This is a genomic window from Devosia sp. GW821-FHT12F11 (genome assembly GCF_058806655.1).
The window spans coordinates 53269-949546 of sequence record NZ_JBXAPX010000001.1 but is presented as its reverse complement, the minus strand read 5'-3'; the positions used below and the strand labels follow the sequence as shown (position 1 = coordinate 949546).

Genomic DNA, 896278 nt, shown 5'->3' with positions numbered 1-896278 from the left:
GGCGATATCCTGATCGTCGAGATGCACGCAATGAACAGCCAGCACGTCACTTTCAAAGCCGCCAAGGCTCTGCACAAGTTCGATGGGTGAAAGGCCGCCGCTGCGTGCCCTGCATTCGCGCACTTCGCGCGCGGTCTCGCTCAGGTGGATATGGAACGGGAGGTTGACTCGCTGCGCATCGGCAATGGCGCGGCGCAGGAAAGCGTCGCCACCGCTGTAGACGGCATGAACCGAAACCTGCATGCGGATGCGTCCGCCGGCGGCGCCGTCCCAGCGGGTGGCCATGTCCAGAGCCTCTTCGGGCGTCTGCGGCACGCGGCCGCTGATCGCATCGGGCGTGAACAGGGCGTCGGACCGCTCGACAAGCGTGGTCGACAACGCGCCCTTCATGCCGGACGCCGCAAAGGTCTCCAGCAGGGTGTCGTTATACATGTAGGTATCGATGACCGTGGTGATGCCGCCGGCGATCATCTCGGCATAGGCGAGGCGATTGGCCATCACCATGTCTTCCAGACTCAGGCGCTTCTCGATGCTCCAGACGGCTTCAAGCCATTCGAACAGGGGCAGGCCGTCACCCACGCCACGTTCGGGCACCATAACAGCGTGGCAATGCGCATTGACCAGACCGGGCGCCGCCAGACGACCCAAGCCGTCGATTACCTCGGTCTCGGCGTCACGCGACCGCGCCTGCCATTGCTGCCGGGGCTCGATGGCGGTGATGATGCCCTGTTCGTCCCAAGTGACGACGACGTCCCTGGCAAGGCCGGCGGGGGTGATGGCGTCTACGCCGACAAGGGCGTGATACTTGCTCATTGAAGTTCACCGTAAGAGAGGACCGTAGCCTCGATCAGGGGCACGGCGAGAGAAAGGTCGGAGGCAAGGAGCCATTCATGCGGCCTATGCGCAGCGGCCAGCGTGCCGGGCCCGAACGCCGGCAACGACGGGATTCCCGCTTCACTTAGAAAGCCCGCATCGGTCGAGGCCGGGAACACCGCAAGGGGCGGTACGCGGCCCAATACTTGATCCATTGCCCTTGCAGCAGCACGCATCACACGCGTGTCTTGGGCATCACCAGAAGGCGGGAGCCAAGTCTCACTGCCGGCAGCCGGCAACAAGCTTACGCGACCTTTCACGCGCGGGTCGTCCAGCGCCGCATTGAGCGCCAAAACGACCTCGGCCTCCGTCTGACCCGGCAGGGTCCGGACTTCGACTGACGCGCGAGCGGTGGGGCTATAGAGCGTTGGGACGACACCCGCGCCGAGACAGGCGCCGATACTGACCAGTGCGGGAGTACCGTCGATAGCTGAAACCGCATTGTTGAGGGTGCAGCGTTGGTCGATCAGGTCCATGGCGAGGCGCAGGGCATCGACCGCCCGCGCTCCAGTCGGAACCGGCAGCGAACTGTGGCCGGCGGCACCGGTCGCCTCAATCCAGTAGGCCACGGTGCCACACTGGGCCACGTAGAGACGCTCCCAACTGTTCCTGCCGATGCTGGCGGGCCCTAGGACAATAGCTGCCTGTCCGTTGACTTTCTGCTCGCGCACCAATCGCTTTATCCCTAGCGTCGAGCCCATCTCCTTGTCAGCGCACAGGACGAGATCAACACGGCCCGATGCCCGGCCCTTGAGGTTGCGCATCGCCAGGAGGGCGGCTGCCAGCGCGCCCTTCATGCCGGTCACGCCCAGGCCAATTAACAGATCGCCGCTGACTTGCAGTTCGAGTGGCCGTTTTGAGTCCCAGGCCGCCTCGTCGGTCGGGGCCGTGTCCATATGCCCGACCAGAAGCAGGTCCGGCGGCCCTGCTCCGATGGTAACAGCAACATTGGCTCGGGGACCGGAGGCGAGTACGCTGAACTCCAGTCCCGCCGTCGCGCAGAAAGCGGCAACGACGCCTGCGACAAGCTGCTCACTGGCCCCCGGATTGCGGCTGTCGCTGCCGACCAGCGCGCGCAGCAGCTGAATCAGCTCGATGTTAGACGCCGCGGTCATTGCCCTGCCCAATCGTGCGCACCAGGAATTCGCGGGTACGCGCCTCTTTGGGCGCACGGAATATCTGATCGGGAGGTCCGATCTCGACCACGCGCCCACCATCCAGAAACGCAACGCGATGCGCCACGTCAGCGGCAAAGCGCATCTCATGGGTCGCCAGGATCATGGTCATGCCGTCGTGGGCCAGCTCGGTAAGCAGCGACAGGACTTCGCCAACCAGTTGGGGATCGAGAGCGCTCGTCACTTCGTCCAGCAGCAGTGCGCGTGGCTTCATGGCCAGCGATCGGACAATCGCCACGCGCTGCTGCTGTCCGCCGGATGGGCGATCGGGATATTCTGAGGCCTTGGGGCCCAGGTTGAAGCGGTCGAGCAGCGCCTGCGCCTGCTGCATGGCCTGGGCCCGCGGCATGCCGAGGCATTTCATCGGCGCCAGGGCGACATTTTCCATCGCGGTCAGATGGGGAAACAGGTTGTAGGCCTGGAACACCATGCCGACCCGCTGGCGCAGGCGATTCACGTCGACACGATCCTCGCGGATCGAATAGCCCCACAGCTTGATGTCGCCACCCTCAAACGTATCGAGATGGTTGATGAGGCGGAGCAGCGTGCTCTTGCCGGAGCCCGACGGCCCGATCAGGCACATGACTTCTCCCGGATTGACGGCGAGCGTCACGCCGTCGAGCACGCGCAGAGCGCTGTAGCTCTTGGTAACATCGACAATATCGATCGCCGGCACGACCTGGTCGCTCCGACTCATTTGTCGGCTCCCGACGCAGGATTGTGGCCCTGGTTGCGCACCAGCGTGTCAGCCCAGCGCGAAAGCGGCACCGTCAGGATCAGGAAGATGATCGCGGTCATCACGTAGCTCGAATAATTGAAGGTGGATGCCGCGTAGATCTGGGCGGCACGTGCTGCCTCGACCGCGCCGAGGAACGACACCACGGAGGTGTCCTTCTGCAAGGCGATGAAGTCATTGAGCAGGGGTGGAAACACCCGGCGCACGGCCTGTGGCAGCACGACGTAGCGCATGCCCTGCATATGCGTCATGCCGAGCGAACGGGCGCTGGCCAACTGGCTGGGATGCACCGACTGGATGCCGGCGCGGAAGACTTCTGACACGAAGGCGGAATACGTCAGGGTCAGGGCGACGACACCATAGACCCACGGTGGCTGATGGGAAAGGACGCCCAGGTTCAGTGCGGGAATGCCGAAGCCGAGGATGAAGATGACCAGGAGGCCCGGCACGCCCCGAAAGATGTCCGTGTAGATATTGGACAGCACCCGCAGAGGTAGCGTCACGGGGCTGGTGGTCAGCCGACAGAGCGCCAGGCCGAGACCCACGATCAGGATCAGCACTTCGGCCACAACGAACATCTGGATGTTGAGTACCAGACCACCCAGTATGCCGGGACGGCCCCGAGCTTCGTCGCCGATGAGGGCTGCCCACATATGGGACGGATCGAAAAAGCTGCGCCGCACTGCTTCCGAACCCGGCGCGAGCCAGAACACGGCAAAGAGCCCACCGAACACCGCTAGCGTGCTGATGACTGCAACGGCGGTCGGGTGAATGCCATCGAGCAGACGAGCACGCCTCGGCCGACCGAGAGCCTCCTCGAAGGTGAGAGGTGTATATGCGTTTTCCAAGGGATCACCCAGTTCTGCTCGCTGATTTCCAGGCCTTCGTAGACATGGGCGGCCTGTGAAGGGCGCGGCGGCTACTCGATCACCGGGATCTGGTTGTAGTCGTTCAGCCACTTGGCCGCGGCAGCGTTGAGCGTGCCATCCTGCTTCATGCCGTCGAGTACGGCGTCGATGCAGGGCGCCAAAGGCGATCCGCCCTCGAACACCAGGCCGAACTCGGCACCACCCGAAGCGAAGCGACCAACTACCGTTGAATTGGGGATCTGCAGCGCGCTCATGTAGGCAGCTATGGTGACATCCGTGACAAAGCCGTCGATCTGCCCGGCGATGAGAGCGGCAGCAGCGTCGTTAAGGCTGTTGAAGATTTTGGTCTGCTGTGCCGGCTTGACCTGACTGGCGATGAACTCGACCTGCGTGTTGCCAATCACGGCGCCAAGTTGCAGAGGCTGCACGTCGGCAACGGTCTTGACCTCAGACGCCGGCGTACCGTTGAGCACCACGATCGCCGGATAGGCCTCGAAGTACCCGAAGCTGAAGGTGACGTTCTTGGCACGCTCCTCCGTGATTGAAATCTGCCCGACGAAGAAATCCCAAGCCTTGGCGCCTGGAGCGTAGGAGGTTGGGTAGGGTGTCACCACCCACTTAACCTGATCGGCTTTCAGGCCGAGGCGCTTGGCGATCTCATAGACCATCGAGCCTTCATAGCCCTCGCCCGAGGTCAGATTGTTGCCGATGAACCACGGCGGATACACAGGCTGCTCGGTTGCGACGGTCAAGGTGCCCGGCGCTTCCCAGGCTGCATCTAGCCCTTGGCAGGCGTTTGGCAATTCCTGGGCTGTCGCAGCGGTAGCACACATCAGCAATGCGCTGACAAAACTCAGTCTCATCATTCTCTTCTCCCTCTCTGTGTAACTTTGTCTTACAATCTTACACCGGAGTCAAGAACGATCCTTTTTGGCGTCGAAAATGACCTGGCGGTAGGTCGGGATGCGAGGAGGTCGCCTCAGAAAGGCATGGCGTCCTGCGCGCCGGGGGCTTTACGGGTATGTAGCCGCTGACTTGTGTCCATAACCCGTTGGCGCCGGTTCAGCTTGGCCGCAAAGTGGGATGTCAGGGATCGCCAGTTCATCACCGCACCGAGCGCTGATGAGGGGGTGGCCAACGACATCATGGCCCAGGCCACAGCGGAGGCATCGTGAGTATGCGCTTTCGCTCGAGCGACGCACCCGGCCGGCATCGAGGACGTCGAGGGCGAAGCCGGCGCGTTCCAGCACCGTAGCGCAGGGCAACTTGGCCTTCAGCTCTTCAAGCTCTGCCTTTTTCATCTTCGTGCGCGGGAGCTTGGCAGCGCTTCCCTTCTACTCGATCCTGCCCAGGATTCAGGCAGCCCGGGCCGCGAAGAGCAAGGCGGCAGAGCGCGGCCCTGGCCCAGCGATAGAACTCGGCTCGATCACCACAGACGCGTGCGGGCGGACCCGGCCTTTGCCGGGGTGACGGCCCGGGGGTGTGGCGGGAAGGAGAGTAGGCACCTCTTGCCTTCTCCCTTTGCGGGAGAAGGCGGGTCGGCGCACATCGCAACCAGCGGCCGCTCAAACGCTCAGCTTGCCGATGTCGTACTTGTCGGCCGAGCCGGTGGGGCGCCAGCCGATGACCTGTTTGGCGTGCGAGGTGTCGCGCCAGCGGCGCTGGTTCTCGGAGATGGCGTCGAAGATGTCGAAGCGGACGCTGTCGGGCGCATCGAGGCACTTGTCGACCATCTGCACCGCGTCGGCCTGGGAGAGATAGCCGGGATAGTGGCGGATCAGCTCGGGCTGGTCGCTCGGCAGCACGGCGCCGAGCCGGATGCAGATCACCGACATGCCGTAGCGATCGGAGAACAGCCGGCCGGTATTCTCGCCGAACAACTTGCCGACGCCATAGAAGCTGTCGGGGCGCGGCGGGTCGCGGTAATCGAGCAGCTTCTCGCCCGGCGGCAGGGCTTGCAGCTGGTTGGCGGCGAGTTTGCCGTAGGGCGAGCCCTCGTACCACTCATAGCCGCACATGGTGCTGCCGGTGCTCATGAACACCACGCGTTTCACGCCAGCCTCCTCTGCAGCGCGGAACATGTTGAGCGTGCCACCGATGGTGTTCTGCATCACCTTGTCCCAGTCGTCGTATTCGTGCGTCTCGGCGGCGAGGTGCAGCACCATGTCCATGCCCTGAGACGCCTTGCGAATGGCGACTGGATCGCTGATTTCAGCCTGGGTGTGGACGATCCCCGGCACCGGCCGGCGGCTCAACCCACTGAACTCATATTTGTCGGAGAGATCGCGGATCACCAGCCCGCCGATAAGGCCGCTGGCGCCGGTCACGAGAACCTTTGGTCTGGTAGCCATTCGAATGCATCCCCCTGCATTGATCGAATAAATATACCGTTAGCATGATAACATGCCTTTACTGGAGTCAAGCGAGTAGAACGGTACGTTCGACTGCGGTTCGTCTGGCGGAACCGGCGCATGGCAGATCATGATGCGGCGTCAACGGCTTTCGACTTTTTGCGCAGCCGATCGCGCGCAGCTCCGATTGACAGCATCAAATATGCCGTTAGCATAACAACATACTTGGTTTTCATGTGAGGGGGCGTCGTCGGGTGAAGCGGGTGCTTATCGTGGGGAGCGGCGGCATCGGCCGGCGTCACCTCAAGGGCTACAGCCTGACCGGGCGCGTGCAACTCGCCATTGTCGAACCGGATGCCGGGCGCCGCGACGAAGCCAAGGCGCTGTTCGGCATTACCGAGACCTATAGCGATATCGGCGAAGCAGATCTCAAGAGTTTTGACCTCGCAGTGATCTGCGCGCCGGCCAATTTTCACGTGGCGCTGATGCGGCGCTGCGCCGAAGCAGGGCTCAATTTCCTCGTCGAGAAACCGCTCTCGGTGACCATGGACGAGGTCGACGAGACGCTGGCGCTGGTCCACTCCAAGAATCTCGTGGCGCGGGTCGGCTATGTGCGGCGGGTCGCTGACGAAGTGGTGACGCTGCGCCAGCAGATCCTCGACGGCAAGATCGGCACGCTGCGGCTCGCCTATCTCAACTCCTCGCAGGAGTTCCCGAAATACCGGCCGGATTTCCAGCGCACCTACTACGCGCGGCCGGAAATGGGTGGCGGCGCCATTCTCGATGCGGCGAGCCACCTGTTCGACATGCTGATCTGGCTGATGGGCAAGCCCACCGATGTCAGCTGCCTCTATGACCGGCTGGTGCTCGAGGGCACCAATACCGAGGACACCTGCCTCGTTTCCATCCGCTTTCAGAGCGGGGCAATGGCCAACGTCACCATCAACCAGTTCCAGAAGCCCAATATCGCGCGCTTCGAGTTCATCGGCACCAAGGGCAACCTGATGCTCGAGCACTCGACGCTGAAATTCGCCGACGACGACAGCGGCAAGTGGCAGGACGAGCGCGACTTCATGCATGGACTGGTGCCGACCGAAGCGCACCAGGCCCGCTTCCGCATGCAGGCCGACGCCATGCTCGATGCGATCGAGGGCAAGCCCTGCTGGCTGGCAACGCTCGACGACGCGCGTGACAACCTGCGGGTGGCGCTGGCCGCCAAGCAATCCTGGCTCGAAAAGCGGATCGTGAGTCTCTGATGCTGAGTTTTGGCGGCAAAACGATTCTGATGGCCGGCGGCGCGGGCTACCTGGCGCTGCCGGTGAGCAAGCTCCTCGCCGCTGAGGGCGCCAATGTGGTGCTGGCCGATATCAACCCGGAGCGACTGGCGGCAGCCGAGGCCGAGCTCAAGGCGATCGGCGGCGGGGTGCTGGCGCTGCCGCTCGACATCGGCGACGAGGACTCGATCCTTGCCGCGGTGCGTGGCGCGGCACAAGAATTCGGCGGGCTGCATGGCGTGGTGAACGCCACTTTCGGCTCCACCGGCAAGCGCTTCGAGGATCTGACGGCGGCGGATTTTGACCGCACCAACCGGCTGAACCTCACCGGCAGCTTCATCCTCGCCCGCGAGGCGGCGAAGCACATGGGGCCCGGTGGTGCGATGGTGCTTTATGCCTCGATGTACGGCGTGGTGGCGCCGAACCCCGCGAACTACCCGGGCGACATGGCGCCCAACCCGATCGAGTACGGCGCCGGCAAGGCCGGGTTGATCCAGATGGTGCGCTATATGGCCGGGCATTTCGGCCCGGCCGGTATCCGCGTCAATGCCGTGGCGCCCGGCCCCTACCCGCACCAGGCGACGCAGGACAATGCCGAGTTCATGAACCGGCTGGCGCGCTCGACCATGCTGGGCCGCATCGGCCGGCAGGACGAAATGGCCGGGCCGACGGCGTTCCTGCTCAGCGATGCCGCAAGCTACATCACCGGGCACTGTCTCAATGTCGATGGCGGCTGGACCGCCTGGTAGGGATTTTCAATGAGCGTTCGACCGATCACCCGGGATGAAATCCGTCTCGCCATGCTGGGCATGGTGGAGGGCAACGGGCACCCCTATTCCTGGAGCATCATCATTAACGGCAGCTACGACGCCAAGGCGCTCGCGGCCTGCCCATACCCGGTGATCAAGGACTATATCGCCAAGCAACCTGCGGGAACGCTCGGCATTCCCGGCGCCAAGGTGACGCATGTGTGGACGGACGATCCCGCCGATGCGCAGCAGGTCGCGGCGGTGGCGCATATTCCCAACATCGCCAGCCGCGCCGAGGACGTAATCGGCGAGGTCGATGCGGTGCTGGTCGCCACCGACAAGGGCTTCGAGCATGTCGAGCGGGCCCGGCCGTTCATCGAGGCCGGCATCCCGGTGTTCATCGACAAGCCGCTCTGCGACAACCGGCTGGACCTCGCGACCTTCTCGAAATGGGTGGCCGAGGGCAAGCCGCTGATCAGCTCGTCGGCCATGCGCTTTGCCAAGGAATACGTGCCCTACCACCGCGCCACGCACGCGCTCGGGCAGTTGCGCCATGTCAGCGCCACCATGGCGAAGTCGTGGGAGGCCTACGGCATCCATGCGCTGGAGACGGTCTACCCGATCACCGGGCCGGGCTACGTGTCGGTGCAGAATATCGGCGATGCGAACTCCAATATCGTCCACCTGCGCCACCGCGACGGCATCGACGTGCTGCTGCAGGTGACCAAGGATATGGGCGGCGGCTTCGGCATGGTGACGCTGGCCGGCACCGCCGCCGGGCTGCAGCTCAAGTTCACCGACACCTACCACGCGTTCCGCACCCAGCTCGTCGGCTTCGTCGATTACCTGCGCACCGGCAAGCCGCCGGTGCCGTGGGAGGAGACCCGAGAGCTGATGCAACTGGTGATCGCCGGCATCGAGAGCCGCGAACAGGGCGGGCGCCGCGTTTTCCTCAGCGAGATGGACTGAACCATGCAGGTACTCGAGAGCTTCTCGCTCAAAGGCAAGGTCGCCGTGGTCACCGGCGGCGCCGGGCTCTATGGCCGGCAGATCGTCGCGGCGTTGGCCGAGGCCGGGGCGCAGACCTTCATCGCGGCGCGCGACGTCAACAAGCTCGAAGCGGTGGCCGCCGAAGAGCGGGCCCGCGGCTTCGACGTCACGGCGCTGCAGCTTGACCTGTCGTCGGACGCCTCGATCGAAGCGCTGCACCGCGAGGTGATCGCACGGGCCGGCCGGTGCGATGTCCTCGTCAACAACGCAGTGACCCGCTCGGCGCTGGATGGCTGGGCGCATGACCTCGATGCCTTCGACAGGAGCCTGCGCGTCAACGCCTCGGCGCTGTTCAAGATCACCGAGCTGTTCGGCCGCAACATGCGGGCGCAGAAATCCGGCTCGATCATCAATATCGGCTCGATGATGGGCATGGTGGGCGTCGAGATGGCGAACTACGAGGGTACCGACATGACGCCCAACCCCTCGCCGATCTACCACTATGAAAAGGGCGGCATGCTCAACTTCACCCGTTGGGCGGCGAGCATCCTGGGCGCCGACAATGTGCGCGTGAACTGCCTGTCGCCGGGCGGCTTTTTCAACAACCAGCCGGCGCCATTCGTCAAAGCCTACAGCGCCCGCACCCAGCTGGGCCGCATGGCCAACGATACCGACCTCAAAGGCGTCATCGTCTTTCTCGCATCGGACGCCTCGGCCTACGTCACCGGCACCAACATCCCGATCGATGGCGGCTACACCGCCAAATAACCCCTCCGGAGGAGCATAACTTGTCCCAGACGCAGCCCTACGCCGCGACGCCCCCGACGCGCTTCCGCATGCGGCCGAGCCGTGTGCTGCGCACCATCCGCGAGGGCAAGGTGGCCCGGGTGCTGAAGCTCAACATCGCCGACGCCAAGATCGCCGAGATCTTCGCCGCGGCGCAGCCCGATGCGCTGTGGCTATGCATGGAGCACACCTCGGCGACCTGGGAGCAGGTGGAAAACCAGATCCGCGCCGCCAAGCTCTATGACGTCGACACCCTGCTGCGCGTATCGCGCGGCAGCTACAGCGATTATATCCGCGGCTATGAGATGGATGCGACCGGCCTGATCGTGCCGCACATCATGAATGCCGACGATGCGCGCAAGGTGCGCGACATCACCAAGTTCGCGCCGCTCGGCAAGCGCGCCGTCGATGGCGGCAATAACGACGCGCAGTTCACCCGCGTCGGCTTCCTCGACTACCTGAAAACCGCCAACGAAGAGCGCTTCGCCTGCTACCAGATCGAGGATCCGGAGGCGCTGGAACACCTCGAGGCGATCGCCGAGATGGATGGGGTGGATTGCCTGTTCTTCGGCCCCGGCGACTATTCGGTGGCGAGCGGCATTCCCGGCCAGATCCAGCACGACGAGATCAAGGCGGTGCGCAAGCGCGTCGCCGAAGTCGCCCGCAAATACGGCAAGATCGCCGCCACGGTCACCAACCGCGAGCTGATCGGCGAGTATGTCGACATGGGCTACAACCTCTTGTCGGTCGGCGCCGATGTGATCGCGCTGGCGAACTATGCCGATGAGTCGATGGCGGCGTTTGACAAGGCGCTGGGCTGACCGATCGCCGAACTCGAAGTGGTGGCCTTCTCCCGTAACGGGAGAAGGCACTGACTGAGAGATCAGTGCGGCCCTACGGATGAAACGTCGCCGGCATGCTCATGACCTGCTTGCCGGGTTTGCGCTCTTCGAGGTTGGCGTAGATATCGGCCAGCACCTGCTGCATCCAGGCAGCGGAATCGACGTTGAAGCTCGGGCCGTCATTGTCGAGCGAATAGCGATAGGCCCGGGTGGGCTTGGTCGCCTTGGCAGCGATCACCGGCACCCAGCTATGGTGCATGTAGCCACAGACGATGTCGGGTTTGTAGCTCTTGAGCACCGCCTCGAGCTCGGCCGTGTCGTTCTGGCCGGTCTCCTGGTTCACCGAAATGATGCGCAGCTCCTGCTCGGTCTTGGTCGAGGCATGGGCGCGCTTGATGCTGGCGAGACGAGAGGCCTGTTCGCTCGAGGTGATGGTGGTGTTGAGGTAGAGATACTTGAGCTTCTTGCCGTCGTTGAGCCGGAACATCTCCATGAAGGCCGGCTCGAAATCGATGCGGTAGGCGTGGTAGGGCAGATCCTCGATCACGAGGTCGATGATCGCCACCTGCGCCGAGGTCTCGGGCAGCTTGTCGATCTCGGTCTCCGGCGTAATGCCGGCGAGCACCACCACATCGAGTGCGTCCCACACATGGGTCGGCATCGACTTGTGGGTGAAGCTGCCCAGGATGAACTCGTGACCATCGGAGACCACGGCCTTTTCCAGCGCCACCACCAGCTTGGTGTAGAACTCGTTGTTGAAGATGCCGCCGCCGACGATGTCGCGGTTGTAGAAGAAGCCGATGCGATGATGCGCTTCGGTCCATGGCGTTTCGACGAGGAAGGAGCCCTTGCCCACCTGACGACGGATGACCCCCTCGGCCTCGAGGTCCTTCAGCGTCTTGATGACGGTGATCAGCGAGAATTCGCAGAACTTCACGATCTCGTTCTGCGACTCGATCTTGTCCCCGGCTTTCAGGCCGTTGGTTTTCCAACGCCGGAACAGCATATCCCTGAGCTGCAAGTGGCGTGGCGACAGGTCGATACTCAAGCCAGGACTTCCCGTGACAAGTGATTGCCGAAGATTGCTCCGGCGACATATAGCACCGCGCCCGCCCTGCCGATCACAGAGGCGCTTCAAGGCGCCATGTTTCCCCTTGAATTCGCATGTTAGGTGGTTATCATGACAATATACTACGAGCATGGATTCTGCAAGTGAAGCAAAGATGGCGTAACGCCACGCTGGTGACCCCGGGCGGAGAAATCGGGCAGGATCTGTTGATCGAGGATGGCCGGTTCACCGGCATCGTAGGGCGAGACGCTGCCACCGGCACGGATTGGCAGGATGTCGACGCCAACGGCAAGCTGCTGTTCCCCGGCATCATCGACCTCCTCCAGCACGGCATGGACGTCTACCTCTACAACGACACCCTGCCCGGCTGCGTTTCCGACAACTCGACGCTGCTGCTGTCGCGCGGCGTTACCGGGTTCCTGCCCTCGATCAGCTGCCTGCCGCCCGAGAACCTGGAGCGGACGCTTACCCGCCTCGCCGCCGAGACCGTAAAGGCCACTGGCGCGCGCGCTTTGGGTATTCACAGCGAGGGCCCGTGCTTTGCCTCGCCCGGCGCCCACAACCCGCGCAATCTGCAGCAGCCGAGCGTCGAGCTCGCCGAGCGGATGCTGGCGGCCAGCGACGGCCGGCTGAAGGCGGTGACGCTGGCGCCGGAGCTGCCAGGCGCCGAAGCCTTCATCAAGCGGCTGAAGGCCAACGGGGTCAGCATTCATCTCGGCCACAGCCAGGCCGTTCCGGACGACGTGGCGCGCTACGTCTCGTGGGGCATCGACGCGGTGACCCACATGTACAACGTGATGCGCCAGCCGGAGCCCGGCAATATGGGGCTGCACGTGCTGTCGCTCACCGATGCGCTGCTGGCGGAATCCGATCTCAAGCTGGGGCTGATCTGCGATGGCATCCATGTGTCGCCCAAGCTGATGAAGATCCTCGCGCAACTGCCGGTCGACCGGGTGTTCCTCGAGACCGACGCCAACAAATACGCCGGCGCCGAGGACATGGAGTTCGAGTTCTATCCGGGCCAATGGGTGCGCAGCGCCCGCGGCAAGGCGGTGGTCGACAGCAATGGCGGGCTGTGCGGTTCGTCGCTGACTCCGGACGAGGCGATGCGCAACTATGTCACCATGGTCGGCGCCGACCTCGTTCGCACCGCCCACGCCACCAGTCTGGTGCCGGCAAGAGTGCTGGGCATGGACAAGGACATCGGGTCGATCGAGGTCGGCAAGCTCGCCGATTTCACGGTGCTCGAGCCTGACACCCTCGAGATCGAGGCGACGGTGGTGGGCGGCGAGACGCTGTTCAGGCGCTCCGCATAGCCGGCTTGGCGCAACGGCTTGTGGGGGGACAGCCAATGCAGATCGTCGCATCGGGAATACTGGCACAGGCCGAGCCGGGGACGGCTCGCGCCAACCTGACCTTTCCCTCGGTGACGGTGCTCGCCGATGGTTCGCTCCTCGCAACCCTCAGGGCCGGCGACGAGAAGGATTCGCCCAAGGAGCGGATCGCCTTCTACCGCTCGTCCGATAACGGGCTCACCTGGTCGGCGCCGAGCTATCCGTTCGAGCCGCCTCAGGTGCGCGGCACCGGCGGCACGCTGAAGCTCTGCTACGTCACCGAACTCGCCCCCAACCGGCTGCTCGCCGCCGCCATGTGGGTCGATCGCACCAGCTACCCCGGCAAGCCTTTGTTCAACGCCGAGACCGAGGGCTGCCTGCCAATGGTGATCCTCCTCGCCGACTCCGACGACAATGGCGCGAGCTGGACGGCCTGGCGCGAAGTGCCGATGCCCGCGGAGATCGGTCCCGCCAGCCTCACCAGCCCGCTGCTGCGGTTGGCCGACGGCCGGCTGGCGATGAGCATCGAGACCAACAAGACCTACCTCGATCGTTCGAAATGGCTGCAGCGGGCAGTGTTCTTCCATTCCGCCGACGAGGGCCGGAGCTGGAGCGGACCGGTGACGGTGGCCGAGGACCCGACCGGCCGCATCTTCAACTGGGACCTCCGCTGTGCGGTGGCGCCGGATGGCCGCGTCGGCTCGTTCGCCTGGACCTACGACACCACGACGGCGGGCTACCTCAACATCCACCGCCGGATCAGCACCGATGGCGGAGCGAGCTGGAGCGCGGCCGAGGATCTCGGCTTTGCCGACCAGGCAGCGCGGCCGGCCGTGTTCCGCGATGGCCGGGTGGTACTGGCCTGGGTCGACCGCTTCGGGTCGCAGTCGATCCGCGCTCGGGTGGCGGCGAGGATCGACGCGCCATTCGCTGCCGACAGCGAAGTCGAAGTCTACGCGCATGCCAAGGCGCAGGCGGCGAGCAGCGATACCGGCGACATGCTGGCCAGCATGGACGTGTGGAGTTTCGGCCTGCCCTCGGCGACAGCGCTGCCGGATGGGGATGTGCTGGTGGTGTATTACGCGGGGGAGCCCAGGGCACTCGACGTGCGGTGGGCGAAGCTGAGGGTCTAGCTGCCCTACTGAAGCGCTGGTGCGGGCTGACCCACCCCTGTCCCCTCCCCGCACGGGGGAGGGAGACCAAAACACTGGGCCGGTGTAGGCGTCTCCCTCCCTTTTGCGGGGAGGGATCAAGGGTGGGGGTCAGCCCGCGCCGGGCGTAGAAGCTACCCTGCCAGCACCGGCCGCATCGCCAGCGCCAGGAGGATCAGCAGCGCGCGGTGCGGTTGTTCGATATCGCGGGTGCCGTCCATCAGCTTGAGCACGATGCCCGCTTCGGGGTGGCCGCTGCGCTCGATGTACGGGCGGAGGTCCTGCAGCGCCCGGAAGGCGGTGCCGGTGCTGCCCGAGCTCAGCGCCGCTGCCGCCTGCAGCAACAGGCGGGAATGCTCCGCATTGGAGCGCTTGCGGAGGTCGTCGCTCAAGCGGCCGAACAGGCCGGGCAGGCGGTAGCCCAGCACCTTCTCCTCGTGCCGCCACTCGCGCGAAAAGCTCTCTTCCCAGTCGAGGATCTTGGCCAAGGCCAGCAGCACCACCTTGCTGCGCGGCTCGCCTGCCATGCTCACCGCATCGCCGGCCAGTTCGCGATAGACCTGCAGCAGGCCATCGACGCTCTGGCTGTCACGGAATTTGCCGAGCGCCGAAACCGCTGCCAGCCGGGCGTCGATCTCGGGATCGTCGGCCAGCATGCGGCGGATACGCGGTAGCTGCCTCGTATCCCGGATATCGCCGAGGGCGCGGGCAGCGCGAGCCCGCAGCAGCGGGTTCGGGCTATCGAGGAAGCGGGCGATGGCCTCGCCGCTCTGGGTCGCCTTGATCCGGCCGAGCGAGTTGAGTGCCGCATATTGCAGCTCGACCAGCCCATCATAGGCCAGCATGGATTCGAGCGCCCGCACCACCGCCGGGCTCGGCGGCAGGTGGCCGAGCGACTGGATCGCTTCGTGGCGGACATCGAAGCTCGGGTCGCTCAGCGCGGCGATCAGCTCTTCCTTGACCAGCGCGCTGCGGGTCTTGCCGAAGCCATAGGCCAGGTCGCGGCGGCGTTCCTCTGAGGTCAGTGCGCCATAGCGATGAATCCCCCACAGGGCACTGAGCGGCCGGCCGCGGCCGAACTGGCCGAGGAAATCGCGCACCCCGGTCGCGCCCTCCTCCTTCAGCATGGCGAAAGTGATGGCGGAGACCACGACCATCGCGGCGCTGAGCGCGAACAGCGTCTCGAAATTGCCCAGCGTCACGCCGGCGATGACGATGGTGTTGCTCGCCAGCAGTTCGAGCAGCCAGCCGGCAAGGAAGGCGGCGCCGCCGCCGATCAGACCGTCGGTCATATAGGCGAGCGTCATGTAGCTCTCCTTTTTGGCCGGCGGCACATAGTTCAGCATGTAGATGCCGCCCACCGAGATGGCGCTCTGGAACAGCATGCCGAAGACGAAGAAGATCAGCCCGACGATGAAGATGGTGCCGGGCGTATCCCTGGTGACGAACATCAGTGCGATCAGCGTCGCCACCTGCAGCCCCTGCAGCGTGATGCGGATGGCCCGAGTGCCGTAGCGATCGACGAACCAGCCCGAGGCAACGCTGCCGACCGCAGCACCGACCGGGATGAACGCCGCCATCAGCACGATCTGGCCCGACGAGATGCCGAGCCGCTCGCGGAAGAATAAGAGGATGAAGAGGTTGATGACGGTATAGACGAGGAACTGCGTGCCCGAGGACACCAGGTAGAGCAGGAAGTTGCCGTCGCGCAGCGGCACCCCCATGGCGCGGATGGCGTCGAAGCCGCGCGCCGAGCCAGGGCGCGGCTTGCCGCCGCCGAGCCCGAACAGCGTCGACGCGGCGATGACGCCCAACAGCAACCCGATGGCAAAGACCGGAAAGAAGCGCTCGATGCCGTGCTGACCGTCGAGCCAGAGCTGCACCAGGACCGAACCGACCAGCGCCACCGGCAGATAGGCGACGGCGATGCCACCGGTCAGCCGGCCGCGGATGAAGCTCGGCATATACTCCTGCGACCATGGCCAGATCGCGGTTTCGGCCAGGGTGCGGAAGATCGAGAAGCCGAGCATGGCCGCGAACAGCACCCAGAACACCATGTCCGGATTACCCTGGAACATCGGCGCCACGAGGATCAGCGACAGACACAGATAGCGGGTGAGCGAGGCATAGCCGGCCACCCGGCGATGGCCGAAGGCCATGACGATGGGCAGGAACACCACCGCGATCACCTGCACGAACGGCATGATACCACCGATCAGCCCGATGCGGTCCTTGGGCACGCCCAACTCGGCGGCGAACAGCGCCAAGGGCGAGGTGACGGTGCAGAGCAGCGCCGCAGCGGTGATGATGTTGAAGGCGTAGAGATAGGGGATGCGCCGGATCTTGTCGAAATCCGACTGCTCCTCGTACTCGGCAACGCCGACGCCTTCTACCCGCGACACGTCAAAATCCCCCCTCACGGACTCGCCTTGGTTCATGCGGCGATCCGGTATCCCTTGATCACATACTGGCCGTTCTCGAAACTCCAGCAGGCGGCGTAGATTTCCCCGTTCTGCAGACGTAGCAGCGAGGGCTGGCCGAACTTCAGGCTGCCGAACTGCTTCTTGATGTCGGCCGAGTCGCTGCCCATCGCCGCGTCGGCGAAGAGGTTCAGCTCCTCCTCGACCGTCAGGCCGCCATTGAGGTCGACGCGGCGGACGATCAGTCCGACCGGCGCCTCCCGGTGCGAATGGATGGTCAGCGCCTTGCCGCCGCCAAGCGATAAGAGGTTCGAGGCCTGGCCGCGAATGCCGGTGTCGATCGCCGGCTCGAACGTCTCGCCACCATCGTTCGAGAGGACGATATGGTTGCTGAGGTTGGCGCCGGCGGCATTGTCATAGGCCCAGAAGATCACCGCGACGCGGCCGCCGCCGAGATCGGCGATGCGGCTCTCCCAGGTCGAGACGTTGCCGGCGGGCGAGCGATAGAACTCCGAGAGCTTGTTCCAGCTTTTGCCATTGTCGTCGCTGGCGATGATCCAGCCCGCATGGCCATCCTTGCCGAGGTGAAACGGCGCGGTGGCCGCGATGATGCGGCCCGAGGCGAGCTGGATGGCTGGGCCGGAGAGCTCGAGCGGCTGGCCCTCGACATCAAAATAGACAGGGACGCTCCAGTTGCGCCCGCCGTCGGTCGACGTGCTGGTCTTGTTGCGCAGGGTCAGCAGCTTGAAGGTTTCGGGGTCGACCACCGGGGTCAGCGGGGTCGGCCTGACGAAGACGTAGCCGGTGGCGAGGAGCGAGCCATCGGCCAGCAGCAGCGGCTTGAAGCTCTCGGATTCTTCGGGACGCACTTCGTGGTCGGTGAGGCGGACAGGGGCAGACCAGGTGCGGCCGTTGTCGGAACTGCGGCTCACATGGGCGCGGGCATCGGCGGCGTCGAAGGCCTGGCCGATGGTGAAGATGGCAACCAGCTCGCCCGAGGCCAGTTGCACGATGCCCGGGAACGTTGCCTGGCGGCTGACCAGCAGCGGGTCGGGGTTGGCGTAGATGGTGATCTCTTCAAGGCGCCGCATCGAAAACTCCGGTCAGGCGAAAGGGTTGGACCAGTGGCGGTACTGGCCGGGGGTCTTGCCGCGCCGCTTGCGGAACGCGGCGGCGAGGGTGGCGGCATGGCCGTAACCGACCTCGGCGGCGATGGTGGCCAGCGACTTGTCGGTCGAAACCAGCAGTTCCTCGCTGCGGGTGAGGCGCAACTCCCGCAAGTGCTCGCCGGCCGAGGTGTGCCGCGCCTTGCGGTGCATGGCGCGCAACGCACTCTCGGAAATCCCCAGCAACGCCGCGACATCGGCGAGGGTACGCATGCGGTGGAGGTTTTGCCCGGCCTGGGTCCAGGCGATGGTCAGCCGGTCTTCGTCGATGGTCGGCGCTTCGGGTATGCCCGGGCGCGCGAAGCCGTCGAGCAGGCTCAGCAGCAGGCGCTTGCGGCGCGGCAGCTCGTCGGAGCGATTGCGCCGGGCGAGGTGCATGGCGAGGCGAATGAGATTCTGCAGATGCAGCGCCTCGTCCGGGTTGGGCAGTGCGTAGCCGGGCCCCGCCGGCTCGCCGGCCATCGTAAAATGGCAGATCGAAGCGGTGGCGAAGGCGCCGAGCGTCGCGCCCTGGAACTGGGTGCCCGGCAGGATCAGCACGCCGGCGGGCGCCACCAGTTCGAGCCGCACGCCAAGCTCGGGAAAACCGATGGCGACGCGCCCCTCGTGCACCCAGAACAGATCGTGGAACGGCCATCGTACGGGTCCGATCGGCATGCGGCGATTGATCCGACCGAAGCGGTGGTCGCGCAGCTCGAGCTGATCGGTGTCACAGGACATGACGCCTCGCCAGTGCCGGTTGGCGGCGGCAATCGGATTTCCTAACGTGATGCCGATCCTCGGCAATGACGGGAGGGCGGCGTTGGCCTTTCATCTGACACGGCCGCATTGGCCCTGAGGAGAGGAGCGCAGGATGAGTGCTGCAATGAGCATTCCGCATAGCCAGCTGAAGGCGGATTTCGACCGGGACGGCTTCATCGCCTTCCGGCCGCTGTTCGATGCGGCCAGGATGGCCGAGATCAACCGCGAGCTCGACCGGTTCCTGATCGAGTGCGTGCCGAAAATGTCCGAGACCGAGGTCTATTACGAGGACAAGGCGAACCGCTCGACGGTCAAGCAGATGATGTACCTCGAAAAATACGACAGCTATTTCAAGACGCTGCTCAGCGACGGGGTGATCAAGCAGTTGGCCGAGACGGTGCTGGGCGAGGAAGCGGTCGCCCAGAACATGGAATATTTCAACAAGCCGCCGGGCATCGGCAAGCAGACGCCGCCGCACCAGGATGGTTATTATTTCAAGATCGCGCCGCCCAAGGCGATCACCGGCTGGCTGGCGCTGGAGCCGGTCGACGACGAGAACGGGTGCCTGCAATATGTCCGTGGCTCGCACGCCTTCGAGGGCTGGCGTCCACATGGGCGCTCCGAGATTCTCGGTTTTTCGCAGGGGATCATCGATTTCGGCACCGAGCACGATGTCGCCAACACCGTGGCGCAGCCGGGTCCGGCCGGCATGCTGCTGATGCACGATTGCAAGACGGTGCACTGGGCCAGCCCCAACCGCTCGCCGACCCGCTCGCGCCGGGCGCTGGGCTTTGTGTATTTCGGGGCGAGCGCCAAAACCGACGAGGAAATGAAGCGGGCCTACCAGGCCAAGCTCGACGCCGAACTCAAGGCCGCCAATCAGATCTGACGGTTCGCCCGGATGGTGCGGCTCAAACCGCGCCATCCGCTCCGTCCTCCCGGCGCGCTCCTCGATCGTCAACGTCCGCCCGGTCGCGCGTTGCACGCCACCGCCCCTCCGCACCGCATCGGCGCAGAGTATGTTACTATAATAACATGGTTGGACGGTCAAACGCGGTGGATCAATCTGGCGAAAGCTCACGCGCCAAGTTGAACGAGAGGCTCTGTCACTGGTATTTCCCCACCCACGGTGTCACCCCGGCGCAGGCCGGGGCCCATCCCGAGATGGTGACGGACTCGTGCAAGAGCCGCCACATCTCAGGATGGGTCCCGGCCTTCGCCGGGATGACATCGCGTTTGGGGCGCTGCCGGTGACAAGCTCCCGTTACGGAGGTCACATGTCGAAGGCCGCAGCGAATTTGAGCTCGCCGCGCGGCGGCGGACCGGACAGCACCAGCCGCTGCACCAGCCGCCGATCGAGATCGCCATAGGCCAGGAGACCATCGCTCTCGAAGCCGGCGCGTCCATAGATATCGGGGTTGCCGATCAGCGCCACGCCGGCAGCGCCCTGTTCGCGCAACAGCGCCAATCCGCGCGCAATGAGTGCCTTGCCGATGCCCTGGCGCTGCCGGTCGGCGCGAACGGAGATCGGCCCGAGCCCGAACCAGCCGGCATGCACGCCATCGATGGTGACCGGCGAGAAGGCGATGTGCCCGACGATCACGCCATCGTCTTCGGCTACCAGCGACAGCGTCAGGTCGCCGGAGGCGCGCAGGGCCCGGATGATCGGTGCTTCAGTGCCGCTGCTGAACGGCATCGGCTCGAACGCCACGCGGGTCAGCGCATGGATCGCCGCATCGTCCGCAGGCAGTTCGCCTCGAATCTCCACGTGCACCTCAAGAAGTTGGGGAGACCGATATTTCTCACTGCGCGCCAGTCGTCAAATTTGTCGCGCCATCGAGCCGGAATAGTCTGCAACTTTTCCCGAATGCGCTCCGATGACGCAATCCCCATCCGTTCGGACGGGGTACCTCCCCCACGCAGCTATGGTACGCATACCGGTCCACCGGCTCGCCCGGCGGTTCATTGCTTGAAAGGACAAAAAGTGAAGCTCGAATCCATCGCGCTCCATCATGGCTACAAGTCGGAGGAAACCACCAAGGCGGCAGCGGTCCCGATCTATCAGACCACGTCATACACGTTCGACAACACCCAGCACGGCGCGGACCTGTTCAACCTCGCGGTCCCCGGCAACATCTATACCCGCATCATGAATCCGACGACGGCGGTGCTCGAGCAGCGCGTCGCCGAGATGGAAGGCGGCATTGCCGGCCTCTGCGTCGCCTCGGGTATGGCGGCCATCACCTATTCGATCCAGGCGATCGCCGGCGTCGGCGACAACATCGTCTCGATCAGCCAGCTCTATGGCGGCACCTACAACCTGTTCATGCACTCGTTCCCGCGCCAGGGCATCGAGGTGCGGATGGCCGACCAGGGCGATTTCGAAGGGCTGGAAAAGCTCATCGACAAGAACACCAAGGCAGTGTTCTGCGAGTCGATCGGCAACCCGGCCGGCAACGTCGTCGATATCCAGCGGCTGGCAGAGATCGCGCATCGCCACGGCGTGCCGGTGATCGTCGACAACACGGTGGCGACGCCGTACCTGTGCAAGCCGTTCGAGTTCGGCGCCGATATCGTGGTGCACGCGCTCACCAAATACATCGGCGGGCACGGCAACTCGATCGGCGGCATCATCGTCGACTCGGGCAAGTTCGACTGGGTGAAGAACAAGGATCGCTTCCCGATCCTCAACGAGCCCGACCCCTCCTATCACGGCGTGGTCTATACCGAGGCGCTGGGGCCGGCGGCCTATATCGGGCGCTGCCGCGTGGTGCCGCTGCGCAATACCGGCGCTGCCTTGTCGCCGCATAACGCCTTCCTGTTCCTGCAAGGGCTCGAGACGCTCGGGCTCCGGATGGAGCGCCATTGCGAGAACGCCGAAAAGCTCGCGGCCTGGCTGAAAAAGCACCCCAAGATCAACTGGGTGAACTACGCCCAGCTGCCGGACAGCAAGTACAATGCGACGGCCAGGAAGATCACCAAGGGCAAGGCCTCGGGCATCATCAGCTTCGGCATCAAGGGCGGCGCCGTCGCCGGCTCGCAGTTCATCGATGCGCTGCAGATGATCCTTCGGCTGGTCAATATCGGCGACGCCAAGTCACTGGCCTGTCATCCGGCCTCGACCACGCACCGCCAGCTCGGCCCCGAGGAGCTGGCCAAGGCCGGCGTCTCTGAGGACCTGGTCCGCATCTCGGTCGGTATCGAGCACATCGACGACATCATCGCCGACGTCGAGCAGGCGCTGGCAAAGGTCGCCTAGGCTAACTACATGTCCGTCGGCGCGCTCGACGCGCCGGCGGCTCCGAAAGGCCTGTATCCGTGACTGCTCCCGAAGGCCCGCGCCTCCACCCGACCGGCCGATTGATCCCGCCCGAACTCGACGACGCCATGGTGACCGCGGTGGTCGAACAGTTCTACGGGCGAGCGCGGCGCGACGAGGTGATCGGGCCGGTGTTCAACCGGGTGATCCCGGAGGCCGAATGGCCGGCGCATCTGAAGACCATCGCCGATTTCTGGAGCTCGATGCTGCTGGGCAGCGGCCGCTACTATGGCCGTCCGATGCCCAAGCATATCGCCATCCCCGAACTCTCCGACCGGCATTTTGCGCGCTGGCTGAAGCTGTTCCGCGAGACGGTGGAAGAGCTCTGCCCGCCTGATGTGGCGGCGCTGTTCGTCGAGCGCGCCGAACGCATCGGCACCAATTTCCGCCTGCGCATCGCGCAGTTCCGCGGGCAGAACCTCGACGAGGTCAGGCCGATCCGGGCCGGCGACGAGTCTCCCGAACAGGCCTGACGACATCAAACAAAAAGCCCCGCGCCAGTGGCGCGGGGCTCGACTGAGGCGACCGATAACGGCTCAGGCGCCGAAGAAGGTCGAGGGCAGGATGCCGATCAGGGTAGCGAAGGACCGGACCACTTCGAGCGGCACGTTGGTGCCGGTGAGGCTACCGGAGGCCTCCACCTTCATCGGCGTGGTGATCTTCTCGCCGTCGACGGTGACAGTGACGTTGTTGGAGTTCTTCATGATGATGCTGCCGGTGATGCCGTCGACCGAGGCGAAGAGGTCGGCGTTCTCGTCGGTCGTGGCGAACAGCGCGTCGTCACCCACCAGTTCGGTGGAAGGCAGCGTCAGCGTCAGGTCGTACTGGGTCTGGCCTTCTACGCCGGGGGTGTCGGTGAACGGCATGTTGCCCTTCAGCTCATAGACCTTGCCGCCGCAGTCGGCCGACAGCGACATGAACCAGGAATAGGTCTGGTAGGCGAACACCATGTTGCCCGACCAGGTGCAGCCCTTGTCGGACGGCAGGCCGGCCGAGGGGATGAACAGCCGGTTGAGATCGACGGTGTCGACGGCACTGTTGATCGGACCGGAATTGTCGCCGGTGATCTTCTTGAGCACCGACTGGGTGAGACCGGCGGCGCCGCTCGAGGAGAGTTCTGGCTTCAAGTTCAGCGAGCCGGCAAACTGCTTGGTGTCCGGCGCCACCTTGCCGACCGCGAGGTAGTTGATCGACAGCGTCCGTGCGTCGGTGCTGCCGTCAGCGGTAACGGTGTATTGGCCGAGATACTGGGTGCGCGGCAGCGCCTGCTTGTTGGACGGATTGATGATCGAGCCGTTGCCGCCGATGGCGCAAGCCTTGTCGTTGCGCACGATCAGGAGCTCGGTGCGGCCGGCGGTGCAATCGACGGTGATGTTGCTCACCACCTGCGCGTCGGAAAGCGTGACGGCGAAATGATCCTGCTTGGAGGTATCCTTCAGGGTCGGCATGTCGGCGATGGTCGCGAAGTTGACCACCGCCGGAGGCGGTGTCTGCGCGGCAGCGCCGGCGACGAGGCCGAGCATCGCAAAGCCGGCGAGTGCAATTCGTTTCATGGCAATTCTCCCTAGGAGTCACAGGGGCTTGGAGCCGAATGCGGGTGCCGGCGGAGCCCCAAGCCCACCGTCCACGCTGATCAGCGATAAGTGATCAGCCGCGCTTGAATGCCTGATGAATGGCGCAGTCAGCTGCCGCTCAAGTGGCGCTCAGAAGAACGGCAGCGGACCGGCGCCGGGGTCGATCGGGACGTGATGGGTGACCATTCCCACCCCCGCACGCCAATGATGCAGCAGCAAGGCCGACGGCTCGACGAACGAGGCGGGTTCGGCGGCAGGCGCGAGGCGCAGGGCGATAGCCGTGGTGGTGCTCGGGGCGGTCTGCAGCAGGCTGCCGCCGAAGCGCAGCGACATATGACGGTGAACATGGCCGCAGAGCAGGCGCTCCACCGCCGGGTAGCGCGCAATGATCGCCGCCAGCCGCTCACCGTTGAAACAGCGGTAGGCGTCGATGAAGCCGATGCCGGTTTCGACCGGCGGCTGGTGCAGCATGATCAGCGTCGGCCGCTCCGGCTCAACCGCCAGCGCCGCCTCCAGCCACATCGCCGTCGCTGCATCGAAATCGCCGTGATGCTGGCCCGGCACACTGATATCGAGGCCGATGACGCGGACCGGCCCGTGGCCGCCGGCGGCAAAATGCAGCGGGCCGGTGGCGGGCAGGTAACCCCTGTCGGCGAAGGCGGCGCGGAAGGCTTCGCGCTCGTCGTGATTGCCGGGGATGGCCAGCACCGGCTGCCGAATGGCGGCCAGCAGGCTCCGGGCCAGACGGTACTCCTCGGGTGCCGCGTGCTCGGTGACGTCGCCGGTCAGCAGCACCAGGTCGGGGGCCGGATCGAGCGTCGCCAGCCGGTCGATCGCGGCCTCGAACATGGCGTTGGAATCGACCAGCCCCTGGTACAGCGTGCCGGGCGCGCAAAGGTGCGGATCGGAGAGCTGGGCGATCAGCATCGCCGGCTCAGGCCCTCACGTAGTCGAACAGCACCCGACGCAGCTCGGCTTCGTCCTCGGCCTCGAGCGCGGCGGTGAGCGCCGCGAGGGCCGGCAGCAGGTCGGCGGTCTGGCGGGCGGTCGGCGGTGAGCGCAGGATTTTAGGCTGCGTGGTGCGCAGCGCATTGGCCGGATCGAAGAACAGTTCCTCGGTCAGCTTCTCGCCTGGCCGGGCGCCGGTTTCGTGGATGGCGATGTCGCCCTTGGGGTTGTCGTCGGATTTCACCGACAGGCCGGCCAGCCGGATCATGTTTTCGGCCAGATCGCGGATGCGCACCGGCTCACCCATCTCGAGCAGGAAGATGTCGCCGCCCTCGGCCATGGCGCCGGCCTGGACGATCAGCTCGGCCGCCTCGTGGATCGACATGAAATAGCGGGTCATGCGGTTGTCGGTGAGGGTCACCGGACCGCCGGCGGCGATCTGCTCGCGGAACAGCGGCACCACGGAGCCGTTGGAGCCGAGCACATTGCCGAAGCGCACCGAGCAGTAGCGCATGCCGCTGCCCTTGCCGTAGTGGCGAACAATCAGCTCGGCCCAGCGCTTGGTCGCCCCCATGACGCTCGACGGCCGCACCGCCTTGTCGGACGAGATCAGGACGAAGCGCTTGACCCCTGCAGCAACCGCGGCCTCGACCAGGATGCGGGTGCCCAGAACGTTGTTGCGGACGCCCTCGAGCGCATTGGCCTCGACCAGCGGCACGTGCTTATGCGCCGCGGCGTGGAAGATCACTTCGACGCCCTGCCCCTCGAGCGTGCGGCGGACCAGCGCAGCATCGGCGATCGAGCCGAGGACCGGGACGATCTCCACCTGGGCCAGGGTGCGCAGGTGTCGGTCGATCTCGTAGAGAGCGAACTCGTTGGCCTCGAGCAGCACCAGTTTCCTCGGCGCGCGCTGAACAATCTGCCGGGTGAGCTCGGAGCCGATCGAGCCGCCCGCGCCGGTGACGAGGATCACCCGGCCGGTGAGGATTTCCCCCATCAGCTCGGGATCGGCCGGCACGGCGGACCGGCCGAGCAGGTCATCGATATCGATCTCGCGCAGCTGGCTGATCAGGTACTTGCCGGAGACCAGGTCGGCGATCGCCGGCAGCGCACGGATCTTGACCGGGTGGTGGCTGAGTTCGGTGACGATCTGCGCCCGGCGCGTGGCGTCGGCTGACGGGATCGAGAGGATCACCTCGCTGACGCCGCGATTGCGGATCAGCTCACCAAGCTTCGTCGGTGGGTCGACGCGGATGCCGGCGACGTCGCGGCCCCACAGGCTTTGGTCGTCATCGACGAAGGCCACGACATAGCTGGCGCGATGCGCCCTGAGCGCCTCGGCGAGCTGCGTGCCGGCCGAACCGGCGCCATAGATCACCACCCCGCCGGCATGGCCGAGGTTACGCTCAGGCAGCCAGAGCAGCGCCTTGGCGAGGAAGCGCGAGCCGGCGACGATGACGGTGCCGAAGATGAAATAGAACAGCGGCACGGTGCGCGGAAAGATCGCCAGCCGCGTCGCCTCGGCGAGGAACAGGGCGAACACCCAGAGCAGGGTTGCCAGCATCATCGCCTGGATGATGGTCCACAGCGCCCGCTCCGGCAGGTAGCGGATCACGGCGCGATAGAGCCCGAGCCGGATGAACACCGGCACGGCGAGGAGCGGCGCCAGCAGCATCAGCAGGATGTGCGACATGCTGGGCGTGAAGGCGCCACCCAGCCGAATGGCGAAGCTCAGCCACAGCACGCCGAGTAAAGCGAGGGTGTCGAAGCCGATCAGAATGGCTTGCTTCCAGCGACGCGGCAGTCCGCTCAGTCCGTCGCGGACTTTGTTCAACGTCATAGAAAACCCACCCGCCGCGAGCCGCGTGGCCTGCGACCCCGGGTTTTGTAACGATGCCGGCCGGTCTTTCCAACGCCTTTATGCTATGGCATCACAGCCCAAATCGCCGAACCAGGAATTCGACATGACGATCAGACTGCACCGGGGCGACCTGCCCGACCTCTCGCGCTATGGCCGGGAGGTGGCGATCGACACCGAAACGATGGGCCTCGATCCGCGCCGCGACCGGCTCTGCGTGGTGCAGCTCTCCCCCGGCGACGGCAGCGCCGACGTGGTGCAGATCCCGCAGGATCTGAAGGAAGCGCCGAATCTGGTGAAGCTCCTCAGCGACCCCGGCGTCACCAAGATCTTCCACTACGCGCGCTTCGACATGGCGGTGCTGAAGCACCGCTTCGGCATCGTCACCGGCCCGGTCTACTGCACCAAGATCGCCTCCAAGCTGGTGCGCACCTATACCGACCGGCACGGCCTCAAGGACCTGGCGCGCGAGCTGCTCAATATCGACATGTCCAAGCAGCAGCAGAGCTCGGACTGGGGCGCCGAGAAGATTTCCGAAGCGCAGCTCGACTATGCCGCCTCGGATGTCCTTTACCTGCACGACCTGAAGCGCCACCTCGACCGGATGCTCAGGCGCGAAGGCCGGACCGAGCTTGCCCAGGCCTGCTTCGAGTTCCTCAAGCACCGGATCGACCTCGACCTGATGGGCTGGGACGAGACCGACATCTTCGCGCATAGCTGATGGCGTCGCTGGTCGCCCCGCAGGACCGCGTCGCCCTGTACGGGCGGCTGATGCGCCGCAACCGGCTGGTCGGCCTGCTGCGCTGGCTGGTGCCGGCCGGCGGCGCACTGATCTTCGTGGTGCTGCTGGCGATGATGGTCATCGATACGCTCGGGCAGCGCTTCGGCTATTCCAACATCAGGATCGACCGCGACAACCTGGTGGTGGAAACGCCGCGCCTCACCTCCACCGGCGACGACGGCACGCTCTACGCGCTGTCGGCGCGGGCGGCGAAGGTGGCGCCGACGCAGAACGACCTGATCGACATGGAGGACGCGGTGTTCACCATGACCCCGCCGGAAGGCGCGGCGATGCAGGCGGAAGCAGCGGCGGCGCAGTTCCAGACCAACGACCAGTTGCTGAACGTGCCGGGCATCGCCCACGTCACCAGTTCGGAGGGCCTGGACGGCACGCTCGAAGCCGTGTTCGCCGATCTGATGAACTGGAAAATGGTGGCGAGCGGCAATGTCGACATCACCATGCCGAGCGGTTCGCACATCGTCTCCGACGGCATGACCTATGATCGCGAAACCGGCATCTACACCTTCAAGAACGCCAAAGTGACGCTGGTCTCGACTCCGGGGGAAACCGAATGAAGCTGCTCGCCGCCCTCGTCATCCTCTTCGCCACGGCGCTGGCGCTGCCGGCGAGCGCCGCCGAGCCGGTGAACGTCTCGGCCGACGATTTCACCATCGACCAGAACAACAACAACGCCACCTTCAGCGGCAATGTGGTGATCACCCGGACCGGGCTGAAGCTATGGGCCGACAAGGTCGTGGTGGTCTATGGCAGTGGCGGGCAGAGCGATATCGACAGCCTCACCGCCACCGGCAACGTGCGGATCAAGACCGACAGCCAGGACGCCACCGGCGCCAAGGCGACGTTCGATCCCGACACCCTGATCCTCAGGCTCAGCGGCAACGTCACGGTGGTCAACGCGCAGGGCAAGCTGAACGGACCGGAGCTGACCATCAACCTCGCGACCAACAGCTCGGTGTTCAAGGGCAATGCGGGAGGCCGGGTGACCGGCGTCTTCACCCCGCAATGAACGAAGCGGCGACAATGACGGCCAAGACCCCGGTCGACCAGACCGGCTGGCTGGTGGCGCACGGGCTCAACAAGAGTTTCGGCAAGCGCACGGTGGTCGAAAATGTCAGCCTCGCGGTACGGCGCGGCGAGGCGGTTGGCCTGCTCGGCCCGAACGGCGCCGGCAAGACCACCGTCTTCACCATGATCATGGGGCTGGTGAAGCCGGACAAGGGCAAGATCCTGATCGACGGACGGCCGATCACCAACCTGCCGCTGTTCCAGCGCGGCCGGCTCGGCATCGGCTACCTGCCGCAGGAAAGCTCGATCTTTCGCGGTCTCAGCGTCGAAGGCAACATTCTCGCGGTGCTCGAGGGGCACGTACCGCGCAAAGCCGACAGGATGGCGCGGCTCGCCGAACTGCTGGCCGAGTTCGGCATCGCCCATATCGCCAAGTCCAATGCCCTGGCACTGTCGGGTGGGGAGCGGCGGCGCGTCGAAATCGCCCGGGCGGTCGCCACCGATCCCTTGTTCATGCTGCTCGACGAGCCCTTCGCCGGTGTCGACCCGATCGCGGTCAGCGAGGTGAAGATGCTGGTCAGGCATCTCACCCGACGCGGCATCGGCGTCCTGATCACCGACCATTCGGTACGCGAAACCCTGTCGCTGGTCGACCGCGCCTACGTGATCCACGAGGGCCATGTGATGATCCAGGGCAAGCCCGATGTCATCGCCGCCGACCCCGAGGCGCGACGGGTCTACCTGGGCGACACGTTCGAGGTTTGAGGCGACCCCGCTATTCGCCGCTCGCCATTCGCCCACTGGCCAAATTCTGGCACGGTTCTTGCCCTGAGCGCTCCAATCATGCATGGATGGCGTGGGAAGCCTCACTTAGTTGCCTCAGGGGAAACGCGCGTATGGCCTTGTCGCCACGGCTTGAGGTTCGTCAGAGCCAGGGCCTGACGCTCACGCCGCAACTGATGCAGTCGATCCGGCTGCTGCAACTCAGCCACCTCGAGCTCAACAGCTTCGTCGAGGCCGAATTGCTGCGCAATCCGCTGCTCGAGCGCGAGGACGGGGCGGAGCCGACCGACGAGACGGCGGAAGCGCCGGAGCGCCCGGCCGAACTCAACGCAGCCGAGGACACGGTCGACTATTCCGAGCGGATCCAGTCGGCGGACTCGATCGCCAATGGCTATGACACCGAGGTCGAGAACGTCTTCCCCGACCAGTCGGCGCCGGAGCGGCAAACCGACTCGACGCAGTGGAACGAGCGAAGCGGCGGTGATGGCGAAGCCGCCGATATCGACCAGTTCGTCGCGGCGCGGCCGACGCTTGCCGATCATCTCGCGGCGCAGGCGGGCCTGATCATCGCCGACCCGGCGGAGCGGCTGATCGCGCAGTTCCTGATCGACAGCCTCAGCGAGGCGGGCTACCTCGCGGTCGAGCTCGAAACGGTGGCCGAGCAGCTCGGCGCACCGGTCGAGACGATCGAAGCAGTGCTCAAGCAGCTGCAGGGCTGCGACCCGGTCGGGGTGTTCGCGCGGGATGTGCGCGAGTGCCTGGCGTTGCAGCTCAGGGAGAAGGACCGGCTCGATCCCATGATGCTGCGGCTGCTCGACAATCTCGAGCTGGTCGCCCAGCACGACCTCGCCGCGCTCGCTCGCGCCGTGGGCGCCGACCGCGAGGACCTCAGCGACATGCTGGCTGAACTGCGCCAGCTCGACCCCCGGCCGGGACGCGCCTTCGAGGCGGGCCCGGTGGAATCTGTGGTGCCCGACGTGTTCGTGCGGCCAGGGCCCGGCGGCGAATGGCAGATCGAGCTCAATGCCGACGTATTGCCGCGCGTGCTGGTCAACCGCACCTATTATGCCTCGGTGACCAAGAAGACCCGCGACACCACGGAGAAGAGCTTCCTCACCGATTGCCTTGCCACCGCCAACTGGCTGGCCAAGAGCCTCGACCAACGGGCGCAGACCATCCTCAAGGTCACTGCCGAGATCGTGAAGCAGCAGGATGGCTTTCTCGTCCACGGCATCACGCATCTGAGGCCAATGACGCTGAAGGCCGTTGCCGATGCCATCGAAATGCACGAGTCGACGGTGAGCCGCGTCACCTCGAACAAATACGTCTCGACGCCGCGTGGGCTGTTCGAGATGAAGTATTTCTTCACCACGGCGCTCGGCTCATCGACCGGCGAGGGCGACCATTCCGCCGAGGCGGTGCGCCATCGGATCAAGCAGATCATCGACGCCGAGCAGCCGGCTGACATCCTCTCCGACGACACCATCGCCGAGATGCTGCAGAAGGAGCGCGGCATCGAGGTCGCGCGCCGCACCGTGGCGAAATATCGCGAGGGAATGAACATCCCCTCCTCGGTGATCCGGCGTCGCCAGAAGCGCGCCTTGGTCGCGGCGGGACGATAGCGCGTCGGCAACGCCGCTGTCGACACCCGGCATTTGAACCCAATGCCGATCCGCGCATTGCTCCCTGGGTAGGGGCGGACTAGACTCCCCTTACCGGGGTGACCACATCTCATGGTGGCGGCCACTCTGGCTGGCTGTACTAATGAGAAAGAAGGACCTCCATGACACTGCGCGTCTCAGGAAAAAACATGGATGTCGGCGATGCCCTTCGCGTGAAGGCGCAGGGCCATTTCGACACGGTGGTGAAGAAGTATTTCGACGGCAACTACACCGGCCACCTCACCCTCGAGCCCGAGGGCTCGGGCTTCAACGCCCAGTGCATGGTGCACCTCGATTCCGGCGCCGTGCTGCAGTCGAGCTCCTATGGCGGGGATGCGCTCTCGGCATACCAGGGCATGGCGGACACCATCGAGAAGCGGCTGCGCCGCTACAACCGCAAGCTCAAAGCCCACCGGCGCGGCGCCAATGGCAGCGCCGAAGAGGCGCCGTCCTACGTGCTGGCCGCGCCCGGCGAGGACGACGAACTGATGGAGGATTACTCGCCACCGGTGATCGCCGAAGCCACCTCGAGCCTCAGGCAGATGTCTGTGGGCGAAGCGGTGATGCAGCTTGATTTGACCCAGGCGGAAGTGGTCGTATTCCGCCATGCTGGACATGGTGGCCTAAATGTGGTCTACCGCCGCGCCGACGGCAATATTGGCTGGATCGATCCAGCCCTCAGGCCGAACTAGGGCTCCGGAAAAGCTTGCTCTTTCCGCATCCACGATAGGAACTTCTTGATGGAATTGGCTGACATCCTCTCGGAGGAGTCCGTGATTGTTTGCTCTGAGATCAAGACCAAGCTGGACGTGCTGCACAGGCTCTCCGAGCGGGCCGCAGAGATCACCGGGCAGGACGCAGCGACCATCTTCGAAGCGGTCAACGATCGCGAACAGCTGGGCTCGACCGGGCTGGGCAACGGCATCGCTATCCCGCATGGCAAGTTTGCCGGGCTGGGGGCGGTGACGGCCGTGTTCGCCAAGCTGGAAGAGCCGGTGGAATTCGAGTCGGTCGACGACCAGCCGGTCGACCTCGTGATGCTGCTGCTCGCGCCGATGGGCGCGGGCGCCGACCACCTCAAGGCGCTGGCCCGGGTGGCGCGCATCCTGCGCACCGACTCCGTCATCGCGCGGCTGCGGCGCTCGGACGACGCCGGCGAGCTCTACGGTATTCTCACCCAGCCGCTGGAAGCCACCCGCGCGGCGTAAGCGCAGCGAGGCTATTGCGGCTCCCAACGGGCCAAACGTTGGGTCCATCGGTGATTGTCGCCCCCCTCAATTCCCTCGAGGGGAGGATTGCCGCAGCCGCTGGATGTGGGATGTCCGGGTGGCTCCTCACGACCCCCTCTCTTGCGAAAACTGAGGACTTAGCAGCGCTAAGCCCAAGTTTTCGCTTTCTCCCCCGTCAAGGGGGAGAGTCCCGACTGATGCTCAGGCGCAAGTGGAAGGCACGGATCATCTCCCCCTTGGCGGGAGAGAAAGCAAAATCTTAGGTTTAGCCGTTTGGCTAAGCCTTAGATTTTGCAAGAGAGGGGGTCTTGGATGGCACAATGGCTCGACCGCCCCTTCACCGCCATGCGGGGGGCCATGGCGCAAAATCATCAGCGGTGGCCAGCCCCGCCCGCCCCGTCACATCACCTTCACCGAGCGCGCCTAGCGTCTCCAATGGTCGCGCCGCCTAAGCGCGCCACCCCGAGCCGTTCAGGAGAATGTGATGTTTGCCAGATTGTCGCTGGCGACAACGCTTGTTGTCGCCCTCAATTGCGTTGCCCCCAACGTTGTTTCGCTCAGCCTGGCCGCCGAGCCGGTGGCGATGACCTCGAGCGTGCTCGACAGCTTCGAAATCCCCGAGATCAACCAGGCGATCGGCGTCGATGCCGAGCACTTCTACGCCATAGACAACACTTCGATCGCTAAATACGCCAAGGACAGCAAGCAGTTGGTGCTGAGCCGCGATTACGAGGACATCGGCGCCATCCATTTCGACAGCGCCGCGGTGATCGACGGCAAGATCTATGTCGCCCACTCCAACTACCCGGTGTGGCCGATGACCTCGTCGCTGGAGATCTTCGACGCGGCAACGCTCGATCACCTCGAGAGCCACAGCTTCGGGATCCAGATCGGCTCGTTCACCTGGGTTGACCGCGCTGCAGACGGCACCTGGTGGGGCGGCTTCGCCAACTACAACCGGGTGTTCGACAAGAGCCCTGTCGCCTACGGCAACAAGTACAACACGCAGGTCGTGCGCTTCACCCCGGACTGGCAGGTGGCCTCGGCCTACGTGATTCCCGATGAGGTGGTGGAGAAGTTCGACGACATGTCGAACTCAGGTGGCTCGTGGGGACCGGATGGCAACCTCTATCTGAGCGGCCACGATCCAGCCGAAGCCTATGTGATGCAGCTGCCCAAGGTCGGCTCGACGTTCAACTGGGTCGGCACCGTGCCGCTTGCCATTGCCGGGCAAGGCATTGCCTGGGATCGCTCCGAGCCTGACGTGCTCTACGGCTTCGTGCGTAAAACCAAGACGGTCAACGTCAACAAGGTCGACCTCGACAGCCTCGGCGACTGACGGGTTCCGGGCGTGGGCGCCGGTGCGCTCACGCCACCCCCCGTTCAGTGCAGCGTCACGATGCCGAACGACTTGTCGCTCAGCCATTCCTCGACGGCTTCCTCGCTGTCGCCGACCATCAACGGCGAGCCGTCGGCCGAGACCACGATGTGGAAGTCGGAGTCCTCGCTGAATTCGCTGTTGGGCAGGATCGGACCCATGTCTGCGCCCTTGACGTGCTTGACGTAGACCACTGCATTGCCGCCGAGCGCCATGAACTGGGCCGGGGTCAGGTTCCGCAGGGGATTGTCGATGGGGTGTTCTCTGTTCTCTTGCACTTCATGTTCCCCTTTCTAGGCAGAACGGATCTCGATACGGCGGGCGATCTTTTCGGCTCTCGGACGAACAACTGCGATCATCAGCATGCCGTTCCGTAACATCGCGTCTTTGACCACCATGCCGTCGGCGAGGAGGAAGTTTCGCTGGAACTGCCGCGCGGCGATGCCGCGATGCAGGTACTGCCGGCTGGCGTCATCTTTCTGCCGGCCACGGACCAGCAGCTGATTGTCTTCCACCGTCACCTCGAGGTCGGGCTGGCCGAACCCCGCGACGGCGATGGAAATCAGAAAGGTCTCCGCGCCCTCTGCATCGAGCGAGCGCTCGATGTTGTAGGGCGGGTAGCCATCGGCGGCTTTGCTCATCCGATCGATGCGTTCCTCGAACGCGTCGAAGCCGAGCAGGAAGGGCGCCGAAAACATGGAGACGCGCGACATCCGTATCGTCCTTGTTCCAAGCAACGGTGTGGAGCGGCCCGAGTTTCAGTGGCGCCGTTCCATGCCCGTGATATGGGTCTGGGACCCTTCCCAATCAAGACCGCCGCCCGGCGGGGAGCATTGACTTTGACCGACAGCACGGTGGCGGTGGTGATCCCCGCCTTCAAGGCCGAAAGCTTCATCGAGGAGGCGGTTCGCAGTGTCCTCCAGCAGACCCACGCCGACTGGGAAGCGTGGATCGTCACCGATGACGGCGAGGACTATGAGGAGTTGCTCGGCCGCGCCGGTCTCGTCGACGAGCGCTTCCATTTCCTCAGCTCCGGCCGGGTCGGCGCCGGCGCGTCGCGGGCCCGCAACCTGGCGCTCGACCGCATCACCGCCCCCTATGTGGCCATCCTCGATGCCGACGACCGACTGAAACCGCGCAAGCTCGAACTGGCTGTCGCGGCGCTGGCCGAACACCCGATCGTTGCGTCGGCCCTCGACGTGATGGACGACGGCTACAGCCATCTGCGCTTCGTCGGCGATGGCGAGGACCGGGTGCTGCCCCCCGGCGCCTACAAGTTCGTCAACCTGTCGATGGATTCGATGATCGTCTGGGACCGCCGTCGCTGCGATGCGCGCTACGATCTCGAACTCACCAACATGACCGACCTCGAGCTGTTGATGCAGCTCTGGCGCACCGCCGGCACGGTCTACCACCTCGGCACGCCGCAGCATGACTACATCAAGCTCCCGAGTTCGATGAGCAACGGCATCGGCGTCACCGAGAAGATGATCGCTTCGAAAAAGGCCCTGCTGCAGCGACTGGAAACCGGCCACTACCGCTTCGCCACCTCCGGCGCCGCCGAAGGTCTGATCGCGTTCCTCGGCCTGTCGCTGGCCGCCGAAGCCGCCTACCCCATGGCACTGAAGGAAACCCCGGCCCTGCTGTTCGAGGATCACCTCGAGCCGATGCTCAGGGCCTACGAACAGCGGGTGAAGCTGGGCTAGAGCATTTCACCGTTTCGTTGAATCGATGAATGCTCCAGGTCTTTGACTTGGCCGCGCTTGAAATCGCTCTAAGGACGCGTCACCCGGCGCCACAGCGTTCCCAGCCGCGCCAGGTTCAGCCCGATATAGGCGGCGAGGACGGCGCGGCGTGGCAGGTCGAGGTGGCTGTTCCACACCTCGCGCATGCCGGCCTGGCGCAGGGCACGGCGCTGCGCTGGGCTGAAGGCCCAGTTCCGGCTGAGGCTGGTTTTCTGGAAGTATTTTCGGCAGAGCGTTTCGGGCACGCGGACGAAATCGCCGAGCAGCGACAGATGCAGGAGCCAGGTCCAGTCGGCCGAGAACTCACCCTCGGCATTGGGTTTGATCCCACCGGCCCGTGCGAAGCCCCAGGAGCGGAACAGGCCGCGGTTGGGCAGCCACCAGTCGGTCACCAGGCCGCCCATCACCAGGCCCCGCTCCAGTGGAGTCCGGCAGTCGGACAGGGCCTCGAACACCTTCGTCTCCCCCTGCCCGTCCGGCTGAAACAGCTGCATGTCGCTGTAGGCGAGCACCGCGTTGGGATTGTCGCACAGCGCCACGACGAGCTTTTCGACATAGGTCGGCTCGGCCGCATCGTCGTGGAAGGCGAAGAACATCAGCTCGCCGGTGGCGTTGGCCATCAGGTCGTTGGCGTTGCGCAGCCAGCCGAGATTTTCGCTTCGCCGCAGCACACGCACGTTGCCGCGGGTCGCGGCAAAGGCAGTGACGATCTCGAGGGTATTGTCGGTCGAGCAATCCTCGCCGATCAGGATCTCGAGATCAGGCCAGGTCTGGGCGGCGAGACTATCGAGAGTACGGTTGATGAAGGCGGCCGAGTTGTAGCAGGGGACAAGTGCCGTCACCTTCGGCCGCCAAGGCGCGGCTGGCGGCAGGGATTGATCCAGCATTGCCGCTAACCTCCCGAAATCTCGGCGGCCAGTAGCTCGGCCATCCAAGGTGCGGTCGAGTACTTGCCGGTATCGACCGAATAGTAGCTGCCTTGGCGCTGCACGCCGAAGCGGTCGCGCCGGTGGATGCTCGCCGCGGGATCATCGACCGATCCGCGGGCTTGGGCGAAGACGAAGCCGCCCCGAACCTTGATGTCCTCGGCCGCGTCGAAAACCGCGTTGATTCCGGGCAGCAGGGTGCTCAGTTGAGCTCGCACGGCGCCAACGAACTGTTGAGTAGCGGCAGCGTCCAGTGGTTCGGGCCGCCCGAGGGTGATACCGCCGCCTTGCCTGACCATGCCAACTGGGTACCAGGACATGTAGAAGTCCCGTCCATTGTAGTTTTTGACATCGCCAAAACCTCCGACGGTGATGAGGGCACTTCGCAGCGCAACCGGCCGTTTCGTTCGAACGAAGAGGCAATAGCGAAAGCGGTGCGACCATCCCGGCTCAGGCGTGAGACCCGCAGTCAGGTCCACGGCGAGGCGACCTTCCCACAACGCATTGACGACCACGTCGAACTGCTCGCGCGTGCCATCGTCGGTAGTTACCTGCCACTTCCCATCGACGTCGGCCACCGGCTTTGCCTCGGTGATCGTCGTCTCCAGCCGCAACGTGACTCCGGCCTGACTGCGCAGTGCTGCGGCGAGGCTCTCAGCGACCCACTGCGTGTTGATCGAGCGTTCGGGAACTTCGAGTGCGGCGACCACCTCTGCGGCGCCACTGATCTGGCTGCATTCGGAGGGAGAGAGCCTCCGGGTCCGGGCGGCTGAGACGTCGACCAGGTAATCCCGCGCTGCCGGGTGTTCGTGCAGCAGGTCATCGATGCGGCCGAATGTCTGCTCCAGCGTGACCGGATCGACCACCGAGTTGCGATGCACGAGATAGATGTCATCTCCCGTGGTGGTGTGCGGCCTGAGGTCGGTCTCCAGCAGCGCCGACAGTACGCGCCCGAAGCTCAGGCTGCCGGGGAGGATGTGCCGGGCAGTCCTGAGACTATCGTCTGCCCCGTAGAGATATCCCAGGTGGATTTTGCCTTCATTCCAGCGGCTGGCGCAGGCAACGGGTTCGCTCTCCTTATCGAACACGCTCACGTCGTGGCCTCGCCGGGCGAGCAACAGCGCCAGGCACGAGCCAAGGATGCCGGCGCCAAGTACGGCGATGCGTTTGACAGGCACTAGACGGGATCCTCGGAGTAGTCGCCTGCATCGTAAGGGGTGTCGCACAGAACCAGCAGGCTCGCCCGCGCGCCCCGATAGGTCTGGCTAGCCCAGACCGGTGGCTCGACAAGAATAGCACGGAGCTCAGCATCGAGGGTTAGTCGTTCGATGCCTCCGCCGTAACGAAGCTCGAGATCGATGCTGCCGGACAACCGCATCAGCAGTTGCCGTCCCCGATGGTGCCCGTGCCCGCCGCGGATGGCCCCATCCGGCGCCTCGACGATGAAGCTCCTGACCGCGGCAAAGCCATACTGGTCGAACGCCAGGGCGGTGAGAAGGCCGCGTTCATCTGCATGCGAGCTGGGGATCAACTCAGTGACCTTACCCCCAAACCAGACCCGCTCCATCCCGCCTACTTCAATACCGCTTCGACATCGCGCAGGTACGGCACCGACGGCTGGGCGCCCGGCTTCAGCACCGCAAGGCTGGCGGCCACGGCGGCCCGGCGCATGGCGGCTTCAAGATCGAGGCCACCATCGAGACCGGCGGCTAGGTAACCGCAGAAGGTGTCGCCGGCGCCGACGGTGTCGACCGGATCGACCTTCATGGCGGGAACGGCAAAGCTGCCGGTCGGGGTGGCGGCGCGCGCGCCATCGGGGCCGAGGGTGACGATCACCGTCTGGTTCTGCGATCTGGCCCAGTCGGTCATCGCGGCATCGAGCCTGTCGACGCCGGCGCCGGTCAGCAGTTCAAACTCGGTTTCGTTGGCGATGACGATCGAGGCCTGTTCGGCGACGGCCTTGGTGGTCTTCAGGAACGGCGCGGTATTGAGGATCGAGACGACACCCTGGGCTTTGGCCAGCTCCAGCGCCCGCTCGGTGGCGGGCTGCGGAATTTCCTGCTGCAGCATCAGCACCGAGCCGATGCCGAGCCCTTCCAGCGCCGCATCGGCGTCGGCCGGGCCCATGGTGCCGTTGGCGCCCGGGAGAATGGCGATGACGTTCTCGCCCGCCTCGTCAACGAAGATCATGGCGATGCCGGTGGCGCCCTCGACGATGCGCACGTGGCTGAGGTCCACGCCATCGGCGCGCAGCAGTTTCAGCGCCTCATCGGCAAAGCTGTCGGTGCCGGCCGCGGCGAACATCCGAACCTCGGCCCCGGCGCGGCGGGCGGCCAGCGCCTGATTGGCGCCCTTGCCGCCGGCGGCCATCGAGAACTGGTCCCCGGGCACGGTCTCGCCGGGCTTCGGGATGCGGCTGACGGTGCCGATCAGGTCGAGATTGGTGGAGCCGAGGACAGTGATCAATTGAGGACCTTGGGGATGGTGTTCCAGTTGCGCATCGTAGCGACTGCGCCCTTCTCCAACTGCCGGTCGAACTTGTCCAGCCCCGGACCGTGCCGACCGTCGGGCTGGCGGTAGCCGACGAGGTAGATTTCGCGCGCCTCAACCCGCACCACGTCGTAGTTGTCAGGGACACCGGTGTAGTTCGCGCCCTTGGGCAAAGGCTTTTCGAACAGCATGACGTAGCGGTGAAAATTGCCTTCGTCGGGATATCCAGCAAAGGGTTTTGCCGCCAGCATCGCCTCGATCTCGGGGCCCGAGCGCATCACCGCCTCGGAGAAGTAGCCCCAGCGCTTCTCGATTGCCGCTTCCAGCTCCGCCTTGGGGTCGTGCGGGCACTCGAAGCGCACATTGCCGCTGGCGAGGATGGTCTTTGTACCGGTGTAGCCGAGCTCGTCGCAAAGCGCCTTGAGATCGGCCATCTTCATCTGGCGCTTGCCGACATTGACGGCGCGCAGGAACGCCACCCAGACGGTCACTTCCGCTTGCCTTGCGGATAGATGGTCTCGCCACGCTTCAGCATGTCGACGAAGCTCTCGATCTTCTTCTTGCGGCCGGCCTCGGTCTTCATGTTGTGGGTGCGAAAAGCGATGGCGAAGCGGTTCTGCTCGCTGAGCCTGCCGAGCATTTCCCTGGCCGCCGGTTCGGCGTCGATCGCCGCCTGGAGGTCGTCCGGAATCTTCAGGTCCTTGCCGGCGCCATAGGCCTTGTCCCAGCGGCCATCGGCCTTGGCGGCCTCGACATGCTTCAGGCCATGCTCGGTCATGCGGCCCGACTTGGTCAGCCGGGCGACGTTGTCGACGTTGATCTTGCTCCAGATGCTCTTCCTGCCACGGCGGGTGTAGCGCTGCAGGAAACTCTTGTCGTCAAAGCCCTTGCGCACGGCGTCGATCCAGCCCCAGCACAGGATGACGTCGATAGCTTCCTTCGCAGTGATCGAGGGCAGGCCGGAACCGACCTTGTGGATCTTGATCCAGACCTCGTCCCAGCTGTCGTGGTGCTTCGACAGCCAGTCGTAGAAGGCCTGCTCGTCCTTGAACTCGAGCACCTTGTCGGGATCGACATAGACCGGCGCCATCAATCGGGCTCGCGATCGATGATCTTCTGCAGCGCCGGCTCGAGCCGCTCGTCGTTGGGCAGTTGCAGGCCGAAGGTGCCGGTGAGCAGTTCGCGCAGTTCGGCGACCGAATTGATCAACCGGCCCTCGCTCGGCGCGCCGACGGTGTGGATGTTGAGCTTGCGATTGAACAAGGCGACGCGCCTGGTCTTCTCCACCTTGGCGACCAGCAGGTTCTGGGTGAAGAACGGCGACGAGTCGGCTTCGTCGTTCAGCCTCGCCAGTTCGTCCATGCTGCGCTCGGTGCGCTCGAAGCTGTAGAGCGCGTGCCACTCGCCCTCGATCTCGATCTCCACCGTCCAGGTGCCGTCGGCTTCGAGCAGGCGGAAGGTATCGAGCGGCGTGGCTTGCGGCACGTCGGCCCGCAGCCGAAGTGGCGCCGTGGCAGTCTGACCGCCGAAGCCGACATCGGCAAGATAGGTGACGCCGGCGACTTCGACGGTCAGCACCAGATGGCGCAATGGCGGCTCCTCGCCCTCGGCCAGGCCCCAGAGCACACGGGCGCCGTGCATCTTCACCTCGAAGTCGAGTTCCTCGAGCATCGCCTTGAACAGCAGGTTGTGCTCGAAGCAATAGCCGCCGCGGCGATCGAACAGCAGCTTCTGCTGCAGGTTGGCCAGGTCGAGCCGGACCGGCGCGCCCATCAGCGGATCGAGGTTCTCGTAAGGGATCGCCGCCGGATGCAGTTGATGCAGTTGGCTCAGCGTCTCCAGCGAGGGAGCGATCGAGCCGGCAAAGCCGAGACGCTCGAACCAGGCATCGATATTGGCCTTTGATGCCACGGACATCCCCACCGCTGATTCCGGGAGGGCCATAATGATGAGCGGAACGGGATTTGTCACCCCGCCCCGCAACACCCTGCCCGGACGGGCAGGTGGGGCGCCTCAGATGCTCCACCCAGCGGTTCATTCCCGCGAAAGCGCATGGGCGCTATGTTATGGTCGCGCCCACCCACCGGCTGTCATCCCTGCGAAGGCAGGGACCCATCTCACCGCCAGCACCAGCTGATAGTTGGGTCCCAGCTTTCGCTGGGATGACACCGAGTTTGGGGGACTTGCACAGCGTCGGTTCGCTTACCCGGCGCCCCCCCTCACTAGGCCCAGCGCGGCGCGTCCGGAGCAGGCCCGCAGCTCAGCCGGTGACAATCACCCGGGTGCCGGTGGGGACGCGGCTGTAGAGATCGATGATGTCCTGGTTGATCAGGCGGATGCAGCCCGAGGAAACCGATTGCCCGATGGTATAGGGCTCGAGCGTGCCGTGCAGGCGGAAATGCGTGTCCTTGCCGTTGCGATAAAGATAGAGCGCACGCGGGCCGAGCGGGTTCTTCAGCCCCGGCTCGAGACCGGCGGCGACGGGACCGTACTTTTCCGGCTGAGTCTTGATCATGTTGGCAGTCGGGGTCCAGCGCGGCCACTCGGCCTTGCGGGCGATCACCGCCGAGCCGCGGAAGTTGAGCCCCTCCTCGCGCCCGACGCCGACACCGTAGCGCATGGCGCGGCCGCCCGGCTGCACCAGGTAGAGGAAGCGCTCGGAGGTGTTGACGACGATGGTGCCCGGCTTCTCGTTGCCGGCATAATCGACTTCCTGACGCCAGAACTGCTGCGGGATCTTGCGGATATCGATGCCCGGAACCGGGAACGGCTCGTTGGTCTTCATCGAATAGTAGCTGGCCCACGGCTCATCGACCTGGATCACGTTGGTCCGCGCGGTGAGGTCGCGCTTGCCGGTGGAGGAACAGGCACTGAGCGCCAGGGCGGCGCTCCCGATCAGAAACAGGCGGCGGGTGGTCAAAACGGGTCTCGCAACAAGAGTGGCAATATCGAGGTGTCTACCAGCAAAAAGCGATGGCACTTGTCGAGTGCATTGCGGTCACACTTGTCAGCCAATGCCGATCACGGCGGCGTGTGTGCGGTCCCGCACGGGCCGACGCATGCCGGATGGGTCTCGGACCCCGCTTGACATTGCCGAACTGTCACATAAAGTGAAACCGGTTTCACTCGGCGGGAGGGCACGTGCGGCTCGATCTCACCATTCTCATTCCCCATCTCGGCTTTCTGGCCGAGGGGGCGCTATTGACGCTCGAGGCCTGCGCCCTGGCGCTCCTGGGCAGCGTCATTCTCGGCATGCTGGTCGCCATCGCGCGCACCTCGTCGAGCAAGTGGATCAGCCGGCTGGCCTTCCTCTATGTCGACCTGTTCCGCAACATCCCGTTCATCGTGCAGCTGTTCTTCTTTTATTACGGCCTGCCCGAGATCGGCATCTATATCGACGCCTTCACCACCGGGGTGATCGCGCTCTCCATCGCCGGCGGCGCCTATGCCTCCGATGCGATCCGCGCCGGCATCCTCGCCATCGACAACGGCATCCTCGAAGCGGCGGAGGTCAGTGGGCTTTCGAAGCGTGTGACCTTCACCCGCATCGTGCTGCCGATCGCGCTCAGGACCTCGGTGCGGCCGCTCGGCTCGGTGCTGATCAACATGATCCTCACCTCGTCGATCCTTTCGACCATCACGCTCAACGAACTCACCGGGCAGGCCAAGATCGTCGCGTCCGATACCTTCCGGCCGTTCGAAGTCTATGTCGTGCTGCTGGTGGTCTATGCGGCGCTGACTTACCTCGTGTCGCTCGGCATCACGCTGCTGCACCGCCGCCTCAACCGCGACCTCCAGGAACAGGTGAGCTGATGCGTTTCGCCGAGTTCACCCCTTACGACATCGTGCTGCTGCTGCAGGGCCTCGGGGTCACGGTGGGGCTTTTCCTCATCACCTCGCTGATCGGACTGGTGGTCGGCGTGCTGTGGGGCGTCGTGCGCTTCTACCGCATCCCCGTGCTGATGCAGGTGATCACCTTCGTCTCCGAGATCCTCAAGAACTCACCGGTGCTGGTGCAGCTGTTCCTGGTGTTCTTCGGCTTTCCGGCGTTCTTCCACGTCAACGTGACGCCGGTGCAGGCGGCGATCGTGACGCTCTCGGCCAATACCGCGGCTTTCGTCTACGTCATCGCCGTGTCGTCGATCGAATCCATCGGCCGCGACCAGGTCGAGGCGGCGCGGGTGTTCGGGCTCAGCCGCTGGCAGGTGCTGCGCCATGTGATTGCGCCGCAGGCCGCCGCCTTCTCGATCGGGCCGCTGACGGCGTTGCTGGTCAACCAGCTGCAGGTCACCTCGCTGATCTCGGTGATCGGCGTGCTCGACCTCGCCAAGATCGGCGCCACGCTCAACTTGAGGACGCTGAAGCCGTTCATCGTGTGGACCGCGGTCGGCATCCTCTACTATCTCGCCGCCAAGGCGGTCGCCTCGCTGGGCGCCTGGGCCGAAAAACGTCTGCGGGCGCACAGCGCCTTCCGGGGCCTCTGAAGCATGCTGAAAGTCGAAAACGTCAAGAAGGCCTTTGGCCCGGTCACCGTCCTCGACGGGGTGAACCTCACGGTGAACCCCGGTGAAGTGGTGTCGATCCTGGGCTCGTCCGGCTCGGGCAAGTCGACGCTGATCCGCTGCATCAACGGGCTCGAAAAGCTCAATGCCGGCAAGATCACCGTCGACGATTTCGATGTCAGTAAGCCCAAGGAACTGGCCGAGGCGCGCAAGCGCTCGGGCACAGTGTTCCAGCTGTTCAACCTCTACCCGCATATGACGGCGCTGCAGAACATCACGCTGGCGCCGATCGAGGTGCTGAAGCGACCCAAGGCGGAGGCCGAGGCCGAGGGCCGGGCGCTGCTTGCCCAGGTGGGCCTGGGCGATCGCGCCGATGCCTATCCGGCGCAGCTCTCGGGCGGGCAGCGGCAGCGCGTCGGCATCTGCCGGGCGCTGGCGATGAAGCCGCGCTACCTGCTGCTCGACGAAGTCACCAGCGCGCTCGACCCCGAGATGACCTCGGAAGTGCTCGACATCCTCGCCAAGCTCGCGCGGGACGGCACCACGATGGTGTTCGTCACGCACGAGATCGAGTTCGCGCGGCAGATCTCGAACCGCATCGTCTTTCTCGAGAAGGGCGTGCTGCTGGTCGACCTGCCGACCGAAAAGTTCTTCGCTAGCGATGGCGGCCTCGCACAGCCGCGCGTCGCGCAGTTTCTCTCCAAGATGCGGAAAGACTGACACCATGTTGTTCATCGCCAATGCGGAAGGCTGGCCAGGCATCCCGACGACCGTCGAGATGCTGCGCTCGGGCACCGATAGCCTGACGGCCATGGTCGCCGGCATTTCGAAGGTCGAAGCCGAGACCAAGGTGCGCAGCGTCGGCCATGGCGGCTGGCCCAACATGCTGGGCGTGATGGAGTGCGATGCCGCGGTGATGGACGGCACCACCCGCGAGGTCGGCAGCGTCGGCGCCGTGCCTGACACCATCCCGGTGGCCCGGCTCGCCCACGAAGTGATGAAGAAGCTGCCGCATGTCATGCTGACCGGCGCCGGGGCGCGTCGCTTTGCTACTGAAACCGGTTTCTCGGTTGACGATGTGCTGCTCGAGGATTCCAAACGCGTCTGGTGGGAGCGGCTCGAAAAGGAAATGACGCCGGAGCAGAAGGCGGCTTTCCCGAACACGCCACTGGCGCCGCTGCTCAAGACCATCACCGACCCGGAGCGGGTGCGCGACACCACGGTTTACCTCAGCGCCGACCCCCAGCGCGGCATCCACGCCGCGACCTCGACCTCCGGCTGGGCCTGGAAATATCCGGGCCGGCTCGGCGACAGCCCGATCCCCGGCGCCGGCTTTTACGCCGACAGCCGTTACGGCGCCGCGGCCTGCACCCATACCGGCGAGATGACGATGCGCTGTTCGACCAGCCGCACGATCGTGCTCGCCATGAAGCTCGGCTACTCGCTCAGCGATGCGGTGAAGCTGGCGGTCGACGAGCTCAATGAACTCACCGAGGGGTTCCTTGGCGGGGTGGTGATCCACGCCGTCGACGCCAAGGGCAACCACGAAGTGTTCAATTTCAGATGCCAGGGCGAGATCCGCTACTGGCTCTGGGACGACTCGATGCCGGAAGCAGAACTCCGCGCAGCGAAGACTATCTGACAAGGAGAGGAACCAACCCATGAAGCGTATCCTGACTACTATCGCCGCGCTGGCGCTCGTCGCCACCACGGCCGTCCCGGCCTTTGCCGGCATGATCGACGACATCCGTGGCCGCAACGTCGTGCGCATCGGCGTGTCGCTCGGCGGCGAGCCGATCGGCTTCCGCGACGACCAGAACAACCCGGTCGGCTACGACGTCGATGTCGCCAACATGATCGCTGCCAAGCTCGGCGTGCCGGTGGAATTCACCGACGTGTCGGGTGACGCCCGTATCTCGATGCTGGTCTCGGGCCAGCTCGACATCGTGGTCGCCAACACCTCGGCGACGCTCGAGCGCGCCAAGTCGGTGAACTTCACCATCCCGTACAACCGGGCGGGCCTGCGCATCATCGTCCAGGCCGACTCGGGCATCACCTCGCTCGAAGGCCTTGCCGGCAAGAAGATCGTCGTCGGCCGTGGCACCACCGGTGAAACCTTCATCAAGACCGCCGTGCCGACTGCCGAGCTCGTTTATGTCGACCAGTTTGCGCCCGATGGCGTGCTGCAGCTGCAGCAGAAGCGCGTCGACGCGGCGATCGAAGATTCATCGCTGCTCGACTACCTCGCCACCAAGAACCCGAGCCTCGTGACCCTGCCGGGCCTCTATTCCAACGACCCGATCGGCATTGCCGTCGCCAAGGGCGATCCGGAATTCGTGCGCTGGCTCGACATGTTCGTGTCCGATTACATCCAGTCGGGCGCCTACGCGGCGAACTACAAGAAGTGGTGGGGCGAGACCGCCAACCCGCCTGAGCTGATCGCGCTCTGGTAAGAACTGGCCGGAGCGGCGCCCTTCTCCCTTTGCCGCCGCCCCGCGCCGACTGCCGGGCCGTCCCCCAAGGCGGCCCGGAACATTTTGTGGGGGTGGTGGTGGCAGCCGCCGCCTCCACTGCTGCTCAGCACGCAGGAGTGATCACGGACGTCGCCTCCACCACGGATGTCATCCCTGCGAAAGCAGGGACCCAACTGTCAGCTGGCGCGGGCGGCGAAATGGGTCCCTGCTTTCGCAGGGATGACACCGAGTGGGAGGAGAGAGCGGAGACTCCGAATCCAACTTCCTCAGCTGGTCTTCCGCGGCACGAACCGCGTCGGGATCAGCACCGGTGGCTGACCCGGAGTGAACGCGGTGGGGTCGGCGAGGAAACGCACCATCTGGCGCACGTAATCGGCCTTGTCGTAGCCGATGGACGAGATCGGGTAGGCATCGAAATCTGTCAGCGACAGGTTATCGAAGCCATAGAGACGGAAGCGGGTCGGACGGTTGCCCGGAAAATCCTCGCGGCAGACATCGAGGATGCCCATCGCCATGGCGTCCGAGGTGCAGAACACGGCGTCGGGGCAATCGAAGCCGACCACTGCGGGCGCTGCCGCGTGCCCGCTCTGATAGGAATAGTCGCCCTGGACGGTCTGAATGAGCTCGATCCCATGCTGCCTGAACGCGCTGAGATAGGATGCGATGCGCGCCTGTTCGACCAGCGAGGAGGCGCGGCCGGTGACCAGCGCCGCGGTCTTCACCCCGTGCTGCGCCGCATCGGCGACAGCCTGGTGGATGCCCATCGCCTCGTCGGGGATCACCGTGGGCGACAGCCGGTCGTGGCGACCGTTGAGCATCACCACGAGGTCGGAACGGAACATCTTCCGCACCGTCTCGGCATCGGCGAAATCGGAGAACACCAGCGCCGCGTCGACGTGGTAGGCGACGCCCTGGCGCAGGAACTCCTCGACCTTGTCGACCGAGCCGACGCGGATCAGGATCACCTGCTTGCCGATCGCCTGGGTCTCGGCCAAGAGCCTATCGAACAGATCGAGGTCGCTCAGGTCGTGGATGTGGTTGACCACCACGGCGATCAGATTGACCGTCTTGGTGGTGAGGCTCTGCGCGAGGAGGTTGACGCGATAGCCGAGCTCGGCCGCCGCCAGCAGCACCCGCTCGCGCTTTTCCGCCGAAACCGGGCGCTTTTCGGTCGACAGCGCGCGCGACGCCACCGCACGAGACACGCCGGCGAGCGCCGCGACATCATCGATCGTGGGGGTCGCCTGCTGCCGGGCCTGTTCAACCATTATCCGTCATCGCACCTTTCGCGCGGCCCGAGTCGGCCGCGTTCGCCGAAGGTAGATGCCTGCTCGTTAGAAAGCACTCAACAGTGATGATTATCTGCTTCGATATTGGCGGTTCCGGGATCAAGGCGGCGCTGGCCCAAAACCCCTCCGAGCTGACACCGCTGGGCCGGGTGCCGACGCCGCTCGCCGATTTCGGCGCGTTCGTCGCCGCCATCCGTGCGGTCGCCGACGCGGCCGGCGCACCGACGGCAACGCCGATCGCCATCTCGATCACCGGCGTGGTCGACCCGGCCACCGACATCATCACCTGTGCCAATATCCCCTGTATCGACGGCCGCCGACTGTCGGCCGAACTCGCGGCAGAGCTGGGTCGCCCGGTGTTCGTCGCCAACGATGCCGACTGCTTCGCCCTCGCCGAAGCGATCGAGGGCGCCGGGCGCGGACACCGCATCGTCTTCGGCGCCATCCTCGGCACCGGGGTCGGCGGCGGCATCGTCATCGATGGCCGCATCGTCAACGGCGCCGGCGGCTTTGCCGGCGAGTGGGGGCATGGCCCGGTCGCCGCCACCTCGGCGGGCAACCCGCCGGTCGCCATTCCACGCTTTGCCTGCGGCTGCGGCCAGGTGGGCTGCGTCGACACCATCGGCGCGGCACGCGGCATGGAGCGGCTGCACAAGCACCTCTGCGGCATCGACCTGCCGAGCACCGCCATTGTCGAGGCCTGGCAGGCCGGCGACATCAGGGCCGCCCGCACCATCGAGGTGCAGATCGACCTGCTCGCCGGACCGCTGGCGCTGGTCATCAACGTCGTCGGGGCGAGCATCGTGCCGGTGGGCGGTGGGCTCGGCAAAGCCCCGGAATTCATCGCGCTGCTCGACACCGCCGTGCGCCAGCGCATCCTGCGCCGGCTCAGCGCGCCGCTGGTGGTACCCTCGCGACTCACGCTAGAGCCCGGCCTCGTCGGGGCCGCCATCCTCGGTTTTACGGAGAACGCCGCGTGACCAGCCGCCTGCTTGAAGTCTGCGTCGCCGATCCGCAAAGCCTGGTGGCCGCCATTGCCGGTGGCGGCGACCGGATCGAGCTCTGCTCGGGGCTCGAACTGGGCGGCCTGACACCCTCCGCTGGCCTGATGCGGCTGGCCGCAGCCGCGCCGATCCCGGTCTACGCCATCGTCCGGCCGCGCAGCGGCGATTTCGTCTGCGACGACGCTGACCTCGACGCCATGCTCGGGGATATCGATGCCATCCGCGCGGCGGGCCTTGCCGGCGTGGTGTTGGGGGCGTCGCTGCCGAATGGCGAACTCGATCTCAAGGTGCTGGCCCGGCTGCTGGACCAGGCCCAGGGGCTCGGCTCGACCCTGCATCGCGCCATCGACCTGGTGCCGGATTTCGCCGAGGCGACGGAGGCGGCAATCGCGCTGAAGTTCGAGCGCATCCTTACCTCGGGCGGCGTGCACGTGGCGCTCGATGGGGTCGACAACATCGCCACAGCACTTGCCACCGCCCGCGGCCGGATCAAGATCATGGCCGGCTCGGGGCTGACGCCCGCCAATGTCGGCGCACTGCTGGCGGCGGTGCCGGTCGACGAAGTGCACAGTTCCTGCGCCTCACCCGGCCCGGCAAGCAGCGCCCCGGCGGTGCGGCTGGGCTTTGCGGCGGAGACCCGCCGGCGCACCGACGCGCACGTGGTGCGGGCGTTCAAGGCGGCGATGGCGGGTTAGGACCGGCGCGCTCTCGCTACAACCACCGGGTCATTCCCGCGAAAGCGGGAACCTCTGTTTTGGTGCCACCTGCAAGATCGCAACCGGAGGTCCCCGCTTTCGCGGGGATGACACCGAGATTGCGTCACGGTTGGCGAGCATTCTCACCTTCAGCGCCCACTCACCCGAACAGCAAAATCCCCCACAGCCCGATGGCGCCGACGAAGATGCGCCAGTAGGCGAAGATGGCGAAGCCGTGGCGCGAGATATAGTCGAGCAGGTAGCGCACCACGAAGAAGGCGGTGACGAAGGCGGCGGCGAAGCCGATGATCACCGCGGCGCCGAGTTCGGCGGTGATGAACTCGCGGCTCTTGTAGAGGTCGTAGAGGAACGCTCCCCCCATGATCGGCATGGCGATGAAGAAGGTGAACTCGGCCGCCGAGCGCTTGTCGGTGCCCAAGAGCAGCGCGCCGACGATGGTCGAGCCGGAGCGCGACACGCCGGGGATCAGCGCCAGCATCTGGAACAGCCCGATATAGAGGCAGAGCAGCGGCGGGTAGTTGTAGATATCTGTGTACTTCGGGGTGAGCTTCAGCTGGTCGACATAGAGCAGCACGATGCCGCCGACGATCAGCGACACGCAGAACACCACCGGCGTTTCGTAGATCACCGTCTTGATGAAATCGTGCAGCAGCACGCCGGCGATCGCCGCCGGGAACGAGGCGAGAATAACCCCGAGGATGAAGCGCAGAGCCCCGGGTTTCCTCGCGATCGCGTCCTTGGCGATGCCGAGCAAGCGCTGGAAATACACCACCAGGATAGCGAGGATGGCGCCCAGTTGAATCAGCACCTCGAACACCCGGCCCGGGCTGTTGAAGCCGAGGAAGTGCCCGGCGAGCAGGATATGGGCGGTCGAGGAGACCGGTAGGAATTCGGTAAGCCCCTCGATAATCCCTAGGATCAGCGGCACAAAAAGACCTTGATCGGCGTTCATCTGATCCCCTAACTCATCCCACCGGTTGGGCGGCAAGCGTCGCATCTAGCGCGATTTGCCCGGGCCCGCCAAGGATCGGCAAGGATCGTTTCACCGCATGCCACGGTTGCTGCAGCACAGGCTCGACCCCTCCTCCCGCCTCGCCCGTCTGATGTTCGCCGAATACGGCGTCGGCATCGACCTCGAGGACATCAAGCCCTGGCGGCGTGAGCCGGGGCTGCTTGAGATCAATCCGGCGGCGACGGTGCCGATCCTCGCCGAGGACGGCGAACCGCCGGTGGTGGGGACGCTGGCGGTGATCCACGCCATCGAGGACCGCTATGTGCCGGCCGCCGTCGCCGGGCTGTTTCCGTCGCATGCGGCGCTGCGCAACGAGATGTGGCGGCTGCTGGAATGGGTGCTGGTCAAGCTCAATGACGAAGTGACGCGCTATGTGCTCGAGGAAAAGATCGTCAAGCGCGACCAGCGCGGCATGACGCCCGAGCCGGGCGTGCTGCGCGTCGCCAAGGCGAACCTCGGGGAGCACCTGCACTATTTCAACTGGCTGTTCGCCACCCGGCACTGGATTGCTGGCGACACCATGACGCTGGCCGATTTCGCGCTGGCGGCGCACCTGTCGAGCCTCGACTATCTGGGCGACGTGCAGTGGGACACCTCGCCCGAAACCCGGCAGTGGTATGCCCGGATCAAATCCCGCCCGGCCTTCCGCACCCTGCTCAACGATCGCGTCGCCGGGATGCCCGCCGCGGCCGGCTATGCAGACTTGGACTTCTAGCCTCCCCGCTGTGCTAGCCTTGTTGCACGGTGTCATTCCCGCGAAGGCGGGAACCTCGGTCTTCTTTGCGACACCGCAAACGGAGGTCCCCGCTTTCGCGGGGATGACCCTGTGAAAGCAACGCCAGATCCGGTCACTCTCCTCGCTGAACTGCGCGACCGCACCAAGACCCTCGGCTTCGAGGCGTTCGGCGTGGCGCGAGCCGATGCGCGGCCGGACCTGCCGGAAAAGCTCGGTATCGCCCTCGCCCGGGACTGGCATGGCGAGATGGCGTGGATGGCCGAGACCGCCGAGCGGCGCGGGGCGCCCGAGGCGTTATGGCCCGAGGTCAGGTCAGTGATCGTGGTCGGGATGAACTACGGGCCCGACAGCGACCCGCTGGCCGACCTCGAGCACCGCTCGCTCGGCAACATCTCGGTCTATGCCCGCAATCGGGACTATCACGACATCATCAAGGGCAAGCTCAAGGAACTGGCGGGGCTGTTGAGCCGACGCACCGGGGCCGAGGTGAAGGTGTTCGTCGACACCGCGCCGGTGATGGAAAAGCCGCTGGGCGAAGTGGCCGGCATCGGCTGGCAGGGCAAGCACACCGTGCTGGTGAGCCGCGAGTACGGTTCGTGGCTGTTCCTCGGCGCCATCTTCACCTCGGCCGAACTGCCGGCCAGCGAACCGCATGCCGAGAGCTGCGGCAATTGCCGGCGCTGTCTCGATGTCTGCCCCACCAACGCCTTCCCGGCGCCGTTCCAGCTCGATGCGCGGCGCTGCCTGAGCTACCTCAATATCGAGCATCCCGGTCCGATCCCGCTGGAGTTCCGCGCTCCGATGGGCAACCGCATCTATGGCTGCGACGATTGCCTAGCCGTCTGCCCCTGGAACAAGTTCGCCTCTGAGACGCACGAGATGAAGCTCAGGGCCCGCGACGAGCTCAAGTCCCCTGCGCTGGGCGATCTGGTGCAGCTCGACGATGCCGGTTTCCGCACGCTGTTCGCCGGCTCGCCGATCAAGCGCATCGGCCATGCGCGGTTCCTCAGGAACGTGCTGATCGCCGTCGGCAATTCCTCCGACCCGACGCTTGTCGCGCTGGCCGAAGCGCGCCTCAGCGACCCCGACCCGCTGATCCGCGGCGCAGCGGTCTGGGCGGTGCGCCGGCTTGTGACGAAAGAGCGCGCGGATGCGCTGGCGCTTGCGTTTTTGCCCGATGAAGGCGACATCAGCGTCCAGGCAGAGTGGAGCGCGGTCGTCCAGCCGGCGCGCGCAAACTAGAGTTCTATCTGAGATGCGCCTGTTCTTCTTCGGTATGGGTTATTCCTCGCGCGCCACCGCTCGCGCCCTGCACCTGTTGGCCGACCCGCAAATTCCCGTCGCCGGCACCACCCGCAGCGCCGAAGCCGCCGAGTCGGAGGCCGACTCGGCCTATCGCATCCACGTGTTCGACGGCGAGGTGCCCGGCGCGACGCTCAGCGAAGACCTGCGCCAGGCGACGCACGTGATCCTCTCGATCCCGCCCGACGAGCGCGGCGATCCGGCGCTGAACCTGCACCGTGCCGATCTCGATGCAGCGCCGAACCTCGAGTGGATCGGCTATTTCTCCACCGTCGGGGTCTATGGCGATTTCGGCGGCGAATGGATCGACGAGGACGCGCCGACCCGGCCGCTGAACATTCGCTCCAAGCAACGGGTCGAGGCCGAGCAGGCCTGGCGTGACTATGCCAGGGAGCGCGGCGTGCCGCTGTTCATCGTGCGGCTGGCCGGTATCTACGGCCCCGGCCGCTCCGCCTTCGACAAGCTGCGCGAGGGTACGGCCCGCCGCATCGTCAAACCGAACCAGGTGTTCAACCGCATCCATGTCGCCGATATCGGCCGGATCACGGCGCGCGCCGCGCTCAGCGATCTCGAGGGCACCTACAACCTTGCCGATACCGAGCCGGCGCCGCCGCAGGATCTCGTCACCTATGCCGCCCATGTGATGGGCATCGAGCCGCCGGCCGAGATCCCGTTCGAGACCGCCGAGATGACGCCGATGGCGCGGAGCTTTTACTCGGACAACAAACGCGTTTCGTCGAAGAAAGTGCTGGCGGCGCTCGGCGCGGACCTGCTCTATCCGACCTATCGCGAAGGTCTCGACGCGATCTGGAAAGGCCGGCAATGAGCGCTCCCAGGCCCGCCACCCCGCCGCAGCGCGTGGTGCTCGATGGCCGCTATGTGCGGCTCGAACCCCTGACCCTGGCGCACGCCGCCGACCTGTTCGAAGCCTCGAACGTTCCCGACGGCGACGAGCGCTTCGCCTATCTCGGCGATTATGCGCCCAAGGCACAGGCCGACACCGAGGCGTTCATCAAGAGCGCCCTCGGCAAGGCCGACCCAATGCTGTTTGCCGTTATCGACAAGTCGATCGGCAAGGCCGGCGGCCGGCAGGCGCTGATGCGCATCGTGCCGGAGCACGGCGTCATCGAAATCGGCTCGATCTACTGGGGCCCGGCGATCGCGCGCACGCCGCGCGCCACCGAGGCCCTGTACCTGTTCGCCCGCCACATCTTCGAGGACCTCGGCTATCGCCGCTTCGAGTGGAAGTGCAACGACCGGAACGAGCCGAGCAAGCGCGCCGCCAAACGCTTCGGCTTCAGCTACGAAGGGCTGTTCCGGCAACACATGATCATGAAAGGCGAGAACCGCGACACCGCCTGGTTCTCGATGCTCGACGGCGAGTGGCCGGCGAGGAAAGCCGCGTTCGAGCGCTGGCTCGATCCGGGCAATTTTGGTGCGGATGGGCAGCAGAAGACGCCGCTGCGGTTCGGCTAGTTCGACCGTTACCGACTCCCACCGGCGTCATTCCCGCGAAGGCGGGAACCTAGTGGGATGCCGCAACCATCATCGGCGCTGAGATATCCCACTGGGTCCCCGCCTTCGCGGGGATGACATCATGGGGGTGGCGATGATTGAGCGCCACGACCGGCCCGGGTGGGCCGCCCCTAAAGCCCCAACTCCAGTTGCTCGGGCGGCACGGTGATTTCGCGTTCCACCGCAGCCTTCAGCAGCTCGAGATCCTCGGGCCGGCTCAGCCGATGGTCGCCATCGGGAATGAGGGTGAAGGTCACCGGGTCGGTGAGCAGGTGCTGCACCAGCCGCATGGCGTGCTCGCGCGGCACATCGGGATCCTTGCCGCCCTGCAGGATGGTGACCGGCGCGCCGACATCGATGCCGCGACCGAACATCAGGTGATGCTGGTTGCCGTCCTCGATCAGCTTGGCCGTATAGGGATAGGGCTCGTCGGAATATTGCGACGGCCGCTGCACGACGCCGTCGCGCTGCAGCGCCGCCAGTTGCGCCTTGGTCATGCGCTTGGTCATCAGTTCGGCCGTCGCATCCACGGCGGGGGCGATCAGCACCAGCGCCTTCACCCGGTCGCCCTCGCCCCGCCGGCGCAGTTCGCGCGCCATCAGCAGCGCCAGCCAGCCGCCGAGCGAGGAGCCGACAATCACCTGCGGGCCGGAAGTGGTGGCGAACACCGCGAGCGACTCCTCGAGCCAGCGACTCACCGTGCCATCGAGGAAATCGCCGCCCGACAGGCCGTTGCCGGAATGATCGAAGCGGGTGACGGCAAGGCCCTGCTCGGCGCCGAAGGCGTCGAGCGCCGAGGCCTTGGTGCCACCCATGTCGGAGCGGTAACCGTTGAGCCAGAAGATGCCGGGAGATTTGCCCGGCCGGCGCAGCATGGCGATGCGGCGCGCCTCAAGACCCTCACCCACCTCCAGATAGTCAACCGCAGGTTCCACGCGTCCCCGACTCCATCTGCCTGTGCCGGCCTTTTGCCTCGCGTTAGCCTTCACGGCAACAGTTTGTCATCAAACCGCGCCTCACTGCTGTTTCTTGTCTGTTCCGGTGTTGACTTATGGTCGTCGCAGCACGATTTTAGCCGCGATTTCCCGCCGCTCCGGTAACAATCGAAGGATCGCCTCCCATTCGTCGTCCCATGAGACCCGTCGCGCCCCAGAAAGATGGGCCGCAATCTAACGAAGATATCTCCTCCCCCGATGTCCAGCTGATTGATGCCGAAGGCGCCAACCGTGGCGTCGTGCGGACGCGCGAGGCGTTGTCCGAGGCGCAGGAGCAGGGACTCGATCTCGTCATCATTTCCCCGAACTCGGTGCCGCCCGTCGCCAAGATGCTCGATCTTGGGCGCTTCAAATACGCTGCCCAGAAGAAGGCCGCCGAAGCGCGCAAGAAGCAGAAGGTCATCGAGGTCAAGGAAATCCAGCTGCGTCCGAACATCGACACGCACGATTACGAGACCAAGATGAAAGCGGTGCACCGCTTCCTCGAAGACGGGGACCGGGTGAAGGTGACGATGCGCTTCCGCGGCCGCGAGATGGCGCACCAGGAACTGGGCATGCAACTGCTGATCAAGGTGCAGGCCGAGCTCGAAGCCAAGGCGAAGGTCGAATCCTCGCCGCGCTCCGAAGGCCGCCAGATGGTGATGGTGCTGGCGCCGAAGTAAGGGCGACAGCGACATGAGGTTAGCAAGGGCGGCCCGCGGGTCGCCCTTTGTTTTTGGTGCTGTGCTTGTTGCCCACCCCCTCCCGGCCTCCCCCATCAAAGGGGAGGTGAAGGGTCGAGCGTGTGTCTTCGCTGGTACCCATGCACCGCCCACACCTCCCCTTTGATGGGGGAGGCCGGGAGGGGGTGGGGCAGGAAACTACGGTGCTCCCCGCCGCCCCACCGCCCCAGCCAGCGCCACCAGCAGCCAGCCGACGATCAGCCCGCCACCACCGAGCGGAGCGGCCAGCGGGAACAGCGCCCCGCCGAGCAGCGAGCGCGCCACGAGATCGCCGGCGAACAGCACCAGCCCGAGCAGCAGCACGATGCCCGCGGCCAGGGTTACCCGGCTCGCCGCCATGAGACTCAGCCCGATCAGCGCGGGCGCGTGGAGCAGCAGGAAGTTCGCAGCGATGCCGAGAGTGTCATCGCCGGCATGGCTGGCGCGGGCCGCGGCGGCGACGCCGAGCGCCCCGCAAAGGCCGGCTGCCACCAGCAGCAGGCGAGACGCGAGGGCGGGGTTCGACATTGGATGCTCCAGGCTGACCACAGAATCTCGGCGCGCGCGCGCCGATGCCGAAGATTCTACTTGCACTCGGGCGCCGGAGGGAACATGTCCTCGCCTGACCGTACCCACAGGTACGGAGCCCATTGCGGCGCTCGCTTCGAACTCCTCCCGACTCCTGCCCGGCCGTGCGTTCGATCCCGATCGAGCCACCGCGCCTGTCTGGAGTTCCTTTGATGACTACCGTCGCCGTGTCGTCCGGCACCGTGCCTGCCAATCCGCGTTCCCGCGTGATCCTGGCGAGCCTCGTCGGCACGACCATCGAGTTCTACGATTTCTACATCTATGCCACCGCCGCCGTGCTGGTGTTCCCGCATCTGTTCTTCCCCGCCGGCAACGAGACCACGGCGCTGCTCGCCTCGTTCGCGGTGTTCGGCGCCGCCATGGTGGCGCGGCCGCTCGGGGCGATCTTCTTCGGTCACCTGGGCGACCGGGCCGGCCGCAAAGTGACGCTGGTGGGCTCGCTTCTCACCATGGGTATCGCCACCTTCCTGATCGGCGTACTGCCGACCTACGAGATGACCGGCTGGATCGCCACAGCACTGCTGGTGCTGCTGCGCGTGGCGCAGGGTTTTGCGCTGGGCGGCGAATGGAGCGGTGCGGCGCTGGTTGCCACCGAAAATGCCCCCAAGGGCAAGCGCGCGATTTTTGGCACCTTCCCGCAACTGGGTGCGCCGATCGGCTTCATCATCGCCAACGGGCTGTTCCTGATCATCGCCGCCTTGCTGCCGTCCGACGATCCGTCGCGCCCCTCCACCGCCTTCCTCGACTGGGGCTGGCGCATCCCGTTCCTGTTCAGCGTGGTGATGGTGGCAGTGGGTCTGTGGGTCCGGCTCAACCTCGTCGAGAGCGCCGCGTTCGAGAAGACCAGGACTGCCGGCAAGCTGCAGAAGCTGCCGCTGGCTGCGGCGTTCCGCACGCACTGGAAGGCGCTGATCCTGGGCACCTTCTACATGCTCGCCACCTATGTGCTGTTCTATCTGATGACGACGTTCTCGTTGAGCTTCGGCCGCGCCGCCGTCGACGCTGCGGTTCCCGGCCTCGGCTACAGCTACAACACGTTCGTTCTGATGATGATCGTCGGCGTGGTGTTCTTCGGCATCTTCACCCTGGTCTCCGGCCCCTGGGCCGATCGCTGGGGACGCCGCAGGACGCTGATCGGGGTGACGCTCGGCATCGTGGTGTTCGGGCTCTGCTGGGTGCCGCTGCTGTCGGCCGGCTTCGTCGGCGTGATGGCCTGGCTGATCCTCGGCTTTACCCTGATGGGGATGACCTTCGGCCCGATGGGGGCGCTGCTGCCCGAGCTGTTTCCGGCCAACGTGCGCTACACCGGCTCGGGCATCTCCTACAACGTCTCGTCGATTCTCGGCGCCGCGGTCGCGCCGTTCATCGCGGTGGCGCTGTGGAGTCTCGGCGCCGGCAGCCCGTTCTGGGTCGGCGTCTATCTCAGCGCCATGGCGGTGCTGACGCTGATCGCGCTGCTGCTCGGCAAGGAGACCAAGGACGTCGACATCGACGCCTAGAAAACTGGGGCAACCGTCCCTCCATCGCCCAGTCGCCGCAACAACGACGCGCAGCAGAAAGGCCGGGGATCGCTCCCCGGCCTTTGTCATGTTTGGTGCGAAGGGCTCACGCCGCCAGCTTCAGCCAGGTCGGGGCGATGGCAGTGCCCTGGCCGAGGCCGTAGCCGAAGCGGATGTTGAGCATGCCGACCGGCTCGACCAGGCGGGCGCCATCGAGGCCGCCGACCCTTTCGACTGCAAAGCCCGAAGCGGTGACCAGCTCGGCAACGGCATCGACCGCGGCGGCGTCATTGCCGGCGAGGAAGACCGGGACGTTCTGGGTGGCGCTGACCGGGGTGTCGAACAGGCTGGCGAAGATGGTGTTGTAGCCCTTGACCACCTTGGCCGAGGGGGCGGCCGCCTGCAGCTCTTCAGCGGCGGACGTGGTGTGGCCGATAGCGAGACCGGAGAAGTCCGCCTTCACCGGGTTGGAGATGTCGACGACGATCTTGCCGCTCAGCGGCAGCTTGCCGGCGAGTTCCAGCGCCGCGCCATAAGGCAGCGCCAGGACGACGATGTCGGCGGCGAGCACAGCGTTCTTGTAGTCGGTTACCGAGGCGCCGACCGAGGTGGCGAACTCGGCGGCAGCGGCCGGGTTGGAGGCCCCGAGCACCAGCTGCGTCTTGCCAGCGAGACGCTTGGCGAGACCCTTGCCCATGTTGCCGAGGCCGAGAATTGCGGTGGTGGTCATTTCGAAAGCTCCATCCTGCGATTGCGATGACCTCTATCTACGCGTCGACAGAGAGGTATAGAATTGCCGCCGATTGCGCTTCACTGTTGCGCTGGAGTATCGAATGGCAGAGCTCACCAACCTCGAAACCTTCGTCGCGGCGGTCAAATCCGGCAGCTTTGCCGGGGCGGCGCGGCTCCTCGGCATCTCGCCGGCGATGGTCGGTCGCCGCATCCAGGCGCTGGAGGAGGATCACGGCGCCCGGCTGATCGAGCGCACGACGCGGGCGCAGCGGCTGACCGAGCTGGGCGAGAGTTTCTTTGCCCAGGCGGAGACCGTGCTCGAGGCGGTGGCCGAGCTCGACGATCTCACCCGCACCGAGCCGGGGAAGCTTTCGGGCCGCATCCGCGCCACCGGGCCGGCGACGCTCGGCATCCACCGATTGGCCGGCATCGTCGCGCGGTTCTGCGAGGACAATCCTGCCGTGACGGTGGAGCTCAGCCTCAACGACCGCCGCGCCGACCTGATCGCCGAAGGTTTTGACGTCGCCATCCGGGTGGGCGAACTGCAAGCCTCGACGATGATCGCGCGCCGGATCGGCACCTACCGCTTCCGCTGCGTCGCCTCACCCGGTTACGAAGCGGCGTTCGGGTTGCCGGCGACCCCGGACGAGCTGAGGCAGCACCGCTGCATCCTCAATCTCAATATGAGCCCGCGCAACCGCTGGCCATTCATCGGCCCGGGCGGCGCCTCGGTGATTGCCGAGGTCGAGGGTGGACTGCAGATCGACAATGGCGAGGCGCAACTGGCGGCGGCGCTGGAAGGCGCGGGCATCGTCTACCTGCCGGTCGACCTCGTCACCGAGCCGCTGCGCTCCGGCCAGCTGGTCGAGGTGCTGCCGCACTGGCAACGCATGACGCTGCCGATCCACCTGGTCTATCCGTCGCGGCGGCTGGTGCCGCGCCGGTTGAGCGCCTTCATGGAAGCCATCGCCGGCGGCCTCAAGGACACCGCGGCCTGAGCCAATATTGTTCTCCTCGGCAGATTAACTGTCTTCGGTAACCACATCGGCATCTAACCGGGCGCAATACTGGTTAGACCCGGAGCATTATCGTAAAATGCGACAATGCAAGTGGCAGTCAGTACCGTGTCGGCGTCCGACTACCTTCGGGACATCCTCGATCGCGAGATGATCACGCGCGAAGCGATGGCCGAACTGACGCGCGTCGAGAGCAAGATCACCGCACTCTGCCGGGCCTGGGGCAGCCACCACATCGTTGACATCACGCCGGGCGGCGGCTTCGAGAAATCGATGGCTAACTGCAGCGGTGTCAGCATCGATTACGTGGTGTGGATCCACGCCCAGTCGGAGCGCCGCATCCCCGACATCTACGAGTCGATGTTCTCCGCATTCCAGCGGCTGGGCCTCGCACCGGTCCGCCGGGACGTGACGCTGGCGCTCAACCTCGGGCCCATGGTCGTCGACCTGCTGCCGGCCAAACGGCTGTCGATGATCTCGGACATCCACGAGATCTACTCAACCCGCCGGGCCGCTGCGATCACCACGAACCTGCACCAGCACGTGCTCGACAGCCACGACGCCGGCTGGCACGACGAGGTCCGGATCCTCAAACTCTGGCGCGACCAGAACGGGCTGGACTTCCCATCCTACTATCTTGAGCTCGCGACGCTTGCTGCGCTGCGCCGTCGTCCGGCCGGAGCGCTGGCGGACAATGTCTGGGCGGCGCTCGGCTTTTTCGAGCGCCTGCTGGTGCCGCGAGCCATGCTCGATCCGGCAAACGCCGCCAACATCGTCTCGGACGAACTGACCGCCGCGCAGAAGCGCTCCATCGCACTCGCCGCCGCCGCCGCCCGCAGCGGCCGGCCGTGGTCGGAGATCGTGCGGTAAGGCTGGCAACGCTGCCTTAAGTCACAACACGCTATGATGGCCTCTCACCTCTCGGGAGGAGGCCGTGTTCGACCACAAGGAAACCCTGTTTCACGTCGCGAGCCAGTTGGCCCGCCGGCTTGCGAACCATCTGCGCGAGACGCTGGAGCCGTTCGGGCTGCACCCGGCGCAGTTTACCGCACTCAGCGAAATCGCCGAGCGCGAAGGCCTGACGCAGGCTGAGCTCGTCACCCGCCTCGACCTCGAACAGCCCGGCGTCGCCCGCACCCTTAGCGGCCTCGAAGCCGATGGCTGGATCGAGAAGGCGTCGATCGGCAAAGGCCGCGCGCAGGGGCTCTATCTCAGCCCCAAGGCCAAGACCGTGCTGCCCGAGGCTACTGCAGCTGCCGCGCGTGCCGATCGCCAGGCCCTCGCCAGTCTTTCCAAGACCGAGGCGGCGCACCTCATCGACGGGCTCAGCGAGCTCGCCGCCGCCAACCGCAGCTAGTGGTCGGCCGCCAGTTGGGCCGCCGCCGGCTCGACATCGGCAAAGGGCTTGGGCAGCAGCACGAAGACCGCCAGCGCCATGAGCCAGATGGCGCCACGCAATTGCGCCTTGCTGGGCCTCGGCAGCGGGCGGTTCGCCGGCTTGGACGCAAACAGATCAGTCATCGAACGCTTCCCGGATGGTGCGCCCTCGACGGGGCGCTTGCCGGGATCACGGCAGAGCGATATTGCAGGCCGATGACAACGGCGCCCGCGCCCTCTTGCGTCTCCCCAGCTTTCCCCCTATACACCCGCCTTCTCGACGGGCCGCCCGGCCAAAAGGCATGCCGTGGCGATCCCGAATGCAGGCTTTAGCGAGCCGCCTCTAACCAGGACAGCAAAATGCCAAAGATGAAGACTAAATCGGGCGCCAAGAAGCGCTTCAAGATGACCGCGACCGGCCGCGTCAAGGCTGGCGTCGCGGGCAAGCGGCACCGTCTCCTTAGCCACGACGCCGACTACATCCGCTCGCATCGGGGGACCAAGATCCTCAAGAAGGGCGATGAAAGTCTGGTCAAGTGGTACATGCCGTATAACCGTTAAGGAGCGCCGATAGATGTCACGCGTTAAAAGAGGCGTTACCGCCCACGCCCGTCACAAGAAGGTTCTTAAGGCCGCTTCCGGTTTTTACGGTCGCCGCAAGAACACCATCCGCACCGCCAAGGCCGCCGTCGACAAGGCCGGCCAGTACGCGTACCGCGATCGCCGGGTCAAGAAGCGCAACTTCCGCGCCCTGTGGATCCAGCGCATCAACGCCGCCGTGCGCGACCACGGCCTGACCTACGGTCGATTTATCGACGGCCTCAGCAAGGCTGAGATTGCCGTCGACCGCAAGGTGCTCTCCGATCTCGCGATCACCGAGCCCGCAGCGTTCGCCGTGCTGGTTGAGCAGGCCAAGAAGGCTCTGGGGTATCTCGGCAAGATCGAGACGACCACCCACGAGCGCATCAGCGCCTAACCAGCCCTCGCCTTTTCTGAGGCCCTAAGCTAAGCCTTGCGCCGCCCCGTAACCGGGGATGGCGCGGGGCTTTTTCATTTGGCCCTGAAACACAATCTCGGAACACTCAAATGTCTCTCGACGCTCAGATCGCCACCCTTCGCGCGGACCTCGCCGCCGCCGTCGCGTCCGCCAGCGATGAAGGCGCCATCGAAGCGGTGCGCGTCGCGGCACTGGGGAAGAAGGGCTCCGTCTCAGCCCTCCTCGCCACCCTCGGCAGCATCGCGCCGGAGGAGCGCAAATCCGCCGGCGCCGCCATCAACGGGCTGAAGACCGAAGTCACCGCGCTGATCGAAGCCCGCGCCACTGAACTGGGCAAGGCGGCGCTCGATGCCCGCCTCGCCTCCGAGCGGGTCGACGTGACCCTGCCCGTCCGCCCCTCGCCGACCGCCGAGGGCCGCATCCATCCGGTCAGCCAGGTGATCGACGAGATCACCGCAATCTTCTCCGACATGGGCTTCTCGATCGCCGAAGGGCCCGATATCGAAACCGACTGGTACAACTTCACCGCGCTCAACTTCCCCGAGGGACACCCGGCGCGCGAGATGCATGACACCTTCTTCATGGCGCCTTCGCCGGATGGGGTGAAGCGCGTGCTGCGCACTCACACCTCGCCGGTGCAGATCCGCACCATGCTCAAGGGCAACGAGAAGCCGGCGGCGCCCTACCTGACGCCGGCCATCGATCCGCCGATCCGCGTGGTGATGCCCGGCCGTACCTACCGGCACGACTCAGACCAGACGCACACGCCGATGTTCCACCAGGTCGAGGGCCTGGTCATCGACAAGAGCTCGCATATCGGCCAGCTGCGCTGGGTGCTGGAAGAGTTCCTCAAGGCCTTCTTCGAGGTCGACAACGTGACGCTCAGGTTCCGGCCGAGCTTCTTCCCGTTCACCGAGCCGTCGATGGAAGTCGACGTGCAGTGCGACCGCTCGGGCGCCGAGGTGAAGATCGGCGAAGGCACCGATTGGCTGGAAATCCTCGGCTGCGGCATGGTGCACCCGAACGTGCTGCGCAATTGCGGGCTCGATCCCGATGTCTACCAGGGCTTTGCCTGGGGCATGGGCATCGATCGCATCGCCATGCTCAAGTACGGCATGAATGACCTGCGCGCCTTCTTCGACGCCGACAAGCGCTGGCTCGATCACTACGGCTTCCGCCCGCTCGACCTGCCGACGCTGTTCGGGGGGCTCAGCAGCTGATGCGATCGCTGCTCGCCGCCCTCGCGGTCCTGACGCTCATCTCCCCGGCCCTGGCCGAGGAGATGGTCGCCTGCACGCCGGAGCACTATTACAATTCGAGCGAGACCCCACCGCTGATCATCACCATCGACAAGGCGCGCGGCGCCGGGTCGCGAGTGACGCGCATCGACCTCGAGACCGGTGCCTATCGCGAGCATTTCATCGGCTCGGACAATGACACGATCGCGTCAGGCAGCCTCAAGGTGGTCAACCCAGGCTCGCTGCGCGAGCGGATCGATTTCGTCGCGCTCGATAGCAGCACCGGGTTCTTGCTGCGCATCAGCCTGATCGACCAGGACCTGCCGTTCGTCCGGGTCGACACCGAAGGCACCGTCGCCTCGGGCCACTGTACCTATGTGTCCGAGTTGCCGCGATGAGCCTGCAACCCCGATATGCCGATGCCGTTCGCTTCTCGTTCGGCGACAGCCCAGCGCTGGCCGATGAGTTGCTGGCCCTGGTGCTTGCCGGAGCCAAGACGGCAACCTGTGGCGCGGTTCGTGACTACGTCCTAGGCAAGGACGCCATGCCCGAGGTGGGACGCCGCGATGTGGTGCTCGATGGCGCCGGCAGGCCCGCTGCCGTGATCGAGACGGTCTCCCTGGATGTGCGTCGTTTCGCCGACGTGCCCGAAGCCTTCGCGCTCGCCGAAGGCGAGGGGGACTTCGCCGCCTGGCGTGCGGGCCACGTGGCCTATTTCGAGCGCAACGGCGGTTGGTCGGAAGACCTCGAACTGGTCTGTGAACGTTTCAAGCTGGTCGAGGTGCTGCCCCGATGAGCCTGCAGCCGCCCATCGCGCCGGGCCAATCCGAGCTCTGCACCTTCGTTGTCACCGACATCGAGTCCGACGGGCATAACCCGCTCGAATCCTCGATGCTGAGCTTTGCCTCGGTGGCGGTCGATATTTCCGGCACCGTGCTCTCCGAGTTCGAGGCGGTGCTGACGCCGCGCAGCGACAGGACGCCCGACCCCAACACCATGGCGTGGTGGGAAACCCAGCCCGAGGCGTGGAAGCACGCCACCGAGAACCCGGAAGACCCGGCGTCGGTGATGCCGCGCTATGCCGACTGGGTGGAGACGCTCCCCGGCTTCCGCGTTTTTGCCGCGGCGCCGATGATCTTCGATGGGTTGTGGATGGACCATTACCTGTCGGTGTTCGCCGGCACCCGGGTGTTGGGTGGGCCGTACAAGAGCCGGCAGATTTTCCGCGGCGGCGGCGTCTGCCTTTATACCATGGCCGGCACGCTGCGCGGGGCCGAGTATACCAAGTGGGGCATGCAGCGTGTGCCGCCCGCCTGGTACGGCCATATCGAGCACACCCATCGCGCCATCGACGATGCGCGCGGCTTTGCCAACGTCCTCGCCAAACTTTTCGAGATCAGCGGGCAGCTGCCCAGGATCGAAGCGACCGAAAGCATCTACAAATGAAGTTCACTCTCGACTGGCTGAAAGAACATCTCGACACCACCGCCTCGGCCGAGGACATCGGCAAGGCGCTGACCATGGTCGGACTCGAGGTCGAAGAGATCGTCGACCCCGCCGAAAAGCTCAGGCCGTTCGTCGTCGCCCATGTGGTGGAAGCCAAGCCGCATCCGAACTCGGATCACCTCAACCTCTGCAAGGTCGATGCCGGCACGGGCACGCTGATCGATGTGGTGTGCGGCGCGCCGAACGCGCGCACCGGGATGAAGTCGGTATTCGCCTTCCCCGACACCTATATCCCGGGCAAGGATTTTACGCTGAAGGCCGGCGTGGTGATCCGCGGCGAGCCGTCGAACGGCATGCTCTGCTCGGCCGCCGAACTCGAGCTATCGAACGATCATGACGGCATCATCGAGCTGCCTCAGGATGCACCGATCGGCATGGCTTATGTCGACTACGCCAAGCTCGGCAACACGGTGATCGACATCTCGATCACTCCCAACCGTGGCGACGCCACCGGCGTCTACGGCGTGGCGCGCGACCTTGCAGCGTTCGGCATCGGCACGCTGAAGTCGACCGACATGTCGCCGGTGCCGTCGAACGGCCCGAGCCCGATCCCGCCGCTGCCGCATCAGTTCGCGGCGGGCGAGCCCAAGGCGATCCGCAAATTCGCCGGGCGCTATTTCAAGGGCATCAAGAACGGCCCGTCGCCCGATTGGCTGCAGCAGCGGCTGCGCGCCGTCGGGCTCCGGCCGATCAATGCGGTGGTCGACATCACTAACCTCGTGTCGCTCGGCTGGGGCCGGCCGCTCCACGCCTATGACGCCGACAGGATCGTCGGCAAGGCCGTGCTGCGTAACGCTCGGACCGGCGAGGAATTCGACGCGCTCGACAACAAGATCTACACGCTCGACAACACCATGACCGTGATCGCCGACGATCTCGGTCCGCTCTGCCTCGGCGGCGTGATGGGCGGCATCCGCTCGGGCACCACCGATGCGACAGTGAACGTCCTGATGGAATGCGCCAGCTGGGACCCCGACCTCATCGCGCAGACCGGCCGCAAGACCGGCATCGTCTCGGATGCCCGTTATCGGCTGGAGCGTTCGGTCGATCCGGCGCTCACCGAACCCGGCCTCGAACTCGCCACCCGGCTGATGCTGGAGCTGGTGGGCGGCGAGGCGATGGAGCCGGTGATTTCGGGCGAGGACGTGTTCCCCAATACCGTGGTCGAGTTCCCGCTGAGCGAAGTCGAGCGCCTCACCGGCCTCGAAACCTCGGCCAGCGAAATCGAAGCCATCCTCGGCCGCCTCGGCTTCAAGCTCGAAGGCGCGGGCGCGACCCGCAAGGTGCATGTCCCGTCGTGGCGTCCTGATGTGACGATGAAGGCCGACCTCGCCGAGGAGGTGATGCGCATGGTGGGGGTCGACAACGTCCCCATCGATCCGCTGCCGCGGCTCAACCATGTGGCGCCGCGCATGCTGACGGTGCTGCAGAACCGCCGCCGTCTCGCCCGCCGTACCCTCGCGGCGCGTGGGCTCGACGAGGCGGTGACCTGGTCGTTCATCCCGGAAGCGGAAGCACAGCGCTTCGGCGGCGGCGCGGCCGAGCTGAAGCTCGCCAACCCGATCGCCTCCGAGCTCACCGACATGCGTCCCTCGCTGCTGCCGGGCCTGCTCGGCGCAGCCAGCCGCAACACCAACCGCGGGTTGAGCGAGCTGAAACTGTTCGAAGTCGGCCAGGTGTTCCATTCGGTGCAGCCCGAGGGCCAGCGCACCTACGCCTCGGGCCTCCGGCTGGGCGGGTCGCGCCATTGGCAATCGGCCAATGGCAAGGTCTCGGTATTCGACGCCAAGTCCGATATCGCGGCCCTGCTCGACGCCATGGGCCATGACATCGACAAGCTGCAGCTGGTGGCCGAACCCGCAGCCTGGAGCCATCCGGGCCGCGGCGGGCGCATCCAGCTCGGCCCCAAGCTCACCATCGGCTGGTTCGGCGAAGTTCACCCGAGCGAGCTCGAAAAGTTCGACCTCACCGGGCCGGTCGCGGCGTTCGAGCTCGATCTCGACGCCATCCCCGAACCGCGGAAGAAACCCACCCGCTCGAAGCCGGCGCTGAAGCTCAGCGACCTGATGCCCTTGAGCCGCGACTTCGCCTTCCTCGTCGACCGGTCGGTGCCGGCGGCGACGATCCTCCGCGCCGCCAAGAACGCCGACAAAACGCTGATTACGGAAGTGTCGGTGTTCGATGTGTTCGAAGGCAAGGGTATCGCCGAGGACAAGAAATCGGTCGGTATCGCCGTGACGCTGCAGCCCAGCGACAAGACGCTGACCGACGAGGAGATCGAAAAGGTCGCAGCCAGCGTCGTCGCGGCGGTGAGCAAGGCGACGGGCGGCGTGCTGAGGACCTGAGGCGGCCATGACGGCTGACGGCAAACGCGAGGCGATCGGCGAAGCGGCCCCAGAGGGCCTGCCGGTCGCCGAGCTGCCGCTGGCGCCGCTCAGCCCGGCCGCTGCCAGCGAGGCGCTGCTGCGCCGCGCCATGCTGGTAGTGGCAATCGGCCTCTCGTGCATCCTCGGCTATCTCACCACCTACGCGCTGCTCGCCATTTCGCTGGCGGTGTTCGCCTTCTTCGCGGTACGGCGGGCGACGGTGAAAATCGGCTTCGACCTGCCGGCGAAGCTGTTTCTCGGCGCCTTTACGCTGTTGTTCATCAGCGCCGTGGTGACGATGCGGCAGCCCTCCGACCTGCTGCAGACGCTCAACTTCTCGGCCATGCTGCTCTATGCGCCGCTGGCGCTGTTGTTCCGGCGCGCTGCGGGGCCGACCAACAGCCGCAAGCTCGCCGATTTCGCCCTGTTCGGCAGCGCCGCGGGGCTGTTGATGGCGCTCTACTTCAACTACGTCGAAGGCATGCAGCGCGCCGGGCTCGGCTCGCCGATCACCGATCCGATCCGGCTCTCCAACACCGCGCTGCTGCTCGGCTTCTTCGCCATGATCGGCGCTGCCGCCGCCACCGGCCGGCAGCGCTTCATCTACCTGCTCGGCCCGTTGATGGCGCTGGCGGTGATCTTCGCTTCCGGCTCGCGCGCCGCGCTGGTGGCGTTCCCGGTGCTGCTGTTCGTCGCGGCCCTGCTGCTGGTGCGCCACAAGCTGCTGGCGGCGCTGGTGAGCGTCGCGGTGCTGGCCGCCTTCGGCATCATCGCCTATGTCGCCGATCTCGCCGGCGCCCGCTCATCGTCGATGTTCGATATCCTCAGCCGGCTGGCCGGCGGCGACAACCCGGCCGACCTCGGCACCACCATCCGCTTCATCCTCTATCGCGCCGGCGCCCAGGCCTTTACCGACGCGCCGCTGTTCGGGCATGGCTGGGGGCAGCTGATGACGGCGATCGTCCCCTATCTGGCGGTCTACGAGCTGGTGCATGCGCAACTGCCGCACCTCCACAACGACGCGTTGAACTTCGCGGTCGCCTCGGGCCTGTTCGGCCTCGTGGTTTACCTGCTGCTGCTGGCGCTGCCGATCGTCAGCTGCCTGTTCAGCCCGCGCGACAGCCAGTACCGCACCCGCCTCTACGGCTGCAGCCTGCTCTCGGTCAGCTACCTAGTGCTGGGCCTGCCCGACACCATGCTGAGCTTTCCGCTGCACAACACGCTTTACGTGGTGCTGACCGCTGTGCTGCTGAACTATTGCCGCGACGAGCGGGCGTGAGAGAAGGCCGATAGAGACGACCCCCTCCTGTCTCAGTACGGCGCTTAGCGCCCCGGCCGGCTGTCGATCAGGCCGCCCTTGGCGGCGGCATCGATCGCCGCGATCTCCTCGGCCGAGAGTTCGAGGTTGTCGAGCACGCCGAGGCAATCCTTGAGCTGCTCGAGCGTGCGGATGCCGATCAGCGCCGAAGTCACTTCCTTCTTCCGCAGCACCCAGGCGAGGGCCAGTTGCACCATGGTCTGCTTCCGCGCCCGGGCGATCTCGCCGAGCTTGTCGACGGCCTCGAGGATGCGCGGCTCCAGCCGGTTGGCGGAGAGCGAGTAGTTTTCCGAGGCGCGGGTGCCGCTCAGGTCGCCCTTCAGGGTGTTGTACTTGCCCGAGAGGATGCCCTGCTGCAGCGGCGAGAAGGCGATGATGCCGACGCCCAGTTCGTCGCAGGCGGCCATGGTGCCGTCTTCCTCGATCCAGCGGTTGAGGATCGAGTAGTTCGGCTGGTGGATCAGGCAGGGCACGCCCATATCCTTCAGGATCCGCACCGCCTCGCGGGTCTGCTTTTCGGGATACATCGAGATGCCGACATAGAGCGCCTTGCCCTGCCGGTGCAGGTGGGCCAGCGCGCCCATCGTCTCCTCGAGCGGGGTCTCGGAGTCGTAGCGATGCGAGTAGAAGATGTCGAAATACTCGATCCCCATGCGTTTGAGGCTCTGGTCGGCCGAGGCGAGGATGTATTTGCGCGAACCGCGGTCGCCATAGGGGCCGTCCCACATGGTCCAGCCGGCCTTGGACGAGATGATCATCTCGTCGCGATAGGGACGGAAATCGCGTGCCATCACATCGCCGAACAGCTCTTCGGCAGCGCCCGGCGGGGGGCCGTAATTGTTGGCGAGGTCGAAATGGGTGACGCCCTTGTCGAAGGCGTAGCTCAGCATCTCGAAGGCGCTGGGATAGTCGCGCGTGCCACCGAAATTCTGCCACAGCCCCAGGCTGATCACCGGCAGCTTCAGCCCGGAACGTCCGGTGTAGCGATACTGCATGCCGCCGCCATAGCGAGCGTCGCTGGCCCGATAGGTCATCTCATCCTCCCGAATATATGTCCGATTTGCTCGTTGCAGCCGCTGGATGCTACACCCGCCGCGATGTCCGAGCTTTTAGAAACCGTCGCCAATCTGTCCGAACGCCTGAACCGTTTCAAGGTGCTGGCGCTCTACAAGTTTGCGGATTTCAAAGATTGTGCCGTGCTGAAGCATGAGCTGGCGCTGTTCTGCTGCGCCCGCGGTATCCGCGGCACCTTCATCCTCGCGCCCGAAGGGATCAACGGCACCGTCGCCGGTACGCCCGCGGCGATCGACGAACTGATGGCCTGGTTCGAAACGGCGCCGCTCTGGGCCGGCCGGCTGGCCGGCGCCGAGGCCAAGTTCTCCAGCGCGACCGAGATGCCCTTCCTTCGCATGAAGGTACGGCTCAAGCCCGAGATCGTGACGCTGCGCGCCCCCGAGGCCGATCCGAACAAGCTGGTCGGCAGCTATGTCGAAGCACGCGACTGGAACCGGCTGATCAGCCGCAACGACGTGACATTGATCGACACCCGAAACGACTACGAAGTGAAGCTCGGCACGTTCGCCAACGCCCGCGATCCGGCGACGCAGAGCTTTACCGAGTTCAAGGATTACGTGGCGAAGCTCGATCCCGCCCAGCATCCGAAAGTCGCGATGTTCTGCACTGGCGGCATCCGCTGCGAGAAGGCCTCGGCCTATATGCTGTCGCAGGGCTTCAAGGAAGTGTTCCACCTGAAGGGCGGCATCCTCAAGTATCTCGAGACCGTGCCCGAGAGCGAAAGCCGCTTCAACGGCGAATGCTTCGTATTCGACGAGCGCGTCTCGGTGGTGCATGGCCTGGCTGAAGGCGAAGCCGTGCTGTGCCGCGGCTGTCGCAACCCGATGCTGCCGCACGAGGCGGTCGGCTCGCTGTGCCGGGAATGTGCTGAAGCGGCGCCGGCCGGCGCGAGCGAACGCGAACGGCAGATGGAACTGGCGCGGGCGCGGGGCGAGGCGCATCTCGGCGATGACGCGGCAGCGGCGGCGGCGCGCAACAAAGCGGCGAAGTTAGCTCGGCGGAAGCAGCAGTCGGTCGACTGAGAGAGACGGCCCCCTCCCATCCTCCCCCACAAGGGGAGAGGTGCCCCGCTGGTTCGTTGGGCACGATCGTGGACAGAGCCTCGACTCTTCACCTCCCCCTTCATGGGGGAGGCAGGGAGGGGGCCGTCCGCTTCAGTCAGCGACTATTGGTCAGCCTTGCTGACATATTTATATTGACATTCCGCGATGACCGTTATCAGCATGTCCAATGCAAAGGCCTCGCCCGAGGCCTCAGGGTGCAACCTCGATAAGCGTCGCCTATCATGGACCTCGACCAGATCAGAACCTTCGACCGGATCGCGCAGGATCTGAGTTTCACCAAAGCCGCGGCCAAGCTCAATGTCACGCAGGCGACGGTATCGATGCGGATGCGGGCGCTCGAGGATCTGCTCGGGGTGCCGCTGTTCCATCGCGGCCGAAATATCGCGCTCACCGACCAGGGCATGACATTCCTGCCCTATGCGCGCCGCATCCTGCAGGCGGCGCAGGAGGCCAAGGAAGCGCTGCGCCGGGTGGAGCGCGGCCGCGTTTCCATTGGCTCGCTGCGCAGCCTCGTCTCGCCGCTGGTCACCGAGTCGCTACTGCGGTTCCAGCAGAAGTATCCGTCGGTCGACGTAGTGATCCACGAGGGGCGGCAGAGCCAGATCGCCGCCATGCTGCGCGAGCGCGACATCGAGCTGGGGATCCTGTGCTGGCCCAACCTCGATCCGCTGGTGACCGACCTCGTGCCGCTATTGGTACTGCGCGAGCGGGTGCCAATGGTGACGACGCCGCAGATTGCCGCCGAACTGGGGCTCGAGCCGAGGATCGAGGATGTGCTGAGGCGCGTGCCGCGGCTGATCTCGATCAACTGGTGGCAGGTCTATCCCGATGCCGCGCTGGCGCTGTTCCGCCGCGCCCCGGTTTCCGTCGAGCTGCCCACCGGCCCGGCCCGCCGCATCGCCATCCGCGGTGAAGGCGTCGGCTTCTTCGTCTATTCGGCCGTCGCCGACGACATCGCCGCCGGCCGCCTCACCGAGATCACCCCGGTCGACGTCGACCCCGTGCACCGCGACATCGCCATGGTGGTGCGTAACGCCGCGGTGCTCGACCGCGAAATGCTGCGCGACTTCGCCACCGAGATCGCCGAGGAATGCCGGAAGAACGGCACCATCCTCGAAACCACGCTGCTGCCACCGACGGCGGCGAACGCGGCTTAGTCTGGCCCGGAGTGCTTGGCACTCCGGCGGTAGCCGGACCACGCTTGCCCCCAGCGCCCGGCTCGGCTTTAGTTCACCGATGGCCCAGCCGCGCGACTTGCAGCACGAGTTCTACGACATGCTGATGGAGAGCCAATATTGGCTCCCCGAAACCATGCTCAATTACCAGCGGAGCCAGCTGGCGCAGTTGCTGCGGCACGCACGCGCCAACGTGCCGTTCTACGAGAAACGGCTCGACCCGGTGTTCACCGGCAGCGGCGACATCGACTGGGAGCGGTGGGAGGAAATTCCCATCGTCACCCGCCACGATATGAGCGCTCATCGCGCCGCTATGCTGGCGCTTGAAGTGCCGCCTGGACACGGTCAGTCCAGCACGGTTGCCAGCTCCGGCTCGACCGGCGAGCCGGTGCAAATCACCAGCAACCGGCTTACTTTTCTCACCAGCAACGCCAATCGGTGGCGAGCCCAGCGATGGCACGATCTCGATTGGTCGGCGGCATACACCGCGCGCATTGGCTCCGACCCCCGCTCAGTCTACCCGCACGGTCTCATCCGCGGGCGCTGGGGCCCCTCATGGGACGCGGCAGCGCAACTTGGGCAGGCGCTCGAATTGCACAGCGATGCCACCATGCGGGAGAACCTGGAGTTCATCAGGCGCACGGGCTCGCGCTATTACTCCACCGGACCCAAGACCCTGCATGTACTCGCCCTCGAAGCTGAGCGGCTCGGCCTCGAGCTCAAGCTGCACTATGTGCTCGCCCAAGGCGGCCACATGGACGACGAGGACAAGGCTGCGTGCCTACGGGTGTTCGGAGCCAGGTCGCTGGAGCTTTACAGCTCCAAGGAAGGCGGTCCGATCGCCTATCCCTGCGCCCAGGGTACGGGCATGCACGTCAACGCCGAGAGTGTGTTGGTGGAGATTGTCGACGAAGCGGGCCACGCAGTAGCCCCCGGTGCAAGTGGCCGCGTCATCATCACTCCCTTCGTAAGTACCGCCCAGCCGCTCATCCGTTATGAGCAAGGCGACATTGCCCGCTTCGGCCCGCCCTGTGCATGCGGACGCCACCTGCCAGTGCTGGCAGCAATCGAAGGGCGGTCCATCGCCATTTTCAGCCATCCCGACGGTCGGCAGGTGGCGACCATGTTGGGCAGTGGTGCGCGCACAGCATTGAACTGCAGTCTCTGGCAGATTGCCCAGGTCGGGCCGCTGCAATTCGAGGTCCGCTATGTGCCGCGCGACGGGTCGGTGGTAGCGGACGAAGGCTCGGCCAGGGCGGAATTCCACGCCGCCTTCTTCCCGGATGCGGAAGTCCGATTTGTACCCGTCCGCGAGATCCCGCTTACCGCCGCAGGCAAGTATGTCGAGTACATAAACGAATGGGCGCGGTCATCGCCGCGCCCATAGTCTTCCCCAAGGCTTGCCAGCCGCTAGTGCAGCTGAATCAATCCCGACTGTTGTACTCGCAGACCCACTCCCCTTTGACGAGCTGCCATGACTCGTTCTCGGAAGGGCACGGCTCATCTGGCGGCCCATCCGGCTCCGCCGTGAGCAGATCCCCTGCCGCGCTGAACAGGTCCAGCGCGCGGTTCGGCGGGTCGTCCTGGCGGTGGCGGTCGATGAGGCTCTTGTCGGGATCGCCCAGGTAACCCTTGATGCCGACGCGGAAGCTGTAGGCGCCAGTGTCGTAGGCGCGCACTTCGCCAACGCCCGAGAGCGGGAAGCCGAGGCCGCTGAACTGGTACTCGGTGGCGAGCTTGAGCGATTCACGCCCAAGGATAGAGGCGCCGCCGATGCTGAGGCGCCAGTCGTCGGTGGGGTACCAGGCCACATCGCCGATGGCGAAGAAGCCGCTCTCGTCCGTCATCAGGGCGTCTTCATAGTCGATCGCCGCCCAGCCGGCCCAGCCCTCGAGGCTGATCCGGTCGAGGTAAAGTTCTGCTTCGGGACCGATGGCGGCGAGCCGCGCGCCATCGGCGACGACCACGCCGGCGGTGACACCGAGGAGGTAGGACGAGGGATCGCGGGTGAAGGCATGCAGCGCCCCACCGAACGACCAGGTGTCATCGATGTTGCCGATGGCGACATCGCCCTGCACCCCGAAGCGTTCGCCGATCGGCACCGACAGCGAGCCGGCAGCGCGGAAGGTGGCGCTCTCGGGATCGGTGATGCCGCCGAAATCCAGCTCCAGCTTGCCGTTGATGGCAGAGACGGCCGGCAGCACCAGGTCGACATACTGATCTTCGACCGGCTCGGGCGAGGTGAGTATCAGGTCCGCGGCAGACGCCGCGAAGCCGAACGGAATCGAAAACACGCTGGCCAGCAGCGCTGCTTTAGTCACGCGTAAAACTGACATGGTCCGCCCTCAACAACTGGGCGAAAGACTTGCATCGCAACAGAAATCTGGCAAGGCGGCTGTCCTGTTTACTGGAAGATTTGAACAGCAGCGTTGCCGAATTGCTGCAGCGCGGCAAGGGGATGGCGGCCTATCCAACGCCCCGGCGGACGGCTAAAACGGGCGCCTTGCAAGGGAATCCACATGGCCGAACGGAGCTTCGATTTCATCATCTGCGGCGGCGGCTCGGCGGCGTCGGTGGCGGCGATGCGGCTGGTCCGGGATTTCGGCTATTCGGTGCTGATCATCGAGCGCGGGCCGCGTTCCACCAACCGGATCATGGCGATGCCGGCCGGCTACATGAAGTACCTGGCGCAGGATACCTTTCTCGAAATGCACAAGACCGTGCCGCAGCCGCAACTGGGCGGCCGGGCGCCGATCGTGCCGGTGGCGAAGGCCCTGGGCGGCGGCAGCGCGGTCAACGCCATGGTCTACATGCGCGGCCAGAAGGAAGATTATGACGGCTGGGCTGCGGAGCTCGGCAACACCGAGGAGTGGAGCTATGCGGATATGCTGGGGCATTTCCGCGGGCTCGAGCGCAACACCCGTTTCAACGACCAGTTCCACGGCATTGCGGGGAACCTGCGCGTCTCCGATCCCGGTCATATCTCCGGCACCACCGAGGATTTCCTGCTCGCGGCGCAGGGGCTCGGCCACCGCTACAACCCCGATTTCAACGGCGAGCGGCAGAACGGGGCGGGCATCATGCAGCACACCTACGGGCAGTGGGGCCGCCACAAGGAACGCTCGGACGGCAAGAAGGCCTTCCTCGATCCGCTGCGGCGCGACCGGCGGCTGACCATCGTCACCGAGGCGCGGGTCGACCGCATCATCATCGAGAATGGCCGTGCGGTCGGCGTCGCCTATACCCGCGATGGCGATCCGCACGAGGCACGGGCCGGGCGCGAAGTGCTGGTCGGGGCCGGCACCTACAATTCAGCCAAGCTCCTGATGCTCAGCGGCATCGGGCCGGCCGACCATCTCGACGATTTCCAGATCCCGGTGCTGGCCGATCTCCCCGGCGTCGGCTCGAACCTCATGGACCACCACGAAGTCCCGGTTATTGCCACCACCAAGGGCAAGTCGGGCTATTTCGGCCAGGACAAGGGCTGGCCGATGCTCCGCAACGGGTTGCAATACCTGCTGTTCAACTCCGGCCCGGTCACCACCACCGGCATCGAAGCCTGCCTGTTCTACGATCCCGATGGCGGCGAGCGGCCGACCATCCAGCTCTATTGCGCGCCGATCGTCTACCAAGACCGCGATGTGTCGAAGGCCAAGCCCACCTGGGGCGTCACCCTGACCTCATGCCTGTTGCGCCCCAAGGCGCGCGGCACGGTGCGGCTGCGTTCGGCCGACCCCGCGGCACAGCCTTTGGTCGACTGCAACTTCTTCGGCGACTCGGACGATCTGCGGCTCACCCTCGCCTCGATGCGCCACGCCCGCCGGCTGCTCGAGACCGAGCCGTTCCTATCGAAGATCAAGGACGAGATCCTGCCGGGCAAGGACGTCACCGACCTCGCCGGCATGACCCGCTTCGCGCAGGAGACGGTGAAGACCAACTACCACCCATCGGGCTCGCTGAAGATGGGGCGCGACGACGATCCGATGGCGGTGGTCGATGCACGGCTGCGCGTCCGCGGCGTCGACGGCCTGAGGGTCATCGACTGCTCGATCATTCCGGCCATCCCGTCGGCCAATACCAATGCCGCCGCCATGGCCATCGGAAGCAAGGCGGCGAGCCTGATCGCTGAGGACCATCGATGATCGAGACCGTCGAACTGCCGGAAATGATCGCCATCGGCGTCTTGGTCGAGGCGCATTGGAACGACTTGCCCAAGGCGATACCCGCTGCCTGGACCCGGCTGTTCGAGAGCGATACCGGCGCCACCTCGTTCCTCGAGGTGTCGATGTCGCGCGAGGGCGGCATCTACCGCGAGCTGGTCGGCTATCTCGCGGCGAAGAAGACCGAGGTGCCCGAGGGCATGGTGCGGATCGTCATCCCGGCGCAGCGCTACCTCAGGATCGTCCATGATGGCCCGCTGGTCGACATCGCCGCCGGGTTCGAAAAGCTCTATGCGCATGCGGCGGTAGCAGGACTAAAGGCCACCGACTACAAGCTCGACTTCGGCTATTCGCCCGGCCTGCCGGCGGGGCGGCACGAACTGCACGTGGCGCTGGAGCCGGAGCCGCTGCGCATCGGCTAAGCGGCCGTTCACCGCGAGTTCAGGGCCGCTCCGCCAAGAGCCCTGCCGACCTGAAGAGGGATGCCCATGTACCAGCCACCAGCCTTTCGCGAGACCGATCTCGAAACGCAGCAGGCATTCATCGCGGCGCATCCGCTCGGACTGTTGATCTCGTCCGGCGAGGGGCTGCTCGCCAACCCGATCCCGTTCCTGCTCTACGCCGGGGAAGGGACGCTGGGGACGCTGCGCTGCCACATGTCGCGCGCCAACCCGCAGTGGAAGGCACTGAATCAAAGCCCTGACGCGCTCGTGGTGTTCCAGGGCACCGAACACTACATCACCCCCAGCTGGTATCCGCAGAAGGCGGTCGACGGCAAAGTGGTGCCGACCTGGAACTATGCGATCGTCCAGGCCCGCGGCAGCGCTCGGATCATCGAGGATGCCGCGTGGCTGCATGCAAACGTCTCGGCCCTCACCGACCAGCACGAAGGCAGCCGGCAGAAGCCATGGGCGGTGTCGGACGCGCCGGACGCCTTCATCGCCAGCCAGCTCAAGGGCATTGTCGGCATCGAGATCGAGATCGCCGGCATCGACGCCAAGTTCAAGGCTAGCCAGAACCGTCCGGAGTTCGACCGAGTCGGGGTTGCGCATGGCCTTGCATCGGAAACCGATGCCGAGGCGCAGGCGATGCGCGAACTGGTGAAGGCGCGCGGCGGCATCTAGCCGCCCTTGCGGATCACTGCGCCACTCTCCACCTAGGGCGGTCGCAACGTGAGCCCTGCCCCCATGAGCCTTCCCGCGCGCCGCCGGGCGCTGATGCTGGTCAATCCCAATGCGCGGCGCGGTACCGAAAGCCTCGATCCGATCGTTAACCGGCTGGAAGCCGGCGGCATTGACGTCGCGATCGAGCGGTTCAGTTCGCCGGGCGAAGTGGCGGCCGATATCGTCAGGCGGCGGCATGAGGCCGACCTCGCCATCGTCTGCGGCGGCGACGGCACCATCAACGCAGCGGCCAATGGCGTGGTCGCGGCGGGGCTGCCGATGGGCATCCTGCCGATGGGGACGGCCAATGATCTCGCCCGCACGCTCGAGATCCCGACCCAGCTCGAACTCGCCGCCGACATCATCATTGCCGGCAACCAGCGCAAGGTCGACCTCGGCGACGTCAATGGCCACCCGTTCTTCAATGTCGCGACCATCGGGCTCGGCGCCGACCTCGCCATGGGACTGACGGCTGAGACCAAGCGGCGCTGGGGCCGGCTCGGCTATGCCATCGGAGCGCTCAAGGTGCTGATGCAGGCGCGGCCGTTCAGCGCCACGATCATCAACCGCGAAGGCACCTCGCACGTCAAAACCTACCAGATCGCCGTGGGCAATGGCCGGCACTATGGCGGCGGCACGGTGATCGAGCAGGATGCCAGCATCGAGGACGGTACGCTCGACCTCTACAGCCTCGAGATCGACAATGTCTGGAAGCTGGCGCTGATGCTCAGCGCCTTCCGCTCCGGCACGCATGGCGCCTGGGAAGAGGTGCGCACCGCCCGCTGTGTCGAGTTCGACATCCGCACCAGGAAGCCGCGGCCGGTCAATCTCGACGGCGACATCGTTACCCAGACTCCGGCGCATTTCCGCATCCGCCCGGGCGCCATCACGGTGTTCGCGCCACCGGCACTGCCCACGGCGTGAGCGGTTCCGCCTCACGGCGGAGAGTGCTATGATCTGAGGGCCGGTGCGCGACTGGCGCCGGCGTTCATGACCGGAGGCTGCCTATGCAGGGTATCCGCCACGAAAACGTCGATCACGGACTAGAAACCCAGCACGAACTGCATCTGTTGCCATGGCCATTCCTGGTCGGGCTGTTCGCGGTATTGGTGCTCGTGGTGTTCTTCGTCGTCGCCAACTAGAGCGACAGCCATAGCCGGCGGCCCGGGATGAGAGGCTGTCGCTGAGTCTGCTCCACCGCCTTAGGTCGGCACGGTGTATGTTGGTCGGCCTTCTCCCCTTGTGGGAGAAGGTGGCCGAAGGCCGGATGAGGGGTTCGCGAAACGAAGTGTAGCGCGATCGGAGCGTAAGCGACGAGCGACACGGTACGCGGAGAGATACCCCTCATCCGCCCTTCGGGCACCTCGCGGCGAGGGCTTCGCCCTCGTCCGCTGACCACAAGGGGAGAAGGCACTACGTCCACTGTCAGTGGCTCCTCATGCGCGATGTCGGCTGGTCAGCTAAGCACTGCCGATCAAAATCCCCGCAGCAAACACCAACGCCCCGCCGACCACCACCTGTAAGGCGGCGCGCCAGAACGGGGTCTGCATGTAGCGGTTCTGGATATAGGCGATGGCCCAGAGCTCGATCACCACCACCAGCGCCGCGACGCCGGTGGCGGTCCAGAAATGCGGGATGAGGAAGGGCAGCGCATGCCCCAGCCCGCCCAGCGTGGTCATCGCACCGGTGACCACGCCGCGGGTCATCGGCGAGCCGCGTCCGGTCAGCTTGCCGTCATCGGCCGCCGCCTCGGTAAACCCCATCGAGATGCCGGCGCCCACTGCCGCGGCGAGCCCGACGAGGAAGGTCGACCAGGTATTGCCGGTAGCGAAGGCGGCCGCGAACACCGGCGCCAGCGTCGACACCGAGCCATCCATCAGCCCGGCGAGACCGGGCTGCACATAGGTCAAAAGGAACTGCCGGTGCTCTTCGCTCTTTTCGGACGCCCGCTCTTCGGCGCCGAGCACCTGTTCTTCGAGCTTGCCCGCAAGGTTCGCGTGCTCGCGCTCCTCCACCGCGAGATCGCCGAGGAGTTTGCGCACCTCGACATCGGTGGTCCGCCCGGCCGCCTCGGTATAGAAGCGCGACGCCGCCGTCTCCATCTCGAAGGCCAGCTGGCGCACCGACTCAAGGCTCATGGTTTCCATCAGCCAGACGGGCTTGCGCTCGATGAAACCGCGCACATGCTCGCGCCGGATCGGCACCAGGCGCGCGCCGAACTTTTCGACATAGAGATCGAGCAGCCGGCGACGGTGCCCGTCCTCCTCGGCCGCCATGCCCTCGAACACCTTTGCCGTCGCCGGATAGCGCGAGGCGAAGCGCTCGGCGATCTCGGCATAGATCGCGCCATCCTCTTCTTCGGCGGCAACCGCCAAGGATAGGATCTCGCGTTCGTTCAGCGAGACGAAATCCCGCCGATTTGGGTGAAGAAGTCGTGCAAACATAGCGCTCTAGCCATTCAGTTTAGAATTATTCTAAACGTCTGAGGCGGCGCGGGCAACCCCCGGTCATGCCTTTCGCTGATATCGAGCAAAGGCCGAACCTTGCCCGAGTGGGCATAGTCTCGCGCCGCCGGAACGCACGCGGCGGAACCCGGCCAAAATCCACAAGCGGAGGAAGACCCATGTTTTTGCGATTGAGCCTCGCCATCGGCCTCGTGGCCGCCACCACAATCGGCGCCTCGGCGCAAACCGCCACCGAAAGCTGGCGGCTGGGCGGGCTGAAGATGCCGGAATCGGTGATTTTCGATAAAGCCAACAACCGGCTGATCGTCACCAACATGGTGACCTTCGGGCCCGATGGCGGCGCCGACGGCTACCTGTCGATCATCTCGCCGGACGGCAAGCTGGTGACCGAGCAATGGACGACTGGCCTCACCGACCCCAAGGGTATGGCGATCGTCGGCGACAGCCTGTTCGTCGCCGACAGCAATGGCCTGGTCGAGATCAAGCTGAGCGACGGCAGCATCATCACCACCCACGCGCTCGAAGGGGCGATGTTCCCCAATGACGTCACCACCGACGGCACCGACGTCTATGTCAGCGACCTCATGGGTTCGGCGATCTACAAGCTCGCGGGCGGCACGGTGGAGAAATGGCTGGCCGACGAGAAACTCGCCACCCCGAATGGGTTGTTCATCGACGGCAAGACCTTGATCGTCGGCTCGATGGGCACCGGCATGAAGCCCGATTTCACCTTCGACACCAAAGGCGGGCTGCAGGCAGTGGACCTCGGCACCAAAGCCATCACCCCACTGACTGGCGCTATGCAGATCGCCCTCACCGACGGCGTCGCCCGGCTCGGCGACAGCCTGGTGTTCGACGACAACCCGGCCGGCACGGTGCTCACTTATGCCGATGACAAGGTGACGACGCTGACCACGCTGGCCCCGGGTGCGGCGGACCTGTGGGTTGAAGGGAAGATGATCTATGTGCCGCTGACGCAGACCGGGGAGCTGGTGGCGCTTACGGTGGAGTAGACTGCACGCTTCGTGTTCGCTGCTCCCCCCTCCCCTGTCCCGGCCATTCGAGCGTAGCTCTCATGGCCTTCTCCCCTAAAATCGCTCCACTGGAGCGATTTTGCCTTCGGCCGGCTCGAAGCCCGCAAGGGGGAGGGTGCCCGCCGGTGGGTTGGGCGCGATCGAGCCCGGAACTGGATGCCCACCTCCCCCTGGACGGGAGGCAAGCGAAGCTGGTCGCGAAGCGACTTAGCGTAGCTCGGAGGGGGTGCGCGGAGGCACGGTGTCGCCCCCCTACCCCTCCCGCCGCTTCACCTGCGCCACATAGCCCTCGGCTGAATCCGGCACTTCGGCCCGCAGCCACTCGCGGAACAGACGGACCTTTTTCGGCTCGCGCCGGCCTTCGGCGACGATCAGCCAGTAGCCGAGGTCGCTCTCGACCGAGGTGGCGAAGGGGCGGACCAGCCGGCCGTCGCTGACCGCGTCGGCCGACATCATATCCACCGCCATCAGCACGCCCTGCTCAGAGATCGCCGCGTCGAAGGCGAGGGCCGGGTCGTCGTAGCGCGGGCCGGTGAGCTCGATCGGCTCAGCCCCGGCTGCGGCGAACCAAGGTTCCCAGGGCAGCATCGAGGCGGTGTCGCGGATAAGCGGCACCTGGGCGAGATCATCCGGCGAATGCAGTCGTTTCGCTATTGGTGGCGCCGCCACCGGGCTGTAGCGCGAGCCGCCGACCAGTTCGGCCTTCAGCCCCGGCCAGTTGCCGCGGCCGAAGCGGATGCCGAAGTCGATGTCGGAATGGACGAGATCGATCATCGTGCCGGTCACCACCAGCCGCACCTCGATTTCGGGGTGCAGCTTGTTGAACTTGGCGATGCGCCAGATCAGCCAGCGCGAGGCAAAGACGCTGCCCACGGTGAGGGTCAGCACCTTCTCGTCGCCCGGCTTGAGATTGCCCACCGCATCGGCCAGTGCGGTGAAGCCACTGGTCAGCTGCGGCAGGATCTGACGCAAGGCGGCGGTCGGCCGCAGACCCTGCGGGGTGCGCTCGAACAGCTCGAGCCCCAGCCGCTCCTCGGCCCGCCGCAGATGCTGGCTGACGGCACCCGGCGTCACCCCGAGTTCCTCGGCGGCCGGAGCGAGCGCACCGCGGCGCGCCACGATCTCGATGGCGCGGATGGCATTGAGCGGGATGGGGAACGGGCTTGGCATATAGATTTTCTATATCGATGTGGAATTCTTGTCGATTGGCGCGACCAGCCCGGCAGCACATATTGGGGCATACCCGGCACCCAAGGAGGGCTTCAAAATGTACAAACTGTTCAGCGAGTTGCGCCTCTGGCTGGCGCGGCTGTTCGAGATCGACGGCGATGAGACGGGCAACGACCCGCTCAGCAGCATGAGCTCACGCGAGCTGGCGGATCTGCCGGTGTATCACCCGCGGTTCGATGGCTGCATCGGGGCGTAATCACCCACCGGCTGTGCCGCCCCGCCCCTCGCCCCTGAGGGGAGAGGGTAGTGCAGCTAGGACCGTAGGTCCGTAGCGGAACTTGGGTGAGGGGTTCAGCTTCTCAGCGAGCGCGAGTTGCGCCGCTTCACCCCTCAACCGGCCTTCGGCCACCTTCTCCCTCGGGAGGCGCTATTGCGCCCCCTTGGAGGGGAGAAGGGAACGGCTGCGCAGCCGGTGTGCTTTGCTACCCCTCACCCTAGCCCTCTCCCCAAAGGGGCGAGGGGACGCACTTTGCGCTGCCCGTGCCACACGTCACCTAAGCCAGCACACCCGTGCGATACAGCGTCACCCGCAACCCGCCATGCAGCACCGGGGCGCCGTTGGGCAGGAACGGCAGTGCCGTGGCCCGCGCCAGCCCCACCTCAGTGGTGATCAGCCCGACACGCCAGCCGGAAAAACGTTCGCGCAGCACGCTGCCGAGGCTGCGATAGAGCGGGCCGAGCGAAGCGCTTTCGCCGATGCGGGCGCCGAAGGGCGGGTTGACGATCACCAGACCCGGTGGGCCCGGCGGGCGCTCGAGCTCGCCAACCGGCAGTTGCCGGAACTCGGTGAGCCCGGCGACACCGGCGCGCTCGGCATTGGCCCTGCTCATCTCGATGGCGCCGGCATCGCGATCGCTGCCATAGAACCGCACCGTGGGCTCGCCGCGCGCCGTCGAGCGCAGCGCTTCCCAGCGGGCGCGATCGAAGCTTGCCAACTGCTCGAAGGCGAAGCTGCGCGAGCGGCCCGCCTGCAGGCCGGCGGCAATCTCGGCCGCTTCGATCACGAAGGTGCCCGAGCCGCACATCGGGTCGAGCACCGGCTCATTGCCGGTAAAGCCGCACTGGCTGAGGAACAAAGCCGCCATGGTCTCGCGCATCGGCGCGCGGTTCACCGCTTCCTTGTGGCCGCGCTTGTGCAGCAATTCGCCCGAGGTATCGACGCTGATGGTGACCAGATCATCTTCGATCCGCGCCATGACGGTTAGCGGCGCCTTATCGACGACGGGCGCGCCCAGTTCCTCGCGGATGGCGGTGGCGACGCGCTGCGCGGCGGCCCCGGCATGATAGATTTTCGATTTGCGGCAGCTGGCCTCGACCGCCACCGCCACGTCGGGCCTCAGGATCGCCGCCCAAGGCAGTTTTCGCGCCCGCTTGTCGAGCTGCGCCAGATGCATGGCGCGGAAACTGGCGAAGCGGGCCAGCACGCGGCTCGCACCACGCAGCTCGAGATTGGCGCGCCAGACCTCGGGCCAGCCGCCGGTGATAGTGACGCCGCCCTCCACCTGCCTGGGGTTCGCGAACCCCAGCCCCGCCGCTTCGGCGCGCAAGGCCGCCTCGAGCCCGGGAGTGGCGACGAGGAAGATCTCGAACGGCGCGTTCGGATCGAACTCACGCGGCTGGGCATCGGGGAGGTGCGACATGCGGCTGCTGTAGTGCATTTCCGCCTGACAGGCCAGTTCATGGGCCGTTCAGCGGGTGCCGACTAGATCGGCCGCCCATGGCGCTTGGCGCCTTCCCTCCTCGGGAGAAGAAAGATGAAGATGAAACACCTGTTCTCCAAGCTCCGTAACCGTTCGCCCAAGCCGAAGGCACGCGACTGGTCCACCAGTTGGACGCCGCGCGACTGGGCCGACCTGCCGACGCACCATCCGCGCCGCGAAGACGACGCGCTCTGAGATCCCGATGAACGCCGCCGCTCCCATGGTGATCCGCCCGGCGCGGCTGGGTGATGCGCTGGCGATTGCCGCGCTGCACCATGTCGCCGTGCATCAGCTGGCGGCGCCGTTCTATCCGCGCGAGGTGCTGACACACTGGAGCCCGCCGGTGACGCTCTCGAGCGCCGAGCGGCGCTATCGCGAAACCCAGGAAGATGGTGGGCTGACGCTGGTGGCCGAACAGAACGGCACGCTGGTCGGCTTCGGCATCGTGGTGCCGGAAGCGGGCGAGATTTCCGCCTGCTACGTGGCGCCCGAAGCGGCGCGCCGCGGCATTGGTCGCGCCCTGCTCGCCGCCATGGAAGCGGCGGTCAGCGCGCATGGCGTGCACGAGATCAACGTCCGCGCCTCGCTCAACGCCAAGAGTTTTTACTCGGCCTTCGGCTACCACGTCAGCGGCCGCGGCGAATACCGCTTCGAGGACGGCACGGTGATGGTGGTGGCCTTCATGCGCAAGGACAACTCGCCGGTGGTGTGAGGGTATATTGGCCCCACCCACGGAGTCATTCCCGCGCAGGCGGGAACCTATGTTTTCGCGCAACCCTCACCATCGCCAACGGAGATCCCCGCTTTCGCGGGGATGACACCGGTGGGGTGTTGGCAACGGATCGGCTGAAGCACTCCGAGGGCGGTTCTTGCCCTCGAGCTTGCCCACCCGCTGGCTGTCATCCCTGCGAAAGCAGGGACCCATCCACCCACTTGCGTTGTGGCGAGTTGGGTCCCCGCTTTCGCGGGGATGACACCGAGTTTGGGGGTGCTTGCGGAGCGTCGTTCGCGTGCCGGCGCTACCGCTTTGCGGCTGGATGGGCCTTTTCCTGAACGCGCTCAGGGCAGCAGCAGCTGGCCCAGCGTGTGCTCGAGCCAGGCGGCGTACTGCTCCGGCGTAAGGCCCTCGATCCGGGTCAGCATCAGAAACAGTTCGGGGCTGGCGAGGCGCCAGATTTGGGCCAGGGCCGCGGCCTCACTCATGCCGTCGCGCAACGGCCCCTTGGCGGCCAGGGCCTTCGCCACCAGCGCCAGGTTCTCGCGCCGCCCGGCATGGATGGCGTCATAGACCTTCGCCACCTCCGGGTCGGCTTCCGCCGCGACGCGCAGCACCGCCACGACATCGGCCACCGCCGAGAGTACCTGCGCGATATCGCGGGCGAACAGCCTGAGCATCTCGGCCTGGTCGCGGGCAGCCGCCACGGCCCGCGGCCCCTCCTGTTCGACCAGCGGCGTCGCCGGATCGCCACGCCGCACTGCGCTCTGCACCACCCCGAGCAGCAGCGCGGACTTGCTGCCGAACACGGCGTAAACGCTCTCCGCCGATACCCCTGCGGCGCGGGCCACCGCGGCGATGGTCGTCCCCTGCCAGCCATTGGCAACGAATAGCTGGCGCGCCGCCGCGACAATGGCGCCACGCGTGTCGGCGGCCTGCTGCTGGCGCAGGCGGGACTGATATTTTCGGCGGGGTTCGGGCTGCTCGGTCAATTCGCTATGCCATTACCATATTGACTACAGTGACACTGTATTGTAATTACAGCTCCAGCGTCGAGAGGAGCCCTATCCTATGCCTGGCCTCGGCTACCTATCCACCACCGGACAAGCACTTTCCCTCCTGCTCGTGGGCCTGTTGGCCGGCAGCATGTACGGAATCTGGTTCGGTTACGACATTACCCGCTATTCGCCCGCCGGCTTTGTCGAGGTGCATCAGGGCGCGGTGCGCGGCCTCAACACGCTGCTGCCGCTGATGGGCCTTGCCGCGATCGTCGTTGTGGTGGTGCTCGCCGTGCTGGCCCGGCAGCGGCCTACAGTGCTGATGCTCTATGGCGCCGCGGCGCTCGGCCTCGTCGCTGCCGGGCTGATCACCCGCCTCTGCAACCAGCCGATCAACGACGTGGTGATGGGCTGGTCCGCCGATGCTCTTCCGGCCGATTGGGAGACGCTGCGCAACAGCTGGTGGAGCTGGCATGCGGCGCGGCTCGGGGCCACGATCCTGGCGCTGCTGCTGCTGATCGCGGCGGTGTTCACCGACCGCAGCGCCTGACGCTACTCACACAGCCGCGCCGTACAGGTCTTGCCGTGGCAGCCGAGATCGACATGCAGGTGGTCGCGATGCTCGGCATTGGCCTCGGGGCCCAGCACGGTGGTGAAATGCGCGCAGGCGGAATCATGGGCGAAGCGCAAGAGCCGCCCCTCGGGTGACAGCGCGTCGGTCCAACCGCCTTCGACGGTGACGAAGCGGCCGTCCTCGAGCTTGAAGCCGACCACGTCGAGCGCGTCGGCGAAGGCGTGGAAGCTGAGATTGCCACCACTGCCATTGTTGACGTTGCGGCACATGTAGGAGGTGCCGACCACCACTTCGGCGATCCGCGTGTTGTCTCGCGCCAGCAGGTAGCTGTCGATGGATTCGATCCAGGCCGGCAGGGCCGAGGCGATGCCGCAATCGGTCTCGACACCGCCCGCCACCGGCACCATCCGGCCATTGGCCAGCACCCCGGTGACCGAGAGCGGCGATTGCGTGCCGCACTGCTTCTCCTCGATCGGCGGCAACGCCTTGGCCTCGACCTTGCCGAGCAGCACGGCCGGACAGGCGGTCTGGTAGATGCGCGGCGGGGCGGTCGGCTCCGCCGGTTCGACCACCTGCTCGCCGGGAGGTAGCGGCGGGCCGATCGGGTCAGGGGCGGGCGGGGTCGGCGCGGGCGGTTCAGCGGGCGTTTCCGGCGTTGCTGCCGGGCGATGCCGGGGCAACTTTACCGCTGGCTCGGTGGAGAGTTCTGCCGGCCGGGGCTTGGGCAGGGGCACGGTCGCGTCACCTGCCTGTTGCGCCAGGGCGGCAAAGCTCATGCTGGCGAAAAGGCAGGCGAAAACAAAGCGCATGAACCCCGAACGCGGCGACCCTGCATCAGGTTGCGCGATCGATCCGGAGGGTGAAGCAGTTATTGGTGGCCGAGCGCATATGCACGTAGGCGACGTCCGCTCGCTCGAGGATCGCCTCGGCCGCTGCCTCGATGCCATCATTTCCAACCACGATCCCGGTGCCGTAGACGATCCTGTCGTCGGCGCCGTAACCGCGCAAGATGCGGCCGCTCCTGCCGCGCTGTTCGCGCTCCGGCAGGCCGGCGGCGGGCTCGTAGGCCGGACACGCCTCGGCATGCAGGAAGATCGGCCCGAGCTCGGCATAGGGCTGCGGCGCCGGGAACGGACGATAGGCGAGGACGAGGTAAGCCTCGCCCGCCGCGACGTTCTCGAGGCAGTGCCGGCACGGCACCCCGTCCCCATCGGAAATGCGCCGCTCCGGCGCCTGGCCATTGGCGTCGGGGGCGCCGGCGCGATAGGCAGCGGCGAGATCAGAGGGCATTCCGGAATAGCGTAGCGTCATGGGGGTCTCCTGTGCTGGGGAGACGTTTGCCGAAGGTGGTGGGGGGAAGCGACCCGGTTTTGGCGAGTGGGTGATTGTCGATTGCTTGGCACGATTGCCCCTCCAACTCGATGTCATCCCGGCGAAGGCCGGGACCCATCCTGAGATGCTTCGGCTCGTCTCTCATAACCGCACCACCTCAGGATGGGCCCCGGCCTGCGCCGGGGTGACACCGTGGTTGGGGGGAGACCGGAGACGATGACACCGGTGGGGAGGTGAGATGGTGCCCACCCTTTTCTCCACGGACCCTACTCCGGCCGCCTAAACTCCATGATCCAGTTGGTCTCCCACGTTTCCCCGCCATCGTAGGAAAAGGCCTGGCTCCAGCGTGGGGTTTCGGTGTCGGTGCCGCTCCAGTCGAACAGCACTTTGACCGGCCTCTCGCCATCCATGTCGTCGCCGGCAAAGCTGCCGCGGCCACCCTCGAAGCGGCCGAACACCGGCGGCTCCAGTACGCCCTTCTCCGAATTGATCCAGTAGATCGCCCACTCGTCGCGCTCGGGGTTGTAGATCCTGAGCGTCATGCCCCTAAAACCCTTGGTCGGGAAGTCGCTCTCATCCACCGACACCATGCCGCCCAGCATCAGTTGCGCCGTCTCGTAGGAAGTGAACACTTCCCACTCGGTCGAGCCGACACCGCGCGCCTTGAGCCGCCGGTTGCTGACCACCCAGTCGCCGTGGTTGAACGCAAAGCCGCGCCGTGTCTCCGAATCCATCTCGCCCTCCAGTGACGCTGCCGGCCGGCCAAGTCCGGCTCGGCCCAGCGCTCCGGAAGTCGTGTAGCGCACATACCCTGCCAGTGCGTGTCAGGCTTTCAATCCCCTCGCTAGCGCAGGCTGAACGGCGGGTAGTCATCGGTGACGAGGAGGAACGCATAGGCCCAGACCCGGGCGGACCACCGGCCGACGCCGACGACGAAATCGAACATGCCGCGGGGGTAATTGCCGGTGATGAGGATGGCGAACCACGCCACGATCGTCGCCAGCACCGCGACGATGCCGAGCACCGCCAGCACGATGTAGTGTGGGATCGCCAGCAGCCATTTTACCAGCGGCAGCCAGCGGTTGAGCTCTGCCGCCTCGGGATAATCGACCTCGAGGTGCACGGATTGTGCGTCGACGGTCGAGGGATACTTGTCGGTGAGGAGGAACAGATAGGCGCCGACCCGGGCGCTGAAGCGCGCCAGCTCGACGCCGAAATCGAACCACCAGCGCGGATAAAGCTGCCGGAACACCAGCATCAGCACGGTGGCGAAGAACAGCCCGGCGGTGATGCCGCCGCCCGCCGATCTCATCGCGTTGCCGGCCGCATCGTAATAATAGTAGCCGCCGGCGTCGGAGAGGAGGCTCAGGACGATCAGGATCGGGATCGCCCAGATCAACCGGAAGAATGTCGTCAGCCGGTCCATCTGCCCGGGATAATCGACTTCGAAACGCGCCGCGTAGTCGCTGCTGCCTGCCATTGTCCGCCCCTCGTTTGACATGAACCTGCCGTGCACCGACGGCGACCCATTGCATGGTCCGAACCGTCCATCGCACCCCGCCGGGAGCCTAGCACGCCCGGGCGCGGCGTGGTCACGTCATCGCAGCGCCGAGATGGCTACGCATCTGCCGCTGTTAACCGCCGATAAACCATCTTTGCCCCGCCACACGGCTCTGGTATCAGCGGCCCATGTCCGTACCGCTCGACCATATTCGCAACTTCTCCATCGTCGCCCATATCGACCATGGCAAATCGACGCTCGCCGATCGGCTGATCCAGCTCACCGGTGGGCTGGAGCAGCGCGAGATGAAGGAGCAGGTGCTCGACTCGATGGATATCGAGCGCGAGCGCGGCATCACCATCAAGGCGCAGACCGTCCGGCTGACCTACAAGCACACCGACGGCGAGACCTACATCCTCAACCTGATCGATACGCCTGGCCATGTCGACTTCGCCTATGAAGTCAGCCGGTCGCTGGCCGCCGTCGAAGGCTCGCTGCTGGTCGTCGATGCCAGCCAGGGCGTCGAGGCGCAGACCCTCGCCAATGTCTACCACGCCATGGATGCCAACCATGAGCTGGTGACCGTGCTCAACAAGATCGACCTGCCCGCAGCGGACATCCCGCGCGTAAAACAGCAGATCGAGGACGTGATCGGTATCGATGCCACGGACGCGGTGGAGATTTCCGCCAAGTCGGGCCTCAACATCGACAAGGTGCTGGAAGCCATCGTCGAGCGCCTGCCGGCGCCGAAGGGCGATATCAACGCGCCGCTGAAGGCGCTGCTGGTCGACAGCTGGTACGACACCTATCTCGGCGTCGTGGTGCTGATCCGCGTCATCGATGGCACGGTGAAGAAGGGCCAGAAGATCCGGATGATGAACGCCAACGCGGCGTACGAACTCGACCGCGTCGGCGTGTTCACCCCAAAACTCGTCGATATCGGCGAACTCGGGCCCGGCGAGATCGGCTTTTTCACCGCCTCGATCAAGGAAGTGGCCGATACCAATGTCGGCGACACCATCACCGACGATCGCCGCCCGACCGCCAGCGCCTTCCCCGGCTTCCGCCCGGCGCAGCCGGTGGTGTTCTGCGGTTTGTTCCCGGTCGATGCCTCGGATTTCGAGGAGCTGCGCGCCGCCATGGGCAAGCTGAGGCTCAACGACGCGAGCTTCAGCTACGAGATGGAAACCTCAGCGGCGCTCGGCTTCGGCTTCCGCTGCGGCTTCCTCGGGCTCTTGCACCTCGAAATCATCCAGGAACGGCTGAGCCGCGAGTTCAACCTCGATCTGATCGCCACCGCGCCATCGGTGGTGTACGAGGTGCACCTCACCAATGGCGAGACGCTGCTGCTGCACAACCCGGCCGACCTGCCGGACGTGGTGCGCATCGACCACATCAGCGAGCCGTGGATCAAGGCCACCATCCTCACCCCCGACGAGTATCTCGGCTCGATCCTGAAACTCTGCCAGGATCGGCGCGGCATCCAGCGCAACATGACCTATGTCGGCAACCGCGCCATGGTCGAGTACGACCTGCCGCTCAACGAGGTGGTGTTCGATTTCTATGATCGGCTGAAGTCGATCTCGAAGGGCTATGCCAGCTTCGACTATACGCTCGCCGATTACCGCGAGGGCGACCTGGTGAAGCTGTCGATCCTGGTCAATGCCGAGCCGGTCGACGCGCTCTCGATGCTGGTGCACCGCAATGTCGCCGAAACGCGCGGCCGCATCATGTGCGAAAAGCTCAAGGACCTGATCCCGCCGCACCTGTTCGTGATCCCGATCCAGGCCGCCATTGGCGGCAAGATCATCGCCCGCGAAACTGTGCGCGCCATGCGCAAGGACGTGACGGCGAAGTGCTATGGCGGCGACGCGACGCGTAAGCGGAAGCTGCTCGAGAAGCAGAAGGCGGGTAAGAAAAAGATGCGCCAGTTCGGCAGCGTCGAGATCCCGCAGGAGGCGTTCATCAAGGCGCTGAAGATGGGGGATGAGTGAGGGTCGGCACCTTCTCAAACCATTCCAGAACCACCCTCAATAGCGCTCCGGCGTGCAAATCCCGCCGGAGATGCGCTACCTGGCCGCAGAAGTGGGGTTGTCAAAGCCCTCCGTTGGGCAGGGTTGCGTCTAACGCGTCATGAGGCCTAGTTCTTACGGGGAACAGCGACTCCGCCCTTGCGCTTGATGCCCGCTTCTACCCGGAAGATGTCCGGCACATTTATCTTGCCGTTTGCCCGCTCTTCCATGACCGCGATACTGATTAGTGCGGCAAGAAGAGCTGCCGGCCCATCGGTGTCCAGTTCCAGCTCTACTGGAGCGAGCCACCTGCCATTGCGTGCCGCGTGGATAATTTCTTGCACCACCCTTGAGCCGACCCATATTGAGAACAGCTCTAGCCGGTCAATTGGCACGAACTGACCGCGCAAGGCACCCAAGGCCGCGTCCATCCATCGATAGTCCTCTCGCAACTCCTCGAGGCGAGCCTCCGATGCCCTGCGAACTCCCTCGATTAGGCCAAGATGATCGACTGCTCGACCGGTAGGAACCGGCTGGTGCTCAGCGGCCTTCTGCCAAGCCGTGAGAAAGGTTCGGGGAGAGCAAGTGTTCTTAGCATCGCTCAGGTGAAGAGGAACCCACGTATACACCCTCCCTCGGCGGGCATCGGAACCCATATATTGCCCCGCGAGGGCATTCACCAAAAGCACCTGATCATCTGCGGCTGGCCGGTTGTACGTTCCGAATACCCGAAGCGCGCCAGTAGCAGAAACCGCCTCAGCAATTCTTACTAGCGCACTGCGACCAATGGAGCTCCGGCTAATCTCGAAAAAAAGCAATCCAAACAGCTCCGACGGCTGCCAACTTAGATTCACGTGATCATTCTTTAGTTTCGAACCGTCCGGAAACTGAAATAGTAACGGATCCGAATACTGATCAGGCCTAATGAATATCTTTACGCGAAACGACCTAAAGGACTTGAGACCGAGGGCCCGCTTCAGTAACGCCGACGTAAGCAGTCTAATCGTCTGCCAATCTGCAGCCAATCTATCTAGCGCGTCGAAGATGATTAGGACAATCCTGTTCTCGCCCGACATCTTGATGTCGGCAAGCGTCAGTGCTGTATCAAAGAGACTCGGTGACGACTTCAGCAGGTTGAGTGTGAGCCCGAGATCAAGGTCTTCAGGCTGTTGCAATGCGCTTTGCATCGCGCGATAGATCACGGCGCGCCAAATGTCGTCGGCCGAAAACCCATCAAGCAGAGCTCTGCTTATTGCATCTCGGGTGGGTGCCACCGGCGAAGCTCGGTCTGATCCATTGAAGCCGATGACTACGTCGGCTTTTGCAAGTGCTGGCTGACCGTACACCTTTGCGACCTCGGCCCGCACCGTAGGGTCGAGCAAGGCATGAGTCCAAAGACTCTTCCCCATTCCCCGGTTCCCAACGACTAGCTGCCTGCCCGGGTCAAGAACTGATCTGTGGCTGTCGGGCGTAAACACTCTGTCGAGCATAACTTGCTCGTTCGGTTCCACGCGGGATGCGGGACTAAGAGCCGCCAGGGCTGACCGCACATCTCGGAAATCCGGATCGCTAGGTTCGATTGAGAAGAGATCACTCACGGTCATGAACTGTAGCATGCCTTAGGTTGGCAATGGACCGCTCTAGTCCATCCAGAAACGGCCGAAACGTTTGTTCATAGAACGGCCGCGAGAGGTGGCTGTTCTCGCGAACAGGGTCGAACCCCACGAAACGCGTGTCGAACGGAATAACGAAAGGCGCATGTGGAGCATCAGGATCGTCTACCGCGAAATTTATCGCGACCCCTTGCCCCTCTTCGCCTCCCCCCTCTGTATCGTCAAAAGCGTCGTATAGGTTGTCAGCGAAAAGGTCATACAGGTTCGCGATGTACGCGCTGGCCGCGGGGTCACTCAAATCTGCTTTGGAGTATACCGGCTTCAACAGCAATCTCCAGTCGGCCGACCTCCCTGAGGTGAGGTCGCTCACTGCGAGCAATCGGAGCGCGGCGAACAAAGAGCGATAGCCTGAAATGGTCTGGTGCTGAGCAGTGCCGAACAACAAAACCAATGCACCCAGACTTAGGACGGCGGGAGCTGTGAGTTCCGCCAAACCGGCGCGGCTATCAATCAGGATGACGTCGTAGGATTCTCGACTGGCAAAGCGATCGATCATGGCAGCAATCTGCTGGCCAACTGTTACTGTGTCTCCCGCGGGAGTTACGTCCTCCACCATCGCCCTCGAAAGCTTTGGGAGCACGTTCTCTGGATGGCCGATAGATTCGCGTCCGAATGCAGGAATGACATCGACGCGACCAGTGCCCCCCCTGGTCATAGGACTAAGGCCAACGAAGTCCGCCAGGTCATCGTCGCTGATTGCACGGATGCCGTCCTCGACTAGGTAGTCAAGCACCCCAAATCGAGGAGTGCGCTCGGCTCCGAGAACGATGTCAGTAAGCCCCGGCGCCTCAAGGTCAAGGTCTATCAAGAGTACATTCTTGCCTCGCTCGGCCATGTCCATCGCTGAAACACTAAGCGCGGTAGAACGCCCGACACCTCCCTTGAGGCTGGCAAAGACGACACGCGGCGGGGAAGCGGGTTCGTTAAGAGGCGGTGTCATCCATCCCGACCCTACGATCCGCCTGTCAACGACCCAACAAGTTTTGTCGTCACCACCGAACGGTAAGCGCGATGCATCCTCAAGAATTAAGCTCGCTCCGGGATCGTCCAAAAATATGAGGGTGTCGCTACCTCGAGAGTAACCCTCTAACGCTGAAACGAAAATTTGGGTAAGCCGCGCTCGCTCTTCGGCCGTCGGCGATACAAGTCTCGCGACAAACGATAGCTTACCGGCACCATCGCGAAGTGCCACGCCGCTCTGAAGCGCTTCGACACCGAGTTCGCTCTCAACTAGATCGATCAGAACATTAAGCGATTCATCAAAGCCAACGCTCATCGTCACAACCCGATTTGGGCTACAAGCTTTTCGGCTTGTGCCTGCCACTTGTCGACCCATCCACCCTCGATCTCAGCGGTTGGAGCATAGCGCATGTCCGTATCCCAATTCTGAAACAGCGAACCATCGTTTGCGTACTTGAGAAGGTCTCCTTGTCGACGGCCACGTGCGCTTCGGCCTAGCATGGCTTTCAGGGCGGGGAAGTGCGCGTAAAATGGATCGTCACGCCTTTTGTCCTGTTCAAGCGGTTGCATTCCGCTTTCTCGCATGAGCTCTTTCAGCGCCAATTCGCCCGACAGGCCAAATAGGTAGCCCGCTACGGCCTTGCCAGCGGCACCAACTTTGGCGCAATCCCCCTCAACCAGAGCCTGTGCTACACGCAAATGTCGTCTGGCCGCTCCGGCCAAGTCTTGCCCGTAGGCCATGTTGCCCCCCCAAAAAACCTTTGTCGCAGACTGGGTTGAGTGTCGTCAATTGCAGGTAGCTCCGACGTTCAATTGGCAGCGGACTGTGCTTCTCGCATCGTTGCTGAGGATAGCGCGACCTACCCAGGTCCGCGCGTCGTACGCCGTCAGTCCGACCATCATCGGCAGGGGTGCGATCGTTGGCTTCATACCCTGCGGCGCTGGCCAGCAGCTGTTCGCGGTCGTCTCAGCGAGCCTCCCCACTGACGGCGTCACCCCCCGCCCGCCCCCAACGCAATCCCCATCGCCGCCCGCGCCGTCGCCTCATCGCACACCAGCGCACTCCCGAGCCCCGAACGCAGCACCGCCGCGATCGCGTGGGTCTTGTTGGCGCCGCCTGAGGCGAAGACCACGTTGGGCACCTTGCGCAACGCTTCGAGCGGCAGGGCGATGGCGCGGCGGTTGATCGGGTGGTCGATGGGCTGGCCGGCGGCATCGACGAATTGCGCCATGACGTCGCCCACCGCGCCCGCCGCCACCAGCTCGTCGATGCTCACGTCGCGGGGCAGGCCATAGCGCATCAGCAGCGAGCGCTCGGTCATATCGCCGATGGTCAACAGGATCAGGTCGTTGCGGCCGATCCGCTCGAACGCCTCCTGGAACACATCCTGCGTCATGATCGCGTCGTGCGATTGCGGGCTGCCAGCATAGATCGGGGCGGCGAGATAAGCGCAATCGGCGCCGAGGTGCCGCGCCAGATCGCCGGCGATGTCGAAGGTGTTGATCTCGATGCCGCGCGTCAGCCCGCCCATCACCGAGTTGACCAGCAGCTCGGGGCGCTTCAGCGACGGCATGTGCCGCACCGTCTCACGCAGGGTCGTGCCCCAGCCGACGCCCACCCCGGTCATGGTGCCATCGGCCAGCAGCTGGCCGACATAATCGGCGGTCGCCTGCCCCAGCAGCACCGGCACCAGCGCCGCATCCTCGGGGGTGGGCACGATGATGGCGCGTTTGAGCCCAAAAGCCTTGATCAGCTGCTGCTCGAGCTCGACGCATGAGGCGAGTTTCGAGTTGAGCGTGATGGTGACGAGGCCGGTGCGTCGGGCCTCGCTGATGATGCGGTTGACGCGCAGGCGGTTGGTGGAGAGCGCATCGGCGATCTCGCCCTGCGTGCGTCCCTCCATGAAATAGAGCCAGACGACGCGCACCGACATCTGCTCGTCCGACATGCCCTGCGGCGCTGGTATTGCCACGCTGATGTGCCCTCGCCCTCAGGTCCGGCTCAGCATGGACATGACTCCCGGGTCGGCTGTCAATCGCATCTCCATGGCAGTGTCATACATTTGTAACAGACGCTTGACATTTGTAAACGGTGACCACTAGCCTTCGTCTCCTCGCCGCCATGAAGCGGGTCACGCCGGAGCAACCGGCCAAGGAAAGACGGCGAGGCTCGAGAGGAGAGAAAAATGACAGGCAACAAACGCGGCCATGGTGCCGTGATCGGCCGGCTGCTGGCCGGCGCTGCCGTGGCGGCGCTGGTCTTGCAGGCCGGCGGGGCAATGGCGCAGGAACGCACCAAGATCGAATGGTGGCATGCGCTGGGTGGCCGGCTGGCCGAAATCGTCGACAAGCTGATCGTCGATTTCAACGCCAGCCAGGACAAGTACGAGCTGGTCGGCATCAACAAGGGCAATTACGAAGAGACCATGGCGGCGATGGTGGCCGCCTATCGCGTCGGCCAGCAGCCGACCCTGGTGCAGGCGGCCGAACGCGGCTTTCTCACCATGCTCAATTCCGGCGCCGTGGTGCCGGTGCCCGAGCTGATGCAGAACCAGGGCTATGACATCAAGTGGGACGACTTCGTCGCCCCGGTCGCTGGCTTCTTCCTCGTCGACGGCAAGCCGGCCGCAATGCCGTTCAACAGCTCGACGCCGATCTTCTGGTACAACGCCGACCACTTCAAGGCGGCCGGCTTCGACAAGCCCGGCGAGACCTGGCAGGAGATCGACACCCAGCTGCGCGCCATCAAGGAAAAGGGCGTGTCCGACTGCTCGATGGTGCTGGCCAACGATTTCTTCTGGAGCATGCTCGAGAACTACGCCGCCATCCAGGATCAGCCCTGGGGCACCAAGGCCAACGGCTTTGGCGGGCTCGATACCGAGTTCATCTTCAACCAGAGCCCGATGGTGGTGGGCCAGCTGGAACGGCTGCAGAGCTGGATGAACGATGGCGTGCTGCAGCTGGCCGGACAGGGCCTTGCCCCCGACCAGCTGTTCACCTCGGGGCAGTGCTCGACCTTTGTTGCCTCGACCGCGGCGCATGCCGGCGTCGAGTCGACGGCCAAGTTCAACTGGAGCGCCACCTTCCTGCCGCACGAGGCAGGGGTCGAGCCCAAGAACAGCACCATCGGTGGTGGCGCCCTGTGGGTGATGAAGGGCGAGACGGACGCCGAATATGCCGGCGCCGCGGCGTTCCTCGATTTCGTCGCCTCGCCGGCCACCCAGGCCTGGTGGAGCAAGGAAACCGGCTATGTGCCGGTGACCATGACCGCCTACGAGGCGATCAAGGCGGATGGCTATTATGACGAGCACCCGACCCGGGAAATCGCCATCCTGCAGTTGAGCCGCGGCACGCCGACCGACAACTCGCGCGGCTTCCGCTTCGGCAACCACAACCAGTCGATGCAGCTGCTGGTCAAGGAAGTGCAGAGCGTGTGGACCGGCGAGAAGACGGCGCAGCAGGCGCTCGACGCGGCGGTCGAGCAGGGCAATCAGATCCTCCGCCAGTATGAGAAGCTCCATGCCGGCGGCTGAGGGCAGCATCGAGATCGGGGGCGGCGCCAGCCGTCGCCCCCGGACGTCGGGCGGGCTGGCGCTCGGCCGGCTGTTCCCGCGCGCCTCGCGCGCCGGGCTGAAGACCGCGCATTTCCACCAGCCGTGGCTGGCCGCGGGGCTGCTGACGCCACAGCTGCTGATCCTCGTCTTCTTCTTTTTCATTCCGTCCTACAAGGCGCTGTCGCTGGCCTTCGTGCAGGTCGATCCGTTCGGCGGCATCCAGATCTTCGTCGGGCTCGACAATTTCCTCGCGCTGTTCGCCAGCGCCGATTACCGCGACAGCGCGGTGTTCACGCTGTGGTTCTCGGTGGTGCAGAATGTGCTGACGCTCGGGCTCGCGGGGCTGTTCGCCTTCGCGACCGACTATGTCATTCGCGGGCGCGGCCTCTATCGCAGCATCATCCTGATGCCCTATGCCATCGCGCCGGTGATCTCCGGGGTGATCTGGGCGTTCCTGTTCAACCCGGCGGTCGGGCCGATTGCCGAGATGCTGCAATCGCTCGGCATTCCGTGGGACCCGAACCGGCGGCCGTTCGATGCGCAGCTGCTGGTGATCATCGCCTCGGTCTGGAAGCATGTCTGCTACGACTACATCTTCCTCGTCGCGGCGCTCCTCGCGGTGCCCGCCTCGCTGCTCGAAGCGGCGACGCTCGACGGCGCCGGGCATATCCGCCGGTTCTTCGCCATCTCGGTGCCGCTGATCACGCCGACCATCTTCTTCCTCATCGTCATGAACTTCGTCTACGGCCTGTTCGAGACCTTTGGCGTCATCGACGCGATGACGCGGGGCGGGCCGGCCGGGGCGACCAACAGCCTCGTCTACAAGGTCTACCAGGATGGCTTCGTGCAGCTCGACCTCGGCTCGTCCGCCGCCCAGTCGGTGGTGCTGATGATCGTCGCCGTGGTGTTCACGGTGCTGCAGTTCCGCGCCCTCGAGCGCAAAGTCAATTACGGGGTGTAGCGATGGTGGGCCGTAGCCTGACGCTCTCGATCTTCTGCCATGCGGTGCTGCTGGTCGGCGCCGCGGCGGTGTGCGTGCCGCTCTATTTCGCCCTGGTGGCAGGCTCGCTGACGCTGCAGGAAGTGCAGCAGACGCCGTTCCCGCTGCTGCCGGGGGCGCACCTGATCGACAACCTCGCCACCGCCTGGAACGAGGGCAATTTCTCGCGCGCCTTCCTCAATTCGATCATCGTGACGCTGGGGATCGTGGTGGGCAAGCTCGTCGTGTCGCTGCTCGCCGCCTTCGCCATCACCTATTTCCGCTTCCCGTTCCGGATGACGGCGTTCTGGCTGATCTTCGTGTCGCTGATGCTGCCGGTCGAGGTGCGGATCATTCCGACCTATGAGGCAGTGGCCGATGCCGGCGGGCCGCTGCGCTGGGTGGTCGGCACGATCGGGCTGTCGGGGCTGGTCGAAAGCCTCACCGGCTACCGGCTCGAGGCGGCGCTGCAGTGGAACCTCGTCAACTCCTATGCCGGGTTGATCCTGCCGCTGATCGCCTCGGCCTCGGCGACCTTCCTGTTCCGCCAGTTCTTCCTGACAGTGCCGGACGAGCTGTGCGAAGCGGCCAAGCTCGACGGGGCGGGGCCGCTGCGCTTCTTCTGGCATGTGCTGCTGCCGCTGTCGCGCGCCAATATCGCGGCGCTCGGCATCATCCTCTTCCTGTTCGGCTGGAACCAGTACCTGTGGCCGCTGCTGTTCACCACCGGCCCGGAGATGCAGACGGCGATCCTGGGGCTGAAGGAGCTGGTCCCCGTTTCCGACGCGGCGCCGGCCTGGAACATCGCAATGAGCGCGGCTTTGTTCGTCATGCTGCCGCCGGCCCTGGTGATCCTCGTCATGCAGCGCTGGTTCACCCGCGGGTTGGTCGATGCGGGGAAGTGAGGTGGCAGGGGCTGTTGCTTTTTTTGGAGAGCCATGGCGGTGCAGCACCGCCACCGGCTCCTCTTATGCGCTTGCCCTCTCCCGCAAGGGGGGAGGAGACGCCAACACTGACGCCGGTGTTCTGGTCTCCCTCCCCCTTGCGGGGAGGGGACAGGGGTGGGGGTACGTTTCCCGCGTAGGCTCGTCAGTCCTCTGGGTCCGTCCAGGGCCAAGAGCGGTGCGGCGATCGCCTTCTCCCCTTGTGGGAGAAGGTGCCCGAAGGGCGGATGAGGGGTCCGCGGAACGAAGTGTAGCGCGATCCGAGCGAAGCGAGGAGCGATCCAGTACGCGGAGAGATACCCCTCATCCGGCCTCCGGCCACCTTCTCCCACAAGGGGAGAAGGCACTCCAACCACTGTCTGTGCTCCAGCTACTGCCCTTTCACGTATTCCCCTGAAGGAACTCTACGATGGTAATGATCATCGGCCACCGCGGTGGCCGGAACCTGTGGCCGGAGAATTCGCTCTCCGGCTTTCGAAAGCTGAGGGCAATGCCGGTCGAGGGCGTCGAGTTCGACGTGCACCTCACCACCGATGGCGAGCTGCTGGTGATCCATGACCCGACGCTCGACCGCACCACCGACCACAGCGGCCCGGTCGCAGCGCTCCCGGCAGGAGAGCACCGCAACGTCCGGCTCAAGGACAGCAACGGCGAGGCGATCCCGACGCTCGAGGAGGTGCTCGAGATCTTCCGTGATGGCACGATGGAGCTGCATGTGGAGCTGAAGGCCGGCGTCGGCCACGTCGCTTATCCCGGGCTCGAAGCGCAAGCTGCGGCATTGATCGACCGGTTCGGGCTGGCCGAGCGCAGCATCCTCACCAGCTTTCACGAAGAGATCCTCATCGAGATCGGCCGGGTCGCGCCGCATATCCGCCGGCTCTCGTCGTTCGACCGCAACTCGGCCGAGCGCCTGGGGCTCAAAGCGGGGCTCGACACCATGCTGGAGCTCTCGCACATCGTCGCGGTGGAAAAGAGCCTGCTGCTCGCCGAATGGGACGCCATCACGGCCCAAGTGCCGCTCGAGCGGCTGGGCGCCTGGGTGCCGAACGAAGAGGCGGACCTGAAACTCTGGCTCGACAAGCCGATCCGCCAGATCACCACCGACCGCCCCGATCGGGCCGTCAGCATCCGGGGCGCTGAGGCGTGATGATTTCCGATTTGAGGCCGCCCCGCGCGGCGGCCACGCTCGACCATATCGGGCTTGTGATCTTCGACTGCGACGGTGTGCTGATCGACAGCGAGCCGATCGCCAGCCGCACGCTGGCCGAAGCGCTGGCGGCGGCCGGTGTCGCCATCACGCCACAGGAGGCGCATCGACGCTTCACCGGCAATTCCGAGCGGGATATCCGCGCCATGTGCGCCAGGGATTATGGGCTAGAGGATCTTGAGGGCCTGTTCACCGGCTGGCACCAGCGGCTCTATGCCGAGTTCGCCACGACGCTCACCGCCATGCCGGGAATTGCCGAAGTCGTCGCGGCGCTCGAGCGGCCGAAATGCGTCGCCTCCAACAGCACGCTCGAGCGGCTGGGTGCGAGCCTCGGTAAGCTGCCGCTGTGGCAGAGCTTTGCGCCGTTCGTGTTCAGCGCCGAACAGGTGAAACGGCCGAAGCCCGCGCCCGACCTGCTGCTTTACTGCGCGAGAGAGCTCGAGGTGGATCCGTCGCGCTGCGTCATGGTGGATGACAGCCCGCACGGCATCAGCTCGGCGGTTGCCGCCGGCATGGTGCCGATCGGCTTTGTCGATCCGGCCGATCCGCGCCCGGGACGGCGCGCCCTGCTCAAGGCGGCGGGGGCGTTCCGTGTCGCCATGGGCGCCGAGGAACTGCCGGCCGCGCTTGCCGCCGCCGACGACGCACTGGCATCAAGGACGCAGAGAGCGGGGGAAATGCAGTGAGCGCCAACCTCAACGGAAAAGTCGCGGCGATCACCGGCGCCGCCTCAGGGATCGGGCTCGAATGTGCGCGGACGCTGCTCGCGGCCGGGGCGCGCGTCGTGCTGGTCGACCGCGCCGCCGACAGACTGCAGCAGCTCTGCACTGAGCTCGGCCCGAACGCCATGCCGCTGGTGATCGACCTCACTGAGCCAAAGAGCGTGGCGCAGATGCCGCAAGGGATCCTCACGCAGGCGGGGCAACTCGACATTTTCCACGCCAATGCCGGCGCCTATGTCGGGGGCGATTTCGCCGCTGGCGACCCGGACCAGTGGGACCGCATGCTCAACCTCAACATCAATGCGGTGTTCCGCTCGGTGCACGCGGTGCTGCCGCACATGATCGAGCGAAAGACCGGCGACATCATCGTCACGAGCTCGGTGGCCGGCGTGGTGCCGGTGGTCGGCGAGCCGATCTACACCGCCTCCAAGCACGCCATGCAGGCGTTCGTGCACACCCTGCGCCGGCAGCTGAAACAGCACGGCATCCGGGTGGGCGCCGTGCAGCCGGGGCCAGTGGTCACGGCGCTGCTGAGCGACTGGCCCAAGGAAAAGCTCGAGGCGGCATTGGCGGCCGGCGACCTGATGGAGCCGACCGAGGTGGCGGAAGCGGTGCTGTTCATGCTGACCCGATCGCGCAAGGTGACGATCCGCGACCTCGTCATCCTGCCGCAGAGCAATGATCTCTGAGATGGCGCAGCAGCATTTCATCGGCGTGGATGTCGGCACCGGCAGCGCCCGCGCCGGCGTGTTCGACGCAAACGGCCGGCAGCTCGGCGTCGGCAAGCACGACATCAAACTGTTCCAGGCGGCTGGCGACATCGCCGAGCAATCGAGCGCGGACATCTGGGCCGCGGTCTGCCGCAGTGTCCGCCAGGCGGTAAGCGCCGCGGGCGTCGTGCCCGAGAGCATTGCCGGCATCGGCTTTGATGCGACCTGCTCGCTGGTGGTGCTGGGGGAAGGTGGCCGGCCAGTCTCGGTCAGCGCCTCGGGGGACAGCGACCGCAACATCGTCGTCTGGATGGATCACCGGGCTCGCGAACAGGCGGCGCGGATCAACCGCGGCGGGCACGCAGTGTTGCGCTATGTCGGCGGTTCCATCTCGCCCGAGATGCAGACGCCGAAGCTGCTCTGGCTCAAGGAGCAGATGCCGAAGAGCTTCGAGAGCGCCTGGCAGTTCTTCGACCTGCCGGATTTCCTCAGCTGGCGCGCCACCGGCAGCCTCGCGCGCTCGATCTGCACGGTGACCTGCAAATGGACGTACCTCGCGCATGAGCAGCGCTGGGACGCCGACTATTTCCGCGCCATCGGCCTCGGGGTGCTGGCCGATGAAGGCTTTGCCCGCATCGGCACCGAAATCGTCGCGGCCGGCACGCCGCTGGCGGACGGGCTGCTGCCGGAGGCCGCCGCGGACCTCGGCCTCGTGCCCGGTGTGCCGGTGGCCGCCGGGCTGATCGATGCACATGCGGGCGGGCTCGGCACGGTCGGCGCGCAGGATGGCAGCGGCAGCGTCGAACGGCGCATGGCCTATGTGTTCGGCACCTCGGCCTGCACGATGACCTCGACGGCAGAGCCGGCATTCGTCGATGGCGTCTGGGGGCCGTACTTCTCGGCCATGGTGCCCGGGTTCTGGCTCAGCGAAGGCGGCCAGTCGGCCGCCGGGGCGGCGATCGAGCAACTGGTGCGCTTCCACCCCGCCGCAGCCGAGGCCGAGGCGAAAGCCAAAGCCGGGGGCCTCGGGCTGGTCGCCTGGCTGAGCCGCACAGCCGCGGAGCGGCTGAGGCAGACTGACGTGCCGGCGCTGGTCGGCGGCCTGCACGTGGTGCCCGAATTCCTCGGCAATCGCGCCCCGTTCGCCGATCCGGAGGCCCGGGCAATGGTCGCCGGGCTCGGCATGGAGCGCGGGCTGGACAGCCTTGTCGGGCTATATGTCGCCGGCGTCGCAAGCCTCGGCTATGGCGTGCGGCAGATCCTTGCCGCCTCGCGCCGGCAGGGCATCGCCATCGACGAGATCGTGGTCAGCGGTGGCGCGGCCCAATCGCCGCTGGTGCGGCAGCTGCTCGCCGACTCGACCGGGGTCGGGGTGTCAGCGCCCGAGGCTGAAGAGCCGGTGCTGCTGGGCTCGGCCATACTCGGCGCAGTGGCTTCGGCCCGCTATGCCGACGCGGCGGCCGCCATGGCGGCCATGTCGCACATCGCCGAACGCTACCAGCCTTCGGCCGCGACGCGCACCTGGCACGACAAGCGCTTCGCCGCGTTCGAGACCTTGCAGGGCGCCGGCCGCCAGATCCGCTGAGCGGCCGCCGACTGATGACCCGACGCAGCACTCCCCGCGACTTTCATCGAGCGTTCACCTAAGCTCGGCCAGTCTTCCGTCCCCGAACTGCCGGAAACCTGCCGATGTCCACCCTCGCCGCGCTCGCCGTCTCGCTACCGCTCGAAACGCTCAGGCCGGGCGACCGGCTCACCACCGAGGGCAGCTATTCGGGCCGGCTCTACCTGCTCGAATCCGGCCGGCTGACCGTGTCGCGCGATGGCGTCGACATCGCCCATATCGACGAGCCCTGGGCGATCATCGGCGAGATGGCGGTGCTGCTCGCCACGCCCCACAGCGCCACCGTCACCGCCGAGACCACGGTGCGCGTGCGGGTCATCGAGGAAGCACTCGACGTCCTGTCACAGAACCCGGATTTCGCCCTCCACATCGCCACCCTCGCCTGCGCCCGCCTCAACGCCACCTCCGCCCTCCTCGTCGACCTGCGCCGCGGCGCCGAAGGCAAGAAGCAGGAGCAGGCGCTGATGAGCCGGATCCTGACTGCGATGCTGGCGACGCCGAAAGTGACGGGGCGTGGGGGCAAGTGGGCGGATCACGAGTAGCCGAGCCGAGCGCGCTCCTCGTCCGGCGGCGATGACTAGCCCTTGCGCCGTCCCCAACCGAAGAAGCTGAATCCGCGGCGCGGCGCAGGGGGTGGGTCTCGCGGCGCAAGCAGCATAGCTCCGGCCGCTGCCAACTGGCGGAGATCGTCATCCGGCGCCATTCGTGCCGCGGCAACTTCGCGATCAGTGACGAGCTCGAGGGCTGCGGGTGAGATGTTGCCGTCGGGTTGGACGCACTCGCTGATGAGCATGAGATTGTACTCTTCGCGGCGCGAGGTTTGGAACAGTTCGCGGTCCTCAGCGCTCAGACTACCGCTGCGCTCAACCATGTTCATCACCGCCATATAGGCTTGCAGCAGGGCGCCGCGTCGGCTTCCGGCGCAGTTTGGTACGCCGTGACGATCTCAGCCCGAGCGGCGTTCCAATCGAACTTAGCACCAGCGGCCGCACTGCTTAGCCGCTCCAGGAGTTCGACGGTGCTCATTCGGATGCTCCCTTAGCCCTCGGTGGCCATCATATCCAGCGCTTGCCGCCCGACAAGCTGCGACGGAGGTTACCCCCTCCCCCATTGACTCACCTCCGCATCCTCCGCTAATACGCATTAGCAGCTAATACGCATTAGCAGCGCGAGAGACGTCGAGGAGGACGGCTTGGCCAAGGCGGGACGGCTCACACAGCGGGATATTGCGCGCATCGCCGGCGTGAGCCAGGCGACGGTGTCGCTGGTGCTGAATGATGCCAAGGCAGCGGCAGGGCGCATTCCCGACGAGACGCGCGAGCGGGTGCAGAAGGCGATCCGCGAGACCGGCTATGTCGCCGACCCGATCGCCCGCCGCATGGCCAAGGGACTGAACCGCATTCTCGGGGTGTTCACCTACGAGCCGGCTTTCCCCAGCGCGCAGGCGGATTTCTTCGCCCCGTTCCTGTTCGGCATCGAGGAGACGGCGCAGACGCTGGGCTATGACCTGCTGCTGCTCACCGGCGCGCCGGCCAATCGCGGCAAACGCAAAATCTTTGACGAGAACAACCGGCTGCGGCTGGCCGATGGCTGCGTGATCCTCGGGCGTGAGTTCGACCGGGCCGAGCTGAAGCGGCTGGTCGCCGGCGACTATCCGTTCGTCGCCGTCGGTCGCCGTGATCCCATTGGCGGCCCGACCGGCGCGCCGGTGCCCTATGTCGGCGCCGATTATGTCGAGGCGACCGCCGAGATGGTGCGGCGCGCCAAGGCCAAGGGGCATACCAAGCTTGCCTATGTCGGGCCCAGCCAGGGCGCCGAATCCTCGGTCGACCGCTGGGCCGGCTTTGCCTCCGCGCTCGATGGAGCGGAGCTGGTGCTGCATATCCCTGAGGTCGGCGGCAGGGCGTTGCCGATGCTCGAGGCGATCCGTGCGTCAGGCGCGACCGTGGTGTTCTTCACCGAAATGGCCGACGCGGTGATCGTCGATGCCGCGGCGCGCTCGCAGAACCTCGCGGTGCCGGGTGACCTCTCCATCGTCGTGCTCGGCAGCCACCTGAGGCCCATGCAGTCGGGCACCCGTTTCACCACCTTCTCGGTGCCGCGCGAGGAAATGGCGCGGCGCGCTACGCAGATGCTGTGCGAGCGGATCGAGGCCGGCTCGGCAGGCGAGCAGGTGGTGCTGCCATGCGAGCCGGTCGAGGGCGACACCCTCGGCGCCATCCACCCCAGCGACGGAGTGAAGAGTTGACCGGCTCTTCCCACCCCATCGCGACCAACCAGACGGATTTGAAGTGAAAGAATATTCGGCAGATATCGCGATCATCGGTGGCGGCCTCGGCGGCGTGGCGGCGGCGCTCGGCGCGCTGCGCTCGGGCCGCAGTGTGGTGATGACGGAAGAGTTCGACTGGCTGGGCGGGCAGATGACCAGCCAGGCGGTGCCGCCCGACGAGCACAGCTGGGTCGAGCAGTTCGGCATCACCCGCTCCTACCGAGCGCTGCGCAACGGCATCCGGCAATACTATCGCGACCACTATCCGCTCACCGAGAAGAGTCGCGCCTGGGGCGACCTCAACCCCGGCGCCGGGTTCGTGTCGCGGCTCTGCCACGAGCCGCGCGTCGGGCTGGCGGTAATGGAAGCGATGCTGATGCCCTATCGCGGCGGCGGCAAGCTCACCGTGCTGCAGCCCTACAAGCCGATCTCGGCGGAAGTCGATGGCGACCGGGTGCGGGCGGTGACGCTGAGGCATCGCGACAGCGGCGACACCATCGTCGTCACCGGCAAATACATCATCGAGGCCACCGAGCTCGGCGACCTGTTGCCGATGACCGGCACCGAATATGTCACCGGCTTCGAGAGCCAGCGCGACACCGGCGAGCCTTCGGCACCGGGCGAGGCGCAGCCGACCAACTCGCAGGCGGTGTCGATCTGCTTTGCCATCGACCATGTCGATGGCAACCAGGTGGGCGACAAGCCGCGCAACTACGACAAGTGGCGCGCCTATACCCCGAGCTTCTGGGGCGCCCCGCTGATCGGCTTCGTCGCGCCGCATCCGCGCACGCTCGAAACCACGGTGCGGAGTTTTACCCCGAACCCGGATGACGACCCGACCCTGGTCGATGCCGACCAGCGCAAGAACCCCGGCGACGGGAACCTGTGGACCTTCCGGCGCATCGCGGCGCGGCGCAATTTCGTCGACGGTGCTTACGCCTCCGACATCTGCCTCGTGAACTGGCCGATGCTCGACTATTTCGAGCACCCAATCATCGATGTGCCAGAGGCGGTGTACAACGAGCGCATCCGCGATGCCGCCGACCTCGCCTATTCGGTATTCTACTGGCTGCAGACCGAGGCGCCGCGCGAGGATGGCGGCCAAGGTTTCCCGGGCCTGCGGCTGCGCGGGGACATCACCGGCACCAACCATGGCCTCGCCATGGCGCCCTATATCCGCGAGAGCCGCCGCATCAAGGCGGTGACCACCATCGTCGAGCAAGACCTGTCGTACGACGTGCGTGGCGAGCGCGGCGCGGTGAACTATCGCGACAGCGTCGGCATCGGCATGTACCGGATCGATCTCCACCCCTCGACCGGCGGCGACAACTATATCGACGTGGCCTCCTGCCCGTTCGAGATCCCGCTCGGGGCGCTGCTGCCGGAGCGCACCACCAACCTGATCCCCGCCGGCAAGACCATCGGCACCACCCACATCACCAATGGCTGCTACCGGCTGCACCCGGTGGAGTGGAACATCGGCGAGGTCGCCGGGCTACTGGCTGCCTACTGCCTCAACCATGGCGTCACGCCGCACCAGGTGCAGGCCGACGACGCACTGCTGACCGACTTCCAGGCCCGGCTCTACGCTGAAGGCATCGAAACCCGCTGGCCCGACGTCAGGGGCTACTGACCCCTAGGCGGCCCGGTACGGGCCGCTTCAACCCACCGGGCACTCAGAAGACAACGACCAGACCAACGACGACCAGAAGACGACGACAAAGGAGGAAACCATGAAACTGTTCGACCTGAGACTGGCGGCTCTCGCCGCCGGCATCGCCATCCCGATGGCGGCTGTCCCTACCCTCGCCCAGGATATCCGCATGGCGATCTGGAGCGCCAACGAGGCGCACCTCCAGCTCTTCAACGAGATCGCCGCCGCCTACACGGCGCAGCATCCGGACGTGAAGGTCAGCTTCGACTCGCTGCCCTTCGACGGCTACACCACGACGCTGACCACGCAGATCGCCGGCGGCAACGCCCCGGACCTCGCCTGGATCCTCGAGACCACGGCGAGCGATTTCGTCAGCTCAGGCGCGCTGGCGCCGCTCAAGGCGACGTTCGAAGCGGCTCCCGACTACAACCTTGCCGACGTGACCGAGAGCGCGCTGGCACTGTGGACGGCCGACGGCGAGATCTACGCCTATCCGTTCTCGACCTCGCCGTTCGGCATGTTCGTCAACAACGACCTGATCAAGGCCGCTGGGCTGGAGACCCCGGCAGAGCTGATCGCCAAGGGCGAATGGACCTGGGACAAGGCCGAGGCGATCAACACCGCCGTCGCCGCGTCGGGCAAGCAGGGCCTCATCGTCCGCGATTTCGACTACAAGGTGTGGGACAACCTCGCCGCGATCTGGAATGGCTGGGGCGCTTCGCCGTGGAGCGCCGACGGCAAGACCTGCACGTTTACAGAGCAGCCGATGGTCGATGCGATGAGCTTCATCCACAAGGCGATCTTCACCGACAAGGCGATCCCCGGCCCCGGCGTCACCGCCGATTTCTTCGCCGGCGATGCAGCGATGACCATCACGCAGATTTCCCGCGCTTCGCTCCTGCCCAAGGAGAACCCGTTCAGCTGGGACCTGGTGCCGCTGCCGTCCGGCCCGACTGGTGAGTATGCGGTGATCGGCCAGGCCGGCATCGGCGTCTTCGCCTCGGGCAAGAACCCTGCGGTTGCCGCCGACTTCCTCGCCTTCTTCACCAACCCGGACAATGCCAAGAAGCTGGCAAAGTTCTTCCCGCCGCCGCGCTCGAGCCTGCTCAATGCCGAAGTGCTCGGCGCCGCCAACCCGCTGCTCTCGGCCACCCAGATCGAGAACGTGGTGATCAAGGGCATCTCGACCGGCAAGGTGAAGCCCGGTCATGCCGGCTTCGCCGAAATCCAGCAGACGGCCCGCGCCGCGCTCGACGCGCTGTGGGTCGCCGATGCCGACGTGCCGGCGGTGCTGAAATCGGTGTGTGACCGGATCCAGCCGATGCTGTGATGACGTGGGTGGGCGTGGGCCGCTGCGTGTGGCTCACCCCTCACCCGTCTCGCGCTATCCACCCTCTCCCCGACGGGGAGAGGAACAGAGGTGACCACGGCGCTGTCCGAATGCTTCTCCCCGTCGGGGAGAAGGTGGCCCGCAGGACCGGATGAGGGGCGCGAGCCCGTGTCTTCGAGGAAACTATTCAATGCCCATTGCCGCCCCCAGCATTGACCGATCGCGCCAGCGGCCGTTCTGGACCATGGAGCGGCGCGACAGCCTCGCGGGTTATCTGTTCATCGCGCCGCAGTTGATTGGCATCGTCTTGTTCGTGCTGATCCCGCTCGGGCTGGTGGTCTGGTACTCGCTGCATGAGTGGAACGTCTTGGCCGGGACATTCCGCTTCGTCGGCGATGCCAACTACCAGAAACTCGCGGCCGATCCGGCGCTGCCGGAAGTGCTCGGCGCCACGGCGATCTTTTCGGCCGGGCTGGTGGTGTTCAACCTCTCCCTCGCCCTGCTGCTGGCGATCCTCGTGAACCAGAAGCTCAAGGGCATCACGGTGTTCCGCACCATCTTCTTTTCGCCGGTGGTGGTGTCGCTGGTGGCCTGGACCATCGTCTGGAGTTTTTTGCTGCAGGCCAATGGCGGCATCAACGGGCTGCTGCAGGTGATCGGCATTAGCGGGCCCAACTGGCTCCGCTCGCCGCCCACCGCCATGGCTTCAGTCATCGTGGTGCAGGTGTTCAAGAATGTCGGGCTCAACATGGTGCTGTTCCTCGCGGCGCTGCAGGGCGTGCCGCGCGAGCTCTACGAAGCAGCGCGGGTCGATGGCGCTAGCCGCTGGACGCAGTTCCACTCGATCACCGTGCCGCTGATCTCGCCGACCATCCTCCTCACCATGATCATCACCATTGTCGGCTCACTGCAGGTGTTCGCGCAAATCGCGGTGCTGACGCAGGGCGGGCCGGGGATGTCGACCACGGTGCTGGTCTACTACCTCTATCAGCAGGCCTTCCAGTTCCACCGCTTTGGCTACGGCGCCACCATCTCGATCCTGCTGTTCGTGATCGTCGCGGTGCTGACCTTCGCGCAGTGGCAGATGCGCAAACGGATCGTCTTCTATGAAAACTGAGCTCTCCCCTAACGACATGTCGCCGCGCGCCCGCGTCGCGCTCTATGGCCTCTTGTGCGTGCTGGCCATCCCCTTCGTCTTTCCGACCTGGTGGATGGTGACGAGCTCGGTAAAGCCGATCTCGGACATCTTCGCCTTCCCGCCCGAACTGATCCCGTCGCGTTTCGACTGGTCGACCTACGCGCAAGTGTTCAAGCTGCAGCCGTTCGCGCAGCAATACTGGAACTCCTGCTACATCGCGGCGATCGTCACGGTGGGGACGATGGCGGTCTCGTCGATGGCCGGCTATGCCTTCGCGCGCATCAAGTTCCCCGGCGCCAACCTGATCTTCATGGTCGTGCTGCTGGGGCTCCTGATCCCCTCGGAAGTCACCATCGTGCCGCTGTTCCAGATGTTCCTCAAATGGGGGCTGGTGAACACCCACTGGCCGCTGATCCTCGTGCCGATCTTCGGCGCGCCCAGCGTCTTTGCCACCTTCGTGATGCGGCAGTTCTTCATCGCGCTGCCGGTGGAGCTCGAGGAAGCGGCGCGGGTCGATGGGCTGAGCCGCTTCGGCATCTTCTGGCAGATCGCCCTGCCGCTGGCGAAGCCGGCGCTGGCGGCGGTCGCCATCTTCACCTTCCTCCACTCGTGGAACCTCTATCTCGAGCCGATCGTCTTCCTCACCACCCCGGGTAATTTCACCCTGCCGCAGGCGCTGACCCAGTATGTCGACGTCTACCAGGGACCGATGTGGAACACCCAGCTCGCCGCTGCGACGCTCACCGCCCTGCCGGTGCTGGTGGTGTTCATTTTTGCGCAGCGCCAGTTCATCGAAGGGCTGGCTCATACTGGACTCAAGGGTTGACCGATGCGAGGCGCATCGGGAGCTGGCTCATACTGGACTGAAGGGCTGACGGATGATCGAAGCTGCAATGCGCGCCGGGCAATTGCCGGTGCTGGTATCCCTCGGCCGACATGATCTCGACCTCGCCAAGGCGGCGGTCGATGCCGGGGTGTTCGGGCTGAAGTTCCACCTCAACGCCTATCACCGGGCCAGCGGCACCACGTTCGGCAGTTTTGCGGAGGAACGGAGCTTCATCGAGGCGCTGGCGAAACTGGGTAAACCCATGCTGGTGATGAGCGGGCAGGAAACCCAGCCAAGCCTCGATGAGTTGGAGGCACTTGCCGATTACGGCGTCGAGGGCTGGAACATCTATCTGAAGCACGTGCAGCCGCAGCTGCTGCAGTCACGGCTGAAGCCGATCCTGGCGCTCGACAGCGACAGCGGTGAGGCCGATATCGACGCCATCCGCGCCATTCCCCGCGCGATGGTCGAGGCCTCGATCGGGCGCTTTGCCGAGTATGGTCAGCCGCTCAACGACGCCGACCTCGCGCGCTTTGCCGAGATCGTCACGATGTCGGATCGCCCGGTGATCGCGCCGAGCCAGAAGAAGTTCACCGCAGCGGATGCACCGCGGCTCAAGGCGGCGGGGATCGGGGCGATACTGGTTGGCGCCGTGGTGACGGGGCTGGAGCCGGACGGGCTGCGGCGGGCAGTGGCGCCGATCGTGGAGGCGGCGCGGGTGGCAACGGTCCGAACCAGCACTGGTGCGCGCTGACCCCCACCCTGTCCCCTCCCCGCAAGGGGGAGGGATCAAGGGTGGGGGTCCACAGCCACCGGGGTGGAGGAAGTGCGCGAGTGCCCCTCACCCCGGCGTCGGTCCCGTGACCACCGGCCGGGCCGGGTCGGCGCTCCAGGCGCTCCACGAGCCGACGAACAGCGCCGCGGGCTGGCCGAGGCTGGCGAGGGCGACGATGTCGTGTGCCGCCGAAACACCGGCGCCGCAGGAGACGCCGACGTCCGCGCCCAGCGCGCCAAGTGCTGCGAAGCGCAGGCGCAGGTCTTCGGCCGAGGCGAAAGTGCCTGCGGCCGAGAGGTTGCCCCTGGCCGGGGCGTTCAGCGCGCCGGGAATGTGGCCACTGGTCTCATAGGCATTGGCGTCGCGGGCATCGAGCAGCACGCCGCGGTGCGGCTGCAGGGCGGCGGCATCGGCATCGAGCACCGGCAGGTGGCCGGGGCTGAGCCTGATATTGCCGAGGTCCGGGACGCGGGTCAGCTCGGCCGTGGCGTAACCGGCCGCGAGCCAGCTGCCGAGCCCGCCATCGAGCAGACGCACGTTTTCAATGCCGGCCCAACGCAGTACCCACCAGGCGCGCGCCGCCTGCAGCCCGTTCTTGTCGTCATAGACGACCACCGGTGCGCCCTCGCGAATGCCCCAGCGGCGGGCATTCGCCTCGAGCTCGGCGATATCGGGCAGCGGCCGGTTGCCGAGCGTGCCGCCACCGGGCCCGGCAAGCTCGGTAGCGAGATCCACCGGCACGGCGCCGGGCAGACCGGTGCTGCGCGCGTCGGTCGTGCCCGGGCGAACACCGCCGATATCGAGCAGCACCGGTGCCCGGCCGGCAGCTAAGAGGGCGTCGAGTTCCCTCGCGGTAATCAGCACCCTGGCGCGATGGTCGATGGTCATCCGATTACTCCGCGGCGTCGGCATGCTTGATCAGGGTGTTGGCCGGGACCTCGAGGCCGAGGTGGTCGCGGAAGGTCGGGCCGGAATAGTCCTTGCGGTAGATGCCGCGGGCCTGCAGCAGCGGCACCACCAGATCGGCGAAGGCGGAAACCGCGTCGGGCACATAGGCGGGGAAGATGTTGAAACCATCCGCCGCCCTCTCGTTGAACCAGTGCTCGATGTAATCGGCGATTTCGGTGGGGTTGCCGACCACCACCGCGCCCATGCCGGTGATCCCGAGGATCAGGTCGCGATAGGTGATCGGCCGTTCGCCGCCGACGGTACGGCGGGTCAGCCGGGTGATCGCGGCGAAGATCTTGCGGCCATCGGCATTGGCTTCGTCGAAGACGCGCTGCGGCACTGCATCGTCGATGCCGGAACCGCGGACATCGACGCCAATGACGTCGGAAACCGAGCCGAGATTGCGCAGCCGCGCGCCGCGGCCGAGCGCGCCATAGTGCTTCTCGCCGCTCGCCTCGCCTTCAGGATCCAGCGCGATGAAGCTGTTCAGCTGGTCGTAGATGGCGACCGCCTCTTCCGTGGTCGGGGCGACGATCGGGGTGAGGCCGGGGAGGATGGCGATCTCGTCGGGGCCGCGGCCATATTTGGCGGCGCGGGTCTTGATGTCGTCGTAATACGCCTTGGCGCTCTCGATGGTCGGCTGACCGGCAAAGATCACATCGGCGTCGCGCGCTCCCAGTTCGCGCGAGCGGTCCGAGGTGCCGGCATGGAGGATCACCGGGTGGCCCTGCGGCGGGCGACGCACGGTCAGCGGCCCCTCGATATCGAAGAAACGGCCATGGTGCCCGGCGGGTCGGATCTCGTCGTCCCAGCTGTCCCAGAGGCTCTTGGTTGCCGCGACGAACTCGTCGGCCCAGTCATAGCGCTGCTCGGTGTCCCAGTGCGCGTCACGCGAGAAGTTCGCGGCAGCAATCGCATCGGCGCCGGTGACGAGGTTCCACGAGGCGCGCCCCTCACTCAGATGATCGAGCGAGGCGAACAGCCGCGCCACGTTGTAGGGGTCGTAATAGGTCGGGTTGGCGGTGACGACGATGCCGATATGGCTGGTCGCCGCGGCGAGGCTGGCGCCCGAGACGAACGGCTCGAGCCGCGACATCTGCGAGGGGTTGGTGGTCTGCAGGCTCGGGTCGCTCGCCAGCCGGTCCCCCAAAAACAGGAAGTCGAACTTCGCCCGCTCGGCGATCTGCGTCACCTGCTGCAAGAACTCGATGTCGAAGGCCGCCGCGGCGTGCGAGCTGGGCATGCGCCAGCCCGATGGATGCGTGCCGCCGGCCCAGAACATCAGGCCGAAATGCAGTTCGCGCTGGCGCTTGCCCATAGGTCTGCTCCTCAAACAGCGGTTTTCTGGGCGGCCACCGCGCGAGCGCGGGCGACCAGCCGGTTCTCCGGCCGTTCGAGGCCGAGATGGTGACGGAAGGTCGGGCCGGCATATTCCGTGCGGTAGATGCCGCGCGCCTGCAGCACCGGCACCACCAGGTCGACGAAGGCCTCGACGGCGCCTGCGACATAGGCGGGGAAGATGTTGAAGCCGTCGGCGGCGCCTTCGGTGAACCAGGTCTCGATGTAGTCGGCTACCTCTTCGGGATTGCCGACCACGGTGCTGGTGCCGCGGCTCGCGCCGATGATCAGGTCGCGATAGGTGATGCGCTGCGGGCCTTCGACGGTGCGGCGGGTCAGCCGGGTGATCTCGGCGAACAGGCGCTTGCCCTCCTCGCTCGCCGCGGCGAGCACACTCGGCGGCACCGGCGCATCGTGGTCGTTGCCGAGGAGATCGACGCCGAAGGCTTTCGAGGCCGTGGTCAGGTTGCGGTTCTTCGCCCCGCCTCGGCCGCCGAAGGCGCCCGGGCCCTCGGGTTTGTCCTCGGGATCAAGGGTCAGGTAGCTGTTGAGCTGATCGTAGATCGCCACCGCCTCGGCGGTGGTCGGCGCGACGATCGGGGTAAGGCTGGGCAGGATGGCGATATCGGCATCGCTGCGGCCATACTTCTTCGCCCGATCCTTGATGTCGCGGTAATAGGCCTGCGCACTGTCAATGGTGGCGTGGCTGGTGAAAATCGCATCGGCATCGCGGGCGCCCAGTTCGCGCGAGCGATCCGAAGTGCCGGCGTGGAGGATGATCGGGTGCCCCTGCGGCGGGCGCGGCGCATCGAGCGGCCCGGCGACGGTGAAATGCTGGCCCTTGTGGTTGAGCGCATGCACCTTCTGCGGGTCGAGCGCTCTGCCGCTTTGCGCATCGGGGTTCCAGGCGCCGTCTTCCCAGCTGTCCCACAGGTCCTTGACGATGCCGACGAACTCGTCGGCCCAGTCATAGCGCTGCTCGGCATCCCAGTGGGCGTCGCGCGAGAAGTTGGCGGCGGCATGCGGATCGGCGCCGGTGACGATGTTCCACGAGGCGCGACCCTGGCTCAGGTGGTCGAGCGAGGCGAACAGCCGGGCCAGCGTGAAGGGGTCGTAATAGGTCGGGTTGGCGGTCACCACGATGCCGATCTCGGAGGTCGCGGCGGCAAGACTGGCGCCGGCAGCAAACGGCTCGAGGCGCGACATCTGCGCCGGGTTGGTGGTCTGCAACCCAGGCTCGCTCGCCAGCTTGTCGCCCAGGAACAGGAAGTCGAACTTGGCCTTTTCGACCAGTTGCGTCACCTGCTGCAGGTACTCGATGTCATAGGCGGCATCGGCCTTGGCGGTGGGCCAGCGCCAGCCGGACGGATGGGTGCCGGTGCCCCAGAACATCAGGCCCAGATGTAGTTCGCGTTTCGGTTCGGTCATGATCGAGAACTCCTCAGGCAACGAGACGGTTGGGGACCGCGGGCAGGCCGAGATTTTCGCGCAAGGTCGCGGCGGGGTATTCGGTGCGGGCGAGGCCGCGCCGCTGCAGCTCCGGGATGACGCGTTCGACGAACTGGGCGAGCTGATCGGGCACGGTCGCCGAGCGCACGACGAAGCCGTCGGCAGCACCGGCCGAAACCCAGGCTGTTAGTTGGTCAGCGATGCGCTCGGGGCCGCCGACGATCACCGCGCCGGAGATAGCGCCGCCGAGGCCGTTGAGTTCGGCGAGCAGGGCTTCTGCCGCCGCATCGCTCTCGGCCACAACAGGGGTGATCTCGACCAGCACGGAGAGCGCATCAGCCTCCCTGCCCAGCGTCACGGCCGCCTGGCGGACCGCATCGCGCACCGCCTTGCCGGCAGCGAGGTCGGCGGGGCGGGCCAGCACGATATCGGCTTCGCGCGCCGCCAGTTCGTTGGCCAGCGGCGTGCCGGCCTCGTGCGCCAGCACCAGTTGGCCCTGCGGCGGGCGGGCGACGTTGAGCGGGCCTTTGATGCTGAACAGCTGGCCCTGGTGGTTGATCGGGTGGATCTTGTCACCGTCGACGAAGGCGCCGGTTGCCTTGTCGCGGATGAAGGCGCCATCCTCCCAGCTGTCCCAGAGCTCGCGGATCACGTCGACCGCTTCACCGGCGCGGCCGTAGTGCGCCGCAGCGTCGGCCTCGGACTGGCTGTAGTTCTTCGCCGCCGGCGCAGTGGCGCCGGTCGCGACGTTCCACGCCGCCCGGCCATGGGTGACATGATCGAGCGAGGCGGTCAGCCGGGCGAGGTTGTAGGGCTCGTAATAGCTGGCGTTCGCGGTGACCAGCAGACCGATGCGGCTGGTCCTGGTGGCGAGGAACGAGGCCGTAGTAAACGGCTCGGTGCGCGCCGCCAGCGAGGGGTTGGCCGCGTCCGTAGCATCAGCGGTCAGCCGGTCGCCGATGGCGAAGAAATCGAACTTGCCGGCCTCGGCGAGGCGGGCCAGCGCCACGATCTGAGCGGCAGCGAAGGGGTCGTGCCGACCGCCGGCGTGACGCCAGCCGGAGGGGTGGCTGCCATGCGGCTCGTAGAGGTAGCCGAGACGGATCTGCTTTGGCGTGGTCATGACCGAAGTTCCTTCAATGCAATGGGGTTACGCGGCAGCGTGGGTCTGGGCCTCTGCCTCGAGCGCGTGCAGCGCTTCGTAGACGCGGGCTTCCTGCTTCAAGAGCTCGATATCGCCACGCCGGCGCGGTCGCGGCAGGTCGAGGGCAAAAGTCTCGGCGATGCGACCGGGACGCGGCGACAGCAGCACGATGCGATCGGCGAGGAACACCGCCTCGCCGACATCGTGGGTGACGAAGACGATGGTCTTGTTGTGCTGCTGCCAGATCGAGATCAGGTCTTCCTGCAGCTTGATCCGGGTGATGTAGTCGACGGCGCCGAACGGCTCGTCCATCAGCAGCACTTCGGGATCGTTGACCAGCGCCCGCGCAATGCCGGCGCGCTGCTTCATGCCGCCCGAGATCTGGTGCGGGTACTTGTTGCCGAAGCCGGTGAGGCCGACCTGCTCGAGGTGCCGATCGATAGTACGCTGCGAGCTCTCCTTGCTCTCGCCGCGGATCTCGAGCCCGAGCCCGACATTGGCGGCGATGGTGCGCCACGGCATCAGCGAGGCATCCTGGAACACCACGCCGAGCCCGCGACCACCCGGCCCGGTGATTGGCTGGTCGTGGAAGCGCGCCTCGCCTGCCGTGGGAAGTTGCAGCCCGGCGAGGATCTCGAGCAGCGTGCTCTTGCCGCACCCGGAGGGGCCGAGGAGGACGACGAATTCGCCCGCCTCGATCGTGAGGTCGATCTTGTCGAGAGCGCGGACCGGCGAGGTGCCGGGGAACACCTTGTCGAGCGCGGTGACGGTGAACACGGACATGATCGACCTCCTGGTTGGGCGTAGTGGGCTCAGCCCTGGGACTTGTCGGCCGGGTAGGAGAAGGCCTTGACGTAGTCCTTGGGGATGAAGCGCAGGTCGATGTACTTGCTGGCGTCGTAAGGGGCGTCCTGGTTGCCCTGCTCGATCTCGATCTGCTGGGTGTCGGCGATGGCGACCGGATCGACATCGGGGTTGTCTTCCCAAATATCGTCTTCCTGCTCGACGGCCTGGCGCACGGCGTCGGGGTTCAGCTTCAGCCGGGCCTGCAGCCACGGGATGTACTCGTCGTAATGCGCCTTGGCGTACTCGTAGGACTTGAAGTAGGCGCGCAGCCCGCGCTCCAAGAGCTCCGGATCGTTGGCGATGACGTCGTCGCCGGCGATCAGCACACCGGTGTGATAGGTCGGCAGGAATTCCCAACCGCGGGCCAGCACATGCGCCTTGCCCTCGAGCTCACCCAAGGCGGCGAACGGCTGGTGGATAATGGTGGCGTCGACCTGCCCCTCGGTCAGCGTGCCATAGGCCTGGGCCTGGGTGCCGTTGGCGAACAGCGTCACGTCCTTATCTGGATCGATGCCGCTCTTTTGCAGGATGACCCGGGCGTAGACGGCCATGCCGCTGCCTTCCTGGGCGATGCCGACGGTCTTGCCCTTGAGATCGGCGATGGTCTTGATCTCGGGCTTGGCGATGAGCCAGAAGGCGCCCTTGTTGCGGAAGGCCGAGGCGATGATCTTGATCGGCGCGCCGAGCGCCGCGGCGCGCAGGAACGTGCTGGTCGGGCCAAAGGCGAAGGTCAGCTCGTTGGTTGCCACGGCACCGACGGTGTCCTGGGCGGCGACGAATTCGACATCCAGCCCCTCTTCATCGAAGAAGCCCTTCTCGATGCCGAAATTGATCGGCTGCTGGGTGTAGCTCAGCGTATCGAGCAGCTTGATGGTCTTGCGAACCGGCGCGTCCTGCGCCGTGGCGATGCCACCGAAGCCCAGCGCCAGCGCGGCGGCTGCAAGCATGGTGGCGACAAAATGCGGTCTCGTCCTGCGCATGGCAGTTCCTTTTCGTCAGTCGGTTCAGTGTGGGGAGTGAAAGGGGAGCGCGCCGGTCAGGCGTACTTCCATTTGAGCAGCACCCGCTTCTCCAGCCATTCGACCAGGAAGATGATGATGAGCGAGATGGTGGTGATGAGGATCACCAGGGCAAAGGTGCCGGCGGTGTCGTAGATGCCGGTGAGCTTGTTCAGGAGGTTGCCGAGGCCGGCCTTCGAGGCGACCATTTCGGCGAACAGGGCCGCTACCAGGCAGGTCGCCGCCTCGATGCGCACGGCCGCCATGATCGAGGGGATGGCGCTGGGCAAGATCACCTTCCAGACGATCTGCCGGTGCGAGGCGCCGAGGGTCTTGGCCACCTTCACGTGGTTTTCCTGCACCTGCCGGATGCCGGCTATGGTGTTGAAAACGAACATGAAATACGAAAACAGGAAGATGATGAAGACCTTGTGGCCATAGCCGATGCCCAGATAGAGCGTCAGCAGCGGGATGATGGTCACCTTGGGCACCGCCATGGCCCAGACGAGGAACGGGTTGAGGAACTGGTTCACCCGCGGGAACAGCCCCATGTAGATACCGGTGGCGACGCCGAGGACGCCGCCGATCAGGACGCCGACCGCCGCTTCCGACAGCGTCACGTAGAGGTGGTAGAAGAGGTTCTGCTCCTCGACCAGCTTGGGGAAGGCTGCGAGCACCTGGGTCGGCGACGCGAGGTAGATGGTCTTGACCGCGCCGCTATCGACTGCGTGCTGCACGGCGAAGAGCACCACGGCGAGCACGACGACCTGCGCCACGAGGATGACCGGCAGTTTCAGCCGCGGCAGCGACAGGATTTGATCTGGTCGCGCTTTCGAACCGGAAAAGTCTGCAACTTTTCCTGAAAGCGCTCTGGGAGCCCCGCGCTGCAGGTCTGACGGATCGGCTGTCGGTTGTTGCAGCGACATCTCATGCCTCGTTCAACTAAGGAAACTGGTCCCTGAGCGGCGCATGAAATCGGCTGGGCGGCGAGGAAGGTCGACGGCCGAGCCGGCTTCACAAGCCTCTCAGGGTGTTCAAAACCTAAAGTCTACTAATTCCATAGACAAGATAATCCGTGCTCATTATCGGTGCTGTCGCGAAGTATGCGTCTAGGCCGGGCCCGGCCGCCGCGAACGATATTCGCCGCCCCCCATCGCGGCGGCAGAGGAGATGAGAATGCAGTATGTGCCCCTCGGAACCACCGGCATCCAGGTGTCCCGCCTCGCCTTCGGCTGCTCGAGCTATGGTTCCAAGGACTGGATGCCCTGGGCACTCAGCGAGGAGGACGCGCAGGGGCACTACCGGGCCGCATTCGAAGCCGGCTTCAACTTCTTCGATACCGCCGACTCCTATTCGAGCGGGTTGAGCGAGGAGATTCTCGGCCGCGCCATAACGCGCTTCGGCACGGGCCGCGACCGCGTCGTCATCGCGACGAAAGTGTTCGGCGCCATGGGCCCCGATCTCAACCAGAAGGGGTTATCGAAAAAGCACATCCGGCACGCCATCGATGACAGCCTGCGTCGTCTCGGCACCGACTATGTCGACCTCTACCAGATCCACCGGCTCGACCCGCTGACGCCGTTCGAAGAGGTGATGGAGGCGCTCGATGGGTTGGTGCGGGCCGGCAAGGTGCTGCATATCGGCGCCTCCAGCATGCATGCCTGGCAGTTCATGAAACTGCAGGGCATCGCCGAGCGCAACGGGCTCGCCCGGTTCGTCTCGATGCAGAACAAGTACAACCTGCTCTATCGCGAGGAGGAGCGTGAAATGCTGCCGCTCTGCCTCGACCAGGGCGTGGCGGTGATCCCTTATAGCCCGCTGGCGCGCGGCCTCCTCGCCGGCAGCCGCCGGGCCGGGTCGGAGCGCTCCAAGGTGGTGCAGGATTTTCTCGGCGCCGCCGACGAAGCGGTGGTCGACCGGGTGGTGGAGCTGGCCGAGCGGCGTGGCGTGAAGCCGGCGCAGCTTGCTCTCGCCTGGTTGCTCGACAATCCGGCTGTCACCGCGCCGATCGTCGGCGCCACCAAGCCGCATCATATCGCCGACGCGGTTGCGGCGCTGGATATCGCGCTCTCGCCGGCCGAGCGCGCCGAGCTCGAGGAGGTGTACCAGCCGCAGCAGGTGAACTTCCACCGCAACGAAGCGCCGACGCCGGGCCAGACCGCCAGCGGCGACGTGCTTGCGCTGTTGCGACGGGGCTAGGTTGGTCACGGAAGCCACCAGGCGAGGCTCTGCAAGTTCACCAAACTCGGTGTCATCCCCGCGAAAGCGGGGAACTCCGTTTGCGATCGTGCAGCAGGCACCAAAACAGAGGTTCCCGCTTTCGCGGGAATGACCCGGCGGGTGGGCGTGGACCGGGCCCAATCGCGAAACGCTCTGGCAGACACCCAGTAAGAGTTGCAGACTTCAGACGCCCTCGGAGAACTAAGCATGGTTGACTATCGCTACCTTGGCCGCAGCGCCCTCAAGGTATCCCCGCTGTCGCTCGGCACGATGATGTTCGGCCAGCAGACCCCCGATCCCGAAGCGTTTCGGATCATCGACAAGGCGCGCGAGCAGGGGATCAACTTCATCGATACCGCCGACGTCTATGGCGACGGCGCCAGCGAGCGGGTGGTGGGGGAAGGCATCAAAGCCAGTCGCGACCAATGGGTGCTGGCGACCAAGTTCGTCAACTCCGCCAGGAAGGGTCCCAATATCGGCGGCTACTCGCGCAAGTGGGTGATCGAGACGGTCGAGAACTCGCTGAAGCGGCTCGGCACCGACTATATCGACCTGATCTACTTCCATCGCGCGGTGTTCGACGCGCCGCTCGATGAACCGGTGCGCGCCATCGCCGACCTGATCCGCGCCGGCAAGCTGCGCTATTTCGGCGTCTCGAACTTCCGCGGCTGGCGCATCGCCGAGGTGGCACACCTCGCCGACCAGCTCGGCATCGATCGGCCGATCGCCAGCCAGCCGCTCTACAATATCGTCAACCGCACCGCCGAGGCCGAGCAGTTGCCGGCCGCGCAGCACTACGGCCTTGGCGTCGTCTCCTATTCACCGCTGGCGCGCGGCGTCTTGACCGGCAAGTACCAGCCGGGCCAGGAACCGGCGGCCGATACCCGCGCCGGCCGTGGCGACAAACGCATCCTCGAAACCGAGTGGCGGCCGGAATCGCTCGCTATCGCGCAGGAAATCGCGGCGCATGCGCGGCGCAAGGGGATCGACGCCGCCGACTTCGCGCTGGCCTGGGTGCTCAACAACCGGCTGGTGAGCGCGGCGATCACCGGACCCCGCACCGAGGCGCACTGGGACAGCTACATCCGGGCGCTCGACGTCAAACTCGATGCCGAGGACGAGGCGCTGGTCGACCGGCTGGTCACCCCCGGCCACGCCTCGACCCACGGCTTCACCGACCCGGGCCACCCGGTCGAGGGCCGCGTCCCGCGCTAGAGCGCTACGTCGCGGCCTGCAGCTTCAGGATGAAATCCCTGAGGATCGTGTCGCGGCGGACGTGGGTGACATAGCGCATCGGGTGGCGGGCGCGATCCGTGCTGTAGGTGATCTCGGTGGTGAGGATCGGGGTGGGCACCAGGACGCTCGGGGTCCAGCTGGCATCGAGCAGCCAGGCGACCGCGGCCATGTCCCAGATCTCCTTGGACCAGCCGAGATGATCGTCGGAATACTCCTTGAACCGCATGGCGAGGAACTTGCCGATGTCACCGCAAGGTTCGACGTAGCGCTCGATCTCGGCCACCGTGCTGTGCAGGTGCGAGGTGACGCCCATGCAGGGCACCAGCACCAGCGGCACGCCGCTGTCGAACAGCACCTGGGCGCCGCCGACATCCTGCTTCAGATTGAACTCGCGCTGGTGCGGCCAATCGAGGGCATGGCCGCCGAGCCAGACGACGACGGTGCGGTCGATGATATCGGGGGCCTTGAGCAAAGCCGAGGCGACATTGCTGATGGCGCCGATGGCGATGACGTAGAGCGGGTTATCGATCGAACCGGCGCGGGCGCGGGCAATCAGATCGTCGACCGCGTCTGCCGGCCGGGCAACTTTGCCTGCGCCGACATAGTCGCTGACGCCTCGGAACACGAAGCCCTCGGGCGAGACGTCGAGCCGCTGCAACAGCTCCAGTATCTCGCCATAGCTCAGTTCCATCCCATGGCCGGGACCATCGGAACGCGAGTTGTGGAACGGCGCGGCGTAGATCGCCTCGAGGCCGATCCGCTCGGGCGACAGCACGGCCTGGACCAGCGCGTACTGGTCGTCGATCTCGTTATAGGTGTCGGTATCGAGCACCGCCCGCAGCCGGCCGGCGCGCGGGGTCAACAGCTTCAGCCGGGGCATCGGACGGCGACACGTCATTCTCCTCGTTGATTGTCAGACGGCTCAAGCCGTGACGGCGTCAGCCTGGCTTTCGATCCAGCCATAGGTCTTTTCGAGCCCGGCCCGGAGCGGCATGCTGGGGCGCCAGCCGAGGCTCTGCTCGATGAAGCGGTTGTCGGAGGAGCGGCCGCGCACTCCGGTGGGGCCGGAGATATGGCGTTTCGACAGTCGCTTGCCGGCGATCGCTGCCACCATGTCGACCAGTTGGTTGATGCTGACCATCTCGTCCGAGCCGACATTGACCGGGCTCGCGACATCGGAGCGGGTGAGGCGGATAGAGCCCTCGAGACACTCATCGACATAGAGAAACGACCGGGTCTGTTCGCCGTCGCCCCAGACCTCGATCTCATCGCCATCACGGGCCTCCGCCACCTTGCGGCAGATGGCGGCCGGCGCCTTCTCGCGGCCGCCGCGCCAGGCGCCTTCCGGCCCGAATACGTTGTGAAAGCGGGCAATCCGCGCCAGCATGCCGTGGTTCCGCGCCTGGGCAAGATAGAGCCGCTCCGAGAACAGCTTCTCCCAGCCGTACTCGCTGTCGGGGGCGGCGGGATAGGCCGAGTCCTCGCTGCAATCGGGGTGATCAGGATCGACCTGGTTGCGTGCCGGATAGATGCAGGCTGAAGAGGAATAGAACAGCCGGCCGGCCCGCGTGCGTTCGCAGGCGGCGACGACGTTGAGGTTGATCGCTGCCGAGTTGCGCATGATCTGCGCGTCGTTCTCGCCGGTGAAGATGTAGCCGGCGCCCCCCATATCGGCAGCCAGCTGGTAGACCTCGTCATAGCCCCGATCGAACACCTCGGCACAGGCAAGCGGATCGCGGAGGTCGGCGATCGTGAAGCGATGGGCGGCTGAAGCGGAGAACTCCGACCGCTTCAGATCGGCGCCGTGGACCTCATTGCCTTCGTTCGCCAGCCGGCGAACCAGATGAGAGCCGATAAAGCCCCCCGCTCCCAGAACCAGGATCTTTCGCGTCACGATGCCCCTCGCGTTGTGAAGATCGGGGCCATCAAGCCATCGATCCGCCGGAAGGCGACTATATCGCAATCCGCGCCGGGGTGACGTCGATTGTCGTCTTCCTGGTGCTCGACCAGACGTTGCCAGCTCATTGGGATGATCCGGGGTCGTATCCGATCGACGAGGGCAGCCACGAAGCCGAGCTCGTCGAGAAGCGCCGCGAGCTCGGCGGTGCGCCGCCCACCCACCGCGAGAGCCGTCGGCGACACCTCGCAGAACAGCACCACTTCATGTGGGTAGCTGGTCAGCAGTGTCCGCGCTCCGGTCAACACATCGATCTCGCTGCCCTGTACATCGAGCTTGGCGATCAGCGGACGCTCGCGGCTCAACCCGCTGTAGTCGTCGAGCCGCTGCAGCCGAACTGGCGTCGAGCCCGACCTCTCGGCGCTCGGCAGCAAGCTATTGTCGCCGCGGTTGACGGCGTTCAGGTAAAGGCGGGCGTCGTCGTTCCTGTCCGAAAGGGCAGAGCCATTGATGGTGACGTTTTCGAGGTGATTGGCAGCGACGTTGGCCCGGAGCTTTGCGAGATGGGCGGGGTCGGGCTCGAAGCTGTGAACCTGCCCGCGTCCGCTGAGGGCGTGTGCCGCAACCAGGGTGAACCAGCCGATATTGGCGCCGATATCGACGAAGTCGGCCGGCTGGCTGAGCATCTGCAGCAGCAGCGCGGTATTGCTGGCTTCCCAACTGCCCCAATCTTCGATCGCCCTCGAGACGAAGATATCCCCTCTGCCGTGTGTTGCGACCCGGAAGCGCGGCAGGCCGATCATGTTGATCGTGACCGGAGGCGCCTCTCCTCGAAACTGTCTATTCATTGGCGTGGATGATCTCGAGGTCCGGCAGGCCCCAGCACTGGATCCCCATATCGGCCGCCATGGCGCCAAGCCCTTCGGTCTCAATCTCGCCCTTGCCCCAGACCGGGTGGCGGCTGCGGATGCGCGTGCTGGCAACGCCGTAGGGGTAAGAAGGAAATACCAGTCCATCCCGGTGCAGATCGGCCCGGACCAGCAGCATGGTGCCGCCCACAGCATCGAGGCGCATGGCGCCGCTGCCCCGGCGGTCCGACAGCGTCACGGTCCCTTCCGCGGTCCAATTGTTCTCGTCAAAGGTCTTGCCGCCCGGTCGTTTCACGCAGTTGGGCACCACGATATCGAACCCGGTCGCCAGCAACTGACGCAGCACGTCAGCGGGGTAGTCGATCACGTCGACATCGATCCACAACACCCAATCCTCGTCGTCGAGGGCCCGAAACAGCAGCTGATTGCGGGCCCGCGCCAGCACGGCGCGTCGCATCAGCTGGAAGGCAGGGGCCCAGCGCGGTACGCCATCGGGGATGTTGAAGCCGAAATCGCGCTGGAACAGTTCGGCCCTGCGGGTGCGCTGGCGCAGTCGCGGCAGCAGCGTCTCGGCGACGGCAAAGGTGCCGTCCTGACTGTCGCCCTCCAGCAGGGCGACTGAAAGTCGATCTTTAGGCCAATCCAGTTGCTCGACGAGTTCGGTGTAGCGCGGCAGGTGCCGGGCGGCCCCCTTGACTGGCGTGAGGATGAGGACTTTGGGAAGCATTCGATTCCAGCGCAGACATTATTGCCCCTTGCGACGCGATAAAATCTAATGAAGGCAGAAGGCGCAAGCGGCCGTCGGCAGGTTGTCGGTGCCAGTTGCAGGGGGACGCCATGACCGATCAAGCAGCAGCAGCGGAGCGCATCCGCCGTCTGGCCGCTGACATCAGAGCGTCGTCGCCGGGCCCGCTCCAGGGGCACGGGCGCGGCCTGGTGATCGTCGCGGGCGGCGCCAGGATCTTCACCAATGCCTATGTGCTGATTCACATGCTGCGCCACGCGCTGAGATCCGAGCTTGCGGTGGAGCTGTGGTATTTCGGCCAGGCCGAGGTCTCCCCGGCCATGGCAGCGCTGATCGAACCCCTCGGCGTGCGGCTGGTCGATGCTAATCCGGTTATTGCCGCGACCGGGGCCAATATCCGGGACGGCTGGCAGCTCAAATCGTTTGCCTTGCTGCATAGCGGTTTTGCCGAAGCGTTGCTGCTCGATGCCGATCAGGTGCCGGTTTCGGACCCGGCGGCGTGTTTCGATTGGCCGGAATATGCCGAGGCCGGTGCGGTGTTCTGGCCCGACATCGTCGACCTCAGGAGCGACAACAGCGTTTGGCCGCTGCTCGGGCTGGAGGCTCGACGTACCGTCTCGCTCGAGAGTGGGCAGGTGCTGGTCGATCGCCGGCGGCACGCAGCGGCGCTCCGGGCGGCGGTTCGACTCAATGAAGCGGCCGAGGACCTGTATCGGCTCGTCTATGGCGACAAGGATACTTACCTCCTCGCCTGGGAAATGCTGGGCGCGCCATATGCGCTGGCGCCACATCGCCCCTATACCGATGAGTTCATGCTGGTGCAGCGGGACTTTTCCGGCAACGCCCTGTTCCAGCACCGGACCAATGCGAAATGGCAATATGGTGGTGAACAGCGGAAGCTGTTCGGCTTCCAGCATGAGGCCGCCTGCCTCGCAGCGATGGCCGAGCTGGAGCAGCGCTGGAGCGGGCATGCGTTCACCGCTCCCGACCGCAGCCTCAGTGCACGCGCCGTGGAACAGGAACTGATCGCAGCCGGCGAGTTCGTGCTCGAGTCTGCGGACGAGCCGGCGTTCACCATCCGGCTGGCAGAGCATGCCGAGGTCGGCACCGGCCGCGCTGCCGACCGTCGGCACTGGTGGGTCGAAGAGAGCGGGGGCAGCCACAAGCTCATTCTCGCCGGCAGTGATCGGCCCGGCTACGTGCTTGAGCGCGGCGACGATCGAATCTGGCGCGGGCGGCGCCACCGCGTCCCGATCGTCGACGTCAGTCTTTACGGCGTTGCCGGAGCGCAGCCTGCCGCCCTGCCCGCGCCGGGCCTCATCGATGAGTTGCTGCACGCCGGCGGCGTGTTCGGCGGCCCGGCCGGCGTGTCGCAACAGCTGGTGGATGCGCTCGGGCTGGTTGCCGCGGTACTGCCCGGGGTCAGGGAGCGGATCGCGGCGCTCTCCGGCCTGGAGGCCGATCCGACTATCGCGGGCCGGCTGCGGGAACTGGCGGAGCGGGTCACACCGCCGCCCTCCCTCAGCGCGGTCGACCGAACCCTGAAATTCGACATCGGCTATGTCAGGGCCGAGATCCCGGAATGAGCGAGCGACCACGGGCGCTGCACATCGCGCCCATCATGCCGGCACGATCGGGTAACGGCCTCGCCATGCGGCAGGGGATGTTTCTCGAGGCGCTGAGCAGGAGCTTCGAGACGCGCCTGATCGTCCTGCCGGTGGTCGGGCGGCACGATGCTCCGGCTGCCTTGCCCGAGGAGCTCGGCGTCGCCACCACGGTCATTCCGGTCGCGGGGCGGCAGGATACCCACTTCACTCTCCTCGCGCGCCTCGCCGATCCGGCGGCGCGCCTCTCGGCCTTCCGCTCCTACGGTCGCAGTTCGTTCGCCAGCCATCTGTCTTCGCTGGTCCTCGCGGAGCTGCGCGCAGCGGCCGGAGCGGAGCGCTATGACCTCGTTCACCTCGGGCGCTCCTATCTGGGCGACGCGCTTCCGGTCCTCGACGCCGCACGAGCAACCGTCGATCTCGATGAGGACGAGTGGACCTCCTACCGTGAGATCGCAGCGACTTTAGAGCCGAGCGATCCAGTCGGTTCGGCCTGGGCTGCGGCGGAGGCCGACGCCATGGCCGCACTCATCGGGCGGCAAGCCCCGATCTTTGCAGTCCGGTTCATCTCGAGCCGGCTTGATGCCGCTCTCATCGAGGAACGCCATCCGACCGCCGGGCTCGAGGTCATCGAAAACGCGGTGAGTGTGCCGCTCGCACCCCACCGGCGAGATGATGGCGCAACGCTGCTGTTTCTCGGCTCATTCGGCTACGCGCCGAACGTCGATGCGGCCAACTGGCTCGTTGAGGAGATCTGGCCCCTCGTCCAACGCCGTACGGCTCGCCCGCTGCGCCTGCTGATCGTCGGGCGCGATGCCGGCCGGCTTGCCCGGCTTGGGCAGCGGGACGGGGTCGAGGTTCAGCCCGACATCGAAGACGTCGCCGAAGCCTATGGTCGAGCCACGGTGTTTCTTGCGCCGCTCCGCGCCGGCGCCGGTACGCGGTTGAAACTGCTCGAAGCTGCGGCGCATCGGGTGCCGGTGGTCACAACGACCCTCGGCGCCAGGGGGCTGCCGTTCGAAAGCGGCAAGCACCTGCTGCTCGCCGACAGTGTCGCCGGGTTCGCCGAGGCGACGCTCGATACCATCGCCGATGCCCGCGCCAGCGCGACCCGGGTGGAGGCCGCATGGTCTATCGTCCGCTCTCATTACCAGCGGGGTGGCGTCATCGAACGGCTCGCTTGCCGCCTTTCGGAAATTGCAGCTACATGACCAGCGGGCCAAAGGAGACCAGATGCGATGACTGAGATCGCACCCGATACGAAGTTCAGTTCCGTCGATGGCATCGAGGTCAATCGCGTACCCGATGGCGCCATGGTCTATCAGAACGAACGCGAGCGCGTGCACTTCCTCAATCCGACGGCGCTGATCGTGTTCGAACTGTGCGGACTCGACAAGACGGCCGGCGAGATCGAGGCCTTCATCGCCGATGCATTCGGCCTCGACGTGGCGCCGACCGACGCGGTCAAGGAGTGCCTTGCGTCGCTGCTCGACGAAGGGCTGGTGGTTTGCGCCCCATCGTCTGCCGCACCCTGAGGCGAGAGTATCGCCTGCATTCCCCCTCCGACGAGGTCGCGCCGCTGCTGCGCTTCGTTGAAGCGGCACCCGATCTGCCGGCCCCGCCGCTCGAGGTCATCGATATTCCGGTGCGCTTCCGCGATGGTTTTCTGGTCGCCACCCTGCCCTCGGGTGAACTGGTGGAGGGCACGCCGAACCATGTGCTGAGCGCGATGCACCGGATCATCCTTGCCGACCTCGTCGAAGGTGAGCCGGGCGCTCCGTTCCTGCATGGGGCCACGGTGATGATCGCTGGACGCCGTGTGCTGCTGGTCGGCCACAAGGGGTCGGGCAAGAGCACCCTGTCGCTGCATCTGGTCCTCGCCGGCCATGAGGTCGAGGGCGACGAGCACTTGGTGATCCGGGACAGCGAGGTTGTGGCGCGTCCCCGAACCCTGCGCGTGAAGGAGGGGAGCCTGCGCCTGGTTTCCGGCCTTCCCGATCAGGTCTGGGAGGCGCCCTACATCCACAATTGGGACGGCGCGGTCATCCGCTCGATCAGTCCCGCGGTCGGCGGCCGGCCGTGGGTGATTCGCCCGGGTAAGCTCGACGCCATGGTGTTTCTGGTCGCCAACCACGGCGGCCGATCGGCGGCGCGGCCGATCCCCGGCAAGGATGCCTTCGGGCGGTTGATGGGGGAGGTGATGTTGCCGCGAACCGGCGTGGCCACCGCTGCCGGCCGGCTCCGTCGCGTGGCGATGGAGGTGCCGGCTTACCAGCTGTTGCTTGGAGACCTCGCTACCGCGGAATGGCACCTGTCCTCCCTCGCATCCCAGTTGACGTAAGCCGCATTAGCGGCCAACAATTCGACATCTGGTAGTGGCGAAAGGGGTTGCGATGTCGAAGAAGAACGAGCACGAGCGGCTCGAACAAGCGCTCGAAACTGTTGACCAGGGTCGCCGCGACGCGCTGCGCAAGCTGGTAACCACCTCGGCATTTGCCGCTCCGGTCGTGGTGTCGTTTGCCATCGACGGCCTGATGGTAAGCCCGGCGTTCGCTGCGAACTCCACCGGTTCGTGAGCCAAACACCGCGCGTTGATCGAGGGATCAGCGCGTGCATGATCGTCAAGAACGAGCAGCCGTTTCTCGACGGCTGCTTGAAGTCGTTGCGGGGGCTGGTCGACGAGATCGTGATCGTCGACACCGGCTCGACCGATGCCTCCGTCGACATCGCCAGGGCGCATGGGGCACGCATCCTCCGGTATGCGTGGAACGATGATTTCGCGGCCGCCCGTAACTTCGGCCTCGACGCGGCCGGCTCGGAGTGGATCCTCTACATCGATGCGGACGAACGCCTGGTCGAAACCACACGCGATGACCTGCGCGCCGGGCTCGATGCCCCCGATGTCTATGCCGCCCGGCTGCTGTTCCGGGTGACCAGCAACAGCACGTACTACCGCGAGTTTCGGCTGTTCCGGAACGACCCTCGGCTCCGGTTCAAAGGCGCCATGCATGAGACGATCCTCCCCGACCTGTCGATGCTGCAGCGCGAAGCCGGAGCACGGGTGATGGAGACTACCGCCAGGCTCATCCACCTGGGCTATGACGGCGACATGCTGGCGAAGTACCGCCGCAACCTGCCCCTGTTGCGCGCATCGGTCGAGCGGCATCCCGATCGCAGCTACTACTGGCAGGATCTGGCCCACACGCTGGCCGGACTGGACCAGCTGGACGAGGCAATTGCGACCTCGGGGCAAGGGCTGGGGCGCCCTGAGCCCACCGACCGGCCGGGTCGCATCATGCGCAGCATGCTGATCCACACACACGCGCGCCTTCGCATGCAGCGCGGCGAAGACATGCGCGAGCTGATCGCAGCGGGATTGGCGTTTCACCCCGAAAACTGGTCGCTGCTGTTCCTCAGAGCCCGCGCCAGCGTGAACGCCGGAGCATTTGGTGCGGCGATCGACGACCTGCGGCTGCTCCTCGCGCAGGATGCCGATGCCATCATCGACGACATCCTGGCGCACGATCGGCGGATTTTCGGAGCCCATGCCCACGATTTGATGGGGATCGCGCTGTTGCGCATGGGCGACCGCCCAGGTGCGGCGGAGGCGTTCGGGCGTGCTGCCCGAGCCGCTCCGGAGGTTCCGGAATACCGCGTCAAGGCGATGGCTTTGGGTGCCGGTGCGACAATGGCATGAGCATCGGCCGCTTGACGAAGGTCAGCGGCATGGTCAGCCGCCAGTAGATCCGGCGCATGGCGCTGTCGCCGCCCACCGCCCGCTGCAGCCGTTCCGGCGACGTGGCCGCGCGCAGTTCGGGCCCTATTCCCGGCGACGGCGTGTTCGGCGTCGCCCGGCACATGCTCGCCCACCAGGCGACCGCATCGGTCGGCACCCGAAGCGGCGCCACCACCGGCATGCCCAGCAAATCGCTGGCCGCCGCCGTCCAGAGTTCGAGGATTGCGAGCAGGCGCGGATGGCGCGCGGCGCGCTCGACCAGCCGGCGCCGCCCACCCTCGTCCATGTCGATGACCGCGGCGGCGAACTCGTAGAGCGCCTTGAGCTCGATGGTGGCGTGCTTCACGGCGCGGTGGCCGACGTGGTGATGGATGATGCCGTGCAGGATGTGCAGATGATCTGGCAGGACCACAGCGCCCGCATTGCCCGGCGAGGCGTCAATGGCCGCAGCCAGCAGCTCGGCTGAGGGGAGGAACTGCTCGACGCGCGAGGGGCCGCCGCGCCGGTGAATTTCGATCCAGCCGGGCATGTCGGCGCGGAACAGCTCATGCAGGTGGTGATGAACGAGGCGCGGTCGCGGCTCGCCGGCCGGACGGTAGCCAAGCCGAAGGACGATGTCCTGGGCCCGTTGCGCCTCAGCCGGTGCGACCAGCAGGTCGAGGTCGCGCAGGTGCCGCCAGTCCGGCGCTCCGGTGACGATCGATCGGCCACCTTTCAGCGCCAGCGGTACGATGGCCTCGCGCCGCAGGGCTGAGGCGATCTCGTCAAGGCGCTGCCGCATGACAGCCCGACGCGCCAGGTGATCGGTCTGGCGTTGCTGCAGCGCCTTGGTGATGGTCATGCGACCGTCCGGCAGGGTCAGCGGCGGCACGGGTGGCGCGAGACGGCGACGCATCACCGCCCTGATCAGCACCGAACCAAGGCGTAGCTCGTCGGCATGGTCGAGAAGCTGCTCCCACCCTGCTGCCGCGATGCGGCCAGCCAGGGCCTGATCGCCCTCAGCGCCATCGAACCGCAGACAGGCGACGAGCAGCTCCTGCAAGTTGGCGGTCGGGCGCTCCGTCATTGGAACTGTACCGGCGGCGACTGCCGGCCGCCAAGCCGGCGCAGCAGCCGCGTGGTGCGGGCCGAAAGTGCAGCTCGAAAACCGAAGGGCAGCGCCGGCCGCCCGCTCCGCCGGCCGGTACGGGCGGTGTCGACGCGCTCGAGCAGGCGGAGCCAGCATGAGGTCGCCGAGGCCGCGAGCTTGCTCTGCAGCCAGTCAGGCAGTGGCCGCTGCCGCCAGGCAAAATAGGCGGCGTACTCGGCCGGACTCTGCAGCAGGTGACGCAGATAGTCGGCGAGGCCCTTGGGCCCGCCATAGGCCTCGGCGTCGATATAGGAATGCTCGGGGGCGAACTCGGCAGCGTTGGGGGCGCCGCGATAAACTGGCACGGTCCCAACCAGCAGCGGGTCGAACAGCTTCTCGGTCACATAGTCCGGCAACAGCGAGTTCTCGAGTGACAGGCAGAAGGGATAGCGCGAGATCGCATCGAGCTTGCTCTGCCGCCCCAGATCCTCGGTCAGGGTGCGATTGCGATAGACCCTGCCGTAGGAGTCGACCGGGATCTGCCGCATCAGCGCGCCGGAGAAGGCGTTGCGGCCGCAGCCATCGATGAGCGCCGATTGGAACATGACCAGCGGCGCGGCCTCGGTCTTGGGCGGTTGCGCCATGGCCAGAGCAGCCTGCCACTGGGCCATGCCAGGGAGGTACGATGACCAGATATCGGCGCTCCGCTCGTAGGTGACGAGCAGATCGAAATGGCGGAGAAAAGCCGGATCGGCCATGCGCGGATAGTTCACCGCGCTCTCCATCGACCAGAGCACCCAGAGCTGGCCCGGATATTTCGGCGTGTCGTCAAGCTGTGTGGGGCGCCAGTCCGGGATGTGGAACACCACCGCATCTGCCTCGCTGAGCCGCGCCTGATCGGCGGTGAAGTGGTCCCGCAACGCGCCCGGCACGCCCGCCAGCGGCACCGGCCCGCGAAAATACGGCGTTCGGAACAGGATAAGGGGGCCGGCCACGACGCTGCTCCACTCAAGCGTACATGCCTGAGGTAACGGGCAAAACGCCAGGCCGCAACCGGCCTCGCCTCAGCGGTGGATGCTGGGCGCCTACCTGCGGCTGAACTCGAGCATGCGGATCAGGCCCTGCATGTAGCCGATGGCATGGGCGCGGCCGCGGTGGTTCCAGTCGGTGTCGCCGTCCATCTTGGGCACGTGATCGTCGAGCAGGAAGCCATCGAAGCCGTTCTCGGCGAGCAGCGCGATGACCTCGGCCGGGTCGTAATTGCCGTCGCCGATGAAGCACTCGGTGAAGTTCGGCACGGTGCCCTGCACATCGCGGAAATGGATATAAGCAATGCGCCCTTTGGGAGCGAAGAACTCGATCATCTCGGTGACGTTCTGCTTGCCGCCGATCATTTCCGAGCAGCAGCCGAGGCAGAGATCGAGCGCCCAGCTCGGCGATTTGCCGAACAGTTCGTAGGCCTTCTTGAAGTTGTCGGGCTTGTAGAACAGCCGCGCCACGCCGCCCAGCATCGGCACCGGCGGATCGTCGGGATGGAGCGCCAACCGCAGCCCCTCCTCTTCGGCCACCGGCAGTACGGCGCTCATGAAGTAGCTGTAGTTGCTCCACATCTGCGCTTCGGAAATGAAGGGACCATCCTGGCCGAACAGCGGCATGCCCGAGAGGCTGCCGAGCCCGGTTGGCATGAAGCTGCGCAGCAGTTCCATGTTCTCGCTGTTGGCTTCGACCACCGCCATCTCGAACTTGCGGGCCGTGGCGCCGCCGCGGGTCACCCCGACATAGTCAGTGGTCCACACCGAGTTGGGCATGAAATGCAGCCCCAGCACCGGGATGCCGGCGCGGGCCACGGCGCGGATGGTCGCCTGATAGTTCTCGATCTCTTCGTCGCGGCCGTCGAGCCCCATCATGGCTTTCATGTAGAACTGCGACGGCACGTTCTCGATCGCCTCGAAGGTCAGCCCGGCCTCGCGGACCTTGTCTGCCAGGTCACGGACGTCCTCTTCCGCCCATTTGCCGTCGCCGGGCAGCGCCGGGTTGTTCATCTGCAACCCGGTAACGCCGATCTGTCTGGCGAAGCGCAGCCGCTCCTCGGTCAGGTCGTGAAACTGACCCACCGCTGCCCTGATACCCATTATCTCTTTCTCCAAATTCAGGTCGTTGAAACCGTCATCATCCGTTCTCTTGGCTACCAAGCGCGCGGACCGTTCAGTGGTGCGCGCCCATCGGATCAGTACTTGTCGTAAATCGCCTGGGTCGAGGCCTGGCCTTCGGCGATGGCCTTGTCGAAATCCCAACCGTCGACCACCACGCGCTGCACCAGCTTGGGGATGATGAAATTGGCCGACATGTCGGCATAGGCGGCGTTGAACACATCCGGGTAGGCGGGCGGCGTGCCGGTCTTGGCGAGGTCGAGCAAGCCATTGAGGATGGTGTTGGAGCCGTCGAAGGCCGGGAGCTTTTCCTGATCTTTCAACACCGGCCCCCAGATGGCGTACTGGAAGTACTCGTTCATGAACGCGGAGTTGGCGAGGTGCTCGAGCAGCGACTTGCCCTCTTCGACCAACGGGCTTTTGGCATTGATGACGCGGCTCTGTGGGCTGACCGGTGAGATGGTGCCGATCGGGCCGGCGGGCAGAGCCGAGAAGCCGGTCTGCTCGAACAGCTCCGGGTCATCCTTGCGCGCCGCCACAGCCACCGAACCGGTATTGGCAATGAAGCCGACCTGGCCCGACAGGTAAGCCTGGTTGTCGCCAGAGCCATCCCAGACAGTGTTGCCCGGAGCAAACAACCCCTTGTCCCAGGCGCCCTTCAGCCAGGTGAGCCACAGGCGGGTCGCGGGAGTGTCGAGCGTCACAATCTTCCCCGCATCGTCGGCGATGCGGCCGCCGAACGACTGCAGCACGCTGGTCTGCAGGTTTCCGTCACCGACGTTGGAGAGTGCTAGCCCCAGCCCCGAGAGCGGTGATTTGTTGATGGCTTCGGCCTGCGTCACCAGTTCGTCCCAGGTCTTGGGCGCCGCTGTGAAACCGGCGGGCTCCAGCAGGTCTTTGCGTCGCATCAACAGGTTGCCGCTGACACCGAACGGAATGGCGGTGCGGCCGCCGGCCACGGCGGTCATGTCGCTGGCCTTGGCCGGGCCTTCGAACCAGCCTCCATGGGCGCTGCCGATCCGCTCATAGACATCGTCGACCTTGGCGAAGACGTCCTGCCGCGACAGCAGCGTCAAGAGCTCGAGCCCGACATCGAACACATCAGGGAGCGTGCCCGAGGCGATCGCAGCGGAGACCTTCTGGGTGATCTCGTTGACGTTGATCAAGACGACCTCGGTCTCGACATTGTTCGCCGCGCCCCACGCCGTGACGGCGTCGATCAGCAGCTTGTGGGCGGTGTCACTCAGCACCAGGCCGCCCCAGTAGGTGAGCTTCTTCGACTGCGCGATGGCGGGCATCGGGAACGCTCCGGCCGCCGCTAGGGCCACGCCGCCCGCCGCGCTCGCCAGCACGCGCCGGCGCGTCCAGCCGGCTCTGTTCAATGTCTCACTCACTGCTCTGTCCCTCCCAGGTGAACGGCGGCGGCGGCACGCACAGCATCTGCGTACAGGCTGTCGCCTCCGCGCCAAACTGGCCTGACAGGTAACAGCATGACGGCATGACATCAAGTCTTGTGGGCTAATCCGTTTTGGTTATGCTGGCGGCAACGAAGCGAAGGACATCCAATGAGCGAAGGCGATTCCAGCCAAGGTCTCGGACTGGCGCCAATCTCCCGGCCGAAACTCTACGAGGTGGTGGCGGCCCGCCTCGAGGCGGCGATCCGCGATGGACGGCTGAAACCGGGGGACCGGCTGCCGTCGGAGCGAGACCTGATGGAGACCTTCGAGACCGGCCGCCCGTCAGTCCGCGAAGCCTTCCTGTTCCTCGAGAAGAAGGGCCTGATCGAAACCGAGAACGGCCGGAGGGCGCGGGTGCGCAAGCCCGATGTGGGGAGCGTGCTGGAATCGCTCGACAGCGTCATTCACCTGTCGTTGCAGGACGGCGAGACGTTCAAGGACCTGTTCGCCGCGCGCTCATTCCTCGAACAGGCGATGGCGCGGAACGCGGCGAAAAACATCACCGACGCACAGCTGGCGTTGCTGCGCGAGCGGCTCGATGGCAATGGCCGTGCCATCGGCGATCGGCACGAGTTTGTCCGCACCGACGCGCTGTTCCACCGCACCCTGTTCGAGGTAGCAGACAACCGCATCTTCGAGGCGGTGCACGATGCCTTTGCCGGCTGGGTCGAAGAACGGCGTTCCAAGCTGCAGCGGCAATCGTTCACCGAGCAGCATGCGCATCGCCAGCATACCGACATCTTCAACGCCATTGCCGCCCGCGACCCCGATGCGGCGGAGACGGCCATGCGCGACCATCTCAAGGGTTGGTGGGCGGCCTGGGTGACGCAGAAAGAGCTGCCGCAGGACGCGTACGCCGAACCGCCGACTGCTTGAATCGCAGTTCGTTTCACTGATCGACCAAACATCTCCGGTGTCATCCCAGCGAAAGCTGGGACCCAACTCGCCACCTGTGCCAGCGGATAAATGGGTCCCAGCTTTCGCTGGGATGACAGCCGGTGGGTGGGGCCAGACTTGAGCCCTACCGCCGTATCGCGCAGCTGAATCGTAACGTTAGGAGAGCTACGGCTCGCGGTGGCTGACCCAGGGCATCTGGGTGGCGAACTTGCCGCCCGAGACGTCGATCATCGTGCCGGTGATGTAGGACGCCAGGTCCGAGGCGAGGAAGCAGATGAGGTTGGCGACATCCTTGGGGCTGCCCCAGCGGCGGAGCGTCAGGGTGTCGAGCAGCCGGCTCTTTTCGGCATCGGTGCGGTCGGCGAAGCGGTTCATCGCCGTGGGGATCATGCCCGGCGCGTAGCAGTTCACGGTGATCTCATGCGCCCCGAGCTCCCCCGCCAGCACGCGAGTCAGGCCCTCGACGCCGGATTTCGAGGCGGCATAGGCGGCGCCACCGACCGACGGGATTATGGCAGCGAAGGACGAGGCATTGAGGATGCGGCCGGAACGCTGGCGCTTCATCACCGGGATGACCGCCTGGCACATCAGGAAGGTGCCCTTGAGGTTGACGTCGAGGTTGAGATCCCAGGTCTCCTCGGAGAGCTCTTCAACCCGGGCACCGCCGGCGACGCCGGCATTGTTGACGAGGATATCGATGCGGCCAAAGGCCTGCTCGACCGCCGCGACGGCGGCACGGTTGTCCTCGGGCTTGCGCACATCGCAGAGCAGTTGCAGGCCGTTCCAGCCATGACGCTGCCACTCCTCGGCAACCTCATCGAGCAGCTCCTGGCGGATATCGGTGACGACGACGATGGCGCCCTCGCTGGCCAGGGTCTTGGCGATTTCGTTGCCGATGCCGCGGCCGGCACCGGTGACGATGGCCACCTTGTTCTTGAGATCGATCAGCATGTTCAGACCACCGTGTTGGGGAGGGGGGTGCCGGCGAGGCCGGCCTCGAGAGGTTGAAGCCGGAGTTCAGGGAGGCCGGGAGCGGTGAGGCGCAGCGACGTGCTTTCGCCGGCGCGGATGAAGACCACTGCCCGCCCGCCGAAGGTGTGCCGCTCGGGCACCGCGTATGGCGTGTTATCGCTAAGGTCGCCGCTCTCGATGCCGAGCAGAACCCCGTTAGCGACCTGCACTGTCAGCAGCAGCTCGTTGCGCGCCACTTCGCCGTGTGTGTCGCGCAGTGTGCACTCGACCTGGACGACGCCCTCGCCGAGCAAGCCGGCGTCGGTGCAGCGGCGGATGGCTTCGTCTGGCGCCTGCCACACCACTGCGTCGATCCGCACCGCGTCGCCGCGCGGCCCGAATGTGTCCTGCGCGACCTCGCCGTTGCGGCGTGTCTCGAGGAGCAGCGGCCCGGCCGATGGTAGGGCGGCGGCAACCCAATAGCCCTGCTCTTCATCGCGCGTCAGCGCGACATCCGCGCCAGCGCAGGTGAGCCGCGGCTCGCCGTTGGAAAAGCAGACGACCTCTACCTCGCCGCCGGCGATGTCGTCCCAGGACCGGGCGATCGGGTGCGACCAGAGGTTCTTCTTTTCGTCGCCGCGCTTGCGCGTGGCGAGGTAGGCGACCGGCTCGTCGGACCACCAGCTGCGGCGCAGTTGAGCGCTGTGCTTCATAAAACCGGCCAGCGTCAGCAGCCCGGCGCGCGAGCCGTGATGGGGCCAGCGATCGGTCTCGCCGAGATAGTCGATGCCGGTCCACAGGTACTGGCCGGAGATGTAGTCGTTGTCGACCACGGCGCGCCATTCCGGATAGCCGTGGCCGTTCTCGCTGCCGATGATCGGCTGGCCCGGGAACTTCTGGTGATCGGCCGGATACAGGTGTTCCTTGTAGTTGTAGCCGACGAGATCGAGTGGTTCGAGAAAGCCGGTGTAGCGCGAGAGCTCGGGGAAGGCAGCGCCCACCGTGACCGGCCGGGTCGGGTCCTTGCCTTTGACGATGGCAGCGAGGCGCCGCGAGATGGTGGCGAGGCGCCGCGCATCGGGGCGGTTCGGATCGTAGGCGCGCTGCTTGGCCGACTTGTTGGCGTCGTTGTTGCCGGTCATCGCCTCGAACATGGCGCTGGCATAGGGATCGTTGGGGTAGTCGATCTCGTTGCCGGTGCTCCAGGCGATGACCGAGGCGTGGTTGCGGTGCGCGTCGATCATGTTGACGAGGTCGCGCTCGCCCCACTCGTGGAAGTCCTGGGCATAGCCCTGATGGCGCGGCGGGTAGACATTGTGCCCCTGCCACCACTTGTTCTTGGAGTTCTCCCACTCGTCGAAGGCCTCGTCGATGACGTAGAAGCCGAGCGCATCGCAGAGGCGATAGAGCTCCGGCGCATGCGGATTGTGCGCCATGCGGACGCCGTTGCAGCCGAGCTGCTTGAGCTTGAGCAGCCGGCGCAGCCACACCTCCGATGGCACCGCGGTGCCGAACGGGCCGGCATCCTCATGCAGGCAGACGCCCTTCAGGGTGCGCGGCTCGCCATTGATGAAGAAGCCCCGCTCCACATCGAAGCGGAAGGTGCGGATGCCGACGGTCTCGTCGTAGACGGCGCGCTGATTTGCACCCCAGCTCAGCGTGGTGGTGAGCCGATAGAGGTTCGGGCTGGTATCGGACCACAGCTCGGGCTGCGGAACGATCGCCCTGATGACGGTCTCGGCCGAGCCCCCGGCGGCAAGTTCTGCGGCAGTTTCGAACGCCTGGACGCGACTCGACGAGAGCGAGCGCAACTCGTGCCGTACCGCGACCGTCAGCGGTTCCGAAGTGTCGTTCACCAGCCGCTGCGTGACCTGGACAGTCGCCTCGTTGACGTCGGCGGCCACGGTCTCGAACACCGTGCCATACTCGGCAACGCGTACCGGCTCGTGCAGCTCGAGCGTGACGTGCCGGTTGATGCCGCTGCCGTTGTACCAGCGGCTGTCGGAGATGTCGGTATGCTCGACCCTGACGCTGATCACCAGGTCGTCGCCATTGGCGTAGGAGAGGATCTCGGTCAAATCGAACGAGAACTCGGCATAGCCGGAGGGACGGCCGCCGACATGGTAGCCGTTCACCCAGACCCGGGCGTTCTTGTAGACGCCGCCGAATTTGAGACGCGCGTGCTTGCCGGCGACATCGCCAACGATGTCGCTGAGCTGGCGCAGCGAGACATGCGCCCGATACCAGCCGATGCCACCGGGGAGGTACCCGGTGCCGCTCGAATGGTTCTCGGCGAACTCCTGTTCGATGCTCCAGTCATGCGGCACGCTAACCGGCCGCCACGCGGTATCGTCAAAGCCCTTGGCCCAGGCCTCCGGCGTGTCCGTGAGGCTGAAGGCCCACTGGCGGATGTCGTAGCTATGCATGAGCCCTCGGCCCTTATCTCTCAGGTGGATGCCGATACTGCGGCAGCGAGGTATTTGCGGAAGACGCCGGCAAACAGGCGTCCGTTGACGGTGGCGATGCCGGCAAAGCCGACGAAGAACCAGAACAGCCCATAGCCGGTGAGCTGCGGGTAGAAGATTGTGATGATCACCGAGAGCGCGATCAGCCCCAGCGCGGCGAGCCCGGTGAACGGGTGCTTCCACGACAGCAGCCGCGCGTTGCGCAACACGTCGCGGGTGCGGCCCTCGAAGCGGGCGAGATAGGGGAAGACGAACAAGGCCGCGGCGGCGAAATTGAAGGCCAGCACGTACCAGGCAGCGAGGAGGAGCAGTTCGGCCAGCGGCCCGAAGGTCAGGTTGGTGACCACGACGTACCAGGCGGCCAGCACGCCAACCAAGGCGAGCAGCAGCAGCCAGATCACCGTGGCCTGGCGGAAGTTGCGCTGAAACGAGCGGAAATAGTCTGCGGTCACCGAGTTGCACTCCCCGGTTGCAAGTCGCATCGCGGAAAAATTCAGCGCCGTCAGCGAAGCGCCGAGGGTGAAGACCGGGATCGAGGTCGCGACGAACAGCAGGTTGAGGACGATCACATCGGCAACGAGGCTCAGGCCGCGCATCAGCGCCGAGTCCGCCGAAAACAGGGTTGCCATGCTGGGTCCTCCGGGGAGACCGGGCGGTGCGACCACCACCCGGTCCGTGGGTCAGGTGACTAGAGGCCGCGGGCGGCCTTCCAGGCGTCCATATCGGCCTGGATCGAGGCGCGTGCGTCCTCGTAGCCGACATCCTTCAGCTTCTGGCGCATCTCGGCGACAGCAGCGGCCGGGTCCTCGAACTTGCCGTATTGCAGCTGCGGGATGTACTCCGACAGCACGCCGGCCATCGCTGCGAGGGTCGAGTCGATGTTCTGCTTGTTGATGATCAGCGTCGAGTACGGATAGTCCTTGGCCACCGCGTCGAGCTTGGCGATGATCTCGGCCCGGTTCGAAGCCTGCGTGGTACGCGGCAGCTCGAACTCGTCCATGCGGCCCCACCAGTAGTCGGTGCCCAGCGACATGGTCGAGGAATCATAGCCCTCGGGGTAGCCCAGCTTGCCATCGGCGGTGATGATGTAGTCGACATCCTTGATGCCGAAATTGAACAGGTCGTAGATTTCCTTGTCGTTGCGGATCAGGTCATAGACCTGCAGCGCCTTCTCCGGGTGCTTTGAATAGGCACTGACCGCCATGGCGCCGTGCGTGAAAATGTCCTTGAAGAAGTTGCCGTTTTCCTGGCCCCAGTAGAAGAACTTGGGGTCGGAGCCGGGCTGCTTGGTATTCATGTTGTTGACGATGTCGTTGACGAAGGTCTGCGTGTGGTGCTGGTCGGCGCCGGACAGGCCGGCATAGAGCTCCTCACGCGTATCGCCATCATAGTTCAGCGCGTCCTCGCGCCAGACCCCGATATCGTTCCATTGCTTGGCGAGCTTGGCCGCTTCGACCAGCGCATCGCCTTCCATGTACCAGGAGGTGACGGTGTAGGGGTTGGCCGCCGTGGTCTGGAACGGGAAGTAGTTGCCGGCGCTGATGCCCTGGATGGTCTGGAAGTCGGTGTGCCCCTGCATGTAGCCGGTGAGCGCCGCCTCGTTGGCGCCCGCGACATCCCACGGATAGGCGTCGGGCTTGTTGGCCTTCACCCACTCGAAATACTTGGTGAAATCCTCGAACTTGGTGATCTCGCCGTTCGGAAAGCCGGCCTCCTTGGCCCAGTCGCCGCGGTAGAAGAAGCCGTGGTTGGTGTACTGGGTGTAGTTGTCCTCGGGCATGAAATAGATCTTGCCGTCGGCGAGCTTGGTCAGATCCCAGTGACCATCGGCCTCGACCTGGGCCCAGGTCTTGGGCGCATTGGCCTTGAGCATTTCTTCCGACAGCGGCAGGAAGGCGCCCTTCTCGGCATTCTCCCAGGCGTAGAGCCAGTCGGTGGCGGTGGCGACGAGATCGACATTGTCGTCGCCCGACAGCAGCTGCACGTTGTACTGGGTCTGCCAGTCGGCCCACTCGATATAGAACAGGTCGAGCTTGGCGTTGACCTTCTGGACCAGCAGCTCGTTGAGCTTTTCCAGCATCGCCTCGAGGCGGCCATTAGTGGGCTTGTTGCCCATGGTCAGCATGGTGATCTCGGTCGGCGCATCCTGGGCCAAGGCCCCCGCCGTCAGTGCCGGCATGCTGATGCCGATGGCCAGCAGCGCCGCCCCGACCCGCACGACATTCCTTCTCTTCATCTCAGACTCCTCCTCTGATTTTGACGTACTTGCCGAGATTTCCCTCAACTCGAATTGGCTTCGAGGGTGCGGCCGGTCATCGGCGCCGGCCGCGTAGTTTGCCGTCGCGCTAGCCCTTCACCGCGCCGATAGTGATGCCGCTGACGAAGTATTTCTGCACGAACGGGTAGAGCAGCAGGATCGGGCCGGTCGCGACGATGGCGCTCGCCATCTTCAGCGTATTGCTCGGCAGCGCCGTCACGCTGACGTTCGAACCGGCGACGGAATTGCGCAGCGCGTTCGCCGTGTTGATGATGTTGTAGAGGTGGTACTGCAGCGGTTTGAACTCGACCGTGCTGCCCAGGTACAGCGACGACAGGTACCACTCGTTCCAGTAGCCGAGCGCCAGGAACAGCCCGATCGTCGCCAGCGCCGGCTTCATCATCGGCAGGCAGAGCTGGGCGAAGATGCGGAAATCGCCGGCGCCATCGACCTTGCCGGATTCGATGATCTCGTAGGGCACGGTGCGCATGAAGTTCTTCATCAGGATGATGAGCCACGGCGTCATCAGCAGCTGCAGGAACACCGCGAGGTAATTGCCCCTGAGGCCCAGGTCGCGCGCCACCCACAGGAAGGTCGGGGCGAGGCCGGCCGAGAACAGCGTGGTGAAGTAGATGAGGAACGAGATGTGGTTGCGGAAGGGAAAGTCCTTCCGGTGCAGCGCGTAGCCGGTCATCGAAATGATGAACAGGCCGATCGCCGTGCCGAACACCGTCATCACGATGGTGACGACATAGGAGCCGATGATCTGCTTGGGCGCCTTGAAGATCCACTCGTAGGCGGCGAACGAAAAATCCTTGGGCAGGATGCCGAAGCCGGATTTCATGATAGCCTGCTCGCTCGACAGCGAGGCCGACAGCATCATGACGAAGGGCAAGAGGCAGAACAGCGCGAACAGCGTGATCGTGACGTAGGAAATCGAGCGGATCACGATGTCGCTGGCGTCGAGCTTGATCGCCCGCGGCTTGGCCGGCCCGAGGCCGACGCCTTCTGTCTCGAATGGGCGGGCCAGCTCAGAAGAGTGCATAGTCTTTGTTGATCCTGCGCACGATCCAGTTCGCCGTCATCACGAGGGCGAAGCCGAACAGCGACTGGTAAAGGCCGACTGCGGTGGAGGTGGTGAAGTTGTTCTGCGACAGCACCATCCGGTAGACCGAGGTCTCGATGATGTCAGTGGTCTGGAATAGCGCGGCATTGTTGCCGACGAGGTTCCAGAACAGCCCGAAATTGCCGTGCATGATGCCGCCCAGCGCGAACAGCACCAGGATGATGAAGGTCGGCTTGAGGCTCGGCAGCGTGACGAAACGGATGCGCTGCCAGGCGGAGGCGCCATCCACCGTCGCTGCTTCGTAGAGGCTGCGGTCGATGCCCATGATGGCGGCGAAGTAGACGATCGAGCCGTAGCCGGTCGATTGCCACAGGTGCACCAGGATGATGATCAGCGGCCAGGCGCCGGCGCTCGAGTAAATCTTTATCGGGTCGCCGCCGGTCTGCTTGATCAGCGCATTGAGCGCGCCGGTGTCGTAGTTGAGGAGGTTGAAGGCGATAACCCCGACCAGCACCGACGAGATGAAGAACGGCAGGAACATCGCCGCCTGGCTGAGCTTCTTGAACCAGGCCAGCCGCACCTCGTTGAGCATGATCGCGATGGCGATCTGCAGGATGTTGCCCAAAACGATGAAGGCGAGATTGTAGAGGATGGTATTGCGCGTCAGCGTCCAGAGCTGACCGGATTTGATCAGGAACTCGAAGTTCTTGAAGCCGACGAACGGGCTGCCGAAGATCCCGTCCCGGTAATTGAAATTGGTGAAGGCGATCCACGCGCCCGGCAGCGGCATGTAGTTGAAAACGATGAAGAAAATGATCGCCGGGACGCACATCAGCAAGAGGACCTTGCTGTCCGCCAGCTGCCGCCAAATGGACTTACGTCCCCGGGACGAATCCGTTCCTGACATCTTCCCCCTCTCTGCCGTCGGCCGCGGCGTCCCTCCAGACGCTGCCCCGATGAGCGGCCGACGGATCGGCTCTCACGTGGCGTCGCAACCAACCGGGCCCGAGCTTTTTGCTCATGGTCGGCTCAGTGAAGTCGTGCAGGTCTCCCTCCCGCCGGCATAGTGTTAGCCGGGGGATGCGCTCTGCGCAAGATTTTCAGTAAATATTTAGTTCGGGGTCTGCGACGCCCGGATTTTGGTACTGCCGCGCCAGCGAATGCTGGTCGCCAGGGTCACACGCTTGGGCAGTTCGCGCCCGCCCATCCGCTCGAGCAGCAGCTCGACGGCGCCCTCGCCGATCTCCTCGGCCGGGAGGTGCACGGTGGTCAGCGGCGGGTTGAGGAACTGCGCCACCGAGATGTCGTTGAAGCTCGCCACTGCGATGTCGTCGGGGATGCGCAACCCCATCTCGTGGATGGCGCGGTAGGCGCCGACCGCCATGTTGTCATTGGCGGTGACCAGCGCGTCGGGCCGGTCGGGCTGCGACAGGATCTGGCGGGTCAGCTTGTAGCCGCTGTCTTCGGTCTTGCCGTCGGTGAGGCAGATGCGTTCGTCGAACACGCCGGCTTCCTTGGCCCATTCGATATAGGCGCGGCAGCGCCGTTCGACCCGGGTCGGCTGCACCCCGTCGTAGACATCGACCCAGCCGGCAAAAGCGATCCGCCGATAGCCGGCCTCACGCAGCGACTGCAGGAGCTTGCGCGTCGCCAGCATCAGGTCCGCCTCGACCGAATCGATCTCGTCGGTCGGCGGGGCGAAATCGGCGAACACCAGGTTGCGGTTGTGCCGCTTGAGCCAGGCGATCTCGTTCTCGTCGTGTCGCCCGATGGCGATGATCCCCGAGGCGCCGCGCAGCAGCGAGGCCTCGGGCAGACTGTCGGTGTGGTAGACCTTGATGGTCTCGATCTTCAGGGCCTGGCAGCGGCTCTCGATGCCCAGCCGCAACCCGACATAGTAGGGATCGACGAATTCCTGGTCGGGGCGCAGGTAGTGCACCAGCGCCACCTTGCCGAGCCCTTGCTGATAGGCGCGGTTGCGCGCCCGCGGCGTCTCGTACTTCAGCGCCTCGGCGGTTTCGATGATCGCCTGCCGGGTCTTGGGCGTCACCGACAGGGTCTGGTCGAAGTTGAGCACCCGCGACACCGTCGCGGACGAGACGCCCACTGCCTTGGCGATTTCCTTGATCGTGACCACGACGCTTCCCCAATCGGGAGACCTGCTTAGGCAAGAAGGCAGGACCTATGCAAGCGGCAATCACATCCGCCTTGGCGTGGCGGCGATGAACGCGTCGAGTTCGGACCGCGTCCCGGCGCCTTCCATCGGCCCCCGAACCGTGACGTTGCGGGCCCCGGCGGCCGAGGCATAGAGCAGGGCCTGCTCGGGCCCCATCCCCAACCGTCGGCCGGCGACATAGGCGCCGCCGAAGCAGTCGCCGGCGCCGGTAGCATCGAGTTCGGTCACGGCGAAGGCCGCGGCGTCGATGCGGGATCCGTCGCGGCTGAACCAACTGGCGCCGGCCGCCCCGCGCTTCAGCACGATCTCACCGACGCCAAGCTCGAACAGGCGCCGGAGCGCTGCCGCTTCGCCGTCGACGCCGGCGGCGCGCTCGAGCTCGTCACCGCTGGGGAGGAGGAGATCGGCCTTGGCCACCAGCTCGGCGAATTGCCGCTCGATCGGCGCGCTCAGTTGCAGCTCCTTGCGCAGATTGGGATCGACCGACAGCGTGCCGCCGCGCGCCTTGATTATCTCGACGGCGCGCGCAATGACCTCGCGGGCGCTCGGCATCGACAGCGCCGTGCCCATGACATGCAGGTGGCCGGCACGGTGGACGAGCGCCTCGACCTTGTCGTCCCAGCCGAACCGCGACGCGGCGGACGTGGCGATGTTGTAGACGAAATCCCTGGCGCCGCTGGCGCGGTAGCGCACAAAGGCGCTGCCGGTCGGGAACTCACGATCGATGGCAACGGCCGACACATCGACGCCATCCGCCCGCAGCCGATCAAGGTTGACCCGGCCAAAATCATCATCGCCGACCGCGCCGATCATTGCGGCGCTGCCACCGAAGCGGCTGCACTGGTCGATAAAGATCGCCGGCGCGCCGCTCGGGTACGGCCCGACCAGCGGCTGCGCGGAGCGGAACCCGTCACCGGTGGTGGTCGCAACGATCTCGACCAGGATCTCGCCGACGCAAATGGTCGGCCCCAGTTCGTCGGGGGACAAAACGGCATTCGGCATGCGGCGACGTTCCCACTTCTGGCACCGACAGGGCGGTCAGGCACCGATCAGATAGCACGCGCCGACGCCCTCGGAGCAGCCCCGATTCCAGGGCAGGCTGCTGGCTGAAACCTTGGTCATGCTGCGGAAGGGGGGCCGGTCGTTCCGATCAGCCCCCCTTCCGCGATCTGCGTGGATCCGGTTTGCGCAGTCCGCTAGACCGCCTCGATCAGCAACAGCTCGGAACGGAGTGCCGAGCCGATGCGGATGCGCAGGCCTTCGTCGAGCAGGTAGCCTCCATCGACCACCCGATCGTAGCCGGCGCTGTCGTAGCGAACGCGGTATTGCCGGCCGACATCGAGGCCGCGGGGACGGACGAGATAATCGTCGGCCTCGGCGCCCTGCAGCCGGAACACTCCGATAAAGGCCTTGTCCCGCTCCGGTGTCGCGCTTTCCAGCACTACCCACTCCCCCAGATCGCGCTGGTTCTGGATTGGCGTGTGGTGGAACAGGCGGGACCGCGACAGCATCGGCCGGCAGAAGTCGCGATAGATGCTGAAACCGTGCTGCCAGCGCTCCCAGGTCGCCTGGTTTCGCTCCGCGAGGGTCGCCGCCACGCCCGTCACCTTGAAGTGGGTGAAGAGGTTGGTGCGGATCAGGAAGTCGATGTCCGAAACGCCGGCCGAAATGCCACCCATCACCGACTCGCACAGCTCCGGCGGCAGGGCGAGCGTGCCGCCATTAAAGATGCGAAGCGACGGGCTGGGGGACCAGCGATCGGTCAGTTGGGTCCAATGGAAGCGCGACAGCATGCCGAGGTCCATGCGCCCGCCGCCGCTGGAGCAGTTCTCGAGCAGCAAGTTGGGGAAGCGCCGGGCAATGTTGTCAAAGATGCCGTGCAGCGCGTCGTAGTACCGCCACACCACGCTCTCGGTGTAGCCCAGATGGTCGCGCGTGCCGCCCTCGCCGAAATTGCCGTTGAAGTCGATGCGGAAGCAGTCGAGGGCGTATTTCTCGATCTTTTCGACGATCAGCTCCTCAGTGTAGCGGGCGACCTCGGGCTTGGACAGATCGAGGAACAGCATCGACTGGCCGCGCCGCTGCATCAGCCAATCGGGTCGTTCGCGCGCCAGTCGGCTGTCGACGCCGACCCGCTCGGGCTCCATCCATAGGCCCGCCAGCATCCCCCGATCGCGGACCCGATCGAAGACGGCCCGCACCCCATCGGGCAGCAGCGGGCTCTCGTCCCAGTTGCCGACGGTTGCCGCCCAATGCTGATCGCCGCCGCCGAACCAGCCGGCATCGAGCATGTAGAGTTCGAACCCGAGTTCGCCGGCGAGGTCGATATCGTCGTAGAGCTGCGCCTGGGTGATCTGGTCGTTGCGGGTGAAGCCGGTGCTGTTTACCTCGATGCGGTGTTCGCGACCGGCCGGCTGTGCCGGCGTTACGCTGGTGCGGATGTGGCTGTGCATCGCCTGCACGGCGTCGTCGAGATCTCCGAACAGGGTGGCGATATGGACCGCCGGGGTGGTCGTCGACTCCCCCGGGGCAAGGACGCGCAGCGGCGCCGGACCGGCGATGCCGACTTCGGCATAGAGACGGGCGCTTTGTGAGCCCTTCTTGTCCATGCCCGGCTCGAAATCGTTGAACAGCTCGATCTTCCAGTTGCCGGACCAGGCGAAGTTGAGGATGAACATCTCGCCGGTGGCGTCGTTGCGAGCATAGATCATCGGCACGCCCCAGCCGGAGCGCCCGTGCATGGTTTCCATGCCCCAGCGCCCCTGCGGCACGGTCTTCCACTCGAAATTACCCTCCTGCCCGGCCGAGCTATCGACGGTGTGCGCCACGCTGAACGGGCCGGCCGGAAAATTGGCGAGATCGACATTGTCCCAGAACGCCGGGACACTGGGGATCTTCTGCTCCGGCGAGCCGTTGAGCTGCCACACCAGGCCGCTCCACGGGCTCACATGCGACAGCGCCGCCTGGACGTCGCCGACATTGGTGATGACCAGATGTCGTGCGAAGAACGGCGTATCGTCGAGCCTGGTGTGAACCTCGACCTGCAGCTGGCGCTGGCGGTGCAGCAGCGTCAGCGTAGCGTGCCGCTCGTCGCCGGCCGAACCGAGTAGTTCCCAGCCTTCGACCAGGCGCTGTCCGTTGACCTCGAGCTGGAAGGCATGCTGGCGCGAATGCAGTGGCCGCACGTTGGTGAGACCGTCGCGCATCTCGTCCCAGACCCAGCGGCGCGGCTTGGCCCGCCCCATGGCCGAGAAATGGGCGCCGAGGAACTGCCCATCGACCAGGGTCTCCTGGTAGATGCTGCTGCCGGAGTCGTAGCGGACGACCGGGAATTCCGGAAACGTCTCGCCCGTCGGCTGAATGCCGCGGTCGTGCAAGCCCCAACCGACGCGGCCCAGAACCTTTGGATCGGAACTCATCCCTTAACCCCACCCATAAATGTCATTCCCTTGATGAATTGCTTTTGCATCGAAGCGTAGAGCAGCATCACCGGCACCACGGTCACCATGGCGCCGGCGCAGTAGAGCTCGTAGCGTTCCCAGAACAGGCTCTTGAGCGAAGCGAGCGCCAGCGGCAGCGTCTTGACCGAGGGTTCGGTGAGGACGATGGCCGGGAACATGTACTCGTCCCAGCTGGTCAGGAACGTGTAGACGGCGAGCGCTGCCAAGGGTGGCGCCGACATCGGTCCGATGATGGTGAAAATGATCCTGAGCTCGCCTGCCCCATCGAGCCGGGCGGCTTCGATCAGCTCGTTGGGCAGCCGCGAGATCCATTGCCGGAGCAGCAGCGTGCCGATCGTCGAGTAGAGGGCGATGACGATCATACTGTGAACCTGGTTCAGCAGGCTCAGGTCCGACAGGGTCAGATAGAGCGCCACCATGATCGCCGGGAACGGCACCAGCATGGTGGAGAGCAGCGCGATGAACAGCAGATCGCGGCCGAAGAAGCGGTACTTCGAGAAGATGTAGCCGAGCACCAGCGCCGTGCCGCAGCCGGTAATGGTGCGGGCCAGCGCAATGAGGCAGCTGTTGATGAAGGCGTTGAGAAAGCCCGGGATCGCGAGAATCTGTGTGTAGTTGTCGAGCGTCCAGGGCGAAGGCAGGTCGCTCGGGCGGTTGATCAGATCCGAGTAGGTCTTGAACGAACCCAGCAGCATCCACAGGAACGGCAACAGCACCGCAACCGAGGCCGCGATCAGCACCAGGTGGAGCGGCACCTGCAGCCAGCCGCGCCTGAACCTGACCGGGGTGGCCCTGGATACAGTGGTGACATCTGAGATGGCCATTAGGGCTGATCTCCCTTGGTGCGCAGCAGGAACAGCTGCACGAGCGTGATCAGCAGCATCAGCAGAAAGACGAATACCGAGACGGCGGCGGCACTGCTGAACAGGAACGAGGCGAAGGCTTCATCGACGATGAACTCGTTGATCATCAGGGTCGACAATCCAGGCCCGGGACCGAGCACGGTTGGGGTGACGTAGACCAGCATGCCGTTGACCACCGTCAGGATCGAAACCGCCGCAACGGTCGGCATGATCGAGGGCAGCGTCACATTGAAGAAGCTCTGCCACGGGTTGGCCCCGTCGATGACGGCGGCATCGCTGAGTTCGGTCGGCACAGCGACAATCGCTGCCGTCAGCAGCACGACGTAGAAGCCGACCGATTTCCAGACCTCGACCAGGACCAGCGCTCCGAGAGCCGAGTCCGAGCCGAAGATCCAGTTGCTGGGCGGCAAGCCGACCAACGCCAGGAGCTGGTTAAGCGTGCCGGTATCTGGATTCATGATCATCCGGAACAGCATTGAGATGGCGATGATCGACACCACCACCGGCAGGAAGATGATGAACTGATAGCCCTGCCGGCCGCGCGTCACTTTGGCGAGGCACCAGGCGAGGAACAGCGAGATCGGCAGCGAGAAGGCGTAGAGCAGCACGGTGTAGACCAGCGTGTTCCACACCGCGACCCAGAAGCGGTCATAGCCGAACAGCTCGATGAAGTTATCGAGCCCGACGAACGGGCTCGATGCCGGATTGAGCACCCGATAGTTCTGCATCGACATGACGAAGGTTTTGATGACCGGCCCGAATACGAACATGCCGTACCAGGAGAAGGTCGCGGCGAGGGCAATGGCGCCGATCCAGAATTGCGGTCGATTGAGCACCTTCCGCCAGCCCTTCGGCCAGCGGTCGACAGCTGTCAGCACGGACATGGTCATCCTCCCCGAAAGGTGGGCTGGAGCGTTTCACCGTCTCGATGAACGGCGAAACGCCCGGCACCTTCCCCTGAAAGCGCTCTAGCTGCGGGCGAAGCGTTGCTGCTGGGCGGTCAACTGCCGCTGCAATTCGGCTGCCGTATCCTTGGGCGTGGACTTGCCCTCGCGCAGCAGATCGACGATGGGCTGGACCATCTCGTTGATCTGCGGATCCCACCCATGGCCCATGAAGCGGGTATTGGGCCCTGCCGTGTGCAGGCGACGCTGTCCCTGGCTCAAGGGTCCGTCGCCGGAATAGATCGACGACTTGGCCACCGGCCGGCAGGCCGGCGTCATGCCGCCATAGATGCCCGACCAGATGAACTGGGCATCATAGGTGGTCATGAACTTGAGGAACTCGACGGCGCCGGCCTCGTTCTTGGCGCCGACCGGGATTTCGAAGCCCCAGCCGCCTTCGCCGACGAATTTCGGCGCCTGACCGGCGACCAGCGACGGCAGCACCACGTTGGTGGCGCTGAGCCCCACTGCCGTGGCCTCGCCGGCAGCGGCATCGTTGCCGATGCCAAGCGCCGACTGGCCGGCGGCAAAGACGTTGACGACGTGCCCGAGGCCAAGCTTGCTCTCGATCCCCAGCTCGTAGGGCTTGGTGACGAGGTAGTTGAGCGCCTCAACGCAGGCATCGGAATCGAAGGCGAACTGGCCGCTCTGCTCATCGAACCAGTTGGTGCCGAGCTGCTCCATCATCGTTGCGATGTTCAACAGCTCCCAGCCCTGCCGGTTCTGGCCCCAGACGACCGGCGAGCTGTCCTTGTTCTGCAACCGCGCCGCGAACTCGAACATCTGATCGTAGCTCTCGAACGCCGCGCTCAGTTCGTTCCGCTCACCATCTGCCACGGCGCCCGGCCAGGCCAGGTCAGCACCGGCTGCTGCCACCAGATCGAGCCGCACGCTGACGCCGGAGTGAGCGTTTCCTTCCACCGGAACCCCGTGGATGGCTTCACCCCAGCTGTAGGCGCCGAGCGCCTCGGGGAACCACCAGGCAGCGTTGTCGATGCCCAGATCGCCATACACCGACTGCCGGACATCGATCAGGCCGCCCTGCTTGACCAGGCCATCGGACATGCGCCCCATGAGGCAGAGAACATCCGGCGGATTGCGGCTGGCCAGCGACGTCAGGGCCGAACTGACGATCGACGAGCCGTCCTGGGGCTCTAAGGTAACGGTACCATTAGTGAGCTCCTGAAACTTCGAAATGAGCATTTGGTAGCGTTCGACGTGCGGTGCGTAGTTGAGACCCCACATCCGCACGGTCTGTCCGCTGAGGTCCGGCGGGGTCCAGTTCGGACCACCGACAAGGTCGGCGGCGGCAGGCTCCTGCTGTGCCAGGGCCCGGCCACCGAGCATGAAACCGCCCGCTAATGCGCTGGAACCCAAAAGAAAATTACGACGTGATAGGTGAAAGCCAGTCATTGTCCCCTCCTCAAGAATTCGACGACCTCTGCAATGAAGAGGCCAGGCCGCGCCGCGGTCTCACGAGACGACCGTACGGCTCCTCCACCGCACTGCTGATCGCTCAGAACAGCTTCAATGTTACCGGTAACATTCGGGTTGTCAATCCTGCCGAGGTGAGTCGGGCGGTATCCATGGTGGCGGAATTGGCAGCGTGATGCGCCGGCAGCTCGGTCTGATAGCCGCAAGAACGCGGACAGCCCGAGACGACAGCTCAGCGCGGCGTGCGGCCTTTGCCGAGGTCGGACAGCGTCAACTCGCGGCGGACCGCTTCGACGCCGAACAGTTCGGCGTGCAGGCGATGCAGCGCCTCGCCGAGCGCGCCCACCAGAGTGGCGCGGTCGGCCAACGCGCTGGCCTCGACTTTCGGGGGCTCGCGCATCAGCCGTGGGAGCAGGCCGCGCACCCGTTCGACGATCTCGGGCCTGAGCCCGATGCTGCCGCCGAAGACGATCAGGTCGGCGTCGATCACCGCGTGCACCGCGCCGATGGCGAGGGCCAGCAGCCGGGCGGTCTCGTCGATGGCGGCGACGGCGGCCGCCTCGCCTCGGCCATAGGCGGCGAGGATCTCGGTCACCGAGAAGCCGGCACTGCCGCCATAGCCCTCGTAGCGCCGCTGGAGCGCATCGACATTGGCCGCCGTCTCGAAGGTGCCCGAAGCGAAGCCCGAGGGATCGAACGGGTTGCCGCCGAGCGGCAGGTAGGCGATTTCGCCGGCCGCCCCGCGCCCGCCGCGCAGCAGCTTGCCATCGGCGACGATGCCCATGCCGACGCCGCGGCCGACGCCGAAATAGGCGAAGTTGCGCGCCCCGCGGGCGACGCCCTGCCACAGCTCGCCGAGCGCCGAGAGCTTGACGCCGTTCTCGATGGTCAAGGGCACGCCGATCTCGGAGCGCAGCTCTTCGACCACGTTGATATCGCCGAGGTGCGGAATGGAGGGGGCGATGTCGATATGGCCGGTGACCGGGTCGACCACGCCGGGGCTGCCGACCACCACCAGCTTCACCCGATCGCGCGGCACCCCGAGCTTATCGGTCAGTTCCCGGTAGAGGAGACCGATCTGGCGCACCACATTGGTGCCGCCGCGCGGGTCGGTGGCGGCGGCGATCTCGCCCACCACCTCGCCGCGGATATTGGCCAAGGCGATCTGCGCGATTTCGCCTTCGAGCCGGATGCCCAGCACATAGGCTGAGCCGGCGGTGAGCTCGTAGGTCGGGGCGCTGCGGCCGAGCTTGCCCTGCATCTTGCCCGACACTTCGAGCCAGCCGTCGCGCTCGAGCTCCAGCACCACCTGCGTGGTGGTCTGGCGCGACAGCCCGGTGAGCTTGGCCAGCATGGCCCGCGAGGTCGGGCCATTGAGGAGGATAGTTTCCATGATGGCGCGAACCGACAGCTGCCGCGCCACCGGCGGCAGCTGCGAGGGTCGAACCGGAGCCTGGTCGCTCTCCGCGCTCACGATGCCGGTCAGCGCTCCAGCCGCGCGAGGAGGCTCGAGGTATCCCAGCGCTTGCCACCCATCGCCTGCACTTCGGCATAGAACTGGTCGACCAGCGCGGTGAGCGGGAGCTTCGCCCCATTGGCGCGACCCTCATCGAGCACGATGCCCAGATCCTTGCGCATCCAGTCGACGGCAAAGCCGAAGTCGAACTTGCCGGCATTCATGGTCTTGTAGCGGTTCTCCATCTGCCAGGACTGCGCCGCGCCCTTCGAAATCACGTCGATCACTGCCTCGATATCCATGCCCGACTGCTTGCCGAAATGAATGGCTTCGGCCAGCCCCTGCACCACCCCGGCGATGCAGATCTGGTTCATCATCTTGGCGAGCTGGCCGGCGCCGGGATCACCCAGCAGCCGGGCCGCTTTGGCAAAGCTCATGATCACCGGCTGGGCGATCTCGAAGGTCGCCTGGTCGCCGCCGACCATCACCGTCAGCTGGCCGTTCTCGGCGCCGGCCTGGCCGCCCGAGACCGGCGCATCGAGGAAGCCGAAGCCGGCGGCGGTCGCGGCGGCATGGAGTTCGCGCGCGATGCCGGCCGAGGCGGTGGTGTGGTCGACGAACACTGCGCCCTTGGCCATCGCCTTGAAGGCGCCGACCTCGCCGAGCGTCACCTCACGCAGATCATCGTCATTGCCGACGCAGGCGAAGACGATGTCCTGCCCTGCCGCCGCTTCGGCCGGCGTCTTCGCCAGCCGGCCGCCTTGCTCCGACACCCATTTTTCGGCCTTTGCCGTGGTGCGGTTGTAGACGGTGACCTCGTGCCCTTTGGCCTTCAGATGCCGGGCCATCGGGTAGCCCATGACGCCGAGCCCCAGGAAAGCTGCCTTGACCATGATATTCCTCTCTAGATGGTAGTTTCGGTGTAGCGGGCGCGCTGCTGCATGCGCGGGCGACGCGGATCGGGATAGGGCACGGCGGAGATCAGTGCCTGCGTATACGGATGGCTGGGCGACGTACAGATGGTCTGCGCGTCGCCGACCTCGACCACCCGGCCGCGCCGCATCACGGCTACCCGGTCGCAGAAATAGCGGATAACGCCGATATCGTGGCTGATGAAGATGAAGCTCAGCCCCAGCCGTTGCCTGAGTTCGATCAACAGATCGAGGATCTGGCTGCGGATCGAGACGTCGAGCGCCGAAGTCGGTTCGTCGGCGATCAGCACCTTGGGGTCGAGCGCCAGTGCGCGGGCGATGCCGATGCGCTGGCGCTGGCCGCCGGAAAAGGCGTGCGGGTAACGATCCATCATCCCGGCATCAAGCCCGACCAGCTCGAGCAGCTGGCTGACCCGGGCATTGATCTCGGCCGACGAACCGCGCCGGTTGATCAGCAACGGCTCGCCGACGATCTGGCGCACGGTCATCCGCGGGTTCAGCGAAGCGAACGGATCCTGGAAGATGAAGCGGATCTCGCTGTAGAGGTTGCGCAGCCCCGCCTTGTCGAGCGTCCGCACCACAACCGGCGCCGCGCCCGGCGGCGAATAGACCACCTCGCCATCGGTCGGTTCGACGGTGCGGAGGATCAGCCGCCCCAGGGTGGTCTTGCCCGAGCCGCTTTCCCCGACGATCCCCAGCGTTTCGCCGGCCTGGAGCTCGAGGCTCACGTCGTCGACGGCGCGCAAGGTGCCCTTGGCCCGACCGCCGAAGGCGCCGATGCCGAGCTGATAGGTCTTGCCCAGGTTGCGCAGCGAGAGGATCGGCGACGATATGGCAGGGGGCGCCGGCCGCGCTGCCGGCTGTTCGAGCTTCAGCGTCGCCGCGAGCAGCCGCTGCGTATAGGGATGGGTCGCGCCGTGGAAGATCCGGTCCACCGGCCCGGCCTCGACCAATTGCCCGCGATACATCACCGCCACATCGTCGACCGTCTCGGCCACCACGCCCATGTCGTGGGTGATGAGGATCATCGCCATGCCGCGCTCGCGCTGGATGCGGCGGATCAGGTCGAGCACCTCGGCCTGGGTGGTCACATCGAGCGCCGTGGTCGGCTCATCGGCGATCAGGACGCGCGGGTTGCAGGCCAGCGCCATGGCGATCATCGCCCGCTGCCGCATGCCGCCGGAGAACTCGTAGGCGTAACGATCGATCGCCTGTTCGGGGTTGGGGATTTCTACCTGGCCGAGCAGCTCGACGGTGCGGGCGCGGGCCGCCTTGCGGTCGAGCTTCAAATGCAGCTCGAGCACCTCCATCACCTGGGCGCCGATGGTATGCACCGGCGACAGCGAGCTCATCGGCTCCTGGAAGATCATCGAGATGTCGGCGCCGCGAATGGCGCGAATGGCTTCGCCGCGCCGCGGCAGCTGCGCGATGTCGATCTCGCCGAGCCGGATCGAACCGCCAGTGATCCGCCCAGGCGGATCGACCAGTTGCATCAGGGCGCGCGCGGTGACCGATTTGCCCGAGCCGCTTTCGCCGACAATGCCCAGCGTGCGACCGGCGCGCAGATCGAAGCTGACGCCGTCGACAGCGCGGAAGCTGCCCTGGCGCTGGGTGAAATCCACCGTCAGGCCCTCAACCGAGAGGACGATTTCGGGTTCAGTTGTCATAGGGATCCGCCGCGTCTCGAAGCCCATCGCCGAGGAAGTTGAAACTCAGCACCGCGATCATCACGAACAAAGCCGGCCAGAACAGCAGCCACGGGGCGCTGGTGATGGCGCGGAGGTTCTGTGCGTCCTGCAGCAGCACGCCCCAACTCACCACCGGCGGCTTAAGCCCGATGCCGAGGAAGGACAATGAGGTCTCGGCGATGATCATCGCCGGCACGGCCAGCGTCACCATGGCGAGGATGTGGCTGGTCATCGAGGGCAACATCTGGCGGAAGATGATCCGCATCTCGCCTGCCCCGTCGAGCCGGGCAGCGGTGACGAAATCCTCGTTGCGCAGCGAGAAGAAGCGGCCGCGCACTTCGCGCGCCAGGGAGGTCCAGCCGAGCAGCGAGACGATGGCGGTGACGGTGAAATAGACCTCGATCGGCCCCCAGGTGAGCGGGATCGCTGCTGCCAGCCCCATCCATAAGGGGATGGTGGGCATGGCGCTGATCACCTCGATCAGCCGCTGGATGACGCTGTCGAGCGCCCCGCCGTAATAGCCGGAGATGCCGCCGAAGAACACGCCGAGCAGCAGCGAGATCACCACCCCGACCAGCCCGATCGACATCGAGATGCGGGTACCGTGGATCAGCCGGCTCAGCACGTCCCGCCCCAGCCGGTCGCTGCCGAAGAGATACACAACTTCCTTGGGATCGGTGGCGCCGATCAGGTGGATACTGGTCTCGATCAGCCCCAACAGCCGATAGGGCTGGCCTTCAACGAACAGCCCGAGCGGAATGAGCTTGTCGGGATTGGCGGTGAAGGTGCGCCGCATCGCCTCGGTATCGACGGTAATGTCGTAGCCCGAGGCGTGGAAGTTGAAGGTCCAGCCGCCATCGGCCGATGGCGCGAACAGGTTGATGCCCTGGGGTGGCGCGTAGGTATATTGCGGCCGCGTGGTCTCGGGGCTGTAGGGGGCGAGGAACTCGGCGAAGATGCCGGTGAGGTAGAGCAGCACCACGACCACCAGCGACACCACCGCCAGCTTGTGACGGCCAAAGCGCCAGGCCATCAGCTGCCACTGGCTGGCGGTGGCGGCCGAGCTGCCCGCCCGCGCGATGATCGGCGGCGGCAGGGCCAAATCTTCTTCAGGCATCACGCCTTCTTCGGACACGCCACTCATCGCTGGTACCTGACGCGCGGATCGAGCACGGCGAGGAGGATGTCGGAGAGCAGCATGCCGATCAGCGTCAACACACTCATGATCAGGATGAAGGCGCCGGCGAGATACATGTCCTGGCTGACCAGGGCGCGCAGCAACAGCGGGCCGGCCATCGGCAGGTTGAGGACGATCGCCGTGATGGTGACGCCGGAAATCAGCGAGGGCAGCACCCAGCCGATGGTCGAAACGAACGGGTTGAGCGCAAGGCGCACCGGGTAGCGCATGATCAGGGTGAACTCGGACAGGCCCTTGGCGCGGGCAGTGACGACATAGGGTTTACTGAGCTCGTCGGAGAGATTGGCGCGCATCACCCGGATCAGCGCCGCGGTGGACGAGATGGCGATCACCACCACCGGGATCCAGAGGTGCTGCAGCAGGTCGAGGAGCTTGGCGAAGCTCCACGGCGCCTGCTCGTACTCGGGCGAGAACAGCCCGCCGACATTGAGGCCGAACCAGGTGAAGCTGATATACATGAGCCCCAGCGCCAGGATGAAGGTCGGCACCGCGAGCCCGACAAAGCCGAGGAAAGTGAAGACATAGTCGCCGATCGAATAGCGGCGCACCGCGGAGTAGATGCCGATCGGAATGGCCAGCGCCCAGATCAGCATCAGGCTCAGCGCCGAGACGAAAATCGTCACCCCCATGCGATCCCACAGCAGCCGGCTCACCGGCTGCCCCCAATCGAACGACCAGCCGAAATCGCCGCGGAAGATGATGCCGGAGATCCAGTTCCAGTACTGCACGTAGAACGGCTGATCGAGCCCGTAGAGGGCGGTCAGCCGGTCGATCGAGGCCTGGTCGAGCGACTGCCCGGAATCGGCGATCGCCGAGGTCAGCGAGGTCAGGAAATCACCCGGCGGCAGCTGGATGATCAGGAAGGACACCAGCGACATGCCGAACAGCGTCGGCACCATGTAGAGCAGGCGCTTGAGGATATAGAGCAGCATCCGTCAGGGTCCGAACTCGACCAGCACCACCTCGTTGGTGTGGATCTCGGGCAGGTCGACATGCAGCCGCCCGGCCTGAAGGCTGGTGGCCGGCACCTGCCCCGAAACCAGCAGCCGCGCCGTAGCCGTCGTGGCGCCAGGCGGCAATGCGACGGACACCGACTGGCCCCGCAACGGGATGGTTTCGCGGATCGGGCCCTTCATCATCATCGGGTTGGTGAGGTTGACGAGATGCACTGAAATCTGGCCTGCGCAGTCGCGTGTGGCAATGTCGACGATGCCAGGGCCGGCCGACTGCACCCGCGCCGGGGCGCCCAGCGCCCAGCGGAAGGCATTGTCGAGCAGGCGCGAATGATCGGCATTGGTCACTTCCCAGAAGATCTCGCCGATGTTCCAGGGGAAGTAGACCACCCGGCCCTTGCCGACCCGGCGCGCCAGCACCGCAGGTTCAAGGGCCGGCTCCCGCGCATAAATTTCCTCCATCGGCAGATCGGGGAAATGCGGCACGAAGCGGAACGGCACGTCCACCGGACCATGAACGTCGAGCGGGATGCGGCGGGTGCCGCCCATGATGCGCGAGGCGCCGTCGAAACCGCGGAGGATCGGGTGGTCGGCACCGTCGAGCGCGATGTAGGTGTTCTTGACCGGCCCTTCAGTCGGCCCGGCGACGCTGGCGCCGAACAGGCGGGAGAGACCGAAATCCGGCCGCTGCACCCCATGCTCGTCATAGAGCGAGGTCTCGAAGCTGGTGACCAGCGCACCGCCGCGTTCGACATAGCGGGTGAGCATGTCGCACTGCGCTCCGGAGAGGAATGCCGCGTTGGCGACGGCGATCAGCCGGTAGCGGTCGAGCGCCGCGTCGGTCATCACCAGGTCGGAGAGCAGGTCGAACGGCATCCGGGCTTCGACCAGCGCGTGGTAGAAGCCGAGTTCGTGGCCCTCGGCATTGTCGCGGTCGTCGGAATGCCAGGTGCGGAGCGTGGTGCTCGGGTCGAGCAGGGCGATCTCGGCGGTCGGCGCGAGCTTTGACAGCACCGGTTCGAGCTCGGCATGCAGGCCATAGGTTTCGACGATCGGCGGCAGCCAGCGATTGTCGTGCACCTTGGCGTTGAACTTGGTGAACCAGGGCCTCAGCCCATGCGCCATGCCGTCGATCATCCACATGCGGATTTCCTCGGGCGACTGCACCGAGTCCTTCCAGCGCCACTTCTCTTCCACCGAAGTGGAGGTGACCAGGCCGATCGGCTTGTCGCCCATGACGCCGCGCATGCGCTTGCCGTCGCGGCCGGCCGACCAGATCGGCACCACGCCGGTGCGGCCCTGGTGGTCGACGAACAGGATCGGGCAATAGCGCTTCACCTCGTCGAGGGCGAAGTCGAGCATCGAGGAGTTGCCGATATTGGGAATGAAGCGGCCATGCGGACGCTCGGACGCGACGATGCCGTTCCAGTGCCCGACGAGTTCGGTGAGCACATCGCGTGACCAGCCCAGCCAGGCTTGCCAGGTCGGATCGAACGGATCGCGCCGGCGCGGCAGCTCGCGCCCGGTCTTCTCCCGGAAATCGGTGCTGCAATGGGCGCAGTAGCAGACGCCATGGCCGGACCAACGGTTGGCGAAGATGGCGTCGATATCGTAGCCGGCGGCGATCTCGCGGATCACCTCGCTCATGAACTCGCGGTTATAGCCGCCCCAGGCGCAGGTGACGTAGGCCTCGGGGAACGACCAGTGCTTCCTGAGTTCGCCCTCGGCGGTCACCGAAATCCATTCCGGATGCGCCGCCGCGACGTCAGCATGCACCGCGTGCGGATCGACGCGAGCGACGACATGCATGTTGCGCTGCCTGGCCCCGGCCACCAGGTCGCCGAACGGGTCGTCGTCGCCGATATAGCGGCTGACATAGTGCAGCGGGATCTTGCTCGGATAGTAGGCGACATAGCCGCCGGCCGAGAGGCAGGTGGCGTTCGACTGGGTTTCGTCGAACACGCCGAGCCAGAAATCGAGGTCGTAGCTCCCGGGGTCGTCTTCGACCAAAGTGAGCTGCGTCCAGCGCGTCGCGCCTTCATACCAGTTGGGGGACCTGAGGCCGCTCAGGGCCTCGGCTGTGCTGTTCATCGTCAGTTCCGATAGGATCGTTTTGCATTGGGCTGCATCGGCATAGTGGTCAGGCTCGGTCTGGACCTACCCACCGGCTGTCATCCCTGCGAAAGCAGGGACCCAACGCGCAGCCAGCGCTGGCGGATAGATGGGTCCCTGCTTTCGCAGGGATGACATCGGGGTGGTTCAGGTCATCGGTGAAAGGCTCTAACGCGTCTGAGAGAAGAGGACCGGGAAGCCCTGGGGGGCTTCCCGGCCAGGCCGGGTCAGGCCTTGAAGTACTGCTCGGGATTGGTCGGCGCCGGAGTGGGGTAGCCGAAGGAGTTCGGCATCTTGTCGGGCACGTTGTGGAAGTCGTTGCGCACGATGCCATAGGCGTCGTTGGGCACCTTGATACCGATGCAGTAGAACTGGTCGGCGGCGATCTCGAGGATCTGCTTGAACGCCTCGACGCGCTTCAAATCGTCGACCGTGCTCTTCATCTCGTCATAGAGCTTGAGCGCCTCCTGCACCTGGGCCGGCGGCTCGACGGCATTGGCGGCCGTCTTGTCGTTGTACCAGATCTGCCAGCCCATGGCGTAGAAGGCGTTGCCGCTATAAGGCACGAAGTAGCGCGGGTCGAGCATGGCGGCGAGACCGATGCCGCCGCCGAAGCGGTTGGTGGTGGCGTCGTAATCCATGTTCTGGCGGATGCGCACTTCCCACAGCGAGCGGTCGATCAGCTTGAGCTGGCCGTCAATGCCGACCGCCTTCAGCATCGGCATCATCAGCTGCATCATGTCGACCATTTCGAGCCGGTTCTGATCCTGCTCGACGATGATGGTGATGCGGCGACCGGAGCTGTCGAGGCGATAACCATCGGCATCCTTGTTGGGCGCGGCCTTGTCGAGGAACTCGTTGGCCTTGGCGAGATCGAACTCGGTGAACTGCTTGGCCAGCCGCTCGTTGTAGAGCGGATCGCCCTCGGCGATGGCCGGCTGCGAGGCCGAGCCGATGCCGACGAACACCGAGTCGATCAGCGCTTGCCGGTCGATGGCATGCGAGAGCCCGATGCGGAAATCCTTGTTCGAATAGAGCTCCGCCTTGACCTTGTCCGGATGGGTCATGTTGAGGCAGATCGCCATCTCGTTGGGCTGGGTCGAGAGCGTCGTATAGAAGTCGTAGCCGCCGCGCTCCTTGCCATCGAACAGCACCGACTTGTTGGTCGGCGTGCCGATATACTGGTCGAGCAGGTCGATCTCGCCCTGCAGGCACTTGAGCAGCAGCACCTGGGCGTCGGCGACCAGCACGTAGTCGATGCTGTCGAGATAGGGCAGCTGGTTGCCCGCCGTATCGACCTTGAAATAGTAGGGGTTGCGTTCGGCAATGGCATGCTCGGTGCTCTCGCCCGGCGCCACCTTCATCTTCCAGGGATGGAGGACGGGGATTTCGCTGTTGGTGAAGAAGTCGTCCTCGAGCGCCGCGCCGGATTTCTTCTGGAACAGCTGCACCCAGCCCGACAGGCCCTGGTCGGTCGCCAGCTTGTCGGCATCCGGATTGTACTTGGGCAGGAACTGGCTGAGGTAGTGCTTGGGGAAACGCGTCGTCTGGTCGCTGTCGGCCCAGGCGAGCAGCAAGAGGAACAGGCCGTTCGAGCTCTTGAAGCTGACCTTGAAGGTCAGTTCGTCGACCTTGGTGAACACCGCCTTGTCTTCACCGACGATCAGGTGGTCCTGGTTGGTGACCTCGATGTCGGGGTTGGAGAACACGTCCTCGTACCAGAACATCACGTCATCGGTGGTGTAGGGCTGACCGTCGGACCACTTGTGGCCCTCGCGCAGCTTGAAGGTGAACTCGGTGGCGGCGTCGTTGGCGACGACCGACTCGGCAACGTTCGGGATCACCCCGGTCCATTCCGGGTTGTAGCGCATCAGCGGCTCATAGGCCTGATAGCGGAACAGCATCGACAGCGAGCCGCCGCCTACGATGGTCGAGCGCCAGGTGCCGCCATACTTGCCCACTTCCCTGAGCGGCGTCACCACCATCGGGTTCTTGGGCAGGCGGTCCGCCAGCGGCGGGAGCGTCCCGGCATCGGCCAGCGCCTTCAGCATCGGCGCCTCGCCGATCGCGGCGGCGAGCGCCGGGCCGAGACCGGTCGCGGCGGCGGCGAGCGTCGCCAAGGACGACGTGACGAACAGTCTCCTGGATAGCTTGATCATCTCACATGTTCCCCTGATTGCTGCGCGGAGAGCCCCTTGCTCCCGCCGCGTACCAGCGTCCCGCCGGCCGCGATTGCCTCAACACCCCCGAGGCAATGCTGACCTGAACGGTAGCGCCAACGCTTACTTTGTCAAGGCCCATGACAAATATGCAGCATAATCTGCATAAGTTGGCCGGAAGTGAGCCTGCCAGGCGCTATGATAGCGGGTTATGGTCATCGACGCTGACAAACAGTGAGCCTGGGTCAGGCGTGGAGCCTGCGAGGGGCAGCTGAGGGCTGCGATGACGCCGCGCACCGGCTTGCCTTCACAGGCGCAGGTTCGGGACAAGGGCGTAGCACTCGCCTGGAGATGCCGTGCCGCGCCGCATGAGGTGGCAGCGCAGCAAAAAGGTGGCGTGCTCGAGCGGGAAGCGACGATGCGGGTAGCCGTCCTCCTCCACCAGCTTCGCCGGTCCCCAGCGGTAAGCGTCCAGGCGCTCATCCGCGCCCCCGCTGCACGGGAGAATGACCACCGAGAACCCGGCGGCCATTCATATGCAGTCGCCCTGGCCAACCGGAGGAGATCGCCGAGCGGCTGGAGCCTCGCTCCTAGGCCCGTTTCAAGTCCGCGATCGTCTTCCTGATCACCGCCTCGACCCGCGCCCGTTCCTCGCCTTCCAGCGGCAGTCGCGGTGGGCGGACATGCTCCGGCGCGCCGTAGACCAGATGCTCGGCGAGCTTGATGTATTGCACCAGCTTGACATCGGTATCGAGGTGAAAGGCCGGCGTCATCAGGCGGTAGAGCGGCAGCGCCGCCTTGAAGTCGCCGGCCCTCGCGGCGTTGAACAGGTTTACGCATTCGGACGGCCAGGCGTTGGTCATGCCCGAGACCCAGCCGACGACGCCGAGCGCCAGGCTTTCTAGGATCAGGTCGTCGACGCCGCAGAAGATGTCGAAGCGGTCGCCGAAGGCATTGTAGAGGTCGGTGACGCGGCGGATATCGCCGGTCTCTTCCTTCACCGCGACGATCTCCGGCACCCCGGCCAATCCTTCGAGCGTCGGCACGTCGACATCGACCTTATAGGCGATGGGGTTGTTGTAGATCATGATCGGCAGCCCGCCGGTGGCCACCGCCTTGTACCAGGCGATGGTCTCGCGCCGGTCGGTGCGGTAGGCGAGGCTGGGGAACACCATCAGCCCCTCGGCTCCGAGCTGGCGATAGTTCTTCGCCGCGGCTATGGCGTCGTCGGTGGAGAGCTCGGCGAGGCCCGAGAGCAGCGGCACCCGTCCGGCCACCGCCTCTTTCGCCGCCGGCACTACCTTGTCCTTCTCGGCCTGGGTCAGCGCGGCGTTCTCACCCAGCATCGGCAGCACGATAACGCCGCTGACGCCGCCCTTCACCAGGCGCTCGATGCTCAACTGCATGGCGCTGAGGTCGAGCCCGCCGCTCGCCGTCATCTTGGTGGTGGCCGCAGGGAATACGCCGCTCCAGGTCATCTCTTGCCTCAACTTCTCTCGGGAAGGTCGAACTGCCCGCCCACTATATGTCGAATGTATACATTCCTCATTTCGACGTTGCAAGGCGGGGCAAGGCTCGGTAACAGCGAGTCATGCCTTCGGGACGTGCAAAGCGCCCCGCCCCCCGGAGACGGCACATGCCACAGGGCCTGCTCGACAAGACGACCATCAGCATCCAGGTGGCGCAGGAACTGCGCCGCCGCATCCTTGCCGGCCATTACCCACAAGGGGCGAAGCTGCAGCAGGAGCAGATCGCCGCCGAACTGGGCGTCAGCCGGAGCCCGGTACGCGAGGCGCTCGGCCAGCTCGAGGCCGAGGGGCTGGTGGTGCTGACGCCGCAGAAGGGCGCCCAGGTCTCGCCGATCTCGCGCGCTGAAATCGCCGAACTGTTCGAGCTGCGGCTGCTGGTCGAGCCGCACCTCATCGCGCTCGCCATCCCCGAGATGACCGAGGCTGACCTCAACAGGGCCACATCAATCATCTCGGAAATGGGCGATATCCGCCTCGACGGCTGGAGCGACGCCAACTGGCGGTTGCACGAGGTGCTCTACGCCCCGGCCGGCCGGCCGGGCATGCTGAAGCTCCTGCGCCGCACCCACGAGACCATCGGCCGGTATATCCGCATGCAGGTGATGGCCACCAATGGCCGCGCCGACGCACATCGCGAGCACCAGCTGATCCTCGATGCCTGCCGGAAGCGCGATGTGGGCAAGGCCGTGGCGCTGCTGCGCAAGCACATCGAGGATGCGGGGCAGATGCTGCATCCGGAGGGGTAGCGCCCCCCTCTTGGTGCAGGCGGCCGCGGTTCGGCGCCGAAGGCGCCAGCCAACTAGCCGACAGCAAGCATGGCGGCAAGGGTGCGGCCTTTGCGGCCCGGGCAAAACAAGAGCACCTCACCGCTTCGTTGAAGTGGTGAGGTGCCTGGGTCTCTTGACCTGGCCGAGCGCTCGTTCAGGAGCCTCCGGCGGTTCTGGACTAGAACTGGAAGTTCAGACCAGCGCGGACGGTGTGAAACGCTACGGCGCTGTCCATGGTGAAGCTGCCACCATCAAACTCCTCGTTGATGATCTCAGCCGAGCCCAGGTCGGTGTAGAGATACTCGGTCTTGAAGGTGATGTTGTCGGCGAGGGCATATTCGATACCGGCGCCGACGGTCCAGCCGAACCGGTCGTTGGTGATGCTGGGATCAAACAGCGGGGTGTCGTTGATGCTGACATTGATCGACGAGGTCGTCTGCCCGTAGGCAAGACCGCCGGTGGCGTAGACGACGAACCGGTCACTCACAAAACCGAGCCTCGGCCGCAGCGTCGCGAGCCAATCGAGGCTGGTGCCGGCATCGATGTCCACGGTGTCGATGCCAAGGATGCCCACGTCGTCGATCGCCAGGGACACCCGTCCATCGATGGTCGAGCCCTGGATGTCGGCCTCGATGCCCAACAGGATATTGTCCATCTGGACGTTGAAGCCGCCCTGCACGCCATAGAGGAAGCCACCGGCGGTCACGTCGATGGTGCCCGGAATACTATCAGGAGGGTCGTCAAGGGAGAACGGGTGGGCGAAGAGCCCCCCGCCATAGCCGGCGTTCACGCCGACGTAGAAGCCGTTCCAGTCATACGCCGACGGCGCGTATGCGACGGGCTCGTCGACAATCAAATCCGCCGCGAAAGACGTGCCGGTCATCAGCACGGCAGCGGCAATGGCAGTCATTGCGATCTTCATTCAGAAATCCCCAGCTCAATGAACACCATTACACGCCATACCCCCGCCACAGTCTACAATATTGACGCGCCTTTGCCGCAAAAATGGATGTTGTGTGCCGAGTCTGCAACACAGTTACTTCGACTCTACTTCACGTTACTGGGCAATATATTCCCGAAATGCCTACGTGTTTGCGCGTAGTCGACGGATCGTCTCGGGTATTTGACGGCGATCACGAAACGCCTGATCCGGCTGCTGCATCAAGACGTTGACGGCGCTCGTCGCAGCCCGGCAAAGGCGCTGATCAATGGGCGAGAGGCGCGGCCGAGCTCGAGCGGATGGCACTCGAACGCTAGGCCGCCGTGGGTGGGGTGCCCGTATTCGTGCTTGCGGCATCGTCGGCTGCGTATTGCGCCAGCTTGTTTCTCAGAGTGCGGACGCTGAGGCCCAGCACCGTCGCGGCATGGGTGCGGTTGCCGCCCAGCCTGTCGAGCGTTGCGAGGATGAGTGCCCTTTCCACCGTCGCCGTTGTGAGGCCGACGAGCCGGGTCACCGCGAGCGCATCGGATTCATCTTGCCCAACCATGGCGCGCTAGAAAGGCTCGAGCGGCAGTTGCTGGCTGACCCAAACTGTCACGGCATAAACAAGTATCCCTATGGCGATCAGCGCAACCAGAACGGACATCTGCCGAGGCGCATCCACTGGCCTAAGTCTGTGGCGCATCCCCACCTCCAGCTCAAACGTCACGGAAGCTTGACGTATTCAAGCTGACGATTGACTGACAATCGGATGCTTCGCGCCAGCAACAGGAGCGATTATCCCGCCGGTTATTGAGGCGACTACCGGTACTACATGGTTATGCTTAGCCTGATCCTCGCAGGTCATAACCATGCGGCGATCGGCGCAGTATTCATCCCGTACGCAGACGACAGCCGTCGACTTACCCTTGGGGCTGCGCCCGGTGGCGGCCTCAAGCCGCGTGACTTCTGCTTCATGCCGCTGCGCGTATCGGGACGGCGGCGCAACTGCCCCCAACAGGTCAGCCCCTATGACCAAAGGTGAATTGCGCTCCGCCCCGAGACGCCGTTTCAATGGCATTTGCACGGATAATTACGTGCATTTTCAATAACATGGACAGCCCCCTCGGGAGTCTATAGTCCAGTCAGTCCCATAGCGTCAGGGGACCTGTTTGTCTGATCCTTCCCAACGGCCGGCTCAACACCGGAGCCGGCTCGTCTACTTCACCCATCCCGATGCAGCTGTCGGCAGGGTGATCTGCGACAGCTTCATCGAGCGCCGCTTCCATCTCGCCATGCTGCCCGATGCGGCCGCCATGGCTCGGCTGGTCAGCATCCGTCGGCCCGATCTCGTGCTGATGCCGCTCGGTGACACAGCGGCTGACCTCGACGAGACGTTCAGGCTCCTCGACACCATCCGCGGGCTGCATCTGGGCATCGCGACATTCCTGCTCGCGCCAGAACGGACGCGAGCCCAGGTCGTCACCGCGGCGGTGAAGCGTGGAGCCGGCGAGGTGTTCTCGCCGCCCTATTCTGCGCTCGACATTGTCACTACGGCCGAGAAGGTCCTCGGAGCCGACGGCGCGGCAACCGCCGGGCGGGACCTCGAAGCGCCCGCAGCGCTCAAGGGCTTCGGCGTGCTCACCTATCGCGAGCAGCAGATCTTGCAGTTGATCGTCGAGGGCCGCACGAACAAGGAGATCGCCATCGAATTCGGGCTATCGCATCGCACGGTTGAGGTCCACCGTCGGAATGTCCTTAAGAAGACCGGCGCGCGAAACACCGCCGAACTCGTGCGGATGGCTCTCGAACGCTAGATCGGCGAGGGCGCGGGGTCACGCTGCGATGCACTGCAGCGGAAAGGCGGAAACCGAACCGCAAAATCTGTCCGTGGCCAGCCGGGTCGGTTGACCGCGATGCGGCCCTATCGCTTGCGCACGAACTCAGTGCGCAGGACGAGGCCCTTGATCGCGTCGTGCCGGCAGTCGATCTCTTCGGGGTTGTCGGTCAGCCGGATCGACTTGATGACCGTACCCTGTTTCAGGGTCTGCCCGGCGCCCTTGACCTTGAGATCCTTGATCAGGACCACCGAATCCCCATCGACCAGCACGTTGCCGGAGGCGTCGCGCACGACCACATCGGCCGCCTGCGTCGCCGTGGCCACCTGGGAGGCCGGGCGCCACTCGCCGGTCGCGTCGTCATAGATGTAGTCGTCATCGGGATTCGTCATGGGGTCCCTATCGCAGGCAAAGCGCACGTTGCCAACCCACGGATGCGGCAATGGCGGTCGCGATGCCGGCAACCGATGGCGGGTGCGCGAAATCCGGGCCGAAGCCGGCTGCTGTTGCGTGGGTCGCCGCAATCAGACTGGCAGGCTATGCCGTCGAGCGCGGATCAAGATATCGACCAGGTGGACGATCGGCATACTGCGTCAGTGATTGAGCGCCCATCCGCGTCCAGGGTGGAGACAGGTCACACCTGCAGTTCATGCAGGTTGATCAACTGATTCCGAGAACTTCGCGGCGAATGGCGGTCCAGCTGTCCTTATCGGGAGCGCATAGCAGCCCGCCTTCGATAGCGCCGGGCCGATAGGGGGAGCCGTCGAAATGGGCGTTATGCCCACCGGCTTCGGCGTGTATCAACGTACCGGCGAGATGATCCCATGGCATCATCCGGTGACCGACCAGGAAATGAGCGCGGCCGGTGTTCAACATCCAGTATTCGTGGGCCGAACAGCCATAGGCCAGACTCATGCGCACCTTGGCCAGGGCGGTCCCGGCATTGCTGCGCATCGGCTCCGGCAGGTAATGCAACACGGCTACCGATACCATTTGTGCAAGAGGTACCGGCGCTGCAACCCGAACCGGAACGTCGCTTCCGTCGGGTCGGAGCATACGTGCACCTGCTCCCTTTTCTGCGAGCAATGCATGTCCATGCAACGGATCATAGATAATGCCCGCGACGGTTTCGCCCCGTCGCACCACCGCCAGCAAGGTGCCAAACAAGGCATTGCCGGCAGCGAAATTGAACGTGCCGTCGACTGGGTCGATGACAAAGGCCAGTTCGGCCTCGCTCAAGCCGTTCATGGAGTGAGGATCAGCGGCATAGGCTTCCTCTCCAAGAATCATTGCGGTTGGGAACCGCTGGCGCAAGGCCGCCGTGATCATTGCTTCAGCGCCGAGATCGGCAGCGGTCACGAGATCGATGCTCGAGCTCTTCTCGGCGATATCGGCAGGTGCAAGGGCACGAAAACGCGGGATGATTTCCTGTTGGGCGGCGTCGCGGAGCACGCCGAACAGTTCGGTTGTGTCGAAAGGCAAGTCGGTGTCCTTCTTATCCCTCAGAACGATGACGTCGGAAAATGCGCGGGTCGGGCAGGTGCGCCAGATTTGACCTTGCCTAATGCGCGGATCATGACGCCTTCATGACTGGAGCGGATCCGACGGTGGGAGTCCATGCGATGGACCGGCGATCATGGCGTCGGCTTCGCAGCGGGCCATGCCAAGCAGCCCTCGCGGCTGTCGCTGTCACATTGAGAATGCATGTCTGGCGGCAATGGCGGAGGTTGCAGTCCCCTGCGAACCAGCCTGAGGGGCAGCCTCGCATGTTTGCCAGCCCCGCAGCGATCCGCCCGCCAGATGCTTTGTAACCATTCGTATTCGCAAAATGATCGATGCAGCGCGAACTACGACCCTGTCCAGCTTACTTCCTTGGCCGTGCCTGCACCTATCGTTCTGAGATGACGACGATGAGCGCGCAGACCTCTATTCGATGATCGTGTCGGGGGAGACTGAGGCTCCGTTGACCTGCAGAACGCCGTCGAAGTCCGGGGACAGAAACGCGCCGGAAACCGCCTGTTCGTAGCGCTCGACGCGTCCGAGACCGTCCTTCAGGAAGCAATTCGGGCCTGACTTGAGCGCGGGATCCAGGTTCATCGTCATCGCCACACACTGCGCGTTCTCCATGCATGCCTTGAAGCACTGCATCAGATCGTCCGCACGAAGCTTTGCGAGGTCGGCCCCATAGAAGTCGACACCCTCGTAGATCGCAAAGCGCTCGCCTGAACTGGCGCTCGTGCCGGTGGAGGCTTCGGATTGGGGCGGGGTGGGTGCCCCGGCTGCAGCAAGCGGAAGGCCATTTGAAACCCAAGCCTCGAGACCGCCTCTGTACCATGACGCATCCCAGCCGAGAGCGCCGGCGCGTAGCGCCGCATTGTAGGAAGATCGATCCTGTAACCCCTCGCCAAAGAAGACGATGGACGTTTGCCGGTTGCCTCCGGTCACGTCGTTCAGCCAGCTGTCGACTACCGATTGGAAGCGATCCGTGAGGCTGCCGTCCTTGCCGGCATCAACAACCGAAACAGCGCCGGGGATGCTTTGCGTGGTCCCGCTCGTATCAACGAGCAGCGGGGCCCCGCCCTTGTTCACAATCGCCGCGAGTTCCTCGGTCGTAATCAGTCGTGCCTTGGCATGCCCAGCTGGTGTGGGACCCTTGTATGGCGCCGGGAAGAGTACCGTCGTCACGGGCACACCAAGATCGACGGTTTCATCGATCGCGCTGGTGCTTGTCGCTGCGCCGGACGTATCCGCGACGCTGGTTCCTGGGTTCTGCTGCGATTGTTGGCTGCCGTCGCTCGCCGCTGTTTCGATGTTGGCGATCATTACCGCCAGATGCTCGATCAGATCATAGCACATGGTGATGCTGCCTTGATCGGGGTCGTACCAGGCATTGAGCTCGCCGCAGTCGCGGTAGGTGACAGCGAGCGTACGAGGCAGCGCATATGACTTCATGAGGTTGTCGGCAAAACCTTTGATGCCGTCACCAAAGGTCGTCCGCAAAAACTCGCCGACCCGACTGTTGGACGGTTCGAACGTCACCTCGATGGCGGCTCCCGGCGCGTCGGCGGGCAACAGCCCCTCGGGATGCCAGGCATCGACGCGCGTATGCGGAGCGAGGATCGTCCGCCAGGCACGGTTCTGCTTGCTGAACTCCTCTTCGCACCGGGCGAGCGTACGCTCATCCAGCCCGATCTGGCTGGCGATCTCAGAGAAGATGCCCGGATTGCCGCCATGCATGATGCAGAACACGTTGCGAAAGCGCTTGAGGTCGGGGGTGTGCTCGTCCTGCCACGGAGCCTGGGAGCCCTGCTGCTCGGCAAGCTTGCCGCTATAATACCATTGCAGCGCAGAATAGGTCGCCACCTCCCGACCTATGGCATCGACCTCCGGATCGCCTGACGGATACATTGTCGGCTCAACCACCCGCAGAGCCGAAAAGATGTCGACGGCATCCTCCTCCGGGCCGGTCGAGGGGATGAGCAACTCGCCGATCAGAGCATGGCCGAACTCGTGCATGAATATGCTGTTGGTCAAGCCGAGGTAGACGCCGATCAGGCGTGCGCTGTCGCTTCCAAGCATTGGCACGTCCGTGCCTGCCGTCGCTGGGGTGGGGGACGTACCATCGCCATCAGACACGGAAAAGCCGCCGACGTAGAACTCGCCTCGTTCATATGCGAGGACGCCGACTTCTCCGCCAAGGGCCGGATGATTCTCGACATGCCCTATCACCTGCCCATTGAGCAGAAAATCGCCATGACCGGGGCTCTCCACAAACTGCAGGAGGTCTTGCCCGCCACCCTTGGCGGCCCCCGGGAGGCGTCCGATCTCCTGTGGCTTGCCGTCTTTGCCAAAGCAAAGAGCAAGGCCGTCCCCGGATCCCGTGATCTCCCCCACGCAGGATGTGCCGTGGTCGCTGCTCTCGATCAGGATACCGACTGCCGACAGGGCTATGTCTGTCCCTCCGGCTTGCGGCGGCCGAATCCCGACGTTGAGGCTGGTCGTGCGCTTGCCCGATTCAACAGGCCCAACCGGCACGGTATAATACAGCTCGCTCGATGCCTCAGCAGCATTCACAAGGACGAGCCAGTTGTCCTCGAAGAACAGGTCCCACCCGACCTTGGCGCTGCTGCCGTCGATCGCCGCAGCCAGAGGGCCCATGATGTCGGCCATGCGATTTGCACTGCCGTTTGCGCCGCCGACCGCACCCTGCGCCAGGGCCGCCGGGCACAGCCCAAGTAGAGTCAGTCCGGCGACCAGCGCTATGAAACGGTCTTTCATACTGAACCTCGGGGGAGTGGATGGTCGAAGGTGGCACGTTTTGAGCACCACGTTATGCGAGGAACTGTCAAGCTGCTTTCGGCTCAGTGCCTTGCGTCCGGCGCAGCACTCACGGTCCGCGAGATACTCGTCCGATACGGCGTCTGCGGCTATCGCCACGAGGAACTCTGGACGATGCGCGACGTCGGTGACGTCCTCAGTACCATCACCCTCGTCTACCGCCTTCAACCGACGAGCAATGCGCAGCAGAGCTACCTGCGAGAGGTGCGAGCGATGTTCGCGCAGGAGGACCGCCAAGCAGGGCCGCGCGTGCTAGCCGAGGCCTGCACCTGATCAACAACTAGTTTGGGGCACGAACCTGGGGCACCAGCCATAGGGGGCAACTCTTCCGGGCGAATGGTTGGCCACGCTACCGTGTCCCGACGCCCGTTATCGTCTCCGGCAGCGACTGGATGCGCTACGATCTGTAACGAGGCTCAGCTAAGGTGTGACCCGAGCGAACCGCGGCTGAGTACGCATTAGTCAGCGCCTCTGCCATAACTCTTGCGCGTTAGTGAGGTGGCAGGTGGTTATTCGCCCGAAAGGTATTTCCGGTTCACCCACCCCTCGTACCCGCCGCCGGCGCGCACTTTCTGCCAGCTGCTGACCGCGTATGGCAGGAAAGCGATGTCGCACTGGCGTCGATGTAGCACGGTGACTATGCGTGAGCTTGGGGACGGGAACGCTCTGACGTTCAATCCGTCGCCGGCACCGACGCCCGTCACACAGTAGATGGCAGGCGACACCATCGAGATGAAATTGCTCTTGACCCACCCCGTGTCATGACCGTCCTCCACCGGGCACCAAGAGCCTTTGCAGGGGCCAGTTACGACAATTCCGCACTCACCGTAGCGGAGCGTGGTGACGACCTTGCTGGCGGCACTGTTTTTGGCGCGGACGTTGAGAGCGTCCGAGGTCTTCACGTTGATTACGCAGTGTTCCTCGCCTTCGACCACTTGCGCGGCCGCGACATTGATGCCTCCGATCGATGACAGCGCGAACGCGACAGCAAACATGAAAATGCGCAAGTCTCCCATTCCGTCTCTCCTCCTCGCATCCGATGCGAAATCACTGTGGCGTTCTCTCTGTCACATTTCTTAATCCGACGATTGAATCTCCTCGGTCAGTACTTCGAATTGAGCTAGTAGCGCCGGACCAAACTGCGTCGAAAGAGCGACGTCGGTGGCATCGCGTCCAGTCGCCATCAGAATGCGCCCTATCCGCGGGGTATTGTGCCGAGCGTCGGCCGTATACCAGTGCCCCCCGAGGTACACCTCGAACCAAGCGGAGAAATCCATTGGCGCGTCGGATGGCGGTACCCCGATGTCCCCGAGGTAGCCGGTGCAGTACCGGGCGGGGATGTTCATGCACCGACATAACGCTACGGCGAGATGGGTGAAGTCGCGGCAGACCCCGACCTTCTGCAGATAAGCTCCGTAGGCAGAACGGGTCTTGTCGGCCTTCTGATAGTCGAAGCGAATGTGATTATGCACGAAATCCAGGATCGCTTGCACTCGTGGCCACCCTGGCTGGGTCTTATCAAACAGTTGCCAGGCGATGTCCGAAAGAAGGTCCGTCTCGCAGTAGCGGGATCCCAGAACGTACACCAAGGTCTCATCGGGCAAATCGCGGATGTTGTGCTGCGCCGCATCCTGAGGAACAAAGTCGGGTAGTCCGCCGTCGTAAATCTCAAACGCGGTCGAGATGGTAAGCCGGCCAGCGGGTGCGGTCAGTCTGGTGCAGACGTTGCCAAAGCCATCAAGGTAGTCCCACGTCTCGACAGGTGGCGAAAATGTCAGTGACTCCGGCGTCAGTAAGTCAGAGCGCCGCGTCGGGTGCACCTTGAGCGTCAAGAGCATCGGCGTAGGTCTTGGACATTCGTACGCGATAGTGAATCCAGCCTTGATCTGCATCATCGTTTCCCAGTGTCGACAGATAACGAAAAGCAGACCCCGGGGTTCAGGGTGATCCGATGAAGTTTCATAGCGGGAGAAACTTGACCGCTTTTCCTAGAGCCGGAAACGGTGCCAAGGGCCGGTCAAGAACTTGCGCTAACGCATTCGCTCATTGGCACTGAGAAGCACAGCCGAACCACCTGGGCGGCCGCGTTAAGTTCGGAACCGGACGTTGCTACGCAAGTTGTCTGCGCCGAGGGCAAAAAGAGGAGAAGAACACGATGAAAATCATTGCCACTATTATGATCGCGGCAGCCTTGGTGAGCGCCCCGTTTGTCGCAGTGGCTCAGGATGCCAGCACAGCGACCACGGCGGCTACCGAGGCGGGCGTATCGGCGAAGACCAACTATGGATCGCTCATTTCCAGCCTCAACTCTGGCAAGATGGCGGACGTCAAGACGTTCACGTCCGCCTCAACGGTGAAGTGCGTGAACGTCTCGACGCTCAAGGGTGACGCTGCTGGTGATGCTGCGGCCCTGGACAATGCGCTGACCAAGAGCGCCACGCTGGTGATCGAACTTAAGACCGCAATCAAAGCGAACGCCGATCTTAAGGCCAAGCTCGATACGGCCACCTGTCCGATCGAAAAGATCGTCGCAGTGACGACGGAGGCTGATGGCTCCTATACGGTCTACGTCGACGACCGAACCTGATCACGTTACCCGCTGCCCCGGCCTCTTCTGTAGAGGTCGGGGGTTTTTGCGTTTCGGGTGGGGCTGCCGGTAGCGCCCTTTAGATCAACCGCAACTGGCTCGTATTAGTCTACCCGCCGAGTCGGTTTCCAAGTTCAACCGATCTTCGCTGTAGTTCTGTATTACGGCCTGCCCGGGCGCAATTACGCGAACCTCCCCCTTGGACCGCACGGGATTGTTGCTGATCCTAACATCGGAGGTTGACTTGCCGGTGACCGGGTGGCCGATGAGCTTCTTCACCTCGGAAGCGCCGCAGTCGGCCACCGGTAGCGAGTTGACAGGCGGGCGACTGGTGCTCGCGCACCCACCCAGAATGAGGACGGCGGCTAGACCGACGGAAGCAAGAGGGCGGTGCGACAAAGCAACTCTCGGACAGGAAACGGGTCGCCGATCTCGCGCATCCCAATCCGCCGGAATTAAGCCGATGAGCGGCGCTCAGTGGTCGCTCCACAGGTGAACGGTGGCGCGGCCGCCGGTCTCATTGTGATGTTTTTCGGCAGCTTCGATCCCGGTGGCAACTGCATCGGTCTGCTGCGCGGCTGGGTGGGGGTGGCGGCACCGCCGTGGGGCAAGGATGTGCATGGGATGCGGTGCCGCCTAGTCGGGCGAGGGTTGATCAGCCGACGAGCGGTTGTACCCCACGAGGGGTGACAGGGTCCTGACTCCAGTTTCAGCGAAATTGCAGGTGCGACCAGGACCACAGCGATCGCAGCGGGCGACCCGGCCACAAGGCGCCCGCTGCTAGGGTCGCGTCGAAAGAAGGCTGGATAGCGACCCGATCGATACAGCACCATCACGTCAGCGAGCACTCGGAACAAAAGCTACTCGTGCTGGTTGTCTAGCTGCTGAGACCCCAAGCCTCGGCGATAGAGGACTGCTCTACGGACCCCGGTGCCGCCATGCGCCGGGGTCTAGTATTTATCAGGCCGTTCCAGCAATTTTGCTGACAGACAAGCGCTTTCCCCGCTCCTCAAGGAACCGAGGCTTTTTGCGTTTCAGGAATCTGTTGCGCCACGGCCATGCAGGACTATGACCTTCCCCAAATCGCGATCGACGAGCTCATCCGGTTGTCCGAGGAGGTCGGCACGCCGATCAAGGATCGGCCGGAGTTTCAGTTCCTGTGGGACGAACGCCTGGTGATGGGAGGGGACAAGAAGCGCTGCCACATCACGCAGCGCGGCAAGAGCTGGCTGCAGCGGAGTGGCCTTATTCCCGCAGGAAGTGAACCGGCACTCTGAGCGTCATCGACCAAGGCTAGGCGTAGCGGTTTGCCCGATGGCACACATAGTGAAGGTAGACGGCGGCACCGCGTGAGGCGGAGATGGACTTTGCGGTGCCGCCAATCGGGCGAGGGTTTAGAGCCCGAGTAGCATCGAAGCTAACAGGCTCATGCTGATACCCCCTTGATGCCTGGTTTCAGGGAAACTGCAGGAGGCAGATTCCAGCTGCCACGAGGAGCAAGGTCCTATTCATTCAGCAACAGTTCAGCGTCGTCGCCGTACCGGGCCACCCCATGACCCCAACCGCCGAACAACGTCACAGAATCGCCGAGCAGCTAGCGCGCAAAAACCGTGGCCTGCTTACTTGGCTAGGCTTTGGCTTCGTGGCGATACTCGCCATCACCTTCATGGCCTTTGAGCGAACGACAGTTCCCTCGGGTGATGCCGCCAATGCGGCATTCGAACAGCTGCTACAGCCAGCCGGAGAGAACAGGGTCTACAACCTTGACGGTAAGGCGCGGATGGAGCGGAATATAGCGCCGACGGGCGATGTCAAATGTCGAGTACACACCGACCGGCAAGGTGACCGCGCCTATGACTACGACTGCGTTGCCACGGTGACGGACGCCAAGGGCTGCCGGGGCTTCGTCCCCTTTTACATCGAGACATCCTCTATCGGGCGCATCAGCCGCCCTGTATCGGACTCCTCGGCCGCTGCAATCCTGCAAAGCACCCAGCTCCCTACCGTTACCGACTGCAGTACTTGAGCGAGTCATTGCATGCAATTTCGGTGAGTTCGGTGATCGGCTGAGGCGGCAAGCGGAAGTAGAGCGCCGCTGGCGTTCGCACATGCTTCGCCGCGCCCTCAATGCGGGGCCTCCAGGACCGTGGGGTCGGTAAGCGCCGGACCGGATGAAGTCTCGAAGGCCAGCTTAACCGAAAATGCGAGCTCGTCCTGCAGCCCTGATGACAAGCTCCTTGGTGGACCCGTCGTAGGGCAGCAACTCGCTAGCCAGTTCGGTCAGTGCCAGCACTGCTTGGTGACGAGCCCTCTGGTCGCTTGCGCACTCGACGCCGAGGTCGTCTCGGGTCCAATGGTCACCGTCGAAAATATCAAAGAAGTACCGCATGATAGCCTCCCGCCTTAACGCAAAGACGTGGCAAGCCGGGCTTGGTTGCAAACTCTCGACATGAGTTGAACACGAACGCTTGGGGGCGCTAAAGCGTCGTTAGCTTCGAATCGATGCTGATGGGCCGCGGCAGAGTTGCGCAAGCCGGCCCCCCCCCCCGGGAGGAGCATCATGCTTAGGGGCCGATATGGGGTTGGCTGGATGATCGTCGCGTGGCTTGTACTGGTCGCGCTTCTCGGGGCCGGAATCTACCTAGTGGGCAATGGAGCCCGCCTGTTCGGGAGCTAAGCGGGCGGGTCGCAAATACCATCAATCTCGGGGAACCACGGAACGCGCGCGGAACAGCGGGCGGCCAGGCCTCGTGGCCGCCCGCTGCTAGGGTCGCGTCTGACAAAGGCTTTTCTGATGCGACCAAAACCCCGCTAGTTCAGCCTGTCGAGGTAATCGCAGGTCTCGCGGGTCTGGCGATCGGTGCCGTAGTCGAAGATTCCCTGGCGGTCGTTCGGGCCGTCGCGCCGCTCAGCCTCGCTGCGCGGCAGGACCCTGGCACGTTCGACATTTGCGTCGGCACCGGCTTCAACATCATCTCGGTCGAAGAAGGTGACGAGGCAGACCAATTCTTCGCGTGGCCCACCACCGCCGCCTCCACCACCACCGCCGAAGCCGCCACCGCCGATGATAATGCTAAAGCTAAGGTTGGGGCCCACCCGGCGGCTAACAGGGTAGTCGTCGGCGAACTCGTTCGAGACAAGATAGCGGGCAGACACCCAGCCATCCGGGCCCGGGTGGGTAATGAAGCACCAGCCGCTCGAGCGGCAACGCTGAACGTTGACGTTCTCACCCCGCGCAAGGCGGTCGACAACGCGGTAGGAAGTGCCGGGCCCCGAGCGGACATTGACAGACCCGATGGCCTCGGCGGCGGTGACGGCGGGAACCGCCGCGAAGGTAGTCATCAGTAACAAGCCAGATAGCAGAAGCGGTTTCATGTTTTTTCCTTTTGTTGTTCTGCTGCAGTCGACCGCAGCCGGCCCCACCACCCAGTGAGGTCCAGCCACCGCCATTCGAAACAATCGTTGGGCTCTCGCCCGCTTAGCGCAGCGCAGCCTCGGTTGTGCCAGCCGGGCGCAGCATTTTGCCGTAGACCCAGCCCATCCGGTCACCTCCGGCCGTAATCAAGACCCAGCCGCCATCATCCTTGATCACGGTGACCTGCGTTCCACCTTTCAGGGTGAACAACTGGGGAGTAGTTTTCCGCGGCCCGCTTCTGACGCGAAGCGACTCCACCGCGACGGTGTGGGTAAAGGTCGGCGCCGGCAGCGCCTCCAGCGGCGGAGCTGGGGTTTTGGGGACTCGCGTCGCCACCGGCACCGATTTCGCGATATTGAGTGCCTCGGCTTTCACCGTTGGCATGTAGGCGATATAGCTCGGCAGTCGTTTCTGCGCTTTGACCGTGGTCGAGGCTGCTACTTTGGCCACTGTGTCGGCAGTGAAGCTCAAGCCGCTGACTGTCATAGCGCCTGCAAACAGCGCGACGGTTGAAAACAATGCTAGCGACACAATTGCGCGGGCCATTTCAGCTCTGTTGTTGTCAGTTGGCTAAGCGACGGTCGAATTTCCGAGCCGGGGGCGGCCTTTTTGGGGACTCCGGCCGTCGCTCGCCGAGAGTCAAACCTTCATGTGGACACGCCGTTCCCGGTGGCGACTTCGGTCGCCATTGGAACCGCGGCACTAGTTGCTGTTGCGTGGCGCTTGACAGGCCCCCTGCCCGGTCGTCCATTGCTGGCGCGGCAGCGTAACTCAACTCTGGGGCGACGGAGATGATGCGTGGCCCTCCAGGTTGTCAGCAGCCAAACCTCAACCCAGATCGAACGCTACCGCGCGAGGGTGACGCGAGTTTCCGTTCACAACCATCCGAGGGCGAGCATCCAGGCGGCGATGTTCAGCTTCCGAAGGCAGTTTCGCAACCATGTAGGCTTCCTGCCAGGCGAGTTGCGACGCGCCACCGATCAGTGCCAGCCCAATTGATGCCCATAACTTAGCGGCCCCCTAAGCGAGTACCACTACGGCGATGATGAACACTGAGATGACCGCCACGGTGGTTGCGTAAAGTACGATCCCCGAGGTGTCGTCCCGGCCGACGCGCCTACGCTCGGCCCGGGCACTTGGTACCACTCCGGCGCCAGGCTTGCTTGCGTCAGTCATCCCGATGTTCCCGGATACCCTGTGCCGCAGCAGCGGCACTATCCCTGGCAGTCTTGCTCCTCGTGCGGCGCATCCCGTAGGCGATGGCCAAGCCCAGGACGATGAATCCACCCACCACGACAAGGAACCAGGGCGTCGTCAGCAGAGTGATGAAACTGTGGGATTCGAGTTGGGATTCCATGGGCACTCTCCTTTGATGTAAGAGAACCCAACCTGTTGCTGCTCCGGTTGACGCGGAGCAGTCTGGGACCGCGCCGCGGGGGAAGCAGCCGGTCCATCCATTAGCAGACAGTCCCGGAAGCCCGGTGACCTTGGTTCCTTGCCCGATTAGCAAGTGTCATTGGCAAGGTTACAGTGTCGGTCTAGCCTAAAGAGACACTAGTTCGAACCGGGCGAGGGTCTGATGACATCGAATTTCACCGTGCATAACGCGGCGGGGTACGAACAGCTGATGGGGCGCTGGAGCCGAGAGCTAGCGCCCGCATTCATCGAGTTCGTTGGAATTGGCACCAACGAGAAAATCCTGGATGTTGGCTGTGGCACCGGAAGTTTGACCCTCGAACTTGCGAGCCGAACCGAGGCCGGCGAGATAGTGGCTATCGATTATTCCCCGACTTTCGTCGAGGCTGCGAGGCAGCGCAACAGTGATCCGCGCGTGAGCGTCCAGCAGGCAGACGCTACGGCCCTGCCGTTTGCTGACGGTTCTTTCGATCGTGCTTTGGCGCTGCTTGTCCTGCACTTTGTGTCCGACGCTCCGCTTGCCATTCGCGAAATGCGTCGCGTCGTCAAGTCAGGGGGCACTGTCGGGGCGGTTGTTTGGGACCATTTTGGCGGCATGACCGGCATGCGAATGATTGTTGACACTCTGGCAGGCCTCTCGGAGGCGGGGCGACAGCTTCGCAACCGGTATGTCTTCCAGCCGATGATGCAGCCAGGTGAAATGAAGCAAGCCTTCGTCGACGAGGGGTTAGACAGGGTCGTCCAAGACCAGTTGATGATGCGCATGACCTACCGGGATTTCGATGACCTCTGGGCCCCCATCGCGGCGGGCGAGGGGCCGATCGGCAAATATGTTGGAAGTCTTGAGCCTACCCAGTTGAACCAGGTGACCGCCGCCGTGCGCGATGCCTATGAGTGCGGCAAACCCGACGGCCCGCGGTCTTTCGCCAACGTGGCCTGGGCATGCCGAGGCATTGTATCTTAGCCGTCGCCACCAACGGACCATGCAAACTCGTAAGCCCGCTGCCTGGCCAGGATGAACGCCAACAGGTCGCCTCAACGCCGTCCGTGGATCTTGTCCGTGGCATCCACTGCTGAGTCGCGCCGTTTGTCGAGGTAAGCAGCCAGGTCCCGCAAATCGCCCCCTCGCGCGGCCTTGCTGCTGTCCTCAATGCGGATGAGGGGGATGTCGATCTCGCCCGCATCGACTTTCCGAACGAACTTTTCTGTACTGAGGTGAGGGAAGAAGTCCGCCGCGACCTGTGCAGCCGGGACAATTACCTTGCCATCATACATGGCCATCAACATCCAGATGGTCTTCATCGGTCCGCTGCTCAGAGGGCACCGCCAGTTCCCGCGCGATCCCATTTATTCCCGGCTGAGTTCGCCAAGCCTTAGGGTTATCCTTAGGGCGAACAGCAACGTGATCGGTGCAATTCCTGCGGTATCAACGAATTACGTTGGGTAAATGGCGGAGAGAAAGGGATTCGAACCCTTGAGACGGTTCCCCGCCTACACACTTTCCAGGCGTGCGCCTTCGACCACTCGGCCATCTCTCCGCATGCAGCGGGCCGGGCGGGCCCGGGTCTGCGTGTCCGGGGCCTGAGCCTGCCGGAGCGGGCGCAATATACTCATCGACGTCGTGACCGCAAGGCACATAACGCGCCGATGACGGGGATTGCCATGAAGGTCGGGCAAAGTTGTCTTGTCCGGCGCGTGGACCGCGTGGCAAAAGGGTTGCCAGCAGCCGGCGGAGCATTGGGACCCCGCACGGCGCATCCCGGACGCGACGGACCTCGATGCGGCTTTTTCTCAGGCTCTTGGGCACCTGGCTCCTCGGTGTGGCGCTGATCCTGTTGATCATCGACGGCACGCGCTCGCTCGGCGGCAACCAGCTGATCTTCACCTCGCTTGCCGAGAACTGGACCTGGCTCAATGCCGAGAGTCTCGCCACGGTGCGCGAGTTCCTGGCCGGTCGTTTCTTCGGCATGGTGCTCGAGCCGGTCTCGGAGGCGATCTTGGCCATGCCGGGCTGGGCCGTGCTGGCCGTGCCCGGCGCGCTGCTGGCCTGGGCGGGCCGCTCGCGCAAGACCCGGCTGTTCGTCCGGCACGACCAGATCTGACGGGAGCCCGATCTTGACGCTGCACGACCGCGACGGCTTCACCGCGTTTGTCACGACGCTTCCCGGGGTGACGCTGCACGAGCAGTGGGAGGCGCTGGTCGCCAAGGTCGGCGGCAAGGTGTTCTGCCTGCTCGGCGACGCCTCGGGCGATATCGTGTTCAAGGTGGGTGAGATCGCCTTCGATGGGCTGACTGACCTCGAGGGCATCGCGCAGGCGGCCTATTTCGCCAAGCGCCAATGGGTGCGGGTTTCGCCCGGCGCACTCGAGAGCGAACTCGCCGAAGGCTATATCCGCGAGTCGCACCGGCTGATCGCCGACAAGCTGACGCGCAAACTCAAGGCCGAGCTCGGCATCTGAGCAGCACGTTGACGAAGTCGTTCAGGCCTTCTTAACTACCCGCATAAGCCATGAGGGGGCGAGGATGGTTGCGGGATTGCTTTATGTCGTCGGACTGATTGCGGTGCTGGCGACGATCGTCGTCGCGGGCTTCGGGGCGCCCGGCCTGATCCAGATGGTCAATACGGCGCTCGATACGCCCGGCTCGGACCTGCTCGGCACGCTGGTCGACGTGGCGCGGCTGCTGCAGTGGGCGGTGCTGCCGTTCGCCGGCGGGCTGGTGCTGATGGGGCTCGGGCGCATCGTCATGCTGCTGGGCGCCATCAACCGGGCGCTGCGCGGCAACGCGTAGACCGGGCCAGGCGTTGCACAGGACCAGATCGGAGTGTGACGGGCTCTGTCAAAGGTGTCCCCTCATCCACGGTGTCACCCCGGCGCAGGCCGGGGCCCATCCTGAGGTGATGCGGTTATGCGCACGAGCCGAAGCATCTCAGGATGGATCCCGGCCTTCGCCGGGATGACACCGAGTGGGTGGGCCCCTTCGTCGGCAACACCTGAAACAGAAACGGGCGGCCTCGAGGCCGCCCGCGGTTTCGCAAACCTAAGACCCGATCAGGCGCGCGGCTGCGGTACGATGCGGAGGTACGGCTTCAGCGTCTTCCAGCCTTCGGGATATTTTTCGCGCGCCGCTTCGTCGGAGACGGCGGGGACGATGATCACGTCTTCGCCCGACTTCCAGTTCACCGGCGTCGCCACCTGGTGCTTGGCGGTGAGCTGCAGGCTGTCGATGACGCGCAGAATCTCGTCGAAGTTGCGCCCGGTGGAAGCCGGGTACTCGATCTTGAGCTTCACCTTCTTGTCCGGACCGACGACGAACACCGAGCGCACGGTCAGCGAATTGTCGGCGTTGGGATGGATCATGTCGTACTTGCGCGCAACTTCGCCCTCGACATCGGAGATCAGCGGGAAGTTGAGCGTGGCGCCCTGCGTCTCGGCGATATCGGCGGCCCAGCCGGCATGGTTCTCGAGCTTGTCGACCGAGAGCCCCATCACCTTGACGCCGCGCTTGTCGAACTCGGGCTTCAGCTTGGCAGTGTAGCCGAGCTCGGTGGTGCAGACCGGGGTGAAATTCTTCGGGTGCGAGAACAGCACGGCCCAACTGCCGTCGATGTAATCGTGGAAGCGGATGCGACCTTCGGTGGTCTCCGCCTCGAAATCGGGGGCGGTATCGCCGATGAGAATTGCCATGATGAACTCCTTGATGCGGGTCGTTGCCACTTCTGGCAGATGCCGCACGCGAATATCGAACGCGGCCCGGTCGAATGCGACTGCGCCGCATGAAATCTTTTTGTGTTTTGCCGTCAAGCGGCAACAACCGCTTCCCCGAGCGCCGGGTTGGCAGCAAAATCAGCGTGCTAGAGCGCTTTCAGGGAAAGGTCAGAGACCTTTCCGTCTCGGATGCGCTGGAGGCAGGAGGTCGAGCGTTCCACCGTTGCGGTGAACCGCGAGGGTCAGATGAGGCCGCTGGCGAAGGCATATTGCAGGGCGGCCACGATTGCCAAAGGCGGCGTCAGAGCCAAGGCCAAAGCGAGCGGCTGGCTGAGCCGCGCCACCCGGGCGATGAGGAACACGACGATGATGAAGATCAACGAGACGGCGATGGTCGCCGAACCCTGCGGCAGCCAGTTGAACATGATCGCGCCTCCCGAAGCCCGCGAGCGGGTATCGAGGTGAGCGTGCGCGCCCAGAACTTGCGCCGGCGTTGCACGGTTTGGTCGCGGTTGAATCGAGTTTGAACGATGTGGATTTGAGGGATCGGCGACTCACGATGCTTTTGTGGGCATCGGCACACCCTCGTCCACCCACCGCGTGTGATGAAGCCCCGGTGGTTCGCCCCTGAGTTTCTAGATACCACCCGCTGCCGCGCCGGCCGGCGCAGGTGCTGCCGCGGCTGCCGCAGGCGAGCCCTTGGGGGCGCCGTTGGTCCAGGTCACGTCGAGCCCGGTGAGCGGCACCACCGACAGCGACATCTTGCCCGAACCCTGCTGCAGCTCACGCGAGTGCGCGAGGTAGACCAGCGAGTTGTTCTCGGCATCGTAGATGCGCGACACGCGCAGGCTCTTCCAGATCAGCGAGCGCGACTGCTTGAAGATCTCTTCGCCGCCCTTGTTGGTGTTGATGTTGCCGATGGTGACCGGACCGGCCGCAGCGCAATCCACCGCCGAATAGGACGGATCCTCGAACCAGTTGCCCTGCTGCAGCCGGTCGATCAGCGAACGGTTGAAATAGGCGACATGGCAGACCACGCCCTTGATCTCTGGGTCGGCGACCGCCTCGACATTGATGTCGTTGCCGGTCCAATCGACCCCGACGCGGCCCACATCGGTGCCGTTGTTGTTGCCGCACGCGGCGAGCGCGCCGGTGAGGACGAGGGCGAGACCGAGGGAGGCGAAGCGCTTGAGCATGCTCAGGGGTCCAGGGGTTCGGGGTTAAGGACCGGCCTGATGTGGGGACCTTGCCGGGTTCACGCAACGGCCCGCGGCTGCAATAGTTGCGGGCACGGTCGCTCAGGTGTGTCCGTGCCTGGCTGCGGGGCCGTGCGGATGGTCGATATGGCCGAGGTCGCGGCCGGGATCGATGCGGTCGCGCACCAGTTGCTTAATCTGCTTGGCGTCGGGGAAGCCGCCGTCGCGCTTGCGCTCCCAGATCAAGACACCATCGAGATGGATCTCGAAAATGCCGCCGGTGCCCGGGATGAGCGATACCTCGCCCATTTCGAGGCCGAAGGTCGAGAGCACCTCCTGCCCCATCCAGGCGGCGCGCAGCAGCCAGTTGCACTGGGTGCAGTAGGTAATGGCGAGCTTAGGTTTGTCGGTCATATCTGCGGGTCCGCCCAGGAGGAAAAGACGTTGGTCGGCAGCACCAGCACGTCGTCACCCTCATCTTCGCGGCTTTTCAGCGCCACCAGTTGCGCCGTGGTGGAGTTGACGCGTTGCGCCAGGAGCCGAGCGATCTGCAGCAACCAGGACGGGTGCGCCTCGAGTACGTTGAGGGCGTCGTTGATGACGTAGAGCTGGACATCGGTCACGGCGCGCACCGTTGCCGAATGCGGGCGTTCGAGCAGGACGCTCATTTCGCCGAAGATGGCGCCGGGCTGCTTGATGGTGGAGACGAACTTGCCATCGCGCAGCACTTCGACCTCGCCTTCCTTCAGCACCATGATGCTGCCGCCGGCCTGCCCGCCTTGCACGATCAACTCCGTGCCGGCGGGGAAGAAATCGAACTTCAGCCAGCTTTCCGTCTCTTGACCCGCCACCAGAGCAACTCCCGTTATTCGAGCAGTGCGAAGATCTTGTCGAACATATCCTGGTCCTCGCGGACCTTGGCCTGCCGCCGCATATCGACCAGCAGCGCCGTGGTCTTGTGCAGCCGCGCCGCGAGGAGTTTGGCGATATGCCGCGCCGCGGCCGGGTGCGCATCGAGGAAGGCGTCGGCGTCTTCGGCCACATGCACTTCGGCGCCGTTGCGGGTCCTGACCGTCGCCGAGTGTGGCAGGTCGAGCAGTGCCGACATGTCGCCGATTACCGAGCCGGGGTCGCCGATCGCCGCCACCGTGCTGCCGTCGCGCACCACTTCGAGATCGCCGGACTTGAGGATGTAGAGCTTGCCGGTCCGCGCTCCCTCGCTCACCAGCACCGCCCGCGGTCCTAATACGCTCACCGGCAACGTCGCCGCCGCCACGAGGATCTGCTCCATCAACCAGCCTTCTAGCCCAACCCACCCGAATACATGGGGCGATGGTAGCCGAGCTTTGCGGGGATGCGAAGTCATTCGCGACGCCACGCGGATTGTGCTGGCCCTTGGTGGCGCGCGCGGCGTATGGAGGCGTCCGCGCCGGTCATCGCCGGTGGCAGAACGCAACTCCCGTCCCCGGTCAGCTGCCGGGCCCGACCTCAGGAGACAAGACCATGGATACGTCCGTCCTCGGCCGCCCGGCCGAGATTCCGCTCGACCCGGCCAGCGCCGTGCTCGACCGCGTGCCCAACCCGCATCCCGATATCGACTACCTGATCCGCTTCACCGTGCCGGAATTCACCGCGCTCTGCCCGATCACCGGGCAGCCGGATTTTGCGCACCTGGTCATCGACTATGTCGCCGACCAGTGGATGATCGAGTCGAAATCGCTGAAGCTGTTCATGTTCTCCTACCGCAACCACGGCGCCTTCCACGAGGCGACGACGGTGGAGATCGGCAAGCGCCTCAATGAGGCGCTCGCGCCGCGCTGGCTCCGCGTCGGCGGCTACTGGTATCCGCGCGGCGGCATCCCGATCGACGTGTTCTGGCAGACCGGCTCGGCGCCGGCCAATTTGTGGCTGCCCGAACAGGGCGTGCCAGGCTATCGCGGCCGCGGCTGAAGCGCTGATTTCGTCGTGCTTGAGCGCGACGCGAGCGTTCCACTATGGTCGCCGGAGACGAGCGGGAGTCGAAACAGGTGAGTCGTGACGTGAGCAGCGGGCAGCGGCCCCGCTACCAGCTGCTCGATCTCTTACGCGGCGTGGCGATCATCGCCATGGTTATCTTCCACATCGCCTGGGACCTCTACTATTTCGGCTACTCGGACGTCGACGTCACCACGGTCTTCGGCTGGGTGGTGTTCCAGAAGTCGATCCTCTCGAGCTTCCTCCTCCTGGTCGGCGCCGGGCTGGTGCTGGCGCATCGCAAGGCCATCCGCTGGAACAAGTTCTGGCGCCGCTTCGGCATCCTGGTCGTCTGTGCGCTGCTGGTGACCGCCGGCACCTATTGGATGTTCCCCGACTATTTCGTGTTTTTCGGCGTGCTGCATGCCATCGCGCTATTCTCGCTGATGGGCCTCGCCTTCCTCAGGCTGCCGCCCTGGCTCGTGGCGGCCATCGGCATCGGCATCATCGCGGCGAACCTCCTCTACAACGACCCGGTGTTCTCAAGCCGCGAGCTCGGCTGGATCGGCTTCTGGCCGACCTCGCCGCCGACCAGCGACGTGGTGCCGATCTTCCCCTGGTTCGGCGTCGTGCTGCTCGGCGTCGCCGCGATGCGGCTGATCCTCGCCTCGCCGCTGGCCGAGGACCTTGGGCACTTCCACAGCAAGGAGCCGCTGGCGCGCGGGCTCGCCGTGATGGGCCGCTGGAGCCTGCCAATCTATGTCTTCCACCAGCCGCTGATCATCGGCGTGCTGTGGGGGCTGACGCAGCTCTCGGCGCCGGTGCTAGCGCCGCCGGTGCTGAGCCTCAGCCAGGACTTCGTCAAAAGCTGCAACGCCTCGTGCGTCGGCACCGGCTCCGACCTCGCCCGCTGCGAGCGCTATTGCGGCTGCGCCGTCGAGCAGGTGGAAACCGGGAACCTCTGGGAAGCGGTCGCGGCGACGAACCCGACGCTGGAGCAGAACACGCAGCTCAGGGCCGTGGCCCAGCTTTGTACGGCGATGGCGGATAAGACGCAGTAGGACCTTCACATCTAGCTGGTGCAATCTATTGCCCAGATGCTCGAACTCTTCCCTTCTCCCCTGAGGGGAGAAGGTGGCGCGAAGCGCCGGTTGAGGGGTCAAGCGGTGCCATACGCGCTCGCTGAGAAGCTGAACCCCTCACCCAAGTTCCGCTACGGACTTTCGGTCCTAGCTCCACTTGCCCTCTCCCCTCAGGGGCGAGGGGACGGTAGAGCCGCCACACCCAGAAGGGGCCTGGCGACCCGACTCTGTGAAGCGCCCTAGTTCTGCTCCTTGTGCCCGCCGAAGCCGAGCCGCATCGCCGACAGCATTTTCTCGGCGAAGTTGTGCTCCTGGCGGGAGCGGAAGCGGGTGAACAAGGCGGCGGTCAGCACCTCGGCCGGCACGGCTTCCTCGATCGCCGCTTCCACCGTCCAGCGCCCTTCGCCGGAATCGGCGACGTGGCCGGAGAAGGCTTCGAGCCTGGGGTCCTTGGCGAGCGCGATGGCTGAGAGGTCGAGCAACCAGGAGGTGACCACCGAGCCGCGGCGCCAGACTTCGGCGATGTCGGCGACGTTGAGCTCGAAGCGTTCGCCCGGCGGCAGCACTTCGGCGTTCTTGCTCTCGAGGATGTTGAAGCCTTCGGCGTAGGCCTGCATCATGCCGTATTCGATGCCGTTGTGGACCATCTTGACGAAGTGCCCCGCGCCCGCCGGACCGGCGTGGATGTAACCCTGTTCGGCGCGCGGATCGAGGCTGCCGCGGCCGGGCGTTTCCTCGATATCGCCCTTGCCGGGGGCCAGCGCCGCAAAGATCGGGTCGAGATGATCGACCGCTGCTTTCTCGCCGCCGATCATCAGGCAGTAGCCGCGATCGAGCCCCCAGACGCCACCGGAGGTGCCGACATCGACATAGCGGATGCCGGTCTTCTGCAACTCGGCGGCGCGGCGGATATCGTCCTTGTAATAGGAGTTGCCGCCATCGATCAGGATGTCGCCCGGCGCGACGCAGGAGCTCAGGTGCGCAATGGTGCCCTCGGTGATCTTGCCGGCTGGCAGCATCACCCAGATGGCGCGCGGGCTGTCGGTCAGCGAGGCGACGAGCGCCTCGAGCGTCTCGGCGGGCCGCGCGCCGTCAGCGGCCAGCACGGCGCGGGCCTTGGCGTCGATATCGTAGACGGCAACGTCGTGCCCGGCGCGCATCAGCCGTTTGGCGATATTGCCCCCCATGCGGCCTAACCCGACAATACCGATCTGCATGATGCACACTCCACTGTAGCGACTGACGCGGGGGGTGTTATACGCGACATCGAGACAACGGGGGCAGCCCCGTGAAGGCATTGTTTTGGTCGCGAGATCGAACCGGAAAGGTCTGCAACCTTTCCTGATCTCGCTCTTGGTTTTGTCGCGAGATCGAACCGGAAAGGTCATGCAACCTTTCCTGATCTCGCTCTAGGGAGGAACGACTATGCGGGTAGTGATCACCGGGGGCGCAGGAAACCTGGGCAGCAAGCTCAGGGAGCACCTGGAAACGGCCGACTGGGTGGAGGAGATCGTCGCCATCGACGTCGCGCCCTTCACCGCGGGCAAGAAAACCCGGGTGGTGGTTGCCGATCTCGCCGACCCCTATGACGAGCGCTGGCGCAAGGAGGCGCAGGCCGCCGACGGCATCGTTCATTACGCCTCGGCCAACCCGGCGCCCAACTCGAGCTGGGCCGAATCGGCGGCTTCGTTCGACATGACGGCGAACCTGCTGGAGCAGGCGGGCGGCGGCACGAAACCCTGCCGCTTCATCTTCGCCTCGTCCAATCACGCCATGGGCGGCTACAAGGATGCGCCGCTGCCGGCCGACGGGAAGCTCAGGATGTCGACGCCGCATATCAGCGGCACCCGCTATTACGACGACGGCTACAAGTGGGGCTCGGCCTATGGCGCCACCAAGGCGCTGGGGGAGCGCGTCTGCGCCGCTCGGGCGGCCGCTACCAATGGTCGGATCACTGCCGTGTCGACCCGCATCGGTTGGTGCCAGCGCGGCGAGAACCTGGCGCGCACCATCGCCGGCAGCGGCGGCGGCGATCGCGGCGAGACCGACGCGGCGGTGCTCAAGCGCAACGCGCTGTGGTATCGCAACATGTGGCTGTCGAACGGCGACCATAACCGCCTGATGGTGGCGGCGCTGCGCGCCGACGCCAGCAAGTGGCCCGCCCCGGCGATCGTCGTTTCCGGCATGTCGAACAATACCGGCATGGCCTGGGACCTCGAAGAGGCCCGCGAGTGGATCGGCTACGTGCCCGAGGATAACCTGTGGGCCGACCTCAAGGCCGCCGGGATCGAATAAGGCAACATTGCCTTCGCTGGCGGAGGCAAGTATGCGGCTGGTATGGTGCGCGCCGCGGTGCGCACCCATGACATTAGAGGGACAGCATGAGCTTTGCCGATATCTATGCCCGCGTGGTTGCCTGGGTCGGCGCCGGGGCGATCCTGGCGCGCAGCTTCAACGAACCCAAGCGCAACCCGATCTACGGCAGCACGCCCGATATCCCCGCGGCGCGGCCGCAGGCGATCCCGACGCTGAAGATGCCAACGGCGCGCGGCTGGTCGGGCGACCACAAGCCGACCGCTGCCGCCGGCCTCAAGGTCAACGCGTTCGCCCGGGGCCTGAAGCACCCGCGCTGGATGCACGTGCTGCCCAATGGCGATGTGCTGGTGGCCGAGGCGCTGAGCACCCCTGGCGGCGCCATCAAGACGCCGTTCGACTACGCCATCTTCACCACCATGCGGCGCGCCGCGGCGGTGGGGCAGAGCCCCAACCGCATCACGCTGCTGCGTGATGCCGATGGCGATGGCGTCGCCGAAGAGCAGCACACGCTGCTTGAAGGCCTCAACCAGCCGTTCGGCATGCAGCTGATCGGCGAGACGCTCTATGTCGGCAACACCGATGGCGTCTATGCCTACCCATTCACGGTCGGCGACACCAGGATCACCGCCGGCGGCAAGAAGCTCCTCGCCACCAAGCCGGGCGGCCACTGGACGCGCAGCCTGCTCGCCAGCAAGGACCAGACCAAGCTCTATGTCGGCGTCGGTTCGCAGTCCAATATCGGCGAATCCGGCATGGCGGTCGAAGAAGGCCGCGCCTGCATCTTCGAGCTCGACCTCGTGACCGGCCGGAGCCGCATCTTCGCCGGAGGCCTCCGCAACCCGGTGGGCCTGGCGTTCGAGCCGACGACCGGCGAACTCTTCACGGTGGTCAACGAGCGCGACGGCATCGGCGACGAGACGCCGCCCGACTACCTGACCTCGGTCAAGGATGGCGGCTTTTACGGCTGGCCGTATTCGTACTGGGGCAAGATCGTCGACGATCGGGTACCGCAGGATCCGGCCAAGGTGGCCACCGCCATCGCGCCAGATTTCGCGCTGGGCGGGCACACCGCCTCGCTCGGCCTCTGCTGGCTGCCAGAGGGGACGCTCCCCGGCTTCGGCGACGGCATGGCCATCGGCCAGCACGGCTCGTGGAACCGCTCGACGCTCTCGGGCTACAAGCTAGCCTTCGTGTTGTTTGCCGACGGCAAGCCGACGGGCACCCCGCGCGACATCCTCACTGGGTTCCTGTCGCCTGACGAAAGGGACTCCTATGGCCGCCCGGTCGGCGTGGTGATCGCGAGGGATGGCGCCGTGCTGATGGCTGACGACGTCGGCGACGTGATCTGGCGCGTTACTGGGGCCTGAGGCTGTCGGCCTTAGAGCGCACGGCCTGCGGCCCCACCCCCTCCCAGCTTCGCTAAGTCGCTGAAGCGACAAGCTTCGCTTGCCTCCCCCATCAAGGGGGAGGTGTCGGGCCGGTGGATTGGGCTGGATCCTGCCGCAAACACTGAACGGCACCTCCCCCCTTGTCGGGGACTTCGAGCCGTCCCGGAGGGCAAATCGCTCCGGTGGAGCGATTTGAGGGGAGAAGGCCATGAGAGCTGCGCTCGAATGGCAAAGGAGGGGGGTGGGCCAGGGGCACAACTCTCAAGAACCGCACCCCCGACACATGACGCCCACATCACGCAGTCACCCGTAGTTTGGCCCGGCGCGAACTGATGGGGGGCCACACCATGCGAATTTCTGCGCTCATGCTGCTTGCCGTTTTCGGCATGGCGGCCGGATCGGCTGCGGCAGCCGACCTGATCGTCGAGGACCCGGAGGCGATTGCCGCGGCGGCAGCCTATGACTGGTCCGGCGCCTATGCCGGGCTGTTCCTAGGCGCCGGCAGCAGTGAGGTCACGCTGGAAGAACCAGGCGGCCTCGCCGACCCGCTCGACCTTGCCGCCGGCGGCTGGCTGGCCGGGATGCGTGCCGGGTTCAACACGCAGGCGGGTGTGCTGGTGTTCGGCGCCGAGGCCGATCTCGCCAAGACCTGGATCGGGGGCAACGGCTCGGCCACCGACGGTGTCGACAGCCGCGACTACAGCTACGACCTCGATTGGCTCGGCACCGTCACCGGGCGCGTCGGCTATGCCGCCGACACGCTGCTGCTCTATGCCAAGGGTGGGCTCGCCGCCGGCGGGGTGCGCTCGACGCTCACCCCCACCGCTCCACTGCCGGGGCCGCCACCGAGCTCCGCCGATGCGGTCGCTACCGGCTGGACGGTCGGGCTCGGCACCGAGTTCGCCTTCAGCGAGAACGCCACCGCCGGCATCGAGTATGATTTCGTCGCGCTCGGCGCCGAGCTCAACTATACCGGCGGCAGTCTCGAGGCGCAGCAGAACCTCCACATCGTCAAGCTCGGGGTGAACTACGGCTTCTGAGCCGCCGCCTGATAGGCCGCATCGAGCTCCGCCAGCACCGAGCGCCCCGGTTTGGGGGCGCCTAGATGCAGGTGGCGAAGTTCGGCCATGAAGTCGTCCGCCATCTGCGGCCCGCCCTCGGCCAGCGCGATGGCGCGGGCCGAAAGTTCCGGGCTGGCCGGCAGGAACTGCGCCCCCCAGGCGCCCAGCTGCACCATCACCGGCACCAGCGCGATGGCCATTTCGGTCAGGTTGTAGATGGTGCGCTGCTTGTGGGTGGGGTCGGCGGCGGCGGTCACCAGCCCCTCATCCATCAGCCGCTTCAGCCGGTTGGCGAGGATGTTGGTGGCGATGCCCTCGAGCGAGTTGCCATGCAGTTCGCTATAGGTGCGGAAATTGCCGAACATGATGTCGCGCAACACCACAAGGCTCCAGCGATCGCCGAGAACTTCGACGGAGAGGTTGATGGGGCATCCGGATCGGCGATCCACGGGTACGGCTCCTTGTCTTCGATTTCGTCGCACTTTCGAGGTGGAAAGCACTCCGGTCATCCACTTGCAGTTTACAAGTAGTTTGTAGCTGGGGTATACACCTTGCAACCTGCAAGCGGTTGTGGCGATGGGGTCGAGGCGGATATTTTGTCTCATGCTGTCGAATGTCGCTGCCGCCACTCGTCTAGATGGCAGGACATTCTGAGGGACGGAACAATGAGCAAGCATTATGGCTGGGTCGTCGTCGCGGCGGGCGCGCTGATCACTTGCGTGGCAATGGGGGCGATGTTCGCCCTGCCCGTCTATCTGCAGCCGATGGCCGAGGATACCGGCTGGAGCCGCGCTGGCATTTCAGCGGCGATGACCGTCGGCTTCATCGTCATGGGTGTTTCCGGCTTCGGCTGGGGGACGCTCAGCGACCGCATCGGGGCGCGGCCGGTGGTGTTGATGGCGACCGTTCTGCTCGGCGCCGGGCTGCTGCTGGGCAGCCAGGCCAGCGACCTCCTGGTGTTCCAGTTCGCCTATGGCGGGCTGGTCGGTGCGGCGGGCGGGGCCTATTTCGCGCCGATCATCTCGACGACGCTGGGCTGGTTCGACAAGAACCGTAGCCTCGCGGTGTCGCTGGTATCGATCGGCGGCGGCATTGCGCCGATGGTGATCACCCCGTTCGCCAGCCACCTGATCCAGACCACCGGCTGGCGCAGCGCCATGCTGAGCATCGCCATCGGCGCCCTGGTGGTGATCGTGCCGGCGGCGATGCTGATCCGCCGCGCTCCGGCGGTGACCGAACCCGCCCCGGCGCCGAGCGCTGCAGCCCAGCCGAAGCAGGCTTCGATGGGCTGGTCGGCACTGCGTACGCCGCAGTTCATCGTCCTCGCTTCGGTGTTCTTCCTCTGCTGCGCGGCGCATTCCGGCCCGATCTTCCACACCGTCAGCTACGCCATGATCTGCGGCGCCTCGGCCCTTGCGGCGGCGAGCATCTACAGCGTCGAGGGCCTTGCCGGGCTGTTCGGCCGGCTGATCTTCGGCGTGCTGGCCGATCGGCTCGGCGTGCGCCGGGTGATCGTCGGCGGCCTCGTGCTGCAGGCCGTCGGCATCTACACCTACATCTATGTCAGCGAGCTGCCCCAGTTCTACGCGCTGGCGGCCGTGCTCGGGCTCGCTTATGGCGGCGTCATGCCGCTCTACTCGGTGCTGGCGCGCGACTATTTCAGCCCGCGGGTGATGGGCACGGTGCTCGGCGGCATGGTGATGACCTCGAGCATCGGCATGGCATTCGGCCCGGTCGGCGGCGGCTGGCTCTACGATACGTTCGGCACTTACCACTGGCTCTACATCGCCTCGGCCGCCATCGGCATCGCCGCCGCCGCCCTGGCGCTGGCCTTCCCGGCGAAGAAGCGGGATGTGGACGAAGACCAGGTGCCCGGGCAGCCGGTGGCGGCCTGAGGTCGTGAGGCGGTGGACGAAATAGTCCACCGCCCTGCCTCCCCCAGCCGTGTCATCCAGGCGCGGGCCGATACGCGCCAAGCAAGGGTGGTGCCCCATCCACCGGGTCATTCCCGCGAAAAGCGGGAACCTCTGTTTTTTGGCCTTTGCGCGATCGCAAACGGAGTTCCCCGCCTTCGCGGGAATGACCCCGTGTGTGGGGAGCGGCTAGAGCATTGGCATAACGCTCACGGCTCGCGTAGGAAGCCGGCTGAACGCCGCTGGAGCACGCCGACAATGGTGGTGGCGCCGAGGAAGCCGGTGATGAGGATGGCACCGAGATCGACCGCGGCGAGCGTCGTCGCGTCAAGGGTGAACTCGACCTCGAGCAGCACCATGGTGAGAATCCAGGCGAGCCCGATGCCGAGCGGCGTCGCCAGCACGGCGGCAAAGGCCGCCAGCAGCACATAGTGCAGCACCGAAACCGACAGCACGTCGAAGCGCTTGGCGCCGAGCACTTTTGAGATCACCGCATCGGCCTGGCGCTGCCGGCGTCCGGTGGCAAGGCTGCCGATCAGCACCAGCAACCCATTGCCCACCGCCAGCCCGCCGACCAGCGAGGCGGCAAGCGACAGCTGGCTCAGGGCCCGGGTGATCTGCTCCAGCGTCGCACCGATGGCGATGAAGCGGACATCGGGCAGGAGGGTCGCGAGTTCCCGCTCCACCGCCTCTTCGCGTCCCGGTGCAGCAGTGACCGCACCCAGCAGCGTCGAGGGATAATCGTCCAGCACACCGGGCGAGAAGGTGGCGAGAAAATCGATGCCGCCCTGCCACGAGTAATCGCGGAAATTGGCGACCTCGGCGGTGATGGTGTCGCCGAAGATGGCGAAGGACAGCTTGTCGCCGAGGTTGATGCCGAGGCCGGCGCGAAGGCTCTGGTGCAGCGACACCAGTGGCGGCCCCTGGTACGCGACCGGCCACCAGTCCCCTGCCACCAGCTTCGATGTCGCCGGCAGCACCTGGCGGTAGGTCAGCGGGATTTCGCCCGAGAGCAGGAACGACGCCTCGGGACCGCGCGGCTGCAACCGCTCCGCCGGGGTGTCGTTGATGGCGCTGAGCGCGCCGCGCAGCATCGGCGTCGCGGCAAAGGCGGTGATATCGCCGCCTTCGTCCTTCAGCTTCTGCAGCGTGTCCACCTCGTCCGAGAAGAGATCGGAGGCCACCAGCGTCGGCGCGTCGAATACCGAAGCGCCCAGATACTCGTTCCTGAGGTTCACCTGCAGCACCAGCACCACCACCAGCATGGCGAGCGCCAGGCCGACCGAGATTACCACCGAGGAGGCGTTGGAGCCCGGGCTCGAGATATTGCGCAGCGCATAGCGCAACACACGATTGGCGGGTTCTGGCGACTTCCGCAGCGCCTGCCGGGCGAGGAAGATGCCGAACTGGAACAGCACCACCGACAGCACGCTGACGATGGCGAAGGCTGCGACCAGCATCGAATCGTCGGTCATGATGACGGCGAGCCACAGGAACAGGGCGGCAGCCAGCACCAGCGGCACGATGCGCGTCGAAAAGATCAGGCCGGCCCAGTCGATCGGCGGCGCGGCGAGCCCCTTGGAGCGGAACAGCGTCACCGGGCTGATGGTCTGGGCCTGCTGCAACGGCAAGTAGGAGAAGGCGAAAGCGATGAGGAAGCCGACGCCGGCCGCCACCAGCAGCGGCTGGACATGCAGCGTCGGCGCCAGCTCGACGCCGACGGCGGCGCCGATGGCGGGCAGCGCGACGAGCGCCGTGCCGGCCCCGATGACAAGGCCGATGCCGACGCCAACGGCTGCGAGCGCCGCGATCTGCGAAAAGAAATGCACGAAGATGCGAGCTCGCCCGGCGCCCATGCTGCGCAGCACGGCGATGACGTTGGCGCGCTCGGCGACGTAAGCCGAGATGCTGGTCCAGACGCTGACCCCGCCGATCAGCAGCGAGGCGAGGCCGACGATCACCAGGAAGCGCATGAACAGGTCGTAGTAGCGCACCATGGGGCCGAGGCCCTCGCGGGCCGAACGGATGGTCCAGCTCGGGTCGGCAAGGGCGGTCTCCAGCGCCGCCTTGCCGCTATCGGCATCGCCCTCGGTCAGCACCAGCTTGTAGCGAAAGAAAGTGCCGAGCCCGGGGAGCGGCGAGGTGCGATCGGCGAGCACCGCCAGCGCCTCGGCGGTGATGACAGCTGGCAGGCCCAGCCGGAAGCCGCGCACCGCGGCATCGGGCAGGCCACCCAGCGCGCCACGCGCCTCGAATTCAGTGCCGGCGATCTCAAGCGTGTCGCCGACCTTGATGCCGAGCTGGTCGAGCATCAGCGGACTGACCAGCGCGCCGAACTTGCCGTCGCGGACCGACAGGAAGGCAGACGGCGTCTCGCCCGACGGCAGTTGCGGGCTATCGACGGCGCCGAGCAGCGGATAGGTATCGCCCACCGAGATCAGGTCGACGAAGGCGCTCTCGGTGCCGACCTCGGCGCGCACATTGGTGTCGACAACATAGGACACCCGTCCGAAGCGCGAGATCAGCGCCAGCTCCTCGGCGGTCGCCTGCCGGTCGGCGCGCGACAGCTCGACATCGCCACCCATCAGCACGGCGGCGTTCTCTTCCACCGCCTGCCGGATGCTGGCGCCGACCGAACTGACGCCGGCAATAAGCGCCGTGCCAACGGCGAGGCAGACGATCAAGAGGCCGAAGCGCCTCAAATCGCCGCGCATGTCGAGCAGGCCGATGCGGATAGCCGCAAGGACGGCGCGCATCAGACTGGAACCGAACGGGTTTCGACCAGCTCGCCGGCGGTCATGGTGAACACCCGGTCGGCCCGCGCCGCCAGCGACGGATCGTGGGTGATCAGCACCACCGCGGTACCCTGCTTGCGGGCGAGATCGAACATCAGCTCGACCACCACGGCGCCGGTCTCCTGGTCGAGATTGCCGGTCGGCTCGTCGGCCAGTAGCAGCCTCGGCTTGGCGATCATGGCGCGGGCCAGCCCGACGCGCTGCTGCTCGCCACCCGACAGCGCCGCCGGACGGTGATGCAGCCGTCCACCGAGCCCGACCGCCTCGAGCGCCGCTGCGGCAGCTTCGCGGGTCTGGACCAGCGATAGATCGGGCGAAGCGATTTCCAGCGCCAGGCCGACATTGTCGAGCGCGGTAAGCGACGGGATCAGGTGAAAGCTCTGGAACACGATGCCCAGCGTATGGCGGCGGAACACCGCCAGATCGTCCTCGCTCAGCCCCGACAGGTCCTGCCCGGCGACCACCACCTTACCGGAAGTGGCGCGCTCCAGTCCGGCGAGCAGCATCAGCAGCGAGGTTTTGCCACTACCCGAGGGTCCGACGATGGCCACAACTTCGGACGCTTCGACCCGCAACGAGACGTTCTTCAGAATGTGAAGCGGCTGTGAAGCGACCTCCAGAGTGTAGTCCACGCCGGACGCATCAACGATCGGCGGTGCCGCCTGGGCGCGCGGGCTGGAGGTGTGGTCTTGACTTAGGGCCATTTGGGACTTGCGGTAGGGGACAAACCAAAAGAATGTGCAGGCCGCTCTTGCTTCTTACTGCCCACGGCATGATCTCTGGCATCGTCGGGCGGGCAAGTCAAAATAGAAGCGGACCGAATAGCCGGCCGCATACAGATTTCAGCGTTACTGAACGCATGAACGCCGTTGGAGGGCGTGGGACGAGATGAGACAGCACCTGCATGCCGCTATGGCCGTGGCCGCCATGACGCTGGCGGGAATGGCGACGCCGGCGATTTCCGGGCCAGTAGAAGTCTTGGAGTCGTACGTGGGCAACTGGAAGGGGGCGGGCGCACTGGTCGGGGGCCAGAACCCGGAGCCGTTCCGCTGCCGCCTCGGCATTTCCAAGGGTAACCTCAACAAGATCAACTATGCCGGCCGGTGCAGCCTGATCGACATGAACCTGTCGGTCAGCGGCACCATCGCTTTCGATGACAAGGCGCAGCGCTACCAGGCGGTGATGAGTTCGAATGCCGGTTTCACCGGCCTCGCGGTCGGCCAGATCAAAGGCGACACGATCAATTTCGACCTGCGCGAAAAGCAGCAGGATCGCGGCGGCAACGATGTGCGCATCGGTTCGCGGATTCTGCTCGAGGGCGACTCCATCACCGTCGACTTCGAGGTCGAGTTCAACAATTCCGGCCAGATCCTGACCGCCTCGGTGCCGTTCTCGCGCTAGAGCAGGATTGCGTTTCATTGAACCGCACTCCTGCTCCAAGTCGTTGTCTTGTCGCGAGATCGAACCGGAAAGGTCTGCAACCTTTCCTGATCTCGCTCCAGGCGCCACACACGGCGACTGCAGCGTTCCCAGCCGCGGCCGCCGCTTCAGCTAAGTCACGGAAGTCGCATCGCTTTTGATCCAGATCAAAGCGATGCGAGCTGCTGCGTGGTGAATTCGGGCACCGCAAGCAAGGACCGTTCAGATGCCCCCCGAAGCCGTCATCGTTGTCACCGCCGTAGTCGCCGCCTTCTGCCTGTTGCTGGGTACGCTCGCCTGGGTGCTGTGGTACACCAAGGACACCCCGCGGCCCGCCCCCCGGGACTGAATGCCGCTGCGACAAACCTCACCACGTACCGCGCCGCGGGAGAGTGTAAGGCTCACCCGCGATGGGCGAGCGTCTGGACATCCACAACTCCGAGACCCCCGTGCTGTGCCGCAGCTGCGAAGCGCGTCACCGAGGCATGTGCGGCGCTCTGAAGCCTGACGAGCTGGTCGAACTCGCGCGCCACACCCACAAGGAACGGCACGAGCACGGCGACGAGTTGATCGGCGACAGCATGGCGATCCGCTCCTATGCCACTGTCATGCGTGGCGTGATCAAGCTCAGCAAGGTGCTGGAGGATGGCCGCCAGCAGTTGGTCGGCCTGCAGTTCGCCCCGGATTTCCTGGGCCGGCTGTTCGGGCGCGAAAGCGTCCTCACTGCCGAAGCGGCTTCCACCGTCGACCTCTGCGTCATCCCGGTTCCGGCGCTGGAGCAGATGATCGCCACCACGCCTGCCCTCGAACACCGGCTGATGCAGCAGACGCTGCGCGAACTCGACGAGGCGCGCGACTGGATGGTGACGCTCGGCCGCAAGACCGCGCAGGAAAAGGTGGCGAGCTTCCTCCACCTCATCGCCATGCACGCCGACCCCGCGGCCGAGCCGGTCGACGGCGTTACGTTCGAGCTGCCGCTCACCCGCTCCGACATCGCCGATTTCCTCGGCCTCACCATCGAGACGGTGTCGCGCCAGCTGACCAAGCTGCGCCAGGCGGGGGTGGTCTCGATCACCAATAACCGCATGGTCGAAATCCCCGACCTCGCGGCACTGCGGGGGCTTTGCGGGTAGGTCGTTTCAGACGGTCGGGGCGGCCCGTGCGTGGGCTCCCACACATACGGTGCTTAGTGGCGAGCCTCTTCGAGCCGCCCTGCCCGCAGCTCGAGCACGCGATCAAACGTCGCCGGCACCGCGGCGTGGGCAATGACAATGGCCGTGCGGCCGCGGGTCAGCTTCGGCAGCTCGGCGAGAAAGGCCGTCTCGGTCTCGGCATCGAGCCCGCTGGTCGGCTCGTCGAAGACGATGACGTCGGCGCGCGACAACAGAGTGCGCGCCAGGCAGATGCGGCGCGCCTGCCCGGCCGACAGGGTTCGGCCCGCCTCTCCCACTACTGCGTCGAGTTGCCCCGGCAGATCACGAACGAACTCCGCCAGGTGCACCGCCTCGAGCACGCCCCACAGCGCCGCATCATCGGCATCGTCGCGCCCGATACGGAGATTGGCGCGGATGGTGTCGAGGAACACCGGCGCATCCTGCGTCATCAGCGCGGCCCGCTGTCGGAAGTCGGCGCCGGCTACATCGCTGAGCGCACTGCCGTTGAGCCGCACCGTACCGGCGTCGGGGTCGACCAGCCGCAGCAGCAGTTGCGCAATGGTCGACTTGCCGGCGCCGCTCGGTCCGGTCACCGCGACGCACTCGCCGCTGCGGACGGCAAAGCTCAGCCCGTCGATCACCGGGTGCTTCGGGTCGTAGCCGAAGCGCACCGCCTCGAAGCGCACGTCGCCGCCTGATGCAATGGGCAGCGGTGCGGCCGGTTCGACGACGGCGGGCGCGCTGTTGGCGATGGCCTGCAGCCGGTCGGCGGCAGCCGCCGCCCCAGCAAGCCGTGTGGCGCTGCGCACCAGCATGGCCGAGGCCTCGAAGCTGGCGATCACCGCCAGCAGCAGACCGGCGAGGAGTGGGCCGCCGATCGCACCGGCCTCGAGCGCCACAAACCCGGCGAGCAACGTGCCGATCAGCGCGCCGCCCGCCAGCAGTTGCACCAGCGCCGAGGCCAGCGCCGCACGAAGGCCAAGCCGCCGACGGGCCCGCGCCAGCCACGCCGATGCTGTTGCAGCGCCCGCCGCAGCCTGGCCCGTAGCGCCGAACAGCACCAGGTCCTGATGCCCGTCGATCCCGTCGAGCACGGCCTGACGCAGCGTCGCGCCGGCGGCGACCACCTCACTGCCGGCAGCGCGCGAGGCGAGCACCAGCCCCACCGGCACCAGCAGCACCGCGGCAAAGAACAGGAGCGCATAGACCAAAGCCGCGCCGGGCAAGGCGAAGGCCAGCACCACGGTCATCGCAGCGCCGGCCAGCACCGCCGTGCTGATCGGCCCGAGCGCCACGAGGAACACCGTATCGAGCGCCTCGACATCGGCAAGTAGCCGGCTCACCAGGTCGCCACGGCCGAAGCGGCGCGCCAGCGGAACCAGTGGGAACAGCCTGGCAAACAGCCAGGCACGAAGGTCGGAAAGCAGCCGCAGCGTCATGTCGTGGCCGCTGAGCTTTTCGCCGTAACGCGACAGGATACGGATGAACGACAGGCCACGCACGCCGGCCGACGGCGCGAAGATATTGAACGCCGAGCCGAGCGTGCTCAGCGCCGCTGCGGTCAGGAACCAGCCGGAGAGTCCTAGCAGGCCGATGCCGGCGAGCAATGTCAGCAGTGACAGCAGTACAGTGAGGGTGATCGGGCCCTTCAATCGGCCGAGCAGCGGTGCGAAAGCGAGAATGGCTCTCATGCCGCACCTATGCTGCGATCGGCGAGCGCCGGCTTCGGCGCCGGCAGCAGCCTGCCGCCGGCGATGCGGAACACCTTGTCCATCCGCGCCGCGACAGCCCGCGAATGGGTGGCGACGACGAGGGTCCGTCCGTCAGCGAACGCGGCGAGACCATCGAGGACCAGCGCCTCGGTCGCGGTATCGAGATGCGCCGTCGGCTCGTCCAGCAGCACCAGCCCGGGATCGCGCAGATAGATGCGCGCCAGTGCGATGCGCTGGATCTCGCCCCCGGAAAGGCCCAGCCCGTCCTCACCCAATGGCGTCGCCAACCCCTCGGGCAGCGCATCGGCGAAGTCGTTGACCCGCGCCAGCTGCGCCGCCTGCCTTACGGAGGCATGATCGGCATCGCGCCGCCCGAGCCGGATATTGTCGGCAATACTGCCGGCAAACAGCCGCGGCCGCTGCCCCAGCATGGCGACGCGCCGCCGCAGCGCTGGCTCGGCGACATCGGCAAGCTCCCACCCGTCGACACGGATCTCGCCGCTGAAGCCCCGCAGCCCGGCAACCGCCTCGAGCAGGGTCGATTTGCCGATGCCACTGGCGCCGAGGATGGCGATGCGGGCTCCGGGTTCGAGCCGGAGCTCGGCGGCGGCGAGCACGGGGCGCCCGGTCGGATCGGCCAGCGTGACGGAGCGCAGCTCCAGCGTCGCTGCTCCTGCCGCGGCACCAGCCGCCACGGCAGCCACAGCCGTCGGTGTCACCGCCTCCGGCAGCACATCGAGCTCGCGCTCGATCTCCGCCACCGCAGCCCTCGCCGAGGCCCGGTCATGGTAATGCGCCGCCAGCAGCCGCAGCGGCTGGTATACCTCGGGCGCCATCAGCAGCAGGAACATCCCGGCAGCGAGCGTCAGCTCGGTGCTGTGCACGTTCACCAGGTCGAGGAAGGTCAACCCGACATAGAGCGCCACCCCGGCGACGCCCAGCGCCGCGAAGAATTCCAGCACCGCGGAACTGAGGAAGGCGATGCGCATCACCCGCATGGTGCGCACCCGCAACTCCTCGGAGGCCAGCCGCACCCGCGCCGTCTCCGCCGCGTCCTGCCCGAACAGTTTCAGCGTCACGAGGCCACGCAGCCGATCGGCGAAGCGGCCGCTCAGCCGGTTGAGGGCGGCAGCCTGCGAGCGGCTCGCGGCTTCGGCGCCCCAGCCGGCCAGCGCCATGAAGACCGGGATCAGCGGCGCCGAGATCAGGAACAACAGCCCGACGATCCAATCGACCGAGAAGGCGATGGCGGCAAATCCGATCGGCAGGATCGCCGCCTGCACCATCGCCGGCAGGTAGCGGGTGAAGTAGCCATCGAGCGCCTCGACCTGTTCGAGCACAGTGCTCGACAGCGCGCCCGAACTCTTGGCCGCCGTCCAGGTCGGCGGACGGCGCAGCAAGTCGGCCACCAGCGCGGCGCGTAGCCGCGCTTTGATCGCTTCCCCGAAGTGGACAGCCGCGACCTCGCCCAGACCGCCCAACGCGATGCGAATGACGAGGATGGTCGCCAGCACCGCCAGCTGCGGCAGCAGCGTGGCCGTCGCGGCGCCCTCGACGATGGCCTGATGCAGCAGTCCGGCCAACACCATGGCCTGCGCCACCAGCAGCGCGCCGGCGAGCAGCGGCAGGCCGAGCACCGTCGCGAGCAACGGCCGATCGGCAGCCGCCAAGCGGTTCAACCACCGCCCCTGTGCGACGAATTTAGCCTTATCGTCCATTGACCTACCGTGTGGAGAAGGTCTCCAAACCTGGCATATAGTCATGCGGCATCACCTTGATCTGGATCAAGGTGATACGACGTGAAAGCATGTACTGCGGCAGGCAAGCCGGCGGGTTAGTGCAGACCTGCTAGTGCAGATTTGGGCCGGACAACACGAGGCATCCCCATGGTCGATCCTATCGTCGTCGATCTGTCGCGCATCCAGTTCGCAGCGACAGCGATGTACCATTTCCTGTTCGTGCCCCTGACGCTGGGCCTCTCCTTCGTGATGGCCATCATGGAGAGCGTCTATGTGATGACCGGACGGGTGGTCTGGCGCAAGGCGACGCTGTTCTGGGGGGTGCTGTTCGGTATCAACTTCGCCATGGGCGTCGCCACCGGCGTGGTGATGGAATTCCAGTTTGGCATGAACTGGAGCTATTACAGCCACTATGTCGGCGACGTGTTCGGCGCGCCGCTCGCCATGGAAGGGCTGATGGCCTTCTTCCTGGAAGCAACTCTAGTGGGGCTGTTCTTCTTCGGCTGGGATCGGCTGAAGCCGGTGGCGCATCTCGCCGTCACCTGGCTGGTGGCGCTGGGCGCCAATTTCTCGGCCCTGTGGATTCTCATTGCCAATGGCTGGATGCAGAACCCGGTGGGCGCCGCGTTCAACCCTGACACCATGCGCATGGAAGTCACCGACTTCATGGCGGTGCTGTTCAACCCGGTGGCGCAGGCGAAGTTCGTCCACACCGTATCGGCCGGCTATGTCTGCGGCGCGGTGTTCGTGCTGGCGGTGAGCGCGATCTTCCTCTTGAGCGGCAAGCACCAGGAACTGGCCAAGCGCTCGATCGTCGTCGCCGCCAGCTTCGGCCTCGCTTCGGCGCTCAGCGTCGTCGTTCTGGGCGACGAGTCGGGCTATGTCGCGACCGAGCACCAGAAGATGAAGATCGCCGCGATGGAGGCGATGTATCACACCGAGCCGGCTCCGGCGGCGCTCACCCTGTTCGCCATTCCGGGCAGCGACGGACGCCCCGCCTTCGAAGTGAAATTCCCCTGGGTGCTCGGCCTCATCACCACGCGCTCGCTCGATCGCGACCTGCCGGGCATTACCGAGCTCACCGAGCGTGCGGCGCTGCGCATCGTCAACGGCGTCGAGGCCTACAAGGCGCTCAACGCGCTGCAGGCGAACCGCAACGACGCTGCGGCGCGCGACACCTTCAACGCGGCCAAAGCCGACCTCGGCTATGCACTGCTGCTCAAGAAGTACCGGCCGGATGTCGAGAACGCCACCGGCGAGGAAATCGCCCAGGCAGCGCTCGATACCGTGCCCGACGTGTGGCCGCTGTTCTGGAGCTTCCGCATCATGGTCGGCGTCGGCTTCTTCTTCATCGCCTTCTTCGCACTGTGGTTCTGGAAGGCTTCGACACACCGGATCGAGAAGCCGCGCTGGCTGCTCTGGGTGGCGGTCGCCGCGCTGCCACTGCCGTGGCTCGCCATCGAAGCGGGCTGGTTCATCGCCGAGTATGGCCGGCAACCCTGGGTGGTGGAGGGCGTGTTGCCCACCTTCTACGCCGCGTCGGGGCTCCACTTCTGGGATCTGGTGATCTCGCTGAGCTTCTTCATGGTGCTCTACACGGCGCTGCTGATCGTCATGATCTGGCTGATGGTCCGCACCATCAAGCACGGCCCATCCGACAAGCTGAACTTCGATCAGTCGGTCGAGCCGGTTGAAACCGCCACGATCGCTCCCGCCAAGTAAGGAACAGCCCGATGAGCACTATTCCTCTCGACTATGAAACGCTGCGCATCCTGTGGTGGGCCCTGCTCGGCATCCTGCTGATCGGCTTTGCCATCATGGGCGGCCGCGACCTCGGCGTCGGCGCGCTCTTGCCCTTCGTCGCCAAGACCGACGAAGAGCGGCGCGTGCTGATCAACCTCGTCGGCCCGACCTGGGAAGGCAACCAGGTGTGGCTGATCCTCGGCGGTGGCGCCATCTTTGCCGCCTGGCCGCAGCTCTACGCGGTCAGCTTTTCGGGGTTCTACATCGCGATGATCGCGATCCTCCTGGCGCTGATCATCCGGCCGGTGGGCTTCAAGTTCCGCGGCAAGGTCAGCGATCCGCGCTGGCGCGCCACCTGGGATGCGGCGCTGTTCATCGGCGGGTTCCTGCCGTCGCTGATCTTCGGCGTCGCCGTCGGCAATGTCTTTCTCGGGGCGCCGTTCCAGCTCGATGTGACGCAGCGCGTCAGCTATAGCGGCAACTTCTTCGGCCTCTTGACGCCGTTCGCCCTGCTGGCAGGGCTGGTCAGCCTGTCGATGATCGTGACGCAGGGCGCCACGGTAATCGCCGGCCGCACCGACGGCGATATCGCCGAGCGCGCTCGCAAATACGGCCGCTGGTCGGCACTGGCGACCATCGTGCTGTTCGCCCTCGGCGGTGTGTTCGCGCTTTACGTGCTCGAAGGCTACCGGCTGGTCGGCCCGGCGATGACCATTGCCCCGTCGAACCCGCTCGGTAAGGAAGTGGTGCGTGAAGTGGGCGCCTGGCGCGGCAACTACGGCACGATGCCGTGGACGATGGCCCTGCCGATCCTCGCGGTGTTCGGCAGCATCGTCGCCTGGTGGGCGCTCGGCGCCCGCGCCCGGCTGGTGGCGCTGCTCGGCTCGAGCCTTGCCATCTTCGGCATCATCGCCACGGCCGGCCTGTCGCTGTTTCCGTTCCTGCTGCCCTCGTCGATCGACCCCGAGTCGAGCCTCACCGTGTGGGACGCCTCATCGAGCCAGCTGACGCTGTTCGTCATGCTGTGCGCGACGATCGTCTTCCTGCCGATCATCCTGGTCTACACCAGCTGGGTGTTCCGGGTGATGCGCGGGCCGGTGACCACCGCGAGCCTCAACAAGAACCCCAACGCTTATTAGGACATTCCCCGATGTGGTATTTTTCCTGGATCCTCGGCGTCGGCCTCGCCTGCAGCTTCGGCATTCTCAACGCCATGTGGTTCGAGTTCCGCGAGGACGCGCTGAAGTCGAACGCCAAGCCCGACGACACTCGTTCGGCCACCTGAGAGCGCGGTGCCGTCCTTGGCGGCTGTGGCGCGAGAGCCACTTGCCGCGAGCACCGAGCGCGGGGAAGGCCCCCTCACCCGGCGCTGCGCGCCGACCTCTCCCCCAAGGGAGAGGTGACCCCGTGGCAACGCTTTACGGCGTCGGCGCGTCGACGCGCAGCAAGCCGTCACGCTTGAGCTCGCCCCACAACTCGGTCGGAATCTCCACCCGCATGCTCTCGACGTTGCGGCGCGGGTGATCGGGGTGGAACGCACCGGGGATCACCGAGGCGACGATGGGATGATGCAGGGTGAACTGCAGCGCCGCCGCCGCCAGCGGCACACCGTGCCGCTGACATACTGCCTCGATGCGGCCAATCCGCCCCAACTGCTCGTCATTGGCGATCTGGTAGTTGTAGCGCGCCCCCGGCACCGGCCCGGTGGCGAGGATGCCCGAGGCGAAGACGCCGCCGATGATCACCCCGACGCCGCGCGCTTCGCAGAGCGGGAACTCCGCATCGAGCACCGGCTGTTCGGCCAGGGTGTAGGGCAGCGCGACAAGGAAGAAATCGAGCTCGAAGCGTTCGAGGAAGCGCGGAATAGTACCCATGCGGTTGACGCCGGCGCCGATGGCCCGGATCAGTCCCGCCGCTTTCAGCTCCTCGAGCGCCCGCATGCCGCCACCGCGGTCGAGCTCATCGAGATGCTGGCTGACCCGTTCCTCGGTGCCGAGGTTGGCGAGGTCGAGATCGTGGATGACCAGCACGTCGACCCGGTTGCGCCGGAGCCGCTGCAGGCTGTCCTCGTAGCTGCGCATCACCCCGGCATAGCTGTAGTCGTGCCGGTGCTGGAACTTCAGCCCGTTCGGCCAGCTGCGTTCGCTCGCTTCGAAGGCGGCGACGTCATCGGGCGCGAACAGCACCCGGCCGACCTTGGTCGAGACGATCGCCTCGCCCGGCGGGCGGAGGAAGAGGCCACGCCCGATGCGGTGTTCGCTGAGCCCCCGGCCGTACCAGGGCGAGGTATCGTAGAAACGCACCCCGCCGTCCCACGCCGCGGCGAGCGTGGCGTCGGCCTGGGTCTCGGGGATGACATCGAAGATGTTGCCGAGCGACGCGCCGCCCAGCCCGAGCCGGGGCAGCTCGAGGCTGGTCCGGCCGAGCGGCCGGAGCGCGAACGGATCCATCTCAGGCTCCGAAGGCGACCGGGGTCGGGACGATCGTCGCCAGCAGCTCGTCGATCTCGCGCTGGGTGATGGGATCGACCGCAGTGGTCGGGCTGCGGACCAGGGCGTGGCGGATGATGCCGCGCCGCACCAGCAGCTGCTTGTGGATGGCGTAGAAGATATCGCCGCCCTGGTTGCCCAGCCGGTTCACCGCCATGATCGTCGCGTCGAAACGCTGGCGCGCCGCAGCCTCGTCGCCGCGTTGGAAGGCGTCCCAGACGGCGACGAAATCGGCCGGCTGGCTGCAGAACGGCATGGTGCCGTGCGCGCCGCGCCGCAGCTCTTCGATGAAATAGCTGCCGCCGGCGCCGCCGAAGATGGTCAGGCGCTCGCCCACGGCGCTCGACATCGCGTGCACCTTGCCGGTGACCGGCACGGTTTCGACCTTGATGTAGGTGACGTTGCGGCAGGTTTCGGCGATGCGCAGCGCCAATGCCGGCGAGATCGGCCCTTGCGGCACGTCCTGCAGGATGATCGGGATGCCGACCGCCGCATCGATGGCGCGGTAATAGTCGAAGATCTCCTCCGAGCTCACCGGCATGAAGGAGGGCGGGATCACCATCAGCGCATCGGCGCCCGCCGCCTCGGCGGCGCGCGAATAGAACACCGCGAGATCGGTGCCGGCGGCGCCCGAGTTGATGATTACCGGCACGCGTCCGTTTACGGCCTTGATCGTCGCACGCGTGATCTGGGCGCGCTCGGCCTCATTGAACTTGAACACCTCGCTGCCCAACGCCACGCCGAGGCCATGCACGCCGGCCGCGACGTTGAACTCGATCAGGCGCGCGAGGCTCTCCTCGTCGATGCTGCCATCGTGGTGAAACGGCGTGACGAGAATGGGCACTACGCCCCTGATGGCGGCCGAACTCTTTGGCACCGAAGTCATGGGCAATAGCTCTCTTTAGCGATTTTCGAAGTTGAACATTTCCTCGACCGGGCGCTGCACCGGCGAGAAGTCGGAATTGGTTTCCATGTAGGGGGCCATCATCTCCCACCAGCGCCAGGTCAGTTCGCTGACCGGCGTCGCGGGGTCGGGGGCGCTGTCGCGCTCCATGTAGGCGAAGAGGTCGAGCCCATTGCGGTAGATCGAGAAGCTGCGCACGCCGTCGCGCCGCATGGCGTCGAGCATCTCGGGCCAGATCTCGTCGTGCTTTTGCTTATAGATCGCCTCGTTGCCGGGCTTCAGCTTCATCATCCAGGCCATGCGAACCACAGTCTTCTCCTTAACCGACGAGGCGGGTGGCCTTGGACGCCGCCGTCGGCGGCCATTCGCCGGCGTAGCCGAGCCGGCGGCTCACATGTTCGCAGGCGTCCCACAGCATGGCGACAACCGGCATGACGTTATCGCCGCCGGGCTTTTTCACCGATGGGCCGGTGACGCTCATGGCGCCGACCGAGTGGCCGGAACGATCGAGCAGCGGCACCGCAACGCAATAGACGCCCATCACCACTTCCTGGTCGTCGATCGAATAGAAGCGGTCGCGGATGCGGCCGATCTCCTCGCGCAGCTTGTTGGCATCGACGATGGTGTGGCTGGTGAGCGCCGGCAGCGGGTGGGTATAGACCTCCTCCTGCCGCGCCTCGGGCATGTAGGAGAGCATCGCCTTGCCGGCGCCGCCGCAGTTCAGCGGCCCGCGCGAGCCGATCCGCATGTCGAGCTGCATGCCCTCGTTGCCGCGTACCTTGTCGATGCACACGCCGAACATGCCGCTCAGCGCGTTGACGTTGACCGTCTCCCTGGTCGCCTCGGCGATCTGTTCGGCGAACGGTCGGCAGAGCCGCGGCAGGTCGATGCGTTCGAGCTGCAGTCCGGTGATCTCGAGCAGGCGGAAGCTCAGTTCCCATTCGCCGGATGGGGTGCGATCGACCACCCCCTCTTCGGCGAGGTCGAGCAGCATCCGGTGCACCGAGCCGAGCGGCAGCTGCAACTGCTGCGCCACGGCGCGGACCCCCAGCGGACCCTTGCGGGCCAGCAGATCCATGGCCTGGACGGACCGGGTGATGCTCGACATCTAGGTTTTTGCTCCTCGCGGCTGCTGTCTAGTCAGGGAAGTGTTTCTCCGGCGCCCGAGACCACCACCGGGGTCGAGCGCAACCACAACGCTTGGCTCTACCAATGGGTCTTCTTGGTCGTCGCGTTGGGTTCGATCAGGTTGTCGTCGATATAGTCCCACTCGATTTCGTAGCCCATGCCGGGGCCTTTGGGCATGTGCACGAAGCCCTCGGAGTCGATCTTATCGACAGTGTTCTTGAGGTAGGGGTGCGGCGCGTCGTAATCGACGCCCGGCGCGAGCAGGCCCTTCTCGTAATACTCGGAGGTATCCTCGGAGGTGGCGCCGATCACCTGCAGGTTGCCCCAGCCGGCCATGTGCATCTCGCAGCGCAGGCCATAGGCTTCGGCGACGATGGCGGTCTTGCGCGCCCCGGTAATGCCGCCGCGCACCACGTCGATGCGGCTCATGTCGCCGGCGCCGCGCAGGATCCACTCGGCCCGGCTGAACACGCCGCCGGCGATGATCTCGGGGGAAAGGATCGGGATCTGCAGTTCCCGGCTCAGCCGCACGTAGCTCTCGGTGCGGTATTCCGGCATGGGGTGCTCGTACCAGTAGAAGTTGAGCTTTTCGAGTTCGCGCCCGACCTGGATCGCCTCTTCCATGGTCATGTAGGTGCCCCACGGATCGAACATCAGCACGTAATCCGGCCCCACCGCCTCGCGCACCAGGTGGCAGGTCTCGATATCGGCCTTGATGTTGGACGGGCGGCCGGGCGTCGGCTGGCCGGTCTCCGGGTTCCAGAAATAGTGCGGGTGGATCTTGTAGGCGATGTAGCCCTCGTTCTTGCAGGCGAGAGCATGCTCGGCATAGACGCGCGGCTTGCCGATATTGGGGTAGGTCGAGGCATAGGCCTTCACCTTCTCGCGCCCGGCGCCGCCCATCAGCTTGTAGACCGGCAGGTTGGCGTAGCGGCCGGCAAGATCCCACAGCGCGTTGTCGATCACCGAGGCGACGTTTTCCTGGACGTTGGCGACCCACATCCACTTCCAGATCATCTCCCGATCCATCGGGTCCTGCCCGACCAGCAGGTCCTTGATGCGCCACAGGATCTGCTGCTGGTCGACGACGTTGAGGCCCTCATTGTCGCCATGCGAGCCGCCGCCGAAATAGTGCCCGACGACGCCTTCGTCGGTGTGGATGGTCAGCACCGTCTGCATCATCTGCGTGTTGGGCAGCGGCAGCGCGTGGCCGACATCCCAGCGGTCGGCATAGGTGCGGAACGTCTTGATGGTGATGTCCGAGATCTTCACGGCGAACTATCCTTAGGTCGATGATCGAGTGATAACTGGTTATTATTCGTAGGCGTCGCCGCCACGCAGGCGATCGAGCAGGACTGCGGCGAGCAGCAGCAGGCCGACAATGATGTTTACGTAGTAGGGGCTGATGGCCTTGAGATCGAGGATATTGCTGACCCCGGCGACGGCCAGCAGGCCGAGCGCGCCGCCGACCGGGTTGCCGACGCCGCCGCGCAGGATCGAGTAGCCACCGATCATCAGCGCCGCATAGACCTGGAACTCGAGCCCAACGCCGGTGGCGCGCGCCGCGCTGCCGAGCTGCGCGGCATAGACGATGCCGCCGAGCCCGGCGCCGAAGGACGAGAGCAGCAGCGCCGCGACCCGCACCTTCCTCACCGAGATACCGGCGCGCCCCGCCGCCTTGTCGTCGCCGCCCACCGCCTGCACATGCCTGCCGACGCGGGTCTTGGTGACGATCACTGCCGCAATGGCGGTCAGGAGGATGGCAAGGAGGAAGAACAGCGGCAGCCCGAACACCGTGGTGCTGACCAGGTTGAACATGTCGATGTTGAAGGCAAAGATCGCGCCCTGCGAACCGAGCAGCACCCAGGCGATGCCGCGCAGCGCCACCAGCATGCCGAGCGTTGCGGCGATCGGTTCGGCGCCAAAGCCGACAATGGCGATGGCATTGATGCCGCCGAAGCAGAGGCAGGCGACGAGCGTCACGGCAGCGGCGCTGGCTGGATCCCAGCCGAGCGAAATCAACAGCGCGAACACCGCCGAGGAGAAGCCGACCATCGAGCCGATCGACAGGTCGACGACGCCCGAGAGCAGCGCCATGCCGGAGAAGGCGCCGACGATCAGCGGCACGATCAGGAAGGTGCCCATGATCGAGATATTGCCGAACGACAGGAATTTCGGCCCGACCCAGAACCAGCCCACCGCCACCACGGCGATGAAGGTGAAGGTGATCGAGGCGACCGAGCCGGTCAGCAGCTCGCGCCAGGGGTTATGCGGAGCGGGCGGCAGCGTGGACGCGGCGGTATCAGCGGTGACGTTGCTCACGGCGTTCCCTTTCTCGCGCGGAAGCCATCGATGGCGACCGCGATGACGAGGATCAGGCCCTGGAAGATCGACTGGGTGTCGGAGCTGAGCCCGAAGAACACCAGCGAGGTGGGAATGGTGGACAGGAACCCGACGCTCAGCAGCAGCATCCAGAAATTGCCGCGTCCACCGGCCAGCGAAATGCCCGCGAGGATCACCCCGGCGATGATGTTGAGCTGCATGGCGTTGCCCGAACCCGGGTTGAACGGCCCGGCAGTCGCTGCGAACAACACTGCGGCAAAGCCGACGAAGCCGCCGGCGGCCATGAAGATGGCGAAACGCGTCGCCCTGAGCGAGATACCGCGTGCCTTGGCGGCGGCGCGATTGCCGCCGACGGCGGTGGCGCGGCGGCCGTATCTGGTGCGCGGCAAGAGGAAGCCGACCACCAGCACCAGTGCCAGCATCGGCCAGAAGATCGCCGGCAGGCCAAGGAAGCTGGCGCGGCCGAAATGATAAATGTCGGAGTTGAGCGGCACTTCGGCGAGCTGGAAGACGAGGAATAAAGCGGCCAGACCGATGAAGTTGGTCGCCAGGGTCACGATGACAGGGTTGAGCTTGGCAAAGACGATGATCGCCGCATTGAAGGCGCCCCACGCCATGCCGGTGAGAATGGCGCCGACGATCACTACGGCGAGCGGCATGCCGGCTTCCGATAGCCGCACTGCGACGAGGCTGGCGGTGATCATCCCGGCCGGCTGGCTCAGATCGATGAAGCCGCCCGAGATGGCGACCAGCCCCTGCCCGATCGCCAGGACGCCGACGATCGACATGGTGAAGGCGATGGCCAGCAGCGTCTGCTGCGACAGGAAGTCGGGGCGATAGAGGCCGGTGGCGGCGATCAGCAGCAGCCACACGGCAAGCAGCATGATGCCGGTGCCCCAGCCACCGAAACGGACCGTTAGCGGTACGGCCGGCGGCGCGGTCTCGGTAGCTTGAGTGAGGGACATCGGCGGTGGTTCCGAGGGGTTCATTGGCAGTCGGTGTGAAGTGGGAAGCGGTGCGCGTCACCCCACCTCACCCAGGTGGCGAGGACGGTGCCGCTGCCTCTCCCTCCCCCTTGTGAGGAGGGTAGCGAAGCTAAGGACCAGCGGCCCTGTAGCGAAGCTAGGTGGGGGAGGCACCGCGCACCGTCCTGTCAGGCCAGACTCAGCCCTTGTTCGGGCAGAACAGCTCGTACTCGGTCGTCCCGGCCGGCGCAGCGAGCAGCTGCTTCACGCGCTCCGGCATGTCGGGCACGGATTTGGCCTGCTCGGCGGTGACGGGGCACGGCTGCACCTTGGAAGCCGGATCGCCGGCATCGGCCTTCAGCGCAGGCGTGTTGCCTTCGGCGATCGGCTTGATCACGTCCTTGATGGCATACACGGCGTAGCCCTCGAGGAAGTAGAACACCGAACCGACCAGGTGCGGGTTGACGTTGTCGCCGGTGATGAAGGCGCCGTCCTGGCCCCAGCCGATGACTTCGTCGGCGCGGCCGAGCTGCTCGGCGGCGTTGATGAGGGCGAGCACGCCGCCATCGTTCAGGCCGACCACGGCGATCTTCTTGGCATCGGGATGGGCAGCGAGCAGATCACGAGCGGCCGGCAGACCGACAGCCGCGTCACCCTGGCTCTCGAAGCTCACATACTTTTCCTTGGCAATGTCCGGGCAGACATTGCCAAGGCCGGTGCGCATGCCGCCGGTCCGCCACTCGTTGACGATGCCGGCGCCGGCGCCTTCTGCCGAGATCACCAGATCGGGCTCGCAGTTCCACTTTTCCTTGACGATGGCGCCGAGGCCCTCGCCACCGGCAATGCCCGCACCGAGATTGTCGATGCCGACGAAATACATGCCGGGATCGGCGATGTCGTAGGTGACGATCGGAATATTGGCCTGCTTGGCGACGGCCGAGATGGCCGGGTTGGATGCAGCCTGGCCATTGAACTGGATGATGGCGTCAACGCCTTCCTGCGCGAAAATCTGCACGTTCTTCAGCGCCGTCGCGGGGTCGTTGTTATTGGAGAGCTCGACATAGTTCCAGCCCTCCTTCTCGGCGAGGGCGCGAGCAACGTCACCCTGCGCCTTCATCCATTCGCAGCAGGTGTTGCCACCCACGGCCATGCCGAGCTTGAACTTGTCCTGGGCGTCCGCGACACCGGCAAGGCCGATGATCGCGGGAACCGAAAGCGCCATGACGGCGAAGGCACGTAGTGAGTTGCGCAAGATAGGTCTCCTCCCTTTGCGAACGTAGTCTGATGGGCTCAGAGGCTCAGCCTCAGGCCGCAACCTCCGCGGCGCGCGCTTCGGGCGAGTCGCCCGGAATGGCGCCGGTAATCAATCCGACGATCTCGTTGACCTCGGTCTCCTTGACGGTGCGGGTGGCGATCGAGCGGCCCAGCCGCATCACCGTGATGCGGTCGGCAACGCTCATCAGCTGCTGCATATTGTGGCTGACGATGATCACCGAGACGTCGTGCTGGCGCAGGTCGCGGATCACCTCGAGCACCTGGCCGGTCTCACGCACGCCCAGCGCCGCGGTCGGCTCGTCGAGGATGACGATGCGACGCCCCCAGAGCAGCGCCCGCGCGATGGCGAGGCATTGACGCTGGCCGCCCGACATGCCCTTCACCGAGACGTTGATCGAGGGGATCTTCACCTTGAGCATGTCCAGCACCTGACGCGCGCGCTCGCGCATCTGGCGGTCGTCGACGAGGTTGAACAACCGGGCCAGCGGGTGCTTCGAGAGCTCCTCGCGGCCGAGATAGACGTTCTGGTAGGCAGACATGGTGTCGACCAGCGCCAGGTCCTGGTAAACCGTCTCGATCCCCGCATCCATGGCGTCCTGGGCGCGCTTCAGCACCACGGGCTTGCTGTCGATGACGATGTCGCCGCCCGACGGCGTGACGATGCCCGAAAGGATCTTCAACAGCGTCGACTTGCCCGCGCCGTTGTCGCCCACCAGCCCCACCACTTCGCGCGGCCTGAGCGTCAGCGACGCATCGGCGAGCGCCACCACCGCACCGAAATGGCGCGAGATATTGCGTGCCTCAAGGACAGGCGAGAGCGCCTCGTCACTCATGAGCTTCCTCCCGATCGCCCGCAGTGCGTTCCGCATCTGGAACGAGCGTTTCATATTGGGGACAGCTAATCGCCGGTGCCGGTGGTTGTCAACCGGGCGCGAGATTCGACTTGCGACTGAGGGATGACGGCGGCGGAGTTGCTGCGATGCTCGCTGAAGCCGCGGCAGACGTCTGCAGACTAACCGCGCAACGCCTGGTCGAGCTCACGCAGCAGCGTGCCGCCGCGCCCGCCTCCGGCAGGCGCAACCGGGTAGCGGCTGAGCACGGCGACCACGGTGGGCGTCACAGCCTGGCGCAGCACATCGAGGTGGTGGGCACCTATGGCCGGATCGTCACCGGCGTCGAGTTCCGTCGCACGAGCCGCATGGGCCGCGGCACCGAGGATGTGCTTGACCTGGGTGGCGTTGGGCAGGGGATGGAGGTAAGCCGCACCGGCTGCCGCCACCGCGGCGCGGGCCGCCTCGCCGGCCGCTACAGAGCCGGCCTGTTTCGCGGCCCTGAGCGCCGCCCACGCCGTATCCCGCAGCAACTTGCCCCGCGCACCGCCTTGAGCAAAGGCATGCGCCGCGGCGATCGACTGGCGCGGCCTCGCGTCGTCGGGATGCTGCGCCTCGAAGATTGCCAGCACGGTTTCGGCGCAATACGCGGCATAGGCCGCGACCGCCCGCAGCTCGTCCATCTCCAGCGGAATCTGGTCAGTCATGGCGCCTGGTGGGTCAGGTGGTGAGCACGCGGTGCAACACGCCCTGCAGGTGCCGATCGAGGCCGTCGCAGGCGGACTCGACGTCGCCGGCCTTCAGCGCGTCGATGATCACCAGGTGCTCCTCCATCGAGGTCACGGTGTTGGCCGGACCGACGGCGTTGAGATTGTGCAGGCGCAAGAGATACATCTTCTGGGTCAGCCGGGCATAGTTGACGCTGATCTGGTCGTTGTCGAAGGCGGCGACGAAGGTATCGTGGAACTTCCGCTCGAGCAGCTTCACCGGCACGCGGTAGCGCTCCATGTCGTTGGTCTGGCGCACGAAATCGATGATCCCGAGATGTTCGGCGCGCATGGCGTCGATCCAGCCCGGGGTCACGGTCTGCGCGAACTTGCGCAACCCCTCGCGTTCGAGCAGGCCACGAAACTGGAAGCAGTTCCCGACAAACTTCACATCGGGATAGAAGATGGTGATCCCGACCTTGCGGCGCACGGTGATCAGCCCCTCGGCCTCGAGCAGCGTCGTTGTTTCGCGCATCGGCGACAGCGACAGGCCCAGCACCTTGCACAGGTCCTCCTGCGTCAGGGTCTGGCCGAGCTTCAGCCGGCCATCGATGAGAGCGTCAAAGAACGCGGCGTAACCGGCATTCTCGATTTCACCCCTCATCCTTTTCTCCTAGCCAATCGCGCATTGACAGCTGTTCGAGCCCCATAATACGCTCTTAATAGCGCTAATAAATATATTTAAAAGCCGGCGCTGCGAGAAAACTGTGAGCGGCCGGGCCGTTTAGGTCATCGCGCTCTAGGTAAATCGGCATCCCGCGGGGAGGCGGCGTGACCCACCGAACGTCTGATCGCCCCGGTGATCAGTCCGGCACCGTCCGCAATTGCCAAGCCGCACACGAGCTCATCTTGGAGGAGAGCCCATGACCAAGACATCCGACATCCAGAAGCCGACCGGCTGGTCGCGCCGCCGCGTGCTGAAAACTGCCGCGAGCGGTCTGGCGCTGGCCGCCGCCAGCAGCTTCCCGATGCCCGCCATCGCGCAGGGCAAGAAGCTCACCTACTGGGGTGGCCTGATCTTCTCGGACGACGCCAACAAGCTGTTGACCGACACCATCAATGCCTGGGGCGCGGCCAATGGCGTCGCCACCGAAGTGGTGATGATAAACCAGAACGAGACCACCCAGAAGGTCTCGGCGGCGGTGTCGTCCAACACCATGCCGGATGCCCTCGACATGGGCCTCGGCCTCGCCCGGCTGCTGGCCCGGCAGAGCCAGTTCTCCGACCTCGGCGACCTCTACAAGAAGATCGGCGACGCGCAGGGCGGCTGGTTCTCCGGCCCCGACACGGCGACCGACCTGACGGCGGATGGCGGCATTGCCCGCGTCGGCATCCCCTTCGGCGTCAACGGCAACCTGCTGCTCAGGCGCAAGGACCTGCTCGAGCCCGCCGGTTTCACCGAAGCGCCCAAGACCTGGGACGAACTGGTGACGCAGGCGGAAGCGATCAACAAGGCGCCGGTCTCGGGCCTTGGCCTCGCGCTCTCCAATGTCGGCGACGCCAACCTCCAGGTCGCGGTGCTGCAGTCGTTCGGCGGTCGTATCGCCGATGACGCCGGCAAGAAGGTGACGCTCGATACGCCGGAGACGCGGCTGTGGCTCACCTGGCTGAAGAACGCCTGGGACAAGGGCCTGTTCTCGCCCGGCAACACCACCTGGGACGGCGCCGGCGACAACCAGGCTTACCTCTCGGGCCAGGCCGGCTTCATCGCCAATACCGGCTCGGTCGGCATCGCCGCCAGGAAAGACGATCCGGAACTGTTCGAAGCCAGCGCCTTCTCGCCGCTGCCGGGCGGTCCCAAGGGCATCATCTCGCCGATCGACGTGCAGGTGCGCGCCATCACCAAGGCAAGCCCGGTGCAGGACGAGGCCAAGGCGCTGCTCGAACACCTCTCCAGCCCCGAGTTCATGAACGCCTACTTCAACGTGGCGATCTACGGGCCGGTGCTGCAGGCGCAGGAAAAGCTGCAGGCGTTCGACGGCACCAACACCATTCTCGTCGGCCTGCTCGGGCTCGCCAAGAACGGCACCGCCCCGGCCTACCCGGATGTCAACAACGCCGCCTTCGCCGATTTCGGCTCCAACTTCCTCATCCCCAAGCTCGCCCAGCGCGTGGTGGTGGATGGCTGGGACTTCGACAAGGCGATCGCCGAAGCGCAGACCCAGGGCCAGGCGATCTACGACAAGTACTGATCCCAAGTTCCTCCCTGCCGCGGATGGTTCCTCCCGGGGCCATCCGCGGGTTTTTCTGGAAGGATGTTTCATTGAACGATCCGCTGACCACTATTACCGAACACCCTGCTCCCCGCCGCTTCGGCAGCGGCCTAAAACTCAAGCTGTTCGCCTACGCGCTCGTCGCGCCGGTGGTGCTGCTGATCCTCGGGCTGGTCGCCTACCCGTTCCTGTTCGCCATCTGGGTGTCGTTCACCGACATGGTGATCGGCAGTACTGGCAACTTCATCGGCTTCAAGAACTTCGAGTATCTCGCCGGCACCGCGACCTTCTGGGCGGCCATCCGCAACACCATCACCATCGTGCTGATCTCGGACGTACTGAAGCTCCTGATCGGGCTCGGGCTGGCGCTGCTGGTGCACCAGAACCTCCCCGGCCGCGGCATCTTCCGCTCGTTCCTGATGCTGCCCTGGGCTATGCCCGCCTTCGTCGCCTTCCTCACCTGGCGCGTGCTGTACCAACCGATCGGCGGCGGCATTAATCTCATCCTCAACCAGACCGGGCTCTACGCCGGCACCGTCGACTGGCTGGGCACCCGCGCCACTGCGATGAGCTCGGTGATCATCGCCTCGGTGTGGCGCGGCTTTCCCTTCTGGTTCATCTCCCTGCTGGCGGCCCTGCAGTCGGTGCCCAAGGAGTTGCACGAAGCAGCCATCGTGGATGGCGCCAATACCTGGCAGCGCTTCTGGAACGTCACCATCCCATCGATCCTGCCGGTGATCGTCATCACCACGCTGCTAAGTTCGATCTGGACCGCCAACGGTTTCGAGCACGTCTGGCTGTTGACCGCCGGTGGACCATCGGACGCCACCATGGTGTTTCCGGTGCTGGCCTATTTCGGCATGCAGACCCAGCGCATCGGCGAGGCCGCCGCGGTCTCGGTCTACATGCTGCCGGTACTGGCCATCCTGGTGCTGTTCGCCACTTCGCTGATGATGCGGAGGGAGGAATAATGACCAGCCTCGCCGAAATCGCCAGCGCGGCGCCGCCAAAGGCCGGAGCCGCGGCACGCCGCCGGTTCATCACCGCCCGGGTGCTGAGCTATGCCGCGCTGATCGTCGCGGTGATCCTGGTGCTGTTTCCGATCTACTGGATGCTGGCGACCTCGCTGAAACTGCCGCGCGATATCCTGCGCGTGCCCTCGCTATGGCCGTCCCGCGTCAGCCTCGCCAATTTCGAGAAGCTGCTCGCCGACGGGCAGTTCCTGCTGTCGATCCGCAACAGCTTCATCGTCGCCTCGACCGTCACCGTGATCTCGGTGACTATCTCCTCGTTCGCCGCCTACTCGATGGTGCGGTTCCGCTATCGCTTCCGCGGCGTCATCGGCCGGCTGATCCTCTTCGCCTACCTGACGCCCGGCTCACTGCTGTTCATTCCGCTGTCGATCGTCATGGCGCAGCTCAAGCTCGGCAACTCGCTGCAGGGGTTGATCCTCGTTTACCTCACCTTCTCGCTGCCGCTCTCCACCTGGCTGCTGCAGGGCTATTTCCGCGGCGTGCCGCGCGAGCTCGAGGAACAGGGGATGATCGATGGGCTGACCCGCTTCGGCGCGCTGCTGAGGATCACCCTGCCGCTCTCGGCGCCCGGGCTCGCGGCGGTGGCCATCTTCACCTTCACCGGCGCCTGGAACGAGCTGTTGTTCGCGCTGGTGCTGACCACCTCGGAAAGCGTGCGCACCGCGCCGCTCGCCCTCAATTATCTCATCACCTCCGACGTCTTGCCCTGGGGGCCGCTGATGGCCGGCGCGGCGATCTCGTCGGTGCCGCTGATGATCCTCTACTTCGTCGCCCAGCGCTTCATGGTGGCGGGCATGACAGAGGGCAGCGTCAAGGGATGAGCGCGGCAAACCTGCCTCCACCACAGGGTCATTCCCGCGAAAGCGGGAAACTCTGTTTGGCGCCGCGAGCGGGATCGCGAGCAAAGAAAACAGAGATCCCCGCTTTCGCGGGGATGACCCGGTGACAATCACGAATTGAAGTTCAGAACGGAAAGAACACGATGGGTATCAGGGTTGCGGTAGGCCAGTTCCACGAACTGAGCGAGGAAAGGCTCCGCTTCGCGGCGCAGATCGGCGCCACCGGGTTGCAGATGAACAACCCGACGCTGCCGGGCGACAGCCGCTGGGAACAGAAGGACGTCAAGGCGCTGGTCGACCAGGTGGAGGCCGCCGGCCTCAAGTTCGAGGCGATCGAGAACGTCCCCACCCATTTCTACCACAAGGCGATGATGGGGCTCGACGGGCGCGACGAGCAGATCGAGAACTACCAGGCGACGATCCGCGCCGTGGCCCGGGCCGGCATTCCGGTGCTGGGGCTGCATTTCATGCCCAACTCGGTCTGGACCACCAAGCGCGACGCGGCAACCCGCGGCGGCGCTGTGGCCCGCCAGTTCGACATGGCGGTGGTCGAAGCCAATATCGACAATCTCGAGCTGCTGCGCTCGTTCATGCCGACGACGCTCGGCCGCGCCTCCTCGATGCCGCTGTTCGGCAAGGATGGGCCGCTGATCACCGAAGAGCAGATGTGGAGCAACTACGAGTACTTCATGAAGGCGGTGCTGCCGGTGGCCGAACAGGAAGGGCTGAAGCTGGCGCTCCACCCCGATGATCCGCCGGTGCCGATGCTGGGCGGCGTGGCGCGGCTGTTCTACAAGCCCGACAACTTCAAGAAGGCCTATGACCTGGTCGGCCGCTCGGAAGCCTGGTCGCTCGACCTCTGCCTCGGCTGCTGCTCGGAGATGGAAGGCGGCAGGCAGAACGTCAACGAGATGATCGAGTATTTCGCGCCCAAGGGCCGGATCTCCTACATCCACTTCCGCGACGTGAAAGGCTCGGTTCCGAACTTCGTCGAGTGTTTCATCGGTGACGGCAATTTCGACCCGGCCGAAGTCATCGTGCTCTTGGCCAAGAACGGCTTCGACGGCTTCCTGCTCGACGACCACGTGCCCAAGATGGACGGCGACAGCGACTGGAACCACCGCGGCCGCTCGCACGCGATTGGGTATATGCAGGGGTTGATCCGCATGGCGGAGTTCCTCGGCAAGGCGTGATCGACACGCCGCAACGGCGCTCGTGGGGCGGTCCACAGGGGCCGCCCCTTCTGCATTGCGGCCCTCGCAAGAGCACCATGCTGGCGAGGTTAGCCCAGCCATTCACCGAGTGGCCCGGCGCGGCGCGCCGACCGCTAGCGTCGCGTCACCTCTTGAAGGTGTTCTCGCGATGCCACCCGAGAAATACCGGATGAGGTCTATCCCGCCCGGCAAGCGGGCCCATCAGGCGGCCGGTCTTGTTGATCAATCCCGCGACCCCGTCCCTGTCGTTGACGTGGCGCGAGACGACGATCTCCAGGTCGTCGGTAAAGGTGATCAGCCCGCGATCGAACATCCAATGGGCGGTGCCGGAAAGGGCGATGCCATTGTTGACGATGTCGGGGCCGTTAGACTCCACTGGTCGAATATGGGCGGCCGCCGCCTCAGCGCGGCCGCCGCCATTGATCAGCTTCAACCCGGTAACGGCGCAGCGTTCGTCGTAGGCACGGAGCACCACCGTGCGGAAGACCCGATCCCGCACGATACGCGAGGTGAGCACTGGCAACCGCTGCCGTTCCTCCTCGATGACAAATGGCGCCTGGTCGCCTTCACCGAGCTCGTTCTGCGCCGGGTCCACTCGGGGGAGGACTGCGTCGGCATCGGCCAGCCCACGGGCCACGATCTTCCTGAAGTCATTCGGCGACAGCGAGCGCACGGCCGCCTGAGCGCGACCGGAGATGCGCCCGCTGTCGTTGAGCAACCCTGCCTCGATCAGGCCATCAGCTCCGGTGAAGGGTACCGGATCGGCGAAATCGAGGTAACTGTCGGGGGCGATCAACGCCAGAAACATGCCTTCGGCGGTGGGATCGGGAACGACCTTGTCCACCTTCGCAACTGCGAAATAGCCGCGCGACAGGGGCACCTTGGTTGGCTCGTAGTAGACAATCCAATCGCCGATGCATCTCGAGACGCGCGAAAGGTACTGGCTCGGGAACTGATATTGCTGCGCCGGGCTGTCGTCGTAGATCGAGTCCGCCCGATGGATGAAGACGCCAAAGGCCATGGTTCCCCCAAACCGAGACGCGAACATGCCCGGCGACGGACATCCGGACAAGGCCTTCATTCGCGATTGGGGACATGCAAGGGTTGATCCGCATGGCGGAGTTCCTCGGCAAGGCTGGCCGCCTCGACATCGGGCGCGCTGCACACCCCCTTCCAACCTCCCCCGTCACGAGGGAGGTGCCGATCCAGCCTTGGGCACCCGCGGAGACATGAGCACCGGCTCCGCCTCCCCCTTGACGGGGGAGGCAAGCGAAGCTTGGGAGCGAGAGCGACCTAGCGTAGCTCGGAGGGGGTGCGGACTGGACTGGATGCCCGCGGGAGTTGGCCAGCGAAGAGCGAAAGTGGGCGCCTGATACCGCCCCCCCCATTTTCTATTTGATCCTATTAGGTTAGCGTCCGCTGTGAAAAGTAACCGACCGTCGCGGGGGCAACGGCATGATGGACGAACAGATCATTCGCAGTCGCCTGCTGCCTGGTGAGCACATCCTGTGGGAAGGGCGCCCGGCACAAGGGCTGCTGCTCACCCGGCGCGACGGCTTGCTGATTCCGTTCAGCCTGTTCTTCCTCGGCTTTTCGATCCTCTGGACAACGATAGCTGCCAGCGGCGCACCCGATTTCTTCGCGTTGTTTGGCTCGCTCTTCATCGCTGTCGGACTCTTCTTTGCTGTCGGCAGATTCCTGCTCGATGCCTGGCTGCGAAGCAGGACGCGATACGCCGTTACCGATCGGCGCGTGCTCGTGGCACGCACAGGACCGCTAGGTCAGTTCATCGCCGTTGATCGTACCAAGCTGCCGGCGATCGACCTGAGCGAGCATGCCGACGGCCGGGGAACCATCCGGTTCGGACCACCGGCGCCGATGTTTCAGAGCAACAACAGCTTCGCCGGCTGGACACCGGCGCTTGATGCGGTGCCGCAGTTCCTTGCTATCGAGCGGCCCAGGTATGTTTTCGACCTGGTGCAACAGCCGAGCTAGGGCCACTCTCGAGAAGAGGGGAGCTTGATGCTCTCCAACAAAGAGAAGGGCGCCACACGGCGCCCTTCTCGTTTCGCAGGTAGGTCGCCGCCTCAATGGCTGGGGCTGGGCGGCAGGCCCTTGGCCTTGCGCCAGGCCTGGTATTCTTCTTCCGCATCGGGGTGCAGCGGGTAGTAGCGGCGGAGCGATTCACCGGCGGTGAGCTTCTCGCGGCTGAACACTTCCCACTCGGCGTGTTTCTTGGAATCCTCGATGACCTTTTCGGCCATCGACTGCGGCAGCACCACGACGCCGTCATCGTCGGCCATGATGATGTCGCCCGGGATGACCATGACGCCGCCGCAGGAGATCGGCACGTTCACCGCCGACGGCCAGATCGAGACCTGGACGTGATAGTTCGGGGTCCAGCCGCGCATCCAGATGGCGAGATCGAGCTTGTCGACGTTCGGCTTGTCGCGCATCACACCATCGATGACGATGCCGGCGCCTTTGCGGCCCTTGAAGTAGGTCGACATCATGTCGCCGAAGACACCCGAGCTCATGTCGCCACGGGCATCGACCACCACCACATCGTTCTCCTCGACTTCATAGAGGACGTGGCGATGCAGCTGCTTTTCGGGGTCCGAGTATTCACCCTCGCTGAATAGATCGGGGCGCTGCGGCATGAACTGCAGCGTGAGCGCCGTGCCGACGATGGACTTGCCTTTGTACTGGCTGACGGGGCCGACCATGTGAGGGTTGCGGAAGCCGGAATGACCGAGCGAACCTGCCACCGTGGCGGTGCCGATATCCTTCAGCGCGGCAATGACGTCCTTGCTCGGACGCTTGAACGCCGGGATCGGGCTTTGCATGATGTGAACCATATAAATATCTCCTCCAGATGAGTTTCGGGTCTACCAGTTCGTAACCGAACCGTCGCGGCGCTTCAGATGGGGCGCCTCCCAGAACTTGAAGCTGTCGGTGTCGAGCAGCTTTTCGTTGATTTCGATGCCGAGCCCCGGCGCGTCGGGCACCTGGAACACCGCGCCATCGAGCATCGGCATCTTGGGGAACAGCTCCGCCGTGGGCGTGCCGGCATAGAGGTCGGTGGCGTTGGCGCGCACTTCCAGCGCGAAGAAGTTCGGGGTCGCGGCGGAAAAGTGGATGGTCGCCGCGGTGCAGATCGGCCCCAGCGGGTTGTGCGGCATCAGGTCGACATAATGCGCCTCGGACCAGCCGGCCACCTTCATCGCCTCGGTGAAGCCGCCGACATTGCAGAGGTCGAGCCGGTTGTACTGATGGATGCCGCGTTCGATGTAGGGCAGGAACTGCCACTTGGACGAGAACTCCTCGCCAATGGCGAAGGGCACGTCGGTGAGCTTTCTCAAATTCTCGTAGGCCTCCGGCGTCTCGTCGCGGATCGGCTCCTCGAGGAAGTCGAGCGTGCCGGATGGCATCTTCTGGCAGAAGCTCGCGGTCTCGGCGACACTCAGCCGGTGGTGGTAGTCGATGCCCAGCACCACGTCTTCGCCCAGCGCCTCGCGCGCCCTGACGAGGAACTTCGCGGTCTTGCCGATCGACTCGCGTGGCTCGAAAATGCCCTGCGCATCGTTCCATTCGGCGGGGAAGAAGCGGATGGTGGACCAACCGCGCGCCATCAGCTTTTTCGCATCCTCGATGGTCTCGTCGCCGCTGATCGAGCCGGTCGAAGCAAAGGTCGGGATGAAATTGCGGTGCTTGCCGCCGAGCAGTTCATAGACCGGCACGCCGAGCGCCTTGCCCTTGATGTCGTAGAGCGCGATGTCGAGCGCCGACTGCGCCGCGGTGAGCACACGCCCGCCCTCGAAATACTGGCTGCGGTACATCTCCTGCCACAGCGCGCCGATCTGCATCGGGTCGCGCCCGACGAGGAACTGCGCATAGTGTTCGAGCGCCCCGACGACGGCCTTCTCGCGGCCACTGAGCCCGCTTTCGCCCCAGCCGAAAATGCCCGAGTCCGTCTCGATCTTGACGATCAGCTGGTTGCGATGGCCGACCCAGACCGGGTACGGCTTGATGGCGGTGATCTTCACTCTGGTCTCCTCACCAGCTGGTCATGCTGCCGTCTTCGAGACGAGCGATCGGCAGGTAAGCCTGCTTGTAGGGGTACTTGGCAGCGAGAGCTTCGTCGAAATCGACGCCGTGGCCCGGCACCTCGCCGGGCTGCAGGTAGCCACGATCATAGGACCAGGCGCACTTGAACACGTCGAACATCAACTCGGTGTAGCTGGCGAATTCCTGGATGCCGAAGTTCGGGATCGCCACGTCGACATGGATGTTGCAGCCCATGGCGATCGGCGACACATCCTGCGGGCCGTGGCAGGCTGACTTCACGTGGTAGATCGCCGCGAGATCGAAGATCTTCTTGATGCCGGTGACGCCGCCCGCATGGGTCGAGGTGACGCGGGCATAATCGATCAGCTGCTCGGTGATCAGCGTGTGGGTGTCGTAGATCGAGTTGAACACCTCGCCCACCGCCAAGGGTTGCGTGGTGTGCTGGCGGATGATGCGGAAGCCTTCCTGCAGCTCGGCCGGGATGGCGTCCTCGAGCCAGAACAGCCGGTAGGGCTCGAGGTCCTTGCCGAGGCGGGCGGCTTCGATCGGGGTCAGCCGGTGATGCACGTCATGCAACAGGTGCACGTCCCAGCCGGCCGCATCGCGGACCTTCTCGAACAGTTTCGGCACCAGCGGCAGGTATTTGTGCGTCGCCCAGACCTCCTCGTGCGGCACGATGGCGCCGCGCCCCTTCAGCGCCGCGGTATCGGTGGAATCGCCGGTGCCGTAGATCGGCGGCAGGCCGGGGATGGCGACCTGGGCGCGGATCGCCTCGACGCCGGTTTCCTTGATGGCGAGCACGCCCTCGACCACTTCGGAAATCTCGAGGCCGGAGGCGTGGCGGTAGACCATCACCTTGTCGCGCGAGCGGCCGCCGAGCAGCTGGTAGAGCGGCAGGCCGGCCACCTTGGCCTTGATGTCCCACAGCGCCATGTCGATGGCCGAGATCGCCGCCATGGTGATGGGGCCGCGACGCCAGTAGGCGCCCTTGTAGAGGTACTGCCAGATGTCCTCGGTGCGCAGCGGATCCATGCCGATGAGCGCCGGGGCGACGTGATCCTCGAGATAGCTCGCGACCGACAGCTCGCGGCCGTTCACCGTGCCGTCGCCAATGCCGTAGACGCCCTCGTCGGTGATGATCTTCACCGTGGTGAAGTTCCGCCCGGGCGAGCAGACGATAACCTTGATTTCCTTGATCTTCATTCGACGCGCCGCTCCAGGCTCGGTCAGGACCAGATGTTTCTCAGGACCGGATCTGCTCAAGACCAGGTGCGGTCCCAGGACATGTCGTCGTCCCACTGGTCGGTCGGCTGCCAGATGTCGGTGACGCCAGGCTGCAGGTGCTGCCGCAACAGCTCGTCGTTGAGGTCGTCGATGCCGAGGCCCGGTTTGTCGCTGAGCTCGATGAAGCCGTTCTTGACGATCGGACCATCAAAGCCGGTGACGATGTCATCCCACCACGGCACGTCGACCGAGTGATACTCGAGCGCGAGGAAATTCTCGGTGGCGGTGGCGATATGGGCCGCGGCAATCGCGGCGATCGGGCTCTCGGCCATATGGATGGCCATGGCGATGCCGTGGTCCTGCGCCGCGTCGCCGATCTTTTTGGTTTCGAGGATGCCGCCGGTGGTGAGGATATCGGGGTGGATGACCGAGATGCCGGCGTTGAACAGCGGCTCGAAGCCTTCCTTCAGATAGATATCCTCGCCGGTGCAGATCGGCACCGAGGTTGCTTCCTGCAGCCGGCGATAGCTCTCGGCATGCTGCCAGGGGATCACGTCCTCAAGCCAGGCCGGGGTGTATTTTTCGATGCGCTGGGCCAGGCGGATGCCGTCCTGCAGCGAGATATGGCCGAGATGATCGATGGCCAGCGGGATTTCCGGCCCGATCACCTCGCGCACTTCGGCGATATACTGCTCGAGCAGGTCGAGGCCCTTTTCGGAGAAGTGGAGGCCCGTGAACGGGTGCATGACGTTCTGCGCGTCGTAGACGAGGTTACGCGCCTTGCGCTGCTCGTTGTTGGACGCGCGAATGCTGCCGGCATGCTGTTGGAAGCCCTCGAGCACGCCCGCCGGCCCGACGACGGCGCCGGGGATATGGGCAATCTCCATCAGGCCGAGGTCCATCTTCAGGAAGGTGAACCCCTTGTCCATGCGCTCCTTCAAACGCTTGCCCATCTCGGTGCCGCTCGGCCGATCGGCGTCGGTGTCGCAATAGCAGCGCACCTTGTCGCGGAACTTGCCGCCCAGCATCTGGTAGATCGGCGCGCCATAGGCCTTGCCGGCGAGATCCCAGAGCGCGATCTCGATGGCCGAGACGCCGCCGCCCTGGCGGCCGTGACCGCCGAACTGCTTGATGCGGCGGAACAGCCGGTCGACGTCGCAGGGGTTCTCACCCAGCAGCCGGCTCTTCAGCATCAGCGCATAGGTGGCGCTGGCGCCGTCGCGGACTTCGCCGAGGCCGACAATGCCCTGGTTGGTGTAGATCTTCAGCAGCGCCGAGCGGAACGGTGCGCCGGTGATCTCGGCCACCCGGATGTCGGTGATCCTCAGGTCTGACGGGCGGGAGCTGGTGTTGACGCGATTAAGCGCGTCTTCGGCAGTATTCGAAGTCATTGGGGGTTAAGCCTCGGCTTGGAGCGGTCGCTACCCGGCCGCCCGATGGAAGGACAAATCGGCTGGCGGGCTATTGGAGCCTGAGCGCCATTTCGGTTTCGCCGTCGAACAGATGCATGCGGTCCTGATCGAACTCGAGGAACACCGGCTCGTCGGGGCGAAGCTGGAAGGTCGGGGCGACGCTGACATTGACCACGGCGCCGGAGACGAAGACCTGCGCGAAGGTGACGTCGCCGGTCGGCTCGACCGTGTAGACCTTGCCCGGTACCGAGCCCGGCACCTGAGACTTGTGCACTGTGATGGTCGAGTGCCGGCCGCCCAGCACCACCTTGCTGGATTTGGCGCTCAGCGCCTTCCGGCCATTGGCGTCGTTGAGCGGCATCTCCCAGCCCTCAGGGCTGGTCAGCACGACCTTGCCATCCTTCGATGCGGCGCTCAGCGGCACGAGGCTCATGGCGGGCGAGCCGACGAAGCTCGCGACGAACATGTTCACCGGGTTGGCGAAAACGTTGGCCGGGCTGTCATACTGCTGCAGGAAGCCGCCATTCATCACCGCCATCTTGTCGGACATGGTGACTGCCTCGAGCTGGTCGTGCGTCACGTAGATGATGGTGGCGTTGAGATCCTGGTGGAAGCGCTTGATCTCGGAGCGCATCTGCACGCGGAGCTTCGCGTCGAGGTTAGAGAGCGGCTCATCCATCAGGAAGGCGCGCGGTTCGCGCACCAGCGCCCGGCCGAGCGCCACGCGCTGCTGCTGGCCGCCTGAGAGTTCGCGCGGCTTGCGCTCGAGCAGGTGGACGATATCGAGGGTCTTGGCCGCCGCCTGAACGCGCTTGTCGATCTCCTCTTTGGAGAGTTTGCGCATCTGCAGCGGGAAGGCGAGGTTCTTGTAGACCGACTTCTGCGGATAGAGCGCGTAGTTCTGGAACACCATGGCGATGTCCCGGTCCTTCGGATCGAGGTCGGAGACGTCGCGGTCGCCGATGCTGATGGTGCCGCCCGACATCGGGATGAGGCCGGCGACGAGGTTGAGTGTCGTGGTCTTGCCGCAGCCGGACGGGCCGACCAGCGCGACGAACTCTCCGTCCTCGACGGTCAGCGACACGTGGTTCACGGCGTAGACGTCGCCGTAGTTCTTGACCACGTCCTTGAGGATCACCTGGGCCATAGGGGCTTCCTTGAGCTTTCCGTTGGAGCGAGATCAGGAAAAGTTGTGAGACTTTTCCAGTTCGATCTCGCGATAAAACAAAGACACTAGTGCTTCACGGCGCCCTCGGTCAGGGCGCGCACGAAGTAGCGTTGCAGGACGAGGAACAGCACCACGACGGGGATGCTCATCATGAAAGTGGCAGCCATCAGCCCCGGCCAGTCCGTCGCATTCTCCGAGAAGAAGCGCTGAATGCCGACCGGCAGGGTCATCTGATCGTGCCGGGTTAGGAAGGTGTAGGCGTAGATGTATTCGTTCCAGGCACCGATGAAGCTGTAGATCGAGGTGGCGATGATGCCGGGCGTCGAGAGCGGCATGACGATCAGGAGGAAGGCCTGGAAGCGCGTCGCGCCATCGATGCGGGCCGCCTGTTCGAGCTGCACCGGAATGTTGTCGTAGAACCCCTTGAGCAGCCAGATGGCGAGCGGCAGGCCGAAGGTCAGATAGGTGAGGATGAGCGAGCCGTGGGTGTTCACCAGCCCCAGCGCCTTCATCAGGATGAAGAGCGGCACGAGGAACACCACTGCCGGGAACATGTTCCTGAGCAGCACGGCAAAGAACAGGAAGTTGCGGCCGGGGAAGCGGAAGCGCGAGAAGGCGTAGGCCGCCGGCACCGCCACCACCACCGCGAGAATGGTGGTGAGGGTCGAGACCCAGATGCTGTTCCAGAAGTACTGGATGAAGTCGCGACCGACATTGCCGGAGGGGTCGACCAGCCGCCAGTAGTTCTCCAGCGTCGGCTCGGCCGGCCACCATTGCGGCGGATACTGCATCGCCGCAAAGCCGGTCTTCAGCGAGGTGATGAACATCCAGATCATCGGCATCACGGTGAAGCCGAGCAACAGGGCGAGGAAGATCCGCCCGCTCCAGCGCCAGCCACCGGCACCACGGCGCTTGGCGGCGCCGGCACTCATCTCCATCGCGGTCATGCTCCGGCCCTCGCGTCATCGCCCTTGGTCAATGCGCGGACGTAGAAGTAGCCGAGCACCATCATCACGAGGAACAGGATCACCGCATAGGCCGAGGCGACGCCCCAGCGCTGCCGCCCGAAGGCAAGCTGGTAGATGTGGGTGATCCAGATGTCCGACGAGCCGGCCGGGCCGCCGCCGGTCATGATCCAGGGGATGATGAAGGAGTTGAAATTCTGCACCGCCAGCAGCAGCAGGGTGACCATCGACACACCCTGCAGGTGCGGGAAGGTCACATGCCAGAAGCGCTGCCAGGGGCTCGCGCCGTCGACCTGCGCGGCGCGCAGCAGCGTGTCGGGCACCGTCTGCAGGCCCGCCATCAGCATGATCATGGCGAAGGAGAATTCCTTCCACACGTTCACGACGATCAGCGCGTAGAGCGAAGTATTGGTGTTGTCGATGAAGTTGATCGGCTTGTCGATCAGCCCGACCTGCGTGAGCATGGCGCTGATGGCGCCGAAATCGGAGTGATAGAGCCACTTCCAGACGTAAGACGCCGCCACCGCGCTCACCACCCACGGGATGAGCAGCAGTGCGCGCAGGACCCCGCGGCCGGCGAACTCGCGATGCAGCGCCAGCGCGGCGCCCAGCCCGATCATGAAGGCGAAGAAGGTGGAGAGTACCGTCCACAGCACCGTCTGCCAGGTGACCTTCCAGAACACCGGGCTGGTCAGGATGGTGACGTAGTTATCGAGGCCGTTGAACTGCTTGGCGCTGAGCGCCAAGCTCGCCGGGGTATTAAAGAAGCTCAGCTCGATGGTGTAGTAGATCGGATAGCCGATGACGATCAGCATCACGATGAGGGCGGGCGCGACATAGAGATAGTCGAAGCGGCTGTTCCACACCTTCTGGCTGAGGCCGACGCGCCGGGGCTCGGGTACGTCGCGAAAGATGGCTTGTCCCGGAACAGTGCTCACAGCGCATAACCCTGGTTGTGAAGGTGGGAGACCGGCGACGAAAGCCGCCGGTCGGAGAGTGCCTCAGCAGGCGATCAGATGCCGCCGCCGCCGTCGACGATCGCCTTCACCTTGGTGGCCGCATCATCGGCCGCCTGGTCGACGGTCATGTTGCCGGTGAGGGCGTTCTGCAGCATGTCCGGAACGATGATGTTCATGATTTCCGGAGCCTGCGGGATCACCGGGAACGGGATACCGTTGGGCAGCATCGAGGTGGTGACGTCGAGGAACTTGATGGTGTCGAGACGTTCCTTCATGGCGTCGGTCAGGAAGCCATTGATGTTACCAGGGTTGGAGCCGACCCAGGCAAGCCTGGTCGACCATTCCGGGCTGTCCCAGAAGCAGATCAGGGCCTTGACGGCCTGCTCGTCCACCTTGCCGCCCTGCACGAACTCGGGCTTGACGACATGGATGTTGGAGCCGCCGAACACCACGGCGCGCTTGCCGTCCGGACCGGTCGGGATCAGGCCGTAGCGCATGTTGGCGACCACTTCGTCGGCAACCGTCTTGTCGGTGCCGGTCGCCTTGGATGCGAGGTCGTTCATCTTGGCGTATTCGGCCGGATGAGCAATCATCATGCCGAGCTTGCCGGCGATGAACGGCGCCTGGTTTTCACCCTGCGTGTTGGTCAGCGCCGAGGTCGGGACCGACTTGTCGACGGCGTACATCTGGTAGGCAGCCTGCAGCGCCTGCTTGGAGCCGGCGTTGTTGATCCAGACGTCCTTGTAGCCCGGCTCGGCCGAAGCTTCGTCGAGTGCGCCGCCGCCGTATGCCCACAGCTGCGGCATGAAGCGGAACGGGGTGTTGCCGGCGTTCTGCTTGGCGACGAGGCCGTAGCCCGGGATGCCGAGCTTGTCGTGAATGGTCTTGGAATAGGCGACGACGTCGTCCCAGGTGGCCGGCGGATTTTCCGGATCGAGCCCGGCATCCTTGAACACCTTGGCGTTCCAGATCATCGCCATGGTTTCGTTGTTGGTCGGCAGGCCGTAGCTCACGCCCTCATAGGTCACCGACTTCAGTGCGCCGGGCCAGAAGTCCGCAGCGGTGTAGCCGACATCTTCCGGCTTCAGCGGCTGCAGGTAGCCCTTGGCGGCGAACTCGACGCCACCCAGGATCTGCAGGCGGATGACGGCCGGAGCCGAGTTGCCGAGCAGCGAGGTGCGGAACTTGTCGAGCAGTTCGTTGTAGGTGATCGACTGGACTTCGGTGGTGATGTTCGGATAGGCGGCCTTGAAGGCCTCCCAGAACGCCTTGTCCTGGTCGTGCGCGATCTGCGGATCGGCCTCGAACGGACCGGTGTACCAGTAGCTGACGGAACCGGTGTAGTCGTTCGGCACAACCGCGCCACAATCCTTGGCGGCGTCGAACTGCTTGGTGCCGGCGATCGACTTGACGTATTCCGGCGACCACTTCGACAGGTCCACGCTCTGGGCGTAGGACGCGGTCGTTGCCGTGGTCAGCATGGTGGCAGCGCTCAGCACCGCCATCGAAAGGCCAAGCAGACGCCGGCCGGTTTTCATATGCATTGAGAAATCCTCCTCCTCAAATCGGAGCCCCGCCCGGCCCATGGCCCCGGCAAAGCCCTTTACAGCGTGCGCTGTTCTCGCCTCGGGAACCGGGCTTGGCGCCGGTTTTTCCCAACTGGTATGGCAGACTTCCAGCAAAACTGGTGTATGTCAACATCACCTAAGTCGTACATTATTTTGCGCACTTTGCGTGCGAACGGGGCTTGGCTTGCTCAAAAAAGCTGCATAAACAGGACCAATGAGCGAGGCGACCGTCAAGTCGGACCAGCCCGAGGAGACCCTCGAGCAGCAGGCCTCCGTCTACGAGATGATCCGCGAGGACATCGTTTCGGGGCGGCTGGGGCCCAATGAGCGACTGAAGGTCGCAGACCTCGCCGAGCACTATCAGACCTCGACCAATCCGGTGCGCGAAGCGCTGCAGCAGTTGCGCGGCGAGGGGTTCGTCCTGATCGAGCCCAACCGCGGTGCGCGGGTACGGCCGATCGACGCCGATTTCGTGCGCGACATCATCGAGATCGAGATGCTGATCGAGCCGGCGCTGACCCGCTGGTTCGTGTCGATCGCGTCGGATGCCGATATCGTCGAGCTCGAGCGCATCCAGGCGGAAATCGAAGCGGTCAATTTCGAGGACCGGGTGGTGCACGGACTGCTCGACACCCGGTTCCACCAGTTCATCTACGACCGCCACTACAACCGCCACGCTGCCGAGTTGTGGTGGAAGCACCGCGAGATTCTGCGCGCCATCAGCCGGCGGTTCCCGACCTCGCTCAGCCGCCGAGTCTCGGTGCTGCGCGAGCATCGCGAACTGATCGAAGCCATCCGCGCGCAGGACGCCGACGCCGCCGCCGCGGTGGTGGCCCGCCACGTCGAGGGCTCGGGTCGTCACATTATCGAGCAGATGGGCGTGCTGCAGAGGACGCTGCGCCGATAAAGTTATTTGAGGGGCTGCCTCCCCGGCGGCCAGATTGGGAGACGCCTGCCGCCCGGCAGGCACGAGGAGTTATCATGAAGATCACCGACCTGCGCGTTGCCGTCATCGGCAAGCATCCGATCGTCCGCATCGTCACCGACGAGGGCATCTACGGCATCGGCGAGGTGGAACATACCAAGACCTACCTGAAGCCGTTCATCCTGCATTTCCGCGATGCGCTGATCGGCGAGGACCCGACCGACGTCGAGCGCTGCATGATGAAGATCCGCCAGCGCGGCAGCTTCAAGCCCTATGGCGCGGCGGTCTCGGTGATCGAGCATGCGCTGTGGGACATTGCCGGCAAGGCCGCAGGCGTTCCCGCCTACAAGCTGCTCGGCGGCAAGGTGCGCGACAAGGTGCGCGTCTATAACGGTTCGGTGCGCCGCAAGCGTTCGGGCGACCGGCCCGAGGATTTCGCCGCCGACGTCAAATGGATGGCCGAGCAGCCGCAGAACTTCTTCATGGTCAAGCAGGGCCTGAGCTTCCACTCCAGCCAGAAGGACAGCTACCCCGATTTCCACTACGGCCCGGTCGGCAAGAAGGCCGGCTACCACGGCGCCATGGACCAGGGGCAGATCTCCGAGCACGGCTTCAACTACCTGCTCGACTGCGTCATCGCGATGAAGGAAGCGCTGGGCGACAAGGTGAGCTTGGCGCTCGACTGCGGCCCCGGCTGGTTCCTCAACGACGCCATCAAGTTCGCCAATGCGGTCGAGAAGTACAACATCATGTGGCTCGAGGACATGCTCACCGGCGACTACGTGCCGTGGGTGAACCCGCAGGCCTACCGCGAGCTCACCAACTCGACCACCACGCCGATCCATACCGGCGAGCAGATTTACCTGCGCCACAACTTCAAGGAACTGATCGAGACCCAGGCGGTCCGCGTCGTCGGTCCGGATCCGGCCGATATCGGCGGCATTGCCGAGCTCAAGTGGGTGGCCGAACACGCCTATATGCACTCGATCATGATGGCGCCGCACGGCACCGCAAACGGCCTGCTCGGCCTCGGCGCGCTGATCAATGTCTGCGCCACACTGCCGGCCAATTACATCGCCTTCGAGTATCCGTCCGCTTCCGACGATTTCTGGAACGAGATCGTCACGGGCCTCCCCTCCGGCCCGATCGTCGTCGACAGCCATGTCGACCTCTTGCCGGGCCCGGGCCTCGGCCTCGACATCGATGCCAAGGCGGCAAAGCGCTACCTCAAGGAAGAGGACGCCGGCTTCTTCGACTGAGCGTCGTCGGTATGACGTTCGGGTCGGGCGGATGGTCACCGCCCGGCCCGTTGCATTTCCTGCGCCGTCTCGAGCCGCTTCGGCCGTGGCCGGATCGACGACCAGCGGGGGATCGCCACCGCCGCAACGCCGCGGCTGAGCGGTGCCGAAATGGTGGCGCTCAGGCCGCTTGCCGGCGCCGCGGTGCAGTCGGCTACACCCGCACCTTCGCCCGGGCGTAAGCGCTGGGCATGTCGTCGAACACGGTGCGCCCGCCATATTCGGGGGCCCGGCGCCGCTCCTCGGCGATGAACTCGTTAATGCTCGGGCCGGTGGCGCCGGCCTCGAGCTGGCGCGCCTGGCGATCGAGCCGCCTGATTGCGTCGAGTTCCTCATCGCGGCCGAGCCTGGCCTTGCCGACCGCCGATTTCAGCACCCGGATGGTCTCGTCGTAGACTTTCAACGGCACCGGGAACGGGTGCCCGTCCTTGCCGCCGTGCGCCATGGCGAAGCGGGCCGGATCGGCGAAGCGGTGCGGTGCGCCATGCACCACCTCGGCCACCTGGGCCAGCGCCCGCACGGTGCGCGCCCCGACCCCCGGCACCAGCAGCAGTTCGGTGAAATCGGTCGGCGCCCGATCGGCCGCCGCGGCGAGGCTGCCGTGCAGCCGGCGCAGCATCACGTCCTTGGGGCGGATGTCGTGGTGCTCCGGCATCACCAGATGCGGCAGCATCGGCTGGTCATCCTCAACCGGCACCGGCTCGGCGATCCCCTCGATCCGCCCGACCTCGCGCACGATGGCATCCGGCCCCATGCCACCGAGGATATCGACCTGCGAGCTGCGCGAGCGCGCCGCGCGGGCATCGGTCAGGTTGACGATCGTTCCCTGCGCTGCACCCTCGATCGCAGCGTGCGGTTGCTCGACAAAGCTCCTGAGGCCCGCAGAGCGCCAGTGATAACGCCGTGCCGTCTTGGCATCGCCCTTCATGCCTTGCTGCACCACCACCCAATGGCCGTCATCGGCGACGATGAAGCCGTGGAGATAGAGCTCGAACCCATCCTGCACCGCGGCGCTGTCGACCTTGGCCACCAGCCGGCTGGCTTTTGCCAAAGCGGCGCCATCGAAGCCGACGCGGTTGCCGATCGCCACCAGTTCGTCCGGGGTCTTGCGCGAGTGGCGCCCGCGCCCGCCGCAGACATGCAGGCCCAGTTCACGCTCCAGCGGCCGGAGGCCACCCTTCAGCGCACCGATAACGCTGGTGGTGATGCCGGAGGAGTGCCAATCCATCCCCATCACCGCACCGAACGACTGGAACCAGAACGGGTGCGCCAGCCGGCTCAACAGCTCGTCGCGGCCATATTCCATGACGATCGCCTGGCAGATCACCGCCCCGAGCCGCGCCATGCGCTCGCTCAGCCATTTCGGCACCCGCCCGCCATGTAATGGCAGATCGGCGCTCCCGCCTCGATTGGCCATGGGATGTTTCCTTGTTCGCGTGCGATTGTAGCATGGGAACAAAAGAGAAACAAACTGACTGCGGTCGCCATCTGGAGGTATCGGACCGTCTCTCAGAACTTCCCCGACAGCGTCACCTTCACCGCATGGGCCGATTGCGTGCTGCCGAACTGCCCCTGGTAGCCGAGATCGAGGGTCACGCCCGGCGCCAGCTCGGTGCCAAGCCCGGCCTCGAGCAGCAGAGCGGTATCACCGAACCTGGCCCCGCTCACGGTGAACGGGGTGCCGCCGGCAAAGCCATGCGTTGCGGTGGGTTGGTCGCCGGTGATGCGCTGCAGTGCGATGCTGCCGCGCGCCGCAACCACCAGGCCGTCACCGAGCACGACCTGGCGCGCTGCCTTGATACCGGCGGTCAGCACTGCCGCGCCGATATCGCCCGAAGCGCCACTCAGGGCCGCATCGCCGCCGCTCTCGCGGTAACTCCCGCCGGATTGCCCGATCAGCGCGGCGCGGGCGAACGGCGTCAGCGTTGTCTCGCCGAGTTCGAACGCATAACTGAGTTCACCGAACAGTTGCGCCGTCGTCGTGGCGTAATCCGTTGCGATCGTCTCGCTGAAGCCGGTGAAGCTCGGGGTGCGCGTCACCGACACCTGGTTCGCGGCCAAGGCCGCGCCGAACGCCAGCCGCACTTCGCCCAGCGCCGCGCCGCCATAGATGCCAAGTTGGTAGCTCGCCGCTTCGGCCCGCGAGTCCCGCTGGGACAGATCGACGGCAACGCCACCGATCCCGGCCAAAACCCCGAGCAAGACCTCGCGGCTCACCAACCCGTCGGCGCCGACCAGCAACCCGCCCGAACTGAAATCGAAGCTGGCGGCGTTGCCGTCGCCATCCACCGTACCGGCCCCGCCGTAGCCGCGAGCCCAGATGTTGCGGGCGCCGACCTGGCTCTCGGCAAGCGCTGCGAATGCGGCGTCGACCCGGTCGAAGGCGGCGTCACGCGGGTGCCGGCTGGCATCGGCCAGGGCGCGCAACAGCGAGGCATGCACCTCGCCCGAGAGGTCGTCGAAGGCCTCGAGCGCATCGGCGGCATTCAGCGGCACCACGGCGTCGAACAGCGGACTCGAGGGCAGTGCCTGCAGCGCCGTGGCGGTGGCGAGCTGGTTTGGCGTCTCGGCGATCGCGGGGAGGTTGGCGATCGCCGAAACGCGCAGCCACACCTCGCCGGGTGTGTCGTAGTCGAGCACGAACTGGAGGAAGGCGGAGTCGTCGACCACTCCCCCAAAGCCGCCGGCAACGCTGGCCGCGGTGAGCACCTTGTAGCCGCTGCCCACGGTGTAGACGCCCGGCGCGGTCAGGGCGCGAACGGTGCCGCCGCTGAGTGTCGCGACGCCCGATACGGCCATCACGCCGGTGGCGGCAGCGGGCGTCACCCCGACCTGCAGGACGCCGGTGCCGCCATTGGCGTAGGTGCCCGTGACATGCAGGGTGCCGGCGGTCAGGTCGATCATGCCGGCATTGTTCACCGCGCCGGCCAGCGTGCCGGTGCCCCTGACCGTCCCCAGCGCGCGGATATCGATGGCCGGGCTGGTGAGCGTACCCGCGACGGTCAACACCCCGGCCTGGATCTCGGCGCTGGTCGAAAAGCTGCCGGCGTCGTTCAGCGTCCAGGCGCTGCCCCGCATGGAAAGGGTCTCGAAGTTCTGGAATTTGGCGAGGCTCTCGCTGCCGACCCCCAGGAGGATCAGGTTGTCGGTACCGGTGCCGCCCTTTACCAGCCCGTTGAGCACCGAACCGCTGTCGAGCTGCAGCGTGCGGGTGCTGCTGCCGTTGAAGTTGATGGCGTTTACGGCACCGGTGATGGTACCCGAGTTGGTCACAGTGCCCGCCGCGTTGAGGTAGAGCCCGTCGCCCGCTGCCGACCTGATGGTGCCGGCGTTGAGGAAAGTGCCGCCGCCCGTCGCCTCTACCGCCTTGGAATTGGCGCTGCTGCCGGTCGATTCGATGGTACCGGCATTGGTGAAGGTCAGCACTCCGGTAGCGCTGGCATAGACGCCGTTGTAGCCGCCCTTGATCACGGCGCCGGCGTTGTTGGTGATGACGCTCGGCCCGCCCTGCACGAACACGCCGGTGGAAAAGCCGGTCAGCCGCGTGTTGATGATCGAGCCCGAGTTGATCACCGTGCGCTCCGTGCCCTGCCCGATCGATACGGCGTTGCCGGAACTGTTGCCGGTGATCACCCCGGTCGCTGTGTTGGTCACCGAGCCGCCGAACTGCAGCAGCACCAGATCGCCGCCGGCGACGAGCTGGGTGATGGTGCCGGAATTGACGACGACGCCCGGACCGACGCCGGGATTCCCGCCGCTGGGGAACTTGCCGATGCTGATGCCGCTGCTGGTGGCATTGATCGTGGCGCCCAGCTCATTGACCACGGTGCCGCCGCCGAGCAGCGTAATGGCATTGCCGCCGGTAACGAGGCCCCAATTGGTGACCATGGAGCCGGCGCCGTCGAGCTTGACCTGCCCGCTGACGGTGCCGTGGTTGCCAAGCGTCCAGGTGCCGGCGCCGCTTACCGTCGGCCCGCCCAGGGTCTTGCTGACCGAGACCCCGGAGAGAATATCCACGGTGGTGCCGGCATAGAGGTTGAGGTCCACCCCGGTGGTGGTGCTGGTGGAAATGTCGACATCGGCCGCCCACGCTGGCGCCAGTGCCAGGGCAAGCGCCAATTCGACCGCCACCGCGGCAACGAGCGCGCGCTGCCAAACCCTCGAGTACCCCATCGCCCGACTGCCCAACCCGACCAAGCGGATCGAACCTAGGAGGGCTGTCGCGACCGGCGTAGCTGGTCACTCGGGGCAGTCCGGGGCAACTCGGGGCGATGTCCTCAGATGGCCCGAGCCGTTCGCGGGATTGGCTCGGCTCGCTCAGCCGGCCACCAGTTGCGCCTCAGCGGTAAGGCGCCATCCATCCGAGCCCCGCGCTGGTCCCGGCCAGCGGGCGGTATTCGCAGCCGACCCAGCCGTCATAGCCGAGCCGGTCGAGTTCGCTGAGCACGAAGCTGTAGCTGATCTCGCCGGTGCCCGGCTCATGCCGGCCCGGCGTATCGGCGATCTGGATGTGACCGACACGGTGGCTGAGCCGCTCGTAGGTCGGGATCAGGTCACCCGCCGTCACCTGCTGGTGGTAGATGTCATACTGGATCAGGAGGTTGTCCGAGGCCACCGCATCGAGCACCCGCTCGGCATGACGCGCCGTCGTCAGGTAGAAGCCGGGGATATCGCGCGGGTTGATCGGCTCGATCAGCAGGGTCACGCCGGCCGCAGTGAAGCGTGGCGCAGCGTATTTGAGGTTGGCAACGAAGGTCGCCTCCAGCACGTCGCCCGCAACACCCTGCGGCGCGATCCCGGCGAGGCAGTTCACCTTGCTGCAGCCGAGCACCCGCGCGTAGCGGAGCGCGACCTCTACGCCAGCCCGAAACTCGTCGACCCGGTCGGGGTGGCAGGCAATACCGCGCTCGCCGCCGTCCCAATCGCCTGCAGGCATATTGAACAAGGCCTGCTCGAGGCCATGTCGTGTGATGAGCGTCGCCAGGTCCTCGGCTTCCGCCACGTAAGGGACGGCGTACTCCACCGCCCGAAATCCATCAGCCGCTGCGGCGCCGAAACGCTCGATGAACGGCAGCTCAGGATAGAGAAAGGAGAGGTTGGCGGAGAATTTCGGCACGGCACGGGGTCTCACTGGGGCCGGCGGACCCAACCATGCTTTGCGGATGGGCGTAAAGGCGGACCACTGAAGATCCGGTGCGAGCGGCCCCCCACAAGGGTGGGGGGCAGCCCGCGCCGGCGCTGGATAGCTTTCGGTGGGGGCCCCGAAGCCGTGAGAGCCGATCAGACCTTCACGCGGATCATCTGGTACGAGTAGGGCTGGAGCTTCACGCTCAGCACCTTGCCGTCGACCTTGGCGCCGGTGCCCTTCGACGGCGCGACGTTGGTCTGCTCGGTGGCCGTGTTCACGGCGCGCAGGTTCGCGTGGGTCATCACCTGGTGGTCGATCACCGTCGCGGCGCCAAAACCCTCGAGGCTCAGATCGACATCGATGGCTTCGGTGGCGTGGCGGTTCACTGCGAAGAAGCTGATGGTGCCATCCGCTTCGTTGTGGACGCCGGAGACGTCGACATAGCCGATATTATCGCCATGCTCGGCGTCATAGCCGGGGGTGTTGATCGCCAGCTGCAGCGTCGTGCCGCGGCCATAGACCGAGGCGAAATAGTACGGATAGTAGATCGTCTGCCGCCAGGCCTGCCCCTTCGGGTCGGTCATGATCGGCGCGATCACGTTCACCAGCTGGGCGATACAGGCGAGCTTCACCACGTCGGAACGGCGGATGAAGGTGTTGAGGATCAGGCCGACCTGCAGCACGTCCTCGAAGTTGTAGATGTCTTCGAGCAGGCGCGGCGCGTGCGGCCAGCCGTCATTGCCGTCGAGGATCTTCCGATCCTGCTTGTTGGAGTGGTACCAGACGTTCCACTCGTCGAAGCTGATATAGACGTTGTGCTTACTACGCTTCTTCGACTTCACGAAGTTGATGGTCGAGGCCACCGTGGCGATGTAGCGGTCGAGCTTTTCGTTGAGCGCCAGGTAGTTGGCGGTGTTCTTGGCCAGCACCTCAGCGGTGCCGCCTTCGGCCAGGGCGCGCTCGTTCTCGCGGTTGGCGAAGTACATGTGCAGGCTGATGTGGTCGACATTGTCGTAGGTGTGCTCGAGCACCTCGCGTTCCCAATCGGGATAGGTCGGCATGTTCGCATGCGACGAACCGCAGACGATCAGCTCGAGCTGCTTGTCGAAGGCACGCATGGTCTTGGCGACTTCGTTGGCGAGGCGGCCATACTCGTGGGCGGTCTTGTGACCGACCTGCCAAGGGCCGTCCATCTCGTTGCCGAGGCACCAGAGCTTGACGTTGAACGGATCGGCGCGACCGTTCTTCTTCCTGAGGTCGCCCCAGTACGAACCGGTCGGGCCGTTGACGTATTCGAGGAAGTTGCGGGCATCGTCGAGGCCGCGCGAACCGAGGTTGATGGCGAGCATCATCTCGGTGTCGACCAGGTCGCACCAGTCGGCGAATTCGTGCACGCCCACGGCGTTGCTGTCGGAGGTGTGCCAGGCGAGGTCGAGCCGGGTCGGCCGCTGCTCGCGGGGACCGACGCCATCTTCCCAGTTATAGGCCGAGACGAAGTTGCCGCCGGGATAGCGGACCATCGGCACCTTGAGCTCGCGCACCAGTTGGGCGACGTCGCCGCGCATGCCGTTCTTGTCGGCAGTGGCGTGGCCGGGCTCGTAGATGCCGGTATAGATGGCGCGCCCAAGATGCTCGAGGAAGGCCCCGTACACCCGGTCGTCGATCTTCGAGATGGTATAGTCCTTGTGCGCCGTGACCGTCGCCCGCATCCGCTCCTCCATGTCACCAGTTTTGGTGATTTATATCGCCTAGCTTGATATGGAACAGGTCGCAGCGCGTCAAGAGGTGCAAGCGAGCGGCGAATAGTGGAGCGGAAAGTTCCCGGTCCCTACTCGCCATTCGCTACTCGCTCCGCTTCACTCCGTCTCGATCCGGAGCACGATATCCTGGTCGTAGTTGCCGAAGCCGCGGCCGAAAATATTGATGCCGCCGGGGTGCTTGGCATCTTCCTTCACCCCGATCCTGAGCCGGATCGAGTGGTGGGTGTCGAGGTCGAGGTCCTTCAGCGAAACCGGCGAAATCTTCACGCCATCGACATAGGTGCCGCTGCCATTGACGCGGAAGCTCTTGAGCTTGCCGTACTGGCTGCCCTTCAGCTTCCACCAGTCCGGCGTATAGACGCCACGCTTGTCGCCGAAATCGCCGGGAGAGGTCCAGGTGCCGATATCCTGGCCGTTCACCCCGACGGTGATGTCACTTGGCCAATCAGCGCTGGTGCCGGGGACTTCCGAGCTCAGCTCGAAGCTGAACTCCATCGAGGTGATCTTCTGCTGCGCCAGCCGCGCATTGTTGGGGAACTGGTACTCGACATAGCCGCGGGTGAACCAGATCAGGCCGGTCTTCATGCGGTCAGGATCGAGGAAGGTATCGGGCACGTCGAGCAGCCCGATAATCCCCTCGGTGGAGCAGAGCCCGCAGGGCGCCGAGATTTCGCAGCTGGTGTAGAGCCCAAGCGGCATCGCCACCTCGATGGCATTGGCCTTCAAGGGGCGGATGTCCTCCTTGAACATTACCAGCACTTCATCGAACAGGCTGTGGCAGATCTTCTGGTTGCCCTTGCGGGCCTTCTGCGTCTCGGTGCGTACCAGCCCGGCTTCCACCAGGGTCTGCATGTTCGAGCTGACCGTCGATTGCGGCTGGCCGAGCTTGGCGGCGATATCGTTGACGTTCATCGCGCCCTGCACGTGCAGCAGCTTGAGGATGGCGACGCGCACCTCGGAGGCCAGCGCCTTGAGCACCTCCGGCCTCTCCTCAGGGTCGATGAGCAGGAAGTTGCGGCTCATGAATCGTGACGCTCCCAAACGCTGAACGGCGTTTGTATCAGGAAGTTCGGTACAGTCAAACGAGGCTCAGGCCAGTTGCCCCAGCAACTCGTGCCGCACGCGGTGCAACAGCGGCTCACCGCGAACGAAGCGTTCGACCTCGTCGACCACCAGCGTGCCGAGCCGTTCGCGCTCGCCGCCGATGGCGCCGGCGATATGCGGGGTCAGCAGCACGTTGGGCAGATCGTAGAGCGGCGAGTTCGCCGGCAGGACTTCCGGCTCGGTGACGTCGATCACCGCGTTGAGGCGGCCGGCGACCAGCTCGCGCAGCAGCGCATCCTGGTCGACAATGCTGCCGCGGGCGGTGTTGATGAAGGTCGCCCCGTCGCGCAGCAGCGCCAGCCGCCTCGCGTCGATCATGTGCCGGGTCGAGGGCAGCGCCGGGGCGTGCAGCGAGGCGACGTCCGAGCGGGCCATGAGTTCATCGAGCTCGACCAGTTCCACCCCCAGAGCCGCCGCCTGCTCTGGCGTAGTACTGGTCGAGGTCAGCAGCAGCTCGAAATCGTAGGGCGCCAGCAGCTCGATGGTTTTGAGCCCGATGCGCGAGGCGCCGATAATGCCGACGGTCTTGCGATAGTTGCCCAGGCCAGAGGCCATCAGCGGATGCGAACGCAGGTGTCGCCGCTCGCGCCGGTAGATGTCGCGGAACTGCAGCACGCCCTTGTTGGCAAACAGGATCGCCGCGACGGTGAACTCCGCCACCGGCACCGCATTGGCGGCCACCGCCGAAGTCACGGTGACGCGCTCCACCACCTCGGGCGCCATGAAGTACTTTATCGAGCCCGCCGAGTGGGCGATCAGCCGGAGTTTCGGCGCGGCCGCAAGGGTGGTCGCATCGAGCTGCGGCGGGCCCCAGCCGGTGACGAGGATTTCGGTCTCCGCCAGTATGGCTTTCGCATCAGGTGAGGTGAGCTCTAGCAGCGGCTCATGCCGCAGGATGTCGCAAAGGCCGGCCAGCCGCTGCAACTGCTCAGCGGCGAAGACGTGCTCGGTGAATTGCGGGTCGTAGGCGAAGGCGAGCTTCGGCTGCATCGGTTCACTCAATCGGTGTGGAAAACCTCGTCGATCGAGGCCCACCATTCGCCGTCCTTGCGGGTCTCGAGCGGCGACTGCATCGGCATGCAGACCGACCACCATTCCTGCGTCACCGGATCGGCCGCCATCGCGGCCATGTCGGCGGCGTAGTCAGTGCCGACATACTCGAAATAGGAGAACAGCAGGTTTTCCGGCTGCTTCAGGAAGATCGAGTAGTTGCGGATGTTGGAGTTCCTGATCTGCTTGAGCACATCCGGCCACACCGCGGCATGCACCCGCACATAGTCCGCCACCGCCTCGGGCTTCAGCCCCAGCACCGCCCCATAACGCTTCATTGTCTCGTTTCTCCCTTGCAACTCATTTGTCAGGCGCGCGGCCTCTCCCACCCACCGGTGTCATCCCAGCGAAAGCTGGGACCCATTGCTCCGCTGTCGCGGGCTGCGAGTTGGATCCCTGCTTTCGCAGGGATGACATCGAGTGTGAACGATATTTCTCGGCCAACTCGTGCCAGACGCTTATCCCCGCCGCTGCGAAATCTCCTGGCCGCAGGCGATCAGCAGCTGCAGAGCCGCATCGCAACCCGGGGCGGTCTTGACGTCCAGCCGCTCCGAATAGGGGCAGGTGAACACCGCCAGCACCCGGCCCATCGGCCCCAGGATCGGCACCGAGAGGTTGTTCACCCCGGCAATCTGCAGGCTCTGCATGTTCTCAAACCCCTGCTGGCGCACCCGGGTCAGCCGCTCTTCCAGCGCGGGCGTCAACTGCTCGGGCTGATCCTGCTCCTCCAGCATCAGCCGCCGCTCGTCCGCCGCAGCGAAGGCGAGCAGCACGTGGCCCGAGCCGGTGTTGATCAGGCTGATGCGCGAGCCCACCCGCACCGAGACGTTCCAGTAACCGGGCCCATCGACCTGCGCCGCCACCACCAGGTTGCCGCGGTCGTAAATGGCGAGATGGCAGGCCTGCTGCGCATCCCTCGCGAAGCGCCGCATTACCGGCATGGCCTGGCTCAACAGGCGCTGCAGCGGCGGACGGGCATGCGCCAGCTCGAACAGTTTCAGCGTTACCTCATAGCGATCCGCCGAGGTGCGGCGCACGAAGCCGCGGCGCACCAGCCGATCGAGCATGCGGTAGATTTCGTTGGGTGAGCGATCGAGCGCCTTGGCGATCTCGGCCTGGCTGAGGCTCTCCTCGGTCGCCGCCAGGAGTTCGAGGATATCCAACCCCTTGTCGAGGGCCGGGGCGCGGTACTTCTCCAGATCCTCGACCTGACCCACGCGCCTTCCTCCCTTCGGCGCAATTGACGCCGCAAACCTCACGTGCTTACTCACGAATAGTCTTTTCACATATGCACAACAAGCCGGATTCAGCCGGTGTGCGCATGCCAGCCTCGGGAGGAAGCCATGGCGCGGATCGCGCGGGTCGAAGTGCTGATGGTCGACCTCGTCCCCAAGGTGAAGCGGGTCGACGCCATCCAGTCCTTCGTGTCGCAGGAGACGCCGATCGTCCGCATCACCGATGCGGATGGCGTCACCGGCACCGGCTACAGCTATACCATCGGCACCGGCGGTCACTCGGTGATCGAATTGCTGAAGCGTACACTGGTCCCCGCCATTGTCGGCCGCGAGGCCAACGAGATCGAAAGGCTCTGGCGCGACCTGCTGTTTCTCACCCACGCCACCACCACCGGCGCCATCACCTCGATTGCGCTCGCCGCCATCGACACGGCTTTGTGGGACCTCAAGGCGCGCAAGCTCGGGTTGCCGCTCCATATCCTCGCCGGCGGGGCGCAGGACGCCATCCCGCTCTACACCACCGAAGGCGGCTGGCTGCATCTCGAAGAGACGGCGCTGATCGAAGACGCGCTCAGGGCCAAGGCTGATGGCTTCGGGGGCTGCAAGCTGAAGGTCGGCCGGCCGATCCATGAGGACGTGCGCCGCATTTCGGCGGTGCGCGAGGCGGTCGGTCCCGGCTTCGAGATCTTCACCGACGCCAACCAGCGCTTCAATGTCGACGAGGCGATCCGCCGGGCCCGCGCCTATGAGCCGCTCGATATCGGCTGGTTCGAGGAACCGCTGACCGCCGAGGACATTTCCGGCCACACCCGGCTCTCAGCGCACACCTCGATCCCCATCGCCATCGGCGAGAGCCTCTATTCGGCAATGCACTTCCGCGAGTATCTGGAGCGGCATGCCTGCTCGATCATCCAGGTCGATGTCGGCCGGGTCGGCGGCATCACCCCTTGGCTGAAGGTCGCGCATATGGCGGAAGCGTTCAACATCGCGGTCTGCCCGCACTTCCTGATGGAGCTGCATGTCGGGCTCTGCGCCGCCATCCCAAATGGCCGCTGGGTCGAATACATCCCGCAGCTAGACCAATTGACGACTGAACGGATGACCATCCGGGATGGTAAGGCCATCCCGTCTTCAAAACCGGGCCTGGGCATCGCCTGGGATTTCGACGCCATCGAGCGGATGACCGTCGAAGGCTCGCATTCGATCCATCTCTAGGAGATTTCCATGGCCGATATCAGCGGCAAGATCGTTCTCATTACCGCCGCGGCACAGGGCATCGGCCTCGCCTCGGTGCATGCCTTCGTCAAGGCCGGCGCCAAGGTGATCGCTACCGATATCAATGCTGCAAAGCTGAAAGAACTCGAGGGCACGCCCGGTGTCACCACGCGCGTACTCAACGTCTTGAGCACCGAAGAAGTGAACAAGGCGGTGGCCGAAATCGGCCGCATCGATATCCTGTTCAACTGCGCCGGCGTGGTGCAGTCGGGCACCGTGCTCGAAATGCCCGACCAGGACCTCGAATTCGCCTTCGACCTCAATGTCTGGGCGCAGATCCGCGCCATCAAGGCCGTGCTGCCGCAGATGCTGGAGCGCAGGGATGGCTGCATCATCAACATGGCGACCGTCGCCTCGTCGGTGACCGCGGTGCCGAACCGCGCCGCCTACACCATCTCGAAGGCGGCCGTGGTCGGGCTCACCAAGTCGATGGCCGCCGACTATACCGACAAGGGCATCCGGGTGAACGCCATCTGCCCGGGCACCGTGGAATCGCCGTCGCTGCATGAACGCTGGCACGCCACCGGCGATTTCGAAGCGGCCAAGAAGGCCTTCATCGCCCGCCAGCCGATCGGCCGCATCGGCCAGCCGGAGGAAGTCGCCGACCTCGCCGTCTACCTCGCCGGCGCCACCTACACCACCGGCCAGGTACAGATCATCGACGGCGGCTGGACGGCTTAAGGCGGGTCCGGTTCCAACCGTTGCCGCCGGTGGCTGTGGACCCCCACCCTTGATCCCTCCCCGCAAGGGGAGGGAGACGCAGGCTGCGATGTCGGTGTGTGGGTCTCCCTCCGCCTTGCGGGGAGGGGACAGGGTAGGGGTCAGCCCGCACCGGTGCGAGTCGGGGCCACCTGCCCCTCACCTAGTCCGCAAACCCCTGCGCCACCGGGGCTTTGCACACCCCTGCCGTTTCCAGCTGGTGGGCGATCCTCAGACATACATCCTCGCGCCACGGCGCGGCGATCACCTGGATGCCGAGCGGCAGGTCTTCGCCGTACTGCCACACCGGCACTGTCGCCACGGGCAGGCCGATGAACGAGATCGGCTGGGTGAAGATCCCCAGATTGGGCCGCACCGGCAGCTCGACGCCGCCGAACATCGCCGTCTTCTGGCCGAGCAGCGGCGCCTTCATCGGCGTTGCCGGGGCGAGGATGGCGTCGACCCCGTCGAACAGTTTCAGTACCCGATCACGGAACACCCGGCGCAGTTTCTGCGCCCGCTCGACCCAGACGCCGGGCAGCATGGCGCCGGCCAGCAAGCGGTCGCGCACCTCGGGGTCGAAATCGTCGGGACGTTCGCGCAAACGCTCAAGATGCAGCGTTGCCCCCTCGGCCATGGTGATAATGAAGGCGGCGGCGCGCGCCGCCTGCGCATCGGGCAGGGTGACGGTCTTGGTCGCCTCGAGCGCCTTCGCCACCTTCTGCACCTGAGCCTGCACTTCGGGTGCGCCGAGAAAGTAGTCGCCGGCGACGGCGATGCGCAGCCCGGGGATCGGATGCTTCAGCCGCGCCGAGGTCGGCTCGTTCACCCGCTTGGTCTGGGCCGGATCGGCCTCGTCGAACCCCTGCAGCGTGTCATAGGCCAGCGCCAGGTCGCGGGTCGAGCGGGCGAATGGGCCGAGATGATCGAGGCTCGAAACAAACGGAAAGCTATGCGCTCGGCTCAGCCGGCCGTAGGTCGGCTTCAGCCCGAACAGGCCGCAGAACGAGGCCGGCACGCGGATCGAGCCGTTGGTATCGGAGCCGAGGCTCAGCGGCACGAGGCCACCGGCCACCGCGGCCGCGGGCCCCGCAGACGAGCCGCCGGTCATCCGGTCGAGCGCGTGCGGGTTACGCGACGGGCCGTCATGGGCGTTCTCGCCGGTGAAGCCGTAGGCATACTCGTCCATGTTGAGGCCGCCGAGCAGCACGGCGCCGGCCGCCTCCAGGCGGGTCACCAGCGTCGCGTCGCGTTCTGCCGGCGGGTTGTCGCGGTTGATCTTCGAGCCGGCGCGGGTGGTGACGCCCTTGATGTCGTAGAGGTTCTTGACCGCGAACGGCACCCCGGCGAGCGGGCCGGGGTCCATGGCGTTGCGGATCTTGCTGTCGACCAGTTCAGCCTGCTCCAGCGCCCGTGCCGCCGTCACGTCGGTGAAGGCGCCCAGCATCGGGTTGTGCCGCTCGATCCGCTTGAGCGCCGCCTCGGTCACGGCGCGTGCCGTCACCTGGCCGCCCTTGACGGCCTCGGCAATTTCGACGGCGTCGGCGGTCGCCTTCATGCGCGATAGACCGGCGCCGGCTCGGCGTCGTCGTCGAGCTTGATCTGTTCGACCAGCGCCGCCATCTTCGAGGCGGTCTTCAAATTGAGCTTGATGCCGGCCCGGTGCTCGGGTGCGATGCGCAGCTGCAGCAACGGCGCCGCCGCATCGATCAGCGCATCGGCATCGAAGGGTTTGTAGGCCATGGCGCGTCATGCCTCGCATCGGCCAGCCGAATGCAGCCCCCTGCTCTCGTGTTACCAGCCGTAAATTACCCTCACACGACAGCGCCTTGCGCGGCAATCATCTTGATGGTCGGCGTGCCGACACGCGCGGCGACTGGTTTCATCGGAACTAACATGTTAGCCGTTGTTGCGAGGAAAACCGCCAGGAAAACCGGCAGCGAGGGAACAAACGTGAATCAGATCGATCTCAACGGGCAGGTGGCCGTGGTCACCGGCGGCGCCTCGGGCTTCGGCCTTGCCTGCGCCAAGCGCTTCATCGCCTCGGGCGCCAAGGTCAGCCTCTGGGACCGCGATGCCGAGGCATTGAAGGTGGCGACCGGGCTGCTCGGCGCCGGCGCATCGAGCCAGACAGTGGACATCACCGATTACGACGGGCTGGCTGCCGCGCATGCCGCAGTGGAGAAGGAGGTCGGTCCGGTCTCGATCCTGCTCAACTCGGCCGGCATTGCCGGCAAGAACGCGCCGCTCGACGAGTACGGGCTCGACGAATGGCGGCGCGTCATCGAGATCAACCTCAACGGCACCTTCTACGTCAACCGGGTAGTGATCCCCTCGATGAAGGCGCGCAACTATGGCCGCATCGTCAACATCTCATCGGTCGCCGGCAAGGAAGGCAATCCCAATGCCGCCGCCTATGCCGCCTCGAAGTCCGGCGTGCTCGGGCTGGTGAAAGCGCTCGGCAAGGAAGTCGCCAAGTACGACATCGCCGTCAACGCCATCACCCCGGCGGTCGCCAATACCGCCATCCTCAAGGAAGTGACCAAGGAGTTCATCGACTACATGCTGAGCCGCATCCCGCGCGGCCGCTTCCTCGAAGTGGAGGAGCTCGCCAACATGGTGGCCTGGCTGGTGAGCAAGGAGAACAGTTTTACCACCGCCTCGGTGTTCGATCTCTCGGGCGGCAGGACCACCTACTGATGACCATCCGGCACTGCGTGTTCGTGAAGTTCCGCGCCGACGTCACCGACAAAGAGAAACAGTCCATCTACGAGCAGCTCGCGGCGCTCGGCGTGCATCTCAAGATCGAGCGCATGAGCTACGGTCCGAACGTCTCGCCCGAGGGCCTGCACCAAGGTTTTGCCGATGGCTTCACCATGGATTTTGCGGACGCTGCCGCTCGTGACGCCTATCTCGCCGACGGCAAGCACAAGGAAGCAGGATCACGGTTGGTTGCGGCGCTCGAGGGCGGGGTGAAGGGCTTGCTGGTGTTCGATATCGAGGTTTGAACGTACTCCCCTCCCCCCGGCGCTACGCGTCCGCTAGGAGGGGTTGGGGGTGGTGAGGGACGCTCGGTGCTGACTGCACCACCCCCTCCCTCGATCCCTCCCCTCAAGGGGGAGGGAAGCAAGCAGCTCCGCTGTCTCCCGTGGCTCGCCTTATCCCCGCGACGCCGCAATCGTCTCCGCCAACAGCCCGCCCATGCGGCTTTCGGGCCGGCCGAGGTCGCGGACGATGGTCATGTGGTCGAGCTCGGGCAACGTGATCCGCTCGTAGTGGAGGCCGCGTCGCTCGGCGGCAAAGCAGAGGTCCTGCGCCTGGAGGTGAAACGGCTCGGTTTCGTTGTGGCCGACCGCCACCACCACCTCGGGACCGGCCAGTTGCTCGGCGCCGAGTGGCGAGTAGTTCGCGACCTCCTCGTCGGTCAGCGCCAGGCTGGGCTGCAGGTAGCTCTGGGTGATCGGCCTCAGATCATAGAGCCCGGACACCAGCAGCAGCGATCTTACCGGGATCCTGGGCGCATGCGCCTCGTGCGGGGCGCGCGCGGCGAGATAGCTGGCGAGGTGTCCGCCGGCCGAATGGCCGGAGGCGGAGAAGGCATGGGGATCGCCGCCGAAGCTCTCGGCATTCTGGACCAGCCAGCGGGCCGCCTGCCGCACCTCGTCCACCAGCTGCGCCATCCGCGCATTGGGGATCAGCGTGTACTCGACGATCGCCGCGATGGCGCCGTTGCGGGTGATGGTCTCGGCGGGAAAGGCGAACATTTCCTTGTCGTTCAAGAACCAGTAGCCACCATGGATGAACATGTGGATCGGCAGCGGCCCCTCGGCGTGCTCGGGGAAGAACAGGTCGAGCCGCTGCCGCGGGCCGTCGCCGTAGCTGAGGTCGAGCCGGCTCTTCAGTGTGGCGCGGGTGCGGGCGCTGGCGGCGAGGTTACCGTCCTTGATGGCCTCGAAGTCCGGCACCAGATTGGGAATGTCGAACGGGTCGATGGCGGTCACGGCGTACTCCCTCAAGCTCGCGGCCACCCGAGCCCAACCGCAACGGCCAAGTCAAGCACCCCAAATGGAGCATCGGCCGCCCCCAGGGAACTTGCTGACGGGCAAAGTTCTCATTTTGTCCCACGACCGATTCGATTAGTGTGGCGCGCCTCAGAGTATGGGAACCACGATGTCCGATTACGTTATCGCGCCGCCGCCGCTGCCTGCCGTCCCCGTCGCCGGCGGAGGGCTGTTTCCGGTCCGCCGCATCTATTGCGTGGGCCGCAACTATGCCGAGCATGCGCGCGAGATGGGGCACGATCCCAATGCCGAGCCGCCGTTCTTCTTTTCGAAGCCCGCGGACGCTCTGGTGATCAATGGCGCCGACTCGCCCTACCCGTCCGAGACGCAGAACCACCACCACGAGATCGAACTGGTCGCCGCTATCGGCACCGGCGGCAAGAACATCGCCGTCGCCGATGCGATGCGCCATGTCTGGGGTTATGCCGTCGGCATCGACCTCACCCGCCGCGACCTGCAGGCCTGGGCCAAGAAGGGCGCCAAGCCCTGGGAAGTCGCCAAGGGCTTCGACCATTCCGCCCCGATCGGCACGCTGGTCCCTGCCGCGGGTATTCCGACCCCGCTCAAGGGCAAGATCGAGCTCCGCGTCAACGGCGAGACCCGCCAGTCGGCCGATATCGCCGACATGACCTGGGACCTGCCGCATGTGATCGCCGAACTGTCGAAGTATTTTGAACTCTGCCCCGGCGACCTGATCTTCACCGGCACCCCGGCCGGGGTCTCCGCTGTGGTCAAGGGCGACCTGCTCGAGGGCTCGATATCAGGCATCGGAAGCGTCACGGTGCGCATCGCCTGATGGAGTGGTCGCCGCAACAGGATGAAGCGCTGCAAGCCGTGTCGCGCTGGCTGAAGGACAAGGACGGCAAGCAGGTGTTCCGGCTGTTCGGCTGGGCCGGCACCGGCAAGTCGACGCTCGCCCGGCATCTCGCCCAGGGGGTGAAGTCGGTGAAATACGCCGCCTTCACCGGCAAGGCGGCGATGGTGATGCGGAAATACGGGGCGCGCGGCGCCTCGACCATCCATTCGCTGATCTACGCGCTGGTTTCGGAGAAGGATGGCGAGCCGAAATTCGCGCTCGACCCCGAAAGCGAGGCGCTGACCGCCGACCTAATCGTCATCGACGAAGTATCGATGGTCGACGAGCAGCTCGGCCGCGACCTCTTGAGCTTCGGCACCAAGGTGCTGGTGCTGGGCGATCCGTTCCAGCTGCCGCCGGTGCAGGGCGCCGGCTTCTTCACCGCGGACGAGCCCGACTACATGCTCACCGAAATCCACCGCCAGGCGGCGGATAACCCAATCATCCGCATGTCGATGGAGATCCGCGAGGGCGGCTATCTCGAGCATGGCCGCTATGGCGAAAGCCTCGTGATCCCGCGCGCCGACGTCGACCGCGACGCGGTTATGGAAGCCGACCAGGTGCTGGCCGGCCGCAACAAGACGCGGGTCGCCTATAATGACCGCATCCGTGAGATCAAGAACCTGCCGCGGCACGAGCCGGTGGCGGGCGATCGCCTGGTCTGCCTCAGGAACAACCCGATAAAGAAGCTGCTCAACGGGCAGATCTGGACCGCCGCGGACGTGAAGAAGCGCTCCAACGCCCGCTACTCGATGACGCTCGATCCGGACGAGGTCACCGGCGCCAAGGCGACGCAGGCCAAGGTGGTGACGCACGCGGCGTTCTTTTCGGGCGAAGAAGACCAGTTGAGCTGGCCCGAGCGCCGCCAGTACGACGAGTTCACCTTCGGCTACTGCCTCACCGTGCACAAAGCCCAGGGCAGCCAGTGGGACAATGTCTACCTGTTCGACGAAAGCTATGTCTTCCGCGAGGATCGGCAGCGTTGGCTCTATACCGGCGTTACCCGCGCCAGCGAGAAGATCACCGTGGTCTCCTGAGCCGCCAAACGGTTAACGAGCCGATAACGCGGCATTGCGCACGCTGGCGTCCTGGCAACAGGATCGGCGCACGCAACACATGATGCAGTCCCTCCGATTTCTCGTGTCCCCGAACCGGGGTCGCTGGACCCTGAGCGTCGGCCCCACCGTTCTCGCGAACCACTCAACGCTGGATCGGGCGGTCCGCGCTGCGGTCGACATGGCCCGCCGGACCCGAGGCGACAACCGGGTCTTCCTGGAAAGCGAGGATGGGCGGGTGCAGCAGCACTGGCCGGCCTGACGACGGGCGGCGCGTCGTCTCCGTCAGCCGTTCTATCCGCCATGTCGGGAACATTTGCCCCATGACGGCTGCCATCAGAGTTTCGGCTCGCATGAGCCGCACGGCGTAACCGGGCTGCATGCTGACGATGCTGGGAATCTCCTCGGACTGCACCACGATACTGCTGAACATGCCGAAGCGCCGAACGTCGCCCCTAGGCAACTGCACGATGTAAGCGATCACCTCCACCACCTCCGAGCTGCAGGCTAAGGTGGTGGTGCTGACCGTTGCCTGACGACCCGGGTAGCGGTTTGTTAACTCCGATGCCAAAACTGGTTGTGGGATCAGCGCCCTGGAGGACTCCGTCGGTCGAAGCCGCGCCGGGACAGCCCGACTACCGGCGCCAGGAAGCCGGAAAAGGCTGCAACTTTTCCTGAAAGCACTTTAGTGTCCGCGCCGACATTTCCTGGAGGATTGCATGGATTATCGATTGCTCGGCCGTTCCGGCCTCAAGGTCTCGTCCCTGTCGATCGGCACGGTGACATTCGGCAATGACGGTTCATGGGGCGAGACCGAACTCAAGGACGCACAGCGTCAGATCGACCTCTGCCTCGATCGCGGAATCAACCTGATCGACACGGCCAATGTCTACAATGCCGGCAAGTCCGAAAGCATGATCGGCGAAGCGCTGGTGGATGGGCGGCGCGACAGGCTGCTGATTTCCTCCAAGGTGCGCTTTCCGACCGGCCCAGGCCCGAACGATCGCGGGCTCAGCCGCTGGCACATCATCCGCGAATGCGAGAACTCGCTGCGCCGGCTGAGAACCGACGTCATCGACATCTATCACGTGCACGAGTGGGACGGCCTGACGCCGCTCGAGGAGACAGTAGAGGCCCTCGATACGCTGGTGAAGCAGGGCAAGATCCGCTACGCCGCCTCATCGAACTTTTCGGCCTGGCACCTGATGAAGGCGCTCTCCATCGCCGATGCCGCGCACTACCAGCGTTTCGTAGCCCAGCAGATCCATTACACCCTCTATTCGCGCGAGGCCGAGTTCGAGCTGGTACCGCTTGGGCTCGATCAGGGGGTTGGCGTACTCGTCTGGTCGCCGCTCGCCGGCGGCTGGCTCTCGGGCAAGTACACCCGCAACACCAGGCCCGAAAGCGGCCGGCAGGTTACTGGCTTCAGGGAGCCTCCGATCTACGACGCGGATCGGCTTTGGGACATTGTCGATGTCGTCAACGAGGTGGCGGCGGCGCACGGCGTCTCTGGCGCACAGGTGTCGCTTGCCTGGCTGCTGCAACGGCCACTGGTGGCTTCGGTGATCATCGGCGGACGCAGCACCGCGCAGTTCGAGGACAATCTGAAATCGACCGAGCTTAAGCTCAGCGCCGAGGACCTGGGCAGACTCGACGCCGTCAGCCAGCCGAACCTCCCCTACCCCTACTGGCACCAGAGCTTTACCGCGCAGGATCGCCTCGGCGAACCCGACCTGGCGCTGCACCGGCCGTATCTCGACAAGTGACCATGTTGTGCGGGCGGGCCGATCTCCTCGCCCGCACAATCCTGAACGCAGGCGTCATGTTTTCTTGACTAAGTTTAGAACCGTTATAAACTGAGTACGGGTCCAGACCCCATCCAGCCGCAGAGAATCCCCGACATCCGGGGCCTTGCGTGGGGAAGCAGCAAGAAGTCGGCGTGACGCGCCGAATCGGAGATTCGATGAGACTGACTCGCCAGTCCAACTACGCCATCCGCACGCTGATCTATTGTGCGGTCAACGCGCCCGGCCTCAGCCGGGTCGCCGACATCGCCAAGGCGCACGCGATTTCGGAACTGTTCCTGTTCAAGCTGATCAAGCCCTTGGTCGAGAACGGCCTGATCGAGACGGTGCGCGGCCGCCGCGGCGGCATCAAGCTCGGCCGTCCGGCCGAGGAGATCACCCTGCTCGACACGGTCCGCCTCACCGAAGAGAGCTTCTCGATGGCCGAGTGCTTCGAGGATGGCGACGTGACCTGCCCGCTGGCCGAAAGCTGCGACGTCAATGCGGCGCTGCGCGAGGCGCTGGGGGCGTTCTTCAACGTGCTCGAGAGCTACACCATCGCCGACCTTGCCTCGAAGCGCCGCTCGCTGCGTGAACGGCTCGGCCTGAAGTTCGAGGACATGGAGCCGGTGCTGATCCGCGAAGCGGCGCACTGAGCCTGTGAATAGCGGCGGATGCCGGACCGACTCCAACCGTCCGGCATCCGCCCTTTCGCCACACGCGCCCGACCCGAAGGGCGTTGGTCGTGCGGCGGAACCCAGTCTCTCTCTGGGGTTGCCGGCAGGCGGCGAAGGGCCCAAACCCATGGCCCTCAGTCACCTGCCCAACATGTGCCCCGAAGCCCGAGGCCGGGCGCTTTTGCCAAGCCGCAGTTGAACGGCTTCTGACTCCCGTTGTCAGGCCCGGTTCATTCATCTTTGGCAGCAACAGCAGTTCGCCGCGCCAGAAGCGCCGAGGTGCTTCAAGTCTTTGATTTGGCGCGTCTCCGAACCGGTAACGTCTGCAATCCCCGGCTTCGCGAGGACAGGCATTTTCTTGAAAGCGCTCCAGCGCGGCGCCCCCCGCGTTGATCTCGCGGCGGCCCCATGCTCTATGCCCCCGAACCTATTGAACTGGACTAGCCGATGGCCGCCGCGCCCATATTGTTCCTGCAGCAAATCCGCCTGCGCCTGGGCTCCAGCGAGCTGCTGGAGGGCGCCGAGCTGTCGCTGCTGCCCGGCGAGAAGGTGGCGCTGGTCGGCCGTAACGGTTCCGGCAAATCGACGCTCCTGAAGATCGCTGCCGGCGAGATCGAGCCCGACGGCGGCCGCCGCTTCCTGCAGCCGGGCGCCACCATCCGCTATTTGCCGCAGGAACCGGACCTCTCGGCCTATCCGAATGTCCTCGCCTATGTCGAAGCCGGCATGCAGGCGGGCGACGACCATTATCGCGCCACCTACCTGCTCAACGCGCTCGGCCTCACCGGCAACGAGGAGCCGCATCGGCTCTCCGGCGGCGAAGCCCGCCGCGCCGCCCTGGCCCGGGTGCTGGCGCCCGAGCCCGACATCATCCTCCTCGACGAGCCGACCAACCATCTCGACCTGCCGGCCATCGAGTGGCTGGAGAACGAGCTTTCGACCATCCGCTCGGCGCTGGTGATCATCAGCCACGACCGGCGCTTTCTCGCCGATCTCACCCGCTCGACCGTCTGGCTCGATCGCGGCGTCACCCGCCGCCTCGACAAGGGGTTCGGCAGCTTCGAGGAGTGGCGCGACCAGGTGCTGGAGGAGGAGGAAACCGCCCGGCACAAGCTCGACCGGCAGATCGTCCGCGAAGAGCACTGGCTCACCTATGGCGTCACCGCCCGGCGCAAGCGCAATGTGCGCCGGCTCGACGGGTTGTTCGCACTGCGCCAGGAGCGGCGCGATCTGAAACGCGGCGTGGGCGAGGTGAAAATCTCGGTGGCCGAGGGCGAGACCTCCGGCAAGATGGTGATGGAGGCCAAGGATATCTCCAAGGCCTATGGCGAGCGCGTCATCGTCAAGGATTTTACCACAAGGGTGATCCGCGGCGACCGGCTCGGCATCATCGGCGCCAATGGCGCGGGCAAGACCACCCTGATCAAGCTGTTGACCGGCGAGCTGCCGCCCGACAGCGGCACAGTGCGGCTCGGCGCCAATCTCGAGCTCGCGAGCCTCGACCAGCGCCGCGCCACGCTCAGCGCCGACATGACGCTCAAGGAGGCGGTGACCGGCGGCGGTTCGGACACCCTGGTCATCAACGGCCAGCCCAAGCACTTCATGGGCTATCTCAAGGATTTCCTGTTCGGCCCCGAGCAGGCCGGCACCGCAGTCAGCAAGCTCTCGGGCGGGGAACGCGGCCGACTGGTGCTGGCGCGCGTGCTGTCGCTGCCCTCGAACGTACTGGTGCTGGACGAGCCGACCAACGACCTCGACCTCGAAACGCTCGACCTGCTGCAGGAAATGCTGGCCGACTACCCGGGCACGGTGATCGTCGTCAGCCACGACCGCGATTTCCTCGATCGCGTCGCGACCTCAGTGGTGGTGTCGGATGGCGGCGGGCAGTGGACCGAGTACCCGGGCGGCTATTCCGACATGGTGAGCCAGCGCGGCTATGGCGTCACGGCGCCCGCCAGCGCCCCGAAGCCGAAGGGAGGACGGCAGGCAGCACTGCCGCAGACCAGCTCGCACCCGGCGGCCAAGCAGAAACTCAGCTTCAAGCAGAAGCACGCGCTCGAGACGCTGCCCAAGGAAATCGCGAAGCTCGAAGCCGAGATCGCCAAGCTCGATGCGGTGCTGGCCGATGGCAGCCTCTATGCCCGCGATCCGCAGAAGTTCACCGATACCGGCAAGGCGCTGGAGAAGGCTCAGGCGGCGCTTGGCAAGGCCGAGGACGAGTGGCTGGAGCTCGAGGCGCTGCGCGAGGAAATCGAGGGGTAGCGGCGAGGCATCCAGTTGCTGTCGGCTGCCGGCCATTATGCCAATCCAGTAAGCAAGGCGATGTGCGTTGCCCAGAATTGGAGCAGCGTGGATGCATCGACCCGCACAATTCCATAGTTTCTGGCCGTTCCCGCCTGGCACGGAGCTTGCTTCACTAGCTGAGAGTCGGTGGCTAGGGTTCCGGCGCTTCGGCGCGGCTGGTCCGAGAGCTGCCACTGGCCGGGAGAGACATCCCGCCAGGTGCACGGCGGGACAAAAGCCCGGGAGACCTCGTTAGCCAAGGGATTGGCGAGCGTAGCGTCTCGTCATCCCTCAACGTGAGGGAGCGATGACTCTTCCAGCGATGTCTACCGAACCCGAAGCCCCCGTTCTTTCCATCCGCGGCCTCCACGTCCGCCTCAGCCGCGATGGCCGCGCCAGCACCGTGCTCGACGGCATCGACTTCGATCTCGCACCCGGCGAGGTCGTCGCGCTCGTCGGCGAGAGCGGCTCGGGCAAGTCCACCATCGGCCTGACGCTGCAGGGCCTCCTGCCAGCCGAAGCGCAGCCCGAGATATCGGGCAGCATCCGCCTCGCCGGGCGCGAGATCGTCGGCGCCAGGCCGCATGAGTTGCGCGACCTCCGACTTAGCCTTGTCCGCGCTGTGCCACAGGATCCGATGGGCGCGCTCAACCCCACGATGAGCATCGGCGCGCAGTTGCGTGAGAGCGGACTCAGCGCCGACGAAGTGCTCGACTGGCTCGCCCGCACCGGCCTGCCCGACCCCAGGCGCATCGCCGCCGACATGCCGCACCGCCTCTCGGGCGGCCAGCGCCAGCGCGTGCTGATCGCAATGAGCATGGCGGCAAAGCCGCGCGTGCTGATCGCCGACGAGCCGACGACCGCACTCGATGTCACGGTGCAGGCGCAGATCCTGACTCTGCTCCGCGATCTCGCCCGTGAGCACAACACCGCCACGCTTTTCATCACGCACGACCTCGCCGTTGCCGCCGAACTCGCCGACCGGGTGATGGTGCTCTATGGCGGGCGCGTTGCCGAAGTCGGGCACACCCGCGCGCTGATCGCCGCACCGTCGCACCCCTACTCGGCGGGCCTCCTCGCCGCCCGTTTCGATCTCGATTCCGACCGCAACCGCCAGCTTGGGACGCTCGCCTCGGAGCAACTGCGGGCGCGGCCGAGCGGTGCGCACTGCAACTACGTCACCCGTTGCCCCCTCGCCGAAGCCGAGTGCTCCGAACGCAAGCCGGACCTGGTGCGCCGGCAGGATGGGCGACAGGTCGCGTGCTTCCAATCCAATCGGGTGCCGGACCTGCTCGCCCGCGTCCGTGAAGCTCCGAGCTGGCCCGAGGCATCGGCGGGCGAAGCCAATGCGCTCGAGCTCTACCGCATCGAGAAGAGCTTCGGCCCGAAGCGTGCGCTGTTGCGTCCTGCCCGCCAGACCCAGGTCCTCGCCGGCATCGACCTCAGGATCCAGCAGGGCGAGTGTGTCGCGCTCGTCGGTGAAAGTGGCTCGGGCAAATCCACCCTGCTCCGCATCGCGGCGGGCCTGCTCGCCCCCGACGAGGGCGACGTATCATGGTTCGGCGGCATCCCGCCGCAAGTGGTGTTTCAGGATGCCGTCGCGGCGCTTACACCCTGGCTCACCATCGGCGAACAGATCCGCGACCGCCTCCGCCCGCTGGGGCTTGGCCGGCAGGAGCAGGACAAGAAGATCGCCGAAGCGCTGAAGCTCGTTGGCGTCGATCCGGCGCTGCAGCACGCCCTGCCGAGCGAACTTTCCGGCGGCCAGTGCCAGCGCATCACCGTCGCCCGTGCCGTGGTCGTGCCGCCGAAGCTGCTGCTCTGCGACGAGCCGATCAGCGCCATGGACGTTTCCCTCGCGGCGCAGACGCTCAACCTCCTCGGGAGCCTCCGCCGCTCCATGGGCATGGCCATGCTGTTCGTTACCCACGATCTCGCCGCCGCCCGGCTTATCGCCGACCGCATCGCGGTGCTGGAGAAGGGCCATCTCGTCGAAGTCGGCGAGCCTGACCAGGTCATTTCCGCCCCGCAGGCGCCCTACACGAAGATGCTGGTCGGCGCCGTGCCGCGCCTGGAGGGCTCTCAGGAAAAGTTGCAGACTTTTCCACCTCGAGAGCGCGACCAATCAGATGCTCTCGCCAGCTGACCGAGACCGACAATGGCCCTCGCAACCGAACTCTCCGCCCCCACCGCAACCCCCGCCTTCGCGTGGCTTCGCCGCGTCGGCTGGCTCGAACGTATCGGCCTCGCCGGTGTGCTCGTCATCACGCTCGTCGCCATCTTCGGCCCGCTTTTCGTACCCTACGACCCGATGCTGCGCGTCGCAGCCGCCTACCTGCCGCCCGAGGCCGCGCACTGGTTTGGCACCGACGAAATCGGCCGCGACCTGTTCTCGCGCGTCGTCCTCGGTGTCCGCTACACTTGGCTCCCAGGCCTCGCCGTCATCGGCATCGCCTTGGTCATCGGCACGGTGATCGGCGTCTTCGCCGGCATGGTCGGCGGCTGGGTCGATACGCTGCTGCAGCGGGTGGTGGAGCTGTTCCTCGTCCTCCCCTCGACGCTGATCGCCCTCGCCGTCGTCGCGGCGCTCGGGCCCGGCCTCGTCAACACCATGATCGCCATCACTATCTTCTGGTGGCCGTGGTACGCCCGCATGGCACGCGACGAAGTCCGCCGCATCCGGGCCCGGCCGCATGTCGAGGCAGCCCGCATCGCCGGGGTGAAGGGCCCGCGCCTGATGTTCCGCTACCTCTTGCCGGGGGCGGTGCCGGCGCTGGCGGTGGCGGCGACGCTCGACGTCGCCAACATCATCCTGACCCTGTCGGTGATCTCCTTCCTTGGCCTCGGCCTCCCCGCCCCCGCTCCCGAACTCGGCGCTATGACCTCACGCTCGGTCGACAGCCTCACCGCCTATTGGTGGCTGCCCATCATCCCGGCGCTGGTGATCTTCGTGATGTCGATCCTCGCCAACCTCGCCGGCGACGGCATCCGTTCCGCCCTTCGAGGTGCATGACATGCTGGCATATCTCGCCAAACGCCTCGGCGGCCTCATCCTCGTCCTCGTGGTGATGAGCTTCATCGTCTTCTGCCTCCAGGCGATCATTCCGGCTGACCCGGCCCGTGCCCTTGCCGGCCCCTCGGCGCCAGTCGAAACGGTCGAGCGCATCCGCGCCGAACTCGGCCTCGACCAGCCGCTGCTGGTGCAATACGGGCAGTTCATGAGCCGCCTCGCACAGGGCGATCTCGGCACCTCGATCCGCACCCGGCAGCCGATCGCAGCCGATGTGCTGAAATACGGTCCGGCCTCGCTCGAGCTGATCGTCTTCGCCATGCTGCTGGGCACCAGCTTCGCGTTCCTGCTCGCCTTTGCGCAAACGACGATGACCCGCTCGGGCGGCGTACGGCTCGGCATGCTGGCGGCAGGCTCGTTCCCGATCTTCCTGACCGCGCTGCTGCTCGCCTATTTCCTCTGGTTCAAGCTCGGCTGGTTCCCCGGCAGCGGTCGCCTCGACATCCGCCGCTTCAGCGGACCGACCGGTTTCTTCGTCCTCGACGGACTGCTGCTGGGACGTCCCGACATCGCCCTCAATGCACTCTGGCATCTGTTTCTGCCGGCGCTGGCCCTGTCGGTCCCGATCGCCATTTCGGTGGGTCGCTCGCTCAACTCGGCACTCGTCGATGTGATGCGCCAACCCTATATCCGCACCGCGCGCGGCAAGGGCCTCAGCGGTGGTCGCATCTTCTTCCGCCACGGGCTGCGCAACGCCGCCTCGGCCCCGCTCGCCATGCTCGGGCTGCAGGTCGGCCTGCTTTATGGGAACCTCCTGATCGTCGAGCGCATCTTCTCGTGGCCGGGACTTGGTCTGTACACCGTGCAGTCGTTCGGGAGTTCCGACCTGCCGGCGGTGCTCGGGATCGCCATGGTGTTCGGGGCGTTCTACATCCTCGTCACGATGCTGGTGGAAGTGCTGCAGTCGGTGGCGGACCCGCGGATCGCGCTTTAGCAAACTACTGCCTCTCGATGGCGCTCCCCGCCAGGTAACAGAGGCCACCGTCTCGTCATACAATGAGCCACGTCATGCCTAACAATTGCGCAGATTTGCACATACGCATATTTGTTGGTCATTCCTAGCCGACGATGTCGCCCATCGCGGTCACAATCATCAGCAATTCCAATCCCTTACCCATTCCACACCACTGGCATGACCCTTGCATCGTCATCCCTGAGACTGGTGGCTAGGGTTCCGGCGCTTTTTGCGTGTCTGGTCCGAGAGCTGCCACCGGCGGGCGCCACAGTCCGCCGGACGCACGGCGGGACAAAAGCCCGGGAGACCTCGTAAGCCAAGGGATTGGCGACGATGGTCCGTCGATCCCTGTTCAAGGGAGCGACTCATGTCGTCAACAATGAAACCATTCAGCCACGTCACGGGCCGGCTGTTTGCCGGCGCCGCACTTCTCGCCCTCCTGTCGGCCGGCGCTGTCCAGGCCCAGGAAACCCTGCGCCTGCCGATCGCCACCGATTTCGACTCGTTCGATCCGGACAATGCCTTCGAGATGGACGGCCTCGCCGCCATCAACAATGTCTACGAGGGCCTCGTCGAATACGTGCCGGGCAGCGCCGAAATCCGCGGCCTCCTCGCCAAGGACTGGACCATCTCCGACAATGGCCTCACCTACACCTTCAATCTCGTCGAGGGCGCGAGTTTCCATGACGGCACGCCGTTCAACGCCGCAGCGGTCAAAACCTCGTTCGAGCGTCGCCGCGACAGCGAGCTGATCCTCAGCTACTTCCTGTGGAACGTGAAGGACATCGCCGCACCGGACGACAAGACCGTCGTCATCACGCTCGGCATGCCGCAGCCCTCGCTGCTCGACAGTCTTGCGAGCCCCTGGGGCCCCAAGGTCATCAGCCCCAAGGCACTCGCCGACAATGGCGGTGGCAAGGCGGCCGGCGCGTGGCTCGACACCAACGCCGACGGCACCGGGCCGTTCAAGCTCACCAGCTTCGAGCGCGGCCAGGGCTACACGCTCGAGCGCAATGACAGCTACTACGGCAAGGCACCGTTCTTCTCGACCATCGAGCTGCCACTGGTACCCGATATCGGCCAGCAGGTGCTGAACCTGCAGGCGCAGGAAACCGACGCGGTTCCCGCCAACTACCCGTGGGCCCAGCTCGCCTCGCTCCCGCCCGATCTCGTGGCAATTGCGGCGCCCAGCACATCGGAAATCATCGGCTTCGTGAAGCCGACCGGGCCGCTTACCGACCCTGAAGTCCTCAAGGCCTTCCTCACCGCCATCAACCCGGCGACCTGGGTGGCAGACGCCTTTGGCGCCTACGGCCATCCGGCCAAGTCGGTCTATCCCGAGGCTATGCTCGATCCGGTAACCCCGATCGTGTTCCCTGATGATCTCGAAGCCGCCAAGGCCACTGTCACGACCAAGGGGCCGGTCACGCTCACCATCGGCATCAGCACCGAAGAGTCGAACGCGCTCGGCCGCGTCGGCGACCTGCTGGTCGCGCAGCTCGCCAGCATCGGCATCAATGCCACTGTCACCATCCTGCCGCAGGGCGCCGCATTCGGGCTCAAGGACAACCCGGATGGCCCCGACTTCTACATCGGCAAGCTGACCCCGGATGCGCTCCATCCCGAGAACCAGTCCGCCATCTTCTTCGCCTCAGGCGCGCCGATCAACTTCTACGGCCGCGGCCTGCCCGAGGCCGATTCGCTGCTGCAGGAAGCCGGCACGCTGACCGATATCACGGCGCGCAACGCGCTCTACGAGAAGGCAGGGCATCTGTATTTCGACAATGGCCTGTTCATCCCGCTGGTCGGCGTCGACGACGTGGTGGTCGCCCCCAAAAGCCTCGTCGATCTCGACCTCCGCGCCGCCTATGCGCCGGGCAATATCGACTACGGCTCGGTGCGCTGGGCCGAGTGACCATCTCGGGCGGTCGTCGCGGAGTGCTTTCAGGAAGAGTTGCAGACTTTTCCGGTTCGAAAGCACGACCAGGAAGATGGCCGCCCCTACCTCATTGAGAGACCGGAGGCATCATGCCGACCAAGACGGACATCGTCCGCGAACCCTTCGTGCCGAAGCTGCGCGTTTCGCACATCAACGACTACCTGATCTGCTTCTACGACGGCCGCGACATCGCCGACTATCCGGAGTGGATAAAGGGCAACATCGACATGAAGCTCGGTGTCTGCAACTACGTGCTGCACCGCGGCGACAGCGCCATCGTCTTCGACACCATGGTCTATGGCGAGCAGATGGAAGCCATCGACGCCTATATCCGCGAGATGGGGATCAAGCATGTCTCGGTGATCAACTCGCACTGGGACTGCGACCACATCGCCGGCAACTACCTCTACAAGAACGCCGATATCATCGCGACCAATCGCACCCGCTGGAAGCTGCAGGCCTATGCACCTCAGATGCTGAGCGGCGAGATCTGGGGCGCGGGCGATCCGAACTATCCCGGCGTCAAGGAAGTCGTGCTGCCGAACCGCACGTTCGATGGACGGATGACAGTGTGGCTCAAGGACCTGCAGATCGAGCTCATCGAGACCTTCGTGCACCAGCTCGGCCACCTCGTCGCCTACCTGCCCAGGGACAAGATCCTGCTCGCCGCCGATGCGGTCGAGGACACGGTGACGTTCAACACGCCGGCCATGACCAGCGAAATCGCGGCGCAGATCATGACCTATCGCTCGCTGCTGGCGATGGACGCCAAGTCCATCTACCCCTGCCACGGCCGCTTCGAGGTCATCGACAATGGCGGCTACACGCAGGAGTTCACCGAAGCGATCCTCGACTACAATGTCCAGTTGCTGAAGCGGAAGGACGAGCCGGACTACCTGACTGCCCCGCTCGAAAGCTTCATCCAGCCCTGGATCGATCGCGGCGTTCTCGCCATGCACGAGCCCTATCGCTGGCTGCACGGCAACAACGTGACCCTGATCGACAAGTCCTATGGCGGCCGTTCGACCCCGGCAATCCCGGAGTGACGGTCAAGCCAGGCTGCCCGCTCCTCGGGAACACAAAGCAGTCGGGCGGGTCAGGCGGGTCGCGGCTCTGCGCCATCGGCTGAGCCGCGACCCGCCTGATGGCCACCCCACCCTTCGATAGTTCGACTCGACCATGACACCCGCACCGACTATGACGTCGCTTGAAGCGATTCAATCGATCGAGGGAAATCATGCAGTATCGTAAGCTTGGCAATAGCGGCGCCATCGTCTCCTCGCAGACGCTGGGGACCATGACGTTCGGGGCCGAGGCTGATGAGGCGACGTCGTTCCAGTTGATGGACGACTATGTGGCGGCGGGCGGCAACTTCCTCGACACTGCCGACGTCTATTCGGCCGGCACGTCGGAACAGATCGTCGGGCGCTGGCTGAAGGCCCGGCCGGAGGCGGCCAAACAGGTGCTGGTCACGACCAAGGCGCGCTTCCCGATGGGCGACGGGCCGAACGATCTGGGGCTGTCGCGCCGCCATCTCAACCAGGCGCTCGATGCCTCGCTGAGCCGGCTCGGGGTCGAGCATATCGACCTCTACCAGATGCACGCCTTCGATGCGCTGACCCCGCTGGAGGAGACGCTGAGGTTCCTCGACGACGCGATCCGCAACGGCAAGATCGGCTATTACGGCTTTTCCAACTTCATCGGCTGGCAGCTGACCAAGGCGTCCTGGATCGCCAAAGCCGGTGGCCTCGCGCCGCCGATCACGCTGCAGCCGCACTACAACCTGCTGGTCCGCGATATCGAGCACGAGATCGTGCCCGCAGCGCTCGACGCCAATATCGGGCTCCTGCCCTGGTCGCCGCTCGGCGGCGGCTGGCTCACCGGCAAGTACAAGCGCGACCAGATGCCGACAGGTTCAACGCGGCTGGGCGAAAACCCCAACCGCGGGCAGGAATCGTACGGTCCGCGCAACGAGCAGGAACGGACCTGGAAGGTCATCGCGGCGGTCGAAGCGGTAGCCAAGACGCTCGGTGTCTCGATGGCGCAGGTGGCGCTCGCCTGGCTCGCCGACCGCCCGGCGGTCACTTCGGTGATCCTCGGCGCCCGCACCCGCGAGCAGCTCGCCGACAATCTGGCGGCCGCGGGTCTCAAGCTCGATGCCGAACACACGCAGCAGCTGACCGACGCCAGCGCCCCCGAGGTCGCCGACTACCCCTATGGCAAGGGCGGGGTGAACCAGCGGCACCGGAAGATCGAGGGTGGGCGGTAGGACTCAGCTCTGCGTGGCGGGATCTAACGCACATCCACCGGCCCGACACCTCCCCCATCATGGGGGAGGTTGGGAGGGGGTGGTGCAACAGCCTCGATGCTGGGGCTGGAAACTCGAAATCCGCCCGCCTCGAACTTCCGAGCTAGTGGCCTCCCCCCTCCCGGCCTCCCAACAAAGGGGGCGGTGCCGCTCGGTGCGTGGGGCGGGATTCAGCCAGCCATGAGCAAGGTCGACGCACGGGCCGCCTAAAACCAGATCTCCGGCTCGTGCAGGATCTGCAATTGCTCGGGCGGCTCGCCGTTGATGCGGCGGAGCAGCAGTTCGCCCATCTGCTTGCCGGCGAGCGCGGTGTCCTCGAAGATGGCGTCGACCTTGGGCCGCACCTGGCTGAAGATGCCGGAGGTCTGCTTCACCACCATCTGCACGTCCTTGCCGATCTCGCGGCCGGCATCGGTGATGCCCGCCATGATCGACAGAGCCGCGGCATCACCGGTGCAGATGAAGCCATCCGGTGCGTCCGGTTCGGCGATCCGCCGCATGGTAGCAAGGCGGATCTGGTCGGCGGTGTTATCGAGCGTCGCACCGTCGATGATTTCGTAGTCGAGCCCGGTTTCCCGGATCGCCGCCATGAAGCCATCGCGCAGGTGGTGACCGAAGCTGAAGCGGTCGGGCGGCAGGATGATCGTCACCTTGCGGCAGCCCTTGGCCTTCAGACGCATCACCGCATGGTGGGCGAAGGCATAGTTGTCGTAGTCGACATAGGGGTGGGCCGAGGGGAAAGCCGTGCGGCCATGCGAGACGAAGGGGAAGTTCTCCTCCATCAAGAGTTTCACCCGATCATCGTCCGGCTGGGTGCGTGAGAAGATCACCCCGTCGGCCGCCTTGTTGCGCAGGATGTAGCGGATCGGATCGATCGGCGCCCCGCCGGTGAACATCGGGGTGATCACCAGGTGGTAGGGCGTGCCGCGCAGCGCCTCGGTCAGCCCCGACACCATCGACTGGCCGAAGCCGAGGATTTCATCGTGCGGGTCGAGAATCAGGCTGACCACATGGGTACGCCCGGTCTTCAGCCTCAGGGCGGTGCGGTCGGGCACATAGCCGACCTCGGCCGCGATCTTCTGCACCCGGACGCGGGTTTCCTCCGACAGCTCGGGCGCATTGTTGAGGGCGCGCGAGATCGTGGTGATGGCGAGGCCGGTCATTTCGGCAATGGTGCGCAGGGTCGGCTTGCCGCCCGGCTTGCCGGCGGTGCGGCGCGGCTGGCGAGCCCTGGCGCGCTTGTTGTCGCGCGTCTCCGTATCGGCCAACGATGTCCTCCCTCGAACGGATGGTGCCTACTCGCGAGGCACTTTGGGTGAGCGGCGATGCTCCCCCGGATCCGCTCAGGCGTAGCTCAACATGTTATGCAATCGATTTCAAGGCGGGAAGCCCACGCCCCTTATCCGGTTGGCATACTTTCGTAGCAACCGTTCTCGTCGAAGAAAACTCCGGGTAGAGTTCGGCCCATGCTGTTCCGCACCAAAGACCTCGAAGCCATCTTCGCCGGCCAGCGCACCCTGGCCTTTCGGCGCTGGAAGAAGCCGACGGTGAAGCCGGGCGGCGCGGTGCGCACGCAGCTCGGCATGGTCGGCATCGATTCGGTGGAAGCGATCGACGCAGAGGACGTTACTGAGGACGATGCCCGCGCTGCGGGCTACCAGGACCGGGCCGGGGTCATCGCCATGTTCGATGCACAGCAGGGCACCTGCTACCGCATTCGCCTCCATCCCGCCGGCCCCGACCCGCGCGAGGCGCTGCGCGAGGCCGAACCCGACGCGGCCGAACTGAAAACCCTGGCGATGAAGCTGCAGAGGCTCGACAAGGCGGCTGCCACCCCGTGGACGAAACAGGCGCTGCAACTGATCGACACCCATCCGGGCGAGGTCTCGACCACGCTCGCCGAGAGCGCCGGCCTGGAACGGGCCGAGTTCAAGCTCAATATCCGCAAGCTCAAAGCGCTCGGGCTCACCATCAGCCTCGAAGTCGGCTACCGGCTGTCGCCGCGCGGCGTCGCGCTGCTGGCGACACTCTAGAGTTTCACCGACGAACTGCACCACCCGCGGTGTCATCCCCGCGAGCGGGGATCTCCGTTTTGCGTGGGGCCAAGAAAACAGAGGTTCCCGCTTTCGCGGGAATGACCCGATGGGCGAGCCTAGGCACCTCGCTCGTCAAGCGCTCTGAAGTTTTCGTCCGACCGACTCCGACAGGCAGGAAATTTCGCTTTCATGCTAGCTATTTGGAACGCGCGGGGCTGGCGAAACTGCCAGGGCTCACCTATCTTTCCGCCAGCGTCGACGAAAGCCGAATAGACCTCGGGGCCGCGACGCCGTACAAGTGCCTGATGGCGGACTCAGCTTCGCCACACAAAAGCTGCGGGCGACGCGCTAGTCTCGCCCTCATTGGAATGACCCAGGCCATCGGCCGCCGGAAGGAGACGAAAATGCACATCGCTATTCGCACCACTCTCCAAACCGGGCTCATTGGTAAATGGGTAGATCGCTCCAACGGGTGTTACCGACCCAAACGAATGTGACCTCTGTCACCCATTCGTCTCACAGTTCAGGTAACACCCCGGCCGTCCCCAGAGACGTGCCGATGGAGGTCATTCCATGCAGCATGCCCACTTCGAAAAGCCACATAGCGCCAAGCCCATAGCTGTCGATATCGACGGCGAACCAAAGGGTGTCCTGGTCGCGCACGACGCCGGTTTCCGCTTCCTCGCCGTCAAGCTCGACGCGTTCGGAGTGGATGGCCAGGTGTTCGCTAGCATCGAGGCCGCCGAGGCGGCCGTCCGCGACGCGTTGCGTCCGGAAGCGTGATCTCCGGGGATTTACACCCCCGGAGCCTTACGCTGCCACCATCTTCCGCCAAGCTGCAGCATAATTCGCCGCGGCCGCATCACCTTCGATCAACATCGTTTTATGCCCGTCCGGCAGCGGCCGATCCATGCGGGCCAGCAGCGCCGCACCGATCGAGGTGCCGGTCGCACTGCGTTTCACCGGCTCCACCGGCCGTCCGGTCGCCGCGGCCAGCATCCGTAGATAGAGCGCGTTGCCGGCGAACGGGCCCTCGACCACCGTATGGTTCTCGGCGCCGGTCAGCCTGAGGCATTCGGCGGTCATCATCGCCAGGTAGAATGAGGTCACCACGTAGACCTCGTCATCCCCAAGCGTTTCGCGGGGCCGGCTCCACTGCGCCTGCCGGCCGGGGAACGGACCCGAGCCCAGCACCACCGACGGGGTCAGGATGATCGCTTCGTTCAGCACCCGCTCGACGGTCTCCGCTGATGGTTCGCGCGGCGTGCTCAACATCTCGAATTCGCGCCCGCCCATGAAGCGAGCCGACGGCACCGGACGACCCAGCGCATCGATATTGGCGAGGCAATCGCGCGCGAGGTCGAGATTGTCGATATCGCCGCCGGGTGAAGCGACGATCACCCAGGTGCCGGTCGACACCAGCCCGAATGGCGGATCGCGTTCGAGAATATGCGGCAGCAGCGAAGCGTTGGAATCGTGGATGCCCGAATAGACCGGCAGCGGGCGCTTGAGCCCCAGCAAAGCCGTCACTTCGGGCAGCGTCACGCCGAGCACGTCGGAGGCCGGCCGGACCTCGGCAAACTTGTCGAGCCACCCCTGTTTCATCACCAGCGACGAATAGAGGTTGGTGGTGAAGTCCCAGAGGTCGGTGTGGCAGCCGAGCGAGGTGATCTCCTCGGCGGCGACGCCGGTCAGCCGGAACGACCAATATTGCGGATAGGTGAGGATCCAGCGGGTGCGCGCGAACTCGGCCGGAAAGGCGCGCGCCTGCCAGAACAGCTGCGCGCCGACATTGAGCCCGCCGGGCAGCCGCGGGGTAAAACTCTCGGAGAAATCCGGACGGGCCCGGTCGTACTCGTCCCAGAACTGGTCGGGACCGGCGAACTCGTAGTCGAGCACCGGCAGCGACAGCTCGCCCTCGGAGCCGAGCAGCACTGCCGAGGCACCATGGGTGGTGACGCTGATGGCGTCGAGCGGGAACTCGGAATTCAGCTCGCGCAGCGCAGCCAAGGCAAAGTCCCACAGCCCCTCGATGTCGAAATGCGGGTACTTGCCGTCGCGCAGCACGGTGTTCGGGCGCTTACGCACCGCGATCTCGGTGCGGCTGTCGAGGTCGACCACCGCCACCTTGGCGTTGGATTTGCCGATATCGATGACCCCGACTGTGCGGACAGTCATTTTCGGGCCATGCGGTAGACGATGGGCAGGGCGATGACGATGACCAGCAGCAGGCCGATGAAGATCGACATGACGATACCCGGTACGTTCAGCAGCCCCAGCCCGAAGGTGACGAGGCCCATGATGAAGGCGGCGATCACCACGCCGATGATCGAGCCGGCGCCGCCGAGAATGGAGACGCCGCCCAAGACAACCATGGTAATGGCCTCGAGTTCCCAGCCCTGGGCGATCGCCGGGCGGGTCGAGCCGAGCCGGCTGGTCAGCAGCACCGCGGCGATGCCGGACATCAGGCCGGTGAGGCAGAACAGCACGAATTTCACGCGGGCGACCCGCACGCCGGAGAAGCGGGCCGCCGTCTCATTATTGCCGATGGCAAAGATGCGGCGGCCGAAATTGGTGCGATGCAGCACGAACCAGTAGATCACCGCGGCGACGAGGAAGAGCGCCAGCTCGAACGAGATCACCCAGAACACATAGCCCTGGCCGAAGAAGCCGAAATCCTTGGGGTAACCCTTGAACACGCCGTCGCCCAGGATGATGAAGCTCAGCCCGCGGAAGAGGCTCATCGTGCCGATGGTGACGACGATCGAGGGCAGCTTCAGCCCGGTCACCAGCACGCCGTTGAAAGCGCCGCAGACGAGCCCCGTGCCGATGCCGATGGCGACCAGCGTCGGCGTATCGGCGCCGTACTGCACGGCGAGCCCCATCAAGGTCGAGGCGAGCGCAATGATCGAGGCGACCGAGAGGTCGATCTCGCCGGCGATGATCAGCAGCGCCATGGCGAGGGCGATCAGCGCCTTCTCGGTGAAGTTGAAGGTGAGGTCCGACAGACTCCAGGCGTTAAGGAAATAGGGCGAGGCGAAGGAGTTGACGATGAAGATCACCACCGCGACGAGCAGCAGCAGGGTCTCCCAGCTGAGCAGCGCCGAGCGCATCGGGTTGTCGAGCCGATTGGGGATCCGGCGGTGTGTGGCGGGCGCCTCGGGCGCGTCGGTCAGCGAACTCATAGAACTTCCGCCTTCTTCAGGATGATGCGGCCGCGGCGGCGTTCGCCGCGCGAGTTGAAGATCACCGCGAGCAGGATCGCCGTGCCGGAAATCGCCATCTGCCAGAATGGCGAAATGCCGATCACCGGCAGCGCATTGTTGACGACGCCGAGGAACAGCGCCCCGAGCACCGCACCGGCGACGGTGCCGATGCCGCCGGCGATCGAGATGCCACCGATGACGCACGCGGCGATGATGTTGAGCTCGAACCCGCCAGCGACATCGACATAGGCCACGGCGTAACGGGCGATCCACAGATAGCCGGCGAGCCCCGACACCATGCCGGCGACGCAGAAGGCGATGAAGCGGGTGCGGCCGACATTGATGCCCGCATAGGTCGCGGCCGTCGGGTTGATGCCGGTGGCATAGAACGAGCGGCCGAGCGGAGTGCGGGTCATCAGGATGAAGAACACCGCCACGACGGCGATGGCGAACCAGCTCAAAAGCGTGATGCCGAAGAGCTCAGTGCGCGGCACGGCCTTGAACGCCTCGGTCATCTGGTGGGCGTTGACCCAGGCGCCACCGGCGATGACGTAGATCATGCCGCGATAGATGGTGAGGGTGCCCAGCGTCACGACGATGGGCGGAATATCGAGCTTCCACACCAGCGCGCCGTTGATGGCGCCGAGCGCGGTGCCGAGCGCCGCCGCGGCGAGCAGCAGCAGCGGCACCGGGATGCCGGGGAAGGCGACGTTCAACAGCGCCACGCACATGCCGCAAAGCGCCAGGTTCGCCGCCATCGACAGGTCGATCGAGCGGGTGAGGATCACCACCATCTGGCCGAGCGCCAGCATGATCAGGATCGAGGTGTCGTTGAAGATGTTGGCGAGGCTCTTGGGCTGGATGAAGCCGGGCGAGCGGAACGAGACGCCGATGACGAGGGCGAGGATCGCCGCCACCAGCCAGATCTCGCGATATTTCAGAAGGGTCTTCACCGCTGCTGCTCCTCGGCGATGCCGGCGGCCGTGCGCACCAGGGTCTCGGCGCTCAGCTCTTGATTGTCATGGATGGCGACGATGCGGCCTTCGCGCATCACCACCACGCGGTCGCTCATCCCGAGGATTTCGGGCAGTTCGGACGAGACCATGATCACCGACAGGCCCTCGGCCACCAGTTCGCCCATGAACTCGTGCACCGCAGCCTTGGAGCCGATGTCGATGCCCTTGGTCGGCTCGTCGAGGATGATCACCTTGGGGCTGGTGGCCAGCCATTTCGCGATCACCACCTTCTGCTGGTTGCCGCCCGAAAGCGTGCCGACATCCTGGCTCAGCGACGAAGCGCGCAAGTCCAGCCGCTCGGTATAGGTACGGGCCAGGGCGAACTCTTCCCGCAAGCGCAGCACGCCGGATTTGCTGGTGCGCTTGAGCGAAGGCAGCGAGACGTTCTTGAAGATCGGCAGGCCGATCACCACGCCCTGCTTGCCGCGCTCCTCGGGCACGTAGACGATGCCGGCGTTCACTGCATCGGCCGGCGAGGCAGGTGCGATGGTGGCGCCGCCGAGCGCGATCGAACCACCGGACGGTTTGGTGATGCCGAACAGCGCCTGCATCACCTCGGAGCGGCCGGCGCCGACAAGGCCGTAGAAGCCGAGGATCTCGCCGGCTTTCAGGGTGAAGCTGATATCGTCGAACTCGGTGGGGTGGCTCAGCCCCTTCACCTCGAGCAGCGGCGCGCCGATCTTGGCTTCGCGCTTGGGGAAGATGTGGTCGACCGAGCGCCCCACCATCATCTTGATGATGGCATTCTGGTCGGTCTCTTTGAGCAGGCCCGAGCCCACCAGTTCGCCATCGCGGAACACGGTGTAGCGGTCGGCAATGCGGTAGATCTCGTCGAACTTGTGGCTGATGAACAGCACCGCCTTGCCGTCTTCCTTCAGGAGTTCGATCAGGACGAACAGGTCCTCGATCTCCTTGTAGGACAGCGCGGCAGTCGGCTCGTCCATGATCACCACGTCGGCATCGATCGACATGGCGCGCGCCACCCCGACCAGGTGCTTGTTGGCGATACTCAGATCCTTGAGCCGGTGGTTGGGGTCGATGTGCGAGGCGCCCATGTCATTGAGCACCTGGCGGGCCTCGCGGCGCATCTTGCCCCAGTCGATGGTCTTGAAGCGGGTGCGCGGGGCATGCCCCAGAAAGACGTTCTCGGCCACCGACAGTTCGTCGAACAGCACCGTCTCCTGGTGGATGGCGGTGATGCCGGCGCCGAAGGCAGCGTGGGCGGAGCTCAAGTGCACCGGGGTGCCCTTGATGGCAATCTCGCCCTCGTCGGGCTGGTAGATGCCGGTCAAGATCTTGACCAGCGTCGACTTGCCGGCGCCGTTCTCACCGATCAGCGCGGTGACCTGGCCCGGATAGAGCGACAGCGACACGTCATGCAGGGCGCGGACACCGGGAAAGCGCTTGCTGATCCCCTTGAGGGTCAGCAGCGGCTGGGTCTCGGCCAGAACGGGGCCGGGCTCGGCTGGGGTCGCGACTTCGAGCATGGCTCAGGGTGATCCGGGGTACAGGTAAACAAAAGGGCCCGGCGGCGCGTGGCGCTGCCGAGCCCGCTCTCATCAGGCGATCTTAGAAGATCGACGAGTACTGGTCGATGTTCGACGCATCGTAGGTGAACGGGTCGCTCATGGCGGCCGAACGGCTGTCGTCGAGCACGATCTTGCCGACGCGGCCGATGGCGATTTCCGCACCCGGCTCAGCCTTGGCCTCGCCCTTCAGCAGGTGGTAGGCGATCATGGTGGCCGAGTAGCCAAGGTCGATCGGGTTCCAGATGGCGAAGGACTTGGAGGCGCCGGACTTGACGTGCGCCGCCATTTCCGACGGCAGGCCGAGGCCGGTGACGTTGATCTTGCCGATCAGCCCGGCGTCGGTGACGGCCTGGGCCGCGGCGACGATACCGACCGAGGTCGGGGCCGAGATGGCGGCCAGATCCGGGAACGAGGCGATCAGGCCCTGGGCTTCGCGGTAGGACTTGTCGAACAGGTCGTCGCCATAAACGGTCGAGACCACTTCAACGCCGGGGAACTCGGCATAGTGCTCCTTGGCGGCAGCCAGCCAGGCATTCTGGTTGGTCGCGGTAGCGGTGCCCGACAGGAAGGCGATCTTGCCCTTGCCATCCGGCAGGTTGTCGGCGGCGAGCTTGACGATGGTCTTGCCGATCAGGTCGATCGAAGACGGGTCGAGCTGCACGTCGCGGCCTTCGGCGGCGACGCCCGAGTCGAACGAAACCACGGTGATGCCGCGTTCCTTGGCCTTCTGCAGGGCCGGGACCAGCGCGTCAGGGTCGTTGGCCGAGATCACGATGGCATTGACCTGCTGGGCCACAAGGGTGTTGATCACCTCGATCTGGCCTTCAGCGGTCGGCTCGGTCGGGCCGGTGAAGATGATCTCCACGTCGCCGAGTTCCTTGGCCGCCTCTTCGGCGCCCTTGCCGGCCGCCACGAAGAAGCCGTTGCCGATATCCTTGGCGACGACGGCGATGCGGGTCTGGGCGAAGCTGGCGCCGGTTGCGGCGAGCAGAGCCATGGCGGCAACGGCCGAGCCGATGCCGAGAGTCTTGAGCAGTTTCATTGGGTATCCTCCCTTGACGATGCTAACATGCTAACATGTCAGTAGAAGCGCTGTCGAGATTCCCTTCAGCACTTCGTAGTGCCACCCGGCCGTCAGGCGACCGAGGCGGATTGGCTTGCGGACTGGTTGGCGGACTCCTGGCCGCCGTCCACAACAGTCAGGCTGACTCCGGCCTTCTCGAGCATGGCGCGGTCTTCCTCGCGGATGCCGCTGTCGGTGATGACCATCGAGATGCGATCGAGACCGCAGAGGATCAGGCTGGAGCGCCCTTCGAACTTCGAGGAATCGGCGAGGACGATCAGCTCCTCGGCCTGGTTGATCAGCGCCAGTTCGGACTGCACCACCATCGGATCGGCCTCCATCAGGCCGTGGGCCCCGAGCCCCTGGCAGCCAATGAACATGCGCTTGGCATAAAAGTGCGAGGCGACGACACCGCCGAACGGCGACAGGATGACGTTCTGCTCGCGGTAGACGGTGCCGCCAGGAATGACGACGCTGTTGCGCGAATTGTGGATCAGGTGTTCGGCAATGGCGAAGCTGTTGGTGAACACCGAGAGCCGACGGCCGGTCAGGTAGTGCACCATCTGATAGGTGGTCGTGCCGCCATTGATGATGATCGGCTCGCCGTCCTTGCAGAGGTCGGCGGCGGCGCGGGCAATGGCGCGCTTCTGGGCAATGTTGATGGTTTCGTTGACGGAGAACGGCCGCCCCATCAGCCCACCCTGCTCGGGCGGGTTGATCGCTTCGGCGCCGCCGCGGACGCGGCGCAGCCGGCCCTGCACATGCAGCGCCGCAATATCGCGGCGAATGGTGGCTTCCGACGTACCGGTGATGTCGACCAGATCGGCCACTGTCGCCAGCGGACGCGCCTGGACGGCGGCCAGAATGACCCTGTGTCGCTCGGTTTCGTGCAAAGTCGTCTCCCTTACTGCCTCAATTTCACCAAAACCCGTCACTGTCAATCATTCCACCGCAACGAGTGCGACTTTCGCCCCATCAGTGATCGTTCTTGAGTGTTTCTGATTGACAGGCTCAGGTCTTCGGAGGCATGTCCGGTACCAATTCAGACCAATGCCTTCGGGAGGACTATCATGTCGGGGAACGCGCCAGCGCGCCTGCAGAACCTTTGGGACGATGCCAAAGCGGCAGGGATGACCGAGCCGGAGCGGCTGGTCTATCGCTCCAACATTCTCGGCTCGGACAAGCGCGTCACCAACTATGGCGGCGGCAACACCTCCTCGAAGATCTTTCAGAAGGATCCGCTCAGCGGACAGGATGTCGAGGTGCTGTGGGTGAAGGGCTCGGGCGGCGACTCCGCTTCGATCAAGCTCGATGGCTTCGCCACGCTCTACATGGATAAACTGCGCGCGTTGAAGGGCCTCTATCGCGGCCTCGCGCACGAAGACGAGATGGTCGGCTACCTGCCGCACGCGACGTTCAATCTCAACCCGCGCGCCGCCTCGATCGACACGCCGCTGCACGCCTATGTGCCGCACGCCTTTGTCGACCACATGCATCCCGACGCGATCATCGCCATTGCGGCGAGCAAGGATTCGAAGGCACTGACCCAGGAGATCTTCGGTGACGAGATCGGCTGGTTGCCGTGGAAGCGGCCGGGCTTCGAGCTTGGGCTGTGGCTCGAAAAGTTCTGCCTCGACAACCCCTCAGCCAAGGGCGTGATCCTCGAGAGCCACGGGCTCTTCACCTGGGGCGATACCCCCCGGGAGTGCTACGAGCAGACCATCGACACCATCAACAAGGCGATCGCCTGGTTTGAGACCAAAACCGCCGGCAAGCCGGCCTTTGGCGGCCAGGCCGTGGCGCCGCTGCCGGCCGACGAGCGCCGGGCCATCGCGGCGCGGCTGATGCCGAAAATTCGTGGGCTAATCTCCAACGAGTTCAAGATGCTCGGCCATTTCGACGACAGCGCCGCGGTGCTGGAGTTCGTTGGCTCCAAGGACCTGAAGCCGCTGGCGGCACTGGGCACCTCCTGCCCCGACCATTTTCTGCGCACCAAGATCCGGCCGCTGGTGATCGATTTCGATCCGACCAAGCCCGATATCGATGCCGTTGTTGCCGGCCTCGAACAGGCGACGGCGGATTACCGTGCCGATTACGCGGGCTACTACAACCGCTGTAAGCACCCGGACAGCCCCGCCATCCGCGACGCCAATGCGGTGGTCTACCTGATGCCCGGCGTCGGCATGTTCACCTTCGCCAAGGACAAGGCAACGGCCCGCATCTCGGGTGAGTTCTACGTCAACGCCATCAACGTGATGCGAGGATCGTCGGCGGTCTCCACCTACCAGGGGCTCCCGGAGCAGGAAGCCTTCGACATCGAGTACTGGCTGCTCGAGGAAGCCAAGCTCCTGCGCATGCCGAAGCCGAAATCGCTGGCCGGCCACATCGCGCTGGTCACCGGCGGCGCCGGCGGCATCGGCAAGGCGACCGCAGTGCGACTGCTGCGCGAAGGTGCCTGTGTCGTGCTCGCCGACATCGACGAGGCGGCGCTCGCCTCCGCCAACGAGGAACTCGGCAAGGCGTTCGGCAAGGACGTGGTCCGGCCGGTCAACCTTAACGTCACCAGCGAGGCGGCGGTGATTTCGGGCTTCGCTCATACCGCGGTGGAGTTCGGCGGCATCGACATCCTCGTTTCCAATGCCGGGCTTGCCAGTTCCGCGCCGATCGAGGAGACGACGCTGGAGCTCTGGAACAAGAACATGGACATCCTGTCGACGGGTTATTTCCTCGTCAGCCGGGAAGCCTTCCGGATGTTCCGCGCCCAGAAGATCGGCGGCAACGTGGTGTTCGTGGCATCGAAGAACGGCCTCGCCGCTTCACCCAACGCCGCAGCCTATTGCACCGCCAAGGCAGCCGAAATCCACCTTGCCCGCTGCCTCGCGCTGGAAGGCGCGGCCGAGCAGATCCGCGTCAATGTGGTGAACCCGGATGCGGTGCTGCGCGGCTCGAAGATCTGGGCCGGCGAGTGGCTGGAACAGCGCGCCTCGACCTACAAGACCGACAAGGAGGGGCTCGAGGAAATGTATCGCCAGCGCTCACTGCTGAAGCTGAGCGTCTTCCCCGAGGACATCGCCGAGGCGATCTATTTCCTCGCCTCCGACATGTCGGCCAAATCCACCGGCAACATCATCAACGTCGACGCAGGCAACGCGCAGTCGTTCACACGGTAACAAGAGCCCCCTCATCCGCCCTTCGGGCACCTTCTCCCACACTAGCGGTTGGCATGCGCCAGAGCGCAACGCAAAGCGGGAGAAGGCCCGACTGAAGGGCCTGCGGGGTGGCCTTCTCCCTTGATGGGAGAAGGTGGGCGAAGCCCGGATGAGGGTGGGGCAGAATGCACAAAGGGGAGGAAGCATGACCGACCAACTCATCGACCAGTCCGTGGTCGACCAGACCAACGAGGCCAACCGCAAGGCGCTGGATGCCGACTATGCGCATCTGGGCGAGCAGCTCAGCCGGCGCGGCATCGATATCGATGCGGTGCTGAAGAAAGTCTCGGCCTATACCGTTGCCGTCCCCTCCTGGGGCGTCGGCACCGGCGGCACGCGCTTTGCGAAATTCCCGGGCACCGGCGAGCCGCGCGATATCTTCGACAAGCTCGAGGATTGCTCGGTGATCAACCAGCTGACCCGCGCCACGCCCAACGTCTCGCTGCATATTCCGTGGGACAAGGCCGATCCGAACCGGCTGAAGCAGGCGGCATCGCGCTTCGGGCTGGGGTTCGATGCGATGAACTCCAACACCTTCTCGGACGCGCCGGGCCAGGCCCATTCCTACCGTTTCGGCTCGCTCGCCAATTACGCCAAGGAGACGCGCCAGCAGGCGATCGAGCACAATCTCGAATGCATCGAGATCGGCAAGACCATCGGCTCCAAGGCGCTGACGGTGTGGATCGGCGACGGGTCGAACTTCCCCGGCCAGGTCAACTTCACCAAAGTGTTCGAGTTCTACCTCGACGCGATGAAGGCGATCTATGCGGATCTGCCGGCGGACTGGAAGCTCTTCACCGAGCACAAGATGTACGAGCCGGCATTCTATTCGACGGTGGTGCAGGACTGGGGCACCAACTACCTGATCGCCACTGAACTGGGCGACAAGGCGCAGTGCCTCGTCGACCTCGGGCACCATGCGCCCAACGTCAATATCGAGATGATCGTCGCCCGGCTGATCCAGTTCAAGAAACTGGGCGGCTTCCATTTCAACGACAGCAAGTATGGCGACGACGACCTCGATACCGGCTCGATCGACCCGTACCGGCTGTTCCTGGTGTTCAACGAACTGGTCGATGCCGAGCTCCGCAAGGCCGATGGGTTCGAGCCGGCCCACATGCTGGACCAGAGCCACAACGTCACCGACCCGATCGAGTCGCTGATCCGCTCGGCCAACGAAGTGCGGCGCGCCTATGCGCTGGCGCTGCTGGTCGATCGCAAGGCGCTCGAGGGCTACCAGCAGTCGGACGACGCGCTGATGGCGTCGGAAACGCTGAAGCTGGCGTTCCGCACCGATGTGGAGCCGATCCTCGCCAAGGCACGGCTCGACGCCAACGGCGCCATCGATCCGATCGCCGCCTATCGCAAGGCCGGCTACCGCCAGCGCGTTGCCGCCGTGCGTCCCGCTGTGGCAGCGGGTGGCGGCGGGATCGTGTGATCACTCGGGGGTCCGGTGGCTGTGGCCCCCCACCCCTCCCCTCCCCCTAAACAAGGGGAGGGAGACGCTCTCACCAAGGCCAGTGTTTTGGTCTCCCTCCCCATTCTTAGGGGGAGGGGACAGGGGTGGGGGTCAGCCCGTACCGGCCCGTTGGTCGACTAAGCAGCCATCTCCCGCAGTCCCAGCGCCTCGATCGCGGCGAGCTGCTCCGGCTCCAGTGGCCCCGCGCGCTCGGCATGCAGCGCATCCGACAGCTCGTCGCGGTTCTTCACCCCCAGCACCAGCGTCTCGACCCCGGCCATATCAAGCGCATAGCGGTAGGCGATGATCGCCGGGTCCTCGCTCCATTTGGCGCAGAGGGCGCGGTACGGCGCGGCGAGCTCGAAGTCGGCGGTGTCGCGGTCATGCAGCGATTTCCGGTCGAAGTGGGAGGTCAGTGCCCCGGCCTGCACCGCGCGGATCGCCATCACCCCGACGCCGCTCAGATGCGCCGCCTCGATGATCTCGCGGGCCCGGGAGGGCGTCGAGAAGCCGATCAGCCCGCCGGGACTGTCGAGCAGGTTGGCCACCGCCTGCACCGCGTGCGGCCGTGGCCCCAGCGTCACCGCATCGACGATGGTGGCCGGCACGCTCACCCCGGTAATGCCCCAGCCGCCGATCAGCCCATCGCGCTGCAGCTGCTGGAACGCCGGCACCACCGCGTCGCGATAGCTCGACCAGGTGGTGGCGATTTCGCTGCGCCGCTCGTTTTCTGAGGGGTAGACGAAATCGTCGGGGCAGATCTGGTTGTGGAGGAAGAACAGATCGACCTGTTCGAGCCGCATCGCCTTGAGACTCTGTTCCAGCGAGCCGCGGAGGCGGCGATAGACCTGCTCGTCGGGCAGCATGCCGATGCCGCATTTGGTGGTGACTTTCACGCCGCTGGGCAGACGCCCCGCGAAGGCTTCGCCGATCAGCGCCTCGCACACCTTGTAGCCGGGGGCCGCGTCTATCACGTCGATGCCCTCGTCGACCGCCATCCGCAGCGTCGCGATGCCTTCATCGCGGCTGGTTTCGCCCCACACCTGGCCGATGCCGCCACCGCCCAGCGTCAGGCAGCTGACCTCGCCGATGCTGCCGAACTGTCGCCTTTCCATCTGCGGCCTCCTCTCAGGCAAGTTCGCGCGCCAGCAGCGCGTCGATTTCGGCCATGGCGGCCATGGGGAGCGGCCCCTTGTCGAGCGCCCCCAGATTGTCGCGGACCTGCGCCTCGGTCTTGAAGCCGGGGATCGGGATGGTCTGCGGCGAGCGGGCCAGCACCCAGCCGAGCGCCCCTTGCGCCACACTCCGCCCGCCACTGGTCAGCACGTCACGAATCGCGTCGAGCTTTTTGAGCGACTCCGCCGAGGGACGCCCATCCTTGAAGTCGCGCACCCAGCTATGGCCGGCGCCACGCACGTCGTCGGTCGAGACCTGCGACCGGGCGGTGAACTTGCCGGTGAGGAACCCCATGGCGAGCGGTGAACGGATCAGGTTGGGCAGGCGATAGCGGTCGCAGAGCGCCACCATTTCCGGACCATCGCGGAACACGTCGAGCCCCTGCTGCACGGCCTTGAAGTGCGGGTAGTGCAGCACGCGCGCCACCGCCGCGGCGTCGTCGGTGCTCCAGCCCCAGGCGGCGATGTCGCCCGCCTCGGCCCGGCGCTCGAGTGCGGGCCCCAGCCGGTCCATCGCGTCGGCCGAGGCGTCGCCGACATGCAGCTGGTAGAGGTCGATGCGATCGCGCCTCAGCCGCTTGAGCGAAGCGGCCAGCGCCTCTTCCATATAGGCGGGCGTGACGTTGGTGCCGGTGAGTTCGCGCTTTTGTCGATCGTAGGTAAAGCCGAACTTGGTGGCGATCACCACGTCGGCGCGGTTGCCGAAGGCCTCGCCCAGCACCTCCTCGCTATGGCCGGTGCCATAGGCATCGGCAGTGTCGAAGAGGCGGGCGCCCAGCTCATGGGCGAGGGCCAGTGCCCTGAGCGACTGGCCGTCGTCGATTGCGCCCCAGCCATCCTGCCGGCCATCCATCTTGAACGGCCCGCCGATGGCCCAGCAGCCGATACCGACGCGGGGAACCTGTTGCCCGTCCCACAGGCGAACCGTCACGCTCATTTCTCACCTGTGAGGGCGCTGTGGGTGATGCACTCGCGCTCGATGCCGAGATCGGCCAACAGGTGATCGTCGAGCTGCTTCAGCCGCTGGATGTCGCGGCGGAGGCGCGACCATTCGGTGAGGCGTCGGGTCAAGGTTCTGAACATCTTCGGTCTCCTTTCAACAACGCAAAGCGGCATCGGCCCCGCCCCGGTGACGGGCGGACATAGTCTTGCGATGGCGCTGTGCTTGATGGAGCGGCGCGGCGGCCAAGTCGTTGGCCTGAAAGCGTGCTCCGAACGCCCCATACTTGCGCCTTCGCGGCTTGAAGCGATACAAGCAAGTCCGCAACGCGCTTTGCAGGAATGAAAGATGAGCGTCGGCGACACCATCTCCTGGGACGACCTGCGGCTGTTCCTCGACGTGGCGCGGCTCGGCGGCCTCAGCGCCGCAACCTCCACCACCGGCCTCAGCGCTGCGACGCTCGGCCGGCGGGTTACAGCGCTCGAACAGCAAATCGGCGAGCCGTTGTTCATCCGCCGGCAGACCGGTTATCAGCTCACCCCGGCCGGTGAGGAACTGCTGGCCCGCGCCGAGGATGTCGAAGCGGCGATGCGGGCGCTGACCCGCTGGCGCGACGGCTCGGTGGGCGAGCAGATCGTTCGCATCTCGGCCGGCACCTGGACCTCGGCCTTTCTCGCCCGGCACATCGGCGAGCTCTGGCACGTCGACGACAATATCCGGATCGAGTTCGCCACGGCCTATGCCAAGCTCGATATCGGCCGGCGAGCCGCCGATATCGGGGTGCGCTCGGAGCGGCCGCTCGACCCTAACCTCGCGGGACGGCAGATCGGCCGGGTGGCGCATGCGCTCTATTCGGGCCTCAACCTGATCAACGGTATCGAGGCCGGACTGTTCGTTGGTGTCACGGGCGACGCCGCCAACGTCGCCTCGGCCCGCTGGTTGATGGCGCATCACGGCGATCGCATCGGCGTGCGCGGCAACGATGTGCAGAGCGTGCGCGAACTGGTGGCGGCGGGCGCCGGGCTCGGGGTGTTTCCCTGCTTTGTCGGCGACAGCGACGCCCGGCTGGTGCGGGTGGCGATGCCGATCACCGAACTCGAAACCGAGCAGTGGCTGGTGACGCACCACGAGGACCGCCACCGCCCGGAGGTTCGGCTGGTGGCCGACCGCATTGCCGCCTTGATGCGCGAGCATGGGCCGCTGTTTCGCGGCGAGCGGAGACGGCCGCCCTCTTAACCCCATCGCAAGTGGAGGTCGAGAATACTGCGGCCGGGAATGCAATCGTCTGGAGTGCCGTTGATGCGGGCCTGCGCCTATGTGGTCGGCCCCCCGGATGGACCGGGGGCAGCGCTGACGGATCTGGCGCGCGGGTTGGGCTTCCCAATCGTCCAGAGCTATGCCGGCATCGCTACCGCCGAAACCCAGGCGCAGCAGACCCCGCTGCTGTTCTTCCTGTTCGCCGCTGTCGACGAGGTGAGCGGGCTCAAGGCCGTCGCCGATGCCATCCGCTTCTCGCCCAGCCGCCGCATCCGCTTCTCGCCGATGGTCTACTTCTCCGAAAGCCCCCTGGTCGAAGCGATCAAGACCTGCGTCGAGATGGGGTTCGACGACGTGCTGACGCTGCCGTTCACCCAACAGAGCGTGGCGAGCCGGCTGGAGCGGCTGGTCGACCACACCCAGGTCTACTTCGAGACCGCCACCTATCTCGGCCCCGACCGCGGCGCGCAGCAGACGCATGGCCGCTCCGGCCTGCAATATCGCCGCCTGGAAATCATCCGCTCACCGGCCCGCGGGGTGAGCGTGATGCGCGATGAGATGCAGGTGGCGGTTTAGGGCCACGACCACCGGCGTCATTCCCGCGAAGGCGGGAACCTAGTGGGATGCCGCAGCGCTGGTGGAGGCTGAGAAATCGCACTGGGTCCCCGCCTTCGCGGGGATGACGCCGGTGAGTGAGGCGAGCTAGCTGCCGATCCGGCCCCACCAATGCTCCCCATAACAAACCTCGCCTTGCCCCTTTGAACCGATTTTACTAGGGTCCCGCGGTTTCCTACCCGCGAGTTCCCCCAAGATGAGATTCGGTATCGAGTTGCCGCCGCAGCAGCGGGTGTATGGCGGCTTCTTCATCTATTCGTTCTGCATGGGGAGCCTGCCGCCGCGCCTGCCCGATATCCAGCACGCCATGGGGATCGAGGAGGGGGCGCTCGGCCTCGGGCTGATCGGCGCGGCATTGGGCACGCTGATCTCGCTGAGCTTTGCCGGAGCGCTGCTCGACCGCTTCGGCTATCGCCGCGCCATCCTGACGCTTATCCCGTTGTTGGCGCTGGGATACGCCCTCGCCTCGTTCGCCACGGGACCCCTCGCCTTCTTCCTCCTCCTCGTGCCGGTCGGTCTGGTCATCGGCGGCATCGAGATCATCCTCAACCTCGAGGCGGATCGGACCGAGCACATGATCGGGCGCCGCATCATGAACCGCTCGCACGCTTTCTGGAGCTTTGGCTTCTTTTCGGCCGGCATCGTCAGCGCCGGGATCGCGCAGACCGGGCTCAGCGTGCAGTTGCACCTCCTCCTGATGATCCCTGTGGTGGTCGTCGGCGTGGCGCTGCTGCTTGGCCGCTTCACCCCGGCGCCGCACCGTACCGGCGCCTCGACCGAGGAGGCGCCACGTTTTGCCGCGCCCACCCTTGCCATCATGGTGCTGGTGGCGGTGACGCTCTCGGCCATGATCATGGAAGGCGCCGGCATCGACTGGTCGGCGATCTACATGCGGGACGAGTTCCAGGTGTCGCCGTTCCTTGCCGGGTTCGCGGTGGCGCTCGGCGCCTTCACCCAGGCGGTGACGCGGTTCTTCGCCGACCCGTTCGTCGAGCGCTACAGCCCGACGCTGGTGTCGCGCGTGCTGCTCAGCGTGCTCGGGGTCGGCGCGGTGATCGTGTTCTTCTCGCCGGTCGACTGGCTGTCGCTGGTCGGCTTCGGCCTGATGGGAGTGGGCACCTCGGTGATCTTCCCGCTCGCCATGTCGGCAGCTGCGCAGCGCACCGATCGGCCGGCGGCGACCAATGTGGCCTCCTTGGCGCAGATTTCGTTCGTTGCCTTCCTCCTCGGGCCGCCGCTTCTGGGTTATGTTGCCGAACATTTCGGCATCCGCTGGTCGTTCGGTATCGGCATCCCGCTGGTTATTCTAAGCCTGGTTTTCGCCGGGGCGCTGGGCGCCAAGCCGATCCGGCATGAGGTTGATTGATGTTTAGTCTGAAGCCGCATCAGCGGGTCTATGGGATTTTCTTCGTCTTCGCGCTGTCGATGGGGGCACTGCTGAGTCGCCTGCCGGACCTGCAGCGTTCACTCAACCTCACCGAGGGCCAGCTCGGCCTGACGCTGATCGCCATGTCGATCGGCGCCTTGTGCGGCCTCACCTTCTCGAGCCCGCTGATCGAGAAATACGGGGCGCGCACCACCGCCTTCGTTACGGTGTTCGGCGCCTCGACCATGTATGCGATCGTGCCATGGATCCCCTCGGCCATCCTGCTGCTGCCGGTGTTCTTCATCGCCGGGCTGTTTGCCGGGGCGCTCGAGATCAACGTCAACCTCGAGACCGACCGGCACGAAGCCCAGCTCGGCACCCGCATCATGAGCCGGGCGCACGGCATGTGGAGCCTAGGCTTCTTCGTCACCGCGTTCATTTCGGCCGGCGTTCGCCAGGCCGGCGTCTCGGTGCATATGCACACCTTCGTCGCTCTCGTCGTAGTGGTGATCGCCGGCTTCTTCGTCTTTTCCAAGATCGAGAACGCCCCGGCGCGGGCCGACAGCCACGACGGCAAGATGCCGCTTGTCGCGTTCCCCACCATCGGCCTGTTGCCACTCTGCCTGATCGGCGCGGCGCCGCTGCTCGTCGAAGGCGCCGGCATCGACTGGTCGGCGATCTACATGCGTGACGTGTTCGACGTGGCGCCGTTCATCGGCGGGCTGTCGATCACCATCTTCTCGCTGTTCATGGCGCTGGCCCGGCTGTTCATGGATCCGGTAGTCGAGCGCTACAGCCCGCGTGTCGTCGCCGGCGCCCTGCTCGGCATCGCCGCGGTCGGCCTGATCATCGTCGGCTTTGCGCCGCACCCGTTCGTCGCGCTGTTCGGCTTCATGCTGATGGGGCTGGGCTGTTCGTCGGTTTACCCGCTAGCCGTCTCGGCGGCGGCGCAGCGCACCGACCGGCCGGCTTCGGTCAATGTCGCCTCGCTCGGTCAGATGACGTTCGTCGTGTTCTTCCTCGGGCCGCCGCTGCTCGGCTTCGTCGCCGAGAGCTTTGGCATCCGCATGTCGTATTTCGTCTGCGTGCCGCTGATCATTGCGGCGCTGCTGGTGATCCGGGCGCTGTCGGCCAGGCCGACGCCGCTCATCACCGAACCGGAGCCCGCCACGCCCCATGGCTGAACTGCCACCGATCGTCGACCTCCGGCAATCGCCGACGGCGCTTCGGGTGCAACGCGGGGTGATGCGGTTCCTGCGCAACGCCCATGATTTCTGCTGCTACGCCGAGGTGCCGCTCAGCAATGGGCGGCGCGCCGACGTGCTGGCGGTGGGGCCCAAGGGCGAGATCTGGATCGTCGAGATCAAGTCGTCGCTGGTCGACTTCCAGGTCGACCGCAAGTGGCCGAACTACAAGGAATTCTGCGACCGCTTCTTTTTTGCCAAGCCGCCCGAGCTCGACCCCGACATCTTCCCGCAAAGTGAGGGCCTGATGGTCGGCGACGGGCACGATGCGGCGATCCTCCGGATGGCGGAAGAGACGCCGCTGCCGCCGGCGCGGCGCAAGGCCATGCTGCTGAAGCTCACCCGGCTCGGCGCCGATCGCATCCACGTGCTGATGGACCCCAATGACCTCTAGGCACCTGGCCGGGGACCAGGGGGTCACGGTCACCGTGCTGCGCTCGTTCGGCGCCTTCTGCGCCATCGAGGCCGAATGGCGCGAACTGTTCGCCGCGGCCGCGCATCCGACGCCGTTCCTCCGCCATCGCTGGCTGCGACTCTCGTGGTCACTGCGCTGGCGACACTTCCCCAATCGATTGCGGGTGATCCTCGTCCGTCAGCGCGGCGTGCTGATGATGGCCGGCGCGTTCGTGCTCGGCCAGCGGCGACTGAAGCCGCAGTTCGAGTTCCTCGCCTCCGGCACACCGCAATATCACGACCTGCTCTGGCGGCCGTCGGACAGTACCGAATTGCAGGCGGAACTGTTGCTCGATGCACTGCTCCAGGCGACCGTCCTCCAGGCAAAGATCGCCACCCGCTATCTGCGCGATCTCTCCCCGCTGCGGGCGGCCATACGGTCCGCCGGGCTGGAACAGCGCGTCTTGCTCGAGTGGCCGAGCCCCTACGTCGCGCTGGCCGAATATGCGGATTTCCCGAGCTATCTCGGCTCGCTCTCATCCAGTCTCCGCTCGGATCACCAGCGGCGCCTCCGCCGCTTCGCCGATACCGGCGTCGTCTACACAAAGGAGACCGGCGCAGCGGCCAGTGAGGTGGTGCAATGGTGCTTCGACAGCAAACGCAGCTGGCTCGATCGGACGCGCCAGGAGGCCGACTGGCTGAGCAGTGGCTATGTCGACCGCTTCTTCGCGTCGTTCACCGACGGCGAGGACGACGTGCCCGAAACATGGGTGGCATCGCTCCGCAGCGAGGGCCGGATCCTGGCCGCAGCGCTGGTGTTCATCGAGCGCGATGCCGCCTTCTTCTCGAAGATTGCCCATGACCCGGAGTTTGCCAGCCATTCGCCCGGCCGCACGCTGACGCTGCTGCTCATCGAATCGGCGTTCCAGCGCCGGCTGGCCGAGTTCGACCTGGGGGTCGGCGCGCTCGAGTGGAAGCAGCGCCTCAGGCCGACAATGCGTACCTCCACCATTGAGAGTATCCGCCTCAAGTGACCCTGCCGCCGCCGATCGTCATCGTGTTCTTCCTCCATGCGCTGGCGCAGGGCGGCATGTTCAGTCGTATCCCCGACATGCAGCTGGCGCTGGGGTTGAACGAGGCGCAGCTCGGGTTGGCGCTGCTCGGCCAGCCGGCGGGCGCCATCGTCTCGTTCCTGTTCGCCAGCCAGGTGGTCGAGCGGCTCGGCACCCGGGTGATCATCCTCACGACGATTCCCCTCCTCGGGCTGGTGCTGGTCGGCATCGCCCTGGCGCCGAGCCTCGTCGTCATGTGGCTCGGCTTCGCCGTGTTTGGCGCGGTGTTCGCGTTCAGCAACGTCTCGATCAATGTCGAGGCCGACCGGGTGGAAGCCGCCTCGGGTCGGCGGCTGATGAACACCTGCCACGGCATCTGGAGCATCGGGTTGCTCACCGCCTCGCTGATCGGCACGGCGATGCGCGGCGCCAATGTCGCGCCGGCGCTGCACTTTGCCCTCGTCCTCGGACCAGTGCTCGTCGGGATAGCGCTGTTCGCCTGGCCGATGCAGGCGGCGCCGGCGCGTCCGCACAGCGCCACGGTCAAGGGCTTCCGCATCGCGCTGCCGACGCCGATGACGCTGCTGCTGCTCGGTTATGCCATCGGCGCCTCGCTGCTCGAAGGGGGCCTCCGCAACTGGTCGGTGATCTTCATGCGCGACAGTTTCGTCGCCCCCGACTGGATCGATACGCTGACGCTGCCGGCCTTCATGACGGCGCAGTCGATCGGTCGGCTGCTCGCCGACCGCGCCGTGCACCGCTGGGGCCCGGTGGCGCTGGCGCGCGGGCTGACGGTGGTGGCCCTGGTCGGGCTGCTGCTGGTGGTGTTGTCGCCGAACCTGATCGTGGCGCTTTGCGGCTTCACGCTGATCGGCTTCGGGGTCTGCGTGTCGTTCCCACTCTCCGCCTCGGCGGCGGCCCGGCTCGGCGATCGTCCGGCCTCGGAGAATGTCGCGGCGCTGACCATGAGCCAGCAACTGCTGCTGCTCGGTGCGCCAGCGCTGCTGGGCTGGATCGCCAATGTGGCGTCGATCCGCATCACCTTCGCGGTGCTGCTGCCGCCCCTGCTGCTGGCGTTCTATCTGGCGCGGTATCTGGAGCCGCGGAAGGGGTGAGGCTGCCCCCCGCCTGAGAACCTGCTCCGCCGTCATTCCCGCGAAGGCGGGAACCTAGTGGGATGCTGCCACTCGGGTGGAGGTGGACAGATCGCACTGGGTTCCCGCCTTCGCGGGAATGACGGCAGTGGTTGTTGCGCGAGAGCTTACTCGCCGCTCGGTTCGCCGTGCAGCACCGGGGCGCTGCCGGCCTGGGTCTTCATCGGCAGCGGCGGGGTCACCGGCCCGGTACTGGACAGCGTCGCCTTCAGCGCCTCCATCACCGCGATGCGCTGTGCGTCGCTGGGGGCGCTCTGCAGCTGGTGGCTCAGATCGATGATGAAGCTGGCATAGGCGTTGTGCCAGTCGGCGGTGATCTGCGTGAGGTCGACGCGGCGCTCGGCCGGGCGGGCGACGCCGGCGATACCTTCGGCCCGCAGCTCGAAGGCATCGTCGAGCAGCGGCATCAGCACCTGGTCGCCGGCGAGGCCATCGTCGTGCATCAACGCGGCGCGCAGGGCCTTGCGCTCCTCATCCTCGCCATGGGTCAGGAAGATCGCACCATGCGCCGGCAGACGCTTGGTGACCCAGGCGACGAGCTCGGAGTGGTCGGCATGCGCCGAGTAGTTGCCGAGGCTGCGCACCTGCGCCCGCACCGGCACCAGCTCGGAATGGATGCGCACTTCCCTGGCGCCAGACTGGATGATCTGGCCGAGCGTACCGGGCGCCTGGTAGCCGACGAACAGCACGGTGGCGTTGGCGCGCGGCAGGTTGTTCCTGAGATGGTGCTTGATGCGGCCGGCATCGGCCATGCCGGAGGCCGACATGATGATGGCGCCGCCGCGGATCGAGTTGATCGCCTTGCTCTCATCGACGCTTTCGACGATGCGGAAGCGGGAATCGTTGAACAGCTCGTCGGCGCTCAGCTCGACGTCATCGAACATCGCGGCATACTTGCGGTAGACGCCGGTCACCTTGCTGGCCAGCGGGCTGTCGAGGAAGACGAGGCTGGGGCTGATTTCGCCGTTCTTGATCAGGTAGCCGATATCATGCAGCAGCTCCTGGCTGCGCTCGACGGCGAAGGTCGGGATCACCAGGTTGCCGCCACGGGCGAGCGCAGTGTTGATCTCGGTCTTCAGCGCTTCCTGGCGCTGCTTGAGCGTGTAGTCCTCGCGTTCGCGGCCGCCATAGGTCGATTCACTGAGGATGTAGTCGTAGCCGGCCGGCGCGTCGGGCGCCTCCCAGAACACCTTCACGTCCGGGCCGAGATCGCCGGAGAACAGGATGCGGATGGGCTTGCCGTTGCTGTCCTCGACCTCGACTTCGATCGAGGCCGAGCCGAGAATGTGGCCGGCATTCCAGTAGCGGGCCCGCACGCCGGGGCCGGGGGTAATCCATTCCTCGTACTTGAGACCCTTGGTGAGCTTCAGCGCCTGGTTGGCGTCTTCCATGACGTAGAGCGGCTGGAACGGCTCCTCGGCGCGGCGGCTGCGCTTCTTGGTCTCGCGGTCGGCCTCGCTCTCCTGGATGCCGGCGGCATCGGGGAGCAGGTATTCGAGCAGCCCGTTGGTCGGCTCGGTGGCCCAGATCGGCTTGCGATACCCCAGATGGGTCAGCCGCGGCAGCAGACCCGCATGGTCGATATGAGCATGCGTCAACAGCAGGAAATCGATCGCCTTGGGATCGAACGGGAACGGCTTGTAGTTGAGATCGCGGACGGTCTTGTTGCCCTGGAACATGCCGCAATCGACGAGGAACTGCCCTTTGGGGTGCACCACGCGATAGCACGAGCCGGTCACGGTGCCCGACGCCCCGTGGAAGTGTAGCGTGACGGTCATCGTGGCCTCCCGGGCGGACTATCTGATCTCAGTGTGACAGGCTTATTTCGGGGCGCGCTTGGCGAGAATGCGCTGCAGCGTGCGTCGATGCATGTTGAGCCGGCGCGCCGTCTCCGAGACATTGCGGTCGCAAAGCTCATAGACCCGCTGGATATGCTCCCAGCGTACCCGATCGGCCGACATCGGGTTCTCCGGCGGCTCGGGCGGCTTGTTGCCGGTGGCGAGCAGCGCGTTGATCACATCCTCGGCGTCGGCGGGTTTACTCAGGTAATCCACCGCACCGAGCTTCACCGCGGTCACCGCGGTGGCGATATTGCCGTAGCCGGTGAGGACCACCGCACGGGCATCGCCGCGCTTCTGGTGCAAAGCCGCGACCACGTCGAGGCCGTTGCCATCCTCGAGCCGCAGGTCGACCACGGCATAGGCCGGGGGTGCTTCGGAGACGGCGGCGAGGCCGCCGGCCACGGTGTCGGCAATGCGGACATCGAAGCCACGTTTCTGCATGGCCCGCTCGAGGCGGGTCAGGAAGGTCTTGTCGTCATCGACCAGAAGCAGGGTACGGTCGGCCGCAAGGAGTTCATCGACTGTGCTCATCGCCGCCTCATGTAGGGTCTTTTGAGCAAAAGGTCAAAATATGGGCAGGGTGGAGCCACGCTGGCCCACCCACAGACGTCATTCCCGCGTAGGCCGGCACCTAGTGGGATGCTGCAGCGCCAGTGGAGGTTGAGAGATCGCACTGGGTTCCCGCCTGCGCGGGAATGACGCCAGTGTGGGCTGCCGACCAAGTGGTCCCTCATACCTCAGCGATGGCCGCGCGTGGCCAGATCAAGCGGACCCGGGCATGGCCATCTGCCGCCTCGTTCTCGAAGCTGAGCTTGGCGCCGGTGCGCTCGAGCAGGGTCTTGGAGATGAAGATGCCGAGGCCCAGCCCGCCCGGCTCGCCATCGTCGGCGTTGCGCGGCCGTGTGGTGAGATAGGGCTCGCCCAGCCGGGTGATGAGGTCGGACGGGAAACCCGGACCATCGTCGGTGATGGTCACGGTCAGCGCCTGCTTGTCCCAGCTGGCCTCGACCAGCACGGCGCGCTCGGCAAACTGCGCAGCGTTGTCGATGAGATTGCCGAGCCCATAGAGCAGCCCGGCATTGCGGCGGATCACCGGCTCGCTGCCATTGCCCGCGCCGGTCCGCACCGAGATCACCTTGCCGCCGCCTTCGAGCGGCTTGACCACTTCGGCGAGCAGCGCCGAAACCGGCACGGCGGCGAACGGGTCGCCCGGCGTATCGCGCAGACTCCTGAGCTTGCCCAGGATTTCGCGGCAGCGCGCCGCCTGCGACATGATCAGCTCGATATCCTCGCGCACCGGCCCTTCCGGCACCTCGTCGCGGATCTCGCGCGCCGCCAGCGCGATGGTGGAAAGCGGGGTGCCGAGCTCATGCGCCGCTGCTGCCGCGAGACCATCGAGGGCGCTCAGTTGCTCGTGCCGCGACAGCGCCAGTTCGGTGGCTGCCAGCGCATCGGCGAGCTGACGCGCCTCGTGCGCCACCCGGTTGGTATAGGCCGCGATGAAGATGGTGCCACAGAGGATCGAGACCCAGATGCCGATGACATAGACCCGGTCGAAGACGATGCGTGAATCCGGGTCCCACGGCAGGTCCATGTGATAGACCGAGAGCAGCGTGGCGAGTGCGATGGCGAGCGCTGCGAGGATCACCGTCGAGCGCTGCGGCAGGGTCGTCGCCGACACCGAGACCGGCGCCAGCAGCAGCAGCGAGAACGGGTTCTGCAGCCCGCCGGTCAGCGCCAGCAGCGACGCCAGCTGGCACAGGTCGAAACTCAGATGCACCGTCGCGACGGTAGCGGTCGTCCGATAACCCTCGCCGAGCCGGAAGATCACCCACAGGTTGAGCAGCACCGACAGCCCGATCAGCATCAGGCATTCGGTCAAGGGCAGCGGAAAGTTGAGCCCGAACTGCACGAACAGCACACCGACCGTCTGCCCGACGATCGCCAGCCAGCGCAGTCCGACCAGCGTCGCCAGCCTGAGGGGCCGCCAATTGCCCGGCAGGATTGCCGATGTGTCCGCCAATGCCATGGAATCATCCTTTCCAGGCACGTGATTTCGGCCCGCATGGGAAGTCTAGCATGGCATTTCAAGGGCAAAAAAGCGTGAGCGAAACGCTTGACCCCCAGTCCGATGGGACCACATCGAAGCAGTTCGTGACTGGGAGAAAGTCCAATGCACACTGCGATTATCAAACCGCAATGGGGCCCGCTGACCATCGCTTTGATGGTCCTGGGCTTCGTTCTCTGGTGGCCGCTCGGCCTCGCCATCCTCGCCTACATCCTGTGGGGCGAGATGTTCGGCGGCTCGGCGGAAAAGGCTCAGGGGTTCGTCAACCGATCCCGCAACTGGGCCGAAAACTGCGGCCCCCGCGCCAACGGGTTCCGTCACCACGGCTTCCGCAACTCAAGCGGCAATGCCGCCTTCGACGACTACCGCGCCGAGCAGCTCAAGCGCCTCGAAGAGGAACGCCGCCGGCTCGATGAAGAGATCAATGCCTTCCACGAGTACATGCGCAACCTCCGCATGGCCAAGGATCGCGAAGAGTTCGACCGCTTCATGCGCGACAAGAACGGCAGCCGCCCGAACTATGGCGGCGACCAGAATAACGGGACGAACGTCTAGTTCTCCCGTCCCCCTCCTCCTGACGACTGCGCCCCTTTCGAGGGGCGTTTTTTTGTCGTCAGCGTTTCACCTCGAATCGGCGATGATCAGCCGCATGAACTTCCTGTTCCCCGCCAAGGCGCCCAAGGTGCCGGCCGCGACCACCCTCGTCATCGACGGCGAGCCGGTGGAGATCGCGGTGAAGGTGAGCCCGCGGGCCAAGAGCTACCGGCTGACCGTGCCGCATCACGGCAATCCGGTGCTGACCCTGCCGCGGACCGGCCGCTGGCCCGAGGCGGAGGGCTTTCTCAACCGGCATCGCGGCTGGCTGGCGGCCCGGCTGAAGCGCAGCGCTCCACGCACCGCCTTCGCCGATGGCGAAGTGCTGCCGCTGCGCGGCGTACCGCATCGTATCCACGCGACGGGCCGGCTGCGCGGCCGGGTCGAGGTGTCGGAGATCGACGGCGAACTGTCGCTGCTGGTGCCGGGCGAGGCCGCGCATATCCCGCGCCGACTGACCGAATGGCTGAAGACGCAAGCGCAGCGCGACCTCGCCGAACGTTCGGACATCCATGCGGCGACGCTGGGCGTCGAAGTGAAATCGGTGTCGATGCGCAGCCAGGCGACCCGATGGGGCTCGTGCTCCTCGTCAGGCCGGCTCAACTACAACTGGCGGCTGATCCTCGCGCCGCCCTTCGTGCTGGACTATGTGGCGGCGCACGAAGTCGCGCACCTCGTCCACATGAACCACTCGCCGAACTTCTGGAAGGCGGTCGAGAAAGCCCTGCCCGACATGACCAAAGGCAAGGCCTGGCTCAAGGCACACGGCAAGGTGCTGATGGGCTACGGGCTGGAGTAGTCCTTCCCTTCTCCCCTCAGGGGAGAAGGTGGCCGAAGGCCGGTTGAGGGGTGAAGCGGCGCAACGCGCGCTCGCTGAAAAGCTGAACCCCTCACCCTAGTTCCGCTACGGACCTGCCGGTCCTAGCTGCACTACCCTCTCCCCTCAGGGGAGAGGGGCAAAGGGGGCCAATCCCTCAGATCAAATATGGATCGCGCCGTCGCCGCACATCAGTGCGGCTTCCTTCACCGCTTCCGACAGTGTCGGATGCGCATGGGTGGTGCGGCCGAGGTCTTCGGCGGAGCCGGAGAACTCCATCAGCACGACGATCTCGTGGATCATCTCGCCGGCGTTCTTGGCGATGATCTGGGCGCCGAGCACCCGGTCGGTGGCGACATCGGCGAGGATCTTCACATAGCCCTGCGTCGCCAGCATCGCCTTGGCGCGGCCATTGGCGGTGAAGGGGAACTTGCCGGCCTTGTACTCGATGCCGGCCGCCTTCAGCTCGTCCTCGGACTTGCCGACCCAGGCGACTTCCGGGCTCGTGTACATCACCGAAGGGATGGTGCCGTAGTTCACATGCGGCTGCTGGCCGGCGATGATCTCGGCCACCGCGTGCCCTTCGTCCATTGCCTTGTGCGCCAGCATGGCGCCCGCCACCACATCGCCGATGGCATAGATGCCCGGCACGTTGGTCTTGAACTGCGCGTCGGTGCGGACCCGGCCACGCTCGTCGAGCGCCACGCCGGCACCCTCGAGCCCGAGGCCTTCCGTGAACGGCTTGCGGCCGACCGCCACCAGCACCGCATCGGCTTCGGCGAAGCTCGCCTCGCCACCGCCTGCCGGCTCGAGCCGGGCGCGGACCGAACCGTCGCCCAGCTTCTCGATCGCCGTCACCTTGGTCGAGAGCTTGAACTCCATGCCCTGCTTCTGCAGGTTCCGCTGCGTCTGGCGTGCCGCCTCGCTGTCGAGGCCGGGGAGGATTCGGTCGAGGAACTCGACCACCTGCACCTTGGAACCAAGCCGGCCCCAGACCGAACCGAGCTCCAGGCCGATGATGCCGCCGCCGATCACCAGCAGGCGCTTGGGCACTTCCTGGAATGCCAGCGCGCCGGTCGAGGACACCACCTTGTTCTCGTCGATCTCGATGCCCGGCAGGCTGATCGGCACCGAGCCGGTGGCGATCAGGATGTTTTTGGTTTCGATGGTGGTGGGGGCGCCGCTCTCCGGCGTCACCAGTACCTTGCCCTCGGCGGGGATCGAGCCGGTGCCGCGGAAGGTGGTGATCTTGTTCTTCTTGAACAGGAACTCGATGCCCGAGACGTTGGCGGTAACGGTGTCGTCCTTGTGCGCCAGCATCTGCTTCAAATTCAGCTGCGGGGTCACGTCGATGCCGAACTGGCGGAACTGATGGCCGGCTTCCTCGAACAGTTCCGAGGCATGCAGCAGGGCCTTGCTCGGAATGCAGCCGATGTTGAGGCAGGTACCGCCGAAGGTCGGCCACTTCTCGACCACCGCGACTTTCATGCCGAGCTGTGCCGCCCGGATTGCCGCGACGTATCCACCCGGGCCGGAGCCGATTACGGTGAGGTCGAAAGTGTCCGCCATGATGTCTCCGAGAGGCTCAAACGGCGCCTGGGGAGTGGCGCCCGCGCTGCCGATATAGGACTGCCAAACGGGTTAAACTACCCGCCGTTAGGAGGGAACCCCTGTCGCGAGCGAGCCATGCGAAATGCGCATGATTCGATGGCCCGCCGGCGTTCGGCCGCCCATGGTCGACCGACATCGACGTCAGGGCGCTGCCGCCCGGCCGCCGGTTACCGCGAGGGTCGTGCCGGTGACATAGGCGGCATCGTCGGAGAGCAGCCACAGGATGGCGTTGGCCACCTCCTCGGCGGTGCCGACGCGGCCGAGCGGCACGCTGGGCGCCAGCTGCTGCGCCCGGTCGGGCACGCCGCCGGTGGCGTGGAATTCGGTGTCGATCACCCCCGGCCGGACGCCGTTGACGCGGATGCCCTCCGCCGCCACTTCGAGGGCGAGGCCGACGGTGAAGGTGTCGATGGCGCCCTTGCTCGCCGCATAGTCGACATAGACGCCGGGCGCGCCGAGCTTGGCGGCGGCCGAGCTGACATTGACGATGCCACCGCCTTTGCCGCCGTGCCTGGTCGACATCCGCCTGACCGCGGCGCCGGCACAGAGAATCGAGCCGCTGACGTTGACCGCGAAGATGCGGGCGATCCGCTCGGCATCCATCGCATCGACGCGCGACGAGGTGGCGATGGTGCCGGCATTGTTGACCAGACCCGCGACCCGGCCCAGGCGGTCGGCGGCGCGGAAGATGTGCTCGACATCCTCGGCGATGCTGACGTCGCCGCGCACCGCCACCGCTTCGCCGCCGCGCGAATGGATCTGGGCGCACACCGCCTCGGCGGCCGCGACATTGCCGGCATAGTTCACCACCACGCCATAACCGCGCGTGGCGGCAAGCTGGCACACGGCTGCCCCGATGCCGCGGCTGCCGCCGGTGACGACAAGTACTTTATCGGACATGAGGTCCCTCCCTTGCGAGGGACTGTACGGCCCAAGCCACGAATGCAAAAGGCGGAACCTCATGTCCCGCCTTGCAACTTTGGGTCGATGTCGTTCGGGGTCAGTTGCCGCCGAAGATGTCGCCGAGCAGGTCGACCAGGGTGCGGCGCGGGCGCTCGGCCTGCGGCTGTTCCATCGGCTGCAGCGGCTGCTGTTCGAGGCCCGGCTGAGTCATGGCGCCCGGCAGTTCGGCCACCGGAATGCCTTCATGGGCCTTGGTCATGAACTGGCTCCAGATCTCGACCGGCACGTTGCCGCCCGAGAGCTTGGTGCCGACATCGTCGTCGTTACCGAGCCAGACGCCCGCCACCATGCGCGAGGTATAGCCGACGAACAGCGCGTCACGAGCCTTCTGCGAGGTGCCGGTCTTGCCGGCCATCGGCCAGCCGTTGAGCTGGGCCCGCTTGCCGGTGCCGATCTCGACCGCGGCGTGCAGCATGTCGTTCATCTCGGCGACGATATTGGGCTCGATCACCCGGCCCGGGCCGGCGGCCACGGCGTCGTAGAGCACCTTGCCGTCGGCGGTTTCGATGCGGGTGATGACGTTGGCGATGACGCCGATGCCGCCATTGGCGAACGGCGCATAGGCCGCCGTCAACTCGAGCAGCGAGACTTCCTGGGTGCCGAGCGCGATCGAGGGCACCGCCTGCAGCGGCGAGGAAATGCCCATGCGCATCGCGGCTTCCACCACCTTGTCGGGGCCGACATCGTTGGCGAGCAGCGCCGAGACAGTGTTGCGCGACAGCGCCAGCGCCTGGCGCAGGGTCATGTCGCCGCCATACTTGCCATCGGCGTTAGAGGGCTGCCAGCCATTGATATCGATCGGGCCGTCGGTGGCGATGGTGTCAGGCGTGTAGCCCTTCTCCATGCCGGCGAGATAGACGAACGGCTTGAAGGTCGAGCCGGGCTGGCGGCGCGCCGTGACGGCCCGGTTGTACTGGCTGGCCTGGTAGTCGACGCCGCCGACCAGCGCCCGCACCGATCCGTCGACATCCATGGCGACGAGGGCGCCCTGGGTGAAGGCCTTCTCCTTGCCATACTTGGCGACGGCTTCCTTGACCACGAACTCGGCCTCCTTCTGGAGATCCCAGTTGATGGTGGTGTGGACGATCACGTCCTGCTTCACTTCGCCCAGATAGGCGGTCATCAGGCTTTCGACCCAGTCGGCGACATAGGATTCGCCGCCCACCACCTTGGTGCGCACCGTCTGGTTGGGGTCGATCGCCGCGGCCTTGCTCTCAGCCGGGGTGATGTAGCCTTCCTTGGCCATGGCGGCGAGCACCAGGGACTGGCGGGCCTTCACCGCATCGGCATTGCCCTTGGGGTTGAGGCGCGACGGCGCCTGCAGCGAGCCGGCGAGCATCGCCGCTTCACCCAGCGACAGGTTGCGCGCCGATTTGCCGAAATAGCGCTGCGACGCGGCCTCGATGCCGTAGGACTCGTGGCCGAAGAACATGCGGTTGAGGTAGAGATCGAGGATATCGTCCTTGGAATAGTTCTGCTCCAGCCACACCGCGAGCAGCGCTTCCTGCACCTTGCGGCCGAGCGTCTGGTCGGGGGTGAGAAAGAGGTTCTTGGCCACCTGCTGGGTGATGGTCGAGGCGCCACGGGTCACTTCACCCGCCTGCACGCTTTCGAGCGCCACCGAGACGAGGCCGAGCACGTCGATGCCGAAATGGTCGTAGAAGCGCCGGTCTTCGATGGCGACGAAGGCGGCTGGCACATAATACGGCAACTCGCGCAGCGACACGGCCTCGCCGCCGGTCTTGCCGCGGTTGGAGATCAGCTGCCCGTTGGCGGCGACGATGCGGATATTGGCGGCCCGGTCCGGCACCTTCCAGGTGTCCGCCGATGGCAGCTGCACGGCGTAGTAGACCACCACCGCACCAGCGGCGAGAGCGCCCCAGATGCCCAGGATGAACAGCCACGAGATCAGCTTCCAGATGACCCCGAACAGGGTTATCGGGCGACGTTCACGGCGGCCACGGGACTTTTTCGGCTTGGGGGCACGACCGCGCGGAGTTTTGCCGCGGGGCGCGCGCTCCTGCCGCTCGTCGTCGACATGGATGTCGCCGTCGGAAAAGCCCGGCTCGATGCGGGCGCCGCGCGCCACCTTCTTCGCCGGCGCCGATCGCTCGGAACGCGTGCCCTTCTTGGGCGTGGCGCCGACGCGATCATCAGGCGAAACGTGAAAATCCATAAACAGGGCCCCGGCATTCTTCTTGCGCATGGCGTGTGTCCGGCGGCCGGTTCCCTTTGAGGGGCGGCATGCGGACGCCATCGGGCATCCGACCGTCTCGCCAAGCCCAAGCCAACCCGAAAAATCCGGGCCTTCGACCAGCGCGGTCCCCATCGCTATCCAAGTTAAATGTGGCCGGTTTATGTGGACTTAAGCGAGCTGACGAAGTGGTGTTGCGGGTGAGTGACAGCGTTCCGCTCAGCCGGCCGACAGCAGGTCGCCGGCTTTCAGCCGAGCCACGTCGCGCAGGGGCGGGGCGCCGAAAGTACGGGCGTATTCGCGGCTGAACTGGCTGGGGCTGTCATAGCCGACGCGGTGACCGGCAGTCGCCGCATCGAGCGCTTCGGACAGCATCAACCGCCGCGCCTCCTGCAGCCGCAGCTGCTTCTGGTATTGCAGCGGGCTCATCGCCGTAACCGCCTTGAAGTGCAGATGCAGCGCCGAGGGGCTCATCCGCGCTTCCGCCGCCACCGTCTCGATGGCGAAGGCGTCGCGATAGTTGAGCTTGATCCAGCCGATGGCGCGGTTCACCTGCTGCAGCCGGCTCTCGGCCAGCGCGATCTGCTGCAGCTTGGTCGCCTGGTCGGAGCGCAGCAAGCGGTAGAGGATTTCGCGCTTCAGCATCGGCCCCAGCACGGCGAGGTCTTCCGGCCGTTCGAGCAGTTTCACCAGCCGGATCGCCGCGTCGAGCAGTTCGGGCATGATCGGGCTCACCGCGACGCTTGGTTCGGCCTCGGCCGCGGCTGCCGTCACCCCGCCGACCTCGATCAGCAGGGCAGCGATCTCAGCAGCATCAAGTTCCAGCTTCACGCACAGATACGGCGCCTCGGGCGTCGCCTCGACCACCTGGCCGATGACAGGCGTATCGACCGAGACGACGAGGAAGTTCGATGCGTCGTAGTTGAGCACCCGGTCGCCGGCGATCACCCGCTTCCTGCCCTGAGCCACAATGCACAGCGCGGGATGGTGCACGGCATGCATCGGCTCGGACGGATGCGAAATCCGGACCAGCGACATGCCCTCGATCGGCGTTGCCTGAATCCCGTCCGTGCTTGCGAACTGTGCAATCAGACTCTTGAGCTCATCCATGCGATCCATGGCGAATTCCTTCATTCTTCGTGCAACCTACATAGCAGCTCGTGCTGGCGAGTCACGCTTCATCACGAAGTTTTGGAGGATCGTGCAATCACTGTGGAGGATCGGTCTACCGCTTCCGGGCCTCTGTGAGCGATATAGCTGTCACCGCGAGACGCAACAAAGTCTGCGGCAGAAAGCGAGGACCTAAATGAACATCGATCTTTCCAGCATCGCCCGGCGCCTGCAGCCCGCGGCTATCCTCGCCATCACCAGCAAGCTTCTGAAGCCGGTGAATACCCAGCCGCGGCGGCCACGCCGTGAGCGGCGGAGCATGAATGGCTAAGGGTCGGTTGGTTGCGATGCTTGCCGGCGTGGCGCTTGTCGCCGCGCTCGCCTTCGTCGCCGTCACCACGCTTGGCCTGCCGTAACGCGCCTGCAGGACGTACAGACCTCCTGAGGCCAGGCGGGCCGGCCCGCTTCCTCCAGCACGGAGTTTCACCAATGGGCACCAGACACGACTACACCGGCCTATGGGTCACCGAAGATGGCGAAATCCGCCAGGCCCTCCTCCCCAATGGCCGCTACATCGAAGCACGCGGCCACCTCAAAGCCGCCTATCAGGGCAATTACCGGATCGTCGGCAACCACATCGAGTACCAGGACGACACGGGCTTGGTGGCTGACGGCGACTTCATTGCCGGAGTGCTGCACCACGCCGGCATGGTGATGTACGCCCGCGACTGACCGGCGGGCGTCGTCGCCTGACTAGAACGGAAAAGGGCCCGCCAGACAGCGGGCCCTTTTTGTTGTTCGGTCGAACACGCTAGAGAGCTTTCAGGAAAGGTGGCAGACTCTTCCGGTTCGAACGCATCACAAAATCAATGACTTAAATCCTCTCGCCGTTTCACTTGAACGGTGAAAGAATCGGTAGCGCACGTGGGGGGACCTACTTCTGGTCCCAACCGACGATCACGCCGTCTTCCAGCGTGACCTTGTCGCGGTAGCGGTTGGCGGCGACCGGGCGGTATTTGAAGACCTGCTTGATCTTGGTCTTCATCACCTTTTCCTCGATCGAGGCCGGCTCGCCCCAGCTGTCGCGCAACTGCTCGGCGGTCATCCCCTGCCAGATGGTCCTGGTGATCAGGGCATCGACCAGTTTCTCGTCGCCACCATATTTCTGCAGCAGCCGGCTGTAGCGGCTGCGCTTGGCCAGCGCGAAGGCGGCGAAACAGAGCACCGCAACGGCGACGACGATCAGGATGCCCGCGACGACCCATTCCATCGCCGAGGTCCCTACCGGAGCGCGATCAGGAAAGAAGGGCGATGCAACGCAGCGTCCTCCCTTACACGTCGAGGTTGGCGACGCTCAGCGCGTTGTCCTGGATGAAGTCGCGACGCGGTTCGACCAGGTCGCCCATCAGGTTGGAGAACAGCCGATCATGGTCGTCGCTTTCCTTGATCTGCACCTGCAGCAGGGTGCGGGCGTTCGGATCGAGCGTCGTTTCCCACAGCTGGCCCGGGTTCATTTCGCCCAGGCCCTTATAGCGCTGCAGCGAGATGCCCTTGCGGCCGACGGTGTTGATGGCGCCGAACAGCGATGACGGGCCGTAGATCTCGAAGCTCTGGTCCTTGCGGGTGAGCTTGGCGACGCCGCCATAGAGATCGGACAGCTTGTCGACCGTGGCGCGGACCTTTCGGGCATCGGCGCTGGCGAGCAGTTGCGCATCGATGGCGTGGCTTTCGGTAACGCCACGGATGGTGCGGGTGAAGATCAACCCGCCCTGGCCATCGGAGACACCGCTCCAGCCGCGCTCCACCTCATCGGCGAGCCGGTCGAGCCGGCGCACCACGCGCTCGATCACCGTCGCGGTGCGCTCCGGATCGAGCAGCGCCTCGGCATCGAGGCCGCCGACGATCGCCGCCTGCTCGATCAGCGAGCGGTTGTAGCGGGTATTCACCCCCTCGATGGCGTGCACGATTTCGCGCGCCTGGCGGACGATCGAGAGCAGGTCTTCGCCGGCATGCTCGACCCCGTCCCGGGTCCTCAGCACGGCGTCGTCAGTGCCGGTGTCGATCAGGTAGTCCTCGAGCGCCCGCTCGTCCTTGAGGTACTGCTCGGACGAGCCGCGCTTGATCTTGTAGAGCGGCGGCTGGGCGATATAGACGTGACCACGGTCGATCAGCTCGCGCATCTGCCGGTAGAAGAAGGTCAAGAGCAGGGTGCGGATATGGGCGCCGTCGACGTCGGCGTCCGTCATGATGATGATCTTGTGGTAGCGCAGCTTGTCCGGGTTGAACTCTTCGCGGCCGATCGAGGTGCCGAGCGCCATCACCAGGTTGCCGATCTGCTCGGACCCCAGCATGCGATCGAAGCGGGCCCGCTCGACGTTGAGGATCTTGCCGCGCAACGGCAGCACCGCCTGGGTGTAGCGGTCGCGCCCCTGCGAAGCGGAGCCACCGGCGGAATCACCCTCGACGAGGAAGATTTCCGACTTGGCGGGATCCTTCTCCGAGCAATCCTTGAGCTTGCCGGCGAGGAAGTTGACGTCGAGCGCCGACTTGCGGCGGGTGAGTTCGCGCGCCTTGCGGGCGGCTTCACGCGCAGCGGCGGCTTCCGCCACCTTGCCGACCACCGACTTGGCCTCGGCCGGGTGTTCTTCCAGCCATTGCTGCAGCTTGTCGTTGACGCCGTTCTCGACCACCGGACGCACCTCGGACGAGACCAGCTTGTCCTTGGTCTGGCTCGAGAATTTCGGGTCGGGCACCTTTACCGAGAGCACGCAGGTCAGGCCCTCGCGGATGTCGTCACCCGAGACCTCGACCTTCTCGCGCTTCAGGATGCCGCTCTCCTCGGCATATTTGGTGACCTGCCGGGTGAGCGCCGCACGCAGGCCCGCCAGGTGCGTGCCGCCATCGCGCTGCGGGATGTTGTTGGTGAAGCACAGCACGTTCTCGTGGTAGCTGTCGTTCCACCACATCGCGACTTCGACGGTGATGCCGTCGCGCTCGGATGACAGCATGATCGGCGCGCTGATCAGCGGCGTCTTGGCGTTGTCGAGATAGCGCACGAAGGCTTCCAGCCCGCCCTCGTAGTGGAGCTCGATCTCCACCGGCTCGGGATGGCGCAGGTCGCGCAGGATGATGCGGACGCCGGAATTGAGGAAGGCGAGCTCGCGCAGCCGGTGCTCCAGCGTCTTGAAGTCGAACTCCACCATGGTGAAGGTTTCGGACGAGGGCAGGAAGGTAACCAGCGTGCCCGAGCGGCCTTCATAGGTGCCCGGCTGGTGGTTGGGCACATAGGTGCCGACCTGCTTCAGCGGCGCCACCGCGTCGCCATGCGAGAACTCCATCTCGTGGATCTCGCCGTCGCGCCGGATATTGAGCTTCAGCGATACCGACAGCGCGTTGACCACCGAGACGCCCACGCCGTGCAGGCCGCCCGACACCTTGTAGGAGTTCTGGTCGAACTTCCCGCCGGCATGCAGCTGGGTCATGATGACCTCGGCCGCCGAGACGCCCTCTTCGGCGTGGATCCCGGTCGGGATGCCGCGGCCATTGTCGTTGACCGAGACCGAGCCGTCGGCATTGAGCTGCACGGTCACGAGATCGGCGTGGCCCGCCAACGCCTCATCGATGGCGTTGTCGACCACCTCATAGACCATGTGGTGCAGGCCCGAGCCGTCATCGGTGTCGCCGATATACATGCCAGGGCGTTTGCGCACGGCATCGAGGCCCTTCAGGACCTTGATGGAATCGGCGCCATATTCGTTCGGATCGGAGGGGGTCTCGGAGGTGCTCAAGGGGGTCCCGAATCAGGTCAGCAGGTCCGCTGGAATCGGTCTAGCGGATCGGGTGCTCATACCCAAGGGAAATGGCTATTTTTAGCCCGTTTTACAAGGCTTAGGGCTGGGTTGTGGATGGCTTCCGCGCCATCGGAGACCCATCACCTCCAACCGGTGAAAAATCGAAGCTGCCGAGCGCTTGCTGCCCGGCCTACTCCGGCTCGCGCGCCAATCGTCCATCCTTGACGATCACCCGCTGCGCACCATCGGCCAGCGCCTCGAACAGCATGGGATCGGTGCCGGTCATGAAACACTGGGTGCCGAGGCTGTCGAGGGCGGCGAACAGGGCGGCGCGGCGGCCCGGGTCGAGATGCGCCGCCACCTCATCGAGCAAGAGGAACGGCGCGATGCCGGCCGAGCGCTTGACCAGCCGGGCATGGGCGAGGATCAACCCGATCAGCAGCGCCTTCTGCTCGCCGGTGGAGCCGAGCGCGGCCGGCATGTCCTTTTGGGCGTGGCGCACTTCGAGGTCGATGCGGTGCGGGCCAACCAGGGTGCGCCCGGCGGCGCGATCGAGGTTGCGGTTCGACCGCCACAGCGCCCTGAGATCGGCTTCGAGGGAGGCCGATGACTGAGCCTCGTGCCGGTCCTCGAACAGCGGCGTCAGCGCCAGCCGGGCCGCGGGAAAGTTGGCCTCGTCGACCCCCGCCGCGATCAGCGCCTGCAAGTCGCCGAGGCTGTCGGCGCGGGCAAAATGCACCGCCGCCGCTGCCGCCGCCATCTGCGCTTCGACGGCGTCGATCCAGATCGGGTCGGCGTCCTCGTCGAGCAGCCGGTTGCGCTGCCGCATGGTCTTTTCGAAATCCGATACCTGGGCCGAATGGCCGGGGAGCAGCGTCGTCACCAGCCGATCGAGGAAGCGCCGGCGCTCGCTCGCCGGGCCGGTGAACAGCCCATCCATTGCCGGGGTCAGCCAGAGCACGCGGAGGTAGGCGCTCATCTCTTCGATGGTGCGGGCGTTCGCGCCATTGATGCGCACCCGCCGCCCACCCTCCGGGCCGCCGGCGCCGGTGCCGATATCGACCGGCCCCTGAGGCGTTTCGACCGTTGCCGCCACGGCCCAGAGCCCATCAGAGCCCTGCGCCGCGACATCCTCGAACGGCGCGCCACGCAGGCCGCGGCCCGGCGACAGCAGCGACACGGCTTCGAGCAGGTTGGTCTTTCCCGCGCCGTTCGAGCCGACCAGCACCAGATGCCGCCCGTCGAGGTCGAGTGCCGCCGACGCGTAGTTGCGGAAGTGGGAGAGGCGGAGCCGGGAGATGTAGCGAGAAGGCATCATGAGCGAATGGTGAGTAGCCAATAGCGAGCAGGGAAAGAAACCCTATTCGCTACTCGCCACTCGCTATTCGCTCGTCTGGTCACACCCGCATCGGCATCAGCACGTAGAGCGCCTTGGCGTCGCCGTCCTCACGCACCAGCGTCGGCGAGCCGGCGTCGTTGAACAGGAAGACGGCGTTTTCCGAGCGGATCTGGCCGATGATGTCGAGGAGGTAGCGGGCGTTGAAGCCGATCTCGAAACCCTCGGGCTCGAACTCGACGGCCAGCTCTTCGCTTGCCGTGCCATGGTCGGGGTTGGTGACGCTGAGCTCGAGTTGGCCTTCCTTCATCGACAGCTTCACCGCCTTGCCGCCGCGATCCGACGCGATGGTCGAAACGCGATCCACCGCCGTGGCGAAGGTCTGCTTGTCGACATTCATCTGCTTGTCGTTGTTCTTGGGCGTCACCCGGTCATAGTCGGGGAAGGTGCCCTCGATCAGCTTCGAAAGCAGCACCACGCCGCCCAGGGTGAAGCGGATCTTGGTGTCGGAAAGTTCGACCTCGACCTCGCCTTCGGCGCCTTCGAGCAGCTTCTGCACTTCCGACACGGTCTTCTTGGGCACGATGATGCCCGGCATGCCCTTGGCGCCGGCGGGTGCGTCGGCCTCGGCGCGCGCCATGCGGTGCCCGTCGGTGGCGACGGCGCGCAGCGTCGGGGTGCCGCCGACATCCAGCATGTGCATGTAGATGCCGTTGAGGTAGTAGCGCGTCTCCTCGTTGGAGATGGCGAACTGGGTGCGCTCGATCAGTTCGCGCAGCGTCGGCGCGGGTATCGAGAAGGTGTGAGTGAAGGTGCCGGACTTCAGGTCCGGGAAGCTGTCGGGCGACAGGCAGGCGAGGTGGAAGCGCGAGCGGCCGGAGGTGACCAGCAACTGCTCGGCGCCTTCGTTCTCGAGCCGCACTTCGGCGCCGTCCGAGAGTTTCCTGACGATTTCGTAGAGCGTGTGCGCAGGCACCGTGGTGGTGCCGGCCTGGCCGACCATCGCCGGAACGCTTTCGGTGACCTCGATATCGAGGTCGGTGGCGCGCAGGTCGAGCTTGCCGTCGGAGGCCTTGAGCAGCACGTTGGCGAGAATGGGGTAGGTATTGCGGCGCTCCACCACTCGGTGGACGTGCCCCAGAGACTTGAGCAGATGGTTGCGCTCGAGAGTGACTTTCATAAACCCAAAACCCCTACCCCAGACAGTCCGTGCCCGGTCAAAACCCGGCAAAACCAAGCGGAAACCGGGCTGCGACATTACAATTCAAGGGGCAAAAGGCAAGGGCGCGCAGGGCCGCAGGCCAGCTATCCCTAGAGAAAATGCGTGCGGGGTGCGGCTCTCGCCGCCGGTCAGCGTTTCTCGCCGTTGAGCGCCCGTTCCATTGCCTCGAGGCGCCGTTCGGCGTCCTCGGCATCGAGGCGCGCCAGCATCTCGTGCCAGGCCCGGTCGGGCGGCAGCGGCTGGGCTGCAGGACGCGCCCCCAGATCGAGGCGCTTCAGACCTTTTCTGATCCGCAGCAACAGCCGCGGAGTTCTCGAACGCGATACCGGCAACGCTACTAACCTACCAAGAGACCCTACTGGGTCAGAACTCAAACAGCCGCCGAATGGTTCGGCCGGCGGCGCCCCCTCCCAGAGGAGAGGGCCTCAAATCTCATTCTTCGAGCATGCGCTTGAGGAGCTCGATCTCCTGCGCCAGTTCGCCGTCGTCCTTGATCATCTGCTCGACCTTGCGGACCGAGTGCAGCACCGTGGTGTGGTCGCGGCCGCCGAAGCGCCGGCCGATTTCCGGCAGCGAGCGCGAGGTCAGGGCCTTGGCCAGATACATGGCGATCTGGCGCGGGCGGACCACGTCGCGCGAGCGGCGCGAGGAGAGCAGGTCGTTGCGCGGCACCTTGTAGTGGCGCGACACGATCCTGAGAATGTCTTCAATACGGACGCGGCGGGCATCGCGCTGGCGCACCAGGTCGGCCAGCGTGCGCTCGGCCAGCGCCACGGTGATCGGCTCCTTGGTCAGCTGGTTGGCGGCCAGCAGGCGGTTGACCGCCCCGTCGAGGTCGCGGCCGTGGCTCACCACGACGCGCGCCACATAGTCCAGCACCGCCGGCGCAAAATGCGCATCGGAGAAGCGGGAGACCGCCTGCTCGGCGCGCCGGGTGACGATGGCGCGACGGAGGTCGAGATCGAACGAGTTGATCGGCACCACCAGCCCGCCCGAAAGGCGCGAGCGGACGCGCTCATCGAGCATTTCGAGGTCGCGCGGCGGCGCATCGCCGGCCACCACCACCTGCTTGGCGCCGGTCAGCAGCGTGCCCAGCGTGTGGCCGAATTCGGTGGCGGATTTGCCCTGCAGGAACTGCATGTCGTCGATCAGCAACAAGTCGACGCGGCGGAGCCACTCCTTGAAGCCGAGCGCCGACTGGCGCTGCACGGCAGTGATGAAGTGGTACATGAAATGGTCGGCCGTCAGGTAGACGATGTTCCGGCCCGGCTCAGCCGCCCCGGCAGCCCAGGCGATGGCGTTGAGCAGGTGGGATTTGCCGAGGCCAACGCTCGAATGGATGTAGATCGGGTTGAAGCTGACAGTGTTGTTGGCGGCCGCATGGGCCACCTGTTTGGCCACTTGCAGCGCCATCTCGTTGGCGGAGCCGACGACGAAGCTGTCGAAAGTCATCTTGGGATCGAGCGCCGAGCCCGACAGCGCGTCGCCACGCGGCGCCGGCGCTGCGGCCACCGGCTCACGCATGGTGCGCTGGGTGGCCGGAACGGCTGGAACTTCGGTCTCGACGGCCTCAGCCGCCGCCTCGGCCTGATGCAGGCGCGGCCGGGCCTGGCCGTTGACACGCACGGTGAAATGCAGACGGGCAAGGCCGGCGGCCTCGGCGCGAAACGCCTCGAGAATCTTCTCGGCGTAGTTGGACTGGACCCAGGACGAGAGGAATCGGGTGGGGACGCTCAGATGGGCGAGATCATCGACGATCTCTTCGAGCTCCAGCCGGGCGAACCAGGAATTGAACACATCCTCGCCGACGGCGGCCTTGAGCCGGGCGCGGACCCGCTGGAACAGATCGTTCGAACCGAGTGGCTGGCCGTCCTTGCCCATCATTACCATTCCCCCCTTGTCGCCGCCCTGCCCCTTTCCGTTCCCTGCTTCCGATACCCAATCGGCACGACCCGCCGCCGCGTTCATCGCCATCGTGTGTGACCCCAAATCCTGTTCTATGCTGCCCCGCATGGGCACAGCGCCGCCAACCTAGCTGCCCGTTTTCCGGACAGACCTGTCCTGCCCGCGAACTGCGCCGCGGTTCAGTCTAACTAAACTTTCAATTGAGCCGAGTCGCTGATCGCGCCCGGGCTACCGCAACGTCTTACGACCCCGCAAGACCAGAACTAATACTAATCAAACCAGACTACGAATGTAGTTTCCCCAAGACTGCCGGCTGCGTCCATACCGCCTCAGCCACGATCTCAAAGTTCAGCATTCCTGCCAGTCATGTCGCCTCATTACTCGGTTCTGGCGCCGGGTGTTCCTGAGCGACGAGGGGCATCTTAGAGGGGCGGAATTTTCCAATCAACGGGGGTTTTTCACCAAGAGGGGGTTGACTCTCACCCTTTGCAAAAACCTTTCCGCGGCACTTTGTCCGGGTCGAAATCCAAGGCGCTGTGACTCAAGGGGGAATCGGGGTTTCGTGAGATTTTCGACGCTTCCGCACTAAGTGGTTGCACCGCCCCAATTGCGGCAATTCATTCCTGACAGGCAGATGAAATTCTGATGACAGACCCCGGCAAAGCCCCAGAAACGCTGGGCTTTCCGAAGGGGATAACTCTTCACCCAGGTGTCGCAAAGCTGTCACACTGGGCGCGCCCACTCCCGGAACCTCCCGAGGGGATCACCAAAACAGAAAAGCTCCCCGGAGGGAGCCCTTCACATTCACAAAGCTGTCGTCAAACCATCTTGACGATGGTTCGAACTCGGCGGCCGATCAGGCCTGCAGAGCCTTCACGCGGGAGTTGAGGCGGCTCACCTTGCGGGCGGCCACGTTGGCGTGGACGATGCCCTTCTGGCTGGCTCGGACGATCTCGGGCTCGGCGGCCTTGAGAGCGGCGACGGCAACCGCGTGGTCACCGGCAGTGATGGCTTCCTCGACCTTACGGACGAAGGTGCGCATGCGCGAGCGGCGCGACTTGTTCACTTCGGTGCGGGCCGCGATCTTGCGCGTGGCCTTCTTGGCGGAAGCAGTATTGGCCATCAATTCCTCTTTGGCGCTCAACCCGCTGGCCCAGCCGCGGCCGGTTTTCCAGGGGCGATGAAATGAAATCGGCGGCATCTCGGGCCGCCAAGTTGGGCGCTGTATAGTCGCGACGACCGGGGACGTCAACTGGAATCCCCGGCAGCCGGGCTAGTGCTGGCACACCGGGCAGAAGAAGGTCGAGCGGCCCGACTGCACGATGCGCTTGATCACGCCGCGACAGCCCGGCGTCGGGCATGGCTCGTTCTCGCGATCATAGACGGCGAAGCGGTGCTGGAAGTAGCCCGAATTGCCCTCGGCATTGCGGAAATCCCTCAGCGTCGAGCCGCCGGCATCGATCGCCTCGATCAGCACGGTGCGTACGCCGTCCGCCAGATCCTCGAGGCGCTTGCTCGGTTTGCCCGATTTCAGCACCAGGGTCCTCGCCTCGATGTCGGGCCGGATGTGAGCGCGGTGCAGCGCCTCGCTGACATAGATATTGCCCAGCCCCGCCACGACGCGCTGGTCGAGCAGCGCCGCCTTCATCGGGGCCTTCTTGCCTGAAAAGCGCTCCGCCATCTCGGCGGCGTTGAAGGCATTGGACAACGGCTCGGGCCCCAGCCCTTCGAGATAGGGGCTGTCGGCCTCGTGCTCATAGAGGTCGACGAAGCCGAAGCGGCGGGCGTCGTTGTAGATGAGCTTCATCGAGCCGTGCTCGGGATGGGTCAGCTCCAGCACCAGGTGGTCGTGCTTGCGGTTCTCGTCGGGCTCGTAATAGCGCGACGGCTCCTTGAACTTGAAATCCTCGAAACGATAGGCGCCGGTCATGCCCAGATGGCTGAGCCAGGTTTTGCCGTTCGACAAGCGGAACAGCAAGTACTTGGCCCGCCGCCCGGTGCTCTCGATGGTCGCGCCTTCGAGCGCCTGTTTGAACCCCTCGGGGAACGGGAAGCGCAGATCCTTGCGGTTGAGCGTCACCTTGTCGATATGCGCGCCCGTCACATAGGGCTCGAGCCCGCGGCGGACGGTTTCGACCTCTGGCAGTTCGGGCATCGCATCCTCGTTCTGGTTGTCGCCCCTATGTGACTGCGGGGCGCGCCGGTAACAAGCCCACCGTTCTGTCAGGGTTTAGCATGCGCCCGTTTCCCGCATGGCAAGCCTCGGCCCCATCCGCTATAACGCCGGCAATCCGGAGACAGAGCATGGGCGAGACCACGCATTTCGGCGAACGGACGGTCGCCCTCGACGATAAGCAGGGCCTCGTCAACGACGTGTTCCACCGCGTCGCCGACCGCTACGACCTGATGAACGACCTGATGAGCGGCGGCGTCCACCGCATCTGGAAAGACGCCATGGTGGCGAGACTGGCACCGCCCAAACAGGGGAGCGTGCCTTACCGCGTCCTCGACATGGCGGGCGGTACCGGCGATATCGCCGAGCGTATCGTCAATGCCTCGGTCGGCTATGCCGAGGTCACGGTTTCCGACATCAATACCGACATGCTCCGCGTCGGCGAGGAGCGCTCGCGCAAGTGGCGGTTCCCGGCGCAGGTGCAATTCGTCGAGGCCAATGCCGAGGCGCTGCCGTTTGCGGACGAGAGCTTCGACGCCTACACCATCGCCTTCGGCATCCGGAACGTGCCGCGCATCCCCCTGGCGCTGAAGGAAGCGCATCGCGTCCTGAAGCGCGGCGGGCGGTTCCTCTGCCTCGAGTTCAGCCAGGTCGATACCCCGGTGCTGTCGGAGGTCTACAAGGCGTTTTCCGACCGGGTGATCCCGCCGATCGGCCGCGCCGTCACCGGGGACGCACAACCCTACCAGTACCTGGTGGAATCGATCCGCAAGTTCCCCACCCCGGAGCACTTCAGCAAGATGATTGCCGATGCCGGGTTCAAGCGCGTCACCCACACGCCGTTCACCGGCAATATCGCGGCGCTGCACGCGGCCTGGAAGCTCTGACACCATGGGGCTCGCTGCCTATCTCCGCCTGGCCCGGGCCGGCTTCGTGCTGGCGCGCGAGGGTGCGCTGTCGATCTTCGATAATGATGCGCTGCCGCCGGTGATGCAGGCCGGCGTGCGCTTCGGCCGGCTGTTCGAACGCGGCGAAGTGAAGCGCTCGGGCCGCGTCGAGCGGCTGACCCGGGCGCTCAACCGGCTCGGCCCCACCTATGTGAAGCTCGGCCAGACCCTCGCTACCCGCCCCGACATCGTCGGCGCGGAGGTCGCCGCCGATCTCGCGGTGCTGCAGGACAAAATGGAGCCGTTCGACGACAAGCTCGTCCCGGGGCTGCTCGCCGCAGCATTGGGCGCACGGGCCGAGGAGTTCACCGATTTCTCGGCGCCGGTGGCGGCCGCCTCCATTGCCCAGGTGCACAAGGCCACCCTCACCGACGAGGACGGCCGCCGCACCGTGGCGGTGAAGATCCTCAGACCCGGCATCCGCGAGCGCTTCCGCGCCGATATCGAGAGCCAGTACGCCGGTGCGCAGCTCGCCGAGACGCTGGTGCCCAAGCTGAAACGGCTCCGGCCGGTGGACGTGGTCGCGACGCTCGACCGCTCGGCCCGCATCGAACTCGACCTCAGGCTCGAGGCGGCAGCGATCTCGGAGTTCTACGAGAACATCAAGGATGACACCGGCTTCGTCATCCCCAGGGTGATGTGGGACTTCACCTCGGACACCGTGCTCACCACCACCTGGGTCGACGGCATCCCGATCCGCGACAATGCTGCGCTCGATGCCGCCGGCGTCGATCGCAAGGCTCTGGCGAAGAACCTCCTGCAGGCCTTCCTGCGCCACACGGTGCGAGACGGCTTCTTTCACGCCGACCTGCATCCGGGGAACCTGTTCGCCGACCCCAAGACGCAGAACATCGTCGCCGTCGATTTCGGCATCATGGGCCGCATCACCCGGCGTGAGCGGCGTTTCCTCGCCGACATCCTCTATGGCTTCATCACCCGCAATTACCGGCTGATCGCCGAGCGGCATTTTGAGATCGGCTATGTGCCGCGCACCCAGTCGATCGACGAATTCGCGCTGGCGCTGCGCGCCATCGGCGAGCCGCAGCATGGCCGGCGCGTCTCCGATATCTCCATGGCCAAGGTGCTGGGCCAGCTGTTCGCCACCACCGAGCTGTTCGAAATGCAGACCCGGCCGGAGCTGATCCTCCTGCAGAAATCCATGGTGCTGGTCGAAGGCGTGGCGCGGGCGCTCGATCCCGAGCTCGACATCTGGACCATCTCGGAGCCGATCGTCGGCGACTGGGTGCGCCGCTCCGCCGGGCCGCTCGGCCGGCTCGAGGAACTGAAGGATCACTTCGACACCGTGGTGACGACACTCGGCCGGCTACCGGCCATCGTCAGCAAGGCCGAGACCGCGCTCGATGACTATGAACGCGACAAGAACTCGCCCGATCGGAAGTTCAATCGCTTCATGCTGGTCAGTGGATTCTGGCTCGCGGCGGCGGTGCTGCTGGTCGCCTTGTGGCGGCTGCTGGGACTGTGATTCCACCCCGCTTTCGAGCCGAAGTCGGCGCGAAGCGCCAAGTGAACGACGGTTCATCAAGCGTTCATCACTGGGGCAATACCGAGGCGGCATGAGCTTGCGGCGCTTGGGACCGGCTCCTACAACGGGGGCAATGCGGCGGGCGATGTTGAGGAGAATTTCATGACCCTGAAGACTGTTTCCCGGCTGGCCGGCATCCTGCTGCTGAGCGCCGGGCTCGCCGGCTGCATGGACGTTACGGCTGAAATCGACGTGCAGAGCGAGACCACCGGCAAGACCACCACCGTCATGACGGTCGGCTCCGAGTTCTACCCGATGATCAAGCAGATGGCTGACGCCGGTGGCGAAGGCGCCGATTCGTCCGATGCATTCTGCAAGGAAGAAGGCGACGTGCTGACCGAGAATGCGGATGGCAGCGCCACCTGTACCTCGATCAAGGAAGGCGACCTCGCCACCCTGACCGCCGACGATGACGGCCCGAACTCCGACACCAGCATCACCGTGGTGAGCCCGGGCGTCGTCCGCGTGGCGTTCAAGACCAACGAGATGACCAGCCAGATCAGCGAAGGCGCCGGCGGCGCGGAGGATGCGCAGGCCAAGGCGATGATGAAGACCTATTTCGAGGGTCACACCGCGACCATCCGCATCAAGGGCAAGCGCATCACCGAGACCAACATGAACAAGGTCGGCGACAACACCGCCGAGATGGTGCTGAACTTCACCGAACTGCTCGACGGCACGGCCAACCTGCCTGAAGAGCTGTTCGCCGTCGTCGATACCCGCTGATCATGACGGATCGGGTCACAGTCGATTTTATCTGGCTCGATCACGGCCGGGGCCTCGAGGCCCCGCAGCAACAGAGCACGGGCGCGGCAGGGGTCGATCTCCTCGCCGCGCTCGGCGCGTCCGAGACCATGACGATCGAGCCAGGCAAGCGTGCGCTGGTGCCATCCGGCATGGCGATCGCGCTCCCTGCCGGTTACGAGGCGCAGGTGCGACCCCGCTCCGGACTTGCCGCCAAGCACGGGGTCACCGTGCTCAATGCGCCGGGGACGATCGACGCCGACTACCGCGGCGAGATCAAGGTCATCCTGATCAACCATGGCGATGCCCCATTCACCATCCAGCGTGGCGACCGCATCGCCCAGATGGTGGTGGCGCCGGTTTCGGGCATAGACTTCGAACTCAGGGAGAGCCTCGATGCGACTGAGCGTGGTGCAGGTGGTTTCGGTTCGACTGGTCGCTAGCGTTGTGGCCTTCGCGGCCGCTCCGGCGTTCGCCGGCGACGCCGCCAATTTCGCGGCGCTGGGCTTTTCCGCCGATGGCCGCTATCTCGCCTACGAGGAATTCGGCGTCCAGGACGGCTCCGGCTTTCCCTATTCCAACATCTTCATCCTCGATGTCGCCGAGGACAAATGGGCCGGCGGCTCGCCGTTCCGGGTGCTGCTCGAGGACGAGCAGCCCGGCCTCGCGACGGTGCGGGCCAAATCGGCTGAAGCGGCTGCCGCCGCGATCGCCAAACTTGCCATCGCCGAACCGGCGGTGATCGAGGCGCTGAATGGCGACGGCGAAGTCGGCCATGACGGCAGCAGCATCACCTTCGGCGCCCGCGGCTTCGGCATGGATGCGCCTCCCAACCCGGTAACGCTGAAGATCGAGAGCTTCGAATCGACGTCGACTGTTCCCTGTGTCGAGAGCTTCGGCTTTCCACCGCCGGTGGGCTTCGCGCTGACGCTCGAGGCCGACGGCAAGAGCACTGAGCTGCACCGTGACAAGAGTGTCCCCGCGTCGCGCAACTGCACGGTCGCCTACCGGCCGTTCGGCATCGTCGCGCCAGTCAACTGGTCCTGGAACCAGCGCACGCCGGTCGCCATCATCTCGGTGTTTTCCCAGGGCTTTGAAGGCCCGGATCGCCGCTTCATCGCCGTACCGGTTCCGGGGGTGAAGTGACCGCTACCCTCAGCCCGGAAGAGATCAAGCGCTATGCCCGCCATATCGTGCTGCGCGGGGTCGGCGGGGACGGCCAGCAGAAGCTGAAATCGGCCCGCGTGCTGGTGATCGGCGCCGGCGGGCTCGGCAGTCCGCTGATCGCCTATCTGGCTGCGGCGGGGGTCGGCACGCTCGGTGTCGTCGACCACGACACGGTGTCGCTCTCGAACCTGCAGCGCCAGATGATCCACCAGAGCATCGGCATCGGCACGCCCAAGGCCGAGAGCGCCGGGACCTTCGTTGCCGGGCTCAACGCGCATGTCGAATACATCCCGCATATCGAGCGCATCAGTTCGGAGAACGCGGCGCGGCTGCTCGCCGGCTATGACATGGTGATCGACGGCACCGACAATTTCGGCACCCGCCAGATCGTCGCCGAAGCGGCCGAAGCGGCGAAGCTGCCGCTGGTCTCGGGCGCCGTCTCGATGTTCGATGGTCAGGTGACTGTGTTCATGCCCGGCGGCAAGCAGTTCCGCGACCTCTACCCCGATACCCCCGACGAGGCGGATCTCCCCTCCTGCGAAGTGGTCGGCGTCATCGGCGCCGTCACCGGGGTCATCGGCACCCTGATGGCGATGGAAGCGATCAAGCTGATCACCGATGTCGGCGAGCCGCTGGTCGGCAGGTTGCTGCTCTACGATGGACGGGCGGCAAGGTTCACTGAGCTGAACTATTAGCTTCGCTCAGCGCGACCTCATCGCAACCACCGGTGAGCCACAGGACCGACCGTCCGCTTGATCGCCCTACTTCACCCCACGCAAAGCCAGCGCGCGCTGGGCCCGGATCGAGAACAGCACCAAAGCCGCAATGGTCACGACGAACGGGATCATCCGGATGAGCTCGGCCGGGATGTCGTTGAAGAGGCCCGGCATCACCACGGCCAGCGCTTCGAAGGCGCCGAACAGCAACGCGGCGAGCAGCGCGCCGACTGGATGGCGGGCGCCGAGCAGCACTGCGCCGAGGGCAATGAAGCCGCGGCCGGCGGTCATGTCGCGGGTGAAGCCGACATAGTTGAACATCGCCAGCTGGGCGCCGCCGAGGCCGGCCAGCGCGCCCGAGACGATGAGGCTCCAGGTGCGGATCTTGTTGACCGGGATGCCGGCCGCCTCCGGCGCCGCCGGATACTCGCCGACGCCGCGCAGCCACAGGCCCCAGGGCGTGCGGTAGAGGAAGTACCAGACCGCAAAGACCAGGAAGGCCGCGAGCCAGCTCAGCACCGAATGGCCCGACAGGAACGACTTCAGCACCGGGCCGATGCCGGGAATGGCGCTGAGGAAGCTGAGGTCGACAGCCGGAACGGCCTTGCTCTGCAGGTTGATCGAGGTGCCCTTGTCGCCGCCGGTGGCGATGGCCAGCGCGAACACCGTGCCGCCCGCCGCGAGGATGTTGATGGCGAAGCCGACGAGGATGATGTCGGCCTTCAGGCGGAAGGCGAAGAACGCCATGATCAGCCCGAGCAACGCCCCGGCGCCGAGCCCGGCGGCGACCGCGACGTACCACGGGGCATAGACCGAGACGATCACCGCGGTGAGGCAGCCGATCAGCATCATGCCCTCGAGCGCCACGTTGAGCGCCCCGCCCAGGTCGGCGATGAGGCCGCCCAGCGTCGCCAGCAGCAGCGGCGTGGTGGTGCGGATGATGGTGACGAAGAAGGTGGCCGAAAAGACGGTGATGAGCAGTTCCATCATTTGGCGGCACCCCCGACGGCAGCAGGCGCTGAGGCCGGCGACGGGCTGCGCTTGAACAGCCGCGTGATGAAGTTGAGCGAGAAGGACGACGAGACGAGCAGGATAATGATCGCGGTGACGACGCCGATCACTTCTGCCGGCACGTCGGTGCGGATGTTCATCAGTTGCGCGCCCTGTCGCAGATAACCGTAGAACAGCGCGACGATCGGCACTGCCAGGGGCCGGCTGCGGGCGACAATGGCGACGAGGATGCCCTCGAAGGCGAGGCCGCCCTCGAACAGCACGGTCAGCTTGCCGTAACCCTGGCCCTGCACGAACATCGAGCCGAGCAGGCCGCCCAGCGCGCCGGATGCGGTCATCGCCGAGACCATGATGAAGGTCGCCTTGATGCCCGAATATTCGGCGAAGCGGGCGTTATGTCCGACCAGCCGGAGCTTCAGGCCCCAACTGGTGCGATAGAGGGCGAACCACACCACCAGCACCGCCACCAGGGCGAAGACGAGGCCGAGATCGAGCCGGGTGACATTGAGCCCGTCGAACTTGATCAGCTGCGGGAACACGGCGCTGTCGGGGAAATCGTTGGTGGTCAGCACCCCCGCCTGCGGCTTGGGCAGGCTGGTGCGGACGAGGAAATTGCAGACCTCGATGGCGATGTAGTTCAGCATCAGCGACGAGACGATCTCGTTGGCGCCGAGCTTGGCCTTGGCGATGCCGGGAAGGAACCCGTAGATGGCGCCGGCCAGCATGGCGGCGGTGATCCCCAGGGGGATGCCGGCCCAGGTGGCGCCGAGTGGCGACAGCGCCACGTAGCTGGCGGCCAGCGCGCCGATATAGACCTGCCCCTGCACGCCCATGGCGAACTGCCGGGCCTGGAACACCAGCGAGAAGGCGAGCCCGGTGATGGTGAGCTTGGCGACGTCGTCGAGCCATAGCCCGATGGTGCGGGGCTTCGAGGCCGGCGCGGTGAGCAGTTGGGTGATGGCGTCGAGCGGCGCCTTGGAGGTGAGCAGCACCACGACGAAGGTGACGAGCAGCGCGATCGCCAGGGCGCCGACGGCGCGGCCGACTTCGCGGCGGATGGTCTTCCAGCGGGAATTGCGGTCGATGGCGGGAATGTTGCTCATTTGAGGGCCGCCTTCATTTCGTCAGCAGTCTGGGTCGAGAGCCCGAGCATGTAGGTGCCGAGCGTTTCCGGCGTGAGGTCCGGGGTATTGAGGAAGGCGGCGACGATCTTGCCGCGATATAGCACCAGCAGCCGGTCGCTGAGCGCCAGCAATTCGCTGAGATCGGCCGAGCTCAGGAGCACCGCCGCGCCCTTGTCGCGGGCATCGGTGATGGTGCGCCAGATGAACTGCGTGGCGCCCAGATCGACGCCGCGGGTGGGCTGGTTGACGAGGAGCAGCTTCGGCTGCTCGCTCAGCTCGCGCGCCACCACCACCTTCTGCATGTTGCCGCCCGAGAGCGTACCGACGGCATAGCCCGGCCCGCCGACGCGGATCGAGAACTGCTCGATCAGCCGCTGGGCGTTGGCCTTGATCGCCTTGAGGTCTAGCAGGCCACCCCGGACATAGCGAGAATCGTTGAGCCGCGTGGCGACGAGGTTCTCGGCCACGGTCGAACCGGTGGAGAGGCCCTCGGCAATGCGATCCTCGGGGATCGAGGCGAGGCCGAGGCCCCGCCGTTCCAGCACAGTCAGCGGGTTGGCGTTCTGGTTGGCGACGACGATGTCGCCGGCCGCCACCTGCCGCAGCCCGGCGATGGCCTCGAGCGTCTCGGCCTGGCCGTTGCCCTCGACGCCTACCAGCCCGACGATCTCGCCGGCATAGACGTTGAGGTCGAGCCCGGCGACCACTTCGGTGCCGCGCGCATTGACGATGCGGAGGCCACTGACCGAAGCGACCCGCTCGGTCTGCGCGGTGGGCTTGCGCTCGACGCGGAGGCTCACCTCGCGCCCCACCATCATGGCGGCGAGGCTCTTCTCGGTGACTTCTTTGGTCTTGACCTGTCCGACGGTCTTGCCCTGCCGCATCACGGTGATGGAGTTCGAGATCTCCAGCACTTCGGGCAGCTTGTGGGCGATGAAGATCACGGTCTTGCCCTGCGCCACCAGCGAGCGGATGGCGACGAACAGCTCCTGCACTTCCTGCGGCGCCAGCACGGCCGTGGGCTCGTCGAGGATCAGGATGCGGGCATTGCGGTAGAGCGCCTTGAGGATTTCGACGCGCTGCTGCTGGCCGACAGGGAGCGAGCCCACCGGCGGCAGCGGATCGACCTTCAGGCGGAATTTGTCGCTGAGCGCCTGTACCTCGGCGATCGCGTTCTGGCGATCGAGCCGGATACCGGCCCGGGGCTCGGAGCCGAGCACCACGTTCTCGTAGACGGAAAAACTCGGAACCAGCGAAAAGTGCTGGAACACCATGCCGATGCCCGCATCGATCGCTTCGCGCGGCTTCGAAAAATGCACCTGCTTGTTGTCGAGCAGCAACGTGCCGGCATTTGGCTGTTCGATGCCGAACAGGATCTTCATCAGGGTGGATTTGCCCGCGCCATTCTCGCCCACAACGGCGTGAACCTCACCCGGCTCGATGACCAGGTTCACCCCGTCATTGGCCACCACCCCGCCGGGATAGGTCTTGCCGATCCCGATTGCTTCCAGAAGCGCCATGCTGCCCCGCTCTGCGCTACGTCAAAAAAGTGGGCCCCGCGTTTGCCGCGGGGCCCGTTGCACTACTTCATGTCGGTGGCGACTTCGATCTCGCCGGCGATGATCTTGGCTTCGATGGCGTCGACTTCAGCGCGCACGTCGGCCGGCACGAGCTTCTCGTACCAGGCGTTCTTGGCGATGCCGACGGCGCCGTCCTTGATGCCGAGCAGCTGGCGCGAGCCATAGGGGGCGGAGCCATCGATGGTCTGGCCGAGCGCCAGGTACAGCGAGTGGCCGACTTTCTTCAGCACCGAGGTGAAGATCACGTCGGCCTGGGCCGGGTCGGAGGAGGCAAAGATGGTTGCCTGGTCGCTGTCGACGCCGACGGCGAGCTTGCCCGAATCCTTGACCGCCTGGAGCGAGCCGATACCGGTGCCGCCGGCGATCGGGAACACCACGTCAGCGCCCTGGTTGATCTGCGCCAGCGCGATTTCCTTGCCCTTGGCAGGGTCGTTGAACGAACCGGCCACAGCGTTGAGGATGTTGATCGAGGGGTTGGCCGCCTTGGCGCCCTGGTCGAAACCGGTCTTGAAGTCGGTGACGGTGGGGAATTCCATGCCGATGATGGTACCCAGCGTCGCCGACTTCGAGATCTTGGCGGCGGCGTAGCCGGCAAGATAGCCCGCGGCGGCCGTGGTGTACTGCACGCCAAGCACGTTCTTGCACTCGCAGGCGCTGTAATCGGGCGAATCGTCGAAATCGATAAACTTCACGTCCGGATATTCCGGCGACAGCTCGGCGATGTAACCGGTCATGTCGAAGGTGCCGGCGATGATCACATCGTAACCCGAGTCAGCGGCATCGGCGAGGCCGGCCTGCCACTTACTGCGATCATAGCCCAGCTCGATGATCTTGACGGTCACCGGCAGCTCGGCCTCGGCCGTCTTCATGCCCTCGGCGGCGTCATCGAAGAAGCTCTTGTCGCCGAGCGTGCCGTGCAGCACCAGGGCGACCTTGAGCGGGTTGTCCTTGGTGTATTCCTGAGCGGCGGCGGGGATCGCCGTCGACATCATCATCGAGGCGGCGAGCAGAGTACCTGCTGCGGCCTTGGCAAAAGTCGAGATCAGAGACATGCGCACTCCTGTTTGCGTTTGTTCTAATTCTGAGGGGAATAGGCGGTGGATACGGCGTAGAGCGCGTCGACCCTACTGACGTCGACCTCCTCGACGAACGTAATCTTGGGGGTGCCGAGGCGCCCGGACGGATCGACCAGCGTCATGCCGCGGGTGATCCCCGGAGCGAGCGCCACGCTCGAAGATGCCTCGATCGACTTGGTGACCATCGAGGGATCGAGCACCACGGCGGCCGCCAGCGGGTCGACATAGAGGAAGCGATCGGGCAGGCCACGGCGAATACCGTTCTCGCGCGCGTGAACGGCGAGGGCCTTGGAGAAATCACGAAGCGGGCTGGCCGGGATGGCGTCGAACATCGCGTCGACTTTCGGGCCTTCCATGAAGTGCGTGAGGCACGGCTCCCACGGGATCACCACGGTCTCGATCCCGGCGGTCAGCACCACATGTGCAGCCTCGGGGTCGGCGTAGATGTTGAACTCGGCCGCCGGCGTGGTGTTGCCACGGCCGTAGACGTTGCCACCCATGATGGTGAGCGTGCCGATGCCGTCGATGATCGATGGCTCAAGCCGCAACGCCAGAGCCAGGTTGGTCAGCGGGCCGATCATCAGGATGTCGACCTTCTCGCCCTTGGCCGCCGCATCACCGAAGGCGCGGCGAAGCGCCCCGATCGCGTCGTTGGAGGCCGGCAGAGCCTGCTTTTCCGGACGGCGTGCACCACCCAACCCGTCATCGCCATGTACGTACTTGGCGTCGATGATCGGTTGAGTGAGCGGTCGGTCGGCACCCATGTGCACGGGGATTTCGACCTTCAGCATGGCGCAGGTGGCGAGCAGGTTGGTCGTCGCCTGGTCGCGACCCACATTGCCGAACACCGTGGTGATCAGGTCCGGCACCTTGCCGTTGGCAACCAGCAGAATAAGCGCCTGGGCGTCGTCGACGCCGCCGTCGCTGTCGAAAATGAAGGTACGTTTGGTCAAGCTACTGCTTTCTTGTTCTTGGCGTCAGTCTTGGCTTCCTGAACGCGGTTCCAGAAGTCGGCGTAGGTCGCCGAGTAAGCCTGTCGGATGTCCGCAAAGGGCCGGCGCGTCAAGGTGCGGTTCTGCACCAATTGCTCTCCACTCACCCAAAGGTGGCGTAGGTCGCGGCCGCTGCCGGAATAGACCAGCAGGGTTTCAGGATCCGGCGTCTCGGAATAGCCGGGCCCGCTGAGGTCGAACGCCGCGATATCGGCGGCCTTGCCGACCTCGAGGCTGCCGATCTCGTGATCGAGTCCAAGCGCCCTGGCGCCTTCGATCGTCGCCATGCGGATGAGGTCACGGCTCGAGAGCGGCTGCGCCACGCCCTCGCGATGGCTGGCAACCAGACCGGCGACCCGCATCTCGGAGACCATGTCGTAGGAGTTGTTGGCCGCGACATTGTCGGTGCCGAGCGCCACGGTGACGCCGGCGGCCCTGAGGTCGACGGCCGGGCAGATGCCCTCTCGGCCCGAACGGAGGCCGGCGGAGGCGTTGTAGGACACCGAAGCATTGGGGGCGCGAGCAAACACTGCGATATCTTCGTCGCTGAGATCGATGCAGTGTGCCGCATGGATGCGGCCCTTGAAGAAGCCGAGCTTTTCGAGCGCCACGGCCGCCGTGGTGCCGTAGCGGCGCTCAGTTTCCTCGTTGTCCTCGGGACCGCAGGCCATGTGGAGATGGAGGCCGACCCCGTATTTGTTGGCGACCGCCACTTCCTCGACCAGCAGGGCCTCGGTGTTATCGACATAGGGCGCATGCGGGCCGAACCAAGGGATGATGCGGCCATCGGCCGAGCGCTGCTGCTCGAGGAAGGCAGTGGCTTTCGCCAGTTCTTCCTCGCCGCGGCGTTCATCGCCCAGTTGCACGATGCCGTAGGCGATGACGGCGCGCAGCCCGGCATGCTTCACCGCATCGGCGATCTCCTCGGCGAAGAAATACTGGTCGCAGAAGGTGGTGGTGCCGGAGAGCGCCATCTCGGCGCAGCTCAGCGCCACCGCGGGGCCGACATCGGAGGCGACGAGCGACAGCTCGGGCTCGCGGATCGAGTTGTACCAGCCCGCCATGGTAAGCAGGCTCTGGCCTTCCGAGCGACCGCGGAACAGCACCATCACCGAGTGGGTATGGGCATTCACCAGTCCCGGCATGACGAGGTGTCCGGTCAGGTCGAACACCTCGTCGAAGCCGGACGGGTTGGGAGTAGCGTCGCGAGGTCCTACACCGCTGATCCGACCATCGTGGATGGCGATGAAGCCACCCTCGAACACCCGATTTTCAGCGTCCACGGAAAGAACCGTCGCTCCGTGGATAAGCGTTGAACCCATTTGACCCCCGTCCGGTAAACCGGTTTACATGACGATCTAACGACACTCAAAAGCCGCTTGTCAAATGCAATCGCGGCAGGACACAGGCACCTGAAGTGAGCCTCAATCCGTTCCGGGCGGACCCCGAGATCGCCGACCGATTTACCCGCCAGAACGCCGAAATCGGCGACAGGCTCGGCGCAGAAATCACCCAGCTGGTGGCAGCAAAAGCGCACCGACCGGAAGATAATCTGGGAGGCATACTGCTCGCCGCCGAAGTGACGATACTGCGCCAAAGCTTCGGGCTCGCCAGTGTCGAGGAGCTGATGCTTCTGGCGCTGGCGCCGGCACGCGGGATCGCCCAGCCGCCGATTTCGAACTTCTTCGTCGGGGCGGTCGGGCTGGAGCGCGAGACCGGTAACCTGATCCTCGGCGGCAATGTGGAATTCCCCGGCACACATCTGGGCTTCACCATCCACGGCGAAGGCTTCGTGTTCACCCGCGCCGCCGCGCGCGGCACGACGATCGAGACCATCGCCATCGGCGAAGCGCACCCCTGCGCGCATTGCCGGCAGTACATCTCGGAGTTTGCCGGGAGCCGGGAGCTGACGCTGATCGACCCGCTCGGGCATCGGCTGAGCATGGCGCAACTCTATCCCTGGCCGTTCGACCCGGACTATCTGGGCGAGCGCGGCGCCATCGCCGGCGCTTACGACGCCACCCTCGACCTCGCGGCCAACGACTGGCCGGCGACCATCGCCGACCGGCTGCTCGATGCCGGCCGCCGCGCCCATGCGCCCTACAGCAAATGCCCCGGCGCCGTCGTGCTGGCGCTCAGCGATGGGCAACTGGTGTCGGGCTTCTCCGTCGAGAGCGTTGCCTTCAATCCGACCATGGGCCCCTTGCAGGCGGCGATGATCAACCTTATCGCCCACGGCTATGAAACATCCGACATTGCCGAAGCGGCGCTGGGGACGCGGCTGGGTGGCAATGTCGACTATGCGCTGAGCGTGACGGAGCTCTTCGGCAAGCTTGCTCCTCGTGCGCCGCTGTCAATCGTAGGGTGGGCCTGATGCTCGATACTCAAACCGCCAGCTGGGAACAGGTCTCGGCCGCCATTGCCGAGGGGCTGATCGCCGTGCTGCCGGTGGGCGCGGTCGAGCAGCATGGCGCGCACCTGCCGCTCCTCACCGACACGGTGCTGGCAAGCGGCGTGGCCCGGCGCATCGCCGAGGGTTGCAGCGGGCTGCTGCTGCCGGCGATCGCCTATGGCGATGCCTGGACCGCGGAAGACTGGGCCGGGACGCTGTCGCTGTCGCCCGATACGCTGCGCGCCACCGTCACCGATATCGGCCGCGGGCTGCAGCGCATGGGCGTCAAAGGGCTGATCACCGTCAACGGGCATTTCGGCAACCGCGAGCCGATCAACCTCGCGGCGCGGGCATTGAGCGAAGCGGGCTTCCCGGTGCTGCATCTCGACTATCCCAGGCTCGAGGCGCTGGCCGCCGAGCTGATGGAGAGCGAACCGGCCGGGCCGGGTTTCTATCATGCCGACGAGGTCGAGACCTCGATGATGCTAGCGCTGGCGCCCGAGACGGTGCGGATGGAACGCGCCGCGCCGGAATATCCGGAGTTCCCCGAGCTGTTCGGCACCGAGCCGATGAAGCTCTCGGCCTTTAACAGATCGGGCGTCTTCGGCGACCCGCGGCCGGCGACGGCGCAGAAGGGGGAGGAACTGATCGGGGGGATTGCGGCGGAGTCGCTGCGATTGATCGGGATCTGGAAGAAGAAGTATGGAATTTGAGCATGACTAAAGCAGACGGCCCCCTCCCGGCCTCCCCCATGATGGGGGAGGTGAAGAGTCGGGGCTGTAGCTCGATCGTGCCAAACGCACTGGCGGGGCACCTCCCCCTTCATGGGGGAGGATGAGAGGGGGCCGTCTCTATCAATAGGACACCTGTATGACCTCCCTCCCCGACGACCTGCTGATCACCGCCGCCGACGAAGTCAAAATCCGGCAGGACCTGCTGCTGGTGGCGCTCGGCAAACGTCCGGCCGACCGTTCGCTGCGGGTCGGAAAACTCCTCGACGTGCACTCGCGCACCTGGATGCACGACCAGGAGATCGTCATGCGCGGCAAGCGCATTGCCTGGGTCGGGCCGGCGGGCGAGTACCAGGGCCAGGTCAAGGAGCGTTTCCACGAGCCGAAGCTCGCGGCGGTGCCCGGCTTCGGCGAGGTGCACAAGCATATCGAGAGCTCGCACCTGACGCCGGAATGGGAAGCAGCTTTGGTGATGCCGCGCGGCAATACCTGGACCTGCGAGGCGAGCCACGAATTCTCCAATGTCGACGGGCCGCATAACCTCGAATTCTGGCTGACGGCACGGCAGGCGGGCTCGCCGCTGAAGGTCTTCCCGCAACCTGGTTCAGCCGTGCCACCCACTGCCTATGAGTGGGGCGGCGGGCATTTCGGCCATGACGAGCAGGTCAAGTTCATGGCCGCCAGCCCGATGGTCACCGGGCTCGACGAGGTGATGGACTGGCCGGCGGTGTGGAACCCGGAAAACCCCTCGCACCAGCGGCTGTGGGGGATGATCGAGGCGACGTTCGCGGCGCGCGGCGTGGTCGAGGGCCATGGCGCGGGGTTGCGCACACTGGGCGAAATCAACGCCTTCGCCGCGGCGGGCCTTGCCTCGGACCACGAGATGATGACGGCCGATGAAGCCTGGGACAAGCTGAGACACGGGCTGTTCATCGAGATCCGTATCCACTCGATGACCGAGATTGTCACCGGGCTGCTGCAGAAGGGGCTGGTCGACTGGAGCCAGGTGGCGTTTGCCACCGACGACCGCAGCGCCACGCTGACGCTCGAGACCGGCGCGACCGACCACAATATCCGCACGGCGATTGCCGCGGGCCTGCCGGCCGAGATCGCCATCCAGTGCGCCACCATCAACCCGGCGCGGCATATGCGGCTGACCCCCTGGGTCGGCTCGATCTCGCCCGGGCGCTTCGCCGACATGGTGCTGCTCGAGGACGTCGCGGCGCTGAAGATCGGCAAGGTCTGGGCCGATGGCGCACAGATTTCGGAAGGTACAAAGTTCATCGGCAAGGTGCCGGATATCGCCTGGCCGGAATGGGCAACGCGGACCATCAATATCAAGCGCGAGATCACCGCCGGGGACTTTGCCATCAAGGCGGCGCCGGGGCGAAAGACCATGCAATCGGCAGTGATCCGGCCGTTCCACTGGCATCCGGATTTCTACACCATGGAGCTGCCGGTCGAGGACGGCGAGGTGCAGCGGCTCGAGAGCGAGAACCTCACCAAGTTCGCCATCGTCGATCGCTTCTCGGGCGAGGGGAAGGTGGCCAAAATGTTCTGGCGCGGCTGCGGCCCACGCGATCCGGATACAGCCGTCGCCTGCTCGGTGGCGCACGACAAGCACAATATCTGGACCTGCGGCTCGTCCGACGCCGCCATGGCGCTGGCGGTCAATGCCTTGCGCGAAACCCAGGGCGGCTGGGCGCTGGTGCACAAGGGCAAGGTCACGGCGACAGTGCGGTTCGAGATCGGCGGGCTGATGTCGAAACGCCCGGCGGCAGAGCTCGACGCCGATATGCAGGCGCTCTACCGCGCCGCCGAACAGGTCGACTGGATGTATGAGCCGACCTTCCGCCCGCGCTGGAACCCGGGCTTCCCGGAGCGGCTGATGTTCGCGACGCTCACCTGCGCGCCGTGGACCTGGGTGCTGGTGGCGCCCTCGCCGCTGGCGCCGGAGGGCTTCGTCAACGTCTCGACCGGCGAGGTGCACCCGATCGTCTGGTGATGCTCTAGTGGTGATCCCTTGGGCGCACTGTTTTCACACCCACACTGCGTGTCATCCAGCGAAAGCTGGGCTCCATCTATCCAATTGTGCCGCGGTGAGTTGGGTCCCTGCTTCGCAGGGATGACACCGAGTGTGAGGAAGCAAGGTGGCCCATCGACATACAAATCATCAGGGAACCCGGTTACGAAACCGCTTTACTAAAGCGTTTGCATCGATCTAGCTTACCTGTGCGAGTGGGGGTGCAATGGCAACGATCCATGATGTGGCGCAGGATGCCGGGGTGTCGCCGACGACGGTGTCCCGGTACCTGAATAATCGTATCGAACTGCCGCCCTCGACGGCGGGGCGGATCGATGCGGCGATCGCCAAGCTCGACTATCGGCCGAACCTCCTCGCCAAGCGCCTTTCCACCGGCAAGACCGAGGCGGTCGGCCTCGTAACCCCCGAGATCCGCGAGCCGTTCTTTGCCGAGCTGGCCTCGGCCTTCGAGGACGAGGCGGACCGGCACGGCTACACCGTGTTCATGAGCTCGACCCGCTCGGATCGCGACCGCGAGATCGCCTCGCTGGAGCGGCTGCACGACCGGCATGTCGATGGCCTCCTGATGATGACCAACACGCCCGATGACGGCACGCTCGCGACGCTGATCGGCAAGCGCAAGAACGTCGTCATCGTCGACGAGGACATCCCCGGGGTCAGCGTGCCGCGGCTGTTCGTCGAGAACACCGAGGGCGCCCATGCCGCGACGCGCCACCTGATCGAGGCCGGCCATCGCCGCATCGCCTATCTCGGCGGCCCGCATGGCCTGTTGACGGTGACCGAGCGGCGCGAAGGGTTCCTGATGGCGATGAACGAGGCCGGTATCGCGGTGCGGCCCGAATATGTTGCGATCGGCAGCTTCGCGCCGGAACTGGCGCGCGCCGCAACGCGAAAGTTCCTCGAGCTGCCGCTGCCGCCGACCGCCATTTTCGCCTCTTCCGATTACCTTGCCATCGGCGCCGTGATGGGCCTCAAGGAGGCCGGGGTGAGCGTCCCCGACGATATCTCGCTGATCGGCTTCGACGACATGCCGTTCGGCGCGCTGCTGACGCCGCCGCTGACCGCCATTCGCCAGCCGGTCGAGCAACTCGGCCGCCAGGGCTTCTTGACGTTGCTGGCGTTGCTCAACGGCGAGGCGCCGCCGCTACTGACGCGGCTGCCGGTCGAACTCATCAGGCGCCAGTCGGTCGCCGCACCTACACAGAAGGACTTTATTGCGTGAGCAAGCGCGTATTGATTGCCGGGGAATCCTGGGTCACCCATTCGATCCACACCAAGGGCTTCGACAGTTTTACCACCACCGAATACAACGAGGGGGTGAGATGGCTGAAGGCGGCCCTCGAAGGCGGCGGCTGGGAGGTGACATTCCTCCCCAACCACCTCGCCGCCCGCGACTTCCCGCAAACCGCCGAGGCGCTAGCCGCCTATGACGTGGTGATGCTCTCCGATATCGGCGCCAATACGCTGCTGCTCCACCCCGATACGTTCGTGCGCTCGGTGCCGCTGCCCAATCGGCTCACCGCCATCAAGGACTACGTGCTTAATGGCGGCGGCCTCGTGATGATCGGCGGCTATCTCACCTTCCAGGGCATCGAGGCCAAGGGCCAATATGCCGGCACGGCCATCGAAGACGTGCTGCCGGTGACGCTCTATCGCCATGACGACCGGCAGGAGAACCCACAGGGCGTCGTGGCCCATGTCGGCGACCCCGGCCACCCGATCACCAGGGGGATCGCCGGCGAGTGGCCGGCGCTGCTCGGCTACAACGAAGTGGTGGCCAAGCCCGATGCCGAGGTACTGGTGCGGGTCGGCGGCGATCCGCTGATCGCGGTGGCCGAGTTCGGCAAGGGCCGCTCGGCGGTGTTCACCTCCGATTGCGGGCCGCACTGGGCCCCGCCGCCCTTTGTCGACTGGGCCGGCTATGCGCCGCTGTGGAACAACATCGCCAACTGGGTGAGCGGCAAATGAGCGAGGACGGCATCAAGGTCAAGCAGGCGCCCGACCCGTGGCAGCGCACCACCACCGAGAACGGCTTTCCCGCCGACGAGGTGATCTCGGCGCTGCAGAAATCCATCCGCCGCGGCCTCACCGAAAACGCGGTGCTGCTCGGCTGGGAGATGTACCTCACCAGCCCCGAGCTCGAGCAGAAGTTGTGGGACCGGCTGGCGGTGATCTCGGTCGAGGATGTCGGCTTCGGCAACCTCGACGCGCCGGTGCTGGTCGATACGCTCTATCGCACCCACCAACGCTTCGACCGGCCGACGCATGACCGGTTCCTGTTCGCCGCGCACGCCATCCGCGTCCTGTCATCGGGCAAGAAGGACCGCACCACCGACGACATGGTCAACTGGGCCAAGCACGCCATGGCGTTCGGCGAACGGCTGCCGGAGATCCCGGATTTCGCCGTCGACATGCACACCGGCCGCGGCGAGGCGATGGGGCGCGACTATCTTTACTTCATGACCGAAGCCAGCAAGGTTTCTCCCGAGATCGAGAACAAGGACCAGACCTATCGCGACTGGATCCTTGCGGCATTGAAGGCGGGCAAGCTCAGCTAGGGCAACATACTCGGTGTCATTGCCGCGAAAGCGGGAACCTCCGTTTGCGACGCCGGCAAAGAAAACAGAGGTCCCCGCTTTCGCGGGGATGACGCCGGTGGTTGACCACTGCATCCTGAGAATGTCGCAGAGGTGCGGGACAGCACCCGACGAATGAGGGAGGGGATGATATGGCGCGTGCACCTGTTGCAGTGCTCGGGATTTTCGTGGCGGACCTGGCGTTCCGGGCGCCGCGTTTGCCGCTGATGGGCGAGACTATTCTCGGCCAGGGGTTCAAGGATGGCCCGGGCGGCAAAGGCTCCAACCAGGCGATCGCCGCGGCCCGCGCCGGCGGCGACGCGCGGATGATCACCCGCATCGGCCGCGACACCTTTGGCGACATGGCGCAAAAGGCCTGGGCGGCCGACGGCATCGACACTTCGGCGGTGGCGATCGACGACCACCTGCCCACCGGCGCGGCGTTCATCTTCGTTTCCACCGAGACCGGCAATAACGCCATCATCGTCGAGAGCGGCGCGGCGGCCAAGCTGTCGCCGGCCGACGTCGCGGCCGCCGAGCGGACCATCGCCAGCTCCAAGGTCCTGATCACGCAGTTCGAACAGCCGGTCGAAACGGCAATCGCCGGGCTGTCCCTGGCCCGCAGGCACGGGGTGATCACCATCCTCAACCCGGCGCCGGCGCTGCCGGTCGATGACGCGATCTACGCGCTCTGCGATTATGTCACGCCGAACGAGACCGAGGCGGCGACGCTGACCGGATTGCCGGTCGAGACCGAAGCCGATGCGCTGGCCGCGGCCAAGGAGTTCGTCCGCCGTGGCGCGAAGAATGCGCTGATCACCCTGGGCGAGAAGGGCGCATTGCTGCACGGCGAGGCCGGCACGCATGTGGTGCCCGCCTTCAAGGTGGCGAAGGTGGTCGAGACCACCGGCGCCGGCGACGCCTTCAATGGCGGCTTCGCCGTGGCGCTGGCCGAGGGCCAATCGCCGGTCGATGCCATCCGCTTCGGCTGCGCCACCGCCGGGCTTTCGGTGCAGAAGCCGGGCACCGCGCCGTCGATGCCGACGCGGGCCGAGATCGAGGCGATGCTGGCAGGCGCCAGCTCCTGAAATCGGGCAAATGCTTTCGGGTTCGCTCGGTCGGCTGTAGCGACGCTTGACGTCGCAGCCGGCTGGGGGTTGGCGTCGCGGTCTCAGTAACCGGATCGACGCCGACCATGACCATTCTCGCCCCGACCCCGCCGATGGGCTGGAACAGCTGGAACAGCTTTGCCACCACGATCACCGAGGCGCAGGCGCTCGAGACCGCCGCCATCATGGCCGAAAAGCTGCTGCCCTTCGGCTATGACGTCTTCACCGTCGACATCCAGTGGTACGAGCCGGAAGCCAGGAGCTACACCTACAACACCAAGCCGGTGCCGACGTTGGACGGCTACGGGCGGGTGACGCCGGCGCTGAACCGCTTCCCCTCGGCCGCCGACGGGGCCGGCTTTGCCGAGCTGGCGCGGCAGGTGCATGGGCTGGGGCTGAAGTTCGGCATCCACATCATGCGCGGCATCCCGCGGCTGGCGGTCGAACAGAACCTGCCGGTGCTCGGCTGTAGCGCGCGGGCCGCCGATATCGCCGATACGTCCAGCATCTGCAGCTGGAACCCCGACATGTACGGGGTCGATATGACCAAGCCCGGGGCGCAGGCTTACTATGACAGCATATTTGCGCTCTACGCCGAGTGGGGCGTCGATTTCATCAAGATGGACGACATGAGCCGTCCCTATGATGCACATGCCGCCGAGATCGAGGCGGCGCACCATGCCATCGCCAGAGCCGGCCGGCCGATGCTGCTGTCGCTGTCACCCGGCGAGACGCCCCTGGTGCGAGCCGAACACGTGCGCGACTACGCGCAGATGTGGCGGATCAGCGATGATTTCTGGGACGATTGGGCGATGCTCGAGGCGCAGTTCGTGCGGCTGGAGAACTGGAACCCGTGGCGCCGCCCCGGCGCCTGGCCCGATGCCGATATGCTGCCGCTCGGCCGGCTGGCGCTCGGCGACCGCGACACCCGCTTCACCCCAGCCGAGCAGAAGACGGTGATGACGCTGTGGGCCATCGCCCGCTCGCCGCTGATCATGGGCGGCGACCTGCGCCATCTCGATGCCGCGACGCTGGCGCTGCTGACCAATCGCGAGGTGCTGGCGGTCAACCAGGCGAGCACCGACAACCAGCCGCATTTCGTCATGGACGGTACCCGGGTGTGGACGGCGCGGGCCGCGAACGGCGATGCCTATCTGGCGCTGTTCAACACCGGCAAGGCGGAGCGCGAGGTCGGCTTCAAGCTCGCGCCGCTTGGCCTCGACAGCGCCGAGGTGACGGACCTGTGGACCGGGCAGCTGCTCGGCCGGCACGGGGGCAGCTTCGCCGCGACGTTGCCGAGCCATGGCGCCGGGTTGTATCGGCTGAGGGCATCCTAGGCTGTCACGGTGCTTGCTGGGGATTGCCGCTGCTTTGATGCAGGCCCTTCGGCGAACTTGCCACCAAACAGCGCCCCAAACTCGGTGTCATCCCTGCGAAAGCAGGGACCCAGCTCGCCGCAGCGCCAACGGATGGATGGGGCCCAGCTTTCGCTGGATGACAGCCGGTGGGTGGGCACGACCGTAACTACAACAGTAGCCTGGCGCATATGGGCCTGCGCCGGGATGACATCGAATTCCTGGGTGCCGCTGGTGGCAGACACTTACCGCTTGATGCCGCGCTCCAGCACCTGGTTGAGCAGCACGGCGGCGAGGATGGTGGCGCCGGAGACGACGAGGCGCCAGTATTCCGAGACGTTCATCAGCACCATGCCGTTGTTGATGCAGCCGAGGAACAGCACGCCCAGCAGGGTGCCCCAGATGCGACCCTTGCCACCGAACAGGCTGGTGCCGCCGATGATCACCGCGGCGATGACGTTGAGCTCCATGCCGGTGGCGGCGGTGCCGTTGCCCGAGCCGATCTGGCTGGCGATCAGCATGCCGCTGAGCGCGGTGAGCCCGCCGGTGATGGCGAGCGCCAAAGTCTTGGTGCCGTAGACGTCGATGCCCGAGAGCCGCGAGGCCTCGGCATTGCCGCCCACCGCGTAAACGGCGCGGCCGAAGCTCGTATACTTCATCAGCACATGCATGGCGGCGAATACCGCGAGGAAGAAGAACACCGGCGTCGGCACGCCACCGACATTGCCGGCGCCGAAGAAGTTGAAGCCCTTGGGGAAGCTGGTGATCGGGAAGCCGCCGGAGATCAGGTTGGCGACACCGCGCAACCCCGCCAGCATCGCCAGCGTGGTGATGAAGCTCGGCACGTTGAACCATTGCCGCATCTTGCCGGTGAACACTCCGCAGCCGATGCCGATGGCGATGGCGGCCAGCGCACCGATGGCGACCGCCGGCCAGGGGCCGATGCTGTCGCTGAGCGCGCCGCAGGTCCAGCCGAGGATACAGCCGGCCAGCGCCGCGCCGGCGCCGACCGACAGATCGATCTCGCCGGCGATGATCACCGCCGTCATGCCGAAGGCGATGATCCCCAGCATCGAGACGGCGCGCAGCACGTTGAGCAGGTTCGGGAGGCTGGCAAAGCCCGGCGCGGCGACCACCAGCACCAGGATCAGTGCGACGAGGATCAGCTCCATGACGACGTAGCGCAGCATGGTGAGGCTGAAGCCGCCTCGCGGCGTGGTGCGTTCGGCGTCGGCGCTCATCGGGGACGTCCCTCCATGCAGAGCTGGTAGAGTTCGGTGAGGTTGGTGGTCTCGGGCGTCACTTCGGCGACGAGGCGACCGTGGTGCAGCACGAGGATGCGGTCTGCGACATCGAGCAGTTCCTCGAGCTCGCTCGACACGAAGATCGAGGAGAGCCCAGCGTCGGCCTCGGCCCACATGATCTCGAAAATCTGTTGCTTGGCCTGAATGTCGACGCCGCGGCTCGGCTCATCGAAGAACATTACTTTGGGGGCAGTGTTGAGCCAGTTGCCGATCACCACCTTCTGCTGGTTGCCGCCCGAAAGGGTCGACACCGGCAGCAGCGGATCGGCCACCTTGATGCCGAGATCGCGGATCTGGCGCGTGACCGACGGGGTCTCGCGGGCGCGGTTGGTGAAGCCGGCGCGGGCGATGCGATCGAGGCTGGCGAGGATCAGGTTGTCGTGGATGGCGGCCATCTGCACCAGCCCGACCTCCTTGCGGTTCTCGGGGGTGTAGCCGAGCCCCAGCGCCTTCATGCGCTTGGGGGTGGGCTTATTGACGCGCTGCCCGCCAAAGCTGATCTCGCCACTGTCGAGCGGGTCGGCGCCGAAGATGGCGCGCAGCACCTCGGTACGGCCGGCGCCGAGCAGGCCGGCCATCCCCAGCACCTCGCCTGGATAGAGCTCGAACGAGATGTCGGTGAAGGCCGGGGCTCGGCTGAGGTCGCGAACCGCCAGCACCGGGTTGCTGCGGCTGACGGCGCGACGTGGCGGGCGCGAGGCTTTCGCTACGTCGCCGAACATCATCTCGACGATTTTGGCCGGGCTCGCATCTGATATCTCGATGGTGCCGACATAGTGGCCGTCGCGGACCACGGTGCAGGTATCGGCGAGCTCGAACAGCTCGTTCATCCGGTGGGTGATGTAGATCACCGTGACGCCACGCGCCTTGAGCCGGCGGACCAGATCGAACAGGTGTGACACCTCGCGCGCCGCCAGCGCCGAGGTCGGCTCGTCGAGGATCAGCACCGATGGGGCAAAGCTCATCGCCTTGACGATCTCGACCATCTGCTGCTGGCCAAGGCTCAGAGTCTGGACCAGCCGGCGCGGTTCGATCTCGAGCTCCATTTCGGTGAGCAGCGCCGCAGCCTGCTTATGCAATTCGGCCCAATCGACGAAGCGACCGCGCCTGGGCAGCCGGCCGAGAAAGATGTTCTCGCCCACCGACAGCGAGGGCACCAGCGACAGCTCCTGGTGCACGGTGACGATGCCGGCGGCAAAGGCTTCAGCGGGTGTCGCGAAGCTCACCTCGCGGCCATTCACCGACATGGTGCCGGAGGTCGGCTGCACCGCGCCGGCGAGGATCTTGATGGCGGTGGATTTGCCGGAGCCGTTGCGGCCCATCAGGGCATGCACGCGAGCGGGCGCAAAGGCATGCGAGAAATGCGACAGCGCCAGCGTGCCGTCATAGGCCTTGCTGACATCGCGGAATTCGATGGCGCCGCGCATCCGGAGACTCCCGAGACGAGGACGCCGCCGATCCCGGATCAGGATTGCGCTTCGTCGAAGCGCCATCCTGTTCCAAGCCCTTGTTTTGTCGCGAGATCGAACCGGAAAAGTCTGCAACTTTTCCTGATCTCGCTCCAGAGGACCGGCGGCAGGGGCCGATTACTGCTTCACACTCGCCGCATAGGCCTTGACCGCCTCGAGATCGTAGCGGCTCAGCGCCAGCGGCGGGATGTCGTAGGTCTTTTCGGTGGCTTCGCCCTTGGCGGCGGCGAGCGCCACGTCGGTGGCTTTCTTGCCCATCTCGAAGGGCTGCTGCGCCGTGGTGGCGATCAGCACATTGTCCTCGTCGAGCAGGAACCCGGCCAGCTGCTCCGAGCCGTCGGTGCCGAACACGAACACCTTGCCCTGCAGCCCCGCGGCGCGCACCGCCTGCACCGCGCCGACGGTACCGCCTTCGTTGGCGGCATAGATCACCTGCAGGCCGGGATTGGCAGTGAGGATGTCGGTGGCGACGGTCACGGCATTTTCGGCGAGCCAGGCATCCTGCGTCGCGACGATGTCGAGTTCGGCGCCGGCCTTGGCCTTTTCGAGAAAGCCGTTGGTGCGGTCGTCACTCATCTGCTGCAGCTGCGAGCGGAAGCCGAGCAGCGCCACCTTGGCCTTGCCGCCGAACGTCTCGGTGATGAACCGGGCCGCTGCCTCGCCGGTGAAGCGGCCGATATCGAGCTGGCTGGTGCCGATATCGGCAACCTGGAAATCGGAATTGATCGAGGTGCCGTAGAGCACCACTTTGACGCCGGCATCACGGGCGCGCTCCAGCGCCGGGATCGAGGCATCGCCGTTGAGCGGGGCGAGGACGATCGCCTTGGCGCCGCGGGCAATGAAGGTATCGACCAGCTCGGCTTCCTTTTCGAGCTTGTTCTCGGAGTTGCCCTGCAGGAGCGTCGCGCCGCCATCCTTGGCGCTTTGCTCCATGCCGAGCTGGATGCCGCGGAAGAACTGATCCTGCTGGAAGATCATGCCGCCGATCACCGTCTCCTGCGCCAGGGCGCCGCCAGCATAAAGGCTAGCGCCGGACAAAAGGGTAGCGAGGCCGGCCGAGGCCAGCACCAAACGTGCGAACTTCATCGAAACTCTCCTCCGGCGTCCGGGGGAACGCCATGTCACGGCCGGCAAGGCGGCCGCCTCCCTCGTCGCTTCCTCCAGCGACGGCAACACTCTTGCAAATCGCCGCGACGAGAGTCAATGCATATTGCATGCATAGTGCGTCACGATAAGATGGTGCGGATGAAGCAATCGAGGGCGTTGCTAGAAACCGCCATCGTGAGCAGGGCAAGCGACTTATGGATATTGGAAGCAGTTGCCTCGAATATGCGATCCTGCGCACGGACTGACAGAGGGGCACCCAGATGGTAGAACGACGCCCGATGTCGCCCAAGCCTGAAGCGCCGCTCTACCAGACCATCTATGCGGTGCTCCGTGAGCACCTTGAGCAGGGGGCATTTCCGGCCGGCCTGGTGCTCGGCGAGGCCAATGTGGCACGGGCGTTCAAGGCGAGCCGCATCCCGGCGGCCGCCGCGCTGAAGCGGCTGAGCGACGAAGGGCTGATCGGCAGTTTTGCCGGACGGGGCTTCATTGCCCGCGGTGGCGAGGCTGCGCCCAAGCCACTGCGGCTCGAACTCAGCGAAGCGGGCCTCGTGCTGCCGCCGGCGCTCGAGGCCGACGGTTCACCGCGCAATATCGGGCTCAAGATCTACCCCGAGGTCGAGCACGCGGTGGCCGCCAGCCTTGCCTATGGGCGGTTCATGCTCAACGAATCGGCGCTCGCCGAGCATTACGGCGTCAGCCGAACCATTGCGCACGAGGTGCTGACCCGGCTGGCCCGCACCGGCATAATCGTCCAGGAGGCCAACCAGCGCTGGTATGCCGGACCGCTGACCGCCGAGTCGATCCGCGAGCATTACGAGATGCGCTGGATCCTCGAGCCGGTGGCGCTGCGCCAGGCGTTTCCGAAATTCACCGAGGCGGAGCTGACAGCCCGCCGCGACCGCGTGATGCGGGCGCAAGGCGGCGATCGCGGCATCATGGAGCTCGAGGGGATCGAGCAGGACCTCCACATCGACACCGTGGCCCGCTGCAACAACCGCCAGCTGCTGCAGGCGGTGCAACGAAGCCAGCTGCTGTTGATCGCCACGCACGCAACCTTCCGCAGCCACCGCACCGGCACCGAGATTTCCACCATGCTGGAGGAACACCGGAGCATCTACGACCTGCTGCTCGACGGCGACCTCGACAGCGCCTGCCGCATGCTGGAGACCCACCTCCACCGCTCCATGCACCCTAATATCGAAATGGTCGCCCGGCTCGGCCCGATGCCGGAAGCGGCGCGGCTGCCCTACCTGACGCCGGTGGACCGCAGCGGCAGCTGAGGCGGCCGCGGCCTGACGCATCGTCCAATACCGGATGAGGCAGAGCGTCGATCCGTTGGTCCCGGATAGACGTTTGCAGCATCGTGGACAGAATCAGCCACCACTGATCCAACTAAAGTACGACAATACTGATCGGAGCCGCGCGTTCTCGGTCTGATGCGGCGGCGCACGGCTCAGAAAAGCTCCGCCCTGGGTGGTGGAAGCTTAGCCTCAATGATCAAGCAGCAGGTCTATATCTACGACAGGAGCCTCAAGGGGACGTCGAGCCGGCTTACGCCCGACCGCCTCGTTGCCGTCAAAGGCACGACGACCGGGCCACTGGTTTCGTGTCTCATGGTGACGCGGGGCGATCTCCCCCGGGTTCGCGCATCGATCGGCTACTTCAGAAAGCAGACCTATCGCAACAAGGAGCTGGTTATTGTCTCCGACGCGGTAACCGAGGAGCTGCAGCGTCTCATCGAAACAAGCGGCGGCGACATTCGTCTCGTCCGCGTCGATGAGCAGCTGTCGCTGGGGCTGCTCAGGAACATCAGTGTCGAACAGGCGCATGGGGAGATCGTCTGCCAGTGGGACGATGACGACATCTACGGCGCGCATCGCATCGAGCGGGGCGTCGGCGCGCTGTTGCAGGCGAAGGCGGATGCGGTGTTCCTGCGCCAATGGTGCATCTGGTCTCCGCGGCAGAAAATCCTGATCCTTTCGGGCACCCGCGTCTGGGAAGGTTCAATGGTCGCCTTCAAGCGGGCGCTCCCCCGCTATCCCGACGCTCCACGCGCCGAAGACACTGCGATGGTCGAGGCGATGTTCGGCACGCGCTCGATCGCGCTGATGGATGACCCGCTGTCCTACTGCTACTGCATCCACGGTCAGAACACCTACGATGAGCCGCATTTCCGGATCATGCTCGGCGATGCCAGTCTCAGGCTCAGCTACGGCAGGGCGTTGGCGGCCTTTTCGGCGTTCTTCGCGTTTGACGAGCACCCTGCCCTCGGCGACTCGGACCGCAAGCTGCTGGCCGAGAACGCCGGAGATGTCGGCCAGTTGCGTCGTCTGGCGATCTATGTGGGCGTCAACCAGTTCCTGCGACGCCTGCGCTACCGCTTCAAGCGCCGTGCCGCATAGCTGCCAAGTTAGCTCGTGGGCAGTGCCCTCGCCTCGCGGAAGAGCAGAGCGGCGTCCAGGGAAAGTTGCAGGCTTTTCCTGGTCAAAAGCGCGACGAAGTTCATGACCTAGGCTGACGCGTCGGTCGGCATCGAGGCGCCGCGGAAGCGTGAGAGCAACAGCGCGGTCCCCGTCCCCAGCATCGTCGCGCCGGCAGTTGCCAGTGCGGTACGGTCGCCGAACTGCAGGGCCAGCCAGCCGCCGAACGGAGCCGCCAGCGCGATGAGGCCCCAGTTGATCGAGCGGATGGTGGTGTTCATTCGCCCGCGCAACCGCGATGGCGTCACGGCGTTGCGGAAGCTCGTCTCGAGCGGGCCGCGCAAGCCGAACCCAACGCCGTAGACGATCTGCGCCGCGATGAGTGCAAATAGCGTGAGGCCTGACTGCGGCGCCACCGCCACCAGCAGCCACCCCGCCCCGGTCAGGTAGTCGCAGAAGAGGATTGCCTTGCCGGTCCCGAATACACTCGCCGCCCGCTCCGCCAATCCGGCCCCCAGTACACCGGCCAGCCCCGCTACCCCCAGGGTCAATCCCACGGCACCCGCATCGAGCCCGAGCTTCGTCGCATGGAAGATGTAGACTGTCCCGGCGATCGCATTGGCGATGAACCAGGCGTGCAGGCAAAGTGCATAGGGCGCGAGGAAGGGGTGTCGGTAGACCCAGGCAATCCCCTCCCTGAGATCGGCGCCGACCGAAGATGGTGCCCGCTGTTCGGATGGCTGCGGATCTGGAACGCCCGCGAGCAGCACTGCCGAGGCGGCGTAGGTGAAAGCATTGATCAGCATGGTGACCGGGGCCCCGACCACACCCGCAAGCAGGCCGGCGAGCAAAGGCCCCAGCGTCTGCGCCGCGGTGTAGGTCTGGGTCATGACCACGCTCCCCGAAGCCAGAAGGCTCGGCGGCAACAGGTCGGCAGTGAACGATTGATGCGCCCCGCCCTGCAGCACCGCCGCCGTGCCGAGCAGGAATACCAGCAGCAGCAGCCCCAGTGGCGAAAGCGCTCCCAGAACGCCCAGCCCTGCGATCACAAGCAGCAGCAGGCAACTGGCAATATCGGTAGCGATCAGGAGTTTCCTGCGCCGCACCCGATCCGCGATCACCCCCGCCAACAGCCCGAACAGCAGCGAGGGGAGCCATTGCGCCGACCGGACCCAGCCGATCTCCAGTTGATCGGCATGGAGGGCGTGGATCATCAAGAGCTGCAGCGACAGTCCGAAAATGAATGTCCCGAATGTCGACAGCCCGTCGGCGAGCCACAGGCGCACGAAGCCGGGATAGCGCAGCAACTGACCAAATGAGGATCGCTCAACCATATGGCGCCTGTCTCATACACGCCTGGTCAGCGTGTCGCATTCACCGTGATCGCCGCAAGGGGGCGTCCGCGGGTACGCGCTGTCATGGGAACTTCGGGTTCGCGAGAGACAGTTCACCGGTCGGAGCCGATTGAAATCAGCGCCGTAACGCTCGCCTCACGGCCTGCGACCTAGCCCGCTGTTGGGCGCTGGCCTGCAGCCAGCCGCCTGAAGCCACCAAGGCGCCGGCTGGGTCACTGAAGCGCGTCCCGAAACCGGTCCCACTTTCGGCAGACATGCCGTGGGAATGGCGAAGCACCCGCCCTATCGCGATGGTGCAGGGACGGCGATCGGTGTTGCGATCGATCCATCGTGATAGAGAAGCACGCGCTCTTCCTCGCCGTCGGGGGTGAAATATGACACCTCCGCGAGGATGTTTTCCGGCTCGCCTAACAGATAGGGCCTGGTCCGCATGACCCTTTCGGCCGCCGCAATGGGGTGGGCGGCAATGGCTCGCACCGGTTTGTCGAAGGCAATGCCGCCACGCCCACCGATATATCGCGCCACCTGGAAGGCGAACTGAACATCACCCATTCACGCCTCCCCGCGAACGCATCTGACGGTGGCGCAGGATTGCCGCGCGATAGCTTTGAGTTCGTATGCGGCCAGAATGAAACTCATGGTGCCTACCTCCTTCCGTCGCGACAATTCAGCCAGGGACGATGAGGCAGATCCGCTGATACGCGCGTGCGCTGCACCGTTCCCGGCGAGGCCTGGAAAGACTCCGACCAAGCCGGATAGTCGCGTCGCGAGCTGTGGCCCGCCAGCGGCGCAAGCAATTGCAGATGCCACTCTTCGGGCTTCACGCCAGAACGGCATCGGGCATGAAAGCTACAGCTCAGACGTCATGGCCACGTGATCCCGGCATGCGAGCAACGTGATTTGCCCGTGAATTTCTGTCTGCTACGGTTCACTTCGTCGATCGAGCAGTGAGCGAAACGGCCCGTGACCTCGCACCGTCTGTATCTCAATCTCCTGGGCCCGTTCGAAGCACGGTCACAAGATGGACGCGTGATCGAGTTCAGGCTGAAGACGGCGCGTCTGGTGCTTGCATGGCTGGCGCTCCGCCCAAGGCAAAGCGGCAGTCGCGAAGAGATCGCGGCTCTGCTGTGGAGCGAACGGAGCGAGGCCCAGGCGCACCAGAGCCTGCGCCAGACCCTGGCGGTACTTCGGCGGTCCCTCAACGAACAGGCCAGCGAGGTGCTTGAGGTCGATCGTGAGAGGCTGAGCTTTGCCTCAGGCGCGGTGCAGTCGGACGTCGCCTTGCTTGCGATCGAGGCCGACAGCGCCGTTGAGGGCCTGGAGCGGGCGGTGGCGCAATACCGGGGAGAATTCCTCGAAGGATTGAGCATCCGCGATCCTCTTGGCCAACAATGGCTCGAGGACCGGCGCGCCGAACTTCGTGCCATGGCGACCAAACGCTTCGAATGGGTGCTTGCTGCCTACGAGCGGGCGGCACGCCATAAAGATGCCGAGCCCATCGCGTCCCGCCTGGTCGAGATCGATCCGCTCGCCGAACCGGGGCATCGCGCCTTGATCCGGGCACACCTCGCCGCAGGTGAACGCGCCCTCGCCGTTCGGCAATACCAACGTTGTCGCGATATCCTGTTGCGCGAACTGTCCGTTGAGCCGGCGGCCGAGACGAAGGCATTGCTGCGGCTGGCAGCCGACCCGGCGCCATACCATCTGGATGCTGCGCCTGTTGTGCGGGACCAGTCCCTCGGCCGGACGCAGCAAGCGCATAACCTGCCGCGCCAGATGACCTCGCTGGTCGGTCGCGACGCAGAGGTGGAGGAGGTGCTCGCCCGCCTCCGCCGATACAGGCTGGTGACGCTGACCGGCCCCGGTGGCGCGGGCAAGACTCGATTGGCCGTTGAAACCGGCTTCCGACTCGCCGGGGGATATGCGGACGGAGTCTGGCTGGTCGAGCTGGCCTCGATTGCCGATCCACAACTGGTTGGGGAAGCGTTGTGCGGTGCATTGGGGGTGCCCGTGGCCGGCGATCGGCCAGCCATAGACAGCGCCATCGCGCATCTGAATCAGCGGGATGTGCTGCTCATTCTCGACAATTGCGAGCATCTGGTCACAGCCTCGGCGGGGCTCGTCGAGATGCTGTTGGGAGCTTGCCCGTCGGTTTCCATCCTGGTGACCAGCCGCGAGAGCCTGGCCGTTCCAGGTGAGAGCCAGTATCGGGTGCCGAGCCTCGCCTATCCAGCCCGCTCGGAGGCAATAAGCCCCGCTGCCGCAGTCGCCCACAGCGCCGTGCAGTTATTCGTCGATCGCGCCGCCGCCATGATCGACGGGTTCGTCCTTGATGACGGCAATGCGCCCGCCGTCGCCAGCATCTGCAAACAGGTGGACGGAATCCCCTTGGCCATCGAGCTGGCGGTCGGGCGTCTCAAGATGATGGGCCCCGATTGGCTGGCCAGCAATCTCAGCGCGTCGTTCATGACGCTGCGCCGGTCGACGAGGGCCGGCCCCCGACATCATCAGACCCTGCGCGCCATGCTCGACTGGAGCTACGACCTGCTGCCCGCCAAAGAACAGGCACTGTTGCGCCGACTTGCGGTTTTCGCCGGCGGCTGCTCGCTGGCATCGGCGATGCGGGTCGCCAGCGGCGAGCCGATAGCCGAGGACGAGGTGTTCGACCTCTTGTCCTCGCTGGTGGAAAAGTCGCTGGTGGCAGTGGATCTGACCGAAGCCGAGCCGCGCTACCGCCTGCTCGAGACGACGCGAAGATATGCACTGGACAAGCAGGGCGAAACCGGCGAGCCGGGTCGGCAGCGTGAGCTCGCGGCCTATCTGATTGATCGGTTCACCGAGGCCCGGGAGACCTGGTCGAGGACGCCCACCGTCACCTGGTTGGGCCGATATGAACCGGAGCTCGACAATGTGCGGGCCTCACTCGAATGGGCCTTTGGAGCTGAAGGCGAGGCCAAGCTCGGCGTTCAGCTTGCCACTCTAAGCATCCGGCTCTGGGATGAGCTCTCGCTGTTCCGGGAACGCGAGCGCTGGACCGAAATGGCGATGCTCCAGGTGGAAAAGAGTGCGCCCGAAATCGCAGGGCGCCTCTACCTGACGAGGACATCCAACAGTGCGCACGGCGATCATTCCGGCTTTGCCTTTGCCGAGCAGGCGGTTCAGCTGTTCCGATCCGCCGGCCGCGATCTCGATCTCGGCGAAGCCCTGGCCCGCGCCGGGGCCGCGCTTCTGACTATGGAGACAATAGGAAAAGCGCTGCCGTATCTTGAGGACGCCCTGAAGGTGCTCGAGCCGCTTGGCCCGACCAAACCGCTGGCGAGTTGCCTGCGCTCCAAGGGGGTGGCGGCATATCTGGGTGGCGACGTCGCAGGGGCTCGAACCCTGATCGGCAGATCCATGGCCGTGTGCAGGAGCGTTGGCGATTCCCGAGGTGTCGCAAGCGCGCAGATCGCGCTCGCAGAGATGGACTTCATTGCCGGCGACGTGGCGAATGCCATCGATGGAATCCGGCGCATGCTCGGCGGCCCGGACCATAACCGCCGGCAGGCGACCCTTGGCCTCAGCAACCTCGCCTCCTACCTGCTGTCGGATGGCAAGCTGGAACTGGCTCGCCAGGCAGCGAGCGAGAGCTTGCGAGAGGCGAGAGCCCTAGGCTGGCCGGCAGCAATAGTTCGTGCCGGGGAACACCTGGCGCTGGTGGCCACCCTCGAAGGCGAGGCGGAGCTCGCCGCCCGGCTGCTGGGGTATACCGAGGCCTTCTACGCCAAAGGCAGCGCCAGCCGGGAGTGGACCGAGCAGGTCACCCACCAACGCCTGGTGGCAGAACTGTCCAGGCGGCTGTCGCCGGCCCGCGTGAGCGCCGCCATGCAGGAAGGCGCCGGTTGGAGCGAGCAACAGGCGATAGAGGCGGCTGTCGTCGTGGGCCGGGGGGCGAGCGCGGCGGAGGTTTAGGTGGGCCCGGAAACGGGGCTCGGCATCGCCGCCTGGTGGTCCTGCCGCCAACGAAAAACCCCGGCGCCGCGAGGCACCGGGGTTGATTGGTCGGAGTAGAGTGATTCGAACACTCGACCCCCTGCTCCCGAAGCAGGTGCGCTACCAGGCTGCGCTATACTCCGTCAGATTGCCTCTGGACCCATGGTGCCGAACTCCGGGATGGTTCGGCGGGTGGCCAGCAGCTAACGAGGCGCGTTATAGACTCGGTCCCGAGGCAACTCAAGCGCCTAACTGCGGCGATTTCCGATTGGTTGCGTCGGTATTGTGAAGCGTGTAGGAACGCGCGCGTTGGGGCGTCGCCAAGTGGTAAGGCAGCGGTTTTTGGTACCGCCATTCCTAGGTTCGAATCCTAGCGCCCCAGCCAGTTCCCCGGAACCAGCGTTCGCCGGCCATCAACTCGCCGAGGTTCGGTAAGGCGCGAGGCTCCAGGTCGTGATCGGCAAGCGGGTCGATCCAGCCGAGCGCCAACGCCCGTTCCAGCGCCCGGGCGCCCAGTTCGGATGCGAGGACTGCATCGGCACCCCGAAAAGGTTCGGCCGCCTCGCTCATGTTAACCCCAATCCTGCAACATTCTCCGACCCCTCTTGGTGCGGTCTTAGGAAACTGTTAACCTCAAATCACGGCGGACCATAACCAAGACTGGAGCTTGGCAGTGGTTAACCGGATTTGGACGCACCTCCCCGCCATCATTTGCGCCTGTTTGCTCGCCTTCCCGGCGCTATCGGGAGGCACCTTGGTTCGGCAATTGCCCGACACCAAGCCTTCAGAGCAGCTCTCGCGCGCCGACCTTCTTGCCCATAAGGGCTATTATCCGCAGTCCTGCGCGGGCCGCACGGTCTGCATATTCAGCGGACCGGGCGGCGAGGTATGGGTGTGGGAGGGATACGCCCGCGCCATGCTGCAGGAAGGCAAGACCCTGCTGTTCAGGGGCAAGTGCCAGAGCGCCTGCTATCTCGCTTATCTCGAAGCGCTTGATTTCAAGGCCAAGGGCAGCCCCGGACGCATCGAGGTGGCGCCGGGCACGGTGTTCTACAACCACAAGCCCTACCTGCTTCGAAAATGAGGAAGGTCTGGGCGCGGCTTACCGACCAGCTGGATCGCATCCCATCCAGCTGGGGCCTGCCGATCATGGTGATCGTGGGCCTGATCTTCTGGATCGTGGTGCTGAAGCTGGTGGGGTTTTAGGCCGCGCGCTTCGTGGCCGCGTCACACCATGGCGCTGGTGCGCAACATGGTCTCGCCTTCCGTTCGCTGACTGGATTTCGCCCACATGCCGCGCGTATCGACCAGGACTTTGCCTGCTATGGCGGCCTTCGGGATGGCACGGAACTCGCGGTGATCTACCAGCATCAGGATCATGTCGCTGGATAGCCCAGCTTCCTGCGATCCCAGAGTGACCATGCTGGACCGCGAGAGTTCCTCCGGCAGCTGCTTGATGTGCGGCTCGATCACCCGCAGCTCGACGTTTGAGCCGATCAGCTGCAGTTCCCTCGCGAGCAGGCTGACGATCTCCACTGCGGGGCTTTCGCGGAAATCGTCGACATCGGCTTTGTAGCTCAGCCCGAAGCAGCCGATCGAACGAATGCCGCCAGCGGCCACGCTCTCCAGCACTTTCCGTACGATCTGGCGTGGCCGCTCGCTGTTGATCCAGCGCGCCTCCCGGATCAGGCGGGCCTTCTCGCCGACCTCGGACACGATAAACCACGGGTCGACAGCGATGCAGTGGCCGCCTACGCCCGGGCCGGGCTTCAGAATGTTAACGCGTGGGTGCAGGTTCGCCAGCGAGATCAGTTCCCACACGTCAATCTGGAGCTGCGCGCAGATTTCAGACAGTTCGTTGGCAAACGCGATGTTCACGTCGCGGAACGAGTTCTCGGTGAGTTTGCAGAGCTCCGCGGTACGGGCGTCCGTGACGACGCAATTGCCAGTGACGAACGAGCTGTAGAACGCCCGGCAGGCTTCGCCGGCGCGCGCGCAAAGCCCGCCGATCACCCGGTTGTTCTCGGTGAGCTCGCGAAGGATCTGTCCGGGCAGCACGCGTTCGGGGCAATGGGCGACCAGGATGTCGCCGCCGTCGCTGCCTTGCCGGGAGCATGTCAGGTCCGGCCGGAAGCTCTCGATCCAGCGCGCCACAAGTTCGGTTGTTCCTACTGGTACGGTCGACTCCAGAATGACCAGCTGCCCCTTCTTGAGCACCGGAGCGATCGCCTGCACGGCCGCGTTCACATAAGTGAGGTCGGGCTTGTAGCCGCCGGCGAACGGGGTCGGCACGGCGATGATGTAGACATTGCCGCTCTGGGGTGTGCCGGTGGCGACGATGCTTCCATTGGCGACCAGTGCGGCAAGGGCCTCCGGCAGGTCGGGCTCGACGATCGGGCACTGGCCGGCATTGATGCTGCCCACCAAAGCGGTGTTGACGTCGACGCCAATGACGCGAAGCCCGCTCCTCGCGATGACGACAGCGGTGGGCAGGCCGATATAGCCGAGGCCGACGACGACACAGGTTCGATCCGTGGATGCATGATTCATGGCTGAAACTCCCTCATCTTGCGGCCAACCAGTATGTCGGCGATGCGGCTCGAAGCACGGCCGTCGCCGTACGGATTCATCCGGCGCGCCATCTGCTGATGTGCGCCGTCAGCGGTGAAGACTCGGCCGACGCGTTCGACGATCGTCGACCGATCGGTGCCGACCAGTTCGACGGTGCCGGCGGCCACGGCCTCGGGGCGTTCGGTGACGTTTCGCGTGACAAATACCGGCTTGCCCAATGATGGCGCTTCTTCCTGGATGCCGCCGCTGTCGGTGAGGATCGCGTGGCTGCGCTTCATCAGGTAGACGAAGGGCAGGTAGTCCAGCGGCTCGACCAGGTGTACGTGCGGGGTACCGCCGAGCGCCTCTCGCACCGGTCCCTGAACGTTTGGGTTGGGGTGGAGCGGATAGACCACCTGCAGGGGATGGGCCCGCGCCAGCTCGGAAATGGCGGCGCAGATCTCCAGCAGCGGCTGGCCGAAATTCTCACGCCGGTGACCGGTCACCAGCAGTAACGGCCGGTGCGGATCGAGGTAGGAGAAGCTGGCGGCGAGGCTGGTGGCGAGGGTCGGATCGCTTTCCACCCGATCGGCCATCATCAGCAGGGCATCGATGACGGTATTGCCGGTGAGATACACGGCATCGCGCTGCGCTCCTTCGCGCAGCAGGTTGCCGCGCGTCTCGGTAGTGGGGGTGTAGTATTGGTCGGCGATGACGTCGATCAGGCGCCGATTGACCTCCTCCGGCCAGGGCTGCGAGGGGTCACCGGATCGCAGCCCAGCCTCGACGTGTCCAACGGGTATCTTCTGGTAGAACGCCGCCAGCGCGGCGGCCATCGCGGTCGCCGTATCGCCGTGCACCAGAACGCGATCCGGCCGCCACTCGTCGAGCACAGCAGAGAGCCCGGTGAGCACGGCCGTGGTGATCTGCTCGAGCCCCTGCGCTTTGGTCATGATGTCGAGGTCGTAGTCGGGACGAACCTCGAAGAGCTCGAGCGCCTGGTCCAGCATCTGCCGATGCTGTGCGGTGACGCAGACGCGAACCTCCAGCGCGGGCTCGGCCTTAAGCGCCTTGACCAGCGGCAGCATCTTGATGGCTTCCGGACGCGTGCCGAAGACGACGAGGATCCGGGTGGCCATCAGCCGTGCTCCGGCGTTGCTGGGCTGCCGAGGGATTGGTTTCCCACAGCGCTCTTCATTCGACATCCTGTCGATCGGGTGCCGCGACCGGAGATCCCGAACGCGCTTCGGCGACTTGGCTCAGCGTGTCGGCCATCACCCGCGCCAAGTTTGAGCGCTCATAGCGACGTGCTGCCGCGATGCCATGGCGCGACAGCTCGGACCGGCGCGATGGATTCCTGGCAAGCTCGAGAATGCCTGCCACCAGGGCATCGGCATCTTCCGAGCCGAACGGCAGCCCGACGTCTTCGTTGCGTACGATGTCAGCGGATTCTCCAGCGACGCCGTGCAGCACCGGAATACCCATCGCCATGCACTCGAACAGCTTGGAGGGGATGACGCTATGGAACAGCGGGTCGTTCCGCAGATGGATTACCGCGATGTCGATCAGCGACCAGAATCGCACTACCTCGTCGCGCGACACGCTGTCGAGGAATTGCACGTTGGGCAGCCCCCTCGCGGCCGCCTCGGCCTTGAGCGCTGGTTTTTCGGCGCCATCGCCAAGGAATACAAAGGCGACTTGGTGTGCCTCAGGGTGGTCACGCAGCTGCTCGGCTGCCCGCAGCAGCGTCGACAGGCCATGCGCCATGCCATGCGTGCCGACATAGCCCAGCACCAGCTTTCCCTCGAGCCCAAGCTGCCGGGCCAGCGGCAGGTCGCGCGGGCGGGGCTGGAAGCGGGAGAGGTCCGCGCCATTAGTGACGACGCTGATCTTGGCCGGTGGGATCCCGCGACGGACCAAGTCCTCGCGGAATGAGTTCGTCACGCTGACGATGTGGGCGGCGCGGTGATAGAGGAAGAGTTCGAGTTGCTCGAGCCAATCCAGCACCCGCGAGCTCTTCATCGCGCCCACGGCCTTGATAGAGGCTGGCCACAGGTCGCGCAGCTCGAACACGTAAGGTTTGAGGCGCATCAGGCTGACGACGAAGGCGGCGCATGGCGTGAACAGCTGCGGCGAGGTGGCGACAATCACATCGGCCCTGCCGACAAAAACGCTGCCCAGAATCGCGGAGACCATAAAGCTCACATAGTCGAGGGTGCGCCTGAGGAAGCCTTCATTGGCGGTGATGTAGGTCCAGACCCGCACCACCTGGATGCCGGCCATTTCCTCGCGCGACCAGAGGCGGTTGCGATAGCCTTCGAACAACTGCCCCCGTGGGAAGTTGGGCGCCCCCGTAATCACCGTCACCTGGTGGCCCAGTTGGACCCACTCCCGACAATGCTCGAACGTGCGCGATGCAGGCGCGTTCACCTCGGGTGGGAAGTTGTCGGTGAGAAACAGGATGCGCATCAGTCCCACTCGAAAACGGCGCGACGGTGGACCATCGCTTGACCAACATCATCGATGCTAGGCATGGGCAGCGAGGACGTTGTGGTAGAAATCCAGAGTCTGCTGAACTATGCGCCTCACGCCGTAGCGTTCGCGGGCGGCGGCAGCGATAGCCCCCCTGTCCCAATGATGCTCTAGCGCTGAACGGACCAAGTCGGCGTTTGTACTTAGGTCATGCGAGAGAAACAGCCCGTCCACGCCTGAACTGATCATATGCGCCATGCCAAACGCCTGAGGCGCCAATACAGGGACACCTCGGCCATGTGCTTCCGCGATTGCCATCGGCGAATTCTCTTGGAGGGAGGTGACTAAGAGGATCGATGCCGTATCAAGTACTTGTATGAGATCCTGAGTGGCAAGCGCGCCAAGGAACTCAACATTGCCCCCAACTCCTCGATATCGAACAAAATCCAGGCATTCTTCATAGTAAAATTTGTCGATGTAATTACCGCAAATAGAGATCGTTACTGACGGGTCCGTCTCTATTACCTTCGCGGCGATCCGCAACGCACCCAATGTGTTCTTTAGTCTGCCAACTCGGCCGACAGTGACGATGCGACGTGATTGACCGCCAGCAGGGTGTCGCGCTGACAGGCAGAAGGAGGGATCCACCGGGTTGGGTATCGCGATGCGATTGAGCAGCGAAACATCGGCAAGGGCCTCTTCCACATACTGATTCACGATGATTACGTTTTCGATACTCCGCCTACTTGATGCCTCGATGTGGCGGACTAACCCAGCGAGGGCGCGGCGAGCGATGATGTTCCAGATATCTCTATTTCCCGAGGCAACCAGGTCTAACTCCGCTATGCCGTGTACAGTCAGTACGCGCGGCGTGCTAATCTTTCGCCCGAGGCCAGCGAGACCATGGAGGTGAACGAGGTCCACGCCGATGGCTGTGACCGCTCGCTGCACGCGTCTTGCGTCAACATTCCAGTATCGCAGGACGCCCGGGCCTAGTCCGCGCCGAAGGTAGATCGTCCGACATCCATGGTTCTGGGTTTCCAGATCTCGCGTTGCGCTCGGCACGACAAGAGTCATGTCGACATGCTTGCTCAGCTCTGGAAGGAGGGTGTCGATGACGCGTTCGACCCCACCAGTTATTGGCTGTCCTGGTTCCGGGTAGGGCCCCACCAGTGCCACCTTCATGTCAGTATCTTCCGAGCGAGAAGCAGCGCCAGAAGGAGCTCGCAGCTTACCATTGCTACGGCAACGTAAGACACTACCGCCAGGAGCGACGGGGGGACAAAGACGCTCATTAGAAACAGAGATGCCAGTCGCAGGAGTGAGACTGCCGCGTTCAACTCCGGTATGCCCCTGGTGTGAACGCTCAAGCTGTAAAGACCGATCGTTGCCGTCGTGGCGTACCCGATGAACGACACGAGGAAGCTCGGAACAATTTCTGGATACTTGCTTCCGTAAAGAAGCTGCACCACTACAGCAAGAACGAACCCCACAACGACCAGTGACGCCAACAGACCGGCGATGTATACTAAGCCGCCCCGGCTCCACAACGCGCGCTCCAATCTCCCGTCGCTAGTCAACATCATGGGCAGCAACACGCTACGCAAGGAAAAAAAGATAAGGTTTATTGCTCCAGAGAAGGTCAGGATCACGCCATATGTAGCGATGGTTAGTTTGTTATTTCCGGACAACAGCATAAGCTGCGGGGCGTAGGGTAGAGCTACAAAGGACATTGCGGAGACATATACGTATGCCGAGTAGCGGGCCATTCCCCAGGTCCACGCGAACCGTGCTGAGACCGACCCCGTCAACAGCCTAGTCGAACTCGACCAACACGCTGCCACTAGGGGTATCGCGTATATGGCCACAGCTATGAGGACGGGTTCAGGCCGCAGCACCACCGCTGCCAATCCAGCGGTCAGACGTAGTAACGCGAAGGCAATATTGGAGCGCAGAAAGCTTCTGTAGTCCTGACGAGCCTGATCCGTTGCTCTGGCGCCGTTCCAGACATTCATCAGTGCGCCAAGAATGAGTCCCAAACCCAGCTCTCTTGCCGTCAGAAGCCAGAGCACGGTGCCGGCAATGCAGGCGATGGGAATAAGCGCAAGTCGTATCACAAATGCAGTCGAGAACACGCCCTCGTCCCGTGTCGTCCCGAACTGCCTTGTTGTTGTTGTCGACAGACCCAGGTCGAGGATCGCGCTCGACAGCATCGTCCCCGCAACGATCAGGCTCAAGGAGGCAAACTGCGCCGTGGGGAGAACCAAGGCGGAGGCCGCCAAGAGGACGAAGGTGCCAGCCTGTATTAGGACAGTGATGAAGAGCACCTGACTCGAGCGGCGGCCTACCTCCGTGAGCAGGCGTCCAAGCGAACCGCTAGCCGGAGCGGGAGCGGGAGCGATCATTCTGATAGCGCTTCGTCATAGAGCGAGAGGATGTTCGCCGAATAATCTCGACGGTTGCCTGCTACGCCCTCGCGGTCCACTGCGCGCAATCTCCTTACGAAGTCCGCGATGTCCCTCGAGCGAAAGAGAACGGTGCCCACGGGCCGTTCTGCTGCGTCAGACGCGATACAGGGTTTTCCGTACCACTGAGCCTCACGGAGGGACACTGCGTCCCCATCAGTGTTAGTGGGCCGGGCGAACACGTCACAGTGTTGAAGAACCGCGGGGAAGGAAACCTCTCCCACGACAAATTTGACGATGTCACCGAGACCGGCCGTCTGAACATCGTGTCGCAAGGATGAGAGATAGTCGACCTCAGGGCCATCTCGGGACAAACAAACGATCGCAGAGTAGCATGACCGGATCGCCGCATCGTCGAACGCCTGTACGATCATGTCGATGCCATACAGGTCCGCCCCCTCGAAGAATGATACTTTCGAGGCATTGGCCGCGATCACGCGCCGGCCGCTAGCGGATTGCGCATCGAACCAGCTCACAATGTCAGCAGGCAGTGGAGGTTCATCACGCTCTGTTGGGGCGATGAAGGCCGGTATGATCGTTGTGTTCCCGCCAATGGCAGCTGCTACCGCTTGGCTGACACAAACCGTTCGATGACCTAGCCTGCTCGATGCTCGCAGTGCCAAAAGAGCCAAACGCGACCCCCTCGCGGAGTGTACCGTGTGGACGACCCGCAGACCGCAGGCCCGGGCAACGATCGTGTGCATCAGTCGGGCAAAGTGATTGAAACTGTGGATGTGAACCAACTCATGGCGGCGGAAGGCGCCCACATAGCTCCAAGGGAGCATCCGCCGAACGTTCCTCACGCCGGCGGTCTGTGGCTTGGACTCATCGAGGAGGCTGTGGGGGACACCGCTTCTCTTGAGCAATGCGGACAGCCGAAGCAGGTGCACGGAAATGCCACCTGTTGGGGGGGGGATAGGCCCCACCAGCAGCAGGCGACCCGACCGGTGTCCGCGCTTGGGACTCACGTTTGCCCCAAGGTGCGGCTCGAGGCACCTACCTGCATCACGGCCCTATCTTGCGCCTTTACGGTCGCCGAAATCAGCCCGAGCACGATAGCAAACACCAAATTGTCGTACCTCGTGGCAAGTGCCGAGTGAGTTGCCATCAGATCTGCAGCCAGTACACCCAGGCAGGTTAACTCAACTGCCCACAGCCGATACTTGATGCAGGCCCCGATGGCCGTCGCGAACGCCGCAATCAAGAGAAGCGCCGGCACCGGACCGCCTTCGTTCCAAAGCATCAGGACGGAGTTGTGCGCACCCATCCATTCCCCGTTCTCGAACAACCCGCCCACCATGTAATGGGCAGTTCCCAACCCATCGCCCAGGAAAGACTGTTGCGCTGCCCGCTCCGCCGCCATCGACCAGAGAATTGTGCGACGCGTCGTGGTCGTTTCATTGATCTGACCGCCGAGTATGTCAGCTACCGCAAGGATGCGACCCCGCTGATATGAGTCGAACTCGACGTACTGCTGCTCGGCAATGCCAGTTAGAACGACCCGTGGATCCTGGATGACAGCAACCACCGCTACCGCGCAGATCAGCGCTACCGCGATAGCCGGACCTTTCAGGTTCCGCACCAGATGCCAGGCGAACAGGATGACCACCAGTGACATGCCGGTTTTAGACAAGGTGAGAAGAACCGACCCGGTCGCCATCAGAAGCGTTGCGATCTGCACCGGCAAGCGCCGGAAGGGTAGGGCAAGCGTCAGGACCAGTGCAAATACTGCAGCCATTGCTGCTTCGTTGGGGTTTGCAAAGAACCCGCCCGCGCGTTGCTCCGATGAGAAGGGAAGATTGACATAGAACTCGTAGAGGATCGGCGAGAACCAGACAGACGTGGCAGCAACGATAAGAGCGTTGCGCGTGAATGTGAGGAATGCGGTCCTCGCCACGCCCTCCAAGCTCGTGATGTACCCAACGATCGCCCAGGTGAGGACAATTGTGGCGCCATAGGTCGCATAGTACTTTTCTGGAGCGTAGGGGGTCGACGCGGCCCCCGTTGTTAGACCGGCCAGCAACAGATAGCTGGCGATCGAGGCCACAAACAGCAGGAAAGACAGATGGCCGGCGGTGCGGCCGCGGCGCCAGATAAGCAGCAGGCACGCTGCAAGCATCACCAGCGAGGCCGCCTGCTCGATGCCCAGGGCCATGGAAAAGACGCCGTTCAAGTTCAAGGCGCAGATCACTACGATTGCCTTGGCCGCCAAATCGACGCTGGGCTCAGTGTCGCCTGGCAAAAGGCGCTGTGGGAGCGGTCTCAACAAATCCACTCTCACCTCGCCCCAAACCCCGACAAAACTATCCCTACCGTCCTGAACACGATCAGCAGGTCCAGCCAGGGCGAGAAGTTCTTGATGTAGTAGAAATCGTAGTGGAGCTTGTCGCGGATCTGGTCGACGTCCGTGACGTGACCCTGGTTTACCTGGGCCCAGCCGCTGATGCCGGGGCGAACGATGTGGCGGTAGCGGTAGAAGGAGAGCTCCTTCTCGTACCATTGCGCCAGGGGCAGTGCTTCGGGCCGCGGGCCGATCCAGCTCATTTCGCCGCGCAGGATATTTATGAGCTGCGGCAGCTCGTCGATGCGCGTGCGCCTGAGAAAGCGGCCGAGCGGGGTGATGCGCTCATCACCTTCAAGGGTGATCGCACGCTGGCGACGATCGCCCGTGATGTCGCGGTCGACATACATGGTTCGGAACTTGTAGACGCGGAAGGGATGTCCGCGAAAGCCGACCCTGGTCTGCCGGAAAATGGCAGGGCCTGGAGATTCAAGCCGGATGGCCAGGCCGACGAGCACCAGCCCTGGCAAGAGCAGCACCAGCGCGAGCAGTGCGGTGATCCAGTCCAGGCCCTGCTTGATCTTCAGATAGAGGCCGTCGGGATTGATCGATCCCAAGGTGTTCTCGGACAGGCGCATGATCTCGAGCCGTCCGGTCAGCGACTCCTTGATCTGCTTGACGTGAAAGATGCGGATCCCGGCAAGGGCGCAATCAGCGATGAACCGCTCCCAGTGCTGATCGAGGTCCTGCCGCAAATCCACGACCAGCCCGCTGAGCCGCCCTTGCGGGAGGGTGGGCGTTTCGAGCGGCAGCCAATCCACCTCGCGGATGCCAGCGAGAGTATCGACCTCGCCGCCCGGAACGATCGCCAGGCGCACCGTGCGATAGCGGCGATAGAGGGCGTGGGCGACAAAGACCCACAGGACCGTCAGGGCGAAGCTGGCGGGAAACAGGTAGCGATTGTATTCGAGGCGAAGCATCAGCAGAGCTGCCAGCACCAGGAGGAAGCTCACCAGCAGGGCCGGCACGCAGTAGATGCTCTCTTCGACGCCCGGCAACTTGGCCAGCTGCCTCAGCCCAAGCAGCCCCAGGGTGATGGCGATGGTCGTCGCGACGATGGTGCTGACCTGCTCGGGCAGCAACCAGCCCTGGACATTCGGTCCCCAACGCAAGGCGACCGGGATGATGACCCCGAAGAACAGGGCGCCGGCGAGCTGGACACGGGTGCGCCCCAGCTGGCTCAGCAGCCAGCTAACGGAAGAGACTCCGCCAGCCCCGTCGTGAATTTCCGCAGATTTTGCCGCATCCTGCGTCATTCATCAGTATCTCCTCAATTGAGCAGCTCGACGCCTTTGGATACCGCCGCGACACGAGAGAGTGGCCGTTCAGCTCATGAGGCAGTGTAGTATCCGGCGTATTTGCCCGCGTAGGCGGACCTGGAAATCTCCTGCTGATTCAGTACCGCGAGGATCTCTGCTTCCGGTTTCTTGGCGCCCTGGAGCAGCGTCACCGCGTGGCGAACATCGTGCTGGGAGGTACTCGCCCAGCGCACTACAAACACAATCGCGTCGGCGTGCTTCACAAGATACAACCCATCGACCACGGGCCCAACAGGCGGTGTATCAAGAATAATTATATCAAAGGTAGTCCGCGCCGCACTAATGAGGCGGGCGAATGTGGTGCTAGAAAGCAGCGAATCTGTGGCAATATCACTACGACGCGCACCCAGCACCACCTGCGCACCACTCTCATCATCGACTGTCATGATGGAAGGTAGCGCGTCCTCCTTCACGGCGTGACTGAGATATTCCAACAATCCGGTGGATGGCTCGAGGCCCAGCTGCCGATGAATGCTGGGTTTTCTGAGATCGCAGTCGATCAACAGGGTCTTGTGTCCGGCCAGCGCATAGGCGCGCATGATGGACAGAGCCAGCGTGGATTTGCCTTCGCCCGGAGAGGCGGAGGACACCATGATCACGATGCCGCCGGCCGCCGGCTGGCCCGCCTGGCTGCGTTGCAGCGCCTGATCGATGCCGACGCGGATGCGCCGCACGGATTCGGCGAAGATCGAGAGCGGGCTCGACACCATGTGTTCGCCGATGCCGCCCTCCCCGGCGCCGATCCGTGCCTCTTTCTGCCGGGGTACGGCCGAGATCACCGGGCCGCGCAGGAAAGAGTGCAGCTGGGCCTCGCTGGTGAAGCCGCCGACGAAGTTCTCCCGGAGGAACGCAAGGCCCACGCCGAGGCCGAGCGCGGCGAGCCCCGCGAGCGTCAGAATTTGCCGCGGATTGGGAAAGGAAGGCTCGGAGGGCGGCAGCGTCTGGGAGACGACGCGACTGTCAGCCACCTGGAGGTAGGCCTGGGCCTCCAGCTCGCGCAGGCGCGACAGCAGCGTCTGATACTGCGTTCGCGCGATCTCGGCGTTCTGCTGCAGTTCGTAGATGTTGGTCAGCACTGCAGGCGGCAGGTCGGACGACAGGATGCTGGTGCGCAACTGCGTGCGGACATCGGAGGCTTGTGACTGATAGGTGGCCACGCGCTGCCGCATGGTCGTCAGTTCCTCGGTGGTGGAGCTTTCGAGCTGACTGTCGAGTTTGGCGACTTCGGCGCGCAGGTCGATCGACTGCTGCGAGCCGTCCACCGTGTCGGCGAGGCTGCTCACCAGCTGCTGGCGCTGGGCGGCGAGCGCGCTGATGGCCTGCGAACCGAGGTTCGCCGATACCGCCGCCCAGTCGCGCTGCTCGAGGCTGCGCTGCACCAGGTCGGTCATGGCCACATCCCTGGCCCGGCTGGCCCCGATCTCCTTGAGCTGCGCGCGCAGGGCGGCGAGATCCGTGCGGCCCGTCTCCTCGGTGATGGTGTCGATATTGTCTTCGACGAACTTGTCGAAGGCGCCTTCGGACTCGGCCACAGCGGTGCTTGCTCCGGCGATCCGGCTCTGGATGATGTCGCGCGACGCCAGCGTGGAGCGGATTTTCGCGTCGAGCTGCACCTTGATGTAGGCGGCGGCGACCGCGTTGGCGATCCTGGCTGCCGTCGCCGGGTCGGGGGAGCGCGCCTGAATGGCCAGCATGAAGGTAAGGCCGCGACGCTGCACGGTAATGCTCTCGCGCAGCTTGGCCATCACGCTCTGCAGAGCTTCATCGCCGGTGGGAAGCTTCGGTTCGGCGATGCGGAAGAAGCCGAGCACCGTATCGCGCCAGCCCAGACGCACCCCGAACTCGGGGTCATCGATGAGGTTTTCGTCCTCGATGGTTTGCAGCAGGGTCGCTTCCGACTTCGCCAGCTCGACTTCGCTGTCGACCCGGGCGCTTTCGCCCGCCCCACTGCCAAGCTGGACGTTCGGATCCAGCAAGTCCTTGCGGCTGGGATCGACCAGTACAAGTGTGCTGGCGGTGTATATCGGCTTCATCGTGAACACGGCGGCGGTCGCAACCACCAGCACGGCCAGGACCGTTATCGCAATCAATTTAGCTTGCCGGCGCAGCAATCCGAGAATGCTACGAAGATCAAAACCTTGGTCGTTCATTGGGTTCAAGCACCACTTGTTGCCACCCTCGTACGTCCGGCCTTTTGGACTTTGGCGGATAGAGAACTCTGCGGTCGATACTATGTCGTTAAGCCGGAGCCGAGGATGCGCGCCTGCACCGAGAAAGACTGTGGCTGATTCTCTCGGCTTAGGCGAACTGCAGACAGCCGTCCGCTAAGATACGCCCCAGTATCGACGGAAATGCGGTGATCCCCGAAAACTACGTCGGCAGTTGGCGTATGGCCGTGCACCACCGTCTTTGCGAACTCGGAGTAGCCCACTGCCGGATCGTTACGTATCCAAAGCAGATCATCGGGGTGCTGTTGCTCAATCGCGACCCCCGTGCGCAAGCCGGCGTGGGTGAAAGCATAGCTGGGCGTGGTGAAGAGGAGCGGCAGGCGGGCGAGAAAATCGATGTGCTCCACCGGAACATGGCTATGGACCAGATCGCGAAGGGCGGAGCGAGACCGGGCAGCCGCTTCAAGCGACGCTGCGGAAATACCGTAGGACTGCAGCGTTTCGGCCCCGCCGAACCCCAACCAGGATGAATTCGGCGACGGCTGCTCGAGATAGCGCAGCATCGCAACCTCATGATTGCCGGCGATGCAGATCCGCTGGATGCCGGCCGGCAGCGGGGCCATGAGATGGTCGAGGACACCCGCGGACTGCGGGCCGCGATCGACATAGTCGCCCAGCATCACGAACCATTTCGAGCCCGGTCGTCTGGTCGCGTCCTCAATCAGCAGTTGCTCGAGCCCTCTGAGGAGGTCGAGACAGCCGTGAACGTCGCCGACCGCGTAAATGGTGTCCGCTTCGGTCTCGAGGTGCAGCACCTCGAAGCCCGCGGCGCGTCGAACGGGGCGTGAGCGCGGGCGGGCGAGCAGCTCCTGCAGGTATCTAAGCATGATGCCGACGCTGCTCGCCGACGCCCAGGCCGGCGCCGATCGCGAGAAAGACGATGGCGATGAAGGTGAAGGCGACAGCCTGAATCTCCAGGCTGAAGTCGACGGCCGAGTGCACGGCAACGACCGCAATCACCCCAATTGCAGCAAGTCGAGGCGCGCCGGCAGCGCCGCGGGACGCCGACCGCACCAGTCGCAGGGCCGCCGCTGCGACAATGAACAGGGGCAGGCTACCGAACAGAAAACCGAGCTCCACCCACAGCGACAGGTAGGTGGAATGCGCCTTGTTCCACACCACATCGGGGCTGACCGGGAGCTGATGGAACAAGGGGAACGCAAGCTCGAAGGTGCCGGCGCCGTAGCCGACCCACGGGCTCGACAGGATCATGCCCCAGACCTGCCGGTAGAGATCGGCCCTCACATCACCGGCCGTTTCGAGCGAGCCGACGCGTTCGAGCAGGCCGCTGCCATTGAGGACAAGCAAGCCGAGGGTGGCGACCAGCAAGGCCGAAAGAGCGATGAGCCACACCGTGGCGCGGCGGCGGAAGAGAGCCAGGACCGTCACCGAGAGGGCGCCGATCAGGCCGGCGAAGAAACCCATTCGGGATTGCGTTGCCACGAGGGCGGCCCCTATCACGAAGAGCCCCGCAGCGATCAGCGCGATGGCAGCAACCTTGCGATGGCGGTTCTGACCCGCTTCGCCCTCGAGGTGCCCGACTGCCAGCGCCACCCCCAGGGCGAGCCCGAGGGACAGGTAGGTTGCATAGCTGTTGCGATTGACGAACGGCCCGGTTGCGACCGTCTGGGGCGATCTCGGCAGGCCAAGGATGTCGATCAACTGGCCTTGCAGGACGAGACCGAGCAGCGCGTAAGCGACAATGATCAGGAAGATGCCGATCAACACCCGGTTGGCGCGGCCACCGCGAAAACCGATCTGCAGGCACAGCAGCGCCAGCAGACCGTATGAGGCGAACTGGAGAAGCGTCAGGCTGGTGGTTGCAGGGTCGAGGCTGATGCTGGACGGCCAGAACTCAGGGCCGATGGGAAGGACCCGCGGCGGTGCGAGCCCCACAATGCCCAGCGGCAGAGTCTGCACGGCAACGAAAAGCACGAGCAGCATGAATGGAATCGTGAGTTCGGGCAGGCGCAGCGGTTGCACGCGCAGCGCGCTCCCGTTGGCGCGCAACGACAGGAAGTACACCACGCCGATACCGCCGAGCAGCACCCCCCAGGCGGCCCAGAAGGCAGGCCGGTTACTGCCGAGAGGCAACGGGGACAAACCCAGCACGAGCAGCAGCGCCCAGCCAAGCTTGTTGTTGGTATCGTCACGATGCATCGGGACAGGATGCTGACGCGGTTTCCGGGTGGCCTGGTCGAGCAGCATGGTCATGCTTGAACTTGCTCCAGTTAGCGCACGGCGGCAGCTGTCGGAGTCCGCGACGCGATCTCGTTGCGCAGGGCGGCGATGAAGCGCTTCTGCTGCTCCATGGGCAGTTTCTCGACGATCGCCGTGATGCGCCCCCGAAAGCTCTCCACCGCGGCATAGCGGCGGGCAATCGTCCGTATCCCGCGCTGGCTCATGACCAGCAGCCGCAGGTCGGCCTCGTGACCGGCAAACGCGATCGGCTGAAGGAGCGACAGGTGATCTTCGCCCAGCTTGACGCGCAGCTCGGCCAGCCACTGCTCCGTCGGGGCGACGGCGCGCGCGCTCGCCAAAGCGCGACTGAGTTCTGCAGCATCGCTCCGCTCGGCGGCCATCAGCGCCTCCACATAGTGGGCATAGGAGTAGACCGGCGATGCCTGAGCGAAGCCGGATGCCGCGGCGGCGCAGGTTGCAACGGCAGCGGTGCGCAGGTCGGTCCGCAGCGAAAGCCCGAACAGCGAACTCGCGACCTGAACGCAATCATCGAGAACAAGATCGTGCGCCGGACGCGAGAGCCCCGGATGGAGATTTCCGTTGGCCAGGGTCTGCACCCTTTGGGCGAGCCCACTGCCGGCGAACAGGTACGGGCCCGTTTCGGCCAACAGCGCATAGGCCGATCCGCCGGCGAGGAGCAGTGAAGTGAGCGAAAGCACCAACAACCCAGGCGAGCTGCGAGTCCGTCGATCTGTCATTCTTGCGGCCTTTGTTGCCTCGTCCTCATAAGGAAATAACTGTTAAGAACCAAACAACTTACATTGGTTCAGCTTGGCAATTCTTCCTTCTCCGAGTGGCGCTGCGAGTGTCGCGCTTCGTCATGAACATTGACCTTGGCGGGTACCTCCGGTACCTTATCGCTATCTTATGGAGATCTTTGCCATGCGAAAGATACTTGGAACGCTTGCCGTCGCTACCATGGTGACGGTTGCCGCGATAGCCCCCGCCGGCGCCCAAAGCGTCGTGACGAGTGTTTCAATCGCAGAGGTAATAGCCAGCTGCCACGCCCAGGGGAACGACCAGGCGTGCATCGCGGCTGTTCAGGCCTATATCGCTGACGTCAAAGCTGCTGGCTTGCCGGCTGACCAGACCGATGCGCTCTTCGCGCAGTTGGTCGTCGAACTCGGTTCGGTGGCCTCGAGCCTCCCCGCCGATGTGCGCGCACGCGTGGCGGACGCGATCAATCTTATCGCCAACGAAATTGCAGACCCCGACCTGGCAAACCGTTTGCAGGTGGCGGCTGCCAATGTCGAAGCCGGCATCGACATCGGTGCGGGCGACGTCGAGGCAAGCCCGGCATAAGTCGTCGCGTCCGGCACGCGGGTTTCCTCAAGGCCCCGTCACCCCCGCCGCTACGCGGCGACCTCTCAAAAGGAGGTGGCGCTTGGGCTGGATCGTGCACCACATTGTGCGGTAACGCACGGTTAAGCCTGATTGGCGGCTCGCACCCCGCATTTACCAAGCGTAATCCCTGCTGCGCCTAGCGTTGCTCCCATAGATCAGGTCCGCAGAAGCGGACCTCTCGATGGGGGCATTGAGAATGAACCGGATCGGCGGATTGTTTCGCCATGGGCTGCTGGCCGCAGCCATCGTCGCGCTGCCGGTCAGCGGCTGCAGCTCGGCGGGAATGAGCACCTTCGGCAGCAACAAGCTCGCCGTCGCCGAGATCTCCAATATCGAGACCTATACCGCAGAAGGCGCGCTGGCCGAAGCCCGGGCGCATTTCCGCAACGACAATTTCGGCTACTCCGCGGCGTTCTATAAACGCGCGGTCGAGCTGGCCCCCGACAAGGCCGAGGGCTATGTCGGACTCAGCGCCTCTTACGACCGGCTCGGCCGGTTCGACCTGTCAGACCGGGTCTACGCCTCGCTCTACCAGATGACCGGCGGCACGGCGCAGTACTACAACAATGTCGGCTATTCCTACCTCTTACGCGGCAGCCTCAGCGAAGCGCTGAAGAGCTTCCGCAAAGCGCAGAAGCTCGAGCCCGACAACCTGGTGGTCGCCAACAACATCCAGATCCTGGAGCGCGCCGCGGCCGAGGCGCGCGCCTGACGCCAGCTCGCCGAAAAGCCAGAGGGCGGGTGGTCGCTTCGACCCCCGCCCTCGTTGCCTTTTTGGCCTTATGGGGCTATTCGGCCGGGACCGGCGGTACGATGACCGAGCCGTTCTTGCCCAACCCCTTGGTGGAATACATCGATGCCTTGGTCGGGTTGGTGGTTTCCCGCGCCAGGTTTGCCTTTACCGCGTCGCCGGCGGCGTAGCCGACGCGATCGGTACGCTGCCGGTAGTCGTAGGCGCAGCCGGCCAGCGCCGAGAACACGGCAAGCATAGCCACACCCCGCACCACGTTGAGAAGCAGCGGGTTCAACTGCCGCTCCTGAGATCGATGATGTAGCCGTAGGGGCCGACCACGCCGTTGCCGGTCTCAAAGCTCTTCAGCATCTTGGGCGTCACTTCCATCTGGCCGAGGGCGAAGAACTCGAGGTCGTTGGCGGGCTGGGTGGCGTCGAGCGGGGTCGCGGCGACCTGGCCGGGAATGCTCGGCTGCACCAGGCGCGGGGTGACGATCACCACCAGTTCGGTGTCGTGCTTCTGGAAGCTCGACGACTTGAACAGCGAGCCCAGGATCGGCACATCGCCGAGCCAGGGCAGCTGGTTCTGGTTGAGGTTGGTATTGCTCTGCAGCAGCCCCGCCACCGAGAAGCTCTGCCCATCGCGCAGTTCCACCGTGGCGTCGAGATTGCGGGTGTTGAACACCGGATCGCCGGCCGTGGTGAAGCCGTTGATGCCGCTGACTTCCGGGGTCAGGTGGATCTGGATGCGATCGTCGTCGAGCACCACCGGCTGGAACACCAGGCGCACGCCGAAATCGCGGTAGGTGATCGCCGCATTGCCGTTCTGGTCGGGCGTCCGGATCGGCACCTGGCCGCCGGCAAGGAAACTGGCGCTGACGCCGGAGAGCGTCGTCAGGTTCGGCTCCGCCAGGGTCCGCACCAGGTGCTTGCTCTCGAGCGCCTTGATGGTGGCGCTGAGATTGATGCCGCCGCCGGTCGAGATGATGTTGGTGACGAAGCTGGCGAAGGAGTCGGTGACAGGGTCGTTCGGGCCGCCCTTGATGCTGGTCGAGACGCCACCGATGCCGCCGCTCCACTGGATCCCGAGTTCGCGCCCGGCGTCGCGCTGGGCTTCGATGATGCGGACCTCGAGATTGACCTGCTGGCCGCCGCTGATCGTCATGGTGTTGATGATCGCCGGGCTGCCGTATTGGGCGACGATGTCGAGCACCTTCTGCATGGTCACCGCGTCGGTGACCGAGCCGCCGAGCCGGACGCGGCCGTTGACCGAGCTGACCTTGACGTTGGAGCTGGGAATGGCGTCGCGGATGGAGCGCGCGATATCGGAGGTATCGACGCCGACTTCGACCGCCAGCAATCCGACCGGCGCGCCTTCGGCCGAGAACAGGTTGACGGTGGTGGTGCCGAAGCCCTTGCCCACGAGGTAAAGCGATTTGTCGGTGATCGGCTGCGCGTCGGCGATGGCGGGATCGGCCGAGACGATCTTGCCCACCGCATCGGAGATGACGACGGTCACCGCCTGCGAGGCCGGCAGCTTGATCCGCATCACCGAGGTGGTCTTGAGGTCGTAGTTGACCGTCTGGGCGAGCGCCGGAAACAGCCCGGCCCCCAGCGCCGCAAGCAGCACCGCCGCGCCGAGTATTGCCCTAAGTGACTGGGACAGCAGCGTTCTGCCGAAGTCCCGGTAAGCCGTCGTGGTGTACATCTGTGCTAACGTTCTCAAGCAACCGGGAAAGGTCTAGCAGGGCCGGGTCAACGGCGATTTAACGGCAGGCGTCGATCGGGCCGCGGTGCGGGCGTTTGCCGATCGTCATTTGGTCCAGAACGGGCTCGAAAGGCGGATCGCCTGGTTGGCGCTGCGATCTTCTGCCTTCGCCACTTCGGAGCTGTCGACGAGGGGCCGCAGCACCAGCGTCAGCCGGCCGAAGGTCGCGGCGTTGATGATCACCTCGGATTGGCCGGGGTCGAGCTGCAGCGTCGCGATGGCCTCGTCGGCGAAGATCTCGGCCCGCGGATTCTCGGGGTCGGCGGCGGCGCCGGTGGCGCCGGTTTCGCCCAGCCGCGTGTTGATCGCCAGCACGCGCACATTGCGGAGGATGGTGTCCGACACCTGCGGGCCACCCTCGTCGCCCCCGCTGCGGGTCAGCACCACATCGACCCGGTCATTGGGGACGATGAAGCCGCCGGAGGCCGATGAAGCCGACACCGTGACCGATACGCCGCGCGTGCCGCTGTCGAGCACGGCCGACAGGTAGCCGTCGGCGGGCAGCGCCAGCTTGTCGGCACGGATCGGCTCGCCGGGGAAGAACTCGTAGCGCGCCACCGCGCCGCTCATTTCGGTGATGGCGTCGGGCCTCGCCTCGGTGGTGATGTATTCCGGCCGTACCGCGCCCTCGGGCCAGTCGACCCATTCGACCGTTTCCGCAGTCAGCCGCTGGCCGAGGCCGATGCCGGCCCTGGCGGCGAGGACCCGCACGCGCGGTTCCTGCACGACCTGTGCCACCGGTTCGGCAACGGGCTGGGCGACCGGCTGGTTGGTCTGGGTGGTCAGATAGGCGGCAAGTCCGCCGGCGATCAACGCCACGGCGAGCAGAGCAATGCGGGAGGGCGGCACTTTCCAGCGCCAGCCGGTGCTCGGCGGCGGCGCCACGGGCTTGCGGCGATCGCCGCCCTTGCGGCGGTCCGTATTGGTGACGACGGTCTGCAGCGCTTCGGAGCGCCAGGCGTCGAGGTTGCGGCGTTCGGTCTGGGTCGGCGGCGGTGTCCAGGTCACCTCGGCAAGCACCTTGTCCAGCACCGCCGGATCCGCCTTCTGCGCCGCGGTGCGCGGCAGTTCGGGACGCAAGGCCTCCTGGATTTCGCCATCATCCTTGAAAGCGACCGTTTGTGTACGCCGTAGCACGAGTTCCTCGCTGAGCGGCCAGATCCTGGCATCGCCGGCATTCGGCCGGCCGTATTGATCTACGCGAAAAGGCTCACGGCTTCGTTCCAAAGCGCACAGACTTCAGACAATGTCGGAAAGGCGGCGTTAACCCAGTCAGGCGAGCGGCAATCGCACCGTGGCGGCGAGGCCGCCTTCGGCGGCGCGAGCAAACTGCACCGTGCCGGCATTGAGCGCCACCACTTCGAGCGCGATGGCGAGGCCGAGGCCGGAACCGCGCCGGCTCTCGTCGTGCCGCTGGCCGCGGACGCCGAGCCGGGCGATCTGCTCCTCGGTAAGGCCGGGCCCGTCATCGGCGATGCTGAGTTCGGCAAAGCCCTCGTCACGCCGGCCCTCGACGCGCACCCGCGACTTGCCCCATTTGGCGGCGTTCTCGAGGATGACGCCGACCAGTTCCATCAGGTCGTGCCGATCGATGTCGACCTTGAGCTCGGGCGCGAGCTTCACCTGCCAGTCGAGCTCCTCGCCCTCCTGGGTGCGGCTCAGCACCGCGATGGTGCGGTCGACCGCCTCGTTCAGCGAAGCGCTGAGCTGATGCGCCCGGGTACGCATCCTGAGCCGCGACAGACGCAGCTGGTATTCGACCCGATCATCCATCTCGCCGACGATCTCATCGACCTGCTCGCCGGCTTCGGCATGGCCGGTGGTCTGCATGTGGGCCGCGAGGTTGCGCAGCACCGACAGCGGCGTTTTCAGCCCATGCGCCAGATCCGCCGCGCGGGCGCGAGCGAACTCCATGGATTTCTGCTGCTGGCTCAGCAGTTCATTGACCTCGCCGACCAGCGGCAGCACCTCGACAGGGTAGCGCGGCGGCAGCTTCTGCGCTTCGCCGCGGCGCACCGCGCCGATGCCCTCGCGCAGGTGCTCGAGCGGCTTCAAGCCAAGTTGCACCTGCAGCCAGGCGGCGAGGATCAGCGCCATGCCGAGGACTGCCAGCGCCAGCATCAGGTCGCCGCCGAAACGGCGGATCGACTCGTCGAGCAGCGCCCGGTCTTCGGCAAGGGTGACGCGAAACACTCTCGGCCCGGCGTCGGACGTGAAGCTGACCTCGCGCACCATGGCGGAGAGCGACTGCCCGCCCGGCCCGGGAAGGGTGCCGAAGCGCTCGGCGCCACCCGGCGCCGCTGCCCCCCTGGTTTCCAGCACATGATCGCCCAGTGAGCGGGACCGCCAGGAATCGTCGGATCCCGGCGCCTCGACCTGCCAGTAGATGCCGGAGAGCGGCGTGCCGTAGCGCGGATCGGGCAGCGCATCGCCCGGCACCGGCTCCTCGGCAAGCGGATCGATCTGCGCCACCAGCCGGTTGAGGCTGGCGGTCAACCCGTCGCGCATCGAGCGTTCGACATTGGCGGTGAACATCCAGCCGATGGCAAAGCCGGCGACCAGCAGTGCGAGGATGATCCACAGCGCCGCGCCGCCCAGGAGGCGCAGGCGCAGCGAGCGCGGATTCATTCCTCGAGCGTCCCCATATAATAGCCGAAACCGCGACGGGTCTTGATGACCTCGGTGCCGAGCCGGCGCCGCACCCGGCCGACGAGCACTTCGATCGAGTTGGACTCGCGCTCGAAGTCCTGAGCGTAGAGGTGCTCGGTGATCTCGAGCTGTGATACCACACGGCCGCGCTGGTGCGCGAGATAGGCGAACAGCCGGTATTCCTGCGGGCTGAGGCTGATCGGGATGCCGTCGCGGGTCACCTGCATGGCGCGGGTATCGAGCACCAGGTCCTCGACCTCCACCCGCGACGAGGCGAAGCCGCCGGAGCGGCGGACGATGGCGCGGATGCGGGCCACCACTTCCTCGATGCGGAAGGGCTTGACCACATAATCATCGGCGCCGGCCTCGATGCCTTCGACCCGCTCCTCCCAATGCCCCCGCGCCGTGAGGATCAGCACCGGGCCGCTGCGGCCCGCCTTGCGCCAGCGCTTGAGGATGGTGAGGCCGTCCAGCGTCGGCAGCCCCAGGTCGAGAATGATGGCGTCGAACTCTTCGGTATCGCCGCGATACCAGGCTTCCTCGCCGTCGGACTCGACCTCCGCAACAAAGCCGGCCGCCTGCAGGGCGGCGGCAAGGGCCTCGGCGATGCGCCGATCATCTTCGGCAACCAGTACGCGCATGTGACGCTCAGTTCAGATCGAGATACTCGCCCGTCTGGGCAAGAAAATACAGCTCGCTCACCTCGCCGGATTTACCCAGCGCCTTGATTTCATACAGCAGCACATCTTGCAGCGACACTAACTGCGCATCGATGATCTCGCCGTCGGTCAATACCTGCGCGCGCAGCATGATGTCTTCCATCGGCAGCGCCCGGCCGCTGCGCACCGCCTGCAGGGCTGCCTTCTGTCCCAAGGGTTTGCCCGCGGTTTCGAGATCGAGGCCCAGCCCGCTCCCACCCGAGCCGCCAAGATTGAGATCAACGCCGAGCCCGCTGTCGTCGCCACCGAGGTCGACGTCCACGCCCAGCCCCTCATCCCCGCCGATGCCGACATCGACGCTGCCCAGGCCCCCCAGGTCGAGTCCAAGATCGACCTGCGCCCATGCGGCGGATGGGAGAAGGAACAGGCCCGCAAGACAGACGAGTACGGGCAACAGGCGATGATTCGGCCGGATGGGGACCATGTTCGACAGAATACGTTCTCGACCCTGACCATTACCTGACAACGATCTCATGAACGTGTCAGGGCGAATCCTGGAGGCTGCTCGGCGCACTAACTGCAACGGAGCCATCATCATGAAAACTCAAACCCTTGCCGCAGCTCTTGCCTGCCTCTGCGTCCTCAGCGCGCCCGCCCTGGCGCTCGATATCGGTGTAGGCGTCTCGGTCGGCGGCAGCACGTCCGCCTCCGCTGGCGAAGGCGGCCTGTCGCTCGGCGTCGCCACCGATGTCGACACTACCGCCAGTCTCGGACTTGACGACCTCAGAACCAAGGATAGCACGGCTGGCAGCCTCACTGCCAATGCCTCCGCAGCTGCGTCCTTAACAGCCGATGATGAGCTCGGCGTGGTGATCTCGCTGATCGAGAGCAGCCACTGGACCGAGACAAGCCTCGCCAGCCTCACCGACATCGACGCCACCACCTACGATGTCAGTGGCTGGATCAACGCCGGGAACGCCACCGCGCTGGATCTCGCGCTCAACGGCCATGCCGAGGAGATCGGCGACCTGCAGGTGGCGCTCAGTTCCAATGCGGCGCTCGATGCCTGGCTCGAGGCCAACAACACCTCGGCCGAGGAGGTGATCGCCATTGGCGTCGCGGCCGATGGGTCGCTGGCGGTGTTCACCAACTAAAGCCTGCTACGGGGCGCTGACAAAGAGAAAGGGCCGGTCAACTGACCGGCCCTTTTTCCAATTTCTCGCGAGGCGTTCAGGCCTTTTTGGGCAGCAGCTTCCAGATGCCGACGACGCTGACCGCCGCGAAGGCCATCTTCAGCACGTCCCACAGGATGAAGGGGGCCACGGCGCCGTTCCAGGCGGTGCCGATAAGGTTGGTGGCATCGAGCCAGCCGGGCAGCGTAGCGCCGGACTGGACGATCACGTTGGCGACGACCAGGAGCCAGGTGAAGCCGAAGGCGAAGAGCACCGCATCGGCCAGCAGCATCGCGCCGAACAGCAGCACGATGCGGCCCGAAGCGCCGAGGTCGGCGGCGCGGCCGATGATGTAGGCCATCGGCAGGTAACCGAGGATGAAGCCGAAGGACGGGCGCATGATGTAATCGAGGCCGCCACCGGTGGCGAAGACCGGCAGGCCCGACAGGCCCTCTGCGATGTAGAGCGCCACGGTGGCGACGCCGATGCGCCAGCCGAAGCCGGCAGCCAGCGCCGCGACGGCCATGGTCTGCAGCGTCACCGGGATCGGCATCACCGGCACCGAGATCTTGGCCGACAGCGCCAGCACGAGCGAGCCGAGCACCACGGTGACCAGGTTTGCCACGAGGCGCGCCGACTGAGACTTGGGCGAAAGCACGCCAAGAACCGTGTTCGGCGTGGTGAGCGTCAAGGCCATTGCCAATCCTTCATTTTGAGGAGCATTGCTAGCGCCGATTACTAGTCGCTCGCCTGGGAGAGCGCAATGGCTGGCCCGACGCCGGCACTGAGCTTCAACACGACGTTCGACGCCGAGACCGGCCACCCGGTGACGCTGGCGCCCGGCCTCGTCCGCATCACCGCTCCCAATGCCGGACCCTATACTTTCAAGGGAACCAACAGCTTCATCGTCGGCCATGACCGGATGGCGGTGATCGACCCCGGCCCGGACGATGGCGCACATCTCGCAGCGCTGACGAGCGCCATCGCCGGGCGGCCGGTGGAGGCGATCATCCTCACGCACACCCATGTCGATCATTCGGCGCTGGTGCCCAGGCTGAAAGCGGCCACCGGCGCCCCGGTCTGGTCGGGCGGCAAGCACCGGCTCAGCCGGGCGCGGCGGCTGTTCGAGGTCAACGCGGTCGGACGCGAAAGCGACTGGAGCCTCGTGCCCGAGCGGGTGCTGCAGGACGGCGAACCGCTGCTGATCGACGGCATCACGCTCGAGGTAATCGCCACCCCCGGCCATTGCGCCAACCACCTCGCCTTCGGACTCGTCGGGACACCCCGGCTGCTGACCGGCGATCACATCATGGGCTGGAACTCCACCCTCGTTTCAGTGCCCGACGGCTCGATGGCGGATTACCTGCATTCGCTCGAGAAGGTGATCGGCCTCGGCTATGGGCACTATGTGCCCGGCCACGGCGGCAGCATCGAGGATGGGCCGGATTATGCCCGGGCGTTGCTGGCGCACCGGCAGGAGCGCAATCGGCAGGTGGTTGCGGCGGTGAACGGCGGCGCCCGCAAGATCCGTCACCTGCTGGCGCTGATCTACCCGCAACTGGCCCTGCCGCTGCACGGGGCGGCGCTGATGACGCTCAAGGCGCATGTCGAGTACCTGGTCGATCGTGGCCTGATCGGCGCCACCTATGGCCCGTTCGGCACGACGCTGTTTCCCTCACGCGCGTAGAGCGTTTCTGGCCCGACCTGCGGTGCAGCCCATCCACCGGGTCATTCCCGCGAAAGCGGGAACCTCTGTTTTCTCGCCCGCGGCACGATCGCAAACGGAGATCCCCGCTTTCGCGGGGATGACATCGTGTTTGGTCGACCTGGCGGTGGTGCGATCGCCCAGTCCCCCGCGTTTCGGCAACTCTCTCGGCCAGCCTACTCGGCGTCGTCATCCGCCTCGCCTTCGGCGGGCGGCGGCGGGGTGTCGGTGTCGGGCGTTGTCGGCGCCTGCGGCGCGTCGCGCAGCGTCAGGGTGATCTTCTGGTCGAGCGCGAGGAGAAACTCCTCTATCCGCTTGCCGTTCTCGCCGAAGTCATGGAAGCCGCCGAGCGGTACCGAGCGCATGTCGATGACCGACCCCTGCGCCGTGCCGGTCACCCGGATCGCCACTTCGTCGCGCCAGCCGAACAACGTCACCGCGATGGCGTTGATCTCACCGGTATCGAGTGCCGTCGGCGGGGCGCGGCGGGTGCGCACATCCCAGCCGCGGGCCTCGACCAGATCGTCGACGATGGTGAACATCTCGGTGGCATCGACCGGATAGCTACGGGTCTGGACGTTGGGGAAGATGGCGGCGATCTCGGCGCGCAGCGGCGCGCTGGTCGGCGCCACGCGCACCGGTGAGACCAGGGGCAGTGGATCGGCGATGTCGGTCGTCACCTCGTTGACCATCGGGTAGCGCATCGCCTCGTAGCCGAGATAGGCGAAAGGCAGGAGGCAGACGATGCCGAAGAACAGGCCCCAGCCGGCCTTGCTCCAGCCCTGGTCGCCGGTCATCCAAAGCCGCCCGAAGGCGCCGAGCGCCAGGAATACCGCCAGTGCCGCCACACCCGCCGCCACCGCCTCGATGACGGCGAAGTCGGAACTGGTGATCAGCTGCTCGCGGTGCAGCAACACCGGGATGATGGTCAGTGGCAGCGCCAGGCTGCCGAAGCGCCGGGCCCAGATTGCCCATTTCGAGGTGCGGATGAGGATGCGCATCGTGCCGGCCGGAACTGCAACAGAGCTAAGGGATAAGCACGGCGCACCGCTTCGTGCAAAGCCTCACGGAAGAAAGTTGTTGAGGGGCGAGGGCTGGAGCAGGACAGGAAAGCTCTGCAACCCTTCCTGATCTCGCTCTAGCACATCGACTTGATCGCCTGCCACTCCGCCTCGGAGAAGGCGGGGCGCGTGGTGGTGGGCGCTACCTCGAGCGCTTCGAGCGCGGCACGCCGCTCGTCGGTCAGCGGATGGGTGTTGAGCAAGGCCAGCGTGCGGCTCATCGTGTCGTCCGCCGCGATGCGCTCGAGCAGGCCGGCCAGCGCCAGCGGCGAGAAGCCGAGACGGTTGCCGGCGGCGCCGGCGAACGCATCGGCCTCGTGTTCCGCCTCGCGCGAGAAGCGGCTGTCGATCAGCGTCGCGCCGGCCGCCGCGGCGACCGACAGGTTGGTCATGTCGCCCAGCACGAAGCCGACGAGGAGCCCGGTCGCCGAGCTCTCGATCAGCATCTCCATGCCGTGCCTGTGCACGACATGGCCAAGCTCGTGGGCAAGGACGCCGGCGAACTCGTCGGCCGTCTCGGTCCGCTCGAGCAGGCCGGAGAAGTAGTACACCCGGCCGCCCGGCAGGGCGAAGGCGTTGGTCAGCGGCGAGCGGACCACGGTCACCTCCGGGGTGAATGGCGATCCCGTCTCGCTCATGACCTCGGCAGCAAAACGGGCGATGGCCCTGTTCGCCCGACCGAACTCCGAACCGCAAGCCTGGAACCCCACGCCGTCGCTCAGCATGCCCTCAACCTGCATGCGGGCGCCCTCGCCGAGGCGCGTTTCCCAGGTCGGCGGCACCAGCCGGGTGACGCCATCGGCCAGGACGGGAACGCCGAACACATAGGCGGCGATCACCGAAGCCAGCGCCGCCACCCCGATCCCGAGAATGCGCCGCTGTTGCCCACGCTCCAGCTGCGCGCGCCGACCAAGGCCGGGGATCGCTTCCCGCAGCGCGGTATTCCACTCACCGGCCGGCACGCGGAGACGCGCGCCGTACGGCCGGTCGGCGACGCCCACGCGCAATTCGTCACCCAGCCCCGTCACCTCGAACAGCGCATCGACCGGCCAGCGGTCGATCTCCTCGCGGGTGTCACGGTCGGCAATGATCAGCTCTGCCGGCGCAGCATCGCGGGTCAGCGCGAAGGTGACGTAGCGGCGGGCCGCCACGAGGCCGTCGTAATAGCGGCCGACCGGCTCCATCTCCATCAGAACGACCCCACGTTGAGCGCGTCGGCCAGGCCCTCGCCGGCCAGCGCCTTGTCTTCGTCGCCGGCCCGAACGGTGCTGAGGCTCTCGAGGCCGGTGATGGTGGCGCCGCGGGCGACCAGCATCCAGTAGCCGCAATCGAGGTACACCTCGGCCATCAGGCCCAGCGCCGCAAGGCTCACCAGGTAACCGCCAAGCGCCAGCGCCACGCCGATCCAGCCGGCCCGGGCGATGCCGGCGAGAGAGGTGAAATCGAACTGGCCCTGCACCACCAGGGTAACGAGGTAGCCGACGAGGCCGATGACGATGGACGCCACCAGCAGCATGCCGGAATAGGCTGCAAACTGGACCGCCAGGGCCCGCGCCTTGACCTCGACGCGCAGGCGCGCCGCGCCCAGATGCACCTCGGAGAACATCCGGCTGGTCTCGCGGGCGCGATAGTAGAAAAAGCCGCCGAAACCGAGGACGATCAGCAGCAGCGGCACCAGCGCCATCGCCCGCCCCCCGGTGAGGAGCCCGACGCCTACAGCAGCGCCGACAAGGATCGCGAGCGTCGCATAGGCGCGGGAGAACGGGCCGGCGATGGTGCGCCAGCTGCCGGTAAAGCTGAACTGGCGATCGCCGTACCAGGTATTGCTGTAGCGGTAGCGCCAGAGGTCGGCGGACATGAACGGGTAGGCGAGGCCGAGGGTGGCGACGACCAGCAGCGACCACAGGAATTGCCGCGTCGCATAGGCCCAGGCATTACCCTTCTGGTCGAAGCGGATGCCGCGCCACAGCGTGCGCGACAGGCGGAAATCGCGCCCGCGATAGCTGGCATAGCCGAACAGGAACCAGAACAACGCCGCGACGACGGCGTAGCCGACCACCACTACGGTGCCGACCTGGGTCGAAAGGTAGAAAAACACGATGTAGAGCGGCAAAAAGACCGCCAGCGCGATCAGAAAGCCGATCAGCAGCTGCAACGGCGTGCCGGTGTACTCCAGCGCATCACCATCGATGCTGGTATTGTGCCAGTAGAACTGGCGCTTCATGGTGGTGACCCAGAAACGGTAAAGGCCGAGGGTCGGAACCATCAGGAGATAGCCGCGGACCAGCCGCCAGAACAGTTCGGCGCGCGTGCCGGTGAACTTGGCCGGGACGCGGCTGATCCTCGCGTCACCAAACATTGTTGTAATACTGGCCACGCCACCATCCCCCACGCCCTCGGCATGTTGCGATAGTCGTGGCGTTATTGGCAAGCACCCGGCAGTTGCCGGCGTTCAGTATTTACGGGTAGAGCCGCTGCCGGCTCCAGGCGCCATCCGGCAGGGTGCGAGTGAAGCGGACCCGGTCGTGCAGGCGGTTGGCGCCATCCTTCCAGAATTCCATCACTTGCGGGATCACCCGAAAGCCAGACCAGTGCGCCGGCCGGTTCACCGGCTCGTCTTCGCGAAAACTCTTCGTCAGGGTCTCGACCCGCTCGAGCAGGGTGTAACGGTTGGCCAGCGGCCGCGACTGCTTGGAGGCATGGGCGCCGATCTGGCTGACCCGGGCGCGGGTCGCGAAATAGGCGTCGGCCTCCTTGTCGGCCACCACTTCCACCGGGCCACGCACCCGGATCTGCCGGCGCAGCGTCTTCCAGTGCATAACGAAGGCGGCCTTGGGATGGGCGAGCAGCTCGCGCCCCTTGTCGCTCTCGAAATTGGTGAAAAAGCAGAAACCGCGCGCGTCGCGCTGGTTGAGCAGCACCATGCGGACATCGGGCAGGCCGTCGGCATCGACGCTGGCCAATGCCATGGCGTGCGGGTCGTTCGGCTCGCTTTCCTGTGCCGCGGCGAACCACTCCTCGAACAGCGAGCAGGGGTCGATCGGTGCGGTATCGGAATCGTCGAACAGCCGCTCGGTAAGTGTCGTTGCCGGCATGGTTTTACCCTCGTGACGCGCCAGTCTGGACAAGCCCGGAGCGCATGGCCATATAGGATGGCGCGGGCCGCGAAAGCAAATCCCAACCCGCCCGAAGTTGAAGGAACCCATGCGCGACCCGTATACCGTGCTCGGGGTGCCGAGGTCCGTCACCGAAAAGGACCTCAAGTCCGCCTATCGCAAGCTCGCCAAGGCGCATCACCCCGACCAGAACCAGGACGACCCGAAGGCCCACGCGAAGTTCGCCGAGGTCTCGTCGGCCTACGACTTTCTCAGCGACAAGGAAAAGCGCGCCAGCTACGACCGCGGCGAGATCGACGCCGACGGCAATCCCCGCTTTGCCGGCTTCAGCCGTGGCGCGGGTGGCGGTGCACGCCCGGGCGCTGGCGCCGGTGCAGGTGGGTTTTCAGCCGAAGATATCCTCAAGGAATTCATGTCCGGCTTCGGCGGCCAGCAGCGCGGGCCGACCCGCGGCGCCGGCGGCAGCCAGAGCTGGGACCCGTTCACCGGCGCATCGAGCGGCGGCTTCCAGGGCGGCCGCAGCGCCGGCATGGGCGGCGAAGACATCAACGCCACCGTCACGGTGACGCTCGAGGAGGCGCATACCGCGGGCAGCGTGCCGCTGCGCATGCCGACCGGCAAGGTGCTGAACGTCAAGCTTCCCGAAAAGGTCGAGGAAGGCCAGCAGATCCGGCTCAAGGGCCAGGGCCACCCCTCGCCCTATGGCGGTGCGCCGGGCGATGCGATCGTCACGGTGAAGTTCGAACGTCACAAGCTGTTCCGCCGCGACGGCGCGGACCTGCGCGTCGATGTACCGATCACGCTCTATGAGGCAGTGCTCGGCGGCAAGGTGCGCGTCCCCACTCTCGACGGCTCGGCCGAACTGAACCTGCCGGCCTCGGTCAACACTGCCAAGGCCTTGCGGCTCAAGGGCAAGGGCCTCCATGGCTCCGGCGACCTCTACGCCACGCTGCGCGTGGTGCTGCCGGAACAGGGCGACCCCGACCTCGAAAGCCTGATGCGTTTCTGGCGCGACCAGAAGCCTTACAAGGTACGGGACAACTAGCGCGTGGGTCGGGGGCGATGACCTCTGGCGAGATGACCCGCCGCCTCGCCTCTCTCACCGGTTGGGCTCCTCCACCGACGCAACTTCAATGGCGCGTTAGCCTCGCGGCGCCGCGGCCCGTTTCAGCCGATCGTTGATCGCTTCGCCCAGCCCCTTGCGCGGGATCGGCGCCACGGCGATGCGCGTGGCGCCTTCGTCCAGCTGGTGCAGCATAGAAAACAGGTTGCGGGCGGCCTCGCGCAGGTCGCCGCTGGGCGACAGGTTGGCGCCGGCTGGGCCGGGGCCGAAGCCGAGCCAGGTCTCTCCGACCTCCGCGCGCTCGGCATCGAGCCGCAACGTGGCGTTGGGCGCGTAGTGACTGGCCAGCATGCCGGGCGCAGCAATTGCCGCGTCGTGCCTCGCCACAGTTACCGGCTTACCGATCGCCGCTTCGATCTCGTCGCGCGGCAGGGCGCCGGCGCGCAGCTGCGTCACCAAGTCGCCCTCTACCGCCAGGATGGTCGACTCCACCCCGGCCTGCGACGCGCCACCCTCGAGCACCGGCACCGTGCCGTTGAAGGAGCGCTCCACCTGCGCGGCGGTGGTCGGCGACAGCTTGCCGGAGCGATTGGCCGAGGGCGCCGCCAGCGGCCGGCCCGCGGCGCGGATCAGTTCGAGCGCCAGCGGATGGGCCGGGATGCGGATCCCGACCGTTTCGAGACCTGCCGTGACCAGGTCGGAGAGCCCGGCTTCCGGGCGCCTCGGCAGCACCAGGGTGAGCGGACCGGGCCAGAATTCCGCCAGCTTCCGCGCCATCGGGCTGAAACTCACGAAGCGCTCCGCCATGGCGAGGTCGGCCACATGGACGATCAGCGGATTGAAGCGCGGCCGACCCTTGGTCTCGTAAATCTTCAGCACCGCGTCGGAGTTGGTCGCGTCGGCGCCGAGCCCATAGACCGTCTCGGTGGGGAACGCGACGAGTTCTCCGGCGCGCAATCGCGCCGCGAGCTGAGGCAGATCGGAGTGAGAATGAACGGCGCTGGCCATGGCGCGAGGTTTGACAAGCTCGTGGGCACAACGTCAAGCTATCGGTGCAGCGACAGTTCCCGAGCCCATGGCCACCCTCCTCGTCTCCCAGCCCAATTTCGAAAGCCACGCTACCCCCACCGGGCACCCCGAACGGCCCGACCGCATCCGGGCGGTCGAGGAAGCGCTGAGCGCCGACCGCTTCGCGCGGCTCATCCGCCGCGAGGCGCCGTCCGGCGACCTGACGCTGGCCGAGCTGGTGCATGACGCCAACTACCTGAGCATCCTCACCCGAGCCCGGCCGGCCGAGGGGATCGGCCAGATCGACGAGGACACCTTCATCTCGTCGCGCTCGCTGGAAGCGGCGTCGACAGCGCTCGGCGGCGGGCTCGCCGCGCTCGAGGCGGTGGCGCTGGGCGAAGTGCGCAACGCCTTCTGCGCCGTCCGCCCGCCCGGCCACCACGCCGAGATCGACCGGCCGATGGGCTTCTGCCTGATCAACTCGATCGCCGTGGTGGCGCGCGAGGCGCAGCGCAAGTTCGGGGCCGAGCGGGTGGCGATCGTCGATTTCGACGTCCATCACGGCAATGGCACCGAGGACATCTTCAAGGCCGATCCGACGGTATTCTACGCCTCGAGCCACCAGATGCCGCTCTACCCCGGCACAGGCTCGCCGAGCTTCACCGGCGTCGGCAATATCTGCAACGCCGCGCTACCGGCCGGGAGCGGCGGCGTGGAAATGCGGGCGGCCTATACCGACCGGATCCTGCCGGCGCTGGAGGCGTTCCGGCCGGACTTCCTTTTGGTCTCGGCCGGGTTCGATGCCGACTATCGCGATCCGCTCGCCGGGCTCAACTGGCACCCCGAGGATTTTGCCTGGGTCACCGAGCGGCTGGTGGATGTCGCCGCGCGGGTGTGCGAGGGACGGCTGGTGTCGATGCTCGAAGGCGGCTACGACCGGCACGGCCTCGCCACCGGGGCCGCCGCGCATGTTGAAATGTTGATGGCCGCAAGCTAGCAACGAGGCCCATCGAAGGAACTGCCATGTCCGATTCCCCCGCTATTGCCGACGACATCAAGCTGATGAGCTTCGAGGCGGCGTTGCGCGAACTCGAGGGTATCGTCGGCAAGCTCGAGAGCGGCCAGGCGCCGCTGGCCGAGTCGATCGCCATCTACGAGCGCGGCGAAGCGCTGAAGACCCATTGCGAGGCGCTGCTCAAGCAGGCGGAGATGCGGATCGAAAAGATCACGCTGCGCAACGGCCAGCCCACCGGCACCGAACCGCTCGACCCGCAGTAAGCCTTCACGCCTCGGTGACTACGCGACAATGACGCGCGCCAAGCGCTGCCGGCTGGCGCTATAAGGCGCCAACGCATCTGGGCAAGGCACAAATGGCCGACACTTCCTCACCGGCGCTGGCGCGCTTCCGCATCATCCTCTGGACGCTGGTGGTGGTCGCCGCGCTCGGCGCCACGGCTTTGTTCATCTTCCGGCCGCCCTCAGCGCCACTCGGCGTCACCGGCAAGCCGTTCACCATGGAATCGACGCTTGGCGGCGAGTTCAGCGAAGCGAGCCTGAAGGGCACGCCGAGTCTGGTCTTCTTCGGCTATACCAATTGCCCGGACGTATGCCCAACCACGCTGGCGGAATCAGTGACCTGGAGGGAGCAACTGGGCCTCAGCACCGATCAGCTTCGCACCATCTTCGTCACCGTCGATCCCAAGCGCGACACCAAGGACGTGCTCGCCAATTACCTGAGCCCGTTCCCCGGCACCATTGGGCTGGTCGGCACTGATGCCCAGACCAATGCCGTGAAGGCTTCGTTCGGTGCGGCCTCCGAGACGACCGAGCCCGGCGCCGACGGCTTCTATCTGGTCAATCACACCGCCTCGGTGTTCCTGATCAACAAGGATGGCAATTTCGAAGGCACGATCGCCTATGGCGAGCCCACGGAAACCGCTGTCGCCAAGATCAAGAAGCTCATCGCCTCGTGAGCGAACGCATCCGGCTCGATCAGGCGCTGGAGGCGCGTGGCCTCCTGCCCAGCCGGGCCCGGGCGCGTGACGCCATCCTGCGCGGCACGGTAACCGTCAACGGGGTCGTCGCCAGCAAGCCCAACCAGCAGGTCGGGCCCGACGACAACGTCGCCCTCGACGATCCGGCCGCCGCCTATGTCTCACGCGCCGCACTGAAGCTGGTTGCCGGGCTCGATGCCGGCGCCATCGACCCGGCCGGGCGGGTCTGCCTCGATCTTGGCGCCTCGACCGGCGGCTTCACCCAGGTGCTGCTGGAGCGCGGCGCATCGCGGATCTATGCCGTCGATGTCGGGCACGACCAGCTGCATGAGCGGGTGAAGGCGGACCCGCGGGTCATCTCGCTCGAGGGCGTCAACGGTCGCGACCTGACGGTCGAGCTGATCCCCGAGCCGATCGAACTCATTGTTTCCGACGTGAGTTTCGTTTCGATCCTCAAGGTGATCGATCCGGTGCTGGCGCTTGCTGCTCCGCAGGCCGAGGCGGTGATCCTGATCAAGCCACAGTTCGAGGTCGGCCGCGAGAATGTCGGCAGAGGCGGCATCGTCAGCGATGAGAGCGCGATCGCCGTGGCGGTCGAGCGGGTCATCGCGCATTTTGCCGAAGCCGGTTGGGAGCGGCGGTTTGCCGTAGCCTCGCCGATCGCCGGAGGCGATGGCAATCGTGAGATCGTCGCGGGGTTTCGTCGCCGCGGCTAAGGCGCTTCACCGGTCCGGCGAAACGCCAGGGGTGATGATCTCAGGCGTGCTAGACAGCGTGCTGGCCGAACAGCTTGGCCATGAAGTGCGTATGAGGCGCCGGGCGCGCCTTGAAGCGGTGGCCGCGGACCTCGCGATCGAGCACCCTGACACCGCGACGCGGATCGCGCTCGAATACCAGCCTGGTGTGCGGCGAGATGCCGAGACGCAGTTCGGCGCCACGATCCAGCCGGCGCCGGTCGGGACCGAAATAGTCCTTGGTCTCGATGTAGAGCTGCTCGCCATAGAGCTGGTCGGCCAGCCGCTCGGCCAGTTCGTCGCGCCGCGCCGGCAGGCTGATGACATCATCGAAGCCGAAGCGGACATAGCGCACCACTGTCTCGGCCGCCTGGTCGGCAGTGAACAGGATGACCGGCGAGTAGCAGAGCCGCGAGCTTCGCTCCTCGCGAATGGCGGCGATGGTGTCGATCAGTTCCTCGTCCCGCATGCGGTAGTCGAGGAAGAAGTAGGTGATCGTCGTGCCGGGGTGGCCGGCGTGTGCGGGGCTGTCGAGGCCACAGACCACCTCGCCGAAGCCCAGGTGGTGCGCTGCGGTTTCCAGCGCCAGACTATCGCGCAGATTGGCGGCCATGACGTAAGCGCGGCAGGACTCGAACATCTGATAACCCTCAGCTGTGTCAGTGCGACCGCTTAGTCATCTGGCGCTTACCCGTAGAAATAATCCAGCAAGAGCAATGGCTTACGGCCTACTCCAACAGCAAGCGCCTTGTCGCCTTCGCGGTCAATGCGCACTAGCGCGTGTTCCGCACCGACAATTGTCTGAATTGTAAGTGTCAGCCCGCGGCGCCCTGACGGACAGCCCCGACGGCCTCAGCGAGCTGCCGCGAAAACGCTCTAGTAGCCGATGCCGCCCTCGCGCCCGGTCTGGCCCCGGTGGCGCAGGAAATGGTCGGCCAGCACCACCGCCATCATCGCTTCGCCGATCGGCACTGCCCTGATGCCGACGCAGGGATCGTGCCGGCCCTTGGTGATGACTTCGGTGTTCTCGTTGTGCGTCGTCACCGTCTGGCGCGGCGTGATGATCGACGAGGTCGGCTTGACCGCGAAGCGGCAGACGATCGGATCGCCGTTGGAGATGCCGCCCAGGATACCGCCCGCCTTGTTCGAGGTGAAGTACGGTCCGGCGTTGCCCGCCCGCATCTCGTCGGCATTCTCGGTGCCGGTAAGTTCGGCCGCCTCGAAGCCGGCGCCGACCTCGACGGCCTTCACCGCATTGATCGACATCATCGCCGAGGCGAGGTCGGCGCTGAGCTTGCCGTAGATCGGGGCGCCCCAGCCGGGCGGCACGCCTTCGGCCACCACCTCGATCACCGCGCCCACCGAGTTACCCGCCTTGCGAATGCCATCGAGGTAGACTTCCCACTCCTTGGCGGCGACCGGGTCGGCGCAGAAGAACGGGTTATTGTCGACCTCGGCCCAGTCGAAGCGCGCATAGTCGATCTTGTGCGGCCCGATCTGCACGAGGCTGGCGCGCACCGTGACATCGGGGATCACCAGCCGGGCCACGGCGCCGGCCGCAACGCGTGCCGCGGTTTCACGCGCCGAGGCACGGCCCGAGCCCTTGTAATCACGGATGCCGTATTTCTGGTGGTAAGTGAAATCGGCGTGCCCGGGACGGTATTTGTCCTTGATCTCGGAATAGTCTTTCGAGCGCTGGTCGGTGTTCTCGATCATGAGCGAGATCGGCGTGCCGGTGGTCTTCAACTGCCCGTCGCGCTCGTCCTCGAAGGCGCCGGAGAGGATGCGCACCTGGTCGTCCTCGCGCCGCTGCGTGGTGAAGCGCGACTGGCCGGGCTTGCGCCGATCGAGATCGCGCTGGATCACCTCGGCCGAGATCGGCAGCCCCGGCGGGCAGCCATCCACCACCACGCCCAGCGCCGGCCCGTGGCTTTCGCCCCAGGTGGTGAAACGGAACAGGTGACCGAAGGTATTGAAGCTCATGAGGGTGCCCCGAAGTTATGGGCGTTCTAGGGGCTAGAGGCGGCCGGGGTCAATCGCGCCTTATTTCATCGTAGACACTGTCCCGCATGCCGACCGTGATGACGACGATCAATACCTGACCATCACGCACCTCATAGACCAGCCGATAGCCGACTGCCTTGAGCTATATCTTGTAGCGGGGGCCGGGCCAGCGACCGCGGAGGCGGGCTGAGAGCCCATGCGGTTCCTCGACAGGCCGCGCGATGACCGCCTGCTACCTACAAGAGACGTCAATCGAGGCCTCGCTGCGGCGGCTCACGCGTCATCGCCCAGCGTCTTGCTCAGGACAACGCTGCGATAATTGGTGTGTTGCCACTGCGTGTGCTCGATGAAGCGGTAGCCGAGCCGGGTGTACCAGTCGACGAGATGCACGGCTGGCTCTGCCGTGTCGAGCGCCAGTTCCCGAGCACCGGACGCAGCGGCGCGTTCTTCGACATGCGCAATAAGCCGGCGGCCGAGGCCATTGCTCTGCAGGCCCGGTTCTACGGCGAACTGGCCGAACGAAGCGACATCTGGCTGGTCGTACCAGGGGCTGCCATTGGTTCGGGACACATCGCGGAACAGAATGGTGCCACAGATCACCCTATCGGCAACCGCGACGAAGCACTCGCCTTGCCCGATCCGCTTCTCAGTGACTTCGGCACTCTGGTGCGTTGCCCAGAAGCGCAGCCCCATGGCGGCGAGACGCGCATAGGCGCGGTGCAGCAACTCGGTCAGTTCAGCCGCCGAGTCCGTCTCGAGCCAGGGCCGGATCGAGATGTTGTCCATGCGCGCTCTCAATCCGTCCGTCGAAGGTATGGCCGCATCACGCGCGCCATGTCGCCGGCCATCTCGATGCGGCGGATCCACTGCAGCGGATCGTGGTCATAGCTGTCGGCCGCAGCGCCGTACTCGTCGATGGTCCGATAGGTGAGGCCATGCGCCGCAGCGTAGCCGACACGATGGCCGCGCTGCTCGGCCAGCAGCGGCCATTCAACATCGTTGGCGATGGTGTCGATGCGGCTATGGGCGACAATGTCACCGGCCGCCTTCCGGTCCATGCGGCGCACGGCAAACAGCAGGTCGGCGGTACGTCCGGTCAGCAGCTCATAGGCGCGATTGACCGGTGTCTCGGTGTCGCGCAGCCGCTGCGGCACCGCTGCCATCGCCTCGGCGGTGCGGCCGATGATGAGGAGTTGCGCCTCGGGTTGCGCCGACAGCACCTCGTACATCTCGCTGCGGTCGGCATCGATCCAGCGCAATACATGGTCCATGTCGGAATAGAGCACGCGCTCGGCATCGCCTTGGAGCGCCAGCCCCACCGCGTTGCGCCGCGCCAGCCCGATGATCGCTTCGCCGGTCGGATGCGAGGCGACGCTGGCGCCGAGCGCTTCGCGCAGCGCCGCGGCGACGCGCGGGTCGGTGGCTTCGGTCAGGCTCGCGGCAAAGCCGGAGAACATCCGGCGCAGCTCGGGGGCAGCGGCGCGGATCGGCTCGACGAGCCGGCCTTCAATGTCATGGATGATGGTAGCGAATGCAGTCGACATCCGCCCGCTCTCAATCGTCCCAGCTGTGGCCGGCCGGGTAGACGACGCTCTTGCCGTCGATGAAGTGCACCACCGAATCCTGCGGCGGGAACCAGTTCACGGCGCGCTCGGCCGGAAAATCCTCGATCAGGCGGCGAAGAATCCTGAGGATGCCGCCATGCGCCACGATGATCGCCGGCCCGTTGAGCGTGTCGGTGGCGAAGCTTCGGATGCGCTGCGCCACATCCTCATAGCTCTCGCCCGAGGGCGGGCGGAAATTCCAGAAGCCGGCATCGCGCTCGCCGGCAATCGCCATCTCGCCGGAACTGAGCTCGGTATGGAGCCGACCTTCGTAGATGCCGAACGACACCTCGACCAGCCGCTGATCGAAGGCCACTTCGGGCAGCGGCACGGTGAAGGCCGAGCGGACGCGCTGCATGGTCTCGCGGGTGCGGCCGAGCGGCGAGGCGTGCCAGGTGAAATCGGCCGGGCTGCGACCGGCTCGATCGAGGATCTGCACCAGGAGCTTGCCGTTGAGATCGGCCTGGCCGCGACCGATATCGTTGAGCGGGATGTCCTTGGACCCCTGATAGCGCCCCTCGGCGTTCCAGTCGGTTTCGCCGTGACGGATGAAATACAGTTCAGGCCAGGTGATGGGCATTGTCGACGCTCGGAAACGAAAGGGGCCGCCCTGCGGCAGCCCCGGGATAGATCAGGCGGTGGGCGCGGCGGCGTCGGCTTCATCGTCGACATGCATGCCGATGATGTTGAAGCCGCAATCGACATACTGCACCTGGCCGGTGACGCCCGAAGCGAGGTCGCTGAGCAGGTAGAGCGCGGCTGAGCCGACTTCTTCCTGGGTGACGTTGCGTTTCAGCGGCGCCGCCTTCTCCTGGAAGTGCAGCATGGTGCGGAGCCCCGAGATGCCCGAGGCCGCCAGCGTCTTGATGGCGCCGGCCGAGATGGCGTTGACGCGGATGTTCTGCGACCCGAGGTCATGCGCGAGGTAGCGCACCGAAGCCTCGAGGGCGGCCTTGGCGACGCCCATGACGTTGTAGTTCGGCACGTATTTCTCGGCGCCGTAATAGGTCAGCGTCAGCAGCGAACCGCCCGGGTTCAGCATCGCCTCGGCGCGCTTGGCGACGGCGGTGAACGAATAGACCGAGATGTTCATGGTCAGCGCGAAGTTCTCGGCGCTGGTGTTGATATAGCGGCCCTCGAGCTCGTCCTTGTTGGAAAAGCCGATGGCGTGGACGAGGAAATCCATCGTCCCCCACTTCTCCTTGAGCACACGGAAGGTCTCATCCATCGCCGCGTCGTTCGACACGTCGCACTCGACCAGCGTGGTGACGCCGATCTCGGCGGCGAGCGGCTCGACGCGCTTCTTCAGCGCCTCGCCCTGGTAGGAGAAGGCGATCTCGGCGCCCTGGTCGGCGAGGGCCTTGGCAATGCCCCAGGCGATCGAGCGGTTGTTCGCCACGCCCATGATCAGGCCCTTTTTGCCGGCCATCAGACCCTGCGCCATCGTCGTGCTCCGTATTGGATGTCTCGTTGGGCCGCTTGTCGCATAGCGACCCGACAGGGGCAAGTTCGCCCTTGCGCCATACGGGCCCGGGGCTATCTTCCCGGGCCATGACCACGCTCACGCCCAAAGACATCGTCCGCGCCCTGAAGCCTCTGGTCGGCGACGGCGGGGCGCTGATAGCCGACGCCGGCGAGATGACGAGTTATCTGACCGAGCCGCGGAAGCGATTCCACGTGCCGGCGGTGGCGGTGGCGCTGCCGGGGAGCGTCGCGGCGCTGCAGGCGATCTGCCGCTGGGCCAACCAGCACCGCGTGGCGCTGATCCCGCAGAGCGGCAATACCGGGCTGGTCGGCGGCCAGGTGCCGCTCAGCGGCAACGAGGTGATCGTCAACCTTTCCCGCATCAACCGGGTGCGCGAGGTGAACGCCGCGGCCGGGCACATGACGGTGGAAGCCGGACTGATCCTCGAAGAGGCGCACAAGGTGGCGGAAGCGGCCGGCGCGATCTTCCCGCTGTGGCTCGCGTCGCAGGGCTCGGCCCGCATCGGCGGCGTCTTGAGCTCCAATGCGGGCGGCGTGCAGGTCTTGGCCTATGGCAACGCGCGCGAGCTGACGCTGGGCGTCGAAGCGGTGCTGGCGGACGGGCGGCTCTACAACGGGCTCAATGCGCTCAAGAAGGACAATACCGGCTACGACCTCAAGGACCTCCTGGTCGGGGCCGAAGGCACGCTGGGCTTCATTACCGCGGCGACGGTAAAGCTGTTCCCGATCCCCGAGGCGCAGGAGACGGCGCTGATCAATGTGGCCGATCCAGGCGTGGCGCTCGAACTGTTCTACCTGCTGCGCGAGCGGGCCGGCTCGCGGCTCACCGCGTTCGAGCTGATGAACCGGTTCGGGGTCGACCTGCAGCTCAAGTATGGCCTGTTGCCGCGCGATCCCACCGCCAGCCTCTCGCCCTGGTATGTGCTGGCCGAGGTGAACCGGATGAGGGGCGGGGCGCCGGGCGCGCTGCAGGCGGCGCTCGAAGAGGCGCTCGGCAGCGGCCTCGTCGCCGACGCCGTGGTCGCCGAGTCGGAGGCCGATCGCACCCTGATGTGGGCGGCGCGCGAGCAGATGAGCGAGGTGCAATCGAAAGAAGGCGCCTCGATCAAGCACGACGTCTCGGTGCCGATCGGCGCGGTGCCGCAACTGATCGCCGAGGGCAGCGCCGCGGTGGAACGGGCGATCCCCGGGGTGCGGCCCTGCCCCTTCGGCCACATGGGCGACGGCAATATCCACTTCAACTTCAGCCAGCCTGCCGGCGACGACCCCAAGGCCTTCATGGCGCGCGAGGCCGATGCCAATGCCGCCGTGTACGAAGTGGTGCGCAAGCTCGGCGGCTCGGTCTCGGCCGAGCACGGCATCGGGCAGCTGAAGTCCGCCCTGCTCAGGGCGGTGAAGGACCCGGTGGCGCTCGATATGATGTACGCGATCAAGGCGGCGCTCGACCCCAACGGGATCCTCAACCCGGGTAAGGTGCTTTAGCCAGCTGGAGCGGGTGGGCACCCGGCCCGCTGCGATGGGTGTGGCAGGGCGCCGGCAGCGTGTGGTCGAGCTGCCGGGCCATGTGGTGCCATCAGACGCTCTCAGCGCCTCGGGCACTCGTCGACAAAGCGGCGGCCGTGCCGATCTTCAAACACACATTTGGTGGGCTCGGCGCTTGACCGGCCGAGGAGTGTCCCGGCAATGGCGCCTGTTACCGTGCCAACCGTGGCGCCGACGACCGCGCCGCGGACCGTGCCAGTGGTAGCGCCGCCGATGAGACCGCCGGCGGCAGCGCCGAAACCCGCAGTTCGTTCAGTCGTGCTGCATGCCGACACCGCCATGACCAACGCCAGGAGGACCGCTGCGCCGAGTATCCGTTTCATCTAGTTTTGCTCCTTTCGAAAGCGTCGTTGGTCACAGTGCCAAAGCTACTGGAGGACCCGAACCGAAGAGATGTTGCGGTGCAGCCGCCTGGGCACGGAGGCGGCGTCGGCGTCGATCGTGGTGCAGCCCCGCAGATTTGTCTCCGAGCACAGCTGAACAAATGCCCGGCCGCGAACGCGGATCGAGGCAATGCTGTTGTTCCAGGCGCCCAGCGTAAGCATCGACTTGTCCGCCTCGAGGCAAAAGCTCCGACCGCGGAAATTGGCCGCGTCAAAGAAGCAGGCCTCGCGCAGGGGGCGGACGATGAAGCCTGGGGCGCCGATCCTCTCGAGATGGGCCTCCGAAACCCAGCCGCTGGGACCGTCATGGTTGATCCAGCACCAGCCGTCGTCGCACACATTGATCCGCACCATGTCGCCGCGCAGCAGGACGTCGAGGACTGGATAGCGGGTAGCGGGCCCACCGCGAACATTGAGGTTGGACGTGGTGATAGCCCGGCCGGAGCCCGCACCGTGGGAACTATCCGGCACGATGACACGCCCCTGCTGCGCAAGCGCGGGGACAGCCGGCCCCAGCAGGGACATGGCCAGCACAAGCGCGGTGATCCGAACGAGCTTCACGATCCGATAGTCCTTCCTCTGGAGATTGCCTTTGTCGGCGTCGGACCGCCGCCGATGCTTGTCAGGATGACACCCGACATCGCCACGAGTCCGCGCGCCTGGCTGAGCCCATTCGGACCCTAGCTGCCGCCGCGAACGCCAGGAATGGTGCTGCGTCCCAGTGTCGTGCAGGCAATCCCAGGTCGGGCAAAGGCCAGGGATCGCGACTGTTCACGGCGAACCCGCAAACACCGCGGGCTCCGGAGCATTTGCTCCGGAGCCCGTTTCTGAAAGGGGCGCCCTGCCCCGAGGTCGGGGTGGCACCGCGTAGCTGCTAGTTGGTCGGGAGCGTATTCTTGTAGACCTTGCCGCCCTTCATGATCACCACGAAGTTCGCCGGGTTGGCCACGAGGTTGATGTTGGCGATCGGATCGCCATCGACCAGCAGCAGGTCGGCCAGCGCCCCTTCCTCGACAACGCCGAGCTTGCCTGGATATGGGTTGCGCAGCCCGGTCAACTGCAGCAGCTCGCCATTGGTGCCGGTCGCCATCGCCAGGGCCTCGGCCGGCGTGTACCAGCGCGTCAGCAGCGTGAGCATATGGCCCTGCAATTGCGCCATGGCCGGGGAGAACAGGATGTCCGTGCCGAAGGCGGTCTTGATGCCGTACTGCTTGGCCCAGCCATAGATTCGGTCGGTGCCGGTGATCACCTGCCGCAGCCGCGCGCGACTGGCTTCTGGAAGCGTGACGCCCTCCTCGAAGCTCTCGTCGAACGGCTGGGTCGAAAGCCAGATGCCCTTCTCGGCCATCGCCTTGGCGTCGACCTCGTCCATCAGATGGCCGTGTTCGATGACTTTCACCCCGACAGACAGCGCTCGCTCGATCGCTTCGGGGGTATAGGCGTGCACGGCGACGTAGGTGCCCCAGTTGCTCGCCGCCTCCACCGCGGCCGTCAGTTCGTCGGCAGTGAAGGTCGACGCATCGAGCGGGCTGAACGGCGACGCGACACCGCCGCCCGCCGTCAGCTTGATCTGCGACGCGCCCAGCATCAACTGCTCGCGCGCCCGCATGCGCACCTCGTCCGGACTGTCGGCGATCATCGCCACGCCCAGCTCTTCCATACGGCTCAGTTCACCCGGCCGGCGCGGCAGCTCCCACTGGTGACGGAAATCGCCATGGCCGCTGGTGACGCTGATGATGGCGCCCGACGGATAGATCCGAGGGCCATCGACAAGCCCCTCATCGATGGCCCGCTTCAGCGAGAAGACCGGGCCGCCCATGTCGCGCACGGTGGTGAAGCCACGCATCAGGGTGGCTTTGGCCTCGTCCGCCGCCAGTAGCGTCGTATAGCCGGAATCGTTGTTCAGGCCCTCCTCGGGGGTCGAACGGATGAGCATGGCGTGCCAGTGCGCATCGATCAGCCCCGGCATCAGCGTGCGACCGGCACCCTCGATGACGCTGGCGCCGCTCGCTTCGATCGGAGCGGCGGAGATGGTGGCGATCTTGCCGTCCTCGACCAGCACATTGGTCGGCTCGGTCAGTGCATCACTCTTGCCGTCGAACACCCTTACGTTCTCGAACAGCACGCTGCTGCTTGCCGCGTCCTGCGCCAAGGCGGTGCCCAGACCAAGAATGAGGGTGGCAAGCAGACCGGCTCCTGCCAGCGGCGCTCGCAATCTCGCGCTCGTCCCGGGCTGGAACGGCTTCCGAGCGCGGAGGCTCGGGGGCGTATTTGACGCTTTGGACACTTGCATCTCTCCGTCGTGTTGGTTCCGGCACCTCAGATGACATGGAGCCCGGAGGCTCCATGTCCGCCGGTTGTCAGTTGCGAGTGGCGGTGAAGGTGCGAGGTCTCTCGCCGCGCACGGTCGGGTGATAGGTGCAGCGCAGGGTACGGATGCGCGGCGACTGGCCGACGATGACGCGTCCGATCGCCCCCAGCAGCCCACCGTAGTTCCTGCAATCCATCGAAGCCCGTTCCCAGGCCCGTCCTCGATTGCAGGAGGCGCGCTGCAGGTCGACGAGGATGTCGCGCCCGGACGTCCGCCAGGTCAGGCGGCCGTCGCAGCTCACACCGCCGCCGCGGACTTGATAGGTTCCGCGACGTTCGAGGCAGAACGTGAGCCTGTACGGACCATAGAGGTTCTGGTTGGCACGGAAGCACCCGCTGACGGGAACACCCACCGGATGATCGGGGACCATGACCAGCGGCGTGACATCCTGGGCGAGCACCGCCGGCGACTGGAGCGCCGCAAGCAGCAGAGCGCCGCTGAGCAGCAATTTCATGAAGCGATACATTGGTCTCGTTCCTCCTTGTTAAGCTCGTTCACCGCCGAGCCCGTCGTCCGACGGCGCGCTCAGCTGCGAGCGAGTGACTGGATGGTGCCATTGTGGTCGATGACGCAAAGTGCCTGCCCGGCCGGCAGCTTGACCTCCACTTCAAACGCCGTGCCGGCGGCATTCGGTCGTGAAGCAGTCGGCAGGACGCCATCCGCTGGAGCACCGAAACGGCTGGCTGCCTCGCTGGCGCAGAGCAGTTGCAGGTCGGCCGGCGCCGTCAGCGCGCTGGAGCGGATGGTGGCGGCAGGCGGCGTGGTCGAAGCGCAGGCCGCGGCGGCAAGGAGCAGCGCTGCGATGCCGACGCCCCTGAACATAAACGCAAACGGTGCCATGTGGCCTCCTAGACGCCGCGATAGAGGGCCGCGCCGGACATGAGGACGACGACCTTGGCCCCCACCGCGACCCGGGAGTAGAGATCGGTCACGTCATCGTTGTTGAGCCGGATGCAACCCGACGAGATGTTGAGGCCGATGGACCATGGCTCGGCCGTCCCGTGGATGCGGTAGATCGTGTCCTTGCCGCCCTCGTAGAGGTACATGGCGCGTGCACCGAGCGGGTTGTCGGGGCCGCCCGGCATGCCATTGGCCCATTGTGCAGACTTTGGATCGCGCGCGATCATCTCGGCGGGCGGCGTCCAGGTCGGCCATTCAACCATCCGGCCAATGGCGACGATGCCGGCCCAGCCAAAACCGTCACGTCCGACCCCGATGCCGTAGCGGATCGCCTGGAAATCCGGCTGCACCAGATAGAGGAAATGGCGGTCGCCATCGATGATGAGGGTGCCGGCACGCTCGGCTGTCCTGAACGGAACCAGCTGCCGCTTGAATTCCTCCGGCACGGAGCCGTACGCGGCGTAGTATTGCTGGGCGCGACGCGGGTCATAGTCGATCCACTTCTTCCGCTTCGCATCGTAGATCTGCGAGTAGATGGCCTGCGCCCGGGCCGGCGTTCCGATCAAGCCGGCCGACAGGCCTGCCAGGCCGAGTTTGAGCAACCGGCGCCGTGACGTGCCAACGCTCATTCAAACCACCCGTCTATCCGGGCGCGGTGCTCCGCCAGCCACTGATGCGCCGCATCCTCGGGGGACTTGCGTTCAACCTGCAAGGCGTAGCTCATCCCGGCGATGTCCTCGGGTTCGAACTGAATCCTGCTGAGGATGTCGGCCACTTCGGGGAGTTCGGTCTTCAGTCTCGTGGCGAAGGCGATCGACAACGAGGACGCATCCCAGGCGGTCCCGGCGCGCGAGTGTTCCAGCCAGTCGGGGTCGCCGGCCGGCGCCACGATCTTCCAGGCCGCAGCGTCGAACGCCGGTTCCGCCAGCATGACCACATCGTGAAGGACGAACACGTGGTGGGGCCAATAGCAGTAGAACACTATCGGTTGCGCCAATGCGGCGCTCGCATCGACCGCCGCCATCGCCATGTCTTCCGGCGTTTGCAGAAGTTGCATGGTCTTGTCGTAACCGGCGCTTCTGGCCCTGACCTGCTCCACCTGGGTCGAGAACCAGGTGGCATCGCCGATCCAGAGTTCGCCCCTGCCGTCGTCGTCGGTATCGAAGGCGGCGGCGATATCGGGGTTGGTCAGGTCGGAGACGGCCTTGATGCCGGTTTGATCAATAGCGGCCCGGGTGGCGCAGATGCCTTGCCTGCCGGTGACCGAGTGCGGGCTGACGGTCACCGCAGCACCAACCCGGCTGACGGCGGCGTCGAGGTTTGGCGACCATAGCTCGGGGTAGACGTCGATGTCGCCCTGGGCGATCGAGGTCAGCAAGCCGAGCGAGCCCCGCTCGACATAGATGGGGGTAACTCCGGTGCGCTCGGCCAGCACCTGACCGATGACATAGGCGCTGACCTTGGCGGAGGGCCAGGCGGTCAGGCCGACCACGACCTCCTGGGCGGCGGCCGCGCCGCTCGAGCAGGCGGCGAGGGCCACCAGCAAAGTAGCGCGCATATGGCCCCCGATCCCCAATCGCAGGCAGCGCGCCGCCGGCCGGTTCGGTTGGTCGGTGATGCCGCCTCGCGGGCGGCGGCGTATCGAAATGCACACTGACAACTGTCCACCCGCCCAACCCTGGCGACGCAACAGGCGCCACCGTGACCTGGTCCGGTGACGCCGGAGACAGCGCCGCATCATGCATCGAACGCTACTGTCCGTTGCGAGCGGAAGAAAATAGCCCTCCGTCCCAATCCTGTGCCGTCGGTCCAAGGCGTTGACCGCCGGTGCGACCGCCGCGCGTCAGGCCAGCGCAGCGAAGACTTCGGCCAGGCCGGAAATAGCGCCTGCCGGTGCCCTGTGCGGGGGCCGTGGCCTGGGATGCGCTCGACCTGATCCGTCGTCGCTTCGCTCATTGCGTCATTGATGGAGTCTGCAGGAGGGAGATTGCGGGCCGCTCGGGTTCGGGCAGATCCTCGGCGCATCCCGGTAAAATGGTCGGCGGCGCTAGGAGATCTGTCTGATCACTTCGGCCAGACTGGATGCAGCGCCGACCGGCGCCTTGTAGGGGTGCGGCGCGGGAACCCACTCGGAGCGTGCTTCGGTAGGGCTGTAGCCGAACTGGTGCTTGAACGCCCGGCTGAACTCGGAGGGGTCGTCGAAGCCCCGCTCGCGTGCGATCGCGTAGACCGGCCGGGTATCGCTCGCCGTTGACAGGGCCCGGTGCGCATCCAGCAGCCGCGCCGATCGAATATAGCGTGCGACCCCACCCAGAGGCTCGAACAAGCGATACAGCGAGCTTCGCGACATCCCAAGATAGCGGCAGAGTTCCCTCGTATCGAGGCTCGCCTGGAGCAGGTTGTCACGGATGAACTGCTTTGCCCGCTCCATCTGCGTCGCCTGGATGGCGGGCATGGCCTGCTCCATCGCATTTCGGCTGGGAGCCGCACAGGCGATGACCATATTGCGCGTAGCATCGACCAGCATGGGCAGTTGATCCAGGTCCAGCAGCGGCAGCTGCCGGTACAGCGATCGCAGGTAATCGACCAGCAGCCGGCCGGGACCAGCCGGGAGGTTGGCTCCATGCAACCGATCGAGTTCTGACGCGTGGGGATGGCAGAGGTCGCGCGGAACGACGAGAAACAAGGCATCGATGTCGCTATTGGAGCCATGATCGACGCTGTGCAGCGCACGCGCCTGACAGCCGCCGGCCCCCGCGACCGCGGCATCAGCAACGATGGTACCGCTCGAGGGAGCGAGCAAGGTCCAGTGATCGAACCCATCGGCGCGAAGCAGACGATCATCGCGCGTGAAAACGCTGGCCTGGCTCGTCGCGCGGGCCAGTACCAGGGAGCCCAGGTTCCAGGCCGTGATCCGGCCCAGATAGCCCAGTTCCCGACTGCGCCGAGGCTCAATCGAAAAGAATGGCACAATCGACTGCCAAGCTTCGGCCTGGAGTTCCGGCACAACATCCGCTGTCGTAAAGGCGTGCCGTGGAACATGCGCCGTTAGATTTGTGATCGCATGGTTCATTGCTGCACTCTCGCCGCCCAAGTAGTATCCAGCAACTTCAGAATGCCCGAGTGGCAGCCCCACTGCAAGTGCCGGCTCGGTAGTCGGTTTTTATCTATCTTTTCTAATGTACACTTTCGTACATTCGCATCTGATGCATGTGTTCTTGACGTTCTTCCACCACCGGCCGAACGGCTAAGCATTACCTGCTCCGGGTGAGCGCTGTCAGCGCCGCGATCACATCGAATGGCGCTTCGCAGCGGCCCCGTCGGACCGGCATCGCACCGCCGATCCACTGCAGTGCCCTCAGGGGCCAGCAAGAACAGGTGCGGGGAAGCGGTCTCGTGTCAGTAGTCGACGGCGTCGCGAGTGATGGGGCAGGTCATGCAGTGACCACCGCCCCGACCGCGGCCGAGTTCGGCCCCGGCGATGGTGATGACCTCGATGCCGGCCTTGCGCAGCAGCGTGTTGGCATAGGTGTTGCGGTCATAGGCGAAGACGACGCCGGGCGACACGCAGACGAGGTTGGCCCCTGAGTCCCACTGGGTACGCTCGCGCGTATAGTCGTTGCCGCCGGTCTCAACGACGCGAAGCTCCTTGAGGCCGAGGGCGTCGCGCACGGTCTCGACCAGCCCCTTGTCCTTGCTGAGCTCGATACCGCCCTTGCCGTCCGGCCGGTAGGAGAAGCATTCGATCTTGTTGACGATGTCGGGGTAGATCAGCACGCAGTCGCGGTCGGCGAAGGTGAAGACGGTGTCGAGGTGCATGGCAGCGCGGAGCTTGGGCATCGCGGCGATGATCACCCGCTCGACGGCGCCCCGATCGAACAGTGCCTGGGCCAGCTGCGCGATGGCCTGCCGTGAGGTGCGCTCGCTCATGCCGATCAGCACGTTGCCCCTGCCGATGGGCATGACGTCACCGCCCTCGAGCGTCGACAGACCCCAGTCCTTGGTCGGATCGCCCCACCACACGTTTACCTGGCCGGCGAAATCGGGGTGGAACCGGTAGATCGACGAGGTGAGGATCGTCTCTTCCTTGCGAGCCGGCCAGTAGAGCGGGTTCAGCGTCACCCCGCCATAGATCCAGCAGGTGGTGTCACGGGTGTACAGCGTGTTGGGGAGCGGCGGCAGCAGGTATTCGTTGACGCCGGCGGCGTCGCGGACCAGTTCCATCAGGCCGCCGCCATGCGTGTCGGGGAACTCATAGGTCGAGAGCCCGCCGATCAAGGTCTCCGCCAGTTGCCGGCTCGAGAGGCCATCGAGGTAGGAGCGGACGTCGTCGACGAGGTCCGGGCCGACCTGATTGGCCGTGACCTGGTTGTCGAGGATCCACTTCCTGGCATCGGGAAGCGCCACCGTCTCTTCGAGCAGATTGTGCATCTCGACGACATCGACACCACGATCGCGCAGCTTGTTGATGAAATCGAAGTGGTCGCGCTTGGCGACATCGACCCAGAGCACATCGTCGAAGAGCAGGTCATCGCAGTTGGAGGGCGTCAATCGCTGGTGCGCCTTGCCGGGTGCGCAAACCATGACCTTGCGCAACTGGCCGACTTCGGAATGCACGCCGAAGGAGGTTTGCATGATTGAAATTCCTCGATCTCAGGGGGTGATGATGCCGGTGACAAGGCCGTAGATCCCGATGGCCGCAGCCACGACGGTGACCCCGAACACACCCAGTTCAACCGGCGTGAACAGCAAGGCCTGCTGCTCGCGGCGAGCCCAGATGTAGAGAATGATGGTGCCGGGAACGAAGAGCACGGCCACCAGCAGGACGTACTTGAGCCCCGCGGCCACGAACATGAACAGCGTGTAGAGCACGGCCACCCAGGCAATGACCTGATCCCGCAGCCGCTCGCGCGACCCGGCCTCATAGCCCTCGCCGCGCCGGGCGATCAGCACGCCGTAGCCGGCAACGAGCAGGTAGGGCAGCAGCGCGGTAACGCTCGTCATGTCGAGCATGAAGTTGAAGGCATCGCGCGAGAAGTAGGTCGAGACCACGAACAGCGAGACGACGATATTGGTCAGCCACAGGGCATTGGCAGGAACGCCGTTGGCGTTCTGCGCCGCAAACAGCTTGGGCATGTCCTTGGACTTGGCGGCAGCGAACATCACCTCGGCGCAGATCAGCGACCAGGCGAGGTAGGCGCCGAGCACCGAGATCAGCACGCCGATGGAGATGAATATCGCGCCCCAGTGCCCGACGACGAGTTCGAGTGCGCCGGCCAGCGACGGATTGGAGACGCCGGCGATGGCGGCGCGGGGAGCCGTGGCGTAGGGAAACAGCGTCACGGCGACCATCAACCCGGTCACCGCCACAAAGCCCAGGATTGTCGCCTTGCCGACGTCGGCGCGCTTCTTCGCGAAGCGCGAATAGACGCTTGCGCCTTCGATGCCGAGAAACACGAAGACGGTGATCAGCATGGTGTCGCGCACCTGGGCGACAAGGCTCTTTTCGGGCATGCCGACACCGCCGAAGAAGTTCTCGGCGAACTGGTCGAAGTTGAAGAAGACGATGAACAGCAGGATCGCCACGATGATCGGCACGATCTTTGCGATGGTGACGATGGTGTTGATGAAGGTCGCCTGCTCGACGCCGCGCAGGATCATGAAATGGAACGACCAGATGCCGATCAGCGACACGACGATCGCAATGATGCTGCTGCCGTCACCAAAGATCTCGGGAAAGAAGCGGCCGAGCGTCGAGCCGATCAGCACCCAGTAAAAGACGTTGCCCAGGCAACTGCCGAGCCAGTAGCCGAACGCCGACAGGAACCCCATATAGTCGCCGAAGCCGGCCTTGGCGTAGGCAAACACACCGGAGTCGATGTCGGGGCGCTTCTCGGCAAGCGCCTGGAAGACCCGGGCGAGCATGTACATGCCCGTGCCGGCGATGAGCCACGCGATGATGGCGCCGAAAGGCCCAGTCGCGGTCGCGAATCGTCCCGGCAGGTTGAATATCCCCGCCCCGACCATCGACCCGACGACCATCGCCGTTAATGCCGCGAGCGACAGCTTGCCCTTGTTAACGTCGGCCAATGGTACCCCCTGGAGCCGCTGCTGTTCGGCGCAAACGGATTTGCGCTTGCAGCTTCGAGGCTTGGACAATACCGCCGCACAGCAGCGCGAGAATGGTTCCGCGTCCCAACGCTGATCGTTTCGTCCCAAGATCGTGGGTTCGCGTCGCGCCGGCTGACCGCCCGACCTGCCGTCTCCACAATTCAAATCGGGCGGTGCAACCCGAGCGAACTTCGAGACGCCATCTCAAGGAATGGGACGCCGCCCCAATTACGCCGCGACACGGTTGGGGTTAGGGATGTTCTGCCGTCGATTTTTGCCCCGACGTTGGGAGCAGGCCACTCGCGGCATCCCTGCGACCGCCCTGTTCGGAGGCCATCGTGTCGAGAAATCCAGCCATCGCGGCGATAAGCATCTTGATGATTGCAGCGTTCGGGCAGTCGGCGTCGGGCGCATCGATCGGCGCGGGAAACCCTTACCCTGTCAGCACCTACACCTGCGAGGATGGTACGCGTCTGGCGGTCCGCCTCCTGGGTGATCGCGCCGCCGTATCGGTCAACGATGCGGCAGAGGTGGAGCTGCCCTCCATGGGGCCGGACGGCACGACATTTTCGAACGGCCGGTTGACGCTGACCATCATCCAGGGGCGGCTGATGTGGGGCGTCGGCAGGGCCGCGCCGTCGGCGTGCGTGGGCGGCTGAGCATCGCGCCGACAGCGGACGTCCCTTCGCGCCGCGCGGTGATCGCCCGCCGCATTTCGGCGGACCTGCCGAGGCCCGGCCCCGATCGCCGGGACTGAGGCGCTTCACCCCGGTTCCGAGTGGCGATATGTTGGGTGCGTTGGGATGCCGGCAACGCAGCTTGCACTGAGCCACCTGTCCTGTTCGGTATCTCTCGCGCGGCTGACACTTGTGGGGCCATGAATGCTGGAGGCGCCGAACTGGTACGCGCGCAGGTACAACTCCGTCGTGGCGCGCTCCCGCGAAACCGACCCCGATGCCGAGTTCCATATTCAGCAGATCGGTGCGCGAACTCATGCATCGCGCATGGCGACAATCGACTATGCCGACGCCTTTGTCCTCGACTTGCGCGACAAGGGCGGCATCGCAATGTCGGGAGCGATCGGTGACGACGCGCTGACGGCGGTGTTCATCTGGGGGGAGGGCACGACCTTCAACGGGCAGGCAAGCCAGATTCCCCAATTGCGGATCCTGGGTCCGGGAACAGAATTCAAGCTTGCGATGCCCGGCAGCTATCGCCTCATGCGGATCGGCCTGCGCGGCTCGACGCTCGATGCGTTGCGCGCCGGGTCGCCCGAACGGCATCGTCCAGGCTGGCTGACGCCCGGGGTGCGCGAGCAGCCTTTCGCTCCGGCCGCCGAGTTGGAGCTGCAGCACAAGTTGCTGCGAACGGCAGGATACGCCGAAGCCGCCGCGCAGCGCGGCTATGACCTCAGCGCCGGCCTGGCGGTCGCGGCAAGCGAGGCAGGCGCCGCGCTCGCTCTCATGCTCTCGCATGCGGAACACCCGCTCGCTCGCAACCTCAACTCAGGCGAACGGCGCAACGTCGTTGACGCAACCCTCGCAATCCTCGAGGCCAGACCGCACCTGCCGGTTTCGATCAGCACTGTGTGCACGGTGCTGGGGGTTGGCGAACGCATGCTCGAGCGCGCCTTTCATGACCGCCTGGGGCTCAGCCCTCGCGACTACGAGCGGCAACGGCGGTTGCGGGCAGCCCATGGTCTCATCCTGACGGATGGCGATCGCCTCTCGATCACGGAAATCGCCATGAGCTTCGGTTTCTGGCACCTGGGCCGTTTTGCCGGAGCTTACGCCGCACTGTTCGGATGCTCACCCAGTGAAACACGGCGGCGCGTCTGGCCGAGAATGCCGCCTGATTGATCGGCGCCGACCCATGAACGGGCCCAGGCACGACGCACCGATCGCGCCCTGATCAGAAACAACATGCCGCGTGTCGGTTCCTCGGGACCGCCAGCCAAAACTCGTCCCGCTCGCTATCGACGGGCGGATGGTGGTCATTCCGCGTGTCGGAAAGCGGATAGAGATTGGTCGGCGCGTGGAGGAATCTGGCGATGCGACCTCATGGACGCCGCTCGTTGCCAGGCAACCAGCATCCAGGTGTCCGTGAGATCTGCAACCAGGCGGCAATGCAATGTCGCTTGGCCTGCCAACAGAGGACGGCCCTTGTTGTTCGATCTCGCTCCAGTTGCTGGCCTACCTTCAACCGACCGACCGCTCGAGAGCGACCGGCTGACGTGCTCCATCGAAATGGATACGTCTTCGGCGCCCCCCACTGAGCAGTTCGAGCTCTTCCGCAGCTGGTACGCCGGCCTGGCCGACGTCAGGCCAGCCCAACTCGCTCCCCTGCCATTTCTCGCGCGCCAAATGGCGTGGAGTCTTGGTCGCTCGACCCTGACCTACCTGAGCGCCCCCGAGGCCTCGTTTGCCTGGCAGAACCTGCGGTCCCCCACGATGGACGGCTGGTGTGTGCACCTGACGCTGCCACGCACCCGACACCGGAGCGTATCGATGAGTGATGCCTTGAGCTTGCACTCGCTGGCGGACCCGTTCGCCGGACGATCGGAAACGAGCGACCACCTCGCCCTGTTCGTGCCGCGCAACCTTCGCACCATGCAATCCTCTCGAGTTGTTCTTCGAGAGGAAGCCAGGCGTTTTCTGGTGGAGTATCTGACCCTGCTATTTCGTTCGCTTCCCGGCCTGAGGCGTACCGATGTGGCGCATATCGGCGAAGCGACCACCAGCCTGCTCGCGGCATGCCTCGCGCCTTCGCGGGATCATGCCGCTGAAGCGCAGCGCCCGATCGAGGCCGCCATAATGAGCAGGGCGTCTCGGATCATCAGGGAGCACCTGGCAAATCCGGCGTTGACGCCAAGCCTGATCTGCCGCGAGGTCGGCGTTTCCCGCTCCAGGCTGTACCGGATTTTCGAACCCATCGGAGGCGTCTCGACGCATATCCGTCGCGAGCGTTTGCGCAGGACGCGCGATGCGCTGGAGAACAGTTCCGACCGGCGACCGATCTCGATCATTGCCGAGCAGTGGGGCTTTTGGGACCCTTCGGCCTACAGCCGCATGTTCAAGAAGGAGTTCGGCGTTTCGCCCAGCGAGGCGCGCGCCGGTGGCTTGCGCGGTGTCGTGCCGGCGCGATCGACGGACGCGTCGACGCTCCGCGACCTGCTCCTCAGCAACTACTAGTCACCTTGGCTGCGTCCATCGCCCGCGCCTGCGGATGTGCCAGGAGTCCAAGTGTTTGTCCCTGCGTCTCCAAATACAGTCGGACAGCTCGAAGGGCTTTCCGAGCTTCGGTGCTTGGCTCTAAATGCGTCGGACTTTGCGTGATCTTCGTACGAGAAGGATCGGAACTATGACGAACCGGGGTAGTGACGAGATCGATCGTCGGGACTTCATGCTCGCATCGGTGGGCGCACTTGGCGCGGCGGCGACGCTGATGGCGGGAGCAGCCCAGGCGCAGGATGCGGGCGCCAAACCGGAGACCGGCGCAGGTGGCACGGCGTTCACCGGCGATATCATCGATGGCAAGCAGGTGATCGCGGCGCTCGATATCTCCGATCTCGAGCCCGGCAAGCACAGCTTCTATTTCCGCGGCGCGCAGATGCCCACGGGGCAGCACTGGTATGTCTCGGTGATGGTGGCCAAGGGTGCGGCGCCGGGCAAGCGGCTGGGGTTGATCAGTGGCGTCCACGGCGATGAAATGAGCCCGATGCACACCCTGCAGACGGTGATGAACCAGCTCGACCCAGCACAGATGTCCGGCTCGGTGATCGCCGTGTTCGACCTGTCGCGTCCGGCGGTGGAGGCAATGTCGCGGCGCTGGCATAGTTCGGGCCGTGGCATGGACCTTATCGACATCAACCGGGCGTTTCCGGGCAACGAGAATGCCCCGGAAGCCTCGACGCGGCACGCGGGGCTGGTGTTCAACCGGCTGTTGCTGCCGAACCTCGACTATGGCCTGGATTTCCACACTGCCGCCACCGCGATGGACGCCACGGCTTTCCACCTGGCGCGGATGGATCAGCCCGACGTCAAAGCCATGGCGGAGCTGTTCCCGATCGACCAGATCTTCGACAATTTCGGCGAGGTCGGCCTGCTTGCCAATGCGCTGATCGATGCCGGCATTCCGGCCCTCACACCGGAGATCGGCAAGCCCAGAATATTCGACCATGCCATGATCGAGCTGTTCGTCGAGGGCACGCTGAACGTGCTCAAGCACCACGGCATCATCACCGGGCCAATGGGTCGGACCGGAACGGATTCCGGCGTTTTCATCGCCGACGGCATGCTGCCGATCCTGACCACGCATGGCGGCTTTGTCGAGTTGCTGGTGGAGCTCAACGAAGTGGTGGTCGAAGGGCAGAAGGTCGCGATCCAACGCAACACCTTTGGCGAAGTCGTCGCCGAATACACCACGCCGCGCGGCGGCGAGGTCGGGGCGCGACGCACCGACGCGACGGCGGAAGAAGGCACCCCGATCGTCTTCATCGTGTTCGACAGCGCCACCCCGGTCGGGGGTGATGCCATCGTCGAGTAACCGCCCGCCCGGCGGACATCACCGGTACGCCCCGGCCCATAACTTCGCGCTCATGCGCCTTCGCGGTAACCGGCCGTTCCCGAAGGCACTTTTGGGTGCCTTGTTGACGGGTCACGCCAGGTGTCCCATCTGACGGCCATGCTGCTCGATATCGGATTTCTCGACGACGCCACCCGGCCAGCGCCCATCAAGCTCGAGGGCTTGACCGAGGCGCAGCGCGCGCCCGGACTGCACCTCAGAGAGGTGCACGATCACCTGCGCGCCAACATGAAAACGCTGGCGGTGCTGATCGACCGCGCCGCGGCGGGCGAGGTCGGCGCACAGGCTGCGACCGATGAGGCCACCGGCCTCGGCATGGTCGCCAATTATCGCCGCTTCGGGAACCTGTGCGGTCAGCACTGCAACATCGTCAACGTCCACCACTCGATCGAGGACGAAGCGGTGTTCCCCGCCATCGCCGCGCAAGGCCCCGGCTTCAAGGCCATCGCCGACCGGCTGCGGGCCGAGCATGTGGTGGTACACGAATTGCTGGTGCGGCTGATCGATGCGCTTGGCGAGCTTGCCGCCGACCCCGGCCCAAGCCGCTTCGCCGATACGCTCGAAATCTACCGTGCCCTCGAGCGCGTGCTGCTCAGCCATCTCGGCTACGAGGAGGAGGCGATCGGCGACGCGCTGGGCTATTTCGAGCTGTTCTAGAACAGGTCGAGTTGCCCGCTGCCGCCAGCGGCGACCTTCTTTTTCGGCTTTGCCGTGGCTGCCGCTTCGGCTTCCGCCTCTTCAGGGCTGATCGGGCGGATCAGCTCGGGGCCGTCGGCATCGGCGCGACCGACCGCCTTGCTCACCGGATGGTACTTCAGCGAGCCCGGCGGCAGCGGCAAAGCCAGCTGCGTTGCCGCCTTCACATCGAAGTCCCGGGTGTTGAGCCACATGTCGACGGCGTCGCCGGTCAGCATCGCCGGCATCCGGTCATAGACCGAACTGATCTCGAGATTGGGCTCCACCGTGACGATACAGGCGGTATCCACCTCCTCCCCGTCAGGACCACTCCAGGTCGAGTAGAGGCCGGCAAAGACCATGGGGGAATCGTCCGCCATGGTGATGTAGTAGGGCTGGCGCTTGCCATCCGGCGCCTTCATCCACTCGTAGTAGCCCGAGGCGGGAACGATGCAGCGTGAGTGGCGCACCGCGTCGCGAAAGGACGGCTTTTCGGCCATCGTCTCGGCCCGGGCGTTGATCAGCAGCGAAAACTCGCGCGGATCCTTCACCCAGCCGGGAACGAACCCCCAGCGCACCAGCTGGATGGTGCGGCGTCCCGACTGCTCCCACACCACCGCGATCGGCTGGGTCGGGGTGATGTTGTAGCGCGGCGGAAAATCGATCTGGTTGAGCAGGTTGAACAGCTCGACCATCATCTCCGGCGGCAGGGTTGTCGCATAGCGACCGCACATGTGAAGGCTCCTGGGGGGGAGCGCGATCAGGAATAGTTCAGAGACTTTTCCGGTGCGATCGCGCGACCAAACGGCAAGCATCACCGCTTAGTTAGGCACTTGCCGCGGCGAGGACAAACCACAATCATCGGTTTATGCCCGAGTCCCGACAGCCCCCCAATGCCGCCAGCGTCGCGCTGATCGATCGCGACAAGGTGCTGCTGATCCAGCGGGCCCGGAAGCCGTATTTCGGCATGTGGAGCCTGCCGGGCGGACGGCTCGAGCCGGGCGAGACGCCGGAGCAGGCGGCCGAGCGCGAGATCCTGGAAGAAGTGGGCCTCAGCGTCTGGCGGCTGCACCCGATCAGGCGGATGCTGCTCGGCAAGGGCCAGTTCGTGCTGCAGGTCTATGCCACCGAAGCATTCGAAGGCGAGATCGTCGCCTCTGATGAAGTCAGCGCCTGGCGCTGGGTGCGGCTCGACGAAATCGGCGGCATGCACACTACGCCCGACCTCGGCGAGGTGGTCGCGGGCGCGTTCCGGGTCTTCGATCGCAGTTGAGGCACGCGGGCGTTTCACTTAAGGATCAGGGCATGCGCCTCCGCCCGCTTCGCTTTGCTCTCATTGCCCTGCTGCTGGCGGCTACCCCGGCGCGCGCCATCGATCCGCCCTACCAGGCCGAGATGGAACGGCTCTCCGAAATCCTCGGCAGCCTCTATTTTCTCAACCCGTTATGCAAACCGAGCGCCAGTTCCGACTGGCGCGGCGAGATGGCCGACCTGATCGCGCTGGACGAACCGGACGACGACCGCAAGCAACGGCTGACCGGCGCCTTCAATGCTGGCTACGAGGCCTATGCGCGGCTCTACCGGGTGTGCACGGTGTCGGCGGAGCAGGCGATGTCGCGCCTCCTGGTCGAAGCCGAGAAGACCGCCCGCGATATCCACTCGCGCTACGCCGAGTAGCGCCGCCTTTTCCTGCGAGCACTCCGCCGGTTAACAATAATTGCAGAGTGCATATTAACCTTTTGGAGACGGATGGGGCGCGCCATCGGTCAGGTCGTGCTAGGGCCGAGAGTATGAAACTCTCGAAGACCCTCAAGGGCGACAACGGCAGCATGGAGCGTCTCGCCGAGGCGGAGCGCGAAGAGCGCCAGGCGGCGCTCGAGTATGTTGCCGAGGCCTGGAACACCGCCGAGGACGATGGCATCGCCACCGAGGCGCTGGCGCATGCCTCGCTGTTCGCCGCGATCACCTCGCTGGTCGAGCATCATGGGGAGACGGCGATCGCCGAGCTGATCGCCACCCTGCCCAACCGCATCCAGGCCGGCGAATACAGCCTCAGCCGCTCGCTGCAGTAGCGTTCGCGAGGGCCCGGCACCACGGTGCGGGGATGGTGCCAACGCCCCGACGGGGTCGCGCCGGCGCGCGGACGACGCTCCGCAAGTTCCTCAAACTCGGTGTGGCGGGTGGGCTCGCCCGTATGCATCTGTGGGCTTCGCGCCAAGATGACGACGGCAGGAGAGTCTTCCCTACAGCGCTTCCAGAAACCGCATCGGCTGGCCGACGCTCGGCGTCACCAGTTCGCCCTGCCACATCACCTTGTTGCCGCGCACGATCGTCCCCACCGGCCAGCCGGTGACGGTCACCCCATCATAGGGCGTCCAGCCGGCGCGGCTTTTCACCCAATTGTTGGTGATGGTCTCGCGGCGCTGCAGATCCACCACCGTCAGGTCGGCATCGTAGCCCACCGCGATGCGGCCTTTGTTGGCGATGCCGAACAGCCGGTTCGGCCCATGGCTCGACATATCGACGAAGCGCTCGAGGCTCATCCGCCCGGCATTGATGTGGTCGAGCATGATCGGCACCAGCGTCTGCACCCCGGTCATCCCGGAATGCGACTGCGGGTACGGATGGTCCTTTTCCTCGCGGGTGTGCGGCGCATGATCGGAGCCGAGCACATCGGCGACGCCGTTCTTCACCCCGGCCCAGATGCCGTCGCGATGCGCCTTGTCGCGCACCGGCGGGTTCATCTGTGCGTAGGTGCCGAGGCGCGTGTAGGCGGTTTCATCCAGCGTCAGGTGGTGCGGGGTCACTTCGACGCTCGCCACGTCCTTGTGCGCGGCCAGGAACACCATCTCCTCGGCGGTCGAGATGTGGAGGATGTGGACGCGCTTGCCGGTCTTCCGCGCCAAAGCCACCAGCCGGCGGGTCGAGAGCAGCGCCGCCTCAGGGTCGCGCCACACCGGGTGTGAGCTGGGATCGCCCGGCACGCGCAGGGGTTTGCGCTCCTCGAGACGATATTCGTCCTCGGAATGAAAGGCAGCGCGGCGGGAGATGGCGTTGAGGATCGCCTCGACCCCGTCATCGTCGGGCACCAGCAGCGAGCCGGTGGAGGAACCCATGAACACCTTCACGCCGGCGCAGCCGGGCAGGCGCTCCAGTTCGGGCAGTTGCGCCACGTTGTCGTGCGTGCCGCCGATGTAGAAGGCGAAATCGCAATGCATGCGGCGGGTGCCGAGGCGGATCTTTTCCTCGAAGGTTTCGCGCGTCGTGGTCAGCGGGTTGGTGTTGGGCATCTCGAACACGCCGGTGACACCGCCCATCACCGCCGAGAGCGAGCCGGACTCGAGATCTTCCTTATGGGTCAGGCCAGGCTCGCGGAAATGCACCTGGGTGTCGATGACGCCGGGGAGGATATGGAGGCCCATACAATCGACCACTTCGCCGGCCGAGGCCGGGCCCAGATCTCCAAGTGCGACGATGCGCCCGTTGCTGACTGCGATGTCGGTCTGGTGCACGCCATCATGGTTCACCACCGTGCCGTTCTTGAAGATCGTCTCGTACTGCGCCATGTCTCTAGTCCGCCTGCCTTTCGGCGGGTGTAGCGGAACCATCCCATGCCCACAATCCTCCGTCCGTCCCGTGCCGCCTTCCGGTTTTCCGGTCCCGAGGCGCAGAAACTGCTGTTCGACGTGGTGACCGGGCGATTGCTGGCCGAACCGGGGCCGGCCGTGTGGTGGGCGCTGCTGTCGCCGCAGGGCAAGGTGCAGGCCGAGGGGCTGAGCGGCTGGGCTGAGGACGCCTTCTGGCTCGATGTCGACGCCTCGGTGGCCGATGCGTTCTTGAAGAAGATGAAGCTTTACCGCCTGCGCGCCCAGGTCGAGATCGACGACCTGCGTGAGACGCACGCGGTGGGCTGGAGCTTTGACGGCTGGGCCGAAGGGATCGTCCACGCCGACCCGCGTGGCCTCGGCGAGCGGGTCATCGCCGAAAAGGCCGCCACTACCGGCTGGCTGCCGCCCGATGACAGGTTCGCCGCGCACCGGATCAGCGCCGGCATTCCTGAGCAGGGCCCGGATTTCGGCATCGACCAGACCTTTGCCCACGATATCGGGCTCGACCTGCTCGACGGCATCGACTTCATCAAGGGCTGCTATATCGGCCAGGAAGTCGTCTCGCGCATGAAGCACCGCGGTACTGCCCGTCGCCGCCCGGTCATCGTCTCCGGCATCGACGCTCCAGCCGGCACGTCGGTGGTCGCCAGCGGCCGTGACGCCGGCCCGATCGGCGAGGTGGTCGATGGGCGCGCCGTGGCCATCCTCAGGCTCGACCGCATCACCGATCCGGCTGCCGTCACGGTCGATGGCAAGCCGGTGACGGTGACACTGCCGCCCTACGCCACCTATCAGTTCGGTGACGTGGCGGACGAGTAGCATGCGACGGACATCGACCTGAGCTGGGCTCGCTGCTAGCCTCCACCTCATGCGCTCCACATGGCCAGAAATCGCCGCTACGTTCACAGGGTTCCTGAACAGTATGGAACCGGGTCCCTACGTCGATGCTGTCGCAGGTATCGAGGCGCTGGTTCACCACATCGCGGCGAGCCCGCTTTCCGGTGCACTGTTCGGGTTCTCCTCGATGCATGATTTGTGCATCCACCAGACGGACAGCCATCCATTCGAGGGGCGCGGCGGTCCATTCCTGCGTGTCTCGCCGCAACAATCCGGACTCGTCGAGTTCCGCTATGTTGATACGCACGTTGCAGCTCGGCAGTGGACGCGCATCGAACCGCCGGAACGGACATTGGCGCGCTTCGACCACTTTCTGAATCAGCTGCATTGGCTGGTCGAGGTGAACACCACCAGCTAGCGACATCGCTGCGCTTGAATGGCGAATCAGCCTCGTTCCCACTACGTTCCCATGCTTCGGAGCACAGGGGACGATGATGGCGCGTGGTAAGGAGCGGGCGTGGCAGCGCATGCTGTCGGGCAGGCGGCTCGATATCCTCGACCCATCGCCGCTCGACGTCGAACTGAGCGACATCGCCCATGGCCTCGCCCGGGTGGCCCGCTGGAACGGCCAGACCATTGGCGACTACCCGTTCTCGGTGGCGCAGCATTCGGTGCTGGTGCTCGAGCTCTACCGCGCGCTGAACCGCGACGCCGAGCCGCGCGCCCTGCTCTACGCCGTGCTGCACGACGCGCCCGAATATGTGATGGGCGATATCATCTCGCCGTTCAAGGCGGCGATGGGCGGCAATTACAAGGAGGTGGAAAACCGGCTGCTCGGCGCGGTCTATCTCCGCTTCTCCTTGCCGGCGACACCACCGGCGGCGTTGCAGAAGCAGATCAAGCGCGCCGATCGTGAGGCCGCTTTCCTCGAGGCGACGCACCTCGCCGGCTTCGACGCCGAAGAGGCCCGCCGCTATTTCGGCGAGCCGACATTCCCGGTGTTCGAGTTCGAGCCGTTCGAAAAGCTGATCCGCCCGTGGCCCACCCGCGAGGCCTATGACCGCTTCGTCGAGGTGGTGGAAAGGCTGGCCGCCGAGCTGCCCTGAGGGCGATCCGGCGGATTGCCCTGGTTAAATTTACCTTAATCGCTGTTCCATTTTGACACGCCTTCCGGCGTCATGGTTGATGGTTGGTTAACAAACCGACCGGAGAACGGCCATGGACGCGACCAAGACGATCATGCTTGGGGGAGCAATCGGACTCGGGGCGGCATTGCTGCTGTTGCTGCCGAACGTCCTGCCGCGGGCCGTGGCAGAAGAAGAGCCGATGAAGACGCTGCTCAGCACGCCCAAGGAGATCTGGCCGCCGGCCTTCGACCCAGACCGGCTGATGCGCTGGAGCTACTATGTGCAGCCGGGCGTCTCGGTCGAGCCGATCCGGGAAACCGTGGTTCGCAAGATCGGCTACGGGCACAGCACCTTCGTCAATGTCATGGAGACGGCGAGCGGGGTCTATTCCACCGACGGGCTCGCCAGTCCGCATATCCAGTATCCGGGGATCATCAAGGAGCCCAAGCCGTCTCCGGCTGCCGGCCTCTGGTACTGGAGCGGCCGCCAATGGGTGGCCAGCGCGCCGGTGAATGCCGACTCGTTCGTCTCGATCGTCCCGCTCGATGGCCTGCCGAGCAGCGAGGACGGCAACTGCGTGACGCTCAAGGACAGCGTCTACTGCTAGGCGCTTCACACTGAGCTGAGCCACCGGCTGCGGAGGCGCTGCCATGCGCCGACGAGATGGTCACGGCCTCGCCTCCCCCACCGGGGGGCCAAATAGCGCCACTAATCGTGAACCGAGCTACAGCTTGGCGCCTTCGGCGATGCTGGCGGCGCCGATCGACACCTGCTTGATCACCAGCGCATATTCGCTCCGCCCATCGGGCAGGAAGCGGAACACGCCGTCGCGACCGTTGAAGCCAGCCGGGAGGGTGAGTTGCGCCCGATCGTATTTCGGCGTGCCGTTGGCGAGCGAGCCGGCATTGGCGAGAATGGTCGCGGTATAGGCGATGGTGGCGAACTTGTGTGGCGCCGAGCCGAACTTGGCCTGATACTCAGGCAATAACGCGTTATAGCCAGCGTCGTCGATCGCCGGGAAGATCGCCCCGGCCAGCGTCGTGGTGTTGAGGATCGAGGGATCACCATCCCAGTCGGCCGAGCCGATGAGCTGCACCTTGCCCGGCGCGATGCCGGCCTCGTTGAGCAGGTTAGCAAAACTCGGCGCCGTCGCCCGGTCGGGGATGAACAAGGCATCGATCTGCCCCGCCTGCAGCATCGGCACCAGTTGGGTGACGACGTTGCGGGCCTCGGCCTCCGAGGAGAAATTGTAGACGGCGCGGGCATTGAGCCCGAGGTCGGCGGTCGCCTGGCGGAAGGCGCCTTCCTGGATACGGCCGAAATCGGTGGTCGGGAACACGCCGGCAAAGGCCTTCTTGCCGAGCTTTTTGGCATAGCCCATCGAGCGCTTCACTTCGCTTTCGGGCAGGATGTTGAGCAGGTAGACGCCGGGCGAGGCGGCGCCGGAATTGTTGGAGAAACCGATCACCGGCACGCCGGCGGCCTTCGCCACCTGGCCCGCCGCCGTTACCTGGTCGGCGCGCAGCGGCCCTAGGATCAGGCTGGCGCCTTCGCTCAGCGCCTGCTGCGCCGCCTGGGTGGCGCCGCTGGCGGTGGCGCCGGTATCCTTCAGCACCACGGTGATGTTCTCACCGATATTGGGGTTGGTCTCGACAAAGCTGATCGCCAGTTCCGAGGCATTGGCCATCGAGGTGCCGACGCCGGCGAGGTTGGGATCGCCCGACAGCGGCAGCAACAGCGCCACTCGCACCGGCCCTTTGCCGAAGGTCTTGCCGGTGGCGAGCGGCTGCGACGCGCCGCCGGTGGTGCCGCCGCCCGGTCCGAAGTTGAAGTTGCCGGCCGAGCAGGCCGACAGCAGCGCCGCCGCGGCAAGGCCGAGCCCCATAGACCTGAGGCCAGTCAGCACGCCGCCGCCGCTCGCAATTCTCACTTGCCCAACCTTTATCGAGTCCCGCACTGTGGCGCGCGAGGCGCCACTCCATGGGTGGTCTATACCGAATCGGGCCCGGCTCATAAAGACCGCGCTTAACTTCGGCTTAACAATTGGAGGTGGCGTGGACGATCGCCAGAAGAGCTATTTCATTGCCGGGACTGAGTTTCCGGCGCCGCCGCTGGCGGCGGGGCTCTATGTGGTCGCCACCCCGATCGGCAACCTCAAGGACATCACGCTGCGCGCCCTCGAGACGCTGGCGGCTGCCGACCTGGTGCTGTGCGAGGATACTCGTCACTCGGCCACCCTGCTCGATCACTACGGCATCCGCACCCCGCGCAAGTCGCTGCACGAGCACAATGAGCGAGCCCGCATCGGCGAGGTGATCGCCTCGATCGAAGCCGGCCGCGCCATCGCGCAGATTTCCGATGCCGGCACCCCCCTGCTGTCCGATCCCGGCTTCCCGCTGGTCCGTGCGGTGCGCGAGGCCAACCTGCCGGTGTTCGCCAACCCCGGCGCATCGGCGCTGCTCGCCGCGCTCGCCAGTGCGGGCCTCCCCACCGATGCCTTCGGCTTTGTCGGGTTCCTGCCCGCCAAGTCGGGCGCCCGGGCCAATGCGCTCGCGGCGCTGAAGGCGCGCGCCGATACGCTGGTGTTTTACGAATCGCCGCGCCGCCTCGGCGACAGCCTCGCGGCCATGGCGGAGGCCTTGGGCGATCGGCCCGCCGCCGTGGCGCTCGAACTCACCAAGCGCTTCGAGCGGGTGGAACGCGGCACGCTCAGCGAGCTCGCCATGCATTTCGGCGCCGGCGACACCAAGGGCGAGGCGGTGATCCTCGTCGGCGGCGCCGAGGGAGTGGTGGTCGAAGCCGCCGACTGGCAGGCGGCGCTCGACGAAGCGCTGGCCGCCGGACCGCTGCGCGCCGCCGTCGACGACATCACCGCCCGCTTCGGTCTGAAGCGCAAGGAGGTCTACGATGCCGCCCTGGCGCGCAAGGCCGAGGAATAACCAGACCCGCAGCAGCCGGCTCGGCGCCGAGCTCCGCGGCCGGCGCGCCGAAACCCTCGCCGCCTGGTATCTGCGGCTGAAGGGCTATCGCATCGTCGCGACGCGGGTGAAGACGCCGGTCGGCGAGATCGACCTGATCGCCCGCCGCTTCGGCACCACCGCCTTTGTCGAAGTAAAGGCCCGGCAGCACCCTAGCGAGGAGGCCGTGGCGCTCGAGGCGGTCAACACCAGTCGTATCGCGCGCGCCGCGCAGTACTATGTGGCGCGCCACCCGGCCCTCGCCGAAACGCCGCTCCGCTTCGATGTGATTTTCCTTGCGCCCGGCACCTGGCCGCGCCATGTCAAAGGCGCTTTCGACGCCAGCTAGGACCGCTTCATGTCCCTCAAAATCGCCGTGCAGATGGACCCCATCGCTTCGATCAATCCGGCGGGGGATTCGACCTTCGCGCTGATGCTCGAGGCGCAGGCGCGAAAGCACAAGGTCGACTATTACGTGCCGCAGACCCTGGCGCTGCGCGACAACCACGTCTCGGCCGAGGTGGCGCCGATCACCGTGTTCGACAAGCCGAAGGGCGAGCATTACGCCCTCGGCGACTTCGCCCGCGTCGATCTCGCCACCTACGACGTGGTGCTGATGCGGCAGGATCCGCCGTTCGACATGAACTACATCACGCTCAGCCACCTGCTGGAGCGTATCCACCCCAGAACTTTCGTGGTGAACCCGCCGGCGGCGGTGCGCAACGCGCCGGAGAAGATTCTCGTCACCGAATTCCCCGAGCTGATGCCGCCGACATTGGTGACGCGCGACCGCGGGCTGATCCATCAGTTCCGGCGCGAGCATGGCAACATCATCGTCAAGCCGCTCTACGGCAATGGCGGCGCCGGGGTGTTCCTGATCCAGGAGACCGACCAGAACCTCAACTCGCTGATCGAGCTGTTCGAGCAGAGTTTCCGCGAGCCGTTCATGGTGCAGAAGTACCTGCCCGACGTCCGCAAGGGCGACAAGCGCATCATCCTCGTCGATGGCGAGCCGGTCGCCGGTCTCAACCGGATCCCGGCCGACGGCGAAGCGCGCTCCAACATGCATGTCGGTGGCCGTCCGGAACTGTCGCCGCTCACCGAACGCGAGCGCGAGATCTGCGCCACCATCGGGCCGGCGCTGAAAGAGCGCGACATGATCTTTGTCGGCATCGACGTGATCGGCGACTACCTCACCGAGATCAACGTCACCTCGCCCACCGGCATCCGCGAGATCAAGCGTTTTGGCGGCCCTGATATCGCGGTGCTGATCTGGGACGCCATCGAGAAGCGGCGGGCCTAGCACCGATGACCCCGCTCGCGACGCTGGTCGAGCGAGCGGGTTTTGCTCCGGGCACGCCAGTGGCAATGGCGCGGGTGGCGGGCGGAGCCATCGAAGAGCTGGCAACCGGCATTTGGCCCAACGGCCGGCCGGTCGAGCCAACCGACCGCTTCTACGTTGCGAGCCTCGCCAAACAGGTGACCGGTGCGGCGCTGGCGCTGCTGGTGCGCGACGGACGGATCGATCCGGACCGAGCGGTTGCCGACCATGTCGGCGGCCTGCCGGCATGGTCGGCACGCATCACTCCGCGCCAGCTGGCCCATCACATCAGCGGGTTACCTCCGGCCGGCGCCCTCGAAGCCCGGATGACTGGCGACTGGACCGAAACCTTGGTGTTCGGGGCCCTCAGTGAGCTCGCCGAGCTGCCTTCGCCGCCGGGCGCCGCCCACAGCTATTCCAATCTCGGCTATGTGCTGCTTGCCCGCGTCATCGCGGAAACCAGTGGCCTGCGCTTCGCCGAATTCGCCGCGCAGCGGCTGTTGGGCCCGCTCGGCCTCGACGGTATCGGCTTCCTCGTTGACCTCGGCGGCCAACCGCAGCGGCCGCTGCTTGGCACCAGGCTGCCGCTTACACACGGCGACGGCGGCTTGTGGTCCACGACCCGCAGCTTCGCGCAGTGGCTGCAGCACCAGAACGGCGACACCCTTGGTATCGCCGACCTGGTCACGGTCGCCGGCCGGCGCAACGACGGCACGCCGGTCGACTACGGCTGGGGTCTCGGGCTGCGCCAGCATCGCGGCCAGGCGCTGCTGATCCATGGCGGTGAGTGGCCCGGCGCTGCCGCAAAGGCCGTGCGCAGCCCGGCACTCGGGATTGCGGTGGTCGGCATGGCAGCGGGCGCCGAGTTCCAGACGCTGAACCGGCTGGTCAGCGCGGGGCTCGAGGAAATCGCCTGATCACTCGTCGCTCTCGGCCGCGGTGAGGTAGTGCTCCTCCCACAGCTCGTGCGGGATGAAGCTCCCGACCGAGAACTCGAAGCGCTCCACCGCCGAATAGTCCGCCGCCGCGACGCAGCTGAACTTCACTTCGTACCATTCGCGCCGGCTGCGGAAGGCGCCGCCATCGGCGATCAGCGCCCCGTCGCGGGTGGCCATGTCGGCCATGGCATAGGCGACGACGGTATCGGGATCGAATTCCGGCCGGGCGCGGCGGATCTGTTCGATCGCCTCGATGCTGCACAGCTGCACCAGCCGCTCGCTGCCATCGAGCGTCGTCATCGCTGCCCTGAGGTTGGCGCTTTCAGGTTCGGCCAACAGGCTACCGGCATAGAACCGGGTGGCGCGAATGGTGCCGTCGGGCGCGGATTTTGCGGCAGGCGTCGTGGTGCTGGAACCAGGAGAGGCCGCGGCCGCCGGCGGCGCGGGGGCGACAGGCGGCGTCTGTGCTGGTGCCGTGAGGGCGGCGAACTGCGCGGCTGTCATCAGCTCCACGGCGATGGCCGGCGGTGGCAGCGGCTTTGGCTTGTCCCTATCCGGTCCGAGCAGCAGCAGGCCAAACAACGCCAGGTGGAACCCCAGGGATATGGCCGTACCCCACGCCGATCGCTGCATCGGCGGCACATCGATTGGGCTGTCGTCTAGGGTGATGGACATGGCGCTGCCCTGTCAGTCGGGCGGCTTTGCGGCTGATTTGCGGAGCTGTGGCGAGGCTGGGTGAAATCCTTGCCGCCCTCTCGCCTTTCGGCGCGGGCTCAGCCATTGTCCGGCCATGCCGTTCGACACATTCCTGCTCGCGCTGACCACCTTCTTTGCCACCCTCGGGCCGGCGGACCTCTTGGTCGTCTATGCGGCGCTGACGCAGAAGAACACCCAGGCCGAGCGGCGTGTCATGGCGCTGCGCGGCACCATCATCGCGGCGGTGATCCTCTTGTTCTTCGCGGTGTTCGGCGAAGTGCTGCTGCGGCTGTTCGGCATTACCCTGCCGGCGCTGCGCATCGCCGGCGGCATCCTGCTGCTGTTGATCTCGATCGACATGGTATTCGCCCGCCACTCGGGCGGTACCGGCACGACGCCCGAGGAAGAGAACGAAGCGCAGAGCCGCGCCGACATTTCGGTGTTCCCGTTGGCGACACCGCTGCTCGCCGGCCCCGGCGCCATCAGCGCGGTGATCCTGCTCACCACCGGTTCGGGTGGCTTCAACCTCGAATGGGTCGTGGTGGTGCTGGCGCTGCTGGCGATCCTGTTGCTCTGCTACGTGGTGATGCTGGTCGCCATTCCGATCCAGCGCCTGCTCGGCATTACCGGCCTCGCAGTGGTCAGCCGCGTCGTCGGCGTGCTGCTGGCCGCACTGGCGGTGCAGTTCCTGCTCGATGGGCTGAAATCCAGCGGGCTGATCCCGGGTCTTGCGGGCTAAAAGCAAAGGCCGCGGCGGGTGCCACGGCCTTCACCAAATTCACGCTAGTCGCCCGGTCACTTCTTCTTGGCCGGTGCGGCGGTGGCGGGGGTCATCCCGGCCGTTGCCAGCACTTTCGGCTTTTCCTTCTTGGGCTTCTTGGCTTCCTTGTTGGATCTGATCTGACCTTTGGCCATCGGCATCCCCTTCCATTGTTGGCCGGCAGCAACTCCGGCAAATCACTACGTGAGGCTAGAACCAAGGCAGAATCCTGACAAGATCACTGCCCTGCCAGAGTCTTTGATTGTCGGGCTTTCGAACCGGAAAAGTCTGCAATTCCCGCCTTCGCAGGGACAGCTTTTCCCGAAAGCGCTACGGCCGCTACTTATGGCTCTGGCAGCGGCCCTGGGGTCCAAGCCGATCGACGGCGCGCGGATCGCACCCGGTGAGCAGGAACGTCACCCAGTCGCCCTCGCTGCCATAGAAGGCATTGCGGTCGACCTCGGTGCGGACGCCCGACATGGTGCCGGTCTGCGTCCACTGCCAGAAGATCCACGGCCGGTCGCCATACTTGGTATGCGGCTCGGCGGCGGTCGAGCGCAGCCAGAACGAGGAATCGAAGTGCTCGCCGGCGAGGATGTCGTTGTAGAAGTTCATGTCGGTATAGATGATCGGCACCTTGCCGGTATGCCGCTCCATCTCGGCCAGCATGACGCGGACCTTTTCCAGCACGTCGGTGCGGTTGAACTTGTTCTTGCAGCTCGAGTGGTTGTTCCACTCGAGATCGAGTACCGGCGGCAGCGCGTCGGGATCGTTGGGCACCATCTTCCTGAACCAGGCGGCCTGCTGCGAGGCGAGGCTGCACCAGGTCATGAAATGATAGGCGCCGCGGGCCATGCCGGACGCCTGCGCACCGCGCCAGTTGTCGTAGAAATTGGGGTCGATGTAGTCCTTGCCCTCGGTCGACTTGATGTAGACGAAATGCACCCCACCGCCGCGCGCCGCGTTGAAATCGATGCGGCCCTGGTAGCGCGCCACGTCGAGCCCCTGGATCGGCAAGCCCCAGGCCCGGCGCACCCCGTCATGCGGGTCGTTGTCGCCCGGGATGCCTCGATAGTCGTGCGTGGGCGAGCGCCCGCAGGCGGCAAGCAGCAGGGTCAGCCCGACCAGCAGCAGGGTTTTGGCGAACGGGAAGGCGGGACGGGCGGCGGCGAGCATGCTGGACGTCTGGCTTTCGGACGGAGATCGGAAGCCTTTGAATCAACATGGCGCGCTTAACGAAACCTTGCGCTAACCCTTTGTTATTCCAGCATGGTTAACGCGCGTTGGGAGGACGCCGCCCGAGACTTCCATGGATCGCGATTGCCCCTGTAAGCTCGCTGTCGAACCGACAGGAGTAGTGGGGGCCGTGTTGTCGATCCGAACCAGGTTGCTGCAAGCCGCGGCGATCGCCGCCGCGTTCGTCGCCGCAACAGCCCATGCTGACGGCGTCGATCCCGACATCACCGTGAGGGCCTGCCTCGCGGCGGTTGCGGAGCAGGCCGGCAGCACAGATCTCACTGCGCTGGGCAAAGACTATTCGGAGGCCAACTCGGCGGTGCTGGTCGGCGTCGGCCCGGACCAGGCGCCCTGGCGCTGCCTCGTCTCGAACGATGGCGTTGTTGCCGAAGTGAGGTTCACCGGCGCTGAGGACGCGCTGCCGGCCAGATGATGCCGGCCGCCTCGCTCTGAGGCCGAGCACCGCAGGCGTTGCCCAGCGCGCCTTCGAGTCAGACGCTTCAATGCCGGTGGCACAGTCGTCAGGCGGATCGCCGACCTGCCAATTGCAGACCGACGCGCAATAACACACTGGCCATGGCGCATGTTTGTTGTACATTTACACCTGTCGGCGCTAGATATTCAGCATTTCGGGGGAGCTATCGATGCGTTTTATTTGGAAGGCACTACAGATAGCGATCGCGATGTCGTCGCTGGTTGCGGCTCCAGGCCACGCCGGAGAAGCCGAAAGTGCCCTGCTTCGCACCTATATCGGAAACTGGAGCGGGAACAGCGTTCTGCGCGGTGGCGAGCAGCCCGAGGCCTTTACTTGCCGCCTGAAAGTGACCCAGGGCAGACTGGTCAAGATCAACTACGCCGGGCGCTGCAGCCTGGTGAACATGAACCTGTCCGTATCGGGTACCATCTCCTTCAACGACAAGGCGAACCGCTACGAAGCGACGATGCATTCCAACGTCGGCCTCTCGGCCGCCGCGGTGGGGGCCAAGCAAGGCAAAAGCATCGTCTTCAAACTGAGCGAAAAGCAGAGCGACCGGGTTGGCACTCCTATGGAGATCAGTTCGATTCTCGAACTCAGCGGCAAGCAGATCACCGTCGACTTCATGGTTGAACTCAACCGATCAGGACAAACGCTGACGACGACCGTGCCTTTCCGCCGGCTGTGAATTGCCTGCCTCGTCTCGAACGATGATCTCGTTGCCGAAGTGAGGTTCACCGGTGACGAGGTGCGGTTCCGAGGGCCAGCGCCGCAGGCGAAGCCGAGAGAAACGCTGTCATATCGTGATCGCCAGTTCAGCGATCTTGGCGTCCGCGAGGACGAAGACGTATCGCAGATCGATCGGACTGCCGGGGAAGTCGCCGACGACGTGGCTCGTCACAAGCGTCCTGCCATTCTCGGTTGCCATGAAGAAGGGCTCCACAGTGTAGCTGTACTTCTGGGTGGACCCGGCCTTCCACTTGCGGATGGCACCAATGCCCACATGGGTCCTTCCCTCATCCTTGACGATGGCGTTGTCGGTGAAGACGGCAGCAAGGGCATCGGGGCTGCCATCGCGGTCGGCGGCGAAATAGGCTTCGATGCTCTCGGGCAATTTGATGGTCATTCGGGTTCTCCGGTTTTGACGGTGCAGCCTTGTCGACTGCGTGCCCGACCCCGTTTCAAGGTCGGCAGCTGCAAACTTAGGTCTGGACGAGTGCCACGATAACCAGGACAAAGGCGGACGAGGCGTTCCGAGAACCGGGATAATGACGCGATCCGTACTTGCCGATCTGGATGCCGTATTGAGCATCGCCCGTCGCGGCTCCTTTCGCGCTGCAGCACTTGAACTCGGCATGTCCACGACTGCATTAAGCAATGCCATTGCAAAACTGGAGCAGCGTCTGGGCATTCGCCTGTTCAACCGCACGACGCGCAGCGTTTCGCTTACCGATGCCGGGAAGACCTTTGTGGAGCGGGTTGGTCCGGCGATGACGGACATCCATGACGCCATGCTGGCCGCTCAGTCGCAGCAGGAGACGCCAATGGGCACGTTGCGCATCAACGCCTTTGCGTCCGCGGCACGAGAGGTGATGGCTCCGCTCATCCTCACATTCCTTCGGCGCTACCCGCAGGTGCATATCGATCTGGTCACGGAAGGGCGGCTGGTCGACATCGTCGCCGCGGGATTCGACATGGGGCTGAGGCCGGCGGACCTTGTGCCGAGCGACATGATTGCCGTTTCGCTTGGACTGCCGCGCCGTAACGCGGTGGTCGCTTCGCCCGATTTCCTGCGCACGCATGGGCGCCCTATCGTTCCGGCCGATCTCTACCGGTTTCGCTGCATTCGGGCGCGTCTTCCGAACAACGCACTGTTCCGCTGGCGTTTCGAGAAGGAAGGAAGCGCCGTGCACATCGATGTCCAGGGATCGATTACCCTCGACGAGCCGAGCCTGATGAGGATCGCTGCGCAGAACGGGATTGGCCTTGGATACGTCATGGAGGCGGACGTGCGCGAGGACATCTCTGAGGGTCGGCTCGTACGCGTTCTCGAGGACTGGACTCCTCAACTGGCGCCACTCTCGCTCTATTACCCGGGCAGGAAAAACCCACCTGCAGCCTTCAGTGCCTTTGTCCAGGCCGCGAGAGAGTTCGCAACCGCGACGGGTTAGCCGCTCCCGGACCAGTGTCCGATTTGGTCGCCAAGAGCGGGGATCGGGTCCCCCGCATGCGAGGGGTGTGCGTGCCTGCGTTCGTTATCCGATACACCCACTGGGTCCAGATCTTTCAAGCAGGCCGCGATCACATGTTCTCGTCGGCCTGTCCGACAGCCCGGAACGGGGGGCGCCCTTGGCGCGCTCCGTCCCGGGGACGCTGTCGGCAGAGGCTAGGTGCGCGCCTTCAGATAGGCGTCGCCCTGCTTGGTCAGCTCGGTCATGATCACGTCGAGGCCGGCGGCGTCGGCGGCCTTCTTCAGCTTGTCGAGCCCGGCATCGACGTCGCCGACCCCGTAGAACAGCGGGTTGGCGTACTGGGTCATCACGTTGTTCATCTGCGCCGCGGCTTCCTTGACCGGGGTCACGTCGGCGATGAACGAGGCGAAGGTGTCCGAGGTGAAGTTGTCGTAGTTCTGCGCCCAGCCGAAGACCTTCTTTTCGGACTCGGTCATCGACGAGGTGAGACGCTCGAGCCCGGCCCGCCACAGGATCGCGTAGCTGGGGAAGCTGTAGGTGCTGAGCTGCTCGAAGCTGTTGTCGCCAACCGCCTTCCAGTCCGTACCCTCGATGCCGAGCCCGACCAGATCGTGGTTCTCCTGGACCGAGAACCAGTCCTGCAGCGCCATGGCCCGGTCGACGTCGCCGCCATTGGCATTGACCACTATCATGTTGTCGGCCTGGAAGGTCTGCACCGGCTTGACACTGCCCAGCGGCCCGCCAAATGGCAGGACCTGGCCCAGGGCCGCGGTCGGGACGGCACGCTTCAATCCAGCCAGCCGGTTGGATTGCAGGCCATCCGTCATCGACCAGAGGCCCGCGAAGCGACCAGCGCCGAACTGGCTCTCGATCGTCGCCTGGTCGACGTTGAGCGCGTCGGCGTTGATGATGCCATCCTGGTAGTACTGGCGGATCTTGCGCAAAGCCTCGACGGTGCCCGCATCGTCCCACCACGGGATCGGCCGGGACGAGCCAGTCGTCGCCGCATCCTTGTCGAAGTAGAAGCGCAGGCCCGACCCGGCCAGCGAGTACTGCATGGTGTAAGGATTTTCCCACGAGTACTCGTTGAACATGCCGGTAGGGGTCGCCACCGCCGTTTGCCAGCCGGTCTGCGACGCCAGGGCGAACGGGGTGACCCCGGACTCCTTCTCCTTGATGGCGTAGAAGAACTTCTCGAGCGTGCCGAAGTCGTTGATTTCGGCGAAACCGTACTTCTCGGCCAGATCCTGCCGAATGCCGAAGTGCTGGATGCGTCCGGCGCTGTTGACCTGCGGAATACCCCAGAGCTTGCCGCCCCAGGAATTGGCTTCGATCAGCTTGGGCGCGATCTGCTTTTTGAGGTTCGGCCACTTGTCGATCTGCCCGGTCAGGTCGGCGAGGGCGCCGCTCTGCTGCAGCTGGGCCATGTTGAGCCACAGGGCCTGCAGCGCCGTATCGAACTGGGCGCCGGCGGTGAATTTCAGCAGCGACTGCTGGCCGTAATTGGACCAGTTGATGAACTGGGCATCGAAGGTGAAGCCATGCTCCTCCATGAGCTTGGCATTGGCCTTGTCGAGCACCGCCTTCCAGCCGGTCGGCGCCTGCGACGGCAGCAGGGCCACCGAGGTGCCCGAACTGGCACCGAATGCCGGCGACAGGCCCGAAAGGGCCGTGGCCACGCCGGCGGCCCCGCTGAGGGCCATGAAGTGTCTGCGCGTGAGTCTCATGTTGGTAGTCTCCTCCTCATTTGTGCGACGGGCTCAGGTGCCGTCGTCACCCCTTGGTGGCGCCAAGGGTGATGCCCTTGACGAAGAAGCGTTGTGCGAATGGGTAGGCGAGCAGAATGGGCCCGACGGTGAGCACCGTCATGGCGAAGCGCAGCTGGTAGACCGGCGCCATCGCAGCCCCGGCCGAGCTCGGCAGGCTCGCCGCATTGGTCACGTTGGAGATGAGGTTCTGCAGGATCAGCTGCAGCGGGAACTTGTCCGGATCGGAGAGGAAGAGCAGGCCGGTGAACCACTCGTTCCAGTAGGTGACGGCGTAGAACAGCCCGAGCACCGCGAGGATGGGCTTCGACAGCGGCAAGACGATCTGGAAGAAGATGCGCAATTCGCCGGCGCCATCGATACGGGCCGCATCGAGGATCTCCTCCGGCATCTGCCGGAAAAAGCTCACCGTCACGAAGATCAGGAAGGGCGCCAGCATCAGCGGCAGGATCATCGCGAACCAGCTGTTGGTGAGACCCAGCACCTGCGTCACCAGCAGGTAGAACGGCACCAGGCCACCGTTGAACAGCATCGGCACATAGGCAAAGATGGTCAGCGGGCGGCTGATGAACGGCAGCCGCCGGGCAATGACCCAGGCGATCGAGGCGGTGCACGAGATCGAGAGGATCGTGCCCACCACGGTGATGAACAGCGATGCGACATAGCCGTTGAGCAGCGATTGCCCGGTGAACAGCAGCTCGTAGGCCCGAAGCGAGAAGGGCTGCGGGAACAGGCTATAGCCGTTGAGGCCCAGCACCGACTCGTCGGTCAAGGAGCCCGCGACGATCATCCAGAGCGGCACCAGGCAGAACAGCCCGAACAGCGCGACGGTGACGTAGCTGACGGCCGCGAACGGCTCCATCCGGCGGCGGGTCGCCTTGCGAACGGGTTGTGCACCGACGTTCCCCGCGGCCCCAGCACTATCCTGATCGATGGCGCTCACAGGATGCTGCTTTCTTTGTGGAAGCGGCGCTGGACGAGGACCGCCGCCGCCACGAAAACGAAGCCGACCACCGACTGGAACAGGCCGATGGCGGCCGTGGTGCCGAAGTCGCCGATCATCCGCAGCGAGCGGAAGACGTAGGTGTCGATGACGTCGGTGGTCGGGAACAGCACGCCATTGTCCTGGACGATGGCGTAGATGGTGGCGAAATCGCCGAAGAACATGCGGCCGACGCCGAGCACCACCAGCACCGCGAAGGTCGGCAGCAGCAGCGGCACGGTGATCGACAGCGCCATGCGCCAGCGGCTGGCGCCATCGAGCGCCGCCGCCTCGTAGACCTCCTCGGAGATCGAGGTGATGGCAGCGAGGAAGATCACCGAGGTGTAGCCGCCCAGCTGCCACACCTTGACGATGGTGAGGATCCACGGCCAGGCGCCGGGCTCGGTGTACCAGCTGACCTGCGGCAAATCGACGACGCTCAGCAGGTTGTTGACGAGGCCGCCGCGCCCGCCAACGCCCGAGAGGATCACCTGCAGCATGATGGAAATGACGATGGGCGAGACGAAATAGGGAAAGAAGATCACCGACTGCATGAAGCGGCGATAAGGGCCGCCGCGGATCTCGTTGAGCATCAGCGCCAACACGAGCCCGGCAAACAGCGATGCGCCGAGAAACAGCGCATTGAGGAACACCGTGTTGAAGACGATGGTCGCGGCGTCGCCGCTCATCAGGAAGTAGCGGAAATTGGCGAGCCCGTTCCACGGGCTGCCGAAGATGCCGTCGCGAATGTTGAAGGCCTTGAAGGCCACCACCAGACCGACCATCGGGCCGTAGGCAAACACCAGGAACCAGGCGATACCAGGCACGGCAAGGAGCAGCAGCACCAGGCTGTCGCGCGACGACAACCGACGTCGGCGCGAGCCCGTGGGGGCGGCCTTTGGCTTGGCGACGGTCATTGCTCGGCCTGCCACAGCGGCGTGCCAGTCGGCCGTCCGGCGTGCCGGGCCGCCAAGGCGGCGCCTGCGCAGCCCGTGGCGCGCAACATGCGATAGATCACCAGGCCCCTCCCCCGACGAACTGTATCCGTCCGACACTAGAGTTTCTTATTTGAAACTCTTAGTATCAGATGATAACCGTGCCGACCAAACGGACAGGATGTCAAGCCATGCGTGAGGCTGAGATCGAGGCGCAGAACCGTAATCCGGCGATCGAGCGGATGATGGCCATTCTCCAGCAACTGGAGCGGGCCCCCAACGGGCTGGGCCTCAAGCGCCTAGTCGAGCAGTCGGGGGTGACGCGCTCGACCGTTTACCGCATCCTCAACTCGCTGACGGCGCACGGGCTGGTCCGTCAGTTGGAGAATTCCGATTACGTGCTGGGTAGCCGTCTGCTGTCGCTGGCCGATGCCGTCGGCATGCCATCCGGCGGACAGGTCGCCAAGGCCGCGCAGCCGCATCTCGATTTCGTGGCGCGCTCGCTGGGGGAGACCGCGAAGATCTCGATCTACGATCGCGGCCATGTGCTGGTCGTCGCGGTCGCGCCCGGCACCAAGCAGCACGCGCTGCATGCCCGGGTCGGCGAGCAGCTGCCGATCCATGCCGGCGGCAGCAGCAAGGCGCTCTTCGCCTTCCTGCCCGAGGCCGAACGCCAGCGCATCTATTCGCGGCCGCTGACGCTCTACAACGAACGTACCCTGATTGAGCCGGACGCGCTGGAGGGGGAACTGTCGCGGGTGCGCGAGCAGGGCTGGGCGCGCGACCATGGCGAGTTCAGTGCCTCGGTCAATTCCTACGCCGCGCCGATCCGCGATCGCTCGGGCGATGTGGTCGCCGCCGTCAGCATCCCGTTCCTTGCCGGCCGCGACGCCGAATACGAACAACTGGTCCGCGCCACGGCTCTCGCCACCGCCGACCGCATCAGCATGGGACTTGGCTGAGGCGTTGCTCTGCCTACGGAGCAAACGATCCGGCCCGGGGCGATTCGTTCTCTAAATGTTCTTGCCTCGTCCGCAGACCTCCTGCTAGCGTGCCGCGCGGATGTTGGGGGCTGGGGAATGGTCACGCGGGTTGCTACCGTGGCGTTTCAGGGGATCGAGGCGGTGCCGGTGGATGTGCAGGTGCAGATTGCGCCTGGCCTGCCCAAGTTCTTTCTCGTCGGCCTGCCGGACAAGGCGGTGAAGGAATCGGGTGAGCGGGTGCGGGCGGCGCTCTATGCCTCCGGACTCAGCCTGCCGCCCAAGCGGATCACCGTGAACCTCGCCCCGGCCGACCTGCCCAAGGAAGGCAGCCATTACGACCTGCCGATCGCACTCGGGCTGATGGCGGCGATCGGCGCCATCCCATCCGATGCGCTCGAAGGCTATCTGGCGCTGGGCGAACTCGGGCTCGACGGCCAGCTCGCGCCGACCGCCGGAGTGCTGCCGGCGGCCATCGCCGCACTATCGCGCGATATGGGGATCATCTGCGCCGAGGCCTCCGGGCCCGAGGCGGCCTGGGCCGGCGACGACCTCGAGATCGTCGCGCCACCGACGCTATTGGCGCTGGTCAACCATCTGGGCGGTTTTCAGATCTGCAGCCGCCCGGTGGCGCGGCGGCGGGCCGAGCCGGCTGGGCTGCCCGATCTCAGCGAAGTGCGGGGCCAGCAGGTGGCGCGCCGGGCCCTCGAGGTCGCGGCAGCGGGTGGCCATAACCTCCTGATGGTCGGGCCGCCGGGCGCCGGCAAATCCATGCTGGCGGCGCGGTTGCCCTCGATCCTGCCGCCGCTCAACCCGCGCGAACTGCTCGACGTGTCGATGATCCAGTCGATCGCCGGCGAACTGGCAGGCGGGGCGCTCAGCGATCGCCGGCCGTTCCGCGCCCCACACCACTCGGCCTCGATGGCGGCTTTGGTCGGCGGCGGCCTCAAGGTCCGGCCGGGCGAAGCCAGCCTCGCGCATAACGGCGTGCTGTTCCTCGACGAATTGCCGGAGTTCTCGCCCTCGGTGCTCGACAGCCTGCGCCAGCCGCTGGAAGCGGGCGAGACGGTGATCGCCCGCGCCAACGCGCATGTCAGCTTTCCCGCCCGCTTCCAGCTGATTGCGGCGATGAACCCCTGCAAATGCGGGCTCGCCGGCACGCCCGGCCATGTCTGCAAGCGCGGCGACCAATGTGCGCTCGACTACCAGGGCCGGGTCTCGGGTCCGTTCCTCGACCGCATCGATTTGCGCATCGACGTGCCCGCCGTTTCGGCCGCCGAGATGATCGGCCCCGCCACGGCCGAACCCTCCGCCGCCGTCGCCGCCCGCGTCGAAACGGCGCGCGAGCGGCAGCGCCAGCGCTACATCGAAGCCGGCCACCCCGATGTCTTTACCAACGCCGCCGCCGGGCCATCGCTGATCGAAAAACTGGTCAACCCCGACAAGGAAAGCCAGAACCTGCTGCTGCAGGCCTCGGAGCGCTTCAACCTCTCGGCCCGCGCCTACCACCGGGTGCTGAAAGTGGCGCGGACGCTGGCCGACCTCGCCGGCGCCGACAAGGTCGCCCGGCCGCACCTGGCCGAGGCGTTGAGCTATCGGCTGAACCTGGCGCTGGGCTAGGTCGCGGGCTGCGTTGGAGTGATGGATCAGGGCTGTTGAACCGCTCGCCGCTCGAAGCCAGTGAATTGGGCGAACGATGTGACTTCAACGCGATGCGGGGCGATGTTGGCGTAGCTGCGCCGCGTGCCGCAGACCGCGCCGCTATCCGCGAAAATCTCGAGGATGCCGCGGTCATAGATAACGCGGAGATCGGTGGCCGACGCACACTCGGCCTCGTAGCGGATCCTTCCGTCATCTTCAGCCAGTCGCACCGACAGGCGACCGTCCGACACCGATAGCTCGAAGGAAAGCTCGCCGCTCTCAGTCGCGACGATGCGCGTGCCGTCGAGATTGCCGGTCAAGCGGAGCTCGAATGGGGCGTCCCCCAGCAGGAAGCTGCCATCGTGCTCCCTCGCCAGGGGATAGGCCGGCCACGCGTCATCCAGCTCGGTCACTGGCTGCATGCGCAGCCGCCCCGAACTGTCGAGGCTGAGCTGGCGCGGCAGCGACATCTCGCCGGAGTAGGGCGAGCCGGCCGGCTTGCGGGATTCCCAGTTGAACAGCCAGGCGAGGGCGATCTGTCGGCCATCGGCCTCAACACTCTGCATGGCGTAATAGTCGGTGCCGAAGTCGAGGATCTGCAACTCGTCGATATCAGGGACGAAGTGATCGCCCTTGAACTCACCAACCCGGGCGAACAACAGGTTGTGGCGACCCGTGGCCGGTTCGGTATAGCCGACAAAGCCCATGACCATCACCCACTTGCCATCAAGCGGGAAGAAATCGGGGCACTCGACCGCCCGGGCGCCGTGCTCGCGGTAGTGTGCCGGGGCTCGATAGAGCGGCCCCAGATAGGTCCAGTCGCTGAGGTTGTCCGAACCATAGAGGAGCACTGCCGGGTCGCCGTGCAGCGCCGCACCCAGCACCATGCGGTAGGCGCCCGCCGCCTCGTCCCACCAGACCTTGGGGTCGCGGAAATCGTGCTCGACGCCCTGCCCTTCGGGACCGAGCGCAATCACCGTGTCGGAGCTGCTGGCGTGCAGCACATCCCGCCCCGGCCGGGCCAGCTTCTGCACCTCGCGATAGCCCTGGAACAGATCATAGGCCGGCAGGCGCTCGGTGTAGAAGAACATCCGGCTGCCGTCGCGGTCGGCAAACGCCGAGCCGGAAAAGGCGCCGCCGGTGGCCCCGAGCCGCCAGAGGTTCTGCTCGGGGTGGAGGAACACCGGCAGGTGGGTCCAGTTGAACAGATCCTTGCTGACCGCGTGCCCCCAGTGCATCGGGCCCCATTCGGTGCCGGCAGGGTGAAACTGATAGAACAGGTGCCAGGTCTCGCCGATCTTGCAGAGCCCGTTCGGGTCGTTCATCCACTGGCGGGGTGGCGAAAAGTGCATGATCGGCCGCGCCGGATCCGCTCGCATCGAGGCATCGATCTCAGGCTTGGTGCGGAGCGTCAGTCCGTCTTCGCCGAACTCCCAGATGGTGATGCCGGTTTCGGCCACGGTGGCCGGATCGTAGCCATAGGCCCAGAGGATCGCGTCGGACCTCTGCCATTCGACGGTGACGCTGCCGGCCTCGCGGTGCTGGTAACTGAAGAAATCCACGTGGCCGGAGAATGCCGGGACCTGCCACCGCACGGCATCGGCCTCAGAAATGCGGATCGACCCCGGCCCGCGCGCCCAGAACTCGAGCCGGTAGGCGGCGGGGAGGCTGACGGAGGATTTCAACTGTCGATCCGTGAGCTGTCTTGCGCCTGGGCCTGCCCCGGCACGGGTGTGCCGCGAAAAGCGTTCACCGACTTGTCCAGCAGCACCTCGATGTCGCTGCCAGAATCGAGAATGGTGTTCCCGGTGGAGCCCGGCTCGACCTGAACCGCGATCACCTCGAGGGCAGTGAGGTTCCTGGTTGAGAGGATGGCCTCGACCTGCGTCGCAAAGCAGTCGCTGTTGGGCGCGTCGTTCGCCGCGGCGCGTTCGGTCGTCGCCACGATGTGGTTGTTGGCGACATAGTTGCCGGTGCCCGAGACGATCCGGATGATCACCGGTTTCTCGTTCTGCGGCTTCAGGAACCGGCTGTCGATCGAGGCCGAGACGTGGTTGGCGATGACGGAGTTGTTGTCGCCGCTCAGATGCAGCAGGCCGAACTGGTCATCCAGCCCATTGTCATACCGCGTCATCGGCGCCCAGGGTTCGTGATCGCGAAGGAAGTGATTTGAGGCGACGAGGTTCTCCGAGCACTTGCCGGAGAAGACCAGCATTCCCGGATAGAAGGAGTGCAGCCGGTTGCCGGTAATGGAAGACCTGACTACGCCCGAGAACTCGATGCTGCTCCGCCCGCGCGGGAACACGTTGTTGCCGGAGACCAGCAGGCCGCCGAAGTTTTCGGCGTAGATCGAGTGCCCTGCATAGCCTGCGCCGATCAGGTTGTTGGAGATTTTCGAGGCCTGCCCCATGCCCCTGAGCTCGATGCAACTGCCGCATTCGGCAATGAAGTTGTTGTCGATAGTGGAGGCGTCGGCATGGTGGGAGACGAGGCCGTGCTCCAGGTAGACCAGGCCCATGCCGGTGATGCGAAACGAGTCGTTGGCGCTGGCGATGTGAATGCCGGTCTTGCCGTTTCGGTAGGAATTCTCCGCGTCGCCGTTTGAGGCATCGGTGAAATGCAGGCCGTCGATGCAGAAGTCGGCAAACTCGACGGAGCTGATGCGAGGATTGCCGGCGCGCTGCACCAGAAATGCCGCGCCGGCGGCTCCGTCGCCGGCTGGCCCGGCGAGATCGACGAGGATGCGGCTGCCCCCCGGCCAGATCTCGTGCCACTGCTCGAGCTCACGCCTCGGCGTGTTGAAGCGGATGCTCGACGAGGTGAAGCCGTGCCCCGATCCGACGATGCGCAGAAAGCTGATGTCGATGACGACTTGGGTGCGCAGGCGGAAATCGCCGGGCGGAATGTAGATCACGGCACCGGGCTTGCCGCCGTCATTGACATCGGGCGTCGCCTGCCGCCGCTTGATATCGGCAATGATGCTGTTGATCACCGCTCCGATATCCTCGTGCGGATTGCCGGCTGGCCACTCGGTAACGCTGTAGACGTTTGCGCTCGGCCCGCCATGGCCCCTGCTGATCTTGTCGAGTTCGATGCTTGCCACTGGACTAGCCTTTCACGGCGCCGAAGGTCAGCCCGCCGACAATCTGCTTTTGCAGCAAGAGGGTGACGAGGATGACGGGGAGGGAATAGAGGACTGCAGCGGCGGTCATCGGACCCCAGGCGAGGCCATAGACCGAGTTGAACTCCGCAATGACGATCGGCGCCGTCTTGCTGCTCTCAGAGGTGAGCAGCAGGGCGTAGAGAAACTCGTTCCAGCTGGCGATGAAGCTGAACAGCGCGGTAATGGCGATGCCGCTCGGCATCACCGGCAGGACGATGTGCCAGAAGGCCCCGAAGCGGGTGCAACCATCCACCCGCGCCGCTTCCTCCAGTTCCTTCGGCACGCCGTCGAAGAAGGCGGCCATCAGCAGCATGGCGAGAGGCACAGCCGTGGAGGTGTGGGCGAGGACGAGACCGATGGTGGTATCCAGCAAGCCCAGCGTCTTCATGATCTGGAACAGCGGGACGCCCAGCGACACGGCCGGCACCATGCGGGTGACCAGCGCAAACAGCATGAACAGCATGGTGATACGGCGGCGATAGAGCGCCGAGACATAGGCGGCCGGAACCGCGATCAGCAACGACAGCAGCGTCGTCAGGACCGCGACGATGGCCGAATTCAGGAACGCTTCCGGCAGGCCGACGGTCCCGATGACGCTGGTGAAGTTCTCCAGCGACATCCGCTGCGGGAAGAACGACGGCGGAATCTGTTGGACGTCGGCCGCCGGCTTCAACGCTGTCGAAACGAGGTAGAGGTACGGCAGGGCATAGGACAGCACCAGCAGCAGCGCCACCGCGTGGATGACGAGCTTGCCGAGATCGTAGGGGGCGCGATCAGCCACGGTCAGCTCTCCAGATTTTCCAGTAGGCGAGGCCGGCCACGCCGATCATCACCACGAGGAACAGGGTCGCGGTTGCCGAGGCCTGGCCGAGGTCGCCATAGCGGACCATCCGCTGGTAGATGTTCATCGAGAGCACTTCGCTCTGCTGGCGCGGCCCGCCCTGGGTCTGGATCCAGATCAGGTCGAAGGTCTTGAGCGCGTCGATGCCGCGGACCACCACAACCACCGCAAGCACCGGGCGCAGCATGGGCAAGGTGATGTACCAGAACCGGCTGATGGCGTTGGTGCCGTCGATCCGCGCCGCCTCGAGCACGTCGCGCGGGATGTTCATCAGGCCGGCATAGCTGACCAGCGCAACGAACGAGGTGGTCAGCCAGATATCGGCGGCCGCCACCGAATAGATCACGATGTCGGTGTCGGACAGCCACTTGATGGCGCCGGGGTCAGGAATGATGCCGAGTGCGGCGAGCCCGTAATTGAGGATGCCGATATTGCCGACGAGGAGAAAACGCCACAGGAGGCCGCCGACGATCGGTGAGATCATCAGCGGCAGGGCGAAAATGGTGCGGTGCCAATGCGAATGCCGGGCGATCGCTGCAAACAGCAGCGCCGCGCCGAGGCCGAACACCAGCTCGAAGAACAGCGCGAAGGCCGAGTACTTGAGCGTCCTGACGGCGGATTCGAGGATACGCTTCGACGTGAGCGCATCGACATAATTGGCCAGCCCCACAAAGACGCGGCTCGCCGGATCGATCAGTTTGACGTCGAAGAACGAATTGTAGACCAGCAGCGCGACCGGGTAGACCACGAGGAACCCCAGGAACAGCATGGCCGGCATCAGCATAAGCAGCACGAACCTGCGTTCGGTCATGCTCCCTCCCCCCGTTGATCAGTTGGGACCGAGGCGGGTCGCCGCCTCGGTCCCAAGCGCTCCTGGATACTTATTGGCCGAGGATATCTCGAGCGGTGGCCGCAGCATCGCGCAGCAGTTCCGCGACGTTGTCCTGGCATTCGAGGGCGCCCTGCAAGGCGGGCATCACGGCTTCGTCGACCAGTTCCTGGTAGTGCTCGTTGATCGGCCGGCCCTTGGTTGCGGGCGCTGAAAGCGTCGCCAGCAGCGGCCCGAAATGCTCGTAGCCGGGCTTGTCGGTGTAGCTGGCATAGGCCGAGTTGGTGGCAGCCAGCCCGAGCGGCGCTTCGATGCCCAGCGCGTTGTGGGCAACGGCAAAGGCGATGAACTGCCGCGCCGCGTCCTTGTGCCCGGAGGTCGAGGGAATGACGTTGTACCAGGGGCCGGGGATGCCGGCGACGCCGGCCGGACCACCGATCATAGGGGCGACGCCGACCTTGCCGGCGATCTTGCTGTCTTCCGGGGTCATCTTGTAGGCGTGGGCCCAGAACTTCATCATGGCGGTCTGGCCCTGGTAGAAGAGGTTTTGCGCCTCGCCCCAGTTGATTTCGAGCGCATTGTCCGGCGCTGATTTGTCTTCGCAGAGCGGCGCCCGGTAATTCTCCAGCGCGTCGATATGAGCCTGGTTGTCGAGGATGACCTGGCCCTTGTCATCGAGGATCACGCCGGGCGAGCCGGCCTGCAGCACCTCGGCCATCCATTCTTCCGAGGTCGCGCCGATCACGTCGGTGCCGAACATGCCATCCTTGGTGAAGAACTTGGCCATGTCGCGCCACTGCTGCCAGTTGGCCGGCGGCGCCAGGTCGTAACCATACTGCTGCTTGAAGGCTGCCTGGTTGGCCGGGTCTTCCCACAGGTCCTTCCTGTAGAAGACGATCTCGGCGTTGGCCCAGGCGGGCATGGCGATCAGCTTGCCGCCGACCTTGGCGTCAGCGAGCAGGGCCGGCGGGATGTCGGCCTTCACGGCATCGGTGAAGAGATCGCTCAGATCCTCGACATGCGTTGCGAAGGCGGCGTTCCAGACCACGTCGATGGTCGCGACGTCGTAGTTCGAGGTCCCCGAAGCGATCTCTGCGGTAAGCTTGTCGAACACGCCCTGATAGGGCACCTCGACGAAGTTGACCTCAATGCCGGTCTCTTTGGTAAAGGCATCGGCAGCGGCCTGCTGCAGCGAATGGCCGCCACCTTCAACCAGAACGGTGATGGCTTCGGCCTGCGCAGCGGAAGTTGCGAGGCACAGCGCGGCCACCGCGCCAAATAGCGTCTTGTTCATGTCCCCTCCTCAATTTCGGCTCGCGGTGAACGACCGGAGCAGCAGGACCATATGCAGTAATGTCGACGTCGTCAATTGAAATGACATCGTCGACATATCTAATGTCGACGTTGTCGGTTGCGGCGCACTTGCCGTGCCGATAGAGTTGCCGGCGCGTGTGGGGGAGGACGGATGGTCAGCATCAAGGATGTCGCTCGGGTGGCGGGCGTCTCGGACAAAACCGTGTCCCGCGTGGTCAACGGTGAACCGAACGTCACCGCTGACACGATCGAGAAGGTGCAGCTGGCGATTGCCGATCTCGGGTACATCCCGAACCTCGCGGCGCGCAGTATCCGCTCGAACCGCACCAACATCATCGGCATCATCACCGACTTCATTTCGACGACGCCCTATTCCGGCGACATCGTCCGGGGCGTCCAGGATTGGGCCGGTGCCAATGGCCGTACGGTGCTGCTGGCGAACACCGATGGCGACCAGGCGCGAGAGGCCAATGTCTGGCGCACCTTCAAGGCGCACCGCATCGACGGCGTGCTCTACGTCGCGATGTATCACCGCGTGGTGGTGCCGGCGGCGGGCGAGGTGTCGATCCCGACGGTGCTGGTCAACTCGCATCCCGAGGATGGCTATGCCTATCCATCGATCGAGCCGGATGATTACGGCGGGTCCTATGACCTTACCCGGCACCTGATCGCGCTTGGACATCGCCGCATCGGCTACATCCGGCTGAACCCGCTCCTCCTCGGGGCCAATCAGCGGCTCGACGCCTTCCTTGCTGCGGCACAGGCCGGTGGCATCCCGCAAGATGACCTCATCATCCGCCTGGGGATGGAAGGACCGGTCGGTCGCGAGACCAACTACGTCTATCGGGAGGCCCTCGACATCCTGTCGATGCCCAATCGTCCGACGGCGCTGGTCTGCGGCAATGATGAAATGGCGCTGCAGGCTTACCTGGCCGCGCTGTCCCTCGGCCTGCGCGTGCCCGACGACATCACCATCGTCGGCTTTGACGATTTCCGGACGGTGTCGCTCGGGCTCAAACCCGAGCTGACGACGGTGGCCCTACCCTATTACGACCTGGGCTGGCAGGGGGCCGACATGCTGGATCAGCTGGTGCAGGGCAAGGGCAGCGAAACCGAGCGGCGGATCCTCAAATGCCTGGTGGTCGCCCGGCGATCCAGTGCCGCGGCGCTCGGGGAGACGCAAATCGCCGGCACTGGAGGCTGAGCGCGGGATCGGTTGGCCGGGTCCGGTTTGTTGAGGCACTCCCGTCCGGCCATGCAAGTGCCAATAGCAGCCCAAGTCGGACGTTGGCTTCAAACGAGGTCAAACGCTCCCCGATAGGCGTGCATGAACCTTGTGCGGGCCGCTGGACCAAGCAAAAGCCTGCCGCTTCAGCGCACGTGCGGCGGCATGCCGCGCGCCAGTTCTGCACGCATTCTGGCGGCGTAGGTTCGCCCAACACGTACTTCGCTGCCGCCGACCAGTTCCACGATCAATGTCGAGAACTGCGCGGTCCGCAAGCGAACGATAGCGTCCCTGCGGATAATCGCACCACGGTGAATACGCAGGAAGATTTTGGATGGCAGTCGCCGTTCCAGCGATGCCAGGCTCTCCTGATGCAGGTGGCTTTCTCCGTCGCTGAAGATGCGGACATAGTCGCGCTCGGCAACGATGTGCGTGACGTTGTGCAGGGAAAGGCGCCGATAATCGCCGCGCGAACGCACCCAGAAATCCGGCCCGGCACCTTCAGTCTGCTGCAGTGCGCGCCGCAGCGACCGGACCATCTCCTGAAGCTCGCTGACCCGCTCCTCGTTTGAGCTGGCCCGCAGCCGGGCGCAGGCCCGTTCGACCGCCAGCTGCAGACGCGCCGGTTCGAGCGGCTTGGTCACATAGTCGATGGCATGTGCGTCGAAAGCGCGCTGGGCCTGATGGTCGAAGGCGGTCACGAATATCGTCGCCGGCGCCGCAGGACCAAGCCGTTCCAGCAGGTCGAAGCCGGTACCACCCGGCAGTTGAATATCGAGCGTGACGATGTCGGGGTGCAATCGCTCGATCAGCATCGCGGCCTCGTCGAGATTTGCCGCTTCGCCGACGATATGGATGTCCGCCATTGCTGCCAGGGCGCGCCGGATGCGGCCGCGCGCGAGCGGCTCGTCGTCGATAATCAGGACCGAAAAGCCGCTCATTTGTAGCGCAGCGGCAGCTCGACTACCGCCTCCCACCTCCCCTTGTAGTCATAGCCAGCAGTGCAGCGCCCCCGGGCGCCGAACCGGGCGGCCAACCGCTCGTTCACATTGGCCAGCCCGATCCCCGTCGAGGGAGATTCCGCCGTTCCGTGATCGGGTGCGACATCGTTGGTGACCACCAACCTAAGGTCTTCATCGACCGTCGTGGCTTCGATGCGAATCACCATCGGGGCCAGCGCGTGCCGCACACCGTGCTTGATCGCATTCTCGACGAGAGGCTGCAGGATCAGGCTGGGCACGAGTGCGCCGTTCAGTTGGACGGGAACATCGACTGCGACATTCAGCCGATCGGAAAAGCGTTCGCGTTCGATCGCCAGATAGTCCTGCTGCAGCGCCAGTTCCCGATCAAGCCGAACATCGCTGAGCGGATCGAGCGTCAGCGTCGTCCGCAGAAATTCCGACAGGACGACGACCATCCGCTTGGCTTCGTTCGGCATGCCTTCTTCGATCAGCGCGGCAATGGAGTTGAAGGTGTTGAACAGGAAATGCGGATTGATCTGATAGCGCAGCGCCCGCATCTGCGCTCTCAGCGCCTCCTCCCGGATCGCCGCAAGCCGCTGTTCCTGCTGGCGCACTTCGTGGCTGTAGAGCATCGCCACATAGAGGCACGCCCAGCCAAAGAAGAATGAGCTGTTTTCGATCAGGCTATAGACAAAATCGCGTGGCGCGAATGCCGGCTTCTGCGGCCACAAATACCAGGATGCGATGAGGAAATCGATGCTGGCGGAAAAGGGTGCGCAGAGCAGCGTGAGGACGAAGCACAAGATGGCCTTGTGCAGGAAGGACAGATTGCGCCAGCGCAGCAGCAGCGCCGAAATGGCGAAGGTGATGGCGATGCTGGCGGCGATCCAGACCAGCTTTCCCGGCGCCGATACCCAGGCGTCGACGCCGACAAAGTGCCAGAGCAGGCTGGTGATCAGGAAGACCGAGGCCCAGTAGACTGCCCCGAGCTGACGGGTCATCCGGCGCAGTTCGATCCGCGCATCTGCGTCCTGGTTCAACACGCTTTGGCCATCGGCACTCATCGCATGACTTATTTGCATATTGCGTCGCCAAGTCGAGTGCCGCTCATCGCGATCAGAAGCCGTTCGCAGATTTCTCGCGCCACTGAGAGCGGGATCGCAGCCGGTCGCCGAAATCTTCTTTCGGGACGGGAGATCCGATGATCGCCTGTTATCTCAACACCACAGGATGAACATGATGAAGCGTTTCGGCGATATGCGCTGGGTTGGGCAAATGCTCCTGATCGCACTTGTCTGGTGCCTGTCGCTGACGTCGGCTGAGGCGCAGCACTATCCCTGCAACGGTCCCGGGCCGGGTGAGCGACTGGTGGGGATGGCGCCTAACGGCCCCGGCGTCCCCCCGACACCGCTATGCGCTCGCGATGACAGCGGCGGAGCGCCGGAGCAACCCGAGACGCCCAGCGATGGCAGCTTTGCGGCGATCGCCTGGCATGTCGACGCCGCCGATGTCTGGGTCGACGGCAATTACAGCGGCGCGAACAATATCGGCGAGCAAGGCGCGCTCGATGCGTGCAACAGGGTGATGGGCGGTGGCTGTACGTCGGCCGGAACGTGGTCGAACTCATCGATCGTGATCATCCGCGACAAAGAGGGATATTTCTACAGGGGCTGGCTTGGTGAGGGCGGAGCCGATCGCGACCAGGTGATGGCCGAATGCTCGGCCAAGCAGCTGCTGCCGTGCGAGGTTTTCGCAACGATCCGCGCCAGCACCAACCAACGTTTTCCTGGCGCCAAGGCGCGCAAGTATTTCGCCGCGTCCGCATGGGTCGTCGGTGGCGCTGCTGACGGCTATAACGCCAAACTCTACGTTGCGAGTGGCTACCGCAGTGCCGACGCCGCGAGTGCCGCGGCGATCGCTGCGTGCAGCGAGGCCACATCGCTGCCATGCGAAACCAACGCGCTGACCGGCAACGGCTTCATCCAGGCGTATCGCCTGGACGGCAACAACGACAGCGCCACCACCGAAACGTCGGCCCGGCGCGCCAAGCAAGCGGCGCAAACGAACTGCAAGAAACAGCAGAGCGCCAGCTGCGATCTGCAGGCGCTGTTCGACAGCCGCAAGGCGGGGCTGTTCGTGCATGATTTCGATACAGGCAAGACGACGCGCTAGGCGCGGCTCAATGAGCTCGGCTCTCGCATTCTTGCTCGCACTGACGTTGGCCAGCACGACCGGCTCACAACAGGCGCCCCGAGACTCCTCGTCCGCCGTGACGCCTGACCGGATCTCCTATATCGGCACCGGCAATGGTTGGAGCGGCGGTCGTACCGAATGGTCGATCGATCGCTCTGGGCGCGGGTCTTACCGCACGGCTGTCCCGATCGAGGCGGAAGGCCAGTTCAACGCCGGACCGGAAGGCTTCGAGCGCATCCGCGCGATATTGCAGCCGCTCGAGGGGTTGCGCGAATTGCCCTGCGACGGAGCGGTCACGGACCAGGGGAGCGGAGCGCTGAGCTGGCAACGCGGCGATCGGACAAGCTCGCTGCGTTTCGATTTCGGCTGCAACTTTCGTCAGCCCGACGCTGCCCAGACGTGGCTGAGCCGAGCGAGCGGCCTGGTGCGAGAGTGGGCACTGACGAAGGGGGAATGAGGGATGGCGCTATCGCACGTGCGGGTTTCGCCAATGGCGGCGTCCGTGCCGTCGATCCGGAGATTTCAGGTCTCGCGCGGTCGGGTGCCGCCGCACGCCGACACACCACCAGGAGAAGCAATCAATGATCCGTTTCCGTCCGTTCCGCTACGTCGTCCTGTTCGGGTTTGCCGCGACAAGCGCCGTCGCAGCCCAGTCGCTCGAAACGGGACAACTCGACGGCATCGTCGACGAGCAGATGAATTACCTGCAGTTCCGCACCGCCTTACTCGGTGCGAACTGGACACCGCTCGTCGATCCGCAATGCGATGGCAATGTCTATGGCCGCCCCGGTGGTCCGAAGGACGACACCAACATCTGCAGGCAGTTGCCCGAGCTCGAGTCCTGTTCGGGCGACGGCTATTGCAGCATGTACTTCGTCCATGAGCCCTCCGGCAGGAAGGTGCAGGTCGTCACCTATGGCGACTACACCCGCTGGGAGCTGCGCGGCGGCCAATCGGATCTGGCAGTTGTCGAGTGGAGCTATCAATGAGCCGCCGCGGTGCGGCGGGAAACTGGTCCGAGCCAGCGGGAACGACGCCTCCTGGGTCAGCCCGGGATGGCGCCGATCGGCCAATCACCGAGGGTTTCCTCGATCTCTCCGGCTTCGGAGGGGCACATGAGAAAGAGGGTGAAGGCCTTTTCGCCTTCGGCATACCAGTCAGCGCCACGCACATCCTGCTCGACGCCCTCCGAATAGCAGAGCGCGGCCTTGCTGCCATCGATGGCGATCAGGATGCCCCAGTTGACGTCGCCGCCGCTAGCCGCGTCGTAACTGCGGACATAGAGCCGCTGCCCCACCTTGATGACAGGCGTGGTGACCGCATCGGTAACATACATCTGGTCGCGCACCGAGCCCGCAGGGGCGGCAGCCTCGATCGCGGCCCGCACCGCGGGATGATCAAGAAAGCCCACGCCCTGTACCTTATCGAAAACATACTTGCCGACGTAGGCGCCGAGATCGGGCGCGGCCTGCTTCGGGTTGGCGGAGGCCGGGACGGTCGTCAGCAAGGCCAGCGAGAGGAGAGCGGAAAGAATGCTGATGATACGCATGGTACTCCGGGAGAAGCTGGAGAGTTGGGCCGAACTGCAAGATACTGCAGGCAAACGCAGGGGTTGCCCGTGAACGTGTCGTCCGCCAACAAGATTGCCGAAAAGGTCATTATGCGCAAATACTTCGTGCCAGTCTGCGGTTTGATTTTGCTTGGATCACAGGTCGGTGCAGCGGCCCAAAGCCCGGTGCCGAACCCGACAAGCGGCTATGACTGGGCGATCCGGATTGACGAGGAGGGTCGAACGCGGCCGGCGATCCTCGCCTATGAGGTAGCCGATACCGACGATCAGCCGCTGAACTTCTCCTGCGAGGAGGGCAGTGGGCGCATCTTCGCCGGGATCGCCGGCGTCCCCGACGATCTGACCGAGATCACGCTGGTTTCGGGCAATCAGACGCTGCAACTCGCCGGTAAGACCGATCAAGATGAAATGCCGTCCTTCACATCGAACGGCATCGCCGGCGATTCCTCGTTCATCGAGGCCTTTGCCACCAATGGTTGGCTTCGCATGACCGCCGGCGGACACGAAACCGATATGGCGGGCAGCCTTGGAGGCGCAAAAGCGATCTCGGCTTTCGTGGCACATTGCAACCGGCCGCGCCCTTAGCATTCGTGAAGGCGACGCACCCGCAAGGCCGCCTGCCGTGAGTGGAGCAGGCGCGAGCCTCGCCACGGGTTCACGGGCGTCGCCGCAGCGATCGATGCATGGTTGCCGGCATCGGTCCCCGACGCCGGCAACTGCTGAGCTACCTCAGCTCTTGGTGGCGATGAACTTCGCCAGCGTCTGGTATTCCCTGCAACTCGTGTTGCCGCACAGCTGCTCGAGGGTCGCCAGTTGCTTGTTGGCTTTCGCCAGCTGGCCGATCTCGACATAGAGCTCACCCAGGTACTCGGTGGCGCCCTTGTGCCGCGGGTCGAGCTTCAGCGCCTTGAGGTAGAAGCCCTGGGCGTTCTTGTAGTCGCCGGTCTTGCGCAGCGAATAGCCGAGCAGGTTGTTGGCCTCAGCATTGCGCGGGTCGGCGCGGACGATCTGCTTCAGCATGCTCGCGGCCGATTTCCATTTCTGGGCACGGATCAGCGCCCGCGCGTCGTTCAACGATGGTCCGCTCACACTGCGCGAGCCGCCATCGGAGCTGCTGCTGTAGCTGCCACCCCCGCCACCGCCATCCACGGCGAGCACCGGCGCCGCGGCCAGCATGCCGGCGACGAGCGTCGCGCCGGCCAGCACAGTCAGAGTCTTCGTGAGCAATTTCAATGGCATCTGGGTCTCCATTTGGCCATGCTCCCCCTAGCCACCGCATTGGGTGGCTGATGGGAGAACACCGGGGACCCGGGTTTATTCCCTTGGGAGTTCGCGGCTGAGCAGCCCCATGATCAGGTCGTCACGCCAGGCGCCATCGAGGAACACCGTCTCGCGTTCCCTGCCCTCGACTTGAAAGCCGCATTTCTCGTAGCACCGGATGGCCCGGCTGTTGCCGGCGAGAACGCGCAGCGAAACGCGGTGCAGGCCGAGCTCGTCAAAGCCATATTCGAGCACCCGGCGCACCGCCTCGGTGCCGAGGCCGCGCCCCTGATCCTCGAGCCGCAGCAGGCCGATGGCGAGCGAGGCGCGCTTGTCGACCAGGTCCACCCGGTCGAGCCGAACCGAGCCGAGTAGCGACGCGGCCTCGATGATCCAGGCATGGGGATGTTCGATGAGAGCGCCAACCCAACGCTCGGCTTCCTTACGGCCGAAGGCCGCGCCGTTCGGCTCCACGCCATAGAGCCTCAGGTTCTCGTCGGGCTCGGCGCCGAGGGCGTAGCGCTCCTCAACATCTGCGGCGGTCGCAGGCCGCATTGTCAGGTTCTGCGAAACGAGTATGGGCGGCATCTGGCTCCCCAGGCAATGCCGCCCTGTTTAACCGTTCTCAGGACACCCGGCGATAGCCGCCGCGCACGCCGTCCGGGCTCAGCACCAGCTGCCACAGCTGGATGTTGCGGGCACGGAACATGGCAGCGAACACCTGCAGGTAGAAGCGCCACATGCGCCAGAAGCGGTCACCATACTTGTCCCGGAGACTGGGCCAGGCGGCATCGAAATTGGCCCACCAGGCCATCAGCGTCTTGTCGTAGTCGGCGCCGAAATTGTGCCAGTCCTCCATCACGAAGACCCGCTCGCTGGCAGCCGCAATCTGTTTGATCGAGGGCAGCATGCCGTTGGGGAAGATGTACTTCTCGGTCCACGGATCGCCGTGCGTGGAGGAGAAATTGTTGCCGATGGTGTGGAGCAGAAACAGCCCGTCGGGCTTGAGCAGCGAGCGGACCTTGCGCAGATAGGCCTCATAGTTCTTGTAGCCGACATGCTCGAACATGCCGATCGAGATCACCCGGTCGAACTGGCCCTCGAGCGCCATGTAGTCCATCAGCCGCGTCTCGATCGGCAGGCTGCCCTTGCTCGCCTCGGCATAGGCTGCCTGCTCCTTCGAAATGGTGATGCCGACGCCCTCGACGCCGTAGCGCTCGGCGGCGAACTTCAGAAAGCCGCCCCAGCCCGACCCGATATCGAGGATCTTCATCCCCGGCTCCAGCCCGACCTTCCTGCAGATCAGGTCGAGCTTGGCTTCCTGCGCGGCGTCGAGCGTCGTCGCCTCGGCCCAGTAGCCGCACGAGTAGATCATCCGCTTGTCGAGCATGGCGGCGTAGAGGTCGTTGCCGATGTCGTAGTGCCGTTCGCCCACCTCGGTGACGCGGCTGCGTTGCAGGTTGAGCAACTTGCCGCGCACGAAGCTCAGCGCCAGCCCGATATCGGGCTTCAGATGCGCGTAGATGTCGTATTCGAGCAGCTTGTAGATGAACTGGTCGAGTGCATCGGTATCGAACCAGCCATCCATATAGGCTTCGCCGAAGCCGAGCGTGCCGTGGCTGATGGCGCGGCCCCACAATCGATCGTCATGCACGGTGACATCGAAGGGCCGGCTGCCGCCGAGTTCGATGCCTGCGTCTTTGAGAATGGAAGTGAAATAGGACTTTGGCCCGGCGCTCATCGCGGAACCTCGATAGTTATGATCCTAACGAAATTTTAGCGCTACTCCGATTGCCGGGCAAGCCCCGGCAACGCCATGCTGCCATTCGCGATTTCGGGATTGTTCCACCGTTTTCAATGAAACAATGGAACGCTCAAAGCCTTTGTCGTCGCGCTTTCGAACCGGAAAAGTCTGCAACTCTTCCTGAAGCGCTCCTCAGTCACCGCGAAAACGCCGCGAACGGGTTGGTCACGGTAAGCTGCCGGATGGCGGCCTCGTCAACATTGCTCGTGCGCAGCAGCGGCAGCATCACGTCGCTCAAATGGGTATAGGGCGTCGGTGTGCCGCCGCCGGGAATCGCCGGGTCGTACCAGCCCCGGTCGTGGCTGAGCAGCAGCTGTGAGCCGAGATCGGCATCGAGCGCCCTCAGGATCAACTCGCTCACCGCCGCATCGGGGGCACGGCCGACATGGTCGTACTCGATCCAGGCGCCGCGCTGTGCCACGGCGATGTTGAGGCCGAAATCCTTCTCCTCCTGGGTATGGATCGAGATGAAGCGGTCGGCGCGATAGCCTTCGGCCTCGATGATATCGAGCTGGTCCATCACCACTCGGCCCTTGATGGTATGGCTGCCGATCACCGCGCCGGTGCGTTGCGCCGCCCGCGCGGCAGCCCTGAGGATCTTCGCCTCCAGCGGCGTGATGCCGTCATCGCCGGCCGAGATCTTGATCCAGGCGGCTTTGACCCCGGTATCGCCGACGCCCTCGGCGAGGTCGCGATACATCTGCGCCTCGAGTTTGGCCTCGCTGGCATCGCGCACCCAGTCGGGGATCCACGGCTCGCGATAGTTGCCGGTGGGAACGACGATCGGCAGGCCGGTGGCCCGGCTGACGGCGAGGTCGATATCGACGCGCAGGCCAACTCCGCCGGTCGAGCATTCGACCAGCGCGGTGACGCCGCGCGCCTTGATCGCCTCGATCTGAGGGGCCATGACCCGCACCACCTCGGTTGGGTCGGCTTTGGCATAGCCGGGCTGGTCGGGGGTGCGCAGATCGACGAAGACGTGCTCGTGCGGCAGGATCATGCCGAGCTCGTCAGCCCGCTTCGGCCCGAGCGTGGTGTGCAGCAGTTTCATCGGTGTCTCCTCGGGGACGAGCATCTGCGAACGCCGAGCCAAAGGCAAACCCTCTACGGCTCTTCTGCCTCAGTGCCGGGGACGAACTTCAGCAGATCCCTCGGCTCACACTTGAGGTAGATGCAGATCGCCTCGAGCGTATCGAAGCGCATGCCCTTCGCGCTGGTCAACCTGGCCGGCTGCCGCTGAACAAACAGACGAGGCGACAGTCGCCTGCCGCCTCGTCAACTCTCAGCCAGGAAAGCCCGTCCCTGGGCTCCGCCTCAACCCCAGCTGCGAAGGCCCAGCAGCTTTTCGCCGAGCTCGGTGAGGCTGGCCGTGGTGGCGTGCTTTTTCTCCCACTCGCGTGGATCGCCGGGGAAGGCGTCGCGCCTGGGGTGGTCGAGCTCGCGCCACAGCCGCACCCGCTCGGCCCGCTCGATCACGTCCTCCTCGTTGGCTGGGAACATCGAGATGTACTGCGCCATGCGCACCCGGTTGCCCGAGTTGATCGAGTGGTTGGGCCGCACCCCGTGGGCAAGCAGGGTATTGAAGATCATCAGGTCGCCCGGCTCCATCTCGATATTGGTGATCTTGAGGCCGGTGGTGTCGGGGTGCATCGGATCGCGGTCGGCCGGCTGGGTCTTCACCCAGGTGTCGAAATCGTAGAACAGCTCGGGAATGCACTGGAAGCCGCCGATGTCGCCGTCCTGTTTGACGAGGCTCAGCACGCCCTGCACGCCGATCGGCAGCGGGTCGAGGGAGGTATCGCTATCCCAGTGGATGAAGCCGTTCTGGTTCGGACCCGGCACTTGCTTGGGCGGGTTGAGGTTGGCGCGGTCGATCGATACCCACAGCTCCTCGATGTCCCAGATATCGACGAAGGCGTCGTAGACCCGCTGCTGCTGGCGGTTATCCCACAGGTACTGGTGGTTGTAGATCTCCACCATGCCGGTGCCGTTGAGTTCCTTCATGATGTGGTCGCGCCGCTGCGGCGTGTACCAGGTGGAGGGATCGTTGGGGTCCTTCTCCTCAAACTCCCAAAGCAAAGCCTTGAGCCGCTCGACATGAGCCGCGTCGACTGCATTGCGAACAATCACGTAGCCGCGCTCCTGCCAGTGCTTGAAATCCGCCTCGCTCAGCACCCTGAGCGGCAGGGTCTTCTTGATGTCCTTGAGCTGGGTCGTGACCTTCTGCGTGGTCGGATGGGAATCGCGCTTGATCCCAGCCGCCATGCCCTCGCGGGCCAAACCCTGTGCCATCGACATAATTCGCCTCCACCTGTTCCTCCCCCTCGGGGATTGCTTCGATGCGAGGAGGCTAAGCCGGGGTCGGCGGTCCATGTTGCCGGGCTTCGGCGAATTCTGGTACTATTCTGGCGCTGATGGGAACCCGATCGCGCGATGAAGCCGCTTCTGGAGAAGGTCATGCCGCCCGACGGTGTCTCCTGGGCCTGGCTCGACCGCCGGCTCGACGATGCCATCCCGTTTCAGTGGCACCACCATCCCGAGTTCGAGCTGACGCTGACGCTCAACTCGGTCGGCCAACGCTTCATCGGCGACCATATCGGCGACTATGACGACGGCGACCTGGTGCTGATCGGGCCCAACCTGCCGCATACCTGGGCCAGCCGCGACAAGCGCGACCCTCTCGCCCCACACGTGGCGCGGGTGATGTGGTTCCATCCCGACTGGGCAGCCGGGCTCACGGCATTGCTGCCCGAACTCCATGGAGTCGCTGGCCTGTTGTCACGGGCGCAACGCGGCCTGAGCTTTTCCGATGCGGGCGCAGCGGCGGTTCGCCCGATGATCGACGAGCTGTTCGTTCGCGCACCCGCCGATCGCCTTTCGCTGCTGATCGACATCCTCCGCCGGCTCGCCGAGGACGATGCCGCCGCCCCGCTCGCCAGCCCCATGGTCGCCGTGCCGCAGCACGCGGCTGACCGCACGCGCATCGACCGGGTGCTTGACGTCATCCATGCGCGTTATATGGAGCCACTGCCGCTCGACGCCCTTGCCGATATCGCGGCGCTGTCGCCCTCGGGCCTGCACCGCATGTTCGTGCGCCATGTCCGCAGCCCGGTCTCGACCTATGTGACCCGTCTGCGCATCGGCGAAGCCTGCGCACTGCTGTCCGGCACCGATCGGCCGATCGCCCACATCGCATCCGACGTGGGCTATGACTCGCTTGCCAATTTCAACCGGCAGTTCAAGGCGGCAAAGCAGATGACGCCGCGCCAGTATCGCCGGCAGTTCCAGAGGACTCGATGACCATCGCCACCCGCATCATGCGCAAGCTGGCGCAGAATAATCGGCTCGCCAACCACCGGCTGCTTACGGCCTGCCTGAGGCTGCAGCCGGGCGAGTTCGAAGCGACGCGGGTGAGCTTCTTTCCGACGCTGAAGATGACGCTCAACCATATCCTCACCGTCGACTGGTTCTACGTCGATGCGCTGGAAGGCGGCACGCTGGGTCCCAGGGCCTGGGATCCGGAGGAGCCGTTCGACGCCATCGGCCCGCTGACGGCAGCGCAGTTCGCCGTCGACGAACGCCTGCTCGCCTTCTGCGCCGGCCTCACCGATGCGCGGCTCGCCGCCGAAACCCGGGTGCATCGGACCGGCCGCATCCAGGTCGAGCGCACCGACGACCTGCTGCTGCACCTGTTCATGCACCAGACCCACCACCGCGGCCAGGTGCATGCCATGCTGGCGGGCAGCTCGGTGCAGCCGCCGCAGCTCGACGAGTTCCTCACCGCCAGCGATTTCCGCGACCGGGTCGACGACATGGCGGCGCTCGGCTGGAGCGAAGCGGAGCTCGGGGCGTAGCGATGGCGCGGCAGAATGGCGAACTGGTGCAATGGAACGACGAGCGCGGCTTCGGCTTCATCGCCGGCGATGATGGCCGCCGCAGCTTCGTCCATATCAGCGACATCGGCCGGATCGCGACGCGACCCCGCACCGGCGATCGCGTGTCGTTCACGCTCGGGCGCGGCACCGACGGACGGCCGGCGGCCAAGCAGGTAAAGATCGCCGGGGCCAACCCGCTCAACGTCGAGGCGAGGCGCCGCGGCGCCGCCTCAACACCCGCCGCACCGGGCATCGGCGTGCGCGGGGTGGCAGCGGGCAGCATCGTGGCGCTCGCCCTCGCCGATTACCTGCTTGGTCGGGCGCCCGTCTGGCTGTCCATCGCATACCTGGTGCTGGGGGTGGTCAGCATCGCGGTCTACTGGTTCGACAAGCGGGCGGCCGAAGCGGACCGCTGGCGGGTCACGGAGAAAAGTCTTCACCTCATCGACGCGATCGGCGGCATTGCCGGCGGGCTCGTCGCGCAGCAGCTGCTCCGCCACAAGACCAGCAAGCAGAGCTTCATCGTGGTGACCGTGCTGATCGCCATCGTGCACGTTGCGGTGCTGGCGAGCCTCGGCCTCGGCTGGTGGACACTCACTTACTAGAGCTCGGGGGCTTTCCCCTCATCCGGCGCTACGCACCACCTCCGGGCGAGGGCTACGCCCTCGTCCCGCGACCCCGACGGGGAAAAGAATACGGAGAGCGCGGTGGCCACCCTTGTTCCTCTCCCCGTCGGGGAGAGGGTGGATCGGCCGAGAGGCCGAGACGGGTGAGGGGTTGGTGGCCACCGGCTGGCGCATTTGACAGGGGGCGCTTCTAGAGCAGTTTGCCGAAGAACGTCCTGATGTCCTCGACCAAGAGGTCCGGCGCGTCGGTGGCGGCGAAGTGGCCGCCCGAGGGCATTTCGGTCCAGTGCACGATGTTGTTGGCCCGCTCGGCAAAACTGCGGACCGAGCGGAAATCCCATGGGAACACCGCAACGCCGGTCGGCGTATCGTTGCGTGTCTCGCGATAACCCGAGCCGGAGCGTGCATCCTCGAGATAGATGTTGCCGGCCGAGCCGCCCGAAGCGGTGAACCAGTAGACCGAGACATGCGCGAGGTAGCGGTCGCGATCGACATACTGCACCCCGTCCCCCTCAAAGCCGAAGAACAGCTCGGTGTTCCACGCCAGCTGACCGATCGGCGAATCGACGAGGCCGTAGCCGAGCGTGCCGGGGCGCTTGGACTGGATGTCCTGGTAGCCGTTGTATTTGAGGAAGCCGTCGAGATTGGCGAAGCCTTCCTTCTCGAACGAGGTAAGCTTCTCCATCTCGCCCGGCGCACCGGTCGGAAAGGCGAAGATCTGCTGCAGGTGGGTGCCGACCAACCCTTCCGGCGCGAGGATGCCGAGCTCCTTGCCGACGAGCGAACCGACATCGCCGCCCTGCGCGCCATAGCGGCTGTAGCCGAGCCGCTGCATCAGCGTGTCCCAGGTCCTGGCGACCTTCGCCGTGTCCCAGCCGGGCGCGGCCAGCGGCGTCGACCAGCCATAGCCGGGGAGCGAGGGGATGACGAGATCGAAAGCCAGCGCCGGATCGAGCCCATGGGCGCGCGGATCGCTCAGCGGCCCGATCACCTCGAAGAACTCGATGACGCTCGAGGGCCAGCCATGGGTGAGAATCAGCGGGAAGGCGTTGGGCTCCTTCGACCTGATGTGAAGGAAATGGATGGTCTGCCCGTCAATCTCGGTGAGGAACTGCGGATAGGCATTGAGCCTTGCCTCCCAGGCGCGCCAGTCGAACTGGTTCAGCCACTGGTCGGCCAGTTCCTTGATGAAGGCGACCGGCTGGCCGCGGCTCCAATCGGTGGTGGTGGCATGCGGCCAGCGCGCCATGGTCAGGCGTTCCTTCAGATCGGCGATCTCGTCGTCGGACACCTGAACCTTGAACGGGGTGATGGTCATTTCGTCTGCTCCGGTTGCATGGGAAACCAAGGCGCCGAGCGCCGGGACGACTGCCGCCGCAGCTGCGGCCTTCAACAAGCTCCTGCGATCCAGATCGGTCATTTTCGGCTCCTGTTTCGCGCCGAACCACCATGGCCCGGCGTCTGAGGAGACCTTGCGCCCATCCTGCTGACAGGGCGTGGCAGCAGCGTTATCTCGTTGTGACGAAACAAAAATCCCCGCACGTGGCGGGGATTTTCAAGGGTTGCCGGTGCAGACTTCAGCGCAGCTGCGCCGCGAGAAAATCGCCGGTCGCGGCGATCAGCGCGTCGACCGTTTCCGGCCCGGCTTCGATGTTGAAGACGTGGTCCATCTTGGCGGTCCAGAGCTGCTCCTCACCGGAATGTGCATCGATCAGCCGCTCGACGCCGCCGGCGCCGACCAGCGCATCGTTGCTGCCCTGGGCGACCAGCAGCGGTCCGCCATAGCCCGCGAGAGCCGCCGCCGGGTCCAGCGCCCTGAGCTCGGCGACCATCGGTCGGCCCAGGCTGATCGGCTGGTCCCAGGGCATCGTCACATCGAGCGGCGCGCCCTCCGGCGCCGCCGCCATCACCTCGGCGCCGAGAATGCCGGTGAAGGTTGCCATGGGATCGTTGACGCCGTTCCACAGCACCAGCGCGTCAGGCTGGCTCACCTCGGCCACTGCCGATGCCACCGGGCCGCCAAGGCTCCAGCCGAGAACGGCGAGGCGATCGCCATCGAGGCGGGGATCGGCCTTGAGAAACGCAATGGCGCCGATGCCGTCGGCAGCTTCCGAACTGACGGTCGCCTCGGCGAAGCTGCCGGCGCTCTCGCCCGAGCCGCGATAGTCGATCCTGAGGCTGGCAAGGCCGCGGTCGGCCCAGAGCCTCGCGGCGCGGGCATAGGGACCTTCCTCGGTCCCGGCGATCGGCCACTCGCCGCGATGCCCGAGAAAGCCGAACAGCATCAGCACCACCGGGGCGGGCTCCCCGGTCTCGGGCAAAGTGAGCGTTCCGACCACCGTCTGCCCATCGACCTCGAACCGCACCACCTCTTCACGCGGCGCGGCGGCAGCCGGCAGAACCGTACCAAGCAGGGCGGCGGCAAGCGCGACTGCCAGTGTCTGTTTCGTCTTCGTCATTTGAGCTTCCCTCAGTTCTGGCGGGGCCAGTCCCGCCGCTGAGGGAGGTTGTCGGCCAACCCTGCTGACAGGGTGCGGCAGGAGGCTGTGGCGCTTCGACCTGAACCTGAGCGTGGTGCCACCCCCACCCTTGATCCCTCCCCACAGGGGAGGGAAACGCTTGAACCGAGAACTTGCAGCTATCGCCTCCCGCCCCCTTGTGGGGAGGGAATGAGGGTGGGGGTTGCCACACGCACCGGGCTCCCGGACCTCAGCCCGGCTGGCTCGCCCAGTCCGGATGCTGCCGGGCCCATTCCTCGCGCCATTCCTTGGCCAGCTGCAGACGGCGGCGGCCGTAGCGCTGGTCGGTCTCGGACGCGGAGACGATCCGGTCGGTGCGGAAATTTCGGAAGGCTTCGCGCATGCAGCACCAGCCGGCGACGATCTGCTTGCCCTCGTAATAGGCGAGCTGCACCGGCCAGATGTCACGCTCGGAATGCCTGCCGCTCTCGTCGGCGTAGCCGATATGCAGCGCCTTCTCGTTGCGCATGGCGGCGCGCACCAGCCCGAGCACCGGGGTCGGCTCCTGCGGGCCGCGCATCAGCACCGGCCACAAGCCCGTATCCTTGATGCGGTCGCGCAGATCGTCCGGCGAGGCAGTGGCGATCTTGGCCAGGGCGTTCTTTGCGGCGCCGGCAAGGCCCGCATCGGGCTGCGACTGCACCCAGCGGCCGCCCAGCACCAGCGCCTCGAGTTCCTCTGGCGTGAACATCAGCGGCGGCAGGAAGAAGCCTGGCCTCAGCATGTAGCCCACCCCGGCCTCGCCATCGATCGGCGCGCCCAGCCCGATAAGCGTCTGCACGTCGCGATAGAGCGTGCGCACGGAGACGCCCTGCTCCTCAGCCAGCGCCGCCGCGGTGACCGGGCGACGGTGACGGCGCAGCGCGTCCATGACGGAAAACAGGCGTTCGGTCTTGTCCAAGCAATCATCTCCCAAGGGTCCTTGGTTCTAAATCGTTTCACCGTTTCAACGAAACGCCGAAACGCTCCAGGTCCTTCATTTGGTCGCGCTTTCGAACCGGAAAGGTCTGCAACCTTTCCTGAAAGCGCTCCGTCGAAACTCGGGCTGCTGCACCATGCGACGGCGCTGCTGCCAGAGCCTGTCAGGAGCAGCGATTGACATTTCGTAATATCCCGAAATATGTTGGTGCCAACGACAGGAGATCGCGATGGGCGGCAAACCGCACAGCCTCAACGGCATCGGCCATTTCGATATTGCCGGCCCGGATTTCGGGGCGTTGCAGAGCTTTTATTCCGGCGTGCTCGGCTGGCAGGTAACGCCGCGCGGCCCAGGCTACGGCATGGTCGCAACGCCGGAGGGCGGACCGGATGGCGCGCTGGTCGAGGCGGAGACCGCTTCGCTCACCCTCGGCATCGTTGTACCCGATCTCGGCAAGGCGCTCGAAGCCGCCGAAGCCAAGGGCGGCGCCATTGCCATGCCGGTGGTCGACAATGGATGGGTGAAGAAGGCGCAGGTGCGCGACCCCGCGGGGAACCTGCTCACCCTGATCCAGGGCTGACTGATATCGACAGTTTCGACCTCGACGAAGTGCTGCGCGCCCTGTCGCACTCCGACCGGCGCGCCTTCGTTGCTGCCTGCAAGGGCGAGGCGAAGGCGGCTGGCGAGCTCGCGGCGCTCTCCGCGCTCTCCCTCGCGACAGTCTCCGAACATCTCAAGGTGCTCCGGAAATCCGGCCTGCTGGTGCTGGAGAAGCGCGGCCGCTTCTGGTTCTACCGGACCGACGCGGCCGTGGTGCAGCGGGCGGCAAGAGAGGTGGCCGTGCTGACGGCCACCCCAGACGAAAAGCGCTAGCTGCGTCGCGCAATTTCCCGATGGAACGCCCGAATGTCGTCGGCCAGCACATCGGGCACTTCCAGCGCCGGAAAGTGTCCGCCCTGCCGCGCCTCGTTCCAGCGGATGAGGTTCTGCAGGTTCCTCTCACCCCAGGCGCGCGGCGCCGGCAGGTCGCAGTCGGCCGGCACCAGCACGCCCTGCGGCACGTCGTGCCGGGGCATCGGCGACATGATCTCGTGGTCGGCGAAGGCCTCCTTGTAGAGCCGCATCGAGGAGCCGATGGTCTGGGTGAACCAGTAGACCGAGAGCAGCGTCGCCAGCGTTTCGAACGGGAAGACACGTTCGATGTCGCCGCCCGTATCACCCCAGCGGTGGAACTTCTCGAGGATCCACGCGGCGAGCCCGGCGGGCGAATCGTTCAGCCCCATCGCCAGTGAAGTCGGCTTGGTGCCGTGCACCAGCGCGTAAGCGCCGTCGGTGAAGCCGGCATAGGCGACCTGCTGAAAATACCCAGCCTCCTCCGGCGTCGGGTCGTCCGGCTTCGGATAACCCGAGAAGACATTGCAGTAGTGGGCGCCGAGCAGCCTGTCGGGATGGTGCCGCACCAGGCCCAGCATCGCGCCGGTGCCGAGATCCGAGCCCGAGGTGAGAAAACGCCGGTAGCCAAGCCGGTCCATCAGCCCGGCCCAGAGCCCGGCCGTCCGGGTCATGTTCATGCCCTTGTGCCGGGCCCGGCCGGAAAAGCCGTAGCCGGGCAGCGAGGGAATGACCAAGTCGAACGACACACCGTCGGTCTCGGCGGTGAGCCGGTCGACCAATGGTAGCAGTTCGACGAAGTTGCTCGGCCAGCCATTGGTCAGCAGCAGCGGCACCGGGCTGGCGCCCTTGCCGCGCACGTGGACGAAATGCACCGTCTCGCCATCGACCGGCTCAGTGAACTGCGGAGTGCGATTGAGTCGCGCTTCGGCGGCGCGCCAGTCGAATTCAGTGCCCCAGTAAGCGACGAAGCGGCGAAGGAAGGCGACGCTGGTGCCGTAATCCCAGCCGGCATCCTCGACTTCATCGGGAAAGCGGGCGTGTAGCAGCCGGCTCCGGAGGTCAGCGATCTCTGCGTCGGCAATGGCGATGGTGAAAGGGGTCATGCAGTCGTCTCCACATTGGGTGCGCGGAGACGAATGCCCCAAGCCTGCTGCCACATGCTGTCAGCAGTGTCGGGGGTGAGCCCTGGCGGGAGGTGTTGCGCTGGAGGCGGGCAAGCGGCGATGATGGACCGAACTGGAGCGTCGCAGTGGATCAGATGGTTTTCTGGATGGCGGGCGCCGCTGGATTGGCGGTCGCCTATCTCCTGGGCGCAACGCCCACCGCTTACCTTGTCGGAAAGCTGCTCAAGGGCATCGATATCCGGCAGCACGGCTCGGGATCGACCGGCGCAACCAATGTCCTCCGCACGCTGGGAACATGGCCCGCCGTTGTGGTGCTCGCGCTGGATGTGCTGAAGGGCACGGCGGCAGTCGTCTTTGCCGGCTGGTTCACCCAATGGCTGTCATCGGTCGCGGCGCCTGTCGGGCCCGATCTCACCGGCCTCAAGCCCTGGGCCATCTGCCTTGCCGGCCTCGCCGCGTTGCTGGGGCACAGCCGATCGATCTGGCTCGGTTTCACCGGCGGCAAATCCGTGGCGGCGGGACTGGGCGTATTGCTGGCGCTGTCGTGGCCGGTCGGTCTCGGCGCGCTAGCGGTGTTCGGCGTGGCGCTGGCCGCGTCTCGAATGGTCTCGCTCAGCTCGGTACTGGCGTCCTCTGCCGCGATCATCCTGATCCTGATGTTGGAGCAGCCGCTACCCTATCGGCTGCTGGTGATCGCCGGCGGCCTCTATGTGATCGCGCGGCATCGCACCAACATCCAGCGGCTGCTGGCCGGCACCGAGCCACGACTGGGCCAGGCCAGCCCGATGCCGCGGGCGAAGCCGTAGGCTCAGGCCTTCGCCAGCGCCGCGCCCTTCGCGGCGAGGCCGGCGAACACCGTCCAGTTGCGCTGCGTCATGCGGGCGCCGAGGCGCTTCTCGATGTTGAGTTTGGTTGTGCTGATGCCCTTGGGATAAGCGACGATCAGCTGTGCCCCGACCATCGCCACGAGCTCCGGCCCGTCCCAACCCTCAAGCGGCGTCCAGTCGGGCGCCTTGTGGAACGAGCAGACGCCGAGTTCGTGCGGACGCTCGGCCGCCACCTCGGGGAACGGGTTGGCCGTGACCACCGCCGCCATATCCCTGGGCTTGACGACGAACACCTCGTTGGCCGGACCGAGACCGAAACCATCGACCGCGCCCTGGACGAGCTTCCGCACCGCGGCCAGTGTCTGGCTGGAACGGAGGATGATGTTGCCGGTATTACCGACGGTCGAGACATCGTCGAGCCCGGCGGCGGCGCAGGCATCGCGCAGAGCCGCCATCTTCATCCTGGCGTGCGTCACCGGACCGATCGCGCGGATCAGGGCGACGTAGGCCGGCATCAGGCGATCTCGATATCGACGCGGTGGCTGTAGTCGCGGTCGGGCCCGTAGATGGTCGAGGGAAAATGCGGGTGGTTGACCGCGTCGGGCAGGTCCTGGTCTTCGAGGCAGAAGCCGCAATGGTTGCCATAGTGCTTGCCTTCGGCGGAGACGTCGGTGGTCACCGAGTTGTAGACCTGCAGCCCCGGCCGGTCGGTATAGAGCTTCAGGGTCAGCAGCTTGTCCGGTCCGGTCACCACCGCCACCGGATCCTCGAAGCGGCGGTCGGTGTTGAGCACCACGTTGCCGTCATAGTCGACCGGCTTGCCGGCGGGGTCGCGCATGGTGCGACCCTGACGGAAATCCCAGATGGTGCCGTCGACTGGCAGGATGGCGCCGGTCGGGATCAGCGGGCCGCCGAGCTCGGTATAGGCGGCAGCGTCGATCTTGTAGCTGTGGTCGAGCACGTCCGAACCGGTGCCGAGGTTGAAATACTGGTGCTGCACCACGTTGATCGGAGTGCGGCGGTCGGCCTTGGCGGCGATATCGAGCCGCAGCCGGTTGCCGGTAAGCGTATAGGTCGCGGTGAATTTCACGTTGCCGGGAAAGCCCATCGCACCGTCGGGCGAATCGAGGGTGAAGCGCACGGCGTTGTTGGCGCTGTCCGCCTCGCCATTCCACACCAGCCGGCCGATGCCTTCCGGTCCGCCATGCAGGGTGTGGCCGACAAAGTTGGTCTTCAACTGGTAGGTCTTGCCGTCGAGGGTGAACTTCGCATCCTTGATGCGGTTGGCGACACGGCCGGCGAGCGAACCGAAATACGGCGAATGGGCGGGGTAGCTGTCGAATTTGTCATAGCCGAGCACTACCGAGCGAAGGCCGCCGGCCACCGGCACGCGCCAGTCCCGCACCAGGACGCCCCACGAAATGATGTCGACTTCGACGCCGGTGTCGCTCCGAAGCTTGAACTGCTCGACCGGCTTGCCATCGAAGCTGCCGAACTCTTCCACCGCGACGCTCATTGCCGTTATCTCCTCTTTCGTGCGACGGGTTGATATCCGCAATCGGCAAGAAGCGGAAGCCGGAGAGGGGGAGGAGATGGACGAAGTGAAGCGCCGGGCCACCGTGCACGACGTGGCGCGCGAAGCGGGCGTGTCGCTGGCGACGGTCGATCGCGTGCTCAATGGCCGCCCCGGGGTGCGCACCGAAACCGCCGACAAGGTGGCCGAGGCGATCAAGGCGCTCGACTTCCGTCGCGACCTTTCGGCCTCGCTGCTGGCCCGCGCCCGCGACCTCGGCGTCACGTTCCTCATTCCCGATGGGCGCAACGAATTCATGCTCCGGCTGGTCGACGCCATCGCCCGGCGCGCCCGTACCACCAAGGGCGAGCGCATCTCGATCACCACCAAACTGGTGCACGCGTTCGACGCCGCGGCGCTGGCCAGTGCGCTTGGTGGACTCGACCCCAAGACCTGCGACTGCGCGGTCGTGGTCGCCACCGAGGACGACAAGGTGCGCCGCGCCATCGACCAGGCGTCGCGCCGCGGCATCGCCGTGGTGACGCTGGTCTCCGACCTGCCCGGCTCGGCCCGGCGGCATTTCGTCGGCATCGACAACAACGCGGCCGGTCGCACCGCAGCGTCGCTGCTCGGCCGATTCGCCGGACCAGGGGCCATCGGGCTGATCGCGGGTTCATTGAGCCTTGCCGACCACCACCAGCGCCGCGAAGGCTTCGAGGCCGTGCTTGGCGCCGAGTTCTCCGGCCATCGCATCGTCGGCCCGCTCGAGGGTTTTGACGACGACGCAAAGACCGAGGCAGCGGCGATCGAGCTGCTGAAGCAGCCGCTCGCCGGCATCTACAATATGGGCGGCGGTTATGCCGGCCTGCTGCGTGCGCTCGAGCGCACCGGCAAGACCGGCAAGGTCCGCGTGGTGGCGCACGAACTGACCGAGGCCACCCGCGCCGGGCTCGCCAGCGGCGCCATCGACGTGGTGATCGACCAGAACCCGGATGGCGAAATCGCCGCGGCGCTCGCCGTGGCCCGCGCCCTGGCGCTGGGGCAGGACGTAGAGCGCCGGCCGGCCCCCATTGAAATCGGTCTCTATCTGCGCGACAATCTCCCCAGAGGGTAATCCATCACAACGACGCCCCGGGAGGACTACGGCATGTTTTGTCTGCGCGGTCTTGAGGTACGTGCCTCATGACCTATCTCGGCATCGATATCGGCACGTCCGGCGTCAAGGCGCTGCTCATCGACCGGGCTGGACAGGCGCTCGGCGAGGCCACGGCCAAGGCGGTCGAGCCCACCCGGCCGCACCCCGGTTGGTCCGAACAGAACCCGGCCGACTGGTGGCACGCCACGCTCGAAGCGATCGACAAGCTGTCGAAGGCGCATCCGGGGGAGATGGCCAAGGTCCGCGGCATCGGCCTCAGCGGCCATATGCATGGCGCGACGCTGCTCGACAGAAACGACCAGGTGCTCCGCCCCTGCATCCTGTGGAACGACGGCCGTTCGGCCGCCGAATGCGCCGAGATGGAAGCGGCGCTGCCGGCCTTGCGCGACATCGCCGGCAACATCGCGATGCCCGGCTTCACTGCGCCTAAGATCGCCTGGGTCAGGAAGCACGAGCCGGAGATCTATGCGAAGATCGCCAAGGTGCTGCTGCCCAAGGCCTATATCCGGCTGCTCTTGACCGGCGAGCATATCGAAGAGATGTCGGACGCCTCGGGCACGCTGTGGCTCGATGTGGGCAAACGCGACTGGTCGGACGAGCTCCTGGCGCTAACCGGCTTAACCCGCTCGCACATGCCGCGACTGGTCGAAGGGTCCGCCCCCTCCGCCACGCTCAAGCGCGAGTTCGCCAGCCGCTGGGGGATGTCGGGCGAGGTGGTGGTAGCCGGCGGCGCCGGCGACAATGCCGCGGCGGCCTGCGGTATCGGCGCCATCCAGCCGGGCGAAGGTTTCGTCTCGCTCGGCACGTCCGGCGTGCTGTTCGTCTCGAATGACCGCTTCCGCCCCAACACGAAGGGCGCGGTGCACGCTTTCTGCCACGCCATCCCCGACACCTGGCACCAGATGGGGGTGATCCTCTCGGCCACCGACAGCCTCAACTGGCTGGCGAAAATCACCGGGCAGGATCCGGCGAAGCTCGCCGGCGCGGCCGAGGCCGGGTTCAAGGGACCGGGCGAGGAGATCTTCCTGCCTTACCTGTCGGGCGAACGGACGCCGCACAACAATGCTGCCGCGCGCGGCAGCTTTACCGGCCTCAGCCATTCCACCGATCCGGCACTGCTCGCCCAGGCCGTGATGGAAGGCGTCGCCTTCGCCTTCCGCGATTGCCAGCGCGTGCTCAAGGACGCCGGCACCCAGATGGGCCGGCTGCTCGCTGTCGGCGGCGGTTCGAAATCCGAGCTCTGGCTCAAGCTGATCGCCACCAATCTCGATACCGAGATCGCGCTGCCCGAGGACGGCGATTTCGGCGGCGCGCTGGGCGTCGCCCGGCTCGGGCTCTGCGCCGCTGAAGGCGCCGACCCCACGGAGATCATGACCATGCCGGCGATCAAGCGGGTGATCAAACCCGACGCCGGCTTGAAGACTGCCTATGCCGATCAATATGCGCGCTACCGCGCGCTCTACCCCGCCATCGAGGAGGCCCGTAAGTGACTGATTTCTTTAAGGGACTGAAGCCCGTAAAGTTCGAAGGACCCACATCCGCAAACCCGCTCGCCTACCGGTTCTACAACAAGGACGAACTGGTGATGGGCAAGCGGATGGAAGATCACATCCGGCCGGCCATCGCCTACTGGCACACCTTCGCCTGGGAAGGCGGCGACCCATTCGGCGGCCGCACCTTCGACCGTCCGTGGTATGACAAGGGCCTCGAGGGCGCCAAGATCAAGGCCGACGTTGCCTTCGAGCTGTTCGACCTGCTCGATGCACCGTTCTTCTGCTTTCACGACGCGGACGTCGCCCCCGAGGGTGCGACGCTCAAGGAGAGCAACAAGAACCTCAGGACCATCACCGACATCTTCGCCAAGAAGATGCAGAGCTCGCGCACAAAACTGCTCTGGGGCACGGCGAACCTGTTCTCGAACCGCCGCTACATGGCAGGCGCCGCCACCAATCCCGACCCCTATGTCTTCGCCTATGCCGCCGGGCAGGTGAAAGAGATGCTCGAGATCACCCATGAACTGGGCGGCTCCAACTATGTGCTGTGGGGCGGTCGCGAGGGCTACGAGACGCTGCTCAACACCCGCATCAAGCAGGAGCAGGACCAGGCGGCGCGCTTCCTGTCGCTGGTGATCGACCACGCCAAAAAGATCGGCTTCAAAGGGCAGCTGCTGATCGAGCCCAAACCGCAGGAGCCGACCAAGCACCAGTACGACTACGACGTCGCGACGGTCTACGGGTTCTTGAAGACCTACGGCCTCGAAAAGGAGGTCAAGGTCAACATCGAAGTCGGCCACGCCTTCCTCGCCGGCCACAGCTTCGAGCATGAGCTGGCGGTTGCCGGCGGGCTCGGCATCCTCGGCTCGGTCGATGCCAACCGCAACGACCTGCAGTCGGGCTGGGACACCGACCAGTTCCCCAACAACCCCGGCGAGATGGCGCTCGCCTTCTACCAGATCCTCAAGGCCGGCGGCCTGGGCAAGGGCGGCTTCAACTTCGACGCCAAGGTGCGGCGCCAGTCGATCGAACCAGTCGATCTGCTGTATGGCCATGTCGGTGGCCTCGACGTGCTGGCCCGCGGCCTCAAGGCGGCCGCCGCGATGATCGAGGACGGCACCTTCGACAAGGCACAGGATGCGCGCTACGCCGGCTGGAACGAGAAGGGCGCCGCCGCGATGTTGAAAGGCGAGCGCACGCTCGCTGAGATCGCCCAGTGGGTGGAAGCCGACAACATCAACCCCGAGCCGCGCTCCGGCCAGCAGGAATATCTCGAGAACCTGGTCAACCGGTTCGTCTAGCACCGTCCCTGCGGCTCTATTGCCCTCTCCCACCCACCGGCCTGCCTTCTCCCACTAGCGTTGCGCTCTGGCGCACGCCAACCGCTAATGAGGGAGAAGGTGGCGCGAAGCGCCGGATGAGGGGTGACGCATCGCATCGCGATGCGCGTTCCGAGCGGTAGCGAGGAGCGACGTCCTTCCATCCTTCCCCTCACCCGCCCGCTTCGCGGGCACCCTCTCCCTCAAGGGGAGAGGGAAGATACCGAGCAAGAACGCATGCCCACCATCCGCAATCCCATCCTCCCCGGCTTCAATCCCGATCCATCGATCCTCCGGGTCGGCGACGACTATTACATCGCCACCTCCACCTTCGAGTGGTACCCGGGCGTGCAGATCCATCACTCGAAGGATCTCGCCAACTGGGAGCTGGTGACCCGGCCACTGACCCGCAAATCGCAGCTCGACATGCGCGGCGATCCGGATTCGTGCGGGGTGTGGGCGCCCTGCCTGTCGCATGACGGCGAGCAGTTCTTCCTCATCTACACCGACGTGAAGCGCAAGGACGGCTCGTTCAAGGACGCGCATAACTACCTCGTCACCGCGCCCACGATCGAGGGCCCGTGGTCCGACCCGGTCTACATGAACTCGTCTGGGTTCGACCCGTCGCTGTTCCATGACGACGACGGCAAAAAATGGTTCGTCAACATGCTATGGGACCATAGGACCCGGCCGCTGCTGTTCGCCGGCATCGCGCTGCAGGAATATGACCATGGGCAGAAAAAGCTCGTCGGGCCGATCAAGAATATCTACCAGGGCACCGACCTGAAGCTGGTCGAAGGCCCGCATCTGTACAAGCGCAACGGCAAGGACGGACGGCCCTGGTATTACCTGCTGACCGCCGAGGGCGGCACCGGCTACGAGCACGCCGTCACCTTTGCCCGTTCGCGTAATATCGACGGGCCGTACGAGACCCACCCGATCAAGCACATCCTCACCGCCAAGGATGCGCCGCTCAACGCCGTGCAGCGAGCCGGCCATGGCGACATTGTCGAGACGCCTGACGGCAAGACCTTCCTCGTCCACCTGATGGGTCGTCCGACCACCCAGAAACGCCGCTGCGTGCTCGGCCGCGAAACCGGCATCCAGGAAGCCTATTGGGGCGCCGACGACTGGTTGTGGGTGAAGAACGGCCCGGTGCCCTCGCTGGAAGTCGAGATCCCCGGCACCCGCGACGGCGCGGGTTACTGGGCCGAGCAGCGCTACCGCTTCGATACGCTGCACCCCGATTTCCAATGGCTCCGCACGCCTGAGACCGAGCGCATCTTCGCGGTCGGCGACAACCAGCTGACCTTGTTCGGTCGCGAGTCGATCGGCAGCTGGTTCGAGCAGGCGCTGGTCGCCCGCCGGCAGACGCATTTCTCCTACGATGCCGAAGTGACGCTCGACTTCTCGCCGGTCGACGAGCGCCAGTTCGCGGGCATAACGGGTTATTACGGCCGCTACAATTTCCACTACCTCACCGTCACCGCGCATTCGGACGGCAAGCGCGAGCTGCTGATCATGAGCTCGCTCGCCAGCCACCCCGACGGCAAGCTCAGCTATCCCGCCGCTCCCGTAGCGCTGCCGCAGGAAGGGCCGGTGCGTTTGAAGATCGAGATCCGTGGCCCTAAACTGCAGTTCTTCTACGCCGCGGGCGATGCCAGGGCGGCCGGCAACTGGCAGCCGGTCGGCGGCACGCTCGACGCCTCGATCCTCTCGGACGAATGCGGCGGCCATGCCGAGCATGGCAGCTTTACCGGCGCCTTTGTCGGCATGGCGGCGTCGGATCTGAACGGCACCGCGAAGCCGGCGATGTTTTCGGACTTCGTCTATCGGCCGGTGCGCGATCCGAGCGATCGGTATTGATGGGCCGGTGAGGGAAGAATACCCCCCACCCTGTCCCTCCCCCGCAAGGGGGGAGGAGACCAAAACACTAACGGCAGTGGGAGCGTCTCCCTCCCCCTTGCGGGGAGGGGACAGGGGTGGGGGTCCTCTTCCCGCACCAGCGGTTGGGGAAGCGCTCCCCGACTCAGTTGCCCCCTCACCCCAAACCCCCTAACGTCCCGGCCTCCCTGTCTTTGCTGCCGAGCCGATGGACCAAGCGCCCTATTCTGCCCCCAATGCCCTAGAAAGCGCGCCCATCACGCCGATGATGTCGCAGTTCCTCGAGATCAAGGCGGTCAATCCGGGGTACCTGCTGTTCTACCGGATGGGGGATTTCTACGAGATGTTCTTCGAGGACGCCGAGATCGCCTCGCAGGCGCTCGGCATCGTCCTCACCAAGCGCGGCAAGCACCAGGGGGCGGACATCCCGATGTGCGGCGTGCCGATCCACGCCGCGCAGGATTACCTCAAGAAGCTCATTGGCCTCGGTCACCGCGTCGCCATCTGCGAGCAGGTGGAAGATCCGGCGGAAGCCAAGAAGCGCGGTTCGAAGTCGCCGGTGAAGCGCGACGTGGTGCGCCTCGTCACCCGCGGCACGATCACCGAGGACGATCTGCTGCCGACCCGCGGCTCGGCCTATCTGGCGGCGCTCAGCATGGTGCGGCACGGCGAGACCGATTTTGCCCTCGCCTGGGCGGACGTCTCGACCGGCGAGACCGCGGTGCTCGATGTTTCGGCGCTGGCGCTCGGTGACGAGCTGGCCCGCATCGCGCCGGCCGAACTGCTGCTCACCGACGCCACTCGCGCCACCCTCACTGAGTCGAAGATTCCGCTGCCCGATGCAGCGCTGGTCAACCTCGATACGGTCCAGTTCGACAGCGAACTGGCGGGCAAGCGGATCGCCGCCGCCTTCCCTGGCGGCGAGGTCGACCCCACCGCCTATTCCCGCGCCGGCCGAGCCGCGTTGGGCGCGCTGCTCGATTATGTCCGGGACAGCCAGAAGGGCGTACCGGTGGCGCTCCGCCCACCGGCTGCCGAGCGGCTGTCCGCCCATATGGCCATCGATGCGGCGACCCGCGTGTCGCTCGAACTCCTGGAGACGCAGCGCGGCCAGGAGAAGGGCTCGCTCCGCCACGAGATCGACCTGGCGGTGACCCCGCCCGGCTCGCGCCTGCTCGCCCGCCGGCTGGCGGCGCCGCTGTGCGATGCCAACCAGATCAATGCCCGGCTCGATGCGGTCGAGTGCCTCGTCGCCGATGGCCTCCTGACCCAGCGGCTGCGCAGTGATCTCAAGTCGGTGCCCGATCTCACCCGGGCGCTGACCCGGCTGGCGCTGGGCCGCGGCGGCCCGCGTGACCTCCGCGCCACCGGCGGCGCCATTGCCGCCGCGATCGCGCTGGCCGAGCGGCTCGCCACGCTCGATCGGCCGCCGGCCGAGCTAAAGGCCATCGCTGCCCGCCTCGCCGATGCGCCGGCGGCACTCGCCGCCGAACTGGCCGCCGCCATCGATGACGAGCCGCCGTTGCTGGCCCGCGACGGCGGCTTCGTCCAGCGCGGTTACGATGCGCCGCTCGATGCCGAGCGGGCGCTGGCGTCCGAGACCCGCGCCGTGGTGGCGGCGCTGCAGGCGCGGCTGATCGAGGAGACCGACGTCAAGTCGCTGAAGATCCGCCATAACGGCGTGCTCGGCTATTTCGTCGAGGTCCCGGCCGGGCATGGCGGCAAGCTCCTCGAGACTCCGCACCGCGAAACCTTCATCCACCGCCAGACCATGGCCAACGCCATGCGCTTCACCACGGCGGAACTGGCCGAGCTCGAGGGCCGCATCGCCAAGGCGCATGACGCTTCGCTCGCCATCGAAGCGACTATCTTCACCCGCCTCGCCGACGCCGTCGCCGCCGAGAACACCCGGCTCCGGGCCATCGCCGATGCGCTGGCCGAACTCGACGTCGCCGCCGCTTTGGCGCAGCTGGCGATGACCCGCAATTTCTGCCGCCCCACCATCGATGACAGCCTCGCCTTCTACATCGAGGGCGGCCGGCATCCAGTGGTCGAAAGCAATGTGCGGGCGCAGCACGAGGTGTTCGTCGAGAATGGCTGCGATCTGACCGGCGGGGCGCTGTGGCTGGTCACCGGCCCGAACATGGGCGGTAAATCCACCTTTCTGCGCCAGAACGCGCTGATCGCCATCCTCGCGCAGATGGGTAGCTATGTGCCGGCGTCGGCGGCACATATCGGGGTGGTCGACCGGGTGTTCTCGCGCGTCGGCGCCTCCGACGATATCGGCGGTGGCCGCTCGACCTTCATGGTCGAGATGGTCGAGACTGCTGCCATCCTCAACCGCGCCACGCAGCGCTCGCTGGTCATCCTCGACGAGATCGGGCGCGGCACCGCCACCTTCGATGGCCTCTCCATCGCCTGGGCGGCCGTCGAGGCGCTGCACGATCAGACCGGCTGCCGCGCCCTGTTCGCGACGCACTTCCATGAGATGACGGCGCTTTCGAAGACCCTCTCGCGCGTCTCCAACCACACCATGAAGGTGCGCGAGTGGGAGGGGGAAGTGGTGTTTCTGCACGAAGTGGCCGATGGCGCTGCCGATCGCAGCTACGGCATCCAGGTGGCCAAGCTCGCCGGCCTGCCCGAATCCGTCCTCGCACGCGCCCGCCAGGTGCTGGGCGTGCTCGAACAGCGCTCTTCCGGCGGAAAAGCCGTCGTGCTAGACGATCTGCCGCTCTTTGCGCATCAACCGCCCACCCCGAAGGCGGCCGTTAATCCCATCCATGACATGCTCGATCAGGTGCGCCCCGACGACCTTACGCCCCGCGCGGCCATCGACCTGATCTACGAGCTTAAGAAAATCCGCGATGCAGCTCGCCGAAATTGACGCCCGACCGCGAAAACCGGCCTTCCAGTTGACTTCGGCCGAGACCATTCTCGGCGACATAAGACGCCTTGTTGGCGAAGAGGACCCCAAGTCCGCCGCCAGCCGCAGCACCGTGCTCCAGCATGTCCGCTCGGTGCTCGCAGATGCCCGCACCGGCGCCGAGGCCGAGCTGATGGCGACCGGCAAGGGCACGCGCTGCGCGATGAATCTGAGCGCCGCCGAAGACGAGATCATCCGGGCGGTGCACCACTTCGCGGTGCGCGACGTCTACCCGGTCGACAACCCCTCCGGCGCCGAGATGATCTCGATCGCTGCGGTCGGCGGCTATGGCCGCGGCACGCTGGCGCCCGGCTCCGACATCGATCTGCTGTTCATCCTGCCCTACAAGCAGACGCCCTGGGGCGAGCAGATCACCGAATATATCCTCTACATGCTGTGGGATCTCGGCCAGAAGGTCGGCCATGCCGTGCGCTCGGTCGACGACTGTATCCGCATGGCCCGCTCCGACATGACGGTGCGCACGGCGACGCTGGAAGCGCGCTATCTGACCGGCGACCGCAAGCTGTTCGACGAGTTGGTGCGCCGGTTCGAAACCGAGATCATGCCCAAGACCGGCCCCGAGTTCATCGCCGCCAAGATGGCCGAACGCGACGAACGGCACCGGCAGATGGGCAATACCCGCTACGTGGTCGAGCCCAATATCAAGGACGGCAAGGGGGGCCTGCGCGACCTCCACGCGCTGTTCTGGATCGGCAAGTATTTCTACCGGGTCAAATCCAGCGCCGAGCTGGTGGGCAAGGGCGTATTGAGCGCCGAGGAATACCGGCTGTTCCAGCGCGCCGAGGATTTTCTCTGGGCGATCCGCTGTAACCTGCACTTCCTCACCGGCCGGGCCGACGAGAAGCTGACCTTCGACGTGCAGCCCGACCTCGCCCAGCGCCTCGGCTACAATGACCGCGCCGGCATGCTCGGGGTCGAGCGCTTCATGAAGCGCTATTTCCTCGTCGCCAAGGATGTGGGCGACCTGACCCGCATCTTCTGCACTTCGCTGGAGTTCGACCACGCCAAGCCGCTCGACATGGTCGGGCGGGTACTGGCGCCGTTCAAGCGCGGCAAGGTGCCGATCAAGGGCGAGACGGATTTCGTCATCGAAGGCGGTCGCCTGAATGTTGCCGGGCCCGAGGTATTCCAGAAGGACCCGCGCAACCTGATCAAGGGCTTCATGCTGGCGGGGCGGCACGATGCGCATCTCCACCCCGACGCCATCAAGCTGATCCGCCGCTCGTTCAAGCTGATCGGCCATGAGCTGAGGAACGACAAGCAGGCCAATGCCTGGTTCCTCGAGATTCTGACGGCGCCGACCTATGTCGAGCGCATCCTGCGCCAGATGAACGAAGCCGGTGTGCTTGGCCGCTTCGTGCCGGAATTCGGCAAGATCGTCGCGCTGATGCAGTTCAACATGTACCACCACTACACGGTGGACGAGCACCTGATCCGCGCCGTCGGCGTGATGGCCGACATCGCCAATGGGGGCCTGCGTGAACAGCTGCCGCTGACGCATGAGCTGTTGCCGCATCTCAACGATACGCGGCTGCTCTACGTGGCGCTGTTCCTCCACGATATCGCCAAGGGCCGGCCGGAGGATCACTCGATTGCCGGGGCGCGCGTCGCCCGGCGCTTCTGTCCGCGCCTCGGGCTCGACCCGGCCGAGACCGACACCGTCTCCTGGCTGGTCGAACATCACCTCTTGATGAGCGAGATCGCCCAGAGCCGCGATATCCAGGACCCGGAAACCGCCCGCTCCTTCGCCGACGCGGTGCAGTCGCCGCAACGGCTGGCGCTGCTGATGATCCTTACTGCCTGCGACATCCGCGCGGTCGGCCCCGGGGTATGGACCGGCTGGAAAGGTTCGCTCTTGCGCGCCCTCTACTACGCGACCGAGCCGCTGCTCTCGGGCGGCCACAGCCAGGTCACCCAGCGCGATCGCATCGAGGCGGCGAAGACCGTATTGCGCGGCGCGCTCGCCGCCTGGCCGGCGCCGGAAGTCGATACCTATCTCGGCCGCCACTACGACCATTACTGGCTGCGCGCCGAACCCGAACTGCAGGTCGAGCATGCCCGGATGATCCGTGCCGCCGACCAGGCCGGCCAGATGTTCGCCGGCTCGATCCGGGTCAAATCCTTCGAGTCGATCACCGAGGTCAGTTTCTACACCCCGGACCATCCGCGGCTGCTGTCGCTGATCGCCGGCGCTTGCACCATGGCCGACGCCTCGATCATCGGGGCGCAGATCTTCGGCACCCGCGATGGCCGCGCCGTCGACACCTTCCGGCTGCGCCGCTCCTTCACCTCGGACGAGGACGAAAAGGTCCGCGCCACCCGCATCATCGATACGGTGAAGCAGCTGCTGCAGGGCAAGCGCCAGGTGCTGATCGACCTCGGCAAGGAAAGCCGCCACAACAAGCGGCTGAAACCCTTTACGCTGCCGGCGCAAGTGGCGGTGTCGAACACCATCTCGGAGAAGTTCACCGTCATCGAGGTGATGGGCCTCGACCGCACCGGCCTCTTGCACCAGCTGACCCGCCAGATCTCCGACCTCAACCTCACCATTGGCTCGGCCCATATCGGCACCTATGGCGAGAAAGCCGTCGACGTCTTCTACGTCACCGACCTCACCGGCCATAAGATCGAGTCGAAATCCCGCCAGAAGAAGATCCACGACGCATTGCTGGCGGTGTTCCAGGGCGTGGACGAGAAGGCGGCCAAGGTGGCGAATGGGTAGTGCTGCCCCGGTCTCTCGGCTCCTTGGCCTTCTCCCCTTGCGGGAGAAGGTGCCCGAAGGGCGGATGAGGGGTCTGTTTCAGTGCACTCGTCGCTCGTCGCTTTGCTCCGATCGTGCAGCCTTCGGCCGCATACCCCTCATCCGGCCTGTCGGCCACCTTCTCCCGCAAGGGGAGAAGGCGCAGGAGCCGCCGATTCGGCGCGAGCATCGTTGAGCCTCTACCGCAACTTCCTCTCCGTCGGCGGGCTGACCCTCGTTTCGCGCATTTTCGGTTTTGCCCGCGATGCGCTGATGGCGGCGGTGCTCGGCATCTCGCCGGTGTCGGACGCCTTCAATGCGGCGTTCCGTTTCCCCAACCTGTTCCGCCGGCTGTTCGCCGAGGGGGCGTTCAACACCGCCTTCGTGCCGATGTTCTCGACCGCCCTCGAGACCGAGGGCAATGAGGGGGCGAAGGAACTGGCCGGCCGGATCATGAGCTGGCTGGTGGCGGCGATCCTCATCGTCACCATCCTGGTCGAGATCTTTACGCCGCAGATCATGGTGCTGTTCGTCCCCGGCTTTGTCGGCGACCCGGAGAAGTTCGATCTCACGGTGTTCCTCACCCGGATCATGTTCCCCTATCTCGCCTGCATGTCGCTGATGGCGGCCTATGCGGCGATCCTCAACAGCCTCGGGCGGTTCTTTGCCGCCGCGTTCGCGCCGATCGTGCTCAACATCGTCAATATCGGGGCGCTGATCCCGCTGGCGATCCTGACGCTCGAGGCGCCGGACACGGCGTTCTGGGTGGCGATCGCCACCATGCTTGGCGGCATCGCCCAGCTGGCGCTGGTCTACGGGGCGATCCGCCGCGCCGGGTTCGTCCCAAGATTGCGTTGGCCGCGCTTCGATACCGAGGTCCGGCGCTTCTGGATCCTCGCCGTGCCGGCGATCATCGCGGGCGGCATCACCCAGATCAACATCTTCGTCGGCACCATCATCGCTTCGGGCGCCGACGAGGTGATGTCGATCATCTACAATGCCGACCGGCTGTACCAGCTGCCGCTCGGCATTATCGGCATCGCCATCGGCACGGTGCTGCTGCCTGAGCTCAGCCGCCACCTGAGCGCCGGGCGCGACCTCGAGGCGCGGCAGAGCCAGAGCCAGTCGCTGTTCCTCTCCATGCTGCTGTCGATGCCGGCGGCGGGGGCGCTGATCGCGCTGGCGCTGCCGGTGGTGCGGGTGCTGTTCGAGCGTGGCGCCTTCGGGCCGACCGACAGCGTCAACGTCTCGCATGCGCTCATCGCCTTCGCGGTGGGCCTCCCCGCCTTCGTCTTGATCCGCGTGCTGCAGCCGGGGTTCTTCTCGCGCAAGGACACCAAGACGCCGACCTGGTTCGCCTTCGTCTCGCTGATCATCAATATTGTCTTGTCGCTGGCGCTGTTCCCGACGCTGAAGCATGTCGGCATCGCGCTCGCCACTTCGATCGCCGCCTGGGCGAACGTCGTTTTGCTGGCCATCTTCCTTGCCCGCCGCGGCCATTTCACCATCAGCGGGGCGGAGTGGCGGCAGGAGGGGATGATTCTGCTGCTGACGCTGGTGATGTCCGGCGCGCTCTACGGCCTCGTGCTGCTGCTCGGGCCGGTGTTCGACCCAGGGTACTTCTTCCCGGCGCAGGGGCTGGCGCTGCTGGCGCTCTGCGTGTTCGGCGCGGGGCTCTATTTCGCGCTGGCGCACCTCACCGGGGTGCAACGGCTGGGTGGGCTGCTGCGGCGGTTGCGGCGGCGGCGCAGTTAGTCCGGTGGCTGTGGCCCCCCACCCTGGAGACGCGGACTGAGATGTTGGTGTGAGCGTCACCCCCCTTGCAGGGAGGGGACAGGGGTGGGGTCAGCCCGCACCGGACAACGAGTGACTTACTCGTACACCACCACCATCAGCGCCCGCGCCGGCAGCTTGCCGTCATTGGCGATCTCGTGCTCGACATCGGCGCGGTAGCGGGCGGTCTCGCCGGCGCCCAGCAGCTGTTCGCCCAAAGCCGTCTTCACCCGCAGCCCGTCAGTCTGCGCCGTCAGGTGCTCGAAGGTGCCGGCGGCGTGCGGGGCACTGTGGAGCCGGCTGCCCGGGGCGATCTCGACCTCGTACCACTCGACCCTGCCAGCCATCGCGGTCGGGCTCAGGATGCGCAGCCGCCAATGCCCTTCGGGGCTGTTGATCTCCGGCGTCAGCGGCACCGTCACTACGTCGACCGGGGCGGCGCGCCGATGCGCCACGCCGCCGGCGATCAGGTCGGCAAGGTCGATCTTCAGCGCCTGGGTCAACCCCCAGAGCACCGCGAAGGTCGGGTTCGATTCGCCGCGTTCGATCTGGCTCAGCATCGAGCGTGACACGCCCGAGAGCGCTGCCAGCCGCTCCAGCGTCAGGTGCCGGGCCTTGCGTTCGCGCTGGATGATCGGGCCGATATCGGGGGCTTCAGTGCTTGCCATGCTGCCTTTGTCCATGGAGCGTGATCAGGAAAGTTGCAGACTTTTCCGGTTCGAGAGCGCGCCCACTTTGCTCGAGCACAATAGCCGTGCCAAGCGGAAATTCCGCGATCACTTGACTATCTGTCCGTTATAGCGGAATTTCCTCCATATCGGAGGAATGACATGCAGACCGGATATCTCGATCACCTCAGGACCGTGCTTGCCGACATCGAGGCGCAGGGCCTGATGAAGCGCGAGCGGCTGATCACCTCGCCGCAGGGCAGCCAGGTGACCGTTGCAGGGGCCAGCGGGCCGAGGCAGATGGTCAACCTCTGCGCCAACAATTATCTCGGCCTCGCCGACCACCCTGATATCGCCGACGCTGCCGCCGCGGCGCTCGAGCAGTATGGCTTCGGCATGGCCTCGGTCCGCTTCATCTGCGGCACGCTCGACCTGCACCGCGAGCTGGAGACCGCCATAGCGCGTTATCTTGGTAAGGACGATGCGATCCTGTTTGCCGCCTGCTTCGACGCCAATGGCGCGCTGTTCGAGACGCTGCTGACCGAAGACGACGCGATCATCTCCGACAGCCTCAACCACGCCTCGATCATCGACGGGGTGCGGCTTAGCAAAGCCAGGCGCTACCGCTTCCAGACCTCGGACATGGACGATCTCGAGACCCAGCTGAAGCAGGCGGTCGCCGACAATGCCCGCTTCCGGCTGATCGTCACCGACGGCGTGTTCTCGATGGATGGCTATATCGCCAAACTGCCGGAGATCCGCGCGCTGGCGGACAAGTATGGCGCCATAATTGCCGTCGACGACTGCCATGCCACCGGCCATCTGGGCCCCCAGGGGCGTGGCACCGGCGCGCTGACCGGCGCCGAACCCGACATCATCACCGGCACCTTCGGGAAGACTTTGGGTGGCGCGATGGGCGGCTTCATCACCGGCCCGCAGGCGGTGATCGACCTGCTGCGCCAACGGGCGCGACCCTACCTCTTCTCCAACGCCCTCGCCCCGGCGGTCACGGCCGGCTCGCTCAAGGCGATCGAGATTGCCCGAGGGGCGGACGACCTGCGGCAGAAGCTCAAGGACAATACCCGGACCTTCCGCCAGCGCATGGGTGAGCTTGGTTTCGATCTCCTCCCCGGCGAGACACCGATCATCCCGGTGATGCTGGGCGAAGCGACGCTGGCGCAGAACCTTGCTGCTGCCCTCGACCGGCGCGGTGTCTATGTCGCCGGGTTCTTCTTTCCGGTGGTGCCCAAGGGCAAGGCCCGGATCCGCACGCAGATGTCGGCCGCCCTGTCGGCCGCCGATATCGACTTCGCCATCGGCGCCTTTGCCGAGGCCGGCAAGGAAGTAGGAGTGATCTGATGCGCGCCCTGGTCAAAGCCAAGTCCGAGCCGGGCATCTGGATGGAAGAACGACCGATCCCCGACATCGGCCCCGAGGATGTGCTGGTCAAGGTGCACAAGACCGGCATCTGCGGCACCGATATCCACATCTACAACTGGGACGACTGGGCCAAGAAAACCGTGCCGGTGCCGCTGGTGACCGGCCACGAGTATTCCGGCGAAATCGCTGCCATCGGCGCCGAGGTTCGTAACCTCAAGGTGGGCCAGCGCGTCTCGGGCGAAGGCCATGTCGTCGGGATGAAGAGCCGGGCCTCGCGGGCCGGCAAGTTCCACCTCGACCCCGATACCAAGGGGATCGGGGTGAACCTCCCCGGCGCCTTCGCCGAGTTCGTCAGGATCCCGGCCTTCAACATCATCCCGCTGCCCGACGCGATCGATGACGAACTGGGCGCCATCCTCGATCCGCTCGGCAATGCCGTGCACACGGCGCTCGCCTTCGACATTGTCGGCGAGGATGTGCTGGTGACCGGCGCCGGGCCGATCGGCATCATGGGCGCGGCGGTCGCCCGGCATGTCGGGGCGCGCCATGTGGTGATCACCGACGTGAACCCCGAGCGGCTCAGGCTCGCCACCGAGGTCGCCGACGTGGTGCCGGTCAATGTCGCGACCGAGGACCTTCGCGCCGTGATGGACCGGCTCGGCATGAAGGAAGGCTTCGATGTCGGGCTCGAGATGAGTGGCGCGCCGGCGGCGCTCGACCAGATGATCGACCACATGGTGATGGGCGGCCGCATTGCCCTGCTCGGCGTGCCGGCCCGGCCATTCATCTTCGACCTCGGCAAGATCGTGTTCCGCATGATCACGCTGCGCGGCATCTATGGGCGCGAGATGTTCGAAACCTGGCACAAGATGCTGGCCATGCTCGAGTCGGGGCTCGACATCAGGAAGGTCATTACCCGCCGCATGTCGGCCGACGACTATGCCGAGGCGTTCAAGCTGGCGGCCGGTGGCGAGAAGGGCAAGATCGTCCTGGACTGGAGCTGAGGCACCCGGGCTCTCCGCCCCCTCCCCGCAAAGGTGGGGATGCCGGTCGGTGGGTTGTTTCCACATCGAGCCACACGCACGAAACGGCACCTCCCCCCTTGCGGGGGAGGTTGGGAGGGGGGTAGAGGCAAACCCCTGACCTCTAGGGACTCCCCTCATGGCTTTCACCCCGCGCGTCTTTTCCGGTATCAAGCCGTCCGGCGACCTGCATCTCGGCAACTACCTGGGCGCCATCCGGCGCTTTGTGCCGCTGCAGGAAACGCACGAGACGATCTACTGCGTCGTCGACATGCACGCGATCACGGTGTGGCAGGACCCCGAGGATCTGAGGCGCTGGACCTACGAGATCGCCGCGGCCTACATCGCCGCCGGGCTCGACCCCGATAAATCGATCATCTTCAACCAGAGCCAGGTGGTCGAACACGCCGAACTCGCCTGGATCTTCAACTGCGTGGCGCGCGTCGGCTGGATGACGCGCATGACCCAGTTCAAGGACAAGGCCGGCGCCGAAGGCGGCGAGAACTCCGAGGCGGTGTCGCTCGGGCTGTTCGCCTACCCGTCGCTGATGGCGGCCGACATCCTGCTCTACAAGGCGACGGGCGTGCCTGTCGGAGACGACCAGCGCCAGCACCTCGAGCTGACGCGCGATATCGCGAAGAAGTTCAACCACGATTTCAAGAAGCAGATCAAAGGCTTGGGCTTCAAGGACGACTTCTTCCCGTTGACCGAGACGCTGTCGACCGGCCCGGCGATGCGGGTGATGTCGCTGAAGGACGGCAAGAAGAAGATGTCGAAATCCGACGCTTCCGACATGTCGACCATCTACATGATGGATGACGCCGACACGATCAGTAAGAAGATCAAGCGCGCTACCACCGACGCCGACGCGCTGCCGAGCGAGGCCGCGGGTCTTGCCGGGCGGGCCGAAGCGGAGAACCTCGTCGCCATCTACGCGGCGCTCTCCGACCAGTCGGTCGATGCGGTGCTGGGCGAATTCGGCGGCCAGGGCTGGGGCAAGTTCAAGCCGGCCCTAGCCGACCTCGCGGTTGCTGTGCTGGCGCCGATCGCCACCGAGATGAAGCGGCTGGTCGCCGACAAGGGTGAGATGGACCAGATCCTCCGCCGCAACGCCGACCGGGCCCGCGCTATCGCCGTGCCGATCATGGACGACGTGCGCAAGATCGTCGGCTTCGTCCGCTGATTTGTTGCGCCGCTTGCGGCCCCGCCGCGCATTTGGAACAATGCCGCATCTTTGAGCATGGACTTGGTCGCGCTTTCGAACCGGAAAAGTCTGCAACTTTTCCTGAAAGCGCTCTGGCTGAAGGTGCGGCGCTTTGGCTGACAGCATGAGCGAATATAAACGCAAGTTTCTCGTCGTCATCGACGAGAGCAAGGAAGCCGATCGCGCCATCACCTTCGCCGCCAACCGGGTGAAGCGCACCGGCGGCACGGTGGTGCTGCTGTCGGTGATCGACAGCCAGGATTTCACCCAGTTTCTCGGCGTCGAGGAAGTGATGCGCGCCGAGGCCCGCGAGGAGGCCGAGCGGCTGCTCGACACAAAGCGCGCCCGCATCGGCCAGATCGGCGAGGGCATCCGCACCGAGACGGTGATCCGCGAGGGTGACGTCGTCGGCGAGATCGAACGGCTGGTAGCCGAGGACCCCGGCATCGCCATCCTGGTGATCGCCGCAGCCGGCGGCAAGGAAGGCCCGGGCCCGCTGGTCAGCGCCTTCGCCACTCGCGCCGGCCAGGCGGCGCTGCCGGTGATCGTCACCATCATCCCGGGCACCATGACCGACGAGCAGATCGTCGCGGTGACCTGAGACCGTCCCGGCCGGACCCTTGCATTTCGGGCCTCAAAACACTAGTTTGGAATTGTTCTAACACGAGTCCGAACCTCAGATGTTCATCCAGACCGAAGCGACGCCGAACCCGGCGACCCTGAAATTCCTGCCCGGCCGCGATGTGCTGGTGGGTGAGCCGCGCGATTTCCGGCAGGCCGAATCGGCCGCCATCTCGCCGCTGGCCGCCGCCCTGTTCGACGTTCCCGGCGTCGAGGGCGTGTTTCTCGGTTCGGATTTCATTTCGGTTACCAAGGACACGGCAGAGTGGAGCCACATCAAGCCGGCGATCCTCGGCGTGATCATGGAGCACTTCCTCTCCGGCAAGCCGGTGCTCGCTGACGGCACGGCGGAAGTCGTCGCCGGCGAAGAGTTCTTCGAGGAAGGCGACGCCGAGACCGTCGAGGTGATCAAGGAACTGCTCGCCACCCGCGTGCGTCCGGCCGTCGCCATGGATGGCGGCGACATCACCTTCAAGGGCTTCAAGGAGGGCACCGTGTTCCTCCACATGCAGGGCGCCTGCTCGGGCTGCCCGTCCTCGACCGCGACGCTGAAGAGCGGCATCGAGAACCTGCTCCGGCATTTCGTGCCGGGCGTCGAGGCCGTGCAGCAGGTCTGAACGCTGCGAATTGAGTTTTGAATCGCCCGGCCCTGTGCCGGGCGATTTGTTTTTTCGACTGACCGATAGAGACGGCCCCCTCCCATCCTCCCCCATGAAGGGGGAGGTGCCCCGCCGGTGCGTTTGGCACGATCGAAGAAAGAGCCTCGACTCTTCACCTCCCCCTTTTATGGGGGAGGCCGGGAGGGGGCCGTCTGCTTCAGTCATCCCCCGTGACAACCCACCGTCGAACCCCTATCTCTCCCACATGTCCAGCGTCCTTCTCGCCATCGATACCGCCGCGCCGCGCTTGCAACTGGCGCTGCTGATGGACGATCATGCCGACACGCTGATCGAGGAGATGGCGCAGGGCCAGGCCGAACGGATCTTTCCGGCAATCGATCAACTGCAAGGGCGCAACGGCGTCGCCTACAAGGACCTGACCCGCATCGCCGTCACCACCGGCCCCGGCTCGTTCACCGGGCTGCGGATCGGGCTCAGCGCGGCGCGCGGGCTCGGACTGGCGCTCGGTATCCCGGTGATCGGCGTACCGTCGCTGCTGGCGCTGTCGCTCACGACGCAATGCGACGCCACCGCCGTGCTGCTCGATGCGCGGCGCGAGGAAGCCTATTTCCAGCTGTTCAGCGGCCCGGCCATCCCGATCGGCGAGCCGCAGGTGCTGCCGATGGAGGAGGCGCGCCGCCGCGTGCCCACCGGCGCCGGACTGATCACCTCGCCGCTGGTCGATATCACGGCGCTGGCGCGGTTTGCGGCCGGTGCCGACCCCACGGGCTACCCGCCCGAGGCGGCCTATATCCGCGACGCCGATGCCAAGCCGCAGGAAAAGTTCCGTGTCGCGAGGGTCGGGCCGAGGGTTGGACAATGAACTTCTGGCTTTCCCCCAATGCGCTGCATGTCGAGCCGGCCCGCGGCGCCGATACCGAGACCATCGCGCGGCTGCACGCCGAGGGGTTCTATCGCGGCTGGACGCGCGAAGAGTTCGCCGCCTATGTCGCCGGCAAGGATACGCCGGTCTATGTCGCCTGCGACAGCCGCCGGCGCATTGCCGGCTTCGCCATGCTGCGGCACCTGGGCGAAGAGGTCGAGCTGATCAGCATCGCCGTCGATCGCAAATGGCGGAACAAGGGCGTCGGCGCGCTGCTGATGCGAGCGCTGTTCGAGGCGGCGCGGATGAGCCCCGCCAAGCGGATGCTGCTGGAGGTGGCCGCCGACAATAGCGCGGCGCTGAAGCTCTACGGCAAGTTCGGCTTTACCACCGTCGGCGAGCGCAAGGGCTATTACCCGCGTCCCGACGGCACGCCGGCCACCGCTATTGTCATGGCGAGCGATCTTGGCTAACCCCTTTTCATTGGTAACGGGGGACGCCCGATGAGCAAACCCGGCATTCAAACTCTCGAAGAGCAGTGCGCCCAGAAGGGGATGCGGATGACCGACCAGCGTCGGGTCATCGCGCAGGTGATCGAGCAGGCCGTCGACCACCCCGATGTGGAGGAGCTCTATCGCCGCGCCTCGGCCATCGACGCGCGCATCTCGCTCTCCACCGTCTACCGCACGCTCAACCTGTTCGAGGAAGCCGGGCTCGTCACCAAGCACGACTTCAAGGACGGGCGAGCCCGCTTCGAGCTGATCCCGGACGAGCATCACGACCACCTGATCGATATCCGCTCAGGCAAGGTGATCGAGTTCCGCAATGAAGAGATCGAGGCCATCCAGGAAGTGATCGCCAAGCGGCTGGGCTACCGGCTGGTCGACCATCGGCTGGAGCTCTATGCTGTGCCGCTCAAGTCGGACGAACCGCACAAATGATCCTTCGCGTCCTGTTCTTCATCTTCTGCTACGTGCCGTTCCTCATCGTGTTCGTGCCGCTGCAGTTCCTCGTTTCGCGCAGCCCGTGGTTCAACAACCAGATCCCGCGCTGGTTTCACTGGTTCGGCTGCACCTTCCTCGGCATGAAGGTGAACGTCATCGGCTCGCCCTCCACCGACCGGGCGACGCTGATCGTTTCCAACCACATCTCGTGGACCGACATCATCGCCATCGGCTCCAAGGCCGACGTCACCTTTGTCGCCAAATCGGAGATCCAGAAATGGTTCTTCGTCGGCTTCATGGCCTCGCTGCAGCGCACGCTCTATGTCGATCGCAAGAAGCGCAGCGACGCCAAGCGGGTCAGCGAGGAGATGGGCAAGCGCATGGCCTCGGGCGGCGCGGTGCTGCTGTTCGCCGAGGGTCAGTCCGACCTCGGCACGCACGTGTTGCCATTCCGCTCGGCACTGATCGGCGCCGCCCAGCACGCCATGGAGGAAGCCGGCGCCGCCGAGGTAATGATCCAGCCGCTGACCATCGCCTATACCAAGCTGCAGGGCCTGCCGGTCGGCCGCACCGACCGCTCGTTCATCGCCTGGATCAAATCCAAGTCGGTGAAGCAGAACATCAAGGAAATCCTCACCGGCGGCACCCGCGAGGTCACCCTCGCCTTCGGCACGCCGCGTCCGCTGAGCTCCGGCGCCAACCGCAAGGAACTGGCCAAGCAGACCGAGAACGAGGTCCGCCGCATGCTGGTGGCGCTCAACCGCGGCACGCCGCTGCCGGTTGCGGCGGAATAGGCGTTCAGCCAACGGCCTAGTCGACGAGGCAGAAGTGGTTGCCTTCGGGGTCGGCCATGACCGTGTAGCCGTCGGCTTCGCGCAGCACGGCGGCGCCGAGGCCGATGAGCCGGTTGCGCTCGGCCGGCCGATCACCCACTTTCACATCGAGATGGATACGGCCCTGGACGCGGCCGCGCTCGATCTCGTGGAAGCAGAGCGTCGGGCCGGGGCCATCGACCATCACCACCGGATCGGTTTCGGGGGTGAGGCCCAGCCCGGCGAGCCGGGCGATCTCCTCGTCGTCATAGGGGCGCACCGCATAGCCCTCGATCACTGCCGCCCAGAAGCGGGCCAAGGGCGCGGCCCGGCTGCAATCGAAGACGATCTCCTTCAGCGTGCCGCTCATTTCAGCGCCTCATCGAAATCGGCGATGATCGCCTCGGCGTCCTCGATACCGACCGACACGCGGAAGACGCCGTCGCCGGCCCAGTCGCGATAGGTGCGCTCGTCGGCAAGGGCGAAGGAGGCGCGCAGGATATCCTCGGTCGGGATGTAGAAGCAGAGCGACTTGGTCTTGCCCAGCGACACGGCGTAGCTCACGAGCTTCAGCCGTTCGGCCAGTTGCCGGGCCATGCCGGCGCTGTCGGAGTTGACCGAAAAGCTCAGCAGCCCGGAGAAGTTGCGCATCTGCCGGCGGGCCAGCTCGGCCTGCTCGTGGCTGGCGAGCCCGGGCCACAGCACGCGCCGCACTTTCGGGTGCCGCTCCAGCCATTCCGCCACCATCAGGGCGTTGGCCTGGTGCTTTTCCATCCTGAGGCCCAGCGTCTCGATCCCGCGCAGGATCAGGTAGGCCGAGAATGGCGACAGCACCGCCCCGTGGTGGATCAGCACATCCTTGCGCAGCGCGGCGATGGCGTCGGCGCGACCGATCACCGCCCCGCCCAGCGCGTCGCCGTGGCCGCAGAGGTATTTGGTCAGCGAGTGGCAGACATAATCGGCGCCGAGCGCGAGCGGGTTGGTGCCGACCGGCGTCGCAATAGTCGAATCCACCGACAGCTCGGCCCCGCCGGCATGGGCGATGGCGGCGACCGCGGCGATATCGGTGAGCTTGAGGATCGGGTTGGCCGGGGTCTCGATATGCACCAGCCGGGTGTTGGGCCGCAGTGCTGCCGCGACATTGTCGGGGTTGGAGCTGTCGGCGAACGACACCTCCACCCCCTGCCGCGGCAAGGCGTGCCGGGCATATTCGGCGACCCCGGCATAGCAGACGTCGGAGAGCACCAGGTGGTCGCCTGCCTTGAGCAGGCCGGTAAACAACCCTGATATTGCCGCCATGCCCGAGCCGAAGCTCAGCGCCGCCTCGCCGCCCTCGAGCAGCGCCAGGCGCTTTTCCAGGAGCTCCAGCGTCGGGTTGCTCCAGCGAGTGTAGAAATGCGGTGCGTCCGCTTGGAGGTCCGAAGCGGAAAAGCCCACCGCATCGGGGTGGGTGAAATAGGTGGTCGACAGCACCGGCGCCGGCGCCAGCGGCTCGCCGACGACCCGGGCGCCATCGCCGCCATGCAGGGCCAGAGTGTAGAGGTGGTTGGTCATGGTGGTTTCTCCGAGCAGGGAACGTGCCTCAATCCGGCGCGTGGGGCCACCCCCACGGTGGGGGTGGCAGGGCGGGCCGGCCCCCTGCGCTTTTGCACTCCACCCCACTTCGGTGTATTCAGCCGGCCATGACCGAGCACACGCCCAAGAAGCTGTTCATCAAGACCTACGGGTGCCAGATGAACGTCTACGATTCCGACCGCATGGCGGATGCCCTGGCGCCGCACGGCTATGAGCCGGTGCAGGTGATGGAAGACGCCGATCTCGTGGTGCTCAACACCTGCCATATCCGCGAAAAGGCCTCGGAGAAGGTGTTCTCGGAGCTGGGGCGGCTGCGCGACCTGCGCGAGGAGCGGCGCGCCAATGGCCAGGACCTGATGATCGGTGTCGCCGGGTGCGTCGCGCAGGCCGAGGGCGACGAGATCGTCCGCCGGGCGCCGGCCGTCGACCTGGTGTTCGGCCCGCAATCCTACCACCGCCTGCCCGAGCTGATCGCCCGCGCCCACAATGGCGCGAAGGTCGTCGACACCGACTTCCCCGAGGAGGACAAGTTCGAGCACCTGCCGGCGGCAAAGAAGGAGGTCACCCTCGCCCGCGGCCTCACCGCCTTCCTCACGGTGCAGGAAGGCTGCGACAAGTTCTGTTCGTTCTGCGTCGTGCCCTATACCCGCGGCAGTGAGGTGTCGCGCCCGGTCGAGCAGGTGCTGCGCGAAGCCCGCAACCTCGCCGAAGCCGGGGTGCGTGAGCTCACGCTGCTGGGCCAGAACGTCAACGCCTATCACGGCCTCGATGTCCGCGGCCGCAGCGTCGGCCTGGGTGAGCTTTGCGCCCGGCTGGCCGAAATCCCCGGCATTGCCCGCATCCGCTACACCACCTCGCATCCGCTCGACATGACCGACGAGCTGCTCGAGGCGCATCGCGATCTCGACGCCCTGATGCCCTATCTGCATCTGCCGATCCAGGCCGGCTCCGACCGCATCCTCAAGGCGATGAACCGCCGCCACACCCGCGCCGAGTACATGCGGGTGATCGAGCGCATCATGGCGGCCCGCCCGGACATGGCGCTGTCGGGCGATTTCATCGTCGGCTTCCCCGGCGAATCCGATGCCGATTTCGAACAGACCCTGCAGGTGGTCAAGGATGTCGGCTACGCCTCGGCCTACACCTTCAAATACTCGATCCGCCCCGGCACACCTGGTGCGAGCATGGACGACCAGGTTGCCGAAGCGAACAAGACCGAGCGCCTGCAGCGGCTCAATGACCAGATCAACGCCCAGATGCACGCCTTCCATCGCTCGGTGGTCGGCCGCACCCTGCCGGTGCTGATCGAGAAAGCCGGCCGGCAGCCCGGCCAGATCGGCGGCCGCTCGCCGTACCTCCAGGCCGTGCATATGGATGGCCCGACCCGGCTGATCGGCCAGATCATTCCGGTCGAGATCGTTGAAGCCCGGAATAATTCCCTCATCGGCAAGATTGTCACAGTCGCGGAACCGAATCCTGCTAGCGTTATTGAGTCTCAAGCCATCGCGGCCCATATCTGAGGCCGCACTGTCGGAGCCTGGTCAGGAAAAGTTGCAGACTTTTCCGGTTCGACCGGGCGACCATCAAAGTGGAGCCCCAGAGATTTGAGCAGGCATTTGCCCCCGTCTACCGACCACGGCCCGTCCTCCCAGCTTGAACTCGCCTTCGAAGACAACAAGCTCGCCGCGCAACTCTACGGCGATTTCGACCAGCACCTGGCTTTGATCGAACAGCGATTGTCCGTGCAGGCGACCCCGCGCGGCAACCATGTGATGCTGAAGGGCGGCGCCACTTCCGTCGACCAGGCGCGCCGTGTCCTCGAGTCGCTCTACGAGCAGCTCGAAGAGGGCCAGCAGATCGAGGTGTCGACCGTCGACGGCGTCATCCGCATGATCGAGACCGAGGACAGCCAGCTGACGCTGCCCACGCTCGAGAAGAAGGGCAGGGTGCGCATGGCGCAGATCGCGACCCGCAAGGCCACCATCGTCGCCCGCACCCCGGCGCAGGACGCCTATATGCGCGCCATGGACCGGAGCGAACTGGTGTTCGGCGTCGGCCCGGCCGGTACCGGCAAGACCTATCTCGCCGTCGCCCACGCTGCGACGCTGCTGGAACGCGGCGACATCAACCGCATCATCCTTTCCCGTCCCGCGGTCGAAGCCGGCGAGCGCCTCGGGTTCCTGCCCGGCGACATGAAGGACAAGGTCGATCCCTACCTTCGCCCGCTCTATGACGCGCTTTACGACATGATGCGCCCCGAGCATGTGGAACGCTGCATCACCTCCGGCATCATCGAGGTGGCGCCGCTCGCCTTCATGCGCGGCCGCACCCTTGCCAATGCCGTGGTGATCCTCGACGAAGCGCAGAACACCACCTCGATGCAGATGAAGATGTTCCTGACCCGGCTGGGCGAGAACAGCAAGATGATCGTCACGGGCGATCCGACCCAGGTCGACCTGCCGCGAGGCGAGAAATCCGGGCTGATCGAGGCCGTGCATCTGCTCGATGGGGTCGAGGGCGTGCATATCTCGCGCTTCAACGACAAGGACGTGGTACGTCACGCGCTGGTGGGCCGGATCGTTCGCGCCTACGAGGCCGATACCGCGCGCCGGCTGGCCGAGAACAATACGAAGGCCTGATGCAAGCCCCATTATCAATCGCCTTCGCGGTCAACGCGGAGGGCTGGCCCGACGCCCTCGAGGCCGTGGCCGAAACTGCGATTCGGCAAGCGCTGAAACAGTCGGAAGCCGAGGTGACCGGCGTCACCGAGGTATCGGTTGTCCTGACCGATGATGCCGAGCAGCGTGAGCTCAACCGGCAATGGCGCGGCTTCGACAAATCCACCAACGTCCTGAGCTTCCCGCAGATCGAGCCGTTCGCGCCGGTTTCGGGACTGCTTGGCGACATCACGCTGGCGCGCGAGACGGTGGAGAAGGAAGCCGAGGAGATGGGCATCGCTTTCGAGGCCCATTTCACTCACCTCGTGGTGCACGGCTTTCTGCACCTGTTGGGCTACGACCATATCGAGGAAGAGGACGCCGAGGAGATGGAGGGACTCGAAACCGAGATCCTCGCGAGCCTCGGCATTGCCGATCCCTACGCCGATAGCTAAATTACACCCTCCGATGAATTGAAGGCCGCACGCGGCCATACCCGATGAACGACTCCGACAGTCCGTCCGCGCCGCCCAAGAAACCGGCGCAAACCAAGTCCAACAACGAGCCTCCTTCTAGTCCCGCCCCCACGGCCACGTGGGGGCAGAAGCTCTGGAACCGCCTGCGCGGCCTCATCGCCATGCGCACAGTGTCGCTGCGCGACGACCTCGAAGTGGCGCTCGAGAGCGAGAACAACGGCGGCACCGCCGATTTCACCCAGTCCGAACGCACGATTCTGAAGAACGTGCTCGACCTTGCCGAAAAGCGGGTCGAGGACGTGATGATCCCGCGCGCCGACATCGAGGCGATCGAAACCTCAGAGACGCTCGGCGTGCTGGTTACCCGCTTCCGGCAGGTCGGCCATTCGCGCATGCCGGTCTATGCCGACAGCCTCGACAACATTATCGGCTTCATCCACGTCAAGGATGCGCTGCGCCGGATCACCGAGCCAGTGACCGACCCCGAAGCCAGTGTGCCGGTCAAACTCGTCTCGACGCCGCTCCGTTCGAGACTCGAAAAGCTCGACCTGGTGCGCCAGGTGCTGTTCGTGCCGCCGCTGATGCCGGTGGGCGACCTGTTGCAGCAGATGCAGCTGAAACGCGTGCACATGGCCGTGGTCATCGACGAATATGGCGGCACCGACGGCCTCGTCACCATCGAGGACCTGCTAGAGGCCGTGGTCGGCGAGATCGAGGACGAGCACGACGACGACGTGGCGCTGGTCCGCAAGGTCAACTCCAACGTCTTCATCGCCTCGGCCCGTGCCGAGCTCGAGGAAGTGCGGGAGGTGATCGGCCCCGATTTCGACCCCGGCAGCCATGCCGACGAAGTCGACACGCTGGGCGGTCTGGTGTTCGAACTGGCCGGCCACGTCCCCGCCAAGGGCGAGCACGTCAACGGCATCAAGGGGTTCGAGTTCGAAATCCTGCAAGCCGACAGCCGCCAGGTCAAACGGGTCAAGATCAAGCGGCTGAAGCAGCCCAAACCTCGGCCGCCGAAGCCACCGGTGGCGAAGGCGCCGGAGGATACCCAGGCGCCGGCGGCGGAGTAGACGTCGCCTGGACCCACGGGGGGCGAATGGGTAGCGACGGTGGATACAGACCACAGTGCTATCCCCACCTACGGTTGTCATCCCAGCGAAAGCTGGGACCCAACTCTCCTTCGGCGCGGGCTGTGAAATGGGTCCCAGCTTTCGCTGGGATGACATCCGGTGGGTGGGTCAACGGCCGAGCCACCCGGCCCCTCGTGAGTCGATCCGGCCGTGCTCCCAATCAAGCCCGCACCAGGTTCCCCACCACGATCTCGCGCCAGATGCGAGCCGGAGTGACCCAGCGGTCAAACAGGTTGTAGTCACCGGCATTGATGACGCAGGCGATGCCGGCTTCCGGGGCCAGCCAGAGCCGCTGGCCGCCATTGCCGAAGGCGCCGACCCAGCGGACCGGCTTGTCGTAGCCGGGCGCCGGGGCCTCGTGGATGTACCAGAGGCGGCCGTAGCCGAGCCCATCCCAGGTCTGGATTGCCGGCGTCCACGACGCCTCGATCCACGCCTCGGGCACCACCTGCCGCCCCTCGTGGCGACCGCCATCGACCAGCATGGCGCCGATCCGTAGCAGATCCGGCGCCGTGAGGCGCAGGCCGGAGGCGGGTGACGCCACGCCGTCGCTCCCCGCCAACCAGTACAAATCGGTGATGCCGAGCGGCGCAAACAGCGCCTCGCGGGCGAAATCGGGGAGCTTCTGTCCGGAGCCGCGCTCGATCAGCGCGCCGATCAGCGCCACGGCGCCGCCTGAATAGACCCACTTCTCGCCGGGTGCGCCGATGATCGGCCGATCGAGGATGAAGCGGTAGCGATCCGGCGCCATTTCCATGGCGATCTCGGAATTGGTCGGGTCGGTATAGGGTTTGTTCTCATCCCACTCCATGCCCATGGTCATGTTGAGGGTATGCGCCACCGTGATCTTTCGCCGCTCCGGGTCGGCGGCAAGATCGGGGTATTCGGGGAAGCTGTCGATCACCGGCGCATCGAGCGCCGGCACCAGGCCGCGCTCGAGCGCAATGCCGTAGAGCAACCCGACAATGCTCTTGGTCACTGAACGCAGGTCGTGCAGCACCTCTGGCCCGAACTGCACGCGGCCCAATGAATCGCCCCAGCTTTCGTCCTCACCCTCGAAATACTGCTCGAGCACCAGCTTGCCGGCGCGGCTCACCAGCAGGGCGTGGATGGGCAGCAGCAGTCCCGATTCGAAGCCCGCCGCCAGCTTCCGCTCGAGGTTGGCGGCAAAGCCCGCCGCTTCGGGCGTTGCTCTGTTCCAGTTGGTCACCGTCGTCTCCTCTTTGTTCTCTGGGCTGCAATGCTGGGGCACGACCGGGGAGGTCGCTTGATCACGGTTGCGCCAGGTTTGGGCGCCGTAGCGCTGCCGGCTTGACCCGGCGCGCCCACCTCGCGACCTTGCCACATGCCCTGTGATTCGAGCGCCGCATGACCTGGCTGGCCGAGACCGTGATGCTGAGCCATGGCTGGCGACGCTTGCTGATTGTGCTGGCGGCCGGCGCGATCGCCGCAGGCTCAGCCCCGCCGTTTTTCCTGCTGCCGGCCTTGTTCCTCACCCTCCCCGTCTGGGTCTGGGCGCTCGATGGCGCCGAACACCGGCGGGGCTGGCGCCGGCTGGTCGGCCCGGCCTTCCAGATCGGCTTCGGCTTCGGGATCGGCTATTTCACCGTGGCGCTGCACTGGCTCGGCGCGGCGTTCCTGCAGGAAGGCGGCTTCTTCCTCGTCTTGATGCCGTTCGCCATTGTCGGGCTCGCAGCAATCCTCGCCATCTTCTGGGGGCTGGGCAGCGCCCTGGCGCACCTCTTCTGGTCGGCTGGCGCCTTCCGGATCGTCACCCTTGCCAGCTTCCTGGCACTGGCCGAATGGGGGCGCGGGCACCTGTTCACCGGCTTCCCGTTCGACCTGCTCGGCTATGCGCTGACTGCCAATGACGAGATGCTGCAACTCGCCTCGGTGGTCGGCAGCTATGGCCTCACCTTCATCGCGGCGTTGATCGCCATGACCCCGGCGCTGATCTGGCCGGCCGACCAGCGCGGACTGGTGCGCCGACTGATCCCGATCTTTCTCGCCATCGCGGTGATCGCGGCGCAGGTCGCCTATGGCAATTGGCGGCTCACCAGCACCACCCTCACCGCGCGCACCGACATGAAGGTGCGCATGGTGCAGCCGATGATCCTCGAGCACGCCGACTGGTCGGTGGCGGATCCCGACGCGATCATCAACCAGCTGATCAGCCTGTCGGAAAGCAAGCTGACGCCCGCCGATCCAGGCCTCAGCGGCATCACTCACCTGGTGTGGCCGGAATCGGTGTTCCCATTCTTTCTCACCAACTACCCCGACGGCATCGCGCGCATTGCCCGCATGCTGCCCGACACGACGCTGCTGCTCACCGGCGCGCCGCGCGAGCCGCTCGGCGACGACGGCCTGCCGATCCCCGACAACCCGGGTTACAACTCCATCCTCGCCATCAACTCCAATGGTGAGGTGGTGGCGAGCTACGACAAGTCGCACCTGGTGCCGTTCGGCGAGTACCTGCCGTTCCGGAGTTTCTGGCGGCTGTTCGGCATCAACCAGTTCGTGCCGGGGACCAATGGCTGGGCCGCCGGCGACGGCCGCCGGCTGATGACGCCGCCCGGTACGCCGCCCTTCCTGGCGCTGGTCTGTTACGAGGCAGTGTTTCCCGGCGATATCGGCGACCCGACGGGGGCGCAGTTCATTCTCAACGTCACCAACGATGCCTGGTTCATGGGCTCGGTCGGCCCGGCGCAGCATGCCCACCATGCCAGGATGCGGGCGGTCGAGACCGGGCTGCCGCTGCTGCGCGCCGCCAATACCGGGGTGACGCTCAGCGTCGATCCGCTCGGCAGGGTAGTGGCGCAACTGGCCGAGGAACAGGTGGGAGTGCTCGACGTGGTGCCCTCCGAACCGGTGCCCGGCGGCACGCTGTTCAACCGGCTGGGCGATCTGCCGTTCTGGGCGGCGGTCGTCCTCGGCATCCTCGGCTCGCTCATTGCGTCCCGGCGCCCGCGTCGCATCGCATGAATTTTCTGCAACAGCGCCCCAGCGGGACATAAAGCTTCCTTTATATGGCTTGACCGCGCGGTCCCCGAGTGGCAAAACACCGCTCAACTGTGCGATTTTCGCACTTTTTGACCATTTTTCGGGGGTTTCGCCTTGGCTCGGTCTTCCTATCTCTTCACCTCGGAGTCGGTTTCAGAGGGGCATCCGGACAAGGTTTGCGACCGGATTTCCGACGAGATCGTCGATCTGGTGTTCCGTGAAGCCAAGAAGGCCGGCATGGATCCGGCCAAGGTGCGCATCGCCTGCGAGACGCTGGCCACCACCAACCGCGTGATCATCGCCGGTGAAGTGCGTGTGCCCGAGACGCTGCTCAAGAAGGGCAAGGACGGCAAGGTGCTGCTCGACCCCGCCGGCCATCCGGTGGTCAATCCGGCCAAATTCAAGTCGACCGCCCGCAAGGCGATCAAGGCGATCGGCTACGAGCAGTCCGGCTTCCACTGGAAGACCGCCAAGATCGACGTGCTGCTGCACGGCCAGTCGGCCGATATCGCGCGGGGCGTTGACGAAACGGGCAACAAGGATGTCGGCGCCGGCGACCAGGGCATCATGTTCGGCTATGCCAGCCGCGAGACCCCGGAGCTGCTGCCAGCTCCGATCTACTATGCCCACAAGATCCTCGAGGCGCTGACCATCGCGCGCAAGGCCGGCGAAGGCGCCGCGATCAAGCTCGGCCCCGATGCCAAGAGCCAGGTCACCATCCGCTACGAGAACGGCAAGCCGGTCGCCGTCACCCAGATCGTCGTGTCGACCCAGCATGTCGATGCGAGCCTCTCGTCCGAGGACGTGCGCAAGATCGTCGAGCCCTATGTCCGCGCCTCGCTGCCCGAGGGCTGGATCTCCGAGGATACCGTCTGGCACGTCAACCCGACCGGCAAGTTCGTGGTCGGCGGCCCCGATGGCGACGCCGGCCTGACTGGCCGCAAGATCATCGTCGACACCTATGGTGGCGCGGCCCCGCATGGCGGCGGCGCCTTCTCGGGCAAGGATCCGACCAAGGTCGACCGCTCGGCCGCCTATGCGGCGCGCTACCTCGCCAAGAACGTTGTCGCTGCCGGCCTCGCCGACCGCGCCACCATCCAGTTGAGCTACGCCATCGGCGTCGCCAAACCGTTGTCGATCTATGTCGACCTGCACGGCACCGGCAAGGTGGCCGAGGACAAGCTGGAGACCGTGCTGGGCGAGGTGTTCGACCTCTCGCCGCGGGGCATCCGCACCCATCTCGACCTCAACAAGCCGATCTACGCAAAAACCTCGGCCTATGGCCATTTCGGCCGCAAGCCGGGCCGTGACGGCTCGTTCAGCTGGGAAAAGACCGACCTGGTCCCGGCGCTCAAGGCGGCGGTCAAGGCGGCCGCCTGAGGTTTTCGCCCCCATCGCAGGTTCCTGCAGATCAACCAAGTCATCCCCGCGAAAGCGGGGATCTCTGTTTTTGGCAGCCGGGGCCGGAACGCCGTGCTAGTGGACCCCATGACCTCCAAACCCCACCATCCCCTCAATGTCGATGGCGAGCCGCGGGCCTTTTTCGGCCGCCGCTCCGGCAAGCGCCTGCACAAGGGGCAGGACCAGCTGTTCAAGGAGTTGTTGCCGCAGCTGGAGATCGCGCTCGGCGATGACATGCTCGATCCGGCGACGCTGTTTCCGGGATCGACACGGCGCGAGATCGAGATCGGCTATGGCGGGGGCGAACACCTGTCGCTCGAAGCCAGCCGCCATCTTGATACCGGCTATATCGGCTGCGAGGTATTTTCCGGCGGCATCGCCAAGCTGCTGCAGCAGATCGACGAGGAGGAGCTCGGCAATATCCGGCTCTACACCGACGATGCGCTGAAACTGCTGCAGAAGCTGCCCGGCGCCAGCCTCGACGGCGCCTTCTTGCTCTATCCCGATCCTTGGCCGAAGACGCGGCACCACAAGCGCCGCTTCATCTCGCCACTGACCCTCAGCGAGCTCGGGCGGACGCTGAAGCCCGGGGCGCCGTTTCGTTTCGCCACCGACATCGAGGATTACGCGAACTGGACGCTGGCGCACATTCTGCGCTCGCCGGATTTCGTTTTCGCGCCGGAACGACCGCGAGTCTGGCACGAACCTTACGCCGGCTGGGAGCCGACACGATACGAGGAAAAAGCCCGCGCTGCCGGCCGGAACATCAGCTTCTACCTGAGCTTTCTGCGCCGCTAGAACGCCGCAGGGCCCGCCGCACTTACCGCAAGTTAACGGAACGTTCAGGCAACCGGCCATGGAAATCTGGCCGCTGCCTCTGGAAAACGCCGCCTCGTGAACGATATGCGACCATGGGGATCTCGTGCCATCCGGTAACGGCTGGCCAGTATTGTGCGTGGAGTTGGCGTATGCGTCAGCAGAACCGTTCGCCCGTCAACCAGGCCGTGATCGAGGAACTTTTGACCACTCGAAACAGCAAGTGGACGCTGACTGTCGTGCTGCATCTAAGGCATGACACGCTGCGTTTTTCCGAGCTGCAGCGTGAGATCGGCACCATTTCGCAGAAGGCACTGACCTCGAGCCTCAGGGCGCTGGAGCGCGATGGCTTCGTCAGCCGCACCAGCTATGCGACGATTCCGCCGCGGGTCGATTATGCGCTCACCGAACTCGGCGCCGAGGCGTTGAAGGCCTTCGAAGCCTTCGAGGCTTTTGCGGCGCGCCACTGGCATCGGGTGCTGGAGGCGCGGCAGCTGTTCGACGCCCGTGACGCCGACCAGCTCGAGCCTCCGGTGCTGCGGATCAGCACCGGCCGTTGATCCCGCGGTCTTGGCTTTTGTCGCGCCTTCGAGGGGGAAAAGTCTCACAACTTTCCTGAAGGCGCTCCGCCCCGGGATCAGCGAGCCGGCAGGCACGTAGCCCGCCGGCTCGGGGGATCGTCATCAGTCGAAGAAGTTATCGACGAGCAGCGACTCGTTGTAGTTCGGGCCGGTCTTGGCACCGGTATCAACCTTGCTCAGCACGCGGGTATTGCCGCCCACCGAAGCCTTCACCGGGCTCAGCGTATCCTTGTAGAAGTACTCGAACTTCGAGGAACCGTCGGCCTGCTTGACCACGGCGCGGATGACGTTGTCGGTGTTCTCGTACACGTCGGTGGCCGCAACGCCCTTCTGGTTCAGCTGGGTGAGCAGGAAATCGCTGTCGAAGCTGGAATCTTCAGAGGCCGCAAAAGCGGGAACCGAGAGACCACCGACAACGAGGAGAGCGGCAAGGCCAAGAGCAGAAGTTTTCATTTTCATGTCCCTTTCGTTTTCTGGACAACAGGGAGATCGGACTCCGTCGGCCAACTCGCAAGGCACTAAATCAGCACTTGTGGCCCTTGAAATTCGATAATGCGTGCAGAGGGTTACACGAGGGAATGCCACCATCTTGTGAGAAACCCACCTCCCTTGAGGGGGGTTGGTTGCCTAAAGGAAACCATTGGTGGAAGCTGGCTTTGAGGATGATTTTGCGCGTGGATTGACCATGGTTTGATGGGAACCGGCGGCGCATTTTCAGCGTCTCAGAGCGACAAGGAGACGTGTCGTGCAGCAAACCGTTAGAATCCTGAATATTCAGCAAGTGACGCATAATGTGCGCCGCTACGTGCTGGAAAAGCCTGACGGCTACCGGTTCGAACCGGGCCAGGCCACCGAACTGTCGCTCGACGAGGACGGCTGGCGCGACAAGAAGCACCCCTTCACCTTCACCGCGCTCAACGACTGGGACTATCTCGAGTTCACCATCAAGAGCTATTTCAACACCGGCGGCGACGGCATGACCGAGCGGCTGTTCGGTTACGGTCCCGGCCAGAAGCTGGTGCTGCGCGACCCCTGGGGCACCATCACCTATAAGGGGCCGGGCACCTTCATTGCCGGCGGCGCCGGGGTCACGCCGTTCATCGCCATCCTCAGGCAGCTCCACCACGACGGCAAACTCGCCGGCCACCGGCTGATCGCCTCCAACCGCAAGGCCGAGGACATCATCCTGCGCGATGAGTTCGAAGCGATGGAAGGACTCGAGGTCACCTGGACGGTCACCGACGAACCAGATGCCACGGGGGTACTGCACGAGCGGATCGACGAGGCGTTCCTCAGGCGCCACGTGCACGACATCGGCCAGAACTTCTACCTGTGCGGTCCGGATCCGATGGTTGCCGACCTCAAGGCGGCGCTGGGCGGGCTCGGCGCCGCGGCGGAAGCGCTGACCTGGGAGAAGCCCTGAGGCACCTGGCCTCAGCACCGATAGGCTGGTGCGTTTCGGTTAGGAGCTCCCCGGGGCTATGACCATCCCTCGCGGCTTACTCGGCCGCCTGCGGTTCTGTCTCTGCCGGGAGGCGGCTGCCGCGACCGGCGAGGGTCCGCTGGCCCAGCAGCACCGTGAGCAATGCCAGGGCACCCGCTATGACCGAGACGACGAAGCCGTTGCCGGCGCCGTAGGTATCCACCACCCAGCCGGTGACGAACGAGCCCAGCGCCATGCCGATGCCGATGCCTGTCATCACCCAGGTTATGCCTTCGGTCAGCATCGCCGCCGGCACCCGGCGCTCGATCAGGCCGAAGGCAGTGATAAAGGTGGGCGAGATGGCGACGCCGCTGGCGAACACGGCGAGGGCCAGCATCGGCACGTTGTCGACGAACAATAGCGGCCACGCAGTGACGGCGATGACGGCGAGCGCGATCGCCAGCTGCTTTTCGAGCGGCAGCCTGAGGTTGAGCGCCCCGACAAGCAAGCCGACGACGAACGAGCCGACGGCATAGACGCCGATGACCAGACTCGCCGCGCCGGGCTCACCCAGCTCTTCGGTGATCGCCACCGCACTCACTTCAGCCGTGGCGAAGATCGCGCCGACGAAGATCAAGGCCAGGGTGATGATCTGCACCGGCCGCTGCCGGATGGCGGACTGCCCGCCGCCCGCCATGGCGCCGCTGGGCTTGGGCTCGGTGCGGCGCTGCGCGATGAAGGCCAGCCCGCCCAACGCCAGGAACAGTGTGCTGGCGAGCAGCCCTGCCTCGGGGAACAGCGCCACGGCGAGGCCCACCGACAGCGATGCGCCGGCGATATAGACCAGCTCATCGGCCGAGGATTCGAACGCGAAGGCCGTGTTGAGTTCCGGCCGGTCACGGAACAGTTCGCTCCAGCGGGCCCTTATCATCGCCGGAAAGCTCGGCATCAGCGCCGCGGCGAGCGCGGCCGCGAACAGCGTCCAGATCGGCCAATCCTGATAGGCCGCCAGCATCAGCACAATGAAGGCAGCCACGGCGATCAGCGTCGTCGGGATCAGCACGCGCGACTGGCCCAGCCGGTCGACGACCCGCGAAATCTGCGGGGCGAACAGGGCATTGGCCAGCGCATAGGTGGCAGAGACGGCGCCGGCGAGCCAGAACTCGCCATGGGTCTGCGACAGCATGGCAACGATGCCGATGGGCGCCATCGCCATCGGCATGCGGGCGACGAAACCGGCGGTGGCAAAGCCCTTGGCGCCGGGAGCCCGGAAGATCTCTGCATATGGATTCGGCATGACGATCCCTCGACATTTCGGGCGCCGCGAACTAGATGATTTACATACGCAGCGTATGCAAAACATCTATTCACATACGCAACGTATGTCAATTCACATCCGTGACGTATGTGAGATAGATCGAGCATGGCGCAGAGAACCCGCAGTGAAATGATCGCCGAAACCCGCGCCAAGCTGATGGCCGCCGGCCGCAAGGCCTTTGCCGAGCTCGGCTATGCCGAGGCCTCGATGGATCACTTCACCTCTGATGTCGGGCTGACGCGCGGGGCGCTCTACCACCATTTCGGCGACAAGCGCGGGCTGTTCGAGGCGGTGGTCAGCGAGATCGACGGCGAGATGACGGCGCGGCTCAAGGCACGGGCCGCCAAGGCGCCGAACGCCTGGGAGAGTTTCGTCGAGGAGGGCATCGGCTATATCGAGATGGCGCTCGAGCCCGAGATCCAGCGCATCATGCTGCGCGATGGTCCGGCGGTGCTCGGCGACCCATCGTCCTGGCCGAGCGCCAATGGCTGCATCACGGCGATGAAGCACAGCCTCGAGAGGCTGCTCGAAAGCAGTGTGATCGCGGAGGTGGACTGCGAAGCCACCGCCCGGATGATCACCGGGGCCTCCTGCTATGCGGCACAATGGATCGCCAATGCCGACGACCCGGTCGGCATCTCGCGCCGCGCCACCGCCGCCTATCGGCGTCTTGTCGAAGGCCTGCTGCGCCACGCGCCGGTCCGCCATTGACGGTGCTGGTCGACGACTACTCGACCACCGCCCCAGCGACGAAGCCCGTCACCTTGTCGATCGGCATCTCGCAGGGCTTCAGCGCCGGCGCGGCGCTGCTCGGCGGGCGATAGATGTTGAGGCTGATGCGGTCGGCGCCGCCAAGCTCCTCGGCGTAGAGCTTGAAACTGTTGCCGTTGGCGTGCGCCGTATTGGTCACCCCGTAGCGCCGCCCCGCGAAGCGGGCGGTGAAGTAGCCGCGCGGCCAGGACGCGAGGATGGCCCAGACGGTGGCCGGCGACGTATCGGGGGTAATGGTCATAAGCCACAATATGGGGTGGCCTGGCGTGCCCGCCAAATGCCGTCGCTTTCACCTGTCCGGCGGCGTGGTTGCAAACGCCGGACGGCGGGACAACACTCTCGCCGGCATGTCGATTGCTGCCATTGAGTCAGTCTGGAGGCCACAGTGTACGACAACATCATCGCCGCGACGGATGGAACGGACGTCGCGGGCAAAGCCGTGGCGCATGCGGCCTTTCTGGCGAAAGCCCTCGGCGCCAGGCTGACGCTGGTGACGGTGAGCGAGCAGGCGCCGACCTTTGCAGCGCCGGAGATCGGCTGGTCGGTGCCGCAGTCGGTGTTCGACGACATCCGCAAGGCCAACCGGGACAAGGGCCGCGCCATTCTCGATGCCGCGGTCAAGGCCAGCGGCCTTGCTGCCGGGACCATGCATGTCGAGGATCAGGCGCCGTTCCAGGGCATCCTCGATGCGGCGGACAGGCTCGGAGCGGACCTGATCGTCGTCGGCTCGCACGGCCATCGCGGACTGGAGCGGCTGATCCTGGGCAGCCAGGCCGCCAAGGTGCTGAGCCTCGCCAAGGTGCCGGTGCTGGTGATCAAGCCGTAGCCGGACAGCCCGACAGCGCGTGGCAGGCCGCGGTGATCGCCCTGCCCTGCGACGGCGTAGTCGCTCGCGTACAAACAAAAAAGGCCCGGGATCGCTCCCGGGCCTTTCGCATTCAAACAGCTGCCGATTACTCGGCGGCTTCCTCGGCGATTTCCTTGCCGGTCGCCTGGTCGACGACCTTCATCGACAGGCGGACCTTGCCGCGCTCGTCGAAGCCGAGCAGCTTCACCCACACCTTGTCGCCTTCCTTGACGACGTCGGTGGTCTTGCCGACGCGCTGGGCGGCGAGCTGGGAGATGTGCACGAGGCCGTCCTTGGCGCCGAAGAAGTTCACGAACGCGCCGAAATCGGCGGTCTTGACCACGGTACCCTGGTAGATGGCGCCGACTTCGGCTTCATCGGTGATCGACTTGATCCACTTGATGGCCGCATCGATCGAGGCGCCGTCCGACGACGAGACCTTCACAGTGCCGTCGTCGTTGATGTCGATCTTGGCGCCGGTCTTCTCGACGATCTCACGGATCACCTTGCCGCCGGTGCCGATCACTTCGCGGATCTTGTCGGTCGGGATAGTGATGGTCTCGATGCGCGGGGCGAACTCGCCGACGCTGGAGCGCGAGGTGTCGAGCGCCTTGGCCATTTCGCCAAGGATGTGCTCGCGACCGCCCTTGGCCTGCTCGAGGGCGACCTTCATGATCTCCTCGGTGATGCCGGCGATCTTGATGTCCATCTGCAGCGAGGTCACGCCGTCGGCGGTGCCTGCCACCTTGAAGTCCATGTCGCCGAGGTGATCTTCGTCACCCAGGATGTCGGAGAGCACCGCATAACGGTCGCCTTCGAGGATCAGGCCCATGGCGATACCCGCCACCGGCTTCTTCATCGGCACGCCCGCATCCATCAGCGCCAGCGAGGTGCCGCAGACGGTCGCCATCGAGGACGAGCCGTTCGACTCGGTGATCTCGGAGACGACGCGGATGGTGTAGGGGAACTCTTCCGCCTTGGGGCGGATCGGGTTGATGGCGCGCCAGGCGAGCTTGCCGTGGCCGATTTCGCGACGGCCGGGCGAGCCCATGCGGCCAGCTTCACCGACCGAGTAGGGCGGGAAGTTGTAGTGCAGCATGAAGTTCACCTTCTGGGTGCCTTCGAGGCTGTCGACGAACTGCTCGTCGTCGCCGGTGCCGAGCGTGGCAACGACGAGGGCCTGGGTCTCGCCGCGGGTGAACAGCGCCGAACCATGGGTGCGGGGCAGCACGCCGACTTCGGCGACGATCGGACGAACGGTCGTCAGGTCACGGCCGTCGATACGCGACTTGGTGTCGAGAATGTTCCAGCGGACGATCTTGGCCTGGAGGTTATGGACGACTTCGCCCAGGTCCTCGGCCGAGACGGTGCCGGCCTCGATCTGCGACGCATAGTGCGCCTTGACCTTGGCATTGGCGGCATCGACAGCGGCGTAGCGCTGCGCCTTGTCGGTGATCTTGTAGGCGGCGCGGAGGTCGGCCTCGGCCACCTTCAGCACGTCGGCCTCGAGCGCCGAGTAATCCGGCGGGCTGAAATCGCGCGGTTCCTTGGCGGCCAGCTCGGCCAGCTTGATGATCGCGTCGATGACCTTGCGCGAGGCTTCGTGACCGAACATCACGGCGCCGAGCATGATCTCCTCGGAGAGCTCCTGGGCCTCCGATTCCACCATCAGCACGGCGTCCTGGGTGCCGGCCATGACCAGATCGAGCTTGGACTCGGCGCGACGGTCGACGGCGAGGTTGAGGACGTATTCGCCATCAATGTAGCCGACGCGGGCAGCGCCGATCGGGCCCATGAACGGCACGCCGGAAATGGTCAGTGCAGCGGAAGCCGCGACCATCGAGAGCACGTCCGGGTTGTTCTCCATGTCGTGCTGGAGGACAGTGACGATGACCTGGGTCTCGTTCTTGTAGCCATCGGGGAAGAGCGGGCGGATCGGACGGTCGATCAGGCGGGACGTCAGCGTCTCGGCCTCGGTCGGGCGCCCTTCGCGCTTGAAGTAGCCGCCCGGGATCTTGCCCGCCGCGAAGTACTTTTCCTGATAGTTGACGGTCAGCGGGAAGAAGTCCTGACCCGGCTTCGGCGACTTGGCCGAAACGACGGTGGCGAGGACCACGGTCTCGCCGAGCGTGGCGAGCACGGCACCGTCCGCCTGGCGGGCGATCTTGCCGGTCTCGAGGGTGAGGGGCTGGCCGCCCCAGTTCAGCTCAACTTTGTGGTAGTCGAAGTTGATGGGCATATCGTTGTCTTTCCATTCTGCCGGAAAGAGCGGGAACGCGGGGGCGTAGCCACCCCGCGAACTCCTCCGGTGTGCCAGCCGCCCGCCGCACCCCATGTGCGACTACGGCCCAAAATCGGCACGGTTCCGCGCTGACACCCTCCGGTCGAGGAGGGGCGGAACATGGACAAGACGATGAGCCGCTCATTTTCCTGAAACAGGGAGGTGCCCCAACCTTCCGGAAGGTCCTGCACCGTGAGCGGCCGATGATCTCGCCATGCTCCGCGTAGTTCGTCAGCCTACGCAAGTCACCGGCAGGTCTGCCGGGGTTGGACCCGCGAGGCGTGCCCCGTGGGTCCAGGTCTTAGTCGACCAGCGCAACCAGGTAGTCGCTCGCTCGAGGTGCAAAAGTCTGACGACTTTTGTCGAGCAAGCTCCAATTAGCGGCGCAGGCCCAGACGCTCGATGAGCGCCTTGTAGCGCGCTTCGTCCGACTTCTTGACGTAGTCGAGGAGACGGCGGCGCGTCGAAACCATCTTCAACAGGCCACGGCGGGAATGGTTGTCCTTGCCATGCAGCTTGAAGTGTTCGGTGAGATTGGCGATGCGTTCGGAGAGGATCGCGACCTGGACTTCCGGCGAGCCGGTGTCGTCCTTCTTGGTGGCGTAGTCCTTGATGAGCGCAGTCTTCCGCTCTGCGGTAATCGACATCGGAAAGGTCCTTTCAAACAGAGGATCATCGGGACGCTGCCGCCCGGGATGTCGTCCAGGTGGAGCCATGAATAAGCGCCGGCCGGGCCGGAACTCGCGCGCTCTATAGGGGAAAGGGTCGCAGAACGCCAGTTATTTGTCGGAAGCGGCGGGCTCGGCCGCGCCGTTGAGGCTGTCGGAAGGGTCGAGCGAGCTCAGTGGAATGGTGAAGCGCCACTCGATGCCGAGCTGATGCACCTCGCGCGCGACCTCGCCATTGAGCGAGCGGCCGACCATGTTCTCGAGCACGGTGGTGCCGAAGCCGCGGCGCGGGGAGGTTTCGGCCGGGGCACTGCCGCTTTCGTGCCAAACGAAGCTCACCGCGCCGCCGACGCGCTTCCAGGTCAGCTCCAGCCGGCCGCCATCCCTCGCGAAGGCGCCGTATTTCACCGCGTTGGTGGCCAGTTCGTGCGCCGCCATGCCGAGGATCTGCGCCGCCTGGGCGTTGAGCCGCAGCGACGGCCCGTCGACGATCACCCGTTCGCCATCGACGGGACAGAACGGATCGATCTGGCTGACCAGCAGCTCCTTGAGATCGACGCCGGCGACGCCATGCGCCAGCAGCAGGTCGGTCGAACGGGCGAGCCCGAAGATGCGGCGCTCGAAGCTAGAAACGAACTCGGGCACCGTATCGGCGCCGCGCGCTGTCTGCTTGGCCATGGCGGCGATCACCGTCATCTGGTTCTTGCTCCGATGCGCCAGCTCGCGCATCAGGAAGCGCACCTCGGTTTCGGCGGCTTGGCGGCGGCGCGAGGCATCGCCGAGGGCGCTCGAGACGGTTTCGATCTCCTCGATCGGGAAGTGCCGCGCCTCCACCGGCTGGCCGGCGCCGAGCCGCCTGGCGTCGGCCTCGAGACCATGCACCGAGCGGCCGATCTGCAGGCTCACGCCATAGACCACGAGCACCACCAGGGCCGCCAGCAGCACACCGCCGGCCAAGAGCGACCAGAACGCATCGGCCAAGGGCTTCGCCACGACGCTGCGATCGGCCCAGGCCACCAGGGTCCAGCCGGTAAGGGTGGAGCGCTGCGCGACGACCAGGTAGTCCTTGCCCTCGGAAACGAGGCTGCGCCAGCCGGCGGTCGAGCCCAGTTCGTCGATCGGCGCGAGGTTGAAGGCGTCGCCGGTGTTGCCGCCCTGGTCGGCGGCGGCGATGATCACGCCCTTCCTGTCGACCAGCGCCACGTGCCAACCCTCGGGCATGCGGCTCGCCAGCAACGTACTCGACAGCTGACTGGCGGCGCGGCTGAAGCCGAGGATCAGCGGCTGCTGGTTGGCCGGAAAGATCGGCTGCAGGATGTTGACCACCCATTGCTGCGAGACACGCCCGAACACCGCATCCGAGATTGCCACGTCGCGGCTGTCGAAAGCCCGCTGCGTGGTTTCGACGTCGCCGATCGGATTGGTCTCCTGCTCCGACATCGGGACCCGGGTGGAAAGGTCCGAGGTCATGTCGGGGTGGACAAGATAGACGTAGGACGCGGTGTTCTCGAGCGCGACGCTGACCCGGGCGTGAAACTCGGGATAATCGGCGGGCTTGAGCGGCGGCGTGGTGGCGAGGACGCGCAGCGTCGTGATGTTGGCGTTGATCTCGCGATCCACCGCCTGAACGATCGAGCGGGCATTGCCGGTGATCAGCGTCTCGACGACGCGCTCCTGCGCCTCGTTGTTGCGCTGCAGCAGGATGGCAGAAAAGACGAATGCGGGGACCAGCGCCACCAGCGCCAGGACGAACAGGTAAACGGCAATCGGCCGGGCCCTCGGGCCGCGGCGGCGTACGACAGCACTATTATCAGCCGGGCTCGGCCCGTCAGCCATAACGCACCCCGGCGAAAATCAACCCAGACCCCTGCCATGCCTTAGAGCACGAAAACGCCTGTTCCGCCATTTGGTTCCGGCGGCAGGCGACAGGCAGGAGCGCTTCACGGTTGGTTGCACCGCCCTGCACTCCCCTCCCCACGCGAGTGGTTCAGCGATCCGGGCAGGGCGCTAGACGATAACGCGCTGCGGCTTGAACATGCCGGCTTCGACCCGGCCCAGCGCCACGGCGATGCCGGCGCTGCTAGCCCAGGCGCTGTCGAGCGCGATCGGCGCCGATGCGCCGCCGAGCAGCACAGGGTTGCCGTGCCGGACGGCGCTCACCTGATCGGGGGTGAGCCGGATCTCGGGCAACAGCGACAGCCCGGCGGAGACCGGCAGCAGCAGCGCATCGCGGTCCGCGGCTGCCTCCAGCGCCTCGAGCGTCACCGCCCGCGCCTCACTGAACGGGCCGACGGCGGTGCGGCGCAGTTCGACGACATGGCCGTGGGTGCCGAGGGTCCGGGCGAGGTCCCGCGCCAGGGCGCGCACATAGGTGCCCTTCTCGCAGGTCATTTCCAGCCGGCTGATTTCGCCGGCATGTTCCATGAGCCGAAGGGCCTCGACGTAGACGGGGCGGGCCGCCAGCTCGACCACCTCGCCGGCACGCGCCAGGTCATAGGCGCGTTCGCCGTCGACCTTGATGGCGGAAAAGGCCGGTGGGGTCTGCATGATTTCGCCGGTAAAGCCGGGCAGCGCAGCGAGGATCTCGGCCTCGGTGGGCCGTACCTCCGAGCGCGCGCTGACTTCGCCTTCAGTGTCGTCGGTGGTGGTTTCCTCGCCCCACTTGATGGCGAAGCGGTAGACCTTGGTGCCGTCCTGCACAGCGGGCACGGTCTTGGTCGCTTCACCCAGCGCGATCGGCAGGATGCCGGTCGCCAGCGGGTCGAGCGTTCCGGCATGGCCGGCCTTTTTCGCGCCGAACAGCCAACGGAGCTTCCCCACCGCCTGGGTGGAGGTCATGTCATAGGGCTTGTCGAGAACCAACCAACCGGAGACGTCGCGCTTCTGGCGCTTCTCGGTGGTCAATCTTCGTCCTCATCCTTCGCGATGTCGCGCTGCACGCGGTCGGAGCGCAGCAGGGCGTCGATCTTGCCGAACTCGTCAAACGTGTTGTCGACGAAAAAGCGCAGGTCCGGTGCGAACTTCAGATCGAGCTCCGGGGCCACGCGGCCGCGAATGAAGCGGTGGTGGCGATTGAGGGCCGCGACGATTTCCTCGGCGCCCGCGCCGCCGAGCGGCATGATGTAGGCGTTGGCCAGCTTCAGATCCGGCGTCATGCGGACTTCGGGCACGGTGATAACCTTGCCTTCGAGCAGCGGATCTTCGATCTCGCCGCGGGCAAAGACGCCGGAAAGGGCATGGCGCACCAATTCGCCGACGCGCAGCATGCGCTGGCTGGGACCGGTGGGCTTGTGGGTGTCGCGTTTCATCGGGCTGAGTTAGGCGCTTGGCGGCTTTCCGTCAACGGTAGCGGCCTGAGGAACGCCATTCGCCACACTCGGTCGGGAAACTTCTGCCACGCTATGGCAATGGTGGATTAGCCCGCTTGCTCTCGACCAGGCGCTCCAGCCCGTCTAGCAGCCGCTCCAGCCCGAAATCGAAGGCCATATCAGGATCGCCGAGGCCGTAAAGTTCGCCGACCACCGCGCCCACCCGGCTCGCCACCGGATAGGGCGAAAAATCCATGGTCGAGAGGAACGGCTCGACGGCGTACCACCACTCATCGTCGCTCATACCGGTCTGCGCCTTGACCATATTGGCGCGCACCACGTCGCGTACCGCGCCGTGCACATAGTTGGCGACGAGGATGACGCAGAGGTCCATCTCGACTTCGCTCAGGCCCAGCCGATCGAAGACGCTGAGGAAGTTGTCATAGGCGCGGATGGTGTTGGGGCCGAGCACCGGCCGGTGCGTGCCGATCTCCAGCGCCCAGGGATGGGCCAGGTAAAAGCGGCGAAAGCTGCGCGCCACGAGGGTCACATTGGCCCGCCAGTCGGCCGGATGAAACTCCGGCGTCACTTCACCGGCCTGTCCGGTGGCCACGGCATCGAGCATCAGGTCGAGCAGCACCGCCTTATCCGGGATGTGGGTGTAAAAGCTCATCGGCGAGATCCCGACCGCTTCGGCGACGCGCCGGGTCGAGACGGCGTCGATGCCCTCGGCATCGGCAATGGCGACGGCGGCAGCCACCAGGTCGGCAACGCTGACCCGCGATTTGGGCCCGCGCCTGGGCGCCGGCGCCCTGCCCCACATCAGCTCCAGCGTCCGGATCGGATCGCCCCGACCGGCAATTTCCTCGGCCATCCGGCCTCCATAAAATAACTCTTTACAGTGTACGGGATTGAGTCTAAGCCAAACCCCGTACACTGCACACCGTTATATCGCCAGGCCGCGAAAGTCGAGATATCCCTTCGGACGTCCGGCCCAGCGTGTCGAAAACCAGCCTGCTGACACGTCATGTCAGCAGGGCTGGATAGGCTTGCCCAACCTGAACCGGGAAGAGGAGTGAAGCAATGATCCATGCCCGCGGACTGAAGCGCAGCTTCAAGACCAAGGACGGCGTCGTCGAGGCGGTGCGTGGCCTCGACCTCGACGTGGCGGAGGGCGAGCTGGTGGCGTTCCTCGGCCCCAACGGCGCCGGCAAATCCACCAGCGTGCGCATGCTGACGACGCTGCTGCCGCCGACCGAGGGCGCGGCGAGCGTCGCCGGCCACGACGTGTTGCGCGACGCCAACGCGGTACGCCGCCGCATCGGCTATGTCGGCCAGGGGGCCGGCGCCGGCGGCTACAACAAGCTGCGCGACGAGCTGCTGACGCAGGGCGCGGCGCAGCGGATGAGCAAGGCCGACGCGGCCCGGCGCGCCGACGAGCTGATCGGCATGCTGGAGCTCAGCGGGCTCGAAAGGCGCACCGGGATGAGTTTGTCAGGCGGGCAGAAGCGGCGCGTCGATATCGCGCTCGGGCTGATGCACAGCCCCAAGGTGCTGTTCCTCGACGAGCCCTCGACCGGGCTCGATCCGCACAGCCGCGCCAACCTCTGGGAGCACATCCTGAAGCTGAGAAAATCGACCGGGATGACGATCTTTCTCACCACCCACTATCTCGACGAGGCCGATCAGATGGCCGAGCGGGTGATGATCATGGACAATGGCCAGATCATCGCCAACGACACGCCGGAGCGACTGAAGGCTAACCTCGCCGGCGACCGCATTACCGTCGATGCCGACAACTCGGCGGTTGCCGCCGAGCTCGCCGCCAACCTCCCCGAAGCCCGCGAAATCAGCCGTGACGGCGCGCGGGTCGGGGTGACCGTGAAGGGCGGCGAGGCGGTGCTGCCGGAGTTCATCCGGGTCTTGGATCAGCGCGGCGCCCGGGTACTGGCGGCAAACGTCCGCCGGCCAACGCTGGATGACGTGTTCCTCGGATTGACCGGCCGTTCGCTGCGGGAGACGGCAGCATGAAAGGGCCATTTGCACCAGTGAGGCGGCGAGCGGCGGTAGCTGAAAGCCGCCGGGGTCTTGCTCCCCTCCCCCTTGAGGGGAGGGGCTGGGGGTGGGGGTCCATCGGCTCTAGAAGCGCACCAACCCCTCCCTCGATCCCTCCCCTCCTTGCGGACGCGGTAGCGCCGCGGGGGGAGGGAAGCGATCGAACCGCGTCCTTCGTTCATATCTGGGAGATTCACCCATGACCTTCTTCCGTGACGTCGCCACTTCGTTTGCCCGCGAGATGAAACCCACCCTCGCCGATCCGTCCTGGATGGCTTTCGGGCTGGTGCAGCCCATCCTCTACCTGGCGTTCTTCGTGCCGCTGCTCGATGTCGGCGGCTCGACCGCCGAGGCGCTGCAGTGGTTCGTGCCGGGGATGATCGTGATGCTGACGCTGTTCGGCACCGCGATGGTCGGCTGGAGCCTTACCGAGGAGCTGATGAGCGGGGTGCTCGAACGCTTCCTCTCCACCCCGATGAGCCGGCCGGCGCTGATCTTCGGCCGCTCGCTCAAGGAAATGTTCCCCCTCGCGCTGCAGGCCCTGGCACTGATCCTCCTCGCCTGGCCATTCGGGCTGGCGCTCCATCCGATCCAGATGCTGTTCGGGCTCACCCTGCTTGCCCTGTTCGGCGCCGGAGTGGCGGCGCTCTCCTATGCGCTGGCGATTGCGGCGCGGCACAATACCTCGCTGTTCTACATGGTGAGCCAGTCGGTGGCGCTGCCGCTGATGCTGCTCGGCGGGGTGCTGCTGCCGATCGAGAACGGCCCGGGCTGGCTCTACATCGCCAGCCGCTTCAACCCGCTGACCTATCTGATCGAGGCCGAGCGGGCGCTATTTGCCGGCGAGCTGTTCACCAGCACCGTGCTGTGGGGCGTGCTGGTGGCGCTTGCGACCGCCGTGGTTGGGCTCAGCATCGGCGCCCGGGCAATCCGCAAGGCGAGCCTCTAGTAGTTGCCGGACGCCTGAGGGCGTCCGGCTCTCTTTCCTAACGAGGTCATAGCGATGAACCAAGCCATCACCATCCCAGTTCTTACCACCACGATCCCCGGCGGCGATGACGCCCGCGCCCTCGCATCGCGCATCGAACTGGCAGTCGCCATGGGCCAGCAGCAGGTCGCGACGGACCTCTATCGCCGCTTCCAGACGCTGACGCTTTCCGACGCCGAGCGGCGCCGGGTGCATCAGGAGTTCGCCGTGCTCGACCGGCTGCCGTGAGGGGTTGCCAATGTTCAAAAGCCTATTTAACTAATCGGTAAAGTACGTAGAGAGGGTTAGCATGTACGGCTCGATCAGGATCCGCGGGGCGCGGGAGAACAACCTCAAGAACGTGTCGCTCGATATCCCGAAGCGGAAGATCACGGTGTTCACCGGGGTGTCGGGCTCGGGCAAATCCTCGCTGGTGTTCGGCACCATCGCGGCGGAAAGCCAGCGGCTGATCAACGAGACCTACCCAGCGTTCGTCCAGCAATTCATGCCGCATTACGGCCAGCCCGATGCCGACGAGCTCGAGAATATCTCGGCAGCCATCATCGTCGACCAGCAGCGGCTGGGCGGCAATTCGCGCTCCACCGTCGCCACCGTTACCGACGCGGCGCAAATGCTGAGGGTGATCTTTTCGCGCGCTGCCGAACCGAAACTCGGCGCGCCCGGGCTCTATTCCTACAACGACCCGCGCGGCATGTGCCCCGATTGCGAAGGTATCGGCCAGGTCGCGGCGATGGACATGAGCGCGGTGGTCGATGAGTCGAAGTCGCTCAACCAGGGCGCCCTGCTACCCAAGGATTTCGCGGTCGATAGCTGGTACTGGGAGATCTACAAGAACTCCGGGCTGTTCGACATGGACAAGCCGGTATCGAAGTTCACCGCCGAGGAACGCGAGAACCTGTTCGACCTCGACGATGGCCGCAAGATCAAGGTCGGCAAGATCGGGCTCACCTACGAGGGCGTGGTCGCCAAGCTGAAGAAGGGGCTGGGGAGCAAGGACCCGGAGAACCTGCAGCCGCATGTCCGCGTTGAGTATGACAAGATCTTCACCCGCGCGACCTGCCCGGCCTGCGGCGGCGCCCGGCTCAATGCGGCGGCGCTGTCGAGCAAGGTCAACGGCAAGTCGATCGCCGAGTGTTCGGCAATGCAGGTCTCCGACCTCGCGCCGTTCGTCCGCTCGATCGAGGCGCCCTCGATCAAGCCGATGATCGCGGCGCTGGCGGCACGGCTCGAGAACCTCGTCACCATCGGGCTCGGCTATCTCAGCCTCGACCGCGAGAGTTCGACTCTATCGGGCGGCGAAAGCCAGCGCGTGAAGATGGTGCGCCATCTCGGCTCGTCGCTGACCGACATCACCTATGTGTTCGATGAGCCCAGCGTCGGGCTCCACCCGCACGATGTCGCCCCGCTGGCCGGGCTGATGCAGCAGTTGCGTGACAAGGGCAACACGGTGCTGATCGTCGAGCACAAGCCCGACATGATCGCCATTGCCGACCATGTGGTCGATATGGGCCCGTTCGCCGGCTCCAGGGGTGGCGAGATCGTCTACGAGGGCGATTTCGAGGGACTGCTCAAATCCGGCACGCTCACCGGCAACCACATGAAGAAGCACCAGGCGATCAAGACCGATGGGCGCAAGGCCAAGGGGCAGCTGAAGATCGCCCACGCCAAGACCAACAACCTGCGTGATGTGTCGGTGTCGATCCCCGAGGGCGTGCTCACGGTGGTCACCGGCGTCGCCGGCGCCGGCAAGAGCTCGCTGATCCAGGGCTCGCTGCCGGCCGCCTATCCCGACACTGTCATCATCGACCAGAACCTCAACCGCGGCTCGTCGCGCTCCAACACCGCGACCTATACCGGCATCCTCGACACGGTGCGGAAGACCTTCGCCAAAGCCAACGGCGTCGACGCTGCGCTGTTCTCGGCCAACTCGAGGGGCGCCTGCCCCGACTGCAAGGGGCTGGGGGTCACCTATACCGATCTCGCGCATATGGACCCTGTGGCGAGCGTCTGCGAGACCTGCGAGGGCAAGCGCTTCACCGAGGACGTGCTGCAGCACAAGCTGCGGGGCAAGGCGATCAGCGACGTCTACGAGATGAGCGTTTCGGAGGCGACCGAGTTCTTCACCGAGCCTGCTATCGCCAAGATCCTCAGGGGGCTCGACGATGTCGGGCTCGGCTATCTGACGCTGGGTCAGCCGCTCTCGACCTTGTCGGGCGGCGAGCGCCAGCGCCTGAAGCTCGCGGCGGAACTGGGTAAATCCGGCAATATCTACGTGCTGGACGAACCCACCACCGGGCTCCACATGAACGACGTCGACACGCTGATCGGGCTGTTCGACCGGCTGGTCGATGCCGGCTCCACCGTGATCGTCATCGAGCACAATCTCGATGTGATCAGCCGGGCGGATTGGGTGATCGACCTCGGACCCGGCGCCGGCAATGACGGCGGCAGCGTGGTGTTCGAGGGCACGCCGACGGGGTTGAAAGGGGCGAGGGGCAGCTTGACGGGAGAGGCGTTGGCGGCTCGGGGGTAGGTCGCTGACTGATAGAGACCGCCCCCTCCCGGCCTCCCCCATAAAGGGGGAGGTGAAGAGTCGGGGCTCGGTCTTCAATCGTGCCAAACACACCGGCGGAGCACCTCCCCCTTTATGGGGGAGGATGGGAGGGGGCCGTCTGCTTCAGTTTGCGGGAGCAGCCACCACCTCCAACGTCACCACGTCCTGCAATTCCTTCGCCCGCGCCTGGAACGCCTTCGCGTCCACCGGCCAGGTCTTGGGGTTGGACGGATCGAACGCCCGGCCCTTCCACTCCTGGTAGACCATGGCGATGCCGGTGTCGGTCTTGCGGAACACCGCCACCATCACCTCACCCAGCCCGCGCAGCTTGCCGTTGTCCTTGTAGGCGCCGCAAGCCATGCCGAGGGCGGGGAAGAACGTGTCCGTCTCCTCGCCGAAATTGAAGAAGCCGAGGGCTTCCTCCTTACAGATCTGCGAGTAGCCGTACATGGTGGCGCGGCGGTAATCGTCGAGGCTGCGGCCGGGCTGCAGCGTCAGCCGCGCGGCGTAGGTGGTGGTCCAGTTGTCGACTGACTCGCCCTTCTTGAAGAACTCGACAAAGGCCTGCGTGGCGTCGCCATAGGTGTTCGACTCCACCAGTTGCAACAGGTCCGGCGACAACCGCTCGGCCGGGGTCAGCCAATCCGGCGTCGGCAGCACGAAGCGATGCCCGAGTGCCGTGAGGCTGAAATTCACGCCATCGCGGCCGAGCACCGGCGCCTCCTCGGCCAGGGTGGGCGAGGCGGCCAACAGGGCCAGAACAAGCAACAGGGTCCGCATCGACATCCTCCCGGCGAAGCGGGCGGAACCTATGCGGGCGCGGCCCGGGAGTCGAGCGGGCTTGCGCGACTCATAAGTATTGGCTTATGTGTTGTGCATGGAAGCAGATATCTTCAAGGCGCTGGCCGACCCCAATCGTCGCGCCATGCTGGAGCGGCTGGCCTCCGGCGAGCTGACCGGCTCGGCGCTGGGCGAGGGTTTTGCCATCTCGCAGCCGGCGATGTCGCAGCACATCGCGGTGCTGCGGGGCGCCGGGCTGATCCGCGAACGGCGCGAGGGACGCAGCGTCCACTACGCGGTGAACCCCGACGGCATGGCGCCGCTGCATGACTGGCTGAGCCGCTACCAGGCGTTCTGGCCCGAGCGGCTCAGCCGCCTGAAGGACTTCCTCAAGGAGATGGATCAATGAGCGAATCCGAAGCCGAGCGCGTGACGGTCGAATGCGGGCTCGATGCCGCGCCGGAAAAGGTGTGGCGGGCGCTGTCGATCCCGGCCTATCGCGATGCCTGGCTGCTGCCCGATGGTGATGGCGAACGCTTCACCGCAGAAGTGGTGGAGGCGGTGCCGCCACATCGACTGCGCCTCAGCTGGCGCGAAGGCGATGGCGAGGGTGAGCTGGTGACCTTCACGCTCGAGGCGACGCCCGAGGGCGGCACCTGGCTGCGGCTGGTGCACGACCGGGTGGCGGCGCCGCTGCGCGTGCCGATCCCCGCCAACACCAACACCGCGATGCTGCGGGCCGCTTAGCGCTCCGCCCATCCCCATACTCAAAGCCATTCTGAAGGAGGTTGCCGATGCGCGACATGATGCAGCTCGTCCCTATGGTCATCGAACAGTCGAGCCGCGGGGAGCGTTCGTTCGATATCTTCTCGCGGCTGCTGCGCGAGCGGATCATTTTCGTCAACGGCGAGGTCGAGGATCAGATGGCGGCGCTGATCTGCGCCCAGCTGTTGTTCCTCGAATCCGAGAACCCCGGCAAGGAGATCTCGCTCTATATCAACTCGCCAGGCGGCGTGGTGACGGCCGGGCTCGCCATCTACGACACCATGCAGTTCATCAAATCGCCGGTGTCGACGCTCTGCATGGGCACCGCCTATTCGATGGGCTCGTTCCTGCTCGCCGGCGGCGCTCCTGGCCGCCGCATGGCGCTGCCCAACGCCTCGATCCTCGTGCACCAGCCCTCGGGCGGCGCCCAGGGCAAGGTCACCGACGTGCTGATCCATGCCGAGGAGAGCCAGAAGGTGAAGGCGCGGATCAATCGCATCTACGCCAAGCACTGCGGCCGCACGATCGAGGAAGTCGAACGCACCCTCGACCGCGACCGCTACATGTCGCCGGAAGAAGCCCAAGATTGGGGGCTGATCGACTCCATCTTCACCGAGCGGGCGGAGCTGGCGATGCCGGTGCCGGAACTGCCGATGGGGCGGTAGCCCTCTATTCGATCCGCCGCCTTGCTCCCCTCCCCCCTTGAGGGGAGGGGCGGGGGGTGGGGGTGGTGCGGCGGGCACGGTGCTGACTTCACCACCCGCTCCTTCAGTCCCTCCCCTCAAGGGGGAGGGAGGCGATCGCCTCTAAGTGCGGAGGGTGCGCATGCCTCAGCGATACCCCTGCGCCTGCAGCTCGAACAGTTCCGCGTAGCGCCCGCCATTCTGCATCAGCTCGGCGTGGGTGCCCTGCTCTTCCACCTTGCCGTCAGCCAGCACGACGATGCGGTCGGCCATGCGGACGGTGGAGAAGCGGTGCGAGATCAGCACCGCCGTGGTGCCCTCGGCGAGATTCTTGAAGCGGGTGAAGACTTCGGCTTCGGCGCGCGCGTCGAGCGCCGCGGTCGGCTCGTCGAGGATGATGATCTCGGCGTTGCGCATATAGGCGCGGGCGATGGCGATCTTCTGCCACTCGCCGCCCGACAGATCCTGGCCCTTCAAAAAGGTACGGCCGAGCATCTGGTCATAGCCCTCGGGCAGCTTGCGGATCACCGGATCGGCAAGGCTCTGCTCGGCGGCCGAGACGATGCGCTCGCGATCGGCGGCCACCTCGATGCGGCCGACGCCGATATTGTCCGAGGCGGTAAAACTGTAGCGCAGGAAATCCTGGAAGATGACGCCGATATGGGTGCGCAGATCCGCGGTGGCGAATTCCTTGAGGTCGATGCCATCAAGCGTGATGCGGCCCTCGTCGGGGTCGTAGAGGCGGGTCATCAGCTTGACGATGGTGGTCTTGCCGGCGCCGTTCTCGCCCACCAGCGCCAGCGTCTCGCCGGCCGGAACGGCAAAGCTCAAGTTGCGCACCGCCCAGTTTTCCGAGCCCGGATAGCGGAAGCCGACATTTTCGAACACCAGCCCCTGCCTGACCGGCAGCGGGAAGGGTTTTGGGTGTTTGGGGTCGAGGATGGTCGGCTTGATCTCGAAGAAGCTGAACAGGTCGTCGAGATAGAGCGACTGCCCGGCGATCTGGGTGAAGCCGATCAATATCTGCTGCAGGTAGCCGTTGAGCTGCGAGAAGCTGCCCGACAGGAACACCAGCGTGCCGATGGAGAACTCACCATGCAGGGTCCGCCAGACGATATAGGCGTAGGCGGCATAGTAGGTGAGGGTGGAGATCGAGGCGAGCAGCCCGGTCTGCAGCGCCCGCTTGATCGAGAGGTTGCGGTTCTCGATCAGGATCTGGTCGGACAGTCCCTTGAAGCGGCCACTCAGGAACTCCCCTAGCCCGAACAGCTTGATCTCCTTGGCGCTGTCGGCGCTGGCGCCGATCTGGCGCAGATATTCGAGCTGCCGCCGCTCGGGCGAGCGGTTATGCGAGATCCAGTAGGCCAGCCGGTTGAAGCGGAACTCGCCCCATACCGCGGGGATCAGCGCCAGCGCCAACAGACCGATCAGCAGCGGGGCATAGACGAAAAGCCCGGCGGCGAGCGCGATAGCAGTAATCATCGCCTGCGCCTGGCCGAACACCTGCGAGATGACGGTCGAGCGGCTCGAGGCCTGCCGGCGCGCCCGCTCCAGTCGATCCTGGTATTCGGATTGCTCGAAATGCTTCAAATCGAGCTTGGCGGCATGCTCCATCAGCTCGAGGCTGACGGCGTTTGAGTGGCTTTCGCCGAGGATGTTGTCGACCACGTTGATGGCGCGGTTGAAGGCGTCGCGGGCGAAGACCAGCACGAACTCGCCGGTCAGCAGCGCCATCAGGAAGGTCAATCGGCCACTCTGCAGCCAGTCATTGAGCTCGGGGCCGGGCACGCCGAGGCTGGTTTGATGCACTACCTCGTCGATGATCAGCTTGGTCAGCAGCAGCACCAGCGGCGGCTGGACGGCGACCACCAGCCGAAGCGCGATGCTGAGGCTCATCAGCCAGGGGCTGGTCCGCCACATCTGGGCGAACAGTCGGCCGAGGTGGCGGAAGGTCTTGAGCCGCTCTCCCTTGTCGAACGGCAATGCGTCCGGGATATCGGGACCGTTCGCCCCCCGTCCCCCGCCCCCAACCCTGCCGCCGACACCACGCATCAAACATCACCCTTAAAGGAACGGGCCTGATCCTAAGGCGCGGCACGGCTTGGCGAAACCGCCAATTCAGGCAGGTGCGCGACCCGTCACGGGACCGCTTGGCGCGATAGCCGATCGACATCCTCACCGAACGCCGTCATTTCGTCCCGGTCGGCAAACGCTGTAAGCGGCACGATCAGCGCCTCGGGTGGTGCGGTGATGAAGACGTGAGCCTTGCCGATGGCGACATCGGCGATGGTCTCATAGGCGATGAACAGCTGCCGCTCGGCCGTTATCACTGCGAGATGGTCACCCCATTGCTCAAGCGTCTCCACCATAGGCGCGGGTATGCGGCGACGCGCCCGGCGGTGCGTTGCGAGCGTCATCACTGCAGCGGCCAATCCATAGGCGATGCCGACCAGCAGCAGCGCCGCCAGCCAGAAGCGCCAGCCCCATTCCGGCCCGACCCAGTCGGCCGGCAGGAACGCCACGAGGCCACCTGCAACAGCGAGCCAGATCAGCAGCAGCCACTTACGCCAACCGATCAGCTCGCGCGGCAAGGCCTCGTAGGCCAGCGCGTCGGCGGTGGTCAAGGTGTAGGTGAAGGTGAGGAGGGGGTCGGTCATGGCCAACAGTGACGGTACTCAGCCTGTTCGCGCAACTGGCTACAGGCAGACGCCACTACCGATGCTGTCCGCACCGACGAGGCGGTCTGATGGGTCAAACGCCAGATCGACGATGAAGTGAGTGTCGCAGACGAACAGGGCCCCAGTGCCGGCGCCACGCAGAATGTAGCCTATTTTGTCGCCTTCATCGTACCACACCTCATAGCCGGCATCAGCCAGTCGGCGGACGATCTGCAAGCGCTCCTCGCCCGGATCGAACACGGCGCCCAGCATCGAAACATGCCAGTCCGGAAGGCAGGTGCCTCGGCAGCCGGTGCGGGCTGCGTATAGCTGCTCAAGGCCAAACCTGTTTACCGCGTTGAGGAAGTGCTCGGGTCGGTACCAGCGCCACACCGACCAACCGACGATGAACACTGCCAGCAGCGAGACGGTGAGGATGATCGCCTTCGCACCCGCCAAAAGAAAAGAGAGCGCCGGGTTTGCACCAGGCGCTCTCTTTGCTTGCTTGTCGACCATCGCCTAGAGCGAACGGACCACGCTCTCCACGCGGAAGCATTCGATGACGTCGCCGGGGCGGATGTCTTCGTAGTTTTCGAAGGCCATGCCGCATTCCTGGCCGACCGGCACTTCCTTGACTTCGTCCTTGAAGCGCTTGAGCGTTTTCAGCTTGCCTTCGTGGATCACGACGTTGTCGCGCAAGAGGCGCACGCCGGCGCCGCGTTCGACGATGCCCTCGGTGACCTGGCAGCCGGCGACCTTGCCGACCTTGGTGATCTGGAACACTTCCTTGATCGAAGCGTAGCCGATGAAGGTCTCGCGACGCTCCGGCTTCAACAGGCCCGACATCGCTGCCTTCACGTCATCCACGAGGTCGTAGATGATGTTGTAGTAGCGGATTTCGATGCCCTCGCGGGTGGCGAGGTCAGAGGCCTGCTTGTTGGCGCGGACGTTGAAGCCGATGATGATGGCGTTCGAAGCGGAAGCCAGCGTCACGTCGGATTCGGTGATGGCGCCGACGCCGCTCATCAGGATCTGCGCCGACACTTCGTCGGTCGAGAGCTTGTTGAGCGAGGCGTTGATCGCTTCGACCGAGCCCTGCACGTCGCCCTTGATGATCAGCGGGAACTTGGCGATGCCCGAGGCCTTGAGCTGATTCATCATCTGCTCGAGGCTGGTGGCGCCGCCGCCCGCTGTCTTCTCGCGGATCAGGCGCTGACGGTACTCGGTGACTTCACGGGCCCGTGCTTCGGTCTCGACCACACTGAAGCGGTCGCCGGCCGACGGCACGCCGGTAAAGCCCAGCACTTCCACCGGAATGGACGGGCCGGCTTCCTTCACCTGCTCGCCCTTGTCGTTGATCAGCGCACGGACGCGGGCGAACTCGGTGCCGGCGACGACGATATCGCCGATCGCAAGCGTGCCGCGCTGCACCAGCACCGTCGCCACCGCACCGCGGCCGCGATCGAGCTTGGCTTCGATGACGAGGCCCTCGGCGCGCCCGTCGCGGGCCACCTTGAGCTCCAGCACTTCGGCCTGCAGCAGGATGGTTTCGAGCAGCTTGTCGAGGCCGGCCTTGGTGACCGCCGAAACTTCCACGTCGAGCACATCGCCGCCCATCGATTCGACGAACACTTCGTGCTGCAGCAGTTCGGTGCGAACGCGCTGCGGATTGGCACTCGGCTTGTCCATCTTGTTGATGGCGACAATGATCGGAACCCCGGCCGCCTTGGCGTGCTTGATGGATTCGATGGTCTGCGGCATGACGCCGTCATCGGCCGCCACCACCAGCACCGCGATATCGGTGGCCTGGGCGCCACGGGCACGCATGGCGGTGAACGCTTCGTGGCCCGGGGTGTCGAGGAAGGTGATCTTCTGGCCGTTCTTTTCGACCTGATAGGCACCGATGTGCTGGGTGATGCCGCCGGCTTCACCGGAGACCACATTGGTCTCGCGGATGGCGTCGAGCAGCGAGGTCTTGCCGTGGTCGACGTGACCCATGATGGTCACCACCGGCGCGCGGTTGGTCAGGTCCTCCGCCTTGTCGTCGGCCGGGATGTCATACAGCCCTTCTTCGACGTCGGCATCGGAGACGCGCTTGACGGTGTGGCCAAGTTCGGTGGCGATCAGTTCGGCGGTATCGCTGTCGATGATATCGGTGATCTTCACCATCTGGCCCTGGGCCATCAGGATCTTGATCACGTCGACGGCACGCTCGGACATGCGGTTGGCCAGTTCCTGGACGGTGATCGCCTCAGGAATGGTCACTTCACGGCTGAGCTTGGGCGCCTGCTGCTGGTTGCGGCCCATCTTCTTGTCGCGACGGCGACGCATGGCGGCCAGTGACGGCCCCTTGTCGCGATCGGACTCCGAACCGGCATTGGTAACGGTCAGGCGACCGCGGGCAAAAGCCTCCTCGCCGGCGCGGCGGGTCGGACGCTCGGGCGTTGCTGCAACGCGCGCAGCGCCGCCACGACGGGCGTTCTCGAGCTCGGTGGCATTGACCAGCGGCCGTGCCGCCGGAGCGGTACGGGTCTTGCGGCCATCAGCTTCCGAGGGCGGCGTCGGCGGCAGCTCGGCAACCGGGGTCGCCGGGCGGCGCTGCGGCGCCGTCTCGGCGGCACGGCGGGCCGGCGAGACGCGCGGCTCACGCGATACCGTAGAGATCTCGGCGACTTCCTCGAGCGCGCGGTCGGCCTCGGCGGCACGCGCCTTGGCTTCCTCGGCGCGCTGCGCCTCCTCGCGGAGGGCCCGGCGGCGAGCGTCTTCCTCGATGCGGCGCGCCTCTTCGGCGCGGGCGCGAGCCTCATCCTCGGCCTGACGACCGGCGGCTTCGCGCAGGGCGCGGGCCCGGGCATCGGCTTCAGTGGCGCTCAGGCCACCACCGGGACGCGGTGCGGCGCCCGAACGGAGCGGCGGCCGGCCCTGGTTGGACTGGTACGGGCGATTGCCCGACGGCGCACCCGACGAAGCGGGGCGGCCCGAACCCTGGGACGGAGCACCGCCGCCACTCTGGGGCGGACGCGGGGTATGCGGGGTGTGTGGGGTATGTGCGCCGGGCGAGCCGGGCGGCACGAAGCGGGTGCGCTTCTCGACGACCACAGTGTTCCGCGACGAACGTGCCACATTGGGGCGTGCCCCCACGCTGGGGCCTCCCTTCAATGACAGCGTCTTCTTGCCGCCGGCACCAGAATCTTCGCGCTTGTCGTCGTTATCAGCCATGTAACTCGCGTCTTCCTTCACGAAACCTGCCCGCGAAAGCGCGTCTCCGCGCTCTCTGAACAAGTCCGATTGTCGGGCTCAGGGGGCGGCGTAGCTATGCTCGCGCCGCTCAAATAACCCATCTAGTTGGCAATGTAACGAGCCAGCCTTTCGGCTCGTTGCACCGCCGCCTGGGCCGCGCCCCCCTTGATGAGCGCAGCATGTATCACATTTTCGATCCCGAGTGCCAAACCCATTTGGCCCGAATCGAGCAATTCGAAATGCGGAGTTAAGACGGGCTCAAAACCTGCCTCTTCCGCTGCCTTCGTGTAGCCCTTGAGCGAACCCAGGAGCTTATTCCTGCCATCCTCGGCCGCATCGGTCGCGGTGAGGAGAGCCTGCACTTCACCCGCTTCGATCGCCGACTTGACCTTGGTCGAGCCGGTGATCAGCTGTCCTGCCTTGCGCGCCAGGGAGAGCGAACTGAGCAGTCGCTCCTCCAGCCGGCGCCGGGTCAGACCGGCAAGATCGTCGGGCACCTTCACCTCGGCCTTGAGGCTTTTGGCGAAGGCCTTCTTCTTTTGCGCCTCGGCCACTTGTCGGTGGCCAAGGGTAATCCAGACGCCGCGTCCTTCGGCCTTGCCGTCGGTATCGGGCACCACCTCGCCGTCGGGTGAGACGGCGAAGCGGATCAGTTCGGCAATCGGCTTCACCTCACGGGTGAGAGCGCATTGCCTTTCGGTTTCTTCGCGACGCGGCACCGGGTTCGAGACCACCCGATTACGCGGGCGCCCCTTCTTCCAGTTCCGCGGCCTCTTCGGCCACGGCGAGATCGGCTTCGGTGATCCAGCCAGCCTTGAGACGGGCCTGCAGGATCATCTCCTCGGCTTCCTCGCGACTGACAGGGAAATCCTTGAAGGTGCCCTCGAACCGCTTGGTCTCGCCGTCCTTGCGTTCGGTCCAGCCCACCAGGTCGTCGGCGGCGCAGCCGGCAAAGTCCTCGACGCTCTTGATGTCTTCCTTGCCGAGCGCGACCAGCATTGCCGCGTTCAGGCCCGGGATCTCGTAGAGCTCGTCCTCGACGCCCAGCTTGATGCGCTCGTCGTCGTTGGCCTTCTCGATCGCCGCCAGGTAGTCGGAGGCGCGCTGCTGGATTTCGGCCGCGGTCTCTTCGTCAAAACCCTGGATCGAGGCGATTTCCGAGGCGTCGATATAGGCGAGTTCCTCAACCGAGGAGAAGCCTTCGGAAGCCAGTAGTTGGGCAACCATCTCGTCAACATCAAGGGCCTGCATGAACAAAGCAGAGCGCTCGGTGAATTCCTTCTGGCGGCGCTCGGACTCTTCCTGCTCGGTCAGGATGTCGATATCCCAGCCGATCAGCTGCGAAGCGAGACGGACGTTCTGGCCGCGGCGGCCGATGGCGAGGCTGAGCTGCTCGTCGGGCACCACGACTTCGATACGCTCGGCCTGCTCGTCGAGCACAACCTTGGCCACGTCAGCCGGCTGCAGCGCCGAAACGACGAGATCGGCGATCGATTCGGTCCACGGGATGATGTCGATCTTTTCGCCCTGCAGTTCGGCAACCACCGCCTGGACGCGCGAGCCGCGCATACCGACGCAAGCGCCGACCGGGTCGATCGAGGAATCCGACGAGGTCACGGCGATCTTGGCGCGGCTGCCCGGGTCGCGGGCGATCGAGCGGATAGTGATGATGCCGTCGTAGATCTCCGGCACTTCCTGCATGAACAGCTTGGCCATGAACTGCGGATGGGTGCGGGAGAGGAAAATCTGCGGGCCGCGCTGCTCGCGGCGCACGTCGTAGATATAGGCGCGGACCCGGTCGCCGTAGCGATAGAGCTCACGCGGGATCAGTTCGTCGCGGCGGATGATGGCTTCGCCACGGCCGAGATCGACGATGACGTTGCCGTATTCGACGCGCTTGACCGTGCCATTGACGATCTCGCCGACGCGGTTGATGTACTCTTCATACATACGGTCGCGCTCGGCATCGCGCACCTTCTGCACGATCACCTGCTTGGCCGACTGGGCGGCGATGCGACCGAACTCGATCGGCGGCAGCGGCTCGGTGAGGAAATCGCCGAGCTTGGCGGCGTCGTTCTTCTGCTTGGCGTATTTGAGCTCGATCTGGCGCCCGGGTTCCTCGACGGCCTCGACCACTTCGAGCAGGCGCCACAGGCGCAGCTCGCCGGTCTTGGGATTGATCTCGGCGCGGACATTGGTCTCGGCGCCGTAGCGGGTCTTGGCCGCCTTCTCGATCGCGTCCTGCATCGACTCGATGACGATCATGCGATCGATCGACTTCTCGCGGGCGACGGCATCAGCGATCTGGAGCAGCTCCAGGCGGTTCGCGCTAACGGCCATTTAGTGTGTCTCCTCAGTGGAAGCGTCTTCTTCAGATGTGGTTTCAGCGCGGCCTGCCGTGTCCTCGGCCACATCGGCCTCCGGGTCGTCAGGCAGCTCGACGGTTTCGATGTCTGCATCGTCGTCGATGGGGAATTCTTGCTGGTCGACCTGCGCCAGGTTCATCAGCTTGTCGGTCATCACCAGCTTGGCTTCGGCCAGCATGGTGAGCGGCAGACGGAAATCCGGCTCGGTGCCCTTGGGCACATCAGGCAGGGTGATGACGACATGGTCGCCATCGACCGCCTTGATCAGCCCGCGGAAACGGCGGCGGCCATCAAGCAGGTCGCTGAGCTCGACCTTGGCCTCGTGGCCGATATAGGCGGCGAAATCACGGGCCCGCACCAACGGCCGGTCAATGCCGGGCGATGACACTTCGAGATGATACTCGCGATCGATCGGATCCTCGACGTCGAGCACCGGCGAGACGTCTTTGCTCAGCCGCTCGCAGTCGGTGATGTTGAAGCGGCCATTGCCGTCTTCAGCCATGATCTGCAGCGTCAGGCCGTTCTCCTGCGTCATCTTCACACGCACGAGGCTGTAGCCGAGATCATTGGCGACGGGCTCGACGATGCGGGCGATCCGCTGCTCGAGGCCGGTCTCCTTGATGTAGCGCTTTTCGGTGAGGTCGAACGTCATCTTTATTCCTCGCGGGCCGTACCGGCGTTGGCGAGCGCTGGTCGCGCTCGAAACGCCTGGCCCTCCGGCGGGGCGGCCGAAACGTCGGCCGTGGTCCTCGCGTTGCTCGTCCAGTCTGCCCTGGCCCTTGGAAAACAAAAAGAGCGGGGGGCCCGGTCGGCACCCCACTCTCGCTTAGAGCCAGAGATGTTGTTGGCGCTCATATAGCGCCGATAGACGTCCGACGCAAGGTGATGCGTCCGGACTGTGCTTGCCGCCTCCAGCCGCTATGGTGCGCGGAGCGCTTTCAGGAAAAGTTGCAGACTTTTCCGGTTCGAAAGCGCGACAACGTGAAGAAGCTGGATTCGAACTCGGAGCAGGACTGATGAAGACACGCGCGGCAGTGGCATTCGCGGCGGGCAAACCACTCGAAATCGTCGAGCTCGATCTCGAGGGCCCGAGGGCGGGCGAAGTGCTGGTCGAGATCAAGGCCACCGGCATCTGCCACACCGACGCGTTCACGCTATCGGGCGCCGATCCCGAGGGGTTGTTCCCGTCGATCCTCGGCCACGAGGGGGCGGGCGTCGTGCTGGAGGTCGGCGCCGGCGTCACCAGCCTCAAGCCGGGCGACCATGTGATCCCGCTCTATACGCCCGAATGCCGGGAGTGCCCAAGCTGCCTGAGCCGCAAGACCAACCTCTGTACGGCGATCCGCGCCACGCAGGGCAAGGGCCTGATGCCGGACGGCACCTCGCGCTTCTCCTACAAGGGCGAGACCATCTACCACTATATGGGCTGCTCGACCTTTTCGAACCACACCGTGCTGCCCGAGATCGCGCTGGCGAAGATCGATCCCAAGGCGCCGTTCGACAAGGTGTTCTACATCGGCTGCGGCGTCACCACCGGGGTCGGTGCGGTGCTCAACACCGCCAAGGTCGAGGCCGGCGCCACCGCCGTGGTGTTCGGGTTGGGCGGCATCGGGCTCAACGTGGTGCAGGGGCTGAAGCTCGCCGGCGCCGACATGATCATCGGCGTCGACGTCAATAACGACAAGCGCGCCTGGGGCGAGCGCTTCGGCATGACGCATTTCGTCAACCCCAGGGAGATCGAGGGCGACGTCGTCCCCTACCTGGTCAACCTGACCAAGCGTGGGGCCGACCAGATCGGCGGCGCCGACTACACGTTCGATTGCACCGGCAACACCACGGTGATGCGGCAAGCGCTGGAAGCGAGCCATCGCGGCTGGGGCAAGTCGGTGGTGATCGGGGTTGCCGGCGCGGGGCAGGAGATCTCCACCCGCCCGTTCCAGCTGGTCACCGGCCGCACCTGGATGGGCACCGCCTTCGGCGGCGCCCGCGGCCGCACCGACGTGCCGAAAATCGTCGACTGGTACATGAGCGGCAAGCTCGAGATCGACCCGATGATCACCCACACGCTCAGGCTCGAGGACATCAACAAGGGGTTCGAGCTGATGCACCACGGCGAGAGTATTCGGAGCGTGGTGCTGTTCTAGAGGGGGAGAGCTCCTCACCTAACTCGACCACCCACCAGTTGTCCTCCCTGCGAAAGCAGGGACCCAACTCACCACCCGCGCCAGCTGACAGATGGGTCCTAGCTTTCGCTGGGATGACATTGAGTTGGAGGGGCTTTCTGTGGGCCGCCCCCAACAGCAGTGTCTACAGCCCCAACCGCTTCCGCAGTTCCGCCTCGGTCATGCTGCCGGGCTTTGCGCCACTGGCCACCAGCTCGTGGCCGATGGTGACCAGCCCAGCATTGAGCGGCGTCGGCACGCCATGCAACCGGCCGAGCAGGACGATCTCGCCGTTGAGGTAGTCGGTCTCGATGGTGCCGGCGCCGCGCTTCAGGCTCTGGATCGAGGACCCGCCGGTGCGGGAAACACCGGCGACGGCGCCCATTTCCATCAGGCCCTTGCGGCGCGGATCGGCATTCCCGACCGCTACCCAGGCGATGCCGGCGGCGGCGTAGACCGCTTCGGCCTCGGCCTGGATCGCATCCATCAGCGGGCCGGAGCGGCTGCCATGGCCGAGCGCCGCTTCGACCACGTTGCCGAGATTGTCGCGCAGCTTGCCGTATTTGGAGCGCATCACCTCTTCGAGCGGAAAGGCCGCAAAGCCGGCGCTGTTGAAGGCGGTGGCGATCGCCGCGACGTTGTCGTCGAGCCCATGAGGGTAGCGGCCGAGGTCGGTCAGCCCGCGCTTGGGCGTGCCGTAGCAGATCACTTCGCCTGGCGTCACATAGTCGGCCGGCAGTATCACCGTCATGGCGTAGACATTGGGAAACAACCGCAGCGCCAGCCGTTCGTTGTTGACGCCGTTCTGGGCGCAGACCACTGCCTGCGTAGTGACACCGGCGGCCCGCAGCTCGTCGAGCGCCGGAGCGGTGTGCTGGCCCTTCATGGTGAGGAAGATGACGTCGTCGGGCCGGAACTCGAGCTCATCAGGCGCGCCAACCACTGGGAAGCTCACCAGTTGCGACCCTGTGGTGGTGCGGAAAGTGAGACCGCCATTGGCCCGGATCGCCGCCAGCATATCGCCGCGGGCGATGCCGACCACGTCGTGGCCGGCGCCGGCGAGCGACGCTGCGAAGGTGCCGCCGATGGCGCCGACGCCGTAGATGATGAACCGCATGCTGGAGCTCCTTTGGTCCAGCTTGGCGGTAATGGGCGGCCTGAACAAGGCAGCCCAAAGTACGAGAAGCTCCTTGGTTTTGTCGCGCTTTCGAACCGGAAAAGTCTCGCAACTTTTCCTGAAAACGCTCCGACTAGCCGGCGGCGGGGTTCACGTACCCAGCGCTTGTCCCACCGCCGGCCGGACCGTCACTGGGCAGCAGCCAGACGGTCTTCGGTTTCCGCCTGAGGCGGAGTGGGGTGGGCGCCGGCTCCGGCGCCGAGAGGTTTGACACCGCGCAGGGCGGTGAGGGCGACGATGGCGACCAGCAGCAGCACGCCTGCCTCCACTGCCACCACCAGCTGCAGCGCCGTGGTGAAGGCAGCGCCGGCAGCCGCCAGCAGCGGCGCGCCGTCGGGGAGGCTGGCGGCGACACCAGCCGCACCGGCCAGCGTTTCGGTGGCGGTGTGGATCTCGGCTGCAGTCAGCCTGGCCGGCAGGTTGCCGGCCAGCATGCCGCGATAGACCAGCGTGCCGAGGCTGCCGAGTGCGGCGATGCCGAGGGAGAAGCCGAACTCGGACGAGGTCTCCTGCAGCGCTGCAGCGGCGCCGGCCCGCTCCGGCGCGACAAAACCCATCATGATGCCGGTGCCGAGCGTCACCATCGGCGCGCAGCCGAGGTTGAACAGGGCGAAGCCGACGATCACCGCGGGCACGCCGTAGCTCTGGATGAAGCACAGGACGATCAGCAGGCCGACAATGGCGACGCCCATGCCGGAGGCGATGAGCAGGCCGGGCCGGATGGTCTGCGCCAGCTTGGGCGCCAGCATGAAGGCGACGATCATCAAGAGGATCGCCGGCAGGCCGCAGAGCCCGGCCCAGAGCGGGGAAAGGCCGGCGACAAGCTGAAAGTACTGCGCCGTCAGCACCATGATGGCGCCGGTGACGGTGATGAGGAACATCGCCCCGATCACCGCGGTGAAGGCGCCGTTCCTGAACAGCCTCAGGTCAACCAGCGGATGCGCCAGCGTCACCTGGCGGCGGATGAACACAATGGCCAGCAGCAGCCCGAAGCCGATGGCGCCGAACGGGGCGAGCGAGACGTCGCCCTTGGCCAGCTCCTTGAGGCCATAGACCATCGGCAGGATGGCCCCGAGCGACAGCACCACGCTCACGAGGTCGAGCCGACCGGCCTGCGGAGCCTTGTATTCGGGCAGCAGCGCCGGGGCGGTGACGAGCAGCAGCAACATGACCGGCACGCCGAGCAGGAACGGGGCACCCCACCAGAAATGCTCGAGCATGACGCCGCCGACCAGCGGGCCGAGCAGCATGCCGCCCATGAAGCAGGTGAGCCAGATCGAAATGGCGAAGCCGCGCTGCCGCTCGTCGTGGAACATGTTGGTGATGAGCGCCAGGATCGAGGGCGACAGCGTCGCCCCGGCCATGCCGAGCAGGCCGCGCGCCGCAATCAGCATCGTCGCCGAGGTGGAGAAGGCGGCCAGCACCGAAGCGGCGGCGAAAGCGGCGCCGCCGATCATCAACAGCTTCCGACGGCCGATGCGATCGCCGATGGTGCCCATGGTGATGAGGAAGCCGGCGAGGAGGAATCCGTAGATGTCCATGATCCAGAGCTGCTGGGCGCTGTCGGCGCCGAGCGTCTCGCTGATCCTGGGCAGCGCGAGCAGAATGACCGAGACGTCGATGGAGATCAGCAGCGTCGGCAGCGCGAGGACGGCAAGACCGGTCCATTCGCGGGCCGTGGCGCGGGAGGTCGGGGCTGACATGGCGGCTCCTTTCACTTAAGGTATGGCTTAAGTAATCGAGCATGATGCTTAAGTCAACGCTTTAGTGATTGGAATGGCGTGTTTGCTGGCTAACTGGCCCACCAACTCGGTGTCATCCCGGCGCGTATCCCATCCTGAGATGTTTCAGCTCTGGCGCAGGAGCTGCGCCACCTCAGGATGGGCCCCGGCCTGCGCCGGGGTGACATCGTGGGTGGGGTGAGAGACGGGGAAAGCTCGGGCTCAGGCCCCGTCGACAAACCGTCATCGCCCGGTTGTATCCATCGGCAACCGACGATAGTTTGCCGGCCTTCCTTCCCGGACTACCAACCACGGACATCGCAGCATGGAATACCGCCGCCTCGGTAAGGCTGGCCTCAAGGTCAGTGAGTTTTCGTTTGGCGCCTGGGTGACCTTCGGCAAGCAGGTCGGCGAGGACGCCGCGGCTTCGATCATGGGTTACGCCTACGACAACGGCATCAACTTCTTCGACAACGCCGAAGGCTACGAACAGGGCAATGCCGAGATCGTCATGGGCGAGGCGCTGAAGGCGCTGAACTGGAGCCGCGACAGCTATGCGGTGTCGTCGAAAGTGTTCTGGGGCGGTTCGAAGCCGACGCAGAAGGGCCTCAGCGCCAAGCATGTCACCGACGCCGCCCATGCGGCGCTGAAGCGCCTGCAAGTCGATTATCTCGACCTCTATTTCTGCCACCGCCCGGATATCGATACGCCGATCGAAGAGACGGTACGGGCGATGCACAACCTCATCACCCAGGGCAAGGTGCTGTACTGGGGCACCTCGGAGTGGTCGGCGCAGCAGCTCACCGAGGCCTATGCCGTCGCCCGCCAGGAGCACCTGACGCCGCCGACCATGGAACAGCCGGAATACAACCTGTTCCGCCGCGAGAAAGTCGAAGCCGAGTTCCTGCCGCTTTACAGCCTGTTCGGGCTGGGGACGACCATCTGGTCGCCGCTCGCCTCGGGCATCCTGACCGGCAAGTACAATGACGGCATCCCGGCCGACAGCCGGATGAACCTGCCCGGCTACGAATGGCTGAAGGCGCGGCTCGACAGCGACAAGGGCCGCGACGAACTGGCGAAGGTGAAGCAGCTGGCCAAGCTTGCCGATGAGGTGGGCTTGCCCATCCACCACCTGGCGCTGCTCTGGTGCAACGCCAACCCCAATGTCTCGACGGTGATCCTCGGCGCCTCCAAGCTCAGCCAGCTCAAGGACAACCTGAAGGCACTCGACTCGAAGTCGAAGATGACGCCGGACGTGCTGGCCAGGATCGAAGAGATCATGGGCAACACGCCGGAAGCGCCGCGACGTTACTGAGCGGCGGCCAGCGGTACGGCTGATAGTTCGGTGCGGGAAGAGCACCCCCCACCCTGTCCCTCCCCCGCAAGGGGGGAGGAGACCAAAACACTGGCGTCAGCGTGAGCGTCTCCCTCCCCCTTGCGGGGAGGGGACAGGGGTGGGGGTACTCTGTCCGCGCTGAGCTATCCTCAGAAGACCGGCGTCCACGGTCTCCCCCGCCACCAATATCCAGCATTGCACCCCCGCCCTTTCATCAGCGCCTCCAGCACACTAGACATAGCGCAAAGCTGACGGAGGCAGGATCGGGTGACGGTGCGCTGGCGCATTGTGGGACTGGCGCTGGCGAGCCTCGTGTCGATCGTCGCGATGACCGGGGTGATGGCCTATGGCTTGTGGCTCGCCGATCATTTCGTGCAGCGCATCGATGCGGTGCACCGGCGCTTCGAGGTGATCGCCGAACTCGATGGCCGTGCCAACGCCTATGCCAAGCAGGTGGCGAGCGTGCTGTTGCTCGGGCGCGCCGAAATGCCGGCGGTGCAGACCGCCCGCATCGACATGGAGCGCACCTTTGCCCGCCTCAGCCGCGCCACCCGCGACGAGCTGACGACGCTGGGCGGCATCGCCGAGGTGGTGCCCGAGCTTGAGCAGCTCGAGGACGTCAGGCGGATGATCGAGCTCTACCACGCCATCGATGCCTCGGCCGCCCGGGCGCTGGCGGCGGCCCGCGACGGCAACCCCGATGAGGCCACCCGGCTTTATGGCCGCGACGTGGCCTTCCGCCTCGCCAACGAGCTGCAGCCGCTGATCGACCGGGCGCTGGCCGAAGAGCGCAACGAGGTGGCGGCCGAGCTCAAGCAGGTGCAGGAGACGCAGGGCACGATCCTGGTTGTCGCCGGGGTCCTGGCCTTGGTGTCGCTGGCGGTGCTGAGTCTCCTGGGCGTGCTGCTTTATCAAGCTGTGCGTCGCTCGGGCGAACGGCTCGAAGCCGAGATCGACACCCGCACCACCGAGCTGCGCGATGCCAATGCACGGCTCCGTGCCGTCGATGTCAGGCGCACGCAGTTCCTCGCCGATGTCAGCCATGAACTGCGCACCCCGCTGACGGTGCTGCGCGGCGAGGCCGACGTGGCGCTGCGTGGCCAGCCTGAGATCAACGAGCTCCGCCAATCGCTGGAGCGCATTCGCGGCCAGTCGGTCGACATGTCGGGCCTGCTCGACGATCTCATCGCCTTCGCCCGCACCGATGCCGAAAGCCAGCAGCACCTGCCCGCCGATGTCAGGCTCGACGAGATCGTTGGCGCAGCCGCCGAGGAGGCGCAGGTATTGGCCGAACCGCGCGAGGTCAGCGTCATCACCGACCTCAGCGACAATGGCGCGCATATCGACGCGGATTTCCGCCGCCTGAAGCAGGCGCTGATGATCGGGCTCGACAATGCAGTCAAGCACTCGCCGCCGGGCAGCCGTATTGTCGTTACCACTGCCCGTACCGCCGAATCCGTCAGGATCGAGATCGCCGACCAAGGGCCCGGAATCAGCGACGAGGACCGGCCGCGGGTGTTCGAGCGCTTCTATCGCGGGCACGGCGAGGGCGAGCTCGAGAACCAGGGGCTGGGGATCGGCCTCGCCATCGCCAAGGATATCGTCGAGCGTCATGGCGGCAGCATCCGGCTCGACAATGGCGCGGGCGGCGGCGCGGTGCTCACAGTCGAACTGCCGCTGGCGAAAGGAGGGGCACGATGAAGGTTCTGGTGGTCGAGGATGATCGGCGCATCGCCTCGTTCCTAGAGCGCGGGCTGGCGGCCGAGGGCTATCAGGTCAGCGTCGAGAATGATGGCCGCGACGGGCTGGAGCGGGCGCGGCAGGACGATTTCGAGCTGATCATCCTTGACCGCATGCTGCCCTATGTCGACGGGCTGGAGATCACCCGGTTGCTGCGCGAAGAGCGCCGGCCGGCGATGATCCTGATGCTCACCGCCAAGGACAGCCTCGCCGACAAGATCGAAGGGCTGAAGGGCGGCGCCGACGACTACCTGACCAAGCCTTTCGCCTTCGACGAGCTGCTGGCCCGCCTCGTAGCGCTACGCCGGCGACGCAGCGAGATCGACCACGAGAGCCAGCTCTCCATCGGGCCGCTGACGCTCGATCCGCAATCGCGCCGCGTCAGCCGCGACGGCGAGCCGATCAGCCTCACGGTGCGCGAGTTCGACCTGCTGCGCTACCTGATGAGCAATCCGGACAAGGTGGTCAGCCGGCAGCGGCTGCTGAACAGCGTGTGGGAATATGGCTACGATCCGGGCACCAAGATCGTCGACGTCTATGTCCGCTATCTCAGGGCCAAGATCGACACCGAAGGGTCGGCGTCATTGATCCAGACGGTGCGCGGCGTCGGCTACATGATGCCGAGCAAACCGGCGCCCTCTCTCTCCAAATTCTAACCAGGCGCTCAACCCGATCTAATGCAACGGGTTTAGCCTCCTCGCAGCTTTTCTGGGCGACGAGGAGATGCCGATGTCCGACGAGATCTGGCCCGCCATCAAGGTCGAGCGCTTCTACGACGAGCCGTTGGCGCATTACGAAGCCCGCCGCCGCGAAATCGTCACCATCATCACCGGCTTCCGCAACAGCCGCTACGAGGGCGCCGTCGCCGAGCGGATGGAGCAGCGTCTGATGGCACTGCAGGACGGCATGGTGGTTCCCGCCGTCGCCTGACCACGGTTTCGCCCTCGCCGATGGAAGGCCCGGTTTGACCGGGCCTTTTCTTTTGGGCCAAGCTCTGTTGGATTTCGTTTCTTTGGGCCACCAAGCGAGGAGACGCACCATGCGCTACATGATCATCGTCAAAGGCAAGGAACCGTCGCCGCCGCCAAGCTCTGAAATGCTGGCCGCGATGGGCAAGCTCAACCAGGAAATGATCGAGGCCGGCATCCTGCTGGGCGGCGAGGGCCTGCAACCGTCCAAGAGCGGCGCCAAAGTGGTGATGCAGGGGGGCAAGCTGGTGGTGAAGGACGGCCCGTTCACCGAGGCCAAGGAACTGATCGGCGGCTTCTGGATCATCAAGGCCGATTCGCTCGAGGAAGCGCTCGGCTGGGTGAAGAAGATCCCGATATGGAGCGAAGGCGAGGAAGTGGAAGTCCGCCGCGTCTCCGAGGTCGAGGACTTCGCCTATGCCTATGACGAGGTCTCTGCCGAAGCGCTGGATCGCGAGAAGGCGCTGCGCGACAGTGGCCAGTGGCCGGAGCAACGCTAGAGCGCTTGAAGTGCTAGGCCGGCAAGACGGTCCGGCGGTCGGCGGCTTCGGGGCAGCGCTGCCCCGAAGTCCTGGTTTCAACGCCGGCCGCTTCGGTGGCCCCGAAGGCGCCACCGAAGAACTGGCCAAGCCGGCGCCATAGCGACGGCTTTTCCCACAGACCGGCTTCCGGATGCGCCTCCCATGGCGCCTCGCCGGTCCGGCGGGCGAAATCTTCGCCCCAGTGCTGCTTGTAGGCTTCCTTGTAGAGATAGCTGGCGGGGATCATTACAAGTCTCCTTTCGACTTGAACCGATTCAATGTGATAGCGCATATCGACTTGAATCGGTTCAAAGCCTACACCTCGACGACAGAGAGTCAAGCGGAATTTGAACCGATACAAACGCGTGCTATATCAGCTGGAGTTGGCTAGGATAGCGCCGGGACAACCGGCCCCATGAAACTGGAAAGGTACGGATGGCACGCGATCTGGTGCGCTTGAGCGATGTGGCAAAGGCGGCGGGGGTGTCGCAGGGCACTGCGTCGAACGTGTTCAGCCGGCCGGACCTGGTGCGACCGGAAGTGCGCGAGCGGGTACACAAGACCGCCCGCGACCTCGGCTATGCCGGCCCCGATCCGCGCGGCCGGCTGTTGCGCGCCGGCAAATCCAACGCCATCGGCGTCGCCACCGCCGAGCCGCTTTCCTACTTCTTCGAAGATCCGTTTGCCCGCGTGCTGATGCAGGGCATTTCGGAGGCCTGCGATGCGCGCGGCGCCGGCCTGGCGCTGGTGTCGGCCCGCAACAGCGAGCGGCTGGCCTGGAATATCCAGAGCGCGCTGGTCGACGGTTTCGTGCTGCTCTGCATCGAGAATGGCGAAAAGCTGGTGGAGCTGACGCGCGAGCGGCAGCTGCCGTTCGTGGCGCTGGCGCTCGGCAAGCCCGACGACACCATCTCGGCCATCGGCGTCGATGACTATGCCGGGGCGCAGATGGCCGCCCGGCATCTGGCGCAACTCGGCCACCGCCGCTTCGGCATTCTCGGGCTCGAGCTCGACGACGAGCATGAGGGGCCGGTCGGCAGCGCCGCCATCGCGGCTGCCATCTACTCCACCTCGCGCGACCGCGCCTATGGCTATTTCGAGGAGCTGGCGCTCTACGGCATCGATCGCGAGACCATTCCGATCTACGAAACCCGCAGCACTGCCGAGAGCGTCAGGCGTGGGCTCGACTACATCTTCTCGGCCGGTCAGCGCCCCACCGCCATCCTCGCGATGTCGGACCGCGTCGCCATGTTCGCGCTCGAGATCCTCGCTGAACGCGGCCTCAGCGTCCCCGAGGACATCTCGATCGTCGGCTTCGACGGCGTGCCCGAGGCGGCGACGGTTTCCCCGCCGCTCACCACCGTGGTGCAGCCGATCGCCGAGATCGGCCGCCGCGCGGTCAAGACCATCCTCGAACACGATGGCGGGGTGCATCGCGAAAGCCTGCCACTCGAGCTGCTGGTGCGAAAGAGTACCGCCGCCCCGCGCGCGATCGTGACTTGATCCGGGGACGCGCAACCCCCAGATTCCAATCATGCGGATTTTGCTCGCCACCATTGCCGTCATTGCCCTCAGCTCGGGGGCGCAAGCCTATTGTGGCCCGGTGCCCGATGTTGCCAAGGAAGGTTACCAGGGCAACGATCTGAGGCGCACGCTGTGCCTGCAGAACGAGTTGGCGCAAACCACAGAGGATCGGGCGATCAAGAGCGAGATCGACGCAACGCTCTCCAAGCTGCAGCGCGACCTGCAGCAGCAGAAGATGCTGCAGCAGCAGCTGCAGATCGAGCTGATGCGGACCAAGCCGAGCTATCTGCCTTAGGGTGCGGAGGCACTACTTGCCGCCGGGTGCGGGCTGACCCCCACCCCTGTCCCCTCCCCCTGAACATGGGGAGGGAGACCCTCACACTGATCGAGGGCGCCGTCTCCCTCCGCTTGTTCAGGGGGAGGGATTAAGGGTGGGGGTCAGCCCGCACCAGCGCTAACGGTTGACTGGCAAGGTCGGCGCAAATCGGTTGCGAGCTACTCCGCCGCAGCTCGCGAAAATTCCTCAAGCGCCGCCTGCTCATCGCTCATCCGGTCCGGCCGGTAGGGGCGCATCGGCGCTTTGGCCACCTGGTTGCGCCCATTCTGCTTTGCCTTGTAGAGCGCCTGGTCGGCGGCCTGCAGCAGGTCGGTGACGCTCTGCGAAGTATGCGGCACCGAGGCGACGCCGAACGAGGCCGAGATGTCGGCGCCGTGCGTATTGCTCAGCTCCTCGATCCTGAGCCGCAGCAGCTCCGCCTTGTCGGCGGCGCGCTCCAGCGGGCAGTCGGGCAGGATCACCACCAGTTCCTCGCCGCCGAAGCGGCAAACGATGTCGGTTTCGCGCAGCGAGCCGGTGAGGGTCAGCGCCGCATCGCGCAGCACCTGATCGCCAAAGCTGTGGCCGTGTTCGTCGTTGAGCCGCTTGAAGTGGTCGAGATCGACCATGATCAGCGAGATTTCACGATTCTCGCGCTCGGCCAGCCGCACGAAGCGCTGCAGGCAATCTTCCATGTAGCGACGGTTGTAGAGCCCGGTCAGCGGGTCGCGCAGCGCCTGGTTCCTGAGCTTTTCGCGCAAGGCCATGTTGGCGAGCGCCAGACTCATGCCGTCGGCCAGGGCCGAGCCGAGCGCGGTGATGTGCTCCAGCCGCTGCTCGGCGCTGACCCCCGAGGCGAACAGCTGCAGCAGCCCGACGATTTCGCCGCGGGCGATCATCGGGATCTCCAGCGAGGTTTCGCTGCCGATGTGATGTGCGCAGCAGAGCTTGGTGGAATCGGCGCGATTGAGATGCGGCTTGCCGCGCTTCAGCGCCCAGCAGGCATTGGGGTTGATGGTTTCGGGCAGCGCGTCGTTCTCGGCGCGGGCCCAGGTAGTCGAGAGGACAAGGCGGTCGCGGGAATTGTTGAACACGTAGAGCGCGCCGGAGAAGCCGGGCACCAGATCGACCGCCGTGGCTTTCAGCACCGCATTGGCGTCGGCATGGTCCGAAGCGCTCTGCAGCACGTCAGCCATCTCGAACAGGCGCGCCACCTGTCGGCGCGCCTTGTCGGCCGCCTGCAGCGCCGCGGCGCGGCCATCGGCTTCGATGGCCGAGGACCGGAAGGCATAGAGCAACCCGAGGATGGCAAGCAGGCCTGCTCCCAACTGCATCAACAGCACTAGCATGGTGGCGGCCTGAATGCGGTTGTCGTGGGTGCGCATCCTGAGGTCGGTAGCATCGAGGACCTGGTCGACAGCGGTCCCGATCGCCGTCACCATCTCGCCGGTGCGCCGGCTTGCCAGGAGGTCGAGGCCGGCCTGCCGGTTGCCGGACGTTGCCAGGTCGATGGCTTCGTTCCAGTTGCTCGCCAGCTCGGCGACAAGCTCGCGCAGGCGCTGTGGTTCGACCGACGGCGAGGCCGCGATCGGGCCGACGACATCGAAGATCGCAGCATCGGCGCCGTTCAAGCGCTCGAGCTGGGGCAGGTAGGCGCGCAGTGCCCCCGCTTCGCCACTGAGAAAATGCATGACGTCGGCATCGGCGGCGGCCACCGACTGATGCATGGCGCGCAGCTGATCGGCCTGCGTCCTGAGTTCAGTCATGGCGCGCTGCTGGCCGCCGACATGCACGAAGCCGGCGATCGCCGTCACCACCAGCGTCACCACCAGCGCCACGGTCATCAGCGACAGCAGGCGCGAACGAACCCGCACCGGCAGCGGCTTCTGCTCAGTCATGGCGGTGAGGCCGGCGAACATCGGATTGGAAAGCCCCCAGGCTCCTCGATCAACTGGTATGATGCCAAAGATCGGCATTGCTGCGTTCGACCATCGGGGGAAGCGCTTAGCGCACGGTGAAGCGATGTGGTGAAGGCGAGGGCAACCCAATCGCTAAAATGCGGTGGCGCCCCGGCCAGTTCGACAGCCCCGGAAGAATCTGGCTCGATTTCGTGGCCAGCCTGTCGAAAGCCAGCGGCGGCATTCGATTAGCTCACGACCCCAAGCGGAGAACCACCATGCTCTATGTCTGCCTCGTCCATTTCGACGACAAGGAAGTGTTCCGCCGGATGAGTGAAGCCGAAAAGCGCGAGCTCGATATTGCTTCGTCAGACTACGACCGCGAACTGGCGCGCAGCGGCAACCTGGTGCGGGCCGAGGCGCTGCAGGCGCCCGAAAGCGCCGTGCTGGTGCGGGTCCGCGACGGCAGGATCTCGGCAACCGACGGGCCGTTCCTCGAAACCAAGGAACAGCTGGGCGGCTTTATCCTGATCGAGGCGCGCGACCTCAACGACGCCATCCGCATCGCCGGCGGCATTCCGCTGGCCCAGCACGGCACCATCGAAGTGCGGCCAATCTACCATGTGCCGCAACACGAAGACGCGGCCCCGTGACCCGGCCGATCGACATCGAAGCGGTGTGGCGCACCGAATCGCGCCGGGTGCTGGCGACGCTGATCCGGCTGCTGAGGGATTTCGACCGCGCCGAGGAAGCGCTCAACGACGCCTTCCTCGCTGCCGCCGAGCAATGGCCGCGCGACGGCATGCCGGCCAACCCACGCGCCTGGCTGGTTTCGGCCGGCCGCTTCAAGGCGATCGACCGGCTGCGCCGCAAGGCCCGGTTCGACGTGGTTGCCGCCGAACTGGCGCTCGAAGAGGAGGCGCAGATGCCGCCCGAGACCGAATCCATCGCCGACGACCAGCTGCGGCTGATCTTCGTCTGCTGCCACCCGCAGGTTCCCGCCGACGCACGCATCGCCATGACGCTGCGCGAGACCTGCGGGCTGTTGACCGAGGAGATCGCCGCCGCCTTCCTCGCCAAGCCCACCGCCATCGCCCAGCGCATCGTCAGGGCCAAGAACCGCATCCGCGAGCTCGAGCTGCCCTATGAGGTGCCCGAGCCGCAGGATCTGGCCGAGCGGCTCGATGCGGTGCTGCGCACCGTCTACCTGATCTTCAACGAGGGCTATGCCGCCAGCCACGGCGACAATTTGCTGCGCGCCGACCTCTGCGCCGAGGCCATCCGGCTCGGGCGACTGCTCATCGCGCTCCTGCCCAACCCGGATTCCGAGGTCGAGGGGTTGCTGGCGCTGATGCTGCTGCAGCACTCGCGGCGCGACGCCCGCACCGATGCGACGGGTGACCTGGTGCTGATCGCCGACCAGGACCGGCGACTATGGGACCGGGGCGAGATCGCCGAGGGGATCGCGCTGGTCAACCGGTTGATGGCCCGTCCCGAGATCACCGCTTACGGCATCGAGGCCGCCATCGCCGCGCAGCACGCCATCGCCGCCTCGCCCGACGCCACCAACTGGGGCGAGATCGTCAAACTCTACGACCTGCTGCTGCGCGCCGATGCCTCGCCGATCGTCATGCTCAACCGCGCCGTCGCCATCGCCATGCGGGACGGCCCGGAAGCGGGGCTGAGCGAAATCGAGGCGATCCGCCAGGCTGGCGCACTCACCGAGTTCCGCTACCTGCACGCCGCCCGCGCCGACCTGCTGCGCCGGCTGGGGCGGAAGGATGAGGCCCGGGCAGCGTACATCGCTGCACTGGAACTGACGCACCAGGCGGCGGAACAACGCTTCCTGGAGGGGCGACTCAAGGAGTTGTCGACTCAATCGCCTCCTCGCCCCTGAGGGGAGAAGGGCCTATCCCCGCGCCAGCTTGCCCCGCCCTTCCGGCAGCACCCGGTGTGGGGGCTGCGCGCCGTCGATGAAGGCGCGGATGTTGACGATCACTGTCTCGCCCATCTCGAGCCGCGCCTCGAGCGTCGCCGAGGCCATGTGGGCGGTGAGCACCACGCGGTTGTCGCGCGCCAGCTGCAGCAAGCGCGGGTCGATGCCGTTGCGGCTCTCGAACACGTCGAGTGCGGCGCCCGACAGGTGCCCGCTCTCGATCTCGGCGATCAGCGCCGCCTCGTCGACCAGTTCGGGCCGCGACACGTTGACCACGAACGCATCCTGCCGCATCCGGCTCAGTCGTTCGGCATTGAGAATATGGTGGGTCGACCGGCTGAGCGGGGTGTGCAGCGAGACGATGTCGACCTCGCCCACCATGTCATCGAGCTCAGCCCAATAGGTGGCGCCCAGCGCATCCTCGACCTGCGGCGGCCGGCGATGGCGGGAGAAATAGTGGATGTTGAGCCCAAAGCTGCGGGCCCGGTTGGCGACGGCGGTGCCGATCCGCCCCATGCCGACGATGCCGAGCGCCTTGCCGCGCAGCCGGCGGCCGAGCATCCAGGTCGGCGACCAGCCGGGCCACTCGCCGGTGGCGGGCAGCACCTGGGCGCCCTCGACCAGCCGGCGCGGCAGCGCCAGCATCAGCATCACCGCCATGTCGGCGGTATCCTCGGTCAGCACCGAGGGGGTGTTGGTGACGGTGAGCCCGGCCGCATAGGCCGCTTCGATGTCGATATTGTCGAAACCGTTGCCGAACTGGGCGATCAGCTTCAGCTCCGGCGGCAGCCGGGCGATCAGCGCCGCATCGATCCGATCGTTGATCGAGGAGACCAGCACATCCTTGCCCTGCACCCCCTCGATGATGGCGTCAGCGCTCAGCGCCCCGTCGACGGGTTTGCAGGTGGTATCGAACAGCGTCGCCATGCGCGCCTCGATCTGCTCGGGCAGGCGTCGCGTCACGAAAATCTTGGGTCGGCTGAGGGTCAAAGGCGGCGCTTTCAGCGACCATTAAGGTCTTTTGCCTAAGTGTAGAAAAAAAGCACACCCCTGCAAAGTCATGTTCGGCAAAGTCAGCTCCATGCTCCTCACGAGGCGCTCCCACGGGCGGCAGATCAAAGCGATTCTGCGCGCTGCCTTCCTCACCGTCATTACCGCGGCGGGCACCGTTATGCCGGCAGCAGCGATGGCCGCCGAAGGGCCGAGCGGGTTGCCACTGCCGCGCTTCGTCACCACCCGCTCCAACCCGATCAACGTGCGGGTCGGGCCGGGCACCAAATACGGTGTCGCCTGGGTCTATGTGAAGGCCGGCACGCCGGTCGAGATCATCCAGGAATTCGACACCTGGCGCAAAATCCGCGATGCCGACGGCTCCGAGGGCTGGCTGCACCAGAACCTGCTGCAGGGCAAACGGGCCGGCCTCGTCGACCCCGCCTCGGCCGAGCCGGTGGCGCTGCGCCGCGACCCCAACGACCAGGCCGGGGTCCGCGCCTGGCTGACCCCGAGCTTCCGCGTCGACCTCAAGGAATGCGACGGCAAGTGGTGCAAGGTCGTCGCCACCGCCCACCCGGTCAATGGCAGCCCGCAGAGCTTTGACGGCTGGGTGCACCAGGGCGACCTGTGGGGCGTCTACAAGGACGAAGCGTTCGACTGAGGGGGGCGTCTCGCCTCCACCTGTGCACCCAGCACTCGATGTCATCCCCGCGAAAGCGGGGATCGCTGTTTTGGGATGCTGCATCGCAAACGAAGGTTCCCGCTTTCGCGGGAATGACCCGGTGTTTGCTTCGGCACCCAGCGGCGCCTCGCCCACCGGCCAGGTGCAAATTGCACCGTCTGGCGCTAGCTCCGAACCTTCCGTACGCGCACCACCACGTCGACATGCGTGATGTCCATGCCGCGCGGCGGCTCGGGCAGGTTCTGGATGACGATGGACGAAGCCGGGATATCGATCACCCGCTGCTCGTCCTCGAGGTAGAAGTGGTGATGGTCCGAGGTGTCGGTGTCGAAGTAGGAGCGCGACGCATCCACCGCCACTTCGCGCAGCAGCCCCGCTTCGCGGAACTGGTGCAGGCTGTTGTAGATGGTGGCGAGCGATACGTTGACCCGCGCCGAGGCGGCTTCGGCATGCAGCTGCTCGGCGCTGACATGGCGATGCGCGCCGGCGAACAGCAGTTCGGCCAGGGCCACGCGCTGACGCGTCGGCCGCAGGCCCGCCATGCGCAATACTGCCGTCAGGCACGGTCGGCGAGACGGAACGGTCCTTGCGGTGAGGCTGCGGTCGGTCATCTGGTCCTTTGGCGGCACGGCGTATCAGCTTGGAGCTTATAACTTTTGCGCATCTTCCGCACAAGCGGCGGTCGGTCGCGGTCACCCGTCGCGACTGTGGGTCGCGGCGGTCACTCCCCTGGGCGCGCTTGACCCCCCGCCCCCCGCTCTCTAGTAACGGTCTCAACTGACCGACGGAGAAAGCCGGCCGATGACGGATCGGAAGAACGCCTACGGGTATGACGACCTGATCCGGAGCGGAACGGGCGAGCTGTTTGGCAAGGGCTATGCCCAGTTGCCAGCCCCGCCGATGCTGATGTTCAACCGCATCACCGAGATCAGCCGCGAAGGTGGTGCGTACGGCAAGGGCCTGGTGCGCGCCGAACTCGATGTGGACCCCAGCCTGTGGTTCTTCCAGTGCCACTTCATCGGCGACCCGGTGATGCCCGGCTGCCTCGGCGTCGACGCCGTGTGGCAGATGCTGGGCTTTTACCTGTGCTGGGACGGCTCGCCCGGCAAGGGCCGGGCGCTTGGCTGCGGCGAGGTGAAATTTTCCGGCCAGATCACCAATGATGTCAAAATCGTCGAGTATGGGATCGACCTGAAGCGGGTGATGAAGTCCAAGCTCGTGCTTGGCATCGCCGACGGCTGGGTGAAGGCCGACGGTCAGGTCATCTACGAGATGTCCGGCCTGCGCGTAGGCCTGTTCACCTAATGGTTTCTTGATTTGCGCGCTTTCGAAGCGGAAAAGTCGCACAACTTTTCCTGAAAGCGCGACGCCCGCCGCCGGACCTGAGCCGCGGCCATAGAGGAGGCAATATGAGGCGCGTTGTCGTCACCGGCATGGGGATCGTCTCCTCTATCGGAAACAATCTCGATGAAGTGATCGTGAGCCTCAAGGAGGCCAAGTCCGGCATTGTCTTCGCCGAGGACTATGCCAAGTACAACTTCCGCTGCCAGGTGCATGGCGCGCCCAAGCTCGATCCGTTCGCGGTGCTCGACCGCCGCACCACCCGTTTCATGGGCAAGGGCGCGGCGTGGAATTACATCGCCATGCAAGAGGCGATCGCCAATTCCGGGCTCGAAGAAAAAGACATCAAGAACCCGCGCACCGGCATCATCATGGGCTCGGGCGGCCCCTCCACCCCCACCCTGATCGAAGCGGCCGATATCACCCGCGAACGCGGCCCCAAGCGCATCGGGCCGCTGGCCGTGCCCAAGGCGATGAGTTCGACCGCTTCGGCGACGCTGGCGACGCCGTTCGGGATCCAGGGCGTCAACTATTCGATCACCTCGGCCTGCGCGACCTCGAAGCACTGCATCGGCGCCGGCTACGAACAGATCCAGTGGGGCAAGCAGGACATCGTGTTTGCCGGCGGCCACGAGGATCTCGACTGGTCGCTGAGCAACCTGTTCGACGCCATGGGCGCCATGTCCACCGACTTCAACGCCACGCCCGAAAAGGCCTCGCGCGCCTATGATGCGAAGCGCGACGGCTTCGTCATCGCCGGCGGCGCCGGCGTGGTGGTGCTCGAAGAATATGAGCACGCCAAGGCGCGTGGCGCCACCATCCTGGCCGAACTCGTCGGCTATGGCGCGACCTCGGACGGCTACGACATGGTCGCCCCCTCTGGCGAGGGCGCCATCCGCTGCATGCGGCAGGCGCTGTCGACGGTGAAGGGCAAGGTCGACTACATCAACCCGCACGCCACCTCGACGCCGGTCGGCGATCTCAAGGAAATGGAAGCGATCCGCACCGTGTTCGGCAATGGCGATGGCTGCCCGCCGATCTCGGCCACCAAATCGCTCACCGGCCACTCGCTCGGCGCTACGGGCGTGCAGGAATCGATCTACTGCATCCTGATGATGCGCGAGAAGTTCCTCTGCGAAAGCGCCAATATCGAAGAACTCGATCCGGTGTTCTCGGACATGCCGATCCTCCGGCAGCGCCGCGACAACGTCGATATCGGCATCGCGCTCAGCAACAGCTTCGGCTTCGGCGGCACCAACGCCACGCTGGTGTTCCAGCATCCGGACGCTGCCTAAGCTCTAACCTGCCAACATCGCGGCTGTGGCACCCCACCCTCAGTCCCTCCCCACAAGGGGGAGGGAGGCGGTAGCTGCATGCTTACGGTGGGTGGCCACACGCTCGGCGCGTTGTGTTACCCCAGCATCTCCACCGCCAGCGCCAGCACGCGCCTGAACGCCGTCATGTCGGTCAGTTCCTGGCCGGCCGGTGCGTCGCCCACCACCACGGCGCCGCCGCGGTTAACCACGCCGCCATGCAGCATCAGGTTGTCGATGAAGCCCAGATCCTCAATCAGGACGTGATCGGGGCCGCGCGGCTTGCCCTCGGCATCGGCGTACCACTCGCCATTGAAGTGATCGCGGGTGCGCGCGCCGTGGTCGGCCTTGACGTTGGTGTAAGCGAAGGCGGGCTTGCCCTGGGCGCACATGAAGCCGAGCTCGAAGCAGGTGCCGGTGTCCGCCGCGATGCCGCGGAACGGCGTCAGGTTGGCGATGATCGCATCGGCCGAGTGCATCAGCTTTTCGTCGATGGCGCTGATCGCCAGGCCGAGCTCCCACTTGCTGTTGGTTGGCGGGAACTCGAGGTCGCCGGGCGACACCGGCACCAGCCCCGCGTCGCGGGTGAGCGCGATCTTCTGATCAAGGATCTCGCGGGCGTTGGGCAGAAAAACTTCCGGGCCGGCGAGGTAGACGGATTTGGGCATGATGGCTCGTTCAGATGGCGTCAGGGACTGGGATGGCCGGCTTGCGGGGCAGCTCCGCTCACCAGGTCGCCGCCGACAAAGGTCGCGGCAATGTTCGGCCGGCTGGCAGTGTAGAGGATTTGCTCAAGCCGTTCAGCCGGTTCCGCCCCGAACAGCCGGATCGTTCCGGCCTCTGTCGCCGGGTCAAGCAGCAGCGCGTCGAAGTGATATCCGGGGCGGAATAGGCCGACCGGCAGATCGAGCGCCTCGCCACCACCTGCGGTGGCGAGGTGAAAGGCGGTGAGCATGTCGATGCGCGAGTTGGGGACGCCGCGCGTTTCACGTGAATCCCTCGCGTCCACGCCGTCCTCGAGCAGGCGCGACGCCTGTGCGGTGGCGCGACAGGCCTCCAGCATCGAGCCCGTGGGACCACCGGAAATGTCGGTGCCGAGGCCGACATGCAGGCCCTTCTCCAGCGCCCGGCGCAACGGAAATACCGCGTTGCCGAAATACATGTTGGAGAGGGCGCAATGCGCCACGCCAGCCCCGGCCGCGCGTACCGTCGCCATATCGTCGTCGGTGAGGAACACCGAATGGGCCAGCACGGTCCTGCGGCCCAGCAGCCCGAAACCGTCGAGCGCCGCCGTATCGGTCTTGCCGTAACGATCAAGCGCATAGCCATGCGCCCAGTCGCTCTCCGAACAATGGGTCTGGACGTGGCAACCGCACTCGGCCGCCAGTACGCCGAGGCCGGCGAGCGCCGCGTCGGTGCAGGACGGGATGAAACGCGGGGTGATCACCGGCAGCACCCGGTCATTGTCCGGCAGCGCCCGGATGTGGTCGATGACCGCCCGGGTCTCGGCGACTGCCAGCTCGGCCGAGACATCGCGATAATAATCCGGGCAACTCGCCGGATCATCCATCACCACCTTGCCGACCAGCGCCCGCTGGCCCTGCTTGAGGCAGATCTCCGCCAGCAGTTCGGTGGCCTCGCGATGCACGGTGGCGAAGTAGAGCGCTGTGGTGGTGCCTGAGGCCAGGAGGTCGGCGACCAGCGTTTCGTAGCGCCCCTGGGCGAACGCGAGGTCGGCGTATTGCGCCTCGAGCGGGAAAGTGTATTTGCCCAGCCAGACCTCCAGGGGCACGTCGAGCGCCATGCCGAGCTGCGGGTATTGCGGGGCGTGGATGTGGAGATCGACGAAGCCCGGCAGCATCAGTTGGCCAGCAGGCAGTTCGATCGTTCCCTCCGGCACGCCATCGGTCGCAGGTGCGACACCGGCGATGATGCCGTCGCTGCCGACCGAGATCACCGCATCGCGCAGCACCTCGAGCTCGCCGCGCACCGGCGCGTGAACGAAGGTGCCGCGGATGCTCCGGCCGCGGAGGCCCGTCACCAGACCACCTTGTGCTGCTCGCCGGTCTGCACGTTGACGAAGCCTTCGGGCGCCAGTTCGCTCGGCGCCACCAGCACCCAGCGCCAGGGCGAGCAGGTCAGCGTCGCGAATTTCAGGAACTCCGGAAAGCCGGGTTTCCAAAGGTTCAGCGCCGAAGGCTTGTACATCCACTCGACCCGCTCGGCCGCGCGGTAGAAGGCCTGCATATCGATATCGAAGGCTTCGGCCGAACGCGCCGTCATCAGCCCGCCGATCTCGAAGCGCATCTCGGCGACCACCTCGCCCTTGTGCACCAGCACCCAGCCGCCATCGATCTCCTGAAGCCGGTTCACGGCCTTGGCCATGGCGTCGTCGGACGAGCCGATGCACCAGACGTTGTGACTGTCATGCGCCACCGAGGAGGCGAGCGCGGTGTCCGGATCGGCCGGACCGCAGCCGGTCCAGAACATCTTCGCCACCGCGCCATCGCCGCGATAGCGATCGACCAGCGCCCATTTGGTGATCAGCCGCTCGGTATCGCGCTGCACTAGCCCATCGACCACCGGCAGCGCCTCGACCAGGAAATCCTCGTTCCAGTGGAAGGGCCTGAGCACCGCCGCCTGCATGGTGTGCCGGCCCGGCTCGGCGTTGATGGCGAAATCGTCGGCCTGCAGCACACGGCCGATGTTCATGGTCTTCCGGGCCCAGTCCGGCCAGTCGATGGTCGTCTCTTCGCCAAGGAATGTCTTGCCGTCGGACACCAGCCGGCCATCGGCGTAGACGTGCTTGATCGACAGCGTCGCGACGTCATCGAGCAATACTATGTCGGCATAGCGTCCCGGCGAGATCGAGCCGACCCACTGGTCGATGCGCATATGCCGTGCGGGGTTGATGGTGGCGCACTGGATGGCGATCTCGGGCGCGAGGCCATATTCAATGGCGTGCCGCACGTTGTAGTCGGCGGCGCCCTTCTCCAGCGTTTCCGAAGCCGAGCGGTCGTCAGTGGTGAAGGCGATGTTCGACCAGTCGGTGAGCCGCTCGATCAGGCCGGGAAGTATGACGTCATAGGAGAACGGACGCAGCTCGGTGAAGATACCGTGGCTCAGCCGTTCCCAGGCTTCCTCCAGGGCCCAGACCTCATGGTCGGACGAGATGCCGGCGGCTGCGAACGCCGAGAGATCGTGCGGATCGATCAGACCGGAGCCGTGCCCCTCGACCACACCGCGCATTTCCATGGTGGCGCCGATCATCCCCCACATGCGGATATAGCCTGGGTTCTCGGGGTTCCACACCGAGGGCCAGTCCATCACCTCGTCCAGGCTGACCGTACCCATGTCGTGGGCGAGGAACTCGCGCTGCTCCTCATAGCCATAATAGCCGCCCGACTCTTCCCAGGCGCTCGGCGGCACCGCCGAGCCCGGCTGGATGAAGATCTTCAGCGGCGAGCCGGCGCGGCGCGATTTCTGCCAGAACTCCTGGTTCTTGGGGCCGTTGACGTTGGCGAACTCGTGGCTCGCCTCGCAGGTCCAGGTATTGCCGCGCGGCAGCACCAGGGCCGCCTCGAACTCGGGGGTGATGTGGGTCGATTCGATGTGCTTGTGCACCTCGCCGAACCCGGGCACGGCGCTGAGCTCGGGGTAGCTCACCCGCGCCTTCACCTCGCCCTTGTAGCTGCCGCGCGGCCCGACAAAGGCGATGCGGCGGCCGGAGACCACGATTTCCTGGTCCTCCAGCCAATGCCGCGAGTGCACCGAGAGCAGCCGTCCGACCTCGATCACCAGGTCCGCCGGGCGTTTGGCCAGCGCCACCAGCGTCAGATGCTGGCGAATGGAAACTTCGTCCTCGGCGTTGAGGATCAGGTCGTCGGGCAGGTGCATCGGCGTGTTCCGGGGATGTGCAACGCTTTAGTAAAGCGGTTTACGAGTGGGAGTGCAATGCGCCGCGACTGAGGGGCGTACAGCAAGTCGGTGGGCAATCTCTGTCCAGCGCCATCGCTTGCTCGCGGCAGCGCATTTTGCCATAAGCTGCCGGCCTCGATCCCATCCAGCGAGGACAGCCGCGATGAGCCAGATTGCCATTTTCAGTGGTAGCTCTCATCCCGACCTCGCGGCAAAGATCTGCGCCGAGCTCGGCGTGCCGCTGCTGCCGACGCGGGTGAAGCGCTTTTCCAACGACTGCATCGAAGTGCAGCTGCAGGCCAATTGCCGCGAGCAGGACGTGTTCCTGATCCAGACGCTGAGCGCGCCGGTGCAGGATCATCTGGTCGAGCTGTTGCTGATGCTCGACGCGGCGCGCGGCGCTTCGGCGGCCCGCATCACCGCGGTGATCCCGCACTACGCCTATGCCCGCTCCGACAAGAAGGATGCGCCGCGCATCTCGATCGGTGGCCGCATGGTCGCCGATCTCCTGCAGACCGCCGGCGCCAACCGGGTGCTGACCATGACGCTGCACTCGCCGCAGGTGCACGGCTTTTTCAGCGTACCGGTCGATCACCTGCACGCGCTGGGTGAGCTGGCCGAATATTTCCAGCGTTACGATATGGGCAATGCGGTGGTGGTATCGCCCGATCTCGGCAATGCCAAGAACGCCGCGGCTTTCGCCAAGCGCCTCGGCGTGCCGGTGGCGGCGGGCGCCAAGGAGCGGATCAGCGACAGCGAAGTGCGGATCACCGCCATTATCGGCGAGGTCGAGGGGCGCGACGTCATCGTCCTCGACGACGAGATCGCCAGCGGCGGCTCGATGGTCGAGCTGCTGCGGCATTTGCGGCAGCACGGGGCACGCTCGGTGCGCATCGCCTGCACGCACGGCATTTTCGCCAACGACGCGATCCGGCGGCTGGCGGCGGAGCCCGATGTGCTGGAGATCGTCTGCACCGACACCCTGCCGATCGCCGAGGCGCGCCGCCACCCCAAGCTGACCGTGCTGTCGATCGCCCCGGCGCTGGCCGAGGCGATGCGCCGGATCAACAGCGGCGACTCGGTCAGCACGCTGTTCCACGCCGAGCAATCGGCGCCGACGGTGACGCGGCTCAGGGCTTAGGTGGGCGCGAGCCGCCCTTCCTGCGGGTAGCTGACCCCAAACGTCCCTCCTCACCGGTGTCATCCCAGCGAAAGCTGGGACCCAACTATCAGCTGGTGAGGGCGGTGAGATGGGTCCCAGCTTTCGCTGGGATGACATCGAGTTGGTGATGCTGCGGTGGCCAATTGCTACCCAGGGGCGATAGAAGCAGAACCTAGCTTAAGCCGCGAGATCGGCGACCACTGCATCCAGCACCGGCCAGCCCTTGTCGGTGACCCGGATGAAGCCGTTGGGCAGGGTCTCGACAAAGCCGATCGAGCGCAGCTCGTTGATCTGGCGTTCGGAAATGGCGCGGCCGGAGATCTTCTGGAAGCGGCGCGGATCGATGCCTTCGCGCAGCCGCAGCCCCATCACCAGCAGCTCGTCGCCCTCTTCTTCCCAGGTCAGGATGTCGTCGGTGACCATGCCGTGGCCGCGTGCCTGCACGCGCTTCTGCCAGTCGAACGGCATCTTCTCGGTCGCCGTGGCGTGCCGCTGATTATTGATCAGCAGCCGGCCGTGCGCACCGGGGCCGACGCCGACATATTCGCCATAGCGCCAGTAGATCAGGTTGTGGCGGCTCTCCTGGCCGGGACGGGCGTGGTTGGAGATTTCGTAGGCCGGCAGACCCGCCTTCTGGGTCAGCTCCTGCGTCATCTCGTAGAAATCGGCGCTCAGGTCCTCATCCGGCATCTTCAGCTTGCCGGCGCGGAACAGGTCGTAATAGCGCGTGCCCATCTCGATGGTCAGCTGGTAGAGCGAGACGTGCCCGGCTTCGGCCAACCACAGCGCCTCGGTCAGCTCGTCCTGCCATTCGTCGAGCGTTTGGCGCGGCCGGGAATAGATCAGGTCAAAGCTCGAGCGCGGGAAGATCGATTGGGCCAGCCGCACCGCGGCGACGGCCTCATCGACCGAGTGCCGGCGGCCGAGCTCGGCCAGCGGCCCTTCGCGCAGCGATTGCACGCCGAGCGAGACGCGGTTGACGCCGGCCGAGCGGTAGCCGCGGAAGCGGTCGGCCTCGACCGAGGTCGGGTTGGCCTCGAGGGTGATTTCCGCCCGCGGATCGATCACCCAGTGCCGGGCGATGGCATCGATGATGCCCTCGACCGAGCGCGGATCCATCAGCGATGGGGTGCCGCCGCCGAAAAAGATCGACTGCACGGTGCGGCCCGGCGTCTGCTTGGCGAAGTGCGCCAGTTCGGCTGCGTAGGATTCGACATAGGTCGCTTCGTCGAACTCGCCGCGGTGCACATGCGAGTTGAAATCGCAGTAGGGGCATTTGGCGGCGCAGAACGGCCAATGCACATAGACCCCGAACAGGCCGTTGGAGCGCGGATCGACGGAGTTGTGGCCGAACGTTTCAGTGCTCAACGCCACCTCCCAGTGCATCATCGACAAACTTGGCAAAGGCGCGGGCGCGGTGACTGAGCCCGACCTTGCCCGGGGCCCAGGAGTGCTTGGCCTCGGACGGCATCTCGCCGAAGGTGATGTCGTAGCCGTCGGGCATGAACACCGGATCGAAGCCAAAACCCTTGTCGCCGCGCGGCGGCCAGACCAGCGTGCCCTCGGCCTTGCCCTCGTAGATCACCTCGCGCCCATCCGGATGGGCGAGGCAGAGCGTGGCATTGAAAGCGCCGCGGCGCTCGCCCGGGGTGATGGCGCCGACGGCCTGCAACGCGTCCTCGACGCGGCGCATACCGACCATATAGTCACGCCCGCCATGCGCCGACGAGCCGGCCCAGTCGGCGGTGTAGACGCCCGGCTTGCCACCGATGGCGTTGACCGACAGGCCGGAATCGTCGGCCAGCGCGATGTTGTTGGCAGCAGCCGCGGCGGCATGCGCCTTGATCCGCGCATTCTCGATGAAGGTGGTGCCGGTTTCTTCAGGCTCGGGCAGGCCGAGTTCGCCGGCCGAAACCAGGTCGAGCCCGAACGGCGCCAGGAGTTCCTTGAACTCGGCGAGCTTGCCCGCATTGTGGGTCGCCAGCACCAGCCGGTCGCCGCGCCGCAATGTGAGCTTGTCTGCCATCAGCTGAGGACCGCTTTCTGGATGGTGGTGAGCTCGCCGATCCCCTGCTCTGCCAGCTGCATCAGGTTGGCGAGCTCCTCGCGGCTGAACGGCGCCTGTTCGGCGGTGCCCTGGATTTCGACGAACTTGCCGGTGCCGGTCATGACGAAATTGGCATCGGTGTGCGCCTCGACATCCTCGAGGTAATCGAGATCGAGCACCGGGGTGCCGCGGTAGATGCCGCAGGAAATGGCGGCGACCGAATCGCGCAGCACCGGGCCCTTGGTGAGGCCACGGGCCTCGAGCCACTTGATCGCATCGGCCAGCGCCACATAGGCGCCGGTGATCGAGGCGGTACGGGTACCGCCATCGGCCTCCAGCACGTCGCAATCGAGGGTGATCTGGTTCTCGCCCAGTGCCTGCATGTCGACCACGGCGCGCAGCGAACGGCCGATCAGGCGCTGGATTTCCTGGGTGCGGCCGGATTGCTTGCCCTGCGCCGCTTCGCGCTTGGTACGCGAGCCGGTGGCGCGCGGCAGCATGCCGTATTCGGCGGTGACCCAGCCCATGCCCGAGTTGCGGCGCCAGGAGGGAAGCGTGGTTTCGACCGAGGCGGTGACGAATACCTTGGTCGAGCCGAAGCTGACGAGGCAGCTGCCTTCGGCCTTGGGAGCGACATTGCGTTCGAGCGTCACGGCCCGCATCTGGTCTGGCTGGCGTCCGGAGGGCCGCATATGGTCAAATCACTCGTTCGTGGAAAAAGCTGTTAACCGCCTCTTAACCCTGACCGCCCCCCCGAACAAGCAGCGCTAACTTGGCGGCACAAGCCTTTCCGCCTAAATGGTGAACATGGCCGATCGCACAAAAGCTCCCGAAGACGTGCTCGCGGTGCTCAACGCCCGCAGCCAGGACATCTTTCGCAAGCTGGTGGAGCGCTATCTCGACACCGGCACGCCGGTGGCGTCGCGCGACCTGGCGCGCATGCTGAGCGTGGGCTTAAGCCCCGCATCGGTGCGCAATGTGATGGCCGATCTCGAAGATCTCGGGCTGATCGCCTCGCCGCATACCTCGGCCGGCCGGTTGCCGACGCAGCAGGGCCTGCGCTTCTTCGTCGACGCCATGCTGGAAGTCGGCGCGGTCAACGAGGACGAGAAGGCGGCAATCGCCAAGCAGATCCAGGGTCCGGCGGTGCACGGGCAGGTCGAGGACCTCCTCACCGAGGCGAGCCAGCTGCTCAGCGGGCTCAGCCACGGCGCCGGCGTGGTGATCGCGCAGAAATCCGACCTGGTGCTGAAGCATATCGAGTTCATCCGGCTCGATGCCGAGCGCGCCATGGTGGTGCTGGTGGGCGAGGATGGCTCGGTGGAGAACCGCGTGCTGCCGCTGCCGCCTGGACTGACGGCGAGTGCGCTGACGCAGGCCTCCAACTACCTGGCGCATTTCGCGGTGGGGAAGACTCTGAACGAGACGCGCAAGGCCTTGCAGGCGCAGCGCGAAGCCACCGTGCATGAGCTCGACGAACTGACGCACAAGCTGGTAGATGCGGGGCTCGCGACGCTTTCCGGCTCCGGCAGCGCCTCGCCGCCGACGGTGATCGTGCGCGGCCGGGCCAACCTCATCAACGACACCATGGCGTCGGAAGAACTGAGCCGGGTGCGGCAGCTGTTCGATGAGCTCGAAAGCCGCGACGGGCTGATCGAACTGCTCGGCGATACCGAGACGGCGCAGGGGGTGAAAATCTTCATCGGCTCGGAGAACAAGCTGTTCTCGCTCTCGGGCTCGTCGGTGATCCTCAGCCCTTACAAGGACGCCAACCAGAAGGTGGTGGGGGTGCTTGGCGTCATCGGGCCGACGCGGCTCAACTACGCCCGCATCGTGCCGGTAGTCGATTACACCGCCAATGTGGTTTCGGCGATGATGGCCAGAAAGAGCTGAGCGAGGGCTGCGGCCGGGCCGGAACCTTTCCGAGGCTTGAATCTTATCGCTCATTGGCCGATATGCGGGGCAAACGCGATCAGCGACAAAATCCAAGGTCCCAATGAACGACGATACGAACAAGCCCGAGGACGACAAGGCCGCTACCACCGCGACCGAGACCCAGGCCACCACGCCAGACGAAAAGACCGACGCGGCAGCAACGCCTGATCCGATCGAAGCCCTCAAGGCCGAGAACCAGGACATGCGCGACAAGCTGCTGCGCACCATCGCGGAGATGGAAAACCTGCGCAAACGCACCGAGCGCGAGATTTCCGACACCCGGTCCTATGCCATCGCCGGCTTTGCCCGCGACATGCTGACCGCCACCGATTCGCTTTCCCGCGCCCTGATGGTGCTGCCGGCCGAAGCGCGCGACAGCTCGGATGCGACCACCAAGTCGCTGATCGAGGGCATCGAGATGACCGAGCGCGAGATGCAGCGGCTGCTCGCCAAGCACGGCGTCAAGCCGATCGAGGCGGAAGGCCAGAAATTCGATCCGCACAAGCACCAGGCGATGTTCGAGGTCCCCGACCCGTCGCGCCCGGAAGGCACCGTGGTGCAGGTGGTGCAGGCCGGCTTCGCCATCGGCGACCGCGTGCTGCGTCCGGCCATGGTGGGCGTCGCCAAGGGTGGCGGCGCCAACGGCACCCCGGCCGAAGGCACGATCGACAAGAGCGTCTGATTCCAACCTTATCGGTGAGTCTCGAAGGGCGCTCCGGCGCCCTTTTCTTTTGCCCCGCGACGGAGGACCACGATGGACAGCCTCTGACGTCACCTCTCCCCCCAGGGAGAGGTGATCAGTGCCCCGCCTCGGCGCCGCGTTAGTTCGCCGCCGACACCACCAGATCCGGGCAGGTGGTAACGTCGTACTTGGCGCCGGGCTTGCCCATCTCGTCGACGACGCGGCTGTCATAGGCGTCGCGGAGCGCGGTGATGGCGTCGTCGTTGTTGCCTTCGGCTTCCAGCATCATGTCGGCGCGGCCGGCAAGGTCGTCCGACCAGGCGCCATACTGGTCGCCTTCGGCGTCATTGCCGGAATCGTAGGCGTCGGTGGAGAGCCAGTAGAAGGCGCTGCCGCACCACAGCAGCCGGTCGGCGGCAGCCGAGGGCTCGCCCGCCGCGACCGGCAGGGCGACGAGCCCGATCAGCAATCCCCCAAGCGCGGCCCGCAGCATGTTGTCCTCAGACGATATCCCCGGCGACGATTCGCTTCACCCCGGCGGCGTTCATGTCGGCCCAGGCCTGGGCCAGCGATCCCGAGGTATCGATGGCGCGGCAGGCATCCTCGATCACGTAGGTTTCGAAGCCGGCATGGGCCGAATCGACCGCCGTCCAGTTGACGCAGAAATCGGTGGCGAGGCCAGCGATGAACAAGCGCCTGAATTTGCGCTCGCGCAGGTAGCCCTCGAGGCCGGTCTTGGTCCGGCGGTCGGCTTCCTGGAAGCCGGAATAGGAATCGACCACTTCGTGATAACCCTTGCGGATCACCAGCTGGGTGTGCGGCAGCTCGATATCGGTCGAGAACTCGGCGCCATGGGTGTCCCAGACGCAGTGATCGGGCCACAGCACTTGCGGGCCGTAAGGCAATTCCATGATCTCGAACGGCTTGGCGCCCGCATGACTCGAAGCGAACGAGATATGGCCGCGCGGGTGCCAGTCCTGGGTCATGGCGACGTTTTCGAAACGCCGGCCGAGCCGGTTGATCGGGATGACGATCTCGTTGCCGCCGGCAACGGCAAGCTTGCCGCCCGGGAGAAAATCATACTGCAGGTCGACCACGAGGAAGAGGTCGTCGGAACGGGGCGTGAGGGCCATGCGGGTCTTATCTATCTCATTGGCCGATAAGGGCCGAACAATCCTGAAATGAATAGGCCGCGTCATCGCTGGCCCTGCCGGTGCCATTGACGACGCGACCGATGGAGTCTTCGAGGTCGCTACGGTAGTCGGCCAGCGCTTCGTCGGTGTAGCCGGCTTCGAGGTAGATCGGGATGGCGCGCTGCAGCAGCAACGCCCCGCCATCGGCATACACCTTGGCGGAAGCGAGCTTTTCCGGCGTGGCATCGGCCGGCGCATCGCGGGTCATCAGTTCGAAAGCGGTGCCGCACCACATGTCCATCTGCGCCTCGGCGGGGACCTCCTGCGCCATTGCCACAATGGGCAACAGGGCCAGGGCCGCGAATGTCGGGGCGATGACAAGGAACCTCAGCATAGTCGTGTTCCCTAGGGCGGCAACGAGCGCTTCTTAGACCATAACCGGGGCCGCAACGACAAGTCGGGTCAGCACGCCATCGCCCTCGGGTGCTGCCGGTGAGATTTCTCTAACCATGGCGGTAGCCAGCCTTTGAGACACAATAGACTAAATTGCTAAGCGAATGCCCGGCGCCGCATTCCGGCCGCCTGGGTTTCGGTGATCGCGGGGTCGACCGAACGACCCGTCGAGCATGCCGATCCCGCGTTATTCGGGGGCTGACTTGAAACTGCCGATCCTGGGTGGCGCCGCCACCCTGCTGCTCATGGTGCTACCGGGCGCTGCGCTGGCCGAAGACCTGACCTTCACCTTGACCAACAATTCGTCCTATGCGGTGAAGAGCCTGTTCACCTCTCCGGCCGATGTCGACACCTGGGAGGAGGACGTGTTCGCCGACAAGTACCTGCCGGCCGGCAACTATGTCGAAGTCACCATCGGCGACGGGCGCGAGCGGTGCGTCTACGACATGAAGTTCATACTGGAGGACGATTCCGAGTTCATCGAACCGGCGGTCGACCTGTGCGAGCTGGGTGAATACACCCTCAGCGACGCGACCTGAGTTCCTGGGGCAGCGCCGAGGCGCTGTCCCTGACCCAGCCGCGCTGGATCGTTCCTTGCTGAAAGTGCTCTAGTTCAGGTTGCTGTTGGAGCCGCAATCTTTGTAGCGGTAGCGCTTGGCGGCGACGTCGGCCTTGGCTTCCTTCTCGTAGGCCGGCTTTAGCGCGTTGACTTCGCGACGCGAGTATCCAACTGCGAGGCCGTAGGAGTAGCTCAGCCACTCCTTGCCATAGGCGCGGATGACCCGGGCGGCGGCAGGATCGCCGCCGGACGAAATGGTGCGGGCAGCCTCGAGATAGACATGGCCGCAATAGAGCGCCTTGTCGGCCCGCTTCGGCAGGTCGCCGGCTGCCATGGCCACCGAACCAGCAGCGGCCATCAGGCCAGCCGCCAGCAGCAAGGTTCTGATCATTTCGCCCCCATCGTGCTGGCCGAGTGGCGCAAGCACCTGCGACGACTATGGAAAATCGGCGGACTATGGTCAATCGGGCAGCGGCGACGACCGTGTCGATGCTGCCGGCCCGACAAATCGGGCTCCCGGTTTCGTGACATTGTGCCCGGACTGCGCTTGCACCCCCAAAAACCCCCTCCTATATAGCGCTCAAGGCCCGGCGACGGGTCAGTTTCAACACGGGAACCCGGACACCCGCGAGGGATCAGGAACTGCCGGATGGGGTTTCATCCGGGTTCGCCAGGAAAGAGGCAGTAGGTAATGGGTAAAGTCATCGGAATCGACCTCGGTACGACCAATAGCTGCGTCGCCGTCATGGACGGTGCGACGCCGAAGGTTATCGAGAACGCGGAAGGCGCGCGCACCACGCCCTCCATGGTCGCATTCACCAAGGACGGCGAGCGCCTCGTCGGTCAGCCGGCCAAGCGCCAGGCGGTCACCAACCCGGAAGGCACGCTGTTCGCGGTGAAGCGCCTGATCGGTCGGCGCTACAACGACCCGATGGTCGAAAAGGACAAGGGCCTGGTGCCCTTCAAGATCGTCAACGCCGACAACGGCGATGCCTGGGTCGAGGTCGAGAGCAAGAAGTACTCTCCCTCGGAAGTCTCGGCGATGATCCTGACCAAGATGAAGGAAACCGCCGAATCGTATCTCGGCGAGAACGTCACGCAGGCGGTGATCACCGTGCCGGCGTACTTCAACGATTCGCAGCGTCAGGCCACCAAGGACGCCGGCAAGATCGCCGGGCTGGAAGTGCTCCGCATCATCAACGAGCCGACGGCGGCAGCGCTCGCCTACGGGCTCGACAAGAAGAATACCGGCACCATCGCGGTCTATGACCTGGGCGGCGGCACCTTCGATATTTCCGTGCTCGAAATCGGCGACGGCGTGTTCGAGGTGAAGTCTACCAATGGCGACACCTTCCTCGGCGGCGAAGACTTCGACATGCGCCTGGTCGATTACCTGGCGGCCGAGTTCAAGAAGGACCAGGGCATTGACCTGCGCAGTGACAAGCTGGCGCTGCAGCGCCTGAAGGAAGCGGCTGAAAAGGCCAAGATCGAGCTCTCGAGCTCGACCCAGACCGAAATCAACCTGCCGTTCATCACCGCCGATGCCTCGGGTCCGAAGCACCTGACGCTGAAGCTCACCCGTTCCAAGCTCGAGAGCCTGGTCGAGGACCTGATCCAGAAGACGGTCGAGCCGTGCCGCCAGGCGCTCAAGGACGCGGGCGTTTCGGCCGCGCAGATCGACGAAGTGGTGCTGGTCGGCGGCATGAGCCGCATGCCCAAGGTCCAGGAAGTCGTGAAGCAGCTGTTCGGCAAGGAGCCGCACAAGGGTGTCAACCCGGATGAAGTGGTTGCCATGGGCGCCGCCATCCAGGCCGGCGTGCTGCAGGGCGACGTCAAGGACGTGCTGCTGCTCGACGTAACCCCGCTCAGCCTCGGCATCGAGACGCTGGGTGGCGTGTTCACCCGCCTGATCGACCGCAACACCACGATCCCGACCAAGAAGAGCCAGACCTTCTCGACCGCCGAGGACAACCAGAGCGCGGTGACCATCCGCGTGTTCCAGGGCGAGCGCGAGATGGCCGCCAACAACAAGCTGCTCGGCAATTTCGACCTCGCCGGCATTCCTCCGGCGCCGCGCGGCGTGCCGCAGATCGAAGTCACCTTCGACATCGACGCCAACGGCATCGTCAACGTCTCGGCCAAGGACAAGGGCACCGGCAAGGAGCAGCAGATCCGCATCCAGGCCTCGGGTGGTCTTTCGGACGCCGACATCGAGCGCATGGTCAAGGAAGCCGAGCAGAACGCCGACGCCGACAAGAAGAAGCGTGAAGCGGTCGAAGCCAAGAACCAGGGCGAGTCGCTGATCCACTCGACCGAGAAGTCGCTGAAGGACTATGGCGACAAGGTCACCGCCGAGGAGAAGGCCGCCATCGAGACGGCGATCGCCGATCTCAAGGGCGTGCTGGAAGGCGACGACGCCGAGGCGATCAAGGAGAAATCCGCGACGCTGGCCGAAGCTTCGATGAAGCTGGGCGAGGCGATGTACAAGCAGAGCCAGGCGGAAGCCGAGGCCAAGGCGGAAGGCGGCGAACAGCCGGCCGATGACGATGTCGTCGACGCCGAGTTCGAAGAGGTCAAGGACGACAAGCGGTCGGCTTAACGCCGACAAGAGGACGGCCCAAGCCCCTCACGCCAATTGAATCAGATAGGCCCGGCATTTGCCGGGCCTTTTGTTTGCCGATGTGCTAGAGTGACGGATGTTCCCAGATCTCAGCAAATTCTCCGAACCGGAAAAACTCCGGAAACTCCTGTTCAACGCCCGCCGGCTCGGGCATCACGACTATGCGTTCCAGATCCAGATGCGGATCGCCGAGCTCGCCGGCCTGCCCTTCAGCGATGCGCTGGAACGCGAGTTCTGGACGGCGGTCAGCTATGTCGAAGAGGTCAAGACCGAGGCGACCGGCAAGACCACGCGGCTCTCCGGCACGCGCACCAAGCACAAGAAATACGGCACGATCCGCTGCCTCGGCGACTGGGCGATGGATCCCAATCCGAGCGAGGGCCTCGGCAGCCTGGTAGAGCACAAGCGGGCCGAACTGAGCGGCGAGGCGATCGTCCTGCGCCACGCCGACAAGTTCCCGGCCGAGGCCGTGGCCAGTGCCGCAGCCAAGCTGGCGGCGCTCGGGGTCAGCCGCGAACAGGTCGTGTAAGTCCGAGCCCGGCTTTCGTTTCACGTGAATCACCTGAGAAATCAAAGGGCTCCGGAATTGTTCCGGGGCCCGGTGTTTTTCCGCATTGCTGCCGCACCCCCGCCCAAATGTCTTCACATCCGCCGATGATGGTGGATGGGTTGAAGTGGGCGTCTTTGACCTGGTCGCGCTTTCGAGGTGGAAAAGTCTCCGAACTTTTCCAGAAAGCGCTCCAACCGTCAGCAGCGGGGCGCCTTGAGGGGCAGCCGTAACCCAGGGCCGGGGAACGGATGCTGAGGGCGGACTTCGAAAGGACTATATATGTCATCGGTTGAGGTGCGGAGGTTCGCCGAAAACGGCGATCTCCATGCAGCGGATTCCGCGCCTGTCGAGCGCCTCGATGCCGACATGCGCCATGTCTTGACCGTGCTGCAATCGATGGGCGGCAAGCGCATCGACGAGTGCCGCTCGCCTGAAGCCCGGGCGCTGCCCACTCTCGACATGGCGTTGCGCCGGATCCTGCGCGACCAGGTCGACGACATGGGTGTGGGCATGGAGATGCGGCTGATCCAGGGGCCGACGGACGAGATCCGCGCCCGCATCTACGTGCCGCAGAACGATATCGTCATGGGCCTGAGGCCGATGATCCTGTTCCTGCATGGCGGCGGGTTCGTGCTCGGCGACGTCGACAACTACGATGCGACGCCGCGCGCCCTGGCGGCCCGCACCGGCGCGGTGGTGGTTTCGGCGCATTACCGGCAGGCGCCGGAGCACCGCTTTCCGGCGGCGCACGAAGATGCTTATGCGGCGTGGAACTGGCTGCTCGAGCATGCCGAATCACTGGGTGGCGACGCCAGGCGCGCCGCCATCGTCGGCGAAGGCTCGGGCGGCAACCTCGCCGTGAACGTGGCGCTGCGGGCGCGGGCCGAGGAAAAGCCGCTGCCGATCCACCTGGGCCTGGTGACGCCGATGGCCGCCATGCTGTTCGACCTGCCCTCGCATCTGCAGAACGCCGATACCTTCCCCTATTCCACCGCAACGCTCGAGTGGGCAGCGCGCAAGCTGTTCCGCAAGAAGGACGATGCGCACGATGCGCGGATGAACATTGCCGGCCGCGTCGATCTGGGCGGATTGCCGCCGGCGACCATCATCCTCGCCGACGCCGATCCGCTGCGTTCGGAAGGCGAAGCCCTGGCCGATGCGCTGCGACGTTCCGGCGTCTGGGTCGACATGACGACCTACGAGGGGGTAACGCACGGCTTCTTCGGGCTCTACCGCATCGTCAACAAGGCGATGTTCGCGCAGGGCCAGCTCGGCCGGAACCTCGCAGCGGCCTTCGGCGCCTAGCTATTCTCGTCGCAGCCCGCCCTCCCGAGGGGCGGCGCCCGGCGACTGGTGGAAAAGTCACACCGGGCACGTACGTCGGTCCACGGCCCTCGATAGTGTTGCCGTCGGGCACCAGAGTACTTATCTAGGCCGGATGCCTGATGCGGGGCGCAGGCAACCAAGGACAAGGCCGATTGGCGAAACGCGATTTTTATGAAGTGCTCGGGGTGCCCAAGGGTGCCGACGAAGCGGTGCTGAAAGGCGCCTACCGCAAGCTTGCGATGCAGTTCCACCCGGACCGCAACCCGGGCAATGCCGAGGCCGAACACAAGTTCAAGGAGATCAGCGAGGCCTACGACACGCTGAAGGACCCGCAGAAGCGCGCCGCCTATGACCGCTTCGGCCACGCCGCGTTCGAGAATGGCGGGCGCGGGCCGGCCGGATTCGGCCCCGAGTTCACCTCGTCGATGTCGGATATCTTCGAGGACATTTTCGGCGACTTCATGGGCGGCCGCGGCCGCGGCGGCCAGTCGCGCCTGCGCGGCTCGGACCTGCGCTACAATCTCGAGATCAGCCTCGAAGAGGCATTTGCCGGCCGCACCGTCGATATCGACGTGCCGACGCTCGCCACCTGCGACACCTGCGAAGGCTCGGGCGCCAAGCCGGGCACCGGCATGTCGACCTGCCGCCACTGCAATGGCCAGGGCAAGGTGCGCGCGGCGCAGGGCTTCTTCACCATCGAGCGGACCTGCCCGATCTGTAACGGCCGCGGCCAGATCCTCGAACAGCCCTGCACCGATTGCGGTGGCCAGGGCCGCCGGCAGCAGAACCGGACGCTTTCGGTCGACATCCCCAAGGGGATCGAGGACGGCACCCGCATCCGGCTCGCCAATGAGGGCGAAGCGGGCCTGCGCGGTGGACCACCGGGCGACCTCTACATCTTCATCTCGATCAAGCCGCACGACCTGTTCCAGCGCGACGGCGCCGACCTTTACGCTCGCGTGCCGATCGCCATGACCACCGCGGCTTTGGGCGGCGAGTTCGAAGTGCCGACGCTCGACGCTGCCCGCGCCCGGGTGAAGGTTTCGTCCGGCACCCAGCCCGGTCAGCGCGTCCGGCTCAAGGGCAAGGGCATGCCGATCCTCCGCTCCAAGGACTTTGGCGATCTCTACGTGCAACTCGACGTAGAGACGCCGCAGAGCCTTTCGAAGCGCCAGCGCGAATTGCTGGAAGAGTTCGAACGCGAATCCACCCGCGAGAACTCCCCGACCTCCGAGGGCTTCTTTGCCAAGCTGAAGAGCCTGTTCGAGAACTAGGGCGGCGAGGCGCCGCGGCCAAGCCACCGTGCGCGCCTCACCTCAGGGTGTCTTTCGACTGCAAATGGAATGCGCTAGCTCTAGCGCATGACCATCGACACCCCTCCCCCCAAGACTGCCATCACCATCTGTGGTTCGCTGCGCAAGGACTCGATCAACGAGCCACTGCGCCGGCACATGTCGGCCAAGCTCAGCGAAGCCGGAGTGATCGTCACCGATCTCGACCTGCGCGAGTTCGAGATGCCGATCTTCAACCAGGACATCGAGGATGCCGGCGAGACGCCCGAGGCGGCCAAGCGCCTGGCGGAGATGTTCCGTAGCCACGATATCGTGCTGATCATCAGCCCCGAGTACAATGGCGGGGTCACGCCGCTGATCGCCAACTTGATCTCCTGGGTCAGCCGCGAGAAACCAAACCCGTTCAAACACGCGGTGTTCGGCATCGGCGGGATGAGCGACGGCAAGTATGCGACGATCTTCGCGCTCTCGCATTTGCGCGATACGCTCAGCAAGATCGGTGCGCTGGTGGTGCCGACGCTGCTCGGGCTCGGCCCCTATCCGGATGTGCTGGACGAAAACGGCGCGCCGAACGAGGGCAACATCAAGTGGAAGGTCGGCCAGATGGTGCGCGAGCTGACCCACTTCTCGCGCGGCGGCATCTGAGGTGTACGCACTCTACGTCACCCACCCCGAAGTGGTGATCGACCCCAAGGTCGCGACGCCGCGCTGGGGGCTGTCCAGCCTCGGCAGGTCGCGAGCAGAACGTTTTGCGAACCACCCGCTGGTCCGGAACCTGACCCGTCTCGTTTCGAGCACGGAAACCAAGGCTCTCGAGCTGGCCGCCATTCTCGCTGGGGGTTGCGGCGCGCCTGTGGACAGCGGGGATAAGTTCGATGAGAACGACCGCCGCAGTACCGGCTTTGTTCCCTCGGCGCGCTTCGAAGCGCTGGCCGATGCGTTGTTCGCCCACCCCGATGAGTCGGCTGAGGGCTGGGAGACCGCGCGGGACGCGCAGCGCCGGGTGGTCGGCGCCTTCAACGAAGTGCTTGCCGGGCACGATGCGACGGAGCCGATCGGCTTCACCGGCCACGGCGCAGTCGGCACGCTGCTGAAGTGCCATCTCGGCGGGCTTACGATCGCTCGCTCCGAGGACCAGCGCCGCATCGGCAACCCGGGCGGCGGCAACGTCTTCGTGGTGCGGCTCGGCGACCGGAAGCTCTTGACCGACTGGATCGCGATGGAGGATCTGCCGGAGACGATCGACGGGCTTTAGCGCCGGCCGTGCCACACCGCCCCGCTTTGCACCGGCAGCGTCACGCCCCGTCCTTCCGCCCCGGCGTCCACTCCCCCAATCCGAACAGTTCCACTGCATCCTCGAGCGCCAGCTTCAGCCGATCGAGCCGTGCTACCTCGTGGTCGACCTCGCGCAACCGGGTCGGGCCGGCAAGCGGCGCCTTGGCCAGCAGCTCGGTCCCCGCCTCGGTCAGGCCGACCAGCCGGGCGCGGCGGTCGCGCGGGTCGGTCTTCACCGTCACCAGGTCCATGCGGCGCAGTTCATCGATCGATTGGCCGAGCGTCGCCGGATGCATCACTAGGGCCTTGCGCAAGGCGGCGAGCGGCAATTGCGGGCGCTCGGCGCAGATGCGCAGCACGGCAAGCTGCAAGCCGGTGATGCCGAAGCGCTTCTTCAGGTCGGCGTGAAAGGCCTCGGTGGCACGCTCGAGCCGCACCCAGGCGACAATGGCGGAAAGCGCCTGCTGCTGCATGATTGATCTGTGATTCCATCGTGTTGCGCGGACGCTATGGCGTCATAGCATCGCGCGCAAGCGGGCATTTCTGCTTGCCCGATTCATTCGGCTGTGGCACTGACCGGAAAATCCGGAGACATCTGATGGCAGGCACCCTGATCGTCGCACTCGATCTCGACACTCGAGACGAGGCGGAACGCTTGATCGCGCAACTGGGCGACAGCGTCGACTTCTACAAGATCGGCTACCAGCTGTTCTATGGCGGCGACGGGCTCAACCTGGGCAAGGCGCTGCTGGCCGCCGGCAAGCGGGTGTTCTTCGACCTCAAAATGCTCGACATCGACAACACGGTCGAAAAGGGCGTCGCCGCGATCGCCAGGACCGGCGCCACCATGGTCACGGTGCATGCCTATCCGCAATGCATGCGCGCGGCAGTGCGCGGCGCGGCCGGATCGGACCTCTGCGTGCTGGGGGTATCGGTGCTGACCTCGATGGACGACGCCGACCTCGCTGAAGCCGGCTTTGCTCGCGACACGGCAGGCCTCGTCGCCCTGCGGGCGCAACAGGCGCGCGACGCCGGGATTGGCGGGCTGGTCAGCTCGCCGCATGAGGCCGAGATGGTGCGCGCGATCGTCGGCCCCAAGCTCGCCATCGTCACCCCGGGCATCCGCCCGGCCGGCAGCGCGCATGGCGACCAGAAGCGGGTCACCGGTCCGGCCGAGGCGCTGGCCGCCGGCGCCAGCCACCTGGTGGTCGGGCGGCCGATCACTGCGGCGGCGCACCCGGTAAGCGCGGCGCAGGCGATCCTTGCCGAGATGGCTGGCGGCACGCGGCTGGCATGACCGCGCCGGCTGGGCTATAGCCCATCGAGTAATGGGCTTGGAGCATTTGCGTTGCCAGATCTGAAGGTCGCCATCGCCGGTGCAGGTGGCAAGATGGGTGCGGCGAACATCCGCGCCGCGGCCGCAACCCCCGGGATCACCGTCGTCGCCGCCTTGGATCGCCCCGGGGCGCCGGCTATCGGCAAGGACGCGGGCGAGTTGGCGGGTCTCGAGGCGCTGGGCGTTTCGGTTACCGACGACGTGGCGGCCGCCCTCGCGGGCGCCGAGGCGATCATCGACTTCACCGCGCCGGCCAATTCCGTGGCGTTGGCGAAAGAGGCGGCCAAGCGCGGGCTCGTCCACGTCGTCGGCACCACCGGCTGCAGCGAGGCTGACGACGCGGCAATCCGCGCGGCGGCTTCAGCAGCCCGGATCGTCAAGGCCGGCAATTTCTCGCTCGGCGTGAACGTGCTGCTGGGCCTCGTCAAGCAGGCAGCCGCCGCGCTGCCGGGCTTCGACATCGAGATCCTCGAGATGCACCACAACAAGAAGGTCGACGCCCCCTCGGGCACCGCGCTGATGCTGGGTGAAGCGGCGGCGCGTGGGCGCAACCTCGACCTCAAGACCCATTCGGTGCGGGTGCGCGACGGCCATACCGGGCCGCGGGAGGAAGGCAGCATCGGCTTTGCGACGCTCCGCGGCGGCAATGTCATCGGCGAGCACCGGGTGATCCTCGCCGGCCCCAGCGAGCGGATCGAACTCAACCATATCGCCGACAACCGGGCGCTGTTTGCCGAAGGCGCAGTGCGCGCCGCCCTGTGGGCCCGCAGCCAGCGGCCGGGTTTCTATTCCATGGCCGACGTGCTCGGCTTCAACTGACAAGGATTATTCGATGACCGGGACGCTGATCCTCGTTCGCCACGGCCAGAGCGAGTGGAACCTCAAGAACCTGTTCACCGGCTGGCGCAACCCCGACCTCACCGAGCAGGGCATCGGGGAAGCGCGCAATACCGGCAAGAAGCTGAAGGCGGCCGGCTACGTGCCCGATGTCTATTTCACTTCGGCGCTGCGCCGGGCCCAGCATACGCTCGACCTGATCCTCGAAGAGCTCGGTATCACCGAGGTGACGATCACCCGTTCCAAGCTCCTGAACGAGCGCGACTATGGCGACCTCAGCGGCCTCAACAAGGATGATGCGCGGGCCAAGTGGGGCGAGGAGCAAGTGCTGATCTGGCGCCGCTCGTTCGACGTGCCGCCCCCGGGCGGCGAGAGCCTCAAGGATACCGCGGCCCGCACCCTGCCCTATTACGACGCCGAGATCGTGCCGCTGCTGAAGGCCGGCAAGACCGTGCTCGTCGCGGCGCATGGCAACTCGCTGCGCTCGATCGTCATGGCGATCGAGAACCTGACGCCGGAACAGATTCTGAAGCGCGAGCTCGGAACGGGCGAACCGGTGATCTACAAGATCGGCGCGGACGGGAAGCTGGCGGAGAAGGTCGCGATCTGACTGCCCCTCACCCGCCTCGCTGCGCGAGGCACCCTCTCCCTCAAGGGGAGAGGGACGACTGTGGCACGATCCCGCCCTTCCCTCTCCCCTTGAGGTCAGCGGACGAGGGCAAAGCCCTCGCCGCGGGGTGGCCGCGTAAGCGGCCGGGTAAGGGGCAGTTCAGCCCTAAGCCCCAACCACCCCTGACTCCCAGCCCAGAATCGCCCGCTTGCGCGGCACGCCCCAGTGATAGCCAGTGAGCGCGCCGCTGGTTCCCACCACGCGGTGGCACGGCACGACGAAGCTGATCGGGTTCTTGCCCACCGCGGCGCCCACGGCACGGGCAGCGGTGGGGCGGCCGATATGGTTGGCGACCCGCTGGTAGGTGGTGGCCTTGCCAACCGGGATCTTCAGCAGCGTCTCCCAGACCTGTACCTCGAAATCGGTACCGATCAGGACGACGCGCACCGGCTGCTCGGGGTCCCAGCGGTTGGGGTCGAACACCCGGGCGGCAACCGGCGCCACCGCCTTGTCGTCGCGGCGGTATCGGGCATTGGGCCAGCGGTTGGCGAGATCCTCGAAAGCTTCTTCGACCGACATGTTCTCGTCGGCAAAGCCGATGCCGCTCAGCCCGTATTCGGTCATGGTCAGCACCGCGGTGCCGAACGGCGACGGGGCAGCGCCCCAGATCATCTCGAGTCCCTCGCCGCGGGCGCGGAAGGCACCGGGCGGCATGGCCTCGTGGGTGACGAACAGGTCGTGCAGTCGCGAGGTCGAGGAGAGGCCCACCTCATAGGTAGTGTCGAGCACGCTCTGCTGGTCGGCCAGCAGTTTCTTGGCGTGATTGAGCGCCACGGCCTGGGCGAAGCTCTTGGGGCTCAGCCCGCACCAGCGGCGGAACAGGTCGGTGAGCTGCCGCTCGGTCAGCCCGAGGGCGCGGGCAAAGCGCGGCAGATCGGTTTCGTCGGGCAGCGTCTCGCTCAGATAGGCGATGGCGGCCTGGACGGTCTCGTAATCCGAGTTGGCGATGATGGTTTCGTGCTTGCTCATGATGAGCGGAACATAGGCGCGCCGAAGCGCGGTTGCGACCCGGTTTTGACGGCGAAAGGGGCAGTTACCGCCCGCACGTTCAACACACTCGATGTCATCCCGGCGGAGGCCGGGATCCATCCTGAGATGCTTCGGCCCGTGCGCAGACCTAGACACCTCAGGATGGGCCCCGGCCTCCGCCGGGGTGACACCGAGGGGGTGGCACGTTTCGATCTACGGCCGCCAGGCCGGTCAAACCCGCGCTCGCTTCAGCGCGGTGCCGAAGGCTTTGGCGAAGCTCGACTTCTCGTCCTGGTTGAGGAACTGGCCGAGCACGATGTCGCGGTCGCGGGTCCTGAGATGCAGCGCCACCGTCCGCTCGTTGTAGTCGCGGTCGACGACCAGCTTGACGAAATAGGGGTTGAAGCGGCTCAGGGTTTCCTTGCCGGTGCCATCGACCTGCTTCAGCTCGAGCTGGTCGGGCCACAGCGTCACTTCCTCGTAGCGCTTGCCGTCGCGCTGGCTCGAGCGCATCGCCCACCAGATCAGCGCGATGTCGAGGCCGAGAAAACCGACGATCGGCCAGGCGCCCATCGAAAAGAAAATGATGCCGGGAATGGTGGCGAGCACCGCCAGGAGGACGATGACGACGCGAAAACCCTTGCGTCCCAGCGATCGATGGGGCGTCAGCTTTGCCGCGAAGAGCGGCCTCGCTTGCGTTTGGGTCGTCATCTTGGGCATCAGTATAGGCTCAGAATCAGGATGACGGAAATGGCGCAGCAAAAAGTGAAGCGACTGCCGAAAGCAGATGTCGAAGCCATTTTCGGCGCTTTTGCGGCGGCGGAGCCCGAACCGAAGGGCGAGCTCGACTACGTGAACCCCTTCACCCTCCTGGTGGCGGTGGTGCTTTCGGCACAGGCGACCGATGCCGGCGTCAACAAGGCGACGAAGCTGTTGTTCCAGCTGGCGGATACGCCGGAGAAGATGGTGGCTCTGGGCCCCGCTGAGATCGAGGAAAAGATCAAGACCATCGGGCTGTTCCGCAACAAGGCAAAGAACGTCTTTGCGCTGAGCCAGCAGCTGATCGAAAAGTTCGATTCCAGGGTGCCCGAGGATCGCGAGGCGTTGGAGAGCCTTCCCGGCGTCGGGCGAAAGACGGCGAACGTGGTGCTCAACATCGCCTTCCGGCAGCCGACCATCGCAGTCGACACCCACCTGTTCCGCGTCGCCAACCGCACCGGGCTGGCGCCGGGCAAGACCCCGCTCGAGGTCGAGACCGGGCTATTGAAGATCGTGCCGGACGAGTACCTGCTGCACGCGCACCATTGGCTGATCCTGCATGGCCGCTACATCTGCAAGGCGCGCAAACCCGATTGCTGGCGCTGCATTATCCGCGACTGGTGCCGGTTCGAACCGAAGACCCCGGCGCCGAAAGGGAACTGACGCGCCGGCTCATCAGCCGGGCCTTCTCCCCTTGTGGGAAAAGGCGCTCACCGAAACATCAGACCCCATACCCGCGCGCCATGGCGGCGGCGAGGCTCGGGATGAACACCAGCAGCGCGGCCTGCAGGTAAAGGAAGCGGCGCGCTGCCGAAACCTCGGCTGCGGCGGGTGTGAACCCAGCATCGGCCGTCGCCGCCTTGCGCCAGCGCAGGATCGCCACCGTCGGCGGGATCGAGGCGAGGCCGACGCCGAGGAAGGCGATCATCTTGGCCCAGAACACCCAGTTGCCGACATAATACTCCCAGCCGGCCGAACCGAAGATCACCCTGACCACGCCGACGACGATGACGAGCATGGCCGTGGCGCCATAGGCGCGATCGAGCGCGCCGAGCTGGGTGAGGCGCTTGCCCTCGAGACCCGGCCGCAGCAAGGCGAACTCGGCAGCAAAGATCGCCACCAGGGTGAAGACGGCAAGGTGGTGGGCGATGGCAAGGATCAGGTCGGTCATCATGTCGCTCCCGCTAAGGACGGTAGGGTCTCGTCTGGACGCGAGATCGAACCGGAAAAGTCTCACAACTTTTCCTGATCTCGCTTTGCCGCCTCGACCCGTGCGAGGCAGCATGTTAACACCGTTCGCATCGAGATAATCTTCCATGTGAGCAATGTCAACATCCGAACCATCCGACCGCTATCACCATGGCGACCTGCGCCGGGCGCTGGTCGAAGCGGCGCTGGAGCTGCTGCTCGAAGGCGGCACCGAAGCACTGGGGATGCGCGAGCTGGCGCGGCGGGTCGGAGTCTCCGCCGCGGCGCCATACCGGCACTTCCGCGACAAGCAGGCCCTGATCCAGGCCGTCGCAGCCGCCGGGTTTGCGCTGTTCCTCGAAGCGATCGAGGGAGCCAAGGCGGGCGTCGCGCCTGAGGAGCAGTTCGGCGCCATGGCCGAGGCCTATGTGCAGTTCGCACTACGCTACCCGCGGCTCTACAAGCTGATGTTCTCGTCCGAGCTCGGCAAGTTCGAGGACAAGGAGCTGCGCCGCGCTGCCGACGCTGCCTATGAAAGCCTGGCGGTGGCGGCGGCGAAGCAAGATCCGGAAGCGCCGGGCGAGGCGGCGATCAGCGCCTGGGCCTTCGTCCACGGTCTCTCCATGCTGCTGCTCGACGAGCAGTTGCTCGGGGTTTCCGCCGCCAATGCCGAGCCGCTGGTCCGCAAGCTGACCCGCCGGCACGCCAGCCGCTTCGGCAAGCCGCACCCCGTCTGAGGTTGGCGTTGCGCGCGAGCACAATCTCCTCTATTTCCGGCGCGGCTCAATTACCCCATTTCATCGAAGGATCGCCGATGGCCGAGGCCCGGTTTGACGTTCTCACCATCGGCAACGCCATCGTCGACGTCATAGCTCCCATCGATCCCGGCTTCCTTGAACGCGAGGGGCTGTCGGAAGGCATCATGCATCTGGTCGATGCCGAGCGCTCTGCCTACCTCTATGAGCGCATGCCGGCCGACAAGCGCCAGATCTCCGGCGGCAGCTCGGCCAACACCGCGGCGGGTGTCGCCTCGCTCGGCGGCAAGGCCTCGTTCGTCGGCAAGGTGGCGGACGACGATCTCGGCGACGTGTTTGCCGACGACCTCAAGCGCATCGGCGTGCATTACGGCGTATCGCGCCTCAGCGACGGCCCGGCCACCGCGCGCTCGATGATCCTCCTCTCGTCGGACGGCGAGCGGACGATGAACACCTATCTCGGCGCCTGCCACCAATTGACCACCGCCGATATCAAGGAAGACGAGATCGGCGCGGCAACGGTCACCTATATGGAAGGGTTCCTGTGGGATCCGACCGAAGCGAAGAAGGCCTTCGTGATGGCGGCGCACTACGCACACAAGCACGAGCGGGCGGCCTCGTTCACGCTGAGCGACCCGTTCTGCGTCAACCGCTATCGCGACGAGTTCCTCGACCTGATCCGCTCCAAGACCATGGATATCGTGTTCGGCAATGTCGAAGAGCTGAAGTCGCTGTATCAGACCGACCTGCACGGCGCGGTGCAGGCGATCGCCCAGGACGCGGAACTCGCGGCGATCACCATGGGCGCCGACGGCGCCATGGTGGTGCACCAGGGTGAGATCATCACCGTCCCCGCCTACGCGGTGAAAGAAGTGGTCGATGTCACCGGCGCCGGCGACCTGTTCGCCTCGGGGTTCCTCCTGGCGATAGCCAGGGAACGCGACTTCCGCACCGCGCTGCAGGCGGGGTGCCTGGCGGCCAGCGAAGTGATCTCGCATATCGGCGCCCGGCCGGTGGCGGATCTGCAGGCGCTGGCTGCCGAGAAGAGCATCGGGATCTAGGGCTCGATCTCGCAGTGCTCCTCCACCGCAAAGCGGAGGAGGCAGCCCCATACACGGGGCCTCCGCCCGGGGGAGAGGGTCGGGGTGAGGGGCAGCAAAGCGCGCTAAACCTTCCGCAGCGCCACGCGCTCAATCGCGTGGCTCGGGCCCTTGGTCAGCACCAGGTCGGCGCGGCTGCGGGTTGGCTGGATGTTGTCGCGCAGGTTCGGCAGGTTGATTTCCTTCCAGGCCCACATGCCGAAAGCCTCGGCTTCCTCGGTGCTCATCTTGGTGAAGCGGTGGAAGAAGCTCTTGGGGTCGGCGAAGGCGGTTTCGCGCAGACGCCGGAAGCGTTCCATGAACCAGGTGGTCAGGTCGTTCTCGTCGGCATCGATGAAGATCGAGAAATCGAGGAAGTCGGAGGCGAAGAGGATCGGCTTGCCGGATTTCGGCAGCTCGCCCGGCTGCAGGATGTTGAGCCCCTCGACGATCAGGATGTCGGGCCGGTCGATGGTGATGAATTCCCCATCGATGACGTCGTAGACGAGGTGCGAGTAGACCGGCACCTTGACGTCAGGCTTGCCCGACTTGATGTCCGACAGGAAGCGGATCAACGCACTGCGATCATAGCTTTCGGGGAAGCCCTTGCGGTCGGCGAGCTGCAGCTCATCGAGCCGCCGGTTCGAATAGAGGAACCCGTCAGTGGTGACGAGGTCGACCTTGGGCGAGCTCGGCCAGCGGCTGAGCAGCGCCTTGAGGATACGTGAAGTGGTGGATTTCCCGACCGCCACGGAACCGGCGACGCCGATGATGTAAGGCACCTTGCGGCCATCGGCGCCGAGGAACTTCGTCGAGGCGCGGTGCAGCTCTTGCGTCGCCTCGACATAGAGCGAGATCAGCCGGCTCAGCGGCAGGTAGATCTCTTCGGCCTCGGTGAACGAGATCGGATCGGTGAGGGCGCGCAGGCGTTTGACGTCATCGGCATCGAGCGTCATCGGCTCATCGGCGCGAAAGCCGCTCCACTCGGCCTTGGTGAAATAGTGGTAAGGCGCGAGCTCGAGCTTCTTCCTCCCCATCAGCCCTGGACCTTCCCGCGCGATGCCTTTTCCTCGAGGCCTGATTGCGCGGTGCGGCGCTCGAGCTGAGCCATCACATCGCTGAGCGGCACGCCGGCGGCGCGGAGCAACACCAGGAGGTGGTAGATCACGTCGGAGGCTTCGCCTTCGGTGCCTTTCCGATCCTTGGTCACCGAGGCAATGATGATCTCAGCGGCTTCCTCGCCGAACTTCTTGGCGCAGCGCTCGACGCCGCCCGCCAGGAGCTTGGCGGTGTAGCTCTCGTCGGGCGAGGCACCGGCGCGGGCGGCGATGCGTTTATCCAGGTCTTCGAGGGTGAAGCTCACAGAAACTCTCCCGCATTGGAATCGCGCCGCATCGGGATGCCGTGGCGCTCCATATAGTCCTTGGCCTCGCCCACCGTGTAGCTGCCGAAATGGAAGATCGAGGCGGCGAGCACCGCCGAGGCGTGCCCCAGCTTCACCCCATCGACCAGATCATCGAGCGAACCGACGCCGCCCGAAGCGACCACCGGCACGTGCACGGCATCGGCAATGGCGCGGGTCAGCTTCAGGTCGAACCCCGACTTGGTGCCGTCGCGGTCCATCGAGGTGACCAGCAGCTCGCCGGCGCCGCGCTCGACCATCCTCGTGGCGAACTCCACCGCGTCGAGCCCCGTCGGGTTGCGCCCGCCATGGGTATAGATTTCCCACTCGTCGACGTTCTGCTGTCCCGGGGCACGGGTCTGGCGCTGCCGGGCATCGACCGAAACGACGATGCACTGGTCGCCGAACTTGTCGGCGGCGCGGGCGATGAAATCCGGGTCGTTCACGGCCGCCGAGTTGATCGACACCTTGTCGGCCCCGGCGAGCAGGAGTTTTCGGATGTCCTCGAGCTTCCGGATGCCGCCGCCCACCGTCACCGGCATGAAGCAATGCTCGGCGGTGCGCGCCACTACATCGAAAATGGTGTCGCGGTTCTCGTGGCTCGCGGTGATGTCGAGGAAGGTCAGCTCGTCGGCGCCGGCGGCATTGTAGGCGATGGCGGCCTCGACCGGATCGCCGGCATCGATCAGGTCGACGAACTGCACGCCCTTGACGACGCGGCCGTCCTTCACATCGAGACAGGGAATAATGCGGGTCTTGAGGCTCATCGGACGGCCGATTCCTTTGTTCGCGCGTCCTCGCGGCAAAGCCGCTGCGGGCGACGCCTGCGATCCTTGACGTCGAGACAGGGAATGATGCGGGTCTTGAGGCTCATTGGCGCAGATCCGGTGGTGGGCGCTTCAGCCTGGCATAGATGGCGAAGCCGAAGGAAAACACCCAGAAGAACAGAGCAAACAGCCCGGCGAGGCCGAACAGGGTGGGGAGGATGCCGGTGAAGCCGGCATAAAACAGCGCCAATATGGGCACCAGCGCCACCGGATACCACCACAGGCGGACCCGCTCGACCAGTACCGGTTTGTTCCTGAGCTCAGCCACTGGGCGCGCCTCCCCGCTTCCGCCCCCAATAGAGCCGATGGGCGATCAGCACAACGGCCCAAAGCAACAGCGCCCCGGCGCCGAGCGGGATGGTGGCCAGCATGAACCAGCCCATTACCCCCAAGGCATAAAGCGTCGAGCCGATATCCTCGCCATTGACGATGCAGGGATGCACCGAGCCCTCATCGAGGGCGCAGCCATTGGCATCGGCGATGGTGCCGGCGACGATCACCGAAAGCACCGGAGCCAGCGCCACCAGCAAGATGATCGCCAGGACGATCCAATACGCCCACCAGGGGAACCGCCGCTTTGGCGCGGTGGTCACGCAGCGCGGCCCTTCAGCAGGGCGATTGCTTCACGTGAATCAATGCGCCCGTCATAGAGCGCACGGCCGGAAATGGCGCCTTCGAGGATCTGGTAGCGCGGCTCCGTCATGGTGCGGATGTCGTCCATCGTGGCGAGACCGCCCGAGGCGATCACCGGGATCGACACGGCTTCCGCCAGCTCGAGCGTCGAAGGCCAGTTGATGCCCTTCAGCACGCCGTCGCGGTCGATGTCGGTATAGATGATCGCCGCGACCCCTGCCCCCTCGAAGCGCTGCCCGAGCTCGATGGCAGTGAGCTCGGAGGTCTCGGCCCAGCCCTCCACCGCCACCCTGCCGCCGCGTGCGTCGATGCCGACTGCCACCTGGCCCGGGAACAACCGCGCCGCTTCGCGCACCAGCGCCGGATCGCGCACCGCGATGGTGCCGAGGATGACGCGGGCGAGGCCGCGACCAAGCCACTCCTCGATATGGGCGATGGTGCGGATGCCGCCGCCCAGTTGTACCGGGAAGTTCACCGCACCGAGGATCGCTTCAACGGCGTCGCCATTGACGCTGCGGCCGGCGAAGGCGCCGTTGAGATCGACAACGTGCAGGTACTCGAACCCCTGCTCTTCGAACGATTTGGCCTGGGCGGCCGGATCGTCGTTGAACACCGTCGCCTGCTGCATGTCGCCCAGCTTCAGCCGGACGCACTGGCCATCCTTCAAATCGATGGCGGGGAAGAGGATCATGCGGAGAACTCCATGCGCTTGGCCACCCCTCTCCCGGCCTCCCCCACAAGGGGGGAGGTGAAGAGTCGAGGCTGTGGCGCGATGTTGCCCAGCGCACCGGCAGGCACCTCCCCCCTTGTGGGGGAGGTTGGGAGGGGGGTGGCCACAAACTCGAAGCTCACGGCCTCCACCCCAGGAAATTGCGGATCAGCGTCAGACCGAGCGTCTGACTCTTTTCCGGATGGAACTGGGTGCCGAGCAGGTTGTCGCGACCGACGATGGCGGTGACCTCTTGGCCATAGTCGGCGCTGGCGATCAGCAGTTCCGGACGGTCCACCGCCATGTGATAGGAGTGGACGAAATAGGCGTGCAGCCCATCCGGTCCATCGGGGATGCCGGCCAGCAGTGGATGGGGCTGGTGAAAGCGCAAGGTGTTCCAGCCCATGTGGGGGACCTTGAGCTCGCCTTTCGGCTCGAGCCGCACGACTGCCCCGGGAATCCAGCCGAGTCCCCTGGTAATGGTCTTCTCGCGGCCTTCGGTCGCCATCAACTGCATGCCGACGCAGATGCCGAGGAACGGCACACCGCCACGGATCACCCGCTCCTCCAGCACCTCGACCATACCGGTCACCGCGTCGAGGCCGCCGCGGCAATCGGCGAAGGCGCCGACCCCCGGCAGGACGATGCGGTCGGCGCGCCGTACCGCCTCGACGTCGTCGGTGACGAGGATGTCATCGCCGGTCCCGGCTTCCCGCGCGGCGCGCTCGAAGGCTTTGGCGGCCGAGCGGAGGTTGCCCGAGCCGTAGTCGATAATAGTGACGGTGCTCATCGGGTCTGCCGCTTCAGGTAATCGACCAGGGCCAGATCCTCGCCGGCGGCGACGATCTCGGTGCGGTACAGGCCACCGCGCTTCGCCGTCTTCACCCGGCGGAAGCTGGAAGCCTCAAAGCCGATCAGGGTGGCGAACAGTCCATAGAGCCAGAAGGCCGCCGCGCCGCCGATCATGAGGCTTGCGCCGGCGATCGCGACGAGGCCGACAACCCAGATCAGCAGCAGCAGCCACAACCCGTGGACGAGCGCGTGCACCGGCGGCAGCAGGGCTGCGGACCAGGAGAAGCGATCGGCCACGGCAGTGGGCGCATCGCTCGGGCGCTCGTAGACGGAATAGAGGGTCACGGTTATCCTCGCCAGATCGTCGTGGTTGCGGGTTCGCCTTAGAGCAAAACCCGCACGGTTGGAAGATGAGGGAACCTGCCGCCAGCCACGCCGTTGGTTCAACAGGCTTTGAGGAGAGCTTCATGACGCATGATTCCCACGACCCGCATGGCGATGGAACGATGGGTTCCGAACCGACCCAGGGCATTTTCATCGGCTGGCTCGCCGTCGGGCTGCTCGTCGTGATGGCGATCTTCACCCTGGCCGTAATCAGCGCCGGAGCGACACACAGCTTCAGCTGAGCGGTCTGGCTCGGTCCTCTGCCCGCGCCCCACCCACCGGGTCATTCCCCGAAAGCGGAACCTCTGTTTTCGTGTCGCACGATCGCAAACGAAGTTCACCGCTTTCGCGGGGATGACACCGGGTTTTGGGGGCTTGCAGAGCCTCGGTTCGCGATAGGCGTTACAGCGTGCCCTTGGTCGAGGGGATCGCATCGGCGGCGCGCGGATCGATCTCCACCGCCGAGCGCAGCGCCCGGGCCAGCGCCTTGAAGGCGCTTTCGGCGATGTGGTGGTTGTTGTCGCCGTAGAAGGTCTCGACGTGCAGCGTAATGCCGGCGTTCATGGCGAAGGCCTGGAACCACTCGCGGAACAGCTCGGTATCCATGTCGCCCACCTTGTCGCGGGTGAACTCGACCTTCCAGACGAGGAACGGTCGACCCGAGACGTCGAGCGCGACCCGGGTGAGCGTGCCGTCCATCGGCAGGTCGGACGAGGCATAGCGGCGGATGCCCCGCTTGTTGCCGAGCGCCTGCTTGATCGCTTCGCCCAAGGCGATGCCGACATCCTCGGCCGTGTGGTGGAAATCGATGTGCAGGTCGCCCTTGGCGACGACGGTCATGTCGATCAGCGAGTGCTTCGACAGTTGATCCAGCATGTGATCGAGAAAGCCGATGCCGGTCTGCATGTCATGCTGACCCGACCCATCGAGGTTCACCGACACCTGGATGTCGGTCTCGTTGGTCTTGCGGGCAATCTCGGCGGTGCGCATCTCGGCAGTCCCTATCCTGGCGCGGCGGCTGTAGCAGATAGCGCCGGAGCGGTGAAGATGCGGTGAAGGCGCCCGTGACCACCGCCCGGTAACCTCCAGGAAACTACCCAACCGGCTAGCCCGGTTTGCATTCCACCCGCTCGCCCCTAAATATGGCGGAACAGTTCTGGAGTTTTTCCCAAGATGTCGAAGGACAACGAGTTTCCCGGCTGGCACGGCACGACGATCGTCGCCGTCCGCAAGGGCAACAAGGTGGTGGTGGCCGGTGACGGACAGGTCTCGGTCGGCAACACCGTGATGAAGCATACCGCCAAGAAGGTCCGGCGCCTCGCCGATGGCAAGGTGATCGGCGGCTTTGCCGGCGCCACTGCCGACGCGTTCACGCTGTTCGAGCGGCTCGAAGCCAAGCTGATCCAGTATCCGGACCAGCTGATGCGCGCCTCGGTCGAACTCGCCAAGGATTGGCGCACCGACCGGTACCTGCGCCGCCTGGAAGCGATGATGATCGTCGCCGACAAGGATGTAACCCTGGTGCTCACCGGCACCGGCGACGTGCTCACCCCCGACCATTCGACCATCGCCATCGGCTCGGGCGGCAACTACGCCTATTCGGCGGCGCTCGCGCTGAGCGAGAACACCGACATGGACGCCGAGGAAATCGCCAGGAAGGCGATGAAGATCGCGGCCGAGGTCTGCATCTACACCAACGAGAACGTGACGGTCGAAACGATTGAAACCGTCTGACGCTCAGTTTCAGTACGGCTTCCGGCCGGTGACCCGAGCTGACCTGCCGCTTCTGGCCGGCTGGCTGACGGAGCCGCACGTGGCGAAATGGTGGGACGATCCGGCCGAAGGACTGAAGTCCATCGAAGAGCACATCGACAGCATTTCGGTCGAACCCTTCATCGTCGAACTCAACGGCAAGCCGATCGGCTACATCCAGAGCTACGACCCGCATCTCGAAGACGGGCACCCGTACCAGGACCAGCCAACCGGCACGCTGGGAATTGACCAGTTCATCGGGCCACCCGAGCTGATCGGCAAGGGCCACGGCCCGCGGCTGATCGAGGCGTTTGTCGAGCTGCTGTTCGAGGAAGGCGCCATCCGGGTGATCATCCATCCCGACCCGACCAACTTGGCCGCGATCCGGGCGTATGAGAAGGCCGGGTTCGAGCGTTTCGACACTCGGCACTCCGAGTATGGCCCGGCGTTGATGCTGGCGCGGAACGCCGACGGAGATTTCGCGTGAGCTGGATCACCCGCCGGCTCTCCGCAGCCGATGCCGAAGCCTACCGAGCGCTTCGGATCGAAGGACTGAAGGACTCGCCCGCCTCGTTCGGCTCGAGCCTCGCCGAGGAGATCGACAAGCCGGCTTCAGCCTGGGTCGATCGGCTCGACAAGGGGTACGTGTTCGGCCTGTTCGACGCCGAGGCGCTGGTCGGCACGGCCGGCTTCTACCGCGAGGCGATGCTGAAATCGGCGCATCGCGGGCACCTGGTCGGGGTCTATGTCAGCCCCGGCTCACGTGGCCGCGGCGGCGCCGACCTGTTGATCGCGGCGGTGATCGCGGAGGCGCGCAACCACGTGCTGCAGCTGCACCTGGCGGTGACGCAGGACAACCCCACGGCCCGCCGGCTCTATGAGCGGCACGGCTTCGTGATCTATGGCGAAGACCCGCGCGGCCTGAAGGTCGATGGCGTCTTTTACGATGACTATCTCATGGTGCTGCGCCTCGATGAGGGCAGCGGAAAGTGACGGATTATGAGTGATACCAATTTCTCCCCGCGCGAGATCGTCTCCGAGCTCGATCGCTACATTGTCGGCCAGCATGACGCCAAGCGCGCCGTGGCCGTGGCGCTGCGCAACCGCTGGCGCCGGCAGCAGCTCCCGCATGACTTGCGGGCCGAGGTGACGCCGAAGAACATCCTGATGATCGGGCCCACCGGCGTCGGCAAGACCGAGATCAGCCGGCGGCTGGCAAAACTGGCCCAGGCGCCGTTCATCAAAGTCGAGGCCACCAAGTTCACCGAAGTCGGCTATGTCGGCCGCGACGTCGAGCAGATCGTGCGCGATTTGGTTGAAGCGGGAATCTCCCTTCTCCGTGACAAGAAGCGCGCCGAGGTGCAGGCGCAGGCGCATCACAATGCCGAGGAGCGGGTGCTCGACGCGCTGGTCGGCTCGTCCGCCTCGCCCTCGACCCGTGACAGCTTCCGGCAGAAGCTCCGCACCAACGAGCTCGACGACAAGGAAATCGAGATCGAGATGCAGCCGACCGGCAATCCCGGCGGCTTCGACATCCCCGGCATGCCGGGCGCCAATATCGGCGTGATCAACATCCAGGACATGCTGGGCAAGGCCTTTGGCGGCCGCGGCGTCAAGCGCAAGGTCAAGGTGAAGGACGCGCACCAGCCGCTGCTGGCCGAGGAGGCCGACAAGCTGCTCGACCAGGACCAGCTGAACAAGGAAGCGGTCGACCTGGTCGAGAACCACGGCATCGCCTTCATCGACGAGATCGACAAGATCGTGAACCGCGAAGGCGGTTACGGTGGTGGCGTTTCCCGTGAAGGCGTGCAGCGCGACCTGTTGCCGCTGATCGAAGGCACCACGGTTTCGACCAAATACGGCCCGGTGAAGACCGACCACATCCTGTTCATCGCCTCGGGCGCCTTCCATGTGGCGAAACCCTCGGACCTGTTGCCCGAGCTGCAGGGCCGGCTGCCGATCCGCGTCGAACTCAAGGCGCTCACCCGGCAGGATCTGATCGGCATCCTCAACGACACCGATGCGAGCCTGATCAAGCAGTATGTGGCGCTGATGAAGACCGAGGGGCTGACCCTCGACTTCACCCCCGACGCGATCGAGGCGATCGCCGACGCGGCCGTGCAGGTCAACTCGACGGTCGAGAATATCGGCGCGCGCCGGCTCGCCACCATCCTCGAGCGGCTGGTCGAGGACATCTCGTTCGACGCACCGGACAAGGCTGGCGAAACCATCCGCATCGACAAGGCCTATGTCGACGAGCGGATCGGCAAGATGGCGGCCGACACCGACCTCAGCAGGTTCGTCCTCTAGTTACCAACGCAGCGATCGAGTACCAAGGCCGGGACCCGTTCCCGGCCTTTTCCATTGGAGCTTCGCGTTGACCGTCGCCGCCACTACCCCACCGATCCACACCGTCGCGGCGCGCCACGAGGTGCAGGCGCTGGCGAGCTCGCTGATCCGTGACGTGGCGAATGCCGGGATGGGGCGGACCGATGTGCTGCCGTTCTGGTTCGGCGAGTCCGACCAGCCGACGCCGCGTTTCATCCGCGACGCGGCCATGGCGTCACTGGCCGAGGGTGAAACCTTCTACTCGCAGAATCTCGGCCGACCGTATCTGCGTGAGGCGATCGCCGGGTATCTGAGTGACCTGCACGGCACCGCGGTGGCGCCGGGACGCATTGCCGCGGTGGGGTCAGGCGTCTCGGGACTGATGATCGCGGCGCAGATGGTGCTGTCGCCCGGCGACCGGGTGGTGGCCGTAACGCCGCTCTGGCCCAATATCGTCGAGATTCCGAGAATTCTCGGCGCCGAGGTGGCTCGGGTGCCGCTGACAATCAGGAATGGAAAATGGTCGCTCGATCTCGACCGGCTGCTCGAAGCGCTGACCCCGGATACGCGGCTCGCCATCATCAACTCGCCGAACAACCCGACCGGCTGGACCATCGAGGAAGATGAAGTCGACGCGGTGCTGGCACATTGCCGCAAGCATGGCATCTGGGTGCTGAGCGACGATGTCTATGAACGGCTGGTGCATGACCACGAGCGCCGCTCGGCTCCGTCGTTCCTTCGCCGCTATCAGACTGGCGACCGGATCATCTCGGTCAACAGCTTCTCCAAGGCCTGGTCGATGACCGGCTGGCGCGTCGGCTGGCTGGCAACGCCAGAGACGCTGTCGAACGATCTCACCAAGGTCATCGAATACAACACCTCGTGCATCCTCGAGCCGGTGCAGCGCGCCGCGACCGCGGCGCTGACCGAGGGCGAGCCGACGGTCATGAAGCTTCGCACCGAGCTCACTGCCACGCGAAGCCTTCTGGTCGACGAGCTGAGCCGGATACCCGGCGTCATCGTCCCCGAGGCCGGCGGCGCCATGTATGTGTTCTTCCGCATCGAGGGGTTTGCCGACACGCTGGCGCTGGCAAAGCGCCTAGTCGAGGAGGCGGGACTTGGCCTCGCGCCGGGTGGTGCATTCGGGCCGGAAGGCGACGGGTGGCTGCGCTGGTGCCACGCGGTTGAGCCGGAAAAACTCCGCGAGGGGGTTGGGCGGCTGAGACGTTTTCTCGGGCGGTGAGTTTGGGCACCTGCGGGGCTTCATCATCGGGTTAGCACAATTGGCGCCACCCACTCGATGTCATCCCTGCGAAAGCAGGGACCCAACTCTCCTCGGCGCGGGCTGTGAAATGGGTCCCAGCTTTCGCTGGGATGACAGCCGGTGGGGGGCGGAGAGGCGGTGGATCTACTCATCCGTGAACCTCCCCAGCCTAGCTGAGCCCCCGCTCACGGATTGGCCAATTGTCCGAACTGGGCGCCGTGCAGCCGGGCATAGGCGCCGTCGCGGCCGAGCAGCTCGGCATGGGTCCCCTGTTCGACGATCCCCTCGCTGCTCACCACCACGATGCGATCCGCATTGCGGATGGTGGCGAGCCGATGCGCCACCACCAGCGTGGTCCGGCCCTCCGACAGCGCGGCGAGCGCCTGCTGGATGGCGTATTCGGTGGCGGTGTCGAGGGCGGAGGTCGCTTCATCGAGGATGAGGATCGGCGGGTTCTTCAAGAAGATCCGGGCAATGGCGAGCCGTTGCTTCTGGCCACCCGACAGCTTTACGCCCCGCTCGCCGGTTGGGGTGTCGAGCCCATCGGGCAGCGACAGCACGAACTCATCGAGCGCGGCGCGGCGGAGCGCATCCATCACTTCCTCGTCGCTGGCGCCGAGACGGCCATAGGCGACGTTCTCGCGGATGGTCGAGCCGAACAGGAACACGTCCTGCTGCACGATGCCGATCTGGCCGCGCAGCGACGCCTGTGTCATGTCGCGGATGTCGATGCCGTCGACGGTGATGGCGCCGGCGGTGACGTCATAGAAGCGCGGCAGCAGCGAGCAGATGGTGGTCTTGCCGGCGCCGGACGGGCCGACAAAGGCGACGGTCTCGCCGGCCGCGATGGTGAGGTTCAACCCATCGAGCACCTTGTCCTTCGAGGACGGATCGCCCGAATAGGCAAAGCTCACATCCTCATAGACGATATCGCCCCTGAGGCTCTCGACCGCCCTGGCGCCCGGCCGGTCGGCGGTATCGGGCTCAGTGTCGATCAGCGTGGTAAAGCGGCGGAACCCGGCGATGCCCTTGGGATAGCTCTCGAGCACCGAGGTGATCTTGTCGATCGGCCGGAAGAACACGTTGACCAAGAGGAGGAAGCTGACGAAGCCGCCATAGCTCAGCTCGCCCTTGATGACGAACCAGGTGCCGGCGACCATCACCACCAGCTGTACGAAGCGGGTGCTGAAGTAGCTCAGCGCAATCGACGCCGTCATGATGGCATAGGCGCTGAGCTTGGTGGCGCGATAGCCCTCGTTGTTCTTGGCGAACAGTCCGCGCTCATAGTCCTCGTTGGCAAAGGCCTTCACCACCCGGATGCCGCCGACGCTCTCCTGCACGCGGGTGTTGAAGTCGCCGACCTGGCGGAACAGCTGCTGCCAGGTGGTGGTCATCTTCGCGCCGTAGCGGCTGACCAGCCAGGTCATCAGCGGCACGATGATGGTGGTGAGGAGCGCCAGCTGCCAGTGCACGGTGAACATCAGCAGGAATGCGCCCACGAAGGTCATCACCGCGATGAACAGATCCTCGGGGCCGTGATGGGCCACCTCACCCACTTCTTCGAGATCCTTGGTGACATGGGTAATGAGCTGGCCGGTCTTGTTGTTGTCGAAATAGCGGAAGCTCAGCTTCTGGATGTGGTCGAAAGCCTGGCGGCGCATGTCGGTCTCGATCGAGATACCGAGCGCATGGCCCCAGTAGTTGACGATGGCGGAGAGCGCGGTGTTGAGCGCGAACACCCCCAGCAGCAGCGCCGCGGTTGCGGCGATCAGCCCCCAGTTCTGCCCCGGCAGCAGGTCGTCGACGAACAGTTTTACCGCCAGTGGAAAGCCGAGCTCGAGGATACCAGCGAGCACGGCACAGCCAAAATCGAGAAAGAACAGGTGCTTGTAAGGGGCGTAATAGGCAAAGAACCGGCGCAGCATGAAACTTGTCCGCTGAAGTCAGAATATGTCGGCTAGCGCATAGTCCGGTTGCGGGAGGCTGTCCACCCGCCGGAGTGTTCCACGTGAATCCGCTGCAGATGGCGGCGTCGGACGCTTTTTCAGGGCCGGCGGGCGTTGCTCGCCGTCTTGGGCCCGAGCGACGGCTCCTGCTGCAGGGGCGCGGGGTCGACCGCGAGGTGCAGCAGCTGGCGCATCGCGTCGCGGCTCATCGGCTCCGAAATCAGGAAGCCCTGGGCTTCGGTGTAGCCGAGGAGCTTGACATTGTTCAACTGCTCGGGGGTCTCGACCCCCTCGGCAGTCGTGACCATGCCCATGCGCTGGCCGATATCGGCGACAGATCGCATGATGATCTGGGCGCCCTGCCGGTTGTCCAGCGCGCTGACGAACGAACCGTCGAGCTTGATCTTGTCGAATGGGAACGCCAGCAGATAGCTCAGCGCGGAGTAGCCCGTGCCGAAGTCGTCGAGCGCTACCTTGAGCCCGAGGGCGTGCAGCCGGTGCAGGGTATCGAGGTTCTGCTGGCTGTTCTCGAGGAACAGCGTCTCGGTGATCTCGATCTCCACCCGATCCGCGGCGAGGCCGCTGGCGCGGAGCGCATCCATCACCACGCCGACCAGGTCGCCGCGGCCAAACTGCACCGACGACACATTGACGGCGACATGCATCGCCGCCGGCCAGCCGGCGGCCTCGGCAAAGGCCTGGCGGATGACCCATTCCCCGATCGGCACGATCAGCCCGAGTTCCTCGGTCAGCGGAATGAACTCGGCCGGCGGGATGATGCCCTCCGTCGGATGACGCCAGCGCAGCAGTGCCTCGTAGCCGACAATGGTTTGCGAGGCGAGGTTGAGGATGGGCTGGTAGAACAGCTCGAATTCCCCGTTCGCCAGGGCACGCCGCAGATCGCGCTCAATCCGGCTGCTCTCGCTGAGCGTCCGCTGCAGATCGGGCTCGAAGAACCGGTACCCGCCGCGGCGGCCGCGCTTGATCGAATAGAGCGCCAGGTCGCCATTCCTCAGCAATTTATCGGCGCTCTGGCCATCGCGCGGCGCCATGGCGACGCCGATGCTCACCCCGACCAGCACGGCGTGATCGTCGATATCGAACGGGCGCCGGATCGCCTCGAGAATGGACTTAGCCAGCGCCAGCGCACTTTCAGGTGCGCTGTCGGGGTGCAGCACGGCGAATTCGTCGCCGCCCATGCGGCCGACGGTCCCCGCGTCCCCGACGCACTCGCGCAAGCGAGCCGCCACCTGTTTCAGCAACTTGTCGCCGGCGGCGTGACCCATCGAGTCGTTGATTGCCTTGAAACCATCGAGATCGAGACAAAGCACCGCGAAGCCACCGCCGGTCGGCAGCGAATCGACGGCCTGCCCAAGGCGCTGGTAGAACAGGTTGCGGTTCGGCAGCTCGGTGAGCGAGTCGTGGTAGGCCTGGTGCGTCAGCTCGGCCTGCATGTTGTGCAGCTCGGTGATATCCCTGTGCAGGGTCACCCAGCCGCCATCGGCCATGGCGCGGTGGGTGACCGACAGCACGCGCCCGTTGTTGAGGTGGTGGGTCGTCGTCGAGCTCACGCCGTCGGCCGCCGTCACCAGCCGCTCGCGCAGATAGGCGGCCGGATCGGGGCCGGCGAAAGTCCCGGCGGCGACGCGGGCCCTGAGGATCGAGACCAGTGAGGTGCCGACCCGCCCGAACCGGCGCGGCAGGTTGTAGATGTCGAGATATTGCCGGTTGCAGACCACCAGCCGTCGCTGCCGGTCGAACATGGCGAGGCCCTGCGACATGTTCTCGAGCGCCGTAAGGAAGCGGGTGTTCTGGGTGCGCAGCTTCTGCTGGCTCTGGCGCAGCTGCGCGGTGCGCTTCTCGATCTCGGATTCGAGCCCGACCTGGAACGCCGTCAGCTCGCCGACCATCAGCTCGATCGATCGATCGGTGCGCGTGCGGTCCAGCTCGGCCTCTTCGTAGGCGGCCGTCACCAGCCGTTCGAGCGCCGCCAGGTCGACACGCCCGGTGGCGTCCGTCGATTTTTCCAGCTGTCGATCGAACAGCTTGCGCAAATCAGGCCGCCTGCTCTGCCAGTACTGTTACGGTCATGGTCTGGTTGTGCAGCTGGCAGAAACCGGAGACCTCGTGCGGTGATATTTCACCGTAGGAATAGAAGCCGACCGGCACACAGCTCTCCGACAACTCGGCCGTCGCCGCCTCGATCTCCTCGTCGATGCGCTGCCCCATCAACAGACGCCGCCCGATGCAGCTGACGAAGATGGCGGCGCTCTGCGCATCGGGCGCGGGATGCGCATTGAGCACGGCACGCTGGGTCGCCGCTGCCGCCCCGGCGCAAAGCCGGTTGAAGCTGCCGCGCATCAGCTGCGCCGACCAGCCCTGGGGCATGTCGCCGGCGAACGTCATCGAGCCCGAGCCATGATCGACGGCAAGAATGGTGCGGACGACGCTGCGTTCGGGGTGTTTGGGATCGAAGATGCGCAGCGGGAACAGCAGTGCCGAGCCGGGCAGGTTCTGGCTCTCCTCGGGGCCGAGATAGAGCTTGTAGAGATCGAGCGCCGGCTTGCCGTCGACCTCGTACAGCACGTTGCCGTCGGAGCGGGTGATCTGGCGCATCGGCCCGAACACATCCCAGCCGCCGGCGCTGCCGTGACCGATGCGGATGGCATCGCCGTAGAAGCCGACCGCGGCAACGGTGTTCGGCGCCGGTGGGCTGTCACAACCGACCAGGGTCTGGGCGAAATCGGCGCCGTCACCGGCAAGCCCGCCGCTGACCGGCACATCGCGCCCGACTTCGCTGACGACGCCTTCAACCAGCGCGCTGCCATTGACGCGCAATCCGTCCGACAGGATGAACACGCCGGCCAGGCGGTCGCCCTTGAGCGCCGCGCCGATAGCGGCGCCGGTGGCGCGGGAATCGGCGGAGCCCTTTATCTCGGCACGGGCGACGCGCAGGTCGGTCGCTCCGAAGTCCAGTGCCAGGGCGCAGGCAGTATCGTCACTGACATCAAGGCCGGCAAGTTGCCCGCCGGTAGAGCACCCCAGCAGGTGCGCGTCAGGGAAGCGTGACCGCAGACCGGCGTAAAGCTTGCCATCGGCAAGCATCTGCCGGGTGCCGAAATAGAAAACCAGACCAGCTCGGTCGAAGGACGCGTCTGTCTCCGACCATTGGGACTGTTCGCCCCAGAACAGTTGCGAGGCACGCATGCGACCCTCCTCAACATTCGGCGGATGGTGACGATTGTGTGGATTAAACCTTAACGCTTCGCCGCAAGATCTACGTTAGTTTGCCTCAGAGGCCGCTACTCCAACTACTTAGTACAGCTCAGCGAGACGTAAACTATAGCGCGCGCAAGCTTCACGGCGCAACCTGTCGCCGTGAGCCAAAGCAGCCAGGCGGGCGTGCCCTACTTCACCCAACGGGCGACTTCAGTCCTAAGACAGGCCGGATCTTGCGGCGCCAACCTGCCGATCTCGCAGGCCAGGTGGCGATCTTGTGCAGCCGCGCAAAGGTCGGCCTGCCGCTGCAGATGAACAGGGCATTGCCGGCGCGCTTACGAAGCTGGCCGCCGGAGTTACCCCCGGCGGCCGTTGTCGTCACTCGTCGCGGAGCTTGACGAGGTCGTTCATCAGGCCCGCCGTACCGTTGTGGATGGTCAGGCGCTCGACCTTGCCGGCGATTTCCGACAAGGCTTCGAGCTCCTTGAGCCGCAGCATTACCGGGTTCTCGGCCATCACCCGCGCGGTGTTGAGCAGCGAACGCGTGGCGTTCGTCTCCTCGCGCCGGCGGATGATGTTCGCCTCGGCTTCCTTCTCGGCCGCAACAACCTTGTTGAGGATGTCGCGCATTTCACCCGGCAGGATCACGTCCTTGACTGCGATCTCGCCGACCGAGAGACCGATCGCCGCCATGTCCGTGCGGACCTGCTGCACCGCCTCGATCTCTGCCGTGACCTTGTCGGCCAGGATCTCGTCGAGGCTCTTCACCCCCAGCGACTTGCGGAACGCAAACTGCAGGGCGCGGTAGAGCGCGTCGGCAAAATCCTTGACCGTGGTCGCGGCCTTCACCGCATCCACCACCTGGTACTCGGCGGCGAGGTTCACCCGGAGCGTGACACGGTCACGCGTCAGGATTTCCTGGCCGGTCACGTCGAGCGACTGCCGACGCAGGTCGATGACCTTCACCGCGACCTTGCGGGTCACCGCCCAGAACATGTGCGCACCCGCCTCGAGCTCGCGGACGAACTTGCCGTCGACGAACAGCAGGCCGACATGGCCTTCCACAACATCGACCGCAGTGACGAGCCCGAGCTTGGACACACCGGCGAGCCGCTTCTGCAGCTCTGCCGGCACGGCGAGATCGCCGGCGATGTCGACGCGCTCGGTGGTCCAGGGACCAGCCTCGGTCCAGTAGACCGCACGCTCCTCCGGCTTCAGCACGGCATGGAGGCGCTTGTCGCGCGACACCACCACCACCTCGTCGGCGCCGGCGCGGATCTCGGTCAGGTACCGGCCCGCCACCTCGGCGTGGTCGCGGAACAGCGCCTTGTCGAAGATCGAGACGAACTCCGGACGCGCGAGATCGTGCCATTCGATCTCCAGCCGGCCGCGGTCAGCCCGCAGCACGTGCTCGCCCGGGGTGAGGACCCCACGGAACTTGCCCTTGTACAGCGCAATGACGCGCTGGTTTTCCTTGACGATCACGCGCGAAACACCGCGCACGCGATCCAGAATTTCGATCACCATGGATAGTCCTCCTTTACGTCTCTAGGTCATGACCCGAGTTCGTCCTTTGCTCGTCTGGGCCAGCTGGCCCGGTGGTTCGCCGGGTCCGCACCCTGCGGGACCGGTCGAATGGCAGGTGAGGTTCCGGGGCGGCCGACCGACCAGGGGGGCGGGCAGGCCAGCGAGCGGGATGGCGATGGGAATGGCGAAGCCATGGCGCAAACGGGTGCGCGGGCCGGGCCAGAACCATGTTCATCCTTCAGCCGGTGCCGGGGCACCCCTCGAAGGGCGGTTCCGGCTTTGACAACGCGGGCTTTCGCCTCAGCTGCCGCAACCGACCCCGCAGGACCGGCCCCAGAACCCTTAGTCTCAAAACCAGCTTTACAGGCCGGTGGCCGTTGAAGGGCCGTGATGGAGGGAATCGAACCCTCTACCCTCAGATTACAAGTCTGATGCTCTACCCAAATGAGCTACATCGTGGAGCACATAACGGGAGTCGAACCCGTGACCTCCGGATCGCTCCGGCGCTCTGCCTGGCTGAGCTACATGCGCAATCCCAGCTTCCAGTGGCCAGCGGTACACGGGGTGGCAATGCCATCCGCGCCAGGCGAGACCTCACGAGCTCGACCCTTTGCCGGTCACCGGCGCGTTGCCGGGAGCGGGCGTTTAGGCTTGTTGCTGGAGAGGAGCAAGCAGCAATTTACTGCGTAACTTGCGGTACGGCTGTGGCGCGACATTTATGCCACAACAACTGCCACGCGTACTTGGCGTTACGCAGTGGCACGCAACTATTTCAGTCGGCGCGCCACTTCGTTACTGAGAAAACTCAGATCATCCGGCTCAAGCCGGCCAATGTCACGGGCGAGGCGGTTGGCAAGTTCGGTGGCTTCCGGGGCCATGCCGGCGGTGTCGATGGTGATCTTGGGGTCGCTCATCTCGGCGAGGCGCTGCAATTCCTCGGCGTCGTCCCAGATGACGTTGAAATAGGCGATGATCTTCTGCAGCAGCGCGAAGGTCGGCTTACCGCGGCGGCCATGCTCGAGGGCGCTGAGATAGGCGCTGGAGACACGCAGCGCCTTGGCCATGTCCTTGAGGGTCACCCCGCGTTCCTCGCGCATGGCGCGTAGTTTGAGGCCCAGTGGTGTCATCGGTAATCCCGCTCCCGCCGCAAGCGAACATAGAAGGCGCCGTCGCCGCCGTGCCCCTGCGCCGCGGTATCCCAGCCGGCCACCAGCGGGGCGAGGTTGGGCTCGGACAGCCACACCGGCAGCATGGCGCGCAGCACGCCGCGCTCGACGATCACCGCCGCATCGTCGCCGAGCTTCTTCAGCCCCTTGCCGGTGATCACCAGCAGGGTGCGATCGCCGCGAGCCGAACGGGCGTGAATGAAGCGGCTCAGTGCTGCGTGGGCCTCAACCTGGCGCATGCCATGCAGGTCGATCGTGCCGTCGATCTCTTCGCGACCACGCTGCAGGCGCTGCTTCAGATTGGGCTCGATCCCCGGCCGCGGGGCCTTCTTGCCCGGCCGACCGTCGGATTGGTATGGCGGCATAGCAGGCAGCAGCCGGTGCGGCTTGGGCACCGGTGGCGCCGGGATCGGCAGCGGTTCGGCATCGAGATTGACGAGCGCCCTCTGCGGCCTCAGCGGCGAGACCGTCTGCGACACTTCGAGCCAAAGGTGCCAGTCGGGGAGCTGGCCCTTTCCATCCGACCGGCGCTTGGCCATCGCATCGCCCCCGAGCGCGGCCTGCTATTCGAGCTGGCTGGTGGCGACGAGCTTCCAGTTGGGATCGCGCGACTTGGGGTTGCGCGCAAAGGTCCATTCGTCGGCGATGTTGGTGACCTGGTCGGCATTGCCCTCGAGCAGGTTGCCGTCCTTGTCGCGGGTGGCCGAAACCACCTCGGCGTGGAAGCGGATGGTGACGCTGGCGGCGCGCTTGTCGAGCTCGGCATCCGAGATCTCGATCTTGGGGAGGCCGACAAAGGTGAAATCGACCTTATGCCCGGCGGCCTCGCGGTCCTTGATGACCCGCTCGAAGCCGTCATAGACGTCCTTCTCGAGCAGGTTCTTCAGCGTCTGGCGATCGCCGGCGGCAAACGCCGTGACGATCATCTCATAGGCGGACTTGGCGCCCTCCATGAAGCTCTTGGGCGAGAAGCTGCCATCGGCGTCTGCAATGGTCTTGAGCCCGGCCGCTACCTTGTCGTCGCCATGGGCGAACTGGGTGATCTCGGCTTCGAGCTTGCGGGCGGCGCGGGCCTGGTCCTCATCGGTCTCGGGAGCCGGGCGCGGGCGCATCGGCACGACGTTCTCTTCCCCCGCCTTTACCGGCGCGGCTTCGCGCTGGCGCTGCAGCGGCGTCCGCTCGCGGCCTGTGCGGGTGCCGAGCACCTGGCGCAGGCGGAACAGCACGACGATCGCCAGACCAATGACGATGAGCGTGGGGATATCGAAGAATTCATCCATCGGACGTGCTACTCGCGCCAGAGAAAGGGGGCGCCCGGCTCGCGGAGCCAGGAATGTGCCCTATATATAGGGAAACGCTCAGCCGGAAACCAGTTCACGTTTGGCTGAGGGTTCCGCCGAGGCCTTTATGACGCAGCGCTTTCGAAAGGGTTACCCCATTGGGCCGCCTGTTGCTCCTGTTCTTTCTGCTGGTGCCGCTGATCGAGATCGCGTTCTTCGTGGTGATCGGCAACGCCATCGGATTGTGGCCGACGCTGGCCGGCGTCGTGCTGACGGCGCTGATCGGCTCGCTAGTGATCCGCATGCAGGGGCTGTCGCTGCTCAACGAAATGCGCTCGACCGTCGGACGCGGCCAGTTGCCGGCCCGGGCGCTGGCCGATGCGATGATGGTGGGGTTCGCCGGCCTGCTGCTGCTGTTGCCCGGCTATTTTTCCGACCTGATCGGCATCCTCTTGCTGATCCCGCCGGTGCGTTCGGCGATCTACGCCTTCCTCAAGTCGCGGGTCACGGTGGTGACGACGACAACCGGCGCCGGCCCGGGCTTCACCCAGCGGCGTGTCGACGACGGCACGATCGACCTCGATTCCGATGAGTGGCGGCCGCGCTGAGGCCGGCAATGCTTGTGGCTCGGGGCCAAAGGTGCTAGCCAGCCCGCCACCGAAAGCTCGAGGAATTTTCGACTATGGCTGACCAGACCCCGCCCGAGGCCGCACCCGCGAACGCCAGCACGGCGCCCAGCTACAGCCTCGTTGGGCAGTACACCCGCGACCTGAGTTTCGAGAACCCGGGTGCGCCCGGTTCGGTGATGCTCGGCGGCACCAACCCCAACTTCACCGTCGGTATCAATGTCGGCGTCAAGAAGCAGGCCGACGACCTCTATGCGGTCGAAATCAGCCTCAACGCCAAGGCCGAGCGCGAAAAGACCGTGCTGTTCAACGTCGAGCTGGTCTATGGCGGCGTGTTCCGGGTCAAGAATGTGCCCGAGCAGCAGCTGCCCGCCCTGCTGATGGTCGAATGTCCCCGGATGATCTTCCCGTTCGCCCGCCATGTGCTGGCGACCATCGTCCAGCTCGGCGGCTTCCCGCCGCTGATGATGGAGCCGGTGGATTTCCAGGCGCTCTACATCCAGAACGTGCGCAACCTGCAGGCCCAGCAGGCCGCCAACACGCAGCCGAACTAGTCTGGCTGGAGGCCAGCAGCCAGTGGGTTGTTGGTGGCGCTGCGCCGTACGCACAGTTCTTGCCCCACCCACAGTGTCATCCCCGCGAAAGCGGGGACCTCCGTGCCGCAAGCAAGAAAACAGAGGTTCCCGCTTTCGCTGGAATGACCCGGTGGTTGAGGGCACGGCCATAGCTTACGGCATATGGGCGTTCGTCTGAACCAGACTACTCGGCCGCCACCTGCTCGCTGGGGTAATTGCTCCACAACGCGTCGGCGCCCAGGGTGCCGACGAGTTTCAGATGCGCGGCGAACTCCGCATCGCTCAAGCGCGACGGCAGCGGCACCGGCCGCTGCCGCGCCGGCACGACGGTCACGGTAATGCCGCTTTCGACATGCGACTCGGCGACCAGCGCCAGCGCCACCTGCCGGCCACCAATCAGCTCCAGATAGACGTCGGCGAGGATCTCGCTGTCGAGCAGGGCGCCATGCAGGACGCGCTTTGAGTTGTCGATGCCATAGTGCTTGCAGAGCGCATCGAGGCTGACCCGGGCGCCCGGATGGCGCTCGCGCGCCACCATCACGGTATCGATCACTTGGTTGGAGAGGCTGGGCCGGCCGAGCTTTTCGAGCTCGAAGTTGAGAAAGCCCATATCGAACGGCGCGTTGTGAATGACCAGCGTCGCATCGCCGATGAACTCGAGGAAACCGTCTACTTCGGCGCGGAACAGCGGCTTGTCGCGCAGAAACTCGGTCGATAGCCCGTGCACCCGGAACGCCTCATCGGGCACGTCGCGCTCGGGATTGAGGTAGATATGAAAATGCCGACCGGTCGGGATGTGGTTGATCAGCTCGACACAGCCGATCTCGACGATGCGGTCGCCCGTCACCGGGGAGAGGCCGGTGGTTTCAGTATCGAGGACGATCTCGCGGGTCATCTGGCCTGAGCTTCTTGACGCAGCCTCTGCACCAGTTCGGCGACCGTCTGGCGGGTCGCCTCGATGGTATCGGAGGTGTCGATTATGTAGGTGGCGCGTTTCACCTTTTCAGCCTGCGGCAGCTGCCGGGCAAGGATGGCGTCGAGCTTTTCCACCGTCATCCCGGGCCGGGCCAAGGCCCGTCGGCGCTGCTCGGCTTCGTCGACCACGGTGACGATGATCGCATCGAGACCCCAGTCGACGCCATTCTCGAACAGCAGCGGAATGTCGACCACCGCCATCGTTTCGCCGCGCGCCGCGGCCTCACTGAGAAACGACCTGATCCGCGTCCGCACCAGCGGATGGACGATCGCCTCGAGCTGCCGCAAGCGCTGGGGATGACCGATCAGCTGCCGGCTGAGCTTGTCGCGATCGATGGCTCCATCGACGGAGACGCCTGGAAAAGCTGCCTCGACCGGCGCCACCGCGGCCCCGCGATAGAGCTCGTGCACCGCTTCGTCGGACGAGAAGGTCGGCACCCCCAGATCGGCGAACGCCTTGAGGACGGTGGATTTACCCGTGGCGATCGAACCGGTGAGCCCAAGCTTCAGCATCAGAGCGTCGCCTCGACCTTTGCCCGCAAGGCAGGCGTTACCTCGGGACGCACCCCGAACCAGGCGGCGAAGCCCGGAATCGCCTGATGCAGCAGCATGCCGAGGCCATCGACGGTACGGAGCCCCAGGGCCCGGGCATCGGCGAGTAACGGGGTCACCAGCGGCACATAGACGATATCGGTGACGAGCGCGGTCGCCTGCAGCAGCCCGAGGTCGATATCCTCGAAGCGGGTATCGTGCATGCCGATCGAGGTGGTGTTGACCACGAGGCCGGCGCCGGGGGCGTGGCGGGCGTAGTCGACAAGCGCGCCCGGAACGAAGGGCCCGGAGATTTCCCTCGCCAGTGCCGCCGCCTTTTCCGGCGTGCGGTTGAGCAGCACGATTTCAGGCACCCTCCGCTCCCGCAGCGCTACCAGGATGGCGCGGGCGGCGCCGCCGGCGCCGAGCACGACGGCGCGCTTGAGCCCGTTTGCCCAGCCGGGGGCGTTCTGATCGAGGTTGCCCAGAAAGCCCATATAGTCGGTGTTGAAGCCGTGGATCCGGCCATCGGGCTGGCGCACCAGGGTGTTGGCCGCGCCGATGGTCATGGCCAGCGGATCGACACTGTCGCACAGCGCGAACACCGCTTCCTTGTGCGGGATGGTGACGTTGCCGCCGACGAACTCACCCCGGCGCAGGCGCTCGACGAAGGCCGGCAGATGGTCCGGCGGGACGTCGATCGCCTCGTAGCTGCCATCGATGCCGTGCTCGGCCAGCCACGTCCCGTGGATCAGCGGCGAGCGGGAGTGCTTGATCGGGTGGCCGATGACGAAGGCTTTTTTCACGTGAATCACTGGCTCAGGGTTTCAGGCGCATGCTGACGCATGGCCGCAAGCAGAGGCAACAGCGGCAGGCCCAGAATGGTGAAATAGTCGCCCTCGATCCGCTCGAACAAGCGGATGGACGGACCTTCGAGTCGGTAGGCGCCGACCGAGCCGAGAACCTCTGTCCCCTCGAGAGCGAGCACCAGGTCGCGCTCCGCCGCATCGAAGCGGCGCATGGTCAGCGCTGCAGTTTCCGTGCTCGACCACAGCACCCTGCCATTGGCAGCTAGCGCCACGCCGGCGTGCAAATGGTGTGTTCGACCAGCCAGCCGATCCAGTTGAGTGGCAGCCGCGGCCAGAGTCTCAGGCTTGTGCAGCAGCTCCCGGTCTACGGCCAGCACCTGATCGGCGCCGATGACAATGCCTGGTCGAGATACGGAAACCGCAAGCGCCTTGGCTTCGGCGAGACGGCGCGCCAGCAGCGGCGCATCTCCGCCTTTCCCCAGCACTTCGGCCTCGAGGGCGCGTTCGTCGATTGGCGCTGGACTCGTCTCGAATCGCAGCCCGGCCCCCGCCAGCAGGGCTTTTCGCGTTGTGCTCTTCGAAGCAAGGATCAGCATGGTCAGGGGTTTTCCACACTGTCCTTGTTCGCTCAAGTCCGCTGCCGGTGGAAAAGCCGGTGCTGGTCGCGACGGGCCGAGTTCTCCCCGCTGGGACGAGATCCTTCAACAGCCCGGCCCGACGGGAGAGTTAACAAAGGCTTAATGTGAGCTATGGGGATAACCGGTTGCGCGAGGGGCTCCCTCGTCCACAGCCCCGTTAACGGTTCGTTAGCGATTGTGACATGGTTAAGACTTAGTAAACCGGGGCGACTCCGAGGACGTCCTCAATCCTCTACAGACGATGATTCACAGGCCCCGCTCGCCCCCCTGCCGCGCGCTTCTGTCGCCGCCATGCGCGTTGTGGGCAAACTGGAATTCCTGCAAAACACCGCCATGATAATGATGATTAAGAATCTAGATTCTTTTTGGTTGGTTGGGCGATGACCGCAACGCCGGTGCTGAAACCGCTGCTTGAGACGGTGCTCGGACGGCGCCAGGAGCGCTTGCCGATCTGGATCATGCGGCAGGCCGGACGCTACCTGCCGGAGTACCGGGAGCTGCGGGCCACGGCGGGCAGCTTCCTCGATCTCTGCTACAACCCGGAACTGGCTTCGGAAGTGACGCTGCAGCCATTGCGGCGCTTCGACCTCGATGCAGCGATCCTGTTCTCCGACATCCTGGTGATCCCCGATGCGCTCGGCCAGTATGTTCGCTTCGAAGCCGGCGAAGGCCCCCTGCTCGAGCCAGTCACGACACAATCGATCCCGCGGCTCAACCCCAAAGGGGCTTTGGAGAAGCTGAGCCCTGTCATCGAGACCGTTCGACGGGTTCGAGCTGGCCTCGGGCCGGAGAAGACGCTGATCGGCTTCTGCGGCTCGCCGTGGACGGTTGCGACCTACATGATCGGCGGGCGCGGCTCTTCGGACCAGGCGGCGGCACGGGTGTTTGCGCTGACGCATCCGGAGGCTTTTGCGAAGCTGATCGATATTCTGGTCGAGACCAGCATCGACTATCTCGCGGCGCAGCTAAGGGCGGGCGCCGATGTGGTGCAGCTGTTCGAGAGCTGGGCGCTGAACCTCGATGAGGTGGCGTTCCGGAACTGGGTGATCGAACCGAACCGGCGGGTCGTCGAAGGGCTGAGGAAGATCGTCCCTGGGGCCCCGGTGATCGGCTTTCCGCGTGGTGCGGCGGGGAACCTGCCGGCTTATGCCAGGGCGACCGGGGTCAATGTGCTCGGGCTCGACTACGCGACGCCGCTCGGCTTTGCCGCCGAGCTGCCGGCGGGGCTCGGCGTGCAGGGTAACCTCGACCCGTTACGGCTGCTGGCCGGCGGCGAGCAGATGGACAACCGCGTGCGCGAGATCGTTGCTGGGTTCCGCGGGCGTCCGCATATCTTCAACCTGGGGCACGGCATCGTGCCCGAAACGCCGATCGGCCATGTCGAGCGGCTGATTGCAGTGGCGCGGGGAGCCTAGGCGATGGAATGGGTCAAGGCGCTGCATATCCTGTCGGTCATCGCCTGGATGGCGGGAATGCTCTATCTGCCACGGCTGTTCGTCTATCACGCGGACGCCGAGAAGGGCTCGGTGCAGTCGGAGACGTTCAAGGTGATGGAGCGCCGGCTCTATCGCGGCATCACCACGCCGGCGATGATCGCCACCTGGGTGTTCGGGCTGTGGCTGGCCTTCGGCTTCGGCATCGTCGATTTTTCCCAGGGCTGGATGTGGCTCAAGGCGGTGATGGTGATCCTGTTGAGCGGCATTCACGGCTTTTATGGCCGGGTGCTGCGCGACTTCGCCAATGACCGGAACACCCGGCCGGCGAAGTTCTTCCGCATGAACAACGAGGTGCCGTTCGTCATCGCCATCGTCATCGTGGTCTCGGTCGTGGTGAAGCCGTTCTGAGGCGCGACCGTGAGCAGCCGTTGTTCCACGTGAATCCGCATTCCGCTTGAATGTGGCGAAGGTTTTAGCTATCTGAAGCGCACTGCCTGATCGATGGGCGCCTCCCCGGCGCTTTCCGGGCGAACCCCCCTCTCCGTACATCCCCGCCACTTACGATTGCCCAAGGGTCTTCCGCGCAATGGAAAATATGAAGCTCAGCGAGCTCAAGGCCAAAACGCCTGCCGAGTTGCTTGAATTCGCCGAGACTTACGAAGTCGAGAACGCCTCGACGATGCGTAAGCAAGAACTGATGTTCGCCATCCTCAAGGAGCTGGCGGCGCGTGAAGTCGACATCACCGGCGAAGGCGTGGTGGAAGTCCTGCCGGATGGCTTTGGGTTCCTGCGCTCACCGGACGCGAACTACCTGCCCGGTCCCGACGATATCTATGTCTCCCCGTCGCAGATCCGGCGCTTCTCGCTAAGGACCGGCGACACGGTTGAAGGCCAGATCCGGTCTCCCAAGGAAGGCGAGCGCTACTTCGCGCTGCTCAAGGTCAACACCATCAACTTCGAGGACCCCGAGAAGGTCCGCCACAAGATCAACTTCGACAACCTGACGCCGCTCTACCCGGATGAACGTCTCCGTCTCGAGCTGCCCGACCCGACGGTCAAGGACAAGAGCGCCCGGATCATGGATCTGGTGGCGCCGCTCGGCAAAGGCCAGCGCGCGCTAATCGTTGCGCCGCCGCGTACTGGTAAGACCGTATTGTTGCAGAATATTGCACAATCGATCGCCATCAATCACCCCGAGTGCTACCTCATCGTGCTGCTCATCGACGAGCGCCCTGAGGAAGTCACCGACATGCAGCGTTCGGTGAAGGGCGAGGTGATCTCCTCGACCTTCGACGAGCCGGCGTCCCGCCACGTCCAGGTCGCCGAAATGGTGATCGAGAAGGCCAAGCGCCTCGTCGAGCATAAGCGCGACGTGGTGATCCTGCTCGATTCGATCACGCGCCTCGGCCGCGCCTACAACACGGTGGTGCCGAGCTCGGGCAAGGTGCTCACCGGCGGTGTGGACGCCAATGCGCTGCAGCGCCCCAAGCGCTTCTTCGGCGCCGCCCGCAATATCGAGGATGGCGGCTCGCTGACCATCATTTCGACGGCGCTGATCGATACCGGTTCGCGCATGGACGAAGTGATCTTCGAAGAGTTCAAGGGCACGGGTAACTCGGAAATCGTCCTCGACCGCAAGGTGTCGGACAAGCGCGTGTTCCCGGCGATGGATGTCACCAAGTCCGGCACCCGCAAGGAAGAGCTGCTGGTCGAGCCGGATATCCTGCGCAAGATGTATGTGCTGCGCCGCATCCTCAACCCGATGGGCACGGTCGACGCGATGGAGTTCCTGATGGACAAGATCCGTCAGACCAAGACGAACTCCGATTTCTTCGACTCGATGAACACCTAAGCCTGAGCTCGGATGCGCGACGACGACACCATCGTCGCCCTCTCCTCCGGCGCCGTTCCCTCTGGAGTGGCGGTCATTCGGCTGTCCGGTCCCATGGCCGGTGGTGTGCTGAGCGATATGCTCGGCACCCTGCCTGCGCCGCGGCAGCTGAAGCTGGCTGATATCCGGATTGGCGGTGAGACACTGGATCGCGGACTGGTGGCCTGGATGCCGCGGCCGCATAGCTTTACCGGAGAGGACTGCGCCGAGTTGCAGGTGCATGGCTCACCGGCCGTGGTGCGGGCCCTGCTCCGCAAGCTCAGTTCACAACCAGGTATCAGGCTTGCAGAGGCTGGCGAGTTCACCAGGCGCGCCTTCGAGAACGGCAAGCTCGACCTGGTCGAGGCCCAGGGCCTCGGCGATCTGATTGAAGCCGAGACGGAGAACCAGCGCGCCCTGGCCTATGCACGCCTCGAGGGCGGGCTGACGCGCCAGGTCGAAGGCTGGCGCGAACAGCTGCTGGACCTCAGGGCCGAGATCGAAGCGCAGATCGACTTCTCCGACGAGGGGGACGTCGGCGCGCTGCCGCCGAGCTTTGGGGCCGAGGTCGAGGCCCTGCGGGATGCCATCGGCGGCGTGCTCGCCACCCGCGGTCAGGGCCGGATCCTCCGCAGTGGTTTCCGGGTCGTGCTGGCGGGGCCCCCGAATGCCGGAAAGTCTAGCCTGCTCAACGCTCTCTCGCGTTCCGACGCGGCGATTGTTTCTGACGAGCCGGGTACGACGCGCGACCTCAAGGAAGTACCGCTCGACATCAAGGGGCAATTGATCATCCTGGTGGACAGCGCCGGGATCCGCGACACAACATCAAAGGCGGAAGCGATCGGGGTCGAAAGAGCCAGGCAGGCCATGCTCAATGCCGACAAGGTGTTGTGGTTGCGGGCTCCGGACGTCGACGTCGACGGAGTAGATGCGCCGGAACTCGGCGGGGAGCCAGGCCGTAAGCCGCCGATGGCAATCATCGCGACGAAAAGCGATCTCGGCGCGGTGACGGGCGCCGACCTTGCCGTGTCCGTCAGTACCGGTGCAGGCATTGATGCCTTGCTCGACCACCTCTACGAGGCCTCGGGAGCAGGATCGGTTCAGGCGTCGGAGTTGCTGGTCAGCCATGAACGGGATCGCGAGGCGTTACAGGCAGCAGTAGCCAGCCTTGGCCAGGTGGCGGGCCATCTCGACAGTTCGGAGCTCGCGGCTGAAGACCTGCGACAAGCTTCCTTTGCGCTCGAACGCCTGCTCGGCCGAATGGATGCGGAATCAGTGTTGGACCGACTGTTCAGTGCCTTCTGTATCGGTAAGTGATTCACGTGGAACATCCCCGAGCACCCTCGGACGTTGATTCACGTGAAACATTGGACTAGAGCACCTCACCGTTTCATTGAAAACGGCGCGCTGCTCCAGCTACCTTGGTTCGTCGCGCGTTCGAACTGGAAAAGTCCGCGACTTTTCCTGAACGCGCTCTGGACCGCCGCTCCAGAGGATTTCCTGAAATGAGCGACTTCGGCGTCATTGTTGTTGGTGGTGGACACGCGGGTAGCGAGGCGGCTGCCGCCGCGGCGCGACTCGGGGTGCCCACGGTGCTGATCACCCACAAGTTCGCGACCATTGGTGAAATGAGCTGCAATCCGGCGATCGGCGGGCTCGGCAAGGGCCACCTGGTGCGTGAGATCGACGCCATGGATGGGCTGATGGGACGGGTCGCCGATGCGGCCGGCATCCAGTTCCGGGTGCTGAACCGAAGGAAGGGCGCCGCCGTCCGTGGTCCCCGGGCCCAGGCGGATCGCAAGCTTTACCGGCAGGCCATGCAGGCGGCGATTCTCGCCCAGCCCAACCTTACGGTCATCGAAGGCGAGGTCGATGACCTGATCGTCACCGATGGGCGCATCGCCGGGGCAGTGTTGCTGGACGGCCGCCGCTTCGCGGCGAAGGCGGTGGTGCTGACCACGGGGACGTTCCTGCGTGGCCTGATCCATCGCGGCGAAGAAACGGTGCCGGCGGGTCGGGTGGGCGAGAAGCCGGTGCTCGGCCTGTCGACGCGGCTAGAGGCCCTGGGGTTGTACCTCGGACGGCTCAAGACCGGAACACCAGCGCGGCTCGACGCCACTTCGATCGACTTCTCGGGGCTCGAGGAGCAGCGCGGCGATGATCCGCCGGAGCCGTTCTCGGCTCTGACAACGGCAATCACCACGCCGCAGATCAGCTGCTATATCACCCGTACAACGGCCGAGACACATCGGATCATCTCGGACAACCTGCACCGCTCGGCGATGTATTCTGGCCGGATCAAGAGCCGCGGCCCACGCTATTGTCCGTCGATCGAGGACAAGGTGGTCCGCTTCGCCGACCGCGACAGCCACCAGATCTTCCTCGAGCCCGAGGGGCTCGATGACAACACGATCTATCCGAATGGGTTGTCGACCTCGCTGCCCGCCGAAGTGCAGGAGACGTTCCTCAAGTCGATGCCGGGCCTCGAGAGTGTGCGGATTATCCGCCCGGGCTACGCGATCGAGTACGACTATGTCGATCCGCGCGAACTGCGTCCGACGCTGGAGCTGCGACGTCTGCCGGGGCTCTATCTGGCGGGGCAGATCAATGGCACGACCGGCTATGAGGAGGCGGCAGCGCAGGGGCTGTTCGCCGGCGCCAACGCCGGCCTGTCGGCCCGGGGTGCCGGCACGTTCCAGCTGTCGCGGACCGAAAGCTATCTCGGCGTGATGGTCGATGACCTGGTGACGCGCGGGGTCAGCGAACCGTATCGGATGTTCACCTCACGGGCCGAGTTCCGGTTGCACCTGCGCAGTGACAATGCCGACCAGCGCTTGACCCGGATCGCTGCGGCTGTTGGCCTCGTCGGCGAAGAGCGGCAACAGCACTTTGAAGCGCGCTCCGCGGCCCTCTCCGCGGGACGGGCGACGCTTGATCGACTGCGGACAAGTCCGACGGCGGCGCGCAAGTCCGGCCTGGCGGTGAACGCCGACGGGCACGAGCGCAGCGCCTTCGAGTTGCTGTCCTATCCCAATGTCGAGGCGTCCAATCTCGTACCACTATGGCCGGAGATCGCCGAGATCGCGCCTGAGATTCTCGACCAGCTGACGGTCGATGCCCAGTATGCCGTCTACCTGCAGCGCCAGGAGGCCGATATCGCAGCAGTGAAGCGCGACGAAAGCCGCGAGATCCCGGATTGGCTGGACTACTCGGCGCTGCCGGGGCTTTCGATGGAGATGCGGCAGAAGCTCGGGCAGCAGCGGCCGGCAACGATTGCCCAAGCGCAGGCGATTGATGGTGTCACGCCTGCGGCGATCACCCTGATTCTGTCAGTGGTCCGGCGCGGCAGTCTGCGCCAGGCGAGTTGATGGACGATCTTGCGCCCTATTCCGGTGCGTTTGCTCGCCCCGAAGCCGCTGTGCGTCGGGACCTGGAATCGTTTGCTGCGCTGCTGAAGAAATGGAACGCGGTGCAGAATCTTGTTTCACGTGAAACAGAGAATGCCCTGTGGTCGCGGCACATCGTCGATTCGCTGCAGATTCTGCCGCTGCTGCGTCCGGCTGACGAGCTTTTCCTGGACGTTGGTTCGGGTGGCGGCCTGCCAGCCCTGCCGCTGGCGATAGCCCTGAAGGGTGGACCGGCGCGGTTCACGCTGGTCGAACCGATCGGCAAGAAGGTTGCGTTCCTCAGGCAGGCCATCCGGGAACTCGGCCTTGCGGCAGTCGTGCATGCCGGTCGGACCGACAGCTTTGATTCACGTGAAACACTCGCCGACCACGCCGGGTTCGATGTCATCACCTCCCGGGCGCTCGCGGCCCTGCCGTTGCTGCTGGAACTTATCCACCCCTTCTTTGGGCCGGAAACCCGCGCGATCCTGCACAAGGGCAAGGATCATGCTGTGGAGGTCGAGGAAAGTCGTTTGGCGTGGGACTTCGACGTGGTAATGATCAAGAGCGCCACCGACGAGGCTGGCGTATTGCTGGAGATCAGCAATTTGCGACGGAAATCAACTCGTTAGCGGAAACGCTCGGAGGCCGTGCCTTGGCTCCTCGAATCCTGACCCTGGCCAACCAGAAGGGTGGGGTCGGCAAGACCACTACCGCCATCAACCTGGCTACGGCGCTCGCGGCCATCGGCGAGCGCGTGCTGATCGTCGATCTCGACCCACAGGGCAACGCCTCGACGGGACTCGGCATTTCGCGCATCGATCGCGATGTCTCGAGCTACGATCTGTTGATGGGCGACGCCAAGGTGGCGTCGGCGGCGGTGATGACCAGCGTGCCGAATGTGGCGATCGTGCCCTCCACCCTCGACCTGCTCGGGGTGGAGTTGACCATTGCGCAGCAGGCCGATCGCGCCTTTCGTCTGCGCGATGCCTTCCGCGCGATGAGCGATCTCACCATCAACGGCCAGGCCGTCAGCTATGTGTTGATCGACTGCCCGCCGTCGCTGAACCTCTTGACGATCAATGCGCTGGTTGCCGCCGATGCCGTGCTGGTGCCCTTGCAGTGCGAGTTCTTCGCCCTCGAGGGTCTTAGCCAACTGCTTCAAACCATTGAGCAAATCCGTTCGACGCTGAACCCGCGACTATCAATACAAGGCGTTGTGATGACGATGTTCGATCGGCGCAACAACCTCAGCGAGCAGGTGCTGACGGACGTGCGCTCGGAGATGGGCTCATTGGTCTACGACACCGTGATACCGCGCAATGTACGGCTGTCGGAAGCGCCGTCCTATGGGAAGCCCGCCCTGCTCTATGACCTGAAATGTGCCGGCAGCCAGGCCTATCTGCGCCTTGCTACCGAAGTGATCCGGCGTGAGCGCCAGCTCATGGCCGCATAAGGAAGTTGGAATGAACGAGAAACCATCACGGCTCGGGCGTGGCCTCGCGGCGCTGATCGGCGACATGGCGACGATGGAGGGAGCGCGGCTGGCCGATGGCAGCAGCTCCAAACGCCTGCCGGTCGACTTCCTGATCGCCAACCGCGCCAACCCGCGGCGCGACTTCGACCCGGATCAACTGGAAGAGCTGACCAGCTCGATCCGCGAGAAGGGTGTGATGCAGCCCCTTCTGGTGCGGCCGACCAATGATCCGAACCAGTTCGAGATCATCGCCGGCGAGCGACGCTGGCGCGCCTCGCAGCGAGCCGGGCTGAACGATGTGCCGGTGATCATCCGCGACGTCGACGACAAGGAAGCGCTCGAACTCGCGATTATCGAGAACGTACAGCGTGTCGACCTCAATCCGCTCGAAGAAGCAATGGGTTACGGCCAGCTGATCGAGCAGTTCGAATACACCCAGAACGACCTGGCGCAGGTGATCGGCAAATCCCGCTCGCATGTCGCCAATACGTTGCGACTGCTGAAGCTGCCCGACGATGTCCGCGGCATGCTGGCGAGCGGCGAACTGACGGCCGGCCATGCTCGTACGCTGATCACTGCAGAAGATCCGGTGGCGCTGGCGAAGCGCATCGTCGGCGGTGGGCTATCGGTGCGTGAAGCCGAGGCCCTGACGCAGCGCGAGATCAACGCGCCGAAGAAGAAGCCGGCAGCGCCGGAGCAGAAGGATGCCGATACGGCAGCGCTCGAGAAGCGGCTATCGGACGTGCTGGGGCTGCATGTGGCGATCGACCACAAGGACCAGGGCGGCCGGCTGGAAATCCGCTACCGGACGCTGGAACAGCTCGACGGGATTTGTATGAAGCTGACCGGGTACGGGGTTTAGGCCTGGCCAAGTGTTTCACGTGGAGCGTGGCACCGGATTCTCCGTGATCCTCCCCTGCGAAGCGGCGGAGGGGGCGACCCACCCACCGGCGCCTCCTGTTGCAGCCCTCTGCGGTTCCCCTCACCCGTTTGACGGGAGAGGCCGGAGCTTTCCCCTTTCGTGCTCGTTCCGCTTGCCATTCGAGCGTAGCTCTCATGGCCTTGTTCGTTGAAACGCTCCACTGGAGCGATTTCGCCCTGCGGGCCTCTCACAAGTGTTTCACGTGGAACTTTGGGGCTAACGCTCTGCAGCCATTGTACAAATGGCGAGGAGGGCGCGGCGGCTGAGGGTGTCGGCGAGGCCGTAGCGCTTGCGGCTATCGGCGACGGCGAGCTGCAGGCGATCGAGCGCGGCGCTCAGCGCGTCGTCAGTCCACAGCCGCAGCTGGCGCTCGATGGCGGAGCGACGGGAGAAGTGCGGCTTGGGGCGGGCGCTGTCGAGCACGGCGGCCGGGGACTTGCCGCCATCGACCTCGACCCGCCAGCGGCGCAGCGTGGTAAAATGGCTAAGGGCGCTGGCGAGGATCTGCTGGGAGTTGACACTCTGGGCGATGGCGCGTTCGAGCGCCGTATCGAGGTTGGCGGCATGGCCGGTGCCGGTGGCGTCGACGACCTCGTCGAGCACCAGTGCGGCATTGTCGGCGCAGAGCGTCAGCACGTCCTCGCGGGTGAGCAGCTTCGTATCGGCGGCGAACAGCACCAGCTTTTCCAGCTCACGACGCGTGATCTCGCGATCGTTGCCGAGGCTGTCGCGGATCGCCGCGACGGTGTCCTGGTCGGCGCGGATGCCGGCCTTGGAGAAGGTCTCGGATATCAGGCGCCCGAGCGATTCATCGTTGTCAGGGTAGCAGGGCAGGGCGCGGCCGAGCTTTGCCGCCTCGACCAGGGCGCGCAGCGGGTCCTTGGGGGTGAGGTTGCCGGCCTCGAGGATGATGATGGAGCCCGGATCGTCGCGCAGCTCGGTGAGCGGCATGACCAGCGACTTGCCGGCACCACGGACCCGAATCACCCGGCGGTCGCCGAACAGCGAAGTGGTCTTGGCCTCGACGGCGAGACGTGACGGATCGGCATCGAGCTCGGCGCCATCCAGCACCACCAGGTTCATGCTGTCGGCGTCGTTGCCGGCGTAGCGTCGAGCAAGACGTTGGCCGGTTTCGCGCACGAGGCCGGTATCCGGGCCGTAGGCGAGGATGATACCGGCTTCGAGATCGGGGCGATCGACGAAGCGGGAAACCTCGTGCGCCTTCAGCGCCCCCATCAGCTGGCCGATTGGGCGAGGGCGCCGAGCAGGGTCAGCCGAACCGTCTCGGCCAGCTCGCGCGCCGCGCGTTCGACGGCTTCACGCTCGGCCTCGCTGGCGGCAAGCCCCTGGCTGTCCGTGGTGTAGAGCGCGGCAGCCGAGCGGCTGGTCGAGAGGATGACCGAGCCATCCGTGCCGATCAGCTCGATCTGCGCGGTGACCACCATTTCCCGCTGTTCGGACGGACGAACCACGCTGGAGCGGGTGAGCTTGCGGCCAGCGTTCCAGGTGGTGATCCGAACGGACGGGCTCGAGGCGTCCGCGGCTTTGCCGAAACGGAGCGCGAGCTCCTGATAGATGATCTGCTCGGCCCGGCTGTTCGGCTTGGCATAGTTCAGCGGATGCCGCTCGGTGCCGATGCCGCGTTCGCCATAGACCGGGGTTAGGCCGGTGCAGCCGGCCAAAGCCGTCGCGCCGAGCAGGCTTAGCGCGACAAAGACATTTCTAAACAATGGTTTAGACAACCACATTGACGATCCTGTCGGGGACGATCACCAGCTTCTTGGGCGGCTTGCCTTCCAGCATGCGGGCAACCGCTTCGAGAGACAAGACCTCTTTCTCGACCAGCTCCTTGGGGGCGCCGACCGGCACGGTGATCTCGCCGCGGCGCTTGCCGTTGACCTGCACCGGCAGCACGACAGTGCTGTCCACCAGCAATGACTGGTCGGCCACCGGCCAGGGGGCGTCGACCACGAGCCCGGTCTTGCCGAGCGTGGCCCAGCAGGTTTCGGCGAGATGCGGCATCATCGGGGCGACGAGCTGCACCAGACGCTCCACTGCTTCGCGGAAAGCGTCACGCTGCGCCGGGGAGACGCTTGCGGTCACCGACTGCGAGAACTTGGCGATGGCGTTCGACAGCTCATAGATCTGAGCGACGGCGCGGTTGAAGCGCAGGCCTTCGATCTCGCCGCCGACATTGGCAACGGCGCGGTGCACCACCTTGCGGAGCTCCAGCACGCCAGCGTCGCTATCACCCTTGAGGCGGGTCGCGATGTCGTCCTCGAGGTCGAGGAAGTCGCCAACCAGCTTCCAGACGCGCTGCAAGAAGCGGCTGGCGCCTTCGATGCCGGCCTCGGTCCACTGCACGTCGCGCTCCGGCGGCGAGTCGGACAGCATGAACCAGCGTGCCGTGTCCGCGCCGTAGGTCGAAACGATCTCGTCCGGGTCGACGACGTTCTTCTTGGATTTGCTCATCTTCTCGATGGAGCCGATGGTGACGGGCTCGCCGGTCTGCCGCATGCTGGCGAGGCGTTCGCCGTCAACCTGCTCGATCCGGATGTCGGCCGGCGAAACCCATTCGCCATTTGGACCGGTGCCGAGCTGGTAGGTCTCGTGCACCACCATGCCCTGGGTGAACAGGCCCTTGAACGGTTCCTCGATGTTGACGTGGCCGGTCTGCTTCATGGCGCGGGTAAAGAAGCGCGAATAGAGCAGGTGCAGGATCGCGTGCTCGACGCCACCGATATACTGGTCGACCGGCAGCCAGGTATTGGCGATCCCCGGAACCGTCGGCGTGTCGGCATGCGGTGCGGTGAAGCGGGCAAAATACCAGGAACTGTCGACGAAGGTGTCCATGGTGTCGGTTTCGCGCGTCGCCGGTCCGGCGCATTTCGGGCAGGCGACGTGCTTCCAGGTCGGGTGATGGTCGAGCGGGTTGCCGGGGCGGTCGAAGCTCACATCCTCGGGCAGCACCACCGGCAGGTCCTTGTCCGGCACCGGCACGGCGCCGCAGTTCTCGCAATGGATCACCGGGATCGGGCAGCCCCAGTAGCGCTGGCGCGACACGCCCCAGTCGCGCAGGCGATAGTTCACCTCGACCTTGCCCTGCGGCAGGTTGTCGACGGTGCGCTCGGCAAAGTGCGCGGCAATGGCTTTCTTGGCCGCATCGATCTCGAGTCCGTCGAGGAACTCGGAGTGGTAGATGCGCCCAGGGCCGTTGTAAGCCTCTGAATCGACTTCGAAAGTCGCGGGATCGGCGCCCTCGGGCAGCACCACCGGGAGCACCGGCAGGTCGTACCGGCGGGCGAAATCGAGGTCGCGCTGGTCATGCGCCGGGCAGCCGAAAATGGCGCCGGTGCCGTAATCCATCAGCACGAAGTTGGCGATGTAGACCGGCAGCGTGGCGCCCGGCTTGACCGGATGCTTCACGTGCAACCCGGTGAAGATGCCGAGCTTTTCCGCCTTGTCGATGGTCTCGGTGGCCGTGCCGTGGCGGCGCGTCTCGGCGATGAAGGCCGCGACCTCGGGGTTGTCCGCGAGGCTCGTGGCCAGCGGATGATCAGCCGAAATGGCGATGAAGGAGGCGCCGAAGATAGTGTCCGGACGGGTGGTGAACACCTCGATCGAGCTGAACTTCTGCCATTGCTCGGTCAGCTCGAACAGCAGGCGCAGGCCTTCGGACTTGCCGATCCAATTGCGCTGCATGACGCGCACCTTCTCGGGCCAGTGGTCGAGAGTGTCGAGCGCTTCGAGCAGCTCTTCGGCAAAATCGGAGACCTTGAAGGCCCACTGATTGAGTTCACGCTGTTCCACAACCGCACCGGAGCGCCAGCCGCGACCATCGACGACCTGCTCGTTGGCCAGCACGGTCATATCGACCGGGTCCCAGTTGACCTTGGATTTCTTGCGGGTGACGAGCCCCTCGCGCAGGAAATCGAGGAACAGCTTCTGCTGCTTGGAATAGTACTCGACGTCGCAGGTGGCGAACTCGCGGCTCCAGTCGATGCCCAGACCGATCGATTTCAGCTGTTTGCGCATCGCGGCGATGTTGGCATAGGTCCAGCTCTTGGGGTGGACCTTGTTCTGCATGGCGGCGTTCTCTGCCGGCAGGCCGAAGGCGTCCCAGCCCATCGGGTGCAGCACATTGCGGCCCATGGCACGCATGTAGCGCGCCAGCACGTCGCCCATGGTATAGTTGCGCACGTGCCCCATGTGGATGCGCCCCGAGGGGTAGGGGAACATCTCGAGCACGTAGTAGGGCTTGCGGCTATCGTCGTGTTTGACCTCGAAGGACTTGCCGTCCTCCCAGGCCTTCTGCCAGCGTGGCTCTTCGACACGCGGATTGTAGCGCTCGGTCGTTCTACCAGTCACTTCGGGAAGTCCTTAAAGCCGCAGATTACGTTGCGTTATTGGGGGTTTTTGGCTACCGGACCTTCATCAGAATTCCGTTAACCGGTCAACAGAGAGGGCCATGCAGAACGCCCCGGAACGTCTCGAAACCATCCGCGCCCGGATCGAGCGGGCGCATCAGCGCTTCGGCCCGCCGCCGGATCGGGTGGAGCTGGTCGCCGTCTCCAAGACCTTCGATGCCGCAGCAATCCGGCCGTTTCTTGACGCCGGCCAAAGGGTGTTCGGCGAGAACCGTGTGCAGGAGGCCAAGGAGAAGTGGCCTGAGCTACGGGCTTCCTATGACGGCATAGAATTGCACCTGATCGGCCCGCTGCAGACCAACAAGGCGCGCGAGGCGGTGGCGCTGTTCGACGTGATCGAGACGCTCGACCGCGACAAGCTGGCAGGAATCCTCGCCGAGGAAATGAAGCGGGCAGGCAAGCGTCTGCCGGTGTTCGTGCAGGTCAATATCGGGCTCGAGGAGCAGAAGGCCGGGATCGCGCCGTCGGATACGGCAGCGTTTGTCGGTCGCTGCAAGGACCTGCATGGCCTCGATGTGGTCGGGCTGATGTGCATCCCGCCCGAGGGCGATCCGGCTGGACCATATTTCGCCCACCTGGCATCGCTGGCGCGCGATGCCAGAGTCGAGAAGCTGTCGATGGGCATGAGCAGCGATTTCGAGACGGCAATCGCCATGGGCGCGACGCATGTGCGGGTCGGCAGCGCGCTGTTCGGGCACCGGGGATGAGCGCCGGCCGGCTCGGCCTCGCCGAGGCGGAGCAACTGGTGGCCGAGCGGCTCGGCGCGAGCCCGAGAGCCGCGCATACACGTTTCGTTGGCCTGCTGCTGCAGCAACTGGCGGTTGAGCTCGGCGCCGATGCGGGGCTCTGGCGGATCGTTGGGCTGGTGCACGATCTCGACTATTTCGCGGTCGACGGCGACTGGAGCCGGCACGGTGTGCTGGCGGCGGGATGGCTGCAGGGGCGCCTGCCGGACGAGGCGCTGGCGGCGATCGCGGCGCATGACCACCGCACCAGGGTGGAGAGCGCAACGCCGATCGCCGAGTGCCTCAGGTTGGCGGACGGTCTTGCTGTGCTGGACGAGGACGCCGGCCGGGATCGCACGCTTGCTGCGCTGGCTGGCGGGTCAATCGCCGATATTGTCGGCCGCCGCCGGTTTCTGATCGAGATCATCGCCGGCAACGCGGCGAGGCGCGGCGTGGAACTGGCCAGGCTCGGGCGGCTGCTGACGGGGCTGCCAAGGCAGGGCTAGCCGCGGTCCCTGAGCTGCTATGACGCCATAGCACTGCACTGCGACCCTTTTCGGAAGCAATACTTCACGCAGGGTTACTTCGTATGTCGGCGTCGATATTCGGAGTGTGAAGCTTACATGACACTGCTTTTCGTTGTCGCCGGGTCGTGATAGCGTTTGCGTCTCTGCCGATACTTACGATCCACATGTCTCTGTCCGAGGTGAGTGCCTGCCATGGTGGCAAGGCGCCGCTTGTGCTTTCGGGAGCAGCGGAATGGCTGGCGAGTTTCAGGTTACGGGGAAGAATGCCGCGGCACTGTTTACGCTGAAGGTGCACCGCGGTGACGGCATGGCGCTGCTGGCCATGAATTGGCGCAACGGCAAGCCACCTGAGGATTTTGTCGGCTTTGCCATCGAGTACCGGGTGCCCGGCGGCACGCGCTTCCTCGCCGTGCATAACCGGATCGCCTTCCCGGCGCCGGGCGGTGCGGTCAATCCCAACAAGCTGTCGTCACGGCTCTCGCCGATCCAGAAGTTTCGTTGGGTGCACTTCCCCTTCAATGCCGAGATTCCGGGCGAGTACACCTACATGGTCACGCCGGTGTTCATGGCGGACGATGGGCAACTCAGCTACGGCGAACCGCAGCTGGCCGATATTGAGCTCAGGCGAGAGACCTATCCGGGGGCGATCAACATTGCCTATACACGCGGCTTCGTCTCCTCGCAGGCCTTCGTCGATCGGTACGAAAAGCATGGGCCGATCTCGACGCTGCTGCCCGCGAGTGCTGATGACGGGCTGACCTTCACGCCGACCCATCTCAAGACCGAGGAGGCGCTCACCTGGATGGGGTTCGAAGGGCGCCACGCGATCTACGAGACCCTCGACGAAGCGATCGCCGACCCGGGCGCCAAGGTATTCGTCGTCGCCTACGACCTCAGCGAGAAGGGCTTTGTCGACAAGCTGCGGCAGCTGGGGCCGCGACTGCGGATCATCATCGATGATGAGGGCGACCACGGGGACTCGCATTCGGGGGAAACCCAGTCGGCCGATCTTCTCATCGCCTCGGCGGGGGCGGCCAACGTCAAGCGCCAGAACATGGGCAGGCTGCAGCACAACAAGATGATCGTGGTCGATGGCGCCCAGGTGAAGAAGGCCATCGGTGGCTCCACCAATTTCAGTTGGCGCGGCTTCTATGTGCAGTCGAACAACGCCATGATCTTCACCGGCGCGGCGCCGGTCACGGTGTTTCGCGAGGCGTTCGAGGATTTCTGGACCGAGGCCGGTTTTGCCACCAGCCGCTCGGCGGAGTGGCGGGACCTGGGGATCGCGGGGGTCGACGTCAAGGCGACGTTCTCACCGCATGCGCCCGCCAATGCGCAGCTCAAGAAGATCGCCGCCGATATCGACGGTGCCAAGTCGAGCCTGCTGTTCTCGCTGGCCTTCCTCTGGCAGACGCCGGGGGTGATCCGCGACGCCGTCGGGCGGGTCCGCGACAACAACCAGCGCTTCGTCTACGGCATCTCCGACAAGAAAGTCGGTGGGCTCGATGTGCAGAAGCCGGACGGCAACCCGCCCGCGGTGTTTCCCACCGCGCTGCTGAAGGGCAGGACCCCGGCGCCGTTCAAGGCAGAGCCGGTGGGCGGCAGTGGCAACCGCATGCACCACAAGTTCGTGGTGATCGACTTCGATAAGCCGACGGCCCGGGTCTATCTCGGCTCCTACAATTTCTCGAAAGCTGCAGACGACACCAATGGCGAGAATCTGATCCTGGCGCGCGATCGGCGGATCGCGGTGTCCTACATGGTCGAGGCGTTGCGGATGTTCGACCACTATCACTTCCGCGTCGCCCAGCAGGAGGCCAAGGCCGCCGGCACCAAGCTGCAGCTGAAGTTTCCGCCCGCCGCCCCGGGACAGGACCCCTGGTGGCTGCGCGACTATACCGACGTGCGCCGGATCAAGGATCGCCTGATGTTCTCCTAGGCGGATGCTATGGCGTCATAGCGTCCGCCCGGCATGCCGAGCCGGATTCAGGCCGCAATGACCAGGCGCTGCCAGCGGCCGGGGGTCATGCCGAAGGCCTTGAGGAAGTGGCGATGGAAGTGGCTCTGGTCGGCGAAGCCAGTCTCGGCGGCGACAGCGGCTATGGACTGGCCTGCCGCAAGCAGGCGTCGGCCCTCGGTGACCCGACGCATGGTCAGGTAGCGGTGCGGACTGGTGCCGAAGCGCGCCCGGAATTGGCGCGAGAGCGTGAAGCGATCGAGGCCGGAGACGGCTTCGAGCTCGTCGGAGCGGATCGGCTGCAGTCCGGCGTGGTTGAGGACCTCCGCCACCCGCGCCAGAGCGACCAGGTCGAGCAGCGATGCTCGCTTCGGCGGCGCATCGGCACGACGCAAGAGACCCTCGGCGAGCTCGGCCACCACCTGGTCGGCCACCAGGGGCTCGAGGGTGCTGTCCATGTCGCCGAAAGCTTCGAGCAGCGCCGAACGGAGCACGAGGTCGTCAACCACAGGGGCGGCAACGAAGGGCAAGCCGGCATTCTGCAATCCGGCCTGCACCAGCGCCGGGTCGAGGTAGAGCATGCGGTAGGTGAGGCCCTGCTCGGTACCGGCGCCGCCGTCGTGGATCTCGTCGGGGTGGAGGATGATGACCTGGCCGGGCAGCGAGGCTCGGACCTCGCCGCGATACCAGAAGCTCTGCACACCGCGGAGGGTCACGCCGAGCGCATAGGTGTCGTGCCGATGCCGGGCATAGGCATTGCCGAGGAATTGCGCCTCGATGCGCTCCATACCGGGATAGCCGGGTGCGGCGCGCACGGCGTCTTCGGCCGTGCTGCACAAACGTTCAAGACCGACGCCGGTCTCCGCGTCTAGGACCCGTGGTACGTCAGTTGCTTCCAGGGTTTCCGCCATGTTCGACACCAAGATCGCCATTGTCCTGCGCGAGGACCTCGCGCCGTGGCAAGCGCTCAACGTTACCGCATTTCTTGCCGCCGGAATTACGGCTCAGCACCCGGAAATCATCGGCGAGCCCTATATCGATGGCGCCGGCAACCGCTTCAGCTCGCTGTCGGTGCAGCCGGTGATCGTTCTCGCGGCGGATGCCGAAGCGATGCGAAGCATCCATCGGCGCGCCCTGGAGCGCGGCATCGTGACCTCGGCCTATATCGAGGAAATGTTCGCGACCGGCCATGATGCGGCCAACCGCGACGTCTTCTCCCGCTTCGCGCCGGAGGAGGCGAAGCTGGTCGGCATCGGGCTCCGCGCCGAGCGGAAGCTCGTCGACAAGGTGGCCAAGGGGGCACGGATGCACCCCTGACGCGTGGGAGTGGCGGCGGTGGCCGCACTGCTATGGCGTCATAACACCCCTCGATTGCGGGGCGTGGCCGCGCTCAAACTGCCTGCAGGTCGAACATCGTCAGCCCAGCACCGGACAACGCGAGCGTCGAGGCTGGCTGGACGATGCCGTTCAGTTCGAGCTGGGCCGGCGGGTCGGTGAAGACCAGCTTGATCGGGCGAGAGCCCTTGGAAGTGACACGTACGATGCCGTCGGATACCGCGATTTCGAGGCCGCGGTGCTGGAGCGTGGTGTTGGGCTCGAGACCGGCGACTAGCAAGACCGAGGTCCCGGCGGCATCGATGTCGGAGGGCATGTTGGCGCCGAGGCGGGCCTCGTGCTGGAAGGCGAGCGGCAGGGCGGCGCCTTGGCGGAGGAAGACCGGGATCTGTTCGAGCGGGGCAGCAACCCGGTGGGTTTGCCCGCCGTCATACCAGCGGTTCTGGAACAGGTGCCACCAGCGTCCCTTGGGCAGGTACACCTCGCGGGCGGTATCGCCCTCCCGGATGATCGGGGCGACCAGCAGGTCGCGACCGAACATGTATTGGTCCCACAGCCCGGCCGCACGGCTATCGCCCTGAAAATCCAGCAGCATGGCGCGCAGCAACGGCTGCTTCCGAGCGACGCACCAGGCAGCCTCGCGCTGCAGGTAGGGCAGCAGCGACATGCGGAGGTTGGCGAAGAAGCGGTAGCCGGTGAGGGCCCGTTCGTCGCCGGAGCGCTCGGCGATGTTCCAGGGGGTGCGGTCCTGGTTGAACTCAGCCTTGCTCTCGGCGTGGTACTGCATGATGGGAGAGAAACACGCCATGGCGGCCGAACGCACGTAGAGCTCGGCGCTTGGAACTTCCCCGGAGAAACCGCCCAGGTCCCAACCCCAGAAGATCACCCCCGACATGCCGGCCGAGAGGCCGGCGAGGATCGAGCGTTTGAACGCATCCCAGGTGGAGCGTTCATCGCCGGCCCAATGGGCCGGGAAGGTCTGCGCTCCGGTATAGCCGGCGCGCGAAAAGCAGATGCCGCCGTTCTGCTGGGCAAACCGGTGATAGGCCGAGATATAGTCGCGCGGGTAAGCGTTGCGGCTCTCGAGCCCGGTGCTGCCATCGGCGAAACGCAGATCCTTGCCCCAGACCATCTCGCCGCCGTCGGTCTTGAAGCCGTCGACGCCGAGCTCATCGATCAGGTATTGGCGCTTCGAAAACCACCAGTCGCGGCCGGCGGGGTTGGTGAAATCCATCAGCAGGCTGTCCTTGAACCAGCCCTCAGGCAGCCGCAGCGACGTGCCGTCGGGGTGTTTCACGCCAAACCCCTCGGCAAAGAAATGGCTTTCGTCGTTGCGCTTCTGCAGGTGTTTCAGCGCCGGAGACTGCTTGATGATCGGGATCTGCCACAGGATCAGCCGCAGGGCGTTGTCGTGCAGATGCGCGGCGAGGCCTTTGGGGTCGGGCCAGCGGCCCCAGGCGGGGAAGCTGAAATCGCCATAGACGAAGGCCTCGGCGCCGGGTTTTTCGGCGTATTGGGCGTCGTTGAAGATGTAGAAGGTCGCTTCATCCGACCAGGCTTCGATGACCAGGACAGTGGCCGGGATCTGGTGCTCGAGGGTGAGCGCCACCTGCTTTCGTACCTCGGCCTCGCTGTCCCAGTTGTTCGAGGACATCCAGGGGCCGAGGGCCCAGGCGGGGACGGGTTCGGGGTCGCCGGTGAGCGCCATGAACTGGCTGACCTGTGCGGCGACGGGGCCAGTCAGCAGGTCGATGGCGAGGTGGTCGGCTTCGACGCCGAGCCGGGTTTCCCCTGCTATGCCGAGGTCGAACCAGGAATAGGAATCGGTTGCGAGGTGGAGGCCGAAGCCGGCGTCGGTATAGCCGACCGGCATCGGCATATAGGTCCGTAAGCCCTGTTCCTTGTACTGGTTGTAGACGAACTGATCGACCCGGTTGCCCGCCTGGTTCAGGGCGTTGTAGCGCTCGCCGAAACCGTACCAGCCGCAGGGCGGATGGGTGAGGGTAGCGGAGATCTCGCGAATGGTACCGTCGCGGGCTTCGAGCCAAGAGATATCGGTGAGGGTGGCGACGCCCAGCTGCAGCGGGAGTTCTGTGTCGCCCGCGCCCGGGGTGATGTCGATGCGGCCGTCCGAAACGGTGACTCGCACCGGCGCGCTGTCCTGCCGGCGCCGTCGGAGCGTTTCGTAGACGAACGGTCCCTGGGTGACCTCAGGGTGGGTGGCAAAGCGGATGCGGTACTCGACCAGCGATCCCGCCGGGGTGCGGGGGAGGATGAACTCCCAGCAATCGCCTTTGAAGGCGCCGGCAATGGCGGTTTCGCCGACGATGAGTTCGAGCGGCTCGTCCGCCGACAGCGGCGAGGCCTGGGCGCGGACGGTGACCTCGTCGGCGTCGGTGATGAGCTTGGGGAAGCGCTCTTCGAGCAGCGGCTCGTAGCGGTTGCCATTGCCATCGGGGGCGTGGCGGATGAAGCGGGCTTCGAGTTGGCCGAGAGCCTTGAGGCGCTCGGCGACGATGGGCGCGGGCGTCGCGGCGAGCAGTTTTCGGCTTTTGGCGTAGCTGCCCTGCTCGGCATAGTACCAGGCGAGGAGCTGGCGGTCGGCCGCAGTGGCGCGTGCGAGGCGATCGGGGGCGGTGAGGGTGCGGACCGCGTCGACCAGCACCAGGTCCTCGCAGTCGAACAAGCCGAACGGCACGGCGGCGAGGACGACGTCGAACTCGAGTGTCTCCTTGTCGGAGGACGACATCAGCGCGCCGAGGCGCACATGGTTGGCATAGACGTGGTTCTTCACCCGGCCGACCAGGCGCGTGGTGCTCTCGTCGCGCGAGAGATGGTTGGTTTCGCGCAGGGCGGCGGCCCACAGCGCCACGACCCAGGTGTCGGTGGCGTAGTTCTGGTTGGGCGACAGTTCGCGCTCGAGGCGCGTGGTGATGGAGGTGCGCAGTGCCGCGGCCTTGTCGGAGCGAAGCAGCGCGAGGTCGCCGGTCGATTGGGCAAGGAGGGCGGCGAGGTAGAGGGCGAGCGCGGCATCGACCGGGTCGGTGGGATCGGCGTCGGCGAGGCGTGTGGCGATCTGCGGGGCGGCTGCGGCCGGGTCACGCAGCAGCTCGGCATAGAGTTCGAGGAACCAGGGGTGGCGGGTGGCGAGGGCGGGTTCGCGAGCGTCGGTGGTCATGGCTGGTTCCGGTGTGAGTGGCCGAGAGCCCGGGGGCTCCCGGCCTTGCCCTTTGGGAGGCAATTGGGTGAAGGAAGGCGTGCCGACTGAGAGAGACGGCCCCCTCCTGGCCTCCCCCATGAAGGGGGAGGTGAAGTGGAGTTTGGGGCTCGATCGAGCCCGGCTCACCGGCAGGGCACCTCCCCCTTCATGGGGGAGGATGGGAGGGGCCCGTCTGCCGGCAGTCAGCGCTTACAGCAGCCCCTCGATCGCCGCCTTGGCGTCCTTCAACGCCTGTTCCGGTGTCTTCTGGCCGAGCTTGGCGGCTTCGAGTTCCTTGCCCACCGCGTCGGTCAGCTGGTTCCAGTTGCCGATCACCGGCGGAACGACCGCGGTGTCGAGCGCCTCAAACACCACTTCGCGGCTCTCGGGGACTGGCTGATCGAGATAGCCCTGCACGGCCGCGGCGTCGGAGACGGCGGGGAGTTCCCAGCCGGCGGCGATGCGGAGGTCGACGGCGGCCTTCGACGAGGTCAGGAACTTGATCCACTGGTAGGCTTCGGCCGGGTGGCTCGAATTGGCCGAGACGGCGACGCCATTGGCGAAGAAGTGGTGCGCCTTGTTGGTCTTGCCCGGCTCGAGTGCGATATCCCAGTTGAACTTGGCATTGGCGGCGAAATCGCCGAGCAGCCAGATGCCAGTCCGCAGCATGGCAATCTTGCCGGCCTTGAACAGATCCTCGGACGACTGGCCGGCCATTTCGACATCCGACGGGGTGACCTTGTAGGTCGACACCTTGTCGATCATCCAGGTGAGCGTCTCGATGTTCTGAGGCGAGTCGATGGTGACGGTCTTCTTGTCGGGCGAGAGGATCGAGCCGCCGTTCTGGGCGATGGTCTTGTAGAACTCCCAGAACTGGATCGGCGCGAAATCGCCCCAGACGCCGGCGCTGGCATTGGTCAGCTTCTGGGCCGCGGCGAGCTCTTCGGTCCAGGTCCAGTCGGCCGTCGGGTAGGCGACGCCGGCGGCGTCGAACAGGTCCTTGTTGTAGAACAGGACGACGTTGGAGAAGCTTTCGACCAGGCCATATTGCTTGCCATCCCTCGTGAAGGCGGCGAGCGCCGTCGGGTTGTACACCGAGGTCGAGAAGCCGGTATCGGCCGCGATCAGCGGGGTGAGGTCGGCGAGCGCGCCCTTATCGGCATAGGTGACGAAGTTCTCGAAGTTGAGTTCGAAAGCGTCGGGCGCCTGCTTTGCGGCAACGACGGTCTGCAGCTTGGTGAAATAGGCGTCCCAGGCGGCGGTCTCGTAGGTGACCTTGACGCCGGGATGCTCGGCCTCGAAGGCGGCGATGGTGGCGTCGAGTTCCTTCAGGTAATTCGGCGCGGCCGAGAAGGTCATGTATTTGATGGTGACGTCCTCGGCGAGTGCCGGGGTGATGAGGGCGGTGGCAAGCAGCAGCCCGGTGAAAGCGGTGAACGTTCTGCGCAGCATGGTCTTTTCTCCTCCTTGAGACCGTTGTCGTTACTTGAGCCCGGTGTGGGACAGGCCCTTGATGATGAAGCGCTGGGCGAAGACGTAGACGGCGATGATCGGCAGCGTGGCGATCACCGCGCCCGCCATCAGCACGTTCCAGTCGGTGGTCCAGCGCCCCTGCAGGGCGCTGAGGCCCAGCGGCAGGGTCATCATCGATTGGTCGGTGGTGATGATCAGCGGCCACAAAAAACTGTTCCAGCTGGCCATGAAGGCGAACACCGCGAGGGTGGCGAGCGCCGGGCGCGCCAGGTGGATGGCGATGGTGAAAAAGATCCGGATATAGCCGGCGCCATCGATGAAGGCGGCTTCCTCGATCTCTTTGGGCAATCGCAGAAAGAACTGCCGGAGGAGGAACGTGCCGAAGGCGCCGAAGCTCGAGGGCAGGATCAGCGCCTGGTAGGAATTGGTCCAGCCGAGCCAGTTCATGATGATGAAGAGCGGGGTGAGGGTCACCTGCTGCGGGATCATCAGGGTCGCGAGGTAGGCGTAGAACAGGACGGTGCGGCCGCGGAACGCGATGCGCGCGAAGGCATAGCCCGACATGGCGCAGAACAGCACCATCAGCACGGTCGAGGTGACCGAGACGAAGATCGAGTTGAACAGGAACTGGCCGACCGGGGCGCTGTCGAACACTTTGGCGTAGTTGTCTGATGTCGCCGGGTCCGGCAGCCAGTTAGGCGGGGTGACGAAGGTGGCGCCGGCGGTCTTCAGCGAAGTGGAGACCATCCAGGCGAAGGGCAGCAGCATGACCACCGCGCCGGCGATGAGGATGGCGTAGGTCGCGAGGTCTGGCAGGGAGAGGCGAGCACCGCGCCTGCGGCCCACCCCCTCCCGGCCTCCCCCATCCAGGGGGCGGTGCAGGGACGAGCTTGTGGCGCCGCTGGTGCCAGCCGCACCGGCGGGCACCTCCCCCCTTGTGGGGGAGGTTGGGAGGGGGGTGTCCCGGGGCATGGCAAGCGGCTCAGCCATCGGACCGGTCCAGCTTCTTCTGCAACAGGTTCTGCGCGATTGTCACCGCGAAGATCAGGGCGAACAGCACCCAGGAGATCGCCGAGGCGTAGCCCATCTTGTAGTAGCTGAAGGCGTTCTTGTAGATCAGCTCCACCATCACCGAGGTGGCGCCGGCGGGGCCGCCCTGGGTCATGATCCAGACCTGGTCGAACACCTGGAACGACGAGATCAGCGAGATGGTGGTGACGAAGAAGGTGGTCGGCGCCAGCATCGGGAAGGTGATCGACCAGAACCGTTGCCAGGGCGTCGCGCCATCGAGGGCCGCCGCTTCGTAGAGCGGCTCGGGAATATCCTGCAGGCCGGCGAGGTAGATCACGGTGACGAAGCCGATATCCTTCCACACCGAGGTGAGGATGACGCCGGTCATCGCCCAGGCCGGGTCGAACAGCCAGCCCGGACCTTTGATGCCGATGGCGCCGAGCGCGAAGTTGACCAGCCCGTATTGCGGGTTGAGCAGCCACTTCCAGATCAGCGACACGGCGACCCACGAAGTGACCACCGGCACGAAGTAGATGGCCCGGAAGACGACGCGGCCACGGATGCGGCGGTTGAGCAGCAAGGCGAGGCCGAGCGCGATGAGCACCACCGAGGGCAGGTAGCCGAGGATGAAGGTGAGGGTGTTGCGCAGCGCTCCGAGCACCGCCGGATCGGCGAGCGCGGCGACGTAGTTGTCGAGGCCGACCCAGCTGATCTCGCCGATCAGGTCCCATTGCGAAAAACTGAGCACCAGCGAGGACAGCACCGGCGCCATCAGGAACACCACCATGCCGGCGAGGCTGGGGAGCAGCAGCACCGCCAGCGCCAGATACTTGGAGCGATCGGCGGCGGGGCTCATCTCGAGCCTCGCTGGCTGACGCTGTCGCGCTCGACGATGGCGACATCGACAAAACTGTCGCGCGGGGCCTCGGTCTTGTCGAGGATGGCGCTGATCAGCCGGCCGGCGAGCTGGCCCTTGCCGAGGATCGACTGATCCATGGTGGTGAGCGCCGGGTAGACCATGCGCGAGATCGACAGGTTGTCGAAGCCCATCACCGAATAGTCCTCGGGGATGCGCCTGCCGAGTCGATGCAGGCCGGCGAGGAGGCCGGCGGCGATCAGGTCGGCGGTGCAGAAGGCGGCGGTGGTGTCGCGCAGCGCCACGAGCTCTGCGGCCGCCTCGGCGCCCCAGTCGAAGGTGACGGAGCCGGAGAGGATGCGGGTGGGATCAAAGCCGATGCCGGCTTCGGCCAGCGCTCGCTTGTAGCCGTCGACGCGGCGCTCGATGACGCCGTCGGTGCGGATGACACCGGTCACCAGTGCCACCCCTGAGTGGCCCTTGCCGATCAGGTACTTGGTGGCGCGATAGGCTGCGGCCTCGTCGTCGACGCCGAGGCGGTAGAAGCTGGGGTCGTCGATATAGCTGTCGATCAACAGGGTCGGCAGGGCGAGTTCGCGCAGCCGCTGGTAGAGCGCCTCGCGGTAGACGCCGAGGACGATCAGCGCGTCCATGTTCCAGTGCGAGAGGGTGTCGAGCTGGGCGTTGCTCTCCCCCACCCCGGACAGCATCATGTAGTAGCCGTTGGCGCGCAGCGCGCTTTCGATGCCGGAGATCATCTCGGCATAGAACGGGTTGTCGAGCAGCAGCTGGTTCTGGTTCTCGGTGAACGGGATGATCACCCCGACCATGCGCGAGGCGTTGGAGACGAGGCTGCGGGCGCTCATGTTGGGGCGGTAACCCAGCGTCTTCACCGCCGCCATGATGCGCTCGATGGTCTCCTCCGAGGCCTTGGCGCGGCGGCCGTTAATGACGTTGGAAACGGTCATCGGCGAGACGTTCGCGGCGAGCGCAATGTCCTTGATCGTGGCCCGTGCCAAGTCGCAGATCCTCCCCTGAGAGCCGGGTGCGGCTCATCGGTTTTGCGTTAAACTAGTTGGCTCGTGGTTCCGCGCGACGATTCTTGCTTCGATCGATCTGCGTGGGAGCTGCGTAGTTTTACGTTAAACCGACGTAGTGATATGCCCCGATCGTTTGCCTGTCAACCGCAGCCAGGCGGTCACGACCGCAGAGCGGTGCGATCACGCGCGCCGGGCCAGGATGTCAGGTGGTTCGGCGCCGGCTTGTTGGCTGTCAGCCAATTGTCAGCTTCCCGTCAGCATCGCGTGGCTAAGACTGGCGGCCGAGGTGAAACCAATCTGTGTCAAATCACGTTTCTCATCTCGCGGCGATCTCACGCCGTTTTGATTGGCGGGCTGCAAGCTCCGGCAATAACTCAGCAATTCGAAGCCAATGGCTTGGGGTACTCACATGAACAGACGGCGCATCCTGATTGTCGACGACGATGCCGACCTGCGGAAGACTTTGATCGACCAGCTGACGCACTATCGCGAGTTCGATCTGGTCGAGGCGGAATCGGCGTCGGATGCGCTGGGCAAGGTCCGTGGAGCCCATGTCGACCTGATGCTGCTCGATGTCGGCTTGCCCGACATGGATGGCCGCGAGGCGGTGAAGATCCTCAGGCGCGAGGGCTTCAAGAGCCCGATCATCATGCTGACCGCCCAGGACAGCGATTCCGATGAGATCCTCGGGCTCGAGTCGGGCGCCAACGACTATGTGACCAAGCCGTTCCGGTTCTCGGTGCTCTTGGCGCGCATTCGCGCCTCGCTGCGCCAGCACGACCAGAGCGAGGACGTGGTGTTCACCATCGGGCCCTACAGCTTCCAGCCGGCAGCCAAGCTGCTCGAGGCGCCGGATGGGGCCAAGGTGCGGTTGACCGACAAGGAAACCTCGATCCTCAAATATCTCTATCGGCAGGGTCCCAAGACCATCACCCGCGAGATCCTGCTCAAAGAAGTGTGGGGCTATAATAACCGGGTCACCACGCATACGCTGGAAACGCACATCTATCGGCTGCGCCAGAAGATCGAGCGGGACCCATCCAACGCGCGGCTCCTCGTCACCGAAGATGGTGGCTACCGGCTGGTGCCGTAAGGCGCCGGGGCTGCGCGCCAGCCAGTGCATAACTTTTGCCGCGTGGGCCGACGTGGCAAAAGGGATTCCTGACAGCGACAAGAAATGCTCTATATCGAGGGCCGCGGTACAACCCGGCGCTGAGGCGCCGGGCATGTGGCTGGCGGTCCGGGAATAGGGCGGGATGCAACTCGACGACGCGGCGACGATTCTGGGACGTGCGGATTTCTTCGAAATCTGCGACGCCGAACAGCGGCGATTGCTCGCGTTCGCCTCAGAACGGAAGAAATTCCGTCCCGGCAGCGTCATCTATGCCTCCGGTGACCAGCCGGAAGGCGCGCATGTGCTGGTCTCGGGCACCGTGTCGAGCACCCAGGATGGCGCCGAGAACAACCCCTATCTGATCCACGAGGTCGGCGCGGTGCTGGGCGCCATGGCGCTGGTCATCCCCAAGCCGCGGCCGGTGACGATCAAAGCGATCGACGCGGTGGAGACCCTGTTCGTGCCGCGCACCGCGTTCATGAAGCTGGCGAACCAGTACCCCGACCTGGCGGGCCGGGCCGCGGATCGGATCCGGCGCGAGCTGACGAGCTATCTCGGAGCCATCGAAGGCTCCCGCGGGCGGTTCGGCAAGGGGTAAGTGGATAGGCTTGGGCCAGCTGAGCTGCCTCATCCACGGTGTCACCCCGGCGAAGGCCCATGGGCGTCAAGTTCGTGCCCACCCACTGGCCGTCATCCCTGCGAAAGCAGGGACCCAGCTCACAGCCCGCGCAGGTGGATGAATGGATCCCTGCTTTCGCAGGGATGACACCGAGCTTAGGGGCGCTGCTGGCGGCAAACTCGCCGATGGTCGGTGCCCGGAGCACGATAGCCGCCGCTGTTCCACGTGAATCAGTGTGATGCTCAGTCGGGAATCACTGCGTCGACTTCGATCTCGACCAGCCAGTCGGGATCGACGAAGGCGGTGACCTGCATCAGCGTGGTCACTGGACGGATGGTGGCAAAGGCCTCGGCGTGGGCGCGGGCGGCGTCTTTCCACAGCGCGATATCGGTGAGGATGATGCGGGTCCGGGTGACATGCTCGAGGCTCGAGCCGGCATCGGTCAGCGCCTTGGCGATGATCTCGAGGCAGCGCCTGGTCTGGCCGTAGACGTCGCCGATGGCAGCGGTGCCGCCCTCGGCCGGGATCGGAGCGGTGCCGCCAACCATGACGATGTTGCCGACGCGGACGGCGCGGGAAAAGCCGATCACCGGCTCGAGGTAGGAGCCGGAGCTGACGAGTTTTCGCGACATGGCAGGTCTCTTCTGCTTGGGTTTCACGCGAAGCGGGCGATCACCGGGACGTGGTCGGAGGGCTTGTCGCTCCAGCCGCGGGCCGGCTTGATGATTTCGGCGCCGGCGGTGTGGGCGGCGATGTCGGCGGTGGTCCAGATGTGGTCGAGGCGGCGGCCCTTGTTGGCGGCCTGCCAATCCTTGGCGCGGTAGCTCCACCAGGAATAGAGCTTCTCCTCTGCCGGGAAGTACTTGCGCACCACGTCGACCCAGCCGTGGCCGCCGCTCAGCAGCGCGTTGAGCGCCTCGGTCTCTACGGGCGTGTGGCTGACCACGTCGAGCAGCTGCTTATGGCTCCACACGTCGTGTTCCAGCGGCGCGATATTGAAGTCGCCGCAGATCAGCTGGCGCTCCTTGAAGTGGTCCTCGCCGAACCAGCTCTTGAGCTCGCTCAGGAAGCCGAGCTTGTGCTTGAACTTGGGGTTGAGCTCGGGATCGGCGAGGTCGCCGCCGGCCGGGATGTAGAAATTGTGGACGGTGAGCGGGCCGAACCCAGAGCCCTGTCCGAGATCGACCAGCGCCGAGACGTGACGGCTCTCCTCGATCTCGCAGAAGACACGCGAGGAAATGTCGGTCAGCGGGTGCTTCGAGACGATGGCGACGCCGTGGTAGCCCTTCTGCCCATGCACGGCATGGTGCGGGTAGCCGGCGGCGGTGAACTCGTTGCGCGGAAACTGGTCGTTGAGGCATTTGATCTCCTGCAGGCACAGCACGTCGGGGTCGTACTGGCGCAGGAAATCGAGGACGATCGGCAGCCGCAGGCGGACCGAATTGATGTTCCAGGTGGCAAAGCTCGTCGGCATGAAAAAGGCGCCTCAGGAATGGGAGGCGCCTCTTATGCAGAGCGGGGCAGGGAGCGTAAAGCCGGAAACGCCGCCTGGTTGCTCAGGCGTCGGGAGGGGCCGCCTTCGAACGGAAGGTCGGGTCGATGTAGAAGTAGGATTTCGGAATGGCGACGTCCTTTTCGACATCGTAGAGCGAGAAGGTGAGCTCGGCGCCCGACGGCTCGGTGAGCGTCCACTGCTTCATGTCGAGGCTCTCGGTGTCGAACACCAGAGCGACCCGCACCACGCCCTTGGGGGTATCGTCCTGCAGGGTGATCGAGAAATAGTCGTCGGATTGAGCCACGGCGACGATGTTGGCCTTGAATAGGTCGATCTGCGAATCGAGGAACTGGCGCAGCGGCACCTTGTCCTGCGGATAGGCGTACTGGGTCTTCTCCTTGCGATCGACGACATAGAAACCGCGCCCAACCGAGACGATCTGCTCGTAGGAGGGGGGATTGTAGCGGAACAGGATCTTGCCCGGCCGCTCGAGGAAGAAGGTGCCCTCGATGCGCTGGCCGCGGGTATCGATCTGCAGAAAGCGGCCGACCATGGTCTTGATCAGCGAGTTGTGCTCGTTGATCCGGGTGATCAGGTCGCGTTCGGCGTCGGTCAGCGTCCGAGCTTCCTGCGCCAGGGCGGGGAAGGCGGCGAGCAGGGCGGCGAAGGCGAGAAAGCTGCGGCGGATCATCCTGATGACGTTCCCTTCGTGGTCCGGAGCCGTCACCGTTTCGTCGAAACGCTGACCGTCTCCAAGTCTTTGATTTATGGAGCATGCCTCTAGACAGCAATTGCGGCAACAGCGGGAAGGTTCCGCTCACTGCGATCCTTCTTGGCGATCCTTTTTGCCGCGGGCGATCTCGGTGGCGAGCGAGGCGAGCTTGTGGGTCCAGAAGCCGCGGAAGCGTTCGAGCCAGTCGTCGATGTCGCGCAGCGGTCCGGCATCGAGGCTGTAGACGCGACGGGTGCCCTCGGGCCGCACGGTGGCGAAGCCGGACTCCCGCAGCACTTTCAAATGCTGGCTGACCCCGGCCTGGCTGATGCCGAACTCGGCGGCAATCACCTCAACCACCTCGCCCGAGGCATGCTCGCGCTCGGCGAGCAACTCGAGAATACGGCGGCGGACCGGGTCGCCGAGAACGTCGAACGCGTGCATCACATCTCCGGGGGCGGGGCCTCGCCGGTGTAGAACTGCCGCGTCGCCTCGGCGGCCGTCAATGCCTGCTCGCGGCTTTCACCGGCGGTAATGGCGGCGGCGCCCCAGCCGTCGCTGGCCGTGCGGATGAACAGTTTGGCTTCGGGCCGTTCGTGCCAGCCCGCCACGGCTTCCTGCGGCAGGTCGACGGTGGGCTCGGCGAGGTGCCGGGCCAGCCCCATGAAGCCGAGATCCCAGCCGACCCCGACGGCGCCGGGCCCGAACCGGTCCCAGTGCGGATCGATGAAGGCAACGTGCTCGAGCTCGAGCCGGGCCCCATCGGCATCCGGGGCGAGGGTAATGGTGATCCAGCTTATTGCGCCGGCGAACTCCCAGGTGGCGGCGATCCGGCGCTGCGGCTGGCATTCGGTGATGGTGCCGCCGGCATTGTTCTCGACCTGGAAGCGGCCGCCGAGTTTCAGCTCGCCGCTGACCGGCGAGAACCAGCGCCGGAGCCGCTCGGGGTTGCTGACGGCATCCCAGAGGTCGGCGACGTCGGTGTCGTAAACGCAGCTGGCGACCACCGCCTTGGCGGGTTTGCCGTCGCGCTCCAGGTTGCGCACCGAGCGGGACATGGCGTTGACGTGGGCGGTGAGATCGAAAGGCATCGTCGCGTCCTCCAGTATCAGGTGACACTTATATAAGGTACGACTAATATTATGTCTAGGGGGGCGGGGCGGTAGACACGCGCGCAGCGATCGTGCCCCACCCGCCGGTTGTCATCCCTGCGAAAGCAGGGACCCATCTATCCACCTTCGCGGGCTGTGAGTTGGGTCCCTGCTTTCGCAGGGATGACACCGGGCTTAGGGCGTTGCCTGGCGGCGGAGAGGGACCGCGAACAGAGCCCCGCTCAATACCCGTCGGAATTGTTGCCGACGAGGATTTCGCGCTTGCCGGCGTGGTTGGGGGCGGAAATCACGCCTTCCTTTTCCATGCGCTCGATCAGCGTTGCGGCCTTGTTGTAGCCCACTGCCAGGCGGCGCTGGATGTAGGAGGTCGAGACCTTCTTGTCGGTCAGCACGACGTTGACGGCCTTGTCGTAGAGCTCGTCGCCCGAGCCGCCATAATCGTCGCCACCGCCGGCGGCCATGCCGCCTTCGTCCATCTCGTCCTCGTCGGCGACGATGGCATCGAGATAGTCCGGGGCGCCCTGGGACTTCAGGTGGTTGACCACGGCCTCGACCTCGCTGTCGGCGACGAACGGGCCGTGCAGGCGACGGATGCGGCCGCCACCGGCCATGTAGAGCATGTCGCCGTTGCCGAGCAGCTGCTCGGCGCCCTGCTCGCCCAGGATGGTGCGGCTGTCGATCTTACTGGTCACCATGAACGAGATGCGGGTGGGGAAGTTCGCCTTGATGGTGCCGGTGATGACGTCGACCGACGGGCGCTGCGTGGCGGTGATGACGTGGATGCCGGCGGCGCGGGCCATCTGCGCCAGGCGCTGCACCGAGCCTTCGATCTCCTTGCCGGCAACCATCATCAGGTCGGCCATCTCGTCGATGATGATGACGATGAACGGCAGCGGCTCGAGGTTGAACTCCTCGCTCTCGAAGATCGCCTCGCCGGTCTCGCGGTCAAAGCCGGTCTGCACGGTGCGGGTGATGACCTCGCCCTTGGCCTTCGATTCACCGACGCGCTGGTTGAAGCCGTCGATGTTGCGCACACCGATCTTCGACATCTTGCGGTAGCGGTCCTCCATCTCGCGCACCGCCCACTTGAGGGCGACCACGGCCTTGGAGGGATCCGTCACCACCGGGGTGAGCAGGTGTGGGATACCGTCATAGATACTGAGTTCCAGCATCTTGGGGTCGATCATGATCAGGCGGCACTGCTCCGGGGTCATCTGGTAGAGCAGGCTGAGAATGAAGGTGTTGATGCCCACCGACTTGCCCGAGCCGGTGGTGCCGGCGATCAGCAGATGCGGCATGCGGGCCAGGTCGGCGATGATCGGCTCGCCGCCGATGGTCTTGCCCAGGCAGATCGGGAGCTTGCCCTTCATCTTCTCGAAATCGGACGAGGCCAGCATTTCGCGCAGGTACACGGTCTCGCGCACCTCGTTGGGCAGCTCGATACCGATGGCGTTGCGGCCGGGAACGACGGCGACGCGCACCGAAATGGCGCTCATCGAGCGGGCGATATCGTCAGCCAGCGAGATGACGCGCGACGACTTGATGCCAGGGGCCGGCTCCAGCTCGTAGAGGGTGACGACCGGGCCGGGGCGGACATTGATGATGTCGCCCTTGACGCCGAAATCGGCGAGCACGGATTCAAGCTTCCGCGCCATCGCCTCGAGGCGTTCCGGCGCATGCTCGGGGCTGGCGCCCTTGTGCTTGGGCGGAGTGAGCAGGTTCAGCTCGGGCAGCTCGAAGCCATGCGGTTCGTCGAGGAACGAGCCCTGGGCTTCGCGCGCGGCGCGCATGCCGGGCTGCGGCCGGGGGGCCGGCGCCGCAACACGCGGCGACACCACGGGAGCGGGCTGATGCGCAGCCGGGACGTGCGGCATGGGAGCCGGGCTGCGCGAGGCGGCCATCGGGCCACGCAGCGGGGTCTGCATTTCCCAGCGCGGCATATCGGCTTCTTCATCCGGCTCGGGCGGATAGTCGTCGAACGGCGGCTCGTCATGGGCAGCCACGATCGAGCGCCGCTCGACGGTGAGGGCGGGCTCGGCGCGAACGGCGGGGGCCGACGGCGCATGACCGTGCAGGCTCGGCTCGACGGCTTCGCCGCGCCAGGCTTCGGATTCTGCTTCGGCGGCCCGGCGCTGGGCGATGCCGGCGCGGGCGCGGCGAACGGCGGTGCGGGCCGAGAAGCCGAGATGCACGGCGTAGCCGAGGATGACGTCGAAGATCGAATCGCGCTCGGGTTCGTCGTCATCGACGGGCGCAGTGGCGGCAGCGCCCTTGGCGCCGGCCGGCTTGGCCCTGGCCTTGCCTTTGGGCAGTTCGGGCAGGGTGACCTTGCCCAGGCCCATGGCGATCCAGAACAGCGCCAGGGTCGGGGCGGCAATGATGATGGCAAACAGCACGGCGGTCACCGGCTGCGGGGTGGCGCCGGTAGCGAGCACCGCCAGGTTGGAGAAGCTCTGGCCGACGAGGCCGCCGAGCCCGGTGGGCAGCGGCCAGCTTTCAGGCGCAGCAATGAAGGCAAACAGGCCACAGCTCAGAACGCTCGCGGCGACCCAGGCGAGGAGGCGCAGGCCCATGCGCGAGGGCACGCGGTGGCGAATCAATCCCCAACCCCACAGCGCGGGCGGCACCAGCAGGGTGAGAATGCCGAGGCCGAAGACCTGGAACGCCATGTCGGCAATGACCGCGCCGGGGAAGCCGAGCCAGTTCCTCGCCGGTTCACCCGAAGCGTAGGAGAGGCTCGGATCATCCACCTGCCAGGTGGCGAGGGACAGCAGCACGATCGCCACCAGCCCCAGGATGATGGCCCCCATCACGCGGACGGGGATGCGGATCGCTATGGCGGGTGCGGTCTCTCGACGGGCGTCTTCGAGCAGGTGCTGTGCCGGCATCGTCTGGTACACTCTACAAACGGAACGCTGAACCGGCGGCAGACGGCGCGCCGATCGAAGGCTGATCCTAGGCGGTTAGGGTTAACCCGGAACTAACTGGACGAGGGTGGTGCGAAGGCTGACGGCGCGCGGTTTGGCGCTGAGGCTCCGGTCGCCATTCGCCCTCTCGGGTTAGTGGCCGGATCTAGCCGCAAGCACCGGGGGCCGGTGGGGGACGCATCTATCAAAGATAGAAAAGGTCCGAAGGGGCCCTCCCCGTTTTCGGGGGCGTTCGGAGAGGGCCGTCGGTTTGGGGACCAGCCGCGGCCGGTGGCTGAGGAGGTTTCAGCTACCGGCCGCGCTTGGGGGGTCCGCCGCACGGGGACAGATGCACCTTAGGGCAGGGGTCGTTTGGCCTGCGTGATGTCAACGTGAGCATGACCGGTTAGTCGAAAGTTGCATCGATCCAATGTCGCCCCAGCGGGGCGATCAACGTTCTTGCAAATGACTGACCAGTCAGTTATTAGTCTACTGACCGAGCAGTCAGTAAGGCGAGCGAGCGATGAACACCACCGATACAGATCGCGGACCGAAGTTCCGCCGGCGCGCCGAGGCGCGACCGGACGAGGTGCTGGATGCGGCGCTGGAGCTGTTCATCGAGAAGGGCTTTGCCTCCACCCGGGTCGAGGACATCGCCAAGCGCGCTGGGCTGAGCAAGGGCACGGTCTATCTCTACTTTCCATCCAAGGAAGCGCTGCTTGAGGGGCTGGTGCGGCGGGCGATCCTGCCGATCGCCGATTCGGCGCTGACCACGCTGCACGATTACGAGGGCGATCCGCGCGTCGTGCTCAGCATGGTACTGACCATGCTGGCCGGCCGGTTCGGCGACCCCAAGGTGATGGCGATGCCCAAGCTGATCTTCCGTGAGGCGATGGGCTTTCCGGGGCTTGCCGAAATGTACCGGCGCGAGGTGCTGGATCGAGTGCTGCCGGCGGTCGAGGGGCTGCTGCGGCGCGGCATCGAGCAGGGCTACCTGCGGCAGGTCGACCCCAGCCTCACCATCCGCTCGATCATCGGCCCGCTGATGCTGCACGTGGCGATGGCGGAGATCTTCGGCATCACGCCGGAAGGGGGGCTGCACATGGAAAAGCTGGTCGAGAACCACCTCAGCATCCTGTTCGACGGGCTGAGCGCGCCGCCGAGCGCCAAGCAATGGTCGAGCAGCTGAGGGGACGGTGATGGACGGTTTTCTCGCCTGGCTGTTCGGCCTCATTGCACTGGTGATCCCGGGGTTCGGTGCAACCGAGCCGCCCCGCTACAACGGCTATGTCGAGGCACGCTACGTCTACGCCTCGTCGAGTACCGCCGGACCGATCGAGACGATCTCGGTGCGCGAAGGCGATGTGGTGCTGGAAGGCGACCTGCTGTTCCGGCTGCGCTCGGAGCAGCAGATCGCACTGCTGTCGGCCGCCGAGGCGCGAGTGGCGGCGGCGGAGGCGGGGCTGAAGAACCTGACCACCGGCAGCCGGGCCGACGAACTCGATGTCATCCAGGCGAGCCTGCAGAAGGCGCAAGCGGACATGAATCTCGCCAGCGACAGCGCGACGCGCAGCGAAAAGCTGTTCGAGCAGGGACTGGTGCCGCAATCGAAGCTTGACCAGGACCGGGCGGGCCTCGCCAGCGCCGAAGCGGCGGTGCGCCAGCTCGAGGCGCAGCTGAAGGTGGCGGAGCTGCCGGCGCGCACTGAGCAGCAGGTACAGGCGGAGGCCAACTTGGCGGCGGCGCATGCCGATGCGGAGAAGGCCAATGCGGACCTCGCCGACCGCACCATCACCGCGCCGGCGGCCGGACGGATCGAGCGGATATTCTTCGATGCGGGTGAGATCGTTGCGGCCGGGACGCCGGTGATCTCGATCCTGCCGGAAGGGGCGCTGAAGGTGAAGTTCTACGTGCCGGAGGCGGCGCGGGCGGGCTTTGCGCTGGGCGACCAGCTGGCGGTGAGCTGCGATGGCTGCCCCGACGGGCTGGTGGCGCGCGTCAGCTTTTTTGCCTCCGACCCGCAATTCACCCCGCCGGTGATCTACTCACGCGACGAGCGGCAGCGGCTGAGCTACCTGGTGGAAGCAACGCTTGATGGCGCCACCCTCCATCCTGGCCAGCCGGTGACGGTGGAGCGCCGGTAAATGAGCGAGCCGCTGGTCATCGATGTGCATGGACTGACCAAGAGTTTCGGTCCGAAGCGGGTGGTCGACCATTTCGACATCCAGGTGCCGAAGGGCGCGATCTACGGCTTTCTAGGGCCGAACGGCTCGGGCAAGACCACGACCATCCGCATGCTCTGCGGGCTGTTGACGCCGGACGAGGGCGAGGGGACATGCCTCGGCTTCGACGTGCGCAAACAGGCCGAGCAGATCAAGGAGCAGGTCGGCTACATGACGCAGAAGTTCTCGTATTACGAGGACCTCTCGATCCGCGAGAATCTCGATTTCGTGGCGCGTATGTACCGGCTCGACCGGCGCAAGGAGCGCGTCGACCAGGCGCTGGCCGATCTCGGGCTCGCCGACCGGCAAAAGCAGCTCGCCGGATCGCTGTCGGGCGGCTGGAAGCAGCGGCTGGCGCTGGCGGCGTGCCTGTTGCACGAGCCCAGGCTGTTGCTGCTCGACGAACCCACCGCCGGCGTCGATCCCAAGGCGCGGCGCGACTTCTGGGACGAGATCCGCCGGCTTTCGGCCATCGGCGTCACCGTGCTGGTCTCGACCCACTACATGGACGAGGCGGTGCAGTGCGACTTCATCACCTACATCGCCTATGGCAAGAAGCTGATCGACGGCCCCTCGGCCAAGATCCCCGAAATGGTGGGGCTCGAGACCTGGCGGGTGGAAGGGCCTGAGCTTGCCAAGCTCGAGGACCGCTTGCTCACGGAACCCGGCGTGGTGCAGGTGGCGCGGTTCGGCACGGTGCTGCACGTATCGGGGACCGACAAGGCGGTGCTCGAGGCGACGGTGGAACGGCTCAGGGCCGAGGGCACGCATCGCTGGAGCCTGCAGGTGGCGGGGCTCGAGGAAGCGTTCATCTACCTGATGACCGGGGCGCGGGACAATTTCGCTGGAGACGGTGGCGATGCCGTCAAACCTGCCGGCGCACCGGGGCAGGCTGCGGCATGAACCTCGGCTTCTCGTTCAAGCGCTTCGGCGCCGTGCTCTACAAGGAATTCATCCAGATGCGGCGCGACCGCATCACCTTCGGCATGATGATCGGGTTGCCGATCATCCAGCTGTTCCTGTTCGGCTTTGCCATCAACGCCGACCCGCGCAACCTGCCGACGCTGGTGGAGATGGGCGATAACGGGCCGCTGAGCCGGGCGGTGATCGCGGGGATGCAGAACTCGTCCTACTTCGCGTTCAAGGGAGCCGTGTCCGGGATCGGCGAGGGCGAGGAGGCACTGCGGCGGGGCGAGGCGAACTTCGTGGTGGTGATCCCCGAGGATTTCGAGCGTGACGTGGTGCGCGGCAACAAGCCGGAGATTCTGGTGGCGGCCGATGCCTCTGACCCCTCGGCCACCGGTGGGGCGGTGGCGGCCTTGTCGGGCATCGTCACCGTGGCGATCGCCGAGACGTTAACCGGCCCCCTGGCGCAGCAGGCGGGCTCGGCGCCGTTCTCCATGGTGGTGCACCGAGAATACAACCCCGAGGGCAAGACCTCGACCAACATCGTGCCGGGGCTGCTGGCCATCATCCTCTCGATGACCATGGTGATGATCACCGCGGTGGCGATCGTCAAGGAGACCGAGCGCGGCACCATGGAAATGCTGATCGCGACGCCGGTGAAGCCGCTTGAGGTGATGCTGGGCAAGATCCTGCCCTATGTGTTCGTCGGTTATGTGCAGACGGCGGTGTTCCTCGCGGCGGCCAGCCTCGTCTTCGGGGTGCCGTTCGAGGGCAGCGTCTGGGCGTTCTTTCTCGGCTTCAACCTGTTCATCGTGGTGAACCTGGCGCTGGGCTTCCTGATCTCGACGGCGGCCAAGAGCCAGATGCAGGCGATGCAGCTGAGCTTCTTCACCATTCTCCCCTCGATCCTGCTCTCCGGCTTCATGTTCCCGTTCGCCGGCATGCCGGGCTGGGCGCAGTTCATCGGCCAGGCCGTGCCGGCGACACACTTTTTGCGGGTGGTGCGCAAGGTGATGCTGAAGGGGGGCGAGGTGGCCGATGTGACCGGCGAGCTTTGGGCGCTGGTCATGATCCTCGTGGTGATCTCGGGGATCGCCATGCTGAGGTATCGACAGACGCTGGATTGAGGCAGGGGCGCGGCGGGGATGCCGCCGCGCCGGCGTCGGATCAGGGCGTGATCGCCATGTGGTTGTCGTGGCTCACGAAATACATGTGCACGTCGTAGTGCGGCACCTCGTATCCCTCGTGGCCCTGCGGCTCGAAGTTGAAATCGACGTGGTCGACGGGCGGCAGCTCGATACCGGCCTTCGAGGCGAGCTCGAGGAAGGACTTGCCGGTCTTGAACGAGTCCTGGTCGATCATGAACTCGAGGAAGATCACCTTGCCGTTGGAGACGCCGTAGATCGGGCCGAGCGGCAGGTGGGCGGGGTTGGCCCAGTGTTCGCCCATGCCGGGGACGACGCCGGAGAGCTGGATCACGTCCTTGGGCAGGCTCGAGACGTCAGGCAAGGTGGTCCCATGCGCCAGGGCCGGGGAGGCCGCCACGGCGAGGAGTGCAGCAAGGGTGGCGGCGCGAAGATATGCAGTCATAGTAGCTCCAGTTGGTGCGGTTCGGACGTCCCGCTTGGCGCAGGCGCCCGATTACCCCCGCGGGGCGGAGGGATGGCGCGGAGCGCACTTCGCGGCAACGGCTAAATCGGCGGCAAACGGGGTGGCCCGGCCGGTCCGTTCAGCCCAGCTTCAGAAATCAGGCCGAGAGGGCATCGCCGAAATCGGTGACGCCGCATGTGCAAATCAATATCGACTGGGTGCTGCGCCAATCGGCGATTGCCGGCCTCGGTATTACCTACCTGCCGGAATTCATCACCGGCGATGCGTTGCGCGATGGTCGGTTGGTCAGGGTTTTGCCCGAATGGAGTATACAGTCGGTCGACGTCAACGCGGTCTATCCATCCAATCGCAACATCACTCCCAAGGTGCGGGGGTTCGTCAGTGTACTGGCGCGGCGGTTCGAAGGCGTGGCCGACTTTATGGAGTGCATGTGATGAAGGCGGTGGTGTTCGACGAGTTCGGCAGCCCGAGGAAAGTGTTGCGGGTCGAGGAGCGGCCTCTGCCGGAGCCCGGGCCGGGGCAAGTGCGGGTGAAGCTTGTGCTGTCGCCGATCCACAACCACGACCTGATGATCGTCACCGGGCATTATGGCTACAAGCCGCGGCTGCCGCATGTGCCCGGCACCGAGGCGCTGGGGGTGGTCGACAAGCTGGGTGAAGGCGTGACCAACCTCAAGCTGGGGCAACGGGTGACCGGCGGGGCGAGCGCCGCCTGGGCGGAATATTATCTCGCCGGCGCGCAATCGCTGGTGCCGCTGCCCGATGGGATCGACGATGCGACGGCGTGCCAGCTGGTGTCGATGCCGCTGAGCGCCTGGCGGCTGCTGGGCGAGCTGCAGGTCGAGGCGGGCGAGTGGATCGTGCAGAACGCGGCGAATGGCGCGGTGGGCAAGATCATCGCCAAGCTGGCTGCAGAGCGCGGTGTGCGAGTGCTCAACATCGTGCGACGCGAGGAAGCGGTTGCTGAACTGGCCGCCGAAGGCATCGGCGATGCGGTGTCGAGCGAGCATGAGGACTGGCAGGATCGGGCCCGCGCGATCACCGGCGGCGCGCCGATCCGGCGGGCGCTGGATTCGGTTGCCGGTCGGGCGTCAGACGAGCTGCTGGACCTCGTCGCCGAAGAGGGCTGGCTGATCTCGTTCGGCGCCTTGAGCGGCCGGCCGATGCAGATCAGCGCCGATAACCTGTTGTTCAAGCGGGCGGTGGTGAAGGGGTTCTGGGCCGCCAAACCCTCGAGCTTCCACACGCCCGAGCAGATCCGCGGCGCCATTGTCGAGTTCGTCGGCAAGGCGGCGCGCGGTGAGCTGAAACTGCCGATCGCCGAGGTGTTTCCGCTCGAACAGGCGGCGGAAGCCGCCGAAGCCAGCAACGAAAAGGGCCGACAGGGAAAGATCGCGATCCGCGGGAGCTGAAGGTGATCGTCTGGCTGGCGTCCTTCCCGCGCTCAGGCAACACGTTTCTGCGCATCCTGCTCGACCGGCTCTACGGGGTGCGCAGTTCCACCGTCTATGATGTTGACGGGGTGGCGCAGCGGCTCGGTACGAGCTTTGTCGGATATGCGGACCGGCCGGCGAGTTACGCGGCGATGCGCGCCTCCGATGCCGTGCATTTCGTCAAGACACACCGGCAGCGCGATACCGACGTTGACGAGGCCGACCGGGCGATCTGCCTGGTGCGGGATGGTCGCGACAGCCTCGTGTCCTGGGCACGGATGATGAGCGAGGCCGATCCGGTCGCGTTCGAGCCGCGGTTGCGCGAGATGATCGAGCGCGACACGCCGAGCGGGACAGGCAGCTGGGGAGCCAATGTGCTGAGCTGGCTGCAGCCGGCGGCGCGTCAACGCATCGTGCTGCGCTACGACGATCTGATCGCCGATCCGGTAGGAGAGGTGACGGCGGCGATGGCGGCGCTGGTGCCCCAGCTGCGGCCACTCGAGGGGGCGGATGCACCGGATTTCGCGGCGCTGCGCCGGACGGACGCACGTTTTTTCCGGCGCGGCGTAGTCGGCTCCTATCGCGATGAGTTGCCGGCTCACCTGCACGAACTGTTCTGGTCGCGCCCGGGCAATGCCGAGGCGATGGCGCTGCTGGGATATGCCGAGCCGCTCTAGGTCGCTGCTGCCCGCGGACCAGGCGGACTTGCCATTTGGCGCACAATGCATAACTATGTGCCAAATGGAGAGTGCGATGCAGCTGCAGCCCATCAATACCGACGCCGGTGCCTTTCATCCCGAGCCCATCACGGACCTGGAAGCGGCCGCGATGTTTCGGGCGGTGCTGAACCTGTTCAAGCGCTGGGAGGTTACCGACGCGGAGGCGGCAGTGCTGCTCGACCTGCCGATGCGGACCTTTGCACGCTGGAAGGCCGGTGAAATCGGTCGGCTCGGCCGGGACGGCAAAGCGCGGCTCTCGAACCTCATGGGCATCCACAAGGCGCTGCGCTTGATCTTTCGCGAGCCCGAACGCGGCTATCGCTGGATCAAGGCCGCCAACACCGCCTTCGGCGGCAGAAGCGGGCTGGACGTGATGCTGGGCGGGGAGCTTACGGACCTGATGCGGGTGCGGCGTTATCTCGACGCCGAGCGCAGTTGGTGAGTGCCACCCCCACCGCTCCGGTCAGCTGGCGCGGTGCGGTGCGGATCATCCGATCGATCCACCCGCCGATAGACCTGTTCGAGGACATTGCCGATCCGCGCGACTGGCCGTTGCTGATCTCGGCCGAGCAGAAGACCAATCCGCGGTTGATGGAATCGATCGGCCGACTGGATCTGGTACCGGTAGAGCGGCGGGTATCAGGCCCTGGCGCCACTTACCTGATGGCGCCGTTCACCCATGCGACGACCGACCGGCCGAGCCGCTTCAGTGATGGCAGTTTCGGCGTGCTCTATGTCGGCGACGGGTTCGAGACCGCGCTGTTCGAGACCATCCACCACCATCAACGCTTCATGCGCGCGACCAACGAGACGGCCGGCTGGACTTCGCAGTTCCGCGAGATTGTCCTCGACCTGGAGGCTGAGCTGGCCGAACTTCGCCTCGCACCGCTCGCGGGCGTGCTTGCCGCCGACGATTACTCCGAGGCGCAAACCCTCGGCGCCGCCCTGCGGGCAGCGGGATCGGAGGGCGTCGTCTATCCCAGCGTCAGGCGGCCGGGCGGCGAATGCGCGGGACTGTTCTACCCCGACCGCTGCGCCGATGTGCGGCAGGGCCGGCATCTCGACTATCACTGGAACGGCGATCGGGTGGATTTCTACCGCGACGCCGGGTCAAGGCAGGTGTTCGAGATCACGCCGTGAGCCCGAGCATCTGGTCCTGGCGCTGGCGCAGGGCGTAGAGCCGGGTGGTCTGGTCGGGCAGCGCGTTGGCGGTGGTAAGGAGCTGCCCCTTCTTCACCGGCGCGGTGACCTTGCCGCCTTCGAGCAGGCCGACCGGCACGGCGTGCTGGCGGCGGGCGTCTTCGACGGTGAGGATAAAGCTGCGATAGCAGGTCTCCCCGATGGCATCGAAGCTTTCGCCGACCGCCAGGTCGCGCTTGGCGACGGCGCAGACTTCGGCGACGGGGTTGGGCATCGGCACCATGTCGGGCTTGCCGTAGAGCATGATGCGGGCCGCGGTCAGCGGCACTTCCAGTGAGGTCAGGTGATAGGGGCGGAAGAAGGCGTAGTACGGGCCCTTGCCGACATGCAGGTCGTCCATGCGCTCGATGATGCGCGGATGCTCGGCCTCGACGATGACGAAAACGCCCGGCGCCACGCCGTTGCCGATGGTGAAATCGACGACACCCTTCTTGTTGAGGATGCCGCCATCCGCCTTGGGGATCAGCACCTTGACCATGTCGTCGCGGTCGGCCTTCGGCCCGTGCATGCCCGGCACATCGGGGACGAGCCCCGTGGCGTTGGCGATGCAGGCCATCTCCACCATGGTCTTACTGCCATCGACGAACTCCACCAGCATGCGCGGGTTCATGTTCCGGCGGATCGCTTCCTCGCGATAGTCGTCGGGAACCGCGTCGTGATTGAGCGGGTTGTTCTTGCCCTTGCCGGCCGAGACGATCCGGTAGCCGAGTGCCGAGGCGAACTCGATCAGCTCCATGCAGCTGCTGGGTTCGTCGCCTGCGCCGACCGAATAGACGACGCCGAGGCGGTCGGCCTCGCGCTTCAGATAGGGGCCGATGGTGACGTCGGCTTCGACGTTCATCATCACGAGGTGCTTGCCGTGCTCCATTGCGGTCAGACAATAGTCCGCCGCGACGCCGGGCTTGCCGGTGGCATCGATCACCACGTCGATCAGTGGGTTCTTGACCAGCGTTTCGGCCGAGGTGACGGCCATCTTGCCGGCCTCGATGGCGGCAGTGACCTTGCTGTCGGTGTCGGCTTCGACGGCGTGCGCGTCGTCGCCATAGGCGATGGCCATGGCGGCGCGGGCGGTGTGTGGGCGGCGGGTGGCAATGGCCGCCACTTCGATGCCGCGCATCAGCCCGCCCTGGGTCACCAGGTCAGTGCCCATCTCGCCCGAACCGATGACGCCGATGCGGATCGGCCTGCCGGAATCGGCCCGCGCCTTGAGGTCGCGCGCGATGCCGGTCAGATGCACATTGGTGAGCGGGGTCGGGGGGTTGATGGCCTTCATGCGCGGTGCTCTACCACTGGCGTCGCCACATGGGAACCTGAGAGATGACCGGCCAGCTCGATGTGATTCGTGAGGGAAACCTGGGGATCATTGCCCTCAACCGGCCCGAGGCGATCAACGCGCTGAGCCTCGAGATGATCGACGGCATCACCCGGGCGCTCGAGCAATGGGCCGATGACGACGAGATCCGGCTGGTGCTGTTCGAGGGCAGGGGCCCGCGCGGCTTCTGCTCGGGCGGCGACGTCCGGGCTGTGCGCCAGGCCGTGCTCGACGGCGAGGCAGCGGAGGCCGACGCCTTCTTTGCCGCCGAGTACCGGATGAACGGCATCATCGCGCGTTATCCCAAGCCCTTGGTGGCGCTGACCCATGGCATCGTGATGGGCGGCGGCATCGGCATTGCCGGCCACTGCGCCTTCCGCTTCACCACCGCCGAGGCGCGTTTCGCCATGCCGGAAGCGGCGATCGGCTTTACCTGCGACGTGGGAGTGAACTTCATCCTCAGCAAGGCTCCCGTGCACCGGGCGCTGGCCTTCGCGATGACCGGGGTGCCGGTAGGCGCTGCCGATGCGCTGGCGCTGGGGCTGACCGATTGCGCGATCGACCCGGCACGGCGCGACGCGGTGCGGGCGGGGATTGCGGCGGCAGCCGGTGCGCCGCGGATCGAGGCGGCGCTCGGCGCGCTGATGCAGGCGGAAATGGCGCCGGTGGGCGAGGCGGTGCTGTGCGCCGCGGCTGACCGGCAGCAAGGGCTCGACTGGAACGACGCCGAGGCGATCGTCGGCACGGCAGGGCGCGAGCCGCAACTGGCGCAATTGGCGCTGCGTTCGCCGACCAGCCTCGTCGCCATTGCCGAGAGCCACCACGCGGCGCGGCGGATGGCCGATATCGGCGCCGTGCTGGCGGCGGACCTGCGGCTGGCCCGCTTGCTGTCGCGGCTGCCGGATTTTGCCGAGGGGGTACGGGCGGTGCTGGTCGACAAGGACCAGAAGCCCGCGTGGCGGCCCAACTCACTGGCGGGCGTCGACCGGGCCTCGATCCGGGCGGTGCTGGGCGCTGCCTGACGCGCCGAAATCGCCCGAATTTAGCACTTCCTAAACCGTTCCATCGGATGCTGGCGCCGGGCAGAAGTCCACGGGGGCAGCCAAGTAGATGGCTCAGGCACGCAGCAAAACTATCGCCTTGCCGGCGATCGTCGATCTCGACGCGCTCGATCCTATTCGTGACGAGCTGGTCGACGCCATCGAATCCGGGCCGGTTACGGTCTCGGGGGCGGCGATCGAACGGGTGGCGACCAACGCGCTGTTCATGCTGTTGAGTGCCGCCGAGACCGCCCGTCGCAACAATTTCGCATTTTCGGTCAGCGCGCCCTCCGAGGCGTTCCGGCTGGCTGTTTCGCGGCTGGGGCTTCAGGCCCCGTTCGCCGCGATCATGGAAGGGTAATTCATGCGTGTACTGACGGTTGACGATTCCCGAACCATTCTCGCCATGCTGCACCATACGCTCAGCAATGCGGGCTTCGAGGTGCTGCAGGCCGAAGACGGCCAGAAGGGCCTCGATGTGCTCAAGAACGAGAGCGTCGATGTGGTGATCACCGACATCAACATGCCGGTGATGGATGGGATCGAGTTCATCAAGAACGTCCGCGCCTCGGGCATGCACAATTCGCTGCCGATCCTGATCCTCACCACCGAAACCAGCCAGGACAAGCGCGACCAGGGCCGCGCTGCCGGCGGTACCGGCTGGATCGTCAAGCCGTTCGACCCGGAAAAGCTGATCTCGGTGATCCACCGCGTGGTGCACTGAGTTCCAACCGCGCCTCTCTCGCCTTCCCGGTAACCCAGAAGGGTTCGTGACTAGTCCATGAGCGACCTCGACGACTTCAAGGCCACCTATTTCGACGAATGCTCGGAGCTGCTGCTCGAACTTGAAGAGCAGTTCGCCGCCATCGAAGAGGGCGACCGCTCGAGCGACCGGCTGAACGCGGTGTTCCGCGCCATCCACTCGATCAAGGGGGGCGGTGGAGCGTTCGGTTTCCAGGGGCTGGTCGGCTTCGCGCATGCCTATGAGACGCTGCTCGACCATGTCCGCGACGGACGGGTGGAGCTCAGCGAACAGGTAGCGGCGCTCTGCATTCGCGCCAACGATATCGTCGCCGACTTCGTCGCGGCGGCCAAGGACGGCACTGAGCTTGAAGCCGGCTACGGCGCCGAGGAAAAGCACCAGTTCGACGCGCTGACCTCTGATGACCCGGATATGGCCGGCGAGCCGATGGAAGAATTCGACATCGACTTCGTGCCGGTCATGGTGACCATCGCCGGGGCGGAAGATGATGATAACGACGTGGTGGCCGAGGAGCCGCTGAGCCTCGCCGTGCTTGACGATGCCTTCGAGGCGCCACCTCTGGCGCCGGAAGCCGGGCACTGGATCATCCGTTTCACCCCGCATTCCGAGCTTTACGCCCGCGCCAACGATCCGCTGCTGCTGCTGCGCGAGCTGGGGACGCTCGGCGATATCAAGGTAAGGGCGGTGCTCGACGAGATCCCGGCCTTGGCCGATTTCGAGCCGTTCGGGGTCTATTGCAGCTGGGAGATCACGCTCAGCTCCGACACCGTGACCGAGGCGGCGATCGCCGAGGTGTTCGAATTCGTCGAAGGCAATTGCGACCTCGAGATCACCCGCGGTGAAGCGCCGGTGGCCGAAGCGGCGCTCGATGCCGAGATCGAGGCGATGCCGTCGTTCGCCGAACTGATGGCCGACGTGACCGAGCCGACGGCTGCCGTTGCCGAGGTCGAGGCAGCCCCGACGGCTGAGCTGTTGAGCTTTGCGGCGCTGGCCGAAAGCATGAAGCCGGCGCTGAAGGCGGCGCCACCGGTGCTGCCGCCGCCGCTGAAGCAGGCGGCTCCCGCCGAGGAATTCGAAGGCGAGAACGACCGGCGTTCGGGCGCCGAGGATCGCCGCAACGGCGTGCAGTCGATCCGCGTCGATCTCGACAAGATCGACCGCGTGGTCAACATGGTGGGCGAACTGGTGATCACCCAGTCGATGCTCACCCAGCAGATGGATGAGACGCTGCGCGCCCGCTACCAGGAACTGGTGCGTGGGCTCGAAGTGCTGGCGCAGACGACGCGCGGCCTGCAGGATTCGGTGATGGCGATCCGCGCCCAGCCGGTGAAGACCGTGTTCTCGCGCATGCCGCGACTGGTGCGCGAACTCGCCAGCAAGACCGGCAAGAAGATCCGGCTCGAAACCATCGGCGAGAATACCGAGATCGACAAGACGATCATCGAGCAGCTTTCCGACCCGCTGACCCACATGATCCGCAACTCGGCCGACCATGGCATCGAGAGCCCGGAAAAACGGCTCGCTGCCGGCAAGTCGGAAAGCGGCGCGATCCGGCTCTCCGCCGAGCAGGCCGGCGGCAACATCCTGATCGCCGTGGAAGACGATGGCGGCGGCATCAACCGCGAGCGCGTGCTGCAGGTGGCACGCGACCGCGGCGTGGTGGGGCCGGAGCAGACGCTGAGCGACGAGCAGATCGACCAGCTGATCTTCGCGCCGGGCTTTTCGACCGCCTCGGAAGTCTCCGACATTTCCGGCCGCGGTGTCGGCATGGATGTGGTGCTCAGTAACATCAAGAAGATCGGCGGCTCGGTGCACGTGAAGAGCTGGACCGGCAAGGGCACGCGGATGACTCTGCGCCTGCCGCTGACCCTCGCCGTGCTCGACGTGATGCTGGTGAAGGTGGCGGGTTCGCCCTACGTGATCCCGCTCTCCTCGATCGTCGAGACCATCCAGTGCGCCCGGGCCAATTTCTCGCGCATGCCCACCGGTGGACAGGTGCTGCAGGTGCGCGGTGAATATGTGCAGGTGGTGGACCTGGCGTCGCGCTTCGAGATGACCACCGACGTCGAACGCGACAACCGTTTCGTGGTGCTGTGCGAGGCCGAAGGCGGGGTGAAGGTGGCGGTGATCGTCGACGACATCATCGGCCAGCAGCAGGTGGTGATCAAATCGCTGGAAGAGAACTTCCAGTCGATCGAAGGCATCGCCGGCGGCACCATCCTGGGCGACGGCAACGTGGCGCTGATCGTCGACGTGCAGGGGCTGAAATCCGCCACCGCGGCTCACAAGAGCGCTGCCTGAGGATTTATTCGATCGCGCTTTCGAAGCGGAAAAGTCTGCAACTTTTCCTGAAAGCGCTCTAGCTGAACGACACATCTGACGCCGGCCAGGAGGCCGGCAGGAAAGGCAGAAGACCAAATGGAATCCCTCGCATTCAAGGACGACATCTCCGGCAGCGTCGCGGCTGCCGCCAACTCGCTGCAGCTGATCGCGTTCTCGATCGGCGAGCAGACCTATGGGGTGGAAATCACCACGGTGCGCGAGATCCGCGCCTGGAACGGCGCGACGCCGTTGCCCAACACCCGGGAATTCGTGCGGGGGGTGATTAACCTCCGCGGCACCATCGTGCCGATCTTCGATTTGCGCGCCCGCTTCGGCGAAGGCCAGACCTCGCCGACCAAGAACCACGTCGTGGTGGTGATGAGCGTCGGCGAGAAGTGGGTGGGGATCCTGGTCGACGCGGTATCCGACATCCTGACCGTCGCCAAGACCGACATCCACAACGTGCCCGAGGGCAACTCGATCGACACCGAGCTGTTGAACGGCATCGTCACGCACGAAAGCCGCATGGTTGGCCTGATCGACCTGCACGCGGTGGTGTCCGGCGCAAAGATGGACAGCTGAAGCGGAGCCATCGCTGAAGCGTCAGGGGCTGCCCGCGAGGGCGGCCCTTTTTAATACAAGTGGGAAGCGCTCCCGGCAGTGGAGTGGGGGCCTTCTCCCCTTGTGGGAGAAGGTGCCCAAAGGGTGGATGAGGGGTATCCCTCCGCGTGCTCGGTCGCTCCTCGCTTACGCTCGGATCGCGCTACACTTCGTTGCGCGTACCCCTCATCCGGCCTTCGGCCACCTTCTCCCACAAGGGGAGAAGGTAAGAGGTGCCTGCTGCCGCGATTGCGGTTCTGCCCCAGGCCGAAGCGCCTAATGAAAATTCCGCCCCGACGGCAGCGCGGCATACGCCTCGCGGTCGAGCTGCTCGCGGCGGCGGCGCTCGCCCTCGTCGCGGCCGGGATGCGGGCCGGTGCGGCCCTCATCGCCATGCGCCAGAACCCCGTTGCCGATGTCAAAACCCTGCGCCAGGTCGAGCAGGCTGGGGGTGAAATCGGTGAAGCTGCGGGAGACGAGATGGGTGACGAGCCCCTCGCGCTGCAGCTGGCCGCGCACCGCCAGCAGGCGTGAACCGAGCACGACGCGGCGGTTGCTGTCGAAGGTCTTGTTCCACACGATGATGTTGGCGATGCCGGTCTCGTCCTCCAGCGTCATGAAGATCACCCCGCTTGCCGTGCCCGGCTGCTGGCGCACCAGCACCAGGCCGGCGGTTTCGACGATGGCGCCGTTCGGCTTGTCGATCAGGTCGGCGCAGCGCAGCGTGCCGCGCCGATCGAGCTCGGGGCGGAGGAACCCCACCGGGTGCCCCTTCAGTGACAGCGACAGCGTCCGGTAGTCGTGCACCACCGATTCCCCTGGGGCCATCACCGGCAGGTCGCTCTCGGCATCATCGGGTTTCGACACCTTCTTCGAGATCGCGAACAGCGGCAGCTGCTCGGCTCCGGCCACGCCGTTGAGCCCGCGCACCACCCACAGCGCCTCGCGCCGATTGAGCCCCATCGAGCCAAAGGCATCGGCCTCGGCCAGCTTTTCCAGCGTCGCCACCGGAATGCCGGTCCGCACCCAGAGGTCGCGGATCGAGGCATAGCCATCACCGCGGCGGGCGACGATCAGGCTGGCATGATCCTGCTTCAGCCCGATGACCTGCCTGAGGCCGAGCCGGATCGCCTTGTTCGACAGGATATCGTCGCGCATTTCGGCATGCTGTTTGGCGAGCCGTTCGCGCGCCGGAACCCCATCCTCCAGCACATGCAGCCAGTCCGAGCGGTTGACGTCGGCGACCCGCATCTCGACCCCATGTTCGACGGCGTCGCGGACGATCTGCGCCGGCGAGTAAAAGCCCATCGGCTGGCTGTTGAGCAGCGCGCAGGCGAACACATCGGGGTAGTGACACTTCATCCAGCACGAGGCATAGACCAGCAGCGCGAACGAGGCGGCGTGGCTTTCCGGAAAACCGTAATCGCCAAACCCCTCGATCTGGGCGAAGCAGCGCCGGGCGAAATCCTCTGCATAGCCATTGGCTTTCATGCCGCTGAGGAAGCGGTCCTTGAGGGTATGGATGGTACCGTTGCGCCGGAACGTCGCCATGGCGCGGCGCAGCTTGTCGGCTTCTCCGGGGGTGAAGCCGGCAGCGACGATGGCGATCTGCATGGCCTGTTCCTGGAACAGCGGCACGCCATGGGTTCGCTTCATCACCTCATAGAGATCAGGTGGCATGGGCTCCACCCTCTCGAGCCCCTGCCGGCGCTTCAGATAGGGATGCACCATGCCGCCCTGGATCGGCCCGGGCCGAACGATGGCGACCTCGATGACGAGATCGTAGAACTCCACCGGCTTCAGCCGCGGCAGCATCGACATCTGCGCCCGGCTCTCGATCTGGAACACCCCGATGGTGTCGGCGCGATGCGTCATCCGGTAGACCGGAGCCTTCACCTCAGGCTGGGTCTCCTCCGCCATCAGCTGCGGCAGCGTGACATCGCGATCATAGTGCTGATGCAGCAGCTCGAACGAACGGCGCAGGCAAGTGAGCATGCCGAGCGCCAGGATATCGACCTTGAGGATGCCGAGCGCGTCGATGTCGTCCTTGTCCCACTCGACGATGGTGCGGCTCTCCATCGCCGTCTTCGAGATCGGCACCAGGCTTTCGAGCGAGTCGCGGGTGATGACGAAGCCGCCGACATGCTGGCTGAGATGGCGGGGGAAGGATTTCAGCACCGGCACCACATTGAACATCTGCGTCAGGGTCGGATCGTCAGGATCGAGACCGAGCATCTTGATGCCCTTGAGATCGGCGGCATTGCCCCAGCCCCAATGCAGCTGGTTGAGCGCCCCGATAGTGTCGTCGGAAATCCCGAACACCTTGGCGGTTTCGCGGATGGCGCTTTTCGAACGGTAGGAGATGACGGTGGCGGTGAGCCCGGTCCGCTCGCCACCGTATTTGGCGTAGACATACTGCATCACCTCCTCGCGCCGCTCATGCTCGAAATCGACGTCGATATCGGGCGGTTCGTCGCGTTCGGTGCTGAGGAAGCGGCCGAACACCAGCTTGACCTTGGTGGGGTCGACCTCGGTCACCCCGAGGCAATAGCAGACCGCCGAATTGGCGGCCGAGCCGCGTCCCTGGCAGAGGATTCTGAGCTCATGCCGGGCGTAGCGCACTATATCCTCGACGGTGAGGAAGTAGGAAGCGTAGCCCTTGTAGGCGATGAGGCAGAGCTCGTTCCAGAGGCTCCGCTTGATGTCGTCGGGGATACCTTTTGGGTAACGCCCATGCGCCCCCACCCAGGTCAGCCGCTCCAAGGTCTCCTGGGCCGTCTCGCCATTGCCGATGGTTTCGGTCGGATAATTGTATTTCAGCTGGTCGAGGCTGAAACCGATGCGATCCAGCAGCAACTGCGTCTCGGCGATCGCCTCGGGATGCTCGGCGAACAGCCGGGCCATCTCGCTTGCCGGCTTCAGGTGCCGCTCGGCGTTCTGCTGCAGCCGCCGGCCGGCGGTTTCCAGCGTCAGGTGCTCGCGAATGCAGGTCACCACGTCCTGGACGATCTTGCGGTTGGGCTCGTGGTAGAGCACGTCGTTGACCGCCAGCAGCGGCACGCCGGCCGCCGCCGCCATCGCGGCCAGCCGGTTGAGCCTGCTGCGGTCGGTGCCCTTGAAGGTCACGGCCGCGGCCAGCCAGACATTGCCCGGGCTGAGCTTGGCGAGGCGTTCGAGCACGGCGCCGGAATGCTCCCAGCGCGTTTCGTCGCAATGGAGGATCAGCAGCTGGCCTGCGATGAAGTCCGCGAGGTCGGCGAAGCTCAGCACGCACTTGCCCTTTTCGCTTTCCTTGCGCAGGTTGCCACGGCTCAGCATGCGGCAGAGCCGGCCATAGGCCTCGCGGTCCGAGGGGTAGGCGATGATGTCGGGGGTATCGTCGGCAAAGCACAGCCGGACCCCGACGACATAGCGAAAATCCGGCGCCTTATGCTTGAGGTCGCGATGCGCCACGTAGCCCCGAACCACGCCGGCAAAGCTGTTGCGGTCGCAGATGCCGACGCCGCTCATCCCCAGTTCGATCGCTGCCGAGACCAGTTCTTCGGGGTGCGAGCCGCTTCTCAGGAACGAGAAGTTCGACGTCACCATCAGTTCGGCATAGGCGAGCCGGCTCATGCGAAGAACCCGTGCAGGAACCAGCGCGGCGCTTCGGCGGCGCCATAGAGCCCGATGCGGAAGATCCAGAAGCGCCGGCCGCCATCATCCTCGATGATGTAATAGTCGCGCACCGTGGTCAGCGGATCGAACGCCGCGAGTGCGGAAACATGCTCCGGCTCCTTGGGTTTGGGCTTGTCAGTTTTGGGGTCGTCGCGCGGGTCACGCCGCTTGCTGCCTCGCTCCGGCCGCTCCAGCACCTCGAGGTTTTTGCCCGAGCGCCACCATTCGGCCTCGATCCGCTCCGGCCCCGAGGCCTTGAGGATACGGTAAGCGATCCGCCGCCAGATGATCCGCATCGGCGGGCCATGCGGCACCTCCGCCATCACGTTGATCGGTTCCGGATGGGGCAATAAGCGGAGCGGCCGCCGAAGTTCCGGATCGGGCAGCGCCTCCGGATCGTCCTCGGTCCGGGCGATCACCGGCTCGAGCTTGGCGGCCCGCTCGGGGATGTGGGTGTTGACGAATTTCGAGCGGGTGAGCGCCAGCGGGCCGAGCCGGCTGGTCATCCGATCATAGAGCCGGTCGAGATCCTGGGCCCCATCCTGCACCTCGAACGCCCCGAGCTGGGTGCTTTGCACTTCCGCCAGCGAACTGGCCGCCAGCCGGATCATGTCGATGCCGAACCCGGCATCATATTCGCCTTCGAGCCGCTCCGAGCGGTGCACGAACAGCTGGGCGATATGGTTGGGGTCGCGGGTCGCCCGGCCGGCATTGATGGTGAGGTTCATCACCTTGTGGTCGACCCGATAAAGCAAGAGATGAAAGGTCTGCGCGCCGATTCCCTCGGCTTCGAGCCGCAGGCCGAGCTGGATGGCGAGATCGCGCGCCGTCATCAGCACGTCGTCCATGTAACCGATGGGCTCGGCGAAGCGGCGCTCGGCATAATATTCGGCGATCGGCAGGCGCGGGGTGATCCGCTCTTCGATCCGCCCCAGCGCCTGGTCGAGCCTTAGAATCAGCGTTTCGCCGAAGCGGGCCTGCAGCGCCCGCCGATCCCGGCCATAGAGCTGGCCGATGGTCTTGAGCCCCATCTGGTTGAGCCCGGCAACCTGCGCCTCTTCGAGCCGCAAGCCGACGATCGGCAGGGGAGCGAGCGCCGCTTCGGTCTCTCCCCTGGGGACGATGCGGCCGGCGGAGAAATGCGCCAGCGCCCAGGCCGCTCCAACCGTATCGGCGATGGCGCCGGAGACGGTAAAACCCAGGGCGCGCAGCCGGCTGACCAGCACCTCGAGCATTTTCTGTTCGTCGCCGAACAGGTGGGCGACCCCGGTGATGTCGAGGATCAGGTCGCCATAGGGCGCCGTTGCCGTGTGCACGGCGACGATCGGGCTGGCGTTGGAATGCCAGTCGGCAAAATCGGCGAAGACCTGCTCGAGGTATACCCGGTCGATCTCGCGCACTTCCAGTTCCGGCACCAGCGCCCGCGCATCCGAGAGGTTCTGCCCGGAGATCAGGTTGGCCTTCGCCGCAGCCGCATCCACCGCGGCGAGACGCATGGCGCCTTTCTGCTTTTCCCACAGGGCCAGCGGGCGCGACGAGCGGGCGAGCTCCGGGTCAGCCCGCTTGAGACAGTCGGTGGCCCAGCGCGGCAGCGACAGGGCGAGGTGGCGGCGCCGTTCGGTGAACAGCAGTTCCGGTGCGGCGTTTGGGTTCGACTGAAACGAAGCCATTTTCTGTCCAGTCCACAAGCATGGTCTTGCCTTCGGCGCGCTGCGTCTTGTCGCCGAGCCGGCCTTTTTCGATCTCGACCTGGAAGCGGGGAATTCCCGGGGCGCGCGGGTCGAACGGCAGCTCCCCGCTCATGGCCGGCGAGATGCGCCAGCGGAGCTTGGCGGCGCTCGCCTCGCGGCCCCGGCCGTAGCGGACGAGGAAGGCCGAGGTCCCGGCTGCGGCAGCGCGGAGGCTCAGCCGGCGCGATACGGTGAAATCCAGCGCCTTGGGGTGGCTCGCGAGATCGGCGATGACCCCGGCCACCGCCCGGCAGGCAATGGCTTCCTCCATGGCCCAGAGCAGCTCGGTTACCGTCTCGATCCGGCCGATCACCAGCCGCGCCGGATCGATGCCGAACTGCGTGAGCCCGGCGCCATAGGGCAGCCCCAACTCCTGGCCTTCCCCCACCAGTTGCAGGTACAGCACCGCCTGCCGCTCCGAGGTCAGCAGCTGCCGGGCGAGCCCGAAGGTGAAGCCGAGCGCCGCGCCGCTCTGGCGCTGCTCATCGGCAAACACCTCGTGCAGCAGCCCATTGGGGGCAGCGAGCAGCTCGAGCGGATCGGCGTTCTCGGGCTCATCATTGGCAGCCCGCCCCAGCCGCTCGGCCAGCAGCGCCGCGCCTTCGGCCAGCAGCGGGCGCTTTTCCAGGGCGGCAATTTTCAGTCGTAAGGCATCGAGATCGTGGCGTGTGAGGCCCGGCATCTGAGCCTCCCTGTTGTCGGTAATTAGAACAAATAGGGAACACCAGAGTCCACTAGAGAGTCAAGCCGGATGAATCCTGCACGTTCCGCTCACATCCTCGCGCTGCGGCATAGGGGGCACTTTCGCGATCGGGCAGGACTGCCTATGTTTCCTCCATTCTCCCAATGGACTCCCTCCCATGTTCGATGCGTTGCGCTCCATCTTCCAGAGACCCGATGCCACTGTGCTCAGCATGGAGCCGAAACTGGCGGTCGCGGCATTGCTGGTACATCTGGCCGCGATCGACGGGCAGATCAGCGAGACCGAACGGCAGGCGCTCGAGGGCACGCTGATGGATTATTACGAACTCGACGAGGGCGAGGTTAAGAAGCTGATCGCCGAGGCGACCAAGCGGGACCAGGAGTCGGTGGATTTCTATCGCTTCACGTCAGCGCTCAGTTCGCTCGATGATGGCGAGAAGATCGAGATCATACGGATGATGTGGCAGGTGGTGTTCGCCGACAAGCGCAACCACGAGCTCGAGGACAATATGGTGTGGCGCATCGCCGAGCTGATCGGGGTATCGTCGCGCGACCGCACGGTGCTGCGCAACCAGATGGCGCGGGCCTGAGTCATGGTCATCATCTCGACCACGCCGACGCTCGAAGGCCGGCCGATTCGTGATTACCTCGGCATCGTCACCGGCGAGGTGATCGTCGGCGCCAATATCTTCAAGGACCTGTTCGCCGGGATCCGCGACATCGTCGGCGGGCGCGCCGGGGCCTATGAAGGGGCGCTGCGCGACGCCCGCAACACCGCTTTCGATGAACTCAGGGCCGAGGCGCAACGCCTCGGGGCGGACGCGGTGGTCGGGGTCGATATCGACTACGAAGTGGTCGGGCAGGCAGGCTCGATGCTGATGGTCTCGGTTTCGGGCACGGCGGTGCGGCTGTAGCGGCGCGCACCTAATCCTCATCCGCGGTGGTCATCCCCGCGAAAGCGCATATGCGCCAAGTCATGGTCGTGCCCCACCCACCGGCTGTCATCCCAGCGAAAGCTGGGAGCCACCTATCCACTTGCGCTGGGGCGAGTTGGGTCCCTGCTTTCGCAGGGATGACACCGAGCTTGGGGCGCCGTCTGGTGCTGTCGCCTTAGCGCTGGATCGGAACATCTCAGGATGGGCCCCGGCCTTCGCCGGGGTGACACCGTGGGTGTGGAACGCTCAGCGCTTCCAGGCCTCGAACTTGCCCACATATTCCGGCTCATCCGTCTCGCAGTCGAAATCCTTCGCCTTGCTGTCGGCGGCCTGGCGGGCGAGACTCTCGGCGTCCGGGTTGGCCAGCGCGTCGACATAGGCGATGTGGCAGGTGGCGCCGGGGCTGATCCTGGTCACCACAAGCACCTCGCCGTCGGGCTTGCCCTCCTCGCCCTTGGTGAAGAAGCGGAGGATCGAGGCGAACGGCTTCCAATAGCCATCCGCGTTGGAAACGCGCCACTCGATCTTGTCGCCCAGCCGGTTGGGCGGCTGCAGCCGCTGCTTGGCCGCTTTCTCGGTAGTCGAGTTGAGGCCGTAGGAGACGGCCATCCGCAGATCGCTCTCGGACACCATGACCGGCATGCCCTTGAGGCCGGTGCAGGCCCAGGTGGAACCGAAATCATCGGACTGCATCACCGTGCAATCGATGTTGAGGTCGAGGTTGGTCTCGCTCGATTCGATCTGCTGGGCGACGGCCGGTGCGGCGAGCAAAAGCCCGACGGCGACATAAAGCGCACTGGCGAAAAACCGTCCGGTCACGGCAAATCCTCCTTAAGGCTGCATGCCACCCGCGCATTCGTATGCCTTGCAATCATGGCCCCGGATAGGCCACAACGCGCGAACTCGAGCCGGCCATCGTTTCAGTGAAACGCTTGCCGTCTCGAAATTTCCGTTTGTCGCGCTTCCGAACCGGAAAAGTCTGCAACTTTTCCTGGAAACGCTCTGGACCTCAAGGCAGACCCAATGAACATCGACGCGATCCCGATCGGCAAGAATCCCCCCGACGACCTCAACGTGATCATCGAGGTGCCGCTGGGCGGTGAGCCGATCAAGTACGAGATCGACAAGGCCTCGGGTGCGCTGTTCGTCGACCGCTTCCTCTACACCCCGATGCGCTACCCGGGAAATTACGGTTTCGTGCCGCATACGCTGTGCGGCGACGGCGATCCGCTCGACGTGATCGTGATGAACTCGCGGCCGCTGGTGCCGGGCGCGGTGGTGCGCTGCCGGCCGTTCGGAGTGCTGTTCATGGAAGACGATGGCGGCAAGGACGAGAAGATCCTTGCCGTGCCGGTATCCAAGCTCACCAAGATGTATGACGGGATCAACGACATCACCGACATGCAGCCGATCCAGCTCGAGCGGGTGAAGCACTTCTTCACCCACTACAAGGATCTCGAGCCGGGCAAGTGGGCCAAGATCGAAAAGCTCGGCGGCGTCGATGATGCCCGTCAGGTGATCCTCGAATCGATCGAGCGGGCCAAGGCCGAGAAGTAGGCGTCTGCGCGGCCGGTTCGACCAGGTAATCCTGGCGCAATGCTTGTCCCTCCAATTGTGAGCCCCATATCGGGGGCTCACCTTGGAGGACCGGATGAAAGCCGTACTGACCGCACTCGCCGCCACCCTGCTGCCGACAGCCGCCACCGTGGCGCAGAGCCCGAGCGATGCGGCGATCGAACAGATCCTGGTCGAGCGCATCGATACCGCCGAGCAGAATGTCGGCATCGCCGTCGCGGTGATCGAAAACGGCGTACCGCGCTTCGTCTCCTACGGCCATCCTGATCTCGGCGTTGCAGAAGCGATCGACGAACACACGGTGTTCGAGATCGGCTCGGTCACCAAGCTGTTCACCAATGTGCTGCTGGCTCAGGAGGTGCTGGCCGGGACGATCGACCTCGACGCGCCGGTCGTCACCTACCTGCCTGATGGCACGATACTGCCCGAGCGCGGCGGCAAGCAGATCACCGCGTTCGACCTGGTGACCCATTCATCGGGCCTGCCGTCGGTGCCACCAGGGCTTGGCGCGGCCAATCCGGCAAACCCCTATGCCGGCTATGGCGCGGACCAGCTCTATCGGTTCCTCGCGAGCTACCAGCTGCCGCGCGATATCGGGGCGGAGTTCGAGTACTCCAATATCGGCCTGGCGCTGGTGGCGCAGGCGGTCGAGCACGTCACCGGCAAGAGCTACGCCAGCCTGCTCGATGAGCGTATCTTCACGCCGCTCGAAATGACCGAGACGGCGCTGACCACCACGCCCGAGCTCGAGGGACGGCTGGCGCGCGGACACGACGCGGCGCGCAACCCGGTGAGCAACTGGGACCTCGAGGTGTTTGCCGGCGCCGGGGCGCTGCGTTCGACCGTTGCCGATGTCAGCAAGTTCATTGCCGCGGCGAGCGGGGCGGTGCCCTCGCCACTCGACCCTGCCCTTACCATCATGCTGGAGCGGACCCGGGCGTCCGATCCGAACGGCGGCAAGGTCGGGCTGGGCTGGTTCACGCTCAGTCACCCCGAGGGCGAGATCGCCTGGCACAACGGCATGACCGGCGGCTACAACGCCTTCGCCGGCTACGATCGGCAGAGCCGCAAGGGCGTGGTGGTGCTCTCCAACATGGCGAGCGCGGTGGGGATCGAGGATATCGGCTTCCACCTCCTCGCCGAGAACCTGCCGCTGGCTCCGATGCCGAAACTGCGCCAGGCGGTCGAGACCGATCCGGCGCTGCTCGACCGCTATGTCGGCAAATATGCGCTGACCCCGGCCTTCGTGCTTGAGGTGACGCGCGAGGGCGACGGGCTGTTCGTCCAGGCGACGGGGCAGGCGAAGCTCCCGGTGTTCGCCGAGAACGAGACGACGTTCTTCTACAAGGCAGTGGATGCGCAGCTGAGTTTTGAGCTCGGCGCGGACGGCAAGGCAACGAGCCTGACGCTGCACCAGGGCGGCCACAGCCAGCCCGGCAACCGCATCGAATAGAAGAACGACGGACCCCTTGAAACCGTGAAACCGGGTTCACATATATCGGTCAACGGTTGGATCGGGGCGCTGTCCCTCCCGGCGACCTGGTCCCAGCCAATGAAAGGCGCTCCCCTTACGGGTTGAGCGCCTTTCTCTTTTTCAGCACCACGAGGGGCAGCAATGAGCGGACGGATCGTCATTCTCAACGGTACGCCACGGGCCGGGAAATCCTCGATCGCGCGGGCCATCATGGCCCAGCTGCCGGGGCACTGGGTAAACCTCGGCGTCGACCGGATGAATGCGGCGCTGCCCAAGGACATGCTGCCGGGGATCGGGCTGAGGCCTGGCGGCGAGCGGCCGGACCTCGAGCCGACCGTGGTGCGGCTCTATGCCGAGCTTTACGACGAGATCGCGGAACGGGCCGGCGCCGGCGAGGATGTAGTGGTCGATGTCGGCCATCATGACAGCTACTCGCGGCCGCTCGGCATTCTCCAGGCATCGGCCCGGCGGCTCAGCAGCTTGCCGGTGCTGTTCGTCGGGGTGCGGTGCCCGATCGAAACCATCATGGCGCGACGCAATGCCGACCCGCAGGGCGGCTTCTACGTCGGGGGTGCCGGGGTGCCGGAGCCGGTCCGGCGCTGGCAGGAGGCGGTGCACCAGCCGGGGGTCTACGATCTCGAGGTGGATAGCTCGGTGATGACGCCGGAGCAGTGCGTTGCGGCGATTGCGGCAGTGCTGGCCGCGCCCGCGAGGCCGAGTGCGTTCGAGCGGCTGGGGGCGCCCCAAACCAGCGCCGGCGCGGGCTGACCCTCACCCCTACGGATAACCCGCATGCGGCACCGCAACCCGGGTGCTGAACACGCGGCCGGTAGGTAGGCTGACATCGACACTGCCCGTCCATTCGTTGGCGACCATGTAAAGCGTCTTGCCATCGGGGCCGCCGAGCATCACGGCGAAGCACATGCGATCGAGCTCGAACTTTTCGACGATCTCGCCGCCATCGCGGATGCGCAGCACCGTGGGGCCGGTGGAGGTCCAGATGGCGCCTTCGGCATCGGCGCAGATGCCGTCATTGCCGTATTCACCGACATTGCCCCAGAGCCGGCGATTGCTCAGGTTCCCGTCCTCACCGATGTCGAAGGCGGTGAGGTTGCCGTTGAACGACTCGGCGCAGACCAGCGTCCTGCCATCAGCGAGAATGGCCATGCCGTTGGGGAAGGCGAGGCCTTCGGCGACCTTGCGGCTGGTGCCGTCGGGCCCGACGAGCGCGATGAAGCCGGGGCGGAACTCGCCGCCGGGAAAGTCGAAATCGACATTGTTGACGTAGATGTGGCCCTTTGGGTGCACGGTGATCTCGTTGCAGCCGCGCTCCGACAGGCCGGAAAGATCGGCGAAGCAGGCAAAACTGCCATCGGGCTGGCGCAGCTTCAGCTCGTTGTCGGCGGCGTGCACCAGGAGCATCCGGCCATCGGGCAGCCAGTCGAACGAGAAGGGCAGGGAGGCGATCTCCGCCTCGACGGCCGAGCGGCCCTCGGCGTCGATGGTGTAGAGCTTCTGGCCGACCCAGTCGGCGAACCAGAGCTTGTTATCATGCCAGCGCGGGCATTCCCCGAGCAGGATTCCGTCCATCAGCTGGGTGATCTCGGTCATGTCGCATTCCCTCATTGCTCTCAAAACAATGTCGGGCGAAGCGCGGCCATTTCGACAGGGGCGCGAAAGAAATCGGGCGCCGGAGGGGATCCGGCGCCCGAGGAAATCAGTGATTCACGTGAAGCACTAAATGCTTAGTGCCCACCCATGCCGGCCATTTCCGGGTTCGCCGGCGGCTTCTTGACGAAGAAGGCCGCGACGATGGCGAACAGCGAGATGATCGCGCCAGTCATGAAGCCGGTGCGGATGCCGGCGGCAAGTGCCGTCACCGGTTCGGTTCCGGCAGCCGTCAGCGCGGTGGACTGGATGGTCATCAGCGCGATGAACAGCGCCACGCCGGCGGCGCCTGCCACCTGCTGCACCGATCCGAGAATGGCCGAGCCATGCGAGTAAAGCTGCATGGGGAGCGAACTCAGCGACGCGGTGAACAGCGGCGTGAACATGATGGCGAGGCCGATGCAGAGCGCGATATGGCCGGCGAGGATCACCCAGATCGAGGTGTTCTGATCGACCAGGGTCAAACCCCAGAGCACGGCGCTGACAACGATCGAGCCGGGCACCAGGAGGCGCGTGGTGCCCCACTTGTCGTAGAGCCGGCCGACGATCGGGCCGAGCAGCCCCATCATCAGGCTACCGGGCAGCAGCATCATGCCGATCTGCAGCGGATCGAGCTTGATGACGTTCTGCAGGAACAGCGGCAGCAGGATGATGACGCCGAACAGCGCCATCATGGCGATCGCCATCATCACCACCGACAGGGTGTAGTTGGTGATGGCGAAGGTGCGCAGGTCGAGCAGCGCCTTGTCCTGCAGCGTGAGCTGGCGCCAGACGAACAGCACCATGGTGACGAGGCCGATGCCGAGCGGAATCCACGGCGACATGCCGTGCTCGCCGGCGGCAGACGCCGCTTCGCCGAAGCTTGAGAGGCCATAGACGATGCCGCCAAAGGCGAGCACCGACAGCACGACCGAGATGAAGTCGAGCGGGGTCGAGCGCGGGGTCGAGACGTTCTTCATCCGCCAGGCGCCCAGCGCCAGCGCCGCCAGGGCAATCGGCAGCACCAGGATGAACATGAAGCGCCACTCGAAGTGGGTGAGGATGAAGCCGCCGATGGTCGGGCCGATGGCGGGCGCCACCGACATGACGATCGAGATGTTGCCCATGGTCTTGCCGCGCGATTCGGGCGGCACCAGCGTCATCACCGTGGTCATCAGCAGCGGCATCATGATCGCCGTGCCGACGGCCTGGATGACGCGGCCGAACACCAGCAGCTCAAGGCCCGGGGAGACGGCGCAGATCAGCGTGCCCACCGAGAAGATCGCCATGGCGAGCATGTAGATCGGCCGGGTGTTGATGCGCTGCAGCAGGAAGCCGGTGATCGGAATGACCACCGCCATGGTGAGCAGGAACGCCGTGGTCAGCCACTGCGCCGCGCTGGCAGTGACGCCGAGATCGGTCATCAGCGGCTGGATCGCCACGCTCATGATGGTTTCGTTGAGGAACACCACGAAGGTGGAGACGAGCAGCAGCGCAATCACCAGCCGGTTGCGGGCGGCGGTGGAGGAATCGACGGGCGCGGTGGCGGCAGTCGACGGGACGTCGGTCATCGTTTCGGAGGTCATTTGCGGCCTGCCTTGCGCTGAAAGGAAACAAAAACAGGGTGGTTGAATGGCACAGGCGGGGTGGCGGAGGCCAGTCCGCAGGGCGCATATCGCCCTTGCATGGGGGCGGCAATTACCGGCGGGGTCATCGGGAAATCTCCTTGGCTTCACCAGTACGACGAGCGACCGGTGACGAAATCGACAGCGTTCGCCGCGAAAATAGTTAAGCGGCGGATTAAGCGTTGATGAGGCGAAAGTCAATGTCGGGGCGCGACGAGGGACCAGGTCGCGAGGGACCAGATCGTTGGCGCATGGCGGTGGTGGTAGCGCAGGGTGGGGGGCTTGAAGCAAGTCCCTTGTGACCCATATGTAGAAACTGAGGCGTTGCGCTACCTATGCACCGCCGGACAGTTTTGAAGGGCTGGAGCATCGCTCCGGCCCTTTTGCATTCGTGCTAGCATTGGGAACTTTTTCGCCCGGGCGATCGTCCAACCGGGCGATGGAGGATCGCGATGCTGACCTTGGTGAAATCGCACGGTGAACTTGCCGACCTGAGCGAGGCGGAGTTGGTGGCGCTGGCCCGGCACGGCGACGAGAACGCTATTCGCCTTCTGATCGAGCGCAATAACCAGCGGCTGTTTCGCGCGGCGCGGAGCGTTTTGCGCAATGACGGTGAAGCCGAAGACGTGGTGCAGGAGACCTATGTGAAGGCCTTCACGGCACTCGCGAGTTTTCGGGGTGAGGCGAGCTTTTCCACCTGGCTGACTCGCATCGCGCTCAACGAAGCGGTGTCGCGGCTCAGGCGCCGGAAGGCCACCAGCGAACTCGAAGCGCTCGACCATGCGGTGAGCGCCGACGCGGGCCTGGTGTCGCTGTTCCCGCTGTCGCTCGCCCCACTCCCCGCCGACATGGAGGCTGCCCGATCCGAGATGCGCCAACTGCTGGAGACCGCCATCGACGGCCTTCCCGAGGGATTTCGCACGGTGTTCGTCTTGCGCGACGTCGAGGGGCTCAGCACCGAGGAGACGGCGGAGCACCTCAACATCAAACCCGAGACAGTGAAGACCCGGCTGCACCGGGCGCGGCGCATGCTGCGCGTGGTGCTGGAAGAGCAGCTGCGCGGCTCGTTCGCCGAGCTCTATCCGTTCGACGGGGCGCGTTGCGCGCACATGGCGGACCGGGTGATCGCGGTGCTGCGCGGGGCTTGAGTGCTTTCAGATGAGGTGGCCCACAACCTCGCCTCCTCCCCGGGTGTCATCCCAGCGAAAGCTGGGACCCATCTATCGGCTGGTGGGGACGGTGAGTTGGGTCCCTGCTTTCGCAGGGATGACACCGAGTGTGTGGAGCGTATCGTGCACCCAACGGAGAGGTGGCTAGCCTACCGCGAGATGCTGTTCCAGGCGCCGTAGAGCGTCGAGTGCAGTAGCTGCACGGTTTCGCCGGCGCGGTAGACCACCAGTTGCTGTTCGGGGAGCAGGTAGAGCACCTGGCCGCCCTGGCCTATCAGGTAGGTGAACGGCCCCTGCAGCGCCTGGCCGGCGCGATCGAGCACGTTCTGGCGCAGGTGCTGGCCATAATTGTCCTTGAGCCGCGCGGCCGTGCCGACATCGAGGCCGAGGAACTCGCGCCACAGCGGGGTGGGGAGGAACGGCGCTTCCGGCGTGCCGTTCTCGATCAGGTACTGGCCGATGCGGATCCAGTCGCGCGCCGTGGCATAGATGCAGCAATAAGCGGAAACCGGGGCGCCTGGGGCGGGTTGGCGCCAGGCGGAGGTCGCCGCGCCGGCCGGGCGCCAGAGCTTTTCGGCCAGCAGCTCAGCGAGACCCTGCCCATAGACAGTTTCGAGCACCTCGCCGAGCAGCGCGGTGTTGACGTTCTGGTAGTTGAACGCGGACGCCGTCCTGGCGTCGGTGACGAGGCCGCCCTCGATGGCGCCGAGCCCCAGGAAATGCAGCCGCGCCAGCGGGCCGAACGGATTGGCCGAGGTATCGACGGTCTTGTCGCCGCTGACGGCGCCAGCTTTGCCCTCGCCATGGTCGAAGGCGATGCCGCTGCGCATTGCCAGCAGCGCGCCCAGCGTGACGCCGGCGAGGCCGCGATCGTCGGGCAAGAGCTCGCCCAGAGTCTGGTCGAGGTTCTTGAGCCGGCCTTCGGCCAGCGCCTTGTAGATCAGCGCGCCGACGAGGCTCTTGGCCATCGAGAACGAGTTGAAGCGGGTTTCGGCGGAGAGACCCGACGCGTAGTGCTCGAGTTCGAGCCGACCGGCGCGGGCGACGAGCAAGGCCTTGCCGCGCTTTTCGGTGAAGGCGGCCTCGAGGTCGGGTTGCAATGGACGGGTGCTGGCCGTGTCGGCGACGTGCAGATCACGCGGCGTTGCGGCGCCCTCGATGCTGGCGAAGTGGCCGGGCGCCGGCCAGATGAGCGGTGGCACACCTTCGGCGACCAGCTGCGGCAGGTAGGGAGCATAGGCGAGGGTGGCCGTCACCGCACCAGCCAGCACCAGCACCAGCGCGATCAGCAGTCTGCGCAACGAAATCCCCCAAAACCCCTGGCGCAAATGGCTCGCAGGCACGGATGGCGGAAATGCGGCTGCTGCTTGACAGGGTTGACCTCCCGTCGTAATCAACAATTATGTTGATTAACAATCCTGTTGATTACGGAGAAGGCAAATGAACAAGCTCATCAGCACACACTGGATCAGCCTCGACGGTTTCATCGCCGGCCCGATGGGCGAGATGGACTGGATCCGCGGCGACGACCAGCTGTCGAGTTACGAGATCGGGCTGGTCAACGGCGCCGGCAGCCTGCTGCTCGGCAAGGGCACCTACCAGGATTTCGCGCAGTACTGGCCGGCCGTTCCCGCCAACCCCAATGCCGCGGCGTGGGAGAAGACCTATGCCGAGCGGATCAATGCGCTGCACAAGGTGGTGATCTCGCACAACCTGCAGGCGGCGAAGTGGCCGACCTCGGAGCTGTGGCGCGAGCTCGATGCGGCCAGGGTCAAGGAATTCAAGGCGCGTTCGGGTGGCGACATCCTCACCTATGGCAGTGCCACCATCGTGCAGCAACTGACCAATCTCGGTCTGGTCGATGAGTACCACTGGCTGATCCACCCGATCGTGCTCGGCAAAGGCCGGCGGTTGCTCGACAACCTGGAGCGGCGCTTCGATATCGAGCTAGTCGACAGCGAACGCTTCGATAGCGGGGTGGTGAAGCTGATCTATCGCAGGGTGTAACGCTCATCGCCGGTGAGGGCACCCAAGCTTGCCTCACCCACAGGGTCGTGCCCCACCCACCGGGTCATTCCCGCGAAAGCGGGAACCTCTGTTTTAGTGCCCACTGCACGATCGCAAACGGAGTTCCCCGCTTTCGCGGGGATGACACCGAGTTTGGGGGACTGGTACGGGGTGACACCATGGATGGGGGAGGTCAGTGCCCAGTAGGCTGGCTACAGCGGCTTCTCCGCCAAGCCGCGGAAGGCGTCGGGGACCGAGCGATCGAGCTCCAGCGTCGCCGAGGCATAGCCGATGGCTTCGCGGCCGAAGCGGGTGCGGACCGCATCCATGGCGCGATCGGCGATGAGGCGCGAGGCGCCGCGCCGGGTGCCGGGGCGGCGGGCTTCGTCGCTAAAGCCCAGCGGCAGTTCGAGCTGTACCAGCGGATCGCGTTCCAGCTGCGCCACCGAGATGGCCAGCAGCGTGATGGTGCGCTCGTCGGGGTGATCGGCCTGGACGACGCGCACCAGGTCCTCGGCGATCTCGGCCAGGCTGACGGTGGCCGAAATCGGCTGGTCGATGGTGATCGAGCGGGTGACGGCGCGCAGGTCGCGGAAGCGGACGCGCGCGGTGATGGTGTGGCCGTGCCAGGATTTCACCCTGAGCCGCGAGGCGATGCGATCGGCGAGATGGTGCAGGGTCGGGCGGTAGATGCGCTCGATGAACGGCTTCTTGCCGAGCGCCGACTGGGCCCCGGCGGAGCGGGCGCGCTGGTTGGTGACGATGCCCCTTGGATCGCGGTTCCAGGCCAGTGCGCTGAGCTTTTCGCCGGCGGCATGGCCGAGGATGCGCTGCACCCACTCGGTGCGCTGCTCGGCCAACTGGCCGATGGTGAGGATGCCCTCATCCTCGAGCTTGCCCTCGGTGACGGGGCCGACGCCCCACATCAGCCCGACCGGCAGCGGGTGCAGGAACTCCAGCTCGCGCGAGGGATCGACGACGACGAGGCCATCGGGCTTGGCCACCTGCGAGGCGATCTTGGCGAGGTGCTTCGTGCGCGCCACGCCGACCGAGATGGGGAGGCCGAGCTCGGCGCGGACCCGGGCGCGAACCGTGCGGGCGATGCTTTCGGGGCTGCCGAACAGGTGCTCGCAGCCGGCGACATCGGCAAAGGCTTCGTCGATCGAGATGCGCTCGACCAGCGGGGTGTAGTCGTCGAGGATGCCGATCGCCGCGTCGCCTAGCCGCTGGTACTCCTCGAAATGCCCGCCGGTGAAGATCAGCTCGGGGCAGAGCTCCTTGGCCGCCCAGCCCGACATGCCGCCATGCACCCCGAAAGCCTTGGCCTCGTACGACGCGGCCAGCACCACGCCGCCGCCGACGGCGATCGGCTTGCCGCGCAACTCCGGATTCAACAGCTGCTCGACCGAGGCGTAGAAGGCATCGAGATCGGCGTGGAGGATGGTGGCGGCGGGCTCCATCCGGGATTCTCCGTGGCGCAAATGAGAACATAAAGCGAACGAAGCCTCGGACTTGTCAAGCGGCTCGCCGGCGGCAGAGAGTGCTGCGGGGATCGGGAGGGTGCGGTGCGGGCAGTGGTCTATTCGGCATATGGCGGGGTGGAGCAACTGCGGCTCGCCGCGGTGGCGCAGCCGGTTCCGGGGCCGGGCGAGGTGCTGGTCCGGGTCAAGGCGGCGTCGCTCAATTCGTGGGATTGGGACCTGTTGCGCGGCAAGCCGTTCCTCGCGCGGTTGGGCGGGTTGTGGCGGCCGCAGCACGCGATCCTCGGCGCCGACATTGCCGGCATCGTCGAGGCTCTGGGCGCGGGAGTGGGCCGCCTGGCCGTCGGCGACAGGGTGTTCGGCGATCTCAGCGGGGCCAACTGGGGCGGGTTCGCCGAGTATGTCGCGGCGCCGGAATCGGCGTTGGCGCGGATTCCTGACGGCGTCGGTTTCGAAGCCGCTGCGGCGACGCCGCAGGCGGGGCTGCTGGCGTGGCAGGGTTTGCGTTGGAAGGGCGAGGTGCGGGCCGGTGACCAGGTGCTGGTCAATGGCGGCGGTGGTGGCGCGGGAACGTTTGCGATCCAGCTGGCCAAGCGCGCCGGCGCTGCCGTGACCGGTGTCGACCGGGCAGAAAAGCTCGAGCTGATGCGCCGGGTGGGGGCGGACCGGGTGACCGACTATCGCGCCGAGGACTTTGCCGCGGGCAGCGAGCGCTACGACCTGATCGTCGACATGGTGGCGTCGCGACCGCTGGCGCAGTATCGCCGCGTGCTCACGCCGACCGGGCGGCTGGCGGTGGTGGGCGGCACGACGCCGACCATCCTCGCGGTGGCAACACTCGGGGCGATGAGCTCGAAGCCCGACGGGCAACAGCTCGGGCTGGTGCTGCACCAGCCGGATGTCGGGCAGCTGGCGGAACTGGGCGCGCTGATCGCAACTGGCGCGGTGAAGCCGGCGATCGACCGGGTGTATCCGCTGGCGGAGACCGCCGAGGCGTTTCAACGGATCGGCGACGGGCAGGCGCTGGGGAAGCTGGTGGTGGTGCCATGAGGGGTATATCGCATCGAGCTGCGTGATGGGCCGGTGCGGGGGATACTTAGGCTCGAACCAGCCCAAAACACCGGCCGGTGGGTGGGCGAGCTTGGTGGGTCCGAAGTAGCTACCCCCGCGCCAGCGCCAGCAGCCGCTCATTCTCCTCCGGCACATTCTCGGCCAAGCGCGCGGCAGCGATGATCGGCAGCCACGCCTGGATGTCGGCTTCCGTGAGCTCGCTCGCCGCCAGGTACTGCGCGAGATACGCGTCGGCCAATTCGTGGCCGGCGCCGTGGCGCATCAGCACGTAGGAGCGGGCGACGTCGGCGGCGGGTGGGCCGGAGGTGGCGTCGGGCCAATCGACGATCATCGCCGCACCGGGTGGGCCGATGATGTTGAAGGGGTGGAAATCGCCGTGGCAGAGGCGGTTGCCTTCCGGCAGCTCGGCCAGCCGCGCCAAGAGGCTCGTGCGCAGCGCGGCATCGAGGTCGACGCGGCCGAGGCGGTCGGCGAGGCGCGGCTTCAGCGGCGAAAGGCGAACTTCGGTGCGGGCATGGATAGCGAGGTGGAGCTGTACCATCGCCTCGAGCGCTGCGGGCAGCAGCCCCGGATCGGCGCTGGCGAGGCTCGCGAGCGGCTCGCCGGGGGCGCGGTCCATGACGAGGCCCCAGCGGCCGGCATAGGGGCCGGCCTGGTGCACCGCCGGGGTCGGGAGGCGGTGCTCGCCGACAATGGCGAGGATGGCGGCTTCGCCGAAGGCCACCGAGCGATTGGTGGGGTCGCGATAGAGCTTCAGCACGTGGTCGCCGTAGTGGAAGGCTTCGGCCATCTTGCCGGAGCCGAGCAGCGGGCCGATCTTCTGATCCATCAGCTGAGCGCCGCCTTGAGGGCAGCGGCGATGGTTTGGGTGCCGCGGGTGAGCTGGAAGACCTTGCCGGCCGTCTTGGGCTCTTCGAGTAGCGCCAGGGTGACCGCCGCAACGTCCTCTCGCGGCACCGATTCCTCGTTGATCGCCTGCTGGCTCAGCAACACCTTACCGGTGCCGCCGCCATCGGTGAGTTCGCCCGGCTCGAGGATGGTCCAGTCGAGGCTGGAGCCGGTGATGAACTTCGCCGCGGCGCGCTTCTGCTTGTAATAGTCCTTCATCTCGTCATCCATCGAGCGGGTGGAAAGCCCGGTGCTGGCGCCGATGGCGGAGATCGAGAGGTAGCGCTTCACTCCGGCATTCTCGGCAGCATGCACGGTGCGGCGGGTGCCGATGCGATCGAGCGCGCTGCTTTCGCCGGCGGCCGAGCCGGCGGCGAACACCACGGCATCGGCGCCCTTCATGGTGGCGGTGAAATCGCTCAGCGGCGATTTGTCGAGATCGAGCACGATGGTCTCGGCGCCACGCTTCACCGTTTCGGCCATGCGTTTGGGGTTGCGGATGGTAGCGACCACCGAGTGGCCGGCGGCCACCAGCTTTTCGACGATCAGGATGCCGGTGCGGCCGCTGCCGCCGATGACGATGATGCGCATGAGGTCACCTGTCGGTGGTTGATGGGGTGAGCTTTGAAAACAGGCGGTGCAGCGTTTCGAGCTCGGCGCTGCTCAGGGCGGCGAGGCCGGGCGGTGGCACGCGGAACTCGGCCAGCAGCGCGGTCTGGGTCTCGAGACCCAGCGGGGTGAGGGCGACGAGCTTCACCCGCCGGTCGGTGGGCGAGGGGCGGCGCTCGACATAGCCGGCCTGCTCCAGCCGATCGACCACCCAGGTGGTGTTCGAGGGGTCGCTGTTGAACTGCCGCGCCAGCTCGCCGATCGGACGTCCCACGGTGTCGAGGCTGTTGAGGATGCGCGAATCGTTGGGCGTCAGGCCGCGCCGCTGCAGGCTCTCGCTGCGCTGCGGGTTGGTGCTGATGAAGAAATCGAACATCAGCCGCCAGGTGTCGGCGGCCAACTCAGCGGTGGCAGGTTTCATGCGCGCAGCCTAGCACGAGCTGGTCCCTTGCATATATTTCGAGTAGTACCATATTTGCTATGCAACAAATAACGGAGCATGACGATGAGCGGACGGCATGACGGCAAGGTGGCGCTGGTCGCCGGGGCCAGCAAGGGCATTGGCGCCGCAACGGCCGAGCTGTTGGCGCAGGAGGGGGCGGCAGTGGTGCTGGTGGCGCGGTCGGTGGAGCCGACCAAGGTGCTGGCCGAGCGCATTCGCCAGGCGGGAGGCCGGGCCCTCGTGGTCGCGGCGGATGTGGCTGATGACGCGGCGATGCAGCGGGCAGTAGAGGCGGGGCTCGCGGCCTTCGGGCGGCTCGACATCGCCTTCAACAATGCGACCGACGGGCCGCGGCCGGCGCCGCTGGCCGAGCTCGATCTCGACGGCTTCGATCGGGGCATCCGCACCAATGTGCGCGGCACTTTTATCGGTATGCGGCACCAGATCACGGCGATGCTCAAGACTGGCGGCGGGGCGATCGTCAACATGGCGTCCTTGGCCGGGGTGATCGGGGTGTCGGGGCTTGCCGCCTATGTGTCCGGCAAGGCCGGGATCATCGGGCTCAGCAAGGTCGCGGCGCTCGACTATGCGGATCGCGGCATCCGGGTGAACGTGGTGGCGCCGGGGCCGATCCTCGCCCACCATCTCGAGGCGGCGGGCCCCGAAGCGCAGCGGCAGGCCGGGCTCGCGACGCCGATGCGGCGGATCGGGCGTGTGGAGGAAGTGGCGCAGGTGGTGAGCTGGCTTGCCTCGGATGCGGCCAGTTTCGTTACCGGCGCAGTGGTTCCGATCGATGGCGGGCAGAGCGCCGGCAACAAGATCCAGAACACCTATCGGCAGGGCGAACCGATGCAGGCGGCGGGCTAGAGCGCTTTCAGGAAAAGTTGCAGACTTTTCCGGTTCGAAAGCGCGACAGCGAACCCAGACTCCCGCGCTACGCCCGACGGCTGCTACACAGCTGGCGGAGAACGAGGGAGACGATTCGATGCAGGCGCTGCGGCAGGTGGTGGTGCACCACGACGATCTGGGGGCGAGCTGGAGCGCAAACATGGCGTTCCTCGAGCTCTGCGAGCAGGGCGTGGTGACCTGCGGCTCGGTGATGGTGCCGTGCCCATGGTTCCCGCATATGGCGCAACTGGCCCGCGACAACCCCGAACTCGATATCGGCGTGCACCTGACGCTGACATCAGAGTTCGACCGCTTCCGCTGGCGGCCGATGACCGGCACCGCCGATAACGGCATGTGCGACGCCGAAGGCTTCATGCCGCGCCGGGTGGCGGATATGCAGGGTGCGGACGTGGCGGCGGTGGAGGCCGAGTTGCGGGCGCAGATCGATGCGGCGCTGGCGGCCGGCATCGACGTCACGCATCTCGATGCGCATATGGGCACGGTGTGGTTGCCGGAGTTCGTCGAGCTTTATGAACAGCTTGGCGCCGACTATGCGCTGCCGATCTTCCTGCCCGGCCCGCAGGATGCCTGGGTCGAGCCGTCAGTGGCGCTCGACCGCGCCTGGGCCAAGGCAGCAGCGCGCGGCAATCCGCTGTTCGACGGCGTGGTGTCGACGCCGTTCGGCAATCTCAGCCCGACGGCGGCGGATTATCGCGGCATCCTCGACAGCGCCAAGCCAGGGCTTAACTGGGGGGCGTTCCACTTCACCAGGCCGGGCGACATCGCGATGATCTCCGATGACGCGCCGCTGCGGCTCGCCGAGTACGAGCTGTTCCGCTCCGGCGCGGTGGAGACGATCTATGCCGAGCTCGGGCTGGAGCTGGTGGGGATGCGGGGGTTCCGCGAGCAGCTGCGGGCGCGGTAGGCTCATTGCTGTCGGTGTGCACGATTTTACCCCACCGACGCGATGTCATCCCTGCGAAAGCAGGGACCCATTTCGCGGTTGGCGCTGGCGGGTCGTTGGGTCCCAGCTTTCGCTGGGATGACACCCGGTGGGGTGGAGAGATGGTGGGTGACCTCGGCCAACTCATTGCTGCCCTTCCCGGAATGTCGAATCCCCCAACCTCGCTTCGACTAGCCTCGCAAACAGGAGGTGCTTCCAATGAAGTTCGTGTGTCTCGTCTACATCGACAGCGTCGCTATGGGCGCACTGACCGAAGCCGAAGGCCGCCAGCTGGCCGATGACTCGATCGCCTTCGACTGGGGGCTGCGCGACAGCGGCAAGCTGATCCTGGCGCAGCCGCTCGAAGCGCCGCAGGCGGCGGTGACGGTGCGGCGGCGGGCGGGAAAATTCTCCAGCACCGACGGGCCGTTCGTCGAAGCCAAGGAGCATCTGGGCGGCTTCTTCCTGATCGAGGCGAAGGATATCGACGAAGCGATCGCCCTGGCGAAAACCAGCCCGATCATGCGGGTGGCGAGCATCGAAGTGCGGCCGGCGCTGGAGCAGGTGGATAGTGTGACGGGGCGGGGGCGGCCGGAGGTGGCGTAGGCGCAGCCGCGCCCTTGCGGCAATGGCTGGCGGTCGCCAATGTCGCCGACATGACAGTACCTCTCCACACGCCCTATGACGGGTCCTCAAAACTCTTCCAGATCGGCGTGAAGCCGGTTCCGCTTGCCGATTGGCTCGAGGTCGACGGCCGTCTGGCGGTAGACCTCGCCGAGAAGGAGCGGGTGAGCGCGGCGCACCCAGGCTCGGTGTTTGTAGCCGAGCCAGGGACGGAGCAAGCGCAGGCCGAGGTGCTGGTATTGCTGGTGGACCACCTCGCGACACAGTTCCCCCAGCACTATCGGCGGATCGGTGACGGGGTCGAGATCATACCCGCCGGGAAGCGCGTGGTGCTGGGCGTGCCAGGCGAGGCGCCGCTGCTGGCGGCGGCAAGGCTGGTGCAGGAAGACCTGGTGCTGATGCGTCGCGGCGAGGCGGGCTGGCGCCTCGCGGCTGCCTCGCTCTGCTTCCCCTCGTCATGGTCGCTCAGGGAGAAGTTCGGGCGGCCGTTGCATGAGGTGCACGGGCCCGTCCCCGGTTTCGGCGCCGGGACGCGGAATGCACAGCTGATCCAACGCATGTTCGACAACGCGCGGCCCGAAGTGCCAATGATCCGCTGGAACTGGTCGCTCTATGGGGACGACCGGCTGCATCACCCCGAGCCGGCCGATCCCGGCATACGGCGTTTTGGGACCGGCGAACGGGCGGCAAGCGTATTCCTGCGGGTAGAGCGACAGACTCTAAGGAAACTGCCGGTGAGCGGAGACATCCTGTTCGCCATTCGCATCCACGTCGATCCGCTTGCGCGGCTGGAGCAGCACCCGGAGGCGGCACGGATCGCCAGCTCGCTGGTCGCTCAACTCATGGCGCTCGGGGCTGCCGAGCTCGACTACAAGGGGCTGACCCTCGAGCGCGACCGGCTGGCGGCGCGGCTGGACGAGATCGCCGCGCGGGTACCGGCGCCATAAAGTCGAAGGGCCCGGGGTGATCCTCCGGGCCCTTCAATTACCGCACGACGGGCTGAAATGAGCCCTTACGCCACGCCCGTCATGTGCGCCAACACCGCCAGCAGCAGCAGGGCCACGATGTTGGTGATCTTGATCATCGGGTTCACCGCCGGGCCGGCGGTGTCCTTGTAGGGGTCGCCGACGGTGTCGCCGGTGACCGAGGCCTTGTGGGCGTCGGAGCCCTTGTAGTGCTTGACGCCGTGGCTGTCGGTGAAGCCGTCTTCAAAGCTCTTCTTGGCGTTGTCCCAGGCGCCGCCGCCGGCAGTCATCGAGATGGCGACGAACAGGCCCGTGACGATGACGCCCATGAGCATGGCGCCCAGCGCCGAGAAGGCCGCGGCGGTGCCGGCGATCCAGTAGATGGCGACGAACACGATGATCGGCGACAGCACCGGCAGCAGCGAGGGGACGATCATTTCCTTGATCGCCGCCTTGGTCAGCATGTCGACGGCCTTGCCGTAGTCGGGCTTCTCGGTGCCGGCCATGATGCCCGGCTTTTCCTTGAACTGGCGGCGGACTTCCACCACCACCGATTGGGCGGCGCGGCCCACGGCGGTCATCGACATACCGCCGAAGAGGAAGGGCAAGAGGCCACCGAACAGCAGGCCGACGACGACATAGGGGTCGGCGAGCGAGAAGGTGAGCGGCCCGAGGCCATAGAAGAACGAGCCCTCCGCGGCATTGGCCGAGAAGTACTGCAGGTCCTGGGTATAGGCGGCGAACAGCACCAGGGCGCCGAGGCCGGCCGAACCGATGGCATAGCCCTTGGTGACAGCCTTGGTGGTGTTGCCCACGGCATCGAGCGCGTCGGTGTTGTGGCGCACTTCCTTGTCGAGGCCGGCCATTTCGGCAATGCCGCCGGCATTGTCGGTGACCGGGCCGAAGGCGTCGAGCGCGACGATCATGCCGGCCAGCGCCAGCATGGTGGTGACGGCGAAGGCGATGCCGAACAGGCCCGCCAGATTATAGGTGACGATGATGCCGATGATGATCACCAGCGCCGGCAGGGCGGTCGATTCCAGCGAGACCGCGAGGCCCTGGATGACGTTGGTGCCATGGCCGGTCACCGATGCTTCGGCGATCGAGTTGACCGGGCGCTTGCCGGTGCCGGTGTAATATTCGGTGATGACGATGATGAGGCCGGTGATGACGAGGCCGGCAACGCCGCACCAGAACAGGTTCCACGGGGTGAACTGCTTGCCGCCTTCGAGGCCGAGCTGCACGTCGAGCCCACCGAACACCCACATCAGGGTGGGCAGCAGCACGATGAGCGAGAGGACGCCCGTGGCGATGAGGCCCTTGTAGAGGGCGTTCATGATGTTGTTGGAGGCGCCGAGCTTGACGAAATAGGTACCGATGATCGAGGTGACGACGCAGGCGCCGCCGATGGCCAGCGGCAGCACCATGCCGGCCAGCTTGAACGCATCGGGGAGGACGATCGCCGCCAGCACCATGGTGGCGACCGCGGTCACCACATAGGTCTCGAACAGGTCGGCGGCCATGCCGGCGCAATCGCCGACATTGTCGCCGACGTTGTCGGCAATGGTCGCCGGGTTGCGCGGATCATCCTCGGGGATGCCGGCTTCGACCTTGCCCACCATGTCGCCGCCGACATCGGCACCCTTGGTGAAGATACCGCCGCCGAGACGGGCGAAGATCGAGATCAGCGAGGCGCCGAAGCCGAGCGCCACCAGCGAGTCGATGACGGTGCGGCTGGTCGGCTCGATGCCGAGGAACTGGGTGAGGACGATGAAGTAGAGGGTGACGCCGAGGAGGCCGAGACCCGCAACCAGGAGGCCGGTGACGGCGCCCGACTTGAAGGCGAGGTCGAGGCCGCCGGCCAGCGACTTGGTCGCCGCCTGGGCGACGCGCACATTGGCGCGCACCGAGACGTTCATGCCGATAAAGCCCGCGGCACCACTGAGGATGGCGCCGATGGCGAAGCCCACTGCGGCATAGGCGCCGAGCAGGATGAAGGCGAGGATGAAGATGACCACGCCGACGATGCCGATGGTGGTGTACTGGCGGCGGAGATAGGCGGAGGCGCCTTCACGCACTGCGGCGGAAATCTCCTGCATGCGGGCCGAACCCGCGTCGGCCCTCAACAGGCCCTGCGTCGTGACGACGCCGTAAACGATGGAGAGCAGACCGCATACTACGATCGCCCATAGCAATAGAGTCATAACGAATGTTCCCTCGGTGTGACGTCACCGGGGAACGCTCCGTAGTTGCAGCGGCGAACCGCTCCTCCTCGCCCCCCGACGATCGCGTGCGAAACTTGTGCCAAATCGCCGCAGGGGGCGCAATGGGGTTAGGGTGCGGCGTTCCTGGAGAGGCTGGTGCGGCGGATCGCGTGGATAGTGCGGCGTGGGAAGAGTACCCCCCCACCCTGTCCCTCCCCCGCAAGGGGGGAGGAGACCAAAACACTGACGTTGGAGTTGGCGTCTCCCTCCCCCTTGCGGGGAGGGGACAGGGGTGGGGGTGCTCTTCCCGCACCGGCTCGTCAGTTGCGTTGCAGCGACATACTAGGCAGCAGCGTAGCGCGAGGCGGGCTTGGACAGCGACAGATGCGGCCGCAGTGCCACGCGTCGGGCCGCCCAGTCGTCGTAGGCGGCAACGGATTCGAGCGAGGGGATGGTGACCAGTTCGCCGGCATCGAACCCGGCCAGCGCCGCATCGACCATGGCGTCGGCGTCCATCACCGCTTCGGCGGGGAGGCCCGCGCCATCAGAGATCATCGGGGTGCGGGTATAGCCGGGAAGTACCGCCTGCACCTGTACGCCCCTCGGCTTCACGTCGAGATCGAGCGACAGGCTGAGGTTCAGCACATAGGCCTTGGAGGCGGCATAGGCCGCCGCGGCCGGGGTGTCGATGAAGGCCATGGCGGAGGCGAGGTTGACGATGGCGCCGTTGCCGCGAGCGGCGAAGACCTTGGCGGCGACTGCGGCGAGGCGGGTGAGGGCGACGACGTTGATGTTCAGCATGCTGGTGAGCTCGTCGAGATTGCCGGCGCTCAGCGGACCACCGCCGATCAGCCCGGCAGAGTTGATCAGCAAGGCAATCGCCGGGTCGGCCTCGAGCCGTCGCTCGACGCGTGCAAGGCCCCCGGGCTCGCCGAGGTCGGCGACGATGCGCTCGACCTTGATGCCGTGGGTCGCGGCAAGCGAGGCTGCGAGCTCCTGCAGCTTTTCGGCGTTGCGGCCGACCAGCACCAGGTCGTAGCCGCGCTTGGCGAGACGGTCGGCGTAGATTTCGCCGATGCCCGAGGAGGCTCCGGTGATGAGGGCGGTTTGTGCGGCCATGATCGATCTCCTGCAAATGGCGTGACGCCAGTTACATGATGCTCATAATTTAACGTCGCAAGGGCACGGCCTAAGAATCTTTGCCGGCGAGGAGGACGTCGACCGCAGCGGTCAGCATATCGGCGCTCAAGGCGGGGTCGCTGACGGTGCGGGAGAGGGTGAGGGCGCCGACCATGGTGGCGTAGATGGCCATGGCGCGTGGCCGCGTAACGCCGGCGATCTCGACGATCAGCTCGAGATAGGCGGCGATGCCGGCTTCGAAGGCAGTGCGCAGCTCCGGGCTGCCGCGCGCCGCGTCCTGCGACAATGCGGCAATGGCACAGCCGGCCTCGATCGAGTCGCGATGTTCCGGCGAGAGGTAGAAGCGGACCATGGCGGCATAGGGATCGGCGGCGGCCAGCGCGTATTGGCGCAGGCGCTCGGTGGTCTCGGCAAACACCCGGGTCACCGCCTCGGCGGCGAGCGCGTCCTTGCTGGCAAAATTGTTGTAGAAGCCGCCATGCGTCAGCCCGGCAGCCTGCATCAGGTCGGCGACGCCGATGCCGTCAAAGCCGTGCTTGCGGAACTGGGCGCCGGCGACCTCGACGACATGGACACGATTCTTCAACGCCTGCTCGCGGGAGACCTTCATCAGACGCTCCGGTTTGATGCTGACCGTAATGTAAGAGGAACGGTTCGCCGTTTCAACGAAACGGCTTGTTGTCCCTGACCTTCCCCATCCACGGATGTCATCCCGGCTTGCGCCCACATGTGTTAAGTTTAGGGGATTTCCACTGCTTAGATGCGGCGCCGATCGGCGAACTCGCCACCGGCAGAGCCCCTAACTCGTTGTCATCCCTGCGAAAGCAGGGACCAAACTCGCCGCAGCGCAGGTGGATGGATGGGTCCCTGCTTTCGCAGGGATGACAGCCGGTGGGCGGGGCACGACCTTACGTTAGCGCCTATGGACCCTCGCCGGGGTGATACCGTGCGCGGGGATGGTTGGTGCCCTCATCGAGAGTCCGTGCACCCTAGCCCAGTTTGGCGAGGGCAGCGGCGAGGGCCTGAGGGTCGCCGGAGATGTGCAGGGTCTTCTGCCGCGACGTGTCACCAGTGACCAGGGTGACGGCCGACTTGGGCACGCCGAGCGCCTTGGCCAGCAGCACCATCACCGCGGCATTGGCCTTGCCCTTGTCGGGCACCGCCTTCACCCGGACCCGGAGCACGGTGGCGCCGTCGTCGCGGGTCTCGAACCCGTCGATGCGGTCAAGGCCGGCATTGGGGGTGGCGCGAAGATGGAGCCGGATGCCGTCCGCCAGCAGCTCGAAGGCCGGCTTCATCAGCGCGGATAGAGGTCGGTGCGGAGCTTGACCATCAGCCGCTCCGGGTTCTCGACCGCGGTAAATCCATAGCGCTCATAAAGGCCATGCGCGTCGGCAGTGGCCAGCATGAAGCGGCGCAGGCCCTGCAGGTCCGGGTGGGCGATGATGGCGTCCATCAGGCCCTTGCCGAGCCCGAGGCCCTGCTGGCCCGGATCGATGAAGACGTCGGCCAGCCAGGCAAAGGTGGCGCGGTCGGTGACGACACGGGCGAAGCCGACCTGCGCACCATCAGGCGCATAGAGCCCGAAGCTCAGGGCGTTGGCCACCGAGCGGGCGACGACATCACGCGGAATGGCGCCGGCCCAGTAGCTCTCTCGGCTCAGGTAGCGATGGACATAGTCGAGGTCGATCCGTGCCGGATCGGTCGACACCTCATAGCCCTGAGGCAGCATGGCGCGCCGCTCAGAGCGCGCCGACAGCAGCCCGTGCGGCGTAGAAGCCGATGAGATTCTGCAGGAAGAAGATGATGACGAAGACGATCAGCGGCGACAGGTCGAGCCCGCCCATCGCCGGGATGACGCGACGGATCGGCTTCAGGATCGGCTCGGTGATCTGGTTCAGCACGCGCCAGACCGAAGCGACGAACTGGTTGCGGGTGTTGATCACGTTGAAGCTGATCAGCCAGCTCATGATGATCATGATCAGGAAGATCCACCAGACGATGTTCAGAATGAAGCTCAGCGTCTGCAGAATGGCAAAGATCATCGGGTGGCCCTCGGGTTCGCCGCCCTATTTAGGGGGCGGAACGCCAGGCGGCAAGCGGGCGCGACGATTTTGCCTTTGAGCGCGGTGGGTTGGCGCTCAGTTGAGCGCCATGCCGTCTAGGTGTCCGAGCTTGTCCGGATTGCGGACGACGTAGATGCCGGCGATCTTGCCATCGACGATCTCGAGCGCGGTGGTCTGCAGCTCGCCATCCGCCTCGAGCGTGACATAGCCGGGCAGCCCGTTGATCGTGGCGAAGCGGACGAGCTGCGACGGCGCAGTGGCGAACATTCGCGCCATCCGTTCCATCAGCCTCATCACGGCATCGAAGCCGACAATCGGCACCGGGCCGGCCGGACGCTTGCCGCCGCCATCGGCGGTGACGGTGATATCGGCGGCGAGCATCGATTTGAGCATCGCCATATCGCCGGTCTGCGAGGCGGCAAAGAAGGCTTCGGCGAACTCGAGGCCGCGGCGCTGGTCGACGGCGAAGCGCGGCCGCGCCTCGTGCACATGCTGGCGGGCCCGCGCCGCCAGCTGCCGGCAGGCGGCCGGCTCACGATCGATGGCGGTCGCCACCTCGTCGAACTCCATGCCGAACACATCGTGCAGCAGGAAGGCGGCGCGCTCGAGCGGCGAGAGCCGCTCCAGCGCCAGGAGGAGGGGCAGGGTGACGTCCTCGGCCATGTCAGCCTCGCTGTCGACCACCGGATCGGGGAGCCAGGGGCCGATATAGGTCTCGCGCTTGCGGCGGGAGGATTTCAGCACGTCGAGGCAGAGCCGGGTGACGACGCGCACGAGAAAGGCCTCGGCATTGTCGACCTCGGAGCGGTCGGTGGTGTGCCAGCGCAGGAACGCGTCCTGCACCACATCCTCGGCATCGGCGACCGAGCCGAGCATGCGGTAGGCGACCCGGGTGAGGCGGGGCCGATGGGGTTCGAAACTGATGGCCGCATCGGCCCGCCCGGCATCCATGTTATGCCGCCACCTTGATGATCGCCGAACGCGGCGGGTTCACCCGGAAGCCGGCATTGATGCGGTTCCAGGTATTGATGTTGCCGATCAAGAGGGTGAGGACGACCTGCTCGGCCTCGCTGAACTCGGCCGCCACCAGCTCGTAGGCCGCGTCGGCGGTATGATCGAGCCGGGTCAGCGCCTCGGTCCAGGCGAGGGCGGCGCGCTCGCGTGGGGTGAAATGCAGCGCCTCGCGCCAGGCGTCGAGCAGGTAGATGCGCATTTCGGTTTCGCCGTCCTGGCGGGCTTCCTGGCTGTGCATGACGAGGCACACGGCGCAGCCGTTGATCTGGCTGGCGCGGATCTTCACCAGATGCGCCAGGGTCGGCTCGAGGCCGACATCGGGCACGGCCTGGCTGTAGTCGATCAGCGGCTGGATCAGGTCCATCCGGGCGTAGGGGTTGATGCGCTTGGTCATCATTGTCTCCATGTCATTGTGATGCTCACGACAACAAGACGACTCGGCCCCCAGCCGGTGTGACATGGACCTCAGGTTTTTTGGCTGGCCCGGCTCGGACGCCAGGTGAACAGGCGGAACACGTAGAGCCCGACGACGGCGATCAGCACCAGCCAGGTCAGCGGGTCGAGCCAGCTTTCGACCAGGTGGTAGTGCTCATGCAGCAGGTACCCGGCGCCGACCAGCACGCTGTTCCAGATCAGCATGCCGATGGCCGAGAACAGTGCGAAGGTCGGAAAATTCATCTTGGCGAGGCCGGCGGGAACCGAGATCAGGGTGCGGAGGATCGGGAACAGCCGCCCCACCAGGACAATGGGCTTGCCCCAGCGATCGAAGATGCGGGCGGCATAGTCGATCTCGTCGGCGTTGAAGGCGAACCAACGGCCGATGTGGTCCGCCAGCCACTTGACCCGTTCGAGACCGAACAGCCGGCCGACGAAGTACCAAGGCAGCATGCCGATCAGCGAGCCGGCGGTGGCAGCGAGGATGACACCGAAGATATTGAGCTGACCCTGGCCCGCGGCAAAGCCGGCAAACGGCACGATCAGCTCAGACGGGATCGGCGGGAACACCGCCTCGAGCAGCATCAGCAGGGCGATCCCGACATAGCCGAGGTCGGTGATGATCTGGGTGATCCAGCTGGCCATGCGTGTTCGTTGCTCCGTCGTTTGCCCGGGTTCAGTAGCCCACAGGGTCATTGCCGCGAAAGCCGGAAACGCGGTTCTTGGGCGCAAAAACGAAAATCCCCGCTGACGCGGGGATCTTCAAATTCGGCAGCGGGAGCCGAGAATCAGCTCGCCTTGGCGGCGCGCATCATGCGCTTGCGATCATTGGGGTCGAGCCAGATCTTGCGCAGGCGGATGCTCTTGGGCGTCACTTCGACATACTCGTCGTCGGCGATGTAGCCGAGCGACTGTTCGAGGGTGAGCTTCTTGGGCGGGGTCAGGCGAACCGCTTCATCCTTCGACGTGGTGCGGATGTTGGTCAGCTGCTTGCCCTTCAGCGCATTCACTTCGAGATCGTTCTCGCGGCTGTGCTCGCCGATGATCATGCCTTCGTAGATGTCGACACCGGCATCGATCATGATCGGGCCGCGCTCTTCGAGGTTCCACAGCGCATAGGTCACGGCCTGGCCGGTACCGTTGGAGATCAGCACACCGGTGCGGCGGCCAGGCAGCGCGCCCTTGAACGGCTGGTAGCCGTGGAACAGGCGGTTGAAGATGGCGGTGCCGCGGGTGTCGGAGAGCAGTTCCGGCTGGTAGCCGATCAGCGAGCGGGTCGGCACGTAGAAGCGGAGGCGCGAACGGCCGACGCCCGAGGGACGCATGTCGACCAGGTCGCCCTTGCGCTCGGTGAGCTTCTGCACCACGACGCCGGTATGCTCGTCATCGACGTCGATGATCACTTCCTCGATCGGCTCGAGCTTTTCGCCGTTCTCTTCGCGGATCACCACCTTGGGGCGGCCGATGGTGAGCTCGAAACCTTCGCGGCGCATGTTCTCGATCAGCACCGCGAGCTGCAATTCGCCGCGGCCGGCGACATCGAACGAGTCGTTGTCCTCGCCTTCGGTGACGCGGATGGCGACGTTGCCTTCCGCCTCGCGCATCAGACGCTCGCGGATGACGCGCGACTGCACCTTGTCGCCTTCGCGGCCGGCCAGCGGGCCGTCATTGATGCGGAAGGTGACCGACAGGGTCGGCGGGTCGATCGGCTTACTCGGCAGCGGCACGGTCACCGACGGGTTGACCAGCGTATCGGCGACGGTCGAGGTCTCGAGGCCGGCAATGGCGACGATGTCACCGGCTTCGGCCAGATCGATCGGGGTGCGCTCGAGGCCACGGAAGGCCAGCACCTTCGAAACGCGACCCTTCTCGACGATCTTGCCGTCGCGGCCGAGCGAATGGATCGGGTCGCCGGCCTTGACCGTACCCGAGGTGATGCGGCCGGTGAGGATGCGGCCGAGGAACGGGTTGCGCTCGATGGTGGTGACGAGCATGCGGAACGGGCCCTCTTCCACCTTCGGCTCGGGCACGTATTCGAGCACCTTGTCCAGCAGCGGGGCCAGCGAGTCCTTGGGGCCTTCCGGCTTGTCGGACATCCAGCCGAGCTTGGCCGCGCCGTAGAGCACCGGGAAATCGAGCTGCTCGGGGGTGGCGTCGAGGGCGATGAACAGGTCGAAGATTTCCTCGAGCACTTCGAGGTGGCGCTCGTCGGGGCGGTCGATCTTGTTGATCGCAACGATCGGACGGAGACCCTGGGCAAGCGCCTTGCCGAGCACGAACTTGGTCTGCGGCATCGGGCCTTCGGCCGCGTCGACGAGGATCACCACGCCATCGACCATCGACAGGATGCGCTCGACCTCGCCGCCGAAATCGGCGTGGCCGGGGGTGTCGACGATGTTGATGCGGGTATCCTTCCAGACCAGCGAAGTCACCTTCGCCAGGATGGTGATGCCGCGCTCACGCTCGAGATCATTGCTGTCCATGGCGCGTTCTTCGACGCGCTGGTTGTCGCGGAACGAGCCGGACTGCTTGAGCAGGACGTCGATCATGGTGGTCTTGCCATGGTCAACGTGAGCAATGATTGCGATGTTACGCAAAGACATGGGGGGCGGCCGATCGGATTTTCAGGAGATTAGTGGGGCCCCATATCGGACAAGGGTCACATTCTCAAGACAAATCGCCGAATGGCTGGGTTGCGGACGTATCGGAAGCGGCCTTGCCGCACGACCGGATTGCCTGGTCTGCAATTAGGGGTATATACCCGCATCCATGTCCGACCCCTGTATCTGCATCGCGGTTCGCAAGGCGAGCCGCAAACTGACGGCACGCTATGACGCGGCGCTCGAAGCCGTGGGGATCAACCTGGCGCAGTTCTCGCTGCTCAGGAACATCGCGCGGCATCAGCCGGTATCGCTGACCGGGCTGGCGGAGATCGTCGAGCTCGATCGCTCGACGCTGGGGCGTAACGTCCGGGTACTGAAGCGCATGGGGCTGGCGGCGATCCTGCCGGGCGACGACCTGCGCGAGGCAACGCTCAGCCTGACCGAGGCGGGGCAGCAGACGCTGGGCCAGGCGGTGCCGATCTGGGAAGGCACCCAGGACGAAATTCAGCGGCGGCTCGGCGTCGCCGGCACAGCGCAACTCGAAGCCCTGCTCGGGTCACTCTAAAGGAACCATCCACGATGCTTTCGGACCGCCTGGCGGCGTTTCTTGCGGCGCGCAACATCCACTATGGCTGGGTGGTGGCCGGCACGACCTTCCTCGTCATGCTGGCGACCGCCGGGGCGATGGGCTCGGCCGGGGTGCTGATCCAGCCGCTGCAGCAGGAGTTCGGCTGGACCACGGCGGAGATTTCGTCCGCGCTTGCCGTCCGGCTGCTGTTCTTCGGGCTGCTCGGGCCGTTCGCAGCGGCCTTCATGAACCACTTCGGCATTCGCCGCGTGGTGATGACGGCCTTGGGGCTGATCGGCGCCGGGATCATCGGCTCGCTGTTCATGCGTGAGCTGTGGCAGCTCCTGGCGCTGTGGGGGATCGTGATCGGGGTCGGCACGGGAATGACGGCGCTGGTGCTCGGCGCAACGGTTGCCTCGCGCTGGTTCGAGAAGCGGCGTGGGCTGGTCGTCGGGCTGATGACGGCCAGCAATGCCACCGGGCAGCTGATCTTTCTGCCGCTGCTGGCCAACCTGGCTGAGACCGTCGGCTGGCGCTCGGCGCTGGGTTTCATCGTGGTGGTGCTGGCGATCGCTTTCGCGCTGGCGCTGCTGCTCAAGGATTACCCTGCCGATGTCGGGTTGGCGCCGTTCGGCGGCACATTGCAGCCAAGGGTGGTGCGCAGCAGAAAGCTCCTCGAACTGGTGGCCTCGCCGATCCGGGCGTTGCGTGAGGCGGCGAGGACGCAGGTGTTCTGGGTGCTGTTCGCAACGTTCTTCGTCTGCGGGTTTTCGACCAACGGGCTGATCCAGCAGCATTGGATCTCGATCTGCGGCGATGTCGGCATCACCCCGACCGGCGCCGCCGGCTACCTGGCGCTGATCGGCATCTTCGACTTCGTCGGCACCATCGTTTCGGGCTGGCTGTCGGATCGCTACGACAATCGCTGGCTGTTGCTCGCCTATTACGGCTTGCGTGGCGTCAGCCTGTTGTTTCTGCCCTATTCCGGCTTCTCGTTCGCCATGCTGACGGTGTTCGCGGTGTTCTACGGGCTGGACTGGGTGGCGACGGTGCCGCCCACGGTGAAGCTCACGGCGCAGCAATTCGGCGCCGAGAAGGCGAACCTGGTGTTCGGCTGGGTGTTCGCCGGGCACCAGCTGGGGGCGGCGTCGGCGGCGGCGGTCGCCGGGATCGCGCGCACCGAACTCGACACCTACACGCCAGCGCTGCTGCTGGCCGGCGTGTTCTGCATTCTCGCGGCATTGCTGGTGCTGAGCATCGGGCGGCCGAAGCGCGCGGCGGCGATGGCAACGGCGTAGAACCGCAGGCAGTCGCATATGGCGTGGGGATCGCTCGGTGCGCGCAGAACACCCCCCACCCTGTCCCACCCCCGCAAGGGAGGAGGAGATGCTCACACCAGCGGTAGTGTTTTGGTCTCCCTCCCCCCTGCGGGGAGGGGACAGGGGTGGGGGTCCCGTACCGGCTCGTCAGCTGCTTGCCGCCGCATACGATAGGCCCGCCGGGAAGGTTCGTTCAGCCCTTCAGCGATCGCGGCTTGTCGGCCGACTGGTAGAGGCCGAGGCCAAAGCCATCCGGATCCAGAAAGTCGGCGCTCCAGCCGCCGGGCGCCTCGCTGACCGGGGTGACGATGGTGACGCCGTGGGCGACCAGCGCGGCCACCACATCGTCGATGCCGCCTTCGGCCAGATCAAAGATCAGCGCCGGCGAGCTGCCGCGCGACCCTTCCATTTGAAAGAAGATGATCTCGAGCCCCTGGTCGAGCGAGCCCTGCAGCCAATAGGGCTCGGCACCCTCCATGCGGGTGAGTTCGATGCCGAGCGTTTCGTTGTAGAAGCGCTCGGTCCTGATGATGTCGGCGACGTAGTAGACGATGCTGGCGCGGTGCGGTTTGGGGATCATGGGTTCAGCTCCTGATGGGTGGTTGCATCAATGGTTGCCGCCATCAGGCGGAATGTGAGCAAGGCGCTGAAATATCCCTCGCAGTCTAGCTCGGCGCCCGCCGCACGATGAACAAGTGCCCATCCGGATCGTGCGAGGCGAAGACGCCACCATCGCGCAGCAGCGCCGGCAGCAGCGCGTCGCGGATGCGGCCATAGGCGAGGTTCAGGCCGAGGCCGGGCGTGCCCTCGGGCAGGTCCAGGCCGGCGGCGCGCAACCGCTTGCCGAGCGTCGAGATGCGTTGGCGCAACGTCACGTCGTCGAGCCGCAGCAGGTAGGCGGTTTCGCGACGATCGTGGCCGCTGAGCGCCAGCGCGGCGACCGATTTCAGCGCCGGCGGCAAGCTCGTCAACAGGGCGCTGACCGGCGTTTCGTCCGCGGCCGGCGGTGGGTTGCGCGTTTCCTGCCAGGCGGTATCGCGGAGCCGGCTGCGCGTTGCCCCGCGCGCTGCCATCTTCGCCTTGTTGCGCATCACCCCGACCAGCCAGCGCCGATGCTCGGGCCGGGTGAAATCGGCGCGGCCGACGCGGATCGCCTCGATCAGCGCGTCCTGCAGCAGGTCATCGGCGTCCGCCGGTTGCCGGCTGCAGCGGCGGGCCAGGGCGAGAAGCTGGTCGTATGCCGCCTGTCGCATCGGGCCGGCGTCAGGAGACGCGGCGGAGTTTGGGGCGCTGCTGGCCTTCCTCGGCCAGCATCTCGGCGACAGCCTGGGCGCCGACCGGTGGCGAGAACAGGAAACCCTGGACTTCGCTGCAGCCCTGGTCGCGCACCGCGGCGAGCTGTTCCTCGGTCTCGATGCCTTCGGCGGTGGTCGACATGCCGAGCGACTGGCCGAGCCCGATCACTGCCTTGATGATGGCGAGGCTGTCTCCCTTCGACTTCAGGTCGCGCATGAACGAGCGGTCGATCTTGATCTTGTCGAAGGGGAAGCTGCGCAGATAGCTCAGCGACGAATAGCCGGTGCCGAAATCATCCATCGAGATGCGGACGCCCAAAGCCCTCAGCTTGTGCAGCGTCTTGAGCGTGGGCTCGTTGTCCGAGAGCAGCAGCGACTCGGTGATTTCGAGCTCGAGCCGGGTCGGCGCCAGGCCGGTATCGCGCAAAGCCGCCTCGACCGTCTCGTAGAGCCGCTTGTTCTTGAACTGCACCGGCGAGAGGTTGACCGCGACGCGGACACCCAGCGGCCAGCCCGCGGCGGTGCGGCAGGCTTCGCGCAGCACCCACTCGCCGATCTGGACGATGAGCCCGGTTTCCTCGGCGATCGGGATGAATTCGGTGGGCGAGATGGTGCCGCGATCGGCGGTGTCCCAGCGCAGCAGCGCCTCGAGGCAGGTGATGCGGTTCTCCTTCAGCCCCACCAGCGGCTGGAACACCAGGCGCAATTCGCCCTTGGCGAGCGCCAGCCTGAGGCCGGCTTCGATGGTGCGGCGCTTCTGGATCGCCGCATCCATGCCGGGCTCGAAGAAGTGGTAGGTCGAGCGTCCCTCGTTCTTGGCCTTGTAGAGCGCCAGGTCGGCGTTCTTCATCAGGATCTCGGAGGTCTCGCCATCCTGTGGCGCCATGGCGATGCCGACCGAGGTGCCGATCACCAGCTGGTGGCCATCGATGGTGAACGGGTTGGCCATCGCCTTGACGATGCGCTCGGCGATCGCCGCGGCTTCGGCCGGGTTATCGACGCCGCGCAGCAGCAGCGCGAACTCGTCGCCGCCGAGGCGGGCCAAGAGGTCGTTCTCGCGCGTGGCGCCCCACAGGCGGGCCGAGACCTGCTGCAGCAGCTTGTCGCCGAGCGAGTGGCCGAGCGTATCGTTGACCGCCTTGAAGTGGTCGAGGTCGATGCAGAGCACCGCGATGTGCTCGCCGCGCGCCAGACCCGGTTCCGCCGCCGCCATTTCTTCGAGGAACTGCACGCGGTTGGGCAACTGGGTCAGCGCGTCGTGGCGGGCGAGGTGGCGGATCCGCTCTTCCTGCTGGCGCTGCTCGGTGATGTCCTCGTGCGTGGTGACCCAGCCGCCATCCTTCATCGGATGGTGTTGCATCATGATGGTGCGGCCGTTGAGCTCGTGGATGTTCTTGCCGTATTCGCCGCGGGCGATCACCTCGCGGCGCCAGCGGATATAGTCCTCGCGGTTGGCGCCGGCCTGCATGCCCTCGTCGAACAGGTGGCCGAGAATGTCGTCGAGCTGCGTGCCGGGCTTCAGCAGGTGCTCGGGCAGGTTGTAGATGCGCTGGTAGGGCTGGTTGCAGATCACCAGGCGACCCTTGGGGTCGTACATGCAGAGGCCCTGGCTGATGTTGTTGACCGCCGCGTCGAGGCGGATGTTCTGCCGCTCGAGTTCGCGCTTACGCTTCTGGATGATCTCGGATGAGGCGATCTCTTCGGTGACATCCTCATGCGTCACCACCCAGCCCAGCCCGGGAGAATAGGCGTGCGCGGTCTCCAGCCAGCGCTCACCGGCGACGCGTTCGCGCACCTTGGAGCGGGCGCCGCCGCGATTGGCCAGGAGCTCCGCCTTGTAGGCGGCGAGGAACTCCTCGGGCGACTGGTCGGGATGGTTGCCCATTTCGGACGACAGCTTCACCACCGCTTCGAGCGTCATGCCCTTGCGGACGCGGCGGGCGGAGAAGCCGTAGATGTCGAGATAATGCTGGTTGAACATCACCAGCTTGAACTCGGGCGACCAGACACAAAAGCCGTAGGGAACCGACTGCAGCGCCGCGTCGAGCAGCAACGCGTCGGCGGCTTTACGATCGGAATCGGCCGATAGTGCCTTCACTTCTGATCAGGCCCCTCAAATCCTTGCAATCAGCGGGGAACGCTAGCGAAGGGCAGTTAAGATGGTTTTAAGCCGGGTACCGGCTATTCGAGCCCGACCTTCAGCATCTCGATCTCGGCCTTCAGCTTCTGGATCTCGAGCTCGTAGAGCCGGGCGCAGTTGAGCCGGGTCGGCGCCTCCCCGAGCGGAATGATGATGCGCGCATAGCCGACGGCGCTCTGGCGACTGTCGCCGTCATCGATGCCGTAGCCGGAATCGTTGTCATAGGCGCTGGAGAGGTCGCCGCCGGCGACCCCAAGGTCGAGATAACCGCCCGAGGAGTTGATCGACTGGCTGCAGCGCACACCTTCTGAGGTGGTGATCGAATCTTCGCCGCCCGGGCCTACCGGCGGAGGCGGCAGCATCAGCCCGTCAGCCGCCAGCGCCGGCCATGCGGCCAGTGTAACGACCACAAACACGCGGCAGGATCGGGCCATCAAGCGCGGCAGGCATGACACAGAGCGCAATTGTCCGCTCCTTCTTGGTTGGGTCTATATCGAAGGTCACGATCACAGGCCTGGTGAAGCCGGGTGCCATGGTGAGCTTGGCCGGCTTGACCACCACGCCGTCGATCGGCGTCTGGTAGTCCGGCATCAGGGGGACCAGAACGAACGTCATCTTGTGGTCGTAGGGATTGCCGACCTGCAAGCGGAACGCCTTCTTGTCGGACGGGGTGAGCCCCGACTTTTCCAGCGGCGACAGCGACTGAGCGAGGACTGGCGCGGCAACCGCAAGGCCAACCATGGCGATCAGCGGGGCGATGGCAATCTTCAGGGATGGCATGTGACGACAGTCCTCGTAGTGTAGGTGCCGGGTGGGAAGCCACCAGCATTGCTGACGCGGTTGTGGAGCGTCATGGTGAGCGTGACGAGGCCAAGGACTCCCGTAGCGAAGCTGGTGCTGGAGGTGGTGTAGGCCTGGTTGGCACCGGGGAAGAGACCAAGGCTGGCGGCACTATAGTAAACCTCGCGCGTCTCGAGCCCGGCGTTATAGCCACCGGGTGACTGGACCACGGTTGGTGGGTCGACCGTTATCGTTGGTCCTTCGAGCAGTGACAGCAGGATGTTCACCGTCGCCGGCGTGTTGCCGCCGACCTGGGAGCCGAGAACAGTATTGTCGAGCGAGTTTCTGAGCGTGCCTGACGACACCAGGTTGAGGGTGCAGGCGAGCACCGGCAACGGCGCCAGCAGCGCCGCGAGGGCGAGGGCGCCAGCGCCGATATGGATCAGGGCGCGCACGTCACCACCGTGCGAGTGGCATAGGCTCCATCAGGGAAGCCGTTAGGATTTGTGATGCGGTTGTGGAGTGTCAGTACCGATGCGGCGATGGTGCCCAGCGGTCGCGTTGTTTCGCTGGAAGTGTAGGCCTGGGTGACGGAAGAAAGGCCGGTTGCCCCTTGGTAGCGCACTTCGACCGCCTCTCCGGTCGACACGTACCCGCCCGGCTGATTGGTGCGGGTCGGAGCCCCGACGGTGAGGGTGGTCGAGCCGATCGACAGGATCGTGACGCTTCCAGCAGAGCCGCCTGCCTCTTCGGAACCCAGCGTCGTACCAGTGGTGTAGTTGAGGCCGAGGGTGCCGTTGGTGCTGGCGCTCAGTGTGCAACCAGCGACGACGGTGCCTGAGAAATCTACGTTGACTGCCATTGCGGGAACGATACTCGCCAACAGGCAGGCGGTGGTCGCTACGACAAGTACACGCATTACTCTACTCCAGGACGCGATGAAACTCGCCCGAAGTGTCAGTATTTTATGGTTAATGAGAGCTAAATATTGGTCCGACTAGGCATTAGTGCGCAAATCAGTACAGTTGCGACGCGCGCAAGGAAAAGAAACGCTTGTGTCGGCACCGCGTACAAACCCGCATGCGCATACGCGCCGGGCGCCGGACGCTTCCAGTCCGAACACCTGGCGCCGCTGGGGGCGCACTGGAGAAGGTGCCCGCGCCGGGCGTGCGGTCTAGTTGCCCGGCTTCACCATCACATAATCGCTGAACTGATACGGCCCCATCCGCACCGGCACGTGCTGCTCCACCTCAAAGCCCTGCGCGCGGTAGAAGGCGATGGCGGCGGCGTTGCCGTCGTTGACGTAGAGCGCCACCGGCAGCTCAGCGCCGAAATGGGCACGGGCCGTGGCGATCAGCGCCTTGCCGAGCCCGAGGCCGCGGGTTTCGGCGAGCAGGTAGAGCTTCTTGATCCAGACCCGGCCCTCGGCGCGGTAAGCCGAGGCAAAGCCGACGTCGCCGCCGTCATGCGTCGCCAGCCAGTATTGATGGCCGCGCTCGGCGATGTCGGCCTCGAGCGTTCCGAGCGCGTAGATCTCGGCCAGCATGCCGGGGATGCGGTCGGCCGGCAGGATGCCGGCAAAGGCTTCAGGCCAGATGCGGTAGGCGAGCTCTGCGACGCGCGGCAAGGCATCGGCATCGATCGGGAAAATCAGCGACGTAGACATGCCCTGTTGTGGCGCGCGGGCGAGGGGGCTGGCAAGCGGGTCGGCATCGTGTCAAAGACTTGACGAAACCCCAACCGGTGCTGCGCCATGCCAAGTTTCGTCCCCGACCTGCCGGTGCTCCTCGGCTTTGCCGTCGCGACCTTCGTGCTGATGATCACGCCCGGGCCCGATATGGCGCTGCAGATGAGTCGCGCCATCAATTATGGCCGGGCACATGGGCTCGCCGCGATGTTCGGGGCGATGACCGGCATCATGGTGCATACGACGCTGGTGGCGTTCGGCATCTCGGTGCTGATCCTCGCTGCGCCGCCGCTGTTCATGGCGTTGAAGATCGCCGGCGCCGTCTACCTGATCTGGCTGGCCTGGCAGGCGATCGTGCATGGCGGCGGGCTGCGGCTCGCCGAGGCGGCGAAGAAGCCGCCGACGCTGTGGCAGAGCTTTGCCACCGGGCTCGGCATTAACCTGCTCAACCCCAAGGTGGTGCTGTTCTTCGTGACCTTCCTGCCGCAGTTCGTCGAGGCGCATGACCCGGCCGCGGCAGGTAAGCTGTTGTTCCTCGGGGCGCAGTTCGTGGTGCTGTCGATCCCGCTCGGCTTCCTGATCGTCTTTGCTGCCGAAAAGCTGGCTGATGCCTTCAAGCGCAGCAAATGGGTGGAGCGGGCGCTCAACTGGAGCTTTGCTGCGATCTTCACCGCCTTCGCCGCGACCATCCTCACCGCACAGGCACGGCACTAGTCTATGATGGTCGCGCTTCCGCATCGGCAAACCGCTGCGCACTTTTCCTGGAAACGCTCCGCATGAACTATTCCCACGCCTTCCACGCCGGAAACTTCGCCGATGTGATGAAGCATCTCATCGTCACCCGGCTGGTCGAGTACCTGAAAAAGAAGGATGCGGCGTTCCGGGTGATCGATACCCATGCAGGGATCGGCAAATACGATCTCACCGGCGAGATCGCCAAGCGCTCGCCGGAATGGGCCGATGGTATCGGCAAGCTGCTGCAGGGCGGGCTGCCGCAGAAGGCGCAGGCGCTGGCCGAGCCCTACCTCAAGGTGATCGCCGAGCTGAACCCGGGCGACAAGCTCGAGACCTATCCGGGGTCGCCTTTGCTGGTTCGAAAGCTGTTCCGGCCGCAGGATCGCCTCTCGGCGCTGGAGCTGCATCCCGAATATGCCAAGCGGCTCGGCACGCTGTTCGAGGGCGACGTGCAGGTGCGGGTGATCCATCTCGACGGCTGGCTGTCGCTCAACGCCCATGTACCGCCCAAGGAGAAGCGCGGCCTGGTGCTGGTGGATCCGCCGTTCGAGGAGCGCGGCGAGTTCGAGCGGCTGGTCGATGGGCTGGTCAAGGCGCATGGCAAGTTCGCCACCGGCGTTTACGCGCTGTGGTATCCGCTGAAGGATACCCGCGCCGTGCACGATTTCATCTCGGCGCTGCGCGATACCGGCATTACCAGGATGCTCAGGGCCGAGCTCAGCATCCGCCCGGCCTCCAACCCGCCGCGGCTGCACGGCACGGGGATGATCCTCGTCAACCCGCCGTTCACGCTCGAGGGCGAGTTGCGCATCCTGCTGCCGGCGCTGGCGCAACTGCTGGGCGATCCCGGCCAGGGCCGCCACAAGCTCGAGTGGCTGCGCGGCGAGGATTGATCAGTAGTCGACGCTGTCGACCAGCTCGAAGCCCGTCAGTTGCGGCGTATTGATCAGGCCGCGCGCCTCAGCGCCGACCCACATCTGCTTGAGCGCCGCCGCCATCCGGTCGGCCGCCTCCTTGGTCGCGAACTCGAGGTCGATCATCACGTGGTTGGGATCGTCGGCGCGCCGGCCGACCCGGTGGCGCACCACGCCCATCTGGCGGCGGCCGAGCGGATCACTGTCGAAGCCGTTGCGCCGCCACACCTCGTAGTCGGGAACCGAATGCTCGATATGCAGCAGGTACATCGCGTTCTCCTCAGCTGGAGCGCTTCAGGACAAGGTGCAGCTCTCAAAGCTCGAACTCATAATAGACCATCTTCTCGCCCTTGCCGCCGACCTTGATGTAGAGCCCGTTGGCCTCGAGGTTGTCGAGTTCGGTGCCGAGCCAGGCTTCACGACAACCCAGCTCGCGGCCCCAGGCGAACATCGCCTCGACCATGCGGGTGGCGATGCCCTGGCGCAGATGGGTCGAGGCGGTGCCGACCTCGTCGATATAGAGTTCGGTGTGCTTGTCGGGATGGCGGTGGATGACCGCGGCGCACTGGCCGACCACCACACCATTGTCGAAGGCGAGCAGCATCAGGTGGCCGGGCTCGAGCAGGTAGGCTTCGAGCCGCTCGGGATGGATCGGTTCGTCGAACACGTCCGGCGCGATCTCGGTAAAATCGAGTTCGTCGCCGGGCTGCATGCGTTTCAACTGGATAGCCATCGGCTGGACTCCTTGCTGGGAGGCGTCACCGATTGGGGATCGGATCAGACGTGCCATGGGGCACCGCGCCGGGATTGCCGCCCATCGTCAGCGGCAGACCGATCCTAGACGGGGTTGGGCACCCCGCCAAGCCGTCAGGCCGTGAGCGCGTCGCGCTCTTTCTTGGTCAGCCGCTCGGTTTCGCTCTTCAGCTGCCCGCAGGCCGCGAAGATATCGCGGCCGCGCGGGGTGCGGACGGGGCTCGCATAGCCGGCATTGTTGACGATGTCGGCGAAGCGCTCGATGCGCGACGAGCTCGAGCAATCGTAGTTGGTGCCCGGCCAGGGGTTGAACGGGATCAGGTTGATCTTGGCCGGGATGCCGGCGAGCAGCCGGACCAGCTCGCGCGCGTCGGCGTCGGAATCGTTGATGTCCTTGAGCATCACATATTCGAAGGTGATGCGGCGGGCATTGGAAAGACCGGGATAATCGCGGCAGGCCTGGATCAGCTCTTTGAGCGGATACTTCTTGTTGATCGGCACCAGCATGTCGCGCAGTTCGTCGCGCACCGCGTGCAACGAGATGGCCAGCATGACGCCGATCTCACGGCCGGTCGGCTCGATGAACGGCACGACGCCGGAGGTCGAAAGGGTGATGCGGCGCTTCGACAGCGAAATGCCGGCTTCGTCGGAGGCGATCAGCAGCGCCTGCTTGACGTTGTCGTAATTGTAGAGCGGCTCGCCCATGCCCATCATCACCACATTGGTGATGGCGCGGCTGTCGCCTTCCGAACCACCCGAGCCGCGCGGCGCCGGAACCAGGCCGCCGTCATTGGGGCGCACGCCGCCGGGGAAATCGCCCAGCCGCTCGCGCGCCATCAGGATCTGGCCGAGGATCTCGCCGGCGGTGAGGTTGCGCACCAGCTTCTGCGTGCCGGTGTGGCAGAACGAGCAGGTGAGCGTGCACCCGACCTGGGAAGAGACACAGAGTGTCCCGCGGTCTTCCTCGGGGATATAGACGGTCTCGACTTCGACGGGCGGCAGCAGCGGGTTCTTGGGGTCGCGGAAGCGGAACAGCCATTTGCGGGTGCCGTCGATCGAGATCTGTTCGGTGACGATCTCGGGGCGGTCGAGCAGGAAGGTATCGGCGAGCTTCTGGCGGAACCCCTTCTGGATGTTGGTCATCCGGTCGAAGTCGGTGACGCCGTTGTGGTAGATCCAGTTCCACAGCTGGGAAGCGCGCATTTTTGCTTCGCGCTCTTCGAGGCCGATGCCCATCAAGGTATCGCGCAGCTCGGGTTTCATCAGGCCGACCAGCGATGTCCGCCCGGATTTCGGGCGGTCGGCATGGGCGTGATGATCGAGGTCGAGGGCGATACTCATGGTGCGGGCGGCTCTCTCAGCGTGCGCAAGTTTGGTGGTCGCGCGGACAAACCGGAAAAGCTCACTACTTTTCCTGACCACGCTCCTTCAGGGCGCGGCCTGTAACATAGTAGCAGAGTTTGCGCAAAACACGGGGGCGGGAGGCTGAGTTGCGTGGGGCGGGCGGCGCAGTGACTGTGGCCCCACCCCCTCCCAAGCTGCGCCTGCCTCCCCCATCAAGGAGGAGGTGGGGGCCGGCGGGTGGGGGCGATGCTGTTCGGGCCGATCGATCAGCCGGTGCAGCCTTCGATGGCGCGGCTGGCGGCGGTGGCGCCCGACAGCGAGAAGGTCTCGACGATGCGGATGCCCTTGTCGCTGGTGCCCTCGATGACCACCGAGGAGCCGGCGCGCAGCGCGCCCGCGAGGTTGTCGTTCTGGTTGGGGTCGAGCAGCCAGGCGGCATCCTTGTCGGTGAACAGCTCGAAGGTCTGGCCGCTGACCGTGGCGGTGGCCGGGGTGTCGGGCGCAAACATGAAGCCGGCGACGAGGTTCAGTTCGTTGCGGACGCTCTCGGACGGACGGTTGGTCAGGTAGAGCCACGCCTCGGTGAATTCGTCCGGGCTGGGCGAGACCTCGGTGGGCTTGCTCAGCGCGAAGCAGACCGGGCCGGTCGACTCGGTGGCGGTGTAGGCGGTCCAATCGCGAAACTCGCCGAGCAGCTTCACCGACTGCGCCATGGCCGCGCCCGACAAGGCGGGGACGAGCACCGTGGCGATGACAGCAAAAGCGCGGAATTTCATAGGCGGGACCTCGAGGAGTTCGGCGGTTTGGTAGCAGGCAAAGCCTGATGGCATCAATCGCCGAACGTTCGTGAAGGCGTGAAGTTCACGCCCAAGTGTCAAGGCTGGAGCTTTTCACCGCTTTCCCACAAACGTCGAAATGCTCCACGTTTTCGTTGTCGCGCTTTCGAACCGGAAAAGTCTCATAACCTTTCCTCAAAGCACTCCGATGTCAGGTGCAGGCCTTGCTGATCTCGCCGAGCGCGGCAGTGACGCCCGACAGGCTGTAGCTGTCCGACATCTTGTTGCCCTTCTGCGAGGTGCCGTTGACGGTGAGCTTGGTGCCCGCCTTCAGCGCTTCGACGAAGGTCGCCTCGTCGGCCTCGACGGCGAGCCAGGCGGCCTCGCCTTCGGTGACCATCGGGAAGGTCTTGCCGTCGACGGTAGCGGTGACGTTGGCATTGGTGGGGTGGAACGGGTAGCCGACCTGCGTCTGCACTTCGTTCTTGGTCCCGAGGCCCTTGCGGTTGATCACCAGGAAGTGGATCGGGCTGCGCCGCACCGGGCTGCCGTTCACTTCCTTGGGGCTCCAGTCTTCCGGCTGGGCCGAGATATAGCACATGGCGCCATTGGCATCGGCGCCGGTCCAGGCGGTCCACGCCTTGAAGGTGCCCAGCTGCTTGATTTCCTGTGCGCCGGCAGGCGCAGCCGCCAGTGCGAAGCAGACACTTCCGGCAACCAGAGCAGCCAGTGCCAAACGAGATGATGTCATCGCCCTAACATCCTTGAAGTTGCGCAACCAGCACCCGAGCATGGTGCCACGGTATGGTTACCAAGGTCTCAAACCGGCCGCGCATTTTGAGTTAGTGGCGACCTTAGCGGCAATCGTGTCGGCAATTTGACGTGCCAAACCGCCGAAAATCCTGTTTGGGCCCGCATGGTGAAGGAAGCGTTAACACCGGCCCGGCGCGTCACGCGGCCAACGGGTAGCTCTGCTCGACCAGGTACGGGCCGCCGCCCACCGAATCCCGCGAGGAGAACAGCACGAAGCGGCCGACCTTGAACTCCAGCGGGTTGAAGCGGCCGGAGAAGGCGATGAAGCGCGCCACCTCCTCGGCGGAGACGCCGCGCAGCCGCGCCAGCGCCACGTGCGGCACGAACTTCCGCCCTTCCGGCGCGAGACCGCAGCGCTGCAGAACGCGCTCCTGCGCGGCCTGCAGGCGGAGCAGCGCGGCATTGGACGAGCAGCCGGCGAACAGGGCGCGCGGGGTGTTGCCGCCGAACGAGCCGAGGTGATCGAGCTTGATGGTGAAGGCCTCGCTGTCGGCCAGGCGGTCGAGCATGTCGGTGACTTCGCTCGCCACATGGTGATCGACGTCGCCGATAAAGCGCAAGGTAATGTGATAGTTCTCGGTGTCGATCCAGCGGGCGCCGAACAGGCCGCCTCGCTTGAGCGAGAGGGCGAGCCCCACCTCCGGTGGGACCTCGATTCCGGTAAAGAGCCTGGGCATTCGACCCTCCCTTTGCCGCGGTGAGCCCGGGTGATTCGCGCTCATCTACACCCGAAACGTAGCGACGCAGGATGGCTGCTGCAAGACAGCTGGCGTGCGACGGCCGGGCGCCTGCCTCGTGAGGCGAAGAGCCTTGGATAAACCGTTGAAGAACTGCGACATTAGGGAACGTTAAGGTGAGATCCCGAAGTCTTGTATTGTCCGGGGTGTGCCCTCATATTGTGTGATCGACGGCAGAGGCTCGGAGGAGCGCCCGTCACGTCGCCAGGAAAGGGATTTATTCGTCATGGCTGAATTCGACCGTCCGACTATCGCCGCTCAGCGGGCCGGAACCGCCGCGGCCATCGATGAGGGCCTGCGCAGCTATATGCTGAAGGTCTACAACTATATGGGCATTGGCCTGGTGGTGACGGGTGTCGTCGCCTACTTCGCCAACGCCTGGTCCACGACCACCGACCCCACACAGGCGGTGGGCCAGCTGGCCAATGGCACGCTGGTCACCCAGTGGGGCGCGCTGATTTATGACTCGCCGCTGATGTGGGTGATCGCGTTCGCGCCGCTGGCCTTCGTGCTGGTGCTGAGCTTCGGCATCAACAAGCTCTCGGGCGCTACAGCGCAGCTGCTGTTCTGGGTGTTCGCGGCCGTGATGGGCCTGAGCCTCTCGTCGATCTTCATGGTCTATACCGACGCCTCGATCGCCAAGGTGTTCTTCATCTCGGCGGCCACGTTCGGTGCGATGAGCCTCTACGGCTACACCACCAAGCGTGATCTCACGAGCATCGGCAACTTCCTGATCATGGGCCTGATCGGCCTGATCATCGCCTCGATCGTCAACATCTTCCTCGCCTCGAGCATGCTCGACTTCGCCATCTCGGCGATCGGCGTGCTGATCTTCGTGGGCCTGACCGCCTACGACACGCAGAAGGTCAAGGAGAGCTACGACGAGGGCCTCGGCTCCGAGGTGCTGCACAAGTCCGCGGTGATGGGTGCTCTCTCGCTCTACCTGGACTTCATCAACCTGTTCCTGATGCTGCTCCGCCTGTTCGGTAACCGGGAATAATCGCCGGGCGCTTTCAGGAAAAGTTGTGAGACTTTTCTGGTTCGAAAGCGTGACTGATAGAAGGAATCAGCAAGTCTGATTGGAAGTTTCGGGGGCCGCGATCTATCAAGATCGCGGCCCCTTCGTTTTCCGCGAGCTCCTGATGTCCGACGTCATCTTCCGCCCCTTTGCCTGGTCCGACGTACCCGCCATCGCGGCGATTTACCGGCCCTATGTCGAGGAGACGGTGATCACCTTCGAGACCGAAGTGCCCTCAGAGACGGAGATGGCGGAGCGCTTCGGCAAGCTCAAGGCGCTGGGCCATCCGCTGATCGTCGCCGAACGGGCCGGCGAGGTGCTGGGCTATGCCTATGCCTCGTTCTACCGGCCGCGCGCGGCCTATCGCTTCACCTGCGAGGATTCGATCTATTTGCGGCAGGATGCGGTCGGGCAGGGGATCGGCGGGCGGCTGCTGGACGAGCTGATGGCGCAGAGCCGCGCCGCCGGGTTCAAGCAGATGATCGCGGTGATCACGGCGGAACGCGCCAACTCGGTGCGGCTGCACGAGAAAGCCGGCTTCCGCCATGTCGGGCGCTACGAGGCGGTGGGGTATAAGTTCGACCGCTGGCTGGATATCGTGCACCTGCAAAAGGCGCTGTGAGGCCTCGGTCTGGGGGCTGCAGGAATATCTTTATGAATGGATGCCTCATCATCACCGGGACACCTGGTGCCGGAAAGACCACCGTGTCGCAGCTCGTGGCCGAACGACTGGAGCGGTCGGCCCGCATTGACGGAGACGTCATGGCGCAACTCATGGTCAATGGCCGGGTCAACAATCTCGATGAGCGCGGTAACTGGAACCCCGGCCCCGAAGGCAAGAGGCAGTTGCAACTGCGCATGATCAACGCATGCTCGGTGGCGAACAATTTCGCGGAGGCGGGCTTCACGCCGGTTATCGACACGGTCCTCGAGGTGCGTGAGGAGTTGGAGTTCCTGGTCAAACGACTGACGGTGCGCCCACTTATGCTCGTGGTTCTCGCGCCGCCGCTCGAAGTCGCTCAATACCGCAACGCGACCCGCCCGGAGCGTCAGCGGGTGAGCTACGACTTCTCCCATACCGCCGCCAACATGCGTAGGGAGATCGGCGGTGACGGATGGTGGTTGGACTCGGGCGATCTGACGCCCGACGAAACGGCGGATCTCATCGTCGCAGAGGCCATCACGCGAGCCGTCATCGACCTCTGAGACGCATTGAGGCCTGCCGCCGAGCCGGCGCCTGTTCGGTCCTCGTCGTCGTTGGTTTCTCACTTGGCCGCCTCTACAGCCGCTTCTCCATCGGGTAGCACAGCATGCCGCGGTCGGCTTCGGCGGGGCCGGCATCTTCCCAGCCATTGGCGAGATAGAAGCGGTGGGCGGTGCCGGTACTGGTGAGCCTTGCAACGCTGGCGCCGGACTGGCGGATGCGCTCCTCGAGCGCGGCGAGCAGGGCTTTGCTGACGCCATGGAAGCGGTGGGCCGGGGCGACGTAGTTGAGGCCGATCTCGGCGGGACCGTTCAGGCAGCCGACGGCGGCGATCTCGCCGTCGCGCTCGGCGACGAGGAACCGGGCGCCGGGGCGTTCGAGCATTTTCAGCACCATCTCGGGCGTCTTGTTGCGCAGCCACCCGGCGAGGATTTCGGCATCGTCGCGGTGGTCGGCGCTGCAGAGATCGCGGATCGAGGCGGTCAGCACGGCGCTCATCGCTGCGGCATCCGCCGGCTTGGCCGGGCGGACGGTGATCATTTGACCAGTGCGAGTTCCAGGACGCGGAGCACGGTCGTGAGGTCGTGGCCGCGCTTCAGGATGCGGCCATCCTGGCTCAGCACCATGTACTGGCCCTGCTTCAGGCGCAGCCTGGGGTTCTTCTCGACCACGTAGAGCGGCCGCTCGGAGGCGCGCTTGTAGATCGAGAACAGGGCGCGGTCGCGAAGGAAGTCGAGCGCATAGTCGCGCCACTCGCCGTCGACGACCTTGCGGCCATAGAGATTGAGTATGGTCTGGAGTTCCTTGCGGTCGAAGGTGACCGCGGGCACGAAGCGGTTATGATTGGCCGGCTGAAGATCGGCGGGACCAGGGCTCGCGGCTGCCGCGAAATCGATGAGAAGCCCTGATCCAGACTGCTCGGGTTCGTCCACCATTGATCGGCCTCGTCACCTTGCTGTCATGATCGCGTCATTCGCAACGCTTGGCAAGCCGGTCGGATGCATTGGAACAAGTGGACCGGGGCGACCAGGCATTCGCCGCAGGGGTTAATGCAAAATCCCTATTTCGGTCACAATCCCTCCCCGTTGACGCCAGATTGACTCGGCACCTTATCTCCATTGCCTCCAGTGGCCGGCAAGCGGGCTGACCGAGCCCCCAAACCACGATGCTCGTTTGCCGGCCGCCTCTTACATGCACAGTCATTCTCCTCCCGCCTGCGCAAGCTGGCGGGAGTTTTGTTATGGCGGCGAGTGCCGCTGCCCTGACTGGCTCAGATTCCGCCCTGTCGGCGACTGGCCACCGGGCAGCGCCCCAAACTCGGTGTCATCCCTGCGAAAGCAGGGACCCAACTCGCCGCAGCGCAACTGGATGGATGGGTCCCTGCTTTCGCAGGGATGACAGCCGGTGGGTTGGCAGGATCGCAACATAGCGCCTGCGCGGGGAGGACGCCGGCGCGCTTTAGCGGGTGAAGCTGGCGGCGCCGACGATCGGGCCGGGCAGCCCGTCGTGATCCTGCTGAATGAGGATGACGGCGCCGTTGGAGCGACCGGTCAGCACCTCGGAGAGCGGCAGGGTGAGTTCGGCGCCGGCATCGGCTTTCCACATTCCCAGCACCTGGCGACCGGTGACGATCTGCGTGTAGGCGACCTGCTTGCCCTCGTTTTCGCCGCGCTCAATGGTGACATCGGCGCGATCGAGGAAGGTGACGAGCCAGATCATCGCATCAGGCTGACCTGCCTTGGCGGGCACCGAAACCTGCAGCATATCGTCCGAGGCCTCGCTGAGCTGGACATCGAGCGGCAGGCTGGCGCCGCCAAGCGCCCCGTTCACCGCGTCACGCTTGGAGCCGACGAGGCCGCCCTTGCCGTTGACCACCAGCTGCGGCGTGAAGATGCGTGAGGAGCCCCAGCTTTCGGCGTAATCGCGCTGCCGGTCGGAGTTCTCCTTGGTGCCGAAAGTGTCTTCCCAGCCGATATAGTCCCAGTAGTCGACATGGTAGGCCAGCGCGACGACGTCGGGGCGTCTGCCCATTTCATCGAGCATGGCATCGGCCTTCGGACAGGACTTGCAGCCCTGCGAAGTGAACAGCTCGAGCACGGCCTTGGGCGCAAGCTTGATCTCCCCGGCGAGGGCTGTGGAGATCAGGGCAAGCGAAAGGGAGACGCCGCAAAGGATCGAACGAGAAAGCATGGCGACGTTTGTAGGCAGGCGGGTTGTCCCGCGCGAGTCAAATCGGCGCGACTTGGCGTGATGGGGAAAAGGGGGCGGGGAGGCGCAGTCGGCGGCCCTCTCCCGCTGGCGGGGGAGGGGGGAGCCACACGCACTGTTGGTGGGCGGACTTGGCGGAGGCCGGTGTTTGCGGCACCCCCCTCCCACCAGCCTGTCGGCTGGTCCCCCCTCCCCCGTAAACGGGAGAGGGTCGCCGACTGCGCGGTCTGTTTAAGCCGCGACGAGGTTGCGCAGCACGTAGTGCAGGATGCCGCCGTGCTGGTAGTACTCGAGTTCGTTGACCGTATCGATGCGGCAGCGGGTCGAGACTTCCTCGATGCGGCCGTCGGCGCGGACGATCTTCACCTTGACGGTGGAGCGCGGGGTCAGCGTGGTGAGGCCCTCGATCGAGACGGTCTCGGTGCCGTCGAGATGCAGGGTCTGCCAGCTCTGACCCTCGGCGAACTGCAGCGGCAACACACCCATGCCAATGAGGTTGGAGCGGTGGATGCGCTCGAAGCTCTGGGCGATGACGGCGCGGACGCCGAGCAGGCGGGTGCCCTTGGCGGCCCAGTCACGCGACGAACCGGTGCCGTATTCCTTGCCGGCGAAGATCACCAGCGGGGTGTTCGACTTCTGGTAGGCCATGGCGGCATCGTACATCGGCATGACTTCGCCGGTCGGGCCCTTGGTGAAGCCGCCTTCGACGCCCGGCACCATCTGGTTCTTGATGCGGATATTGGCGAAGGTGCCGCGCATCATCACTTCGTGGTTGCCGCGACGGGCGCCGTAGGAGTTGAAATCCTTGGGCGCCACCTGCCGTTCGACCAGGTACTTGCCGGCCGGGGTGCCGGCCTTGAACGAACCGGCGGGCGAGATGTGGTCGGTGGTGATCGAGTCGAGGAAGAGGCTCAGGACACGCGCTTCGTGGATATCGGTGACCGGCGCCGGCTCCATGGTCAGCCCCTCGAAATACGGGGGGTTCTGCACATAGGTGGAGCTGGAGTTCCAGCGATAGGTCTCGCCGCCGTCGACGGCGATGGCCTGCCAGTTCTCGTCGCCCTTGAACACGTCGGAGTAGCGGCCGAGGAACATCTTGGGCGTGATCACCGTGCGAACGATGTCGGCGATCTCCTTGTTGGTCGGCCAGATGTCCTTGAGGTAGACCGGCTTGCCGTCCGAACCGGTGCCGAGCGGCTCGGTCGCAAGGTTCTTGTTCATCGAACCGGCGATGGCATAGGCGACCACCAGCGGCGGCGAGGCCAGGTAGTTGGCGCGCACGTCGGGGTTCACGCGGCCTTCGAAGTTGCGGTTGCCCGAGAGCACCGACGCCGCCACCAGGTCGTTGGCGTTGATGCACTCCGAGATGGCTTCCGGCAGCGGGCCGGAATTGCCGATACAGGTGGTGCAGCCATAGCCGACGAGGTTGAAGCCGAGCGCGTCGAGATCGGCCGAGAGGCCGGCGGCGTTGAGATAGTCGGTCACCACCTGCGAGCCGGGGGCCAGCGAGGTCTTGACCCACGGCTTCGACGTCAGGCCCTTGGCGCGCGCCTTGCGGGCGACAAGGCCGGCGGCGATCAGCACGTTCGGGTTCGAGGTGTTGGTGCACGAGGTGATGGCGGCGATCACCACATGGCCGTCATTGAGGCCGTACGTCTCGCCGCGCACCGGCAGCGTCGCCTCTTCGGGGATGTCGTCGACGCCGGTGGCGCCTTCATCGACGAAGCGGCTCTCGCCCTTCGACTCGGGTAGCGCGGTGCGCTCCTTGCGGCCACCGGCCAGATCCTTCATCGCCTCGGCAAACTTCGGCGCAGCATCGACCAGCGAGACGCGGTCTTGCGGGCGCTTGGGGCCGGAGAGCGAGGGAACGACCGTGGTGAGGTCGAGCGACAGCGTGTCGGTGAACAGCGGGTCGGGGCTCTCGGTGGTGCGGTACATGCCCTGGGCCTCGGAATAGGCCTTCACCAGCGCGACGCGGTCGGCATCGCGGCCAGAAGTCTCGAGGTAGGTCAGGGTGTCGGAATCGACCGGGAAGAAGCCGCAGGTGGCGCCGTACTCGGGGGCCATGTTGGCGATGGTCGCCTGGTCTTCAAGCGACAGATAATCGAGACCCGGGCCGTAGAACTCGACGAACTTGCCGACCACGCCCTTCTTGCGCAGCATCTCGGTGACGGTGAGCACCAGGTCGGTGGCGGTGATGCCTTCGTTGATCTTGCCGGTCAGCTTGAAGCCGATGACTTCGGGGATCAGCATGGTGATGGGCTGGCCGAGCATGGCGGCTTCGGCCTCGATGCCGCCGACGCCCCAGCCGAGCACGGCGAGGCCGTTGACCATGGTGGTGTGGCTGTCGGTGCCGACCAGGGTATCGGGGTAGGCGTAAAGCTCGCCCGAGGTCTCGTCCTTACGGGTCCAGACGGTCTGGGCCAGGTATTCGAGGTTCACCTGGTGGCAGATGCCGGTGCCGGGCGGCACGACGCGGAAGTTGTCGAAGGCTTTCTGGCCCCAGCGCAGGAATTCGTAGCGCTCGCCGTTACGCTCGTATTCGAGGTCGACGTTCTGCAGGAAGCTCAATGGGGTGCCGAACGAGTCGACCATCACCGAGTGGTCGATGACCAGGTCGACCGGCACCAGCGGGTTGATCTTCTGCGGATCGGCGCCGAGCTTGGCGGTGGCGTCGCGCATGGCGGCGAGATCGACCACGGCGGGGACGCCGGTGAAATCCTGCATCAGCACGCGGGCCGGGCGGTAGGAGATCTCGTGCTCGGAGATGCGGGTGCGCAGCCAGTCGGCGACGGCCTCGATATCGGCGCGGGTGACGGTAACGCCGTCCTCGAAGCGGAGCAGGTTCTCCAGCACCACCTTCATCGAGTGCGGCAGCTGCGAGACACCCTTCAGACCGTTCTTTTCCGCCAGCGGAATGGAGAAGTAGCTGTAGGTCTTGTCCCCGACTGTGATCGTGGTTCTGGACTTGAAGCTGTCGAGGGATTTCGAGGTCACGGGTGTCGCCTTCACGCGCTGGTGTTGCAAGGCGCCGCCCGGTCCTGACGCCGGACCGTAAAGGCCCGGGAGACCGGGGGCAGAGGTCGCTGACTGGAAGCATTCCAATCTACGGCTGGCTTATAGAGAAACTACATGACGCTTGCCAGTGGTGACTTGGGTTCATTAGGCATGGCGGCCATGAACCAGCCGATGCCCGTTTCCGAGGCCTTTCAACCGCAGCTGAGCGTCAACGGCCTCATCGTGCGGCGCGGCGAGCGGTTGCTGTTCGCCGATCTGCAGTTCGAACTCCGGCCCGGCGGGGTGCTGCTGCTGCGCGGACCGAACGGGGTGGGCAAGTCGACGCTGCTCCTGGCGCTGGCCGGAATCGTGCGGCCGGATGGCGGGACGATTGCCGGCGCCGAGCGGACCGAACTGCATCTGCTCAACTATCAGAGCGGACTCAAGGGGCGGCTGACGGTCAGCGAGAACCTGAAATTCTGGCAGGCGATGAACGGGGCGAGCGGTCAATCGGTGGAGGCGGCGCTCGATGCAGTGGGCATCGGTGGGCTCGGCGTGCTGGAGGCGGGGTACCTGTCGTCAGGGCAGCTGAGGCGCCTGGCGCTGGCGCGGCTCCTGGTCAGCCCGCGGCCGATCTGGCTGCTGGACGAGCCGAGCGCGGCGCTCGATGCCGAAGGCGAGGCGCTGCTGGGCCGGCTGATCGATGCGCATCGGCAGCGGGGCGGCATCGCAGTGATCGCAACGCACCACGATCTGTCCCTGGCCGACAAAGCCGGCGTCGAGACGCTGATCCTCGGAGGCGCGGCATGAGCGCCTTCCGGGCCTTGATCGGGCGCGACCTCAGGTTGGCGTTCCGGGCCGGCGGCGAGGCGCTGACGTTGGTGCTGTTCTTCGTCATGGTGGCGGTGATCGTGCCGTTTGCCATCGGGCCGGACCGGCCGCAGCTGACCCGGCTGGCGCCGGGGATCGTGTGGATCGCGGCGTTCCTCTCCATGCTGCTCGGGCTCGACCGGCTGTTCCGCAACGACGACGAGGACGGTTCGCTGACCCTGCTGCGGCACGCCGGCCTGCCGCTCGAAGCGGTGGTTGCCGCAAAAGTGATCGCGCATTGGCTGGTGACCGCCCTGCCGCTGCTCTTGGCAACGCCAGTGCTGGCGCTGCTGCTGTCGATGTCGTGGGCGCAATGGGGGCAGACGGTGCTGGCGCTACTGATCGGCACGCCGGCGCTGGTGAGCTTTGGCGCGCTCGGCGCCGCGGTGACCGTGGGGCTGAGGCGCGGCGGGCTGATCGCGCCGGTGCTGATCCTGCCGCTCTCCATCCCGGTGATGATCTTCGGGGTGGGGATGATGGACCCGCTTGCCGGTGGTGGCGCGACATTGTTCCTCATTGCCTTGAGCCTCGTGGTGACGGCCTTCTCACCCTTCGCGGCTGCGCTTGCCTTGCGCGTGGCCGGGGAATAGAGCGAACGCCATGTCCGTCGATACCGTCAAACAACCCAACTGGTTCAGCCGCCTGGCGCATCCGGGGCAGTTTCTCGCCTGGTCGCGCTACCTGGTCTGGCCGCTCGCGCTCGCCACTGGGCTGAGCTTTGCCGTCGGGCTCTGGCTGGCGTTCTTCAATTCGCCCGAGGACTACCAGATGGGCGACATGGTGCGCGTCATGTATGTGCATGTGCCCAACGCCTGGCTGAGCCAGCTGGTCTATGGGGTGATGGCGGTATCGGCGCTTGGCACCCTGGTGTGGCGGCATCCCCTGGCCGATGTCGCCAACAAGGCCGCCGCCCCCCTTGGTGCAGTGTTTACCGCATTGGCGCTCTATACCGGCGCGCTGTGGGGTCGGCCGACCTGGGGCACGTTCTGGGAGTGGGACGGGCGGATGACCTCGACGCTGGTGCTGCTCTTGATCTATCTCGGTATCATCGCGCTATGGCGGGCGTTCGACGACCAGTTGAAGGCCGGGCGGATCATCGCCATCGTCACGTTGGTCGGGGCGCTGAACATCCCGGTGATCAAGTTCTCGGTCGATTGGTGGAACACCCTGCACCAGCCGGCGAGCGTCTTCACCGCGTCGGGGCCGAAGATGCCGGGCTCCATCCTGACGCCGCTGCTGGTGATGATGCTGGCCTTCACGCTGCTGTTCGCGCTGCTGCAGGTGGTGCGGATGCGGACCGAGATTTTGCGCCGCCGCGCCGAGACGCTGAGCCGGCAGGCTGCCCTGCAGGGAGCCGCCAAGTGATCGCCGAAGGGGCACATCTCGAATTCATCGTCTGGGCCTATGCCGGCGTCGCGGTGCTGACGCTGGCGCTCTGCACCTATGTGGCGTGGGACGCGCGGCGGGTGAAGCAGCGGCTCAGTGAACTCGACAAGGCCGGCATCCGGCGGCGTTCGGCGGGATCGAACTCTTGAAGCGCATTGTTCTCGCGGTGCTGCCGCTGCTGCTGCTGGTCGGGCTGGTCGCGGTGTTCGCGCTGAACATGGATCGCGACCCCAGCCTGGTGCGCTCGGTGCTGATCAACAAGCCGGCGCCGGCCTTTACCTTGCCGGCGGTGGCCGGCACCGGGGTCGACGGATTCGACACGGCCTCGCTCGAGGGCGAGGTGACAGTGGTCAACGTGTTCGCCAGCTGGTGCATTCCGTGCCGCGAGGAGCATCCGCTGCTCGAGCGGCTCAAGGCCGAGACCGGGGTGCGGATCTTCGGCATCAACCAGAAGGATGCGCCGGAAAACGCCGTGGCGTTCCTCACCGAACTGGGCAACCCCTACCAGCGGATCGGCGGCGATGCCGACAACCGGGTGTCGATCGACTGGGGTGTCTATGGCGTGCCGGAAACCTTCGTCGTCAATGCGGCGGGGGTGATCACCTTCAAGCATGTCGGGCCGATCTCGCCGGAATCGCTGGAAAAGGAACTGATCCCGGCGATCGAGAAGGCCAAAGCTGGCTGAACCAACGGCTGAGGCAGGGAACCTCCGCCGACCTACTCCCATTCTCCTCCTGCCCGCCCAGGCGGCGTGAAAGAGGAGACAGACCATGCAAACCAGTTCCAGCCTGCGTTTTGTCGAGCAAGGTATGCGAGTGTTCGACCGCGAGCACCATGAGATCGGCAAGGTCGATTGGGTGCAGTTCGGCGACGATGATCCCGATACGGTGGAAGTGGAGGCGAGCGGACCCTCCGGCCGGCGGGACGATGATACGCTGATCGACGTGCTGGCGCGGGCCTTCACCGCCGACAATGTGCCCGAGGAGGTGCGCGACCGGCTGGTGCATCAGGGGTTCGTGAGGATCGATGCCGACGGGCTGTTCGCCGCGGATCGCTATGTGATGCCGGAGCAGATCGCCTCGGTATCAGGCGAAGGCATGACGCTGAACGTCAGCAAGGACCAGCTGATCAAGCACTAGACTTGCGCGAGGGCCGAAGGCCCCCTCACCCGGCCTTCGGCCGACCTCTCCCCCCGAGGGAGAGGTGACGGTGCGGCGAGATCGTGCCTCCACGCCACCTCTCCCTTGGGGGAGAGGTCGCCGCGTAGCGGCGGGTGAGGGGGCCTTGCTTGCTCTCAGGCGGGAGAGATCAGGGAAGCGGGTCCATCGGGGGGATGACCTCGATGGGTTGCTTGGGGTCGGCGGCATATTTGGTGAGGAGCGGCAGTTGCATCATCGAAAAGACGATGGTGATCGGCATTACCGCCCAGAGCTTGAAGCCGGCATAGAACTTGTCCGCGGCAGCCGGGTCGGTGAAGAACAGGCCCGAGCCGCGCCAGGCGACTTCGTTGAGGATCGCCAACAGGAAGAAAAACAGCCCCCAGCGCATGGTCATCACCTGCCAGCCCTTGGGCTGCAGGTGGTAGACTTCGCCGAACACGTATTTCAGCAGCGACTGGCCGAACACCAGCCCGCCGAGCAGGGTCGCGCCGAACAGCGTGTTGACGATGGTCGGCTTGATCTTGATGAAGATCGAATCCTGCAGCAGCAGGGTCAGCGTGCCGAAGATCAGGACGACGATCAGCGTCACCAACGGCATCACCGCGACGCGCTTGAACACCAGCCACGAAATGCCGAGCGAGATCACCATGGCGACCATGAACGGCGCAGTGGCGAAGATGATCGGGCTGGCAAACATCGAGCGCAGCGCCGGGCTGGCGTCGAGCCAGCTCTCACCGAACGTGGTGCAGAGGAAGAAGATCAGCAGCGGGCCGATCTCGAGGCCGATGCGGATCAGCTGCGGACGCAGCTCCGCCCAGTTCACTTCGTCTTCCTTGGTCTCTTCGGTCATTCTGCGGTCCTTGCGATCGCGGCGGCGAAGTCGCGCGCAGCGAACGCCTCTAGATTATCGACGCCCTCGCCGACGCCGATGAAGTGCACGGGCAGGGCGAACTTGCGAGCGATGGCGACGAGAATGCCACCGCGCGCCGTGCCATCGAGCTTGGTCATCACCAGGCCGGTGACGCCGGCACGTTTGCCGAAGATTTCGACCTGATTAAGGGCATTCTGGCCGGTGGTCGCATCGAGGGTGAGGAGCGTGGCGTGCGGCGCCGACGGTTCGACCTTCTTGATGACGCGGATGATCTTTTCGAGCTCGCTCATCAGCTCGTCGCGGTTCTGCAGCCGCCCGGCGGTATCGATGATCAGGATGTCGGCGCCCTCGGCCTTGGCGCGCTCCACTGCCTCGTATGCGAGACCGGAGGCGTCGGAGCCGGCGGGCTTGGTCACCACCGGGGCGCCGGTGCGGTCGCCCCAGACCTGCAACTGCTCGATAGCGGCGGCACGGAAGGTATCGCCGGCGGCGAGCATCACCTTCTTGCCTTGCGCGCCGTAGAGGCTGGCGAGCTTGCCGATGGTGGTGGTCTTGCCGGTGCCGTTCACTCCGACCATCAGGATCACATAGGGTTTGGCGCCGGCATCGATGACCAGCGGCTGGGCCACCGGTTCCAGCACCTTGACGATCTCGGTGGCCAGGACGTCGCGGACTTCGTCCGAGGAGATGTCGCGATCGAAGCGGTCGCGGCGCAGCGCCTCGGTGACGTCGGTCGCCATGTCGACGCCGAAATCGGACTGGATCAGGATATCCTCGAGGTCATCGAGCATCGCCTGATCGAGCTTCTTCTTGGTGAAGACGGCGGCGATCGACCCAGTGAGCTGGTCGGACGAGCGCTTCAGCCCGGAGGCGAGGCGCTGCAGCCAGTTCTGCTTCTTCGGCGGTTCGCCGGCAGCGGCAGCGGCCGGGGCCGGGCTCGGAACGGGCAGAACCGGCGCGGGCTCGGGCGCCTGCTGCTCCTCGATCTCTTCGATATAGGCAGGGGTTGCCTCAGGCGGGCCGGCGGGCGGCTCGGAGCCGGTATCGGCCGGCGGACCTTCGATGGTCTGGCCGGCCTCGTGCAGCGCTTCCTCGAGCGCGATCTCCTGGTCGGGCGGCAGCACCAGCGGCGCGGCCTCGACGATATCGTCGAGGATGATGTCGGCGACCAGTTCATCTTCGACGGATGGCTCGGGCTCGGCAGCCGGCTCTGGCGGGGCAGGTGGCGCCTCGGGGGTGACCAGTTCGCCCGCCTCGTGCATCGCCTCTTCGAGGGCGATCTCCTGGTCGGGCGGCAGGACGAGCGGCGCGGCCTCGACGACGTCGTCGAGAATGATGTCGGCGACCAGCTCGTCCTCGACGGACGGCTCGGGCTCAGCCGGCGGCTCCGATGGTGCCGGCGGCGCCTCGGGCGTGATCAGCAGGCCGGCATCGTGCATTGCCTCTTCCAGGGCGATTTCCTGGTCCGGTGGCAGCACCAGGGGCGCGGCGTCGACAACCTCGTCGAGGACGATGTCGGCTTCGAGGTCCTCGGCAACGCTGTGCTCCGGCGGCGGGGGCGGAGCTGGCTTGTCGCCGCCACCGAACAGGCGCTGGAAGAAGCCTTTTTTCTTTTGTTCGGCCATCAGGCTGCGGACCTCAATGCTTCGCCGACGAGGTTGCCATTGGCGAAATGGGTAATACGGGCGGGCACGATTTCTCCGGGCAGATGACCCGGTAATGAACAGGTGACGAACTGTTCCTGCCGGCCGATGCCGTCCTTTTCGATCAGCACGTTCTCGACCATGCCGATGCGCGACAGGGCCAGCTTCTCATACTGGGTTTCACCGACGGCGCGGAGGCGGGCGGCGCGCTCCCTGGCGATGCGTCCATCGACCTGCGGCATGCGCGCGGCGGGGGTGCCGGGACGCGGGCTATAGGGGAAGACGTGCAGGTAGGTGAGTTCGGCCTCGGTGACGAAGCTCAGCGAGTTCTCGAACATCGCGTCGGTCTCGGTGGGGAAGCCGGCGATGATGTCGGCGCCGAAGACGATATCGGGGCGGAGCGAGCGGAGTTTTGCCACCACCTCGAGCGCTTCGCTGCGCGAGTGGCGGCGCTTCATGCGCTTCAAAATCATGTCGTCACCCGACTGCAGGCTCAGGTGCAGATGCGGCATCAGCCGGCGGTCGGACGCTATGGCGTCATAGAAAGCCGGGTCGGCCTCGATCGAGTCGATCGAGGAGATGCGCAGCCGCGGCAGATCGGGGACGTGCCGGAGGATCTGCTGGGTGAGCTTGCCCAGTGTCGGGCTGCCCGGCAGGTCGGGACCGTAAGAGGTGATATCGACGCCGGTGAGCACGACCTCGCGATAACCGTTGCCGACCAGCTTCTTGATCTGCTCGACGACGAGCCCCATCGGCACCGACCGGGAAGGCCCGCGGCCAAACGGAATGATGCAGAAGGTGCAGCGATGATCGCAGCCGTTCTGCACCTGGACAAAGGCGCGGGCCCGGCCATCCATGCCCTCGATCAGGTGCGCGGCGGTTTCGCGCACGCTCATGATGTCGTTGACCTGCACCTTGTCGTTGAGCGGCAAGCCGAATGCTATGGGGGCATAGCTTTCCGCCTTCAGCTTGTCGGCATTGCCGATGACCAGGTCGACCTCGGCCATGTCGCCGAAGCTGCGGGCCTCGGTCTGGGCGGCGCAGCCGGTGACGATGATGCGGCGCTCGGGGTTGTCGCGCTTGGCCTTGCGGATGGCTTGCTTGGCCTGCCGCACCGCTTCGGAGGTGACGGCGCAGGTATTGATGATGATGGTGTTGTCGAGCCCGGCCTTTTCCGCCTCGGCCTTCATGACTTCGCCTTCATAGGCGTTGAGGCGGCAGCCGAAGGTCAGCGTTTCGATCGACATCAGGCCGAGACCTGAACGGTCGAAATCTGGCTGGAGTCCTGGTCGCGCTGCCAGGTGCCGGTAAAGGGCTCGAAGCTGCCGGAGAATTCGAACTCGGCCGGGCCGGTGAGCAGCACGTGGTCGTCGGCGCGCCATTCGATGACGAGATCGCCGCCGGGGAGGGTCACCGTGGCCTTGCGACCGGTGCGATGGGTGCGGGCGCCATTGACCAGCGCGGCGCAGGCGGCGGTGCCGCAGGCCCGGGTCAGGCCGGCGCCGCGTTCCCAGGTCCTGAGGATGATGTGATCGGGCGCCACGACCTGGGCGATCGAGATATTGGCGCGCTCGGGGAAGATCGGATGGTTCTCGAGCAGCGGGCCGAAGCGATCGAGGGCGTAGTTGCCGACATCGTCCTCGACCCAGAAGGTGGCGTGCGGGTTGCCCATCGAGGCGACCGACGGGGTGTGGAGGATCGGCGCGTCGATCGGCCCGATCTGCAGCTCGATGCCGGTGGTGTCGTAGAACTCCTCGGCCAGCGGAATCTCTTCCCAGCCGAAACGCGGCTTGCCCATATCGACGGTGATCGAGCCATCCGGATGCTCGTCGCCGGTGAGAATGCCGGCGAGGGTTTCGAAGACGAAGTGCTTCTCTCCCGTCTCGGCGCTCAGCGCCTGGACGACGCAGCGCATGCCGTTGCCACAGGCCTGGGCCAGCGAGCCATCGGAGTTGATGATTTCGATGTAATGGGCGGTGCCGGGGGTGCGTGGATCATGGATGGCCATGATCTGATCGTACCTGGTGGCCGGGTCGGCATTGATGGCGACTGCGGCGGCCGGGGTGATGCGATCGGCACGGCCGCGCATGTCGGCGACGATGATCTCGTTGCCGAGCCCGTTCATCTTGAGAAATGGGGCGGTGGACATGGGCGTGACCTGCTGGGTCTCAGTTGAGGCTGTATATGGCGGAACTGACGCGAAATTGCCAGTGGCGGGGGTGAGCGTGACTTCACCGGCGTCATTCCCGCGCAGGCGGGAACCTAGTTGGATGCTTCCAAAGCCGGTGAAGCGGAGAGATCGCACTGGGTTCCCGCCTACGCGGGAATGACGCCGGTGGTGGGGTGGAGGCGCGGCGCTTACGCCGCCGCCCGTGCCGCCAGATGCGCCAGCAGCGGTTTCAATTCCGCGGGCGGGGCGCGTTCAATGCGCCGGTACTCGCGGCCATCGACGGTGCGTTCGAGCATCTTCGCATCGACCATGGCGCGGCGGATCAGGGCGTGGTCGCCGAAATCGTGCCAATGGCGGATCAGCTCGCTGATCTCGCGCTCGGAAAACACCGTCTCGGGCGGGATGCGCGACCAGAACACCCATTGACTGAGGGTCTGGAGGTTGAGCCGTGCCGGCCAGCTCATCAGCACGCCCTCGGCATCGAAATAGCGCGCTGTCTTTTCGACCTGGGTGAGGTCGGCGGGCGGCGCGGGCTCGGCAGCCGCAGCGAGCCGGCCGGCGGTCCCGGCATCGGCGCGCAGATGCTGGTAGTTCGCGAACCCCGCGGCCTTGGCGATGAGGTTCAGCAGTTCGACATGGGTCGGCACGCCCTCGTGCTGGGTCAGCGCGTGGCGGAGCGTCTTGGCGAAGGGGGAAAGATCATCCACCCGCAGGGGGACAGCAGTTCTGGTCATCACAACTCATCCTCGTCGTGCCGATCTCCCTGGGGAGAGTCGCGGTCGCCGGCTTGCGAGGCGGCACGGGGATAAGTGCGTCTCACGGGGATGAAGCAGGTTTAGCTCCCCGGATGGGGCGGCGACGCCTGGGTGAACTGCGGACCCGACGGAGATGTAGCGCTGCTGGGGAAAGCGGGCAACGGCCATGTTCAGGTCACCTTCGGCCGGGCTAGTTCTGGGCGGCTACGAGAAGGGGGAGTCGCTTGGCGGAAATCGCGAGACGTCATCGCTGGGCGGTGGAGCTGCTGGCCCCAAAGGCCGGCGAGGCGGTGCTGGAGATCGGCTGCGGGCACGGGATCGCCACCGGGCTGGTGCTGGCGGCGGGCGCAAATGTCGTCGCGGTCGACCGCTCGGGCAAGATGGTCGCGGCGTGCATCAAGCGGAACGAGCGGGTTGGGCGGCTGACGGCGTTCGAGAGCGATTTCGAAACGCTCGATCTTGGCGCCCTGGACGCTGCCTTTGCGGTGAACGTCGATTTTCCGCGCCACGAGGATCGCGGCTGGGCCAGCAAGCTCCGCGACGTCATCAAGCCGGGCGGTCGGGTGGTGCTGGTTCTGGAAGCGCCGACGATCCGGACCGCCGACCGCTTCGCCATGACGGCCGCGGCGGCCCTCGCGGGCGTCGGCTTCCGCGTCGACACCGAACTGGGACAGGGAATGGTCGCAGTGCGGGCCGAACGGATCGGCTGAGGAGACAGTGGACGGACTCAGCGCCGCTCTGCTAGCTCATCGATCGACCAACTCGGGAGCATTTTATGTCCATCGAACCGGCTCGCGAGCCCAATCTGCTGGAGCTGACGCTGGAGCGCGCTCGACAGGATCAGGAGACGGTCCGCGACGGCACGCCGATTGCCAAGCTGCTGGACGGTATGAGGTTCAGGGAATCGGTGACACATCGGGATGACCGCGGCAGCGTGACCGAGATGTTCGATCCGCGCTGGAACTGGCACCCCGACCCGATCGTGTTTTCGTACATGTTCACCATCCGGCCTGGCGTGGTTAAGGGCTGGGGCCTGCACAAGCTGCACGAGGACCGCTACTTCGTGGTGAAGGGCGAGATGGAGGTCGTGCTTTACGATCCACGCCCCGAATCCAGCACCTATGGCAAGGTTTGCCGAGTGGTGCTGTCGGCCGATCGGCCGCGGCTGATGAACGTGCCGAAATTCGTCTGGCATGCCGACCATAATATCGGCACTGAGGAGGTGCTGGTGGTGAACTATCCGACCATCCAGTACGACCACAGCAACCCCGACAAGTACCGGTTGCCGCTCGATACCGACCTGATCCCGTTCAGCTTCGACGGGGCCAAGGGCTGGTGAGCACGCCGCGCTTCACTGTGCTGATGCCGACCCACTATCGGCCCGACAGCATCGGCTTTGCCATCGAGGCCGTACTGAGGCAAACCGAGCGCAGTTTCGAACTGCTTGTCGTCGGGGACGGTGCCTTACCGGAGACGGCGGCGGTGGTGAAGCGGTTCGACGATCCGCGGGTCCGCTGGTTCGATCTGCCTAAGGCGCCAGGCTATGGCTACGCCAACCGCAATATCGCGATGGCGGAGTCGCGCGGCGAGTTGGTGGCGTTTGCCTCCGACGACGACCTGATGCTGCCCGACCATCTCGAGCGGCTGGGGGTGCTGTTTGACGCGCCGCAGGTGCAGTGGGCCTATTCGCAGGCACTGTGGGTGTCGACCGATGGGATCGCCGGTCCCGACCTCACTAACCTGTCGTTCGAGGACGAGCGGCAAGTGTTCGAGCAGCATAACAGCATCTCCGGCGGGGCCCTGATGTTTCGCGCTTCGGCGTTTCCCTCGAGGCAATGCTGGCCGGAGGACGCACCGAGCGCGGGCGACTGGCAGCAGATGCGCCGGCTGCTGCGCCAGTATGGGCTTGCCGGCATGCGACGGTTGGCGGAGCCGACGTTCCTGCACTTTGTGGCGGGGCAGAAGGAGGCGCGGAACTCCCGCTTTCCGCTGCTGGCGGCCTGGCTGAGGGTCGCCGACAGTGCGGCGTGGTGGCCGAAGGAACTGAAGCCGAGCTTGGCCGCCGAGCTGCCGCAGGCCCATTACGCCCGGTTACTCGAGAGCGAGCCGGAGATGGCGCAGAAGCTGCGAAACGCTGCGTTCGACGTGGTCAACCGGGTGGCGCTCGACCATCTCGCGCCGCGTGTGCCGGTGGGATCTCGCGTCAGGCGCAACGGCAAGGTCCGGCGGTCGGCGCCGCTGCCAGCGTTGATGCACAGGCTGCGCGGCAAGCGCGTTCCTTGACTCGGCCGCATTTCCCCTCTATCGACCGCCGCACTTCATCAGGTTCAAACGCCTGACTGCCGACCGGGACCCGCAAAGGTATAAAGAGATCCCGGAGGCTAACACCCGACAGCGCGATGCGCCCTCGGGTGGGTTTGGCGTTTGCGCGGATATTGCCATCCCCGGATGGCGGATAAGACCAGGACTACCTATCTCCGGGTCCGAGGCAGGGATGCTGCGGAACCAAAGGAACCAAAATGTTCGAAAGCCTTAGCGACCGGCTTGGGAAAATCTTCGAGGGCCTTCGGGGCCGCGGCGCACTCAACGAGAGCGACGTGGATGCGGCGCTGCGCGAAGTGCGCCGGGCGCTGCTCGAGGCCGACGTTTCCCTGGAAGTGGTGAAGGCTTTCGTCGAGCAGGTGCGCGAGCGCGCCGTCGGCGCCGAGGTCACCCGCTCGGTGACGCCGGGCCAGCAGGTGGTCAAGATCGTCCATGACGAGTTGGTCAAGGTGCTCGGCGAGACCCAGGTGCCGATCGACTTCTCGACCACCCCGCCGATGACCATGCTGATGGTAGGCCTGCAGGGCGCGGGCAAGACCACGCTCTCGGCCAAGCTCGCCAAGCGCATGAAGGAGCGTCAGGGCAAGAAGGTCCTGATGGCCTCGCTCGACGATCGCCGTCCGGCGGCCAAGGAGCAGCTGCGCGTGCTCGGCGAGCAGATCGGCGTCGATACGCTGCCGATCCAGCTCAACGAGAAGCCGGTCGACATCGCCAGGCGCGCGCAGCGCGAGGGCAAGCTCGGCGGCTATGACGTGCTGATCCTCGATACGGCGGGTCGCACGCATATCGATGAAGAGCTGATGGAAGAGACGGCGGCGGTGAAGGCCGCCACCGATCCGCACGAAATCCTGCTCGTCGCTGACTCGCTGACCGGCCAGGACGCGGTGAACCTGGCGCGCTCGTTCGATGCGCGCGTCGATATCACCGGTATCGTTCTGACCCGTGTCGACGGCGATGGCCGTGGCGGCGCGGCGCTGTCGATGCGGGCGGCGACGGGCAAGCCGATCAAGCTGCTCGGTACCGGCGAAAAGATGGATGCGCTCGAGGACTTCCATCCCTCGCGCATCGCCGACCGTATCCTCGGCATGGGCGACATCGTCAGCCTGGTCGAGAAAGCGGCACAGAACGTCACGGCCGAAGACGCGGCCAAGATGGCCAAGAAGCTCAAGAAGGGCACCTTCGACCTCGAGGACCTGCGCAACCAGTTGCTGCAGATGAAGAAGATGGGCGGCATGGGCTCGCTCATGAACATGATGCCCGGCATGAACCAGATGAAGAAGGCGATGGCGGGCGCCAATATCGATGACAAGGTGTTCGACCGGCAGATCGCCGTCATCAACTCGATGACCAAGGCGGAGCGGGCGAACCCGGAGCTGCTGAACGCCAAGCGGCGCATCCGCATCGCCAACGGTTCGGGCACCAAGGTCGAAGACGTCAACAAGCTGATGAAGCAGCACCGCCAGATGGCGGACATGATGAAGAAGGTGTCGAAGGGCGGCATGGGCTCGCTCGCCGGCATGTTCGGCGGCAAGATGGGCGGCATGATGCCCGGGCTCGGCAATATGCCCGACCCGTCGAGCATGGACCCCAAGGAACTCGAGCAGCTGGCGCGGCGCATGGGCATCGACCCGGCGTCAATCCCGCAGCAAGCAGAAGCTCCCAAGCAACTCACCCAGAACAAGCTGCCGACCGATGTCGGCCAGCTGCTCAAATCCGGCTCGGGGCTTCCCGGGCTTGGCGGCGCGCCGCGCTTCCCTGGCCTGCCCGGCCTCGGCGGCGGCTTCGTGCCGAAGAAGAAGTAACCAGAATATCCGCTAACGACTGATCATACGAAGGACTGAAGAATGTCGCTGAAACTCCGCCTTGCCCGCGCCGGCACCAAGAAGCGCCCCTACTACCACGTCGTCGTCGCCGACGCCCGTTCGCCGCGTGACGGCCGCTTCATCGAGAAGATCGGCAACTACGATCCCAAGCTCGCCGACAAGGACAAGCGCGTCACCCTCGTGACCGAGCGCGTGCAGCACTGGCTGAGCGTCGGCGCCCAGCCGACCGACCGCGTGGCGCGGTTCTTCGACGCCGCGGGCCTCTTGAAGCGCGAAGCGCGCAACAACCCCGAGAAGGCCGTGCCGGGCAAGAAGGCGACCGAGCGCGCCGAAGCCAAGGCCAAGGCGATCGCCGACAAGGCCGCTGCTGACGCCGCTCCGGCTCCGGCCGCCGAAGCAGCCGCGTCCGAGTAAGCCGTGGCGCGAGCGGGCGACAACAAGCTCCTCATGGGCCGCATCGGCGCGGCCCATGGGATCAAGGGCGAAGTGCGTATCCAGTCCTTTACCGAGGACCCGCTGGCGCTGGCTTCCTATGGCCCGCTTTCGACCAACAAGCCGGGCCTCACGATCAAGATCCTCGCGGCTCGCACCACCACCAATGTGCTGGTGGCGCGGCTCGAGGGGATCAACGACCGCAACGCGGCGGAGAAGCTGAACGGGGTCGAGCTCTATGTCGACCGCGCGCTGCTGCCTGACCCCGATGACGACGACGATTTCTACCACGCCGACCTGATCGGGCTGAAAGCCCGGCTGGCCGACGGCTCGGAGATCGGCGAGGTGATGGCGGTGCCGAATTTCGGCGCCGGCGACCTGCTCGAAATCCGCGACCCCCGCTCGGGCGATACCTATCTCTATCCGTTCTCAAAGGCCGTGGTGCCGGAGGTGCGGGTCGCCGAAGGGTACCTCCTGATCGATCCGCCGATCGAGGCGGAACCGGGCGAAGAAGAACCCGATTGAGCTTTTCGGCTCACATCATCACACTGTTTCCGGAACTGTTTCCCGGGCCGCTCGGCGCCTCGGTGATCGGCCGCGGCATGGCGGATGGGCTGTGGCGCCTCGAGACCACGCAACTGAGGGATTTTGCTACCGACCGGCACCGGACGGTGGACGATACCCCGTCGGGCGGCGGCGCCGGCATGGTGCTGAAGCCCGATATCCTTGCCAAGGCGATCGATGCAGTGTCGCCAGAAGGTGATGCCCGGCCGCGACTACTGATGTCGCCGCGCGGCACGCCGCTGACCCAGGCGCGGGTGCGCGAGCTCGCGGCGGGCCCGGGGGCGGTGATCGTCTGCGGGCGGTTCGAGGGAATCGACCAGCGGGTGATCGAGGCGCGTGGGCTCGAGGAAGTCTCGATCGGCGACTATGTGCTGGCCGGCGGCGAAGTCGCCGCCATGGTGCTGCTCGAAGCGGTGGTGCGGCTGCTCCCCGGCGTGCTGGGAGCGGCGGAAAGCCATGCCGACGAGAGTTTCGAGAACGGGCTCTTGGAATACCCGCAATACACCCGGCCGCAACTGTTCGAGGGGCGCGAGATTCCCGCCGTGCTGACCTCGGGCGACCACGGCAAGGTCGAGAAGTGGCGGCGCGCCGAGAGCGAGAAGCTCACACGGGCGCGCCGGCCGGATTTGCTGAAGTGATCAGGCGGCCTTGCCGAGCAGCTTCCTGATCTTGGCGAGGGCCGTCGAGGTCGCTTCCTGGTAGGCGATGGTGCCTTCAAAACCGCCCTCGGCATTGACGAGGAACACCGAGGCGGTGTGGTTCATGGTGTAATCCGAACCTTGCCCCGGCACCTTCTCGGCCAGCACCTTCCAGGCCTTCACCATCTTGGCGACTTCTTCGGGCTTGCCGGTGACGCCGGTGACCCGGTCGGACACCCAGCTGACATAGCCATCGAGGATTTCGGGGGTGTCGCGCTCGGGATCGACCGTCACGAAGAAGGCCTTCAGGGTGTCGGCCTCGTCACCGAGGTCGGCGAACCAGCCCGCCATCTCACCCATGGTGGTCGGGCAGACATCGGGGCAGTGGGTGTAGCCGAAGAACAGCAGCGAGGGTTGGCCGACCAGCATGGACTGATCGACCGGATTGCCGCGTTGATCGACGAGGGCATAGCTGCCGCCGCCGATGCCGCCGCTTTCAGGGGTCGGGCGCGTGACGAAGAACAGCAGCGTTGCCGCTACTGCCGCCAGTGCCACCAGACCCCAGAGCGCGAGGCGCAGTCGCGAGGTAAAGGCGTTCATCTCAGCCGCCGTGCATCGAGTGGTCTTCGGCCGGACCCTTGGCGGCCGGGCTCTCGACGCTGAGTTCCACCTCGACGCTGCCGGCTTTCTCGAAGCTGAGGGTCAGCGGGATCGTGGTGCCCTCAACCAGCGGCCCAGTGAGCTGCATGAACATGATGTGGAGGCCGCCGGGCGCCAGGGTGACGGTCTCGCCGGCCGGGATTTCGACGCCTTCGGGCACCTCGTTCATCTTCATCAGGTCGCCCTCCATCTTCATCTGATGGATCTGGACCACGCCGGCCACCGGCGAGGCGGCGCTCACCAGGCGATCGGCTTCGCCGCCCGTGTTGGTGATGGTGAGATAGCCGCCGCCGACCGGCGCATTGGGGAGGGTGGCGCGGGAAAAACCGCCGCTGATCTCGAGATTGCCGACGGTGACCGCGGCCGGAGCGGCCATGCTCATGGCGCCATGGTCGTGCTCGCCGGCAGCCGCCGTGGTGACGGCGAGGGTGGGAGCCGGATGCTCGAGGGCGTGGGCACTCTCGCCTGGGGCGGCGATCTGGTCCCAGACCACGGACGCGGCGCCGCATTTCTGCGTCACAACGAAGGGCAGGCTGGTCTCGGCGTCAAAGCCCTGGAGCGAACCCTGGATGGCGAACTCATCGAACTGGTCATCGGGGACCGAGCCGCCGGCCCAGGTGACCGCGAGGGCGCCGGAGGTCACCGGCTGGCCGTGCACCTGGTAGCTGTTCCGGTAGTCGCCTTTGGCGATCTCGACCGTCCAGCCGGCCTTCACCATGGGCTTGGCCGACACGAAACCCTCGGGCAGCACGACGCTGACCGTGTCGGTGGGGGCGCCGTCGCAGCCATGCGGGATGGCGATGGCGACCTTGACGGTGGCGCCGTTGGCGGCGCTGGCCGGAGTGAGCGTCGCATGCGCGAAGGCCGGGCTCGCGAGCATGAGGGTTGCAGCCGCGAATGCGGCGATAGGGGACGTGGTGTGCATCTAGCTCTCGTCTGTTGGCCGCGGCAGTTGCTGGCGCGCGGCAATCGATAATGGGTTCGATCGATCAGACGGAGGCGGGTGGTCCGCGGGCGGTGGCGGTGCCGAGCGGCTCGGCCGGCAGGTGCAAGGCGGGGAGGGCGCCATAGGCGACATCTGCCAGCATTGCCACCGGGATAGCGATGTTGCAGGGCGGCGGCAGGTCGGCGCCGCCAATGCGGCAGGCGTGACAGGGGGCGTGCGCCTTGGGGTCATCCGGGGTGTCGCCGCAATAGCTCATGTCGAGCGTGGCGGTGAGGGTGTCGGGGCCGGCGGATGCAGCAACCACCGGGGCATGGGCGAAACTGAGGAAAACCAGAGCGAGCACGACAAGCGCGTGCAGCAACTCTCTTCCCATGTTTCGCGCGTTGAGCACCGGCAACGACCCCGTTGGACGACAAGACCCTTTAGCGCAGCGGGGGGCACTGCGTCATGCGGCAAATGCGCGGCCGCCGATTGAACTCACCGGTGGAACCTGACAGAGATAAGGCGACGGTGCGCTGCATTCGAACGATGCGGCGTGAAACGGGAAGCCGGTAGGCCATTGGCCGATGCCGGCGCCGCCCCCGCGACTGTAACGGGCCTGACTCTCACTCAGCGTGCCACTGGTTTGCGACTGGGAAGGTGGAGTGAGAGGTGCCCGGAGCCAGGAGACCGGCCGTCCGGTGGTGACCCAAACCGGGACCATCGAACATGAAAAACGCTACGGGACGGTGGGTCCCGAGATGGAGATATTTATGCGCGCGCTTCTGGCCCTTCTGCTCATCGCCGTTCCGACGGCGGCCTTTGCCCATACCGGGCACGGCGATACTTCGGGGTTCCTCCACGGCTTCATGCATCCGGTCGGCGGTATCGACCACATCCTCGCCATGGTGGCCGTGGGCGTGTTCGCCTACGTGCTGGGCGGCAAGGCGCTGTGGCTGGTGCCGCTGAGCTTCGTGGCCATGATGGCGGTCGGGTTCCTGCTCGGCCTTGGCCAGATCGACGTGCCGTTCGTCGAACTGGGCATTGCGCTGTCGAGCGTGGTGATCGGCGGCGCCGCGGCGCTGGGCCGGCCGATGCCGGTCGTTGCGGCTTCGGCGCTGGTCGGGGTGTTCGCGATCTTCCACGGCCATGCGCATGGCGCCGAAATGCCGGTCGATGCCTCGGGCTTCGAATATGCGGCGGGCTTTATCGTGGCGACGGCGCTACTGCATGCAGCCGGCATCGGCGCGGCAATGGGCGTGACCAGGCTGGTCGGCAAATACGGCAAGACCGTTGCACAGGTGGCGGGCGGCGTGTTCGCGCTGGGCGGCATCGGCGTGCTGGCCGGCTGGCTCTAAGCCTCTCGCAGCGCTAGTGGAACTGGTCATCCCCGCGCAAGCGGGGATAGCCGTTTCCGGGGCCAGCATCGCAAGCGGAGGTTCCCGCTTGCGCGGGAATGACCTGGCAGCTTCGGCGATGTCGAGCAAACCCTAGAACCGAGCCCCAGACGAGCTGACCCTAGACTCCCGGGCGTTCTTGATTTATAGCCCCGCTCGCTTGAGCTTCGGCTCGGCCAATAATGCATAAAAATCCGTGCAACCAAGACCGGGCGGTCGGCGTGAAGCCGGCGAAACGCTCCTTTGAAAAAGACGAACGGAACATCAGATGTCCAAGATCATCGAACAGCTCAATCAGGAGCAGCACGACAAGCTGCTCGCCAAGGGCGCCCATCCGGAATTTACCCACGGCGATACCGTCAAGGTGTGGGTGAAGATCCGCGAAGGCGACAAGGAACGCCTGCAGGCCTATGAGGGCGTCGTCATCGCCCGCTCCGGCACCGGCATCATGGAAAGCTTCACCGTGCGCAAGATTTCGTACGGCGAAGGCGTGGAACGCGTGTTCCCCGTGCTCTCCCCCAATATCGACCGCGTCGAAGTGATCAAGCGCGGTAAGGTCCGTCGCGCCAAGCTCTACTACCTGCGCGATCGTCGCGGTAAGGCCGCCCGTATTTTCGAGAACCAGGGCGCCCGCACCAAGAAGATCGAGGCCGGCGAGCGCGAAGCCGCCATCGAGGCCAAGAACGCCCGCGAGGCCGAGAAGATCGCAGCCGCCGAGGCGCTGGCCCGGGAGCTCGCCGAGAAGGACGCCGCCGAGGCCGCCGCCGCTGCTGCTGCCGAGGCAGCCGCCGCGACCGAGCCCAAGGCTGAGTAATCAGTTGAAGCGCGTCTAGGTGGTCGCGGGCGCCGAACGGAAAAGTCTCACAACTTTTCCTGCGCCCGCTCCAGCCGTGCCACAGTTTGGGCACGAGCGCGACTAGAGTTCAGCCCGGCTCACGAGCCGGGCTTTTGATTCCGGGGTTGGGATGCCCCGTATTCCGGTCTTTGTGCACGCGAGATCAAAGATCTCGCTATGGGGAAATTGGAATGGACGCAGCTCTTCAGGACGCGGAAGAGAGGCGGCACCTCGCCGCGGAACTCAGGGCGGAAGCCCGCACCGTGCTGGTCGAAACCGGCCTGCTCGAACTGCTCAATGCCCGTTTCGGCGAGGCGGTGGTGACCGGCAGTGCCGGCTACGACCTGATGGTGTGGCGCGATATCGACATCCACATGCCGTGCGAGGCGGAACGCTGGGCCGAATGGGCCGGTCTCGCCGCCGATATCGCCATCCAGTTCGATCGGGCGGGATTGCAGCTCCACAAGGCGAGCTTCCTCAACGACTATGTCGCGCCGCACCCGCTCGGCGCCGGACTCTATTGGGGCATCGAGTTCAACGATTACGCCGGCAACCCCTGGAAATGCGACATCTGGGGCTGGGAGCCGTTCGATTTCGCCGTCCGCCAGGCGCGCGATGCCAACCTCAGGGCCGACCTCTCGGCCTGCGACCGCGACCTGATCCTCAGGCTCAAGCACGAGGCGCGCGAGCGGCCGGGCTATTACGGCGTGATGGTCGGCAGCTTCGATATCTACCAGTTCGCGCTGGCCGGGGCCGGCGAGACGCTGGACGAACTGGAGCAGTGGAAGGGACTGGTGGCGCAGTAGCCAGGCGCCGCTGTCTGCGCGAGTGGCGCACTCCCTCCGAGCTACGCTAGTTCGCTCCGCTCACAAGCTGCGCTTGCCTCCCCCGTCGAGGGGGAGGTGGTGGCTGGGGCGGGATTGTGCCTGACACACCGGCCGGCACCCTCTCCTCGAAGGGGAGGGTAGGGGAGGGGTGTGGGCAGGCGCCGTGGTTGCATTTCCCGGCGCATTCGCCAGATTACCGCCCGGCAGCACCACAACGACCGGAGAGTTCCGATGCAATCCTTCATCTGCGTCACCTGTGGCGTGGGCCATGCGCCGTCTGAGGCGCCGCCCGCGCGCTGCGCTATCTGCGATGACGAGCGGCAATATGTGACCGCCGCCGGGCAGCGCTGGACGACGCTGGCGGAGCTGCAGCAGAAGCACACGATCGAGTTCAAGGAGCAGGAGCCGGGGCTGGTGGGGATCGGGGCGACGCCGCAGATCGCCATCGGGCAGCGCATGCTGCTGATCCAGCAACCGGGTGGCGGGGTGCTGTGGGATTGCACGCCGCTGGTCACCGACGAGGCTGTGGCCCGGATCAAGGAGCTGGGTGGGGTGCGGGCGATGGCGATCTCGCACCCGCACTTCTATTCCTCGATGGTCGACTGGTCGGAGGCGCTGGGTGGCGTGCCGATCCATATCCACGAGGCGAACCGGCAATATGTGATGCGGCGGTCGGAACGCGTGAACTACTGGAGCGGCGAGACGCTGGAGCTCGGGCAGGGGGTAACGCTGGTACGTTGCGGCGGGCATTTTGTCGGCTCCACCGCGCTGCACTGGACGGGCGAAGACGGCAAGGGCGTGCTGATGACCGGCGATACCATCATGGTGGTGCCGGACACCCGCTGGGTGAGCTTCATGTACTCCTATCCCAACCTGATCCCGCTGCCGGCACGCGAGGTGAACCGCATCGTCGGCACGGTCGAGCCATTTGCCTATGACCGGATCTATGCCGGCTGGTGGGACCGGGTGATGACGCGGGATGCCAAGTCGCGGGTAGCGGCTTCGGCGGAGCGCTATGTGCAGGCGATCAGCCAGTAAGTCGTCGGACCCCGAATACCCGATGTCATCCCGGCGCAGGCCGGGATCCATCCTGAGATGGTTCGGCTCCAGCGGTGAAGGGCGCCACCTCGGGATGGGCCCCGGCCTTCGCCGGGGTAACACTGTGGTTGGGATGCAATGTGCCCACCACCCGTCAACATCGCTGACCTAAGATATATCTTGAGAGCTATCTTGAAGCGTCAGCACCCGAGGCATATCTTTCGGCTATCGTAAGATATATCTTGGAGATGTGATATGCATGATCACGACCACCGGTGGGACCGGAACTGGCGGCGCATGGAAGCCATGGCGCGACGCGGGTTCCGCAAGTTCGGCAACTTCGAAGCCAACATCAACCCTGGCGACTGGGGTGGGTTCGGGGGCAATTTCCGCATCGGACGGATGCTGGCCTCGGGCGACCTCAGGCTGGTGGCGCTGTTCCTGATCGAACAGCAGCCGCGGCACGGCTACGACCTGATCAAGGCGATCGAGGAGCATTCGAAGGGCTTTTATTCGCCGAGCCCCGGCATCGTCTATCCGGCGCTGACCTATCTCGAGGAGGCGGGGTATGTGACCTCGGCCGCCGAGGGCAACAAGAAGCTCTACACCATCACCGAGGAAGGCCGGACGCACCTCAACGACAATCGCGAGGCGATCCAGTCGACGCTCGATTTCCTCGCCAAGGCGGGCTCGGGCATGGAGCATTTGCGGGAGCGCATGGCGAGCCAGGACTTTCCGTTCACGCCGGGGGAGGCGGAGCAGTTCCGCGAGCGATTTCGCGGCATGGGGCGGGAATTTGGCCGGCATGGCTGGTTCGGCGATCGCGGCGGTCCTCCGCCGCACCCGGATCATCCCGAGCGGCCCGACCGGGCCGACCGGCCCGAACGATCGGAACGCTACTCGGGCCGCCCCGACCGTGATCTCGACGACGTGGCGCCGGAAGTGAACGAGGCGCGCAAGGCGTTGAAGAAGGCGATCAAGGAGGCGATCCGGCGCGACCCCGAAGAGGACCGTCGGGTGGCGGAAATCCTCCGCCGCGCGGCGCAGGAGATCCGCGAGGGGCACGAGGACGATACGACCGAAGTCGATCTCGGCTAAGGCCTTGATTTGGTCGGGCTTTTCGACCCGGAAAAGTCGCCGATTTCCTCCAAATGCGCCTGCCGTCTGATTGACAAGCGCTCCCGTCTGGCCGGATGCTTTCGGCCAGGCGGGAGTTTTCATTATGGCAAATTGGTCTGAACGGGACCGGCAGCTCGGCATGGACCGGGCGATCAGCCGGCGCGATTTCCTCAATGGCGTGGCGCTCGGTATCGGCGGGGTGGCGATCTCGCAGCTCGGCCTCGGCGCCGGTGCGGCACAGGCGGCGCTGACGGCGAACTATCCGCCGGAACTGAAGAACCTGCGCGGGCATTCCGACGGGGCGATGAGCGTCGGGCACGCGCTGCGCGACGGCACCTTCTGGTCGAGCGCCGGAACGCCCGAGGCGACCGGCGAGAGCTATGACCTCGTGGTGGTGGGCGGCGGCATTTCCGGGCTTGCCGCAGCGCAGCTCTACCAGAAGCACAAGCCGGGCAAGGTGCTGATCGTCGAGAACAACGACGATTTCGGCGGCCATGCGCGGCGTAACGAGTATGTGACGGCGGCCGGGCGGACGGTGATCGGCTATGGTGGCAGCCAGTCGCTGCAGACCCCGAGCTACTTCTCGGATGCGGTGCACGCGGTGCTGAAAGACATCGGCATCGAGCTCGAAAAGTTCGAGACCTATTACGACAAGGACTGGGAGGACGCGCGCGGCCTCGGCAGCGCGGTGTTCTTCGCCAAGGAGGTGTTCGGCGCTGACAGATTCGTGCCCGAAGCCGAGGCGGCGGCGGACTGGGTGCCGCTGACGCCGCTCAACGACAAGGCCAAGGCCGACCTGATCGAGCTGATCGACGCGCCCAAGGACTACCTCGCCGGCAAGACGCGCGAGGAAAAGCTCAAGCAGCTTAGCGAGACTACCTATGCGGACTTCCTCCTGAAGATCTGCGGCTACGACCCGCAGCTCGTCACCTATTTCCAGGAATCGACGGGCGGCTATTTCGGCATCGGCATCGAGGGAACGACGGCGCTCGATGCCTGGGGCAACTGGAACCCCGGCTTTGGCGGGATGGACCTGGGCGAGCGGCCGTACAAGACGATGAGTCCCTCGGGGCGGCTCGCCCTCACCGATCCCGACCCCTACATCTACCACTTCCCCGACGGCAATGCCGGAGTGGCGCGGGCGCTGGTGCGCAAGCTTATCCCTAAGGCGCTGGCCGGGTCGAGCATGGAGGAGCTGGTCGCCGGCAAGCTCGACTATGCGGCGCTTGATGACGCGGCCAACGACACCAGGCTGCGGCTCAATTCCAGCGTGGTGAAGGTGGCGCATGACGGCGATCCCGCATCGGCCGAGAGTGTCACGGTGACCTATGTCGAAGCCGGCAAGCTCAAGACGGTGAGCGCCAGACAGGTGGTGCTGGCGTGCTGGCACCGGGTGATCCCCTACCTCACCGACGAGATTTCGGCCGAGCAGGTCAAGGCGCTGAACGACCAGATCAAGGTGCCGCTGATCTACACCAACGTGCTGCTCAACAACTGGCGAGCCTTCAAGGAGGCCGGCATTTCCGGCTTCGATGCGCCGGGGCTGTTCTTCGATGGCGCGTCGATGGATTTCCCGGTGTCGATCGGCGACTACAAGTTCGCCGACACGCCCGATGATCCGATCGTGTTGCACCTCAGCAAGGTCGTGGTGACCGGCGAGGTTGGGGTTTCGGCGCGCGACCAGGCGCAGGCCGGGCGGCAGCTGCTCACCACCGTCACCTTCGAGGAGATGGAGCGGCATATCCGCGATATGCTGAGCCGGGCGCTTGCCGGCACCAGTTTCGACGCGGCGCGCGATATCGAGGCGATCACCTGCAACCGCTGGAGCCACGGTTACGCGCTCGAATACATGCGGCCCTGGGATGCGTACTGGCCGGACGGCACGCTGCCCATCGCGGCGGCCCGCCAGGGCTGGGGCCGGATCGCCATCGCCAACTCGGATTCGGGCGCCTACGCCTATGCGCACTCCGCCATCGACCAGGCGGCACGGGCGGTGGACGAGCTGCTGGGCGGTGGAGTGATCACCGGCTTCTCGACCTTCCCGGGGCCACCGGTGGAGAAGCTCGATCTGGTGGGCTGATCCGCCCCCGACCAACGCCTCACTACCGCCCGGCTGCGAATGTCTCTAACATGCCAGCCAAACATCTTGCCCGGCTGCGAGATTTCTCGTTCCGGGCCTAAAGGGCGGATAGTGACGTGAACGAGATGGCCCCGATCGGGGTGGACCGGGCTGCGGCGACGCAAGGGGTTGTCGCGCGGCTCAAGGATCTGATCCGCAAGGACCGGATTATGACCGACCCGGTGATGACCTACGCCTATTCGGGCGATGCCAGTTCCTACCGGCTGATTCCGGCAGTGGTGGTGATCGTCAATAGCGAAGACGAAGTGCGGGCGGTGATTGAAGCCGCCCGGGCGGAAAAGCTGCCGCTCACCTTCCGCGCGGCGGGGACGTCGCTCTCCGGCCAGGCGATCACCGACGGGGTGCTCGCCGTGCTCGGCGACGGCTGGAAAAAGCTCGAGATCCACGACGCCGGCCAGCAGATCACGCTCGGGCCGGCGGTGATCGTCGCCAATGCCAACAAGGCGCTGAAGCCGTTCGGCGCCAAGCTCGGCCCCGACCCGGCGAGCCAGGCCACCTGCAAGATCGGCGGGGTGGTGAACAACAACTCGTCAGGCATGTGCTGCGGCGTCGCCTATAACACCTACCACACCATGCACCGGCTGCGGGTGATGCTGGTCGATGGCACGGTGCTCGATTCCGGCGACCCGGACTCGGTCGCGGCATTCCGGGTGTCGCATGCGCATCTGCTGGCCGAACTGGTGGCGCTGCACAAGAAGGTGTCGGCGGACCCGGCACTGGTCGAGCTGATCCGCAAGAAGTACCGGATCAAGAACACCGTCGGCTATTCGATCAATGCGCTTCTGGATTTCCACGATCCGATCGACATCCTGATCCACCTGATCGTGGGGTCGGAGGGGACGCTCGGCTTCGTCTCCGAGGTGACCTACAACACTATACCCGAGCACCCCTACAAGGTGACCGGGCTGATCCCGTTCCCCGACCCGTATTCGTGCGCGCGCGCCATCTCCAAGCTCGCCAATGGCGGAGTGCAGGTGACAACCGGCGTCACGGCGGCCGAGTATATCGAACGGCGCGCGCTGGCGACGGTCGAGCACCTGCCGGCGATCCAGCCCTATGTGAAATTCTTCACCGAGACCTCGCCGGTCATCCTGATCGACGTGACGGCGCCCGACCAGGCGACGCTCGAGGCCGAGACGGCGAAGGCCTCGGCGATCCTTGCCTCGGAAGGGGCGACGGACATCACCTTCTCGGCCGACGAGCACGTCTCGCACGGGCTATGGGACGTGCGGAAAGGCTTCTTTGCCACGGGCGGCGCGGCCCGGCCGAAGGGCACCTCGATGCTGACCGAAGACGTGGCGGCGCCGATCGACCGGCTGGCCGATTTCGTCATCGATATGCGGAAGCTCCTCGACGATTGCGGCTACGAGGACGCGATCATCTTCGGGCATGCGCTGGCGGGGAACCTGCATTTCCAGATGAGCGACAGCTTCATGGATCCGCAGGCGGCGGTGAAGTTCGACCATTTTTCGAAGGAACTGTCGGAGCTGGTGTCGGTCCGCTATGGCGGCTCGCTGAAGGCCGAGCACGGTACCGGGCGCGCCATCGCGCCGTTCGTCGAGGCCGAGTGGGGCAGCAAGGCCTATCTCATCATGCATGAGATCAAGCACCTGTTCGACCCCGAGGGGCTGCTCAATCCGGGCGTGCTGCTCAACCCCGATCCCGACATCCACATCAAGAACCTGAAGCTGATGCCCCTGGCCGACGAGATCGTCGACCTCTGCATCGAGTGCGGCTTCTGCGAGCCGGCCTGCCCGAGCCATCACATGACGCTCAGCCCGCGCCAGCGCATCGCGGTGACGCGCGAGCGGGCGCGGCTGCGGGAGACCGGCGAGGATCCGGAGCGGCTGAAGGCCATGGACGAGGGCTTCCAGTATGCGGGGCTCGATACCTGCGCGGCCTGCAACCTCTGTTCGCTGCGCTGCCCGGTGGGGATCGAAACCGGCACCATGGTGATCGGCGAGCGCGGCCGGCGGCGGAGCGACGGCGATCGCAACGTGGCTCACTGGGTCGGCGGGCATACCGCGGCGCTCGAGACCGGCATGAAGCTCGGTGTCGGGGCGCAGGCGCTGGGCCGCAAGGTTGTCGGCAATGGCGTGGTCGACGCAGTGGCGGGCGCCATGCACGCGCTGGCGCCCAAGGCGGTGCCGCGGGTATCGCCAGCGCTGCGGCCGGGGCCGGGCGCACCCAAGCCGGTGCCGGCGAGCAACGCGCCAAATGGCCAGGTGGTCTATTTCCCGTCCTGCGCGACGCGGATGTTCGGGGCGCCGACGCGCGAGAACGGGCTGCTGCCGACCACCGATGCGATGATCGAGCTGATGCGGCGCGCCGGGTTCGACCCGGTGGTGCCGGACAAGCTCGACGGACAATGCTGCGGCCAGCCGTTCCTGTCGAAGGGTTTTCCGGAGGAAGCCGAGCGGGTCGGTGGGTCAACACGGCGCGCGCTCGACGGGCTCAGCAAAGCCGGGGCGCTGCCGGTGGTGACCGATGCCTCGACCTGCGCCAAGCATATGCGCGAGCATCCGGGCAAAGCCGCCGTGATGGATTCGGCGGAATTCCTGCTCAAGGAAATCCTGCCGCGATTGACCATCACCAGGCCGCTGCCGGCGGTGGCGGTGCATCACAACTGCTCGGCGCAGCGACTCAAGGAGCAGGGCGCCATCGAGGCGCTGGCTGCGGTGATTGCTCAGAAGGTGGTGGTGCTCGATGCCATTACCTGCTGCGGCTATGCCGGCGACAAGGGCCTCTATGTGCCCGAGCTCAACGCCCATGCGACGCGTTTCGCCAAGGCACAGATCCCCGAGGGATGCGAGATCGGGCTGTCGACGGTCTCAACCTGTGCCACGGGGCTCAGCGAGCGGATGGGGATCCCGTTCGTCTCGATTGCGAGCCTGCTGGAAATGGTGAGCCAGCCGGCGAATTGAGGCGCCAGGGTTATGTCCGCGGGCGCAAGAACCGAAGCGGACGGCCCCCTCCCGGCCTCCCCCATAATGGGGGAGGTGAAGAGTCGAGGCTCGTTCTTCGATCGTGCCAGAAGCACCGACAGGCACCTCCCCTTTATCGGGGAGGATGGGAGGGGGTCGTCTGTCTCAGTCGGGAAAGACGTGCCAAAGCCCTGCTCGCCTGTTAGTGCGTTCCTCATGACAGAAGTTCTCATCGATAGCATCGGGCAGCATGGCGACGGCATCGCCGAGATCGGCGGCGAGCGGGTGTTCGTGCCGTTCACCCTGCCGGGCGAGCGGGTGGAGATCGCGCGCGAGGGCGAGCGCGGCACGCTCATCAGCATCATCGAACCGAGCGCCGAGCGGGCTGAGCCGATCAGCCCGTATTTCGGCGCCTGCGGCGGCTGTTCGCTGCAGCATCTCAATCGCGCGACCTACGCCAGCTTCAAGCGAGGCCTCGTCGAGACTGCGCTGCAGCATGCCGAGGTCGAGACCGTGGTGCAGCCACTCGTCGATGCGACCGGTGCCGGGCGGCGGCGGGCCACCCTGCATGTGCGCAAGAGCGGCGCCGGCTACATGCGGGCGAAGAGCCACGAGGTGCTCGATATCGACGCCTGCCCGATCCTGGTGCCGACGCTGTCCAAGCATGCACCGCGGATCGCCCGGGCGCTGCAGCCGCTGGCCGGCGATTGCGATGTCTCCTTCACGCTCACCGACACCGGCATCGACCTCAGCATCAAGTCGGAACGGAAGCTGAAGTCGGTGGCACTGGCCGAATTCGCGCGGGCGCAGAAGCTGGCGCGGCTGACCTTCAACGGCGACGCGGTCTACATGGCGCGCCCGCCGGCGATCAAGATGGGCAAGGCCTTGGTGGAGATTCCACCGGCGAGCTTCCTGCAGGCGACGGCGGCGGCGGAAGAGACGCTGGCCCGGCTGGTCAGCGAAGGTGTTGGCAAGGTGAAGTCGGTGGCCGACCTGTTCTCGGGCGTCGGGCCATTCGCGCTGCGGCTGGCCGAGGGCGCGCGAGTGTTTGCGGCCGACAGCGACCGGGCGGGCATCGCGGCGCTGGTCAAGGCAGTCAACCACGTGCAGGGGCTGAAGCCGGTGGAGGCGAAAGTGCGCGACCTGTTCCGCGATCCGCTGGCGCCGATCGAGCTCAACTCGTTCGATGCGGTGGTGTTCGACCCGCCGCGAGCCGGCGCCGAAGCACAGGCGAAGGAGCTGGCGCGCAGCACCGTGAAGACCGTGGTGGCGGTATCGTGCGAGCCCAAGACCTTTGCACGCGACGCGGCGATCTTGATCGCCGGTGGGTATCGGCTGGAGAGCGTGGTGCCGGTGGATCAGTTCGCATGGTCGACGCATGTCGAGGTGGTGGGGGTGTTTCGGCGGTGAGGGTTGTGGCTGTCATGCCGCCGGCCGCGGTGCGGGAAGATACCCCCACCCCTGTCCCCTCCCCGCAAGGGGGAGGGAGACGCTCTCAGCAGCTCCGGTGCCTGTGGGACGATGACCCGCGAGCGCAGGTCTCCTCCCCCCTTGCGGGGGAGGGACAGGGTGGGGGGTGCTCTTCCTTCACCGGCGTCAGCGCCATGGGTGGCAGGCTATGACCCCTCCGTTCAAACCCCGTACCACCCATGCCGAGCTCGGCGAGGGCTATTTCGACAAGGTGAAGGCGGCGGCCTTCCCTGAGCATATCCTGCGCTACCGCAACCAGCGGGCGGCGGCTTCGGTGGGGTTGGACGGGCTCAGCGACGAAGAGTGGGTGAACTACTTCGGCAAGTTCGCGCCGTTGCCGGGGTCGTTCCCGGAGCCGTTGGCGCTGCGTTACCACGGGCATCAGTTCCAGACCTACAACCCCGATCTCGGCGACGGGCGCGGCTTTCTCTATGCGCAGCTGGAGGATCTGAACGACGGGCGGCTGATGGATCTCGGCACCAAGGGATCGGGGCGCACGCCGTGGTCGCGGGCCGGGGATGGACGGCTGACGCTGAAGGGCGGGGTGCGCGAGGTGCTGGCGACGGCGATGCTCGAGGCGCTCGGGGTCAACACCTCGAAATCGCTGTCGCTGATCGAGACCGGCGAGGAGTTGCAGCGGGGCGATGAGCCGTCGCCGACGCGCGCGTCGGTGCTGGTGCGGCTGAGCCACGGGCACACACGGATCGGCACGTTCCAGCGGCTGAGCTACCTCAGGGAAGAGGAGCGGCTCAGGGCGCTGCTCGACCATTCGGTCCGCGCCTACTACCCCGAGTTGTGGGTCGAGGGCGACAATGGCCGGGCGGCGAAGTTCCTCGGCGCGGTGAGCGAACATGTCGCCGAAACCGGGGCGCGATGGATCGCGGCGGGGTTCGTGCACGGGGTGCTCAACACCGACAATATCAACATCACCGGCGAGAGCTTCGACTACGGACCGTGGCGGTTCCTGCCGGCCTACGATCCGGGCTTCACGGCGGCCTATTTCGACGAATGGGGGCTTTATGCCTTCGGCAAGCAACCCGACACGCTGGCCTGGAACCTGACGCGGCTCGCCGAAGTGCTGCTGCCGCTGGGCGAGCATGCCGAGCTCGAAGCCGCGCTGAACCGGTTCTGGCCGGCGTTCCAGCGCTCGATCTGGCAGGCCATGCTGGAGCGGCTGGGGCTCGCATCGCTCGGGGTGGAAGCCGACTCGGCGCTGGTGGCGGAGGTGTTTTCCACGCTGCATACGACGCAGGCGCCCTACGAGCAGTTCTTCTTCGACTGGCGCGGTGGCGACGAAGCCCGGGCGTTCGCCAGTCCCTCGGCCGAGCACTACCGGAGCGAGGCGTTCGACAAGCTCAGAGGCCTGATCGGCGCGCATCCGCGGGCGGCCAATGCCAATCTCGATCACCCGTATTTCAAGCGCGATGTGCCGCGGACCATGCTGATCGACGAGATGGAGGCGCTATGGGCGCCGATCGCCGAGCACGACGACTGGCGGCCGCTCTATGAGGCGCTGGGCGAAATCGAAGAGATGCGCGAGGCGTATGCGGGGGAGTGAGTGGTCGCCTGACTCTGCCGGTGAGGGGGCTTTTTGCAGGGATGACTGCCGGAGGGTGCCCTTCGCCCCAGATCACGCTGCCGGGGTGGTGATCGGAACCACCGTCTCCGTCGAGACAAAATCCATGCGGCGGCCGGGGAGCAGTTCGTAGAATTTCCGGAGGCCGGGCTCGAGCTTGGCCGACAGCGCGATGCACTCGGCGATGGCGCCGCGGGTGTCGCCGCCGGCGCGGAGCGCTTCGAGCGCTTCGGCGTGGGTGACGCGCAGCAGGTGGAAAGCACCGGATTTGGCGAGCTCGGCGTCACCCACGAGGAGGTAGATGACGACGCGTTCGGCCTTACCCTTCAGGGCCAGCGCGCCGGCTTCAAGGAAGGCGAAATCGGAGACGATGACGCGGACCGGATCGGCGACGAGGATATCGTAGCCGACCTCCTTGCAGGCGCTTTCGACCCGGCTCGCGACGTTCACGGTGTCGCCGAGGGCGGAGTAATCGAAGCGGGTCTCGAGGCCCATATTGCCCACCAGTGCTTCGCCGGTGGAGATGCCGATGCCGATGCCGAGTTCCTGCACCGCGGCCTTGTCCGCCCTGAGGTGGAAGGCATCGGTGTGGTTCAGTTCGGCGAGCTTCTGGCGCATTGCCAGGGCGGAGCGCAGCGCCTTGCGCTCGTGGTCGGGGACGTCGACGGGCGCGTTCCAGAACGCCATGATGGCGTCGCCGATGAACTTGTCGATGGTGCCCATGCGGCCGATGATCTCGTGGCCCAGGGCGCCGAACAGGGTGTTGAGAATAGCGAGGATGCGCCGTGGCTCGAGCTTCTCGCTCAGCGAGGTGAAGCCGCGCATGTCGGAGAACAGCACGGTGATGCGGCGCACTTCGCCGCCGAGCTTCAGCCGGTCGCCGTTCTTTTCGATCTCGCTCAGCAGCGAGGGAGCGACGTAGTAGCCGAAGGCGCGGCGGATCTGCCGTTTGGCGCGCTCGGTGGTAACGAAGCGGAAGAACACCAGCGCCAGGTAGAGCAGGGTCAGCCCGATCAGCGGGTAGCTCGGATCGAGCATGACGCCGCCGGTGGTGAACATCCACCATGACAAGCCGATGGCGGCGGTGAGTGAGAGCGCACCGGCGGCGATGCCGACGAGAGGGCCGAGCAGCAGCACCACCACCACCATGAAGGCGCCGAGCGCCAGGAAGCCGACGATTTCGAGCCCCGCCACCCAGTCAGGGCGGCTGAGATAGGTGCCCGAAAGGATCTGCTCGATGGCCTGGGCGTGGATGGTGACGCCGGCGACGTTGTCGCCCAGCGTGGTGTTGTGGAGGTCGAGCAGGCCGGAGGCCGAGGTGCCGACCAGCACGATATTGCCGGCGATGCGATCGCTCAGTTGCTGGAAGTTCGGCCCGAGCAGGTCGGCGGCCGAGACCAGCAGATCGGGGTTGGGGCGGCTGTAATAGAGCCAGAGATCGCCCTCGGAGGTCAGCGGCACGGTGAAATCGCCGAGCCGGATGCTGTCGACATAGCCCTCGGCGGCGGTATCGCCGAACACCACGATGGTGCTGATGCCCATGGCGAGGCGGAGCGCCTCGACCGAGAGGGTGGGGAAGAGCTGGCTGCCATTGGTCCACAGCATCGGGATGCGGCGGACTGCGCCGGCCGACAGCTCGGAATTGAGGCTGAGGGCGGCAAGGCCGGGCGCCGCCTCGCGCAGGATGGGGATCGGCGCGGCGGTGCCGGTGAGGAACGGGATGCGCTCGCTGGGGTCGGGTCCGGAAATGGCGAAGCCGCCCTTGGGGTTGCCGGTCAGCGGCTTGCCGGATGGGGTACGCGAGAAACCGAGGATCGAGGGCGAGCGCGACAGCGCGGCGGCAAAGATGGCGTCGTAATCGGGGAGCGTCGCGGCATCGACGCCGGGCAGGCCGGCGGCGATGCGGCTCGGCGACATGCGGTCGGCCTCGGGAAACAGCACGTCGAAGCCGATGGCGGCGGCGCCCAGCTCGGTCAGCCGGTCGGTGACGGCGGCGAGGCGATCGCGCGGCCACGGCCACTGGCCGAATTCGGCGAGCGCGGCTTCGTCGATATCGATGACGCGGACCGGGAACTCCCCCTGCGGGCGCGGATGCAGGCGCTGGTAGAAATCGAAAGCAATCTCGCGCAGCACCTGCACCGGGAACGGATCGGCGATGCGCAGCAGCGTCAGCAGCACCACGATGACGAGGCCGGCGAGGATAGGCAGCAGGCGACGCAGCATCGGCGGGATCAGTCCTGGTAGGGTTAGTCTTTGGGGCCCGTCTGCAGGCCGTTGCCGGGAAACCGTGGTGACTGCGGCGGCTCGCCGTCCGGGCTGGCGCCGCCGGCGTCGGTGTCGTTGGGCTGCACGGACCGGTTGAGACACTCGCGGGCCTGCGCCACCCAGAACGGGGTCAGCAGGTCGCTTTCCGAGACGGCCCAGGGGAACATGCCACGCATCGAGGTGCGCTCGGCGCCGACGAAATCCTCGGTGTTGCCGAGCAGCCGTGCGTCGGTCAGGTCGGCCATGCCGACGTCGCAGAAATCATCGACGGTGATGCACTTGTCGGCCTTGTTGCACATCACCACGGCGCCGTGGAACAGCAGCAGGGAATAGTGGTCGGGATGCACGTTGAGGTCGAAGGCGGTGCCGCGCACCCCGACGGTACCGGTGGGCGTGGTGATCAGGTAGCGGTCCTTGGGGGCGCCGCCGGTGACGAAGCGGAACGTCCCCGATAGCGCGTTGATGGCGAACTTGCCGCCCGAACCATCCTCGCGCAGCAAGTAATCCTCGATCACCAGCGCCGAGCGCGGGCCAACCACCAGTTTGGTCTTGTCGGAGAACAGCAGCTGGACGAGGCCCTTGGCATCGGTGACGACGCGATCGCCGATGAAGACGTCGGTGCCGACCACGAGTGTCCTGGCCCCGGATTTGTCTTCGAGCTTAGCCGCCGGATCGACGCCCATTGCCTTGCCCGACGCAGCGAAGGCGGGTTGCGCCAGTAACAGCAGCACAAGGAACGAGGTAAGCAGCCGCAGCATCGGAACCTCCAGGACAGACCTCCGGCGCGGACCATTTGCCACGCCGCCCATGAACGCCGGCTGAACGGCGCTGACGGGAACCTAACACAGCAGTAAACTCTGCGCTTGCCTCAGACAACGGGAGCTTGCAAGCATCGGCCATCCGGGGATGGGCCGTGGGGGCGTCACCCCCGCAAGGACAAGACCGAATGGTCGCACTATTCTTTCTGCTGTTCATAGGGCTGGAGCTCAAGCACTACATCGCGGATTATTTTCTGCAGCCGGGATGGATGCTGGGCGGCAAGGGCGATTTCCGCCAGCCGGGCGGTTACGCGCATGCCGCCGTGCATGCGGGGCTGACGGCGCTGGTGCTGCTGCTGGCGGGCACGCCGCTGGCATGGCTTGCGGGCATCGTGGTGGCCGAGTTCGTGGTGCACTACCTGCTCGACTATTCGAAGATCCACTATTCGCGCGGCGTGCATGTCGACACCCAGCCGCGGCGGTTCTGGAGCCTGCACGGGCTCGACCAGATCACCCACCAGCTGACCTATGCCGCGATCATCTATGCCGTGCTGCTGAGCAAGGGGCTGGTGTAGGGGCTGTCGTGAGCCAATGGGCCTACCCGGTAGCTTCCCGCGGGGTCCTGGACGGCACGATGGCTCGGCCACGCCTGCACCGCTACGGTGGAGAAGCACCGAGCGCAGTGCACAACGCCACTACTTCCGCGTGCGCTTGGCGTGCTTGGCTTCGTCGGGCTTTTCGATCAGTTGGGCGAGGATCTTGTCGACCAGGTCGAGGTCTTCGCGCTTGCCCTCGGATTGCTGCTGCAAATCAACCAGGTACGAGGTGGTGTAGTAGAGCCGGCGCGCCAGCAGCGTTGCGACATAGAGGGCGATCTCGGGGTTGCCGCCGAGGAAGCTGATGGCGTCGTCGATGGCGTAGGCCTTGACGGTCGAGAGGGCCTTGACCGTGGCGCTCGAAGGCATGTCGAGCAGCACCGCCATCTCGCCGAAGATCGAGCCGGGTTCGTCGATGTAGCTGACCTGCGTGTCCTTGCGGAGCACTTCGACCTGGCCGTCGATCAGGACGAAGAGCTGGCCTTCCTGGCCGCCCTCGCGGATCAACACCTGGCCGGGCTTGAAGGTCTGCGCCTCCCGCCCTTTGCAGTAGTCCAGAATATCAGACATCGAGCCCTCACCCGCCACTAGAGCATTTCACCGTTTCTTCGAACCGTTGAGATGCTCTAAGTCTTTGATTTTGTCACGCTTTCGAACCGAAAAGTCTGCAACTTTTCCTGAACGCGCTCCAGCGCGCCCGCGATAGTGCGCTGACCGTAACTTGTTCGTCAAACATTGCGGCGGCTTGTTGGCTCATCGGCGCCGCCGGCGCAAGAAGAAAGGGGCCGGTGAAGACCGGCCCCTTTGGATTTGATCAGTGGTTGTCGCGCGGCAGACCGGCGGTCTGTGCCAGACGCTGGTAATTGACGGCGTTCTTCAGCACGCCGCCGGAGCCGAGCTGGTCGACGATGCCGCGCTGGATTTCCTGCCACGGGGTCTGGTGCGCCGGATACTTGTAGCCGCCGGCGGCATGCAGTTCGGCGCGACGCTGCTCGATCTCCTCGGCGGAGATCAGGATGTTGGCCTCGCCCTTGTTGAGGTCGATGCGCACCCGGTCGCCGGTCTTGAGGATGGCGAGGTTGCCGCCTGCCGCCGCCTCCGGGGTGGCGTTGAGGATCGAGGGCGAACCGGAGGTACCGGACTGGCGGCCATCGCCGATGCAGGCGAGCGAGGTGATGCCCTTGCTCAGCAGATAGTTGGGCGGCCGCATGTTGACCACCTCGGCCGCACCCGGATAGCCGATCGGGCCGGCGCCGCGCATGAACAGCAAGGTGTGCTCGTCGATGTCGAGCGAGGGGTCGTCGATGCGGTGGTGGTAATCCTCCGGACCGTCGAACACCACGGCCTTGCCCTCGAACGCCCCCGGATCCTTGGGGTCGTTGAGGTAGCGCAGGCGGAACTCCTCGGAGATCACCGAGGTCTTCATGATGGCGTTGTCGAACAGGTTGCCCCGCAGCACCACGAAGCCGGCACTGTGCTTCATCGGCGCGGCTACGGTCTTGATGACCTTGTCGTCCTGCACGGTGCGGTTGGCGCAGTTCTCGCCGATGGTCTTGCCGTTGACGGTGGGGGCATTCTCGCGGATCAGGCCGGCCTTCATCAGCTCGTTGACCACGGCTGGCACGCCGCCGGCATGGTAATAGTCCTCGCCGAGATACTCGCCTGCCGGCTGCATATTGACGAGCAGCGGCACGTCATGGCCGTAGGTCTGCCAGTCGTCGATGGTCATGTCGACGCCGATATGCTTGGCGATGGCGGTCAGGTGGATCGGCGCGTTGGTCGAGCCGCCAATGGCCGAATTGACCACGATGGCATTGATGAAGTTGTCCTTGGTCAGGATGTCGGAGGGCTTCAAATCCTCCTTGACCATGTCGACGATGCGCATGCCGGTGCGCCAGGCCATTTCCTGGCGGTCGCGATAGGGCGCCGGAATGGCGGCGGAGCCGGGCAACTGCATGCCGAGCGATTCCGCCATGGAGTTCATGGTGGTGGCGGTGCCCATGGTGTTGCAGTAGCCGGTGGAGGGCGCCGAGGACGCCACCACTTCGATGAATTCCTCGTAGCCGATCTCGCCGGTGGCGAGCAGTTCGCGGGCCTTCCAGACGATGGTGCCGGAGCCGGTTCGCTCACCCTTGAACCAGCCGTTGAGCATCGGGCCGACCGACAGCGCGATCGCCGGGATGTTCACGGTGGCGGCACCCATCAGCATGGCGGGGGTGGTCTTGTCGCATCCGATCGTCAGCACGACGCCGTCGATCGGATAGCCGTACAACACTTCGACGAGGCTGAGATAGGCAAGGTTGCGGTCGAGGCCGGCGGTCGGGCGCTTGCCGGTTTCCTGGATCGGGTGAACCGGGAACTCCATCGGGATGCCGCCCTGGTCGCGGATGCCGTCGCGGACGCGCTTGGCCAACTCGATGTGATGGCGGTTGCACGGCGACAGATCGGAACCGGTCTGGGCGATACCGATGATCGGCTTGCCCGACTGCAGCTCTTCGCGCGAGATGCCGTAGTTCAGATAGCGCTCGAGATAGAGCGCCGTCATATCGGCGTTCTCCGGATTGTCGAACCAGGCGCGCGACCTGAGTTTCTTTGCACCCTTGGCGGTCGCGCCGATACCCGAACTCATAGTGATCTCCTCAAAGCAACAGGCTGTCCCGACGATCCATAGCCCAATCCCGACGGACTGGGCAGGCATTCCTTCGATTGAGGGAGGATCGTACCGGGGCCGATGATAGACATCGGGATGTCGGGTTGCAATGGGCGGGATGGGGGGCACCGACGGTGTGGCATTCTTCGACCGCGGTGGCGCAACTCGCATCGGAGCATCAGTCGGGACTCTCCCCCTTGGCGGGGGAGAAAGCGAAAACTTGGGCTTAGCGCAGCTAAGTCCTTAGTTTTCGCAAGAGAGGGGGGCGTTGGAGGGCACGGTGACTCCGCATCCCCTCTCTTGGAATTTCTAAGGCTTAGCCAAGAAGCTAAGCCCAAGAAATTCCATTCTCCCCCGCAAGGGGGGGAAATGGGCATCGAGCCCATGGCACGCAAGGATTCCGCTCCTCTTTCCCGGGCAAGATCAGCCCAAGGTGCTGGCGCGGGCTTCGAGGCTGATCGGCTGCAGCACGATGGGGTTGGCGATGGCTTCGCCATTGAGCCGCTTGATCAGCATGCGCCCGGCCTCGCGGCCCATCTCGTAGCTCGAGACCTGCAGCGAGGTGAGCGAGGGGCGGACATGCTGGGTGAACTCGAGATCGCCGTAGCCGGCGATGGCGACCTGGCCGGGCACAGCGATGCCGCGGTCGAGGGCCCGGGTCATGGCGCCTGCGGCGAGAACGTCGGTGCCAAAGAAGATGGCGTCGCAGCCGGGCAGCTGGTCGAGGATCGCGTCGAAGGCCTCCATGCCGTCGGCGAAGGTGCGGGTGCCGTCCATGGGATGGATGAGGTCGAGCTGCAGCCCGTGGCTGGCAAGGCCATGGCGGAAACCTTCGATGCGCTGGGCGGTGCGCTCGATAGTGTGGCCGCTATAGGCGACGCGGCGGAAGCCCCGCTCGCCGAAATGCTCGCCCATCAGGCGGCCGGCATCATAGCTCGAGGAGCCGACCAGCATGTCGATCGGATCGGGGCGGTTGCCCCACATCTCCATCACTGGGATGCCGAGCCTCTGCAGCGCCTGGCGGGTCTTGTCGGCGCGAACCACGCCGGTGAAGACGACGCCGGCGGGGCGGAACGGCAGCACCGATTCGACGACGTCGATTTCCAGCATCTCGGAATAGCCGGTCTGGGCGAACATCAGGTGATAGCCGCTGCCCTCGACGGAATCGACGATGCCTTGCACCGAGGTGGCGAAATGCGGGTTGAGCAGGCTCGAGACGAAGACGGTGATGACGTTGGAGCGGCCGGAGCGGAGCGAGGAGGCGAAGCGGTTGACCACGTAGCCGGTTTGCGCGACCGCCTCGAGAATGCGGGCCCGCGTCTCCTCCTTGACCTTGTCGGGGTAGGAGAGGGCGCGCGATACGGTAATCGGCGAGACCCCGGCGACGCGTGCCACATCTTCAACGCGAACCGGCCGGCCCGCGCCACTGCGTCTGTCTGCGTCCCCCAACTGTATCCCCCAAACTGCCCTTCATTCGACTACAACCGCGGAATGGCAAAGCGCCAGTAGCGCGGCGCTACGTAGTAACCTTCCAGGCGGATCACTTCATTCCACTTCGCGGTCCGCTCCGAGCGCGTCATCGAACCGACCTTGATCTGGTCGGACATCAAACCAACGGCCAGATGACTGAGCGTCACATCTTCACTTTCGCCGGAGCGGCCGGACTGGATGGTATTCCAGCCGACGGCGCGGGCGCGCGTGCTTGCTGCAATCAGTTCGGTCAGGGTGCCGCACTGATTCGATTTGAGCAACACCGAATTGCAACATCCCTGTGCTGCGGCAAGGGCAACACGGGACTCTGAGCTGGTCAAGTAATCGTCACCGACGATCTGGATGGACTTGCCAAGCCGCCGCGTGATCTCGGCGAAGCCTGCGTCGTCATCCTCGGCGAGGGGGTCCTCGAGCGAGACAATCGGGTAGGCGGCAACCCAGGACTGCAGCAGCTCGATCATCTCGAGCGTCGAAAGCGCCTTGCCGTCGAGCGCCAGGCGATAGGCGCCGTCGGCGAAGAACGAGGTGGCGGCGACATCGAGGGCGATACCGATATCGGCGCCGGGGCGAAGCCCGGCAGCCTCGATGGCGCGGGTGAGCAGTTCGAGCCCGTCCTCATTGGCGGTGAAATCGGGCCAGACACCACCCTCGTCGGCGACGCCGTTGAGCTTGCCCTTCTGCACCATGGCCTTGCTGGCCGCCATGTAGACCTCGGCGATCTGCTCGGTGGCCTCGGCGAAGCTCCGGGCGCCGACGGCGAGGATGAGGAAATCCTGGATGTCGATGCGGTTGCCGGCATGGCGGCCGCCGCCAAAGATCTGGATCATCGGGGCGGGGATGTGCTGCGCCTCGGGATCGAGGTTACTGAGGCGCCGCAGATGCTGCCAGAGCGGGATCTGCTGCTCGGCGGCGGCGGCCCAGGCGATGGCCGAGGAGGTGGCGACGATGGCGTTGCCGCCCAGCCGGGTCTTTTGCGGGGTGCCGTCCAGCGCGATCATGGCCTGGTCGACCCCGGCCTGGTCGAGGGCATCAAGGCCCTTGAGGCGGCTTCCGATCTCGCCGTTGACGGCGGCCAGCGCGCCGTTGACGCCGTAACCGCCCAACCGCTTGCCGCCATCGCGCTTGTCGAGCGCCTCGCGGCTGCCGGTGGAGGCGCCGGAGGGGGCGATGGCGCGGCCGCGGGCGCCGCTCTCCAGGGTGACCTCGACTTCGACGGTGGGGCGGCCGCGCGAGTCCCAAACCTGGCGGCCGAGAAGGGTCTTGATAGCTGACATAACTAGTTATTGATCCCTGATGAACTAAGGCTGTCGAGCAGATCGGCAACGGTGGTCGGCGGGTGGCGGATATGTGGAATGGCCCGATCGCGCACCACCTGGCGATTGGCATCACTGAGATACTCGACCGGCGATTTGCCATCGACCCGCGCCAGCATCAGGCACGGCAGCAGCGCGGCGACGCGCGCCTCGGTGTCGGCGCGCATTTCCCCAGGGAAGTACGCGAGCCAGGTGGCGGCGAAGGCGGCCGCCTGACCGAGCAGGGTGTCGCGCAGCGCCGGCAGGTGGATCGACTTCAGCACCAGGTGGTTGAGGCAGAAGGCGGCGTCGAAGGCGGGATCGCCGTACCAGGCGCACTCGGCATCGAGCAGCACCGGGTGGCCGTCGCGCTTTGAGATCAGAATGTTCTTGGGGCTGACATCGCCGTGCACCAGCGCCAGCCTGGTGTTGGCGGTCGTCGCCAGCACGGCGAGGATGCGGTCGCTCAGTTCCGGATGACGCCCGGCGGTAAAGCGCAGATACGGGTCGAGCCGCAGGGCGTCGATCAGGTGGTCGGTGGGGAACTCGGCGGCGGCGGTCGGGTCGTTGAGCGTCGCGGCATGGATACTGCCTAGCGCCGTGGCGACAGCGACCGGCACCGACGGATCGGCGCGGCCGGCGAGCAGTTCGGCCTTCCACAGCACATAATCCTCAGCCGGCAGGTATTCGAGCAGCGCGATGCCGTGCGCGCGGTCTTCGCCGATCACCTGGGGCGCGGCGCCGGGGATGATGGCGTTGGCGCGGCGCAGCCAGGCCACCTCGTACTGGTTGCGCTCGAGCGGCGCCTGCCAGTCGGTCGCCACCTTGAGTTTACCGAGCGCCCGCTTGGCGCAGTACTGGCGGCCGTCATCGAGGCGGATGCGCACAATATCGGACGAAACGCCGCCGGTGAGCGGGGCGATCTCCAGCGCTCCACCGGCGTCGATGCCGGCAGTCGCAAAGATCGGGGGAAGCAGCGCTTCCCAGGTCAATTCATCCATAGTGCTGGTCCCCCTTGCAAGGCTGGTATGGTACCACACAGGCCGAATGGGACAACGACCGGAGGGTTGGCCTTTGGTCAAACATGGAACCGGACGGAAAGGGAGAAAATGGGACGGCTCGAGGGGAAGACCATCTTCATGACCGCGGCAGCGGCGGGCATTGGCGGGGCGGCGGCGACGGCATTCGCGCGCGAGGGGGCGCGGGTGATCGCGACCGACCGCGATGCGGCTGGCATTGCGCGAAAGGGCGAGGAGCTCAAGGCAATCTCGCCGGGGCACGAGACCTATGCGCTCGATGTCACCGACCATCTGGCGCTGCGCGCGGCGGCGGCGCGGCATCATGGGGTGAACGTCCTCTACAACGGCGCCGGCTGGGTGCATCAGGGCATGCTGGGCACCACCACCCTCGAGGAGTGGCAGCTGAGCTTCGATATCAACGTGACGCCGATGTTCGTTCTGACGCAGGCCTTTCTGCCGGCCTTCATTGCGCAGGGCGGCGCCAATATCATCAATGTCGCGTCGGTCGCCTCGTCGATGAAGGGCGTGCCGAACCGGGTGAGCTACATGTCGTCCAAGGCAGCGGTGATCGGCTTCACCAAGTCGGTGGCGTTCGACTACATGAAGAACGGCATCCGGGCGAACACCATCTGTCCCGGCAGCGTCGACTCGCCGTCGCTGCACGAGCGGGCGCATGCGCTGGGCGACCATGACGAGGTGTGGAAGACCTTCGTGGCGCGCCAGCCGATGGGCCGCATGGCGCAGCCGGAAGAAATGGCGCACCTCTTGGTCTACCTCGCGAGCGACGAGAGCGCCTATGCGACCGGGTCGAACTTCGTGGTGGATGGCGGCATCACCATGTAGGCGCCGGGACGCCAACCGCGCGCTCGCTTTGCCGGTACGGGGTTCGGACTTGTATCTGACAGTCCGAACCTCTGCCGGGTCTACTCGCTGACGTGCCCGCGGTAGAACGCGCCGCCCGTGGTGATGTAGAAGTCGATCCACTCGCGGCGGCCCCAGTTGTCCTGGTCGGGATCGCCCAGGGGGCCCTCCAGTTCACCCTTCAGGTCGGCCCAGAAACCGCCGGACTTGTCCTTCAGGGCGACCTCGCGGCCGTAGGCATAGCCCAGCGCGATGCCGGCATTGTTGTAGTACTGAGCGAGCTTTTCGGACTCGGGGAAGGCCGGGTTCGGGGTGGTCGACCACTGCCAGAAATAGTCCCCGACATTGTCGGCACTTTCTGCCATCACGCCCATCACCAGTCCTTCGCAGAACGACATCGAGGCGCGGTCGCGCTTGATCTCGGCGGCGGCCTCGGCGTAGCCGATGCCGATCGCTGCGAATGGCGCGAACATGCCGACGACACCAGCCTGGATCGGCAGCTTGGCGGGACCGGTAAGCTCGGAGGCGAACTTGATCACCTCCCAGATGTTCTCGAGCAGTTCCTGTTCGTCCTCCTCGCGTTTGCGCACGGCGGAGTAAAGTGCCTCGACGCCGCCGACGATGTCATCGCGCGACTTGTACCAGTTCACCTCGTTGCCGCTGGTGGCGGCAGCAATGGATTCGAGCATGATCGGTCTCCTCTGATTTTCAGCTCCAGTGCAGGCTCGGGTCCGGGCTCGGAGAGAGCGGGACCCGCTTGCAGATGAATGCAAGGATCGAGACGTCGGGACTGACGGCATCGGTTGTGGTGGTGGGGGTCGGTGCGATGGTTTCCGCCGGCATGACAACTGTCAGTGGATGCGTCGTCAGCACCTGGCCGAGACGAAATCGACGCGTTCGACCGAAGGCGGGGCCGGGCGGCTTCTTGCGGTGATCTCTAACCAGCGCGTCGCGGTTGAGGGTGACGAAATCTGGTTTCGGCGTGGCGATCGCCTCGCTGGGCGCGATGGCAATCGTGCTCAGCGTCATCTGGCTGAGCGGCATGGCCTCGAGCAAGGCGCCCGGGCGCACATGCAACCTAGTCGGTGGGCCGGACCCTACCCGGCGATCGACGGTGACATTGCGCGCGAACACCACCGCCACGGCGAAAGCCGGACATAATCCGGCAGACAGACTCTGGCCGTCGCTGACCATGGCGGCGCCGTCCGGCAGGCGCCAGAAGCGCGACGTGAACAGATCCTTTGGCAGCCAGCCTCGCTCGAGCTTGGCGGAGCGATACTCGAACTGCAGCCTCACGATATCGCTGCCCGCCGGTGAGCCGAAGGATTGCCGGAGCAGCGGGTCGGCGGTTTCGGCGAGCTTGGCAATCTCCGCTTCGGTCAGGGTCATCGCCTGCCAGTCGTCGCCCGCAAAGACGTCGGCGGGGGAGAGCGTGACGGGCGCAAAGTCGATATCGCTGAGGTCGGAGCGGTCGTCGATATCGGCGTTATAGCCATCGCGCCACTGCTGCCAGGTGAGCACGGCGTTGCGCATCTCGGCGTTGCGCACCACCTGGCGTGCCGCCTCTATCTCGGAGCGCTTGCCGGTGCTTTCCCACTGGGCCTCGAGATCGGCGATCTGGGCGCGCAGGTTTGGCTCCTCGATCGTCGTCCAGGTGGTCTTCGCCTCGAGATCATCTCCCAGTTCCACCGTGCCCTTGCGCGACAGATAGTGCTCCTGGGCTAGCTGCAATGTGTCGCGGTAGCGGTTGTAGACGCGTTGCGCCTCGCTGGACACACGCGGAAAATCCGTGGGCACCTCAAACAGCAGCGCCAGTGCGGCCTGATAGCGCTCATCGTCGACGGCGCCGGCCGCCGGTATGGCGCACTGACCGCTGTCCAGCACATCGCGCACCACCTCGGAGAGCAGGCGGTCCTCCGTGGGATCATAGAGCACACCGCGGATTACCCGGTTGGCGTTGTTGGAAAACTCCTGGAACTTGCTCAGCGCCGCCGGCGTGCCGACGCCCGCGGCGAAAGCAAGGTCGCCCGGGGAGTAGGTGATCTGGAAGTGCGACGGCGGAAAGCTGAGGAACTTATCCTCACCGCCGAAGACCTCGCCGGCCTTGGCGGCGAGCGCCAGGCGCACCAGCGCATCCATGATCCGCCCTCAGACCCAGGAGGTGATGGAATCGAGCGGCTTGGGCGCCTTGTCGAGGACGTGGCACTTGAAGCCGGCAATCGACATGCCCGGCGAACTGATGCCGTTTTCATCGACGTGGTAGCCGTAGTCACGGGTCGATTGGCCCGCTGCAGACATGTTGCCGCCGCTGCCACCCAGAAAGAACGGGCCGAACGAGACATAGCCGCCGGCGCCGGTCGACGAGCTCTGCTGATCCTTCACGTAGTTGTAGAGCGACTCGCTGTGGCCGATCGACAGCTTGAGGTTGCGTACGAAGACGATGCTGGTGGGGTAGGCCGGCATCAGCCCGTGTGGCGGAGACTTGCCGTCGCTCAGCATCTCGCCTGCAATGTCGGGGCTGCTGGCATCGAAGCGCCAGGTCTTGCTGTCGAGGAACGACGCCATGAACCATGGGCGCACGATCGGCACCTGGCAGATCTCGAAGCTGAGGCCGAACTGGTCGGAGGACACCGTGCCGGTGTACTCCTGGTGCGAAGAGCTCTCGCTGCGGCTGGCGCGTCCGCCGAAAATGCCGAGGTAGCTGGCGCCGCCCGACACCGACCACTTCTTGTTCTGATAGGCGGTGGTGGAGCGTGACTGGAAATCCGACGAGGAGAAGTTGAAGGCGGTCCAGCCGTTCGATCTGGCGAAGTTGCCGGGCACCAGGGTGGTGTACTGAAAGTCCGAACCCGAGGCGATGCCGGTCAGGCGGGCGCGCTCGAAATCGTCGCGATAGCGCTGCTTGAGTACGGTGAGGTCGCGATCCATCACCTGGGTGATGTAGCCGTTGATCTTGTCGTAGTCGCCCCGGTGGCCGCGGGTATTCCAATCCGCCTCGGCGGTGTTGACGCGCTTGCGCAGCACGTTGGCATTCATGGCCCAGAAATTCACCGCCTTGGCATCGGCGGCCGTCATGGCGTCGATGCGGCGGGCGTTGTACTGCAGCACCGCGTCTTCGTACGCGAACTGCATGGCCTTGTAGGCGGTCACGAGATCGCTTTCGACCTCGCGCTCGACCGTCTGCTGGGTGATCAGATCGGTTTCGGTGACTTTCTTGACGAGGAGGCCGCGCAGCCGCTCGACATTGGCCCTGGTCTCTTCCGGCAACTCGGTCTGCGCCACCTGGCTCATGCGCAGCACACGGGCATAGATTTCGCTGAGCGTGCCTTCGTTGTTGAGCACGGAGAGGCGGGCGAACTGCTCATTGTTGAACTTGGTAACGTCGGGGACGAAGTCGACGAGCCGGGCGAACGCCTCTGCCTGCATGTAGAGCCGCGCCGTATCCTGGGCGCGTAGCCGCTCGAGTTCGGCCGGAGGCAGGGGCTCGGGGGTGGTGCCTTCAGCGATCGGGCCGGTGACGATATCGGCCTGCTCCTTGCGCACCACCCCGGTGAAGCCCTGCGTCAGGAAGTCGAAGTCATTCGCTTCGACCGGAATGCCCGGCGTGCACCAGCTGAAGAAATTGTCCTCGGATGGCGGGACGCTCTCGTCGCCGCTGATCAGCACGTCGTAGAACTTGGACAGCACGGCATTGGCCAGCTGGCTCGGCATCACATCGGCCACTTGAACCTCCAACGTCTTCCGGGAAGCAGCCGCAGAGAGCCCCCAAAGTTATGGGGCGCGACAAGTAGTCAACCTGCATCGCGGGAAGCGAATAGCAGTCGACGACGCCGTTTTTCCTACGTGATTTCAACGACCAACAGTCGTATGACCACATATGTTGGTCGAAGCATCTGCCGTTACGCTATAACTGCTTGTTACGGACGACAAAGCAATTTGTGACGAAACAATATTTACTTGATGCAGCAGGGCGCGGACGCCTTGTGTCCCGGCGGGAAAGCTCGATTCCCGGCGGGTCGGGGGCTGGCCGGAGTCCGGTCTGGTTCGGAGTTCGGCGGACGTGCCCCAAAGGCGACAGTACGCGTGGTGCCGTCGTTCGAACCTGGTCTACTCGCGCGGCGCGTAGGTCGCGAGCAGCCACGCCGCCAACTCCGCACGGTCAGTCGGCGTGATCGGCAGTTCGGTGGCAGCCGGGTCGAAGCCGTGGCGGCGAAGCGTGGCGGCGAGGGCCACGGTCCGGTTGGCGGGGTTGATCACCTCCAGCGTCCGGATGGCGATTTCGGCGGCCAGGGTTTTTGACATGCGTTTGGACAAAATAGGCTCCGGCGCCAGCGGGCGCCGGTTCCATGTCGCATCCTCAGGCCGCGAAATCCAGTGGCGGGGTGCAGCGGTCTCCGGCTCTAGAAGTGGTAGTTGATGCCGGCCTTGAGGGTGTGGATGCCGATCGGGCCCTGGGAGGCTTCAGCTTCGCCGAGCCCGATGCCGTTTGAGAGGAGCGTCAACTCCTGGGCCGGCAGGCTCAGGTAGTTGTATTCGGCGCCGACCGAAATGCTGTCGGTCACCAGCACTTCCGCGCCAACGCCGATGCTGCCGCCGAAGAGCAGGCCGGCTGTACTGGCTGAGGCTGGGAGTTCTACGCTGTTCTCGGGCTCGTCCCCATCGACGACAGTTAACAGGCTTGTTGCGTCAGTGGTGCCATAGGCTACAGCGACGCCGGCCTTGCCGTAGAGCAGCCAGTTGTCGGCGGCGACGCCGAGGCGCCCCTCGAATGTGGCGATGGCGTTGGTTTCGAAGACCGATGAGAACGTCTGCTCGAGGCTGCTCAGCGGGTCCTCCCCGTCGTCGAAGTGGATGTTCGACGTGCTGGTGCGGGTGAACGATCCGAGGGTCAGGGCACTTTCGACGCCCATGACGAAGCCGCCATGCTGGTAGTTCCAGCCGCCGCGGACCCCGCCGAGAAAACTGTCGACGCCGTCGAATGTCTCCTCGACCGTGGCGAACTGCAGTTCGCCGTTTTCACCTTCGGCGAACGGCAAGAGGCTTGAGGACGATGTCGCCGGCAGCTTGTCGATGCCATACCCACCATAGACGCCGGCGTAAAAGCCGCTCCAATCGGTGGGGGTGGCGTCCTGCGCCAGGCTGGGGAGCACCAGGCAGCTGCTTACGAGGAGTGCCAGAACCATCGGTGTCGCGTATCTCAAATGCATGTCGAGCCCCATGAGCCATCAGAAAATCATGTGGTGAGACATGCGGGAGGCAGACCGGTCGCCGCATCGTTCATATGAATGAATTTCGCCGGCGTCGGGACCTGCGAGGGCCCGGCTGTGGCGCGGCCGCTACAGGTCGCTAGCGGCCGACCGGCAGGATGCCGAGCAGCAGTGAGACCAGTTGGCTCTGCTGGCTGGTATGGGTCTTGCGGAAAACCTGCGCCAGGTGGGTGCGGGCGGTCGGCATCGAAATGAAGCGCTCCTCGGCAGCTTGTTGCAGGGTGCTGCCGGAGGCGAGGGCGGCTGCCAGCGCCGCCTCCCTGGCCGTGAGGCCGAACAGGGCGCGCATCTGCTGCTCGAAGCCGGGCTGCAGGCGAGAACCGAGATGCCGGATGAAGATCGCCGTGGCCCGCGCCACCGGCAGGCCGAGGGTGCTGGCATCGCGCATCGGCACGACGCTCAGTGCTGCCGCGGGCAGGCCGGTCTCGGGATCGGAGACCAGCATGTCGCCGCCCTGGCCGGTGATCCCCAGCCCGTCGCGGCAGGCAGCGGCGATCAGGCGGCGCAGCTGGTCGCGTTCGGGGGTGGCGTGGGCGTGCAGTTTCCTGTGGCGGGCATCGAGCCCGCAATGCGGGTCCTGCAGGTAGCGCTCGGCGGCGGGGTTGGCGGCAAGCAGCCGGCCGTGCGCGTCGACCACGAGGAAGCCGATCTGCAGGGCTTCGCTGGCGTCCAACCGGTCGGCGAGCCGCAATGCACCGACCCGGGTGCGGAGCTTGGCCGCGTGCTGCAACGCTGGCATCAGCTGTCGGATGAACAGCACTGCATCACTGTCGAACACCGCCTGCGTGCCGCCACGCATCAGGGTCAGGTGAGCACTGATATCGCCCTCGCGGAACACGATGACGTTGATCGAACTGTGCTGCCCCTGTGGGCGGAACCACTCGTTGAAGAAGATGCTGCGCTCGAACTCGGCCCGCGACAGTACCGACTGGTCAGTGAAGATGTCGCCGGCCGGCGCGCTGATCACCCGCCCGACCAGCGGATTGGCCAGTTCGGGATCGAAGATCGCTGCCGCATATTCCGGCGTGCACTCCGCCGCCAGCATGCTCTGCGCGCCGCTCGCCGCGTCGAAGAAACCATAGGCGCCGTGCGAGCCGTTGAGGTGGATCTTCAGGTCTTCGATGAGACCAGCCCATTGGCTGTCGTCGTAGACCGTTTCGTAAATCCGGTCGGCAAGACCGGCAATATCGTCCGAACCAAATTGCTTCATGCCTCACCGTGATCAGAGGCTAACCGGCATAGAGATGAGCATGCAAAGGTCGTTATGACAACTCACAGTTTGCGGGGACCAGTTTGGCGGGGCCGGCAGAAGTGAGCGCAATTTCATCGGTATGAATGATGTGCATGGGGCCGGACTTCCGCATGGTTGGAAAAACCAGGAGATTCACTCGTGTCACGCATCTCGATCTTTGGTCATGGCGGGCAGCTCATTGCAGCGGCCATTATCCTCGGCAGCGCGGCGATCGCTTCGCCCGTCGCCGCGCAGTCCTCGGGCGCCGAGCAGACCTGTCGCCCTGCGTTGGGCGAGGGTTTTTCCGTCAGCACGGGCGCGCCGGACCGGCGCTGCTGCATGGTGCTCGAGGAGCAAGACTGGTACCGCGCCAACAATGTGACCGGTGGCCGGGTGTACCTGCGGGCCGATGCCCTGAAGGTGCGGCCGAAGGGATGCTCGGCGGCCGAACTCGCGGCGCTTGGCGCGGGTCCGGGATCGACCGGCCCAGATAGCCCGGATGTGCCGAAGAAGAAGCCATACGTCCAGCCCCAGTCGCTGCTCTACGGCATGTCTGAAGGCAATCCGAAGCCGCACGTTTACTACTGAGCACTTCGAGCCGGATCCGGCGGGACCTTTCAGCCTCAGCGAGTGCCGCAGCATCCCACCAGGCTTCCGCTTGCGCGGGAATGACGCCGGTTCCTGAAAAGCGCTCTACTGCGCAGCGCCGACCTTCGAGACGCCGGCGATGAAGGCGGCGATGTGCTCGCGAATCTCAGCGGGCGGGTTGCCGTAGCGGGCCTCGGCGTCCGGCAGGCCGAGATTGCCGCTGATGACGAAGGCACGGAGGCCGGCCTTGGCGAGCGCGATCGCCTGCTCGAGGTAAAGGCCGCCGACCACCTGCACCGAGGCTACGGCGCCGACACGATGGTGCACGGCGCCGACCACGTCGGCGAGGTAGCTCGAGTGGAACAGGCTCGGGTCGGCGCGGCGGGCGTCGAGCTGCAGGTGGGCGCCGATGCCGTCGACGCCGGCGTCGAGCATGCGCAGCGCCACCTCGATGGCGGTGTCGGCCGGGCCCTGATGCGGCAGGAGGATATCGGCGAACACCAGGCGCGGCAGTTCGGGGTTGGCGCGGCGGTACTCGTCGCGCACGCCGCAGATGCCCTTGGCGCTCGGCACGCCGGCAATGGCGAGGAAATCGATGATGTTGCCACCGCCTTCGAACACAGAGCGGGCCTCGAAGCTGCCGCCATCCATGGTCTTCATGTCGGCGAGCAGCAGGGCATCGGGAAAGCGGGCGCGGAAGGCGGGAACGACGTGCTTGACGCCCTCGGTCTTCAGTAGCGGGGTGCCCATTTCGATGAGATCAACGCCGGCGGCGAGGGCGGCCTCGGCCACCGTGAGCCCGAGCGGCAGGCTGTCGGTATCGACCGAGATCTGGAAACTGAACTCAGTCTTCAGGCGGTCAATGACGCGAGTGGAGGCGGGCGTGGACATGGGCTGACGGTTCCTCTGGGCGCCGGCTACTGGGCCGGCGCGGGTTCGGGTTCGCCCTCGCTGGGGCGGGCGTAGGCGGCGGACAGCTGGCGATAGTATTTCGAGCGGAAGGCGATGATGGTGATCGCGACGCCGAACAGGCCGGCGAGGGTAAAGACCAGGGCAATGCCGCGGGCCGGACCGGTGCCGAACCAGCCGCCGATCAGATCGGCGCCCAGCCCGACGGTCATGAACGGGATGAAGACGAACTCGGCGAGCGGGCCGATGAGGAAGGCGGTCAGCGGCGAGGCGGACTGCTCGACCGACTGGGCGAAGCCGAAGACGCGGCCCTGCCGCTCTGGTGGCACCACCTTCTGCAGCGTGGTGTGTTCGGCGGCCTCGGCATAGGGGCCAAGCAGCATCCAGACGAACATGCCTCCCGCCAGCAGCCAGATCGAGGACTGGATGGTGAAGATGCAGCACACCGCCCAGGTGATCAGGTTGACCAGTAGCAGGGTGCGGAGCGGCTTCTTGCCCAGCCCGGTCCTGGCGATGACGAGGCCCGAAATGATGAAGGCGGTGGAGAGCACGCCGAACAACAGGCCCCAGACTTCGACCGACACCAGCGACAGGCCATAGGCATCGAGCAGCGCCATGAAGATGCCGCCGAGGAAGTTGTTGAGCGCGGCGAAAAGGATCAGCGCGAACAGGCCCGGTACGGCGCCGATCACCTTGATGGTGCCCTTGAGGTCGATCCGCTTCGGCTCGGCCGGGGTTTCGGGATCAGGCGCGGCGCGGCCTTCGTCGATCTTGACCAAGCTCAGGTGGGCAAAGGCCAGAGCGGTCGTCAGCAGCGCCAGGACCATCACCGCCAACATGCCGCCCCAGGCGACGAGGAAGCCCGAGATCACCGAGGTGGTGAGAAAGCCGATGCCGCTGACCATGCCGACGAGGCCGTTGGCCTTGTCGCGGCGATCCTCGGGGATCAGCGCGGTGACGAGGGTAGGCAGCGCGATCGAGCGGATATTGCCGGCGATGACCCCGAGCATGACCAGGAAGACGAAGATCCAGAGGAAGGCGTTGTAGGGGTTGGTGAAACTCTCCGGGGGCGAGAGCAGCAGCACCGCCAGCGCCAGGGCGTAGAAGATCGCCGAAACGACGCTCGAGCCGAGCATCGCCAGTTTCTTGGAATTGTGATCGACGATCGAGCCAAACCAGATGCCGAAGGCGGCGGTGAACACCAGATAGACGCCGGCGATCATGCCCGTGGCGAACACCGAATGGGTTTCGAGATAGACCCAGAAGGTCAGCGCGAACCACACGGTGAAGTTCGTGATGTTGGCAACGAGGGTGTTGCCGAGGACCTGGTGGAAGGGACTCATGGGGGAATCCGGCAGTTGGGAGTGAATGGGTAACGCATATCGGCGCCAACGAAAACCGCCGCCGGAGCGAGGTGGTTGCTTGGACGGGCGTGCGCAAGCCCTGCCACGTCGCAATGGTGATCACCTGGAGATGACCTCGTAACAGCGGCTCGAAACCCTGCCGGCGCGCAGCTAGGCGCCCGTCCAGGTGGCCGCGGCTTTGCCGAGCAGATCGATGGCCAGCGAGACGCGCGGGTGGCGGCTCGATCTGCCGGTGGCGAGCCAGACGGTGTTGGTGACCGGAGTGGCGGGACGCCACAGCTCGACGAGCTTGCCCATGGCGATGGCGCGGTCGCACAGATAATCGGGCAGCACGCTGATGCCGGCGCCTGCGACGACCATCGTGCGGACGGCGCGGAGGTCCGGGGCGGTGGAGGTTTCCGGCGGGGCGAGGTCGCGCTCGAGGCCGGTGCGAAAGAAGCGGCGGATCATCGGCAGGTCGGCAGCGTAGGCCACCCAGGGTGCGGCCTGCAGCGTCGCGGCGATCGTCTGGGCGGACGTGGCTGGCGGGATCAGGTCGCGGTAGCCCGGTGCGCCGACCAGCAGGAAGCGCTCGGTAAACAGCTGCTGGTAGGCGATGGCGGGGCGGGGGATGCGCTGCGCTGCGATCACCAGCTCGAGGTCGCCGCGTTCGAGCTGACCGATGAGATCGCGAGCGAGGCCGAAGCGGGCATGCACGGCGATGTGCCGGCCGGCGAGGGGGGCGAGGGCGGCGAGGCCGCGCTCGGTCATGAACTCGGCCGGGCCGCCAATGGTGACGGTGCCGGCGAGCTCGCTGCCGCGCGTGGCGACGCTATCGAGCGCCGTCTCAAGCGCATCGATGTGGTTGCCGATACGGGCAGCCAGGGCATCGGCGCTGGCGGTCGGCACAATGCCGCGGCCGGCCCGCTCGAATAGCGGCCGGCCGAGCCGGGCTTCGAGCGCCTTGAGATGGCCGGTGACCGCAGGCTGGGTCAGGCCGAGGCTGCGGGCAGCTGCAGTGACCGAGGCGAGGCGGTGAACAGCGACGAAGCTGCGCAGGTGATCGAGATAACTCATAAGAAATCTTATCACTCAGGCAAGAACATGCAATTTCCCAATGTGATGGCGAGACCCCAGATAGCGGGCAGTTGAAACAGCGGAGGCTCAGATGCCCAATCGTTCCATCCTTATCGTCACCACTTCGCACGACCGCATCGGCAGCACCGGCAAGCCGACCGGCGTGTGGCTGGAAGAACTGGCAACGCCCTATTATGCGTTCCGCGATGCCGGGGCCGAGGTGACCATTGCCTCGATCAAGGGCGGCCAGGTGCCGGTCGATCCGTCGAGCATTGGCGGCGAGTTGCCGCAGAGCGTCACGCGTTTCCTCGCCGATCCCGAGGCGCAGGGGGCCGTGGCGGCGACGCCGGCGATCGATGCAATCGATGTCGCGAGCTATGACGCAGTGTTCCTGCCGGGTGGGCATGGCACGGTGTGGGACCTGCCGGGCAGCGCGGCCCTGGCCAAGGGGCTGAGCGCCGCCTATGCGGCGGGCAAGGTGGTGTCGGCGGTGTGCCACGGGCCGGCCGGGCTGGTGGCGGTCACCGATCCCTCGGGCGCGCCGCTGGTTCAGGGCAAGCGCGTCGCGGGGTTCACCGACAGCGAGGAAGTGGCGGCCGGGCTCGACAAGACGGTGCCGTTCCTGCTCGAGAGCCGGCTCAGGCAGCTCGGCGGACGCTACGAGAAGGGCGCCGACTTCCAGCCTTTCGCGGTGGCCGACGGGCGGCTGGTGACCGGGCAGAACCCGGCCTCGTCCGGCCTAGTGGCCAAGCTCGTGCTCGAGGCGTTGAGCTGAAAGCGGCGGCGGTGGCGATCAGCATCGCCTCCGCCCCTCATCGAGCCGGGTCGAAGACCTGGCCAGTGGCGACGTGGAGCCGATTCCACAGGTTGACGAGGCCGAGCGACAGGATCATCGCGGCGAGTACCGGCTCGTCGTAGTGGCGGCGGGCCTCGTTCCAGACCTCGTCGGGCACCGGGTCGGCCCGGTCGTCGAGGCGGGTCACGGCTTCGGTGAGCGCCAGCGCGGCGCGCTCGGGCTCGCTGAACCACGGCGTGTTGCGCCACGAGGCGACCGAGATGATGCGATCCTCCGAGGTCTCACCGGCGGCGCGGGCGAGACGCGGGTGGAGGTTGACGTTGTTGCCGTCGCCGTTGATCTGGCTGGCGCGCAGATGCATCAACTCGAGCAGGGCGAGCGGCAGGCCGGGGACGGATTTGCTGGTCTTGCCGAGGGCGACGAGGCTGTCCATGGCGCCGGGAACGGCGAAGGCGGGGTGGGCGATGCGGGGCATCTTTGCTCTCCTGAGGGAATGACGACTGAGGGTCTGGCTGCCCCCTCCACCACGCGTTGCGTGGTCCCCCCCGCCACGCGGGGGAGGATCAAGAGGGGCTTCGCCGCTCAGGCGGCGGCTTTCCAGGCGCCGGCGATCTGGCGGGTGGCGGCGTTGAGGCGGTTCCAGACGTTGATCATGCCGATCGAGAGGACCAGGGAAGCGAGGGCCGCTTCGTCGAAATGCGCGCGGGCTTCGTCCCAGATGGCGTCGGGCACCGGGTCGGCGCGGTCGCTGAGCCGGGTGACGGCTTCGGTCAGCGCCAGAGCGGCACGTTCGGCGGGAGTGAACCACGAGGTTTCGCGCCACGCCGAGACGGCGATGATGCGGCGATCGGTGTCGCCGAGCTTCTTCAGATCGGCCGCGTGCATATCGACGCAGACGCTGCAGCCGTTGATCTGGCTGGCGCGCAGGTGCACGAGGGCATGCAGCTGATGCGAGACGGCGGGGTTGGCCTGGGCGGCCTGGCTGATGGCCTGCAGGGCCGACATGGCGCCGGGGACGGCGAAGGCGGGGTTGGTCATACGCGATTGCATTTGTTGTGCTCCGGTTTTTGGTGCTGACGGAGGGTTTTCGGCCGGGTCTGTCACACCGGGCCGATCTCGTTCGTCAGTGCTATGACGGAGCGCGATCGAGGAATGTGACGATGGACGACGAGAAAATCCTGGCCAGCCGGTTCGAGGCGGATCGCGGGCACCTGAGGCGCGTGGCCTACCGGATGCTCGGCTCGGCGACGGAGGCCGAAGATGCCGTGCAGGAAGCCTGGCTGCGGCTCAGCCGGTCGGACGCCAGCACGGTCGGCAACCTCTCGGGCTGGCTGACCACGGTGGTGGCGCGGGTGTGCCTCGATATGCTGCGGGCGCGGAAATCGTGCCGCGAGGAACCGCTGGAGCAGCCCGCGGCGGAGGCGATGGCCGATGCCGACGATCCGGAGCGCACGCTGGATATGGCCGACTCGCTGGGGGTGGCGTTGCTGGTGGTGCTGGAGACGCTGCCGCCGCCGGAGCGGGTGGCGTTCGTGCTGCACGACATGTTCGACCTGCCGTTCGAGGAGATCGCACCGATCGTCGGGCGCTCCACCGATGCGGCGCGGCAGCTGGCGAGCCGGGCGCGGCGGCGGGTGAAGGGCGGCGGTGACAGTTTCGAGCCGAGCCGGGAGCGACACCGCACGGTGGTGGAGGCGTACCTCAGGGCATCGCGAAGCGGCGACCTCGCGGCCCTGTTGGCGGTGCTCGACCCCGAGGTGGTGCTGCGTGCCGACGCGATGGCGGTTCCGGCAGGAGTGGCGCTGGTGGCGCGAGGCGCCGAGGTGGTGGCGCGTCGGGCGCTCGCCGGTTTCATGCCGGAAGCCCAACTGGCGCTGGTCGATGGCGAGGTGGCCGTGGTGGTGCTGCGCGGCGGCGCGCCGTTCCGCGTGCTGCGCTTCACGGTCAGCGGCGAGCGGGTGACGGAGATCGAAGTGCTGGCCGATACCGACCGGCTGGCCGGGCTCGAGGTGACGACGCCCGCTTGAGGCTCAGCCGGTCCGCTTCAGGCCATCGAGGGCGATGGCGAGGATACGGTCGCGCTGCTCGTCGGTGGTGGAACCGATGCCGGCAATGCCGGCGACGAGGCGGACGACATCGTCGATGGCGACATCGGGGCGGACGGCCCCGGCGGCCTGGGCGCGGCTGAGCAACGGCCCGCCGGCTTCGTAGAGGCCGAGGCGGCAGGCCTTGAAGGTATTGCTGTCGCGATTGAGCCCTTCGACCAGCACGCGCTTGGTGCCGACATAGGTGACGAAGCGGCGGAGCCAGGCGAGCAGCGCCTCCCACGGCTCGAGGTGGCCGACCTCGCCGGCGGCGTTGCATACCGCCTGCACCTCCTCGAGGTAGACGCTTTCGACCAGCGTCTCGCGGGTGGGGAAGTTGCGGTAGAGCGTGGCGATCCCGACATCGGCGCGGCGCGCAATCTCCTCGAGCGGCGCCTCGGTGCCCATTTCGGCAAAGCTCTGACGCGCCGCGGCGATCAGGCTGTCATAGTTCCGCCGGGCATCGGCGCGGCTCGGACGCCGCTGCACCAGTTCCGCGAGAGTTGTCGTCATAGCACTTTCTTTCGGCGCGCTATTGCCAGCACAGATTGATTCCGGTAAACGGAGGAACCCTCCACTTATATGGAGGCATCCTCCAGTACATAGCCAATCGCAACGGACAATCCAAGCCGGAACTGCCGTTTGCGGGTCAGGATCAGTATGTCCAACGTTCCATCTAAGCCCAAATCCACGTCGCCGAGCCTCACCTTCCTGGTGCTGGCGGTCGGCGCTGCCTCGTTTGCGATGCTGCAATCGCTGCTGGCGCCGGTACTGCCGACGCTGCAGAGCGAACTCAATACCAGCCAGAGCGCCGTCTCCTGGGTGCTGATCGCCTGGCTGCTGTCGGCTGCGGTGGCGACGCCGATCCTCGGCAAGGTCGGCGACATGATCGGCAAGGCGAAGACGCTGGTGCTGGCGCTAGCGGCAATCGGGCTCGGCAGTCTGATCGCAGGGCTGGCGCCCAGCATCGAGCTGGTGATCGCCGGACGGATCGTCCAGGGATTGGGCGGAGCGATCGTGCCGCTGTCGTTCGGCATCATCCGCGACGAGTTCCCGCCGGCGCGGGTGCCTTCGGCAGTGGGGATTCTCTCGGCAGTGATCGCGGTCGGGAGCGGGGTGGGCACCATTCTCGCCGGGCCGATCGTCGAGCTGTTCGGCTGGCACGGGCTGTTCTGGGTGCCGCTCGCCGTGGTGGCGGTAACGGCGACGCTGGCGCAGTTCTTCGTGCCGGAATCGCCGGTCAAGGCTGGCGGCACGATCAACTGGCTCGCGGCATCGCTGCTCGCCGCCTGGCTGATCGCGCTGCTGTTGCCACTGAGCCTCGGGACGCGCTGGGGCTGGAGCTCGCCGGCCGTGATCGGGCTGTTTGCCGCAGCGATGGTGCTGGCGGCGGCCTGGGTGACGGTCGAGCTGCGCTCGTCCAATCCGGTGATCGACATGAAGATGATGCGGCTACCGGCGGTGTGGACCAGCAACCTCGTGGCATTGCTGTTCGGCGCGGCGATGTTCGCGGTGTGGGTGTTCCTGCCGCAGCTGATCCAGGTGCCGAGCTCGGCCGGCTACGGCTTTGGCGCGACGGTGAGCGAGGCCGGCTGGGTGATGCTGCCGATGCTGGTTTCGATGGCGGTGGCCGGGGTGTTCAGCGGCCGGCTGGCGCCGGTGGTGCCGTTCAAGCTGCAGCTCGCCGGCGCTTCGGCGGTGATCGCGCTCTCCTGCGTGGCGCTGGCGCTGTTGCACGCCAGCATCTGGGAGGTGGCGCTGATCAGCGGGGTCTACGGTATCGGGCTGGGCCTAGCCTATGCAGCGCTGACCAGCGTGATCGTGCAGAGCGTGCCGGCCAGCCAGACCGGCACGGCGATCGGCATGAACGCCAATATCCGCACCATCGGCGGGGCGATCGGCACCGCGGTGATGACGGCGGTGGTGACCGCGCAGCATACCGCCGACGGCGTGCCGGCGGAGGCGGGGTTCGTCACCGGCTTCCTGCTGTTCGCCGGCGTGGCGGCGCTCGCCATGGTGGTATCGCTGCTGATCCCCGGGGCCCGGCGGCAAGTGACGGCAGCAGCGGCGCCGATGCCGGCCGAGTGAGACGCAAGGCCTCGGCGCTACTTGATGACGGTGAAGCCAAGCTTGAGCTTGTCGTTCATTTCGAGGGTGATCGGCGCCATCTCGTTGCTGGCGGTCGAGACCCAGAGTTTGGCGATCGGCAGCGGATAGCCCATGTGGCCGATGAACCAGGCGACGGTACCATTGGCGAGGTGATCTTCCACCACCCAGTCGGCGAGCTGCTTGTAGGCGCTGTGCACGGTAAGGCGGGCGTCGACGGTGAGGTAGCGCTCGCTGCCGGCGAGGAAGATGATGGTGCAGACCGAGTGGCAGGCGTCGGTGACCATGGTGTCGAGGCGGTGCTCATAGACATGCCTGGCGATGGCGAGGCCATCGTCGGCGGAGCCGCCCTCCGAACGCAGCCAGACGCCGGTCGTCGACGGGTGCCGCTTGAGCAGCCTGACGAACTTCCACCAGTCGCCGACCTCGATGTCGCCGGAGAGCTCCAGGTAGGACTGCCGGCCCTCGGGTCTGTCGACATCGATGATCGAGAGTTGCGCGGGGAGCGCGGCTCCCATGGGGATCGACAGCGCCGTAAGAAGGGAGAGAAGGAGGGCCGGCAGGGGTTGCATGGTCTCGTTGCGCCCGAATGGACAACGCCATAGCAGCAGATGGGGCGGCGGCCCGCATGACGCAGATGCGCTACCTCAGTGGCGTGGGTCGAGGTTCGCCACCAGCGCGACGAGAGCCGACTGTCGCTGCACGCCGGCCTTTTCGAGCACACTGCGCATCTGGTTGCGGGCGGTGTGAAAGCTGACACCGCGCCGCTCGGAGAAGCTGCGCACCGAGCCGCCCTCGAGCAGATGCTGACAAAGCGCCGTCTCCGCAGGAGACCAGCCATAGCGTTCGGCGGCGCCTGCCAGCGCGTCCCCCAGCGGTGAAGCGGAGCGCCGCAGCAGCAGGATGGCGGTCGGCAGGCCGTCGAGCAGCAGGAGCAAAGGCGGCTTGACCGGCGTCTCATCGGAAACGAACGGGAAGAGCTCAGCCACAAGCGGCGTGGTCCCGGTCCGGATGGTAATCGGGACGCCCGGCCTCGTGGTTCCGTGGATGATCGCGGCCAGCGCGGCCTCGATTGCCTGCTGCGCCGATTGATCGGGCAGCGCGAGGCGACCGTCAGCGGTTGCGACGGCTGTCGTGTTCTCCAGCAGCCGTTCCGCCGCGGCGTTGGCGAAGGTGATGCGACCGGTGGAATCGAGCAGCAGGACCGCCTCGGGTACCAGCTGCAGGGCATCGCGATAGTGCTGGCCGATGCGGGCGCCGGCGAGGCGGCGCGACAGCTCGAACGAAGCCTGGACGTGCGGGCCGATGGCCTCGAGCAGGCCGAGCAATCGGGCCTCCATGCGCTCGAGATCGCGGAAGCGGATATTGCAGGAAAGGCGCAGGAAGCGATCTCGATCGCGGAACAGCGTAACGCCGGCGCCGGTGCCGATATCCTCCTGCGGCCGGATCCAGTCATTGTAGAACTCGGTCCGCTTCAGGACGCCCGGCTCCAGGAGGATCTGCGAATGGATCACCGCTCCGACCGGGACGCGCGCCGCCCGGGTGTTCCAGGGGTTGCGCGCGGCGAAATGCTGCAGATACGAGGAATGATGATCCGGACTGTAATTGTGGGTCAGGAAACCGAGATTGACGTTGCGGGTCGTGTCGTGCCCATGCAACGCGATCCAGGATCTACCGATCAGGGTCGAAAGATCGCCGAGAACCTCCGACCATCTGGCGCGATCGAGGCCGGCGGAATAGACGCGGTGAACCAGCGCTCCATAGTGTTCTTCGGCGATGTCGAGCAACGGGATGTCCTGTCCCTTCAGCGTGACTGTCATTTCCGACAATCGACTATTTGATTTGCCGGTCAAGTGCAGTATTCGAATCGACCTGCTGCGAGCTGGCAGATTCTCCGGAGTTGATGCATGAATGTTGCACGGATCAAGACAAAGGCCGGCATCCTGGAGACTGTAGATGCAGGTTCGGGTGAACCGGCAGTGCTGTTGCTGCACGGAAACTCGGGGCACAAGGAGGTGTTCGTCCGGCAGGTCGAGGAATTGTCGCCGCGCTATCGGGTCGTGGCGCCTGACCTGCTCGGGCACGGCCGATCGGAAAACGCCGCCGACCCGGACCACGACTATACGCTTGGCGGACACGCCCAGTACCTGGCCGAACTGGTCGCAGCCATGGGGATCGGGCCGGTCGTGGTGGTCGGCACCTCGCTGGGCGGTCACATTGCGCTGGAGCTGGCGGCGCAGCTCTCCGACGCCCGCGGCCTGATGCTGGTCGGTGCTCCACCCTTTGCCAAGACCACTGACAGCATGGCCGGCGCCTGGCTGCCCGGCCCGGCCGTCGAACTGTCGGGCAAGGCGGAGCTGAATGAAGCCGATGTCGAGAGGTTCGTTGCGGCGCATGCGATCGACAGTGCCGAACTCGCCGAAGGGTTGCGCAGGGCGATCCGGCGCAGCGACGGGCACAGCCGCACCACCGTGGTGGGGGCGCTGCTTTCGGAACAGGCGGCTGATCAGCGCGAGCTGGTGCGGAACTGCGACATCCCGATTGCCGTAGTGAACGGTGGCGACGACAGTGCCGTCAACCTCGCGTTCATCGAGGCGGCGCCCTATCGCCAGCTGTGGCGCGGCCAGTCGTTCCGCATCGCCGGCGCAGGACACATGCCGCAGGCCAGCCACCCCCGTGCGTTCAATGACCTGCTGATGGCGTTCGTTCGCGACTGCGCCGGTTGAGGGCGGAATAGGGCGGAAGTTCTGCTTTCTCCTCGCTGGCGGAGCCGCTACAGAGGCTCCGCCATTCATTTGAGGAGCATCCGATGAGCATCACCCGTTACCAGCCCGGCAAGCGCATGAGCCAGGCCGTGGTCCACGGCAACACCGTCTATCTCGCCGGGCAGGTGGCGACCGACTACAACGGCACGATCGAGAAGCAGACCGGCGAAGTGCTGGCGGCAATCGACAAGCTGCTGGCCGAGGCGGGCACCAGCAAGTCCAAGGTGCTGTTCTGCCAGGTGATCCTCAACAATATCGGCGACTTCGCGGCGATGAACACCGTCTATGACGCCTGGATCGACCCGGCCAACCCGCCGGCCCGCGCGGCAATCGAGGCGCGCCTGGCGCACCCGTCGCTGAAGGTCGAGATCATCGCCGTGGCGGCGAAGGACTGAACTCCGGCCTCATCCTCCCCCGCGACGCGGGGGAGGATCGCCGAGCGATCCGTGCCATCCCCGCGAAAGCAGGGGATCTCCGTTCAGGAGTCTGCACCGCAACCGGGGGTTCCCGCTGTCGCGGCAATGACCCGGTGGCCGAACCGCTACTTTGCCTTCTTGGCCGGTACCGCCGCCCTTGGCTTTGTGGCCGCCTTCTTTGCCGGCTTCGCTTCCGCTTTCGCCTTTACGGGCTTGGCCTCTTTCGGCGGTTTCGACTGCACCGCGGCCGGGATGGCGCCGGGGCTCCTGCCTTTGCTCGCCTTGGCGACGCCGTTGGCGGTGGCCTTGGCGAAGGCTTTGGTGGCTTCCTGATGCGCCAGCGTCCAGTAGTGGTCGTGCTTGCCGTCGGGGCGGCCGTCGGCCTCCCACATGTAATAGGCGCGCTGGCGGATGGCGTCCTCGCTGACCATCGCGGCGGAGTCGGCTGGTTTCGATTTGGCGGGCAATTGTCATTCCCCCGAGCCATGGGGCGCGACCGGGATGGCGCGCCAACCCTATTGCAACGTCACGAGCCTAGCAGCGCCGGGACCCGAGGCGAAGGGCCATCGCTGCAAGTGAGCTATGAACGACGCTCGCGCCGGCGCAGTTCCCAGTGCCCGACTCGGGCGGCTTCCGAGATCGCTGGCGGGCAGCTAAGGTCCGGCGCCCGAGTTGCGGAGTTTCAGTCATGAGCCGATCGTTCGATGCCATCGTCATTGGGGGTGGGCAGGCTGGACCGTTCCTCGCGGCGCGGCTGGCGGGCGCCGGGCAGACGGTGGCGCTGATCGAGCGACGGCATATGGGCGGTACCTGCGTCAATGACGGGTGCCAGCCGACCAAGACGCTGGTGGCGAGCGCGCGGGTGGCGTGGCTGGCGCGGCGGGCGCGGGATTTCGGCGTCGTGACCGGACCGGTGAGCGTCGACATGGCGGCGGTGAAGGCGCGCAAGGACAAGGTGGTGCTCGCCTCGCGCCGGGGGCTCGACGACTGGATGGACGCAACCGAGAACCTGACGGTGTTTCGCGGCTCGGCGGCGTTCGTCTCGCCCAATGCCGTCGAGGTGGACGGCGAGGTACTGGAGGGCAGGCAATTTTTCCTCAATACCGGGGCGCGGCCGGTGGTGCCGGATTGGGCGGCGGGTGTGCCCTATCTCACCAATACCTCGATCCTCGAGCTCGATACGCTGCCAAGACACCTGCTGGTTGCCGGCGGCTCTTATATCGCGCTCGAGTTTGCCCAGATGTACCGCCGGTTCGGGGCCGAGGTGACGGTGCTGGCGCGCAGTTCGCGGCTCACGGCGAAGGAGGACGAGGACGTCTCGGCGACCATCCGGGACATTCTCGAAGCCGAGGGGATTCGGGTGATCACCGATGCCAGCTGCATGGCGGCGGAGCGGCGCGGCGACGGGGTGGCGGTCAGCTATCGCGGCGGCAGCGAGACCGTGGAAGGCAGCCACCTGCTGCTGGCGCTGGGCCGGGTGCCCAATATCGAGGATCTCCAGCTGGAAAAGGCGGGTGTCGCGCTCGATGGCGACGGCTATATCGCGGTCGACGATAAGCTCCGCACCAACCAGCCGCATATCTATGCGCTGGGCGACGTGAATGGGCGCGGGGCCTTCACCCATACCTCGTACAACGACTTCGAGATCGTCTCGCAGAACCTGCTCGACGGCGCCGACCGCAAGGTGAGCGAGCGGGTGCCGGCCTATGCGCTCTATATCGATCCGCCACTGGGACGTGCGGGCATGAGTGAGGCCGAAGTCCGCAAGTCCGGACGCCCGGCGCTGGTGGCGGTGCGGCCGATGACGCGGGTGAGCCGGGCCAACGAACGGGCGGAAAACCTTGGCTTCATGAAGGTGTTCGCCGATGCCGGGACGCGGCAGATCCTCGGCGTAGCGCTGCTGGGGATCGAGGGCGACGAGGTGATGCAGTCGCTGCTCGAGGCGATGGCGGCAGGCGTCGATGTCGACACCATCATCCGCACCATGCATGTGCATCCGACGGTGAGCGAGCTGGTGCCGACATTGCTGGCGGACCTCAAACCACTGGTCTAGGTCGGTCTACCGAATTGTCGCGCGCCGCCATCTGGCGATCAAATTCGGCGCGCCAAATTGACTCCTGAACGACCCGAATCAATGGTGGGGGCATGGGAGAGGCAGCACTCAGCGATACGGTGATCTCGTTCCGCCTCAAGCGGGCGGAAGAGTTCGCGCGGCAGTGGAAAATCAACGCCAAGCGGCTGCAGAGCCTCGCCAACAACCCGCAGACGCCGGATTCGGTGCGTGCCGATGCGCTGGGCGAAGCCCGGACGGCGGCGGGGATCGTCGGGCAACGGGCGACCGACCTCACCGAACTCGCCAAGCAGCGTGGGTTCTCGGCTTGGGAGTCGGACCCCAGGGTGGCGCCGCTGGTTGTGGAAATCCGGGCGGTCGAGCATGCGCTGAGCTATGCGGCGGATGCGCTGAGCAAGTAGCAGTCGGAGCGCTTGGCGCCCCTCTCCCCAGAGGGGCGAGGGGGCGCCCTGGCGCCGGCCGTGCCACTAACTGCCTGTTACCGGCTCATCTGAATCACAGCGGCCTTGTCGGGGAGGTCGACTGGGGGCATTTCCGAGAAGCTGAGGGCGCCGGGGTCGCCGATGGTTTCGGCGCCTTCGCCGCCGCCGCTGGCCTGGCGGTCGGCGTTGCCGTCGGTGTTGATGGCGCCCTGGCCCTGCTGCTGGGCGGTCTGGGCGGCGTTGGTTTGTTCGTTGCCGGTAGCGGCAAATTGGCCGAGCACCTTGCCGCCGCCTTCGATCTGCTGCTGGGCTGAGGCGACTTCGGTGGCGACCTCCACCTTGTACGGCACCTGGAAGGCGCGCGGCGGGCCGATGACGATCTGGCGATCGTCGACTTCCTCGACCCAGAGGTAGATGGCGCCGGGCAGGTTGCTGAGCTTGTCGGGCTCGACGATGCGGGTGGCGAGGAGGCCGAAACGCTTGGGCATGGCGCCCGAACTGGCCCAGCCGACGAGCCCGGTCATGGTGAAATAGAGAACGATCACTCCCCCGAGCGTCACGACGATGGCTCCGGCCTTGATCCACCACTTCCACAGCGAGGTGAGGTTGAGGCTCAATAGGAGCAGCGCCAGGACGAGGAACAGCGCGACGGCGCCGGCAATCGCCAGCGGGACTTGCACCAGCGGGCTCATTTGCGCACCGCCTGGATCAGCGAGACCGGCACGGTGTTGATGCCGCTGACGGTGCCGTCCTTGTCGAGGCTGAAGCGGACGACGGTCTTCTCGTCGCCTTTGTGATCGAGGACCAGCGTGTCGTAATAGACCACCGACAGCTTGGGATTGATCTTTTCGACCTTCACCGTCACCGGCACGGCACCGGCGCTGGGGTTGGTGAAGTGGTAGACGTTGATGGCGTAATCGCCCGGCAGGATGCCGCGGATGGTTACCGTCTCCTGGTTCAGCGCGATGTGGTGGGTGACGCCGTTGACGGTGACTTCGTCGAGATAGTTGCCGCGATCGTCGCGATCGAGGGTGACGAAGCCCTTCTGCATCGAATGGTACCAGACGACGTTGCCGGTCGGGTCCTGCACATAGGTGTCGATGTCGTCGTCGTTGTCGTCGGGCCAGGTGGTGGTGATGATGAACTCGGCATTGGTGTCGATAATGCCCGATTTGGCATCCGGCCGGATCAGCGCGAAGGCGACGAACACCATCATGGTGAAGCCGAGCAGCACGTTGAACAGGATGTCGGTAAACGGGACAAACGTACCGTCGTCGCCCTCGGCGCCGGTGAAGAGGCTAGGCCCGTCCATCGTGGCTCCGCTCGATCGCCGGGACGACGTAGATCTCGGAGACTTCGGCGATACCAGAGAACAGCTCGCCGATGGCGGCATCGAGCTGGAAGTACTGGAACTTGAGGATCAGCGCGGTGGCGATGCCGGCGACGGTGACGTTGAGCGCCACGGCCATGCCGCCGGTCATCCCACTGAGTGCGCCGCGCAAAGTATCGGCCTCGAACGAAGTTAGGGCGGCAATCGGGATCAGCATCAGGATGAAGCCGATGGCGGTGCCGAGCAGCGCCAGCCGCAGCAGCCCTTCGGAGACGAAGAGGCCGAGCTTTTCGCGGGCCCGCAATCTATCGGCGACCGAGCGCAGCAGCAGCGTCTGGTCGAGCTGGCCCTTGCCGCGGATCTCGGCCTTCCTGACGAGGTTACCGACATGGGTGGTCAGGACGCCCGGCTCGAGCAGGGTGCCGGCGCCGGTCAAGACGTTATTGCCGGCGAGGCGGAAGCCCGAGCTGCTCTGAGCTTCGATCACGGCGCGGGCGCGGCGGGCGGCGATCAGCTCGCGGCTGATATCGATCGCCTGCACCAGGCAATGGAGGCTGGTGACGACGAAGATGGCGAAGATCAGCAGCGAAATGCGGGTGTGGTCGGAGGCGAGCACCGAGCCGAGGAAGCCGAGCTGCCACAGCGTCACGAGGCCAATCGCCACCAGCACGTTGACGATCAGCCAGCGCAGCACCGGATTGTAGTCACGCCTCTCGATGGGCGGTCCGATGACCGCCGCCTTTACGTCGTCCAAGACCCGTTCCTCCAGACCCGGTCGGGCTCGCCTCGTCCGGGACGGGGAGCGCAATGCTTCAGGTTGCTGCCACCGCTAGCATGGCAGGCCAATCGCCTCTGCCTATGCATCGCATTGGAAATGCCAACGTGCCGGCTACTAAAGCGCGCCGCGACAAAGTGACGATTGCTGCGCGGCGCGGCTGCGTTCACGCTGTGGCCGATACTTGAGAGGTGGCGGGCAGTGACGGAGTGGCGTGAGCATAGCTATCGGCGGCTGATCGATGCGGAGACGCATGCGCGGCCGGTGCTGGGGATGACCCCGCCGGTCCGCATCCGGCGGCTGGCGTTCATGAGCGCCGATGGCGGCAATGACCTGAGGGCGCTGCACGAGAAGATGGCGGTGGTGGCGGGTGTCCTGCCGGAAGGGCCGGCCTGGGCGCGGCAACTGGCCTTCAGCCGCGACGGGCGGCAGGTGACGTGGGAACTGCACAACGAGTTCGCCACCATGACCTGGAGCGGGGCGGCGGACGATTGGGACGCCAAGCCACAGGGGATCGGCCTCGAGCTGCACGAGAAGCTGCTGCTGGTGTTCGCCACCCGCATCGACGTGATGCCCACCGCAACGATCGAGACGGCGGCGCTCGCCGGGTTCAATCCGCTCAGCCTCTGCTATTCGTCGATCTTCGATGATGGGGCGCAGGCGGCGACCGATTTCCATCTCGATGCCGACGGGTTCACCCGCTTCGAGGTGGCGGCGGGGCACAGCGGCGAACTCAGGATCGGGGTGATCGTCAGGCGGCTGCTCGAGATCGAGACCTATCGGACGATGGCGTTGATCGGGTTGCCGCTGGCGCGCGAGATGGGCGGGCGGGTCGCGACCTATGAGAGCCAGCTGGCGGCGATCATGCAGCAGGTGGGGCAGGGCGGCGATACCGCCGAGGACCATCAGCTGTCGCTCGAGGCGCTGCACAAGCTCAGTGTCGATATCAGCCGCACGGTGGAGGAAACGAGCTTCCGCTTCGCCGCGACGCAGGCCTATGGCGAGGTGCTGGCGGAGCGGCTGACGCGGCTGCGCGAACACGCCATCGGCGAGTTCACCACCATCGAGCGCTTCCTCAACAACCGGGTGCAGCCGGCGCTTGCCACCTGCAAGGCTATGGAGAAGCGGCTGAGCGGCCTGACCGAGAAGGTGCGGCGCTCGATCTCACTGCTCGACGCGCGGATCACGCTGTCGATCCAGACGCAAAACCGCTCGGTGCTCGATGCGATCAGCCAGACCGGCCGCAGCCAGTACCGACTGCAGCTGACGGTGGAAGGGCTGTCGATCATCGCCATCTCGTATTACGCGCTGGGAATCCTGGGCTATATCTTCGAGGGCCTGCACGAGGTGCTGCCGTTCACCAAGGGCGAGATGCTGGCGGTGTCGGCGCCGGTGGTGGTGCTGCTGGTGTTTCTGGGGATCCGGAGGCTGCGGCGCCGGCATTCCTGAGCTGCCCTTCGATCCGGCCATGACCAGCAGCGTCATTCCCGCGAAGGCGGGGAACTCAGCAAGCTGGAGGCCAAGCAAACCGCATGCCACCGGGACTGGCAGTGGCCGCGGCGGCCGGCACACTCCGGCCCCTGCGACGTGCAGTCGCTTGACTTGCAACCTTTGTGACCGCCAGAGATTGCCCCATGTGAGTAAGGCCCCGTCGCGCAGGCGGCGGCTGTTTGGAGGAATGCGAATGAAAGTCCTGGCTCTTGGTTTGGTGATGTCGGCCCTGCTTACGGGTTCGGCCTTTGCCGAAGGCGATGCGGCGGCCGGCGCCAATGTGTTCAAGAAATGCGCGTCCTGCCACGCGGTGGGCGAAGGCGCCAAGAACAAGGTGGGGCCGGAGCTCAACGAGCTGTTCGGCCGCGTCGCCGGCACCGCCCCCGATTTCAAGTACTCCCAGGCGATGATCGATGCGGGCGCCGGTGGCCTCGTGTGGTCGTCCGAGACGCTGCACCACTTCCTCACCAAGCCCAAGGACTTCGTGAAGGGTACCAAAATGAGCTTCCCGGGGCTCAAGGAGCAGGCCGACATCGACAATATCGTGGCCTACCTGCAGACCTTCTCGACCGCGCCGGCCGCTGTTGCGGCGCCGGCCGAGCCGGCTGCGCCCGCGGCGCAGTAAGTCGAATCTGACAGCGTTATCAACGCCCTCTCCGGAAACGGGGAGGGCGTTTCTGCGTACCCCGCAAATGGGGGGTATGCGACCTTATATTGCCTTATCGAATGTGTCGTATTGTGCTGACATAGGGGCCTACCATTCCAGGGCCACAATGGACATCACCCTCAAGCAGATGCAGATCTTCCGCGCCGTGGTGATCGCAGGATCGATCACCAAAGCGTCGCGGCGCGTCGGGCTGAGCCAGCCTTCGATCAGCCAGCAGCTGGCCAAGCTCGAGGAGCGGCTGGGCACGCAGCTGATCAATCGCAACCGCACCGGAACGGTCAGCCTGACGCCGTCGGGCGAGTACTGGTTCAAGTTCTCCGACGAGGTGCTCAGGAAGTTCGACCAGGCGATCGACGAGCATGAGAAGCGCTATGTCGACAGCCGGGTGTTCCTGAGGATCGGGCTCAGCCCGACGCTGCGCGGGCGGTTCCTGTCGGCGGCGGCGCGCATCGCCAGCGACGAGCAGGGCTTTGCCAAGTTCGAGGTGAGCTACTCGACCACCAGCAGCGAGCTGGTGGAGCAATTGCGGCTGCACCAGCTCAACTGCGTGATCGTCAATGACGATGCCCTGGCCGAGGACCGCTCGAGCTTTGCCACGGCCTTGCTGTTCCGCGATCCGATGGTGCTGCTGGTGCCGTCGGACCTGCCGGCCGGCATGCTGGAAAAGGCGCTGACCAAGGGGGTGAAGGCGTCGCAGCTCGATGTGTCGCTCACCCGCTATGTCGAGATCAGCGCCAATGTGCCGATGCGTCCGGTGTCGGACGCCTGGTATCGCTCGAACCTGCCCTATGCGACGCCCGCCTTCTCGGCGATGACCTATGTGGCGGCGACCGATATCGTGGCGGAGGGCCTCGCGACGACACATGTGCCGCTGTCGCTGCTGCCGAGCCTGCCCAACTCGGTGCGAGGGCGGCTCAAGGCCTATACGCTTGGCGGCATGGACCGCTCGATCGTCCTCGCCATGCCCAAGCACCTGATGACGCTGCCGGGCTATGCCAATATCTTCAAGCGGCTGACCGACTTCTGCCGCCACGAATATAGCCAGAACGTCCCTGCCGACAGCGTGTTGGAGCTGCCGACGGCGGAGCGGGCGCGGCCGGAGAAGGAACTGGCAGGCGGGCGGGCGACCGCCGGCGTGCAGCAGAATTTCCAATAGATGACATAGGCAAACTCCCCCGCGCATCGGTCTTATGTGGCGCCAGTGTGCCAAACAAGAACGATCCTGAAGGGGGAGACAAATGCACCTGAAACACCTGATGTCCGCCATGTTGGCTGGCAGCATGCTGGTCCTGCCGGGGGTTGTCCTGGCCGCGGACGTCACCGCCGCGCGGCTTTCCGCCGCGGGCAGCGAAGCGGAAGCCGGCAACTGGCTGATGGTGCACCGCACCTATGATGCGCACCGCTATTCGCCGCTCAGCGAAATCACCCCCGAGAACGTCTCGGGCCTGAAGCTCGCCTTCGCGGTGCCGCTCGGCGGCTCGGAACCGGCCGGGTTCGGCGCCGGCTCGATGGAAGCCACCCCGCTCGCCAAGGACGGCTTCCTCTACATCTCGGATCCGTGGGGCACGCCCTACAAGATCGACGCTTCGGACGGCAAGCAGGGCAAGACCGTGTGGGTCGGCGATACCGGCGTCGACAAGGACCCGAGCCGCGGCATCCTGCTCGCCTCGCGCGGTCTGGCGCTGGTCGACAACTTGGTGATCACCGCGCTCAACGACGGCCGCGTCATGGCGTTCGACGACGAGACCGGCGATGTGGTGTGGGACCAGCAGGTCGGCAAGGAGCCGGGCGAAGGTTTCACCAATGCGCCGCTGGTGGTGAAGGACAAGATCCTCGTCGGCCAGTCCTACGGTGACTGGGCGACCCGCGGCTGGGTTGCGGCGCTCGACGCCAAGACCGGCGAAGAAGTCTGGCGTTTCTACACGGTTCCCGAGCCCGGCCAGCCCGGCTCCGAAACCTGGCTCTGCGACCAGTCGGGCAACCCGGATTGCTGGAAGACCGGCGGCGCGGCGGCCTGGGTGACCGGCTCGTATGACGAAGCCAGCAACACCACCTACTGGGGCACGGGCAACCCGGTGCCGATGTACGATCCGGAATATCGTCCGGGCGACAACCTCTACTCCAACTCGACCGTGGCGCTCGACGCCGATACGGGCGAACTGAAGTGGCACTTCCAGTACACCCCCGGCGACTACATGGACTATGACGAGGTCGGCGCCCAGCTGCTCGTCGATGCCAAGGTCGACGGCGAAGACCGCAAGGTTCTGGCGCATTTCGGTCGCAACGGCATCTTCTATACGCTCGACCGGACCAACGGCTCGTTCATCGCGGCCAACCCCTATGTGTCGAAGCTGAACTGGACCAAGGGCATCGACCCCAAGACCGGCAAGCCGGTGGAGTATGATGCGTCGAAGCCTTTGCAGGTCTATGCCAACGGCACCATGCGTCGCGGTGGCGAGACGGTGAATACCTGCCCGAACATCCAGGGCGGCATGAACTTCTGGCCCCCGGCGGTCGACTCGACCTCGAACATCGCCTACGGCGCCGGTATCGAAGGTTGCTCGGACCTGACGGTCGAGCAGAAGGCTCCGGAAGACGTGGCGCCGGGCGCTACCACCTTCGCCGGCGGTTCGGCGGCAGCTTCGGGTGCCCAGACCGGTTCGATCTTCGCGTTCGACGTCACCACCGGCAAGCAGGTCGCCAAGATCGAGCGTCCGTATCCCAACTATGCCGGCGTGATGACCACTCCGGGCCTGGTGTGGACCGGCGAGATGGACGGCACGTTCGGCGCCTATGACGCCAAGACGCTCGAGCAGAAGTGGTCGATCAACATGGGCGGCACGTTCAGCGCCCCGCCGATCGCCTTCAAGGTCGGCGACAAGGAGTACATCGCGATCGCGGCCGGCGGCAGCGCCGTGACCACCTTCGGCTACCCCGAGCTCGCCAACCGTCCGGCGGCCAACGTGCTCTACGTGTTCGCGCTCTGACAGCGGGCCCACGACCAGCCTAACCTAATGATGCCGGGCGGTTTCCCACCGCCCGGCACAGCTCATTGAAGAAGGAAGAGTTCCCCAAGATGTCGCTCCTCAACCGCAAATCCCTGGCGCTGCTCGCGGCGGCCGGTCTCATCGCGGTCACCCCGTTGGCGCTCCACGCCGCGCAGCCGCCGGCCAATGCTCCGGCAGCCGAGACTGCCGCTCCTGCTGAAGCTCCGGCGGCCGATGCCGCAGCGATCGAGCTCGATCCGCTGCTTGATGGCGCCGATATCAACCGCGGCGTCGTGGTCTTCGGCAGCAAGGGTGGCAACTGCGTCTCCTGCCACGGCTGGGACGGCAACGGGCTGGGCAAGAATCCGCGCTCGGAAGGCGCTGCGGCGCTGCTGCGTGAATCCGGCCTCGATGCGCAGGGCTTCATCGAGATCATCAGCTGCGGCATCCCCGGCACGCCGATGCCCTATCACGATGCCCAGGCCTACAAGGACGACCGCTGCTACGGCATGACCAAGGCCGACTTCGAAGAGGGCCAGATGCCGCACAAGGGCAAGTCGCTGAAGAAGGAAGATATCATCAGCCTCGTCGCCTACATCCAGACCCACATCCAGGGTAAGCCGAAGGCAACCTACGAGGATTGTGCGTTCTACTTCGGCGCCTCGGCTGAGAAGTCCTGCGCGTTCCTGAAGAAGTAAGCCATGCGCCTCGGCCTCCTGCCGCTTTGCCTCGGCGTGCTCGGCGCGCTGGCGGTGACTCCGCCGGCGCTGGCGCAGTTCGACGCCAACCTCGTGCCCAAATACACGATCTGGGACATCAAGTTCGGCTTGTCCGTCAGCCAGATTCCGCCGGCCGAGATCGCCGAGATCGCTTGCGGCACCAATGGCGGGCCGCCTTCGACGCCGCTCAAGGATTTTTCGGAGTTCGCGAAATGCCCGGCGGAGCCGAGCGGGCTGCACGAGGTGTATTTCACCAACGACGACGAGGCCGACTACATCGCCAAGGCGCTGGAGACCGAATATCGCGTCATGCAGGGCGGTAACTCGATCTATGCTCATCCGGTGGTGTTCTCGGTGCTGATCGACGCCGAGGGGATGGCGCGGGGCATCCGGGTGGTGACCGACGAGCGGGCGGCGGACCGCGAGCGGCGGGTGGCGATGACGCTGTCGCGCAACCTCAAGTCGCGTTACGGGCGCTGGGCGCAGAGCTGTGAGGACCTGCCGCCGACCGACGGGCAACTGCCGGTGGGCAAGATTTTCGTGCACGAGATCTGCACCGCGGACAGCCCGGAGGGCGACGCACGAATGCGGCTCGAGGCCACCTATTTCCGCAAGAAGGGGCAGACCTCGATCAACCTCGAGACGCAGCAGGTCAACAAGAACTACTTCCAGTCGGCGACGCGGCTCGAAGTGGTGCAGAAGCCGTACGAGCCGGACACCCAGCCGGTCCGCTGAAACGCAAGAGCAGGCAATCGCATATGAAGAGCCATCGGCGGTGCAACGATCGACCTTCTCCCCTTGAGGGAGAAGGTGCCCGTAAGCGGACGACGGCCAAAGGCCGTCTCCGCGGGGCGGATGAGGGGTATCTCTCCGCGTACCGGATCGCTCCTCGCTTTGCTCGGAGCGCGCTACACTTCGTTTTGCGATACCCCTCATCCGGCGCTACGCGCCACCTTCTCCCTCAAGGGGAGAAGGCAGCCCGGTGCGCGTTGCCACATGGGATTGCCCTGAGCGGAAGAGGTATACAACTCATGCGGATGGCGCTGTTGGTGCTGCTGGCACTGGTGCCCGGTGTGGCGTTCGCCGGCCCGGCGGACGAGTTGCGGAGCGGTGCTCGCACCGAGTGCCGGGGGTGCGATCTGAGCAATGAGAGCTTCAAGAAGCTGGACCTCGCCGGCGTCGACCTCTCGGGCGCCAACCTCACCAATGCCAGCTTCCACCGCGCCAATCTCAAGGGCGCCAACCTCGCTGGGGTGATGGCGGAGGGAGCGAACTTCAACCTCGCCGATCTGAGCCGTGCCGACCTGAGCGGCGGGCAGTTCAAGGATGCGATGTTCTACGAGGCGCAGCTATCGGGCGCCAAGTTCGGCAGGGCCGATCTCACCGCTACGCGCATGCAGCATGCGCGGCTCACCGGCGCCGATATGAGCGGCGCCGATCTCGACTGGGCGGTGATGAAGGAAGTGCGGCTCAACAATGCCGACCTCACCGGTGCCTCGCTGGAGCGCACCAATCTCGAGAAGGCGAGCCTGGGGCGAACCAGGTTCGACAACACCACGATCACCAGCGCCGGCTTCCTGCAGGCGACGGCGCCGGGAGCAAGTTTTGCGGACGCCAGGATTTCGCTGACCGACTTTTACGGCGCGGCGCTCGACAATGCCGACTTCGCCGGCGCGGTGCTGAGCGACAACCGCTTCACTCGCGCCAGGCTGAAGCTCGAGCAGTTCGCCGGCGCAACGTTCACACGCAACATCCTGCCCGACGGGCGGGTGCAGGGGGCCGAATGATGCATGGGAAACTGAGCCTTGCCGCACTGGCGCTGATCTCGGCGGTGTCGGGCGTTACGGCTGAGGAGGTGGTGAGCGGGGCGGCCAAGGTGGTCGATGCCGACATCATCATGGTGGAAAGGCAGCGGGTGATCCTGTGGGCGGTGGACGCGCCGGAGCGGCCGCAGAAGTGCTTTGTCGGCGACCTGTTGTGGGATTGCTACGGCGCGGCCCGCCAGGCGCTGGGCGAGCTGATCGCCTCGGGCGAGGCCAGCTGCACGCTGCAGCCAGGCGAGCCGGACAAGTTCAACCGGCGCTACGGGGTGTGCACATCGGCGGGCAAGGATATCGGCGCCGAACTGGTGCGGCTCGGCATGGCGCGGGCCTTCGTCGAGCAGGGCGACGATTACGTGGCGCAGGAAGAGCAAGCCAAGGCGGCGGCGATCGGCGTGTTCCAGCCGGGGGCGAAAATCGATGCGCCGTGGGAATTCAGGAAGACCGATCCGCGGAACTATCGGTAGGGTCTCGAGGCGGCAGTAGTGGGGGGTGCCCACGCACCGAGCCTAGTTCCTACTCCGCCACTGCCACCACCGGCTTCACCCCGGTCAGCGCGATGTAGGCCTCATCCAGCGTCTCGGCCCCTGCCGCGGCGATGATCTCGGCCGGCGTGCCGATGCGGATGATTTTGCCGGCAACGATCAGGGCGATGCGGTCGGCGTGTTCGACTTCTTCGACCAGGTGGGTGGCCCAGAGGATCGAGGTCTGGTGCGTATCGCGCAGCCCGCGGATGTGCTGGCCGAGCAGTTTGCGGGTGCTGGGGTCGAGGCCGACCGAGGGCTCGTCCATCAGCAGCAGCAAAGGCTTGTTGAGGGTGGCGCGAACGATTTCGATGCGGCGCTGGTTGCCGCCAGAGAGGGTGCGGACCGGCTTGTCGATCAGGTCGGTGACGGCGAAAAAGGTCGCGGAGGTATCGATGCGTTCGTTGAGCAGCTTGCCGGAGAGGCCGAACAGGTTGCCATGGAATTTGAGGTTGGCGCGCACGCTCATGTCGAGATCGAGCGAGCGCGACTGGAACACCACTCCCAACTGCCTGAGGATCTCGGAGGCGTTGTCCTTATAGCCCATGCCGAACAGCCTGACCTCGCCGCCATCGGGGGAGAACAGGCCCGAGCAGATCTGGAACAGGGTGGACTTGCCGGCGCCGTTGGGGCCGAGCAGGCCGACGATCTCGCCCGGCGCGATGTCGAGCGAGACGCCCTTCAGCGCTTCGTTGTCGCCGTAGGATTTTCTGACGTCCGTCAGGGCGAGCACGGGATCGGTCATGGCAGCTGGTGCTCCCTGGTGCCGACCGAGGCGGCGATCTGGCTGGCGATGGCCTCGCGCTGCTCGCGGCTGCGTTCGCCGCGCGGAATATCGAAGCGGTAGTCGGCGGCGATGCGGGCCGGGCGGCCGGAGAGCACGATGGCGCGGTCAGCGAGCATCGCTGCATCCTCGGGCAGGTGAGTGACCAGCAGCACGGTGGGGCGGCTCGCCGCAATCAGCGCGAACAGCACCTCCTCCATCTCGCGCACCAGGGTGCGGTCGAGCGAGACGAAGGGCTCGTCGAGCAGCAGCAGGCGCGGATTGACCGAGAAGGCGCGAGCCAGCGCGACGCGGCGCTGCATGCCGCCCGACAGCTCGTGCGGGAAGTAGTGCTCGAACCCGCTGAGGCCGACGCGGCCAAGCATCTCGATGGCCTCGGCCTCAGTGGTTTCCGGGCGGACGGCGCGAATGTTGTCGAGCGCGGTGAGCCAGGGCAGGAGGCGTGCATCCTGGAACACGAAGCCGGCAGGCGGGGCAGCCGCCGCGGCGACGCCATCAACGAGCACGGTGCCGGAGAAGAGCGCGTCGATGCCGCCGACGATGCGCAACAGGGTCGATTTGCCGACACCGGACGGACCGACCAAAGCCACCACCGAGGAGGGCTCGACCACGAGGTCGAAGCGCTCGAGCAGCGGCTCGAGCAGGACGTCGAAGCGCTTGCCTGCGACGGCGATATCGAGACGCGGACCACTCATCGCGGTTGCCGCCATCTCAGCACCCGGTGTTCGAGCGGGCGGAGGATCAGGTACTCGAAGACGAAGACCACCAGGATGAAGGCGGTGGTGTAGGCGAAGATGCCCTTGATGTCGAAGAACTGGAAGAACACCGAGATGCGGAAACCGACGCCGCCGTCGGAGCCCAGCACCTCGAAGACGAGGACGATCTTCCAGATCAGGCTGAGCCCGGTACGGGCGGCAGCGAGCACGAACGGCATCAGCTGCGGCACGGCGATCAGCCGCAACTGGCGCAGGAACGGCATGCGGAAGGCGCGGCCGAGATCGTCATAGGCGGGATCGAAGCTGCGCACCCCCTCGCGGATGGTGGCAATGACCAGCGGCAGCTTGTTGAGCACTACGGCGAGGATCAGCGCGAATTCGGTGAGGCCGAGCCAGATATAGAGCACGATGGCGATGACGATCGCGGGGACGTTGAGGCCGACCACCACCCAGGCGGAGAACAGCCGGTCGGCGACGCGCGAGCGGCCGAGTGCGATGCCGATGGCGGTGCCGAGCGCCATGGCGATGACGAAGGCGATGATGGCGCGGGTGAGGGTCTTGCCGAGGTCGGGGAGCAGCTTGCCCGTCGTCGCCAGCGTCCAGACATGGGCGCCGACGTCGATCGGGGTGGGGAACAGGCGCGACGGGAACAGCATGGCGAGGACCTGCCACGCGGCCAGCAGCAACAGCAGGCTGACGAGCTCGAGGGGAATGCCCCGTCTCGCCCCGCGCTGCTGCCGCCCATTTGGGGTTACGGCTGCGGTCCTGCCGTCGCGCAGTTCAACGGCTATTTGCGATAGCCTTTCCAGAACGTGCCGTCGGCCAACTCGGTCGAATCGCCGACCACGTCGGATCCACCGAACTTGGCCATGACGGCGAAGGATTCTTCCGCCGGCTTCATACTGGAAGCGGCGTATTTGGTGACGATGCCGGCGCGGTAATCGTCGCGCAACTGGGCGAACAGCTTGTCGTCATCGCCGACATTCATCACGTCGCGGATCTTGTCCCACAGTGCATCGTCGGTGAGCAGCGCGTTCTTGGTCTCGAAGCTGGCATCGAGGAAGCCCTTGATGGCGGCTTTCTTCTCACGGCCGGTTTCGTCGAAGAAGGCCCAGCCGAGCAGCGGCGGGGTTTCGGAAACGCCGAGATCGGCGAGCATGGCGGCGACCGAGATCAATTCGGTCTTCCCCGCCAGCTTGGCGCGCGAATTCCAGTTCCAGAGGTTGAGCGCCGCCTGGGCCTGGCCACCGGTGATCAGCTCGTTGACCAGCGGGGGCGCCCCGAACTTGGCTTCGGCATCCTCGGTGAGGTTGCCGCCGGTCAGCTTGTTGTAATAGGCGGCGAGGATGACATAGCTCTTGTCGACCGGGCTGCCGGAGACGGCGAGGGTCTTGCCCTTGAGATCGGCGACGGTGGCGATACCGGCCGCCGGGTCGACCATCAGCCCGCCGACGGTCAGCGAGTGCGGCACCATGGTGACCATGTTGCCCTGGTGGCGCTGGATCGAGACCCAGACGAAATCGGACAGGATGACGTCGACTTGTTTGGCCTGCAGCGCGATCTGGCCGGCCTTGCTGTCAGCGACATCGCGGATGTCGAGTTTCAGGTGATGCTTCTTGTCGAGCTCGAGCGCCTGCATGGCGGCCAGCTCCCATTTCACCGTGCCGGTGGCCTGTACACCGAGCGACAGTTTTTCCGGTTCGCCATGCTGGGCGAAGGCACCGGCGGTGAAGCCGATCGCGAGGGTCATCCCCAGCAGAGCGGCCTGTAGAATCTTGCGCATGGTTCCTCCCTGGGAACGCGAGAATGGCAGTGGTGGGTGCAGCGCTAGCACCCGGGATCATTGGGCTTGGCTATATCATGTATTGCGGCCGGCGGGTTGCTGCTGCGTGTCGGGAAAGCAGATTGTAAATTGCGATAACACCGATCGAAACTGCCTATGGGGGGCCACAAAAATGAAGAAACTTCTCGTCGCCGCGACTGCTGCTCTGCTGCTCACCGGCGGGGTGCAGGCGGAGGGCAACCTTGCCGCCAACGGTACCGACCTGACGCTCGAGATCAACACGGTGGACCTGAAGTTTTCTCAGGAGGTGTGGGAGCTCGAGACCGGCAAGTACTACCAGCTCGATATCACCTCGGACGGCAATGAAGAGATCGCCGTGGTGGCGCCCGAGCTGTTCCGCAACTCGTGGATCAACCAGATCGTCGTCAACGACCTCGAGGTGAAGAGCTACGGGCTCTACTCGGTGGAGTTCGATGATGCCGGCACCTTCAACATCTCGTTCGTGCCGATCCGGCCGGGCGAGTATGAAATCTACGTGCCAGGCTACGAGAATCGCGGCCTCAAGGGGAAGTTCATCGTCAAATGAGGTTCACCCGACGCACATTCGTCGCTACCGCGGCGGCACTGCTCGCTTCGAGTGCGGTGCCGCGTGCCGTCGCCAAGGGCACGGGGATGATCTTCGTTTCCACCGAGAAGGGCAACGAAGTGGTGGTGCTCGACCAGTCGCTGGCGGTGGTGAAGCGCATCGCCACCTCGCGGCGGCCGCGCGACATGCACTTCAATGCGGCAAAGGAACTGCTCTACGTCGCCTGTGGTGACGATGATGCGATCGACGTGATCGACGTGGCGAGCCTAGAAGTGGTGGACTCGATCCCCACCGGCCCGTCGCCGGAAGTGTTCGCCTTCTCGCCGGACGAGAAGGTGATCTACGTCTCGAACGAGGAGGACTCGCGGCTCGAGGCGATCGACATGGAGACGCGGGTCTCCATCCAGGACATCCCGACCGGCGCCGAGCCGGAAGGCGTCTTGGTGATGCCGGACGGCAAGACCGCCTATGTGACTTCGGAAGTCGCCGACATGGTGCATGTGGTCGACACCACCACCGGGGCGGTGACCAAGAACATCCTCGTCGGCACCCGGCCGCGCCGCTTCATCCTGACGCCGGATGGCACCGAACTCTGGGTCAGCTGCGAGCTGTCATCGGAGATCTACATCATCGATACGGCCACCAACGAGATCAAGGGCGACAGCCTGATCTTCGTGCCGCCAGGCTTCCGCGAGGAAGACGTGACGCCGGTGGGGATGGCGGTGACGAGGGACGGCTCGAAGATCCTGCTCAGCCTGGGGCGCGCCAACCACATCGTCATCATCGACGGCAAGACCCACGACGTGCTGCAATATGTGCTGGTGGGCAAGCGCGCCTGGTCGGTGGATCTCAGTAGCGACGAGTCCCGGGCCTATGTGGCGAACGGGCTGTCGGACGACATCACGGTGATCGACATGGCGTCGATGAAGCCGATCCAGTCGGTGCCGGTGGGACGCGTGCCGCATTCGGTGGTGATCGATGATTGATGTCTCGCGAATGGTGTCGCGGCCCAAGTCCCTTCTCCCCTCAGGGGAGAAGGTGGCCGAAGGCCGGTTGAGGGGTGAAGCGGTGCAAGGCGCGCTCGTTGAGAAGCTGAACCCCTTACCCAAGCTACGGTACGTCGCTTCGCTCCTACCTGCGCTACCCTCTCCCCTCAGGGGAGAGGGGTCGGAGCGCCGCAGGTTGAAATCAGGACTGCTTTTCTGCGTCCTCCCCCTGGCGGCGTCGCTGTTCCTCGGCGGCGCCGCATTTTCTGCCGAGATCAAGATCGGCTATCTGGGGCTGAAGGACGATCCGCGCTACCACCCGGACCTGGTCTATACGCGCATCGAGATCGCGCCCGGCGGCAACCCGGTCGACGGGGCGACGATGGGCGTCGAGGAAATGAAGGTGGTGTCGGACGCGGTGGACCAGCAGGTGGTGCTGGATCACCAGGAAGCCACCGATGCGGCCTCGCTGGTCGCCAGGCTCGACGAGATGGTGAAGGCGGGCGAGCAGTTCGTCATTCTCGACCTGCCGGCCGAGCTGGTGGACCAGGTGGCGGGGCAAACCCGCGAATGGCCGGTGACGCTGCTCAATGCCACGGCGCCCGAGGATTACCTGCGCCAGCGCTGCTACCCGAACCTCCTCCACACCGCCGCCTCGGACCGCATGCTGTCCGACGCCATGGTGCAGCTGCTCCGCACCCGCAACTGGACCAAGGTGCTGATGCTGGTGGGGGCCGAGCCGCGCGACAAGGCGATGGCGGCGGCGTTCCGCGCCTCGGCCGAGCGGCAGCGCTTCAACATCGTCGACGAGCGCGAGTTCACCCTCGCCACCGATCCGGCCAATCGCGAGCGCAACAACTCGCTGCTGATCACCGGCAACGCCGATTACGACGTGGTGTTCGTCGCCGACCACCAGGGCGAGTTCTCGCGCTATCTGCCCTATGACACGCAGCTGCCGCGGCTGGTGGTGGGCTCGACCGGGCTGGTCGCCTCGGAGTGGCAGTGGAGCTGGGATCGGGACGGCTCGACCCAGGTGACTTCGCGCTTCGAGACGCTGACCGACGGCCGCCGGATGACCGGACAGGACTGGTCGAGCTGGATCGCCGCCAAGGCCATAGTCACCGCCTATGCCAAGGCGCGCACCGGCGAGTATCAGAAGACGGCCGACTATATCCGCGGCAACCGGTTGAAGATCGACGGAGCCAAGGGCGTGCAGCTCAACTTCCGGCCGTGGGACGGACAGATGCGGTTTCCGATCGTGCTCGCGACGCACAACGCGGTCATCGCCGAGGCGCCGCTCGAGGGTTTTCTGCACCAGACCAACGTGCTCGATACGCTGGGCACCGATGAGCCGGAGCACAAGTGTCAGTAAGCGGCTCGCTAAGTCCTTTGCACCTGTGGCTCGGGGTCTACGCCATCACCTGGCGCGAGATCGCCAAGTTCCTGCGCCAGACCGAACGGCTGCTCTCGGCGCTGGTGCGCCCGGCCTTGTGGCTCATCGTCTTCGCCACCGGCCTGCATGACCTGCTCGGCGTTTCGATCGTGCCGCCGTACCAGACCTATACGCCCTACCAGGAATACATCCTGCCCGGGCTGGTGGGGATCGTCATCCTGTTCCAGTGCATGCAGTCGGCGCTGTCGATGGTCTATGACCGGGAAGCCGGGGTGATGCGGGTGATGCTGGTGACGCCGCTGCCGCGCGGCTTCCTGCTGTTCGCCAAGATCACCGGCGCCACCATCCTGGCGCTGCTGCAGGCCTATGCCTTCCTGATCGTGGCGAAGCTCGTCGGCTATGGAGTGCCGGATTTCGGCTATTTCACCGCCATCCCGGCGATCATCCTCGCCGGGCTGATGCTGGGCTCGATCGGGCTCCTGGTCTCGGTCTACACGCCGCAGATCGAGAACTTTGCCGGGATGATGAACTTCGTCGTGTTCCCGATGTTCTTCCTCTCCTCGGCGCTCTACCCGCTGTGGAAGCTCAGGGAGTCCGGCGCCGAGATCGTCTATTGGCTGAGCGTGGTGAACCCCTTCACCCATGCGGTGGAGTTGATCCGCTTCGCCATGTACGGCCAGCTCAACCTCACCTCGCTCGGCGTGGTGGCGGGGTGTGCGGCGGTGGCGTTCCTGCTCGCGGCGCGCGGCTACGATCCGCAGGCGGGAGCGATCCGCAAGGTGAAGCGGGATTAGGCTTAGGTGCCTGAACTAGTAGGGCACCTGAATCTGCCCCAACCACGGTGACGCCGTGGAGGGGGATAGGTGAGCGCATCCTCACGCAGCGGCCAGGCGCGTCATGCGCTGAGCGCAGGGAGCGCCTGTCGTCCACACGTCTTTGTGACGATTGACGACAACGTTAGCAGCATTACGATCCGCGTCTCGCGCTGCGACCCCGAATGTGGGTTGGCGGGCAGGTGGGAGCCCGCGATCCCGCGCAGCGCGCGATACAGGAGAACAACAGATGACATCCTTCATGACACTCTCGCGCCGGCGCTTCGCGCGGGCGGCGCTGCTGCTCGTTGCGACCACTGCGTTGAGCACGCCGGTGCTGGCCGCCGACCTCAAGATCGCGATGATCCTGCCCGGCCCGATCACCGACAATGACTGGAATTCGGTGGGCTATAACGGCCTCGAAGCCGCCGGCAAGGCGCTGGGGGCGGAAGTCGCCTATGTCGAGAACGTCACCGACGCCGATGCCGAACGGCTGCTGCGCGATTTCGCCGAGCGCGGCTATGGGCTGATCTTCGCGCATAGCTTCTCGTTCGGCGATGCAGCGCTCAATGCCGCCGAGGATTTCCCCGACACCACGTTCATGGCCGGCACCGCGGCGGAACTGGCGCCGAACCTCGGCACTTACTCCAACCCGGACTACCAGGGCGCCTATCTCGCGGGCATGCTGGCGGCGGGGACCTCGAAGACCGGTTCGGTCGGCTGGGTCGGCGGCATGCCGGCGCCCAACATGCTGGCCAACCTTCACGCCTATGAGGCGGGCGCCAAGGAAGTGAAGCCCGAGATCAAGGTGCTCCATACCTTTATCGGTTCGTGGTTCGATCCGCCCAAGGCCAAGGAGGCCGCCATCGCGCAGGTGGAGCAGGGCGCCGACGTGCTGAGCGCGCAAGGCGTCGGGGTGATCGACGCGGCGATCGCCAAGAAGGTGTTCGCGCTCGGCGCCATGACCGATCAGAACCACCTCGGCCCTGAGACGGTGCTGACCAGCGTCACCTGGGATCTCGGCCCGCTGGTGACGGCAGTCGGCCAGGCGGTGATCGACGGCACCTGGAAGAGCGAGAACTGGTCGTATGGCGTTGCCGCCAACTCGGTCGGGCTCGCCGATTTCCACGGGCTCGACAAGAACGTCGATCCGGCCGTGCTGAAGGCGGTCGACGACAAGATCGCGGCGATCAAGGCCGGCAGCTTCGAAGTGCCGCTCGACACCAGCGAAGTGCAGTAAGCCAAGAGTGGCGCAGCTGAACGAAGCCGCGGCCGCGGTGGCGATGCGGAATATCCGCGTCGCCTTCGGGCCGGTGGTGGCCAATGACGATGTGAGCTTCGCCGTGCAGCCAGGAGAGATCCATGCGCTGCTCGGCGAGAACGGCGCCGGCAAGACCACGCTGATGCGGGCGCTGGCCGGGTTGATCCAGCCGCAGGCGGGATCGATCGAGATCGGTGGGCAGCCGGTACGGATCGACGGGCCGCTGGAGGCGCGGCGGCTCGGCATCGGCATGGTGCACCAGCACTTCATGCTGGTGCCGACACTGACGGTCGCCGAGAACATCGCCTTGGGGCTCAAGGAGGTGCGGACCTGGTTTCCGCGCCTCGAGCAACTGGCCGATGAGATCGACGCGCTGGGCGCGCGCTACGGGCTTGCGGTGAACGGGCGGGCGCTCGCCGGCGAGTTGTCGGTGGCGAGCCAGCAGCGGGTGGAGATCGTCAAGGCGCTCTATCGCGGCGCGCGCATCCTGGTGCTGGACGAACCGACGGCGGTGCTGACACCGCAGGAAGCGGCGGCCTTGTTCCCGGTGCTGCGTTCGCTGGCGGCCGCTGGGACGGCGATCGTTTTCATCTCGCACAAGCTCAACGAAGTGATGGCGGTCACCGACCGGATCACCGTGCTCAGGCGCGGCAAGGTGGCGGGATCGCTGCGCACGGTCGAAACCGAGCCGCGCGCGATCGCCCGCATGATGGTGGGCGGCGAGGTGACCTTGCCACAGCTCGAGGGCATGCCAACGCCCGGGCGGCCGCTGCTGGAGGTCGATCGGCTGGGGCTGACCGACGCGCGCGGGGTGCGGCGGCTCGAGGGGGTCAGCCTTTCGGTCGGCGCCGGCGAGATCGTCGCGGTGGCGGGGGTCGATGGCAATGGCCAGCAGGAGCTGGCCGAAGCGATCGTCGGGCTGCAGCGGCCCGACACCGGGCGGGTGCTGATCGACGGGGTCGAGATGACGCACCGGCCGGTAGCCGAGCGGATCGCGGCCGGGCTGGCGCATATCCCGGAGGACCGGCACCGCACGGCGATCTTCGAAAAGATGTCGGTCGTCGACAATGCCGTGGCCGAAGAAGCCGGGCGACCGCGCTTTGCCCGCTGGGGCATGCGGCGGCAGGGCGAGACGCGGGCTTTTGCGGCGCAACTGGTGGCCGATTACGATGTGCGGCTGGGCAGCGTCGATCAGGCCATTGGCTCGCTCTCGGGCGGCAACCAGCAGAAGGTGGTGCTGGGGCGGGCACTGAGCCGCGACCCGCGGCTGGTGGTCGCCGTGCAGCCGACGCGCGGGCTCGATATCGGCGCGACGGCATTCCTGCAGAGCCAGCTGTTGAAGCGGCGGGCCGCGGGGGCGGCAGTGCTGCTGATTTCGACCGAGCTCGACGAGGTGCTGGCGCTGGCCGACCGGATCGTCGTGCTGTTCAAGGGGCAGGTGACAGGCGTGGTGGCGCGAGCCGATTTCAGCGTCGAAAAACTGGGGCTGCTGATGGCCGGGAGGGTGGCATGAGCGAGAGCGCATCGGCTGATGCGGTCGGCCTGGCCCGGCGCTGGCTGCTGCCGCGCTCGGTGCTGTCGGGCGTGATCTGCGTCATCGCTGCCTTCGCCATCGGGGCGCTGCTGATTGCGGCGATCGGGCGCGATCCGGTGCTGGCCTATCTCAGCCTGTTCGAGGCGTCGCTGGGCAGCACCAACGGGCTCGCGGAGACGGCGATCCGCACGGTGCCGCTGGCGTTTTGCGGCATCGGCATCGCGCTCGCCTTCCGCGCCGGGGTGTTCAATGTCGGGGCGGAAGGGCAGCTGTTCATCGGCGGCGTCGCGGCAGCCTGGATCGGGCTGCAGCTCGGCGGCCAGCCGCAATGGGTGGTGCTCCCCGCCATGGCTTTTGCCGCGGCCGTCGCCGGCGCGGCCTGGTCGGCGATCGCGGGGGTGCTGAAGCTGAGATTCCGGGCGGACGAGCTGATCACCACGATCATGCTCAACTACATCGCCATCTACTTCGTCGGCTACCTGCTGCATGGGCCGCTGCAGGATCCGGGCTCGCCCTTGGCGCGCACGGCGCGGCTCGCGGCCGAGGCACGGCTGCCGATGCTGCTCGAGGGGACGCGGCTTCATGCCGGATTGCTGCTGGTCGTCCTTGTGGCGATCGTCGCGCAGATCTTCCTCTGGCGCTCGGTGGCGGGGTTCCGCTTGCGAGCCGTGGGGCACAATGCGCGGGCAGCCGAGAATACCGGGATGAACGTCAAGGCGGCGCTGTGGACCGGATTCCTGATCTGCGGGGCGCTTTCGGGGCTCGCCGGCTTCTCCGAAGTGGCGGGAGTGCAGCGGCGGATGATCGAGAACCTGTCGCCGGGTTTTGGCTATACGGCAATCATCGTGGCGCTGCTGGGCCAGACCAATCCGCTCGGCGTGCTGGCGGCGGCAGTGCTGTTCGCGGCGCTGCAGATCGGCTCGACCACGATGGAATCGGCGGCCGGAGTGCCCAGCGCGCTGACCACGGTGATCCAGGCCCTGGTGGTGCTGCTGCTGATCGGTCAGAACGCCTTGCCGCGGCTCATCCGCCGACGCGCCGTGAGCGGGAGCTGAGCCATGGAGTTTCTCGCCGATCCGGTCTTCGCCGGGTTCATTGCCGCGAGCGTCCGGCTGTCGATCCCGATTCTCCTCGCGGCGCTGGGTGGGATGTTCGCCGAGAAGTCCGGGGTGCTGAATATCGGGCTCGAGGGCATGATGCTGATCGGGTGCTTCACCGGCTTCATCACCGTGCACTTCAGCGGCAACCTATGGCTCGGGGCAGGCGTCGCAGTGCTGATCGGCGCCATTGCCGGGCTCGGGCTGGCGTTCTATGCGGTGACGCTCAGATCCAACCAGGTGGTGGTCGGAATCGCCTTCAACCTGCTGATGCTCGGGGTTTCGGCGTATTTCTTCCGCCTCGCCTTTGGCTCGGGCACCGCCTCGCCGCGGATCACGCCATTCGCGCCGATCGATTTCGGGCCGCTGGGAGAGATTCCCATTCTCGGGCCGCTGCTGTTCCAGCATGACCCCCTGACCTACCTGTCGCTGGCGCTGGTCGTCGGTGGCTGGCTGGTGATGCAGCGCTCGACCATCGGGCTCTCGATCAAGGCGGTGGGCGAGCATCCGGAAGCCGCGGAGACGCTGGGGCTCGATCCCGTCGCCATCCGCTATGCGGCAGTAGCGGTGAGCGGCGCGCTGGCGGGGCTTGGCGGCGCGTTCCTGTCGATCAGCGCCACCGGCGTGTTCCTCGACAACATGACGGCGGGCCGCGGCTATATCGCGCTCGCCATCCTGATCCTCGGGCGCCGGCATCCGTTCGGGGTGATGGTCGCAGCGCTGCTGTTCGGCGCGGCCGAAGCACTGCAACTCAGGGCGCAACTGTTGCCGAGCGGCGTGCCGCTGCAGTTCCTGATCATGCTGCCCTATGTGCTGACCATCGTGGTGCTGGCGGTGTCGGCGACGCGCAGCGGCGCGCCAGCAGCCCTGGGGCAGCCCTACGAAAAGGGTGGGCGCTGACGGTTGAAATAAGCCCTCCCAAGTGATGAGGTACGCCCATCAATTTGAGGAGGATCACCATGGGTCTCAACGTGCTGTTCGTTGGGGGCACCGGGCAGATTTCGCTGCCGTGCGTCGAGTATGCGGTCAAGCAGGGCCATAAGGTCAGTGTGTTCAACCGCGGGCAGCGCGAGGCGGCGCTGCCAAAAGGGGTGACCTCGATCGTCGGCGACATGAAGGATCCGGCGTCGTACCGGAAGCTCGGCGCCATGAATTTCGACGTGGTGGCGCAGTTCATGGTGTTCACCCCCGAGCAGATGGCCGAGGACATCGCCACCTTCGCCGGTAACACCAAACAGTACATCTTCATCTCGTCGGCCTCGGTCTACGAGAAGCCGGCGCGGCACTACATCATCACCGAACAGACTCCGGCGGTGAACCCATACTGGGGCTACAGCCAGGCCAAGATCGCCTGCGAAAAACTGCTGGCCGAGGCGAAGAACCTGCCATGGACCATCGTCCGGCCAAGCCACACGGTGCGCACCGGGCTGCCGACGATGATGGGCGAGGGCGATATCGTCATCCGCCGCATGCAGCAGGGCAAACCGGTGATCGTTGCCGGCGACGGCACCTCGCCTTGGACGCTGACGCGCTCGAAGGATTTCGCGGTGCCGTTCGTCAACCTGTTCGGCAAGGACGCCGCGCTGGTCGAGATCTTCCATATCACCTCGGACCGCGGCTACAGCTGGGACGATATCTACAAGGCGATCGGGCGCGGGGTGGGGTTGACGCCGAATATCGTGCACGTGCCGTCCGACACGCTGGTCGCCTACAATAAGGCCTGGGAAGGGCCGCTGATCGGCGACAAGACCTGGTCGGCGCTGTTCGACAACTCCAAGGTGAAGCGGGTCGCGGGCGACTTCAAATGCTCGGAGAACCTCGACGAGGTGCTGGAGGAGTCGATCGGCTTCCTGAAGCAGCGGCTCGCCTCCAACGCACCGGTCAACATGGAGCTCGACCCGCTGATGGACCGGATCACCTCGGAGCAGGCGGCACTGGGGAGATAAAGACCCCCGGGGGCACCAAAGCCCGGCTGGCGCGTTTTCCTTCCAGCAACAGGAGGACGCCATGAGCGACAAGCACAAGGCTCACAAGAAGGATGCCGCAGCCGGACACGGCAGGCATGACGAGGCGCGGAAAGCCAAGGACAAGCCGGTGAAGACTGCGGCCAAGGACGACGACATGCCGGGGGCTGAGGGGTTCATCAGCGCCAGGGCGGATGAGGATACTTACGACTAGATGGGGGAAGTCTGGGTCCCCAACTGACGGCGGTGACAGGAGGTGGTGGCCGGGCTAGCCTTCTGCTCCGCCCACCACCAACCGGACACCCCGCTTTGCTCGACCCACGACTGACCCTCGCCCGTGACGGAATTGCTGCGCGGTCGCTGGAGGGAACCGTTCCTGCAGACCGCTATGTCGACACCACCGTGCGGCAGGCCCGAGTTCCCTCAGCCGCCCTGCGCCGTGCGCCCTCAGCAGCGGCCGAGCAGCTCGACCAATTGCTGTTCGGCGAGCTGTTCGAGGTGCTGGACGAGGCCGGTGGCTGGGCCTTCGGGCAGGCGCGACGCGATGGCTATGTCGGCTATGTTGCGGCAGAAGCGCTCGGTGCGCCCGGCGCCGCCCCGACCCATACGGTGCGGGCGCTCAGGACCTACGGGTTCAGTGCACCCAGCATCAAGGCCGCGCCGGTCGGGCTCTATTCGATGAATGCGCCGGTCGCCGAAGAGGGGCGCGAGGGGCGGTTCGTCAAGACATCGGGCGGCTGGATCGTCGAGGAGCATCTGGCACCGGTCGGTGAGGATGCGCCGGACTACGTGGCGATTGCCGAGCGGTTCGTCGGGACGCCCTATCAGTGGGGCGGGCGCGAAAGCCTGGGGCTCGATTGCTCGGGGCTGGTGCAGCAGGCGCTCTATGCCGCTGGCCGCGCCTGCCCGCGCGACAGCGACCAACAGGCGACGATGGGTGAGCCGCTCGAGGCCAAGGCGCTGCGGCGGGGTGACCTGGTGTTCTGGCGCGGCCATGTCGCGATGCTGACCAGCGCGAGCGACATCATCCATGCCAACGCCTTCCACATGGCAGTGGTGATCGAGCCGCTGGCCGAAGCCGTGACGCGCATCGTCAGCCGCGGCGGCGGCGAGCCGACGGGCCATCGGCGGATTTGAGCGACTTCCTATGGGGTAGTCCGCCGCTACCGTCACCTACTCGGCAGATGATCCCTCCGGCAGCCTAGACCGGCATCGGCCGAATGAAGTGGTTCGGCCCGATCTCCTGCACCTCGGGTTGCTCCAGCGCCGACTGGCGACGGATCAGGTCGATGCGGTCGAGCTCGTCGCTGAAGCGGGTGTCGCTGAAGCGGCGGTCGGGGTCGGGGACGGCCGAGAGCAGCAGGCGGGTATAGGGGTGCTGCGGGTTGCCGAGCACGCTTTCCGTCTCGCCCCATTCGACGATCTGGCCGGCATACATCACCATGATGTCCTCGGCGACGTAGCGGGCGGTGGCGATGTCGTGGGTGATGTAGAGCACGGCGAGCTTCAGCTGCCGCTTCATGTCGTTGAGCAGGTTCAGGATGCCGAGCCGCACCGAGACGTCGAGCATCGAGGTGGGTTCGTCCGCGATGATCACCTCGGGGTTCACCGCCAGCGCCCGGGCGATGCTGATGCGCTGGCGCTGGCCGCCACTCAGTTCGTGCGGGTATTTCGGCAGGATCAGCGCCGGGTCGAGCTTCACCCGCGTCAGCACTTCGGCGATGGCGGCCTCGCGCGCCGCGCCCTTCAGGTTCGGCTGGTGCAGCCGCATCGGCCGCTCCAGGTGGTAGCGGATGGTGTGGACCGGATTGAGCGAGGAGAACGGATCCTGGAACACCATCTGCACGGCGCTGCGATAGGCCCGCATATCGCGCACCGCACTGCCTTCGATCGGCTCACCACGGAACAGCAGCCGGCCTTGGTCGGGGCGATACTCGCGCATGATCAGGCGGGCGGCGGTGGTCTTGCCCGAGCCGGATTCGCCGACCAGCGCCAGGGTGCGGCCGGGATGCAGCGCGAACGATACGGCGCGTGCCGCATGCACGGTACTGCCGCCGCGGTGGAAGACCTTCGACACATTGTCGAGGGCGAGGATGGGGGCCGTATCGGTCATGACGTGGCCTCGGCGATCGGCTTGCCGGTGAGGCGCGGGATCGAGGCCCAGAGCTTTCGCGTGTAGTCGTGCTGCGGCGTGCGGTAGATCGCCTGGGCGTCGTTGACCTCGACCAGCTCACCTTCCAGCATGATGCCGATGCGGTCGGAAACCTGCACCATCAGCGCCAGGTCGTGGGTGATGAACAGCACCGAGAAACCGAGCTCCTGGCGCAGCTTGTGGATGCGTTCGAGGATCTCGCGCTGCACCACCACATCGAGCGCGGTGGTCGGCTCGTCCATGATCAACAGCTTGGGGTTGAGCGCGAGGCAGATGGCGATGACGACGCGCTGCCGCATGCCGCCCGAGAGCTGGTGCGGATAGGCCGAGAGCCGGTCGGCCGGGATATCGACCAGCTTGAGGAGTTCGGCGGCGCGGGCCCGGGCGGCGGGGCGCGACATGCCGGTATGGGTTTTGAGCACATCGTAGAACTGGCGCTCGATTGATAGCACCGGGTTGAGCGAGTTCATGGCGCTCTGGAACACCATGGCGACCTCGCGCCAGCGCAATTGCTTCAGCGCCGCATCGTCGAGGGTGAGGACGTCGCGCCCATCGAGCAGGATCTGACTGCCGGTGCGGATCAGCGCCGGCGGGCGATGCAGCCGGCTGATGGCGAAGGCGATGGTGCTCTTGCCGCAGCCGCTCTCGCCGGCAAGCCCGAAGAACTCACCCTTGCCGATGTCGAAGCTGACATTTTTCACCGCATGGAAATCGCTGGTGGCGCCGATGTAGTCGATGGTGAGGTTGCGGATCGAGAGGACCGGATCGCTCACAGCGTGCCCTCCCCACGGCGGATCAGCCCGGTCCAGCGCGCCAGCATGCCGCCGGTGCGCAGCCGCGGGTTGGCGATCTCGTCGATGGCGAAGTTGATCAGCGCCAGGCCGAGGCCGAGTACCGCCAGCGCGAAGCAGGGGGTGAGAATGTCCCACCAGGCGCCGACCGAAAGGGCCGAGGCGTTCTGGGCGTTGTAGAGCATGATGCCCCAGGAGACGGTGTTGGGGTCGCCCAGCCCGAGGAACTCGAGCGTCGCCTCGGTGATGACGGCGAACAGCACGCTGCCGATGAAGTTGATGCCGACGATCGAGATCAGGTTGGGGAAGATCTCGAACGCCATGATGCGCCAGCTGGGCTCGCCCAGCATCTCGGCGGATTTGACGAAATCGCGCTGGCGGATCGACAGGGTTTCCGAGCGGGTGACGCGCACCCCCCAGGCCCAGGAGGTGAAGCCGAGGATGACGGCGATGACCAGCGGGCTCGCCTGGCCGATGAAGGCGGCGAGCACCAGCAGCAGTGGCAGGTTGGGGATCACCAGCACCATGTTGGTCAGAAAGGTGATGACCTCGTCGACCACGCCGCCTTTGTAGCCGGCAATGATTCCGAGGACGGTGCCGATCACCGTGATCAGCAGCCCGGCGCCGAAGCCGACGGCGAGCGAGATGCGGGCGCCGTAGAGCAGGCGGGTGAAGACGTCGTGGCCGAGCCGGGTGGTGCCGAGCAGGTGCTCGGCCGACGGCGCCTGATGCGGCCGGCCGACGCGCTGGGTCGGGCTGTATTCGGTGAGCAGTGGAGCGTAGATGGCGACGAGGATGACGATCGCGAGGATAGTCACTCCGACCAGAGCCTTCTTGTTGCGCAGCAGCTGGGCGAGGAGGGTCATCGGTCAGGCCCGCTTCAGGCGTGGGTCGAGCAGCACGTAGCTGAGATCGACGACAAAGTTGGCGGTCAGCATTGCCGCGGTCATGATCAGCAGGGCGCCCTGGATCACCGGGTAATCGCGGGCGAGGATGGCCTGGTAGAGCGTGTTGCCCATGCCGGGGTAATTGAACACCACCTCGGTCACCAGCGAGCCGCCGAGCACGGCGCCCAAGGAGATGGCGAGGGCCGAGACGGTGGGGAGCAGCGCGTTGCGGGCCGCATACCAAAGCATGACGCCGCGGTCGCTGAGCCCCTTTGCGCGGCCCATGACGATGTAATCCTCGCCGAGCAGGTTGATCATGTTGTTGCGCATGGTCACCGCGAAGCCACCGGTCAACACGATCACCATGGTCAGCATCGGCAGGGTGCCGTGGTAGAGGACGCTCCCGACATAGTCCCAGCCCCAGGATGGATCGAGCATCGGGTCGGCGGCATAGCCGTTGGGAAACCAGCCGAGCGTGTAACCGAAGGCAAACAGGGTAATCAGCGAGACGACGACTGCGGGGACCGAGCTAGAGAAGATCGAGAGCAGCGAGATCACCGTGTCGAAGCGGGTGCCGCGGCGCCAGGCCGCCATGACGCCGAGCAGCGTGCCGATAGTGAAGCCGATGATGGTGGCAGTGCCGACAAGGCCGACGGTCCAGATCAGGGCGCGCCCGAGCAGCTCGGTGACCGGCAACGGGAAAAAGCGGATCGAGCGGCCGAGATCGCCGGTGAAGACGCTCTTCAAATAAGCGAGATACTGCTCGCCGATCGGCGCGTCGATGAAGCCGAAGGTGAGCTTCAGCGCGTTGAGGTTTTCCAGCGACAGGTCGGAACCGGCGCCGGCGAACATCTTCTGGATCGGATCGCCCGGCATCAGGCGCGGCAGGAAGAAGTTGATGGTTGCCGCAGCGATGAAGGCCGCCAGATAGAACACCGCGCGGCGGAGCAGAAAGGCCATGAGCTAAGCGTTCCACTGTCGCGAAATGGTGGGCACAGGTTCCCTTCTCCCCTCAGGGGAGAAGGTGGCGCGAAGTACGCGGACGGCGGCTAGCGCCGCCGCCGTGGGATGAGGGGTGAGGCAGTGGTGCGACGCTGATTGATCCAGCACGACTGAGAGACTGCACCCCTCACCCAGCGACGCTAGTTCGCTAACGCTCTCAAGCTCTGCTGCCCTCTCCCCTGAGGGGAGAGGGGACAAGCGAGGCCCACGTAACGTCATCACAGATCCACCAGCCGTCGCCTTATTGCGCGACCGGGCGCAGCGCCAGGAGCTGCAGCAGGCGGCCCGGGTTGGCGTTGGAGACCACCGGCGAGGTGATCGGGTTGTCGGCGTTGGCCCAGCCGGTAAAGCGCTTGGTGCTGTACTGGTAGAAGGACGGGCTGTTGTAGACCGGGATTACCGGCATGGCCGCGGCCACCTTGAGCTGGATGGCGTCCATGATCGCCTTCTGTTCGGCCGGATCCTTCACCTGGGTGTACTTGTTCAGCATCTCGACCACTTCCGGGTCGGTCCAGCGCTGCGCCGAGGTGCGGCTCTTGCCGAAATCGGCCGGGTTGAACGAGCGGATATAGGGGAAGTAGGGGTTGGCCGCCGAAGCGATGGCGTTGAGCGACATCGAGTACTTGGCGTCGATCAGGTCGGAGGCCCAGACCGATTCCTCGGGGGTCGACATCTTCACGTTGAGCCCGCCCTGCTTCAGCGTCTCGATGGCGATCTGCACGGCGTCGATCCAGTCGGTCCAGCCGTTGGGGATCTCGATGTCGATGGCGATCGGGGTGCCGTCCGGGTTGTCGCGGAAGCCGTCGCCGTCCTTGTCGACATAGCCGGATTGCTCGAGCAGCGCCTTGCCGGCTTCGAGGTCGAACTTGCCGTACTGGCCGAACTGGGTGGCGACTTCGGGGTTGCCGAAGGCCTTGTAGAACGAGCCGAGCATCGCCGGGTCTTCGTTGATCACCGGATAGCCATAGCCGGCGATGTCGATGATCGACTGGCGGTCGATCAGCATCGAAACGGCGCGGCGGAAGTTGACGTCGTTGAACGCCTTCTTGTTGTTGGCGTCGGGGCTTTCGAGGTTCAGCGTGAACGCGACGAGGCTCGAGGGCAGGAACCAGTAGTGGTTATGCTCCGGGTCCTTGGCGACGAAGGTGTTGTCGATATCGGGGATGAAGCTCGTCGCCCAGTCCAGCGTGCCATCGGCCAAAGCCGCCAGCACCTGCGGGTTGTCGGCGAGCTGCGGCAGGCGGATGCAATCCACATGCAGGCTCGCCGCATCCCAGTAATTGGGGTTGCGGCACTGCTCGTAGACCTGCGGGGTGAAGCGGGTGATCTCGGTGAGCGGGCCGGAGCCGACCGGGTTCTCGTTGGTGAAGGTCACCGGATCGGCGACGTCCTTCCAGATGTGCTGGGGGACGATTGGCATGGCGACGATGGTGGTGGCGACCAGCGAGTTGGGCTGGGCGAGGTTGAAGCGCACGGTGCGTGCGTCGAGCTTTTCGACCGAATCCATCAGTTTGGAGACGGAGTTGAAGTCGAGCGCCGGGAACTTCTTCAGGTTGTCGTAGGTGAACACCACGTCATCGGCGGTGAGCGGCTGGCCATCCGACCATTTCAGCCCGTCGCGCAGCACGAAGGTGATCGACTTGAGGTCGTCGGCCAGCTCGAAACTCTCGGCCAGCCGGTATTCCCACTTGGCGCCGGCGAGGCGATTGAAGATCGCCAGCGGTTCGTAGATGAAATCCTTGGTGGTGGCGCGCGCCGACGTCTGGTTGAACGGATTGAAGTTGCGCACATAGGTCGTGGTCTGCTCGGAGCTGACGGTCAGGACGACCTGCGCACTCACAGGTGCGGTCATCGCGAGCGCCAGGGCGGTGGCCGCAATCAGCTTGCTCTTTAACACTTCCAGTCTCCTCTTTATCGCGGCGCCGCCTCAGGCGAGGCCGTTCTCCCGAAAAATCCCTTCGACTTCAGCGTGGAGGGCAGTGGCATCCACGCGAAGGTTACCGCGTTTGCGCGTTGCGCAAGTGATTCGTTCGATCGTTTGCCCAGTCAGCGGGCGGGCGCCGCTGGCCGCCGAAATACTGGCCTCGAGGCCGCCCTGGGTCAGCAGCGCGATATCGCAACCGGCAGCGAGGGCGGCGGCGACGCGCTCTTTGGGCGTGCCCTTGAGCGCTTCCATGCTGAGGCAATCGGTGATCAGCACGCCGTCATAGCCGATGTCGTTGCGGATCAGCGCATAGACCTCAGGCGAAACCGAGGCCGCCCGTTCGGGGTCGATGCGAGTGAAGATCAGGTGGGCGACCATGGCCCAGGGGGCATCCCGGAGCTTGATGAAGGGTTGGAAGTCGGTGGCGCGGAGGTCATCGAGCGCGGCGTCGACCACCGGGCAATCGAAATGCGGATCGACCGTCACCCGGCCATAGCCAGGAATGTGCTTCATGATCGGCAGCGCGCCGACCTCGAGCATGCCGTCGATCACCTCGCGGGCGAGGGTGACGACCAGGTCCGGATCGTCACCGAGGGCGCGCTGGCCGATCACGTCATGGGTGCCCGGGCGCGCCAGATCGATGACTGGCGTGGTGCCGCTGTCGATGGTGAGATCGGTCATGATGGCGCCCATGGCCCGGGTCGAGAGGCGCAAGGCGCGCCTCGCCAGCGCGAGGTCCTTCTTGGCCAGCGCGCCGAAGGACCCGAGGCTGCGGAAGCTCGGCCAGTTGCCGTTGTCGAGCCGCTGCACTCGGCCACCTTCCTGGTCGATGAAGACTGGTGCATCGGGGCGGCCGACCACCTCGCGGAACTGGACACACAAGCGCCGGGCCTGCTCGCGATGGTCGAGATTGCGGCGGAACAGGAACAGCCCATAGGGGTTCGCGTCGCGGAGGAATGCGATCTCGTCGCCGGTGAGCTCGTAGCCGGAGACGCCGACGAACAGGGCCAGAGGTTCGGAGTTGGTGGTCATACAGCCTGCTCGGGATGGGTGATGTCGCGCGTGCGCTTCAGGGCGTCGATGGTCTGCTCGTAGCGCAGCCGGGCCACCCCCATGAACAGGCAATCGACCAGCGCCAGCTGCGCGATGCGGCTGACCATGGCGCCGGCGCGCAACGTGCTTTCGCGGGCATGGGTGACGAGCCGTTCCTCGGCCGCCCGCGCCAGCGGCGATTCAGGGGAGCCGGTGATGGCGACGGTGATGGCGCCGTTGTCCTTGGCGAGCTTCAGGAACTGCACGGTGTCGGCGGTGGTGCCGGAATGCGAAAAGCCGATGGCGACAGTGCGGGCCGGCGACATCAAGGCCGCCGTCCAGGCCTCATGCGCATCGGCCATCAGAAAGGCGTTGCGGCCGACGCGGAACAGCTTGTGGTGCAGGTCCTGCGCGACGAAGTGGCTGGCGCCGATGCCGAACAACAGGATGCGTTCGGCCTGGTCGAGCGCGGTGACCACCCGCTCGAGCGTCTCGAAGTCGAGGCTCGATACCGTTTCCTCGATGGCCAGCATTTCGAGCGAAGCGACCTTGGCGGCCATTTCCTCGAGCGTGTCGGTACGGGCGATTTCGGCGCCGAGCGTCAGGCCGGAGCCGAACTGCGCTGCTTCCTTGCCGAGCTCGGTGGCAAGCGACATCCTGAGTTCGGCATAGCCGCTGACCCCGACAGCCCGACAGAAGCGCACCACCGAGGCTACCGAGGTACCGCAGGTCTCGGCGATCTGCGAGATGGTCTTTTCCAGGACGATCGCCGGGTTGTCGCGAATCGCCTTGGCGAGCCGCCGCATGGTCGGCGTGAAGCTCGCGGCGGACGCCTCGATGTTCGACTGAATCCCCATCACGACATTCATACCCACGCGAAACAAAAGTGCAATCCGTGCGTCCGCAATGAAAACAATTGACAGCGAAAGCGCGGAGTTCCTACCTTCGGTCGACACTCAGGAGCCCAGATGTCACGCACCGAATCCCCAAGGGATAGTCGTCCGGACACCCGTCCATGACCGCCGCCGGCAGCCATCGCCGGGCGTTGCTGAGCGAGCTCGAACAGCTCGTCTCGGAGGAGCGCAACCCGCGCACCATGGGCATCGACCTGATGGCGACGCCGGAGATCGTCAAGACCATCAATGCCGAGGACCGGCTGGTGCCCGAGGCGGTGGGCAAAACCCTGCCGCAGGTGGCGCAGGCGGTCGACAAGATCGTAGAGGCGTTCGGCAAGGGCGGGCGGCTGGTCTATATCGGCGCCGGCACCAGCGGACGGCTGGGGGTGCTCGATGCTTCGGAATGCCCACCGACCTTCGGCGTGCCGCCGACCATGGTGGTGGGAGTGATCGCCGGCGGGCTCGGGGCGCTGGTCAGCGCCGTCGAGGGAGCCGAAGACAACGCCGAGGGCGGCGCGGCTGACCTCAGGGCCATCGATCTCACCAATCGCGACGTGGTGGTGGGGATCGCGGTGAGCGGCCGCACCCCCTATGTGATCGGCGCGCTGAACTACGCCAAATCGCTCGGCGCGGTGACGGTGGGCCTCACCTGCAACCCGGACTCCGCCATTGCCGGCCTCGCCGATATCTCGATCGCGCCGCTGGTCGGCGCCGAGGTGGTCACCGGCTCGACCCGGCTCAAGTCCGGCACGGCGCAGAAGCTGGTGCTCAACATGCTCTCCACGGCGAGCATGATCCGCATCGGCAAGACCTACCAGAACCTGATGGTCGACGTACGGACCAGCAACGAGAAGCTCCTGGCGCGCGCGGTGCGCATCGTCATGCAGGCGACCGACTGCCCCGAGCAGGTCGCCGAAGCGGCGCTGGAGCGCACCGGCAACGACGTGAAGCTGGCGATCCTGACCATCCTCACCGGCCTCGATGTTGCGGAGGCGCGCACCGCCATGGCGGGCGCCGGAGGGTTCCTGAGACGTGCGCTCGAAGCGGGTGCGTGAGCAGTAGACGACGACCTAACGACTGGCTGGAGCGGCGCCGTCGCGACTGGCCCGGACTGAAACAGAGAGGGAAACACCATGTATTCGACCAACACCAAACGCTTGCTTGCCGGCCTTGCCGTCGCGGCAACGCTGACTACCGCCTTGGCCGTGCCCGTGCAGGCTGCGAACCTGCGCATGGCGTGGTCGCAGGATGCGACCGGGCTCGACCCGCACAAGCAGACGGCATTCTCGTCGCTGCGCCTGCTCGAGCTGGTCTATGAGCCGCTGGTGCGGCTCGACGCGCAGTACAATGTCGGGCCTGCGATCGCCACGAGCTGGGAATTCTCGGCCGACGGGCTGACCCTCACCTTCAAGCTCGATCCCAATGCGAAGTTCTCGACCGGCGATGCGGTGACCTCCGCCGACGTCAAGGCGTCCTACGAGCGCCTGCTCGATGAGGCGACCGCCGCGGCGGCACGCGCCAACTTCACCTCGATCGCCTCGATCGATACGCCCGATCCGCAGACCGTGGTGTTCCACCTGAGCCAGCCGGACGCGCCGATCCTCGTCGCCATGTCGGGCACCAATGCCTCGATCGTTCCGGCCAGCGCCATCGCCGATGGCAGCATCGGCACCAAAGCGATCGGCTCGGGCCCGTTCACGCTCGACGAGTGGGAGCCGAACGTGAAGGACGTGCTGAGCGCCAACCCGAACTGGGCCGGCGGCAAGGTCGGCATCGACGGCATCACCATCTCGGTGCTGCCGAGCGAGAGCGCCATCATCGACTCGATGCGCGCCAACCAGACCGACTTCGCGCTGTTCAACGACCCGACCATCGCGACGCTCATTCCGGGCGAGCAGGGGATGACGCTCAACCGCATCCCGGGGCTCGCCTATAACGTACTGCAGATGAACCCGTCGCGGCCGCCGATGGACAATCTCAAGGTGCGGCAGGCCATTTCCTGTGCCGTCAACCGGCAGGAAATCATCGACACTGCGCTGGTGGGCGAAGGCAAGGTCACCGGGCCGCTGACCATGCAAGCCTACGCGTCGGATCCCTCGAGCCTGTTCTGCTACACGCAGGACGTCGAAAAGGCCAAGGCGCTGATGAAGGAAGCGGGCCAGGAAGCCGGCTTCTCGGTCGACGTGATCGCGGCCACTGGCGAGCCGCCCTATGCCGCCAACGAGGCGCAGGTGCTGCAGAGCCAGCTCGCCGCGATCGGCGTCAAGCTCAACATCAAGACCATGGATCTCAAGGTCTATGTCGACACCTGGCTGAAGGGCGATTTCGACATGGCGGTGGCGCAGAACGGCGGCCGTCCGGACCCGTATCCGATGTACAATCGCTACTTCACCAAGGACGGCAACCTGGTGAAGGTGTCCAACTTCACCGATGCCGAGCTCGACAAGCTGTTGCAGGAAGGCCGGGTCGAAACCGACGTGGCCAAGCGCAAGCCGATCTTCCAGCAGTTCGAGGCGCGCCTCGCCGAACAGGCCCCGTGGGTATGGATTTCCAGCACCGTGACCTACACGGCGAACCTCGACAGCGTGAAGGGTTATGAGATCAACCCGAGCAACCTGCTGTTCGCCCTGAGCAAGGTGACGCTGGCTCAGTAGATAAAGCGCTAGAGGCGGGCCAAGGGCCCGCCTCGCCAAAGGCAGGGTGCAGCCGACATGAACTATCTTACGCAACGGCTGCTGACGTTCCCGCTGGTCTTGCTGGGCGTATCGCTGCTGGTGTTCTTTGCCATCCGGCTGGTGCCCGGCGATGCGATCATCGCCATGCTGGGTACCGAAGCGGGGCTGCTGACCGATGCGCAGCGCGCCTCGCTGGAAGCCTATTTCGGCCTCGATCAGCCGATTATCGTGCAGTACGGCCGCTGGCTGGCCGGGCTGTTCGAAGGCAACCTCGGCATCTCGGTGACCTATGGCAAGCCGGTGCTCGAGGTGATCCTCGCGCGCTTTCCGCTCACCCTCGAGCTGGCGCTGCTGTCCATGGTGATCTCGCTGGCTGTCGGCATCCCGGCCGGCGTGTTCGCCGCGACGCGTGCCGACCGCCCCTCCGACCTCGCGGTGCGGCTGTTTGCGATGCTCGGGCAATCGACGCCGAGTTTCGTCGTCGGGCTGGTGCTGATCTATTTCCTCTCGGTGACCTTCCGCATGCTCCCGGCGATGGGCTCCTTCACCCCGCTGTTCGCCGATCCGATCGGCAATCTCAGCCAGATGATCCTGCCGGCGATCACGCTGGGCCTCAGCTTTGCGGCGGCCGTGACGCGCATCTCGCGCTCGGCCATGCTCGATGTGCTGAGCGACGACTATGTGCGCACGGCCCGCAGTAAGGGCGCCTCACAGCGCGATGTGGTCTGGAAGCACGCCTTGCCCAATGCGCTGATCCCGGTGGTGACGCTGTCCGGCGTCGAGTTCGGCTATCTGTTGGGTGGCGCAGTGATCGTCGAGCAGATCTTCGCGCTGCCGGGCCTCGGCCGGCTGACGCTCGATGCGATCAGCCAGCGCGACTATCCGCTGGTGCAGGGCGCCGTGCTGTTCATCGCCCTCAACTTCCTCGTCGTGAACCTGCTGGTCGATCTTGCCTATGCGGCGCTCGACCCGCGCATCCGGCTGGGAGGCAAGTGATGGCGTTGCTCAAGGCCGTGCTGCGCCATCCCAGCGGCCGCATCGGCGCGGCGATCATCCTGGTTTTCCTGGTGCTGGCCGGGTTGGGGGCGGTCGGCCTCACGCCGCACAATCCGCTGAAGCAGTTCGTCGTCGACCGGTTGAAGCCACCGAGCCTCACCTACTGGTTCGGCACGGACCTGCTCGGCCGCGACACGTTCAGCCGCCTGATGCTGGGGATCAGCGAGTCGTTCCTCGTCTCCTTCGCCTCGGTCACCGTCGCGGCGACCGCCGGGACGATCATCGGTCTGTTTGCCGCCTGGTGGGGCCATCTGTGGGACGGCGTGCTGATGCGGACCATGGATGTGCTGCTGGCCTTCCCGGCCATCCTGCTGGCGCTGCTGATCGTCGCGATCGAGGGTGCCGGCATGGTGACCAGCATCGTCGCGATCGGCATCGTCTACACCCCGATCTTCGCCCGCGTGGTGCGCGCACCGGCGCTGGCGCTCAAGGGGCGCGAGTTCGTCGAAGCGGCGCGCACCTTCGGCAGTTCGCAGGGCTACATCCTGACGCGGCATCTGCTGCTCAACCTCGTCGCGCCGCTGACGGTGCAGATCACCCTGGCGCTGGCCTGGGCGCTGCTGACCGAATCCGGCCTGAGCTTCCTCGGGCTCGGCACGCAGCCGCCGGCGCCGTCGCTCGGGGTGATGCTAGCCGAGAGCAAGTCGATGATGACGCGCGCGCCGTGGCTGATGATCTTCCCCGGCCTCACCATCATGCTCGCCATCCTCGGCTTTAATCTCCTCGGTGACGCGCTGCGCGACATCCTCGACCCGCGCACGCAAGGGAGAAGCGCATGAGTATGCTGCTCAATGTGCGCGACCTGCATGTCGGTTTCGGTCGCGACCCCCAGGCCAACGAGGTGGTGAAGGGCGTGAGCTTCGAGCTCGCGGTCGGCAAGACGCTCGCCATTGTCGGCGAGAGCGGCTCGGGCAAGTCGGTGACGGCGCTGTCGGTCAACCGGCTGGTCGATTTCGGCGGCGGCCGCATCACCGGCGGGTCGATCACCCTGCAGCGCGCCGATGGCACGGCGGTCGACATCACCGCGGCCGATGAGCCGGTGCTGCAGCGCATCCGCGGCCGGGAGATCGGCATGATCTTCCAGGAGCCGATGACCTCGCTCAACCCGGTGCACACCGTCGGGACGCAGATCGAGGAGGCCTTCCGGCTCAGCCGCGGCCTCGTCGGAGCCGACGCAACGCGCGCCGCCCGCGAGGCGCTGGAGCGGGTGCGCATTCCCGATGCGGCGCAGCGATTGACCTACTATCCGCACCAGCTGTCGGGCGGCATGCGGCAGCGGGTGATGATCGCCATGGTGCTGGCGGGCAACCCGCGGCTGCTGATCGCGGACGAGCCGACCACGGCGCTCGACGTCACCGTGCAGGCGCAGATCATGGCGCTGCTCGCCGAACTCCGCGAAGAGCTTGGCATGGCGATGATCTTCATCACCCACGATATCGGGCTGGTCGCCGGCATTGCCGACGACATCATGGTGATGCAGCACGGGGTGGCGGTGGAGCAGGGTGCGCTCGATACCGTGCTCGACAATCCGCAGCACCCCTACACCCAGCATCTGCTCAAGGCGGTGCCGCATTTCACCTCGGGCAGCGCGGTGCGGAGCGATGGCGGGGCGCGCGCCGCGGCGCCAATCGTCACGGTCGACAATCTGGCGGTGCGCTTTCCGGTGACGAAGGGGCTGTTCCGGCGACGGGCTGGTGCGGTGCACGCGGTCGACGGGGTGGATTTCGATTTGAGGCCGGGCGAGACCCTCGCCATTGTAGGCGAAAGCGGCTCAGGCAAATCGACCACGGCGCGCGCCATCCTCGGGCTCGTCAAGGCGACGCGTGGGCGGATCGAGGCGAAAGCCGGCCGCAGCGGCCGGCCGGTACAAATGGTGTTCCAGGATCCCTATGCCTCGCTCAACCCGCGGCTCAATGTCGAGGCCCTGCTGGCCGAGCCGGCAATCGCCGCCGGCCAGCGGCTCGATGCCAAGCTGCGCGAGCGGATGGTCAGCCTGCTGGAGCGCGTGGGGCTGAGCAAGGAAGCGCTGACGCGCTATCCGCATCAGTTCTCGGGCGGGCAGCGGCAGCGGCTCTGCATTGCGCGGGCGCTGATGCTGAACCCGGATGTGGTGGTGCTGGACGAGGCGGTGTCGGCGCTCGATGTGAGCGTGCAGGCGCGGGTGCTCGACCTCTTGATCGACCTGCAGCGCGAATTCGGCCTCGCCTACCTGTTCATCTCGCATGACATGGCGGTGGTAGAGCGCATCGCCCACCGGGTGGCGGTGATGTATGCCGGCCAGATCGTCGAGATCGGCAAGGCGGCGGCAGTGCTCGGCGCGCCGCAGCACAGCTACACCAGGCGGCTGATTGCGGCAGTACCGGCGATCGAACGGCGGCGGCAGCACTTTGCCGTGGACGTGACCCAGGTGCCCTCGCTGGTGCGTCCATCAGGGTTCGAGCCGCCAGCCGCCAAATGGCGTGAGGCGGGCGACGATCATCGCGTGCGTGTGGAGGAAGGTGCATGAGTCTCGATGCTGTTCTCGATCGGGCTTTCGCGCCGTTGCAGGCGGCGGTGGCGGCGAAGCGCATTCCCGGCGGAGTGCTGGGCGTCGTCGACCGCGACGGCACCCGCGCCGTGCGCTCGATCGGTTCGGCGCAGCTGGTGCCGGCCGAGCGGCCGATGACGGACAATACCTGGTTCGATCTCGCCTCGCTCACCAAGGTGATCTTCACCACACCGCGCATCCTGGAACTGGCGGCGGCGGGAACGATCGATCTCGATGCGCCGCTGACCTCGGTGATCCCCGACTTCCGGCAGTACAACCCGGACAATAGCTGGGAGCGGAAACTCAGCTTCCGGCAGTGCCTCGGTCACCAGACGCCGTTTCCGGGCGTGGTGCCGATCTATACCTATGGGAGCGACCCCAACCTATTGCGCGCCTGGGTGCTGCAGAACGAGTGGCAGGCGGGGCCGCCGGTCTATTCCGATATTAACTTCATCCTGCTCGGCATCGCGCTCGAACGGTTGAGCGGCAAGCTGATCCGCCAGCAGGACCCGGGTCCAGGCTTCGGCTGGTCGGCTGACCCGCAGTTGAGCGCCGCCACCGAGCGGGACGCCTGGCGCGGCCGGGTCATCGTCGGCGAAGTGCATGACGAGAACTGCTACGCGCTGCAGGGCTCCGGCCATGCCGGACTGTTCGGCACTGCCAGCTCGGTGCTCGACTATGCGCAGGGCCTGCTCTCCGGCACCGGCGCGGCGCCCGGCAGCATCGCGCTGATGCGCACCGCGCTGTCGCCGCGCCGCACCCATGGCTGGGAACGCCCCTATGAGGGCTGGTCGGGCGGCGATCGCTGTTCGGCCGAGACCATCGGCCATACCGGCTTTACCGGCACGGGCCTGTGGATCGATTTCGCCACGGGACGGGCCTGGACGCTGCTCACCAACCGCGTGCACCCGACCCGGCATTTCGACAGCGGCATCATCGCGCTGCGCCGCGCGGTGGGCGATCTGGTCAACGAGAACTAGAGCGCTTCAGCGTTTCAATGAAACGCCGAAACGCTCCAGATCTTTTTGTTTTGTCGCGCTTTCGAACCGGAAAAGTCTGCAACTGTTCCTGAAAACGCTCCGAGGAGGAGACCGCAATGCCAGCACCGATCTGGGCCGTGGGCTTGATGACCGGCACCGTGCTCGACGGCAATATCGACGTGGCGCTGCTGAAAACCGACGGCGAGAGCATCGAGCGCTTCGGCGCCTACACGCTGGCGCCCTATCCACAGGCGATCCGCGACACGCTTGAAGAGACTCTGGCGGCGGCGCGCAAATGGAATTTCGACGGCCCCGACCCGGCGATCTTCGCCAAGGCCGAGGAGATGCTGACCCGGGCGCAGTCGGCGGCGGTGAAGCAGTTGGTCGAAAGCGCCGGGCTCAGCATGGCCGATATCGGCGTCGTCGGCTTTCACGGCCAATCGGTGCTGCACCGGGCGCCGCAGCCGGGACGGATCGGCGCCACCCGGCAGCTCGGCGATGGCGAGCTGATGCACCGGCTGCTCGGAGTGAAGGTCGCCTATGACTTCCGCTCGGCCGATGTGCGCGCCGGCGGGCAGGGCGCGCCGCTCGCCGCGATCTACCACCAGGCGCTGCTACGCGGGCTCGGTACGCATGGCGAGACGGCGGTGCTCAACCTCGGCGGCGTCGCCAACGTCACCTATTGGGATGGCGCCGACCGGCTGGTCGCCTTCGATACCGGTCCGGCCAATGCGCCGCTCAATGACTTCATGAAGGCGCATGGGCTGGGCGAGATGGATCGCGACGGAGCTCTGGCGCGGAGCGGCACCGTCGACGAGGCGCGGCTCGCAAAGCTGCTGCAGCACCCTTATCTCAGCGCGCCGCCGCCCAAATCGCTCGACCGCTTCGATTTCACTTCGGCAATGGCCGACGGGCTCGACCCGGCCACCGGCGCGGCGACCCTCACCGCCTTCACTGCCGCCGCCGTCGGCAAGGGGCTGGACCTGTTGCCGACGCGCCCGAAGAAGCTGATCGTTTCGGGCGGCGGGCGGCATAACCCGCTGATGATGGAGATGCTGAAGGCCCGGGCCGGCGTCGACGCGGCCCCGGCGGAAACCGTCGGCTGGCGCGGCGATGCGATCGAGGCCGAGTGCTTTGCGTTTCTCGCCGTGCGGGTGCTGCGCAGCCTGCCGATCAGCTTTCCGACGACGACGGGCGCGCCGCATCCGCTGCTGGGTGGGCGGTTGGCGGCTTAAGCGAGTAGACGCTGTCGCTGGTGGCTGTGGACCCCCAACCCTGTCCCCTTCCCCGCACGGCGGAGGGAGACCCCTACACTGGCATCGCGGTTCCGTCGTCTCCCTCCCCCTTGCGGGGAGGGACCAAGGGTGGGGGTCAGCCCGCACCAGCGCCAGACTAAAGCCGCTTCTGCAAGAACGTTCGTGTCCGCCCCTCGGGAAAATTCTCGAGCGCGCCGAACGGCACGTACCCCGCCCGCTGGTACGTCTTCAGCGCCACCGGGCTGAAGGTATCGATATAGGCGCCATGGCAGCCGCGGGTTCGTGCTTCGGTTTCGGCCGCTGTCAGCATGCGGCCGGCGAGGCCGGCGCCGCGCTGTGCTTCCGCGACCCACAGCCACTGCACATAGAGCCAGCCCCAGGCGGTGTAGCCGGAAATGCCGGCGACGATGCTGCCGGCCTCATCGCGGACGACGACCGCAAGTGGCCGGCGGTCGGCGGGCCCGACATCGGCTTCGTTGAAGGCGGTCAGACGGCCGCCGATGAGCGCGAGATCCTCGGCCGCTGGCGCCTCGGAGACGCTGATCGAGAGCTCTGTCATGCGCCGAGGGCTCGGAGCGTGGCCGGCAGGTCGACGCGGAGTTCCGACGTCACCTCCAGCGTGCGATCGTCGCGGATCGGTGCGCCACCCGGCACCTGGCGCGCCGCGAGGGTCGCGTCGCGCTGCCGGATCAGCGTCGCGATCTCATCGGCGTAGAGCCGGAGGATGGCGCTCAGCCAGCGGTTGGTCAGGTAGGACGGCTGCGGCATCTCAATGTCGAAGCGATCGAGCAGGGCGATGCTCGGTTCGGCATCGAGCCAGCTGTCGCCGACCACCCACTGGTTGACGGTGAACAGTCGCTGCAGGCGGCCATGCGCATCGACGCCGACAGCGATCAGGTGATGCACCGGACCATCCTTGCCGTCGGGGCGTACGAAGCAATGGAAGTGGCCATGCTCGGCCTCGGCCGGTGGCAGGTGGCAATGATAGTACCACTGGCCGCCGGAGGCGGGGTCGTAGACGTCGCCCGGCGGGTAGTGGCTCCAGGCGACCACCGGTGCATCGCGCAGGGTGGCGCGCAGCACGTTGTCACCGCCTTTCAGCAGCACCTGCTCGCAGAACAGCGCTTCCTGCGCCGCGCGAAGCCGATCCGCGGCGTCGGCCATCAGAGGCTGCCCGCCGCACAGGGCGCGGCTGCGGCGCACGGGGCTGCAGCAGCACACGGAGCAGCCGCGGCGCACGGAGCTGCAGCTGCGCAGGGAGCCGCCGCGGCGCAGGGTGCGGCCGCCGCGCAAGGCGAAGCTGCGGCGCACGGCGAGGATGCGGCGCAGGGCGATTCAGCCGCGCAGGGCGAGGCCGCGGCGCAGGGGTTGGAGGCAGCGTCGGCGCCCGCGGTGACCGCCGCGGGGGCGGCTGCGCCGCTGCCGCGGGTGACGTGGTCGGCTGCGACGGCCGCAGTGGCGGCGAGCAGCGCGGCGCCGAACAGCAGGGTGTTACGCGAACCGCTCATTTCTTGAACCCGTCGAGACCAAAAACCGGACGCAGCGCGATGCCGACAAAGCTGCCGGCGAAGGCGGCGGCGAACCAGACCCAGCCATGCAGGCTCCCCGAGGCGATGCCGCTGAACAGCGCGCCGATATTGCAGCCGAACGACAGCCGGGCGCCGTACCCCATCAGCAGGCCGCCGATCACCGCGGCCAGCGCCGATTTGAGCGGCAGGGCGGCCTTGGGCGCGAACTTGCCGGCGAGCCCGGCGGCCAAAGCCGCGCCGAGCAGGATGCCGAAATCCATCACCGAAGTGATGTCGAACAGCACGCTGCGGCCAAGCGCCTGGGCCTGGGCCGGGGCGGTCCAGAACGTCCAGGTTTCGACCGGCACGCCGACCGACTGGGCGAGCTTGGCGCCCCAGAGGCCAAAGCCATAGGTGATCGACCAGGGGTGCCCGGCAATCAGCAGCGTGGCGATATTGAGCAGCGCCAGCAGGACCGCGGCGCCGACCAGTGGCCACGGCCCCTGCAGCAGGCGCGACAGCCCTTGGGTCTTCGGCTTCGATGCCTGTTCGAGCCCGCCATGGGCGCGGCGTTCGATCAGTACGGTGATCCCGGCGATGGCGGCGAGTCCGGCGAGCGTCACGATAACGGCCAGCGGCGCGCCGAGGCTGGTGCCGAGGCTGATGCTGGGGAGCGACGGCTGCGCCAGCCACCAGGGGAGGTGGGCCGTGCCGATCAGGGCGCCGAAGATGAAGGCGGCCAAGGTCACCAGCATACGGGCGCTGCCGCCGCCGACGGTGAACAGGGTGCCCGAGCCGCAGCCGCCGCCCAGCTGCATGCCGAGCCCGAAGATTCCGGCGCCGACCAGCACCGAAACGCCGACCGGGGCCACGGCGCCGGCGAGCGGGCGACCAAAGGCGGTGCCGCCGGCCAGCAGCGGAATGAAGACCACGGCGGCAATCGCGACCATCAGCATCTGGGCGCGCACGGCGGCGCCGCGTTTCTCCACCACCAGCCGGCGCCAGCCGCCGGTGAAGCCGAACGAGGCGTGATAGAGCGTCGCGCCGAGCAGGCCGCCGATCAGGAACAGCACGGTCTGGCGCAGGTCGACCACCTGGCCGATCACCACGCTGCCGATCACGAACATGGCGAGTGCCACGATGACCGGACCGCGATCGAGTTTCGGCCAGCTGAAGGAGGGAGCCGGTGGGGAGGCGCTGATGTCTGTCACGGGAAAATTGATCCTATGCGGGCCGTCAACGACTTGTCGTAAACGGCAGCGCCCGAGACCGCAATCTCGGGCGCTCTAACCGATTGGTAGAAGAGGAATTAGTTCTGGACGACCACCGGGCGAGCCGGGTCGAGGGTCCACTGCGACATCGAGCCGTCGTAGAGGCGCACGCCCTTGAGGCCGGCGACCTCGGAGAGGCCGAACCAGGCGATCGAGGCGAGGTGACCGGTGTTGCAGAAGGTGATCAGGCCATTGGTGTCGGTGACACCGGCCTGCTGCACCAGCGCATCGATCGTCGCCTTGGACGCGAACTTGCCGGCGTCCTTGTCCCAGAACTTGTCGAAGTTGAGGTTCACCGCGGTGGGGATGGTGCCGAGCGACTGCACCGTGTTGGTCTTTTCCTTGCCGATGAACTGGGCCACCGCACGGGCGTCGATCAGGTTGGTGTCGCTGGCGATCGCCTCTTCGACTTCAGCCACTTCGGCGCGCAGTTCCGGCCGCGGCTTTGCAGTGAAGCTGCCGGCTACGGGGGTGACGGCGTCGGTCGAGACCGGCTGGCCCGCATCGGCCCAGGCCTTGTAGCCGCCGTCGAGCACGGTGACGTTATCGTGGCCGAGCACCTTGAAGGTCCAGTAGACGCGGGTAGCGCCGCCGAATTCGGCAACGTCGCTGCCGGCCGGCACGATCACCACCTGGGTATCGTCGCTGACGCCGAGCGCGGCGATCTTGGCCGAGATGTCCTCGAGCTTGGGGAGCAGGCCCGGAGCGCCGTCGATCTTGGCGCGCCAGCCATAGGCGGCGTACTGCGCTTCCACCGAACCGGGCACGTGGCCGGCGGCATAAGGCGCGGTGCCATCCTTGGGAGTGTCGCGGATGTCGATGATCACCAGGTCGGGCTTGCCAAGCTGGCTGTTGAGCCAGGCGGCGTCGACGAGGGGCTGGTCGGTCAGCCGCGCGGCATGGGCGCTACCCGCGGCGGCGAGGCCAATGACGAGCGCAGTGGCGAAGACGTTGAAACGCATTGAAGTATTCTCACTCTCGAGCATGAACTTGCCCGCATCATAGTCGTATCGCCCCATCCGATGCTGCCGACACCTTTCCAAATTGCGGGGCGCGGCAGGAATTTCCGTCGCCGTGCGCGGGCGGCGCGGCAATCAATTTCCTTGCGAGCCCATAGGCATAGGCGCGGGTGCAGGCGATAATGCCGATCAAATCGACGGCTTGTCGTGCCGGAAAACCATTTCATGCGCCCATTGTTCCGCCTGCTTCTCACCTCCCTGTTCCTGCTGCTGCCTGCCACAATCGCTCCGGTGATCGCGGAAGATGCGGTCGCTGCAGCGCCTGCTTCGCAGGTGCTCTCCTATGAAGGCGATGCCCAGCTCGCCGAGCTCGCCGCCAAGGGAACGACGGTGGTGTTCTTCTATGCCGCCTGGTGCCCGAACTGCCGGGCCACGGTGACCGAGCTCAACGCCCGCTGGGACGAGGTCAACCCGGGCCTGACGCTGGTGATCGCCGACTATGACAAGGAGCAGGCGCTGAAGGCCCGCTTCGGCGTCACCTACCAGGATACGTTCGTTTTGCTCGATAAGGACGGCAGGGGCGTCGACATCTGGAACAGCGGTGGGGTCAACGGCCTCAACGCCCATACCAGCGCGCTCTGACCGCTGATGCTGGCAACTGTCGCGCTCGCCTTCGTCGCGGGCGTCATCACCATCCTCTCGCCCTGCGTGCTGCCGCTGTTGCCGATGATCCTGGCGACGGCGACGCAGGAGGGCAGGGCGCGCCCGGTCGGCGTGATCGTCGGCTTCGTCCTGGCGTTCACTGTTGCAACGCTGGCGCTGAGTACGCTGGTGCGGCTGCTCGGTGTGCCGCCCGACATCAACCGCACGCTGAGTGCCGTGGTCCTTGCCATCTTCGGCCTGGTGCTGATCATTCCCGGGCTGCAATTGCAGTTCGAGCGGCTGGCGAGCGGACTTGCCGGGCGGGCGCCGGCCAGCCAGGGCACCGGCTTCGGCGGCGGCGTGGCGGTGGGTCTCGGGCTCGGCCTGGCCTGGAGCCCCTGTGTCGGGCCGATCATGGCGGCGGTGATCACCCTGGCGCTCAACCAGTCGGTGGGTTTCGGCGCCATTGCGGTGACGCTTGCCTTCTCGCTCGGCACGGCACTGCCGATGGCCGCCGTGCTGTTGGGCGGCCGGCAACTGGTGCGCCGGCTCGGCTGGTTCCAGAGCCATGCCGCGACCATCCAGCGCGTGTTCGGTGTGGTGCTGTTGCTGACGGCGCTCGCCATCTGGCTGGGGTGGGACCGCAACATCCAGGTGCTGCTGCTCGAATGGTTCCCAGGGTGGGAAGGCCTGCTCACCAGCTGGGAGCCGCAGGTGGTGGTGAGCTGAGCAGCGATACTTGCAGTCGGGATTCCCTCTTCCGCGAGCGGGGGAGGGCCGCTGACTGCACCTTTAGCGGGCGCCCTAAGGCAGCGACGAGCGTGGTGGCGCCACCGAATTTCGTACGATCAGCTCACTCCGCAGCAGGATGCTGTTGCGGTCGGGGCGGTTGCCTTCGAGCAGGCCGAGCAGCATGTCCATGGCGGCTTCGCCGATCCGCAAACGCGGCTGCTTCATGGTGGTGAGCGAGGGGGTGACGAAGCTGGCGAACGAGATGTCGTCGAACCCCATCACCGAGAACTGCCGCGGCAGGTCATAGCGGCGGGCGGTGAGCGCGATGATCACCCCGAGCGCCGTGGCGTCGTTGATGCAGAGGAAGGCCGTGGGCAGCACGTCGCGGACGAACATGTGCTCGGTGGCCTGGCGGCCGCTCTCGGTGGTGCCGTCTCCATCGAGGATCAGCAGCGGGTCGATGGCGATGCCGGCGCCTTCGAGCGCGGCACGATAGCCGCGCTCGCGCAACTGGTTCACCGCCCGGCTGCTCGAGCGGCCGATGAAAGCGATGCGGCGGTGCCCTTGCGAAATCAGGTGTTCGGCGGCGAGCCGCGAGCCCTCGAAATTGTCGACCCCGACGAACGGGATGTCGCTGTCGGGCACCGGCTCGTTTACCGCGACCATCGGTGGCAGTCGGGTTTCCTGGCCGGGTTGCGCGTGGCCGAAGGGCAGGTGGCCGGTCAAAAGGATCAGTCCGTCGGCCTGGTTGGAGCTGATCACGCGCAGGTAATCGGACTCGCGCTCGGGATCGTTCTGGGTATTGCCGATCAACACGCCGTAGCCGCGCTTGCTGGCTTCGGTCTCGAGCCCGACGAGGATGTTGGAGAAGTTCGGGTCGCCGACGTCGGGCGCCAGAATCAGGATCATGTTGGATCGCCGCATACGCAGCGACCGGGCCATGGCATTGGTGGTGTAGCCGGTGCGGGCGATGGCTTCGTTGACGCGGCGGCGCGTCTCGTCGGCGACCTTGGTGGGCTCGTTGATGGCGCGGCTGACGGTAGCGATGGAAACGCCGGCAATTGCCGCAACGTCTTCAATCGTAGCCAGTTTCTGTTGCTGCACGCGCTGCTCCGTCCACCGCCGGCCGGCGAGGTGGTCTCCCAGAATCCCTTATCAGAAGGCGCGGGTTCTGCCAGTCGTCACGTCACGAGGCTACACGAATGGTGTGCCATGTAAACCTTTACATAGATCATGAAAACCTTTACATGACCGATCACGGAAGCAGAGCCAGGAGGAACCGGCCGCTTCCCGGGGGAGGGCTCATCGATGTCGCACGCCGCTGACGCGTCAGCGCCGCCAGTTCTCGCGGCAAGCCGGATTTCGAAGTCGTTCAACGACGTCCCGGTGCTGTTCAGCGTCGATTTCGAGGTCAGGCGCGGCGAGGTGCATGCGCTGATCGGCGAGAACGGCGCGGGCAAATCGACCCTCATCAAGATTCTCAGCGGTATCGAGCAGCCGAGCTCCGGCACCGTGATGTTCGACGGGCAGCCGGTGGTGCTGCCGCCCAACGGCCAGGCCGAGGCGATGGGGATCGTCCTGATCCACCAGGAGCTCAACCTCGCCGAGCATTTGACGGTCGCGGAGTCGATCTTCCTCGGCCGCGAGATCCGCCGCTTCGGCTTCCTCGATGTCGCGGAGATGCGGTCGAAGGCACGTTCGATCCTCGAGACGCTGCATGTCCATGTCGATCCCGATGCGCGGATCAGCACGCTGTCGGTCGCCGACAAGCAGATGGTCGAGATCGCCAAGGCAATCAGCCGCGACGCCCGCGTGCTGATCATGGACGAGCCGACCGCCGTGCTGTCGGTAGGCGAGACCGAGACGCTGTTCGAGCAGATCCGCCGGCTGACGGCGCGCGGCGTCGCCATCATCTTCATTTCGCACAAGCTCGATGAGGTGATGGCGCTGGCCAAGCGCGTCACGGTGTTGCGCGATGGACAGTTGATCGCCACGGTCGGCACCGAAGTGATGACGCCGGATTCGGCGGCACAGATGATGGTCGGGCGCGAACTCACCAACCTCTATCCGCCCAAGCACGAGCCGGATGTCGACGCCCCGGTGGTGCTATCGGTGCGCAACCTCCAGGCGCCCGGGGTGCGCAACATTTCGTTCGACATGCGGCGCGGCGAGATCCTCGGCTTTGCCGGGCTGATCGGCTCGGGTCGCACGGCGGTGGCCGAGGCGATCGTCGGGCTGGTGCACCGCACGGCGGGCGAGGTGCAGGTCAACGGCAAGCCGGTGAACTTCACGCGGGTGGCGCAGTCGGTCAGCGCCGGTCTCGCCTACATGACCAAGGATCGCAAGGGCAAAGGCCTGCTGCTCAATATGGGGCTCAGGCCGAACCTGACGCTGCTGACGCTGGGCAAGCACCTCAAGGCGGGCTTCCTCGATTTCGCCAGCGAGCAGAAGGCGCTCGATCGCGCCGTGCGCCGCTTCGATATCCGGGCCCGCGACCCCTCGGTGGCGGTCGGGCGCCTCTCGGGGGGCAACCAGCAGAAGCTGATGCTGGGCAAGACCATGGAGACCGAGCCCGACATCATCATCATGGATGAGCCGACGCGCGGCATCGACGTCGGCACCAAGCAGCAGATCTACCACATCATCGCGGCGCTGGCCGCCGAGGGTAAATCGATCATCGTGATCTCGTCGGAAATGCAGGAAGTGATCGGGCTCAGCCACCGCGTGGTGGTGATGCGCGAGGGCCGCATGGCCGGGCTTCTCGAAGGCGCCGAGATCACCGAGGCGGAAATCATGCGGTACGCCGCAGGCATCAAGCAGAGTGGGAATGATGAGCGCATCAGCACCTGACGCAACGGTGAAGCCGGCAAGCGGCTTTCGCCTCGACCTGAAAACCGTAGGCCCGCTGCTGGCGCTGGCGCTGCTGGTGCTGCTCGGCATCTCGCTCAACGAGAATTTCCTCAGCTACTCCAACCTGACCAATGTGCTGGCGCGCTCGTCGTTCATCGGCATCATCGCCATTGGCGCGACATTCGTCATCACCTCGGGCGGGCTAGACCTGTCGGTCGGCTCGATGGCGGCGGTGATCGCCGGCATCATGATCATCGTGATGAACTCGCTGATCCCCTCGATGGGCATCACCTGGGGCGTCGTCCTGATCGGCATGGCGGCAGGCCTTGTGGTCGGCGGCGGCGCCGGCATCGGCAACGGGCTGATGATCACCCGCGGCCGCATCGAGGCGTTCATCGTGACGCTCGGCACCATGGGCATTTTCCGCTCGTTGGTCACCTTCCTTGCCGATGGCGGCACGCTGTCGCTCAATTTCCAGGTCGCCGACCTCTATCGCCCGGTCTACTACGACGGGCTGTTTGGCGTGCCATGGCCGATCATCGTGTTCGCAGTTGTCGCGATCGGCGGCGAGATCGTCATGCGCCGCACCGCCTTCGGGCGCTATTGCGCGGCGATCGGCTCGAACGAGCAGGTGGCGCGCTATTCCTCGATCAACGTCGATAACGTGCGGCTGCTGACCTACATCCTGCAAGGCGTCCTGGTCGGCGTCGCGGTGCTGCTCTACGTGCCGCGGCTCGGCTCGGCCTCGAGCACCACGGGTGTGCTGTGGGAGCTCGAAGCGATCGCCGCGGTGATCATCGGCGGCACCACGCTCAAGGGCGGCTATGGCCGGATCTGGGGCACTGTGGTGGGCGTGGTGATCCTCGGGCTCATCGGCAACATCCTGAACCTGCAAAGTTTCATCAGCCCCTACCTCAACGGGGCGTTCCAGGGCGTCATCATCATTCTTGCCGTGCTGCTGCAGCGGGGTCGCCGCAGCAATTAGGGGAGCGCTTTCAGGAAAAGTTGCAGACTTTTCCGGTTCGAAAGCGTGACAGATCAAATACTTACGATTTCACAACGCCCGCAAGGAGCGGGCACTAACGGGAGGACTACATGAAATTGCTGAAATCCCTCATGGGAGCGGCGGTGATCGCCGGCGCTCTCGGCGGCGGCGCTTTGGCCCAGGACAAGGTCACCATCGGCGTCTCGGTGCCGGCGGCGGACCATGGCTGGACCGGCGGCGTCAACTACTTCGCCCAGCAGGCGATCGAGCGGCTGAAGACCACCTATCCGAATGTCGATTTCGTCTTCGCTTCGGCGCCCGACGCGCCCAAGCAGATCGCCGACATCGAGGACATGGTCTCGACCCGCAACATCGACGCGCTGGTCATCCTGCCGGGTGATCCGGACGCGATGACCTCGGCGATCAAGCAGGTCAAGGACGCCGGCAAGTTCGTCACCGTCGTCGACCGGCAGCTGTCGATCAGCGGTGTCGAAAACCTCTATGTCGCCGGCGACAATCCGGGGCTCGGCGCCAACTCTGCCGCCTACTTCAAACAGGCGCTGCCGGAAGGCGGCAACATCGTGATCCTGCGCGGCCTGCCGATCCCGATCGACCAGCAGCGCTTCGATGCGTTCGTTGCCGGCATCGAAGGCACCAACATCAAGGTGCTGGATGACGAGTTCGCCAACTGGAACCGCGATGACGGCTTCAAGGTGATGCAGGACTTCCTGACCCGCTTCCCCGACATCAAGGCAGTGTGGGCGCAGGACGACGACATCGCGCTCGGCGCCATCGAGGCGATCAAGCAGGCCGGCCGCGAGAACGACATGTTCATCGTCGGCGGCGCCGGCATGCAGCAGATGCTGCAGCGCGTCGCGGCGGGCGACAAGCTGGTCCCCGTCGACGTCAGCTACAGCCCGGCGATGATTGCCACGGCCATCGAGCTGACCACGTCGCACTTCACCGGCGGCATCCAGGTCGCCGGCCGCTACATCCTCGACTCGACCCTGATCACCAAGGACAACGCCGCCGAGTTCCTCGACGCGGAAAGCCCGTTCTGATCGAACGCTTGAGCTGTGTGTTGGAAAGGGGCGCTCCGGCGCCCCTTTGCGTTTCCCGGGCTTCGCATCGCTCCAGGTTGGCGGAGCAGATGGAGTGTTCGGTGACCATGTCGCCGTAGCAGAGGCCTAGTCTAACTGAGACCGAGCCCGCTCCTGCGCGATAGCGCATGTCGATCGGCACCTGCAGCCGGCGAGCCCGCCACGAGGCGTGGGCACTGCCATGCTGCGCGGCCCGTGCCCTAAGTGGACGCCGCAGTCTGACGCTTTTCGCCGCGCTTCACGCCACCGCTGACCAGCACGAAGAACAGCGGCACGAAGAAGACACCGATGAGGGTGCCGGCAAGCGTACCTCCAACCACGCCAATGCCGACCGAGTTCTGCGCCCCCGAGCCGGCGCCAGTAGCTATGGCAAGCGGCAGCACGCCGAGCAGGAAGGCGATCGAGGTCATGGCGATCGGGCGCAGCCGGATGCGCGCCGCTTCGAGCACCGCTTCGAGCAGGGTTCGCCCCTGCCCTCGCAAGTCTCGAGCGTACTCGACGATCAGGATGGCGTTCTTGGCAGTGAGGCCCATCGTGGTCAGAAGCCCGACCTTGAAATAGACGTCGTTGGACTGGCCGAACAGGTAGGCCGCCATGAGCGCGCCGAATATGCCGACTGGTACGGCCAGCAGCACCGAGAGTGGAATTGTCCAGCTCTCGTAGAGTGCAGCCAGGCACAGGAACACCACCACCAGCGATGCGGCGTAAAGGAACAGCGCCTGCGAGCCCGAGAGCCGCTCCTGGTAGGAGAGACCAGTCCAACCGACGCCGTAACCGTCGCCAAGCTCGGCGGTAAGTTGCTCCATCTTGTCCATTGCCGCGCCTGAAGAGACGCCAGCGCCGTTCGAGCCCGAGAGCGCGATCGACGGCGTGCCGTTGAATCGGGACAACGACGCTGAACCCTGAGTCCACTCGGTGTGGCTGAAGGCGGAGAACGGCACCATCTCGCCCGATTTGTTGCGAGCATACCAGCTCTTCAGGTCATCGGGTTGCATCCGGAACTGTGCATCGCCCTTGACGATCACGGGCTTGAGCTCGCCATTGAGATCGAAGTCGTTGACCGAGGTGCCCGCGAGCGCAGTGCCGAGCAACGCATTTGCACCGGAAAGGTCGACCCCGAGCGCTCCGGCCTTTTCCTGGTCGATGACGATCTTGAGTTGCGTGGCGAGCTCACCCGCGTTGCCACGGACATTGGTGACTTCGCTGGTCTTGCCGGCACTTTCCGCCAGTTGGTTCGAGGCGCGATTGAGTGCCTCGGTCCCCCTGTTGCCGTTGTCGAGCAGCACCATCTCGAAGCCGCTCGAGCTGCCAAGGCCCTGAATTGCGGGAGGGGCGAGGGCGAAGACCTGTGCGTCGCGGATCTTCTGGAAGTACATGAAGGCGCGGCGCGACACGGCCGAGGCCGACTGGCTCTGGGATCTGCGTTCGGCGAAATCGCGGAGCTTCACGAACGCCATGGCGCTGTTCTCGCCGCTGCCGCCGAGCGAGAATCCGACGGTGGAGAAGACACTCTCCACTGCATCCTTTTCCTGGGTCAGGTAATAGTCCTCGACGAGATCGAGCACGGCCTGCGTGCGGGCGGCATTGGCGCCGTCCGGGAGGGTGATCATCGTCATCAGGACGCCCTGATCCTCCTCGGGAATGAACGAGGTGGGCAGTTGCGAGTAGGCCCAGTAGGCGCCACCGATCAGCGATGCGAACAGCACGAGGAAAGCCAGCGGCCGGCGGATCATGTAGCCGACGACGCCGACATAGCCACCGGTCGCCATACTGAAGCCTCGGTTAAACCAGCGGAACGGCGGAAAGCGGGACTCGCCGGGGTGATGCTTGCGGAGCAGCAGCACGCAAAGCGCCGGGGTGAGGACGATCGCGACCAGTACCGAGAGGATCATGGCGCTGGCGATGGTGACCGAAAACTGCCGGTAGATGACACCGACCGAGCCGGAGAAGAATGCCATCGGCACGAACACTGCGGTCAGCACCGCCGCGATGCCGATCAGCGCTCCGGTGATCTGGCCCATCGACTTCTCGGTCGCCTCCCGCGCCGACAGGCCCTCTTCAGCCATGATGCGCTCGACGTTCTCCACCACCACGATCGCGTCGTCGACCAGCAGGCCGATGGCGAGCACCATGGCGAACATGGTCAGGGTGTTGATGGAATAACCGAAGACGGCTAGCACGCCGAACGTGCCCAGCATCACCACCGGAACCGCGATCATCGGAATGAGGGTGGCGCGCCAGTTCTGCAGGAAGATCAGCAGCACCAAGAAGACCAGCAAGATGGCTTCGATCAGCGTTTCGACGACTTTCTCGATCGAGAGTTCGACGAAGGGAGTGGTTTCATAGGAATAGGCGATCTCGACGCCTTCGGGCAGCGTGTTCTTCAGGGCGTCCAGCGCCTCGTGCACGTTGTCGGCGGTGGTAATTGCATTGGCGCCGCTCGCCAGCTGCACGCCAAAGCCGCCTGCCGGATGGCCGTTATAGGACGAGCTCGAACCATAGCTTTCCAGGCCGAGCTCGACCCGCGCGACATCCTTGAGCCGCACGGTCGAGCCATCCTCCGCGGAGGCGAGGCGGATGTTCTCGAACTCGGCGACGGTCTTGAGCTGGGTCTGCGCGGTCACCGTGACGCGCAACTGCTGGCCCTTGGTCGTGGGAGAATTGCCGATCTCGCCGACTGCCACCTGCGTGTTCTGTTGCTGGATGGCGGCGGTGACGTCAGCGGGTGTCAGCTTGTACTGGGCGAGCGCCATCGGGTCGAGCCAGATGCGCATCGCGTATCCGGAGCCGAAGGAGATGATGCTGCCCACGCCTTCGACCTGCTGCACGGCCGGCTCGATGGTACTGGCCATGATGTCGGAGAGTTGGATCGAGGAATACCTGTCGTCGGTCGAGACGATGTTGCCGATCATCAGAATGGAGCCGGCCGAACGGCTGACCGACAGGCCGGAATCCCGCACCGCTTCAGGCAGCTGGCGCTCGACGGCAGTGACCTTGTTCTGCACCTGCATCTGCGCGGTGTCGGCGTTCACGCCCGAGCCGAAGGTAAGGCTGACGGTCGCCGAGCCGCTCGAGGAGCTGCTCTCCATGTAGAGCAGGTCGGAGAGGCCGGTCATGGCGTCCTCGATGACCGTCGTCACCGAGTTCTGCACCGCCTCGGCGCTGGCGCCGGGGTAGCTGGCGTTGATGCGGATCGTGGTTGGGGCGATGTCGGGATATTGCGAGATGGGCAAGTTGAAGATCGCGAACCCGCCGGCCAGACACGTGACGATGGCGAGCACGATCGCGAAGACGGGGCGGCCGATGAAGAAGCTGGCGAACGACTGGCGGTTCGGCAGTCGCGAAACGGCGGGCGTGCCGTCGGCGTTGATCGTGCTCACTGGGCGCTCTCCGTCTTCTGCGCGGCGCCGTCAGCGGGAGGCATCACCGTACCGTCGGGCGGCGTGGCTCCTTCGGGCAGCGCGGGCATGCCGGCCGGCGCGGCACCGCCTGCCGAGGGGGCAGCAGCCGCCTTCATGTCCTGGTAGACGACCCCATCCTCCGAGATGGTCACGAGTACCGGGGTAATGGCGGCGCCATCGCTGATCTTCTGCAGGCCATCGACGATGAGCTTGTCACCGGCGCTTACCCCGGCGGTGATCACCCAGGCATTGTTCATGTCGCGTGTCGCGGTCAGCGTGCGCTGTTCGGCCTTGTTGTCAGCCGAGACGAAATAGGCGGTCGGCTCGCCGCGCGAATTGAAGGTCACGGCCCGTTGCGGCACGAGAAACGCGTTCTCCTGTTCGCCGATGGAAATATGGGCGCGCACGAACATGCCCGGTAGCAGGATGCGCTGGGGGTTGCCGATCGTGGCCCGCATGGTCACCGTGCCGGTCGTCTCGCTGACCACGAGATCAGCGCTCGAGATGGTCCCCTCCTGATCGTAGAGTCGGCCATCCTCCAGCGTGAGGTTGACTTTCGGCGCCGGTGGTGGCTGCGGCGGTTGCTCACTGGTTGACTCCGGGCGCAGCGCAAGGATGTTGCTCGAGCTTTCAACCAGCTCGACATAGACCGGATCGATAGTCCGAATGGTGGCGAGTGCATCGGCCTGCCCTGCCGTCACGAGCGAGCCGACCTGGGCGGTGACAGCGCCCAGCATGCCTGAGATAGGAGCGGTGACCTTAGTCTGTTCGAGCGAAATCTGCTTGAGCTGAAGCTGCGCTTCGGCGCTCTGCACCGACGCCTGGGCCTGGGATAGTTCGACCTTCGCGGTCTCGAGGTCGGTTTGTGTCACGCCGCCTGAACTGACCAGTGTTTCGTAGCGGGTGACCTTGCTCTGCGCCGATGGCAACTGCGCGTTGGCGCTTGCAAGGGAGGCTTCCGCCACTGCGACCTCGGCTTGGTAGTTCTTGTCGTCGATGACGAAAAGCAAGTCTCCTGCCTCAACGGGCTGACCCTGCTGCACGGCGACTGAGGTGATAATTCCTCCCACCTGGGGGCGCACCTGGGCCGTCGCCGACGCCGTGATCCGGCCGGGCAGTGTGGTGGTCACCGGCACCGATTGCGGCTGCAGCTCGACGTAGCCCACCTCGGCAGCAGCGCCCATGCCTGGCATTCCGCCGGGCGGCATGCCGGTTGGCTGCGCCAGTGACGTATCGGCGGAAAGCAGCGCGACGCCGAGGGTTGCGCAAAGGATCAGCCAAGTCTGCATGTTCAACCTCTAATTGTCTGGACGACCGCCTCGAGGCTCTCGCGCACTCGGGCTGGGATGTCGGCGTCGGCATCGTTGCGCCAGCGGTCAAAGGTCACGCGCACGGCGCCGGTCATGGCTCCGGCGAGCGCCATGGCCCGCACGTCATCGGCTGGCACGCCGAGGCGTCCCGCAATCAGCCCCTGAAGCTGCAGCTCGAACTTGTGGAACTCTGCCATCTGCAGAGGCATCAGCCTGGGGTGAGCAATCGAGATCTCGCGCATCAGCGGTTCGATCCAACGGCCCTGCTCCATCGCCGCAGCCTGAGCCACCAACAGCTCGACAAGGTCGCCCGCAAGGTCGCCCGCTCCCGAGGCAAAGCGCGCGACAGCCTCCTCGGGCAAGGGCGGCGGCGGAAGCACGAACACGGCCTCCTTGAAAGGGAAGTAGTTGAAGAAGCTCCGCTGGCTGATGCCGGCTGCCTCGCATATTGCCTCGATCGTCACCGCTTCCACGCCATGGTCGCGGGCCATTCGCAGCGCCACATCGTGGATGAGGCGGGTTGTTTCCGCTTTTCGCCGTTGCCTGAGGTCCATGTTCACCGTCCCTGATCAGTCGCCGAGCCGCCAGCCGCCGCCAAACGCCTTGGCCAGAGCGATATAGTCGAGCGCCAGCTGTGCATCCGATTGCGCCAGCGCATTCTCGGCCGACTGCTGCGCCGCCTGGGCCGACAGCAGCTCGCTATAGGTAGCACTGCCGCCTTTATAGAGCTCATTGGAGAGCTCCTCGGCCTTTGAATAGGCGGCAACGCTCGCCGCCAGGGAAGCGCGTCGCGACTTTTCGCGACTATAGGCGACGAGTGCATCCTCGACGTCGCGCACGGCTGTAAGCACAGTTTCGCGGTAGGCGAGGTATTCGGAACGTGCGGCGGACTTGGCGAGGTCCACGCTAGCCGTGAGGCGGTCGCGGTTGAAGATTGGCAGGCTGAGAGTGGGACCGAGATTCCAAGTGCCGGTTACGCCGTTGGTCGAGAGCGCGCCCGTGAGGGTCAGGCTCGGATAGAGATCGGCCTCCTTCACCCCAATATCGGCAACGGCCGAGGCGAGCTTGCGCTCGGCCTGCCGAATATCCGGGCGCGAGCGCAGCAGGTCAGCCGGCACCCCTTTCCCGATATCGCCCTTGGCACGCGGAATGCGTTTGCCCGCGTCAAACATCGCCTGGATTTCCTTCGGCTCCCTGCCGACAAGCAAGGCGAGCGCGTTGATCGACTGCTGCAGCGATGCCTCGAGGCTAGGGATACCGGCGGCCGTGCTCTGCTGCTGACCCACCGACTGCGACAATGCTAGCTCGGTGGCGGCGCCAGCGGCGACCTGCTTGCGCACAACTTCCGTAGTGGCGGTCTGCGTGTCGAGGGAAGCCTTGGCCAGCGCGAGGCGGCGCTGGTAAGCCCGCACGTTAACATAGGTGCCGGCGACTTCGCCGATCAGCGAGAGCCGCGCTCCATTCGCCGCTTCTTCTGCGGTCTGCACGTTGGCAACCTGGGCCTCGCGGTTCCGCTTGCCGGCGCCGAACAGGTCGATCTCCCAGCTCGCATCGATCGAAGCTGAGCGACTGGTGGGGATGACATCGGTGGCGGTGCTGCCTGAGGCGGAACCGGAGACCGAGCTGTTGATCGAGGGATGATAGCTTACCCCGTTGATCTGCGCAGTGGCCCGGGCTGCCTCGACGCGCTCAATGGCCTGCAGCACGGTAAGGTTCTGCGCCAGCCCCAACGCAACGAGGTTGTTGAGCTGCTTGTCGCCGAACTGCGTCCACCACGCTGTGTCCGGCGCGACGGTCGAGCCGGCCGTGCTTGCGCCTACGTAGGACGAACTGAGCCGCAGCTCCGGCTTCGAGTAGTCGAGGCCGAGGGACGAACAGCCGGCCAGCACTACGATTGTCGCGCAAGCCGGGACCAGCCGAGCCAGATCGGGCGGACGAAGGGAGGATGTCACTCGAACCTCGAAGAGAATCTGCATGGTGAGCATAATGTGCGTGATATGCACATCATGCAGTTTGTGCAAATACTTGGACGCGTCGTGGCTGTCAAGCGACGGACAGATCCCGGCCCAGCGCATGACACGTGCTTTGGAGCGCCCAATGATCGGCACCGGCTCGGGGAGTTTTGGACGCAAAGGAACGCCGCAGCGCGCGGCCGCAACGCCTGCGAGCTCGCCGCTTCCCTAGTGCCTGGAGGCCAGTGACGGCCCCCCTTGGGCCAACAGCGGACGCGCTTACGGGCCAGGTAGGCCTGAAGGGCCACGGTCGGTCATGCACACCGATGGCCTGTGCAGGAGGGAAGTTGGCAGTGGGCCGGGATTGCTTCTGAAGCCCGCTCCAAACGCACGCCCGGAAAAAACGAAGGCCGGGCTGTTGGCCCGGCCTTATCGTCACATCCCTGAGGTCCAGGGAGGATATTGGAGCGGGCGAAGGGATTCGAACCCTCGACCCTAACCTTGGCAAGGTTATGCTCTACCCCTGAGCTACACCCGCACTCCATCGGCTCTTTACGATGCTTCGTTCCCGTGGGAAACTTGGCAGCGCCGAACCGCGCGCCTATATGCCCAATCGAAAGCGGGTTTGCAACCCATAATTCTGGTCTCATCAAAGCCGTGATAAAGCTTGCGTCCGACACCCATCGGAGCGCAAGAAAACCAAGGAAAGACGGGCCTCTCAGCGTCCCGTCGCGGCAGGAAAAGCACAGCATGTCCTTCAACGACCTCAACCCGGCCTCACAAAATTCTTCGGTGCCCGCCGGCGCCCTGATCAAGGATTCGACCGATCGCGCCTTCAAGGCCGACGTGATCGATGCCTCGCTGGAGGCCCCGGTGCTGGTGGATTTCTGGGCGCCATGGTGCGGCCCCTGCCGGCAGCTGACGCCGAACCTCGAGAAGGTGATCAACGAAAAGGCTGGCAAGATCCGGCTGGTGAAGATCAACATCGACGAGAACCCGGGCGTTGCGGGCCAACTGGGCATCCAGTCGATTCCCGCCGTGTTCGCCTTCGCCGGCGGCCGACCGGTCGATGCCTTCCTCGGGGCGATCCCCGAGAGCGAGGTGCGGCGGTTTGCCGACAAGGTGATCTCGGCCGCTCCCGCGGGCCAGCCGCAGGCCGGCTCGATCGAAGAAGAGATCGCCAATGCGCTCACCGCCGCCGGCGAAGCGCTGAAGGTGGGCGACCTCAACCAGGCGGCGCAGATCTATGGCATGGTGCTGCAGCACCAGCCGGAGAACGCGCCGGCGATCGTCGGCATGGCCAAGGTGTTCCTTGCCGCCGGCGAGCCGGACCAGGCGCAGGCGGTGCTCGACACCATGCCGGAAGCCGAACGCAAGGGTGACGACTACACCTCGACCCTGGCCGCGCTTAAGCTATTGGGCGAAGCCGCGGAACTCAGCGAGACCGATGAACTCGCGGCGCAGCTCGAAAAGAACCCCGACGACCATCAGGCGCGTTTCGATCTCGCGGTGAAGTACAATGCCGAGGGCAAGCGCCTCGAAGCCGCCGAGGCGCTGGTGGCGCTGATGCGCCGCGACCGCACCTGGAACGAGGACGGGGCGCGCAAGAAGCTGCTCGAACTGTTCGAAGCCTGGGGCCCCAAGGACCCCGCCACGCTGAAGGGCCGCCGGCTGCTGTCGGCGCTGCTGTTCAGCTAACTGCCATTTGCGCCCAAGGAGGCGCCCCGTGTTGAAGCGACCGAATTCTCCCGCCGATCTGCCCGCCAGCGTGCCGCTGTTCCCGCTGACGGGCGCCTTGCTGCTGCCCTATGCCCGGCGGCCGCTCAATATCTTCGAACCGCGCTATGTCGAAATGATCGATCATGCGCTCAAGGGCGACCGGCTGATCGGCTTGATCCAGCCGCGCGATACCTCGGAGGAAAGCCCGAAGGGCCGGGCGCCGCTGCAGCGCATCGGCACGGTGGGGCGGATCAGCCATTTCGAGGAAGTCGAGGAAGCCCGCTACTTCGTCATCCTCGAGGGGCTGTGCCGCTTCGAGCTCATCAAGGAGATGCCGACGATGACGCCGTTCCGGCGCGGGATGATCGCCACCGATATGTTCGCCTCGGATTTCGACCGCGAGTTCGGCGAGGAGGCAGTGGATCGGCCGCGCTTCCTCAAGATGATGCGGGACTATGCCGAGTTCGGCAATTTCGACCTCAACTGGGACGAGATCCAAAAGACCGGCACCGCCGACCTGGTCAACTTCTGTGCCATGGTCTCGCCCTACGGCGCGGCCGAAAAGCAGGCGCTGCTCGAGGCCGATACGCTCGAAACCCGCGCCGAGACGTTGATCGCCATGGCCGAGTTCGAGATGGCCAAGGGCGGCGACCGGGCCTCGCCGCTCAATTGAGCGAGGGAACTCCAGCCCAGGCAGCGACCAATCTCCGCCATGTGGTGGATGTGAAGACGCTCGAAATGCTGGTCTGTCCCCTGACCAAGACCCGGCTGACGCTCTCCGCCGACGGCACCGAGCTGATCTCGGTGGCGGCGCACCTGGCGTTCCCGATCCGCGAGGGCGTGCCGATGCTCAGCCTCGATGAGGCGCGGGAGATCGAGCAGGGCGACATGGGCCGCAACCTGCCGCGGCTGGGCTAGCGCGGTTCTTCGGGAAGATCATGTGGGCGAACCACGGTCATGCCCACCCACCGGGTGTCATCCCTGCGAAAGCAGGGACCCATCCTTCCATCTGCTCGGGTTGTGAGTTGGGTCCCTGCTTGCGCGGGGATGACACCGAGTCCAGCAGCGCTACCTCGTGGCAAGTTCGCCGGCGAGTGCCGTACTTGCAGCAGGCCCTGGCTCAGCGCGCAGGTGCTTGCGCAGGGATGACAGCCAGTTTGAGGTTCTGCCGGGTGGATCAATCAAGCCGTAAATGCTCCGCGTCTCGATTGGTCGCGCTTTCGAACCGGAAAGCCTGCAACTTTTCCTGAAAACGCTCCAATAGCGAACGACTTGATTCCCGGCCCTCCTTGCTTCATTACAGCCGGCACCGAAAGGGGTATTGCCATGGAAAAGTTCACGAGCCTGACGGGCGTCGCCGCGCCGCTGCCGATCATCAACATCGACACGGACATGATCATTCCCAAGCAGTACCTCAAGACCATCAAGCGCACCGGGCTCGGCACGGCCCTGTTCTCCGAGATGCGCTATAATGAAGATGGCTCGGAAAATGAGAGCTTCGTGCTCAACAAGCCGGCCTATCGGCACGCCAAGATCATCGTCGCCGGCGACAATTTCGGCTGCGGCTCGTCGCGTGAGCATGCGCCGTGGGCGTTGCTCGATTTCGGCGTGCGCTGCGTGATCTCCACCAGCTTCGCCGACATCTTCTACAATAACTGCTTCAAGAACGGCATCCTGCCGATCGTGGTGACGCCCGAGCAGCTGGCCCTGCTGATGGACGATGCCGAACGCGGCTCGAACGCCACGATCAGCGTCGACCTCGAGAGCCAGACGATCAAGGGGCCGGATGGCGGTTCGATTCACTTCGATATCGATCCGTCGCGCAAGCAGACGCTGCTCGAGGGGCTCGACGATATCGCGACGACGCTGAAGGCCGATCCGGCGATCTCAGGGTTCGAGAAAAAGATGGGCCAGGACCGGCCCTGGCTCTGAGGAGCAGGCGATGGTCCTCCACATCTCTTCCGGCTCGCCGTTTGAAAAGAAGATCGGCTATTCGCGCGCCGTGATCGACGGCAACATGGCCTATGTCTCGGGCACCACCGGGTATGACTACAAGACCATGGTGATGCCAGAAGACGCCGGCCAGCAGGCGCGCAACGCCTTCGCCACCATTGCTCAGGCGCTCGAGGAAGCCGGCGGCACCATCAAGGACACGGTGCGCGTCCGCTACTACATCACCGACATGGCGCATTACGATGCGCTGGTCGCGGTGGCTGGCGAAGTGTTCGCCGACATTCGGCCGGCCGCCACCATGGTGGTGTGCGGGCTGACACGGCCCGAGATGAAGCTCGAGATCGAAGTCACCGCCCGCTTCGGTGCCCACGGGCGCTGAGGCGATGGATTTCGTCCAGCCGCGTCCGAGCCTTGCCGCGATGACCGTGGGCTTTGCCACGACCGCCCGGTTACAAAGCCTCAGCAGCGGGCATCGACGCGTAGTGCAGCAGCACCTCACCTCTCCGGCTTCTCCCCCACCCTGATCCGCCGCCGGCGGTTTCATCGAACCGCTCGACGTCATCGACGGCGCTCGCGTCTCCGACCCCCGTCCCAGGGGCGGAGCGCTCGCCGGTTTTCGCTCATGCCCAGACTCCAGGAATATCCATGTCCGACGACACTTTGCTCGACCGCGCCCTCACCCGCCTCGACGAGGCTGCCAGCCACCTGAGGATCGACCAGGATGTCATCGAGAAGCTGAAATATCCGCGCGAGACCACCAAGATGCGGCTGATGATCCGCATGGACGATGGCTCGCGTAAGTCGTTCCTCGCCTGGCGCTGCCGCTATGACGATACCCGTGGGCCGACCAAGGGCGGCATCCGCTTCCACCCGGACTCCAGCATCGAAGAGGTGGAGACGCTGGCGTTCTGGATGACCTTCAAGTGCGCTGTGATGAACCTGCCCTATGGCGGCGGCAAGGGCGCCGTGCGGGTCGATCCGCGCATGCTGTCGAAGTCGGAGCTGGAGCGGCTGTCGCGCGCCTATATGCAGGCCTTCGCCCGCGTCGTCGGACCGGATCGCGATATCCCGGCGCCGGACGTCTACACCAATGCGATGATCATGGGCTGGATGGCCGACGAATACAGCCAGATCGTCGGGCAGCTGAGCCCGGCAGTGATCACCGGCAAGCCGATCGCACTGGGTGGTTCGCTCGGCCGCAACGACGCGACGGCGCGCGGCGGCTATTACCTGGTCCGGCATCTGGCCAGCGAGCTGGGGCTCGGCGCCGGCATGCGCGTCGCCATCCAGGGTTTTGGCAATGCCGGGCAGTATTACGCGCAGCTCGCCGGCGCCGACGGCCACAAGATCGTTGCGGTGTCGGATTCGGCCGGCGCCATCCAACGGGCCGACGGGCTGGATGTGACAAAGCTGATCGCCGGCAAGCTGGCGGGCAAGCACGTCGCCGAGCTCGCGGCGGAGCTGGGCGCACAGGTCATCGCGGCTGAGGCGTTGATCGGGGTCGATTGCGACCTGCTGGTGCCGGCGGCGCTTGAGGACATGATCACCCTCGACAATGCCAGCTCGATCAAAGCCAGGGTGGTGCTCGAACTCGCCAATGGACCGGTGACGCCGGATGCCGACAAACTGCTGGAAGCGCGCGGGATCACCGTGCTGCCGGACATTCTCGCCAATGCCGGCGGCGTCACCGTCTCCTATTTCGAATGGGTGCAGAACCGCCAGGGGTTCTACTGGGACGTCGAGGAAATCCACGCCCGGCTGCTGCGCATCATGGAGCGCGAGGGAAGGGCAGTGTGGGACATTGCGAGGGATCGCAGGACGACGATGCGCACCGCCGCCTATGTGCACGCGCTGTCGCGGCTCGCCACCGCCATCGAGGCGCATGGCACGCAGCCCTTCTTCACCAGCTGACGAACGTCGAGCGGCGGAGCGAGATCAGGAAAGGTTGCAGACCTTTCCGGTTCGATCTCGCGACAAAACAAGGACTTTGAGCAGGAGTGCGATTCAATGAAACGCAATCCTGCTCAAGGCGGTTTAGGCGTTCGTCGGCCTTGCAGGCGTGGGGCAAGTAGCGATAAGTCCCGCGCCAGCATCATCCTGCAATAGAGGGATCACCCATGGCCCAGAAACTCTTCCTTCTCCCCGGCGACGGCATCGGCACCGAGATCATGAAGGAGGTCGAGAAGGTGATCGCCTGGCTCAACAGCCAGGGCGAGACGGATTTCACCTTCGATTCGGGCCTCGTGGGTGGTTGCGCCTATGACGCGCATGGCGAGGCGATCTCGGAAGAGGATATGCAGAAGGCGCTCGCCGCCGATGCAGTGATCTTCGGCGCGGTTGGCGGACCGAAATGGGACAAGGTGCCTTATGAGAAGCGTCCGGAAGCGGGCCTGCTCCGCCTCCGCAAGGACCTGAAGCTGTTCGCCAACCTCCGTCCGGCGATCTGCTATCCGGCGCTGGCCGATGCCTCGTCGCTGAAGCGCGAGCTGGTCGAGGGCCTCGACATCCTGATCGTGCGCGAGCTGACCGGCGGCGTCTATTTCGGCGAGCCCAAGACCATCACCGATCTCGGTAATGGGCAGAAGCGCGCCATCGATACGCAGGTCTACGAGACCTACGAGATCGACCGGATCGTCCGCGTCGCCATGGACCTCGCCCGCACCCGCAAGAACAAGGTGCACTCGGCCGACAAGAAGAACGTCATGAAGTCGGGCGTGCTGTGGGACGAAGTCGCGCAGGCGGTGGCCAAGGACTATCCGGATGTCGAATTCCACCACATCCTCGCCGACAACGCGGCGATGCAGCTGGTGCGCAACCCCAAGCAGTTCGACGTGATGGTCACCGACAACCTGTTCGGCGATATCCTGTCGGACGCGGCGGCGATGCTCACCGGCTCGCTCGGCATGCTGCCCTCGGCTTCGCTGGGTGCGCCCGACGCGGCGACCGGCAAGCGCAAGGCGCTGTACGAGCCCGTGCATGGCTCGGCGCCGGACATTGCCGGCAAGGGTGTCGCCAACCCGATCGCCATGCTGGCCTCGTTCGCCATGGCGCTGCGCTACTCGTTCAACCTGGTGGCGCTGGCCGATCGGCTCGAGGCGGCGATTTCGAGCGTGCTGGCCGATGGCCTGCGCACCGGTGACATCGCGCAGGACAACCGCAAGACCGTCGGCACCGAAGAGATGGGCGCCGCGATCCTCAAGAAGCTCGCCGCGTAACAGCCGACGTACTCATTTGCAAAGGCCCGGTGTCCCAGGGGTGCCGGGCCTTCGTTCATCTGGGCTTCAGGTGCGCTATGATCTCTCCGGCACATCGGGGAGGTCATATTATGACTTACGACATACGCACATTGCTGAATCGCGCCGTCGACCATGCCGTCGATTATCGCGCCTCGCTCAACGAACATGCCGGCCGCCCGGACCATAGCTATGCTGAGATGCGCGACCGGCTGCTCGAGCCGGTGCCCGAACAGGGCGCCGCGCCGCTCGAGGTGCTCGAGGAGCTGGTCCGGCGCAGCGAGGGTGGGCTGATGCCGATCACCGGACCGCGCTTTTTCGGCTGGGTGATGGGCGCCTCGCATCCGGCTGGCGTCGCCGCCGACTGGCTGGTCAGCGCCTGGGGGCAGAATGCCGGCTACCACACCCCGACTCCGGCGGCCGCCGCGATGGAAGAGGTGGCCGAGCGCTGGCTGCTCGACATCCTCGACCTGCCGCGTCAAAGCTCGATCGGCTTCACCACCGGGGCCACTGTCGCTGGCGCCGTGGGGCTTGCCGCGGCGCGCACCCGGGTGCTGCTCGATGCCGGCTGGGACCCGGATGCCGATGGCCTGTTCGGCGCGCCGCCGGTGCATGTGCTGATCGGCGACGACGCGCATTCCTCGATGTTCTCGGCGCTGCAGCTGATCGGCTTCGGCTATCGCCGGCTGATCCGGGTCGCCACCGACGGGCAGGGCCGGATGAGCGTTGCGGCGCTCGATGCCGCGCTGCGGGGGCTGAGCGGCCCGAAGATCGTCATCGCGCAGGCCGGGCAGATCAATACCGGCGCCTATGACCGGTTCGACGACATCATCCCGATCGCCCACGCCGCCGGCGCCTGGGTGCATGTCGATGGAGCGTTCGGGCTCTGGGCCCGCACCACGCCATCGCTCAAGCACCTGACCACGGGCATCGAGGCGGCGGATTCCTGGGTCACCGACGGGCACAAATGGCTGCAGGTGCCGTATGATTCCGGCTTTGCCATCGTGCGTGACCGCGAGGCGCATCAGCGCGCCATGACGCAATGGGCAAGCTACCTGCCGACCATCAGCCCGACCGACCGGGTGCCCTCGGCGTTCGTGCCGGAACTGTCGCGCCGGGCCCGCGGCACGCCGGTCTGGGCGATGCTGAAGACGCTGGGCCGGCAGGGCGTGGCGGAGCTGGTGGAACGGCACTGTGCGCTGACCCGGCGGATGGCCGAACGGCTCAGCGCCGAGCCGGGCATCAATCTCCGTAACGAGGTCACCATCAACCAGCTGATCGTCGACTTCGGCGCGGGCGACGCGGCAACGCGCAAGGCACTGACCGAAGCGGTGATCGCTGGCGTGCAGGCAGGCGGCGTGTGCTTTGCCGGCGGCGCGGCCTGGCATGGCGATTGGGTGATGCGGATCTCGGTCACCTCAGGCGCCACGACCGAAGCGGACATCGACCTTTCGGCCGATGCCATCATCGCTGCGTGGCGGGCAGTCAGGGGTTAGCGATGGTCAGGCTTCCGCATCGGGTTGAACAGCACGGAACTCCGCTTGCCGTCGAGCGCGTCGAAGATGTCGCCGGGCTCGATCCCCATGTCGCGCAGCAGATGCGGCTGCATCCGGCTGAGGCCAATCAGCGTGGCGCGTTCTCGCTTCCGCTGCATCCAGCGGTGCAGCAGGCGTCGGATGAAGCCGGCATCGGCATTGTGGCGTATGGCCAGCGGGCTCTCGTCCAGGTCGATGGTCGTCATCGTCGTATTCCTCAGCGCGCCCCGCTTTCCACAAAACATATGATGACTGCGGGTGAGAGGATAGCGAGCGTTTGGTGCGGTTCGCGCCGCGCCGAAATTACCAAGCGGCACCAACGCCGTAGCCCGTCGGTCAGCGGTTGGGACAAAATGTCGGCTAGGGTCGATCGACCCCGGAACCGCACCGGCGGTACAGTTTTCTGGAGGGACCAGCATGCGCAAAGGCAATGAGACGCGCGAACGCATCCTCGACATCGCCGAAGCGGGTGTGCTCGCCAAGGGGTTTGGCGCCACCTCGATCGACGAGATCATCGCCGAGGCAGGGATCACCAAATCCGGCTTCTTCTATCATTTCCACGACAAGAACGAGCTGGCGCGCGGACTGCTGTCGCGTTACCGCGGCCGTCTCGAACAACTGGTCGACGAGATCTTCGGCCGGGCAGCGGAGCTAAGCGACGATCCGCTGCAGCGGCTGCTGATCGGGCTGACGCTGTTCGCCGAGCACATGGCGGCGATGCCCGGCGGGCATCCGGGCTGTCTCGTCGCGACGATGAGCTACCAGGACCAGCTGTTCAATCGCGAGGTTCGCGCCATGGTCAACTCGATCGTAGAGGACTGGAATGCCTTCTTCCGGACCATGGTCGAGAAGATCGTCGCGGTCTATCCGCTGCGCGAACCCCTGGACGCTGGCCGCATTGCGCGCAACATCACCTGTGCCATCGATGGCGGTATCATCATGAGCAAGTCGCTCGGCGACCCCTCAGTGCTGCCCGAGCAGATGCTGATGGCGCGCAACTACGTGAAGATGCTGTTCCAGCCGGCGTCGCTCTACGCCATGCCGCGGGAAGCGCTGGCGGCTTGAACGGCTCCTCGGAGACGCCGTGGCCCCGGCACCCCCCTCCGAGCTGCGCTAGGTCGCTACGCTCCCAAGCTTCGCTTGCCTCCCCCGTCAAGGGGGAGGTGAGCATCGAGCTTGTGGCTGATTCCAACCACAATTACCGGCGGACACCCTCCCCTTGACGGGGAGGGATGGGGTGGGGTGAGCAGCACGCGTGATGTTCGCTGGGTCCACTACAGACGATCAGTTCAGCCCGAACGCCTCCGCCAGCAGGCGGAACGAGCGGAGCCTGAGCTCGTAGTCGTACATGGTGGTGGTGACCATCACCTCGTCGGCGCCGGACTCTTCGACCTTCTTCTCGATCGCCGCTTTCACCGTCGACGGCGAGCCGACGATCCACAGCGGGCGCTGGCCCTCGATGATGCGGGTCTCGTGCGGGCTGTACTGGTGTGCCGCCGCTTGCTCGGGCGAAACGAGCTTCCGCACCTGGCCCGAATGGAACAGCGCCCACATCAGCTCCTGCGAGCGTGCAAGGAACTGCGCTTCCTCATCGGTCGGCGCGACCAGCGCCGAAACGGCGATGATGGCATGCGGCTTGGGAAACGCATCGGTGGGGGTAAACGCCGCGCGATAGGCGGCGAAGGCCGGGCCGGCCGGGGTGGCGCTGAAATGGGCGGCGAAGGAATAGCCGACACCGAGCTGTCCGGCCGCCTGGGCGCTCGCGCCGCTCGAACCGAGCAGATAAACCGGCGGCAGGTCCACTCGCTCGGGCACCACCATCACCTGGTGGAACGGGTGGTCGGGGGCGAAATTGGCTTCCTCGAAGGCCAGCATCTCGGCCAGTTCCTGGGCAAAGTACTCGCCACCGACGGAGCGCAGCGCCTGCAGGGTGCGGCCATCGCTGCCGCCGGCGCGGCCGATGCCGAGGTCGATGCGGCCGGGGTTGAGGCCATTGAGGGTGCGATAGGTCTCGACCACCCGCAGCGGCACGTGGTTGGGCAGCATGACGCCGCCGGAGCCGACGCGGATGCGCGAGGTGTTGGCCGCGGCGGTGGCGATCAGCACTTCCGGCGAGGACGAGGCGATCGAGGGCATACCGTGATGCTCGGCATACCACAGCCGCGTGAAGCCGAGCTCGTCGCCGAGCTTGGCGAGGCTGATGATGTTGCGCAGCGCGTCCGGCGTCGAGGTGCCTTCGGAAACGGGAGCGAGGTCGAGGATGGAGAGGGGAAGGGAAGCCATGAGGGCTTATATCGTTATTTGACGATGGATTGGAAGGGTGCTCCCGACTGATAGAGACGGCCCCCTCCCGGCCTCCCCCATAAAGGGGGAGGTGAAGAGTCGAGGCTCTGTCTTCGATCGTGCCAGACGCACTGGCGGGCACCTCCCCCTTTATGGGGGAGGATGGGAGGGGGCCGTCTCTCCAGGTAGAGCTCGATGCTCCGCCCACCCCCGCCAGCCGTCTGACAGCCACACCGACGCGAGGGGTACCGCATGCAGGACAATGGCTGTCGCGCACCGATCCTGGTCATGCTTTACGGCTACTCCGCCGCCTCGAGCCCCTTGATCAACTCGAGCGCCTGACGCTCGAACAGCCGGCGATAAATGCCGCCGTCGCGCTTCACCAACTGTTCGTGCGTGCCTTCCTCGACCACCTTGCCGCCGTCGAACACCAGCAGGCGATCGAGCGCCCGCACGGTCGAGAGGCGGTGGGCGATGACGATGGTGGTGCGGCCGACCATCAGCCGCTCCATCGCTTGCTGGATCAGCAGCTCGCTCTCGCTGTCGAGGCTGGAGGTCGCCTCGTCGAGGATCAGCACGCGCGCATCGGACAGGAAGGCGCGGGCAATGGCGACACGCTGGCGCTCGCCGCCCGAGAGCTTGATGCCGCGTTCGCCGACCAGCGTCTCGTAGCCCTTGGGCAGTTTGGCAATGAAGTCGTGGGCGTTGGCGAGTTTTGCCGCCTCCTCGATCTGGGCCCGGGTGGCGCCGGGCCGGCCATAGGCGATGTTCTCGGCCAGCGAGCGGTGGAACAGCACCGGCTCCTGCTGCACGATGGCGATCTGCTGGCGCAGCGAGGCCTGCTGCACGTCGCGGATGTCGATGCCGTCGATGACGATACGGCCACCGCTGACGTCGTGCAGGCGCTGGATCAGTTTGACGAAGGTGGTCTTGCCCGAGCCGGAATGGCCGACGAGGCCGACCTTCTCGCCTGGCGCGATGTGCACGTCGAGCTGGCGATAGAGCGGCTTCAGATGCACGCCGTAGTGGAAGTCGACATGCTCGAAGTCGATGGCGCCGGCTTTGACCGCCATCGGCCTGGCGCCGGGCTTGTCCTCGATGCCGAGCTTCTGGTCGTCGAGCGCCACCAGTTCTTCCATGTCGTTGACGGCCCGCTGCAGGTTGCGGACGTGCTGGCCGATATCGCGCAGGTACCCTTGCAGCACCAGGAAGGTGGTGATGACGAAGGTGACGTCACCGGCTGTGGCGGCGCCGCTCTGCCAGAGCAGCAGGCCCGAGCCGATAATGGCGCAGCGCAGCACCCAGAGCATGGTGTTCTGGATGGTGCCGTTGAGCGTGCCGCGGTTCCAAGTGCGCGAGGTGCGCTTGCGCCACTTGTCGACGACGTGGCCGAGGCGGGCTTCCTCGCGGTCCTCGGCGCCAAAACCCTTGACCACGATATTGCAGCTCACCGCGTCGGCCAGCGCGCCGCCCATGCGGGTATCCCAGGCATTGGCAAGGCTCGCCGCCGGCGCGACCCAGAGGGTCGAGAGGCTGACGGTGACAGTGATGTAGATGAGCGAGCCGACGCCGATGACGAGGCCCATCACCGGCCAGAACAGGCTCAGCATCACCGTGGTGCCGATCAGCATCACCAGCGAAGGCAGCAGCGCCATCAGGATCACGTCGTTGAGGCTGTCGAGCGCCCACATGCCGCGGGTGATCTTGCGCACGGTCGAGCCGGCAAAGGAATTGGCATGCCAATCCGACGAAAAGCGCTGCACACGGTGGAAGGCGTTCTGGGCAATATCGCTCATCATGCGCAAGGTGAGCGCGATGATGGTCTGGAAGGCGAGCTGACGCACCAGCACCGAGGCCGCGCCGAGCGCCACGATGACGAAAAAGGCGGTCATCGCCCCGTTCCAGGCGATCTCATTGGTGGCAGCGCCACTGGCCACTGCTTCGACCAGCCGGCCGGCAAAGAATGGGGTCAGGATGTCGGCGACGGTCTCGATGAAGAACAGGCCCATGATGAGGGCAACGCGCCTGGGCTGCCGGCGCCAGTGTCCGGCGGCGAAGCCGAGCACCTTGCCATAGGCCTGGCCGCGCTGAGTTTTCTTGGAAGAAGCCATGTCGTTCGTCCGGACGCCGCACAAGGCGGCCATCCGGTCCCGGAAAAGAGCAAAACTGGAAAAGAGCCGGAGAGTCCGGCGGCTAGCAAGCGATGGTCCTAAGGGCGGACCGCGGGCGACCTAACGGTGAAATCCGGAGGTGAGCCCTGCGAGGCGAGGTCGGAATGCTGTCATGTCGCGCCTCCCTATGGCTGGCCGAAGGAAGTCACTCATAGAGAGGTTTTTCGATCGCGGCAAGCGGGACGGGAGTCGGGAGCGCCCCGGGGCGAACTCAAAAATCTCGATGGCTGAACTCCCCGCGATGACAGCCGGTGGGTAGGTCCAGATTGGGCCCAACCACAACGCTGGTGCATGCCATTCGCGGAACCCGCTAGACCAGGAGCGCAACAGCGGCGGGCACGAGGATGATCGCGATGATCACGGCGATCGCCGGAAAATCGATGAACTTTGCGTCCTTGAAGGACATGAGAGCTCTCCTTCCACCCCAATTAACGCGGGGCGGAAGGAGCTGTTCCCAAAGGCTCAGAACTCGGGTTCGGCGCCGATCGAGTGGATCGACAAGTCGGCGCCGCGCCGCTGCTGTTCGTCGCTGAGGCGCACCGGCGCGACGCGGCTGGACAGCCAGTACAGCACGTAGCCGGCGGCGAAGGCATAGGCGGAGACGGCGAGCGAGCCGACCAGTTGGGTGACGAACGACACCCCGCCCATGCCGCCCAGCGCCTCGAGCCCGAAAATGCCGGCGGCGATGCCGCCCCACAGGCCGCAGAGGCCGTGCAATGGCCAGACGCCGAGCACGTCGTCGATCTTGAGCTTCTCCTGGGTAAGGGTGAAACCCTTGACGAAGATCACGCCCGCTACGGCGCCGACGGCGAGCGCCGCCAGCGGATGGTAGAGGTCGGAGCCGGCGCAGACCGCGACGAGCCCGGCCAGTGCGCCGTTATGGGTGAAGCCCGGATCGTTCCGGCCGATCACCACGGCGGCGATGATGCCGCCGACCATGGCCATCAGCGAGTTGATGGCGACGAGCCCGGAGACGCCGGCCACCGACTGGGCCGACATGACGTTGAAGCCGAACCAGCCGATGCAGAGCAGCCAGGTGCCGAGCGCCAGCCACGGGATCGAGGACGGGGCGAACGGCCGGCCGTTCGGGCCGTAGCGGCCGACCCGGGCGCCCATGCGCAGCACCGCGGCAAGCGCCAGCCAGCCGCCCAGCGCATGCACCTGGATCGAGCCGGCGAAATCGTGGAAGCGGGCGCCGAAGCTCGCTTCGAGCCAGGCCTGGATACCGTAATTGGCGTTCCAGACGATGCCCTCGGAGAACGGATAGATCAGCCCGACGATCACCGCGGCGGCGATCACCTGCGGCCAGAACTTGGCGCGTTCGGCGATGCCGCCGGAAATGATGGCAGGTACCGCCGCGGCGAAGGTGGCGAGGAAGAAGAACTTTACCAGGCTGAAGCCCTGCGGCGCGAAGCCCGCACCGCCGCCCGAGAGCGTCGCGGCATTGTGGAAGAAGGTGACGCCATAGGCGATGGAATAGCCGATGACGAAATAGGCCAGGGTCGAGAAGGCGAAGTCGACCAGGATCTTGACCAGCGCATTGACCTGGTTCTTGCCGCGCACCGTCCCCAGTTCGAGGAAGGCGAAACCGCCATGCATGGCGAACACCAGGATCGCGCCCACCAGCACAAAAAATACGTCGAGCCCAGCGGACTCAGCCATTGAAGCCTCCCAAACAAAACCCGGCTCGCATCCGGGCTAATTCGAGGGCACAGCAATCAAGCCGCGTGCCAGTTCAGCGGGCGGAAAGAGTGCAGCGGTTTCAGTAGGTTATGTTGCCGGGCACAGTCAGGCTGCTTCGCAGGCGGCGAAGTGCTCAAGATTTGGGCGGTCAACGGCCCGGCACTGCCCAGAAACTGAGCAGTGCGGCATCGCCTGGCGGGGCGGGTGGCGGTCCCGTTTCCGGGCCCGGGTGCCGTTGACCGGGGTGTGCAGCCCACGCGGTTTGCGAGTGGGAAGCCTCTGTGGCGAGCCAAGAGGTACGTGAGCTGCACGCCGCGATCAGCGGGTTGGGAACCGGGCCGCAGCCTGTTTCCGGGTCGGAGAGCCGAGCCGCAACCCGGCTCTCCGGGGGTCAGGCGCGCAGCGGGGGAGGAGATCCGCTGCGCGCCATCTGGTGGTCCAGGTGGACGACGCTCCCGTTAGTTGTAGGCGCGCTCGCCGTGGCTCGACAGATCGAGGCCATCGCTCTCGGCCGACTCGGTGACGCGGGCGCCGCCGAACACTGCCTTGACGATGAACATCGCGATGAGCGCCACCACGGCCGACCAGACGATGGCGATACCGACGCCGGTCAGCTGCTTGACGAACTGGCTCCACATCTCGTAGCCGGCCAGCGGGTAACCACCGAAGGTCGGGCTGGCGACGAACGCGGTGCCCAGCGCGCCGACGATGCCGCCGACGCCATGGATGCCGAACACGTCGAGCGAGTCGTCGTACTTGAACATCGGCTTCAGCGTCACGACGGCCCACAGGCAGACTACACCGGCGATGGCGCCGAGGACGATCGCCCCGATGGTGCCGGCAAAGCCGGCGGCCGGGGTGATCGCAACGAGACCGGCGACGGCGCCCGAAGCGAAGCCGAGCAGCGAGGCATGACCGCGGGTGAACTTCTCAGCCAGACCCCACGCCAGGGCCGCGGCGGCCGGGGCAGTGATGGTGTTGAGGAAGGCCTGGGCGGTGAGGCCGTTGGCTTCGAGGTTCGAGCCGGCATTGAAGCCGAACCAGCCGAACCACAGCAGGCCCGCGCCGATGAAGACGAAGGTCAGGTTGTGCGGCGGGATCGGTTCCTTGAGGAAGCCGGTGCGCGGCCCGAGGACGATGGCGGCGACGAGTGCGGCCACACCGGAATTGATGTGCACCACGGTGCCGCCGGCGAAGTCATAAGCGCCCAGGCCGAACAGGTACCCGGTGCCGGCCCAGACCATGTGGGCGATCGGCAGGTAGGAGAAGGTGAACCAGATCGCCAGGAACAGCATCACGGCGCCGAACTTCATGCGCTCGGCGATGCCGCCGACGATGAGGGTGGAGGTGATGCAGGCGAAGGTGAGCTGGAACACCACGAACACCAGTTCGGGCAGCTGGAAGCCGGCCGAGAAGGTGGCGGCGGTCGATTCGATCGTCACCCCCGAGAGGAAGAACTTGGAGAAGTCGCCGATGATGGCGGAGAGGCCGCCTTCGCTGCCGCCGAAGGCGAGCGAGTAGCCGTAGGCCACCCAGAGCAGGGCGATGAGCGCGACGCCGGCGAGCACCTGGCTGAGGATGGACAGTACGTTCTTGGCGCGGACCAGGCCGCCGTAGAACAGGGCGAGGCCCGGCACGATCATCACGAAGACGACCATGGTCGAGACCAGCATCCAGGCGGTGTCGCCCTTGTCGATGATCGGGACGACTTCAGCGGCCGGCGCCGCGGCGTCCTGCGCGAAGGCCGGCAAGGCGAGAGCCAGCGAGGCCAGTGCCGCAGCTCCCAGGACTTTTGACATCTTCAAGTCTGTCATTGGGGTTTCTCCAGAGGGTAGCGGCATCAGAGCGCGGCCGCGCCGGTTTCGCCGGTGCGGATGCGGGTGACGGCCAACAGGTCGAGCACGAAGATCTTGCCGTCACCGATGCGGCCCGTCTGGGCACTCTCGCGGATGGCCGAGACGATGGCGTCGGACTGGGCGTCGTCGACAGCGATCTCGATCTTGAGCTTGGGCAGGAAGTGCACCGCATACTCGGTGCCGCGGTAGATTTCGGAATGGCCCTTCTGCCGGCCATAGCCTTTGACTTCGGTCACGGTCATGCCGTGGACGTCGAGCGAGTTGAGGGCCTGGCGGACCTCCTCCAGGCGCGACGGTTTGATGATTGCGATCACCAGCTTCATGGATGCCCCTTTCGATACGTGTTGGACGGTCTCCAATCGGCTCAAACAGACTCAAGTCGCGTGCCAAACTGCGGCCGCAATCGCCAACCTTATGATTCTATTAAGGAAAGACGGGCGCTGGCTGCCTAGCGGCGGTGCAGTGACCGGTTCTGCCCAAGGCTTGTGCGCAGAATTTGGGCAGAATCGATCGAGCTGCTGACACTTTGTGCAGCAGTGCGGCGCGGCAAAGCATCGCCTTGCGCAGCGCTGCGGGAAGGTCGACATAGCGGCAAAGCGGAGTTCTCCTATGGCAGATAGCTTTGACATCGTGATCGTGGGCGGCGGGCCGGTGGGCCTCACCATGGCGCTGGCGCTGAGCCGCTCGATGAAGGGCTTACGCGTCGCGCTGCTCGACCGCCGACCGTTCTCGGTGCCCAAGGATCAGCGCGCCTCGGCCATCGCCGCGGGGGTGCGCCGCATCTTCGTCGAGCTGGGCGTGTGGACGGCGATGGCGATCGGGGCCGAGCCGGTCCGGCAGATGAAGATCACCGATTCCGGCACCGGCGATATTTCGCGGCCGCTGTTCCTGAGCTTCATGGGTGATGTGGCGCCGGGCGAGCCGTTCGCGCACCTGGTGCCCAACCAGCTGGTGGCCGAGACGCTGCTCGGGGCGCTGGGCGAGGGCGTCGAGATCATCGCGCCGGTCGAGATCACCGGCTTTGCCGCCGACCCCGGCATGGCGCGGCTTAGCCTTGCCGACGGCCGAACCATCACCGCACCGCTGGTGATCGCCTCGGACGGGGCGCAATCGGCGCTCAGGCGGATGGCCGGGATCGAGGTGATCTTGCACGACTACCGGCAATCCGGGCTGGTCACCACCATCACGCACGAACTCGACCATGAAGGCACGGCTTACGAACATTTCCGGCCGGCCGGCCCATTCGCCAGCCTGCCGCTGCCCGGCCGGCGCTCATCGCTGGTGTGGACCGAGACGACCGAACGGGCCGCCGAACTCAAGGGCTGGCCGCAGGAGGCGATCGCCGCCGAGATCGAGGCAGTGATGGGTTCGAGCCTTGGGCGGGTGACGCTCGAGGAGGGGCTGCAGGCCTTTCCGCTGCGCTTGCAGATCGCCAGGAGCTTCGTGGCACCACGGTTGGCGCTGATCGGCGACGCGGCGCATGTGGTGCATCCGGTGGCCGGGCAGGGGCTGAACCTGGGGCTGAAGGACGTCGCGGCGCTGGCCGAAGTGGTAATCGATGCGATGCGGCTCGGGCAGGACCATGGCGCCGCCGATGTGCTCGAGCGCTACCAGCACTGGCGGCGCTTCGATACCGCGCTGATGGCGATGGTGACCGACGGGATGGTGCGGCTGTTCTCGAACGACGTTGCGCCGGTGCGGGCGCTGCGCGATTTCGGCATGGGCGTGGTCGACCGCCTGCCGCCGGTCAAGGACCTGTTGATCGCCCGCGCCGCCGGGCTCGACCGCAGCGGGCCGAAACTGCTGCGTGGGCTGCAGATCTAGGGCTCACTACGACGTGGCACCCTGGCGCCACCTCACCGGCCGTCATCCCGACGAAAGTCGGGACCCAGTGCACCGCCGGTTCCACGGGCACACACTCTCTGACCTTGCCATGATGGACCGGCACGGTCCGCATGCGACCAGCGGTCCGAGCAGTGGCTCCCGGCTTTCGCCGGGATGACATCCGGTGGGTGAGGTGGCCATGCGGGCCCGAGGACCCGCAGGTTAATCAAGCCGCCAAGCTGGTGTCCGCGGCGACGCCGAGCATCAGGTTGAGGTTCTGCACGGCTGCGCCGGACGCGCCCTTGCCGAGATTGTCGTAGACCGCAACCAGCAGCGCCTGGGCCTTCGCATCATTGGCAAAGACGTGCAGGCGCATGCGGTTGGTGTCGTTGTAGAGCTCGGGGTTCAGCTCGGGGCTGCGCTCGAGCTCGGACAGCGACGCAACGTCGACGAAGCTTTGCGGGATCGCCGCAAAATGGTCGGCGATGGCGGCGTGAAGTTCCGCGCCGGTCGGCACCTTGGCCAGACTCCACAGCTGCAGCGGCACGGCAGTGATCATCCCCTGCCGGAAGTTGCCGACGGCGGGCTGGAACAGCGGCACATGCTGGAGTTTGGCGTATTTCTGCAGCTCTGGCAGGTGCTTGTGCTTGAAGGTGAGGCCGTAGAGCGCGAACTCGTTGGCGTCCTCGCCCTGCTGCTCATAATCCTCGATCATGGTGCGGCCGCCGCCGGAATAGCCGGAGATGCCGTTGACGGAGACCGGAAAATCGGCCGGCACGAGGCCCGCCTCGACCAGCGGCCGCAGCGTCGCGATGGCGCCCTGCGGCCAGCAGCCGGGGTTGCCGACCCGCGTGGCATTGGCGATGGCGGCGGACTGCGCCTTGTCCATCTCGGCAAAGCCATAGGCCCAGCCCTCGGCGATGCGGTGCGCGGTCGAGGCGTCGATCACCTTGGTGGTGTCATTCTCGATCAGCGACACGCTCTCCTTGGCGGCGTCGTCGGGCAGGCAGAGAATCGCCACATCGGCCAGATTCAGCAGGCGCTTACGCTCCTCCAGATCCTTGCGCTTGTCGTGAGCGATGGAGATCACCTCGAGGTCGCGGCGGCCGGCGAGGCGCTCCCGGATCTGCAGACCCGTGGTACCGGCTTCGCCGTCGATGAAGATTTTCGCGACCATATGAGGCTCCCAATAAGGGGGTTGAATGCGCGGGACATATAGGGGTTGCCTCTGTCATCTGCAAAGGGTTTGGTGGCGCCAACACGATCATATGAGAGGCCGAAATGACCCCGCACAATCACGCCAAGCCCGGTGACTATGCCGAAGCCGTGCTGCTGCCCGGCGACCCGCTGCGCGCCAAGTGGATTGCCGAGACCTTCTTCGAGGATGCGAGGCTGGTGAACTCGGTGCGTAACTGCCTCGGCTATACCGGCACGTGGAAGGGCAAGCCCGTCTCGGTGCAGGCGACCGGCATGGGGCAGGCGTCGCTGTCGATCTATGTGCACGAACTGATCAACGTCTACGGCCTGCAGAAGCTGATCCGGGTGGGCACCTGCGGCGGGCTCAACGCCAAGGTGAAGGTCCGCGACCTGGTCATCGCGCAGGGGGCGACGACGGATTCGGCGATCGTCCGCGACGCCTTCACGCCGTTCAACTTCGCGCCGATCGCCGATTTCGGGCTGTTGCGCGACAGTGTCGAGCGGGCCGAGAAGGCGGGGATGCGCTACCACGTCGGCAATATGCTCTCGTCCGACATCTTCTATCACATCGAGCCCGGCCTCACCGGCTATGGCCGGTTGCCGGCGCACGGCATCCTCGGGGTCGAGATGGAAGCGGCGGCGCTCTACACGCTCGCGGCGCGGTTCGACCGCAAGGCGCTGGCCATCTGCACGATGACCGATTGCCTGATCACCCATGCCGAACTCAGCGCCGAGGATCGGCAGTCGTCGCTTCGGGAGATGATCACCCTGGCGCTCGACACCGCGATCGGCGCATGAGCGTTCTCGGCAGACTCGCCTCGGCGCTCGGGCGCAACGACGAGCAGCCGAATATCGAGCTGGCGGAGGCGCTGGCGGCAAAGCCGGATGCCGCCGCCGTCGCCGAGCTGGCCGTCGCCCTCGCCACCGGTTCGACCGCAACCTCCAACGACGCCATCAAGGTGCTGTACGAACTGGGCGAGCGGCAGCCAGAATTGGTGGCGCCACATGCAGAGGCGTTCCTGACGCTGCTGGGCGGCAAGAACAACCGCAATGTCTGGGGCGCCCTGCAGGCGATCGAGACCATCACCGCGTTGCAGCCCGACGCGGTGCTGGCCGAGCTGCCCAAGATCATCGCGGCGGCCGACAAGGGTTCGGTGATCGCCAAGGACAAGGCAGTGGCGATCCTCATAAAGCTTGCCGCCGCCGGGCATGGCGCAAAAGCACTGCCGATCTTGCTGGAGCGGCTCGAGGGAGCGGCGCCGAACCAGTTCCCGATGTATGCCGAGCAGGCACTGCCGGTGATCGACGCGGCGCAGCGGGCGGCGTTCGTGCGCCTGCTGGAGGCGCGGCTGGGTGGAATTGAGGCCAGCGCGAAGCGGACACGTGTGGAAAAAGTACTGCGGCGGGCTCGGGGCTGACGCCTCGGGAAGTTGAGGGACGTGCGTCTTCAAAGCGCGATCAGGCGCTTGGCCAAGTCAATACGCTGCTGCCCGTAGAGCGGCAGGAAGATCGGCTGCCGATGCTGCCGCAACCTGCGATATTCAACGAATGGCGAGGGGTCGGAGACAGGCGGAACTGAACCGTCAGGCCGGCGTTGGGGGATTACGTTTAGGGCATCTGAGGGGAGGCCAGGATGAATACCCACACACTCATCGAACATCGCGATATCCAGAACTGGGTGACGGCGCGCCACGGGCAGCCGGCACTGCGCCAGATCCCCGATCCGAACGGACGGGTGCGGGCGCGGCTGGCGCTAAATTTCGCGCGGCCTGCGGTGCCGACCGAGACGCCGAGCCAGGATGACGGCATGAGCCCCTGCTCATGGACGGCATGGCTGGCGGAGCTCGATCGACAGCACCTGGCATTGCGGGTGAGCGACAAGACGGCGTTCGAGTTCGTCGAGCGGCGTGATCTGAACTAGAGAACGGTCAGGCAGACCTGGCGAGCGACGTGCCGGCCAGCGGATGCGCCGGCATGGCGTCTGCGTCCGGATCGGCGGCAACGGCGACCCGGTCGCGACCATCGCGCTTGGCAGTGTAGAGCGCCGCATCGGCGCGGCGGCGCAGCCCGGAGAGGCCTTCGCCCGCGAGTCGCTCGGCGACGCCGAAGCTGGCGGTGCAACGCACGAATGGCGGCAGGCCCGGCACCGAGAGAGTGGCAAAGCCGGCTCGCAGCGTTTCCGCCAGCAGGCGGGCGATCGCCAGGTTGGCTCCGGGAACGAAGACCGCGAATTCCTCGCCGCCCATGCGGCCGACCACCGCCTTGGGCGGAGCGGTATCGCGCAGCAGCGCGGCGAAGGCGACGATCACCTGATCGCCGATGTCGTGGCCGTAACTGTCGTTGATCGACTTGAAGGCATCGAGGTCGGCCAGCACCAGGGTCGCCGGCAGGCTGGGCAGCAGCAAGCCGGAGGCGGCGCGCTCCTCGAAACCCCGGCGGTTGTATACCGAGGACAGCGGATCGGTCTCGGAGCGGGCGGTGATCTCCACCAGCATGTCGCGCACCAGCAGCATCAGCATCAGCAGCCCGGTCGCCACCTGCAGGATGGCGCCGAGCGACTGCGAATAGAGCGCGTAGGTGGTGGCGAGGTAGGTGGCGGTGGTGTCGCCCGAGCCGCCCAGCACCAGCGCCGCAAAGGGCTTCGACAGAAATTGCAGCGCGCTCAGCGCAAACATGGCGATGAGTCCGATATCGATGGGCTGACGCCGGCGTGAGGCAAAGATGATCCAGGCGGCGGCGGCCTGCAGCAGCGCGTAGGGCGCCTGGTAGATGAGGTTTCGCTCGACCGTATCGTGCGGCAGGGTGTAGCCGAACCAGTTGGCGACGATCGAGCTCGCGGCAATGGCGGCGATGCCGGCCCAGGGCAGTTTCGGCCGGTAGCGGCGGGCAACTCCGAGGGTGACCGCGGTGACGGCGCCGTGGAAGAAGGCGAAACCGGCAGTGTAGGCGAGTTGCGGATGGTCCTGCAGCGGCAGGATGAACTCAGACGCGATGTAGAAGATGCCGAACACGTAGGCGAGCGAGAAGAACGGCGCGACCTTGTCCGCCCGGTTGGATACGCCAACCAGGAAGAATGCCAGCGCGAACAGCGCTGCAATGAATAGATTGATGGCGAGGATGAAGCTCGCTCCGGCCATGCCCTGCAATTGCGTCCCTGATGATGGAATGACAGTAGGGGTGGCTCAGAAAGAACTGGTTAACAGCAAACCGGCAACGCCGCGGCGCGCCGTCGCAAGTTTGAGCCAGCGGAGCGGCAAAGCCAAGTCCGAACAGGGCGCTCGACGGCGATCGGCACTTGGAACCGGACGACGCCGCGACCACTTAAGGTATGGACGTTTTCCAGCTAAACTGATGGTTCGTAAGAAGACCAGAAAGGCATCGAAATGACTCAGGTCCTCACCAAGCACGAGGATATCCGGCTCTGGGCGGCGGCGCGCTCGGGTAACCCGGCGATGGAAGATCGCGCAACGGGCATCGGTGGCCCGCCGGTGCTGAGGATCCTGTTCGACCAGCAGGCGCTGAACGCCGGCGAGAACCAGTATGGCGATCGTCCCGGCGGACTCGATCTCGTCGCCTGGGACGAGTGGTTCGAGCATTTCGACAGCCAGAAATACGGCCTCCTGGTCGAGGATGAGCGGCCGGGCGTGCTGGACGACTATTATGAGTTCGTGCCGCGGGATGGGAATCAGCGGGACTAGGGTTGGTCCGCCGCGGGCCCTGTTTGTGCACGTGCGCTGAGCTGTGGTCGTGGCTCACCTACCGGCTGTCATCCCTGCGAAAGCAGGGACCCATCTATCCACCTGCGCGGGCTGTGAGTTGGGTCCCTGCTTTCGCAGGGATGACACCGAGTTTGGGGACTTGCCGAGTGTCAGTTCCGCGTACTGGCGTCACTTCGTCGGGCGGTTGGCACAGGGCCGGTGCCGAATGACACGTAAAGTGCCTCAGCTCTCTCGTTCCGCCGCCGCCTCGATGGCTTCCATGTCGTCGTCGGAAAAACCGAAATGGTGGCCGATCTCGTGTACCAGCACGTGGGTGATGATCTCGCCCAGCGTTTCCAGAGTTTCGCTTTCGGCCCAGTAATCGAGGATGGGACGGCGGTAGAGCCAGACCTGATTGGGCAGTTGCCCGGTCTGCGGCGTCGCGCCGCCCTGCGGCAGGCCGATGCCGCGAAACAGGCCGAGAATGTCGAACTCGGATTCGAGCTCCATCTCGACGATCGTTTCTTCATCAGGGAATTCGGCGACCATGCAGGGGACGTTGCCGGCCAGCGCCTTGAACTCTCTTGGCAGCGCCTCGAAAGCCGCTGCCGCGATCTGCTCGAAATCGTCGAGGGACGGAGCAGCGCGCTCCGTCCACGGATTGGGGCTTACTGCCACTCGCGAATGTCGACGAAGTGGCCGGTGACCGCCGCGGCTGCCGCCATGGCCGGCGAGACCAGGTGGGTGCGGCCCTTGAAGCCCTGACGGCCCTCGAAGTTGCGGTTCGAGGTCGAGGCACAGCGCTCGTGCGGCTTCAGCTTGTCGGGGTTCATGGCAAGGCACATCGAGCAACCCGGCTCGCGCCACTCGAAACCGGCATCCTTGAAGATCTTGTCGAGACCTTCGGCTTCCGCCTGCTCCTTCACGAGGCCCGAACCCGGCACCACCATGGCGTTGACGCCGTCGGCGACCTTCCGGCCGGCCACCACCTTGGCAGCAGCGCGGAGATCCTCGATGCGGCCATTGGTGCATGAGCCGAGGAAGACGCGCTCGACGGTGATGTCGGTGATCTTGGTGCCCGGCTCGAGGCCCATATACTCGAGCGCCCGCCACTTGGACGCGCGCTTGTTGGCGTCCTGGATATCATCGGGGTTGGGGACGACGCCATTGACCGAAATCACGTCTTCGGGGCTAGAGCCCCAGGAGACGATCGGCGGGAGTTTTGCGGCGTCAAGGATCACCACCTTGTCGTAATGCGCGTCGGCGTCGGAGTAGAGGGTCTTCCAGTACTCGACGGCGTGGTCGTAGGCGGCGCCCTTGGGAGCGCGCGGACGGCCCTTCACGTACTCGAGGGTCTTCTCGTCGGGAGCAATCAGGCCGGCGCGGGCACCGCCCTCGATGGTCATGTTGCAGACCGTCATGCGGCCTTCCATCGACAGCGCGCGGATGGCTTCGCCGGCGAACTCGATGACGTGGCCGGTGCCGCCGGCCGTGCCGATCTCGCCGATGATGGCGAGGATGATGTCCTTGGCGGTGACGCCTTCAGGCAGCTGGCCATCGACACGCACCAGCATGTTCTTGGCCTTCTGCTGGATCAGCGTCTGGGTGGCGAGCACGTGCTCGACTTCCGACGTGCCGATGCCGTGCGCCAGCGCCCCGAACGCGCCATGCGTCGAGGTATGGCTGTCGCCGCAGACGATGGTCATGCCGGGGAGGGTGAAGCCCTGTTCCGGGCCGACGATGTGCACGATGCCCTGACGCTTGTCGAAGGGATCGTAGTACTCGATGCCGAAATCCTTGGTGTTCTCCGCGAGCGCGGCAATCTGGATGGCGCTTTCCGGGTCGGGATTGGGCAGCGAACGGTCGGTGGTGGGGACGTTATGATCGACCACGGCGAGGGTACGCTCGGGCGCCCGGACCTTGCGGCCGTTCATGCGCAGACCCTCGAAAGCCTGCGGGCTCGTCACCTCGTGGACCAGGTGGCGATCAATGTAAATAAGGCTGGTCCCATCCTCGTTGTTGGAAACAAGGTGATCGTCCCAGATCTTATCGTACAGAGTTCTGCCGGCCATTTTTGCTGGAGGTTCCACTCGGGGGTTAAGGGAGTAACGGGGGGTTCTAAGCCCCGCTCGCATGTCAGGTCAAGATTGGCGGAGGGCTCAGAGGTTACAAGGGTGCCATGCGAGGGGGTACATCGGGCAGACCACGCACGCGGAAGGCGCCGAGCAGGGTGGTGTCGATGCCGATATGGCGGCGGTTCCAGCGGGCGATGGCCAGCTGCGCCACGGCGCGCGACAGGGCGTTCACCGCGGCGGCGCCGATCAGCCCAAAAACCGGGATCACCATGAGTTCGAGCAACAGACCCACCAGCATGATGGCGCCCCAGATCCGCACGTAATCGCGCTCGTGGCCGGTCATCATCATGACGATGCGCGAGGGGCCGGTGGCGGCGTCGAAGAGGAGGCCAACACTGAGCAGGATCAGCACCCAGTAGCCGGCAGTGGAGTGATCGCCGAACAGCGCAAGGATCTGGTTGCCGAAGACCAGGTAGCCGAGGAACACCACCAGGGAGAAGGCGAAGCCGGCCCAGGCGCACAAAGCCGTGATCGCCTGCGCCTGCTTGATCTCGCCGGCGTGGTAGTGCCGCGACACCATAGGCGCGACCACGAGGGTAATGGCGAACATGAACAGGGTCAGTAGCCCGGCGGTGCGGAAGGCATTGAAGTAGATGCCGGCAGCCTCGGCGGTGACCAGGAGACCGATGAAGATGGTGTCCATGTTGAGCGCGGCGGAATCGATCACCGTGCCGATAAGGAACCAGCGGCTTGCCGTGCCGTGCTCGCGCCAATAGGGGCGGAGCGTTGAAAAGCCCGGGGCGATCTCGTAGCGGCGGAGACGCGCGAGGGCGTATTGCAGCGCCAGCGCCACGGCCAGCAGCACCGCGGTCAGCAGCAGCGCCTGCCAGCCGCTCAGCGGGGCATTAAAGGCGAACAGCGCGACGATGGCGAGCGGGGTCAACACTCGCCACAACACGTCGCGCGGCGCCAGCGCTGTCCATACCGAGCCCTGGGCGCGGAGCGCCGAGGACCAGTATTCGGCGAAGGCCATCGGCAGGATCAGCGCTGCGGCGGCATAGAGGTGCCAGGTCGGCCCGGTGAACAGGCCGGCCATCGTCGCGCCGGCCATAGTCAGGGCGGTGAGGACGAGGCCGGCGACGAGCGTCAGCGCGCCGCCGGCACGCAGCGCCGACAAGGCCTTGTCGTGCCTCCCGGCCACTTGCTCTTCCGGCCAGTAACGGAGGATCGCCGTCTGCTGGCCCATCGAGGCGCCGATGGCGAGGACCGTGGCGAGGCTGAGGCCGAAGGCGAAATAGCCGTACTCGGTGGCGCCCATGGTGCGCGAAAGCACCACATACATCAGGTAGGTCAGCCCGGCCGTCGCGACCTTGATCAGCAGCGAGGCCAGCGACCGGCTGAGGCCGGTGCGCAGCAGGGCGCGAAGATCGGAGGGAGCATCGGACATAGCGGGCCGTCGACCAGGGGTTTGCGGACTATGGCAGGGGGATGCTCACAAGGTCTTACCGTCATCGTCCTGTGTTGTGGCCACTCGACAACAGATGCGGCCGGACGCAGAGTCCCGTCACTGGGGGACGGGGAGTCAGGCGATGAATGAGGCGGCAGCTGTCGATACGCGTGCGGCGCTGATCGCGCGGGCAGAGGGCTACCAGTCGTCGGAGCCAAGCTTTGCACGGTTCCTCAGGGCAGTGGCCGAGGCGACCGATCCCGAAGACCTGGCCATGCATCCGGTCGAGGTGCTGGAGGCGACGTTCCGCAAATCCTACGGCCGGTTGGGCAAGCGCGAACTGGCCAGCCACAATGTCTATGTGGTGCCGCCGGAAAAGCCGGGCGAACTCGAGATCGTCGAGGTGTTTTCGGCCGATATGCCGTTCATTGTCGATAGCGTGCTGGCGGCGATCCGGGCGCGGGGCGGGGCGATCCGCTTCATCACCCATCCGGTGCTGCAGTTCGACCCGGCAACCTACCGGGTGCTCGACGTGCCGACGCCGGGCAGCCGGCTCGAGAGCTTCCTCCATATCGAGATCGAGCCGCTCGCCGATATCGTGCTGCGCGAGGCGATGAAGGGCGAAATCGACGATACGCTCACCGATGTCGGCCGGGCGGTCGCCGGCTGGCGGCCGATGCTGGCGCGGGTGAAGAAGGCGATGGCCGACTGGCACGCCCACGCCCCCAAGGCGCCGCCGGCGCAGGTGGCCGAGGCGATGCATTTCCTGGGCTGGCTGGCCGAGCACAACTTCACCTTCCTCGGCATGCGCGAATACAAGCTCGAGCCGGCCAGTGAGGTCGACGGTGTCGCGATGCCCGCCAGGCTCGTGCCGGTGCATGACAGCGAACTCGGCATCCTCGAGGACCCGAGCGTGTTGTTCCTGCGCTCGGGGCCCAACTATGTCGAGATGACGGAGCAACACTTCGCCTTCCTCGCGGAGCCGGCGCCGATCATGGTCAGCAAGGCCAATATCCGCTCGCGGGTGCACCGGCGCGCCTACATGGATTATGTCGGGGTGAAGCTCTACGACCGCGAGGGCGCCACTTCGGGCGAGCTGCGCATCCTGGGGCTGTTCACCTCGATGTCGCTGGCGGCGCCCAATACCGACGTGCCGCTGATCCGCAAGAAAATCACCGAGGTGCTGCGCGAAGCCGGGCAGGATCCGCAGAGCCATGCCGGCAAGGCGCTGATGAACGCGCTCGATACGTTTCCGCGCGACGAGCTGTTCCAGATCTCAGAGCCGCAGCTCTACGAGTTCGCGACAATCATCGCCAGCCTCGTCGACCGGCCGCGGGTGCGCGTGCTGAGCCGCATCGACCGCTTCGACAACTTCGTCTCGGTGCTCGTCTTCGTGCCGCGCGACCGCTACGATTCCGACGTCCGGGCGGTGATCGGCAGCTACCTGGCGCAAGTCTATGAGGGGCGCGTCTCGGCTTTCTATCCGAGCTTTCCCGAAGGCGAGCTGGTCCGGGTGCACTTCATCATCGGGCGCAACGGCGGGGTGACGCCGACGCCGAGCCGCGACGAGCTGGAGGCGGGGGTGGCGGAACGCATCCGCACCTTCGGCGACCGGCTGGTGGCGGCGGCGCAGGATTCAGCGGCGATTGCCGACTATCTCGAGGCCTTCCCGCCCGACTACCAGGCGGTGCACTCCGCCGAGGCGGCGCTCGGCGATATCGCGGTGATCAGGCTGCTACCGGACGAGCGGGCGATTGCCTTGCGGCTCGGGGCCCGCGAGGGCCGCAGCGCCATGGGGCTGAAGGTTTACCACCGCGGCAGCCCGATCGCGCTCAGCGACCGGGTGCCGATGCTGGAGAATTTCGGCTTCCGGGTGATCGACGAGGACACCTTTACGGTGAAGCCGCTGCACGGCGCCGAGACCTTTGTGCACGACATGCTGCTCGAGGCCGATGACGGGCTCGACCTCGACGACCGGGCGCTGGGCGAAAAGATCGAGACTGCCATCCTTGCGGTATGGCGGCGGGAAGCAGAGAGCGATGGGCTCAACCAGCTGACGCTGAAAGCCGGGCTCGGCTGGGACGACGTCGAGGTGCTGCGGGCGTTGACGCGTTACCTCAAGCAGGTCGGCATTCCCTATTCGCGCGACTACCTCAATTCGGTGATGGCGCGACATGCCGATGTGTCGGCGGCGCTGGTGGCGCTGTTCCACGCCGAGAACGACCCGCATTTTGCCGGCGACCGCAGGCGCGCAACCGCCGAAGCGCGCGAGATCATCGCCGCGGCGGTCGAGGCGACCACGTCGCTCGACGACGACCGCATCCTCCGCCGCTACCTCAACCTCACCGAGGCGGTGGTGCGCACCAATGCCTATCAGCGCGACCAGTCGGGGGCGCGGCGGCCGGCGCTGGCGCTGAAGTTCGACTGCGCCAAGGTCGAGGCGCTGCCCGAGCCCAAACCCTATCGCGAGATCTTCGTCTATTCCCCGCGGGTCGAAGGCCTGCATCTGCGCTTCGGGCCGATCGCCCGCGGTGGCTTACGCTGGTCGGACCGGCCGGAGGACTTCCGCACCGAGGTGCTGGGGCTGGTGAAGGCGCAGCAGGTGAAAAACGCCATCATCGTGCCGGTGGGGGCGAAAGGCGCGTTCGTGCCCAAGCAGACGCCGCCTGGAGCTGACCGCGAGACACAACTGCGCGAGGGGACGGTCTGCTACAAGATCTTCGTCTCGACGCTGCTCGACGTCACCGACAATCTCGAGGTCGATACCGTGGTGCCGCCTCCCGACGTGATCAGGCGGGACGGCGACGATCCCTACCTGGTGGTGGCCGCCGACAAAGGGACGGCGAGCTTTTCCGACACTGCCAACGCCATCGCTGTCGACCGCGATTTCTGGCTCGGCGACGCCTTCGCTTCGGGCGGCTCGGCCGGCTATGACCACAAGAAGATGGGGATCACGGCGCGTGGCGGCTGGGAGGCGGTGAAGCGGCATTTCCGCGAACTCGACCGTGACATCCAGACGACCCCGTTCACCGTGGTCGGCGTCGGCGACATGAGCGGCGACGTGTTCGGCAACGCCATGCTGTTGTCGGCGGAGACACGGCTGATCGCGGCGTTCGACCATCGCGACATCTTCATCGATCCGGACCCGGATCCGGCGGTGAGCTTCGCCGAGCGCAAACGGCTGTTCGAGCTGCCGCGGTCGAGCTGGCAGGACTACAATCCGGAACTGCTGAGTAAGGGTGGCGGAGTCTATTCGCGCAGCGTCAAGACGGTGCCGCTGTTCGCCGAGGCGCGGAAAGCGCTGGGGCTCAATTCCGATGCGATGACGCCCAATGACGTGATCCGCGCCATCCTCAAGGCGCAGGTGGATCTGCTCTGGTTCGGCGGTATCGGCACCTATGTGCGGGCCAGCAGCGAGACCGAGGCACAGGCTGGCGACAAGGCCAACGATGCAGTGCGCATCGCCGGCGCCGAGATCCGGGCATTGGTGGTGGGCGAGGGCGCTAACCTCGGCGTGACGCAGCTCGGCCGGGTCGAGTACGCGCTGAAGGGCGGGCGGATCAACACCGATGCCATCGACAACTCGGCCGGGGTGAACTCGTCCGACCTCGAAGTGAACATCAAGATCGCGCTCGGCGCGCTGACTCGCACCGGGCAGCTGACCACGCAGGTGCGCAACGAGTTCCTCGCCTCGATGACCGACGAGGTGGCGGCGCTGTGTTTGAAGAACAACTACCTGCAGACGCTGGCGTTGAGCGTCGAGGAGGCACGGGGGCTTGCGGCCTTCCCCGAGCATGTGGCGCTGATCGAGGCGCTGGAGGCCTCGGGCGAGCTGCACCGGGCGGTGGAGTTTTTGCCCGATAACGCCGCACTCCGGCATCGGGCACAGGGTGGCAAGGGGCTGACCCGACCGGAACTGGCGGTGCTGCTCGCCTATGCCAAGAACGTCGCCAATGCGGACCTGCTGAAAACCGGGGTGCCGGACGATCCGTATCTGGGGCGCGAGCTCTATCGCTATTTCCCCGACCGGCTGATCGAGACCTTCGAGGATACGGTCACCAACCATCGGCTGCGCCGCGAGGTGATCGCCACGGTGTTGTCGAATGCCATGATCAACCGCGGGGGGCCGGGCTTCGTCAACGAGATGATGACGGCCTCGAGTGCGGATGCCGGGCAGGTGGCGGCGGCCTATGCCGCAGCACGCGACGTCTATGGCACGCCCGACCTCAACCGCGACATCGACGGGCTCGACGGTACCGTGCCGGGCAAGACCCAGCTGACGCTGTATGCCGAAGTGCAGGCGCTGCTGAAGCGCGAGACGCTGTGGTTCTTGAGGAACGGGCGGTTCGAGCATGGGCTGCGGCCCTTGATCGATCGCTACCAGGACGGCATCGCCCAGGTACGGGCGATGCTCGGCGGGCTGCTCGGCAGTTATCTCGAGAACAGCATCGGCGAGCGCACGGCGCGGCTGGAAGCTGCCGGGGTCAAGCGCGAGATGGCACGGCGTTTCGCCGAGTTGCCGGTGCTGTCGCTCGGCACCGATATCGTCCTGGTGGCCGAGCGGACGCGGACGCCGGTGGCGGATAGTGCCATCGCCTTTTTCGGGGTGCTCGATACGTTCCAGCTCGGGCGGGTGATCGAAGAGGGCAACGCCATTGTGCTGGGCGACAAGTTCGACCGCATGGCGCTCGACCGGGCGCTCGCCAACCTGCTCCGGGCCCAGCGCGACCTGACGGCCGATGCGCTGGCGACCAATAACGGGGCGGTCGATACCCGGCTCAAGGCCTGGCGCGACGCCCATCCCGAAGCCATCGCCCGGGTGGCCGACGCGGTGCAGGGGCTGACCGAGGGCGAGATGACGGTGTCGCGCCTCTCGGTCGCTGCCGGCCTGCTCGGAGACCTGGCAAGGAGCGCCTGAGCTCAGCCGTTGGCCGCTTGCGACGGCGCAGCGAGGGCCGACCAGTCGAAATCGCGCGCCCAGGGCGCAATGGGTGCTGGAAGGACCTGACGGGACCGAGACGGTGGCGGTCAGTGGCCGCATCGCCGCCAATACGATGGAGATCGCTGCCGCGGCGGTGCAGAAGGGCCTCGGCATCGCGCAACTGCCGGCCTCGGCGGCGGCGCCGGCCATTGCCGACGGCCGGCTGCGCCGCGTCCTGCCCGACTATGCGTCGGCGGTGGGCGGGGTCTATGCGCTTTACCCCTCGAGCCGGCACCTGTCGCCGGCAGTCAAGGCCTTTGTCGAGCTCGCCGCCGAGCGGCTGAGCCGGGCGGCGGCGCGCGAAGACTGCGCGCCGGAGGCTTTGGGGGGCGATTAGTGCCGGAAGTGACGCATCCCGGTCATGATCATGGCGATGCCGGCGGCGTCCGCCGCGTCGATCACGGCCTGGTCGTTCATCGAGCCGCCGGGCTGGATCACCGCGGTGGCGCCGGCTTCGACCGCCGCCAGCATGCCATCGGGGAACGGGAAGAAGGCGTCGGAGGCCACCACCGAGTTGGCGGTCAGGGCGCCCTCGATGCCGGCGGCTTCGGCGGCGTCGATGGCCTTGCGGTGCGCCACGCGGCTTGAATCGAGCCGGCTCATCTGGCCGGCGCCGATGCCGACGGTGGCGCCGTCCCTGACATAGATGATGGCGTTCGACTTGACGTGCTTGGCGACCTTCATGGCGATCTTCAGGTCGCGCAGCTCGGCCTCGGTCGGTTGCTTCTTGGTCACCACCTTGAACTCGGTGTCGTCGACATTGCGGTCGTCGCGACCCTGCACCAACAGGCCACCGGCCAGCGATTTCACCGTCAGGCCGCCGGCCTTGGGGTCGGCAAGCGCGCCGGTGAGCAGCAGGCGGAGGTTCTTCTTCGCCGCGATGATGCGGATCGCTTCCTCGGTGGCGTCGGGCGCGACGATCACCTCGGTGAACACCTTGACGATCTCGGTGGCGGTCGGCCCGTCGATGATCTGGTTCAGCGCCACGATGCCGCCGAAGGCGCTGACAGGGTCGGTGCGGTGGGCCAGTTGGTAAGCCTCGATCAGCGTCTTGCCGATGGCGAAACCGCAGGGGTTGGCGTGCTTGATGATGGCGACGGCCGGCACTGCCGGGTCGAATTCCGACACTAGTTCGAAGGCCGCGTCGGTGTCGTTGAGGTTGTTGTAGCTCAGCGCCTTGCCCTGCACCTGGCGGGCGGTGGCGACGCCGGGGCGCTGCTCGCCGGTGGTGTAGAAGGCGGCCCACTGGTGCGGGTTCTCGCCGTAGCGCATCACTTCCTTGAGCCGGCCGGCGAACGAGCGGTAGGGCATCTCGGCATAGTCGAGGGTTCTGGCGAACCAGCTCGAGATCACCGAGTCATAAGCGGCGGTGCGGGCATAGGCCTTGGCGGCGAGGCGCTGGCGCAGCTCGTAGGGCACGCCGCCCGAGGTGCGGATGTGCTCGAGCACCGTGTCATAGTCGGCGGGGTCGACGATAACAGTGACATAGGCGTGGTTCTTGGCCGCCGAGCGGATCATCGCCGGGCCGCCGATATCGATGTTCTCGATGGTCTCGTCGTAGGAGGCGCCCTTGGCGATGGTTTCCTCGAACGGGTAGAGGTTCACCACCACGAGGTCGATGGCGCCGATCTGGTGCTCGTCCATCGAAGCCCTATGGGTGGGGTTATCGCGCACCGCGAGCAACCCGCCATGCACCTTGGGGTGCAGCGTCTTCACCCGGCCATCCATCATTTCGGGGAAGCCGGTGAGATCGGAGATGTCCCGCACGGCTGCACCCGTCGACGCGATCAGCTTGGAGGTGCCGCCGGTCGAGACCAGATCGACACCCAGCCCGGCCAGCGCCTTGGCGAAATCGGCCATCCCGGTCTTGTCGAAGACACTGAGGAGGGCGCGCTTGATGGGAACTATGGCGTTGGACATGGGGGCTCCGTCACGGTTGAAGGGGGGCCCAGGCGAGCGGCAGCTGTCGTTCGCGTTCCCCGATGGTGGCCCATCTCTTCTCGCCAGTCGCGCGAACGCGGGCCTTATTGCAGAAACAGCTGACGTTGGGAAGGTATTCGGGAAAGGTACTCGGTCAGTTCTCTTCGAGGGTAAAAATCCAGCTCACTTCGCTGGCATCGGAGACGAGCGTATCGAGCACCAGTTGCTTGGTGCGGTGGAAGCCGAAATAGGCGGATTGCCGGACGCTGTCCTCGATCCGCATCTCGGCGCCTTCCCAGAGGAAGGTCCAGACTGCACCGGAGTTGAGACGCAGGCGGATCAGGTCGTCGGTCAGTTGCACCTCGGTCTGGTGGGCGAGGTGGAAGCGGATGGCGGCGGCGCCGGAGACCCGGCTGCGATGGCGCACGAAACGATCCTGCCCGACCAGGGTCTTGCCCTCGGCGAGCAGCGTCAGGTGGCGCTCGAGCGTCACGCCGAAGCGTTCGGCATAACCGTGCGAGGTGATGATCAGCGTGTCGTCGGCGCTGCGGGCCTCGATCTCGCTGGGGCGGCCGAGCTGGATCAGGCGCCCGGCCAACGGACCGGACGGCGCGATCGCCGCGGCCGACTGGGCGTTGATGGTGGGCGCCGAATGGGCGATGCCCTGGCGGAACAGCAGCGCGTCGTCATAGTCGGATGGCGCCGGGCCGCAATTGCAGACCACGAGGTCGCGACCGTGGCTGAACTCGAAGGCCATGGCGCTGGCATGGGCGTGGGCGGTGAACTCGGGATCGGCGACGAGGCCCGAATCCGCGACGACGATGGAGCGGCCGGCGATCAGCCGGCCATAACCGCCGGCGGTGCCGGTCTGGCGGGCGCGGGCGGCGCTCTGCGCCTGGATGGCGACGATCAGGTCGTGCGGCATCTGGCCGGTGCCGTTGAAATAGGCGGGTTCGCCCGTGCCGAGCGAGATGGCGTCGAGCGCCCGGTGCATGCTCTCGGTCAGCTCTTCGAGGTCGCGCGAAGCCTGCTCGTGGTCGCGGCGCAGCGCCAGCTTGATGGTGATGAGCTCGATCAGCAGCTGGATCTGGATCTTGGCCGAGCGGGTGCGGTGCAACCCGTCCTCGTCGATCTGGGTGTCGACGAGGTTCAGCACGTGCCGCACCCGCCCCTCGACTTCGGAATTGGGCCGGTCGGAGCAGAGCGCCACGCCGACCAGGGCGATGGCGACGAGCAGCGCATCCACCGGGTCGGTGGCGAGCAGCGCCCGAATCTTCAGCGACGAGATCTGCGTGGAAAGCGAGCGGGCGATCTGCTGGGTCTGCTCGAGCGAGGCGCCCTCGACGAGGAGGTTGTAGTGCCGCAGCCAGTTGAGCACGCGGCGGGCGGTGAGCGCCGGACTCCAGCTGTCGCGGTTGAAATGGCCCTCGCGCCCGATCCAGTCGAGCGTCATGGTGCGGGCGAAGCGGCGCTCCTCGTCGGTGCGAGCATCGCGGAAATGGCGGAGCCAGGCGAAGGCCTGCAGGTCGTCCTGCCAGTCATCGTGGTCGACCTCGAGCGAAAACGGCGAGACACCGTGCGTGTCGACGAGCTTGCTCGCCAGCAGGTAGCGGCCCTGCATCATCTCGAGGATGGTTTCGCGATCGGTGGGGCGAAACTCGGCGAGCGCCCCGATCAGGTCGTCATTGCTCGGGCCGGTCCAGGTCCAGCGGATCAGCGGATTGGTGACGATGTGATCGGCCGCGGACAGCATGGTGCGGCGTGCGAGGAAACGCAGCGAATGTGCCAAGTCTACGTCCTCACATACGTTTGGCCGGCGGGCTCTGATAGGCCCGCGCGGACGACTTGCCAAGGGCCAGCCAAATTATCCGAAGCAGGATTGCGTTTCGTTGAATCGCACTTCTGCTCCGGGTCTTTATCTGGTCGCGAGATCGAACCGGAAAAGTCTGCAACTTTTCCTGATCTCGCTCTAGCCACGCCTGAAGCGTGCAACGAAGAACCCATCGAGAGTGCCGCCCTTATCCCCAGGAACCAGCATGCCGGGATGGGTGCGGACGAACCCTTCCGGGGTGATGGCCTCGGGGAGGCCGGGCAGTTCGTCGGCGCCGACGGGAGCGGGCGCGACGTCGTCGCGGGCAGCGAGCCAGCGGGCCTGCTCCTCACCCTCGCCGGGTTCGAGCGAGCAGACGCAATAGACCAGCACGCCACCGGGATTGAGCCACCCTAGCGCGCGTTCGATGAACCGACGCTGAAGGGCGACGCGCCCGGCAATATCGGCGGCGTTGCGGTGCCAGATCACCTCGGGATGACGGCGGAAGGTGCCCGTTGCAGAGCAGGGCGCGTCGAGCAGGATGCCGTCGAACTTGTTTGCCGGCTCCCAGCTCAGCGCATCGGCGGTAACGACTTCAGGCGTCATCGCGAGGCGCGCGAAGTTCTGCGTCATGCGGGCGACGCGGTCGGGCTCGTTGTCGATGGCGGTGACGGTGTAGCCGGCATTGACCAGCTGCGCCGTCTTGCCGCCGGGAGCGGCGCAGAGGTCGAGCACACGGGCGCCCGGCCTGAGCTGCAGCAGCCGCGCCGGAATGGCAGCGGCGGCGTCCTGCACCCACCAGCGGCCAGTCTCGAAGCCGGGCAGGGCCTCGACCGGGCGGTCGCGCTCGTCGATACGGACGGTATCGGCGAATACCGGGGCGGCGCCGAGCGCCTCGATCAATTCGGGCTCGACGGACTTGAGCGTCAGATCGAGCGGCGCGCCGTCGAGCAGGGCGTCGGCAAAGTCCTCGAGCGCCTCCTCGCCATAGCTGTCGCGCCACAGCGGGCCGAGCGACTCGGGGAACAGCGCCTGGTAGGGCAGATGGCGCAGCGCATGCGCCTCGCCCTGGGCGCGGCGCAGCACGGCGTTCATCAGCTTCGACAAATGCTGGCTGCGGGTGTCGCGCTTACTGGCCTCGACCGCGAGGAAGATGGCGCTGTGGTCGCCCAGCTCGGGCAGGAAAACCAGGTGCGCGAGGCTGAGCCTGAGGATCGCCTCGAACGGCCCGGATTTCTTCGGGATGCCGCGGTCGAGGAATCTGGAGATCATCAGGTTGAGCTGGCCGTGGCGGCGCAGCGCCACCGTCACCAGCTTGTTGGCGAGCGCGCGGTCGCGGCCATCCTCGATCTCGGCGTGCGAAAAGGGGGCGAAGTTCGCCCCCTTGAGTACCTGATCGAGCCGGTCGGCTGCGAGCAGCCTCAGCTTCAGTCCAGGCGGGTGTTTCTGTTTCTTCAACTGGCTCAGCCCCAGGGTCCGCGCGAGCTATTGCCATTCTCGCTCGAGCCTGTCGAGGGGACGCGCCAACCGCCACCGGTATTGCGGGGGACAGTATCGTCGGCCGCGGGCTGCGGCGCGGGCCGCCGGCCGGTGCGATCGACCTGCATTTCGCCGGCGAGGCGCTGCAGCTGGGCAATGCGGTTCTCGACGTTCGGGTGGGTCGAGAACAGGTTGTCCATGCGCTGCCCGTTGAGCGGGTTGAAGATGTACATGTGGGCCTGCGCCGGGTTGCGCTCGGCCGGAACGTTGACGGTCTGGTGCGCCAGCTGGCTGATCTTGTTGAGCGCCGAAGCGAGCCCCAGCGGGTCGCCGGAGATCTCGGCGCCATCCTTGTCGGCTTCGTATTCGCGGGTGCGGCTCACCGCCATCTGCACCAAAGCCGCGGCGATCGGCGCGACAATCACCGCGATCAGCACGCCGATGGGGCCGAGCGGGTTATCGCGCGAATTACCGCCGCCGAAGAACAGACCGAACTGCGCCAGCATCGAAATGGCGCCGGCAATGGTGGCGGTCATCGTCATGGTCAGCGTATCGCGGCTGCGGATATGGGCCAGCTCATGCGCCACCACCGCCGCGACTTCGCGTGGCTCGAGATAGCGCAAGAGGCCCGCAGAGACGGCAACCGCGGCGTTTTGCGGGTTGCGGCCGGTGGCGAAGGCGTTGGGCTGCTCGGTGTTGATGACATAGAGCTTGGGCATCGGGATGCCGGCGCGCTGCGAGAGCGCCTCGACCGTATTGTAGAGGTCGGGCTGGGTGCGCGGATCCACTTCGACGGCGTTCTGCATGCGCAGCACCATCTTGTCCGAGTTCCAGTAGGCGAAGAGGTTAGTGAGCGCGGCAATGATGAAGGCGACCCACATGCCGCCGGTGCCGCCGACAAAGTAGCCGACCGCCATGAAGATGGCGGTGAGGGCGGCGAGCAGGACCGAAGTGCGGAGGAAGTTGAGCATTGCCGTTAAGTCTTGTACCTCGTGAGCGTCTGAACTGGAAATTACATGGGATGGCGTGGGGTTCCCCACAAGGACCATGTCGAAACGGTAACCTGATGAACCAAACCTCACAAGCAAAGCCGCCGCTCAGCCCCGCCGCACAGCGGGCGCTCGACGAAGCCGCCGCCCGCCGCGCCGAAATCGACGCCAGGGCAGCCGCCGGCAAACGCGAAAAGGGCGGCCGCGGCGGGCTCGATCCGGCCCGCTACGGCGACTGGGAAATCAAAGGCCTGACCGCGGACTTTTGATCTCGACGCTTCGGCATGATATACGTGATCGTGATGTATATCATGGAGCGGTCAAATGAAGGTCTCGAAATGGGGAAACAGCCTCGCGGTCCGCATCCCCGCCGAGGTCGTGGACAGTCTGAATCTCAAGGAAGGTGATGAGATCGACCTGAAGCCGGCTGCGGGCCGGCAGTTCGACGTGATCCTGCAAGCAAGTCCCCAGGAAAGGCTGCGACGGCTGCGAGAGCTGATGCGCGGTACGCTCCCCGCCGACTTTAAGTTCAATCGCGATGAGGCCAATGAGCGCTGAGTTCGTCGACACCAACATCCTCGTCTATTTTGCCGAGGATGAGGAGGCGAAAGCACTGGTCGCCGCCCGGATACTGGCGGCCGGCTGTGTCGCAAGCGTGCAGGTTCTCAACGAGTTCGCCAACGTCGCCACACGGCGACTCGGTTACGACTGGGCCAAAACCAAAGAAGCGCTTCAGCTGATCCGCAGCTTTCTCGACGTCCGGTCGGTCGACCTTGAAACGCACGAGGCTGCCATTCAGCTGGCCGAACGCCATGCTTTCCATGTCTATGACGCAACGATCATCGCCGCAGCTCTAGAGGCAGACTGCACCACGCTCTACTCCGAGGATATGCAGCACGGCCAGTTGATCGCCGGCCGCCTGCGCATCGTGAACCCGTTCCGTTAGGCTGCCGCGGGCACTGCGCCGCCGCCGAACAGGCCGATGACGACGCCCTGGATCACCAGCACCGCCAGACCGTAGCCGCCGTCGATGGCGGTCAGCTTCCAGGGCAGGCCCTGGTAGCGGTGGTTGAGGATGAGGAAGGTGAGCACGAAGCCCGCCCACATGTGCACGCCGGCGAGAAGGCCGTTCCACACATCGGTCGAACCGAACAGCGCCGGCGTGATCAGCGCGATGAAGTAGGCCATCACCAGCTGGACCACAAAGCCCCAGGCGAAAGGCGTCCAGTCGGCGCCGTTGAGCTGCTCGCGAGTCTTGCCGATGGCGCCAAGCCATTGCTTGCCGAGTACGTTGTACCAGATGGCGCCAAAGCCCATGCTGGCGACGGCAGCGACGACGATGGCCAGCCAATTGACGGCAAAATGCATGATCGATCCCCCTCCCGCTTAGTGCGGAACCCGAACTTACGGCGTTTTGGGGGAATTGAGGAGATGGCCAGCCGGCCATCCCCAGGCTAGAAGTCTAGAGCCCGCCCATCTTGCAGATCAGCTTCCACTCCGCCTCGGTCACCGGGGAGACCGACAGGCGGGAGAGCTTCACCAGCGCCATGTCGGCGAGCTCCGGGGTCTTCTTGATGGTCTCGAGCGTCACCGGCTTGGGCAGTTTCTTGACCGGCAGCACGTCGACGCACTCCCAGACGATATTGCCCTTCTCGTTCGGCTCGGCGGTGGAATCGGGGTGGGCCAGCGCCACCACCTTGATGATGCCGACGATCTCCTTGCCGATGTTGGAGTGGTAGAAGAACGCCTCGTCGCCGAGCTGCATCGCCTTCATGTTGTTGCGCGCCGTGTAGTTGCGCACGCTGTGCCACTCCTCGGGAACCCCGCGGTTCACCACGTCATCGTAGGAATTGACGTTGGGTTCCGATTTCATCAGCCAGTAGGCCATCGCCGCCTCACTTGTTGGTGTTGTTGATCCCGAGGTGCCAGCGCTTGATGGTGATCTGGTCGAACACGCCCTTCACCACGAACGGGTCGCGGCTGAAGGTCGCCTGCGCATCTTCGAGGTTCTCGGCTTCGATCACCACGATCGAGCCGGTCATATCGCCGTTATCGTCGAGAAACGGGCCGGCCAGCACCAGGCGGCTGCCGAGGCTATCGAGATGTTTCAAATGTTCGGGGCGCACTTCCTGGCGGCGGGCGAGGCCGTTGGGCCGGTCATGCGCGATCAAGGCATAAAGCAAAGTCATTCCTCCCGTTTGAGCGGCCGCGACATGAGGCCAGCTACGATGTCTGCAATGGTGGTGGTGCCGCCGAGCAGCAGGTTTACCGCATCGATGAGCGGGGCGTCGATCAGCAGTTGGTCGGCCAATTGCTTGGCCACCGGGGCGGTGAGCGCGCCCTCGGCAAGCTCGGCGCCGGGGCTCTCGCCGCGGCCGAGGCTCGCGCCATAGCGGTAGTTGCGCGACTGTGTGGACGTGCAGCTCAGCGTCAGGTCCCCCAAACCGGCGAGCCCGGTGAGGGTCGAGGCGCTGCCGCCCATGCGGACGACGAGCCGGGTCAGTTCGGCAAAGGCGCGGGCCAGCAGCGCCGAGCGGGCCGAGGCGCCGAGCCCGGCGCCATCCACGGCGCCGCAGCCGAGCGCGTAGACATTCTTCAGCGCGCCGGCGAGTTCGACGCCGAGCCGGTCGTCGGCGGCATAGAGCCGGAAGGTCGGGCCGGCGAGGGCGGCGGCGACCGCCGAAGTCTCTTTGGGGTCATCGCCGGCGAGGGTGACGGCGGTGGGGCGCCCGGCGGCGACATCGGCGGCAAAGCTCGGGCCGCTCAGCACATAGGGAATGGCAGTGGGCGAGACGTCGGCGAGGACTTCGCTCTGCCGTTTCAGGGTGCCGTGTTCGAGGCCCTTGGCGGTGAGGACGACCGGCAGGTGCGCCAGCGCCGCAGCGATCGGCTGCAATGCAGCCCGGCTCGCCTGCGCCGGCACCGCAAGGATGACGAGGTCGGCATCCGGCAGTGCCAGCGCCCCGCTGATGCGATCCGACAGCAGCTGGTTACCCAGATGTGCGCTGTTGCGGCGATTGCGGTTGATGTCGTCGATCGCCGCAGGATCGCGGCCGACCAAAGTCACGCTGCGGCCGGCGATGGCGGCGGCCTGGGCCAGCGCCGTGCCCCAGGCGCCGGCTCCGACCACGGCGACGCGCTCAAACGCCATGGGTCAGCCCCATGTCGGCGCTATCGAGCGGCCAGCGCGCCTTGGCGGAGATATCGAGCGGGTCGGCGGCGCCGAGCGCCAGCCGCTCGGCCCCGGCCCAGGCGACCATTGCGCCATTGTCGGTGCAGAGCGGGATCGGCGGGATGATCAGCATGGCGCCGGCCTTGTCAGCCGCATCACGCAGGGCCGCGCCGATTGCCTTGTTGGCGGCAACCCCACCGGCGACGACCAGCCGCGGCGGCTGGCCGGGGAGCTCGGTGGCGTATTTTTCGAGCGCCGAACGGGCGCGAACTGCGACGATCTCGGCCACGGTGCGCTGGAAGCTGGCGCAGATATCGGCGACATCCTGGTCGGTCAGCGGCGCCTGCTGCTCGGCGGCAAGGCGTACGGCGGTCTTCAAACCGGAGAAGGAGAAATCGAGCCGATCTTCCTTGAGCAGCGGCTTTGGAAAGTTGAAGCGGCGCGGATCGCCCATCGTCGCCTGCTTCTCGACCTCCGGCCCGCCGGGATTCCCCAACCCGAGGAGCTTGGCCACCTTGTCGAAGGCTTCGCCCAGCGCGTCGTCGATGGTGGTGCCCCAGCGCTCATAGTCGCCGACGCCACGCACCAGCACGAACTGGCTGTGCCCACCCGAGACCAGCAGCATCAGGTAGGGGAAGGCGATGCCGTCGGTCAGCCGGGCGGTGAGCGCATGCGCCTCGAGGTGATTTACCGCGATCAAGGGCTTGCCGAGCGCCGCAGCAATCGCCTTGGCGGTGGTGAGGCCGACCAGCACACCGCCGATCAGTCCGGGGCCGGCGGTTGCAGCGACGGCATCGAGGTCGCTGAGCTTGATGCCGGCGCTCGCTGCGGCGCGCTCGATGATGTGGTCGAGGTGGCTGACGTGGGCGCGCGCCGCAAGTTCCGGCACCACGCCGCCATAGGGCGCGTGCTCCTCGAGCTGGCTGCGCACGATGTTGGAAAGGATGGTGGCGTGCCCGCTGGCGTCGCGCTCGACGATCGAGGCGGCGGTTTCGTCGCAGCTGGTTTCGATGCCGAGCACTCTCATGAAACTTGTCCGCTACCTGTCTAAGGGGTAAGCCCAGCCCGGCTTTGGCCTACAATAGGTATGAACTGAAATGCAATCGGCGCCGTTCCTCCGCATCGGGACCCGGGGCTCCATGCTGGCGCTGGCCCAGGCGCGGCTAACGCAGCGGCTATTGGCCGAAGCGCATGGCGTGGCGCTCGAGCGGATCGAAATCCGCGTCATCACCACCAGCGGCGACAAGCTCACCGACCGACCGCTCAGCGAAGCGGGCGGCAAGGGACTGTTTTCGCGCGAGATCGAGGCGGCGCTGGCCGCCGGCGAGGTCGACCTGGGCGTCCACTCGAGCAAGGACCTCGCGTCGTCTTTGCCCGATGGCATGGTGCTGGCGGCGTTTCTCGAACGCGAGGACGTGCGCGATGCGTTCGTCTCGCTGAAATACCCACGCGTCACCGAGCTGCCGCAGGGGGCCAAGCTCGGCTCGTCCTCGATCCGCCGTGCCGCGCAGATGCTGCGGGTGCGCCCCGATCTCCAGGTGGTGCAGTTCCGCGGCAATGTCGATACGCGGCTCAGCAAGCTCGAGGCCGGCGTCGCGGACGCGACGCTGCTGGCCGTTGCCGGGCTCAACCGGTTGGGCAAACAGGACAAGATCACCGCTTATCTCGACCCCATGGATTTCCTGCCGGCGCCGGCGCAGGGCGCCATCGGCATCGAAATCCGTGAGGCCGATGCGCGGACCGCCGACCTGGTGAGCCTGCTGAACCATGCGCCGACCGCCACCGCCATCGCAGCCGAGCGGGCGCTGCTCGCCACTCTGGACGGTTCGTGTCGAACTCCGATTGGCGCGTTTACCGAATTGAATGGGGTTTCGTGCAGGTTGACCGCCGAAATCCTCAGCCCCGACGGCCGTGAGTTTTATCGCGGCTCGGTTGACGGTGCGGCAGCGGACGCCGCCAAACTCGGAACGCAACTGGGTGCGACGTTGCTGGAGCAGGCAGGGCCGGAGTTCCAGCGGCAGTTCAAAGGATAGGCTCGTCTTGAAAATGCTCGTGACCCGGCCAGACCCCGACGCGAGCGATACCGCCGCAAGGCTCGGTGCGCTCGGGATCGAGGGCGTGCCGTGTCCGTTGCTCGTACACCAGACGCTCGACGTGAGCCTGCCCGAGCCCAAGGGGTTTGCCGCCCTGGTGCTGACCAGCGCCAATGCGTTGCGCGCTCTCGACGAGCGCGGTGTGCTCGCCCGTTACCGGACGCTCCCCGTCTATTCGGTGGGCAATCGCACCGCCGCGATGGCGCGCGACATGGGCTTCGATACGGTGACCAGCGCCGATGGTGCCTTCGCCGACCTGGTGGAGCTGCTGGCGCACGCGCCGCTTTCGGGCCCGCTCTTCTATCCGGCGGCGCGCGACATGTCAGCGGATCTGGGCAAATCGCTGGCGCCGTTCGGGCGCATGGTGATCACCGCGGAAATCTACGCGATGAACCCGGTGACGGCGCTGCCCGACGGTTTGGCGGAGCGGCTCAACGCCGGCGAGATCGAGGCGGCGCTGTTCTACTCGAAGCGCACCGCGCAGACCTTCGTACGGCTGGTCGAACGCGGGTTGGAGAAACCGGCGCGGGCGCGATTTGGTGTGCTTTGCCTGTCCGAGGCGGTTGCCGCGCCTCTGCTCGATGCCCATTTCGTGCGGGTCGGACTGGCCGACCATCCCAGCGAAGAGGCAATGATGGGACTTGCCTTGTCGTTTGCGCGCGACCAAAACCCATGATGACCGGAACAAGCAAGGAACTGCCGCATGGCTGAACGCAAGTCGGGGCCCGTCAAGCCGCCGGTCATCGAGCTCACGGCGCGGGAGGCCGAGAAGCCGGCTGCCGCGACCACAGCACGTGGCAAGGCGGCCGAGGCCGCGGAAGCGACCGCGGCTGAGGCACCCGCCGCTGCGGAAGAGCCGGTGCGTCCAGCTCCGCCGCCACGTCCGCAGGCGCGCCTTGCCATGCCGTGGAGCGCTATCTCGATCGCTGCCGTCGCCGGCGCTCTGCTCGGCGCCGGGCTGGTTTATGGACTGGGCAACTGGCTGCCGCTGCCGAACCAGCGCCCGATGATCGCCGATCCCGCGGCGCGGCTCGATGCCACCGACAGCAGCCTCAACGACATCAAGACGCGGCTCGCCGCCATCGAAGAGCAGTCCAAGCGCACCCAGGTCAGCCTCGACGCCACCATCGCACAGCTCGACGGTGGGCTGGCCGAGGTGCGGCAGGCCATCGCCGCCGTGCCGGCAGCGGCCGAGCCGGTCGATCTGGCGCCGCTCGAAACCCAGCTCAAAGGCCTCGAAGACCGGCTGACGGCGATCGGCGCCGGCGCCTCCTCGGCCGATGCGGCGGCGCTGGCGAAGACGATCAGCAGCATCGAAACCGGAATCGCGGAGCTCCGCACGCAGCTAACGGCGCTCGACCAGCGTGTTGCCGCCACCGACAATGCGATCAGCGGCCTCAAGGGCGATGTCTCGGCCACGCAGACCGCCATCTCGACGCAGAACCAGACACTCGGCGGCGCCGATCTCGGCCCGGCGGTGCGCCTGCCGCTGATGGTGTCGGGCCTCGAAACCGCCATCGCCAATGGCCGGCCGTTCGCCGCCGAACTCGCCGGCCTCAAGGCGCTGCTGCCTGATCTTGCCGTGCCGGGGCCGGTCGAAGCGTCGGCGGCAGAAGGCCTGCCAAGGCCCGATGCAGTGGCGACGCAGTTCACTGCCGCGGTGCCGAACGTGCTGGCCGGCCGCGCCGCCGTCAGCACCGGCGATATGGGCGAAGATGCGCTCGAATGGATGAAGGGGCTCTTGGCCCTCAGGCCCGTCGGTGAAGTGGCGGGCGACACGCCCGAAGCGATCGTCTCGCGGCTCGAAGCCGCGGTTGGCCGGCACGATTTCAAGGCGGCGGCGGAGCTGTTGGCGCAACTGCCGCCGGCGATGCAGGCCGGCGCCGGCTCGACGGGGGCCGACATCACCAAGCTCGCTGCGGCAGAAGGGTTCGTTACCGAGCTGCGCAGCCGGGCACTGGCGCCGACGGCGGAGGCCACGCCGTGATCCGGCTTGCCTATTGGCTCATCGTCAGCCTCCTGGTCACCGCCGGCATCGCCTGGCTGATCGGCCTGCCGGGGACACTCACCATCGAGTTCCTCGATTTCCGCATGCAGCCGCGGCTGGGCGTCGCCGCGTTTCTCGCGGTGGCGGGCGTGGTGCTGATCATCCTCATCTGGGGCATCGTCAAGCGCATCATCGCGGCGCCCTACTACATCGCCCGGCAATCGCGCGAGCGGCGCAAGGATGCCGGCTACATGGCGCTGTCGGATGGCTTTATCGCGCTGCAGGCGGGGGACGCCAACCGCGCCCGGCAACTGGCGCGCGAAGCGCGCGGCAACCTGCCGCGCAATGCCGCGGCGCAGTTGCTCGAGGCCCGCGCCGACCTGGCGCTGGGCGACATGCATTCGGCCCGCGAGCACTACCGGGCGCTGATCACCAACCGCAAGACCGCGCTTGCGGCGCTTTCCGGCCTCTACGACCAGGCGCGGCAGCAGGGCCGGCCCGATGCGGCGCTGACCTTCGCACAGAAGGCCATCGACATCTCGCCCCAGGCGCCATGGGCGCGCGAGGCGGTGTTCGACGACCTGACCCGCAACGGCCGCTGGGACGATGCCTACCGGATGATCGCCGACGAGCAGGCGGTGACGCGCGAGGAGAAGACCCGCAAGCGCCGCCGCCAGGCGGTAGTCGAAGCGGCGCGGGCGCAACTGGTCGAAGGCACCGACCCGCATGCGGCGCTCGAGCACGCGCTGGCCGCACTGAAGCTCGTGCCGGATTTCGTGCCGGCGGCGCTGATCGCGGCGCGGATCTATTCCAACCGCAACGAAGCGCGGCGGGCGATGAGCCTGCTCCGCCGGGTCTGGCGCGCCACCTCGCACCCCGATATCGCGACGCTGTTCGCCAACTCGGTGCCGGGCGTTTCCGCTGTCGACCGGCTGAAGCGCATCGGCGAACTGATCGATACGCCGCCGCCCAACAAGGCGAGCGCGCTGGTCTTGGCGCGCGCCTCGATCGACGCCTTCGACTGGGCCGGGGCGCGGCAGGCGCTGGCCGGCTACGCCAACGCCAACCCCTCGCAGGCGGTGTGCCTGCTGATGGCCGAGATCGAGGAGGGCCAGTCGGCCGACAAGGGCAAGGCGCGCGACTGGCTGAACCGCGCCGTGCGGGCGCCGCGGGATCCGGTATGGACCGCCGACGGCATCACCGCCGAGGAGTGGGAGCCGCTGTCGCCGGTTACCGGCAAGCTCGATGCCTTCGAGTGGCGGGTGCCGACCAGCGCGGTGGCGACGCGCACCAGCACGACTGCGGCGCTGCCGGAAACCGTTCCACCATCGATGTCGGCCGAGCCGGACAAGCCGCAGGGCGGGCCGCTGGCGTTGCCGGAGGCCTGATGCTTCGAAACGCCGCGTCAGCGCACTTGCGCGTGACAGGCGTCGCTTGTATTAGACCCCGCACCAGCGCATTGCTCGCGCCGGTCAGGCCGCATTAGCTCAGTCGGTAGAGCATCTCATTCGTAATGAGGGGGTCGCTGGTTCGAATCCGGCATGCGGCACCACCCTTTCCATCGTCACCGTGCTGTAGAACAGCGAAGTCGGACAGGTACCGGCCGGCGTCACGTACCGGAACTGCAGGAAACCAACACGCCAAATCGCTTGGTTTGTGCTGCAATGTCGACCAGGGTGAGTGGAGCAGCGCTGCTCGAGGTCTGATACGGGATAGAATGCGCATCGAGGAAGCTCATGACGACGCTGCCCTTGATTGCGAAGTTCACATTCTGGGGCAGGCTGCCCGTCGCGCCAAGAACAGCCACATCGTCCATTTTCGCATTGACCATGCCGACAACGAGGCCGGCTGCATCAACAAGCGGACCGCCACTGTTGCCAAGTTGAATTGGTGCTGAAATCTGCACGAAGCGCACGTCGTCCGCGAGCCCGGAGAGCGCCGTGATGTTTCCGGAGACGATATTTCCGGACTGACTCAACATCCCCGTTAGCGGAAAGCCGTACACGGCCACCGTCTCGCCAGCCTGCAATGGTGTCCCGGTCCTGAAGGTCGCCGCGGCGGCGGAGAGCGGTTCGTCTACCTTCAGAAGAGCAAGGTCGTTTGCTGGGTCAAAGCGGATCACCGTTGCCGGCTTCGATGCTGATCCGGACGCCGTCACGCTGAATGACGCGCAGCCGTCGATGACGTGATGATTGGTCAGAACATATCCGGAGGTGGAAACGACGATGCCGGTCCCGCTGCTGTCCCGCGGTTCTTCCTCAGCCGGGGTTGGTCCAGTTGCCGCGGTGGTGGCGGGCGGCGGTGTATTTGTGTGGGTCCCGACGCACTGCGCCAAAGCGATCGCGAGCTTGGACGTTCCAGACAGGTCGAAATGGTAGTCCCCTCCTAGAAAAGAGACGTCCATCGTGCGGCTCCGTCGAAACAGATCCAAGACGTGCTGGTCATCGGGCATTTCCAGCGTCATGAACTGGGGCGAATCAACGCTGGCCGTGCCTCGGCGCCAGACCATGTCGTCGAAGCGATAGGAAACGGTCGCCTCTCTGACTGAAAGGTTCCAGTCAGGACCGACCAACCCGATTACCCACCTGTAATCGAAGGTAAACGAGACGAGCAGCGTCACTCCATTGAGGTACTCAGCCGCCGCCGCGCAGTGTGAGAACTGATTTGTGGTGTTGTCTGCGTATGCGCCGCCCGCCCAGAGGCCCGGGAACGGGTACTTTGCAATCATCTCCGCGCGTGCCGACGACAGCGATGCACACAGCACAACTAATGCTACAAACAAGCCACGCATTTACTTTCCCCCTCCGGGATAATGGCGTGCCTTTCTGACGTTCGCAACAGCTGCGTTCATGTGACAGGCGCCGCTGCAGCTGGGGATCGATCGAGCTTTATGGAGTGGGGCAGCTTAGGAAACGGGAGGCGCGTTGTCCGAGCGGGAGTACGACGCTTGTACGATGTGCATGGTAGCCGACGATGGAGTCGAGCTCAGTGGTTGCTCGAGCCCCTGCCCGATGCCGGCTGACAGCCCCATCGATCATTGCAGCTTGCTTAATAGCCTCCCCGCAGGCGACAAGGCCCGATCACGGAGAGCCTCGATGCTAGCGACGAGCGAGATTGCCAAACTGAAGCGCGAGATCGCCACGCTGCGCGACATTGTCGGGCAGAGCCGGCCGGGAACCAAGAACCCGATGAGCTCGGCGGAGCGGCGGTCGCTCAAGTCGGAGATCGACCGCTGCATCCTCGAGCTCGATGAGCTCAGGGGCAAGCTCTCGCAGTAGCGCTGGTGTGGCTGGTCAGTCGTCCTTGACCTCGGTGTCGGGACGGTCGGTGCCCTCGGCGACTTCCTGATGCCAGACGCCGCGGGCGTCTTCGTACTCGATACCGTCGGTGGCGCCGGCAACGCGCTGGCGTCGGGCCGCAGCCTCGGCGGCCTCGTGCGCTGCGGCGTGGCTGCGGAAAGTTTCCGACAGCACGTCGCCCACCTTGTAGGCCCAGCCCCCGTCATGCTGGACGACTTCGTACTTCACTGTGGTCATGACGGCTGTCTCCTTACAATGCACTGGCAATATACGATGCGCCGCCTATTGTTGCGAGCGGTGCTCGACCATTCCGGCATGCTGCCTCATTGTCTGCGCGTTCACGCGCGATTCATGACGAACGCGCCAAAGCAGCCTATCGTTGCCGAACCCCGCGTGCGTCGCGCCTCCGTCACTCCGAGATGAAAGGGCCAGCCAGTGACCGCCTATCTGTTCCTGTTGCATGTCGCGGGGGCCGTGACGCTGATGCTGTGGGCGGTGCATATGGTGCATACCGGCACCGAGCGTGGCTGGCGCCCGGAAATCACCGGGCTGCTCAGGGCGACGGATGGGCCGGCGCGTAGCGCGGCGGTAGGCGCCGGGCTTGGGCTGGCGCTGCAGAGCTCGACGGCGGCGGGAATGCTTGCCGCTGCCTTCGCCTCGCGCGGCATGTTCGCGCTGGCGACCGGCCTCGCCATCGTGCTCGGAGCCAATTTCGGTTCGGCGCTGGTGGTGCTGATCCTCAGCCTCGATCTGAGCCTCTTGCCGCCGGTGCTGCTGGTCATGGGTGGGCTGCTGTTCTTCAAGGGCAAGTCACGGCGGGTGAAGCAGAGTGGCCGCGCGCTGGTCGGGCTTGGGTTGATCTTCGTGTCGCTGCAGCTGCTCAGCGAGGCCACGGCGCCGCTCAGCGACAGCGCGGTGCTGCCGGCGGCAGTTGCCTATCTCGGCAAGGAACCGCTGACGGCGCTGCTTGCCGGGGCAGCGATCGCCTGGCTGTTCCATTCCTCGGTGGCGACGATCCTGTTGCTGGTGGTGCTGTCGCAGCATGGGGTGCTGCCGTTCGAGGCGGCGGCGCCATTGCTGCTCGGCGCCAATATCGGCACGGCGATCGGGCCGTTCGTCTTGACACGGAACAGCAGCATCGAAGCCAAGCGCCTGATGGCCGGGAACCTGATGACCCGCATCGCAGGCGCCGTGCTGGCGCTGGCGGTGCTGCTATTGGGCGGCTCGGCGTTGGCTCCTGGCTTCAGTCCGGTGCAGCAGCTGGTCGGGTTGCACCTCATCTTCAACGTGGCGCTGCTGCTCGTTGGCCTGCCGCTCACCGGGGTGACGGCGCCGCTGATGGAGCGGCTGATCCGCGCGCCGGCGGCGAGCGATCCGGCGGCGGCCATCGGGGTGCCGCCCAGCTGCCTCGACGAGGCGGCGGTGGGCGATCCCGGCATGGCGCTCGCTTCGACTACCCGCGAGCTGCTGCGCATGGCCGAGATCATCGGCCGGATGTTCGAGCCGGTGATGGAAATTTACAAGGCCGGCGACGAAGAGAAGATCCGTCAGGCCCGGCTGATGGAAGCGGCGATCGACCAGGCGCAGAGCGACATCAAGCTCTACCTGGCGCGGGTCTCGTTCGACGGCGATAGCGGCAGCGCCCGGCGCGGGCAGGATCTCGCCGCCATTGCGGTCAACCTCGAGTATGTCGGCGATGCCATCACCAAGACGCTGCTGCGGCTGGCCGAAGTGCGAAGGGAGCAACGGCTCGCCTTCTCGCCCACCGGCTGGCGCGAGCTGGCGGAGCTGCACAGCCAGGTGGTCGAGAACATGCAGCTGGCGCGCAACGTCCTCGTCACTCGCGACCTCCAGCAGGCCCGCAAGCTCATCGTCGAAAAGACCCGGATGCGTGAGGCGGTGGCGGCGAGCCAGCGCCAGCACATGCAGCGGCTGAAGGATGGTACCGAGGCGAGCCTTGCCACCTCCAACCTCCATCTCGAGACGCTGCGCGCCATGAAGACCATCAACTCGCTGATGGCCTCGATCGGCTATCTGGTGCTCGAGGAAGCCGGCGAGGTGCTGGATCACCGCTTGAAGCCGGCGGGCTAGAGCGATTTCAGCAAGACTTGCACTGAACGCCCCTTGGCCTCACGCACCATCCCAAGCGGAGTTCCCCGCTTTCGCGGGGGATGACACCGTGGCTGGTGCAGTTCGTCTGTGAGACGCTCTCCAGCGCTCAGCCGCCGGGCTGCGGCCCCGGCCCACGACGGTAGACGCGCAGCTCGATCACCTCGGGCACGTGCCATTCGAGCGAGAGCATCACCGGGCGGCCGCCTGTATCATGGTCGACCTGCCGCAGGTGCTGCAGCGGCGCCCCCACCTCTACCTTGAGAAGTTCGGCCAGTTCGGCGTCGGCATTGACCGGGGCCAGCACCGCGCGGGCGTGATCGACGGTATGGCCGCGGTCGGCGAGGAGCTTGTAGAGCGAGCCGCCGAAGGCAGCGAGATCGGTGCGTTCATCGGCGATGTCGGTGGCGAGGCTGTCGATCGAGAACACCGCCGGCCGGCCGTCGGCGCTGCGGACGCGGCGGATCACCACCACGTCCGAACCGGGGGCAAGGTTCAGCGCTGCCACCACCGCGTCATCGGCGCGGACTCGCGTCGCGCCCAGCACCTGCTTGGTGACGCTGAGGCCGGTGCTTTCAAGGTATTCGGTGTAGCTGAAATTGGTGTCGAGCGAGTTGCGCAGCCGCGGTCCCTCGGTGACATAGGTGCCCGAGCCCTGGCGGCGGACGACATAGCCATCTTCGATCAGGCCACGCACGGCCTCGCGCAGGGTGATGCGGCTCACCGCAAAACGGGCGCACAGCGCATCTTCATTGGGCAGCTTCGAGCCGGGCGGAAACTCGCCTTCGATGATGGCGCGCCTGAGCTCGGAGCGGACGACATCGGGCAGCAGCGGGCGCGTTCTGGCTTGCAGCATGGGGATCTCGTGACAGGCGGGCTGGCGACGCAATTGATTAGTCGTCTCATGTTCGGATTGGCCGGGCAACCCGGTTGGTGGGGGCGGGCTGAACTGTCGCGGTTGCGGTGAGGCAAGCAAATCCGGCATGCTGCCGGGCGGAACGAACGACCGGGGTCTGAGCCACGATGAGTTACGATTCGCTGGTGTGGCTGCTGGTAGGGCTGGGGATCGGGGTGGCGGCCAGCCTGATGCTGCTGATCGGCTACTCGATGCTGGAGTATGGGCGGCTGAGCCGGCGCTTTCGCAGGGCGCGCGCCACCACTGCGGCAGCCGCAGCTGGGCCGATCGAAAGGGCCGTCCCAGTCGTGCCCAAGACGTCGCTGCTGGCGCGGCCGGCAGCACCCAGCGATGTTGCAGCAAGACCGGTGGCCGCGGCAAAGCCAATGATCGAGCTGAAGCCGGCGGTGGATCCAGAACCGGCGGTGGATGACAAGCCGGCCCGCCCGGCGCTGGTGGTGGTTTCGGCGCCGGAACCAAAGCCGGTCGCGATCTCCGAGCCCGTGCCGGCCGCGCCGGTGGTCGCGGCCGAGCCGACCGTCGCAACCCCATCGGAGCCCCCAGCGATGCCGTCACCGAGGCGGGCGCAAAGCGTCGAGGCGATGTTCGCCGAGGCGTTTGCCCACGACCGGCTGACGGTGTCCCCGGAGCCGGACGAAAGCGCCGGCGCCACTAAGCCCGGCGCCGAAAAACCACCAGGGTGAGCGCGCCGACTGCCAGCAACAGCCCGCCGAGCAGGCGGCTGTCCTCGGTCGAGATGCGGATGTGCGGCACCCATTGCCGATAGAATGGAAACAGAAGAAACAGGATGGCGAGCAGGAGTGCCGCCAGACCTACGGACCGCATGTTGCCCTCCGCTATTGGCGGAAACACAGTGATACAGCCGGTGACGCTTAAATTCCGGTTCGGACACTATCCGCCTAAACCGTTAATGGAACTCTCTTTATCAAGAAGCGGGAACCGATCACCGGAATCTGAAGGACCAGGCAGGCAACTGATCCGCGGGAAGCGGCGTTTCTTTGGGCAAATGGCGTGGGGTTAACCCCGCGCGGCCAAGGAGACGTCATCATGCAAAAGGCAGAACTCGACCGCCTGCTGGAAAAGACGGTCGCCGATGCGCTCGGCGTTCGCATGCCAACCCACCGGCGCGCGCCACCGGACAAGGCCAGGCAGCATGCCAAGGCGCCGCGCCGGCATCGGCAAATGGTGCGGGAGCTCCATCCGGCCTGATTGGACTTTCGGTCCGGATTGGACTTTCTCTCGGCCTCGTCTAGATTCACGCCCGCTTGATGGGGAGTCGTGACGATGGAGGGGGTGCCGGCAGCGGAGGTCGCGCGACTACGCGCGCTCGTTATCGGAACTCTGCCGCAGTTCGCGGGCGGCAATTTCGTGACCCTTGCCGACGGTTGGGACAGTGTCGCGCTCGAGTGCGATGGCTGGATTTTCAAGTTTGCGCGTAACCCCGAGGCAGAGGCGCGGCTCAGACGTGAGGTAGCGTTGCTGGCCTTCCTCAAGCCGCGGGTCACCATGCCGCTGCCGCAGATGGTGCTGCATGAGGGACCGGTGCCGTTTTCACAGCACCTGAAGCTGCCCGGTTCATCGCTGGAAAAGCCGCAATACCTCGCGCTGGACGAGGGCCGCCGTAACGCGCTCGCCACCCGGATGGCGCAGCTCTATGCAGAATTGCACGCGTTGCCGCTCAACCGCATGCAGTCGGTTGGCGCCACGGGGGTCGACCCATGGATGAGCCCTGACGAGATCATCGCCAGGACCGAGGCCAGGCTGCCGCGCGGCTACAAGGGTTTCATGAAGCGCACCATGGCGGCGTACCGCAAGCTTACCATCGCGGGCGACGAGCTGGTCTACGGCTATTTCGACGGCCATGGCTGGAACATGGCATTCGACCACGAAACCGGCATGCTCAACGGCGTGTTCGACTTCGCCGATTCCGGCTTTGGCTCGCGCCACCGCGACCTCAGCTACACAAACTGGATCTCGGCCGACCTGACGCTGAGGATCATCGAGCGCTACGAGGAGCTGGCCCGGTTCAAGGTCAACCGCGACCTGGTGATGCTCTATTCATCGGCCCTGCGGCTCGCCGAACTGGCCGGGGAATTCCTTTCCGACGAGCGCGCCGTGGCGAACGTTGTCGACTGGGTGGCGGAGCTGAAGCAGCTGGGTTTGGCTGGCTGAAATAGGCAGGGCAGATCTCCGGGGATCTGCCCTGCCGGCAACCGGCTATTTCACAGGCTGGTTCAGTCGCTTCTCGACGAAATAGCCCATGCGGTAGTTGCCGCCGTCGAAGCTCCAGGTCAGTGGCGCCTTGGTGCCATCGAAGAAGGTTTCATTCTCGCCCAGCACATGGAAGCCGGCGAAGGGGGCCGTGTCGTCGGGATCGATATCGGCTTCAACCACCTGCGCGGCGGCATTCTGGGTGAAGCGGAACGTCGGCGTGGCGCTGAACTGGCTCCATGGCCGGCTGTGTTGCGGCTCGTCGCAGTCGAACTCCCGGTCGCCGCTGGGCGGGTTGCGCAACTGGATGCCATCAAGCCTGAGATGAACGAAGATCTCATCGGAACCGAACTCCGGGTTGGTCTCGTCACGGCAGATGACGTCGAACGGCGTCAGGTAGCGCAATGAGGTGTCCATCCCGGCGACGACACGGACGTCGCCGGGCGTCGGGCCAGCCTGTTCGATCACCAGATAGCCTGTGGCCCCTTCCGACATCGGTCCGGCAAAACTGGTCCGCACCCCATCGACGAATGGTCCGGGTTCCGGTTCGGCGGGATCGGAGAATTGCTGCAAGGTCACCTTGAAGTTGGGGTCGGCAGGCGCCTCTCCGAACAGGGTGATCTGCTGGTTGGCTCCGGTATCGGACGTGCCCACGACGTCGAAGGCGAACCAGGCCCGATCCTGCCGGCCGAAGGGGTTGTTGTCGCGGGTCAGCGTTGCCGTCTGCGGCTGGCCGGGCTGCAGGATACAAGCCTCGGCCTGAGTGGCGCAGGTGTGGTGCTTGATCCAGAACGCATAGTTTGGCGTGTCGTCGGGCACGTTGCCGACCACGCGCACATAGAACTCGGGCGGCAGTACGAAGGTGTCGACGAAGAACTTGCGCTCGCCGCCGACCACCTGCACCTGGGTCACCTTGTTGTAGCGCGAGATCGGATTGGTGAGGTCGGTGGGGGCGTAGAGCTGGTAACTCACCGACTGGGTGTCCACGCCCATGGTGTAGGTGCCGGCGCCATCGCGCTTGACATGGAACCACTGCATGCCGCCCGGGTGCGCAATCTGCGTGATATCGTTGCCGGTGTTGGGGTCGGTGTCGATAACCAGCGTCTCCTCAGGGTCGCCCAAGGTCAGCATGGGGCTGAGGGGAACGTCGTAGGCGATGCGCGGGCTGCAGAAGTCAAAACCCAGATTGAGATTGGCCTGCACCAAGTAGTGGTCGCTCGCCAGGGCCTGGTAGCGGCGCGGCACCGTCAAGTGTTGCACGCAAACCGGCGGAGGGTCGCCCGGGTCGCTGTTGATGTACGGTTCGGGCGAGACGACGATGTAGTCGAGACGGTCATTGTCGATCTGGTTGGTGATGCCCGCATCATCACGCGAGGTGGTGCGGGCCCAACTGTCGTAGGCGGGCCACTTGCCGATCTGGCCGCCGGGGCCGAACAGAGCTGCCCATTCCGGCTGTGCGGAGGGCATGGCGACATTCGCATCGCCCATGACGATTACCCGCTCGTCGGGCTGCGGCAGACCGCCGAGCGTCGTCTCCAGCAGCTTGCGGATCATCTCGAACTGCTCCTGTCGCACGATGGGAAATAGGTCGCCTGCAGGCGGATCGTCGGCCTGCATGTGGGTGAACACCACATCGTAGATGCGTTCGGTGCCGGCCTGGCGTAGCCGCACCAGTGCCGCGCCCTTGGCCGCAAAGCAATCTTCCGAAGCGCAGGACTCGTAGAGCGCGAACGCCACCTGGTCGGTGGTGGCATCGAGTTGCTGATCCGGCTCGGTGCCCCATTGGAACGAGCTGTCGGGCAGGTTCTCGAACGTGAACTTCTCGTTGGCAAACAGCATCAGCCCGCTGTCCTCACCATTGATCTTGTCGATGTCGATCTGTCCGAACACCCCGGTGACGACATGTTGCGGCTGGGTTTGGAGGATCTGCACCAGGGTCGGACCGCGGATCTGAATCAGGTCGGCGTCGATGTCGCGCACGAAGTTCGGGTAGGCTGCCGTCAACCGGTTGACCAGAACGTCCTTGGCCTTCTCGTCCCAGGCTTCGTTGATGGCGATGATGTCGGGCCGATCGGGATCGCTGAGGATGGCGTCGGCGAATTCGTTGGCCCAGACCTCGGCGCGGCCTTCGAGCTGGGCGATGCAGTCGGCGAAGTTCGGATTGAAACAATTGAAGAAAATCGTCGTCAAGAACGCATTAAAGGTCGCAACCTTGATCTCCTCACTGGTCGGCTGCGCTGCCGAAGAACCGGCAAGCACCAGACTGAACAAAGTGAAGGCGAGTAAAGACAGCGATTTTGACATGGCGGCACCTCTTCGACGTCGGTGACGCACCCCGCGCTCAACTATCGACACGGGTCCATGCGTTTTGCAATACAGCGCGATAACGCTCCCATCACGCCCATCAAGGCGCGCACAGCAAGCTCCGCAAACCAAGAAAAGCTTTTCACCGCTCTTGTGCGCAAAGGGGAAACGTGCGACGAAGCGGTCAAGAAAAGCTTTTCCCAATTCACGAGCCGGCCACTGCGTGCTCGCCGCGGAAGCAGCCGGAAAAGCTTTTCTCAACCGTTTCCGGGAGGAACCCCGTCGCCACGGGGCCGGAGGACGGTATCGGCAAATGGGAGGGAAAACCTGATGAGAATGCCAAGTCTTTGGCGTGCGGCGCTCGCCGCTGCTGCCATGTCGGCCGTTGCTGTCGTTCCGGGCACGGCCTTTGCGGAAACGCTGAGCCTGTGGGCGCGCGCCTCGAGCTCGAATGCGGCCCAGCACATGATCGATCTGTGGAACGCCTCGCACGACGACAAGATCGAGCTGACCACCATTCCCGACAACCAGATGGTGACCAAGCTGGCGACCAGCGTGCAGGCGGGCGACGTTCCGGACCTGATCTCGTTCGACCTGATCTTCATGCCGGATTTCATGAAGGCCGGGTTCCTGACCGATCTCACGGCGACGCTGAGCGCCGATCCGAACCAGGCCAAGGTGGCCAAGGCCTTCCGCGACCTCGCGACTTATGACGGCAAGCTCTACGGCACCGGCTTCACGCCCGATGTGTCGATCCTCGTTTACAACAAGGACCTGTTCAAGAAGGCCGGGCTCGATCCGGACAGCCCGCCCAAGACCATCGCGCAGCTGCAGGAATACGCCACCAAGATCAAGGAGAGCGTCCCCGACGCCTACGGCTACTACTTCTCCGGCTCGTGCGGCGGCTGCAACATCTTCACCCAGGCGCCGATGATGTGGGGCTCGGGCGCAACGCTGCTGCCGACCGCGGGCGATGCCCCGGCGATGGAAGGTCCGGGCGTCAAGGAAGTGCTGACCATGCTCAAAGAGATGTGGGACGCCGGCGTCATTCCGGAATCGGCCGAGGCCGATACCGGCGCCAACTTCATGGCAACGTTCGAAACGGGCACCATCGGCATGCAGGGCTCGGGCGGCTTTGCCATCTCGCTGCTCAAGGCCAACCATCCGGACATGGATTTCGGTATCGCCCCGATCCCGGGCCTCGCCGAGGGCCAGGCGTCGAGCTTCGTCGGCGGTGACGTGATCGCCATCCCGACCGGCGCCAAGCACGCCGACCTCGCCACCCAGTTCATCCAGTGGCAGCTCACCGACGAAGCGCAGCTCGAAGGCCTTGCCAAGAACCTGATCCTGCCGTCGCGCTCGGACCTGGCCGACAACAAGTACTTCCAGGAAGAGCCGCGCTATATCACCACGGCTCAGGCGGTGGGCATCGGGCAGACCCCGTATGCCTTCCATTTCAACGACATGGTCAATGCCGACCAGTCGCCGTGGCTGACCATGCTGCAGACCGCGATCTTCGACGGCGACATCGATGGCGCCATCGAGGGGGCGCGGGAATCGATGCGCGCCATCGCGGCGGAGTAACGCACTCGGTCATGGGCTCGCGGCGCTGCTGCGGGCCCTTCCATCCCGATTGCAGACGACAAACAGGAGAAGAAGCGTGGTTCGGACGCTTCGGAATAATGTCGGCTTCCTCTACGTGCTGCCGGCGCTGGCCTTTGTAGGCTTCTTCGTGCTGTGGCCGCTGGTGCAGCTGTGCTACCTGTCGCTGACCGATACGTCGCTGCTCGGTGGCGGGCAGTTCATCGGCTTCGATAACTACATCAAGGCCTTCGAGGACAAGAAGTTCTGGCAGGCGCTGGGCTTCACTGCCAAGTACACCGTGTTCATCACGCCGTTGCTGATGGGCCTGGGCTTCGCACTGGCGCTGCTCACCTCGCCGAACCGGCGCATGCAGCAGATCACCCGCGGCATCATCTTCCTGCCGGTGGTGATCGGCATCGGCTCGTCGAGCCTGCTCTGGTTCTGGCTGTTCGACCAGCAGGTCGGGCTGTTCAACAAGTTCCTCGTCGATATCGGCCTGTTTGCCGAGCCGGCAGTGTGGTTCACCAAGGCCGATATGGGGCTGATCGCGGTCACCATCTCAATCACCTGGAAGGTCATCGGCTTCGGCATGCTGCTGTTCGTTGCCGGCATCCAGTCGATCAACGGCGAGATCGGCGAAGCCGCGCTGATCGATGGCGGCAATTACTGGCAGCGGGTCTGGTACATCATCCTGCCGCTGAGCCTCCGAGTGATCCTGCTCACCACGCTGATTTCGGTGATCGGCTCGATGCTGGCCTTCGACCAGTTCTACATCATGACCGGCGGCAATCCGCGCGGGCAGACCTTCACGGCGGTGTACTCGATCTACCAGTCGAGCTTCATCAGCTTCAAGCTGGGCTACGGCGCGGCACTGTCGATCATCCTCACCGCGATCATCCTGGTGTTCTCCACCCTGCAGGTGATCCTGTCGAACCGGAGTCCCTCGCAATGACCGCGATCGCCGAAGGCGGCGTGCGGCCCCGCGCCGCCGAACACGTGTCCCGCGCGGCGGGTGAGAGCCGGCCGATCCGCTACCTCGTCGGCGCCATCTGCGTGGCGGTGTCGACCATCATGCTGGCGCCCCTGGTGCTGAGTTTCTTCGCCTCGATCAAGGCGCCCGACGAGGCGCGCGCCTCGCCGCCGACCTATCTGCCGCAGAGCTTCAGCCTCGAAAGCTACCTCAAGGTGTTCGAATACCAGGCGGGGCTGTTGACCTACCTCTCCAACTCGCTGCTGGTGGCGGCGCTTACCATCGTCATCTGCCTGGGGCTTGCCGTACCGGCAGGCTATGGGTTGGCGCGGTTCAAGATCCGCTTAAAGGAGCTGTGGTTCATCCTACTGCTGGCGCCGCTGATGATCCCCTACCAGGCGCTGCTGATCCCGCTCTATCTCAACTTCTCCAAGGTCGGGCTCGCCAATAGCCACCTGGGGCTGGCGATGGTGCATGCCATCCTGCAGCTGCCGTTCTCGATCTACCTGATGCGCAACAGCTTCGAGTCGATCCCGCGGGAGCTCGAGGAAGCCGCCAAGGTCGATGGCAGCTCGTCGTGGCAGACGCTGCGCTCGATCTTCCTGCCGCTGGCGGTGCCGGGGATCGTCACGGTGGCGCTCTTCGCCTTCATCGCCAGCTGGAACGAGTTCCTTTCGGCGCTGATCTTCATGAACAAGGAGACCAGCTTCACCGTGCCGATCATGCTGGTGAGCGTGCGCACCGGCCGGCTCGGCTCGATCGACTGGGGGGCGCTGCAGGCCGGCGTCATCCTCTCGATATTGCCATGTGTGCTGATCTACCTGCTCTTGCAGAGGTACTATGTCGCGGGCTTCCTCAACGGAGCCGTGAAGTAGGATTCCGCGATGACCGAAGATCCCACCCCCCAGCCAACCGAACGCACCGGCCGCCACGGCCCGACCATCCGTGACGTGGCGCGGATCGCCGGCGTGTCGATCGGCACGGCGTCCAAGGCGCTCAACTCCAACGGGCGGCTTCGGCAGGAAACGCGCGACAAGGTCACCGCGGTGGCGCGCGAAATCGGTTATCGCCCCAACGATATGGCGCAGAGCCTGCATCGCAGCCGCTCGATGACGGTGGGGATCATCTCCACCGACTCGTTCGGCCGCTTCACGCTGCCGATCTTCCAGGCGCTGGAGGAGCAGTTCGCCGACCGGGGCATCGCCATCTTCATGTGCAACGCCACCGACGACCCGGAGCGCGAGCGGCAGCATCTCGATCAATTGCTCGGCAAGCGCATCGACGGGCTGGTGGTCACCGCCCGTCGCGCCGACAAGCGCCCGCCGGTCGGACCGCTCCCTCCCGGCCTGCCGGTGATCTATGTCTACTCGCAGGCCGACGACAACGATGCGATGTGCCTGTTGCCCGACGACGAGAGCGGGGCGCGGCTGGCGGTAAAGCACCTGGCCGACATCGGCGCGAAGCGCATCGCTCATGTCACCGGGCCCGAGCACTTCGAGGCGGTACAGCTGAGACGCCGCGGCTATCTCGAGGCGCTGCACGAGGTCGGGTTGCCGGCGCGTCCGGAATTCTACCTGTCAGGCAAATGGAGCGAGGAATGGGGGCGCGATGCGGTGGCGCAACTGTTCGACGGCAAGGCCGAGCGCCCCGACGCCATGTTCTGCGGCAACGACCTGATCGCCCGGGGCGCGGTGGATGCGCTGCGCGAGCGCGGCATCGCCGTGCCCGACGAGGTGGCGGTGGTCGGGTTCGACAATTGGGAAGTGATGACGGAAGCGGCGCGGCCGCCGCTCACCAGCGTCGACATGAATCTCTCGGCGCTCGGCCATGAGGCCGGGCGGCTGCTGATCGACATGATCGCCGGCGAAAAGGCGCGGGGCATCCGCAGGCTGCCCTGCACGCTGGTGGTCCGCGCATCCACCAGAAAGCAGACCACATAGACCCGGCCGCTTGCTCGGCGGCGGGGACAAGAGGAGTAGCAATGAGCCAGTATCATCCGGTGCGTTTCGTCGATGTCCGCCTCGAAGGCGATTTCTGGAAAGAGCGGCTCGACACCGTGCTTGCCCGCACCATCCCCAGCCAGCACAAGAAGCTGGGCGAGTATGGGCTGCTCGATTCCCTGAAGCTGCCCAATCCGCCGCCGCCGTTGCGCTTCCCGCGCCATGCCAACGGCTTCACCGTGCAGGTGTTCTGGGATTCCGACGTCGGCAAATGGATCGAGGCGGCGGCCTATGCACTGAGCCACAAGCGCGACCCGGATATCGAGGCCAAGATCGAGGCGATCGTCGACGACTTCGAGAAGGCGCAGGCGCCGGACGGCTACCTCAACTGCTGGTACCTGGGCCGCGAACCGGAGAAGCGCTGGTCGAACCTCAGGGACAACCACGAGCTCTACAATGCCGGTCACATGCTGGAAGGCGCCATCGCCTACTACGAAACCACCGGCCGGCGCCGCTGGCTCGACGTGATGGAGCGCTATGTCGAGCATATCCGGCAGACCTTCGGCACCGGGCCGGGGCAGAAGCGCGGCTATTGCGGGCACCAGGAGATCGAGATCGCGCTGATCAAGCTCTATCACCTGACCAAGGATAAGAAGCACCTCGACCTCGCCGCCTACTTCATCAACGAGCGCGGCACCCCCAATCCGCATTACTTCGACGTCGAGCGCGAGGAGCGTGAGAAGAAAGGCTGGGAGTACCAGCGCTACGTGCAAGGCAATTACGAGTATTCGCAGTCGCACAAGCCGGTGCGGGCCCAGGACAAGGTGGTCGGGCACGCGGTGCGCGCCATGTACATGTACACCGCGATGGCCGATCTCGCGGTCGAGCTCAACGATGCCGGCCTCAAGGCCGCATGCGAGACGCTGTGGAAGGATGTGATGGAGACCAAGATGTATGTGACGGCGGGCCTCGGGCCCTCCGCGCATAACGAGGGCTTCACCTTCGATTTCGACCTGCCCAACCAGACTGCCTATGCCGAGACCTGCGCCTCGGTGGCGCTGATCTTCTGGGCGCAGCGCATGCTGCACCTCGATCTCGACGGCAAATATGCCGACGTGCTCGAAACCGCGCTCTATAATGGCGCGCTCTCGGGCCTCAGCCGCGACGGCGAACACTATTTCTATATGAACCCGCTGGAGAGCAACGGCACGCCGACGCGCTGGGACTGGCATACCTGCCCGTGCTGCACAATGAATGTCAGCCGGCTCGTCGCCTCGGTCGGTGGCTATTTCGTCTCGACCGCGCCCGACGGCATTGCCTTCCACCTCTATGGCGGGATTTCGACCAAGCTCGATGTCGGCGGCACTGAAGTGGCGGTGCGCGAGGTCTCGAACTACCCGTGGTCCGGCGATATCGCCATCGAGATCGACCCGGCGACGGAGAAGGCGTTCGAGGTGAAGCTCCGCATTCCCGGCTGGTGCAAAGGCGCTACGGCCAGGGTCAATGGCGAGGTGGTGCAGCTCAGTCCGGTCAACGGCTATGCCACCATCGGCCGGACCTGGACAAAGGGCGACAAGATCAGCCTCGAGCTGCCGATGCCGGTCGAGCGCGTCTATGCCAACCCGCATGTGGTGATGGATGTCGGTCGCGTGGCGCTGACCCGTGGCCCCTTGGTCTATTGCCTCGAGGAAGCCGACAACCCGGGCGGCACGGTGCAGCGCTTCAAGCTGCCGCGGCAGAGCGAGATCGCGGTCAGGCAGTCGAACCTGTTCGACGGCATCATCCAGCTGACGGCCGGCGGCAAGGCGGTGGACGAAGCTGAGTTCAAGCCGCTCTACCGCACCAGCCCGCCCAGGGAAGCCCCGGCGACGCTCACCGCGCTACCCTATTACCTCTGGGCCAACCGCGGGCAGGGCTCGATGGTGGTGTGGATCCCGGAGGCTTGAGCCTTACGCGGAGTAAGCATGGGCGCGGGTGTCCCCATGCTGCAACGTACACCGGCGTCATTCCCGCGAAGGCGGGAACCCAGCGCGATCTCTCAGCTTCACCGGCTTGGAGACAACCCACTAGGTTCCCGCCTTCGCGGGAATGACGCCGGTGGTTTGTTCTGAAAAGGGCGGCGCCTATTCCGCCGCCTGGCCGCCGAACTGCGATTCCAGCAGGGCGCGCTCATAGGCCAGCCGTGAGCTCGCCCGCTGCGGGGCCTCGAAGTGCTCGTCCATGGCACGGGCGAAGAGTTTTTCGCGCTCTTCCTCGGTCGACATGAAGAACGGGTAGCGGCGCAGCGTCGCCGGCAGCTTGGTGTTGACGTAGGCGCCGTAGAGCGCCACCGGAAAGGCGAGGCCGGGATAGACCCGCACGTCCGACATTTCCTCGGAGCCAAAGACGCGGCGATAGAACGCCGTGTGCTCCGGCCGCACCAGCGCGAGGCAAGCGTCGGCCTTGAAGAACAGCGACGCCATCACGGCGATCCTGAGCGTCAGGAACGGCAGCGCCGGGTAGGCGAGCGAGGCCTCGTAGTCGGCGGTGAAGCGCGAGGGGTCGATGAAAGTCTCGCCACGGGCCAGCAACGGCTCGAGCACGTCCGGGCAACTCTTCATCGAGGGGCCGAAAGGATGTTTGGCGCTGACATGGTGCAGCCGGATAGAGCTGACCAGTTCACCGTCGATATGAACGCCAAAGCTCATGCCGTTGGGGGCAGTGTCGAGATCATCGACCACAATACCCGCATCATTGAACGGCACGGATTCTTCGCGACGATAAGCTTCGTAACGCAGGCGGTAGATCGGATTATCTGTAACATCCATGCGGACGCGCGAGTATTCTACACGGTCCAGTATCTCCATCAGCGTGCCGGCGAAGCGAGACACCGGAGCAGCCGACGGCGCTGCCGAACCTTCCACGTCCGAACGCATAGGGAACTCCGCAACTTTCTAAAAGAGTTTAACCTTTCGTTAGGCATAATAAAATTGCCAAATGCGCACGGCCGCCGCGCCGCCTACGCATAAGCACGGACGGTGCCGATGCCGGCACGGAATCCTTCAGATGTCAGAAGACTTTAGCCGTCTTAACCACGTTTGCGGTTTGTCGTGCCGACGGTCAGGACGCGCTCCAGCGTGGCGCGGGCCGCCATGCGGTCGATGAGCTCGGCCACTTCGCGGCGGGGCAGCGGCACGCCGAACAGGTAACCCTGGATCTGGTCGACCTTGCTATGCTCGGCGATCAGGTTGAGCTGCTCTTCGGTCTCGACGCCCTCGGCCGTGACGGTGAGGTTGATGTCCTTGCCGAGCTGGGCGACGTTGGACAACAGCTTCAGCGAGCGCGGGTTCTCGGCGATGTCCATGACGAAGCTGCGGTCGATCTTCAGCTTGGTGAAGGGCAGGGCCTGCAGGTAGCTCAGCGACGAGTAACCGGTGCCGAAATCGTCGAGCGCGATGCCGATGCCTTGCTTGGCCAGCTTGGCGAGAATCTTGGTGGCGGCGGCGCGTTCCTCGATCACCGCGGTTTCGGTGACCTCGATCTCGAGCCGGTGCGGCGCCAGGCCTGAGCCGGAAAGCGCCGTCTTGACCATGGCGGCGACGTCGGCGTTGCGGAAGTCGCGGGCCGAGATGTTGACCGACACCGAGACTTCTTCGGGCCAGTTGCGGCATTCGGCGGTAGCGGTTGCCAGCACCCAGCGGCTGATCTCGGAGATGAGGCCGGTTTCCTCGGCGATCGGGATGAACAGCGAGGGCGGGATCGAGCCCAGCTCCGGGTGGTGCCAGCGCGCCAGCGCCTCGCAGCTCACCACGCGCCTCGACTTCAGGTCGACGATCGGCTGGAACACCAGCGACAGGGCGCCATCGGCCACGGTCTGCTTCAGCTCGGCCTTCAGCCGCTGGCGGTAGCGGTAGTCGGTGTCCATCTCATCGTGGAACACCTGGCTGCGGCCCTTGCCCAGCGCCTTGGCCTTGTAAAGCGCGAGGTCGGCCTTGGTCATCAGCGCGTCGAGGTCGTCGCTGCCGTCGGTGAGGGTCACCACACCGACCGAGACGTTGACCGAGAACACTTCGCCCTCGACCTCGAACGGACCGCGGAAGCCGCCAAGGATCGCTTCGGGATCGGTGACGGTGTCGCTCAGCTGTACGCCGCCCGAGCGATAGACCACGTACTCGTCGCCGCCGAGGCGGGCGACCAGGCTGTCGCGGCCCAAGACGCGGCTCAGCCGCTCGGAGGTCTCGATCAGCACGCGGTCGCCGATCAGATGGCCCAGGGTGTCGTTGACATGCTTGAAGTCATCGATGTCGACGATCATCAGCATGGCCATGTCGTTGGGGCGCTTGTCGCCGTGGTGGCGCCGGCGCTCGAGGTCGGCCTCGACCTGCTCGGTGAAGTAGGCGCGGTTCGGCAGCCCGGTCAGGGTGTCGTAATGCGCCATGTAGTTGATGCGCTCTTCGGCTTTGACGCGCTCGGTGATGTCTTCGAACAGCAGCACGGTCTTGTCGAGGCGCGACGACACGGTGACTTCGCAGAACTGCCCGTCGGAGAGGCGCAGCACCACCTTGCCGCCATCGCCGGCATCGACCGTATCCATCAGCTGGCTGGCGGAGCGCTGCGGGATGGTGCCGCGCGCGGCGGCGGCCGAGATCATTGCCGCGAATGGCCGGCCGGCCCAGTTGCCGGGCATGAAACTGCCGAACACCAGTTCGGCGCGATCGTTGGCGACGGCGATCAGGCCGTTCTCGTCGAGCATGCAGAGGCCGTGCTGCATGGTTTCGAGCGCGGTGTCGAGTTCGGAAGCGAGGCGCGTCGCCTCGATGCGACCGTGCACGGCGCGCAGCAGGATGGCGCGGATGTTGGCCGAGACCTTGCGCAGCGAGACGACGAAGGCGATCAGCACCACGCTCAGCATGGCAGTATGCAGCGTGCCGTCGAACAGCATGCCGACGGCCATGCCGGCGCCGATCAGGATGACCTGACTGGTGACCAGCCGGTCGATGGCGAAGTTGCGGCCGGCAACGCCGACCAGCACCGCGACGGTGACCGAGAGCGAGCTCATCTCGGCGAACGGGGTGTTCACCACGAGGAAGCTGTAGCTCATCCAGAACGCGTAAAGGCAGGCGATCGCAGCAGCGCCGATGGTGGCGCGCAGCTCCCAGTGGGTGGCGGTCATGACGTCGTCGTCGGCGAGCTCGGCGCGCTCGAAGGCGCGCATGTCGATGTCGCGGGCGATGCCGACAATGGCAAAACCGATGGCGACGGCGAGCAGCACCCAGGAGTTGCCTTCAATGCCGGCGACGGCGGCGACCAGCGCCGACGACAGGGCGCCAAGCATCATGACGCGCCGGTCCGCGTAGAGCGACCGGATCATCGACACGTAATCGACAGGCGGCAGTGACTTATGCGCTGGCTCGAACATAGACCTCACCAAGGTGTGATGATTGTGCCCGGCGAGGCGTTAATGCCTGCTTTCAGGGCAGCGAGCGGCTGCCCTTATGCTTCGCCTCAGAACGCAGTTCCAGCGGCGCAATTGCTCGAATGGTTTATGCTTTGTTGGGTAGATCGGTCGCAATCGCCGGATCGGTTTGAAGGGTGGCTCACTGAGCCAGTCTGGCCAGGGCCGCCTGCAGGGCCGCGAACGCTTCCGGCCCCAATTTCTCGCGATACTGCGCCTCGATCAATCGCTTGACCCGGTTGCGTTCGGCGAAGTCGGCGAGGCCCAGTTCGGTGAGCACGATCCGCTTGGCGCGGCCGTCGTCGGGGTCGGGCGCGCGGCCGACCACACCCTGCGCCTCGAGCTGGTCGACCAGTTGCTGCACTGCCTGCTTGCTGAGCCCCATGCGCTCGGTCAGCAGCGTCTGCGAAATGCCGGAGGGCCCCAGATGCGCCAGCACCTCGCCGGCAGCGCTCTGGTGCCAGGGATAGCCCCGGGCCGCCAGTTCGGCCCGCATGCGATTGCGCCAGTCATGCGCTGCCCGCCACAGGGCAAGGCCGATGTGGTCGATGCTCGCGAGATCATTATCGTCAAGGTGCTTGACCAAATTCCGTTCCGCAGCTAAATCGTCAAGTCGCTTGACTAGCACGGCGCAGCGCCGCCTGCCAGCAGGCCCGCGAAAGGAAGCACAGATGATCATCAAGGACAGAAACACCCTCACCGCGCTGCTGGTGGGCAGCACGCATTACGTCGAGATGGCGCCGGGCAAGGAGGCGGCGATCTACTACCGCACTGTCGATGAGGCGTTCATGGCGTTGCCCGACGGCACGCGGCGGACCGGTACCTGGCGGCTGACCGACACCGGCTATCATGTCGACTGGACCGATGGCCCGAGTGCCGGCTGGCAGATCGATGTCGAGCCGGGTCGCATCGGCTATCTCGATGCCGGCGGGGTCGAGCGCGGCCATGTCTCGCGCATCGTGCCGGGCGACGCGGCAGCGCTAAGTCAGGTTCTGCCCTGAAGACGCCAGCCGCTATCCGGCGTCCCCAGGTGGGGCGCCGGACCCTTTGCCACGGATCGGGCGTTATGCGGCCCCAATCTCCCGACTCGTTGCAAAGAGGAAATGATAATGGTCGAAAAGCTCGAGCCTGCCGCACGTGAAGCCGCCCTCTTGAAGCTTAACGGCTGGATCTATGATCCGCAGGCTGATGCGATCAGCCACGATTTCAAGTTCAAGACCTTCTCCGAAGCCTTCTCGTTCATGACCCGCGTGGCGCTCGCCGCCGAGAAGATGGACCATCATCCCGAATGGTCGAACGTTTACAACAAGGTGCGGATCACATTGACCACCCACTCGGCCGGCGGACTCACCGAGAAGGATACGAAACTCGCTGAAAAGATCGACCGGCTGATGATCTGAGCGCGCAGAGGCAATGCCCCGAGCGGGGGCTTTGCCGACGCGCCACGCTGTTCCATGATGGCATGGCTGGGAGGGCATTGAGATGCGGGCAGTGCGGCTACATGCGCCGGAGCGGCTGATCATCGAGGAGGTGCCGCGACCGACACCCGGGCCGCACGACCTGCTGGTGCGGGTGGAGGCCTGCGGCATCTGCGGCTCGGACCGCCACATGTTCCGGGGCGAGTTTCCGACGACCAGGCCGGTGACGCTTGGGCACGAGTTCTCCGGCCTTGTCGAGGAAGCCGGAGCGGCGGTCGAGGGGTTCCGCATCGGCACAAGGGTCACGGGCGATCCCAATATCTCCTGCGGCCAGTGCGCCGATTGCGTTGCCGGCCGGCCCAACCTCTGTGCCGGGCTCAGCGCCATTGGCGTGCATCGTGACGGCGGTTTCGCCGAGTACGTGCTGGTGCCGGCCGGGCAGGCGGTGGCGCTGCCGGCAGGGCTCGATCCGCTGCACGGGGCGTTCTGCGAGCCGGTCTCGTGTTGCCTGCATGCCATCGACGTGGCGCGCATCGCGCCTGGCGCGTCGGTGGTAATCCTTGGCGGCGGGGTGATCGGGCTGCTGATGATCGAGCTGGCGCTGCTGGCCGGAGCCGGTACGGTGATGCTGTCCACCCGGCAGGCGCCGCGCCGGGCCCTGGCGCTGCAACTGGGCGCACATCACGCGGTCGATGCGGGCGCTGATCCGGTGGCGGCGATCGCCGCTCTTCTGCCGGGGGGCGCCGATGTGGTGTTCGAATGCGCCGGGGTGGGCGCGACTGTTCGCCAGTCGATCGCGGTAGCGAGGCGTGGCGGCACCGTGGTGCTGTTCGGCGTGGTGCCCGAAGGCGAACAGGTGGCGCTGGCGCCGTTCGAGCTCCTGACCAAGGAACTGCGGCTCGAAAGCGCCTGGCTCAACCCATTGACCCATCCGCGCGCCGCCGAACTGATCGCCGTCGGCGCCCTGTCGCTCGATCAACTGATCACCCGCACCATTGCTCTCGACGAGGTGCCGGCGGCGATTGCCGGCACACCCGGTTTCGGTGAGATCAAGCTGGTGATGGCGGGCTAGGCGTCCGACCGACGGCGGAGAAACCGTGCTTTCGACGAAAGTCGCGCCGATTGTCCCGCACCCACATGATTTTGCCGCAGTTTTCCCGGTCTCATTGGGTTGCAGCGGGGCGGCCGATGCCCCATCTTCGGAGCTCTCAGCCGCTTTCAACCAGTTTTGGGGTAACTCCCGCCGGAGGTCTCGCCGATGCCGCATAGCACACCCCTGATCTCGACGATCGTCGCGGGTTTGGTGCTGGCATTCATATTGGGCGCGATCGCCAACCGCTTCCGCATGCCGCCGCTCGTCGGCTACCTGGTGGCGGGCGTGCTGGTCGGGCCGTTCACCCCCGGTTTCGTCGCCGATGCCGAGCTTGCCAACGAGCTCAGCGAGATCGGCGTGATCCTCCTGATGTTCGGCGTGGGCCTGCATTTCTCGCTCAAGGACCTGTTGAGCGTGCGGGCCGTCGCCATCCCCGGCGCGATCGTCCAGATCGGCGGCGCCACCATCATGGGGCTGGGCCTCGCGACCCTGCTCGGCTGGGGGCTCGGCGCCGGCCTGATCTTCGGCCTCGCGCTGTCGGTCGCCTCGACCGTGGTGCTGCTCAAGGCGCTGCAGGATCGGCACATGGTCGACAGCGAGCGCGGCCGCATCGCCGTCGGCTGGCTCATCGTCGAGGATCTCGCGATGGTGCTCGCCCTGGTGCTGATCCCGGCCATTGCCTCGATCAACGGGGTCGAAGGGGCGGCGCTGCACGATCCGTTCGTCGATTTCGTCGAGAACATCTTCGGCATCCAGCTCGATATTTTCGGCATCCTCGCCGTGACGGTGGTGAAGCTCGCCGCCTTCGTCGGCTTCATGCTGGTGGTGGGGCGCCGGGTCATCCCGTTCATCCTCCACTACACCGCCCATACCGGCAGCCGCGAGCTGTTCCGCCTCGCGGTGCTCGCCATCGCGCTGGGTGTCGCGGCGGGCGCCGCTTACCTGTTCGGCGTGTCGCTGGCGCTCGGCGCGTTCTTTGCCGGCATGATCCTCTCCGAAAGCGAGCTCAGCCATCGCGCGGCGCAGGAAAGCCTGCCGCTGCGCGACGCCTTCGCGGTGCTGTTCTTCGTTGCCGTCGGCATGCTGTTCGATCCGATGATCCTCGTCACTGATCCGCTGCCGGTGCTGGGGACGGTGTTCATCATCATCTTCGGCAAGTCCGTCCTCGCCTTCCTGATCGTGGTGGCGTTCAAGCGCCCGGTGGGCACGGCGCTGACCATTTCGGCGAGCCTTGCGCAGATCGGCGAGTTCTCGTTCATCCTTGCCGCGCTCGGCGTCGGCCTCGGCATCCTGCCGGTGGAGGGGCGCGACCTGATCCTCGCCGGCTCGATCATCTCGATCATCCTCAACCCGGTGATCTTCTTCGTGCTCGATATGCTTCGTCCCGCGCTCGAGAGCCGTTTTGGCCGGCCGGAGGTCGTTGCCGCCGCTGCGGAACGCACCGAGCCCGACCTGGTGGCGAGCGCGCCACGCGCCGTCGCCCCGGAAGTGCCGCAGGAGACCGAGCCGACCCAGGTGCCCACCGGGCAGTCGGACCACGTCATCATCGTCGGCTTTGGCCGGGTCGGTTCGGTGGTCGGCGAAGCGCTGCTCGAGGCGAAGACGCCGTTCCTCGTGGTCGAGGATGCCGAGGGACGCGCCAATGCGGCGCGGGCGCTCGGCATCGAGGTGGTGGTGGGCAACGCCGCCGCCTCCAAGGTGCTGACCCTCGCCAATGTGGCCGAGGCGACCACGGTGGTGATCGCCATTCCCAATGCCTTCGAGGCCGGGCAGGCGGTCGAGCAGGCGCGCAAGCAGAACGCCAAGGTGCTGATCGTGGCGCGCGCCCATTCCGACGAGGAAGAGACGCACCTGAAGACGCTCGGCGCCGACGTGGTGATCCTCGGCGAGCGCGAGATCGGCCTCGGCATGGTCGATGTGATCAGCCGCGACAGCAAGGCGGTAGCCGAGATCACCGCATCCGACGCGGTCGAAGCGGTGCTGGCGCCGCTCGCGGCGGCCGTTGCGGCGACCCCAAAACTGCCGTCCGACCCGAACCTGCTCGCCGAAGCGATCGAGGCGGCGCAGGCCGAGGCGCAGCACTCCGACAGCGGCCCGGCGGAGCCGCCGGCCCTGGTCTCCGCCTATGGCGAAGAGCCCGACGAGCTTGCTGAGGCGCCGGCCGAGCCGGACCCGGAGGCGGTCGAGGCTGAAGAGATCGCCGAACTGGAGGCGCTGGACGCGCCGGTCGAGGACGTACCCCCGCCAGTGGCGCCAACAGCACCCGATCCGGCAGTGCCGCGCCCGGACAGGCCGGCCACCACGCCGGGTATCCCGTTCAATCCGGAAGTCCCCCCTCCGGTGCCCGAAGCAGAAAAGGCATAACCCCACGTAGCAGGCCGCAATGGTTTGTTCATGCGGGGGGCGCTATAGCCAGGTGTGACGGCCGAGTTGGCGGCCGTTCCGGATTCCGCCCGCGATGATTTCGCAGAAGGCAAAATATGCGCTGAGGGCGCTCGTGGCCCTGACCAAGATCCCGGCCGGCGAGTCGCTGATGATCTCGGAGATTTCGCGTGGCCAGGCGATCCCCAAGAAGTTCCTCGAACAGATCCTGCTCGAACTGAAGCGCGCCGGCATCGTGATGAGCCGCCGCGGCCGGCTTGGTGGCTATGTGCTGCTGCGCGCCCCCGAGCAGGTGACGTTCGGCGAAGTGCTGCGGCTGATCGACGGACCGATCGCCCCGCTGCCGTGCCTCAGTAAGATCGCCTATCGCCGTTGCGTCGATTGCGCCGAGGAGTCGAGCTGCGAAATCCGCCACGTCTTCGCTCGCGTCACCATCGCCACCCGCGAAGTGCTCGACCGCACCACCCTGGCCGACGCCGTCGCCGTCAACGACGTGCTGGTGTAGCTGCGTCAGCTTACCTCCGTCGCTCCCCTCTCACCGGCCGGTGGGTGGCGCCGCTTCGCAGTCCCCCCTGCAACCCAGCTCCAGTCCCACGCGTTTACTGCTGATCTCGCGGCTGAACGCGGTTTCACTTCGCGCAAAGCCATGCTCATCCACAGGGATGGAATCGATGTTTGCGCAATGGCGGTGCTGCTGGTAGCCTTCGCAGAGAAAGGTTTTCCGCTTCGTCGCGCCGCCGCAACCTGCGGCTTCCTTGAGAATGCCGACTGACCAGGTAGAGTTACGGTAGTTAATCTTCACCAGGAGGACATGATGAAGAGAACGGCCAGAATTCTCGCGCTTGGCGGCCTCGCCGTGGCGCTCGCCTTTACCGGCGCAATCACTGCCCGCGCCCAGGACCAGACCCTGCTCAACGTCTCGTACGATCCGACGCGTGAACTCTATGCGCAGTTCAACGAGGCGTTTGCCAAACACTGGAAAGACACCACCGGCGGCAACGTCACCATCGAGCAGAGCCATGGCGGTTCGGGCAAGCAGGCCCAGGCGGTGATCGACGGGCTTGCGGCTGACGTGGTCACCCTGGCGCTCGAAGGCGACATCAACGCCATCGTCACCAAATCGGGTCTGATCGACGAGAACTGGCGTTCCGAGTTCGCCAACAATTCGACGCCCTATACCTCGACCATCGTGTTCCTCGTCCGCAAGGGCAACCCCAAGGCGATCAATGACTGGGGCGACCTGGTCAAGGACGGCGTTGAAGTGATCACCCCGAACCCCAAGACCTCGGGTGGCGCGCGCTGGAACTACCTCGCGGCCTGGGCTTACGCCAACAAGACCTTCGGCGGCGACGAAGCCAAGAACGCCGATTTCATCAAGCAGCTCTACAGCCACGTGCCGGTGCTCGATACCGGTGCCCGCGGTTCGACCGTGACCTTCGCGCAGAAGGAACTGGGCGACGTGCTGCTGGCCTGGGAGAACGAGGCGTTCCTGGTGCTCGACGAATTCGGCGCCGACAATTTCGACGTGGTCTATCCGCCCACCTCGATCCTTGCCGAGCCGCCGGTTGCCATCGTCGACAAGAACGTCGAGGCGCACGGCACCGCCGACCTCGCCAAGGCCTATATCGAATATCTCTACTCGCCCGAGGGCCAGACGCTGGCGGCAAAGAACCACTACCGCCCGTCCGACCCGTCCATCGTCACCGACCAGGCGCTGGTCGAAGCCTTCCCAAAGATCGATCTGATCTCTATTGATGATCCGCTTTTCGGCGGCTGGAAGACGGCGCAGCCCAAGCATTTCGGGGACGGGGGCATCTTTGACCAGGTCTACACCCCTGCGCAGTAATGCAGTGGCAGGGGCGCCTCGCGGCGCCTCCCGGAACCCATCCCACCCCGCGCGAGCGGGGTGGAGCTTTGTAAAGCCCAGCGTCATCCCGGGGTTCGGGCTGACCTTCGGCTACACCATCCTCTATCTCAGCCTGCTGGTGCTGATCCCGATCGCCGGGCTGTTCCTCAAGGCGGCGACGACGCCGCTCGAGCAGATCATCCGGATTGCCACCTCGCCGCGCACCCTCAAGGCGCTCGAGGTGAGCTTCGGCTCGTCGCTGATCGCGGCGCTGGTCAACGTGGTGTTCGGCATCATCGTCGCCTGGGTGCTGGTGCGCTACAAGTTCCCCGGCCGGCGGTTGCTCGACGCCATTGTCGATTTGCCGTTCGCGCTGCCGACGGCGGTGGCGGGCATCGCGCTCTCGACCCTTTATGCCCCCAAGGGCTGGGTCGGCTCGCTGTTCTCCGACAAGGGGCCGCTGTGGCAGTGGTGGCATGGCCAGACCTGGCTGCCGTTCGGGCTCAGTGAATTCTCGCTCAACTTCAAGATCGCCTATACCCCGACCGGTATCGTCATCGCGCTGATCTTCATCGGCCTGCCGTTCGTGGTGCGTACGGTGCAGCCGGTGCTCGAGGAGTTCGAACAGGAACTCGAGGAGGCCGCCGCGACGCTGGGCGCCAACCGCTGGCAGACCATCACCAGCGTGATCCTGCCGCGGCTCACCCCGGCACTGCTCACCGGCTTTGCGCTGGCCTTCGCACGCGCCGTCGGCGAGTACGGCTCGGTGATCTTCATCGCCGGCAATCTGCCCAACATCTCGGAGATCGCCCCGGTGCTGATCGTCATCAAGCTCGAGGAGTTCGACCAGGCGGGTGCGGCGGTGATTGCCGGCATCATGCTGATCATCGCCTTTGTCATGCTGCTGGTGATCAACCTGATCCAGGCCTGGGCCCGCCGGAGGTTCGGCAATGTTTGAACCTGATGTCATCTACGATAGCCGCCGGCTTATTCCCCCAGAGGAGCATACCCGCCCGACCACCGAGCGGGTATGGATCCGTCGGCTGCTGATCGGTATCGCGGTGGTGTTCATGGCGGCGGTGCTGGTGCTGCCGCTGGTGCTGGTGTTCACCGAAGCCTTCCGCAAAGGCGCCGACACCTATTTCGCGGCGTTCTCGGACCGGCAGTCGCAACAGGCGATCGTCCTGACGCTGCTGGTGGCGGCGATCGCGGTGCCGCTCAACCTGGTGTTCGGCGTTGCCGCCGCCTGGTGCGTGGCCAAATACGAGTTCTGGGGCAAGAGCTTCCTCACCACGCTGATCGACCTGCCGTTCTCGGTGTCGCCGGTGGTCTCCGGCATGGTCTATGTGCTGCTGTTCGGGGCGCAGAGCGCGCTGCATCCGCTGCTCAAGGCCTACAACATCGAGATCATCTTCGCAGTGCCGGGCATCGTGCTCGCGACGATCTTCGTCACCTTCCCGTTTATCGCCCGCGAATTGATCCCCTTGATGCAGGACCAGGGCAATACCGACGAGGAAGCGGCATTGTCGCTGGGCGCCACCGGCTGGCAGACCTTTACCCGGGTGACGCTCCCCAACATCAAATGGGGCCTGCTCTACGGGGTTCTGCTCTGTAATGCCCGCGCCATGGGCGAGTTCGGGGCGGTGTCGGTGGTCTCGGGCCATATCCGCGGCAAGACCACCACCATGCCGCTCGACATCGAAATCCTCTACAACGAGTACAACTTCACCGCCGCCTTCGCCATCGCCTCGCTGCTCGCCATGCTGGCGCTGGTGACACTGGTGTTCAAAACCATCCTCGAGTACCGCTTCGGCGACGAACTCGCCGGTACTCGCCGACACTAGGCGACCAGAGACTGAAAGGGCCTCCCAGTTTGGATATCCGCGTCGACACCGTCCGCAAGGAATTCTCGCATTACCCGGCGCTCAACGACGTGTCGCTCGAGGTCAAGTCGAGTGAACTGATCGCGCTCTTGGGGCCGTCGGGTTCGGGCAAGACCACGCTGCTGCGGTTGATCGCCGGGCTGGAAATGCCGACCGCCGGCCGGATCTTCTTCGGCGACGAGGACGCGTCGTCGAAGACGGTGCAGGAGCGCAATGTCGGCTTCGTGTTCCAGGCCTATGCGCTGTTCCGCAACATGACGGTGCTCGACAATATCTCGTTCGGGCTGAAGGTGCGGCCGCGCGCTACCCGTCCGCCCAAAGCCGAGATCCGCCGTCGCGCCATGGAGCTGCTCGACCTGGTGCAGTTGAGCGGGCTCGAAAAGCGCTTTCCGCAGCAGCTCTCGGGTGGCCAGCGGCAGCGCGTGGCGCTGGCCCGGGCGCTCGCCATCGAGCCGCGCGTGCTGCTGCTCGACGAACCGTTCGGCGCGCTCGACGCGCAGGTGCGCAAGGAGTTGCGCAGGTGGCTGCGTGAGATCCACGACCGCACCGGCCATACCACGGTGTTCGTGACGCATGATCAGGAAGAGGCGCTGGAGCTGGCTGACCGGCTGGTGGTGATGAGCCAGGGCAAGATCGAGCAGGTCGGCACTCCTGACGACGTCTACGACCGTCCGAACTCGCCCTTCGTCTTCTCGTTCATCGGCGAGTCGAGTTCGCTGCCGGTGACGGTGGAGAACCATGAGCTGTGGGTCGGCGGCCGCGCCATCGGGTTGCCGGCGCCCAATGACGCCGTCGGCGAAGCCAGCCTGTTCTTCCGGCCGCATGATGTCGAGCTGGTGGAGGATGGGGTCGGCGCCGCGCTTGCCGGCGTGGTCGTCGCCTCGCGCCGCGTCGGCGGCACTCGGCGCGTCGAACTCGAGATCGGTGGCAACCCCAATCGGGTGGAAATCGACCTGCCGTTCGATCACCCGGCGGGCGAGAAAACCCGCATCGCGTTCAGGCCAAAGCGCTGGCGGGTGTTTCCGAAGCAAGCCTGACCGTCAGCTCCGGCCGAGCGCTGGCGGGATGAGCATGAGATGCATCGGGGAGCAATCCGGCAAATGGCTCTCAACTAGCCGCCGCCGGTAAACACCCAGCTGTGTCGATCGCGAAAATGCGGCCGTTCGATCCTGCCGTTAACTGGCAGGTGGTCAGAGCGAGAGGCGCCCCGCCAGGGGCGTTCGCGCCGCTGTCACCATCCAGATCCCGACGCTCACCAGGACGAGGGCCGCGAGGTTCTTCCATTCGAAGATGCTCTCGCCAAGGAACAGGCCGGCAAGCAAAACGCCGAAGATCGGGATAGCGCAGTTGAAGATGGCGATCGAGCCGACCGGGTTGTGCTTGAGCAGCACGCTCCACAACGCGAAGGCCGCCGCCGACAGCGCCGCGAGGTAGGCGAGCAGCAGCGCAGCCTCGAGGCCGAAGGCACCGAGTCTGCCGCCCAGCGCGAAGCCGGCAATCCCGAGCATGGCGCCGCCGAGCAGCAGTTGCCAGCCGGTCATCACGCCGGCGTCCATATCGGCGCTCAGTCCCTTGCCGTAGACGCCACCCACCGAGAACAGCAGCGCGGCGATGACGATGAAGCCTTCACCGAGAAGGCTCACATGCAGGTCGATGCCGGTCGCCGCGAGGTTCACCGCCACCACGCCGGCAAAGCCGAGCAGACAACCGAGGATGCGGCGCGGCGTCAGCTTGTCGTTGGCATAGAGGAAATGCGCGATCAGCACCGAGAAGAACGTGCTGGTGGAGGTGGTGATCGACACCTTCACGCCGGTCGAGTGGGCGAGGCCGACATAATAGAACAGGTACTGCCCGGCAGTGCTGATGAGCCCGAGCAGCCCCAGTTGCCCGAGCCGGCGCGCCGGCTGCAGGATCGGCTTGCGGGTCAGTCCCGAGTAGGCCAGCAGCATCAGCCCGGCGAGGAAGAAGCGCACCCCGGCGAACAGCATCAGCGACGGCGTATCGGAGGCAGAAATAGCGAACAGCCCGTAGCCGATCTTCACCGCCGGTACCGCGCTTCCCCACAACAGGCAGCAGAACAGCGCGATGGCGACGACGATGCGGCGGTCGGAGAAGGGGGAGGAGGGCACGGGCAGTCTCTGGCAACAGGTGCCCGTTGCTACCCCCCTCCCATCCTCCCCCACAAGGGGGGAGGTGCCGCAGCAGTGTATTTGGCACGGTCCAGCTCCGGACTCGACGCTTCACCTCCCCCTTGATGGGGGAGGTCGGGAGGGGGTGGGGCAGCAAGCGCCAGCTTACGCCGCCCTGGCAAATTCCTGACGCGCCTCGCGGATCGCCGGGAAGTGCTCGAAGGCCCAGTCCACCATGGCCGAGAGCGGCACGAGGAAGCTGCGGCCCATGGGCGAAAGCTTGTACTCGACGCTGGGCGGGGTGGTCGGGAACACGGTGCGCTCGATCAGCCCGTCGGCCTGCAGGTCGCGCAGCGTCTGGGTCAGCATGCGTTGGCTAATGTCGCTGATCTCGCGCTTCAGCTCGCCGAAGCGGTAGGGGCGGTGGGCCAGCGCGCTGATGATCAAGACGCTCCATTTGTCACCGAGCTGGTCCAGCACGTTGCGGACCGGGCACTGCGAGGGATCGGAATACTCGGCCATCATCTGGCTCAGCGGAGCAATGGGGGGAGCGATCGGGCTTGCCGGCATAGGTGGTTCCTTCGCGGTAACCAGGGGCGTTGAAACTGCCGTCTTGCGGCAGCTGAGGTAGTTCCTATTGTATACGTAGTCTCAAAAAGAGACAACCCATCGGACTATCGGAGACTCCTCACATGACCACCTCACCCACCCTGTTCGTCGCCGGCGCCGGCGGCAAGCTAGGCCGCCGCGTCGTCGAGCTGCTGCTGGAGCGCGGCTATGCCGGCAAGATCATCGCCGGCTCACGTCACCCGGAAAAACTGAACTTTGCCGGCGTCGAGACGCGCAAGGCCGACTACGGCGACGTACCCGGCTTCATCAAGGCGCTGGACGGCGTCGATCGGCTGCTGCTGATCTCGATCGACGTCCTCGGCCCCAGCCGCACGGCGCTGCAGACCAGCGCGGTCGCCGCGGCCAAGGCGGCCGGCGTCAAGCACATCGTCTACACCTCGATGCCGGCGCCCGAGCCGGCGTCGCCGATCCCCTTCGCGCCCGAGCATTTCGGCACCGAGGAAGCAATCAAGGCCTCCGGCATCGGCTACACGATCCTGCGCATGAACTGGTACGCCGAGAACCTGTTGAGCTCGCTGCCGTCGGCCCTGCAATCAGGCAAGTGGTACACTTCCGCTGGGGCAGGCACGCTGGCCCACGTTTCGCGCGAAGACACCGCTCGGGCCGCCGCTGGGGCGCTGCTGGCCGGGGATGCCAGCCGCACGCTCACCGTCACCGGCCCGGCCGCGTTGACCGCGCGCGAGATCGCCGCGGTCGCCTCGGAAGTCACCGGCAAGCCGATCGAAGTGGTCGACGTCACCGACGAGCAACTCGCAGCCGGTGCTGTCGCCGCCGGCGTCCCCGAGCCGGTGGTGCACGGCTTCATCGTGCCGTTCGACGTCAATACCCGCCTCGGCCGCGTGGCGCTCACCACCAATGCGGTCGAGACGTTGTGGGGCAGCAAGCCGCAGGGGCTGAAGGCGTTTCTCGAGGCGAACAAGGCGGCGCTGACGCAGGCAGCTTAACCCCGGAAGGCCCCCTCACCCGCCGCTCCGCGGCGACCTCTCCCCCAAAGGGAGAGGTGTGAGGGAGCTAGATCGCGCCACTGCTTCACCTCTCCCTTGGGGGAGATGTCGGCCCGCAGGCCCGGGTGAGGGGGCCTTGCCGGCCTCAGCCGAACACCACCGTCTTCTTGCCGTTCAGCATCACCCGGTTCTCGAGGTGGAGCTTAACGGCGCGCGCCAGCACCCGGCTTTCGACATCGCGCCCGGCGGCCACCAGGTCGTCGGGGCTCAGCGCGTGAGTCACCCGCGCCGTTTCCTGCTCGATGATCGGGCCCTCGTCGAGCTCCGGCGTCACGTAATGGGCGGTGGCGCCGATGATCTTGACGCCGCGTTCGTGCGCCTGGTGATAGGGCTTGGCGCCCTTGAAGCTGGGCAGGAACGAGTGGTGGATGTTGATGATCTGCCCGTAGAGCCGGGTGGCGAACTTGTCGCTCAGGATCTGCATGTAGCGGGCGAGCACTACAAGGTCGGCGCCGGTTTCCTTGAACAGGGCGATCACCTGGTCTTCCTGCGCCGCCTTGTTGTCCTTGCCGACCGGCAGCAGGTGGAACGGGATGCCCTCGTAGTCGGCAGTCTTGCGGCTATCCTCGTGGTTGGAGACGATCGCCACCACTTCGGCATCGAGCCAGCCGACACGGATCTGGTAAAGCAGGTGCAGGAGGGTGTGGTCGAACTTAGAGACCATCACCAGGATCTTCTTCTTTCTGGCCTCATCGACCAGCGTAGTGCGCATGCCGAAGCGCTCGATCGCCGGCTTCAGGCCGCGCTCCAGCGCGTCGCGATCGACGCCATCGGGGGTGGTGAAGGCCAGGCGCATGAAGAACTGGCCGGTCTCCTTGTCCCAGAACTGGTTGGATTCCGCGATGTTGCAACCGAGGCCGGCCAGTTCGGTGGTCACCGCGGCAACAATTCCCGGCCGATCGGCGCAGGAGAGGGTGAGAACGAAATTGGACGACATCTAGAAGCGCTCCGGGAAACAAAGTCGCGGAGCGATGCACGCGAGGGCGCGCGGGGTCAAGAGGTTGCGGGTGGGAGGGTTACGGAGGAGCCGGCGGCTGTGGACCCCCACCCCGTCCCCTCCCCCTAAGGAAGGGGCGGGAGACCCTCACACTGATATCGAGGATGTCGTCTTCCTCCCCATGTTCAGGGGGAGGGGACAGGGGTGGGGGGCAGCCCGCACCGGCTATGCGGTCAGCCCAGCATCCACTCATGCTCCGGCGCATTGTAGAACTTCCAGGTACGCTTCGGGCCGGCCATCACGTTGAGGTAGTAGATGTCGTAGCCCGCCACCGCCGCCACCGGGTGATAGCCGCGGGGCACCATCACCACGTCGCCGTCTTCGATCAGCATGGTTTCGTCGAGCGAGCGATCATCGGTATAGACGCGCTGGAAGCCGAACCCCTGCGGCTTTGAGAAGCGGTGGTAGTAGGTCTCCTCGAGGAAGCTCTGGCGCGGCAGGTCGTCTTCGTCATGGCGGTGCGGCGGGTAGCTCGAGGTATGGCCGCCGGGGGTGATCACCTCGACCACCAGCAGCGAATCCGCCGGCGCGGTCTCGGGCAGGATGTTGGTGGGGTAGCGGGTATTGGTGCCTTGGCCGCGGGTCAGCTTCTCGACATCGTCAGGGCCGATCACCCGCGGCGGCCGCGCGCCGCGCACGCCGGGGGCCGAGCAGACCGCAACCTCGAGCGGCGTCAGCGCCTCGATGCGCCAGTTGGCGCCCGCCGGGGCATAGACCGAGTAACCGGGGCCCTCGAACGGGCTCATGCGGCCGCCGACGAGGAAATCCTGGCCGTCGACGGTCACATTGGCCCGGCCCGAGATCAGCACGATGCAGACCTCGCGGTCGTCGTCGCCGCCGCGCGCCACATCGCCGACATTGGGCAGCTTGTGCAGATCGAACCCGACATAGGTCCAGCCGGCAGTCTGCGGGGTGATGTGGTGGACGTGGCCCTGTTCGGCCGCCGGCCTAGCTTTTAGGTTTGCCATCGGTCTTGTTGAGCTCGTTCTCGAAGTTGATGAAGAAGGTCCAGACGCCGTAGGCCAGCGCGGCCAGGGTGATCAGGCCCCAGAACTGGTCGTGGTTGTAGAGCCACTCCCAGGCGCACCACACCGCAATGATGGCGATGAGGATCACCCGCCGGTACAGCGGCTTGAACCACCCCATGGTGAACAGCCCCGGCTTCTTGTTCTCTTGGTTGTCGTCGCTCACACCGATCCCTCCGGAAAGACCCGAACCTAGTCGGATCGCGCAGACCCGGCAAACGCTCTCACGTCAGCGGTTGGGAAAACCCTGGGTCTCCACGGTGTAGCCGGCCAGCGTCATCACCCGCATCAGCTCCTTGTGGCCCACCTGGGCCATGCGGAGCGGCGGGTTGGCTTTGGGGTCCTGCTCGGCCTCGACCACGAACCAGCCTTCGTAGCCATGCTCGGCGAGCTTCTGGACGATCGCCGCGAAATCCAGCGAACCATCGCCCGGCACGGTGAAGGCGCCGAGCGCCACCGCATCGAGGAAACTCTGCTTCGTCCGATCCAGCCCATCGACCACGGCACGGCGGATATCCTTGACGTGCACATGGCTGATCCGCGCGTGGTGGTTGTCGATGGCGCGCAGCACGTCGCCGCCGGCAAAAGCCAGGTGACCGGCATCGAGCAGCAGCGGGATGCCGGGGCCGGAATAGCGCATGAAGGCATCGAGCTCCGGTTCGGTCTCGACCACGGCGGCCATATGGTGATGGTAGCTGAGCGGCATACCCTCCGCCGCGCACCACTCGCCGAACTGGGTGAGCTTTCGGGCATAAGCCCGCATCTCGTCGTCGCTGAGCTTCGGCTTGGTGGCCAAAGGCCTGGTCCGGTCGCCCTGGATCGAGCGGCCGACCTCGCCATAGACGATGCAGGGGGCATCTACCGCCTTGAACAGCTCGATCATTGGCGCGATGCGCCGCTGGTTGGCTGCCATATCCTCATCGACCAGCGTGCCGGAGAACCAGCCACCGCACAGCGTCACATCCGCCGCCTTGAGGATGGGCAGCATGACCTGGGGATCGTCAGGGAAGCGCCGGCCCTTCTCCATGCCGGTGAAGCCGGCCGAGCGCGACTGCCTGAGGCACTCCTCCAGCGACACATCATCGCTCAGCTCCGGCAGATCGTCGTTCCACCACGCGATGGGGGACATGCCCAGTTTGGCTTTCAGCATTCCAATCCTCTGTCTCAGTCGTCACCCTCCCCCTTGCGGGGAGGGTAGCGTAGCTAGGCGAAGCCTTAGCGCAGCTTGGGTGGGGGGTGCCAAGCGCTCCGAGCGTGGTTCACCCCCCACCCCACTTGCGCTATGGCTCGGCTCCGCCTCGCCAAGCTTCAGTACCCTCCCCGCGAGGGGGGAGGGTGCCTAAAGCCGCTGACCCTTCAGCGCTTCCTCATAGTCCTTGCGCGCCGCGTTGACCTGCGGTCGCACCGAGACCTCCGGCACCGCCACGTCCCACCAATGCCCGCCGGCCTCGGTGGAGATCAGCGGGTCGGTGTCGATGACCAGCACCGTGGTGCGCTCGACCTTGTCGGCTTCGGCAAGGGCGCTTTCGAGTTCGGCGATCGAGGCGGCTTTCCGGACCCAGGCGCCCATCGCGGCGGCGTGGGCAGCGAAGTCGATCTCGGGCAGCGTCTCGTGGACGGTGTCTTTCAGCAGGTTGTTGAAGTTGGCCCCGCCGGTCGCCATCTGCAGCCGGTTGATGCAGCCGAAGCCGCGATTGTCGAGCACCACGATGGTCAGTTTCTTGCCCAGCATCACCGAAGTGGCGATCTCGGAGTTCATCATCATGTAGCTGCCGTCGCCGAGCATGACGATCACATCGTCATGGGGCTTGGCCAACTTCACGCCGAGCCCGCCGGCGATCTCGTAGCCCATGGTCGAGTAGCCATATTCCATGTGGTAGCTGCCGGGTGCCCCTGCGGGCCAGAGCTTGTGCAGTTCGCCCGGCAAGCCGCCCGAGGCGCAGACCAGGGTCGCACCCGAGCCGCGGGCGCGATGCACTGCACCGATCACCTGCGCGTCCGATGGCAGGGCGTTGGTCGGGTCGGTCACCGCCTTGGCCGAAACCAGCCATTTGGCCTTGGCCTCCCTGGCGGTCGCCTGCCACGCGTCGCTCGCGTGCCAAGGCCCGAGCTTGCCATCGAGCAGGTCGAGCCCGACCTTGGCGTCGGCGATGAGCGGCATGGCGCGATGCTTGTAAGCGTCGAACACCTGCGTGTTCAGCCCGATGATCCTGACATTGTCGGCCTTGAACAGCGCCCACGAGCCGGTGGTGAAGTCCTGCAGGCGCGAGCCCACCGCCAGCACCAGGTCGGCCTGCTCGGCCAGGAGGTTCGACGCCGACGACCCGGTTACTCCCACCGATCCCATATTCAGCGGATGGTCGTGCGGCAGGCTGGATTTGCCGGCATTGGTCTCCATGACCGGCACGCCGTGACGCTCGGCGAAGGCGCGCAGCCCTTCGGCTGCCTCGGAGTACAGCACGCCGCCGCCGGCGATGATCACCGGCTTTTCCGCCGTCCTGATCGCAGCCACCGCCGCATCCAACTCGTTCGCGTCCGGCATCGGCCGGCGCGGCGTCCACACTCGCTCGGCGAAGAAGGCTTCGGGATAGTCATAGGCCTCGGCCTGCACATCCTGGCAGAGGCTGAGGGTCACCGGACCGCACTCGGCCGGGTCGGTCAGCACCTGCATGGCGCGGTTCAGTGCGGGGATGATCTGCTCAGGACGTGTGATGCGGTCGAAATAGCGGCTGACCGGGCGGAACACGTCATTGGCGCTGACGGTGCCGTCACCAAAACTCTCGACCTGCTGCAACACCGGATCGGGAGCGCGGTTGGCGAACACGTCGCCGGGCAGCAACAGCACCGGCAGCCGGTTGACATGCGCCAGCGCCGCGGCGGTCACCATATTGGTGGCGCCCGGCCCGATCGAGGAGGTGGCGGCCATGAAGCGGCGGCGGAAGCTCGCCTTGGCGAAGGCGATGGCCGCATGCGCCATACCCTGCTCGTTATGGGCCCGATAGGTCGGTAGCTCCTCGCGCACCTGGTACAGCGCCTCGCCGAAGCCGGCGACATTGCCATGCCCGAAAATAGCGAACACGCCCCCGAAGATCGGCAACTTGTTGCCATCGATGATGGTCATCTGCCGCGTCATGAACCGCGCCAGCGCCTGCGCCATGGTGAGGCGGATGGTGGTTTGAGTCATCGTTCTTCCTCCTCACTGCGGCCCCACCCCCTCCCGGCCTCCCCCATCATGGGGGAGGTGAAGAGGGAGTTTGGGGCGCAAACATTGCCATAGGCGCGATGCAGCACCTCCCCCCTTGTGGGGGAGGATGGGAGGGGGGTGGCCAAGTGCACCATCACTCTCCCCAGATCCCCACCAGCGCCGAAAACCGCGCCGCCATGTCGGCGATCGCCTGTTCGTCGGTCATACCGCCAGCAAACCACGCCTTGGCGGCTTCGCCAAATATGGTGCGGCCGACGGCGAAGCCGCGCACCGTGCGGGCGGAGCGCGCGATGGCGAAGCCCCGCGCCAGCTCGTCCTGCGGGGCATCGAGGCCGAGCAGCACGACGCCGCGGCAGAGCGGGTCGTTGGCTTCGATCGCCGTATCGACCGCTTCCCAGGCGGCGGCGCTCGGCTGCGATTCGAGTTTCCACCAGTCGGGCTTCAGCCCGGCGGCATAGAGCTGGCCGAGCGCGCGGGCGGTGGTGGTGTCGTCCACCGGCCCGACCTTGGAAGGAATGATCTCGATCAGGATATCGCGGCCGACCTTGCGGCAGGCATCATGCGCGGCGCGCAGCTTTTCGAGCTGGCCGGCATTGATCCCCGAGGGGTCATCGGGGTGCCAGAAGCACAGCACCTTGAGCGCATGATCCACCGGCCATTCGACCAGCCGGCTGCCGATATCCTGCGAAAACTCGAACTCGAGTGGGATCGAGCCGGGCAGTTCGACCGGGCGGGCGATCCAGAAGCTCTTGGGCACTTCGAACAGCGCGTCGCGGCCCCACTTGTCGTCGAGCAGCATGCCGAAGCCGGGCCGGCCGTTGGCCACCTGAGCGGCGGCTTTCACCGCCAGCACCTTGAAGGCGGGGATGCGATCGACCTGAGCGCCGGCGATATCCTCGATCTGCTTGCGGTGATCGATGGCGAAGGCAGTAAGGCGCGGCCAGTGCTGCCGGCGCGTCGTCGCCCAATGCAGGTGGTTGAGGTCCTCGTCCTTGCGCAACGCCTTGAACTTGCTGCCGTGCTTCAAGAAGTAATCGAGCTCGGTCCAGCTCGGATATTCCGGGGCGCAGAGCAGGCGGGACACGGCGAAGGCGCCGCAGGCATTGGCCCAGGTGGCGCTGGTGGCGTGGCTTTCGCCTTTGAGCCAGCCACGCAGGAACCCGCTCATGAAGGCGTCGCCGGCGCCCAGCACATTGTAGATCTCGATCGGAAAGCCCTGGCCGACGACCCCCTGTTCGAGATCGTCGCCGATCTCGCCGTCATAGACGATGCAGCCCTTGGCGCCGCGCTTCAGCACCACGGTGGCGTCGCTCACGGCGCGGATGGCGCGCAGCGCCTCGAGCAGGTCGCTCTCGCCGGCCGCCACCAGCACCTCTTCCTCGGTGCCGACGATCAGGTCGCAATCGGCCAGTACCGGTCGCATCTTGGCCGAGACGTAGTCGGATTTCACATAGCGCTCGAAGCCGGCAGCGTGGCCGGCAAGGCCCCAGAGGTTGGGTCGATAGTCGATGTCGAACACCACCTTGCGCCCCGCCGCCTTGGCAATGCGGATGGCCTTGAGCTGCGCTGCCTCGGCATTGGGGGTGGAGAAATGCGTGCCGGTGACCACGATGGCGCTGGCCGAGCCGATGAAGTCTTCGTCGATATCGGTCTCGTCGAGCGCCATGTCGGCGCAGTCGGTCCGCACGAAGATCATCGGCGAGACGCCTTCCGCCTCGACGGCGAGCAGCACCAGGGCGGTCAGCCGCTTGTCGTCGGTGGCGATGCCCGAGGTATCGACGCCTTCGCGACCCAACTGCTCCTTGATGAAGCCGCCCATCTGCTCGGCGCCGACGCGGGTGATCAGCGCCGATTTCAGGCCGAGCCGGGCGGTGCCGACCGCGATATTGGCGGGGCAGCCGCCAACCGATTTGGCGAACGAGCCGATGTCCTCGAGCCGGCTGCCGATCTGCTGGCCGTAGAGGTCCACCGACGAGCGCCCGATGGTGATGACATCGAGCTTGGGCTCCGGCATGATCTCCCCCGCATGGTCTGACTGGACAGCTTTCAGCGGCCGTTGTATCCCTCGCGCGAATGAAACGTCAATTCCGAAGTGACTGTTTTCGGAATGAACGTTCTATGCTTCGATCATCATGAATCAGCGCTCGAAGAGCGTGCAGCAAGGAGGCAATCCCGTGGTCAGGTTTGGCATTCTGGGGGCGGGGCGCATCGGCAAGGTGCATGCGGGGACGATCGCCAACTCCAGCCGGGCAAGCGTCGCTTATGTGGCGGACGCGATTCCCGATGCCGCGGCAGCGCTGGCCGCGACCGTCGGGGCGCAGGTTGCCTCGATCGACCAGATTCTTGCATCCGACGTCGAGGCCATCCTCATCGCCACGCCCACCGACACGCATGCCGACCTGATCGAGCAGGCGGCGCGGGCCGGCAAGGCCATCCTCTGCGAGAAGCCGGTGTCGCTGTCGGTGGAGCGCATCGAAGCCTGCCTGCCGGTGGTGAAACAGGCCGGCGTGCCGCTGATGATCGGCTTTAACCGCCGCTTCGATCCGAACTTTGCCGCCGTGCAGCAGCGGATCAAGGGCGGCGAGATCGGTGACGTCGAGATCGTCACCATCATCTCGCGCGATCCGGCGCCGCCGCCGGTGAGCTACATCGAGCGCTCCGGCGGGCTCTACCGCGACATGATGATCCACGATTTCGACATGGCGCGTTTCCTCGTCGGCGAGGATTTCGTCTCGGTGCATGCGCTGGGCAGCGCCCTGGTCGACAAGGCGATCGGCGTCGCCGGCGACGTCGACACCGCGGCGGTGCAGATGCAGACCGCCTCGGGCAAGATCGCGGTGATCACCAACTCGCGTCGCGCCACTTACGGCTACGACCAGCGCGTCGAAGTGCACGGATCGAAAGGCATGCTGCGCGCCGGCAATGTCCACATGACGACGCTCGAGCGCGCCGACGGCGCCGGCTTCACCCAGGACGTGATCCAGAACTTCTTCATCGACCGCTATGTCGCCGCCTACGCGGCCGAGGTGAACAGCTTCATCGATGCGATGGCCAAGGGCACGACGCCGACGCCGTCGGGACATGACGGGCTCATGGCACAAAAACTCGCAGAGGCTGCGACGAAGAGTTCTGAGACGGGCCAAGCGGTTAGGGTCGGCTAGCGCTCAAGCCCGGCTGTTTGTGGCCGGAAGACTGGCCAAAAGGCCGAAGAATTGGCACATTCGCGGACGATAGCGGGTCCGTGGGCGCTTCCAGACAGCCAGACGAGCATGCCCGATGGGGGAACATCGGGCATGCCGTTCGTGGGCTGCGCAAGGGGAGCATAGAATTATGCCGAGTATCCGCGCACGTCTCAGTGCGCCACGTGCCATGGCTGCGTACCTGGTGACGCTCGTGCTCGTTGCGGGCTGCAATGCCGGGGGCGTTGTCACGGTGCGCGAAATGATCGGCGATGCCAGCTATTGGCCGCCCGCCTGCAACGCCAATCCGTGTGTGCTCACCGGCAATGGTGGCATCACGGATGTGTGGGAGCGCTATGTCGACACGAACCTGGCGCGTGGCCGCCAGTTCGTGGTCAAAGGGCTCTGCGCCAGCGCCTGCGAGATCGCGGCGCGCCGGGCGCACGCCAAGCTGCTTCCCGGCGCCAAGCTGATCGTCCACGAGCCGCGGCCGGCGGTGATCCTGTAGGGCCTGCTCGCCAGCATGAGGGGGCTTGGCTTACGCCCCCCGAATCCCTAGTGTCCGGGCGCTTTCCTTACAGAATTTGAGTCCCGACATGACCGAGAATGCCTCCGCCCCATTTGCCGGCAAGATTGCCGTTGTCACGGGGGCCGCGCAGGGAATCGGCGAGGCGACGGCGCGGCTGCTGGCCCAGCGCGGCGCGGCGGGCCTGGTGCTCACTGACCGGCAGGCCGACAAGGGCGAGGCAGTCGCCAGATCGCTGAACGACGCGGGTACCAGGGCGATCTTCGTTGCGGCCGATTTGGCTGATCCGGCAGCGGTGGCCAAAATCGTTCCTGCCGCTGACAAGGCGTTCGGGCGGGTGGATATCCTCGCCAACATCGCGGGCCTCACCGATCGCGGCACCATTCTCGATACTGATATCGCGCTCTACGACCGGATGTTCGCCATCAATGTGCGGGCGCCGTTCTTCCTGATGCAGGACGCCATCAAGGTGATGCAGCGCGAGCGGATCGAGGGGACGATCGTCAACATCCTGTCGGTCAACGCCTATATCGGCTCGCCCAATCTCGCCGCTTACAGCGCCAGCAAGGGCGCGCTGATGACGCTGACCAAGAATACCGCCAACGCCGTCAACCTGATGCGCATCCGGGTCAACGGCATCATTCTGGGCTGGGCAGATACGCCCGGCGAGCATGTGACGCTGAAGACCTTCCACGATGCGGCGGATGACTGGCTGGTGCAGGCCGAGGCGTCGCGGCCGTTCGGCAAGCTGATCAAGCCCGAAGACGTGGCGCGGCTCATCGCCTTCCTCGGCGGCGCGGAATCGGCGCCGATGACCGGCTCGTGCGTCGAGTTCGAGCAGACCGTGGTCGGCGCCGGCGGCGGCGGGCTGGCGACGGGGTATCCGGTGAAGAAGGGCTGAGGGCGGCCACCCGCGCGGTGCCCATCTCCCAGCTATGGGCTGGAAGCACGGCGCGTTTCTCAAACTCGATGTCATCCCTGCGAAAGCAGGGACCCACCTCACAGCCCGTGCCAGCCGATGGATGGGTCCCAGCTTTCGCTGGGATGACAGCCGGTGAGGAGGAGAAGTAGTGCCCTCCGTGACCCCCACATGGGGGAGAGGGGCATCGAGTTCCGCTGCCCTACTTCTCGCCGCGCCGGCTTGCCACCGCGACCGTCAACGTCATGGCCAGCGCCATGGTTGCCGCCATTGACCTGAAGCCCTCGAAATCCGCTTCGACGATCTCTAGCCATGCGTCGGCGATCGGGGCGATCGGCGAGAAGATCGAATCGGTGATCGACACCACCTTGGCGTGGCGCGCCTTCGCCGCATGGGCGAGGTTCACCGTCTCGCTGGCATAGGGGGTGAAGCTGATGGCGAGCACCGCGTCGCGCGGCGAGATGAAGCCGATCTGCTCGGCGCCCAGTCCGGCAATGCCATCGACCAGCAGGTTGCGGATCCCGAGCTTGCCCATGGCATAGGCCATGTAGCTGGTGATGGGGAACGAGCGGCGGAGGCCGACGAGGTAGATCGTCTCCGCCTTGGCGAGGATCTCGACAGCGGTGTCGAGGGTCTCGGGGTCGAGCTTGAGCCTGAGGTCGGCAACCGAGCGCTCGGCCGCATCGGCAAAGCCCTGCAGCAGCAGGCCGCTCTTGCTCGAGCCGCCATGCTCGCGCAGCTGCTTCAGCCGTTCCTCATAGCTCGGCACGCGATCGCGCAGGCGCGCCCGGAACACTTCCTGCAGGTCGGAAAAGCCCTGGTAGCCGAGCGCCTGGCTGAAGCGCACCAGGGTCGAGGGCTGGACCCCCGAGCGTTGCGCGACGCTGGCCGCGGTGCCGAAGGCGATATCGTCGGGGTTGTCGAGCGCGAAGCTCGCCACCTGGGTCAGCCGGCGCGGCAGGGTGGGGGCGCGGGCGGCGATCAGCGCGCGCAACGCGGGAAAGTCCCGCGGCACGGCATCGTCCAGCTTGATATCCCCATCGTCCATTCCGGCCTCATAGCGGCTGCGGCGGCAAAGTCCAACAGAACCACGGCCAAAGTCCATGACCTTGTGGCGGCGCCATCGGGGTTATCCACGTTCCGAATTTGGAACACGCCGTGCTTGACGATCCACCCTAGAATGGAATAAACATTCTATCAACAGGGAATGCAGCACGATACGTTCCATTCAATGAGAACGGGCTGCAGCTTGGGTCGGGGAGGACCGAAGCACATGGCGGCCATGCTGCTCGAAGCCAAGGGCATATCGAAGTATTTCGGCGCCATCACGGCGCTGCGCGACGTGAATTTTCACGTGGCGCCCGGCGAGGTGCTGGGCGTGGTCGGCGACAATGGCGCCGGCAAATCGACGCTGATGAAGATCCTCTCGGGCCTGTTCACCCCGTCAGAGGGTGAACTGGTGTTCAACGGCGCGCCGGTGAAGTTTGGAAGCCCAAAGGACGCGCAGAAGCTCGGCATCGAGATGGTCTACCAGGACTTCGCGCTCGCCGGGAACATGCCGATCTACGAGAACATCTATCTCGGCCGGGAGCCCGGCACGAAGTTCGGCCCGCTCACCGTGGTCGACCACAAGCGGGCGCGGCAGATGGCGAGCGATCACCTCGACCGGCTGCACATCCACGTCAAATCGGTGGAGCAGAACACCGAGGATCTCTCGGGCGGGCAGCGGCAGGCCGTCGCCATCGCCCGCGCCACGGCGTTCGATGCGAAGCTGGTGATCATGGACGAGCCGACCGCGGCGCTCGCCATCAAGGAAGTGGGCAAGGTGCTCGACCTGGTGCGCTCGCTGAAGGAACACGGGGTGGCGGTGATCATCATCTCGCACCGCATGGACGACATCTTCTACTGCTGCGACCGGGTGATGGCGCTTTACCAGGGCACCAATTTCGCCGAGTCGGAACTCACGCAGACCTCGCGCAACGAGGTCATCGGCTGGATCATGGGCACCAAGGGTCACACCGCGACCCTCGCTCATGACAATATGCATTGAGGGGGATCATGCTTCACACTTCCCCCATCCACGGTGTCATTCCCGCGAAAGCGGGAACCTCCGTTTGCGATCTTGCCGCGGGCACCAGAACAGAGGTCCCCGCTTTCGCGGGGATGACCCAGTGGACAGCTGGCCGTTCAGTGGGAGCGGCGTCATGAGCGATACCCCCGCCACCAAATCCGGGTTCTCGCTGCGCGGCCCGGGCATGTCGAAATTCCTCGAGGTCTACGGCATCGTGCTGGTCGTCGTGGTGATGATGGTGGTGCTCGCCGCCATCAAGCCGGACGTGTTCCTGTCGGCGCAGAACCTCACCAATATTTTGAAGCAGAACGCCTCCTTGGCGCTCCTGGCGCTCGGCATGTATGTGGTGATCGTCACCGCCGGCATCGATCTGAGCGTCGGCTCGATCATGGGGCTGTCCATGGTCTGCCTGGCGGTCGCCTCGAAGGCCGGGGTGCCGTGGCCGGTCGTGCTCCTGATCGGGCCGGCCATCGGGCTGCTGGTCGGCTGGGTGAATGGCGTCGGCCTGACGGTGCTGAAGCTGCCGCATCCGTTCATCATGACGCTGGGCACGCTGAACGTGGCGCGCGGCCTCACCTACCTGATCTCCAACGGCGCGCCGATTTCGGGCCTGCAGCCGGAAGTGCGCTATATCGGGCAGGCCTATTTCGGGCTCGGCCTGCCGCCACCGGCGGGCATTCCGGCCAGCTTGCTCCTCGTGGCGGTGTGCGCCATTGGGCTGTGGTTCTTCCTCGAGAAGACCAATATGGGCCGGCACATCTTCGCCATCGGCGGCAATCCGCATGCGGCGCGGGTCTCGGGCATCAATGTCGATCGCACCCTGGTGGTGGTCTACATGATCTCGGGCTTCATGGCCGGGCTCTCGGGCCTGCTGCTCGCCGGGCGCACCGATAGCGGCTTCCCCAATGCCGGCATCGGCATCGAGCTCGACGCGATCGCGGCAGTGATCATCGGCGGCGCCTCGTTCTTCGGCGGGCGCGGCACGGTGCTCGGGGTGCTGGCGGGCGTCCTGATCATGGGGATCCTGCGCAATGGGCTCAACATCAACAATGTCTCGGCGTTCTGGCAGCAGATCCTGATCGGCCTCGTCATCATCATCGCCGTCTATATCGACGTGCTGCGCCGCCGCGCTGCGGTGCGCCGCTAGGAGGAACTTGGCGCCGGCCGTGTCTCCCGGCCGGCGTCCAGAGGGAACGGAGACATCAATGGTTCAGGGAGGACCAAACCCATGAAAAAACTGCTGCTTACGGGCGTTGCGCTGAGTGCGCTGCTCGCCATGGCCGGTTCGGCCAATGCCGCCTACGTCTTGGGCATGAAGGGCCCGGGCGCCGGCAATCCGTTCTGGGCGGCGGTGGAAGCCGGCGCCAAGGCCAAGGCGGCCGAGCTTGGCGTCGAAGTGATCGTCGTGGCGCCGCCGGCCGAATCCGACGTGCAGGCGCAGATCACCCAGATCGAGGATCTGATCGCGCAGAAGGTCGATGGCATCGCGCTGGCCCCGACCGATCCGAACGCGCTCGCCCCGGTGGTGGACGCGGCCAAGGCGGCGGGCATCCCGGTGGTGTTCGTCGATACCCGCGGCACCAATGAGGGCGTCACCTTCATCGGCACCAACAACGAAGTGGGCGCTGCGCTCGCTGCCGACTTCATGTGCAAGAACCTGCCGGCAGGCTCGGACGTGGCGATCCTCCAGGGGCTGGTCAGCCAGTCGACCGGCCAGGCGCGCGCCGAGGGCTCGAAGAAGGGCCTCGAAGCTTGCGGTCTCAAGGTCGTGGCGGAGCAGACTGCCGAATGGGATCGCGCCAAGGGCCTGTCGGTGACCGAGAACATCCTCGCCGGCAACCCCAACATCAAGGGCATTTTCGGCTCGAACGACAACATGGCGCTGGGCGCCGTGGAAGCCCTGAAGGCGGCGGCCAAGCTCGCCGATGTGATGGTGGTCGGCTTCGACGCCAACCCGGACGCCGCCGCTTCGATCCTCGCCGGCGAGATGACCGCCTCGGTGGCCCAGGCCCCCGGCAACATGGGCGGCTTCGGCATCCAGGCGCTGGTCGACCTCAAGGCCGGCAAGACGCTCGAGCCGTGGATCGATACCGGCACGGTGCTGGTCACCAAGGACAACGCCGCGGACTACAAGTAAGCTCTCCTCCAGAGCGCCTGGCGCCCGGGGTCCGCAAGGGCTTCGGGCGTTTTCTTGGGAAGAGACGCGTAGCGAATGGCGAATAGCGAGTAGTGCTGCGACATCCACTGGTGGCTACTCGCTATTCGCTACTCACCATCCAAAGGATGAAAGATGACCAGCATCGGCGTCGGCCTGATCGGCACGGGCTATATGGGCAAGTGCCACGCGCTGGCCTGGAACGGGGTGAAGCCGGTGTTCGGGGATGGGCCGAAGCCCAGGCTGGTGCACCTGGCGGAAGTGTCGCCGGAGCTGGCGGCGCGACGGGCCGAGGAGTTCGGGTTCGAGAAATCCACTTCGGACTGGCGTGCGCTGATCGCCGACCCCGAGGTCGAAGTGGTGTCGGTGACCACGCCGAACGCTTTCCACGCCGAGATGGCGATCGCGGCGCTCGAGGCCGGCAAGCACGTCTGGTGCGAGAAGCCGATGGCGGTAGGGTTTGCCGAGGCGCAACGGATGGTCGCGGCGGCGCGCGCCTCCGGCAAGGTCACGGCGCTCGGCTACAACTACATCCAGAACCCGGTGATCCGGCACATCAGGAAGCTGCTCGAGGCGGGCGCTATCGGGGTGGTGAACCACGTCCGCTTCGAGATGGACGAGGATTTCATGGCTGACCCCGAGGCGCTGTTCTACTGGAAGAGCGAGTCGTCGTCCGGCTATGGCGCGCTCGACGATTTCGGCGTCCACCCGCTGAGCCTGATGCAGTTCCTGTTCGGCGGCGTGACGCGGGTGATGGCACAGCTTTCCATGCCCTATGCCGATCGGCCGAGCCGGGATGGCGGGCGGCGCAAGGTCGAAACCTGGGACATCGCCTCGGTACTGATCGAGCTCAGGAACGGTGCGTCCGGGGTGATGGCGCTCGACCGCTCGGCCTGGGGGCGGAAGGGGCGGATCGCGGTACAGATTTTCGGCAGCAAAGGCACCATCGTCTACGACCAGGAGCGGATGAACGAGTTCCAGCTGTTCGAGGCCCGCGACCATGCGGCGGAGCAGGGCTTTCGCACCATCCTCACCGCGCCGGTGCACGCGCCCTACGACCGGTTCATTCCGGCGCCGGGGCACGGGCTGGGGTTCAACGAGCTCAAGATCATCGAGTGCCATGAGCTGCTGAAGGCGATCGGCGGCGACGCTGCTGCGCAGATCGTCGGCTTCGAGCAGGGGCTAGAGATCGAGCGGGCGGTGCATGCGATGGCACAGTCGCACCGGGAGGGGCGGTGGGTGGCGGTATAGCGCGCCACGTTGTGGGGCGGCCCCAAGCTCAGTGCTTGGTCAATAAGTCCCGAGGCCGCAGTCACGGCGGCCCCGGGAGCCTGAGGGCGTGCAGCGGCCTCAGGCGGTGGCGAGGGTCGGGGTGCGGTTGCGGCTTTCGACCCAGTAGATGAACACCGATGCGGCGACGATCAGCGCGGCGCCGGGCCAGAACCAGACCGACGGCACCTGGCCGAGGGCGACCCAGCCGACCAGGGCACTGAGCGGCACCTTGAGGTCGGCGAAAGGCTGCAGGTAAGTGGCGTCGGCGGCGCGGTAGGCGAAGGCCATCAGATACTGCGCGAGGCCGGTGAGCACGCCGAGCAGGAGCAGCAGCCAGAGGCCGTCGCCGGTGGGGAGCGCGAACGGGAAGCCGGTGGCGAGGCCGGCGGGGAGCACCGTGGGGGCCAGCCAGCTGAGCGCGTTGACGGCGAGCAGGATCAGCAGGTGGTTCGGGGTGACCAGCACCAGCAGCGAGATGGTCAGCGTCTCCGGGCTCTCGCCCTTCAGCGTCAGGTACTTGGTCAACACGTCCGTGGTGGCCCAGAGCGCTGCCGCAGCAATCGGGATCAGGGTGTGCCAGCCGAGACTTTCGCTACCGATGCCGGAGACGATGATGGCGCCGGTGAAGCCGACAAGTGCCGCGACGAGACGGGCAGCGGAGGCACGCTCACCGAGAAAGACGGTGGAGCCGAGGATGATGAACAGCGGACCGGCGGCCAACAGGGTCACCATCTGCCAGATCGGCACGCCCGAGGCGAAGCCATAGACGAAGACATGCGCGCCGAGCGCCGAGACGAAAGCGCGGATTTCGTGCGCCAGCGGGTGGCTGGTGCGAAGCTTGTCGATGCCGATGCGGAAGATCAGAGGCAGGCTGAGAATGCCGGCGATCAGGTATTGCCAGAACACCATGCCGGTCGAGGCCATGCCGAACCCGCCATATTCGACCGGGGTGGGCAAGACGGATTGCAGCACGTTGGAGCCGGCGAAAGCGAAGGCGGCAATCAGCATGAAAGTGGCGCCGCTCGCGGCGGCGGAGTTGGTAGTCGAGGAAACCTGGCTCATCAAACGATCCTTTCCGTAGCCTGTTTCCTCAGGGTTACGGGGAATCGCGATGGGGAATGGCGACGCGGAAACCCTCAAAATGAGAGCCCGCGCCGGCAGAGCCAGCGTAAATCCCGTTCTCTTTCATCCGGACTATACCGTCGGCTCCGGAGTTACACCGGATCTGCTGACCCCCGTGGTGTGAACCACAAGGCGCTCGCGGGCTTTGGGTTTTCGACCCATCTACCGCCGGTGGGGAGTTGCACCCCGCCCTGAGAACTTGCCGGCCGATCGCTCGGCTGACAGAGGCTCACATAGACCTCACGGGGCGCGGGCGCAAGCAGGCACAAAGACGAAACCGGGGGTGACGACTCCTCGATCAACATCCCCAATCACGATGTCATCCCGGCGCAGGCCGGGATCCATCCTGAGAGGGTTCGGCTCTTGCGCTGAACTGCGCCACCTCGGGATGGGCCCCGGCCTTCGCCGGGGTGACACCGTGGCGGGGCGGAGGCCAACGAACAGCAAACGCCCGATCAGGCCCGCTTCACCTTGCTGCTGCCGCGCAGCCCGATGATCGTCGCGGCAACGACGCCCAGCGCCACGACGCCGATGATGATGGTGGCCAGCGCGTTGACGTCGGGGGAGACGCCGAGCTTGATCTTACTAAAGATCACCATCGGCAGGGTCGAGGAGCCGGGGCCGGAAACGAAACTTGCGATCACCAGGTCGTCGAGCGACAGGGTGAAGCCGAGCAGCCAGCCGGAGACCAGGGCCGGCGCGATGATCGGCAAGGTGATGTCGAAGAACACCCGGAACGGCGTCGCGCCGAGATCCATCGCCGCCTCCTCGAGGCTGAGATCGAGGTCGGACAGGCGGGACTGCACCACCACGGTGATGTAGGCCATGCAGAACGTAGTGTGGGCGATGATGATGGTGACGATGCCGCGGCCGGCCGGCCAGCCGAGCGTCGATTCCATGCCGACGAACAAGAGCAGCAGCGCGAGGCCGGTGATCACGTCCGGCATCACCAGCGGGGCGGAGACGGCGCCGGCGAGCACGGTGCGGCCGCGGAAACGCTTGAAGCGCACCAAAGCCACGGCGCAGAGCGTGCCGAGCACCAGGGCGAAGCTCGCCGAAAAGAACGCGATCCTGAGGCTCAGCCAGGCGGCGCCTAGCATCTGCTGGTCGGCGAACAGTTCGCCATACCATTTGGTGGAAAAGCCCGACCACACGGTGACCAGCTTGCTCTCGTTGAACGAGAACACCACCAGCGAGATGATCGGCAGGTAGAGGAAGGCAAAGCCGAGGGTTGCCGCGATGGGAAGGAACCAGCCGCGCCGCATCTACTTGCCCTTCTCGACCACGGCATCCTGCGCTTTCTGCAGCAGCAGGATGGGAATGACGACGACCACCAGCATGGCGACGGCGACCGAGGCGGCGCGCGGCCAGTTGGTAGCGCCGAAGAACTCGTCCCACAGGACGCGGCCGATCATCAGCGTTTCCGGGCCGCCGAGCAGCGAGGGAATGACGAACTCGCCGATCGCCGGGATGAACACCAGCATCGAGCCCGCGATGATGCCGGGCAGCGACAGCGGCAGGGTGATCGACAGGAAGGTCTGCCACGGGCGCGAGCCGAGATCCGCCGAGGCCTCGAGCAGCGAGGTGTCGAGCTTCACCAGCGTGGTGTAGAGCGGCAGGATCATGAACGGCAGGTAGGTGTAGACGATGCCGACATAGACGGCGAAATCGGTCTGCATCATCACCAGCGGCTCGATGCCGAACACCGCCAGCACCTGGTTGATCACCCCATTGCCGCGCATGAAACCCGAGAGCGCGTAGACGCGCAGCAGGAACGAGGTCCAGAACGGCAGGATCACCAGCATCAGCAGGATGTTGCGCCATTTGTCCGGGGCGCGGGCGATGGCATAGGCCATCGGGTAGCCGATGAAGAGGGTGATCACCGTGGAGATCAGCGCAATGCGGATCGAGCTCAGATAGGCCGCGACATAGAGCGGATCGGTGAAGAGCTTCAGATAATTGGAAAGGTGCAGCGTCAGCTGCACGGTGCCGCCCTCGGTGGTGAGCAGCGGCGAGTAGGGCGGGCGGCCGAACTGCTTGGTGGCGAGCGAGATGCCGAACACCACGAAGAGCGGGACGAGGAAGAAGACGGTCAGCCAGATTGCCGGCGCGGCGATCACCAGCGTACGGCCGGAAATGCCGACGTCACGCAGGCGACGCTCCAGCCCGCTCCAGGGCCGGAGGCGACGCGGCGGCGGCAACTGGTTGCCCGTGAGGGTCATGGGTGAAGGTCCCTTTCGCAGTTGCGCAATGCGCACCGCGTCATCCCCGCGGAAGCGGGAACCTTCGTTTGGCCGCGACCACCGCGAACAGAGGTTCCCGCTTTCGCGGGAGTGACTCCGTGGGGGTGGCAAAGCTGGAACACTGCCCCGCTCATACCGTCAGCACCGAGCCGGAGCTGTCGCCCCAGGTGACGTAAACCTGCTCTTCCCAGGTGATGGCGTCAGGGTTGCCGCGCGCCGTGTTGGTCTGGCTGACGCGGATGCGTTTGCCGCTGTCGAGCAGCACCTGGTAGACGCTCATATCGCCCAGGTAGCCGATCTCCTCGACCACGCCCTTGGTGACGTTGGCGTCGTGCAGCGCCTCGGGCTTCTCGCGGCTCAACACCATCTTCTCGGGGCGGATGGCCCACCACAGGATCTGGTCGGGCGCGCAGTCGACACCATGGCCGACATAGATGTCGCAACCGAGTTCGGGCGAGCGGATGCGGACATGATCCGGCTCGTCCTCGGTGACGATGCCCTCGACCATGTTGGCCGAACCGATGAAGCTCGCCACGAAGCGCGAGTTGGGAAACTCGTAGATGTCGTGCGGTTCGCCGATCATGGCGATCTCGCCCTGGTTCATCACCCCGATGCGGGTGGCCAGCGTCATCGCCTCTTCCTGGTCGTGGGTGACGACGATGAAGGTGACGCCGAGCGATTCCTGGATCTTGACCAGCTCGAACTGGGTTTCCTCGCGCAGCTTCTTGTCGAGCGCGCCGAGCGGCTCGTCGAGCAGGAGCAGTTTTGGCCGCTTGGCCAGCGAACGGGCGAGGGCGACGCGCTGGCGCTGGCCGCCCGACAGCTGGTTGGGCTTGCGCTTGCCGTAATCCTGGAGTTTCACGAGGCTCAAGAGCTCGGCGACGCGATCGGCGATCTCGGCGCGCGGCATGTTATCGCGCTTCAGGCCATAGGCGATGTTCTGCTCGACATTCATATGCGGGAACAACGCATAGGACTGGAACATCATGTTGACCGGCCGATGGTAGGGCGGCACCGCGGTCATGTCCTGGCCGTCGATTTCGATGGTGCCCGAAGTCGGCTGCTCGAAGCCGGCGAGCATGCGCAGCAGCGTCGACTTGCCCGAACCCGAGCCGCCGAGCAGGCAGAACAGCTCGGACTTGTAGATATCGAGCGAGACTTCGTGCACCGCCGAGACGTCGCCGAATTTTTTCGAGACGTTGCGAATACGCACAAACGGCTTGGCCGACGGATCGCGCCACGGGCGCGTGTCGATGGCGAGCTGCGGCTTCTTGGCCATACGGCACCTGGGAAAGACTGAAGGGGGCGGGCTGGAAGCACTCCAGCGCCGCCCCCGAAGGAGATTACAGACCGGTTTTGATGCGGGTCCAGGTCCGGGTCAAGACCTCTTCGAACTCAGGCGAGTGCGCCTTCATCACGAAGGCCTTGGCGATGGTCTCGGCCGGCGGATAGATGCCCGGGTTCGACTTCACTTCCTCGTTCACGAACTCCAGCGCCGGAAGGTTCGGGTTGGCGTAGAACACGTAGTTGGTGATCGCCGCCACGACCTTGGGCTCGAGGATGTAGTTGATGAACTTCAGGGCATTGTCCGGGTGCGGTGCGTCGACCGGGATGGCGAGGAAGTCGAACAGCGTCGCGGCGCCTTCCTTGGGGATCAGGTATTTGACCTCGTTGCCCTGGGCTGCCTGCGCCGCGGCGTCCGACGCGATGAAGATGTCACCCGAATAGCCGAGCGCCAGGCAGATTTCGCCGTTGCCGAGATCGTCGATGTACTGGCTCGAGTGGAAGTAGCGGATCGACGGCTTGATGCTGGTGAGCAGCGCTTCGGCCTTGGCCAGGTCTTCCTCGCTCTCGGAGTTCGGATCGAGGCCGAGATAGTGCAGCGCAATGCCGGTGACTTCCGAC

The 896278-nt window shown here is 65.6% G+C and carries 887 protein-coding genes, 7 tRNA genes, 1 pseudogene and 5 riboswitches (2 of these 900 running past the window's edge); of the genes and pseudogenes, 434 read left to right on the top strand and 461 right to left on the bottom strand.

All coding sequences use genetic code 11. From position 1 onward, the window contains the following. The 6 genes from AC1ROK_RS04785 to AC1ROK_RS04760 form a co-directional block, all read right to left on the bottom strand. A protein-coding gene (locus AC1ROK_RS04785; protein WP_492844347.1) for an amidohydrolase family protein crosses the window boundary here: on the bottom strand, positions 1-813 show its 5' portion. The gene continues 525 nt to the left of window position 1, outside the view; the window shows 813 of its 1338 coding nt (coding positions 1-813); its start codon is at positions 811-813; its stop codon lies beyond the left edge, outside the window. Then, a complete protein-coding gene (locus AC1ROK_RS04780; protein WP_492844345.1) occupies positions 810-1988 on the bottom strand; it encodes a M20 family metallopeptidase in 1179 nt (392 codons plus the stop codon). The genes AC1ROK_RS04785 and AC1ROK_RS04780 overlap by 4 nt, the downstream gene beginning before the upstream one ends. Further along, a complete protein-coding gene (locus AC1ROK_RS04775) occupies positions 1972-2745 on the bottom strand; it encodes an amino acid ABC transporter ATP-binding protein (protein WP_492844343.1) in 774 nt (257 codons plus the stop codon). The genes AC1ROK_RS04780 and AC1ROK_RS04775 overlap by 17 nt, the downstream gene beginning before the upstream one ends. Continuing rightward, positions 2742-3632 carry an amino acid ABC transporter permease gene (locus tag AC1ROK_RS04770; RefSeq protein ID WP_492844341.1) on the bottom strand — a complete coding sequence of 297 codons (891 nt, stop codon included), beginning with the start codon at positions 3630-3632 and terminating at the stop codon, positions 2742-2744. The genes AC1ROK_RS04775 and AC1ROK_RS04770 overlap by 4 nt, the downstream gene beginning before the upstream one ends. 71 nt (positions 3633-3703) lie before the next feature. Next, positions 3704-4519: an ABC transporter substrate-binding protein gene (locus AC1ROK_RS04765; RefSeq protein ID WP_492844339.1), complete on the bottom strand. Its 816-nt coding sequence runs from the start codon at positions 4517-4519 to the stop codon at positions 3704-3706. Positions 4520-5218: 699 nt separating this feature from the next. After that, positions 5219-6004, bottom strand: a complete 786-nt coding sequence (locus AC1ROK_RS04760) for an NAD-dependent epimerase/dehydratase family protein (protein WP_492844337.1) — start codon at positions 6002-6004, stop codon at positions 5219-5221. Positions 6005-6258: 254 nt separating this feature from the next. On the opposite strand from AC1ROK_RS04760, the gene AC1ROK_RS04755 reads away from it, so the two are divergent. From AC1ROK_RS04755 to AC1ROK_RS04735, 5 genes are read left to right on the top strand one after another with little or no spacing between them, the layout of a single operon-like run. Continuing rightward, positions 6259-7260 (top strand): Gfo/Idh/MocA family protein, encoded by a 1002-nt coding sequence (locus AC1ROK_RS04755; RefSeq protein ID WP_492844335.1) that lies wholly within the window; start codon positions 6259-6261, stop codon positions 7258-7260. Continuing rightward, positions 7260-8027: an SDR family NAD(P)-dependent oxidoreductase gene (locus tag AC1ROK_RS04750; RefSeq protein WP_492844333.1), complete on the top strand. Its 768-nt coding sequence runs from the start codon at positions 7260-7262 to the stop codon at positions 8025-8027. Before AC1ROK_RS04755 ends, AC1ROK_RS04750 begins: the two co-directional genes overlap by 1 nt. A 9-nt stretch (positions 8028-8036) precedes the next feature. Then, positions 8037-8996: a Gfo/Idh/MocA family oxidoreductase gene (locus AC1ROK_RS04745; protein WP_492844331.1), complete on the top strand. Its 960-nt coding sequence runs from the start codon at positions 8037-8039 to the stop codon at positions 8994-8996. Between the two features lie 3 nt (positions 8997-8999). Next, positions 9000-9785 (top strand): SDR family oxidoreductase, encoded by a 786-nt coding sequence (locus AC1ROK_RS04740; protein ID WP_492844329.1) that lies wholly within the window; start codon positions 9000-9002, stop codon positions 9783-9785. A gap of 20 nt (positions 9786-9805) precedes the next feature. Further along, positions 9806-10624: an HpcH/HpaI aldolase family protein gene (locus tag AC1ROK_RS04735; protein WP_492844327.1), complete on the top strand. Its 819-nt coding sequence runs from the start codon at positions 9806-9808 to the stop codon at positions 10622-10624. 73 nt (positions 10625-10697) lie between these two features. Here the strand turns inward: AC1ROK_RS04735 and AC1ROK_RS04730 are convergent, their stop codons facing one another. Then, the gene (locus tag AC1ROK_RS04730; RefSeq protein ID WP_492844325.1) at positions 10698-11693 is read right to left on the bottom strand and encodes a hypothetical protein; all 996 of its coding nucleotides are present in this window, start codon (positions 11691-11693) and stop codon (positions 10698-10700) included. A 164-nt stretch (positions 11694-11857) separates the two neighbouring features. On the opposite strand from AC1ROK_RS04730, the gene AC1ROK_RS04725 reads away from it, so the two are divergent. Both AC1ROK_RS04725 and AC1ROK_RS04720 read left to right on the top strand, forming a co-directional pair. Beyond that, complete coding sequence (locus AC1ROK_RS04725) at positions 11858-13030, top strand: N-acetylglucosamine-6-phosphate deacetylase (protein WP_492844323.1); 1173 nt, start codon at positions 11858-11860, stop codon at positions 13028-13030. Positions 13031-13065: 35 nt separating this feature from the next. Then, the gene (locus AC1ROK_RS04720; RefSeq protein ID WP_492844321.1) at positions 13066-14181 is read left to right on the top strand and encodes a sialidase family protein; all 1116 of its coding nucleotides are present in this window, start codon (positions 13066-13068) and stop codon (positions 14179-14181) included. Between the two features lie 152 nt (positions 14182-14333). Here AC1ROK_RS04720 and AC1ROK_RS04715 read toward each other — a convergent pair whose 3' ends face one another. Genes AC1ROK_RS04715 through AC1ROK_RS04705 form a run of 3 tightly spaced genes read right to left on the bottom strand, consistent with a single transcriptional unit; the run spans position 14334 to position 18505 of the window. Then, entirely contained in the window at positions 14334-16601 is a 2268-nt protein-coding gene (locus AC1ROK_RS04715; protein WP_492844319.1) for an MFS transporter, read from the bottom strand. A gap of 32 nt (positions 16602-16633) precedes the next feature. Next, positions 16634-17710 (bottom strand): sialidase family protein, encoded by a 1077-nt coding sequence (locus AC1ROK_RS04710; RefSeq protein ID WP_492844317.1) that lies wholly within the window; start codon positions 17708-17710, stop codon positions 16634-16636. A gap of 12 nt (positions 17711-17722) precedes the next feature. Next, entirely contained in the window at positions 17723-18505 is a 783-nt protein-coding gene (locus tag AC1ROK_RS04705) for a helix-turn-helix transcriptional regulator (protein ID WP_492844315.1), read from the bottom strand. Positions 18506-18650: 145 nt separating this feature from the next. Between AC1ROK_RS04705 and AC1ROK_RS04700 the strand changes: the two genes are divergently transcribed. Then, a complete protein-coding gene (locus tag AC1ROK_RS04700) occupies positions 18651-19415 on the top strand; it encodes a phytanoyl-CoA dioxygenase family protein (RefSeq protein WP_492844313.1) in 765 nt (254 codons plus the stop codon). A 384-nt stretch (positions 19416-19799) separates the two neighbouring features. Here the strand turns inward: AC1ROK_RS04700 and AC1ROK_RS04695 are convergent, their stop codons facing one another. Continuing rightward, entirely contained in the window at positions 19800-20294 is a 495-nt protein-coding gene (locus AC1ROK_RS04695; RefSeq protein ID WP_492844311.1) for a GNAT family N-acetyltransferase, read from the bottom strand. Positions 20295-20510: 216 nt separating this feature from the next. Between AC1ROK_RS04695 and AC1ROK_RS04690 the strand changes: the two genes are divergently transcribed. Then, complete coding sequence (locus tag AC1ROK_RS04690) at positions 20511-21785, top strand: O-acetylhomoserine aminocarboxypropyltransferase/cysteine synthase family protein (protein ID WP_492844309.1); 1275 nt, start codon at positions 20511-20513, stop codon at positions 21783-21785. Positions 21786-21844: 59 nt separating this feature from the next. After that, on the top strand, positions 21845-22318 hold the full coding sequence (locus tag AC1ROK_RS04685; RefSeq protein WP_492844307.1) for a group III truncated hemoglobin: 474 nt from the start codon (positions 21845-21847) through the stop codon (positions 22316-22318). A 63-nt stretch (positions 22319-22381) separates the two neighbouring features. Here AC1ROK_RS04685 and AC1ROK_RS04680 read toward each other — a convergent pair whose 3' ends face one another. The 3 genes from AC1ROK_RS04680 to AC1ROK_RS04670 form a co-directional block, all read right to left on the bottom strand. Beyond that, positions 22382-23398, bottom strand: a complete 1017-nt coding sequence (locus AC1ROK_RS04680; RefSeq protein WP_492844305.1) for a hypothetical protein — start codon at positions 23396-23398, stop codon at positions 22382-22384. Positions 23399-23548: 150 nt separating this feature from the next. Further along, positions 23549-24346, bottom strand: a complete 798-nt coding sequence (locus AC1ROK_RS04675; protein ID WP_492844303.1) for a phosphodiesterase — start codon at positions 24344-24346, stop codon at positions 23549-23551. A gap of 7 nt (positions 24347-24353) precedes the next feature. Continuing rightward, a complete protein-coding gene (locus tag AC1ROK_RS04670) occupies positions 24354-26207 on the bottom strand; it encodes a polysaccharide biosynthesis protein (RefSeq protein WP_492844301.1) in 1854 nt (617 codons plus the stop codon). A 124-nt stretch (positions 26208-26331) separates the two neighbouring features. On the opposite strand from AC1ROK_RS04670, the gene AC1ROK_RS04665 reads away from it, so the two are divergent. The 8 genes from AC1ROK_RS04665 (at position 26332) to AC1ROK_RS04630 (ending at position 33044) form a co-directional block, all read left to right on the top strand. Next, positions 26332-26946, top strand: a complete 615-nt coding sequence (locus AC1ROK_RS04665; RefSeq protein WP_492844299.1) for a ribonuclease D — start codon at positions 26332-26334, stop codon at positions 26944-26946. Beyond that, a complete protein-coding gene (gene lptC / locus AC1ROK_RS04660; RefSeq protein ID WP_492844297.1) occupies positions 26946-27581 on the top strand; it encodes an LPS export ABC transporter periplasmic protein LptC in 636 nt (211 codons plus the stop codon). Before AC1ROK_RS04665 ends, lptC begins: the two co-directional genes overlap by 1 nt. Beyond that, positions 27578-28033 (top strand): lipopolysaccharide transport periplasmic protein LptA, encoded by a 456-nt coding sequence (gene lptA / locus AC1ROK_RS04655; RefSeq protein ID WP_492844295.1) that lies wholly within the window; start codon positions 27578-27580, stop codon positions 28031-28033. The genes lptC and lptA overlap by 4 nt, the downstream gene beginning before the upstream one ends. Beyond that, on the top strand, positions 28030-28797 hold the full coding sequence (gene lptB, locus AC1ROK_RS04650; protein ID WP_492844293.1) for an LPS export ABC transporter ATP-binding protein: 768 nt from the start codon (positions 28030-28032) through the stop codon (positions 28795-28797). The genes lptA and lptB overlap by 4 nt, the downstream gene beginning before the upstream one ends. 131 nt (positions 28798-28928) lie before the next feature. Further along, on the top strand, positions 28929-30437 hold the full coding sequence (gene rpoN / locus AC1ROK_RS04645; RefSeq protein WP_492844291.1) for an RNA polymerase factor sigma-54: 1509 nt from the start codon (positions 28929-28931) through the stop codon (positions 30435-30437). A 161-nt stretch (positions 30438-30598) separates the two neighbouring features. Next, positions 30599-31168 carry a ribosome hibernation promotion factor gene (locus AC1ROK_RS04640; RefSeq protein WP_492844289.1) on the top strand — a complete coding sequence of 190 codons (570 nt, stop codon included), beginning with the start codon at positions 30599-30601 and terminating at the stop codon, positions 31166-31168. A 48-nt stretch (positions 31169-31216) separates the two neighbouring features. Beyond that, a complete protein-coding gene (locus AC1ROK_RS04635; protein ID WP_492844286.1) occupies positions 31217-31684 on the top strand; it encodes a PTS sugar transporter subunit IIA in 468 nt (155 codons plus the stop codon). 505 nt (positions 31685-32189) lie between these two features. Next, on the top strand, positions 32190-33044 hold the full coding sequence (locus AC1ROK_RS04630; protein ID WP_492844284.1) for a cycloisomerase: 855 nt from the start codon (positions 32190-32192) through the stop codon (positions 33042-33044). A gap of 44 nt (positions 33045-33088) precedes the next feature. On the opposite strand, the gene AC1ROK_RS04625 is transcribed toward AC1ROK_RS04630, so the two are convergent. Continuing rightward, complete coding sequence (locus AC1ROK_RS04625; RefSeq protein ID WP_492844282.1) at positions 33089-33361, bottom strand: DUF1150 family protein; 273 nt, start codon at positions 33359-33361, stop codon at positions 33089-33091. Positions 33362-33376: 15 nt separating this feature from the next. Continuing rightward, positions 33377-33796: an Hsp20 family protein gene (locus AC1ROK_RS04620; protein WP_492844280.1), complete on the bottom strand. Its 420-nt coding sequence runs from the start codon at positions 33794-33796 to the stop codon at positions 33377-33379. A gap of 126 nt (positions 33797-33922) precedes the next feature. On the opposite strand from AC1ROK_RS04620, the gene AC1ROK_RS04615 reads away from it, so the two are divergent. After that, entirely contained in the window at positions 33923-34789 is an 867-nt protein-coding gene (locus AC1ROK_RS04615) for a glycosyltransferase family 2 protein (protein ID WP_492844278.1), read from the top strand. Positions 34790-34857: 68 nt separating this feature from the next. On the opposite strand, the gene AC1ROK_RS04610 is transcribed toward AC1ROK_RS04615, so the two are convergent. The 8 genes from AC1ROK_RS04610 to AC1ROK_RS04575 all read right to left on the bottom strand — a co-directional run bounded on the left by AC1ROK_RS04610 (position 34858) and on the right by AC1ROK_RS04575 (position 41164). Continuing rightward, positions 34858-35715, bottom strand: coding sequence for a glycosyltransferase family 2 protein (locus AC1ROK_RS04610; protein ID WP_492844276.1), 858 nt, complete (start codon positions 35713-35715; stop codon positions 34858-34860). Between the two features lie 5 nt (positions 35716-35720). Continuing rightward, positions 35721-36932 carry an NAD(P)/FAD-dependent oxidoreductase gene (locus AC1ROK_RS04605; RefSeq protein WP_492844274.1) on the bottom strand — a complete coding sequence of 404 codons (1212 nt, stop codon included), beginning with the start codon at positions 36930-36932 and terminating at the stop codon, positions 35721-35723. Next, a complete protein-coding gene (locus AC1ROK_RS04600) occupies positions 36932-37321 on the bottom strand; it encodes a WxcM-like domain-containing protein (protein ID WP_492844272.1) in 390 nt (129 codons plus the stop codon). The genes AC1ROK_RS04605 and AC1ROK_RS04600 overlap by 1 nt, the downstream gene beginning before the upstream one ends. 5 nt (positions 37322-37326) lie before the next feature. After that, complete coding sequence (locus tag AC1ROK_RS04595) at positions 37327-38220, bottom strand: ribokinase (protein ID WP_492844270.1); 894 nt, start codon at positions 38218-38220, stop codon at positions 37327-37329. Beyond that, positions 38217-38735, bottom strand: coding sequence for a DUF1697 domain-containing protein (locus AC1ROK_RS04590; protein WP_492844268.1), 519 nt, complete (start codon positions 38733-38735; stop codon positions 38217-38219). The genes AC1ROK_RS04595 and AC1ROK_RS04590 overlap by 4 nt, the downstream gene beginning before the upstream one ends. Then, positions 38732-39334 carry a YdeI/OmpD-associated family protein gene (locus AC1ROK_RS04585; RefSeq protein ID WP_492844266.1) on the bottom strand — a complete coding sequence of 201 codons (603 nt, stop codon included), beginning with the start codon at positions 39332-39334 and terminating at the stop codon, positions 38732-38734. Before AC1ROK_RS04585 ends, AC1ROK_RS04590 begins: the two co-directional genes overlap by 4 nt. Beyond that, entirely contained in the window at positions 39334-40161 is an 828-nt protein-coding gene (locus AC1ROK_RS04580; RefSeq protein ID WP_492844264.1) for an arylamine N-acetyltransferase family protein, read from the bottom strand. The genes AC1ROK_RS04585 and AC1ROK_RS04580 overlap by 1 nt, the downstream gene beginning before the upstream one ends. A gap of 343 nt (positions 40162-40504) precedes the next feature. Further along, positions 40505-41164 (bottom strand): L,D-transpeptidase, encoded by a 660-nt coding sequence (locus AC1ROK_RS04575; RefSeq protein WP_492844262.1) that lies wholly within the window; start codon positions 41162-41164, stop codon positions 40505-40507. A 221-nt stretch (positions 41165-41385) separates the two neighbouring features. Between AC1ROK_RS04575 and AC1ROK_RS04570 the strand changes: the two genes are divergently transcribed. From AC1ROK_RS04570 to AC1ROK_RS04550, 5 genes are read left to right on the top strand one after another with little or no spacing between them, the layout of a single operon-like run. Continuing rightward, entirely contained in the window at positions 41386-42057 is a 672-nt protein-coding gene (locus AC1ROK_RS04570) for an amino acid ABC transporter permease (RefSeq protein ID WP_492844260.1), read from the top strand. Further along, positions 42057-42728, top strand: coding sequence for an amino acid ABC transporter permease (locus AC1ROK_RS04565; protein WP_492844257.1), 672 nt, complete (start codon positions 42057-42059; stop codon positions 42726-42728). The genes AC1ROK_RS04570 and AC1ROK_RS04565 overlap by 1 nt, the downstream gene beginning before the upstream one ends. A 3-nt stretch (positions 42729-42731) precedes the next feature. Then, entirely contained in the window at positions 42732-43466 is a 735-nt protein-coding gene (locus tag AC1ROK_RS04560) for an amino acid ABC transporter ATP-binding protein (RefSeq protein ID WP_492844255.1), read from the top strand. A 4-nt stretch (positions 43467-43470) separates the two neighbouring features. Beyond that, a complete protein-coding gene (locus tag AC1ROK_RS04555) occupies positions 43471-44388 on the top strand; it encodes an isoaspartyl peptidase/L-asparaginase (protein ID WP_492844253.1) in 918 nt (305 codons plus the stop codon). Positions 44389-44407: 19 nt separating this feature from the next. Next, positions 44408-45199 carry a transporter substrate-binding domain-containing protein gene (locus tag AC1ROK_RS04550; protein WP_492844251.1) on the top strand — a complete coding sequence of 264 codons (792 nt, stop codon included), beginning with the start codon at positions 44408-44410 and terminating at the stop codon, positions 45197-45199. A 287-nt stretch (positions 45200-45486) separates the two neighbouring features. Here the strand turns inward: AC1ROK_RS04550 and AC1ROK_RS04545 are convergent, their stop codons facing one another. Beyond that, positions 45487-46488, bottom strand: a complete 1002-nt coding sequence (locus AC1ROK_RS04545) for a LacI family DNA-binding transcriptional regulator (protein ID WP_492844249.1) — start codon at positions 46486-46488, stop codon at positions 45487-45489. A gap of 86 nt (positions 46489-46574) precedes the next feature. On the opposite strand from AC1ROK_RS04545, the gene AC1ROK_RS04540 reads away from it, so the two are divergent. Both AC1ROK_RS04540 and AC1ROK_RS04535 read left to right on the top strand, forming a co-directional pair. After that, positions 46575-47489 (top strand): ROK family protein, encoded by a 915-nt coding sequence (locus AC1ROK_RS04540; protein ID WP_492844686.1) that lies wholly within the window; start codon positions 46575-46577, stop codon positions 47487-47489. Further along, positions 47486-48208, top strand: coding sequence for a copper homeostasis protein CutC (locus AC1ROK_RS04535; RefSeq protein WP_492844247.1), 723 nt, complete (start codon positions 47486-47488; stop codon positions 48206-48208). Before AC1ROK_RS04540 ends, AC1ROK_RS04535 begins: the two co-directional genes overlap by 4 nt. A gap of 160 nt (positions 48209-48368) precedes the next feature. Here the strand turns inward: AC1ROK_RS04535 and AC1ROK_RS04530 are convergent, their stop codons facing one another. After that, on the bottom strand, positions 48369-49181 hold the full coding sequence (locus tag AC1ROK_RS04530) for an undecaprenyl-diphosphate phosphatase (RefSeq protein WP_492844245.1): 813 nt from the start codon (positions 49179-49181) through the stop codon (positions 48369-48371). A gap of 97 nt (positions 49182-49278) precedes the next feature. Between AC1ROK_RS04530 and AC1ROK_RS04525 the strand changes: the two genes are divergently transcribed. The 4 genes from AC1ROK_RS04525 (at position 49279) to AC1ROK_RS04510 (ending at position 52755) form a co-directional block, all read left to right on the top strand. Then, positions 49279-49956, top strand: coding sequence for a glutathione S-transferase family protein (locus AC1ROK_RS04525; RefSeq protein WP_492844244.1), 678 nt, complete (start codon positions 49279-49281; stop codon positions 49954-49956). Positions 49957-50067: 111 nt separating this feature from the next. Continuing rightward, positions 50068-51219: a tRNA epoxyqueuosine(34) reductase QueG gene (queG, locus tag AC1ROK_RS04520; RefSeq protein ID WP_492844242.1), complete on the top strand. Its 1152-nt coding sequence runs from the start codon at positions 50068-50070 to the stop codon at positions 51217-51219. A gap of 13 nt (positions 51220-51232) precedes the next feature. Further along, the gene (locus AC1ROK_RS04515; protein ID WP_492844240.1) at positions 51233-52105 is read left to right on the top strand and encodes an SDR family oxidoreductase; all 873 of its coding nucleotides are present in this window, start codon (positions 51233-51235) and stop codon (positions 52103-52105) included. Beyond that, positions 52102-52755, top strand: coding sequence for a GNAT family N-acetyltransferase (locus AC1ROK_RS04510; RefSeq protein ID WP_492844238.1), 654 nt, complete (start codon positions 52102-52104; stop codon positions 52753-52755). Before AC1ROK_RS04515 ends, AC1ROK_RS04510 begins: the two co-directional genes overlap by 4 nt. A 170-nt stretch (positions 52756-52925) precedes the next feature. Here the strand turns inward: AC1ROK_RS04510 and AC1ROK_RS04505 are convergent, their stop codons facing one another. Continuing rightward, the gene (locus AC1ROK_RS04505) at positions 52926-53729 is read right to left on the bottom strand and encodes an alpha/beta hydrolase (RefSeq protein ID WP_492844236.1); all 804 of its coding nucleotides are present in this window, start codon (positions 53727-53729) and stop codon (positions 52926-52928) included. A gap of 185 nt (positions 53730-53914) precedes the next feature. On the opposite strand from AC1ROK_RS04505, the gene infC reads away from it, so the two are divergent. Beyond that, positions 53915-54451 carry a translation initiation factor IF-3 gene (gene infC, locus AC1ROK_RS04500; protein WP_492844684.1) on the top strand — a complete coding sequence of 179 codons (537 nt, stop codon included), beginning with the start codon at positions 53915-53917 and terminating at the stop codon, positions 54449-54451. 198 nt (positions 54452-54649) lie between these two features. Here the strand turns inward: infC and AC1ROK_RS04495 are convergent, their stop codons facing one another. Further along, the gene (locus AC1ROK_RS04495; RefSeq protein WP_492844232.1) at positions 54650-55018 is read right to left on the bottom strand and encodes a DUF423 domain-containing protein; all 369 of its coding nucleotides are present in this window, start codon (positions 55016-55018) and stop codon (positions 54650-54652) included. Positions 55019-55230: 212 nt separating this feature from the next. On the opposite strand from AC1ROK_RS04495, the gene AC1ROK_RS04490 reads away from it, so the two are divergent. Next, the gene (locus AC1ROK_RS04490; RefSeq protein ID WP_492844230.1) at positions 55231-56577 is read left to right on the top strand and encodes an MFS transporter; all 1347 of its coding nucleotides are present in this window, start codon (positions 55231-55233) and stop codon (positions 56575-56577) included. A 106-nt stretch (positions 56578-56683) separates the two neighbouring features. On the opposite strand, the gene AC1ROK_RS04485 is transcribed toward AC1ROK_RS04490, so the two are convergent. Then, complete coding sequence (locus AC1ROK_RS04485; protein WP_492844228.1) at positions 56684-57307, bottom strand: NADPH-dependent F420 reductase; 624 nt, start codon at positions 57305-57307, stop codon at positions 56684-56686. A 103-nt stretch (positions 57308-57410) separates the two neighbouring features. On the opposite strand from AC1ROK_RS04485, the gene AC1ROK_RS04480 reads away from it, so the two are divergent. From AC1ROK_RS04480 to AC1ROK_RS04470, 3 genes are all read left to right on the top strand, one after another. Next, positions 57411-58307 (top strand): LysR family transcriptional regulator, encoded by an 897-nt coding sequence (locus tag AC1ROK_RS04480; RefSeq protein WP_492844226.1) that lies wholly within the window; start codon positions 57411-57413, stop codon positions 58305-58307. 111 nt (positions 58308-58418) lie between these two features. Next, positions 58419-59195 carry a hypothetical protein gene (locus AC1ROK_RS04475; RefSeq protein WP_492844224.1) on the top strand — a complete coding sequence of 259 codons (777 nt, stop codon included), beginning with the start codon at positions 58419-58421 and terminating at the stop codon, positions 59193-59195. 64 nt (positions 59196-59259) lie between these two features. Beyond that, positions 59260-59682, top strand: coding sequence for a MarR family winged helix-turn-helix transcriptional regulator (locus AC1ROK_RS04470; RefSeq protein ID WP_492844222.1), 423 nt, complete (start codon positions 59260-59262; stop codon positions 59680-59682). Here the strand turns inward: AC1ROK_RS04470 and AC1ROK_RS04465 are convergent. Continuing rightward, positions 59679-59846: a hypothetical protein gene (locus AC1ROK_RS04465; RefSeq protein ID WP_492844220.1), complete on the bottom strand. Its 168-nt coding sequence runs from the start codon at positions 59844-59846 to the stop codon at positions 59679-59681. The two genes, AC1ROK_RS04470 and AC1ROK_RS04465, sit on opposite strands and share 4 nt — an antisense overlap. A gap of 216 nt (positions 59847-60062) precedes the next feature. Here AC1ROK_RS04465 and rpmI point away from each other — a divergent pair, with 216 nt between their 5' ends. From rpmI to AC1ROK_RS04425, 8 genes are all read left to right on the top strand, one after another. Further along, a complete protein-coding gene (gene rpmI, locus AC1ROK_RS04460) occupies positions 60063-60263 on the top strand; it encodes a 50S ribosomal protein L35 (protein WP_055047457.1) in 201 nt (66 codons plus the stop codon). A 13-nt stretch (positions 60264-60276) separates the two neighbouring features. Continuing rightward, positions 60277-60678, top strand: a complete 402-nt coding sequence (gene rplT / locus AC1ROK_RS04455; RefSeq protein WP_055873058.1) for a 50S ribosomal protein L20 — start codon at positions 60277-60279, stop codon at positions 60676-60678. 110 nt (positions 60679-60788) lie between these two features. After that, positions 60789-61919 (top strand): phenylalanine--tRNA ligase subunit alpha, encoded by a 1131-nt coding sequence (pheS, locus tag AC1ROK_RS04450; RefSeq protein ID WP_492844217.1) that lies wholly within the window; start codon positions 60789-60791, stop codon positions 61917-61919. Beyond that, on the top strand, positions 61919-62335 hold the full coding sequence (locus tag AC1ROK_RS04445; RefSeq protein WP_492844215.1) for a hypothetical protein: 417 nt from the start codon (positions 61919-61921) through the stop codon (positions 62333-62335). Before pheS ends, AC1ROK_RS04445 begins: the two co-directional genes overlap by 1 nt. Continuing rightward, entirely contained in the window at positions 62332-62733 is a 402-nt protein-coding gene (locus tag AC1ROK_RS04440) for an ASCH domain-containing protein (protein WP_492844213.1), read from the top strand. Before AC1ROK_RS04445 ends, AC1ROK_RS04440 begins: the two co-directional genes overlap by 4 nt. Beyond that, positions 62730-63383, top strand: a complete 654-nt coding sequence (locus AC1ROK_RS04435; RefSeq protein WP_492844211.1) for a DNA polymerase III subunit epsilon — start codon at positions 62730-62732, stop codon at positions 63381-63383. The genes AC1ROK_RS04440 and AC1ROK_RS04435 overlap by 4 nt, the downstream gene beginning before the upstream one ends. Further along, the gene (gene pheT / locus AC1ROK_RS04430; protein ID WP_492844209.1) at positions 63380-65788 is read left to right on the top strand and encodes a phenylalanine--tRNA ligase subunit beta; all 2409 of its coding nucleotides are present in this window, start codon (positions 63380-63382) and stop codon (positions 65786-65788) included. The genes AC1ROK_RS04435 and pheT overlap by 4 nt, the downstream gene beginning before the upstream one ends. A 7-nt stretch (positions 65789-65795) precedes the next feature. Then, positions 65796-67088 (top strand): O-antigen ligase family protein, encoded by a 1293-nt coding sequence (locus AC1ROK_RS04425; RefSeq protein ID WP_492844207.1) that lies wholly within the window; start codon positions 65796-65798, stop codon positions 67086-67088. Between the two features lie 44 nt (positions 67089-67132). Here the strand turns inward: AC1ROK_RS04425 and AC1ROK_RS04420 are convergent, their stop codons facing one another. Beyond that, complete coding sequence (locus AC1ROK_RS04420; protein ID WP_492844205.1) at positions 67133-68161, bottom strand: aldo/keto reductase; 1029 nt, start codon at positions 68159-68161, stop codon at positions 67133-67135. A 63-nt stretch (positions 68162-68224) separates the two neighbouring features. Between AC1ROK_RS04420 and trhO the strand changes: the two genes are divergently transcribed. The 3 genes from trhO (at position 68225) to AC1ROK_RS04405 (ending at position 71827) form a co-directional block, all read left to right on the top strand. After that, positions 68225-69223: an oxygen-dependent tRNA uridine(34) hydroxylase TrhO gene (gene trhO / locus AC1ROK_RS04415; protein ID WP_492844203.1), complete on the top strand. Its 999-nt coding sequence runs from the start codon at positions 68225-68227 to the stop codon at positions 69221-69223. Positions 69224-69486: 263 nt separating this feature from the next. After that, positions 69487-70422, top strand: coding sequence for a LysR family transcriptional regulator (locus AC1ROK_RS04410; RefSeq protein ID WP_492844201.1), 936 nt, complete (start codon positions 69487-69489; stop codon positions 70420-70422). A gap of 79 nt (positions 70423-70501) precedes the next feature. Then, positions 70502-71827 carry a phenylacetate--CoA ligase family protein gene (locus tag AC1ROK_RS04405; protein ID WP_492844199.1) on the top strand — a complete coding sequence of 442 codons (1326 nt, stop codon included), beginning with the start codon at positions 70502-70504 and terminating at the stop codon, positions 71825-71827. Between the two features lie 37 nt (positions 71828-71864). On the opposite strand, the gene AC1ROK_RS04400 is transcribed toward AC1ROK_RS04405, so the two are convergent. Then, positions 71865-72776 (bottom strand): hypothetical protein, encoded by a 912-nt coding sequence (locus AC1ROK_RS04400; protein ID WP_492844197.1) that lies wholly within the window; start codon positions 72774-72776, stop codon positions 71865-71867. A gap of 183 nt (positions 72777-72959) precedes the next feature. Here AC1ROK_RS04400 and AC1ROK_RS04395 point away from each other — a divergent pair, with 183 nt between their 5' ends. The 5 genes from AC1ROK_RS04395 (at position 72960) to AC1ROK_RS04375 (ending at position 76905) form a co-directional block, all read left to right on the top strand. Then, positions 72960-74582, top strand: coding sequence for a GMC family oxidoreductase (locus tag AC1ROK_RS04395; protein ID WP_492844195.1), 1623 nt, complete (start codon positions 72960-72962; stop codon positions 74580-74582). Next, positions 74579-75022 carry a GyrI-like domain-containing protein gene (locus AC1ROK_RS04390; RefSeq protein WP_492844193.1) on the top strand — a complete coding sequence of 148 codons (444 nt, stop codon included), beginning with the start codon at positions 74579-74581 and terminating at the stop codon, positions 75020-75022. Before AC1ROK_RS04395 ends, AC1ROK_RS04390 begins: the two co-directional genes overlap by 4 nt. Before the next feature lie 66 nt (positions 75023-75088). Next, positions 75089-75724: an FMN-binding negative transcriptional regulator gene (locus tag AC1ROK_RS04385; RefSeq protein WP_492844191.1), complete on the top strand. Its 636-nt coding sequence runs from the start codon at positions 75089-75091 to the stop codon at positions 75722-75724. Positions 75725-75787: 63 nt separating this feature from the next. After that, positions 75788-76687, top strand: coding sequence for a lipid kinase (locus tag AC1ROK_RS04380; RefSeq protein WP_492844189.1), 900 nt, complete (start codon positions 75788-75790; stop codon positions 76685-76687). An 83-nt stretch (positions 76688-76770) separates the two neighbouring features. After that, positions 76771-76905 (top strand): hypothetical protein, encoded by a 135-nt coding sequence (locus tag AC1ROK_RS04375; RefSeq protein WP_257720954.1) that lies wholly within the window; start codon positions 76771-76773, stop codon positions 76903-76905. A 318-nt stretch (positions 76906-77223) separates the two neighbouring features. On the opposite strand, the gene mbfA is transcribed toward AC1ROK_RS04375, so the two are convergent. Continuing rightward, complete coding sequence (mbfA, locus tag AC1ROK_RS04370; RefSeq protein WP_492844187.1) at positions 77224-78207, bottom strand: iron exporter MbfA; 984 nt, start codon at positions 78205-78207, stop codon at positions 77224-77226. A 179-nt stretch (positions 78208-78386) separates the two neighbouring features. Between mbfA and AC1ROK_RS04365 the strand changes: the two genes are divergently transcribed. Beyond that, positions 78387-79241 (top strand): NHL repeat-containing protein, encoded by an 855-nt coding sequence (locus AC1ROK_RS04365; RefSeq protein WP_492844185.1) that lies wholly within the window; start codon positions 78387-78389, stop codon positions 79239-79241. A gap of 273 nt (positions 79242-79514) precedes the next feature. Here the strand turns inward: AC1ROK_RS04365 and AC1ROK_RS04360 are convergent, their stop codons facing one another. Further along, positions 79515-80432, bottom strand: a complete 918-nt coding sequence (locus AC1ROK_RS04360; protein ID WP_492844183.1) for a LysR substrate-binding domain-containing protein — start codon at positions 80430-80432, stop codon at positions 79515-79517. 97 nt (positions 80433-80529) lie between these two features. Between AC1ROK_RS04360 and AC1ROK_RS04355 the strand changes: the two genes are divergently transcribed. Continuing rightward, positions 80530-80688 (top strand): hypothetical protein, encoded by a 159-nt coding sequence (locus AC1ROK_RS04355; RefSeq protein ID WP_492844181.1) that lies wholly within the window; start codon positions 80530-80532, stop codon positions 80686-80688. 298 nt (positions 80689-80986) lie between these two features. On the opposite strand, the gene AC1ROK_RS04350 is transcribed toward AC1ROK_RS04355, so the two are convergent. Beyond that, positions 80987-82150 (bottom strand): THUMP domain-containing class I SAM-dependent RNA methyltransferase, encoded by a 1164-nt coding sequence (locus tag AC1ROK_RS04350; protein WP_492844179.1) that lies wholly within the window; start codon positions 82148-82150, stop codon positions 80987-80989. Positions 82151-82246: 96 nt separating this feature from the next. Here AC1ROK_RS04350 and AC1ROK_RS04345 point away from each other — a divergent pair, with 96 nt between their 5' ends. Both AC1ROK_RS04345 and AC1ROK_RS04340 read left to right on the top strand, forming a co-directional pair. Next, positions 82247-82387, top strand: a complete 141-nt coding sequence (locus AC1ROK_RS04345) for a hypothetical protein (RefSeq protein WP_492844177.1) — start codon at positions 82247-82249, stop codon at positions 82385-82387. 7 nt (positions 82388-82394) lie between these two features. Then, positions 82395-82904 carry a GNAT family N-acetyltransferase gene (locus AC1ROK_RS04340; protein WP_492844175.1) on the top strand — a complete coding sequence of 170 codons (510 nt, stop codon included), beginning with the start codon at positions 82395-82397 and terminating at the stop codon, positions 82902-82904. 347 nt (positions 82905-83251) lie between these two features. Here AC1ROK_RS04340 and AC1ROK_RS04335 read toward each other — a convergent pair whose 3' ends face one another. Then, complete coding sequence (locus tag AC1ROK_RS04335; protein ID WP_492844173.1) at positions 83252-83899, bottom strand: TetR/AcrR family transcriptional regulator; 648 nt, start codon at positions 83897-83899, stop codon at positions 83252-83254. Positions 83900-83978: 79 nt separating this feature from the next. Here AC1ROK_RS04335 and AC1ROK_RS04330 point away from each other — a divergent pair, with 79 nt between their 5' ends. Continuing rightward, the gene (locus tag AC1ROK_RS04330) at positions 83979-84455 is read left to right on the top strand and encodes an anthrone oxygenase family protein (protein WP_492844171.1); all 477 of its coding nucleotides are present in this window, start codon (positions 83979-83981) and stop codon (positions 84453-84455) included. Positions 84456-84457: 2 nt separating this feature from the next. On the opposite strand, the gene AC1ROK_RS04325 is transcribed toward AC1ROK_RS04330, so the two are convergent. The 4 genes from AC1ROK_RS04325 to AC1ROK_RS04310 all read right to left on the bottom strand — a co-directional run bounded on the left by AC1ROK_RS04325 (position 84458) and on the right by AC1ROK_RS04310 (position 87291). Next, a complete protein-coding gene (locus AC1ROK_RS04325) occupies positions 84458-85288 on the bottom strand; it encodes an extensin-like domain-containing protein (RefSeq protein ID WP_492844169.1) in 831 nt (276 codons plus the stop codon). Between the two features lie 25 nt (positions 85289-85313). Further along, complete coding sequence (locus AC1ROK_RS04320) at positions 85314-85790, bottom strand: DUF1203 domain-containing protein (RefSeq protein ID WP_492844167.1); 477 nt, start codon at positions 85788-85790, stop codon at positions 85314-85316. Between the two features lie 287 nt (positions 85791-86077). Continuing rightward, positions 86078-86545: a hypothetical protein gene (locus tag AC1ROK_RS04315; protein ID WP_492844165.1), complete on the bottom strand. Its 468-nt coding sequence runs from the start codon at positions 86543-86545 to the stop codon at positions 86078-86080. A 110-nt stretch (positions 86546-86655) separates the two neighbouring features. Next, positions 86656-87291 (bottom strand): DUF4389 domain-containing protein, encoded by a 636-nt coding sequence (locus tag AC1ROK_RS04310; protein ID WP_492844163.1) that lies wholly within the window; start codon positions 87289-87291, stop codon positions 86656-86658. A gap of 209 nt (positions 87292-87500) precedes the next feature. On the opposite strand from AC1ROK_RS04310, the gene lepA reads away from it, so the two are divergent. Beyond that, on the top strand, positions 87501-89306 hold the full coding sequence (lepA, locus tag AC1ROK_RS04305) for a translation elongation factor 4 (RefSeq protein ID WP_492844160.1): 1806 nt from the start codon (positions 87501-87503) through the stop codon (positions 89304-89306). Between the two features lie 146 nt (positions 89307-89452). On the opposite strand, the gene AC1ROK_RS04300 is transcribed toward lepA, so the two are convergent. From AC1ROK_RS04300 to AC1ROK_RS04285, 4 genes are all read right to left on the bottom strand, one after another. Then, positions 89453-90706, bottom strand: a complete 1254-nt coding sequence (locus AC1ROK_RS04300) for a hypothetical protein (protein WP_492844159.1) — start codon at positions 90704-90706, stop codon at positions 89453-89455. Positions 90707-90914: 208 nt separating this feature from the next. Then, the gene (locus tag AC1ROK_RS04295; RefSeq protein ID WP_492844157.1) at positions 90915-92273 is read right to left on the bottom strand and encodes a ParA family protein; all 1359 of its coding nucleotides are present in this window, start codon (positions 92271-92273) and stop codon (positions 90915-90917) included. Positions 92274-92275: 2 nt separating this feature from the next. Next, a complete protein-coding gene (locus AC1ROK_RS04290) occupies positions 92276-92698 on the bottom strand; it encodes a hypothetical protein (RefSeq protein ID WP_492844155.1) in 423 nt (140 codons plus the stop codon). Positions 92699-92949: 251 nt separating this feature from the next. Continuing rightward, positions 92950-93906, bottom strand: a complete 957-nt coding sequence (locus AC1ROK_RS04285; RefSeq protein ID WP_492844682.1) for a sugar-binding transcriptional regulator — start codon at positions 93904-93906, stop codon at positions 92950-92952. A gap of 237 nt (positions 93907-94143) precedes the next feature. On the opposite strand from AC1ROK_RS04285, the gene AC1ROK_RS04280 reads away from it, so the two are divergent. The 8 genes from AC1ROK_RS04280 to AC1ROK_RS04245 all read left to right on the top strand — a co-directional run bounded on the left by AC1ROK_RS04280 (position 94144) and on the right by AC1ROK_RS04245 (position 102239). Then, complete coding sequence (locus tag AC1ROK_RS04280; protein WP_492844153.1) at positions 94144-95490, top strand: extracellular solute-binding protein; 1347 nt, start codon at positions 94144-94146, stop codon at positions 95488-95490. Next, positions 95477-96472, top strand: a complete 996-nt coding sequence (locus AC1ROK_RS04275; protein ID WP_492844151.1) for an ABC transporter permease — start codon at positions 95477-95479, stop codon at positions 96470-96472. Before AC1ROK_RS04280 ends, AC1ROK_RS04275 begins: the two co-directional genes overlap by 14 nt. A 2-nt stretch (positions 96473-96474) precedes the next feature. Next, positions 96475-97395, top strand: coding sequence for an ABC transporter permease subunit (locus tag AC1ROK_RS04270; protein ID WP_492844149.1), 921 nt, complete (start codon positions 96475-96477; stop codon positions 97393-97395). 448 nt (positions 97396-97843) lie between these two features. Further along, the gene (locus AC1ROK_RS04265) at positions 97844-98581 is read left to right on the top strand and encodes a glycerophosphodiester phosphodiesterase family protein (RefSeq protein ID WP_492844147.1); all 738 of its coding nucleotides are present in this window, start codon (positions 97844-97846) and stop codon (positions 98579-98581) included. Next, a complete protein-coding gene (locus AC1ROK_RS04260) occupies positions 98581-99327 on the top strand; it encodes an HAD family hydrolase (RefSeq protein WP_492844145.1) in 747 nt (248 codons plus the stop codon). The genes AC1ROK_RS04265 and AC1ROK_RS04260 overlap by 1 nt, the downstream gene beginning before the upstream one ends. Further along, positions 99324-100052, top strand: coding sequence for an SDR family oxidoreductase (locus AC1ROK_RS04255; RefSeq protein WP_492844143.1), 729 nt, complete (start codon positions 99324-99326; stop codon positions 100050-100052). Before AC1ROK_RS04260 ends, AC1ROK_RS04255 begins: the two co-directional genes overlap by 4 nt. A gap of 1 nt (position 100053) precedes the next feature. Beyond that, positions 100054-101658, top strand: coding sequence for an FGGY-family carbohydrate kinase (locus AC1ROK_RS04250; RefSeq protein ID WP_492844141.1), 1605 nt, complete (start codon positions 100054-100056; stop codon positions 101656-101658). Between the two features lie 104 nt (positions 101659-101762). Further along, positions 101763-102239, top strand: a complete 477-nt coding sequence (locus AC1ROK_RS04245) for a Crp/Fnr family transcriptional regulator (RefSeq protein ID WP_492844139.1) — start codon at positions 101763-101765, stop codon at positions 102237-102239. A gap of 35 nt (positions 102240-102274) precedes the next feature. Here AC1ROK_RS04245 and AC1ROK_RS04240 read toward each other — a convergent pair whose 3' ends face one another. Continuing rightward, a complete protein-coding gene (locus AC1ROK_RS04240) occupies positions 102275-102583 on the bottom strand; it encodes a hypothetical protein (protein WP_492844136.1) in 309 nt (102 codons plus the stop codon). A gap of 306 nt (positions 102584-102889) precedes the next feature. On the opposite strand from AC1ROK_RS04240, the gene AC1ROK_RS04235 reads away from it, so the two are divergent. The 6 genes from AC1ROK_RS04235 (at position 102890) to AC1ROK_RS04210 (ending at position 109668) form a co-directional block, all read left to right on the top strand. After that, complete coding sequence (locus AC1ROK_RS04235; protein WP_492844134.1) at positions 102890-103945, top strand: LacI family DNA-binding transcriptional regulator; 1056 nt, start codon at positions 102890-102892, stop codon at positions 103943-103945. Between the two features lie 43 nt (positions 103946-103988). Next, positions 103989-105599 carry an FAD-dependent oxidoreductase gene (locus tag AC1ROK_RS04230; RefSeq protein ID WP_492844132.1) on the top strand — a complete coding sequence of 537 codons (1611 nt, stop codon included), beginning with the start codon at positions 103989-103991 and terminating at the stop codon, positions 105597-105599. A 100-nt stretch (positions 105600-105699) separates the two neighbouring features. Next, the gene (locus AC1ROK_RS04225; RefSeq protein ID WP_492844130.1) at positions 105700-106950 is read left to right on the top strand and encodes an ABC transporter substrate-binding protein; all 1251 of its coding nucleotides are present in this window, start codon (positions 105700-105702) and stop codon (positions 106948-106950) included. A gap of 190 nt (positions 106951-107140) precedes the next feature. Further along, entirely contained in the window at positions 107141-108067 is a 927-nt protein-coding gene (locus AC1ROK_RS04220; RefSeq protein WP_492844128.1) for a carbohydrate ABC transporter permease, read from the top strand. Beyond that, the gene (locus AC1ROK_RS04215; RefSeq protein ID WP_492844126.1) at positions 108057-108914 is read left to right on the top strand and encodes a carbohydrate ABC transporter permease; all 858 of its coding nucleotides are present in this window, start codon (positions 108057-108059) and stop codon (positions 108912-108914) included. Before AC1ROK_RS04220 ends, AC1ROK_RS04215 begins: the two co-directional genes overlap by 11 nt. 52 nt (positions 108915-108966) lie before the next feature. Then, positions 108967-109668, top strand: coding sequence for a hypothetical protein (locus tag AC1ROK_RS04210; RefSeq protein ID WP_492844124.1), 702 nt, complete (start codon positions 108967-108969; stop codon positions 109666-109668). An 87-nt stretch (positions 109669-109755) separates the two neighbouring features. On the opposite strand, the gene AC1ROK_RS04205 is transcribed toward AC1ROK_RS04210, so the two are convergent. Genes AC1ROK_RS04205 through AC1ROK_RS04175 form a run of 7 tightly spaced genes read right to left on the bottom strand, consistent with a single transcriptional unit; the run spans position 109756 to position 117338 of the window. After that, on the bottom strand, positions 109756-110577 hold the full coding sequence (locus AC1ROK_RS04205) for a sulfurtransferase (RefSeq protein WP_492844122.1): 822 nt from the start codon (positions 110575-110577) through the stop codon (positions 109756-109758). Between the two features lie 4 nt (positions 110578-110581). After that, a complete protein-coding gene (locus AC1ROK_RS04200; RefSeq protein ID WP_492844120.1) occupies positions 110582-111955 on the bottom strand; it encodes an NtaA/DmoA family FMN-dependent monooxygenase in 1374 nt (457 codons plus the stop codon). A gap of 11 nt (positions 111956-111966) precedes the next feature. Then, positions 111967-113403, bottom strand: coding sequence for an NtaA/DmoA family FMN-dependent monooxygenase (locus AC1ROK_RS04195; protein WP_492844118.1), 1437 nt, complete (start codon positions 113401-113403; stop codon positions 111967-111969). Positions 113404-113416: 13 nt separating this feature from the next. Continuing rightward, positions 113417-114547 carry an LLM class flavin-dependent oxidoreductase gene (locus AC1ROK_RS04190; RefSeq protein ID WP_492844116.1) on the bottom strand — a complete coding sequence of 377 codons (1131 nt, stop codon included), beginning with the start codon at positions 114545-114547 and terminating at the stop codon, positions 113417-113419. 27 nt (positions 114548-114574) lie between these two features. Continuing rightward, the gene (locus AC1ROK_RS04185) at positions 114575-115351 is read right to left on the bottom strand and encodes an ABC transporter ATP-binding protein (protein ID WP_492844114.1); all 777 of its coding nucleotides are present in this window, start codon (positions 115349-115351) and stop codon (positions 114575-114577) included. A 29-nt stretch (positions 115352-115380) separates the two neighbouring features. Next, the gene (locus AC1ROK_RS04180) at positions 115381-116394 is read right to left on the bottom strand and encodes an ABC transporter substrate-binding protein (RefSeq protein ID WP_492844111.1); all 1014 of its coding nucleotides are present in this window, start codon (positions 116392-116394) and stop codon (positions 115381-115383) included. A gap of 56 nt (positions 116395-116450) precedes the next feature. Next, a complete protein-coding gene (locus tag AC1ROK_RS04175; RefSeq protein ID WP_492844109.1) occupies positions 116451-117338 on the bottom strand; it encodes an ABC transporter permease in 888 nt (295 codons plus the stop codon). Between the two features lie 250 nt (positions 117339-117588). On the opposite strand from AC1ROK_RS04175, the gene AC1ROK_RS04170 reads away from it, so the two are divergent. Then, positions 117589-118611: an aldo/keto reductase gene (locus AC1ROK_RS04170; protein WP_492844107.1), complete on the top strand. Its 1023-nt coding sequence runs from the start codon at positions 117589-117591 to the stop codon at positions 118609-118611. A gap of 228 nt (positions 118612-118839) precedes the next feature. After that, positions 118840-119847 carry an aldo/keto reductase gene (locus AC1ROK_RS04165; protein WP_492844105.1) on the top strand — a complete coding sequence of 336 codons (1008 nt, stop codon included), beginning with the start codon at positions 118840-118842 and terminating at the stop codon, positions 119845-119847. 4 nt (positions 119848-119851) lie between these two features. Here AC1ROK_RS04165 and AC1ROK_RS04160 read toward each other — a convergent pair whose 3' ends face one another. The 4 genes from AC1ROK_RS04160 to AC1ROK_RS04145 are packed head-to-tail and all read right to left on the bottom strand — an operon-like array spanning position 119852 to position 123361. After that, a complete protein-coding gene (locus tag AC1ROK_RS04160) occupies positions 119852-120748 on the bottom strand; it encodes a nucleoside hydrolase (RefSeq protein WP_492844103.1) in 897 nt (298 codons plus the stop codon). A 42-nt stretch (positions 120749-120790) separates the two neighbouring features. Continuing rightward, positions 120791-121762, bottom strand: a complete 972-nt coding sequence (locus AC1ROK_RS04155; protein ID WP_492844101.1) for an NAD-dependent epimerase/dehydratase family protein — start codon at positions 121760-121762, stop codon at positions 120791-120793. After that, positions 121759-122613 (bottom strand): FkbM family methyltransferase, encoded by an 855-nt coding sequence (locus tag AC1ROK_RS04150; RefSeq protein WP_492844099.1) that lies wholly within the window; start codon positions 122611-122613, stop codon positions 121759-121761. Before AC1ROK_RS04150 ends, AC1ROK_RS04155 begins: the two co-directional genes overlap by 4 nt. After that, positions 122606-123361, bottom strand: coding sequence for a glycosyltransferase family 2 protein (locus AC1ROK_RS04145; RefSeq protein WP_492844097.1), 756 nt, complete (start codon positions 123359-123361; stop codon positions 122606-122608). The genes AC1ROK_RS04150 and AC1ROK_RS04145 overlap by 8 nt, the downstream gene beginning before the upstream one ends. A 110-nt stretch (positions 123362-123471) precedes the next feature. Here AC1ROK_RS04145 and AC1ROK_RS04140 point away from each other — a divergent pair, with 110 nt between their 5' ends. Genes AC1ROK_RS04140 through AC1ROK_RS04115 form a run of 6 tightly spaced genes read left to right on the top strand, consistent with a single transcriptional unit; the run spans position 123472 to position 128680 of the window. Then, positions 123472-124965, top strand: coding sequence for an alpha-mannosyltransferase (locus AC1ROK_RS04140; protein ID WP_492844095.1), 1494 nt, complete (start codon positions 123472-123474; stop codon positions 124963-124965). Continuing rightward, positions 124962-126194, top strand: a complete 1233-nt coding sequence (locus tag AC1ROK_RS04135) for a glycosyltransferase (RefSeq protein ID WP_492844093.1) — start codon at positions 124962-124964, stop codon at positions 126192-126194. Before AC1ROK_RS04140 ends, AC1ROK_RS04135 begins: the two co-directional genes overlap by 4 nt. Before the next feature lie 27 nt (positions 126195-126221). Beyond that, a complete protein-coding gene (locus AC1ROK_RS04130) occupies positions 126222-126518 on the top strand; it encodes a hypothetical protein (RefSeq protein WP_492844091.1) in 297 nt (98 codons plus the stop codon). Next, positions 126491-127324 carry a phosphoenolpyruvate carboxykinase (ATP) gene (locus tag AC1ROK_RS04125; RefSeq protein WP_492844089.1) on the top strand — a complete coding sequence of 278 codons (834 nt, stop codon included), beginning with the start codon at positions 126491-126493 and terminating at the stop codon, positions 127322-127324. The genes AC1ROK_RS04130 and AC1ROK_RS04125 overlap by 28 nt, the downstream gene beginning before the upstream one ends. A gap of 52 nt (positions 127325-127376) precedes the next feature. Next, positions 127377-127559 (top strand): hypothetical protein, encoded by a 183-nt coding sequence (locus AC1ROK_RS04120; protein ID WP_492844088.1) that lies wholly within the window; start codon positions 127377-127379, stop codon positions 127557-127559. 38 nt (positions 127560-127597) lie between these two features. After that, positions 127598-128680: a glycosyltransferase family 2 protein gene (locus AC1ROK_RS04115; RefSeq protein WP_492844086.1), complete on the top strand. Its 1083-nt coding sequence runs from the start codon at positions 127598-127600 to the stop codon at positions 128678-128680. On the opposite strand, the gene AC1ROK_RS04110 is transcribed toward AC1ROK_RS04115, so the two are convergent. From AC1ROK_RS04110 to AC1ROK_RS04095, 4 genes are all read right to left on the bottom strand, one after another. Continuing rightward, positions 128640-129785: a nucleotidyltransferase family protein gene (locus AC1ROK_RS04110; RefSeq protein WP_492844084.1), complete on the bottom strand. Its 1146-nt coding sequence runs from the start codon at positions 129783-129785 to the stop codon at positions 128640-128642. The two genes, AC1ROK_RS04115 and AC1ROK_RS04110, sit on opposite strands and share 41 nt — an antisense overlap. Next, positions 129782-130783, bottom strand: coding sequence for a glycosyltransferase family 10 fucosyltransferase (locus AC1ROK_RS04105; protein WP_492844082.1), 1002 nt, complete (start codon positions 130781-130783; stop codon positions 129782-129784). Before AC1ROK_RS04105 ends, AC1ROK_RS04110 begins: the two co-directional genes overlap by 4 nt. 90 nt (positions 130784-130873) lie before the next feature. Continuing rightward, entirely contained in the window at positions 130874-131920 is a 1047-nt protein-coding gene (locus AC1ROK_RS04100) for a mannonate dehydratase (RefSeq protein ID WP_492844080.1), read from the bottom strand. Positions 131921-132015: 95 nt separating this feature from the next. Beyond that, a complete protein-coding gene (locus AC1ROK_RS04095; protein ID WP_492844078.1) occupies positions 132016-133332 on the bottom strand; it encodes an ABC transporter substrate-binding protein in 1317 nt (438 codons plus the stop codon). A gap of 171 nt (positions 133333-133503) precedes the next feature. Between AC1ROK_RS04095 and AC1ROK_RS04090 the strand changes: the two genes are divergently transcribed. After that, a complete protein-coding gene (locus AC1ROK_RS04090) occupies positions 133504-134271 on the top strand; it encodes an FCD domain-containing protein (protein WP_492844076.1) in 768 nt (255 codons plus the stop codon). A gap of 186 nt (positions 134272-134457) precedes the next feature. On the opposite strand, the gene AC1ROK_RS04085 is transcribed toward AC1ROK_RS04090, so the two are convergent. The 21 genes from AC1ROK_RS04085 to AC1ROK_RS03985 all read right to left on the bottom strand — a co-directional run bounded on the left by AC1ROK_RS04085 (position 134458) and on the right by AC1ROK_RS03985 (position 161885). Beyond that, positions 134458-135243 carry an SDR family NAD(P)-dependent oxidoreductase gene (locus AC1ROK_RS04085; protein ID WP_492844074.1) on the bottom strand — a complete coding sequence of 262 codons (786 nt, stop codon included), beginning with the start codon at positions 135241-135243 and terminating at the stop codon, positions 134458-134460. A 2-nt stretch (positions 135244-135245) separates the two neighbouring features. Beyond that, positions 135246-137669, bottom strand: coding sequence for a glycoside hydrolase family 2 TIM barrel-domain containing protein (locus AC1ROK_RS04080; RefSeq protein ID WP_492844072.1), 2424 nt, complete (start codon positions 137667-137669; stop codon positions 135246-135248). A gap of 20 nt (positions 137670-137689) precedes the next feature. Continuing rightward, entirely contained in the window at positions 137690-138337 is a 648-nt protein-coding gene (locus tag AC1ROK_RS04075) for a DUF624 domain-containing protein (RefSeq protein ID WP_492844070.1), read from the bottom strand. A 59-nt stretch (positions 138338-138396) separates the two neighbouring features. Further along, positions 138397-139944: a DUF3502 domain-containing protein gene (locus tag AC1ROK_RS04070; RefSeq protein ID WP_492844068.1), complete on the bottom strand. Its 1548-nt coding sequence runs from the start codon at positions 139942-139944 to the stop codon at positions 138397-138399. Between the two features lie 109 nt (positions 139945-140053). Beyond that, positions 140054-141010: a carbohydrate ABC transporter permease gene (locus tag AC1ROK_RS04065; RefSeq protein WP_492844066.1), complete on the bottom strand. Its 957-nt coding sequence runs from the start codon at positions 141008-141010 to the stop codon at positions 140054-140056. After that, entirely contained in the window at positions 140997-141863 is an 867-nt protein-coding gene (locus AC1ROK_RS04060; RefSeq protein WP_492844680.1) for an ABC transporter permease, read from the bottom strand. Before AC1ROK_RS04060 ends, AC1ROK_RS04065 begins: the two co-directional genes overlap by 14 nt. Positions 141864-142142: 279 nt before the next feature. Next, positions 142143-143168: a LacI family DNA-binding transcriptional regulator gene (locus AC1ROK_RS04055; RefSeq protein ID WP_492844064.1), complete on the bottom strand. Its 1026-nt coding sequence runs from the start codon at positions 143166-143168 to the stop codon at positions 142143-142145. 60 nt (positions 143169-143228) lie between these two features. Then, a complete protein-coding gene (locus AC1ROK_RS04050; protein WP_492844062.1) occupies positions 143229-144209 on the bottom strand; it encodes a tagatose kinase in 981 nt (326 codons plus the stop codon). A gap of 194 nt (positions 144210-144403) precedes the next feature. Further along, entirely contained in the window at positions 144404-146626 is a 2223-nt protein-coding gene (locus AC1ROK_RS04045) for a glycoside hydrolase family 36 protein (RefSeq protein ID WP_492844060.1), read from the bottom strand. Further along, positions 146623-147492 (bottom strand): carbohydrate ABC transporter permease, encoded by an 870-nt coding sequence (locus AC1ROK_RS04040; protein WP_492844058.1) that lies wholly within the window; start codon positions 147490-147492, stop codon positions 146623-146625. The genes AC1ROK_RS04045 and AC1ROK_RS04040 overlap by 4 nt, the downstream gene beginning before the upstream one ends. Then, positions 147492-148415, bottom strand: coding sequence for a carbohydrate ABC transporter permease (locus AC1ROK_RS04035; RefSeq protein WP_492844056.1), 924 nt, complete (start codon positions 148413-148415; stop codon positions 147492-147494). The genes AC1ROK_RS04040 and AC1ROK_RS04035 overlap by 1 nt, the downstream gene beginning before the upstream one ends. A gap of 84 nt (positions 148416-148499) precedes the next feature. Then, a complete protein-coding gene (locus AC1ROK_RS04030; protein WP_492844054.1) occupies positions 148500-149822 on the bottom strand; it encodes an ABC transporter substrate-binding protein in 1323 nt (440 codons plus the stop codon). Between the two features lie 319 nt (positions 149823-150141). Beyond that, positions 150142-151383 carry an ROK family transcriptional regulator gene (locus tag AC1ROK_RS04025; RefSeq protein WP_492844052.1) on the bottom strand — a complete coding sequence of 414 codons (1242 nt, stop codon included), beginning with the start codon at positions 151381-151383 and terminating at the stop codon, positions 150142-150144. Between the two features lie 8 nt (positions 151384-151391). After that, a complete protein-coding gene (locus AC1ROK_RS04020) occupies positions 151392-152258 on the bottom strand; it encodes an NAD(P)-dependent oxidoreductase (protein ID WP_492844050.1) in 867 nt (288 codons plus the stop codon). 11 nt (positions 152259-152269) lie between these two features. After that, positions 152270-153964, bottom strand: a complete 1695-nt coding sequence (locus AC1ROK_RS04015; RefSeq protein WP_492844048.1) for an ABC transporter ATP-binding protein — start codon at positions 153962-153964, stop codon at positions 152270-152272. Next, the gene (locus tag AC1ROK_RS04010) at positions 153954-155102 is read right to left on the bottom strand and encodes an ABC transporter permease (RefSeq protein ID WP_492844046.1); all 1149 of its coding nucleotides are present in this window, start codon (positions 155100-155102) and stop codon (positions 153954-153956) included. Before AC1ROK_RS04010 ends, AC1ROK_RS04015 begins: the two co-directional genes overlap by 11 nt. 23 nt (positions 155103-155125) lie before the next feature. Continuing rightward, complete coding sequence (locus tag AC1ROK_RS04005) at positions 155126-156115, bottom strand: ABC transporter permease (protein WP_492844044.1); 990 nt, start codon at positions 156113-156115, stop codon at positions 155126-155128. Between the two features lie 3 nt (positions 156116-156118). Then, on the bottom strand, positions 156119-158227 hold the full coding sequence (locus AC1ROK_RS04000; RefSeq protein WP_492844042.1) for a beta-galactosidase trimerization domain-containing protein: 2109 nt from the start codon (positions 158225-158227) through the stop codon (positions 156119-156121). A gap of 248 nt (positions 158228-158475) precedes the next feature. Then, on the bottom strand, positions 158476-160407 hold the full coding sequence (locus AC1ROK_RS03995) for an ABC transporter substrate-binding protein (protein WP_492844040.1): 1932 nt from the start codon (positions 160405-160407) through the stop codon (positions 158476-158478). 307 nt (positions 160408-160714) lie between these two features. Then, positions 160715-160939 carry a hypothetical protein gene (locus AC1ROK_RS03990; protein ID WP_492844038.1) on the bottom strand — a complete coding sequence of 75 codons (225 nt, stop codon included), beginning with the start codon at positions 160937-160939 and terminating at the stop codon, positions 160715-160717. A 58-nt stretch (positions 160940-160997) separates the two neighbouring features. After that, on the bottom strand, positions 160998-161885 hold the full coding sequence (locus AC1ROK_RS03985; protein WP_492844036.1) for a dihydrodipicolinate synthase family protein: 888 nt from the start codon (positions 161883-161885) through the stop codon (positions 160998-161000). 158 nt (positions 161886-162043) lie between these two features. Here AC1ROK_RS03985 and AC1ROK_RS03980 point away from each other — a divergent pair, with 158 nt between their 5' ends. Continuing rightward, entirely contained in the window at positions 162044-162682 is a 639-nt protein-coding gene (locus AC1ROK_RS03980) for a GntR family transcriptional regulator (protein ID WP_492844034.1), read from the top strand. 199 nt (positions 162683-162881) lie between these two features. Here AC1ROK_RS03980 and AC1ROK_RS03975 read toward each other — a convergent pair whose 3' ends face one another. Next, the gene (locus AC1ROK_RS03975) at positions 162882-163625 is read right to left on the bottom strand and encodes an outer membrane protein (protein ID WP_492844032.1); all 744 of its coding nucleotides are present in this window, start codon (positions 163623-163625) and stop codon (positions 162882-162884) included. A gap of 331 nt (positions 163626-163956) precedes the next feature. After that, positions 163957-164190 (bottom strand): helix-turn-helix domain-containing protein, encoded by a 234-nt coding sequence (locus AC1ROK_RS03970; protein WP_492844030.1) that lies wholly within the window; start codon positions 164188-164190, stop codon positions 163957-163959. Positions 164191-164794: 604 nt separating this feature from the next. On the opposite strand from AC1ROK_RS03970, the gene AC1ROK_RS03965 reads away from it, so the two are divergent. Then, complete coding sequence (locus tag AC1ROK_RS03965) at positions 164795-165439, top strand: response regulator transcription factor (protein ID WP_492844028.1); 645 nt, start codon at positions 164795-164797, stop codon at positions 165437-165439. A 107-nt stretch (positions 165440-165546) separates the two neighbouring features. Here the strand turns inward: AC1ROK_RS03965 and AC1ROK_RS03960 are convergent, their stop codons facing one another. The 3 genes from AC1ROK_RS03960 to AC1ROK_RS03950 all read right to left on the bottom strand — a co-directional run bounded on the left by AC1ROK_RS03960 (position 165547) and on the right by AC1ROK_RS03950 (position 169738). Continuing rightward, positions 165547-165852 carry an alkylphosphonate utilization protein gene (locus AC1ROK_RS03960; protein ID WP_492844026.1) on the bottom strand — a complete coding sequence of 102 codons (306 nt, stop codon included), beginning with the start codon at positions 165850-165852 and terminating at the stop codon, positions 165547-165549. Between the two features lie 268 nt (positions 165853-166120). Further along, positions 166121-166942: an inositol monophosphatase family protein gene (locus AC1ROK_RS03955; protein ID WP_492844024.1), complete on the bottom strand. Its 822-nt coding sequence runs from the start codon at positions 166940-166942 to the stop codon at positions 166121-166123. A gap of 444 nt (positions 166943-167386) precedes the next feature. Further along, positions 167387-169738 carry a DUF4344 domain-containing metallopeptidase gene (locus AC1ROK_RS03950; protein WP_492844022.1) on the bottom strand — a complete coding sequence of 784 codons (2352 nt, stop codon included), beginning with the start codon at positions 169736-169738 and terminating at the stop codon, positions 167387-167389. A gap of 30 nt (positions 169739-169768) precedes the next feature. Between AC1ROK_RS03950 and AC1ROK_RS03945 the strand changes: the two genes are divergently transcribed. Next, complete coding sequence (locus AC1ROK_RS03945) at positions 169769-170071, top strand: hypothetical protein (protein ID WP_492844020.1); 303 nt, start codon at positions 169769-169771, stop codon at positions 170069-170071. 236 nt (positions 170072-170307) lie between these two features. Here AC1ROK_RS03945 and AC1ROK_RS03940 read toward each other — a convergent pair whose 3' ends face one another. Both AC1ROK_RS03940 and AC1ROK_RS03935 read right to left on the bottom strand, forming a co-directional pair. Next, a complete protein-coding gene (locus tag AC1ROK_RS03940; protein ID WP_492844018.1) occupies positions 170308-170814 on the bottom strand; it encodes an SH3 domain-containing protein in 507 nt (168 codons plus the stop codon). Positions 170815-170874: 60 nt separating this feature from the next. Then, a complete protein-coding gene (locus AC1ROK_RS03935; protein ID WP_492844678.1) occupies positions 170875-171690 on the bottom strand; it encodes a transglutaminase-like domain-containing protein in 816 nt (271 codons plus the stop codon). 263 nt (positions 171691-171953) lie between these two features. On the opposite strand from AC1ROK_RS03935, the gene AC1ROK_RS03930 reads away from it, so the two are divergent. Continuing rightward, entirely contained in the window at positions 171954-172385 is a 432-nt protein-coding gene (locus AC1ROK_RS03930; protein WP_492844016.1) for a hypothetical protein, read from the top strand. Positions 172386-172469: 84 nt separating this feature from the next. Here the strand turns inward: AC1ROK_RS03930 and AC1ROK_RS03925 are convergent, their stop codons facing one another. After that, the gene (locus AC1ROK_RS03925) at positions 172470-172688 is read right to left on the bottom strand and encodes an I78 family peptidase inhibitor (protein WP_492844014.1); all 219 of its coding nucleotides are present in this window, start codon (positions 172686-172688) and stop codon (positions 172470-172472) included. A 755-nt stretch (positions 172689-173443) separates the two neighbouring features. On the opposite strand from AC1ROK_RS03925, the gene AC1ROK_RS03920 reads away from it, so the two are divergent. Together AC1ROK_RS03920 and AC1ROK_RS03915 are read left to right on the top strand one after the other, a co-directional pair. Further along, complete coding sequence (locus AC1ROK_RS03920; protein ID WP_492844012.1) at positions 173444-173662, top strand: hypothetical protein; 219 nt, start codon at positions 173444-173446, stop codon at positions 173660-173662. Positions 173663-173937: 275 nt separating this feature from the next. After that, on the top strand, positions 173938-174411 hold the full coding sequence (locus AC1ROK_RS03915; protein WP_492844010.1) for a hypothetical protein: 474 nt from the start codon (positions 173938-173940) through the stop codon (positions 174409-174411). Between the two features lie 165 nt (positions 174412-174576). Here AC1ROK_RS03915 and AC1ROK_RS03910 read toward each other — a convergent pair whose 3' ends face one another. The 4 genes from AC1ROK_RS03910 to AC1ROK_RS03895 all read right to left on the bottom strand — a co-directional run bounded on the left by AC1ROK_RS03910 (position 174577) and on the right by AC1ROK_RS03895 (position 177157). Further along, entirely contained in the window at positions 174577-174774 is a 198-nt protein-coding gene (locus AC1ROK_RS03910; RefSeq protein ID WP_492844008.1) for a DUF6894 family protein, read from the bottom strand. Positions 174775-175196: 422 nt separating this feature from the next. Beyond that, complete coding sequence (locus AC1ROK_RS03905) at positions 175197-175760, bottom strand: SH3 domain-containing protein (protein WP_492844006.1); 564 nt, start codon at positions 175758-175760, stop codon at positions 175197-175199. A 103-nt stretch (positions 175761-175863) separates the two neighbouring features. Next, positions 175864-176346, bottom strand: coding sequence for an SH3 domain-containing protein (locus AC1ROK_RS03900; RefSeq protein ID WP_492844004.1), 483 nt, complete (start codon positions 176344-176346; stop codon positions 175864-175866). A gap of 622 nt (positions 176347-176968) precedes the next feature. Then, positions 176969-177157, bottom strand: a complete 189-nt coding sequence (locus AC1ROK_RS03895; RefSeq protein ID WP_436092384.1) for a hypothetical protein — start codon at positions 177155-177157, stop codon at positions 176969-176971. 222 nt (positions 177158-177379) lie between these two features. Between AC1ROK_RS03895 and AC1ROK_RS03890 the strand changes: the two genes are divergently transcribed. Then, positions 177380-178180 (top strand): class I SAM-dependent methyltransferase, encoded by an 801-nt coding sequence (locus AC1ROK_RS03890; protein WP_492844002.1) that lies wholly within the window; start codon positions 177380-177382, stop codon positions 178178-178180. A gap of 71 nt (positions 178181-178251) precedes the next feature. Here the strand turns inward: AC1ROK_RS03890 and AC1ROK_RS03885 are convergent, their stop codons facing one another. Both AC1ROK_RS03885 and AC1ROK_RS03880 read right to left on the bottom strand, forming a co-directional pair. Further along, positions 178252-178518, bottom strand: coding sequence for a pyocin activator PrtN family protein (locus tag AC1ROK_RS03885; protein ID WP_492844000.1), 267 nt, complete (start codon positions 178516-178518; stop codon positions 178252-178254). Positions 178519-178664: 146 nt separating this feature from the next. Beyond that, positions 178665-178754: transfer RNA gene (locus tag AC1ROK_RS03880), tRNA-Ser, on the bottom strand. A gap of 240 nt (positions 178755-178994) precedes the next feature. Between AC1ROK_RS03880 and AC1ROK_RS03875 the strand changes: the two genes are divergently transcribed. The 3 genes from AC1ROK_RS03875 (at position 178995) to AC1ROK_RS03865 (ending at position 180007) form a co-directional block, all read left to right on the top strand. Continuing rightward, positions 178995-179318: a hypothetical protein gene (locus AC1ROK_RS03875; protein WP_492843998.1), complete on the top strand. Its 324-nt coding sequence runs from the start codon at positions 178995-178997 to the stop codon at positions 179316-179318. A 13-nt stretch (positions 179319-179331) separates the two neighbouring features. Then, on the top strand, positions 179332-179676 hold the full coding sequence (locus tag AC1ROK_RS03870) for an MmcQ/YjbR family DNA-binding protein (RefSeq protein ID WP_492843996.1): 345 nt from the start codon (positions 179332-179334) through the stop codon (positions 179674-179676). Between the two features lie 64 nt (positions 179677-179740). Further along, on the top strand, positions 179741-180007 hold the full coding sequence (locus tag AC1ROK_RS03865) for a hypothetical protein (RefSeq protein ID WP_492843994.1): 267 nt from the start codon (positions 179741-179743) through the stop codon (positions 180005-180007). 260 nt (positions 180008-180267) lie between these two features. Here the strand turns inward: AC1ROK_RS03865 and AC1ROK_RS03860 are convergent, their stop codons facing one another. The 6 genes from AC1ROK_RS03860 to AC1ROK_RS03835 all read right to left on the bottom strand — a co-directional run bounded on the left by AC1ROK_RS03860 (position 180268) and on the right by AC1ROK_RS03835 (position 183411). Beyond that, positions 180268-180903: a peroxiredoxin gene (locus AC1ROK_RS03860; RefSeq protein WP_492843992.1), complete on the bottom strand. Its 636-nt coding sequence runs from the start codon at positions 180901-180903 to the stop codon at positions 180268-180270. 263 nt (positions 180904-181166) lie between these two features. Further along, entirely contained in the window at positions 181167-181349 is a 183-nt protein-coding gene (locus AC1ROK_RS03855) for a hypothetical protein (protein ID WP_492843990.1), read from the bottom strand. A gap of 210 nt (positions 181350-181559) precedes the next feature. Continuing rightward, complete coding sequence (locus tag AC1ROK_RS03850; protein WP_492843988.1) at positions 181560-182120, bottom strand: CreA family protein; 561 nt, start codon at positions 182118-182120, stop codon at positions 181560-181562. Between the two features lie 102 nt (positions 182121-182222). Then, positions 182223-182534: an Rdx family protein gene (locus tag AC1ROK_RS03845; RefSeq protein WP_492843986.1), complete on the bottom strand. Its 312-nt coding sequence runs from the start codon at positions 182532-182534 to the stop codon at positions 182223-182225. After that, on the bottom strand, positions 182531-182971 hold the full coding sequence (locus AC1ROK_RS03840; RefSeq protein ID WP_492843984.1) for a Crp/Fnr family transcriptional regulator: 441 nt from the start codon (positions 182969-182971) through the stop codon (positions 182531-182533). Before AC1ROK_RS03840 ends, AC1ROK_RS03845 begins: the two co-directional genes overlap by 4 nt. A 14-nt stretch (positions 182972-182985) precedes the next feature. Then, the gene (locus AC1ROK_RS03835) at positions 182986-183411 is read right to left on the bottom strand and encodes a Crp/Fnr family transcriptional regulator (protein ID WP_492843982.1); all 426 of its coding nucleotides are present in this window, start codon (positions 183409-183411) and stop codon (positions 182986-182988) included. A 212-nt stretch (positions 183412-183623) separates the two neighbouring features. Between AC1ROK_RS03835 and queF the strand changes: the two genes are divergently transcribed. Both queF and AC1ROK_RS03825 read left to right on the top strand, forming a co-directional pair. Beyond that, on the top strand, positions 183624-184070 hold the full coding sequence (gene queF / locus AC1ROK_RS03830) for a preQ(1) synthase (protein ID WP_492843981.1): 447 nt from the start codon (positions 183624-183626) through the stop codon (positions 184068-184070). Between the two features lie 77 nt (positions 184071-184147). After that, the gene (locus AC1ROK_RS03825) at positions 184148-185134 is read left to right on the top strand and encodes an acetyltransferase domain-containing protein (RefSeq protein WP_492843979.1); all 987 of its coding nucleotides are present in this window, start codon (positions 184148-184150) and stop codon (positions 185132-185134) included. A 260-nt stretch (positions 185135-185394) separates the two neighbouring features. On the opposite strand, the gene gnd is transcribed toward AC1ROK_RS03825, so the two are convergent. After that, positions 185395-186372, bottom strand: coding sequence for a phosphogluconate dehydrogenase (NAD(+)-dependent, decarboxylating) (gnd, locus tag AC1ROK_RS03820; RefSeq protein WP_492843977.1), 978 nt, complete (start codon positions 186370-186372; stop codon positions 185395-185397). A gap of 208 nt (positions 186373-186580) precedes the next feature. Here gnd and AC1ROK_RS03815 point away from each other — a divergent pair, with 208 nt between their 5' ends. From AC1ROK_RS03815 to AC1ROK_RS03805, 3 genes are all read left to right on the top strand, one after another. Continuing rightward, positions 186581-187450: an NAD-dependent epimerase/dehydratase family protein gene (locus tag AC1ROK_RS03815; protein WP_492843975.1), complete on the top strand. Its 870-nt coding sequence runs from the start codon at positions 186581-186583 to the stop codon at positions 187448-187450. A gap of 86 nt (positions 187451-187536) precedes the next feature. Further along, on the top strand, positions 187537-188838 hold the full coding sequence (locus AC1ROK_RS03810; protein WP_492843973.1) for a PQQ-dependent sugar dehydrogenase: 1302 nt from the start codon (positions 187537-187539) through the stop codon (positions 188836-188838). A gap of 368 nt (positions 188839-189206) precedes the next feature. Then, positions 189207-189899, top strand: coding sequence for an outer membrane protein (locus tag AC1ROK_RS03805; RefSeq protein ID WP_492843971.1), 693 nt, complete (start codon positions 189207-189209; stop codon positions 189897-189899). On the opposite strand, the gene AC1ROK_RS03800 is transcribed toward AC1ROK_RS03805, so the two are convergent. Continuing rightward, positions 189887-190369, bottom strand: coding sequence for a winged helix-turn-helix transcriptional regulator (locus AC1ROK_RS03800; RefSeq protein ID WP_492843969.1), 483 nt, complete (start codon positions 190367-190369; stop codon positions 189887-189889). The genes AC1ROK_RS03805 and AC1ROK_RS03800 overlap by 13 nt on opposite strands. A gap of 216 nt (positions 190370-190585) precedes the next feature. Between AC1ROK_RS03800 and AC1ROK_RS03795 the strand changes: the two genes are divergently transcribed. Next, a complete protein-coding gene (locus AC1ROK_RS03795) occupies positions 190586-191815 on the top strand; it encodes an MFS transporter (protein ID WP_492843967.1) in 1230 nt (409 codons plus the stop codon). A gap of 227 nt (positions 191816-192042) precedes the next feature. On the opposite strand, the gene AC1ROK_RS03790 is transcribed toward AC1ROK_RS03795, so the two are convergent. Both AC1ROK_RS03790 and AC1ROK_RS03785 read right to left on the bottom strand, forming a co-directional pair. After that, positions 192043-194589 (bottom strand): ABC transporter permease, encoded by a 2547-nt coding sequence (locus tag AC1ROK_RS03790; protein WP_492843965.1) that lies wholly within the window; start codon positions 194587-194589, stop codon positions 192043-192045. Next, entirely contained in the window at positions 194589-195260 is a 672-nt protein-coding gene (locus tag AC1ROK_RS03785; protein ID WP_492843963.1) for an ABC transporter ATP-binding protein, read from the bottom strand. Before AC1ROK_RS03785 ends, AC1ROK_RS03790 begins: the two co-directional genes overlap by 1 nt. 256 nt (positions 195261-195516) lie before the next feature. Here AC1ROK_RS03785 and AC1ROK_RS03780 point away from each other — a divergent pair, with 256 nt between their 5' ends. Continuing rightward, positions 195517-196029: a hypothetical protein gene (locus tag AC1ROK_RS03780; protein ID WP_492843961.1), complete on the top strand. Its 513-nt coding sequence runs from the start codon at positions 195517-195519 to the stop codon at positions 196027-196029. Between the two features lie 428 nt (positions 196030-196457). Continuing rightward, positions 196458-197180 carry a Crp/Fnr family transcriptional regulator gene (locus AC1ROK_RS03775; RefSeq protein ID WP_492843959.1) on the top strand — a complete coding sequence of 241 codons (723 nt, stop codon included), beginning with the start codon at positions 196458-196460 and terminating at the stop codon, positions 197178-197180. A 53-nt stretch (positions 197181-197233) separates the two neighbouring features. Here the strand turns inward: AC1ROK_RS03775 and cydC are convergent, their stop codons facing one another. After that, positions 197234-198892, bottom strand: coding sequence for a thiol reductant ABC exporter subunit CydC (gene cydC / locus AC1ROK_RS03770; protein WP_492843957.1), 1659 nt, complete (start codon positions 198890-198892; stop codon positions 197234-197236). Next, a complete protein-coding gene (gene cydD, locus AC1ROK_RS03765) occupies positions 198889-200592 on the bottom strand; it encodes a thiol reductant ABC exporter subunit CydD (RefSeq protein WP_492843955.1) in 1704 nt (567 codons plus the stop codon). Before cydD ends, cydC begins: the two co-directional genes overlap by 4 nt. Positions 200593-200799: 207 nt before the next feature. Here cydD and AC1ROK_RS03760 point away from each other — a divergent pair, with 207 nt between their 5' ends. The 3 genes from AC1ROK_RS03760 to cydX are packed head-to-tail and all read left to right on the top strand — an operon-like array spanning position 200800 to position 203680. Then, entirely contained in the window at positions 200800-202374 is a 1575-nt protein-coding gene (locus AC1ROK_RS03760) for a cytochrome ubiquinol oxidase subunit I (protein WP_492843954.1), read from the top strand. Between the two features lie 11 nt (positions 202375-202385). Then, on the top strand, positions 202386-203534 hold the full coding sequence (gene cydB, locus AC1ROK_RS03755) for a cytochrome d ubiquinol oxidase subunit II (protein ID WP_492843952.1): 1149 nt from the start codon (positions 202386-202388) through the stop codon (positions 203532-203534). Positions 203535-203545: 11 nt separating this feature from the next. Then, positions 203546-203680, top strand: a complete 135-nt coding sequence (gene cydX / locus AC1ROK_RS03750; RefSeq protein ID WP_492843950.1) for a cytochrome bd-I oxidase subunit CydX — start codon at positions 203546-203548, stop codon at positions 203678-203680. Between the two features lie 133 nt (positions 203681-203813). On the opposite strand, the gene AC1ROK_RS03745 is transcribed toward cydX, so the two are convergent. From AC1ROK_RS03745 to AC1ROK_RS03695, 11 genes are all read right to left on the bottom strand, one after another. Continuing rightward, entirely contained in the window at positions 203814-204845 is a 1032-nt protein-coding gene (locus tag AC1ROK_RS03745) for an aldo/keto reductase (RefSeq protein ID WP_492843948.1), read from the bottom strand. Position 204846: 1 nt separating this feature from the next. Continuing rightward, positions 204847-205770: a dihydrodipicolinate synthase family protein gene (locus AC1ROK_RS03740; protein WP_492843946.1), complete on the bottom strand. Its 924-nt coding sequence runs from the start codon at positions 205768-205770 to the stop codon at positions 204847-204849. 15 nt (positions 205771-205785) lie between these two features. Beyond that, positions 205786-206088, bottom strand: coding sequence for an L-rhamnose mutarotase (locus tag AC1ROK_RS03735; protein ID WP_492844677.1), 303 nt, complete (start codon positions 206086-206088; stop codon positions 205786-205788). A gap of 19 nt (positions 206089-206107) precedes the next feature. Next, positions 206108-206896, bottom strand: a complete 789-nt coding sequence (locus AC1ROK_RS03730) for an IclR family transcriptional regulator (protein WP_492843944.1) — start codon at positions 206894-206896, stop codon at positions 206108-206110. A 98-nt stretch (positions 206897-206994) separates the two neighbouring features. Beyond that, on the bottom strand, positions 206995-208188 hold the full coding sequence (locus AC1ROK_RS03725; protein WP_492843942.1) for an enolase C-terminal domain-like protein: 1194 nt from the start codon (positions 208186-208188) through the stop codon (positions 206995-206997). Positions 208189-208230: 42 nt separating this feature from the next. Further along, positions 208231-209238 carry an ABC transporter permease gene (locus AC1ROK_RS03720; RefSeq protein ID WP_492843940.1) on the bottom strand — a complete coding sequence of 336 codons (1008 nt, stop codon included), beginning with the start codon at positions 209236-209238 and terminating at the stop codon, positions 208231-208233. Next, positions 209235-210224, bottom strand: coding sequence for an ABC transporter permease (locus AC1ROK_RS03715; protein WP_492843938.1), 990 nt, complete (start codon positions 210222-210224; stop codon positions 209235-209237). Before AC1ROK_RS03715 ends, AC1ROK_RS03720 begins: the two co-directional genes overlap by 4 nt. A gap of 199 nt (positions 210225-210423) precedes the next feature. Continuing rightward, on the bottom strand, positions 210424-211476 hold the full coding sequence (locus AC1ROK_RS03710) for a sugar ABC transporter substrate-binding protein (RefSeq protein ID WP_492843936.1): 1053 nt from the start codon (positions 211474-211476) through the stop codon (positions 210424-210426). Between the two features lie 52 nt (positions 211477-211528). Beyond that, positions 211529-212332 (bottom strand): ATP-binding cassette domain-containing protein, encoded by an 804-nt coding sequence (locus AC1ROK_RS03705; protein WP_492843934.1) that lies wholly within the window; start codon positions 212330-212332, stop codon positions 211529-211531. Between the two features lie 179 nt (positions 212333-212511). Beyond that, positions 212512-213036, bottom strand: a complete 525-nt coding sequence (locus AC1ROK_RS03700; RefSeq protein ID WP_492843932.1) for a putative immunity protein — start codon at positions 213034-213036, stop codon at positions 212512-212514. Between the two features lie 13 nt (positions 213037-213049). Continuing rightward, on the bottom strand, positions 213050-213700 hold the full coding sequence (locus AC1ROK_RS03695) for a GntR family transcriptional regulator (RefSeq protein ID WP_492843930.1): 651 nt from the start codon (positions 213698-213700) through the stop codon (positions 213050-213052). A 259-nt stretch (positions 213701-213959) separates the two neighbouring features. On the opposite strand from AC1ROK_RS03695, the gene AC1ROK_RS03690 reads away from it, so the two are divergent. From AC1ROK_RS03690 to AC1ROK_RS03675, 4 genes are all read left to right on the top strand, one after another. Then, on the top strand, positions 213960-215288 hold the full coding sequence (locus AC1ROK_RS03690; protein ID WP_492843928.1) for an ABC transporter substrate-binding protein: 1329 nt from the start codon (positions 213960-213962) through the stop codon (positions 215286-215288). A gap of 71 nt (positions 215289-215359) precedes the next feature. Further along, positions 215360-216280: a carbohydrate ABC transporter permease gene (locus AC1ROK_RS03685; protein ID WP_492843926.1), complete on the top strand. Its 921-nt coding sequence runs from the start codon at positions 215360-215362 to the stop codon at positions 216278-216280. Next, entirely contained in the window at positions 216280-217164 is an 885-nt protein-coding gene (locus tag AC1ROK_RS03680; protein ID WP_492843924.1) for a carbohydrate ABC transporter permease, read from the top strand. Before AC1ROK_RS03685 ends, AC1ROK_RS03680 begins: the two co-directional genes overlap by 1 nt. A 161-nt stretch (positions 217165-217325) precedes the next feature. Beyond that, a complete protein-coding gene (locus tag AC1ROK_RS03675; protein ID WP_492843922.1) occupies positions 217326-218375 on the top strand; it encodes a mannonate dehydratase in 1050 nt (349 codons plus the stop codon). Positions 218376-218520: 145 nt separating this feature from the next. Here AC1ROK_RS03675 and AC1ROK_RS03670 read toward each other — a convergent pair whose 3' ends face one another. Continuing rightward, positions 218521-219417: an HNH endonuclease gene (locus AC1ROK_RS03670; protein ID WP_492843921.1), complete on the bottom strand. Its 897-nt coding sequence runs from the start codon at positions 219415-219417 to the stop codon at positions 218521-218523. A 434-nt stretch (positions 219418-219851) separates the two neighbouring features. Here AC1ROK_RS03670 and AC1ROK_RS03665 point away from each other — a divergent pair, with 434 nt between their 5' ends. Further along, complete coding sequence (locus AC1ROK_RS03665; protein WP_492843920.1) at positions 219852-220391, top strand: PH domain-containing protein; 540 nt, start codon at positions 219852-219854, stop codon at positions 220389-220391. Between the two features lie 92 nt (positions 220392-220483). Here AC1ROK_RS03665 and AC1ROK_RS03660 read toward each other — a convergent pair whose 3' ends face one another. From AC1ROK_RS03660 to AC1ROK_RS03625, 8 genes are all read right to left on the bottom strand, one after another. Beyond that, positions 220484-221254 carry a ribonuclease activity regulator RraA gene (locus AC1ROK_RS03660; RefSeq protein WP_492843919.1) on the bottom strand — a complete coding sequence of 257 codons (771 nt, stop codon included), beginning with the start codon at positions 221252-221254 and terminating at the stop codon, positions 220484-220486. 30 nt (positions 221255-221284) lie between these two features. Next, positions 221285-222442, bottom strand: coding sequence for a mandelate racemase/muconate lactonizing enzyme family protein (locus tag AC1ROK_RS03655; protein WP_492843918.1), 1158 nt, complete (start codon positions 222440-222442; stop codon positions 221285-221287). 10 nt (positions 222443-222452) lie between these two features. After that, positions 222453-223667, bottom strand: coding sequence for a D-mannonate dehydratase ManD (gene manD, locus AC1ROK_RS03650; protein ID WP_492843917.1), 1215 nt, complete (start codon positions 223665-223667; stop codon positions 222453-222455). Positions 223668-223723: 56 nt separating this feature from the next. Continuing rightward, the gene (locus AC1ROK_RS03645) at positions 223724-225079 is read right to left on the bottom strand and encodes a mandelate racemase/muconate lactonizing enzyme family protein (RefSeq protein WP_492843916.1); all 1356 of its coding nucleotides are present in this window, start codon (positions 225077-225079) and stop codon (positions 223724-223726) included. Between the two features lie 70 nt (positions 225080-225149). Then, positions 225150-226247, bottom strand: coding sequence for an ABC transporter ATP-binding protein (locus AC1ROK_RS03640; protein WP_492843915.1), 1098 nt, complete (start codon positions 226245-226247; stop codon positions 225150-225152). 86 nt (positions 226248-226333) lie between these two features. Continuing rightward, positions 226334-227215 carry a carbohydrate ABC transporter permease gene (locus AC1ROK_RS03635; protein WP_492843913.1) on the bottom strand — a complete coding sequence of 294 codons (882 nt, stop codon included), beginning with the start codon at positions 227213-227215 and terminating at the stop codon, positions 226334-226336. Beyond that, entirely contained in the window at positions 227212-228171 is a 960-nt protein-coding gene (locus AC1ROK_RS03630) for a carbohydrate ABC transporter permease (RefSeq protein ID WP_492843911.1), read from the bottom strand. Before AC1ROK_RS03630 ends, AC1ROK_RS03635 begins: the two co-directional genes overlap by 4 nt. Before the next feature lie 74 nt (positions 228172-228245). Next, entirely contained in the window at positions 228246-229730 is a 1485-nt protein-coding gene (locus AC1ROK_RS03625; protein WP_492844675.1) for an extracellular solute-binding protein, read from the bottom strand. Positions 229731-229974: 244 nt separating this feature from the next. Between AC1ROK_RS03625 and AC1ROK_RS03620 the strand changes: the two genes are divergently transcribed. Continuing rightward, positions 229975-230667, top strand: a complete 693-nt coding sequence (locus AC1ROK_RS03620; RefSeq protein WP_492843909.1) for a GntR family transcriptional regulator — start codon at positions 229975-229977, stop codon at positions 230665-230667. 74 nt (positions 230668-230741) lie between these two features. After that, complete coding sequence (locus AC1ROK_RS03615) at positions 230742-231944, top strand: mandelate racemase/muconate lactonizing enzyme family protein (protein ID WP_492843907.1); 1203 nt, start codon at positions 230742-230744, stop codon at positions 231942-231944. Positions 231945-232137: 193 nt separating this feature from the next. Here the strand turns inward: AC1ROK_RS03615 and AC1ROK_RS03610 are convergent, their stop codons facing one another. The 8 genes from AC1ROK_RS03610 to AC1ROK_RS03575 all read right to left on the bottom strand — a co-directional run bounded on the left by AC1ROK_RS03610 (position 232138) and on the right by AC1ROK_RS03575 (position 242242). After that, entirely contained in the window at positions 232138-233400 is a 1263-nt protein-coding gene (locus AC1ROK_RS03610; RefSeq protein ID WP_492843905.1) for a DUF763 domain-containing protein, read from the bottom strand. A 92-nt stretch (positions 233401-233492) separates the two neighbouring features. Next, complete coding sequence (locus AC1ROK_RS03605; RefSeq protein WP_492843903.1) at positions 233493-236102, bottom strand: autotransporter outer membrane beta-barrel domain-containing protein; 2610 nt, start codon at positions 236100-236102, stop codon at positions 233493-233495. Between the two features lie 220 nt (positions 236103-236322). Then, the gene (hyi, locus tag AC1ROK_RS03600; protein ID WP_492843901.1) at positions 236323-237099 is read right to left on the bottom strand and encodes a hydroxypyruvate isomerase; all 777 of its coding nucleotides are present in this window, start codon (positions 237097-237099) and stop codon (positions 236323-236325) included. Between the two features lie 164 nt (positions 237100-237263). After that, positions 237264-238820, bottom strand: coding sequence for an arabinosylfuranosidase ArfA (gene arfA, locus AC1ROK_RS03595; RefSeq protein ID WP_492843899.1), 1557 nt, complete (start codon positions 238818-238820; stop codon positions 237264-237266). Between the two features lie 147 nt (positions 238821-238967). After that, a complete protein-coding gene (locus AC1ROK_RS03590; RefSeq protein ID WP_492843897.1) occupies positions 238968-239894 on the bottom strand; it encodes an ArsR/SmtB family transcription factor in 927 nt (308 codons plus the stop codon). Between the two features lie 66 nt (positions 239895-239960). Then, entirely contained in the window at positions 239961-240965 is a 1005-nt protein-coding gene (locus AC1ROK_RS03585; protein WP_492843895.1) for a hydroxyacid dehydrogenase, read from the bottom strand. 8 nt (positions 240966-240973) lie between these two features. After that, positions 240974-241303 (bottom strand): L-rhamnose mutarotase, encoded by a 330-nt coding sequence (locus AC1ROK_RS03580; protein WP_055994716.1) that lies wholly within the window; start codon positions 241301-241303, stop codon positions 240974-240976. A 180-nt stretch (positions 241304-241483) separates the two neighbouring features. Beyond that, positions 241484-242242: an IclR family transcriptional regulator gene (locus AC1ROK_RS03575; RefSeq protein WP_492843893.1), complete on the bottom strand. Its 759-nt coding sequence runs from the start codon at positions 242240-242242 to the stop codon at positions 241484-241486. 126 nt (positions 242243-242368) lie between these two features. Here AC1ROK_RS03575 and AC1ROK_RS03570 point away from each other — a divergent pair, with 126 nt between their 5' ends. Beyond that, positions 242369-243475: a mandelate racemase/muconate lactonizing enzyme family protein gene (locus AC1ROK_RS03570; protein ID WP_492843891.1), complete on the top strand. Its 1107-nt coding sequence runs from the start codon at positions 242369-242371 to the stop codon at positions 243473-243475. 9 nt (positions 243476-243484) lie between these two features. Further along, positions 243485-244216 (top strand): SDR family oxidoreductase, encoded by a 732-nt coding sequence (locus AC1ROK_RS03565; RefSeq protein ID WP_492843889.1) that lies wholly within the window; start codon positions 243485-243487, stop codon positions 244214-244216. A gap of 181 nt (positions 244217-244397) precedes the next feature. Here AC1ROK_RS03565 and AC1ROK_RS03560 read toward each other — a convergent pair whose 3' ends face one another. Beyond that, complete coding sequence (locus tag AC1ROK_RS03560; RefSeq protein ID WP_492843887.1) at positions 244398-245792, bottom strand: AtzE family amidohydrolase; 1395 nt, start codon at positions 245790-245792, stop codon at positions 244398-244400. After that, positions 245789-245977: a DUF4089 domain-containing protein gene (locus AC1ROK_RS03555; protein WP_055994705.1), complete on the bottom strand. Its 189-nt coding sequence runs from the start codon at positions 245975-245977 to the stop codon at positions 245789-245791. The genes AC1ROK_RS03560 and AC1ROK_RS03555 overlap by 4 nt, the downstream gene beginning before the upstream one ends. A gap of 210 nt (positions 245978-246187) precedes the next feature. Between AC1ROK_RS03555 and AC1ROK_RS03550 the strand changes: the two genes are divergently transcribed. Both AC1ROK_RS03550 and AC1ROK_RS03545 read left to right on the top strand, forming a co-directional pair. Beyond that, positions 246188-246934, top strand: coding sequence for an SDR family NAD(P)-dependent oxidoreductase (locus tag AC1ROK_RS03550; protein ID WP_492843885.1), 747 nt, complete (start codon positions 246188-246190; stop codon positions 246932-246934). Next, the gene (locus AC1ROK_RS03545; protein ID WP_492843883.1) at positions 246934-247242 is read left to right on the top strand and encodes a Dabb family protein; all 309 of its coding nucleotides are present in this window, start codon (positions 246934-246936) and stop codon (positions 247240-247242) included. Before AC1ROK_RS03550 ends, AC1ROK_RS03545 begins: the two co-directional genes overlap by 1 nt. Positions 247243-247392: 150 nt before the next feature. Here the strand turns inward: AC1ROK_RS03545 and AC1ROK_RS03540 are convergent, their stop codons facing one another. Further along, positions 247393-248235, bottom strand: coding sequence for an alpha/beta hydrolase (locus tag AC1ROK_RS03540; RefSeq protein WP_492843881.1), 843 nt, complete (start codon positions 248233-248235; stop codon positions 247393-247395). Positions 248236-248404: 169 nt separating this feature from the next. Here AC1ROK_RS03540 and AC1ROK_RS03535 point away from each other — a divergent pair, with 169 nt between their 5' ends. The 12 genes from AC1ROK_RS03535 (at position 248405) to AC1ROK_RS03480 (ending at position 263183) form a co-directional block, all read left to right on the top strand. Beyond that, positions 248405-249091, top strand: coding sequence for a fumarylacetoacetate hydrolase family protein (locus AC1ROK_RS03535; protein WP_492843879.1), 687 nt, complete (start codon positions 248405-248407; stop codon positions 249089-249091). Further along, positions 249088-250188: an ATP-dependent DNA helicase gene (locus AC1ROK_RS03530; RefSeq protein ID WP_492844673.1), complete on the top strand. Its 1101-nt coding sequence runs from the start codon at positions 249088-249090 to the stop codon at positions 250186-250188. Before AC1ROK_RS03535 ends, AC1ROK_RS03530 begins: the two co-directional genes overlap by 4 nt. 79 nt (positions 250189-250267) lie before the next feature. Next, on the top strand, positions 250268-250468 hold the full coding sequence (locus AC1ROK_RS03525) for a DUF2188 domain-containing protein (RefSeq protein WP_492843877.1): 201 nt from the start codon (positions 250268-250270) through the stop codon (positions 250466-250468). A gap of 457 nt (positions 250469-250925) precedes the next feature. After that, complete coding sequence (locus tag AC1ROK_RS03520) at positions 250926-251972, top strand: aldo/keto reductase (RefSeq protein ID WP_492843875.1); 1047 nt, start codon at positions 250926-250928, stop codon at positions 251970-251972. A gap of 197 nt (positions 251973-252169) precedes the next feature. Further along, entirely contained in the window at positions 252170-252646 is a 477-nt protein-coding gene (rirA, locus tag AC1ROK_RS03515; protein WP_492843873.1) for an iron-responsive transcriptional regulator RirA, read from the top strand. 468 nt (positions 252647-253114) lie between these two features. After that, positions 253115-254929: an ABC-F family ATP-binding cassette domain-containing protein gene (locus AC1ROK_RS03510; RefSeq protein ID WP_492843871.1), complete on the top strand. Its 1815-nt coding sequence runs from the start codon at positions 253115-253117 to the stop codon at positions 254927-254929. A gap of 161 nt (positions 254930-255090) precedes the next feature. Further along, positions 255091-255198: riboswitch (guanidine-I (ykkC/yxkD leader) on the top strand. Between the two features lie 74 nt (positions 255199-255272). Next, positions 255273-257096 (top strand): oligopeptide/dipeptide ABC transporter ATP-binding protein, encoded by a 1824-nt coding sequence (locus AC1ROK_RS03505; protein ID WP_492843869.1) that lies wholly within the window; start codon positions 255273-255275, stop codon positions 257094-257096. A gap of 12 nt (positions 257097-257108) precedes the next feature. After that, the gene (locus AC1ROK_RS03500; protein WP_492843867.1) at positions 257109-257963 is read left to right on the top strand and encodes an ABC transporter permease; all 855 of its coding nucleotides are present in this window, start codon (positions 257109-257111) and stop codon (positions 257961-257963) included. 1 nt (position 257964) lies between these two features. Continuing rightward, positions 257965-258954 (top strand): ABC transporter permease, encoded by a 990-nt coding sequence (locus AC1ROK_RS03495; RefSeq protein WP_492843865.1) that lies wholly within the window; start codon positions 257965-257967, stop codon positions 258952-258954. A gap of 221 nt (positions 258955-259175) precedes the next feature. Further along, positions 259176-259283, top strand: a riboswitch (guanidine-I (ykkC/yxkD leader). Positions 259284-259342: 59 nt separating this feature from the next. Beyond that, positions 259343-260890 carry an ABC transporter substrate-binding protein gene (locus tag AC1ROK_RS03490; protein WP_492843863.1) on the top strand — a complete coding sequence of 516 codons (1548 nt, stop codon included), beginning with the start codon at positions 259343-259345 and terminating at the stop codon, positions 260888-260890. A gap of 113 nt (positions 260891-261003) precedes the next feature. After that, a complete protein-coding gene (locus tag AC1ROK_RS03485; RefSeq protein ID WP_492843861.1) occupies positions 261004-261960 on the top strand; it encodes an MBL fold metallo-hydrolase in 957 nt (318 codons plus the stop codon). A gap of 191 nt (positions 261961-262151) precedes the next feature. Then, positions 262152-263183 (top strand): aldo/keto reductase, encoded by a 1032-nt coding sequence (locus AC1ROK_RS03480; RefSeq protein ID WP_492843859.1) that lies wholly within the window; start codon positions 262152-262154, stop codon positions 263181-263183. Between the two features lie 245 nt (positions 263184-263428). Here the strand turns inward: AC1ROK_RS03480 and AC1ROK_RS03475 are convergent, their stop codons facing one another. After that, the gene (locus tag AC1ROK_RS03475; protein WP_492844671.1) at positions 263429-264385 is read right to left on the bottom strand and encodes a LacI family transcriptional regulator; all 957 of its coding nucleotides are present in this window, start codon (positions 264383-264385) and stop codon (positions 263429-263431) included. A 303-nt stretch (positions 264386-264688) separates the two neighbouring features. On the opposite strand from AC1ROK_RS03475, the gene AC1ROK_RS03470 reads away from it, so the two are divergent. Both AC1ROK_RS03470 and AC1ROK_RS03465 read left to right on the top strand, forming a co-directional pair. Continuing rightward, on the top strand, positions 264689-265255 hold the full coding sequence (locus AC1ROK_RS03470) for an ASCH domain-containing protein (protein WP_492843857.1): 567 nt from the start codon (positions 264689-264691) through the stop codon (positions 265253-265255). A 576-nt stretch (positions 265256-265831) separates the two neighbouring features. After that, positions 265832-266041: a hypothetical protein gene (locus AC1ROK_RS03465; RefSeq protein WP_055873599.1), complete on the top strand. Its 210-nt coding sequence runs from the start codon at positions 265832-265834 to the stop codon at positions 266039-266041. Between the two features lie 27 nt (positions 266042-266068). Here the strand turns inward: AC1ROK_RS03465 and AC1ROK_RS03460 are convergent, their stop codons facing one another. From AC1ROK_RS03460 to AC1ROK_RS03435, 6 genes are all read right to left on the bottom strand, one after another. Next, the gene (locus AC1ROK_RS03460; protein WP_492843855.1) at positions 266069-267436 is read right to left on the bottom strand and encodes an FGGY-family carbohydrate kinase; all 1368 of its coding nucleotides are present in this window, start codon (positions 267434-267436) and stop codon (positions 266069-266071) included. Continuing rightward, the gene (locus tag AC1ROK_RS03455; protein ID WP_492843853.1) at positions 267433-268443 is read right to left on the bottom strand and encodes an ABC transporter permease; all 1011 of its coding nucleotides are present in this window, start codon (positions 268441-268443) and stop codon (positions 267433-267435) included. Before AC1ROK_RS03455 ends, AC1ROK_RS03460 begins: the two co-directional genes overlap by 4 nt. After that, positions 268440-269417, bottom strand: a complete 978-nt coding sequence (locus AC1ROK_RS03450) for an ABC transporter permease (protein ID WP_492843851.1) — start codon at positions 269415-269417, stop codon at positions 268440-268442. Before AC1ROK_RS03450 ends, AC1ROK_RS03455 begins: the two co-directional genes overlap by 4 nt. Beyond that, positions 269414-270967, bottom strand: coding sequence for a sugar ABC transporter ATP-binding protein (locus AC1ROK_RS03445; RefSeq protein WP_492843849.1), 1554 nt, complete (start codon positions 270965-270967; stop codon positions 269414-269416). Before AC1ROK_RS03445 ends, AC1ROK_RS03450 begins: the two co-directional genes overlap by 4 nt. An 82-nt stretch (positions 270968-271049) precedes the next feature. Beyond that, positions 271050-272051: a rhamnose ABC transporter substrate-binding protein gene (gene rhaS / locus AC1ROK_RS03440; protein WP_492843847.1), complete on the bottom strand. Its 1002-nt coding sequence runs from the start codon at positions 272049-272051 to the stop codon at positions 271050-271052. Positions 272052-272143: 92 nt separating this feature from the next. Next, positions 272144-272965, bottom strand: coding sequence for a DeoR/GlpR family DNA-binding transcription regulator (locus AC1ROK_RS03435; RefSeq protein ID WP_492843845.1), 822 nt, complete (start codon positions 272963-272965; stop codon positions 272144-272146). A gap of 177 nt (positions 272966-273142) precedes the next feature. On the opposite strand from AC1ROK_RS03435, the gene AC1ROK_RS03430 reads away from it, so the two are divergent. Beyond that, entirely contained in the window at positions 273143-275242 is a 2100-nt protein-coding gene (locus AC1ROK_RS03430) for a bifunctional rhamnulose-1-phosphate aldolase/short-chain dehydrogenase (RefSeq protein WP_492843843.1), read from the top strand. Between the two features lie 184 nt (positions 275243-275426). Next, positions 275427-276719 (top strand): L-rhamnose catabolism isomerase, encoded by a 1293-nt coding sequence (gene rhaI / locus AC1ROK_RS03425; protein ID WP_492843841.1) that lies wholly within the window; start codon positions 275427-275429, stop codon positions 276717-276719. A gap of 158 nt (positions 276720-276877) precedes the next feature. Here rhaI and AC1ROK_RS03420 read toward each other — a convergent pair whose 3' ends face one another. From AC1ROK_RS03420 to AC1ROK_RS03410, 3 genes are read right to left on the bottom strand one after another with little or no spacing between them, the layout of a single operon-like run. Continuing rightward, positions 276878-277855 carry an aldo/keto reductase gene (locus AC1ROK_RS03420; RefSeq protein ID WP_492843839.1) on the bottom strand — a complete coding sequence of 326 codons (978 nt, stop codon included), beginning with the start codon at positions 277853-277855 and terminating at the stop codon, positions 276878-276880. Between the two features lie 13 nt (positions 277856-277868). After that, positions 277869-278852 carry an aldo/keto reductase gene (locus AC1ROK_RS03415; RefSeq protein WP_492843837.1) on the bottom strand — a complete coding sequence of 328 codons (984 nt, stop codon included), beginning with the start codon at positions 278850-278852 and terminating at the stop codon, positions 277869-277871. Then, positions 278849-278998 (bottom strand): DUF1127 domain-containing protein, encoded by a 150-nt coding sequence (locus tag AC1ROK_RS03410; protein WP_176730385.1) that lies wholly within the window; start codon positions 278996-278998, stop codon positions 278849-278851. Before AC1ROK_RS03410 ends, AC1ROK_RS03415 begins: the two co-directional genes overlap by 4 nt. Positions 278999-279203: 205 nt before the next feature. Here AC1ROK_RS03410 and AC1ROK_RS03405 point away from each other — a divergent pair, with 205 nt between their 5' ends. The 7 genes from AC1ROK_RS03405 (at position 279204) to AC1ROK_RS03375 (ending at position 285897) form a co-directional block, all read left to right on the top strand. Beyond that, a complete protein-coding gene (locus AC1ROK_RS03405) occupies positions 279204-280091 on the top strand; it encodes a LysR family transcriptional regulator (RefSeq protein ID WP_492843834.1) in 888 nt (295 codons plus the stop codon). A gap of 63 nt (positions 280092-280154) precedes the next feature. Then, positions 280155-280688, top strand: coding sequence for a hypothetical protein (locus AC1ROK_RS03400; RefSeq protein ID WP_492843832.1), 534 nt, complete (start codon positions 280155-280157; stop codon positions 280686-280688). A gap of 235 nt (positions 280689-280923) precedes the next feature. Continuing rightward, entirely contained in the window at positions 280924-282093 is a 1170-nt protein-coding gene (locus AC1ROK_RS03395; protein WP_492843830.1) for an MFS transporter, read from the top strand. Continuing rightward, positions 282093-283277: an MFS transporter gene (locus tag AC1ROK_RS03390; RefSeq protein WP_492843828.1), complete on the top strand. Its 1185-nt coding sequence runs from the start codon at positions 282093-282095 to the stop codon at positions 283275-283277. The genes AC1ROK_RS03395 and AC1ROK_RS03390 overlap by 1 nt, the downstream gene beginning before the upstream one ends. Then, entirely contained in the window at positions 283270-283731 is a 462-nt protein-coding gene (locus tag AC1ROK_RS03385) for an MmcB family DNA repair protein (protein WP_069912371.1), read from the top strand. Before AC1ROK_RS03390 ends, AC1ROK_RS03385 begins: the two co-directional genes overlap by 8 nt. After that, positions 283721-284764, top strand: a complete 1044-nt coding sequence (locus tag AC1ROK_RS03380) for a GNAT family N-acetyltransferase (protein WP_492843826.1) — start codon at positions 283721-283723, stop codon at positions 284762-284764. Before AC1ROK_RS03385 ends, AC1ROK_RS03380 begins: the two co-directional genes overlap by 11 nt. After that, positions 284761-285897: an MFS transporter gene (locus AC1ROK_RS03375; RefSeq protein WP_492843824.1), complete on the top strand. Its 1137-nt coding sequence runs from the start codon at positions 284761-284763 to the stop codon at positions 285895-285897. The genes AC1ROK_RS03380 and AC1ROK_RS03375 overlap by 4 nt, the downstream gene beginning before the upstream one ends. 146 nt (positions 285898-286043) lie before the next feature. Here the strand turns inward: AC1ROK_RS03375 and AC1ROK_RS03370 are convergent, their stop codons facing one another. The 3 genes from AC1ROK_RS03370 to AC1ROK_RS03360 form a co-directional block, all read right to left on the bottom strand. After that, positions 286044-287714, bottom strand: a complete 1671-nt coding sequence (locus tag AC1ROK_RS03370; RefSeq protein WP_492843822.1) for an MBL fold metallo-hydrolase RNA specificity domain-containing protein — start codon at positions 287712-287714, stop codon at positions 286044-286046. A 42-nt stretch (positions 287715-287756) separates the two neighbouring features. After that, the gene (locus tag AC1ROK_RS03365; RefSeq protein WP_055873645.1) at positions 287757-288308 is read right to left on the bottom strand and encodes an ActR/PrrA/RegA family redox response regulator transcription factor; all 552 of its coding nucleotides are present in this window, start codon (positions 288306-288308) and stop codon (positions 287757-287759) included. 199 nt (positions 288309-288507) lie between these two features. Beyond that, positions 288508-289806: an ActS/PrrB/RegB family redox-sensitive histidine kinase gene (locus AC1ROK_RS03360; protein ID WP_492843819.1), complete on the bottom strand. Its 1299-nt coding sequence runs from the start codon at positions 289804-289806 to the stop codon at positions 288508-288510. A gap of 144 nt (positions 289807-289950) precedes the next feature. On the opposite strand from AC1ROK_RS03360, the gene AC1ROK_RS03355 reads away from it, so the two are divergent. Continuing rightward, the gene (locus AC1ROK_RS03355) at positions 289951-290400 is read left to right on the top strand and encodes a DUF2852 domain-containing protein (protein ID WP_492843817.1); all 450 of its coding nucleotides are present in this window, start codon (positions 289951-289953) and stop codon (positions 290398-290400) included. Between the two features lie 52 nt (positions 290401-290452). Next, the gene (locus tag AC1ROK_RS03350) at positions 290453-291238 is read left to right on the top strand and encodes a M48 family metallopeptidase (RefSeq protein ID WP_492843815.1); all 786 of its coding nucleotides are present in this window, start codon (positions 290453-290455) and stop codon (positions 291236-291238) included. A 180-nt stretch (positions 291239-291418) separates the two neighbouring features. Here the strand turns inward: AC1ROK_RS03350 and lpdA are convergent, their stop codons facing one another. The 4 genes from lpdA to AC1ROK_RS03330 all read right to left on the bottom strand — a co-directional run bounded on the left by lpdA (position 291419) and on the right by AC1ROK_RS03330 (position 297158). After that, complete coding sequence (gene lpdA, locus AC1ROK_RS03345) at positions 291419-292825, bottom strand: dihydrolipoyl dehydrogenase (RefSeq protein ID WP_492843813.1); 1407 nt, start codon at positions 292823-292825, stop codon at positions 291419-291421. Between the two features lie 183 nt (positions 292826-293008). Continuing rightward, positions 293009-293767, bottom strand: a complete 759-nt coding sequence (locus AC1ROK_RS03340) for an SDR family oxidoreductase (protein ID WP_492843811.1) — start codon at positions 293765-293767, stop codon at positions 293009-293011. A gap of 100 nt (positions 293768-293867) precedes the next feature. Next, positions 293868-296036 carry a transglycosylase domain-containing protein gene (locus tag AC1ROK_RS03335; protein WP_492843809.1) on the bottom strand — a complete coding sequence of 723 codons (2169 nt, stop codon included), beginning with the start codon at positions 296034-296036 and terminating at the stop codon, positions 293868-293870. A gap of 207 nt (positions 296037-296243) precedes the next feature. Continuing rightward, a complete protein-coding gene (locus AC1ROK_RS03330; protein ID WP_492843807.1) occupies positions 296244-297158 on the bottom strand; it encodes an AraC family transcriptional regulator in 915 nt (304 codons plus the stop codon). 172 nt (positions 297159-297330) lie between these two features. Between AC1ROK_RS03330 and AC1ROK_RS03325 the strand changes: the two genes are divergently transcribed. Then, complete coding sequence (locus tag AC1ROK_RS03325) at positions 297331-297465, top strand: hypothetical protein (RefSeq protein WP_492843805.1); 135 nt, start codon at positions 297331-297333, stop codon at positions 297463-297465. Positions 297466-297575: 110 nt separating this feature from the next. Next, on the top strand, positions 297576-297866 hold the full coding sequence (locus tag AC1ROK_RS03320) for an Atu4866 domain-containing protein (RefSeq protein WP_492844669.1): 291 nt from the start codon (positions 297576-297578) through the stop codon (positions 297864-297866). Between the two features lie 202 nt (positions 297867-298068). Here the strand turns inward: AC1ROK_RS03320 and AC1ROK_RS03315 are convergent, their stop codons facing one another. The 8 genes from AC1ROK_RS03315 to mutM form a co-directional block, all read right to left on the bottom strand. Then, entirely contained in the window at positions 298069-298404 is a 336-nt protein-coding gene (locus tag AC1ROK_RS03315) for a hypothetical protein (protein ID WP_069911569.1), read from the bottom strand. A 61-nt stretch (positions 298405-298465) separates the two neighbouring features. After that, positions 298466-300922, bottom strand: a complete 2457-nt coding sequence (gene gyrB, locus AC1ROK_RS03310) for a DNA topoisomerase (ATP-hydrolyzing) subunit B (protein ID WP_492843803.1) — start codon at positions 300920-300922, stop codon at positions 298466-298468. Positions 300923-301115: 193 nt separating this feature from the next. Next, positions 301116-302243 (bottom strand): DNA replication/repair protein RecF, encoded by a 1128-nt coding sequence (gene recF / locus AC1ROK_RS03305; RefSeq protein ID WP_492843801.1) that lies wholly within the window; start codon positions 302241-302243, stop codon positions 301116-301118. A 79-nt stretch (positions 302244-302322) separates the two neighbouring features. Then, positions 302323-303441 (bottom strand): DNA polymerase III subunit beta, encoded by a 1119-nt coding sequence (gene dnaN / locus AC1ROK_RS03300; RefSeq protein ID WP_492843799.1) that lies wholly within the window; start codon positions 303439-303441, stop codon positions 302323-302325. Positions 303442-303611: 170 nt separating this feature from the next. Beyond that, on the bottom strand, positions 303612-303782 hold the full coding sequence (locus tag AC1ROK_RS03295; protein ID WP_492843797.1) for a hypothetical protein: 171 nt from the start codon (positions 303780-303782) through the stop codon (positions 303612-303614). Positions 303783-303915: 133 nt separating this feature from the next. Further along, positions 303916-305367 carry a chromosomal replication initiator protein DnaA gene (gene dnaA / locus AC1ROK_RS03290; RefSeq protein ID WP_492843795.1) on the bottom strand — a complete coding sequence of 484 codons (1452 nt, stop codon included), beginning with the start codon at positions 305365-305367 and terminating at the stop codon, positions 303916-303918. Positions 305368-306244: 877 nt separating this feature from the next. Next, positions 306245-306511, bottom strand: a complete 267-nt coding sequence (rpsT, locus tag AC1ROK_RS03285; RefSeq protein ID WP_055047341.1) for a 30S ribosomal protein S20 — start codon at positions 306509-306511, stop codon at positions 306245-306247. Between the two features lie 150 nt (positions 306512-306661). Continuing rightward, on the bottom strand, positions 306662-307543 hold the full coding sequence (gene mutM / locus AC1ROK_RS03280) for a bifunctional DNA-formamidopyrimidine glycosylase/DNA-(apurinic or apyrimidinic site) lyase (RefSeq protein WP_492843793.1): 882 nt from the start codon (positions 307541-307543) through the stop codon (positions 306662-306664). Positions 307544-307692: 149 nt separating this feature from the next. Here mutM and ubiE point away from each other — a divergent pair, with 149 nt between their 5' ends. The 6 genes from ubiE to AC1ROK_RS03250 all read left to right on the top strand — a co-directional run bounded on the left by ubiE (position 307693) and on the right by AC1ROK_RS03250 (position 312657). Further along, complete coding sequence (ubiE, locus tag AC1ROK_RS03275) at positions 307693-308448, top strand: bifunctional demethylmenaquinone methyltransferase/2-methoxy-6-polyprenyl-1,4-benzoquinol methylase UbiE (RefSeq protein ID WP_492843791.1); 756 nt, start codon at positions 307693-307695, stop codon at positions 308446-308448. 4 nt (positions 308449-308452) lie between these two features. Continuing rightward, on the top strand, positions 308453-309991 hold the full coding sequence (gene ubiB / locus AC1ROK_RS03270) for a 2-polyprenylphenol 6-hydroxylase (protein ID WP_492843789.1): 1539 nt from the start codon (positions 308453-308455) through the stop codon (positions 309989-309991). Between the two features lie 162 nt (positions 309992-310153). After that, a complete protein-coding gene (locus AC1ROK_RS03265) occupies positions 310154-310777 on the top strand; it encodes a hypothetical protein (protein WP_492843787.1) in 624 nt (207 codons plus the stop codon). Between the two features lie 2 nt (positions 310778-310779). Continuing rightward, positions 310780-311238 carry a dUTP diphosphatase gene (gene dut / locus AC1ROK_RS03260; RefSeq protein WP_492843785.1) on the top strand — a complete coding sequence of 153 codons (459 nt, stop codon included), beginning with the start codon at positions 310780-310782 and terminating at the stop codon, positions 311236-311238. Further along, complete coding sequence (locus AC1ROK_RS03255) at positions 311192-311941, top strand: DUF2259 domain-containing protein (protein ID WP_492843783.1); 750 nt, start codon at positions 311192-311194, stop codon at positions 311939-311941. Before dut ends, AC1ROK_RS03255 begins: the two co-directional genes overlap by 47 nt. Beyond that, positions 311938-312657 (top strand): HesA/MoeB/ThiF family protein, encoded by a 720-nt coding sequence (locus tag AC1ROK_RS03250; protein WP_492843781.1) that lies wholly within the window; start codon positions 311938-311940, stop codon positions 312655-312657. Before AC1ROK_RS03255 ends, AC1ROK_RS03250 begins: the two co-directional genes overlap by 4 nt. Positions 312658-312723: 66 nt before the next feature. On the opposite strand, the gene AC1ROK_RS03245 is transcribed toward AC1ROK_RS03250, so the two are convergent. The 6 genes from AC1ROK_RS03245 to AC1ROK_RS03220 form a co-directional block, all read right to left on the bottom strand. After that, a complete protein-coding gene (locus AC1ROK_RS03245) occupies positions 312724-313668 on the bottom strand; it encodes an ABC transporter permease (RefSeq protein ID WP_055873729.1) in 945 nt (314 codons plus the stop codon). Further along, entirely contained in the window at positions 313665-314792 is a 1128-nt protein-coding gene (locus tag AC1ROK_RS03240; RefSeq protein WP_492843779.1) for an ABC transporter permease, read from the bottom strand. Before AC1ROK_RS03240 ends, AC1ROK_RS03245 begins: the two co-directional genes overlap by 4 nt. Beyond that, positions 314789-316333, bottom strand: a complete 1545-nt coding sequence (locus AC1ROK_RS03235) for an ABC transporter ATP-binding protein (protein ID WP_492843777.1) — start codon at positions 316331-316333, stop codon at positions 314789-314791. Before AC1ROK_RS03235 ends, AC1ROK_RS03240 begins: the two co-directional genes overlap by 4 nt. Positions 316334-316395: 62 nt before the next feature. Then, positions 316396-317445: a BMP family lipoprotein gene (locus AC1ROK_RS03230; RefSeq protein ID WP_492843775.1), complete on the bottom strand. Its 1050-nt coding sequence runs from the start codon at positions 317443-317445 to the stop codon at positions 316396-316398. Positions 317446-317468: 23 nt separating this feature from the next. Further along, positions 317469-318422 (bottom strand): nucleoside hydrolase, encoded by a 954-nt coding sequence (locus tag AC1ROK_RS03225; protein ID WP_492843773.1) that lies wholly within the window; start codon positions 318420-318422, stop codon positions 317469-317471. Then, the gene (locus tag AC1ROK_RS03220) at positions 318419-319744 is read right to left on the bottom strand and encodes an amidohydrolase family protein (protein WP_492843771.1); all 1326 of its coding nucleotides are present in this window, start codon (positions 319742-319744) and stop codon (positions 318419-318421) included. Before AC1ROK_RS03220 ends, AC1ROK_RS03225 begins: the two co-directional genes overlap by 4 nt. 134 nt (positions 319745-319878) lie before the next feature. On the opposite strand from AC1ROK_RS03220, the gene AC1ROK_RS03215 reads away from it, so the two are divergent. The 8 genes from AC1ROK_RS03215 to AC1ROK_RS03180 all read left to right on the top strand — a co-directional run bounded on the left by AC1ROK_RS03215 (position 319879) and on the right by AC1ROK_RS03180 (position 328650). Then, a complete protein-coding gene (locus AC1ROK_RS03215; RefSeq protein ID WP_492843769.1) occupies positions 319879-320835 on the top strand; it encodes a hypothetical protein in 957 nt (318 codons plus the stop codon). Next, on the top strand, positions 320835-321566 hold the full coding sequence (locus AC1ROK_RS03210) for a creatininase family protein (protein ID WP_492843767.1): 732 nt from the start codon (positions 320835-320837) through the stop codon (positions 321564-321566). Before AC1ROK_RS03215 ends, AC1ROK_RS03210 begins: the two co-directional genes overlap by 1 nt. A gap of 157 nt (positions 321567-321723) precedes the next feature. After that, on the top strand, positions 321724-323589 hold the full coding sequence (locus tag AC1ROK_RS03205; RefSeq protein WP_492843765.1) for an adenine deaminase: 1866 nt from the start codon (positions 321724-321726) through the stop codon (positions 323587-323589). Between the two features lie 244 nt (positions 323590-323833). Then, positions 323834-324850: a LacI family DNA-binding transcriptional regulator gene (locus tag AC1ROK_RS03200; protein ID WP_492843763.1), complete on the top strand. Its 1017-nt coding sequence runs from the start codon at positions 323834-323836 to the stop codon at positions 324848-324850. Next, positions 324847-325596 (top strand): glutamine amidotransferase, encoded by a 750-nt coding sequence (locus AC1ROK_RS03195; protein WP_492843761.1) that lies wholly within the window; start codon positions 324847-324849, stop codon positions 325594-325596. The genes AC1ROK_RS03200 and AC1ROK_RS03195 overlap by 4 nt, the downstream gene beginning before the upstream one ends. Next, complete coding sequence (locus AC1ROK_RS03190) at positions 325593-326186, top strand: AAA family ATPase (RefSeq protein ID WP_055994582.1); 594 nt, start codon at positions 325593-325595, stop codon at positions 326184-326186. Before AC1ROK_RS03195 ends, AC1ROK_RS03190 begins: the two co-directional genes overlap by 4 nt. A gap of 170 nt (positions 326187-326356) precedes the next feature. Further along, a complete protein-coding gene (gene rbsK / locus AC1ROK_RS03185; RefSeq protein WP_492843759.1) occupies positions 326357-327292 on the top strand; it encodes a ribokinase in 936 nt (311 codons plus the stop codon). A 107-nt stretch (positions 327293-327399) separates the two neighbouring features. After that, positions 327400-328650: a glycoside hydrolase family 27 protein gene (locus AC1ROK_RS03180; protein ID WP_492843757.1), complete on the top strand. Its 1251-nt coding sequence runs from the start codon at positions 327400-327402 to the stop codon at positions 328648-328650. 263 nt (positions 328651-328913) lie between these two features. On the opposite strand, the gene AC1ROK_RS03175 is transcribed toward AC1ROK_RS03180, so the two are convergent. The 3 genes from AC1ROK_RS03175 to AC1ROK_RS03165 form a co-directional block, all read right to left on the bottom strand. Continuing rightward, entirely contained in the window at positions 328914-329909 is a 996-nt protein-coding gene (locus tag AC1ROK_RS03175) for an ABC transporter permease (protein WP_492843755.1), read from the bottom strand. Continuing rightward, entirely contained in the window at positions 329906-331399 is a 1494-nt protein-coding gene (locus tag AC1ROK_RS03170; RefSeq protein ID WP_492843753.1) for a sugar ABC transporter ATP-binding protein, read from the bottom strand. Before AC1ROK_RS03170 ends, AC1ROK_RS03175 begins: the two co-directional genes overlap by 4 nt. A gap of 159 nt (positions 331400-331558) precedes the next feature. Continuing rightward, on the bottom strand, positions 331559-332527 hold the full coding sequence (locus AC1ROK_RS03165; protein WP_492843751.1) for an ABC transporter substrate-binding protein: 969 nt from the start codon (positions 332525-332527) through the stop codon (positions 331559-331561). 281 nt (positions 332528-332808) lie between these two features. Between AC1ROK_RS03165 and AC1ROK_RS03160 the strand changes: the two genes are divergently transcribed. Together AC1ROK_RS03160 and AC1ROK_RS03155 are read left to right on the top strand one after the other, a co-directional pair. Further along, positions 332809-333828 (top strand): GntR family transcriptional regulator, encoded by a 1020-nt coding sequence (locus AC1ROK_RS03160; protein ID WP_492843749.1) that lies wholly within the window; start codon positions 332809-332811, stop codon positions 333826-333828. A 213-nt stretch (positions 333829-334041) separates the two neighbouring features. Next, positions 334042-334950, top strand: a complete 909-nt coding sequence (locus AC1ROK_RS03155) for a glycosyltransferase family 2 protein (protein WP_492843747.1) — start codon at positions 334042-334044, stop codon at positions 334948-334950. 107 nt (positions 334951-335057) lie between these two features. Here the strand turns inward: AC1ROK_RS03155 and AC1ROK_RS03150 are convergent, their stop codons facing one another. Continuing rightward, positions 335058-336302, bottom strand: a complete 1245-nt coding sequence (locus AC1ROK_RS03150) for an MFS transporter (protein ID WP_492843745.1) — start codon at positions 336300-336302, stop codon at positions 335058-335060. Between the two features lie 303 nt (positions 336303-336605). Next, the gene (locus AC1ROK_RS03145; RefSeq protein WP_492843743.1) at positions 336606-336875 is read right to left on the bottom strand and encodes a hypothetical protein; all 270 of its coding nucleotides are present in this window, start codon (positions 336873-336875) and stop codon (positions 336606-336608) included. A gap of 477 nt (positions 336876-337352) precedes the next feature. Between AC1ROK_RS03145 and AC1ROK_RS03140 the strand changes: the two genes are divergently transcribed. Continuing rightward, positions 337353-340274 (top strand): ATP-binding protein, encoded by a 2922-nt coding sequence (locus tag AC1ROK_RS03140; protein WP_492843741.1) that lies wholly within the window; start codon positions 337353-337355, stop codon positions 340272-340274. 87 nt (positions 340275-340361) lie between these two features. Here the strand turns inward: AC1ROK_RS03140 and AC1ROK_RS03135 are convergent. Continuing rightward, a tRNA-Pro gene (locus tag AC1ROK_RS03135) sits at positions 340362-340438 on the bottom strand. A 167-nt stretch (positions 340439-340605) separates the two neighbouring features. Between AC1ROK_RS03135 and AC1ROK_RS03130 the strand changes: the two genes are divergently transcribed. Next, positions 340606-340680, top strand: a tRNA-Gln gene (locus AC1ROK_RS03130). Here AC1ROK_RS03130 and AC1ROK_RS03125 read toward each other — a convergent pair. Further along, the gene (locus AC1ROK_RS03125; RefSeq protein WP_492843739.1) at positions 340653-340865 is read right to left on the bottom strand and encodes a hypothetical protein; all 213 of its coding nucleotides are present in this window, start codon (positions 340863-340865) and stop codon (positions 340653-340655) included. The two genes, AC1ROK_RS03130 and AC1ROK_RS03125, sit on opposite strands and share 28 nt — an antisense overlap. Positions 340866-340962: 97 nt before the next feature. On the opposite strand from AC1ROK_RS03125, the gene AC1ROK_RS03120 reads away from it, so the two are divergent. Next, the gene (locus AC1ROK_RS03120; protein ID WP_492843737.1) at positions 340963-341379 is read left to right on the top strand and encodes a hypothetical protein; all 417 of its coding nucleotides are present in this window, start codon (positions 340963-340965) and stop codon (positions 341377-341379) included. Then, on the top strand, positions 341376-341501 hold the full coding sequence (locus AC1ROK_RS03115) for a hypothetical protein (RefSeq protein WP_492843735.1): 126 nt from the start codon (positions 341376-341378) through the stop codon (positions 341499-341501). Before AC1ROK_RS03120 ends, AC1ROK_RS03115 begins: the two co-directional genes overlap by 4 nt. A 21-nt stretch (positions 341502-341522) precedes the next feature. Here AC1ROK_RS03115 and wecC read toward each other — a convergent pair whose 3' ends face one another. The 12 genes from wecC to AC1ROK_RS03055 form a co-directional block, all read right to left on the bottom strand. Continuing rightward, positions 341523-342845, bottom strand: a complete 1323-nt coding sequence (wecC, locus tag AC1ROK_RS03110) for a UDP-N-acetyl-D-mannosamine dehydrogenase (protein WP_492843733.1) — start codon at positions 342843-342845, stop codon at positions 341523-341525. Beyond that, positions 342842-343984, bottom strand: coding sequence for a non-hydrolyzing UDP-N-acetylglucosamine 2-epimerase (wecB, locus tag AC1ROK_RS03105; protein ID WP_492843731.1), 1143 nt, complete (start codon positions 343982-343984; stop codon positions 342842-342844). Before wecB ends, wecC begins: the two co-directional genes overlap by 4 nt. 55 nt (positions 343985-344039) lie before the next feature. Further along, positions 344040-345314, bottom strand: a complete 1275-nt coding sequence (locus AC1ROK_RS03100; protein WP_492843729.1) for a glycosyltransferase family 4 protein — start codon at positions 345312-345314, stop codon at positions 344040-344042. Between the two features lie 57 nt (positions 345315-345371). Beyond that, positions 345372-346502 carry a glycosyltransferase family 4 protein gene (locus AC1ROK_RS03095; protein ID WP_492843727.1) on the bottom strand — a complete coding sequence of 377 codons (1131 nt, stop codon included), beginning with the start codon at positions 346500-346502 and terminating at the stop codon, positions 345372-345374. Next, on the bottom strand, positions 346499-347644 hold the full coding sequence (locus AC1ROK_RS03090; protein WP_492843725.1) for a hypothetical protein: 1146 nt from the start codon (positions 347642-347644) through the stop codon (positions 346499-346501). The genes AC1ROK_RS03095 and AC1ROK_RS03090 overlap by 4 nt, the downstream gene beginning before the upstream one ends. A 74-nt stretch (positions 347645-347718) precedes the next feature. Continuing rightward, positions 347719-348414 carry a glycosyltransferase gene (locus tag AC1ROK_RS03085; RefSeq protein ID WP_492843723.1) on the bottom strand — a complete coding sequence of 232 codons (696 nt, stop codon included), beginning with the start codon at positions 348412-348414 and terminating at the stop codon, positions 347719-347721. Between the two features lie 332 nt (positions 348415-348746). Next, a complete protein-coding gene (locus AC1ROK_RS03080) occupies positions 348747-350057 on the bottom strand; it encodes a hypothetical protein (RefSeq protein ID WP_492843721.1) in 1311 nt (436 codons plus the stop codon). 2 nt (positions 350058-350059) lie between these two features. Further along, positions 350060-351379: a sugar transferase gene (locus tag AC1ROK_RS03075; protein WP_492843719.1), complete on the bottom strand. Its 1320-nt coding sequence runs from the start codon at positions 351377-351379 to the stop codon at positions 350060-350062. Between the two features lie 74 nt (positions 351380-351453). Continuing rightward, entirely contained in the window at positions 351454-353592 is a 2139-nt protein-coding gene (locus AC1ROK_RS03070) for a GumC family protein (RefSeq protein WP_492843717.1), read from the bottom strand. An 80-nt stretch (positions 353593-353672) separates the two neighbouring features. Beyond that, entirely contained in the window at positions 353673-354497 is an 825-nt protein-coding gene (locus AC1ROK_RS03065; protein ID WP_492843715.1) for a metallophosphoesterase family protein, read from the bottom strand. After that, positions 354490-355884, bottom strand: coding sequence for an O-antigen ligase family protein (locus tag AC1ROK_RS03060; RefSeq protein WP_492843713.1), 1395 nt, complete (start codon positions 355882-355884; stop codon positions 354490-354492). Before AC1ROK_RS03060 ends, AC1ROK_RS03065 begins: the two co-directional genes overlap by 8 nt. Positions 355885-355901: 17 nt before the next feature. Further along, positions 355902-356570 carry a hypothetical protein gene (locus AC1ROK_RS03055; protein WP_492843711.1) on the bottom strand — a complete coding sequence of 223 codons (669 nt, stop codon included), beginning with the start codon at positions 356568-356570 and terminating at the stop codon, positions 355902-355904. A 223-nt stretch (positions 356571-356793) separates the two neighbouring features. On the opposite strand from AC1ROK_RS03055, the gene AC1ROK_RS03050 reads away from it, so the two are divergent. Continuing rightward, positions 356794-357213: a hypothetical protein gene (locus AC1ROK_RS03050; RefSeq protein ID WP_492843709.1), complete on the top strand. Its 420-nt coding sequence runs from the start codon at positions 356794-356796 to the stop codon at positions 357211-357213. A gap of 238 nt (positions 357214-357451) precedes the next feature. After that, positions 357452-357967 carry a tetratricopeptide repeat protein gene (locus AC1ROK_RS03045; RefSeq protein ID WP_492843707.1) on the top strand — a complete coding sequence of 172 codons (516 nt, stop codon included), beginning with the start codon at positions 357452-357454 and terminating at the stop codon, positions 357965-357967. A gap of 76 nt (positions 357968-358043) precedes the next feature. On the opposite strand, the gene AC1ROK_RS03040 is transcribed toward AC1ROK_RS03045, so the two are convergent. From AC1ROK_RS03040 to AC1ROK_RS03015, 6 genes are all read right to left on the bottom strand, one after another. Continuing rightward, on the bottom strand, positions 358044-358283 hold the full coding sequence (locus tag AC1ROK_RS03040) for a hypothetical protein (protein WP_492843705.1): 240 nt from the start codon (positions 358281-358283) through the stop codon (positions 358044-358046). After that, positions 358280-359695, bottom strand: coding sequence for a type II and III secretion system protein family protein (locus tag AC1ROK_RS03035; RefSeq protein ID WP_492843703.1), 1416 nt, complete (start codon positions 359693-359695; stop codon positions 358280-358282). Before AC1ROK_RS03035 ends, AC1ROK_RS03040 begins: the two co-directional genes overlap by 4 nt. A 105-nt stretch (positions 359696-359800) precedes the next feature. Then, entirely contained in the window at positions 359801-360892 is a 1092-nt protein-coding gene (gene cpaB / locus AC1ROK_RS03030) for a Flp pilus assembly protein CpaB (protein WP_492843701.1), read from the bottom strand. A gap of 135 nt (positions 360893-361027) precedes the next feature. After that, entirely contained in the window at positions 361028-362383 is a 1356-nt protein-coding gene (locus tag AC1ROK_RS03025) for a sensor histidine kinase (protein WP_492843699.1), read from the bottom strand. After that, positions 362380-363045, bottom strand: coding sequence for a response regulator transcription factor (locus AC1ROK_RS03020; RefSeq protein ID WP_492843697.1), 666 nt, complete (start codon positions 363043-363045; stop codon positions 362380-362382). The genes AC1ROK_RS03025 and AC1ROK_RS03020 overlap by 4 nt, the downstream gene beginning before the upstream one ends. 7 nt (positions 363046-363052) lie before the next feature. Beyond that, positions 363053-363598 (bottom strand): PepSY domain-containing protein, encoded by a 546-nt coding sequence (locus AC1ROK_RS03015; protein ID WP_492843695.1) that lies wholly within the window; start codon positions 363596-363598, stop codon positions 363053-363055. Between the two features lie 61 nt (positions 363599-363659). On the opposite strand from AC1ROK_RS03015, the gene AC1ROK_RS03010 reads away from it, so the two are divergent. Next, positions 363660-364217 (top strand): hypothetical protein, encoded by a 558-nt coding sequence (locus AC1ROK_RS03010; RefSeq protein WP_492843693.1) that lies wholly within the window; start codon positions 363660-363662, stop codon positions 364215-364217. Between the two features lie 76 nt (positions 364218-364293). Here AC1ROK_RS03010 and AC1ROK_RS03005 read toward each other — a convergent pair whose 3' ends face one another. Next, positions 364294-364932: a biotin transporter BioY gene (locus tag AC1ROK_RS03005; protein ID WP_492843691.1), complete on the bottom strand. Its 639-nt coding sequence runs from the start codon at positions 364930-364932 to the stop codon at positions 364294-364296. A 66-nt stretch (positions 364933-364998) separates the two neighbouring features. Between AC1ROK_RS03005 and AC1ROK_RS03000 the strand changes: the two genes are divergently transcribed. Beyond that, positions 364999-365922, top strand: a complete 924-nt coding sequence (locus AC1ROK_RS03000; protein ID WP_492843689.1) for an MBL fold metallo-hydrolase — start codon at positions 364999-365001, stop codon at positions 365920-365922. A 194-nt stretch (positions 365923-366116) separates the two neighbouring features. Here the strand turns inward: AC1ROK_RS03000 and AC1ROK_RS02995 are convergent, their stop codons facing one another. The 4 genes from AC1ROK_RS02995 to pdxH all read right to left on the bottom strand — a co-directional run bounded on the left by AC1ROK_RS02995 (position 366117) and on the right by pdxH (position 370096). Next, the gene (locus AC1ROK_RS02995; RefSeq protein ID WP_492843687.1) at positions 366117-366941 is read right to left on the bottom strand and encodes a DUF1499 domain-containing protein; all 825 of its coding nucleotides are present in this window, start codon (positions 366939-366941) and stop codon (positions 366117-366119) included. A gap of 137 nt (positions 366942-367078) precedes the next feature. Then, positions 367079-368191, bottom strand: coding sequence for a M48 family metallopeptidase (locus tag AC1ROK_RS02990; RefSeq protein ID WP_492843685.1), 1113 nt, complete (start codon positions 368189-368191; stop codon positions 367079-367081). Continuing rightward, a complete protein-coding gene (locus AC1ROK_RS02985; RefSeq protein WP_492843683.1) occupies positions 368191-369378 on the bottom strand; it encodes a DUF898 family protein in 1188 nt (395 codons plus the stop codon). Before AC1ROK_RS02985 ends, AC1ROK_RS02990 begins: the two co-directional genes overlap by 1 nt. Before the next feature lie 82 nt (positions 369379-369460). Beyond that, positions 369461-370096 (bottom strand): pyridoxamine 5'-phosphate oxidase, encoded by a 636-nt coding sequence (pdxH, locus tag AC1ROK_RS02980; RefSeq protein ID WP_492843681.1) that lies wholly within the window; start codon positions 370094-370096, stop codon positions 369461-369463. Between the two features lie 109 nt (positions 370097-370205). Here pdxH and AC1ROK_RS02975 point away from each other — a divergent pair, with 109 nt between their 5' ends. Next, a complete protein-coding gene (locus AC1ROK_RS02975; protein ID WP_492843679.1) occupies positions 370206-371162 on the top strand; it encodes a DnaJ C-terminal domain-containing protein in 957 nt (318 codons plus the stop codon). 96 nt (positions 371163-371258) lie between these two features. On the opposite strand, the gene AC1ROK_RS02970 is transcribed toward AC1ROK_RS02975, so the two are convergent. Beyond that, entirely contained in the window at positions 371259-372188 is a 930-nt protein-coding gene (locus AC1ROK_RS02970; protein ID WP_492843677.1) for an L-threonylcarbamoyladenylate synthase, read from the bottom strand. A gap of 67 nt (positions 372189-372255) precedes the next feature. Between AC1ROK_RS02970 and AC1ROK_RS02965 the strand changes: the two genes are divergently transcribed. The 4 genes from AC1ROK_RS02965 (at position 372256) to AC1ROK_RS02950 (ending at position 374898) form a co-directional block, all read left to right on the top strand. Beyond that, a complete protein-coding gene (locus AC1ROK_RS02965; protein WP_492843675.1) occupies positions 372256-373185 on the top strand; it encodes a histone deacetylase family protein in 930 nt (309 codons plus the stop codon). A 26-nt stretch (positions 373186-373211) separates the two neighbouring features. Beyond that, the gene (locus tag AC1ROK_RS02960) at positions 373212-373466 is read left to right on the top strand and encodes an exodeoxyribonuclease VII small subunit (protein WP_492843673.1); all 255 of its coding nucleotides are present in this window, start codon (positions 373212-373214) and stop codon (positions 373464-373466) included. A gap of 92 nt (positions 373467-373558) precedes the next feature. Further along, positions 373559-374161, top strand: a complete 603-nt coding sequence (locus AC1ROK_RS02955) for an SCO family protein (protein ID WP_492843671.1) — start codon at positions 373559-373561, stop codon at positions 374159-374161. After that, positions 374158-374898, top strand: a complete 741-nt coding sequence (locus AC1ROK_RS02950; RefSeq protein ID WP_492843669.1) for a TlyA family RNA methyltransferase — start codon at positions 374158-374160, stop codon at positions 374896-374898. The genes AC1ROK_RS02955 and AC1ROK_RS02950 overlap by 4 nt, the downstream gene beginning before the upstream one ends. 49 nt (positions 374899-374947) lie before the next feature. Here the strand turns inward: AC1ROK_RS02950 and AC1ROK_RS02945 are convergent, their stop codons facing one another. The 6 genes from AC1ROK_RS02945 to AC1ROK_RS02920 form a co-directional block, all read right to left on the bottom strand. Then, positions 374948-375556, bottom strand: coding sequence for a response regulator (locus AC1ROK_RS02945; RefSeq protein ID WP_492843667.1), 609 nt, complete (start codon positions 375554-375556; stop codon positions 374948-374950). 236 nt (positions 375557-375792) lie between these two features. After that, a complete protein-coding gene (gene aroC / locus AC1ROK_RS02940) occupies positions 375793-376899 on the bottom strand; it encodes a chorismate synthase (RefSeq protein WP_492843665.1) in 1107 nt (368 codons plus the stop codon). Positions 376900-377193: 294 nt separating this feature from the next. After that, entirely contained in the window at positions 377194-377706 is a 513-nt protein-coding gene (locus tag AC1ROK_RS02935; RefSeq protein WP_492843663.1) for a GNAT family N-acetyltransferase, read from the bottom strand. A gap of 8 nt (positions 377707-377714) precedes the next feature. After that, complete coding sequence (locus tag AC1ROK_RS02930; RefSeq protein ID WP_492843661.1) at positions 377715-378464, bottom strand: hypothetical protein; 750 nt, start codon at positions 378462-378464, stop codon at positions 377715-377717. A gap of 10 nt (positions 378465-378474) precedes the next feature. Then, positions 378475-379104 carry a histidine phosphatase family protein gene (locus tag AC1ROK_RS02925; protein ID WP_492843659.1) on the bottom strand — a complete coding sequence of 210 codons (630 nt, stop codon included), beginning with the start codon at positions 379102-379104 and terminating at the stop codon, positions 378475-378477. 51 nt (positions 379105-379155) lie between these two features. Next, positions 379156-379968 carry an enoyl-ACP reductase FabI gene (locus AC1ROK_RS02920; protein ID WP_492843657.1) on the bottom strand — a complete coding sequence of 271 codons (813 nt, stop codon included), beginning with the start codon at positions 379966-379968 and terminating at the stop codon, positions 379156-379158. Between the two features lie 107 nt (positions 379969-380075). Here AC1ROK_RS02920 and AC1ROK_RS02915 point away from each other — a divergent pair, with 107 nt between their 5' ends. Continuing rightward, positions 380076-381491, top strand: a complete 1416-nt coding sequence (locus tag AC1ROK_RS02915) for an FAD-binding oxidoreductase (RefSeq protein WP_492843655.1) — start codon at positions 380076-380078, stop codon at positions 381489-381491. A gap of 101 nt (positions 381492-381592) precedes the next feature. On the opposite strand, the gene AC1ROK_RS02910 is transcribed toward AC1ROK_RS02915, so the two are convergent. The 10 genes from AC1ROK_RS02910 to AC1ROK_RS02865 all read right to left on the bottom strand — a co-directional run bounded on the left by AC1ROK_RS02910 (position 381593) and on the right by AC1ROK_RS02865 (position 391295). Further along, positions 381593-381874, bottom strand: coding sequence for a YMGG-like glycine zipper-containing protein (locus AC1ROK_RS02910; RefSeq protein ID WP_492843653.1), 282 nt, complete (start codon positions 381872-381874; stop codon positions 381593-381595). Positions 381875-381919: 45 nt separating this feature from the next. Then, a complete protein-coding gene (locus tag AC1ROK_RS02905; protein WP_492843651.1) occupies positions 381920-382495 on the bottom strand; it encodes an SH3 domain-containing protein in 576 nt (191 codons plus the stop codon). Positions 382496-382808: 313 nt separating this feature from the next. Next, a complete protein-coding gene (locus AC1ROK_RS02900; RefSeq protein WP_492843649.1) occupies positions 382809-384149 on the bottom strand; it encodes a metal-dependent hydrolase family protein in 1341 nt (446 codons plus the stop codon). Positions 384150-384294: 145 nt separating this feature from the next. Beyond that, positions 384295-384771, bottom strand: a complete 477-nt coding sequence (locus AC1ROK_RS02895; RefSeq protein ID WP_492843647.1) for a hypothetical protein — start codon at positions 384769-384771, stop codon at positions 384295-384297. Between the two features lie 59 nt (positions 384772-384830). After that, positions 384831-385145: a hypothetical protein gene (locus tag AC1ROK_RS02890; RefSeq protein ID WP_492843645.1), complete on the bottom strand. Its 315-nt coding sequence runs from the start codon at positions 385143-385145 to the stop codon at positions 384831-384833. An 8-nt stretch (positions 385146-385153) separates the two neighbouring features. Further along, positions 385154-385834 (bottom strand): L,D-transpeptidase, encoded by a 681-nt coding sequence (locus AC1ROK_RS02885; protein ID WP_492843643.1) that lies wholly within the window; start codon positions 385832-385834, stop codon positions 385154-385156. After that, a complete protein-coding gene (locus AC1ROK_RS02880; RefSeq protein ID WP_492843641.1) occupies positions 385831-386763 on the bottom strand; it encodes an ABC transporter substrate-binding protein in 933 nt (310 codons plus the stop codon). Before AC1ROK_RS02880 ends, AC1ROK_RS02885 begins: the two co-directional genes overlap by 4 nt. A gap of 489 nt (positions 386764-387252) precedes the next feature. Further along, on the bottom strand, positions 387253-388278 hold the full coding sequence (locus AC1ROK_RS02875; RefSeq protein ID WP_492843639.1) for a helix-turn-helix domain-containing protein: 1026 nt from the start codon (positions 388276-388278) through the stop codon (positions 387253-387255). Positions 388279-388604: 326 nt separating this feature from the next. Continuing rightward, positions 388605-389840 (bottom strand): arginine deiminase, encoded by a 1236-nt coding sequence (locus AC1ROK_RS02870; RefSeq protein WP_492843637.1) that lies wholly within the window; start codon positions 389838-389840, stop codon positions 388605-388607. Positions 389841-389858: 18 nt separating this feature from the next. Beyond that, positions 389859-391295, bottom strand: coding sequence for a basic amino acid/polyamine antiporter (locus AC1ROK_RS02865; protein WP_492843635.1), 1437 nt, complete (start codon positions 391293-391295; stop codon positions 389859-389861). Between the two features lie 359 nt (positions 391296-391654). Here AC1ROK_RS02865 and AC1ROK_RS02860 point away from each other — a divergent pair, with 359 nt between their 5' ends. From AC1ROK_RS02860 to AC1ROK_RS02840, 5 genes are all read left to right on the top strand, one after another. Further along, on the top strand, positions 391655-391975 hold the full coding sequence (locus tag AC1ROK_RS02860; protein WP_492843633.1) for a hypothetical protein: 321 nt from the start codon (positions 391655-391657) through the stop codon (positions 391973-391975). Positions 391976-392197: 222 nt separating this feature from the next. After that, positions 392198-393175: an AraC family transcriptional regulator gene (locus AC1ROK_RS02855; RefSeq protein WP_492843631.1), complete on the top strand. Its 978-nt coding sequence runs from the start codon at positions 392198-392200 to the stop codon at positions 393173-393175. A 306-nt stretch (positions 393176-393481) separates the two neighbouring features. Next, the gene (locus AC1ROK_RS02850; protein WP_492843629.1) at positions 393482-394507 is read left to right on the top strand and encodes a helix-turn-helix domain-containing protein; all 1026 of its coding nucleotides are present in this window, start codon (positions 393482-393484) and stop codon (positions 394505-394507) included. A 169-nt stretch (positions 394508-394676) separates the two neighbouring features. Next, positions 394677-395861 (top strand): succinylglutamate desuccinylase/aspartoacylase family protein, encoded by a 1185-nt coding sequence (locus AC1ROK_RS02845; RefSeq protein WP_492843627.1) that lies wholly within the window; start codon positions 394677-394679, stop codon positions 395859-395861. Positions 395862-395981: 120 nt separating this feature from the next. Continuing rightward, positions 395982-396557, top strand: coding sequence for a hemerythrin domain-containing protein (locus tag AC1ROK_RS02840; protein WP_492843625.1), 576 nt, complete (start codon positions 395982-395984; stop codon positions 396555-396557). Here the strand turns inward: AC1ROK_RS02840 and AC1ROK_RS02835 are convergent. After that, positions 396554-397309 carry an SOS response-associated peptidase gene (locus tag AC1ROK_RS02835; RefSeq protein WP_492843623.1) on the bottom strand — a complete coding sequence of 252 codons (756 nt, stop codon included), beginning with the start codon at positions 397307-397309 and terminating at the stop codon, positions 396554-396556. The genes AC1ROK_RS02840 and AC1ROK_RS02835 overlap by 4 nt on opposite strands. A gap of 134 nt (positions 397310-397443) precedes the next feature. Between AC1ROK_RS02835 and AC1ROK_RS02830 the strand changes: the two genes are divergently transcribed. The 3 genes from AC1ROK_RS02830 (at position 397444) to AC1ROK_RS02820 (ending at position 398647) form a co-directional block, all read left to right on the top strand. Continuing rightward, positions 397444-397848 (top strand): NUDIX hydrolase, encoded by a 405-nt coding sequence (locus AC1ROK_RS02830; RefSeq protein WP_492843621.1) that lies wholly within the window; start codon positions 397444-397446, stop codon positions 397846-397848. A gap of 32 nt (positions 397849-397880) precedes the next feature. Further along, positions 397881-398252 (top strand): TIGR02301 family protein, encoded by a 372-nt coding sequence (locus AC1ROK_RS02825; RefSeq protein ID WP_492843619.1) that lies wholly within the window; start codon positions 397881-397883, stop codon positions 398250-398252. Positions 398253-398365: 113 nt separating this feature from the next. Beyond that, positions 398366-398647, top strand: coding sequence for a hypothetical protein (locus tag AC1ROK_RS02820; protein ID WP_492843617.1), 282 nt, complete (start codon positions 398366-398368; stop codon positions 398645-398647). A gap of 171 nt (positions 398648-398818) precedes the next feature. Here the strand turns inward: AC1ROK_RS02820 and AC1ROK_RS02815 are convergent, their stop codons facing one another. Next, positions 398819-400141 (bottom strand): dihydroorotase, encoded by a 1323-nt coding sequence (locus AC1ROK_RS02815; RefSeq protein WP_492843615.1) that lies wholly within the window; start codon positions 400139-400141, stop codon positions 398819-398821. 45 nt (positions 400142-400186) lie between these two features. On the opposite strand from AC1ROK_RS02815, the gene ygfZ reads away from it, so the two are divergent. The 4 genes from ygfZ to AC1ROK_RS02795 all read left to right on the top strand — a co-directional run bounded on the left by ygfZ (position 400187) and on the right by AC1ROK_RS02795 (position 402754). Further along, positions 400187-401002, top strand: a complete 816-nt coding sequence (ygfZ, locus tag AC1ROK_RS02810; RefSeq protein ID WP_492843613.1) for a CAF17-like 4Fe-4S cluster assembly/insertion protein YgfZ — start codon at positions 400187-400189, stop codon at positions 401000-401002. Positions 401003-401105: 103 nt separating this feature from the next. Beyond that, on the top strand, positions 401106-401438 hold the full coding sequence (locus AC1ROK_RS02805) for a hypothetical protein (RefSeq protein ID WP_492843611.1): 333 nt from the start codon (positions 401106-401108) through the stop codon (positions 401436-401438). A gap of 76 nt (positions 401439-401514) precedes the next feature. After that, positions 401515-402126, top strand: coding sequence for a hydrolase (locus tag AC1ROK_RS02800; protein ID WP_492843609.1), 612 nt, complete (start codon positions 401515-401517; stop codon positions 402124-402126). 112 nt (positions 402127-402238) lie between these two features. Beyond that, positions 402239-402754: a hypothetical protein gene (locus AC1ROK_RS02795; protein ID WP_492843608.1), complete on the top strand. Its 516-nt coding sequence runs from the start codon at positions 402239-402241 to the stop codon at positions 402752-402754. 117 nt (positions 402755-402871) lie between these two features. On the opposite strand, the gene AC1ROK_RS02790 is transcribed toward AC1ROK_RS02795, so the two are convergent. Further along, positions 402872-404077 (bottom strand): penicillin-binding protein activator, encoded by a 1206-nt coding sequence (locus AC1ROK_RS02790; protein WP_492843606.1) that lies wholly within the window; start codon positions 404075-404077, stop codon positions 402872-402874. A gap of 124 nt (positions 404078-404201) precedes the next feature. Here AC1ROK_RS02790 and rsmI point away from each other — a divergent pair, with 124 nt between their 5' ends. Genes rsmI through AC1ROK_RS02770 form a run of 4 tightly spaced genes read left to right on the top strand, consistent with a single transcriptional unit; the run spans position 404202 to position 407342 of the window. Then, positions 404202-405086 carry a 16S rRNA (cytidine(1402)-2'-O)-methyltransferase gene (rsmI, locus tag AC1ROK_RS02785; RefSeq protein ID WP_492843604.1) on the top strand — a complete coding sequence of 295 codons (885 nt, stop codon included), beginning with the start codon at positions 404202-404204 and terminating at the stop codon, positions 405084-405086. Further along, positions 405055-405453: a YraN family protein gene (locus tag AC1ROK_RS02780; RefSeq protein ID WP_492843602.1), complete on the top strand. Its 399-nt coding sequence runs from the start codon at positions 405055-405057 to the stop codon at positions 405451-405453. The genes rsmI and AC1ROK_RS02780 overlap by 32 nt, the downstream gene beginning before the upstream one ends. A 9-nt stretch (positions 405454-405462) precedes the next feature. Then, positions 405463-406407 (top strand): glutathione synthase, encoded by a 945-nt coding sequence (gene gshB, locus AC1ROK_RS02775; RefSeq protein ID WP_492843600.1) that lies wholly within the window; start codon positions 405463-405465, stop codon positions 406405-406407. A gap of 5 nt (positions 406408-406412) precedes the next feature. Beyond that, complete coding sequence (locus tag AC1ROK_RS02770) at positions 406413-407342, top strand: serine hydrolase domain-containing protein (RefSeq protein WP_492843598.1); 930 nt, start codon at positions 406413-406415, stop codon at positions 407340-407342. Here the strand turns inward: AC1ROK_RS02770 and AC1ROK_RS02765 are convergent, their stop codons facing one another. Next, positions 407343-408038 (bottom strand): DUF930 domain-containing protein, encoded by a 696-nt coding sequence (locus AC1ROK_RS02765; protein WP_492843596.1) that lies wholly within the window; start codon positions 408036-408038, stop codon positions 407343-407345. A gap of 115 nt (positions 408039-408153) precedes the next feature. Between AC1ROK_RS02765 and AC1ROK_RS02760 the strand changes: the two genes are divergently transcribed. Further along, positions 408154-408798, top strand: a complete 645-nt coding sequence (locus AC1ROK_RS02760; protein WP_492843594.1) for a MarC family protein — start codon at positions 408154-408156, stop codon at positions 408796-408798. A gap of 360 nt (positions 408799-409158) precedes the next feature. Here AC1ROK_RS02760 and AC1ROK_RS02755 read toward each other — a convergent pair whose 3' ends face one another. Further along, entirely contained in the window at positions 409159-409995 is an 837-nt protein-coding gene (locus AC1ROK_RS02755) for a GH25 family lysozyme (RefSeq protein ID WP_492843592.1), read from the bottom strand. A 193-nt stretch (positions 409996-410188) separates the two neighbouring features. Here AC1ROK_RS02755 and AC1ROK_RS02750 point away from each other — a divergent pair, with 193 nt between their 5' ends. Together AC1ROK_RS02750 and AC1ROK_RS02745 are read left to right on the top strand one after the other, a co-directional pair. Continuing rightward, on the top strand, positions 410189-410488 hold the full coding sequence (locus AC1ROK_RS02750) for a hypothetical protein (protein ID WP_492843590.1): 300 nt from the start codon (positions 410189-410191) through the stop codon (positions 410486-410488). Positions 410489-410699: 211 nt separating this feature from the next. Continuing rightward, positions 410700-411218: a hypothetical protein gene (locus tag AC1ROK_RS02745; RefSeq protein WP_492843588.1), complete on the top strand. Its 519-nt coding sequence runs from the start codon at positions 410700-410702 to the stop codon at positions 411216-411218. 108 nt (positions 411219-411326) lie between these two features. On the opposite strand, the gene AC1ROK_RS02740 is transcribed toward AC1ROK_RS02745, so the two are convergent. Continuing rightward, positions 411327-411656 carry a nuclear transport factor 2 family protein gene (locus AC1ROK_RS02740; protein ID WP_492843586.1) on the bottom strand — a complete coding sequence of 110 codons (330 nt, stop codon included), beginning with the start codon at positions 411654-411656 and terminating at the stop codon, positions 411327-411329. Positions 411657-411798: 142 nt separating this feature from the next. On the opposite strand from AC1ROK_RS02740, the gene AC1ROK_RS02735 reads away from it, so the two are divergent. Further along, positions 411799-412701: a LysR family transcriptional regulator gene (locus AC1ROK_RS02735; protein ID WP_492843584.1), complete on the top strand. Its 903-nt coding sequence runs from the start codon at positions 411799-411801 to the stop codon at positions 412699-412701. A 215-nt stretch (positions 412702-412916) separates the two neighbouring features. Here the strand turns inward: AC1ROK_RS02735 and AC1ROK_RS02730 are convergent, their stop codons facing one another. The 3 genes from AC1ROK_RS02730 to AC1ROK_RS02720 are packed head-to-tail and all read right to left on the bottom strand — an operon-like array spanning position 412917 to position 416387. Then, the gene (locus tag AC1ROK_RS02730) at positions 412917-414449 is read right to left on the bottom strand and encodes a DUF3502 domain-containing protein (RefSeq protein ID WP_492843582.1); all 1533 of its coding nucleotides are present in this window, start codon (positions 414447-414449) and stop codon (positions 412917-412919) included. 46 nt (positions 414450-414495) lie between these two features. Continuing rightward, positions 414496-415431 carry a carbohydrate ABC transporter permease gene (locus AC1ROK_RS02725; protein WP_492843580.1) on the bottom strand — a complete coding sequence of 312 codons (936 nt, stop codon included), beginning with the start codon at positions 415429-415431 and terminating at the stop codon, positions 414496-414498. Then, positions 415428-416387, bottom strand: coding sequence for an ABC transporter permease (locus AC1ROK_RS02720; RefSeq protein WP_492843578.1), 960 nt, complete (start codon positions 416385-416387; stop codon positions 415428-415430). The genes AC1ROK_RS02725 and AC1ROK_RS02720 overlap by 4 nt, the downstream gene beginning before the upstream one ends. Before the next feature lie 209 nt (positions 416388-416596). On the opposite strand from AC1ROK_RS02720, the gene AC1ROK_RS02715 reads away from it, so the two are divergent. Then, entirely contained in the window at positions 416597-417367 is a 771-nt protein-coding gene (locus AC1ROK_RS02715; RefSeq protein WP_492843576.1) for an IclR family transcriptional regulator, read from the top strand. A 117-nt stretch (positions 417368-417484) separates the two neighbouring features. Beyond that, on the top strand, positions 417485-419005 hold the full coding sequence (locus tag AC1ROK_RS02710; protein ID WP_492843574.1) for a YifB family Mg chelatase-like AAA ATPase: 1521 nt from the start codon (positions 417485-417487) through the stop codon (positions 419003-419005). Positions 419006-419031: 26 nt separating this feature from the next. Here AC1ROK_RS02710 and AC1ROK_RS02705 read toward each other — a convergent pair whose 3' ends face one another. The 5 genes from AC1ROK_RS02705 to AC1ROK_RS02685 all read right to left on the bottom strand — a co-directional run bounded on the left by AC1ROK_RS02705 (position 419032) and on the right by AC1ROK_RS02685 (position 425153). Further along, the gene (locus AC1ROK_RS02705; protein WP_492843572.1) at positions 419032-420711 is read right to left on the bottom strand and encodes a glycoside hydrolase family 32 protein; all 1680 of its coding nucleotides are present in this window, start codon (positions 420709-420711) and stop codon (positions 419032-419034) included. After that, positions 420708-422105, bottom strand: coding sequence for a NosD domain-containing protein (locus tag AC1ROK_RS02700; RefSeq protein ID WP_492844667.1), 1398 nt, complete (start codon positions 422103-422105; stop codon positions 420708-420710). Before AC1ROK_RS02700 ends, AC1ROK_RS02705 begins: the two co-directional genes overlap by 4 nt. 28 nt (positions 422106-422133) lie before the next feature. Further along, positions 422134-422970, bottom strand: coding sequence for a carbohydrate ABC transporter permease (locus AC1ROK_RS02695; protein WP_492843570.1), 837 nt, complete (start codon positions 422968-422970; stop codon positions 422134-422136). Further along, positions 422963-423841: a carbohydrate ABC transporter permease gene (locus AC1ROK_RS02690; protein ID WP_492843568.1), complete on the bottom strand. Its 879-nt coding sequence runs from the start codon at positions 423839-423841 to the stop codon at positions 422963-422965. The genes AC1ROK_RS02695 and AC1ROK_RS02690 overlap by 8 nt, the downstream gene beginning before the upstream one ends. Before the next feature lie 70 nt (positions 423842-423911). After that, on the bottom strand, positions 423912-425153 hold the full coding sequence (locus tag AC1ROK_RS02685) for an ABC transporter substrate-binding protein (protein ID WP_492843566.1): 1242 nt from the start codon (positions 425151-425153) through the stop codon (positions 423912-423914). Between the two features lie 171 nt (positions 425154-425324). Here AC1ROK_RS02685 and AC1ROK_RS02680 point away from each other — a divergent pair, with 171 nt between their 5' ends. Then, positions 425325-426377 (top strand): LacI family DNA-binding transcriptional regulator, encoded by a 1053-nt coding sequence (locus AC1ROK_RS02680; protein ID WP_492843564.1) that lies wholly within the window; start codon positions 425325-425327, stop codon positions 426375-426377. A 167-nt stretch (positions 426378-426544) separates the two neighbouring features. Here AC1ROK_RS02680 and AC1ROK_RS02675 read toward each other — a convergent pair whose 3' ends face one another. Together AC1ROK_RS02675 and AC1ROK_RS02670 are read right to left on the bottom strand one after the other, a co-directional pair. Beyond that, positions 426545-427339: a LytR/AlgR family response regulator transcription factor gene (locus tag AC1ROK_RS02675; protein WP_492843562.1), complete on the bottom strand. Its 795-nt coding sequence runs from the start codon at positions 427337-427339 to the stop codon at positions 426545-426547. Next, the gene (locus tag AC1ROK_RS02670; RefSeq protein ID WP_492843560.1) at positions 427336-428424 is read right to left on the bottom strand and encodes a sensor histidine kinase; all 1089 of its coding nucleotides are present in this window, start codon (positions 428422-428424) and stop codon (positions 427336-427338) included. Before AC1ROK_RS02670 ends, AC1ROK_RS02675 begins: the two co-directional genes overlap by 4 nt. A gap of 172 nt (positions 428425-428596) precedes the next feature. Between AC1ROK_RS02670 and AC1ROK_RS02665 the strand changes: the two genes are divergently transcribed. The 3 genes from AC1ROK_RS02665 to AC1ROK_RS02655 all read left to right on the top strand — a co-directional run bounded on the left by AC1ROK_RS02665 (position 428597) and on the right by AC1ROK_RS02655 (position 430542). Further along, entirely contained in the window at positions 428597-429532 is a 936-nt protein-coding gene (locus AC1ROK_RS02665; RefSeq protein WP_492843558.1) for a DUF4189 domain-containing protein, read from the top strand. Between the two features lie 10 nt (positions 429533-429542). Further along, positions 429543-430010 (top strand): hypothetical protein, encoded by a 468-nt coding sequence (locus AC1ROK_RS02660; protein ID WP_492843556.1) that lies wholly within the window; start codon positions 429543-429545, stop codon positions 430008-430010. 124 nt (positions 430011-430134) lie between these two features. Continuing rightward, a complete protein-coding gene (locus AC1ROK_RS02655) occupies positions 430135-430542 on the top strand; it encodes a hypothetical protein (RefSeq protein ID WP_492843554.1) in 408 nt (135 codons plus the stop codon). 56 nt (positions 430543-430598) lie between these two features. On the opposite strand, the gene AC1ROK_RS02650 is transcribed toward AC1ROK_RS02655, so the two are convergent. Continuing rightward, the gene (locus AC1ROK_RS02650; protein ID WP_492843552.1) at positions 430599-431102 is read right to left on the bottom strand and encodes a hypothetical protein; all 504 of its coding nucleotides are present in this window, start codon (positions 431100-431102) and stop codon (positions 430599-430601) included. Positions 431103-431171: 69 nt separating this feature from the next. Here AC1ROK_RS02650 and AC1ROK_RS02645 point away from each other — a divergent pair, with 69 nt between their 5' ends. Beyond that, entirely contained in the window at positions 431172-431708 is a 537-nt protein-coding gene (locus AC1ROK_RS02645) for a hypothetical protein (protein WP_492843550.1), read from the top strand. 144 nt (positions 431709-431852) lie between these two features. Here AC1ROK_RS02645 and AC1ROK_RS02640 read toward each other — a convergent pair whose 3' ends face one another. The 6 genes from AC1ROK_RS02640 to AC1ROK_RS02615 form a co-directional block, all read right to left on the bottom strand. Next, the gene (locus tag AC1ROK_RS02640) at positions 431853-432356 is read right to left on the bottom strand and encodes a tetratricopeptide repeat protein (RefSeq protein ID WP_492843548.1); all 504 of its coding nucleotides are present in this window, start codon (positions 432354-432356) and stop codon (positions 431853-431855) included. An 81-nt stretch (positions 432357-432437) separates the two neighbouring features. Continuing rightward, the gene (locus tag AC1ROK_RS02635) at positions 432438-432971 is read right to left on the bottom strand and encodes a GNAT family N-acetyltransferase (RefSeq protein ID WP_492843546.1); all 534 of its coding nucleotides are present in this window, start codon (positions 432969-432971) and stop codon (positions 432438-432440) included. 37 nt (positions 432972-433008) lie between these two features. Then, positions 433009-434124, bottom strand: coding sequence for a cyclopropane fatty acyl phospholipid synthase (cfa, locus tag AC1ROK_RS02630; RefSeq protein ID WP_492843544.1), 1116 nt, complete (start codon positions 434122-434124; stop codon positions 433009-433011). Between the two features lie 199 nt (positions 434125-434323). Then, the gene (locus tag AC1ROK_RS02625) at positions 434324-435238 is read right to left on the bottom strand and encodes a phosphotriesterase family protein (protein WP_492843542.1); all 915 of its coding nucleotides are present in this window, start codon (positions 435236-435238) and stop codon (positions 434324-434326) included. 53 nt (positions 435239-435291) lie between these two features. Then, complete coding sequence (locus tag AC1ROK_RS02620; RefSeq protein ID WP_492843540.1) at positions 435292-435408, bottom strand: helix-turn-helix domain-containing protein; 117 nt, start codon at positions 435406-435408, stop codon at positions 435292-435294. A 93-nt stretch (positions 435409-435501) separates the two neighbouring features. After that, on the bottom strand, positions 435502-436452 hold the full coding sequence (locus AC1ROK_RS02615; protein ID WP_492844665.1) for a phytanoyl-CoA dioxygenase family protein: 951 nt from the start codon (positions 436450-436452) through the stop codon (positions 435502-435504). Between the two features lie 168 nt (positions 436453-436620). Between AC1ROK_RS02615 and AC1ROK_RS02610 the strand changes: the two genes are divergently transcribed. Genes AC1ROK_RS02610 through AC1ROK_RS02600 form a run of 3 tightly spaced genes read left to right on the top strand, consistent with a single transcriptional unit; the run spans position 436621 to position 438667 of the window. Beyond that, positions 436621-437487 carry a helix-turn-helix domain-containing protein gene (locus tag AC1ROK_RS02610; RefSeq protein WP_492843538.1) on the top strand — a complete coding sequence of 289 codons (867 nt, stop codon included), beginning with the start codon at positions 436621-436623 and terminating at the stop codon, positions 437485-437487. Then, complete coding sequence (locus tag AC1ROK_RS02605) at positions 437484-438041, top strand: DinB family protein (RefSeq protein WP_492843536.1); 558 nt, start codon at positions 437484-437486, stop codon at positions 438039-438041. The genes AC1ROK_RS02610 and AC1ROK_RS02605 overlap by 4 nt, the downstream gene beginning before the upstream one ends. Positions 438042-438043: 2 nt before the next feature. Further along, positions 438044-438667, top strand: a complete 624-nt coding sequence (locus AC1ROK_RS02600; protein WP_492843534.1) for a DUF1294 domain-containing protein — start codon at positions 438044-438046, stop codon at positions 438665-438667. 211 nt (positions 438668-438878) lie between these two features. On the opposite strand, the gene AC1ROK_RS02595 is transcribed toward AC1ROK_RS02600, so the two are convergent. From AC1ROK_RS02595 to AC1ROK_RS02585, 3 genes are all read right to left on the bottom strand, one after another. Next, the gene (locus AC1ROK_RS02595) at positions 438879-440108 is read right to left on the bottom strand and encodes an epoxide hydrolase family protein (protein WP_492843532.1); all 1230 of its coding nucleotides are present in this window, start codon (positions 440106-440108) and stop codon (positions 438879-438881) included. A gap of 157 nt (positions 440109-440265) precedes the next feature. Beyond that, a complete protein-coding gene (locus AC1ROK_RS02590) occupies positions 440266-441147 on the bottom strand; it encodes an alpha/beta hydrolase family protein (protein WP_492843530.1) in 882 nt (293 codons plus the stop codon). 250 nt (positions 441148-441397) lie between these two features. Next, positions 441398-442108, bottom strand: coding sequence for a helix-turn-helix transcriptional regulator (locus AC1ROK_RS02585; RefSeq protein ID WP_492843528.1), 711 nt, complete (start codon positions 442106-442108; stop codon positions 441398-441400). Positions 442109-442355: 247 nt separating this feature from the next. Between AC1ROK_RS02585 and AC1ROK_RS02580 the strand changes: the two genes are divergently transcribed. Both AC1ROK_RS02580 and AC1ROK_RS02575 read left to right on the top strand, forming a co-directional pair. Then, entirely contained in the window at positions 442356-442706 is a 351-nt protein-coding gene (locus tag AC1ROK_RS02580; protein ID WP_492843526.1) for a VOC family protein, read from the top strand. Positions 442707-442735: 29 nt separating this feature from the next. Further along, complete coding sequence (locus tag AC1ROK_RS02575) at positions 442736-442999, top strand: ArsR/SmtB family transcription factor (RefSeq protein WP_492843524.1); 264 nt, start codon at positions 442736-442738, stop codon at positions 442997-442999. On the opposite strand, the gene AC1ROK_RS02570 is transcribed toward AC1ROK_RS02575, so the two are convergent. Continuing rightward, the gene (locus AC1ROK_RS02570) at positions 442996-444123 is read right to left on the bottom strand and encodes an epoxide hydrolase family protein (RefSeq protein ID WP_492843522.1); all 1128 of its coding nucleotides are present in this window, start codon (positions 444121-444123) and stop codon (positions 442996-442998) included. The two genes, AC1ROK_RS02575 and AC1ROK_RS02570, sit on opposite strands and share 4 nt — an antisense overlap. 155 nt (positions 444124-444278) lie before the next feature. Here AC1ROK_RS02570 and plsY point away from each other — a divergent pair, with 155 nt between their 5' ends. Further along, a complete protein-coding gene (plsY, locus tag AC1ROK_RS02565) occupies positions 444279-444950 on the top strand; it encodes a glycerol-3-phosphate 1-O-acyltransferase PlsY (RefSeq protein WP_492844663.1) in 672 nt (223 codons plus the stop codon). A gap of 2 nt (positions 444951-444952) precedes the next feature. Here the strand turns inward: plsY and AC1ROK_RS02560 are convergent, their stop codons facing one another. Both AC1ROK_RS02560 and AC1ROK_RS02555 read right to left on the bottom strand, forming a co-directional pair. Continuing rightward, the gene (locus AC1ROK_RS02560) at positions 444953-445486 is read right to left on the bottom strand and encodes a DUF1697 domain-containing protein (protein WP_492843520.1); all 534 of its coding nucleotides are present in this window, start codon (positions 445484-445486) and stop codon (positions 444953-444955) included. After that, positions 445486-446487, bottom strand: a complete 1002-nt coding sequence (locus AC1ROK_RS02555) for an aldose epimerase family protein (RefSeq protein ID WP_492843518.1) — start codon at positions 446485-446487, stop codon at positions 445486-445488. Before AC1ROK_RS02555 ends, AC1ROK_RS02560 begins: the two co-directional genes overlap by 1 nt. Before the next feature lie 76 nt (positions 446488-446563). On the opposite strand from AC1ROK_RS02555, the gene AC1ROK_RS02550 reads away from it, so the two are divergent. The 7 genes from AC1ROK_RS02550 (at position 446564) to murJ (ending at position 459775) form a co-directional block, all read left to right on the top strand. Continuing rightward, positions 446564-447598 carry a LacI family DNA-binding transcriptional regulator gene (locus tag AC1ROK_RS02550; RefSeq protein ID WP_492843516.1) on the top strand — a complete coding sequence of 345 codons (1035 nt, stop codon included), beginning with the start codon at positions 446564-446566 and terminating at the stop codon, positions 447596-447598. Between the two features lie 68 nt (positions 447599-447666). Further along, positions 447667-449130 (top strand): xylulokinase, encoded by a 1464-nt coding sequence (xylB, locus tag AC1ROK_RS02545; protein WP_492843514.1) that lies wholly within the window; start codon positions 447667-447669, stop codon positions 449128-449130. Then, positions 449127-450434: a xylose isomerase gene (gene xylA / locus AC1ROK_RS02540; RefSeq protein WP_492843512.1), complete on the top strand. Its 1308-nt coding sequence runs from the start codon at positions 449127-449129 to the stop codon at positions 450432-450434. The genes xylB and xylA overlap by 4 nt, the downstream gene beginning before the upstream one ends. A 255-nt stretch (positions 450435-450689) precedes the next feature. Continuing rightward, positions 450690-452318 carry a glycoside hydrolase family 43 protein gene (locus AC1ROK_RS02535; protein ID WP_492843510.1) on the top strand — a complete coding sequence of 543 codons (1629 nt, stop codon included), beginning with the start codon at positions 450690-450692 and terminating at the stop codon, positions 452316-452318. A 226-nt stretch (positions 452319-452544) separates the two neighbouring features. Then, positions 452545-455220, top strand: a complete 2676-nt coding sequence (gene mutS / locus AC1ROK_RS02530; RefSeq protein ID WP_492843508.1) for a DNA mismatch repair protein MutS — start codon at positions 452545-452547, stop codon at positions 455218-455220. Continuing rightward, positions 455201-458002: a [protein-PII] uridylyltransferase gene (locus AC1ROK_RS02525; protein ID WP_492843506.1), complete on the top strand. Its 2802-nt coding sequence runs from the start codon at positions 455201-455203 to the stop codon at positions 458000-458002. The genes mutS and AC1ROK_RS02525 overlap by 20 nt, the downstream gene beginning before the upstream one ends. Positions 458003-458212: 210 nt before the next feature. Next, entirely contained in the window at positions 458213-459775 is a 1563-nt protein-coding gene (gene murJ / locus AC1ROK_RS02520; RefSeq protein WP_492843504.1) for a murein biosynthesis integral membrane protein MurJ, read from the top strand. A 116-nt stretch (positions 459776-459891) separates the two neighbouring features. Here murJ and AC1ROK_RS02515 read toward each other — a convergent pair whose 3' ends face one another. After that, positions 459892-460461, bottom strand: a complete 570-nt coding sequence (locus AC1ROK_RS02515; RefSeq protein ID WP_492843502.1) for a helix-turn-helix domain-containing protein — start codon at positions 460459-460461, stop codon at positions 459892-459894. Positions 460462-460623: 162 nt separating this feature from the next. On the opposite strand from AC1ROK_RS02515, the gene AC1ROK_RS02510 reads away from it, so the two are divergent. From AC1ROK_RS02510 to AC1ROK_RS02470, 9 genes are all read left to right on the top strand, one after another. Next, positions 460624-461820 carry a glycine C-acetyltransferase gene (locus tag AC1ROK_RS02510; protein WP_492843500.1) on the top strand — a complete coding sequence of 399 codons (1197 nt, stop codon included), beginning with the start codon at positions 460624-460626 and terminating at the stop codon, positions 461818-461820. After that, complete coding sequence (tdh, locus tag AC1ROK_RS02505; protein WP_492843499.1) at positions 461820-462845, top strand: L-threonine 3-dehydrogenase; 1026 nt, start codon at positions 461820-461822, stop codon at positions 462843-462845. The genes AC1ROK_RS02510 and tdh overlap by 1 nt, the downstream gene beginning before the upstream one ends. Before the next feature lie 157 nt (positions 462846-463002). Further along, complete coding sequence (trpS, locus tag AC1ROK_RS02500) at positions 463003-464046, top strand: tryptophan--tRNA ligase (RefSeq protein ID WP_492843497.1); 1044 nt, start codon at positions 463003-463005, stop codon at positions 464044-464046. Between the two features lie 145 nt (positions 464047-464191). Then, positions 464192-464668, top strand: a complete 477-nt coding sequence (locus AC1ROK_RS02495) for a universal stress protein (RefSeq protein WP_492843495.1) — start codon at positions 464192-464194, stop codon at positions 464666-464668. Positions 464669-464747: 79 nt separating this feature from the next. Further along, a complete protein-coding gene (locus tag AC1ROK_RS02490; RefSeq protein ID WP_326867316.1) occupies positions 464748-465305 on the top strand; it encodes a NifU family protein in 558 nt (185 codons plus the stop codon). Between the two features lie 247 nt (positions 465306-465552). Then, the gene (tsaB, locus tag AC1ROK_RS02485) at positions 465553-466170 is read left to right on the top strand and encodes a tRNA (adenosine(37)-N6)-threonylcarbamoyltransferase complex dimerization subunit type 1 TsaB (protein ID WP_492843493.1); all 618 of its coding nucleotides are present in this window, start codon (positions 465553-465555) and stop codon (positions 466168-466170) included. Beyond that, positions 466167-466643, top strand: a complete 477-nt coding sequence (gene rimI, locus AC1ROK_RS02480) for a ribosomal protein S18-alanine N-acetyltransferase (RefSeq protein WP_492843491.1) — start codon at positions 466167-466169, stop codon at positions 466641-466643. The genes tsaB and rimI overlap by 4 nt, the downstream gene beginning before the upstream one ends. A gap of 30 nt (positions 466644-466673) precedes the next feature. Further along, on the top strand, positions 466674-467111 hold the full coding sequence (locus AC1ROK_RS02475) for a Fur family transcriptional regulator (protein WP_326867319.1): 438 nt from the start codon (positions 466674-466676) through the stop codon (positions 467109-467111). Next, positions 467108-467908, top strand: a complete 801-nt coding sequence (locus AC1ROK_RS02470; RefSeq protein WP_492843488.1) for a lysophospholipid acyltransferase family protein — start codon at positions 467108-467110, stop codon at positions 467906-467908. The genes AC1ROK_RS02475 and AC1ROK_RS02470 overlap by 4 nt, the downstream gene beginning before the upstream one ends. Before the next feature lie 16 nt (positions 467909-467924). Here the strand turns inward: AC1ROK_RS02470 and AC1ROK_RS02465 are convergent, their stop codons facing one another. After that, positions 467925-468296 carry a VOC family protein gene (locus AC1ROK_RS02465; protein ID WP_492843486.1) on the bottom strand — a complete coding sequence of 124 codons (372 nt, stop codon included), beginning with the start codon at positions 468294-468296 and terminating at the stop codon, positions 467925-467927. Continuing rightward, positions 468293-469480: a trans-sulfuration enzyme family protein gene (locus AC1ROK_RS02460; RefSeq protein WP_492843484.1), complete on the bottom strand. Its 1188-nt coding sequence runs from the start codon at positions 469478-469480 to the stop codon at positions 468293-468295. Before AC1ROK_RS02460 ends, AC1ROK_RS02465 begins: the two co-directional genes overlap by 4 nt. 128 nt (positions 469481-469608) lie before the next feature. Here AC1ROK_RS02460 and miaB point away from each other — a divergent pair, with 128 nt between their 5' ends. The 4 genes from miaB to AC1ROK_RS02440 all read left to right on the top strand — a co-directional run bounded on the left by miaB (position 469609) and on the right by AC1ROK_RS02440 (position 473707). Continuing rightward, entirely contained in the window at positions 469609-471021 is a 1413-nt protein-coding gene (miaB, locus tag AC1ROK_RS02455) for a tRNA (N6-isopentenyl adenosine(37)-C2)-methylthiotransferase MiaB (protein ID WP_492843482.1), read from the top strand. Between the two features lie 96 nt (positions 471022-471117). Then, positions 471118-472140, top strand: coding sequence for a PhoH family protein (locus AC1ROK_RS02450; RefSeq protein WP_326867324.1), 1023 nt, complete (start codon positions 471118-471120; stop codon positions 472138-472140). Further along, positions 472140-472613 carry an rRNA maturation RNase YbeY gene (gene ybeY / locus AC1ROK_RS02445; protein ID WP_492843480.1) on the top strand — a complete coding sequence of 158 codons (474 nt, stop codon included), beginning with the start codon at positions 472140-472142 and terminating at the stop codon, positions 472611-472613. The genes AC1ROK_RS02450 and ybeY overlap by 1 nt, the downstream gene beginning before the upstream one ends. Positions 472614-472657: 44 nt before the next feature. Continuing rightward, on the top strand, positions 472658-473707 hold the full coding sequence (locus tag AC1ROK_RS02440; protein WP_492843478.1) for a hemolysin family protein: 1050 nt from the start codon (positions 472658-472660) through the stop codon (positions 473705-473707). Positions 473708-473927: 220 nt separating this feature from the next. On the opposite strand, the gene AC1ROK_RS02435 is transcribed toward AC1ROK_RS02440, so the two are convergent. After that, positions 473928-474977 (bottom strand): serine hydrolase domain-containing protein, encoded by a 1050-nt coding sequence (locus AC1ROK_RS02435; RefSeq protein ID WP_492843476.1) that lies wholly within the window; start codon positions 474975-474977, stop codon positions 473928-473930. A gap of 158 nt (positions 474978-475135) precedes the next feature. Here AC1ROK_RS02435 and lnt point away from each other — a divergent pair, with 158 nt between their 5' ends. The 4 genes from lnt (at position 475136) to AC1ROK_RS02415 (ending at position 479544) form a co-directional block, all read left to right on the top strand. After that, a complete protein-coding gene (gene lnt, locus AC1ROK_RS02430) occupies positions 475136-476749 on the top strand; it encodes an apolipoprotein N-acyltransferase (protein ID WP_492843474.1) in 1614 nt (537 codons plus the stop codon). A gap of 132 nt (positions 476750-476881) precedes the next feature. After that, positions 476882-478147 (top strand): methionine adenosyltransferase, encoded by a 1266-nt coding sequence (metK, locus tag AC1ROK_RS02425; protein WP_492843472.1) that lies wholly within the window; start codon positions 476882-476884, stop codon positions 478145-478147. A gap of 108 nt (positions 478148-478255) precedes the next feature. Then, positions 478256-478966, top strand: coding sequence for a tRNA (guanine(46)-N(7))-methyltransferase TrmB (trmB, locus tag AC1ROK_RS02420; protein WP_492843470.1), 711 nt, complete (start codon positions 478256-478258; stop codon positions 478964-478966). 170 nt (positions 478967-479136) lie between these two features. Further along, positions 479137-479544 (top strand): winged helix-turn-helix transcriptional regulator, encoded by a 408-nt coding sequence (locus AC1ROK_RS02415; RefSeq protein WP_069910139.1) that lies wholly within the window; start codon positions 479137-479139, stop codon positions 479542-479544. Positions 479545-479667: 123 nt separating this feature from the next. Here AC1ROK_RS02415 and AC1ROK_RS02410 read toward each other — a convergent pair whose 3' ends face one another. Further along, a complete protein-coding gene (locus AC1ROK_RS02410; RefSeq protein WP_492843468.1) occupies positions 479668-480018 on the bottom strand; it encodes a hypothetical protein in 351 nt (116 codons plus the stop codon). Between the two features lie 328 nt (positions 480019-480346). Between AC1ROK_RS02410 and AC1ROK_RS02405 the strand changes: the two genes are divergently transcribed. Next, entirely contained in the window at positions 480347-480988 is a 642-nt protein-coding gene (locus AC1ROK_RS02405) for a ferredoxin reductase domain-containing protein (protein WP_492843466.1), read from the top strand. 76 nt (positions 480989-481064) lie between these two features. On the opposite strand, the gene AC1ROK_RS02400 is transcribed toward AC1ROK_RS02405, so the two are convergent. Next, complete coding sequence (locus tag AC1ROK_RS02400) at positions 481065-482285, bottom strand: MFS transporter (protein ID WP_492843464.1); 1221 nt, start codon at positions 482283-482285, stop codon at positions 481065-481067. 126 nt (positions 482286-482411) lie between these two features. Between AC1ROK_RS02400 and AC1ROK_RS02395 the strand changes: the two genes are divergently transcribed. Further along, a complete protein-coding gene (locus tag AC1ROK_RS02395) occupies positions 482412-483017 on the top strand; it encodes a TetR/AcrR family transcriptional regulator (protein ID WP_492843462.1) in 606 nt (201 codons plus the stop codon). A gap of 16 nt (positions 483018-483033) precedes the next feature. On the opposite strand, the gene AC1ROK_RS02390 is transcribed toward AC1ROK_RS02395, so the two are convergent. Next, positions 483034-483318 carry a hypothetical protein gene (locus AC1ROK_RS02390; RefSeq protein ID WP_492843460.1) on the bottom strand — a complete coding sequence of 95 codons (285 nt, stop codon included), beginning with the start codon at positions 483316-483318 and terminating at the stop codon, positions 483034-483036. 144 nt (positions 483319-483462) lie between these two features. On the opposite strand from AC1ROK_RS02390, the gene AC1ROK_RS02385 reads away from it, so the two are divergent. Further along, entirely contained in the window at positions 483463-483903 is a 441-nt protein-coding gene (locus tag AC1ROK_RS02385; protein WP_492843458.1) for a universal stress protein, read from the top strand. A gap of 127 nt (positions 483904-484030) precedes the next feature. Here AC1ROK_RS02385 and pnp read toward each other — a convergent pair whose 3' ends face one another. The 6 genes from pnp to AC1ROK_RS02355 form a co-directional block, all read right to left on the bottom strand. Beyond that, positions 484031-486163, bottom strand: a complete 2133-nt coding sequence (gene pnp / locus AC1ROK_RS02380; protein WP_492843456.1) for a polyribonucleotide nucleotidyltransferase — start codon at positions 486161-486163, stop codon at positions 484031-484033. A 419-nt stretch (positions 486164-486582) separates the two neighbouring features. Then, positions 486583-486852, bottom strand: a complete 270-nt coding sequence (rpsO, locus tag AC1ROK_RS02375) for a 30S ribosomal protein S15 (protein WP_055874294.1) — start codon at positions 486850-486852, stop codon at positions 486583-486585. 132 nt (positions 486853-486984) lie between these two features. Then, positions 486985-488709: a sensor histidine kinase gene (locus AC1ROK_RS02370; RefSeq protein WP_492843454.1), complete on the bottom strand. Its 1725-nt coding sequence runs from the start codon at positions 488707-488709 to the stop codon at positions 486985-486987. A 171-nt stretch (positions 488710-488880) separates the two neighbouring features. Then, on the bottom strand, positions 488881-489777 hold the full coding sequence (gene truB / locus AC1ROK_RS02365; protein WP_492843452.1) for a tRNA pseudouridine(55) synthase TruB: 897 nt from the start codon (positions 489775-489777) through the stop codon (positions 488881-488883). Continuing rightward, complete coding sequence (gene rbfA, locus AC1ROK_RS02360) at positions 489774-490181, bottom strand: 30S ribosome-binding factor RbfA (protein WP_492843450.1); 408 nt, start codon at positions 490179-490181, stop codon at positions 489774-489776. The genes truB and rbfA overlap by 4 nt, the downstream gene beginning before the upstream one ends. A 91-nt stretch (positions 490182-490272) precedes the next feature. Beyond that, entirely contained in the window at positions 490273-491055 is a 783-nt protein-coding gene (locus tag AC1ROK_RS02355; protein ID WP_492843448.1) for a TetR/AcrR family transcriptional regulator, read from the bottom strand. A 209-nt stretch (positions 491056-491264) separates the two neighbouring features. Here AC1ROK_RS02355 and AC1ROK_RS02350 point away from each other — a divergent pair, with 209 nt between their 5' ends. From AC1ROK_RS02350 to AC1ROK_RS02335, 4 genes are all read left to right on the top strand, one after another. Continuing rightward, complete coding sequence (locus tag AC1ROK_RS02350) at positions 491265-492212, top strand: ATP-binding cassette domain-containing protein (protein ID WP_492843446.1); 948 nt, start codon at positions 491265-491267, stop codon at positions 492210-492212. A 223-nt stretch (positions 492213-492435) separates the two neighbouring features. Continuing rightward, positions 492436-493185 carry an ABC transporter permease gene (locus tag AC1ROK_RS02345; RefSeq protein ID WP_492843444.1) on the top strand — a complete coding sequence of 250 codons (750 nt, stop codon included), beginning with the start codon at positions 492436-492438 and terminating at the stop codon, positions 493183-493185. A 54-nt stretch (positions 493186-493239) separates the two neighbouring features. Next, entirely contained in the window at positions 493240-493452 is a 213-nt protein-coding gene (locus AC1ROK_RS02340; protein WP_492843442.1) for a hypothetical protein, read from the top strand. 61 nt (positions 493453-493513) lie between these two features. Further along, positions 493514-495757 carry an ATP-binding cassette domain-containing protein gene (locus AC1ROK_RS02335; protein ID WP_492843440.1) on the top strand — a complete coding sequence of 748 codons (2244 nt, stop codon included), beginning with the start codon at positions 493514-493516 and terminating at the stop codon, positions 495755-495757. Positions 495758-495901: 144 nt separating this feature from the next. On the opposite strand, the gene AC1ROK_RS02330 is transcribed toward AC1ROK_RS02335, so the two are convergent. After that, the gene (locus AC1ROK_RS02330; protein WP_492843438.1) at positions 495902-496558 is read right to left on the bottom strand and encodes a hypothetical protein; all 657 of its coding nucleotides are present in this window, start codon (positions 496556-496558) and stop codon (positions 495902-495904) included. A 97-nt stretch (positions 496559-496655) separates the two neighbouring features. Between AC1ROK_RS02330 and AC1ROK_RS02325 the strand changes: the two genes are divergently transcribed. The 3 genes from AC1ROK_RS02325 to AC1ROK_RS02315 are packed head-to-tail and all read left to right on the top strand — an operon-like array spanning position 496656 to position 497988. Then, positions 496656-496967, top strand: coding sequence for an ArsR/SmtB family transcription factor (locus AC1ROK_RS02325; protein ID WP_492843436.1), 312 nt, complete (start codon positions 496656-496658; stop codon positions 496965-496967). Beyond that, the gene (locus AC1ROK_RS02320) at positions 496964-497305 is read left to right on the top strand and encodes an SRPBCC family protein (protein WP_492843434.1); all 342 of its coding nucleotides are present in this window, start codon (positions 496964-496966) and stop codon (positions 497303-497305) included. Before AC1ROK_RS02325 ends, AC1ROK_RS02320 begins: the two co-directional genes overlap by 4 nt. Before the next feature lie 47 nt (positions 497306-497352). Further along, on the top strand, positions 497353-497988 hold the full coding sequence (locus AC1ROK_RS02315) for an ATP-dependent Clp protease proteolytic subunit (protein ID WP_492843432.1): 636 nt from the start codon (positions 497353-497355) through the stop codon (positions 497986-497988). 165 nt (positions 497989-498153) lie between these two features. On the opposite strand, the gene AC1ROK_RS02310 is transcribed toward AC1ROK_RS02315, so the two are convergent. From AC1ROK_RS02310 to rimP, 7 genes are all read right to left on the bottom strand, one after another. Further along, a complete protein-coding gene (locus AC1ROK_RS02310; protein ID WP_492843430.1) occupies positions 498154-499989 on the bottom strand; it encodes an ABC transporter ATP-binding protein in 1836 nt (611 codons plus the stop codon). Between the two features lie 155 nt (positions 499990-500144). Next, positions 500145-500663: a hypothetical protein gene (locus AC1ROK_RS02305; RefSeq protein WP_492843428.1), complete on the bottom strand. Its 519-nt coding sequence runs from the start codon at positions 500661-500663 to the stop codon at positions 500145-500147. Positions 500664-500702: 39 nt separating this feature from the next. Beyond that, positions 500703-501179: a hypothetical protein gene (locus AC1ROK_RS02300; protein ID WP_492843426.1), complete on the bottom strand. Its 477-nt coding sequence runs from the start codon at positions 501177-501179 to the stop codon at positions 500703-500705. 3 nt (positions 501180-501182) lie between these two features. Then, positions 501183-503882: a translation initiation factor IF-2 gene (gene infB, locus AC1ROK_RS02295; RefSeq protein ID WP_492843424.1), complete on the bottom strand. Its 2700-nt coding sequence runs from the start codon at positions 503880-503882 to the stop codon at positions 501183-501185. A gap of 122 nt (positions 503883-504004) precedes the next feature. Beyond that, positions 504005-504622, bottom strand: coding sequence for an RNA-binding protein (locus AC1ROK_RS02290; protein ID WP_492843422.1), 618 nt, complete (start codon positions 504620-504622; stop codon positions 504005-504007). Between the two features lie 19 nt (positions 504623-504641). Continuing rightward, the gene (nusA, locus tag AC1ROK_RS02285; RefSeq protein ID WP_492843420.1) at positions 504642-506243 is read right to left on the bottom strand and encodes a transcription termination factor NusA; all 1602 of its coding nucleotides are present in this window, start codon (positions 506241-506243) and stop codon (positions 504642-504644) included. Next, entirely contained in the window at positions 506244-506921 is a 678-nt protein-coding gene (rimP, locus tag AC1ROK_RS02280) for a ribosome maturation factor RimP (protein WP_492843418.1), read from the bottom strand. A 364-nt stretch (positions 506922-507285) separates the two neighbouring features. On the opposite strand from rimP, the gene AC1ROK_RS02275 reads away from it, so the two are divergent. Beyond that, positions 507286-508413, top strand: coding sequence for an S-(hydroxymethyl)glutathione dehydrogenase/class III alcohol dehydrogenase (locus tag AC1ROK_RS02275; RefSeq protein ID WP_492843416.1), 1128 nt, complete (start codon positions 507286-507288; stop codon positions 508411-508413). A 163-nt stretch (positions 508414-508576) separates the two neighbouring features. Here the strand turns inward: AC1ROK_RS02275 and AC1ROK_RS02270 are convergent, their stop codons facing one another. Then, positions 508577-509548 carry a ketopantoate reductase family protein gene (locus tag AC1ROK_RS02270; protein WP_492843414.1) on the bottom strand — a complete coding sequence of 324 codons (972 nt, stop codon included), beginning with the start codon at positions 509546-509548 and terminating at the stop codon, positions 508577-508579. A gap of 188 nt (positions 509549-509736) precedes the next feature. Next, on the bottom strand, positions 509737-511311 hold the full coding sequence (locus tag AC1ROK_RS02265) for an MFS transporter (protein WP_492843412.1): 1575 nt from the start codon (positions 511309-511311) through the stop codon (positions 509737-509739). Positions 511312-511654: 343 nt separating this feature from the next. On the opposite strand from AC1ROK_RS02265, the gene AC1ROK_RS02260 reads away from it, so the two are divergent. The 5 genes from AC1ROK_RS02260 to AC1ROK_RS02240 all read left to right on the top strand — a co-directional run bounded on the left by AC1ROK_RS02260 (position 511655) and on the right by AC1ROK_RS02240 (position 515873). Next, positions 511655-512644 (top strand): potassium channel beta subunit family protein, encoded by a 990-nt coding sequence (locus AC1ROK_RS02260; RefSeq protein WP_492843410.1) that lies wholly within the window; start codon positions 511655-511657, stop codon positions 512642-512644. 294 nt (positions 512645-512938) lie between these two features. Then, positions 512939-514366 carry a sensor histidine kinase gene (locus tag AC1ROK_RS02255; RefSeq protein WP_492843408.1) on the top strand — a complete coding sequence of 476 codons (1428 nt, stop codon included), beginning with the start codon at positions 512939-512941 and terminating at the stop codon, positions 514364-514366. Then, positions 514363-515061 (top strand): response regulator transcription factor, encoded by a 699-nt coding sequence (locus AC1ROK_RS02250; RefSeq protein ID WP_492843406.1) that lies wholly within the window; start codon positions 514363-514365, stop codon positions 515059-515061. The genes AC1ROK_RS02255 and AC1ROK_RS02250 overlap by 4 nt, the downstream gene beginning before the upstream one ends. 73 nt (positions 515062-515134) lie before the next feature. Beyond that, positions 515135-515335, top strand: a complete 201-nt coding sequence (locus AC1ROK_RS02245) for a hypothetical protein (protein WP_492843405.1) — start codon at positions 515135-515137, stop codon at positions 515333-515335. Positions 515336-515444: 109 nt separating this feature from the next. Then, positions 515445-515873: a YciI family protein gene (locus AC1ROK_RS02240; RefSeq protein WP_492843403.1), complete on the top strand. Its 429-nt coding sequence runs from the start codon at positions 515445-515447 to the stop codon at positions 515871-515873. Between the two features lie 13 nt (positions 515874-515886). On the opposite strand, the gene AC1ROK_RS02235 is transcribed toward AC1ROK_RS02240, so the two are convergent. Further along, entirely contained in the window at positions 515887-516141 is a 255-nt protein-coding gene (locus AC1ROK_RS02235) for a hypothetical protein (protein WP_492843401.1), read from the bottom strand. A 188-nt stretch (positions 516142-516329) separates the two neighbouring features. Between AC1ROK_RS02235 and AC1ROK_RS02230 the strand changes: the two genes are divergently transcribed. Beyond that, on the top strand, positions 516330-517397 hold the full coding sequence (locus tag AC1ROK_RS02230) for a LacI family DNA-binding transcriptional regulator (RefSeq protein WP_492843399.1): 1068 nt from the start codon (positions 516330-516332) through the stop codon (positions 517395-517397). Positions 517398-517428: 31 nt separating this feature from the next. Further along, positions 517429-517713, top strand: a complete 285-nt coding sequence (locus AC1ROK_RS02225) for a hypothetical protein (protein WP_492843397.1) — start codon at positions 517429-517431, stop codon at positions 517711-517713. 200 nt (positions 517714-517913) lie between these two features. Here the strand turns inward: AC1ROK_RS02225 and AC1ROK_RS02220 are convergent, their stop codons facing one another. Continuing rightward, on the bottom strand, positions 517914-519653 hold the full coding sequence (locus AC1ROK_RS02220; protein ID WP_492843395.1) for a GGDEF domain-containing protein: 1740 nt from the start codon (positions 519651-519653) through the stop codon (positions 517914-517916). A gap of 257 nt (positions 519654-519910) precedes the next feature. Here AC1ROK_RS02220 and AC1ROK_RS02215 point away from each other — a divergent pair, with 257 nt between their 5' ends. Continuing rightward, positions 519911-520285 carry a YciI family protein gene (locus AC1ROK_RS02215; protein ID WP_492844662.1) on the top strand — a complete coding sequence of 125 codons (375 nt, stop codon included), beginning with the start codon at positions 519911-519913 and terminating at the stop codon, positions 520283-520285. Further along, entirely contained in the window at positions 520282-521529 is a 1248-nt protein-coding gene (locus AC1ROK_RS02210) for an RNA polymerase sigma factor (RefSeq protein ID WP_492843393.1), read from the top strand. The genes AC1ROK_RS02215 and AC1ROK_RS02210 overlap by 4 nt, the downstream gene beginning before the upstream one ends. A 12-nt stretch (positions 521530-521541) precedes the next feature. Here AC1ROK_RS02210 and AC1ROK_RS02205 read toward each other — a convergent pair whose 3' ends face one another. Then, entirely contained in the window at positions 521542-522495 is a 954-nt protein-coding gene (locus AC1ROK_RS02205; protein ID WP_492844659.1) for a 2-hydroxyacid dehydrogenase, read from the bottom strand. A gap of 154 nt (positions 522496-522649) precedes the next feature. On the opposite strand from AC1ROK_RS02205, the gene AC1ROK_RS02200 reads away from it, so the two are divergent. Beyond that, a complete protein-coding gene (locus AC1ROK_RS02200) occupies positions 522650-523222 on the top strand; it encodes an SH3 domain-containing protein (RefSeq protein ID WP_492843391.1) in 573 nt (190 codons plus the stop codon). Between the two features lie 185 nt (positions 523223-523407). Here the strand turns inward: AC1ROK_RS02200 and irrA are convergent, their stop codons facing one another. Then, positions 523408-523854 (bottom strand): iron response transcriptional regulator IrrA, encoded by a 447-nt coding sequence (gene irrA, locus AC1ROK_RS02195; RefSeq protein WP_082527844.1) that lies wholly within the window; start codon positions 523852-523854, stop codon positions 523408-523410. Between the two features lie 190 nt (positions 523855-524044). On the opposite strand from irrA, the gene fabA reads away from it, so the two are divergent. Both fabA and fabB read left to right on the top strand, forming a co-directional pair. Beyond that, on the top strand, positions 524045-524548 hold the full coding sequence (gene fabA, locus AC1ROK_RS02190; RefSeq protein ID WP_492843388.1) for a 3-hydroxyacyl-[acyl-carrier-protein] dehydratase FabA: 504 nt from the start codon (positions 524045-524047) through the stop codon (positions 524546-524548). A gap of 104 nt (positions 524549-524652) precedes the next feature. Then, a complete protein-coding gene (gene fabB / locus AC1ROK_RS02185) occupies positions 524653-525879 on the top strand; it encodes a beta-ketoacyl-ACP synthase I (protein ID WP_492843386.1) in 1227 nt (408 codons plus the stop codon). Between the two features lie 116 nt (positions 525880-525995). Here fabB and AC1ROK_RS02180 read toward each other — a convergent pair whose 3' ends face one another. The 3 genes from AC1ROK_RS02180 to AC1ROK_RS02170 are packed head-to-tail and all read right to left on the bottom strand — an operon-like array spanning position 525996 to position 529794. Beyond that, the gene (locus AC1ROK_RS02180) at positions 525996-526565 is read right to left on the bottom strand and encodes a nucleoside 2-deoxyribosyltransferase (RefSeq protein ID WP_492843384.1); all 570 of its coding nucleotides are present in this window, start codon (positions 526563-526565) and stop codon (positions 525996-525998) included. Between the two features lie 20 nt (positions 526566-526585). Beyond that, a complete protein-coding gene (gene guaD / locus AC1ROK_RS02175; protein WP_492843382.1) occupies positions 526586-527938 on the bottom strand; it encodes a guanine deaminase in 1353 nt (450 codons plus the stop codon). Then, complete coding sequence (locus tag AC1ROK_RS02170) at positions 527935-529794, bottom strand: adenine deaminase (protein ID WP_492843380.1); 1860 nt, start codon at positions 529792-529794, stop codon at positions 527935-527937. The genes guaD and AC1ROK_RS02170 overlap by 4 nt, the downstream gene beginning before the upstream one ends. Before the next feature lie 184 nt (positions 529795-529978). On the opposite strand from AC1ROK_RS02170, the gene AC1ROK_RS02165 reads away from it, so the two are divergent. After that, positions 529979-530956: a ribose-phosphate diphosphokinase gene (locus tag AC1ROK_RS02165; RefSeq protein ID WP_492843378.1), complete on the top strand. Its 978-nt coding sequence runs from the start codon at positions 529979-529981 to the stop codon at positions 530954-530956. A gap of 198 nt (positions 530957-531154) precedes the next feature. Here AC1ROK_RS02165 and hemW read toward each other — a convergent pair whose 3' ends face one another. Genes hemW through rph form a run of 3 tightly spaced genes read right to left on the bottom strand, consistent with a single transcriptional unit; the run spans position 531155 to position 533716 of the window. After that, on the bottom strand, positions 531155-532345 hold the full coding sequence (hemW, locus tag AC1ROK_RS02160) for a radical SAM family heme chaperone HemW (RefSeq protein WP_492843376.1): 1191 nt from the start codon (positions 532343-532345) through the stop codon (positions 531155-531157). Beyond that, positions 532335-533003 (bottom strand): non-canonical purine NTP pyrophosphatase, encoded by a 669-nt coding sequence (locus tag AC1ROK_RS02155; RefSeq protein ID WP_492843374.1) that lies wholly within the window; start codon positions 533001-533003, stop codon positions 532335-532337. Before AC1ROK_RS02155 ends, hemW begins: the two co-directional genes overlap by 11 nt. Beyond that, positions 533003-533716 (bottom strand): ribonuclease PH, encoded by a 714-nt coding sequence (gene rph, locus AC1ROK_RS02150; RefSeq protein ID WP_492843372.1) that lies wholly within the window; start codon positions 533714-533716, stop codon positions 533003-533005. Before rph ends, AC1ROK_RS02155 begins: the two co-directional genes overlap by 1 nt. A gap of 115 nt (positions 533717-533831) precedes the next feature. Here rph and hrcA point away from each other — a divergent pair, with 115 nt between their 5' ends. Then, positions 533832-534917, top strand: coding sequence for a heat-inducible transcriptional repressor HrcA (gene hrcA / locus AC1ROK_RS02145; protein ID WP_492843370.1), 1086 nt, complete (start codon positions 533832-533834; stop codon positions 534915-534917). 103 nt (positions 534918-535020) lie between these two features. Beyond that, complete coding sequence (gene grpE, locus AC1ROK_RS02140; protein WP_492843368.1) at positions 535021-535641, top strand: nucleotide exchange factor GrpE; 621 nt, start codon at positions 535021-535023, stop codon at positions 535639-535641. 139 nt (positions 535642-535780) lie between these two features. On the opposite strand, the gene AC1ROK_RS02135 is transcribed toward grpE, so the two are convergent. The 3 genes from AC1ROK_RS02135 to AC1ROK_RS02125 are packed head-to-tail and all read right to left on the bottom strand — an operon-like array spanning position 535781 to position 537168. Continuing rightward, positions 535781-536134 carry a hypothetical protein gene (locus AC1ROK_RS02135; protein WP_492843366.1) on the bottom strand — a complete coding sequence of 118 codons (354 nt, stop codon included), beginning with the start codon at positions 536132-536134 and terminating at the stop codon, positions 535781-535783. 7 nt (positions 536135-536141) lie between these two features. Continuing rightward, complete coding sequence (gene pncA / locus AC1ROK_RS02130) at positions 536142-536774, bottom strand: bifunctional nicotinamidase/pyrazinamidase (RefSeq protein WP_492843364.1); 633 nt, start codon at positions 536772-536774, stop codon at positions 536142-536144. A 16-nt stretch (positions 536775-536790) separates the two neighbouring features. After that, on the bottom strand, positions 536791-537168 hold the full coding sequence (locus AC1ROK_RS02125) for a hypothetical protein (RefSeq protein ID WP_492843362.1): 378 nt from the start codon (positions 537166-537168) through the stop codon (positions 536791-536793). A gap of 262 nt (positions 537169-537430) precedes the next feature. Between AC1ROK_RS02125 and AC1ROK_RS02120 the strand changes: the two genes are divergently transcribed. Further along, positions 537431-537766 carry a hypothetical protein gene (locus AC1ROK_RS02120; protein ID WP_492843360.1) on the top strand — a complete coding sequence of 112 codons (336 nt, stop codon included), beginning with the start codon at positions 537431-537433 and terminating at the stop codon, positions 537764-537766. A gap of 69 nt (positions 537767-537835) precedes the next feature. Here AC1ROK_RS02120 and AC1ROK_RS02115 read toward each other — a convergent pair whose 3' ends face one another. Beyond that, positions 537836-538177 carry a hypothetical protein gene (locus AC1ROK_RS02115; protein ID WP_492843358.1) on the bottom strand — a complete coding sequence of 114 codons (342 nt, stop codon included), beginning with the start codon at positions 538175-538177 and terminating at the stop codon, positions 537836-537838. A 300-nt stretch (positions 538178-538477) separates the two neighbouring features. On the opposite strand from AC1ROK_RS02115, the gene dnaK reads away from it, so the two are divergent. The 6 genes from dnaK (at position 538478) to AC1ROK_RS02085 (ending at position 544829) form a co-directional block, all read left to right on the top strand. Next, positions 538478-540385, top strand: a complete 1908-nt coding sequence (dnaK, locus tag AC1ROK_RS02110; RefSeq protein WP_492843356.1) for a molecular chaperone DnaK — start codon at positions 538478-538480, stop codon at positions 540383-540385. A 97-nt stretch (positions 540386-540482) separates the two neighbouring features. Continuing rightward, complete coding sequence (locus tag AC1ROK_RS02105) at positions 540483-540935, top strand: hypothetical protein (protein WP_492843354.1); 453 nt, start codon at positions 540483-540485, stop codon at positions 540933-540935. Positions 540936-541235: 300 nt separating this feature from the next. After that, positions 541236-542261: an alpha/beta hydrolase gene (locus tag AC1ROK_RS02100; RefSeq protein WP_492843352.1), complete on the top strand. Its 1026-nt coding sequence runs from the start codon at positions 541236-541238 to the stop codon at positions 542259-542261. Between the two features lie 173 nt (positions 542262-542434). After that, positions 542435-543556, top strand: a complete 1122-nt coding sequence (dnaJ, locus tag AC1ROK_RS02095) for a molecular chaperone DnaJ (protein ID WP_492843350.1) — start codon at positions 542435-542437, stop codon at positions 543554-543556. 87 nt (positions 543557-543643) lie between these two features. Continuing rightward, a complete protein-coding gene (locus AC1ROK_RS02090; RefSeq protein ID WP_492843348.1) occupies positions 543644-544219 on the top strand; it encodes an NADPH-dependent FMN reductase in 576 nt (191 codons plus the stop codon). A gap of 1 nt (position 544220) precedes the next feature. After that, positions 544221-544829, top strand: coding sequence for a histidine phosphatase family protein (locus AC1ROK_RS02085; protein ID WP_492843346.1), 609 nt, complete (start codon positions 544221-544223; stop codon positions 544827-544829). A 40-nt stretch (positions 544830-544869) separates the two neighbouring features. Here the strand turns inward: AC1ROK_RS02085 and AC1ROK_RS02080 are convergent, their stop codons facing one another. Further along, the gene (locus tag AC1ROK_RS02080; protein WP_492843344.1) at positions 544870-545322 is read right to left on the bottom strand and encodes a MarR family winged helix-turn-helix transcriptional regulator; all 453 of its coding nucleotides are present in this window, start codon (positions 545320-545322) and stop codon (positions 544870-544872) included. A 125-nt stretch (positions 545323-545447) separates the two neighbouring features. Between AC1ROK_RS02080 and pyrF the strand changes: the two genes are divergently transcribed. From pyrF to AC1ROK_RS02065, 3 genes are read left to right on the top strand one after another with little or no spacing between them, the layout of a single operon-like run. Beyond that, positions 545448-546146, top strand: a complete 699-nt coding sequence (gene pyrF, locus AC1ROK_RS02075) for an orotidine-5'-phosphate decarboxylase (RefSeq protein ID WP_492843342.1) — start codon at positions 545448-545450, stop codon at positions 546144-546146. Between the two features lie 51 nt (positions 546147-546197). Continuing rightward, positions 546198-547004: a 4-hydroxy-tetrahydrodipicolinate reductase gene (dapB, locus tag AC1ROK_RS02070; RefSeq protein ID WP_492843340.1), complete on the top strand. Its 807-nt coding sequence runs from the start codon at positions 546198-546200 to the stop codon at positions 547002-547004. Positions 547005-547017: 13 nt separating this feature from the next. Next, the gene (locus AC1ROK_RS02065; protein WP_492843338.1) at positions 547018-547632 is read left to right on the top strand and encodes a 2,3-bisphosphoglycerate-dependent phosphoglycerate mutase; all 615 of its coding nucleotides are present in this window, start codon (positions 547018-547020) and stop codon (positions 547630-547632) included. 165 nt (positions 547633-547797) lie between these two features. On the opposite strand, the gene AC1ROK_RS02060 is transcribed toward AC1ROK_RS02065, so the two are convergent. Continuing rightward, on the bottom strand, positions 547798-548661 hold the full coding sequence (locus AC1ROK_RS02060) for a methylated-DNA--[protein]-cysteine S-methyltransferase (protein ID WP_492843336.1): 864 nt from the start codon (positions 548659-548661) through the stop codon (positions 547798-547800). Positions 548662-548892: 231 nt separating this feature from the next. Then, a complete protein-coding gene (locus AC1ROK_RS02055) occupies positions 548893-549372 on the bottom strand; it encodes a DUF2244 domain-containing protein (protein WP_492843334.1) in 480 nt (159 codons plus the stop codon). 39 nt (positions 549373-549411) lie between these two features. On the opposite strand from AC1ROK_RS02055, the gene nth reads away from it, so the two are divergent. Then, entirely contained in the window at positions 549412-550083 is a 672-nt protein-coding gene (gene nth, locus AC1ROK_RS02050; RefSeq protein ID WP_492843332.1) for an endonuclease III, read from the top strand. Between the two features lie 58 nt (positions 550084-550141). Here the strand turns inward: nth and AC1ROK_RS02045 are convergent, their stop codons facing one another. Further along, complete coding sequence (locus AC1ROK_RS02045) at positions 550142-550591, bottom strand: DUF2214 family protein (RefSeq protein ID WP_492843330.1); 450 nt, start codon at positions 550589-550591, stop codon at positions 550142-550144. Between the two features lie 154 nt (positions 550592-550745). Here AC1ROK_RS02045 and AC1ROK_RS02040 point away from each other — a divergent pair, with 154 nt between their 5' ends. Together AC1ROK_RS02040 and AC1ROK_RS02035 are read left to right on the top strand one after the other, a co-directional pair. Further along, the gene (locus AC1ROK_RS02040; RefSeq protein WP_492843328.1) at positions 550746-551345 is read left to right on the top strand and encodes a TetR/AcrR family transcriptional regulator; all 600 of its coding nucleotides are present in this window, start codon (positions 550746-550748) and stop codon (positions 551343-551345) included. 77 nt (positions 551346-551422) lie between these two features. Beyond that, the gene (locus AC1ROK_RS02035; protein WP_492843326.1) at positions 551423-552424 is read left to right on the top strand and encodes an adenosine kinase; all 1002 of its coding nucleotides are present in this window, start codon (positions 551423-551425) and stop codon (positions 552422-552424) included. A 104-nt stretch (positions 552425-552528) separates the two neighbouring features. On the opposite strand, the gene coaA is transcribed toward AC1ROK_RS02035, so the two are convergent. The 8 genes from coaA to AC1ROK_RS01995 form a co-directional block, all read right to left on the bottom strand. Beyond that, positions 552529-553479 (bottom strand): type I pantothenate kinase, encoded by a 951-nt coding sequence (coaA, locus tag AC1ROK_RS02030; protein ID WP_492843324.1) that lies wholly within the window; start codon positions 553477-553479, stop codon positions 552529-552531. Continuing rightward, positions 553479-553805, bottom strand: a complete 327-nt coding sequence (locus tag AC1ROK_RS02025) for a phosphoribosyl-ATP diphosphatase (protein ID WP_492843322.1) — start codon at positions 553803-553805, stop codon at positions 553479-553481. The genes coaA and AC1ROK_RS02025 overlap by 1 nt, the downstream gene beginning before the upstream one ends. Continuing rightward, a complete protein-coding gene (gene hisF, locus AC1ROK_RS02020; RefSeq protein ID WP_492843320.1) occupies positions 553802-554611 on the bottom strand; it encodes an imidazole glycerol phosphate synthase subunit HisF in 810 nt (269 codons plus the stop codon). Before hisF ends, AC1ROK_RS02025 begins: the two co-directional genes overlap by 4 nt. Before the next feature lie 103 nt (positions 554612-554714). After that, positions 554715-554939 carry a hypothetical protein gene (locus tag AC1ROK_RS02015; RefSeq protein WP_492843318.1) on the bottom strand — a complete coding sequence of 75 codons (225 nt, stop codon included), beginning with the start codon at positions 554937-554939 and terminating at the stop codon, positions 554715-554717. Continuing rightward, positions 554932-555264: a hypothetical protein gene (locus AC1ROK_RS02010; protein WP_492843316.1), complete on the bottom strand. Its 333-nt coding sequence runs from the start codon at positions 555262-555264 to the stop codon at positions 554932-554934. Before AC1ROK_RS02010 ends, AC1ROK_RS02015 begins: the two co-directional genes overlap by 8 nt. Next, positions 555261-555995 carry a 1-(5-phosphoribosyl)-5-[(5-phosphoribosylamino)methylideneamino]imidazole-4-carboxamide isomerase gene (hisA, locus tag AC1ROK_RS02005; protein ID WP_492843314.1) on the bottom strand — a complete coding sequence of 245 codons (735 nt, stop codon included), beginning with the start codon at positions 555993-555995 and terminating at the stop codon, positions 555261-555263. Before hisA ends, AC1ROK_RS02010 begins: the two co-directional genes overlap by 4 nt. A gap of 157 nt (positions 555996-556152) precedes the next feature. After that, positions 556153-556803 (bottom strand): imidazole glycerol phosphate synthase subunit HisH, encoded by a 651-nt coding sequence (gene hisH / locus AC1ROK_RS02000; protein ID WP_492843312.1) that lies wholly within the window; start codon positions 556801-556803, stop codon positions 556153-556155. After that, entirely contained in the window at positions 556800-557150 is a 351-nt protein-coding gene (locus AC1ROK_RS01995) for a DUF2628 domain-containing protein (RefSeq protein WP_492843310.1), read from the bottom strand. The genes hisH and AC1ROK_RS01995 overlap by 4 nt, the downstream gene beginning before the upstream one ends. A gap of 122 nt (positions 557151-557272) precedes the next feature. Here AC1ROK_RS01995 and AC1ROK_RS01990 point away from each other — a divergent pair, with 122 nt between their 5' ends. Next, positions 557273-557431 (top strand): hypothetical protein, encoded by a 159-nt coding sequence (locus AC1ROK_RS01990; RefSeq protein ID WP_492843308.1) that lies wholly within the window; start codon positions 557273-557275, stop codon positions 557429-557431. A 160-nt stretch (positions 557432-557591) separates the two neighbouring features. Here the strand turns inward: AC1ROK_RS01990 and hisB are convergent, their stop codons facing one another. Further along, entirely contained in the window at positions 557592-558179 is a 588-nt protein-coding gene (gene hisB, locus AC1ROK_RS01985) for an imidazoleglycerol-phosphate dehydratase HisB (RefSeq protein ID WP_492843306.1), read from the bottom strand. 183 nt (positions 558180-558362) lie between these two features. Here hisB and hslV point away from each other — a divergent pair, with 183 nt between their 5' ends. The 5 genes from hslV (at position 558363) to AC1ROK_RS01960 (ending at position 562512) form a co-directional block, all read left to right on the top strand. Then, positions 558363-558923, top strand: a complete 561-nt coding sequence (gene hslV, locus AC1ROK_RS01980; protein ID WP_492843304.1) for an ATP-dependent protease subunit HslV — start codon at positions 558363-558365, stop codon at positions 558921-558923. Next, positions 558910-559428, top strand: a complete 519-nt coding sequence (locus AC1ROK_RS01975) for a GNAT family N-acetyltransferase (protein ID WP_492843302.1) — start codon at positions 558910-558912, stop codon at positions 559426-559428. The genes hslV and AC1ROK_RS01975 overlap by 14 nt, the downstream gene beginning before the upstream one ends. Then, positions 559425-559934, top strand: a complete 510-nt coding sequence (locus tag AC1ROK_RS01970) for a GNAT family N-acetyltransferase (RefSeq protein ID WP_492843300.1) — start codon at positions 559425-559427, stop codon at positions 559932-559934. The genes AC1ROK_RS01975 and AC1ROK_RS01970 overlap by 4 nt, the downstream gene beginning before the upstream one ends. 6 nt (positions 559935-559940) lie before the next feature. Beyond that, positions 559941-561251, top strand: coding sequence for an ATP-dependent protease ATPase subunit HslU (hslU, locus tag AC1ROK_RS01965; RefSeq protein ID WP_492843298.1), 1311 nt, complete (start codon positions 559941-559943; stop codon positions 561249-561251). 67 nt (positions 561252-561318) lie between these two features. Next, positions 561319-562512 carry a pyridoxal phosphate-dependent aminotransferase gene (locus tag AC1ROK_RS01960; protein WP_492843296.1) on the top strand — a complete coding sequence of 398 codons (1194 nt, stop codon included), beginning with the start codon at positions 561319-561321 and terminating at the stop codon, positions 562510-562512. 206 nt (positions 562513-562718) lie between these two features. Here the strand turns inward: AC1ROK_RS01960 and AC1ROK_RS01955 are convergent, their stop codons facing one another. From AC1ROK_RS01955 to AC1ROK_RS01915, 9 genes are all read right to left on the bottom strand, one after another. Continuing rightward, the gene (locus AC1ROK_RS01955; protein ID WP_492843294.1) at positions 562719-564458 is read right to left on the bottom strand and encodes an ABC transporter ATP-binding protein; all 1740 of its coding nucleotides are present in this window, start codon (positions 564456-564458) and stop codon (positions 562719-562721) included. Between the two features lie 119 nt (positions 564459-564577). Continuing rightward, positions 564578-566533, bottom strand: a complete 1956-nt coding sequence (locus AC1ROK_RS01950) for a putative bifunctional diguanylate cyclase/phosphodiesterase (protein ID WP_492843292.1) — start codon at positions 566531-566533, stop codon at positions 564578-564580. Position 566534: 1 nt separating this feature from the next. Next, on the bottom strand, positions 566535-567686 hold the full coding sequence (locus AC1ROK_RS01945; RefSeq protein WP_492843290.1) for an FIST signal transduction protein: 1152 nt from the start codon (positions 567684-567686) through the stop codon (positions 566535-566537). Positions 567687-568076: 390 nt separating this feature from the next. Continuing rightward, the gene (locus tag AC1ROK_RS01940; protein WP_492843288.1) at positions 568077-569225 is read right to left on the bottom strand and encodes a slipin family protein; all 1149 of its coding nucleotides are present in this window, start codon (positions 569223-569225) and stop codon (positions 568077-568079) included. Positions 569226-569613: 388 nt separating this feature from the next. Further along, positions 569614-569681, bottom strand: a tRNA-Thr gene (locus AC1ROK_RS01935). A gap of 1 nt (position 569682) precedes the next feature. After that, positions 569683-569756: transfer RNA gene (locus tag AC1ROK_RS01930), tRNA-OTHER, on the bottom strand. 236 nt (positions 569757-569992) lie between these two features. Further along, positions 569993-570352 carry a helix-turn-helix domain-containing protein gene (locus AC1ROK_RS01925; protein ID WP_492843286.1) on the bottom strand — a complete coding sequence of 120 codons (360 nt, stop codon included), beginning with the start codon at positions 570350-570352 and terminating at the stop codon, positions 569993-569995. After that, positions 570349-570930, bottom strand: coding sequence for a Smr/MutS family protein (locus AC1ROK_RS01920; RefSeq protein WP_492843284.1), 582 nt, complete (start codon positions 570928-570930; stop codon positions 570349-570351). Before AC1ROK_RS01920 ends, AC1ROK_RS01925 begins: the two co-directional genes overlap by 4 nt. Positions 570931-570954: 24 nt before the next feature. After that, entirely contained in the window at positions 570955-571671 is a 717-nt protein-coding gene (locus AC1ROK_RS01915) for a Tim44/TimA family putative adaptor protein (RefSeq protein WP_492843282.1), read from the bottom strand. A 158-nt stretch (positions 571672-571829) separates the two neighbouring features. Between AC1ROK_RS01915 and AC1ROK_RS01910 the strand changes: the two genes are divergently transcribed. Both AC1ROK_RS01910 and secB read left to right on the top strand, forming a co-directional pair. Then, positions 571830-572279, top strand: a complete 450-nt coding sequence (locus AC1ROK_RS01910; RefSeq protein ID WP_492843280.1) for an FxsA family protein — start codon at positions 571830-571832, stop codon at positions 572277-572279. Between the two features lie 74 nt (positions 572280-572353). Then, positions 572354-572851: a protein-export chaperone SecB gene (gene secB / locus AC1ROK_RS01905; protein ID WP_492843278.1), complete on the top strand. Its 498-nt coding sequence runs from the start codon at positions 572354-572356 to the stop codon at positions 572849-572851. 205 nt (positions 572852-573056) lie between these two features. On the opposite strand, the gene dnaQ is transcribed toward secB, so the two are convergent. Genes dnaQ through AC1ROK_RS01885 form a run of 4 tightly spaced genes read right to left on the bottom strand, consistent with a single transcriptional unit; the run spans position 573057 to position 575783 of the window. After that, complete coding sequence (dnaQ, locus tag AC1ROK_RS01900) at positions 573057-573767, bottom strand: DNA polymerase III subunit epsilon (RefSeq protein WP_492843276.1); 711 nt, start codon at positions 573765-573767, stop codon at positions 573057-573059. Next, complete coding sequence (gene coaE, locus AC1ROK_RS01895; RefSeq protein ID WP_492843274.1) at positions 573764-574360, bottom strand: dephospho-CoA kinase; 597 nt, start codon at positions 574358-574360, stop codon at positions 573764-573766. Before coaE ends, dnaQ begins: the two co-directional genes overlap by 4 nt. Further along, entirely contained in the window at positions 574360-575184 is an 825-nt protein-coding gene (locus tag AC1ROK_RS01890) for a shikimate dehydrogenase (RefSeq protein WP_492843272.1), read from the bottom strand. Before AC1ROK_RS01890 ends, coaE begins: the two co-directional genes overlap by 1 nt. A gap of 5 nt (positions 575185-575189) precedes the next feature. After that, a complete protein-coding gene (locus AC1ROK_RS01885; RefSeq protein WP_492843270.1) occupies positions 575190-575783 on the bottom strand; it encodes a Maf family protein in 594 nt (197 codons plus the stop codon). 422 nt (positions 575784-576205) lie between these two features. Between AC1ROK_RS01885 and hemE the strand changes: the two genes are divergently transcribed. The 8 genes from hemE (at position 576206) to AC1ROK_RS01845 (ending at position 584856) form a co-directional block, all read left to right on the top strand. Beyond that, positions 576206-577240 carry a uroporphyrinogen decarboxylase gene (gene hemE, locus AC1ROK_RS01880; protein ID WP_492843268.1) on the top strand — a complete coding sequence of 345 codons (1035 nt, stop codon included), beginning with the start codon at positions 576206-576208 and terminating at the stop codon, positions 577238-577240. Between the two features lie 3 nt (positions 577241-577243). Continuing rightward, positions 577244-577669 carry a protoporphyrinogen oxidase HemJ gene (hemJ, locus tag AC1ROK_RS01875; RefSeq protein WP_492843266.1) on the top strand — a complete coding sequence of 142 codons (426 nt, stop codon included), beginning with the start codon at positions 577244-577246 and terminating at the stop codon, positions 577667-577669. Positions 577670-577847: 178 nt separating this feature from the next. Next, positions 577848-579113 (top strand): transcription termination factor Rho, encoded by a 1266-nt coding sequence (gene rho, locus AC1ROK_RS01870; RefSeq protein ID WP_055047046.1) that lies wholly within the window; start codon positions 577848-577850, stop codon positions 579111-579113. 12 nt (positions 579114-579125) lie between these two features. Further along, complete coding sequence (mnmE, locus tag AC1ROK_RS01865) at positions 579126-580448, top strand: tRNA uridine-5-carboxymethylaminomethyl(34) synthesis GTPase MnmE (protein ID WP_492843264.1); 1323 nt, start codon at positions 579126-579128, stop codon at positions 580446-580448. A gap of 188 nt (positions 580449-580636) precedes the next feature. Next, positions 580637-582499, top strand: a complete 1863-nt coding sequence (mnmG, locus tag AC1ROK_RS01860) for a tRNA uridine-5-carboxymethylaminomethyl(34) synthesis enzyme MnmG (RefSeq protein ID WP_492843262.1) — start codon at positions 580637-580639, stop codon at positions 582497-582499. Then, positions 582499-583149: a 16S rRNA (guanine(527)-N(7))-methyltransferase RsmG gene (gene rsmG, locus AC1ROK_RS01855; protein WP_492843260.1), complete on the top strand. Its 651-nt coding sequence runs from the start codon at positions 582499-582501 to the stop codon at positions 583147-583149. Before mnmG ends, rsmG begins: the two co-directional genes overlap by 1 nt. A gap of 23 nt (positions 583150-583172) precedes the next feature. Further along, positions 583173-583973, top strand: coding sequence for a ParA family protein (locus tag AC1ROK_RS01850; protein WP_492843258.1), 801 nt, complete (start codon positions 583173-583175; stop codon positions 583971-583973). Positions 583974-583983: 10 nt separating this feature from the next. After that, on the top strand, positions 583984-584856 hold the full coding sequence (locus AC1ROK_RS01845; RefSeq protein WP_492843256.1) for a ParB/RepB/Spo0J family partition protein: 873 nt from the start codon (positions 583984-583986) through the stop codon (positions 584854-584856). Between the two features lie 276 nt (positions 584857-585132). Here AC1ROK_RS01845 and holA read toward each other — a convergent pair whose 3' ends face one another. Genes holA through leuS form a run of 3 tightly spaced genes read right to left on the bottom strand, consistent with a single transcriptional unit; the run spans position 585133 to position 589284 of the window. Next, positions 585133-586152 carry a DNA polymerase III subunit delta gene (gene holA, locus AC1ROK_RS01840; RefSeq protein ID WP_492843254.1) on the bottom strand — a complete coding sequence of 340 codons (1020 nt, stop codon included), beginning with the start codon at positions 586150-586152 and terminating at the stop codon, positions 585133-585135. Next, positions 586152-586646, bottom strand: coding sequence for an LPS assembly lipoprotein LptE (gene lptE, locus AC1ROK_RS01835; RefSeq protein WP_492843252.1), 495 nt, complete (start codon positions 586644-586646; stop codon positions 586152-586154). Before lptE ends, holA begins: the two co-directional genes overlap by 1 nt. A gap of 4 nt (positions 586647-586650) precedes the next feature. After that, complete coding sequence (leuS, locus tag AC1ROK_RS01830) at positions 586651-589284, bottom strand: leucine--tRNA ligase (protein ID WP_492843250.1); 2634 nt, start codon at positions 589282-589284, stop codon at positions 586651-586653. A 100-nt stretch (positions 589285-589384) separates the two neighbouring features. Between leuS and AC1ROK_RS01825 the strand changes: the two genes are divergently transcribed. The 3 genes from AC1ROK_RS01825 (at position 589385) to AC1ROK_RS01815 (ending at position 592534) form a co-directional block, all read left to right on the top strand. Beyond that, entirely contained in the window at positions 589385-590050 is a 666-nt protein-coding gene (locus AC1ROK_RS01825) for a YggS family pyridoxal phosphate-dependent enzyme (RefSeq protein ID WP_492843248.1), read from the top strand. Then, on the top strand, positions 590047-590574 hold the full coding sequence (locus AC1ROK_RS01820; protein WP_492843246.1) for an HD domain-containing protein: 528 nt from the start codon (positions 590047-590049) through the stop codon (positions 590572-590574). Before AC1ROK_RS01825 ends, AC1ROK_RS01820 begins: the two co-directional genes overlap by 4 nt. 253 nt (positions 590575-590827) lie before the next feature. Next, on the top strand, positions 590828-592534 hold the full coding sequence (locus AC1ROK_RS01815; RefSeq protein WP_492843244.1) for a phospholipase D-like domain-containing protein: 1707 nt from the start codon (positions 590828-590830) through the stop codon (positions 592532-592534). A gap of 47 nt (positions 592535-592581) precedes the next feature. Here the strand turns inward: AC1ROK_RS01815 and AC1ROK_RS01810 are convergent, their stop codons facing one another. Then, the gene (locus AC1ROK_RS01810; protein WP_492843242.1) at positions 592582-593367 is read right to left on the bottom strand and encodes an AraC family transcriptional regulator; all 786 of its coding nucleotides are present in this window, start codon (positions 593365-593367) and stop codon (positions 592582-592584) included. 94 nt (positions 593368-593461) lie between these two features. Between AC1ROK_RS01810 and AC1ROK_RS01805 the strand changes: the two genes are divergently transcribed. Further along, positions 593462-593869 carry a DUF2000 family protein gene (locus AC1ROK_RS01805; RefSeq protein ID WP_492843240.1) on the top strand — a complete coding sequence of 136 codons (408 nt, stop codon included), beginning with the start codon at positions 593462-593464 and terminating at the stop codon, positions 593867-593869. 73 nt (positions 593870-593942) lie between these two features. Here AC1ROK_RS01805 and AC1ROK_RS01800 read toward each other — a convergent pair whose 3' ends face one another. The 5 genes from AC1ROK_RS01800 to AC1ROK_RS01780 all read right to left on the bottom strand — a co-directional run bounded on the left by AC1ROK_RS01800 (position 593943) and on the right by AC1ROK_RS01780 (position 601445). After that, positions 593943-597065, bottom strand: a complete 3123-nt coding sequence (locus tag AC1ROK_RS01800) for a glycoside hydrolase family 31 protein (RefSeq protein WP_492843238.1) — start codon at positions 597063-597065, stop codon at positions 593943-593945. Positions 597066-597296: 231 nt separating this feature from the next. After that, positions 597297-598538 (bottom strand): ABC transporter substrate-binding protein, encoded by a 1242-nt coding sequence (locus AC1ROK_RS01795; RefSeq protein ID WP_492843236.1) that lies wholly within the window; start codon positions 598536-598538, stop codon positions 597297-597299. A 30-nt stretch (positions 598539-598568) separates the two neighbouring features. After that, the gene (locus AC1ROK_RS01790) at positions 598569-599405 is read right to left on the bottom strand and encodes a carbohydrate ABC transporter permease (protein WP_492843234.1); all 837 of its coding nucleotides are present in this window, start codon (positions 599403-599405) and stop codon (positions 598569-598571) included. A gap of 136 nt (positions 599406-599541) precedes the next feature. Next, on the bottom strand, positions 599542-600426 hold the full coding sequence (locus AC1ROK_RS01785) for a carbohydrate ABC transporter permease (protein WP_492843232.1): 885 nt from the start codon (positions 600424-600426) through the stop codon (positions 599542-599544). Further along, on the bottom strand, positions 600423-601445 hold the full coding sequence (locus tag AC1ROK_RS01780; RefSeq protein ID WP_492843230.1) for a LacI family DNA-binding transcriptional regulator: 1023 nt from the start codon (positions 601443-601445) through the stop codon (positions 600423-600425). Before AC1ROK_RS01780 ends, AC1ROK_RS01785 begins: the two co-directional genes overlap by 4 nt. A 430-nt stretch (positions 601446-601875) precedes the next feature. Between AC1ROK_RS01780 and AC1ROK_RS01775 the strand changes: the two genes are divergently transcribed. Next, entirely contained in the window at positions 601876-602559 is a 684-nt protein-coding gene (locus tag AC1ROK_RS01775) for a response regulator transcription factor (RefSeq protein ID WP_055047030.1), read from the top strand. A gap of 163 nt (positions 602560-602722) precedes the next feature. Next, positions 602723-603178 (top strand): cyclic nucleotide-binding domain-containing protein, encoded by a 456-nt coding sequence (locus AC1ROK_RS01770; RefSeq protein WP_326866953.1) that lies wholly within the window; start codon positions 602723-602725, stop codon positions 603176-603178. A gap of 263 nt (positions 603179-603441) precedes the next feature. Here the strand turns inward: AC1ROK_RS01770 and AC1ROK_RS01765 are convergent, their stop codons facing one another. The 6 genes from AC1ROK_RS01765 to AC1ROK_RS01740 form a co-directional block, all read right to left on the bottom strand. Further along, on the bottom strand, positions 603442-603831 hold the full coding sequence (locus tag AC1ROK_RS01765) for a RidA family protein (protein ID WP_492843228.1): 390 nt from the start codon (positions 603829-603831) through the stop codon (positions 603442-603444). 23 nt (positions 603832-603854) lie between these two features. After that, the gene (xth, locus tag AC1ROK_RS01760; RefSeq protein ID WP_492843226.1) at positions 603855-604673 is read right to left on the bottom strand and encodes an exodeoxyribonuclease III; all 819 of its coding nucleotides are present in this window, start codon (positions 604671-604673) and stop codon (positions 603855-603857) included. 82 nt (positions 604674-604755) lie between these two features. Further along, positions 604756-605421, bottom strand: a complete 666-nt coding sequence (locus AC1ROK_RS01755; protein ID WP_492843224.1) for a LolA family protein — start codon at positions 605419-605421, stop codon at positions 604756-604758. A gap of 90 nt (positions 605422-605511) precedes the next feature. Beyond that, positions 605512-605850 carry an ArsR/SmtB family transcription factor gene (locus tag AC1ROK_RS01750; RefSeq protein ID WP_492843222.1) on the bottom strand — a complete coding sequence of 113 codons (339 nt, stop codon included), beginning with the start codon at positions 605848-605850 and terminating at the stop codon, positions 605512-605514. Further along, entirely contained in the window at positions 605850-606497 is a 648-nt protein-coding gene (locus AC1ROK_RS01745; RefSeq protein ID WP_492843220.1) for an SRPBCC family protein, read from the bottom strand. The genes AC1ROK_RS01750 and AC1ROK_RS01745 overlap by 1 nt, the downstream gene beginning before the upstream one ends. Before the next feature lie 242 nt (positions 606498-606739). Beyond that, positions 606740-609406 carry a DNA translocase FtsK gene (locus AC1ROK_RS01740; RefSeq protein ID WP_492843218.1) on the bottom strand — a complete coding sequence of 889 codons (2667 nt, stop codon included), beginning with the start codon at positions 609404-609406 and terminating at the stop codon, positions 606740-606742. Between the two features lie 541 nt (positions 609407-609947). On the opposite strand from AC1ROK_RS01740, the gene AC1ROK_RS01735 reads away from it, so the two are divergent. Genes AC1ROK_RS01735 through AC1ROK_RS01720 form a run of 4 tightly spaced genes read left to right on the top strand, consistent with a single transcriptional unit; the run spans position 609948 to position 613679 of the window. Beyond that, positions 609948-610613, top strand: a complete 666-nt coding sequence (locus AC1ROK_RS01735; RefSeq protein ID WP_492843216.1) for a TetR/AcrR family transcriptional regulator — start codon at positions 609948-609950, stop codon at positions 610611-610613. 10 nt (positions 610614-610623) lie between these two features. Then, positions 610624-611568 (top strand): HlyD family secretion protein, encoded by a 945-nt coding sequence (locus tag AC1ROK_RS01730; RefSeq protein ID WP_492843214.1) that lies wholly within the window; start codon positions 610624-610626, stop codon positions 611566-611568. Then, positions 611569-612549: an ABC transporter ATP-binding protein gene (locus tag AC1ROK_RS01725; RefSeq protein ID WP_492843212.1), complete on the top strand. Its 981-nt coding sequence runs from the start codon at positions 611569-611571 to the stop codon at positions 612547-612549. Then, the gene (locus AC1ROK_RS01720; RefSeq protein ID WP_492843210.1) at positions 612546-613679 is read left to right on the top strand and encodes an ABC transporter permease; all 1134 of its coding nucleotides are present in this window, start codon (positions 612546-612548) and stop codon (positions 613677-613679) included. The genes AC1ROK_RS01725 and AC1ROK_RS01720 overlap by 4 nt, the downstream gene beginning before the upstream one ends. A gap of 40 nt (positions 613680-613719) precedes the next feature. Here AC1ROK_RS01720 and AC1ROK_RS01715 read toward each other — a convergent pair whose 3' ends face one another. Next, on the bottom strand, positions 613720-614142 hold the full coding sequence (locus tag AC1ROK_RS01715) for a hypothetical protein (protein ID WP_492843208.1): 423 nt from the start codon (positions 614140-614142) through the stop codon (positions 613720-613722). 14 nt (positions 614143-614156) lie between these two features. On the opposite strand from AC1ROK_RS01715, the gene AC1ROK_RS01710 reads away from it, so the two are divergent. From AC1ROK_RS01710 to AC1ROK_RS01690, 5 genes are all read left to right on the top strand, one after another. After that, positions 614157-614597 carry a LysR substrate-binding domain-containing protein gene (locus tag AC1ROK_RS01710; protein WP_492844657.1) on the top strand — a complete coding sequence of 147 codons (441 nt, stop codon included), beginning with the start codon at positions 614157-614159 and terminating at the stop codon, positions 614595-614597. Then, positions 614597-615574: a zinc-binding dehydrogenase gene (locus tag AC1ROK_RS01705; RefSeq protein WP_492843206.1), complete on the top strand. Its 978-nt coding sequence runs from the start codon at positions 614597-614599 to the stop codon at positions 615572-615574. Before AC1ROK_RS01710 ends, AC1ROK_RS01705 begins: the two co-directional genes overlap by 1 nt. Positions 615575-615576: 2 nt before the next feature. Then, positions 615577-616272, top strand: a complete 696-nt coding sequence (locus tag AC1ROK_RS01700) for a sulfotransferase domain-containing protein (protein ID WP_492843204.1) — start codon at positions 615577-615579, stop codon at positions 616270-616272. 76 nt (positions 616273-616348) lie between these two features. Beyond that, positions 616349-616756, top strand: coding sequence for an MbcA/ParS/Xre antitoxin family protein (locus tag AC1ROK_RS01695; RefSeq protein ID WP_492843202.1), 408 nt, complete (start codon positions 616349-616351; stop codon positions 616754-616756). Further along, positions 616753-617454: an RES family NAD+ phosphorylase gene (locus tag AC1ROK_RS01690; RefSeq protein ID WP_492843200.1), complete on the top strand. Its 702-nt coding sequence runs from the start codon at positions 616753-616755 to the stop codon at positions 617452-617454. Before AC1ROK_RS01695 ends, AC1ROK_RS01690 begins: the two co-directional genes overlap by 4 nt. On the opposite strand, the gene AC1ROK_RS01685 is transcribed toward AC1ROK_RS01690, so the two are convergent. Next, positions 617444-618787 (bottom strand): NAD(P)H-dependent oxidoreductase, encoded by a 1344-nt coding sequence (locus tag AC1ROK_RS01685; protein ID WP_492843198.1) that lies wholly within the window; start codon positions 618785-618787, stop codon positions 617444-617446. The two genes, AC1ROK_RS01690 and AC1ROK_RS01685, sit on opposite strands and share 11 nt — an antisense overlap. A 44-nt stretch (positions 618788-618831) precedes the next feature. Between AC1ROK_RS01685 and AC1ROK_RS01680 the strand changes: the two genes are divergently transcribed. The 5 genes from AC1ROK_RS01680 (at position 618832) to AC1ROK_RS01660 (ending at position 623533) form a co-directional block, all read left to right on the top strand. Continuing rightward, the gene (locus tag AC1ROK_RS01680; protein WP_492843196.1) at positions 618832-619848 is read left to right on the top strand and encodes a 3-hydroxyisobutyryl-CoA hydrolase; all 1017 of its coding nucleotides are present in this window, start codon (positions 618832-618834) and stop codon (positions 619846-619848) included. 118 nt (positions 619849-619966) lie between these two features. Continuing rightward, complete coding sequence (locus tag AC1ROK_RS01675) at positions 619967-620227, top strand: STAS domain-containing protein (RefSeq protein ID WP_492843194.1); 261 nt, start codon at positions 619967-619969, stop codon at positions 620225-620227. A gap of 3 nt (positions 620228-620230) precedes the next feature. Next, positions 620231-620590: a response regulator gene (locus AC1ROK_RS01670; RefSeq protein WP_055874686.1), complete on the top strand. Its 360-nt coding sequence runs from the start codon at positions 620231-620233 to the stop codon at positions 620588-620590. Between the two features lie 57 nt (positions 620591-620647). Further along, positions 620648-622930, top strand: coding sequence for a chemotaxis protein CheW (locus AC1ROK_RS01665; RefSeq protein ID WP_492843192.1), 2283 nt, complete (start codon positions 620648-620650; stop codon positions 622928-622930). A 117-nt stretch (positions 622931-623047) separates the two neighbouring features. Further along, the gene (locus AC1ROK_RS01660; protein ID WP_055874692.1) at positions 623048-623533 is read left to right on the top strand and encodes a chemotaxis protein CheW; all 486 of its coding nucleotides are present in this window, start codon (positions 623048-623050) and stop codon (positions 623531-623533) included. A 294-nt stretch (positions 623534-623827) separates the two neighbouring features. Here AC1ROK_RS01660 and AC1ROK_RS01655 read toward each other — a convergent pair whose 3' ends face one another. Genes AC1ROK_RS01655 through AC1ROK_RS01645 form a run of 3 tightly spaced genes read right to left on the bottom strand, consistent with a single transcriptional unit; the run spans position 623828 to position 629620 of the window. After that, on the bottom strand, positions 623828-627166 hold the full coding sequence (locus AC1ROK_RS01655) for an error-prone DNA polymerase (RefSeq protein ID WP_492843190.1): 3339 nt from the start codon (positions 627164-627166) through the stop codon (positions 623828-623830). After that, on the bottom strand, positions 627163-628878 hold the full coding sequence (locus AC1ROK_RS01650) for a Y-family DNA polymerase (protein ID WP_492843188.1): 1716 nt from the start codon (positions 628876-628878) through the stop codon (positions 627163-627165). The genes AC1ROK_RS01655 and AC1ROK_RS01650 overlap by 4 nt, the downstream gene beginning before the upstream one ends. Beyond that, complete coding sequence (locus AC1ROK_RS01645; protein WP_492843187.1) at positions 628763-629620, bottom strand: ImuA family protein; 858 nt, start codon at positions 629618-629620, stop codon at positions 628763-628765. The genes AC1ROK_RS01650 and AC1ROK_RS01645 overlap by 116 nt, the downstream gene beginning before the upstream one ends. A 178-nt stretch (positions 629621-629798) precedes the next feature. Between AC1ROK_RS01645 and AC1ROK_RS01640 the strand changes: the two genes are divergently transcribed. Continuing rightward, positions 629799-630230 (top strand): tellurite resistance TerB family protein, encoded by a 432-nt coding sequence (locus AC1ROK_RS01640; RefSeq protein ID WP_492843186.1) that lies wholly within the window; start codon positions 629799-629801, stop codon positions 630228-630230. A gap of 3 nt (positions 630231-630233) precedes the next feature. Continuing rightward, positions 630234-630554, top strand: coding sequence for a heavy metal-binding domain-containing protein (locus AC1ROK_RS01635; RefSeq protein WP_492843185.1), 321 nt, complete (start codon positions 630234-630236; stop codon positions 630552-630554). A gap of 267 nt (positions 630555-630821) precedes the next feature. Here AC1ROK_RS01635 and AC1ROK_RS01630 read toward each other — a convergent pair whose 3' ends face one another. Continuing rightward, the gene (locus tag AC1ROK_RS01630; RefSeq protein WP_492843184.1) at positions 630822-631394 is read right to left on the bottom strand and encodes a hypothetical protein; all 573 of its coding nucleotides are present in this window, start codon (positions 631392-631394) and stop codon (positions 630822-630824) included. Between the two features lie 204 nt (positions 631395-631598). On the opposite strand from AC1ROK_RS01630, the gene ppa reads away from it, so the two are divergent. The 3 genes from ppa (at position 631599) to AC1ROK_RS01615 (ending at position 634392) form a co-directional block, all read left to right on the top strand. Beyond that, positions 631599-632132, top strand: a complete 534-nt coding sequence (ppa, locus tag AC1ROK_RS01625) for an inorganic diphosphatase (protein WP_055874708.1) — start codon at positions 631599-631601, stop codon at positions 632130-632132. A gap of 94 nt (positions 632133-632226) precedes the next feature. Then, positions 632227-633603 carry a serine hydrolase gene (locus tag AC1ROK_RS01620; protein ID WP_492843183.1) on the top strand — a complete coding sequence of 459 codons (1377 nt, stop codon included), beginning with the start codon at positions 632227-632229 and terminating at the stop codon, positions 633601-633603. 162 nt (positions 633604-633765) lie between these two features. Beyond that, on the top strand, positions 633766-634392 hold the full coding sequence (locus tag AC1ROK_RS01615; protein WP_492843182.1) for a chloramphenicol phosphotransferase CPT family protein: 627 nt from the start codon (positions 633766-633768) through the stop codon (positions 634390-634392). A gap of 9 nt (positions 634393-634401) precedes the next feature. Here the strand turns inward: AC1ROK_RS01615 and AC1ROK_RS01610 are convergent, their stop codons facing one another. Together AC1ROK_RS01610 and AC1ROK_RS01605 are read right to left on the bottom strand one after the other, a co-directional pair. After that, on the bottom strand, positions 634402-635235 hold the full coding sequence (locus tag AC1ROK_RS01610; protein WP_492843181.1) for an SMP-30/gluconolactonase/LRE family protein: 834 nt from the start codon (positions 635233-635235) through the stop codon (positions 634402-634404). Between the two features lie 134 nt (positions 635236-635369). Then, positions 635370-636857: an MDR family MFS transporter gene (locus AC1ROK_RS01605; RefSeq protein ID WP_492843179.1), complete on the bottom strand. Its 1488-nt coding sequence runs from the start codon at positions 636855-636857 to the stop codon at positions 635370-635372. Positions 636858-637348: 491 nt separating this feature from the next. Between AC1ROK_RS01605 and AC1ROK_RS01600 the strand changes: the two genes are divergently transcribed. Further along, positions 637349-638044: an RNA polymerase sigma factor gene (locus AC1ROK_RS01600; protein WP_492843177.1), complete on the top strand. Its 696-nt coding sequence runs from the start codon at positions 637349-637351 to the stop codon at positions 638042-638044. A 170-nt stretch (positions 638045-638214) separates the two neighbouring features. Here the strand turns inward: AC1ROK_RS01600 and AC1ROK_RS01595 are convergent, their stop codons facing one another. Continuing rightward, positions 638215-639366, bottom strand: a complete 1152-nt coding sequence (locus tag AC1ROK_RS01595) for a serine hydrolase domain-containing protein (RefSeq protein WP_492843175.1) — start codon at positions 639364-639366, stop codon at positions 638215-638217. A gap of 139 nt (positions 639367-639505) precedes the next feature. Here AC1ROK_RS01595 and AC1ROK_RS01590 point away from each other — a divergent pair, with 139 nt between their 5' ends. Further along, positions 639506-640072 (top strand): dihydrofolate reductase family protein, encoded by a 567-nt coding sequence (locus tag AC1ROK_RS01590; protein ID WP_492843173.1) that lies wholly within the window; start codon positions 639506-639508, stop codon positions 640070-640072. A 212-nt stretch (positions 640073-640284) separates the two neighbouring features. Here AC1ROK_RS01590 and dinB read toward each other — a convergent pair whose 3' ends face one another. After that, positions 640285-641532, bottom strand: a complete 1248-nt coding sequence (gene dinB / locus AC1ROK_RS01585) for a DNA polymerase IV (protein ID WP_492843171.1) — start codon at positions 641530-641532, stop codon at positions 640285-640287. A gap of 105 nt (positions 641533-641637) precedes the next feature. Between dinB and AC1ROK_RS01580 the strand changes: the two genes are divergently transcribed. Beyond that, entirely contained in the window at positions 641638-642603 is a 966-nt protein-coding gene (locus AC1ROK_RS01580) for an NAD(P)-dependent alcohol dehydrogenase (RefSeq protein ID WP_492843169.1), read from the top strand. A 109-nt stretch (positions 642604-642712) separates the two neighbouring features. Here the strand turns inward: AC1ROK_RS01580 and AC1ROK_RS01575 are convergent, their stop codons facing one another. From AC1ROK_RS01575 to AC1ROK_RS01565, 3 genes are read right to left on the bottom strand one after another with little or no spacing between them, the layout of a single operon-like run. Then, the gene (locus AC1ROK_RS01575; RefSeq protein ID WP_492843167.1) at positions 642713-643453 is read right to left on the bottom strand and encodes a phosphotransferase; all 741 of its coding nucleotides are present in this window, start codon (positions 643451-643453) and stop codon (positions 642713-642715) included. Beyond that, entirely contained in the window at positions 643453-644103 is a 651-nt protein-coding gene (locus AC1ROK_RS01570) for an NAD(P)-dependent oxidoreductase (protein ID WP_492843165.1), read from the bottom strand. Before AC1ROK_RS01570 ends, AC1ROK_RS01575 begins: the two co-directional genes overlap by 1 nt. 4 nt (positions 644104-644107) lie before the next feature. Beyond that, positions 644108-644542 (bottom strand): MarR family winged helix-turn-helix transcriptional regulator, encoded by a 435-nt coding sequence (locus AC1ROK_RS01565; protein WP_492843163.1) that lies wholly within the window; start codon positions 644540-644542, stop codon positions 644108-644110. A gap of 84 nt (positions 644543-644626) precedes the next feature. On the opposite strand from AC1ROK_RS01565, the gene AC1ROK_RS01560 reads away from it, so the two are divergent. The 4 genes from AC1ROK_RS01560 to AC1ROK_RS01545 all read left to right on the top strand — a co-directional run bounded on the left by AC1ROK_RS01560 (position 644627) and on the right by AC1ROK_RS01545 (position 647965). Beyond that, positions 644627-645430, top strand: a complete 804-nt coding sequence (locus AC1ROK_RS01560; RefSeq protein ID WP_492843161.1) for an SDR family NAD(P)-dependent oxidoreductase — start codon at positions 644627-644629, stop codon at positions 645428-645430. Between the two features lie 118 nt (positions 645431-645548). Beyond that, positions 645549-646376 (top strand): polysaccharide deacetylase family protein, encoded by an 828-nt coding sequence (locus AC1ROK_RS01555; RefSeq protein ID WP_492843159.1) that lies wholly within the window; start codon positions 645549-645551, stop codon positions 646374-646376. Between the two features lie 237 nt (positions 646377-646613). Beyond that, positions 646614-647000: a YciI family protein gene (locus AC1ROK_RS01550; RefSeq protein ID WP_492843157.1), complete on the top strand. Its 387-nt coding sequence runs from the start codon at positions 646614-646616 to the stop codon at positions 646998-647000. Positions 647001-647050: 50 nt separating this feature from the next. Beyond that, positions 647051-647965: a heme-dependent oxidative N-demethylase family protein gene (locus AC1ROK_RS01545; protein WP_492843155.1), complete on the top strand. Its 915-nt coding sequence runs from the start codon at positions 647051-647053 to the stop codon at positions 647963-647965. A gap of 65 nt (positions 647966-648030) precedes the next feature. Here the strand turns inward: AC1ROK_RS01545 and AC1ROK_RS01540 are convergent, their stop codons facing one another. The 10 genes from AC1ROK_RS01540 to typA all read right to left on the bottom strand — a co-directional run bounded on the left by AC1ROK_RS01540 (position 648031) and on the right by typA (position 657445). Continuing rightward, positions 648031-650187 (bottom strand): sodium-translocating pyrophosphatase, encoded by a 2157-nt coding sequence (locus AC1ROK_RS01540; RefSeq protein WP_492843153.1) that lies wholly within the window; start codon positions 650185-650187, stop codon positions 648031-648033. Between the two features lie 342 nt (positions 650188-650529). Next, on the bottom strand, positions 650530-651306 hold the full coding sequence (locus AC1ROK_RS01535; RefSeq protein WP_492843151.1) for an SDR family NAD(P)-dependent oxidoreductase: 777 nt from the start codon (positions 651304-651306) through the stop codon (positions 650530-650532). A gap of 70 nt (positions 651307-651376) precedes the next feature. Further along, positions 651377-651937, bottom strand: a complete 561-nt coding sequence (locus AC1ROK_RS01530) for a TetR/AcrR family transcriptional regulator (RefSeq protein ID WP_492843149.1) — start codon at positions 651935-651937, stop codon at positions 651377-651379. Positions 651938-652316: 379 nt separating this feature from the next. Next, positions 652317-652625, bottom strand: coding sequence for a DUF167 family protein (locus AC1ROK_RS01525; protein WP_492843147.1), 309 nt, complete (start codon positions 652623-652625; stop codon positions 652317-652319). Further along, positions 652625-653059, bottom strand: coding sequence for a GNAT family N-acetyltransferase (locus AC1ROK_RS01520; protein WP_492843145.1), 435 nt, complete (start codon positions 653057-653059; stop codon positions 652625-652627). Before AC1ROK_RS01520 ends, AC1ROK_RS01525 begins: the two co-directional genes overlap by 1 nt. A 10-nt stretch (positions 653060-653069) precedes the next feature. Next, positions 653070-653372: a YggT family protein gene (locus AC1ROK_RS01515; RefSeq protein WP_492843143.1), complete on the bottom strand. Its 303-nt coding sequence runs from the start codon at positions 653370-653372 to the stop codon at positions 653070-653072. 96 nt (positions 653373-653468) lie between these two features. Beyond that, a complete protein-coding gene (locus AC1ROK_RS01510; RefSeq protein ID WP_492843141.1) occupies positions 653469-654344 on the bottom strand; it encodes a sigma-70 family RNA polymerase sigma factor in 876 nt (291 codons plus the stop codon). 1 nt (position 654345) lies between these two features. Continuing rightward, entirely contained in the window at positions 654346-654771 is a 426-nt protein-coding gene (locus AC1ROK_RS01505) for a carboxymuconolactone decarboxylase family protein (protein ID WP_407065053.1), read from the bottom strand. A gap of 101 nt (positions 654772-654872) precedes the next feature. Beyond that, positions 654873-655487, bottom strand: a complete 615-nt coding sequence (locus AC1ROK_RS01500) for a DedA family protein (RefSeq protein ID WP_492843139.1) — start codon at positions 655485-655487, stop codon at positions 654873-654875. A gap of 143 nt (positions 655488-655630) precedes the next feature. After that, on the bottom strand, positions 655631-657445 hold the full coding sequence (gene typA / locus AC1ROK_RS01495) for a translational GTPase TypA (RefSeq protein ID WP_492843137.1): 1815 nt from the start codon (positions 657443-657445) through the stop codon (positions 655631-655633). 166 nt (positions 657446-657611) lie between these two features. Here typA and AC1ROK_RS01490 point away from each other — a divergent pair, with 166 nt between their 5' ends. After that, positions 657612-658010 (top strand): MarR family winged helix-turn-helix transcriptional regulator, encoded by a 399-nt coding sequence (locus tag AC1ROK_RS01490; protein ID WP_492843135.1) that lies wholly within the window; start codon positions 657612-657614, stop codon positions 658008-658010. Positions 658011-658024: 14 nt separating this feature from the next. Then, the gene (locus tag AC1ROK_RS01485; protein ID WP_492843133.1) at positions 658025-659311 is read left to right on the top strand and encodes an MFS transporter; all 1287 of its coding nucleotides are present in this window, start codon (positions 658025-658027) and stop codon (positions 659309-659311) included. A 214-nt stretch (positions 659312-659525) separates the two neighbouring features. Here the strand turns inward: AC1ROK_RS01485 and AC1ROK_RS01480 are convergent, their stop codons facing one another. From AC1ROK_RS01480 to AC1ROK_RS01445, 8 genes are all read right to left on the bottom strand, one after another. After that, a complete protein-coding gene (locus tag AC1ROK_RS01480) occupies positions 659526-659912 on the bottom strand; it encodes a VOC family protein (protein ID WP_492843131.1) in 387 nt (128 codons plus the stop codon). 85 nt (positions 659913-659997) lie between these two features. After that, complete coding sequence (locus AC1ROK_RS01475; protein WP_492843129.1) at positions 659998-660585, bottom strand: RNA polymerase sigma factor; 588 nt, start codon at positions 660583-660585, stop codon at positions 659998-660000. A 10-nt stretch (positions 660586-660595) separates the two neighbouring features. Continuing rightward, complete coding sequence (locus AC1ROK_RS01470; protein WP_492843127.1) at positions 660596-662725, bottom strand: EAL domain-containing protein; 2130 nt, start codon at positions 662723-662725, stop codon at positions 660596-660598. An 83-nt stretch (positions 662726-662808) separates the two neighbouring features. Next, positions 662809-663129 carry a hypothetical protein gene (locus AC1ROK_RS01465; protein WP_492843125.1) on the bottom strand — a complete coding sequence of 107 codons (321 nt, stop codon included), beginning with the start codon at positions 663127-663129 and terminating at the stop codon, positions 662809-662811. A 7-nt stretch (positions 663130-663136) separates the two neighbouring features. Beyond that, complete coding sequence (locus AC1ROK_RS01460; RefSeq protein ID WP_492843123.1) at positions 663137-663547, bottom strand: hypothetical protein; 411 nt, start codon at positions 663545-663547, stop codon at positions 663137-663139. Further along, complete coding sequence (locus AC1ROK_RS01455) at positions 663535-664002, bottom strand: hypothetical protein (protein ID WP_492843121.1); 468 nt, start codon at positions 664000-664002, stop codon at positions 663535-663537. The genes AC1ROK_RS01460 and AC1ROK_RS01455 overlap by 13 nt, the downstream gene beginning before the upstream one ends. After that, positions 663990-664466 carry a hypothetical protein gene (locus tag AC1ROK_RS01450; protein ID WP_492843119.1) on the bottom strand — a complete coding sequence of 159 codons (477 nt, stop codon included), beginning with the start codon at positions 664464-664466 and terminating at the stop codon, positions 663990-663992. Before AC1ROK_RS01450 ends, AC1ROK_RS01455 begins: the two co-directional genes overlap by 13 nt. A 255-nt stretch (positions 664467-664721) precedes the next feature. Then, positions 664722-665213: a GNAT family N-acetyltransferase gene (locus tag AC1ROK_RS01445; RefSeq protein ID WP_492843117.1), complete on the bottom strand. Its 492-nt coding sequence runs from the start codon at positions 665211-665213 to the stop codon at positions 664722-664724. Between the two features lie 87 nt (positions 665214-665300). Here AC1ROK_RS01445 and AC1ROK_RS01440 point away from each other — a divergent pair, with 87 nt between their 5' ends. Beyond that, complete coding sequence (locus AC1ROK_RS01440; RefSeq protein ID WP_492843115.1) at positions 665301-665948, top strand: LysE family translocator; 648 nt, start codon at positions 665301-665303, stop codon at positions 665946-665948. Positions 665949-666010: 62 nt separating this feature from the next. Further along, positions 666011-666862 (top strand): 23S rRNA (adenine(2030)-N(6))-methyltransferase RlmJ, encoded by an 852-nt coding sequence (locus AC1ROK_RS01435; protein WP_492843113.1) that lies wholly within the window; start codon positions 666011-666013, stop codon positions 666860-666862. On the opposite strand, the gene AC1ROK_RS01430 is transcribed toward AC1ROK_RS01435, so the two are convergent. The 6 genes from AC1ROK_RS01430 to thpR all read right to left on the bottom strand — a co-directional run bounded on the left by AC1ROK_RS01430 (position 666863) and on the right by thpR (position 671246). Beyond that, a complete protein-coding gene (locus AC1ROK_RS01430; RefSeq protein ID WP_492843111.1) occupies positions 666863-667153 on the bottom strand; it encodes a hypothetical protein in 291 nt (96 codons plus the stop codon). It lies immediately after the preceding gene. 43 nt (positions 667154-667196) lie between these two features. Next, the gene (locus AC1ROK_RS01425) at positions 667197-667616 is read right to left on the bottom strand and encodes a GNAT family N-acetyltransferase (protein WP_492843109.1); all 420 of its coding nucleotides are present in this window, start codon (positions 667614-667616) and stop codon (positions 667197-667199) included. A gap of 134 nt (positions 667617-667750) precedes the next feature. Then, positions 667751-668977 carry a dual-specificity RNA methyltransferase RlmN gene (rlmN, locus tag AC1ROK_RS01420; protein WP_492843107.1) on the bottom strand — a complete coding sequence of 409 codons (1227 nt, stop codon included), beginning with the start codon at positions 668975-668977 and terminating at the stop codon, positions 667751-667753. 269 nt (positions 668978-669246) lie between these two features. Then, a complete protein-coding gene (locus tag AC1ROK_RS01415; RefSeq protein WP_492843105.1) occupies positions 669247-669756 on the bottom strand; it encodes an invasion associated locus B family protein in 510 nt (169 codons plus the stop codon). A gap of 211 nt (positions 669757-669967) precedes the next feature. Next, on the bottom strand, positions 669968-670507 hold the full coding sequence (locus AC1ROK_RS01410) for an invasion associated locus B family protein (protein WP_492843103.1): 540 nt from the start codon (positions 670505-670507) through the stop codon (positions 669968-669970). A 199-nt stretch (positions 670508-670706) separates the two neighbouring features. Beyond that, positions 670707-671246: an RNA 2',3'-cyclic phosphodiesterase gene (gene thpR, locus AC1ROK_RS01405; protein WP_492843101.1), complete on the bottom strand. Its 540-nt coding sequence runs from the start codon at positions 671244-671246 to the stop codon at positions 670707-670709. Positions 671247-671532: 286 nt separating this feature from the next. Between thpR and AC1ROK_RS01400 the strand changes: the two genes are divergently transcribed. The 3 genes from AC1ROK_RS01400 (at position 671533) to AC1ROK_RS01390 (ending at position 673530) form a co-directional block, all read left to right on the top strand. Beyond that, complete coding sequence (locus tag AC1ROK_RS01400) at positions 671533-672306, top strand: Bax inhibitor-1/YccA family protein (protein ID WP_492843099.1); 774 nt, start codon at positions 671533-671535, stop codon at positions 672304-672306. 142 nt (positions 672307-672448) lie between these two features. Continuing rightward, complete coding sequence (locus tag AC1ROK_RS01395) at positions 672449-672946, top strand: GNAT family N-acetyltransferase (protein WP_492843097.1); 498 nt, start codon at positions 672449-672451, stop codon at positions 672944-672946. A gap of 32 nt (positions 672947-672978) precedes the next feature. Further along, a complete protein-coding gene (locus tag AC1ROK_RS01390) occupies positions 672979-673530 on the top strand; it encodes an AAA family ATPase (RefSeq protein ID WP_492843095.1) in 552 nt (183 codons plus the stop codon). Positions 673531-673603: 73 nt separating this feature from the next. Here the strand turns inward: AC1ROK_RS01390 and AC1ROK_RS01385 are convergent, their stop codons facing one another. The 4 genes from AC1ROK_RS01385 to acnA all read right to left on the bottom strand — a co-directional run bounded on the left by AC1ROK_RS01385 (position 673604) and on the right by acnA (position 678733). Further along, on the bottom strand, positions 673604-674068 hold the full coding sequence (locus AC1ROK_RS01385; RefSeq protein WP_492843093.1) for a GNAT family N-acetyltransferase: 465 nt from the start codon (positions 674066-674068) through the stop codon (positions 673604-673606). Then, entirely contained in the window at positions 674065-674463 is a 399-nt protein-coding gene (locus AC1ROK_RS01380) for a DUF2794 domain-containing protein (protein WP_492843091.1), read from the bottom strand. Before AC1ROK_RS01380 ends, AC1ROK_RS01385 begins: the two co-directional genes overlap by 4 nt. Positions 674464-674986: 523 nt before the next feature. Then, positions 674987-675718 carry a DUF1223 domain-containing protein gene (locus AC1ROK_RS01375; protein WP_492843089.1) on the bottom strand — a complete coding sequence of 244 codons (732 nt, stop codon included), beginning with the start codon at positions 675716-675718 and terminating at the stop codon, positions 674987-674989. 249 nt (positions 675719-675967) lie between these two features. Beyond that, entirely contained in the window at positions 675968-678733 is a 2766-nt protein-coding gene (gene acnA / locus AC1ROK_RS01370) for an aconitate hydratase AcnA (RefSeq protein ID WP_492843087.1), read from the bottom strand. 192 nt (positions 678734-678925) lie between these two features. On the opposite strand from acnA, the gene ccmA reads away from it, so the two are divergent. From ccmA to AC1ROK_RS01340, 6 genes are all read left to right on the top strand, one after another. Beyond that, complete coding sequence (gene ccmA, locus AC1ROK_RS01365; protein WP_492843085.1) at positions 678926-679543, top strand: heme ABC exporter ATP-binding protein CcmA; 618 nt, start codon at positions 678926-678928, stop codon at positions 679541-679543. After that, positions 679540-680193 carry a heme exporter protein CcmB gene (ccmB, locus tag AC1ROK_RS01360; RefSeq protein ID WP_492843083.1) on the top strand — a complete coding sequence of 218 codons (654 nt, stop codon included), beginning with the start codon at positions 679540-679542 and terminating at the stop codon, positions 680191-680193. Before ccmA ends, ccmB begins: the two co-directional genes overlap by 4 nt. 10 nt (positions 680194-680203) lie before the next feature. Then, the gene (locus AC1ROK_RS01355) at positions 680204-680968 is read left to right on the top strand and encodes a heme ABC transporter permease (protein ID WP_492843081.1); all 765 of its coding nucleotides are present in this window, start codon (positions 680204-680206) and stop codon (positions 680966-680968) included. Continuing rightward, on the top strand, positions 680965-681138 hold the full coding sequence (locus AC1ROK_RS01350) for a heme exporter protein CcmD (RefSeq protein ID WP_492843079.1): 174 nt from the start codon (positions 680965-680967) through the stop codon (positions 681136-681138). The genes AC1ROK_RS01355 and AC1ROK_RS01350 overlap by 4 nt, the downstream gene beginning before the upstream one ends. Next, entirely contained in the window at positions 681135-681674 is a 540-nt protein-coding gene (locus AC1ROK_RS01345) for a DsbE family thiol:disulfide interchange protein (RefSeq protein WP_492843077.1), read from the top strand. Before AC1ROK_RS01350 ends, AC1ROK_RS01345 begins: the two co-directional genes overlap by 4 nt. A gap of 85 nt (positions 681675-681759) precedes the next feature. After that, complete coding sequence (locus AC1ROK_RS01340) at positions 681760-682128, top strand: hypothetical protein (RefSeq protein WP_492843075.1); 369 nt, start codon at positions 681760-681762, stop codon at positions 682126-682128. 169 nt (positions 682129-682297) lie between these two features. Here AC1ROK_RS01340 and AC1ROK_RS01335 read toward each other — a convergent pair whose 3' ends face one another. The 5 genes from AC1ROK_RS01335 to AC1ROK_RS01315 form a co-directional block, all read right to left on the bottom strand. Next, positions 682298-682999, bottom strand: coding sequence for a septation protein A (locus tag AC1ROK_RS01335; protein WP_492843073.1), 702 nt, complete (start codon positions 682997-682999; stop codon positions 682298-682300). After that, a complete protein-coding gene (gene ftsY, locus AC1ROK_RS01330) occupies positions 682996-684645 on the bottom strand; it encodes a signal recognition particle-docking protein FtsY (RefSeq protein WP_492843071.1) in 1650 nt (549 codons plus the stop codon). Before ftsY ends, AC1ROK_RS01335 begins: the two co-directional genes overlap by 4 nt. Beyond that, positions 684645-685910 (bottom strand): tRNA (N(6)-L-threonylcarbamoyladenosine(37)-C(2))-methylthiotransferase MtaB, encoded by a 1266-nt coding sequence (mtaB, locus tag AC1ROK_RS01325; protein ID WP_492843069.1) that lies wholly within the window; start codon positions 685908-685910, stop codon positions 684645-684647. Before mtaB ends, ftsY begins: the two co-directional genes overlap by 1 nt. Next, positions 685910-686812: a diaminopimelate epimerase gene (gene dapF, locus AC1ROK_RS01320; protein WP_492843067.1), complete on the bottom strand. Its 903-nt coding sequence runs from the start codon at positions 686810-686812 to the stop codon at positions 685910-685912. The genes mtaB and dapF overlap by 1 nt, the downstream gene beginning before the upstream one ends. Positions 686813-687021: 209 nt before the next feature. Then, a complete protein-coding gene (locus AC1ROK_RS01315) occupies positions 687022-687567 on the bottom strand; it encodes a DUF2087 domain-containing protein (protein ID WP_492843065.1) in 546 nt (181 codons plus the stop codon). Between the two features lie 245 nt (positions 687568-687812). Here AC1ROK_RS01315 and AC1ROK_RS01310 point away from each other — a divergent pair, with 245 nt between their 5' ends. The 7 genes from AC1ROK_RS01310 to trmD all read left to right on the top strand — a co-directional run bounded on the left by AC1ROK_RS01310 (position 687813) and on the right by trmD (position 693367). Next, the gene (locus tag AC1ROK_RS01310) at positions 687813-688298 is read left to right on the top strand and encodes a class I SAM-dependent methyltransferase (protein WP_492843063.1); all 486 of its coding nucleotides are present in this window, start codon (positions 687813-687815) and stop codon (positions 688296-688298) included. Between the two features lie 65 nt (positions 688299-688363). Continuing rightward, positions 688364-688927, top strand: coding sequence for a polysaccharide biosynthesis C-terminal domain-containing protein (locus AC1ROK_RS01305; protein ID WP_492843061.1), 564 nt, complete (start codon positions 688364-688366; stop codon positions 688925-688927). Further along, positions 688924-689871 (top strand): glycosyltransferase family 2 protein, encoded by a 948-nt coding sequence (locus AC1ROK_RS01300; protein WP_492843059.1) that lies wholly within the window; start codon positions 688924-688926, stop codon positions 689869-689871. The genes AC1ROK_RS01305 and AC1ROK_RS01300 overlap by 4 nt, the downstream gene beginning before the upstream one ends. 236 nt (positions 689872-690107) lie before the next feature. Then, positions 690108-691712: a signal recognition particle protein gene (gene ffh / locus AC1ROK_RS01295; RefSeq protein ID WP_492843057.1), complete on the top strand. Its 1605-nt coding sequence runs from the start codon at positions 690108-690110 to the stop codon at positions 691710-691712. A 42-nt stretch (positions 691713-691754) separates the two neighbouring features. Further along, on the top strand, positions 691755-692147 hold the full coding sequence (rpsP, locus tag AC1ROK_RS01290) for a 30S ribosomal protein S16 (protein ID WP_492843055.1): 393 nt from the start codon (positions 691755-691757) through the stop codon (positions 692145-692147). A gap of 3 nt (positions 692148-692150) precedes the next feature. Continuing rightward, positions 692151-692690 (top strand): ribosome maturation factor RimM, encoded by a 540-nt coding sequence (rimM, locus tag AC1ROK_RS01285; protein WP_492843053.1) that lies wholly within the window; start codon positions 692151-692153, stop codon positions 692688-692690. Then, entirely contained in the window at positions 692687-693367 is a 681-nt protein-coding gene (gene trmD / locus AC1ROK_RS01280; protein ID WP_492843051.1) for a tRNA (guanosine(37)-N1)-methyltransferase TrmD, read from the top strand. Before rimM ends, trmD begins: the two co-directional genes overlap by 4 nt. Here trmD and AC1ROK_RS01275 read toward each other — a convergent pair whose 3' ends face one another. From AC1ROK_RS01275 to AC1ROK_RS01265, 3 genes are all read right to left on the bottom strand, one after another. Then, on the bottom strand, positions 693368-693967 hold the full coding sequence (locus tag AC1ROK_RS01275) for an SCO family protein (protein WP_492843049.1): 600 nt from the start codon (positions 693965-693967) through the stop codon (positions 693368-693370). 1 nt (position 693968) lies between these two features. Further along, a complete protein-coding gene (locus tag AC1ROK_RS01270; RefSeq protein ID WP_492843047.1) occupies positions 693969-694952 on the bottom strand; it encodes a copper chaperone PCu(A)C domain-containing protein in 984 nt (327 codons plus the stop codon). Positions 694953-695016: 64 nt separating this feature from the next. Beyond that, entirely contained in the window at positions 695017-695334 is a 318-nt protein-coding gene (locus tag AC1ROK_RS01265) for a hypothetical protein (protein ID WP_492843045.1), read from the bottom strand. A gap of 130 nt (positions 695335-695464) precedes the next feature. After that, positions 695465-695665, top strand: a riboswitch (cobalamin riboswitch). Between the two features lie 60 nt (positions 695666-695725). Between AC1ROK_RS01265 and AC1ROK_RS01260 the strand changes: the two genes are divergently transcribed. The 9 genes from AC1ROK_RS01260 (at position 695726) to AC1ROK_RS01220 (ending at position 708260) form a co-directional block, all read left to right on the top strand. Beyond that, positions 695726-696310, top strand: a complete 585-nt coding sequence (locus tag AC1ROK_RS01260) for a HupE/UreJ family protein (RefSeq protein WP_492843043.1) — start codon at positions 695726-695728, stop codon at positions 696308-696310. A 307-nt stretch (positions 696311-696617) separates the two neighbouring features. Continuing rightward, positions 696618-697163, top strand: coding sequence for a 50S ribosomal protein L19 (gene rplS / locus AC1ROK_RS01255; protein WP_492843041.1), 546 nt, complete (start codon positions 696618-696620; stop codon positions 697161-697163). Between the two features lie 212 nt (positions 697164-697375). Next, the gene (locus tag AC1ROK_RS01250) at positions 697376-697990 is read left to right on the top strand and encodes a hypothetical protein (RefSeq protein ID WP_492843039.1); all 615 of its coding nucleotides are present in this window, start codon (positions 697376-697378) and stop codon (positions 697988-697990) included. A gap of 252 nt (positions 697991-698242) precedes the next feature. Further along, the gene (locus AC1ROK_RS01245) at positions 698243-699049 is read left to right on the top strand and encodes an MBL fold metallo-hydrolase (RefSeq protein WP_492843037.1); all 807 of its coding nucleotides are present in this window, start codon (positions 698243-698245) and stop codon (positions 699047-699049) included. 255 nt (positions 699050-699304) lie between these two features. Further along, positions 699305-700147 (top strand): PadR family transcriptional regulator, encoded by an 843-nt coding sequence (locus tag AC1ROK_RS01240; protein WP_492843035.1) that lies wholly within the window; start codon positions 699305-699307, stop codon positions 700145-700147. Between the two features lie 124 nt (positions 700148-700271). After that, a complete protein-coding gene (locus AC1ROK_RS01235) occupies positions 700272-702248 on the top strand; it encodes an NAD(P)-binding protein (protein WP_492843033.1) in 1977 nt (658 codons plus the stop codon). 125 nt (positions 702249-702373) lie between these two features. Next, positions 702374-705232, top strand: a complete 2859-nt coding sequence (locus AC1ROK_RS01230) for an FAD-binding and (Fe-S)-binding domain-containing protein (RefSeq protein WP_492844654.1) — start codon at positions 702374-702376, stop codon at positions 705230-705232. Between the two features lie 216 nt (positions 705233-705448). After that, the gene (locus AC1ROK_RS01225) at positions 705449-706642 is read left to right on the top strand and encodes a class I SAM-dependent RNA methyltransferase (RefSeq protein WP_492843031.1); all 1194 of its coding nucleotides are present in this window, start codon (positions 705449-705451) and stop codon (positions 706640-706642) included. A gap of 208 nt (positions 706643-706850) precedes the next feature. Beyond that, positions 706851-708260, top strand: a complete 1410-nt coding sequence (locus tag AC1ROK_RS01220) for a protein adenylyltransferase SelO (RefSeq protein ID WP_492843029.1) — start codon at positions 706851-706853, stop codon at positions 708258-708260. 72 nt (positions 708261-708332) lie between these two features. Here AC1ROK_RS01220 and AC1ROK_RS01215 read toward each other — a convergent pair whose 3' ends face one another. Together AC1ROK_RS01215 and AC1ROK_RS01210 are read right to left on the bottom strand one after the other, a co-directional pair. Beyond that, positions 708333-710501: a CHASE2 domain-containing protein gene (locus tag AC1ROK_RS01215; protein ID WP_492843027.1), complete on the bottom strand. Its 2169-nt coding sequence runs from the start codon at positions 710499-710501 to the stop codon at positions 708333-708335. Between the two features lie 23 nt (positions 710502-710524). After that, on the bottom strand, positions 710525-711301 hold the full coding sequence (locus tag AC1ROK_RS01210; RefSeq protein WP_492843025.1) for a FecR family protein: 777 nt from the start codon (positions 711299-711301) through the stop codon (positions 710525-710527). A gap of 188 nt (positions 711302-711489) precedes the next feature. Here AC1ROK_RS01210 and AC1ROK_RS01205 point away from each other — a divergent pair, with 188 nt between their 5' ends. After that, positions 711490-711876 carry a DUF3307 domain-containing protein gene (locus AC1ROK_RS01205; RefSeq protein WP_492843023.1) on the top strand — a complete coding sequence of 129 codons (387 nt, stop codon included), beginning with the start codon at positions 711490-711492 and terminating at the stop codon, positions 711874-711876. Between the two features lie 120 nt (positions 711877-711996). Here the strand turns inward: AC1ROK_RS01205 and AC1ROK_RS01200 are convergent, their stop codons facing one another. The 5 genes from AC1ROK_RS01200 to AC1ROK_RS01180 form a co-directional block, all read right to left on the bottom strand. Then, positions 711997-712467, bottom strand: a complete 471-nt coding sequence (locus AC1ROK_RS01200) for a Crp/Fnr family transcriptional regulator (RefSeq protein WP_492843021.1) — start codon at positions 712465-712467, stop codon at positions 711997-711999. Between the two features lie 244 nt (positions 712468-712711). Continuing rightward, a complete protein-coding gene (locus tag AC1ROK_RS01195) occupies positions 712712-714526 on the bottom strand; it encodes an IlvD/Edd family dehydratase (RefSeq protein WP_492843019.1) in 1815 nt (604 codons plus the stop codon). A gap of 444 nt (positions 714527-714970) precedes the next feature. Continuing rightward, positions 714971-715942 (bottom strand): LacI family DNA-binding transcriptional regulator, encoded by a 972-nt coding sequence (locus AC1ROK_RS01190; RefSeq protein ID WP_492843017.1) that lies wholly within the window; start codon positions 715940-715942, stop codon positions 714971-714973. An 83-nt stretch (positions 715943-716025) separates the two neighbouring features. Continuing rightward, positions 716026-717312: a phosphopyruvate hydratase gene (gene eno, locus AC1ROK_RS01185; protein ID WP_492843015.1), complete on the bottom strand. Its 1287-nt coding sequence runs from the start codon at positions 717310-717312 to the stop codon at positions 716026-716028. 2 nt (positions 717313-717314) lie between these two features. Then, a complete protein-coding gene (locus AC1ROK_RS01180; RefSeq protein ID WP_492843013.1) occupies positions 717315-718331 on the bottom strand; it encodes a phosphotransferase family protein in 1017 nt (338 codons plus the stop codon). A gap of 108 nt (positions 718332-718439) precedes the next feature. Here AC1ROK_RS01180 and AC1ROK_RS01175 point away from each other — a divergent pair, with 108 nt between their 5' ends. After that, a complete protein-coding gene (locus AC1ROK_RS01175) occupies positions 718440-719192 on the top strand; it encodes an SDR family oxidoreductase (protein ID WP_492843011.1) in 753 nt (250 codons plus the stop codon). 80 nt (positions 719193-719272) lie between these two features. Here the strand turns inward: AC1ROK_RS01175 and AC1ROK_RS01170 are convergent, their stop codons facing one another. From AC1ROK_RS01170 to AC1ROK_RS01145, 6 genes are all read right to left on the bottom strand, one after another. Then, positions 719273-719899: a hypothetical protein gene (locus tag AC1ROK_RS01170; RefSeq protein WP_492843009.1), complete on the bottom strand. Its 627-nt coding sequence runs from the start codon at positions 719897-719899 to the stop codon at positions 719273-719275. A gap of 19 nt (positions 719900-719918) precedes the next feature. Continuing rightward, a complete protein-coding gene (locus AC1ROK_RS01165; protein ID WP_492843007.1) occupies positions 719919-721349 on the bottom strand; it encodes a hypothetical protein in 1431 nt (476 codons plus the stop codon). A 9-nt stretch (positions 721350-721358) separates the two neighbouring features. Next, positions 721359-722933: a hypothetical protein gene (locus tag AC1ROK_RS01160; protein WP_492843005.1), complete on the bottom strand. Its 1575-nt coding sequence runs from the start codon at positions 722931-722933 to the stop codon at positions 721359-721361. A gap of 384 nt (positions 722934-723317) precedes the next feature. Continuing rightward, positions 723318-723524: a hypothetical protein gene (locus AC1ROK_RS01155; protein ID WP_492843003.1), complete on the bottom strand. Its 207-nt coding sequence runs from the start codon at positions 723522-723524 to the stop codon at positions 723318-723320. An 86-nt stretch (positions 723525-723610) separates the two neighbouring features. Then, entirely contained in the window at positions 723611-724360 is a 750-nt protein-coding gene (locus AC1ROK_RS01150; protein WP_492843001.1) for an outer membrane protein, read from the bottom strand. 196 nt (positions 724361-724556) lie between these two features. Next, positions 724557-725687 (bottom strand): helix-turn-helix transcriptional regulator, encoded by a 1131-nt coding sequence (locus AC1ROK_RS01145; RefSeq protein ID WP_492842999.1) that lies wholly within the window; start codon positions 725685-725687, stop codon positions 724557-724559. A 180-nt stretch (positions 725688-725867) separates the two neighbouring features. Here AC1ROK_RS01145 and AC1ROK_RS01140 point away from each other — a divergent pair, with 180 nt between their 5' ends. Then, positions 725868-726296: a hypothetical protein gene (locus AC1ROK_RS01140; protein WP_492842997.1), complete on the top strand. Its 429-nt coding sequence runs from the start codon at positions 725868-725870 to the stop codon at positions 726294-726296. Between the two features lie 105 nt (positions 726297-726401). Here AC1ROK_RS01140 and AC1ROK_RS01135 read toward each other — a convergent pair whose 3' ends face one another. The 3 genes from AC1ROK_RS01135 to AC1ROK_RS01125 form a co-directional block, all read right to left on the bottom strand. Continuing rightward, positions 726402-727187 (bottom strand): orotidine 5'-phosphate decarboxylase / HUMPS family protein, encoded by a 786-nt coding sequence (locus AC1ROK_RS01135; protein ID WP_492842996.1) that lies wholly within the window; start codon positions 727185-727187, stop codon positions 726402-726404. A 26-nt stretch (positions 727188-727213) separates the two neighbouring features. After that, entirely contained in the window at positions 727214-728548 is a 1335-nt protein-coding gene (locus AC1ROK_RS01130) for an MFS transporter (RefSeq protein WP_492842994.1), read from the bottom strand. Positions 728549-728719: 171 nt separating this feature from the next. Further along, a complete protein-coding gene (locus tag AC1ROK_RS01125) occupies positions 728720-729625 on the bottom strand; it encodes a LysR family transcriptional regulator (protein WP_492842992.1) in 906 nt (301 codons plus the stop codon). Positions 729626-729716: 91 nt separating this feature from the next. Between AC1ROK_RS01125 and AC1ROK_RS01120 the strand changes: the two genes are divergently transcribed. Beyond that, positions 729717-730400 (top strand): type 1 glutamine amidotransferase domain-containing protein, encoded by a 684-nt coding sequence (locus AC1ROK_RS01120; protein ID WP_492842990.1) that lies wholly within the window; start codon positions 729717-729719, stop codon positions 730398-730400. Between the two features lie 37 nt (positions 730401-730437). Here the strand turns inward: AC1ROK_RS01120 and AC1ROK_RS01115 are convergent, their stop codons facing one another. Next, entirely contained in the window at positions 730438-730896 is a 459-nt protein-coding gene (locus AC1ROK_RS01115; protein WP_492842988.1) for a carboxymuconolactone decarboxylase family protein, read from the bottom strand. Between the two features lie 107 nt (positions 730897-731003). Beyond that, on the bottom strand, positions 731004-731471 hold the full coding sequence (locus AC1ROK_RS01110; RefSeq protein WP_492842986.1) for a carboxymuconolactone decarboxylase family protein: 468 nt from the start codon (positions 731469-731471) through the stop codon (positions 731004-731006). Positions 731472-731581: 110 nt separating this feature from the next. Here AC1ROK_RS01110 and AC1ROK_RS01105 point away from each other — a divergent pair, with 110 nt between their 5' ends. Next, positions 731582-732448 (top strand): sigma-70 family RNA polymerase sigma factor, encoded by an 867-nt coding sequence (locus AC1ROK_RS01105; protein WP_492842984.1) that lies wholly within the window; start codon positions 731582-731584, stop codon positions 732446-732448. Between the two features lie 3 nt (positions 732449-732451). On the opposite strand, the gene AC1ROK_RS01100 is transcribed toward AC1ROK_RS01105, so the two are convergent. Then, the gene (locus AC1ROK_RS01100; RefSeq protein WP_492842982.1) at positions 732452-733018 is read right to left on the bottom strand and encodes a TetR/AcrR family transcriptional regulator; all 567 of its coding nucleotides are present in this window, start codon (positions 733016-733018) and stop codon (positions 732452-732454) included. A gap of 147 nt (positions 733019-733165) precedes the next feature. On the opposite strand from AC1ROK_RS01100, the gene AC1ROK_RS01095 reads away from it, so the two are divergent. Then, positions 733166-734593: an MFS transporter gene (locus AC1ROK_RS01095; protein ID WP_492842980.1), complete on the top strand. Its 1428-nt coding sequence runs from the start codon at positions 733166-733168 to the stop codon at positions 734591-734593. Positions 734594-734610: 17 nt separating this feature from the next. Here AC1ROK_RS01095 and AC1ROK_RS01090 read toward each other — a convergent pair whose 3' ends face one another. Both AC1ROK_RS01090 and AC1ROK_RS01085 read right to left on the bottom strand, forming a co-directional pair. Further along, entirely contained in the window at positions 734611-735129 is a 519-nt protein-coding gene (locus tag AC1ROK_RS01090; RefSeq protein ID WP_492842978.1) for a hypothetical protein, read from the bottom strand. 129 nt (positions 735130-735258) lie between these two features. Continuing rightward, positions 735259-736431, bottom strand: coding sequence for a helix-turn-helix transcriptional regulator (locus AC1ROK_RS01085; protein ID WP_492842977.1), 1173 nt, complete (start codon positions 736429-736431; stop codon positions 735259-735261). Positions 736432-736518: 87 nt separating this feature from the next. Here AC1ROK_RS01085 and AC1ROK_RS01080 point away from each other — a divergent pair, with 87 nt between their 5' ends. Beyond that, positions 736519-737337: an alpha/beta fold hydrolase gene (locus tag AC1ROK_RS01080; protein WP_492842976.1), complete on the top strand. Its 819-nt coding sequence runs from the start codon at positions 736519-736521 to the stop codon at positions 737335-737337. A gap of 83 nt (positions 737338-737420) precedes the next feature. After that, entirely contained in the window at positions 737421-737771 is a 351-nt protein-coding gene (locus AC1ROK_RS01075) for a RidA family protein (protein ID WP_492842974.1), read from the top strand. Positions 737772-737917: 146 nt separating this feature from the next. Here the strand turns inward: AC1ROK_RS01075 and AC1ROK_RS01070 are convergent, their stop codons facing one another. Further along, a complete protein-coding gene (locus tag AC1ROK_RS01070) occupies positions 737918-738259 on the bottom strand; it encodes a DUF2934 domain-containing protein (protein WP_492842972.1) in 342 nt (113 codons plus the stop codon). A 221-nt stretch (positions 738260-738480) separates the two neighbouring features. Here AC1ROK_RS01070 and AC1ROK_RS01065 point away from each other — a divergent pair, with 221 nt between their 5' ends. Both AC1ROK_RS01065 and AC1ROK_RS01060 read left to right on the top strand, forming a co-directional pair. Continuing rightward, on the top strand, positions 738481-739845 hold the full coding sequence (locus tag AC1ROK_RS01065; protein WP_492842970.1) for an FAD-containing oxidoreductase: 1365 nt from the start codon (positions 738481-738483) through the stop codon (positions 739843-739845). Positions 739846-739937: 92 nt separating this feature from the next. After that, positions 739938-740264 (top strand): hypothetical protein, encoded by a 327-nt coding sequence (locus AC1ROK_RS01060; protein ID WP_492842968.1) that lies wholly within the window; start codon positions 739938-739940, stop codon positions 740262-740264. A gap of 77 nt (positions 740265-740341) precedes the next feature. On the opposite strand, the gene AC1ROK_RS01055 is transcribed toward AC1ROK_RS01060, so the two are convergent. Genes AC1ROK_RS01055 through AC1ROK_RS01045 form a run of 3 tightly spaced genes read right to left on the bottom strand, consistent with a single transcriptional unit; the run spans position 740342 to position 742369 of the window. After that, the gene (locus AC1ROK_RS01055; protein ID WP_492842966.1) at positions 740342-740977 is read right to left on the bottom strand and encodes a hypothetical protein; all 636 of its coding nucleotides are present in this window, start codon (positions 740975-740977) and stop codon (positions 740342-740344) included. Then, complete coding sequence (locus AC1ROK_RS01050) at positions 740974-741597, bottom strand: hypothetical protein (protein WP_492842964.1); 624 nt, start codon at positions 741595-741597, stop codon at positions 740974-740976. The genes AC1ROK_RS01055 and AC1ROK_RS01050 overlap by 4 nt, the downstream gene beginning before the upstream one ends. After that, a complete protein-coding gene (locus tag AC1ROK_RS01045; protein ID WP_492842962.1) occupies positions 741584-742369 on the bottom strand; it encodes a hypothetical protein in 786 nt (261 codons plus the stop codon). Before AC1ROK_RS01045 ends, AC1ROK_RS01050 begins: the two co-directional genes overlap by 14 nt. Positions 742370-742591: 222 nt before the next feature. On the opposite strand from AC1ROK_RS01045, the gene AC1ROK_RS01040 reads away from it, so the two are divergent. The 8 genes from AC1ROK_RS01040 to AC1ROK_RS01005 all read left to right on the top strand — a co-directional run bounded on the left by AC1ROK_RS01040 (position 742592) and on the right by AC1ROK_RS01005 (position 750541). Then, positions 742592-743839, top strand: coding sequence for a DUF3422 family protein (locus tag AC1ROK_RS01040; RefSeq protein ID WP_492842960.1), 1248 nt, complete (start codon positions 742592-742594; stop codon positions 743837-743839). Positions 743840-744074: 235 nt separating this feature from the next. Continuing rightward, positions 744075-744506 (top strand): c-type cytochrome, encoded by a 432-nt coding sequence (locus AC1ROK_RS01035; protein ID WP_492842958.1) that lies wholly within the window; start codon positions 744075-744077, stop codon positions 744504-744506. A gap of 148 nt (positions 744507-744654) precedes the next feature. After that, entirely contained in the window at positions 744655-745704 is a 1050-nt protein-coding gene (locus AC1ROK_RS01030; protein WP_492842957.1) for a LysR family transcriptional regulator, read from the top strand. Between the two features lie 82 nt (positions 745705-745786). Continuing rightward, positions 745787-747535, top strand: coding sequence for a pyrroloquinoline quinone-dependent dehydrogenase (locus tag AC1ROK_RS01025; protein WP_492842955.1), 1749 nt, complete (start codon positions 745787-745789; stop codon positions 747533-747535). A gap of 89 nt (positions 747536-747624) precedes the next feature. Further along, on the top strand, positions 747625-748233 hold the full coding sequence (locus tag AC1ROK_RS01020) for a c-type cytochrome (protein ID WP_492842953.1): 609 nt from the start codon (positions 747625-747627) through the stop codon (positions 748231-748233). 3 nt (positions 748234-748236) lie between these two features. Further along, a complete protein-coding gene (locus tag AC1ROK_RS01015) occupies positions 748237-748989 on the top strand; it encodes a hypothetical protein (RefSeq protein ID WP_492842951.1) in 753 nt (250 codons plus the stop codon). Positions 748990-749285: 296 nt separating this feature from the next. Beyond that, positions 749286-750041, top strand: a complete 756-nt coding sequence (locus AC1ROK_RS01010) for a pentapeptide repeat-containing protein (RefSeq protein ID WP_492842949.1) — start codon at positions 749286-749288, stop codon at positions 750039-750041. Further along, entirely contained in the window at positions 750038-750541 is a 504-nt protein-coding gene (locus tag AC1ROK_RS01005; protein ID WP_492842947.1) for a thermonuclease family protein, read from the top strand. Before AC1ROK_RS01010 ends, AC1ROK_RS01005 begins: the two co-directional genes overlap by 4 nt. A gap of 49 nt (positions 750542-750590) precedes the next feature. Here the strand turns inward: AC1ROK_RS01005 and AC1ROK_RS01000 are convergent, their stop codons facing one another. From AC1ROK_RS01000 to AC1ROK_RS00985, 4 genes are all read right to left on the bottom strand, one after another. After that, a complete protein-coding gene (locus tag AC1ROK_RS01000; RefSeq protein ID WP_492842945.1) occupies positions 750591-751343 on the bottom strand; it encodes an ATP-binding cassette domain-containing protein in 753 nt (250 codons plus the stop codon). Then, the gene (locus AC1ROK_RS00995) at positions 751340-752092 is read right to left on the bottom strand and encodes an ABC transporter ATP-binding protein (protein ID WP_492842943.1); all 753 of its coding nucleotides are present in this window, start codon (positions 752090-752092) and stop codon (positions 751340-751342) included. The genes AC1ROK_RS01000 and AC1ROK_RS00995 overlap by 4 nt, the downstream gene beginning before the upstream one ends. Further along, positions 752074-752784, bottom strand: a complete 711-nt coding sequence (locus AC1ROK_RS00990; RefSeq protein ID WP_492842941.1) for an ABC transporter permease — start codon at positions 752782-752784, stop codon at positions 752074-752076. Before AC1ROK_RS00990 ends, AC1ROK_RS00995 begins: the two co-directional genes overlap by 19 nt. 101 nt (positions 752785-752885) lie before the next feature. After that, on the bottom strand, positions 752886-753881 hold the full coding sequence (locus tag AC1ROK_RS00985) for an ABC transporter substrate-binding protein (RefSeq protein ID WP_492842939.1): 996 nt from the start codon (positions 753879-753881) through the stop codon (positions 752886-752888). A 172-nt stretch (positions 753882-754053) separates the two neighbouring features. Between AC1ROK_RS00985 and AC1ROK_RS00980 the strand changes: the two genes are divergently transcribed. The 11 genes from AC1ROK_RS00980 (at position 754054) to AC1ROK_RS00930 (ending at position 764651) form a co-directional block, all read left to right on the top strand. Further along, complete coding sequence (locus AC1ROK_RS00980; RefSeq protein WP_492842937.1) at positions 754054-754467, top strand: cupredoxin domain-containing protein; 414 nt, start codon at positions 754054-754056, stop codon at positions 754465-754467. Then, on the top strand, positions 754464-755453 hold the full coding sequence (locus AC1ROK_RS00975; RefSeq protein WP_492842935.1) for a PQQ-dependent catabolism-associated beta-propeller protein: 990 nt from the start codon (positions 754464-754466) through the stop codon (positions 755451-755453). The genes AC1ROK_RS00980 and AC1ROK_RS00975 overlap by 4 nt, the downstream gene beginning before the upstream one ends. A 196-nt stretch (positions 755454-755649) precedes the next feature. After that, positions 755650-756825 carry a type 1 periplasmic-binding domain-containing protein gene (locus AC1ROK_RS00970; RefSeq protein ID WP_492842933.1) on the top strand — a complete coding sequence of 392 codons (1176 nt, stop codon included), beginning with the start codon at positions 755650-755652 and terminating at the stop codon, positions 756823-756825. Next, entirely contained in the window at positions 756816-757640 is an 825-nt protein-coding gene (locus AC1ROK_RS00965) for an ABC transporter permease (protein ID WP_492842931.1), read from the top strand. Before AC1ROK_RS00970 ends, AC1ROK_RS00965 begins: the two co-directional genes overlap by 10 nt. 268 nt (positions 757641-757908) lie before the next feature. Continuing rightward, entirely contained in the window at positions 757909-758898 is a 990-nt protein-coding gene (locus tag AC1ROK_RS00960; RefSeq protein WP_492842929.1) for a BMP family protein, read from the top strand. Between the two features lie 7 nt (positions 758899-758905). After that, on the top strand, positions 758906-760432 hold the full coding sequence (locus tag AC1ROK_RS00955) for an ABC transporter ATP-binding protein (protein WP_492842927.1): 1527 nt from the start codon (positions 758906-758908) through the stop codon (positions 760430-760432). After that, on the top strand, positions 760429-761508 hold the full coding sequence (locus AC1ROK_RS00950; RefSeq protein WP_492842925.1) for an ABC transporter permease: 1080 nt from the start codon (positions 760429-760431) through the stop codon (positions 761506-761508). The genes AC1ROK_RS00955 and AC1ROK_RS00950 overlap by 4 nt, the downstream gene beginning before the upstream one ends. Positions 761509-761511: 3 nt before the next feature. Continuing rightward, complete coding sequence (locus AC1ROK_RS00945; protein ID WP_492842923.1) at positions 761512-762450, top strand: ABC transporter permease; 939 nt, start codon at positions 761512-761514, stop codon at positions 762448-762450. A gap of 59 nt (positions 762451-762509) precedes the next feature. Continuing rightward, complete coding sequence (locus tag AC1ROK_RS00940) at positions 762510-763496, top strand: SDR family oxidoreductase (RefSeq protein WP_492842921.1); 987 nt, start codon at positions 762510-762512, stop codon at positions 763494-763496. 61 nt (positions 763497-763557) lie between these two features. Then, positions 763558-763728: a hypothetical protein gene (locus AC1ROK_RS00935; protein WP_492842919.1), complete on the top strand. Its 171-nt coding sequence runs from the start codon at positions 763558-763560 to the stop codon at positions 763726-763728. Between the two features lie 95 nt (positions 763729-763823). Continuing rightward, positions 763824-764651: a C40 family peptidase gene (locus AC1ROK_RS00930; RefSeq protein WP_492842917.1), complete on the top strand. Its 828-nt coding sequence runs from the start codon at positions 763824-763826 to the stop codon at positions 764649-764651. Between the two features lie 64 nt (positions 764652-764715). Here AC1ROK_RS00930 and AC1ROK_RS00925 read toward each other — a convergent pair whose 3' ends face one another. The 7 genes from AC1ROK_RS00925 to AC1ROK_RS00895 form a co-directional block, all read right to left on the bottom strand. After that, the gene (locus tag AC1ROK_RS00925; protein WP_492842915.1) at positions 764716-765627 is read right to left on the bottom strand and encodes an ABC transporter ATP-binding protein; all 912 of its coding nucleotides are present in this window, start codon (positions 765625-765627) and stop codon (positions 764716-764718) included. After that, on the bottom strand, positions 765624-766439 hold the full coding sequence (locus AC1ROK_RS00920) for an ABC transporter ATP-binding protein (protein WP_492842913.1): 816 nt from the start codon (positions 766437-766439) through the stop codon (positions 765624-765626). Before AC1ROK_RS00920 ends, AC1ROK_RS00925 begins: the two co-directional genes overlap by 4 nt. After that, entirely contained in the window at positions 766436-767323 is an 888-nt protein-coding gene (locus AC1ROK_RS00915) for an ABC transporter permease (RefSeq protein ID WP_492842911.1), read from the bottom strand. The genes AC1ROK_RS00920 and AC1ROK_RS00915 overlap by 4 nt, the downstream gene beginning before the upstream one ends. A 3-nt stretch (positions 767324-767326) precedes the next feature. Continuing rightward, positions 767327-768304 (bottom strand): ABC transporter permease, encoded by a 978-nt coding sequence (locus AC1ROK_RS00910; protein ID WP_492842909.1) that lies wholly within the window; start codon positions 768302-768304, stop codon positions 767327-767329. 283 nt (positions 768305-768587) lie between these two features. Then, positions 768588-770198 carry an ABC transporter substrate-binding protein gene (locus AC1ROK_RS00905; RefSeq protein WP_492844651.1) on the bottom strand — a complete coding sequence of 537 codons (1611 nt, stop codon included), beginning with the start codon at positions 770196-770198 and terminating at the stop codon, positions 768588-768590. Positions 770199-770273: 75 nt separating this feature from the next. Next, positions 770274-771302, bottom strand: coding sequence for a glycoside hydrolase family 3 N-terminal domain-containing protein (locus AC1ROK_RS00900; protein ID WP_492842907.1), 1029 nt, complete (start codon positions 771300-771302; stop codon positions 770274-770276). Then, positions 771299-772159, bottom strand: coding sequence for a MurR/RpiR family transcriptional regulator (locus AC1ROK_RS00895; protein ID WP_492842905.1), 861 nt, complete (start codon positions 772157-772159; stop codon positions 771299-771301). The genes AC1ROK_RS00900 and AC1ROK_RS00895 overlap by 4 nt, the downstream gene beginning before the upstream one ends. Before the next feature lie 158 nt (positions 772160-772317). On the opposite strand from AC1ROK_RS00895, the gene murQ reads away from it, so the two are divergent. The 7 genes from murQ (at position 772318) to AC1ROK_RS00860 (ending at position 780671) form a co-directional block, all read left to right on the top strand. Next, a complete protein-coding gene (gene murQ / locus AC1ROK_RS00890) occupies positions 772318-773253 on the top strand; it encodes an N-acetylmuramic acid 6-phosphate etherase (protein ID WP_492842903.1) in 936 nt (311 codons plus the stop codon). A 78-nt stretch (positions 773254-773331) separates the two neighbouring features. Further along, the gene (locus AC1ROK_RS00885; RefSeq protein ID WP_492842901.1) at positions 773332-774852 is read left to right on the top strand and encodes an ABC transporter substrate-binding protein; all 1521 of its coding nucleotides are present in this window, start codon (positions 773332-773334) and stop codon (positions 774850-774852) included. Positions 774853-774909: 57 nt separating this feature from the next. Then, a complete protein-coding gene (locus tag AC1ROK_RS00880) occupies positions 774910-775869 on the top strand; it encodes an ABC transporter permease (RefSeq protein WP_492842899.1) in 960 nt (319 codons plus the stop codon). After that, entirely contained in the window at positions 775869-776708 is an 840-nt protein-coding gene (locus AC1ROK_RS00875) for an ABC transporter permease (RefSeq protein ID WP_492842897.1), read from the top strand. The genes AC1ROK_RS00880 and AC1ROK_RS00875 overlap by 1 nt, the downstream gene beginning before the upstream one ends. After that, positions 776705-778435, top strand: a complete 1731-nt coding sequence (locus AC1ROK_RS00870; protein WP_492842895.1) for an ABC transporter ATP-binding protein — start codon at positions 776705-776707, stop codon at positions 778433-778435. Before AC1ROK_RS00875 ends, AC1ROK_RS00870 begins: the two co-directional genes overlap by 4 nt. Then, the gene (locus AC1ROK_RS00865; protein ID WP_492842893.1) at positions 778432-779436 is read left to right on the top strand and encodes a serine hydrolase domain-containing protein; all 1005 of its coding nucleotides are present in this window, start codon (positions 778432-778434) and stop codon (positions 779434-779436) included. The genes AC1ROK_RS00870 and AC1ROK_RS00865 overlap by 4 nt, the downstream gene beginning before the upstream one ends. A gap of 116 nt (positions 779437-779552) precedes the next feature. Continuing rightward, positions 779553-780671 (top strand): anhydro-N-acetylmuramic acid kinase, encoded by a 1119-nt coding sequence (locus AC1ROK_RS00860; RefSeq protein ID WP_492842891.1) that lies wholly within the window; start codon positions 779553-779555, stop codon positions 780669-780671. Between the two features lie 157 nt (positions 780672-780828). Here the strand turns inward: AC1ROK_RS00860 and AC1ROK_RS00855 are convergent, their stop codons facing one another. From AC1ROK_RS00855 to AC1ROK_RS00840, 4 genes are all read right to left on the bottom strand, one after another. Beyond that, complete coding sequence (locus AC1ROK_RS00855; RefSeq protein WP_492842889.1) at positions 780829-781251, bottom strand: GNAT family N-acetyltransferase; 423 nt, start codon at positions 781249-781251, stop codon at positions 780829-780831. Beyond that, positions 781248-781856, bottom strand: coding sequence for a DUF6969 family protein (locus AC1ROK_RS00850; protein ID WP_492842887.1), 609 nt, complete (start codon positions 781854-781856; stop codon positions 781248-781250). The genes AC1ROK_RS00855 and AC1ROK_RS00850 overlap by 4 nt, the downstream gene beginning before the upstream one ends. 340 nt (positions 781857-782196) lie before the next feature. Continuing rightward, positions 782197-783411 (bottom strand): YeeE/YedE family protein, encoded by a 1215-nt coding sequence (locus AC1ROK_RS00845; RefSeq protein WP_492842885.1) that lies wholly within the window; start codon positions 783409-783411, stop codon positions 782197-782199. A gap of 98 nt (positions 783412-783509) precedes the next feature. Then, a complete protein-coding gene (locus tag AC1ROK_RS00840) occupies positions 783510-784433 on the bottom strand; it encodes a sulfurtransferase (protein ID WP_492842883.1) in 924 nt (307 codons plus the stop codon). Positions 784434-784655: 222 nt separating this feature from the next. Here AC1ROK_RS00840 and AC1ROK_RS00835 point away from each other — a divergent pair, with 222 nt between their 5' ends. Further along, the gene (locus AC1ROK_RS00835; RefSeq protein ID WP_492842881.1) at positions 784656-785072 is read left to right on the top strand and encodes a thioredoxin family protein; all 417 of its coding nucleotides are present in this window, start codon (positions 784656-784658) and stop codon (positions 785070-785072) included. Positions 785073-785078: 6 nt separating this feature from the next. Further along, on the top strand, positions 785079-785801 hold the full coding sequence (locus tag AC1ROK_RS00830; RefSeq protein WP_492842879.1) for a cytochrome c biogenesis CcdA family protein: 723 nt from the start codon (positions 785079-785081) through the stop codon (positions 785799-785801). Positions 785802-785876: 75 nt separating this feature from the next. On the opposite strand, the gene AC1ROK_RS00825 is transcribed toward AC1ROK_RS00830, so the two are convergent. Next, a complete protein-coding gene (locus AC1ROK_RS00825) occupies positions 785877-786908 on the bottom strand; it encodes a LacI family DNA-binding transcriptional regulator (RefSeq protein WP_492842877.1) in 1032 nt (343 codons plus the stop codon). Between the two features lie 204 nt (positions 786909-787112). Here AC1ROK_RS00825 and AC1ROK_RS00820 point away from each other — a divergent pair, with 204 nt between their 5' ends. From AC1ROK_RS00820 to AC1ROK_RS00810, 3 genes are all read left to right on the top strand, one after another. Beyond that, positions 787113-788654: a sugar ABC transporter ATP-binding protein gene (locus AC1ROK_RS00820; RefSeq protein ID WP_492842875.1), complete on the top strand. Its 1542-nt coding sequence runs from the start codon at positions 787113-787115 to the stop codon at positions 788652-788654. Beyond that, positions 788635-789639, top strand: a complete 1005-nt coding sequence (locus AC1ROK_RS00815; RefSeq protein ID WP_492844650.1) for an ABC transporter permease — start codon at positions 788635-788637, stop codon at positions 789637-789639. The genes AC1ROK_RS00820 and AC1ROK_RS00815 overlap by 20 nt, the downstream gene beginning before the upstream one ends. Before the next feature lie 110 nt (positions 789640-789749). Further along, positions 789750-790700 (top strand): substrate-binding domain-containing protein, encoded by a 951-nt coding sequence (locus AC1ROK_RS00810; RefSeq protein WP_492842873.1) that lies wholly within the window; start codon positions 789750-789752, stop codon positions 790698-790700. Between the two features lie 239 nt (positions 790701-790939). On the opposite strand, the gene AC1ROK_RS00805 is transcribed toward AC1ROK_RS00810, so the two are convergent. The 5 genes from AC1ROK_RS00805 to AC1ROK_RS00785 all read right to left on the bottom strand — a co-directional run bounded on the left by AC1ROK_RS00805 (position 790940) and on the right by AC1ROK_RS00785 (position 797940). Beyond that, entirely contained in the window at positions 790940-794110 is a 3171-nt protein-coding gene (locus tag AC1ROK_RS00805; RefSeq protein WP_492844648.1) for an efflux RND transporter permease subunit, read from the bottom strand. A 5-nt stretch (positions 794111-794115) separates the two neighbouring features. After that, positions 794116-795429: an efflux RND transporter periplasmic adaptor subunit gene (locus tag AC1ROK_RS00800; RefSeq protein WP_492842871.1), complete on the bottom strand. Its 1314-nt coding sequence runs from the start codon at positions 795427-795429 to the stop codon at positions 794116-794118. A gap of 2 nt (positions 795430-795431) precedes the next feature. Further along, on the bottom strand, positions 795432-796004 hold the full coding sequence (locus AC1ROK_RS00795; protein WP_492842869.1) for a TetR/AcrR family transcriptional regulator: 573 nt from the start codon (positions 796002-796004) through the stop codon (positions 795432-795434). Between the two features lie 15 nt (positions 796005-796019). After that, positions 796020-797525 carry an efflux transporter outer membrane subunit gene (locus AC1ROK_RS00790; protein ID WP_492842867.1) on the bottom strand — a complete coding sequence of 502 codons (1506 nt, stop codon included), beginning with the start codon at positions 797523-797525 and terminating at the stop codon, positions 796020-796022. A gap of 340 nt (positions 797526-797865) precedes the next feature. After that, positions 797866-797940: transfer RNA gene (locus AC1ROK_RS00785), tRNA-Gly, on the bottom strand. A gap of 212 nt (positions 797941-798152) precedes the next feature. Between AC1ROK_RS00785 and AC1ROK_RS00780 the strand changes: the two genes are divergently transcribed. From AC1ROK_RS00780 to AC1ROK_RS00745, 8 genes are all read left to right on the top strand, one after another. Further along, positions 798153-799100: a tetratricopeptide repeat protein gene (locus AC1ROK_RS00780; protein ID WP_492842865.1), complete on the top strand. Its 948-nt coding sequence runs from the start codon at positions 798153-798155 to the stop codon at positions 799098-799100. Positions 799101-799128: 28 nt separating this feature from the next. Continuing rightward, the gene (locus AC1ROK_RS00775) at positions 799129-799794 is read left to right on the top strand and encodes an LON peptidase substrate-binding domain-containing protein (protein ID WP_492842863.1); all 666 of its coding nucleotides are present in this window, start codon (positions 799129-799131) and stop codon (positions 799792-799794) included. Between the two features lie 41 nt (positions 799795-799835). Beyond that, positions 799836-800039: a Trm112 family protein gene (locus AC1ROK_RS00770; protein WP_055875178.1), complete on the top strand. Its 204-nt coding sequence runs from the start codon at positions 799836-799838 to the stop codon at positions 800037-800039. Positions 800040-800447: 408 nt separating this feature from the next. Beyond that, the gene (leuD, locus tag AC1ROK_RS00765) at positions 800448-801053 is read left to right on the top strand and encodes a 3-isopropylmalate dehydratase small subunit (RefSeq protein WP_492842861.1); all 606 of its coding nucleotides are present in this window, start codon (positions 800448-800450) and stop codon (positions 801051-801053) included. Between the two features lie 10 nt (positions 801054-801063). Next, a complete protein-coding gene (locus AC1ROK_RS00760; protein WP_492842859.1) occupies positions 801064-801453 on the top strand; it encodes a RidA family protein in 390 nt (129 codons plus the stop codon). Positions 801454-801719: 266 nt separating this feature from the next. Further along, positions 801720-802985: a Glu/Leu/Phe/Val family dehydrogenase gene (locus AC1ROK_RS00755; protein ID WP_492842857.1), complete on the top strand. Its 1266-nt coding sequence runs from the start codon at positions 801720-801722 to the stop codon at positions 802983-802985. A gap of 206 nt (positions 802986-803191) precedes the next feature. Then, positions 803192-804289: a 3-isopropylmalate dehydrogenase gene (gene leuB, locus AC1ROK_RS00750; RefSeq protein ID WP_492842855.1), complete on the top strand. Its 1098-nt coding sequence runs from the start codon at positions 803192-803194 to the stop codon at positions 804287-804289. 110 nt (positions 804290-804399) lie between these two features. Continuing rightward, positions 804400-805803 carry a pyridoxal phosphate-dependent decarboxylase family protein gene (locus tag AC1ROK_RS00745; RefSeq protein WP_492842853.1) on the top strand — a complete coding sequence of 468 codons (1404 nt, stop codon included), beginning with the start codon at positions 804400-804402 and terminating at the stop codon, positions 805801-805803. On the opposite strand, the gene AC1ROK_RS00740 is transcribed toward AC1ROK_RS00745, so the two are convergent. Next, entirely contained in the window at positions 805800-806048 is a 249-nt protein-coding gene (locus tag AC1ROK_RS00740) for a YjiS-like domain-containing protein (protein ID WP_492842851.1), read from the bottom strand. The two genes, AC1ROK_RS00745 and AC1ROK_RS00740, sit on opposite strands and share 4 nt — an antisense overlap. A 211-nt stretch (positions 806049-806259) precedes the next feature. Between AC1ROK_RS00740 and AC1ROK_RS00735 the strand changes: the two genes are divergently transcribed. Beyond that, on the top strand, positions 806260-806907 hold the full coding sequence (locus tag AC1ROK_RS00735) for a TetR/AcrR family transcriptional regulator (protein ID WP_492842849.1): 648 nt from the start codon (positions 806260-806262) through the stop codon (positions 806905-806907). Positions 806908-807126: 219 nt separating this feature from the next. Here the strand turns inward: AC1ROK_RS00735 and AC1ROK_RS00730 are convergent, their stop codons facing one another. The 5 genes from AC1ROK_RS00730 to AC1ROK_RS00710 all read right to left on the bottom strand — a co-directional run bounded on the left by AC1ROK_RS00730 (position 807127) and on the right by AC1ROK_RS00710 (position 814158). After that, a complete protein-coding gene (locus tag AC1ROK_RS00730) occupies positions 807127-808125 on the bottom strand; it encodes an LLM class flavin-dependent oxidoreductase (protein ID WP_492842847.1) in 999 nt (332 codons plus the stop codon). A gap of 299 nt (positions 808126-808424) precedes the next feature. Further along, the gene (locus tag AC1ROK_RS00725) at positions 808425-810236 is read right to left on the bottom strand and encodes an ABC transporter ATP-binding protein (protein ID WP_492842845.1); all 1812 of its coding nucleotides are present in this window, start codon (positions 810234-810236) and stop codon (positions 808425-808427) included. Between the two features lie 522 nt (positions 810237-810758). Continuing rightward, positions 810759-811958 carry an ammonium transporter gene (locus AC1ROK_RS00720; protein WP_492842843.1) on the bottom strand — a complete coding sequence of 400 codons (1200 nt, stop codon included), beginning with the start codon at positions 811956-811958 and terminating at the stop codon, positions 810759-810761. A 479-nt stretch (positions 811959-812437) separates the two neighbouring features. Then, the gene (locus AC1ROK_RS00715; protein ID WP_492842841.1) at positions 812438-813793 is read right to left on the bottom strand and encodes an ammonium transporter; all 1356 of its coding nucleotides are present in this window, start codon (positions 813791-813793) and stop codon (positions 812438-812440) included. Between the two features lie 26 nt (positions 813794-813819). Then, positions 813820-814158 carry a P-II family nitrogen regulator gene (locus AC1ROK_RS00710; protein ID WP_055046886.1) on the bottom strand — a complete coding sequence of 113 codons (339 nt, stop codon included), beginning with the start codon at positions 814156-814158 and terminating at the stop codon, positions 813820-813822. Between the two features lie 286 nt (positions 814159-814444). On the opposite strand from AC1ROK_RS00710, the gene AC1ROK_RS00705 reads away from it, so the two are divergent. Continuing rightward, the gene (locus tag AC1ROK_RS00705; protein WP_492842839.1) at positions 814445-815659 is read left to right on the top strand and encodes an FAD-dependent oxidoreductase; all 1215 of its coding nucleotides are present in this window, start codon (positions 814445-814447) and stop codon (positions 815657-815659) included. 226 nt (positions 815660-815885) lie between these two features. Here AC1ROK_RS00705 and argC read toward each other — a convergent pair whose 3' ends face one another. Next, entirely contained in the window at positions 815886-816836 is a 951-nt protein-coding gene (argC, locus tag AC1ROK_RS00700; RefSeq protein ID WP_492842837.1) for an N-acetyl-gamma-glutamyl-phosphate reductase, read from the bottom strand. Positions 816837-816940: 104 nt separating this feature from the next. Here argC and deoD point away from each other — a divergent pair, with 104 nt between their 5' ends. The 3 genes from deoD to AC1ROK_RS00685 all read left to right on the top strand — a co-directional run bounded on the left by deoD (position 816941) and on the right by AC1ROK_RS00685 (position 818777). After that, positions 816941-817654: a purine-nucleoside phosphorylase gene (deoD, locus tag AC1ROK_RS00695; RefSeq protein ID WP_492842835.1), complete on the top strand. Its 714-nt coding sequence runs from the start codon at positions 816941-816943 to the stop codon at positions 817652-817654. After that, a complete protein-coding gene (locus AC1ROK_RS00690; RefSeq protein ID WP_492842833.1) occupies positions 817651-818274 on the top strand; it encodes a hypothetical protein in 624 nt (207 codons plus the stop codon). Before deoD ends, AC1ROK_RS00690 begins: the two co-directional genes overlap by 4 nt. A 215-nt stretch (positions 818275-818489) precedes the next feature. Beyond that, complete coding sequence (locus AC1ROK_RS00685) at positions 818490-818777, top strand: hypothetical protein (RefSeq protein WP_492842831.1); 288 nt, start codon at positions 818490-818492, stop codon at positions 818775-818777. A gap of 7 nt (positions 818778-818784) precedes the next feature. Here the strand turns inward: AC1ROK_RS00685 and AC1ROK_RS00680 are convergent, their stop codons facing one another. Beyond that, positions 818785-819993 (bottom strand): GGDEF domain-containing protein, encoded by a 1209-nt coding sequence (locus AC1ROK_RS00680; protein WP_492844647.1) that lies wholly within the window; start codon positions 819991-819993, stop codon positions 818785-818787. Positions 819994-820239: 246 nt separating this feature from the next. Here AC1ROK_RS00680 and AC1ROK_RS00675 point away from each other — a divergent pair, with 246 nt between their 5' ends. Beyond that, a complete protein-coding gene (locus AC1ROK_RS00675; protein WP_492842829.1) occupies positions 820240-820554 on the top strand; it encodes a hypothetical protein in 315 nt (104 codons plus the stop codon). Positions 820555-820797: 243 nt separating this feature from the next. On the opposite strand, the gene AC1ROK_RS00670 is transcribed toward AC1ROK_RS00675, so the two are convergent. The 3 genes from AC1ROK_RS00670 to AC1ROK_RS00660 form a co-directional block, all read right to left on the bottom strand. Continuing rightward, positions 820798-821232 (bottom strand): metallopeptidase family protein, encoded by a 435-nt coding sequence (locus AC1ROK_RS00670; protein WP_492842827.1) that lies wholly within the window; start codon positions 821230-821232, stop codon positions 820798-820800. Then, the gene (gene leuC / locus AC1ROK_RS00665) at positions 821223-822626 is read right to left on the bottom strand and encodes a 3-isopropylmalate dehydratase large subunit (protein ID WP_492842825.1); all 1404 of its coding nucleotides are present in this window, start codon (positions 822624-822626) and stop codon (positions 821223-821225) included. Before leuC ends, AC1ROK_RS00670 begins: the two co-directional genes overlap by 10 nt. Before the next feature lie 94 nt (positions 822627-822720). After that, complete coding sequence (locus tag AC1ROK_RS00660; protein WP_492842823.1) at positions 822721-824076, bottom strand: lipopolysaccharide biosynthesis protein; 1356 nt, start codon at positions 824074-824076, stop codon at positions 822721-822723. A gap of 142 nt (positions 824077-824218) precedes the next feature. Here AC1ROK_RS00660 and AC1ROK_RS00655 point away from each other — a divergent pair, with 142 nt between their 5' ends. After that, complete coding sequence (locus AC1ROK_RS00655; protein ID WP_492842821.1) at positions 824219-828994, top strand: NAD-glutamate dehydrogenase; 4776 nt, start codon at positions 824219-824221, stop codon at positions 828992-828994. After that, positions 828957-829394 (top strand): LysR substrate-binding domain-containing protein, encoded by a 438-nt coding sequence (locus AC1ROK_RS00650; protein WP_492844646.1) that lies wholly within the window; start codon positions 828957-828959, stop codon positions 829392-829394. The genes AC1ROK_RS00655 and AC1ROK_RS00650 overlap by 38 nt, the downstream gene beginning before the upstream one ends. Here the strand turns inward: AC1ROK_RS00650 and purH are convergent. The 4 genes from purH to htpX form a co-directional block, all read right to left on the bottom strand. Then, positions 829391-830977: a bifunctional phosphoribosylaminoimidazolecarboxamide formyltransferase/IMP cyclohydrolase gene (purH, locus tag AC1ROK_RS00645; RefSeq protein WP_492842819.1), complete on the bottom strand. Its 1587-nt coding sequence runs from the start codon at positions 830975-830977 to the stop codon at positions 829391-829393. The genes AC1ROK_RS00650 and purH overlap by 4 nt on opposite strands. Before the next feature lie 19 nt (positions 830978-830996). Then, positions 830997-831078: riboswitch (ZMP/ZTP riboswitch) on the bottom strand. A gap of 53 nt (positions 831079-831131) precedes the next feature. After that, a complete protein-coding gene (locus AC1ROK_RS00640; protein ID WP_492842817.1) occupies positions 831132-832766 on the bottom strand; it encodes a heparinase II/III family protein in 1635 nt (544 codons plus the stop codon). A gap of 180 nt (positions 832767-832946) precedes the next feature. Then, complete coding sequence (locus AC1ROK_RS00635) at positions 832947-834245, bottom strand: RsmB/NOP family class I SAM-dependent RNA methyltransferase (protein WP_492842815.1); 1299 nt, start codon at positions 834243-834245, stop codon at positions 832947-832949. Between the two features lie 5 nt (positions 834246-834250). After that, complete coding sequence (gene htpX, locus AC1ROK_RS00630; RefSeq protein WP_492842813.1) at positions 834251-835237, bottom strand: zinc metalloprotease HtpX; 987 nt, start codon at positions 835235-835237, stop codon at positions 834251-834253. Positions 835238-835332: 95 nt separating this feature from the next. On the opposite strand from htpX, the gene AC1ROK_RS00625 reads away from it, so the two are divergent. Genes AC1ROK_RS00625 through AC1ROK_RS00615 form a run of 3 tightly spaced genes read left to right on the top strand, consistent with a single transcriptional unit; the run spans position 835333 to position 836201 of the window. Further along, positions 835333-835524: a DUF1674 domain-containing protein gene (locus AC1ROK_RS00625; RefSeq protein ID WP_492842811.1), complete on the top strand. Its 192-nt coding sequence runs from the start codon at positions 835333-835335 to the stop codon at positions 835522-835524. A gap of 55 nt (positions 835525-835579) precedes the next feature. Then, positions 835580-835813: an AbrB/MazE/SpoVT family DNA-binding domain-containing protein gene (locus AC1ROK_RS00620; protein WP_492842809.1), complete on the top strand. Its 234-nt coding sequence runs from the start codon at positions 835580-835582 to the stop codon at positions 835811-835813. Next, positions 835803-836201, top strand: a complete 399-nt coding sequence (locus AC1ROK_RS00615; RefSeq protein WP_492842807.1) for a PIN domain-containing protein — start codon at positions 835803-835805, stop codon at positions 836199-836201. Before AC1ROK_RS00620 ends, AC1ROK_RS00615 begins: the two co-directional genes overlap by 11 nt. Here AC1ROK_RS00615 and AC1ROK_RS00610 read toward each other — a convergent pair. From AC1ROK_RS00610 to tsaD, 5 genes are all read right to left on the bottom strand, one after another. Beyond that, positions 836198-836623, bottom strand: a complete 426-nt coding sequence (locus AC1ROK_RS00610) for a DUF1761 domain-containing protein (protein ID WP_492842805.1) — start codon at positions 836621-836623, stop codon at positions 836198-836200. The genes AC1ROK_RS00615 and AC1ROK_RS00610 overlap by 4 nt on opposite strands. A gap of 94 nt (positions 836624-836717) precedes the next feature. Continuing rightward, on the bottom strand, positions 836718-837143 hold the full coding sequence (locus tag AC1ROK_RS00605; protein WP_492842803.1) for an EVE domain-containing protein: 426 nt from the start codon (positions 837141-837143) through the stop codon (positions 836718-836720). Between the two features lie 7 nt (positions 837144-837150). Continuing rightward, positions 837151-837444 carry a YciI family protein gene (locus tag AC1ROK_RS00600; RefSeq protein ID WP_492842801.1) on the bottom strand — a complete coding sequence of 98 codons (294 nt, stop codon included), beginning with the start codon at positions 837442-837444 and terminating at the stop codon, positions 837151-837153. Continuing rightward, a complete protein-coding gene (locus AC1ROK_RS00595) occupies positions 837441-838406 on the bottom strand; it encodes an NAD(P)H-dependent glycerol-3-phosphate dehydrogenase (RefSeq protein WP_492842799.1) in 966 nt (321 codons plus the stop codon). The genes AC1ROK_RS00600 and AC1ROK_RS00595 overlap by 4 nt, the downstream gene beginning before the upstream one ends. After that, positions 838396-839454 carry a tRNA (adenosine(37)-N6)-threonylcarbamoyltransferase complex transferase subunit TsaD gene (tsaD, locus tag AC1ROK_RS00590; RefSeq protein ID WP_492842797.1) on the bottom strand — a complete coding sequence of 353 codons (1059 nt, stop codon included), beginning with the start codon at positions 839452-839454 and terminating at the stop codon, positions 838396-838398. Before tsaD ends, AC1ROK_RS00595 begins: the two co-directional genes overlap by 11 nt. 70 nt (positions 839455-839524) lie before the next feature. Between tsaD and hemC the strand changes: the two genes are divergently transcribed. The 5 genes from hemC to AC1ROK_RS00565 all read left to right on the top strand — a co-directional run bounded on the left by hemC (position 839525) and on the right by AC1ROK_RS00565 (position 844059). Next, positions 839525-840460, top strand: a complete 936-nt coding sequence (gene hemC / locus AC1ROK_RS00585; protein WP_492842795.1) for a hydroxymethylbilane synthase — start codon at positions 839525-839527, stop codon at positions 840458-840460. Positions 840461-840473: 13 nt separating this feature from the next. Then, entirely contained in the window at positions 840474-841196 is a 723-nt protein-coding gene (locus tag AC1ROK_RS00580) for a uroporphyrinogen-III synthase (protein ID WP_492844644.1), read from the top strand. 27 nt (positions 841197-841223) lie between these two features. Next, a complete protein-coding gene (locus tag AC1ROK_RS00575; RefSeq protein WP_492842793.1) occupies positions 841224-842507 on the top strand; it encodes a COG4223 family protein in 1284 nt (427 codons plus the stop codon). Then, positions 842504-843895 carry a heme biosynthesis protein HemY gene (locus AC1ROK_RS00570; RefSeq protein ID WP_492842791.1) on the top strand — a complete coding sequence of 464 codons (1392 nt, stop codon included), beginning with the start codon at positions 842504-842506 and terminating at the stop codon, positions 843893-843895. The genes AC1ROK_RS00575 and AC1ROK_RS00570 overlap by 4 nt, the downstream gene beginning before the upstream one ends. 88 nt (positions 843896-843983) lie before the next feature. Beyond that, positions 843984-844059, top strand: a tRNA-Thr gene (locus tag AC1ROK_RS00565). A gap of 57 nt (positions 844060-844116) precedes the next feature. Here AC1ROK_RS00565 and AC1ROK_RS00560 read toward each other — a convergent pair. Further along, positions 844117-845298 (bottom strand): S1C family serine protease, encoded by a 1182-nt coding sequence (locus AC1ROK_RS00560; protein WP_492842789.1) that lies wholly within the window; start codon positions 845296-845298, stop codon positions 844117-844119. Between the two features lie 304 nt (positions 845299-845602). Between AC1ROK_RS00560 and AC1ROK_RS00555 the strand changes: the two genes are divergently transcribed. Beyond that, positions 845603-845785: a hypothetical protein gene (locus AC1ROK_RS00555; protein WP_326870838.1), complete on the top strand. Its 183-nt coding sequence runs from the start codon at positions 845603-845605 to the stop codon at positions 845783-845785. Between the two features lie 15 nt (positions 845786-845800). Here AC1ROK_RS00555 and AC1ROK_RS00550 read toward each other — a convergent pair whose 3' ends face one another. Then, positions 845801-846043, bottom strand: coding sequence for a DUF2188 domain-containing protein (locus tag AC1ROK_RS00550; protein ID WP_069912476.1), 243 nt, complete (start codon positions 846041-846043; stop codon positions 845801-845803). Positions 846044-846241: 198 nt separating this feature from the next. Between AC1ROK_RS00550 and AC1ROK_RS00545 the strand changes: the two genes are divergently transcribed. After that, entirely contained in the window at positions 846242-847897 is a 1656-nt protein-coding gene (locus tag AC1ROK_RS00545; protein ID WP_492842787.1) for a Na/Pi cotransporter family protein, read from the top strand. 127 nt (positions 847898-848024) lie between these two features. Here the strand turns inward: AC1ROK_RS00545 and AC1ROK_RS00540 are convergent, their stop codons facing one another. Further along, positions 848025-848771: a GntR family transcriptional regulator gene (locus tag AC1ROK_RS00540; protein ID WP_492842785.1), complete on the bottom strand. Its 747-nt coding sequence runs from the start codon at positions 848769-848771 to the stop codon at positions 848025-848027. Between the two features lie 167 nt (positions 848772-848938). Here AC1ROK_RS00540 and AC1ROK_RS00535 point away from each other — a divergent pair, with 167 nt between their 5' ends. Then, a complete protein-coding gene (locus tag AC1ROK_RS00535; RefSeq protein ID WP_492842783.1) occupies positions 848939-849514 on the top strand; it encodes a hypothetical protein in 576 nt (191 codons plus the stop codon). Here the strand turns inward: AC1ROK_RS00535 and AC1ROK_RS00530 are convergent. Then, positions 849483-849656: a hypothetical protein gene (locus tag AC1ROK_RS00530; RefSeq protein WP_492842781.1), complete on the bottom strand. Its 174-nt coding sequence runs from the start codon at positions 849654-849656 to the stop codon at positions 849483-849485. The two genes, AC1ROK_RS00535 and AC1ROK_RS00530, sit on opposite strands and share 32 nt — an antisense overlap. Positions 849657-849878: 222 nt before the next feature. Here AC1ROK_RS00530 and AC1ROK_RS00525 point away from each other — a divergent pair, with 222 nt between their 5' ends. Together AC1ROK_RS00525 and AC1ROK_RS00520 are read left to right on the top strand one after the other, a co-directional pair. Further along, positions 849879-850040: a hypothetical protein gene (locus AC1ROK_RS00525; protein ID WP_492842779.1), complete on the top strand. Its 162-nt coding sequence runs from the start codon at positions 849879-849881 to the stop codon at positions 850038-850040. 75 nt (positions 850041-850115) lie between these two features. Continuing rightward, a complete protein-coding gene (locus AC1ROK_RS00520) occupies positions 850116-851003 on the top strand; it encodes a phosphotransferase family protein (RefSeq protein ID WP_492842777.1) in 888 nt (295 codons plus the stop codon). 45 nt (positions 851004-851048) lie between these two features. Here the strand turns inward: AC1ROK_RS00520 and AC1ROK_RS00515 are convergent, their stop codons facing one another. Next, positions 851049-853346 (bottom strand): endonuclease/exonuclease/phosphatase family protein, encoded by a 2298-nt coding sequence (locus AC1ROK_RS00515; protein ID WP_492842775.1) that lies wholly within the window; start codon positions 853344-853346, stop codon positions 851049-851051. Between the two features lie 330 nt (positions 853347-853676). Between AC1ROK_RS00515 and AC1ROK_RS00510 the strand changes: the two genes are divergently transcribed. The 5 genes from AC1ROK_RS00510 (at position 853677) to AC1ROK_RS00490 (ending at position 859786) form a co-directional block, all read left to right on the top strand. After that, on the top strand, positions 853677-854930 hold the full coding sequence (locus tag AC1ROK_RS00510; protein WP_492842773.1) for an ABC transporter substrate-binding protein: 1254 nt from the start codon (positions 853677-853679) through the stop codon (positions 854928-854930). A gap of 76 nt (positions 854931-855006) precedes the next feature. Further along, positions 855007-855882, top strand: a complete 876-nt coding sequence (locus AC1ROK_RS00505) for a carbohydrate ABC transporter permease (protein WP_492842771.1) — start codon at positions 855007-855009, stop codon at positions 855880-855882. Then, positions 855879-856775 carry a carbohydrate ABC transporter permease gene (locus AC1ROK_RS00500; protein ID WP_492842769.1) on the top strand — a complete coding sequence of 299 codons (897 nt, stop codon included), beginning with the start codon at positions 855879-855881 and terminating at the stop codon, positions 856773-856775. The genes AC1ROK_RS00505 and AC1ROK_RS00500 overlap by 4 nt, the downstream gene beginning before the upstream one ends. Before the next feature lie 9 nt (positions 856776-856784). Next, on the top strand, positions 856785-857840 hold the full coding sequence (locus AC1ROK_RS00495) for a LacI family DNA-binding transcriptional regulator (protein WP_492842767.1): 1056 nt from the start codon (positions 856785-856787) through the stop codon (positions 857838-857840). Between the two features lie 41 nt (positions 857841-857881). Further along, entirely contained in the window at positions 857882-859786 is a 1905-nt protein-coding gene (locus tag AC1ROK_RS00490; protein ID WP_492842765.1) for a glycoside hydrolase family 127 protein, read from the top strand. A gap of 177 nt (positions 859787-859963) precedes the next feature. On the opposite strand, the gene AC1ROK_RS00485 is transcribed toward AC1ROK_RS00490, so the two are convergent. The 3 genes from AC1ROK_RS00485 to AC1ROK_RS00475 all read right to left on the bottom strand — a co-directional run bounded on the left by AC1ROK_RS00485 (position 859964) and on the right by AC1ROK_RS00475 (position 863860). Next, positions 859964-860755, bottom strand: a complete 792-nt coding sequence (locus AC1ROK_RS00485) for an N-acyl amino acid synthase FeeM domain-containing protein (RefSeq protein ID WP_492842763.1) — start codon at positions 860753-860755, stop codon at positions 859964-859966. 152 nt (positions 860756-860907) lie between these two features. Continuing rightward, positions 860908-863238, bottom strand: coding sequence for a putative bifunctional diguanylate cyclase/phosphodiesterase (locus AC1ROK_RS00480; protein ID WP_492842761.1), 2331 nt, complete (start codon positions 863236-863238; stop codon positions 860908-860910). A 178-nt stretch (positions 863239-863416) separates the two neighbouring features. Further along, the gene (locus AC1ROK_RS00475; protein ID WP_492842759.1) at positions 863417-863860 is read right to left on the bottom strand and encodes a MarR family winged helix-turn-helix transcriptional regulator; all 444 of its coding nucleotides are present in this window, start codon (positions 863858-863860) and stop codon (positions 863417-863419) included. 85 nt (positions 863861-863945) lie between these two features. Here AC1ROK_RS00475 and AC1ROK_RS00470 point away from each other — a divergent pair, with 85 nt between their 5' ends. From AC1ROK_RS00470 to AC1ROK_RS00450, 5 genes and pseudogenes are all read left to right on the top strand, one after another. Next, complete coding sequence (locus AC1ROK_RS00470) at positions 863946-864275, top strand: hypothetical protein (RefSeq protein ID WP_492842757.1); 330 nt, start codon at positions 863946-863948, stop codon at positions 864273-864275. 108 nt (positions 864276-864383) lie between these two features. Continuing rightward, positions 864384-864674, top strand: coding sequence for a 4a-hydroxytetrahydrobiopterin dehydratase (locus AC1ROK_RS00465; RefSeq protein WP_492842755.1), 291 nt, complete (start codon positions 864384-864386; stop codon positions 864672-864674). A gap of 82 nt (positions 864675-864756) precedes the next feature. Next, a complete protein-coding gene (locus AC1ROK_RS00460) occupies positions 864757-865764 on the top strand; it encodes a zinc-dependent alcohol dehydrogenase family protein (protein WP_492842753.1) in 1008 nt (335 codons plus the stop codon). A 186-nt stretch (positions 865765-865950) separates the two neighbouring features. After that, positions 865951-867774: pseudogene (locus tag AC1ROK_RS00455) on the top strand (cation:proton antiporter domain-containing protein); the annotation flags it as partial. A 469-nt stretch (positions 867775-868243) separates the two neighbouring features. Then, the gene (locus tag AC1ROK_RS00450) at positions 868244-868672 is read left to right on the top strand and encodes an RrF2 family transcriptional regulator (protein WP_492842751.1); all 429 of its coding nucleotides are present in this window, start codon (positions 868244-868246) and stop codon (positions 868670-868672) included. 30 nt (positions 868673-868702) lie between these two features. Here the strand turns inward: AC1ROK_RS00450 and AC1ROK_RS00445 are convergent, their stop codons facing one another. Continuing rightward, positions 868703-868969 carry a hypothetical protein gene (locus AC1ROK_RS00445; RefSeq protein WP_492842749.1) on the bottom strand — a complete coding sequence of 89 codons (267 nt, stop codon included), beginning with the start codon at positions 868967-868969 and terminating at the stop codon, positions 868703-868705. A 12-nt stretch (positions 868970-868981) separates the two neighbouring features. Here AC1ROK_RS00445 and AC1ROK_RS00440 point away from each other — a divergent pair, with 12 nt between their 5' ends. From AC1ROK_RS00440 to AC1ROK_RS00425, 4 genes are read left to right on the top strand one after another with little or no spacing between them, the layout of a single operon-like run. Next, positions 868982-870013 carry a sulfate ABC transporter substrate-binding protein gene (locus AC1ROK_RS00440; RefSeq protein ID WP_492842747.1) on the top strand — a complete coding sequence of 344 codons (1032 nt, stop codon included), beginning with the start codon at positions 868982-868984 and terminating at the stop codon, positions 870011-870013. Positions 870014-870017: 4 nt separating this feature from the next. Beyond that, positions 870018-870971: a sulfate ABC transporter permease subunit CysT gene (locus AC1ROK_RS00435; protein ID WP_492842745.1), complete on the top strand. Its 954-nt coding sequence runs from the start codon at positions 870018-870020 to the stop codon at positions 870969-870971. Beyond that, positions 870964-871857: a sulfate ABC transporter permease subunit CysW gene (gene cysW, locus AC1ROK_RS00430; protein ID WP_492842743.1), complete on the top strand. Its 894-nt coding sequence runs from the start codon at positions 870964-870966 to the stop codon at positions 871855-871857. The genes AC1ROK_RS00435 and cysW overlap by 8 nt, the downstream gene beginning before the upstream one ends. Before the next feature lie 29 nt (positions 871858-871886). Beyond that, entirely contained in the window at positions 871887-872933 is a 1047-nt protein-coding gene (locus AC1ROK_RS00425; protein WP_492842741.1) for a sulfate/molybdate ABC transporter ATP-binding protein, read from the top strand. Between the two features lie 153 nt (positions 872934-873086). Here the strand turns inward: AC1ROK_RS00425 and AC1ROK_RS00420 are convergent, their stop codons facing one another. Further along, positions 873087-874025 (bottom strand): DMT family transporter, encoded by a 939-nt coding sequence (locus AC1ROK_RS00420; protein ID WP_492842739.1) that lies wholly within the window; start codon positions 874023-874025, stop codon positions 873087-873089. A 165-nt stretch (positions 874026-874190) separates the two neighbouring features. Further along, entirely contained in the window at positions 874191-874550 is a 360-nt protein-coding gene (locus AC1ROK_RS00415; protein WP_492844642.1) for a winged helix-turn-helix transcriptional regulator, read from the bottom strand. A 167-nt stretch (positions 874551-874717) separates the two neighbouring features. Between AC1ROK_RS00415 and AC1ROK_RS00410 the strand changes: the two genes are divergently transcribed. Beyond that, entirely contained in the window at positions 874718-875599 is an 882-nt protein-coding gene (locus AC1ROK_RS00410) for an NmrA family NAD(P)-binding protein (protein ID WP_492842737.1), read from the top strand. A gap of 145 nt (positions 875600-875744) precedes the next feature. On the opposite strand, the gene purU is transcribed toward AC1ROK_RS00410, so the two are convergent. The 6 genes from purU to AC1ROK_RS00380 all read right to left on the bottom strand — a co-directional run bounded on the left by purU (position 875745) and on the right by AC1ROK_RS00380 (position 882900). After that, positions 875745-876596: a formyltetrahydrofolate deformylase gene (gene purU, locus AC1ROK_RS00405; RefSeq protein WP_492842735.1), complete on the bottom strand. Its 852-nt coding sequence runs from the start codon at positions 876594-876596 to the stop codon at positions 875745-875747. 233 nt (positions 876597-876829) lie between these two features. Further along, entirely contained in the window at positions 876830-877624 is a 795-nt protein-coding gene (iolB, locus tag AC1ROK_RS00400) for a 5-deoxy-glucuronate isomerase (RefSeq protein ID WP_492842733.1), read from the bottom strand. Beyond that, positions 877605-877847: a hypothetical protein gene (locus AC1ROK_RS00395; protein ID WP_492842731.1), complete on the bottom strand. Its 243-nt coding sequence runs from the start codon at positions 877845-877847 to the stop codon at positions 877605-877607. Before AC1ROK_RS00395 ends, iolB begins: the two co-directional genes overlap by 20 nt. 63 nt (positions 877848-877910) lie before the next feature. Next, positions 877911-878828, bottom strand: a complete 918-nt coding sequence (gene iolE / locus AC1ROK_RS00390) for a myo-inosose-2 dehydratase (RefSeq protein ID WP_492844640.1) — start codon at positions 878826-878828, stop codon at positions 877911-877913. Between the two features lie 192 nt (positions 878829-879020). Next, on the bottom strand, positions 879021-880865 hold the full coding sequence (gene iolD / locus AC1ROK_RS00385) for a 3D-(3,5/4)-trihydroxycyclohexane-1,2-dione acylhydrolase (decyclizing) (protein WP_492842729.1): 1845 nt from the start codon (positions 880863-880865) through the stop codon (positions 879021-879023). Between the two features lie 154 nt (positions 880866-881019). After that, positions 881020-882900: a bifunctional 5-dehydro-2-deoxygluconokinase/5-dehydro-2-deoxyphosphogluconate aldolase gene (locus AC1ROK_RS00380; RefSeq protein WP_492842727.1), complete on the bottom strand. Its 1881-nt coding sequence runs from the start codon at positions 882898-882900 to the stop codon at positions 881020-881022. A gap of 160 nt (positions 882901-883060) precedes the next feature. On the opposite strand from AC1ROK_RS00380, the gene iolG reads away from it, so the two are divergent. The 3 genes from iolG to AC1ROK_RS00365 all read left to right on the top strand — a co-directional run bounded on the left by iolG (position 883061) and on the right by AC1ROK_RS00365 (position 885492). Next, positions 883061-884047, top strand: coding sequence for an inositol 2-dehydrogenase (gene iolG / locus AC1ROK_RS00375; RefSeq protein WP_492842725.1), 987 nt, complete (start codon positions 883061-883063; stop codon positions 884045-884047). A 169-nt stretch (positions 884048-884216) separates the two neighbouring features. After that, complete coding sequence (locus tag AC1ROK_RS00370) at positions 884217-884573, top strand: hypothetical protein (RefSeq protein ID WP_492842723.1); 357 nt, start codon at positions 884217-884219, stop codon at positions 884571-884573. Positions 884574-884661: 88 nt separating this feature from the next. Continuing rightward, a complete protein-coding gene (locus AC1ROK_RS00365; protein ID WP_492842721.1) occupies positions 884662-885492 on the top strand; it encodes an SDR family oxidoreductase in 831 nt (276 codons plus the stop codon). A 220-nt stretch (positions 885493-885712) separates the two neighbouring features. Here the strand turns inward: AC1ROK_RS00365 and AC1ROK_RS00360 are convergent, their stop codons facing one another. Next, entirely contained in the window at positions 885713-886558 is an 846-nt protein-coding gene (locus AC1ROK_RS00360) for a MurR/RpiR family transcriptional regulator (RefSeq protein WP_492842719.1), read from the bottom strand. Positions 886559-886783: 225 nt separating this feature from the next. Here AC1ROK_RS00360 and AC1ROK_RS00355 point away from each other — a divergent pair, with 225 nt between their 5' ends. The 4 genes from AC1ROK_RS00355 to AC1ROK_RS00340 all read left to right on the top strand — a co-directional run bounded on the left by AC1ROK_RS00355 (position 886784) and on the right by AC1ROK_RS00340 (position 890987). Beyond that, positions 886784-887560, top strand: coding sequence for an ATP-binding cassette domain-containing protein (locus AC1ROK_RS00355; RefSeq protein ID WP_492842717.1), 777 nt, complete (start codon positions 886784-886786; stop codon positions 887558-887560). Between the two features lie 154 nt (positions 887561-887714). Further along, entirely contained in the window at positions 887715-888728 is a 1014-nt protein-coding gene (locus tag AC1ROK_RS00350; RefSeq protein ID WP_492842715.1) for an ABC transporter permease, read from the top strand. An 81-nt stretch (positions 888729-888809) separates the two neighbouring features. Then, positions 888810-889718, top strand: a complete 909-nt coding sequence (locus tag AC1ROK_RS00345; protein ID WP_055875398.1) for a sugar ABC transporter substrate-binding protein — start codon at positions 888810-888812, stop codon at positions 889716-889718. A 153-nt stretch (positions 889719-889871) separates the two neighbouring features. Continuing rightward, entirely contained in the window at positions 889872-890987 is a 1116-nt protein-coding gene (locus AC1ROK_RS00340) for a Gfo/Idh/MocA family protein (protein WP_492842713.1), read from the top strand. A gap of 99 nt (positions 890988-891086) precedes the next feature. Here the strand turns inward: AC1ROK_RS00340 and AC1ROK_RS00335 are convergent, their stop codons facing one another. The 5 genes from AC1ROK_RS00335 to AC1ROK_RS00315 all read right to left on the bottom strand — a co-directional run. Further along, a complete protein-coding gene (locus tag AC1ROK_RS00335) occupies positions 891087-892070 on the bottom strand; it encodes a DMT family transporter (RefSeq protein ID WP_492842711.1) in 984 nt (327 codons plus the stop codon). 111 nt (positions 892071-892181) lie between these two features. Next, positions 892182-892333: riboswitch (FMN riboswitch) on the bottom strand. Between the two features lie 252 nt (positions 892334-892585). After that, positions 892586-893395, bottom strand: a complete 810-nt coding sequence (locus tag AC1ROK_RS00330) for an ABC transporter permease subunit (RefSeq protein WP_492842709.1) — start codon at positions 893393-893395, stop codon at positions 892586-892588. Next, a complete protein-coding gene (locus AC1ROK_RS00325) occupies positions 893396-894352 on the bottom strand; it encodes an ABC transporter permease subunit (protein WP_492842707.1) in 957 nt (318 codons plus the stop codon). Between the two features lie 151 nt (positions 894353-894503). Beyond that, the gene (locus AC1ROK_RS00320; RefSeq protein ID WP_492842705.1) at positions 894504-895652 is read right to left on the bottom strand and encodes an ABC transporter ATP-binding protein; all 1149 of its coding nucleotides are present in this window, start codon (positions 895650-895652) and stop codon (positions 894504-894506) included. 64 nt (positions 895653-895716) lie between these two features. Beyond that, positions 895717-896278, bottom strand: the 3' portion of a protein-coding gene (locus tag AC1ROK_RS00315) for a polyamine ABC transporter substrate-binding protein (protein WP_492842703.1). The gene runs 542 nt beyond the window's last position; 562 of the gene's 1104 nt are visible here — the last part of the coding sequence; the start codon falls outside the window, past its right edge; it ends in the stop codon at positions 895717-895719.

Bases quoted from the DNA above. Each gene is read 5' to 3' on its own strand.
- AC1ROK_RS04780 (WP_492844345.1), bottom strand. From the start codon at position 1,988: ATGACCGCGGCGTCTAACATCGAGCTGATTCAGCTGCTGCGCGCGCTG.
- AC1ROK_RS04775 (WP_492844343.1), bottom strand. From the start codon at position 2,745: ATGAGTCGGAGCGACCAGGTCGTGCCGGCGATCGATATTGTCGATGTT.
- AC1ROK_RS04765 (WP_492844339.1), bottom strand. From the start codon at position 4,519: ATGATGAGACTGAGTTTTGTCAGCGCATTGCTGATGTGTGCTACCGCT.
- AC1ROK_RS04760 (WP_492844337.1), bottom strand. From the start codon at position 6,004: ATGGCTACCAGACCAAAGGTTCTCGTGACCGGCGCCAGCGGCCTTATC.
- AC1ROK_RS04750 (WP_492844333.1), top strand. From the start codon at position 7,260: ATGCTGAGTTTTGGCGGCAAAACGATTCTGATGGCCGGCGGCGCGGGC.
- AC1ROK_RS04745 (WP_492844331.1), top strand. From the start codon at position 8,037: ATGAGCGTTCGACCGATCACCCGGGATGAAATCCGTCTCGCCATGCTG.
- AC1ROK_RS04740 (WP_492844329.1), top strand. From the start codon at position 9,000: ATGCAGGTACTCGAGAGCTTCTCGCTCAAAGGCAAGGTCGCCGTGGTC.
- AC1ROK_RS04720 (WP_492844321.1), top strand. From the start codon at position 13,066: ATGCAGATCGTCGCATCGGGAATACTGGCACAGGCCGAGCCGGGGACG.
- AC1ROK_RS04710 (WP_492844317.1), bottom strand. From the start codon at position 17,710: ATGCGGCGCCTTGAAGAGATCACCATCTACGCCAACCCCGACCCGCTG.
- AC1ROK_RS04705 (WP_492844315.1), bottom strand. From the start codon at position 18,505: ATGTCCTGTGACACCGATCAGCTCGAGCTGCGCGACCACCGCTTCGGT.
- AC1ROK_RS04700 (WP_492844313.1), top strand. From the start codon at position 18,651: ATGAGCATTCCGCATAGCCAGCTGAAGGCGGATTTCGACCGGGACGGC.
- AC1ROK_RS04680 (WP_492844305.1), bottom strand. From the start codon at position 23,398: ATGAAACGAATTGCACTCGCCGGCTTTGCGATGCTCGGCCTCGTCGCC.
- AC1ROK_RS04675 (WP_492844303.1), bottom strand. From the start codon at position 24,346: ATGCTGATCGCCCAGCTCTCCGATCCGCACCTTTGCGCGCCCGGCACG.
- AC1ROK_RS04670 (WP_492844301.1), bottom strand. From the start codon at position 26,207: ATGACGTTGAACAAAGTCCGCGACGGACTGAGCGGACTGCCGCGTCGC.
- AC1ROK_RS04665 (WP_492844299.1), top strand. From the start codon at position 26,332: ATGACGATCAGACTGCACCGGGGCGACCTGCCCGACCTCTCGCGCTAT.
- lptC (WP_492844297.1), top strand. From the start codon at position 26,946: ATGGCGTCGCTGGTCGCCCCGCAGGACCGCGTCGCCCTGTACGGGCGG.
- lptA (WP_492844295.1), top strand. From the start codon at position 27,578: ATGAAGCTGCTCGCCGCCCTCGTCATCCTCTTCGCCACGGCGCTGGCG.
- lptB (WP_492844293.1), top strand. From the start codon at position 28,030: ATGAACGAAGCGGCGACAATGACGGCCAAGACCCCGGTCGACCAGACC.
- rpoN (WP_492844291.1), top strand. From the start codon at position 28,929: ATGGCCTTGTCGCCACGGCTTGAGGTTCGTCAGAGCCAGGGCCTGACG.
- AC1ROK_RS04640 (WP_492844289.1), top strand. From the start codon at position 30,599: ATGACACTGCGCGTCTCAGGAAAAAACATGGATGTCGGCGATGCCCTT.
- AC1ROK_RS04635 (WP_492844286.1), top strand. From the start codon at position 31,217: ATGGAATTGGCTGACATCCTCTCGGAGGAGTCCGTGATTGTTTGCTCT.
- AC1ROK_RS04630 (WP_492844284.1), top strand. From the start codon at position 32,190: ATGTTTGCCAGATTGTCGCTGGCGACAACGCTTGTTGTCGCCCTCAAT.
- AC1ROK_RS04620 (WP_492844280.1), bottom strand. From the start codon at position 33,796: ATGTCGCGCGTCTCCATGTTTTCGGCGCCCTTCCTGCTCGGCTTCGAC.
- AC1ROK_RS04610 (WP_492844276.1), bottom strand. From the start codon at position 35,715: ATGCTGGATCAATCCCTGCCGCCAGCCGCGCCTTGGCGGCCGAAGGTG.
- AC1ROK_RS04600 (WP_492844272.1), bottom strand. From the start codon at position 37,321: ATGGAGCGGGTCTGGTTTGGGGGTAAGGTCACTGAGTTGATCCCCAGC.
- AC1ROK_RS04585 (WP_492844266.1), bottom strand. From the start codon at position 39,334: ATGGCGCCGGTCTATGTCGATCCCGACAAGGTGCTCGAGTTCAAGGAC.
- AC1ROK_RS04580 (WP_492844264.1), bottom strand. From the start codon at position 40,161: ATGTCCGTGGCATCAAAGGCCAATATCGATGCCTGGTTCGAGCGTCTC.
- AC1ROK_RS04565 (WP_492844257.1), top strand. From the start codon at position 42,057: ATGCGTTTCGCCGAGTTCACCCCTTACGACATCGTGCTGCTGCTGCAG.
- AC1ROK_RS04560 (WP_492844255.1), top strand. From the start codon at position 42,732: ATGCTGAAAGTCGAAAACGTCAAGAAGGCCTTTGGCCCGGTCACCGTC.
- AC1ROK_RS04555 (WP_492844253.1), top strand. From the start codon at position 43,471: ATGTTGTTCATCGCCAATGCGGAAGGCTGGCCAGGCATCCCGACGACC.
- AC1ROK_RS04550 (WP_492844251.1), top strand. From the start codon at position 44,408: ATGAAGCGTATCCTGACTACTATCGCCGCGCTGGCGCTCGTCGCCACC.
- AC1ROK_RS04545 (WP_492844249.1), bottom strand. From the start codon at position 46,488: ATGGTTGAACAGGCCCGGCAGCAGGCGACCCCCACGATCGATGATGTC.
- AC1ROK_RS04540 (WP_492844686.1), top strand. From the start codon at position 46,575: ATGATTATCTGCTTCGATATTGGCGGTTCCGGGATCAAGGCGGCGCTG.
- AC1ROK_RS04530 (WP_492844245.1), bottom strand. From the start codon at position 49,181: ATGAACGCCGATCAAGGTCTTTTTGTGCCGCTGATCCTAGGGATTATC.
- AC1ROK_RS04525 (WP_492844244.1), top strand. From the start codon at position 49,279: ATGCCACGGTTGCTGCAGCACAGGCTCGACCCCTCCTCCCGCCTCGCC.
- AC1ROK_RS04515 (WP_492844240.1), top strand. From the start codon at position 51,233: ATGCGCCTGTTCTTCTTCGGTATGGGTTATTCCTCGCGCGCCACCGCT.
- AC1ROK_RS04510 (WP_492844238.1), top strand. From the start codon at position 52,102: ATGAGCGCTCCCAGGCCCGCCACCCCGCCGCAGCGCGTGGTGCTCGAT.
- AC1ROK_RS04495 (WP_492844232.1), bottom strand. From the start codon at position 55,018: ATGTCGAACCCCGCCCTCGCGTCTCGCCTGCTGCTGGTGGCAGCCGGC.
- AC1ROK_RS04490 (WP_492844230.1), top strand. From the start codon at position 55,231: ATGACTACCGTCGCCGTGTCGTCCGGCACCGTGCCTGCCAATCCGCGT.
- AC1ROK_RS04485 (WP_492844228.1), bottom strand. From the start codon at position 57,307: ATGACCACCACCGCAATTCTCGGCCTCGGCAACATGGGCAAGGGTCTC.
- AC1ROK_RS04480 (WP_492844226.1), top strand. From the start codon at position 57,411: ATGGCAGAGCTCACCAACCTCGAAACCTTCGTCGCGGCGGTCAAATCC.
- AC1ROK_RS04465 (WP_492844220.1), bottom strand. From the start codon at position 59,846: ATGACTGATCTGTTTGCGTCCAAGCCGGCGAACCGCCCGCTGCCGAGG.
- rpmI (WP_055047457.1), top strand. From the start codon at position 60,063: ATGCCAAAGATGAAGACTAAATCGGGCGCCAAGAAGCGCTTCAAGATG.
- rplT (WP_055873058.1), top strand. From the start codon at position 60,277: ATGTCACGCGTTAAAAGAGGCGTTACCGCCCACGCCCGTCACAAGAAG.
- pheS (WP_492844217.1), top strand. From the start codon at position 60,789: ATGTCTCTCGACGCTCAGATCGCCACCCTTCGCGCGGACCTCGCCGCC.
- AC1ROK_RS04445 (WP_492844215.1), top strand. From the start codon at position 61,919: ATGCGATCGCTGCTCGCCGCCCTCGCGGTCCTGACGCTCATCTCCCCG.
- AC1ROK_RS04440 (WP_492844213.1), top strand. From the start codon at position 62,332: ATGAGCCTGCAACCCCGATATGCCGATGCCGTTCGCTTCTCGTTCGGC.
- AC1ROK_RS04435 (WP_492844211.1), top strand. From the start codon at position 62,730: ATGAGCCTGCAGCCGCCCATCGCGCCGGGCCAATCCGAGCTCTGCACC.
- pheT (WP_492844209.1), top strand. From the start codon at position 63,380: ATGAAGTTCACTCTCGACTGGCTGAAAGAACATCTCGACACCACCGCC.
- AC1ROK_RS04425 (WP_492844207.1), top strand. From the start codon at position 65,796: ATGACGGCTGACGGCAAACGCGAGGCGATCGGCGAAGCGGCCCCAGAG.
- AC1ROK_RS04420 (WP_492844205.1), bottom strand. From the start codon at position 68,161: ATGACCTATCGGGCCAGCGACGCTCGCTATGGCGGCGGCATGCAGTAT.
- trhO (WP_492844203.1), top strand. From the start codon at position 68,225: ATGTCCGAGCTTTTAGAAACCGTCGCCAATCTGTCCGAACGCCTGAAC.
- AC1ROK_RS04410 (WP_492844201.1), top strand. From the start codon at position 69,487: ATGGACCTCGACCAGATCAGAACCTTCGACCGGATCGCGCAGGATCTG.
- AC1ROK_RS04405 (WP_492844199.1), top strand. From the start codon at position 70,502: ATGGCCCAGCCGCGCGACTTGCAGCACGAGTTCTACGACATGCTGATG.
- AC1ROK_RS04400 (WP_492844197.1), bottom strand. From the start codon at position 72,776: ATGTCAGTTTTACGCGTGACTAAAGCAGCGCTGCTGGCCAGCGTGTTT.
- AC1ROK_RS04395 (WP_492844195.1), top strand. From the start codon at position 72,960: ATGGCCGAACGGAGCTTCGATTTCATCATCTGCGGCGGCGGCTCGGCG.
- AC1ROK_RS04390 (WP_492844193.1), top strand. From the start codon at position 74,579: ATGATCGAGACCGTCGAACTGCCGGAAATGATCGCCATCGGCGTCTTG.
- AC1ROK_RS04385 (WP_492844191.1), top strand. From the start codon at position 75,089: ATGTACCAGCCACCAGCCTTTCGCGAGACCGATCTCGAAACGCAGCAG.
- AC1ROK_RS04380 (WP_492844189.1), top strand. From the start codon at position 75,788: ATGAGCCTTCCCGCGCGCCGCCGGGCGCTGATGCTGGTCAATCCCAAT.
- AC1ROK_RS04375 (WP_257720954.1), top strand. From the start codon at position 76,771: ATGCAGGGTATCCGCCACGAAAACGTCGATCACGGACTAGAAACCCAG.
- mbfA (WP_492844187.1), bottom strand. From the start codon at position 78,207: ATGTTTGCACGACTTCTTCACCCAAATCGGCGGGATTTCGTCTCGCTG.
- AC1ROK_RS04365 (WP_492844185.1), top strand. From the start codon at position 78,387: ATGTTTTTGCGATTGAGCCTCGCCATCGGCCTCGTGGCCGCCACCACA.
- AC1ROK_RS04360 (WP_492844183.1), bottom strand. From the start codon at position 80,432: ATGCCAAGCCCGTTCCCCATCCCGCTCAATGCCATCCGCGCCATCGAG.
- AC1ROK_RS04355 (WP_492844181.1), top strand. From the start codon at position 80,530: ATGTACAAACTGTTCAGCGAGTTGCGCCTCTGGCTGGCGCGGCTGTTC.
- AC1ROK_RS04350 (WP_492844179.1), bottom strand. From the start codon at position 82,150: ATGCACTACAGCAGCCGCATGTCGCACCTCCCCGATGCCCAGCCGCGT.
- AC1ROK_RS04345 (WP_492844177.1), top strand. From the start codon at position 82,247: ATGAAGATGAAACACCTGTTCTCCAAGCTCCGTAACCGTTCGCCCAAG.
- AC1ROK_RS04340 (WP_492844175.1), top strand. From the start codon at position 82,395: ATGAACGCCGCCGCTCCCATGGTGATCCGCCCGGCGCGGCTGGGTGAT.
- AC1ROK_RS04330 (WP_492844171.1), top strand. From the start codon at position 83,979: ATGCCTGGCCTCGGCTACCTATCCACCACCGGACAAGCACTTTCCCTC.
- AC1ROK_RS04325 (WP_492844169.1), bottom strand. From the start codon at position 85,288: ATGCGCTTTGTTTTCGCCTGCCTTTTCGCCAGCATGAGCTTTGCCGCC.
- AC1ROK_RS04320 (WP_492844167.1), bottom strand. From the start codon at position 85,790: ATGACGCTACGCTATTCCGGAATGCCCTCTGATCTCGCCGCTGCCTAT.
- AC1ROK_RS04315 (WP_492844165.1), bottom strand. From the start codon at position 86,545: ATGGATTCGGAGACACGGCGCGGCTTTGCGTTCAACCACGGCGACTGG.
- AC1ROK_RS04310 (WP_492844163.1), bottom strand. From the start codon at position 87,291: ATGGCAGGCAGCAGCGACTACGCGGCGCGTTTCGAAGTCGATTATCCC.
- lepA (WP_492844160.1), top strand. From the start codon at position 87,501: ATGTCCGTACCGCTCGACCATATTCGCAACTTCTCCATCGTCGCCCAT.
- AC1ROK_RS04295 (WP_492844157.1), bottom strand. From the start codon at position 92,273: ATGAGCGTTGGCTTTGATGAATCGCTTAATGTTCTGATCGATCTAGTT.
- AC1ROK_RS04290 (WP_492844155.1), bottom strand. From the start codon at position 92,698: ATGGCCTACGGGCAAGACTTGGCCGGAGCGGCCAGACGACATTTGCGT.
- AC1ROK_RS04285 (WP_492844682.1), bottom strand. From the start codon at position 93,906: ATGTCGGACGAGCAGATGTCGGTGCGCGTCGTCTGGCTCTATTTCATG.
- AC1ROK_RS04280 (WP_492844153.1), top strand. From the start codon at position 94,144: ATGACAGGCAACAAACGCGGCCATGGTGCCGTGATCGGCCGGCTGCTG.
- AC1ROK_RS04275 (WP_492844151.1), top strand. From the start codon at position 95,477: ATGCCGGCGGCTGAGGGCAGCATCGAGATCGGGGGCGGCGCCAGCCGT.
- AC1ROK_RS04270 (WP_492844149.1), top strand. From the start codon at position 96,475: ATGGTGGGCCGTAGCCTGACGCTCTCGATCTTCTGCCATGCGGTGCTG.
- AC1ROK_RS04265 (WP_492844147.1), top strand. From the start codon at position 97,844: ATGGTAATGATCATCGGCCACCGCGGTGGCCGGAACCTGTGGCCGGAG.
- AC1ROK_RS04260 (WP_492844145.1), top strand. From the start codon at position 98,581: ATGATTTCCGATTTGAGGCCGCCCCGCGCGGCGGCCACGCTCGACCAT.
- AC1ROK_RS04250 (WP_492844141.1), top strand. From the start codon at position 100,054: ATGGCGCAGCAGCATTTCATCGGCGTGGATGTCGGCACCGGCAGCGCC.
- AC1ROK_RS04245 (WP_492844139.1), top strand. From the start codon at position 101,763: ATGTCCACCCTCGCCGCGCTCGCCGTCTCGCTACCGCTCGAAACGCTC.
- AC1ROK_RS04240 (WP_492844136.1), bottom strand. From the start codon at position 102,583: ATGGCGGTGATGAACATGGTTGAGCGCAGCGGTAGTCTGAGCGCTGAG.
- AC1ROK_RS04225 (WP_492844130.1), top strand. From the start codon at position 105,700: ATGAAACTGTTCGACCTGAGACTGGCGGCTCTCGCCGCCGGCATCGCC.
- AC1ROK_RS04220 (WP_492844128.1), top strand. From the start codon at position 107,141: ATGCCCATTGCCGCCCCCAGCATTGACCGATCGCGCCAGCGGCCGTTC.
- AC1ROK_RS04215 (WP_492844126.1), top strand. From the start codon at position 108,057: ATGAAAACTGAGCTCTCCCCTAACGACATGTCGCCGCGCGCCCGCGTC.
- AC1ROK_RS04210 (WP_492844124.1), top strand. From the start codon at position 108,967: ATGATCGAAGCTGCAATGCGCGCCGGGCAATTGCCGGTGCTGGTATCC.
- AC1ROK_RS04205 (WP_492844122.1), bottom strand. From the start codon at position 110,577: ATGACCATCGACCATCGCGCCAGGGTGCTGATTACCGCGAGGGAACTC.
- AC1ROK_RS04200 (WP_492844120.1), bottom strand. From the start codon at position 111,955: ATGGGCAAGCGCCAGCGCGAACTGCATTTCGGCCTGATGTTCTGGGCC.
- AC1ROK_RS04195 (WP_492844118.1), bottom strand. From the start codon at position 113,403: ATGACCGAACCGAAACGCGAACTACATCTGGGCCTGATGTTCTGGGGC.
- AC1ROK_RS04190 (WP_492844116.1), bottom strand. From the start codon at position 114,547: ATGACCACGCCAAAGCAGATCCGTCTCGGCTACCTCTACGAGCCGCAT.
- AC1ROK_RS04185 (WP_492844114.1), bottom strand. From the start codon at position 115,351: ATGTCCGTGTTCACCGTCACCGCGCTCGACAAGGTGTTCCCCGGCACC.
- AC1ROK_RS04180 (WP_492844111.1), bottom strand. From the start codon at position 116,394: ATGCGCAGGACGAGACCGCATTTTGTCGCCACCATGCTTGCAGCCGCC.
- AC1ROK_RS04175 (WP_492844109.1), bottom strand. From the start codon at position 117,338: ATGTCGCTGCAACAACCGACAGCCGATCCGTCAGACCTGCAGCGCGGG.
- AC1ROK_RS04170 (WP_492844107.1), top strand. From the start codon at position 117,589: ATGCAGTATGTGCCCCTCGGAACCACCGGCATCCAGGTGTCCCGCCTC.
- AC1ROK_RS04165 (WP_492844105.1), top strand. From the start codon at position 118,840: ATGGTTGACTATCGCTACCTTGGCCGCAGCGCCCTCAAGGTATCCCCG.
- AC1ROK_RS04160 (WP_492844103.1), bottom strand. From the start codon at position 120,748: ATGCCCCGGCTGAAGCTGTTGACCCCGCGCGCCGGCCGGCTGCGGGCG.
- AC1ROK_RS04150 (WP_492844099.1), bottom strand. From the start codon at position 122,613: ATGAATAGACAGTTTCGAGGAGAGGCGCCTCCGGTCACGATCAACATG.
- AC1ROK_RS04145 (WP_492844097.1), bottom strand. From the start codon at position 123,361: ATGCTTCCCAAAGTCCTCATCCTCACGCCAGTCAAGGGGGCCGCCCGG.
- AC1ROK_RS04140 (WP_492844095.1), top strand. From the start codon at position 123,472: ATGACCGATCAAGCAGCAGCAGCGGAGCGCATCCGCCGTCTGGCCGCT.
- AC1ROK_RS04135 (WP_492844093.1), top strand. From the start codon at position 124,962: ATGAGCGAGCGACCACGGGCGCTGCACATCGCGCCCATCATGCCGGCA.
- AC1ROK_RS04130 (WP_492844091.1), top strand. From the start codon at position 126,222: ATGACTGAGATCGCACCCGATACGAAGTTCAGTTCCGTCGATGGCATC.
- AC1ROK_RS04120 (WP_492844088.1), top strand. From the start codon at position 127,377: ATGTCGAAGAAGAACGAGCACGAGCGGCTCGAACAAGCGCTCGAAACT.
- AC1ROK_RS04115 (WP_492844086.1), top strand. From the start codon at position 127,598: ATGATCGTCAAGAACGAGCAGCCGTTTCTCGACGGCTGCTTGAAGTCG.
- AC1ROK_RS04110 (WP_492844084.1), bottom strand. From the start codon at position 129,785: ATGACGGAGCGCCCGACCGCCAACTTGCAGGAGCTGCTCGTCGCCTGT.
- AC1ROK_RS04100 (WP_492844080.1), bottom strand. From the start codon at position 131,920: ATGGGTATCAGGGCAGCGGTGGGTCAGTTTCACGACCTGACCGAGGAG.
- AC1ROK_RS04090 (WP_492844076.1), top strand. From the start codon at position 133,504: ATGAGCGAAGGCGATTCCAGCCAAGGTCTCGGACTGGCGCCAATCTCC.
- AC1ROK_RS04085 (WP_492844074.1), bottom strand. From the start codon at position 135,243: ATGCTGATCGATCTCAAGAACAAGGTGGCCATCGTCACCGGTGCCGGC.
- AC1ROK_RS04080 (WP_492844072.1), bottom strand. From the start codon at position 137,669: ATGCATAGCTACGACATCCGCCAGTGGGCCTTCAGCCTCACGGACACG.
- AC1ROK_RS04075 (WP_492844070.1), bottom strand. From the start codon at position 138,337: ATGGCAACCCTGTTTTCGGCGGACTCGGCGCTGATGCGCGGCCTGAGC.
- AC1ROK_RS04070 (WP_492844068.1), bottom strand. From the start codon at position 139,944: ATGAAGAGAAGGAATGTCGTGCGGGTCGGGGCGGCGCTGCTGGCCATC.
- AC1ROK_RS04065 (WP_492844066.1), bottom strand. From the start codon at position 141,010: ATGCACTCTTCTGAGCTGGCCCGCCCATTCGAGACAGAAGGCGTCGGC.
- AC1ROK_RS04060 (WP_492844680.1), bottom strand. From the start codon at position 141,863: ATGTGCGTCCCGGCGATCATTTTCTTCATCGTTTTCAACTACATGCCG.
- AC1ROK_RS04050 (WP_492844062.1), bottom strand. From the start codon at position 144,209: ATGCCGAATGCCGTTTTGTCCCCCGACGAACTGGGGCCGACCATTTGC.
- AC1ROK_RS04045 (WP_492844060.1), bottom strand. From the start codon at position 146,626: ATGAGTTCCGATCCAAAGGTTCTGGGCCGCGTCGGTTGGGGCTTGCAC.
- AC1ROK_RS04040 (WP_492844058.1), bottom strand. From the start codon at position 147,492: ATGGCCATCTCAGATGTCACCACTGTATCCAGGGCCACCCCGGTCAGG.
- AC1ROK_RS04035 (WP_492844056.1), bottom strand. From the start codon at position 148,415: ATGTCCGTGCTGACAGCTGTCGACCGCTGGCCGAAGGGCTGGCGGAAG.
- AC1ROK_RS04030 (WP_492844054.1), bottom strand. From the start codon at position 149,822: ATGCTCGGTGGCCGGGCCCTGGCACAGCAGGAGCCTGCCGCCGCCGAC.
- AC1ROK_RS04020 (WP_492844050.1), bottom strand. From the start codon at position 152,258: ATGGTCAAGGCAGCTTTCCTGGGGCTCGGCGTCATGGGCTACCCGATG.
- AC1ROK_RS04015 (WP_492844048.1), bottom strand. From the start codon at position 153,964: ATGACAACTGAACCCGAAATCGTCCTCTCGGTTGAGGGCCTGACGGTG.
- AC1ROK_RS04010 (WP_492844046.1), bottom strand. From the start codon at position 155,102: ATGCCTGAAGAAGATTTGGCCCTGCCGCCGCCGATCATCGCGCGGGCG.
- AC1ROK_RS04005 (WP_492844044.1), bottom strand. From the start codon at position 156,115: ATGCTGCTCTATATCCTCAAGCGCCTGCTCTACATGGTGCCGACGCTG.
- AC1ROK_RS04000 (WP_492844042.1), bottom strand. From the start codon at position 158,227: ATGAACAGCACAGCCGAGGCCCTGAGCGGCCTCAGGTCCCCCAACTGG.
- AC1ROK_RS03995 (WP_492844040.1), bottom strand. From the start codon at position 160,407: ATGATCAAGCTATCCAGGAGACTGTTCGTCACGTCGTCCTTGGCGACG.
- AC1ROK_RS03990 (WP_492844038.1), bottom strand. From the start codon at position 160,939: ATGGCCGCCGGGTTCTCGGTGGTCATTCTCCCGTGCAGCGGGGGCGCG.
- AC1ROK_RS03985 (WP_492844036.1), bottom strand. From the start codon at position 161,885: ATGACCTGGAGCGGCGTATTCCCTGCGGCCACCACCAAGATGACGGCG.
- AC1ROK_RS03980 (WP_492844034.1), top strand. From the start codon at position 162,044: ATGCCACAGGGCCTGCTCGACAAGACGACCATCAGCATCCAGGTGGCG.
- AC1ROK_RS03975 (WP_492844032.1), bottom strand. From the start codon at position 163,625: ATGAAGATCGCAATGACTGCCATTGCCGCTGCCGTGCTGATGACCGGC.
- AC1ROK_RS03970 (WP_492844030.1), bottom strand. From the start codon at position 164,190: ATGGTTGGGCAAGATGAATCCGATGCGCTCGCGGTGACCCGGCTCGTC.
- AC1ROK_RS03960 (WP_492844026.1), bottom strand. From the start codon at position 165,852: ATGACGAATCCCGATGACGACTACATCTATGACGACGCGACCGGCGAG.
- AC1ROK_RS03950 (WP_492844022.1), bottom strand. From the start codon at position 169,738: ATGAAAGACCGTTTCATAGCGCTGGTCGCCGGACTGACTCTACTTGGG.
- AC1ROK_RS03940 (WP_492844018.1), bottom strand. From the start codon at position 170,814: ATGGGAGACTTGCGCATTTTCATGTTTGCTGTCGCGTTCGCGCTGTCA.
- AC1ROK_RS03935 (WP_492844678.1), bottom strand. From the start codon at position 171,690: ATGCAGATCAAGGCTGGATTCACTATCGCGTACGAATGTCCAAGACCT.
- AC1ROK_RS03930 (WP_492844016.1), top strand. From the start codon at position 171,954: ATGAAAATCATTGCCACTATTATGATCGCGGCAGCCTTGGTGAGCGCC.
- AC1ROK_RS03920 (WP_492844012.1), top strand. From the start codon at position 173,444: ATGCAGGACTATGACCTTCCCCAAATCGCGATCGACGAGCTCATCCGG.
- AC1ROK_RS03915 (WP_492844010.1), top strand. From the start codon at position 173,938: ATGACCCCAACCGCCGAACAACGTCACAGAATCGCCGAGCAGCTAGCG.
- AC1ROK_RS03910 (WP_492844008.1), bottom strand. From the start codon at position 174,774: ATGCGGTACTTCTTTGATATTTTCGACGGTGACCATTGGACCCGAGAC.
- AC1ROK_RS03905 (WP_492844006.1), bottom strand. From the start codon at position 175,760: ATGAAACCGCTTCTGCTATCTGGCTTGTTACTGATGACTACCTTCGCG.
- AC1ROK_RS03900 (WP_492844004.1), bottom strand. From the start codon at position 176,346: ATGGCCCGCGCAATTGTGTCGCTAGCATTGTTTTCAACCGTCGCGCTG.
- AC1ROK_RS03895 (WP_436092384.1), bottom strand. From the start codon at position 177,157: ATGGAATCCCAACTCGAATCCCACAGTTTCATCACTCTGCTGACGACG.
- AC1ROK_RS03890 (WP_492844002.1), top strand. From the start codon at position 177,380: ATGACATCGAATTTCACCGTGCATAACGCGGCGGGGTACGAACAGCTG.
- AC1ROK_RS03885 (WP_492844000.1), bottom strand. From the start codon at position 178,518: ATGAAGACCATCTGGATGTTGATGGCCATGTATGATGGCAAGGTAATT.
- AC1ROK_RS03875 (WP_492843998.1), top strand. From the start codon at position 178,995: ATGCGGCTTTTTCTCAGGCTCTTGGGCACCTGGCTCCTCGGTGTGGCG.
- AC1ROK_RS03865 (WP_492843994.1), top strand. From the start codon at position 179,741: ATGGTTGCGGGATTGCTTTATGTCGTCGGACTGATTGCGGTGCTGGCG.
- AC1ROK_RS03860 (WP_492843992.1), bottom strand. From the start codon at position 180,903: ATGGCAATTCTCATCGGCGATACCGCCCCCGATTTCGAGGCGGAGACC.
- AC1ROK_RS03855 (WP_492843990.1), bottom strand. From the start codon at position 181,349: ATGTTCAACTGGCTGCCGCAGGGTTCGGCGACCATCGCCGTCTCGTTG.
- AC1ROK_RS03850 (WP_492843988.1), bottom strand. From the start codon at position 182,120: ATGCTCAAGCGCTTCGCCTCCCTCGGTCTCGCCCTCGTCCTCACCGGC.
- AC1ROK_RS03845 (WP_492843986.1), bottom strand. From the start codon at position 182,534: ATGACCGACAAACCTAAGCTCGCCATTACCTACTGCACCCAGTGCAAC.
- AC1ROK_RS03835 (WP_492843982.1), bottom strand. From the start codon at position 183,411: ATGGAGCAGATCCTCGTGGCGGCGGCGACGTTGCCGGTGAGCGTATTA.
- queF (WP_492843981.1), top strand. From the start codon at position 183,624: ATGGATACGTCCGTCCTCGGCCGCCCGGCCGAGATTCCGCTCGACCCG.
- gnd (WP_492843977.1), bottom strand. From the start codon at position 186,372: ATGCAGATCGGTATTGTCGGGTTAGGCCGCATGGGGGGCAATATCGCC.
- AC1ROK_RS03815 (WP_492843975.1), top strand. From the start codon at position 186,581: ATGCGGGTAGTGATCACCGGGGGCGCAGGAAACCTGGGCAGCAAGCTC.
- AC1ROK_RS03810 (WP_492843973.1), top strand. From the start codon at position 187,537: ATGAGCTTTGCCGATATCTATGCCCGCGTGGTTGCCTGGGTCGGCGCC.
- AC1ROK_RS03805 (WP_492843971.1), top strand. From the start codon at position 189,207: ATGCGAATTTCTGCGCTCATGCTGCTTGCCGTTTTCGGCATGGCGGCC.
- AC1ROK_RS03795 (WP_492843967.1), top strand. From the start codon at position 190,586: ATGAGCAAGCATTATGGCTGGGTCGTCGTCGCGGCGGGCGCGCTGATC.
- AC1ROK_RS03790 (WP_492843965.1), bottom strand. From the start codon at position 194,589: ATGCGCGCCGTCCTTGCGGCTATCCGCATCGGCCTGCTCGACATGCGC.
- AC1ROK_RS03780 (WP_492843961.1), top strand. From the start codon at position 195,517: ATGAGACAGCACCTGCATGCCGCTATGGCCGTGGCCGCCATGACGCTG.
- AC1ROK_RS03775 (WP_492843959.1), top strand. From the start codon at position 196,458: ATGGGCGAGCGTCTGGACATCCACAACTCCGAGACCCCCGTGCTGTGC.
- cydC (WP_492843957.1), bottom strand. From the start codon at position 198,892: ATGAGAGCCATTCTCGCTTTCGCACCGCTGCTCGGCCGATTGAAGGGC.
- AC1ROK_RS03760 (WP_492843954.1), top strand. From the start codon at position 200,800: ATGGTCGATCCTATCGTCGTCGATCTGTCGCGCATCCAGTTCGCAGCG.
- cydB (WP_492843952.1), top strand. From the start codon at position 202,386: ATGAGCACTATTCCTCTCGACTATGAAACGCTGCGCATCCTGTGGTGG.
- cydX (WP_492843950.1), top strand. From the start codon at position 203,546: ATGTGGTATTTTTCCTGGATCCTCGGCGTCGGCCTCGCCTGCAGCTTC.
- AC1ROK_RS03745 (WP_492843948.1), bottom strand. From the start codon at position 204,845: ATGGATCCGTTCGCGCTCCGGCCGCTCGGCCGGACCAGCCTCGAGCTG.
- AC1ROK_RS03740 (WP_492843946.1), bottom strand. From the start codon at position 205,770: ATGACTTCGGTGCCAAAGAGTTCGGCCGCCATCAGGGGCGTAGTGCCC.
- AC1ROK_RS03735 (WP_492844677.1), bottom strand. From the start codon at position 206,088: ATGGCCTGGATGATGAAGCTGAAGCCCGGCAACGAGGCGATCTATAAG.
- AC1ROK_RS03730 (WP_492843944.1), bottom strand. From the start codon at position 206,896: ATGTCGAGCATCACCCGGTCCGTCCAGGCCATGGATCTGCTGGCCCGC.
- AC1ROK_RS03715 (WP_492843938.1), bottom strand. From the start codon at position 210,224: ATGTCCCTCACTCAAGCTACCGAGACCGCGCCGCCGGCCGTACCGCTA.
- AC1ROK_RS03705 (WP_492843934.1), bottom strand. From the start codon at position 212,332: ATGAGTGACGAGGCGCTCTCGCCTGTCCTTGAGGCACGCAATATCTCG.
- AC1ROK_RS03700 (WP_492843932.1), bottom strand. From the start codon at position 213,036: ATGACTGACCAGATTCCGCTGGAGATGGACGAGCTGCGGGCGGTCGCG.
- AC1ROK_RS03695 (WP_492843930.1), bottom strand. From the start codon at position 213,700: ATGAGGGGTGAAATCGAGAATGCCGGTTACGCCGCGTTCTTTGACGCT.
- AC1ROK_RS03690 (WP_492843928.1), top strand. From the start codon at position 213,960: ATGACCAAGACATCCGACATCCAGAAGCCGACCGGCTGGTCGCGCCGC.
- AC1ROK_RS03680 (WP_492843924.1), top strand. From the start codon at position 216,280: ATGACCAGCCTCGCCGAAATCGCCAGCGCGGCGCCGCCAAAGGCCGGA.
- AC1ROK_RS03675 (WP_492843922.1), top strand. From the start codon at position 217,326: ATGGGTATCAGGGTTGCGGTAGGCCAGTTCCACGAACTGAGCGAGGAA.
- AC1ROK_RS03670 (WP_492843921.1), bottom strand. From the start codon at position 219,417: ATGGCCTTTGGCGTCTTCATCCATCGGGCGGACTCGATCTACGACGAC.
- AC1ROK_RS03665 (WP_492843920.1), top strand. From the start codon at position 219,852: ATGATGGACGAACAGATCATTCGCAGTCGCCTGCTGCCTGGTGAGCAC.
- AC1ROK_RS03660 (WP_492843919.1), bottom strand. From the start codon at position 221,254: ATGGTTCACATCATGCAAAGCCCGATCCCGGCGTTCAAGCGTCCGAGC.
- manD (WP_492843917.1), bottom strand. From the start codon at position 223,667: ATGAAGATCAAGGAAATCAAGGTTATCGTCTGCTCGCCCGGGCGGAAC.
- AC1ROK_RS03645 (WP_492843916.1), bottom strand. From the start codon at position 225,079: ATGACTTCGAATACTGCCGAAGACGCGCTTAATCGCGTCAACACCAGC.
- AC1ROK_RS03640 (WP_492843915.1), bottom strand. From the start codon at position 226,247: ATGGCCCAGGTGATCCTCAAGGACGTGGTCAAGAACTACGGCGACGTC.
- AC1ROK_RS03635 (WP_492843913.1), bottom strand. From the start codon at position 227,215: ATGACCGCGATGGAGATGAGTGCCGGCGCCGCCAAGCGCCGTGGTGCC.
- AC1ROK_RS03625 (WP_492844675.1), bottom strand. From the start codon at position 229,730: ATGAAAACCGGCCGGCGTCTGCTTGGCCTTTCGATGGCGGTGCTGAGC.
- AC1ROK_RS03620 (WP_492843909.1), top strand. From the start codon at position 229,975: ATGAGCGAGGCGACCGTCAAGTCGGACCAGCCCGAGGAGACCCTCGAG.
- AC1ROK_RS03615 (WP_492843907.1), top strand. From the start codon at position 230,742: ATGAAGATCACCGACCTGCGCGTTGCCGTCATCGGCAAGCATCCGATC.
- AC1ROK_RS03610 (WP_492843905.1), bottom strand. From the start codon at position 233,400: ATGGCCAATCGAGGCGGGAGCGCCGATCTGCCATTACATGGCGGGCGG.
- arfA (WP_492843899.1), bottom strand. From the start codon at position 238,820: ATGCGGGCGACGGTCACGGCGCACAAGGACTATACCATCTCGAAGATC.
- AC1ROK_RS03590 (WP_492843897.1), bottom strand. From the start codon at position 239,894: ATGAGCCGCAACTTCCTGCTCATCGACCCTGAGGAGAGGCCGGAGGTG.
- AC1ROK_RS03585 (WP_492843895.1), bottom strand. From the start codon at position 240,965: ATGCAGCCGAAGCTCGCCTTCGCCTACGACCCGCAATTCACCGAGCAC.
- AC1ROK_RS03580 (WP_055994716.1), bottom strand. From the start codon at position 241,303: ATGAAGCGTTATGGGGCGGTGCTGGGGCTGAAGCCCGAGGCGGTGGCG.
- AC1ROK_RS03570 (WP_492843891.1), top strand. From the start codon at position 242,369: ATGGCGCGGATCGCGCGGGTCGAAGTGCTGATGGTCGACCTCGTCCCC.
- AC1ROK_RS03565 (WP_492843889.1), top strand. From the start codon at position 243,485: ATGGCCGATATCAGCGGCAAGATCGTTCTCATTACCGCCGCGGCACAG.
- AC1ROK_RS03560 (WP_492843887.1), bottom strand. From the start codon at position 245,792: ATGAAGGCGACCGCCGACGCCGTCGAAATTGCCGAGGCCGTCAAGGGC.
- AC1ROK_RS03555 (WP_055994705.1), bottom strand. From the start codon at position 245,977: ATGGCCTACAAACCCTTCGATGCCGATGCGCTGATCGATGCGGCGGCG.
- AC1ROK_RS03545 (WP_492843883.1), top strand. From the start codon at position 246,934: ATGACCATCCGGCACTGCGTGTTCGTGAAGTTCCGCGCCGACGTCACC.
- AC1ROK_RS03535 (WP_492843879.1), top strand. From the start codon at position 248,405: ATGTCCGATTACGTTATCGCGCCGCCGCCGCTGCCTGCCGTCCCCGTC.
- AC1ROK_RS03525 (WP_492843877.1), top strand. From the start codon at position 250,268: ATGATGCAGTCCCTCCGATTTCTCGTGTCCCCGAACCGGGGTCGCTGG.
- AC1ROK_RS03520 (WP_492843875.1), top strand. From the start codon at position 250,926: ATGGATTATCGATTGCTCGGCCGTTCCGGCCTCAAGGTCTCGTCCCTG.
- rirA (WP_492843873.1), top strand. From the start codon at position 252,170: ATGAGACTGACTCGCCAGTCCAACTACGCCATCCGCACGCTGATCTAT.
- AC1ROK_RS03510 (WP_492843871.1), top strand. From the start codon at position 253,115: ATGGCCGCCGCGCCCATATTGTTCCTGCAGCAAATCCGCCTGCGCCTG.
- AC1ROK_RS03505 (WP_492843869.1), top strand. From the start codon at position 255,273: ATGTCTACCGAACCCGAAGCCCCCGTTCTTTCCATCCGCGGCCTCCAC.
- AC1ROK_RS03500 (WP_492843867.1), top strand. From the start codon at position 257,109: ATGGCCCTCGCAACCGAACTCTCCGCCCCCACCGCAACCCCCGCCTTC.
- AC1ROK_RS03495 (WP_492843865.1), top strand. From the start codon at position 257,965: ATGCTGGCATATCTCGCCAAACGCCTCGGCGGCCTCATCCTCGTCCTC.
- AC1ROK_RS03490 (WP_492843863.1), top strand. From the start codon at position 259,343: ATGTCGTCAACAATGAAACCATTCAGCCACGTCACGGGCCGGCTGTTT.
- AC1ROK_RS03485 (WP_492843861.1), top strand. From the start codon at position 261,004: ATGCCGACCAAGACGGACATCGTCCGCGAACCCTTCGTGCCGAAGCTG.
- AC1ROK_RS03480 (WP_492843859.1), top strand. From the start codon at position 262,152: ATGCAGTATCGTAAGCTTGGCAATAGCGGCGCCATCGTCTCCTCGCAG.
- AC1ROK_RS03475 (WP_492844671.1), bottom strand. From the start codon at position 264,385: ATGACCGGCCTCGCCATCACCACGATCTCGCGCGCCCTCAACAATGCG.
- AC1ROK_RS03470 (WP_492843857.1), top strand. From the start codon at position 264,689: ATGCTGTTCCGCACCAAAGACCTCGAAGCCATCTTCGCCGGCCAGCGC.
- AC1ROK_RS03465 (WP_055873599.1), top strand. From the start codon at position 265,832: ATGCAGCATGCCCACTTCGAAAAGCCACATAGCGCCAAGCCCATAGCT.
- AC1ROK_RS03460 (WP_492843855.1), bottom strand. From the start codon at position 267,436: ATGACTGTCCGCACAGTCGGGGTCATCGATATCGGCAAATCCAACGCC.
- AC1ROK_RS03455 (WP_492843853.1), bottom strand. From the start codon at position 268,443: ATGAGTTCGCTGACCGACGCGCCCGAGGCGCCCGCCACACACCGCCGG.
- AC1ROK_RS03445 (WP_492843849.1), bottom strand. From the start codon at position 270,967: ATGCTCGAAGTCGCGACCCCAGCCGAGCCCGGCCCCGTTCTGGCCGAG.
- rhaS (WP_492843847.1), bottom strand. From the start codon at position 272,051: ATGAAACTGCTCAAGACTCTCGGCATCGGCTCGGCCGTTGCCGCCATG.
- AC1ROK_RS03430 (WP_492843843.1), top strand. From the start codon at position 273,143: ATGTCGGGGAACGCGCCAGCGCGCCTGCAGAACCTTTGGGACGATGCC.
- rhaI (WP_492843841.1), top strand. From the start codon at position 275,427: ATGACCGACCAACTCATCGACCAGTCCGTGGTCGACCAGACCAACGAG.
- AC1ROK_RS03420 (WP_492843839.1), bottom strand. From the start codon at position 277,855: ATGGAAAGGCGACAGTTCGGCAGCATCGGCGAGGTCAGCTGCCTGACG.
- AC1ROK_RS03415 (WP_492843837.1), bottom strand. From the start codon at position 278,852: ATGAGCGTGACGGTTCGCCTGTGGGACGGGCAACAGGTTCCCCGCGTC.
- AC1ROK_RS03410 (WP_176730385.1), bottom strand. From the start codon at position 278,998: ATGTTCAGAACCTTGACCCGACGCCTCACCGAATGGTCGCGCCTCCGC.
- AC1ROK_RS03405 (WP_492843834.1), top strand. From the start codon at position 279,204: ATGAGCGTCGGCGACACCATCTCCTGGGACGACCTGCGGCTGTTCCTC.
- AC1ROK_RS03400 (WP_492843832.1), top strand. From the start codon at position 280,155: ATGCGGGCCTGCGCCTATGTGGTCGGCCCCCCGGATGGACCGGGGGCA.
- AC1ROK_RS03395 (WP_492843830.1), top strand. From the start codon at position 280,924: ATGAGATTCGGTATCGAGTTGCCGCCGCAGCAGCGGGTGTATGGCGGC.
- AC1ROK_RS03390 (WP_492843828.1), top strand. From the start codon at position 282,093: ATGTTTAGTCTGAAGCCGCATCAGCGGGTCTATGGGATTTTCTTCGTC.
- AC1ROK_RS03385 (WP_069912371.1), top strand. From the start codon at position 283,270: ATGGCTGAACTGCCACCGATCGTCGACCTCCGGCAATCGCCGACGGCG.
- AC1ROK_RS03380 (WP_492843826.1), top strand. From the start codon at position 283,721: ATGACCTCTAGGCACCTGGCCGGGGACCAGGGGGTCACGGTCACCGTG.
- AC1ROK_RS03370 (WP_492843822.1), bottom strand. From the start codon at position 287,714: ATGACCGTCACGCTACACTTCCACGGGGCGTCGGGCACCGTGACCGGC.
- AC1ROK_RS03365 (WP_055873645.1), bottom strand. From the start codon at position 288,308: ATGAGCACAGTCGATGAACTCCTTGCGGCCGACCGTACCCTGCTTCTG.
- AC1ROK_RS03360 (WP_492843819.1), bottom strand. From the start codon at position 289,806: ATGGCATTGGCGGACACATCGGCAATCCTGCCGGGCAATTGGCGGCCC.
- AC1ROK_RS03355 (WP_492843817.1), top strand. From the start codon at position 289,951: ATGCACACTGCGATTATCAAACCGCAATGGGGCCCGCTGACCATCGCT.
- lpdA (WP_492843813.1), bottom strand. From the start codon at position 292,825: ATGGCGGACACTTTCGACCTCACCGTAATCGGCTCCGGCCCGGGTGGA.
- AC1ROK_RS03340 (WP_492843811.1), bottom strand. From the start codon at position 293,767: ATGTCCGATAAAGTACTTGTCGTCACCGGCGGCAGCCGCGGCATCGGG.
- AC1ROK_RS03335 (WP_492843809.1), bottom strand. From the start codon at position 296,036: ATGCGCAAGAAGAATGCCGGGGCCCTGTTTATGGATTTTCACGTTTCG.
- AC1ROK_RS03330 (WP_492843807.1), bottom strand. From the start codon at position 297,158: ATGAAGGAATTCGCCATGGATCGCATGGATGAGCTCAAGAGTCTGATT.
- AC1ROK_RS03325 (WP_492843805.1), top strand. From the start codon at position 297,331: ATGAACATCGATCTTTCCAGCATCGCCCGGCGCCTGCAGCCCGCGGCT.
- AC1ROK_RS03315 (WP_069911569.1), bottom strand. From the start codon at position 298,404: ATGGAATGGGTCGTCGCGGGCATCCTGATCGTCGTCGCCGTTGCGGTG.
- recF (WP_492843801.1), bottom strand. From the start codon at position 302,243: ATGATGCCTTCTCGCTACATCTCCCGGCTCCGCCTCTCCCACTTCCGC.
- dnaN (WP_492843799.1), bottom strand. From the start codon at position 303,441: ATGAAAGTCACTCTCGAGCGCAACCATCTGCTCAAGTCTCTGGGGCAC.
- dnaA (WP_492843795.1), bottom strand. From the start codon at position 305,367: ATGATGGGCAAGGACGGCCAGCCACTCGGTTCGAACGATCTGTTCCAG.
- rpsT (WP_055047341.1), bottom strand. From the start codon at position 306,511: ATGGCCAATACTGCTTCCGCCAAGAAGGCCACGCGCAAGATCGCGGCC.
- mutM (WP_492843793.1), bottom strand. From the start codon at position 307,543: ATGCCCGAACTGCCAGAGGTCGAAACCGTCCGCCGCGGGCTCGAGCCC.
- ubiE (WP_492843791.1), top strand. From the start codon at position 307,693: ATGGGCGAGACCACGCATTTCGGCGAACGGACGGTCGCCCTCGACGAT.
- ubiB (WP_492843789.1), top strand. From the start codon at position 308,453: ATGGGGCTCGCTGCCTATCTCCGCCTGGCCCGGGCCGGCTTCGTGCTG.
- AC1ROK_RS03265 (WP_492843787.1), top strand. From the start codon at position 310,154: ATGACCCTGAAGACTGTTTCCCGGCTGGCCGGCATCCTGCTGCTGAGC.
- dut (WP_492843785.1), top strand. From the start codon at position 310,780: ATGACGGATCGGGTCACAGTCGATTTTATCTGGCTCGATCACGGCCGG.
- AC1ROK_RS03255 (WP_492843783.1), top strand. From the start codon at position 311,192: ATGCGACTGAGCGTGGTGCAGGTGGTTTCGGTTCGACTGGTCGCTAGC.
- AC1ROK_RS03245 (WP_055873729.1), bottom strand. From the start codon at position 313,668: ATGATGGAACTGCTCATCACCGTCTTTTCGGCCACCTTCTTCGTCACC.
- AC1ROK_RS03240 (WP_492843779.1), bottom strand. From the start codon at position 314,792: ATGAGCAACATTCCCGCCATCGACCGCAATTCCCGCTGGAAGACCATC.
- AC1ROK_RS03235 (WP_492843777.1), bottom strand. From the start codon at position 316,333: ATGGCGCTTCTGGAAGCAATCGGGATCGGCAAGACCTATCCCGGCGGG.
- AC1ROK_RS03230 (WP_492843775.1), bottom strand. From the start codon at position 317,445: ATGTCTCTGATCTCGACTTTTGCCAAGGCCGCAGCAGGTACTCTGCTC.
- AC1ROK_RS03210 (WP_492843767.1), top strand. From the start codon at position 320,835: ATGCTCGATACTCAAACCGCCAGCTGGGAACAGGTCTCGGCCGCCATT.
- AC1ROK_RS03205 (WP_492843765.1), top strand. From the start codon at position 321,724: ATGACCTCCCTCCCCGACGACCTGCTGATCACCGCCGCCGACGAAGTC.
- AC1ROK_RS03200 (WP_492843763.1), top strand. From the start codon at position 323,834: ATGGCAACGATCCATGATGTGGCGCAGGATGCCGGGGTGTCGCCGACG.
- AC1ROK_RS03190 (WP_055994582.1), top strand. From the start codon at position 325,593: ATGAGCGAGGACGGCATCAAGGTCAAGCAGGCGCCCGACCCGTGGCAG.
- rbsK (WP_492843759.1), top strand. From the start codon at position 326,357: ATGGCGCGTGCACCTGTTGCAGTGCTCGGGATTTTCGTGGCGGACCTG.
- AC1ROK_RS03180 (WP_492843757.1), top strand. From the start codon at position 327,400: ATGACCATTCTCGCCCCGACCCCGCCGATGGGCTGGAACAGCTGGAAC.
- AC1ROK_RS03175 (WP_492843755.1), bottom strand. From the start codon at position 329,909: ATGAGCGCCGACGCCGAACGCACCACGCCGCGAGGCGGCTTCAGCCTC.
- AC1ROK_RS03170 (WP_492843753.1), bottom strand. From the start codon at position 331,399: ATGCGCGGCGCCATCGAATTCCGCGATGTCAGCAAGGCCTATGACGGC.
- AC1ROK_RS03165 (WP_492843751.1), bottom strand. From the start codon at position 332,527: ATGAAGTTCGCACGTTTGGTGCTGGCCTCGGCCGGCCTCGCTACCCTT.
- AC1ROK_RS03160 (WP_492843749.1), top strand. From the start codon at position 332,809: ATGGTAGAACGACGCCCGATGTCGCCCAAGCCTGAAGCGCCGCTCTAC.
- AC1ROK_RS03155 (WP_492843747.1), top strand. From the start codon at position 334,042: ATGATCAAGCAGCAGGTCTATATCTACGACAGGAGCCTCAAGGGGACG.
- AC1ROK_RS03150 (WP_492843745.1), bottom strand. From the start codon at position 336,302: ATGGTTGAGCGATCCTCATTTGGTCAGTTGCTGCGCTATCCCGGCTTC.
- AC1ROK_RS03145 (WP_492843743.1), bottom strand. From the start codon at position 336,875: ATGGGTGATGTTCAGTTCGCCTTCCAGGTGGCGCGATATATCGGTGGG.
- AC1ROK_RS03125 (WP_492843739.1), bottom strand. From the start codon at position 340,865: ATGAGCGAGGCGGCCGAACCTTTTCGGGGTGCCGATGCAGTCCTCGCA.
- AC1ROK_RS03115 (WP_492843735.1), top strand. From the start codon at position 341,376: ATGAGGAAGGTCTGGGCGCGGCTTACCGACCAGCTGGATCGCATCCCA.
- wecC (WP_492843733.1), bottom strand. From the start codon at position 342,845: ATGAATCATGCATCCACGGATCGAACCTGTGTCGTCGTCGGCCTCGGC.
- wecB (WP_492843731.1), bottom strand. From the start codon at position 343,984: ATGGCCACCCGGATCCTCGTCGTCTTCGGCACGCGTCCGGAAGCCATC.
- AC1ROK_RS03100 (WP_492843729.1), bottom strand. From the start codon at position 345,314: ATGCGCATCCTGTTTCTCACCGACAACTTCCCACCCGAGGTGAACGCG.
- AC1ROK_RS03095 (WP_492843727.1), bottom strand. From the start codon at position 346,502: ATGAAGGTGGCACTGGTGGGGCCCTACCCGGAACCAGGACAGCCAATA.
- AC1ROK_RS03075 (WP_492843719.1), bottom strand. From the start codon at position 351,379: ATGACGCAGGATGCGGCAAAATCTGCGGAAATTCACGACGGGGCTGGC.
- AC1ROK_RS03070 (WP_492843717.1), bottom strand. From the start codon at position 353,592: ATGAACGACCAAGGTTTTGATCTTCGTAGCATTCTCGGATTGCTGCGC.
- AC1ROK_RS03065 (WP_492843715.1), bottom strand. From the start codon at position 354,497: ATGCTTAGATACCTGCAGGAGCTGCTCGCCCGCCCGCGCTCACGCCCC.
- AC1ROK_RS03060 (WP_492843713.1), bottom strand. From the start codon at position 355,884: ATGACCATGCTGCTCGACCAGGCCACCCGGAAACCGCGTCAGCATCCT.
- AC1ROK_RS03050 (WP_492843709.1), top strand. From the start codon at position 356,794: ATGCGAAAGATACTTGGAACGCTTGCCGTCGCTACCATGGTGACGGTT.
- AC1ROK_RS03045 (WP_492843707.1), top strand. From the start codon at position 357,452: ATGAACCGGATCGGCGGATTGTTTCGCCATGGGCTGCTGGCCGCAGCC.
- AC1ROK_RS03035 (WP_492843703.1), bottom strand. From the start codon at position 359,695: ATGTACACCACGACGGCTTACCGGGACTTCGGCAGAACGCTGCTGTCC.
- AC1ROK_RS03025 (WP_492843699.1), bottom strand. From the start codon at position 362,383: ATGAATCCGCGCTCGCTGCGCCTGCGCCTCCTGGGCGGCGCGGCGCTG.
- AC1ROK_RS03020 (WP_492843697.1), bottom strand. From the start codon at position 363,045: ATGCGCGTACTGGTTGCCGAAGATGATCGGCGCATCGCCGAGGCCCTT.
- AC1ROK_RS03015 (WP_492843695.1), bottom strand. From the start codon at position 363,598: ATGAGATCGTTGTCAGGTAATGGTCAGGGTCGAGAACGTATTCTGTCG.
- AC1ROK_RS03010 (WP_492843693.1), top strand. From the start codon at position 363,660: ATGAAAACTCAAACCCTTGCCGCAGCTCTTGCCTGCCTCTGCGTCCTC.
- AC1ROK_RS03005 (WP_492843691.1), bottom strand. From the start codon at position 364,932: ATGGCCTTGACGCTCACCACGCCGAACACGGTTCTTGGCGTGCTTTCG.
- AC1ROK_RS03000 (WP_492843689.1), top strand. From the start codon at position 364,999: ATGGCTGGCCCGACGCCGGCACTGAGCTTCAACACGACGTTCGACGCC.
- AC1ROK_RS02995 (WP_492843687.1), bottom strand. From the start codon at position 366,941: ATGCGCATCCTCATCCGCACCTCGAAATGGGCAATCTGGGCCCGGCGC.
- AC1ROK_RS02990 (WP_492843685.1), bottom strand. From the start codon at position 368,191: ATGGAGATGGAGCCGGTCGGCCGCTATTACGACGGCCTCGTGGCGGCC.
- pdxH (WP_492843681.1), bottom strand. From the start codon at position 370,096: ATGCCGGCAACGACACTTACCGAGCGGCTGTTCGACGATTCCGATACC.
- AC1ROK_RS02975 (WP_492843679.1), top strand. From the start codon at position 370,206: ATGCGCGACCCGTATACCGTGCTCGGGGTGCCGAGGTCCGTCACCGAA.
- AC1ROK_RS02970 (WP_492843677.1), bottom strand. From the start codon at position 372,188: ATGGCCAGCGCCGTTCATTCTCACTCCGATCTGCCTCAGCTCGCGGCG.
- AC1ROK_RS02965 (WP_492843675.1), top strand. From the start codon at position 372,256: ATGGCCACCCTCCTCGTCTCCCAGCCCAATTTCGAAAGCCACGCTACC.
- AC1ROK_RS02960 (WP_492843673.1), top strand. From the start codon at position 373,212: ATGTCCGATTCCCCCGCTATTGCCGACGACATCAAGCTGATGAGCTTC.
- AC1ROK_RS02955 (WP_492843671.1), top strand. From the start codon at position 373,559: ATGGCCGACACTTCCTCACCGGCGCTGGCGCGCTTCCGCATCATCCTC.
- AC1ROK_RS02945 (WP_492843667.1), bottom strand. From the start codon at position 375,556: ATGTTCGAGTCCTGCCGCGCTTACGTCATGGCCGCCAATCTGCGCGAT.
- aroC (WP_492843665.1), bottom strand. From the start codon at position 376,899: ATGAGCTTCAATACCTTCGGTCACCTGTTCCGTTTCACCACCTGGGGC.
- AC1ROK_RS02935 (WP_492843663.1), bottom strand. From the start codon at position 377,706: ATGGACAACATCTCGATCCGGCCCTGGCTCGAGACGGACTCGGCGGCT.
- AC1ROK_RS02930 (WP_492843661.1), bottom strand. From the start codon at position 378,464: ATGTCGACTGCATTCGCTACCATCATCCATGACATTGAAGGCCGGCTC.
- AC1ROK_RS02925 (WP_492843659.1), bottom strand. From the start codon at position 379,104: ATGCCCATCACCTGGCCTGAACTGTATTTCATCCGTCACGGCGAAACC.
- AC1ROK_RS02920 (WP_492843657.1), bottom strand. From the start codon at position 379,968: ATGGCGCAGGGTCTGATGGCCGGCAAAAAGGGCCTGATCATGGGCGTG.
- AC1ROK_RS02915 (WP_492843655.1), top strand. From the start codon at position 380,076: ATGACCACGCTCACGCCCAAAGACATCGTCCGCGCCCTGAAGCCTCTG.
- AC1ROK_RS02910 (WP_492843653.1), bottom strand. From the start codon at position 381,874: ATGAAACGGATACTCGGCGCAGCGGTCCTCCTGGCGTTGGTCATGGCG.
- AC1ROK_RS02895 (WP_492843647.1), bottom strand. From the start codon at position 384,771: ATGTATCGCTTCATGAAATTGCTGCTCAGCGGCGCTCTGCTGCTTGCG.
- AC1ROK_RS02890 (WP_492843645.1), bottom strand. From the start codon at position 385,145: ATGGCACCGTTTGCGTTTATGTTCAGGGGCGTCGGCATCGCAGCGCTG.
- AC1ROK_RS02885 (WP_492843643.1), bottom strand. From the start codon at position 385,834: ATGAGCGTTGGCACGTCACGGCGCCGGTTGCTCAAACTCGGCCTGGCA.
- AC1ROK_RS02880 (WP_492843641.1), bottom strand. From the start codon at position 386,763: ATGCGCGCTACTTTGCTGGTGGCCCTCGCCGCCTGCTCGAGCGGCGCG.
- AC1ROK_RS02875 (WP_492843639.1), bottom strand. From the start codon at position 388,278: ATGAACCATGCGATCACAAATCTAACGGCGCATGTTCCACGGCACGCC.
- AC1ROK_RS02870 (WP_492843637.1), bottom strand. From the start codon at position 389,840: ATGCAAACCTCCTTCGGCGTGCATTCCGAAGTCGGCCAGTTGCGCAAG.
- AC1ROK_RS02855 (WP_492843631.1), top strand. From the start codon at position 392,198: ATGCTGGAGGCGCCGAACTGGTACGCGCGCAGGTACAACTCCGTCGTG.
- AC1ROK_RS02845 (WP_492843627.1), top strand. From the start codon at position 394,677: ATGACGAACCGGGGTAGTGACGAGATCGATCGTCGGGACTTCATGCTC.
- AC1ROK_RS02835 (WP_492843623.1), bottom strand. From the start codon at position 397,309: ATGTGCGGTCGCTATGCGACAACCCTGCCGCCGGAGATGATGGTCGAG.
- AC1ROK_RS02830 (WP_492843621.1), top strand. From the start codon at position 397,444: ATGCCCGAGTCCCGACAGCCCCCCAATGCCGCCAGCGTCGCGCTGATC.
- AC1ROK_RS02825 (WP_492843619.1), top strand. From the start codon at position 397,881: ATGCGCCTCCGCCCGCTTCGCTTTGCTCTCATTGCCCTGCTGCTGGCG.
- AC1ROK_RS02820 (WP_492843617.1), top strand. From the start codon at position 398,366: ATGAAACTCTCGAAGACCCTCAAGGGCGACAACGGCAGCATGGAGCGT.
- AC1ROK_RS02815 (WP_492843615.1), bottom strand. From the start codon at position 400,141: ATGGCGCAGTACGAGACGATCTTCAAGAACGGCACGGTGGTGAACCAT.
- ygfZ (WP_492843613.1), top strand. From the start codon at position 400,187: ATGCCCACAATCCTCCGTCCGTCCCGTGCCGCCTTCCGGTTTTCCGGT.
- AC1ROK_RS02805 (WP_492843611.1), top strand. From the start codon at position 401,106: ATGGAACCGGGTCCCTACGTCGATGCTGTCGCAGGTATCGAGGCGCTG.
- AC1ROK_RS02800 (WP_492843609.1), top strand. From the start codon at position 401,515: ATGGCGCGTGGTAAGGAGCGGGCGTGGCAGCGCATGCTGTCGGGCAGG.
- AC1ROK_RS02795 (WP_492843608.1), top strand. From the start codon at position 402,239: ATGGACGCGACCAAGACGATCATGCTTGGGGGAGCAATCGGACTCGGG.
- AC1ROK_RS02780 (WP_492843602.1), top strand. From the start codon at position 405,055: ATGCCGCCCTGGCGCGCAAGGCCGAGGAATAACCAGACCCGCAGCAGC.
- gshB (WP_492843600.1), top strand. From the start codon at position 405,463: ATGTCCCTCAAAATCGCCGTGCAGATGGACCCCATCGCTTCGATCAAT.
- AC1ROK_RS02770 (WP_492843598.1), top strand. From the start codon at position 406,413: ATGACCCCGCTCGCGACGCTGGTCGAGCGAGCGGGTTTTGCTCCGGGC.
- AC1ROK_RS02765 (WP_492843596.1), bottom strand. From the start codon at position 408,038: ATGTCCATCACCCTAGACGACAGCCCAATCGATGTGCCGCCGATGCAG.
- AC1ROK_RS02760 (WP_492843594.1), top strand. From the start codon at position 408,154: ATGCCGTTCGACACATTCCTGCTCGCGCTGACCACCTTCTTTGCCACC.
- AC1ROK_RS02755 (WP_492843592.1), bottom strand. From the start codon at position 409,995: ATGCTCGCCGCCGCCCGTCCCGCCTTCCCGTTCGCCAAAACCCTGCTG.
- AC1ROK_RS02745 (WP_492843588.1), top strand. From the start codon at position 410,700: ATGCGTTTTATTTGGAAGGCACTACAGATAGCGATCGCGATGTCGTCG.
- AC1ROK_RS02740 (WP_492843586.1), bottom strand. From the start codon at position 411,656: ATGACCATCAAATTGCCCGAGAGCATCGAAGCCTATTTCGCCGCCGAC.
- AC1ROK_RS02735 (WP_492843584.1), top strand. From the start codon at position 411,799: ATGACGCGATCCGTACTTGCCGATCTGGATGCCGTATTGAGCATCGCC.
- AC1ROK_RS02730 (WP_492843582.1), bottom strand. From the start codon at position 414,449: ATGAGACTCACGCGCAGACACTTCATGGCCCTCAGCGGGGCCGCCGGC.
- AC1ROK_RS02720 (WP_492843578.1), bottom strand. From the start codon at position 416,387: ATGACCGTCGCCAAGCCAAAGGCCGCCCCCACGGGCTCGCGCCGACGT.
- AC1ROK_RS02715 (WP_492843576.1), top strand. From the start codon at position 416,597: ATGCGTGAGGCTGAGATCGAGGCGCAGAACCGTAATCCGGCGATCGAG.
- AC1ROK_RS02710 (WP_492843574.1), top strand. From the start codon at position 417,485: ATGGTCACGCGGGTTGCTACCGTGGCGTTTCAGGGGATCGAGGCGGTG.
- AC1ROK_RS02690 (WP_492843568.1), bottom strand. From the start codon at position 423,841: ATGACCGAACGCAGGTTCGTGCTGCTTATGCTGATGCCGGCCATGCTG.
- AC1ROK_RS02685 (WP_492843566.1), bottom strand. From the start codon at position 425,153: ATGAACAAGACGCTATTTGGCGCGGTGGCCGCGCTGTGCCTCGCAACT.
- AC1ROK_RS02680 (WP_492843564.1), top strand. From the start codon at position 425,325: ATGGTCAGCATCAAGGATGTCGCTCGGGTGGCGGGCGTCTCGGACAAA.
- AC1ROK_RS02675 (WP_492843562.1), bottom strand. From the start codon at position 427,339: ATGAGCGGCTTTTCGGTCCTGATTATCGACGACGAGCCGCTCGCGCGC.
- AC1ROK_RS02670 (WP_492843560.1), bottom strand. From the start codon at position 428,424: ATGAGTGCCGATGGCCAAAGCGTGTTGAACCAGGACGCAGATGCGCGG.
- AC1ROK_RS02665 (WP_492843558.1), top strand. From the start codon at position 428,597: ATGATGAAGCGTTTCGGCGATATGCGCTGGGTTGGGCAAATGCTCCTG.
- AC1ROK_RS02660 (WP_492843556.1), top strand. From the start codon at position 429,543: ATGAGCTCGGCTCTCGCATTCTTGCTCGCACTGACGTTGGCCAGCACG.
- AC1ROK_RS02655 (WP_492843554.1), top strand. From the start codon at position 430,135: ATGATCCGTTTCCGTCCGTTCCGCTACGTCGTCCTGTTCGGGTTTGCC.
- AC1ROK_RS02650 (WP_492843552.1), bottom strand. From the start codon at position 431,102: ATGCGTATCATCAGCATTCTTTCCGCTCTCCTCTCGCTGGCCTTGCTG.
- AC1ROK_RS02635 (WP_492843546.1), bottom strand. From the start codon at position 432,971: ATGCCGCCCATACTCGTTTCGCAGAACCTGACAATGCGGCCTGCGACC.
- cfa (WP_492843544.1), bottom strand. From the start codon at position 434,124: ATGAGCGCCGGGCCAAAGTCCTATTTCACTTCCATTCTCAAAGACGCA.
- AC1ROK_RS02625 (WP_492843542.1), bottom strand. From the start codon at position 435,238: ATGAAACTGCTGCACACCACGCTCGGGCCGAAGCGGGCTGACGAGCTC.
- AC1ROK_RS02615 (WP_492844665.1), bottom strand. From the start codon at position 436,452: ATGGCGGCTGGGATCAAGCGCGATTCCCATCCGACCACGCAGAAGGTC.
- AC1ROK_RS02610 (WP_492843538.1), top strand. From the start codon at position 436,621: ATGAAGCCGCTTCTGGAGAAGGTCATGCCGCCCGACGGTGTCTCCTGG.
- AC1ROK_RS02605 (WP_492843536.1), top strand. From the start codon at position 437,484: ATGACCATCGCCACCCGCATCATGCGCAAGCTGGCGCAGAATAATCGG.
- AC1ROK_RS02600 (WP_492843534.1), top strand. From the start codon at position 438,044: ATGGCGCGGCAGAATGGCGAACTGGTGCAATGGAACGACGAGCGCGGC.
- AC1ROK_RS02595 (WP_492843532.1), bottom strand. From the start codon at position 440,108: ATGACCGATCTGGATCGCAGGAGCTTGTTGAAGGCCGCAGCTGCGGCG.
- AC1ROK_RS02590 (WP_492843530.1), bottom strand. From the start codon at position 441,147: ATGACGAAGACGAAACAGACACTGGCAGTCGCGCTTGCCGCCGCCCTG.
- AC1ROK_RS02580 (WP_492843526.1), top strand. From the start codon at position 442,356: ATGGGCGGCAAACCGCACAGCCTCAACGGCATCGGCCATTTCGATATT.
- AC1ROK_RS02570 (WP_492843522.1), bottom strand. From the start codon at position 444,123: ATGACCCCTTTCACCATCGCCATTGCCGACGCAGAGATCGCTGACCTC.
- plsY (WP_492844663.1), top strand. From the start codon at position 444,279: ATGGTTTTCTGGATGGCGGGCGCCGCTGGATTGGCGGTCGCCTATCTC.
- AC1ROK_RS02560 (WP_492843520.1), bottom strand. From the start codon at position 445,486: ATGCCGGCCTACGTCGCCCTGATCCGCGCGATCGGTCCGGTGACGCAC.
- AC1ROK_RS02555 (WP_492843518.1), bottom strand. From the start codon at position 446,487: ATGAGCGTCGCGGTGGAAGAGTTCGGCAGCTTCGATGGCAAGCCGGTC.
- AC1ROK_RS02550 (WP_492843516.1), top strand. From the start codon at position 446,564: ATGGACGAAGTGAAGCGCCGGGCCACCGTGCACGACGTGGCGCGCGAA.
- xylB (WP_492843514.1), top strand. From the start codon at position 447,667: ATGACCTATCTCGGCATCGATATCGGCACGTCCGGCGTCAAGGCGCTG.
- AC1ROK_RS02535 (WP_492843510.1), top strand. From the start codon at position 450,690: ATGCCCACCATCCGCAATCCCATCCTCCCCGGCTTCAATCCCGATCCA.
- mutS (WP_492843508.1), top strand. From the start codon at position 452,545: ATGGACCAAGCGCCCTATTCTGCCCCCAATGCCCTAGAAAGCGCGCCC.
- AC1ROK_RS02525 (WP_492843506.1), top strand. From the start codon at position 455,201: ATGCAGCTCGCCGAAATTGACGCCCGACCGCGAAAACCGGCCTTCCAG.
- AC1ROK_RS02515 (WP_492843502.1), bottom strand. From the start codon at position 460,461: ATGGCAAGCACTGAAGCCCCCGATATCGGCCCGATCATCCAGCGCGAA.
- AC1ROK_RS02510 (WP_492843500.1), top strand. From the start codon at position 460,624: ATGCAGACCGGATATCTCGATCACCTCAGGACCGTGCTTGCCGACATC.
- tdh (WP_492843499.1), top strand. From the start codon at position 461,820: ATGCGCGCCCTGGTCAAAGCCAAGTCCGAGCCGGGCATCTGGATGGAA.
- trpS (WP_492843497.1), top strand. From the start codon at position 463,003: ATGGCTTTCACCCCGCGCGTCTTTTCCGGTATCAAGCCGTCCGGCGAC.
- AC1ROK_RS02495 (WP_492843495.1), top strand. From the start codon at position 464,192: ATGAGCGAATATAAACGCAAGTTTCTCGTCGTCATCGACGAGAGCAAG.
- AC1ROK_RS02490 (WP_326867316.1), top strand. From the start codon at position 464,748: ATGTTCATCCAGACCGAAGCGACGCCGAACCCGGCGACCCTGAAATTC.
- tsaB (WP_492843493.1), top strand. From the start codon at position 465,553: ATGTCCAGCGTCCTTCTCGCCATCGATACCGCCGCGCCGCGCTTGCAA.
- rimI (WP_492843491.1), top strand. From the start codon at position 466,167: ATGAACTTCTGGCTTTCCCCCAATGCGCTGCATGTCGAGCCGGCCCGC.
- AC1ROK_RS02475 (WP_326867319.1), top strand. From the start codon at position 466,674: ATGAGCAAACCCGGCATTCAAACTCTCGAAGAGCAGTGCGCCCAGAAG.
- AC1ROK_RS02470 (WP_492843488.1), top strand. From the start codon at position 467,108: ATGATCCTTCGCGTCCTGTTCTTCATCTTCTGCTACGTGCCGTTCCTC.
- AC1ROK_RS02465 (WP_492843486.1), bottom strand. From the start codon at position 468,296: ATGAGCGGCACGCTGAAGGAGATCGTCTTCGATTGCAGCCGGGCCGCG.
- AC1ROK_RS02460 (WP_492843484.1), bottom strand. From the start codon at position 469,480: ATGACCAACCACCTCTACACTCTGGCCCTGCATGGCGGCGATGGCGCC.
- miaB (WP_492843482.1), top strand. From the start codon at position 469,609: ATGACCGAGCACACGCCCAAGAAGCTGTTCATCAAGACCTACGGGTGC.
- ybeY (WP_492843480.1), top strand. From the start codon at position 472,140: ATGCAAGCCCCATTATCAATCGCCTTCGCGGTCAACGCGGAGGGCTGG.
- AC1ROK_RS02440 (WP_492843478.1), top strand. From the start codon at position 472,658: ATGAACGACTCCGACAGTCCGTCCGCGCCGCCCAAGAAACCGGCGCAA.
- lnt (WP_492843474.1), top strand. From the start codon at position 475,136: ATGACCTGGCTGGCCGAGACCGTGATGCTGAGCCATGGCTGGCGACGC.
- trmB (WP_492843470.1), top strand. From the start codon at position 478,256: ATGACCTCCAAACCCCACCATCCCCTCAATGTCGATGGCGAGCCGCGG.
- AC1ROK_RS02415 (WP_069910139.1), top strand. From the start codon at position 479,137: ATGCGTCAGCAGAACCGTTCGCCCGTCAACCAGGCCGTGATCGAGGAA.
- AC1ROK_RS02410 (WP_492843468.1), bottom strand. From the start codon at position 480,018: ATGAAAACTTCTGCTCTTGGCCTTGCCGCTCTCCTCGTTGTCGGTGGT.
- AC1ROK_RS02400 (WP_492843464.1), bottom strand. From the start codon at position 482,285: ATGCCGAATCCATATGCAGAGATCTTCCGGGCTCCCGGCGCCAAGGGC.
- AC1ROK_RS02395 (WP_492843462.1), top strand. From the start codon at position 482,412: ATGGCGCAGAGAACCCGCAGTGAAATGATCGCCGAAACCCGCGCCAAG.
- AC1ROK_RS02390 (WP_492843460.1), bottom strand. From the start codon at position 483,318: ATGACCATTACCCCCGATACGTCGCCGGCCACCGTCTGGGCCATCCTC.
- pnp (WP_492843456.1), bottom strand. From the start codon at position 486,163: ATGCCCATCAACTTCGACTACCACAAAGTTGAGCTGAACTGGGGCGGC.
- rpsO (WP_055874294.1), bottom strand. From the start codon at position 486,852: ATGTCGATTACCGCAGAGCGGAAGACTGCGCTCATCAAGGACTACGCC.
- AC1ROK_RS02370 (WP_492843454.1), bottom strand. From the start codon at position 488,709: ATGGCTGACGGGCCGAGCCCGGCTGATAATAGTGCTGTCGTACGCCGC.
- rbfA (WP_492843450.1), bottom strand. From the start codon at position 490,181: ATGAAACGCGACACCCACAAGCCCACCGGTCCCAGCCAGCGCATGCTG.
- AC1ROK_RS02355 (WP_492843448.1), bottom strand. From the start codon at position 491,055: ATGGCCGAGGAAATTGCCGGTCGGGGCGATCCGATCCGGACGCTGGAG.
- AC1ROK_RS02350 (WP_492843446.1), top strand. From the start codon at position 491,265: ATGATCCATGCCCGCGGACTGAAGCGCAGCTTCAAGACCAAGGACGGC.
- AC1ROK_RS02345 (WP_492843444.1), top strand. From the start codon at position 492,436: ATGACCTTCTTCCGTGACGTCGCCACTTCGTTTGCCCGCGAGATGAAA.
- AC1ROK_RS02340 (WP_492843442.1), top strand. From the start codon at position 493,240: ATGAACCAAGCCATCACCATCCCAGTTCTTACCACCACGATCCCCGGC.
- AC1ROK_RS02335 (WP_492843440.1), top strand. From the start codon at position 493,514: ATGTACGGCTCGATCAGGATCCGCGGGGCGCGGGAGAACAACCTCAAG.
- AC1ROK_RS02330 (WP_492843438.1), bottom strand. From the start codon at position 496,558: ATGCGGACCCTGTTGCTTGTTCTGGCCCTGTTGGCCGCCTCGCCCACC.
- AC1ROK_RS02325 (WP_492843436.1), top strand. From the start codon at position 496,656: ATGGAAGCAGATATCTTCAAGGCGCTGGCCGACCCCAATCGTCGCGCC.
- AC1ROK_RS02320 (WP_492843434.1), top strand. From the start codon at position 496,964: ATGAGCGAATCCGAAGCCGAGCGCGTGACGGTCGAATGCGGGCTCGAT.
- AC1ROK_RS02315 (WP_492843432.1), top strand. From the start codon at position 497,353: ATGCGCGACATGATGCAGCTCGTCCCTATGGTCATCGAACAGTCGAGC.
- AC1ROK_RS02305 (WP_492843428.1), bottom strand. From the start codon at position 500,663: ATGACCGACCCCCTCCTCACCTTCACCTACACCTTGACCACCGCCGAC.
- AC1ROK_RS02300 (WP_492843426.1), bottom strand. From the start codon at position 501,179: ATGGTCGACAAGCAAGCAAAGAGAGCGCCTGGTGCAAACCCGGCGCTC.
- infB (WP_492843424.1), bottom strand. From the start codon at position 503,882: ATGGCTGATAACGACGACAAGCGCGAAGATTCTGGTGCCGGCGGCAAG.
- nusA (WP_492843420.1), bottom strand. From the start codon at position 506,243: ATGGCCGTTAGCGCGAACCGCCTGGAGCTGCTCCAGATCGCTGATGCC.
- rimP (WP_492843418.1), bottom strand. From the start codon at position 506,921: ATGACGTTCGACCTCACCGAAAAGCGCTACATCAAGGAGACCGGCCTC.
- AC1ROK_RS02275 (WP_492843416.1), top strand. From the start codon at position 507,286: ATGAAGACACGCGCGGCAGTGGCATTCGCGGCGGGCAAACCACTCGAA.
- AC1ROK_RS02270 (WP_492843414.1), bottom strand. From the start codon at position 509,548: ATGCGGTTCATCATCTACGGCGTCGGCGCCATCGGCGGCACCTTCGCA.
- AC1ROK_RS02265 (WP_492843412.1), bottom strand. From the start codon at position 511,311: ATGTCAGCCCCGACCTCCCGCGCCACGGCCCGCGAATGGACCGGTCTT.
- AC1ROK_RS02260 (WP_492843410.1), top strand. From the start codon at position 511,655: ATGGAATACCGCCGCCTCGGTAAGGCTGGCCTCAAGGTCAGTGAGTTT.
- AC1ROK_RS02250 (WP_492843406.1), top strand. From the start codon at position 514,363: ATGAAGGTTCTGGTGGTCGAGGATGATCGGCGCATCGCCTCGTTCCTA.
- AC1ROK_RS02245 (WP_492843405.1), top strand. From the start codon at position 515,135: ATGTCCGACGAGATCTGGCCCGCCATCAAGGTCGAGCGCTTCTACGAC.
- AC1ROK_RS02240 (WP_492843403.1), top strand. From the start codon at position 515,445: ATGCGCTACATGATCATCGTCAAAGGCAAGGAACCGTCGCCGCCGCCA.
- AC1ROK_RS02235 (WP_492843401.1), bottom strand. From the start codon at position 516,141: ATGATCCCCGCCAGCTATCTCTACAAGGAAGCCTACAAGCAGCACTGG.
- AC1ROK_RS02230 (WP_492843399.1), top strand. From the start codon at position 516,330: ATGGCACGCGATCTGGTGCGCTTGAGCGATGTGGCAAAGGCGGCGGGG.
- AC1ROK_RS02225 (WP_492843397.1), top strand. From the start codon at position 517,429: ATGCGGATTTTGCTCGCCACCATTGCCGTCATTGCCCTCAGCTCGGGG.
- AC1ROK_RS02220 (WP_492843395.1), bottom strand. From the start codon at position 519,653: ATGTTCGCCGGCCTCACCGCCATGACTGAGCAGAAGCCGCTGCCGGTG.
- AC1ROK_RS02215 (WP_492844662.1), top strand. From the start codon at position 519,911: ATGCTCTATGTCTGCCTCGTCCATTTCGACGACAAGGAAGTGTTCCGC.
- AC1ROK_RS02205 (WP_492844659.1), bottom strand. From the start codon at position 522,495: ATGGCGACGCTGTTCGATACCACCTGCAAACCCGTCGACGGGGCGCTG.
- AC1ROK_RS02200 (WP_492843391.1), top strand. From the start codon at position 522,650: ATGCTCCTCACGAGGCGCTCCCACGGGCGGCAGATCAAAGCGATTCTG.
- irrA (WP_082527844.1), bottom strand. From the start codon at position 523,854: ATGACCGACCGCAGCCTCACCGCAAGGACCGTTCCGTCTCGCCGACCG.
- fabA (WP_492843388.1), top strand. From the start codon at position 524,045: ATGACGGATCGGAAGAACGCCTACGGGTATGACGACCTGATCCGGAGC.
- fabB (WP_492843386.1), top strand. From the start codon at position 524,653: ATGAGGCGCGTTGTCGTCACCGGCATGGGGATCGTCTCCTCTATCGGA.
- AC1ROK_RS02180 (WP_492843384.1), bottom strand. From the start codon at position 526,565: ATGCCCAAATCCGTCTACCTCGCCGGCCCGGAAGTTTTTCTGCCCAAC.
- AC1ROK_RS02170 (WP_492843380.1), bottom strand. From the start codon at position 529,794: ATGCACCTGCCCGACGACCTGATCCTCAACGCCGAGGACGAAGTTTCC.
- AC1ROK_RS02165 (WP_492843378.1), top strand. From the start codon at position 529,979: ATGAGCCAGATTGCCATTTTCAGTGGTAGCTCTCATCCCGACCTCGCG.
- AC1ROK_RS02155 (WP_492843374.1), bottom strand. From the start codon at position 533,003: ATGGCAGACAAGCTCACATTGCGGCGCGGCGACCGGCTGGTGCTGGCG.
- rph (WP_492843372.1), bottom strand. From the start codon at position 533,716: ATGCGGCCCTCCGGACGCCAGCCAGACCAGATGCGGGCCGTGACGCTC.
- hrcA (WP_492843370.1), top strand. From the start codon at position 533,832: ATGGCCGATCGCACAAAAGCTCCCGAAGACGTGCTCGCGGTGCTCAAC.
- grpE (WP_492843368.1), top strand. From the start codon at position 535,021: ATGAACGACGATACGAACAAGCCCGAGGACGACAAGGCCGCTACCACC.
- AC1ROK_RS02135 (WP_492843366.1), bottom strand. From the start codon at position 536,134: ATGCTGCGGGCCGCGCTTGGGGGATTGCTGATCGGGCTCGTCGCCCTG.
- pncA (WP_492843364.1), bottom strand. From the start codon at position 536,774: ATGGCCCTCACGCCCCGTTCCGACGACCTCTTCCTCGTGGTCGACCTG.
- AC1ROK_RS02125 (WP_492843362.1), bottom strand. From the start codon at position 537,168: ATGCTGAGGTTCCTTGTCATCGCCCCGACATTCGCGGCCCTGGCCCTG.
- AC1ROK_RS02115 (WP_492843358.1), bottom strand. From the start codon at position 538,177: ATGATCAGAACCTTGCTGCTGGCGGCTGGCCTGATGGCCGCTGCTGGT.
- dnaK (WP_492843356.1), top strand. From the start codon at position 538,478: ATGGGTAAAGTCATCGGAATCGACCTCGGTACGACCAATAGCTGCGTC.
- AC1ROK_RS02105 (WP_492843354.1), top strand. From the start codon at position 540,483: ATGTTCCCAGATCTCAGCAAATTCTCCGAACCGGAAAAACTCCGGAAA.
- AC1ROK_RS02100 (WP_492843352.1), top strand. From the start codon at position 541,236: ATGTCATCGGTTGAGGTGCGGAGGTTCGCCGAAAACGGCGATCTCCAT.
- AC1ROK_RS02090 (WP_492843348.1), top strand. From the start codon at position 543,644: ATGACCATCGACACCCCTCCCCCCAAGACTGCCATCACCATCTGTGGT.
- AC1ROK_RS02080 (WP_492843344.1), bottom strand. From the start codon at position 545,322: ATGCAGCAGCAGGCGCTTTCCGCCATTGTCGCCTGGGTGCGGCTCGAG.
- pyrF (WP_492843342.1), top strand. From the start codon at position 545,448: ATGGCAGGCACCCTGATCGTCGCACTCGATCTCGACACTCGAGACGAG.
- AC1ROK_RS02065 (WP_492843338.1), top strand. From the start codon at position 547,018: ATGACCGGGACGCTGATCCTCGTTCGCCACGGCCAGAGCGAGTGGAAC.
- AC1ROK_RS02060 (WP_492843336.1), bottom strand. From the start codon at position 548,661: ATGAGCAAGCACGAAACCATCATCGCCAACTCGGATTACGAGACCGTC.
- AC1ROK_RS02055 (WP_492843334.1), bottom strand. From the start codon at position 549,372: ATGACGACCCAAACGCAAGCGAGGCCGCTCTTCGCGGCAAAGCTGACG.
- nth (WP_492843332.1), top strand. From the start codon at position 549,412: ATGGCGCAGCAAAAAGTGAAGCGACTGCCGAAAGCAGATGTCGAAGCC.
- AC1ROK_RS02045 (WP_492843330.1), bottom strand. From the start codon at position 550,591: ATGACCGACCTGATCCTTGCCATCGCCCACCACCTTGCCGTCTTCACC.
- AC1ROK_RS02040 (WP_492843328.1), top strand. From the start codon at position 550,746: ATGTCAACATCCGAACCATCCGACCGCTATCACCATGGCGACCTGCGC.
- AC1ROK_RS02035 (WP_492843326.1), top strand. From the start codon at position 551,423: ATGGCCGAGGCCCGGTTTGACGTTCTCACCATCGGCAACGCCATCGTC.
- coaA (WP_492843324.1), bottom strand. From the start codon at position 553,479: ATGGGGAGGAAGAAGCTCGAGCTCGCGCCTTACCACTATTTCACCAAG.
- hisF (WP_492843320.1), bottom strand. From the start codon at position 554,611: ATGAGCCTCAAGACCCGCATTATTCCCTGTCTCGATGTGAAGGACGGC.
- hisA (WP_492843314.1), bottom strand. From the start codon at position 555,995: ATGATCCTCTTCCCCGCCATCGATTTGAAGGATGGCCAGTGCGTCCGG.
- hisH (WP_492843312.1), bottom strand. From the start codon at position 556,803: ATGAGCACCGTCACTATTATCGACTACGGCTCGGGCAACCTCCGCTCG.
- AC1ROK_RS01990 (WP_492843308.1), top strand. From the start codon at position 557,273: ATGACGCATGATTCCCACGACCCGCATGGCGATGGAACGATGGGTTCC.
- hisB (WP_492843306.1), bottom strand. From the start codon at position 558,179: ATGCGCACCGCCGAGATTGCCCGCAAGACCAACGAGACCGACATCCAG.
- hslV (WP_492843304.1), top strand. From the start codon at position 558,363: ATGTCGAAGGACAACGAGTTTCCCGGCTGGCACGGCACGACGATCGTC.
- hslU (WP_492843298.1), top strand. From the start codon at position 559,941: ATGAGTGATACCAATTTCTCCCCGCGCGAGATCGTCTCCGAGCTCGAT.
- AC1ROK_RS01955 (WP_492843294.1), bottom strand. From the start codon at position 564,458: ATGCTGCGCCGGTTCTTTGCCTATTACGCCCCTTACAAGCACCTGTTC.
- AC1ROK_RS01945 (WP_492843290.1), bottom strand. From the start codon at position 567,686: ATGCGTGCCTCGCAACTGTTCTGGGGCGAACAGTCCCAATGGTCGGAG.
- AC1ROK_RS01940 (WP_492843288.1), bottom strand. From the start codon at position 569,225: ATGGTGATCGAAATTCTGGATCGCGTGCGCGGTGTTTCGCGCGTGATC.
- AC1ROK_RS01925 (WP_492843286.1), bottom strand. From the start codon at position 570,352: ATGACACCACTGGGCCTCAAACTACGCGCCATGCGCGAGGAACGCGGG.
- AC1ROK_RS01920 (WP_492843284.1), bottom strand. From the start codon at position 570,930: ATGGCCAAGCGCCGGTCGGATGGAAAGGGCCAGCTCCCCGACTGGCAC.
- AC1ROK_RS01915 (WP_492843282.1), bottom strand. From the start codon at position 571,671: ATGGATGAATTCTTCGATATCCCCACGCTCATCGTCATTGGTCTGGCG.
- secB (WP_492843278.1), top strand. From the start codon at position 572,354: ATGGCTGACCAGACCCCGCCCGAGGCCGCACCCGCGAACGCCAGCACG.
- dnaQ (WP_492843276.1), bottom strand. From the start codon at position 573,767: ATGACCCGCGAGATCGTCCTCGATACTGAAACCACCGGCCTCTCCCCG.
- coaE (WP_492843274.1), bottom strand. From the start codon at position 574,360: ATGCTGAAGCTTGGGCTCACCGGTTCGATCGCCACGGGTAAATCCACC.
- AC1ROK_RS01885 (WP_492843270.1), bottom strand. From the start codon at position 575,783: ATGCTGATCCTTGCTTCGAAGAGCACAACGCGAAAAGCCCTGCTGGCG.
- hemE (WP_492843268.1), top strand. From the start codon at position 576,206: ATGACCGCAACGCCGGTGCTGAAACCGCTGCTTGAGACGGTGCTCGGA.
- hemJ (WP_492843266.1), top strand. From the start codon at position 577,244: ATGGAATGGGTCAAGGCGCTGCATATCCTGTCGGTCATCGCCTGGATG.
- rho (WP_055047046.1), top strand. From the start codon at position 577,848: ATGGAAAATATGAAGCTCAGCGAGCTCAAGGCCAAAACGCCTGCCGAG.
- mnmE (WP_492843264.1), top strand. From the start codon at position 579,126: ATGCGCGACGACGACACCATCGTCGCCCTCTCCTCCGGCGCCGTTCCC.
- mnmG (WP_492843262.1), top strand. From the start codon at position 580,637: ATGAGCGACTTCGGCGTCATTGTTGTTGGTGGTGGACACGCGGGTAGC.
- rsmG (WP_492843260.1), top strand. From the start codon at position 582,499: ATGGACGATCTTGCGCCCTATTCCGGTGCGTTTGCTCGCCCCGAAGCC.
- AC1ROK_RS01845 (WP_492843256.1), top strand. From the start codon at position 583,984: ATGAACGAGAAACCATCACGGCTCGGGCGTGGCCTCGCGGCGCTGATC.
- holA (WP_492843254.1), bottom strand. From the start codon at position 586,152: ATGGGGGCGCTGAAGGCGCACGAGGTTTCCCGCTTCGTCGATCGCCCC.
- AC1ROK_RS01825 (WP_492843248.1), top strand. From the start codon at position 589,385: ATGCAGAACGCCCCGGAACGTCTCGAAACCATCCGCGCCCGGATCGAG.
- AC1ROK_RS01820 (WP_492843246.1), top strand. From the start codon at position 590,047: ATGAGCGCCGGCCGGCTCGGCCTCGCCGAGGCGGAGCAACTGGTGGCC.
- AC1ROK_RS01815 (WP_492843244.1), top strand. From the start codon at position 590,828: ATGGCTGGCGAGTTTCAGGTTACGGGGAAGAATGCCGCGGCACTGTTT.
- AC1ROK_RS01805 (WP_492843240.1), top strand. From the start codon at position 593,462: ATGTTCGACACCAAGATCGCCATTGTCCTGCGCGAGGACCTCGCGCCG.
- AC1ROK_RS01800 (WP_492843238.1), bottom strand. From the start codon at position 597,065: ATGACCACCGACGCTCGCGAACCCGCCCTCGCCACCCGCCACCCCTGG.
- AC1ROK_RS01795 (WP_492843236.1), bottom strand. From the start codon at position 598,538: ATGCTGCGCAGAACGTTCACCGCTTTCACCGGGCTGCTGCTTGCCACC.
- AC1ROK_RS01785 (WP_492843232.1), bottom strand. From the start codon at position 600,426: ATGAGCCCCGCCGCCGATCGCTCCAAGTATCTGGCGCTGGCGGTGCTG.
- AC1ROK_RS01775 (WP_055047030.1), top strand. From the start codon at position 601,876: ATGAACAGACGGCGCATCCTGATTGTCGACGACGATGCCGACCTGCGG.
- AC1ROK_RS01770 (WP_326866953.1), top strand. From the start codon at position 602,723: ATGCAACTCGACGACGCGGCGACGATTCTGGGACGTGCGGATTTCTTC.
- AC1ROK_RS01765 (WP_492843228.1), bottom strand. From the start codon at position 603,831: ATGTCGCGAAAACTCGTCAGCTCCGGCTCCTACCTCGAGCCGGTGATC.
- xth (WP_492843226.1), bottom strand. From the start codon at position 604,673: ATGCCGACGAGCTTTGCCACCTGGAACATCAATTCGGTCCGCCTGCGG.
- AC1ROK_RS01750 (WP_492843222.1), bottom strand. From the start codon at position 605,850: ATGCACGCGTTCGACGTTCTCGGCGACCCGGTCCGCCGCCGTATTCTC.
- AC1ROK_RS01745 (WP_492843220.1), bottom strand. From the start codon at position 606,497: ATGCCTTTCGATCTCACCGCCCACGTCAACGCCATGTCCCGCTCGGTG.
- AC1ROK_RS01740 (WP_492843218.1), bottom strand. From the start codon at position 609,406: ATGCCGGCACAGCACCTGCTCGAAGACGCCCGTCGAGAGACCGCACCC.
- AC1ROK_RS01735 (WP_492843216.1), top strand. From the start codon at position 609,948: ATGAACACCACCGATACAGATCGCGGACCGAAGTTCCGCCGGCGCGCC.
- AC1ROK_RS01730 (WP_492843214.1), top strand. From the start codon at position 610,624: ATGGACGGTTTTCTCGCCTGGCTGTTCGGCCTCATTGCACTGGTGATC.
- AC1ROK_RS01725 (WP_492843212.1), top strand. From the start codon at position 611,569: ATGAGCGAGCCGCTGGTCATCGATGTGCATGGACTGACCAAGAGTTTC.
- AC1ROK_RS01720 (WP_492843210.1), top strand. From the start codon at position 612,546: ATGAACCTCGGCTTCTCGTTCAAGCGCTTCGGCGCCGTGCTCTACAAG.
- AC1ROK_RS01715 (WP_492843208.1), bottom strand. From the start codon at position 614,142: ATGACTGCATATCTTCGCGCCGCCACCCTTGCTGCACTCCTCGCCGTG.
- AC1ROK_RS01705 (WP_492843206.1), top strand. From the start codon at position 614,597: ATGAAGGCGGTGGTGTTCGACGAGTTCGGCAGCCCGAGGAAAGTGTTG.
- AC1ROK_RS01695 (WP_492843202.1), top strand. From the start codon at position 616,349: ATGCAGCTGCAGCCCATCAATACCGACGCCGGTGCCTTTCATCCCGAG.
- AC1ROK_RS01685 (WP_492843198.1), bottom strand. From the start codon at position 618,787: ATGAAGGCCATCAACCCCCCGACCCCGCTCACCAATGTGCATCTGACC.
- AC1ROK_RS01680 (WP_492843196.1), top strand. From the start codon at position 618,832: ATGACCGGCCAGCTCGATGTGATTCGTGAGGGAAACCTGGGGATCATT.
- AC1ROK_RS01670 (WP_055874686.1), top strand. From the start codon at position 620,231: ATGCGTGTACTGACGGTTGACGATTCCCGAACCATTCTCGCCATGCTG.
- AC1ROK_RS01665 (WP_492843192.1), top strand. From the start codon at position 620,648: ATGAGCGACCTCGACGACTTCAAGGCCACCTATTTCGACGAATGCTCG.
- AC1ROK_RS01660 (WP_055874692.1), top strand. From the start codon at position 623,048: ATGGAATCCCTCGCATTCAAGGACGACATCTCCGGCAGCGTCGCGGCT.
- AC1ROK_RS01655 (WP_492843190.1), bottom strand. From the start codon at position 627,166: ATGAGCCGGCTCGCCTATGCCGAACTGATGGTGACGTCGAACTTCTCG.
- AC1ROK_RS01650 (WP_492843188.1), bottom strand. From the start codon at position 628,878: ATGGCTTCGTTTCAGTCGAACCCAAACGCCGCACCGGAACTGCTGTTC.
- AC1ROK_RS01645 (WP_492843187.1), bottom strand. From the start codon at position 629,620: ATGCCGGGCCTCACACGCCACGATCTCGATGCCTTACGACTGAAAATT.
- AC1ROK_RS01640 (WP_492843186.1), top strand. From the start codon at position 629,799: ATGTTCGATGCGTTGCGCTCCATCTTCCAGAGACCCGATGCCACTGTG.
- AC1ROK_RS01635 (WP_492843185.1), top strand. From the start codon at position 630,234: ATGGTCATCATCTCGACCACGCCGACGCTCGAAGGCCGGCCGATTCGT.
- ppa (WP_055874708.1), top strand. From the start codon at position 631,599: ATGAACATCGACGCGATCCCGATCGGCAAGAATCCCCCCGACGACCTC.
- AC1ROK_RS01620 (WP_492843183.1), top strand. From the start codon at position 632,227: ATGAAAGCCGTACTGACCGCACTCGCCGCCACCCTGCTGCCGACAGCC.
- AC1ROK_RS01615 (WP_492843182.1), top strand. From the start codon at position 633,766: ATGAGCGGACGGATCGTCATTCTCAACGGTACGCCACGGGCCGGGAAA.
- AC1ROK_RS01610 (WP_492843181.1), bottom strand. From the start codon at position 635,235: ATGACCGAGATCACCCAGCTGATGGACGGAATCCTGCTCGGGGAATGC.
- AC1ROK_RS01605 (WP_492843179.1), bottom strand. From the start codon at position 636,857: ATGACCTCCGAAACGATGACCGACGTCCCGTCGACTGCCGCCACCGCG.
- AC1ROK_RS01600 (WP_492843177.1), top strand. From the start codon at position 637,349: ATGCTGACCTTGGTGAAATCGCACGGTGAACTTGCCGACCTGAGCGAG.
- AC1ROK_RS01590 (WP_492843173.1), top strand. From the start codon at position 639,506: ATGAACAAGCTCATCAGCACACACTGGATCAGCCTCGACGGTTTCATC.
- dinB (WP_492843171.1), bottom strand. From the start codon at position 641,532: ATGGAGCCCGCCGCCACCATCCTCCACGCCGATCTCGATGCCTTCTAC.
- AC1ROK_RS01575 (WP_492843167.1), bottom strand. From the start codon at position 643,453: ATGGATCAGAAGATCGGCCCGCTGCTCGGCTCCGGCAAGATGGCCGAA.
- AC1ROK_RS01570 (WP_492843165.1), bottom strand. From the start codon at position 644,103: ATGCGCATCATCGTCATCGGCGGCAGCGGCCGCACCGGCATCCTGATC.
- AC1ROK_RS01565 (WP_492843163.1), bottom strand. From the start codon at position 644,542: ATGAAACCTGCCACCGCTGAGTTGGCCGCCGACACCTGGCGGCTGATG.
- AC1ROK_RS01560 (WP_492843161.1), top strand. From the start codon at position 644,627: ATGAGCGGACGGCATGACGGCAAGGTGGCGCTGGTCGCCGGGGCCAGC.
- AC1ROK_RS01555 (WP_492843159.1), top strand. From the start codon at position 645,549: ATGCAGGCGCTGCGGCAGGTGGTGGTGCACCACGACGATCTGGGGGCG.
- AC1ROK_RS01550 (WP_492843157.1), top strand. From the start codon at position 646,614: ATGAAGTTCGTGTGTCTCGTCTACATCGACAGCGTCGCTATGGGCGCA.
- AC1ROK_RS01545 (WP_492843155.1), top strand. From the start codon at position 647,051: ATGACAGTACCTCTCCACACGCCCTATGACGGGTCCTCAAAACTCTTC.
- AC1ROK_RS01540 (WP_492843153.1), bottom strand. From the start codon at position 650,187: ATGACTCTATTGCTATGGGCGATCGTAGTATGCGGTCTGCTCTCCATC.
- AC1ROK_RS01535 (WP_492843151.1), bottom strand. From the start codon at position 651,306: ATGGCCGCACAAACCGCCCTCATCACCGGAGCCTCCTCGGGCATCGGC.
- AC1ROK_RS01530 (WP_492843149.1), bottom strand. From the start codon at position 651,937: ATGAAGGTCTCCCGCGAGCAGGCGTTGAAGAATCGTGTCCATGTCGTC.
- AC1ROK_RS01525 (WP_492843147.1), bottom strand. From the start codon at position 652,625: ATGAAGCCGGCCTTCGAGCTGCTGGCGGACGGCATCCGGCTCCATCTT.
- AC1ROK_RS01520 (WP_492843145.1), bottom strand. From the start codon at position 653,059: ATGCTGCCTCAGGGCTATGAGGTGTCGACCGATCCGGCACGGATCGAC.
- AC1ROK_RS01515 (WP_492843143.1), bottom strand. From the start codon at position 653,372: ATGATCTTTGCCATTCTGCAGACGCTGAGCTTCATTCTGAACATCGTC.
- AC1ROK_RS01510 (WP_492843141.1), bottom strand. From the start codon at position 654,344: ATGGATGCCGGGCGGGCCGATGCGGCCATCAGTTTCGAACCCCATCGG.
- AC1ROK_RS01505 (WP_407065053.1), bottom strand. From the start codon at position 654,771: ATGGACCTGATCCAGCCGCTGATCGACTACAGCCAGGCCGTGCCCGAT.
- AC1ROK_RS01500 (WP_492843139.1), bottom strand. From the start codon at position 655,487: ATGGCCAGCTGGATCACCCAGATCATCACCGACCTCGGCTATGTCGGG.
- typA (WP_492843137.1), bottom strand. From the start codon at position 657,445: ATGTCTTTGCGTAACATCGCAATCATTGCTCACGTTGACCATGGCAAG.
- AC1ROK_RS01490 (WP_492843135.1), top strand. From the start codon at position 657,612: ATGTCCGACCCCTGTATCTGCATCGCGGTTCGCAAGGCGAGCCGCAAA.
- AC1ROK_RS01485 (WP_492843133.1), top strand. From the start codon at position 658,025: ATGCTTTCGGACCGCCTGGCGGCGTTTCTTGCGGCGCGCAACATCCAC.
- AC1ROK_RS01480 (WP_492843131.1), bottom strand. From the start codon at position 659,912: ATGATCCCCAAACCGCACCGCGCCAGCATCGTCTACTACGTCGCCGAC.
- AC1ROK_RS01475 (WP_492843129.1), bottom strand. From the start codon at position 660,585: ATGCGACAGGCGGCATACGACCAGCTTCTCGCCCTGGCCCGCCGCTGC.
- AC1ROK_RS01465 (WP_492843125.1), bottom strand. From the start codon at position 663,129: ATGCTGCCGCCTCCGCCGGTAGGCCCGGGCGGCGAAGATTCGATCACC.
- AC1ROK_RS01460 (WP_492843123.1), bottom strand. From the start codon at position 663,547: ATGCCATCCCTGAAGATTGCCATCGCCCCGCTGATCGCCATGGTTGGC.
- AC1ROK_RS01450 (WP_492843119.1), bottom strand. From the start codon at position 664,466: ATGCGTGTACTTGTCGTAGCGACCACCGCCTGCCTGTTGGCGAGTATC.
- AC1ROK_RS01445 (WP_492843117.1), bottom strand. From the start codon at position 665,213: ATGTCTACGTCGCTGATTTTCCCGATCGATGCCGATGCCTTGCCGCGC.
- AC1ROK_RS01440 (WP_492843115.1), top strand. From the start codon at position 665,301: ATGCCAAGTTTCGTCCCCGACCTGCCGGTGCTCCTCGGCTTTGCCGTC.
- AC1ROK_RS01435 (WP_492843113.1), top strand. From the start codon at position 666,011: ATGAACTATTCCCACGCCTTCCACGCCGGAAACTTCGCCGATGTGATG.
- AC1ROK_RS01430 (WP_492843111.1), bottom strand. From the start codon at position 667,153: ATGTACCTGCTGCATATCGAGCATTCGGTTCCCGACTACGAGGTGTGG.
- AC1ROK_RS01425 (WP_492843109.1), bottom strand. From the start codon at position 667,616: ATGGCTATCCAGTTGAAACGCATGCAGCCCGGCGACGAACTCGATTTT.
- rlmN (WP_492843107.1), bottom strand. From the start codon at position 668,977: ATGAGTATCGCCCTCGACCTCGATCATCACGCCCATGCCGACCGCCCG.
- AC1ROK_RS01415 (WP_492843105.1), bottom strand. From the start codon at position 669,756: ATGAAATTCCGCGCTTTTGCTGTCATCGCCACGGTGCTCGTCCCCGCC.
- AC1ROK_RS01410 (WP_492843103.1), bottom strand. From the start codon at position 670,507: ATGACATCATCTCGTTTGGCACTGGCTGCTCTGGTTGCCGGAAGTGTC.
- thpR (WP_492843101.1), bottom strand. From the start codon at position 671,246: ATGCCCAGGCTCTTTACCGGAATCGAGGTCCCACCGGAGGTGGGGCTC.
- AC1ROK_RS01400 (WP_492843099.1), top strand. From the start codon at position 671,533: ATGGCTGAATTCGACCGTCCGACTATCGCCGCTCAGCGGGCCGGAACC.
- AC1ROK_RS01395 (WP_492843097.1), top strand. From the start codon at position 672,449: ATGTCCGACGTCATCTTCCGCCCCTTTGCCTGGTCCGACGTACCCGCC.
- AC1ROK_RS01390 (WP_492843095.1), top strand. From the start codon at position 672,979: ATGAATGGATGCCTCATCATCACCGGGACACCTGGTGCCGGAAAGACC.
- AC1ROK_RS01385 (WP_492843093.1), bottom strand. From the start codon at position 674,068: ATGATCACCGTCCGCCCGGCCAAGCCGGCGGATGCCGCAGCGATGAGC.
- AC1ROK_RS01380 (WP_492843091.1), bottom strand. From the start codon at position 674,463: ATGGTGGACGAACCCGAGCAGTCTGGATCAGGGCTTCTCATCGATTTC.
- AC1ROK_RS01375 (WP_492843089.1), bottom strand. From the start codon at position 675,718: ATGCTTTCTCGTTCGATCCTTTGCGGCGTCTCCCTTTCGCTTGCCCTG.
- ccmA (WP_492843085.1), top strand. From the start codon at position 678,926: ATGCCCGTTTCCGAGGCCTTTCAACCGCAGCTGAGCGTCAACGGCCTC.
- ccmB (WP_492843083.1), top strand. From the start codon at position 679,540: ATGAGCGCCTTCCGGGCCTTGATCGGGCGCGACCTCAGGTTGGCGTTC.
- AC1ROK_RS01355 (WP_492843081.1), top strand. From the start codon at position 680,204: ATGTCCGTCGATACCGTCAAACAACCCAACTGGTTCAGCCGCCTGGCG.
- AC1ROK_RS01340 (WP_492843075.1), top strand. From the start codon at position 681,760: ATGCAAACCAGTTCCAGCCTGCGTTTTGTCGAGCAAGGTATGCGAGTG.
- AC1ROK_RS01335 (WP_492843073.1), bottom strand. From the start codon at position 682,999: ATGACCGAAGAGACCAAGGAAGACGAAGTGAACTGGGCGGAGCTGCGT.
- ftsY (WP_492843071.1), bottom strand. From the start codon at position 684,645: ATGGCCGAACAAAAGAAAAAAGGCTTCTTCCAGCGCCTGTTCGGTGGC.
- mtaB (WP_492843069.1), bottom strand. From the start codon at position 685,910: ATGTCGATCGAAACGCTGACCTTCGGCTGCCGCCTCAACGCCTATGAA.
- dapF (WP_492843067.1), bottom strand. From the start codon at position 686,812: ATGTCCACCGCCCCATTTCTCAAGATGAACGGGCTCGGCAACGAGATC.
- AC1ROK_RS01315 (WP_492843065.1), bottom strand. From the start codon at position 687,567: ATGACCAGAACTGCTGTCCCCCTGCGGGTGGATGATCTTTCCCCCTTC.
- AC1ROK_RS01305 (WP_492843061.1), top strand. From the start codon at position 688,364: ATGTCCATCGAACCGGCTCGCGAGCCCAATCTGCTGGAGCTGACGCTG.
- ffh (WP_492843057.1), top strand. From the start codon at position 690,108: ATGTTCGAAAGCCTTAGCGACCGGCTTGGGAAAATCTTCGAGGGCCTT.
- rpsP (WP_492843055.1), top strand. From the start codon at position 691,755: ATGTCGCTGAAACTCCGCCTTGCCCGCGCCGGCACCAAGAAGCGCCCC.
- AC1ROK_RS01275 (WP_492843049.1), bottom strand. From the start codon at position 693,967: ATGAACGCCTTTACCTCGCGACTGCGCCTCGCGCTCTGGGGTCTGGTG.
- AC1ROK_RS01270 (WP_492843047.1), bottom strand. From the start codon at position 694,952: ATGCACACCACGTCCCCTATCGCCGCATTCGCGGCTGCAACCCTCATG.
- AC1ROK_RS01260 (WP_492843043.1), top strand. From the start codon at position 695,726: ATGCGCGCGCTTCTGGCCCTTCTGCTCATCGCCGTTCCGACGGCGGCC.
- rplS (WP_492843041.1), top strand. From the start codon at position 696,618: ATGTCCAAGATCATCGAACAGCTCAATCAGGAGCAGCACGACAAGCTG.
- AC1ROK_RS01250 (WP_492843039.1), top strand. From the start codon at position 697,376: ATGGACGCAGCTCTTCAGGACGCGGAAGAGAGGCGGCACCTCGCCGCG.
- AC1ROK_RS01245 (WP_492843037.1), top strand. From the start codon at position 698,243: ATGCAATCCTTCATCTGCGTCACCTGTGGCGTGGGCCATGCGCCGTCT.
- AC1ROK_RS01240 (WP_492843035.1), top strand. From the start codon at position 699,305: ATGCATGATCACGACCACCGGTGGGACCGGAACTGGCGGCGCATGGAA.
- AC1ROK_RS01235 (WP_492843033.1), top strand. From the start codon at position 700,272: ATGGCAAATTGGTCTGAACGGGACCGGCAGCTCGGCATGGACCGGGCG.
- AC1ROK_RS01230 (WP_492844654.1), top strand. From the start codon at position 702,374: ATGGCCCCGATCGGGGTGGACCGGGCTGCGGCGACGCAAGGGGTTGTC.
- AC1ROK_RS01225 (WP_492843031.1), top strand. From the start codon at position 705,449: ATGACAGAAGTTCTCATCGATAGCATCGGGCAGCATGGCGACGGCATC.
- AC1ROK_RS01220 (WP_492843029.1), top strand. From the start codon at position 706,851: ATGACCCCTCCGTTCAAACCCCGTACCACCCATGCCGAGCTCGGCGAG.
- AC1ROK_RS01215 (WP_492843027.1), bottom strand. From the start codon at position 710,501: ATGCTGCGTCGCCTGCTGCCTATCCTCGCCGGCCTCGTCATCGTGGTG.
- AC1ROK_RS01210 (WP_492843025.1), bottom strand. From the start codon at position 711,301: ATGCTGCGGCTGCTTACCTCGTTCCTTGTGCTGCTGTTACTGGCGCAA.
- AC1ROK_RS01205 (WP_492843023.1), top strand. From the start codon at position 711,490: ATGGTCGCACTATTCTTTCTGCTGTTCATAGGGCTGGAGCTCAAGCAC.
- AC1ROK_RS01200 (WP_492843021.1), bottom strand. From the start codon at position 712,467: ATGTCTGATATTCTGGACTACTGCAAAGGGCGGGAGGCGCAGACCTTC.
- AC1ROK_RS01195 (WP_492843019.1), bottom strand. From the start codon at position 714,526: ATGAGTTCGGGTATCGGCGCGACCGCCAAGGGTGCAAAGAAACTCAGG.
- eno (WP_492843015.1), bottom strand. From the start codon at position 717,312: ATGTCAGCTATCAAGACCCTTCTCGGCCGCCAGGTTTGGGACTCGCGC.
- AC1ROK_RS01180 (WP_492843013.1), bottom strand. From the start codon at position 718,331: ATGGATGAATTGACCTGGGAAGCGCTGCTTCCCCCGATCTTTGCGACT.
- AC1ROK_RS01175 (WP_492843011.1), top strand. From the start codon at position 718,440: ATGGGACGGCTCGAGGGGAAGACCATCTTCATGACCGCGGCAGCGGCG.
- AC1ROK_RS01170 (WP_492843009.1), bottom strand. From the start codon at position 719,899: ATGCTCGAATCCATTGCTGCCGCCACCAGCGGCAACGAGGTGAACTGG.
- AC1ROK_RS01165 (WP_492843007.1), bottom strand. From the start codon at position 721,349: ATGGATGCGCTGGTGCGCCTGGCGCTCGCCGCCAAGGCCGGCGAGGTC.
- AC1ROK_RS01145 (WP_492842999.1), bottom strand. From the start codon at position 725,687: ATGAAGCAATTTGGTTCGGACGATATTGCCGGTCTTGCCGACCGGATT.
- AC1ROK_RS01135 (WP_492842996.1), bottom strand. From the start codon at position 727,187: ATGTCCACGCCCGCCTCCACTCGCGTCATTGACCGCCTGAAGACTGAG.
- AC1ROK_RS01130 (WP_492842994.1), bottom strand. From the start codon at position 728,548: ATGAGTCCCTTCCACCAGGTCCTCGGCAACACCCTCGTTGCCAACATC.
- AC1ROK_RS01125 (WP_492842992.1), bottom strand. From the start codon at position 729,625: ATGAGTTATCTCGATCACCTGCGCAGCTTCGTCGCTGTTCACCGCCTC.
- AC1ROK_RS01120 (WP_492842990.1), top strand. From the start codon at position 729,717: ATGCCCAATCGTTCCATCCTTATCGTCACCACTTCGCACGACCGCATC.
- AC1ROK_RS01115 (WP_492842988.1), bottom strand. From the start codon at position 730,896: ATGCCCCGCATCGCCCACCCCGCCTTCGCCGTTCCCGGCGCCATGGAC.
- AC1ROK_RS01110 (WP_492842986.1), bottom strand. From the start codon at position 731,471: ATGCAATCGCGTATGACCAACCCCGCCTTCGCCGTCCCCGGCGCCATG.
- AC1ROK_RS01105 (WP_492842984.1), top strand. From the start codon at position 731,582: ATGGACGACGAGAAAATCCTGGCCAGCCGGTTCGAGGCGGATCGCGGG.
- AC1ROK_RS01100 (WP_492842982.1), bottom strand. From the start codon at position 733,018: ATGACGACAACTCTCGCGGAACTGGTGCAGCGGCGTCCGAGCCGCGCC.
- AC1ROK_RS01095 (WP_492842980.1), top strand. From the start codon at position 733,166: ATGTCCAACGTTCCATCTAAGCCCAAATCCACGTCGCCGAGCCTCACC.
- AC1ROK_RS01090 (WP_492842978.1), bottom strand. From the start codon at position 735,129: ATGGGAGCCGCGCTCCCCGCGCAACTCTCGATCATCGATGTCGACAGA.
- AC1ROK_RS01085 (WP_492842977.1), bottom strand. From the start codon at position 736,431: ATGACAGTCACGCTGAAGGGACAGGACATCCCGTTGCTCGACATCGCC.
- AC1ROK_RS01080 (WP_492842976.1), top strand. From the start codon at position 736,519: ATGAATGTTGCACGGATCAAGACAAAGGCCGGCATCCTGGAGACTGTA.
- AC1ROK_RS01075 (WP_492842974.1), top strand. From the start codon at position 737,421: ATGAGCATCACCCGTTACCAGCCCGGCAAGCGCATGAGCCAGGCCGTG.
- AC1ROK_RS01065 (WP_492842970.1), top strand. From the start codon at position 738,481: ATGAGCCGATCGTTCGATGCCATCGTCATTGGGGGTGGGCAGGCTGGA.
- AC1ROK_RS01060 (WP_492842968.1), top strand. From the start codon at position 739,938: ATGGGAGAGGCAGCACTCAGCGATACGGTGATCTCGTTCCGCCTCAAG.
- AC1ROK_RS01055 (WP_492842966.1), bottom strand. From the start codon at position 740,977: ATGAGCCCGCTGGTGCAAGTCCCGCTGGCGATTGCCGGCGCCGTCGCG.
- AC1ROK_RS01050 (WP_492842964.1), bottom strand. From the start codon at position 741,597: ATGGACGGGCCTAGCCTCTTCACCGGCGCCGAGGGCGACGACGGTACG.
- AC1ROK_RS01035 (WP_492842958.1), top strand. From the start codon at position 744,075: ATGAAAGTCCTGGCTCTTGGTTTGGTGATGTCGGCCCTGCTTACGGGT.
- AC1ROK_RS01030 (WP_492842957.1), top strand. From the start codon at position 744,655: ATGGACATCACCCTCAAGCAGATGCAGATCTTCCGCGCCGTGGTGATC.
- AC1ROK_RS01025 (WP_492842955.1), top strand. From the start codon at position 745,787: ATGCACCTGAAACACCTGATGTCCGCCATGTTGGCTGGCAGCATGCTG.
- AC1ROK_RS01020 (WP_492842953.1), top strand. From the start codon at position 747,625: ATGTCGCTCCTCAACCGCAAATCCCTGGCGCTGCTCGCGGCGGCCGGT.
- AC1ROK_RS01015 (WP_492842951.1), top strand. From the start codon at position 748,237: ATGCGCCTCGGCCTCCTGCCGCTTTGCCTCGGCGTGCTCGGCGCGCTG.
- AC1ROK_RS01010 (WP_492842949.1), top strand. From the start codon at position 749,286: ATGCGGATGGCGCTGTTGGTGCTGCTGGCACTGGTGCCCGGTGTGGCG.
- AC1ROK_RS01005 (WP_492842947.1), top strand. From the start codon at position 750,038: ATGATGCATGGGAAACTGAGCCTTGCCGCACTGGCGCTGATCTCGGCG.
- AC1ROK_RS01000 (WP_492842945.1), bottom strand. From the start codon at position 751,343: ATGACCGATCCCGTGCTCGCCCTGACGGACGTCAGAAAATCCTACGGC.
- AC1ROK_RS00995 (WP_492842943.1), bottom strand. From the start codon at position 752,092: ATGGCGGCAACCGCGATGAGTGGTCCGCGTCTCGATATCGCCGTCGCA.
- AC1ROK_RS00985 (WP_492842939.1), bottom strand. From the start codon at position 753,881: ATGCGCAAGATTCTACAGGCCGCTCTGCTGGGGATGACCCTCGCGATC.
- AC1ROK_RS00980 (WP_492842937.1), top strand. From the start codon at position 754,054: ATGAAGAAACTTCTCGTCGCCGCGACTGCTGCTCTGCTGCTCACCGGC.
- AC1ROK_RS00975 (WP_492842935.1), top strand. From the start codon at position 754,464: ATGAGGTTCACCCGACGCACATTCGTCGCTACCGCGGCGGCACTGCTC.
- AC1ROK_RS00960 (WP_492842929.1), top strand. From the start codon at position 757,909: ATGACATCCTTCATGACACTCTCGCGCCGGCGCTTCGCGCGGGCGGCG.
- AC1ROK_RS00950 (WP_492842925.1), top strand. From the start codon at position 760,429: ATGAGCGAGAGCGCATCGGCTGATGCGGTCGGCCTGGCCCGGCGCTGG.
- AC1ROK_RS00945 (WP_492842923.1), top strand. From the start codon at position 761,512: ATGGAGTTTCTCGCCGATCCGGTCTTCGCCGGGTTCATTGCCGCGAGC.
- AC1ROK_RS00940 (WP_492842921.1), top strand. From the start codon at position 762,510: ATGGGTCTCAACGTGCTGTTCGTTGGGGGCACCGGGCAGATTTCGCTG.
- AC1ROK_RS00935 (WP_492842919.1), top strand. From the start codon at position 763,558: ATGAGCGACAAGCACAAGGCTCACAAGAAGGATGCCGCAGCCGGACAC.
- AC1ROK_RS00925 (WP_492842915.1), bottom strand. From the start codon at position 765,627: ATGACCGATACGGCCCCCATCCTCGCCCTCGACAATGTGTCGAAGGTC.
- AC1ROK_RS00915 (WP_492842911.1), bottom strand. From the start codon at position 767,323: ATGACCCTCCTCGCCCAGCTGCTGCGCAACAAGAAGGCTCTGGTCGGA.
- AC1ROK_RS00910 (WP_492842909.1), bottom strand. From the start codon at position 768,304: ATGGCCTTTCTGCTCCGCCGCGCGGTGTTCTATCTGGCGGCCTTCATC.
- AC1ROK_RS00905 (WP_492844651.1), bottom strand. From the start codon at position 770,198: ATGACCGCACCTGTGAGTGCGCAGGTCGTCCTGACCGTCAGCTCCGAG.
- AC1ROK_RS00900 (WP_492842907.1), bottom strand. From the start codon at position 771,302: ATGACCACCAACTCCGAACCTCTGGCCCTGTTCGTCGGCGTCTCCGGC.
- AC1ROK_RS00895 (WP_492842905.1), bottom strand. From the start codon at position 772,159: ATGGGGATTCAGTCGAACATCGAGGCGTCCGCCGCGAGCTTCACGCCG.
- murQ (WP_492842903.1), top strand. From the start codon at position 772,318: ATGACCGCCGCCGGCAGCCATCGCCGGGCGTTGCTGAGCGAGCTCGAA.
- AC1ROK_RS00885 (WP_492842901.1), top strand. From the start codon at position 773,332: ATGTATTCGACCAACACCAAACGCTTGCTTGCCGGCCTTGCCGTCGCG.
- AC1ROK_RS00880 (WP_492842899.1), top strand. From the start codon at position 774,910: ATGAACTATCTTACGCAACGGCTGCTGACGTTCCCGCTGGTCTTGCTG.
- AC1ROK_RS00875 (WP_492842897.1), top strand. From the start codon at position 775,869: ATGGCGTTGCTCAAGGCCGTGCTGCGCCATCCCAGCGGCCGCATCGGC.
- AC1ROK_RS00870 (WP_492842895.1), top strand. From the start codon at position 776,705: ATGAGTATGCTGCTCAATGTGCGCGACCTGCATGTCGGTTTCGGTCGC.
- AC1ROK_RS00865 (WP_492842893.1), top strand. From the start codon at position 778,432: ATGAGTCTCGATGCTGTTCTCGATCGGGCTTTCGCGCCGTTGCAGGCG.
- AC1ROK_RS00860 (WP_492842891.1), top strand. From the start codon at position 779,553: ATGCCAGCACCGATCTGGGCCGTGGGCTTGATGACCGGCACCGTGCTC.
- AC1ROK_RS00855 (WP_492842889.1), bottom strand. From the start codon at position 781,251: ATGACAGAGCTCTCGATCAGCGTCTCCGAGGCGCCAGCGGCCGAGGAT.
- AC1ROK_RS00850 (WP_492842887.1), bottom strand. From the start codon at position 781,856: ATGGCCGACGCCGCGGATCGGCTTCGCGCGGCGCAGGAAGCGCTGTTC.
- AC1ROK_RS00840 (WP_492842883.1), bottom strand. From the start codon at position 784,433: ATGCGTTTCAACGTCTTCGCCACTGCGCTCGTCATTGGCCTCGCCGCC.
- AC1ROK_RS00835 (WP_492842881.1), top strand. From the start codon at position 784,656: ATGCGCCCATTGTTCCGCCTGCTTCTCACCTCCCTGTTCCTGCTGCTG.
- AC1ROK_RS00830 (WP_492842879.1), top strand. From the start codon at position 785,079: ATGCTGGCAACTGTCGCGCTCGCCTTCGTCGCGGGCGTCATCACCATC.
- AC1ROK_RS00820 (WP_492842875.1), top strand. From the start codon at position 787,113: ATGTCGCACGCCGCTGACGCGTCAGCGCCGCCAGTTCTCGCGGCAAGC.
- AC1ROK_RS00815 (WP_492844650.1), top strand. From the start codon at position 788,635: ATGAGCGCATCAGCACCTGACGCAACGGTGAAGCCGGCAAGCGGCTTT.
- AC1ROK_RS00810 (WP_492842873.1), top strand. From the start codon at position 789,750: ATGAAATTGCTGAAATCCCTCATGGGAGCGGCGGTGATCGCCGGCGCT.
- AC1ROK_RS00800 (WP_492842871.1), bottom strand. From the start codon at position 795,429: ATGCAGACTTGGCTGATCCTTTGCGCAACCCTCGGCGTCGCGCTGCTT.
- AC1ROK_RS00795 (WP_492842869.1), bottom strand. From the start codon at position 796,004: ATGGACCTCAGGCAACGGCGAAAAGCGGAAACAACCCGCCTCATCCAC.
- AC1ROK_RS00790 (WP_492842867.1), bottom strand. From the start codon at position 797,525: ATGCGCTGGGCCGGGATCTGTCCGTCGCTTGACAGCCACGACGCGTCC.
- AC1ROK_RS00780 (WP_492842865.1), top strand. From the start codon at position 798,153: ATGTCCTTCAACGACCTCAACCCGGCCTCACAAAATTCTTCGGTGCCC.
- leuD (WP_492842861.1), top strand. From the start codon at position 800,448: ATGGAAAAGTTCACGAGCCTGACGGGCGTCGCCGCGCCGCTGCCGATC.
- AC1ROK_RS00760 (WP_492842859.1), top strand. From the start codon at position 801,064: ATGGTCCTCCACATCTCTTCCGGCTCGCCGTTTGAAAAGAAGATCGGC.
- AC1ROK_RS00755 (WP_492842857.1), top strand. From the start codon at position 801,720: ATGTCCGACGACACTTTGCTCGACCGCGCCCTCACCCGCCTCGACGAG.
- leuB (WP_492842855.1), top strand. From the start codon at position 803,192: ATGGCCCAGAAACTCTTCCTTCTCCCCGGCGACGGCATCGGCACCGAG.
- AC1ROK_RS00745 (WP_492842853.1), top strand. From the start codon at position 804,400: ATGACTTACGACATACGCACATTGCTGAATCGCGCCGTCGACCATGCC.
- AC1ROK_RS00740 (WP_492842851.1), bottom strand. From the start codon at position 806,048: ATGACGACCATCGACCTGGACGAGAGCCCGCTGGCCATACGCCACAAT.
- AC1ROK_RS00735 (WP_492842849.1), top strand. From the start codon at position 806,260: ATGCGCAAAGGCAATGAGACGCGCGAACGCATCCTCGACATCGCCGAA.
- AC1ROK_RS00730 (WP_492842847.1), bottom strand. From the start codon at position 808,125: ATGGCTTCCCTTCCCCTCTCCATCCTCGACCTCGCTCCCGTTTCCGAA.
- AC1ROK_RS00725 (WP_492842845.1), bottom strand. From the start codon at position 810,236: ATGGCTTCTTCCAAGAAAACTCAGCGCGGCCAGGCCTATGGCAAGGTG.
- AC1ROK_RS00720 (WP_492842843.1), bottom strand. From the start codon at position 811,958: ATGGCTGAGTCCGCTGGGCTCGACGTATTTTTTGTGCTGGTGGGCGCG.
- AC1ROK_RS00715 (WP_492842841.1), bottom strand. From the start codon at position 813,793: ATGACAGACTTGAAGATGTCAAAAGTCCTGGGAGCTGCGGCACTGGCC.
- AC1ROK_RS00710 (WP_055046886.1), bottom strand. From the start codon at position 814,158: ATGAAGCTGGTGATCGCAATCATCAAACCGTCGCGCCTGGAGGAGGTC.
- AC1ROK_RS00705 (WP_492842839.1), top strand. From the start codon at position 814,445: ATGGCAGATAGCTTTGACATCGTGATCGTGGGCGGCGGGCCGGTGGGC.
- argC (WP_492842837.1), bottom strand. From the start codon at position 816,836: ATGGTCGCGAAAATCTTCATCGACGGCGAAGCCGGTACCACGGGTCTG.
- deoD (WP_492842835.1), top strand. From the start codon at position 816,941: ATGACCCCGCACAATCACGCCAAGCCCGGTGACTATGCCGAAGCCGTG.
- AC1ROK_RS00690 (WP_492842833.1), top strand. From the start codon at position 817,651: ATGAGCGTTCTCGGCAGACTCGCCTCGGCGCTCGGGCGCAACGACGAG.
- AC1ROK_RS00685 (WP_492842831.1), top strand. From the start codon at position 818,490: ATGAATACCCACACACTCATCGAACATCGCGATATCCAGAACTGGGTG.
- AC1ROK_RS00680 (WP_492844647.1), bottom strand. From the start codon at position 819,993: ATGGCCGGAGCGAGCTTCATCCTCGCCATCAATCTATTCATTGCAGCG.
- AC1ROK_RS00675 (WP_492842829.1), top strand. From the start codon at position 820,240: ATGACTCAGGTCCTCACCAAGCACGAGGATATCCGGCTCTGGGCGGCG.
- leuC (WP_492842825.1), bottom strand. From the start codon at position 822,626: ATGGCCGGCAGAACTCTGTACGATAAGATCTGGGACGATCACCTTGTT.
- AC1ROK_RS00660 (WP_492842823.1), bottom strand. From the start codon at position 824,076: ATGTCCGATGCTCCCTCCGATCTTCGCGCCCTGCTGCGCACCGGCCTC.
- AC1ROK_RS00655 (WP_492842821.1), top strand. From the start codon at position 824,219: ATGAATGAGGCGGCAGCTGTCGATACGCGTGCGGCGCTGATCGCGCGG.
- purH (WP_492842819.1), bottom strand. From the start codon at position 830,977: ATGTCCAACGCCATAGTTCCCATCAAGCGCGCCCTCCTCAGTGTCTTC.
- htpX (WP_492842813.1), bottom strand. From the start codon at position 835,237: ATGCTCAACTTCCTCCGCACTTCGGTCCTGCTCGCCGCCCTCACCGCC.
- AC1ROK_RS00625 (WP_492842811.1), top strand. From the start codon at position 835,333: ATGAACCAAACCTCACAAGCAAAGCCGCCGCTCAGCCCCGCCGCACAG.
- AC1ROK_RS00620 (WP_492842809.1), top strand. From the start codon at position 835,580: ATGAAGGTCTCGAAATGGGGAAACAGCCTCGCGGTCCGCATCCCCGCC.
- AC1ROK_RS00615 (WP_492842807.1), top strand. From the start codon at position 835,803: ATGAGCGCTGAGTTCGTCGACACCAACATCCTCGTCTATTTTGCCGAG.
- AC1ROK_RS00610 (WP_492842805.1), bottom strand. From the start codon at position 836,623: ATGCATTTTGCCGTCAATTGGCTGGCCATCGTCGTCGCTGCCGTCGCC.
- AC1ROK_RS00605 (WP_492842803.1), bottom strand. From the start codon at position 837,143: ATGGCCTACTGGCTGATGAAATCGGAACCCAACGTCAATTCCTACGAT.
- AC1ROK_RS00600 (WP_492842801.1), bottom strand. From the start codon at position 837,444: ATGACTTTGCTTTATGCCTTGATCGCGCATGACCGGCCCAACGGCCTC.
- AC1ROK_RS00595 (WP_492842799.1), bottom strand. From the start codon at position 838,406: ATGGCGTTTGAGCGCGTCGCCGTGGTCGGAGCCGGCGCCTGGGGCACG.
- tsaD (WP_492842797.1), bottom strand. From the start codon at position 839,454: ATGAGAGTGCTCGGCATCGAAACCAGCTGCGACGAAACCGCCGCCTCG.
- hemC (WP_492842795.1), top strand. From the start codon at position 839,525: ATGCAATCGGCGCCGTTCCTCCGCATCGGGACCCGGGGCTCCATGCTG.
- AC1ROK_RS00580 (WP_492844644.1), top strand. From the start codon at position 840,474: ATGCTCGTGACCCGGCCAGACCCCGACGCGAGCGATACCGCCGCAAGG.
- AC1ROK_RS00575 (WP_492842793.1), top strand. From the start codon at position 841,224: ATGGCTGAACGCAAGTCGGGGCCCGTCAAGCCGCCGGTCATCGAGCTC.
- AC1ROK_RS00560 (WP_492842789.1), bottom strand. From the start codon at position 845,298: ATGCGTGGCTTGTTTGTAGCATTAGTTGTGCTGTGTGCATCGCTGTCG.
- AC1ROK_RS00555 (WP_326870838.1), top strand. From the start codon at position 845,603: ATGCTAGCGACGAGCGAGATTGCCAAACTGAAGCGCGAGATCGCCACG.
- AC1ROK_RS00550 (WP_069912476.1), bottom strand. From the start codon at position 846,043: ATGACCACAGTGAAGTACGAAGTCGTCCAGCATGACGGGGGCTGGGCC.
- AC1ROK_RS00540 (WP_492842785.1), bottom strand. From the start codon at position 848,771: ATGCTGCAAGCCAGAACGCGCCCGCTGCTGCCCGATGTCGTCCGCTCC.
- AC1ROK_RS00535 (WP_492842783.1), top strand. From the start codon at position 848,939: ATGAGTTACGATTCGCTGGTGTGGCTGCTGGTAGGGCTGGGGATCGGG.
- AC1ROK_RS00530 (WP_492842781.1), bottom strand. From the start codon at position 849,656: ATGCGGTCCGTAGGTCTGGCGGCACTCCTGCTCGCCATCCTGTTTCTT.
- AC1ROK_RS00525 (WP_492842779.1), top strand. From the start codon at position 849,879: ATGCAAAAGGCAGAACTCGACCGCCTGCTGGAAAAGACGGTCGCCGAT.
- AC1ROK_RS00520 (WP_492842777.1), top strand. From the start codon at position 850,116: ATGGAGGGGGTGCCGGCAGCGGAGGTCGCGCGACTACGCGCGCTCGTT.
- AC1ROK_RS00515 (WP_492842775.1), bottom strand. From the start codon at position 853,346: ATGTCAAAATCGCTGTCTTTACTCGCCTTCACTTTGTTCAGTCTGGTG.
- AC1ROK_RS00510 (WP_492842773.1), top strand. From the start codon at position 853,677: ATGAGAATGCCAAGTCTTTGGCGTGCGGCGCTCGCCGCTGCTGCCATG.
- AC1ROK_RS00500 (WP_492842769.1), top strand. From the start codon at position 855,879: ATGACCGCGATCGCCGAAGGCGGCGTGCGGCCCCGCGCCGCCGAACAC.
- AC1ROK_RS00495 (WP_492842767.1), top strand. From the start codon at position 856,785: ATGACCGAAGATCCCACCCCCCAGCCAACCGAACGCACCGGCCGCCAC.
- AC1ROK_RS00490 (WP_492842765.1), top strand. From the start codon at position 857,882: ATGAGCCAGTATCATCCGGTGCGTTTCGTCGATGTCCGCCTCGAAGGC.
- AC1ROK_RS00485 (WP_492842763.1), bottom strand. From the start codon at position 860,755: ATGCGTTCGGACGTGGAAGGTTCGGCAGCGCCGTCGGCTGCTCCGGTG.
- AC1ROK_RS00480 (WP_492842761.1), bottom strand. From the start codon at position 863,238: ATGTTCGAGCCAGCGCATAAGTCACTGCCGCCTGTCGATTACGTGTCG.
- AC1ROK_RS00470 (WP_492842757.1), top strand. From the start codon at position 863,946: ATGATCATCAAGGACAGAAACACCCTCACCGCGCTGCTGGTGGGCAGC.
- AC1ROK_RS00465 (WP_492842755.1), top strand. From the start codon at position 864,384: ATGGTCGAAAAGCTCGAGCCTGCCGCACGTGAAGCCGCCCTCTTGAAG.
- AC1ROK_RS00460 (WP_492842753.1), top strand. From the start codon at position 864,757: ATGCGGGCAGTGCGGCTACATGCGCCGGAGCGGCTGATCATCGAGGAG.
- AC1ROK_RS00450 (WP_492842751.1), top strand. From the start codon at position 868,244: ATGATTTCGCAGAAGGCAAAATATGCGCTGAGGGCGCTCGTGGCCCTG.
- AC1ROK_RS00440 (WP_492842747.1), top strand. From the start codon at position 868,982: ATGAAGAGAACGGCCAGAATTCTCGCGCTTGGCGGCCTCGCCGTGGCG.
- cysW (WP_492842743.1), top strand. From the start codon at position 870,964: ATGTTTGAACCTGATGTCATCTACGATAGCCGCCGGCTTATTCCCCCA.
- AC1ROK_RS00415 (WP_492844642.1), bottom strand. From the start codon at position 874,550: ATGATGGCCGAGTATTCCGATCCCTCGCAGTGCCCGGTCCGCAACGTG.
- AC1ROK_RS00410 (WP_492842737.1), top strand. From the start codon at position 874,718: ATGACCACCTCACCCACCCTGTTCGTCGCCGGCGCCGGCGGCAAGCTA.
- purU (WP_492842735.1), bottom strand. From the start codon at position 876,596: ATGTCGTCCAATTTCGTTCTCACCCTCTCCTGCGCCGATCGGCCGGGA.
- iolB (WP_492842733.1), bottom strand. From the start codon at position 877,624: ATGGCAAACCTAAAAGCTAGGCCGGCGGCCGAACAGGGCCACGTCCAC.
- iolD (WP_492842729.1), bottom strand. From the start codon at position 880,865: ATGACTCAAACCACCATCCGCCTCACCATGGCGCAGGCGCTGGCGCGG.
- AC1ROK_RS00380 (WP_492842727.1), bottom strand. From the start codon at position 882,900: ATGCCGGAGCCCAAGCTCGATGTCATCACCATCGGGCGCTCGTCGGTG.
- AC1ROK_RS00370 (WP_492842723.1), top strand. From the start codon at position 884,217: ATGCCGAGTATCCGCGCACGTCTCAGTGCGCCACGTGCCATGGCTGCG.
- AC1ROK_RS00365 (WP_492842721.1), top strand. From the start codon at position 884,662: ATGACCGAGAATGCCTCCGCCCCATTTGCCGGCAAGATTGCCGTTGTC.
- AC1ROK_RS00360 (WP_492842719.1), bottom strand. From the start codon at position 886,558: ATGGACGATGGGGATATCAAGCTGGACGATGCCGTGCCGCGGGACTTT.
- AC1ROK_RS00355 (WP_492842717.1), top strand. From the start codon at position 886,784: ATGGCGGCCATGCTGCTCGAAGCCAAGGGCATATCGAAGTATTTCGGC.
- AC1ROK_RS00350 (WP_492842715.1), top strand. From the start codon at position 887,715: ATGAGCGATACCCCCGCCACCAAATCCGGGTTCTCGCTGCGCGGCCCG.
- AC1ROK_RS00345 (WP_055875398.1), top strand. From the start codon at position 888,810: ATGAAAAAACTGCTGCTTACGGGCGTTGCGCTGAGTGCGCTGCTCGCC.
- AC1ROK_RS00340 (WP_492842713.1), top strand. From the start codon at position 889,872: ATGACCAGCATCGGCGTCGGCCTGATCGGCACGGGCTATATGGGCAAG.
- AC1ROK_RS00335 (WP_492842711.1), bottom strand. From the start codon at position 892,070: ATGAGCCAGGTTTCCTCGACTACCAACTCCGCCGCCGCGAGCGGCGCC.
- AC1ROK_RS00330 (WP_492842709.1), bottom strand. From the start codon at position 893,395: ATGCGGCGCGGCTGGTTCCTTCCCATCGCGGCAACCCTCGGCTTTGCC.
- AC1ROK_RS00325 (WP_492842707.1), bottom strand. From the start codon at position 894,352: ATGACCCTCACGGGCAACCAGTTGCCGCCGCCGCGTCGCCTCCGGCCC.
- AC1ROK_RS00320 (WP_492842705.1), bottom strand. From the start codon at position 895,652: ATGGCCAAGAAGCCGCAGCTCGCCATCGACACGCGCCCGTGGCGCGAT.